The sequence below is a fragment of the Elioraea tepida genome, assembly GCF_019203965.1.
In the GTDB taxonomy this organism is placed as follows: Bacteria; Pseudomonadota; Alphaproteobacteria; order Acetobacterales; family Acetobacteraceae; genus Elioraea_A; species Elioraea_A tepida.
On the sequence record NZ_CP076448.1, the window covers coordinates 1,502,778 to 2,397,357 of the forward strand.

Consider the following 894,580-nt stretch of genomic DNA (forward strand, 5'->3'; position numbering starts at 1 on the left):
TGTCGGTCGGCTGACGGTTGATCCGCACCTTGCCGTCGGCGGCGAAGCGGGCGGCGAGAGCGCGCGACTTCAGGAATCGGGCGCACCAGAGCCAGTGGTCGAGCCGCTGCCACGCCCGGGCCCCGCCGGCGCGATCCTCCGGCTCCCGGCTCACGCCCGCCCGGTCATGCCTTGGCGCGCAGCGCCGCGAGAGCCGCGAACGGCCCCTCCGCAGCGCGTTCCGATGGTTTGGGCCGCGCCGGCCTCGACCCGCGACGCCTCGGGTGCAGAAGCGACGCCCCGTCCGCGCCCGGCCGCAACGCGAAGCCGAGTGCCCGAAGCACCGCCGGCAGCGACTCCGAGCGACAGCCGAGCCGGCTCGCGAGCGACGCGGGCAGCGGGGCCGCACCGCCTCGGGTCGCCCCGGCGAGCTCGGCCGCCACACGCTCGGCGATGTCGAGCCGCACGAGCACCGGGCCGAGAGGGACGAACCCCATCGCTTCGGCGAAGCCCTCCGGCCAGGCCGGATCGGGCGCGAGGGACACGGCTCCGGGTCGCGGCAGCGGCGGGACGGGAAGGCCCCGCGCGGTGGCCCACAGAAGGGCGCGCAGTGCCGCGGGGCCTGGGCGTAGCAGGGCCGGGACGAACACGGCCTCCCTGCCGCACCGAACCCCGAGGCGGCGGAGAAGAGCGCGATGGCGCCTTAAGTTCGGCTCGGGCGCGCCCGCAGCGATCCCGAGCCCTTCGGCGAGCCGATGCGCCAGCCCCCGAAGCGCGGGCTCGGCCTCCGCCGCCTGCCGAAGCGCAAAGAGGGGAGCGAAGCCGCGCACGATCACGCCGGAAAGCCAGGCGGCGAGCCGGGCGCGTATCCGCTCGCGCTGCGCCCCGTCGAGGAAGTCCCCCGGCGGGACGACGATCTGCGGCCGGAGCGGGTCTTTCCCCGGCGCGAGCCGCGCCACCTCCGCCCCGCGCCAGGCGACCCGTCCGGCCGAGGTCAGAGCGAAGGCCTCGTCGCCATCGGCCTCAAGCCGCGCCACGCGGCGGGGGATCTCCAAGGCGAGCGCCCGGCGCGCCGCCCGAAGCACGGCTTGCCGCCCGACACCGGTCGCCTCGCGGTCGGGATGGAAGGTGAAGCCCTGGACCTCGCCAACCGCATGACCCTCGACCACCACGGCGCCGTCGCGCGTCACCGCCGAGAGGAGCTCCTGGTCCGAGCCCGCGTCGAGGCGGCGGATGAGATGCGCGGCGCGGCGGTCGACGAAGCGGGCCATCAGGCGCTCGTGCAGCGCATCCGAGATCCTGTCCTCGAGCCGGCGCGTCGCCGCCTGAAGCGTCTCGGCATCCTCGACCCAGCCCGGGCGCGAGGCAATATAGGCCCAGACGCGCACGCCGGAGAGCCGCGCCATCAGCGTGTCGAGATCGCCCTCGGTGCTGTCGAGCGCGGTGAGCTGACCCGCGACATAGGCCGCGGCGAGACGGTGCGGCGGCGCCCGCAGGGCGTGGAAGATCCGCCCGCACAGCCGGGCATGGCTGTCATCGCCGAGGCGCCGGTAGTCGGGCACCTGGCAGGCCTCCCACAGAAGGCGAAGCAGCTCGGGGGCAGCCACCGCCGCGCGGATCTGAGGGTCGCGCGCGAGCGAGGCAAGCGCGAGATGGTCGGCCGCATCCGCGCCGCGGACGAGGCCGGGGCGAGGGCTCGGCCGGTCGAGCGAGGCGAGGAGCGCATCGAGAGAGGAGAAGTCGAGCGCGCTGTTGCGCCAGTAGAGATGGTCGAGCGGCTCGAAGCGATGGCTCTCGATCGCCTCGGCGAGCTCGGGCGAAAGCTCCGGCGCGGTGCCGGTGGTGCCGAAAGTGCCGTCTGCCATCCCGCGCCCGGCGCGCCCGGCGATCTGGGCGAGCTCGGGGGCGTGCAGGGCGCGGGAGCGGTGGCCGTCGAACTTGGCAAGACTCGCGAAGGCGACATGGGAGATGTCCATGTTCAGGCCCATGCCGATCGCATCGGTCGCGACCAGGAAATCAACCTCCTTGGCCTGGTACATCGCCACTTGCGCGTTTCGGGTGCGCGGGGAGAGCCGGCCCATCACCACCGCGCAGCCGCCGCGCCGGCGTCGCACGGCTTCGGCGATCGCATAGACCTCGGCGGCGGAGAAGGCGACAATGGCAGAGCGCGGCGGCAGGCGGGTGAGCTTCGCGGGGCCGGTATGGCTGAGGCGCGAGAGCCTCGGCCGGGTCTCGAGCTCTGCCTCCGGCACGAGGCGGCGCAGCAGCGGCCGGATCGTCTCAGCACCGAGAAGCATGGTCTCGCTCGTCCCCCGCGCGTGCAGAAGCCGGTCGGTGAAGACGTGGCCGCGGTCGGGGTCGGCGCAGAGCTGGATCTCGTCGATCGCGACGAAGTCGAAGCGGCGCTCGAGCGGCATCGCCTCGACGGTGCAGCAGAACCAGCGGGCGCCCGGCGGGACGATCTTCTCCTCCCCGGTCACGAGAGCGACACGGCCTTGGCCGACGCGGGCGGCGACACGGTCATAGGTCTCGCGGGCGAGCAGGCGCAGGGGGAAGCCGATCACCCCGGTCGCGTGGGCGAGCATGCGCTCGACGGCGAGATGGGTCTTACCGGTGTTGGTCGGGCCCAGCACCGCGCGGAGGCGTGGGCGCTCGGTCTCGGCGCCGGTCATGCCGACACTCTGGACGCAGGCGGCGGCGCTTCGCAACCGCGGCGAGGCGCCTCAGCGAAGCGCGAGCCTGCCGGTGCCGACCACCGGCCCGAGATTGCGGCCCTGGAGGATCATCGCCACGCTGTCGATGTCGGCGGCAAGCGGCGGCTCGATCCGCACGACGAGGGGGGTCGTCTCGACCGAGGCGACGACGGCGGCGTGGCGCACGACGTTCACATGCGTGAGCATATGTCCGGCATTCTCGCCGTTCGCAACGAAGCCGCCGCCGGTTCGGACGTAGAGCACGGCCCAGAGCTCGAGCGGGAGGGGAGCGTCCTTCACCTCGGGGATGGTGACGGTGAACCGGTCCGCCCGGCCCGGCTCGCGGGCGATCGCAAGCGCGACGGCCGGGGCGGCGTCACGGATCAGCCGTTCGATCCCCGCCGCGTCGCTGCCGACCGCCGCCGCCGCTCCCTGGACGACGATCTGCGGCGTGTAGATGCTTCGGCTCCGCATCGCTCGGGCATAGCCGCGCTGGCGCCGCACGCTCGCCGGGATCGCGAAGGGATCCGACCAGCCCATGTGGTCCCAGTAGGAGACATGGAAGGACAGGGCGAGCAGCTCGGGGCGCTGGCTCAGTTCGGCGAGCAGACGGTCTGCCGGCGGGCAGGCGGAGCAGCCCTGGCTCGTGAACAGCTCGAGCAGCACCGGCCCGCGCGACACTGTCGGCTCGGCGGACGCCTGGGTTTGGGCGCGCGGCCGTTCCGGCGACACGAACAGGGCGGCGCACGCGCAGAGGACACCGACGAGGAGACGGAGCATGCGCGGCATCCTGGGTCGACCCGACCGGGCCGCCAAGGCAAACGCGCGTGAAGGCGGCTGACGGAGACGCGAGCGAGCCAGCGAGGCGGACGCGCGGACCGGCGGAGCGCACGGCCGGGGTGCGGCTTGCGCTCTACTACGCCGCGGCCTTCGCGGGCCCGGGCGTCGCCCTGCCGTTCCTGCCGGCCTTCCTCGCCGCGCGCGGCCTCGCGGCGGAGGAGATTGGCGCCGTGCTCGCCGCCCAGCTTCTGGCGCGTCTCTGCTTCGGGCCGATCGCGGGACGGGCGGCCGACGCCTGGGGGTGCCGGGCGCAGGCGGCGTTCCTCTCCGCCGCCGCCGGCACGCTGGCATCGGTTCTGGTCGCCGCCGCGCCGCCGCCGCTCCAGCTTGCGGCTTGCGCGCTCGCCGGAGCCGTCACCGCTCCGCTCGTGCCGTTCGGCGACGCCCTGGCGCTGAACGCTGCCGCGCAAGGGACGTGCGATTTCGGCCGGGTGCGCAGCGCCGGGTCGGCGTCCTTCATCGCGGGGACGCTCGCGGGCGGGGTGGCGGTCGGGCGGCTCGGGGCCGAGGTGGTGCCGTGGGCGATGGCCGGAGGTTTCGCCGCGACCGCAGCTGCCGCCCTGGCGCTGCCGCGCTTCGAGGCGCCACCCGCACGCGGGCGCGGGCGAGGGCTTGCGCTTTTGCGCAACCGCGGCTTCGTCCTTCTTCTGCTCGCCTCCGGCCTGGTGCAGGGCAGCCACGCCGCCCACTACGGCTTCTCGGTTCTGTGGTGGCAGCGTAACGGCATCGCTCCCGGGCTTGCCGGGGCGATTTGGATCATCGGCGTCGTCGCTGAGATCGTGCTCCTGATGGCCGGCCGCAGGGCGGGGGCGCGTGTTGGGCCGGTGGGGCTGCTCGCGATCGGTGCCTCCGCCGGCTTGGTCCGCTGGACGGCAACGGCGCTCACCACCGAGCCTGTGATCCTCGGCGCACTTCAGGTGCTGCACGCGCTCACCTTCGGCGCGACCATGCTCGGTGCTGCCGGGCTGATCGTCCGTCTCGTGCCGGCCGAGCTCGGGGCGACGGCTCAGGCCCTGCACGCGGCCGCTGGCCCCGGCCTCTTCACGCTCGCGCTGACGGCGTCGAGCGGGCCTCTCTACGGCCGCTTCGGCGGCGGGGTGTTCCTTGCGATGGCCGCTGCCTGCGCGCTCGCGCTTCTCGCCATCACCGCGCTCGCGCGTGGGTCGGGGCCGCGGCGCGCGGAGGTCGAGCGATCGGCCGGTTCGCTCGGGGTGCGGATCAGCGCGGCAGGGCGGCCGCCGCGAACAAAGCGAAGGCACGCGCGCGGTGGCTGATCGCGTGCTTCTCCTCGGGCGGCAGCTCGCCGAAGGTCTCGCGGCCGCCCTCGGGGACGAACATCGGGTCGAAGCCGAAGCCCCTCTCGCCGCGCGGCGGCCACACCCAGGTGCCGTCGACTCGCCCCTCGAACACCGACACCTCCCCGTCGGGCCAGGCGAGCGCAAGGGCGCAGACGAACCAGGCGGAGGTGTTGGCCGGCTCGCCAATGTTCGCCCGCACCCGCGCCATGCCGACGGAATAGTCGCGCGTGCCGTCCGGAAGCGTCGCCACATCCGCCGTCCGCACGCCAGGGGCGCCGCCGAGCGCCGCCACACAGAAGCCGCTGTCGTCGGCAAGAGCCGGAAGCCCCGAGGCGGCGGCGGCCGCGACGGCCTTGATCGTCGCGTTCGCGGCGAAGCTCTCCCCCGTCTCGGCGGGCTCGGGAAGGCCGAGAGCGGCCGCCCCCACCGTCTCGATGCCGCAGGGCGCGAGCAGGGCGGCGATCTCGGCGAGCTTGCCCGCGTTGTGGGTGGCGATGACGAGACGCGCGCCGCGGTCGAGGCGTCGCTCAGCCATGCACCGCCTCCTTCTGCAGGTCGAACAGGGTGGAGCAGCCGCCGCGCGCGAGCGCCATCAGCGAATCGATCTCGCGCTGCGTCATCGGCCGGCGCTCGGCGGTGGCCTGCACCTCGACGATCCCGCCATCCTCGGTGAGGACGAAATTGCCATCCGCCTCCGCCTCGCTGTCTTCGGCATAGTCGAGGTCGAGCACCGCAAGCCCGCGCCACAGCCCGCAGGAGACGGCGGCGACCTGGCCGCGCATCGGCGAGGCGTTGAGCACGCGCGCGCGCACCAGCCGGTTGAAGGCACAGGCCGCCGCAACCCAGGCGCCGGTGATCGCCGCCGTGCGCGTGCCGCCATCGGCCTGGATCACGTCGCAGTCGAGCGTCATCGTCATCTCGCCCATCGCCTTGAGGTCGACGACGGCGCGGAGCGCGCGTCCGATCAGCCGCTGGATCTCCTGCGTGCGGCCGGACTGCCGCCCGCGCGCTGCCTCGCGGTCGGTGCGCGTATGGGTCGAGCGGGGCAGCATGCCGTATTCGGCGGTGATCCAGCCCTGGCCCTGGTTGCGCAGAAAGGGCGGCACCTTGGCCTCGATCGAGGCGGTGCAGAGGACATGGGTGTGGCCGAACTTCACGAAGCAGGAGCCCTCGGCATGGCGCGAGACGTTCGGCTCGAGGGTGACGGGGCGAAGCTCGTCTGCGGCACGGCCTGAGGGGCGCATCGGTGTCGGTTCCGGTGTCTGGCGTCGTTCTTGGTCGCGCCGGACAATAGCCACCGCCCGGAGTCTCGGCGACCCCCCGCCGGCGCGGTCACGCCCCGCGCGGCCCGAACAGGATGACCGCCGCCCCGGCGAGGCAGAGGGCGGCGCCGGCGAGGTCCCACCGATCCGGCCGCAGCCCCTCGACCGCCCAGAGCCAGGCGAGCGAGGCGGCGATGTAGACGCCGCCATAGGCGGCATAGGCGCGCCCCGCGGCGGCCGCCTCCACCCAGGTCAGCGCCCAGGCGAACAGGGCGAGAGAGGCCATGCCGGGGATGAGCCACAGCGCCGAGGCGCCGAGCCGAAGCCAGGCCCAGAACGCGAAGCAGCCGACGATCTCAGCGAGAGCGGCGACGAGATAGGCGATCGGCGCAGGCACGGTCTCTCCAGCCCGGGCGGCCGCGTTGACCCCCGCCGGGGCCGTTCATACGTAGAAAACATGGCAAGCGACCAGACGCGACGTGACGTGGCGGCGCCGCCGGGCGCAGCCGGCACGACCGGTGCGGTCGGCCTGCCGAGCCGGTCGGCCATGATCTTGCGCGAGATCGTCGAGGCCTATGTGGCGACGGGCGAGCCGGTCGGCTCGCGCACGCTCTCGCGCCGGCTGCCGATGGCGCTGTCGCCCGCGACCATACGCAACGTGATGGCCGATCTCGAGGAGAGCGGCCTGATCTTCGCCCCGCACACCTCCGCCGGACGGCTTCCGACCGACCGGGGCTTGCGCATGTTCGTCGATGGCCTGCTCGAGCGCGGCTCGCTCACGCCGGAGGAGGAGGAGGCGATCTCCGCCCGCTGCCAGGCCGAGGGGCGGTCAATCGAGGAGGTGCTGGCCGAGGCCTCCGCCCTGCTCGCCGGCCTGTCGCAGGCGGCAGGGCTCGTGATCGCGCCGAAATCCGAGGCCGCGCTCAAGCATGTCGAGTTCGTCTCGCTCGGCTCGGGCCGCGTCCTCGTCGTGCTCGTGACCGAGGACGGGCAGGTCGAGAACCGGGTGATCCAGCCCCCCGAGGGCCTTCCTCCCTCTGCCCTCGCCCAGGCCAGCAACTATGTCAACGCACGGCTTGCCGGCCGCACGCTCGAGGAGGCGCGGCGTGTGCTCGAGGAGGAGATCTCCGCCCACCGCACCGAGCTCGACGAGCTCACCGGCAAGGTGGTGGAGGCGGGCCTCGCCACCCAGGCCGGCGCGGGGCGGGCACTGATCGTGCGCGGCCAGGCGCAGCTTCTCGCCGATGTCACCGCGCTCGAGCGGCTCGAGACGATCCGCGCTCTGTTCGAGCGTCTCGAGGCGAAGGAGACGCTCTTGAAACTGCTCGAGCTCGCCCAGGCCTCTGACGGCGTGCAGATCTTCATCGGCTCGGAGAACCGGCTGTTCGAGGCGGCGGGCGTGACGATGATCGTCGCTCCCTACCGGAACGCACGCGACCGGATCGTCGGCGCGATCGGGGTGATCGGCCCCACCCGGATCAACTACGGCCGGATCATCCCGGCGGTTGACTACACGGCGAAGGTGATCGGCCGCCTGCTCGGCTGAGCGCGGTGGCCCACCCGCCCGCGCCGCGCCTCGGGCGTGCGCCGCAAGCAGCCCTGCCCCCTCGCCCTTTCCTTCGCGCCCTCTCCCCCTTAAGTGTGCCGCGCCATGCAGGACAAGACCGACACGCCCGACACCCAGCCCCCCTCCTCCGCCGCCCCGCCCGCGGGGCCAGAGGCGGAGGCCGCGCGCGAGGAGCCGCCCCAGCCGACACCGGAGGCTCTGATGGCGGAGGCGGCAGCGCGCATCACGGCGCTTGAGGCGGAGGTGGCGTCTCTCAAGGACAAGTGGCTTCGCGCCGAGGCGGAGACGCAGAACGTGCGCGCCCGCGCCCGGCGCGAGGTCGAGGACGCGCGCAACTACGCCGTGACGAAGTTCGCCCGCGACGTGGTGGACGCGGCCGAGAATCTCGAGCGCGCGCTTGCCTCCCTGCCCGCCCCGGCGGAGGGAGAGCCCGAGATCGTCGCCCGGCTGCGCGAAGGTGTGGAGGCGATCGGCCGCGCCTTGCTCGGCGCGCTCGAGCGCAACGGCGTGGTCCGGGTGGACGCAGCGGGTGCGAAGTTCGACCCCGAGCTGCACCAGGCGATGGCCGAGGCGGCATCGGCCGAGGTGCCCGCGGGCCACGTCATCCAGGCCTGGACCCCTGCCTGGACGATCAGCGGCCGGCTCCTGAAACCGGCGATGGTCGTGGTCTCGAAGGGCGCTCCCGCCCCCACCCCGGCCGCCCCGCACGCACACTCCGCCGAACCGGGCAGCACGCTCGACACAGAGGCCTGAGGCGGCTGCGGGAGCCGCGTCCGCCTGCGCCCCTTGTCGGGGCTCGTTGCGCTGAATACATGCCTGACGTCCGCTGCGGCTCCCCCGCCGCAGCTTGTGCATATCGAGAGAGAGGGGGGCCGGCCGGCGCCTCTGACGGGCCGGGCGGTCTCGCCGGAAAAGGAGAACAGCATGAGCAAGGTCATCGGCATCGACCTCGGCACCACGAACAGCTGCGTGGCTGTCATGGAGGGTAAGGATGTCCGCGTCATCGAGAACAGCGAGGGCGCGCGCACCACGCCCTCGATGGTCGCCTTCACCGACAATGGTGAGCGCCTCGTCGGCCAGGCGGCGAAGCGCCAGGCGGTCACCAACCCGCTGAATACGTTCTATGCGGTCAAGCGCCTGATCGGCCGCCGCTATGACGACCCGATGGTGACCAAGGACATCGGCATGGTGCCGTACAAGATCATCAAATCGGCGACCGGCGATGCCTGGGTCGAGGCGCGTGGCGAGAAGTACTCTCCCTCGCAGATCAGCGCCTTCGTGCTGATGAAGATGAAGGAGACGGCCGAGGCCTATCTCGGCGAGAAGGTGACGCAGGCCGTCATCACCGTCCCGGCCTATTTCAACGACAGCCAGCGCCAGGCGACGAAGGACGCCGGCCGGATCGCCGGGCTCGAGGTGTTGCGCATCATCAACGAGCCGACCGCCGCGGCGCTCGCCTACGGCCTTGAGAAGAAGAAGGCCGGAACGGTCGCCGTCTACGACCTCGGCGGCGGCACCTTCGACATCTCGATCCTCGAGATCGAGGACGGCGTGTTCGAGGTGAAGAGCACGAACGGTGACACCTTCCTCGGCGGCGAGGACTTCGACAAGCGTATCATCGACTACCTCGCCGATGAGTTCAAACGCGACCAGGGCATCGACCTGCGCAACGACAAGCTCGCGCTGCAGCGGCTGAAGGAAGCGGCGGAGAAGGCCAAGATCGAGCTCTCCTCCTCGAAGGAGACGGAGATCAACCTCCCCTTCATCACCGCCGACGCCTCCGGCCCGAAGCACCTCGTGGTGAAGCTCTCGCGCGCCAAGCTCGAGGCGCTGGTCGAGGACCTGATCCAGAAGACGCTCGGCCCCTGCGAGCAGGCGCTCAAGGATGCGGGCGTGGCGCGTGGCGACATCGACGAGGTGATCCTCGTCGGCGGCATGACGCGCATGCCGAAGATCATCGAGACGGTGAAGAACTTCTTCGGCCGCGAGCCCGCGCGCAACGTCAACCCCGACGAGGTGGTGGCGATCGGCGCGGCGATCCAGGGCGCGGTGCTGAAGGGCGAGGTGAAGGATGTCGTCCTGCTCGACGTCACCCCGCTCTCGCTCGGCATCGAGACCCTGGGCGGCGTGTTCACCCGGCTGATCGACCGCAACACGACGATCCCGACCCGCAAGAGCCAGATCTTCTCGACCGCCGACGACAATCAGACCGCCGTCACCATCAAGGTCTATCAGGGCGAGCGCGAGATCGCGGCCGACAACAAGCTGCTCGGCCAGTTCGACCTCGTGGGCATCCCGCCCGCGCCGCGCGGCGTGCCGCAGATCGAGGTGACGTTCGACATCGACGCCAACGGCATCGTCTCGGTCTCGGCCAAGGACAAGGCGACCGGCAAGGAGCAGCAGATCCGCATCCAGGCCTCGGGCGGGCTCACCGAGGCCGAGATCCAGCGCATGATCAAGGAGGCGGAGGCGAACGCAGAGGCCGACCGTCGCCGGCGCGAGACGATCGAGGCGCGCAACCATGCCGATGCGCTCGCGCACCAGACCGAGAAGACGCTGAAGGAGAACGCCGAGAAGCTCGGCTCCGCGCCCGAGAAGGAGGCGGCCGAGCGGGCGCTTGCCGAGCTCCGTGCGGTCCGCGACGGTGACGATGTCGAGGCGATCCGCCGCGCCACCGACGCCCTCGCCCAGGCCTCGATGAAGCTCGGCGAAGTCCTCTACCGCCAGGCCCAGTCCGGCCCGGACGCCGGCGGCGGCGCGCCGGGCGGCTCCGGCCCGGAGGGCGCGAAGGACGAGAAGGTCGTCGACGCCGAGTTCGAGGACGTCGACGAGAAGAGCCGGAAGAAGTCTGCCTGAGCGGCGCGACCGCTCCCGGCTGAGGACGATGCGCGCCGCCCCTTCCCCCCGATGGACCCGATCGTCCCTCGGGGCACGGGGGCGGCGCAGCCCCGGCGCCTGACCACCGATGGCGAAGCAGGACTATTACGCGACCCTTGGCGTCGCGAAGGACGCGAGCGCGGAGGAGATCAAGAAGGCCTACCGCAAGCTCGCGATGAAGTATCACCCCGACCGTAACCCCGGCGACAAGAAGGCCGAGGCGAAGTTCAAGGAGGTGAACGAAGCCTACGACGTGCTGAAGGACGCCGAGAAGCGCGCGGCCTATGACCGGTTCGGCCATGCCGCGTTCGACGGCACGGCGGCCGGCCCGCGCCCCGGGCCCGGAGGCTTTGGCGGATTCCCGGGCGGCGGCTCCTTCGCCGACATGTTCGACGACATCTTCAGCGACCTGATGGGCGGGCGTGCCGGGCGCGGCTCGGCCGCCGGCATGGGCCGCGGCGCGGATCTGCAGACGCGCGTCGAGATCTCGCTCGAGGAGGCCTTCTCGGGCAAGAAGGCCACGATCCGGGTACCGACCGCGGTCACCTGCGAGGCCTGCAAGGGCACAGGCTCGGAGGGCGGAGCGGGGCCGGTGACCTGCGGCACCTGCGGCGGTGTGGGCAAGATCCGCGCCCAGCAGGGCTTCTTCCTGATCGAGCGCACCTGCCCGAGCTGCGGCGGCCTCGGCAAAGTGGTGAAGGACCCCTGCCGGGTGTGCCAGGGCTCGGGCCGGGTGCAGCGCGACCGCACACTCTCGGTCGACATCCCCGCCGGGGTGGAGGACGGCACGCGCATGCGCGTCGCCGGTGCCGGAGAGGCGGGGTTGCGCGGCGCTCCGGCCGGCGATCTCTACGTCACCGTTCTCGTCCGGCCGCACCCGCTGTTCCAGCGCGAGGGCGCGAACCTCTACTGCCGCGTGCCGCTGCGCATGACGACGGCGGCGCTCGGCGGTGCGATCGAGGTGCCGACGATCGAGGGCGGGCGCGCCAAGGTGACGATCACCCCGGGCACGCAGACCGGCGACCAGTTCCGCCTGCGCGGCAAGGGCATGACGCAGCTCGGCTCGGCAGCGCGCGGCGATCTCTACATCCAGGTCGCTGTCGAGACGCCGATGAACCTCACCAAGCGCCAGCAGGAGCTGTTGCGAGCCTTCGAGGAGGAGGCGGAGAAGGCGGGCGACCGCTCCTCGCCGGAAAGTGCGGGGTTCTTCGCCAAGGTGCGCGAGTTCTTCGAGGGCAAAGGCTGAGCGGGCCGGGCGTCAGGGCCGCGGGGGCGGGAGCCGAACGAGCGGCGGTGATGCCCAGGGATAAGGCCCGGCGCGAAGGCAAGCGCGCGCCACGAACGGCAGACGACCCCGCGATCGTTGCGTTCCGTCCACGGCCCTGCGGCCCGCACACGGCCCGGGTCTTCCCTCCGAGCGCCGGCGGTTTGCCGCCGCCGCGGCGGCCGGGGAGACGGCCTCCCGCGGCGTAAGCCTAGAGAAACCGGCCGCGCAGGAAGCCGAGCGCCGGCAGGGGAGACCAGGCGCGGGGGATGTCGGCGCGCCGGATCGGCGCGACCGAGTAGCGCGGCGCGGGCTCCTTGGTGCGCGCGAACAGGTGGGCATAGGCGCGCACCTGTGCCGCGCGCCAGGCGCGGTCCTCGAGCGCGGCGTCACGCGAGCGGTAGATCTCGGCGATCCTGTCGGTCCTGCCGACGGTGGCGATGACGGCCCACAGCGTTTCGTCGCCGCCGCGCCCGGAATGTCCGGCTTGGGGGAAGCGCAGGGGGGTGATGCTGGTCACGCGCGCGGGCCGTCGCTCCTCGTCAGCGGAAACAAGGGTGACAAGCACGCCCGGGAAACGCAATGGCCTCGCGCCGCCCGCGCGAGGCAGCGGGCAGGGGCGGCGCGGGCACGTCGAGGGGGAGGGACAACGCGGAGGATAAAGAGGCGGGCCGGCGGCTGGGAGGTAGTCATGCCGCCGACCCGCGATGCGGATGGCGGCCTGCCGGGAAAGGCCGCCACCCGGAACACGCAGAGAGTGTGCTCAGCGAGGTTACCGCGACCCGTTCGGAAGGATTACGAGTTGGTCATTTTCGGCAGGAAAGGCCATGCCGGGGCTCAGGCCAGCCAGACCCAGGGGCGCGCGGCGCGATCCCGCTCCTGCCAGGCGGCGATTGCGCCGGCTTCGCGCAAAGTAAGACCGATGTCGTCGAGGCCCGCGAGCAGCGCCTCGCGCCGGGCAGTGTCGATCTCGAAACGGTGCACGTCGCCCTCCGGCCCAACCACGACGCAGCGCTCGAGATCGACCGTGACCAGAGCCTCGCTTGGCGCTCGTTCCACGGCTGCGGCGAGACGCCTGACCGTCGCCTCCGGCAGCACCACCGGCAGGAGCCCGTTCTGCAGGGCGTTGGCGGCGAAGATGTCGGAGAAGGAGGGGGCGATGACCGCGCGTATCCCCGCCCCGGCGAGCGCCCACACCGCCCCTTCGCGTGACGAGCCGCAGCCGAAATTGGGCCCCGCGAGCAGGATCGGCGCACGCCGGAACGGTTCGCGGTTCAGAACGAACTCGGGGTCCTCGCTGCCGTCGGCGCGGCGTCGCCACACCTCGAACGCGTGAGCGCCCATCTCCGCGCGCGTCGTGCCGACGAGACGCTCGACGCGGATGATCACGTCGGTGTCGATGTTGGGGCGCAACAGGGGCGCCGCAGGGCCGGTGACGGTGGTGAAGGGCGTCACGGCGCGAAGCTCCGCACATCGACGATGCGCCCCGCCACGGCGGCGGCGGCCGCCATCGCCGGAGAGGCGAGGTGGGTGCGCGCGCCGCGGCCCTGGCGGCCGACGAAGTTCCGGTTCGAGGTCGAGACGCAGCGCGCCCCGGGCGGCACCGCCTCGCCATTCGCCGCCACGCACAGCGAACAGCCCGGCTCGCGCCAGGCGAAGCCCGCCTCGGTGAAGACGCGGTCGAGCCCCTCGGCTTCGGCCTCCCGCTTCACCCGCACAGACCCCGGAACAACCCAGGCGGTGACGCCCGCCGCCACGCGACGCCCGCGCAGGAGGGCCGCCGCCTCGCGCAGGTCCGAAAGCCGCGCATTGGTGCAGGAGCCGATGAACACCCAGTCGATCGGCGTGCCCGCGATCGGGCGGCCCGGCTCGAGCCCCTGGTAGGCGAGCGCTTCCTCCCAGGCACGCCTGCGCGTCGCGTCCGGCGCGTCCTTCGGGTCGGGGATCGTCGCATCGACGGGAATGACATGCTCGGGGCTCGTGCCCCAGGTCACCTGCGGCGCGACCGTTCCGGCATCGATCACCTGCTCGGCGTCGAACACCGCGTCGTCGTCAGATCGGAGCGTGCGCCAATGCGCCACCGCACGCTCCCACATCTCTCCCTTCGGCGCGAGGTCGCGCCCCGCGACCCACTCGAACACCCTCTCGTCCGGCGCGACGAAGCCGATGCGCGCGCCGAGCTCGATCGTGAGGTTGCAGAGCGTCAGCCGCGCCTCCACGGGCAGCGCGCGCACGGCGGAGCCCGCCCACTCGACCGCGTATCCCGCGCCCGCACCGGCGCCGAGCCGGCCGATCGCGGCGAGCACGGCATCCTTCGCCGTCGTGCCGGCGGGGAAGGCGCCCTCGAATCGGATGCGCATCGAGCGTGGCTTCGCGATGCGAAGCGTCTGTGTCGCGAGCGCGTGCGCGAGCTCGGAGGAGCCGACGCCGAAGGCGAGCGCGCCGAGGCCGCCATTGGTGCAGGTGTGGCTGTCGCCGCAGATCACGCAGAGGCCCGGGAGCACTATGCCGAGCTCCGGCCCCATCACGTGCACGATCCCCTGCCCGTCCTCGCCGAGGTCGAAGAGGCGTATCCCGTGCCGTGCCGCGCCCTCCCGCAGCGCCTTCACCCCGCCCGCGCCCTTGGCGAAGGTCTCGGCCGTGCGGCCGGGGGCGGAGGAGACGGCGTGGTCGGGCGTGGCGAAGGCGAGGCCGGGGTTGGGGATCGCGTATCCCTTCTCCGCCACCTCGGTCAGCGCCCGCGCGCCGGAGAGGTCGTGCAGCAGGATGCGGTCGATATGGATCAGGTCCTGGCCGCCGCCGGCGGGTCCGATCCGGTGCAGCGCCCAGAGGCGGTCGAGCAGTGTGGCTGGCATGGGGGTGAGATGCCGCGCGCGGCGGGCGGCGGCAAGGGGATGGTCGGCGCAAGACCCCGCCACGCAGCGTGCGAGGTTGGCGCCGAGATCGCCCCGTCCCCTACCGCGCGAGCCCCTGATAGGCCGCGAAGGCCGCCATCAGAACGAGCTGGTTGGTCGAGGCGTCGAGCGGAACGATCTGCACAGGCCGCGAGAGCCCCTGGAGGATGGGCCCGATCACCGTCACCTGCCCAAGCCGCGGCAGAGCGCGCGTCAGGATGTGCGCCGCATGCAGCCCCGGCATCACGAGCACGTTCGCAGGGCCCGTAAGCCGGCAGAACGGGTAAAGGGCGCGCAACGAGGGGTCGAGCGCGACATCGGCCGCCATCTCGCCGTCATACTCGAAATCCGGCCGGCGGGCGTCGAGCAGCGCCACCGCCTCGCGGATCGAGGCGGGGATCGAGCCTTTCGGGTCGCCGAAGGTGGAGAAGGAGAGGAAGGCCACGCGCGGCTCGAGCCCCATCCGCCGCGCCGCCGCCGCCGTGGCCTTGGCGATCGCGGCAAGCTCCGCCGCGCCAGGGCGCTCGTGCACGGCGGTGTCGGCAACGAGCACCGTGCCCTGGCCGGTGAGCAGGATCGAGATTCCGAACACGAGATGACCCGGTGCCGGATCGATCACCGTCATCGCCCCCTCGAGGCTGACGCTGTAGCTGCGCGACAGCCCCGTCACCATCGCATCCGCATCGCCCAGCGCCACCATGCAGGCGGCGAAGACGTTCCGGTCCTGGTTGACGAGGCGCTGGCAGTCGCGCGCGAGCGCCCCCTTGCGCTGCAGCCGCGCGTAGAGGAACTCGGCGTAGCGGGCGTTGGCGCCCGAGAGCCGGGCGTTGTGGATCTCGATCCCGCCCGGGTCGTCGAGGCCGAGCGCGGCCATGGTCGCGTGCACGCGATCTTCGCGCCCGATCAGCACCGGCGTGCCGTAGCCGGCATTGCGGAACGCGACCGCGGCGCGGATCGTCTTCTCCTCCTCGCCCTCCGCGAACACCACCCGGCGCGGGTTCGCCCGCACCGCCTCCATGATCGCATCGAGGGCGGCGGAAGCCGGGTCGAGCCGTGCGGCGAGGTCGCGGGCGTATTTGCGCAGATCGCGGATCGGCCGGCGCGCCACGCCGCTGTCCATCGCCGCCTTCGCCACCGCCGGCGAGACGCGGGAAATCAGCCGCGGGTCGAAGGGAAGCGGCAGGATATAGTCGGGGCCGTAGCGGAGCCGCCGCCCGCCGGCGGCGGACGCCGCGTCGAGCTCGTCCGGCACGTCCTCGCGGGCGAGCGCGGCGAGCGCCTCGGCCGCCGCTACCTTCATCGCGTCGTTGATGGTCGAGGCGCGCACGTCGAGCGCCCCGCGGAAGATGTAGGGAAAGCCGAGGACGTTGTTGACCTGGTTCGGATAATCGCTCCGGCCGGTGGCGATGATCACATCCGGCCGCGCCGCCTTCGCCTCCTCGGGGGTGATCTCGGGGTCGGGGTTGGCCATCGCGAAGATGATCGGCCGCGGCGCCATCGACCGCACCATCGCCTGGGTCAACGCCCCGGCCTGGGAGAGGCCGAAGAAGGCATCCGCCCCCTCGAGCGCCTCGGCGAGCGTGCGCGCGCGCGTCTCCACCGCGTGGGCCGATTTCCACTGGTTCATCCCCTCGGTTCGGCCCTTCCAGATCACGCCCTTGGTGTCGCAGAGGATCACCCGGTCGCTCCGCATCCCCATCGCCTTGAGCAGCTCCACACAGGCGATCCCGGCCGCCCCCGCGCCGTTGACCACGAGCGTCATGTCGCCGAGCTCGCGCCCCGTCAGGTGCGCGGCATTGATCAGCCCAGCGGCGGCGACGATCGCGGTGCCGTGCTGGTCGTCATGGAACACGGGGATGTCCATCAGCTCGCGCAGCCGCTGCTCGATGATGAAGCACTCGGGCGCGCGGATGTCCTCGAGGTTGATGCCGCCGAAGGAGGGGCCGAGATAGCGCACGGCGTTGACGAAGGCGTCGGTGTCCTCGGTGTCGATGCAGAGGTCGATCGCGTCGACATCGGCGAAGCGCTTGAACAGCACCGCCTTGCCTTCCATCACCGGCTTCGAGGCGAGCGCGCCGAGATTGCCGAGGCCCAGCACGGCGGTGCCGTTCGAGATCACCGCCACCATGTTGCCCTTGGCGGTGTAATCGTAGGCGAGCGAGGGGTTGGCGGCGATCTGGCGGCAGGGCTCGGCCACGCCGGGGGAATAGGCGAGCGAGAGGTCGCGCGCCGTGGTCAGCGGCTTGGTGAGGCGAATCTCGAGCTTGCCCGGCCGGCCCATGGCATGGAGCTGCAGCGCCTCCTCGGCGGTGATCCGCGCGCTTCGCCCCTCCGTTCCGTCCATCGCCGTTCCCTCTCGAACGCATCCTCGCTTTCCGCCGCACCTTGGCAGGCATGCCGGATCAGGAAAAGGCGTGGTTGACGGAGGGGGGCCTGCTCGATATCGCCCGCCATATCGACCCCCCGCCCAGGCCGCCACGATGCCGCGACGCCGCGCCCTCCTCGCCCTGGCCGCCGCCGCCGCGACGTCGTCGCCGGCGTGGGCGGAGAGCCGGCCGCCGACGATCGCCGCCGCCTCAGACCTGCACTTCGCGATCGAGGAGCTCGCCGCCGCCTTCCGCTCGGCCGGGCACGGCACGGTTCGCGTCACGCTCGGCTCGAGCGGTCATCTCACGCGCCAGATCGAGCGCGGAGCGCCCTTCGAGCTCTTCCTCTCGGCCGACGAGAGCTTCGTGGCCCGGCTCGCCGAACGGGGGCTCACGCGGGACGGCGGCACGCTCTACGCCGTCGGGCGGATCGTTCTCTTCGCGCCGGACGGGGCGCCGTTCGAGGCCGACGGTGCGCTCGACGGTCTCGCCGCAGCGGTCGCGTCCGGCCGCGTCAGCCGCTTCGCGATCGCCTCTCCCGAGCACGCTCCCTACGGCCGCGCGGCAAATCAGGCGCTCACGTCACGGGGCCTGTGGGAGGCCCTGCGCCCTGCGCTCGTGTTCGGCGAGAACGTGGCCCAGGCAGCGCAGTTCGCAGCGAGCGGCAACGCCGAGGGGGGCATCATCTCCCACTCCTTCGCGCTCGCGCCGCCGATCGCGCGGCTCGGGCGTTTCGCCCTGATCCCCGAGGCGTGGCACGAGCCGCTGCGGCAGCGCATGGTCCTGCTCCGTGGGGCCGGGCCGGTGGCGGAGCGCTTCTTCGCCTTCCTGCAGGAAGAGCCGGCGCGCGCGATCCTCGCCCGCCACGGCTTCACGCGTCCGGGCGCTTAGGTCGGGAATGGACTGGGAGGCGTTCCTGCTCTCGGCCGAGCTCGGCCTCGGCACGGTCGTGGGCCTCGCCCCGCTCGCCCTCTGGCTCGGCCGCGTGCTCGCCTATCGCAGCTTCCGGGGCAAGGGCGTGGCCGAGGCGCTCGTTGCGTTGCCGCTTCTGCTTCCGCCCACCGTGGTCGGCTTCTACCTGCTGCTCGCCTTCGGCCGCGACAGCCCGCTCGGCGCCGCTTTCGAGGCGGTGACGGGGAGGCTTCTCGCCTTCTCCTTCGAGGGGCTGCTGCTCGCCTCGATCCTCGTCAACATCCCCTTCGCGGTGCAGCCGGCGCAGCGCGCCTTCGAGTCGATCGAGCCCTCGGTGCGCGAGGCGGGGGCGGTGTCGGGCTTGAGCCCCTGGCAGGTGTTCCTGCGAATCGAGCTGCCGCTCGCCTGGCCAGGCCTCGTCACCGGCATTGTGCTCGCCTTCGCACACACGATCGGCGAGTTCGGCGTGGTGCTGATGGTCGGCGGCTCGATCCCGGGCGAGACGCGGACGGTCGCGATCGCGATCTATGACCGGGTTCAGGCGTTCGACGACCGCGGCGCCGGCATCATGGCCGCGACGCTGCTCGCGCTGTCCGTGCTCGCGCTCGCCGTCACCAACACGCTCGCGCGACGGATCGGCCGACGCCATGGGTGAGGCGGCACTCGCGGTCAGGCTCAGGCAGGAGGGGCCGATCCCGCTCGACCTCGCCTTCACGCTGGCTCCGGGCGAGGTGGCGGCGCTGTTCGGGCCGTCCGGGGCGGGCAAGACCACCGTGCTGCGCGCCATCGCGGGGCTGTTCCGGGCGAAGGCGGGGCGGATAGCCGCGGGCGAAGCCGTGTGGTTCTGTTCCGAAAGCGACACGTTCCTACCCCCCCACAGGCGCGCCGTCGGCCTCGTGTTTCAGGACTATGCCCTGTTCCCGCACATGACAGCGTTGGGGAACGTGGCGGCGGCGCTCGGCCACCGGCCCACGGCACGGCGCCGGGCCGAGGCGCTCGCCCTGCTCGCCGCGGTCGGGCTCGAGGGGCTCGCCGACCGACGCCCGGCCGAGCTCTCCGGCGGGCAACGGCAGCGTGTGGCGATCGCCCGGGCGCTTGCGCGCGACCCGGCCGTGCTCCTGCTCGACGAGCCCTTCGCGGCGCTCGACCGCGCGGTCCGGCTGTCCCTCTATGCCGAGGTCGAGCGGCTGCGCGCGCGCCTCGCCTGCCCCATCCTGCTTGTGACGCACGACTTCGACGAGGTGGCGCGGCTTGCCGACCGCGTGCTCGTCCTCGAGGCCGGGCGGATCGTGGCGGAGGGCGATGTCGGCGCCGTCGCCGCGCGCACCGACATCGCGGTGATCGCCGCGGCGGCGGAGCCCGGAACGGTGCTCGACGCCACGGTTGCCGAGCACCTGCCCGAGCGCGGCCTGACGCGGCTCGACACCCCGGCCGGCCCGCTTCTCTGCCCCGTTCTCGACGCCGCGATCGGCGCGCGTCTCCGGGTGCGTATCCCCGCCCGCGACGTGATCCTCGCCGACCGTTTGCCGGAGGGCCTCTCCGTGCACAACGCTCTCCGCGGCACGGTCGCGAGCCTCGCTCCGGGTGCGCCCGGGACGGTGGCCGTGTCGGTCGCCGTCGGGCCGGTGATGCTTGCGGCGCAGGTGACGCAGGACGCCGTTGAGCGCCTCGGTCTCTCCCCCGGCTCTCCCGTGGTCGCTCTCGTGAAATCGGTCGCGGTCACGCGCCCCGCACGGTGAGGCCGAGGGGGTGTCGGCGTGAAGGCGCCCCCTGCCGCCTCACGCTTCGGTCGAGAACGTGAGCTCGATCTTCTGCCCGAGCGGATCGGTGAGGAAGATCTGGTGCAGCGGGAAGCCCGGAACCGGCGCCTCCTCGAACGGGATCCCAGCGTCGGCGAGGCGCTGCCGCGCCGCCTCGAGCCCAAAGGCGGTGAAGGACACATGGTCGAAGCCCGCACTGCCCTTCGCCGGGCCCATCGTTCCCTCGGCGATGCTCGCCCGACCGGCAAGGTGAACCACCGGCTTGCCGTCGAGGTAGAGCCAGTGCCCGGGGAAGGGGAAGTCCGGCCTCGGCCCTTCCGCGAGACCGAGGGCGGCGATGTAGACGTCGCGCACCCGGGCGAGGTCACCCACGGCGCAGTTGATCGTCATGTGGTCGAGGCCCTTAAGCCGCATCCTCGTCCTCCCGTCGCCTGCTCCAGCGTCCCTCGCGCGAGCCTAGCACGGGCTTGCGCCGCCACGCCCGCCCCGCCACCGTGCCGCGCCATGCCGGCCCCGACCCCGATGTTCGCGCAGTGGTTCGCCGCCAAGGCGGCGCACCCCGATGCGCTCCTGTTCTTTCGCATGGGGGATTTCTACGAGCTCTTCTTCGAAGACGCCGAAGCCGCCGCGCCTGTGCTCGACATCGCGCTGACGACCCGCGGCGAGCATGCCGGCAGGCCCGTGCCGATGTGCGGCGTGCCGGCCGCGAACGCCGAGCCCTATCTCGCGCGCCTGATCCGCCGCGGCTTCAGGGTCGCCATCGTCGAACAGACCGAGACGCCGGAGGAGGCGAAGGCGCGCGGCCATCGCGGCCCGCTGCCGCGCGCTGTGGTGCGCGTCGTCACCCCCGGCACCGTCACCGAGGAGTCACTTCTCGAGCCGGGCCGTTCGGCCTGGATCGCCGCCGCCTCTCCGCCCGGCGAGGACGGCCTGCTCGGGCTCGCCTGGGCAGACGTCTCCACCGGCGCCTTCGCCTGCCGGAGCCTTCCTGCGCGCGACCTCGCCGGGGCACTGGCCGCGCTCGAGCCGGCGGAGCTGCTTGTCGCCGAGGAGCAGGCGTCGGAGGCGGCGCTTGCGCCGTGGAAGGATCGCCTCGTCGCGCTTCCCGCGTCGCGCTTCCGGCCGGGCCCGGCAGAGCGACGCCTCGCCGAGGCCTATGGTGTCGCGACCCTCGAGGGGTTCGGCAGTTTCACGCCGGCCGAGCTCGCCGCCGCAGGCGCAATCATCGACTATGTGCGGTCGACCCAGGCCGGGCGGCTGCCGCTTCTGTCGCCGCTTCGACGCGAGACCGCGGGCACGACGATGGCGATCGATGTCGCCACCCGACGAAGCCTCGGCCTGACCCCAGGGGAAGGGAGCCTGCTCGAGGTGATCGACCGGACGGTGACGGCGGCAGGCGCGCGGCTTCTCGCCGCCCGGATCGCCGCCCCCTCCACGCTTTCGGCCGTGATCACCGCGCGGCACGACGCCGCCGGGTTCTTCCTCGCCGACCCGGGCACGCGGGACGACGTTCGCGCCGCGCTCCGCCGCGCCCCCGACATGGCACGGGCCTTAGGCCGGATCGGCCTCGGCCGCGGCGGGGCGCGCGATCTCGCCGCGATCCGCGACGGGCTCGACGCCGCCCGCGCGGTGCAGGCGATCCTCGCTGCCGCCACGCTGCCGCGGCCGACGCTTCTTGCCCGGGCCGAGGCGGCGCTCGACCCCGCCCCTCCGCTCGCCGAGCGTTTGCGCCGGGCGCTCGTGCCGAACCCGCCGCTGAAGGCCACGGAGGGGGAAGCGATCGCGCCCGGCTACGATGACGCACTCGATGCCGCGCGCGCCTTGCGCGACGACAGCCGGCGCGTCGTCGCCGGGCTCGAGGCCGCCTATCGGGCCGCCACCGGGATCGGCGCTCTGCGCGTGCGGCACACCGCACAGCTCGGCTACTTCGCCGAGGTGCCGGAGGCGGCGGGCTTGAGGCTGCGCGAAGCCGACCCGCCGCCGATCCCGGGCCTCGCCCACCGCCAGACCATGGCGGGCACGATGCGCTTCGTCACCACCGAGCTCGCCGAGCTCGATTCACGGATCGCCGCCGCGGGGGCCGAGGCGGAGGCGCGCGAGGCGGCGCTGCTCGCCGCTCTCGCCGAGGCGGTTCGGGGGGAAGCGGGGGGGATTGCCGACGCGGCGGAGGCGCTCGCCGCGATCGACGTCGCCGCCGCCACCGCCGCGCTTGCCGAGGCCCAAGGCTGGTCGCGGCCCGAGATCACTGCGGACAGGGCCTTCGTGGTCGAGGAAGGGCGGCACCCGGTGGTGGAGGCGGCGCTTGCGGCAGCGGGCGGCAGTTTCGTCGCCAACGGGGTCGATCTCTCCCCTGGCGGGCGGCTGTGGCTGATCACCGGCCCGAACATGGCGGGGAAGTCGACCTTCCTGAGGCAGAACGCGCTGATCGCCATCCTCGCCCAGGCCGGGCTGTTCGTGCCGGCCAGGTCGGCGCGGATTGGCATCGTCGATCGTCTGTTCAGCCGGGTCGGCGCCTCCGATGACCTCGCGCGCGGCCGTTCGACCTTCATGGTGGAGATGGTCGAGACGGCCGCGATCCTGAACCAGGCCACTCCGGCGTCGCTCGTGATCCTCGACGAGATCGGGCGGGGGACGGCGACCTGGGACGGGCTCGCCATCGCCTGGGCGGTGCTCGAGGCGCTGCATGACCGGCTGCGCTGCCGGGCGCTGTTCGCGACCCATTTCCATGAGCTGACCGCTCTCGCCCCGCGCCTGCCGGAGCTTCGCCTTGCCCAGTTCGGCGCCCGCGAGTGGCGGGGCGAGGTCGTGTTTTTGCACGCGATCCGCCCCGGTGCCGCGGACCGGTCCTGGGGAATCGCGGTCGCGCGGCTCGCCGGGCTGCCGCGGGAGGTGACGGCGCGGGCGGCGCAGGTGCTCGCCGCCCTTGAGGAGCGGGCGCGCGGGCTGACGCCGCTTGCCGAGGAGCTGCCGCTGTTCGCCGCCGCCCCCCGTGCCCCGCCGCCGCCCGCCCTGACCCCGGTGCTCGCCGCCCTCGAGGCGGCAGACCCCGATTCCCTCTCCCCGCGCGAGGCGCACGCCCTGCTCGTCCGGCTGAAGGCGATGCTGAAGGCGCCGGATGCGTCAGAGGGCGTCGGATAGGGGGCGTCGGATTCTTTTACACATGTCCAGGCACGCGTGTGTCGAGATTTGATCGTTTCGTCGAGTTTTTTACACTGCGGCTCGGCGTGCAGGGCGCCCCCCAGCAAGCGCTTGAATATGCTGGCGCCTCGCCTCTGGCGCAGCGGTTGCATCAGCTGGGCGCCGGACAGCCGGGAGCTGTCTTGACGTCACTCGATCGGGCAGGGCCCGATCACGATGGAGGGGTTAGTTCGACTGACGCGATTTCTTCTCGGGGCCACGGTGCTTGACGGGCTTGCAGCCGGCGGCGCCGCCTAGGCGTCGATCATCATCAACCAGGCCGGCTGGACGGCGGCAGGGTGCGTCGGGGCGACGGCTTGCGTCGTCAACGGCGTCACCATCAGCGCGAGCGGCAATGCGGCGCAGGCAGCATCGCAGGGGCTCGTCGTGTTCCAGAACCCAGCGACGCTCTCGACCCATACGTTCAATGGCGGCACCGGGCTTGGCGTCGACTTTGCGCGCGATCCCGGCACGAACGCCACCGCCGGCGCGAACCGGGAGATCCTGTTCTCGGAAGCGATGACCTTCACCTTCGCGATGCCGGCGCGGATCGACGAGCTCGCGATCCTCTTCCTCTACGCCGAGAACCGGTTCGCGAACGACCCACCGCAGGAGGTGGCCCACATCACCGGCGACGGCACGACCTACGCGCTGACGCTGAGCAACAGCGCCAACCCAACCGCGCCTGGGGCGTTCACCTCGGACGGGCTCGGGTCGGTGACCCCGGAGACGCCGTTCAGTCGCGGCATCTTCCGCTTCGACAGTCCGTTCGGGACCGATACATCACCGAACTGAGGCTAACGACGCCGTTCGTCGCGAACGACACCACGCGCGACAACTCCAACTACGCGTTCCTCCGGCTCGCCGCCACCGCCATCCCCGAGCCCGCCACGTTCGGCCTGCTCGGCGCCGGCCTGATCGGGCTTGGCTTCGCCGCGCGACGCCGACGCGCGCTCTGAACCGGGGCGACTGGGGTCACGCGCTCTCCGGGGGTGGCGAGGCGGCTCGCCACCCCCGTCTTCTTCGGGCGGGCGATCCGCCCGTTCTCGCGCAGGGAGAACTGAGCGCGGCTCCCCCTTCTTCCGGACGGCCGGACATGCCTAAACTAGCCCATGGATCAGCGCGTGGACGGTGGCGGCGACGGCGCCGGACGGAGTGAGCCGCCAGCCACGGCGGGCGCCGACCCGCTGCTTGCCGAGCTCGCCGCGCTGCGCGCCTCGACCGAGCCCGGTGGCCTCGACGGCGGCGTAAAGCGCGACCGCGCGCTCGCCCTGTTCCGGCGCGAGCTCGGCCGGCTTCAGGCCGACACCAAGCATCGCTTCGAGCAGGGGATGGACGGGGTGTCGGCCGCCCGACAGCTCGCCGCCGGCATGGACCGGCTGATCCGCGCCCTGCACCGCTGGACCACCACCATCGTCTTCCCCCCCGGCATCTCCTCCGCCGGCGAGGCGCTCGCGCTCGCCGCCACCGGGGGCTATGGCCGCGGCGTGCTCGCCCCCTTCTCAGACATCGACCTGCTCTTCCTCACGCCGTGGAAGGAGCCGCCGCGCACTGAGCAGGTGGTCGAGTTCATGCTCTACTTCCTGTGGGATCTCGGGCTGAAGGTCGGCCACGCCACGCGCTCGCTCGACGAGTGCATCGCTCAGGCGCGGTCGGACGCCACCGTGTTCACGAGCCTGATCGACGCCCGCTTCATCGACGGCGACCGCGCCCTGTTCGATGCGTTCCGCGACCGCTTCCGGCAGGACTGCGCGCAGAACGGCGCGGCCGCCTTCTTCGCCGCCAAGCGCGCTGAGCGCGAGGAGCGGCACCGGAAGTTCGGCGACAACGCCTTCCTCGTCGAACCGAACGTCAAGGACGGCAAAGGCGGCCTGCGCGACCTGCAGACCCTGTTCTGGATGGCCCGCTATGTCACCGGCGCAGACAGCCCCGACGCCTTCGCCGCCGCCGGGCTGATCGGCGAGGACGAGGCCCGTGCCTGGCGGCGCGCCGCTGCCTTCCTCTGGTCGGTGCGGTTCCACCTGCACTACGCCACCGGCCGCGCCGAGGAGCGGCTGACCTTCGACCTCCAACCGGTGATCGGCGCGGCGATGGGCTACACGCGGCACGGCCCGGTGCAGGGCGTCGAGCGGTTCATGAAGCACTACTTCCTGACCGCGCGCGAGGTGCGCCGGCTGACGCTCACGGTCGAGCCCGCGATCGAGCGCGCCGCGCTCGGCGAGCCCGCCGTGCAGCCTGACACCACGCCCGCTCTCGAGGCGGCTGGCTTCGCCCTGCTCGAGAACAAGGTTGTGCTCGCCCCGGGTCGGAGCTTCGCCGAGGAGCCGATCCTGATGTTCCGCGCGCTGAAGGTGGCGCGCGATTCGGGCAAGGAGCTCCACCCGCTCACGCTGCGCGGGCTCGTCCGGAACGCCCGGCTTGCGGCGCGGCTGCGCGAGGACCGGGAGGCGAACGCGATCTTCCTTGACCTTCTCTCGGGCCCGGCGGACTCGCCCGCGCGGGCCGACGGCGCGCGCTGGCTCGGCACGCTCAACCTCGCCGGCATTCTCGGCCGCTTCATCCCAGACTGGGCGAGGATCGTCGGCCAGATGCAGTTCGACACCTATCACGTCTTCACGGTCGACGAGCACACGATCGAAGCGGTCCGCGTGCTCAACGATCTCGAGCGCGGCGCGCTTGCCGACATCGCCCCCGTCGCCTCGGCCCTGATCGGCCAGGTGCAGTCGCGCCGCGCCCTTTATGTGGCGATGATGCTGCACGACATCGCCAAGGGGCGCGAGGGGGATCATTCCGAGCTCGGCGCGGCGATCACCCAGGAGCTCGGGCCGCGGCTCGGGCTCTCGGCGGAGGAGACCGAGACCGCGTCGTGGCTCGTGCTGCACCACCTCGTGCTGAGCCAGACGGCGTTCAAGCGCGACATCGACGACCCGAAGACGATCCTCGATCTCGCCGAGCTCGTGCAAAGCCCCGAGCGGCTCAGGCTCCTGCAGATCCTCACGGTTGCCGACATGCGCGCCGTCTCGGCCAAGGTGTGGAACAACTGGAAGGCCACACTCTTGCGCGAGATCTACTGGCGCGTGGCCGAGGTGCTCGCGGGCGGGCTGAACGTGCCGGAGCGCGACGCCCGCGTCGCCCGCGCCCGCGCGGCGGCCCGAGCGGCGCTCGCGGCGGAGGGCTTCAGCGAGGCCGAGATCGAGGCCTTCATGGCGCTCGGCTATCCCGGCTACTGGCTCGGCTTCGACCCAGCCACACATGTGCGCCACGCCCGCCTCGTGCGCGAGGCGGGACGCGATCCGCTCGCGATCCGCACCCTCGTGCTCGCCGATCGCGGCGTCACGGAAGTCACCGTCTACGCGGCCGACCACCCGGGCCTGTTCTCGAAGGTGGCGGGAGCGCTCGCGGTCGCGGGCGCCTCGATCGTCGATGCGCGGATCCACACGATGACGAACGGCATGGCGCTCGACACGTTCTGGATCCAGGACGCCGCCGGCGGCTCCTTCGACGCGCCGCACCGGATCGCCCGCCTCTCGGTGCTGATCGAGCAGGCGCTGTCGGGCCGGCTCAGGATCGCCGAGGAGATCCGCAAGGCACGCCCGCCCTCACCGCGCATGCGCGCGATCCACGTCCCCCCGCGCGTGGTGATCGACAACCACGCCTCGGCCACGCACACGGTGGTGGAGGTGAACGGGCGCGACCGGCCGGGCTTCCTGCACGACGTGACGGCGGCGATGAGCGAGCAGGGCGTGCAGATCGCCTCGGCGCACGTGACCACCTACGGGGTGCGCGCGGTCGACGTGTTCTACGTCAAGGACGTGTTCGGGCTCAAGATCGAGAACGAGCGCAAGCTCGCGCAATTGAAGGAGGCGCTGCTCGCCGCGCTCGAGCCTCCCTCGCAGCCCGCGGCGGCGGCCCTGCCGGGCGGCGGCGTGCCGCGCCGGCGCAGCGCCGCCGGGCCCGCCTGAGGCAATAGGTCCGCCCCCCGATCGTTCCGTGTTGCGCAATGTCCTGACCGTCGGCGCCTGGACGGCGCTCTCCCGCGTCCTCGGCTTCGGGCGCGACATCGCGATCGCCGCGCGGCTCGGCGCCGGCGCGGAGGCGGATGCCTTCTTCGTCGCGCTGAAACTGCCCAACGTGTTCCGGCGCCTGTTCGGCGAGGGGGCCTTCGCCGCCGCCTTCGTGCCGCTCTTCGCCGGCGCGCTCGCGGGCGAGGGCGCGGCGGCAGCCAGGCGGGTGGCCGAGGGCGCGCTCTCGGTGCTGATCGCCGCGCTCGCCGTGCTGACGCTTCTCGCCATTCTCTTCATGCCCGAGGCAATGACGCTGCTCGCCCCGGGCTTCGTGGACGAGGCGTATCGTTTCGGCCTTGCCGTCGAGCTCACCCGCATCACCTTCCCCTACCTCCTCCTGATCTCGGTCGTCGCGCTGCTCTCGGGCGTGCTGAACGGGCTCGACCGCTTCGTCGCCGCGGCCGCGGCGCCGGTGCTGTTCAATCTCTGCCTGATCGCCGGCCTGTTCCTCGCCCCCGTGCTTGGCCTCGGCGGGGCGCACGGCCTCGCCTGGGGCGTGGCGGCCGCAGGCGTCGCCCAGCTTCTGCTGCTCGCCGCCGCGGTCGCGCGCGCCGGCCTGCCGCTCGCCCTGCCCCCGCCGCGGCTGACGCCCGAGGTGCGCACCCTGCTCAGGCGCATGATCCCGGGCGCGATCGGGGCAGGCGTGACACAGATCAACCTGATGATCGACGTGATCATCGCGAGCCTGCTGCCGGAGGGGGCGATCGCCTTCCTCTACTATGCCGACCGCGTGGCGCAGCTCCCGCTCGGGGTGATCGGCACCGCGGTGGGCACCGCTCTGTTGCCCGCGCTGTCGCGCCAGCTGCGCACCGGCGAGGAGGCGCGTGCGAAAGAGACGCAGAACCGGGCGATCGAGCTCGCGTTTCTCTTCACCCTGCCGGCGGCGGCCGGGCTGATCGCGGCCGCCCTGCCGATCGTCTCCGTCCTGTTCGAACGCGGCGCCTTCGGGGCGGAGGCGTCGGTGGCGACCGCCCGCACGCTCGCCGCCTACGGGCTCGGCCTGCCGGCCTTCGTTCTCGTCAAGGTGCTCGCCCCGGGCTTCTTCGCCCGCGGCGACACGGCGACACCGGTGAAGGTCGCGGCCGGCTGCGTGGCGCTGAACCTCGCTCTGAACCTCGCCCTGGTGCGCCCGCTCGGCCATGTTGGCATCGCGCTCGCGACCTCGCTCGCGGCGTGGGCGAATGCCGGGGCGCTCGCCTGGCTGCTCCGCCGCCAGGGGCGGTGGCGCGAGGATGCGCGGCTACTGTCGCGCGGCGCGCGCATTCTGCTCGCCGCCGCGCTGATGGGGCTCACGCTGTGGGGCGCGCGGGCGGTGCTGTTCGATGACCTGCTCGCGCTGCGCCTCTACCGCTGGGGCGCCCTCGCGGGCCTGCTCGGGCTCGGGGCCGCGGCCTACGCGGCGCTTGCGCTCGCCTTGCGCGCCGCCCACCCCGCCGAGATCAAAGCCTATCTGCGTCGCCGGCGCGATCGCACTCCGCGGCCTTGACCGCCCCGCCGCCGCGCGGGATACGCGCCGCCCGATCCCGTCCCCTCCATCAGGACAGAGAGAGCGCATGACCACGCACACGCTTCCCCGCGTCTTCTCGGGTGTGCAGCCCACCGGGAACCTGCACTTGGGCAACTATCTCGGCGCCATACGCAACTGGGTGAAGCTGCAGCATGACCACGAGTGCCTCTTCTGCGTGGTCGACCTCCACGCCATCACCGTCTGGCAGGACCCGGCGGAGCTCCGCCGCGCGACGCGCGAGGTGGCGGCGGCGATGATCGCCTGCGGCATCGATGCGGAGAAGCACATCGTCTTCCACCAGTCCGCCGTGCCGGCGCATGCCCAGCTCGCCTGGGTGTTCAACTGTGTGGCCAGGATCGGCTGGCTGAACCGGATGACGCAGTTCAAGGACAAGGCGGGCAAGGACCGCGAGGCGGCCTCGGCCGGCCTCTACGTCTATCCGAACCTGATGGCGGCCGACATCCTCGCCTACAAGGCCACGCGCGTTCCCGTCGGCGAGGACCAGAAGCAGCATCTCGAGCTCGCCAACGACATCGCGAAGAAGTTCAACCACGACACCGGCCGGGCGGTGTTCCCCGAGATCGAGCCCGTGATCCTCGGCCCCGCCGCGCGGGTGATGAGCCTCCGCGACGGGATGAAGAAGATGTCGAAGTCCGACGCCTCCGACCAGTCGCGGATCAACCTCACCGACGATGCGGATGCGATCGCGCTCAAGATCCGCCGTGCCAAGACCGACCCCGAACCCCTGCCCTCAGAGGAGGCGGGGCTCGAGGGAAGGCCGGAGGCGCGCAACCTCGTCGGCATCTACGCGGGCCTTGCCGACCTCCACCCGTCAGCGGTGCTCGCTGAGCATGGCGGCAAGCCGTTCAGCGCCTTCAAGGCGGCGCTGACCGACCTGCTCGTCGCCTCGCTTGCGCCGATCGCGGCCGAGATGCGAAGGCTGCTCGCCGAGCCGGGAGCGGTGGAGGCGATCCTGAAGCGCGGGGCGGAGCGCGCCCGTGCTCTCGCCGCCCCGACCATCGCCGAGGTCGAGGACGCGGTCGGGTTCCTCAGGGTCTAGGCGGGGCCCCGCGGCCGCGCGCGATGGCGGTGCGCTCGGCCTATCTCGCGGCCGAGGGGTTCGAGGCGCCGCTTGCCGAGGAGCTCGCCCGGCGCGGCGCGTCGGTCGAGGCATGGCACGGGCGGCTCGCGCTCAGCCCAGACCCGCCTGTGCCGGCCGCCTGGGCGCTGAACACCTGGACGGCGCCCGAGGCGATCCCGATCGCCTCGATCGGCGAGGCGGCGAAGCGCCTGCGCGCGCTCGGGCGGAACTGGGCGGCCTACGCACCGGCCCACTACCGGAGGGCGGCGCTGATCACCGCCCGCCTTCCGCATGTCTCGGCAAAGCCCCTTGCCTTCCCGGCGGCGGCGCCCGCCTCTCCGCTCGGCTCCTTCACCCTGCTCGAGCCGTGGCTTCTGCTCGCAAGCCCCGCCTGCACCTCGCCCTTCCCGAATGGCGAGGCACGCTTCGTCGAGGACCGCGAGGGCCCGCCCTCGCGCGCCTATCTCAAGCTCTGGGAGGCGCTCGCGCTCTGGCGCCGCTGGCCGCACCCTGGCGAGACCTGCCTCGATTTCGGCGCCTCTCCGGGGGGCTGGACCTGGGCGCTCGCGCGTCTCGGCGCGCGCGTCATCGCCGTCGACAAGGCGCCGCTCGAGCCCGCGATCGCCGCGATGCCGGGTGTCACGGTGCTGCGGCAGAGCGCGTTTGCGATCGCGCCCGAGCGCTGGCGCGCCGAGAACGGTGTTGCGGACTGGCTCGTGTGCGACGTGGTCGCCTACCCGAAGCGGATACTGCGGCTTCTGCGGGCCTGGATCGCCGCCGGGGCGGCGCGGCGGATCGTCTGCACGCTGAAGTTCCAGGGCGAGGGAGACCATGCGGTGGCCGACGAGGCGGCGGCGATTCCGGGCGCTTCCGTGCGCCACCTCTGGCACAACCGGCACGAGCTCACGGTCACCTGGCAGTCCCCCGGCTGAGCCGTCTCTCCGTTCAGCCGATCGGCCCGAGCCCGAGCTGCCAGGGCCGCTGCACCCAGAGATAGCCCTCGCCGTCGGCCAGAACGCGGCCGAAGCCGGGCCAGGGCACATGCACCCCGCCGACGAGGATCCGCTCGCGGGCGAGCATCTCGAGCGTGCGCAGGCGGCTCTCCACGCCCATCGCCTGGTCGACGTCGACGCCGACGCGCCAGCGTGGCCGCGCGAGCTGGATCACCGTCTGGTGCGCGATGTCGCCCCAGATCAGCATCGTCTCGTTGCCGGACGAGAAGCGGTAGCTCACATGCCCGGGCGTGTGGCCCGGAGCGGGCACGCTGAACACGCCGGGCAGGACCTCGACCTCGCGGTCGATGGCGAAGGTACGGATCCGCCCCGCATAGGGGCGGATCGCGCGCCGTGCCGCCTCGATGAACCTCCGCCCCTGCGGCACGCGCCGCTCCATCGTCGGGTCGGTCCAGAACCGGTGGTCGGCGTCAGCGACCACCACCTCCGCGTCGGGAAGTTCCGTGTCGTGCCGTCGTAGGAGAGGCCGAGGGTATGCTCGGGGTGGATATGCGTCAGAAGCACCGCCTCGACCTGTTCGGGCACATAACCCGAGGCGCGCAGCGCGGCGAGCGCCCCGCCCGTCGTCGGGATGAACGAGGAATGCGCGCCGCAATCGACCATGAAGAGCGACCGCCCGGTGTTGACGAGGTAGCAGCGACCGGCTGGTGAAGGCCCCGCGGGTCGAAGAAGGCGCGCTCGCGCAACGGAGCGGTTGTCTCCAGCGTGCTGTCGGGGAAGAAGCGGGCGATCCCCTCGTTCGTTCCCTGCATGCCGCCGTCAAGCAGCGCCGTGACCTCGATCTCGCCCACGCGCACGCGGTGGAAGCCAAGGGCACGCGTGCCCACTTGCGCCGGCGCCGCCACGGCGTCAGCCGAGGCTCCCGCGGCCCATGCCATCGCCGCCGCTCCGAACACGCCCCTGCGGCCGTTCGTCATCCCGTCCATCCGAACCCTCCCTCCGCGCGTGCGAACGGTTCAGAGTCGCGCCGGCGAGAGGGGGCTGCAACACACGGTTCCGCAACCGCAAAGCGTCTGCCCTGCGCCGTGCGCGGCCATGCTCACGCCGTTTTCGGCTTGTTCCTTCCGCGCATCGGCGTTCGACTGCACCCGCTCGAAGGGCAGAGGCGCCGCCGGGGAGTTGAGCCAGGGCATGCAGGTCTATCTGCCGATTGCGGAGATGTCGGTCGATGCCTTCGTCGTGGTCGGCATCGGGCTCGCCGTCGGCCTTCTGTCAGGGCTGTTCGGGGTGGGCGGCGGCTTCCTGATGACGCCTCTTTTGATCTTCATCGACATCCCCTCCTCCGTCGCGGTGGCTACCTCCGCCAACCAGACCATGGGCACCTCGGTGTCGGGGCTGATCGCGCACTGGCGTCGCGGCAATGTCGATCTCCGGATGGGGGTTGTGCTGACGGCGGGAGGGCTCGCCGGCTCCGCCCTCGGTGTGCAGGCCTTCGCGCTCGTGCGGCAGTTGGGCCAGCTCGACCTCGTGGTGGCAGTGTTCTACGTGGTGGTGCTCGGCATCGTCGGCGGGCTGATGGTGGCCGAGAGCGTGCGCGCGATCCTGCGCCGGCGGAGGCAACTCCGGCGCCGGCTGCACGAGCATTTCTGGATGCACGGCCTGCCGCTGAAGGTTCGGTTCCGCCAGTCCCGCCTCTACATCTCCGTCATCCCCCCGGCTTTGCTCGGATTCGGCATCGGCCTTCTGTCGGCGATGATGGGGGTGGGCGGCGGCTTCGTGCTCGTGCCGGCGATGATCTACCTGATCGGCATGCCGACCGGTGTGGTGATCGGCACGAGCCTGTTCCAAGTGGTGTTCGTCACCGCCGCCGTGACGGTGCTTCAGGCCGTCTCGACGCAGAGCGTCGATATCGTGCTCTCGCTCCTTCTGATGGTCGGGGCCGTGGCGGGGGCGCAGTTCGGCGCGGCCCTCGGCTCGCGCCTGCGCGGGGAGGAGACGCGCGGCCTGCTCGGGCTGCTTGTGCTCGCGGTCGCGGTCGAGCTCCTGGTCGGGCTCGTGCGGCGGCCCGAGGCGCTCTACAGCCTCGGGCCGCTGCTGTGAGGGCGTGCCGGCTCTCTGCGCGAGCACGGCACCTGTGGCTCGCGCTCCTCGTTTCGCTCGCTCCGGTGCCGGCCGCGGCCCAGAGCCTGCTCGCCGAACTCTCCCAGCGCGAGGTTGCGGTGACCACGGGCTTTGCCGGCGCCGAGCTGATCGTGTTCGGCACCGCGACCGGCGACGCGGCCGGCCCGGGCGCGGACATCATCGTCACCCTGCGCGGGCCGAACGCTCCGGTGGTGGTGCGTCGCAAGGTGCGCATTGCCGGGATCTGGCTCAACGGACCCTCCGAGCAGTTCGAGGCCGCCCCCTCCTTCTATGCCCTCGCCTCGACCCGGCCGGTGGAGACGATCCTCTCGGCCGAGGAGCGGCGACGGCTTCGGCTCGGGCTTGCCTCGCTGCCGCTCAGCCCGCGCGGCAAGATCGAGGACCCGAGCTTCCGCCAGGCGCTGATCGAGCTGAAATCGGGCTTGCGCCTGTACAGCGAGGACCCGGGCGGGGTGCGCCTCGTCGGCGACCGGCTGTTCTCCGCCCGGCTGTTCCTGCCCCCCGCCGTGATCCCGGGCCCCTACCGGGTCGAGATCCTGCTCGTGCGCGACGGGCGGGTGATGGCCACACGCGACCTGCCGCTGACGGTGGTGCGCTCCGGCACCTCGGCCGAGATCTGGCGGATCGCCCATGACCAGCCGCTCGCCTACGGCATCGCCGCCGTCCTGCTCGCCGCGGCCGCCGGCTGGCTCGGCAGCGTGCTATTCCGGCGCTAGAGTCGCCTCCCATGAGCACGGAACCCACGCCGTCCGGCCACGATCCTGCAGCGGCGCGCCGCGCCCGCACCTTCCTCGTGGTGGTCGATGACAGCCCCGAACGGGCGGTCGCCCTGCGCTATGCCTCCTTGCGCGCTCTGCGCGGCGGCGGGCGCGTGGCTCTGTTGCGCGTGACCGAGCCGGTCGGCCAGGCGGAATGGGCAAACATCGCCGAGATGATGCGCGAGGAGCGTCGCGCCGAAGCCGAGCAGCTGCTTCAGGGGCTCGCGGCGGAGGTGAACCGCATCACCGGCCAGATGCCGGTGGTGTATCTGCGCGAGGGCGACCCGCGCGAGGAGCTCCTCAAGCTCCTCGCCGAGGAGCCGGGAATCTCCGTCCTCGTGCTCGCCTCCTCCGGGGCGGCCGAGGGGCCTGGGCCGCTGATCAGCGCGCTCACCGGCCGCTATAACCGCCAGCTCCGCATCCCGCTCGTGATCGTCCCAGGCACGCTGACAGAGGAGGAACTCGAGACGGTGGCGTGATCCTCTCGGGAGGGCGCGGCGCGAGGCGGGCTGCCCCCGGCGGGAGCGGCCAGAGTGAGGGTGGAGACACGCCCAAGCGCAGCGCGACGGGGCAACACACATGCTCCGCTTGACAGCGCCGAGGCGCGTGCGCATCCGCCCCGCATGTCCAGCGACCTCCAGGCCCTGTTCGACCGGGTGATCGACTCCGCCCTCTCCGGCCAGGACCTCGACGAGCACGATGCCGAACGTCTCGAGCTGATCGCGCCCGACCTGTTCCGTGCCGCACGGCGCACGGGACGGGCGCGCTTCCCCTGGGCCGTCCTGCCGCTGACAGCCTCCTCGGGCGAGACCGCCTGGGTGGCACTCACCGAGCGGGCGCGGCTGCCGCTTCCCGTCGTGGCCGTCGAGGGGGTGTTCGAGACCGAAGCCGAGGCGCTCGCCGCAGCGGAGGAGGCCTGAGCCGCCCGGGCCGCAGACCGGACCGGGTTGACCTTATCGGCCCGCGCGCGCACATCATTCGCGGACTGGAAAAGAGGACCCGCATGGTCCGGATTGGCGCGGCGCCCGCTCCCTGACAGCGATGCCGTCGCCCGCTCCGGGGCGGAGCCTGAACGGAGCACACCATGTTTATCGAGACCGAGGGCACGCCGAACCCCGCCACGCTGAAGTTCCTGCCCGGCCGCGAGGTCATGCCCTCCGGCACGGCCGATTTCCCCTCCGCCGAAGCCGCCGCACAGAGCCCGCTCGCACAGGCCCTGTTCGCCCTTCCCGGCGTGAGCCGGGTCTTCCTCGGCACCGACTTCGTCACCGTCACGAAGGACTGGGACGCCGACTGGCAAGTGCTTCGCCCGCAGATCCTCGGCGTGATCATGGACCATTTCGTCTCCGGCAAGCCGGTGATCGAAGGAGCGGCTGAGGCCGCGGAGGAGGAGGTCGAGGTCAGGCCGGAGGATCGGGAGATCGTCGCCCAGATCCGCGAGCTGATCGACACCCGCGTCCGCCCCGCCGTGGCGATGGACGGCGGCGACATCGTGTTCCGCAAGTTCGAGGATGGGGTTGTGCACCTGCGGCTTCAGGGCTCCTGCTCCGGCTGCCCCTCTTCGCGGGCGACGCTCAAGCACGGCATCGAGAACATGCTGAAGCACTACGTGCCTGAGGTGGTCGCGGTGCAGGCGGTGGAGTAGCAACGCCCCGCGCTGTAGCGTCTCCCCCTCCGCAGGGGAGAACGCCGTGCTCGATGACTGGACGCTGAACCGCCTGTTTCGGGAGGCGCGCACGCCGCTCGCCTGGACGCGTGCGCGGGTCACCGAGGAGGACCTCCGCCGGATCTGGGAGCTTGCGCGGATGGGGCCGACCTCGGCGAACTGCTCGCCCGCCCGCGTTCTGTTTCTGATGAGCGCGGAGGCGAAGGAGAAGCTCCGCCCCGCCCTCAGCCCGGGCAACGTCGAGCGCACCATGGCCGCACCGGTCACCGCGATCGTCGGCCACGACCTCGCGTTCTACGACCTCTTCCCGCGTCTCTATCCGCACGTGCCGCTGCGCGACTGGTATGCCGAGAACCCGGCCCTTGCCGAGGTCACAGCCTTCCGCAACGGCACGCTCCAGGCGGCCTATCTGATTCTCGCCTGCCGCGCGGTGGGGCTCGATGCGGGGCCGATGAGCGGCTTCGACAACGACGCGGTCGACCGGGCCTTCTTCTCCGGCACGACCATACGCTCCAACCTCCTGATCAACATCGGCGTCGGCGACATGGCCGTGACCCGACCGCGCGATCCGCGACTCTCCTTCGACGAGGCCTGCAAGGTCCTCTGAGCCGTGCTGATCCTCTGCCTCGACGCCTCGCTCGCGCGCACCGGCGCGGCTTTGGTCGGCGGCGACGCCGTGCTCGCCGAAGCCGACGCCGAGGGCGGGCAGGGGCAGGCGGAGGCGATCGCCGTGCTCGCCGAGCGGGTGCTCGCCGACGCGAGGATCAGGCCGCCCGCTCTTGATGCCGTCGCCGCGACGGTCGGCCCCGGGGGCTTCACGGGGATCCGCGCTGCCTTATCGCTCGCACACGGCATCGCCGACGGGGCGGGCGTTCCGTTCGTCGCGGTCACCACGGCCGAGGCGCTCGCCCTGCCGCATGCCGCGCAGGCGACGGTCGCGGTGCTGATCGACAGCCGACGCGGCCACCGCTTCGTACAGGTGTTCGAGGCCGCCTCGGGCCTGCCGCGGGCGCTCGGGGCCCCCGCCGCGGTCGCGGCCTCGGCGCTCGCCGGCCACATCGCGCCCGGCGCCCTCACCGTGGGGGACGCACCGGAGGCGGAGCGCCAAGCCCTGCCGCGGGCGCGCGATCTCGCCCCCTTGGCGGCCGCCCGGCTCGCCGGGAGGCTGGCGCCGCTTGAGCCGCTGCCGCTCTATCTCGACCCGCCGGCGGCCCGCCCCGCCTCGGGCCTTCGCCCCGAACCGGCCGCGTGAGCGTCGCTGTCTCGGAGGCGGGGGCCGAGGCCGCCGCCCTGTGCGCGGCGCTGCACAAGGGGGGCATCGGCGAGGCTGGTTCCCCTTGGGACGAGGCCGCCTTCGCCGCGCTCTGCGCGACCCCGGGACGCCGCACCCTGATCGCGACCGTGGCCGGCGAACCGGCGGGGCTGCTTCTGCTCGGCCTCGCCGCCGACGAGGCGGAGATCCTGACGCTTGCCGTGCTTCCGGCGCACCGGCGCAAGGGGGTGGCGCGTCGGCTTGTCACGTCGGCCGAAGAGCGTGCCGAGGCGGCGGCGGCGCGGCGTCTGTTCCTCGAGGTGGCCGAGGGCAACGCTGCGGCGCGGGCGCTCTACGCCGCGCTCGGCTTCGCCCCGGTCGGGCGCAGGCCCGCCTATTATCCGAGCGGGGAGGATGCGCTCGTGCTCGCGAAACACCTCACCCCGTCTTCCTGAGCGTGAGGATCCAGGGGTCGGTCTCGGCCGACGCCCCCGGCGCCTCGGGTTCGAGCGAAACGACCGTGTGGCCGAGCTCGCGGGCGCTTCGCGGCACGTTGGCGAGCGGCTCGCGGCCGCGCAGCCGGATCCGCAGGAGAGCTCCGGGGGGCGAGCGGTCGAGCAGAATTCGCGTGCGCACGAAGGTCATCGGGCAGATCTCGCCGGTGATGTCCAGTGCCACATCTGGCGCCGGTGCTGGTCTTGGGGCGGTTTCGTCAGAATTCGCTTGCATTTCGACACCTACGGGAAAGAGGAGTGTTGCAGGGCTTCGATCCGAGGTCTATACAACGCGGCGAACGGCAAGAGAGGGCAGAGTTGCAATGCAGGCCGACGGAGCGGAGCCGAATCTCCTGGAACTGACGGCCGAGATCGTCTCGGCCCATGTCAGCAACAACAGCGTCGCCGTGTCGGATCTGCCTGGGTTGATCCAGCAGGTCTACGCCACGCTCGCCGCCGTGGGCAAGGCGCCGGCGCAGCCCGAGCGGCCGCAACCTGCGGTGCCGATCAAGAAGTCCGTCCACCCCGACTACATCATCTGTCTCGAGGACGGGAAGAAGCTGAAGATGCTGAAGCGGCATCTGAAGACCGCCTACAACATGACGCCCGAGCAGTATCGCGAGCGTTGGCAGCTTCCGCCCGACTACCCGATGGTCGCGCCGAACTACGCCAAGCACCGCTCCACGCTTGCCAAGAAGATCGGCCTCGGCACCAAGGCGCGCGCCGCGGCCGGGCGCCGCAGCTGACCGGCCGGGGCCCAGGGCGCTCACTCCAGAACCCGCTCTAGGGGACAGGGCGGCTTCTCTCTGCTATAGGGCGTTCCGACAGCCGGGGTGTCCGTCCGGAGCGCACCTCGCCGAGGAGGGCTGATGGAAAACCGGATCGAACGGCTCTGCATCGAGAGCGGCGTGAAGATGACCGGCCAACGCCGGATCATCGCCCGTGTGCTCTCCGAGGCGACGGACCATCCGAACGTCGAGGAGCTCTACCGCCGCGCCATCGCGATCGACCCGCGGATCTCGATCGCCACGGTGTACCGAACCGTGCGGCTTCTCGAGGAGAAGGGGATCCTCGAGCGCCGCGACTTCGGCGAGGGCCGCGCCCGCTACGACCCGACGGATCGCGGTCATCACCACCATCTGATCGACGTCGACACCGGAAAGGTGATCGAGTTCGAGGACGAGGAGCATGAGGCGGTGGTCAAGCGGATCGCCGAGCGGCTCGGCTTCACGCTGGTGAGCCAAAGGCTCGAGCTGTTCGGCCGACGTGTGAAGGCCGAGGCGGCGCGAGAGGACCAGCCGCGGGCCGAGCCGCCGCGGGCGGCGGCGCGTCGCCCGGCCCGTCCGATCCCGCTCGCCCGAGCCCGACGCGCCCCGCCACCGCGCGGCGCCGGCGAGCGCTGAGCGCACACGCGACGCCTCGGCATCGCGCAGCAGGGGACCGACATGTCGAAGGAGATGACGCTGCCGACGAGGAACGAGGCGATCCGCGAGGCGCGGCCGGCCGACGACCCGGGCTTCGGCGAGATCCGGTCGCAAACCTTGGGTGTGCGGCTCGCCGCCTCGGCCTGGGAGCGCGAGGCCGCAGAGGCGCTCCGCTATCGCGTGTTCTACGAGGAGATGGGGGCGCGCGCGACCGAAGAGGTCGCCGCCACACGGCTCGACCACGACGCCTTCGACGAGGTCGCCGACCATCTGCTCGTGGTCGACCATGCCCGCGGCGAGGGGCCGGAGAGCGTGGTTGGCACCTACCGCCTGTTGCGCCGGGAGGCGGCGGCGCGGGTCGGCCGCTTCTACTCGGCGGGAGAATACGACATCTCGCGTCTTGTCGCGTTCGACGGCGAGGTGCTCGAGCTCGGCCGCTCCTGCGTCGATGCCGAGTACCGAACCCGCGGCACGCTGCAGCTTCTCTGGCGCGGCATCGCGGCGTATGTGTTCCGGCACCGGATCGACCTGATGTTCGGCTGCGCCTCGCTGCATGGAACCGATGTCGAGGCGCTCGCCGCGCCGCTCGCCTATCTCTGGCACAACCATCTCGCGCCGCCTGCGCTCCGCCCGCGCGCCCTGCCGCATCTCCATGTCGAGATGAACCGGCTGCCGATCGAGGCGATCGATCACCGCGCCGTGCTCGCGTCCCTGCCGCCGCTGATCAAGGGCTATCTGCGCCTCGGCGGCTTCGTCGGCGACGGGGCGGTCGTGGACCACCAGTTCAACACCACCGACGTCTGCGTCGTGGTCAAGACCGACCTCGTCACCGACAAGTACTACCGCCACTACGAACGCCGCCTGCGCGACGCGCTCGACGCCGAGGGCCGCGCCCCGGCCCCGCCGGGCTGAGTCCGATGCCGCGCCCTGCGGTGCCGCGCTCGAGCCTGTGGGCCGGGCCTTAACCGAAAATACCGGACCGGCATGCCATCGCTGAGGGCGGGTCACAGGATGAAGAGGCTCTGCGGCATGAGCGAGCGAGCGGGGGCGCGACCGGGCGCAGCATGCCCGCGCCCTGACGGCTGATGTGCGGCCTCGTCGGCTTTCTCTCCCCGGGCGGGTTCGGCGACGCGGCCTCGGCCATCCGCACGGTCGAGATGATGCGCGACCGGATCGTCCATCGCGGCCCCGACGACGCCGGCACCTGGCTTGACGCCGAAGCGGGTCTCGCTTTCGGCTTCCGGCGCCTCTCGATCATGGACCTCTCGCCGGCCGGGCACCAGCCTATGCTGTCGGCGTGCGGCCGCTACGTCATCGTGTTCAACGGCGAGATCTACAATTTCGGCGACCTCCGCGACGAGCTCGAGGCAGCCCGCGGCGGCCCCCATTCTTGGCGCGGCCATTCCGATACCGAAGTGCTGCTCGAGGCGGTGGCCGAGTGGGGGGTCGAGGCGACGCTGCGGCGCACCAACGGCATGTTCGCCCTCGCGGTGTGGGACCGTGCCGAGCGCACCCTCTGGCTCGGCCGCGACCGGATCGGCAAGAAGCCGCTCTACTACGGCTGGGCCGGAGACAGTTTCCTGTTCGGCTCCGAGCTCAAGGCGCTCGCGGCGCATCCGCGGTTCGAGGCCGCGATCTCGGCCGAGGCCGTGAACGACTTCCTGCAGCTCGGCTACACGCTCGGGCCGCGCACGATCTTCGCCGCGACGCGCAGGCTGCCGCAGGGGACGATGCTCCGGCTCGACGCCGCTGCCGCCGCCGCGCGCTCCCTGCCCGAGCCGCGCCCCTACTGGAGCCTGCGCGAGGTCGCGCTTGCCGGGCTCGAGGCCCAGGCGGCCGGGCGCACCGCCTCGATCGAGGAACTCGAGGCGCTCTTGAAGGACGCGGTGGCGCGACGACTCGTGGCCGACGTCCCGGTCGGCGCCTTCCTCTCAGGCGGAATCGACTCGAGCCTCGTCACCGCGGTGATGGCGGAGGTCGCGCCAAGCAAGGTGCGCAGCTTCGCCATCGGCTTCGACGTCGAGGGCTGGGACGAGGCGCGTTTCGCCCGGCCGATCGCCGCGCATCTCGGCACCCGCCACGAGGAGCTCTATCTCGGCAAGGCCGACATCCTCGAGGCGACGAAGGCGATCCCTCGCCTGTTCGACGAGCCCTTCGCCGACGACAGCGCGATCCCGACCTATCTCTTGTGCCGCATGGCGCGGTGCGAGGTCACGGTCGCGCTTTCCGGCGATGGCGGGGACGAGTTCTTCGCCGGGTACACGCCGCGCTATGCGGGGGCGATCCGCCTGATGCAGCTTGCCCGCCTGCTGCCGGAGCCGCTGCGCGCGCTCGGCGCGCGCCTGTCGGAGGCGCTCGCCCCGACGGTCGGCGGGGTCGCGGGCAATCGCCAGGCGCGGCGCATGCGCCTCCTCGCGCGGCTCCTCGGCGCGCCGGCGCCGGAGGCGTTCAACGCCGCGCTGATGTCGCCGATGCTCGGCCTCGAGGGCCTGTTCGCGCGTCACGGCGGCGGGCCACACCCGCTCGACGCTCCCGAATACCGGCTCGGACGTTCCGGCCCGCTCGACCGGATGTGCTTCGCCGACCAGATGAGCTTCCTCGTCGATGACATCCTCACCAAGGTCGATCGCGCGAGCATGGCCGTTTCCCTCGAGGTGCGCTGCCCGCTGCTTGACTGGCGTATCCTCGAGCTCTCCTGGCGCTTTCCCGCCGGCCAGAAGCTCGCGGGCGAGATCGGCAAGCGGCCGCTGCGCGAGCTTCTCTACAAGCGCGTGCCGCGCGAGCTGATCGACCGGCCGAAGCAGGGCTTCGCCGCGCCGGTGCATGCCTGGCTTCTGACAGATCTGCGCGACTGGGCGGAAGCGCTGCTGAGCCGCGAGGCGCTCGCCCGCCACGGCCTGTTCGACGCCGCCGCCTGCCGGAAGCTCTGGGAGAGCTTCGCGCATCGCGGCCGCGGCTGGGACCGCGCCATCTGGAACCTCCTGATGTTCCAGGCCTGGCACGCCGAGCTCGCGCCTCGGGCCTCGAGCGACCTCCGCCTCGCCGCCTGAGGCCCGGCGCACCGGCCGGGTGAGCGCAGCTCGCGCCGGCGCGCCTCCGCCCCCGCACCGCCCCCCGCGCGGGCGGGGCGCGCTCAGGACGCGCGGGCGAGCGTCAACGGCTCGACGAGGCGCTCGGGCTTGCGCCCGACGAAGGCGACCATGTGGCGCGCCTCGTTCGCGAACGTGACGTCCTTCACGGCCTCGAGGCCCGCCTCCTTGAACTTCGCCTCAACCTCGTGCGGGTGGTAGCGGTACTGATAGGGCGGGCTGTAGTTGTCGAACAGCGACACGGCCCTCTCGCGCCGGTTCGCCTGGGTGATCGGGGTCTTCTCGCCCCGCAGCGCCGCGACGATGCGCACCGCGAGCGTATGCAGCGGCACGAGGTGCCAGCACAGCTTCCACGTCACCTCCACCGGCAGGCGGGTGGTGATCGCGCGGATCATCCGGTTGGGGAGTCCCACCCAGGCCTCGCGGACGCGGTAGAGCTGCACATAGACATGCGCTCCCGGCTTGCCGAGGGCGAGGAAGCTCGCGAAGGCGCGCCAGGTGTCGGGCGTGTGGTGCAGCACGCCGGAGGTGTGGATGTGGTCGAAGCTCTCGGGCAGGAAGGGCGGCTCGAGAATGTTGCCCTGGACGAAGTGGATGAACGGCGCGTCCGCCCCGGCATTGCGCTCGGCGTTCTCGGCGGCGCGCTCGATGCTCCGGGAGAGGTCCATGCCGACGATCTCGGCGCCGTAGGCGGCGATGGCGGCGGTGAGCTTGCCGTTGCCGCAGCCGGCGTCGAGCACGAGGCTGCCGCGCAACTCTTCCTCTGTAAGGTCCATCGCGTAGAGGAACTCGCCCTTGCGCAGGGCGAGGTCGTCCTTGAACCAGGTCTTGTCCTCGTACTGGTATTCCTGCCACTGCCGCCCGAAACTCTCGTTGCTTCGGCGATCGAAGATGGCCGGGTCGGTCGCGCCGAGCCGCTTCAGCATCTCCGCCGTGCCGGCGAGCCCCCCGAGCGCCTCCTGGTTGCGGAAGAAGAACGACTCGTATTCCTCGTAGGCGTTCCGGATCAGGCGCGGCACGCCGGCGATGACGGGAAAGACGAGCGGGCAGCCGGTGCAGCGCAGGAACCCCTCGATCACCTCGCGCTCGTAGCGCTCGCGCCCGCCCGCGCAGCGCGCGGCCTGGGCCGGATCGGTGATCGGCCGACGCTCCTCTTTGATCGCATGCAGATCGAGCGGCGACCGGCACGCCGGGCAGCAGAGGATGTCGAGAAGGCGAGGTCTCATGCGGCTGTTCCCCATCCGGCAAGGGAGGCGGCCGGGCGCGGTTCCGCCGCAGCGGCCTCCGTCCATTCCTCGAGGACGCGGGCGGCAACACCCTCCCACCCGTGCTTCTCCGCCCAGGCGCGGATCGCCCCCCGGTCGTGCCCGCCTGCAAGCGAGGCGGCGAGCGCCGCGCGCAGGGCGGGAAGATCGTCGGCCCGGTCGATCAGCTGGCCGGCGAAGCGGGGCACCATGCGCTCGACCTCCCCCACCTTCGTGGCCACCACCGGCAGGCCGGAGGCGAGCGCCTCCCACACCACGTTCGGACAGCCTTCGTAGTCGGAGGCGAGCACGAACAGATCGGCGGCGTTCAGCCAGGTGGCGACGCGCTCGGCGGGCGTGGCACCGGCGAAGATCACCCGCCCCTGCAGCGCAGGCTGCGCCGCGAGGGCGCGCAGCTCCGCCTCGTTGTTCGTCTCCGCACCGGGCCCGCCGACGATCGCGAAGCGGAGGTCGGGCATCGCGGCCACGAGATCGGGCAGAACGCGGAGCACGCGCTGGAACCCCTTGCGCGGCGACAGGTGGCCGACCGAGACGATCAGCCTTCCCTCGGCCGGCAGTCCGAGGGCGCGCCGGGCCTCCGCCGCCGGGCGCGGTGCGAAGCGGACGGTGTCGACGCCGTTGGCGATCACGGTCACCGGTGGCGTCCGGTCTCCCGGCCGGCCGGACAGCAGCGTTCGCGCATAGTCGGCGAGAGGGTGCGAGACGGCGATGATCCGCCGGGCCTGCCCGAAGGCCCAGGCGAGCGCCCGACGACGGAGCATGCTCGCGGCGCTGACGAGCGGCTCGGTGCCGCGCAGCGTCACCACGAGCGGCAGGCGGAGCCTGCGAGCGAGCAGGGCGGCGGCGAAGCCGTCGGGGTAGCCGAAATGCGCGTCGATCACGTCGGGCCGGAACCTGGCCGCGACCCGGCGGGCGGTGCCGATCGACGACAGATAGAGAGCGAGGCCGTCGAGCGCCTTGCCCACCCGCGGGGTGTACCAGAAGGTCGGGTGCTCGACGGCAAGACCGGCGATCGTCTCCCGGCGCGGCGCAGGCAGGCGGTCATGGAACGGGCGCGGCGCGATCACCTCGATCTCCGCCGCGCGGGCGCAGGCGCGCAGGCGCTCGAGCACGAACAGCCCGTGCTGCGGACGGGTGGCGGAGGGAAACACGGTCGTGAACGCAAGCACGCGCATCTCGTTCGGCCTTCGCCCTGACGTCCACCTCATCCACCCCGCCGCGACAGGGTAGCGCGCGGCGGCCAGCACGTGTGCCTTATCGCAGCCCGCCGGTTAAGGAACAGCGGAGGTCCGGGAGGGTCGACGCTCGGCCCGCCCGTCACCGGCGGGGCGCAGCCCCAGGGCCCGCGCCTCCATCGCATGGATCAGCCGCCCGCGCGAGGGGGCGGGGAACGCCGAAGCGCCCCGATCCAGAGGGAGAGGCGATGATGCGCCCCTGCCCCGGACGCAACCGGGCCCGACTCAGCCGCGCTCGCGCGCTGCCCCCCGCGCGGTGCGGGCGAGGTCGAGCACGGCCCGGGCGGCGATCAGGGCATCCGGCGCTCCAGTGGTCTTGCAGGCACGCTCGGCGGCGAGCAGGCGGTCGCAGGCGGCGGCCGCGCGGTCCTCCGTCCAGGCGCCGAGAGCGCGCGCCCAAGACCCCTCGTGGCGGAAGAACACCGGCGGGCGCGCTCGCGCCGCCGCCTCCCGCGGCGAAAGAGCGCCCAGCCCCTCCGCCAGTGCCAGATGAAGCCGCTGCATGTGCCGAAGCGCTGCGCGAACCACCTGCACCGGCTGCGCGCCCTCCTCGAAGGCGAGGCCAAGCGCCCGGTCGGCCGCGGCGATCTCCCCCGCCGTCGCGGCGAACAGCGCATCCTCGAGGCCGAGACCGGCATGGTCGCCGACGGCCGCGCGGGCCTCCGCCACCGTCACCCGCCCCCCGGGGCCCGCCTGAAGCGCGAGCTTGGCAAGCTCGGCGCGGGTCAGCGCCCGGTCGGCGCCGAGATGGTCGGCAAGCCAGGCGACGGCCTCCGGATCAGCCGTCACCTGGGCCTCTGCCAGCGTCGAGGCGATCACCTGCCGCAGCGTCGCCCCAGCGTCGGCGTAGCAGGGGATCGCCGCGGCGACGGGCGAGCGCTCGAACAGGGTGCGGAGCTTCGAGCGCGCGGGAAGCTCCCCGGCCTCGACCACGAGAAGCGTGTCGCCCGGAACGGCAAGCGCCGCCTCGATCGCTGCGGCGAGCCCGTCGGTCGCCTCGCGCAGCCGGACCGCCCGACGCCCGCCCGTGAGAGACAGGGCCGCCATCTCGCCGGCGATCAGGCCCGGGTCGGCCGCTGCCTGGTCGCGGCGGAGGTCGGAGACGCGGAACGGGTCGTCGAGGCTGCCGGCGGCGAGACGAACCAGCGCCTCCGCCCGCTCGCGCACGAGCCCCTCGTCCGGGCCGTAGAGGAGGATGCCTCGGGTTCGGCCCGGGTCGGCAAGGAAGGCCTCGATACGGCGCGCGTCGGGTTTCACGATCCCTGGGCGGCGACCGCGCGGCGTCGCGCGAAGGCGGCCGCGAGCTGGCCGGCGATGTCGGTGGCGAGCTGCTCCGCGATCCGCTCGAGCGCCGCTTCGCCCGAGAGCTGGGCGGCGAAGAACTGGTCGCGCCCGACATTGAAGGAATCGACCGCCCTCACTTTGCCGCGGGCGATCGGCTCGGCGCTCGCGGGGGAGAGCGCCCGAAGCTCATATGCCGCCGTTCCGGTGATCCGGTTCCGGGTCTCGGTCTGGTCGGGCCGAACCGCGACCTGCTCGCGCCTGATCTCAAGCGTGACCGCGAGGCTGTAGCGCGCAGGCGCACCGCGGTCGCTGCCGAGGCGACGCTGCAGCGCTCGGCGCAACAGCTGCCCCTCGCGATCGGCGATCACGCCAACGCGTGTGGCGGCGAGGTCGCCCGCCGCCGTCTCCGCCGCCGCTCCGGGCGCGCTGTCGGCGTAGATCGGGCGGAAGCCGCAGCCGGCCAGCGCCCCAAGGTGGGGCAGGGCGGCAAGCAGCGCCCGACGCTCAGCCGACCACGAAATTGACCACCCGCCCCGGGACATGGATTCGCTTGCGGATCGTTCGCCCGGCAAGAGCGCGGGCGACGTTCGGCTCGGCTTCCGCGGCGGCGAGCACCTCCGCCTCCGACGCCGCCGCCGAAAGGGTGACGGTTCCCCTGAGCTTCCCCATCACCTGCACCGCGATCGTCACCGTGTCGGAGGCGGCGAGGGCGGGGTCGTGCTCCGGCCAGGAGAGGAGCGCGACGAGGCCGTGCCCGGGCCGAAGCATCGACCAGAGCTCCTCGGCGAGGTGCGGCATCATCGGTGCGACCAGGCGGGCCATCGTCTCAAGCGCCTCGCGCCTGGCCCAGAGCGCCGCAGGCGTGTCCTCGGCTGAGTCGGCGATCGCGTTGGCGAATTCATGGAGCCGCGCGACCGCGACGTTGAAGGCGAAGCCCTCGAGCGCCTCGGTGACAGCGACGATGGTGCGATGAGTGGTGCGGCGAAGCGCATGCGCCTCGCCCGGCGGCGCCGGCTCCCCCGGCGGCGGCAGCGAGGGGAGAGCGCCGCGCACGAGCCGCCAGAGGCGCTGCACGAACCGCGCCGCACCCGCCACCCCGGCCTCGGTCCACTCCATGTCGCGCTCGGGCGGGTTGTCGGCGAGGATGAACCAGCGCGCGGTGTCGGCCCCGTAACGGTCGATGATCGCGCCGGGGTCCACCGTGTTGCGTTTGGATTTCGACATCGCCTCGATGCCGCCAATCGTCACGGGTTCGTCGGTGCCGCGCACCACCGCCGTGCCGTCGGCCCGCTTCTCCACCTCGGACGGGTAGAGCCACCGTCCATCCGCTCCCCGGTAGGTCTCGTGCTTGACCATGCCTTGGGTGAACAGGCCAGCGAAGGGCTCGCCCGAAGCAAGGCCGAGGTGACCCGTATCCCGCATCGCGCGGGTGAAGAAGCGGGCGTAGAGAAGGTGCAGGATCGCGTGCTCGATCCCGCCGATGTACTGGTCAACGGGAAGCCAGGCATCGGCCGCGTCGCGGTTGGTCGGGGCGCCATGCCGCGGGGCGGTGAAGCGCGCGAAATACCAGGAACTGTCGACGAAGGTGTCGAAGGTATCGGTCTCTCGCCGCGCCGGCCTGCCGCAGCGGGGGCAGGGAACGTGCTTCCAGGTCGGGTGATGGTCGAGCGGGTTGCCGGGCCGGGAGAAATCGACGTCCTCGGGAAGCCGCACGGGGAGATCAGATTTTGGCACGGGAACGATACCGCAGCTGTCGCAGTGGATCACCGGGATCGGGCAGCCCCAGTAGCGCTGGCGTGAGACGCCCCAGTCCCGCAAGCGCCACTGCACCGCCGCCCGCCCCGCACCGAGGCGCTCGAGCTCGGCGACCACGCGTCGCTTGGCCTCGGGCACCGAAAGCCCGTCGAGGAAGCCCGAGTTGATCAGCGTGCCGTTCCCGGTGAAGGCGGTGTCGGCGATCGCGAAGCTCTCTGCCTCCGCGCCTTCGGGCAGGACGACGGGCGTGACGGAAAGGCCGTATTTGCGCGCGAAGTCGAGGTCGCGCTGGTCGTGCGCCGGGCAGCCGAAGATCGCCCCGGTGCCGTACTCCATCAGCACGAAGTTCGCGACCCAGACAGGATAGGCTTTGCCATTGAGCGGGTTCGTCACGGCAAGCCCGGTCGGCACCCCGCGCTTCTCGGCCGTCTCGAGCGCCGCCTCCGTCGTGCCTTCGGTGCGGCACGCGGCGACGAAGCGGGCGATCTCCTCGTTCTCCCTGGCAAGTGCCGCCGTGACCGGATGGTCGGGGCTGAGGGCGAGGAAGCTCATGCCGAACAGCGTGTCGGGGCGGGTGGTGAACACCTCGATCTCGGCGAGCCCCGCGACCGGACGGGAGAGGGGGAAGCGAACCCGCGCGCCTTCGGAGCGGCCGATCCAGTTCCTCTGCATCAGGCGCACGCGCTCGGGCCAGCGCTCGAGGCGATCGAGGGCGGCAAGCAGATCGTCGGCATAGCGGGTGATCGAGAGGAACCACTGCGCGAGCTTGCGGCGCTCGACGACGGCGCCGGAGCGCCAGCCGCGTCCGTCGATCACCTGCTCGTTGGCGAGCACGGTCTGGTCGACCGGGTCCCAGTTGACGAAAGCCTCCTTGCGCTCGACGAGGCCGGCTTCGAGAAAGTCAAGGAAGAGCGCCTGCTGCTGACCGTAATAGTCAGGGTCGCAGGTGGCGAACTCGCGCGACCAGTCAAGCGAGAGCCCCATGCGCTTGAGCTCCGCCCGCATGGTGGCGATGTTGTCGTAAGTCCACTTGGCCGGGTGTATGCCGCGTTCCCGTGCGGCGTTCTCCGCCGGAAGGCCGAAGGCATCCCAGCCCATCGGATGCAGAACCTCAAAGCCGCGCGCGCGCTTGTAGCGGGCGACCACGTCGCCGAGCGTGTAGTTGCGCACATGGCCCATGTGGATCCGCCCCGAGGGGTAGGGGAACATCTCGAGCACGTAGTATTTCGGGCGCGTACCGTCCGGGATGTCGGGGGCAGCGAAGCAGCCGGCCTCGTCCCAAGCGCGCTGCCAGCGCGGCTCTGCTTCCGCCGGGTCGTAGCGGGCGGCAGCGGGCGCGATCTCGTGTGGCGTGTCCATGGCGCGAGCGAGACTAGCCGATCCGCGGCGCAGCGCCAGCGTCCTGACGCGCGAGGCCGCTTGACGCCTGGGTTTCAGGCTCGCGCAGTCAACGCCCTGCCGTCTGCGGGGTCGACTGGATTCGGAGCTCGCGGGCGCGGGCGAGGATCTTGTCCTCGAGCTGGGGGGCGACGTCCTCGCTCACGGGGACGTCCACCCAGGCGCCGCGCGCCTGCACCTGGCGGAACACGGCCACGCGCACGCCGTCGGAGCGGAGCTGCCGGCCGAGGATGTAGACGGTGAGCTTGAACCGCTCGCCGGGGGTTTCGGGCGGGGAGTACCAGTCGGTGATGATGACGCCGCCGAACGGATCGGCCGAGACGAGCGGCATGAAGGAGAGGGTGTCGAGCGAGCCGCGCCAGAGGAAGGCGTTGACGCCGAGCCCCGCTCCGCCTTCGTCGCGCCGGGATCGATCCCGCCCGAGGAGGACGAGTCCATCCTCGTTGATCAGGCTGCCGATCGACTGACGATCCCGTCTGAGTCGGTCGTAGTAGTCATCGGGCGTCTGGTCGCGGATGGACCCTGGCGGGAGCAGCCCGCACCCACCAAGGAGGAGTGCGACCAGCAAGACTTTCGGCAGAATTCGCATGCCCTAGCTATAAGTCCTCGCCGGCGAAAACGAAAGGGGCGGCACGAGGCCGCCCCTCCGTACGAACCAGAGCCGAGTGAGGCTCAGAACGCCATGCGAACGCCCGCAAGAAGCATCCGAGCACGGATGTCCGTCGTCCCGCGCTCACGTGCCTTCTGCTCGACGAACTCTGCAACGGCTTGAAGGCCAGGGGCGATGGTGTAACGGCCGCCGAAGGCATAGCCCTGGTCAGTACGATCCGCCGGATTCGTCTGATTACCTTCGGTCTTCAGATTATAGTAGTGAGCGCCGACGACGAAGGGCCCAAAGGTGTAGGTGGCGCCGAGGAAGTACTGGCGCGCACCATCGGCGTCCGGTTGGTTTTGCCGCAACAGACCGGTCATACCACCAGTGTTGATGCGGCCCCAGAGATACTCCGCGCCAACCGTGAACCCGGCGAATGTAGCCGTTGCGCCAATATTGTACACCCGCGGAGCCTTGTAGTCAGCAGCACCAATGATGTCCACGGCAGAGCCGAGCGTCACGCCGCCGTTCGCTGCGAAGGCGACTGGCCCGAAGGTGCCGCGATACCGAAGGGCGAAGTCGAAGATGTTCCGCGCACGGTTGATGTTTTGGTCGGTGCTCTTCAACGTCTGACAGGCAGTGGAGAGCGTGCCGCAGCCCCGCCGACCGTCGCCAAGGTTCCAGGCGAACGACGCACCGAAGTCGAAGCCGAAGAACTGTGGCGAGAGGTAGATGATCTTGGTCGCGTCATCGAGCCCGAGCTGCCCGGACTCGAAGAAAACCGGCCGCGTCGTCGCGAAGGAGCCGAGATCGCCGTTCACGCCGCCTGCGCCGAAGCCCTCGATCGCGCTGATCACGCGGAGCTGGCTCACAGCGCCGTCCTGGTCACCGAACTCAAGCCGGCCGAGCGACGGAAGCGCAACGAAGGTATACATCTCGTCCCATTCAACGGCTCGGTTTGAAATCGCAGTTTGCCCACCTAGGATGTCTGCCGGCGGACGGTTGCCATCGATGTTGAGCACGAGGTCAGCGCCGTAGATCAGGCCATCTGCTGTCCGCCCGGTCGCGAGGACTTGGATTTGGCCGCGGCTGTTGAAGTCGTTCTTGTCGAGCGAAACGGTGTTGCCATTGGCATCTAGGCCAGACTGACCGTTCTTCTGGCTGACATTGGCGTAGTGGAACCGCTGGTAGCCGCGGATTGCCACGGTGATACCCGGCTGCGGCGTTGCCGCCGGAGCCGGAGCCTGCGCCTTCGCAGGCGCCACGCCATCCGCCACGAACGCGGCGAAGCCGGCCGCCGTGGCGAGAAGGATCTTGCGCATCCTTTTCCCTCTCCGTTGTTACGCGCCGGACCCTTCCAGCGCACCTGTCCGGCCTCCCCCGCGCCCCTAAGACCCCAAAATGCCTCACAGGGCCTGCACCGGTGCCGGCGGAAGACCTGACGGGGACTATGACCAGCCTCGCGCGTCCGTGTCCACGGGGCCAAACGCGCGATTGTGCGTTTCGGGAAACACCGTGGCAGCGGTGCAACACACTTCCTCAGCGGGAGCCAGAGAGAGCCCCAACCGAGGCCACCGCCGCCGCCCCCGCCGCCCTCGCCGCAGCGACACGCGAGGCCGTCACCCCGCCCAAAGCCGCGACCGGTAGCCCCGCCCGTCGCGCAAGAGAGGCGAAGCGGAGAGTCCCAAGCGGCCGAGCGCCGGGGTGCGAGACGGTCGGAAACAGCGGCGAGAGCAGCGCGAGGTCGGCGCCGAGCCGGTGCGCGCGGGCAAGCGCCGCCATCCCATGCGCGGCGATGGTGAGCAAAGGCCGCCGCGGCCGCCGACGCGCCAGCCGGAACGGCGCAGGGGGGCGCATCCCTTCGGCGAGGTGGAGCCCGGCGCGCAAGGAAAGCGCGAGCCTCGCGTCACGCGCAACGAGCAGGCGCAGCCTGCGTGAGCGGCAGAGCCGCCCGAGCGAAGCCGCGAGCGACGCGCGCCCCGAGACCCCGTCATGCCTGAGGATCACCGCCGCCCCAGGCGGAAGCCGCGAGGCCGCCGCGAGCGGGTCACCCCCCCTCCTCTCGTCGGTCATCAGGATGAGGTATGGAAGCGCACCCGCCCGACGCCGAAGAACCCGCGCCGCCTCAGCGAGAGACCGTGCCATGACCGCCCCCGCCGACAGCGTTCAGGATGACACGATCGCCGCGAACCTCGCCGCGGTGCGCGCGCGAATCGCCGCAGCAGCACGCGCGGCCGGGCGGGACCCTGCGTCGGTAACCCTCGTCGCCGTCTCGAAGACGCACGGGGCGGAGGCGGTCGCGGCCGCGCTGGCGGCGGGCCAGACCGTGTTCGGCGAGAACCGGGTGCAGGAGGCACGCGCGAAGTTCCCCGCCCTGCGCGCTGCCCACCCGGAGCTTCGCCTGCACCTGATCGGGCCCTTGCAGACCAACAAGGTGCGGGAGGCGATGGCGCTCGCCGACGTGATCGAGACGCTTGACCGGCCCAAGCTCGCCGAAGCGATCGCCGGCGAACGCGACCGCTCCGGCCGCTGCCCCGACCTCCTCGTGCAGGTGAATGTGGGGCGGGAGCCGCAGAAGGCCGGCATAGACCCCGGTCTCGCCGAAGCCTTCGTCGAGGACTGCCGCGGCCGGCTCGGCCTTCCCGTGCGGGGGCTGATGTGTATCCCCCCCGTCGACGAGGACCCGGCGCCGCACTTCGCCTGGCTTGCCGAGTGCGCGCGGAAGCTCGGGCTGGCGGAGCTCAGCATGGGGATGAGCGGGGATTTCGAAACCGCGATCACCCATGGCGCCACACTCGTGCGGCTTGGCAGCGCGATCTTCGGCCCGCGCCACGCCCCCGCCCCGTTCACGCTGGCCTGACCTCGATCGCCCGAAGCCCTGGCAGAACCGCGAGCAGGTCAGGCAGGGCGAGCGCGATGCAGCCCTCCGTGGGCCCAAGCCCGGGCGAGGCGACGTGGAGGAAGATCGCCGACCCGCGGCCCGGGACGGTCGGGGCGTCGTTCCACCCGAGCACGCCCACGAGATCGTAGAGCCCGTCCTCGCGCCACAGGCGCTCGTGTCGTGCCGGGTGGGGAAGCCTGACCATGCGGTTATAGGCGGGGTCGCCAGGGTCGTCGCACCAGCCGTCGTCGGGGGCGATTGGCTCGACCGGAACGGCGGCGGTCGGGCGGGGGAGCCGGTCGGCCCGGAACAGGAGACGCCGGAGCGGGAGCACGGCGGCGGGTGTGGCGCCGTCTCCCTCGCGCTTGGCCTCGGCGGGCACGATCCCCGCCCGGCCCAGGGCGCAGCGGAAGGGCCGCCCGTCGGGGCCGCGCAGCAGCGTTCCCACCGTCGCTCTGGGCGGGGCGAGGACGAGAGCGGCATCGGGGGAGAGGCGCATGCGCGCGCTCTACCACGCCCGCTCGGCTGCGTCAGGGCCGTGCCTCGGCAGCGGGGGCGGGCGCGGGCGCGGTGCGGGAGCGCATCACACGCTCATAGGCCTCGAGGCCCTGGAGCATGCGCTGGACGAAGGCCGGGTCCTGGCCGCCGGAGGTGATCGGGAGGATGGGCGCGCCTCGTATCCGCCCGGGCTGCCCCGGCCCCGGGGGCGCGACGGGAGCGGTCCCGGGCGATTGGGCGCCGGCCACGCCGGAGGCGGCCTCGCCGCCCGGCGCGTCACGCTCGCGCGCGGGCGCAGGCAGCGCGGCCGCGGCGGCCACGGCAGCCACGGCAGGGTCCGGCGGTGGCGCGGCCTCGCGTGGCGGCAGGGCAGGGGCGGGATAGGCGCGGGCGGCGAGCTGGGTCGCGAGCGGCAGCGGCCTGAGCGGCGTGCCGGCGGTGGTGGTGAGCTCGGCGAGGCTTCGGGACGGGGCGGGGGCAGGGGGTTGGGAGGCGACCGCCGTCGCTGGCTGAGCAGGCTTGGCCGAGGAGCCGCCACTGAAGAGCTCCTCGACGAGAGAGCCGACAGCAGCCACGATCGCCCCGATCGGCCCTCCGATGACGAGCCCGCCGAGGACACGGAACACCGGCTGGATCGTCTCGCCGGTGAGCTTGCGATAGACCCAGGAGACCCCGGGGATGTGGTGCAGCGGATTGAGGGCGGCGAGGAACTCGCCGAACGTCACCGTGCTCGGCATCGGCTCGAGCTCGTCCGGCCCGAGCGGGGGGCCGCCATCGGCCGGACTTCGCGGCCGTTGCGCAGCGACCGAGCGGTCTGCCACGCGAAGCTCCGGCGGGCGGGAGAGCGACGGGGAGGAGGCGGGGCCGACCATGCCGGCACCTCGGCAAGCCCCGTGCCAGAAGCCAACTCCTTGCGCTTGCTTGCCCTTCCCGAAGCGGGCGGCAGGTCCTGCCGGGCAGAACCGGCCCCGCCGGGCGGGAAAACGGCCGGGTCCTGCCGGAGGCGTTCGGCCTCAGAACAGGTGGCCGAACCGTTCCGCCTTGGTGCGGAGATAGCGGGCGTTGTGCTGGGTCGCCGGAAAGGCGTGCGCGACCCGGCCGGCGACCGTGATGCCGCAGGCCTCGAGCGCCGCCATCTTGTCGGGGTTGTTGGTGAGGATCCGCACCGTCCCGAGCCCGAGCTCCCGCAGCATCGCCGCGGCGATCAGAAAGTTGCGCTCATCGGCGCCGTAGCCGAGGCGTGTGTTGGCGTCGTGCGTGTCCGCCCCCCGGTCCTGCAGCTCGTAGGCGCGCAGCTTGTTGACGAGGCCGATCCCCCGCCCCTCCTGACTCAGATAGAGCAGGACGCCCGACCCCTCCTCCGCCATCCGCTTGAGCGCGCCGCGGAGCTGCGGCCCGCAGTCGCAGCGGAGCGAGCCGAGGAGATCGCCGGTGAAGCACTCGCTGTGCAGCCGCACGAGCGGCGGGGTGGCGGCCCCCCAGGGGTCACCGACCACGATCGCGAGATGCTCGGTGCCGCCATCCGCCGGCCGGAAGGCAATGATCCGTGTGGCGGCGCTGTCCTCGAGCGGCACGGAGGCTTCGGCGACGCGAGTCAGCGTGGCGGCGACCATGTCGGGATAGGAGAGCACCGCCTCGGCAGGAGCGGCGAGGAGGTCGTGGCGCTGCGCGAGCCCTGACGCGTCACCCCCCGTGTCGACCGGAGCGACCACCACGGCCGGCAAGAGACGTGCGAGCTTGGCAAGCTGGATCGATGCGGCGGCTGCCTCGACCGGGACCAGCGGCGCGGGCTCGGGCCTCGTCTGCGGCGGCTCCGCCGTCGGGTCGGCGAGGCTGCGCAGAAGGGCGGGCGTCACGCCCGGAGGGAGGCGGAAGGCGACGGCCGGCGCGCCCGCTCCGACCGGGGCGGGGCCCTGAAGCACAGCGGCGGCGCGTGTCGGGGCGAGCAGCAGGACGGGCGGTGCCGCACCGAGCGCGGCGAGGCGGGAGAGCGTGGCCGGCGAGGCGAGTTCCGCCGCCGCGACCAGCCAGGCGGAGCGGGGGTTGGACGCGACGAGGAGCGCCGCAGCGCCACGGCGAAGCTCGGCGACGGCGCGGTGCACGGGGCGAAGCGAGCGCTCACCCTCCACCTGCCGCTCCAGGGCGGCGGGCGTTTCGGCAGCGGCCGTGGCGGCGGCAAGCGATGCTGTAGGTGGCATTGGCGGCGGGTCCTCCAACACAGTGTGTTCGGACGCGATCGCGGCGCAAAGAAGGCAGGCTTCGGCACGCGGCGTTGCACCGGCATGAAATCTTCGGGGGCGTCCAGGGAGATGGTGCAGCTCCGCGCCGAGGCAATCGGTGCGAGGCCTTGGCGCAGCCAAGCGATCACGGGATCGTGCACCCACAGAGACGTGCACGGGAGAGGGTGCTGCGCCGGGCGGACGCGATCACGACATGCTGTCGCGCGCGGCGTCCTGCCGCGTCATGCCACGCCGGCCGGGTGCTTCCTTGCCCGTCCCCGGCGCCGGCTGGCACACTCCCGGACCGACGGACAAGGGGAACATTGAGGCCCATGGCTCTCGCACGACCGATCCTGATCGTCGATGACGACCGCGCCCTGCGCGAGACGCTCGCCGAGCAGCTCCGCGCGGAGGGCGAGTTCGAACCACACGCGGCCGAGAGCCTCGCTGCCGCCGAGGCAGCGCTTGGCGGCGGCAACGCCCGGTTCGACGCCATCCTGCTCGATGTCGGCCTGCCCGACGGGGACGGGCGCGACTTCACCCGCACCATCCGGCAGAAGGGGGTGAAGGTGCCGATCATCATGCTGACCGGGGCCGACACGGAGGCCGACACGATCCGCGGCCTCGATTCGGGGGCGAATGATTACATCGTCAAGCCGTTCCGGCTCGGCGAGCTGCTCGCGCGGCTGCGCCGCCATCTCGCGATCTTCGATAACTCCGACGACGCGGTGTTCTCGATCGGGCCCTACACCTTCCGCCCGGCAGCGAAGCTCCTCCTCGAGGCGAAGCGCAACCGCAAGATCAGACTGACCGAGAAGGAGGCGGCGATCCTCAAGTTCCTCTACCGCGCCGAGGGCAAGCCGGTGCCGCGCCAGGTTCTGCTCAACGAGGTCTGGGGCTACAACGCCGGGGTGACGACGCACACGCTCGAGACCCACATCTACCGCCTGCGCCAGAAGGTCGAGCCCGACCCGGGGAATGCGCGGCTTCTCGTGACCGAGAGCGGCGGGTATCGGCTCAACGCGCAGTGGACGCCAGAGCCGACAGGGGGGTGACCGGCGCCAGGCCTTCGGCGAGCGCTCCCTGCCGCCGTGCCGCCGCGCGCTGCGTCGCCTCGATGAACACCTCGAGACTCTGCCCCACCGCCACCGGCAGGCTGCGCGGCTCGAGGCTGTAGATCACCTCGGCCACGCGCGTATCGACGCGCTCGCCCGGGGCGTTCGATGGGAAGCCCTTTCCGCACGCGGCAGATCCACCACGACCGCGACGCCGACCACGAGGCCGAGCTCTTTGGCCCTGTCACCCGTCAGCATGACCCAGGCGATCGCGCCGATGGAGGCTCTCCTGAACATCGTTCATGTGAACGATGTTCATATACCGCGCTTGCGGCGGCCGGCGCAAGGGCTAAAGTGAACGCCGTTCAGGTCACGACACGGGAGGCGGCCAGGTGGGCGCTCGATCGGTCAGGGCGATGCCGAAGCGTCAGGCGGGAGAGACGCGGGCCGCGCCGCGCCGGCGCCAGAGCGCCGCCGACCGACGCACCCAAGTGGTCGCGGCGGCGCGCCGGCTGATGGCCCAGAACGGGGCGGAGGCGGTGTCGATGCGCGCCGTCGCCGCCGCCGCCGGCGTCTCGCCCGCCGCGCTCTATCTCTATTTCCCCGACAAGACCGTGCTGCTCGCGGCGGTGGTCGATGCCGTGTTCGACGAGCTGCTCGCGGCCTTCACCCGGGCGGTCGAGGGCGCCGCCGCCTCGCCCGACCCGTTCGCGCGGCTTGCCTCGCTGATGGACGCCTATGTCGCCTGGGGGCTCGCGCACCCGGACGAGTACCGGCTCGTGTTCATGACGCCGGTGGTCGGGGTGGCGGGCCAGCGCCCCGTGGCGGAGGGGTGCCGGACCGGCTCGGCGAACGGGGCGGCGACCTTCGCCGCGCTCGCCGCCGAGGTCTCGCGGCTGATCGCCTCCGGCCATGCGCGGGAGTCGGACCCCGCCCTGGTCGCCGAGCAGATCTGGGCCGGCGGCCACGGCCTCGTGTCGCTCATGATCACCTTCCCCGAATTCGCGTGGAGCCCGCGCGAGGCGCTGTGCGCGGCGCTGCGCGAGACGCTTTTGCGCGGCATCTCCGCCTGAGTGGTTCGCCCGCGGCGCTGCTCGCCGCGTTGCAGCAAAAGGCTAGGCGCGGCGGGGCGCCTCCGTTAAACCGGGCGGCCTCGGCAACGGCGAAGAGGACCGGATGGCCGCGTCCGCTGCGAAGGCGCGAGGATCGGGGTCGCCGAAGGTGGCGCTCCTGCTCGGCGTTCTCGGCGTCGTCTACGGCGACATCGGCACGAGCCCGCTCTACACGATGAAGGCCTCGCTCGGGCTGTTCGCCCGCGACGGCGCCCTCAGCGCCTCCGACGTGCTCGGGGTGACGAGCCTCGTCGTCTGGTCGCTGATCCTGATCGTGACGGTCAAGTACATCGGCATCGTGACGCGCGCCGACAACAAGGGGGAGGGCGGAATCCTCGCGCTGATGGCGCTCGCCACCCGGGCGCTTCCCCAAGGGCGGTTGCGCCACGCCGCCACCATGGTCGGCATCGCCGGGGCGAGCCTGTTCGTCGGCGACGGCGCGATCACGCCGGCGATCTCGGTTCTCTCGGCGATCGAGGGGCTCGAGGTGGTCAACCCGGCGCTGCACCCCTTCGTCGTGCCGCTCTCGGTGCTTGTGCTTGTCGGCGTATTCGCGGTGCAGTATCGCGGCTCGGGAAAGGTCGGCCTCGTCTACGGGCCGGTCACCTTCGTCTGGTTCGTCACGCTCGCGATTCTCGGGGTGCGGGGGATCCTGCTTGCGCCGCCGATCCTCGCCGCCGTCTCGCCCACCTACGCGGTGTGGTTCTTCGTCAACCACCCGCTCGAGAGCTTCGTCGCCCTCGGCGCGATCGTGCTCGCCGTCACCGGAGCCGAGGCGCTCTACGCCGACATGGGCCATTTCGGCCGGCGCCCGATCGTCCAAGCCTGGCTGTTCTGCGTGCTGCCTGCGCTCGCGCTGAACTATGTCGGGCAGGGGGCTCTTCTGCTCGCCGATGCCGCCGCGCTCGAGAACCCGTTCTACCTGCTCGCGCCCTCCTGGTTCCGCCTGCCGCTCGTGTTCCTCGCCACCGCCGCGACCATCATCGCAAGCCAGGCGATGATCACCGGCGCCTTCTCGATCGCGCGGCAGATGATGCAGCTCGGCTTCTGCCCGCGCCTGACAGTGCGCCACACCTCCGGCGAGGAGGCGGGGCAGATTTACATACCGCAAGTCAACGCCATGCTCTTCATCGGCGTGATGCTTCTGGTCGCGGGGTTCCGCGCCTCGGAGAACCTCGCCGCCGCCTACGGAATCGCTGTGACCGGAACCTTCGTCTGCACCTCGCTGCTCGGCCTCGTCGTTGCCCGCCGCGTGCTGGGCTGGAGCACTGCGAAGACGGTCGCGAGCTTCGGCCTGTTCCTCGTCATCGACCTCGCCTTCTTCGCCTCGAACCTGCTCAAGGTGCCCGAGGGCGGCTGGGTGCCGATCCTGATCGGGGTCACGCTCTTCACGCTGCTCACCTCTTGGCGGCGCGGGCGCGACCTCCTGTTCGAGAAGTGGCGCGCCGACAGCCTGCCGCTTGCCTCCTTCCTCGCGCGCCTGCCGAAGAGCCGCACCATACGCGTTCCCGGCACCGCCGTGTTCATGACCGGCAACCCTGACTACGTGCCCGGCGCGCTCCTGCACAACCTCAAGCACAACAAGGTGCTGCACGAGAAGGTGATCTTCCTCACGGTGCTGACCGAGGAGGTGCCCGTCGTCCCGCCGGAGCAGCGCGCGACGGTGGAGGAGCTCGCCCCGGGGATACACCGCGTCATTCTCCGCTACGGGTTCATGGAGAGCCCCAACATCCCGCGCGCTCTCGCCGAGCTGAAGGACGAGGGGATCGAGGCAGACCCGATGCAGGTGAGCTTCTTCCTCGGCCGCGAGAGCGTGGTTCCGGCCGCGGTGCCGAAGATGTCGCGCTGGCGGCACTGGCTGTTCATGGTGATGGCGCGCAACGCCGTCTCCGCCACCGAGTTCTTCCGCATCCCCTCCGACCGCGTGGTCGAGCTCGGCGTTCGCGTCGCGATCTGAGCTCCGTTAACGCGGGCGAAAGAGCGCCGCGGCAGGCTCACCGCATGACCGGAGAGACGGACCGCACCTGCGACGCCTGCACCTGCGGCCTCGGTTTCCCGCTTCCCTTGACGATCGCGTTCCAGCCGATCGTTCGCCCTTCCTCAGGCGCGATCGAGGCGCACGAGGCGCTGCTGCGCGGCCGGGATGGAGCACTCGCCCACACCGTTCTCGCCGCCGTCTCCGACGCGAACCGGCCCGCCTTCGACCGGACGGCCCGCGCCACCGCCATCGCGCTCGCCGCACGGCACGGGCTCGCCGAGCGGCTCCACCTCAACCTGATGCCCGAGGCGCTGCGCCACCCGGAGCACTGCCTCGCGCCTCTGCTCGCGGCGGCCTCCGCTTCCGGCATCGCGCCGTCGCGCCTCACGCTCGAGCTCGGCGAGGACGGGCGTCTGTTCGACCTCGCCTTCATGCGCCGCTTCCTCGCCGCCTGCCGCGACGCGGGCCTTCGCGTCGCGCTCGACCATCTCGGCGCGGGCTACGCCGCGATCGGCACGCTCGTCGATCTCGCCCCCGACATGGTGAAGCTCGACCTCACGCTGATCCGCGGCATCGACCGCGACCGGCTGAAGCGCGCCCGCGCGCTCGAGGTCGTCGCCGCCTGCCGGGCGCTCGGGCTCGAGATCGCCGCGGTCGGGGTCGAGACGGAAGGCGAGCTCGCGGTGCTGGCGGAGGCGGGGGTCGATCTCGTCCAGGGCTACCTGCTCGCCAAGCCCGCTTTCGAGCGGCTCGTGACCGCCGAAGAGATTGCCCTGCCGGCGGAAGCGTCCGCCTAAGCGCGGCGGCGCGGCCCGGCTCGTCCTGCGGCGCCGTGCGAGCGGCCGCATACGCCAGCGTTCCGCTCCCGCCAGGGCGCTGACGGTGGTTGACAGCCCCGAAACGATACCGCAGGGTCGTTACGGGAGAACAATGACAGCGGCGCTCCCCCGCCAGGGCGAAGTTGGACAGGGGGAGTTGGACATGACACGGACGTTTGCCGCAGCCGCGTTCGCGGCCGCCCTCGTCGCGGGAGCTGCGTCCGCCGCGACGCTCTACACCGATTCGCCTTCCTCGCCGCCGCCCCAGGCACGACCTTCGACAACTTCGAGAGCTCGACCGTCGCTGGCACGACGATCACCTTCGGTGGCGGCACCATCACATGCTCGGGGATCTTCTGCACCGTCTCCTTCGGCAACGAGTCCACTCCTACCCCGATCGCGCTCAGCGGCATCAAAGCGCCCTTCTTTGCCGCCCCTGACACGCTGACCTTCACCTTCGCCGCCCCGATCGACGCTTTTGGCATCTTCATCGGCGGTTCGGGGGACCGCGAGCAGCAGACGCTTTCCATCACGCTGTCGGACGGTTCTGTCTTCCAGCCTTTCCCGAACTACAGCAACATCAGTAACACCTCTCTCAACAACACGCTGTTCGTCGGCATCGTCTCGCCCACGCCGTTCACCACCGTCGCCTTCACCGGGACCGTCGTAAATGACTTCATCGATGTCGTGTACTTCGACGACCTCTCCTACCGTCTGGCGCGAGTGACGCCGGTGCCCGCTCCGGCGGGCCTACTCGTGTTCGGCGTGGCCCTCGCCGGGCTCACCCTCGCCGCGCGCGGCCGGCGCGACGCCCCGCCGCGCACGGCCTGAGGCAGGGCCGCGTCACGCGGCCTGGCGCAGCGCGCCCAGGATCGAGAGTCCCTGCGGCGAGAGCCCCATCGCAGTGCGCATGAAGAGGCGCTTCAAGGGCGGGATCCGGTGCACGGCGGCGAGGCCGAAGCCCCGCGCGAGCCGAACCGGGGCGAGATCGTTCGAGAACAGCCGATCGAGTGCATCCGTCATCGCGAGCATCGCGAGATTCGTCGGACGGCGCGCCGCCTGGTAGCGGGCGAGCACGGCGGGGCTGCCCGGGTCCTCGCCCGAGCGGACAGCCTCGACGATCGCCGCGCCGAGCGCGCCGACATCGCGGACACCGAGATTGAGCCCCTGCCCGGCGATCGGGTGGATGCCGTGCGCGGCATCGCCAACGAGTGCGAGGCGGATGTCGGTGTAGCGCTGCGCCAGGAGCGCCGAGAGCGGGTAGCGCCAGCGCGTCCCGACCGGGGTGACCGTGCCGAGATGGTCGCCGAAGCGTCGCGCGAGCTCCGCGGCGAAGCGCCCGGGCGAAAGCTCCCACACGCGGTCGACGAGATCGGAGCGGTCTGACCAGACGATCGCGGATGTGCGGCCGTCCGGCGCGCCGCCGGGCCCCGGCTCCCCGGGCAGCGGCAGGATCGCGAACGGGCCTCCGGGCAGGAAGTGCTCGACCGCAACGTGGCCGTGCGGCCGCTCGTGCCGCACCGCGCAGACGATCGCCTGCTGGCCATAATCCCAGCGCGTGACGGGAATGCCGGCCTCAGCCCTCAGCGCGCTCTCGCGCCCCTCAGCCGCCACCACAAGGCGGCAGGCGATCACCGTGCCGTCGGCGAGCCGCACCTCGGCGGTTTCGGGCGTTCGCGCCACCGACGACACGGAGGCGGGCGCGAACACCGCAAGCCCCGGCAGGCGGGGCAGCTGGGCGTTGAGCGCGATGCGCAGGTGCCGCGCCTCGACCATCCAGCCGAACGCGTCCTCGCCCACCTCAGAGGCGGCGAAATGGAGAAAGAGCGGCGAGGCTGGGCGGCCAACCCGGCCATCCGACACCCTGATCTGGCGGATCGGGCAGGGAGCACCGCCGAGCCTCGCCCACACCCCCGCCTGCTCGAGCACGTCGCGCGAGGTCAGCGCGATCGCATAGGCGCGGCCGTCGAAGGCGGGAAGCTCCATCGGCGGCAGGGCGGAGCGGTCGATGACGGCAGCCGGGATGCCGGCTTCGGCGAGCAGGCAGGCGAGCGTTGCCCCGACGGGCCCAGCGCCGACGATGCAGACGGTGACGGAGAGGTGCGCGGCCATGCCTCGCACGATAAAGCGCGCCCCGCCCGACGGGAAGACGCCGCCCGGTTTTGCGCCGCAGCGCACACGAATGCCCAAGGATTGGGCAGCGCCCAACGCCTGGGCAGGGCTGCGCCAGGGCTTGGAAATCCCGGCTCTCCGCACCACCGCAACCGCCCCGGAACGTCCGGCACGGTTCTTGAAAGCTCTGTGCCGTCAACCGGTGCCGCAACGGCGGAAGAGGACAGCGCATGAAACTGATCATGGCGATCATCAAGCCCTTCAAGCTCGACGACGTGCGCGAGGCGCTCACTCCGCTCGGGGTGCAGGGGCTCACGGTGTCGGAGGTGAAGGGGTTCGGGCGGCAGAAGGGCCAGACCGAGATCTATCGCGGGGCCGAATACCACGTGAACTTCCTGCCCAAGGTGAAGATCGAGGTGGTGGTGAACGACGACCTCGTCGACCAGGTGTGCGAGGCGATCGCCAAGGCCGCCCACACCGGCAAGATCGGCGACGGCAAGATCTTCGTGCTCGACATCGAGCGCGCGATCCGGATCCGCACCGGCGAGACCGATGCCGCCGCTCTCTGAGCGCGGCGGCAGGCGCTTTCATGATCGATCCGATCAACAGGGGATCAGGCAACCGATGAAGAAGACACTCCTCACCGCGGCCGGCGCGCTCGCCCTGCCGCTCGTGGCGGCGCTGCCCGCCTTCGCCGCCGACGAGCCGAAGATCGACAGCGGCGACATGGCGTGGATGCTCACCTCCACGGCTCTCGTGCTGATGATGACCATCCCGGGCGTTGCCCTGTTCTATGCCGGCATGGTCCGGAAGAAGAACGTTCTCGCGACGATGATGCAGAGCTTCGCGACCTGCGCTCTGATCACCATCGTCTGGATGGTCGCGGGCTACAGCCTCGCCTTCTCCGGCGAGGGCAAGTGGATCGGCGATCTGGGGCGGCTGTTCCTCTCCGGTCTCGCCGATGTTTGGGACAAGCCGAAGCCCGAGGGCACCATCACCGAGCCGGTGTTCATGGTGTTCCAGATGACGTTCGCGATCATCACCGCGGCGCTGATCACCGGCGCGGTGGCTGACCGGATGAAGTTCTCGGCCCTGCTCCTGTTCCTCGCGCTCTGGTCGCTCTGCGTCTACAGCCCGGTGGCGCACTGGGTGTGGGGCGGCGGCTTCATCGCCGATTGGGGCGTTCTCGACTACGCGGGCGGAACGGTCGTGCACATCAACGCCGGCGTGGCGGGCCTCGTCGCCTGCCTCGTACTCGGCAAGCGCAAAGGCTACGGAACCGAGAGCATGGCGCCGCACAATCTCGGCTTGGCGGTGATCGGCGCGTCGCTGCTCTGGGTCGGCTGGTTCGGCTTCAACGCCGGCTCGGCGGTGGCGGCCGATGGCCGCGCCGGCATGGCGATGGTGGTGACGCAGATCGCGACCGCCGCCGGCGTGCTCGCGTGGATGTTCGTCGAGTGGGCGGTGAAGGGCAAGCCGACGGTGCTCGGCGCGATCTCAGGCGCCGTGGCCGGCCTCGTCGGCATCACCCCGGCCGCGGGCTATGTCGCCCCGGTCGGCGCGCTCGTGATCGGCGCGGCGGCGGGAGCGATCTCCTGGTGGGCCTCGGTCGAGCTCAAGCGGATGCTGAAGTATGACGACAGCCTCGACGTGTGGGGCATCCACGGTGTGGCCGGAATCGTCGGCGCTATCCTCACCGGCCTGTTCGCCGTCGAGGCGATCGGCGAGACCGCGGGTGGCATCGGCCAGATGATCGTGCAGATCCAGGGCGTGGTGGTGACGATCGTCTACACGGCCATCGTCAGCTTCATCCTGCTCAAGATCGTCGATGCGATCCTGGGCCTGCGCGTCTCCGACGAGGAGGAGCAGATGGGCCTCGACGAGGCGCTGCACGGCGAGAGCCTCGGCTGACGCGCCCCTCCTCCACGCGGCCCGGGGACCGCCCCGGGCGGGCGCGCGGGGAGACGGGACGGGGGCGGGGTCCGCAAGGGCCCCGCCCTTTCCGCATCCGCCCACGTCTCAGCCCTCGCCCGCGAAGATCCGCGCGTAGCGATCGGCCATCAGCCGCTCGTCGTACTCGCGCTCGGCCTTGAGCCGGTTCGCCTCGCCGGCGGCGACGCGAAGCACGTCGTCGGCGAGACCGCGGGCAAGTGCCTCGGCAAGCGCGGTCTCGTCCTTCGCGACCACAAGGGATCGGTTCTCGTCCGACAGGATCGCGCGCACATCGCCGACATCGGTCGCGACCACCGCAAGCCCCGACGCCATCGCCTCGAGAACGGAGAGCGGCATCTGCTCGGTGTCGGAGGAAAGCGCGAACAGGTCGAACCGCTCAAGGAACGGTGCCGGATCGGCCTGGGCGCCGTGGAAGGTCACAGAGGCGCCGAGGCCGAGGCGTGACGCGAGCGCCTCGAGCGCGGCACGCTCCGCCCCGTCGCCGACGATCTCGAGCCGCGCCGGACGCTCCGCCCGAAGCCGCGCGAAGGCGCCGAGAAGCCGCGCGAGGTTCTTCTCCGGCCGGAGCCCCGCCACCGTGCCGATCACCGGCTCGGGCCCAAGTGAGGCCCGCGACCGCAGCCGGAACCGCTCGAGCGCGATTCCGTTCGGCACGTAGCGGAGACGCTCGGCCGGAAGCCGCCAGACCTCCTCGGCGATCCTTTTGAGCGTGAGCGAGGGAAGGACGACGGTCGACCGGCGCAGCGCAAGCCGACGCGTCCACACCCGGCGGGGGAGCTGCCGGTCACGCTCCTCCGGGCCGAACCCGTCCTCGATGTGCACGTGCCGGGCGAGCGGAACGAGATTGGCGAGGCACCATTCGATCGCCCCCCAATTGTAGGTGACGAGAAGCTCGGGCTTCAGCGCGCGCAAGGCGGCGCGGAAGCGCCGCACATTGCCGAGAAGGTCGCCCTTGACCACCCGCACCTCCGGGTACGACACGGCGAGCCCATCGGGCAGGCGGCGGGCGCAGTCATACACCCCGTCCATGGCCACGATCGCGTGCCGCCAGCTGTCACCGAACAGGGCGGCAAGCCGCGCGAAGCGCACCTGCTGCCCTCCGACCTCGAAGGTCGAGAAGGCGGAGAGCATCACGGGCGCGGCGTGGGTCATGCCGCGTGCACCTCGATCGCCTCTCGGATGAAGGCCGAGCGATCGCCCTCTGGCTGCCAGCCGAGATCGCGCTTGGCGTCGGTGCAGTCGAAGGTGGCGGAGAGGCCGCGCGAGAGAATCTCGCGCCGCGACGGCAGCGGCGACCGGCGCCCGCCGGCGCGCTTGATCGCCCATTTCGCGACCTCCGCCGCCCAGAGCAGGCTCGGCCACTGCGGATGGAAGCGCAAGGGGCGGCCGGTCGCGCGCGCGAGTTCCGCGACGAAGGCGCGGGCGGTCAGCCTGACGTCACCGACGAGATTGTACGTCCGACCATCGATCCCCTCGGCGCGGGTGGCGGCGACGATCGCCGCGGCGACATCGCGCACCAGAACGAAGGGAAGCGGGTTGTCGCCTCGGTTCCAGCCGATCACGTGCTGGTCGTTGTAGGAGAAGTCCAGGCCTGCATGGAAGGGCGGGGTGCCGGCGCCGACCACGAGGCCGGGGCGGAGGATCACCACGCGCAGCCCCTCGCGTGCCGCGAGCTCGTGGAGCAGCCGCTCCGCTTCCGCCTTGGCGCGGCTGTAGTCGGCGCGCTCCGCGGCGCGCGGATCGGAGGGTGTGGCACCCGTCACCACACCCGCATCCGGGCCGAGATAGAGCGAGGCGATCGAACCGACATGGACCAGCCGGCGCACGCCAGAGGCGAGGCACTGCCGCGCCACCACCTCCGCCCCGCCCACCATCGCCGCGCGCACCGCCTCGTAGCTGTCGCCGCCGCCGCCATGGGCGAGGTTGACGACGACCGATGCGCCCCCGATCGCGCGCGCCACCGCTTCGCGGTCGCGGATGTCGCCGCGGAAGAGGGCGACCTCCGGCCGGTCGAACACATCCGGAAGGTTGCGCGGCGACCGCGCGAGCACGGAGACGGCGAAGCCTGCGTCGAGAAGCGCACGCACCGTCGCCGTGCCGATGAACCCCGTGCCGCCGAGCACCGCCACGTCCCACCGTTCCGGGGCGGGCGGGCGAGGAGGGCGGCGTGGCGCTCCCCTCTCGCCCACCCCGGCGCGATCGGCGATCCGTTCGCAGACCGAGACGAGCCGCCGGCCGAAGGCGGCGTCGCAGAACGGCCGCTGCCCCCTCTCGAGCGCGTCGTGGAAGGCGGCGATGCTCTCGCGCATGCTGAGGAAGAACGGGTCTGACCGGCCCCTGAGCCGAAGCTGCGCGAGCGCATAGGCGAGGAGATTGACCGCCCCCGCGGTGGCGATCGCTCCGCCGGTCGCGGCCGAGGCGAGCAGCCCGTCGAGCGCCTCGATGTAGCGCGTGCGCGCATGCCGCCAGGTCCGATTGCCGAAGATGTCGGCAACCGCCACGCCATCATCGCCGATCACCGAGACGAGCCAGAACGGAAAGCTCTGGCCGACGGCGAAGCGCAGGCTCGCCGGCATGCGCCGACAGGCGAGAAGGGCGGTCAGGCTGCGCTGGAACGGAAGGCCGGGCGCGAGCGCGAGCGGCGGCTCGGCCAGCGCCTGCACCTCCTCGATGTCGCCCGCAAGGGCGACGATCTGCGACAGCGGGTGCACGGCCTGCTCAAGCAGGATGTTGCGCGGCTCGTCGAACATCCAGTGCGCGAACTGCCGCGCGGCGAGCTGGGCAAGCGGCGCGTTGTAGACGCAGCTCACGTGGTTCGGCCGGCCGATCCGCCCGGCTTCGACCAGCCGGCGCAGTTTCACGAAGGCCGGGTGGTGCACATAGTTCTGGTTGACGCCGACCGGCACGCCCGCTGTCTCGGCCTCGGCCGCGATCGCGGCACAGTCAGCCGAGGTCGTCGCGAGCGGCTTCTCGACCAGCACCGGCTTCCTGGCAGCGACCAGGCGGCGGGCGATCTCCGCATGCAGCGGCGGCGGCACGAGCACGTGCGCCGCATCGACACCCCCGGCCGCGAGCGCCGACTCGACGCTCTCGAAACACTCTGCCTCGGGCACCGTGGCTGCGAGCCGCCGCGCCGCCTCGAGGTTCGGGTCGATCACCGCCGCGACCCGGATGCCCGGGAGCGTGCGCAGAGCCTCGAGATGCACGCGGGCGATGTTGCCGGCACCGACAAGAGCGACACGTCGCACGGGAGCTTCTCCTCGGCGGTTTGGCTGACGCCGGCGATGGCGCGAGCCGGGCGCGTCCAGAAACAGCGCCTCCCCCTAAGGCACCGTTAGCGGAGCGGGCAACTGCCCCGGCCGTCGGCGCCGGTGCGGGTGATCACCGCCGCCCGACCCGGCAGTCGGGACAGCGGCCGAGGGTTTGGGGTATAATCTCAAGAGTCGCGTGCAAGAGTTTGATCTGCCATGCCTCGATCTCCAGGCCCGTCCGGGCCGCCCGGTGCCGCCCTGCGCCGCACCCTGCCGCCCGGCTTTGCCGCCTTTCTCCGCCGCCGGGCGGCAGAGCTCGCCGGGCTCGCCAGTTGCGTCCTCGGCCTGACGCTTCTCGTTGCGCTCGCCACGCACCACCCGAGCGACGCGAGCCTCAACACCGCCGGCTCAGGCCCGGTGCGCAATCTCGCCGGCCCGGCCGGGGCGGTGATCTCGGATGCGCTGCTCCAGGGCGTGGGGCTTGCCGCCCTGCTCGCCGGCATCACGCCGCTCGTCTGGGCCTGGCGTCTCGTGAGCCATCGCCCGCTCGGGGCGCCGCTCGCTCGCCTCGGCCTCTTTGCCCTTGCCCTTCCCGCCGCCGCGACGGCGCTTTCCCTCGTCGAGCTTCGCCATCCCGTCCTGCCCGCAGGGGCGGGCGGGGTGATCGGCAGGCTGATCATGGGCGGGGCGCAGGAGCTTGCGGCGTCCTTGTTCGGGCCCTTCGGTGCCGCTTTCGCGACCCTGTTCCTCGCCGGGCTCGGGGTTCTCCTGCCGCTTGCCGCCTTCGGGGTGACGGCCGGGGAGTGGCGCGGCGCGGGGCGTGCTCTCGCCGCCTCCGGCGGCGCGGTGGCAGCGAGCGCGAGCGAGGGTGCGGGGCGCGCCGGACGGGCGGCGGCAGGGCTGTGGCGCCGGGCGAACCTTTCGGAACGTCTCGCCGCCTGGCGGGCGCGCCGACGCGCCGAGCGGGCGGCGGCGGAGCCCGTGTTCCGACGCGAGCCGGGCCTCGAGGGGGCGCCGGAGCCGGCGGCTCGGGAGGCAGTGCCCGAGCCTGCCGCCGCTGCCGCGCCCCCCTTCGCCCCCGTGCCCGCAGCTGAGCAGCGGCCGCGCGTCGCGCCTGGGCCCGAGCCCAAGCGCTCCGCCGCCGCCGCCCAGGCCTCGCTGCCGCTCGGCGCTTGGGTGCCGCCGCCGCTCGCCCTGCTCGCCGCACCGCCCGCGAACCGCCCGGGCCGCCCGACCGAGGAGAGCCTCGAGGCGAATGCCCGGCTGCTCGAGGGCGTGCTCGCCGATTTCGGCGTCCAAGGGAGGATCACCGCGATCCGCCCGGGGCCGGTCGTCACCCTCTACGAGCTCGAGCCGGCGCCCGGGACGAAGTCGGCCCGCGTGATCGGGCTCGCCGACGACATCGCGCGCTCGATGAGCGTCCTCTCCGTTCGTGTCGCCGTCGTCCCTGGGCGGAACGCGATCGGCATCGAGCTGCCGAACTCGCGCCGCGAGACGGTGTGGCTCTCCGAGCTCCTCTCCTCGGAGGCCTGGGCCAAGGCGCGCGGGCGGCTCAACCTCGCTCTCGGCAAGGACATCGGCGGCGCGCCGGAGATCGTCGATCTTGCTGCCATGCCGCATCTTCTGATCGCCGGCACCACCGGCTCGGGCAAGTCGGTCGCGATCAACACGATGATCCTCTCGCTCGTGATGCGGCTCTCGCCCGCCGAGTGCCGGCTGATCATGATCGACCCGAAGATGCTCGAGCTCTCGGTCTACGAGGGGATCCCGCATCTGCTCGCCCCGGTGGTGACCGACCCGGCGAAGGCGGTGGGCGCGCTCAAATGGGCGGTGCGTGAGATGGAGCGCCGCTACCGGCTGATGAGCCAGCTCGGCGTGCGCAACATCGGCGGCTACAACGCGCGGGTGGCGGAGGCGCGCGCCAAGGGCGAGACCCTCAGCCGGCGTGTGCAGACCGGGTTCGACCCAGAGACCGGCAAGCCCACCTACGAGGACCAGCCGCTTTCGCTCGAGCCGCTTCCCTTCATCGTCATCGTCGTCGACGAGATGGCGGACCTGATGCTGGTCGCCGGCAAGGAGATCGAGGCAACGGTGCAGCGGCTCGCGCAGATGGCGCGCGCGGCCGGGATCCACCTTGTGATGGCAACACAGCGCCCCTCGGTGGATGTGATCACCGGCGTGATCAAGGCGAACTTCCCCACCCGGATCTCGTTCCGCGTGGTGAGCAAGGTCGACAGCCGAACCATTCTCAACGAGCAGGGGGCGGAGCAGCTCCTTGGCCAGGGCGACATGCTGCGCCTCGGCGATGGCGGGCGGATCGTGCGCGTGCACGGCCCCTTCGTGTCCGACAGCGAGGTGGAGCGCGTCGTCGCCCATCTGCGCAGCCTCGGCGAGCCCGACTATGTCGACGAGGTGACCGAGCCGGAGTCGGCGTTGGCCGACGCCGGAGCGGGAACGGGAGCGGGCGCGCCGACACCCGGCCTCGACCTCCCCTCCGCCGACGAAGGCGACGAGAACGCCCTCTACGACAAGGCCGTGGCGCTGGTTGCGCGCGAGGGCAAGGCCTCGACCTCCTTCATCCAGCGCCACCTGCAGATCGGCTACAACCGTGCCGCGCGGCTGATCGAGCGGATGGAGAAGGAAGGCGTGGTCGGGCCGCCGAACCATGTCGGCAAGCGCGAGATCCTGATCCGGCGGGCCGGCGAGGACGAGCGCTGAGGGAGAGGCAGGGTATGGAGGAGAGCGTGCCCGACGCCGCCGCGGGCGGCGTTCTCTACGTGCAGAAGGGGCCCGCCACGCTCACCGAGATGACGGGCCAGGAGGTGGAGGCGGCGGTTGCGCGCACGCGGCTCATCCTCCTGCCCGTCGGGGCCACCGAGGCGCACGGGCCGCATCTTCCGCTCGGCACCGACACGATGGAGGCGCGCGAGATCTGCCGCCGCGTCGCGCTTCGGCTTGCCGCCCAAGGCCGCGAGGTGGTGATCGGCCCCGTGATCCCCTCGGCACCTCGAGCTTCCACCTGGGCTTTCCCGGCACCGTCTCGATCTCGTCACGGACGCTGATCGCGCTCCTCGCCGAGATCGCCGCCTCGCTGCACCGGACGGGATTCCGAGACTTCGTGCTCGTGCACGGGCATGACGGCAACCTGCCCTCGATGATGGTCGCGGCACAGGAGATCGTCGACACCCTGCCCGAGACGCGCGCTGTGGTGCTCAACTGGCTCGCACCCCTCTCGCGCGTCTACCACACGATCCAGCGCTCGACGAAGGGCGAGGGCCATGGCGGCGAGGGCGAGACCTCGCGCCTGCTCGTGACGCACCCGGAACTGGTGCACCCCGAGCGGGGCCCCGTGCACCACCTCCCGCCCGAGGTGATTCGAAAGATCTAAGGCCCCGAGCACGTCAAGACGGGCGGCGGCATCTTCTACGCGACCCGGAGCTACCGCGACCACACGCCTTGGGGCCATATTGGCGACCCGGGCCTCGCTCTGGCCGAGACCGGCGAGCGCGGCTACGCGGTGATCGTCGACTGGATCGCCTCCGTGATCGCGCGCGACTTCTTCGCCGCCTGACGGGCGCGCCACCGCAGGGGAGAGCCACGCATGCCGAAGACGCCCGTCTCGTCCGACCGCGCCTGAAAGGCCTCGATGCCCTTCCCCCGGGCGGTGCGTTGCGCCGACACGCCTACATCTGTTCCGTCGGCTACCGGCCGGACGGCACGCTCGAGGGCCCCGACATCACGAGCCAGACGATGCGCACGCTCGAGAACATCAAGGCTCTGGTCGAGGCCGCCGGCGGCACGCTGAAGGACGTCGCCAAGGTGACGCTCTGCATCACCGACCGTGCCGACTTCGCGGCGATGAACGCGGTGTTCTGGCGGTACTTCCCCGAGGACCCGCCGCACCGAGCGACCGTGATCGTCGGCCTCGCGACCGAGGGGCTGAAGGTGGAGATCGACGCGGTGGCGTATCTCGGCCGCTAGCCCATAGCGCGCGGCAGGAAGAGCACGATCCCCGGGAAGGCGATCACAAGCCCGATCATCACCATCAGGGTCAGAACGAAGGGAAGAGCGCCGAGGATCACGTCGTTGAGGCTTCCCTCGCCGCGCAGCCCGTGCACCACGAACAGGTTGATCCCGACAGGCGGCGTGATCATCGCCGTCTCGACGAGCAGGATCACGAGGATGCCGAACCACACCGGGTCGTAACCGAGCGAGACCGCGACGGGGGTGAAGATCGGCACCGTCGCGACCATCATCGACAGCGTCTCCATGAAGCAGCCGAGCAGGATGTAGAAGCCGACGATCACGAGGATGGTCAGCGTCGGCCCGAGTGCGAGATCGTTCATGAAGGCGCCGACGCGTCGGGTCAGCCCCACCGTGCCCATCACGAAATTGAGAAAATAGGCGCCGACGAGGATCAGCATCGTCATCCCCGTCGTGCGCATCGTTCCCTCGACCACCTCGCGCAGAACCGAGGGCGTGAGCCTCCGGTTCAGGGCGGCGAGGAGGAGCGCTCCGAGCACGCCGAGCGCCGCGGCTTCCGTCGGCGTCGCCCAGCCGGCGTAGATCGACCCGACCACGAGCAGGAAGATCGACAACGGCGGCAGGAGATCGGGCAGGATCGCGAAACGTTCTTTCCAGGCAACGCTGAGCCGGCGCCCGGCCCAAGCGGGGCGCAGAGCGCAGGCGGCAAGAACGGTGAGGCTGAACAGCAAAGCGAGCAGGAAGCCCGGGATGAACCCCGCAAGATAGAGCTTCGGGATCGAGGTGTTGGTCAGCGCCCCGTAGATGATCAGGTTGATCGAGGGGGGAATGAGGATGCCGAGGGTTCCGGAGGAGGCGATCGTGCCGAGGAACAGCCGCTCGTTGTAGCCGAAACGCCTGATCTCGCCGATCGCGGTGGTGCCGACGGTCGCCGCCGTCGCCACCGACGAGCCGCAGGTGGCGGCGAACAGCGCGCAGGTGCCGATATTAGCGTGCATCAGCCCGCCAGGCAGCCAGGAGAGCCATTTCGCCATCGCACCATACATCCGGGCCGCCATCCCCGACCGAAGCAGGAGCTCGCCGAGCAGGATGAAGAACGGCACCGCGACCAGAACGCCGTCGTTGCCGGCGTTCCATGCCATCTGCCCGATGCCGCGCCAGACCGGCATGAAGGCATACGTGTCCGAGAGATAGAGGCCGACGAGCCCCATCGCCGCGGCGACCGGAACCGAGAGGGCGAGCAGGAGAAACAGGCCGCCGAAGGTCGCCCCGATCATCGCGTCCGCCCGCCCTCCGCCGAAGCCATCCCGGCCGCCTCAGCGCCGCGCAGCGTCGCGCTCGAGGATCGCCTTCGCCTCGGCGATCTCCTCCTCCACCTCCTGCTTGGCGGTGCGCGAGCCGATCAGCCGCGCCGAGGTGGTGAGATCGCCCGCAAGCACGGCGATGAGTGCGCGCAGCCACAGGAGCGCGGCGAGCGAGACGAACACGATGAGCCCCGCCACCCAGAGCGACTGCGGGATGGCAAGCGGCGTCTGCAGCGGCGTCATCGACCGCGCCCCGAGCGAGACGGTCCGCATCAGATAGGCCCAGGCGAACCAGGCGAGGAAGCCGAAGAAGAAGGTCGTGAGGGCGAGCGCGACCAGATCAAGGAGCGCCTGCAGCCGCTTCGGCAGGAGCGCGTAGAGCGTGTCGATGCGGATATGCGCGCGGGACAAGAGGGCGAAACCGAACGCCCAGGCCGAGGCGATCGCGAGCACGTAGCCCGCGAGCTCGTCCGCCCCGCCGATCGAGATCCCGGCAAGTTTCCGCAGCAGAACTTCGGCCCCGATCATGAAGGCGGCGGCGAACAGAAGCGCCCCGCCGAACCAGGCGCCGCCGCGCGCAAGCGCACCGAGGACACCGATCAGCCGATCGAGCAGCGCGGCCATGCGGCGCGTCGGGGCAGGCGGTTCCCTGCCCCGCAGGATCCCTCAGTTGACGGGAGCGCGGAGGCCGAGCGCCGCGCCGACGGTGGCGTTCCATTCCTCGACGCAAGCCCGCCCGCAGCGACGCGCCCAGTTCGGCAGCACGGTCGCGTTGAGGATGCGCGTACGCTCGGCTTCGTCGGCCGCACTCACCGGAACGAGCGTCATCCGCCCAGGCTGCCCAAGCGTGCAGGGGCCGGTGGTGGCGCAGGCGACCCCTTCGGCGTCGTACTTCGCCTGCGCCTCCCACGCCGATGCCTCGAGCTTGCGATACTGCTCGGCGAGGAAGGCCTGGACCGGCGCCGGCAGGCCCCGCCATGTCGTCTCGTTCGCCGCCCAGAACACCATGCTCCAGCCGACGGTGAGCGGATAGAGATGGCTCGTCACCTCGGGCCACTTCGCGGAGTAGCCGGAGGTCGTTCCGGTGACGGCGCAATCGGCGAGCCCGCGCTGCAACGCCGGAACCACCTCGACGAAGGACATGGTGATGGTCGTGCCGCCGACACCGGCCATGAAATCCGACAGCGTGGCGTTGAACACACGCACGCGCTTGCCCTTGAGGTCGGCAAGGCCAGTGATCGGGATCCGGCACCAGAATACCTGCCGCGGCAGGGGTGCTATGCCGAGCAGGCGCGTGTTGAACTTCTCGAGCGCCACGCGCTGGAGCACCGGCCGGTACGCCTCCGTCGCCTTGCGCACCGCCTCGGTGGTGATCGCAAAGCCCGCGAGGTCGATCCCCTCGAAGCGCGGGTCATCGCCGGCCATGTAGGAGAGGTTCTGCGAGGCGAGCTGCAGCGTGCCGTTCTGCAGAAGCCCGAGCACCTCGGGGCCGCGGATCCCGGCGAGGTCATGCGGCATCGCCTCGATCCTCACCCGCCCGCCCGAGGCGGCAGGAAGATCCTGCTCGAAGAACTTCTTCTCGACATCGAACCAGAGATAGAGGTTCGAGGTGTAGGCGATCGTCCGAAGGTTCGTCTGGGGCAATTGGTGCGCCTCTGCCGGGCCCTGGCCCAGCGAGATGCCCAAGGCGCAGGCGGCAGCCGCCGCCGCCCACCGGGCGAGACGCCCGAGATCCTTCGTGCTCATCATCACTCCCCCGCAGTCATTTTCGAAGCCTCTCCCGGTTCGCGCCCGACCGGACGCACGTCTTATCCTGCGCGAGGCTCTTGGCCGCCCGCAAGACCCGTGCAAGCGTAAAGAGGTCTGTTCCGGCCTGCCTCGACCCGCGCACGCCACGACCAGCCGAGCCATGACCGATCGCCACATCCCCGGGCCCAGCGACCCGATCGCCTTCGAGCTGTTCCGCAACGCCATCGTCGCGCTCGCCGACGAGATGGCGCTCACCATCTACCGCGCGAGGCTACTCCGGTGTGCTCAAGAACATCATGGACTACTCGACCGCCCTCTGCGACGCGCAGGGCCGCCCTCGTCGCGCAAGGGCTGTCGCTGCCTGGGCATCTCTGCCTCGATCCCGGTCGCGCTCCGGGCGGCGCTCGATCATTTTGGATCCGATATTGCGCCGGGGACGTGCCTGATCCTGAACGACCCGTTCTCGGGCGGGATGCACCTGCCCGACATCTTCGTCTTCCGCCCGCTGTTCCACGCGGGCCGCATCGTCGCCATCGCCGCCACCATCTGCCACCATACGGATGTGGGCGGCCGCGTCGCCGGCTCGAACGCCTCCGACAGCACCGAGATCTTCCAGGAGGGGCTGCGGATCCCTCCCCTCAAGCCTGCCACGAACGCGGCGTGCCGAACGCGACCCTGCTCGCCTTGATCGAGAAGAACGTGCGCGTGCCCGACCGGGTGATGGGGGACCTGCGCGCCCCAGCTCGCCGCCTGCGCGATCGCCGAACGCGGCCTCGCGGAGCTCGTCTCCGCCCACGGTGCCGACACCGTGATCGCTCTGATGCAGGCGGTGACCGACCACACGGAAACGTCTGACCCGCGCCTGCGCTCGCCGCTCTGCCTGACGGCGAGGCGAGCTTCGAGGACTGGATCGACGACGACCAGATCGACGCGGGCAGGCCGATCCGCCTCCTCTGCCGTGTGGCCAAGCACGGCGAGCGGATGGTGAGGACTGGACCGGCTCCGCGCCCGCAGGTGAGGGGCGCGATCAACAACACGCTGGCTCCTACACCCCCCCCCCCCCCCCCGGCGGCCTCCTTTCACCGCGGCGAAGTGCCTCCTGCCGCCCTGAGCTTCCGAACAATGACGGCGTGTTCCGCGCCATCGCCGGTGATCGCGCCCCCCGGGCACGATCGCCAACGCCCTTCCGCCTGCGGCCTTGCGCCGCGCGCGGCCTGACCGGCTTCCGAATGGTCGATTGCGCGATGGGGCGCTCGCGATGCTCTACCCGGATCGTGTCTATGCCGCGTCCGAAGCGGCAACACAGGCATCACCATCGGCGGCTGGACCGAGGATCGAAGGCCCTTCATCTACGTCGACTTCCTCTCAGGCGCCTGGGGCGGCCGCCTTGGGCCGATGGCCTCGACGGCAACACCAACATGTTCGCCAACATGGCGAGCCACTCTGCCGAGGTGATCGAGGCCGAGCACCCGCTTGAAGTTCTCTGCAACGAGTTCGTCTGCCCGACACCGGGGGCCCGGGGCGGTTCCGCGGCGGAGTCTCGATCCGGCGCGACTGGCGCTTCCTCGAACACGAGGCGGTGCTCCAGGTGCGGGCTGACCGGCACACCCACCGGCCCTACGGACTTTGGGCGGAGAGCCGGAACGCCCCTCGCGCAACCTCCTCAACCCCGGGACGGATGCGGAACAAGGTCTGCCCGCGAAACTGACGATGACGATCCGCGCGCGGCGACGTGTTCCGCCACGAGCTCGCCGGAGCAGGCGGCTGGGGCGACCCGCTGACGCGCGACCCGGAGGCCGTGCGCGCCGACGTGGCTCAGGGCTTCGTCACCGAGGAGGGGGCGGCGCGCGACTACGGCGTGGTGCTCGTCGCCGGGCGGGTCGATGCGGAGGCGACACGACGCCTGCGCGCCGCGCTTGCCGCCGAGCGCGGCTGGACGGACCCGCCCGCCGTCTCCTGGGCGCCCCTGGCGCGAGGCCTGCCTCGGGGGCGGGGCGATGACCGCCTGGCGCGCGGGATCGACATCGGCGGCACCTTCACCGACATCGTCCTGATGTCGGACGGACGGCGCGGTGCGCACCCGCAAGGTGCCCTCGACGGTCGAGGACTACTCCCGCGGCATCGTCGAAGGACTCGCCGCCCTGCTCTCCGACTCCGGCATCGCGCCCGGGAGATCGGTCTCGGTGCTGCACGCCACCACGATCGGCCTCGAACGCGGTGCTCGAGCGCACCGGTGCGCGCACCGGTCTGATCACCACCGCAGGATTCCCGCGACGTGCTCGAGATCGCGACCTGCGCATGCCGCGGCTCTACGACCTCCGCTGGACCAAGCCGCCGCCGCTCGTTCCGCGCCGGCACAGGATCGGCATCGCCGAGCGCACCCCGCGCCGACGGCACGGTGGCGCTCGCCCCCGACGCGGCGGAGGTGGAGCGCGCCGTCGCCTTCCTGCTCGGCGAGGGGGGTCGAGAGCCTCGCCGTGTGCCCTCCTCAACGCGCATGCGAACGGAGAGAACGAACGCCTCGTGGCCGAGATCGTCTCCCGCGTCGCGCCGCATCTCCCCGTGTCGCTCAGCCACGCCGTCCCTGGCCCGAGATCAAGGAATATCCCCGCACCTCGACCACGGTGATCAACGCCTATCTCTTGCCCGTGGTGCGGGCCTATCTCGACCGGCTGCGCAACGGTCTGGCGTCGCGTGGCGTCGCAGCACCGGTGATGCTGATGCAGTCGAACGGCGGGCTGCTCGCGGCCCAACAGGCGGCGCGCCTGCCGATGACGCTGGTCGAAAGCGGGCCAGCGGCGGGGGTGATCGGCGCGCGCGCGCTGGCCCGACGCCTGTGCCTTGCGCGGATCGTCACCTTCGACATGGGGGGGGACGACCGCGAAGGCCGCGATGGTCGAGGAGGGCGAGGCGGCGCGCGCGGCCGAGTTCCAGGTAGGCGGCGCGTGATCCTGCAGGGCTCGCGCCTGCTCACGGGCGGCGGCTACACGCTCAAGGTTCCGGCGATCGACCTCGCCGAGTGGGCGCGGGTGGCGGCTCGATCGTCTCGCCTCGATCCGGGCGGGGCGCCGAAGGTCGGGCCGCGCAGCGCCGGAGCGACCCCTGGGCCGGTGTGCCTACGGCCAGGAGGAACGGAGCCGACCGTCACCGACTGCGCCCTCACCCTCGGCTGGCTCGACCCCGCAGGCCTTGCGGGCGGCGCGATCCGGCTCGACCCGCGCGGCGGCGGACGCCGCGATCGCGGAGCGGATCGCCCGGCCGCTCGGCCTCTCGCTGGAGGAGGCGGCGCACGGGATGATCCGGATCGCGGTCGCGACCATGATGCGGGCGATCCGTGCGGTCTCGGTCGAGCGCTGGGCGCGATCCGCGACGCTTCGCGCTGTTCGCCTTCGGCGGCAACGGGCCGCTGTTCGGCGCGCTGATGGCGGAGGAACTCGGCATGACCGAGGTCGTCGTCCCGCCCGCTCCTGGCCTCTTCTCCGCCTTCGGTCTGCTCTACGCCGAGGTCGAGCATCATCTCTCGACGACATTCCGCACCCGTCTCGACCGCGCCGACCCTGCCGCCTTCGCCGAAGCGCGTGCGGCGCTCGAGAGGGAGGCCGCCGCCACGGCTCGGCGGCCGACGGCTTCCCGCCCGAGCGCCGATTGCTTCGCGGCGACCGCCGAGCTCCGCTATGTCGGCCAGTCCTCGGAGCTTGCGGTGCCGCTGCCGGACGGCGAGGCGGCGGAGGTGCTTGCGTCCCTGACCGCACGGTTCGCCGCGGCGCATGAGCGCGCCTATGGCTACGCTGCGGGGCCAGGGGAGCCTGTCGAGATCGTCGCGCTTCAGCTCATCGGCCGCGGCGTGCCGGAGCGGCCCCCCCCTGCCTGAGCGTGTCGAGCCAGACCATGCCGAGGTGCAGGAGGGCAGCGGCGCGCCTTTCTTCGGCGCGCATGGCTGGCACGAGGTGCCGGTCGTCTCGCGGCGGGCCGCCTCCGCCGGCACTTCGGGGCCGCTGATCGTCCACCGAATACGACGCGACCCTGCCTCGTGCCGCCCGGGTGGCGCGTGCGCGGCGACGGCTTGGGCAATCTCGTCCTGGCGCGGGGCTGAGCGGCGCACCACATCGGGGGCGTGACCGAGCCAATCGCCCCTCTACGTGCACTGGCCGTTCTGCGCCGCGCGCTGCCCCTATTGCGACTTCAACGCGCATGTGCGTGAAAGGATCGACGAGGCGCGCTGGCGCGACGCCATCCTCCGCCGAGCTCGCCTTCGAGCGCGCGCGGCCTCGGGCCGCGCCCGCTCGCGAGCCTGTTCTTCGGCGGCGGCACGCCGAGCCTGATGTCGCCTGCGAGCGCCGGCCGCGATCATTCGACGCCGCGCGCTCCGCCTCTTCCGCCCGAGGCGGAAGCCTGAGGTCACGCTCGAGGCGAACCCGACCTCGGTCGAGCTCGGCCGGCTCGAGGGGTTCCGTGCGGCAGGCGTGAACCGGATCAGCCTCGGCATTCAGGCGCTTGACGACGACGCGCTCGCCTTCCTCGGCCGCCGCCACTCGGCGGCGCAGGCGCTCGCGGCGCTTGCGATGGCGAAACGGCTGCTTCCCCCGCGCGAGCTTCGACCTGATCTACGCCCGGCCCGGGCAGAGTGTCGCCGCCTGGCGCGAGGAGCTCGCACGCGCGCTTGCGCACGGGCTCGGCCATCTCTCGCTCTACCAGCTCACCATCGAGCCTGGCACGCCCTTCGCCCGCGCCCATGCGCGCGGCGAGCTCGCGCTTCCCGATGACGCGACCCAGGCCGCGCTCTACGAGGCGACGGTGGAGGAGCGGCGCGCGCCGGCCTCCTGCCCTACGAGGTGTCGAACTACGCCCGGCCGGGGGAGGAGAGTTGCCACAACCTCGCCTACTGGACCTATGCCGACCATGCGGGGATCGGGCCCGGCGCACATGGCCGCGTTCCGGCAGCGGACGCGAACACTGCGTGGCGACCGCGAGGATCCGCGCGCCCGAGGCTTGGATGGAGGCGGTGGAGGCGCGAGGGCATGGTCTGCGCGAAGAGGAGCCGCTCGGGCCTGAGGCGCGCGCGCGCGAGATGCTGCTGAATGGGCCTCAGGCTCGCGCGCGGGGTTCATCCCGATCGTTTCCTCGGCGCGAACGGGCCTCGCACTTCTCGAGGCGCTCGAAGCCGCGCGCGCTCGAAGGCCGCGCTTCTGCGGAGGGCTGGCTCGCCTGGGCGCCGGATGGTTCGCTCGCCGCCACTGACACGGGGCGGCTGAGGCTCGACTCGCTCCTGCCCGACCTCGTGCGTTGAGGCCGCGCGGGGCCGGTGCGGCTTGCCTCGGCGAGGGCTGCCGCCGATGCTTGGAATGCTGCCGCCCGGCAGTTCCACAGGCAGGGAGTGCGATGTGATCAGCCCTCCGCGCGCAGACGGGACGCGGCGGCGGCGGCGAGAACAGGCAAGAACCGCATGCGCATCCTCCTGATCAACCCCAAAACCACGGCGGCGGTGACGGACCTCCTTGTCGCGGCGGCCCGGCCCGTCGCCGCGGCCGGAACCGAGCTCGTTGCCGCACACGGCACGGATCGGCTTCCCCTACATCTCCTCGCGCGCCGAGGCCCAGCTCGCCGGCGCGCACCTGCTCGAGATCCTCGCCGAGCGTTCAGGCGAGGCGGATGCCGCGATCGTCGCCGCCTTCGGCGACCCGGGCCTTCAGCCCGCGCGCGAGCTGTTCGACCTCCCGTGATCGGCATGTCGGAGGCGGCCGATGCTGACCGCCTGCCTGCTCGGCGGCCAGTTCGGGATCGTGACGTTCTCGACCTCCCTCGCGCCGTGGTATCCGCGACTGCGTGGCGCTCAACGGACTTCTCTGGCGCTGCTCAGGCATCCGTACGCTCGAGGGGCCGTTCCGCGACATCGCCGCCGTCCAGGAGGAGAAGGAGGAGCTTCTGGTCGCCGCTCGCCGCGCGTGCGGTCGAGGAGGACGGAGCGGAGGTGGTGATCCTCGCCGGCGCGCCGCTTGCCGGCCCCGCCCCGCGCGTGGCCGATCGCGTGGCGGTGCCGCTCGTCGACCCGATCGCGGCGGCGGTGAAGCAGGTCCGAGGCGGTGGTGTCGCTCGCGCCCCGCAAGGCGCGTGCGGGCGGCTTCGCCCGCCCCGCGCCGAAGCCCTCGACGGCCTCGCGCCGGCGCTCGCCGCCCGGATCGCCGGCGAGCGGTGAGGCGGCGCCGCCGCGGGGTGCGGCACACCCGCCCGTGATGGTTTGGCGCCGAATCGTTCCCTGCCCTGGGCGACGGAGCGTGGCTCTCTTCCGGCTGATGATCGGGAACGACCAACCGGTCTCAGCTGCCGGGAACGCGGCGCTTCGATTGCCGCTCACGGCTCCGCTGCCCGCTCTGCGGGCACGTCTCGGAGGAGACGATGCCGACAGATGCGTGCTTTTTCTTCTTCGGACTGCGCGGGCTGCCGCGCGGTGCTCCGCCCACGCCCTGGCGACTGCTGCGTGTTCTGCTCCTTTGGCGACACGCCCTGCCCGCCGGTCCAGCGCGAGCGGCGCAGCTGCGGCGTGGGCGGTCGCGAGGGGTGCAAGGGCCTGAGAGGGGCGCGATCCCCCCCGCCCGCGCGGCCCGCGACACTCCCGCTGACCGAACGGCCTCGCCCGGACGGGGAAGGCGGCGCCGTCAGGCCGCCTTCGCCATGCGCGCAGCACGTAGTGCAGGATCCCGCCGTGGCGGTAGTACTCCACCTCGTCGAGCGTATCGACGCGGCAGAGCACCGGCACCCGATCGACCGCGCCGCCCGGGCGATGGATCACCAGAGTGAGCTCCATCCGGGGCTTGAGCGACGCAAGCCCCTCGATGTCGAGCACCTCCTCGCCAGTGAGCCCGAGCGTCTTGCGGTCCATCCCCTCGCGGAAGGTGAGCGGCAGAACGCCCATGCCGACCAGGTTGGAGCGGTGGATCCGCTCGAAACTCTCGGCGATCACCGCCTTCACACCGAGCAGCATCGTTCCCTTCGCCGCCCAGTCGCGCGAGGAGCCGGTGCCGTACTCCTTGCCGCCGATCACGACCAGCGGCACGCCCTCGGCCTTGTAGCGCATCCGCCGCGTCGTAGATCGACATCACCTCGCCCGAGGGATGGTGCCTGGTGACGCCGCCCTCGATCCCAGGCACCATTTCGTTTCGTATCCGGATGTTGGCGAAGGTGCCGCGCATCATCACCTCGTGGTTGCCGCGGCGCGCGCCGTAGGAGTTGAAGTCGCGCTGCGGGAATCTGCCCGCTCGAGGAGATATTCGCCCGCGGGCGAGCCTTGCGGATCGCCCGGCCGGGGAGATGTGGTCGGTGGTGATGCTGTCGCCGAGAAGGGCGAGGATACGCGCGCCGCAAATGTCGGCAAGCTCGCCCACCGCCATCGTTATGCCCTCGAAATAGGGCGGGTTCTTCACGTAGGTCGAGCCGTCGTTCCAGCGATAGGTCTCGCCGCCATCGGACGGCAATCGCCTGCCACTCCTTCGCGGCCCTTGAACACGTCGCCGTAGCGGCGCTGGAACATCGACCGCGACAGCGTCCCCCCCACCACCTCGGCGATCTCCCGGTTCGAGGGCCAGATGTCGCGCAAGAAGACGGGCGTGCCGTCGCGGCCGGTGCCGAGCGGCTCGGTCGCGAGGTCGAGTGTCATCGTGCCCGCGATCGCGTAGGCGACGACGAGCGGCGGCGAGGCGAGGTAGTTCGCCCGCACATTCGCGTGCACACGGCCCTCGAAATTGCGGTTGCCCGAAAGCCACCGAGGCGACGACGAGCTTGCCGTTCTCGATCGCGTCCACGATCGGGTCGGCGAGCGGGCCCGAGGTTGCCGATGCAGGTGGTGCAGCCATAGCCGACGCAGGTTGAACCCGAGCGCGTCGAGATCTGCCTGCAGCCCCGAGGCCTCGAGATACTCGGTCACAACCTGGCTTCCCGGCGCGAGCGAGGTCTTCACCCAGGGCTTCCACGGAGAGCCCCCTGGCGCGCGCCTTCCGCGCCACCAGCCCTGCCGCGACCATCACGGCAGGGTTCGAGGTGTTGGTGCAGGAGGTGATGGCCGCGATCACGACATCGCCGTGGCCGAGCTCGTAGTTCGCGCCCTCCACCTTCACGCGCCGCCCCGCCTCGGCGGCGGGAACGCCAAGCGAGGCGGTGAGCTCGTGGCGGAACGACCGTGCGGCGTCCTTGAGCAGAACGCGGTCCTGCGGGCGCTCTCGGGGCCGGCTGAGCGAGGGCTCCACCGTTCCCATGTCGAGCTCGAGCACGTCGGTGAAGAGGGGCTCGGGCATGGTCGCGTCACGGAACAGTCCCTGGGCGCGGCAATAGGCCTCGACGAGGGCGATTCGCGCCTCGTCGCGGCCCGTCAGCCTGAGATAGTCGAGGGTCGCGGCATCGACGGGGAAGAAGCCGCAGGTCGGCGCCATACTCCGGCGCCATATGGCGATGGTCGCGCGGTCCGCGACCGCGAGCTGGTCGAGGCCCGGGCCGAAGAACTCGACGAACTTGCCGACCACGCCTTTGCGCCTGAGCATCTGTGTCACGGTCAGGACGAGGTCGGTCGCGGTCGCGCCCTCGGGCAGCCGCCCGGTGAGCCGGAAGCCGATCACCGTCCGGGATCAGCATCGCGATCGGCTGGCCGAGCATCGCCGCCTCCGCCTCGATCCCGCCAACGCCCCACCCCCAGCACGCCCATGCCGTTCACCATCGGTGGTGTGGCTGTCGGTGCCGAAGCAGGTGTCAGGATAGGCGAGCTCGGCGCCGTCCACCGTGTCGGTCCACACCGCCTGGGCGAGGTATTCGAGGTTCACCTGGTGGCAGATCCTCGGTGCCCGGCGGCACGACGCGGAAGCGGTTGAAGCTCGCCTGGCCCCAGCGCAGGGAAGGGCGTAGCGCTCGGCGTTGCGCTCGAACTCGAGCGCGACATTGCGGCGGAAACTCTCGGCGTGGCCGAAATCGTCCACCATCACGGAATGGTCGATGACGAGATCGACCGGCACGAGCGGGTTCACCTTCTGCGGGTCGCCGCCGAGGCGGATCATGCCGTCGCGCATCGCCGCGAGGTCGACCACCGCGGGCACGCCGGTGAAGTCTTGCATCAGGATCCGTGCCGGGCGGAACGGCACCTCCTTGTCCGACCGCGCCGCGCCGAGCCAGTCGGCGATCGCGCGGGCGTCCGCCACCGTATAGGAGCGCCCGTCCTCGAAGCGGAGCACGTTCTCGAGCAGGATCTTCAGAGTCACCGGCAGGCGGGAGAGGTCGGCGCCGAGCGCCTTGCCTGCCTCCGGAATCGAGAAGTAGTCGTAGGTCCTGCCCGCCACGGTGAGGCTCCGGCGGGTTCCGAGGCTGTCCTGCCCGATCATTTTCATGGAGGTCGCTCCGCTTCCGACGCGGCGGAGAGGGCGCACAGGGCCCGGCCGCGTTTGCGAGCCGAGCGCTTACACCATAGGGTGGGCCGCGTCCAACCGCGATGGATCAGCCCCGTGTTGCAGGCAGTGGACCTCGCCGCCGAGCGCGGCGGCAGGACGATCTTCCGGGCCGTGAGCTTCACCCTCGCGCCCGGCATGGCGCTCACCCTCACCGGGCCGAACGGGGCGGGCAAGACCACGCTCCTGCGGCTGCTCGCCGGGCTCGGGCGGGCCTCCTCCGGTCGGCTCCTGTGGGAGGGAGAGGATGCGCTCGCCGATCGCTCCCGCCATGCGCGCCGCCTCTCCCTCGTCGGCCACCAGGACGCGCTCAAGCCCGGCTTCACGGTTGCCGAGACGCTCGCGCACGAGGCGCGGCTTGCGGGGGTGGACCCGGCGCATGCCGAGGCCGCGATGGTGGCGATGGGCCTCTCCCACCTCGCCTCTGCGCCGATCCGAATCCTCTCGGCGGGGCAGAGGCGGCGGGTGGCGCTCGCCCGCCTGCCGCTTGCGCGCCGGAGGCTGTGGCTTCTCGACGAGCCGACGGTCGCGCTCGACCATGCCGGGGTGGCGGCGCTCGGGGCGGTGATGGCAGCGCATCGTGCGTCGGGCGGGATCATCGTCGCCTCCTCGCACCTGCCGCTGCCTCTGCCGAACGCCGCGCAGCTCCGCTTCAACGTGCCGCAGCGCGAGGGGGCGGAAGCGGCGTGAGCCGGGGAGCGTGAACGGGGCGCGATGAGTTTGTCGCAATGAGCGTGTTCTGGGCGATGCTCCGGCGCGACCTCGCGCTCGCGCGACGAAACGCCGGCGATACGCTCGCGGCCGTGGGCTTCTTCCTGGTCGCGGTGGGGCTGTTTCCCTTCGGCGTCGGCCCTGCGCCCGATCTGCTCGCGCGGATCGCGGCCGGCGTGGTGTGGGTCGCCGCCCTGCTCGCGGCGCTGTTGCCGCTCGAGCGCCTGATCGGCGCCGATTACGAGGACGGAACGCTCGACCAGGCTCTGCTTGCGGGGCTCGAGGCGTCGCTTGTGGCGGCGGAGAAGGCGGCGACGCACTGGCTCACCACCTTCGTGCCGCTGCTCCTCGCCTCTCCCCTCGCGGCGCTGATGTTGAACCTGCCGCTTGCAGCGACGGGCGTGCTCCTCGCCGCGCTTGCGCTCGGCTCGCTCGTGCTCTCGCTCCTCGGCACGGCTGGGGCGGCGCTGACGCTGGGGGCGCGTCGCGCCGGCGTGCTTCTGCCGCTGCTCGTCCTGCCGCTCGCGATCCCGCCCCTGATCTTCGGCGTCGCGGCGGTGGATGCCGCCCTCCATGGGCTCGCGGCACGGCCGCATCTGGCGATGCTCGGCGCTCTCGCCGCCGCCGCCGTGCCGCTCTGCCCGCTTGCGGCGGGGGCAGCGCTCCGGGCGGCGACGGAGTGACGCGCCGCCCGCCTGCCGCCCGTTCGCTCACGTCTCCTCGGGCCGTTCCGCTCGGCACTTCATGCGCCTCGCAAGGCGGCCCGCACCGGCTTCGCGGTCGCGACCCGCCGCTCAGCCCCAGCGGATCGGCAGCGTGCGCGCCTGCTGCACCCCCGTGTAGGAGAGCGGCGCGTAGCCTGCCTGGAGGTTCCGGAAGGCGACGTAGCTCTCGGCGATCCGCCGCGTAAGCTCGTCCTGGTCCTCGCGCAGCTCCTTCAGAACCTCGCCCGCGGCATTGCCGAGCGCGACGAGAAGGTCGCGCGGTGCCTCGCGCACCTGCACGCTGTGCTTCTCGACCGCCTCCTTCAGCGCGATCGGATGGCGGTGGTCGTACTCCGTCAGCGCCTCCATGTAGGTGGCCTGGGCAGCGAAGCGGATCGCCGCCTTCAGGTCATCGGGCAGCGCGTCGTACTTCGCCTTGTTGACTCCGATCTCCTCCGACGACGAGGGCTCCTGCACGCCGGGGTAGTAGAAGAACTTCGCCACCTGGTGGAAGCCCAAGGTCATGTCGTTCCACGGCCCGATGAATTCGGCCGCGTCGATCGTGCCCGACTGCAGCGCCTGGAAGATTTGCCCCGCCGGCAGCGTCACGACCGAGGCGCCGGCGCGACGGAACATCTCGCCGCCCAGGCCCGCGGTGCGGTAGCGGAGGCCGCGGAAATCCTCGATCGAGCGGATCTCGCGCCGGAACCAGCCCAAGAACTGCGGCCCAGAATCGCCGCACAGGAACGGCTTGAGCCCGAAGCGCGCATAGGCCTCGTCATAGAGAGCGCCGCCGCCGCCCCAGGTCATCCAGCCGACCAGCTCCTGCGCCGTCATCCCGAACGGGAAGGAGCCGAAGAAGCCGATGCCGCGCAGCTTGCCGAGCCAGTAGGCCGGCACGGCGTGGTAGAGCTCGGCCGTTCCCTGGCTCACCGCGTCGAACACGCCAAGCGGCGGAACGATCTGGCCCGCACCGAACACGCGCACGGTGAGCCGCCCGCCCGAGAGCAGGCCGATCCGCTCGGCGATCTTGTTCGCCGACACACCGGGGCCGGGAAGGTTCATCGGCCAGGCGGTGACCATGCGCCACTCCATCCGGCCCTGGCTGATCGCCGGGGCGGGAAAGGCCGCGGCGCCTGCCGCTGCAGCGGCAGCAACAGCGCCGCGCCGTGAGATGGTTGCCCTCTTCGTCATGTCGTCTCTCCTTCACCTCGGTCGTTTCGCCGACCGGCGTTTCCTCCGCGGGCTCGCTGGTAACACCCTCCGGATCCGGGGGCACATCGCGTCGTCCCCCGGCCTGGCCGGCTCGTGGGCAACGGGATCATCTCCCGCCGTCACCCCGTCCATCGCCCGCCTCCCCTCTGTCGCCTGCCGAGATTAGGCCGTCAGCCGCGGCACGTCACTCCGCCGTTTGCGCGCGCGCAAGCAGCGCCTCGGCGAGCGAGGGGGCTGTGGCGCGGCCGGAAAGAAGCGCGTCCACCGCCTCGGCGATCGGCAGTTCCACGCCGCGGCGTCGGGCGCGGGCGACAAGAGCCGGGGCGGTGGCAACCCCCTCGGTCACGCCCGTGCGGGCGGCGAGCACCTCGGCGAGCGCCTCGCCCCGGCCCAGCGCGATGCCGAGCGTGTGGTTTCGGCTTGCGCCCCCGGTGCAGGTGAGAACAAGGTCGCCGAGGCCCGAGAGGCCGGAGGCCGTCTCCGCCCGCCCGCCTTCGGCGACGACGAGCCGGGCGAGTTCGGCGACCCCGCGCGTGATCAGCGCGGCGCGGGCGTTCTCGCCGAGCCCGAGCCCCTCGACCACCCCGGCCGCGATCGCGATCACGTTCTTCGCCGCCCCGCCAAGCGCGACGCCGACGAGGTCGGGCGAGGGGTAGAGGCGAAAGCGCGGCAGGGCGACGAGCGCGGCGAGATGCGCGCGCACCGCCGCGTCGGGCGCAGCGAGCACGGCGGCGGCGGGAAGCGCCCGCGCGACCTCGTGCGCGAAGTTCGGCCCAGACAGGGCGGCGAGCGGCACCCGAGGCAGGAGCGCGGCGACCGTCTCGTGCGGCAGCCGCAGCGTCGCGGCGTCGATCCCCTTGGCGCAGAGCACCGAAGGCGCCTCGCCCGGCCAGTGCGGCGCGATCGCGGCGATCACCGCCGCAAGCGCCTGCGCCGGAACGGCGACCAGAACGGCCTCGGCCCCCTCGAGCGCACGCGCCGCATCCGCCGTCACGACCACCTCGTCGGGAAGCGTCACATCGGGCAGAAGCCGGGCGTTCTCGCGCGTCACGGCGATCTCCGCGGCCCGCCTCGGGTCGCGCGCCCAGAGCGACACGCTCCGCCCTGCTGCGGCGAGACGGGCGGCAAGCGCCGTGCCCCAGGCGCCGGCGCCGAGCACCGCAAGCCGCGCGCTCACGCCGCCGCCTCGAGATGGACCGAACCGTCCGCCTCGGCGAGACGTTCCTTGAGCGCCGCGACGATCGCCCGCGCCTCCTCCTCGAACCGCCACGGCACATTGATGACGAGAAGGCCCGAGCCGTTCAGGCGCGCCGGGTCAAGCGGCGGGCGGAGATGCAGCGCGACATCGACGCGGCGCGGCAGGCGGGCGTCGCGGACCGAATCGCGCAGCGCCCGGACGGGGGCGAGATGCTTGATCGGATACCAGGCGGCGAGGATCAGGGTCGGCGCCGCCCGGTGCGCCGCGACGAGAGCGCGCGCGAGCCGGTCGATCTCGTCCTCGGCCTCATAGGGCGGGTCAAACAGCACAAGGCCGCGTTTTAGCCCGCCGGGCGGGAGCACGCCCCGGAGCGCGTAGGCATCGCCCTGGCGAAGCGTGATCCGCGGGTCGCGCCCGGCCCAGGCCGAGAGGGCGGCGAACTCCTCCGGGTGTCGCTCGTTCAGGACGAGCCGGTCCCCTTCGCGCAGAAGCGCGCGGATCAGGGCGGGCGAGCCGGGATAGAGACCGAGCCGTTGCACGAGCGACACGTAGCCGCGAAGCGGCGCAGGCGTGTCCTCAAGCAGCTTCAGGATCCCGCCGCGCCACTCGCCGGTGCGCGACGCCTCCGGCCCCGAGAGATCGTAGACGCCGCGCCCGGCGTGGAGGTCGGCCACGCCGAAGGGCGTGTCCTTGCGTCGAAGCGCCTCGAGGAGCGCCACAAGCAGGGCATGCTTGAGGCAGTCGCCATGGTTGCCGGCGTGATAGGCGTGTCGGTAGTTCACGCCGCCTCCCGTGCCGGGCACCCGAGCGGCCAGCGCGGCCGCGGCGCGATCGCCATCCCGTCGGCGCCGAACCCGGCGGCGAGACGCTCGATCGCCGCCCAGGCGACCATCACGGCATTGTCGGTGCAGAGACGCGCCGGCGGGGCGGCAAGCGCGAAGCCCGCCCGCGACGCCGCCTCGGCGAGCGCAGCGCGGACTGCGCCGTTCGCCGCGACACCGCCTGAGACGACGAGCGTCGAGGCGCGGCCGTGGCGCGAGAGGAAGCCCGCCATGGCGCGCGCCGCACGGTCGGCGAGGGTTTCGGCCACGGCCGCCTGGAAGCTCGCCGCGAGGTCTGCCGCCTCGCGCTCGGGCAGCGGCCCGGGCGGATAGTCGTCGACAAGGGTCGCGACCGCCGTTTTCAGGCCGGAGAAGGAGAAGTCGCAGTCGGCCCGCCCGAGCATCGGCCGCGGCAGCGGAAAACGCCCCGGGTCGCCGCGCGCGGCAAGCACCTCGATCGCCGGCCCGCCCGGCCAGCCGAGGCCGAGCAGCTTCGCCACCTTGTCGAACGCCTCTCCCACCGCATCGTCGCGCGTGGTGCCGATCAGGACATGCTCGCCTGGGCCACGCGTCTCGGCGAGCAGGCAATGCCCCCCCGAGACGAGCAGGGTGAGATAGGGGAAGGCGGGGGGAGAGCCGAGCGACGGCAGCCGCGCCGAGAGCGCATGCGCCTCGAGATGGTTGATACCCACGAAGGGAAGGCCGCGGGCAAGAGCGAACCCCTTGGCGTAGCCCGCCCCGACCACGAGCCCGCCGATCAGCCCGGGGCCCACGGTCGCCGCCACCACGGCCGGGGCGGGCTGCCCCTCGAGCACCGCGCGCACCATCCCCGGAAGCCGCGCAAGATGCGCCCGGGCGGCGATCTCCGGCACCACCCCGGCATAGGGGAGGTGCTCTTCGTGTTGGCTCCACAGCGCCTCGGCGAGCACCGTGCCGTCGGGGGCGAGCAGGGCGGCGGCGGTTTCGTCGCAGGAGGTCTCGATGCCGAGGACGGGACCGGGCAACGCCGGACGAACCGGCTCGGCGACGCGCGCGGGGGTTGCCATGGCTGCCCTTCTCTCCATGTGGGCGGCGTTGTAGGCAGCCGCGCCATGTCACGCCACCCCCTGCCGCCGGCGATCGGCCGGACGGCGCCGCACCCAACACCGAGGCGCGACCGCTCGCCGCTGCCCTTGCGCGTCGGCACCCGCGCTTCGCCGCTCGCGCTCATCCAGACCCGCGCCTTCATGGCCAGGCTGGTGGGCTTCTGCCCGGTGCTGCATGCGGCCGAGGCGTTCGAGGAGCACGCCATCACCACCTCGGGCGACCGGGTGCAGGACCGGGCGCTCGCCGAGATCGGCGGCAAGGGGCTGTTCGCGAAAGAGATCCACGAGGCGCTCGCGGACGGGCGGATCGACTTCGCGGTGCACTCGCTCAAGGACCTCGAGACGACGCTGCCCGAGGGGATCGTGCTCGCCTGCTGCATGACGCGCGAGGACGCCCGGGATGCGCTGGTGCTTGGGCCACGCTGCGGCGCGCCTGACCCCCAAGACCCCTTCGCGGCGATCCCCCCCGGCGCGACGGTCGGCACCGCTTCGGTCCGCCGCGCCGCGCAACTCCTCCACCGCCGCCCCGATCTCCGCCCCGCCCTTCTGCGCGGCAATGTCGGCACGCGGATCGCCAAGGTTCGGGCAGGCGAGGTGGATGCGACCTTCCTCGCCTATGCGGGGCTCCGCCGCCTCGGGCTCGAGCACGAGGCGGCGGCGGTGCTCGACCCCACCGTGATGGTCCCTGCCGCCGGGCAGGGGATCGTCGGCGTCACCGTTCGCGCCGCGGATGTCGAGCTGCGCGACCTGCTCTCCGGGATCGAGGACGCGGAGGCGGCCGCCGTCAGCCGCGCCGAGCGGGCGATGCTCGCCGCCCTCGACGGCTCCTGCCGTACCCCGATCGGCGGCCATGCCGAGATCGGCGCCGACGGGGCGCTGCATCTCACCGGCCTCGTTGCCCGGGCGGACGGGTCGTTCCTTCTTAAGCGCGCGATCTCGGGCGCGCCGTCAGAGGCCGAGGCGCTCGGCCGCACCCTCGGCGAGAGCCTCCGGCGCGATAGCCCCGCCGACATCTTCCTGCCGTGAGCCCCAGCGCCGGACGCCCGGACATCGTGATCGTCACCCGGCCAGAGCCGGACGCCTCGGCCACCGTCGAACGCCTCGCCGCGCTCGGCCATCGAGCGATCGCGGCGCCGCTCCTGCGCGTCGAGAGCCTTCCGGCCCGGCTGCCGCGGCCGGGCTCCGTGCAGGCTGTCCTGGTCGCGAGCCTCAACGCCGTGCGACGCCTTCCCGCCCGGTTCCGGGCGGTGCCGGTGCTCGCGGTGGGCGATGCGACGGCGGCGGCGGCGCGCGCTGCCGGGTTCCGCTCGGTCGCAAGCGCCAAGGGAGATGCGCGCGACCTCGCCGCGCTTGCCGCCGCGCGCTGCGACCCATCCGGGCCCCCGCTCCTGCTCGTGACCGCGCGCGGCGCCGGCGGGCCGCTTGCGGCCGATCTGCGCGCGCGGGGCTTCCGCGTGTTGCGGCGTGTGGCCTACACCACCCGCCCGCTGCGGCGGCTCGCCGCTCCGGCGCGGGCGGCGCTCGCGCGCGGCGAGGTGCGGGCGGTGGCGTTCTTCTCGGGCTCGGCGGCCACTGCGTTCGCGAGGGTCGCGCGGGCGGAGCGGCTCGCGCATACTCTCGGGGGGGTCACGGCGCTTGCGATCAGCCCCGCCGTCGCGGCGCGGCTCGCGCCGTTGGGGTTCGGCGCGGTTCTGACCGCATCGCACCCGGACCAGGACAGCCTGCTCGCGCTCCTGGGCAGGGGACGGAGATGGAGAGGGGGGCAGGCATGACGGAGGACAAGCGCGGCGGCGACGGCAAGCCCGCACGGCCGGCGGTTCCGTCGACCGGCGGCCCGGCGGAGCCGGGCAGCGCGCCAGCCGCGACGCCAAAGGCGACGGAAGGCGGGGACACGGCGTTGGCGACACCCGGCGCTTCGGCAGAGAGCGCGCCGAAGCCCGAGGCCAAGCCGGACGCCCCGAAGCCCGGGCCCAAGCCGGAGGCTCCGAAGCCGGAAGCGGGTCCTGGCGGCTCCCAGCCCGCAGCGGCGTCGGAGACGAGGCAAGGGGCGAAGCCGGCAGACGCGAGGCCCGCCACGCCGCCGGCCAAGCCGTCCGAGCCCGCTGCAGCGTCGGCCGCGAAGCCCGCTGCAAGAGCCGACGCTTCGGCCGCGCCCCCGCCCGCCCAGGCGGACGCCGCCAAGCCGGCCTCCGCGCTGGGCAGCACGCTGCCGCTCTGGATCGCGGTCGCCGGTCTCGCCCTCGTTGTGCTCTGGCTCCTGATCGACCATCCCGCCCTCCCCACCGGGCCTGACCCGGCTCTTGCCGCTCTCGAGCGCCGGATCGCGGCGCTCGAGCAGCGCCCCGCCCCGGCCCCTCCCCCGCCCGCGCCCGACCCGCGCATCGGCGCTCTCGAGTCCCGGCTCGCCGCCCTCGAGGCGCGTCCTGCGCCCACCCCGCCCCCTCCGCCGCCGCCTGTCGATCAGGAGGCGCGAGCGGCGATCACCGCCCTCTCGCAGCGGCTTGCGGCGCTCGAGAACCGCCCCCTGCCGCCCGCCCCCGAAGGCTCCCCGGCCGATGCCGAAGCGCGCGCCGCCATCGCCTCGCTCCAGGCACGCCTCTCCGCCCTCGAGGCGCGGCCGGCCCCGCCGCCTCCGCCGCCATCGGTCGATCAGGAGGCGCGCGCTGCCCTCGCCGCTTTGCAGGGACGGGTCCAGGCCCTCGAGGCGCGCCCCGTGGCGCCCGACCAGAGCGCCGCCCTCGCCGCGCTCGAGGCGAGGCTTGCCGCTCTCGGCGGTGTCACCGCCCTGCTTGAGCAGGGCAGGCCGCTCGGCGGGGCGCTCGCCCAGCTGCCGGCCGGAACCGCGGTCCCGCCCGCTCTCGCCGCCTTCGCCGAGCGCCCGCCACCCACCCTCGCCGAGCTCCGCCTCGCCTTTCCCGAGGCGGCGCGCGCGGCGCGCGAGGCGGCGGATGCCGAAGCCGAGGACGCCTGGAGCCGGGCCGCCGCACGGCTCTCGAGCCTGATCACCGTGCGCAAGGGAGACGAGGTTCTGATCGGCCACCCCGTGGCGCAGACCCTCGCCCGGATCGAACGGTCGCTCGAGGCGGGCGACGTCGCCGGAGCGGTGGCTGCCGCCGACGCGCTCACGGGAGGGGCAAGGGAGGCCATCGCGCCGTGGCGCGCACGTGCCGAGGCGCTGATCGCCGCGCGCGCGGCGATCGCCGAGCTCGCCCGAAGCCGCTGAGGGCACCTTTCGGATGCGCCTCTCCCTCCGGATCCTGCTCGTCCTCGCCCTCGCCGTCCTGGTCGCGTTCCTGTTCCGGGCGTTCCCGGGCGCGATCTCGATCGCTTTCGGACCCTATCTCGTCGAGCTTCCGGTGTGGCTCGGCGCGCTCGCTCTCGCCCTCCTCCTGCTCGTGGCGATGTGGGCGGCGCGCCTCCTCGTGCGCATGCGCTGGCGGCTCTCCCGCCGCGGCGCGGCGCGGGCGGAAGCCCGACGCGCAGCAGGAGACGGGGCGATCGTCTCGGCGCTCGCGGCGCTCGCGGCCGGCGACGGCGCGGCGGCGGCGCGTGACCTCAGACGCGCGCGCCATGCGCTCGGCGAGACGCCGCTTCTGCTCCTCCTCGAGGGCCATGCCGCACGGGTGCGCGGCGACGAGGCGGCGGCGAAACGCGCCTTCGCGCGGCTTTCGGAGATCGGGCCGCCCGGGGCCTTCCTCGGCCATCGCGGCCTCGCCGCTCTCGCCCTCGAGCGGGGTGACCGTGACGAGGCCGCCGCCGCCGGCCGTGCCGCCCTGGCGCTCAGGCCGGAGGCCGCCTGGGCCAAGGCGCTCGTGTTCGACGATGCCGCCCGCCGCGGCGACTGGGCCGGGGCGCTTGCTCTCCTGCCCAAGGCGCGCAAGGGAACGGAGGAGGCGAGGCGCCGGGCCGTGCTTCTGCTCGGCGCCGCTGCCGAGGAGCAGGACCTGAAGGCAGCGCTCAGGATGGCCGAGGAGGCGGTGGAGCTCGCGCCCGGGCTTGCGCCCGCGCACGCGCTCCGGGTGAAGCTGCTCGAGGCCCTGGGCGAGCGTCGTCGCGCCCAGGCCGCTCTCGAGCGCGGCATCCTCTCGGGCGCCCATCCGATGCTTGCGGAACTCGCCCTCGCCCCGCGCCCGGGCGAGGACGCGGCCGCGCGTGCCCGGCGCGCCGAGGCGCTCGCTGCGCATGCGCGCGGCCAGGGCGAAGCGGAACTGATGGCGGCGATCGCCGCGAAGGAGGCCGGGTTGTGGGCCAAGGCGCGCCGGCATGTGGCTCTGGCCCAGGCCGCCGGGGTGGATGACAGGCGCACCTTCCTGCTGCTCGCCGAGATCGCCACGGGCGAGTCAGGGGGCACCGAAGCCGGGCGGGCGGAAGCGGCGCAGCATCTGCGCGAGGCCTCCGCCGCGAGGCCCGAACCGGCCTGGTGGTGCTCGTCCTGCGGGGCGCGGCACGAACAGTGGGCGGCGGTCTGCCCCTCCTGCGGCGCGGTGGCGACGCTCGCCTGGGGAACCGCACCGGCGCAGCCGGGCGAGCGGAAGCCGCTTCTCCTCCCCGCACCGGTGCCAGGGCTTTGAGAGGGGCGCGATGGCAAGGCTTGGGGTCGAACAACGCGCGCACGTGATCGTCTTCGGAAACGAGAAGGGTGGGTCGGGCAAATCGACGGCGGCGATGCACGTGATCGTGGCGCTCGCGCGGGAGGGATACCGCGTCGGCGCGATCGATCTCGACGTGCGCCAGGCGACGCTGTCACGCCACCTCGAGGCGCGTGCCGCCTTCGCCGCCCGAAAGGGCATTCCGCTGCCTCTGCCGGAGCTGCGCTCCGTGCCCGCCTCCTCGGCCGACCGTCGCGCCGACGCCGAAGCCGAGGAGGAGCGGGCGCTCGGCGAGGCGCTTGCCGCGCTCTCCCCCGGCAACGACTTCGTGGTGATCGACTGTCCCGGCGCCGACACCCATCTCTCGCGCCTTGCCCATGCGCGGGCGGATACGCTGATCACGCCGATCAACGACAGTTTCGTCGATTTCTCGATGCTCGCGCGGGTGGACCCGGAGAACCACGCGGTGGTGAGCCCCTCGGTCTACAGCGAGATGGTGTGGGAGGCGCGCAAGGCCCGGTTCCGGCGCGATCGCGGCCGGCTCGACTGGATCGTGATGCGCAACCGGCTCGGCGCGGCCGAGGCGCGGAACAAGAAGGATGTCGGCGCCACGCTCGAGATCCTCGCGCGCCGGATCGGCTTCCGAACGGTTCGTGGCTTCGGCGAACGGGTGATCTTTCGCGAGCTCTACCTGCAGGGGCTGACGCTGATGGATGTGAAGGAGGCGGGCATCGGCATCGCCTTCTCGATGAGCCATGTGGCGGCGCGGCAGGAGGTGCGCAGCCTCGTGGCCGCGATCCGCAAGGGGCCGCCCGGGGATGTGTGGCGCCTTGGCGCCGCGGGGGCGTCGTCCGGCCCGGGAAGCCTTGCACCGGCCGACGACGCGGCGTAGAAGGCCGCGCATCAGGCGGGCCGACATAGCTCAGCGGTAGAGCAACTGATTCGTAATCAGTAGGTCCTCGGTTCAAATCCGAGTGTCGGCACCAGCCGCTGCGGCGCGGGCCTAGAATGGCGCGGCCCGACGCCCGGCGGCGGGCTGGGCAACAGGACATGCCGTCGGCCGGGTTTGGCCGCCGTGGCCCGGCACGGTCGAGTGCCGCGAGCCCGCTCATCACGGCACGTCGTCGGCGGTTGGACTGCGCTCCTGGCGCGATAACAGCCGTTCGGATGGCGTGTACTGCACTCCGGGTTGGAGGCCGCGCAAGACGAGAGCAGATCGCATACGGCTGGAAACAGCCGTAGGCGTGAAGATGCTCGCAAGATAAGGCCAGAGCGGTTTCCACTCATCTGGAAACCGCTCTAGCGCCCGACGGTTGCAGGCAGCAGAAGCCACCAGGCGCCGCGGCCGCGCATCCGCCCCGCCGCCTCTCCGGCCGCCTCGCCCCAGCCCCAGAACACGTCGCCGCGCACCGGCCCCCGAACCGCTCCCCCGACATCCTGCGCCATCAGCGCCCGACGCCAGGGCTGCCCCGTCAGCGGGTGCGGCACGTCAATGAACACGGGAATGCCGAGCGGGATGAACGACCGGTCCACCGCGATCGAGCGCTCGGGGGTGAGCGGCACGCCAAAGGCGCCCGGCGGCCCCTCGTTCGGGGCAAGGCCGCGGATCTCGCGAAAGAAGACGTAGGACGGGTTCGCGTCCATCACCGCCGCCGCCTCGCCCGGGTTGGCGGCGAGCCAGGCGCGGATCGCCTGCATGCTCACCTCCTCCGCCCGCATCACCCCGCGCTCGACCAGAACGCGCCCGATCGGAACGTAAGGATGGCCGTTCTGGGCGGCGAAGCCGACGCGGGCGACCCCGCCTTCGGCGAGGTTCACCCGGCCCGAGCCCTGGACCTGAAGGAAGAACGCATCCACCGGGTCGTCGACCCAGAGGAGCTCGAGCCGGCGCCCATCAAGCGCGCCGCGGACGATCTCCGCCCGAGTGGCATAGGGGACGAGCCGGCCCTGCTCCACACGCCCGGCCGTGCGACGGCCGCGCAGGTCCTCGGCGAACTCGCCGAGATCGACCAGCACGAGGTCGGGCGGGCGCGTGTGCAGCGGCACCGAGCCCGGGCGTCGGCTCCGGCTGCCCGACACCTCGGGCTCGTAGTAGCCGGTGAACAGGCCAAAGGGGTCGGGCTGCGCCCCGCCGACGTTCTGCGCAAGCCAGGGCCGGAACCGGCGCTCGAGGAAGGCGCGTACCGCCGCATCATCGCCCGGGGGCAGGGTCGCGGCCTCGGCGCACAGCGGCAGCCAATCAGCCACGCGCCCGGCGAGGGCCTGGGCCGGCTCGGCGCCGCCGAGCGGACGGTCAGGCGGAAGAGCGGCGAAGCGCCGGCAGCTCTCGGCGAAGGCGGGAAGGAGCTCGGCGTGACGCTCCTCCGCCCAGCCTGGAAGCCTCTCGAAGGTCCAGGGGACGAGGCCGAGCTTGTCCGGGGGCGCGGGCGGGGTGGGAACGGGAACGGCGATGCAGCCGGCGAGCAGGAGCGCTGCCGACACGACTGCCCCGCGAAGCGCACGGCCCGCGCCTCGGAACGGCGCGGCGGATCGTCCCAGAACTGGCTCTCCCACACCGCCTCTATGGCATGGACAGGACCGCACGACCACCCCCGCCGCGACAACCAGTTTCGGGCCGCCGCTTGAGCCGAGACGCCGCCCGGCCCCCGCCGCGCCGTCACTCCGAGCGCGTGGCGACCAGAAGCCAGGTCGGGTCGGCGGCGTTGAGATCGCGCGCGAAGGTCCAGATGTCGATCGTCTCCGTCACCGCCTCGGAGCCGGCGACGAGAACGCCGCCAGGACCTGTGGTGATGTTGATCTGGTCGGTGACGAAGCGGACGCCGATCGTGGCGTAGGTGCCGCGGAGGTCGGCCTCGACGATCGCGCTCTCGCGCATCGCCACGACCTCGGTGCGCTGCGTCTCGCCCGCCTGCTCGCGCGCGGCGATCGCGGCGGTGAAATCGGCGAACACATCGGGGCTGAGCAGGCCGCGCAGCGTCTCGCGGTCGCCCGCGGCGAAGGCGGTGACGATCATCCGGAAGGCGCTCTCCGCCCCGTCGAGGAAGGCGTTCGGGTCGAAGGACGGATCGACGCTTCGGATCCGGGCGAGCGCCTGGCCGGGCGGGCTTGCCGGGGCGGGCAGCCGGCGCGCCGGGCCGCCGAGGGCGCGCGGCTCGGCCGCCTCCTCGGCCGTGGTGTCGATGGTGCGCGCCGCCTCGCCGGGGGCCTGCGGCTCGAGCGGCGCGGGCGGTCGCTCGAAGCCGGTGCGGCGGCCGAGGATGCTGCGAAGCCGCAGCACCAGGAAAGCCGCGACCATCGCGAACAGGATCAGGTCAACCGGGAAGCCGCCGCTCATGATCCGACACATAAGGGACGGTCGGGGAGGGCACAAGGAGAGACTGGCCGCGCTCTCGCACGCGCCCCTCTTGCCCGGGCCCACTCGCGGCGCTACCTCGGCGGCGCATGATCCTGCTCAGACACGGACAATCCGAGTTCAACGCGGCGTTCTCCGCCACCCGGATCGACCCCGGCATCCCCGACCCGAAACTCACCGAGCTCGGCCGCGCTCAGGCGGCGGCGGCGGCGGAGGCGCTCGCAGGCGAGCGGCTCGCGCGGATCATCGCCTCGCCGTTTACCCGCGCTCTCGAGACGGCGGCGATCATCGCCGCGCGGCTTGAGCTTCCGATCATCGTCAACCCGATCGTGCGCGAGCGCTGCGCCTTCCACTGCGACATCGGCACGCCCGCCTCCGTGCTCGCCCGCACCTGGCCCGAGCTCGACTTCTCGCATCTCGACGAGCAGTGGTGGCCCACGCTCGAGGAGAGCGAGGCGGAGACGGAGGCGCGCGCGGCCGCTTTCCGCGCTGAGATGGCCGCGCTGCCCGACTGGAACGACACGCTCGTCGTCACGCATTGGGGGTTCATCCTCTGCATGACGGGAGAGCGGCTCCAGAACGGCGAGTGGCGTCGCGTCGACCCGAGGCTGCCCGGGCCGGCGGAGGTTCCCTGGCTCAGGGCGTGAACGACGCCCGCCCGCCGGAGGGGGCGACCCCGCGCGCTCGCGCCACCGCGGCGCCCACCCCCGCCCGGGGCGCCGCGGCCGGCCCCGGAGCTACTCCGCCGCGCGTGCCGCCGCGCCGGCCGGAGCGTAGGCCAGCTTCACCTCGCCGATGCCCTCGATCCAGCCCTCGAGCACATCGCCGGGGCCGACCGCAGCGACGCCTGCGGGCGTGCCGGTCATGATCAGGTCGCCCGGCGCGAGTGTGACGAGCCGCGAGAGGTAGGCGATCGTCTCGGGAACGCTCCAGATCTGCTGGGCGAGGTCGCCCATCTGACGCACCACGCCGTTCACCTTGAGCCCGATCGTGCCCTTCGCCGGGTGACCGATCCGCTCGGCGGGGACGAGCGCGCCCATCGGGGCGGAGTGGTCGAACGCCTTGCCCATCTCCCACGGCCGCTGCAGCTTCTTCGCCTCGGCCTGGAGGTCGCGACGCGTCATGTCGAGCCCGACCGTGTAGCCCCACACGCAGGCGAGCGCCTCTGCCTCCGGGATGTCGGCCCCGCCACGGCCGAGCGCGACGACGAGCTCGACCTCGTGGTGCAGGTCCTTCGTCGCCGGCGGATAGGGGAGCGTGGCCCCCGAGGGGACGATCGCATCGGCAGGCTTGGCGAAGAAGAACGGCGGCTCGCGATTCGGGTCATGCCCCATCTCGCGCGCATGCTCGGCATAGTTCCTGCCCACGCACCAGATCCGGCGCACCGGGAAAAGGGCCGCCTCGCGCTCGCTCCGCTCGCTGCCGGCGGCGGACGGGTCGGGAGCGACGAGAAGGGCGGGCTGGGGAGGAGGGGGGATCACGTAGCTCGGCATGGTCGGTCCTTGTTCCGCTCGGTGATGGGTCAGTAGAGCGTGATGGCGGTGCGCCGCATCACTGCCCGCCAGCGCGCCGCATCCGACCGGATGGTCGCGGCGAGGGCGGCTGCCTCGACCGGCCAGATCTCGTTGCCCGACCGCGCCAGCCGCTCCGCCACACCTGGCCGGGCAAGAGCGCGCCTGAGCGCCGCCCGAAGCGCGGCGAGGATCGGCTCGGGCGTGGCGGCAGGGGCGAACAGCGCGATCCAGGAGGCGTAGTCGTAGCCCGCCACACCCTGCTCGGCCAGCGTCGGGACGTCCGGAAAGGCGGGCGAGCGGCGGGCGCCGCCGAAGCCGATCAGGCGGATCGTCCCTGAGCCGAGATGGGGCAGCAGGAGAGTCTGCGAGATGAACATCGAATCCACCGCCCCGCGGGCGAGCTCCGCCGCCGCCTCCGTGGCGCCGCGATAGCTGACGTGTCGGAGCGTGACATCGGCGAGCACCATGAAGAGCTCGGTCGCGAGGTGTTGCGGGCTGCCCAGGCCCCCCGAGGCGTAGGTAGCCACCCCGCCCCTCGTTCTTGCCCAGGCGATGAACTCGGGCACCGTGCGCGCGGGAACGGAGGCATGCACGCCGAGGAAGGTCGGGATCGTGGCGATGCCGCCTACGGGGACGAAGTCGCGCTGCGGGTCGAATGGCGTCGGGCTCGCACCCGATGGCAGGACGGTCATGATCGCGTTGTTGAGAGCGGCGAGGGTGTGGCCATCCGGTGCGGCCCGGGCGGCGAGGCTCGCGCCGACGCGGCCCGCCTCGCCGAGCACGTTCTTGACCGCGAAGGACTGCCCGAGCTCGACCTCCATCACCTCGAGGACGATCCGCACCGCGGCATCGGAGGCGGAGCCGGGCTGGAGCGGCACGATCACCGTCACCGGCCGCGCGGGCCAGGACGGCTGTGCGGCGGCCCGGAGCGGCGCCCCGAGAGAAACCACAGCGCCGAGAACCTGCCGGCGGGATGGCATGCGCGCGCGCAACCTCGTCACCTCGAATCTCGGCTCCGGGCCCGAGGCCCAGGAGCCTCCAGCCGCCCGCTTCTGGGCAGCACGACTTTCGCGGTCAACCCATGTGCGGCGCAACCCTCGCGTGCACTCGGCCGAGGCCGTCTCGGCCCGAGGCAGACGGGAACGGAGGGGCGGGGTCGCGGCCGGCTTCCCGCCAGGCGTCATCGCTTCGCCCGTGACGGCGGCGGCGCCGCGTGCTAGCGGGCGTCGAACACGGCGCCACGGCATGAGGACTTCGCGATGACAGACACTCGCGGCAACGGTTCGGGCACGCCCGGCAGCGGGCAGGGCGGCGGCCAGGTTCCCGGGATCGCGATCAACATCCAGTACGTGAAGGATCTCTCCTTCGAGATCCCCGGCGCCCCGGACATCTACCTCCAGATACGCCAGCCGCCACAGATGCAGGTGAACCTCGACGTCAACGCGCGCCGGCTTGCCGCCGAGAACGCCTACGAGGTGGTGCTCTCGATCCGCGCCGAGGCGAAGGCGGAGGAGAAGGTCGCCTTCATCATCGAGCTCGACTACGCGGCGGTGTTCACGCTGACGGCGATCCCGCAGGAGATGCTCGAGCCCGTCCTGCTCGTCGAGGCGCCGCGGCTGATCTTCCCCTTCGCGCGGTCGATCATCGCCGACGTCACGCGCGAGAGCGGCTTCCCCGCCGTTCTGTTGCAGCCGATCGACTTCCTCGCCCTGTGGCAGAGCCGGCGCGGCCAGGCCGCCGCCCCGCCGCCTGCGGCGAACGCCTGAGCCGGGCGGGCGTTACGCCTCGCCGGCAGGCGCCGCAGCGTCGAGGCGAGTCCAGATCGGGTCCTTGACGAAGCGGGCGAGGAAGGCGGCGTGCGCCTCCGCCTCCTCCGCCGTCACGGTCACGCGCCGCTGCGTTCGGGCCACCACCTCCGTCCGCGACGCCGCCCGCGACGCGGCCGGTGTCACAAGACCCAAGGCCGGCTGCCGGCCGCCGATGAGCTCGAGATACACCTCGGCCAGCAGCTTGCAGTCGAGCAGCGCGTTGTGGGTCGTGCGCTGGCTGAGGTCGATGTCAAAGCGGCGGCAGAGCGCATCGAGGCTCGCCGGCAGGCCCGGATATTTTCGGCGGGCGAGAGCGGCCGTATCGACCATCCGCGCACGGTCGAGCGGCGGCAGCGCAAGCCGTGCGAACTCGGCATCGAGGAAGGCGAAGTCGAACGGAGCGTTGTGGGCGACGATCGGGTCCTCGCCGAGGAAGTCGAGCAGCTGATCGACAATCTCGGCGAAGGCCGGCTTGCCGATCAGGCTCGCGCGGCTGATGCCGTGCACGCGCTCGGCATCTGGCTCGATGTCGCGCCCCGGGTCGACGAAGGCATGGAAATGCCGCCCCGTCGGCACATGGTTCCTCAGTTCGAGGCAGCAGACCTCGATGATCCGATGCCCGGCCTCCGGCTCGAGCCCGGTCGTCTCGGTGTCGAGCACGACCTCGCGCATCAGCCGCCGAGCAGGGAAGGAAGGGCGCGCCGAAGCCGCGCTTGGGCGAAGTGGCGCGACAGCCCCGTCGGGATCACGCAATCAGCGCGACGCCGGCGCTCGGCGTCGGGCATCTGCCGCGCGAGGATCGCCGCGAGGCGTTCTGCCGTCATTCCAGGACGTGCGAGCACCCGGGCACGCTGCACCGGGCGCGGGGCCGAGACCACCACAACCCTGTCGAGCCGGCGGTCCGCCCCGGTCTCGAACAGGAGCGGGATGTCGAGCACGGCGGCGCGGGCACGGCGCCGTCGGCAGAGGGCGAGGAACCGCGCCTGGTCCCGCCGCACGAGCGGGTGCACCAAGGCCTCGAGACGCGCAAGCAGGGACGGGTCGGCGAGCACAGCTTGGCGGAGCACGGAACGGTCCACCGCCCCGTCGCGCACCGCCTCCGGAACGAGCGCCGCGACGGCCGCAACCGCGGCCCCGCCGCGGCCGTAGAGAGCGTGCACCGCCCGGTCGGCATCGTGGACGGGGATCCGCGCCCGCGCGAAGATCTTCGCGATCGTCGTCTTGCCCATGCCGATGCCCCCCGTCAGCCCGATCACCCGCATGGCGCGCGGTGCTCCGAAGGCGCCTCGTCCGGAATGTCGCCGGCGACGAAATCGGCGAGCGCCTCGTCCACCACCGGGGTGACGCCGAACCACAGCGCGAAGCCCACACTTGCCTGATGCAGGAGCATCGGCAGCCCGCCCATGGTGCGGTGGCCGCGCGCACGCGCCGCGGCGATCAGAGCCGTGGTCCGGGGGACGTAGACGAGATCGGCCACCACGGCTTGCGGCGGAAGCGCCTCGAGCGGCAGAGCGAGTGGCGGCTGGCCGAGCATCCCGAGGCTCGTGGTGTTGACGACGAGCGCCGCACGCCCAAGCGGGCCGGGGTCGCCCCACGAGCCGGTCGTCACCCGGGGCCCGAGAGCGGCCGCGAGCGCCTCGGCCCGACCAGGCGTTCGGTTGACGACGACTACCTCCGGACAGCCCGCCTTGAGCAGGGCGGCGGCGACCGCACGCGCGCCCCCGCCCGCGCCGAAGAGCACGGCCGGCCCCTCGGCGGGGGCGAAATCCGGAACGGTCTGCGCGAGCCCGGCGATGAACCCCGCCCCGTCGCTGTTGAGGCCGACGATCGCGCCGTCCGCCTCGAACACGAGCGTGTTCACAGCCCCGGCACACCGCGCGCTCTCCTCGAGCCGGTCGCAGGCCGCGACCACTGCCTCCTTGTGCGGAATCGTCACGTTGCCGCCGCGGAAGCCGAGATCGCGCAGCGACCGCACCGCGATGACGAGGTTCTCGGGCCGGACGGGAAGCGGCACATAGGCACCGTCGATCCCGTAGCGGTCGAGCCAGAACCCGTGCAGGCGCGGGCTTCGGCTGTGCGACACCGGCCAGCCGATGATGCCGGCGAGCCTCGACGTGCCGGACAGGACGCGCGGGCCTGCCCCCGCCCCGTGCTCAGCCATGGCCACGCACGAGAGCGATCAGCTCGGCGACATGCTCGGGCGGCGTCTCGGGCACCACGCCGTGGCCGAGATTGAAGATCCAAGCGCGATCCCCGATCGCCTCGAGCAGGGCCTCCGTCTCCTCGCGCAGCGCCTCGCCGCCCGCGACCAGGGCGAGCGGGTCGAGATTGCCCTGAAGCGTGACCGTGCGCGGCAGGGCGCGCGCCGCCCAAGCCGGCGGAACGGCGGTGTCGAGGCCGACCGCATCGACTCCCGCCCCTTCGGCATAGGCGACGAGGCTTCCCCCCGCCTGGCGGGGAAAGCCGATCAGCCGCACCTGAGGAAAGCGGGCCTTCAGCGCGGCCGCGATCCGTGCGGTCGGGACGATCACGTGACGGTCGAACATCGCGGGCGAAAGGACACCCGCCCAGCTGTCGAACAGCATTAGCGCCTCGGCGCCGGCCTCCGCCTGGGCCGAAAGATAGGCGATCGTCGCCTCCACGAGCCGGTCCATCAACGCCTCGAACAGGGCAGGGTCGCCATACATCAGACGCTTGGCGTGGGCGAAGTCGCGCGAGCCGCCGCCCTCGGCCATGTAGGCGGCGACCGTGAACGGGGCGCCGGCGAAGCCGATCAGGGCCACCTCGGGAGGGAGAGCCGCGCGCACTTGGCGCACCGTCTCGCTCACCGGTGCCGCGACCTCGAGAGCGCGCGCCGCGTCGAGCCGGTCGAGCTGCGCGCGCGTCGCAAGACGCTCGAGCACCGGCCCCTCTCCCGCCTCGAACCGGACCGGATGGCCGAGAGCGTGGGGGAGAACGAGAATGTCGGCGAACAGGATCGCGGCATCGGGGCGGAAGCGCCGCACCGGCTGGAGCGTGGCCTCGGCCGCGAGCTCGGGCGAGAGGCAGAAGCCGAGGAAATCCGGCGCGCGTGCCCGAAGCGCGCGATATTCGGGAAGGTAGCGCCCTGCCTGCCGCATCAGCCAAAGCGGCGGGGGCCGTACCGGCTCGCCGGCAAGGGCGGCGAGCAGGGGCTTGAGGCGCATAGCTCCGTCCATCGTCTCTCCCGCGATCGGCTCCCGGTCACTCTCCCCCGAGAGAAAACAAAAGGAAAGGTGACGGAGTCGGTTGGTCCTGTGGAGATCGAGGATCACCGTTCTCCAGGTCAGACGGGCAGCGTTTTTCCACACGAGGAGCGCGCCGCAACCGGCGGTTGTCAAAGCGATAGATCCGCTTTCCCACATGCGCGAGGTGAGCCGCCGCGGGAGATCCGATCGGTTGCTGTCGCTTGCCTCTGGCAGCATGGCGGGTCACGGTACCGGCCGCCAGCCTGCGCCGAGGGCGGGTTGTCCCGGCGATCCACATCGATCCACAGAAGCTTGCGGCGAGGCGGCGCGTGCTATTGGGTGGCGGGCGATGCGCGATCGGATCGACCTCCATCTCGTCTCTGATGCGACCGGCGAGACGCTGAACTCGCTCGCGCGCGGCTGCCTGTCGCAGTTCGAGGGGGTGACGGCGGTGCAGCACCGCTGGCCGCTGATCCGCTCCCGTTTCCAGCTCGACCGCGTCCTGGCCGGGATCGAGCAGGAACCCGGGCCGGTTCTGTTCACGCTGACCGACCGGTCGCTCCGCGCCGAGCTCGAAGCGTTCTGTTCCCGACTCGGCCTTCCCTATGTGTCGGTGCTCGACCCGACGCTCGACATGCTCACCGAGTATGTCGGCGCGAAGGTCGCCGGTAAGCCGGGCCGGCAATACGTGATGGACGCCGACTATTTCCGTCGCATCGATGCGATGCATTACGTGCTTGCGCATGACGACGGCCAGGGCGAGGCCGGGATCGCCGAGGCCGATGTGATCCTCGTCGGCGTCTCCCGCTCTTCGAAGACGCCGACCTGCTTCTACCTCGCCAACCGGGGGATCAAGGCGGCCAACATCCCGCTCGTGCCGGGGGTGGAGCCGCCGAAGGTGCTCGACAACCCGCCCGCGCCGGTGATCGGGCTGACGATCGATGCCGCGGCGTTGATCGAGATACGCCGCCACCGGCTGCGCATGATCGGGGCCGAGGGCGTGCGCAGCGCCGAGAACGCCTACATCGACGCCGAGGCGGTGAAGGCCGAGCTCCTTGCGGCACGCAGGCTCTGCGCCGCGCGCGGCTGGCCGATGGTGGATGTCACGCGCCGGTCGATCGAGGAGACGGCGACGACGGTGATCCAGCTGATGGAGGCGTGGCACGCCCGCAGGCGCGAGGCGGACAAGCCGGGCGCGTCGACATGAGCGGGGTGCTTCAGGACCCGGGCGTCCCGCTCGTGCTCGCCTCGACCTCGGCGACGCGCGCGGCACTCCTGCGCTCGGCAGGTCTTGCGTTCACCACCGCTGCTCCAGGGGTGGACGAGGAGAGCGTGAAGGAGTCGGCGCGCGCCGACGGGCTCAGCGCGTCCGATGCCGCTCTCCTGCTCGCTGAGCTCAAAGCGCGTCGGATCAGCGAGCGCGTGCCGCAGGCGGTGGTGATCGGCGCCGACCAGATCCTCGTCTGCGGGGGGAGGTGGTTCGACAAGCCTCGGGACCGGGCGGCGGCGGCGGCCCAGCTCGCCGCCCTCTCCGGCCGGCGGCACGAGCTCGTCACCGCCGTGCTCGTGATGCGCGGCGGGGTGGTGCTGTGGCGGCATGTCGCGACACCGCGCCTCACCATGCGCCCGCTCACGGCGGCGACCATCTCAGCCTATCTCGACGCCGCCGGCGAGGCGGTTCTCCGCTCGGTCGGCGCCTACCAAGCGGAGGGGCTCGGCATACGACTGTTCGACGCGATCGAGGGCGAGCACGCGGCGATCCTCGGCCTGCCGCTTCTGCCGTTGCTCGGCTTCCTGCGCCAGCACCGTGTTCTGACTGATTGAGACTGGCGAGGTGCTGCAACCTTCGCGCGAACGTCGCTTGACAGGTTGCACGGGCTTTAGGTTATTTTTCCTAGGACTTTAGACCTATAACATGCCGAGCGGCCATGGTGGCGGCCGTCTTGCCCTCTGCGAGGAAGGAGTGTGCCGCCCGATGCACCCCCTGAAGGCGTCGCGCGACAGCAACGAGGAGAGTGGCCTACAGGCTTCCGTCCAGGCCGGCGACGAGGAGCTGTTCTTCGAGTCTGTCCGGGTGACGCGGGTTCCGATGCTGGTGACGGACCCGAACCAGGACGACAACCCGATCGTCTTCGCCAACGAGGCCTTCCTCAAGGCCACGGGCTATAGCGCGGCGGAGGTGGTCGGGCGGAACTGCCGGTTCCTGCAAGGCCCCGAGACAGACCACAGGACGGTCGCGCGGCTTGCCCGCGCGATCGCCGACCGGCGCGTCGTCTCGGCCGAGATCCTGAACTACCGCAAGGACGGCACCGCCTTCTGGAACGCGCTCTTCATCGCCCCGCTCGTCGACCGTTCGGGCAGGCTTCGCTATTTTTTCTCGAGCCAGCTCGACGTCTCGCGCCGCCACGACGCCGAGGAGGCCTTGCGCCAGGCGCGGAAGATGGAGGCGCTCGGCCATCTCTCGGGCGCGATCGCGCACGACTTCAACAATCTCCTGCAGGTGATCTCGGGCTATCTCGACACGCTGAAGGCGAAGCTCGCCGGGGAGCACGACCCCGGCATCGTGGAGGCGCTCGGCACGATCGCCGCCGCTGCCGATCGCGGCGCGACGCTGACGCGCCACCTGCTCGCCTTCGCCCGCAAGCAGAGGCTCGAGGCGCGGGTGGTCAACCTCAACGCCCTGGTCGAAAGCCTTCGGCCGATGATCGCGCAAGCCGTCGGGCCGAGGATCAAGGTGGAGACGACGCTCGCGCGGGACCTCTGGAACACGCGGCTCGATCCGGTCCAGGCGGAGATGGCCATCCTCAACCTGCTCCTCAATGCCCGCGATGCCATGCCGAAAGGCGGGCGTGTGGTGATCCGCACCGAGAACCGCCGGATCGAGCCCGGTGCCTCGCCCCCCGCCCCGATCGATCTTCCGGACGGCGCCTATGCCACGCTCAGCATCACCGACACCGGCATTGGCATGCCGCCCGAGATTCTCGCCCATGCGCTTGATCCGTTCTTCACCACCAAGGAGGCGGGCCGTGGCACGGGGCTCGGCCTGTCGATGGCCTACGCGTTCATGCGCCAGAGCCAGGGCGGGCTTGCGCTCGCGAGCGAGGAGGGGCGTGGCACCACCGTGACGCTCTACTTTCCGGCAACCGAGCAGGAGCCGGCGGCGCGCTGCGCCCCGGCGTCGTCGCCGGGCGAAGCCCGGCTGCGCGGCAGTGAGACAATCCTCGTGGTGGAGGACCAGCCAGACATCGCCGCCCTCGCCGAAGCCATCCTCTCGGGCAGCGGCTATCGGGTGGTCACGGCGGCGACGGCGGACGATGCGCTTGCCCTCATCGATCGCGGGGCGAGGGTCGATCTCCTGTTCTCGGATCTGATCATGCCGGGCGCGATGAACGGGGTGATGCTCGCGCGGGAGGCGCGGCGCCGGCTGCCCGGGCTGAGGGTTCTGCTCGCCACCGGCTTCGCCGCTGAACTCGCCGGGCAGGAGGGCATGCCGGCGGGCGAGTTCGAGGTTCTCGCCAAGCCCTATCGCCGTGCCGAGCTGCTCGGCCGCGTGCGCGAGATCCTCGATCGGCCACCCGACTCAACCGGCCCCGTGGGCCGCGGCTGAGCTCAGCGTTTCACGGCAGCGCCGCGACCGCCTCCGGCCCGCGGGCGCGCGCCGCCACCGCCACCGCCTTGGCACGCGCTGCGCTGGTCTCCGCCTGGCGGCACCCTTCCGGGCCGAGACCCCGCGCGGCGGGATGCCCGAGCGCGTCGAGGCTTGCGGCCACGCGGCAACGCTGACGCCGCGCCGCGGTACTTCCCACTCCCGCTCCGGCGTAGCGGGCCACCGCCACACCCCAATCCCCGGCCGCAGCGGCGGCGTGGCGGGCGAGCAGACGCCCCGCGACCAGGGCGGAGGCCCAGGGGTCGAACACCAGGCCCGGGTCGCGGCGCGCATGCAGGCTCAGTGTGAGCTGGAAGCAGCCTCCTGCCGCCCCGGCACCGCTGTTGCGGGCGAGGCGCAGGGCCTCGTCCCGAGTCGGCGGATAGAGCGATCGGGCCGGCGTTCCGATCGCGTAGGGATGCGCCGTGCTCTCGACGACGGCGAGCGCCGCAAGCACGCCCGGTGGCAGGCCGAGCGTCGCCTCCGCTTCGGCGGCAGCGGCGAGACAGGCCCGCGCGAGGCCACGGGCCGCATCGCGCCCCGCTGAGGCGGAGGGTGGTTCGGGAAGTGGATCGGCAGACGCGGCTGCCCCGAAGGCCAGACTGCCCACCAGGACAGTCAGTGTCCGTGCAAGACTTTCGCAAATTCTGTTCATGGCCCTGCCTAGCCCGGCAGACAAGAACTGTACAGCGCGGAACGATCCCGTGTGTGTGAGCGCCTGTCACTTTCAGCCTGACAGGCAGGATTTGTGGCGGGAATGGGGCGACTTTACCGCTTGTCTCGGGAAGAGGATGATCCCTTTCACGCTTGCCAGCCCCGTCGCGGCGCACGAGCATCCCCCTCCTGCGGGCACGGGGAGGCAGCATGGCGTAGGGAGTGACGACGCTTCGGCAGCGGCTTGCGGCCGATCTCGCCGTGCGCTTCGGCGAGCCGGTCGCGGTGCCCGAGGGGGTGTCGGAGGAGGGGCTCATCGCCCTCGCCCGGCTTGCCGGACGTGCCTCGAACCGGCGCTTCTGGCCTGAGCCGGTCGATCCCGCCCTGGTGCGGCTCGTCTGCGCCGCCGCTCTCTCCGCTCCGTCGAAATCCGACCTGCAGCAGGCCGACATCGTCCTTGTCACCGATCCGGCGAAGCGCGCCGCGATCGAGGCGTGGCTTCCCGGCAACCCCTGGGTAAAGAGGGCGCCCGTCCTGCTCGTCGTCTGCGCCAACAACGCCCGGCAGCGGGCGATCCACGCGCTGCGCGGCCATCCCTTCGCCAACGATCATCTCGACGCCTTCTTCAACGCCACCTTCGATGCCGGGATTTTGCTCGGCGCGCTGATCCTCGCTGCCGAGGCGGTGGGGCTCGCCACCTGCCCGATCAGCGCGATCCGCGACGAGGCAGGCAAGGTGTCGGACCTCCTCGCCCTGGCGCGTCATGTCTTTTCCTGCGCCGGGCTTGCCCTCGGCTGGCCCGACGGTCGGGCGCCGATCAGCCCGCGCCTGCCGCTATCGCTCACCCTGCGCGAGAACACCCATGCCGGGGCGGAGGTGGCGGAGGCGATTGCCGCCTATGACGTCTATCGCGAACGCCTCCGCCCGCATCCTCGGCAGCGCGACGTCGGGCGTTTCGGCGAGGTCCATCCCTATGGCTGGTCGGAGGACAAGGCGCGGCAGTATGCGAGCCCGCAGCGGGTGGAGTTCGGCGCCTTCATCCGCGAGCGCGGCTTTCGGCTCGACTAGGGCCTGTCACGCGATCGCGAGGTCTTTGGTCGGCCCCTGCGGTTGACCCTCCACGACGGCCCTGGCATGGCTTCCCGCCGCCCCCACCTCTGGGCCAGGATCGCGGAAGAGGATCACGGGTGAGATGGATGTGATGACGGCTGCCCAGGCGGCGGCGGAGGCGGAGCGCAAGGCCGGCGGGCGCGCCCGCAAGGCAGGGGCACGCAAGCCCCGCCTCGCCGTGGTCCTGTTCAACCTCGGCGGGCCGGACAAGCCGGAGAGCGTTCGCCCCTTCCTCTACAACCTGTTCGTCGACCCGGCGATCATCCGCGTGCCCGCCCCCTTCCGCCAGCTGCTCGCGGCGCTGATCACCTGGCGTCGGACGCCGATCGCCGCCGAGAATTATGCCGTGCTCGGCGGCAAGAGCCCGCTCCTCGAGTTGACCGAGGCTCAGGCTGCCGCTCTTGCCGCCGCGCTCTCGGACGAGCTCGACGTGAAGGTCTTCGTCTGCATGCGCTACTGGCACCCGATGTCGGACGAGGTGGCGCGCGCGGTTCGCGCCTGGGGGCCGGACGAGGTGGTTCTGCTTCCCCTCTATCCGCAGTTCTCCACCACCACCACCGGCTCCTCGCTCGATGCCTGGCGCGAGGCGGCGACCCGGGCGGGGCTCGTGGCGCCGACGCGCACCCTCTGCTGCTACCATTCCGACCCGGGCTTCGTCGCCGCCACCGCGGCGATGGTCCGCGAGAGCTACCTCAAGGCGCGCGCGGAGCTCGACCCGGCCATCTCCTTGCGCGTTCTCTTCTCCGCCCACGGTCTGCCCGAGAGCATCGTCCAGAAGGGCGACCCCTACCAGTGGCAGGTGGAGAAGACGGTCGCCGCCGTGGTGGAGGCGATGGGGATCCCTGGGCTCGACCATGTCGTCTGCTACCAGTCGCGGGTCACGCCGCAGAAGTGGATCGGCCCCTCGACGGAGGAGGAGCTCAAGCGTGCGGGGGCGGACAAGGTGGCGGTGCTCGTCGTGCCGATCGCCTTCGTGTCTGAGCATTCCGAGACGCTCGTCGAGCTCGACATCGAGTACCGCGAGGAGGCGGCGGAGTTCGGCGTTCCCGCCTATTTCCGCTCGCCCGCGCAGAACAGCGATCCGGGCTTCATCGCCGCTCTTGCCGACCTGGTGCGCCATGCGCGCGCCGGCGAGCGAAGCCTCTGCTCCTTCCGCGGCCCGCGCACCTGCCCGCGCTCGGCGAAGGACTGCCCGCACGCGCGACGCGGCTACGCCACCGCCGGCCGGGTGATGGCGGAGGCGGAGGACTGACGCGCGCCGCGGTGTTGCTCTCCCCGGCAAGGCCTCGCCGCGGAGGCGACGCACCTTCCCCTCGCTGATCGAAAACGCCGATGACGATCGACGCTCTCGCCGCCATCTACCCTTGGGTGAAATCGCTGCACGTGATCTCGGTGATCGCGTGGATGGCGGCGCTTCTCTATCTGCCGCGCCTGTTCGTCTACCACTGCGAGGTCGCGCCGGGCTCAGCCGAGAGCGAGCGCTTCAAGGTGATGGAGTATCGGCTCTCGCGCTACATCGCGACCCCGGCGTCGATCGCGTCCTGGCTGTTCGGAACGCTGCTCGTTCTTACCCCGGGCGTGGTCGCCTGGGCCTCCGGCTGGTGGCACCTCAAGATGGCCGGCATCATCGCGCTCACGGGCGTGCACCATGTGATGCTCGCCCGCCGGCGGGATTTCCTGCATGACCGCAACCGCCGGCCGCAGCGCTATTTCCGGATCCTGAACGAGGTGCCGACCGCGGCGATGGTGGTGATCGTCGTGATGGTGATCGCCCGCCCGTTCTGAGGCCGCTGAGGTGCCGTCCCTCGCGCGGCAGGGTTGTGATTGACGCCACCGCCCGCTTTCCTTAAACGAGAGGGTGTTCCGCGCAGCGGCCGCTTGCCGCCGCTTTCCCCGTGTGGGCGGGTCTCGCGAACATCGGCCGGTGCCTTGCCGGGGCGGCAGGCAGGGTCATCTTCAGTCGTGAAGCGGGTCCGTTCGGGCGAGGCGGGCATTCGCGCGCGGCAGGCGACCTCTCCCCGAACCGCGCGCGGCCGGCCTCCGCCATCCGTGCCGCACCCTCTCCCCTCGTTCCGGGCAGCTGAGACAGATGCACCTCGCCGAACTCAAGGCAAAGAGCCCCGCAGACCTCCTCGCTCTCGCCGAGAGCCTCAACATCGAGAACGCCTCGACCCTGCGCAAGCAGGACATGATGTTCGCGATCCTCAAGTCGCTCGCGGACAACGACCAGCCGATCCACGGCGACGGTGTGCTCGAGATCCTGCCTGACGGATTCGGCTTCCTCCGTTCCCCCCAGGCGAACTACCTGCCGGGGCCCGACGACATCTATGTGAGCCCCTCGCAGGTGCGTCGCTTCGGCCTGCGCACCGGCGACACGGTCGAGGGGCAGATCCGCGCGCCGAAGGACGGCGAGCGCTACTTCGCCCTCGTCAAGGTCAACCAGATCAACTTCGAAAGCCCCGAGGCGGTGCGGCACCGGATCAACTTCGACAACCTCACCCCGCTCTACCCCGACCGGCGGCTGAAGATGGAGGTCGAAGCGCAAGGCGCGGCCAAGGAGGGCGTGCAGAAGGGTGTGCAGAAGGACTACACGCCCCGCGTGCTCGACCTGATCTGCCCGATCGGCAAGGGCCAGCGCTGCCTGATCGTCGCGCCGCCGCGCACCGGCAAGACGGTGATGCTGCAGAACATCGCCTCCTCGATCGCGGCGAACCACCCCGAGGTCTACCTGATCGTTCTCCTGATCGACGAGCGCCCGGAGGAGGTGACCGACATGGCGCGGACGGTGCGCGGCGAGGTCGTCTCCTCGACCTTCGACGAACCCGCGACACGGCACGTCCAGGTGGCGGAGATGGTGATCGAGAAGGCGAAGCGCCTCGTCGAGCACAAGAAGGATGTGGTGATCCTGCTCGACTCGATCACCCGTCTCGCCCGCGCCTACAACACTGTCGTCCCCTCCTCCGGCAAGGTGCTGACGGGCGGTGTGGACGCGAACGCTCTGCAGCGGCCGAAGCGCTTCTTCGGCGCGGCGCGGAACATTGAGGAGGGCGGGTCGCTCACCATCATCGCGACCGCGCTCATCGACACCGGCAGCCGGATGGACGAGGTGATCTTCGAAGAGTTCAAGGGCACCGGCAACAGCGAGATCATTCTCGACCGGAAACTTTCCGACAAACGCACGTTCCCGGCGATCGACATCACGAAGTCGGGCACCCGCAAGGAGGAGCTGCTCGTCGATCGCGGCACGCTTGCCAAGATGTGGGTGCTGCGCCGGATCCTGATGCCGATGGGCCCGCAGGACGCGATGGACTTCCTGCTCGACAAGCTGAAGTACTCGAAGACGAACCAGGACTTCTTCGATGCCATGAACACCTGAGGCGTGCTCATGGCATCGCCGTTCCGGTTGTCTGCTCCGCAGGCGGGGGCGATCAACACCTGATGTCGCCTGTGACGTGGCGGGCCCAAGGCAGCGTGGTGAGAGTGGTCACCCCGGTGCGGTGACGTGATGGCGCCGGGCGAGGAGGCCGCGCGTTCAGGTCCTGGGGCGTTGCGCGATGGGCGGCCCGCGTCCGCCGGGTTTCAGCGTGGGCCGACGGCAGCGGCGAGTGCGGCGCGCAGGGCCTCCGGGGTGGCGACGGGAAGGCCGCAGACGCCTCGGGCGCAGAGATGTGCCGCAGCCCCCGGCCCCGCGGTGACGGCGGCGCCGGGGTGGCTCGCGGGAAGCCCGCCCGCGCGCTGCACCACCACCCCGATCTCGCCGGAGGAATTTGCTGCCTCGATGAGCGCCTCCGCCGCTTCGCCCTGGCCCGTCACCACCACCGACGCGCCACGGTCGAGCACGTCGGCCGAAACGAGAAGGCTCGCATACGTCCAGGGCGCACGCGACGCGCCGCCCGCATAGGCCGCGAGGATGCCCTCGGCGAGGTGGCGGAACCGCGCCTCGCCGGTCGCGTGCCACATCAGGGCGCAGGCCTCGGTGAGGAGCCCGTTTCCGGAGGGGGTGGCATTGTCCTGCGCGTCCTTGGCGCGCAGGAGCACGTCGGTCGCGTCTGCGGCGGTGGCGAAGAAGGCGCCGTCGCTGTCGGCGAACAGCGCCTCGCAGGCGGCGATCCAGGCGCGGGCGTGGTCGAGATACGCCGCCTCGCCGGTCGCGGAGGCGAGGGCGATTGCGGCGCGCGCCATCGAGGCGTGATCGGCCAGCATGCCGGCGGGGCCGCGCACGCCACGACGCCAGGAATGGATCAGACGCCGCCCGCCGCGAGGCGTCTCGCCCGCGTCCATGTGCATGGAGACGAACCGGAATGCGCGCCGGGCAAGCGCGAGCCAGTCCGGGCGCCGGAAGAGGGCGGCGGCCTTGGAGAGGGCGGCGATCATAAGCCCGTTCCAGTCGGCCAGAACCTTGTCGTCACGGCCCGGGGGGACGCGTCGGGAGCGGTGGGCGAACAACGCCGCCCGGCCGCGCGCGAGCAGGGCGGCGGTCGCGGGGTCGTCCTCTCCAGCGGCGGCGCTTCGGTTCGGGATCGAGCGCCCCTCCCAATTGCCGCCCGGGCGGATGTCATAGGCCGCGAGGATCGTAGCGATTTCAGAGCGTTCCAGGCCAGCATCGGCAAGCGCCGCCTCGGCCTCCGCCTCGGTCCAGACGTAGAACTTCCCCTCCTCGCCTTCGCTGTCGGCATCGAGCGTGCTCGCGAACCCCGCAGAGCCGTCAGGCGCCGGATCGGCCACCATCTCGCGGGCGAGCCAAGCGACCGTCTCCTCCGCTCGTGCGCGCCAGAGCGCCGCCCTCGGCTCCTCGGCGGCGACGAGCGCGAGGAGCTCGAGGATCTGGGCGTTGTCGTAGAGCATCTTCTCGAAGTGCGGCACGAGCCACACCGCGTCGGTCGAATAGCGGGCGAAGCCGCCGCCGACATGGTCGTAGATGCCGCCCTGGCAGATCTTCCGCAGCGTCAGCGCCACGGCCTCGCGCGTTGCCCTGTCGCCGGTGCGTCGCCACTCGTTCCAGAGAAAGCGGAACAGCGGCGATTGCGGGAACTTGGGCGCGCCCTTGAGCCCCCCTTCGGCCGCATCGAGGTTGAGCAGGAGCGTGCTTCGGGCGGCGTCCTGGTGTGTTGGCCCGATCACGGCGCCTGGCGCGGGGCGGGAGCGGCCGAGCTCGCGGAGTGCCGTCGTGAGCGCGGCCGCGTTCTGCTCGACCTTGGCGCGCTCCTCGGCCCAGGCGCGGGCGATGGCGGCGAGGACCTGGCGGAAGGAGGGGCGGCCCCAGCGCGGCTCTGGGGGGAAGTAGGTGCCGCCCCAGAAGGGGCGCGCATCGGGAGTGAGGAACATCGTCAGCGGCCAGCCGCCCTGCTCGCCGAGGAGGCCGAGCGCGTGCATGTAGATCGCGTCGATGTCGGGCCGCTCCTCGCGGTCGACCTTGATGTTGACGAACTCGGCGTTCATCAGCGCCGCTGTGGCCTCGTCCTCGAAGCTCTCATGCGCCATCACGTGGCACCAGTGGCAGGCGGCGTAGCCGACTGAGAGGAGGATCGGACGGTTGAGCGCCCGCGCCTCAGCGAGCGCCGCCGCACTCCAGGGGCGCCAGTGCACCGGATTGGCCGCGTGCTGGAGGAGGTAGGGGCTCGTTTCGCTTCCGAGAAGGTTCGCCGCCGGAAGCGGTGTTGCCTCAGGCTGAGGCGTGTCCTTGTGCATCGGCGGTTGTCCCCCTCGATCGCGCGGGGTTGGGCCGCGCGACGACCTGCCCTACATGGGTGCGGTGCAGGCGGAGGTGAAGGTGATGGCGGACGGCGGTGTGGAGGCAGCGCGGCGGCGGGAGGATGACCCTCCGCTGTTCTACGAGGCGCATGTGTTCGTGTGCTGCAACCGGCGGCCGGACGGGCACCGGCGTGGAAGCTGCGCGGCCAAGGGGTCGGAGGGCTTGCGCGACTACATGAAGGCGCGGGCGAAGGAGCTCGGGCTCCGCGGAGTGCGGGTGAACATGGCCGGCTGCCTTGACCGGTGCGAGTTCGGGCCGAGCGTTGTGATCTATCCCGAGGGTGTTTGGTATCGGATCGAAACAAAATCCGATGTCGATGCGATCCTGGCGGAGCATCTCGTGGCCGGGGGGCGCGTGCGGCGGCTGATGCTGACCGAACGCGACGTTCCGCCGCCCAAGGAGGCGGCCGCTGGCTGAGGCGGGCGGCGCGGCTGGAGGGGGCGGAGACACGATTTTCGCTCTCGCCTCCGGTTCCGGTCGAGCCGGGGTGGCGGTGATCCGACTCAGCGGCCCGGCGGTGCCGGAGGCGCTTGCGGCGCTGGTCGGAGGCGTTCCCGAGCCTCGTCGTGCTGTGCTCCGGAGGCTTCGACACCCGCGCACGGGAGAGGTGCTCGACCGGGCGGTGGTGCTGCGGTTCGCCTCTCCTGCGAGCTTTACCGGCGAGGAGGTGGCGGAGCTCCACGTCCATGGCGGCCGCGCGGTGATCGAGGCGGTGGGCGAGGCGCTGCTCGCCTGCGGCAAGGGGATACGGCCTGCGGAACCCGGCGAGTTCACGCGGCGTGCCTTTCTCAATGGCAAGATGGACCTGACCGCGGCCGAAGGGATCGCGGATCTCGTGGCGGCCGAGACGGAGGCGCAGCGTCGTCAGGCGCTTGCCCAGGCCGAGGGGGCGCTTGCCGCCACGGTCGCGGGATGGGCAGAGCGTCTGACCAGGGCCCTGGCCCTCTCCGAGGCGTCGATCGATTTCGCCGATGACGGGGTAGGGGACGAGGCGGAGACGGAGGCGTTAGCCCTGGCGCAGGCCGTGGAAGGGGAGATGGAAGCCGCGCTGGCCGGCGCCCGGCGGGCGGAGCGGGTTCGAGAAGGGTTCAGGGTTGCGATCATCGGCGCCCCGAATGCTGGAAAATCGAGCCTTCTCAACCGCTTGGCCGGGCGGGAGGCGGCGATTGTGTCGGCCCGCGCCGGCACGACCCGGGACGTGATCGAGGTTCGGCTGGATCTCGGGGGACAAGCGGTGACGCTGGCTGACATGGCCGGCTTGCGGGAGGCGGAGGACGAGATCGAGGCGGAGGGGGTGCGTCGGGCGTTCGCTTGGGCGGAGCGGGCGGACCTTGTGGTGGCAGTGTTCGACGGCACTGCGGAGGCCCCGGACGCGGCCACTCGAGTGGTGGTTTCGGCAAGGCCGGGGGGGTGCATCGGCGTTGCCAGCAAGTCCGATCTCGGGGTGCGGCTTGCGGAGGTGGACGGCGTGCCCTTGCTTCCTGTGTCGTCGGTCACCGGTGAGGGGATCGAGCGTCTCGCCGAGGCGTTGACGGCTGCGATCGCCGGTCTGGCGGAGCGGGGGGCGGGAGGTGCTGTGCTCACTCGCGCGCGCCATGTTTCGGCCGTGTCGTCGGCTCTCGCCGCGCTTCGGCGTTTGCCAGTGGCCGCGCTTCCGGAGATGCGAGGCGAAGAGCTTCGCTTGGCGTTGCGGGAGCTCGGGCGTTTGACCGGTAGGGTGGACGTGGAAGACGTGCTCGAGGTTGTGTTTCGGACCTTCTGTGTTGGCAAGTGAGACGGTCGGCCCGCATGCGGAGGAGGGGGCTCGGCGTTTCACGTGAAACGGAGGCGGTGATGGACCGGTTCGACGTGATCGTGGTCGGAGGGGGGCACGCAGGCTGCGAGGCCGCAGCGGCAGCGGCGCGTATGGGGGCGCGAACGGCGCTTGTGACCCACAAGAGGGCAACGATCGGCGAGATGTCCTGCAACCCGGCGATCGGCGGGCTTGGGAAGGGCCATCTCGTACGGGAGGTCGACGCGCTCGATGGGATCATGGGTCGCGCCGCTGACCTTGCTGGGATCCATTTTCGCCTGCTGAACCGAAGCAAAGGGCCGGCCGTGCAGGGGCCGCGCGTGCAGGCCGACCGGCGCGCCTATCGTGCCGCGGTGCAGGACCTTCTCGCTGCCCAGCGCGGGCTCGCGGTGGTCCAAGGCGCGGTGGAGGGGCTGGTCCGAGACGCCTGGGGCCGCATGGCCGGGGTGGAGCTCGGTGATGGGAGGACCCTGCGGGCCGGGGCGGTGGTGGTGACCTCAGGGACTTTCCTCCGAGGGGTGATCCATGTCGGGGAGTCGCAGGCCCCAGGCGGCCGGGTCGGGGATCCGCCGAGCACCGGCCTCGCGCGCGCGATCGCGGCTCTCGGTCTCCGGATGGGCCGGCTGAAGACCGGCACGCCGCCGCGGCTTGATGGGCGCACCATCGCCTGGAACAGGCTCGAGGAGCAGAAAGGGGACGAGGAGCCCGAGCTTCTCAGCGTACTTTCGACACACCCGGTCCTGCCGCAGGTGAGCTGCTTCATCACCGCAACCACGCCCGAGACGCACAGGCTCATCCGGGCCAATCTGCATCGGGCGCCGATGTATTCGGGCCAGATCGAGAGCCGTGGCCCTCGCTACTGTCCGTCCATTGAGGACAAGGTGGCGCGGTTCGCCGAGCGCGAACGGCACCAGGTGTTTCTGGAGCCGGAGGGGCTGAACGACGATACGGTGTACCCCAACGGAATCTCGACGAGCCTGCCAGCGGAGGTGCAGGCAGCGATGGTCGCAACCATCCCTGGCCTCGAGAGTGCCAGGATCCTGAGGCCCGGCTATGCGATTGAGTATGATCATGTCGACCCGCGCGAGCTCGCCCCGACTCTCGAGTGTCTGAGCGTGGCCCGTTTGTTCCTTGCGGGGCAGATCAATGGCACGACGGGGTATGAAGAGGCTGCGGGGCAAGGGATCGTGGCCGGCGTGAACGCGGCGCTCGCGGCGGGCGGCGGGGGCTCGTTCGTGCTCGACCGAGCCGAGGCCTATATCGGCGTGATGATCGATGACCTCGTCACCCGCGGCATCACCGAGCCCTATCGCATGTTCACAAGCCGCGCGGAGTATCGGCTCACTCTGAGGACCGACAATGCCGATCTGAGGCTCACGCCGCGGGGGCAAGCCATCGGGTGTGTCGGACCCGAACGCTCCGCGGCGTTCGCCGCGCGGTTGGAGGCCCTGGAGCGAGCGCGCGCTCGCCTGCGGGAAGCGGCCTTCTCACCCGACGAGCTCGCAACTCTCGGGATTTCCGTCAACCGCGATGGGGTGCGGAGATCCGTGTTCGACCTGCTCGGGCACGGCGGCGTGCCGCGGCCCGCGGTCGAAGCTGCCTTTCCTTGGCTTGCCGAGATTCCCCGGCCAGCCCTGCGCACGCTGGAGGCCGAGGCGCTCTACGCTGGCTATCTGACTCGCCAGCAGGCCGAGATCGCTGCGCTCCGGCGTGAGGAAGCACTCGCCCTGCCGCCTGCGCTTGACTATGGCGCGATCAGTTTCCTCTCGACAGAGGTCCGCGAGGTTCTGGCGCGCGCGCGCCCGGCGACGATCGGCGCCGCCATGCGACTTCCCGGCATCACGCCGGCTGCCATCGCTGCCCTGCTCGGCCACGTCCAGCGCCGTGACCGCGCCGCCTGAGCGGATCGGGCGTTTCACGTGAAACCGTGCGAGGCACGTGCGGCCCAGGCCCAGCCGGCGCTCGAGGCCTATGCCGCCCTACTGGCCCGATGGAATGAGCGGATCAATCTCGTTTCCCCTCGCGACCTGCCGAGGTTATGGGAACGACACATCGAGGATTCCGCTCAGCTCGTCCCTCTCATTCCTCCCGGCACACGCCGCATCGCGGATCTCGGCTCTGGCGCCGGTCTTCCCGGCCTCGTCCTCGCCCTCCTGACCGGGCTCGAGACGCACCTCGTCGAGCGTGACCAGCGCAAGGCCGCCTTCCTGCGCGAGGCCGCCCGGGTCATGGCGGCCCCCGCAACCGTCCATGCCGCCGATGCCGCGACGCTCCCCTCCCTCGCCGCTGACCTCGTCACCGCGCGCGCCCTCGCGCCCCTGCCAGTTCTGCTGCCGCTTGCCGCACGCCACCTCGCCCCGGGCGGCATCTGCCTCTTTCCGAAGGGCGCCGGCGTCGAGGCGGAATTGACCGCTGCCCGCCCTGCCTGGACAATGCGCGTTGAACGGCTCCCGAGCCGGACCGATCCCGCCGCCACGATCCTCCGCCTGACCGAGGTCGCGCGTGCCTGACCGAGCCCAGCCCAGCACCGCGAGGCCAGACCCCGCCCGCCCGCGCATCCTCGCCATCGCGAACCAGAAGGGTGGCGTGGGCAAGACCACGACCGCGATCAACCTTGCCACCGCGCTCGCCGCCACCGGGCAGCCGACGCTCCTGATCGACCTCGACCCGCAAGGCAACGCTTCGACCGGCCTCGGCCTGCCGCGAACAGAACGTGGCGCCGGCTCCTACGCGCTCATCGCCGAGGCGCGGCCGCTTGCGGACGTCACCCGGGCGACCGCCATCCCGGGGCTTTCCCTGGTGCCGGCCGATCAGGATCTTGCCGGCGCCGAGATCGAGCTCGTCTCGCTCACCCGACGCGAATTCCGCCTGCGCGATGCGCTCGCAGCAGAACGTTTTGAATCCCGCACGATCGTCTTGATCGACTGCCCGCCCTCCCTCGGCCTGCTCACCGTCAACGCGCTCGTCGCGGCCGACGCCGTGCTCGTCCCGCTCCAGTGCGAGTTCTTCGCGCTCGAGGGCATCAGCCAGATCATGCGCACGATCGAGATGGTCCGCCGCGGCCTGAACCCCTCGCTCGCGCTGCAGGGCATCGTGCTGACGATGTTCGATCGTCGCAACAACCTGTCCGATCTCGTCGCCGCCGACGTGCGCGGCTTCTTCGGCGACAAGGTCTATGAGACGGTGATTCCCCGGAACGTTCGCATCTCGGAAGCGCCGAGCCACGGCAAGCCCGTCCTGCTCTACGACGTCCGCTCGGCCGGGGCGCAGGCCTATCTCGCGCTCGCGAAGGAGCTGCTCCGCCGCGAGCGCACCGCCGCGGGAGCAGCCTCATGAACCCGGGAAGGGAAACGACACCGAAACGTCTCGGCCGCGGCCTCTCCGCGCTCTTCGGCGAGGCGGCTGCCCCGGCCACGCCGGCCGCGTCGGCCCCCCCTGCCGGCGAAGGAGGAACCGCGATGGCGGCTGCGCAGACCGTGCCGATCGCCGCGCTCGAACCCTCGCCCTTCCAGCCGCGCGCCGCGATCGACCGCGAGCGGCTCGACGAGCTCGTCGCCTCGATCGCCGCCAACGGCGTGCTGCAACCCCTGCTCGTCCGCCCTCATCCAACGCTACCGGGGCGGTACCAGATCATCGCCGGGGAGCGGCGCTGGCGCGCCGCCCAGGCCGTGCCGCTGCACGAGGTGCCCGTCCTCGTCCGCGACCTCGACGACCGCACCGCCGCGGCCGCGTCCCTCGTCGAGAACCTGCAGCGCGCGGATCTCAACCCGATGGAGGAGGCGGAAGGCTACCGGCGCCTCGCCGAGACGGAGGGGCTCGACCATGCCGAGATCGGCCGCCTGATCGGCCGCTCGCGCAGCCATGTCGCCAACACCCTCCGCCTCCTCAACCTCCCGCTCGTCGTGCAGACGCATCTCCGCGAGGGAAGGTTGACCGCGGGTCACGCACGCGCCCTGCTCGCCGCCCGCGATCCGGGCATGCTCGCCGATCGTGTGATCCGCGAGGGCCTCTCGGTTCGGCAGACCGAGGCGCTCGCGCAACAGCGCGCGCTTGCCGACCGGCCGCGACGCCGCGTGTCGGCCGACCCGGCCGACCCGAACACGGAGGCGCTCGCGCGCGACCTCTCCGAGACGCTGGGCCTGCGCGTCACCATCCGCTTCGACGGCCGACGCGGCGAGGTGCGGATCGCCTACGACGATCTCGACCAGCTCGACGGGCTGGTCGCGCTCCTGCAGCGCGCGGGCGGCTGAGGCATCGATGCTCGAGCCGTCGCTCGACCGGCAGCGAGGCATCCTCGTGGTCGAGATCTCGGGGCCACTTTCGGTCGCCGACATCGAGCGGATCTCGGCTCTGCTCGACCCGTATCTCGCCGACGCGGGCAGGCTGCGCGGGATGCTCGTCGACGCGCGCCGCCACCCGGGCTGGTCCGACATCGAGGCGATCCTGAGCCACGAACGCTTCCTGCGCGACCACGCGCCGCTGATCGATCGGATCGCGCTCGTCACGGACAGCGACCTCGTCGCGGTCCTGACACGGTTTGCGACCCTGGGCCGCTGCCCTGCGCTACGCCGCTTTCCCTGGTCGGAGTACCATGCCGCGCGTGCCTGGCTCGAGGAGGGCTAGGGAGGGCGGCGCCGCGTTCCCCTCCCGGTTCCCCACGGCCACGAGGCCTCAGCGTCTTGCTCTGACGCGCACGCGCCGCCGCGGCGCCGCCCTCTCGAGCGTCTCGAGCATCGCCCGAACGGCCTCGTCCGGCAGGCGCGCGATCTCGCGGGCGAGGCGATTGGCAAGCTCGGTCCGCGCCGGGTCGAGCCCGGCCGTGTCGACCACCACGCGCGGGTGGGAGAGCTTCGCAAGCCGCACGAGTTCCTCGGCGTCGTCCCAGATCAGGCCGAAGAGGTCGCAGACCTGGTGCACCAGCCCCATCGTCGGCCGGCCGCGGCGGCCGTGCTCAAGAGCCGAGAGATAGGCGGCGGAGACCTGCAGCGCCTCGGCCATCTCGGCTTGCGTCATTCCCCGTGACGCACGCAGCGCCCGCAGTTTCGCGCCGAACGGCGTCATGGCCCCACCTGCCCGGCGTCTGGTGCAGTTCCGAGCAAGGTCACGAGCCTCCGTCCGGGCACCGTCAGTCCGTGTCGCATCGCTGTCGCCCGACCGAGGGGAGGGCGAGCCTGCCGCCTCTCGGGGGCGCGGGCGGCCACCGGCCTCGCCGATGTCATCTCCTGCGCCGGAGCAGGATATGCACCGCTCCCGTGTTTGCCCGGTGCGGGTGCGCGAGCGCGAGGATCAGCGGCCGAAGCGCGGGGGCGTTCAGCCAGTGCGGCAGCTCGCGCCGAAGCACGCCGCCCGTCTCGCCGCTTCCCTTGCCGGTGACGATGGCGATGCAGCGTAAGCCCTCGGCATGCGCCGCTGTGACGAACAGGGTCACGGCCCTGTGCGCCTCCTCGGCGTGCCGTCCGTGCAGGTCGAGGGTGCGCTCGGGGGTCAGGCGGCCGCGCCGGAGCGCGTCCCAGCGACGGCGATCGAGCCCCGCAGGCGCGACACCGACCGCAAGCTCGGCGTTTGGCGGCACGGGTCGGGCCGCGTCAGCCCGTCGCCGCGGTGCTGCGGCCGCGGGCGTCGGCATCGCCGCCGGCGCCGGCTCGGGTGCCGGCTCGGGCGGATCGGCGGCCGGCCCGGGGCGAAGCGGCACCACGCCGGTGGCACTGACGAATCCCTGCCAGAGCGCTGCCTCCGCCTCGGTGAGGACGCGTCGGCGGCGCGCGGGGGGAACGCGGCCGCGCGGCGGGCGCGGTGCCGTCACCCCGGATCGTCCTTGAGCAGGATCACGTGCACCCGCCGGGGCCCATGCGCGCCGAGCTCGATCGTCTGCTCGATGTCCGCGGTGCGCGAGGGGCCGGTGACCAGCATCACGCTGCGCGGCATAAAGCGCAGCCCCGCCGGTCCGTCCCACGGCGCGGCGCGCTCGGCCCGGAGCAGGTCCCACGAATCCTCGAAACTGCCGACGATCCGGCTCCGCCGCAGCACCACGATCTGCGTCTCAGGCATGATGTTGAGCGTGGTCGGATGGCTCGGCCCGGAGGGAAAGACGAGCGTGCCAGTCTCCGCCACCGCGGCGAAGCAAGGGGTGACAGAGACGGCATCGCCTGGCTCCGCCCGGCCGAAGCCGAGCTTGAGCAGCGGCCGCGAGTCCCAGGGCAGGCTCTCGAGGAAGGGGTCGGGCGCGAGGCGAAGCGCTGGAGGCAGGTTCTGCGCTGCGAGATACTCGGCCACGAGGCCCGGGATGTCCTCCGGCCTCTCTGCGTCGGCGACGGTCGCGTGCTCCCGCTCGATGTTCGCCCGCCACAGAGCGACCTGCTCCGCCCGCGGCAGGCGCGACCGGGCGGGGACGAGATTGCGCGGGTGGGAGCGGAGCCGCTCGATCAAGCCCCCGGCGACGCTCGGGGGAAGCGGGCCGCGGCGAAGCCCGCGCCGGATCCGCCCGAGGATTCGCTCCTTCGCGTCCGCCTCCGACCCCGCCATCAGGCAAGCCCCCGCTTCGCGAGCCGGCGATAGCGCGCGTGAAACGTCTCTCCCTCCGGCGCGGGCATCTCGCGCCCCTCCGTCCAGCCCCGGGCAAGCGGCAGGGAAGAGACCCGGCCACGCTTGCGGCCGAGCCAGCCGAGCGTCAGCGCGCCCGCACGCGCGGCGAGGCGATAGGCCCAGGGGCGCTGCGCGACCCAGGCCCAAAGCCCGAGCCCCCAGCGCGTCGCGGCCGGGGAAAGGTGACGCTCGAACTCACGCTCGCGCCAGTGCCGCATCATCTTGGGCAGCGGGATCTTCATCGGGCAGACGCTCTCGCAGCGGCCGCAGAAGGTCGAGGCATTCGGCAGATGCCCCGCCTTGTCGACGCCGATGAGAGTCGGCGTCAGAACCGCTCCCATCGGCCCGGGGTACACCCAGCCATAGGCATGGCCGCCGACCGCGCCATAGACAGGGCAGTGGTTCATGCAGGCGGCGCAGCGAATGCAGCGGAGCATGTCCTGGAAGCCGGTGCCGAGCATCGCGGACCGGCCGTTGTCGAGCAGGATCACGTGATACTCGGCCGGTCCGTCGAGGTCGCCCTCGCGGCGCGGGCCGGTCGAGAAGGTGGTGTAGGTCGAGAACTCCTGGCCGGTTGCGGAGCGCGCAAGCAGCCGCAGGATGGTGCAGGCGTCCTCGAGCGTGGGCACCACCTTCTCGATCGAGGCGAGGACGATGTGCACCTTGGGCAGGGTCTGCGTCAGGTCGCCGTTGCCCTCGTTGGTGACGATCACGGAGGAGCCGGTCTCGGCGATCAGAAGGTTGGCGCCGGTGATGCCCACGTCGGCGGCGAGGAAGCGCGCGCGCAGCACGCTGCGCGCCTCGTCGATCAGCGCCTTGCGGTCGGCGAAGGGGCGGTCGGGCGGAAGGTGGGCGTGCGCCGTGCGGAAGGCCTCGATCCAGTCCTCCCGGTTGAGGTGGATCGCAGGCGCGATGATGTGGCTCGGCGGCTCCTTGCGGAGCTGGATGATGTACTCGCCGAGATCGGTCTCGATCGGCTCAATGCCGGAGGCGGAGAGGTGGTCGTTGAGGCCGATCTCCTCGGCGATCATCGACTTGCCCTTGGTGGCGGTGCGCGCGCCCGCCGCGCGGCAGATCTCGACCACCGTGCGGCGCGCGTCCTCCGCCGTCTCGCACCAGTGCACCCGGCCGCCTGCGGCTTCGACCGCGCGGGCGTAAGCCTCGAGGTAGAAATCGAGATGGGCGAGAACGTGGTTCTTGAGGTCGCGCCCCTCCTCGCGCAGCGCTTCGAACTCGGGCAGGGCGGCCACCGCGCGCGCCCGCTTGGCGACGAACCCGGTTCGGGCGTTGGCGAGCGCCTTCTGCAGCCCGGGATCGGCAAGCGCCGCGCGGGCGTTGTCCTTAAAGGCGGGGGAGGTGATGTGCATCCCGCTCACCCCCCCTTCGCCTGGCCGATCGGGGGCACCTCGCCGGCCATGCCCGCGAGCACCTCGGCCACATGACGCACCTTCACCTCGCGGCCGAGGCGCGTCAGCCGCCCCGCGATGTTGAGCAGGCAGCCCAGGTCTCCCGCCAGCAGCGTGTCGGCCCCGGTCGCGGCGATCCGCTCCACCTTGTCCGAGACCATGCGCAGCGAGATCTCGGGATATTTGACGCAGAACGTGCCGCCGAAGCCGCAGCACAGCTCCGCATCCTCCATCTCGGCGAGCCTCAACCCCGCGACAGTCGCAAGCAGTGCCCGCGGCTGTGCCTTGATGCCGAGCTCGCGCAAGCCCGAGCAGCTGTCATGGTAGGTGACGGTGCCGTCGTAAGCGGCCGCCACGCGCTCCACCCCCATGACGTCGACGAGGAAGCTCACGAGCTCGAAGGTGCGGGCGCCGAGACGCTCGGCCCGTTGCTTCCACTCCGGGTCGTCGTCGAACAGCGCCGCGAAATCCTCGCGGATCATGCCGGCGCAGGAGCCCGAGGGCGCGACGACGTAGTCATAGGGCTCGAGGGCGGGGATCAGAGCGCGGGCGATCGCCGCGGCATCGGCCCGGTCGCCGCTGTTGTAGGCCGGCTGGCCGCAGCAGGTCTGGGCGGGCGGCACCTCGACCGTGCAGCCGGCCGCCCGGAGCAGGCGAAGCGCGGCGAAGCCGACGGTCGGCCGGTAGAGATCGACCAGGCAGGTGACGAACAGCGCCACGCGTGGCGCGGTCTTCGGTGTCGGGAGCATGCGGGCACCATAGAGCAGGCGTGCCGGATGCGGAAATCGCCCTGCCGCAGCGCGGCCCGGCACACCGGCAGGAGGCGGCTTGCGGACAATATTCCTAGAGCGGTAGGATGCGTGACGTGTCACGGCACGAACCCTAGCCGCGGCGCCCGGTCCAGGAGACCGCTCCTATCGTCATGACCGCCGCTCCTCATGCGCCAGTGAGCCGAACCGCGACCGGGCTTCGGGACGTGGTCTTGGCCCGGAGCCGGCCGTGCGGCGGGGGTGAACCGCGTCGCGTGCAGAGGGGCTCCGCACTTCTCGTTGGGCGCGAACCTCGTGTAGGGTCGATTTTGAATTGTGCTGGCGCCCGGTCGGCAGCGCCCGGGTCCCCCGAGGGCCGCAGCCAAGGCCGGAGCAACAGGCCGGAGACACGCTTGTGTCGCGTTCCGTGCTCGTACTGGACGACAACCCCGACGCCGCGGCGGCGCTCGCACGCGTCGCTGCCGCGGCCGGGGTGCGCGCGACCGTGCTGACCGACAGCCGGAGCTTTGCCGCCACCTTCCGCGCGCTTGCCCCGGGCGCGGTGATCCTCGACGTGATGATGCCGGACCAGGACGGGATCGACGTGCTTCGGGAGATCGCCGCCGTCGCCCCTGAGACACCCGTGCTGCTCGTGACCGGCCATGGCGAGGTCTGGGCGCGGATGGCGCGCGACATCGGCGGCATCCTCGGGCTTGCGCGCGTCGAGATGGCGACAAAGCCGGTCTCGCGCGCGGCGGTGGAGGCGTTTCTCGCCTCTGCCGTACTCGGCCCCGCCGCGTGCTGAGGCCACGCGGCGCAGCGTGGCCATGGTGAGGCTTTCCGCTGCCCCGGCTCGGCTTTTCCGGGCTGTCGGCCGCCTGCATGGGGCGCCGATGGCGTTCGTCACGGTCGCGGCGGTCGCGCTCGCCCTCCTGTCCTGGGCCGGCTGGATGCTGCGCGAGCGTATCCTCGCCGAGGCCGAGCGAGAGATCGCCACCCAGGCCGATATCGTCCGGGCGGCGACAGCGCGTCGGCTGCAGTCTCTTCGCTTCGCCCTTGCGGGCTTGCCCTCCTGGATCGACGGGCCGATCCTCGCCTCCGGCATAGCCGACGAGGACGTGCACGAGGCGCTGAAATCGCTCCTGCAGGCCGGCGGCACGGGGGTGGGCCTGCTCGCGATTGCGCCCGACGGCAGGGTGGTCGCCTCGGCGCGCGCCGCGCCGGGCGAGGAGATCGCGCTCGGGCTGAGGGCGGCGCCGAATCTGGCCACCCTCTCGCCCCCGACGCGTTCCGGCCTTGCCATCTCGGCGGCGTTCATCTCCGGCCCTGAGCACATTCCCGGCCGGCCGATCGTCGCGGTCTCGCGCGCCCTGCCCTCGGGCGGCTGGGTGCAGGCGCTCGTCCCGGTCGATGCCCCCTTCGGCCTGTTGCCTTCGGCGGAACTCGGCGCCGGCAGCGACGCCTGGCTCGTGCGCGAGGACGGCAAGGCGATCGCCCGCTGGCCGCTTCCCCTGGCCCTGCCCGGGCCCAGCTTCCACGAGACGCCCCTGTTCCAGTCTCTGCTGCCGGCGGCGCCCGACGGGCTCGTCAACGGCCCCAGCCCCCTGGGCGGGGCGAAGGCGATCGCCGCTTGGCGCAGCCTTCCCGAGTTCGGCCTCGTTCTCCTGATCCGCCGCGATCGCGACGCGATCCTCGCCCCCTGGCACGCCGGGATGGCGACCATGCTCGCCGCCCTCGCCCTCGCCCTCGTCGCCGCCGCGCTGGCCGCCTGGCGCGCAGCGCGAACCGAGAGCGCGCTCTCGCTCTCCGAGGACCGGCTCGCGGTGATCACCGACACGCTCGGCCTGTTGCTCTGGACACGGCCCTCGCGGTTCGCCGTCTCCACTTACTTCGGCAACGCCGTCGAGCGTCTGACCGGCTACCCCAAATCGGTCCTGACGGCGCGCCAGGGGGTGTGGCGCGACCTCGTGATCCACCCCGACGACCGCGACCGGGTGACCCGCGAGTACGAAACCGCCGATCTCTCGAAGCTGCTGACCCTGACCTACCGGATCATCCGCGCTGACGGCGAGGTGCGCTGGGTCACCAGCCTGATCCGCGAAGCGCCCTGGGGCGGCATCGTCGGGGTGATCCGGGACATCACCGACCTGCAGGAGGCGAAGGAGCGGCTCGCCCGCTCCGAGGCGGAGCTCGCCGAGGCGATGCGGATCGCTGGCTTGAGCCGCTGGCGTCTCGACCTCGCAAGCGGAAGGCTCGAGCTATGCCCTCTCACCTTCGCCCAGCTCGGCCTCGATCCCGCGCGCTTCGAGCCAAGCCTTGCCAACTTTCTCGGCCTGATCGTGCCCGAGGACAGGCAGACGGTCGACGCGGCGCTCCGACGCGCCGCCGACAGCGAAGGTCCGGTCGAGTTCGAGTATCGCCTCCGCCGCCCCGACGGCGCCCTGCGCTATCGTTGGGCGCGCGCCGCGCGGGAGGGAGACGGCGCCTCGGCCGCGATCGTCGGCGTCTGCCAGGACATCACCGAGCGCCGGGAGGCGGCGGCGCAACTCGCCCACGCGAGCCGGATCGCCGCACTCGGCCAGCTCACGGGGGGAATCGCGCACGACGTCAACAACATGCTCACGGTCGTGTCGCTGAACCTCGACCTGCTCGCCGACGAGATCGCGCCCGGCACGCCAGCGGCGGAGGCGTTGCAGGCGGCGCGCAAGGCGGCCGCCGGCGGGGCGAGCCTCACCGCCCAGCTTCTCGCCTTCGCCCGGCGCCAGCCGCTCAGTCCCAAGGCGGTGGACGTGGAGGCGCTGTTCGACGAACTCCGCCCGATGCTCGCCCGCACCCTGGGCCGAAGCGTGAGCGTGACCCTCGAGGCCGAGCCGGGCACCGGAGCGGTGCAGGCCGATCCGGCCCAGCTCCGCTCCGCCCTCGTCAATCTCGCGATCAATGCCCGTGACGCAATGCCCGAGGGGGGAACGATCCGGATCACTGCGGGGCCGGGCGCTGAGGGCGCGGTCGCCTTCGCAGTGGCCGACACCGGCCAGGGTATGCCGCCTGAGGTGGCGGCGCGGGCGTTCGAGCCGTTCTTCACGACCAAGCCGGCGGGCAAGGGAACCGGGCTCGGGCTTGCCCAGGTCTACGGCTTCATCACCCAGTCGAACGGCACGATCGGCATCGAGAGCGCGCCGGGGCAGGGCACCACGGTGCGCTTCACCCTGCCGCGCGCCACAGCCGAGGAAGCGGGCGGCGCGAACGGCGCGGCCGGGCCAAGGCGGGGGGCGCATGTGCTTGTGGTCGAGGACGAGACCGACCTGAGGCTCGCGGTGGCGGCGATGTGCCGCTCGGCCGGGCTCGTGGTGTCGGAGGCGGAGAATGCCGCCGCGGCGATGGCCCTGATCGAGGCGGGCCTGCGGCCTGATCTTCTGTTCACCGATGTCAATCTCGGCCCAGGACTGGACGGTGTCGCCCTCGCCCGCCTCGCCCAGGCGCGCCTCCCCTCCCTGCCGGTGCTGTTCGCCTCCGGCTTCGTCGCCGAGGCGGAGGTGCCGGAAGGGGCGGCGGTGCTGCGCAAGCCCTACGCGCGCGAGGCCCTGCTCGGGGCGATCGCCGCCGCGCTCGCCCGCTCAACCGAGCCGGTCACCGCCTGAGCTGCGTCAGCGCTTGACGAGCTCGACGCGACGGTTCCGCGCCCGTCCCTCCTCGGTGTCGTTGCTCGCCACCGGCGCCGCCGGCCCCGCCCCGAACGGGGTGAGACGCGCCGGCGCGACGCCGTGCTCGCGCGTCAGCGCCGCCACCACGGCAGCGGCGCGCCGCCGTGACAGCTCGACATTGTAGTCGAACGCGCCCTGGCTGTCGGTGTGGCCCGCCACGATGAGCGAGATCCCTGGGTTGGCGCGCAGGAACTTCGCGATCTCCTCGAGGGTCGGGCGTGATTCGGGGCGGATGTCGGCCCGGTCGAAGTCGAACAGGATGCCGTAGAGCGCGACCTTGCCGGTGGCGCCGATCGCCTGGCCCATGGCTGTGGCGTCGACGAACTGGATCTGCCCGCCCTGCATCGGCCTCTCCTCCACCACCTCGATGAAGGCGAAGGGAACGAGGGGGCGGTTGCCCGCCGCCGGACGCTCATTGGCATAGAGCGCGACCCAGACCGTGCCGCTGTCGCGGGGGAGGCGGAACAGGCCGTAGCGCTGGCCCTCGATCACCTGCGGCAGGCCGGTCGCCCCGGCGATGCCCTCGATCGCGCCGATCACCGCGAAGCCCGGCCCGCAGGCGTTGCCGGCGCAGGCAAAGACTTGCTCGAAGCCGCGCGCGGCGAGCGCCTGCTCGTGGTTGCGGAACATCTCGAGGGCGGAACGCCCCGCCGGGCCCTCGTAGGTGATGCGCAGCTGCCGCCCCTCGACGGCGCGGCTGTTGCGCTCGTTCCGCCTTGGCCCGTCCTGGGCGACGAGCGGCTTGTCGATCAGACGCACCTCCTCGAAGGCGCGCTCCTGGAACCGGGCGATCCGCGCCCCCTGGTAGCGGCCGACGAGCGGGTGGTCGCGCGCTCCGGCGACATCGGGCGCCTGCGCTGCTCCTCCTTCCGGAGCAAGAACGACCAGGGCTGCGAGGGCGGCGGCGGAGAGCGTGCGGCGCATGGCAAGGCTCCGTCGGTGGCAGGCCGGAGAACACTAGCCTTCGCCCTGCGCCCGCCCCAAGAGCCTCGCGGGGGTCGGGCCTCAGGCCGCCCTGGCCGGCCGCGACGCCGCGGCGCCGTCAAGCCGCGGGAAGGCAAGCGCGACGGCGGCGGTCAACGCACCCGTGGCGGCGAGCGCCCACAGCACCGCCTGCATGTCGCCCGTCTCCGCATGCAGGAGGCCGACGAGCGGCGCGGCGGCCGCCGCGCCGACGAAGCCGACGAAGAACCGCACCGCATAGGCCCTCGCGCGCAAGGCCGGCGGCACGGTGCGGGCGAGCATCGCGTCGTTCACCGTCACCTGGCCGAAGACCGAGGCGATGATCAGCGCCGCGAACGGGACGGTCGCCCAGCCGCGCGCGCCGATCAGGGCAAGCATGAGCGGAAGCTGCAGCGCTGCGAGCCCGAGGAACAGCGCCCTGAGGCTCACCCGGTCGGAGAGCCGCCCGACCGAGACCTGCGTTACCGCGCCGGTGAGCGAGACCGCGAAGGCGACGAGGCCGATCAACCCGAGCGCCCCGTCCGCGGCCGCGAGCCGCTCCTCGAGGAGCTTCGGCAACAGGATCGTGACGGCGTTGAACGCAAGCCCGTTCGTCACCGCGATCAGGGTCAGAACCACGAAGGCGCGGATCGCGACCGCGCGCGGCAGCGCAGGGAACACCGCCTGAGGCCGTTCCCTCGCCGAGACGTCGCCCTTCGGCCCGAACAGGTAGAGCAGCCCGATCGCGACCGCGACGAGGCCGGGCACCGCGAAGGCCGCGCGCCAGCCGAGGCCCGAGGTGATGGCGGCGGTGGCGAGCGGGGCGAGCGAGACGCCGAGATTGCCGAACACGCCGTTGAGCCCGATCGCCCGGCCGACCCGCTCGCCCGCTGCCTCGACCAGCATCGCCGTGCCGACGGGGTGATAGATCGCGAAGAAGGCGCCGGCGAGGCCGAGCGCGACCGCGAAGCCCGCGGACGAGAGGGCGATGCCGCAGGCAAGCAGCGCGACCCCGCCGCCGAGCAGGCAGGCCGCGAGCATCGGCGCCTTGCCGAACCGTTCCGCGAGCCAGCCGACCGGGAGCGAGCCGAGGCCGTAGATCGCGAACATCGCCGTGCCCAGGGTGACGATCGGCCCGTAGCCGAGCCCGCCGAAGGCTCCCTCCATGCCGAGCACGGCGGTGGGCAGGATCAGGAGGGCGTAGTGGGTGAGCGTGTGGGCGGCGTTGACGAAGGCGATGGTGCGTGTGGCCGGGTGCATCCCGTGTTCCCTCGGTCGTCGCGAGAGCCTAGCCTGCCCGCGGGGCGCTGTCGCGCGACGAGGAAGGATGCAGCACGGACGGACGGCAGTCACACACCGCAACGATATGTGTACGGAACGCTTCGTGCGCGTGGGCGCCCGGCACGTCGGCCTGCCGCCTGCCGGCCGCGTGGTGATGCCGGGTGTGGCGCGCGGCTTGCCGCGCTCGGGCCACGGTCCTGTTCCGGAACGGTTCGCGTGCGCTAAGCTCGGCTGCGGCAGAACGGGAGGCACCCATGTCCGGCACCTGGCAGGCGGATGACCCCCGCGCGATGCTCACCACCGCCCGGGTGCCGATCGCGGTGGTCGCGCTCGCGGGGCTGATCCTTCTGCTCGCGCCGCAGATGCGCGACCTCCTCGCTGCCCTCGGCGATGACAGAGGCGGCGCGCTCCGCTTCCACCTCGCCGCCGCCGCCTGGGGCCTTTCCTCCTGGTACTGGACGCGCACCGCGCTCGTGGCGCTGCACGGCGAGGAGACGCGGAACGTGCCCGGGGCCGCCGGCTGGACCTTCCGATGGCTGCCGCGGCTTGTGCTCAGCTTCGCCTTCGCCGTGATCGCGGCGCTGCTGCTCACGCCTGGCGGCGGCCCTTTCGATGGGAACTTGCTGGTCTTCGCCCTGGTGTGGCTCGCGGCTCTCGTGTTCGTCGTGTTCCGAACCCGCCTCTTCCCGACCCCGCGGTCGGAGGCGGTGGAGGCGGTGCCGCCCGCGCCGTTCGGCGAATGGCGCGCGAGCCTGCTCGAGCGCGTGACGACGCTGCTTTCCGCCGGTCCGGGCGGATGGCCGGTCGCCCTGCTGCTCCTCGCCGCTTCGTTCGGGCTTGGCATCTGGGCGGCTTGGGACGTGATCGGCTTCGCATGCGCTTTTCCGGGAGCGGCGTCGGCGCTCGTTGGGCTTGCCGCGATCGTTCCGGTCGCAACCGTCCTCGTCGCACTCCTTGACCAGTGGGACCTGCCGGTGCTGCGACGCTTCCCCGTGGTCGCGTCGGTGCTTCTGTGGTCGGTCGCGGTCGACACGCCTCTGGTGCCGCGCCATCCGGTGCGGACCGTGCTCGACACGCCGCGCTTGCCGGCCGAGCGCGTGACCCTCGAGGAGGCAGCGTCCGCCTGGCTCGAGACGTGCGCGCCGAACGATCCGGAACCGAAAGTGGTGGTCGTCGCCGCCGCGGGCGGGGCGAGCCGCGCGGCGCTGTGGACCACGACCGTTCTCGCCGAGCTCGAGGAGAGGGCGGGTCTGCACCGGCACCTGTTCGCGATCTCCGCCGTCTCGGGCGGGGCGCTCGGTGCCGCGGTGCATTTCGCCGCGCGCGAGGAGGCGGGGCTTCGCTGCACCTCCGGGCCGGCGCCGCCGGGGCTCGCGCGCCGCGCCGAGCGCGCGATCGGCGCCGATTTCCTCGGGCCTGCGCTTGCCGCCTATCTGTTCCAGGACACCTGGCAGCTTCTGACCGGTTGGGGCCAGGTGCTTGCGGCGCGCGCGCTCGGCCGGCCGCAGGATGCGTTTCTCGTGCCCGATCGCGCTGCCGCGCTCGAGGACGCGTTCGCGCGGGCCTGGGACGAGAGCGCGGGCGACAAAGGGAGGAAGGGCCTCTTCGACCGCGCCTTCCTCGCGGGCTGGTACAGCGCCGAGGGGTTCGACCCCACCCTGCCGCTTCTGTTCCAGAACGGCGCCGAGGTCGGCACCGGCAGGCGGATCATCACCGGCCCTGTGTCGCTCGACCCGCGCCTGCCGCCGCTGCGCGCGGACATGCCCGCCCCGCCCTTCGCCGCGGCGACCGATCAGCTCGCGCTTGCGGGGGCGGATGTGCGCCTCTCCACCTCCGTCACCAACAGCGCGCGCTTCCCCTACGTGACGCCTGCCGGAGAGGCGAGAAGCCCTGACGGCTACCGCGTGCAGGTGGTCGATGGCGGCTACGTGGACAATCTCGGCGCCCGAACCGCGTGGGAGATCGCCGACGCCCTGGTCGCGGCGGGCGCTGAGCGTGGGCGTCGCGTACTGCCGATCATCGTCGCGATCACGCCGCATGGCGAGCAGGGGCTGCCGCCGAGCGAGGTGGCGCGCTGCGACAACCGCGGCGCGCCCGCGCCGCCGACGCCGCCCTCCGAGCGTGCCGCCGAGCTGGTCGCACCGCTGATCGGTCTTGCCGGAACGCGTGCTGGCCACAACGCGCTCGCGCTCGAGACGCTGCGACGACGCTACTGTCCCTCCGCCGAGGACGCGCGCCAGCGTTTCTTCCATTTCTACCTGCCCGCCCTGTGTGCGCGGGCGGGGCAGTCGGGGTGCGAGGACGTGCCGCTGAACTGGGTCCTGTCGAAGCGGATGCGCGACCACATCCTCGCCCAGATGCGCACCGACCCCTGGAACCGGGCCGAGGCCGAGCGGCTCGCGGCGCTGCTCGGGCGCTGACCGGGCGTCTTGCCGGCGCAAACGGCGCGGGCTGCACGCCACAGCCTGCCGGACGCGGCCCACGCCGAAGCGGCGGCGGCCCAGCTCCGCCCGCGGCACGAGCGCCGCGTCCCCGCCGATCCGCGAGGTGGCGCGCTTGACGGTTCTCCCTCTCGGCCCTTAGGGTGAGGATACGGGAAGGAAACGGGCATGACGGAAGCGGCGACGGCCGTGTCGCGCGGCGGACCGAAGGTGATCCGCGGCAACGAGGCGCCGTCCTACGCGCCTGCGAACCATTCGGGGACACGCAACCGACGCCTGATCGCTCCCGGAACGGTCGGCGCGCGCGGCCTCGAGGTTGTGCTCGGCGAGATCGTGCCGGAAGGGGTCGCGCACCGCCACCTCCACCCGGAGCTCGAGCAGGTCTGCTACCTCCTCGAAGGCCGGCTCCGGATCGAGACGCCGGACGGAACGGCCGAGCTCGAGCCGGGGGACTGCTGCTATTTCGCGCCCGGCGAGCCGCATCGCGTCGTCGCCACCGGGCCGACGGCGGCGCGGCTCCTCGTAATCTATGCCCCGCCCTACGGCGAGGACCCGGGGCGGACGGTCGTTCTCGACGGGCGGACGGAGGAGGGAGGATGAGACCGCTTGATCGACGCCGGCTGATCGCAGGGGGGCTCGCGGCGCCGTTCGTCGTCGCCGGAGGGCGGGCCGTGCGGGCAGCGTGGCGGCCGGCGCGGCCTGTGACGCTGGTCGTGCCGTTCGGTGCCGGTTCGGGCACGGACCAGGTGGCACGGACGCTGCAGCCGGCCGTCGAGGCCGCCCTCAACCAGCGCCTCGTCATCGACAACCGTCCCGGTGCCAACGGCACGCTGGCGGCGACGGCGGTCGCCCGCGCGGCACCGGACGGGCATACGCTGCTGTTGACGACGAACACGCCCCAGGCGGCGGTGCTCGGCCTCATGCGTCAGGTGCCCTACGACCCGGTGAAGGACTTCACGCCGATCCAGCGCTGCGGCAACTACGTGTTCTGGCTGACGGTCGGGCCCGAGTTTCCGGCGCGGACGCTGGCCGAGTTCCTGGCCGAGGCGCGCCGTCGGCCGGGGCAGGTGACCTATGCCTCCGGCAACTCCACCGGGATCGTCGCCGGGGCGGCGATCGCACGCCAGGCCGGGGTGCAGATGGTGCACGTGCCCTACCGGAGCACGCCCCCGGCGATGCTCGACGTGATCGCCGGGCGGGTCGATTCCATCGTCGTCGATGTCTCGGCGTCGCGCGGCCATGTCGAGGCGGGGCGGTTGCGCCCGCTCGGGGTGACCTCGCGGAACCGAAGCGCGCTTGTGCCCGACCAGCCGACGCTGCACGAACAGGGGCTCGCGGGGTTCGACATCGTCGCCTGGGCCGGGCTCGTGGGCCCGGCCGGGCTGCCGGGCGGGATCGTCTCGGCGCTGCATACTGCGTTCGACGGGGCGCTCGCGGATGCGACGGTGACGGCGAAACTCGCCGCCCTCGGGTTCGAGGTCGTCCGCGACGGGCCGGAGGGGTTCGCCGCATTCATCCCGGCCGAGATCGAGAAGTGGACACGCCTCGTTCGCGAGGCGGGGATCGATCCGGAGTGAGGCGGAAGGGCCGGGCAGCCCGCCCCCCGATCTGTCGCCCCCCGTTCCGTTGGCGGAGTGTGACGCGCGCGCGACGGCGGCACAAGCGCGAGGCGAGCTTCGGCGTGCGTTGGCCCCGAGCCGGCTCAGCGACGACGGCGCGCCGCGGCGAGGCCGGCGAGACCACCGAGCAGGAGCAATGCTGAAGCAGGCTCTGGCACAGGGGTGGGTATGGGCACAGGGTCGGGGGCTGGCTGTGGGGTCGTCGCGCTGCCCGACAGGAAGCCTGACTCAGAGAGGAAGGCATAGCCAGGAGGCAGTGTGGCGCGGATCACCGCCGTGTCCCAGAAGTCGAGATGGGTCGTCGCGGCCCCGGCTGCTGCCTCGCTGTTGACCGTGGCGGAGAGGTAGAGAGAGGCGGAGAACTCAAGCACGCGCTCCGGGCCGATGGCCGCGATCAGGTCGGTTATGGGGATGTCTGAGATGAAGCCGAACCGGCGGGCCTCCGCGAGCCCCTCGACGAAGATGTCGTCGAACGTACCGCCACTGCCGATCTCACGATTGAACAACATCTCCTCGCGGCGGTCGAACCTGAACCCCTGGGTGATCATCTTGTTGTAGGTCAGCAGATACGGGACCGGCGCATCGGGGTTGCTGGGATCGAAGAAGGTCGGGTCGCGCAGGCTGAAGCCGGCAAGGATGTAGAACTCGGCGACGTTGAACGGAGAGCCGGGAGAGACGATCCTGCCGTCGATCTCGAAGCGAAGCCTGAGCGCATCGCCGGGGGCGACGCCCGACACCGGCACCGCGAGTGTGACGCGCTCGTTGAAGGCAACTTCCGACGTGCCGAAGCTGTTGCGCGAGGGGTGCTTCGGCACGAGCACCTCGGCCTTCAAAGATGCATCGGGAAGGCTTGCGCGCCCGCGAGAGATCGCGTCCTGGGGCGCATACCAGTTCGCCGACGGATCATCCGGCGTCCTGACGGACGCCTCGGCGACCGTCCGGTCGGACACCGTTTCGCCGCAGCAGACGAGATGGTCGCGCAGCGTGGCGTTGACGATCACGCGCGTGCCAGGCTCGAAGATCGGCCCTGCGGCTGCGGTGTCGGCAAAGAACGGAGCGGCGGCAAAAGCTGCCGCGGCGAGGCAGAAGCGGAAACGCGATTCCTTGATCATGTGAACCCCTCAAGCTCAGGCGTGCTTGCGTTCCGGGCATTGACCGATTCTGGCCGCGAGCCCCAAACCCCCTGGCGTCTCGTATAGCCGCGGCGCGCAGCACCGGGCAAGTGACGTTTCGCGATCATCCTCCGCCAGAGAGAAGCGTTGCAAAACCGAACAGGGAGATCGCACAAAAATCCGCCACGAAAGGTAGTAATCACGCCTGGTTGGACGACAGTCACGTTTACGTCCGAGCGTCGTTTTCTACCGGCGTGCTCTGCCCGGGGCCGTCAGAGGATGAACCGAGAGAGGTCAGCGTTGGCGGCGAGCGGGGCGACGCGCTCGCGCACGTAAGCCGCATCCACCGTCACCGTCTCGCCCGGCCGGTCGGCCGCTGTGAAGCTGATCTCCTCCAGAAGCTTCTCGAGCACGGTGTGCAGCCTCCGGGCGCCGATGTTCTCCACCCGCTCGTTGATCTCGGCGGCGAGGTCGGCGAGCACCTCGATCGCCTCGTCGGTGAAGACGAGCTCGACCCCTTCGGTCGCGATCAGCGCGCGGTACTGCTTGATCAGCGACGCCTCCGGCTCGACCAGGATCCGCTTGAGGTCGTCGCGCGAGAGCGGCTTGAGCTCGACGCGGATCGGCAGCCGCCCCTGGAGCTCGGGCAGAAGGTCGGACGGTTTGGCGAGGTGGAAGGCGCCGGAGGCGATGAACAGCACATGGTCGGTCTTCACCGGCCCGTGCCGGGTTGCGACCGTCGTCCCCTCGATCAGCGGCAAGAGATCGCGCTGCACGCCCTCGCGCGACACATCCGCCCCCTTGAAGCCGCCTTCGCCGCGCGCGCAGACCTTGTCGATCTCGTCGATGAAGATGATCCCTTGGTTCTCGACCGCGGCGATCGCCTCCGTCCGCACCTTTTCGTTGTCGAGCAGACGGTCGCTCTCCTCCTGCGCGAGCACGCCGCGTGCTTCCGCCACCGTCATCCTGCGCGGGCGTGTGCGGCCGCCGAACAACTTCTGCATCATTTCGCCGATGTTGCCGAGCTGGTTCGGCGGCATGCCGGGGAGGTCGATCTGGCCGATCGGCAGCCCGGGCGCGGGCTCGGCCACCTGCACCTCGATCTCCTTGTCCTCGAGCCGCCCCTCGCGGAGGAGGCGGCGGAACTTCATCCGCGTCTCGGCCGAGGCGCCCTCGCCGACGAGGGCGGTGACGAGCCGTTCCTCAGCGGCGAGCTCCGCCTTGGCCGAGACCTCCTTGCGCAGACGCTCGCGCGTCATCGTCATCGCCACCTCGACGAGGTCGCGCACCATGCTCTCGACGTCGCGGCCGACATAGCCGACCTCGGTGTACTTGGTGGCCTCGACCTTGAGGAACGGCGCCTGGGCGAGCCGGGCGAGGCGGCGGGCGATCTCGGTCTTGCCGCAGCCGGTGGGGCCGATCATCAGGATGTTCTTGGGCAGGACCTCGGCGCGCAGCTCCTCGGGAAGCTGCTGCCTACGCCAGCGGTTCCGAAGCGCGATCGCGACGGCGCGCTTGGCCTCCGCCTGGCCGACGATGAAGCGGTCGAGCTCGCTGACCGTTTCGCGCGGGGAAAGGTTCGTCATCGCAAGGTCTCCGGGAGGCGGGGGATCATGGCGTGGCCCCTCGCACCCTCCGGCGTGAGTGCCGCCCTCCCGCTGGTCGGGCGGCGGCCCGCGACCAACGGGAGCGGGCCTCTCACGCCTGGGGGTGCGGTGGAGGCCGCCCTCCCCCGCTATAGGGTTTCGACGGTCAGCCGGTCGTTCGTGTACACGCAGATCTCGCCTGCGATCGCCATCGCCCGCCGCACCAGCGCCTCCGCGTCCATGTCGTCGCGGTCGATCAGGGCGCGCGCAGCGGCGAGCGCATAATTGCCGCCCGAGCCGATGCCGATGATCCCGTCCTCCGGCTCGAGCACGTCGCCATTGCCCGTCACGACAAAGCTTCGCCCCTTGTCGGCCACCGCCATCATCGCCTCGAGCCTTCGGAGGTAGCGGTCGGTCCGCCAGTCCTTGGCGAGCTCAACGCAGGCGCGCTCGAGCTGGCCCGGGAAGCGCTCGAGCTTCGCCTCGAGACGCTCGAGCAGGGTGAAGGCGTCCGCCGTCGCGCCGGCGAAGCCCGCGAGTACCGCGCCGCCGCCGATCCGCCGAACCTTGCGCGCATTCGCCTTCACCACCGTCTGGCCGAGGCTGACCTGGCCGTCACCAGCCATCGCCACCTTCCCCTCCTTGCGCACGCAGAGGATGGTGGTGCCATGCCAGCCGGGGTCGCCCGGCCTTCCCGTCCCGTCCATGCCCTGATAGATGGCCTGCCCGCGGGCGGGCGGCAAGGAAGGGGGTGGCCGGGCTGCGGGCGAGGGCGTAGAACGCGCCGCATGACAGCCCCCGCCGTGCCCGTGCCGCCGCGACGCGCAACCCTCACCCGCGCCACTGCCGAGACGCGCATCACCGCGACCGTGGATCTCGACGGAGCGGGCCGCGCCGAGGTCGCCACCGGGATCGGGTTCCTCGACCACATGCTCACCGCCCTTGCCCGCCACGGCCTGATCGACATCGCCCTCACGGCCACGGGCGATCTCGAGGTCGACGCCCACCACACGGTCGAGGATGTCGGACTCGTGCTCGGCCAGGTGGTGGCGCAGGCGCTCGGCGACAAGCGGGGGATCACCCGCTATGGCGCCGCGCTCGTGCCGATGGACGAGGCGCTCGCCGAGGCGGCGGTGGACATCTCCGGCCGCCCCTTCCTCGCCTGGAACGTCGCCTTCCCCACCGAGAAGGTTGGCGCGCTGGACACCGAGCTCTTCGCCGAGTGGTTCCGCGCCTTCGCGGTCAACGCCGGCATCACGCTGCATGTCACGCTCAAGGCGGGAGCGAACAGCCACCACATCGCCGAGGCCTGCTTCAAGGCCCTCGCCCGCGCCTTGCGCCAGGCGATCGCGCCCGACCCGCGGGCGGCCGGGGCGATCCCCTCCACCAAGGGGGTTCTCTGAGACGATGCGGGCCGGCGGATGACCATCTGGACGGTTCATGCGCGTGGCGCGGGAGAGCCGGTGCTCGTGCGCGAGGGGTTCTCGCCTTGGGCCTTCCTGTTCGCCGCGCCGTGGTTCGCGCTCAAGCGCATGTGGCTCGTTCTCGTTCTCTACCTCGCCGGGTCCGCGATCCTCGGGGTCGCGCTCGCGCCGCTGCCGGAGGCGCTCGCAGGCGCCTGCGCCGTCGCCGTCCAGCTCCTGATCGGCTGGCACGCGCGCGACCTCGAGCGCTGGACGCTCGCGCGCAAGGGGTTCCGGATGATCGGCGTGGTGGCCGCGCGCGGCGGCGAGGACGAGGCCTATGCCCGGCTCTATGCGGCGCGGCCGGAGCTCCTCGCCTGGGCCAGGGCGGCCTGAGGGCGATGGCCTCCACCGTCGCCGTGATCGACTACGGTTCGGGCAACCTCCGAAGCGCGGCGAAGGCGCTCGACGCCGTCGCGCCGGCAGGGATGGAGGTGGCCGTCACGGCGGACGCGTCGGTGGTGGCGCGGGCGGGGCGGATCGTTCTTCCCGGCCAGGGCGCCTTCGCCGACTGTCTCGCAGGGCTCGCCGCGATCCCCGGCCTGCTCGAGGTTCTGGCCGATGCGGTGCGCCGGCGCGGCGTGCCGTTCCTCGGCATCTGTGTGGGCATGCAGCTTCTGGCCGACCGCGGGCTCGAGCACGGGGTGCACCAGGGCTTCGGCTGGATCGGTGGTGACGTGGTCCGGCTCGACACGCTCTGGGGCGGCACCGCTTCCCCCTTGCCGATCCCGCAGATGGGCTGGAACAGCCTCGCCTGGGACGGGGCGTCGCACCCGCTCCTGGAAGGGGTTCGGCAAGGTGACCATGTGTACTTTGTGCATTCCTACGCGCTCCGCGCCGCCGAGGAGGGGGACGTGATCGCCGTGACGGACTATGGCACCCCGATCACCGCCGCCGTGGCGCGGGGCAATGTCGCGGGGGTGCAGTTCCACCCCGAGAAGAGCCAGGGCGTGGGGTTGCGGATCCTTGCCAATTTCCTGCGCTGGTCGCCGTGAGCGCAGAGCTTGAGAAGGGTTTGAGGGAGGAACCGTGCCGTGGACGCTGAGACGACGCGCGAGGGCGAGGCGGGTCGGCGCGAGAGGGGCGCTGACACGCCGCGGCAGAATGCGCCGAGCCTCGCTGTGGAGCGCGTCACCGAACTCGGCGACGAGGCGATCGCCGAGCTCTGCGAGGCGGCGGCGGCCGCGATCATCGACGGCGGCGGCTTCGGCTGGGTCAAGCCGCAGCCGCGCGAGGTGCTCGCCCGCTACTGGCGCGGCGTGCTGCTCGTGCCCGAGCGCGAGCTGTTCGTGGCAAAGCTCGACGGGGCGATCGTCGGCGCCGCGCAGCTCGTCCGCCCGCCGCGCAACAACGAGGCGCAGGCCTTCGCCGCCACGATGATGCACTTCTTCATCGCGCCGTATGCGCGCGGGCACGGGCTCGCCCGCATGCTTGTCCGCCGGATCGAGGAGGGCGCGCGCGCGCTCGGCTACAAGGTCCTGAACCTCGATGTGCGCGCGACCCAGGCCTCAGCGATCGCTCTGTTCGAGTCGATGGGCTTTGTCCGCTGGGGAACCCACCCGGTCTATGCCCTGGTCGAGGGCGAGGTGATCGCCGGGCATTTCTACTACAAGCTGCTCGACGGCATGCCCGGTCGGAAGCGCAAGGCGAGACCCGGGGGCTGATGGGGCTGACCCTCTATCCGGCGATCGACCTCAAGGGCGGGGCCTGTGTGCGGCTTCGCCAGGGAGAAATGGACGCGGCCACCATTTATGCGGAAGACCCTGCCGCCCAGGCGCGCGCCTGGGCTGAGGCGGGGTTCTCCTGGCTGCACGTGGTCGATCTCGACGGTGCGGTGGCGGGCGAGAGCCGGAACGGCACCGCCGTGCGGGCGATCCTCCGCTCCGTCACCATCCCGGTGCAGCTGGGCGGCGGGATCCGAACCATGGCCGCGATCGAGGCTTGGCTCGAGGCCGGCGTCGCTCGGGTGATCCTCGGCTCGGCGGCGGCGAAGGACCCCCCGCTCGTGCGCGCGGCCTGCCGCCGGTTCCCCGGGCGGATCGTGCTCGGGATCGACGCGCGGAACGGCATGGTCGCGACCGAGGGCTGGGCGGCGACCTCCACCATCCCTGCGCTCGACCTCGCGCGCGCCTATGGCGACGCCGGCGCGGCGGCGATCGTGTTCACCGACATCGGCCGCGACGGCATGCTCACGGGCCTCAACCTTGCCGCGACCGAGGCGATCGCCCGCGCCGTGCCCATCCCGGTGATCGCCTCCGGAGGTGCGGCCTCGGTCGAGGACGTGCGCGCCGTGCGTGCCTCCGACGCGCCGATCGCCGGCATCATCCTCGGCCGCGCCCTCTATGACGGCCGGATCACGCCCGCGGAGGCGCTCGCGGCCGCCGCCTGACCGCCCGGCTCGACGACCTTGCCACGTGTCGCGACGGCGTCGCCGCGGCGAGGCGGGTGCCGGGCTCCGTTACGGTTTTTTTCGTTTGCAGCGCCGAGGCTCCGGGCGCATAGGCGAAGGTTCAGCCGCGCGCCGGAGTCGCCCGCTCGAAATGCTCACCGTCCGGATCATTCCCTGCCTCGACGTGAAGGACGGGCGCGTCGTCAAGGGCGTCAACTTCGTCAGCCTCCGCGATGCCGGGGACCCGGTGGAGCAGGCCGCCCTCTACGACCGGGAAGGCGCCGACGAGCTCTGCTTCCTCGACATCACCGCAAGCCACGAGCGCCGCGGCACGATCCTCGAGGTCGTCTCCCGCACGGCGGAGCGCGTGTTCATGCCGCTCACGGTCGGCGGCGGGGTGAGCGAAGTCGAGGATTTCCGACGCCTCCTGCTCGCCGGGGCGGACAAGGTAAGCGTCAATTCCGCCGCCGTCGCCCGGCCGCGGCTGATCGCTGAGGCGGCGGCGAAGTTCGGCAGCCAGTGCGTGGTGGTCGCGATCGATGCCCGCCGCCGGGCGGACGGGTCCGGCTACGAGGTCGTCACCCATGGCGGGAGGAGGCCAACGGGGATCGATGCGGTCGCCTGGGCAGTCGAGGCCGCCGCGCTGGGTGCGGGCGAGATCCTGCTCACCTCGATGGACCGTGACGGAACCGGGGCGGGGTTCGACCTCGCCCTCACCCGCGCCGTGGCCTCCGCCGTGCCGGTTCCCGTGATCGCCTCGGGCGGGGTGGGCAGGGCGGAGCATTTCGCCGAAGGGGCAAAGGCGGGTGCGACCGGGCTGCTCGCCGCGAGCGTATTCCATTTCGGACAGATCACGATCGCCGAAGCCAAGCGCGCGGTGGCACGCGCGGGGCTTCCGGTTCGGCTTCCGCGCGAGGCCGCCTGAGCATGGCCAAGCCGCCGAAGAAGGCCGGGAAGAAGACCGAGAAGAAGGGGGCGGCCAAGCGCGCCCAAGCCGCCGCCCCGCGCCCCGCCGTACCGCCGCCGTTGCCGGGGCCGGACGGGGCGATCCTCGACCGGCTGTGGGCCACCGTCCTCTCCCGCCGCGGCGCCGACCCCGAGCTCTCCCACTCCGCACGCCTGCTCGCCCGCGGCACCGCCAAGGTGGCGCAGAAGTTCGGCGAGGAGGCGGTGGAGGCGGTGATCGAGGCGACGCGCGGCAACCGCTCCGCCCTGATCGGCGAGAGTGCGGATGTGCTGTACCACCTCATGGTGGTGTGGGTCGATGCCGGCATACGCCCCGAGGAGGTGTGGGCCGAGCTCGAGCGCCGCGAGGCGATGAGCGGCATCGACGAGAAGGCGTCGCGCGCCCGCCCGCTCACGCTCTCCGCCGTCGCCCGTCGTCTCCCTCCGCGGGGGCGCAGCACGAAGCTCTGGTAGCGGGGTTTGCCGGCACGCGGGCGGCGGTGCACTCTCGCGCCCGACCACGCCCACACGACGCACGGGAGCAAGTCGATGCCCGTCTCTGGCCTGCCGCCCTATGATCCCTCGAACGTGTTCGCGCGCATCCTCCGCGGCGAGATCCCCTGCCGCAAGGTGGCCGAGAACGACCATGCCCTCGCCTTCCATGACATCGCCCCGCAGGCGCCGGTGCATGTGCTCGTGATCCCGAAGGGAGCCTACGTGTCGCTGTCGGATTTCGCCGCCAACGCGACGGAGGCCGAGATCGCCGGGTTCTGGCGTCTGGTCGGCCAGGTGGCGAAGGAGCTCGGCCTCGAGGCGGGCGGCTATCGCGTGCTGTCGAACATGGGGGTGCACGGCCACCAGGAGGTGCCGCATTTCCACGTGCACCTGTTCGGCGGCCGCCCGCTCGGTCGCATGCTGCCGCGCGAGGGGCTTTAAGGCGAGGCCGTTGCGGCGCTTTGGCGCGGCCGCAACGGTGCTGCGCGTTGCGCCCGCGGCTTCGCGGCCGTTCTTGAACCGATCGCGGATCGTTCGCAGGATCGGGCCATGCGCCGCGCCCCTGCCGCTCTCGCCCTCGCGCTTCTGTTCGCCGCGCCCGCCTGCGCGCCGGTCGTCTCGCCCCAGGCGCTGGCGCTGAAGGCCGGTGCCGCCGTCGGCAGCATGGCGCTGCAGGACCGTGGCCTCGACGGCGCGCTCGCCGACAACGCGCTCGCGCTTGCGATCAACGAGGCCTGGCTCGGCGCTGACCCGGCGATCTTCCGCAAGGTCTCGACCTCGATCCACGACGGCGTGGTGGTGCTCACCGGATCGGTGCGGTTCCGCGCCACGGCCGAGCGTGCCGAAGAGCTCGCCCGCAGGGTCGCGGGCGTGCGCGAGGTGGTCAACCACATCAAGGTGGAGGAGGAGGGCTACGGCCTCGGCACCGCTGCCGCCGACCGCTGGATCACCCTCCGTCTCCGCTCGGCCTTGACCTTCGCGCCCGACGTCAACGCGGTGAACTATGCGATCGACACGGTGTCGGGCACCGTGGTGCTCTCGGGTGTTGCGCGCGACCAGGAGGAGGTGGACCGTGTCGTGTCGCTTGCCCGGTCGATCCCCGGGGTGAAGGCGGTGGTGACGGTGCTCAGGCTTCGCTCCGAACCGGCGTCCCGTGCCTTCGCCGATGCCTCCGCCGCGCGCCCTGCGGCGGCCTCGGTGCGCGCAGGGGCGCCCCCTTCGCCGTGACGCCGGAGGAGGTGAAGGCGCGCAGCCGTGCCGCTCTCGAGGCCCTCGGCGCCCTGCCCGACGAGCGGATCGACCTCGCCGAGGCCGCTCTTGCCTTCGCGCGGATCGACCTGCCGGAGGAGGACCCCGAGCCTGTGGTGCGGCACATCGCCCTTCTTGCGCGGGAGGCGGGCGTCTTGCCGCGCGCCGGGCCGGCGGAGAGCGCGCGTGCGCTGCGCGACCTCCTCGCCGTTCGCCACGGCTACCGCGGCGATTCCGAGACCTATGACGACCCCGCCAACGCCAACCTGATCCGCGTCGTCGCGCGCCGGCGCGGCCTTCCCGTCGCGCTCGGGATCCTCTGGCTCAAGGCCGCCGAGGCCGCCGGAGTCGAGGCCTGGGGGATCGACTTCCCGGGCCATTTCCTCCTCGGCGTCGGCGGGGCGGGGGCGGGGCAGGGCTTCGTGGTCGTCGATGTGTTCGACGCCGGCGCCCTGCGCACGGAGGAGGAGCTCGCGCGGATGCTCGGGAGCTTCCTCGGCCCCGGCACCCTGCTCGGCCCCGAGCATCTGAGGCGGATGACGCGGCGCCAGGTCCTGCTTCGGCTTCAGAACAATCTGCGGCTTCGCCGCGCCGCCGCCGGCGATCTCGAAGGCGCGCTCACTGCCGCCGAGGACATGCTGAGGGTGGCGCCCGAGGCCGGGTCGCTCTGGCGCGAGGCGGCGCTGCTTGCCGAGGCGCTCGAGCGGCCGCGCACCGCGCTCGCTGCCTGGGAGCGCGCGGCCGCTCTCACCGGCGAGGACGAGGCGGTGGCGGCGCTGGCGCGGCTTCGGGTTCGGCTGAACTGAGGGCGTTGCCTCTCGCCCGTGCCGCGACGGTCAGGGCCTGCCGCTTCCTCAGCAAGGCTCCGCTTCGCCCGGGTTCGCTCCACCCCCCGCCCGCTCCGGCTCCAGCTCCGGCTGGCCGAGCAGGCCTTCGGCGCGGGCCAGAGCGAACAGGTCGGCGGTCGCCTCAGCGGGTGCGACGCGGCAGAAGGGCGGCAGCATGTGGCCCGCCAGCCCGTCGATCAGCGCGAGCAGGCGCCGCGCCGCCCCGGCGGGATCCCGCGCCGTCATGCTCCCCTCCGCCACGCCGCGCCGGATCAGCGCCTCGACGCGCGACTGCCAGGCGAGCATCAGTTCGCGGCAGGCCTCGGCGATCTCGGGGTCGTCGCGCGCGACCGTCCAGGCGTCGAACCAGGTTCGCCACGTGTCGTCGGTCGCATCCGTCAGCACATCGGCGAGGAAGCGTCGGAGCGTCTCGGCCGCCGACAACCCCTCCTCCATGGCGAAGGCGGAGGCGAGGTCGCGCTCGGCGATCCGGGCAAAGGCGGCGGCCCTCAGCGCCCGGGCTGACGGGAAGTAGTGGAACAGGATGCCGACCGAGAGGCCGAGCCGGCTGGTGACGTCGCGCGTCGTCCAGGACTCGAGCCCGTTCTGCAGGATGGCGGCGCAGGCCGCCTCGAGGATCTCCTCGCGCCTGTCCTCGGCCGGCTTGCGTGCCGTCATCCTTGCACCCTTGACTCGACACCCCGTGTTGAGCGTATGTTCATTTGAGCGTTTGATCAACGCTTCCTGATGGAGTTTCCCCTTGTCCTCCCGCCATGACGTCGTGGTCATCGGCGCCGGCTTCGCCGGGCTGGCCGCGGCGCAGCTGCTCGAGTCGGCCGGCTGCCGCGTCTGTCTGATCGAGGCCCTGGCCCGTCCGGGTGGGCGTGCGGAGACGGTCACCGGCGTCGATGGCCGGCCGTGGGACGCCGGGGCTCAGTTCATCAACGGCGACATGCGCCGCGTGCTCACGCTCGCCCGGCGCTTCGGGCTCGGCCTCGTCGCCGCTCCCTTGGGCGGGCGGCCGGCGCTGCACGCCCCCGGCGCGGGCGAGGCGCAAAAGCGGCTCGCGCTTGCCGAGGCAGAGGCCTTCGAGGCCTCCGTTCCGTCCGACCCCGCACGCATCCCAGCCGACGCCTCGCTCGCCGACCTCGTGGTGGCCGAGCGCCTTTCGCCGCTCGGCCGCGCGACCGTTCTGTCGGCCATCGCCGAGCTCACCTCTGCCGCGCCGGGCGAAGTCTCCGCCGCCTGGGCGGCCTCGGGGGACGCGCGCTACGGCTCCGATCGCGGCGATGTCGAGTTCTTCCTCCGCGAGGGCTTCGGCAGGCTCGCCGAGGCGTTGGCCGCGTCGCTGCGCGCCCCGCCTCTCCTCGGCACGCCCGCGCTCGGCCTCGCGGTCGAGCGCGCGGGCGTGGCGGTGGCCACACCGCGCGGGGAGATCCGCGCCGCTGCCGCCCTTCTCGCCCTGCCGCTTCCGGTCGCGGCGCGGCTTCCGGCGCAGGGCCTGCCGCCGGAGGTGCGGATGGCGCTCGCCGGGTTCCGCGCCGGCGCGGTGGTGAAGCTCGCGCTGCGCTATGCCGAGCCGTTCTGGCGCTATGGCGGGTTCTCGGGCACGCTCCGCTCGGCCGTGCACCAGGGCCTCTGGTTCGGCGACACGACCGCGGGCGAGGGCGGGGTGCTGACGGCGCTCGCCGGCGGGCCCGCTCGCGCGCCGCCTCGCCGCCATGACGCCGGCGGATCGTCTCGCCTTCGTGTCGGCCGCTGTGGCCGAGGGCTTCGGCGGTGCCCCGCCCGTTCTGTCGTCGGACGAGCGTCTGTGGCTCGACCACCGCGCCTTGGGCGGCGGCTACTCGGCCCATCTCGCCGCCGGCGCCTCGCCCGACGCCGAGGCCGCGCTCGCCGGGCTCGACGCCCCGGTGGCCTTCGCCTCGACCGATCTCGCGCCCGAGTTCCCGGGCTTCGTCGAGGGCGCTCTCGCCTCGGGCGAGGCGGCTGCGTCGCGGCTGCTCGCCCGCCTCGGCGCCACCCGCGCCACCCCCCTGCTCGCGGCCTGATCGAGGCTTGCGCGGCCGGGCGGGGGCGGCCACCGTTGCCGGCGCAACGGGAGAAGCGCATGGACCGGTCACTCGCCGTCGCGATCCAGATGGATCCGATCGAGAGCATCAACATCGACGCCGACAGCACCTTCGTGCTCGGGCTCGAGGCGCAGGCGCGCGGGCACAGGCTGTGGCACTACCTGCCGCGGCATCTTTCCCTCTCTGCGGGCCGGGTGGTGGCGCGAGCGCGCCCGCTCGCGCTTCGCCGCGAGCCGGGCAATCATTTCACCCTCGGCGCGTGGGAGGAGCTCGACCTCGCGACCATGGACGTGGTGCTGATGCGCCAGGACCCACCCTTCGACATGGCCTACATCACTGCGACCCACATTCTCGAGCACATCCACCCGCGAACGCTCGTGGTGAACGATCCGGCGGCGGTGCGAAACGCTCCCGAGAAGCTCTACGTGACGCATTTCCCCGACCTGATGCCGCCCACCCTGATCACGGCCGACCCGGCGCAGATCGCCGCCTTCCGGCGCGAGCACGGCGATATCATCCTCAAACCCCTGTTCGGCAACGGCGGCGCTGGCGTGTTCCACATCCGGCCCGATGACCGCAACCTCAACGCGCTTCTCGAGCTGTTCACGGAACGGTCGCGCGAGCCCTTGGTGGTGCAGCGCTATGTTCCTGAGGTGCGTTCGGGCGACAAGCGGATCATCCTCGTCGACGGCGAGCCCTTGGGCGCGATCAACCGCGTGCCTGCGGAAGGCGAGGCGCGGTCGAACCTCCATGTTGGCGGCCGGGCAGAGCCCACGACGCTCTCCGACCGCGAGCGGGAGATCTGCCAGCGGCTGGGGCCGGCCTTGCGCGAGCGGGGGCTGATCTTCGTCGGCATCGACGTGATCGGCGGCTATCTCACCGAGATCAACGTGACCTCGCCGACGGGCCTGCAGGAGGTGGCGCGCTTCGACGGCCGCCATCTCGAGGCCGACATCTGGGACGCCATCGAGGCGCGCCTGGAGCGGGCGTAGCGGGGCGCGCGATGCACACTTCCCTGCCGTGACGGACACGGTCAGCCCCTACGAGCGCAACGCTTCGGGCTTCGTCGCGGCCTACGAGTCGCTCGCCTTCGAGGCGGTGCACGCTGGCCACCTGGCCTTCCTGCCCGAGCGCCCGGAGCTCGTCCTCGATGTCGGCGCAGGCAGCGGGCGCGACGCGGCGTGGTTCGCGGCGCGCGGCGCGGAGGTGGTGGCCGTGGAGCCGGCCGCGGCGCTGCGCACGGCCGCCGCAGCTCGCCATCCCTCGCCGCGGATCCGCTGGATCGACGATCGCCTGCCCGGCCTCGCCTCGGTGCGACGTCTCGGCCTCGCGTTCGATCTGCTCTGGCTGAGCGGTGTGTGGATGCATGTCGCGCCCGAGGCGCGGCAGCAGGCGATGCGGTCGCTTGCGATGCTGCTCAAGCCTGGCGGGAGGATGGTCCTCACTCTGCGCCACGGCCCTTTACCCGAGGACCGGCCGATGTGGCCGGCAGATCCCCGCGAGGTCGAACGCCTCGGCCTCGCCTTCGGCCTTTCGCCTCGTGCGGTGACGGCGCCGCGCGACGATCTCGCAAACCGCCCAGGCGTGCGCTGGCAGGCCGTGATCCTCGACCTGCCCGACGATGGTGGCGGTGCCCTGCCGCTCCTGCGCGGCATCATCCTGCGCCAGGAGAAGGCTGCGACCTACAAGCTCGCGCTCCTGCGCGCGATCGCGCGCATGGCGGAGGCGACGCCGAACGTGGCGCGCGAGCGCGAGGGGGGAGAGGAGATCGAGCTTCCGCTCGGACTCGTGGCTCTGCACTGGCTCAGGATGTTCAAGCCGCTGCTCGAACGCGGCCTGCCGCAGATGCCCGTGCGTGCTGGCGCGTCCCCAGCCTTCGTGGGAGAAGCCTTCCGTGCCCTGTCGGCCCTCGAGGCGGAGGAGCTGCACCTCGGCGCGACCTTCACGGACGCAACAGCAGCGGCTCTTCGCCGTGCGCTTGCCGACGCGGCGCGGACGATCGTCGCTATGCCTGCGCGGCATCTCACGCATCCCGACGACACGCCCGTGTTCCGCGCGGAGTACGATACGGTGCCGCATCGTGCCGCGGAATTTGCCCTGACCCTGCCCGTGTTGTGGCGCTACGGAACGATCGCGGTTCCGCTCTCGCTGTGGCAGGCCTTGCGCCGCTTCGGCACCTGGATCGAGCCGATGCTGGTCGCAGAGTGGGCGCGGCTCTCGCTCGGCTATGCGCGTCGGGCCGGATACGACATCCGTCTCGAGGACGTGCTCGAAGCGCTCCGCTGGAGCGAGCCAGAGCGCGATGCGAAGCCAGTGCGCGCGCTCGCGCTCGGGCGCCTCGCGGCGGGGGAGCCGGTGCGCTGCGTCTGGACGGGCGAGGCGCTGACGCGCGAGACGCTCGACATCGACCACTGCCTGCCCTGGTCGGCCTGGGCCTGCAACGATCTCTGGAACCTTCTGCCGACATCGCGGCGCGTGAACCAGAGGGGCAAGCGCGGGCGCCTCGTCGCCGCGCCGGTGCTCGCAGCGGCCCGGCCGGCGATCCTCGACTGGTGGCAAAGCGCGTATCTCGCCGAGCGGAATCTTGCCGTTCGTTTCGTGGAGGAGGCGAGAGCGAGCCTGCCGCTCGCCTGCCCCGATCCCCCCTCCGCCGACGATGTGTTCGCAGCGGTCGAATTCCGCAGGCTTCGGCTTGCGCAACAGATCCGGCTTCCCGAGTGGGACGGGCCCGGGAAGCGGGGCTGAGGCCAGTCGCGGTCCGTTCCGTCCGGCAACGCCATCGTGGCCGACGCGGCGTGTGGTCGAGCCGCCGCGCACCGAACAGGACCCTGACGGATGGTGGCGCGAGTGGATCGCGCGGACCTTCCTGCCGCCGCACCTCGCTCCCTTCTTCCTGTTCGATGGCGAGGCCGCGTCCGCCTACGCAGAACGGGACATGGGCGCGCAGGTGAAGGAGGGGATAGACGGGCTTCTCGGGTTGGTGTGGCTCCGGCGTCTCGCGCAGAGCCTTCGCGACTATGCGGCCAACCGGCGAGGCCAGGTCGCCAAGGGGCCCGACGCCGCCACGATCGTGCGTCTCGAAGCGGAGGTGAAGCAGCTTGAAGCCGAGGTCGCTGGCGCCGAGGAGCGGCTCAAGGAGATCGAAACGGAGCTTGCGGGGCTTGAGAGCGAGCGGCTGACCCTGACCCGCAAGCTTGCCGGTTCGGGAGGGCGAACCCGTGCGGAACTCGAGGATCTGATCCGCGCCAAGGCAGACGCCGAACGGGACCTCGAGAAGGTCAGGGACAAGCTGTCTTCGCTCGCCGATGGCGCTCTGCCGTTCTCCCTGGTCGGTGGCGCGCTTCGCGCAAGGCTGATCGATCGCCTTGCGAAGGAAGCGCGGCGAGAACAGTGGCTCGCCTCGGCCGAGGAGACGCGCGCCCGTGCCGAAACCGTGCTTGCCACAGCGGCGAACGCCTTCGCCTGCGTCGCCCCGCCTCTGACGGAGGGCCAGCATGCCCAGGTTCGGGAGGCGATCAGGGGTGCGCTGGAAACGCTCTGGAACCCGCCGCCCCAGGACGTCGCCGAAGACTTCAGGCACGAACATGCGACGGGAAGGCTTCGGGAAGCGGTTCGAGCGAGGCTCGAGGACGCAGCGTCGATCACGGCGGGCACGGTCGCGGACATCCTGGAACAGGAGGCTCGCCTCGCCTCGGCACTGCGCAAGTTCAACGCTGAGATTGATGCGGCGGAAGGGACGGGTGGAGGGCTCGAGGGCGATCGGGAACGCCTGGAAGAGCTGCAACGGAGGATCGCGGCGCTGAGCCGCGAGGAGGGCGAGAAGCGCGCCATCGTCTCCTCGCGCGGCGAGGATCTCAGGCAGAAGCGGGCCGAACTCGCGCGGCTGACAGAGACTCTTGACCAGACGAAACGGCCGGCGCGGCTTGCGAAGCGAGCGGAGCAGATCGCGCTCATGCTCGACAATCTCCTCCGCGACGCGCGGCCGCTGCAAAGCCAGGCAATCGCTGAGGAGATGACGCGGGCGATCGGGGCGATGGCGCACAAGAAGGACCTCTTCCGCCGCGTCGACATCACCGCTGATGGCGAGGTCCGCCTGCTCGGCCCGGGCGGACAGAACCTCCGCGACTACGATCTCGCCGCGGGCGAGAAGCAGGTCTTCACCCAGGCGCTGTTCGCGGCGGTGGCAGCGGTGTCCCAGCGCGTCTTCCCGCTCGTCATCGACACGCCGCTCGGCCGGCTCGACGAGGAGCACCGGATCGGCGTTCTGCGGTTTCTCGCCGAACGGCCAAGCCAGGTGATCCTGATCTCGACAGACACCGAGGTCGTCGGCCCCTACCTGGACGCAGTGCGTGACCGCGTGGCAGACGCTTGGCTCTTGCGGAACGTCACGGAGGGCGACAGCGGGCGGTCCTGGGTCGAACGCGGCTACTTTCCTGGTCAGGGTCTCTCGCCATGACCGCCGCCGCCAGTCACCGGCCCAGTCTCGACGAGATCGCAACGGCGGGCTTCCGCGCCACGACTGAGACCGACGAGATCGCCCGCCGGATCAAGGACGCGATCGGCGCGGGCGCGAACTACGTTCCCGCACGGCTTGCGATCGGCCGTTCCCTGGCTCTGCCGGACAGGCCCGCTCCTGCCAAGGGCGAGCCCGGCCGGACCATCAAGGGAGAGAACCTCTTCGGCACCGGTGCCGATCTCGCGACCTGGGTGTCGCTGATCATCGAACACGCTGGTGAGGCACCGCCCGATCTGCGCGCGTTCCAGGCTCTTGTCTCAGCCCATTGGGTGCGAGGGATGCGCCTCCTTGCGGAACTCTACGACGCCTCCAATGGCGATGCCTTCGAGTTCAAGCGCAGCCTCGCGGAGGCCGCCCTACCCGAGGGCCCGGCGAAGCCGGTGGACGGGACCGGCCCTGCGCCGGCCGCCGAGGGGGCACCGGTCGCGCTTGTGATCCCTGTGGGCGAGGTCGCGCAGGATGCGGCGAGCGGAGAAACGGTCACCTGGGCGCTCAACGCTCCCGGCGGCAGCCCTCATGCCGCGTTCATGGGCGCGGTCGGGTCGGGCAAGACGCGCACGGCAGCGGCCATGCTGCGGGCGATACGCGCGCGCGTGCCGGTGCCGATCCTCGCCTTCGACTTCAAGGGCGACATGTCGGATACCAACAACCGGCTCGATCAGGCTTTCGCCGCGACAGTGATCGAACCGCCGCGGACCCCGGTCCCGCTCGATGTGCTTGCGCTCTCAGATCGTTCTCGGACCGGGATAGCCCTCGCTGCGCAGCGTCTGCGCGACAGCCTCGCCACGCTCAGGGGCTCTGCCTTCGGCCCGGTGCAGAAGGGCCTCTTCGGCGACGCCGCGGAACGCGCCCTCGGCGCCCATGCGCCCTGCCGCCTTGGCGATGTGCTCGCCGCTTTGAGGGCCATCTACGCCGACTAGGGCCGCAAGGAGGACGGCGCCACTGCCTCGCTCGCGGATCTCTGCCGCTTCGCCTTATTTGACCCGCAGTTGCGGCCGGAGGCCTTCTTCGCCCGGTCCTGGATCATCAGGCTGACTTCCGACCTGCCCGATCTCGTGAAGGTCTCCATCGTCACCCTGATGACCGATGCGCTCGACCGCCACCTCAACAGCCTCGCCGACGCGGCGATGGACGCTGACGGAAACCGTGCGCTTCGCGTCCTTTGTGTGATCGACGAGGCGCATCGCATCCTGGGCGTCAAACTGCCTGGGCTGTCGGGTCTGATCCGGCTCAGCCGGTCGAAGGGCGGGGCGGTCATGCTCATCTCACAGGGGCCGGATGACTTCGACGGCGTCGAGGACGACTTCTTGAACGAGATGGGGCTTGTCGTCGCGTTCAGGACCAACGCCGATCCGAAAGCGGTGCGTCGGATCCTGGGCCCTGGTGCCAATCTCGCGCTGCTCGAGCGAGGCGAGGCCTGGGTGAAGCTCGCGGGCGAGCCGGCTGCGCGGAAGGTGCTCGCTTGGCGCTGAACCTCCACCGCCGATCCGCCCGTTGATCGACCAGCAGGGCGCGCGGGCGTGCCGGGCGGCGGGCGTGGCTTCGGCTCTGGCGCTGCGGCGCCGGCGGTGCCTATCCTTGCGGCAACACGTGCAGGGAGGACAGCATGACCCACCCGACCATCGGCCGCCGCGCAGCGCTTGCTGGCCTCGCCGCCACACCCCTTGTCCGGCCCGCGCGGGCCCAAGCCTATCCCTCGCGCCCCGTTACCCTCGTCGTCGGCTTCGGCGCCGGTGGGGCGACCGACCTCGGCGCGCGGCTCCTCGCCAACCACGGCCAGCGCCATCTCGGCCAGCCAATCGTGGTCGAGAACCGTGTCGGCGCCTCGGGCGTGGTCGGGACCGATTTCGTCCGCCGCGCCCGGCCCGACGGCTACACGATGCTGATGAGCCGCGGCGCCCCGGCGACCATCTCGCCCGCTCTCGAGCCGCGCACCACCCCTTACAAGTGGGACGACTTCACCATCATCGGGCTGTCCGACGTCAATGCTCTCTGCGTTTGCGTCAAGGCCGATGCGCCCTACCGCACCGGGGCCGACCTGATCGACGCCATCCGCTCCCGGCCCGGGCAGCTCAACTACGCCTCCTCCGGGCCCCTCTCGCTGATCGGGCTTGCTTCGAAGATGTTCCTCTGGGCGGCGGGGCTGCCGGTCGATGCCGCCGTCGAGATCCCGTTCCGGTCTGGGGCGGAGACCATGACGGCGGTGATCTCCGGCCAGGTCGACTTCGCCTCCTTCAACCTCAGCGAGGCCGCCCCCGGCCTCTCCGCCGGCACGCTGCGGGCGATCCTCGTCACGGTGCCTGACCCGTTCCCCGGTGTGGCCGGCGTGCAAACGGCACGAGAGGCGGGGCTGCCGGTGCTCGAGAACCTCGTCGGCTGGAACGCTCTCGTCGGCCCGCTGGGGCTGCCTGAGGAGGTGGTGGCGAAGTGGACCGGCGTGCTCAGCGCGCTTAAGGACGATCCGGAGTGGAACGCAGGGCATCGCCGGATCGGCAACATTCCGCGCGTGCTCGAGCGCGAGGCGACCACCGCTTTCATGCGCGAGCAGTACGAGCTCTACGTCCGGCTCGGGCGCGAGGCGAAGCTCGGCGCAGGCTGAAGGGCGGGGGCCGCGGCGGGTATGCTCCGCAAACCACGCGGCTTCGGGTGCCGCCTCAGCGTCGGGGTAGGACCGCTCGCCCGCGTGGGCGCGGACCGTCCCCGGCCTTCGGCGCTTCTGCCGGCGGAGGCGTCTTCCTTCCATATCTGCACCACTGCGCCACCACGCAGCGCCAGCACTCGGGCCGGCGCGCCTTGCACACGTAGCGCCCGTGCAGGATCAGCCAGTGATGCGCATCGCGCAGATATTCGGGCGGCACCCGCGCGATGAGGGCCTCCTCCACCGCACGCGGCGTCTTTCCGGGAGCGAGTCCGGTGCGGTTGCCGAGACGGAAGATATGCGTGTCCACCGCCATGGTCGGCTGGCCGAAGGCGACGTTCAGCACCACGTTCGCCGTCTTCCGCCCGACCCCCGGCAGGGCCTCGAGGGCGGCCCGGTCGGCCGGTACCACGCCGCCATGGCGCTCGACGAGCTGGCGGGCGAGGGCGGCGAGGTTGCGCGCCTTCGCCTGCCACAGCCCGATCGTGCGGATCAGCGGCGCGATCCCCGCCTCGCCGAGCGCGGCCATGGCTTCGGGTGTGGGGGCGGCGGCGAACAGGGCGGGGGTGACCTTGTTGACGGCGGCGTCGGTCGTCTGCGCCGAAAGCACCACCGCGACAAGAAGCTGGAACGTATCGCCGTAGTGGAGTTCGGTTCGCGGTGCCGGGTTGGCGCGGGCGAGCGCCTCGATGAACGGGCGAACGTCCGCAGCCGGCATGCGCCGCGCGGTGGGGCGAGCGGGCCGCGCGCGCGGCTTCCTCGGAGCGGTCTCCATGCCCGCTTCATGCGCGGGGCGTGCCTCGGCCGCAAGCCCGGCTGGCGCGGCCCGCGCCGGCGCCCTATCGTCCGGCCCATGTCCGAGCATGATGAGGGCGCGGCACCGTTGTTCCATGCGGTTCTGACGGCGGGGCGGAGCCTCGGTGCGCGCGGTCTTGCCTGGGCGGCGGGAGCGCTGGCGGCGGCCGCAGCGGCGAGCATGGTGGCGTTCCTGCTTGTCGGCGCCTGGCCGGTCGCGGGCTTCGTCGGCGCCGAGCTCGGGGCGGCGGTGCTTCTTCTGCTCGCCCACCATCGTGCGGGCCGGGCGCGCGAGGAGCTCACGCTCGACGGGACGGGGCTGACCGTGGCGCGGATCGACTGGGCCGGGCACCGGCTCGAGGAGCGTCTTCCGGCCGCGTGGCTTCGCGTCGCCGTTCGGCCTGCCGAGGGGTCGCGCCCCGGCCATATCGAGCTCGCCACCCATGGGCGCCGGGTTGCCGTCGGCGCCTTCCTGACGCCTGGAGAGCAGGCCGAGCTCGCCGAGGCGCTCGAGCGGGCGCTGGCGCTGTGGCGCGCGCCGGCGCTCGAGCCAGGCCTCAGCCCGGGGAGTCGATCGGCGCCAGCGACTTGATCAGATCGAAGACGCGCTTGCGCACCGCCGGGTCGGTGATTCGGTAGTAGGCGCGCACGAGTTCGAGCGTCTCGCGCCGGTGCAGCGTGTCGTCGTCGAACCCTTCCTGCGGCTCGGCGAAGCCGACGGCGCGCCGCACCGCGCCGCTGCCATACTCGCGCGCGAGCGGCTCGGGCATGTCGTCGAAGAAGAAGCTGATCGGCACATCCAGCACGCGGGCGAGGTCGAACAGGCGCGAGGCGCCGACCCGGTTCACCCCACGCTCGTATTTCTGCACCTGCTGAAAAGTGAGCCCGAGCGCCTCGCCGAGCCGTTCCTGGCTCATGCCGAGCAGGGTGCGGCGCAGCCGGATCCGGCTGCCGACATGGACATCGATCGGGCTCGGCCGGCTCTCGCGCTCGGCCTTCTCGGTTTGCTCGTCCGCCATGGAAGCAACCCCTTTGCTGCCAAGCGACCCCGCGCTTCCGTCATGCATGCGAACGGCACCCCCTTCTCGGGCAACGCTTCGGGCCTTGCCCCCGGCATCGATAAACAAAGAGTAAACGATACAACCGCTGCGCGTCAACATCCGTCCAGGTTGCGACGGATATGCATTCCATCGAGAGACAGAGCGTATTTTTTAAATGCTCCCTCCAAGAACCTGCAACCGTATGCGAAGAACGACGCTAGCCACTACCGCTCCAAGCGCCAGCCCGAACGGGATCCATCCACCGCCCCGCGCAAACGGCGTGGGCGCGCGCGCGCCCGGCAAGGGGGCGGCGAGCACCCCGGTCTGCCCGAGCCCGAGAGCGCCGACCGTTCGCCCGCGCGCGTCGAACACCGCGGAGATCCCGGTGTTCGCGGCCCGAACGAGCGGCAGCCCTTCCTCCACAGCGCGCAGACGCGCCGCCGCAAGGTGCTGATAGGGGCCGGAGGAGAGGCCGAACCAGGCGTCGTTGGTCAGATTGAGCAGCCACGAGGGGCGCTCGCCAGGAGCGGTCACCCGGCCAGGAAAGATCACCTCGTAGCAGATCAGCGGTGAGAAGGGCGGCACAGCCGCTCCCTCGAGCGTGAGCGTGCGCGGCCCGGGACCTGCGGAGAAGTCGAGATTGCCCGGAACGATGGTCTCGAGCGGCAGAAGCCGCCGCAACGGCACGTATTCCCCGAACGGCACCAGGTGATGCTTGTCGTAGAGGCCGATCACCCGCGCCTCTCCGTCGAGCGCGACCAGGCTGTTCCAAATCCTGACCGGCGGCGCCGCGCCGTCCGGCAGACGCTCAAGACGCGGCGTTCCCGCGATCAGGACCGCGCCAGGGGGGAGCGCCCGGGCGGCCGCTTCGCGTGCCCGCTCGTCGGTGGCGAGAAGGTAGGGCGAAGCGGTCTCGGGCCAGACCACGACCACCTGCCCTTCTCCCTCCTGCTCCCGCGGCAGCGGAACACCGGCGGTGAGGCCGAGGTAGTGGCGGAAATGCGCAAGCTTGAGGTCGTCGCGCCACTTGTGCCCCTGGGCGATGTTGCCCTGCACGATCCGGATCGCCACCGGCTGCACCGGCGGCTCCTCCGGCCACAGGCGCGCAAGCCCGACGGCGAGGCCGCCGAGCAGGATCGCGCCTCCCAAAGCCGCGGCGCGCCGCGACCACACGAGCGGCAGGCAGGCGATCAGAACGGTCGCGAGGCTCAAGCCCCAGGCGCCGATCCAGGCCGCCCCCTGCACCGGCAGCGCCCCGAAGGCCCAGGCCGAGCCCACGAGGTTCCAGGGAAACCCGGTCAGCACCACCCCGCGCGCCATCTCGCCGAGCGTCCAGAGCCCGGCGAAGCCGAGCACGCGCGACCAGCCGTCAGGGAAGAGGCGAAGCGCGACCACCGTGGGGAGGGCGGCGAACAGCGCGAGAAGGGCGGCGATCGCAGGTACCGCGATCGGCACGAGCATGGCGACGATCGCCCGCTCGCTCTCCATCACGAGCGCGTTCGAGATCCACCACAGCCCGGCGATGAAGTGTCCCCAGCCCCAGGCCCAGGCTGTCCAGAACGCGCCCGCAAGCGTGCGCCGGCTGCCGGCGAGGATCAGAAGCCCGGGGAAAGAGAGCAGCAGCGCGGGCAGAAGGTGCAGCGGCGCGAAGGCGGCAGCACCCAGAGCGCCGAGGCCGAAGGCGGTCGCGCCCGCGCGCCAGCCCTGGCGCGAGCGGAGATGCGCATCGATGCGTGCGGCGAGGCGATTGATCATGGCGCCCGCACCCTGGCCGGGCTTCGACGCTCGCAGCAAGGGCTGTCGGAAGGCGCCCCGCCTCACTGCCGTGATCGCGACCGGGCAGCTAACGGATTGGAAAGCTCGCCCCTCTAGTGGATCTCCATAACCCTCGAGTTTTGCGATGAACGACGCTGTGCGGCGCGATCATCAAGGCCCACTCGCCACCCCTTCAGCCGAGCTGTTCCTCGAGATCGCCGGCGTGGGCGGCTGGGAGCTCGAGCTCGAAGGCGGCCGCGCGCGATCCATCCGTTGGAGCAGACTCACCAAGGCCATCCACGAGGTCGGGGAGGACTTCGTCCCAACGCTCGAGACAGCGCTCGCCTTCTACCCGCCCGAGGCGCGGGCGGTGCTCGAGCCCGCGATCGCCGCCGCCATCGACACGGGGGCGCCGTGGGACCTCGAGCTTCCCTTCGTCACCGCGCGCGGCAGGCCGATCTGGGTGCGCGCGCGCGGCCGCGTGGTCGAGCGAAACGGCGCCTGCGTGCGTCTCGCTGGAACCTTCGAGGACATCACCGCACGCCGGCAGAAGGCGCTCGAGCACGAGCGCCTCGCCCTGGTCGTCAGCCAGATGACCAACGCCGCGATCCTGACCGACGCCGAGGGCAGGACCGTCTGGGTGAACGACGCCTTCGTCTCGCTCACCGGCTACACGCTCGAGGACCTTGCCGGGCGAAAGCCGGGAGAGGTGCTGCAGGGGCCGCGGACGGACCGAGCCGAGGTCGCGCGCATTGCCGCGGCGCTGCGCGCAGCCGAGCGAGTCGAGGCCGAGCTCCTGAACTACCGCCGCGACGGCACGCCCTACTGGATCGGCATGACCATCACCCCGGTCCGCGACGCCTCCGGAGCGCTCACCGGCTTCATCGCGATCGAGACCGACGTCACCGCGCGGCGCGCAGCCGAAGCCGAGGCGGCGGCGGAGATGAACTGCCGCCGCGAGGCCGAGGCGCTGTTGCGCGACGTGCTCGACGCCATCCCCTCCGGCGTCATCGCCTATGATCGGGAGGACCGTTTCCTGCTCGCCAACCGCGCCTATGCCGCCCTCTACCCCGAGCTCGTGCCGCATCTCGTGCGCGGCAGGGCGCTGACGGAGATCCTCTGGGCGGGGGTCGAGGCGGGGCTCTATGTGCGCGAGCTCCCCGCCGACGCGCCCGCCGAGGAGAAACGCGCCTGGGTCGAGCGGCGGGCTGCCGACATCCGAAGCGCGCGGCGAAGCCGCGTATTCCAGACCGTCGATGGTCGCTGGCTGCAGGGGCGGGAGGGGCGCTCGCCCTCCGGCAACCTCGTCTGCGTGCGCACCGACATCACCCGCCTCAAGCGCGCCGAGGAGGAGATCACGCTGCGCGCGGAGACCGACCCGCTCACCGGGCTCGCCAATCGCACGGTCCTGTTCACCCGGCTTGCACACGAGTTCGAGACACGACGGGCGCGTGACCGGGGCGGCCTGCTCGTCACCTTCGACCTCGACCACTTCAAGGATATCAACGACTCGCTCGGGCATCAGGCAGGCGATACGCTCCTGCGCAAGCTCGGGCGGCGGCTTCGGGCCGCGGTGCGGGCGGAGGACACGGCGGCGCGCTTGGGCGGCGACGAGTTCGCCCTGATCCTTCCCGGGCTTGTGTCCCTTGCGGAGGCGGAGCGGTTCCTCGCCCGGCTGGTGGCGCGGCTCTCCCGTGCGATGACCGTTTCCGGGCACAAGATCGCGCCCGCGCTCTCGCTCGGCTGCGCCTTCTATCCGGGCGATGCCGGCTCGCCCGAGGAGCTCTACCGCGCCGCCGATGCCGCCCTCTACGAGGCCAAACGCCAGGGCCGCGGGCGCTGGACCTTCTTCGATCGCGCGCTCGAGGCGGAGACGCGGCGTCGCAGGACGCTCAGCGAAGCCCTGCGCAGAGCTCTCGAGGAGGAGCGGATCGAGATCGCGCTGCAGCCGCAGGTTCGGCTCGCCGACGGGGAGCATGTCGGCTTCGAGGCGCTCGTGCGCTGGAGCCGCGACGGGGTGCCGGTGCCGCCCTCGGAGTTCGTCCCGATCGCCGAGGAGACGGGGCTGATCGTTCTGCTCGGCTCGAGGGTGCTGCGGGCGGCGCTCGCGGCGATCGGAGCCATGCTCGCCCGCGGCCTCGAGCCGGGACGGCTCGCGGTGAACGTCTCGTCGCCTCAGCTCACCGACCCGGGTTTCGTGAGAATGGTGGAGCGGCTCTGCCGCGAGGCGCGGGTGAGCCCCGCGCGGCTCGAGATCGAGGTGACGGAGACCGTCCTGCTCGACCGTTCCGCTGCCCGGATCGCCGAGGTTCTCGCCGAGCTCCGCGCGCTCGGGGCCACGATCGCGCTCGACGATTTCGGCACCGGCTACGCCTCGCTCGCGCATCTGCAACGCTTCCCGGTGCAGCGTCTGAAGATCGACAAGAGCTTCATCGCCGCGATCGACCGCGACGGGCGGGAGGCGAAGATCGCTGCGACCGTGATCGGGCTCGCGCGCGGCCTCGGCATGGAGGCGGTGGCCGAGGGTGTGGAGACGGCGCGGCAGCGGGACTGGCTCGCGGCGCAGGGCTGCGCGATCGGCCAGGGCTATTTCTTCGCGCCGCCGCTTTCGGTCGAGGCGGCGGCTGAGGCGCTCGCGCGCCGCTGGACCCACGAGCCGCGCGCCGCCGTGGTGCCGCTGCCGCGCCTTCGCCGTCGCGCCGCGGCCCACCGCGCCGCCGGAACGGTCTGAGCGCCGTTGGCCTCCTTGGCCTCGGCTGCGTCACACGCCGGGCGGTCGGGGCTCGAGCCGCGCGACCCGGCTCGGTGACCCGCCCGCGCCGATGACGGCCTTCCGCAGGGGCGACCGAGCTGCCCGCACGGTCGAACCATGCCCCGCAGCGACGGCTGATCGGCCCCAGTATGGTGACGGGGGGAGCGCGCAGCGCTTCGCCGGCGCTCCCTACGCCGCGTCCGCCTCCGGCGCCGGGGCGGGCAGGGTGACGCGGAGCGTGCGGATACGGCGACCGTCGGCCTCGAGCACGTGGAACGACAGGCCGGAGGGGTGGGTGATCACCTCGCCGCGCGCCGGCACCCGGCCCGCAAGAGCGAGCACGAGCCCGCCCACGGTCGCGATCTCGGACGTCCGCTCGTCCTCGGACAGGAGCGCCCCGACATGGCGCTCGAACTCCTCGACGGAGAGGCGGGCGTCCACCTCGAGCGTGCCGTCGGGGCGGGGCTGCACCTTGGGCGCGTCCGGTTCGTCGTGCTCGTCGGCGATGTCGCCGACGATCTCCTCGACGATGTCCTCGATCGTCACGAGCCCGTCGATGCCGCCGTACTCGTCCACCACCAGCGCCATGTGCATGCGCGAGGCGCGCATCTCGCGGAGGAGGTCGAGCACCGGTTTCGAGGACGGCACGAACAGCGGCCGGCGCAGGAGCGCTTCGATCGCGACCGGCGCGTTGCCCATGCGCGCGGCGAACAGGTCGCGGATGTGGATCATGCCGATGATGTCGTCGAGCGTCTCGCGGTAGATCGGCACGCGCGAGTGCCCCTCGCGCTGGAACAGGCGCGAGAGCTCCTCGAGCCCGAGCGAGGCGGGGGCGGCGACGATGTCGGTGCGCGGCACCATCACGTCGCCCGCCGTGGTGCCGCGCAGCCTCAGCACGTTGGCGATCAGCGTCCGCTCCTGCGGGTCGAGCGGCGGCGGCTCCTCGCCTTCGCGCGCCGCCTCCTCGCTCCGCTCCTCGATCAGCTGCTCGAGGCTCTCGCGCAACGCCTCGTCACCGCGCCGGAAGAGCAGCCGTCGCAGCCGGTCGACGAGGCGGGCGATCGTTCCGTCCTGGCTCATCGCCGCGTCCGGTAGGGGTCGGGCACGCCGAGGCGACGCAGCACCATCGCCTCCCGCCGTTCCATCACGCGCCCGGAACGCTCGGTCGCATGGTCGAACCCGGCGAGGTGAAGCGTGCCGTGCACCACGAGATGGGCGAGATGGTCGGCGAGGCTGCGGCCAAGCGCGCGCGCTTCGCGCCGCACCGTGCCGAGGGCGAGCGCGAGGTCGCCCCCTCCGGCGGGATTGGGGAAGGAGAGCACGTTGGTGGGCCGGGGCTTCCCGCGGAAGCGCGCGTTCAGCCGCGCGAGGGCGGCGTCGTCGGCGAGGAGGAGCGAGACAGGTGCGTCAAGCCGCCCGGCGCGTGCGGCGGCAGCGAAGGCGCGTCGCGCGCGCGGCTCGAGCCCGCGCACCGCGCTGAGCCAGCGCGGCTCGGCGATGGTCACGTGGAGCCCCGGTCCGCCCCGCGCGTCGGGCTTGGGCGCGGCGCGGCCGGGGCGTGGACTACTGCCCGGGTCCATCGGTCGCTGCCGGCGGCGCTCGCTCGGCCGCGCGGGTGCGGCGTCGCGTCTCCCGCTCGGCCACGGCGCGTCGGCCATAGGCCTCGATGATGCGCGCGACCAGCGGGTGCCGCACCACGTCCTGGTCGGAGAACCGCACCACGCCGATGCCCGCGACCCCCTCGAGCGTGTCGAGCGCGTCGGCAAGGCCGGAGCGCGTGCCCGGGGGAAGATCGACCTGCGTGAGGTCTCCCGTCACCACCATGCGCGCCCCTTCGCCGAGCCGGGTCAGAACCATCTTCATCTGCACCGGCGTGGTGTTCTGCGCCTCGTCGAGGATCATGTAGCAGTGGGAGAGGGTTCGGCCGCGCATGAAGGCGAGCGGGGCGATCTCGATCTCGCCGTTCGCGATACGCCGCGCCACCTGGTCGGCGGGAAGCATGTCGTGCAGGGCGTCGTAGAGCGGGCGGAGATAGGGGTCCACCTTGTCGCGCAGATCGCCCGGCAGGAAGCCGAGACGCTCGCCCGCCTCGACGGCGGGGCGCGAGAGCACGATGCGCTCGACCCTGCCGGTGGCGAGCAGAGCGACGGCCTGGGCGACCGCGATATAGGTCTTGCCCGTTCCGGCGGGGCCGAGGGCGAAGACGAGGTCGTGCCCGGCGAGCGCCTCCATGTAGCGCGCCTGCGCCGGCGTGCGCGCGCCGATCGTCGCTTTGCGCGTTCGGATCGAGGGGATGTCGGAGAGCGGCAGGCGCGGCTCGTCCTCGGCGTCCGCGAGCCCGGCAAGTGCGTGCGCGGCCATCCGTACCGCACCGTCCACCTCCGCGCCCGAGACCGGCTCGCCGCGCCGCAGCCGCGCGTAGAGCGCCTCGAGCGCGGATCGCGCCACCTGCGCCTCGCGCTCGGGCCCCGCGACGGCCACGCGGTTGCCGCGCGCGGCGAGCCGCACACCGAGCCGGTGCTCGATCCGCGCGAGGTGCCGGTCATGCTCGCCGAACAGGAGCGGCAGGAGCGCGTTGTCGTCGAAGGCGAGATGGAGCGTCACGTGCGGGTGGGCGGCGGCGGCCGCGGCGGGCAGGTGGTTCATGCGGCGTTGCGCTGCGCGGCGGGGGAGAGCGCCTCCCCGGCCAGGCTGTTCGGATGGGCTGCGGTGATACGCAAGGGGACGATCTCTCCTGCCAGGGTGGCGGGAAGGGTGGCGTGCACCGGCTGGAGCCAGGGGCTGCGCCCGACCATCTGGCCGGGGTGGCGGCCTGGCTCGAGCACCAGCACGGGGATGACGCGGCCGATGAGCGACGCGGCGAAGGCGGCCTGCTGGTCGCGCAACAGCGCCTGAAGCTCGTGCAAACGCCGGTCCTTCTCGGGCTCGGGGACGGGGTTCCGTGCCTCCGCTGCCGGCGTACCGGGGCGCGGGCTGAACTTGAAGCTGAAGGCCTGGGCGAAGCCGACGCGGCGGACGAGGGCGAGGGTGGCGGCGAAATCGGCCTCCGTCTCGCCCGGGTGGCCGACGATGAAATCGGAGGAGAGGGCGAGGTCGGGCCGCGCGGCGCGCAGGGCGTCGACGAGGCGGACATAGTCGTCCGCGCTGTGGCGCCGGTTCATCGCCCGGAGCACGGCATCGGAGCCCGACTGGACCGGAAGGTGCAGGAACGGCATCAGCTGCGGCACATCCCGATGCGCCGCGATCAGATCGACGTCGCCGCCATGCTCGGCCATAAAGTCGCGCGGGTGCGAGGTGGTGTAGCGGATCCTGAAGAGGCCCTCGAGCTCGGCGAGAGCGCGGATCAGCCGTGACAGGCGCCAGGGTCTGCCGTCCGGTCCCTCGCCGTGATAGGCGTTCACATTCTGCCCGAGCAGGGTGATCTCGCGCGCGCCCGCGGCGACGAGCTGCCGTGCCTCGGCGAGCACGGCCGCGGCGGGGCGGGAATATTCCGCGCCGCGGGTGTAGGGCACGACACAGAAGGAGCAGAACTTGTCGCAGCCCTCCTGAACGGTGAGGAACGCCGTCACGCCGCCGAAAGACGCGGGCTGCGGCCCCGCTGCCTCAGGAAGCTCGTCAAACTTGCTCTCGGGCGGGAACTCGAGGTCGAGCAGCGCCCGCTCGCCTGCCTCGGCGCGGCGCACGAGAGCGGGCAGGCGGTGCGTCGCCTGGGGCCCGATGACGATGTCGACATAGGGCGCGCGCTCGAGCAGGGCCACGCCTTCGGCCTGGGCCACGCAGCCGGCGACGGCGATGATCAGGCGCCGGCCCTCCGCCGCCCGTGCCCGCTTGAGGAGCCTGAGCCGGCCGAGCTCCGAGAACACCTTCTCGGCGGCCTTCTCGCGGATGTGGCACGTGTTGAGAACCACCATGTCGGCCGCCTCGACCTGGTCGGTCGGGGCGTAGCCGAGCGGGGCGAGAGCGTCCGTCATCCGGGCGCTGTCGTAGACGTTCATCTGGCAGCCCCAGGTGCGCACATGGACGCGCTTCGAGGGGCTCGGGCGATCGGTCATCGGCTGCGGGAGGGGGGATCGATGGCGCGCCGCCCCGCCGGAAAGTCCTCCCGGACGGTCCACATCTGGCGGGGGGGTGTGGCGTCCTCGCGGACGGGCTCTCTCAACGGCGCGGACCTCTCCTCTCCGCACCAGTGACGCCATAGCGGGGGAGGCCGTGTCAAGCGGCGCGAGGTGTGGCGACCGGGCCGCCGTGATGAAGAGTCGGCGACGCCCACTCCCCTGCGTCCACAGGCCGGCCCTGGCGCAGGGCTGCGCACCCCGAATCCACGGCGGCGAAGGCGGCGTCCGCAAGCGCCTTGCGGGAGGGGAAGGCGGCCGGGTCGAGCGGCGGATGCAGAAGCACGGTGGCGCGCGAGGAGCGTCGCGAGAGCATCACCCAGGCATGGTCGGCGATGTTCATCGCGCCGTACCAGGCGAAGTGCGGCCTGTCCTTGCGGCCGATCGGCAGACCGTCGAGCCGGTCGAACACGAGCGACACGGGCTGCACGAGCGGACCGCCCCCAGCCGCCGCCCCGGTCTCGACCATGCCGAGCAGGGCAGAGCGGAAGGGCAGGACGCGGCTTCCGTCGCTCGTTGTGCCTTCGGGGAAGAGGATGATGCTGTCCCCGGCGGCAAGGCGTGCGGCGAGCTCGTCGCGCTCCCGACCCGTCTCGGTGCGTCGTCGGGAGACGAATACGGTCCGCCCGAGCCGCGCGACGGTGCGGATCAAGGGCCAGGTGCCGACCTCTGCCTTGGAGACGAAGCAAGCCTCGAGCACGCCGCCGAGAACGAGGATGTCGGCCCAGGAACTGTGGTTCGAGACGAACACCACCGGCCGGCCCGGGCGGTTCGCGGGCGTGCCGATCACCCGGACAGCCAAGCCCGCGATGCGGCAGTTCACGGCGTGGTAGACGCGCGCGATCACCACCGCCGGCCGCCGGCCGAACACGGGCATGCCCCAGATCGCGAGCGCCTGTACCGGGGCGCAGAGGAGCATCCAGAGGAGCAAGAGCAGCACCCGGCGCGCGGCGCGCACCTGACGCCAGGGCGAGAAGGACCGCGCCTCGGCGAAGTCGCGCGCCATCGACCGCTCCGCCTCGGCCATGCGCTCGCGCCAGTCGGTGTGCGCGGGCGGGCGGACGAGAGCGGTGCGGAAGCGTTTGACGGCAAGCCTGCGTGCCATGGCCGAAGCCATGGCGCAGCCTCGGGGCGTGAGGCAAGAGGCGGCCGCGAAGAGGAAGGGATGGGGGGAGGGGACGGGGAGAGCGGGAGGGGGAGAAGGAGGCGGAGAACACCTACTCGAGGGCGGCGAGGCGAAGCTCCGCCTTGCGGCGAAGCGCGGCGAAGAAGGCGGCGCGCTCGACCGCGCTGAGCGGGCCTCCGGCGATGGCCGGCGGAGCGGTCGCTGGCCCCTCGCCGTCCGGTGTCGGCTTGACGGCAGATCCTGTGGCGGGCGCTTCGATCCTGAGCGTGAGTTCCACCGTCATCGACGCTTCTCCTTTCACGAGCAGGGTCGCAGGGAGAGGTTGACGAGGTGTGAACGCGCCGCGACGCTGGGTCGTGTTCGCGCGGCGTCGCTTCCACGGGCCGTGACTGGGCGCGCCGGGCCGTCCGCGCTAGAGAGGATCGCGATGCGACGACGCGACCTCCTCGCCGCCGCCGGCGGCCTGACCCTTTCCGCGCAGCCCCTCGGCGCGCAGCCGGCCGCGCCCGTGCTCGGGCCGGCGCAGCGCGAGGCGGTGGCCCGCGCCGAGGCGGCGCTCTCCGCCATCCGCACGCTCAAGGCCCGGTTCCTGCAGGCGGACTCGCGCGGCGGCACGGCGCAGGGAACGGTGTGGATGCAGCGGCCGAACCGTGCCCGCTTCGCCTACGACCCGCCCGCGACCATCCTCGTCGTCGCCGACGGCACCTTCGTGACCTTCTTCGACAGCGCGGTGAACCAGACCTCCTCGCTGCCGATCGGCTCCACGCCGCTCGGCACCCTGCTCGCCGAACGGGTTCGGCTCGACGAGGGCGAGGGCCGCGTCACCGCGGTGCAGCTCGGCGAGGGGATGATCCGCATCACCGTCGTCAAGCGCAGCAACCCGGCCGAGGGAAGCCTCACCCTCACCTTCTCCGACCCCCCGCTCGAGCTCAGGCAGTGGACGGTGATCGACGCGCAGGCGCGCGAGGTCCGGGTCACGCTCTACGGGGTCGAGACCGGGATCAGGATCGACCCGGCTCTGTTCCGCTTCGTGCCGCCCGAGTTCGGCACGCCCGCGCCGGGCTGATGCCGCCTTTACGGTGCCGCAATCGAACAGAAATACTGTCCTATCCAAAGCGACATCCCTCGCTGCCGAAGGAGTCGCTGCGCGACAGATGAGGCCTGAGGCATGAAGCCGCTGATCGGCATCTCGTGCTGCATCAAGCCGTTCGGACCCTACCAGCGGCCGAACCACGCCGTCTCCGACACCTATGTGCGTGTGGTCGACCTCGTCGTCGGCGGGCTTCCCTGCCTGATCCCGGCGATGGGCGAGCGGGCGGACGTCGCCGGCTTCGCGGACGCGATCGACGGGCTGATCCTCACCGGCAGCCCCTCCAACGTCCGGCCGAGCCATTACGGCGGCCCGCCGCACCCCGCGGGCGTGCCGGAGGACCCGGCCCGCGACGCCGTTACACTGCCGCTCGTGCGCGAGGCGATCGCGCGCGGCGTGCCGCTGCTTGCGATCTGCCGCGGCATGCAGGAGCTGAACGTCGCGCTCGGCGGCACGCTCGACCAGAGGATCCAGGACCTTCCCGGCCGGATCGACCACTCGACTCCGACCGAGCAGGCCTTCGGCCCGGTGCGCACCGCCAAGGCGCACGCGGTGCGGCTCGCCCCAGGTGGCGCGCTTGCGGCCATCGTCGGGCGCGAGGAGCTCGCGGTGAACAGCCTGCACAACCAGGGAGTCGCCCGCCTCGCGCCCGGGCTCGTCGTCGAGGCGACGGCGCCGGACGGCACGATCGAGGCGGTGCGTGTCGCCGGCGCGGCGGGCTTCGCGCTCGGCGTGCAGTGGCACCCCGAATACGACTTCGAGACCGACAGCGCCTCGCGGGCGATCTTCCTTGCCTTCGCCGAGGCTGCGCGTCGCCACGCGGCGGCAAGGCGTGGGGAGGCGCCGCGGCGCCTCGCGGCGGAATGATCGCGCGGTGGTAGAGCGAGGCAGGGCGAACTGACGCAGCGGTCGAGAGAGCGAGGCGCGACAGCGGGCCGCGTGCACAGTCTCGCGGTGTCACCATTTCCGGGTTGCGCCCCGTCACCATTCAAGTATCCTCGTCATCCTCGGTGCTGTTCTGCGCCGACGTGCCGCGGGGGACGGTTTCCCCTGTCGACCCTCGCGGGTTCCGTACGGAACGAGCGGCGCCCGGTTACCCCCCTAACCGGGCGCTTTCTTTCCCGTCCTGCCGGTCGGTCGCTCCGCCCTCCCCGGGATCTGGCGGCTCCTCCGCACGTGCGCAGGCGCCGCGTCGAACGAGCCTGATCCCCACACTTGCTCTCTTGCGCCAGCTCTTGCCGTTTGCGGCCCTGCCGCGGCGCGCTATGCCTCGCCCATGCCCAAGCGCCGCACCCGGCTTCGCATCGCCACCTGGAACATCAACTCGGTCCGCCTCCGCCTCGCGAGGCTCGGCGACCTCGTCGCCGCGCTCGAGCCGGACGTCCTCTGCCTGCAGGAGACGAAAACCCCCGACGAGCTGTTTCCCCGCGAGGAGATCGCCGGCTTCGGCTTCCGCCACATGCTGGTGCGAGGGATGAAGGGCTACAACGGTGTGGCGATCCTCTCCCGCCTGCCGCTTGCTCCCGTCGACGAGCTGCCCGACTGGTGCGGCCGGGACGATTGCCGGCACATCGCCGCCGACCTCGACCTGCCAGGGGGTCCATTGCGCATCCACAACTTCTACGTCCCTGCCGGCGGCGACATCCCCGACCCCGAGGCGAACCCGAAATTCCGCCACAAGCTCGATTTCGTTTCCGAGGCGACGCTTTGGTTCGCCGCCGGCGCGGCCGACCGGGGCCGGACCGTGCTCGCGGGAGACCTCAACATCGCCCCGCTTCCCGAGGACGTCTGGAGCCACCGCCAGCTGCTCGACGTCGTCTCCCACACGCCGGTCGAGACCGAGGGCCTGCTCCGCTGGCAGGCGACAGCGGGCGGCTGGGTGGATGCCGTGCGCGAGATCGTTCCGGTGCCGCAGAAGCTCTTCACCTGGTGGAGCTACCGCAACCGCGACTGGCGACGCTCCGACCGCGGCCGCAGGCTCGACCATGTGTGGCTCACCCCTGACCTGCGCGGCGCGCTCAAAGGTGCTATGGTGTTGAAGGACGCGCGCGACTGGCCCCAGGCGTCCGACCACGTGCCGGTGCTTGCGGAGCTCGTGGTCTGATCCTGGCGTGAGGGAGAGAGGCCGCGTCCCTCCTGCCAGACCCGCGCCTTCAGCATGGGACCGCACTGCAGGAGCGGTTCGTCCCTGCCCCGCGCCGTGCCGAGCCCCGGATCGGCGCGTTTCTCCGGGCGGCGACGGGCGGAGCCATCCGCTGCCAGGTCTCGGTCTTGATCCGGTTCGATTTGCTCATTACGGAGCAGGACTGATGATCGCAACGGCGTGGGCATTCGAGCCACCATGTTTGCCGAACCGAACCTGCAACACCCGCCGTTTCACCCCGGCCAATGGGTTCGCCTGAAGGGCGATGCGCAGCGCACAGGTATCCGCGAGGACGTGATGTCGCGGCCGGGCGGGCATCTGCCGGTCGTCCAGACGCCGACCAGCATCGTTCGCTGGCCGCTTGATCAGATCGAACCCGTCCCTGACGCACGAGAGGAGCCACTGGCCTTTCTGCGCGCAGGCCGCTTCAGTGAACCGGCCCGCCTGCGCCAGGTGCTGACGCATATCCGGCTGACTGGCAGGCTCGCCGACATGATCTACAGCATGGAGGCGAGCAACACCGACGTCCACGCACACCAGTTCAAGCCTGTCCTGAAGATGCTCGCCTCGCCGACCGGCAGCCTTCTGATCGCGGACGAGGTCGGCCTAGGGAAGACGATCGACGCCGGGCTCATCTGGACGGAGCTACGGGTTCGGTTCGATTTCCGGCGCCTGCTCGTCGTCTGCCCGAAAGTGCTCACAAGGAAATGGGAGGACGAGCTCTCGGGGAAGTTCGGCCTCGACGCGAGGGCCTTCAGCGCGGCCGACCTGCTCGATGCGGTACGTGACAGCGACCGTTGGCAGCGCGGCTTCGTCGCGGTCTGCAGCCTGCAGGGGCTCAAACCACCCCGCGGCTGGGACGAAGAGGGATCGCCCGGCTACGGCCCCGCCCGTGCGGAACTCGCCCGCCTGCTGCGCGAGCGGGCGGACGACGAGCCAATCTTCGACATGGTGGTCATCGACGAGGCGCACCATCTCCGCAACGCCGAGATGCAGAGCAACACCCTCGCCCGGCTTCTCCGGCCGACGACCCAGCATCAGGTCTTCCTCTCGGCGACGCCGATCCACCTCGGGAACGACGACCTGTTCTCCCTCCCCTCGCTGATCGACCCAGAGACCTATCGGCACCCGACTGTCTTGGACGCCATCATCGAGGCGAACCGCCCGATCGTCGAGGCGCGTGAGGCGGCGCTGCGCGGCGCGCCGCTCGCCGAGCTTCGCGAGCGGATCGAGGCCGCATCCCGCCACCCTCTGCTGATCGGGACGCAGAAGATCGCGGCGGTGCTCACGAGCCTCGACGCCTGCCGCGACCCTCTGCCGCGCGCCGACCGCGCCCGCCTGGCCGACGAGCTCGACACGGTCAACCTCCTCGCCAACACGGTGACGCGCACGCGCCGCCGGGATGTCCAGGAACTCCGTGTCGTCCGGCAGGTTCGTGCCCTTCGGGCGAAGATGGCGCCGATCGAGCGCGAAGCGTACGACACGATCACCCGGGCCGTGCATCGCTACGCCTCCCACACGGACATGCCGGCGGGCTTCCTGCTGGCAAGGAACCCGATGCGTGTCGAACAGCGTATCGGCCGAGTGGACAGACTCGGACAGGCGGCCGAGTCGGTGACGATCCTCAACCTCCTGCACCGCGACACGATCGACGACGAGATCTACCGGCGCCTCTACGAGAGGCTGAACGTGTGCGAGCAGGCGCTCGGCGGGTTCGAAGACGTGCTCGGGGAAGGAGATCGGCAGGCTCACGCCGGAGCTCCTCCGCGGCGGCCTCACACCCGAACAGGTGGCGCAGCGGATCGATCAGACGAGCCAGGCCATTGCGAACAGGATGCGGATCGAGCGCGCGCTCGAAGAGGAAGCGGCGGCGTTGATCGCGCATGGTGACCGCATCCTGCTGTCGATCCGGGCGGCTCATGAGCTGCAGCGTTGGATCGGCTCGAGGGATCTCGGCCGCTACCTCGCCGACACCCTGCCTGCTCTCTTTCCAGGCAGCGCCGTGCGTGATCTCGGCCGCGACGATCTCTACGAGATCAGGCTGACGCAGGAGGCACGCGTCGAGTACGGCTTTTGGCTGCAGCAGCGCCGGCTGCCCGGGGGCGGACGGCTCGAGCGGGAGACAGGACCGGTGACGTGCCGTCTGGCGCGACCAGCCGGTCCGCGTGGGGCGCAGCGAGGCATCGAGGCGGTGACACAAACTCATCCCCTCGTCCGCTTCGTCTCGGAGCGTCTCGCGGAGACCGATGCGCCAAAGCTCCGGCCAGCAATCGCCGCGCGGGTTGCGTCAGCTTCCCTCCGCCCGACGACGTTCGTGCCGCCCGGGCGCTACGCGGTTCTCGCGATGCTGTGGCGCTTCGGCGGCGGGGTTGGACAGGAGCGGATCGCCTACGCGGGCGTGGCCGTCCCTTCCGGCGAGATCATTCCGGATGACGACGCCGAGCGGCTGATGCTCGCAGCGGCTGAGGCGGGAGCGATGTGGCCGGAAGCGGCGTCGGAGCTTTCGACCGAGGACGTTGCCGAGCTCTGCGAAGGAGCGTTGCTCGACCGGCTGGCGGTCCGGTTCGCCACCGAACGGTCAGTGCTGCAGGCAGAGCGTCAGGACCGCGCGTCGATCCAACTTCGCACGCTCGAGCAGAGGCTCGAGGACGATCTTCTCAAACAGCGTGAGATCGTCGATCGGAACCGAGAGGCACTCAGGCTTCGGACCGAGAACGAAGCGAAGGCCAAGTCTCAGATCGCGATGGCCGAAGGAAAGATCCCCACGCTCGAGGAGAGGGCGTCGCAGAGGCGGGCCGCGATCGCGCGCAGCGCCGAGCTGAGGGCAGAGGAAGAACAGCTCGCTCTCGCGGTCATCGAGGTGCTGCCGTGACGCGGCGCCCACCCAGAGAGCAACGGCACAAGGATGGGGCCATGTACCAGGCCATGCTGCGCGCCGCCTTGTGCCGCCAGAGCCGACCCATCCGGACGAGCGGCCGGACGGGGGCCGCGGCCCGAAACCACGGGGTGTCGCAAAGCCTTCGGGCACCACGCCGGCCGGATCGGAACGCGCCACAGGCGCGGGCGCGTCCGGAACGTGGCAGCGGAAAGACGATCGATCCGCCCGTGGGCTCAAGACGATTCAAGAACGATCCCCCGTCGTGGCTCGCGAGGCGCAGCGGCCGCACACACCAGCACCGGGGATGCGACACCAAACCGATGCGGTAACGCGACAAAATCGATCCGCCCTTGCAGCGTCACCGGAACACCGCGAGCTCTCGAGGGCACGGGCTTCGGCGGGGCTTGAGCAGCGCCTTGTAGGACTTCCTGAACGCATCGAGCAGCGCGCGCGGCAGGAGGCAGAGCACGCAGGCCTCGCTTCGAGCCAGGGTCTCGATGATCTGAGACGGCGGCTGAAGGCCAGCGACGACATCGATCGGCAGGCGTTTTCTGGAGGCCGACAGGTCGAGGTCGTGCTCGGCATCGACTACGGAACGAGCAGCACGAAGATCGTCGCGCGGCTTCCCTGCGAGGCAGGGGCCCCGGCGTTCGCCATTCCCGTTCCCGGCTTCGCGCGCGCCGGGTCGCGGCCGCATCTCTGGGCATCCAGGCTCTAGCTGGCGCGGGACGGCTCCTTTTCCTGTGGCCGCACCCTCATGCTGTGCTTGGCTGCGCGCTGAAGACCGCCCTGATGCGGGTTGGAGCGAATGACGATGTCGTCCTCCGCCACGCCCGAGGCCCGTCGGCCAGCGTGGAAGAGGCGGTGACGGCCTTCCCCGCCCTGCAGATCCGGCAGGCAAAGGGATGGCTGGCGACGGCCAAGGCGCCGCTGCTGCGGAACGCTCCGCCGAAATGATCCTACAATCTCGGCTTCCTGGCCGCGTCCCTCGATGACAGGGAACTCCGCTCACGCTACGAGCGATGTCTGGCGGCAGCGCTTCGCCTTCTGGAAGACGCGGGCGAGATCACGGTGACGACCGTCAGGCAGAGCCTCGCCTCGGTCCGCGAGAACGGCTCCGCGATCCTGGGCGAGAGGCGCGCTGCGCTGCACCCGGAGATCGCCGCGGCGATCGCGGGCTTTGCGAACTCGACGCGGCGTGAGGACGGGCTCTATGCCATGGTCGATATCGGCGGAGGAACGGTCGATTGCTGCGCGTTCACGCTGTTCGCGGATCGAACCGGACAGGCGCGGTGTCCGATCCTGCTCGCACAGGTCGAGTTGCTCGGCGTGGAACCGTGGCGCATCTGCGAGGACGATCAAGGACGTCGCGACGACTTCAGATTCCTGCTTGATACGCTCCAGAACCTTGTGATCTGGGGAACGAAGCAACGCCTCGACCCGAAACAGTCCCCGCTGGACAACGGGGCTTCCTCTCTTCTTTATCGGCGGCGGCGTCCACTCGTCTGTGCACGAGGAGAGCGTCAGGGGCCGCGATCTCTGGCTCAGGCAGTTCACCCCAGACAAGGCGGGCGTTCGCCTCGAGACGCTGCCCGAGCCGGATATCGAACTCGCTGAACACTCGAGGCACGACATTCATCGGCTCGCCGTTGCCATCGGGCTGAGCTGGCGTTCCGATGCCATCCCTGAGGCACAACTTCCGAAAGACATCCCCCGCATCCCCGGGGTCTCCCGCGTTCCGATCGAGACGCGCTTCGTCGACACGGATCACGTCTAGCGCACGCCGGTCACAGACGCGCTGTCGCGCGGGCGCTGGCATAAACGGTCCTGTCAGGTGCAGCGACACGCCATGCGAGGGCGGATCGCTCGAAGACGGAGCGCGACGCGACCGCCGAACCCGGCAACGACCCGCTCCGATGGGACTGCCGGTCGCGCAGGCGTCTTTTCAACCATCTGGCGCTCGCCTAGGGTCCGCGCGCGATGAAGGACCGGCCACCCCAGCGCCCGCCGCGCGGCGGGCAGCGCGACGACCGCCCCGGCTCGGACCGGCAGCGTGACGACCGGCCGCGCCCGCAGGCGTCAGGCGGAGGCGGCAGGCGGGCGTGGCGCGAGAACCGGCCGGCGCCGGTCGTGCTCCGCTCCCCCCCGCGCGAGGCAGAGCACGAGCGCGACCTCCTGCGGATCGCCGGCATGCCCGCCGTCGCCGCCTTGTTCGCCCGCTCGCCGCAGCGGGTCGAGCGCCTGTTCTACGAGGAGCGGCACCGCGAGGCCGTCGGCCCTTGGGCGAAGCTGCTCGCCGCTGCCCGCAAGCCCTACCGCATGGTGCCGCGCGAGGAGCTCGACCGGGTGGCCGGCTCGAAGCACCACGGCGGCATCGTCGCCGTCGCGCGGCCGAAGGCGATCCCAGCCTTCGACCCGGCCGCAGCCGTCGCCGAGGCGCCGAGGCGGCGCCTGCTCCTTGTCCTCGACGGTATCGGCAACGCGCACAATCTCGGCGCAATCGCCCGCACGGCCGCCTTCCTCGGCATCGACCGGATCGTCCTCTCCTCCGACCGGCGCCAGGCCCTCCCGTCCGATGCCGCCTACCGGATCGCTGAAGGCGGGCTCGAGCACGTGCTCGTGCAGCGCGCGGCCGACCTTCCCGCCGCTCTCGCCGCCATCGCGCCGGCCTATCTCACTGTCGCCGCCGTCGCCTCGGGCGGCACCGACCCGTTGACGCTCGCGGCCGCCGAGGCGGGGCGCGGCCGCCCCATCGCGCTCGTGCTCGGCAACGAGGAGACGGGGCTCGCGCCCGCGACCATCGAGGCCTGTGCCGCGAAGGCGACGATCGCCGGCAGCGGCGCGCTCGACAGCCTCAACGTCTCGGTCGCCGCCGGCATCCTCATGTATGCGCTCAGGCGTTGAGCGGCCTGATCACGCCTTCGCGCGGGCGGGTTTCCCCGGCGTACCGGGCGCGCCATCCTCTCCGAAGCCGGAGGACCGATGCCATGACCCATCGCCGCGCCATCCTCGCCGCCCTGCTCGCTGGCCTTCCCGCCACCGCTTTCGCCCACCACGGCTGGGGAAGCTATGACGCCCAGGCCCCGCAGACGCTCACGGGCGTGATCGAGCGTGTCGTGTTCGAGCACCCCCACGCCACGATCTGGCTCAAGACACCCGACAAGACCTGGGAGGTCGTGCTCGCCCCGCCCTTCCGGATGACGAACCGAAACCTTCCCGGCAGTGCGTTGAAGGTGGCGAGGAGGTCACGGTGATGGGCTATCCGCACCGCACGCGCGAGATCGCGCTCCGCGCCGAGTGGATCAGAATCGGCACGCAGGTGACGCAGCTGCGCTGACGGCGCCGCCTTGGAGGGCCACGGCACGGCGCCGGCCGCCTGGGCAGTCTGGCTCGAGACCTCGGCGCTCGGGGAGGTGGCCCGCGACAGCCTCTGGCTCTACCCCCTCGTCTCGATCGCGCATGTGCTTGCGATCGCGGTGCTCGTCGGCTCGATCGTTGTGTTCGATCTCCGCGTCCTTGGCCTCGCGCCGTCGATCCCGCTCGCCGCCGCCGGGCTGGCTCGTTCTGCCGCTCGCCCGCGCGGCCTTCGCTGTGGCCGCGCTTTCCGGCATTCGTGATGCTCGCGGCCGATGCCACCCCCACCTCGCCGCCAACCCCCGCCGTCCTGGTCAAGGGCGTGCTGATCCTCCTTCGCCGGCGCAAACGTGGCGCTGTTCCACCTGATCGCGTCAGCCTGACCTCGACCGTCCGGTGGGAGGGACTCACGCGCACCGCCGCCGCCGCTTCGGCCTTGCTGTGGCTGTCCGTCGCCGCGTCGGGGCCGGGCGATCGCTTATCTCTAAGGGCGCGGGCAGCCGCCTTCCACCGCGTCGGCGCCGCCTGCCCGGACCAGGGGCTTGGGCATGGGCTCGCGCGCGCTTGATCGCGGCCGCCGATTTCGGGGATTGATGCAGCGCACGCGAACGCCGCGCGTGCCGCGCGTGGAAGCGCAGCGGGCTGCGGCATCAGGTCAGGGTCTCGTGAACAATGGCAGGACAGCCAAGGGACGACGGTTGAACCCTCGGGCATCAAGCAAGCCCTATCATCTCGTCGATCCCTCGCCCTGGCTCGCTGGTCGGCGCGCTTGCCGCAGGCCTGCTCGCCTTCGGCGCCATCGAGGCGATGCACAACAAGACGTTCATCCTGCTCTCGGCGGGCCTCGCCGGCGTGCTCGCGACCATGTTCCTGTGGTGGCGCGACGTCTGGTTGTGCGCGAGAGCCGCACCCCCGGCCTGCACACGCCGGATCGTGCGGATCGGCTTCCGCTACGGGATGATGCTCTTCATCGCCTCGGAGGTCTGATGTTCCTTCGTCGCCTTCTTCCTGGGCCTTCTTCCATTTACGCCCTGTCCCCGACCATCTTCGCCGAGGGGCGTCTACGCCAAGGAAACGGGCCGCCGCCCGGCGTCTACACCTTCGACCCGTGGCACCCTGCCGCTTCTGTGATATCTACGATGATATCTCTGCTCTCTTTGTCGGGCTGCACGGTGACCTGGGCACACCACTCCCTGTTGCACGGCGACCCGCAAGGGCCTCGTGGCGGGCCTCGCCTGCACGATCGGGCTCGGCCTCGCTTCACGGGGATCCAGGCCTACGAGTACTTCGATCGCGCCCTTTCAGTTTCATCGACGGCGGGCTCTATTCCCTCGACCTTCTTTCTTGCCACCGGGTTCCACGGCTTTCCACGTCATCGTTGGGACGATCTTCCTGATTCGTCTGCCTGGTCCGCGCCATGAAGGGTCATTTCAACGCCTGAGCGGCACTTCGGACTTCGAGGCGGCGTGCGTCGGTACTGGCACTTCGTCGACGTGGTGTGGCTTGTTTCCTGTTCGTCTGCATCTACGTCTGGGCGGCTAGGTCCGATCGCGCAGCACTGACCCCCTGCTGCAGGGTGTGCGGCTCCCCTTGACGCGCCCCATCTGCCTATGGCCATGACCGATTAGTCACCGCCAGCTTGGCTGCGTTCTTTTCTGGCCCGCCGTCGCGACCGCTCTCGCTCTCCTCGCCATCCTGCTTGCCTTGGGCACCTGGCAGGTGCAAAGGCTTCGCGTGGAAGACTCGCTGTGGATCGCCCAGCTCCGCGCCGCCGAAGCCTTGCCGCCGGAGCCGCTTCCCGAGCGGATCGAGGACCCCGCCCCGCTCGCCTTCCGGCGCTTCTCCGCCACCGGAACGCTCGCGCCATGACCGTTCGGTCGTTGGTCGGCATCGCCGAGGCGGAACCGGCAGATCGGCGCCTTCCTCGCCACCCCCCTGATCCGCCGCGGCGCCGATCCGGTTCTGGGTGGTGCGCGGCTGGGTTCCCTACCCTGCCCTTCCCCTCGCTCGCCGCACCGGAGGGGGAGGTGACGGTTGTCGGCTATCTGATGCTGCTCCGAACGACGCGGCTGGTTCTCGCCCTGAGGACAAGCCCGCCGAGCGGCGCTTCTGGGCGATTTGCAGCCGGTGCCAATGGCAGAGGCGGTCGGGCTCGGGCCCGTGCCGCCTTACGCTCTTGCTCTCCTCGGCGAGGCGCGCGAGCCGCCGATCCCGCAGCGCCGGCCGCCCACCCCCGTGTGAACAACCATCTCGGCTACGCGATCACCTGGTTCGGCCTCGCCGCCGTTCTCGTCTGGGTTCTTCGTGTTCTGGGCGCGGAGCCTGCTCGCCCGCTGCGCCGTGGCGAGGTCGCATGACAGCGCTCTCTCCCTACGACCGCGTCTGCGCGCCGCTTCGCACGGATCGCAGCTCTTCGAGGAGGCCTCCTCGATCCTGCACTGGGACACGTCCGTGGTGATGCCCCTCGGCCGCCGCGCCTGCCCGCGGCGAGCAGATGGCGGCGCTTGCCGCCGTTGCCCTACGCCCTGCTCACCGATGCCGCGACCGGCGAGGCGCTCGCCGCCGCGAGGCGGGTGGCAGAGGCGCTCGGGGCGGAGGATTCGCGCCAATCTCGCCCTGATTGCGCCGCAAGTACCGGCGCGCCATCCGCCCTGCCGGCCGATCTCGTCGAGGCGATGGCTGCGCGCCACCTCGGTCCTGTGAGGCGACCTGGCGCGAGGCACGCCGCGCCTCCGACTTCCCGTCCCTCGTCGCCCCGCTTCTTGCCGAGGTGGTCCGGCTCGTGCGCGCCCAAAGCCAGGCGCTCGCCGACGCCACCGGCCTCTCTCCCTATGACGCGCCTCTTGGACGGATACCAGCCAGGGTCTTTCGCGATGCGGCGCGTTCGCCGAGCTGTTCCGCCCGTGTCGAGGACGGTGTCGGCGAGGTTTCTCCCGTGCCGCCTCTCGAGCGCCAGGTCCGCCGAGCCGGAGCCTCTGCCCCTTGCTCGGGCCCTTCCCCGTGGCGTCCGCAGCGCGCCCTCTGCTCGGATTGCTCGCCGAGCGCGCCGGCCTCGACTTCACCCGCGCCCGTCTCGACGAGAGCACCCACCCGTTCTGCTGGCTGGCAACCCCGACCGACATTCCGGATCACCACCACGCTACGACGAGTCCGACCCGATCCCAGGCTGACTCCTCGGCGCTGCTTGCACGAGTGCGGGCATGCGCTCTACGAGGCCAACCTGCCCAAGGCTCTTCGCCCGAACCCCGCTCGGCGAGGCGGCCGGGGATGGCCGCGCACGGAAAGCCAGAGCCTGATCATCGAGATGCAGGCTGCCCGGTCGGACGCCTTCCTCTCCTGGCTCGGCCCGCGCCTGCACGAGGCTTTCGGCGGGGACCCGGCGCCCTATGCGCCCTCGAACCTCGCCCGGCTCTGGGCGCCGCGTGCGCCCGGGCTTCATCCGTGTTGAGGCGGACGAGGTCACCTACCCGGCCCACATCATCCTGTCGCTGGTGCGTCTCGAGCGCGCGCTCGTCTCAGTGCTGATCTCGCGGTCGCGACCTCACCGGTCGCCTGGAACGAGGGATGAAGGCTCTGCTCGGCCTCTTGGGACGTGCCGGAACGACCGGCGCGATGCTGCCTCCAGGACATCCACTGGTATGACGGCTGCCTTCGGCTACTTCCCCCTCCTACACGCTCGGGCGATGGCGGCGGCCGGCGCAGCTGTTCCAGGCTGGCGGTGGCGGTAGCGGCAGGGATCATCAGCTCGCTCGTCCGAAGGCAGTCAGTTTCGCCCCGCTCGTTGCCTTGGCTTGCTCTGCGCGTTGCATGCGCACGGGGCACGCACGGGTTCGACGGGCTCGATGGAGGGCGGCGACCGGACGCGGTGCTCGACCCGTCGGTCATTCGAACGTCACCTGCGCGCGCCTGGTTGTATCTCTGAGGGTCGTCGGGCGCCTCCGCCTCTCCCCCCTTCCGCCCCGGGCAGACCCCACCCCCTAATGTCCGCCGGCTCATGCGCTACTGTCTCGAACGCGGCGATAGCCCCGACCTTGGGTTTCGACGGACACGCTTCTAGCCGGCCTCGCCGCCGACGGGGGCCTCTACGTGCCCGAGACTCTGGCCCACCCTCTCGGCCGAAGAGTGGCGGCGCCTACGCCCGCTCGCTTACGCCGACCCTCGCGCGCTGCCTCCTCTCCCCCTTCGTCGGCGAGGCGTATCGACCATGCCACCCTCACCCGCCTCTGCCGCTGAGGCCTCATGCGGGTCTTCGGGCATGCGGCGCGTCGCCCCGCTCGTCCAGCTCGACCATCGGCTGTTCGCGCTCGAGCTCTTCCACGGCCTCCCCACCCTCGCCTCTCAAGGACATGGCGCTACAGCTGCTCGGGCCGCCTTCTTTGACCATGGCTCGCCCCGCGCGGCGACGGATCACCATCGTCGGCGCCACCTCAGGGACACCGGCTCGGCGGCGATCGAGCCTGCCTGCTGACCGCGAGCGGATATCGACATCGTCATCCTCCACCCAAGGGCCGCACGAAGCTCCGACCAGCTCGGCGGCAAGAATGACGACCGTGCTTGCGCGAATGTCGGCAATGTCGCGATCCTCGGCACCTTCGACGACTGCCATGGACCTCGTGGAAGGCGATGTTCGCCGACGCCCCGTTCCGCGCGGCGATGAGGCTTTGCGGCAGTGAACTCGATCAATTGGGCGCGCGTCGCGCGCGCAGATCGCCTACTACGCCTACGCAGCGCTCGCCCTCGGCGCGCCCGACCGCGCGTCGTGCTTTCGCCGTGCCGACGGGAATTTTCGGCAAACGTCTCGCGGCTTGGGCGGCGCGGCGCATGGGGCTTCCTGGTGCTACTCTCTCATCATCGGCGCCCAACCGGAACGGACATCCTCGCCCGCTCATCGGCTGGCAACGATATGTCGATCCGCAGCGGTGGAGCCCTTCGCTCTCGCCGTCGATGGACATTTCAGGTCTCGAGCAATTTCGAACGCCTGCTGTTCGAGCTCTCCGACCGCGACCGCGCGCGCTCCACCGCCCGAGGCGATGGCGCGCTTCCGGAAGGAAGGCGCATGCCTGGTGCCGGACGAGGCCTGGCTGTGCGCCGCCGCGCTCTTTCCGCGCCGCCGGCGGGTCGGTACGACGATCTGCCGCGACACTCGCGCCGAAATCTGCCCGCCTCGACGCCGCGTCCGGCTACCTCGCCGACCCGCCACACGGCGGTCGGCATCGCCGCGGCGCGGGGCGCACATGCCCCATGATGCCGACATCACCCGTCATCGTCGCCGCCACCGCGCATCCGGCCAAGTTCCCCCGACGCGGTCGAGCGCGCGACCGGGCGGCGGCCCGCGCTGCCCGCGCGGCTTTGCGATCTCGAGACGCGCCCGAGCGCTGCACCGTTCCTGCCGAACGACCTCGCGGCGGTGGAGGAGTTCGTCCGCGCGCCACGCCTTGAGGAATGCCCGCTATGAGGAACGATTCATGACCGACACGATCCGCACCACCCGCCTCCCCCTCCGGCCTGACGGTTGGTGCACGGAGTACGATGCCGCATGTCGGCACCTGTCAGCTCTCGGCGCCTATGTCGCCGCCCGGAACCCGCATCTGAGCGCGCGGAGGAGAACGGCGCGATGCCACTCTCCTCGAGCACATGGCGTTCATAGGGCACGGCGCGGCGGGAACTGGCGGCGCGGATTCGCCGAGGAGATGCGAGGATGTCGGCGGCCATCCTCAACGGCCCTAACACCGCGCGCGAGCGCACCGCCTACTACGCCCAAGGTGCTGCGTCGAGACGCGCCGCTTGCGGCCGACATCATCGCCGACATCCCTGCAGCACTCGGTGTTCGATCCGGAGGAGCTCGAGCGCTGAGCGCGGCGTGATCCTGCAGGAGATCGGCCAGGCCAACGACACGCCGATGACATCGTGTTCGACTATTCCAGGCCACCGCTTCACGGGCCAGCGATGGGGCTTCCCACCCTCGGCACATGAGGGCGGTTTGATCCGGACGATGCCGCGCGAGGCACTGATTCTCCTACATGCGTTCGCCACTACACGCCGGGCCGCGTGGTGCTCGCTGCCGCCGGGCGATCGAGCACGAGGCCTTCCTCGACCTTCGTGCGCACCCACTTCAACCGACTGCGGAGGGCCCCTGCCGCGCCGCCCGCCCGGCGCACTACGGGGCGGGGAGTTCCGCGAGCGCGGGAGCCTCGACCAGGTGCATCTCGTGCTCGGCTTCCCCGCCGTATCGTATGCCGACCCGCAGTATCACGCCGCCCTTCTGCTCTCGTATGCTTCTGGGCGGGGGATGTCGAGCCTGCTGTTCCAGGAGGTTCGGGAGAAGCGCGGCCTCGTCTACGCCATCTCCTCCTTCCTCTCGCCCCTATCACGATGGGCGGAACCTTCGGCATCTATGCCGGAAACGGAGAGGCCGAAGCCGCCGATCTGGTCCCGGTCGTGCTCGGCGAGCTCGCCGCCGTGCAGCGGGCGGTGACGGAGGAGGAGCTTGCGCGCGCCCGTGCCCAGGTGAAGGCCTCGCTCCTGATGTCGCTCGAGAGCACCTCGGCGCGCTGCGAGCAGATCGCGCACCAGATCCACACCTGGGGCCGTGTGATCCCGCTCGAGGAGAGCCTCGCCCGGCTTGCCGCCGTCACGGTGGAGGATGTCGCCGCCACGGCGCGGCGGATCTTCCGCGCCGCACCGACGCTCGCCGCGATCGGGCCCGTCGGCAGGCTGCCCGCTCTGCCTGCGATCGCCGAGAAGCTCGCGGCATGAGCGACGCGCCGGCGCTTCCCGATCGCCTCGGGCTGCTCGCCGATCTCGTGGCGGCGGCGAAACGGGCCGGCGCCGATTCGGCCGATGCGCTGCTCATCGAGGGGGCGTCTCTCTCGGTGCAGCGGCGGCTCGGCCAGACGGAGGCGGTCGAGCGTGCGGAGAGCCGCGACCTCGGCCTTCGCGTGTTCGTTGGCCGGCGCCAGGCGATCGTCGCCACGACCGACACGAGCCCCACGGGCTTCGCGCGGCTCGCCGAGCGCGCGGTGGCGATGGCGCGCGCTGTGCCGGAGGACCCGCATGCCGGGCTCGCCGAGGCGCCGGACGGGATGGCGGGGCTCGCCGCACGGCGCGACGCGCTCGCGCTCGCCGATGCCGACGAGCCCGATGTCGCCTCCCTCGCGGCGCGCGCCGCCACAGCCGAGGAGGCGGCGCGCTCGGTTCCGGGCGTGACCAACAGCGAAGGCGCCGAAGCCGGCTTCAGCCGAAGCGTGATCGCGCTCGTGGCCTCGAACGGGTTCGCGGGGACCTACACGCGCACGAGCCATTCCGTCTCCGTCACAGCCGTGGCGGGAATGGGGACGGCGATGCAGCGCGACTACGACTACGCCACCGCGACCCGGCTCGCCGACCTCGAGGACCCGGCAGCGCTCGGCCGGCGCGCCGGAGAGCAGGCGGTGGCGCGGCTGAACCCGCGCCGGCCGGCGACCGCGACGATGCCGGTCGTCTATCACCCGCGTGTCGCGGCGAGCCTCGTCAGCCATTTCCTCGCCGCGATCAACGGCGCCTCGGTGGCGCGCGGCACCTCGTTCCTGAAGGAGGCCCTCGGGCAGCGCGTGTTCGGCCCCGGGATCGCGATCCATGACGACCCGCTCCGGCCGCACGGCTTGCGCTCCCGCCCCTTCGATGCCGAAGGGATCGCCCCGCGCGCGCGCGCGCTCGTCGAGGACGGCCTTCTCCAGAGCTGGATTCTCGACTGCCGCACCGCGCGCATGCTGGGGCAACGCAGCACCGGCCATGCCGCGCGCGGCGTCTCCTCACCGCCGTCGCCTGCGCCCACCAATGTCTGGCTCGCTCCCGGAACGGTAACGCCCACCGAGCTGATCGCCGATATCGCGGAAGGCCTCTACGTCACCGAGCTGATCGGCATGGGGGTGAACCCTGTCACCGGCGACTATTCGCGCGGCGCCGCGGGGTTCATGATCCGCAATGGTGCGATCGCGGAATCGGTCGCGGAAATCACCGTCGCGGGCAATCTCCGCGACATGTTCGCCCGCCTCGCCCCGGCAGACGACCTCGTGTTCCGACGCGGCATCGATTCGCCGACGGTGCGCATCGACGGGCTTGCGGTCGCGGGAGCGTGACGGGGGGGAGCATGATCGATCTGAGGCGCTTCCGGGTGCTCACCTTCGACTGCTACGGCACCCTGATCGACTGGGAGAAGGGGATCCTCGCCGTCCTCGCGCCCCTCTGCCGGCGCGAGGGGAGGGATTGGTCGGAGGCGCCCATCCTCGAGGCCTTCGCCGACATCGAGCACCGCGAGCAGGAAAGGGACCCGGCCGCCCTCTATCCCGAGATCCTCGAGCGCACCTTCCTCGCGCTCGCCGACCGGCTCGGGCTGCGGCGCGATCTCGAGACGGCACGCGCTTTCGGCCACTCGATCCCCGACTGGCCGCCCTTCCCCGACACGCCGGCCGCCTTCGCCGAGCTCGCGCGGCGCTTCACCGTCGGCATCCTCTCGAACGTCGATCGCGCCTCAATCGCCGCCTCGATCGCGGCGATCGGCACCGCTCCCCACTTCCTCGTCACGGCGGAGGACGTGGGCCACTACAAGCCGCACCCGGCGCATTTCGAGCGCGCCGCCGCGCTGCTTGCTGAGCGCGGCATCGGCCGCGAGGCGTGGCTGCATGTGGCGCAGTCGAAGTTCCACGACATCGCGCCCGCGCGCGCTCTCGGCATCCCCTCCCTCTGGGTGAACCGGCGTGCGCGTCGCCCGGGCGGCGGGGCGACGCCGGAGGCATCGGTGGTGCCGGACTGGTCCGTCACCTCGCTCGCCGAGTTGGCGGCGATCGCGCGCACCGAGTTCCATGGACACTGAGGGGGCCGCCGGAATGAGCGACACCGCGTTCGATGTGATCGTGATCGGCGGCGGGCCGGGCGGCTATGTCTGTGCCATACGCTCGGCCCAGCTCGGCATGCGGGTTGCCTGCGTCGAGCGCCGCGCCACCTTAGGCGGCACCTGCCTCAACATCGGCTGCATCCCCTCGAAGGCGCTGTTGCAGTCCTCCGAGAAGTATGAGGAGGCGCGCCACGGGCTTGCCGCCCACGGCGTGGTGGTGAACGGCGATGTCGCGCTCGACCTCGCCCGCATGCTCGCCCGCAAGCAGGAGGTGGTGGCCGCGAACGTCTCGGGGATCGAGTTCCTGTTCCGCAAAAACAAGGTGACGTGGCTGAAGGGCACGGGGCGGATCGCCGCCCCCGGTGTCGTCGAGGTCGATGGCGTGGCGCACACCACGCGGCACATCGTGATCGCGACCGGTTCGGAGAGCGTCGACCTCCCCGGTGTCGAGGTGGACGAGAAGCGGATCGTGACGAGCACGGGCGGGCTCGAGCTTGACCGGGTTCCGGGCCATCTCGTCGTGATCGGCGGCGGCTATATCGGGCTCGAGCTCGGCTCGGTGTGGCGTCGGCTCGGGGCGAAGGTGACAGTGGTCGAGTTGCTTGACCGGATCGTTCCGAGCATGGACGGAGAGGTCGCGCGCCACTTCCAGCGCATCCTCGCGAGGCAAGGCATGTCGTTCCGCCTCGGCACCAGGGTGGCCGGGGCGCGGCGGACGAACGAGGGTGTCGTGCTCACGCTCGAGCCGGCGAAAGGCGGTGCGGCGGAGGAAATCACGGCCGATGTCGTGCTGGTCGCGGTCGGGCGCAGGCCCTATACGGCGGGGCTGAACCTCGAGGGGGTGGGGGTCGCGCTCGACGAGCGCGGCCGGGTGCGCACGGAGGGCTTCGCCACGACCGTTCCGGGGATCTGGGCGATCGGCGACGTGATCGCCGGGCCGATGCTCGCGCACAAGGCGGAGGAGGAGGGGGTCGCGCTCGCCGAGCGCCTCGCTGGCCAGCACCCGCACCTGAACTACGACGCCATCCCGGGCGTCGTGTACACCGCGCCCGAGGTCGCCGCGGTCGGTGCGACCGAGGAACAGCTCAAGGAGCGCGGCATCGCCTTCCGCGCCGGGAAGTTCCCCTTCTCCGCCAATGGCCGCGCCCGCGCGATGGGCGAGACGGAGGGGTTCGTGAAGATCCTCGCCGATGCCGCGACCGACCGGATCCTCGGCGCCCACATCATCGGCCCGGATGCCGGAACGCTGATCGCCGAGCTCGCGCTCGCGATCGAGTTCTCGGCTTCCGCCGAGGATGTCGCGCGCACATCCCACGCCCACCCCTCGCTCAACGAGGCGGTGAAGGAGGCAGCGCTCGCCGTCGCCGGCCGGCCGATCCACATCTGAGGCGCCCCGGGAACGAGGCAGGGAGGCCGCCGCCTTGAACCACGCCTTCCTGCTCGAGGCCCTGTCCGTGCTCGCGGACGAGAGCCTGCTCCATCTGTTCTTCGCGCTGCTCGCGATCTACGTGGTCGTCACCGAGCTCGGTGACCGGATCGGCCGCCGCGTGTAGAGCCGCCGCAGGGCGGATGAGACGGAGCGGTCCGGCGTTGGCTTCGTTACGGGGGGCATCCTCGGCCTGCTCGCCTTCCCGCTCGGCATCACGCTCGCGCTCGCCGAGGGCCGCCACGATGAGCGTCGCGGCGTGGTGCTGGCGGAGGCCAACGCGATCGGCACCGCCTGGCTCCGCGCCGAGGTGATCGGCGGCGAGGAGGGGGAGAGGATGCAACGCCTGCTCGCCGACTACGCCGAGGTGCGCATCCAGGTCTATCGCGACATCCGCACCCGAGCCGATGGCGACCGGCTCGATGCCGAGACGGCGAAGCTGCAGGGGGAACTCTGGGGCATCGCCGCAGGCGTGGCGCGGGCGAACCCGACGGCGGTCACGGGCCTGATGCTCTCGGCGCTGAACGAGATGTTCGACCTCGCGACGACGCAGAAGCGCTTCTTCGCCGAACGCGTGCCCGCGCACATCCTGCGGCTCCTGCTCTGGACCTCGATCCTCGCCGTCGGCGCCCTGGGCTACACGTTCGGCGTCAACGGCAGCCGCCAGGCGGTGATGAGCGTGCTCCTTCTCGTGCTGTGGAGCTCCTCGCTCGTGCTGATCGTCGACATCAACCGCCCGCGCCAGGGCGCGGTGACGGTCAGCCACGCCCCGATCGAGTGGACGCTCGAGAGCTTCGGCCCGCGGCGCTGAGGGCTCGGGCCTCGCCGCGGCGCGAGCGGGCGAGCGCGACCATCGCCGCCAACGCCACAAGCCCGAGCAAGACGGTGAGCGACGCGACACCCGCGGGGCCCGCGCGCCCGAGCACGGCGGCGAAGAGCGGCGGCGCCGCCGCGACCATGAGGTGGCCCGGGAGCGCGAGCCGGCCGGTCAGCGTGCCGTAGCCCGACGCACCCGCGAGCTCGAGCGGCAGGGCGGCGCGCACCACTGTCATCAGCCCGTTTGCGACGCCGAACGCGACCGTGAACAGCCCCGCCCACACGGCCTCGCCCCCGGCCGCAAGCGGCAGAATCGAGAGCGGCAGGAGCGACACGGCGAACAGGCCCGTCGCCGTGGCCGAGGTGCGGGGGCCGAGAGCGAGGTCGATGATCCGCGCGGTCACCTGCGCCGGGCCATGCAGGGCGGCAAGAGCGATCGCTGCCGCAGGCGCATGGCCGAGCCCGCCAAGCAGCGCGATCAGCACGAGCTGCAGCCCCGAGGTCACGGCATTGGGGAGCCCAAGCGCGAGCACGAGCAGGACGAAGCGCAGCGGCGTCACCCCGCCATCCGCCCGCGGCGTGGCGGCCGGCCGCTCGGGCGCCGGGGCGCGCGGCGGCAGAACGAGGCGGTAGAGCGGCAGGGCGAGACAGAGATGGGCGGCGGCGAAGGCGGCGAGCGTGCCGCGCCAGCCCAACCCCGCCTCGAGCGAGGCCGTCACGGGCCAGGCGATGGTCGAGGTCAGCCCCGTGAGCAGCGTCAGAAGCGTCATCGCCCGCCGTGCAGCGGGGGCGGGAACGGCTTGCGCGATCGCGGCGAAGCCGGTCGGCCCGAGCACCATCGGCAGCATCAGCCCGAGCCCCACCCAGGCCGCGGCATAGCCGGCGAGCCCCTGTGCAGCGGCAAGCAGGGAGAGGGAGGCAGCAGCGACCACCGAGCCCGCAACCATCATCTCCCGCGCCCCGCGCGTATCGACGCGCCGCCCAACCCGCGGCGCGGCGACGGCGCCGACGAGATACATCACCGTCACCCCGGCGAAGATCACGTCCTGAGCGAGCCCGAGGCTCTCGCCCATCCGTGGCCCGAGCACCGACGGCAGGTAGAAGGTCGATCCCCAGCCGAGGATCTGCGCCGCGCCGAGCCCCGCGAGCAGGACGGGGCGGGAGACGGGCGGGCTGGGCGCGGCCATGGCGCGACAATCACGCGGCCGCGCGCACGCGGCAAGCGGGGTTGCGAAGCCTCGCGGGCGGAGCCATACGGCTTGCCGCCATGGCACGACGCCGCGAATACCTCACCATTCCCCGGATGCTGCCCCCCAAGCCGCCGAGCGCCTGGGCGCGCCGGGGCAAGATCCTCTCCGGATGGGGCTTCCTGCTGCTCGGCGTGGCGGGGCTGTTCCTGCCCGTGCTGCAGGGCTTCCTGTTCCTCGCGGTCGGCCTCTACATCCTGCGCGACGAGTATGCGTGGGCGCAGCGGACGATCGACTGGATGCGCCGGAAATTCCCCCGCTACACCGCGCAGATGGACCAGGGGCGTGACCGCGCCGCCGCGTGGCTCCAGCGCTGGCGTCGGAAGGTTCGCCGCACGATCTACCAGGTGCGGCGTTAGGCCTCAGGAGCGACGCGCACGCAACGGGGAGGTCGGCCGCGCGCGCCCGGTCGGCGCTCACGCCCTCGGGTGGGTCTTCCGCCACACCGCCATCATCCGCGCCGCGTCCACCGCCGTGTAACGCTGCGTGGTCGAGAGGCTCGCATGGCCGAGCAGGTCCTGGATCGCGCGCAGGTCCGCCCCGCCGGCGAGCAGATGGGTCGCGAAACTGTGGCGAAGCGCGTGCGGGGTGGCGTGCTCGGGCAGGCCGAGCGCGCGCCTCAGCGCGATCATCGCCGCGCGGACCTGGCGCTGGTTCAGCCTGCCGCCGCGGACGCCGACGAACAGCGGGTCGCCCGGGGCAAGCCTGTGCGGGCAGAGGGCGAGATAGGCCGCCACGCTCTCGCGCACGGCGGGCAGAACCGGCACCACGCGCTCCTTGCCGCCCTTGCCACGCACGCGCAAGCCCGCCTCCGAGCCCGGCAGAGGCGCCTCCGCCCGGGTGAGCGAGAGCGCCTCGGCGATCCTGAGGCCCGCGCCGTAGAGAAGTGCGGCGATCGCCCGATCCCGCGCCGCCACCCACGGCGCGGCCTCGGCCGAGATCGCCTCCGTCACGAGGAGCGCATCGCCTTCCGCGAGCGCGCGCGGCACCGGCGGCCGCCGGCGCGGTGAGCCGAGCGCGGCGGCGGCCGGGTTCTCGGGGCCACCTGTGCGGGCGAGGAAGCGGAAGAACCCGCGCACCGCCGCAAGAGCTCGGGCGCGCGAGGTGGGTGCGAGCCCCTTTGCGGCGAGGTGGGCGAGCCAGGCGCGGAGATCGGCCTCGCCGAGCGCCCCGAGAGCGCGCCGGTCCGGCTCGGCGCCGAGATGGACGGTGAGGAACCCGAGGAAACCCGCGACATCGCGGCGATAGTTCAGAACCGTCGCCGCGGCCGCGCGACGCTGCCCGCCGAGCCAGCCGAGATAGGCGTCGAGCAGCCGCTCTCCCGCCACCGGGCTTCACCCCCGGCCGAGAGCGACCGCGGCCGCCGCGGCGAGGAAGGAGACGAGGTCGGTCGCCTGGCGGGCCTCGAAATGGCCCGGGTCGCGCGAGCCGCAGGCGAGCAGCGCCTCGCCTCCCGAGGCGAGGGTCAGCCGCGCGAGCGCATCCGAGGCGACGAGCGCCGCCGCCTCGCCATAGAGCGCCTCCTGGTCGGTGGCCCGGGAGCGGAGCGCGAAGGGCGAGCCGTTCGGCAACAGACGCGCGATCGTGCCGCGCGCGAGCGGGCGCGCGCCGAGCACCGCCCGGCCTTCGGCGCAGACCGAGACGACATCGAGCCCGAGCAGATCCGGCCAGTCCTGCACGATAATGTCGAGCGCCTCCGCCGCCGACCGCGCCGCCATCAGGGCAAGCACGGCCTTGTGCGCGCGCGCCTGATTGGCGGCGTTGTGGCGCCCGTGCGCCACAAGCTCCTCGAGCGTGGCACGGAGCTCGGCGCCGCGGGCGCGCTCCGCCTCGAGCATCGCCGCCATGTGGTCGGCGAGGCGTTCGCCATGCACGCGCCGTGGCGGCAGAAGCGTGCGGTAGAGCGACGGACGCTCGGCGAGAAACCCCGGGTGCGCCCGCAGATAGGCCTCGACCTGGGCCGCCTCGTCAGGCTCCTGCGCCTGTCCCCTCACCCTGCGGGGCTTGTCGCCGCTCATCCGTCCGCCCCGCCCCGTGGCACCTCAGAGGATCGACTGGCCGGTCTTGGCCCAGTCGGCGAGGAATGCGGCGAGGCCCTTGTCGGTCAGCGGATGGGCGAACAGGGCCCGGAGCACCGCAGGCGGAAGGGTCGCGACATGGGCGCCGAGCTTCGCCGCCTCGACCACATGCACGGGGTGCCGGACGGAGGCGACCAGGACCTCGGTTCGGAGCGCCGGATAGTTCCGGTAGATCGTGACGATGTCGCGGATCAGACCCATGCCGTCATGGCCGACATCATCGAGCCGGCCGACGAAGGGAGAGACGAAGGCCGCGCCCGCCTTGGCGGCGAGCAGGGCCTGGGCCGGCGAGAAGCAGAGGGTGACGTTGACCATCGCGCCGTCGTCGGCGAGCGCGCGGCAGGCGCGCAGGCCCTCCATCGTCAGCGGCACCTTGACCGCGACATTGGGCGCGATCGATTTGAGGAATCGCCCCTCCTTCAGCATGCCGTCAAGGTCGGTCGCCGTCACCTCGGCCGAGACGGGGCCGGGAATAGCGGCGCAGATCTCGGCGATCACCTCGGCGATCTTCCGCCCCGATTTGGCGATCAGGGAGGGGTTGGTCGTCACGCCATCGACCATGCCGAGGGAGGCGAGTGCGCGGATCTCGGCAATGTCGGCGGTATCGACGAAGAACTTCATGCCAGACTGGCTCCGATGGCGGGCAGTCCGACCATAGACCCGCAGGGGCCGGACGCAAAGCGACCAGCGGCACGGGCGCGGGTGCCAGTGCTTCTGCCGCTGCCGCTCGCCCAGGCCTACGACTATGCCGTGCCGGAGGGCTGGCCGGTGCCGCCGCCCGGGACCATCGTCGCCGCCCCGCTCGGCGGGAGGGTGCTTGCGGGCGTGGTCTGGGACGGCCCAGGCGACGGCTCGGTGCCGGAGGCGAAGCTCCGCCCGCTCGCGGCGCTCCTGCCCGTCCCGCCGATGACGGAGGCGCTCAGGCGCCTGATTGCGTTCGTCGCCCGCTGGACTCTCGCGCCGCCCGGCGCGGTTCTGCGCATGGCCCTGCCGGTTCCGGCGGCGCTCGAGGCCCCGAAGCCGCGGTTTGGCCTCGTGCTCGCCCCGGGCGTTGAGGTCGGGTCGCTCCCGAAGGCGCGGGCGCGGGTCGCCGCCGTGCTTACCGAAGCGCCCGTTCCCTGGGCAGCGGCCGAGCTCGCCCGCGCCGCCGGCGTCGGCCCCGGCGTGGTCTCGTCGATGCGGAACGCTGGGCTGCTCGTCGCCGTGCCCATCCCCGAAGCAGCAGCGCTGCCCGACCTCACGACCGGGTCACCGCCTGTGCTGTCGCCCGCCCAGGCAGAGGCTGCCCGCGTGCTTCGCGCGGCCGTCGCCGAACGACGCCCCGGTGCCACCCTGCTCGACGGTGTGACCGGCTCGGGGAAAACGGAGGTCTATCTTGAGGCGGTGGCCGAGGCGGTCGCGCACGGCCGGCAGGCGCTCGTTCTCCTGCCCGAGATCGCCCTCTCCGCTCAGGTCATCGAGCGGTTCCGGCAGCGGTTCGGATCGGCCCCAGCGGTGTGGCACTCGGAGCTCTCCACCGCGCGTCGTCGCGACACCTGGCGGGCGGTGGCCGAGGGCAGGGCGCCGATCGTGGTCGGCGCGCGCTCGGCCCTGTTCCTGCCCTTCCCCGACCTCGGCGTGATTGTGGTGGACGAGGAGCACGAGGCGGCCTTCAAGCAGGAGGAGGGGGTGACCTACCACGCGCGCGACATGGCGCTCGTGCGCGCGCATCTCTCCGGGATCCCCGCCATCCTCGTCTCTGCCACGCCGTCGCTCGAGACGCTCGCGAACGTCGAGCGCGGGCGGCACGCGCGCCTGCACCTGCCGAGCCGGCACGGCTCTGCCGGGATGCCACAGGTCGAGGCGATCGACCTCCGCGCCACGCCGCCGGCGCGCGGACAGTTCCTCTCCCCGCCGCTGGTCGCCGCGATCGAGGAGGCGCTCGGGCGTGGTGAGCAGGCTCTGCTCTTCCTCAACCGACGCGGCTTCGCCCCGCTCACCCTCTGCCGCGCCTGCGGCCACCGGTTCCAGTGCCCGAACTGCACTGCCTGGCTCGTCGAGCACCGCTATGTGAAGCGGCTCGAGTGCCACCATTGCGGCCATGCCGAGCCGGTCCCCGAGGCCTGCCCCGCCTGCGGCGCCGAGGGCGCGCTCACCCCCGTCGGCCCGGGCGTGGAGCGGATCGCCGCCGAGTGCCGAGAGCGCTTCCCCGGCGCACGGATCGCCGAGATGAGCTCGGACACGATCCATGGCGCGCACAGCGCCGCTCACTACGCGGCGATGATCGAGCGCCGCGAGGTCGATCTCGTGATCGGCACGCAACTCGTCGCCAAGGGCTGGCACTTCCCGCACCTCACCCTGGTCGGCGTGGTCGATGCCGATCTCGGCCTTGCTGGGGGCGACCTCCGCGCCGCCGAGCGAAGCTTCCAGCTTCTGCACCAGGTCGGCGGCAGGGCGGGGCGGGCCGATCGCCCGGGGCGCGTTCTGCTCCAGACCTGGGCGCCTGACCAGCGGGTGATGCGCGCGCTGGTATCTGGCGACATTGACCGTTTCGTCGCCGAGGAGATGGCCGAGCGTCAGGCCGGCGGCTGGCCTCCCTATGGCCGGCTTGCGGCGCTCATCGTCTCCGCCGCCGAAGCGTCGGTGGCGGATGCGGCGGCGTTGGCGCTGCGGCGCGCCGCTCCGGGACGGGGGGGCGAGGGGGAGGGGTTCCGGGTGCTCGGCCCCGCGCCGGCGCCGCTTGCGGTCCTGCGCGGCCAGCACCGGCGTCGGCTTCTGCTCAAGGCGTCGCGGAGCACGGATGTGCAGGCGCTCCTGCGCGACTGGCTCTCCCGCGCCGAGGTGCCGCGCGCCGCGCGCGTGGAGGTCGACGTCGATCCCGTCAGTTTCCTGTAGTCTCCGCGGCGTTTCGGGAGGAGGACACGTGATGGAGGTCCAACCGATCCTTCTGCCCTATGCCGGCGACGTCGGCCGCTGGGGCGCGGCACGGGGGCCGGAGGCGATCCTCGCGGCGGGGCTCGCGCGGGAGCTTGCGGAGTCGGGGCACAGGGTGGCCGAGCCCGTCTCCGTCTCTCTGCCGCGGGAGAAGCGCACCCGGGATGTGGTGACCAACATCGGCTATCTCGCCGCGCGCGTCTCCGACCGGGTGGCGGAGGCGCTCGGCGCCGGCCGCTTCCCGCTCGTTCTCGAGGGAAACTGCACCGGCGCCGTCGGGCCGGCCGGGGGGGTGGCGCGGGCGAAAGGTGCGGCCGGGATCGTCTGGTATGACGCGCATGGTGACCTGCACACGCTCGCCACCACCTCGACGGGGCTGTTGGGCGGCATGCCCTTCGCCGTCTGCCTCGGGTGGGAGTTCGACGATTGGCGCGAGCGCGCGGGCCTGCGCACCCCGGTGCGAGCCTCAGCCGCGGCGCTGATCGGCGCCTCCGACCTCGACCCGGAGGAGGAGGCGGCGCTCGCCGCCCACCCGATCGCGCGGCTCGACGCCGAGGCGATCGGCCCCGACGCGGCGGAACGCACCACCGCCCTGCTCGCCCCGCGCGCCGCGGCCGCGCCCGGCTGGTATCTCCACATCGACCTCGACGTCGCCGGGCCGACGGCGGTTCCGGGTGTGCTCACCCCGCCGCCGCGCTGGCCCGCGCGCGACCACCTGATCGCCTCGATCGCGGCGGCGGCAAAGGCGGTGCCGCTCGCCTGCCTCGGCATCGCCGCCTACGACCCAGGCGGCGACCCCTCGGGGCGCGGCGCGCGTCTTGCCGTCGAGATGGCGTTGGCCGCCCTCGGCGAGGGGGGATGAGCCGGGGCAGGCCCGGTCGCGCCTCGGGCGCGGCGCGCCATCGATCCGCAACGAACGCGCGGTTGCCGGACCGGAACGGCCATGCGAGCCTGCAGGGGAACCGGAGGACACGCCGATGCCCGCCCGCCCGAGTTCTGCCCGTCTGATCGCCGCGTTCCTGCTTGCCGTGGTCGCCCTGCCCGCCGCCGGGCAGCAGCCGCAACGCCCCGCGCAGCCGCAGCCGGCGCCGCAGTTCACCATCAAGAACGAGGGCGAGGTGACGCTGCAGGAACTCTATGTGGCGCGCGGCGGGCAGGGTGCCCGCAACTGGGGGGCCGACCGCTTCGGCGCGGAGGTCGTGCCGCCGGGGGAGAGCTTCCGCGTGCGCCTGCCGCCGGGCTTTGGCTGCTCGGCCGACATCCGCATCGTGTTCGAGGACGGGGAGGAGGAGGTGCGCGAGCGGGTGGACATCTGCCGCACGCGCGAGGTGGCCTTCGCCCGCGCCCTGCCCGCTCCCCCGCCCGAGCGCGAACTCGCGGTCGAGAACGCCTCGCCGCGACCCATCGAGCGGCTCTATGTCAGCGGCACCGAGGAGAGCGAGTGGGGCGAGGACAGGCTCGGCAGCGACACGCTCGCGCCGGGCGACAGTGTCACCGTGCGCGTGCCCGACCAGGGCTGCAGCTACGACATCCGCGCCGTGTTCGACACTGGCGGGGCGGAGGAGCGTCGCCGCGTCGACCTCTGCACGCTGTCGCGCCTCGTCATCGCCCCGGGCTGGACGACGGCCGACGACCTCGCCGCGCCCGTGCCACGAGAGGAGCACAGGGCGCAGCAGGAGCCACGCGGCGTCGCCCCGGCCTCGCCCGGGACGGTTGGCATCACCAACCGCTCGGACAGGGTGGTGTTCGAGCTCTACACCTTCCCCGACGGCGCCGGGGACGAGGGGCCGGACCGGCTCGGTGCGCAGGTGCTTCGCCCCGGCGGGTCGGTTCGCGTTCCCTCGGCTCGGCCGCCCGCCTGCGCCACCACCGTGCGGGTGGTCTACGACAACGGCGAGGAGGAAACGCGTTCGGGGATGGATTTCTGCCGCCTCGCCGAGGTGGTGGTCGCGCCCGGCTGGACCACCTCCCCCCCGTTCGCCGCGGCGCGGATCGTCAATGCCGGCACGCTGCCGATCATCCTCCTGCACGCTGACCCGCCCGGCGCCCCGCCCGGGCCTGACCGGCTCGGCGAAGCGGTGATCGGCGTCGGTCAGTCCTTCAGCCTCGCCCCGCCGCAGGACGGGGTGTGCAGCTACGACCTCACCGCCGTGTTCCGCGACCGGCGACGCGTGCGCGTCGCCGGGGCGGATCTCTGTGCCGACACCGAGATCAGGATCGCGCCATGACACCGATGACCAGCGCGAGGCCCTTCGCCGCCCTGGCCGCAGCGGCGGCCCTTGCCCTCGCCGCTCCGGCGCACGCCCAAGGCCCCGCCACGGCCGCGCCGATCCCGCCCGCCGCGCAGGGGCTGTGGGTGAACGGCGCCTGCTCCGACCCCGACGCCCTGCTCTTCGTCACCGGCCGCGCCTGGGCGCTCCTGCCGCGCGAAGGCGCGCAGGAGCTCTGGCGTGTCGAGCGGACGGACCAGACGGGCGGCTTCACCCTTGCCGTCGCCGACGACCCCGATCGCACGCGCCTGTTGCTTCGCGCCGACGGGACGAGGCTCGAGACCCGAACCCCGAGCGCGAAACAGGCGGACGACCAGCTTCCCGGCGACGCTCCGGCGATCGAGTGGGCGCGCTGCGCCGGCGTGCCGACGACGCTCGCCGCTCTGCATGGCGAGGGGCTCGCCTTCCTCGGGGCACTCGACGGCATCGAGGCGGCCTGCGCGGGCGGCGAGGCGGCGCCCTGCCTCGCCGCCCTGTTCGGCTGGGCGGATCTGACCCGCGATGGCGTGCTGTCGGCGGCCGAGATCGCCCGCCTCGTCCGCGGCGTGACGCATGTGGCGATGCTCGCGACCGGCACGGAGGTCGGCGATCTCGCCGCCGCGGTCGGGGCGTCGGCGGTGGGCGGCCTCGCGGCGGCCTATGCGCTCATCGCGAGCCTCGACTATGACGCCTCCGGAACGCTCTCCCTGGCCGAGCTGTTGCAGGATCGCTCCCCCATGCCGGGCCTTGCCGGACCCGCGTCGCCGCCGGCTCCGTCCGTCGCCGGCCCGCCGCTTGCCGGTGCGGCGCTCGCCGGCCAGCTCGGCGCCCTGCGCACGCTTCTCGACCAGCTCGGGCCGATGCTTGGCCTGCCGCCGCGCTAGCGGACGCTCGCTCGCCCCGCCGCGGGCTGTTGCACCGCCACAAGGCGTGTGATACCTCCCCGCGCGCCGTGGGCGGCCCCGCCCGGGCCAAGTTCTCGCGGCCTTGGCACAGCGCTTCCGCGCGCCGGCCGTCAACGCGAACCGGAACCGAGGCCTCCTTTTGCCGCCGACCGAGACCGCACGCATCGCCGAGATCACCGAGGCCATGAGGCTCGCGCGCGAGGCGCGCGCGGCCGTTGACGAGATCCCGGCCCGCTATGCCGCAGGCCTGCTCGCGCTTGCGGACGAGCATCGCCAGAGGGGAGACGAGGGCGTCTATGACCGTCTGGCCGAGGCGCTCGCGGCGATCGAGCGCCTGTATGCCGAGAGCGCTGAGTTCCGCACGCTCGTCGAGGACCCGCGGCTGCCGCGCGAACGGCAGATGCAGGCTGTGAAGCTTCTCGCCGAGAGCGCCGGCCTCGAGCCGATGGTGCGGAACTTCCTCGGCGTCATTGTCAGCAACCGCCGGCTGTCGCTCCTGCCGCGTATCCTCGCCGCCTTCCGCGCCCAGCTCTCCGCGCGGCGCGGCGAGGAGACGGCCGAGGTGGTCTCCGCCGTGCCGCTTTCGGAGCCACAGCTGCGCGCTCTCGAGGCGTCGCTGATCCGCGCGGGGCATGCGCGTGTGCGGCTCGCCGCCCGCGTCGACCCGTCGATCCTCGGCGGGCTGGTCGTCAAGATCGGCTCGCGCCTTTACGACAGTTCGATCCGAAGCCGCCTGCAGCGGCTGTCACAGGCCATGAAGGGGGCAGCCTGACATGGAGATCCGTCCGGCAGAGATCAGCGCGATCCTCAAGAGCCAGATCGCGAGCTTCGACACCGGGGCCGACGTCGCCGATGTCGGCCAGGTGCTCTCGGTGGGCGACGGGATCGCCCGTGTCTATGGCCTCGCCTCGGTGATGGCCGGCGAGATGGTGGAGTTCCCCGCCGCGGGCTTGCGCGGCATGGCGCTCAACCTCGAGAGCGACAATGTCGGCGTGGTGATCTTCGGCGACGACCGCGCGGTGCGCGAGGGCGACCTCGTCAAGCGCACCGGAGCGATCGTCGACGTGCCGGTGGGCAAGGGCCTGCTCGGCCGCGTCGTCGACCCGCTCGGCAACCCGATCGACGGCAAGGGCCCGATCGAGGCGACCGAGCGGCGCCGCGTGGACGTCAAGGCGCCGGGAATCATCCCCCGCCGGTCGGTGCACGAGCCGATGCAGACCGGCATCAAGGCGATCGACGCGCTGATCCCGATCGGCCGCGGCCAGCGCGAGCTCGTGATCGGCGACCGCCAGACCGGCAAGACGGCGGTGATCATCGACACGATCCTGAACCAGAGGACGGTCAACGCCACCGAGGACGAGAGCCGCAAGCTCTACTGCATCTACGTCGCGATCGGCCAGAAGCGCTCGACGGTCGCCCAGCTCGTCAAGACGCTCGAGGAGTATGGCGCGATGGAGTACTCCATCGTCGTCGCCTCGACCGCATCCGAGCCCGCGCCGCTGCAGTATCTCGCGCCCTACGCCGGCTGCGCGATGGGCGAGTACTTCCGCGATAACGGCATGCACGCGCTGATCGCTTATGACGACCTCTCGAAGCAGGCGGTGGCGTATCGTCAGATGTCGCTGCTTTTGCGCCGCCCGCCCGGGCGCGAGGCCTATCCGGGCGACGTGTTCTATCTGCACTCGCGGCTTCTCGAGCGCGCGGCGAAGCTCAACGCCGACCACGGCTCGGGCAGCCTGACCGCGCTTCCCGTGATCGAGACCCAGGCCGGCGACGTCTCGGCCTACATTCCGACCAATGTCATTTCGATCACGGACGGCCAGATCTTCCTCGAGACCGACCTGTTCTACAAGGGCATTAGGCCTGCGGTGAATGTCGGCATCTCGGTCAGCCGCGTGGGCTCGGCGGCGCAGATCAAGGCGATGAAGCAGGTCGCGGGGCGGATTAAGCTCGAGCTCGCGCAGTACCGCGAGATGGCCGCCTTCGCTCAGTTCGCCTCCGACCTCGATGTGGCGACCCAGCGCCTGCTCGCGCGCGGCGCGCGCCTGACGGAACTCCTGAAGCAGCCGCAGTTCCAGCCAATGCCGGTCGAGGAGCAGGTGGTGTCGATCTTCGCCGGCACGCGCGGCTATCTCGACAGCGTGAAGGTCTCGGACATCGGCCGGTTCGAGCGCCAGATGCTTGCCGAGCTCCGCGCCTCCGGAAGCGGCATCCTCGAGGCGATCCGCAACGACCGGGAGATCAAGCCCGAGACCGAGGAGAAGCTGAAGGCCTTCCTCGACGCCTTCTCGCGCAGCTTCGCCTGAACCGCAGCGCGCCCTGGGGGCACGACCATGCCGAGCCTGAAATCGCTTCGCACGCGGATCAACAGCGTCAAGTCGACGCGCAAGATCACGCAGGCGATGAAGATGGTGGCCGCCTCGAAGCTGAAGCGTGCCCAGGGTCAGGCCGAAGCCGCGCGGCCCTATGCAGAGCGGATGGAGCGCATGCTCGCGACCCTTGCCGCCTCCGTCGCCTCGAGCCCGACCGCGCCGAAACTGCTCGTCGGCACCGGCAGGCAGGACGTCCACCTTCTCGTCGTCGTCTCGGCCGATCGCGGCCTCTGCGGGGGCTTCAACGCCGCCGTCGGCCGCTTCGCGCGCGCCCGGATCCGCGCGCTCGAGGAGGCCGGGCGGACGGTGAAGCTGTTCACCATCGGCCGCAAGGGGCGCGACTATCTCCGCCGCGAGTATGCGCGCCAGATCGTGGGCGAGGTGAGCTTCATCGGCCGCAAGTCGATCGGCTTCGACGATGCGGCGCAGGTGGCCGAGCGCGTCACCGCGCTGTTCGCCGCCGGCGAGTTCGACGTCTGCACGCTGATCTACAACCGGTTCCGGTCGGTGATCTCCCAGGTTCCGTCGGAGCAGCCGCTGATCCCGGCCGCCCTGCCCGCGGCGGCGACCGAGGGGGCGGAGGGGGCACGTGCCGTCTTCGAATACGAGCCGGCGGAGGAGGAGATCCTCGCCTCGTTGCTTCCCCGCAATCTCGCGGTGCAGATCTACCGGGCGCTGCTCGAGAGCGCGGCCGGCGAGCAAGGCGCGCGCATGACGGCGATGGACAACGCCACCCGCAATGCCGGCGACATGATCGCGCGGCTGACGCTGAGCTACAACCGGCAGCGCCAGGCGAACATCACCAAGGAACTGATCGAGATCATCTCCGGCGCCGAGGCGGTCTGACCGGCAGGCGACGGAACGAGTGGAGAGCGGAACGATGGCGAGCAACAACGTCGGCAGGGTTACCCAGGTGATGGGCGCGGTGGTGGACGTGCAGTTCCCCGGCGAACTGCCCGCCATCCTGAACGCGCTGCACTGCCACTTCGACGGCCGGACGCTGGTGCTCGAGACGGCGCAGCATCTCGGCGAGAGCACCGTCCGCACGATCGCGATGGACAGCACCGACGGCCTCGTCCGCGGCTACGAGGTGGTGGACACGGGCGGGCCGATCACCGTTCCCGTCGGCCCCGAGACGCTCGGGCGGATCCTCAACGTGGTCGGCGAGCCGATCGACGAGCGCGGGCCGGTGCCCGCCTCGCGCCGCCTGCCGATCCACCGCGAGGCGCCGCGCTTTGTCGACCAGGCGACGGAGGCGCAGATCCTCGTCACCGGCATCAAGGTGATCGACCTGCTCGCCCCTTACCTCAAGGGCGGCAAGATCGGCCTGTTCGGCGGCGCCGGTGTCGGCAAGACCGTCACGATCATGGAACTGATCAACAACGTCGCCAAGAAGCACGGCGGCTATTCGGTGTTCGCGGGCGTGGGCGAGCGCACCCGCGAGGGCAACGACCTCTACCACGAGATGATCGAATCGGGCGTGATCAAGGTCGACGGCCCCGGCTCCAAGGCGGCGCTCGTCTATGGGCAGATGAACGAGCCGCCGGGGGCGCGCGCGCGCGTCGGGCTCACAGGGCTCACGATCGCGGAATATTTCCGCGACGAGGAGGGCCAGGACGTCCTGTTCTTCGTTGACAACATCTTCCGCTTCACCCAAGCCGGGTCGGAGGTGTCGGCGCTCTTGGGCCGAATCCCCTCGGCGGTCGGCTACCAGCCGACGCTTGCGACCGACATGGGAGCGCTGCAGGAGCGGATCACCTCCACCAAGAAGGGCTCGATCACCTCGGTGCAGGCGATCTACGTTCCAGCCGACGACCTGACCGACCCCGCGCCCGCAACCTCGTTCAGCCACCTCGACGCGACGACGGTGCTCTCGCGCGCGCTCACCGAGATCGGCATCTACCCGGCGGTCGATCCGCTCGATTCGACCTCGCGCGCGCTTGACCCGAGGATCGTCGGCGAGGAGCACTACACCGTGGCGCGCGAGGTGCAGCGGATCCTGCAGACCTACAAGTCGCTGCAGGACATTATCGCCATCCTCGGCATGGACGAGCTGTCGGAGGAGGACAAGCTGATCGTCGCCCGGGCGCGCAAGATCCAGCGCTTCCTCTCCCAGCCCTTCCACGTCGCCGAGGTGTTCACCGGCCAGCCCGGCGCCTTCGTCGAGCTCGCCGACACGATCCGCAGCTTCAAGGCGATCTGCGCCGGCGAGTACGACCACCTGCCGGAGGCGGCCTTCTATATGGTCGGCACGATCGAGGAGGCGGTGGCCAAGGCGGAGCGGCTCGCCGCCGAGGCGGCCTGAGCCAGGGGCCCCGGGGGGATCCGCGCCATGGCGACGCTCACGCTCGACATCGTCTCGCCCGAGCGGCTGTTGTTCTCCGATGCCGTGGAGATGGCGGAGATCCCGGCCGCCGAGGGCGACATGGGGGTGCTGCCGGGGCACGCGCCGATGATCGTGACGCTGCGCGGCGGTGTGATCCGCGTCCACCGCGGCGGATCGGTCACGCATCGGCTGTTCGTCGCCGGCGGCTTCGCCGAGGTGACGCCCGAGCGCTGCACCGTTCTTGCCGATGACGCGACCCCGGTGGCCGATCTCTCGATCGAGGACGCGAAGGCGCGGCTTGCCAAGGCGGAAGCGGCCTATGCGAAGGCGGCAAAGGGTGCCGACGAGGCCGGCCGCGAACTCGCGATGGCCAGGCTTCTTGCGGCGCGCGCGGAACTCGCCGCCGCCTCCGCGCCGTCCCCGTGAGCAGGACTGCGGCGGGTGAACGACGCTGATCCTGCCAAGGCCCTCTAAAAGGACAGGGGCCAGGAGGGGCTCCGGGGGCTTGTTCCCGCCGCGTGCGATCACCATTCCTGTTGACGTGCGGCCCCCGCAGCCGGTGCACTGCAGGCGTCTGAGGCGCGGCGGCCCAGGGCCTGCGCGTGACTCATCCCGGAGAGGCGAGGGAGGCCATGTCAGGATGGGATGTCTGCCGATCCGGCCTCCGGAGCGGAGCCGTGCCGGCGTCGCAGGGCAGGGCCCGTAACGATGCCCGCACGGAGAGGGTGGACCGGTTTCGGACCGTGCGGACATCGATCCCGCGGCTGGATCGTGCGGGGCGGAGGTGAGCGATGAAGCACTGGCACATCGACCAGGTGTCCTGGCACAAATTCGACCCCTCCAAGGTCGACCCCGAAATCGTGCCGCTCGTGAAGGCGGCGGCGATGGTCGAGCGCAACGGCGACATCTACGCCGAGTATCTCTGCAACGTGTTCCATGACGACCCCGACTTCCAGGGTGCGGCGCGCAACTGGGCGGTCGAGGAGGTGCAGCACGGCGAGGCGCTCGGCCGCTGGGCGACGCTCGCCGACCCGGCTTGGGACTTTCGCGCCGCCTTCGAGCGGTTCCGCAAAGGGTTCCGGATCGAGACGAAGGTCGATCGTTCCGTCCGCGGCAGCCGCACCGGCGAGCTGATCGCCCGCTGCATGGTCGAGACCGGCACCTCCTCCTACTACACGGCGCTCGGCGAGGGCAGCGAGGAGCCAGTGCTTGTCGAGATCTGCCGGCTGATCGCGGCCGACGAGTACCGGCACTTCAAGCTGTTCTACGACCACATGCGGCGCTATCTCGTGCGCGAGAAGCTCTCGGTGATCGAGCGGCTTCGGATCGGGCTCGGGCGGATCGGCGAGACGGAGGACGACGAGCTCGCGCTCGCCTTCCACTGCGCCAACCGTCCTGAGGGCGCCCCCTACGACCGCCGGGCGGCGATCGCGGCCTACATGGCGAAGGCGATGGGCTACTACCGCCAGCATCATCTCGACCGCGGGGTGGGCATGATCTTCAAGGCGGTGGGGCTGCCGCCGCGTGGCCGCCTGTCCGACCTCTCGGCGCGTGCCGCTTACCGGTTCCTCAAGTTCAAGCAGCGCCGCAACGCGGCGATCGCCGCGAAGGAGTGGCAGCCCGCACCGGTGACCGTCGCCGCCCAGGCGGCCTGATAGCCGCCCTGATCGCCCGCCACGCGGCGCGGTCGATCGGGACGGGAGGGCCGCACGCGTTGTCGACCGATGCCGTCGGCCGAAGCGGTCCCGGTGTCCGCTCAGGCGGCCTCAGACACTGGCGCGGCGTCCGGCGGCCGCGGCGCCGACGCCGCGGCCTCCGGCTCGGGGCCAGAGGAGACGGCTGGGGAGGGGCGGCCGAGCAGGAAACCCTGCGCCTCGTCGCACCCCTCAGCGCGCAGGATCGCGAGCTGCTCGGGGCGCTCCACCCCTTCCGCAAGCACCGACCGGATCACCGCCATGGCTTCCGCCGAGCTCTCGATCTCGGCCATGAAGAACCGGTCGAGCTTGATCTTGTCGAAGGGGAAGCTCCGCAGCGTCTTGAGAGAGGAATAGCCGGTCCCGAAATCGTCGAGCGCTACTCGAACCCCGAGCGCCTTGATGGCGCGGAGGATCGAGAGCGCCCGCTCCTGGTCCTCGACGATCGCGGTCTCGGTGAGTTCGATCTCGAGCCGTTCCGCTGCAAGACCCGTCTCCGCCAGCACCTCGGCAACGAGGCCCGGCAGCGAGGCGTCGGCGAGCTGAAGCGGCGAGACGTTCACGGCCACGCGCCACGGATGCGGCCAGGCGGCGGCCTCTGTGCAGGCGCGGCGCAGCACCCAGGCACCGAGCGCCGGGATCAGGCCCATCTCCTCGGCGAGCGGGATGAACACGGAGGGCGGGATCATCCCCCGCGTCGGGTGGCGCCAGCGGAGCAGCGCCTCGTAGCCGGTGATTTCCCCGGCCGTGACCGACGCCTGGAGCTGGTAATGCAGCATCAGCCCCCCTCCGGAGGCGAGCGCCTCGCGCAGCGCCGCGGCAAGGCTGCGCTTCTCCCGTGCCGCTGCGTCCATCGACGGGTCGTAGAAACAATGCGCGGTGAAGGGCAGGGCCTTGGCGCGATAGAGGGCGAGATCGGCATTGTTGGTGAGCTGGCCGGGGTCGGTGCCGTCCTCCGGGAAGCAGGCGATGCCGAAGGAGGCGCCGAGCGTCACCGTGAACTCTCCGCCCGACCCGTCCTCGATCGTCACGGGGGCGGATGCCGCCGCCTCGAGACGCGCGATCACGGCGTCGAGCCCGCTTCGGGTGCGGAAGGGGAGGAGCGCGGCGAACTCGTCCCCGCCCATCCTGGCGAGGCAGGCATTGGCGCCCACCGCCGCCGCGAGACGCTGACCGATCGCGCGCAGCGCCGCGTCGCCGGCCGCGTGCCCATGCGTGTCGTTCACCTCCTTGAACCGGTCGAGGTCGATCGCGATCACCGCCGCGCGTGCGCTCACGGCAGCGGCGCGCTCGAGCCCGCGGGCGAGCCGCTCCGCGAAGGCAGCCCGGTTCGGTAGGCCGGTGAGGGGGTCGGTCATCGCGAGGTGCGTGAGCCTACGCACCGTCTCGGTCTGCGACCGCCGGTCGAGCAGGAAGGCGAAACCGCCTGCCGTCATCACGATCAGGCCGGCGAGCGCGACCGCGAGCGCCATCGCATGCTGGGCCTCTACCGCAGCCTCGGTGCCGGCGGTCCCGAGCGCCGTGATGGTGACCGCCGCCATCCCCGTGAAGTGGAGCGACAGGACGGCGAGGGCGAACACGCCGCCGGCCGCGCGCGGCACCCTCTGTCCGGCGTAGGTGGAGGCGAGCAGGAAGGCCGCTGCCGAGATCGTCATCGAGAGCGCGACCGACAGGGCGATCACCGAAGGGTTCCAGACGACGATCCCCTCCACCCGGTAAGCCGCCATCCCGGTGTAGTGCATCGCGGCGATCGCGGCGCCCACCACCGCCCCGCCGGCGACCGCCCGCCAGTGGCTGAGCGGCGCCTCCTCCGCAGCGCCCCGTGACCCGGAGCTGGCGCTCGCAGCGAGGAGCAGCCCGGGAATGGCGCCGAGGATCGGCACGAGGAACGAGACGATCGTGAGCACCGCGTCGAAGCTCACCGGAACGCCGGGGCGGTGGGCAAGCATGGCGATGAAATGCGTGCACCAGACGGCGGCGCCGAGCGTGAGCGCGCAGAGCAGGGTTCAGCCGAAGGCGGCGAGGCCCCGATCGGCAGCGGCGCGCCGGAACAGCTGCATCACGGACAGCGCGCCCGCGCCGCACATCAGCCCGGCAAGAAGCACGAGCCAGGGGTCGTGGGTGGCGGCAAGACAGGTGATCGCCTCGATCATCCGCGCACGCAGGCCCTTCCACTCAGCATGGGAGAGCCCACCCGGCTTCGGTTAACGGGCCGGAAACGAACGCCTCAACGGGCGAGATGAGCGAAATCGCGTGCGAGCCGCTCGTAGATCGCCCGCTTGAAATCCACCGCGAGCGCAGGCAGCGAGTCGAGCGTGGTCCAGCGCCACGCGTCGAACTCGGGGTTCGGGTCGGCGTCGAGGCGTATGTCGGCGTCCCGCCCGAGGAAGCGGAGTGCGAACCATTTCTGCGTCTGGCCGCGGTAGCGCCCGCCCAAGGCGACGCCGATCAAGTGGGGCGGCAGGTCGTAGGTCAGCCACTCCGGATGCTCTTCGATCACCTCGGCGCGGTCGGTGCCGATCTCCTCGGCGAGCTCGCGCAGGACCGCTTCCGCCGGATCCTCGTCATCGTCGATCCCGCCCTGGGGGAGCTGCCAGCCGCCCGGCGCGCCCTCGGCATTGGGCAGATCCGCGCGCCGGCACACCAGCACGAGGCCGTCGGGGTTGAACAGCACCGCCCCGACATTGCGTCGATAGGGGAGAGACGCGCTCATCGCTGCGCCCGGCGCTCCTCGGTCGGCACAAGAGCGGTGACGGGGGCGAGCACGAGCCCCCGCTCCTCCAACCCCGCGGCCCAGGCCGCGATCCGCTCGACCGCGATCGTGCTCGCCCCGGCAAGGCCGAGCGCGCTGCCGCGCTCGCGCGCAATCCGCTCGAGCTCGGCAAGCCGCAGGTCGATCTCGGCCCGGCTCTGCCGGTCGTCAAGCACGAGGTCGATCGAGCGGGCGGGCAGCCCCTCGGGCGCCGGCTCGCCGACCCGCCCGTCGACGAACATCAGGCCGCGCGCCCGAAGCACCTCGAGCACCGGCCGGATCGCCTCCGGGCTTGCGGCGAAGCGCTCGCCGCGCAAGGTGGGCCCGAGCACGCTCGTCGCCCCAACATAGCCCTGGAAACGGGAGAGCGCCCACGTGAGGCGGGTGTTGTTTTCACCCCACGGAAGGGAGGTGAGCAGAGCCTGGGGGCCGGGGTCGTTCAGCGGGAAGCCAACCGGCTCCATCGGGATCGCGACCAGGACCTCGTGCCCGTCGGCGCGGGCAGCCGCGGCGAACTCGGCGAGTCTCAGCCCGTAGGGCGAGAAGGCGAGGCTGACCGCACCCGGTAGCCGCTGGATCGCCGCCTCGGTCACGCTCTCGCTGATCCCGAGGCCGGCGACGAGCACGCCGACCTTCGGCCGCCGGTCTGACTGGTTGAAAGGGCGGGCGTAGAGGCGCCAGGCAGCGCGGCCGTCCGACCCTAGGCGCGGCAGGGCGCCGTCGCGCAGGCGCTCGAGCAGAGCCGGGTCGGGTTCGGCGATCGGCGGCGCGCGCTCGGCCGGCTGCGGAGGCGGTCGCGCCTCCCCTGCCTCGGCGGGGCGCGATGTCCCCTCACGGTGCGCCGTCTCGGGCGCCTCGGCCACCTGATCGTGCCGGGCGGGAGGGCCGAGCCGGTCGAGCCACGCCACGACGAGCACACCGCCGACCAGGAGCGCGAGCCAGAAATAGCCGAGCGCACGCAGGCTCCGCGCGCCGGGAGGGGACGCCTCAGGCGCTCTCGGCTGCATCCGCCGCAGCTCCCGCTCTCGCCTCTCGCCTTCCGGCGCGGTGCGTCAGTTCGAGGCGCGGGCCCGGGCGGCCATGGCGCGCACGAGCTCGAGGCCCTTGCGCATCTGGTAGTCCTTGGCAAGGTCGCCGAACACGACCGCCGGACCCTGAGCATCGGCCGGGGGCGGGTCGGGCGGCGAGATGCTCTCGACGAAGCCGGGCGGCAGCGCGACCGGCGGAAGCTGCGGCGCCGGAGCACGACTTGCCGAACCGGTGCCGCCGTCGTTCCGAAGCGCGCGATTGAGCTGCGCCTCGCGGTCGCGCGCCTCGGCACGCGCCTCGCCCTTCAGCGCCTCGATCACGACATCGGGCTCGATCCCGGTCGCCTGGATCGACCGCCCCGACGGTGTATAGTAGCGGGCGGTGGTGAGCCGGATCGCGCCATTACCGGGCAGCGGCATCACCGTCTGCACCGAGCCCTTGCCGAAGCTGCGCGTGCCGATGACGACGGCGCGGCGATGGTCCTGCAACGCTCCGGCCACGATCTCGGAAGCGGAGGCAGAACCGCCGTTGATCAGCACCACCAAGGGCAGCCCCTGGGCGATGTCGCCGGGTTTGGCGTTGTAGCGCTGCGCGTCCTCAGGGCGGCGGGCGCGAGTGGAGACGATCTCGCCCTGGTCGAGGAAATCGTCCGCGACCGCCACGGCCTGGTCGAGCAGGCCGCCCGGGTTGTTGCGCAGATCCAGGAGGACGCCGCGCAGGTTGCCGCCCGCCTGCTGCCGGATCTGCTGCATCGCCCGGCGCAGGCCGGCATCGGTCTGCTCGTTGAAGCTCGTGATGCGGATATAGGCCACATCCCCCTCGAGCCGCGCCCGGACCGACTGGATCCGGATCACGTCGCGGATGATCGCCATCTCGATCGGCCGCGGCGAGCCCTCGCGCCGGATCGTCAACCTGATCTCGGTGCGCGGCGGCCCGCGCATACGCTCCACCGCCTCGTTGAGGGTGAGCCCCTGGGTGGATTGGCCGTCGATATGGGTGATCAGGTCGCCGGCGCGCACCCCGGCGCGGGCGGCCGGCGTGTCGTCGATCGGCGCGATCACCTTGATGTAGCCGCCCTCCTGGGTGACCTCGATGCCGAGGCCCCCGAACTCGCCCCGCGTCTGAACCTGCATGTCGCGGAAGTTGCGCGGGTTGAGATAGCCGGAGTGCGGGTCGAGGCTCGTCAGCATCCCGTTGATCGCCGCCTCGATCACGTCCCGGTCGTTGACCGGCTCGACATACTCGGCGCGGATCCGCTCGAACACGTCGCCGAACAGCGAGAGAAGCCGATAGGTCTCGGCCCGGCTCCCTTCTTGGGCGAAGGCCGCGAGCCCGAGCGTCGCGTCGAGATAGCGGCCGAGCGGGCCGTTCACCCCGAGGCCGACCGCGAAGGCGAGGCCTGCACCGAGGAGAGCCGAACGAAGCGTGACCTTCATGCGCCTTTCCGTTGCTGCGCTGCCTCCGGCGGGGTGCGACGATCGCCCCCGCAGCGCCGGGCCAACGCCCGGTCACCCTCCCGCAGCGAGACGCAAGAGTAGTTTCTCGGCACCGCTCCGATCAAGGCGCGGGCACCGCGGCGGCGGACACGACCGCGCCAGAGCAGGGGCCCGCAAGCAGGCTTCGGCCCGTCATCGTCTCGGGCTTCGGAAGTCCGAGCAGCTCGAGCAGCGTGGGCGCGACATCGGCGAGACGCCCGTCCCGCAGGCGGGCGCCCGCCGGGCCGCCCGCGAGCAGAACCGGAACCGGGTTGAGCGTGTGCGCCGTGTGGGGCCCGCCGGTCTCGGGGTCCCGCATCAGCTCGGCATTGCCGTGGTCGGCCGTCACGAGAAGCGCCCCGCAGGCCTTGCGCACCGCCTCGGCGATCCGGCCGAGACCGGCATCGACCGCCTCGACCGCCTTGATGGCCGCCTCGAGCGAGCCGGTATGGCCCACCATGTCGGGATTGGCGAAGTTGAGCACGATCAGGTCGAACCGGCCTGAGGCGATCGCCTCCACCGCGCGCTCGGTCACCTCCGGCGCGCTCATCTCCGGCTTGAGGTCGTAGGTCGCGACCTTCGGCGAGGGAACGAGGATCCGCTCCTCGCCCGGGAACGGCGTCTCCTCACCGCCGTTGAAGAAATAGGTCACGTGGGGATACTTCTCGGTCTCGGCGATGCGAAGCTGGCGGAGGCCCGCGCGCGCGACCACGGCGCCGAGGATGTCCTCGAGCGATTGCGGCGGAAACAGCGTCGCCATCAGCGGGGCGAGCGAGGCCGAATACTCGGTCATGCCGAGCGCGGCGGCGAAGCGGGGCGTGCGCGGGCGGGGGAAGGCGGCGAAGCCCGGGTCGAGCAGGGCGGCGAGGAGCTCGCGCACCCTGTCGGCGCGGAAGTTGAACGAGAGAACGCCGTCGCCATCCGCCATGCCGGCGTAGTCGCCGATCACCGAGGGCGGAATGAACTCGTCTGTGACGTCTTGGGCGTGGGCGTCGGCCACCGCGGCGTCGGCCGAGGAAAAGCGCGGGCCTTCGGCCAGAACCATCGCCCGCCAGGCCTTCTCGACCCGCTCCCAGCGATTGTCGCGGTCCATCGCGAAGTAGCGGCCCGAGACGGTCGCGATCCGCGCCCGACCGGGCAGGGCCTGCTCGAAGGCCTCGAGGAAGCCCGGGGCCGACCGCGGTGGGGCGTCCCGCCCGTCCGTCCAGGCATGCACGGCGACTGGGATGCCGGCCTGATCGAGAACGCGGGCGAGCGCCACTGCATGGTCCTGGTGGCTGTGCACGCCGCCAGGGGAGACGAGCCCCATCAGGTGGCAGGTGCCGCCGGAGGCTCGCAGGGCCGCGATGAAGTCGGTGAGCGCCGGCAGCGACGCGAGGCTGCCAGCGGCGATCGCCGCATCGATCCGCGGCAGGTCCTGCATCACCACGCGGCCGGCGCCGAGGTTGAGGTGGCCGACCTCGGAATTGCCCATCTGGCCGTCGGGGAGGCCGACATCGCGCCCGGACGTGCGGAGCAGGGCATGCGGCGAGGCGGCCCAGAGTGCGTCGAAAGCGGGGGTGCGGGCCTGGAGGACGGCGTTGTCGGCCGGGTCCTCGCGCCAGCCCCAGCCGTCGAGCACCACCAGCATCACGGGTTTCGGTCGCGGCATCGGGTCCTCCTCGCGGGTGCTGTAGCGCCGCGGGGGCGGCGCGGAAACCCCGCTCAGGTCCTGGCGAGCGCGGCCTTAAGCCCGGCGACCTCGGCGCGCAGGGCGCGGAGTTCGCCCAGGATCGTCTCGGCGTCGGCGTGGTGCTCGGCGCGCGCGGCAGAGGTGGCGGCGGCGAGCGCGGCGTCGCGCGCCTCTTCCGCCTCGTCATGCTGCTTGCGCAGCGTCTGGATGCTCTCGACGATGATGCCGATGAACAGGTTCAGCACCACGAAGGTGGTGATCAGGATGAACGGCACGAAGAACAGCCAGGCCTGCGGCGAAGCCTCCATCACCGGCCGGACGATTCCCATCGACCAGCTCTCGAGCGTCATGATCTGGAACAGCGAGTACATGCTCTCACCGATCGTGCCGAAGAACTGGGGGTGAGAGGGGCCGAACAGCTTGGTCGCGATCACCGCGCAGACATAGTAGACGATCACGAGAAGCAGCGCGACCGCGCCGATGCCCGGGATCGCGTGCAGCATCGCCTCCACCACGATCCGCAGACGCGGCAGCATCGAGACCAGCCGCAGAATGCGCAGCACCCGCAGCGCGCGCAGCACCGAGAGCGGGCCCGTGGCCGGCAGCCAGGCGATCGCCACCACGGCGAAGTCGAACAGACCCCACGGGTCGCGGAAAAAGCGGCCGCGGAAGGCGAAAATCCGCAAGCAGATCTCGACGGTGAAGAGGACGAGGAAGAGCGTGTCGAGCGCGACCAGAAGCCCGCCCCAGCGCGCCATGATCGAGGGCGCCGTCTCGAGCCCCAAGGTGACGGCATTGGCGAGGATCAGGCCGATGATCACCCGCTGCGTCGGCTCGGCGAGGATGAACCGCGCCACCCTCGCTCTGAGGTCGCGGCTGTGCGCGTCCCACTCCGTCAGCACGTCCTGCATGCACTCCCCCACTGGCTTTCGCGGCGCGGCAGATGGGGAGGCGTCGTGGCGAAAGGAAGGCAACGCGCCGGGCCGGCCGCCCCCGGCTCAGCGCAAAAGGTCGGCGAGCGCGTCCGGAACACGCTCCTCCGGCACCGTGATTTCGCGCGTCGTGCCGTCGGCATAGGCAAGGGTGAGGGTGAATGAGAAGCGATCCGCCCCCGGTGACGGGCCGGCGGCAGGGGAAGCGGCGAGAGCCTCGAGCGCCTGTCTCTGCGCCTCGGTGAGCGAGGCGACGTCGATCGTCCGGCGACGCATCAGCCCGGCGACCCCGCCCGAGCGCAGGATCGACAGCGCCGCGAGCGGCGCCTGAGACGCGCCGCTGCGAGGCCTGCGCTCAGCCACGGCGCGTGGGGCGGAGGCTCCGCGCGGCGAGCGCCGAGGCGCCGGCACGCGGCCGGGTGCCTTGGGTGCGCGCCGGCTTGGCCGCCGGCTTCGAGCCGCCCTTGGGCGACGCCTTCCTCTTCGCCGCGGCGGGTTTCGGCGCCGCTTTCGCAGCCGCCCGCTTCGTCGTGGTCGCCTTCGGCGCCGTCTTCTTGGGCGCGGCCGTCTTCTTCGGCGCGGCGGGTTTCGGCGCGGGCTTGCGCACGCCTGTCGGCACCACGCCGACCGAGTCCCAAGCCTCGGCGACCAGCGCTGCGGCCTGCGCGTCGTAAAGCAGCCGCGCCACCTCGATCGTCTCCTTCGCGGCCTCGCGGAAGGAGGCGCGGGCGCTCATCCGCCCCGGCTCGGTGAAGGCACGCCACCAGATCCGCCCCGCCTTCTCCCAGGCATAGCCGCCGAAGCCGATCGCCACCCGGTAGAAGACGAGGTTCGGGATTCCGGAGTTGATGTGGACCCCGCCCTGGTCGGCAAGGCCGCGGTAGAGGTCCTTCATGTGCGCGGGCTGAGGGTCCTTGCCCAAAAGCGGGTCGTCATAGGCCGTGCCGGGCGCCTTCATGCTTCGCAGCGCCACCGCGTGGCCGGGCGGGTTGCGGAGCTCGGGCCCGAGCAGCTCGGCGCCGATCAGCCAGTCTGCGTCCTCGGCCTTCTGGCCAAGCTGCCACTGCTTCACGAGCACGCCGATCACGTCGGAGAAGTGCTCGTTCAGGGCGCCCGGCTGTTCCCAGTAGACGAGCCCGCTCGTGAACTCGGTCACGCCATGCGCGAGCTCGTGGCCGATCACGTCGAGGCTTCGGGTGAAGCGTAGGAACACCTCCCCGTCCCCGTCGCCATAGACCATCTGCTTGCCGTTCCAGAAGGCGTTGTCGTAGCCGCGGCCGTAGTGGACGGTCGAGACGATGCGCAGGTTGGCGCCGTCGAGGCCGGCGCGGCCGAACACGGTCTTGAGGAAGTCGTAGGTCGCGCCCGAGCCGTCGAAGGCCTCGTCGACCGCTGGGTCGCCGGTCGGCGGGGCGCCTTCGGGGCGGATCAGGCTGCCGGGCAGGGACTGGCCCTGCCGGGCCGAATAGACGGCGCGCTGCTTGCCCTCCGGCTTGGGCCGAGCGGCCATCTCCGGCTCCGGGTCGGGCGCGGAGGCCGAAAGTCGCGCCTCGCGCAGCGACCGGGTGACGGCGAGCGTGTCCTCGGCCCAGCGTTTGAGCGAGGGGCGCTTGGCCCTCTGGGCGATGGTCTCGAGCATCAGCGGCGGGGTGATGCAGCAGAGGCCGCAACGGCAGGCCGCGCTCGACATGGGCACTCCTCGAGGGCCGTGGCTCCGGCTGACGGCCGGATTCGTCACCATTCTGCAATGGGATAGCGGCCGTTTCCAGCCCCGTCTGCGGCCGATGCAGCGAGCGTGAGGCGGGGTCTCCCGGAAACCGGTGCGCGGCGTTCAGATCCCCGGCCGGCTGACCACCGAGATCGAGAGGGCGGCGGGGTCATAGAGCCGCGCGGCGGCGCGGCGCGCATCCGCTAGCGTCACCGCCTCGATCCGCCCGATCCGCCCCGCGAGCCACTCCGGCGGGCGGCCGAGTGTTTGGAGGGAGGCGAGCGTTCCCGCAATCTGCCCGCTCGAGGTGAAGCCCAAGGGGAAACTCCCGGTGAGATAGGCGCGGGCAGCCGCCACCTCCTCGGCCGTCGGCCCCGCCTCCGCCATCCGCGCCCACTCTGCCTTGAGCAGAGCGAGTGTCTCGCCAAAGCGCGCGTTTTCAGTCGAGACCGAGCCGAGAATGAGGCTACGCCCGCGGAACGGGGCGAGCTGCGTGCCGATTCCGTAGGTGAGGCCGCGCTTCTCGCGGATCTCCTCGGTCAGGCGCGAGGAGAAGCCGCCGCCGCCGAGGATCCAGTTCACGACCTGGAACGCCTCCCAGTCGGGGTCGTCCGGGTCAGGCCCGCCATGGCCGAACACCGCGACGGCCTGAGGCACGGCCCGCTCCGTGATCGCAAGCCCGAACGCGCGCGGCGCCGGCAAGGGGGGAACCTCAGGGGCGACGCCCTCGGCCACGCCGCCGAAGGCCTCGTCCAGCATCCGCCCGAGGCCTGCGGCGTCGATCGCCCCGGCGGCGCCGACCACGAGCGCGCCGCGTCGCACCTGCACCTCCAGGGCAGCGAGGAGATCATCACGCCCGAGCTGGCCAAGAGCGGCCTCCGTCCCGCCCGGCGGCCGAGCGAAGGGATGCGGCGCGACCGCCCTCTCCCACCAGGCGCGGGAGGCGATGGTGCGCGGCTCCTCCGCCTTGCGCCTGAGCGCGATCAGCCGCTGCGCCTTCACCCGGGCGAGCGCCTCCGCATCGAAGCGCGGGCGGGTGAGGGCGAGCGCCAGCATCGAGGCGGCAAAGCCCGTCTCCTCGGCGAGGCACCGGAGCGAGCCAGTGAGCTCGTCTCGCCCCGCGCCGAAGGAGAGGCTCACCGCGCGGTCGCGCAGCGCGGTCGCGAAGCCGGCGGTGTCGAGCTCTCCCGCCCCCTGGTCGAGCAGGGCGGCGGCAAGCGACGCCCGCCCCTCGCGGCCCTCGGGGTCGAGCGCTGCCCCGCCCCGGAAAGAGAAGGAGAGGGAGACGACCGGAACCGAGTGATCCTCGATCAGCCAGGCGCGGATGCCCCCTGGGCTCGCGACCGTCTGGACCGGAACCGACCAGCCGCTTGACCGCGTGCCGCTCATGCCCGGCTTCCCGCCTGGGGCAAAAGCCAGCCGGTGGCCGAGCCCTCCTCGTCGAGAACCGCCCGGAGCGCTGCGGTGACGGCTTCGGCCGTCACTTCCCTGATCCGCTTGGGCCACGCCTCGACCGAGGCGAGCGGCAGGCCGACAGCAAGGGCGGCGCCGATCGCGCGCGCCCCGTCCATCAGGCTGTCGCGGGCGAGCGCCGCTCCGGCCGTGAGCTGCCGCGCCGACCGCTCGACCTCCGCCTGCGTCACCCCCTCCTCGAGCGTGCGCGCCACCGCCGCGTCGAGCGCCGCCTCGACCCGCTCGGGCGGCACGCCGGGGCGCGGCGAGGCGAACAGGCTGAACTCGGTCCGGTCCACCGTCTCGCCGTTGTAGTAGGCGCCGACGGAGGCGGCGAGCCCGGTCTCGACGAGTGCGCGCCAGAGGATCGAGGTCGGGCCGGAGCCGAGCAGATGGGCGGCGACATCGAGCGCGTCCGCCATCTCCTGGCCGGCCCGTGCCGAGGGAGCGCGGTAGAGCCGCGTCATCGACGGCTCGCGCACCCGCGGCGAGTCCCGGAGCGTCAGGCGCGTCTGGCCGAGCGCGGGCGGCTCCTGCGGCCGGGCGCGCACCGGAGCGGGGCCGGACGGGATTTGCCCGTAGGTATCCTCGGCCAGCCGGCGCACGGTCTCGACATCGACATCCCCCTGCACCACGACGATGGCGTTCGCGGGCAGGTAGAAGCGTTTGTAGAAGGCAAGCAGCGACTCGCGGTCGATCGCGCGGATCTCGTCCTCCCAGCCGATCACCGGCCGTCCATAGGGGGAGTTGACGTAGAAGACGGCGGCGAGGCGCTCGCGGAAGCGGGAGCGCGGGTTGTTCTCGACGACCTGACGACGCTCCTCGACCACCACGAGGCGCTCAGGCGCGATGTCCTTCTCGTCGAGCAGGAGGTTGACCATCCGGTCCGCCTCCATCGCCATCACGAGCGGCAAGCGGTCGGACGCGACCTGCTGGAAATAGGCGGTGTAGTCGTGGCCGGTGAAGGCGTTGTCGCGCCCGCCCTCGCGGGCGATGCGTCGGCTGAACTGGCCGGCGGGGACGGAGGGCGTGCCCTTGAACATCAGATGCTCGAGGAAATGGGCGAGCCCGGAGTGGCCCTGGCTCTCGTCCGCTGCTCCGACCCGGTACCAGACCATGTGCGCGACCACGGGGGCGCGCCGCATCGGGATCACCACTCCCTGCATGCCATTGGCCAGAGTGAAGGTCTCGGCGCCGAACACCCGCTCATCCGCGCGCGGGCGTGACGGCAGTGCCGTTTCGGCGTTTCCGACCCGCGGAAGCCCGGCAAGGGCGGCGCCGGCGAGGCCGCCGAGCAGGAGCGGCCGACGCGCGAGCCCCTCTCCCGCCTCCGCCGAGATCGACGTGGGCGGGAGGTGGGGCGAGGGTGGCGCGGTGTCGGGGAGGTCGCGACGGTCGCCTGGCATCGTGATGTCCTCCTCGCTGTTGATCGGTCGCCGCGTGACTTCTGTGACGTGGCGCTCACCACCGGCCTGTCGAGACAACCCCGCCCCCGCGCCGGAGGATGTGAGAGGGCAGGACCCGGTCGCGCCCGGCCGCAGCGCGCTCAGAACAGCCCCTCGAAGATGCCGCGCTGGCGACGCTGGATGATCGGCGTGTCGCCGATCGAGGGCGGGCGCCCGAGGGCGGCATTCTCGCGCAGCCGCTGCTGCTCGCGGGCGGGATCGATCACCACGCCAGGGGGCTGCGGTTGGCGCCAGAACAGGAGCCGCTCGGTGAAGGAGCGGCTCGTCGGCTCGAGCAGCGTGGTCTCCTCGTCGATCCTGCGCCTAAGGTCGGGCGGCGGAGCGGGGCCCGCGGCCGCGAGAAGCGCCTGTTCGCCCGCCGAGGCGCGCACGGTGGGAAGGGCCGCTCCGACGACAAGCCCGGGGCGGCCGGCAAGCACAGCAGCCGCCTGGTCACGCAGCCGGCCCTCCTGCGGTCGCGGCTGGCCGGGCTGGGGCGGGCGCAAGGTGAAGTCAGGCGGGACGGTCAGTGGCGCGCGCGTCGTCACCTGGAACTCGTCGGGCGGGTCGCGCGTCAGGCCGAAGGTCCGCGCGACGTCGGTGCTGCACGCCCCGACGAGAAGCGCGGCGGCGAGCGTCGCGGCCAGCCTCGGCGGGCGGGCACGGCCGTGCGGTGCGGCGCTGGTCATCCCTTCTCGTTACCCCCCGACCTTGGCCGGAGCAAGGCGTCCGAAAGCAGAAGCCCGACCCCGATCACGATCGCACTGTCGGCGACGTTGAACACATACCAGTGCCAGCCGAAGGCGTGCAGGTCGATGAAATCGACCACGGCGCCGAAGCGCAGCCGGTCGATCACATTGCCCACCGCGCCGCCGAGGACAAGCCCGAGTGCGAGCGAAACCAGCCGGTTCTCCGCCCGGGCGAGCCACAGGAGCAGAAGCCCGACGACGAGGCAGGCGATGGCGGCGAGCAGATAGGGGTGCCACCAGGCGTCGCCCTGCAGAAGCCCGAAGGTCACGCCGCGGTTCCACACCATCGTCAAGTTGAGGAAGGGCAGAACATACACCCGCCCGAGCTCGGGCAGGCGCACCACCTCGAGGATCCACCATTTCGAGGCCTGGTCGGCGGCGAGCAGGACGAGGGCAAGGCCGAGCCCGAGGCGGAGGCCCGCCCGGTCGCGCGCGCTCACGCAGCCCGGCGCCGCGTGACCAGCCCCGACCGCACCGCATCGGCGCAGCGGTCGCAGAGGCCGGGATGGTCCTCGTGCGTGCCGACTTCGGGCAGAACCTTCCAGCAGCGCTCGCATTTCCGCCCCTCGGCCCGTTCGGGCACGACGGCGACGCCGGCGAGGCCCTCAAGCGTGAACGCGCCCGGCGGGGCAGGGTCGGTCGAGACCGTGAGCCCGGAGGTGATCGCCACCTCCGCCCAGGTCGCGGCGTCGAGAAGACCGGCGTCGGGCCCGGTGAGATGGAGAACCGGGGCGGCCTGGAGGCTCGAGCCGATCCTGCCTTCGGCACGCTCCTTCTCAAGCGCGCCGGTGACGGCACGGCGAAGCTCGCGGATCCGCGCCCATTTCGCCGCGAGCGTCTCGTCGCGCCACGCGGCCGGAACCTCGGGGAACAGGCGCAGATGCACCGAGCCGTCCTCGGACGGAAAGCGCGCGAGCCACGCCTCCTCGGCGGTGAAGACGAGCACCGGCGCAAGCCAGGCGGTGAGGCAGTGGAACAGATGGTCGAGCACGGTGCGCACGGCGCGTCGGCGCGGGCTGTCGGGACGGTCGCAGTAGAGCGAGTCCTTGCGGATGTCGAAGTAGAAGGCCGAGAGGTCGGTGGCGCAGAACTGGTGCAGCTCGGCGAACACGCCGGTCCAGGTATAGCCCTCCGTCGCCTCGCGCACCCGGGAGTCGAGCTCGGCAAGACGATGCAGCACCCAGCGCTCGAGCTCGGGCATCGCCTCGGGCGAGACGCGTTCGGCCTCCGTGAAGCCGTCGAGAGCGCCGATCAGCCACCGGAGCGTGTTGCGGATACGCCGGTAGAGCTCCGCCTGCTGTTTGAGGATCTCGGGGCCGATGCGCTGGTCCTCGGTATAGTCCGAGGCCATCACCCACAGCCTCAGGATGTCGGCGCCGTATTCCGCGATCACCTCCTGCGGCGCGACCACGTTGCCGAGCGATTTCGACATCTTCCGCCCCTGCTCGTCGAGCGTGAAGCCGTGCGTCAGCACCGCCTTGTAGGGCGCGCGCCCGCGCGTGCCGCAGCTCTCGAGCAGCGAGGAGTGGAACCAGCCGCGATGCTGGTCCGACCCCTCGAGGTAGAGGTCGGCGGGCCAGGCGAGGCTCTCCGAGCCTTCGAGAACGAAAGCGTGGGTCGAGCCGCTCTCGAACCACACCTCGATGATGTCGCGCACCTGCTCGTAGTCGTCCGGGTTCCGGCCCTCGCCGAGGAAGACGGCAGGCGGGGTCGTCCACCAGGCATCCGCCCCTTCGCGCTCGAAGGCCTCGGCGATCCGGTCGATCACCGCCTGGTCGCGCAGCGGCTCGCCGGTGCGCTTCTCGACGAAGATCGCGATCGGCACGCCCCAGGCGCGCTGGCGGGAGACGCACCAGTCGGGCCTCTGGGCGATCATGGCACGGAGGCGGTTCTTGCCCTGGGGCGGGACGAAGCGCGTCGCCTCGATGGCGGCGAGAGCCCGGGCGCGCACCCCGTTCGGCCCATCCATCGCGACGAACCACTGCGGCGTGTTGCGGAAGATCAAAGGCGCCTTGGACCGCCAGGAGTGCGGGTAGGAGTGCACCAGCACGCCGCGGGCGAGCAGGGCGCCGGCTTCGGCGAGCGCGTCGCAGACCGGATCCGCCGCCTCGTAGACATGGATGCCGGCGAACAGCGGCACGTGGTCGAGGAACCGCCCGTCCGGCCCGACCGTGTCGGGGGTGGGGAGCCCGTGCTTCTGGCCGAGCAGCCAGTCCTCCTCGCCATGGCCTGGGGCGATGTGGACGAAGCCCGTCCCGGCGTCCGTGGTAACGAAGTCGCCGGGCAGGGCGGGCACATCGACCTCGTAGCCCTTGCCGCGGAGCGGATGGGCGCAGACCGTGCCCGCAAGCTCCGCCCCCTTCAGCACGCGACGCACGAGGTGCTGAGTGATGCCCGCCTCCTTGGCGACATCGGGCAGGAGGTGCAGGGCGACGAGCAGATGCTCGCCCACGCGGGCGCGCGCGCCGTCCCGAGCGCCCTCGACGGCCACGAGCGCATAGTCGATCTCCGCCCCGTAGGCGACGGCGCGGTTGCCCGGGATGGTCCAGGGCGTGGTGGTCCAGATCACGATCGAGGCGCCGCGGAGGTCGGGCGCGGGGGCCTCAAGCACCGGGAACCGAACCCAGACCGTGGTGGAACGATGGTCATGGTATTCGACCTCGGCATCGGCGAGAGCGGTCTTCTCCACGGGGCTCCACAGAACCGGCTTGGCGCCGCGATAGAGGCCGCCATTCATCAGGAACCGGCCGATCTCGCGCCAGATCATCGCCTCCGACCGGAAGTCCATCGTCGAATAGGGTTTGGCCCAGTCGCCGGCCACGCCGAGTCTCTGGAACTCGGCGCTTTGGACCGCCATCCAGTGCGCGGCATAGGCGCGGCACTCGGCGCGGAAGGCGACCGGATCGACCGCATCCTTGTCGCGGCCGGCGGCGCGGTACTGCTCCTCGATCTTCCACTCGATCGGCAGGCCGTGGCAGTCCCAGCCCGGCACGTAGTTGGCGTCATAGCCCGCCATCTGCTTGGCGCGGTTGATGACGTCCTTGAGGATCTTGTTCAGCGCGTGGCCGATATGGATGTTGCCGTTGGCGTACGGGGGGCCGTCGTGGAGGATGAATTTCGGCCGGCCCGCGGCCGCGGCGCGCAGCCTCTGCCACAGCCCGATCCTCTGCCAGCGCTCGAGCAGCGCGGGTTCGCGCTTCGCAAGCTCCCCCCGCATCGGGAAGGAGGTGACGGGGAGGAACACGGTGTCGCGGTAGTCGCGCTTCGGCGCGTCGGTCATGGTCTGTCCTGGAATGGCGCGGGGTGCCGCGCGGTCGGCCACGGGGTGGGGTGAACCCGGCGCCCCCTCAGGGCGCCGGGCAACGAATTCGGAAGGAGTGCCGCCGCGCCATGGGCTGATCGATACCGAAGCGGCCACACCGGGTCAAATGCTGAAGGCCGGCGGCCTGCCCTCGGTCACGAGAGGAGCTTGAGCGCGGCGACGCCGATCACGATCGTGGCGATCGCGCCGATCCGCGCGAGTGTCGCGGGTTCGTCGAACAGCATCATCCCGGCGATCGCGGTTCCCGCCGCACCGATTCCGACCCAGACCGCATAGGCCGTGCCGATCGGGAGATGCCGCGCGGCAAGGCCGAGCAGGATGACGGAGGCGGCCATGGCCGCGACCGTGAGCGCGGTCGTGCCTGGCCGGGCGAGCGACAGCCCCTGCGAGAGCTTGAGCCCCACCGCCCAGCCGATCTCGAGCAGGCCCGCGAGCACGAGCAGAAGCCATGACCACGCCTGCGCCATGGGCCGGGGCCTCAGACCGGGGCGAGCAGGGAACGCGCGGCGTCGCAATCGGCGCGCATCTGGGCCGCGAGCGCCTCGAGGCTCGCGAACTTCGCCTCCTCGCGCAGGAAGGCGGCGAAGGCGACGCGAAGCCTACGCCCGTAGAGGTCGCCCGCGAAGTCGAACAGGAACACCTCGAGCAGAGGCTCGGGAAGCGGGTTCACCGTGGGCCTCAGCCCCACGCTTGCCGCCCCGTCGAACCAGGTGACGCCGCCCGCCTCGTCCTCCACGCCTGCGCGCACGGCGTAGACGCCGAAGCGCGGCGCGAGATGCCTGCCCAAGGGGATGTTCGCGGTGGGGAAGCCGAGGGTCCGGCCGAGCGCTGCGCCGCGCTGCACCACGCCGCGTATTTCCCACGGGCGGCCGAGGATCGCGTTGGCGCGCGGCACGTCGCCTGCAGCGAGCGCCTCGCGCACGGCGGTCGAGGAGAGCGGCAGCCCGCCTTCGCCGACGGCCTTCTCGACCACCGTGACACCGAAGCCGAGCTCCGCCCCGAGCGCCTCAAGCAGGGCCGGCGTGCCGCCGCGGCGGTGGCCGAAATGGAAGTTCGGCCCGCAGGCCACGTGCCGAGCCCCGAGGCGCTGCACGAGGATGTCGCGCACGAACGCCTCCGCGGGGATTCGGCTGAAGGCGTGGTCGAACGGCACCGAGACGAGCACCTCGACGCCGAGGGCGGCGAGCGCATCCCGCTTCGCCTCGGCCAGGGTGAGGCGGAAGGGTGGGTCGTCCGGGCGGAACAGCTCGCGCGGGTGCGGCTCGAAGGTCAGCGCCGCGACCGGGGCGCCGAGGCGACGCGCGGCCTCGGCTGTGGCGGCGATCACCACCGCATGGCCGCGATGCACGCCGTCGAAATTGCCGAGCGCGACAGCGGCGCCGCGCCAGGGCGGCGGGATCTCGCCAAGGTCGGAGACGACATGCATCACGGGCGACGGTTAGGGCCGCCGCCGGCGGGGGTCAACGCGGTTCAGGCGGCCGCCGGCTTCGCCTCGGCGGTTCCGATCGCGCCGCGCGAAGGCACCATCACGAGCGCCTCGCCGTCGACCACCGTCCTTCCCGCGACGGTGCAGGTCGTCCGCAGCGTCGCCCGCTTCTTCTCGGCATCGAGCGAGAGGACGGTGCAGGTGGCGGTGACGGTGTCGCCGATCCGCACCGGGGCGCGGAAGGTGAGCGACTGGGCGAGATAGACCGATCCGGGCCCAGGCAGCTTGGTGCCGAGCACCGTAGAGATGAAGGCGGCCGACAGCATGCCGTGGGCGATCCGGCCCTTGAACATCGTCTTCTCGGCGTATTCGGCATCGAGATGCACCGGGTTCATGTCGCCCGACACGCCGGCGAACAGCACGATGTCGCTCTCCGTCACGGTGCGGGAGAACGAGGCGCTCATACCTTCGGCGAGATCCTCGAAATACATCAAGCCGTTGCCGACCACAGCGTTCATTGTGACTGCGCCCTTCCCCAAGCGCCCCTGCGGGCGCTGCTGCATCGCAGCATGCAGGACCCTAGCCGATGTCATGCGGCGTGGACAAGCGCCGACGCCGCACGCACCATCCGCCCTCCCGCATGCCGGAGTGTCGCAGGCACCGATGAACCGGGCGTTTCCAGGATGACCCTCGCCCTTCGCACCGACCCAGGGGCCTCGGAGCGGATCCTCGAGGGCTTGCGCGACTGGGTCGAGACCGAGAGCCCGACCGACGATGCCGGCGCGGTCAATCGCCTCATGGACAAGGCGGAGCGCGCCTTGCGCGCGGCAGGCGCCGCGGTGACGCGGATTCCCGGCCGCGACGGCTTTGGCGACCTGCTTCGCGCCCGGATCGGCCCCGCCGAAGGAGGGGGGATCCTGATCGCCGGCCATCTCGACACGGTCTGGCCGATCGGAACAATCGCGACGATGCCGTTCCGGATCGAGGGCGAGCGCGCCTTCGGCCCCGGCATCTACGACATGAAGGCCGGCTCCTTTCTCGCGCTCCATGCCGTGACCTCGCTTCTCGGGCAGAAGGTGGCGACCCCGCTGCCCGTGACGCTGCTTCTGACCCCCGACGAGGAGGTCGGCAGCCCGACCTCACGCGAGCTGATCGAGGACGAGGCGAGACGCTCGGCGTACGTTCTGATCCCCGAGCCGGCGGGGAAGGGCGGAGCGGTGGTGACGGCGCGCAAGGGGGTTGGCCGGTTCGAGCTTGAGGTGCGGGGCCGGGCGGCGCATTCCGGGGGGGCCTTCGAAGAGGGGCGGTCGGCAGTCGTGGAGCTCGCGCACCAGATTCTTGCGATCCACCGCATGGTCGACCCCGCGCGCGGGATCACGACCAATGTCGCGCCGATCCGCGGCGGCACGCGCCCGAACGTGATCGCCGATCGCGCCTTCTGCGAGATCGACCTGCGCGTGGCGAGCCTCGAGGACGGGGAGCGCATGGAGCGCGCGATCCTCGGCCTCCGCGCCGTGACGGAGGGCTGCACCGTGACGGTGCAGGGCGGCATGAACCGCCCTCCCTTCGCCGAGACTGAGGCCATCCGTGTCCTCTACGAGCGGGCCCGCGCGATCGCGGCCGAGCTCGGCTTCGAGCTGCCGCGCGAGCATCGCGGCGGCGGCTCCGACGGCAATTTCACCGCCGCGCTCGGCATCCCCACGCTCGACGGTCTCGGCTGCCCGGGCGGAGGCGCGCATGCCGACCACGAGCACATCCTCTGGCGCGACCTCGCCCCCCGCGCGGCGCTTCTGCTCGGCCTCATCGAGACGCTGAGCTAGCGGGCGGACCGGCGACCGGGCTCGCACCGGCCGACGTGCCGAGCGAAGCGATGCCATCGCCTGCGTTCGGCGCATGATGCACGCAACCATTGCAGGAGCGAGACGGCAAGCGTGTGCATCGCAGGAGGCGCGGCCGATGTCTCGCCGGCAGAACGCTTCCCTAGCGGCCCGCCCGCGCCACTGCCTCCCGAACCGCCGCGCGCTTCGAGGCAAGATGCTCGCGCAACGCCGCCCCGAGCGCCGCCCCGTCGCGCCGGGCGAGCGCCTCCATCATCGCCGCATGCTCGGCGACGCTGCGCTCCCAGCTCTGCTCCTCGACCTGCGCCACGAAGCGTATCCGCTTGAGCCGGAGCGACAGCGCGCGGTGCAGGGACGCAAGCGTGGGGTTGCCGGCAGCGCCGACGATCCGCTCGTGGATCGCCTCGTTGTGGGCGAGGAACGCGGCGCGGTTGCCGGCGCGGTGGGCGGCGAGCATCGCCCGGTGCAGCGCCTCGAGCTCTGCCCGCTCCGCCTCGCCCATGCGCTCGGCGGCGAGCTCTCCGGCGCAGCCCTCGAGAGCGGCGAGCACGGGGAACACCTCGTCCACCTCCTCCGGGGTCACGGGCGTCACCACCGCCCCCTTGTGCGGCTCGATCGCGACGAGGCCTTCGGCGGCAAGCGCGCGCAGCGCCTCGCGCAGCGGAATCCGGGAGATGCCGAGCCGTGCGGAGAGCTCGGCTTCGGTCAGCCGCGCGCCCGGAGCGAGCGTGCCGTCGCCGATCAGGCTCCGGAGCCGCTCGGCCGCCGCCTCGGCGAGGGTGCGGCGCTCGACGCGCTCCGCCCCGCTCATGCCGGTCGGCTCAGGACGGCGCGGTCGCCGCGAGGTAGCTCATCGCCGCCGCCACGCCGCCCTTCTGGTGCGGCACCTTGGCGAGCTCGAGCCCCATCTCGATCCCCCCAAGCGTGCCGACCAGCATCAGGTCGTTGAAGTCGCCGAGATGGCCGATTCGGAACACCCGATCGGCGAGACGGGAGAGGCCGTTGCCGAGGCTCATGTCGAAGGCGTCACGGATCCGCGCGCGCAATCCGTCGGCCGAGTGCCCATCGGGCATCAGCACGGCGGTGAGCGAGGAGGAGTAGTTCCTCGGCTCGCGGCAGAGCACCTCGAGGCCCCAGGCGCGCACGGCACGGCGCGTTGCCTCGGCGTGCCGGTCATGCCGGGCGAAGACGTTGGCGAGGCCCTCCTCGTGCAGCATCGCGATCGCCGCCTCGAGGCCGTAGAGAAGGTTGGTCGCAGGCGTGTAGGGGAAGTAGCCGGTCGCGTTCGGCCCGGAATGTTCCTCCCACGACCAGAAGCTGCGCGGCAGACGTGCCTTCGCGGTCGCCGCCATCGCCTTCTCCGACACGGCATTGAAGGAGAGGCCGGGCGGAAGCATCAGCCCCTTCTGCGAGCCGCCCACCGTGACGTCCACGCCCCATTCGTCGTGCCGGTAGTCGATCGAGGCGAGCGAGGAGATCGTGTCGACCATGAAGAGGGCCGGGTGGTGCGCGGCGTCGATCGCGCGCCGGATCGCGGGAATGTCGGTGGTGCAGCCCGTTGAGGTCTCGTTGTGGACGACGCACACGGCCTTGATGTCATGCGCGCGGTCCTCGGCGAGGATCGCTTCGATCTCGGCCGCTGCGGCATCGGCGCCAACGCGCCAGTCGGTGGCGATGAAGCGGGGCTTGAGCCCGAGACGCTCGGCGAGCCGCTTCCACAGAAGGGCGAAATGCCCGGTCTCGACCATCAGCACCTCGTCCTCCGGCGAGAGCGTGTTGACGAGTGCCGCCTCCCACGCGCCCGTTCCGGAAGCCGGGTAGATGAACACGTGCCCCTCGGTGCGGAAGATGGTCTTCATCCCCTCGATGCAGGCGCGGCCGAGCCGGGCGAAGGCGGGGCTGCGATGGTCCATGGTGGGCGCGTCCATGGCGCGGAGGATCCGGTCGGGAACGTTGGTCGGCCCCGGGATCTGCAGGAAATGCCGGCCTGCGATACGCCCCGGCGCATTGCTTCCCGCCTCGTGCCGAGCCCTCTGCGTTCCGTCCGGTGCCATCGCCGCCCTCCGTGCGCCGTGTTGCCTCGGGCATTCGTATACAATATGCTGAGCAGGGCGGCAACGGAGAGGCGGGCGATGGGAGTGACAGTCCGGCCGGGGCTCGAGCGGCGTCTCAGGGCGGCGCTGAAGGGGGAGGTGCGGTTCGACGCCGCCACACGCGGCCGCTACGCCACCGACGCCTCGCACTACCAGGTGATGCCGATCGGCGTCGTCACGCCCGCAGGGCCCGAGGACGTCGCCGAAGCGCTCCGGATCGCCCGCGAGGAGGGCGTCCCGGTGCTCGCCCGCGGCGGCGGCACCTCGCAGTGCGGCCAGACGGTGAACGAGGCGCTCGTTCTCGACTGCTCGCGCCACATGACACGAATCCTCTCGCTCGACCCGGACGCGCGGCGCGCCGTGGTCGAGCCGGGCCTTGTGCTCGACGAACTGAACCGCGCGCTCAAGCCCCATGGGCTCTGGTTCCCGGTCGATGTCTCGACCGCGAGCCGCGCCACGCTCGGCGGCATGGCCGGCAACAACTCCTGCGGCAGCCGCTCGTTGCGCTACGGCACCATGCGCGACAACACGGTGGGCCTCGAGGCCATCCTCGCCGACGGCACGGTGGCGCGCTTCGGCCCGGTCGATGCCGGGACCGACCGGCCGGTTCCGCCCGGCCTCGTCTCCGACCTGCTCGCCCTCGGCGCCCGCGAGGCCGAGGAGATTCTTGCCCGCTTCCCCCAAGTGCAGCGTCGCGTCGGCGGCTACAACCTCGATGCGCTTCTGCCCGCGAATCGGCCGCAGAATCTCGGCCACCTGCTTGTGGGGTCGGAAGGCACGCTCGCCTTCTTCACCGCGATCGAGCTTGCGCTGTCGCCGCTGCCGCCCGCGCGTCGCCGCCTCGGCGCCTGCCACTTCGGCAGTTTCCACGGGGCGATGGCCTCAGCGCAGCACATCGTCCGCCTTGGGCCGACCGCGGTCGAGCTCGTCGATTCCACGATGCTCGAGCTTGCCGCCTCGATCCCGCTGTTCCGCCCCACCCTCGAGGCCTTTCTCCGCGGTGCGCCGGAGGCGCTCCTGCTCGTCGAGTTCGCGGAAGAGGACGATGCCGAGAACGCCCGTCGCGTGGCCGCACTCGCCGACCTGATGCGCGACCTCGGCTTCTCCTGGGAGGGGACGGGCACACGCTTCGGCGGCGTGGTGGAGGTCACCGATGCGAAGCTCCAGGCTTCCATCACCGAGCTCCGCACCGCCGGCCTCAACATCATGATGAGCATGAAGGAGGAGCGCAAACCCGTCTCCTTCGTCGAGGACGCTGCCGTGCCGCTCGAGCACCTTGCCGACTACACCGCGCGTCTGACCGAGCTGTTCGAGAAGCACGGCACCAGGGGCACCTGGTATGCGCATGCGGGGTCGGGCTGCCTGCATGTGCGGCCTGTGCTGAACCTCAAGCTCGAGAAGGATCTCCGCGCGATGCGGGCGATCGCCGAAGAAGCCTTCGCGATGGTCCGCGCCTACAAGGGAAGCCACTCCGGCGAGCACGGTGACGGAATCGTGCGGTCCGAGTTCCACCGCATGATGTTCGGGGACCGGATCGTTTCCACCTTCGAGGCGGTGAAGGACCGCTTCGACCCCGCGGGCCTGTTCAACCCGGGCCGGATCGTCCGCCCGCCGCGGATGGATGACCGATCGCTCCTGCGCTATCACGACCGCTACGCCGCAAGCACTGTGGTGCCCCGGCTCGACTGGTCCGAGTTCGCAACAGAGGCGCGCCCCACGCCCGCGCTCCAGTTCCAGGGCGCGGTCGAGATGTGCAACAACAACGGCGCCTGCCGCGCGCTCGCGGGCGGGGTGATGTGCCCCTCCTACCGTGCGACGCGCGAGGAGCGCGACAGCACCCGCGGCCGCGCAAACACGCTGAGACTCGCGCTCTCGGGCCAGCTGGGCCCGGACGCCTTCACCTCCGAGGCGATGGCCGAGACGATGGCGCTCTGTGTCGGCTGCAAGGCCTGCAAGCGCGAGTGCCCCACCGGCGTCGACATGGCGCGGATGAAGATCGAGGTGCAGGCCGCCCGTGTGGCCGCCCGCGGGCTTTCGTTGCGGGAGCGGCTGATCGCCTTCCTCCCTCGCTACGCGCCTCTCGCCCGCCACGCCCGCGCTGCGATCGCCTGGCGCAACCGCACGCCCTGGCTTGCGCGGGCGATAGAGCGCGCCACGGGGTTCGCTGCGGAGCGTTCGCTCCCGGAATGGTCCACCGAGCCGTTCCGCGACGCGGAAGCCGCTGGCGGTGCCGGTGAGCGCGTCATCCTGTTCGCCGACACCTTCAACCGCTGGTTCGAACCCACAAACCTGCGCGGCGCGGTCGCCGTGCTGCGCGCCGCGGGTTTCGCCCCCGTCGCTGCGAGCGCCGGCGGCCGGCCGCTCTGCTGCGGCCGGACCTTCCTCGCCGCGGGCCTCGTTGACCGGGCGCGCGAGGAGGCGCGCCGCAGCCTTGAGGCCCTTCTGCCGGCGGTGCGCGCCGGCCTGCCCGTGATCGGGCTCGAGCCCTCCTGCCTTCTGACACTGAAGGACGAATGGCTCGCGCTTGGGCTTGGCGCGGCGGCGCGCGAGGTCGCCGAGGCTGCCATGTTGTTCGAGAGCTTCGTCGCGCGCCGGGGCGAGCGGTTCCGCGCGGTGTTCCGCCCGCGCGAGGCCGAGGCGCTCGTCCACGGGCACTGCCACGCGAAGGCGCATGGGGTGGCGCAGGACATCGTCGCCGCGCTTCGCCTCGTGCCGGGGCTCTCCGTCTCGATGGTCGAAAGCTCCTGCTGCGGCATGGCGGGAAGCTTCGGCCTGCAGGTCGAGACCGCCCCGGTGGCGCGCAAGATGGCGGAGCTCTCCTTGCTTCCGGCCGTGCGGCGGGCCGCGTCCGACGCGATCGTGGTGGCGAACGGAACCTCCTGCCGACACCAGATCGGCGAGCTGGCACCCCGCGAGGCGCTGAGCCCCGCCCGCGTGCTTGCCGCCGCGCTCGGGCCTCAGTAGCCGCGGGCGCGGTCCACCTCCGCCGGCCTCGGCGCGTGCCGCAGGCCGATCCGGGCGGTCCCGCCCCGAAGCGGCTCCCTGAGCGCGCGTCGCGCAGGGGATAGCGCCCCCTTCGCCACGGCGGCCGAGAGGCGGCTGCGCTCGGGTCCTGCCGCGCCGGGGCGCCTTGCGTGCGCTGTGGCCTGGGCGTGGGGGGCACCTCGACGACCCACACCAAGAACGCTATACAGTTACAAGTCTTGCGCTCCCACCACACCGCCCCGAAACACGCGATGCTCCGCCTCCTCGTCACCCTTCTCCTCGCCCTCGCCGCTCTCCCCGCCGCCATAGCGGAGGAGCGCACCCTCCGCGTCGTCTCGCCCTGGGAGATCACGAGCCTCGAGCCCTCCCGCGCGGGCTACGTCTTCACCCGCATGGAAGTGGCCGAGACGCTCACGGGAGCCGACGACGGCGGGCTCGCGACCCCTGCGCTCGCGGCCTCATGGACCGTCTCCGACGACGGTCTCGTCTGGCGCTTCCGCCTGCGCGAGGGCGCCCGCTTCCACGATGGCACGGCGGTGACGGCCGAGGCCGTGGTCGCGGCGCTCGAGCGGGCGCGTGCGGCTCCTGGCGTGCTCGGCAATGCGCCGATCGCCAGCTTCGCCGCTCTTCCCGGCACGGTTGAGATACGCCTCACCCGGCCCTTCGTCGCGCTTGCGGCCTTCCTCGCGCACTTCTCGACGCAGGTGCTCGCCCCCTCCGCCTACGACGCCGAGGGGCGGGTGCGCGCCGTGATCGGGTCCGGCCCCTACCGGGTGGTCACGGTCGAGCCGCCGCAGCGTCTCGAGGTGGCACGCGCCGAGACCTGGGAGGGGCCACCGCCCGCGATCGGCCGCGCGAGCCTGCTCGCCGCGGGCCGAGGCGAGACGCGCGCAGCGCTCGCCGAAAGCGGCCAAGCTGATCTCGTCTACACGCTCGATCCCGCAAGCCTCGAGCGGCTGAAGCGCAACCCGCGGATCACCGTGATCGCACGCCCCATCCCGCGCACCATCACGCTCAAGCTCAACGCCGCCGATCCCCGTCTCGCCGACCCGCGCGCCCGCGCCGCCCTCTCCGCCGCGATCGACCGGCAGGGGATCGCCCGCGCCATCCTGCGCGCCCCGGAGATGGCGGCGACCCAGCTCTTCCCCCCTACCCTTGCCGAGTGGCACGTGCCCGGCCTCGCCCCGCTCGCGCACGCACCCGAGCATGCCGAGGCGCTTCTTGCCGAGCTCGGCTGGCGCAAGGGCCCGGACGGGATCCTCGTGCGCGAGGGCCGCGCGTTCCGCCTCACACTCCGAACCTTCCCCGACCGGCCCGAGCTTCCGGTGATCGCCGCCGCGCTGCAAGACCAGTGGCGCCGCATTGGCGTCGCGCTCGAGGTCTCGATCGGCAATGCGAGCGAGATCCCGGCCGGACATCGCGACGGCACGCTTGAGGTGGGGCTCTTGGCGCGCAACTTCTCCCTCGTGCCCGACCCGATCGGGACGATGCTGCAGGATTTCAGCCCCGGTGGGGGGGACTGGGGAGCCATGGGCTGGTCAAGCGAGGCGATGGCGCGTGCGCTTGCCGCCCTCTCCGCCACCACCGACGCGGCCGAACGCGCCCGGCTGCGCGGCGAGATCGCCGCCATCCTGCAGGCCGAACTGCCCATCCTGCCGATCGCCTGGTACCAGCACACGCTTGCCGCCTCGAAACGACTTGCCGGCGTCACGCTTGATCCGCTCGAGCTGAGCTACCGAATCGCGGCGATGCGCTGGGCCGAGTAGCGGTGCGGCGCGTCGCCGCCGCCGCCGCCCGGCGCGGGGGGCAGGCGGTGCTCGTCGCTGTCACGGTCGGGGCTCTGTCGTTCCTGCTCGTCCACCTGCTGCCGGGGGACATCGCGCTGCGCATCGCCGCGGGCCGCTACGGCTACGATCTCGTCTCGGTCCAGGCGGCCGAGGCGGTGCGTGCCGAGCTCGGGCTCGACCGGCCGGTCCTGGTCCAGTTCGCCGAGTGGCTCTGGCGTCTCGGGCGGCTCGAGCTCGGCGTCTCTCTCGTGACCGGCGAGCGTGTCGCCGCCGAGATCGCGCGCCAGCTCGGCGCCACCCTCACCCTCTCCTTCGCCGCGCTCGCTCTCTCGATCCCGATCGGCCCGGCGCTCGGTGTGCTGATGGGCCTTCGCCCGGGCGGGGTGCTCGACCGGGCGGGACTTGCGGTCGCCTCGGCCCTCCGCGCCGTGCCCTCGTTCGTGCTTGGCGTTGCGCTGATCATCCTCGTTTCGGTCGAGCTCGGCGCGCTTCCCGCCGCCGGCCACGGCGAGGTGGAGAACATCGTTCTGCCGGCCGTGACGCTCGCGCTCAGCCTTGCCGCTGTTTCGAGCCGGGTGGCGCGCGAGGCGATGGCCGAGGTGCGCGCCGCACCGTTCTTCGCCTTCGCCGAGACGAAGGGGCTGACGCGACGGGCGGTGCTGTGGCGGCACGGGCTGCGCAACGCCGCCGTGCCCATCGTCGCCTTTCTCGGCGTGCAGCTTGTCTCGCTGGTGGAGGGCGTGGTGGTGGTCGAGAGCCTGTTCGCCTGGCCCGGGATCGGACACGCGCTTGTGCACGCGGTGATCGCGCGTGACGTGCCGATGGTTCAGGGAACCGCGCTCGTGCTCGGGCTGATTTTCGTGCTTCTCAACGCCGCCGTCGATCTCGCCTGCCTTGCTCTCGACCCGCGCGCGGGGCGGCGATGAGCCGCGCGCTCGGGCTCGTGCTCCTCGGCGCGGTGACTCTGTTCGGCCTCGCGGGCCCGGTCGTCATCGCCGCCGACCCGGCGGCGCAGGACCTCTCTGCCATCCTGCATCCTCCCTCGCCGCAGCACCCGCTCGGCACCGACCATCTCGGGCGCGACCTTGCGGCGCGGCTTGCCCATGGGACGCGCCTTTCTCTCGGCCTTGCCATCCTCTCCGTGCTGTCCGCCGCCGTGCCTGGAGTTCTGCTCGGCCTCGCAGCCGCCGCTTCCGGCGGCCTGGTCGATCGGGCGCTGGCATCGCTCGCCGATGCGACCATGGCACTGCCGGGATTGCTGCTCGTGCTGCTTGTTGCCGGCCTCGCCCCGGGGAAGGTGTGGCCGCTCTGGCTCGGCCTTTCGGCGGCGCTGTGGGTCCAGTATTTCCGGCTGACCCGCGCCACCGCGGCCGTGCTGCTCGCCTCGCCCGAGGTCGAGGCCTCTCGCCTGCTCGGCTTCGGGCCGGCCTATATCCTGAGACGCCATCTCTGGCCGCGTCTGGCTCCGCCGCTCGCCGCGCTCGCCGCCTTCGGCGTCGCGGGCGCGGTGATGGCGATCGGCGCCCTCGGCTTCATCGGCATCGGGCTGAGGCCGCCGATGGCGGAGTGGGGGCTGATGATGACCGAGCTCCTTCCCCACTACCACGACGCGCCTTGGGCGCTCGCCTGGCCTTCGGCGCTTCTGTTCCTCACCGTGCTCGGCCTGCAGCTGCTTGCCGGGGCGAGGCGATGAGCGGCCTCGTCGTGACCGATCTCGCCGTGATCGCGCGTGACGGTGCACGGCCGGTGGATGGCGTTTCCTTCTCGCTCCGGCCGGGCGTGCCGCTCACCCTGCTCGGCGAAACGGGCTCGGGCAAGACACTGGTCGCGCAGGCGGTGATGGGAACGCTCGCTCCCGACCTCCGCGCCACGGGAAGCATCCGGTTCGAGGGGCGCGAGCTGATCGGGCTGGCCGGGCGGGAGAGGCGCGCTTTCTGGGGCAGGCGTATCGCGCTTCTGCCGCAGGAGCCGTGGCTTGCGCTTGACCCGACGATGCGCGCCGCGCGGCAAGTCAAGGAGGTGTTCGCGCTCGTGCGCGGGCTCGGCCAGAGGGAAGCGGCTGAGCGCACCCGCGCGGCTCTGCGCGCGGTCGGGCTCGAGGGGGCAGAGCGCGCCTTCCCGTTCCAGCTCTCGGGCGGGATGGCGCAGCGCCTTGCCTTCGCCGCCACCGCGGCGTCGGAGGCCGCCCTGTTGATTGCCGACGAGCCGACCAAGGGGCTCGACGCTGCGCTGCGCGACGGCGTCGCGCTGCTGCTCGGCGCCGTCGCAGCCTCCCGGCGCATGCTTCTCACGATCACCCACGACGTTTCGGTCGCGCGACGCCTTGGCGGGGAGGTTGCCATCATGCTCGAGGGGCGGATCGTCGAGCATGGCCCTGCCGAGGCGGTGCTCGCCGCCCCGCGCCACGACTATGCGCGACGCCTCGTCGCCGCTGAGCCGGCCGCCTGGCCCAAGCGCCGCCACCCGCCGCCCGGTCCCGTCGTGCTCGCGGGTCGCCGCCTCGCCAAGCGCTACGGCCCGCGCACGCTGTTTGCGAATCTCAGCCTTGCTGTGCATGCGGGCGAGACGGTGGCGGTCACGGGCCCTTCCGGATCGGGCAAGACGACGCTCGGCAATGTTCTTCTTGGGCTTGTCCATGCCGATGCCGGAACGCTGAGCCGCGCCCCAGGTGTGGCGCGTGTGCGCTTCCAGAAACTCTGGCAGGACCCGCCCGCCGCCTTCGCGCGCGGGGTTCCGCTCGGGCGTCTGATCGAGGATCTCGCCCGTCGCCACGGCATCGCCCGGGCGCCGATCGAGGCGTTGCTCGCGCGGCTTCGGCTTTCGCCCGGCCTGCTCGGGCGCAGTGCCGAGGCGATCTCGGGCGGGGAGCTGCAACGTTTCGCTCTCGCCCGTGCTCTCCTGCTCGACCCGGTCTTCCTGTTCGCCGACGAGCCGACCAGCCGGCTCGACCCGATCACCCAACAGGAGACGATCGCACTGCTTGCCGACACCGCGGCCGAACGGGGCCTTGCGCTTCTGCTCGTGACGCATGATGCCGACATCGCCGCGCGGGTGGCGGCAAGGCGGCTCGATGTCGCCGCGGGCGAGGTTCGGATGGTGGCGTGAGTGGGCTCAGAGGCGGCGCCGCGCCGCCGCGGCGGGGCCGACCACCGCTGCCAGCACCGGTGTCTGCGTCGCCGGCGCGCTTCCTCGCCGTGGCCTCGACGGTGTGGCGCCGAGGCCCATCACGGCCGCTCCCATCGCGGCGCTGCCGAAGGTCACCGAGACGCCGAGGGTCAGAAGCGCGAGCGCGACCGCCCCGTCCGCCCCGCGCAGCATCAGGCCCCTCAGCCCAGCGATGTCGAGCGCGAGGATGGCGGCGACGAAGAGCCAGCCGACACAGACGCCGATCGCTGCGTGGCCTGCCAGGAACCGAATGTGGGGCGGCACGGAGCGGAACCGTTCGGCGCGCATCAGAGCATCTCCACCGAGAGCGCCTGGCGGCTCTTCGGCCCGGTCACGACGGTGGCCTTCACGCGTCGGCCAGGGGTGAGGCTCTCGGGCGTCAGCGCCCCGAGCGCGCGCATCGGCACGAACACATCGCCCGCTCCCGTCTCCGGCGTGATGAAGCCGAACCCCTTGCGCATGTCGAAGAACTTGATGGTGCCGGTGACGAGCTCGGTCGGCCCGTCCGGCGTGCGCGGCCCGCCGCCGAACTCGCGCCGCTGCGGCCGGTCCCCGGGGCTGGAGGAGAAGTCCCGCCGCGGGGGCCGGTCCCCGAAGTCGCGCCTCGGGGGCCTCTCGCCGTAGCCGCCTGCGAACTCGCGCCGCGGCGGCCGGTCGCCGAAGTCGCGCCTCGGGGGCCTCTCCCCGAAGCCGCCTGCGAACTCGCGCCGTGGCGGGCGGTCGCCGCTGTCGCGCCGCGGCGGCCGGTCGCCGCCTTCCGGCACGGGGGCGGCGCCGTGCTTCACCTCGATGATCCGAGTCACCTGGCGCCCGCGCGGAACGTCGCCGATCTCGCACACCAGCACATCGCCCTGGTCGACCGCGGTCTTCCCGATCGCGGTGAGCGAACTGACGTGAAAAAAGACGTCCTTGCCGTCCGCCAACGTCACGAACCCGAAGCCCTTCGCGCGATTGAAGAACTTCACCGGCGCCTCGATCGGGGCGCCAACCTCGCCATCATCGTTCAAGGGAATACCCGTATCTGCCCTGCCCGCACTCCCCCAAGCACGGCATGATAGCGGGCGAAAATCAAGCCTCACAGCCTCCGACGCGGACCGCGGGCGCTGGTGCCCAGCCGGGCAGCGGGATAAGCAGCGTGACGTGACCCTGCCTTCGCGCCTGATCGCTGCCCTCATCCTGCTCGCACCGCCGGTCGCGCTGATCCAGAACCGCGGCCTCGTGCCCCTCGCCGCACTCGGCACGGTGGCGGTGCTCGCTGCGCTTCGCCCAAGGCTGCGGGCCCTTGTCGCCGCCCTGGCTTCCCCGCCCGTGCTCGCCGCGCTCGCGCTCGCGCTCTGGGGTGTTCTGTCCGGGACTTGGGCCATGGCGCCGGAGGCTGCGCTCGCAGCCGGCCTGAGGCTCGCCGGCCTAGTCGTGATCCTCGCGGCGCTGGTGGCCGTGGCGTCGCGGCTCGATCGGGCCGGCGAACGCCTGGTCCTTCACGCCATCCTGGTCGCGTCGCTGCTCTGCGCGGCCCTCGTCGCGGTCGAGACGCTCGCCGCCGCGCCTCTCAACAACGCGCTCCGCCTCTTCCCAGACCCGCCCAGAGGGCCGAATGCCGCGAAGCCGGCGGCGACCCTGCTCGCGGTGTTTGCGGGCCCTGCCGTGCTTGCGGCAGCGCTGCGAGCGGGCGCTTACGGCGCCCTCGCGGCGGCCGTGGCGCTCGGCGCGAGTGTTGCCCTGAGCACGAGCGAGGCGGCGCGCCTTGCACTCGCCGCCGCTGCCGTGGCGGCGATCGTTGCGCTCGCGTTCCCCCTGCTCGCACGCCGCGCCCTGCCCGTTGCGCTCGCGGCCATCGTGCTCGCCGGCCCGCCGCTCCTCGAACACGTGGCTGGCGCAGCCACGCGCGCGGGACTGCTTCCGTTCTCCGCCGTGCACCGGACGCTGATCTGGGATTATGTCTCAGAGCGCGCCGCCGAACGTCCCCTCCTCGGCTTCGGCATGGACTCCGCCCGCTCCCTCCCCGGCGGCCGCGACCGTGTCGAGGCGGAACGGCTCGACCGCTTCCGCGTCACCGGGACGATCCGCGCCATCTTCGATCGGGCGCCTGACGGCTCGATCGAGCGCATCCCGCTGCACGCGCATTCGATGCCGCTTCAGGTTCGGCTCGAACTCGGGTGGGTCGGGCTTGGGCTGTTCGCCCTGTTCGCATGTCTTGCTGGCCGTGCCGCGGCCGCCGTGCCCGGGCGCGCGCCGTTCGCCGCCGCCGTCGCGGTGGCTGCGGCCACGTCCGTCGTGTCGCTCCTGAGCTACGGCGTGTGGCAGCACTGGTGGTGGGTGACGGTGGCGGTCGCGTCGCTGCCGCTCGCTGCGCTCCGCGCGAGGGAGGAGCGCTGAGCCGGCCGAGCGTGCCCCGAGCCCGTTCCTGCGCAGGGTGTCGGTCGGGGGACGCCTGCCGGGGCGGCTGCACCGGTCGGACCGGAGCGTCCGTCCCCACCGCCCGCGCGGGGCCTTCCGTCGGCGGCCTTGCAGGCTCACACGCTCATGGCCGAAGCCCGGAGGAGGCCGGAAGGGCGGACCGGCTCAGCGCCTGCAGGGGATCGCGGTTCGCCGACGCGAAGCCTCGCGCACCCACGCGCCGAGCGGCCGCTCAGCGGTCCTCGTCGTTCTCGTTCGGCTCGACCTCGATGTCGGCGGCGAGCTCGTCCGGGCTGTCCTCGAGCTCGTCGGCATCCTCGAGCACGGCATCGTCCTCCGCCTCGTCGGCCACCACCTCGAGTTCGACATCCTCCGGCACCGGCGCCGCCGCCGGACGCTTGGCGCGCGCATCCGCCGGCACTGCTGCCGCCCGGCGGGCGCGCGGCAGTTCCGCCGGCTGCTCGGTGCCGCACTTGGGGCAGACAGCGGGCGACCGCATCAAATCATAGAACTTGGCGTTGCATGCGACGCAGACGCGCTTGAGACCGAGCTCCGGCTTGGCCATCGCGACACTCCTCGTGGGCAGTGGACCTGCCCGCGCCCTGACCGGCCCGGCGCGATGCCACATGGGCCGGAGCGTGTCAAATGCCGATCCGCCCGGCCCGGCCTCCCGCTCCCCCTGCCCAGAGGGGGCGAGCTGTGCTTAATGCGCGCCATGCACCAGCACGCCAGCCTGCCCATGATCGCGCGCCAGCCCTCGGGCCCCCTCTCGGGATCGGTGCGCGTGCCCGGCGACAAGTCGATCAGCCACCGCGCGCTGATGCTCGGCGCGCTCGCGGTCGGCGAAACCCGGATCGAGGGCCTGCTCGAGGGCGAGGACGTGCTCCGCACGGCAGCGGCGATGCGCGCCCTTGGCGCGACCGTGACGCGGGAGGAGGGTGGCACCTACACCGTGCACGGCCGCGGCATCGGCGGCCTCGTCGAGCCCGCGGACGTGCTCGACATGGGCAACAGCGGCACGGCCGCGCGCCTGCTTGCCGGCATCCTCGCCGGCCACCCTCTGTTCGCGGTGCTGACGGGCGACGCCTCCCTGCGCCGCCGCCCGATGAAGCGGGTGATCGACCCGCTCTCGGCGCTCGGCGCCGCGTTCTGGTCGCGCGAGGGGGGGCGCCTGCCGCTCGCGATCCGCGGTGCCGCCACCCCGCTTCCGGCCGACTACACCGTGCCGGTGGCCTCGGCGCAGGTGAAGTCGGCCGTGCTGCTCGCCGGCCTCTGCGCCCCCGGCGTCTCCCGCGTTGTCGAGCCCACACCGACTCGCGACCATACCGAACGGATGCTGCGCGGCTTCGGCGCCACCGTGGTGGTGAACACCACCGGCGAGGGCGGGCGCGAGATCCTGCTCACCGGCCAGCCCGAACTCACCGGCCGGCCCGTTTCGGTTCCGGCTGATCCCTCCTCTGCCGCCTTCCCGGCCGTCGCCGCCCTGCTCGTGCCCGGCTCATCGGTCACGCTCGAGGGTGTGGGCCTAAACCCGCTGCGCGCCGGGCTCTACGACACGCTCGCCGAGATGGGGGCCGACATCGAGATCAGGAACCGGCGCGACGAGGCCGGCGAGACGGTGGCGGACCTTACCGTCTCCTCCTCCCCGCTCTCGGGCGTTGACGTCCCTCCCTCCCGCGCCGCCTCGATGATCGATGAGTTCCCGATCCTTGCTGTCGCCGCATCATGCGCCTCCGGAACGACCAGGATGCGCGGGCTTGCCGAGCTCCGCGTGAAGGAGAGCGACCGTCTCGCCGCGATCGCCTCGGGCCTTGCCGCCTGCGGCGCCCGCGTCTCGATCGAGGGTGATGATCTCGTCGTGCACGGCACCGGCGCGCCGCCCAAGGGCGGGGCGACCATCGCCACGCAGATGGACCATCGGATCGCGATGAGCTTCCTTGTGCTCGGCCAGGTGACGGAGGAGCCCGTCCGGGTGGACGACGGCCGTTTCATCGACACCTCCTTCCCGGGCTTCGCCGAGCTGATGCGCGGCCTCGGCGCCGCGATCGGCCCGGCATGACCGCGCCTCTCGTCATCGCGATCGACGGGCCGGCGGCGGCGGGGAAGGGAACGCTCGCGCGTCGGCTTGCCGCCGCCTTCGACCTGCCCCATCTCGACACCGGCCTGCTCTACCGTGCCGTCGGCCGGCGCGTGCTCGACCAGGGCGCCGATCCGCGCGATGCCATGGTGGCGGAGGCGGCAGCGCGCGCGCTGACGGAGGAGGATCTCGCCCGGCCCGACCTGCGCGGCCCGGTGGCCGACGCCGCGGCCTCGGCGGTGGCGGCGATCCCCGCCGTGCGCAACGCGCTCGTTTCGTTCCAGCGTCGTTTTGCTGCCGAAAAGGGAGCCGTGCTCGACGGCCGCGACATCGGCACCGTGATCTTCCCAGACGCGCCGGTGAAGCTGTTCGTCACCGCCTCGGCCGAGGAGCGGGCGCGCCGCCGCCTGCTCGAGCTTCGGGCGAAGGGGATCGCCGCCGACCCCGACCAGGTGCTCGCCGAGATCCGCGACCGCGACGCGCAGGACGAGAACCGGCCCGTCGCGCCGCTCCGACCCGCGCCGGACGCGGTGCTGATCGACACCACGGACCTCGACGCCGAGGCGGCCTTCGCCCGCGCCCACGCCGTCGTTGCCGAACGCCTCGCCGCCCTCGCCGGCCGGAGCTGACGGCGCGGCTGACGCGAGGAAGAGGGGCAGGCGATCGCGGATCGGAGGTCGCCGAGGCTGTCGAGCTCCTGGCGGCGTGCCGCGCGCATCGCGTGACCCTTGCTCGCGGGATCGGTGCTGAGGCCATGCGTAGGTCTGGGCGGGGAACCGTCTCCGCCCCTGCCCTGCCGCGCTGCGTCAGAAACGGTCGCGCGCGGGGCTCAGGCGCCGAAGGCCACCGTCGCCCCGGCGAAGGAGAGCGTGCGGGACGCGAGGTCGAAGGTCATCAGGTCCTCGCCAAGAACGAGCGGGCCGCCCCAGTGGGCGCGCACCTCGGCGACCAGAGCGTCCGGGTCGAACCGCGTCGGCACGAAATGGGTAAGCACGAGCAGGCCGACATCGGCCTCCGCCGCCACACGGCCGACCTCGGCCGAAAGCGTGTGGTAGGAGGCGACGCGGTCGATCGTCTCCTGCGGCCGGTGGTCAGGGTCAGGGCGCAGTTCGCGGCGAATGAACACCTCGTGCAGGAGGAGGTCGGCGCCGCGGGCGGCGGCGATCAGCGGCGGCCAGACGACCGTGTCGCCGGAGAGCACGAGCCGGAGATGATCCTGTTCGACGACGAAACCATAAGCTTCCGGGAACGGGTCGTGGTTCACCTTGACGGCGGTGACGGTGATGCCGCCGCCGCGGAAGCACTGGCCGTCGGCGAACTCCGTCACCGTCACCTCGAGCCCCGACTCGTTCGGGCGCTGCTCATGCGCGATCCGGAGGTCGAGCTCGGGCTTCCAGAGGGCCGCGGAGCGTTCGACGAAGCCGATCGTTCCGGGCGGGCCGAACAGCTTCCACGGCCTCGACCGCCCCTGGTGCCAGGACGAGACGAGGAGCTGGTGAAAATCGACCACATGGTCGCTGTGCAGGTGGGTGAGGAAGAGAGCGTCGATCGCCGCCCCATTCGTTCCGGCCTGAACGAGTCGCTGCGTCACGCCCGAGCCGCAGTCGAACAGGATCTGCCGGCCCGAGCCGCGCACAAGGGCGGCTGGACCCATGCGTGCGGGATCCACCTGCGGGCAGCCTGTGCCGAGCAGGGTGAGGCGCAGTCCCTGGCCTGGTGCCGCGGTGCTCATGCGACCCCCCGGAACGAGGCCTCGATCTCGGCAAAGATCGCCGCAAGCGCCTGGTTGAACCCGGCGACGATGGCGGCCGGAGCGAGCGAGGGAAGCGGCGCGCGGCGGTCATGCTGACGTTCGGCGAGAACGCGCGGCGGCGTTCGGTCGAGCCCGAGCGTGAGCGTCTGCATCTGTACTCGCGCGACGGGCGGGGTCTCCGCCGCATCGGCGAAGAGAGCGTTCAGCACCGGCTCGAGCGCGAGCGAGGGGGTCGCGCGCGTGCCCTGGTCGACTACGGCGGCGAACAGGCCGCTGTCGGCGAGCCACTGGCGGAGCTGGTCCTGAATGAGGGCAGGTGGGGCGGCGAAGAACTCGTTCCAGAAATCCGCCCGCTGCTGCCCGCCCGGCAGGCGCGTGACGATGCCGCGCAGCTCCGCCCCCGGGCCCGCCGCGACGGTGCGAAGCTGCAGCACGCGCCCGCGCGGATTGGGAGGGAGGCGCTGCGGCCGGCGCGCCTCGAGCACGAAGAAGGTTTTCTCCGGAAACGGCTGCGACAGCGGGTTGGCGCAGGCCGAGAGAAGCGCCGGCGCGGCGAGGAGGAGGGCGCGCCGCTCCCTCATCGTGTTCCTTGCGGCACGACTCATCGCGCTCCCCCCAGCACGCTCCCCGGCGCGGAGGCTGGGTCGCGCGGCGGCGGGGCGCCGAACAGGACCTGGCTCGGATATTGGCGCATGTTCTCGGTGATGACCCTCAGGTTCTCCGCGGCAAGGCGAAGTTCGCGCAGCATCGGGCCGATGTCACGGTCTGCGTCGGCGGTGACGGTGTCGAGCCGCCGCGCCGCCGCCTCGATGGCGGCGAGGGCCTGCGGCAGGCGCCCCGTCGCGGCTTCGAGGTTGCGCAGGGTCTGCCGCGCTTCGCGGCCGTTGAGCGAGGCCTCGACCGCGGCGAGAGCGCGCCGCGCCTCCTCCGCGGCGGCGACGAGCGGCGGCGACGCCTGCCCGGCCACGGCCCTGAGCTCGGCGACGAGATCGGAGGCTTCGACGAGCATCCGGTAGGCCTCGCCGCTCGTCAGCGTCTCCGTCAGCGTCGTGATCAGGGCATTGGCGCTCTCGATCAGCTCGGGGAGCCGCGCCTGCTCGAGCCGGGCCACTAGCCGTTCCGCTGCCGAGGTGAACTGGGTGAGCGTGCTCGGCGCCGAAGGAATCACGGGGTGGCGGGGCTGCCACGGCACCGCGATCGGGGGGAAGCGCCGCGAATCGAGGAAGTCGGCCTCGAGATAGAGCACCCCGGTCAGGCCCTGGCCCGACATCCGCACCCGCAAGCCCCCCTGCACCAGACGCGCAACCTCTTCCTCGGGGCGCTGGACGAAGCGTTCGGGGAACACCTCGAATCGGACCACCACAAGGGTGAAGGCCTCGTCGCCGAGCACACGCTCCGCCTCCGGAACGGGATACTCGGCAAGCGCCATGCTGATCTCGGTCACCCGCCCGACCGGGACGCCGCGGAAGCGCACGGACGCGCCGACCTCGAGCCCCTGCACGCTCTCGGAGAAATACGTCTCGAAAGTGCGCCCACCGGAACGGAACGCGTCCGCCCCGACCCAGAGCACGAGCCCAGCGATCATCGCAAGCCCTGCGAGGACCACCACCCCGACGCGGAAGTAGATCGCCTTCTGCTCCATGCGTCGGTTGCCCTGCCCCGTCCCGCCCGCGCCTCAGGCCGCCGCGGGGATGCGGTTGAAGAAGGCCCGCACCGTCGGCTCGGTGCTGGTCGCGCGGAGGACGCGCGGATCGCCCTGTGCGATCACGCCGCGTGCCGCCTTGTCGAGCATGATCACGCGATCCGCAACCGTCAGGATCGAGTCGAGCTCGTGGGTGACGATCACGAGCGTAATGCCGAGCTCGTTGGCGAGCGCGAGGATCAGCTGGTCGAGGCCGGCGGAGGTGATCGGATCAAGCCCGGCGGAGGGCTCGTCGAGGAACAGCAGCGGCGGGTCGAGCGCCATCGCGCGGGCGATCGCGGCACGCTTGACCATGCCGCCCGAGATCTCGGAGGGAAGCTTGTGGACGGCATCGCCGAGCCCGACCATGCCGAGCTTGGCGCGTGCGACGAGGTCGATCGCCTCCGCGGGCAGGCTGGTGAAGCTCGCAAGCGGCAGGGCGACGTTCTCGAGCAGCGTCATCGAGCCGAACAGCGCTCCCTGCTGGAACATCACGCCGAAGCGTCGCAACAGGAGCCGACGCGCCCTTCCCCCCGTGGCGATCAGGTCCTCGCCGAGCACCGTGATGCTGCCCGCGCTCGGGCGCCTCAGCCCGATCAGAAGGGCGAGCAGGGTCGACTTGCCGCAGCCGGAGCCGCCAAGGATGACGAACACCTCGCCCGCGCGCACCTCGAAGCTCACATTCTCGAACACCGTGTTGCTGCCGAAACGCATGGCGAGGCCCTTCGCCTCGATCACCTTCGGCGCATCGGGCCCGGGCGCCACCCTGCCCGCGCGCGCAGGTGGGACGTCGGGGACCATCACCAGCCCATCAGGTAGAAGAACACGGCGAAGCAGCCGTCGATCACCACGATCGCGACGATGCCCCCAACCACGGCGGCGGTGGCGGCCTCGCCGACTGCGCGCGGGCCCGCACCGGTGCGCATCCCGCGCGCGCAGCCGATGCCTGCCACCACCGCGCCGAACACAAGGCCTTTGGCAAGGCCGCCCGCGACGTCGCCGGGCGTGGTCCAGCTCACCACCTGGTTCGAGATCGCAACCAGCGGGAAGCCGAGCGAGACCATCACCGTCGCCATGCCCGCCACAGCCGCGAGGTCCATGGTCGCGATCAGCACCGGCATCATCAGCACGGCGGCCAACAGGCGCGGCACGACCAGGAAGCGGAACGGATCGAGCCCGATGGTGGCGAGCGCGTCCACCTCCTGGTTCACCTTCATCGTGCCGATCTCGGCGGCAAACGCGCTGCCCGACCGGCCGGCGAGGATCACCGCCGACAGGAGCGGCCCGAGCTCGCGGAACACCGAGACGGCGACGAGGTTGGCGACGAAGATCTCGGCGCCGTACTGGCGCATCGGGATCGCCGACTGGAAGGCGAGGATCAGCCCGAACAGGAAGCCGAGCATCATGACGAGCGGCAGCGCTTGCGTGCCCGCCGCCTCGGCGTGGCGCATCGTGTCGCCCCAGCGAAGCGTCCAGGGGCGGGCCAGCGCGCGCCCCGTCGCCGCCACGGCTTCGCCGAGGAAGGCGATGCTGTCGCGCTTCTCCGCGACAGCGGCGACGGTGCTTCGGCCAAGCGAGACCGCAAGCCCCTCCGGCTTCCACCGCGCCGGCCGCGCCCAGGCGCGCTCCGCGCCGTCGCGCGCACGCGCGATCACCGCGGCGACGTCCGGGGCGGCGCCCACGACCGCGCCGCCGCCCTCCGCCTTGGCGCGCCGTTCCGCGGCGAGAACGAGCGCCGCGCCGGCGCCGTCGCAATAGGTCACGCCCGAGAGGTCGATCACGACAGGGGCGGAGGCGGCGCGCATCGTCTGATGCCACAGCGCGGCCACGGCAGCGGCGTCGAGCCTGCCGGACAGAGGCAGCACCGGTCCGGTCACGGCCGCCCCGCCGCCGCGCCGCGCGCCGAGAGGACGCGCACGAGCAGCATCAGAACGAGCGAGAGCACGGTCAGCATCGTCGCCGCCGCGAGGATGGTGAGCTCGATCGTGTCCTTGAGCCCAGCGAACATCTGCCGCGGCAGGGTGCGTTGCGACGGGCCGGCGAGGAACAGAACGACCACGCTCTCGTCGAGCGAGGTCGCGAACGCGAACACCGCTCCTGCGACGACGCCGGGCAGGATCAGAGGCAGCATCACGCGCCGGAAGGCGGTGACCGGCCCCGCGCCGCAGGCAGCGGCGGCGCGCAGAAGCGTGCGGTCGAACTGGGTGAGCGTCGCGCCGACGGTGACGACGACGAAGGGCGAGGCAAGCGCCGCATGCGCGATGATCAGCCCGAGATGGGTGCTCGCAAGCCCCACCGGGGCGTAGGCGAAGGTCAGCGCCACGGCGGTGATGATCGAGGGCACGACCATCGGCAACAGGAGCACCCCCATGATCGCCGACGCCCCGGGGAGGGGGGCGAGCCAGAGGCCGACCGCGGCAAGCGTGCCCAAGGCGGTCGCGATCGCGGTGGCGGAGAGGCCGACGACGAGGCTGTTCCACAGAGACGCGAGCCAGAACTCCGAGGCGAAGAAGGCGTGGTACCAGCGCAGGCTCACGCCCGGCAGCGGGAAGTGCAGGAAGCTGCCTTCTGAGAACGACAGCGGAACGATCACGAGAAGCGGGGCGACGAGGAACAGCGCAACCGCGACCGAGACCGCCCACCAGAGGAGCCGAAGAGCGCTCACGCCGTGCGCACCGCGCTGAAGCCGACGAGCCTGCCGTAGAGCCCGACGATGCCGAGTGTTGCGACGAGCAGGAGCAGGGACAGGGCGGCGGCAAGGCCCCAGTTCACCGTCTGGTTGGCGTAGAAGCCGATGAAATAGGGCAGCATCTGGTCCGCTCCGCCGCCGAGGAGGGCGGGGGTGACATAGAAGCCGAGCGCCTGGATGAACACCATCAGGCACCCCGCACCGATACCCGGCAGCGTCTGCGGCAGCCAGACCCGCCAGAAGGCGGCAAGCGGAGGTGCACCGAGGCTCGCCGCCGCGCGCAGATGGATCGGCGGGATCTGCCGCATCACCGCGTAGAGCGGCAGCACCATGAAGGGCAGAAGGATGTGCACCATCGCGATGACGACAGCGAACCGGTTGAACAGGAGCTGCTTCGGCGCGCCGAACAGGCCAAGCGCGATGAGCGCGTGGTTCACCACGCCCTCGCGCGCGAGCAGAACCATCCAGGCGGCGGTGCGGACGAGCAGGCTCGTCCAGAACGGCAAGAGAACGAGGAACAGGAGCACGGCCGAGACGGAGGGGCGCGCGAGCGCGATCAGCGCGGCGAGCGGATAGCCGGCTGCGAGCGTGATCGCCGTGACCATTGCCGCGATCCAGAAGGTGCGGAGGAAGACGGTCCGGAAGATCGCCTGGTCCTCGGGCACCGGGCCGATCCTCCCCGTGGCGTCGCGCCGGAGGTCAAGCGCGGCGAGGAGGAAGAAGTCGGTCCAGGGGCCCCGGGCGCGGACGATCGCCCCCCAGGTCTCGACCTGGCCCCAGGCAGGGTCTGCCCGAAGCACCGCCTCGCGGGCCGAGCCCTCGAACGGCGCGGCAAGCCGCCGCGCCGAGGCGACGAGCGTGGTGCGCAGGCCCGCGGTGTCGTGGTTCAGCCGGCTCGCCGCCACGGGCAGAGTGCCGGCGGCGCGGGCGGCGCGCAGATCCTCGACGAGGGCGGCGAAAGTCGCCTCGTCGGGCAGGTCGGTGCCGTCCCAGCGCTCGAGCGCGGCGAGCGTGCGCGGCAGAACCGGGCCCACCTCCGGGTCCTCCACGCCGCGAAGCAGCATCGCGCCGATCGGTGCGGCGAAGCTCACGAGAACGAACACGAGAAGCGGTGCCACGAGGAGCGCGGCCGAGACACTCCTGCCCCGGGCTGCGCGCCGCCTGCGGCGCCCGAGCGCCTCCGCTCTGCTGGTCTCGATCGCCGCCGCCTGAGACATCGGGAAGCGAGGCGCGGGGGCGGCTCAGCCCCCGCGCGGATCAGCACCCTACCGGGCGAGCCAGGCGTTGAAGCGCTGCGACAGCCGGTCGAGATTGTCGAGCCAGAACTGGTCGTCGATCATCAGCGACACGGCGAGGTTCGCAGGGTTCGTCGGGCTCACCTCGAGGAGCTCGGGCGGGAGGCCGTCATTGGCTCCCTTCGCGGTGCCGCCATAGGGGATCAGCGGGATCAGCTTTGCCTGCACGGCAGGGTTCGCGGCGAAGGCGAGGAAGCGGTAGGCCTGCTCGCGGTTTGGGCTGCCCTTCATGATCACCCAGCTGTCGATGGTATAGAGACTTCCGGCCCACTGGATGCCGAAGTTGCGACGCTCGGTGCGGTTGGCGTTGGTGATCCGGCCGTTCGGAGCCGAGGTCATCAGCACCTCGCCCGAGCCGAGGATCTGCGGCGCCTGGGCCGAGGACTGCCACCAGACGATGTGCGGCTTCAGCCGATCGAGCATGCGGAAGGCGCGTTCGACGCCTGCCTCGGTGCGCAGCGTCGCGTAGACCTGGTTCGGGGGAACGCCGTCGGCGAGCAGGGCGAACTCGAGGTTGAGCTTCACGCCGCGCCTGAGGCCGCGCTTGCCCGGATAGCGCTCGACGTTCCAGAAATCGGCCCAGGTCGGCGTGCCCTGGAACTTCGCCCGGTCCCAGGCGAGGACGAAATTGTAGAGGATCGTTCCCACGCCGCAGTCGTGCACCGCCTCGGGGAGGTAGTGGTCGCGCCCGCCGATGCGCGCATAGTCGAGCTTCTCGAACAGTCCCTCCTCGCAGCCGAGCAGAAGCTCCTCGCTCTCCACCTGCACGAGGTCCCAGGTGTTGTTGCCCGACTGAATGCGCGTGCGCAGAACGCCGATCCCGCCATCCCAGCTGTCCTCGACGAAGCGTATGCCGGTGGCCTGCGAGAAGGGCCGGAAATAGACTTCGCGCTGCGCGTCCTGGTAGGCGCCGCCCCAGGAGACGATGGTGAGGTCGCGCGCCGAGGCTGGCGCGGCGGCGAACAGCAGGGTCGCTGCGGCGGTGGCGAGGAAGGACCGTCTCATCTCTCTTGCTCTCCCGATCCGGATTGGCGAGGGACGCGAGCGTAGAGCAGGCCACGCCGCGATGGAACTGCATCCGCTTGCGCATCGGCCGAAGCCCCAGGCGGCACACGCCCGCCGTCGTCGCGCCGCGGCCGACTGCGTCAGACGTCGGGAGCGAAGGCGATGGCGTGCTCGGGCTGCCACGCGACGGCGACCGTTTCGCCCGGCGCGAGAGCGAAAGCCGCCGCGGCGGGGCGCTTGGCGACGAGCTCGATCCCTCCCTCGAGCAGGAGGCGGACGCGGACGTGATCGCCGAGATAGATCACCTCCGCGACCGTGGCAGGAAGGGCATGCTCGCCGAGCTCCTCCGGCGAGGCGGCGGCGAGCGCGACGCGCTCCGGGCGCACCGACAGCACCGCCCGCGCGCCCGCCGGCCCGGCATCGCCGCGTCGGGCGCGGAGCCGCTGCCCCGAGGCGAGCTCCACCGTCACGAGGCCGTCCTCCTCGCCCACGACGCGCGCAGGCAGCCGGTTGTTCTCGCCGACGAAGCTCGCGACGAAGGCATCCGCCGGCCGCTCGTAGAGCGCCTGCGGGGCGTCGAGCTGGCGGATCGCGCCGTCGCGGAACACCGCGATCCGGTCCGACATCGTCAGCGCCTCTGCCTGGTCGTGCGTCACATAGACCATGGTGACGCCGAGCCGCTCGTGGATGTGGCGTATCTCGAGCTGCATCTCCTCGCGCAGCTGCTTGTCGAGCGCGCCGAGCGGCTCGTCGAGCAGGACGAGCGGCGGCTCGAACACGAGCGCGCGGGCGAGCGCGACCCGCTGCTGCTGCCCGCCCGAGAGCTGGGCGGGGCGGCGGTCGCCATACCCGGGCAGGCGGACCATCTCGAGGGCGCGGGCAACCCGCGCCTCGCGCTCGGCTCGCCCCACCCCGCGCACCGAGAGCGGGAAGGCGACGTTCTCGGCCACCGTCATGTGGGGAAAGAGGGCGTAGGACTGGAACACCACGCCGATGCCGCGGCGGTGCGGGGGCAGGCGCGCGATCGGCCGCCCCTCGAGCAGGATCTCTCCCGCCGTGGGGGTCTCGAAGCCCGCGAGCATCATCAGCGTCGTCGTCTTGCCCGAGCCGGAGGGGCCGAGCAGGGTGAGGAACTCCCCGCGGAGGATGTCGAGGTCGAGGTGGCGGACGGCCTGCCGAACCCCGTCATAGCTCTTCTCGACGCCGAGGAAGCGAACCAGCGTGTCGGGAACGGGACAGTGCCGGGATGAGGTGTCTGCACGGGCGGGCATCGGCGCGACACTTTGGCAGCGCTGCTGCGATGCGGCAAGGAAGCGCGCGCCCGCTTTAGCGACCTGTTCATCTTCCGATGGAATGGTCCGGCCGATGGGATGTCTCGGCACGACCTCGCCGCAGGCGGAGGAGCGGCGCATGACCGCGCAGCCGCCGCGCCATGCGCCATACGCTCGCCGCCGCGGTGCCGCCGTGCGGGCCGCGCTCGTGGTCGCAGGCACGGTCGCTCTGTCCGGCCTTGCCCCTGTCGCGATTGCTGAGGCCCTCCCCTCGGCGGCTGCCGCGCCGGGGGCGTCGACGCTGCAGAGCCTCGGCGCCGCCGCCCTGCTTGCCGCCCTCTCTCTGCTCGCCGGCCTCGGGCTCGGCCTCTCGCTCGGGCGACGCCGGTCGTGCCTGAGCCACTCCTGCGCCGAGGTGAACTCCTGCGCGGCGGTGGCGGAGCAGACGGAGGCCCTCCGCGAGGCGCACCGCCGTTTCGACGCGGCGCTGAACAACATGTCGCAGGGCCTCTGCATGTTCGACCAGGACAATGTGCTCCTGGTGGTGAACCGGCGATTCTGCGAGATCTACCGTCTCGATCCGGCCCTGATCGTCCCCGGCATCACCTTCCGCGACATCATCGCCGCCTCGATCGCGGCCGGAAACCACGCAGGCATCGATGTCGACGGGCTGGTGCGACGACGCCTCGAGTTCGTCGCCCGCCGTGCCGCCGCCACCACCTTCCAGGAACTGGCCGATGGGCGGGTGATCGCGATCTCGCACGAGCCGATGGCAGGCGGCGGCTGGGTGGTGACCTACGAGGACATCACCGACCGCCGCCGCGCCGAGGCGCAGATCGCCCACATGGCGCGCCACGACCAGCTCACCGGCCTGCCGAACCGTCTGCATTTCCGCGAGCGCGTCGAGGCCGCTCTACTCGCCGGCCTTCCCCTCGCTGTGCTGTCGATCGACCTCGACGATTTCCGGGCGGTGAACGACACGCTCGGCCACGCCGCTGGCGATGCGGTGCTGCGCGAGGCGGCGGCGCGGCTCCTTGCCGCCGTGCCCGAAGGCTCGATCGTCGCCCGGCTCGGCGGAGACGAGTTCGCCGTGGTGCACTGGCCGGTCGCCGGCGCCGACAGCGTCGCCTCTCTCGCCGAGCGGCTGATCGGCGTTCTGTCCGAGCCTTGTCCGGTCGGCCACGGCGAGGCGATGCTCGGCGCCTCGATCGGCATCGCGATCGCCCCGGCCGATGGCGAGACGGCGGACGCTCTGCTCGCGCATGCCGATCTCGCGCGCGACCTCGCCCGGCGCGAGGGACGACGGTCCTGGCGCTTCTTCGAGCCGGGAATGGACGCGCGGCAGCAGAAACGCCGCCAGCTCGAAGCCGATCTCCGCCAGGCCCTCGGCAACGGCGAGTTCCTGCTTCACTACCAGCCGGTGGTGGAGCTTGCCTCTGGCAGGGTCACCGGTTTCGAGGCGCTCCTGCGTTGGAAACATCCGCGCCGCGGCCTCGTCTCGCCGGCCGACTTCATACCGATCTCGGAACAGCTCGACCTGATCGGCCCGATCGGCGCCTGGGTGCTCGCCCGAGCGACAGCCGACGCCGCCGCCTTCCCGGGCGCCCCGCGGATCTCCGTTAACGTCTCGCCGCTGCAGTTCCGCCGCCCCGGCCTCGTGGAGGCGGTGGCCGATGCGCTTGCCAACTCCGGGCTCGCCGCTGACCGGCTCGAGCTCGAGATCACCGAAAGCGTGCTGCTCGACGAGAACGCGTCGACGCGCGAGACGCTGCACCGCCTTGGCGCCCTTGGTGTGCGGGTCGCGATCGACGATTTCGGCACCGGCTACTCGTCGCTTCGCACGTTGCGCGCCTTCCCCTTCGACCGGCTCAAGATCGACCGAAGCTTCACCCGCGACCTCGGCATCAGCCCCGACGCGCGCTCGATCGTCTCGGCGATCGCAGGGCTTGGCCGGGCGCTCGGGATGCGAATCACCGCCGAAGGGGTCGAGACGGAGGAGCAGCGCGCCTGCCTCTTGGCCGAGGGGTGCCTCGAAGGCCAGGGCTTCCTGTTCTCGCGCCCCCGCCCGGCGGAGGAGATCCCGCTCCTCTTGCGGACGCTCGAACGCCGTATGGAGGAGCGCGCCGCGCTCCGGCGGGCGGGTCAGGCCTTGGCCTGAGCCGCGGCCTGCGCCTCGTCGCGCGCCGCGGACGCCTCGTTCGTTCCGAAGTCGATCGGGCAGACCCCGGCCGCGCAATCGACGTGCTCGCGCCCGACATCCTCGGCCGCGGCCTCGGCGATCGCCGCCGCGATCAGCTCGTACTCCGCCTTCGTCACCGGCTGTTCGGGCTGGTACTCGTAAGCCGTGGTGTCGGTCTGCGGCATCACCGAGCAGGCGCGGATCGTCGGCTGAAGCTTGAGGATCGTGTCGCGGAACTCCTCGAAGGACACCGTCTTCGGGTCGTATTTCAGCGTGTAGGAGACCTGGTTGCCGGTATCGACCGCAAGCGGCTCTCCCTGCTCATCGACGCCCCTGATCCAGTACTTCTCGAGCAGCTGCAGGTAGCGGTACTGGTCAGCCGGCTTGGCTTCGCCTGCGGTGACGAGCTTGTCGGCGAGCCCGAGCTCGTCGGCGAGCTTGACGATTTCGGGCTTGGTGGGGAGGCCGACGACGGTGGTGCCGCGATAGGTGGTGAGGCTCTTCACCGGGTAGCCCTTCGCGCGGTATTCCCGCACCATCGGGTCGTCGTTCCGGAACTGCACCCAGCGCAGGTACTCCCGCATCGAGGGCAGGTGCGCGCCTTCCGTCAGCCCGAACAGTTTCGAGGTCGTTCCTGCGGGCTTCATCGTGGTGTCGGTGTGGGGGCGCACGACGCCGAGCGCGGCCGAGTAGCGCGCCGCCTCGTCGGCAACCGCGCGCTTGAACCGCGCGAGCATCATCCAGAACGGCTTCGACCGCTCCTCGTCGATGAGGTCGGCCCAGCCGAAGCCGAAGCGCTTGAGCGCGTACTCGTGCAGGCCGGTGATGCCGACGCCGATCCGGTTCGTGCGCCGCGTCTCAGGCCGATAGAGGCAGTCCATCAGGTTGACGCGGATCAGCGCACGGGCGGCGGCGCGGAAGGCGGCCTCGGCATCGTCGTCGTCCGCGGCGTGGTAGGGCACGACGTCGGCGATCACGCAGTAGCCGCCGAGCATGAACAGGCTGATCTCGCCGCAGGGATTGGTGATCTGCGTGTAGCGCGAGGCGCGGGCGCGTGCGACGAGATCGCCGAGCAGGGGCTTGGTCTCCTCGTCGGGCTGGTACTTCTCGCTGCCGACGAAGAGCGCCCCGGACGTGTAGGCATCGAGCCCCTCGTCATTGGCGACGAGCTTGTCCTGGTTGATGAAGCCCGGCTCGCCCGTGCCGTCCTCGTAGGCCGCGCGCACCGCCGCCTCGAACACCGCATGCGCGTGCGCCCACTCCTCCCGCGTCGCCTCGTCCCAGTCCGGATCGGGGTCTTGCTGCCGCACATGCTCCCAGAACGCGGCGTCGACCGTGATCGAGTTGTTCGACGACCACAGGAACCCGCCGCGCTTGACCGAGATGAAGCTGAGCACGGAGCGGTCGCGCCACGTCTTGGTGCTCATCCGCGCCGAACGCCGCGCGCCGCCGACGAGAACGCACTCGGCGAGGTAGTGGTCGACGAACAGCGTCGCCCGCCAGGGCTCCATCCCTGAGCCGCGCACCATCGCCACGCGCGCGAGCGCCTGCATGTAGGGGCCGGGGCCGGAGGCGGGACGCCCCTGCATGCCCATGATCGGCGCGCCCTTCGGCCGAACCTTGGTGAAATCGAGCAGCACCACCTCGTCGCGCCGGCGCTCGAACGCCATCCGCTCGACGAGCTCGACCGCCTTCGCCCAGCCCTCGCGCGAATCGCCGACCTCATGGACGACGATCCGCCCATGCGAGGCGTAGAGATGCTCGGCGTCGCGCCGCGTGAGGAACCCCGTCACCGTGCCGGACTGCACATCCGGATGCGACCAGTCGATGACCGGAACGATCAGCGGCATGTCGCGCGCCCAATCCACCGCCATCATCGCGTCGTCATAGGCGCGCCCGACACCGGAGCCGTTCAGCAGGAGGAGATAGCAGAGGAAGCTCGTCGCGGCCGTGGAACAGTTGGTGAACACCTCCATGTTCCGCGGCGGCTGCGAGGCGTCGCCGTGCTGCAGGTGCCGCCCGCTCATCAGAAGCGAAGCCTGGCGGAGGTGGTGGCGAAGCGTCGCCCGCTCCGCCTCGCGCCACTCGGGCCTCGGCTCGAGCAGCGCATTGCCGAGCGCGACACGCTCGGCGACATCGGCCCAAGCCTCGGTCTCGATCCGCCCGACCGCCAGGATCCAGCCGGAGACGGTCACGTCGTCGCCGTGCTCGACATGGAACCCCCCCTCATAGGCCCAGCCCTCGCGCCGCGCCCAGGCCGCGAGCTGGCTCTCGAGAGCGGTGGAGTCGTCGCGCGGCACCACGAAGGGAACGCGCTGCGGCGAGGGGAAGCGACGCACGATTCGGCGGTTGATCGTCCGGTCCGCCACCGCCTGGCCCATCCCGGGCGCGTAGGTTCGCGCCGGCGTCTCGCCCCACGGGAGCAGCGGCTGCGACAACAGGGAGGGGGGGACGGGCTTGATCAACGTCATCTGTGGCAACCTCGGCGGTGACGACTTATCGGCGAAGGTTTGCCGGAGTCGGGTTGGATTGAATCGTGAAAACGACATCAAGGGGAAAGTGGCCGTCTTTACCTCTATATGTTGCGTCCGTGCCACCGAGCCCGATGTTGCATGGCAGCATCCGCGCTGCTACCGCTCACCCTTGTCAGGGGTCGAACGGGGCGCGCGATGACCGACACCGCCGATCAGGGCATCGGGGCTGAACCGACGGTGCGCGCGGAGGTCGCCGACGGGGTCGGCCGCCTCACCCTGAACCGGCCGCGCGCGCTCAACGCTCTCGACCGCGCGATGATCGACGAGCTCGCCGACGCGCTCACGGCCTGGCGCGACGACCCTGCCGTGCGGCTCGTCACGATCGAGGGCGCAGGCGGGCGCGCCTTCTGCGCCGGCGGCGACGTGCGCGCGGTGCGCGCGCTCGTGCTCGCCGGACGCCACGCCGAGGCCGAGGCGTTCTTCGCCGCCGAGTACGCGCTCAACCGGATGATCGCCGAGTATCCGAAGCCCTATGTCGCGCTGATCGACGGGCTCTCGATGGGCGGGGGCCTTGGCGTCTCCGTCCATGGCAGCCACCGCGTGGTGACCGAACATGCCACGCTTGCGATGCCGGAGACGGCGATCGGCTTCTTCCCAGACATCGGCGCGACCTTCTTCCTGCCGCGCCTGCCGGGGCAGTCGGGGATGTATCTCGGGCTTACCGGCGCGCGCCTCTCGGCTGGCGATGCGCTGCACACCGGGCTTGCCACACACTTCGTCCCGCGCGCGGCGCTCGCGGCGTTGAAGGCCGGGCTCGCGCGCGCGGGCACGGCCGCGATCGCCGCGCATGCGCATCCCGCGCCCGAGAGCCTGCTCGCCGCCGACCGGCCGGCGATCGACCGCTGCTTCGCCCAAGCGAGCGTGCCCGCGATCCTCGACGCGCTCGAGGCCGAAGGCACGCCTTGGGCGCACGCGACCCTCGCCACGCTCAGGGCGATGTCGCCGACCGCTCTGGTCGTCACCTTCGAGGCGCTGCGCCGCGGGGCGCGGATGACGCTTCCCGAGTGCCTCGCGATGGAGCTCACGCTGACCCGGGGCGTGACGCGCCACCCCGACTTCGCCGAAGGCGTGCGCGCCCAGGTGGTCGACAAGACTCGCGACCCGCGTTGGACGCCCGCGACCGTCGCCGAGGTCGACGCAGCCGACATCGCCGCCCTGTTCGAAGGGCGCTGGCCGCGCTGACCGGGCCGCTACCGCCCGGCGAGGATCAGCACCACGCCGGCGACGACGAGCGCGAGACCGAGGACATCCGTGCGCCGCACCGCCTCCTTGAGGTAAAGGCGCGAGAAGGCGAGCGTGAACACCATCTCCACCTGGCCGAGCGCCCGCACGAGCGCCACGGGCGCAAGCGCGAAGGCGGAGAACCAACAGGACGATCCGGCGGCGGAAAGAAACCCCACCCACGCGGCGCTTCGCCACGCGCTGAAGGAGAGGCGGAACTGGGCCGGGTCAAAACGCCAGAGCCAGGGGCCGAGCATCAGCGTCTGCAGGATGTTGGTCGCGACCAGGGTCGCAAGCGCGCGGAGGATCGGGTCGTCGCCGGCGAGCGCGACATTGGCGACCTTGAAGAGCACGGCGGAGAGGGCGAAGGCAGCGCCGGCGCCGAGGCCGCACAACGCCGCGGGCTCAGCGATGCCGCGCGCGAGCTCGGTGACCGAGAAGCCGTCCTTCGGCAGCGACAGGGCGAGCACGCCCGCGGCCCCGACCGCGACACCGGCCGCGGCGAGCGGCGAGAGCGCCTCGCCGAGGATGATCCAGGCCGCGATCGCGCCCTGAACGGCTTCGGTCTAGGAGTAGGCGGTGCCGACAGCGAAGTTCCGGGAGCCGAACGAGCGGATCAAGAGAAGCGTGCCGACGATCTGCGCAAGCCCGCCCGCGGCGCAGAGGGCGAGGAACCAGGCGTGCGGAGCGGGCGGTGCCTCCCCGGTCGCAAGCGCCCACGCCGACATGAACAGGGCGGCGAAGGGGGCGCCATAGAGGAACCTGACGAAGGCGGCGGCGTTGACCGAAAGCGCGCCGCGGAGCTTCTGCTGCAGCGCGGTGCGCCAGGTCTGGAACAGAGCAGCGGCGACGGTGATCGGGATCCAGGCATCGGCCGTCATCGCGGCCGCCCTGTCGTGCGCCGCCCTGAGCGCGGGGCAGGCTCGGCACCGATGCCGCTCGTCGCGCCCGATGCCCGGACCGACCTTCGCCGCTTCGCCATGCGTCTCGGCGCGGGGCTCTGGCTCGCGCCCGTCCTCGCGGTCTCTTCGCGGGCGGCATGGGGCGACACGATCGAGGCGGCGGAGGCGGTGCTGACGGCGGTCTCGCTCGCGCTCGCTGCCCAGGCCGCCGCGGCAAGCGCGCTCGTCGCGCTCGCCGCGCGCGCGCTCGTCGCCTGCCTGCTCGCCGCCGCGCTCGGCGTGGCGCTGATGCTCGGCGCAACGCTGCCGATCGTGCTCGTGCTGCCGAGGGGCATGGAGGCGATCGGGCCGGAAGCGATGGCGCTCCTTCTGCCGGCGCTTGCGGGCTTCGCCGCCGTTCCGGCCGGGCTCGCGCTCAAGGCGCTCTTCGCCCTGGTGCGGCGCGCGTGACCCTGGCTCAGAGCCGCACGCGCCCCCAGCCCGGGTCGCAGGCGATCAGGCGCCGAAGGCCCGAACGGTCGAGCATCGCCTCCGTTTCGGCGGCGGCCTCGGCGAGAACCTCGGCCTCGTCCACTGTGGTGACGATACGGTCACGCATCAGAACGCGGCCATCGACGATCACGTCGCGCACATCCGCCGCACCGGCGAAGAACACGAGCCGATGGACGGGCATGTTCGGCGGATACGCGTGCGGGGTCGAGAGATCGACGGTGATCACGTCCGCCTTCTTGCCCGGCTCGAGGCTGCCGATCGAGGCCGACATGTTGAGCCCCTTCGCGGCGTCGATGGTGATCATCTCGAGGAGTTTGCCCGGCGGCATCAGGCGCTCGTCGCGCGCCGCGCGCTGGTGCAGCCGCGCGCACATCACCATGTGCCGGAACATGTCGGTGCCGCGGTCGGGGGCGGTGCCGTCCGAGCCGATCATCACCGTCACGCCGCGCTGGAGGAGAAGCGGCACCGGGCAGTGCCCGCGCACCTGGGCGATCGCGGTGGGGTTGTGCACGATCGAGACGCCGGTGCGCGCAGCACTCTCGATGTCGTCCTCGGTCAGGTCGGTGCAGTGGCTGTAGAACGCATCCGGCCCGTTGAGGCCGAAGAGGCGTTCCGCCATCGCGATAGACCCGTTGCGGTGGCCGTCCTGGTGGAACAGCGTCCCCGCCTTGCGGCCGAGCTCGCGGATGATTCGCCCCTGCCGCTCGATCAGCGCCACCTCCGCCGGGTCGTGCCGCGTCTCGCGATAGACCGGCATCAGGGTCGCGATCGCAAGGCGCCCGTCCTGCGCCCCGTGCAGACGCTCGATCAGCGTCCCGACCACCTCGGCCTGACGCTCAAAGCTGACGTGATGGTCGATCCGCTTTGCCCCGTCCCAGGTGGCGTAGAGGCGCGGGTGCGGCGGCCGCGTGGGGCCGACCGCGATGATCGCGCGTATCCCCACCTCGCCCACGCCGGCCGCATGCGCCTCTCCGTGCGCCGGGTCGTCGACGCGCATGATGCTGTCGCCGCCGCCGAGCAGAGACACGCCGGTTGTGACGCCGCCCCGGAGACGCTCGAGCGCCGCAAGCCGCGCCTCCGCCCGCCAGAACGAGGGCGGCGAGGCGGTGGTGTAGATGATCCGGCAGGCCTCCGACCACGCCTCGCTGTCGCCGCCGCCCATGGTCTTGACGAGGCCGTGCCCGGCATGGGCGTGGCCGTCGATCAGCCCGGGCAGGATGGCGCGGCCCTTCGCCTCGATCACCGTCGCCGCCCGTGGGTGGGCGGCCTCGACCTCGGCGCGGGGCCCGACGGCGACGATCCGGTCGCCGGCGATCGCGACGGCTCCGTCCTCGATCACCCGCCGCGCGGGGTCCATCGTGACGAGGAGGCCGCCGCGCACCAGGATGTCTGTCATCGCCTCACGGCATCCGCACGAGCCACAGACGAAGCCGGTTGTCGGGCGCCTGGGCGAGCTCGATCCCACGCCGCGCCGCCCACACGATCGGCTGCTGGTGCAGCGGCACATGCGCGATGTCGCGGCGCTCGAGGTCCAAGGCCTCGCGCATCAGCGCCCGGCGCTTCGCTTCGTCCGTCTCGCGGCTCGCTTCCTGCGTGAGCGCGTCGATGCGGGGGTTCGAGTAGCGGCCGGCGTTCAGGCCGCCCGTCCTGTCGGTCTTGGTCTGGATCACCTCCGAGAGCACATACCAGGCATCGGCGAGCGGCAGGCCGGCGTGGCCGAGCATGAACATCGACACGTCATGCTGGTTCACCCGGCGCGACCACACATTGAGCGGTTCGATCTGCGGCTGAACGCGGATGCCGACGCGGCCGAGCATGGCGATCACCGCAAGGCAGATCCGCTCGTCATAGACGTAACGGTCGTTCGGGCAGGAGAGGCCGACGGCGAACCCTTCCGGGTAGCCCGCTTCGGCGAGCAGGCGCCGCGAGGCCTCCGGGTCGAACGGGAAGAGCCGCTGGTTCAGGTCCTGCGGCGCCCCGGTCAGGAAGGGGCTTGCCATCATCCCCGCCGGCCAGGACTGCCCGCGCATGATCTGGCGCCGGATCGTCTCGACATCGATCGCCTGGTAGATCGCCTGGCGCACGCGGATGTCCTTGAACGGGTTCCTTCCCTTGACGTCGCTGTAGAGAAGCTCGTCGCGGAACTGGTCGAAACCGAAATAGATCGTCCGCAACTCTGGCCCCTGGATCACCTCCAGCCTCGGGTCGGCCTCGACGCGGGGGATGTCCTGAAGCGGCAGTTCGACGGTCGCGTCGATCGCGCCGGAGAGGAGCGCGGCGGTGCGCGTCGCGGCGCTCCGGATCGGCTGGTAGGTGACCTCGGTGAGGTTGTGCACAGGCCTGTCCCACCAGGAGGGGTTCGCCTCGAGCACGGTGCGGCTGTCGGCCTCGCGCAGCCTGAGCCGGAACGGACCCGTTCCGTTCGCCATCCGGCTCGCCGGGCTCTCCTGCCGGTCGGAGAGGTTGGAGCTGGTCGTGGCGTTGTTCCGCTCCGACCATGCTTTGCTCATCACGAAGAAATGGGTGAGCGAGGAGAGCAGAACCGGATAGGGCTGAGAGGTGACGAACTCGACCGTGTGGTCGTCGACCTTGCGCACCTCCGTCACCGGCCCGATGGTGCGGCGGACGAGCGCGCCGGGCGTGTTCATCCGCGCCCAGGTGAACACCACGTCGTCGGCGGTGAAGGGAGAGCCGTCGTGGAAGGTGACGCCGCGTCGCAGGTAGAAGCGCCACACGGTCGGCGAGACGATCTCCCACCGCTCGGCGAGCGCGGGCTCGATCTCGATCTTCGCGTTGTGCCGCGTCAGCCCCTCGTAGATGTTGTTGACGAAGGCGTTGGTGAAGGTGTTGTTCGAGGCGTGCGGGTCGAGCGTCATCACGTCGGAGCTGAAGGCCCAGGTGAAGCTCTTCGCCGCGATCGGGCCCGACGCAAGCATCGCCACCAGAGCCGCCGCCGACGCCATCGCATCGAGCCGGATCGTCCGCATCTCGCCCCTCCGCGCTGTTGTCGCGCCGAGCGTGCTGCGCCGCGGCAGCGCCGTCAACGGGCAGGGCTCAGCCGAGGCGCGGGTCGAGCCAGGGGCGATCGATCGGCACCCAGGGCCGCTCGGCGGCGACACCAGGGCGGAGCGCGCAGCCGAGGCCGGGAGCATCGGGCGCCTCCGCGCGCCCGCCCGTGGCGGCCGGGACCGAGCCGCACACGATCTCGAAGAAGAGCGGGGTTTCGCCGAACTGCACCTCGAGGAGGGTCGCGTTCGGGATTGCCAGCGCAGCGTGCACGGAGTGCGCGTGGCAGACCGGGCCGGTCGGGTTGTGCGGCGCGATCTCCACGCCGTGCAGGTGGGCGAGCGCGGCGATTCGGCGCATCTCCTCATGCCCGCCGCAGTACTTGATGTCGTGCATCACCACGTCGTGAGCCTCCGCTCCGAGCACGGGCGCGAAGCTCGCAAGGCCTGCAAGCGTCTCGGCGCCGGCGAGGCGTATGCCGCGGTCGTTCGCACGCCCGCGCAGGCGCCGGAGCGCAGCGAGGTTCGATTCGGCGACGGGACATTCCACCGAGAAGGGTGAGGCGGCGGCGAGATCGGTGATCAGCGCCGCAGCGCCGCCCGCCGAGAAGCGCCAGTGGCAATCGATCATCACCGCGATGTCGGGCCCGACGGCTGCGCGCACGGCGGCGACACGATCGAGCCCTCGGGCATAGGCGGCGCGGAAGCCCGGATCGGAGGCGTCCTCCCACACCAGCGGGTCGAAGGGCGCGAGCTTGACCGCGTCGAACCCCTCCGCCATGGCCCGGCGCGCGGCTTCAGCGAAGCCCTCGGGCGTGCGATGGGCCACACCGCGGTTGATGTTGGCGTAGAGCTTGATCCCCTCCCGGACTGCGCCGCCGAGGCGGAGATGGATCGGCTCGCCGACGCGCTGGCCCTCGAGGTCCCATAGCGCCTGGTCGAGCGCCGAGAGAACGGCATGGCGCACGAGGCCCGCCGGTGCATGCGGGATGAGCCGCGCGAGCAGGGTGCGCCGGCGCGAATCCTGGCCCACGAGCGTGCGGCCGAGCCGCGCGGCCTCCGACTCGAGCGCCATCTCGTGCTCGGCGAGCGTGCACTCGCCGATCCCTTCCCGGCCATCCTCGGTTCGCACGACGAGGAAGGACCAGTTCGTCTTCGGGGTGACGTTGACGGCGACGAAGCTGACCGCGGTGATGCGCACTCGGCCTACTCCTGGGCCAGGTTCCGCTCCGCGACGAGGCGGCGCCACTTCGCGATATCGGCGACGATCCGATCCCGGAACGCCTCCGGCGTCGAGGCGCGCGGGAACCCGCCGATCAGGCGTATCTTCTCGATGACGTCCGGCAGGGCCGAGATCTCGACACAGGCGCGATGCAGCGTCTCAATCACCGGTCGCGGCGTGCCCGCTGGTGCAAGGAGACCGAACCAGGCGATCGTCTCGAACCCGGGCAGGCCGCTCTCGGCGACCGTGGGCACGTCCGGCAGGTCGGGCGTGCGCTCGAGCGAGGTGACGGCAAGCGCGGCGAGCTCGCCGCGTCGGATGGAGGCCATCGCTGGGGGAAGGTTGACGAACATGACCGGCGGCTCCCCGGAGACGAGCGCCTGCAGCGCCGGCCCCGCGCCGCGAAACGGCACGTGCTCGAGATCAACGCCTGCGAGGGACTTGAAGAGCTCCATCGTCAGATGCGCGGAGGTGCCCGGCCCTCCGGAGGCGTAGGCGATCTCCCCAGGGCGCCTCTGGGCGTACGCGATCAGTTCGGCGACGTCCTTCACCGGCAGTTTCGCTCGGTTGACCACAAGGACGTTCGGGGCCTCCACGAGCAGGCTGATCGGGGCGACGTCGCGGGCGATGTCGTACGGGAGGCTGCGATAGAGCGCGGCGTTGATGCCGTGGCTGCCCGCGTTGCCCATCACCAGCGTGTAGCCGTCGGGGGCGGCGCGCACCGCGACCTCGGTGCCGATCCGCCCGCCGGCGCCAGTGCGGTTCTCCACGACGAAGCTCTGGCCGAGCCGCCGCTCGAGATGGTGGGCGTAGAGACGCGCGATGCTGTCGCCCCCGTCGCCGGGTGCAGAGGGAACGATCACGCGCACGGTCCGCGTCGGGTACGAGGCCTACGCACGCGACGGCGCGGCGAGCGAGGCGAGGGCCAGGGCGCAGAGGGTTCGGCGTGCGATCATGTCGTCTCTCCCCGATGGAAAGACGGTGACACGCAGGTCTCCGGTCGCATCCGGCTGCCCGTTCACGCCCCTGCTTCCGGAAGCGTGACGAGCACGACGGCGGCGATCTTCCATGATCCGTCCGGCTGCAGTTCCATGGTGTAGAGCGCGAGATGAGCCCGCCCGTCGGGACCGACCAGCAGAACGCGTTGCACCACCTCGCCGTTCTCGACCACGGTCTCGGCGAAACGAACGTCCCGCGGCCGATACACCGGCGCATAGCCGGAGCGGACCATGCGCATGAAACTCTCGACGGACGGGAACAGGGCCTTCACGCCGTCCGCGGCGAAGGCGTAGGCGGCCTCGCCGTCATCGCGCCGGAAGGCCTCGATCTGCGCGGTGATCACCGCCTCGATCGCCGCGCGGGCCTGAGCCGGCACCTCCGCACGGAGCGGCGAGGCGAGCATCAGCAAAAGGGCGAGGGTGGCACGGGACATCGTCGGTCTCCTCTCGGCACGCTACTCTGCCCGGGACGGGGCCATGACGGGAAGGAGGAACGGCATGGACGAGGAGATTGGAATCCTCAGGCAGCGCACCATCGAGGCGGCCTTCGCGAAGGAGCTGCATGCCGAGATGGCGAAGGAGATCGGCGAGGAACGCGCCACCGCCATCCTCGCCCGCGCGGTGATCCGCATGGCGAGGGCGGCCGGCGCCGAGTGGGCGAGGAGGGCGGCGGGTGGGCGCACCTCGATCAGGAGTTTCGCCGAGACGCTGCCTGCCTGGACGAAGGATGACGCGCTCACGATCGAGGTGCTGAAGGAGACCGAGACCGAGTTCCACTTCAACGTCACCCGCTGCCGCTACGCCGAGACCTACCGGGCGATGGGCATCGGCCATCTCGGGGCGGTGCTCTCGTGCAACCGCGACGGAACGTTCTGCGAAGGTTACGACCCGCGGCTGAAGCTCACCCGCACGCAGACGATCATGGAGGGCGCTTCGCACTGTGACTTCCGCTACAGCCTCGAGGAGCGGCCTCGCGCGGAATCGTTCAGCGAGGCAGAAGGATCCCATCCCCCTCCACAGTCACCGTGATCGGAACCTCGGCCGGCTGCGCCGACGGAGCGGTTCGGGCGGCATCGGCCGCCATCGCCATCGGCGCCGGCAGAGGCGGGCGGGCGAGGCGGCCGGCATCGACCCTGAGCTCGCGGAAGCCCGCGAACCGCATCCCTATCATCCCTGCGAGACGTTCCGCGCGCTCCTTCAGCGCCGCGAGTGCCTCCTCCGTTGCGGCGTCTCGCTCGCGCTTCCGCAGCGGCGAGGACACCTCGAAGACAAGACGGCTGACAGCAAGCCCCTGGCCCTGAAGCGTGCCCACGAGCTCGAGCAGCGCCGGGGCTGCCTCGATGGCGGTGAGACGGAGCTCCTGGCTCCCCTGCCACTGCTCGCGCCGCTCGCCGATGCGCCATGTCGTGTAGCTGCCGGTCGAGACCGTCACGCCGGGTGCGGCACGGGCGCGCTCGAGCGCCGCGGCGACCATGCGGTTCACCTGCTCGCCCACGGCGGCGGCGGAGCTTCCGACCGCCTCGGCGCGGAGCACGGCGTTGAGTTCGTCTGCTCGCACGCTGCGCTCCACCGTTTCCGAGAGGCGAAGCAGCGTCTCGGGTTGTGCCGCCGCAGGCGCGGCGAGGAACGCGGCGAAGGCGACAGCGGCAAGACGTGTTCGGCGCATCCGGTCTCTCCGTGCAGGCAACGGCATCGCTGGGCGCTGCGGCGGCTTTGCGGCGAGGGGGTCACGCAAGCGCGAGCGCCTCCTCGAGGGTGAGCGGCGAATCGTCCACCCACGCCTCGGCGATCGCCGCCTCCTGCGCGAGATCGCCGCGCGCGAGCGGGTCGCGTGCCGAAAGCCGATGCTCGAGCACGAGCCGCGCGAGCGCGAGCCGCCGCGCATCGCCACGGAGGGACGCAAGCCGCGTTCCCTCCCAGGCGAAGAGGACGGCGGTCGCGGCATGATACAGGGCGGAGGCAGCCTGGCGGTTGAGCACGCCCGAGCCTTCTGCCGCCGCCTCCTCGGCGAAAGCGGCGGCGCGGTGCAGCGCCTCCGAGGCGGGGCCGGCGAAGGCGAGCGGCACGTCGGCCAGAAGGGCGGTGAGCGCGACGACGAAGGGGCCGAGACAGCCCGAGCGGCCGACGGCGCGCGCGATCGCATCCTCGGCGACGATGCTGCTCGTTCCCTCCCAGATCGAGCCGAGATGGCAGTCGCGGACGAGCCGAGGCTCCACGAAGTCCTCGATGTAGCCGTTGCCGCCGCGCATCTCCATCGCATCGCCCGCCACCTTCCGGGCATCGCGGCAGGCGCGGAACTTCAGAAGCGGTGTTGCGAGGCGGAGCACCTTGGCGGCGTGCGAATCGCCCGCATCGGCGCGCGCCATCGCATCGGCGGCGAACAGCGAGAACGAGAGCGCCTGCTCGGCCGGGAGCCTGATCTTGAGGAGCTGGCGCCGCGCCGCCGGATGGTCGGCCACGCGTCGGCCGAAGGCGACGCGGCCGGCGGCGGCGACCGAGGCCTCGATGAGCGCCCGCCGCATCATGCCGGCAGCGCGCACGCCGTTTGAGAGGCGCGAGGCGTTCACCATCTCGAGCATCTGCGCGAAGCCGCGCCCGAGGTCGCCGACCGGCCAGGCGGTCGCACCCTCGAGCACGATCTCGCCCGAGGCCATAGAGCGTGTGCCGAGCTTGTCCTTGAGCCGAACGATCCGGAAGCGGTTGCGACGCCCGTCCGGCAGAAGCCGCGGCAGGAGGAACAGGCCGAGCCCCGCGGTTCCCGGAACGCCGCGCGCGCGGGCGAGCACGAGCGCCACATCGGCGCCCGCGTTCGAGCAGAACCATTTCTCTCCCGTGAGGCTCCACGTGCCGTCCGGGTTCGGCGTCGCGATGGTCGTGATCGCGCCGACATCCGACCCGGCCGCCTTCTCGGTCATGAACATCGCGCCGGTCGCCCAGGAGTCGGGGTCGTCGCTCGTGAGGGCGGGCAGCCAGCGGGCAGCCAGCACGGGGTCGAACCGGGCGAGCACGCGCGCCAGAGCATCCGTCATCGAGATCGGGCAGAGCAGGCCGAACTCTGCTTGGGCGAACAGATACTGGAACGCGTATTTGGCGAGCGGCGGCAGCGGCTCCGGCCAGCCGAGCACGCCCGGCCGATGGCTCATCGCCGCAAGGCCGAAGCGCCCGAGGCCGATCTTTTGCATCTCCCGATAGGCGGGGTGGTGTTCGACGAGATCGATCTCGTTGCCGAACCGGTCGCGCTTGCGCAGCACGGGAGGGGTGCGGTCCGCCTCGCGCGCGAGCGCATCGAGTCGCCCACCCGCGAGCGCGCCGAGCTCGACGAGATGCGGCTCGAGATGGGCGCGCAACGAAGGCTCCATCCAGAGGTCGAGCAGGGGCCTGAGCGCCCCGTCAGCCTCGTAGAGGTTGAGGCCTGATGCGTCGGGCGCGATCCCCGACGGAGGTGGCCCGGTCCTCGCGTCGTCCGGCATGGTTGTCCTCCCGCGGGCGCAAGGATCGGCCCGGCAGTGATGCAAGTCTAGCAACGATCGGCCCCTGCGCGTGCTACGATCACGCGCCGGGCCAGAGGAGAGGAAGGAGACCCATGTCCGCCCTGCGCGCCGTTCTTGTCGCCGCGGCCTTGGCGATCACGCTCGCCGCTCTGCCGGCACGCGCAGCCGTGGCCTGCACAGGCGTCTCGCCCGGGGAACCGGGGCGCGAGGAGTACATCGTGTTTTTCCCGGTCGGCTCCGCGGAGCTCGATCAGGCCGCGAGGGCCGTGGTGCAGCGCGCGGCCGCCCGCGCGACCGCGACGTTCCCGACCGAGATCTGCCTCGTCGGCCGAACCTCGCCCACCGGCTCGCCGCAGGCGAACCAGCGGCTCGCTGAGCAGCGTATCCAGGCGGTTCGGAACGCGCTCATGCAGCGCGGCGTGCGCCGCGAGACGCTCGGCAGCGTCGTCGCCGGCCCCGGCTTCGGCGCGCGGGTTGACTGGGCGGAGAACCGCGCCGACCGAAGCGTGACCATCGTCTTCGTGCGCTGACGCCTACGCTACCGTCGCGCGAGCGGCAGGGCAGCACCGGCAGGGAGGGGTGGCCGGGCGAGGGGCACCCCTCCCTTTGCGGCGGGGGCTTGCGCGCCCATCTCTCACCAAATCCGACGGAGGGACCGATGACCCAGTCCTCGACGCGCGCGCTCGCGACACTTGGTGGCGGCTGCTTCTGGTGCCTCGAGCCGATCTTCCGCGCTCTCGAGGGGGTGGAGGATGTCACCTGCGGCTATGCCGGGGGGCATGTGCCGAACCCGACCTACGAGCTCGTGTGCGGCAAGCGCACTGGCCACGCCGAGGTGGTGCAGATCGCCTTCGATCCGGCGGTGATCGACTACGCTGACCTGCTGCGCGTGTTCTTCTCCGTCCACGACCCGACGACCAAGGACGCGCAAGGGGCGGATGTCGGGCCGCAATACCGCTCGATCATCCTCACGCATGACGAGGAGCAGGCGCGGACGGCGCGGGCGGTGATGGCGGAGGTGGAGGCGTCGCGGCTCTGGCCCGCGCCGCTGACCACCGAGGTGGTGCCGCTCACCACCTTCTGGCCGGCCGAACCGGAGCACCAGCGCTATTTCGAGCGCAACCCATGGGCGGGGTATTGCCGCGTCGTGATCGCACCGAAGGTCGCGAAGTTCCGCAAGGCCTTCGCCGCGCGGCTGAAGGCGGCGTGAGGGCAGGCGGCGCGGCGGCGTCGGCCGCCGGCATCGAATCGCGCCAATCGCGCACGCGCCGTCGCCAGCGCGCGTTTCGCCTGCCTCGTCCCTCGCCTGCGCCGACTTGCCTTGCCGTCACGCTCCTCCGGTGCAGCGCGCGCGGGACACGTCGGCGGGCCGCCGCTCTCAGGGGGCCCGGTAGGCGATCGCCGCGATCTCGATCTTCACATCGCGCGGCAGGCGCGCGACCTGGACGGTCGCCCGCGCCGGGGGATTGGTCGGAAAGTACGTGGCGTAGACCGCGTTCATGCGCGGGAACTCGTTGAGATCGGCCATGAACACGGTGGTCGAGACGATGTTGGCCATGGTCATGCCCGCCGCCTCGACCACCGCCTTGAGGTTGTCGAGCACGAGCTTCGTCTCCTCCTCGATCGTGCCGCGCTTCACCTCGTTGGTTGCGGGGTCGATCGCGATCTGCCCGGCGAGGAACAGGAACGGCCCTGCCTGGATCGCTTGGCTGTAGGGGCCGATCGCGGCCGGGGCGTTCGGCGTCGAGATCACCCGCTGCGCGGCGGCAGGAGCGGCGGCGAGCAGGGCTGCGGCGACAACAGAAGCAAATCGGATCATGGTCGGCCTCCCGGAGGCTTGAGCCCCGGTCATGATAGCGGATCGATCACGCCTGTGGCACCCGCGCGCGCCTCGATCACCTCTCCGAGCGAGAGGCAGATGTCCTCGCGGAACCGGGCGGCGACGAGCTGCACACCGAGGGGGATGCCGTCGTGCACCACCGCCGTCGGCACGGAGAGGCCGGGCAGGCCGAGCAGGTTGATCACGTAGAGCGGCGCCTGGGCGGCGAGGATGCGCGCGCCCGCCGCCTCTCCCTCCTGGTCGAGACCCTGCGGGAAGGGCGGCTCGAGCGACACGGGCAGGAGCGCGGCCGCATAGGCCGAGAGGAAGACCTGCCAGTCGCGCCAGATCGCGGTCCGCCGCGCGAGGCCTGCGGCGAAGGCATCGGGCGCGAGCGGGGCGACGTTCGCGGCCCACGCCGCGTAGGCGGTCTTGATGGCGTCGTCGCCGAGCTGTTCGATCGCCGGGCGAAGCGCGCGCTCGGACTCGGTCACGATCAGGGCGCGCCAGAGCTCGGCCGCCTCGTCGAACCGCGGCAGGGCGACCTCCTCGACCACGCAGCCGGCCTCGGCAAGCCAGCCCGCCGCCTGGCGCAAAGCCTGCACCACCGGGGGCGAGGCGCCGAGCGTCGCAAGAGCGATCCGCCAGGGCCGTTTCGGCTCGGGAAGCGCGAGCGGAACCGGGCAGTGCCAGGGGTCGCGCGGATCGGCCGCCGCCATCGCCGCGAGCGCAAGCCGCAGGTCGCCCACGGTCCGAGCGAGCGGGCCCTGCACGCTCAGCATCTGCAGCGTGATCGGCCGTTCCTCGACCGCGGTGCCGTTGAAGGCGGGCACCCGGCCGAAGGAGGGGCGCAGGCCGACCACGCCCACAGCATAGGCCGGGTAACGGATCGAGCCGCCGAGATCATTGCCATGGGCGATCGCCCCGACGCCCACAGCCACCGCCGCTGAGGCGCCGCCCGACGAGCCGCCCGGCGTGAGCCGCGGGTTGCGCGGGTTGAGCGTGCGGCCATGCAAGGCGTTGTCGGTGAAGAAGCGGTAGCTGAAGGCGGGCGTGTTCGTCCGCCCCATCGGGATCGCGCCGGCGCGTCGCAGGTTGGCCACCACCGGGCTGTCGCCCGTGGCGATCAGGTCCTTGAAGGCTGCCACGCCGTTCGTGGTCGCATAGCCCGCCTGGTCGATGTTGACCTTGATCGTCACCGGCACGCCGTGCAGCGGGCCCAGCGCCTCGCCGTGCCGGACCGCTGCATCGGCCGCGTCGGCGGCGGCGGCGAGCGCCTCCTCCTCGCGCAGCTCGACCACGGCGTTGATCGCGGCATGCGTCGCCTCGTGCCTGGCGATCACGGACGAAACGACCTCGCGGGCGGAGGCCGCGCGGGTGCGGATCAGCCGTGCCTGGTCTGCGGCGGAGAGCGCCCAGAGCCCGCTCATGCCGCGCCTGCCCCGGGCAGCCCGAGCACGTTCTTGGCGATGATGCTGCGCTGGATCTCGTTCGAACCGCCGTAGATCGAGACGACGCGGCTTTGAATGAAACTCGAGCCGGGGTTGAGCGCCCGGTTACCGCCGATCGGTTCGACCAGCGCGCCCTCCTCGCCGGCGATCTCGAGCGCCGCCTCGGCGATCCGCTGGAAGAGCTCCGACTGCCACACCTTCAGCATCGAGACCTCGGGGCCGAGCTCCTCGCCGCGGCGCAGCTTCGCCACCTGCGTCTCATAGAGCGCCTTGAGGTCCTCGAGGTCCATCCTGAGGCGCGTGAAACGGTCGCGGAACACGGCGTCGTCTGCCACACCGTAGTGGTCGGCAAGCTGCGCGAGCTTGGCAAGCGCGTAGGTGGATTGTTTCGGCGAGCCGAGGAAGATGCGCTCGAAGCCGAGCAGCGCCTTGGCCATGGCCCAGCCGCGGTTGGGCTCGCCCACGAGGTTCTCGGCCGGCACGCGGACATTGTCGAAGAACACCTCGCAGAACTCGTCATGCCGGTCGAGCGTGATGATGGGGCGCACGGTTATCCCAGGGCTGTCCATCGGCGCGAGCAGGAAGGAGATGCCGTCCTGCTTCTTCGCCGTGCGGTCGGTGCGCACGAGCAGAAAGATCCAGTTCGCGTCGTTGGCGAGCGTGGTCCAGATCTTCGAGCCGTTGACGATGTAGTGGTCGCCCTCGAGCACCGCCTCGGTGCGGAGCGACGCGAGGTCCGACCCCGCGTTCGGCTCGGAATACCCTTGGCACCAGATGTCCTCGCCCGAGAGGATTCGCGGGAGGAAGCGCTGCCGCTGCGCCTCGGTTCCGTAACGGATGAGCAGCGGCCCGATCATGGTGATGCCCATGTCGTTGGTCCGCGGCGCCCCGTGCCGCTCGAGCTCCTCGATGAAGATCACCTGCTTGGCCGGGGAGAGGCCCATGCCGCCGTATTCGCGCGGCCAGCCGGGCGCAAGCCAGCCCTGACGCGCGAGCGCCATGTACCAGGGCCTCGTCTCTCGCCAGTGCAGCCGACGCGGCGGGTGGCGCAGATGGGGCGGGCAGTTCGCCTGGATCCAGGCGCGCACGCGCTGGCGGAACACCTCGTCGGGCAGCGCCTCCATGTCCTCGCCAGGGCCTGGGATCGTATCGGTCATGTCACGTTCCTTCGGAGAATCGGGGAGGGCGCTTCTCGAGGAAGGCCGCCTTTCCCTCGGCATGGTCGGGCGTGAGGTAGAGCGCGGCCTGGATGTCCTGCTCGCGCGCGAGCGCCGCCTCGAGCCCGGCGGCGAGCGCGGCCTTGGTGAGCGCGAGCGTCAGCGGCGCCTGGGCAGCGAGCAGGGCCGCGCGCTGCCGCGCCGCCGCGAGCGCGTCGGCTGCGGGAACCACCCGGTCAACAAGCCCGATCGCAAGCGCGCGCGACGCGTCGACCGTCTCGCCGAAGAGGAGGAGCTCACGCGCCCGCCCCTGGCCGACCCTGAGCGGAAGCGTGTGCAGGAGGCCGAGATCGGGCAGAAGCCCCACCTTGCCGAAACTCGCGACGAACCGCGCCCCCTCGCCCGCGATCACGTGGTCGCTCGCGCAGGCGAGGGAGATGCCGGCACCCGCGCACCAGCCCTCGACGGCGGCGATGATCGGGACGCGCGCCTGCACCATCAGGCGCACGAGCCGGTGCGTCTGCCGCATGCGCTCCCGGCCCTCGGCGAGGCTCCCCACCTCCATGCCGGCGAGGTCTCCACCCGAGCAGAAATGCTCTCCCGTCCCGGTGAGGATGACAACGCGAACGGAACGGTCTGCCTCGATCTCCTCGAGCGCATCGGCAAGCGCGCGCCGCATGGCGACCGAGAGCGCATTGCGGCGCTCCGGCGCGTTCAGCGTCAGCGTCACGAGGGCGTCGTCGCGTGCGACGAGGACGGGGTCGGAGGGGATCATGCGTCGAGGTCCAGAGGCGGGGCGCACGCGGCATAGCGTCGCCGATGCGCGGTCGCGGTGCCGAAGGAGGTGGCGAGTGCCATGGCGCGGCGGAGGAACAGGCCGATATCGGCCTCGTCCGTGTAGCCGATCGCGCCATGAAGCTGGATCGCCTGGCGTGTGATCAGCATCGCCGCGTCGGAGGCGCGCGCCTTGGCAAGCGACACCGCTGCCGCGCGCCGCTCTGCCGGCGCATCGGTGTCGCACATCGAGGCGGCGTGGCCGACCGCGGCGCGCGCGAGCTCGAGCTGGATCTTGAGGTCGGCGGCGCGGTGCTGCAGCGCCTGGAACGAGCCGATCGGGCGGCCGAACTGATGCCGCGTGCCGAGATAGTCGAGGGTGATCGCGAAGGCACGCTCCATCAGCCCGAGGAGCTCCGCGGCTGTGGCCACTGACGCCTCGTCGAGAAGGCGTGCGACGAGGGCGCTGGCATCGGACGCGACGCGTCTTGCCGGCGCGTCGTCGAGCGAGAGCGTCCCGAGATGGCCGCCATCGACGGTCGAAGCAGTGGTCAGCGCGACACCGGGCGCTGACCGCTCGACGAGCGCGACGATCGGCGTCTCGCCCTCGCGCGCGGTGACGAGGAACCCGTCCGCCCCGGCCGCCATCGGCACGGCGAGCTTCCGCCCGCTCAGCCGCACCCCCGCCTCATCCGAGGTCGCGATCGTGTCGCCGAAGGGGTCGAGAGTGTGCGGCCGCTCCGCCCAAGCCGGAAGGAGCACGCGCCTGCCCGCGAGCACGTCCGGTTCGGGCACGAGCGGTGCCGCGATCGTGGCGATCGCCACAAGCGGCTCGGGCCGCAGCCCGTGCCCCATCTCCTCGGCGAGAGCGCAGAGCTCCGCCACACCCAGCCCCGCCCCTCCCGACGCGTCCGGCACGCGCAGCCCGAGCCAGCCAAGGCCGCCCATCTCGGCAAGAACGGCGCGGTCAAAGCCTGTTTCGCTGTCGCGCAGGGCGCGCACGGCGGCAAGCGACCCGCCGCGCGGGCTGATCGCGCCCGCGCTCTCGCGGAGGAGGCGGAGTCCCTCCGCCCGGTCGGCGTCGATCACGGTCATGACGCGAGGGAGAGGGGCGCGTCGGTTCGCGCCTGCAAGGCCTCGAGCGTCAGCCCGGGGATCATCTCCCGCACCACGAAGCCGCGCGGCGTCACATCGAGCACGGCGAGATTGGTGTAGACGCGCCTGACCACGCCGAGGGCGGTGAGCGGAAAGCTGCAGCGTCGCACGAGCCGCGGCCGCCCGTCCTTCGTCGTGTGCTCCATCACGACCCAGAGCCGTTTCGCCCCCACGGCGAGGTCCATCGCCCCGCCGACCGCGGGCGCACGCTCGTTCGCGCCGGTGGACCAGTTGGCGAGATCACCCCGCTCCGAGACCTCGAAGGCGCCGAGCACGCAGAGATCGAGCCGGCCGCCGCGGATCAGGGCGAAACTGTCGGCGTGGTGGACGAACGCCCCGCCCGTCCGCAGCGTGACGTAGTGCTTGCCGGCATTGATCAGCCACGGGTCGCGCGCGTCCTCGGGCGGGGCGGGGCCGACGCCGATCACCCCGTTCTCGCTGTGGAAGATCACCTCGCGTTCGGGCGGCACATGGTCCGACACGAGGGTGGGGATGCCGATGCCGAGATTGACCACCCAGCCCTCCGGGATGTCGGCGGCGACGCGCGCGGCCATCTCCGCCCGTGTGCGCGGCTTCGGCTCGACGGCGGCGTCCATCTCTCCCTCCCTTTCAATAGAGCGGCGTGCCGAGAACAGGGTCACCGTAGGGGATGTGAACGACGCGGTCAACGAACACGCCGGGGGTGACGATCGCCTCCGGGTCGAGGCCGCCGAGGTCGGCGACATGCTGCGTCTGCGCCACGGTGAGGTCGGCCGCCATTGCCATCACCGGGTTGAAGTTCCGACCCGCGCGGCGGTAGGTGAGGTTGCCCCAGCGGTCCGCCGCCCAGGCCTCGATCAGCGCGACATCGCCCCGAAGCGCCCGCTCGAGCACGTAAGCGCGGCCGTCGAACTCGCGCACCTCCTTGCCTTCGGCGAGAGCGGTGCCCACACCGGTCGGCGTGTAGAAGGCCGCAAGCCCCGCGCCGGCCGCCCGAAGCCGTTCCGCGAGCGTTCCCTGCGGCACGATCTCGAGCTCGATCCTCCCCTCGCGGTAGAGCTCCTCGAGCACCACCGAGCCGGCGCTGCGCGGATAGGAGCAGATGATCTTGCGCACGCGCCCCTCGGCCATCACGCGGGCGAGGCCATGCGTTCCGGTGCCGGCGTTGTTGCACACCACCGTGAGGTCGCGCAGATCAAGCTCCGACAGGGCTTCGATCAGAGCATTGGGCGTGCCGACCTGGCCGAAGCCGCCGATCAGAACGGTCGCGCCGCTCTGCACGCCCTCGAGCGCCTCCGCCGCGCTGCGGACGAACTTGTCGATCACAGCGCGACCTCGCACAAGCCGTGCGTGATCACCGTCACGTCGCGCTCCGCCACGCGGGCGGTGAAGGCGAAACGCCCGCCGCCCTCGTCCCACAGCCGCGTCTCGATCGTCTCGCCCGGGAACACGGGAGCGGAGAAGCGAAGCGCAAGCTGCCGCAGCCGCTCCGGCGCGCCGCCGCAGGCAAGGCGCAGGAGCGCATGCCCGACCACGCCGAGGGTGCAAAGCCCATGCAGGATCGGGCGCGGGAAGCCGGCCCGCGCCGCGACCTCCGGGTCGGCGTGCAGCGGATTGAGGTCGCCGTTGAGCCGGTAGAGCAGCGCCTGTTCCGGCCGGGTCGCGAGAGCGAGCGCGGCGTCATGCGGCCTCTCCGGGGTCGGATGCGGCTGCTTGACGGGGCCCGTCGGGCCGCCGAAGCCGCCGTCACCGCGCAGCAGCGTGGTGCTCTCGAGGGTCGCAAGAGCGTTGCCCTCGCCGTCGGTGAGCTCGCGCGCGGTGTAGAGGATCGCCCCCTTCCCGGCGCCGCGATCGATAAGCCCGGTGATACTCGTCCGCCCAACCACCGTCCCCTCAACGGGAAGCGGGCGGTGCAGCGTGATCGACTGTTCCCCGTGCAGAACCTTGGCAGCGTCGACGCCGGTCGCGGGGTCGCCGAGCCAGAAGCCGGGATAGCCGAGCACCACCGCCATGGTGGGAAGAGCCACGAGATCCTTCTCGAACACGAAACGGCGCTGCCAGTCGTCCATCGGGTCCTGCCCGAGCCCGACCGAGAGCGCGTAGAGCATCACGTCCTTGCGCGTGAGCGTCTGCCGAACCTCGGGGATCGGGTAGGCGTAGAGCCTCTCGGGATCAAGCGGCATGGCTCTCCTCCAGCGTCACCACGGCGTCGAGCGCGACCGCGCCTCGGCCTTCGGGGAGGACGAGGATCGGGTTCACCTCGACCCCTACGAGCCGGGGCCCGGCGCCGGCAGCGAAGCGCGAGAGGCGGGACAGCGCGGCGGCGAGGGCGGCGACGTCCGCCTTCGGCCGCCCGCGCGCGCCGTCGAGCAGCGGAAAGCCGCGCAAGGAGCGAATCATCTCCATCGCGTCCGCCTCGCCGAAGGGGCAGAGCCGGAGTGCGGTGTCGCGCAAGACCTCGACGAACACGCCGCCCAGAGCGACCATCGCGACCGGGCCGAACACGCGGTCGCGCGTCACCCCGATCAGGCATTCGACGCCCCCAGAGAGCATCGGCGTGACGAGAACGCCGCGCAGGCGTGCGTGCGGCGCGTGGCGCTGTGCGGCCGCAATGATCTCATCGTAAGCGGAACGAACCGCTTGGGGACCGGCAAGCCCGAGCCGCACCCCGCCGATGTCGCTCTTGTGCACGATGTCGGGCGAGACGAGCTTGAGCACCACCGGAACGCCGAGCGCCGCCGCGACGTCGGCCGCTTCCTCGGCCGAGGTGCAGAGCCGCTCCTCGGGCACCCTGATGCCGATCGCCTCGAGCAGACGCTTCGCCTCGACCTCGTCCGGGCGCGTCGTGGGGAGCGGTGCCGCGAGCGGTTCGGGGCGCGCGGCGGGGGGCCGGGCGAAGGCCTCGCCGAAACGTCCCATCGCCGCGACCGCTGCGACCGCGCGCGTCGGGTCCTCGAACACGAGATAGCCCGCCTCGCGCCAGGCGGCGAGCGTCTCCGCAGGGCCGGTGACGGAGAGGATGAAGAGACGGTCGGGGAAACGCGACACCACGCGGTCGAGCTGTTCGCGCAACGACGGCGCGATGCTCCGCGAGGCGCCGACCTGGGTGAAGAAGGCGATCGCGCTTGCATACCCGCCGTCGGCCAGCATGCTCTCGGCGAAGGCGCCGATCACAGAGAGGTCGTTGAAGGCCTGGGCGGTGCAGTCGACCGGATTGGCGGGGTTGCAGAACGGCACGAGCGACTTGAGCCGCGCCTGCGCTTCTTCTGGCATCGGCGGCATCGCAAGGCCGGCGGCGTCGGCGGCATCGGCGATCAGAACGCCCGCGCCGCCCGAGATCGTCACCACCCCGAGGGTGTTGGGGCAGGGGTAGATCCGGCGCGTCGCTACCTCGGCGATGTCGAGGAGCTCCTCGGTGTTCCGGACGCGCACAGCTCCTGCGTCGCGCAGCACCGCCTCCGTCACCGAATCGTCCCCGGCGAGCGAGGCGGTGTGGCTCGCCGCGGCGCGCGCCCCGAGCGCCGAACGCCCCACCTTGATGATGGCGACGGGTTTGCGCCTCTGTCGTGCCGTCTCGAGAGCGGCGAGGAAGGAGGGGGCGTCGCGTACGCCTTCGGCGTAGGCGACGATCACGTCCGTTCCCTCGTCCTCGGCGAGCCAGCCGATCGCCTCGCCGAGCGTGACATCCGCTTCGTTGCCGGTGGTGATCAGAACCGGCGTGCCGAGGCCGCGGTCGCGCGCGAGCGCGAAGAGGTGGGTGCCATAGGCGCCCGACTGGCTCGCGATGCCGATCCGCCCCGGCCGCGGCCAGCCGTTTTCGAAGCTCGAGGAGAAGATCGGGAACCAGCCGATCCGCGCGTTGAAAAGCCCGAGCGTGTTCGGCCCAAGCAGCCGCATGCCGGCCGCCCGCGCCGCGGCGGCGAGGCGCGCCTGACGCTCCGCCCCGGCCTCGTCCACCTCGGCGAAGCCGGCGGTGAACATGATCGCCGCCTTCACCCCCTTGGCGATGCAGTCCGCCACGGCCTGTTCGGCGGCCTCCGCCGGCACGGCGATGATCGCGGCCTCCACCTCGCCGGGAACGTCGGCGAGCCGCGGCCAGGCACGCAGGCCCTGAACCGTCTCGCGGTTCGGGTTCACCGGCAGAATCGGCCCCGGAAAGTCCCGCTCGAGCATATAGGCGATCGGCCGGCCGCCGATCCGCCTCGGGTCCTGGCTCGCGCCGAGGACAGCGACGCTCTTCGGCGCGAGCAGAGAGTCGAGCGAGCCGAAGGCCACAGGCGAGACCTAGAGGGCGGCGTCCGATCCGAGCAGCGCGGTCACCTGGCTCGAGAGCGTGCCGCCATTGCCGTGCACGAGCGCGACATCGCAGACGGGAAGCTGGCGCTCGCCCGCGCGGCCGCGCAGCTGCAGCACCGCCTCGACAATCAGAAACAGGCCGTACATGCCGGGGTGGACGCAGGAGAGCCCGCCGCCATTCGTGTTGACGGCGAGACGGCCGCCGGGCGCGATCGCCCCGTCCTGGACGAACCGTCCGCCCTCGCCCTTCGGGCAGAAGCCGAGATCCTCGAGGAACAGGATCGTGGTGATGGTGAAGGCATCGTAGAGCATCGCGAGGTTCACGTCCGAGGGCGAGAGGCCGGCGGCGGCGAAGGCGCGCGGCCCGCTCTCGGAGGCAGCGGTGATGGTGAGATCGGGCATCATGCTGATGCTCCGGTGCCACTGTGCACCGGCGGCGCCGAGGAACCAGGCGGGCTTCTGCCGCAGGTGCCGGGCGCGATCGGCGCGCGTCAGAACGCAGGCGGCGGCGCCATCGGTGACGAGGCAGCAGTCGAGCACGGTGAGCGGATCCGACACCATGCGGCTTGCGAGCACGTCCTCGCGTGTGAGCGGCCCGCGCGCGAAGGCGGCCGGGTTGAGGTTCGCCCAGGCGCGCGCGGCGACGGCGACGTCGGCGAGCATCTCGCGCGTTGTGCCGAACTGGTACATGTGCCGGGAGGCGGCGAGCGCATAGGCCGTGAGCGGATGGCGCGGCCGATACGGCGCCTCCCAGACCTGCGGTTCCGACATCGAGACGAGCCGACCGCCCGCGCTGCGCTGGTTCGAGCCGTAGCAGATCAGGGCGACGTCGCAATAGCCGGCATCAAGAGCGAGCGCGGCGTGCAAGAGATGCGCCTCGAAGCTCGCGCCGCCCACGTTCGTGCCGTCGAAGAAGCGCGGGCGGATGCCGAGATATTCGGCAACCGAAAGGGTGGGGAAGGCGTGCACCGACGTGGCGGTGAACAGCCCGTCCACCTCCCCGAGCGCGAGCCCGGCATCGTCGAGAGCGGCGAGCGAGGCCTCGGCCAGCAGCTCGATGGCCGACCGGCCGGGTGCCTCGCCGCAGCCTGCCGTCCCGATGCCGACGATCGCAACCTTGCCGCGAAGCGCATGCGCCATTCTGCGTCCTCCGAACGTGTCAGGCCGGGTCGAACACGAGGCCCGGGGCGCCATCCACCTCGGCGATCCGCGCCTTGACCCTCATCCCGATCGTCACCGCCTCGGGCGCGATCCCCTCCACCCGGCTCATCAGCCGCGGTCCCTCGTCGAGCTCGATCAGGGCGATGTTGTAGTCGGCCCGCGACCCGTCGGGGTTCGGGCGCTGCCGCGTCACGGTGGTGGCGTAGACCGTGCCGAAGCCCGAGGCCTCGACCCAGACGAGATCACGCGCTCCGCTGCCCGGGGCGGCGACGCGCGGGTAGAACACGAACGCTCCCGTCGAGGCGCTCTTCTGGAGCATGAACCGGCCTTGGGCGAGGAAGGCGCGGAACTCCGCCTCGGGCCCGGGTGCGGGCGGGAATTTCGGTGCGTCCACAGAGCGTTTCCCTCTCGTTATAAATGATCCCGCCCGAGGGGCGGACGCCGGGCAGCATGGCGCGGCAGCGGCGGCGCGGCAACCTCGGGCGCGACCGAGGACGTGCGGGTCAGCCCTGGGCGTCGGGCGCGAGGGCGATGCAGGAGGTGTTGGCGCGCTCGAGCCTCTGGCAGGCGGCCACGGCGGCTTCGGCCGAGAGCCCGGCGAGGCGAGCGCGGGTGAGGGTGCCGCTCGCCGTCCGCACCGGGCGGAGCTCCTGCCGCGCCCCGGCGAGCAGGTCGGGGGCGGCACGGCGTGCGGCTTCGGCGGCACTTCTCGCCTGCGCCTCGCCCTGAAAGGCGCCGACCTGGATCGCCCACGCGCCGGCGAGGCTTGCCGGGCGCGGCGCGGCGAGCGCGGGTGCGGCATGGGCCGAAGAGATCAGCCTGAGCCCGCCGCCCTGCGCCGGCGCAGACGGCGGGCGCTGCAGCGCCGCTGTGACCACGGGCTCGCGCACCGGAGCGGTGACGGGCGCGGGGGCAACCGCGGTTTGGACCGGCGGGGCAGGCGGCGGCCGCGGCGGCGCGTAGGCGAGAAGCGGCGTCGGCTGGCCGCGTGCGGTGCGGCGCGGCCCTGGGGGAATGTTGGTCGGCAGAGCGGCATAGGCGTACGCCGCCGGAGAGGCGCGGGTCTGCGGGTGAACGCCCGCGATGCGCGGTGCGATCATCGCCACATAGCGACGGGTCTCATCCGGCAGGCCGCGGCGACCCGCGAGATAGGTGTCGAGCGTTCCGGGGCCTGCGTTGTAGGCGGCGAGGAAGGCCGGGTTGCCGAACCGGTCATACATCTCGCGGAGATAGGCGGCGCCGGCGAGGATGTTGTCGCGTGGGTGGTAGGGATCGGGGCCGAGATCGTACCGGGCGGCAAGCTCGGCGTAAGTTGCCGGCATGACCTGCATCAGCCCCATCGCCCCGGCGCTCGAAAGCGCGAGCGGCCGGCCGCCGCTCTCAACGCGCATCACCTCGCGGATCCAGAGCTCCGGAACGTCGAACCGTCGCGAGGCCTCGACGATGTAGGGGCCCCAGGGGTCGTGCGGCGGGCCGGGCGGGGCATAGCTCGCCTCGCGCGGCTGATAGGCGGGCGGATGGCCGCCACCGCCGCAGGCGGCGAGACCAGCGAGGGCGAGACAGGCGGCGACGAGGCGAAGGGAGCGGCCGATCCGGCCTGGTGTCCTTTCCCCTGCGACAGTTGCCACGTCCGCACTACTCCCTGAACGATGTTGTGCTGCGACTCGCGCCGCGCCCGCCTTGTCCCGCCCGGCGTTGAGGGTGGGGCTGAAAAAAGGCAGCCAAATGGCTATCGCGGAACGAGACGCCGTGCCAAGCCCGGTAGCGGGCGAAGGGTGGCATGTTCGCCATCGTGACGGCATTCTGTTGCCCAAGGGCCACAGAGGCGGCTGGCTGGAGAAGGACGGAGAGCCGTCGCGGAGGGGGTTTCCATGCATTCGTCTGTGAAGTTGGTCTTCGGCCTCTGCGTCGCCGGCCTGGTCGCCTCGGGCTGCGCCCGCGGGCCCGGACCGAACGTCTATGAGAGCCGGGAGGTGAACCAGGCGGCGGCGGTGGAGCGCGGCACCATCGTCTCGATCCGCCCCGTCTCGGTCGAGGGAACGGGCCACACCGGAACGCTGATCGGCGGGGCGGCCGGCGGGGTGGCGGGCAGTTTCATCGGCGGCGACTGGCGGTCGAACCTGCTTGCCGGGATCGCCGGAGCGGTGGCGGGCGGCGTCGCCGGCGGTGCGTTGGAACGGTCAATGACCGGACGGGTCGCAGCCGAGTTCATCGTCCAACTGGAGAGCGGCGGGACGATCGCCGTGATCCAGGACAACGAGGACGGGTTGCGGGTCGGCGACAGGGTCTCCGTGCTCAGGGGACAGAGGACCCGTCTTGTTCCGTCGCGCGGGTGAGGGTCGTGTTGGCGCAGAGATGCATCACGCTGCGGGTCGGCGTCGTGAAGACGCGCTCGCGGATCCTCCAGCCGGCGGCGGCGAGCGCCCGCTCCCAGGCGGCGAGCGAGGTTGCCGCGGTAGCCGACCTCCCAGTGGTGCTCCATCAGCCCGGATGACGGGGTGAACCGCCGCCAGCTCTTCGGCCATTTCAGCGCCAGCTTGGCGCGGAGCCAATGCGGCGTCACGTGCAGCGACAGCGTGAGATCCGCTCCCGACCAGGGCACCGAAACGATCAGGAACCGGCTGCCGGTCGCGGCGAGCGTGCGCAGCGTCGCCTGCGCCGTCTCCCAAGGGATATGCTCGAGCGTCTCGCAGCAGAGAATGGCATCGAACCCCGTGAGCGTGCCGGGCGCCAGCGTGGTGAGGTCGACGTCGTGGTGTGGCACGTCCGGCCGGGCGAAGGCGCGCGGGCCGAAATCGAGGGTTTCGACGGCGTAGCCGGCATTGTCGAGAAGCGCGGTGACGTAGCCGAGATAGGGCCCGATCTCGAGCACCCGCCGCGCCGGAATGCGGCCGAGGAGCTCGAGCTGCATGTGCTGATGCGCGCTCCGTTTCGGCGAGTAGTAGCGGTGCCATTCGGCGCGCAGGGAGGCGTCGTGCAGGTCTGGCATGGGCTGCCTCATAGACCGGGTGTCGCCCCTGCAACAGGGACGCGACGGAGGCGCGCGAGCTGCGCCTCCCGCCGGGCGATGTAGGCGACCGAGCCGAGCATCAGCGCCACCCCGGCGAAGAGCGGCCAGCCCGGCCGTTCGCCGAAGACGAGGAAGCCGATCACCGCCCCGAGCGGCACCTGCGCGAATTCGACCGGGGCGAGCAGGCTCGCCTCCGCCCGCCGCAGAGCGATCGAGGCCAGGAAGTCGCCCGCGATCGCGGCCAGCCCCGCGGCCAGGAGGAGCGCGAGCTGCGTTCCCGTCGGCGCCTGCCAGACAGCGAGGCTCGGCGGCGTCCAGGCGACCAGGCTGATCACCCCGTAGAGGAACACGACCCGGAACGGCGGCTCGCCCACCGCCGCGAGCCGGCAGACGAAGGCGCCAACACCCGCCCCGGCGATCGAGGCGGCAAGCGCCACCGCGGTGCCCGGATTGAGGCCGAGGCCTGCGCCCGCGCCGCGCTTGCCGAAGGCGACGACGAGCACGCCTGCGAACCCCACGAGAGCGGCGAGCGGCCGCCGCCAGCCGACCCTCTCGCCGAGGAACAGCACCGCGATCACGAGCAGCCAGAGCGGGCGCGCCTGGTTGAGAGCGATCGCGTCCGCAAGCGGGATCAGCGTCAGCGCAAGCGTCGAGAACCCCATCGCGGCAAGGCCGCAGAGACCGCGCCCAAGATGCAGCCAGGGCCTGCGGGTGGCGACCAAGCCCGCCCCACCGCGGCGCGCGAGCCACGGCGCGAGCACCAGCATCGTGATCAGTGCCCGCGACAGGAGCACGATCGGCAACGGCAGGCCCGAGGCGAGCACCGCCTTGGCGCAGGCGCCCATGACCGAGAACAGCGCCATCGCCACCAGCATCAGGCCGACGCCGGAGAGAGGCGAGCGGGCGCGGAACATCCTCATCGCCGCCCCGCCATCGCCACGCCGGCGAGGATGAGCACGAGGCCAAGCGCATGGAACGGCCGCACCGCCTCGCCGAGCAGCGGCACGGCAAGCGCGGCCGAGAACAGCGGCATCAGGTGCAGGAAGGGCCCGGACGCGGCCGGGCCGATCAGCGCCACCCCGCGGTGCCAGCAGAGATAGGAGGCAAGCGAGGGGAACAGGCCCATCTAGGCGACGACGCCGAGCGACGCCGCGTCCGACGGCATGGGCCCGCCACCGAAAGCGAGCTCCCCGAGCCGGCAGAGCCAGAGTGGCGGCAGCCCGAACACGATGGTCGCGGCCAACAGCCCGAGCGGCCCGAGCCGGGCGCCGAGCTCCCCCGGGACCCGGCGCAACAGAACCGTGTAGAGCGCCCAGGCGACGACCGCGACGAGCAACAGGAGGTCACCGGCGTTCACCGCAAGCCCCGCCAGCGCGGCCGGGTCGCCCCGCGCGACCACCACCGCGACCCCAGCGAGAGACAGGGCGAGGCCGGACATCTTCGCCCGCCTCGGCCGCTCCCGGTCGAGCACGCTCGCCGCGGCGAGAATGGCGAGTGGAATCAGGCTGTTGGCGAGTGCGGCGTTGATCGCCTCGGTCTTGTTGAGGGCGACATAGGTAAGGGTGGTGAAGCCGCAGACGCCGAGCAGGCCGAGCGCGAGGAGGATCCGCGCTGCCTGCGCGAGCCCGGCCCGCTCTGCCCAGAGCGTCCGGGCGGTGAATGGGGCAAGGACGAGGCCCGCGACGACCCAGCGCCAGAGGGCGAGGCCGGCGGGGGGGATCCCGCCCGCAGCGGCGCGTCCGACCACGAAGTTTCCCGCCCAGAACAGGCAGGCGGCGGCGAGCAGGAGCGATGCCGCGAGCCGTGCACGCACCTCTGGCGGCGAGGCGATCCGCGACAGCGGTGTCATTCCCGGCGGCTCATTCCGGCTGCAGGTCTACCCCGCCCGCGCCCGCGAGGCCATCGCACACGCCGGACCGATCGGCCCGGCCTTGCACCGCCGGGCGGGTTTGGCTATCCGCCGCGACGCGTGCCGTCACGCGGCCGTCACATCCGCCCGCCTTGTCCGCCACCCCGCCCGAGGAGGGGCCATGCTCCCCTGTTTCGCGCCCGATGGCGCGGCGACCCTTCCCCTGCTCGCCGCCTCTCCCGGAAGCCTCGCTGCGGTGCTCGCGACCCTGCCCGAGGCGTCGCGTCGTTTCGCCAGCGCCGCCGGGTTCTCGGCTAAGTCGGGCGAGACGCTGCTCCTGCCAGGGGCCGACGGTCTTGCCGGCGCCCTGGTCGGGCTCGGCGAGGGCGGGTCGGTGCTCGCCGCCTTCGCCTCTGCCGCTGCGTCCCTGCCGGAGGCGAGCGCGTGGCACCTCGAGGGTGTGGCCGAGGCGGAGGCGGCCACGCTCGGCTGGGCGCTCGGCGCCTATCGCTACGGCCGCTTCAAGCCGGGTCGGATGCCGCCGCGTCTCGCTCTCGGCCCAGGCCAAGGGTTCGCCCGCCTCGAGGCGGAAGCGGTCTGGGCGACGCGCGACCTGATCAACCACCCTGCGAATCTGCTCGGGCCGGCCGAGCTCGCCGAAGCGGTGGCGGAGGTGGGCCGGGTCGCCGGCGCACGGGTGACGCTGACCGAAGGCGACAGGCTCGCCGAGGCCTACCCTGCCGTGGCGATGGTCGGCCGCGGCAGCGCCCGGCCGCCGGTCGTCGCCGAGCTCGCCTGGAGCGGGGCCGGGCCGGACGCCCCGCTCGTCGCCCTCTGCGGCAAGGGGGTGTGCTTCGACACCGGCGGCTACGATCTCAAGCCGCCCGCGGCGATGCTCAGGATGAAGAAGGACATGGGCGGGGCGGCGGTCGCGCTCGGGGTGGCGCGGCTCGTGATGCAGGCGGGGCTGCCGGTGCGGCTTAGGCTGCTTGTGGGGGCGGTCGAGAACGCGATTGGCGCGCATGCGATGCGGCCGCTCGACGTGGTGCGCACACGCAAGGGCGTGACGGTCGAGATCGGCAACACCGATGCCGAGGGGCGGCTCGTCCTGTGCGACCTGCTCGCCGATGCCGATGCCGAAAACCCCGCGATCTTGCTCGATTTCGCCACACTCACGGGGGCGGCGCGCGTCGCGCTCGGGCCCGACCTCGTGGCGCTGTTCGCGAATGACGACGCGCTTGCGGCCGATCTGCTCGCGGCCGGAACGGAAGCCGAGGACCCGCTGTGGCGTCTTCCCCTGTGGCAGCCCTACCGCGCCTGGCTCGAGAAGGGGCCGGCGGAGCTCGCGAACGTCGCCGGCAACACGCATGCGGGCGCGGTCGTCGCCGCGTTGTTCCTTGAGCGTTTCATCTCCCCAGGCACGCCGTGGGCGCATCTTGACCTCTACGCCTGGAACGATCACGCGCGGCCGGGCCGGGCGGAGGGCGGCGAGGCGACCGGGCTGCGCGCCGTCTTCCGCATGCTCAGGCGGCGTTTCCCGCCGGCCTGATCGGCCGCGGCGGGGGCAAGGAGCGCGCCCGGCCGGCGCTGCGGCGGCGGCATGTCGTGGATGCAAGGCAGGTCCGATCCCGTGTCAGGCGGAGTTGATCACGTCGCTGTAACTTTTTCGTTCCGGGGTCTGGCATTTTCCGGAAAATGCAATACATCACTGCGCAGCGCGGCCGGAACGGTTCCGCGACATCTGCATGAGGACAATGATATGGCAACCAATCCCGCCAGCGAGCACCTTCTCTCCGTGCTCCGTGAGACCATCGTCGCACTCGTTCGCCGCGATGGGCCCGACCTCTCCGCCCGCCAGCTCGGTGTGTTCCTGACGGTCTATCTGACCGAGGGCCCCCATACCGTGCGTGGGCTCGCGCACACGCTGAACGTGTCGAAGCCCGCGATCACCCGTGCGCTCGACCGGCTCGGCGAGCTCGACCTCGCCCGCCGCAAGGTCGACCCGCAGGATCGCCGCAGCGTGATCGTTCAGCAGACGCTGAAAGGGGCGGCTTTCCTGCGCGAGCTGCGCAAGATCATGAACGAGGCGAACGGCACCGGCCGAAGCGCCGGGATGCGCCGGGCCGGCTGAGGCGGCACGGCGCCCCCGCAGGGGCGCGACTCGTTCGAAAACGAAACGGGCCTGGGCTCGGTCGAGCCCGGGGCCTGTCGTGCGCGCACTCTGCCCGCGTCAATAGCCGACGGACACGTCCACGACGTTGAGCAGCGGCCGCCCCTCGCGAAGCCGCGCAAGGTTCTCAACGACCTGCGGGGCCACACTGCGCGGGATCGTGATCGACGCCACATGCGGCGTGACGATCACCTTCGGGTGCGTCCAGAACGGATGGTCGGGTGGCAGAGGCTCGGTGCGGAACACGTCGAGCGCCGCACCGCTGATCTGCCCCGCGTCGAGCGCGGCAAGCAGGTCCTCCTCCACCACGTGCCCGCCACGCGCGGCGTTGATGAGATACGCGCCGCGCGGCAGGGCGGCGAGCGTGCGCGCGTTGATGATTCCTTCGGTCGCCGGCGTCAGCGGCAGCAGGCAGACGAGGATGTCGGTGCGCGCAAGAAAAGGAAACAGCGCCTCGGGGCCGGAGAAGGTTTCGATCCCATCAAGCGCTTTCGGCGTGCGCGACCAGCCGGCGACCCGGAAGCCTAAGGCGCGGAGCTTGCGCGCCGCATCCCCCCCGAGCGTGCCGAGGCCCATGATGCCGATCCGCGTCACCTCGGTGTCCGGGGCGGGAAGCTCCTCCCACACCCGTGCCGCCTGGAGCGCGCGATAGCCGGCATCCTGCCGGTGATGCCGCAGCACCGCGAGCAGCACATACTCGCTCATCGCCGTTGTCAGAAGCCGATCGACGAGCCGAACCACGGCAACACCGGGCGGCGGCCCCGGCGGTCGGAACAGGTGGTCGACGCCCGCGCCCATCGAGATCAGAAGCCTGAGGTTCGGATAGCGGTAGAGGTCCTCGGGCGGGTGGTTCCAGGTCACCGCAGCGATGATGTCCTCGACCGGGCCGGTGTCGGGGAAGAGGCGTATGTCGAGGCTGGGGTCGAGCGCGAGGAGCTCCCGGCGCCACACCTCCATCGTCGCGGGCTTGGTCGAGAGCAGAAGCGCGCTCATGCGAGGCCGTCTTCCCGGTCCTGCTCCTGTTGCGTCCGCGTCTCACGCACGAAGGCCGCCCCGTCGCCGCCCGGGGGGCGGCACTCCTCGCCGCCGCGACGCAGCGTCACGGCACCCGCCTCCCACACGCGCAGGAACGCCTCCGGATCGCTGCTGATGTAGCCCAAGGTGCGCTCGTACACCTGGTCCTTGAGGCGCGGCAGGATGACCAGGAACCAGACAGCGAGGCCAGCGGTCAGCGCCAGCAGCCCGAGCGGAAAGCCCCCGATCGCGACCGCGATGACCACGCCCATGATCCCGAGAAAGATCGGCAGCGCGGTCTCGATCCGGCGGAACACCGGGCTTCCGGGCCGGTTCATCAGCCCGATGTTGACGCCGAGCGTGAGCCGGCGCTCGCGCAGAAGCCGGTCAAGCCGCGCATGCGCCGCGCGAACGGAACGATCCGCCACCCGCTCAGCTCCGCACCACGTCGCCCTCGGTGGCCTTGAGCGCGAAGGCGGCATCCATCAGCGCCCGCGTGTAGGGCTCGCGGGGATTGTCCATCACCGCGCTTGTCTCACCCTGTTCCACCACCTTGCCGTCCTTCAGCACCACCACGTGATGCGCCATCGCGCGCACCACCTTGAGGTCATGGCTGATGAAGAGATATGCGAGCCGGTGCCGCTCCTGAAGCCCCCGCAGCAGCTCGACGATCTGCGCCTGCACCGACATGTCGAGCGCCGAGGTCGGCTCGTCGAGCACCACGAAGCGTGGCTTGAGCACGAGCGCGCGGGCGATCGCGATCCGCTGCCTCTGCCCGCCCGAGAACTCGTGCGGGTAGCGCTCCGCTGCGGCAGGGTCGAGCCCGACCTCGACGAGGGCCTCGGCCACCAGGCGCTCGCGCTCTACGGCGGAGAGGTGCCGGGCATGGATTGCTAGCCCCTCGCCGACGATCTCGGCCACCGACATGCGCGGCGAGAGCGAGCCGTAGGGGTCCTGGAACACGATCTGCATCCGCCGGCGAAGCGGGCGCATTGCCGCCCGGCCGAGCCCCTGGATCGGGCGCCCCTCGAAACGGATCTCGCCTTCTGATCGCTCGAGCCCGAGCAGCGCGAGCCCCATCGTCGTCTTGCCCGAGCCTGACTCGCCGACGAGCCCGACCGTCTCGCCCTCGCGCACGCGCACCGTCACCCCGTCGCAGGCCTTGACCACTGCGACGGTCCGGCGCAACAGCCCACGCCTGACCGGGAAGTGGACCTTCACGTCGATGCCCGCCATCACCTCGGGCGCGTCGGGAGCCACCGGAGCGGGCACCCCTTTCGGTTCGGCCGCGAGCAGCATCCGCGTATAGGGGTGCTGCGGCGCGCCGAACACGTCCGCGACCCTGCCTTGTTCGACGATTCTGCCCTTCTGCATCACGCATACGCGGTCAGCGAAGCGCCGCACGATCGCGAGGTCATGCGTGATCAGGAGAAGCGCCATCCGAAGCCGCTCCTTGAGCTCGGCGAGCAGCTTCAGGATCTGCGCCTGGATCGTGACGTCGAGCGCCGTGGTCGGCTCGTCGGCAATCAGCAGCGCCGGGTTGTTGGCGAGCGCCATCGCGATCATCACGCGCTGCCTCTGCCCACCCGAGAGCTGGTGCGGATAGGCGCCGAGCCGCCTCGCCGCGTCGGGAAACCCCGCCATGGCGAGGCACTCGATGGCGCGCTCGCGCGCCGCAGCACGCGACAGCGGCCGGTGCAGCTCGATCGCCTCGACGATCTGCTTCTCGATCGTGTGCAGCGGGTTGAGGCTCGTCATCGGCTCCTGGAACACCATCCCGGCGATGCCGCCGCGCGCCTCGCGCAAGGTCGCCGCATCGGCGCCGATCATTTCGCGCCCGGCAAGACGGATCGAGGAGCCTTCCGGGTGGCGCGCCGCAGGATAGGGCAGGAGCTGGAGCACCGAGAGTGCGGTGACCGATTTCCCCGAGCCGCTCTCGCCCACAAGCGCGAGCGTCTCGCCACGGTCGAGCGTGAAGGAGGCGCCCTCCACGCCGACCACGTCGCGCCCCGCGACATGAAAGGTGACGCCGAGATCGCGCACCGCGAGCAGGGGCTCGCTCACCGCCTCCCTCCCGGGAGCTTGCGCGGGTCGAAGGCGTCGCGCACCGCCTCGCCGATGAACGTCAGAAGCGTCAGCTGCAGCGCGAGCACCACGAAGCCGGTGATGCCGAGCCAGGGCGCTTGGAGGTTGTTCTTGCCCTGCGCCAGAAGCTCGCCGAGCGAGGGCGAGCCGGGAGGCAGGCCGAAGCCGAGGAAGTCGAGGCTCGTGAGCGCGGTGACGGAGCCCGCGAGGATAAACGGCATGAAGGTAAGGGTGGCGACCATTGCGTTGGGGAGGATGTGCCGCGCCATCACCCGGATGTCGGACATCCCCAACGCCTTGGCGGCGCGCACGTAGTCGAAGTTCCGCCCGCGCAGGAACTCGGCGCGCACCACGCCGACGAGCCCCATCCAGGAGAACAGCAGCAGGAACAGAAGCAGGATCCAGAAGCTCGGCGTGATGATCGAGGCGAGGATGATCAGGAGATAAAGCGTGGGCAGGCCGGACCAGATCTCGATGAAGCGCTGGAAGGCGAGATCGACCCAGCCGCCGTAGTAGCCCTGAACCGCTCCGGCGGCGATGCCGATGATCGAGGAGATGATCGTGAGCGTGAAGCCGAACAGGACCGAGATGCGAAAGCCGTAGATGACACGGGCGAGCACGTCGCGTGCCTGGTCGTCGGTGCCGAGGAGGTTGAGGGAGGACGGCGGGGAGGGGGCGGGCACCGGCAGGCCCTTGACCACCGTCTGGTAGCTGAACGGGATCGCCGGCCAGACCATCCAGCCCTTCTCGTTGATCAGGGCCTGGACCTCGGGGTCGTGATAGTCAGTTCGGGTGGGGAAGAAGCCGCCGAAGGTCGTTTCGGGATAGTCGACAAGCACGGGGAAGAAGAACGCGCCGTCATAGCGCACGAGCAGCGGGCGGTCGTTCGCGATCAGCTCGGCGAACAGGGTGATCGTGAAGAGTGTTGCGAAGATCCAGAGGCTCCAATAGCCGCGGCGGTTGGCGCGGAAATTGGCGAGCCTGCGGCGGTTGAGCGGCGACAGTCGCATCGGCCGAGGTCAGAGCCGCGCCTCGAAGTCGATCCGCGGATCGACCACCGTGTACATCAGGTCGCCCACGATCTGCATGACGAGCCCGAGCAGCGTGAACATGTAGAGCGTGCCGAACATCACCGGATAGTCGCGGCGAATCGCCGCCTCGAAGCCGAGCAGGCCGAGCCCGTCGAGGCTGAAGATGATCTCGATCAGGAGCGCGCCGGTGAACAGGATGCCGATGAAGGCGGACGGAAAGCCCGCGATGATGAGCAGCATCGCGTTGCGGAACACGTGGCCGTAGAGGACGCGCGCCTCCGACGCGCCCTTGGCGCGCGCTGTCATCACATATTGCTTGCCGATCTCGTCGAGGAACGAGTTCTTGGTCAGCAGCGTGAGCGACGCGAAGCCGCCGATCACCATCGCCGTCAGCGGCAGGGCGAGGTGCCAGAAATAGTCGATGATCTTCGCGCCCAGGCTCATCTCCGACCAGCCGGGGCTCGTCAGCCCCCGCAGGGGGAACCACTGGAGGAACGACCCGCCCGCGAACAGGACGACGAGCAGGATCGCGAACAGAAAGCCCGGGATGGCGTAGCCCACCAGCACCACGGCGGAGGTCCACACATCGAAGCGGCTGCCGTCGCGCACCGCCTTGCGCACGCCCAAGGGGATCGAGATCAGGTAGACGAGCAGGGTGGTCCACAGCCCGAGCGAGATCGAGACCGGCATCTTCTCGAGGATCAGCTCGACGACGGAACGGTCACGGAAGAAGGAGCGGCCGAAGTCGAAGGTGAGGTAGTTCACCATCATGTCGACGAAGCGTTCGAGCGGCGGCTTGTCGAAGCCGAACATGCGCTCGATCTCCTTCACGATCGCCGGGTCAAGGCCGCGCGCGCCGCGATAGAGGCTCTCCGTCCCGCCGCCCCCGGCCGCGACGTCACCCTGCGGGCGGACCATCTCTCCCTGGCCGCCGGCAATCCGTTCCGTCGCCGCCACTGCCGTGCCCCGCAGTTCGGCGATCATCTGCTCCACCGGGCCGCCGGGGGCGAACTGGATGACGACGAAGTTGATCACCATGATCCCGAACAGCGTCGGGATGACGAGCAGCAGACGCCGGAGGATGTAGGCTCCCATCGCGGGGCGGAGTGCCTTGCGTCAGCCTGACCGCCGCGCCTCGGCGAGCCGGCGCTCGCGCTCGGGGTCGATCCACCAGGTGTCGAAGCCGAGGCCGTAGCGCGGCGGGGTGGCGGGGCGGTCGAACTTGTCCCAGAACGCCACCCGGAAGGTGCGGCTGTGCCAGTGCGGCACGACGTAGTGGCCCCAGAGCAGGACGCGATCGAGCGCACGGGTGCGGATGATGAGCTGCTCCCGGTCTGGGGCGGAGATGACGAGCTCGACGAGCTCGTCGATCACCGGGTCGCAGATGCCGATCGAGTTGCGCGAGCCTTCCTCGCGCGCCTTCGCGCAGGTCCAGTAGTCGCGCTGCTCGTTGCCGGGCGAGAGCGACTGACCGAACACATCGACGGTCATGTCGAAGTCGAACGAATCCATCCGCGCCTGGTACTGCGCGGTGTCGACCGTGCGCACCCGCATCTCGATGCCTAGGCGCTGCAGCTGCTGCGCGTAGGGAAGGGCAACGCGCTCGAAGGAAGGCGAGGAGAGGAGGAGCTCGAAGCTGAAGGGACGGCCCTGGGCGTCGACCAGCCGCTGGTTGCGCACCGTCCAGCCGGCCTGCTGCAGGAGCGTGAGCGCGCGGCGGAGATTCTCGCGGTTGTTGCCCGAGCCGTCCGTCACCGGAAGCTTAAACTCGCGGCTGAACACTTCCTCCGGCACGCGGCCGCGGAAGCGTTCGAGCAGCTTGAGCTCCTCGCCCTCAGGCAAGCCGGAGGAGGCGAGCTCGCTGTTCGAGAAGTAGGAGGTGGTGCGCGCATAGGCGTCGAAGAACAGGTTGCGGTTCGACCACTCGAAGTCGAAGGCGAGCATCAGCGCCTCGCGCACGCGCCTGTCCTGGAACAGTGGGCGGCGGATGTTCATCACGAAGGCCTGCATGCCGGTGGGCAGCTCGTGGGGGATCTCCTCGAGCTTCACGAGGCCGCGGCGCCGGGCGGGGAAGTCGTAGCCGGTGGCCCACTCCTTGGCGATGTTCTCGGTGCGGAAGTCGATCTGCCCGGCCTTGAAGGCCTCGAACGCAACCGTTGCGTCACGGAAATATTCGTAGCGCATCACATCAAAGTTGTCGGTGCCTTTTTTTGTCGGCAGGTCGCGCCCCCAGAAGTCCGGCACGCGGCGATAGGTGACGGTGCGGCCCGCCTCGAAGCTCTCGATCCGGTAGGCGCCGGAGCCGAGCGGCGGCTCGAGCAGGGGCCGGGTGAAATCGCGCCCCTCCCACCAGTGCTTCGGCAGGACAGAGAGCTGGCCAAGGATCAGCGGCAGCTCGCGGTTCGAGCCGTCCTTGAACCGGAACACGACGCGGCGGGGGCCCTCGACCAGAACGTTGGTCACATCCGCCCAGTAGGCGCGGAAGAACGGCCGCCCGTGCTGGCGCAGCGTGGCGAAGGTCCAGGCGACGTCCTCGGCGGTGATCGGACGCCCGTCATGCCAGACCGCGTCGGGGTGGAGCTCGAACGCCACCCAGGTGCGGTCATTGGCGAGCTCGATCGCCTCGGCGAGGTGGGCATACTCGGTCGAGGCCTCGTCCTGGCTGCCGCGCAACAGCGTCATCCAGAGCATGGACACGCCGGCTGCGGGCACGCCGCGGACGATGAACGGGTTGAAACTGTCGAAGCTGCCGATCGCGGCGAGCGTGACCTCGCCGCCCTTCGGCGCGTCGGGGTTGACGTAGGAGAAGTGCGTGAAGCCCGGCTTGTAGCGCGGCTCACCCAGAAGCGACAGCGCGTGCGTGCGGGTCGAGCCCGATGCCGCCACGACGCGCCGCGGAAGCGCCGCGACAAGGGGTGCGGCCAGTGTTGCCGAAACGATCGCGCGGCGCTTCATCGCAGGCTCTCCTCGGGCCGACGGGCACGTCCCGCCCGATTAGATCATGCAGCGTGATGCGCGCCGCAAGGGAGAACGGGCCACGCGCCGGTCACGCCGCCGCCAGCAGCCTTACCACGCCGACACAGCGCTCACGCCACGGCCAGCACGGCGAGCGCCTCGGCGTGCAGAGCCGCCGACCCGGCCGCGAGCACCGAGCCGTCGGCGCCGAGGCGGAGCGGCGCGCCGGACCAGTCGGTAATCACCCCGCCTGCGCCCTCGATCACGGGAACGAGCGCTGCCCAGTCCCACGGCTTGTAGGTGGTCTCGGCGATGAGATCGAGGCAGCCGAGGGCGAGCAGGCCATGCGCGTAGGCATCGCCGCCCCAGGTCACCTGCCCGACGCGGGCGGCGAGCCGCTCCCAGCGCGGCCGACTGTCCGGCGTGAAGAGGTCGAGTGTGGTGCAGGAGAGCTGCGCCTCGGCGAGCGCGACACCCTGGCGCGTGCCGACGGCGGCGGCGAAGCCCGGCGGGGCGGAGAAGCGCGTCGGCCGGCCGGCCAGCCCGATCCAGCGCTCTCCCGTGATCGGCTGGTTGATCACCCCGAGCACCGGCACGCCCTCGTGCAGGAGGCCGATCAGCGTGGTGAAGCTCGGCCGGCCGGTGATGAAGCTCTTGGTGCCGTCGATCGGGTCGAGCACCCATTGCCAGGGGCTCGCCTCGCGTTCCGCCCCGAACTCCTCGCCGATCACGCCGTGATCGGGGAAGCGCTCGGCGAGCAGGGCGCGGATCGCCCGCTCGGCCGCCCGGTCGGCCGCTGTCACCGGGCTCGCATCCCCCTTGCGGAGGATGGAGAGGCGCTCGCGGAAGAAGGGGCGCGCAACGGCGGCCGCAACGTCGGCCGCCGCCTCGGCAACCCGTGCGGCCGCCTCGAGGTCAAGCCCCACGTCGGGCGTCAGGGAAGCGGCTTCGGTTCGGCGGCGAGGCTGCGGAGGAAGGCGATCACGTCAGCGCGCTGCGCCGCGGAGGCGATGCCGTTGAACGCCATCCGGGTTCCGGGGGCGTAGGCCCGGGGCGCGGCGAGGAACTGGTTGAGCTCCTCGTAATCCCACGGCCGGTCGCGCATGCCGACAAGCGCCGCCGAGTACTGGAAGCCCTCGGCATGGGCATGCGGCGCGCCGACGATGCCCCAGAGATTGGGGCCGACGCCGTTCCGGCCACCCTGGTTGAAGCTGTGGCAGGAGGCGCACTGGCGCTGCGCGATCGCCTGGCCGTTCTGCGGGTTGGCGGAGGCGAGCAGCGGCCCGATCGGCTCGATCGCAGGGGCGGCGGGGGCGGCCGGCGCTGCCGCGTCACCACCGGCCGGGGCGCCGGCGATCTCGAGCACCGATCGCTCGAGCCGCTTGGGGTGCACGAGCGCATCGCCGATGATGCCCGTGACCATGAAAACGATGCCAGCCGTCAGGATCGCGGCAAGCATCTTGTTCAGTTCCATGCTCATGGCGTGATCCCGGCTCCTCGCAACCCACGCTACGCCCTGCCCCGCGGAGCTGGGGCTTTTCAGGCGCGCGGCAGTCCATTAGGGCATCGCCCGCCGCCCCTCAACCCTCTTGCCGCAGAGCAGCATGCTGAGACGCCCGCTCCGATGCGCCCGATCGTCCTGATCCCGGCCCGCATGGCGTCGTCGCGCCTGCCCGGCAAGCCGCTCGCGCCGATCGCCGGCCGGCCGATGATCCTGCATGTGCTCGATCGCGCCCGCGCGGCCGGGGTCGGGCCCGTCGCGGTCGCCTGCGCCGAGGAGGAGATCGCCGCCGCCGTCCGCTCGGCCGGCGGCACCGCGGTGCTCACCGACCCTGACCTTCCCTCCGGCTCGGACCGCTGCTTCGCCGCCCTCTGCGCGCTCGACGCGGAAGGACGCCACGACGTGGTGGTGAACCTCCAGGGCGACCTTCCGACGCTCGAGCCGGAGGCGATCCGCGCCGTGCTCCGCCCGCTGGCCGACCCGGCCGTCGACATCGCCACCCTGGTCACCGCCATCCACGACGCCTCGGAGGCGATGGCGCCGAATTTCGTCAAGGCGGCGGTGGTGTTCGGCGAGGGCCAGGACTCGGCCCGGGCGCTCTACTTCTCGCGCCTGCCGGTGCCCTACGGCCCCGGGCCGCTGTGGCACCACATCGGCATCTATGCTTGGCGCCGGCCGGCGCTCGCTCGGTTTGTCGCTCTGCCGCCCTCGGGGCTCGAACAGCGCGAGAAGCTCGAGCAGCTGCGCGCCCTCGAGGCCAACATGACGATCGCATGCACGCGGATCACAACCGCCCCCTTCGGCGTCGACACGCCGGAGGATCTTGCGCGGGCGCGCGTTCTCCTCGAAGGACACGACCCGTGACCAAACCTGCTGCGACGGAGGGCGTGATCGCCTTCCAGGGCCTGCCCGGGGCCTATTCCGACCTCGCCTGCCGCACCGCCTATCCGAAGATGCGCACCCTTCCCTGCCCGAGCTTCGAGGATGCGATCGCGGCCGTGCGCGAGGGGCGCGCGCAGCTCGCCATGCTGCCCTGCGAGAACAGCCTCGCCGGCCGGGTGCCCGACATCCACCGGCTCCTGCCCGACAGCGGCCTGTATGTGGTGGCGGAGCAGTTCCAGCGCGTCGAGCACTGCCTGCTTGCGCCGAAGGGCGCCACGCTTGCGGGGCTCAAGCGCGCGCGCAGCCACGCGGTCGCGCTCGGCCAGGTGCGGAACGTGCTGCGCGAGCTCGGCCTCGAGCCGGTGATCGAGGCCGACACGGCGGGAGCTGCCGCGCACGTCGCCGAGCTCGGCGGCACCGAGGATGCGGCGATCGCCTCCGCGCTTGCCGCCGAGATCTACGGGCTCGAGATCCTGCGGCGGAACGTCGAGGACGCGCCGCACAACACCACCCGCTTCTACGTGATGGCGCGCGAGGCCGCTCCGCCGCCGCCCGACACGCCCGGGTTGATGACGACGTTTGTCTTCCGCGTTCGGAACGTTCCGGCCGCTCTCTACAAGGCGCTTGGCGGCTTCGCCACCAACGGCGTGAACCTGACCAAGCTCGAAAGCTACATGGTAGGCGGCGCCTTCACCGCCACCCAATTCCTGTGCGACGTCGAGGGCCACCCGGAACAGGGGCCGCTGCGGCGCGCGCTCGAGGAGCTGCAGTTCTTCTCGCGCGAGACCCGCGTGCTCGGCGTCTACCGCGCCCACCCCTACCGTCTGCAGATGGCGTCGGGGGACTGAGCGGGGCGACGACCCGGCCGGCCCAGCCTCTCGCGGTCAGTATCCCGACGGTGCCCGCGGCGTCGGCTGCGGCCCGGCCGCGGGAGCTGCCGGCGGCGGGCGGCCCTCCTCGCCGAACCGGACGGGCCGGGCCGGCTCGACGCTGAAGCCCGCCTGGCCGAGCGCGCCTTCGCGCACAAGACAGGCCGTGTAGATGTTCCGCTCCGCCCAGGCGAGCTCGTCGCGCCAGCGGTCATGCGCCTCGCCCTGGGTCAGGGAGGGCTGGCGTCGGGCGATTTCGCGCACGGCCGGTGCGTCGGCCGCCTCGCTCCGGCAGGCGATGACGCGCGGGTCGTCCGCGGCGAGGCCGGCCGGAACCGGCAGTTCGGAGCGCCCGATGCCGCAGCCGGCGAGCGCGAGCAGGGCCATGAGCCTCGCCGCCCTCATCTCTCCACCCAGTCCTCGATCAGGCGTCGCGCGATGCTGTCGACCCGCGGCAGGCGCAGCCCGAGCTTTTCGATGTCGCGGATCTCCTCGCGGGTGAACCAGCGCGCGTCCTTGAGTTCCTCCGTGTCGATCCTGAGGGTGGGGTCGTCGGCGACCGCGTAGAAGCCGAGCATGATGGAGGAGGGGAAGGGCCAGGGCTGGCTCGAGTGGTAACGCACGTCGCGCACCACGAGGCCCGCCTCCTCGAACACCTCACGCGCCACCGCTTCCTCGAGGCTCTCGCCCGGTTCGACGAAGCCGGCGAGCGTCGAATACATGCGTGCGAGCGGGAAACGGTGGCTGTGCGCGAGCAGGCAGCGTTCGACGCCCGCCGCGTCGCGGTGCGAGACGAGCATGATCACGGCCGGGTCAGTGCGCGGGAAGTGCGTCGCCCCGCACGCGAGGCAGGCCATCACATGCCCGGCGCTGCGCGGCTCGCAGCGCCCGCCGCAGACGCAACAGAACCCGTGCCGGCCCTGCCAGTGCATCAGCCCGCGCGCCTGCGCAAGCACCGCCGCTTCGGCGGGGTCAAGCTGCCCCGCCACCGTGCGGATGTCAGCGAAGGCGACGCCGCCGAGCTCGGCGACGAGCGGCTCGGGGTCGTCGACGTCGGAGAGGTCGAGCGCGAACACCGCGCGCTCTCCCCAGAGGCCGAGGAAGGCGTGCCGGCGCCGCTCGAGCCCGATGGCCGCGGCGGCGAGGGTGGTGAGGAACACGGCCTCGGGCGAGCCGCTCTCGAGGCCGCGCAGGAGCGACTTCGTCCGCCAGACCGGAGCGAACAGCGTGTCGGGGTCAGCGAGCGCGCGGGCGATGAAAGCAGCGTCGTCGCGCCGGTGCGCGGCGCGGTCGAGCGGGCTTCCCGTATACGGATTCGGTCGGCGTGCGAGGCTCATCGGCGGGCGGGCGTGACCCTGCCACGCGTCGCCGTCCGCGTCCATGCGGGTTCGGACGGGCCGCCCGCTGCGGGGGTGGCCGTGACGTGCCGCGGCGTGCTAGACCATGGCTTGGGAGGTTGGCGGCGGACGGGCTCCTCGCCAACCCGGTCAGGTCCGGAAGGAAGCAGCCGTAACGGGTTCTTGCCCGGGTCGCCCGCCAGCCTCCCACCCTCTCCCCCGCCGCCGGGACGCGATGGCCAACCTGTTCGGAGACGAGCCGCCGCTTCAGGGCGCTCCCCCGCCGCAGGAGGGCCTTGGCCTGTTTGGCGACGCCCTGGCGCAGTCCCCCGCACCCGCCGCCGCGGCCGCGCCGCCTCCCTACCGCGTGCTCGCCCGGAAATACCGGCCGCAGGAGTTCGCGGAGCTGATCGGCCAGGAGGCGATGGTGCGCACGCTGACCAACGCCTTCGCCTCCGGGCGGATCGCCCATGCCTTCATGCTCACCGGCGTGCGCGGCGTGGGCAAAACGACGACCGCCCGCATCATCGCCCGCGCCCTCAACTGTCTCGGCCCCGATGGGGCGAACGACCGCCCCACCATCACGCCCTGCGGTGTGTGCGCCAATTGCCGCGCCATCGCCGAGGACCGGCACCCCGACGTGATCGAGATGGACGCCGCCTCCCGCACCGGCGTCGATGACATCCGCGAGATCATCGAGGGCGTGCGCTTCCGCCCGCTTTCGGCGCGGCAGAAGGTCTACATCATCGACGAAGTGCACATGCTCTCGCGCAACGCGTTCAACGCTCTGCTCAAGACGCTCGAGGAGCCGCCCGCGCATGTGACCTTCATTTTCGCCACCACCGAGATCCGCAAGGTTCCGGTCACCGTCCTCTCCCGCTGCCAGCGCTTCGATCTGAGGCGCATCGACTCGGCGCGGCTCGCCGAGCATTTCCGCAGCATCGCCGCGAAGGAGGGGGCTTCCGTCGAGGAGGGCGCTCTGCGCCTGATCGCCCGCGCCGCCGACGGCTCGGTGCGCGACGGGCTGTCGCTGCTTGACCAGGCGATCGCGCTCGCGGGCGACGGCCCGGTCACCGAGGCGTCGGTGCGCGACATGCTCGGGCTCGCCGACCGCGAGGCGGTGTTCGACCTGTTCGAGGCGGTGATGTCGGGACGGGTGGCCGAGGCGTTGGCCTTGCTCGCGGAAGCGAATTCTGTCGGCGCCGACCCGGGCGTGGTGATCGCCGATCTGCTCGCCGTCACCCACACGGTCACACGGCTCAAGCTCGCGCCCGCGCTCGCCGAGAGCGCGGCCCTCTCCGAGGCCGAGCGGACGCGCGGTGCGTCGCTCGCCGCCGCGCTTCCGCTGCCGCAGCTCGGCCGTGCCTGGCAGATGCTCCTCAAGGGGCTTGCGGAGGTGAACGAGGCGCCTGACCGGCTCGCCGCCGCCGAGATGGTTCTGATCCGGCTCGCCCATGTCGCCGACCTGCCCACACCGGGCGAGATCATCCGACGCCTCGCCAGCGATCAGGCTACGTCGCCGTCGCCCCCCCGGGCCCCGGGCGGCGGCGGCGGCGCGCTCCGCGCCATCGCCGGCGGGGCAGGGCGGCCTCTGCCGGAGCCAGCGCCTGAGCCCGCTCCGCCCCCCGGCTCCGTGCCCGCGATCGCGAGCCTCGCCGACATCGCTGCTCTCGCCGCGGCGCGCCGGGAACCGACGCTCGCGGCACTGATCGCAAGCCGCGTCCATCTCGTCCGGATCGAGCCCGGGCTTCTCGAGATACGCCCCGACGAGGACGCGCCGCGCGACCTCGCCTCCCGAATCGCCGCCCTGCTCTCGGAGGCGACCGGCCGGCGCTGGACGGTCGCGATCTCGACCGAAGCGGGATCGCCGACTCTCGCCGAGCTCGAACAGGCGGAGGCCGCCCGCCTGCGCGCCGCAATCGAGCAGGAGCCGCTCGTGCGGGCGATCCTCAACACCTTCCCCGGTGCGACGATCGAGGCGATCCGCCCGCGTGCCATGCTGCCGGATGCGGCTGTCGACGACGATACGAACGAGGACGAGGACGGATGAAGAATCTCGCCAACATGATGAAGCAGGCGCAGGAGATGCAGGCGCGCATGCACGAGATGCAGGAGCGCCTCGCCCAGGCCGAGGTCGAGGGCGTGGCCGGCGCGGGCATGGTGCGCGTCACGATGACGGGCAAGGGCGAGGTCAGGCGGCTCAAGATCGACCGCTCGCTCGTCGATCCGGAAGAGGTCGAGGTGCTCGAGGACCTCGTGGTCGCCGCCCTTGCCGACGCCCGGGCGAAGTCGGAGGCGATGGTGGCGGAGGAGATGGGCAAGCTGACAGGCGGCCTCGCCCTGCCGGCGGGTCTCAAGCTCCCGTTCTGAGCCGATGCCAGGCCCCGGGCCGATGGGGCCCGAGCTCGAGCGGCTGATCCTGCTGCTCGCCAAGGTGCCGGGGCTCGGGCCGCGCAGCGCGCGCCGCGCCGCGCTTGCGCTCCTGCAGAAGCGGGAGACGCTGATGCGCCCGCTCGCCGAGGCGCTCGCGGCGGCGGCCGAGGCGATCCGCCCCTGTTCCGTGTGCGGCAACCTCGACACGTCCGACCCCTGCGGGCTCTGCGCCGATCAGCGTCGTGACCGCGGCACGATCTGCGTGGTCGAGACGGTGGGCGACCTCTGGGCGCTCGAGCGCGCGGCCGCGCATCGCGGTCTCTACCACGTGCTCGGCGGCACGCTCTCGGCGCTCGCGGGACAGCGGCCGGAAGACCTCGCGATCGAGACGCTGATTCGCCGGGTGGCCTCGGGCGGGGTGCGGGAGGTGATCCTCGCCACCTCGGCGACGGTCGATGGCCAGACGACGGCGCACTACCTTGCCGAGCGGCTGCGCGCGACGGGGGTTGCGATCACACAGCTCGCCCACGGCGTGCCCGTGGGCGGAGAGCTCGTCTATCTCGACGACGGAACGATCGCCGCGGCGCTTGCCGCGCGACGGCCCGCCTAGCGACGCATGCGCTGCGTTGCGCAGCGGCAGGGCGAGCGAACGCACGCCCGCGTCCGGCAAGCCTCTCGCCCACCGAGCATCGCCGCACCGGCTGCGACCGTCAGGACCACGAGGACAACCGACAGCATCGTCGCACCCCTCACACACCCCTCTCGTGTTGCTGCCCCTCAGACGTGGCGCGGGCGGGGGAAGAGTGAAGGTCCGGCCATCCATCTCACGCAACCGTGAGCGAAACGGTCATCCGGGCAGGAGCGCTCCCACCGCCGCCCCCGTCATGCAGCAGGCGAGCGTGCCGGCGAGCGTCGCGGCAGGGCCGAGCGTGGCGATCTCGCCCCGACGCTCGGGCACGAGCGCGCCCAAGCCCCCGACGATGATCCCCATCGAGCCCGGGTTGGCGAAGCCGCAGAGCGCCCAGGCGAGGATGATCCGCGTCCGTTCCGATAGCACTGCGCCCGAGCGTGCGAAGTCGAGATAGGCGACGAACTCGTTGATCACGAGCTTGAGCCCCAGGAGCCGCGACGCCTCCGCCGCCTCCGCTCCGCCGATCCCCATCGCGAGCGCGACGGGCCGCATCAGCCAGGCCGCGATCTTCTCGAGCGTGACGCCCGCGATCGGAACGAGTGCGGCGTTGATCAGGGCGACGAGCGCGACGAACACGACGAGCGCCGCGATCACCCCGAGCAGGATGGCGAGCCCGTCCGCCGTGCCGCGGGCGACCGCCTCCATCGCGCCAGCGTAGAGCCGAGGCGGCGGCAGCGCTTCCGCCTCGCTGCTGCCCGGGTCAGGCGGCAGCATCAGACGCGCGACCAGCACCGCCGCCGGCGCGCTGACGAGGCTTGCGGCGACGAGCTGTCCGGCCGCGTCGGGCAGGACGTCGCGCAGGAAAACGGAATAGACCGCGAGCGTGTTGCCCGAGATGGTGGCAAGCCCCGCCGTCATCACCACGAAGAGATCGGCGCGGGAGAGCCCCGCGAGCCAGGGGCGGACGAGCAACGGCGCCTCGATCATGCCGACGAAGACGTTGGCCGCGGTGGCGAAACCGGCCGCGCCGCCAAGGTTGAAGCCGCGCGCAAGCAGAACCGCCATGCCGCGCACCGCGAGCGGCAGGACGCCGAGATGGTACAGCAGCGCCGAGAGGGCCCCGACCACGAGGATCAGGGGCAGCGCCCGGAAGGCGAGGATGAAGGAGGAGCCCGGCCCGGTCTCGGCGAAGGGGAGCGGCGCGCCCCCGAGATAGCCGAACACGAGCGCCGTGCCGGCCTCGGTCGCGCGCGCGAGCGCGTCAACGGCCGAGCCGATCGCGCCGAGCGCTGCGCGCACGGGGGGAAGCCACAGAAGCAAAGCCGCGAGCGCAAGCTGCACGGCAAGCCCCACCAGGATCAGACGCCAGGGCACGGCAGCGGGGCCCCGCACGCGCCCGAAACCCCAGGCGAGGGCGGCGAAGGCGAAGAGCCCGAGCGCGGAGACGAGCTGCGTCGTCACGGCGTCGGCAGCGGCGACGGCGGGTCGTCGAGCCTCACCTCGGCGATCCGTTCCGCTTGGCGCTCGATCTTCTCGGTCGAGATCGCGATCTGCCGGACGTCCTCCTGCGCCTGGCCGAAGTGGCGCTTGAGCTGCTCGACACGCTCGGCGAGGCGGCGGACATCCTCCGCCAGACGCTCCACATGGTACTGGATGGTCCGCGCTTCCCGGCGCATCCGCGCATCCCGTGCGACGGCCCGCATGGTGTTGAGGATCGCCATCATCGTCGTCGGCGAGACGATCCAGACGCGCCTGCGGAACGCCTCCTCGATCACAGCAGGGAATTCGGCATGCAGCGTGGCGTAGACGGCCTCGGAGGGAACGAACAGGAGAGCGCTGTCCGCCGTCTCGCCGGGCAGGATGTACTTCGCCGCGATGTCGCGCACATGCTTCAGCACATCGGCGGCGAACTGGCGCTCGGCCGCCTTGCGGTCCGCCTCCGCCTCGGCGGACCGAAGCCGCCGGAAGGCCTCGAGCGGGAACTTGCTGTCGACGCCGACCGGCCCTGGCGGATCGGGCAGCTTGAGGAGGCAATCGACGCGCGTGCCGTTCGAGAGCGTGTGCTGCTCCGCATACTCGCTTGGCGCCAGCACGTCGCGCACCAGAGCCATCAGCTGCGCTTCCGCGAACGCCCCGCGCGCCTGCTTGTTGCCGAGCAGGGTCTGAAGCCCCGTCACCTGCTCGGAGAGCGCGGCGATCGTCCGCTGCGCCTGGTCGATCACGGCGAGCCGCTCGCCGACCTTGCCGAGGCTCTCAAGGGTCGCCTGCGCGGCCGACGCAAGGCGCGCATCAAGTCGTTCCTTCAGCGTATCGACCGCGGCCGAGAGGGCGCGCTCCTGCGCGGCGAGCCGGTCGGCGAGCGCCGCTTCCTGCGCGCTGAGCGCCATCGCCTGGGCCTGCTGGTCGCGCCCGATCTGGTCGAGGCGGCCCGCAAGCATCGCCTGCTGGTCGCGCAGCGCGTTTACGGCTGCGGCAAGTTCGGCCGGCACCGCCGACCGGCGCGCCAGCACAAGAAGGAGGATCGCGAGGAGGAGCACGAGCGCGACCGGCGCCCATGCCGGCCACTGGGAGAGCAGGGCCTCCATCGCGCTCAGTGCCGGAAATGGCGCATGCCGGTGAACACCATCGCAAGCCCCCGCTCGTCGGCGGCCTTGATCACCTCCTCGTCGCGCACCGATCCGCCGGGCTGGATCACCGCCGTCGCCCCTGCCTCGGCGGCGCTGATCAGACCGTCGGCGAACGGGAAGAAGGCATCGGAGGCGACCACCGAGCCGCGGGTGAGCGCCTCGCCAAGCCCCTGTGCCTTGGCGGCTTCGGCCGACTTCCAGGCGGCGATCCGGGCGCTGTCCACCCGGCTCATCTGCCCCGCCCCGATGCCGACCGTGGCGCCCCCCTTCGCATAGACGATCGCGTTCGACTTCACGTGCTTGACGACCCGGAAGGCAAAGACGAGATCGGCAAGCTCGGCGTCGGTCGGCGCGCGTTTCGTGACAACGCGCAACAATCCTGGCTCGCAGCGGCCAATGTCGCGCGTCTGGGCCAGGAACCCGCCCGAGACCGAGCGGAAGGCGAGCCCAGGAGCGGCCGGGTCGGGCAGGCCGCCGGCGAGCAGGAGCCGAAGGTTACGCTTGCGTGCGAACACCGCCTTCGCCCCTTCGGTCGCATCGGGGGCGATCACGACCTCGGTGAAGATCGAAGCGATCCGCTCCGCTGCCGCCTCGTCGAGCGGCCGGTTGGCGGCGACGATGCCGCCGAAGGCCGAGACGGGGTCGCAGGCGAGAGCGCGGTCCCAGGCCTCGGCCAGCGTCGAGCCGATCGCCGCGCCGCAGGGGTTGGCGTGCTTGACGATCACGATCGCGGGCTGTTCGAACTCGGCGACGCACTCGTAAGCCGCATCGGTGTCAGCGATGTTGTTGTAGGAGAGCTCCTTGCCCTGGACCTGGCGCGCGGTGGCCACGCCGGGGCGGTCGTCGGTGCGGTAGAAGGCGGCCTCCTGGTGCGGGTTCTCGCCGTAGCGCAGCGTCTGGGCGAGCGTTGCGGCGAAGGCGGCGCGCGGCGGGAAGAGCACGCCGTTGGCGGCGGCGAACCAGCGGGCGATCGCGGCGTCGTAGGCGGCGGTGCGGGCGAAGGCCTCGGCCGCGAGGCGTCGTCGCGTGGCAAGCGTCGTCCCGCCCTTCTCTGCGAGCTCGGCACGCACCTCCGAGAGGTGGTCGGGTGCGGTGAGCACGGCGACGAAGGCGTGGTTCTTCGCCGCCGCGCGGATCAGCGCCGGGCCGCCGATGTCGATGTTCTCCACACACTCGTCGAAGCCCTTTCCCTCGGCCACGGCCGTTTCGAAGGGGTAGAGGTTGACCGCGAGCAGGTCGATCGGGCCGATCCCGTGCGCGGCGAGCGACGCCATGTGGGCCGGGTCGTCGCGCCGGGCGAGCAGCCCCCCATGGACCTGTGGGGCGAGCGTCTTGACCCGCCCGTCTAGGATCTCGGGAAAGCCCGAGAGCTCGGCCACGTCACGCACCACAAGCCCGGCCTCGCGCAGGGCGCGTGCCGTCCCTCCCGTCGAGACGAGCTCGACGCCGAGGCCCGAGAGGAAGCTCGCGAAGGGAACGATCCCGGTCTTGTCGGAGACGGAGAGCAGGGCGCGTCGGACCGGCAGCGTGTCTGTCATGGGGCGGGTTCCGGAGAGTGGCGGCGGGGATTATAGGCCGAGGAGCTCGATCTGGCGGGCGATCACGCGAGACTCGTCATAGAGCGCGCGGGCGCGGGCAAGCCCGGCGGCGCCGAGGCGCGCGCGTAAGCCCGGGTCGGCCACGAGGCGGCCGAGCGCGTCGGCGAGCGCCGCGGCGTCGCCGACCGGCACGAGCAGCCCCGTCTCGCCATGCACCACCTGTTCGCGTGTGCCGCGGATGTCGGTTGCGACGACGGGCAGCCCGGTCATCATCGCCTCCGCAACGGTGCGCGGCATGCCCTCGAACTCGGAGGGAAGCACGAAGATGTCCGCCGCGCGGAGGACCCGCTCGACATCACTCCGCGCCCCGAACAGGGCGAGGCGCGGGCCGAGGCGGGCGCGCGCGGCGGCGAGGATGTCGTCGATCCGGTCGCCATGGTCCGTCGGCAGGCGTTCGCCGACCACCCAGACATGCGCTTCGGGAAGCCGTTCCGCGGCGGCAAGAAGTGGCCCGTGGCCCTTGTGCGCGACGAGGCGCGAGACGATCACGAGCACCACCGTGCCGTCCTCCGCCCCGAACTCGGCCCGCAAGGCCGCGCGGTCGGCACGCTCTCGGTCATTCGCGGGGGGATGGAACCGGGCGGCATCCACTCCGTTGCCGATCGCAACAGCGCCCGAGCGGGGCGCGAGGCGAAGACGCTCGGCGAGCCGCGCCTCCTCGGCGCTCTGGGTGAACAGCGTGGTCTGGCAGCGCGCGGCGACCGCCTCGGCGGCGAACATCGCGGCGCGCACGAAGGGGTTGCCCGGCTTGAGGAACGAGTATCCGTGCGAGGTGTAGACGATCTCGGGCACGCCGGCCCGCCGCGCCGCAAGCCGGGCGAGGTGCCCCGCGACCGGATAGTGCCCGTGCACGATGTCGAACCGCTCGCGCTTAAGCAGATCGGACAGGGCGCGATAGGCGATCCGGTGCGCGCGGAGATCGAGGCTGCGCGAGAACGGGATTGGATGGACGGTGAACCCTTCGGCACGGACGGCATCGAAATAGGGGCCGTCCCGCGCCGCCACTTCCACCCCGTGGCCGCGCGCGCGCAGCGCACGCATCAGCGGCATCAGGAAATGCCATACCTGGAAGTCGATCGCCGCGACCTCGAGGATCCGCCGCGCTGTCATCGGCCGCGCGCCTCGAGCCAGCCTGCGAGCATCAGCACCGTCCACAGCGCCGCCGAGCGATCGCGCTGCCCCGACTGGTGCTGGTCCCAGGCAGAAGCGACGACGGCGCGATCGACGAGGCCCGAGTCGGCGAGCGCGCGCGAGCCGATCAGGTCGCCCGCCCAACCACGGAGCGGGCCGCGGAGCCAGGCGTCGAGCGGAGCGCTGAAGCCCGTCTTTTCCCGTTCGAACAGGCGCCTTGGCAGGTGCCGCGCGAGCGCATCCCGCAGCGGTGCCTTGCCGCCGTCGCGCCGGACGAGCAGCGACGGCGGCAGCGAGAAGGCGAGAGCGATCATCGCCGGCGAGAGCAGCGGCACGCGCACCTCGAGCGCGACCGACATCGAGGCGCGGTCGACCTTCGCGAGCACGTCGTCCTGCATGTAGGTGAGGGCGTCGAGAGCGCGCATCCGTGCGAGCGGTTCGTCGGGCAGCGTCCGCGGCGGAGCGTCCGGAGCCGGGCTCGTTTCGATCGTCTCGTGTTCGTCCCAAGAAGAGACGAGCCGCGCATAGGCATGGTCGAGGTCGCGCGCGGCGAGCACCGCGGCGGTCTTGTGCAGGGTCTCGCCGGGCCGGCGCGGCGTGCCCGGGAGCCGCCCGAGCAGCGAGTCCCAAGCGCGCGGCGGCACCGCCGCGACGAGGCGGGCGAGCGGCCGGCGCAGCGGCAGGGCCGAAAGCCGCCGCCAGAGGCCGGCCGCGAGACGGTGCCGGCGGTAGCCGCCGAACAGCTCGTCCCCGCCATCGCCCGAGAGCGCCACCGTGACATGCCCGCGCGTGAGACGTGAGAGCAGGAGGGTTGGCAGGGCGGAGCTGTCGGCGAAGGGCTCGTCGAACAGCCGCGGAAGTTCGGGAGCGAGCGCCTGCGCCTCCGCCTCCGTCGCGCGAAGGACCGTGTGCCTCACCCCGAGCGCCTCGGCGATCGCCGCAGCGTCGCCGCTCTCGTCATAGCGCGGATCGTCGAAACCGATGGTGAAGGCATGCGCCGTTCCAGGCGCGGCACGGGCCATCGCCGCGACCACCGAGGAACTGTCGACCCCCCCCGAAAGGAAGGCGCCGACCGGGACATCGGCGACGAGCTGGCGCCTGACGCTTTCGCCCACCGCCCGGTCGACCGCTTCTGCGGCTTCGGCCGCGTCGCGCACCCGAGGGGCGGCGTCGCGGGCGATCGCGCCGAGATCGAACCAGCGACCTTCGCGCACCGTCCCGTCGAGGCCGATCTCGACCATCCCCCCCGGCGGCAGCTTCCTCACGCCCGCGAAAACGGTCAGCGGAGCAGGCACCACCCCGAGGCGGAGATAGGCGGCCACGGCCGCGCCGTCGAGCGAGAGAGAAAGCCCAGCGGCGGCGAAGGCGCGAAGCTCGGAGGCGAAGAACGCACCCTCCTCCGTCACCGTCCAGGCGAGCGGCTTGATGCCCGCATGATCGCGCACGAGCGTCAGACGGCTCTCGAGCCTGTCCCACAGCGCGAAGGCGAACATTGCATCGAGCCGCGGCAGCGTCGCCTCAAGCCCCCAGTGCGCGATCGCCGCGAGCAGCACAGCCGTATCCGAGGCGGAGGAGACGATCACTCCTTCCGCAGCAAGATCGTTCCGAAGCGCGATATAGTTGTAGCACTCGCCGTTGTAGCTGATGGCATAGCGGCCGCAGGCCGAGAGCATCGGCTGGGCGCCGCCGGGCGAGAGGTCGATGATCGCGAGCCGCCGGTGCGCGAGTGCGAGCCCCGCGGCCTCGTCGGCCCACTGGCCCTCGCCGTCGGGGCCGCGATGGGCGAGCGCATCTCCCATCGCCCGGGCGCGCGCGAGCAGCGCGGCGCGCTTGGCCGGCCGGCGCAGGAACAGGCCGGCGATGCCGCACATCAGCCCCTGCCGCGGCGCGCCGGCGCCGAGGCGCCGAAGCGCGGCCGCCCGGCGGGCTCCTGACGCATGCCGCCGCTCATCCGAGCTTCGAGATCGCCCATTTCACAAGGCAGGGGCCGTCCTCGGGCGTGCCGCTGAGCACGATCTGCTCGCTCCGCCTCGGCTCCCCGCCGCCGGCATAGATGCTCTCCTCGAGCGTAAGCCGCGCGCCTTCGGCGCGGAACACCCAGCCCGTGCCCGAGGGCGTGCGCAGGAGCACGCCCGCGCCGTCCTGCTGCAGCGAGGCGCCGATCGAAGGGTGGAGGTGGAAGCGGATCGCGAAGGGCTGCGGCGTCGCGGAATCGATACTGTCCTCGCCGCGGACATCCTCGCCGCTTTCGCCGAGATAGAGCCGACGGCGGTGGATCGCGCCGAACGGCTTGCGCCAGCCGTCATGGCTCGCATCCAGCCAGTGTGCTCCGTTCGCCTCGTGCCGCTGCACCGCCACCTCTTCCGGCCGCCGGCCGAGCCCCCCCTCGCGGAGTTCCGACGAGTTGACGTCGGCGATCACGAGGGTCGAGTGCGCGGCGGTGGCGCGCAGCGCGTCACGCCAGGCGGCCGAGGCTGCCGGGGCGGCGCCGCAATTGACCACGAGCCGGTCCCGCCCGACCGACATCTCGAAGGCGAGGGTTCCCGCATGCGCGAGCCGGTCCTGACCGCGCGGTGCGGGCACGCCCGTGTCGATCACGATCACCGTCCGGCCGGCGGCGAGCCGCTGGAAGCCCATCTCGGGAAGCCGTTGCACGGCACGGGCGCGCGCCGGCGCCTGCGCGAAGGCCTGGGCGAGCCGGCCGGCGCTCTCCTCCCGCGTGCCATTGAACAGGGCCGGAGCGCCATCGCCATGGCGCAGCGCCGCGAGCGCCGGCGCGATCCGCTCGATCGCCCCAGCGAGCCACCCCGGCACCGTCTGGCGCACCGCGCCGAGGAGGTGCCGCACTTCGATCAGGTCGGCGAACACGGAGAGGAGCGCCGCGGGGCTGCGTTCGACATGCCCGCCATCGGCGAGCACCTGGCGCGCCACCTCCTGCTCGAGGAAGCGGATCGCGCGCGCGAGATAGGCCTCCGCGCCCGGCAGGGCCACGCCCGCGACCGCAAGGCCGCGCAGGGCGGAGATGGCGCGCGCATCGATGGTCTCGGGCGGGAGCATGTCGGAGAGCGCCCGCGCGTCCTCCACCACCTGGGCCATCACCGAGGCGCGGAAGCCTGCTTCGGCGCTCTCGGCAAGGAAATCCCAGTGCGCGAGCAGAGCCGAGAGCCGGTTGCCGCGCACCTCCGCCCGGGCGGCGACCGGCGTGGCCCGCCCCGCCCCGGCGATCCAGGCCTGGGCGAGAGCGCGCGCTTTCAGCCGCGCGGCATCGGAGCCGACGGCGCGAAGCTCGCGCAGCCACAGGAACCCATGCGCCGCTTCCGCCCAGACCGGCGAGGCCTCCGCCCCGCCCCAGAGGCCCGGCTCGAGCGGACGCGCCGTGCCAGCGACGAAGAACTCACCCTTGAGCACCCGCGCGCCGGCTTGGGGCTCGCCGGCCCAGGGGTCGCGGACAGGGACCGCCGGCGCGTCGGGCAAACGACCGAGGCGAACCGGCGGCGTCGGAAGCCGGCCGAAAATCCTCCCGACCGCTCTCACCCAGGCGCGCGGATCGAGCGGGTCGAGCCCCGCCATCACCCGGCCCGGCCCGTCAGGCGCGGCCAGAGCATGCGCCGGCCCTCATGCCGCCACGGTCAGCGGCGCCTTCAGCGCCGCGATCGCAGCGGCGTAGTCGGACGCGCCGAACACCGCCGTTCCGGCCACGAGGACGTCGGCTCCCGCCTCGCGCGCGCGCCTGCCCGTCTCGGCCGTCACCCCGCCATCGACCTCGAGCGCGATCGCCCTGCCCGAGGACTCGATCAGGCGCCGCAGCGCGGCGATCTTCGGAAGTTGCGCCTCGAGGAAGGCCTGCCCGCCGAAGCCCGGGTTCACCGTCATCGCGAGGATCAGGTCGATGCTGTCGAGCACCCACTTGACCGCCGAGATCGGTGTCGCCGGATTGAGCGCCACCCCGGCCCGGCAGCCGAGCGCGCGGATCGCCTGCAGCGTGCGGTGCAGATGCGGCGAGGCCTCGGGGTGGACGGTGATCAGGTCGGCGCCGGCTTCGGCGAAGGCGGCGAGATAGGGGTCGGCCGGGGCGATCATGAGGTGCACGTCGAGCGGCCGCGTGGCGACGCGCTTGACGGCGCCTACGAGCTGCGGCCCGAAGGTGATGTTGGGGACGAAATGACCGTCCATCACATCGAGGTGCAGCCAATCCGCGCCGGCGGCCTCGACCGCACGCACCTCCTCGGCGAGGCGAGCGAAATCGGCGGCGAGCAGGCTCGGGGCGACTCGGACGTCGGGCACTGCCATCGGCGCGTTCTAGCGGCGGCGCGCGGCCGCTTCAAGGAACCGGCCCGGCCTCCCTCACGCGCAGGCGATCGCCTCGATCTCGACCTTGTCGTCAGGGCTCGCGAGGCCCGCGACAATGAGCAGGGTCGAGGCCGGCGCGAAGCCCTCGCCGAACGCCGCCGCCCGCGCCGCACGATAGGCCGGGATCAGGGCGGGGTCGGTCAGGAACACCGTCAGCTTGACGATGTTGGCGGGCGTCATTCCGGCATCGGCGAAAAGGGCGCGCAGATTCGCGAACGCGACCGCGCACTGTTCCTCGCCCGTCTCCGCCACCGTCCCGTCCGGCCGCGTGCCGACCTGGCCTGAGAAATGCGCCCAGCGCTCCGCCCCCTCGACGATCGCGCTGTGGCTGTAGCGGCCTCCGGTCGAATGCACGCCGGGCGGGTTGCGGAAGGTCAGGCGTGGCATGGGCGTCTCCTCTCTGCGCGGGGCGTGGCCCGGGCGTGGCGGTGCGCTCAGCGCCGGACGGGCAGGGTGCCGAGCGTTCCCATGCCCGGTGTTCCCCCTGGGCCGGGCACGAGGCCGGGCGGCGGGGTGGCCGGATCGGGGGAGCGCGGCGGCGCGGGCGCAAGCTCGCGCGGGGCAGAGGAGGCCGCGGGCGGCGACGACCCGGGTGGGCCGAGGTCCTGGACCTCGACGGCGGCGGGGTTCGGCCGCGGCATCCCCTCCGGCACGAGCAGGCTTCTGAGCGCCTGACGCACCTGGAACTCGAACTCGACATTCATGCCGCGCGCATCGTCCATCGCCTCGCGCAGCATCTCGTCCCAGATCCGGTCACGCCCGGCCTGGGGAACGTCGTCGTTGACGGTTCGGACGCGTTGGACGCGTGCCTCGGCCCGGCCGTTGATGCCGCCGCCGCGCAGCGCCCCGCCGCCGCGGATGTCGAGCGTGACCGCAAGCGTCAGCGTGTACCGCTCCGAGGGCTGGGAGCCGAACAGGCCGGCGAGGCCGCCCTGACGCGGCAGGCGCTCCTCGACCATCGAGGCGTCGGTGATGGTCACCGTGGCGGTCCCCTCGGTTCCCCAAGGGAGGACGCGGTCGCGCGCCATGCGCTCGAGCGCGGCGCGCGGCTCCACCGCCATCCGGTGGTCGACATGGGGTGGCAGGCGCGGCGGAACGTAGCCCTCGACGATCTCAACCCGGGCGACGTCGAGCCTGAGCGGGGTGAGCCAGGTGTAGTCGAGCGCCCGCGGCGCGAGCGGGGGCGGGGGCGGTTCGCCGGCGCAGCCGGCGAGAGCGAGCGCGGCGAGAGAGGCGGCTGCGGCAGCCAAGGCAGGCCGGCGTGCGATGCGCATGCGCGTGAGGCGTCCCCCGTCCCGGTCGGCGCGTCTCAGGGCGCGCCCGCGCCCAAATCGCTGCGCCGGAAGCGGAAGTCAACGTTGCAGAACTCGCAGGTGACGGTGATCGTTCCCGCCTCGGCCATGTCGTCGAGCTCCTTCTCGGCGAACCCGGCGAGGATCCGGCCGATCCGCTCGCGGGTGCAGCGGCAGCCGAACGAGACCGGCCGCGGCGCCTGCGCCTTCGGGCCGAGCTCGTGGAACAGGCGCCACAGGAGCCGCTCTGGGCTCAGCCCGTCATCGAGCAGCTCGGCCGAGGTGACGGAGCCGGCAAGCATCACGGCCGTGCGCCAGGCCTCATCCTCCTCCTCCGGCGTTTTCTTGACGCGCGCCCCGCCGCCCTCGAAGGCGAGCCGCTCGAGCAGGAGCGCGGCGGCGCGCCAGCCGGCCGGAGTGGGAGCGGCGACCAGCTTCACCGCCGCCTCGACCTGCTGGCTCGTGCGGAACCAGGTGTGGGTGAGGTCGGACAGCGTCGCGCCCTCGAGCGGGACGATTCCCTGATACCGCTCCATCTCCGGCCCCTGGTCGACGGTGAAGGCGAGATGGCCGGCGCCGAGAAGCCGCGCAGCCGAGGGGTTGGCGGCGAGTGCGGCGACGGCCTCGGCATCGACCTTGGCGTAGCCGCGCAACGCCCCCGTCGCCGTGCAGTCGGCGAGCAGCATCGCCACCGGCCCGTCCCCGCGCGCCTGAAGCGAGAACGAGCCTTCGAACTTCAGAGCCGCGGCGAGCCCGGCGGTGAGCGCGAGCGCCTCGCCGAGCAGGGCGGCGACCGGGGCGGGGATGGCGTGGCGCGAGAGAACCGCCTCGGCGAGCGGCCCAAGACGGACGAGCTGGCCGCGGGCGGGCGCGCCCTCGAGATAGAACGGACGGATCGCGTTCGGAACAGTGAGGTCGGGGACGGGGTGGGCGGCGTGATCGGGCCCGGCGCGCGCGCTCATCGCCCCGCGGTCACCGCGCCGCCCGTGCCGCCTCGCCGACGCCGAGGCACCAGGCGAGCACCCCGGCCTGGGCGTGCAGGCGGTTCTCCGCCTCGTCGAACACAACGCTCTGCGGCCCGTCGAGCACGCCGTCGGTGACCTCCTCGCCGCGATGGGCGGGCAGGCAATGCATGAAGATCGCCCCCGGGGCGGCTTTCGCCATCAGCGCCTCGTTCACCTGGAAGGGGCGGAGGAGGTTGTGGCGGTTCGTGCCCGGAGCGTCGTTCATCGACACCCAGGTGTCGGTCACCACCGCGTCGGCACCGGCCACTGCCTCCTCCGGGCTCTCGGTGAGCTCGATCACCGCTCCTTCCGCGCTTGCCCAGGCGAGCAGCTCCGGCGGGGGGCGGAGCGCCTCGGGGGCGGCGATCCTGAGCGTGAAGCCGAACCGCGCCGCGGCATGGATCCAGCTGCGGGCGACGTTGTTGCTGTCGCCGCACCAGGCGACGGTGCGGCCGCGGATCGGCCCACGATGCTCCTCGAAGGTCATGATGTCGGCCATGAGCTGGCAGGGGTGCGACTTGTCGGTCAGCCCGTTGATCACCGGAACGGTCGCGGCCGAGGCGAGCTCGGCGAGCTTCGCGGCACTGTCGGTGCGCAGCATGATGGCATCGACATAGCGGGAGAGGACGCGCGCCGTATCCGCCACCGTCTCGCCGCGGCCGAGCTGCATCTCCTTGGCCGAGAGCACCACCACCTCGCCGCCGAGGCGGCGCATCGCCACCTCGAAGGAGACGCGAGTGCGCGTGGAGGGCTTCTCGAAGATCAGAGCGAGCGCCCGCCCTTCGAGCGGGCGTGTGGCGAGGACGCCGCGGCCGGCCTTGAAGGCGCGGCCGAGCTCGAGCATGTGGCGGAGCTCCGCTTCCGAGAGGTCGCAGAGATCGAGGAAGTGGCGCGGCGGAGCGGGGGGCGGGCGGGAGGCGTCCGGCGTCCCCGCTGCATCGGCCGCGTCGCGGCGGACGGCACGCTGCAGGTTCATTGCGCCGCCGCCTTCGGCACCGCTGCCTCGCGCATTCTCGCGAGCGCGCGTTCGAGCAGCATCACCGCCTCATCGGCCTCCGCCTCGGTGATGATCAGGGGCGGCGCGAGGCGAAGCACGTTCTGCCCAGCTGCCACCGTGAGCAGCCCCTCCGCCACCGCAGCGGCCTGGAGATCGGTGTTGAGGACGCCCTCGCGCAGCCGGATGCCGAGCAGGAGCCCCGCCCCGCGCACGTCCTCGATCAGGTCGGCGTTGCGCTCCTTGAGCGCGAGCAGGCCGCGCCAGAGATGGCGCGCCACCCGGTCCACGCGGTCGAGGAAGCCGTCGGCGAGGATCACGTCGAGCACCGCGTTTCCGGCGGCGCAGGCGAGCGGGTTGCCGCCGTAAGTGGTGCCGTGCGTGCCGGGCTTGAGGTGCTTCGCCACGTGCTCCTTGGCGAGGATGGCGCCGAGCGGGAAGCCGCCGCCGATCCCCTTCGCGGCCGACATCACGTCGGGCTCGATCCCCGCCCACTGATGCGCCCAGAGCTTGCCCGAGCGGCCCATCCCGATCTGCACCTCGTCGAGGCCGAGCAGGAGCCCGTACTCGTCGCACATCGCGCGCAGCTCGCGCAGGAAACGGAGCTCGGCCGGCCGCACCCCGCCCTCGCCCTGAACCGGCTCGATGATGACCCCGGCCGTCGCGGGGGTGATCGCATCGCGTACCGCGTTCATGTTGCCGAATGCAACCTGGTCGAACCCGTCCACCTTCGGGCCGAAGCCGTCGAGATATTTCGGGTTGCCGGTGGCAGCGAGGGTGGCAAGCGTCCGGCCGTGGAAGGCGCCTTCGAAGGTGATGATGCGGTAGCGCTCGGGGCGGCCGGTCTCGGCCATCGTCCGGCGCATCGCCTTGATCATGCCCTCGTTCGCCTCCGCCCCGGAGTTGCAGAAGAACACGCTGTCGGCGAAGGAGGCGGCGACGTGCCGCGCCGCGAGACGTTCGGCCTGCGGGATCCGGTAGAGGTTCGAGACATGCATCACCTTCGCCGCCTGGTCGGCGATCGCGCGGACGAGGTGCGGATGCGCATGGCCGAGGCTGGAGGTGGCGATTCCGGAGCCGAAATCGAGGAATCGTCGCCCGTCCTCCGCCCACAGACGCGCGCCCTCGCCCCGGACGAAGGCGAGGTCGGCGCGGGCATAGGTCGGCATCAGGGCGGGAATCACGGTGCTGTCCTCTGTCCTCTCCATCCGGCTCCGGGGTCGATCCCGGAAAAGCCGGAGAGTGGGCACCGGCTCGGGCAAAGTCAAATGACGCGGCCGCTTGCATGGCCGCCCCGCGCGCGGCGTGGTGCAGCGGACGCCACGGCTTGGCATGCTGCGCCGATGCCGCGCCGCTCCCCCCCTCCGGAACGACCGACCGAGGCCTCGCTGCACGAGGCAGCGCTCGCCCATCTCGCCCGCTATGCCACGACGCAAGCCGGGCTCGAGCGTGTGCTCGTCAACCGGGTGCGGCGCTGGGCGAGCCGGGCTGGCCTCGGGGAGGACGAGGCGGCCGAGGCGATCGCGCAGGGGCGAGCGGCGGCGGCCCGCGTGGTGGCCCGCCTCGCCGCGGCCGGGGCGGTCTCCGACCTTGCCTTTGCTGCAACACGGGCGAGACGCCTCGCGCGCGGCGGCCACTCCCGGGCGGTGATCGCCGCGAAGCTCGCCGCCAAGGGCGCGGGTGAGGAGGTTGAGGCGGCGCTTGCCGAGGCCCTGCCCGACCGGGAGGCGGAGCTCGCCGCGGCCTGCATCGCCGCGAGGCGTCGCAGGATCGGCCCCTTCGCCGCGGAGGCGCCGCACGATCCTGCCTCAGCCGCGGAGGCGCGTCGCCGTGCCCTTGCCGCGCTCGCCCGTGCAGGGTTTCCCCGCTCGGTCGCCGAGGCGGTGCTCGCGATGGACGCGGCCGAGGCGGAGGCCCGAATCGCCGCGTTCCGGCGCTGACGCGCCCGGATGGCCGTCATCGCCACAGGCGAGGGGTTCCGGCGCGGGGTCCGCTCCGCCCTGCCGCTGACGCTCGGGCTTCTCCCTTTCGGCCTCGTGGTCGGCGTGCTCGCGCAAGGCAAAGGCCTGACGCTCCTCGAGGCGGTTCTGATGAGCGGGCTCGTGTTCGCCGGCACGGCGCAGATCCTCGCTCTCGAGAGCTGGCAGGACGCCGCGCCCGTGCTTTCGGCCGTGGTTGCGGCGCTTGCCGTCAATCTCCGCTTCGCCCTGATGGGGCCGTCGCTCGCGCCGTGGCTCGATGCGCTCTCGGGCTGGCGGCGCTGGCTCTCCGTCGGCACGATCGTCGATCACGCCTGGGCTCTGTCGCTCGCCGAGATGCGGGCGGGGCGGCAGGACGCGCTGTTCTATCTGGGCGCCGCGCTCGCGTTGTGGGCGGCGTGGCTCGTCACCACGGCGGCGGGGCACGTGATGGGGACGGTGGTGGCGCTGCCGCCGGGGCATCCCCTGTTCTTCGCCGCGCCTGCGTGCCTGATCGCTCTGCTCGTGCCGCTGTGGCGTGGTGTGGGGCCGGACATTCTTCCCTGGTCGGTCGCCGCTGCGGTGGCGCTCGGCGTCACCCCGATCCTGCCGACCCCTGCGCTTGCGGTGGTGATCGGTGCGGTGGCGGGGGCGGCCGCCGGCGCCTGGCGTGACACGCGGGCGAGGGGGGCGAGGCGATGAGCGGGGTCGACATGCTGACACTCGGGGCGATCCTGGGCATGGCAGCGGTGAGCTTCGCGGTTCGTGCCTCGGGCTATCTTGTGCTCCGGCGGGTTCAGCCAGGGCCGTTCCTGCGCGCCTTTCTCTCGCACTTGCCCGGGGCGATCTTTGTCGCCTTCGCCGCGCCGGCGGTGGCGCAGGAGGGGCTTGCCGGCCTCGTCGGCGCGGCGGTGACGCTTCTTGTGATGGCGCGCACGCGCTCAGCGACGTGGGCGCTGCTTGCGGGTGTCGCGTCGTTCTGGGCGGTGCGGGCGTCGGGGGGCTGAGGCGGGCGAGAGCCCCGCGTCCGCGAGCCTCTGCCCCTCGGCGTTCCCCCCGCTGCGGCCGGGCACGCCGGCTCAGATCGGCCGTGCGGCGCTCTCCCCGCCCCGGATCAGCGCCCGCCGAAGACGCGCGCTGATCAGGTCGATCGCGTAGACAGCGATCAGGATGAGCAGGATGATCGTGCTCGCTTCGCCCCAGTCGTACACGCGCAGCCGATCCGACAGCTGGTAGCCGATGCCGCCGGCGCCGACGATGCCAAGGATCGTCGCCGAGCGTGTGTTGCTTTCCCACATGTAGAGGGTGCTTGCGAGCATGTTCGGCAGCACCTGAGGCAACAGGCCCCAGCGGATCGTCTCCGGCTCCGAGGCTCCGGTCGAGCGCGCCCCCTCGAGGGGACGGCGGTCCACATTCTCGATCGCCTCGGAATAGAGCTTGGCGAGGGTTCCCGCATCGACCACGGCGATCGCCATGATGCCGGCGAGAGGACCGAGGCCCACCGCGCGCACGAACACGATCGCCCAGATCAGGTGGTCGAGGCTGCGCAGCGAGTCGGCGAAGCGGCGGAAGCCAAACTGCAGCGCGCGCAAAGGGAGCGTGTTGCGCGCGCAGGCGAAGCCGAGCGGGACGGCGGCGATCGCGCCGAGCAGAGTGCCCATGAACGCCATGGCGATCGTCTCGGCTAGCGCGTTCAGCCATTCCGGAAGGTGCTGCCAGCCGCGCGGCGGAACCATCATCGACGCGGCATCAGCAAGCTTCGGCAGACCGGCTGCGAACTTCGCGCCGATCAGATCGAAGCGCATCGCGGCGAAGACGAGAAGCGCGACCGCGGCGAGAAGTGCGAGCCGCAGCAGCCACGGATCGGGCCGGCCGGAGACGAGCGCTCGTGCGAGCCGCTGCCGCCGCTCTGCCTCAGCCGTTGCCGCCTCCACCGTCACTGCCTCGCCCCCTGCATGATCCGACCGCGTAACGCCTCCGACGCGCCGTCAATCGCGAACACGGTGAGCGCGACGAGTACGAGGATCGCGCCCGCGTCGTCGTAGTAGGAGAGGCGCAGCGCCTCGTAGAGTTCGAGGCCGATGCCGCCGGCGCCGACGAAGCCGATGATCGTCGCCGAGCGCACGTTCACCTCGAACCGCCAGAAGGTGAAGGAAATCCAGTTCGGCAGGACCTGCGGCAGGACCGCGTAGACGATCTCCTCGCGCGGGCTTGCCCCGGCAGCGCGCAGCCCTTCGAGGGGCTTCATGTCGATGTTCTCGTTGGCTTCGGCGAACAGTTTCCCTTGCGCGCCGAGCGTGTGCAGGGCGATCGCGAGAACGCCTGCGAGAGGGCCGAGGCCGAAGGCGAACACGAACACGATCGCGAACACGAGGTCAGGGACGGCACGCGCGAACTCGAGCAGCCGGCGCGAGATCCAGTAGGTGACGGGCCCCGGCGTGAGGTTCGCCGCGGCCGGAAAGGAGGCGACCGCGCCGCCGAGCGAGCCAAGCGCGGTGGCGAGGAACGCCATTAGAAGCGTGTCGGCAAGCAGCGCGAGCCACTTGCCGAGGCCCCAGTACCACTCGCCCAGATCCTCGAGGAGGTGGTCCGGCCGCAGCGGCGGCACGAGCAGGTCGAGGAACTCTCCGACCCGGGGAAGGCCCGCGATCAGCCGTGCCGGATCGAACCCGCCAACTACGGCGGCGAGCAGCACTGCCGTGGCGAAGCTCGCAGCCGCGCCCACAGAGCGTAGGGACCGGCGGCGGCGGTGGCGCGCAAGCGCGCCCGCGAACGCCTGCCCGCGGGCGCTGCCCTCGAGCGGTACCGCGTCAGCCACCGCGGCGCCGCGCGTCCCTCAGCATGCGGCGGCTTTCGATCGTGCTCTCGTACTGGGCGAGGCCCACCCGCACGAAGCCCTGGGTCTCGCCATGCGCGACCGCGCGGGCCAGGTCGGGCCGCTCCTTGTGCAAGTCGAGGAAGAAGGCGGTGAGCGTCTCCTTAAGGTCTGCCGGCATGTCCTTGTGTACGATGATTGGCGGTGCCGGGACGAGATCGCTCTCCCAGATCACCCGGATCTGATCGCGCCGGAGCATGCCCTTGTCGATCATCGTCCGGATCTGGCCGTAGCCGTCGCCGCGTGTAGTCCAGGTGAAGGCGGCGTCGTAGGTGCCGTTCAGCACGCCGAGCACGGACTGGGTGTGGCCGCCGGAGACGGGGCTCGTGAAGAACCGATCGACCGGCTTGCCCATCTTGGCGAACTCGATGGTCGGCACCAGGAAACCGGACTGCGAGTTCGGCTCCGTGCGGGCGACGGTGCGGCCCTTGAGATCGTCGATTGTCCGGAAGGAACTGTCGGCGCGCACGATCAACACAGAGTTGTAGCCGAGGTTGCCGTCCTTATCGAGCGCGGCGACGATCGGCTCGACGCACTGGCATTCGAGCCATGAACCCGCCATCGCCGAGGGGCTTGTCCAGGCGAAATGGATCTGCTTGGCGATCAGGGCGTTGTTCACGCCGATGAAGTCGGAGGCGGTGAAGAGTCGTACCGGCACACCGAGCTTGGCGGTCGCATAGGGGATGAAGGCCTCGAAGGAGGCCATCGCCTGGGTCTGGGTCTCGACCGGGATCACCCCGAAGCCGAGCTCGCGGAACTGGCCGCGCCAGTCCGCCCGGGCAGGGCCTGCGATGCCTGCGGCGGCAAGCCCGATCAGCAGGAAGCGGCGGATCGTCATCAGAGTGTCTCCTTCAGGTCTTTGAGGGTGGCTGATGGCTGAGCGAGATCAGGCGGTTTCGAGAAGCCGCGGGGCCGCCTCCTCAGCCTCCGCCTCGTCGCCGGCGTAGAGCGAGGCGATCAGGGTCTTGCTGAGATCGGCGGGGGTGCCGTCGAAGACGATCCGGCCGGCACGGAGCGCGATGATCCGGTCGGCGAAGGCCCGGGCGAGGCCGACATCGTGCAGGTTGACCAGCGTCGTCATGCCGCGGGTGCGGTTGATCGCGCGCAGCGTCTGCATCACCACCGTGGCGTTGCGCGGGTCGAGCGAGGCGGTCGGTTCGTCGGCGAGGATCATCGCCGGCCGCTGCATCAGGGCGCGTGCGATGGCGACGCGCTGCTGCTGCCCTCCCGAGAGCCGCTCGACCCTGACGAAGGCCTTCTCGGAAAGCCCGAGCTCGTCGAGCAGCAGCATCGCGTCGAGCTGGTCGCGATGGGGGAAGAAGCCGGTCCAGGAGCGCCAGAACGGGAGGTCGATAAGCCTGCCCGTGAGGACATTGGTCAGCGCATCGAGCCGCGGCGAGAGGTTGAACTGCTGGAAGATCATCGCCGCACGCGCCCGCCAGCGGTGCAGCGCCCGGCCCTTGAGCCTGGTCACGTCCGACCCCTCGCCGAACAGCCGCCCGCCGCTGATCGGCACGAGCCGATTGATGGCGCGCAGAAGCGTCGACTTGCCTGCGCCTGAGGGGCCGATGATGGCGACCATCTCCCCGCGCGCGACAGCGAAGGAGACGGAATCGACAGCGACAACACTTCCGAAACGGACGCTGAGCCCTTGGGCAGCGATCGCAGGCGAGGCGGAGTTCGTCACGACCCCACAATAGGCGTGGTACGTTTCGGCCCAAACTCAAAACGGTTAAGGATTGGTGACAAAACCGCGCGCCCCGCGTTCTTGCGGCCGGGCGCGATGGGCGCGGAGAGGCATGTTGCGCCGGCGGGCGAGCCCTGGGCGCTTTCGGCCGGCTGGCCGACAGGCCTTGCACCGGAGGCTCCGATCGGATGCCGGAGGGGTGCTGCCCGGCTGCGCGCGCTTACGCCGCCCCGGCGATCGCGGCGGCCTGTTTCGCCTCGGCGCTGACGGGCCTCCCACCTTCGGCCTGAACCACCACCTTCCGGTAGGGGAACGGGATCTCGATCCCGAGCTCGTCGAAGCGCTTCTTGTAGCGCCGGTTGAACTCGCGCGAGACGGCCCACTGGCTGCCCGGGTTGGTGCGGAAGCGGCAGCGGATCACCACCGCGCTGTCGAGGAAGCGATCCACCCCCATCACCTCGAGCGGCTCGCGGATCACGTTCGCCCAGCGCGGCTCGGCGCGCATCTCGGCGCCGACCGCACGCAGAACCTCGACCACCCGGTCGGTGTCCTCGCCATAGGCGACGCCGACGTCGAACACGGCGAAGGCGAAGTCCTTGGTCATGTTGGAGACGGTGGTCACGGCCGAGAACGGGACGATATGCACCGTGCCGTCGATGCTGCGCAGCCGGATCGAGCGGATCGAGAGCGCCTCGACCACCCCGCCTTGGCCCGCGACGTTCACCACATCGCCCACCGCGATCGCATCCTCGGCGAGCAGGAAGATGCCGGTGATCACGTCCTGGACAAGTTTCTGCGAACCGAAGCCGATAGCGATGCCGATCACGCCCGCACCGGCGAGAAGGGGCGCGATGTTCACCCCGAGCTCGTTCAGCACGATCAGAGACACGACGATGATCATGAGGAACAAAAGCGCGGTGCGCAGCATCGGCAGAAGCGTGCGCACGCGCGCCGTACGCGCCGCCTCGGCATCGCGCGAGAGCTTCTCGAGGTGGCGGTTGATCGCCGAGTTGATCGATTCCCAAACGAACAGCGCGATCACGAGGGTCAATAGCACCGAGGCGAGCGCGCTCACCACCCGCGCTCCGAGCCGCCCCTGCTCGAACCAGGCGAAGGCGCCGAGGCCCCAGAGCTCGAGCAGCACCACCGCCGCGGTCGCCCAGATCGCGGCATGGATCAGCGTGCGCAGGATCGGCGTGTAGCGGTTCACCCGCCCCTCGAGCCCGGGGTAGCGGCCCTTGAGGTCCGGCTCGACGCGCAACACGCGCCCAAGCAGACGGTCGGAGACGAGTTCCGCGAGCTTGGCCGCGCCGAGCACGGCGAGCGTCGTTGCGGTGAAGCGCAACAGATACGCATAGCCGTCGGAGATCTGCAGCGCGCTGACGGCCCAGCCGGCGACGAGATAGGCGACCGCGAGCAGGTGCCAGACATCGGCCAGCCGGTTGCGCGCGACCGTCCAAGGACCCCGGGCCTCCTCCGGCGCCCGGATCACGGCAGCGACCGCGGCGCGGTTCTGCAGCACGATCAGCACCAGGAACAGCATCAGGACGAACTCGACGAAGCGGACGAGCCCGTCATGCGCCGCCTGGCCGAGGCCGAAGATCAGCACCGCCTCGGCCACCGCATAGCCGGTCACCACCCAGACGCTGATGCGCCGCAGCCACACCTGGCAGTAGGCGGCGGTCTCGTCCGCCATCGGGATCAGCCGAAGCTGCGGCACCTCCGGGGCGAACACGAGCCGGCCGACCGCCCGGGCGAGCCGCGCCGCGAGATAGGCATTGTTGGCGACGATGAGCAGCAGGCGCTGCGAAGGCCAACGCTCGATCGCGGTGATCACGGCATAGCTCACCGCGGCGAAGGCGATCACCGGTATGAGGTCGACGAGGAAGCGGGCGAAGGAGAGGCCGGCGCGCTGGCCGTAGCGCTCGACCCCTTCGGCGGCGACAGCGATCCGCCGGCGTGCGGGGCGCAGCAGCGCGACCAGGCTGCGCTCGACCGCGATCCCGGCCGCGAGCACGACCATCGCCTTCCAGAACAGGTCGAAGGCACGGCCGCGCACGGCCTCGTCGAACAGGAAGCGCCGGCCGGCCTCGACCACGGCGGGCAGGTCGTTGGCGCTGCGCACCGCTGCGATCACCCAGGACGAGATGTCGCCGAGCGTGTTCGACAGGGCGAGCAGAACCTGGGCGAGCAGGCTCTGCGGCGCGAGCGGTAGCGGCAGGGGCGGCTCGGCCTGGGGAGGGGGCGCAGGCTCCGCCCGGCTCGCCGCCACCTGCGCGAGGCTGTCGAGCAGCGCGATCAGCTCGTTCCGACGCCGCTCATCGCGCAACAGCTCGGCGAGCCGTGCGGCTTCGGCTGCCGGCAGGGCGAGCGCCGGCGCAGGGGCGCGGCCGATTGCCGGCTCCGTCACCGCCTGGCCGGGAGCGGCCGGTGCAGCGCTCTCCGGCAACGGGCCCAATTGCGCCACGGCTGTTGACGGGCCCGCGAACGCCGCCGCCAGGGCCCATGCCAGCACGAGAAGCCTCGCCAGAAGCGCCGCGCCGCGGCGCGGAACTGGAGCATGCATCGCGTTCTGCCCTCTCCCTGGGAAGCGACGGCACCCAAGCCGCGCAGGGCGGGGGTGTCAAGCGCGCCGGCCTCGCCTAGAGTGTGGGGCATCATGGCCTCACACGCGACGCGCGGCTCCGCACCCTCGATTTCACTCGTCCTGATCGCATTGCTCGGCACGCATCTTGCGGCGATGGGCGCCTTCCTCGGCGTTCCCGTTCTCGCCCCCCTGATCGCCGAGGACACGGGACTCCCGCCCGGGCTTGCCGGAATCAATGTGGCGCTCGTCTATGCCGGCTCGCTTCTCTCCGGCCCGCTGACCGGCCCGCTGATCGCCCGGCTCGGGCCGGTGCGGCTGTGCCAGGCGGCGCTCGCCGTGATCGCCCTCGGGCTGATGGTCGCGACCCTCGGCCACCCCGCCGCTCTGGTCGCCTCGGCGCTGATCGGCGGCGTTGGGCACGGGCCGCTGACGCCGGCGGGAAGCCACCTCCTGCATGACATGGCGCCGCAGCGGAGCCGAAGCCTCGTCTTCTCCGTCAAGCAGACCGGCGTTCCCGGCGGGGCGATGCTGATCGGCATGATCGCGCCGCCGCTCGGGCTCGCGCTCGGCTGGCGCGGCGGAGTCGCGGGTCTCGCCCTGCTCGCGGTGATGACGGCTCTGGCGCTGCAGCCCTTGCGCCGTTCCCTCGACGCGGATCGCGACCCGACCACCAAGGTCGGCCTCGCCGGGGCGAAGGCGAGCCTCGGCCTGTTCCGAAGCCAGCCCAAGCTGCGCGCGATCGCGCTCGTCGGCGCCGCCTTCGGCGTGTCGCAGTTCTGCTTCTCGTCCTTCTTCGTCGTGTTCCAGACCGAGATCCTGCACTACGACCTCCTGCTCGCCGGGCTGAACCTCTCTCTCGCGCAGGCCGCCGGTGTGGCGGGGCGCGTCCTGTGGGGGCTCGTCGCCGACATCGTCGGGCCGCTCTTCGTGCTCTCGGGGCTCGGCCTCGCCACGGCTGCTGCCGCGGTGACGCTTGCGCTCGCCGAGCCGGGCTGGCCGCCGGTGCTGGTGGCAGGGGCGGGCGTGGCGATGGGCGCGACCGCGATCGGGTGGAACGGCGTGCTCCTGTCGGAGACGGCGCGGCTCGCCCCGGTGGGCCAGGTGGGGGCGGCGACCGGCATGCTCTCCTTCGTCTTCGCGCTTGCCATGGTGGTCGCGCCGACCGGATTCTCCGGCCTTGTCCAGGCGACGAGCACCTACGTGGCCGGGTTCCTGGCCTGCGCGGCGTCGGCGCTGATCGGCGTCTTCCTGCTCGCCCCGCTTAGACGCTCGGCTGCCGCGACGGTGCGCTCGCCGCAGCGTCCGTGACGGCACGGGGCGTGACCCGGGCTGCGTGGCATGGCAGGGTCGGGGCATGACGACCTTTCTGATCCTCCTTGTCGCGGCGGCGATGCTCGCCACGCTTGGCGTTCTCCTTGCCGGCGTGGTCGGCCTCGCGCGAGGGGTCGACCCGGCCCGGAGCAACGTGCTGATGCGCTGGCGTGTCGTGCTGCAGGCGGCGGCGCTCGGCCTGTTCCTGCTCCTGCTCGCTCTGGTCGGGCGCTGAGCCTGGCCTCGCTTGCGCAACCCGGCATACGCCGCTACCGTCGGAGTTGCCTGTTGCACGTGCGAAGAAGACGACGCGGGCGCGTCCGCGCGACCCCCCGGCTCCGGCCCGTCACGGTGGTGCCGCCCCGTCCCATCCTCTCGATGCGCGTGCACGCTCCATCCAGCGTGGCAGGACAGAGATGAAGATCCTCGTGCCCGTGAAGCGGGTCGTCGACTACAACGTCAAGATCCGCGTCAAGGCGGACCAAACCGGTGTCGAGACCGCCAACGTCAAGATGTCGATGAACCCCTTCGACGAGATCGCCGTCGAAGAGGCGGTTCGTCTCAAGGAGAAGGGGCTCGCCGGCGAGATCGTTGCCGTCTCGGCCGGTGTTGCCGCAGCCGCCGAAACGATCCGCACGGCTCTCGCGATGGGAGCGGACCGCGGCATCCTGATCGAGACCGAGGTCGAGCTGCAGCCGCTTGCGGTCGCGAAGCTTCTCAAGGCGGTGGTTGCGAGGGAGTCGCCCGGCCTTGTGATCATGGGCAAGCAGGCGATCGACGATGACATGAACGCCACCGGGCAGATGCTCGCCGCCTTGCTCGGCTGGCCGCAGGGAACCTTCGCCTCGAAGGTCGCGCTCGCCGACGGCCGGGTCACGGTCACGCGCGAGGTCGATGGCGGGCTCGAGACGGTCGAGCTCGCTCTGCCGGCCGTGGTCACGGCCGATCTGAGGCTCAACGAGCCGCGCTACGCCTCGCTGCCGAACATCATGAAGGCGCGCAAGAAGCCGATCGAGACCCTCACGCCTGCCGCGCTCGGCGTCGACGTCACGCCGCGGCTCGCCGTGCTCAAGGTCGAGGAGCCGCCGAAGCGCAAGGCCGGGGCGAAGGTCGCCTCGGTCGCGGAGCTGGTCGCGAAGCTTCGCACCGAGGCCAAGGTGATCTGAGAGCGAGACCCTGCGAAGGAGTGGGTGATGGCGATTCTGGTTCTGGCCGATCATGACGGAGGCGTGATCAAGCAGCCGACGCGCTCGGCGCTCGCTGCCGCCGCCCGGATCGGCGCTCTCGCCGGCGGTGAGGTGCACCTTCTCGTCGCCGGGCATGGAAGCGGGGAGGCGGCCCGCGCCGCCGCGCGCCTGCCTGGGGTGGCGAAGGTGCTGCACGCCGATGGTGCCTCGCTCGCGCACGCTCTGGCCGAGCCGATGGCCGCACTGCTCGCCCGGCTCGCGCCTGGCTACACGCACCTCCTCTCCGCCGCCACCGCCCAGGGCAAGAACGTCATGCCGCGTCTTGCCGCTCTGATCGACGTGCAGCCGATCTCCGACATCGCCGCCGTGGTGGCGCCCGACACCTTCGTCCGGCCGATCTATGCTGGCAACGCGCTCGCGACCGTGCGCTCGTCCGACCCGGTGAAGGTGCTCACCGTCCGCGCCGCAAGCTTCGACCCGGTGCCGGCCGAGGGCGGCGCAGCAGCCATCGAGGCGTTGCCGGTGCCCGAGGATCCGGGCCTTTCCCGCTTCATCGGCCAGGAGCTTACCGCCTCCGCCCGGCCCGAGCTCACCTCGGCTCGCGTGGTCGTCTCGGGCGGCCGCGGCATGGGCTCGGCCGAGAACTTCAAGCTGATCGAGGCGGTGGCGGACAAGCTCGGCGCGGCCGTCGGCGCCTCGCGCGCCGCGGTCGACGCGGGCTTCGTGCCGAACGACTACCAGGTCGGGCAGACCGGCAAGATCGTCGCCCCGGAACTTTACATCGCCGTCGGCATCTCGGGCGCGATCCAGCACCTTGCCGGCATGAAGGACAGCAAGGTGATCGTCGCCATCAACAAGGACGAGGAGGCGCCGATCTTCCAGGTCGCCGACTACGGCCTGGTGGGGGACCTGTTCCAGGTCCTGCCCGAGCTCGCCGCCGAACTGGAGAAGACGGCGTGAGCGCAACGATCTCCCGCCTCGGCGTGATCGGCGCCGGCCAGATGGGGTCCGGCATCGCGCATGTCGCCGCTCTTGCCGGGCTCGAGGTTGCGATGGTCGATGTCAACCCGGCCGCGCTTGACAAGGCGGTCGCCTCGATCGCGCGCAACATCGACCGCCAGGTGGCGAAGGGCGCGGTGACCGCGGAGGCGAAGGAGAGGGCGCTTGCACGGATCACAACGGGGACGGACCATTCCGTCTTTGCCGACGCCGACATGGTGATCGAGGCCGCGACCGAGAACGCGGAGGTGAAGAAGGGGATCTTCCGGGCGCTCTGCCCCGTTCTGAAGCCCACGGCGATCATCGCCACCAACACCTCCTCGATCTCGATCACCGGCTTGGCGGCGGCGACCGACCGTCCCGCCCGCTTCATCGGCATGCACTTCATGAACCCGGTGCCGGTGATGCGGCTCGTCGAGGTGATCCGCGGCATCGCCACCGATGACGCGACGTTCGAGGCAACCGTCGCGCTCGCGCAACGGCTTGGCAAGACCACAGCGACCGCGGCCGACTATCCGGGCTTCATCGTCAACCGCATCCTCGTGCCGATGATCAACGAGGCGGTGCAGGCGCTTCAGGAGGGGGTGGGCGACGTCGTCTCGATCGACACGGCGATGAAGCTCGGCACCAACCAGCCGATGGGTCCGCTCGAGCTTGCCGACTTCATCGGGCTCGACACCTGCCTTGCGATCATGCGCGTGCTCCACGAAGGGTTCGCGGACAGCAAGTACCGCCCGGCCGCGCTGCTCGTGAAATACGTCGAGGCCGGCTGGCTCGGCCGCAAGACGGGGCGCGGCTTCTACGACTATTCGACGACCTCGCCTTCGCCGACGCGCTGACCGGCACGTGCGTGGGGCTGTGGTCTCCCGCACAGCCGGTCCTGGCGTGTGGGTGCGGCCTCGGGCGCGAACCGTGAGGGGAACGAGCCGCCTGCGTTCCGACGTCGATCCGCGCCGGGCTCCGTGGCGCGCTCCCGCAGCGTCCGCACGGCCGGTTCGCCTCCCACGGCCGACCCGCGTTTTCCCTGCGGTTCCGCCTGAACGCCGCGATCTGACCGCCGGAGTGACGCGATGAGCCGACGCGAGCCGCCCCCCTCGCCGTGGCAGCGCCGCTGGCAGGAGCGCTACGAGGCGGGAGCCTGGCTGTTCGGAGAGGCTCCGAACGAGTGGCTCGTCTCGAACGCCTGGCGCCTGAAGCCCGGCATGCGTGCCCTCTGCCCCGGCGAGGGCGAGGGGCGGAACGCGGTGTTCCTCGCTTCGCTCGGGCTTGCCGTCACCGCGGTGGATTTCGCCCCCGCCGCGCTCGCCCGCGCCCGCTCCCTTGCGGCGCGGCGAGGTGTGGCGATCACCACCCTCTGCGCCGACCTCGCGTCGTGGGACTGGCCGGAGGCGGCGTTTGATCTCGTGGCGCTGATCTTCGTGCAACTCTCGCCGGAGGAACGCCGCGCGGTGCATGCCGGGGCGGGCCGCGCGCTCGCGCCCGGAGGCTGGCTCGTGCTCGAGGCCTTCGCGCGTGGCGGGCCGCCCGGCTGCGGCCCGCGCACGGAGGAGAGCCGCTACGATGCCGCGATGCTGCGCGACGATTTTCCGGGCCTCGTGATGCACGCTCTGACCACCGGCACCGTGCTGCTCGACGAAGGCGAGGCGCATCGCGGCGAGGCGACGGTGGTGCGCCTGCTCGCGCGACGCGGGGCGTAAGCGACAACGCGCAGGACCGGATGGAGACGCGATGACACCGCTCGCTCCCGGAGACAGGGTCGCGTTCATCGGGCTCGGCACGATGGGCGCGGCGATGGCCGCCAACATCTCCCGCGCGGGCTTCCGCCTCGCAGTGCACACGCGCACGCGCGCACGCGCCGAGGCGCTGGTCGCCTCCGGCGCGCTCTGGGCGGAGACGCCGGGAGAGGCGGCGCGCGAAGCCCGGGCCCTCTGCCTCTCCCTGCCCGACGCGGCGGACGTCAAGGCGGTTCTGTTCGGCGCGGGCGGCGCGGCCGAGGCGCTCGCGCCGGGGTCGATCGTGATCGACTTCTCCACGATCGCCCCGGAGGAGGCGTCGCGCGTCGCCGCCATGCTTGCCGAGCGTGGCGTGGCGATGCTCGACAGCCCCGTCTCAGGCGGGCCGATGGGTGCGGTGCAGGCCACCCTCACCTGCATGGTGGGAGGTGATCGATCCGCCTTCGCGGCTGCCTCGGCCCTGTTCTCGGCCGTTGCCCGAACCGTCACCCATCTCGGCCCCGCGGGATCGGGCCAGGTGTGCAAGGCGGCCAATCAGCTCATCATCTGCGCGACCATGCAGGCCGTCGCCGAGGGGCTCGCTCTCGGCGCCCGCGCCGGGCTGGACGTCGCGGCGATGCGCGAGGCCCTGCTCGGCGGCAGCGCGCGCTCTGCCGTGCTCGAGACCCACGCTTTGCGCATGCTCAAGCAGCGCTTCTCACCTCCCGCCTTCCGCGCCGGGCTGATGCGCAAGGACATCCGAATCGCGCTCGCCGCGGCCCAAGTGCATGGCGTGTTCGCGCCCGCCACGGCGCACGCGGCGCAGATGTTCGAGGCGCTCGCGAACCAGGGCCGCGACGGGGAGGACTGCACCGTCCTCGGCCAGCTCGTCGCCGAACTCTCCGGCCTCGCCGGCGTCCAAGGGTGAGCACGGCTCCCTCCCCGGCCCGGTACGGGCGAATCCTCGCGCTCGCCCTGCCGACGATGACGGTCGCCTCCACCCAGGCCGCGTGCCAAACCCTTGAAGTGGCGTTCATCGGCCGGCTCGGCACCGAGGTGCTCGCGGGCTACGCGCTGGTTCTGCCGCTGCTTCTCCTGATGCAGATGATGTCCACCGGGGCGATGGGGGGCGGGGTTGCCGCCGCGATCGCCCGCGCTCTCGGTGCGGGGCGTCGCGACGAGGCTTCGGCGCTCGTGGTTCATGCTGCGCTGATCGGCCTCTTCATGGGGCTCCTCTTCACGCTTCTGATCGAGGGGTTCGGGCCGGCGCTGTTCCGCGCGCTGGGCGGCACGGAGGAGGCCGTGCGTCACGCCACCCTGTTCGCGCGTATCCTGTTCGCCGGCTCAGTTCTCGTGTGGCTTGCGAACACGCTGGCTTCGGTTCTGCGCGGCGCGGGCAACATGCGCCTGCCGGCGCTGATCATGCTCGGGGCGTGGGGGGTCGACGCCGCGCTCTCGATCACCCTCCTGACCCGGACGTCGCTCGGTATCGCCGGGGCGGCGATCGCCTATGTCGCGACCTTCCTGCTCGCCTGCATCGCCATGACGTTGGCGATCCTCAAGGGCGGGGCGGGGGTGGTGCCGTCGCTTCGGGTCCGGCTCGATCCGGCCCTGTTCCGGCGAATCCTCTCCGTCGGCCTCGTCGCCTCGGCGATGGCGGCGATCGCCAACCTCACCACGGTTCTCGTCACGGCTCTCGTCTCCCGCCACGGCTCGGCCGCGATCGCCGCCTACGGCGTCGGCGTCCGGCTCGAGTTCCTGATGATTCCGCTTGCCTACGGCATCGGCGCGGCGCTGACCGCTCTCGTCGGCCTGCGCGTCGGCGCGGGGGATTGGGCGGGGGCGCGGATCACCGCCTGGCGCGGCGGGGCGCTTGCCGCCGCGATCGCGGGCATGATCGGCGCCTCCGTCGCGCTCGCGCCCGAGCCCTTTGCGCGCGCCTTCGCGGCCGACCCAGCGGTGCGCGAGGCGATCGTTCTCTACCTCGTGGTGATCGGCCCCGCCTTCCCGGCGCTCGGCCTCGGCATGGCGCTCTACTTCGCCGCGCAAGGCGCGGGGCGGATGCGCCTTCCCTTCCTTGCCTCGCTCGCACGCATCGGGCTTGCCGTCGGCGGCGGTGCCTGTGCCGGGGAGCGTTTCGGGCTCGCTGGTCTGTTCGTCGCGCTCTCGGCCGCGCTCGTCGGCTACGGGGCGATCGTCGCGCTCTCGGTCAGGCCGCGCCTATGGTCGGCGGGGCGCGGCGGGCGTTGAGCGGGAGAGCGCGTCGGTGCGGGCGGTCGGGGTCGAACCGACACGCCGGTTGCCCGGCTGCGGATTTTAAGTCCGCTGCGTCTACCAGTTCCGCCACGCCCGCTTGCTACGAGGCATAGCATCCGCGCACACGGCCCGCGAGGCGGGCGATTGACCGGCGTGGCCGTGCGCCGCACCGTCGGCCCCGGAACCGAGGGGGTGACGATGGCGACACGGATCGGTGTGGCGGGGGTGGGAGGGCGCATGGGGCGGCTTCTGGTCGCGGAGATCCTCCGCACGCCTGGGGCCACGCTCGCAGGCGGAACCGTCCGCCCCGGCGGGGCGCTGATCGGGCAGGATGTCGGGCGGATCGCCGGGCTCGAGCCGATGGGCCTGCCGGCGACCGATGACATCACCGCGCTCGCCGCGCGCGCCGATGTGCTGATCGACTTCACCCACGCGGACGCGCTCGAAGCAAACCTCGCCGCCGCCACGGCCGCGCGCACGGCGCTCGTGCTTGGCACGACGGGGCTCACGGCGGACCAGGAGCAGGCGGTTGCCGCCGCAGCGCGCGCCATTCCCGTGGTCCATGCCGCCAATTTCGCCCCGGCGGTGAACGTGATGCTCGGCCTCGTTCGGCAGGCGGCCGCGGCGCTCGGGCCCGAGTACGACATCGAGATCCTCGAGATGCACCACCGCCAGAAGGTCGATGCCCCCTCGGGCACCGCGATCGCGCTTGGCCGCGCCGCGGCGTCGGGGCGAGGTGTCGTGCTCGAGTCGGTGATGGAGAGCGGCCGGCACGGGCATACGGGGCGCCGGGCCGACGGCGCGATCGGCTTCGCCGCCTTGCGTGGCGGCCAAGTGGTTGGAGAGCACAGCGTGATCTTCGCGGGAGCCGTGGAGCACATCACGATCGGCCACCGCAGCTTCGACCGGCGAATCTATGCCGAGGGCGCGCTGCGCGCCGCGCTCTGGGTGGCCGGGCGCGCGCCCGGCCTCTACGGCATGCTCGACGTGCTCGGGATGGAGCGGCCTTGAGCGCGGAGTTTGCGCGGCGCTTTCCCACCCTGTTCCACGTCACGGACGCCGACGCCCTGCCCTCGATCGCCCGGCACGGGCTTCTCTCGGCCGAGGCGCTCTGCACCCTCTTCGACATGGCGGACGCCGGCACGCTCTTGTCGCGCAACCGCGACCGCTATGTTCCGCTCACCCACCCTGTGCATGGAACAGCGGCGCTGCGCCGGCAGAAGCTGCATGACCGTGCGCTCGGGCCCCATCTCGCCGACGGCGTCACGGCCGAGGCGTGGCGCCGCTTCATCAACGCGCATGTCTTCTTCTGGGTTTCGGCGGGGATGGCGGAGACGCTGCGCCGGGCCGAGCCAGGGCGGCGGCAAGTGGTGCTCGCCCTGCGCTCCGCCGCGCTCCTCGGGTCGGGCCTTCCCCTCCTTGCCGCGCCGGTGAACGGCGGTGCCGTGCCGCGCGCGGCGCCGCGCGACGGCAGGCTGCGCGGCCTGGGCCTCTATCGCCCGGTGCACGCTCTCCCGGCGTGCGCGACCGTGAAGGAGGTAGCGGTGCCCGCACGGATCCCGCCCGAGGTTCTCCACACCGCGCGACACGGCTGATGCGGCGCCGCCACATGCAACCATGCTGCCTTGACCCGGCCATGGTTCCCTGCGATCACCCCGCGCGGCGAGACCGGGGGCTAGGGTTCGGGGACCCCGGCGGCACCAGAACCACCCCCGCGACAAGAGGACGAAGCACGCCATGCGCGCGACGGGCGACTACCTGTTCACGAGCGAATCCGTCTCGGAAGGCCACCCCGACAAGGTGGCCGACCGGATCAGCGACACCGTGCTCGACGCCTATCTCGCCGCCGACCCCTACAGCCGCGTGGCGTGCGAGACGCTGGTCACGACCAATCGCGTCGTGCTCGCCGGCGAGGTCCGCGGCCCCGAGACCGTCACACCCGACTATCTGATCCACCTCGCGCGGATGGCGATCCACGACATCGGCTACGACCAGGCCGGCTTCTCCTGGAAGCATGCCGAGATCCACTGCCACCTCCATGCCCAATCCGCCGATATCGCGCTTGGGGTGGATGCCGCCGGCAACAAGGACGAGGGGGCGGGCGACCAGGGGATCATGTTCGGCTATGCCTGCCGTGAGACGCCCGAGCTGATGCCAGCGCCGCTCTACTACGCGCACCTGATCCTGCGGCGGATCAGCGAGCTGCGGCGGAACAAGGACAAACTCGTCGAGGGACTTCTGCCCGACGCCAAGAGCCAGGTCACCCTCCGCTATGTGGATGGCCAGCCCGTCGGCGCCACCTCGATCGTCGTCTCCACCCAGCATGTCGAGGGGCTCGAGCAGGCGGAAATCAAGCGCATGCTCTGGCCGATCGTGGAGAGCAGTCTGCCGCCGGGCTGGATGTGCCCCGAGAGCGAGTTCTACGTGAACCCGACCGGCAAGTTCGTGATCGGCGGGCCGGACGGCGATGCCGGGCTGACGGGGCGCAAGATCATCGTCGACACCTATGGCGGCGCGGCACCGCACGGCGGCGGCGCCTTCTCCGGCAAGGACCCGACCAAGGTCGACCGTTCGGCGGCCTATGCCTGCCGCTACCTCGCCAAGAACGTGGTCGCCGCCGGGCTGGCCGACCGCTGCACCATCCAGGTGAGCTATGCGATCGGTGTGTCGAAGCCGCTCTCGATCTATTTCGACCTGCACGGCACCGGCAAGGATGTCGACGAGGTGAAGCTCGCGCGCGTGGTGGGCGAACTCATGAACCTCTCACCGCGCGGCATCCGCGAGCATCTGCACCTCAACCGGCCGATCTACGTGCCCACCTCGGCCTATGGCCATTTCGGCCGCACTCCGGACGAGGAGAAGGGCACGTTCACCTGGGAGCGAACTGACCTCGTTCCGGCTCTGAAATCCGCCTTCGGTCGGTGAGCGGGCCCGCGCCGCCGGCACGGTCGAAGAAGCTCGACCGCCCGCCGGCGGAGCGGCTCTATGGCCGGCGCCGCGGCCATGCGCTCAGGCCGCGCCAGCTCAGATTGCTTGCCGAGACCCTGCCGCGTCTCGCCTTCCGCCTCGACCAGGCGGCCGAGCCGGCCTCCGCCTTCGCCGTTCCAGTGCGGGAGGTGTGGCTCGAGGTCGGCGCCGGGGCGGGTGAGCACGCTCAGGCGATCGCGGCGGCGAACCCGGAGATCGGGCTGATCGCGGCCGAGGTGTTCGAGAACGGGATCTGCAGCCTGCTCGCGCGCCTCGTGCCCGAGGGGGCCGAGGCGCAGGCGCCGCTTCCGCCCAACCTGCGGCTCTGGCCTGCGGACGCGCGCACGCTGATCGCGGCCCTGCCCGAGGCCTCGCTCACGCGCCTGTTCGTCCTGTTCCCCGACCCATGGCCGAAGGCGCGGCACGCGCGCAGGCGCTTCGTCCACCCGGCCACGCTCGGTGCGCTCGCCCGCGTGCTCGCCCCCGGCGCCGAGTGGCGGCTTGCCTCCGACGACCCGACCTACCAGGCCTGGGTCGAGGAGACGCTCAGGAGCCAGCCGTGGTTCGCCCTCGACAGCGTGGTTGAGACGCGGCCCGAAGGCTGGCCGCCGACGCGCTATGAGGCGAAGGCGCTGCGCGAGGGGCGGCGGCCGCTCTACTGGACGCTCAGGCGCCGGGCCGTTCCGGTGTGAGCGGTGCGACGCGGGCGCACGCGGCGTTGCCGGTGCGATTGCGGTCGCGGCACGGTCCGCCCGCGGGCGAGGATGATGAAGCACAGTCCTCCCGGAACGCCGCCGTGACGCCATCGACGCCGACGCTCGCGATCCTCTCCCTCGCCGCGACGCTCGCGCTTGCCGGAACGGCGGCGCTGGCGCAGGTGCAGCCTCAGGCGCCGGCGACGCCGGTCGGCGTGATCGTCACCGCCGAGGAGGAGGTCACCCCCGCGCAGAGCTTCATCGGCCGAATCGAGGCGGTGAGTCGTGTGTCGCTGGTTGCGCGCGTGACGGCTTCCTCGAGCAGCAGACCTTCCGCGACGGCCAGGAGGTCGAGAAGGACGCGCTCCTGTTCGTGATCGAGCGCGCGCCCTTCATCGCCGCCGTCAACGCGGCGAAGCCGGCGCTCGCCTCCGCCGAAGCCGAGTAGCTCAACGCCGATCTGCAGCTCGAGCGCGCCGAGGAGCTCGCGCGGACCAACAACATCCCGGACGCGACGCGCGACCTTCGCCGCGCTGAGGCGGCGGTGGCGGCGGCGAAGGTGCTCGAGGAGAAGGCCGCGCTCGAACAGGCCGAGATCAATCTCGGCTACACGCTGATCCGCGCGCCGGTTGCGGGGCGGATCGGACGGTCGGCCGTCTCCGTCGGCAACGTGGTCGGGCCGACGACCGGGCCGCTCGCCCTGATCGTCAGCCAGGACCCGATGTACGTCACCTTCCCCGTGAGCCAGCGCGTCCTGCTCGAGCTCAAGCGCGAGCGGCTCGCCACGGGGGCGGCGGCCGGCGCGGTCGACGTGCGCGTCACCTTTCCCGACGGCTCGGTCTACCCCGAGATCGGGCGGATCGATTTCGTCGACGTCACGGTCAGGCAGGCGACGGACACGGTCACCGTGCGCGCCGGGATCGCCAACCCCGACCGGCTGCTCACCGACGGCCAGCTCGTGACGGTTCGGGTCGAGGGACGTGAGCCGGAGAGGAGAGTCGTGATCGCGCAATCGGCCATCCTGCTCGACCAGCAGGGGGCCTATGTGTTCATCGCCGAAGCGAACCGGGCGGCGATGCGCCGGATCAGGACGGGCCAGGCGATCGGTGCGCGGATTGTCGTCGAGGAGGGGCTGAAGCCGGGCGAGAGCCTGATCGTCGACGGGATCCAGCGCATCCGCCCCGGCGCGGCGGTCGTGCCTTCGCCGTTGCCGGCCTCGCCTGGGCGATCCGGCGCGGCGCTCTCGCCGCGGGCGGGCTGAGGCGTCGTGGTCGCCGCCCTGTTCGTCGCCCGCCCGCGGCTTGCCGTCGTCATTGCGGTCGTGACCGTCATCGCCGGGCTGGTGGCGCTCTCCCGCATTCCGGTCGCGCAATATCCGGACATCGTGCCGCCGCAGGTGCGGGTGACGGCGGCCTATCCCGGCGCCTCGGCCGCCGTCGTGGAGGAGACGGTGGCGCAGGTGATCGAGAGCCAGGTGGTCGGGGTCGACAACGCGATTTACATGCGCAGCCTGTCCTCGTCGGACGGGACGTATGCGCTCACCGTGAGCTTCGAGCTCGGCACCGACCCTGACCTCAACACGGTGAACGTGAACAACCGTGTGCAGCTCGCGCTCGCCTCCCTTCCCGACGAGGTGAAGCGGATCGGCGTGACGGTGAAGAAGGTCTCCTCCGCCTTCCTCAAAGTGATCGCCGTCTATGACCCGGACGGGCGCTACGACAACCTCTTCATCTCGAACTACCTCACCATCAACGTGCTCGACCGGCTCAAGCGCACGCCCGGGGTGGGCGATGTGACGCTGTTCGGGCCGCTCGACTACGCGATCCGCGTCTGGCTCGACCCGGCGAGGCTCGCCCAGCTCCGGCTCTCTCCGGCGGACATCCAGGCGGCGATCCGCGGGCAGAACATCCAGGCGCCGGCGGGAAGGATCGGCGCGCGTCCGATCAGCGAGGACCAGCAGTTCCAGCTCACCATCACGACGCAGGGAAGGCTCGCCACGGCGGAGGAGTTCGAGCGGATCGTGCTGCGCGCCAATCCTGACGGTTCGGTGCTTCGCCTCGGCGACGTCGCCCGCGTGGAGTTCGGCGTCCGCGTCGCCGATGTCGAGACGCGCTTCCGTGGCCGGCCGGCGCAGCTCTTCGCCGTGTACCAGGCGCCGGGCGCGAACGCGGTGGCGGCGGCGCGGGCGGTGCGCGCGGCGATGGCCGAGATGGCTAAGCGCTTCCCCGAAGGCCTGCGCTGGGAGGTGACGTTCGACGCCACGACCTTCGTCACCGCGACGATCGACGAGGTGCGGAAGACTCTGCTCGAGGCCTTCGTCCTCGTCGTTCTCGTGGTCTATCTGTTCCTCGGCAACCTCCGCGCCACGCCGATCCCGACCATCGCCGTGCCGGTGAGCCTGATCGGCACCTTCGTCGTTCTCCTCGCGCTCGGGTATTCGGCGAACACGGTCTCGCTGCTCGCGATGGTGCTCGCGATCGGCATCGTGGTCGATGATGCGATCGTCGTGGTCGAGAACGTCGAGCGGGTGATGCACGAGGAGCCTTCCCTCTCGCCCGCTGAGGCGACGGTGAAGGCGATGGCCGAGATCACCGCGCCGATCATCGCCATCACGCTCGTACTGCTCTCGGTGTTCGTCCCGATCGCCTTCATCCCCGGCATCACGGGCGAGCTCTTCCGCCAGTTCGCGGTGACGATCTCGGTGGCGATGGTGCTCTCGGCGATCAACGCGCTGACGCTTTCGCCCGCCCTTTCCTCGCTGCTGCTGAAGCCCTCCGCCGGGCCGAGGCGCGGGCCGATCGAGGCGGTGATGCGGGGCATCGACCGTGTCGCCGAGGGCTATGCCGCGGTGGTGCGGCGGCTTCTGCGCGTTTCTTTCCTGTCGCTCCTGCTGATCGGCGCCTCGATGGCGGGCGTGGTGGGGCTGTCGCGATTGACGCCCGGTGGATTCGTTCCCGAAGAGGACCAGGGGGCGCTGTTCGTGGCGATGCAGCTTCCCGATGGCGCCTCGGTCAACCGCTCGGCCGCGTTCGTGGCCGAGGTCGAGCGGATCGTCGCGGCCCATCCGGCGGTCGAGAGTGTGGCCTCGGTGGTGGGCTTCAGCTTCGTCGACGGGGCAGCGCAGCCGAACGCGGCGTTCCAGATCGTCCTGCTCAAGCCGTTCGCGGAACGTCGCGCGGAGGAGCTCCGTGCCCAGGCGGTGATCCGCGATCTCGCGGCGGCGTTCCAGGGCTTGCGCGAGGGCATCGCGCGGCCCGCGAACGTTCCGCCAATCGTCGGCCTCGGCACAGGGGGCGGCTTCACCTTCATGCTGCAGGATCTCGAGGGACGGCCTCCGGCCGCGCTCGCCCAAGTCATGCGGGGCCTTGTCGTCGCGGCGAACTAGGACGCCAGACTCGCGCTTGTCTTCTCCCCGTTCTCCGCCTCGACCCCAGCGATTTTCCTCGACATCGATCGCGACCGGGCGCAGGCGCTCGGGCTTCAGGTCGCTGACGTGCTCGGCACGCTGCAGGCGCTGTTCGGCCAGGCCTATGTGAACGGCGTCACCCTGTTCGGTCGCACCTGGCAGGTGACTCTGCAGGCCGAGCCGGAGAGCCGGCGCAGCGTGGAGGACATCCTCGGCGTGTTCGTCCGCGGCCCCGCAGGCGAGATGGTGCCGATCCGGTCGATCGCCGAGGTCTCGGTGGTCGAGGCGCCGCAGGCGATCACGCGCTACAACAACGTCCGATCGGCGCCGGTGCTCGGCGCGGGCGCGCCGGGCGTGTCGTCGGGCGAGGCGCTGAGCGCGATAGAGGAGATCGCGGCGCGCACGCTTCCCTCGGGCTACGGCTTCGAGTGGTCGGACATCTCGTTCCAGGAGAAGCGCGCCGAGGGGCAGGTTCCGGCGCTGCTCGCGATGGCGATCCTGTTCGCCTATCTGTTCCTCGTCGGCCTCTACGAGAGCTGGACCATTCCGGTTCCGGTGCTGCTGTCGGTCGCGGTCGGCGTGCTCGGGGCCTTCGCGGGCCTTCTGGTCGCACGCGCGCCGCTCGACCTCTATGCGCAGATCGGCATCGTCGTCCTGATCGCGCTTGCGGCGAAGAACGGCATCCTGATCGTCGAGTTCGCGAAGGAACAGCGCGAGCGTGGGGTGGCGCTGATCGAGGCGGCGACGGCGGCGGCGCGGCTTCGGTTCCGGCCGGTGATGATGACATCGTTCGCCTTCATCCTCGGTCTCGTGCCGCTGGTGACGGCGGACGGCGCGGCGGAGCTCGCGCGGCGGAACGTCTCGGTCGGCGTCTTCGCCGGCATGATCGCCGCCTCTTCTTTGGGGATCTTCGTGATCCCGATGCTCTACGTCGTCTTCCAGCGCTGGCGGGAGCGGATCAAGGGCCGGCTTGCCGGGACGCGCGCGGCGCCTGAGCCGGGCCGCGCCGCCGGAGGCTGAACGCGCGCCACGACGGCCGGTGTCAGGCGAAGCACATCATGCTCAGCCGACGGCTCAGTGCAGGTGCTGCGGGCGCGCAGCGTGTCGCCTGCCTCAGGCGAAGCGGCCAATCTCCGTGCGGCCGGAAATCTCGCGGATCAGCTTGCGCAGCACCGCTCCCTGGAAGGAGTGGAAGTCCTCCGCCGGGATGACGAAGGCGCCAGGGCCGCCGATCACGAATTCCTCGAAATACTGGTCGAGCGTCATGTTCTGCGGCTGCCCGAACGGGGAACGGTCATTCAGGATCGGCAGGCCGTTGATGGTGATTCCGGCATCGACCGCGAGGTCGCGCAACAGCGTCACCGGCGCGCCGGAGTTGTTCACCCCGTCTCCCGAGATGTCGATCACCTTGCGCGTGCCCTCGAAGGGCGCCGCGGCGATCGCCCGCATCGACGCCTCGATCGCGCCCGAAATCGAGGTCCAGCTCATTGAGACGCGCGGCGCGGCGGCAAGCCGTTCCGCCCAGGCATTCGCGGCCTCCTGGCCGTCGATCCGCGTCCAGGGGATGACGATGCGCTGATAGTCGGCCGACGCCCATTCGAGATAGCAGACGGCGATGGCACCCAGCGTGCCCGACCGGATGGCGGAGACCACCCGAGGATCGGTCATCGCGGCGCGGTAGCCCTCGCGCTGGAGCTTGGCTTCGTCCTCGTCGATCGAGCGGCTGACATCGACCGCGAGCACGAGCAGCATATCGACCGGCTCCTCGCTCGCCCGGGCGGCACGCGCCGCGGCGAGGGCGGGAAGAGCGGCGAGCAGGGTGCGACGCGACGCGTTCATGCATGCGACCGTAACAGAGCTGGCATGCGCGTTTCCAGCGCCGCAAAACACTCACGCGAGTTGTGATGCGCCTCTGCTACTGTGCCGCGTCGAGCCCGACGGCGGCTTCCGAAGCGGGCGCGATCTCGGTCACGGGCTCGGCGCGGAGGAGAGCCGCGAGGCGTTCGAGGCGTCGCGACACGCTCTCGCCGGCGAACACGCCGCCACCTTGGGAGAGCCTCAGGATCAGCCGTTCGTTCTCGCGACGAAGGCCGGTCAGCGCCAGAAGCGCGGCCGAGCCGCCCGAAAGCGTGTAGGCGAGACGCAGCGCCGCGCCGATCGCTTCCGCACGCTGCGCCGCGGCGCTGTCGAGGAGGATGCGCGCAGGCGCGAGCCAGGGCTCATCCCGCTCGGCCTCGTGCCGCATCGCGACCGCGAGCGCGAGGAAGGCGCGGGCGTGGTGGTCGAGCCCGATCCCCGGCTGGCGAAGCATGCGCAGGAAGGCCTGCTCCGCCTTGTAGTCGGGATGCTCGTGCGCGCCGATGTCGGAGACCCAGCAGGCCGCCTCGCGCAGCCGACGCTGCTCGCGCGTCTCGCCTGGGAACAGCGGCGCGGTCCAGTCGATCAGGGCAGGCGGCAGGGTCTCGCCGCGGCCGAAGCGGGCGTTGAGCTCGCGCCCGGCGGCAAGCAGCGGGTCCTCGGCGCGCACCGAGGCGGGAAGCCTGCCGGCGAACCAGCCCTCGCGCATGCCGTTGGCCGAGAACACCACACGCCGCGCCCCGGTGACCCGCAACAGCCGACGCAGCACCACCGCGGCGAAGGGCAGCCCATCGACCCGCCTGCGGCTGAGGCCCGGGATCCGGTCGAGCGTGCGCTTGGAGAGGTTGCTGACCACGCCCGTAAGGTCACGCGCCTCCTCGCGCGGCAGGGTGTAGTGGTGGACGATCGCGAGCGGATAGCCGGTCTGGCCGATATGAATTCGCGCCAACGCACGCCAAGCGCCGCCGACGAGGTAGAGATCGCGCCCCGCCCCTTCGCGAAGCCACGGCACAGAGGCGAGCGCCTCCTCGGCGATCGCCCGGGCGCGCACCACGTCTCCCCCGGCGGTCTCCGCAAGCCGAATCACGCCGAGCGGGAGCGTGGCGGTGGCCGCGATCGTTCCCGCCTCGAGATGCACGAGCTCGAGGCTGCCGCCGCCGAGATCGCCGAGCACGCCGCAGGCGTCGGGGATGCCGCAGAGCACGCCCTCGGCGGACAGCCGCGCCTCCTCCTCGCCGGAGAGGACGCGGATCGAAAGCCCCGGGAAGCGACGCCGAAGCATCGCGACATAGGCCTCGCCATTGGCTGCCTCGCGCACCGCGGCGGTGGCCAGCACCTCGAGCGGATCGGCGTCCATTGATCTCGCGAGCGCGACATAGCGCTCGAGAACAAGGACGGATCGGGCCATCGCCTCCTCGTTCAGACGGCCGGTGGCTTGCAGGCCACGGCCGAGGCCGAGGATCGCCTTCTCGTTGAAGATCGCCGAGGGGTTCCGGCCGAGGCCCTCGAAGACGACGAGCCTCACCGAGTTCGACCCGAGATCGACCACGCCCGCGCGCGGCGGCGTGCCCGGCTCCGGCATGCGTGCGGCCGCCCTCCTCAATCCTGGGCCATGCGGTCAGGCCGCTCGCGCCCCTGCCCCGCGGTGGGGATCGAGGCGGGGCCATGGAGGGCGCTGCCGCGGCCGGAGAGAGAGGGGTTGGTCATGAAGTACTCGTGCGCAGAGAACGCGCCCTCCCCGGCGCGGACGCGGGTATAGACCCCGTCCGCGCCGAGCGTCCAGGACTGCGCCTCGTCCTTGAGGTTCACCACCATGATCTGGTCGAGGATCTGCGCGTGCACGGTGGGGTTGAAGATCGGCGCCATCGCCTCGACGCGCCAATCCATGTTGCGCGCCATCCAGTCGGCCGAGGAGATGAACACCGCCGCCTCGCGCGAGGGCATCGGGTGGCCGTTGCCGAAGGCGAAGATGCGCGCGTGCTCGAGGAACCGCCCGACGATGCTCTTGACCCGGATGGTCTCGGACAGCCCCGGAACGCCCGGGCGCAGGCAGCAGATGCCGCGGCAGACGATCTCGATCACCACCCCCGCCTGCGAGGCGCGGTAGAGGTGATCGATCAGCGTCTCGTCGACGAGGCTGTTCATCTTGAGCCAGATGGTCGCGGGGCGGCCTGAGCGCGCGAAGGCGATCTCGCGGTCGATCAGCTCGGCGAGCTTCGCGCGCATGGTCAGCGGCGCGAACGCCATCGCCTCCATCCGCGCTGGCCGCGCATAGCCCGTCATGAAGTTGAACAGACGCGCGGCATCGCGCGTCAGCGCCGGGTCGCAGGTGAAGAAGGAGAGGTCGGTGTACACCCGCGCGGTGTAGGGGTGGTAGTTGCCGGTGCCGACATGGGCGTAGGAGCGCAGCACCTGGCCCTCGCGGCGCACCACAAGCGAGAGCTTGGCGTGCGTCTTGAGCTCGATGAAGCCGTAGACGACCTGCACGCCGGCCGCCTCCATCTCGCGCGCCCAGCGTATGTTCAGCTCCTCGTCGAACCGCGCCTTGAGCTCCACCATGGCGGTGACGATCTTGCCGTTCTCGGCCGCCTCGATCAGCGCCCGCACGATCGGGCTGTCGCGGCTCGTGCGGTAGAGCGTCTGCTTGATCGCCACCACGTTCGGGTCCTGCGCGGCCTGGCGCAGGAACTGCACCACCACGTCGAAGCTCTCGTAGGGATGGTGGACGACGATGTCCTTGTGCCGGATCGCGGCGAAGCAGTCGCCGCCGAAATCGCGGATCCGTTCGGGAAAGCGCGGCGTGTAGGGGGTGAACAGGAGGTCGGGCCGATCATCGACGATGATCTGTTTCAGGTCTGCAACACCGAGGATGCCGTCGACCAGGAACACCTCCGTGCGCGGCGCGTCGAGCTCCGAGGTGACGAACTCGAGCAGGTCTGGCGGCATCGCGGCATTGACGGTGAGGCGAATGACGCGGCCGCGCCGGCGGCGCTTCAGCGCCGTCTCGTAGGAGCGGACGAGGTCCTCTGCCTCCTCCTCGAACTCGACATCGCTGTCACGGATCAGCCGGAAATAACCCTTTCCGGCGACCCGGTAGCCCGGAAAGAGCCGGTCGAGGAAGAGGCCGATCGCATCCTCGAGAGGCAGGAACCGGATCGAGGGCCCGGGAGCACCCGCCTCGGGCAGCCGGATGAAGCGCTCGACCTGGCCCGGGATAGGCAACAGGGCCCGCATCGCCGTGCCGTCATCCGCATGGGTGAGCTTCAGAACCATCACCAGGCCGAGCGAGGGGATGAACGGGAAGGGGTGAGCCGGGTCGATCGCAAGCGGGGTCAGGACCGGAAAGATCCGCTCCATGAACCACTGTTCGAGCCAGGCACGGTCCTCCGCCCCGAGCTCGTCGGGCTCGACCACCGCAAGCCCCGCCCCGCGCAACAGGCGCGCGAGGTCGCGCCACACGCGCTGCTGCTCGACGATCAGCTTCTCCGCCTCGCGGTGGATGGCGGCGAGCTGCTGCGTCGGCGTCATCCCGTCGGGGCTCGGCTTCACCACGCCCGCGGCCGCCTGCCCGACGAGGCCGGCGACACGGACGGCGTAGAACTCGTCGAGGTTGGAGGCGGAAATCGAGACGAACCGCACCCGCTCGAGAAGCGGGTGGCGGGGATTGTTTGCCTCCTCGAGGACGCGGGTGTTGAAGGCGAGCCAGGAGAGCTCGCGGTTGATGAAGCGCTCGGGGCTCTGCATGAGGTCGGCCGGCCGGGGGTCGGTCCCGCCTCCCTCCGTGCCATCGACCGGCCTCGTGACCTCTCGCACGCGTGCCATGCGGCCTCTCCGACGCTCGCGCCCCACCCGATGCGGCCGGATGACCCTAGCGCAGGTGCGGCTTTCCGGGCGAGGGATCAGGGCCGGGCGGCAGGGGCGTGTCATCCGCCGCGGCCGGGTCGGCTCCGGGCGCGTGCCCCGTGACGGCAAGGGCGTGGGCGAGTGCGGCCGCCGCGAGCTCGCGCGTCACCCGGCGACCGGCGGCGAGTGAGGCAGCGTCGAGGGCCTCGGCGAGGGCCTGGACGGCGGCGAAATCACGCGGCAGGCGAACCGCGAGCGCGGCCAGAAGGCGCGGCGGCACCACGAGCTGCCGATCCGCCATCAACTTAGCGAGCACCGCCTCGATCAGCGCCTCGTCAGGGGAGGCGATCGTTGCCGTCGCCGTGGCGGCGAGCCGCGAGCGGAGGTCGGCAAGCCCCGTCCGCCAGCGCGACGGCGGGGTACGGGCGGTCATCAGCACCGTGCCGCCCGCCTCCGACGCGGCATTGAGGAGATGCACCAGCGCCCGGCCCTGCGGCACGGCGTCGGCGTCCTCGACCAGGATCGCGCCGGAGGGGTCGGCGAGGTCGAACAGGCTCCGCGCCGAGGCGGCGGCGACGGCGGCTCCGGTGAGGGCGAGCGCCCCCGTCCGCTCCCGCCACACGGCGGCGAGATGGCTCTTGCCCGAGCCGGGCGGGCCGATCAGCGCGAGCCGACGCCCGGGCCAGTTGGGCCAGCGGTCGAGCCAGGCGCGGGCCTCGGCGTTCGCCGCCCCCGGAACGAAGTCCGCCGCGGCGTAGGAGAGTGCGGAGCAGAACGGCAGGGCGAGCTGCGCGCCGCGATCGGCCGGCGGCATCGTCTCAGCCGTCGCGGTCGTTGAACAGAGGGCTCGCGAGATAGCGTCGGAGCCAGAACCGCGCGATCACCCCGATCGCCGCCGCCGCAGGAACCGCGAGCAGAACGCCGAGGAAGCCGAAGGCGGCACCGCCGGCGAACAGGGCGAAGATCACCCACACCGCGTGAAGCTGCACCCTGTCCCCGAGCAGGCGCGGATAGATGATGTAGCCCTCGACCGTATGTCCGATGACGAAGATCGCGGCGACGACCGCGACATCCTGCCAGGTCGGGAACTGCATCGCCGCCATGCCGATGCCGATCACGAAGCCGGTCAGCGTCCCGACATAGGGGATGAAGCTGATGATCCCCGCCGTCAGCCCGACGATCAGCCCGAGCTCGAGCCCGGCAAGCGTGAGCGCGACCGCATAGAAGGCGCCGAGCAGGAGGCAGATGATCGCCTGGCCGCGCACCCAAGCCGCGAGCACGCGGTCGATCTCGGCCGCGATCTGGCGCGTGGTGGCGAGGTAGCGGCGCGGGATCCAGCCGTCGATCGCAGCGAGCATCTTCGGCCAGTCGCGCAGAAGGTAGAAGGCGACGACAGGGGTAACGATGGCGAGCGCAAGAACGGTGAACAGCCGCGCGCCGCCGCCGATCAGCGTCCCCAAGGCGCCGGCGATCCAGCCGAGCATGCCCGCCGCCTGGCCGACGGCGAGCTCACGCAGGCGGCGGTCCACCACCTCCGGTCCGAGCGTATCGGCAAGCCACAACAGGCTCTCGGTGATCAGCACGCGGAGCGCGCCGACATAATCGGGGATCCGCGAGATCAGGATGGTCAGCTGCGCGAGCAGGAGCGGGTAGAACAGAAGCAGGAACAGGACGAACAGGGCGAACACGCCGGTCACGAGCAGGAAGGCGGCGAGACCGCGCGGCATGCCGATCGCCTCGAGCCGATCCGCCAGCGGGTCGAGCAGGTAGGCGATCAGAGCCGCCACCACGAAGGGAAGCAGGATCCCCGCGAAGAGGTGCAGCGCAAGCAGAAGCGCCGCCACCCCGACGGCGAACGCGATCAGGCGCTGCCGGCGCAGCCGCTCGGCAGGCCCTGGCCTCGCGGTTGTGCCCACGTCAGCGGTCGGCACGCTCGACCGCCCCAGGGTCGGCTCCCGCGCGTGGTCCTCCACCGGTTCGGGAGCGGTTCGCAGGCTCATGCCGCGGCACCTCCGCCACGCACCCAGCGCGCCGCATAGGCGACGCCGGAGGCGAGCGTTGAGGCTGCCACCCCCCACACCAGCGCGTCCACCACGATCAGCGCCGGCACGCCATAGGCGTTGTCGAACAGCACGAGCGCAGCGAGCGCGATCTGCAGCGCCGTGTTCACCTTCGAGACCGGCAGCGGCCTGATCTCGGGCGGCGAGCCGAGCACGTAGAGCATGAGCACCCCGCCGACGATGAACACGTCGCGGAACACGACGAGGATCACGAGCCAATCGGCGAGCCGCCCCGTCAGCCCGAGCGTCACATAGACGGTGACGAGCAGCGCCTTATCCGCCACCGGGTCGAGCACGGCGCCGACCGCGGTCTGCGCGCCGAAGCGCTTGGCGATGTAGCCGTCCAACGCGTCCGAGACGCTGGCGGCGACGAACAGCCAGAAGGCGAGCACCATTTCGCCCTTGAGGATCAGCCACACCGCGAGCGGCACGGCGCAGAGACGCGCGAGCGTGATCGCGTTCGGGATCGTGATCATGCCGCCGCGGCCGAGGCCTCGCCCCTCGCCCATCCCGCCGAGAACGGAGGTCACGGCATCAGGGTGAGCACAGGGCCGGTCGGGCCGTCGGCGAGGCGCAGCCCGGCCTGCTCGAGCGCCGCCGCGCCGGCCGCCCCGCCCGGCAGGGAGAGAGCGAGCCTCGCCTCCCGCCGCGACAGGGAGAGGAGCTCGTAGCCGCCGACCGCGGGGGCGTTGGCGAGGCGGCGGCGGAGCTCAACCCAGTCGTTCACCCCCTGGAGCGGAGCCGCGACCTCGAGCCGCGCAGCCGGGGCGCGCCCCGGCGTGGCGGCAAGGAGCGACCGGACCCGATCGGGGCGGAAGTTCACCGTCAGCGTCGCGGCATAGCGCGTGGCGCCGAGGCGTTCGTTCTCCACCTCGTAGCTCTCGACGAGCCGCTCGAGCTCGTCCGCGCTCACGGCGCCAAGGCGGGCCTCTTCCGCCGGCGCCTCGCGCGCGAGCAGAGCGAGCCAGGCGCTGCGGAGCCCAGCGGCGATCGCGCGCTCGCGGGCGGCGATCGCGGTCTCGGCCGTCGCCTCTGCTGCGATGCCGCTGACCGTGAAGCCCGCGCCTTGGGCCGAGGCGGTGGCAAGGGTGCCCGGGCGGGCGAGAGCGACCGCCGCCGCGGCCGCGGCCAGGACCGTGCGCCGCCACACCGGCCTGCGCGATGGGCGGCTGATTTCTCGTCCCCACGCCTCTATTGTCACGCGCGATCCCCCTGGGCTCGCGGCAGGCCGCCGCGCGGCCCGGCCGGAGCGCACCCCTTAGCCGATCGGAGGCAGACATCGCCAGCCTGACCTACCGTGACGCCGGCGTCGACATCGATGCGGGCGATGCTCTCGTGCGGCGGATCGCGCCGCTCGCCCGCGCCACCGCCCGTGCCGGAACGATCGGGGGCATCGGCGGCTTCGGGGCGCTGTTCGACCCGAAGGCCGCCGGCTTCAAGGACCCGGTGCTTGTGGCCACCACCGATGGGGTGGGCACCAAGCTCAAGCTCGCGATCGAGATGGGACGGCACGCGACCGTCGGCATTGACCTCGTCGCGATGTGCGTCAACGACCTCGTGGTGCAGGGGGCGGAGCCGTTGTTCTTCCTCGACTACTTCGCGACCGGACGGCTCTCGGTCGAGGAGGCGGCGACCGTGATCGGCGGCATCGCCGAAGCCTGCCGCGAGGCGGGCTGCGCCCTCGTCGGCGGCGAGACGGCCGAGCTCCCCGGCCTCTATGCCACTGGCGACTACGACCTCGCCGGCTTCGCCGTGGGCGCCGCTGAGCGCGGCGCGCTTCTGCCCGCGCCCGATGTCGGTGCGGGCGACGTGGTGCTCGGCCTCGCCTCCTCGGGCGTGCATTCGAACGGCTTCTCTCTCGTGCGCCGGATCGTCGCCGCCGGAGGGCTCGGCTGGCACGCCTCCGCCCCCTTCGCGCCCGGCCAGACGCTCGGCGAGGCACTGCTCACGCCGACGCGGATCTACGTCCGGTCCCTGCTCGCGGCGCATCGCGCGGGGCTGATCAAGGCCGCCGCCCACATCACCGGCGGCGGACTTGTCGGCAACCTGCCGCGCGTGTTGCCGGCCGGAACCGTCGCCGTGCTCGACGCCGCCGCCTGGACGCCGCCCCCCGTGTTCGGCTGGCTCGCACGGACGGGCGGGGTGGCGCCCGAGGAGATGCTGCGGGTATTCAACTGCGGCATCGGCATGGCAGTGGTGGTGGCGGCGGAGAAGGCAGAAGCGGCGCGGCAGCGTCTCGAGGCTGAGGGCGAGCGCGTGGTGGCGATCGGCAGGATCGAGCCCGGAACGGGCGAGGCCTCGGTCGCGATCGCGCCGCCGCCCGGCTGGTTCGGCTGACCGGCGAGGCCATGGAGCGCGTTCCCGTCGCGGTTCTGATCAGCGGCCGCGGCAGCAACATGCGGGCGCTTGTCGCGGCCGCCGCGCGGCCTGACTATCCCGCGCGGATCGTGCTCGTGCTGTCGAATGTCGAGGGCGCCCCCGGACTTGCCCATGCCGAAGCGTCGGGCATCCCGACCCTGACCATCCCCCACCGCGCCTTCGGGCGTGACCGCGAGGCGCATGAGCGGGCGGTCGATGCGGCGCTGCGGAAGGAGGGCGTCGGACTCGTCTGCCTTGCCGGCTACATGCGGCTCCTGACGCCGTTCCTCGTGCGCGCCTGGGCGGGGCGCATGCTCAACATCCACCCCTCGCTCCTGCCGGCCTTCCCGGGGCTCGATACCCATGCGCGCGCTCTCGCCGCCGGGGTGAAGCTTCATGGCTGCACCGTCCACCACGTGACCGAGGCGATGGACGAGGGGCCGATCGTCGCCCAGGCCGCTGTGCCGGTGCTGCCGGGCGACACCGAGGCCTCGCTCGCCGCACGCGTGCTCGCCGCCGAACACCGCCTCTACCCCGCAGCCCTCGCCCTCGTCGCCCGGGGCGAGGCGGGCGTGCCGGCGCCAGGAGAGTCGCTGCTCGCCAACCCCTTGCCGCTCTCCACCGACGACGTTTAGAACCGCGGCAAACTGCAATGGAACGACAGGTTGAGACGATGGCGGAGCACGGAGCAGGCGCAGTGACGGCGGGCGAGAGCGCTGCCGAGACGGAGCTGATCGCCGAGCGCCAGGCGATGTTCGGCGGGTTCACCACCTTCACAACCTACGCGGTCGCCGCTGTGGCCGCGGTGCTGATCCTGCTCGCGATCTTCCTTCTCTGACCCGGGGCGCGACCGCGCCGAGGGCGTCGGCCCGCTCAGCCCGGCCTCAGCCGACGATCTCTGAGCCCGCGAAGAAGTAGGCGATCTCTGCCGCCGCTGTTTCGGGGCTGTCGGAGCCGTGCACGCTGTTGGCCTGGATGCTCTCGCCGTAGAGCTTGCGGATCGTGCCTTCGGCCGCTTTGGCCGGATCGGTCGCCCCCATCAGCTCGCGGTTCCGCGCCACCGCGTTCTCTCCCTCGAGCACCTGCACCACGACGGGGCCGGAGCACATGTAGTCGACGAGCTCGTGGAAGAATGGGCGAGAGGCGTGCACGGCGTAGAAGGTCTTCGCCTGCTGGCGGCTCATCCAGATTCGCTTCTGCGCGACGATCCTGAGCCCCGCCTCCTCGAAGATCGCGTTGATCTTCCCGGTGAGGTTGCGGCGCGTCGCATCCGGCTTGATGATGCTGAAGGTGCGCTCGATGGCCATCCCCCGTCCCTTTGGCGTGTTTCCGATGCGCGCGCCTCTACGCCAAGGCCCGGGAAAAGGAAAGCCGCCACGCTCTTCCGCCGCCGCGCGGGTCGAGGCTAGACCCGTGCCCATGGGCTGCGGGCCATGACCATCCTCACCTTGCGCGAGGCGACGATCCGCGTCGCTGGCCGGACGCTTCTCGCGGGGGCCGATTTCACCCTCGAGGCGGGGCGGCGTGTCGGCCTCGTCGGCCGCAACGGCGCGGGCAAATCGACGCTTCTGAAGGCGATCGCGGGCGAACTCTCGCTCGATGGCGGCACGCTCGCTCTCTCCCCGCGCGTCCGGCTCGGACGCGTGGCGCAGGAGCCGCCTTCGGGAGAGGCGTCGGTTCTCGACACCGTGCTTGCGGCCGATGTCGAGCGCGCACGCCTGCTTGCGGAGGCCGAGACGGCGCCGCCCGAGCGGCTCGGCGAAATCCATGACCGTCTGCGCGCGATCGGCGCGGACGCCGCACCCGCGCGTGCGGCCGCGACCCTCGCGGGCCTCGGCTTCGATACGCACGCGCAGGCGCGGCCCATCGGCTCGTTTTCGGGGGGGTGGCGGATGCGCGCCGCACTCGCCACCGCTCTGTTCCTCGAGCCCGATCTGTTGCTCCTCGACGAGCCGACCAACCATCTCGACCTCGAAGCGACGCTCTGGCTCGAGGGCTGGCTCGCCCGTTTCTCCGGTGCGGCGATCATCGTCAGCCACGACCGTTCCCTGCTTGATTCGGCCGTGCATGCGATCGCCCATCTCGAGCGGGGGAAGATCACCGTCACCCCGGGCGGCTTCACCGAGTTCGTCAGGCTGCGCACCGAACGGGCCGAGCGCCAGGCGGCCGAGGCGGCGCGAATCTCCGCCCGTCGCGCCGAGCTGCAGGCCTTCGTCGATCGCTTCCGCGCCAAGGCCTCGAAGGCCCGCCAGGCGCAGAGCCGTCTCAAGGCGATCGCGCGCCTGCCGGTGATCGAGGCGGTGGTCGAGGAGGCGCCCGCGCACTTTTCCTTCCCGGAGCCCGAGCCGCTTCCGCCCCCGATCCTCGCCGCCGATCGCGCCGCCGTCGGCTACGGCGCGAGGCCGGTGCTCGAGAACCTCTCCTTCCGGATCGACCAGGACGACCGGATCGCTCTCCTCGGCCGCAACGGCAATGGCAAGTCGACGCTCGCCAAGCTGCTTGCCGGCCGGCTCGCACCGCTGAAGGGTTCGCTCTTCCGCGCGCCGAAACTCAAGGTCGGCTACTTCGCCCAAAGTCAGGAGGAGGAGCTCGCCCTCTCCGAGACGCCGATCGACCACATGGCGCGCGCCCTGCCGCGCGCCACGACGCAGGAGGTGAGAGCTCAGCTCGCCCGTTTCGGCCTCGACGCGGACCGAGCCGGGACGAAGGTCGGCGCGCTCTCCGGCGGCGAGAAGGCGCGGCTCCTGCTCGCGCTCGCCACGCGCGACTCACCGGGGCTTCTGATCCTCGACGAGCCGACCAACCATCTCGACATCGATGCCCGCGAGGCGCTGGTGCGCGCACTCGCCGCGTATTCCGGAGCGGTGGTGCTGATCAGCCACGACCCGCACCTGATCGAGCTTGTGGCCGATCGCCTCTGGCTTGTCGCCAACGGCACCGTCTCGCCCTTCGAGGGCGACCTCGACGACTACCGCGCTCTGCTCGCCGAGCGGTCGCGCCCGCAAGCGGGGGCGCAGCGCGGCGGGGCGCGGGCTGAGGATCGCCGCGCCCGTGCCGAGGCGCGCGCCGCCCTCGCGCCGCTGCGCCGCCAGGTCGCGGAGGCGGAACGGGTGATCACTGAGCTCGCCGCTGAACGCGCCGCTCTTGAGGCACGGCTTGCCGATCCGAGGCTCTACGAGGGCGGCGGCCAGGCGGCGGAGATCGCCCGCGCCAACGCCCGACTCGCCGCGATCGCGCGCGAGACCGCCGCCGCTGAGGAGGCTTGGCTCGAGGCGCAGGCCGCGCTCGAAGCGGCCGAGCGACGCCCCCGTCAACCGATCGGCAACCCTTGGTCGCAACACTCGCGTCCGTTTCAGGACGGAGAACGCGACCATGCGCCATTTCAGGATCGGCCTTGTCGCTTCGGCGCTTCTTGCGCTCGTCGCGCCGCGCGAGGCCAACGCGCAGTGGCGCGAGCCCGACCGCACCCTGCCCGCCCACCCCTCCTCCTGCACGGTCGCGCGGGTGATCGACGGCGACACCCTCCAGTGCACCGACGGCCGCCGGATACGCCTCCGCGGCATCGATGCTCCGGAGCGTGGCGAGCGCGGGCACCGCGCCGCGACCGAGGCGCTCAGGCGCCGCGTCGAGGGCAGGAGCGTGACCGTCACGCCGCACCACATAAACCGCGGCCGCATCGTCGCGGACGTGACGGTTGAGGGCCGGAACGTCGGGCAGGAGCTCGACCGGCTCGGCCACTCCAAGCGCCGCGGCGCGCGGCGCTGACCGCTCTTGCTTGACGCCGCCGGCGCGACCCCGTAGCGCAGGGGCGGGGAGGACCTCGCCGATGCTCGACCGACGCTCGCTCTTCGCCGCAACCGCCGCCGCGCTGGCGCTGCCCGCCGTCGCGCAGGAGCCCTATCCCTCCCGCCCGATCCGGATCGTCATCGCCTATCCCCCCGGCGGCTCGACCGACCTGCTCGGCCGCGCCCTTGCCCAGCGCCTCTCCGAGCTCTGGGGCGGTGCAGCGGTGGTGGTCGAGAACCGGCCCGGAGGCGGGGCGATCGTCGGCACCCAGGCGGTGGCCCAGGCGGCGCCCGATGGCTACACGCTCGCCCTCGGCAACAACCAGACCCACGCCTCGAACCAGGCGATGGCGCGGAACCTGCCCTACCACGCGGTGGAGAGCTTCGCCCCGATCGCCCGCCTCGCCTCGGTTCACCACGCTCTCGTGGTGCCGGCGAACCACCCGGCGAAGACGCTCGCCGAGCTCGTGGCGAAGGGGCGCTCGGGCCGCGTGACCTATGCCTCCTCCTCCGTTGGCTCGGCGAGCCACGTGATCGCCGAGAGCCTCGCCCGGCGCTTCCGAATGGACGCGACCCACGTTCCCTATCGCGGCGGGGCGCAGGCCACACAGGATACGGTGGCCGGGGTTGTGGACTACTTCATCTCCACCTGGCCGCAGGTCGTCGGGCTCGTGCGCGAGGGCAAGCTCCGGGCGCTTGCGATCGGCGCCCCGGCGCGGCTTGCGGAGGCGCCCGAGGTGCCGACCTTCGACGAGGCCGGAGCGCCGGGACTCTCCGTCGATGCCTGGTTCGGCATGTGGGCGCCGGCAGGCACGCCCGCGCCGATCATTAACAAGCTCGCCGACGCGCTGCTTGCGATCATCGCCGAACCCGCGATGCGCGAGCGGCTCGCCGGCATGGGCTTCGCGCCGGCGCCGCTGCCGCCCGCCGAGTTCGCCGACTTCCAGAAGGCGGAGGTCGCACGCTGGCAGGAGCTCGTCGCTCTCACCGGGATCCGGATGGAGTGAGAAGGTGCTGTTCCGTCGTCTCGCGGGTCGCCCCGCCGTTGCGGTGCCGCAGCCCGCGCATGCCTGGATCAGCGGCCAGCTTGCCCGCGCCTGGGGCAATCAGCGCTTCGGCGCGGTGACACCGCGCGAGGCGGTGTGCCTCGCCGCCGAACAGCACGACATCGGCTGGCTGCCCTGGGAGGCGGAGCCGACGCGCGATCCGGCCACGGGCCTGCCCTACAGCTTCACGAGCCTGCCGCGCAGCGTGCACGCCCCGCTCTGGGCAAGGGGCGTCGACATCGCCGAGGCCTCGCTCGGACGCTATGTCGCGCTGCTGATCTCGCTGCACGGCATGGGCATCTATGTGCGCTTCGGGAAGTCCCCGCCCGGCAGCGCCGACGCCGCCGCTGTCGAGGCCTACAACGCCTCCGAGTCGCGCCGCCAGGAGCGGCTGCTCGCCTCCCTCGCGGCCGACCCTGCCTGGGCCGAGGCGTCGCGGCCGGAGGCGGTCGAGCGCAACCGCGCGCTCGTGCTGGCGTGGGACCTGATGTCTCTGATCATCTGCCACGGGCTTACGGACGCGCGCGAGGTCGCCGAGGTGCCGGACGCACACGGGCTTACGACGGTGACGCTCACCGCCATCGATGGTGATCCGGAACGGATCGCGGTCGATCCCTGGCCCTTCTCGATGCCGCAGCTTGCCGTCGTCTGCGAGGGCAAGGTGCTGCCCGAAGGCCCCTTCGCCGACGATGCCCTGATGCGCTCCGCACTTTTGGCCGCGCCGCGGGTCGAGGTGCGAGCGGTGCTGACGCCCCGCTGATCAGCCGCCCTTGCGCTCCCAGCCGCGCTCCGTCTGCTGCCAGTAGGTCAGTGTCTCCCCGCGCGCCCGCGCCGCCGCCCAGCGACGCCGTGCTGCCGCAACGGCCGCCTCGTCCTCCCCGTCGAACAGGTCGAAGACGCGGGCGAAGGCGGAGGCGTCCTCGGCGTCCGCTCCGGCGACCAGGAAGAGGTGTCGCGCTCCGTTGGGGTTCTCGGCGACGGTCGTGAGCCAGATCGGCTGCAGGTCGGCATGGCCGGTGCCGGCATGCCCGTGCGGCAGCCAGTCGGGGTCGGCCGAGAGCCAGAGAGCCGTCGAGATCGGCTCGAGCCGCTCGGGCTCGCCGATCAGCACCACCGCGCGTTCGCCTAGCGCGAGCACGCGGCCGAGCAGCTTCGGCAGGGCCGTCTCGAGCGGGGTTCGGGTGAGGTGGTAGAAGCCGCGCTCGGGCATCGCCCGGTTCATACCTCCTCGGTCTCGAAGCGGAGCGAGACGAGGCGATCAAGCAGCCGGGCGCCGAACCCTGTCGCGCCGCGAGGCCCGAGCGGTTCGTCCTCCTCCCGCGCCTCGACGCCGGCGATGTCGAGATGCGCCCATTTCGCGTCGCCGACGAAATGCTTGAGGAACGTCGCGGCGTGGCAGGCATCGGGCTGCCGGCGCTCGGGCGAGCAGTTGCGCAGATCGGCGATCGGGCTCTCGAGTGCCTGCGTGTAGCCGCCGCCCATCGGCATCGGCCAAACGGGCTCGTCCACTGCCTCGCCGGCGGCGGCGATCTGCGCGGCAAGCGCGGCATCGGTTGCGAACAGGCCGGCGCGATGGTGCCCGAGCGCGACCACAATCGAGCCCGTGAGTGTCGCGAGGTCGATCACCGCGCGGGGGGCGAAGCGGCGGAGCGTCCAGGCGAGACAGTCGGCGAGCACGAGCCTGCCCTCGGCGTCTGTGTCCACGACCTCGACGGTCGTTCCGTCGACGGTCCGGACGACGTCGGAGGGCCGTTGCGCCTCCGCCCCGATCATGTTCTCGGCAAGCCCGAGCACGGCCACCGCCGGCGCGGGGCTTTGGCGCAGCGCGAGCGCGAGCATCGCCCCCGCACAGGCGGCTGCACCTGCCATGTCGGCACGCATCTCCCACATCCTCTCGGCGGGCTTGAGGCAGACCCCGCCTGTGTCGAAGGTGATCCCCTTGCCGACGAAGGCGACAGGCGGAACCTCGAGCCTGCCCTTCCAGCGCAGCACGACGACGCAGGGCGGCTCGGCTGAGCCGCGCGCGACCGCAAGCAGCGCACCGAACCCTGCCTCGCGCAACGCCTTTCGCCCGAGCACCTCGATCGTGACCCCGTGCCGTTCGAGCGCGCGCAGGCGCCGGGCGAAGCGGCGAGGGGTGAGGCGGTTCGCGGGCTCCGTGACAAGCTCGCGCGCGAACAGGGTTCCCTCCACCCCGGGGCGGAGCGCGTCCCACACCGCTCTCGCCTCGCGCTTGCCTGTCACCACGATGTCGATCCGCCGGAGCAAGGGTGGCGGCGGCTCGGGGTCGTCCTCGCGCGGCGGCGGCGCCCCCGAGAAGCGCCAGGCGCGCAACACCGCGCCGACCGCGGCTTCGGCGGCGAGCGCCGGCGGCAGCGCCCGGGCGTCGATTGCAAGCCGACTCTCGCCATGCGCGAGCGACACCGCGCGGCCCGCCGCCTCGCGCACCATGCGTGCCGAGGGAACGCGCCCGAGTCCGGCGCAGATCAGCCGCCTGCCGGAGGCGTCATGCCACGACGACGTCTCCTCGGCCGCCCCTGTGAACCCTGGCGGCGTGGCATCGGGCACCGCACCGGGGCCCGCGAGCAGGGCGCGGGCGCCCTTGTCGGGCATGCGCCTGCGGAAGCGGACCGCGATCATCCCCGCACGCCGAGGTGGGCCTCCTCAGGCCTTGGCCGCCTCGTGGTGTTCGGCGACGAAGGCGTCGAGCAGGCGCACGCCGAAGGCGGTCGCCCCCTTCGGCACGGTCGGCTTGTCCTTGGTGCTCCAGGCCGTGCCCGCGATGTCGAGATGCGCCCAAGGACAGCCGTCGACGAAGCGCTGCAGGAACTGAGCGGCCGTGATCGACCCGCCCGGCCGGCCGCCGATGTTCTTCATGTCGGCGATGTCGGATTTCAGCATCCGGTCATAGGCCTCGCCGAGCGGCATGCGCCACACGGTCTCGCCGGTCGCCTTGCCCGCCGCCGTGATCGCCTGGGCGAGCGCGTCGTCGTTCGCGAACAGGCCGGCATGCTCGTGCCCGAGCGCGATGATGATCGCCCCCGTGAGCGTTGCGAGGTCGATCATCAGTGCGGGATCAAAACGCTTCCTGCAGTACCACATCACGTCGGCGAGCACGAGCCGGCCCTCGGCGTCGGTGTTGAGAACCTCGACCGTCTGGCCGGAGGCGGTGGTGACGACATCGCCCGGCCGCTGGGCGGTGCCGGAGGGCATGTTCTCGACGAGCCCGACGAGGCCGACGGCGTCGACCTTCGCCTTCCGCCCGGCAAGCGCGGCCATCAGCCCGATCACCGCGGCCGCTCCGGCCATGTCCCACTTCATGTCCTCCATGCCGGCGGCGGGCTTGATCGAGATCCCGCCCGTGTCGAAGGTCACGCCCTTGCCGAGGAAGGCGAGCGGCTTCGCGGCCTGGGCGGCCTTCGCACCCTTGCGGCCGCCCTTTCCCCCGGCCTTGCCCGCCGCTGTGGCTCCGTGCCACTGCAGCACCACCATGCGGGGCTCGTTCGCCGAGCCCTGGGCGACGCCGAGCAGGGCGCCGAAGCCGAGCTTGCGCATCTCCTTCGGCCCGAACACCTCGACCGCGAGGCCGAGCCCCTCGAGCGCGCGGCAGCGCTCCGCCATCTCGGCGGGCGTGAGCACGTTCGCCGGCTCGCTGACGAGATCACGGGCGAGGAAGACGCCCTCCGCCACCGCCTTCGCCGAGGGCCAGGAAGCCCGCGCGGCGGCCGGGTCATCGGCCAGCACGGTGATGCGTTTGAGCTTCGGCTTGTCCTCCGGCTTCTCCTTGGTGCGGTACTTGTCGAAGCGGTAGCAGCGCAGCACCGCGCCAAACGCTGCGCGCGCCGGCCCGGCCTTGCCCACCGCTCCGGCGGAGGCGGCGCGGGCGTCGATCGCCGCCTCCTCGTCCTGAAGCAGCGCGGCAGCGGCCGTTCCGCCCGCCTCCTCGACGGCGAGCGGCGTGAGCTCCTCCGCCTTGCCGAGCCCGACGAGAACGATCCGCGAGAGACCGAGGCCCGACGGCGCGAGGATGGTGCAGCTCTGCCCCTTGCGGCCCTTGAACGAGGCGGCCGCGGCGGCGCGCGAGACCATTCCGCCTGTCGCCGCGTCGAGGTCGGCGAACGCGGCCTCGAGCGCGTCCTCGGCCACGAGGACGGCAAGTGCGCCGGAGCTCGGCAGCGACGGCTTGGCGAACAGGATCTCGGGCATCGACGACATCGGCGGGAAACCTCGCGTGGTGTGTGACAGACGTGGCGCGTGGAGGAAGGGGAGCAGGCGCGCGACTGTAGCGACCGACCTGCCGCTTTGCCATCCGCGACGGCCGGGCTAGAGAACGCCGTGGCCTTCGCACCGTGCCCGTCCGACACATCCGCCCTGCTCGCGCTTGCCGAACGGCTCGCGCGCGACGCGGCCCGTGTGGTCATGGCCGTCCGGTCGTGCGGCGCCGCCGTCGAGACGAAGGCGGATGCCACGCCGGTGACGGAGGCCGATCGCGCCGCGGAGCGGCTGATCCTCGCCGGCCTGCGTGCCGCCACGCCCGAGATCCCGGTGGTCGCCGAGGAGGCGGTGGCGGAGGGGCGTGACCCTGGCCCTGCCTCTCGGTTCTGGCTGGTCGACCCGCTCGACGGCACGCGCGAGTTCGCCGCCGGACGGCCCGAGTTCGCTGTCAACATCGGCCTCGTCGAAGCGGGGCGGCCAGTGGTCGGAGCGGTCGCCCTGCCGGCGTTCGGGGAGGTGTTCGGCGGCATCGTCGGGGTCGGCGCGTGGAAGGAGGACGCGTCAGGCCGGCGCCCGATCGCGGCACGCAGGGTGCCGGCCGCTGGGCCTGTGGTGTTCGCCTCGCGCCACCATGGCGATGACCAGCGGATCGTCGCCTTCGCCGAGGCTCATCGCGCCGCGCGCGTCGTCCATGCCGGCTCCGCCCTCAAGTTCTGCCGCGTCGCCGAAGGCGTGGCCGACCTCTACCCGCGCTTCGGCGCGACGATGGAATGGGATACGGCAGCGCCGCAGGCGATCGTCGAGGCGGCCGGCGGAAGCGTCACCACCGCGGGCGGCGCTCCGCTCCGCTACGGCAAGCCCGGCTGGCGCAACCCCGACTTCCTCTGCCGGGGCCGCGAATGACGCGGCGTCTTGGCGCCGACACCTCTGGTATCGCCGAGGCTGCGTCGCTGCTCCGCTCGGGGCGTCTCGTCGCCTTCCCGACCGAGACGGTCTACGGCCTCGGCGCGGACGCGACCGATGACCGCGCGGTCGCCGCCGTGTTCGAGGCCAAGGGCAGGCCGCATTTCAATCCGCTGATCGTGCACGCGGCCGACGCGGCGGGGGCCTTCGCTCTCGGCCGCGCGGATGAGCGCGCCGAGCGTCTCGCACAGGCGTTCTGGCCGGGGCCGCTGACGCTCGTCCTGCCCTGCCGCCGTGACTGCCCGGTCGCGTTGCTCGCCCGCTCCGGGCTCGAGACGGTGGCGTTGCGCGTGCCTGCGCACCCGGTGGCGCTCGCGCTGCTCCGCGCCGCTGCCGTGCCGGTGGCGGCCCCTTCGGCGAACCGCTCCGGAGCGGTGAGCCCGACCGCACCTCAGCACGTGCTCGAGGACTTGGCCGGGCGGATCGAGGCGGTGGTCGACGGCGGGGCGTGCCCGATCGGTGTCGAATCGACCGTGCTCGACCTGAGCGGACCCGTTCCCGTGCTGCTCCGACCTGGCGGCGCGACGATCGAGGCGATCGAGGAGGTGATCGGCCCGGTCGCCCGGCCGCTCGCCCCTGAGGCGGCGGAGGCGTCGCGCACGCTCCGCTCGCCCGGGCTTCTCGTCTCCCATTACGCGCCCGTCCTGCCGGTGCGGCTTCTCGCAGAGCGTGCGGGCGAGGACGAGGCGCTGCTCGCCTTCGGGCCGGAGGTGCCGCTGGCACCGCTCGCCTTTAACCTCTCGGAGCGGGGCGATCTCGCCGAGGCCGCCGCACGGCTGTTCTCGGGGCTGCGTTTCCTCGACGCCGAGGGACGGGCCCGCGGGCTTCGGCGGATCGCGGCGATGCCCGTGCCATCGTCGGGCCTAGGTTTGGCCATCAACGACCGCTTGAAACGCGCTGCGGCACCGCGCTGATCTCCAAGCCCGAGCGCTGCCCAGGGCGTGGTTGACCCAAGGGAGGCGAGGCGGCAAGCCTCGCTGGCCGGATCGAGGACAGCGAGCGAGACCATGCCTGACACAACCCCGCCCCAGGTCGCGCGCCACGGCTTCACGCCGGCGCTCGCCGAGCGACTTCGCGCCTTGCTCGGCGACCGGGGCATGATCACCGATCCGGCCGAGATGCGGGGCTACGTCACCGAGTGGCGGGGCCTCTGGACGGGCCGCTCCCCCGCCATCCTCCGGCCTGCGTCCACCGCCGAATGCGCCGAGGCCGTCCGGCTCTGCGCCGAGGCGGGGGTGCGGATGGTGCCTCAGGCGGGCAACACCTCGCTGGTCGGTGCCTCGGTGCCGCACGAGGCCGGCGACGAGGTGGTGATCTCGGTGGGCAGGATGAACCGGATCCTCGACCTCGACCCCGCCGACATGACGATGACGGTCGAGGCCGGCGCCGTGCTTGCCTCCGTGCAGAAGGCGGCCGAAGAGGCGGGCTGCCTCTTCCCGCTCTCGCTTGGGTCGGAGGGAACGGCGCAGATCGGCGGCCTGCTCGGCACCAATGCGGGAGGAAACGCCACGCTGCGCTACGGCAACGCGCGCGATCTCGTGCTCGGCCTCGAGGTGGTCCTGCCCGACGGCCGCGTGCTGGATATGCTGCGCCGCTTGAGGAAGGACAATACCGGCTACTGCCTGCGCCACCTCTTCATCGGCGCCGAAGGCACGCTCGGCATCATCACCCGGGCGGTGCTGAAACTGTTCCCCCGCCCCAGCGACATCCAGCTTGCGTTCGCCGCCGTGCCGTCGGTGGAGGCGGCGCTCGCCCTGCTCAACCGCTTCCAGAGGCATGACGGCGCCTCGCTCTCCGCCTTCGAGTACATGGGGCGCTTCGGGCTTGAGCTCGTGTTCCGCCACATCCCCGGCGCGGCCGACCCCTTCGGCGCGCGCCACGAGCACTACTGCCTGGTCGAGCTCTCCTCGCCGCGGCCGGATGCCGGGCTGCGCCACGGGCTCGAGGCCGTGCTCGAGGGGGCCTATGCCGACGGCCTGGTGCTCGACGCCACGATCGCCGAGAGCGAGGCGCAGAGGGCGTCGCTGTGGCGTCTGCGCGAGGAGCACTCCGAGGCGCAGAAGCGCGAGGGCGCCTCGATCAAGAACGATGTCTCGGTCCCCGTCAGCCGCGTGCCAGATCTGATCGCCCAAGCCTCGGCCGCCTGCAGGGCGCTGATCCCGGGGGTCCGCGTCTGCGCCTTCGGCCATGTCGGGGACGGCAACATCCACTTCAATCTTTCGGCACCGGAAGGCGCGGACGGTGCGGCTTTCCTCGCGCGCTGGGACGAGGTGGCGGAGGCGGTCAACGGCGTGGTGCGAGCCTTGGGCGGCAGCTTCTCGGCCGAGCACGGCGTCGGCCGGCTCAAGACGCGCACCCTCGCCGCCTGGCGGGCGGGGCCGGAGCTCGATCTGATGCGCGCGATCAAGCGGACGATCGATCCGGGGAACCTGATGAATCCCGGCAAGGTCGTCATCTCGGCCTGACGGCGGCGAGAGGCAGGAGGCAGGGGCAGCGCGGATGGGAAGCCACCTCTTCCGCTACGTGTTTCGCCAGCTCGCTTTGGGGCTCGTCGCGGTGACGGCGGGGCTTGCCCTGCTCGTGTGGCTGACCCAGGCGCTCCGCTTCATCGAGCTCGTGCTGAACCGCGGGCTGTCGCTGCTCGTGTTCCTCGAACTGACGGTGTTCATGCTGCCGAACTTCGTCGCGATCATCCTCCCCGTCGCGACCTTCATCGTCATCCTCGCCGTCTACACTCGGCTCGAGGGTGACCGCGAGACGGTCGTGATGCGTGCCGCGGGCGTAAGTCAGGTCGCGCTGGCAGGCCCCGGCCTCACGCTCGCGGCAGCGGCGGCGCTGATCGGCTGGACGATGAATCTCTGGGTCGTGCCCGAGAGCTACCGGATGTTCCGCGAATACCAGTTTGAGATCCGCAACCGCATGGCGGCGGTTCTGATCCAGGAGGGTGTGTTCAACACGCTCGGCGAGGGGCTCACCGTCTATGTCCGCAAGCGCGATGCCGACGGCACCTTCCACGGTATCCTGGTGCATGACGAGCGCGACCGCGGCGCGCCGGCGACCATCCTCGCCGAGCGTGGCCGGCTTTTGATCGCGGGCGAGCTGCCGCAGGTGAGGCTCGAGAACGGCACCCGCCAGGAGCTCGACCCACGCACCGGCCGGCTTCGCCTTCTCACCTTCGCCGAGAACACGCTCACCCTCGCCGCGCCGGCCGAGCGCGAGGAGGTGCGCTATCGTGACGCGCGCGAACGCGGGGTGCTTGAACTGCTCGACCCGCCGGCCTCGGAGAATGTCAGCAAGCGCGACCGCGGCCGTTTCGCGGTCGAGGCGCATCAGCGGCTCGCGGGCCCGCTGCTCACCCTGTCGCTCGCCTCCGTCGCGCTCGCCATCATGCTCGGCGGCGGCTTCAGCCGCCATGGCCGGACGGGCCGGGTGCTCGCTGCCGTCGGCATCGGAGCCACCCTCGTCGCCTCTGGCCTCGCGCTCGGCAACGCCGCCGCGAGCCGGCTCGGGCTGATCCCTCTGATCTGGGTGCATGCGGTCCTGCCGGGGGCGGTCGCGCTCGCGCTCCTGATCCGCCCGCCCCCGCACCGACTGCCCTTCGCCGGCGGCATGGCGGCGGAGGGGTAGGGGGCGATGTGGATCACCCCGGTGCTGTCGCTCTATGTCGGGCGGGTCTTCCTCGCGACCGCGCTCGCCGCGCTCTCCGCCCTGCTCGCCGTCGTCGCGCTGTTCGACCTCATCGAGCTCATGCGCCGCGCCTCGGGGCGCGAGGAAGTCGGGTTCGGCGACCTCGCCACCATCACCGCGCTGAAGCTTCCCTTCCTCGCGATCGAGATCCTGCCGTTCGGGATCCTGCTCGGCGGGCTGATCGCCTTCTGGCGGCTGACGCGAAGCTCGGAGCTGATCGTCGCCCGTGCAGCGGGCGTCTCGGCTTGGCAGTTCCTTGCCGTGCCTATGCTTGCGGCGGTGGCGCTCGGCGCGCTGGCGACCGTGGCGCTGAGCCCCGTCTCGGCGATCATGCTTGCCCGGGCCGAGCGGCTCGATCAGGCACTCTTGCGCGGCGGGGCGGGCGCCTTCGGGCTCGCGGGCGGCGGGCTGTGGGTGCGCCAGTCCGACCCCGCGATCCCGGGCGGTTCGGCGATCATCCGCGGCCGGCGCGTCGAACTCGCGGGCGAGTCGCTCCTCCTTCGCGGGGTGAGCGTGTTCCGGCTCGAGCGCGACGACCGGTTCCACAGCCGGATCGAGGCGTCCGAGGCGGTTCTCGAGCCCGGCCGGTGGGTGCTGCGAGAGGCTGCCGCCGTGGCGGTCGACCGCCCGCGCGAGCCGATCGCCGAGCTCGCGCTGCCGACCGAGCTCACGCTCGAGCGGCTCGAGGAGAGCCTCGCTCCGCCCGACACGCTGAGTTTCTGGGCGCTGCCGCGCTTCATCGCCCTGCTCGAGGAGGCGGGGTTCTCCTCGCGCAAGCACAGGCTCCGCTTCCAGTCGCTGCTCGCGCTGCCGCTGCTCGCGGGGGTGATGGTGCTGATCGCGGCGGGCTTCTCCATGCGCCCCGCGCGGCGCGGCGGCGTGGGGCTCGCGATCGGTGCGGGCGTGGGCGCGGGGGTCGCGTTGTTCGTGCTCGCCAAGGTGGTCGGCGAGTTCGGTGGTTCGGGCACCATCCCGGTCACCCTCGCCGCTTGGACGCCGGCGGGCGTCGGCCTTGCGCTTGCGGTGACGATGCTCCTGCACCTGGAGGACGGGTGAGGCGCCGGCGCTCCTGGCTCGCGGGCGGCGCGCTCCTGCTCGCCGCCGCCGGCGCCGCGGCGCAGCAGGCGGGCCGGGAGGGAGCACCCGGCGCCCGGCCGGCCGAGCGCGAGCCGGTCACCTTCACTGCCGGGGAGCTCGTGTTCGACGAGCGCACCAACACCGTGATCGCCTCGGGCGGCGTGGAGGCCTGGCAGGGGGACCGGGTGCTGCGCGCCCGCGAGATCCGGTTCGATCGCAACACGAACCGGATCACTGCCTCGGGCGATGTCGCCCTCGTCGAGGCCGATGGTCGGGTGCTGTTCGCCGAGACGGCCGAGCTCACCGACGACCTGCGCGAGGGCGTGGCGCGGAACATTCGCGCGCTGCTGGCCGAGGGCGGGCGGTTCGCGGCCACCGGCGCCCGCCGGTCGGAGGGACGGTTCACCGAGCTCCGCCGCGGCGTCTACTCGACCTGCGAGCCCTGCGCGACCGACCCTGAGCGCCCGCCCTTGTGGCAGATCCGCGCCGACCGGGTGCTGCATGACGAGCAGCGCAAGACGGTCGAGTACTTCGACGCGACGATGCAGATCGCGGGCGTTCCGGTGGCCTGGGTGCCCTATTTCTGGCACGCCGACCCCTCGGTGCGGCGGCAGTCGGGCTTCCTGTTCCCGGATTTCGGCTCGAGCCGGCATCTCGGCGTCTTCTTCCGCCAGCCCTACTACTGGGTGATCTCGCCCCAGGCGGATGCGACCATCGCGCCGATGGTCACGACCAGGCAGAATGTTCCGCTCTTCGCCGAGTATCGCCACCGCTTCAACTCGGGCTTCCTCGCGGTGCGCGGCAGCGGCAACATCGAACGCGATGGCGAGGCCCGCGGGGCGGTGTTCTCCACCGGCCGCTTCTCGGTGAACGACACCTGGCGCGCCGGCTGGACGTTGGAGCGGACATCAGACAACGCCTATCTGCGGCAATACCGCGTCGGCAGCACCGACAGTACAGCCGTGCTCGTGACCACGCAATTCTTCGAGGGGTTCGGGCGGAACTTCTACGCGCGGGCCGACAGTTTCCTGTTCCAGGGGCTGCAGAATCCCGCGTCGAGCCGGTTCGTCCCGGTGGTGCTGCCGCGCCTCCATGTCGAGTATTTCGGCGAGCACGACCACTTCGGTGGCCAGTTCCGGATCGACGGCGGCGTGTTCGCGGCCTCGCGCCGCGACGGCACCGACACCCAGCGGCTGGTCTCGCGCGCCAACTATCGGCTGCCGCTGGCGGGGCCGATCGGCGATCTCTGGACCTTCGAGGGCAATCTCGACCTGATCGGCTACAATGTCGGCGGCGACCCGCTCGCCACACCGTTGATCGGCGGCAGGGAGGGGGCAAGGGGACGCGCCCATCCGCAGCTCGCCGCCACCTGGCGGTGGCCGCTGATGCGCGTGGGCTGGGGCGGGGCGCAGCTGATCGAGCCGATCCTGCAGGGCATCGTCGCGCCGAATGTCGGGCGTTCCCAGCTCCAGTATCCGAACGAGGACAGCGTCGACCTCGAGTTCAGCGCCTCGAACCTGTTCCGCTTGAACAGGTTCCCCGGGATCGACCGGCTCGAGGGCGGGGTGCGGCTGAATGCCGGGCTGCGGGCGGCCTACTACATCGGGGGTGCGAGCATCGACGCGCTGATCGGCCAGTCGTTTCGGGTTCGGGACGCCCGCGAGTTCCCGAGGGGCTCCGGGCTCGACGGAAGGCGGTCAGACTACGTGGCGCGGCTCACCGTCTCGCCCAACGACTACCTCAGCCTCACCTACAGCGGCCGGTTCGATTCCGACGACCTCTCGAGCGCGCTCACCGACATCACCACCACGCTTCAGTATGCTGGCCGCTATCTGAGCCTGTCCTATTTCGACGCGCCGGCGCAGCCGCTCGCGAACCAGCCGCTGGCGCGGCGCGAGATCGCTGGCGCACTCGGCGGCAGGCTGTTCGGCTTCTGGTCTGGGGCGATCGGGGCTCGGCGCGACCTCGAGGACGACAAGATGGTCGCCTCCTACGGCCTGCTCGCCTACGAGGACGAGTGCTTCGCCTTCCAGGCGGTTTTCACGCGCCGGTTCTCGAGCACGTTCGCGAGCGGCAGGGGCAGCGCGCTCGTGTTCCGCCTTGTCTTCAGGACGGTGGGCGATTTCGGCTTCTCCGCCTTCTGATTCGGCCCGAGGCGATCGGGCCATTGCCGCCGGAGCCATCCGCCGCTAGGGAGAGGCGCATGAAGGCCGCGCTCGCCGCCCTCCTTCTCGCCGCGGTCGCGCCTTTGGGCGCCGACGCCCAGCCTGCGGCCCGACCTGACCCGCCCACGACCCAGGCGCAGGCGATGGGCGCCGGGATCGTCGCGGTGGTGAACGGCGACGTGATCACCCGCTTCGACCTCGAGAGCCGAAGGCGGCTGTTCGCCATCACCGCCGGCCTGCCGCTCACCCCTGCCGTGCTCGATCGGCTCACCGCCCAGGTCACCCGGCTCCTGATCGACGAGAAGCTTCGCCAGCAGGAGGCGATCCGGCGCCGCATCGGCGCGACCGACCAGGAGGTGGCGGAAGCGGTGGCGCGGGTCGAGCAGCAGACCAACCAGCCCCCCGGCTCGCTGCGCGCCACGCTCGCGCGCCAGGGCATCGACATCCGCGCCCTCTATGCCCAGCTCCGCGCCCAGATCGCCTGGGGCAAGGTGGTGCGGCAGCAGCTCGGCGCGCAGGCGCAGCTGAGCGAGGAGGAGGTGCGCGAGCGTCTGCGCGAGCTCGAGGCCGCGACCGGCCAGCCGGAGTTCCTCGTCTCCGAGATCTTCATCGCGATCGACGACCCGGCGCAGGAGGCGGAGGCGCGGCGGACCGCGACGAGCCTGATCGAGCAGCTTCGCGCCGGAGCGCCGTTTGCCGCCGTCGCGGCCCAGTTCAGCCAGGCGCAGTCGGCCGAGAATGGGGGCGATCTCGGCTGGGTCCGGCTCGGCCAGCTCGAGCCGGAGGTGGATGCGCTTCTGACGCAAATGCCGCCGGGCGCGATCTCGACCCCGATCCGCACCGCGGGGGGGCTGACCATCGTCACGCTCCGGCAAAGGCGCGAGGTCGGGCGGGATCTCGCGACACTCGTCACTGTCCGCCAGCTCTTTCTGCCCTTCGATGCGCCGCTCAATCCGCAGGCGCCGACGGCGCAGCAGATCGCCACGCTTCAGGCGGCGCAGCGTGTGAGCGAGACGGTGCGCTCCTGCGCGCAGATGGATGAGGCCGCGCGCCAGCTCCGCTCGCCGCGGCCGGCCGATCCAGGCCAGGAGATCAGGCTTGACGCGCAACCGGGCCCGATCCGGCAGGTCCTTGAGGGGCTGCGCCCCGGCGAGCCGACCCGCCCGCTCATCTCGCCCGACGGGATCACCGTGCTGATGCTGTGCAGCCGCCGGGTCGAAAACCTCGCCGCGCCGAACCCGGAAGCCGTCGCCCTTTCGATCCTGCGCGAGCGTGCCGACCTCGTCTCGCGCCAGATGATGCGCGACCTGCGCCGCCGCGCCGACATCGACCTCCGCTCGTGAGCGTCCCGCCGCTCGCTCTCACCATGGGCGACCCGGCCGGGATCGGCCCGGAGCTCACGCTCGCCGCCTGGGAGAGGCTGCGCGGCGGCCACCCCTTCGCCGTGATTGCCGACCCGGACCATCTCGCCGCTCTTGCCGCGTCGCTCGGCTGGGAGGTGCCGGTGCGAGCTGTCGAGACGCTCGCCGAGGCGGCGTCCATCTTCCCGACTGCCCTGCCGGTCCTGCCCGAGCCTCTGCCAACGCCCGCCGTGCCCGGCCGGCCCGACCCCGCGCACGCGGAAGCGATCGTCTCCTCGGTGCGGCGCGCGGTCGCGCTCGCCCGCGCGGGCGCGGCTGCGGCCGTGGTGACCAACCCGCTCGCCAAGACCACGCTCCTCGAGGCCGGGATCGGCCATGCCGGCCACACGCTCTGGCTCAAGGAGCTCGCGGGCGGCGGCACGCCGGTGATGATGCTCGCTGGCCCGATGCTGCGCGCCGTCCCCGTCACCGTCCACATCCCGCTTGCCGAGGTGCCGCGCGCGCTGTCCCGCGCGGCGATCGTCACAGCCGGCCGCGTGGCGGCGGCGTCGCTTGCCTCCGATTTCGGCCTCACCGCGCCGCGGCTCGCCGTCGCCGCCCTCAATCCGCATGCGGGGGAGAGCGGCACGGTCGGGCGCGAGGAGATCGAGGTGATCGTGCCGGCGATCGAGGAGCTCCGCGCAGAGGGGATCGACGCCACCGGCCCGCACCCGGCGGACAGCCTGTTCCACGCCGCCGCCCGCGCGACCTATGACGCCGTCCTCTGCATGTATCACGACCAGGCGCTGATCCCCGTCAAGGCGCTCGACTTCGCCCATGCGGTGAACGTCACCTTGGGCCTTCCGATCGTGCGCACCTCGCCAGACCACGGCACGGCGTATGGCCTCGCCGGGCGAGGGGTGGCGGACGCGACGAGCCTGATCGCCGCGCTCACCCTCGCCGCTCTGATCGCCGCGCGCCGGAGCGAGCGGCAGGCAGTGTGAGCGAGGCGTCCCCGACGCTGCCGCCCCTGCGCGCGGTGATCGCCGCCGCCGGGCTCGCGGCGCGCAAGGCGCTCGGACAGCACTTCCTGCTCGACCTGAACCTGACGGGGCGGATCGCCCGCGCGGCGGGCGACCTCACCGGCCGGCACGTGATCGAGATCGGCCCGGGGCCCGGCGGGCTCACCCGCTCCCTGCTCGCGACCGAAGCCGCCGACGTCACCGCGATCGAGCTCGATCCGCGCTGTGTGGCCGCGCTCGCCCCGCTCGCCGAAGCCTATCCGGGCCGGCTCCGGATCGTTCCGGGAGATGCGCTCAAGGCAGACCTGCCCGCGCTCGTGCCGGCTCCTCGCGCGATCGTCGCCAATCTCCCCTACAATGTCGGCACCGCGCTGCTCGTGCGCTGGCTCGGCGAGGCCTCGGCCTACGAGAGCCTGACGCTGATGTTCCAGGAGGAGGTGGCGGAGCGGATCGTCGCCGCCCCGGGCCGGGAGGCGTATGGACGTCTCGCGGTGCTCGCGGCCGTCGTCGCCGAGGCGCGGATCGTGCTGCGAATCCCGCCCGCCGCCTTCACCCCGCCGCCGAAGGTCTGGTCGGCGGTGGTGCGGATCGTGCCGCACCGGGAACAGCCCGCGCCCGCACTCTTCCGCGCGGTGGAGCGCGTCACGGCGGCGGCCTTCGGCCAGCGGCGCAAGATGCTCAAGCGCGCGCTCGCGCCCCTCGGCGACGCCGCGTCTCTGCTCGACCGCGCCGGCATCGACCCGACCCGTCGCGCCGAGACGCTCGCACCGGCCGAGTTCTTGCGTCTTGCAGCTCTGCTCGTCGAGCCGGAGTCAGCCTCCGAGCAGCCCTGAGACGAAGGCGGCGAGACCGGTGCGCCGGCTTCGGCGGAGCCGCTCCGCGGCGAGGATCGCCCGCGCGGCGGCGACCGTCTCGTCGAAGTCGCGGTTGACGAGAACGTAGTCGTACTCCTCCCAGTGGCCGATCTCCTCCGCGGCGCGCGCCATCCTGCGGGCGACCGTCGCGGCATCGTCCTGCCCGCGCGCCGCAAGCCGGCGCTCGAGCTCGGCCATCGAGGGCGGAAGCAGGTAGAGCGAGACCACATCCCCAGGCAGCGCGGCGCGGAGCTGCCGCATGCCCTGCCAGTCGATGTCGAACAGCATGTCCTGGCCGAGGGCGAGGGCCCGCTCAACCGGCGCGCGCGGCGTGCCGTAGCGGTGCGCATAGACCTCTGCATGCTCGATCATCGCCTTCGCCGCGACGGCGCGCAGGAAGGTCGTCTCGTCAACGAAATGATAATCGACCCCGTCGCGCTCTCCCGGCCGGGCGGGACGCGTGGTCAGAGAGACGGAGAGGTGGAGGTTCGGGTCGCCCTCGCGCAGCGCGCGGCCGACCGAGGTCTTGCCGCCGCCCGAGGGAGAGGACAGGACGAACAGGAGCCCGCGCCGGGCGATGCCGTCCGCATTCGCCTCACTCAAGGTTCTGCACCTGTTCGCGGAACTGCTCGATCGCGGCCTTCAGCGCAAGCCCCGTGGCGGTGAGGCTTCGGCTCGCCGCCTTGGCGCAGAGCGTGTTGGCCTCGCGCGTCAGCTCCTGGGTCAGGAAGTCGAGCCGCCGGCCGACCAGCCTGCCTTCCGCGAGCAGCGCTCGGGCGGCGGCGATATGGGCGGAGAGCCGGTCGAGCTCCTCGCGCACATCGGCGCGCGAGGCGAGGAGGGCGGCTTCAGCGGCGATCCGCTCCTCGCTGAGAGCGGGCGTCTCGCTGGCAAGAGCGCGCAGCGAGGCGACGAGCCGGTCCCGCACCGCTCTGGGCTGCGTCGCCGCATCCGCCTCCGCCTCGGCCACGAGCGCCTCGAGCTCAGCAAGGCGCGCGGCGAGCACAGCGCCGAGCCGCGCCCCCTCGGCGCGCCGAGCCTGGTCGAGAGCGGCGAGCGCCCGGGCGAAGCTCTCGGCCACCGCCCCAAGGCGTGCCTCCATCAGCGCCTCGTCCGGCTCCTCGAGGGCGGTGCTGCGCAGCACGCCGGGGAGCGCGAGCAGGTCGGTCGCCCTCGGCGGGGGGCTGTCGGGCAGCAGCGCACGCACCTCGGCGGCAAGCGCGATCGCCGTCTCGAGAGCGGCCCGGTCGAGAACGGGGCGGCCGGTCTCGTCCTGCCTGCGGATCGAGAGCGTGGCGCTGAGGCTGCCGCGCTTGAGCCGTCCCTCAGCCGCTTTCCTCAGCCCCGGCTCGATCGCGTCCCATCCGGGGGGGAGGCGGAAGCGGAGGTCGAGGCCACGGCCATTGACGCTCTTGAGCTCCCACACCCAGGCGATGCCGTGGGCTTCACCGCGGTCGCGCGCGAAGCCCGTCATCGAGGCGAGGTCGGGCGAGAGGGGGGTGTGCATCGACGCGCGGGTTATAGACGCGGCCGTGTATCCTCGAAAGCCATGGCCGAGTCGCTCGCTCCCCCGTTCCCCGACCGTGTGCTGATCACCGGCGCTTCCTCCGGCCTCGGCGCCGCCTTCGCGGTTGCCTGCGCTCGCCCGGGCGTGACGCTGTTCCTCGGCGGGCGCGACGCGCCCCGGCTTGGGCTCGTGGCCGATGCCGTGCGCGAGAAGGGGGCAGAGGCGGCGATCGCGGTGGTGGACGTGCGCGACGCCGCCGCGATGGCGTCGTGGATCGCTGGCGCAGCACCGCTCCGGCTCGTGCTCGCCAATGCGGGGATCTCCGCCGGCACCGGGAGCGGGGTGGCGGAGAGCGCCGACCAGACGCGGGCGATCTTCGCGACCAATCTCGAGGGGGCGTTCAACACCGCGCTTCCGGCCGCCGAGGTGATGCGCGCCCAGCCGGCCGGCCCTGACGGGATACGCGGGCGGATCGGGGTCGTCGCCTCGATCGCCGCCTTCGTGCCCGCACCCGGAGCGCCCTCCTACTGCGCCGCGAAGGCGGCGCTGGACACCTGGGCGGTGGCGACGGCCCCCGTGTGGCGTCGCGAGGGCGTGGTTCTCTCGTCGATCTGCCCAGGCTATGTGCGGACGCCGATGACGACGGGGAACCGCTTCCCGATGCCCGGGCTGATGGAGCCGGACCGCGCGGCCGCGATCATGCTCAAGGGCCTCATCGGCAACCGGGAGCGCATTGCCTTTCCCTGGTGGCTCGCGGCCGCGGCGCGGCTCGTCGGCCTTCTGCCAGCCCCGGTCGCGACCACGCTCCTCGGCACCCAGCCGGGCAAGGCGCCCGCGCCCTAATCCCCCGCGGTTCAGTTCCGACGCAAGCCCCGCTCGCGCTCGATCTCACGCCAGCGCGACACCGCTCGGTTGTGCTCCTCGAGCGTGCGGGAGAAGGTGTGGCCGCCCGTGCCGTCGGCGACGAAGTAGAGCGCATCCGTCTCTGCCGGGCGCACCGCCGCCATCAGGCTCGCCCGGCCCGGGGCGGCGATCGGCTGCGGCGGCAGGCCGCGATTGCGATAGGTGTTGACCGGATGGTCGGTCTCGAGATCGGCGCGGGTGAGCGGGCGGTCGAGCACGCCCGTGCCGCCCGAGACGGCGTAGACCACCGTCGGGTCCGACTGGAGCGGCATGCCGCGGCGCAGCCGGTTGACGAACACCCCCGCGACCTTCGGCCGCTCCTCGGCAGACGCCGTCTCGCGTTCGATGATCGAGGCGAGGATCAGCGCCTCCCGCGGCGAGGAGAGCGGCAGGTCGGGCGCGCGCGCGGCCCAGGCCTCGGCGAGCGCGCGGTCCATCGCCTCTGCCATGCGGCGGATCAGGGAGGCGCGCGTGTCGCCCCAGGAATAAACCCAGGTCTCGGGAAGGAGCGTGCCCTCGGCAGGGGGCGTCTCGATCGCCCCCGTGAGCCCCTCCGCCGCGTCCACGAGCGCGAGGATCTGCGCGACCGTGAGCCCCTCGGGGATGGTGAGGCGACGCTGCACCGTCCGTCCCGTGCGCAGGATCGCGATCGCCTGGCGGATCGAGGCGCCGGCGGGGAAGGCGTACTCTCCCGCGCGCAGGGCTGGGCCACGGTCGAGCGCGAGCGCGAGCAGGAACAGCCGCTCGCTCGCGATCACGCCGGCAGCGGCGAGGCGCTCGGCGATCACTGCCGCCGAGGCCCCACGCGGGATCACCACCGCTGTCTCGGCGTCGAGGGGCCCGCGCGCGTCGAGCTGCGCGCGCACCCACGCCGAGGCGCCAAGCCCGGCGGCGCCGACGAGGAGAACGAGGCCGATCAGCGCCGCGACGAGAGGGAGCCGCTTCCGGCGCCTCGCCTCTGTCCCGCCGGCATCCGCCATTGTTAATGCAGCTTGCGGAACAGGATCGAGGCGTTGGTGCCGCCGAACCCGAAGCTGTTCGACAGCGCGACCTCGATCCTTCGCTCCTGCGCCGTGTGCGCGACCCGGTCGATCACGCTCGGGGTCGAGGGTTCGTCGAGGTTGAGCGTCGGCGGGGCGACATCGTCGCGCACGGCGAGGATCGAGAACACCGCCTCGACCGCTCCGGCCGCGCCGAGCAGATGGCCGATCGCCGACTTTGTCGAGGACATGGCAAGCCCGCGCGCGGCGTCGCCGAACAGGCGTTCGACGGCCTGGAGCTCGAGGTCGTCACCGAGCGGGGTGGAGGTGCCGTGGGCGTTGATGTAGCCGACCTCCTCCGGCCTGACGCCGCCGTTGCGAAGCGCCGCCCGCATCGCCCGGAACGCGCCCTCGTGCCCCTCGGCAGGCGCGGTGATGTGGTAGGCATCACCCGAAAGCCCGTAGCCCGCCACCTCGGCGTAGATCTTCGCGCCGCGGCGCCTCGCGTGCTCATACTCTTCGAGCACCAGAACGCCCGCTCCCTCGCCCATCACGAACCCGTCGCGATCCTTGTCCCAGGGGCGCGAGGCCCGGGTGGGCGTGTCGTTGAACCCGGTGGAGAGGGCGCGCGCCGCGCAGAACCCGGCGATTCCGAGCTCGCACACGGCTGCCTCCGAACCGCCCGCGACCATCACGTCGGCGTCGCCGAAGGCAATCAGACGGGCGGCGTCGCCGATCGCGTGCACGCCGGTGGCGCAGGCGGTCACGACCGAGTGGTTCGGCCCCTTGAAGCCGTAGCGGATCGAGACATGGCCGGAGGCGAGGTTGATCAGCGCCGAGGGGATGAAGAACGGCGAGAGCCGCCGCGCCTTGCCCTCTGCCACCATCTGCGAGGCCTCGAAGATCGTCTGCAGCCCGCCGATTCCGGAGCCGATCATCACGCCGGTGGCGCAGGCGTCCTCCTCGGTCTCGGCCTTCCAGCCGGAATCCGTCACCGCCTCCTCGGCGGCGACGAGCGCAAGCTGGATAAACCGGTCCATCTTCCGCTGGTCCTTGGGCGGGATCCACTCGTCGAGGGTGAGCCCGCCCTCGGCCCTGGTACCGGCGGGAACCTGGCCCGCGATTTTCGCCGGCAGGTCCTTCACGTCGAAGGACTGGATGGCGCCGATGCCGCTTTCGCCGGCCAGAAGCCGCCTCCAGACATGCTCGACCCCGATGCCGAGAGGGGTGACCACTCCCATCCCGGTGACGACGACGCGGCGCATCGGTTTCTCGGCCCTGCCCTGGTCGGTGTCGAGCCGGCCTGCTCAGGCCGACTTCTGCTTCACGATGTAGTCGATCGCGTCCTTGACGGTGGTGATCTTCTCGGCGGCGTCGTCGGGGATCTCGATGCCGAACTTCTCCTCGAAGGCCATCACGAGCTCGACGGTGTCGAGACTGTCCGCGCCGAGATCGTCGATGAAGGAGGCGGTCTCGGTCACCTTCGCCTCATCGACGCCGAGATGCTCGACGACGATCTCCTTCACCTGCCTCGTGATCTCTGCGGTGTCGGCCATGGCGCGGGTCTCCTGCGATGGGTTGCGTGGCGGTGGCGTCGCTTGGCGGTGACGTCAGGCGGCGATGCGGGCGGCCTGCCTCAGGGATCGTGGCGCGCGCAGCAGCGCAGCCGGCCTCCTCTCCGGGGCAGGATCGCGCGGCGCCATATCATGCGTCCGCGCGCTTGCAAAGCCGGGCGAGCGCCCGTCGGCCGCTTCCCCGCTCACAGCATCGCCATCCCGCCGTTGACGTGCAGGACCGTGCCGGTGATCCACGCCGCCTCGTCCGAGGCGAGGTAGTGGCAGGCGGCGGCGACGTCCTCCGGAGCACCGAGCCGCCCGAGCGGGATCCGACCCGCAAGCGCCGCCTTCTGCTCGGCGGAGAGCGCCTCCGTCATTGGTGTCGCGATGAAGCCCGGCGCGATGCAGTTGACCGTCACACCGCGGGAGGCGACCTCCTGGGCGAGCGCCTTGCTCATGCCGATCAGCCCCGCCTTGGCGGCGGCGTAGTTGGCCTGGCCCGGGTTGCCGGTGACGCCGACGATCGAGCTGATCGAGATGATCCGCCCCGACCGGCGGCGCAGCATGCCCTTGAGTGCGGCGCGCGCGAGCCGGAAGGCGGCGGAGAGATCGACCTCGATCACCACCTGCCAGTCCTCGTCCTTCATGCGCAGGGCGAGCCCGTCCCGGGTGAGGCCGGCGTTGTTGACGAGGATCGAGACCTGGCCCATCGCGGCTTCGGCGGCGTTGACGAGGGCGTCGGGCGCGGCCGGGTCGGCGAGGTCAGCCGCGAGCACATGCGCGCGGGCGCCGAGCTCTGCCGCGAGCGCCTCGAGCGCCTCCCGCCGCGTTCCGGAGAGGCCGACCGTCGCCCCGGCGGCATGCAGGCGTCGGGCGATCGCCGCACCGATGCCGCCAGACGCCCCCGTGACCAGCGCCATCCTGCCGTCGAGCCTGAACATCTCGCCCTCCTCAGGCGGCCGCGAGGAAGGCCTCGACCTCCTCGGGCGTGCCGATCGAGATCGCGGCGAGGTCCTTGTCGATCCGCTTGACGAGTCCGGCGAGCACCTTGCCCGTGCCGAGCTCGACCACCGTGTCCACCCCGATCGCGCGCATCGCGAGCACGCTCTCGCGCCAGCGGACGGTCGCCGTCACCTGGCGCACGAGAAGCTTGCGGATCTCGTCCGGGTCGGTCGCCTTCGCCGCGGTGACATTGGCGATGAGAGGCACGACGGGAGCGCGCAGCTCGGCTTCGGCGAGCGCCCGTTCCATCGCTGCCGCGGCAGGCGCCATCAGGGCGCAATGGAACGGCGCCGAGACGGGGAGCCTGATCGCGCGCTTGATGCCCTTCTGGGGTGCGAGAGCGATCGCGCGGTCGACGGCCGCGGCCGCGCCGCTGATCACCACCTGGCCGCCACCGTTGTCGTTCGCGAGCTCGAGAACCTCGCGCCCCTCCGGACCTTCGGCGGCTTCGGCGCACAGTGCCTCGGCGTCGACGAGCTCGGCGCCAAGCAGCGCCGCCATCGCCCCCTCTCCTGGCCGCACCGCCTGTTGCATCGCCTGGCCGCGCAGGCGCAGAAGCCGCGCGCAGGTGGCGAGGTCGAGGGCGCCGGCGGCGGCGAGCGCGCTGTATTCGCCGAGCGAGTGGCCGGCGACGAGGATCGCCGCCTCGGGAAGGGCGAGGCGGCCCTCGCGCGCGAGCACCCGGAGCGCGGCGATGGAATGCGCCATCAGCGCCGGCTGGGCGTTCTCGGTCAAGGTGAGGGTCTCGAAAGGCCCCTCGAACATCAGCCGGGAAAGGTGCTGCTTCAGCGCCTCGTCCACCTCCTCGAACACCTCGCGGGCGACCGGGAAGGCCTCGGCCAGAGCCCGGCCCATGCCGACGGCCTGGCTTCCCTGGCCGGGGAACACGAAGGCGCGCACCGGCATCTCTGGCTCTCCCCCGGGCTCGATCTCTCGATGTGGTGACGGCCGCGTCGCGGCGCGCGGGCCGCGGTGGTAGGCGCGGGGAGGGGGACTGTCAAGAAACCGCAAAGACCGGTCACGGGCCTGGGCGGTTGCGTCACTCGGGCGCTTGTGTATAACGCCGCCAATCCCTGCCGGCCGCAAGGCGTGCGGCCGGCTATGCCCGTTTGTGCCGGGATGGTTCCGGGGTCGCGGGCTGAGACAATCCGGAGGGAAGAGAGATGCCATTCTACGAGTGCGTGATCATCGCGCGAAGCGATGTCACGACCCAGCAGGTCGATGCCTTGGGCGAGCAGCTGACGGCGCTGCTCACTGAACTCGGCGGGGCGGTTCGGAAGACCGAGTACTGGGGCCTCCGCTCGCTCGCCTATCGGATCAAGAAGAACCGCAAGGGGCACTACCTGTTGCTTGCCATCGACGCGCCGGCCGCAGCGGTGAAGGAAATGGAGCGGCAGCTTCGCCTGAACGAGGACGTGCTGCGCTTCCTGACCGTGGCGGTCGATGAGATCGAGGAAGGCCCCTCCGCAATCCTCACCAACCGGAGCCGCGAGGACCGCGACGGCCGCGGCGCCGGCGGCCCGGGCCGGTCGGCGGACCGCGGGCCGCGCCCGCCACGCGGCGAGCGTGGTGACCGTGCGCCGCGCGCAGAGATGGGGGCCTGAGCCATGGACGACACCCAGGGGATCATTCCCGCGACGCGACGGGTCGCCGTCGGCGCCCGCCGGCCGTTCTATCGCCGCCGCAAGTCGTGCCCCTTCAGCGGGCCGAACGCACCGAAGATCGACTACAAGGACGTGCGTCTGCTCTCCCGCTACATCAGCGAGCGGGGCAAGATCGTCCCGTCGCGGATCACCGCCGTCTCGGCCAAGAAGCAGCGCGAGCTTGCGGTCGCGATCAAGCGTGCGCGCTTCCTCGCCCTGCTTCCTTACGTGATCAAGACCTGAGAGGGGACCGCCCGCCCCGGCGGGAGCGTGGCGGCGAGCGATGGGGAGTCTCGGGCGGCATGAACGCGCAAACGACGGCGGCGCTGGCGGCGGGGATGCTCTCCGCTCTCGCCACCCTCGCTGCCGTACGGGGCATCCCGCTCGGCGGCGTGCTCCTGTGGCTGACGCCGTTCCCGCTGTTCGCTCTTGCCTTCGCCTTCGGCACCGCCGCACTGCCGATGGCGATCGGTGCGGGGCTTTTGGTCACGATCGTCTCGGGCGGGGCACCGGCGGCGGCGGTCTGGCTTCTCGTGTTCGCCCTGCCGGCGTTCGCGCTGACCGCGCTCGCGGCTCGCGGCCGGGGCGCACCGTCGCTCGGGGTTCCCTTCGCTCTTCTCGCGCTGTGGCCTGCGGCGCTGCTCGCCGCCGGAGAGGTGGCTCTGGCGGGGGAGCCGGGAGGGCTCTCCGGCACGCTTCGCCGGGCGGTCGAGCAGGCGCTCGCGCAGATGGGGGCGCCGCGCGACGCGACCACGGCCGAGCTGGTCGAGGCAGTGGTCAGGCTCAAACCGCTTGCCTTCGCTCTGTGGTTCGCGGTGGTGACGCTGCTCAATGCCTCGGCCGCGCAGGGCTTCGTCGCGCGGCGTGGGCTTGCCACCCTGCCGCCGGTGCGCTGGGCCGAGGTGGCCCTGCCGCGCTGGTATGCGCCTGTGGCGGTGATCCCGGCGCTTGCAGCCGGGTTCGCGCCGGGGGAGCCCGGGTTCTTCGCGCAAGGGCTCGCGATGATGCTTTCCGTGCCGCTCGTGTTGCAGGGGCTTGCTGTGGTGCATGTGTTGAGCCGCGGCAGGCCGGCACGGCCGGTGCTTCTCGCCGCAACCTATCTTGGCCTCGTGCTCTTCATGTTGCCCGTGGGGCTGGCTCTGGCCGGGCTCGGACTCGCCGAGCTCGCCCTGAACCTGCGGGGGCGCGCTGCGGCGCGCGGACCGAAATCGGGGCAGCTTCCCCCTGAGGAGTGAGATCGGAGACCGACGATGGACGTGATCCTGCTGCAGCGAATCGAGAAGCTCGGCCAGATGGGCGAGGTGGTGAAAGTCAAGCCGGGCTATGCCCGGAACTACCTTCTGCCGCAGATGAAGGCGATCCGCGCCACCAAGGAGAACATCGCCCGCTTCGAGGCGAGCCGGGCCCAGCTCGAGGCGCAGAACCTCAAGCGGCGCGAGGAGGCGGAACGGGTCGCCGAGCGTGTGGCCGGGCTTGCGTTGGTGATGATCCGCCAGGCGGGCGAGAGCGGCCAGCTCTACGGCTCGGTCACCGCGCGCGACATCGCCGCAGCCGCGACCGCGGCGGGCCTCACCATCACCCGCCAGCAGGTCGTGCTTGAGCACCCGATCAAGACTCTCGGCCTGTTCACGGTGAAGGTCGTGCTGCACCCTGAGGTCTCGATCCCGGTGACGGTGAACGTCGCGCGCTCTCCCGAGGAGGCGGAGAAGCAGGCGCGCGGCGAGCGCGTCGGCGGCCCGGCCGAGGCCGAGGAGCAGGTCTCGGCAGCCGAGCTGTTCGAGGCCGGCGCCGCCCCGCCGGGCACGGGCGAGCAGCCGGACGTCTGAGGGCGCTCGGCCACGCCACGCTTGGCGCGCCCGCCGCAGCCTCTCTAGTCTCTCCCTCGGGATCGAGGCGGCCGGAGGGGGAGGTGTGCGATGCTTCTGCTCGATCGGGTGCTGCGGACGGTTGTGGCAGCAGGAACGCTCGACGTCACCTGGCCAGACGGCCGAACCGTGCGCTATGGCACGCCGGGCACAGGCCCCGCCGCAGCGATCCGCGTGCGTGACGCGGCCACCGCAAGGCGCGTCGCGCTGAACCCCTCGCTTGCCTTCGGCGAGGCCTGGATGGACGGGGCGATCGACACGGTGGGGGACTCCACCCTCTACGACGTGCTCGACCTCCTGATGCGCAACCTCGCCAAGGGGCGGATGCCGTGGCACGCGCGCGCCGCTGAACGCGTCGCGCGCTGGTTCCGACGCCTGCAGCAGCGGAACCCGGCACGCAGGGCGCGGCGGAACGTCGCCCACCACTATGACCTCTCCGGCCGGCTCTACAGCCTCTTCCTCGACCGCGACCGGCAGTATTCCTGCGCCTACTTCCCGACCGGCAACGAGACGCTCGAACAGGCGCAGGTCGCGAAGAAGCGCCACATCGCTGCCAAGCTCTGCCTCGACCGCCCGGGCTTGCGCGTGCTCGACATCGGCTCTGGCTGGGGCGGGCTCGCGCTTACCCTCGCCGCGGAGTACGGCGCCGACGTCACCGGCATCACGCTGTCGGAGGAACAGTTCCGCGAAAGCAACGCCCGCGCCGAGGCCGCAGGGCTTTCGCATCGCGTGCGCTTCCTTTTGCGCGACTACCGCTCTGTCACCGACCGGTTCGACCGGATCGTCTCGGTTGGCATGTTCGAGCATGTCGGAATCGTCCACTACGACACGTTCTTCCGCACGGTGTCACGCTGCCTCGCCCCTGACGGTGTCGCGCTGATCCACGCGATCGGCCGCCCCGACGGACCAGGCGTCACCAATGCGTGGCTGAGGAAGTACATCTTCCCGGGCGGCTACACGCCGGCGCTGTCGGAGGTGCTGCCGCCGATCGAGCGGTCCGGCCTGCTCGTGACCGACATCGAAATCCTGCGTCTTCACTATGCCGAGACGCTGCGGCACTGGCGCGAGCGCTTCGCGCGCAACCGCGACGCGGTGGCCGCTCTCTACGACGAGCGCTTCTGCCGGATGTGGGAGTTCTACCTCACCGCCTGCGAGCTCACCTTCCGGCACCAGGGGCACATGGTGTGGCAGGCGCAGCTTGCGCACCGCGCCGCTGCGGTGCCGCTGACGCGCGACTACATCAGCCGCGCCGAGGCCGAGGCGGCGGCGCGCACCGCCGCGCAATCCCCGGTTTCCACAGGCACGTGAACAACGTGCGCCTGCCGCGCGCGCCATCCTCTGCTAGCCTCGCGCAAGAGCTCGCACATCCGGTGCCCCGATGCCTCTGACCACCGAAAGCGCGACACACGGCCGCGCCGACAGCCTGCTCGGGCTGAGGCTGCGCACGCCGCCCGCCAATCTCGAGGCGGAGCAGGCGCTGCTCGGCGCGCTGCTCGCCAACAACAAGGCCTATGAGCGCGTCTCGGAGTTCCTCGCGCCCGAGCACTTCGCCGACCCGGTGCACGGGCGGATCTTCGCCGCGATCGCGCGCCGGATCGAGCGCGGCCAGCTCGCCAACGCGGTGACGCTGAAGGCCGACCTCGAGGCCGATGGCGCGCTCGAGGAAGTGGGCGGCACCGCATATCTCGCCCAGCTCGTCTCGGCCATGGTCGGCGTGGTGAACGCCGCCGAGTACGGGCGGGTGGTGCACGATTGCTGGCTTCGCCGCCAGCTCGTCGAGATCGGCGAGGAGGTGGTGAACCGCGCCTTCGGCGACGCCGAGGGGCTCGATGCGTCCGAGCAGATCGAGGCGGCGGAGCAGGCTCTGTTCGAGCTTGCCGCGCGCGGGCCGAACGAGGGCGGGTTCATCGCCTTCGAGCGGGCGCTGACAGCGGCGATCGAGGGGGCGGAGCGCGCCTTCAAGTCGGCCGGCGGTGTTGCTGGCCTGCCGACCGGGCTCAAGGCGATCGATTCGATGATGGGCGGGCTGCACGCCTCCGATCTCGTGATCCTCGCCGGCCGGCCGGGCATGGGCAAGACGGCGCTCGCAACACGGATCGCTTTGGGCGCGGCGAAGGCGCTTGCCGAGGACGCGCGGCGCGTGGGCGCCCGCAAGCCGTCCGGCGCGGTCGCGGTGTTCTCGCTTGAGATGTCGGCCGAGCAGCTCGCGACCCGTCTGCTCGCCGAAGAGGCGCGCGTCTCCTCCGACCGGATCCGACGCGGTGTGCTCGACCAGCGCGACTTCCGGCGCTTCGTCGAGGTCAGCCGCACGCTCGCCGCCTACCCGATCTACATCGACGACACGCCCGCGCTCACGATCAGCGCGCTGCGCACGCGCTGCCGGCGCCTCAAGCGCACGCAGGGGCTCTCGCTCGTGGTGGTCGACTATCTGCAGCTTCTGCGCCCCGCTCCGGGCACGCGACCCGAGAGCCGGGTGCTCGAGATCAGCCAGATCACCCAGGGGCTGAAGGCGATTGCGAAGGAGCTTGCGGTGCCAGTGCTCGCGCTCTCGCAGCTCTCCCGCGCGGTCGAGAGCAGGGAGGACAAGCGGCCGCAGCTCTCCGACCTGCGGGAATCCGGCACGATCGAGCAGGACGCGGACGTGGTGATGTTCCTCTACCGTGATGAATACTATCTCCAGCAGCGCCAGCCGAAAGAGATGAACTACGACAACGAGGACAAGTACCAGGCCGCGCTCGACAAGTGGCAGAAGGACATGGAGCGCGTGCACAACCTCGCCGAGCTGATCGTCGCCAAGCAGCGCCACGGCCCGACCGGCAAGCGCGACCTGTTCTTCGAGGCGGAGTTCACCCGCTTCGCCGACCTCGACCGCGACCACCAGGGCGACGACGCTGACTGAGGCTGTGCCCGACGCCGCGCCGTCGCGTCACGGGGCGGCGACGCTCTCGATCGACCTCGAGGCGATCGCCGCCAACTGGCGCGACCTCTGCGCGCGCCACCCCTCCGGCCCGGTCGCCGCCGTGGCCAAGGCGGACGCCTACGGCCTCGGTGCGGCCGAGGTCGTGCCGCGTCTCGTCGCCGAAGGCTGCCGGCACGTCTTCGTCGCGCAGCTCGCCGAGGCCGTGGCGCTGCGGCCGCGCCTCGGCGAGGGCGTTCTTGTCGCGGTGCTGAACGGCGTCACACCCGGCAGCGAGGAGGTTTTCATCCGCGAGCGGATCGTTCCCGTGCTGAACGATCCTGGCCAGGTCGCGCTCTGGCGCTCAGCTGCGCGCGCCGCGGGTCGGGCGCTCCCCGCACTCCTGCATGTCGATACGGGGATGAACCGGCTCGGCCTGTCTGCCAGGGACGTCGAGCGTCTCGCCGAGGACGCGCAGTCCTTCGCGGGCATCGACCTCCTCTATGTGATGACGCATTTCGTCTCCTCCGAACTGCCCGAGGACCCTCTGAATGCCGCGCAGGTCGCGCGGTTCGCGACCACGCGGGCGCGCCTGCCGGCCGCACGGACGAGTCTCGCGAACAGTTCCGGGATCTTCCTCGGTCCGCTCGGCGCCTCCGACCTCGCGCGCCCAGGCGCTGCGCTCTATGGCATCAATCCGACGCCAGGGCGAGCAAACCCGATGCGCTGCGTCGTCTCGCTCGATGCGCCGGTGCTTCAGGTGCGCGAGGTCGCTGCCGGCGAGACGGTGGGCTACAACGCCACCTGGCGTGCCGAGCGGCCGAGCCGGATCGCTACGGTTGCGGCGGGCTACGCTGATGGCTACCTTCGTTCACTGTCCGGCCGTGGTGTCGCCTTCTTCCGTGGCCGCCTCGTCCCGCTCGTGGGCCGCGTGTCGATGGATCTCCTCACCTTCGATGTTACCGACGCACCGGACCTCGCCTCGGGCCACACACTCCGCCTGCTTGGGCCGGAGCTGCCGCCTGATGCGCTGGCCGAGCGCGCGGGAACCAATGCCTACGAGATCCTGACCGCGCTCGGGGAACGCTATGCTCGCGTCTACGGGCCGGTGCGGCCGGAAGCGTGATGCAGACCGTGCTTGCCTTCCTCGGCGGCATCGGCTCGGGCGCGTTCGCGATCCTCGCCGCTGCCGGGCGGGTGGTTCTATTTGCGCTTGCCGCCCTCTGGCACACGGTCCGGCCGCCCTTCTATCCTCGCCAGCTGGCGCGGCAGGTGGTCGAGATCGGCTACTTCTCGCTGCCGGTGGTCGCGCTCACCGCGATCTTCTCCGGCATGGTGCTCGCGCTTCAGTCCTACACCGGCTTCTCGCGCTTCTCGGCAGAAGGCGCGGTCGCGACCGTGGTCGTGCTCTCGATCACCCGCGAGCTCGGCCCCGTTCTCGCGGGGCTGATGGTTGCGGGCCGGATCGGTGCCGCGATCGCTGCCGAGATCGGCACGATGCGGGTGACCGACCAGATCGACGCGCTCACCACCCTCTCCACCAATCCGATCAAGTATCTCGTCGTGCCGCGCGTCGTCGCCGCCACGCTCGTTCTGCCGCTGCTCGTGATCGTCGCCGACATCCTCGGCGTGATGGGCGGCTTCATCGTCGGTGTGGCCAAGCTCGAGTTCAACGCAAGCACCTACATGACGCGCACCTGGGAGTATCTCAAGGCCGAGGACGTGATCTCGGGCCTCGTGAAGGCTGCCGTGTTCGGCTTCATCATCGCGCTGATGGGCTGTTTCCAGGGCTACCACTCGAAGGGCGGCGCGCAGGGGGTGGGGGCGGCGACCACGAACGCGGTCGTCTCGGCCTCGATCCTGATCCTCGTCTTCAACTACGTCATCACCGAGCTCTTCTTCGCGCGATGAGCGAGGCTGACTCCCGCCCGCCCAAGATTCGCATCCGCGGCCTCTGCAAGGCCTTCGGGCCAAAGGTGGTGCTCGACCGTCTCGACCTCGACGTGCCGGCGGGGCGCTCGCTCGTCGTGATCGGCGGTTCTGGCTCGGGCAAGAGCGTTCTCATCAAGTGCATCCTCGGTCTGATCGAGCCGGAAGCCGGAACGATCGAGATCGACGGCCGCAACGTTCTCGCGATGCGCCGGGCCGAGCGAGAGGCGATCAACGAGCATATCGGCATGCTGTTCCAGGGCGGGGCCCTGTTCGACAGCCTGCCTGTGTGGGAGAATGTTTGCTTCGGGCTGATCGCGAAACGGAGGCTCAAGCGCCGCGAGGCGAGGCCGCGCGCGATCGAGATCCTCGCCCAGGTCGGGCTTGGGCCCGAGGTGGCCGACCTCTCGCCCGCGGAGCTCTCAGGGGGCATGCAGAAGCGTGTGGCGCTCGCGCGCGCGATCGCCGCCCAGCCCGACATCATCTTCTTCGATGAACCGACGACGGGGCTTGATCCGATCATGGGCGCGATCATCGACGCGCTGATCGTCGAGCAGGTGCAGCGCCTCGGCGCCACCGCCTTCTCGATCACCCATGACATGGCCTCGGCCCAGCGGATCGCCGACACGGTGGCGATGATCCATAAAGGGGCGATCATCTGGACGGGGCCCGCGAGCGAGATGCGCCACAGCGGCAACCCCTATGTCGACCAGTTCGTCCGCGGCTCGACCGAGGGGCCGATCCGCATGGAGGTGCGGCGCTAGAGCCGCCGGCCATGCCCCGCCCCACGTCACGCTATGTCTGCTCGGCCTGCGGTGCGGTCGCGCCGAAATGGGCGGGGCGGTGCGAGGCCTGCGGCGCGTGGAACACCATCGTCGAGGAAGCGGCCGAGGCACTGCCCGGGCCGGCGGCGAGGGGCATCACGGGCGGGCGGAAGATCGCGTTTGTTCCGCTCGCGGGCGAAAGCGCCCCGCCGCCGCGCACGCCCTTCGACATCGCCGAGCTCGACCGGGTTCTGGGGGGCGGGCTCGTTCCGGCCTCGGTCGTTCTCGTCGGCGGCGACCCGGGGATCGGCAAGAGCACGCTGCTTCTCCAGGCCGCTGCACGGCTCGCCGCGGGCGGGGCGCGCGCCCTCTACATCTCGGGCGAGGAATCGGTCGAGCAGGTTCGGCTGCGTGCGTCGCGGCTCGGGCTCGCTGCCGCGCCGCTCGCGCTTGCCGCCGCCACAAGCCTGCGCGACATCGCAGCCTCGCTCGAGGCTGAGCGAGGCGTCGCCCTCGTCGTGATCGACAGCATCCAGACGATGTGGCTTGATGCGCTCGAGTCGGCCCCCGGAACGGTCGCGCAGGTGCGGGCCTGTGCGGCCGAGCTGATTCGGCTTGCCAAGTCGCGCGGCTTCGCGCTCGTCGTCGTCGGTCACGTGACGAAGGAAGGCGCGATCGCGGGCCCGCGCGTGCTCGAGCACATGGTCGATGCGGTGCTCTATTTCGAGGGCGAGCGCGGCCACGCCTTCCGGATCCTCCGCGCGGTGAAGAACCGCTTCGGCGCGACCGACGAGATCGGCGTGTTCGAGATGACTGACCGCGGCCTCGTCGAGGTCGCCAACCCCTCCGCCCTGTTCCTCGCCGAGCGCCGCGGCAATGTCGCGGGCTCGGCCGTGTTCGCGGGCGTGGAGGGAACCCGCCCCGTGCTCGTCGAGGTTCAGGCGTTGCTCTCGCCCTCACCGGGCGGCAGCCCGCGCCGCGCCGTGGTGGGATGGGACCAGGGGCGGCTTGCGATGCTGCTTGCGGTGCTCGAGACGCGCGCCGGCCTCGCGCTCTCGGGAGCGGATGTCTATCTCAACATTGCCGGCGGCTTGCGCATCACCGAACCGGCGGCCGATCTTGCGGTCGCCGCCGCCCTCGCCTCCGCCGCGACCGGCCGGCCCACCGATGCGTCGATGGTGTTCTTCGGCGAGGTCGGGCTTTCGGGCGAGGTGCGGCTCGTGTCGCAGGCGGAGGCGAGGCTCAAGGAGGCCGCCAAGCTCGGCTTCACCGCCGCCGCCCTGCCGCGCCGGCCCTCCGCCAAGGGGCGCGCGCTCGCGGTGCCTCAGGGCCTCGCCGCCTGGGAGGTCGGGCACGTCTCCGATCTCGTCGCCCGGATCGCCGGCAGAGCGGCCGGGCGCGCGCGGGGCGCCGCCGGGCCTCGAGGCGAGAGGTAGGGCGGGCAGGGCGGCCGTGACGCTGGCCATGACAGGCTCGCTGAAACGTGCCGATACGCAGCGATGCGGTGAGCGCTGGAACGTAACGTCACCGATCCGACCCTTCATCCGAGGAGACCGAGGCCGATGACATCGATCCCCGCCAACTCCTGGCTCGCCTTCCTCTTGCCGCCGCTTCTGCTCGTCGGCTCGAACGTGCTGATGACCGTCGCCTGGTACGGCCACCTGAAGCAGCCCTCCTGGCCGCTCTGGCTCGCCGTGCTCGTCTCTTGGGGCATCGCCTTCTTCGAATACTGCCTCGCCGTGCCGGCGAATCGAATCGGCTATGGCACCTACACCGCGCAGCAGCTCAAGGTGATGCAGGAGGTCATCACCATGGCGGTGTTCGCGGGCTTTGCCGTGCTGGTGCTCGGCGAGCGTCTCAGCTGGAATTACGGGGCGGCTGCGCTCTGCCTCGTCGCCGCCGTGGTCTTCATCTTCCTGCCAACGGGGAAGTGAGGAACTGGAGAGGGAGAGGAGGGCAGGGATGCGGATCGGTGTCCCGAAGGAGACAAAGGTGCACGAATACCGCGTCGGGCTCGTTTCCGGCGTCGGTTCGAGAGCTCGTGCACGCCGGCCACACGGTGCTCGTGCAGTCGGGAGCGGGCGAGGGAATCGGCTTCGGCGACGAAGCCTATCAGCGCGCCGGCGCGAGCATCCTGCCCGACGCGGCCTCCGTGTTCGCCGTGGCCGAGCTGATCGTGAAGGTGAAGGAGCCGCTTCCGCCCGAGATCGCCCTTCTGAGGCCGGGTAGGTTCTGTTCACCTATCTCCATCTCGCGGCCGACCCTCAGCTGGCGAGGGGGTTGATGGCCTCGGGCGTGACGGCGATCGCCTACGAGACGGTGACGGACCGCTCGGGCGGACTTTCGCTGCTCGCGCCGATGAGCGAAGTGGCCGGGCGTGTGGCGGTCCAGGTCGGGGCGCGTTGCCTCGAGAAGGAGAATGGCGGGGCAGGACTCCTTGTCTCCGGTGTGCCCGGGGTGCGCGGCGCGCGCGTCACCATCCTCGGTGGCGGCGTGGTCGGCTCGAACGCGGCGCGGATCGCGGCCGGGATGCGGGCGGAGGTGACGGTGATCGACCGCGACCTCGCGCGCCTCGACGCGCTCGACCGCGAGTTCGGCGGCAGGGTCACGACCCTGCACGCCACCGCCGATGCGATCGAAGCTTCGGTTCTCGCGAGCGACCTCGTGATCGGCGCGGTGTTCGTGCCTGGTGCCGCGGCGCCGAAGCTGATCTCCCGCGCCATGGTTTCGCGCATGCAGAAGGGAAGCGTGATCGTCGATGTCGCGATCGACCAGGGCGGCTCTATCGAAACCTCACGCCCCACCACCCATGCCGACCCGACCTATATCGTCGACGGCGTGGTGCACTACTGCGTCACCAACATGCCGGGCGCGGTCGCCCGCACCTCGGCGGTGGCGCTCAATAACGCGACGCTGCCTTTCGTGATGGCGGTGGCAGGCAAGGGCTGGCGGCGGGCGATGGCGGAGGATCCGCATCTGCGCAACGGGCTCACCGTTCATGATCGGCGCATCACCCATCCGGCTGTCGCTGCGGCGCTCGGCGAGAAGCTCTACCGCGCCGAGGAGGCGATCGTTCCGTGAGCGCCGTGGCTCTCGCCGCCGCGGCGCGCGAGGTCGCCCGGCTCGGCCTCGTCAGCGGCACCGCGGGCAACCTCTCGCTGCGGGCGGGGGAGACGCTGCTCGTCACGCCGACGGGGCGCGAGCTCGCCTCGCTCGCGGCCGAGGACATCGTCACGCTTGACCGCGAGGGACGAGCGGTCGGGGAGGGGCGGCCGACCAGCGAGTGGCGACTGCACCGCGCGGTGCTCGACACAAGGCCCGATCTCAACGCCGTGGTGCACACGCATAGCTCATGCGCCACCGCCGCCTCGGCCCTCCGGCGATCCATTCCGGCCGTGCACTATACCGTTGTCGCGGCCGGCGGCGAGGACATCCCCTGCGCGCCCTACGCCACCCCCGGAAGCGCGGCGCTCGCCGAAGCCGCGGCGCGGGCGATGGCCGAGCGCGATGCCTGCCTCCTTGCGCATCACGGCGTGGTGGCGGCCGGCGCGACGCTCGAGGCGGCGGTGTCGCTCGCGCTCATGGTCGAGGAGCTCGCCCGGATCTGGCTTCGGCTTCTTGCCGCCACACCCGACCCGCCGGTGCTCCACGCCGCCGAGATGGCGTCGCTGAAGGCCGCCTGGGCCACCTACCGGAGCGGCGGCATGACTGAAGGGCTGCCTTCCGGATAGCCAGTGTCGCCTATCTTTTAGTCGCAATCGCCGGTTCGATCCCGCGTCAGCCCATAAAAAGGGCGGATTTTGGATCCCGCAGAAGTTGGCATCGTTTTTGCCTACTCGGTGACAGCGCAGCGTCGCTTCGGCGACAGCTTCGGTTGGCGTGCCACCTGTGTGTTCCACAGACGGGCCGGTCCATCCGCGCGGGGCCCGTCCCGGGAGAAGGAGAACGGGCCATGTGCGACCGTCACGGTGATGCCTTCGTCGATTACGGTGCGATCGCGGAGCGTTTGCGCGGGGCGCGGCTCGGCCGTCGCGCCGCGCTGAAGGCGACCGCCGCCGGTGCGCTGACCCTGGCGATGGGCCCGGGGCTCGCGCACGCGCAAGCGCGCGGCGCGCTGCGGGGCACGCACGGCACCGGCTTCTGCAACCTCAACTTCTTCCTCGCCCACTCGCTTCAGCTCGCACGCGAGGACGGGGTGGAGATCCAGTTCGTCAACACACCGACCTTCGCCGAGCAGGTGACGTTCCTCGGCACCGGCCAGGTCGATCTCGGGCTGATGCCCTATACGAGCTTCATCGCGCTGTTCAACGCCGGCGCGCCGGTGAAGATCATCGCCGGCGGCGGCATCGAGGGGTGCGCCATCGTCTCGCGCCCCGGCCTCACCACGCCGCAGAGCCTCCGCGGCAAGACGCTCGGCACCTTCCAGCTCGATACGCTCGAGGTGATGCCCTACGACTACCTCAAGAAGCACGGGATCAGCTTCCGCGAGGTGCGGGTGCGCTACATGGGCAACACGCCCGAGGCGGTCGAGGCGTTCAAGGCCGGGGCGCTCGACTGGATCTGCACCATCGAGCCCTATGCGACGGCGCTCGTGAACGACGTCCCCGGCGCGACGATGCTGACCGACGGGCGCGACCTCTACGGCCCCGGCTACACCGACTGCGTGCTCGCCTGCCGCGCGAGCCTCATCAGGGAGAACCCGGCAGCGCTGAAGGCGGTGATCAAGGCGATGATGCGCGCCCAGGCCTTCGCCGAGAGCCGTCCCGAGGAGACGCTGCAGCGCCTCGTCGGCACCTACTACAAGACCTCGATGGACAACGCCCGGGTTGCAATGGCGAAACAGCCGGCGGTGGTCGACGCCCGCAGCCAGACCGATTTCATCCTCGGCCGCACCGACAGTCTGGTCGAGATGGGCTATATCCGCAACAAGCCCGGCCGTGACGCGATCGACTGGACGCTCTTGGAGCAGGTGATCGCCGAGAACCAGGAGCTCTGGCGCTCGCTCAAGCACAAGTCGGCCTGAGCGGGGAAGACGATGCCCGGAGACGGCACGGCGGCGGCGCCCGGCCGCGTCGCCGCCGAACCGAGCGCCGGCGCTGCGCCTCGGGCGGAGTGGCCGCCCCGCCTGCGCTCGGCCCTCGAGCGGCTCGGCTGGTCGATCGCCTCGGTCGGGCTGTTCGTCCTGATCTGGGAGTTCTGCTGGCTGGTCGGCTGGGCCGACCCGAAGCTCCTGCCGCCGCCGCACATCTTCCTCGGCGACATCCCCGACCAGGCGCGCTTCTTCAACACCGCCACGCGCTGGCAGATCGGCGTCAACCCGGCGGACGGACCGAGCCCCTATGGCGCAGTCGCGATCACCGTCGCCTCGACGACACTGCGCGTCTTCGCCGGGCTTGCGATCGCCGCCGTCCTCTCGGTCGCGGTCGGCGTCGCGATCCGTTACTGGGAGCTGTTCGGCAAGCTCACCCTGCCGACCATCACGCTTCTGTCGCCGGTCTCGCCGATCGCCTGGCTGCCGGTCGCGATCTTCCTGTTCGGCATCGGCAACGCGCCGGCGATCTTCATGGTCGTGGTCGCCCTGTTCTTCCACATGCTGCTGTCGACCATCAGCCAGATCGACAACGTCAACCGGAACCTCATCAACGTCGCTCGGACCATGGGGGCGACGCGGCGACAGGTCTATGCGCGGGTGATCATCCCCGCGATCCTGCCGCAGCTCCTGATCGTTCTCAGGCTCAACCTGTTCGCCTCCTGGATGGTGGTTCTGGTGGCGGAGACGACAGGCGTCGGCTTCGGGCTCGGCCAGGTGATCATGCTCGCGCGCAACACCTTCAACCCCTCGCTCGTGTTCTTCACCATCGCGCTGATCGGCCTGCTCGGCTTCACCTCCGACTGGCTCCTGCGCCAGGTTCAGCAGCGCGTGCTCTGGTGGGTGCCCGAGAATGGAGGCGTGCTCCGTGGTCTTTGATCCCCACCGGCCCGTCTCATCGGCCGATGCCGTCGCCTGCCGTGGCGTGGGCAAGATCTGGGCGGCCGGGACGGAGCGCGCGCATGAGGCGCTCGCGGGAATCGACCTCGACGTCGCCGCGGGCGAGTTCGTGGTGCTGCTCGGCCCCTCGGGCTGCGGCAAGTCGACGCTGCTCTACCTGATCGCCGGGCTCGAGGCGCCGACCTCGGGCGAGATCTGTTTCTTCGGCGATCCGGTCGAGCGCCCTTCCCCCGACCGCAGCCTGATCTTCCAGGAGACGTCGCTCTTCCCCTGGCTCTCGGTCGGCCAGAATGTCGCCTTCGGCCTCTCGATCCGCGGCGACCCGCCGGAGGCGCGACGCGCCGCCGCACGCGAGGCGCTCGCGCGCGTCGGCCTCGCTGCGGCGATCGACAAGCGTCCCGACGAGCTCTCGGGCGGGATGCGGCAGCGTGTGGCGGTGGCCCGAGCGCTCGCGATGCGGCCGAAGCTCCTCCTGATGGACGAGCCTTTCGCCGCGCTCGACGTCCAGACACGGGCGAAGATGCAGGACTTCCTGCTCGATGTCTCGCAGGCCTCCGGCGCCTCGGTGCTGTTCGTGACCCACTCGATCGACGAGGCGGTCGCGCTCGCCGACCGCGTTGTCGTCTTCACCGCCCGGCCGGGACGGATCAAAGAGATCGTTCCTGTGCCGATGCCACGCCCGCGCGATCCGTTCGCGCCCGACTGCGTCAAGCTCCGCCGGCTTCTGACCGAGGCATTGAGGAGCGAGGTGGATCGCGCCTTCGCCGAGCAGGAGGCGCTTGCCGCGACCGGCTGAGGCGCCTTCGCGCCGCCCCACGAGAGACCGCAGACGAACCGAAACCGACCCGACATCGGAGCAGACGCCATGGCCGTCAGCCTTGTCCGAAGCCGCGCCCTGATCACCCGCGCCACCGGCCGCCACACTTGGGAGCAGATCGACGACGGCGCCGTACTTCAGAAGGACGGCGTGATCGAGGAGATTGGCACCTTCGAGGAGCTCTCCAGACGCTACCCGACCGTGCCGGTGGTCGGTTCGGGCAACGAGATCCTGTTGCCGGGCTTCGTCAACGGGCACCACCACATCGGGCTGACCCCGGTGCAGCTCGGCTCGCCCGACATGCCGCTCGAGCTCTGGTTCGTCACCCGCATGGTGACGCGCAACCTCAACCTCTATCTCGACACGCTCTATTCCGCATTTGAGATGATTGCGTCTGGGATTACCACCGTCCAGCACATCCACGGCTGGATCCCGGGAACACTTTCCGAGGTCGAGGCGAAGTCGGACCAGGTGATCCGCGCCTACGAGGACATCGGCATGCGCGTCTCCTACTGCTTCGCGGTGCGCGACCAGAACCGGCTCGTCTACCAGGACGACGCCGCCTTCGTCGCCTCGCTGCCCGAGGAGCTGCGCGGGCCGATGCGCGCCTGGTTCGACCGGTTCCGCATGACGCTCGATGACCAGCTCGAGCTGTTCCGCTCGCTGCACCGGCGGCACGGCAACAAGGAGCGCGTGCGCATCCAGCTTGCGCCCGCGAACCTGCACTGGTGCTCGGATGCGGCGCTTGCGGGCCTCGCGCGGCTGTCGGAGGAGTTCGACGCGCCGATGCACATGCACCTCGTCGAGACCGCCTTCCAGAAGGAGTATGCCCGGCGTCGCGGCGGCGGCAGCGCCGTCGAGTATCTCGATCGTTTCGGCATGCTCTCGCCGCGGCTCACCCTCGGGCACGGCGTGTGGCTGAGCGAGCGCGACATCGGCCGGCTCGCCGAGACGGGCGTGTGCATCTGCCACAACTGCTCCTCGAACTTCCGGCTTCGCTCCGGCATCGCGCCGCTCAACCGCTTCGAGGCGGCCGGAATCAACACCGCGATCGGCCTCGACGAGGCGGGGATCAACGACGACCGCGACATGCTCCAGGAGATGCGCCTTGTGCTGCGCGCGCATCGCGTGCCCGGGATGGACGAGGACGATGTCCCGGGCATGGGCCAGGTTCTGCGCATGGCCACGGTGGGAGGGGCGCGGACGACACCGTATCGTGACAGCCTCGGCACGCTCGAGCCTGGGAAAGGCGCCGACATGGTGCTGATCGACTGGAACGAGATCTCCTACCCCTATCTCGACCCGGAGACGAAGCTGCTCGATGCCGTGATCCAGCGCGCCAAGGCCTCGGCCGTGCGCGCCACGATCTGCGCCGGCGAGGTGATCTACGAGAACGGCCGCTTCACGCGGGTCGACCGTGACGCGGCGCTCAAGGCTCTGCATGACGACCTCGCCCGCGCCCTCTCCGACGAGGAGGTCGAGCGCCGGCGGCTCGCCAAGGCGCTGCTGCCGCATGTGCGGCGGTTCTACGCGGGCTACATCGACCCGTCGCGGCACGAGCCGTTCTACCGGCAGTCCTCGCGGGTCTGAGCGGCAGGGCTCAGGCGCCGGCCGGCTGCGCTGGCTCCAGCGTGGCCGCTCCTTGGGCGGCCGGCAGCCACACCGTGAAGGTGCTGCCTTTTCCCTCCTCGCTCTCGATCTCGAGGAGGCCGCGGTGGCGGTTGACGATGTGCTTGACGATCGCAAGCCCGAGCCCCGTTCCGCCCACGGCGCGCGACCGCGCCGCATCGACCCGATAGAATCGTTCGGTGAGGCGCGGCAGATGCAGGCGCGGGATCCCCGGGCCGTCGTCGGTGACGGAGACGGCAACGCCTGCGCGGCGCCGGCCCTTCTGCCCGTCGGGGCCGTCGCGACGCAGCGTGAGCTCGATCCGCCCCCCCTCGCGGCCATACTTCACCGCGTTGTCGAGCAGGTTTGCGAGCACCTGGGCGAGCTGGTCTGCGTCGCCGGTCACCGTCGGCAGGCCCGGCTCGATCGAGAGCTCGAGCCGCATCCGCCGCGCCGCGAGCCGTGGTGCGAGCGCCTCGGCGCTGCGCCGGGCGAGCACGGCGAGATCGACCTCCGCCGTGGGCGGCGTGTGCTCCATCAACTCGATCCGCGACAGGCTGAGCAGGTCCTCGATCAGACGCCCCATGCGCGCCGCCTGGTCCGCCATGATGGGCAGGAAGCGCGCCTGCGCCTCGCGGTCCTCCGCGGCCGGGCCGCGCAGCGTCTCGATAAAGCCGATCAGGCTCGCAAGCGGCGTGCGCAGCTCGTGGCTTGCGTTGGCGACGAAATCCGCACGCATCTGTTCGAGCCGGCGCTCGCGCGTGCGGTCGGACAGAACGAGCACGAGCCGCCCGCCATCGGGAAGCGGCGGGTCGAGCAGGATGAGGGTGGCGAGCAGCTCGCGCTCGACCGGCACGGGCAGCGTTACCTCCGCCGTCTGCGTGCCTTGGCCGGCGAGCGCGCGCTCGAGCGCGCCGCGCAGGCCCGGGTTGCGCAACAGCGCGGCCAGATCGGCGCCGTCCTCGCCAAGCAGGGCGCGTGCGGCCGGGTTCAGGACCAGCGGCCGTGCGTCGGCGCCGAGCACGCAGAGCGCCTCCGGCAGGCGATCGACGATCCGCACCGCGGCGGCGGCGTTCGCCGCCGCCTCCGCCCCGCGCGCCCGCAGGCCCGCCGCGAGCCGCCCCGCCGCCTCGGCGATCCGCCGCAAGGGCGGGAAGAGGGGGAGCGTCGGCGTCGGGCCGCCCGCCTCGGCTGCCTTCAGCGCCGCCGTCAGCCGCGCGATGTCGCGACGCCAGAGCCAGCCGAACACCCCGCCACAGAGGAACAGGGCGAGGCTGACCAGGGCGGCGGCATCGACCGAGATCGCGTCCGCAGCGGCGAGGGCGGCGAGCAGGACCACAGGTGCCGCGCCGATGGCGGCGGCGACCGCAACCGCGATCAGCGGCCCCGGCTCCGGGAGGCGGTGCGGCATCACCGCCGGTCAGAACACGCGGTCGTCGAACCGTTCCGGCGCCGGCTCGACCGTGCGCGCCCCGCCGCGCGTGACCTCCATCAGGGCAAGCCCGCGCTGGTTCGTTCCGTCCGGCAGGAGCCGAACGATCCCGAAGACGCCCGCGAACCCCGCCGGATCGGTCAGCGCGGCGCGCGAGACGTCCCCTTGCGCGGCGAGGACGGCCGCGATCGCGGCGGCATCGAAAGCGACGCCGGCGACGAGCGGCGGTGCCGCGCCGAACGCTTCGGCGAAGCGCGCCTCGAAGGCGGCGCGTCGCGCCTCGTCGGGGGCGGCGTAGAGCGTGCCGACGAGCGCCGGCTCGCGCCCCGCATCCGGCATCGCCGCGAGCAGAGGCGTGCCGAGGAAGCGGACGGGCGGGTTGTCTATGTCGTAGAAGGGCAGGAGCGAGGCGACGGCGCGAAGTTGCTCGCCGCCATCGGCGAGGATCAGCGCATCGAAATCGGGCGGCGGAATGCGCGCCTCGCGGGCGAGCGCGGCGGCGCGTCGGCGGCCTTCCGCCGTGCCGAGAGCGCGCGCGGCGCGGATCTGCGCATCGACCGGGCCGCGGCGCCGGGCGTAGTCGGCCAGGCGCTGCACCGCTGGCGCCGGGTTGCCGGCGTAGATCTCCTCGCGCACGACACTGCCCCCGGATGACGCGACGGCTGCGCGGAAGGTGGCGAGCACCGCCCGTCCATAGGGCGTGTCGGGCACCAGGGCGGCGAACCGCTCCGCTCCGGCCGACCGTGCTGCGGCGACGACGCGCCGCACCGCTGGGCCGGGAAGCTGGCCGAGCACGAACACGTTGTCGCGCGCGGCCGAAGCATCGGTCGTGAAGGCGAGCACGTTCACTCCGGCGGCGCGGGCGAGCGGGCCCACCGCCTCGGTCTCGGCGGCGAACAGGGGCCCGAGAAGGATCGAGGCGCCTTCGGCGAGCGCCGCTCGGGCCGCTGCCGCGGCGCCTGCCGGCGTGCCGCCCGTGTCCTTCGGCAACAGGACGAGCGGGGCCTCGTGCTGGAAGAGGGCGAGGGTCGCGGCATCGAGCATCGCCCGTCCGACCGCGGCCTGCGGCCCGCTCAGCGGCAGGAGAAGCCCCGCACGCACCTGGCCATCCGGGCCGAGGGCAGGGCGCTGCAGAACCGGCGCCGCCGGCTGGGGCGCCAGAGCCTGGGCGCGGGGCGTAGGCGCGTGCGGCTGTGGCCCGGCGCAGGCGGCAAGCGCTAGGCTCACGAGAACGAAGGGGAGAAGGAATGGACGGGCAGGACGACTCACCGGCTGATCCCCTTGCTTCCACCGCGGGCAGCGCCGACGCCGCAGGCCCGCCCGGAACCCTCACCCTCGTCGCCACGCCGATCGGCAATCTCAGCGACATGGCCCCGCGCGGGCTTGCGGTGCTCGCCGCCGCCGACGTGGTTCTGTGCGAGGATACCAGGGTCACCGCGAAGCTGCTCGCGGCCGCCGGCCTTACCCGCACGCTTACCGCCTACCACGAACACACCGAGCGGGCGATGACCCCGCGCGTGCTCGAGGCGCTCGCGGAGGGGCGGCGCGTCGCGCTCGTCTCGGATGCGGGCATGCCGCTCGTCTCCGACCCCGGCTACCGCCTCGTCTCGGCCGCGATCGCTGCGGGGCACAGGGTCACTGCCGTGCCCGGGCCCTCGGCGGCGCTCACCGCGCTCGCGCTCTCGGGGCTGCCGCCCCAGCCGTTCCTGTTCCTCGGCTTCCTGCCCCCCAAACCGGGGCCGAGGCGGGCGAGGCTCGAGACGGTGCGCGCGGCGGAAGCCGCGGGGCTCGCAGCGACCCTCGTTCTGTTCGAGGCGCCGCAGCGTGTGGCGTCAACGCTTGCCGATCTCGCGGCTGCGCTTGGCCGGCGCCAAGCTTCGGTGGCGCGCGAGCTCACCAAGCTGTTCGAGGAGGTGGCGCGCGGCCCTCTGCCCGATCTCGCTGCCCGCTTCGCCGCCGCGCCGCCGCGCGGGGAGGTGACGATCGTCGTCGCCCCCGCCGCCGGGGCGGAGCCTGCGAGCGAGGCGGAGGTCGCCGCACGGCTGCGTTCCGCCCTTGCGTCCGGGGCGTCGGTGAAGGACGCGGCGGCGATGGTCGCCGCGGCGACCGGCCGGCCGAGGCGTGCGGTCTATGCCCTCGCGCTTTCGATTGCCGCCGGCGGGTAGCGGGTGCCGCGGGAGGCGCGTCAGCGGCGGAACAGCGCCAGCAGAGCCGACGGCATGGCGTTTGCGATCCCGAGGCTCTGGATCGAGAGCTCGGCGCGGACCTGGAGCGAGGCGAGCCGGGCTGCCTCCGCACCGAGATCGGCATCGACCAGCGCGCCGAGACCCTCGCGCAGCCCGTCGGCGAAGGCGCGCTCCGCCGCCTTCGCCGCCTCGACCTTGCGCACGCCCTCGCCGAAATGCCCGGCATCGTCGGCGGCGCGGCGCACCGCCACATCGATCTGCGCGAGACCGGCGGCGGGATCGTCGAAACCGAGGGCGTCGAGGCCAAGGCCGGCCGCCGTCATGTCGCGATAGGCGACGCCGATCGACGCGCCGGAGGGGTGGCGCATGATCTCGAACCGCGGCGGCTCGGGCGGGGGGCCCGGCGGCGCTCCGGGAAGGTCGAGCCGCAGGTCGAGGATGACCCAGCCGGAGCCGCCGCCGTCGGGGTTGAAGCGGAGCTCGAGCGTCGTGCCGTTGCCGGGGTCGTAGTCGAAGACGAGCGTCTGCAGGCCGTTCACCGGCAGGCCCGGGTCAACCGGCGCGCCGCCCGAGGCGGGCGGCCGCCCCGTCGCTGCGACCCGCACCGGCCCCTGCCAGATCTCCACGACGTCGTTCGGGGGTAGAAGGTCGAGGTCCAGCACGACGGGGGCGGCGACCGGCCCGGCGTCGACCGTGAAGGTCTGCGAGCCCGATCCGGCGCTCGAGCCGATCAGCGAGGCGAAGTCAGGCGGCTGAGCGGGCGGCGGCGCCGGCACGTCCGGGATGACGAGCAAGTTGACGCCGTTGAAGCTCGCGCTTCGGGCCATCGCGTCGATTCGCGCGACCAGCCCCTCGATCTCACGGCGGACGCTCGCGCGGTCGCCCTCTCCGGGAAGGCCGAGCCACTGCAGGTATTTCGCCTTGACGGTCGCGAGCGTGTCGGAGATGGCGCGCGCCGCGTCCGCCGCCGTCGTCACCACCGCGCCGCCGAGGCCGAGGCTCGCGCGCACCGCCGCCCAGCCTGCGAGATCCGCCCGCATGCCTTGGGCGAGACGAAGATCGCCGGGTTCGCCTCCGCCGTCGGCACGGCAAGCCCGCTTTCGATCCGAGCCTTGGTGGCGGCAAGGGAGCTCATGGTGGCGGCCAGGCTTCGGGCCGCCTGCATGGCCGCCGGGTTGGTGGTGATCGAGGTCATGGTGCGGAATGCCTGGGGGCGCCTTGGATGCCGGATCGGATGAACGCCGTGTTGCATGCATCATACCTGCATGCATCGTGCCAGCCGCGAGGCGTCACGACAGGCGAGGCCGGCTTCGGTTGCGCCCGGACCGACATCGGCGACGATAGAGGATGGCGATGCCGGGCGGCAGAAGGTGCCGGCCAGACCCTGCCGGCAACCGCGCGCCTCCGCCGGCTCAGCCCCGGCGTTCGACCAAAAGCCGCTTGATCTCGCCGATCGCTTTCGCCGGGTTGAGGCCCTTCGGGCAGGTCTTCGTGCAGTTCATGATCGTGTGGCAGCGGTAGAGCTTGAACGGGTCTTCGAGCGCATCGAGACGTTCGCCGGTCGCCTCGTCGCGGCTGTCGGCGATCCAGCGATAGGCCTGAAGCAGAACCGCGGGCCCGAGATAGCGGTCACCGTTCCACCAATAGGAGGGGCAGGAGGTCGAGCAGCAGAAGCAGAGGATGCACTCCCACAACCCGTCGAGACGCGCCCGCTCTTCGGGGCTCTGCAGCCGCTCGCGGTCGGGCGGGGCGGGGCTGTCTGCCTTCAGCCACGGCTCAATCGAGCGGAGCTGGGCGTATCCCTGCGAGAGATCGGGAACGAGGTCCTTGATTACCGGCATGTGCGGCAGCGGCGTGATCCGCACCGGCCCCTTCACCTCCTCGATCGGCTTGAGGCAGGCGAGCGTGTTGGTGCCGTCGATGTTCATCGCGCAGGAGCCGCAGATGCCTTCGCGGCAAGAGCGGCGGAAGGTGAGAGTCGTATCGATCTCGTTCTTGATCTTGATCAGCGCGTCGAGGACCATCGGCCCGCACGCGTCGAGGTCGATGCGGTAGGTGTCGAGGCGCGGGTTCTCGCCGTCGTCCGGGTTCCAGCGGTAGATGCGGAACTCCTTCACACGCGTCGCGCCGGCCGGCGCCTCGAAGGTCCTGCCCGGCCTGATCCGGCTGTTGGCGGGCAGAGTGAATGTCGCCATGGTTCGTTTCCCTGTCGGTCCGTCCCGCCTGCTTCGTCGAGGGCGCCTGTCAGTACACCCGCGCCTTCGGGGGGAAGGACTGAACTTCGTTGGTCAGCGTGGTCAGCGTCACGGGGCGGTAGTCGAGCCGTACCTCGCCGGCGGCGTTGCACCAGGCGAGGGTGTGCTTGAGCCAGTTCACATCGTCGCGCTCGGGATAGTCCTCGTGGGCATGCGCGCCGCGGCTCTCGTGCCGCGCCTCGGCCGACACCACCGTCACCATCGCGTTGCCCATCAGGTTGTCGAGCTCCATCGCCTCGACGAGGTCGGTGTTCCAGATCAGGCTCCGGTCGGTCACGCGCAGGTCGTCCATCTGCCGCCAGTGGCCGCGCATCTTCTCCACACCTTCGGCGAGGCTCGCCGAGTTGCGGAACACCGCCGCATGGGCCTGCATCGTCTTCTGCATGGCCAGCCGTATCTCGCCTGTGGTCGACCCGCCCTTGGCGTGGCGGATACGGTCCATCCGATCGAGCGCCGCCTCGCCCGCCTTGGGCGGGAGCGGCGGCTGGCTCTGCCCGGGCTTGACGAGCTCGGCCGCCCGCTGCGCCGCGGCGCGGCCGAACACCACGAGGTCGAGAAGCGAGTTGGTGCCGAGGCGGTTGGCGCCGTGCACCGAGACGCAGGCCGCCTCGCCGACCGCCATAAGCCCCGGCACGACGCGGTCTCCCTCCGGGCCGCGGGTGATCACCTCGGTGCGCCAGTTCGTCGGGATCCCGCCCATGTTGTAGTGCACGGTGGGCAGGATCGGGATCGGCTCGCGGGTGACATCGACTCCGGCGAAGATCTTCGCCGTCTCGCTGATCCCTGGAAGCCGTTCGGCCAGGAGCTCGGGGCCGAGATGCTCGAGGTGGAGCAGGATGTGGTCCTTGTTCGGGCCGCAGCCCCGCCCTTCACGGATCTCGATCGTCATCGCGCGGGAGACGACGTCACGGCTCGCGAGGTCCTTCGCCGTTGGCGCGTAGCGCTCCATGAAGCGCTCGCCCTCGCTGTTGGTCAGATACCCCCCCTCGCCGCGCGCGCCTTCGGTGATCAGGCAGCCGGCGCCGTAGATGCCGGTGGGGTGGAACTGAACGAACTCCATATCCTGCAGCGGCAGGCCGGCGCGAAGCACCATCGCGTTGCCGTCGCCCGTGCAGGTATGGGCGGAGGTGCAGGAGAAATAGGCGCGGCCGTAGCCGCCGGTCGCGAGCACCGTGAGGGCGGCGCGGAAGCGGTGGATCGTTCCGTCCTCGAGACACCAGGCGACCACGCCGCGGCAGGCGCCGTCATCGTCCATGATGAGGTCGAGGGCGAAGAACTCGACGAAGAACTCGACCTGGTGCTTGAGGCTCTGCTGGTAGAGCGTGTGCAGGATGGCGTGGCCGGTGCGGTCGGCCGCCGCACAGGCGCGCATCGCCGGTGCCTTGCCGTAGTCCTTCATGTGGCCGCCGAAGGGGCGCTGGTAGATGCGCCCGTCCTCGGTGCGGCTGAACGGCACGCCGAAATGCTCAAGCTCGTAGACGGCCGGGATCGCCTCGCGGCACATGTACTCGATCGCGTCCTGGTCGCCGAGCCAGTCCGACCCCTTGACGGTGTCGTACATATGCCAGCGCCAGTCGTCCTCGCCCATGTTGCCGAGCGCCGCTCCGATCCCGCCCTGGGCCGCGACGGTGTGGCTCCGGGTCGGGAACACCTTGGTGATGCAGGCGGTCTTGAGCCCGGCGGCGCCGAGACCAAGGGTGGTGCGAAGCCCAGCCCCGCCGGCGCCGACCACCACAACATCGTAGGTGTGGTCGACGATCCTGTAGGCGCCGCGCGACGGCATGGTGATCGCGTTCATGACCTCTCGTCCCGTTCCCTTTCGACCACGCCGCTCAGAGCGCGACGCGCAGCACCGCGAGGATGCCCATCAAGGCGCCGATGAGCAGCACGGCCTTCACCGCGAGCAGGACGGCAAGACGCCGCCCCTCACTGCGGATGTAGTCCTCGATCACGACCTGCAAGCCCAAGGACGCGTGCCAAAACGAGGCGCCGACGAGCAGGATCAGCAGAACCGTGTTCAGCGGCCGGGCGATCCAGGCCGAGACGGTGGCGTGATCCGCTCCTGCGAGCAGGATCAGAGAGGCGATGAACCACAGCGTCAGAGGCACGAGGGCTGCGGCGGTCAGACGCTGCACCCACCAGTGCCGCACGCCCTCCTTCGCCGCGCCTAAGCCCCGCGCGCGGCCCAAGCCGCTGCGCAGCATCGTCCGGGTGGCCTTCGCCTGGTTCGCCATCGCGCCTCCCCTCAGCCCATCACCGCGTAGCCGAGCACCCAGGCGAGCAGGGTAAGCCCGATCGCCGCCCCAACCGTGAACCAGCCCGAGCGTGTCACGCTCTCGAGGTCGTAGCCGTGGCCGAGGTCCCAGGCGAGGTGCCGGATCCCGTTGCAGAAGTGGTAGAAGAGGGCGAGCGTCCAGCCGAACAGCATCAGCCGGCCGAGGAACGAGCCCAGGAAGGCCTGGGCGTCGGCGAAGGCGTCAGGACCATCGGCGGCGGCAAGCAGCCAGGACACGAGCAGGAAGGTGCCGACGGCGAGCGCAATGCCGCTAAAGCGATGGCTGATCGAGAGGACGGAGGTGATCTGCGGCCGGTAGACCTGCAGATGCGGGCTGAGCGGGCGGCGGACCAATCTGCCGTCGCTTGTCGTGCCCGTCATCAGGGCGTCGCGGGAGTCCATCTGGCGTTCCCTTCTTTGCGTCCGCCGCGCCCGCCCGCACGGCGCCCGGTCAGGGCGGGAGGGCGAACGGTCTCGACCTCACGGCCCGAGATGAAAAAGGACGCGGCGCACGCGGCCCCGCGCCCCCTCTGGGCATGGTGAGTGTTACGCCTGCTGCGGTGCAGCGTCAACGCGCGGGGCGATCGCGGGGCGGCTTGGCGGACGCCATCGCCCACCGGTCACCGGCAGTCCCGCCGCGCGTCGTCGACCCTAACGCTTCCCGAAGCGCGCCTTGAGCGGGATCGCGGCGAGCGCAAGCGCCGCAAGCCCCACGAGAGCGCCGAGCACCTGCGGCGTCAGAACCGAGCGCACGTCGAACGCCCCGCCCGCTGCGAGCACGTCGCCAAGCCCCGCCCCGGCGAGGCTGAACACCGCCGTGCCGGGCAGGATGCCGAAGAAGGTCGTCACGACATAGACCGGAAGCCCGACGCCCACGAAGGCCGGAACGAGGTTGACGAGGAAGAAGGGGAAGAGCGGCACGAGCCGGAGCACGAGCAGGTAGGACGCGGCGTTGCGCCGGATCGCGGCGGCGAGCGCCTCGGCGCGGGGCCCAAGCCGCGCGAGCCCATTCTCGCCAAACAGGGTGCGCGCGAGCAGGAACACGCCCGTGGCGCCGACCGTCGCCGCCGTCACCGCAAGCGCCGTTCCCAACACGGCACCGAAGAGAAGGCCGCCCGCGAGGGTGAGGACCACCGCCCCCGGAACCGACAGGGCCACCGCCGCGGCATAGAGCGCGACATAGGCGGCAGCGGCGACCGCCCGGTTCGCGTCCACGAAGCGGGCGAGCGCCGCATGGTGCCGGGCGAGGGTCTCGAGCGAGAGGTGGTCGGCAAGGCCCAGCAGCCGCGCGGCGACGACCGCGCCCGCCACCAAGAGCGCGATCCACAGACGCCGGTCGCGGAGAAGGCGCGCCGCCCTCATGGCAGGAGACGCTGGGTCAGCCCGACCAGGCGTCGCATCCACGGGCCGAACACGAGGGGAGCGAAGTGATTGCCGGCAGCCCGCTTGCTGAGCTCGCCGAGCGTGGGGTAGGGGGCGAGCAGCGCGGCGATCGCGCCGATGCGCAAGTTCCGCTGGATCGCAAGCCCCCACAGCCCGATCAGCTCGCCGGCATGTGGGGCGACGATCGTGGCCCCGAGAACCCTGCCGCGCCGGCCGAGCACGATCTTCGCCAGACCCTCGGCCTCACCCTCCGTTCGGGCGCGATCATTGCCCGAGAGCGGCTCGAGCAGAACCGAGACGGGGTATCCCGCCCGCCGAGCCTCTGCCTCCGTCAGCCCAACATGGGCGAGCTCCGGGTCGGTGTAGGTGACCCAGGGGAGGGCGCGGTAGTCGGCCCGAACCGGCAGGCCGAGCAGGGCGGAGCGGAGGACAAGTCCGGCATGATAGGCCGCGATGTGGGTGAACTGCGGCCCCCCCGCCGAATCGCCGATCGCGTAGACGCGCCGGTTGGTGGTGCGCAGGGCCCGATCGACGGTGATCCCGCGCGCGGTCGCGGCGATTCCCGCCGCCTCGAGGCCGAGCCCTTCGAGCCGCGGCCGTCGCCCGGTGGCGACGAGAAGGTGCGTGCCCTCGATCACCCGGCCGTCGCCGAGGCTGACTGCGACACCGGCGGCGGCACGCGACACGCCGGCAACCGTCGCGCGTTCATGCAGCGAGACCCCCTCCGCCACGAGCCGGGAGCGGATGATGGCCACCGCCTCCGGCTCGTCACGCGGCAAGATCGTTCCGATGTCGATCAGGCTCACCGACGCGCCGAGCCGGCGGAAGGCCTGCGCCATCTCGACGCCGATCGGCCCCGCCCCGAGCACGACGAGATGAGCGGGCAGGGCGGTGAGGTCGAACACCGCTTCGTTCGTGAGGAACGGCACGTCGGCAAGCCCCGGCACGGGCGGCAGGGCGGGGGAGGAGCCGGTGGCGATCACGAAGCGTCTCGCGCGGATACGCTCGCCCCCGGCCTCCACCTCTGCGGGGCCGGTGAAGCGCCCGGGCGCGAGGATGACGGTGACGCCGAGGCCCTCAAATCGTTCCACGCTGTCGTGTGGCGCGATCGCCGCGATCACCCCGTGCACATGCGCCTGCACACGGCCGAACTCCACCTCCGGTGGCGGGGCTGTGATGCCGAAACGCGCGCTCCGGCGCACGGCTTCGGCGGCATGCGCCGCGGCGAGCAAAGCCTTCGACGGCACGCAGCCCGTGTTCAGACAGTCCCCGCCCATGCGGTGCTTCTCGATGAGCACCACCGCCGCGCCCATCTGCGCGGCGCCTGCTGCGACCGAGAGCCCGCCGGAGCCTGCGCCGATGACGCAGAGATCCGCGTGCAGCACCCCGCCCTTACGCCAGGGGCGTCTCGCCGGCAGGGGGCGGCGGTGCGGATCGGTCACGGACTCTCCTGGTCGGGGTGGTCAACCCGGCTTCGGATGAACCGCGGCCAGTCTAGGCCGGCCGCGACGGCGCGCGGGAGGGCCTGCATTCGCTCGGGGCGATCGCGCGCGGCGGCTCAGGTTGGCCTCGGCACGTCCGGCTTCGGCCGTGCCCGCCGCTGCCGAGACGACGCGGCGGCCAGGACGCGCGTGCCGGCCCAAGGCGTCGCCTCAGGCCCCGAGCACGCGGTCGATCTCTCCTTGGGCGAGATCGCGCCCCGTTGCGACACCTTCAGGCAGCGTGTGCATCAGCGCCGAGACGGTGACGCGCTCCGTCGGCTCTGCCTCGGGCACAAACTGGCGCAGAGCGTCATCGACCTGTTCGAGATGCTGAATGGCGCGGCGTATCCGCTGCCCCGTCAGGTCCTGGAAGGCGCAGGCCTCGAAGATCGCGTTGACCTCGGCGGAGAGCGCGGCGGCGGTCTCGGCGTCGAGCGCGGCGGCGGTCTCGGCGTCGAGCGCGGCGGCATCGAGCCGCGCCTGGATGGCCTCGGCCGCCTCGAGGATCCGGTTGGTCGCGGCTTCGGTCTCGAGCACCACGGCCTCGAGCTCGATGCCGCTGTTTCGGCTCTCCCGCGCCGGCACCGAGACGAGATTGGCCACTGTCGCATGGATGCGCTTGAGTTCGCCGGCGAGCTTCTCCTCCGAGAGGTCGGAGAGCTGCACATGCGCGTCGAACTCGGCCGAGAGCTCGGCGATACGCCGATCGACGAAGCGCCGGAGCTCGCCGAGGAGCGGGGCGATCTCCTCGCGGATGGCGGCCCGCACGGCCGCGTCGAGAGCCTCATTCATCCGAGCCTCACCCCTCCTGGTCGCGACGCCGCCCCGTGCTGAGCGCGGGGTCGGGCCCGCACTGTGCCGCGGTGCGGTGAAGACGGGATTACCGAAACGGGACGTTCCCTCCCTCTGGCGATCCGGCTGACGCCGCCGTCCGACGCACGGGCGGCTCCAGCTGACGCGACGCGTCAATAGGGCGTGCGGTCCTCCTTCGCCGTCCAGGCCCTCAAGGCGGCGAGCGCCTCGTCGCGGAGCATCTGCGCAAGCGGAATGGCGCGCAACGCCGCCGGCTTGCGGCCGAGCTCGGCCTCGATAAAGGCGTCATCGAAGCCCACGGCTGCGGCGTCGGCGGCGGTCGCGGCGTAGAACACGCGCCTCGGCCGCGCCCAGTAGAGCGCGCCGAGGCACATCGGGCAGGGCTCGCAAGGAGGCATAGACATCGCAGCCCGCGAGCTGGAACGAGCCGAGGCGCCGGCAGGCGTCACGGATCGCCACCACCTCGGCATGGGCGGTCGGGTCGTTGTCGAGGGTCACGCGGTTCGCGCCCTGGCCGACGATCCGTCCATCCCGAACGATCACGCAGCCGAACGGCCCTCCCCCCTCGGTCACCGAGGCGACCGAGAGCCGGATCGCCTCGCGCATCATCGCCGCGTCACCCTCCATCGCACCCTCCCCCTCCCTGCTCTCCGCGGCCCGGATCCCGCCCGGCGCGACCGCCGTCATGGCGGGTCGATCGCTGGCGGGGTCGAACAGCGCCATCCTGCCCGCCGCAGCGCGGCTGTCGAGAGCACCGCTCGCCGCCGCGGCGGGCGGCGACCTCCCTCGCCGCAAGGGCTTGATCCACGTCATGTCGAGGGGCATGCCGGGAGGCGAGACTGAGCAACGAGGAGGGTTCCGATGTCACGGCTCTACACCGTTCGCATGCTGCTCGCGCGCAACCCGGGCTTTCCGGAAGGCTCGAACGAGCGCGGCTACGAGCTTCGCGTGCCGCTGACGGCGGATGGCCATCTCGATGTCGAGGCGTGGCGGGAGCGCCGCGCCGAGTGCACGGTCCGTCGCTTCTGGCACGACGAGCCTGACCGGCACGGCGAGCTGATCCACGGCCGGCATGGCTGGGCCTTCAGTTACGAGCCGGGAGAGGCGGATGACGAGCCGCTGTTCAAGCTCGAAGGACACGTCTTCCGCCCCGGCGAGTACGTCACCGTCCGCGAGACCGACGGCGAGGCCCTCACCTTCAGGATCGTCAGCGTCCGCTGAGCGGCACGGCAGAAGAGGAGAGGCGCGCAGGATGTCGCACTACCACGCCGTCGTCTGGCTTGACTCGCGCGAGGCCCACATTTTCCACATCACCGAGACGGAGGCGGAGAAGATCACCGTCCGCGACCGCAAGCCCGACAAGCATCTGCACGGCGGCGGCTCCAAGGGGCGCGAGCACGCCCACGCCGACCAGGACTATCTGCACCGCGTGGTCGAGGCGCTCTCGGGCGCGCAGGAGTGGCTGATCGTCGGCCCGGGCGAGGCGAAGCACGAGCTTGTCCGGCACATCGAGAGGCACGACCCAGGGCTGCGGTCCCGCATCAAGGGAGTCGAGACGGCGGACCACCCGAGCGACGGCCAAGTCTGCGCTCTGGCGCGGAAATACTTCGCCCGGATCGACCGGATGTTGCCGCAGAGGCCCTGAACGGCCCCCACCCGGTCTCGCGCAGGCGAACAATCAACAGCTGTGACGCGTTGATTGACGACACGTAAAAATCCTTCTTGAAGCCTGGCATACACGCGCGTTATCCCGCTTGCTCGCGTGGGAGTGGAGCCGCCTCGGCGTTTCGGTGTCGTCCGCGGTTTCGGCGTGGCGCGGTCGCGGCAGACCTGTTCGCTCCCCGCAAAGGCCCGGGTCGCTGACCGGTGCGCTGCGAAGGGGTAACGGTCGTGGTGCGTGTCTGTCGCCTGACGCTGCTCGCCGGAACGGCCCTGTGCGCGCCCGGTGCCCTCTCTGCCCAGGCGCCGGCGCCGAACACCCTGCCTCAGGGGGGGGCGGTGATCGCCGGCCAAGCCTCGATTGCCACCACCGCTCCGAACCGGATGCAGGTGACGCAATCGTCCGATCGGGCGGTGATCGGCTGGCAGAGCTTCTCGGTCGGCGCGAACGCCGGCGTCGACATACGCCAGCCGGGGGCGGGCTCGATCTCCGTCCAACAGGTCCAGGGCAACGATCCGAGCCGGATCTTCGGCCAGCTCTCCTCGAACGGGCGCGTTGTCGTCGCCAACCCAAACGGCGTCTGGTTCGGCCCCGACGCGCGGGTTGACGCTGCCGGGATCGCCGCCGTGGCGGGGCGGATGAGCCAAACCGCGATCGAGCGGTTCATGGCCGACGGCACGGTGCGGCTGGACGAGGGCGCGGCCGCGGGCGCCGAGGTGGTGAACGAGGGGCGGATCACCGCCGGGCGCGGCGGTCTCGCCGCCCTGGTCGGGCCCTCCGCGCGAAACGCCGGCACGATCGAAGCGAGCGGCGGGCGCGTGCAGATCGCCGGAGCGGCGGGGGCGACGGTCGATTTCGATGGCGACGGGCTGATCGCTCTCCGCGCCGCCCCTGGGGCGCTCGCGGAGAACACCGGCCGGATCCTCGCCGAAGGCGGGCGGGTTCGGCTCACCGTGGCCGAGGCGAGGGGCGTGCTCGCGGGCGCGGTCAATCTCGGCGGGGTGGTAGAGGCGCGTTCCGTCAGCACCGATGGCGGGGGCATCACCCTCGGCTCGGTCCATGCCGAGGCGCCGTCGGTGACCGTGACCGGCCGGGTCGACGTCTCGGGGCCCCGCGGCGGGACGGTTTCGCTGCTCGGCGACGAGGTGAGCGTTCGGCAGGGCGCGCGGATCGACGCCTCAGGCGCCCAGGGCGGCGGAACGGTCCGTGCGGGCGGAGACGTGCGTGGCGCTCCCGGCACCCGGACGGCGCGGACGACGACCGTCGAGCGCGGTGCGACGGTGGCGGCGGATGCGACCGCGAACGGCCACGGCGGAACGGTCGTGGTCTGGGCCGATGGTGTGGCGACCATGGACGGGGCGATCACCGCGCGCGGGGCAGGGGCGGGGGCGGGCGGCTTCGCCGAGGTCTCGGGGCTCGGCGGCATCGCCTATGGCGGAACGGTCGATCTCCGCGCGCCGTCGGGCCTCTGGGGCACGCTCCTGTTCGACCCAACGGTGATCAACATCGTCGCCTCGGGCGGGACCAACGTGATCCCGAGTCCCTCGACGCCGGGCGTCGTCACTCTCAACGCCTCCGCCGTGGTCGCGCAGCTCTCTCTTTCGAACGTCGATCTCGTCGCCTCGAGCGCGATCAACGTCAACGCACCGCTCGCATGGGGCACGCCCGGGCGGCTGACGCTCACGGCCAATACGGTGACCGTCACCAGCGCCATCACGCTCAACGGCACCGGAAACCTCGTCATCGGTGCGCGCGGCTCGGCCACCGTCTCCGGCACGCTGACCATGAACAGCACCGGCAGTGTGGTGATCAACGCCGTCAATGACGTGACACTTCAGGGCACGGTTGCGAGCGCGCCGGCCGCCGCGGGCTCGCTTACCGTCACGGCCGACAGCGACCTCAATGGCGTGGGCGAAGCGTTCCTGCGCGGCAACATCCAGCTCCGCAGCGGGGCGCTCACGGTCTCCGGCGCGAGCGTCACCGTCGGCCGCACGACGGCGAGCGATCTCAGCGTCAGTACGACGACCGGAGCGATCACGCTCGAGGCGACGAACGGACGCCTCGCGATTGGCACCACCGCCGCTTCGAACAGCAACACGCTGGTCGAGAGCAGCGAGGGGGGGGCTATCACTCTGCGTGCCTCTGGCAATGTGCTGGTCGGGCGGGCGACGGAGACGCCGGTCACCGGAGCGGGGACCTGGAGCCAGGTGCGGAGCCCGGCCGGCGCAGTCTCGATCGAGGCGGGCGGCAGCGTCCTTGTGCGCGCAGGTGCCGGCTTGATCACGCCGGACAGTTTCGGCCGCGTGCTCGCGGGCACGAGCCTCTCGGTCACCGCCGGAAGCGATGTGGTGATCGGCGGGGGAACCGGCTTCGGCACAGCGGCGGCGAGCGCCGACAGCGCGATAGAGACGCGCGCCGGCCCCCTTGTGGTCAACGCCACCGGGAACGTGATCGTGCGCTCAGGCGGCGCATTCGCCCAAGCAAGCCTCCGCAGTGGCGGCGACCAGACGATCACCGCCGGTGGCGCGATTGAGGTGACAGGCGGCGGGAGCGCGGCGTCGATCGCCGCCGCCGGAACCCAGACCCTCACCGCGACCGGGGCCATCACGCTCTCGGGCGGCAGCGCCGCGGGGTCCGTGGCCTCGATCGACAACAGCGGCGGGGCGCAGACCATTTCGGGCCGGAGCGTCAGCCTCACAGGGAATGGCGGCGAGGCGCGGCTCCGCAATGCCGGCGGCGCCCAGGCGGTGACCGGGACGGCGGGTGCCGTCACCGTGGCGGCCCTGGGCAGCGGCCCGGCGGGCATCGAGAACAGCGGCGGCGACCAGGACGTGTCGGGAACGGAGATCACGCTCTCCGCAGCGGGCAGCGGGGCCGTCTCAATCAGCAATCGGGGCGGGGCGCAGAACGTCGTCACGACCGCCGGAGCGATCGGCCTCACGGGGGGGAACAACGCGGCGGTGCGGATCGCCAACGACGGCGGGGTGCAGAGCGTGTTTGCCGCGACGACGCTCACCCTCACCGGCGGGGCGGGCATCGGCACAGCGGAGATCGCGAACGGAGCGGGCGGGCAGACGGTCGACGCGAGGGTCGGCATCACCCTCAACGGCCGGGAAGCGGCCGCGCGGATCACGGCCGGCGACGGCGACCAGACGGTGCGCAGCGACGGCAGCATCCGCCTACTCGGCTCCTCGTCCGGAACCGTGTCAGGCCCGCTCAATGTCGAAATCCTCAACGGCCTTGGGCTGCAGACCGTCACCGCGGGGCGCAACCTCCTCGTCCGCGGCGGCGGAGCGAATGCCGGCGCGGCGATCCGGTCCGGCCGCGAGCAGATAATCACCGCCGGCGGGCGGATCGAGATCAGCGCGCGCGATGCGACCGCACGCCTCGCCGCCCGCGGCGCGCAGACCGTCACCGCGACGGACATCGTCACGCTCTCGGGCAGCACCAGCCCGGGCCTCCTGGCGGAGATCACGAACAGCGGCGGCGACCAGGCGGTGTCCGGGCGGGTGGTCGAGCTCCTCGCCAACGCCGGCGGCGCTGCGATCACGAACCGGTTCGGCAATCAGGCGGTCACGGCCGCCGAGCTCCTCGAGATCAGGGGCGGCGCGGGCATCGGTCTGATCGCCAACGAGGGCGGCGGTCAGGCCGTCCGCGGCGAGGCGGGTGTCCTGCTTCGCGCCGCAGCGAATGGCGGACCGGTCGCGATCGACAACATCCTCGGCAACCAGACGGTCAGCGCGTCACGGGGCCTGATCGCGCTTGTCGCCGCCGCCGAGGCGCCGGTCTTCATCGGCAATCTCCGCGGTGACCAGACCGTCACCGCTGCGACCTCGATCGAGCTCTCCGCCGCCGGCGGCACGCGCGGGCAGGCGGCGATCTTCAATGACACGGGTGCGCAGAGGATCGAAGCGGGCAGCGACCTCTCGATCACTGGCGGCGCGAGGAGCCCGGGCGGCCTCGGCGGTGCGGCCTATGTGATCGCTCTCTCCGGGCCGCAGACCATCACCGCCGGGGGGCGGCTGACGCTCACCGGCGCCCCGGACGCAACGCCGCTCGGCCTCTCGGCGACCTCCCCGACGGCGACGCCAACCCCCGGCAGCGCCTCGATCCAGTCCGACCCGCGGACGCTCCCCGGCGAGGCCAATGGCACGGCAGACCAGAGGGTCAGCGCCCTCGGCGTCATCTTCGCCGGGCCGGCCGGGACGAGCGCGATCGGCCTTCAGGACCTCCGCGCCGAGAACGACAGCCCCGCCGCGCGGCGCTACCAGTCGGTGCTCTCGGGTGGCACGGAGCTCTCCGTTGCGGGGAGCACCACCGTCTTCGCCCTCACCCCACCGCCAGGACCCCCGGCCCCACCACCGCCGCCGCCAACGAGCCGCGGCCCGAGCGTGCTCGACCCCGCCGTGGATGCGCTTCGCCAGCTCCTCTCTCAAGGGTTCCCAAGACCCGTGGCCGACCAGCTCGGCGGCGGAACCGGTGGGTTCGTCCCCGCCGGCCTTACCGAGGAAGGGGAGGAGGAGACGGTGGCGATCGCGGGCGAGGACCCGGCCGCGGTGTTCGCCAACGCCCTGCTCGCGGCGCGAATCGAGGGGCTCCTCCCCCCGCCCGTGCCGTATTTCCCGGGCTTCGTATCGCCGCCGCTCGCGGCCGCGACGCTGCGCTGACCATAGGCTTGGGGTTCCGGGCCGCGGCGACGGGCGATGACAGCGACCGCATGAGCCGCCCGGGATGACACGCCGTGCGATCCGCGGCGGGCCTCTGCGCCTTCTCGCCTGTGCCGCTCTCCTGCTCCCCGCCGCCGAGGCCGCCGCGCAGGCGCCGCCCGCGCTCCTCCCCGGCGGCGTCGATCCTGCCCGGGCACCGCGGGAGGCGCCGGTCCCGCTGCCGCCTGCCGGCGTGCCGGCCGCGCCTGCGCCCGCGCCCGAGCCGGCGGTGAGCCGCGCACCACCGGGAGCGGAACAGGTCCGCTTCCGGCTGGCGGACCTCGTTCTCGAGGGTGTGACGGCGTACCGGCCGAACGAGCTCCGCCCCCTCTACGCGCGCTTCCTCGGGCAGGAGATCTCGGTCGCCGAGCTCTTCGCGATCGCCGAGGCGATCACCGACCGCTACCGCGCCGACGGCTACCTGATCAGCCGCGCGCTCGTTCCGGCGCAGCGGATCGAGGCGGGTGTTGCGCGAATCCAGGTGATCGAGGGCCACATCGCCGCGGTCACGGTGGAGCCCGGCAACGCGGTGCTGCAGCGCCGTGCCGAGCGTGCGGTCGGCTCCTCCCGGCCGCTCACACTCGCGCGGCTCGAGCGCGCTCTCCTCTTGCTCAACGACCTGCCGGGTGTGGCCGCGCACGGCGTGATCGAGCCGCTTCCGGACGGTCCGGTCGGGGCGGCGCGGCTTGCCGTCACCGTGGAACGCCGGCGAGGGTGGGAGGGATATGTCGCCCTCGACAACCGCGGCAGCCGCTATGTGGGGCCGTGGCAGGCGTCACTCGGCGGCAGCGTGTCCTCGCTCAATACCGCCTATGACCGGTTCACGTTCCGCGCCATCGGCGCCGTGCCGCTCCGCGAGCTCCGCTTCCTCGAGGTCGCCTACGAAGCGCCCATCGGCGCGGACGGCTTGAGCCTGTTCGGCAGCACCTACGTCTCGCAGTCAGAGCCCGGGTTCACGCTTGCTCCGCTGCAGACGATCGGAACGTCCTATGGCCTCTCGATCGGCGCCGCCTATCCGCTGATCCGAACGCGCGCGGAGAACCTGCGCCTCTCGCTCGCCTTCACCCCGTACGTCAGCGAGAACGTCCTGTTGGGCCGGCTCGACCTCAGCCCCGGCTACCAGGACGCCATACGCCCGATACGGCTCGGCCTCACCTACGACCTCGCCGACCGCTGGCGGGGGCTCACCTATCTCTCCGTCGAGCTCAGCCGCGGGCTCGACGTGCTCGGCGCCTCGCCGGAGAACCGCCCCAACCCTTCGCGCCCCGGAGCGCGCACGAGCTTCACCAAGGTCCGCCTCGAGGCGAACCGGCTGCAGCCGCTCGACTGGATCACGCAAGGCCTTGCCCTGTTCGTCGCCGCCCAGGCGCAGTGGTCCTTCGACTCCCCGCTCGTGGCCTTCGAGCAGCTCGGGCTGGGCGGGGCGCGGTTCGGCCGCGGCTATGATCCGGCTGAGATCTCGGGCGACAACGGCATCGCCGGGCTGATCGAGCTTCGCTATGCGCTCGACGTCGGCCGCGGGAGAGTGACCTTCGACCGTACGCTCACACTCCAGCCCTACGTGTTCTACGACGCGGGCATTGTGACGAACGTTCGGTCGGAGTTTCCCGCCCGGAGCCTCGCGAGCACGGGCGTTGGCCTCAGGCTGTGGCTCGGCGAGGCCTTCGCCGCTTCGATCGAGCTCGCCAAGCCGCTGACCCGCCCTGTTGCGGCGGAGGTGCTGGCCGGCGGGCGCGGCAACGAGCCGCGGCTCTACGTCTCGACCGTGCTCCGGTTCTGACCGCCTCTTGCCCGCCGTGGCGGCACGCCCCACGTCGCATGGCATGGACGCCCTTCGCGACGCCATTCTCGACGAAGCGCTCGCCCAAGCCGAGCGCGAGGGCTGGGAGAACGTGAGGCTCCGCAGCGTCGCCGGGGCCTTGGGGATCCCGCTTGCGGAGGTGTTCGCCCGCTTCCGCGACGCCGATTCGGTGGCGGACGCGCTGTTCGCGCGCCTGCTGCGTGCCATGCTCGCCCCTCCCGACGATCCGGCCGCCTTCGCGGTCGCGCCCCCGCATGAGCGCGTCATCGAGGTTCTGTGGCGCTGGTTCCGCGCCGCCCTTCCGCACCGGCGCACCGTCGCGGCCATGCTCGCGGTGAAGGCCTGGCCGAGCCATCCGCACACCTGGGTGCCGATGGTGTTCAACCTGTCGCGTCTGATCCACTGGGCGCGGGATGCGGCGCGTCTCGATCGCGGCGGCATCGCCCGGATGGTCGAGGAGGTCGGGCTCACGGCGGCGTTCCTCGCCACGCTCGCGCGCTTCGTTACGGACACGAGCGAGGGGGCGGCGCGCACGCGCCGGGTGCTCGAGGCGGCGGTGCGCCGCGTTCCGCTCGGCTGAGCCGGGGCACTGCTGGCGCGTCAGGATTTGATCCAGGGCAAGTCGCGAGCCGCGCCGCCGCGGCAACGGTCGCGCCATGCCGCGACCAGGATCTGTGCGTCTCGCCGCCGCCTATGCCCTGGTCGCCGTCGGCCCCGCCCTGTTGTGGCCCGAGGGGAGGAGCACGTGAGACCATGCCGTCTCGCCGGCGACGCGGGCGGCCTTCGCGCTCCTGTTCGTCGAGTTCGTGCTGTCGGGGCGTTTCCGGTTCATCTCGCACCCCATCGGCATGGACGCGACGATGCGCCTGCACCAGGTCGCCGCCCGCCCCGTCGCCGCGATCCTTCTCCTGCATCCATTCCTGTATGCGGGCGTGGAGGTGCCGGAGGGGAGGGCGGCGCTCACTCGTCCTCGCCTGGCCGCTCCTTGGCCTCGTCGTCCTCACCGCGATCGGCCGCGACCGCTTGCCCTGGCGCTACGAGACCTGGCGGCTGTCGCATGGGCTCGGGGCGCTCGCGCTCGCCGCCCTCGGCGCGGTGCACGCGATCGAGTCGCCGCGCGGGCCGCATCCGGCGCTCGCCTTCGTGTGGATCGCGCTCGCGGCGATCGCTCCTGCGACCCTCGTCTTTGTCTACTTCTTGCGCCCGCTCGCCCGGGCGCGCCGGCCCTGGCGCGTGGTGTCGGTCGCGCCGGAGGCGGAGTCTGTCTGGAGGGTAACGATCGCGGCGGACGGGCATCAGGGGCTCGCCTTCCGCGCCGGCCAGTTCGTTTGGCTCGTGCTCGACCGCGGACCCTTCAGCCTCCGCGAGCATCCGTTCTCGATCGCCTCGCCGCCGTCGGAACCAGCGCGGCTCGAGTTCGTGATCGCCGAAGCTGGCGACTTCACCCGCACCGTTGGGTCGATCACGCCGGGCGCGCGCGCCGATCTCGACGGGCCCCATGGCGCGCTGACACCGCTTGAGCGCGACGCCGAAGGCTTCGTGCTGATCGCGGGCGGGACGGGCATCGCGCCGATTCTCTCGATCCTCGGCGAGGCGGCAGCGTAGGGCGAGAAGCGGCCGTTCCTCCTGATCGTGGGCGCGTGGCGCGAGGAGCGTCTGATCGGGCGCGAGGCGCTCGCGGCGCTGCGCGGGCGGCTCGATCTCACCGTGGTCGAGGTCCTGTCCGATCCGCCCGAGGGCTGGGACGGCGAGCGGGGCGTGCTCGACCAGGGCGTGCTCGCCCGCCACTGCGGCGGTGCGCGGCGCGGCTGGCTGCATGTGCTCTGCGGCCCGCCCGGGATGCTCAAGGCGGCGACGGACGCGCTCGCGGCCCTCGGCGTCGCCCGCCGCCACATCATGGCCGAGAGCTTCCGCTACGACTGAAGGTCCGGGCTCACGCGTGGCCGGACGCGCCAGATCTCCTCCGCATATTCGCGCACCGTGCGGTCGGAGGAGAACCAGCCGACATGGGCTGTGTTCAGGATCGCCTTCCGGCGCCACGTCACCTGGTCCTGCCACAGCCGATCCACCTGCCGCTGCGCCTCCGCATAGGCCGCGAAATCGGCCGCGACCATGAAATGGTCGCCGCCATAGAGCGACCCGACGAGCTCGCCGTAGCGGCCCGGCTCGTCGGGCGAGAACAGCCCCTGCGCGATCGCCTCAAGCGCATCCTTGAGCGCCGCTGTCGCCTCGATCGTCGCCCGCGGGTCGTAGCCCCGCGCGCGCAGGGCCGTCACTTCCTCGGCGCACAGCCCGAAGATGATGATGTTCTCCGCGCCCACGAGATCGCGGATCTCGACATTGGCGCCATCGAGCGTGCCGATGGTGATCGCCCCGTTCAGCGCGAGCTTCATGTTGCCGGTGCCGGAGGCCTCCATGCCCGCGGTCGAAATCTGCTCGGAGAGGTCGGCTGCCGGGATGATCCGCTCCGCGAGCGACACGTTGTAGTTCGGCAGGAAGACGATCTTGAGCTTGCCCTGGACCGCCGGGTCGGCGTTGACGACGCGGGCGACGTCGTTGATCAGCCGGATGATCAGCTTCGCCCGCCAGTAGGAGGCCGCCGCCTTACCCGCGAACACCTTGACGCGCGGGACGGGGAAGCGGTCGGGGTCGGCGCGGATCGCGTCGTAGAGCGCCACCGCCTCGAGGATGTTGAGGAGCTGGCGCTTGTACTCGTGGATCCGCTTGACCTGGACGTCGAACAGGGCGGAGGGGTCGACGCGCACCCCGGTGCGCTCGCCGATGAGCGCTGCAAGCCGCTGCTTGTTGGCCTGCTTAACCGCCGCGAACGCTTCCTGGAGGGACGCGTCGTCGGCGTGCCGGGCGAGGTCGGAGAGCGCGGTCGCATCCTCCATGAAGCGGTCGCCGATCGTCTCGCGGATGAGCGCGGTCAGCCCCGGGTTGGCCTGGAACAGCCACCGCCGCGGGGTGATGCCGTTCGTCTTGTTGACGATCCGGTCCGGGTGAAGCCGCGCGAGCGGGGCGAACACCGTCTCCTTCATCAGCGCGGTGTGCAGCGCCGAGACGCCATTGACCTTGTGCGAGCCGATGAAGGCGAGGTTGCCCATGCGCACGCGGCGCCCGTTGCTCTCGTCGATCAGGCTGACCGCGGCGATGAAGGCGTCGTCCGCCCCGGGCAGCCGGCGCGCGTCGGCGAGCAGCCTTGCGTTGATCGCGTAGATAATCTGCATGTGGCGCGGCAGGAGCCGCTCCATCAGATGCACGGGCCAGGTCTCGAGCGCCTCGGGCAGGAGCGTGTGGTTGGTGTAGCTGATGGTCTCGCGCGTCAGCGTCGCCGCCTCCTCCCAGGAGAGGCCATGGACGTCGACGAGCAGGCGGATCAGCTCCGCGACCGCGATCGCCGGGTGGGTGTCGTTGAGCTGCACCGCCGCGTGCTCGGGCAGCGAGCGCACGTCGCCGAACTGCTGGACGTGCCGGCGCAAGAGATCCTGCAGCGAGGCGGAAGTGAAGAAGAACTCCTGCCTCAGCCGGAGCTCCTGGCCTGCGGGCGTACTGTCGGCCGGGTACAGAACGCGCGAGATCGACTCCGCGCGCATCCGCTCTGTCACCGCGCCGAGATGGTCGCCCTGGTTGAAGGCCTCGAGACGCATCGGGTCAATCGCCCGCGCGGCCCACAGCCGCAGCGTCGTCACCGACTTGCCCTTCCAGCCGACGATCGGCGTGTCGTAGGCGACCGCGATCACCCGCTCGGCCGGCTTCCAAGTCGGCTTGGTGGCGCCGTCCCAGTCCTCCCTGCCCTCGACCGCGCCGCCGAAGCCGATCTCGTAGGCCGCCTCGCGGCGCTCGAACTCCCAGGGGTTGCCGTGCGACAGCCAGTCCTCCGGAACCTCGACCTGGCGGCCGTCGACGATCTCCTGGCGGAACAGACCGTGTTCGTAGCGTATCCCGTAGCCCATCGCTGGAATCCCGACGGTCGCCATGCTCTCGATGAAACAGGCGGCGAGACGCCCGAGCCCCCCGTTGCCGAGCGCCGCGTCGGGCTCGATCTCGGCGATGTCGTCGAGCGCCACACCGAAGGAGGCGAGCGCCTCGCGCAGCGGTTCGAGCAGGTCGAGGTTCGAGGCCGCGTCGCGGAACAGCCGGCCGATCAGGAACTCGAGCGAGAGGTAGTAGACGCGCTTGCGCCCCGAACGGTAGGTCTCGCGCGTCGAGGCGATCCAGCGGTCGATGATCGCGTCCCGCACCACGTGGCTCGCCGCGAGCAGCCAGTCATAGCGTCGGGCGACGAAGGGGTCCTTGCCGACGGCGTAGGTGAGCTTGCGCAACAGCTGTTCGCGCACAACGCTCGCCCGCGCGCCGAGGGGCGGCGCCTCGACGGCCGGTGCGGCGGGCATGGTCGGGCTCGTGAGGTCGATCTCGTTCATGGTCAAGCGGATCCGTTCCTCGCCATGCTGGCGAAAGTCTCATGGTGCAGTGCACACTACGTTAACACCGGTTCGGCCGACGTCGCGCCAAATCTCGCCGTCGAGCGGGAGACGGCACGCACTCGGCGAAGGTTGACAGACGCCGCGCGGGGGCCTACCCGCCCCGCCATGGACGCCCCCAACCCCGACAACGCCGCGTCGCTCGCCGCCCGGATTGCCGCCCGCACCGCGACCGTCTCGGTCATCGGGCCCGGGTATGTGGGGCTGCCGCTCGCGCGGGTGTTTGTCGAGCGCGGCTTCCGCGTGCTCGGCTTCGACACCGGCCACGCCAAGGTCGCAGCGCTGGCGGAACGGCGGCGGTCGCCCGCGCTTGACCACGCGGTCGTGCAGCGCACTGTGCCGGTCTCGAGCGCGGCCACGGCGGAAGCGGTGACGCTCGCCAGGAACGTCATCCGTCCCGTGGACATCCCGCTCGAGAACACGCGAAAGAGCGTGTTCGACGCGATAGGGATCGACGTCTGCGAGGTGACCCGGCCGCCTCCACCACGCCTTTCGGCTCCATGCCTTTCCGGCCAGGCTGCGTCGATGACCACGATCCGTACGTTCCGGAGCCGGGCCGCTCCCGCGAGCATCCCCGCCTCGCCGGGCGCCGCTCCGTGCCGTGGGACCCCGCGCGATTCGGCTCCTACGACGCGGCGATGATCGTGACCGACCATGACGGCGTCGACGATCGCGGCCTGTTGCAGGCCTGCCGGCTCGTGGTCGACACCCGCAACGCCTGCCGCCGCGCCGGAGCGGCCGGCGAGAACCTCGTGCTCGCCTGAGTGCGCGTGCGATCTGGAGACCCCTGATGTCCGACAGCGTCGCCACCGCCCCGATCGCCTTCATCGATCTCGACGCGCAGCGCCGCGCGATCGGGCCGCGGATGGAGGAGGCGATCCTCCGCGTGGTCCGGTCGTCGCGCTACATCCTCGGGCCGGAGGTGGCCGAGCTCGAGGCGGCGCTGTCGGCCTTCGCCGGCGTGCCGCACACGCTCAGCTGCGCCAACGGCACGGATGCGCTCGCGCTCGCGCTGATGGCGTGGCAGGTGCGCCCGGGCGATGCAGTGCTCTGCCCGGCCTTCACCTTCGCCGCGACCGCCGAGGTGGTGGCGTGGCTCGGCGCGACACCCATCTTCGTCGACGTGTGCGAGGCCGATTTCAACATGGACCCCGCGAGCCTCGAGGCCGGGATCGACACAGCGAGGCGGATGGGGCTCACGCCGCGCGTGGTGATCACCGTCGACCTGTTCGGCCAGCCTGCCGACTACGATTCGCTGCTCCCGATCGCGCGCGCGCACGGCCTCAAGCTTCTCGTCGATGCGGCGCAGAGCTTCGGCGCAACGCATCGCGGCATCCATGTCGCTGCGATCGGCGACATGGCGGCAACGAGCTTCTTCCCCGCCAAGCCGCTCGGCTGCTACGGCGACGGCGGCGCGGTGTTCTGCCACGATCCCGAAACGCTCGCTGTTCTGCAGTCGCTGCGCGTGCACGGGCAGGACAACCAGGACAAGTACGAGAACGTACGCATCGGCATGAACGGCAGGCTCGACACGATCCAGGCGGCGGTCCTGCTCGAGAAGCTTCGCGTCTTTCCGGCCGAGATCGCGGCGAGGCAGGAGGTCGCCCGCCGCTACAATGCGGCGCTTGCCGATGTCGCGATCGTGCCCGAGGTGCCGCCGCATCGTCTCTCGGTCTGGGCGCAGTACACGCTGCGTATCCCCGGGCGCGATCGCGCCGCCGTGCTCGCCTCCCTCAAGGCGCGAGGCGTGCCGACCGCGATCTACTACCCGAAGCCGCTGCACCGCCAGCGTGCCTATGCACGCTATCCGGTGGCAGGCAACGGGGCGCCGGTGAGCGAGCGGCTCGCGCGAGAAGTGTTCAGCCTGCCGTTCCACCCCTATCTCGACCCGGCGACGCAGGACCGCATCATCGCGGCGGTGAAGAGCGCTCTTGCCTGAGGCAAAGGTGCCGGAGCGGGCCACCGCGGTCGTCATCCTCGCCGGCGGTCCAGGGGCATGCCTCGGTGGGAAGACGGGTGCGCGGTCGAAACTGGCGGGCGGGATCGGCGGGCGTGCGGCATGGCAGGCAGCGTCGGCTCCCGCGAATGACGATGGCCGGCACGGGCGAGGCGGTGACTGCGGGAAGCGGGGTGACGGAGCTGGCCGCGCAGCGCGCCGATCGGGCGCGTCGTGACCGGCGCGACCGCGGTTGTCGGAAGACGGCGCCTTGGCAGGCGCCACGCGCGCGCCGAGCGGAAAACGGCGATTTCCCGACGCGGACCTGCCCGAGCCGGCGGCCGGAAGGCTCCGCACTACACCGTGAGCTTCGCCGATCGCCGGAAGCGCCGGCGTTCGGCCCGACCCCGCAGACCGGGAAACCCTCCGTCGCCGTCCCGGCACCGCCCCGGGCGAGCCGGTGCGGCGCCCGAGGCTAAACCGCCCGGTTCGCCACCAGGTCCTCGACCACCGTCGGGTCGGCGAGGGTGGAGGTGTCGCCGAGATTCTCCGTCTCGTTCGCCGCGATCTTGCGCAGGATCCGCCGCATGATCTTGCCCGAGCGGGTCTTCGGCAGCCCGGGCGCCCACTGGATCACATCCGGTGTCGCGATCGGCCCGATCTCCTTCCGCACCCAGGCGACCAGCTCCTTCCGCAGCTCCTCCGTCGGCTCGACCCCGGTCTTGAGCGTGACGTAGCAGTAAATGCCCTGGCCCTTGAGGTCATGCGGCATGCCCACCACCGCCGCCTCCGCTACCTTCGGGTGGGCCACGAGCGCGCTCTCGATCTCGGCGGTGCCCATCCGATGGCCCGAGACGTTGAGCACGTCGTCGACCCGCCCGGTGATCCAGTAGTAGCCGTCGGCGTCGCGGCGTGCGCCGTCGCCCGTGAAATACATCCCCGGATAGGTCGAGAAGTAGGTCTGCTTGAACCGCTCGTGATCGCCGAACACGGTGCGCATCTGCCCGGGCCAGGAGTCGACCAGGCAGAGATTGCCCTCCGTCGCCCCCTCGAGCACTACACCATTGGCATCGACGAGAACGGGCTTCACCCCGGGCAGAGGCAGGGTCGCCGAGCCGGGCTTGAGCGCCGTCGCCCCAGGAAGCGGGCTGATCAGGATCCCGCCCGTCTCCGTCTGCCACCAGGTGTCGACCACCGGGCAGCGCTCCTCGCCCACCACGCGCCAGTACCAGAGCCAGGCCTCGGGGTTGATCGGCTCGCCGACGCTGCCGAGGATGCGCAACGACGCACGCGAGGTCTTCTTCACCGGTGCCTCGCCTTCGCGCATCAGAGCGCGGATCGCCGTCGGCGCGGTGTAGAAGATGTTCACCTTGTGCTTGTCCACCACCTCCCAGAACCGCGAGACGGTGGGATAGTTCGGCACGCCCTCGAACATCAGCGTGGTCGCACCGTTCGCGAGCGGGCCATAGACGATGTAGGTGTGGCCGGTCACCCAGCCGACATCGGCCGTGCACCAGTAGATCTCGCCGTCGTGGTAGTCGAACACGAGCTGATGGGTGAGGCTCGCCCAGACCATGTAGCCGCCGGTGGTGTGCAGTACGCCCTTCGGCTTTCCGGTCGAGCCCGAGGTGTAGAGGATGAAGAGCGGGTCCTCCGCCCCCATCGCCGCCGGGGTGTGGGTGGGCGAGGCGGCGGCGCAGAGCTCGTGATACCAGTGGTCACGCCCCGGCTGCATCGGGACCTCGCGCCCGGTGCGCCGGACCACGATCACGTTGCGGATCGTCGGGCAGCGGGCGAGGGCGGCATCGGCATTTGCCTTCAGCGGCACGTGCCGGCCGCCGCGCAGCCCTTCGTCGGCCGTGATCAGCAGAGTCGAGCTGCAATCCTCGATCCGCCCGTGCAGGCTCTCGGGGCTAAACCCGCCGAACACGACCGAGTGGATCGCGCCGATCCGCGCGCAGGCGAGCATCGCCACCGCTGCTTCGGGGATCATCGGCAGGTAGATCGTCACCCGGTCGCCCCGCTTCACGCCAAGGCTCTCCATCGCGTTGGCGAGGCGGCAGACGCGCTCGTGCAGCTCGGCGTAGGTGATGTGCGCGCTTTCGGCCGGGTTGTCCCCTTCCCAGATGATCGCGGTCTGGTTCGCGCGCGCGGGCAGGTGACGGTCGAGGCACTGCACGGAGGCGTTGAGCAGCCCGTCCTCGTACCAGCGGATCGAGACGTCGCCCCGGAAGGAGACGTTCTTGATCCTGGTGGGCGGCGTGATCCAGGTGAGTCGCTCCGCCTGTTTCGCCCAGAAGGCCTCCGGGTCGGCGGCCTCGGCCTCGACCATCGCGCGGTATTTGGCGGCATCGACATGTGCCCGCGCGGCGATCTCAGGCTTCACCGGGATGAGCGTCTCGCCCTGCTTCTGGCTGACGGTGTCGGGCATCGCCTGTCTCCTCCCCCATTCTCGCAGCGGGGCACGTCGCGCCCGGGCGAGCGCGCTGTGGCGCCTCTGCGGCGGCTCTGCGTTTCCGGACAGGTATGGCCTTGCGCGGTGCGCGAGGGCAAGGGGCGGGCGTGCGGCAGGGCCGGGCGCCCCGTGCGCCTCTACCCCTCCTGCGCGACGAGAACGACGCCGTTCTCGACCCGGTGCGGCACGGGCGTGAGCGCGGCGCCGACGCACGGGCCCCTGACGCACACCCCGTCCTCGACCCGGAACAGCGCGCCATGCGTGCCGCAGAGGATGTGCCGCCGGCGCGCATCCAGGAACCGGTCGGGCGCCCAGTTCAGCGGCACGCCGAGATGCGGGCAGCACTTCTCGTAGACCACCACCGTGTCGCCCCGGCGGACGGCGAACATGCTCAGGAACCGCCCGGGCTCGGGGCCGAACTCGCGCGCGCCGCCCTCCTCGATCTCCTCGAGCCGGCAGAGCGCGGCCCGGGCGGTGACGCTCATGCGCGTGCCGCTCAGCCCGGACGCCCGTTCTCGCCCTCGAGCCCGCCCATCGCGCAGATCCGCCCCCACTGCGCGGGCGTGACGGGCTGGACCGAGAGCCGGCTCAGGCGCAACAGCGCCATGTCGGCCAGCGACGGCTCCGCCCGGATGGAAGCGAGCGTCACCGGCCTCGGCATGGGCGCCACCGCCTTCATGTCGACGCACACCCAAGGGGAGCCGGGTTCGGCCGTCGGGTCGGGATAGGCCTCGCGTACCACCTCGACGATGCCCATCACCGCCTTGCCGACATTCGAATGGTAGAAGAACGCCCGGTCGCCAAGCCGCATCGCTTGGAGATTGAGCTTGGCCGAGTGGTTCCTGACCCCCGTCCAGGGTGTAACCCCGTCCGCGACCTGCTGGTTCCAGGAATAGGCGTCGGGTTCCGACTTGACGAGCCAATAGGCCACGGCTCGGCCCTCAGCCGGCGATCTGGGCGCCGTCCTTGAACACGATCCGCATCGGACGCACGACCACGCTCTCGAACAGCCCGGCCTTGGCGTAGGGGGCGGCGGCGATGAAGGCCTCGGCCGCGGCGCGGTCGGGCAGGTCGAGCACATAGAGGCTGCCGCGCGGCTTGCCCTCGTCGTCGAGCACCGGGCCGACCACGACGAACTTCTCCTGGTTCGCCCTGAGATACTCGAGATGTGCCGGCCGTGTGGCGAGGCGGAGCTCGAGGCTGTCGGGCTTGTCCACGCACTGGATGGTGAAGTGCATCGGCCGCCTCCTCTCCACGCTGTGTTCGGCGAGCGCTTCTGCCACGCCCCCGGTTTCTCTTCAAACCCCCGCGAAGTGCCCATATGCTCGTGGCATGGACGGAACGCCGGCAGCACCGCCGCGGGGCAGCGCGCTGCACCGCTTCGCCAACCCGGGCCGCTTCATGCGGCTGTCGGGCGCCCTCCTGCCCTGGGTGGCCGCTGCCGGCCTCGCCCTCTCCGCCACCGGCCTCTGGTGGGGGCTCGTCGAGGCCCCGCGTGACTGGCAGCAGGGCGACACGGTGCGGATCATGTTCGTGCACGTGCCGGCGGCATGGATGGCGATGGGCGGCTATCTCGGGCTTGCCGTCGCCTCCTTCATTGGCCTCGTCTGGCGCCATCCGCTCGCCGACATCGCCGCCCGCGCGATCGCGCCGGTGGGTGCGATGTTCACCGCGATCTGCCTGATCACCGGCAGCCTCTGGGGCAAGCCAATGTGGGGCACCTGGTGGGTGTGGGATGCCCGCCTGACGTCGGTGCTCGTTCTGTTCTTCCTCTATCTCGGCCACATCGCGTTGACCAACGCCTTCGACGAGCCCGATCGCGCTTCGCGCCCGGCCGCGATCCTCGCTTTGGTCGGGGCGGTGAACCTGCCGATCATCAAGTTCAGCGTCGACTGGTGGAACACCCTGCACCAGCCGGCTTCGGTGACGCGCCTCGACGCCCCGGGAATCCACATCGACATCCTGGTGCCGCTGCTCGTCTCGGCGGCGGGATTCCTGTTCGTGTTCGCCGCGCTGGTTCTGTTGCGCACGCGCACCGGCGTGCTCGAGCGCCGTGCCCGCGCGCTGATGGCGGCGCGCGCCGCCGAACCGGCGCCTTCGGGTGCGGCCGTGACGGTGTGAAGGGCGGGAGACGGCCTTGGCCGGGGGCGCGCAGTGACAGAGGGGTCCTTCTGGGCGATGGGCGGATACGCCGAATTCGTGTGGCCATCCTACGCCATCGCGATCGGGCTCATCGTCGCTCTCGCCATCGCCTCCTGGCGCAGCTACCTCGGCGCGCGTCGCGCGCTCGCGCGCCTCGAGGCGGAGAGCCCGCGCCGGCGTCGCGGCAGCTGAGCGGAGGCGCGGGGCGATGACACGTAAGCGGCGCCGGCTCTGGATCGTTCTGCTCTGCGGGCTCGGTCTCGGCTCGGCGGCGGCGCTCACGCTCACCGCCTTCGAGGAGAGCCTCGTCTTCTTTCACTCGCCGTCCGATCTCGCCGCGAAGAATATTCCGCCGGGTCGAACGATCCGGATCGGCGGTCTGGTCGAGGCCGGCTCGGTCGACCGAACGACGACGACGGACGGCAAGCTACAGATCGCCTTCCGGGTGAGCGACGGCGCGGCGAGCCTGCGCGTCACGTATACCGGCATCCTGCCTGATCTGTTCCGCGAGGGGCAGGGCGTGGTGGCCGAGGGCATGCTCACGCCCGACGGCTCGTTCCGCGCCACTCAGGTGCTCGCCCGCCATGACGAGACCTACATGCCGCCCGAGGTCGCGGACGCGCTCAAGCGCGCGGGGCACTGGCAGCCGGGGGAACCGCCGCCGCCGGCACGCGACTGGAACACGCTGAGGCCCGCCGCTTCCGGCGGCACCTCGCGACTGACGAATTGAGGGCGCGATGATCCCCGAACTCGGCCATTTCGCTCTCGTTCTGGCGCTCCTGCTCGCCGGCGTGCAGTCGATCCTGCCGCTCGTCGGCGCGGCGCAGGGCGAGCGCCGCGGCGCGCTTCTGATGGCGACCGGCCCGTCCGCGGCGATCGGGCAGATGCTGTTTGTCGCGCTGAGCTTCTTCTGCCTGATGTGGTCCTACGCCGTGTCGGACTTCTCGGTGGCGAATGTCTACCAGAACAGCCACTCGCTGAAGCCGATGCTCTACAAGCTCACCGGCACCTGGGGGAACCACGAGGGCTCGATGGTTCTGTGGGTGCTGATCCTCGCCCTCTGTTCGGGCGCGGTGGCGGGGTTCGGGCAGAATCTGCCCGCCACACTCCGGGCGCGCGTGCTCGCCGTGCTCGGCATGATCGCCTTCGGATTTCTGCTCTTCACCCTGCTCACCTCGAACCCTTTCAAGCGTATCTGGCCGGTTCCGGAGGACGGGCGCGACCTCAACCCGCTTCTGCAGGACCCGGGCCTCGCTTTCCACCCGCCCTTCCTCTATCTCGGCTATGTCGGCACGGCGGTCGCGTTCGCTTTCGCCTGTGCTGCGCTGATCGAGGGGCGTGTCGATGCAGCCTGGGGCCGCTGGGTGAGGCCCTGGACTCTCGCCGCCTGGTGCGCCCTCACCCTCGGTATCGGCCTCGGCTCCTGGTGGGCCTATTACGAGCTCGGCTGGGGCGGGTTCTGGTTCTGGGACCCGGTCGAGAACGCCTCGCTGATGCCCTGGCTGCTTGCGACGGCGCTTTTGCACAGCGCGATCGTGGTCGAGAAGCGCGAGGCGCTGAAGGTGTGGACCATCCTGCTCGCCATCCTCACCTTCTCCCTGTCGCTGCTCGGAACGTTCCTGGTTCGAAGCGGCGTGCTGAACTCGGTGCACGCCTTCGCCAACGATCCTGAGCGCGGCGTGTTCATCCTGATGCTCCTTGCCGTCGCCGTCGGCGGCTCGCTCATCCTGTTCGCTTGGCGCGCTCCGGCGCTCGAACCGAAGGGCCTCTTTGCGCCGATCTCGCGCGAGGGCTCGCTCGTGCTCAACAACCTCCTGCTCGCCACCTCCTGCGCGGTGGTGTTCGTCGGCACGCTCTACCCTCTGTTCGCCGACCTCCTGTTCGGGGCGAAGATCACGGTCGGGCCGCCCTTCTTCAACGCCACCGTCTTCCCGGTGTTCGTGCCGCTGCTCGTGGCGATGGGGGTGGGCCCGCTTCTCCCGTGGAAGCGCGCCGATCTCTGGGCCGCGCTCGCGCGCCTGAAGCTCGCCGCCCTCGTCGTCCTCGCCTTCGCGGTGGTGTGGATCGCGGCGGTCGACCGCAGGCTCCTGCCGGCGCTCGGCTTCGCTCTCGCGCTCTGGCTCGTTCTTGCCGCCGCGACCGACTTCGCCGACCGCGTCAGGCTCGGCCGCGTGCCGCTCGCCGAAAGCTTCGCGCGCGCCCGTGGCCTGCCGCGTGCAATCGTCGGGGGCATCGTCGCGCACGCTGCCGTCGGCATCTGCCTTGCTGGGATCGCCGGCAAGGGGATCGCGCCGGAGCGGATCACGCTGATGCGCCCGGGCGACGTCACCACGGTCGGGCCGCACACGCTTCGTTTCGATGGCAAGGCCGACATCGTGGGGCCGAACTGGCGCGGCACGGAGGGGCGTCTCACCCTCCTGCGTGACGGGCGTGAGGTCGCGGTTCTGACGCCCGAGCGCCGGTTCTATCCGGTGCAGCGCATGTCTACGACCGAGGCCTCGATCCGCACCTCAGGCCTCGCCGACCTCTACGCCGTGATCGGCGAGACCTCCGAGGACGGCGCGACCGTGGTGCGGCTTCACTGGAACCCGCTCGCGCCGTGGATCTGGGTCGGCACGGTTCTGATGGCCTTGGGCGGGTTGATCTCGCTGTCTGACCGTCGCCTGCGCGTCGGCGCGCCTGCGCGCCGGCGCCGCGAGGCGCTCGCGCCTTTGGCGGCGGCGGAATGAGGGCGGAATGACCCGGCGGCAGCTCATGTTCGCGCTTCCCGCGGCTGCGACCCTCGCCGCTGCGGGCGGGTTCTACGCCATGCTCTCTGGCATGCGCCGCGGCAGTTTCGACCCACGCGGGGTTCCCTCCGCCCTGATCGGCCGGCCGGTGCCGAGCTTCGAGCTCGGGCCTCTGCCGAACTGGAACAAGCCGGGCCTCTCAAGCCGCGACATCCTCGAGGCGGCGTCGCTTCGACCGGTCCTCGTCAACTTTTGGGCGTCCTGGTGCGTGCCCTGCCTCGTCGAGCACCCGCAGCTGATGAAGCTTGCCGCCGAGGGCGTGCCCGTCTTCGGCATCAACTATCACACCGGCACGCAGACCGACCCCGGCGCGACCGCCTGGCTCCGACGCCACGGCGACCCCTTCGCGCGGATCGGCATCGACCTCACCGGGCGCGTAGCGGTCGACTGGGGCGTCTATGGCGTGCCGGAGACCTACGTGATCGACCGGCGTGGCATCATTCGCTGGCGCATGGCCGGCCCGATCACGCCCGAGATCGACGCCGAACAGCTTCGGCCCCTGCTCCGGTCGCTCGCCTGATGCGCGCGCGCGCGGCCTCGCTCTTGCTGCTCGGGGCCGTTCTCGCCGGCGGGCCTGCCTCGGCGATCGTCGATCCGCGCGAGATGCTGCCCGACCCGGCCCAAGAAGCGCGCGCGCGAGAGATCGGGCGGGAGCTGCGCTGCCTCGTCTGCCAGAACCAGTCGATCGACGACAGCAACGCGGGGCTTGCGCGCGACCTGCGCCGGATCGTGCGCGAGCGTGTCGCCGCCGGCGATACGAACGAACAGGTGATCGCCTTCATCACCGAACGCTATGGCGACTATGTGCGCCTCACCCCGCCTCTCAAGGCGTCGACCATCGCGCTCTGGGCGTCTCCGGTGGTGGCGCTCGCGGCGGGCCTGTTTGCGGTCGCCGCCTTCTACCGGCGCCGACGCGCGCTCGTCCCGCCGCCTGAGCTGACGGAGGAGGAGCGCGCGCGGCTTGCGCGGCTTCAGGCGGAATGATCTCGACCTGGATCGCCCTCGGGGTCGCGACCTTCGCTGCCGTGCTCGCCGTGCTCTGGCCGAGCCTCAAGGGGGTTCGCGGCTATGCGCCGCGCGCCGCGCATGATGCGGCGCTCTACCGCGCCCAGCTCGCCGAGCTCGACCGCGAGAAGGCAGAGGGAAGGCTCTCGGAGACCGAGCATCGCGACGCCATGCTCGAGGTGCAGCGCCGGCTTCTCGCCGTGGGCGAGGTTCCCGCCGAAACGACGCCTGCGTCGCCCTCGGGGCGCTGGCTCATCGCGGCCGCGGCGGTGGCTCTGCCGAGTCTTGCGCTTCTGCTCTACCTGCCGCGCGGCACGCCTGAGATGCCCGGCTTCCCCTTCGCCGAGGTTCAGGCCCAGCGGGCGGCCGAGAACGCGGAAGCCGAGGCCCTGATCGCCCAGGTGCGGGAGCGTATCAACAGCCTGCCGCATGACAGCGAGGAGGCGCGTCGCGGCTGGGTGCTTCTCGCGGGTGTGGAGCGCCGGCGCGGCAATCTCGCTGCCGCGATCGGCGCCTATCGACGCGCCCTTGCGATTCGATTCGAGCCGGCGCTTGCGACCGACCTTGCCGAGACGCTGGCGATGGCCGCCGACGGCAGCGTCACCGACGAGGCGATGGCGCTGCTGCGCCGCGCCGCCACGGCCGAGCCCGCCGATCTCCGCACGCGCTTCTACCTCGCTGTCGGCACACTCGAGCGCGGAGACGCGCGCGCCGCGCTCGAGAGCTTCCGGGCGATCGAGGCGGCCGCTCCGGAGGGGTCGGCGGTGCGGGCGATTGTCGCCGAACGGATCGCCGATGCGGAACGGCGGCTGCGCGCCGGCGCCGCACCCGGGCCGACGGCGGAGCAGATGGCGGCGGCCGCCGAGCTGCCTCCCGAACAGCGCGAGGCGATGATCGCCGCGATGGTCGAGCGTCTTGCGGAACGGCTGCGCGCCGAGCCGAACGATGCGGAGGGGTGGCTGAGGCTCGCGCGCGCCTATCGCATCCTCGGCCGAGGGATGGAGGCGCGCCAGGCGCTCGACCGTGCCGCCGCGCTGCTGCCCGACGACCCCCGCGTCGTGGCCGAGAAGATGGCGCAGGGGAGAGGCGGCTAGCGGCGGCAGCCTCTTTTCCCTTACAAGAGCAACGATGTCGCGATGTTCCGGGCGATGGATGCGCGCGCGTTCCACGGTTTGGTTGCGTTTGCATCGCTGAGGGAGGCCGAGAATGAAGCGACTGGCGAACGAGCTGCTGGCGCGGTTCGGCTATCGTCTTCGATGGTATCCGCCGAAGCTTCTGGCCGATTGGCATCGGCATCTGGAACTGCATTTTCAGCATGTCGCGGCGCACTTTATGCTCAAGCAGAAGGATATCTTTTTCATCAGCATAGGTGCTAATGACGGCATGACTCGTGAACCTGTGTATCCATTCATTCGAGACCACGGCTGGAAGGGCATCATGGTTGAGCCGATTTCATTTGTCTTTCAAAAGCTCCAAGAAAACCTGGGCCATTTTTCTGGCGTTAGTTTGGTGAACGCGGCGATCGGCGAGAGGGATGGCTCTCAGGTGATCTACACTGTCGATCAGTCGGCACCAAAATCTTTCAAAATGTCTTTTTTGAGCTCGTTTGAGAGATCTGTTTTACTTGCTCACAAGCCAATTTTTAGGGATATTGAGCAGCATATCCGCGAGGAAACAGTCAAAGTCATCACCATTCCGACATTGTTGGAAAGCCATCAGGTCGACCGAGTCGATGTATTGAAAATCGACACAGAGGGATATGATCTAAAGATTTTGAAGACTTTAGACTTTTCACAAATCAAACCGGTCATTGTTTTGGCAGAACACGCTCATCTCTCCAGATCAGAAAAAGAGGAAATGTGCGAGATATTATTAGACAATGGATATAAAGTTACCATCTCTGATCTGGATATGCTGGCTTATCGGGCAGGCCTGGACTAACCGCGCCCCGCGAGCGTGCGGATGAGCCGCTTCGCGCCCTCGACCTGCGTGCCCAACCACGAGCCGGTGGCAAGACGTTCGGACCCCGAACGATCACCGGTCGCCGGATAGGCGCCGCCGAAGCGGGCGGTTCCGAACAGGATATCCCACACTGGCAACAGGACGCCGAAATTCACCCCGTGCGCCCGCGCGCCGATGCCCTCGTCATGGTCAAGCGCATGGTGCAGGCGATGGAAATGCGGGCTCACCACCACCCGGCCGAGCGGCCCGAAATCGAGCCGCACATTCGCATGCGAAAGGCTCTCCATCACCCGCACGAGCAACACCAGAAGCGGGAACTGGCCGGGCGGCACGCCGATCAGAACCGCCACGCCCGCGAACCAGAACCCGGCGATGAGATCGTCGAGCAGGTGGTTTCGGTCATCGGTCCAGAACGTCATCTGCCGCTGCGCATGATGCAGCGAGTGCAGCGCCCACCACCATTCGAAGCGATGCTGGAACCGGTGCCGCCAGTATTCCGAGAAGTCGAGGATGACAACGTAGAGCAGGAAGGTGACGACCGGCCAATCGCGCAAGGGCGGGACGAGGGTCTCGAGCGTCGGCGGGATCAGGCCGAGGTTCGCAAGCAGAGCGTCCCAGGCCACCTCGAGCGGCTGCAGCGCGACGAAGGCGAAGAGCGGAACGATGCCGAGGCGATTGAGGAGCGTGTAGGTGACGTCGGTGCGCACGCTCGAGCGGTCTCCCTCCCAGCGCTCGACCGGAAGCGCGGCCTCGAGCGGGCGGCAGACGAGAAAGGAGACGAGCACGGTCGCGGCACCGAGGAGAGCGAAGTCGAGCCACTTGAAGGCGGCCTCCTCCCACTGCATCAGCCCGGCGGCATAGAGGCCCGGCAGGATCAGGCGCTCGAACAGCCAGACCTTGAGGTCGACCCAAGCGTTGCCGATCGCGTCACCCATGGCGCCGATCATCGCCGCGCCTCGGCGAGCAGACGCGGCGGCGGGGCGGTCAGCGTCGCGAAGCAGAAGCCGCGCTCCTTGAGGCCGAGGATCAGCGCCTCGAACACCTCGGCGAATTTCTGCTGCCGCGAACGTATCCCCCAATGCATCATCAGAACCTCGCCGTCGCGGATCGTGGCGAGCGCGCGCTCAAGCAGACGATCGTTCGGATAACGATCCGACGGCAGCTCGTCGCCGAGGAAGCCGTTCGCCGTCCAGCCGACATGGCTGAAGCCGCAGGCTTCGGCGAAGCGGAGCGCGTTCGGCGTGGTCCGCCCGCCCGGGGCGCGCCAGATCGGGTCGAGGCCGCGGCCGGTCATGGCGCGAAGCCTCTCCTCCGGCGCGCGGAGTTCGGCGCAGAAGGCCGGGCGGTCGAGCAGCGTCCCCGCGCGCTCTCCCCATGCGACGTAGCGCACCCGCTCCCCCTCGTCGCCGCGGAAATACCAGTGGCGAAGCGTGTGGCTGCCGAAGGCATGGCCCTCGGCCACGCGGGCGCGCCAGAACGGCGCCCAGGAGTCGGAAAGAGAGGTGTCGCCGCGAAAGGTGCGCTCGTCGGCGATGAACAGCGTGGCCCTCACCCCGTGCCGCGCCATCACCTCCGCGATCAGCTCAGCCGTGTCCATCCAGCCCGTGTCGATCGTGAGATACACGGTCCGCCGGCACGCGGAGGCGGCGGCGGAGGTGGGCGCGAGCGCGGCAAGGGCGGCGGCGCCGAGCGCCCTACGCGAGAGCATGGAACAGGATGCCGTGCGGGCTCCGCCCGACGGGCAGGTTGGCGATCAGCGCGCCCGTTTCGAGATCGAGCACGCCGACACGGTTGGCGACGCGCTGGGTGAACCAGGCCTGCCGCCCGTCGGGGGAGAAGTCGAGGCAGTCGGGGGCGCCCGGAGCGCGGAAGCTGCGCACGGCGGCGAGCGTCTCGGCCTCCAGCGCGGTGATTGTGCCGGCGACCCGGTTGGTCACGTAGAGGAACAGCCCATCCGGCGAGGGGAAGATGTTGTGCGCGCCGGCGGCCGTCCGCACCGCGCGCAGGATTCGCCCGTCCTCGGGCGACTGGATCGTGACATTGTCCTCGCCCATGTTGGCGACGATCAGCCCGTGGCGGGCGGAGAAAACGATTCCGGCGGGAGTCTTCCCCGTCGGCTGCGTCCAGAGGAGACGTCCCGTCGCCGCCTCCACTGCCGCGACACGGTTGTTGCCCTGGAGCGTGACATAGGTGACGCGGCTGTCGGGGCTCCAGGCGATGTGGCTCGGCATGTCGGGAACCGACAGGCGATGGCGGAGCTCGAAATTCCCGGCCGAATAGATGTCGATCTGGTCGCGCCGCAGCGAAGCGACCGTGAGCATGGTCCGGTCGGGGCTGAACAGGAGGTGGTAGGGGTTGGAGATCCGTAGCCTGCGGGTGACGGCGGCGGTGTCGGGGTCGAGGAACTGGAACTCGTTTCCCGCACTGTCGCCGACGATGATCTCGCGCCGGTCCGGCGTGTAGACGAGGTGGTGCGGCTCGCGCAGCGTCGGCACCCTGGCTCGTTCCGCTCCCGTCACGGAGTCGAGCACGGAGATGGTGGCGTCGCGGCTGTTGAGCACGAACACGCGGCCTGGGCGTTCGGAGAGGGGGCCGGTCGGCAGGCCCTGCCTCGCGCCCGCAGCGGCCGGAAGCGCAGCAGAGGCCGCAAGCGCCCCGAGAAAGGCTCTTCTCTCCATCCTGGTCTCCATTGCCGGCTCGAAGCCTCTAGCAGATCGGCGCCGCGTCGGGCAACGCCCCTCCGCTCAGGCCGCCGTCGCCACCGCTTCGATCCGGCCGTCACGCAACGCCACCAACCGGTCGAACAGGCCGAAGATCTTCTCGTCGTGGGTGACGACGAGGACGGCCGCTCGACGCTCGCGCGCCACCCGACGCAACAGGTCCATCACCGACCTGGCCCGCTCGCTGTCGAGCGCTGCGGTCGGCTCGTCGGCGAGAATGATCGGCGGGTCGTTGGCGAGCGCACGGGCGATCGCCACGCGCTGCGCCTCGCCTCCCGAGAGTCGCGCCGGCATGGCCGCGGCCCGGCGCCCGACGCCGAGGACGTCGAGAAGCCCCCGGGCCCGCGCCCGCGCCGACGCGAGATCGGCCCCGCCAAGCGTCATCGCGAGCGCGACAGTGTCGGTCGCATCGAGGAACGGCAGGAGGTTGTGGAACTGGAAAATGAAGCCGATCCTCTTCCGACGCAGCGCTCAGAGGTCGGCCACGAGATAGCGCCCGTCCGCCCACACCGGGCCGTCATCGAGCGAGAGCGTTCCCTCGTCGGGCGGGGTGATGCAGGCCACCACGTTGAGCAGGGTGGACTTGCCGCTGCCCGAGGGGCCGCGCAGGCCGACCACTTCGCCCGGGAACACCGAGAGCGTCACGCCATCGAGCGCGCGCACCGCCGTCTCGCCGCTGCCGAACCGCTTGCACATGCCCTCGAGGCGGATGAGCGGAGCCTCAGCCACCGAGGGCCGCCTGGGCGTCGATCTTCAGCGCCGCGCGGATCGAGACGAGGCTTTCCAGGGCGCAGATCGTCACGACGACAGCGAGCATAACGCCGATCTCTTCGGGGCCGAGGGCGACGGTGCGCGGGAAACGGTCCCGCACCGCGAAGATCAGGGCGAGACCGGCGGCGAAGCCGGCAAGGCCGAGCAGCAGCGCCTGCTGCAGCACGAGCCCGGCGATCGTGCGGTCGGGTGCGCCGATCAGCTTGAGCGTGGCGATCTCGCGCAGCTTGTCCATCGTCATCGTGTAGATGATCAGCGCGATGATGACGCCGGTGACGAACAGAAGCACCACCGTGAACATGCCGAGCTGCACCCGCGCGCGATTGGCCACCGAGCGCGTCAAGAGCTCCGACTGCTCGGCGTCCGTCAGCGCGGAGAGATGCTTCCAGCGGCGGATCGTTTCGGCAACTTCCCTCGCGTCCGCTCCCGGATGCAGGCGGGCGATCACGGCGTTCACCGTGTCGGTGCTTCCCTGGCCTGCGCCCGACGCAGCGGCGCGGCGTGCCGCCGGCGGCGAGAGCTTGAACTGCAGCTCCTGGCTGTCGCGGAGGTGGATGAACACGAGCGGATCCCCGCCCGAGGCGACGAGGCCGCGCGTCAGCCCCACAGTCCGGTAGCGGTCCTGGCCCATCAGGACGGTGGCGCCGAGCCCGAGCCCGGCGCGCTCGTCGGCGACGAGCTCGTGGCGCGCGCCGCCAAGCCCTCGCCCGGCCGAGATGTTCGAGGGCCAGCCCGGCCGCCCCGGCTCATAGCCCATCACCTGGGCGCGAATGATCCGCCCCGGCGCTGCCATCTCCGCCGTGCGCAGCGTGATCGACCCGGCCGCCGACACCCCCGGCACGCGCGCGACCATCTCGCGCACATCACCGGGGATTCGCCTCGCCTCGGCGAAGGGACCGCGCGTTCCCGCCTCCACCACCCAGAGCTCGGCGCGCAGGCTGCGCGTGAGGGCGAGCGCCTCGGCCACCACGCCCTGGGAGATGCCGACCATCGCGAGCGCCACCCCGAGCAGGAGCCCGACCCCGAGGCAGGTGATCAGGAAGCGGCCGAGCCGGTGGCGTATGTCGCGCAGAGCGAGGTTCATCGCGCGGGCCCGGCCGGAACGACCCGCCGGCCGGGTGCGAGTCCGGGGCCGGTGGCGGTGACGATCGGAAACCCGCCTGCGGCATCCGGCGCGAGCGCAAGCCGCGCATCGAGCGTGCGCGCGACCACCCGAACCTCGCGGCGGGCGAGCCGCCCCTCTTCGATCACCCAGACACGCGCGGTGGCGCCGTCGAACCCTTCCGCCGCCGCCTCCGGAACGAGCTTGGCTGCCGGAAGCCTGCCGATCTCGATCTCCGCTTCGATCTGCTCGCCGAGGAACACCTGGTCCGGGCAGGCGCGGCAGCGGAGCAAGACGCGCCGCTCCTCCGTCACCCTGTCGCTCTCGAGGCCGATCCGCACGACCTCTGCCGGGATCGGCTCGCCCGGCCGGCTGCGCATCCGAACCACTGCCGGCTGGCCGAGCTGAATGCCTCCGGCCCGCCCCTCATCGACATGGGCAAGCGCCCAGATCGTCTCCGGCGCGACGAGGGTGAACACCGCCTCGCCGGGGTTGAGGGGGGCGCCCGGCTCGCGATGCCGCGCCACCACCACGCCGGCGAAGGGGGCGACAAGCCGGTGCTTGGCGAGCGTGGTCCGCTCGGCGAGCAGGTTCGCCCGCGCATCCGCCATGACCGCGAGCGCCACCGCGGCATCGGCCCGGTTCACCGCGAGGTTGGCGAACGCCATCGCCACCTCCGTCTCCGCCTGCTCGGCCGCCTCGATGCTTCCCGAGCCGCGCGCGGCGAGCTCGCGCCGGCGCTGCGCCGCCGCCTGCTTCTGGGCGAGCAACGCCTCCGCCCGTTCGCGCGCTGCCTCGGCGCGCTGTGCGGCAGCTTCCGCGCTCATCACCGCCGCTTCGGCGCGCGCCACCCGCGCTCTCTGGGTCGACTCCGAGAGCTCGGCGAGGAGGTCGCCTTCGGCGACTCGGTCGCCATGGTCCACGTGCACGCTCCGAAGCGTGCCGCCGACATCGAAGCCGATCCGCGAAAGGACCTGCGCCTCGATCGTGCCGAGGCCGAACACCCGCACGGGGACATCGCGCTCGATGGGAGCGACAGGCACGGGCACGGGACGGAGGGAGCGCCAGGAGACGAACCCCGCCGCATTGAGGAGGGCGGCGAGGGCCAGGACGAGGCGGAGGGAGAGTCGCATGGCGGCGTTTCCTGCCGCGGTGCCGGCGCGGCCGCCTTGCGCTGCCGCAACCGCGCCTCGGGCTTGCGGGGGCGCGGCCGCGCGGCCACGCTTGGCTGATGCCTGACTGCGACGCGACCCGGCTCACGCGCAAACGCCCCGTCCGCCCGAGCGATGCGGCAAGCCTTGTGCTCGTGCGGCACGAGGGAGGGGCTGTCTCCGTTCTGATGGGGCAACGCTCAGCCCAACACCGGTTCATGCCGCGCGCGCTCGTCTTTCCCGGCGGGCGCGTCGATGCGCGCGACCGCAGCGCCCCCGCCCCTGTGGTGCCCGGCCTGCCTGCGGGCTTCGCCGCCACCGCCCTGCGCGAAACGAGGGAGGAGACGGGGCTCGTGGCCGGCGCGGACGTGCCGCTCGCCTATCTCTGCCGGCTCGTCACCCCGCCCTGGATGCCGATACGCTTCGACGCGCGCTTCCTGGTCGCTCCGGCCGAGGCCTTCTCGGGCACGCTCGGCGGCTCGGGCGAGCTCGAGCTCCTGCGCTGGGTCCCGCTCGAGGAGGCGTTCGCGCTCGATCTTGCGCAGCCGACGCGGGTGGTGCTCGACGAGCTCGTGGCTTGGCTTGCGCTCGATCCGGCTCAGCGGGCCGTCCATGTGCCGGGATGCTGGCGGCACCGCGCTGGCCTTCTGCGGCGCGAACCGCCCGGTCAGTTCGCAAGCCGGAAAGTATCGGAACCGCCCTGATCGCGTGCGAGCAAGCCTTCCGCCTCGAGCTTGAGGAGGTGGGCGAGCACCGAGCCCTCGGCGGGGCGAACAAGCGGCGCAGCGAGGCCGGGATAGAGGCGCAGCACGATCGACGCTGGGGTGGCGAGGCCCTCGCGCACGGCCTCGAGCACGGCCGCCTCGCGGGCGAGCCGATGCGCAAGCAGCGCCGCGATATGTCGTCTCGGTTCCGTCACGGCTGGGCCGTGGCCGGGAAGCAGAAGCGCGTCGTCGCGCGCGAGCAGGCGTCGCAGCGAGGCCATGTAGGCCGCCATGTCGCCATCGGGCGGTGACACGACGGAGGTCGACCAGCCCATCACATGGTCGCCCGAGAACAGGATGCGCTCGCCGGCGAGCGCGAAGCAGAGATGATCGGAGGCGTGGCCGGGCGTGTGGAGCGCCTCGAGCCGCCAGCCTGGCCCCTCGATCACCGCGCCGTCCTCGAGCGGCACATCCGGCGGGAACGACCCGCGCGCACCGCCGGACCCGGCGCGCTCTCCTGCCCGCGGCCGGGCGAAGCCGTACGTGGCGGCGCCGACCGCTTGCGCGAAGGCGGCCGCACCGCCGGCGTGGTCGGTGTGGCCGTGGGTGAGGAGCACATGCGTCACCGTCTCGCCGGCGAGCGCCTCGAGCAGGGCGCGTCGGTGCGCGTCATCGTCCGGGCCTGGGTCGATCACGGCCACACGGCCGTGGCCGACGATCCAGCTCGAGGTGCCGTGGCAGGTCATCGGCCCGGGGTTGCGCGCGACCACGCGGCGCACGAGCGGATGCGCCGGGATCACCACACCGTGGGGCGGAACCGGTTCGGTCAGAACCGGGGGGGACGACATAAGCTCATCCCTCCGCGCCGGTCAGCCGCGTCGCTGGCCCGGCTTCGGCCGCGCGCGCAGCCCCACGCCCTGCCAGGCGAGCATTGCCGCGCCGAGCGCGAGCCCGGCCCAGTGCGGCGCCGGAATGGCGACCCCGCTCGCCCACTCGACCAGCCCGTCGATCGCCGAGGGGAAAACGAGCAGCGTTCCGGCAAGGGCGGTGGCCCAGCGTTCCCATCCCGCCATGCGGCGAAGCCCCATCCCTTGCGCGGCGGCGGCGAGCAGGCCGAGGCCGAGGGTCGCGAGCAGCGTGATCCACGCCACATCGCCCCAGCTCATGCCCGGCGCGCGCTGCAACAGAAGCCCGACCCCGAGCGGGTCGGTCACGAACACGAAGGGCAGGACGAAGGCGGGAAGCGTGTACTTCCAGGCCATCAGCGTGGTTCGATAGGGGCCGGCGCCGGTGATGGCGGCCGCGGCGAAGGGCGAGAGCGCGGTCGGCGGCGAGACCTCCGACAGAACAGCGTAATAGAAGATGAACATGTGCGCGGCGAAATCGGGCACGCCGAGTTTGATCAGGGCCGGAGCGGCGATCACCGCCGAGATGATGTAGGAGGCGGTGACTGGCACCGCGAGGCCGATCACCCACACGATCAGCCCGGTGTAGATCGCAGTCAGCGTCAAAGACCCGCCGGCGTAACGGATCGCGATCTCGGAGAACTTGAGCCCGAGACCGGTGAGCGTGACGACGCCGACGATGATCCCGGCCGAGGCGCAGGTGGCGGCGACGTTCAGCACCTGCACCGCTCCGCCCTCGAGCGCGGCGACGAGCTTGCGGGGCGTCATTGCGCACTCGCGCCTGAGCCACGACAGCACCGCCGCGACGGCCGAGGCATAGACGACCGAGAGCGTCGCCGAATAGCCCCACAGGAGGAAGGCGACGATCGAGACGAGCGAGGTGAGGTGGAACCAGTACTTGCGCAACAAGGCCCCGGCCGTCTCCACCATCGCCGTCTCGCCGCTGTCGCGCACGCCGATCGCGCGCTCGTCAAGCTCCACCATGAACAGAAGCGAGGCGTAGTAGAGGACGGTGGGGATCACCGCCATCTCGATCACTTGCAGGTAGGAGATCTTGAGGAACTCGGCGATCAGGAAGGCGGCTGCGCCGAGCACGGGCGGGGAGATGATCGCGCCGAGCCCGCCAGCGGCGAGCAGCCCGCCCGCATCGGCCGGGGCATAGCCGACGCGACGCATCATCGGCCAGGCGACCGAGCCAAGCGTGACGGTGGTGGCGACACCCGAGCCCGAGGGGCCGCCGAGGAGGAAGGAGGCGAGCACCACCGTTCGCCCCGCGCTCGAGGCGCGCCCGCCCATCAGAGCGAAGGAGAAGTCGACGAAGAACCGCCCCGCGCCCGTCACCTGCAGCACCGCGCCGAAGATGGTGAAGAGGATGATCAGGGTCGAGGAGACATCGACCGCGGTGCCGAAGATTCCGTCGAGCGTGATCGTCAGGTGCGGGATCAGGCGGACGTCGTCATAGCCGCGGTGCGTCCAGGGCGGCGGCAGGTGGTTGCCGAAGAAGGCGTAGAGCATGAAGGCGATCGCGATCGCGGGCATGATCCAGCCCGTCGTCCGGCGCGTCGCCTCGAGCACGAGAAGGATCAGCGCCCAGCCGACCCAGAGGTCCATTGGCTCGGGGAAGATGTAGCGGTCTGTCAGCTCGTCGCCGCCTGCGACGAGATAGTAGAGCACGTAGAGCGAGGCGGCGATCAGCGCCACGTCCCACGGCATCAGCCGGTGCCGGAACCGGCGCGCAGCCGGAAACATCAAGAAGGTGAGGACGAGCACGCACCCGACATGAAGGTAGCGCAGATACATCGTCGGGACGATGTCGATCGCGGCGTAGAGGTGGAAGAGGCTCGTCGCCACGGCGGCGATCGTCGCGACAAGGGCGAGTGGACCGCGGAAGCGGTTCTGCGCTCCCTCTTCCTGCTCGATCAGCTCCTCGACCTTGGCGGCCGTCCGGTCGTCGAGCGGCGCCGCCTCGGGCGGCAGGTGATGGTCCTCTCTGGTCATGCGGAGAAGGGGGGTGCGAAGCGGGCGGGGCGGTGGGTGGCCACCCCGCCCTCGCCCGTCAGCCGAGGGTCGCGCCGCGCGCCTTCCAGAACGCCTCCGCCGCCCTGTGCCAGGGAATACCGGCCGCGGCCGTCTTCTGGTTCTCGAGCTTGAAGTTGCGCGCCTCGGCATGCACCCGATGGAGCTCGGGGAGATTGTCCCAGATCGCCGCAAGAAGCTGGGTCACCAACGCGTCAGGCATGTCCTCGCGCACGGCGATGATGTTGGCGACCGACATCTGCTTGTTCGGTGTTGTCTGGCCAGGGTAGGTGCCGGCCGGGATCTCCTCAGCGAAGTAGACGGGGCCGTATTTCGCGACGATCGCCGGGACGTACTCCGCGTGGTCGATCAGCCTGATCTGCTGGCCCGGCGTGGCGGCGAGGTCGGTGATCGCCGAGGCGGGCACGCCGGAGACGAAGAAATAAGCGTCGAGCTTGCCGTCCTTGATCGCGTTCGTGCTTTCGGCCGGCGAGAGCCGCTCGCGCGAGCGGAAGTCGCGGTCGCGATCAAGCCCCACCGCCTCGATCAGCCGGAACGCCATCACCTCGGTGGCGCTGCCCGGCGCGCCGGTGGAGACCCGCCTGCCCCTGAGATCGGTCATCTTCGTGATCCCGGTCGAGGCGACCGTCACCACCTGCATCCGGTTGGTGTACATCACGAGGATGGCGCGTGCCGGCACCGGGCGGTTGGCGAAGCGGTCACGGCCATTGACGGCATCCACCGCCGCGTCGACCTGGGTGAGGATCATGCCCACCCGCCCGGCGCCGAGCAGCTGGAGATTGGCCACCGACCCACCGGTGACCTCGACGGTCGCACTCATGCCCGGAATGACCCGGCTGAAGATCGCGGCCATGCCGCCGCCGAGCGGATAGTAGACGCCGCCCGTCGTTCCGGTGGCGATAGCAAGCTGCTGCGCCCCTTGCGCGATCGCCGGCGCGCCGAGCTGGGTCAGTCCGAGACCTGCCGTCGCAAACCCGGCCCCGCCTGCGAGCAGGGCGCGCCGCCTGATCCGAGTGCTCATCCCTTCCGTCCTCCCTTGTCCGCCGGCGCGCCATGGGCGAGGGCGCCGGCCGCTATCGCCATGACCATACGCAGCGCCCGGCGGCGAGGCAAACACCCTGAGGTTGACGCACATCAAGGAGCGTAGGATGGGGGGGCGTTCTCATGGCCCGGTGACAGTCGTGATGGCGGCTGTATGCTTCGGCAGCCAGCATACGCGACGGATCAAGGAGGGGATGCTCATGAAGGCACGCGACGTGATGACGCCGGACGTGGTGACGGTGGCGCCCAACACGCCGGTGATGGGGGTCGCGCGCCTGCTCGCCGAACGGCACATCAGCGCCGTTCCGGTGACGGATGCCGACCGCAAGGTGCTCGGCATCGTCTCGGAGGGTGACCTGATGCGCCAGGTCGCCGGCCGCGAGGAGGAGACCCCCGGCTTCTTCCGCAGCCTGTTCGCCGACCCGACGCGGATGGCCGAGCAGTATGCGAAGAGCCACGGCCGCACGGCAGCCGACATCATGACCACCAACCTCGTGACGGTGACGGAGGACACCCCGGTCGGCGAGATCGCCGAGCTTCTCGAGAAGTCGAACATACGGCGTGTCATCGTCGTCCGTGACGGCAGGCTGGTTGGGATCGTCAGCCGCGCCGACCTGCTCCGCGCCCTCGTCTCGCCGCCGACCACAACGCCGGCCGACACCTCGGATGAGGGGATCTACCGGGCCGTGATGAACGAGATGAAGAAGCAGCCCTGGGCGAGCACCTTCTACACCACCGTGGTGGTGAAGGACGGCATCGTCGAGTTCTACGGCTATTGCGGGTCGGACGAGTATCGTCGGGCCCTGCGCGTGCTCGCGGAGAACATCGCCGGCGTGAAGGGTGTCAAGGACCATCTCGTGGTCGGGCCGCTCTACGTCTATTCCTGATCGAGGCTCGGCAGCATCGAGGCCTGAAAACAGGCGTCTGAGCCGGCGGGCGGGATCGGCCTCCTGCCCCCGATGACGCGCGCGCGGGCCGCGCGCTTCCCCGAACCGGGCGCTGTGCGCTAGCGGGGGGCGCATGGCGAGGGCAAAAGCGAAAGCGCGGGTACGCAGCCCGATCGCGGTCACGTCCGGCGGCGAGCGCGGGCGCAGGCGCGCGGCCGCCGCGCCGCGGCCGAGGCGATACCGGGCGCTTCGCCTCGCCGTTCTCGCCCTGCTCTGGAGCGGCATTCTCGGCGCGGCGCTGGTCGTCTGGCTTGTCTGGGACCTGCCGCGGCCGGAGACCGCTCTCGCCGCCACGCGCCGCCCCTCGATCACCCTGCTCGACGCTGCCGGAGGCGTGGTCGCCCACAGCGGCGACCTCTATGGCGAGACGGTGATGCCGCGCGATCTCCCGCGCCACGTGGTCGCGGCGGTGCTCGCCACCGAGGACAGACGATTCTACCATCATTTCGGCCTCGACCCGATCGCGCTCGCCCGCGCGGCGGTGGCGAACCTCGCCGCCGGGCGCGTGGTCCAGGGCGGCTCGACCATCACCCAGCAGGTGGCGAAGAACCTGTTCCTCACGCCCGAGCGGAGCCTTCGCCGCAAGGGGCAGGAGGCTCTGCTTGCGCTCTGGCTCGAACGCCGGTTCACCAAGGACGAGATTCTTGCGATCTGGCTCAACCGAACTTATCTCGGAGCCGGAACATACGGGATCGACGCCGCGGCACGGGCCTATTTCGGCGTGCCGGCGCGCGCGCTCACGGTCTGGCAGGCGGCGGTGCTCGCCGGGCTGCCGAAGGCGCCCTCGCGTCTCAACCCGCGCGTCAATCCCGAGGCCGCGATCGCACGCGGGAGAGAGGCGATCGACAACATGGTCGCCGCCGGCTGGCTCACCGAGGCCGAAGCGGCGCGCGCCAAGGCGGAGGCCGCGCGCGGCTTCGCCGCCGCCCCGCCGCGCGGGCGTAACGCCTTTGCGTCCTGGGCCGAATCGCGTCTCGGCCCGATCGAGAGCGCCGGCGGGGCGGTCACGCTGCGCACCACGCTCGACCCTCGCCTGCAGGCGGCGGCAGAGCGCGCCCTCGGCGCGGTGCTCGCGGGCGAGGGGGCGAGGCTCGGCGCGGGCCAGGGGGCGGTGGTGGCCGTGCGCGCCGCGACCGGGGCGGTGCTTGCGATGGTCGGCGAGCGGGATGGTTCTGCAGGCGGGTTCAACCGGGCCGTGGCTGCCGAACGCCAGCCGGGCTCGGCGTTCAAGCCCTTCATCTGGCTCGCCGCTCTCGAGGCGGGGCTCACCCCCGAGACGGTGGTGGAGGATGCCCCTCTCACCATCGGCTCCTGGCGGCCGGAGAACATTGACGGGCGATACCGAGGCCCTGTGACGCTCGCGGAGGCGCTCGCCCAGTCGCTCAACACGGTCGCGGTTCGGCTGGCGTTGCAGGTGGGGCTGCCGCGCGTGACCGCGGCGGCACGGCGTGCAGGCTTGACCGGCGAGATCCCGCGCGATGCCACCGCCGCGCTCGGCTCTGGGTCGGCCGGGCTGCTCGAGCTCGCCGTCGCCTACGCGACCTTCGCTAACGGGGGGCGGCTCGTGGTGCCGCATGGTGTGGTCTCGGCCGAGGCGGACGGCGTGACGGTGTGGCGTCGCCAAGGCGGGGCGGTGCCTGTGATCGCTCCCGAGCACGCCGCGGCGATGGCTGCGATGCTGCGCGAGGTGGTTTCCCGTGGCACCGGCCGCGCCGCCGCCCTGCCCGGGCGCGTGGTGGCGGGCAAGACCGGCACGACCTCGGATTTCCGCGACGCCTGGTTCCTCGGCTGGGTCGATGACTCGGAGGGGCCGGTGGTGATCGGCGTCTGGGTGGGCAATGACGACAACGCGCCGATGCGCGGCGTCACCGGCGGGTCGTTGCCGGGTCGTATCTTCCGCGAGGTCGCCGCATCGGTTCGGTGACGCTGTCGGCGTTGCCGGAACAGGTCTGGCGTGCCGACAGCCGCGGCCCGGACCGCGAGGTGGCCGCCCGCGGCCAAGCCCGCGCCGCCGCATCGCGCGACAACATTGTCAGGGCTGTGCGGATCGTGCAGGCTTTGCATCATTGTTCGTGCCATGGCTTCGCATCCGCTTGCCTCGATCCTCCAAAGCTTTGATTTCCGCTTCGCGCCCGAGCGCGACATCCGCCTTCAGCCCTATTCCGGCTCGGCCTGGCGCGGCGCGTTTGGGTTCGCGCTGAAGCGGCTTCTCTGTGTGATGCGGCTTCGGCCCTGCGCGGGCTGCCCGCTTTCGGGCGTTTGCCTCTTCCCGGGCTTCTTCGGCGACGATCCCGAGCACGAGACGCCAAGGCCCTACATCCTTGCTCCGCAGCCGACGCCGCCGGGGGGGTGGATACGCGCAGGCGAGCCCTTCGCTGTGCGGCTCACGCTGATCGGCGGGGCGGCGCGCGCCGCGCCCTACGTCGCCCAGGCGCTTGTCGATGCGGCGGCGCGCGGGCTGGCACGCCAGCGTGTCCCCTTCGCCTGCCTCTCTGCCAGCGCCGCCGAGCCGATCACTCTGGGCGGTCCCTCTGGCAGCATCGAGGTCAACCAAGACCCGAGCGAACCACCATCGGCGCCGCGCACCGTCCGGCTGCGGCTTGCGACTCCGCTGCGCCTACGGCTTCGGGGGGATCTCGTCACCGGCCGAAGCCTCACCCCGGCACATATCCTCGAGGCGACGCTGCGCCGGGCGCGGCTGCTCGGCCTCGTCGAGCCAGAGCGCGACCTCTCCCAGCTGCGCGAGCTGGCGCGTCTGCTCGCCTGGCGCGACGCACGCTTCGGCTGGCTCGAGACGACGCGGTTTAGCTCGCGTCAGGACACGAAGATGCAGCTCGGTGGCATCGTCGGCGAGGCGTGGCTCGACCTCGCGCCCTCTCCAGAGCTCTGGCCCTGGTTCCGGCTCGCCTCCCTCCTCCATGTCGGGAAGGGGGCCTCGATGGGCTTCGGACGGATCGAGCTCCATGCCGAGTGAAACGACGCTCACGCCGCCCCTGCGGCTGCTCGTGATCACCGGCCTGTCGCCGCAGGTGGTGACGGAGACGATCTGGGCGCTGGCGCAGCGGACGCCGCCTGCCCTGCCGAGCGAGATCATGCTCTTGACCACGCGGGCCGGCGCGGCGAAGGCGACCCGCTTGTTGCCGAGCGCATTGACGGCGCTGTCGCGACAGCTTGGCGTCGCCCTGCCCGCACCGGAGATCCGCGTGATGCGCGACCGGACGGGCCGGCCCCTCGATGACATCGCACGCGCAGAGGACAACCGCGCGGCGGCAGACTCGATCACGGCCGCGATCCGCGCCGCCACCGCCGATCCCGCGATCCCCCTCCACGTCTCGATCGCCGGCGGGCGCAAGACGATGGGGTGCCTCGCTGCCATCGCGCTGTCCCTGTTCGGGCGCGAGCGCGACGAGCTGTCGCATGTGCTTGTGGAGGAGCGGTTCCAGGGGCGGGACGATTTCTTCTTCCCGCCCGAGCCTCCACGTCGCTTGCCGCTTGAGGACGGCGGCGTGCTCGACACGGCGGAGGCGCACGTCGTGCTCGCCGAGGTTCCGTTCGTCCGGCTGCGCGGCCAGTGGCGTCCCGAGTCTGTCGGGTCGGGCTATGCGGAGGCGATCGCGGCCGCGCAGACCGCACTCGCTCCACCTCGTCTCGAGCTCGACACGACGACCATGACGGCGCGCTTTGGCATGACGTCGTGCCGGCTCAAGCCCTCGCTGTTCGGTATCCTCGTGTGGTTTGCGGAACGGGCGCGACGCGGCGAGGGAGCGGTGATCTGCCCGCACAAACTCGCTGGCGCGAAGGCGCTTGCCGCCGAGTGCCTCGCCGCGGTCACACGCCTCTGCGGCTCGGCCGATCACGAAGCCTGCCGTGCCGTCAGACGTGGCGTCGCAGATGGGCTGCGGCGGGAGGTCCTGGCCGAGAAGGTCTCACGCCTCAATCGGCTGATCCGCGACCTGCTCGGGCCCGAGGGCGAACCGTACCGGATTCGGGCGGAGGGGCGACGCCCGTTCACGGGCTATCGGCTCGCTCTGCCGGCGGAGGCGATCCGCATCATTCCGGAGGCACCGTGACCGCTCGACCCCTTACCCCGCGCGAGGCAGCGCTTGCAGGGCTTCTGCACGACCTCGGCAAGCTCGCCCAGCGCGCGCACCCGGACGAGACCGCCTTGCGCGATGCCTATCGTGGCCAGGACTTCCAGGGTCTTGAGGCCGCGCTACTCCCGAGCGGCGAACACGGTCGCTACACCCACCGCCATGCGCTCTGGACCGATTTCTTCTTCGAGACGGTGCCGGCGCATTGGCCTGACGGGCTCGATCTCGAGCGGCTGCGCGGCGCGGCGATACGCCACCACAAGCCGGCCTGCGCGGAGGACTGGATCGTGGCGGAGGCCGACCGTCTTGCCTCGGGGCTCGAGCGCAAGAAGCGCGACGAGGAGGCGGAAGCAGCGGCGACGGGGCGTGCCGGCTTCCGCGAGGCCGAACTCGTGGCGCTCGTGCCGCGGCTCGACCTCGGGCTCGGCGCTCCGCCGGCGCAGGCGTTTCGACACGCTGCCGAGCCGCTCACAGCCGCGTCGCTCCTGCCGACATCGCCGCAACCGGGCGGGCAGGCGGAACGACTGCGCCGTCTCTGGGATGCCTGGTGCGAGGGCTGGCAGGGCTTCGCGCTCCGCGAGGGGCTCCCGGCGTACCGTTTCGAGCAGTCGCTGATCGCGCTCTCGGAACGGCTCCTCTGGGCCGTCCCGTCCTCGACGGTGGATCAGCCGGACGTGTCGCTGCACGACCATGCGCTCGCGGTCGCGGCGATCGGGTCGGCGCTCGCTGCCTTCCATGCCGCCGCCGGAGACTGGGCGGAGGCGAGCATCAGGAACCGCAGACAGCCGAAGTTCCGGCTGGTCGCGCTCGATCTTTCGGGGATCCAGTCCGCCCTGTTCCGGCTTGCCGGATCCTCGGGTGCTGCGCGGGTGTTGCGCGCGCGCTCCTTCCTGATCGCGGAACTCGTCGCCTCGGCCGTGCAGGCGGTGCGCGAACGCCTCGGCGCGCCTGCGGCGAGCGTTCTGATCTCCGCGGGCGGCAAGGCGGAACTCCTGGTCGCCGCGACCGCCGACCTCGAGGCCCGACTCGAGGACGCCCGAGCGGAGCTCGACCGCTGGATGATCGCGCACTGGCAGGGAGACCTCGCGCTCAATCTGGCCGCGAGCGAGCCGTTCCCGGCGACCGTTTTCGAGGAGCGTGGCCGCGGTTTCCCCGCGGTGCGTGCCGGGCTCGCGGCACGGCTCGAGGAGGCGAAGCACCGCCCGTTCCAGGGCTGGCGCAGCGGCGGGCCGGACTTCGTCGGCACCGGCGTGATCGCCGCCCCCTTCGGCGCAGACGGAGCCTGCGTGACCTGTGGGGTGAGGCCTGCGGTGGTGCAAACCGCGCTCGATGGCGCGAGCCGCTGCGTTGTCTGCGACGCCGCCTATCGCTTCGGCCAACGCTTGCCGAAGGTGCAGGGCTTCGCTTTGGTCGACCATGCGGCGATGGACGGCGAGGATGCCGCGGCCGAAACCGTCCCGATGCCGTTCGGGTTTGCCCTTGTGCCGTGGCTGGCGCGCGGGGCGGAGGCGAAACGGACGGTCACCTTCGACGTCAAGGGCGACGCCGGAAGCGCCTTGCCGCGGCCGAAGGCATATGTGCCGCTCATCGACGACCCCGAGGCGCCGCGCTACCGCGCGCTCGGGCTCGACGCGCGCGGGACGCTCGAGGCGCCCCCCGAGGCCGGAGACTTGATGACCTTCGCGCACATCGCCGCGGAAGCCCTCGAGGAGGATGAGCACGGAGGGTTCCGCGGGCGGGCGCTGCTCGGCATCCTCAAGGCGGATGTCGATCGCCTGGGGCAGATCTTCACCCGAGGCCTTGGCGAGGATCGGTCGCCTGCGCGAACCGCTCAGCTCTCCCGTCTGATCGACGGCTATTTCGCCCGGCGCCTGCCCGCCCTGCTCGAGCGTGCCTTCCCCGCGACCTACACCGTCTACGCCGGGGGCGACGACCTGCTGCTCGTCACACCCTGGCGGCACGCGCTTCCGCTCGCGCTCGAGCTGCGGGAGGATTTCTCAGCCTTCGCCGGCGGCAACCCGAATCTCTCCCTCTCCGCAGGGATCGCCTTCGTGCATCCGCAGCACCCGATCGCTCTCGCCGCGGCCGAGGCAGAGGAGATGCTCGAGGGGGCGAAGGACGCAGGGCGGAACCGGCTTGGCCTGTTCGGACGCGCCCTGTCCTGGGCGGAGGCGAAGGCGACGCTCGTGCTTGCGGAGGCGCTCGATTCCGCGCTGCGGGATGAAAGCCTGCCGCCGACCTTCCTGCACCGCATGCGCGGGTTTGCCGCGATGCGCGACCGCGTCGGAACTGATTCGGAACGGAGCGGTGATCGGGCCTGGGCGGCCCGCTGGGGCTACCAGCGCGCGCGTTTCCTCGACCGGGCGAAGAGGGAGGCGCGCGAGGAGCTCGCGCAGCTGCTCGACCGGGCCGTTCCGCCCCCAGGCGTCGCGGTCGAGGCAGACACCGAGATCGCAATGACCATCGCGCTGTGGCGCAACCGGTGAGAGGAGCGAGCGGAATGACGAAGACGCATGGATATGGCGGGCCAAGGGGCAACGGCCCACCCGCCCAGCGTCATGGGGGAGGAGGCCCCGGCGCTGGCGCGGGCCAGGGCGCGCAGAGCGACCGGAAGCGCGAAATCGAACAGGCGCTGCGGCCACCGCAGCAGCCGCCCGCCTATTTCGCGCCCAACAGCCGGGCGGTCCGGCCAGAGCTTCTCGATGCGGAGGCAGAAAAAACTGCCAGGGACCTGGCGCAGATCCCGGCAAACCAACTGCGGCGCTTCTACGCCGAAGCCATGGCGCTGAAGCGCCGGATCGACCTCGCCCCCGACACCATCTCGGACGACGACGTGCGGGCGCAGATGGCGCTGCTGAAGGCCAAGGCCGCGTACACCTGCCGCCGCCAGGAGAAGTATCCAATCGAACTCGTGCGCTTCTTCGCGCGCCACGCCGCCGCCGTGCGGGGCAAGGACGATTTCCGCCGCGGCTTCCAGCCGCATTTCGAGGCCGTGATGGCCTATCACCGTGTCTATGAGGTCGAGAAGGGGGGAGGTGAGGGATGATCGAGCTCAGAGAGAAGGGGCGTGTGCGGATTGAGGGGAAGCTCCTCCTCCTCTCCGGCCTGCATATCGGCGCCGGAAAGGACAGTGTCGAGATCGGCGGCATCGACAACCCGGTGATCAAGCACCCCTTCACGGGAGAGCCCTACATCCCCGGCTCGTCGATCAAGGGGCGGTTGCGCTTCCTCATGGAATGGGCCTTCGATGCGATCCGCAACGATGGTCACGCCTGGGGCTATGATGACGGCCAGCCGGTCGACCCGAACGACCCGGTGCTCCGGATCTTCGGCAATGCGCTCAAGGATTGGAAGGGCGGGCCGACGCGGCTGATCGTGCGCGACTGCCCGCTCACCGCGGACGATCGCAAGCGCTACAGCGAGGCGCCCGATCGCTTCTTCGAGGAGAAGACCGAGGTTCTGATCGACCGGATCGCCGGCAAGGCGCGTGACGGGGTCGGCCCGCGGCGGACGGAACGCGTCCCCGCAGGCGTCAGGTTCGAGGTCGAGCTCGTCTTCCGCCTCTACGACACGGGCGATGGCGGAGTGCGCGACCTCGCCTGTCTGAACTGGACCCTGCTTGGGCTCTGGCTGCTCGAGCAGGACGCGCTGGGGGGCTCGGGCTCGCGCGGCTACGGGCGGATACGCTTCGAGGACCTGCACCTCGTCGCGCCGGGCGATGTCCGCCACGCCCTCGACAACCGCTTCCGCGGGCACCGTTTTGACCGCCACACACCGCCCGCGATCGTCTCGGCGGAGGCGCTCTTCCCCAAGGCTGCGTGATGCCGCTCCGTCGCTTCCGCCTCGCCCTCGACACGGCTTCCGCCTTCGGCACGCCGCCGACCTCGGGCACGCTGTTTGGGCATCTCGCTTGGGCGAAGCGCGCGCGCGAGGGGCGCGACGCCCTGCGCGCCTGGCTTGCGCGCCTTCCTCACGAGCCGTTCCTGATCTCCGACCTCCTGCCGGCCGATCACCTGCCGCGCCCGCTTCTCCCCGCCTCGGGCGGCGTGCGGGCGCAGCCGGAGGAGCGGAGGCCCACGCCGGCCTCGATCCGCGCCGCCGATGCCGCGAAGACGCTGAAGAAGCGACGCTACATCACGCTCGAGGACTGGCGGCGCCTGCGCATCGGTGCGACCGCCGCGGCGCTCGACCTGCTGCTTGCGCCGCGCGACGAGCCGCTCCCCGACCCGCCCTTCCTCCGCCCCAAGCGCGTGCCGCACAACCGGATCGACCGGCAGTCGGGCAAGACGCCTGAGGCGGGCGGCGGCGGCCTGTGGTTCGCAGACGAGTGGTGGCCATCGCCCAGGCGCGAGGGGGAGCGTTCCGTCAGCGCCGACCTCTACATCGACAGTGGTCTCGAGCCCTCGGAGGTGGAGGCGCTGCTTGCGCATGTCGGGGAGATCGGCTTTGGGCGCGACGCTGCGTTCGGCCGCGGGCGGTTCCGCGTCGAGGGGTCGGAACCGGCGGGGTGGCTCTCGGAACCGCCTGCAGGGGCGGGGACGCGGCGGATGCTCTCCCTCTCCCAGGGCGTGATCACCCGCAACATGGCGCACGCCCGATGGCGACGCTTCGTTCTGTTCGGCAAGCTCGGGCGAGAGATGATGGCGGAAGGCAAGCGCCCCTGGAAACTGCCGCTCGTTCTCGCCGAAGCCGGCGCGACCTTCGCCCCGGCCGACCCGGGTCCGTTCGGCGCCTGGGTCACCGGCCTGCATCAGGATGACGACCCCACAGACCCGATCGGCCACAACGCCTTCCACCTCGCCATTCCCTACACGGAGGCGCCCTGATGGCAGCGGTGGTGACGAAACAGAGGACGGTGACGCGGATCCTCCTCCACTGTGTGCCGCTCACCCCGCTTCATGTCGGTGACGGGACGGAACTCAGCCTCGACGAGTATCTTCTCGAGACGGCGGAGGAAGAGGGACAGTCCCCCAGGCTCTGCCGGTTCGACCCGGTCGAGGCCATGCGCCGGATGACGGCGGAGGAACGGACGCGTTTTCGCACTGCCCTCGACTCGGGAAGGCTCGCCGACGCATCGAAGGCGCTGAGAAGCGCCGGCAAACGGTGCATCGTCGAACGCGTGCCGGTCTCGCCGCGCTCACGCGCCGAGCTCGAGAAGGCTCTCAACGATCCATCCAGCCTGCGCAGCGGCGGCGTGCGTGCCTTCGTCCGCTCGGGGGGGCGGCCCTACATTCCCGGCTCCTCGATCAAGGGGGCGTTCCGGACCGCTCTTGCGAGCGCCCGCTTGCCGCGCGACCAGAGGCCCCACGCATGGACGCACGAGCTGGCCCTACAGGCCGCGCTCGGCCTCGACCCGGGCGATACCTCGACCGATCCGCTTCGTTTCCTCGGCGTGGCGGACGCGGAGCTGCCCGCAGGAGCGCTCATGATCGACCGCGCCGAGATCATCAAGCGCGGCGGCTCGCCCGGCCCCTCGAAAATCCAGATGCACTATGAGCGCACGTGCGCGCGCAGTCACGACCCCGCGGATCGGACCAGGTTCGAGGTCGGACTCACCCTCGACTCGCGCCTCGGCCTTGATCGGAAGCGGCTCTTCCAGCTGACGTCGCGCTTCCACTGGTCGATCTGGCAAGGCGAGCGCGAGCGGTTCTTCCGCGACCATCCCCGCACCTGCGACGCGATGGATCGGCTTCTCAGGGCGGTCAAACTCCCGGGGGAACGAACGGCTGCCGTGGCCGGCCTCGAGGAGGCGACGAATTTCGTTCTCCTCCGCCTCGGCCGGTTCGGCCATTTCGAGAGCAAATCGCTCGAGCACGTGCGCCGCGGCCACGTTCCCCAGGCCCGCGAGCGCGATCGCAAGATCCGACAGCCCGGCGAATGGGGATCGACCCGAACCGTCACGCGCCTACACGACGGCACCCCGATCCCCTTCGGCTGGGTGCTCGGCTATGAGAAGGACTACGAAATCCTGTGACGACTTTGCTCGTCGCTTCCGTCGGCGGCTCAACTGACCCCATCGTCAGCGCGCTTGTCGCCTCGCGTCCCGACGTCGCGCTCTTCGTTGTCACCGCCCAGAAGGGAACACAGCCCGGGTCGGCGGAAAAGGTTCCGGGGATCCTCGAAAAAGCCGGGCTTTCTGCGCTGCGGCACGAGCTCCTCGTGGTTCCGGCCGACGACCCCGAGTCCATCTTCCTCGCCCTGCGCGAGACGCTGCGCGACCTCCGCCGCCAGCACCCCAAGGCGCGCCTTGTCCTCGACTACACGGGCGGAACGAAATCGATGTCGACGGCGATGTTCCAATGCGCTCTGGCCACACCGGGCGTCGAGGTGCAGTTCATGGCCGGGCAACGCGACACGCTCGACAAGGTCACGCCCGGAACCGAACGGCCGACCCAGATCCCGATCGATTGGCTTCTTGCCGAGCGCACGGAGGCGCAGCTCCGCGCCTATTGGCGAGGCTTCGCCTATGCCGCCTGCGCTGCCGGCGCCAAGGGGCTTCTTGAGAACCTCGAGCATAACGAGAAGGCCCCCGAGGCAGTGCGCCAGCGCCTGCGCGACCTCGCCGCGGCGGCCCGTGCCTTCGACGCCTGGGACCGGTTCCGCCACGATGAGGCGGCCAAGGTGCTCGCCACCCTCCTGCCACGCCACCCCGAACTCGAGCAATTCCAGAAGCTCGCGGAGAGGTGCCGCGACAGCGAACCGCAGCGGATCGCCGATCTCTGGCGCAACGCCGAACGCTGCGCCGCTTCGGAGCGCTATGACGACGCGATCGCCCGCGCCTATCGCCTGATCGAGTGGGTGGGGCAGTGGCAGCTCACATCGCGGCACGGGATCGACGTCGGTCGGATCGACTGGTCGCGGATCACCGAGAGCGAGGTGCAGCGTGCCGGGCTCCAGGATCGCCACGCGAGCCGCGCGAAGACGCTCTCGGGCCTCGTCCAGACCCTGAAGCTCGCGGCTGCGAAGGACGAAGAGGGCGAGATCGCCCGGTTCCTGCGCGACGACTTCCCAGGCAAGAAGGGGAAGGACGGCGAAGGGCGCCTGCGCGACATGCTCGATCTTCGCAACCGGTCAATCCTCGCCCACGGGCAGATGCCATTGGGCAAGGCGGACTGGGACCGGTTCCTCGCGTTCATGGAGGTTTTCCGCCGCCAGGTCGTGACCCCGCTCCTGCGCTCCGCCGGGGCGGAGCCTGATCCGCCGCAGCTGCCACAGCGCCCACCCGACACGCTCTGAATCCCCCGCGCGCACGACAACATTGTCGCGGTTTTCTCGGGCGGGTGGCTTGCGCATCCTCCCTTCCATGACGCAACGCGCCCTCCATCTCGTCGCCTATGACGTGACGAGCCCGAAACGCCTCCGCCGCGCGCTGCACATCGTGCGCGCCTATGCGGTGGGGGGCCAGAAATCGGCGCACGAGTGTTTCCTGAGCGAGGGGGAGCGGCACGCTCTCATGGCGCGCCTGCGCCGCGTGCTTCACCCGGCGCAGGATCGGCTGCTCGCGCTTCGGCTCGATCCGCGCCAGCGGCAGCGCTGCCTCGGCATTGCTCGCGCCCCCTCCGCCAAGCCCTTCTTGATCGTTGGGTGAGGGCGATGACCACGCTGTTCATCGACCGACGCGACGCGGCAATCGAGGCGGAGGGAGGGACGCTGGTCATCCGCTCCGGCGAGGAGGGCCCCTGGCGCACGCCGCTTGCTCTGCTCGAGCGCGTGGTTCTGCGCGGCCCGGCACAGATCACCACGGGCGCGATCGGCGCGATCGCTGCCGCGGGCTGCGGCCTCTTTGTGCTGAGCGGCCGGCGCAGCGAGCCGGCTGGGATGCTCGTTGGCCGGCCGCACAACGATGCCGCGATCCGGCTCGGCCAGTATCGTCTCGCGACCGAGCCGGAGAGCCGGCGGCGAATCGCAGCGCTGATCGTCCGCCACAAGCTCGTGGGCCAGGCGCGCGTCTTGCGGGGGGCGCTCGCGCAGCGGCCCGACAGGCGGCTTGCGCTTCGCCGCGGCATCGAGGCCATCGCCGAGCTGCTGGAGCGTCTGCGCTCCGACGAGGGCCGTTCGGAGAACCGGCTCTCCGGCCTCGAGGGGGCGGCCGCTGCGGCCTATTTCGAGGCCTATACGAGCCTGTTTCCGCCCTCGCTCGGCTTCGTCGGGCGCAACCGCCGACCGCCGCGCGACCCGGTGAACGCGGTGCTCTCGCTTGCCTACACGCTCGGTCATTTCGAGGCCGTGCGCGAGGCGCATCTCGCCGGGCTCGACCCGGGCGTTGGGTTCCTCCACGCGCTCGCGCCTGGGCGCGACAGCCTCGCCTGCGATCTTGTCGAGCCGCTTCGGCCGCTCATCGATCGCTGGGTGTGGCGGCTGTTCGCCGACGAGGTGTTGCGCGGCGCGCATTTCAGCCGCGACGGCGAGGCCTGCCTGCTCGGCAAGGCGGGGCGGCTTGCCTTCTACGCCGCCTGGGAGGAAGCGTTCCTTGTGCCGCGTCGGCTGCTCCGGCGCGGGCTTCGGCCGCTCGTCCGCGCCGCTCGAGCGGCGGCGCAGGCGCTTCCTGACGGTGTTTTCGATGCTGCAGGCCCTGCATCTTGACGGGGCCGAGCATCCGGTCGCCGTGCTCCTCGAAGGGCCTGCGCTCAAGCTCCGGCGCCACGGCATCGCCGATGTCTTCGCGCCCCTGCCGCGGCTTGCGCGCGTGGTGGTGCACGGGCCGCGCGTGCAGTGGCGCACCGAGGCCCTGCTTGGGTGCCTCGAGGCGGGCGTGCCGGTTCTGTTCCTTGGCCGCCGCTCGGGCCTCGTCGGCGCCCTGGTGCCGCTTCGGCCGCCGTCGACGCGGGCTGACCTCGCCGCTCTCCTGGACGGCGCCGCCGCCGTGCCGGGCTTCCGACGCCGGCTCGAGGATTTCTGCGCGGCGGAGGAACGCGCCGCGATCCTCGCCCTGGCGGGTGCGGGGCGCGAGCGGTGCCGCGAGCCGGGGCCCGATCTGCGCGCGTCCGTGGTGCGGCGGCAGTTCCTCGAGTCTTGCGCCGCTCCGGCGGCGGCCGCGATCGTGGAGCTGATGCAAGGGCTGGCGTCAGCGATGGTGGCCGAGTCGCTCGCGCGCCGCGGCGTTGGCCCGCAGTTCCTTGCGCGCCGAAGCGGCGGCTTCCCGCTCGCCGAGTCGCTCGGGCGTGTGCTCGCGTGGCGTCTTCTTCCCGCGATCCGGTCGCTCGCCGGAACGGCCGAGCTCGACCCGGGGGGCGCTTTGACCGCCGCCTCGCGGCGCGACGCGATCGCCGCCTTCGAGACGGCCGGCCTTGCGCCCGCGCGTGACCAGCTGCTTGCGCGGCTCGCGGCGGTGCTTGCCGAGACACTCTATTCGGAGTGAGGGGGCGCGATGCCGGTGAATGCGCGCCGGGCCTGGATCATCGGCTATGACATCACCTCGCCGAAGCGTCTTCGGCGTGTGGCGCGGTTTCTTGAGCGTCGTGCGCTGCGGGTTCAGTTTTCCTTGTTTCTTGGGTTATGGACGGAGGCGGAGTTTGAGGAGGTGTGGTTGGGCCTGTCCTGTTTGATCAATCCGCGGCGTGATGACGTTCGCGCCTGGCCTGTGCCTGAGGCGGCCGAGGTGGTGTCGATCGGGTGTGGGTTGCCGGAGGGGATTGTGGTTGGGGAGGCGCGGTCGCGCGGGTTTGCGCGTGTGGGCGGTGCCCTTCGTTCGGGCGGTGGTGGGGTTGGTGTGTGAGCGGTTTGGAGGACAGGTTTGCGCGCCCGCCTCGGATGTGCGAAGCTTGTGTGGAGCTCATTGACATCGTTGGGTTTTTCGAGGGGGAGCCTTCCAAAGCAGACCCGATCTTCAGGGGGTCAAAACGCGCTAGCCCAACAAGCCGCCTGACCGCGGCGACTTCCAAAGCAGACCCGATCTTCAGGGGGTCAAAACAGTATCTGGGGCAAACACGTTTCGCCTCCAAGGTCTTCCAAAGCAGACCCGATCTTCAGGGGGTCAAAACCTTTGTCAAAGAAGCTATCCTTAGAAACTGGCTTCCAAAGCAGACCCGATCTTCAGGGGGTCAAAACGAAGATCTGGATCAAGAGCCCGAACATCTGTCACTTCCAAAGCAGACCCGATCTTCAGGGGGTCAAAACGCGTAGGCGGCGTCGACATATTTCTTTTTGTATCTTCCAAAGCAGACCCGATCTTCAGGGGGTCAAAACCCAGATAACCACCACGCCATGCCCGTGCCGTGCAGCTTCCAAAGCAGACCCGATCTTCAGGGGGTCAAAACGATGAAACGGCGCATTGCTGTAGCTCCCTTGCTCTTCCAAAGCAGACCCGATCTTCAGGGGGTCAAAACGTCGGGAGCGTAGACCCGACGCCTCCAAGGCTGCCCTTCCAAAGCAGACCCGATCTTCAGGGGGTCAAAACTCCGGCCCGAGATCGGAGAGCGCCTCGAACACATCCTTCCAAAGCAGACCCGATCTTCAGGGGGTCAAAACCTTCCGCCTCAGCAGCACGTTGCATTGCGTAGGCTTCCAAAGCAGACCCGATCTTCAGGGGGTCAAAACTTAGTCAGCATCGGTGTGTTCCCTTTTGCTTCCTTCCAAAGCAGACCCGATCTTCAGGGGGTCAAAACCACGCAGGAGCACACGCTAAACACAGCCGCGCTCTTCCAAAGCAGACCCGATCTTCAGGGGGTCAAAACCGGAGTTCGGCGGGGGTCATGATTGACTCGACCTGGCCTTCCAAAGCAGACCCGATCTTCAGGGGGTCAAAACCAGCCTCGACACCATAGCTGACAGGGTCAAGGGCTTCCAAAGCAGACCCGATCTTCAGGGGGTCAAAACGTGTTCGATATTGACGAAACTTCGCCTTTGGGCGCTTCCAAAGCAGACCCGATCTTCAGGGGGTCAAAACCTGGTGCGGTAGGGCCCGTGCCAGTCGGGGGCTCTTCCAAAGCAGACCCGATCTTCAGGGGGTCAAAACGCATCGCACCGGGGGTGGGCTGTCACCACCACTTCCAAAGCAGACCCGATCTTCAGGGGGTCAAAACCTTGATGCTTAGGACCTAAACCCCCACCGCTCGTCTTCCAAAGCAGACCCGATCTTCAGGGGGTCAAAACAAGACGAAACTCGTCAATAATCTTCACCCAATCACTTCCAAAGCAGACCCGATCTTCAGGGGGTCAAAACCAACGGCCGCAATGTCGCGAGCGGCCGCAAGAAACTTCCAAAGCAGACCCGATCTTCAGGGGGTCAAAACACTACGGGTCATCTTTTGTCTCCCTTGCTACTGCCTTCCAAAGCAGACCCGATCTTCAGGGGGTCAAAACCCGCGAGACCACGGAATGCCACCACGCTTGCGGCGCTTCCAAAGCAGACCCGATCTTCAGGGGGTCAAAACCGCGACGATGCGTCCGGCCTCGTCTCGGATTGCCTTCCAAAGCAGACCCGATCTTCAGGGGGTCAAAACACACGCATCGCGTAGGCGGCATCAACGTACCTTTTTTCTTCCAAAGCAGACCCGATCTTCAGGGGGTCAAAACAGATGCTTCCATTATGGTCAACAGTATCGAACCCTTCCAAAGCAGACCCGATCTTCAGGGGGTCAAAACACTACGGGTCATCTTTTGTCTCCCTTGCTACTGCCTTCCAAAGCAGACCCGATCTTCAGGGGGTCAAAACCGCCGGACGTCTGGGGGTCAGTCGAAGGTGGGGGTCTTCCAAAGCAGACCCGATCTTCAGGGGGTCAAAACGAAAGCCTTGGCGTCGATCTCGCCGCCGATGCCTTCCAAAGCAGACCCGATCTTCAGGGGGTCAAAACTCACTGTCACGGACTTATACCCAGGCAAAGACTTCCAAAGCAGACCCGATCTTCAGGGGGTCAAAACGTGGTGGCGGGGTGAGGGGGTGCGGCGCGCTCGCCACTTCCAAAGCAGACCCGATCTTCAGGGGGTCAAAACCCTGTCAGCATCCGGTATCCCGCATCGCGGGCCTTCCAAAGCAGACCCGATCTTCAGGGGGTCAAAACCGGAAGCCTTTGCCTGGATAGACAACGAAGCGAAGCTTCCAAAGCAGACCCGATCTTCAGGGGGTCAAAACCCGCCCACGTCACGCATGTCCACATCTCCGTCTTCCAAAGCAGACCCGATCTTCAGGGGGTCAAAACATCCACGAACCATCCGCGTTGTCGGCAACGAAGCCTTCCAAAGCAGACCCGATCTTCAGGGGGTCAAAACCCAAGGTCAAGATAGGCGAATCCTTCGCTCGCCCTTCCAAAGCAGACCCGATCTTCAGGGGGTCAAAACTACTGCCGCGCGATCCCTGTAGGCTTGAGCTTCCGCTTCCAAAGCAGACCCGATCTTCAGGGGGTCAAAACGCGAATCTCGTCCAGCACAAGCGGCAAAGGCACGGACTTCCAAAGCAGACCCGATCTTCAGGGGGTCAAAACGGCCGCGCGTCACGGCCCTCCCCCGCCACAGCGGCCTTCCAAAGCAGACCCGATCTTCAGGGGGTCAAAACCCACTGAAGCTCGATAACGTGGACAGCGTTCTCAACTTCCAAAGCAGACCCGATCTTCAGGGGGTCAAAACCTCACGCTCGGCGCGCAGCTCCCAAGCCGCTGCCTTCCAAAGCAGACCCGATCTTCAGGGGGTCAAAACACCGGAGTCCATATTTATCCTCCACCGTTTCCGCCTTCCAAAGCAGACCCGATCTTCAGGGGGTCAAAACAACAGTCGGCCGACCTGACGACCCGGACGGCCTCTTCCAAAGCAGACCCGATCTTCAGGGGGTCAAAACAGCTTGGCCTTCTGCATTTCCTCGGTAGTCAGCCTTCCAAAGCAGACCCGATCTTCAGGGGGTCAAAACTCTTGCGCCAACTTCGCTACCTTGACTTCCTCGCTTCCAAAGCAGACCCGATCTTCAGGGGGTCAAAACAAAGAGCCGGTCGCTTTTGTCAGCGACCTTCTCTTCCAAAGCAGACCCGATCTTCAGGGGGTCAAAACGCCGAACGCATCCGGATTAAGCGCCGCGGCTACCTTCCAAAGCAGACCCGATCTTCAGGGGGTCATAACGGCGGAAGCGGGTCAATCGACCCGCTTCCAACTTCCAAAGCAGACCCGATCTTCAGGGGGTCAAAACCATCACGAGTAAACATCTCGATTCTCCCTTTGCCTTCCAAAGCAGACCCGATCTTCAGGGGGTCAAAACGGGGGGAGGGACCATCGAGTCCCTCCCCCGAAGCTTCTAAACCAGACCCGATCCTCAGCGGGCAAAACACGCACGCGATCAGCAGCACCAGCCGCGCAAAGCCCAACCGAGACCAAAGCCCCACACGTCACACCCCGTCCCCGATCACGCAGCAACGCACGGCGCCAGGCCCCACCGCGAGCCCAAGCGTCTCGGCGTCAAAACCCAAGACGGCCGAAAAGTGACAGCCAACCAGGGCCGCGCCTCCACGCGCGCGAGCCCCGCCCGAGCGCCCGTCACATGCCCCAGCGCACGGCAACAACTCGCCGCGACGACGATCGCTCTTCCGACCGGAGAAGGTGACGAGCCGAAACGACCGGCACCGCGCACGGCGCCGCCGCAACCGCCCGGCCTGCCCATTAGCCCAAGGCGGTGCGTGGTGGAGCTGAGGGGAATCGAACCCCTGACCTCGTCATTGCGAACGACGCGCTCTCCCAACTGAGCTACAGCCCCACGTCAACCCTGCGTTCGCAACCCCGCTCTTATCAGCGCCGCCTGAGCCGAAGTCAACACGCCCCCGCCCCCATGACCACGAAGCGTCCACCCCCCGCGCGTTGATCACACCTCCTCCCGCCTGTAGGGTCCGCCCCAGCCCCGCCACCCGCAGGACGGACGTATGGTTGCCCTCCTCTGGCTCATCGACACCGTGCTCAGCCTCTACACCTGGGCGGTGATCATCGCCGTGATCCTCTCTCTGCTCGCCACCTTCGGCATCCTCGACACCCGAAACCGAATCGTCTGGGCGCTTGGCGACTTTTTCGAAAGACTCACCGAACCGGCGCTTCGGCCGATCCGTCGCGTCCTGCCCAACCTCGGCGGCATCGACCTCTCGCCGCTCGTCCTGATCCTGCTGCTCCAGGCCGCCCAGATCTTCCTCAAAACCACGATTGCCCCAGCGCTGCTGTGAGCACGCAAGCCGCTTCCGGCCTCACGGTCACCCTCAGGGTCACGCCGCGGGCACGCCGCGCCGGCCTGCGCGGACGCGCCCCCGATGGCACGCTGCGCTTCGCCGTCACCGAGCCGCCCGAAGACGGCAGGGCAAACGAGGCGCTGCTTCGCCTTCTCGCCGACACGCTCGGCGTTCCGCCCTCGGCCTGCCGCCTCGTCTCGGGCGGCGCGAGCCGGCAGAAGCGGGTCCATGTCGCCGGTGACCCCGCCGCGCTCGCGGCACGGCTCACAGCGTTGACGCCATGACCGCGCGCGTGATCGACGGCAGGGCGGTGGCCGCACGGCTGAGGGAACGGCTCGCTGCAGAAATCGCCTCCCTTCCCTTCGCGCCGAAGCTCGTCGTGCTTCTGGTCGGCGACGACCCAGTCTCCGCTGTCTACGTCCGGAACAAGGACAAGGCGGCGCGAGCCGCGGGGTTCACAAGCGAGACCGAGCGCCTGTCCGCGGCCACCACCGAGGCGGCCCTGCTCGCCCGGATCGCCGCGCTGAACGACGACCCGGAGGTCGACGGAATCCTCGTCCAGCTCCCCCTTCCTCGCCACATCCGCACGGAAGCGGTGCTTGATGCGATCGACCCGGCGAAGGATGTCGACGGCTTCCATCCGCTCAACGCAGGCCTGCTCGCGATCGGCCGCCCCGCGCTTGTTCCCTGCACCCCGAAGGGCGTCATGACCCTGCTCGCCGAAGCGGGCGTGCCGGTCGCGGGCGCGCGCGCGGTGGTGATCGGCCGGTCGAACATCGTCGGCAGGCCGATGGCCGCCCTGCTCACCCTCGCCGACGCCACCGTGACGCTCGCCCACAGCCGCACCCGCGACCTCGCCGCCGAGTGCCGACGCGCCGAGATCCTCGTCGTCGCCGCCGGGCGCCCAGGCCTTGTGCGGGGAGACTGGGTGGCGCCCGGAGCGTGCGTGATCGATGTCGGCATCAATCGCCTCGCCGACGGCCGCCTCGCCGGCGATGTCGCCTATGCCGAGGCGCTGCCGCACGCGGGCTGGATCACGCCCGTTCCGGGCGGGGTGGGGCCGATGACCATCGCCACCCTGCTTGCGAACACGCTGGCCGCGGCCCGGGCGAGGCGGGGCGTGGGAGCGATCGCGGCATGATCCTCTGGCGCCTTCTGCAGGCGATCGCCGTTCTCGCGCTCATTGCCTGCCTCGACCTTGCGACCAAGGCGACGCCGCTCCGTGGCGAAGGCTGGAATGCCGGGCGCCTGCTCTACGCCGGGTCGGGCATCGTCACGGCGCTGACCTTGTTCGCTCTCGCCGCCATCGGCATCGGGCAAGCGCGTCTGAGGGCGCAGCTCGAGCGGATCGAGGCAGCGCTGAGCAAACGCGACTGAAGGGCCGTTCGGAGCCCGAGGCTTGCGCGTCGCTCGCGCAGCCGGAGAACCGCGCCCCGGCGCCTTCGCCGCCCGGTCAGGCTGCGCGGCGCCGCCCACGCCGAGGCCGCCGCTCCCGTGCGCTGGGTGGCCCCTCCGCGGCCCCGGCGTCGCAGCCTCCGTCAGCCCGGCCGTGCCGGCACGCCGAGCTTGTGGTGGATCGCCGCGACGAGCTCGGGCTCGAGGCCGAGCTTCGCCGCAAGCGCCTCGAGCCACGCGAACTCCGCCTCCTGGTCGAGATCGACCGCCTCGACCGAGGCGATGTAGAGCTCCACGGCGCGGCGGCGGCTTCCGGCGGCACCGGCCGCGACCGCCTCGAGGTCGAGCGGGGCGCGGAACTCGCGGCTGATCCAGTCCATCACGTCAGGGTCGAACTCGGCGCAGCCGATCCGATCGAGCAGGCGCTCGCGCTCAGCGTCGGTGATCCGACCATCCGACTTGGCGGCGGCGATCATCGCCCGGATCAGCCCAAGCGCATGGTCCGACGCGGCCGGGCCGTGCGGCATGATCGCCCCGTCATGCCCAGGCCGGTTCTCCACGGCGAGCACATGCTGGGCTGCGGCCGAGATCCGGGCGAGCAGCGGGTCGTAGCAGCGCGGATGGGGCTTCATAGGCTGGCCTCCCGGGTCGATGACAGGAAGGCTACGGAACCGTGACGGAGCCCGCCTTGACCTCGCTCAAGCGCGGCCAGGGCGGAGCCGTGCCGGCCGGCGCGTCAGAGCGCCCCGCCCTTCCGCCCCGCCATCGCGCCGAGGCGGAGCCTGAGCGCGTTGAGGCGTATGAAGCCCTTGGCATCGGCCTGGTCGTAGGCGCCCTGGTCGTCCTCGAACGTCACGTACTTCATCGCGTAAAGGCTGTGCGGGCTCTCGCGGCCCGCCACCATCACATTGCCCTTGTAGAGCTTGAGCCGCACACGCCCGGTAACATGCGCCTGCGAGGCGTCGATCGCGGCCTGCAGCATCCGCCGCTCCGGCGCGAACCAGAAGCCGTTGTAGATCAGCTCGGCATAGCGGGGCATCAGCTCGTCCTTGAGGTGGGCCACGCCGCGGTCGAGCGTGATGCTCTCGATCGCTCGGTGCGCCACGGCAAGGATCGTGCCGCCCGGTGTCTCGTAGACGCCGCGGCTCTTCATGCCGACGAAGCGGTTCTCGACAAGGTCGAGCCGGCCGATCCCGTTCTCCCGCCCGAGCGCGTTGAGACGCGCAAGCAGCGACGCGGGCGAGAGCGCCTCGCCATTGATCGCCACCGGGTCCCCTTCCTTGAAGTCGATCGCGATCTCGGTCACCCGGTCGGGGGCGGCCATCGGCGAGACAGTGCGCTGGTAGACGATCTCGTCCGCTTCCTGGGCCGGGTCCTCGAGGATCTTTCCCTCCGAGGAGGAGTGCAGAAGGTTGGCGTCGACCGAGAACGGCGCCTCGCCGCGCTTGTCCTTGGCGATCGGGATCTGGTGCTTCTCGGCGAACTCGAGCAGCGCTGTGCGCGAGGTCAGCGTCCACTCGCGCCACGGCGCGATCACCGTCACGTCGGGCTTCAGCGCGTAGTAGCTGAGCTCGAACCGGACCTGGTCGTTGCCCTTGCCGGTCGCGCCATGGGCCACCGCGTCGGCGCCGACCGCTTCTGCGATCTCGATCTGGCGCTTGGCGATCAAGGGCCGAGCAATCGAGGTGCCGAGGAGATAGAGGCCCTCGTAGACGGCGTTGGCGCGGAACATCGGGAAGACGAAGTCGCGCACGAACTCCTCGCGCAGGTCCTCGACGAAGATGTTCTCCTCGCGGATGCCGAGCAGCCGCGCCTTCTCCCGCGCCGGCCCGAGCTCCTCCCCCTGGCCGAGATCGGCCGTGAAGGTCACCACCTCGCAGCCGTAGGTCTCCTGGAGCCACTTGAGGATCACGGAGGTGTCGAGCCCGCCCGAATAGGCGAGCACGACCTTCTTGACGGACGTCTTCGACATGGCCGGTGTTCCGCTCTGTCGCGAGGGAGAGGCGCCTTCAAGCACGCGCCCCGCCACACCGCAAGACCGCCCTCCGGGGCGAGCGCGGCGTGGTTCCCTCTGTGCCACCGCTGCTCTAGAAGCGAGGGCTATGCTGAACGACACCCGCGGAGCCTGCCCGCCGTGACCGCAAGCCTCTGGCTCGACCTCGGCGTCCTTGCGGTTCTCCTCGTCTCGGGCCTGCTTGCGATGCTCCGCGGCTTCGTCCGCGAGCTGCTCGGCATCGGCGCCTGGCTGGGCGCCGCTCTGGCGGGCCTGTTCCTTCATCCCCTCCTCGCGCCGCATCTCCACCCCTGGCTCGCACCGGGGCTGATCGCGAACCTCGCCGCGGGCGGGGCGATCTTCCTCGTCGTCTTGATCCTTCTGTCGCTGCTCGCGCGCTTTCTCTCCGACAGGGTGCGGGACAGCGCCGCCGGCAGCATCGACCGCACGCTCGGCCTCGTCTTCGGCCTCGTGCGGGGTGTCGCTCTCGTCTGCTTCGCCTATATTGCGGTGGCGTTCCTCGCCGGGGAGAGGGCGCGCTGGCCGGGCTGGCTCAAGGAGTCGCAGAGCGTGCGTTTCGCCGAGCCGGGTGCGGCCTGGATCGTGGCGCAGCTCCCGCCGGGGCTGTTGCCGCCGCCGCCTTCGGGCAGCGCGCGGCCGCCTGCGGTGGAGCAGCTCCTCCGTCCCGCCCCGGCGCGGCCGCCCGAGCGCGGCGAGGGCTACCGGCCGGAGGAACGTCGTGACCTCGACCGTCTGCTCAACACGACACGCTGAGGAAGGGGTGCGAGAGGGATGCCGACGGACCGCCGATCACCCGAGCCGCGCGAGCCGGTCGAGCCGGCGGCCTTCGCCCCGGCGGATGACGACCACCCTCGCGAGGAGTGCGGCGTCTTCGGCGTCTGGGCCGCGGCCGACGCCGCGGCTCTGACCGCGCTGGGCCTGCATGCGCTTCAGCATCGCGGCCAGGAGGCGGCCGGGATCGTCAGCTTCGACGGCGAACGCTTCCACAGCCACCGCGCCCTCGGCCTTGTCGGCGACACCTTCTCCGACGCCCGCGTCATCGCCTCCCTGCCCGGGCGGGCGGCGATCGGCCACAACCGCTACGCCACGACCGGCGACACGGTTCTGCGCAACGTCCAGCCGCTCTATGCCGATTTCGAGTTCGGCGGCTTTGCCGTCGGCCACAACGGCAACCTCACCAACGCCACCCAGCTCCGCCGCGCGCTTGTGCGGCGCGGCTGCCTGTTCCAGTCGACGACCGACAGCGAGGTGTTCGTCCACCTGATCGCGATCAGCCTCTACTCGACGGTGGTCGACCGGCTGATCGACGCGCTGAAGCAGGTCCAGGGCGCTTATTCGCTTGTTGCCCTGACGGCGGAGGCGATGATCGGCGTGCGCGACCCGTTCGGCGTGCGCCCGCTGATCCTCGGCCGGTTGCCCTCGCCAGCGAAGGAAGGCGGCTGGGTGCTCGCCTCCGAGACCTGCGCGCTCGACATCGTGGGCGCGAGCTTCGTGCGCGATGTCGAGCCGGGCGAGATCGTGGTGATCGACGACAACGGCGTGCGCAGCATCAAGCCCTGGGCGAAGCAGGCCTCGCGCTTCTGCATTTTCGAGTTCATCTACTTCTCGCGCCCCGACAGCGTGGTCGAGGGAACGCCCGTCTACGAGGTGCGCAAGCGCATCGGCGCGGAGCTCGCGCGCGAGAGCCACGTGCCGGCCGACCTGGTCGTTCCGGTTCCCGATAGCGGCGTTCCGGCCGCGATCGGCTATGCGGCGGAGGCGGGTCTTCCCTTCGAGCTCGGCATCATCCGCAACCACTATGTCGGCCGCACCTTCATCGAGCCGACGGACAGCATCCGCCATCTCGGCGTCAAGCTGAAGCACAGCGCCAACCGCTCGCTGATCGCGGGCAAGCGCGTGGTGCTCGTCGATGATTCGATCGTTCGCGGAACGACCTCGCGCAAGATCGTCGAGATGGTGCGTGCCGCCGGGGCGGCGGAGGTGCACATGCGGATCTCCTCGCCGCCGACGACGCATTCCTGCTTCTACGGCATCGACACGCCGGAGCGCGACAAATTGCTTGCCGCGCGGAACGATGTCGCGGCGATGGCGCGGATCATCGGCGTCGACAGCCTCGCCTTCATCTCGATCGACGGTCTCTATTGCGCCGTCGCAGGGGTGGCGCGTGACCCCGCACGGCCGCAGTTCTGCGACGCCTGCTTCACCGGCGACTACCCGATTCCGCTCGTCGACCTCGCCTCGCCCGCGAACGACCGACAGCTTTCGCTGCTCGCGGAAGGATGAGCGACAAGCCGCTTGCCGGGCGCGTCGCCCTCGTCACCGGCGCCTCGCGCGGCCTCGGTGCCGCGATCGCGGTGGTGCTCGGCGCCGCCGGCGCGCAGGTGGTCGCGCTCGCGCGGAACGCCGCTGCGCTCGAGGAGACGGACGATGCGATCCGCGCGGCGGGCGGCGCCCCGGCCTCTCTGCTCGCGCTCGACCTCGCGCGCGGCGAGGATGTGGACATGATCGGGCCGACGATCGCCCAGCGCTTCGGCCGGCTCGACATCGTCGTCGGCAACGCCGCCGTGCTCGGGCGTCTTGGGCCCGTGACGCACCTGCCGGCGAAGGACTGGGCCGAGGTGATGGCGGTGAACCTCACCGCGAACTGGCATCTGATGCGCACCACCGAGCCGCTGCTCCGCGCCTCGGATGCCGGGCGCGCGGTGTTCGTTACCTCCCGCCGCGCCGCGCAACCCAAGGCCTATTGGGGCGCCTATGGCGCGTCGAAGGCGGCGCTCGAACACCTCGCCATCACCTGGGCGCAGGAACTCGCGATCACGCCCGTGAAGGTGAACCTGTTCGACCCTGGCATCGTCCGCACGCGGATGCGCGCCGCCGCCATGCCCGGCGAGAACCCGATGACCGTCCCCGCGCCGGAGGAGGTCGCGCCGAAGGTGCTGCCGCTCTGCCTGCCGAGCGAGACGCGCTCGGGCGAGATCATCCGTGCCTGAGGCGACTCTCGTCACCGGCACGTCGGGCTTCGTCGGGCTCGCCGTTGCGGAGGCGCTCGTGGCGCGCGGCGACACGGTGGTGGCGTTCGACCGCGCGCCTCTGCCTGAAGAGGCGCGGTCGCGGCTCGCCTCGCTTCCGGGGCGGATCATTCCGGTCGAGGGAGATGTCCGCTCCCGCTCCGACCTTGCCAATGCCTTCGCCGCCGCGCCCGTGGGGCGCGTTCTGCACGCGGCCGTCATCACCGCAGGGCAGGAGCGCGAGCGTCGCGATGCCGAGACGATCGCCTCGGTGAACCTGCTCGGCGCGATCGCCGTGCTCGAGGCGGCGGTCGCGCACCGCGTCCGACGCCTCGTCTATCCCTCCTCGGTCGCGGTCTACGGCCGTCCGGCGGAGGGCGATGCCGCCTTTAGGGAGGACGGCACCTGGCCGCGTCCGGTGCTTCTCTATGGCATCACCAAGCTCGCCGCCGAGCAGGCGCTCGCGCGGCTTGCGCGCGCACACGGCCTCTCCTTCGCCGCCGCGCGCCTTGCCTCGCTGTTCGGGCCGTGGGAGCGGGATACCGGCGTGCGCGACACGCTCTCGCCCCATCTCTCCGCCATCGGCTGCGCGCTTGCGGGGCGCGAGGCGGTGCTGAATCCGCCCACGCGGGGGGACCATCTCTACGTCCGCGACGCCGCCCGAGGGCTGATCGGCCTGCTCGATTCCCCCGCACTTGCGCATGACCTCTTCAACCTCGGCAGCGGTCGGGCGACCTCCGTTGCCGAGTTCTGCGACGCCCTTGCCGCCCGGGTTCGGGGCTTCCGCTGGCGTCTTGCGCGCGACGGCGAGGAGGCGAACGTGGTCACGCACGTGCCGTTCGACCGCCCGCCGATGGACATCTCCCGCCTTGCCGCCGCGACCGGCTTTGCCCCGCGGTTTGACCTTGACGCGGCGGCGGCGGACGCGCTCGCCTTCTTCTCGGCTCAGCCCTCGGCGTAGGGGTTCTTCGTGCCACGCAGGCTGAGCCTGATCGGCACGCCCTGGAGACCGAAGTCGTCGCGGATCGCGTTCACGAGGTAGCGGGCATAGGCGTCCGGCAGAAGCTCGCTCCGCGTGCCGAAGATCACGAAGGTGGGGGGGCGCGCCTTCGCCTGGGTGATGTAGCGAAGCTTGAGCCGGCGCCCGTCGACGAGCGGCGGCGGGTGGCGCGCGATCGCCGCCTCGAACCAGCGGTTCAACTCCCCCGTCGGCACGCGCGTGTTCCAGGCGTCGTAGGCCTTCCACACGGCCGGCACCAGCTTCTCGACGCCGGCGCCCGTGAGCGCCGAGAGCGGAACAACGGGCATGCCCCTCAGCTGCGCGAGCGAGGCCTCGAGCCTGTCGGCGAGCAGCCGGCGTGCGGCATCGCGCTCCGCGATAGGCACGAGGTCCCACTTGTTGAGAGCGATCACCAGCGCGCGCCCTTCGCGCTCGGCAAGAGTCGCGATCGCGATGTCCTGGCCCTCGAGGGGCGCGAGCGCGTCGAGCACGAGCACGACGACCTCCGCCTCCTTGAGCGACCGGATCGTTTCGGCAGTGGAGAGACGTTCGAGCTCCCCCGTCACACGGGCGCGCTTGCGAAGACCTGCCGTGTCGACGAGGCGAACGAGCCGTCCCTCGGGGTCGCGCCAGGGGGTGGCGACCGAATCGCGGGTGATGCCCGGCTCGGGGCCCGTCAGCATCCGCTCCTCCCCGAGCAGGCGGTTGACGAGGGTGGACTTGCCGGCGTTCGGCCGGCCGACCACGGCGAGCCTGAGCGGCCGCTCCCGCCCGGCCTGCGCTTCTGCCTCCTCCGCGTCGTCCTCCGGCGGCGGGCCGAGCAGCTCCGCCACCCGCGCGTGCAGCTCGCCTAAGCCCTCGCCATGCTCGGCCGAGATCGCCACCGGCTCGCCGAGACCGAGCGCATAGGCCTCCGCCACCCCGCCCGCGGCGGCGCGCCCCTCCGCCTTGTTGACCACGACCACGAGGGGGCGGCCCTTGCGGCGCAGCCAGGCGGCGAAGTGTTCGTCGGCCGGGGTGAGCCCGGCGCGGCCGTCGATCACGAACAGGACGAGATCGGCCTGGTCCACCGCCCGCTCGCTGCCTGCGGTCATCCGCCCCGCGATCGTCTCGGGGGGCGCCTCCTCGAGGCCGGCCGTGTCGACCAGGGTGACGTCGCGGCCGCCGACGATCGCCTCCGCCTCCTTCCGGTCGCGCGTCACGCCCGGCTGGTCGTGGACGATCGCGAGACGACGGCGCGCGAGCCGGTTGAACAGGGTGGACTTGCCGACATTCGGCCGCCCGACGATGGCGACGACGGGGCGGGGGCGCTCGGCCACGGGCGTCAGCGCAGCGCGACGATGGTCGCGTCGTCGGCGAGGAGAAGAAGCGTGCCGTCTGCCACCGCGGGCGGCACGGAAACGCCGTCGGGCAGGCGCTGCCGGCCGAGAATCTCGCCCGTGTAGGGCGAGACGGCGATCGCCAGGGCGGAGGAGGAGGCGAGCACCAGCCGATCCCCAACCAGGGCGGGGCCGGTCCAGAGGATCCGGTTGCGGCGTCGGCGCTCGTCCTCGAACCGCGGCAGGGGCGTCACCCAGCGGGCGCGGCCGTCGGTTCGGCTGAGGCAGACGAGCTCCTCTGCGGCGCTGACGAGGAAGATCCAGTCGCCGGCGATCCAGGGGCTCTCGCGTCCGGGCAGGTCGCGTTCCCAGATCCGCCGCCCCGTGCGCATGTCGAGCGCGACCATCGCTCCGGCAGCGCCGATGACGAAGCCGCGCCCGCGATCGATCGCCGGCCGCGCCATCACGGCGGAAAGGTCGGCGATCGAGGGCCGTCCCCTCCCTCCGCCGGTGGTCTCCGACCACACGACGCGCCCGCTGTCGAGCCGCAGAGCGGTGATGTCCCCGTTGCCGAAGCCGGCGAGGACGAAGCCCTGGTCGACCGCGGGGGTCGGCGAGGCAAGAAGCGTCGTCGTCTCCGCCGGGCCGCGGTGGGTCCACACTGTCTCGCCGCTCGCCGCCGCGACGCACACAACCTGCCCCTCGACGCAGAGCACGACGACGCGCTCCCCCGTGGTGGTGACGGCGCCGCGCGAGGGGCTCGGCAGCCTCTCGCGCCAGAGGATCTCACCGGTCGCCGGCGCGAGTGCGAGGAGCTCGCCGTAGCCGGTCGCGGCATAGACGCGGGCGCCGTCGGTCGCGACACCGCCGCCGAGGATCTCGCGCGACGCTCCCTCTGGCCGTGTCGCGACCTGCCAGAGCGAGCGACCCGTTGCGAGGTCGAGGCCAGTGATCCGCGCCTCGGCATCGGCGGCGAAGACCCGGCCATCCATCACCACGGGGGGAGACATCAGCCTGCGCCTGAGCGACGCGCCGCTGCCGATCGAGGAGCGCCAGGCGACGGCGAGCCGGTCGCCCGCCTCGAGATGGCCCATCACGTTGGCCGGGGACCCGCCCGGAACCGGCCAGTCGCTGTTGCGCACAGGCGGCGGCAGGGCGATCTCGACCGACGCCATCGCCTCGTCGGGCTCAAGCGCCAACTCGCCCGGGAGCACGGCGCGACGCTCGCCGGGAAGCGGGGTCTTGGTCGGGCCGAACCAGTCGTCCCAGAGGCTGCAGCCGCCGAGGGCGAGGGGAGAGAGGGAGAGGCCGGTGAGCAGGGCGCGGCGTCGCGGCATGCGCGTCCCCTCAGCTCCCCGAAGCGGCGCCGGTGAGAGCGCCGAGCGTTTCGGCGGCGCGGGCGCGCAACGCCGCCGGGGCGTCCTCGGCCTCGGCGAGCCCGCGCAGGATCGCCACTGCCCGCTCGCGCTGGCCCCGGCGCTCGGCCAGCACGGCCTCGAGCTCGCGCGCCGAGAAGCGGAACGCCCCGTCGGGACGGTCGAGCGGCGCGAGCCGCGCTGACAGAGCGGCAGGGTCGCCGGAATCCGCCTGGTGCAGGACCGACATCAGAGCGGCGAGGTCGCGATAGGGCTGCGGGGTTGCGGCGTCGACGGCGAGCTGGTCCCACATCGCGATCGCGATGTCGCGCTCGCCGGCGCGCGCCCGGGCGGCGGCCTCCTGAAGGCGGGCCAGAAGCCGGTATCCGGTGGGAGCCTGAGCGTGAAGCGCGGCGAACTGAGCGATCGCCGCGGCTGTATCCTGGCTCTCGGCGGCGCGCATCGCGGCGAGATAGCGCGTCGCGGCGGCCGCGGCCTCGCGCGCCTCGTACCATCGCCACCCCTGCCAGCCGGCAGCGCCGAGCACGGCGGCGAGCACCACGGCGGTCGCGGCCCAGCCGTAGCGGTCCCACAGCCGCTTGAGGCGCTCGCGCCTGAGGTCCTCCTCGACCTCGGTGAAGATGTCGGTCACGCTGTTCCTCCGGGCCGCCTGTCCGGCGCGCAGGCCCCCTCGCGCGAGGCTGCGCCCTCTGCGCCCCGCACAGGGCGGCGGACAATAGCCACCGGGCGCTTCGGGCGCAAACCGTGCGCTCGGCCGGGCCTTGACCCTTCCTTAAGCGCCGGCCGCCAGGATCGCCACGCCATGGCTCCGACGCGCGCACGCACGCTCGCCCTGCTCGCTCTCGCGGGCGGGCTTGCCGCGGCTTGCGCCGACTCGCCCGTCCCGCGCGAGTCGCTCGCCGGCGCGCCTTTCTCCCTCTGGCTCGCCGGCACGAACGTGGGAAGCCACGTCGTGTTTCAGCGCAGTGTGTTTGACGCGGTCTATTCCTTCGTCACCGGCAAGGACTGCTCGCTGGTCAACCTCGAGCGTCGCGGCGAGTACTGCCGCAGTGTCGCCGTGGCGTCGCCCGAGCCCTTCTGCGTGCGCACGATCGGCGAGGTCGACTGCTGGACGGTCGCCAACCCCTATGGCCCGCAGCGGCCGGTGACCGACACGCCGGCGAGGCCAGCGTCACGTGAGGCGCTGCGCTGGAGCCTCTCGCCGTTCCGCCCTTCGCCGCCCACCCAGGGCGAGGCGGGCGGCAGCGCGAGTTCCTCGGGCGGCCAGGAGTGAAGCGCGCCGAAGCGTGCCGTCTTCTTGCGCTGGTGCCGGTCCATGCGTCGCAGCACGTCGGCGAGGAAGCGCACGCCGGCGGCGAGATGCGGGCCCTTGTTCAGCATCACGCATTCTGCCCGCTGCGCCATCGCGGCGTCGGTCGCCTCGGCCCGGCTCGGCAGGCCCTCGCGCACCAGGCTGTCGAGCACCTGGGTCGCCCAGACCACCGGAACGCGCGCGGCTTCGGCGATCCAGAGGATCTCCTCCTGGATCTCCGACATGCGCGCGAAGCCGAGCTCGACCGCGAGGTCGCCACGCGCGATCATCACCGCAACCGGCCCGCGGGCCAGCGCCGTGACGATCAGCCGCGGCAGGTTGCGCACGGCGAGCGGGGTCTCGATCTTCAGCACCATCGGCAGAGGCGGGCGGCCCGGGCGCCTGAGCGCGAGCTCGCCCGAGAGCAGCGCGACGTCCTCGGGGCGCTGCACGAAGGAGTAGCCGACGCTGTCGGCGATCTCCGCGACCACGTCGAGGTCGGCGCGGTCCTTCTCCGTCAGTGGTGCCAGGGCGAGGCCGAGCTCGGGCACGTTCACCCCCTTGCCAGGGCGAAGCCGCTCTCCCTTGGCGCGCGCATGGACCACGATGAGGACCGCGCGTCCTGGCGCCGCTGCGGTCACGGCGAGGCCAATCCTGCCGTCGTTGATCCACACCTCAGCACCGGGGGAGAGGGAATCGACCACGGCGGGGTGGGAGAGGGTCGCGATCACCGGGTCGGCTGAATCCGCGCGGGAGAGGTCGCGCACGAGAACGACCCTGTCGCCGCGCCTGAGCCGCACCGGCTCCGCCGCGTGCACGCTGGCGAGGCGGAGTTTCGGGCCGGCTATGTCCATCAGCACCGTGCAGCCGCCAGGCGCCGACTCCTCACGCACCAGCGCCGCCATCGCCCGCCAGGCTTGGGCGTCGTCATGGGCGCAGTTGATTCGGGCGCAGGTCATGCCGGCCTCAATGAGGGAACGGACCAGCGCCCTGTCCTCGGCCGCCTCGGAGGGGAGAGTGACCATGATCCTCGCCCGCGCGCCGATCCGGTCGGGGCCGAAGAAGCGGCGCTGGGCCTGGCGCAGGGCGGCGCCGGAAACCGCGATCTTGCCCGGGCGCCAGCGCCCGGGGCGGGGGGCGCCGACAAGCCGCCCGAGCGTGGCGCAGACCGACTCAAGGCTCGCCATCACATGCCCTTCGAGGCGGCCGAGCGAGGAGAGGCCGAAGGCGGCGAGCGACTCCTGCAGGTCGCTGATGTCGTGGCGTCGAAGCGCGAGATAGCAGGCGAGGTTGTGGGCTGCCGGCAGGGCCCGGGCCGGCAGTCGGGCGCCGCTCCAGCCGGCGAGGATCGCGGCTGCCTCGTCACGCACGGCGGCGCGCAGGGCCTCGATCTCTCGGAACAGCTCGGCTGGGGTGAGGGTCGTCATCGTTGCGGCTATCGGGCTTGCCTGGCCGAATGGGAGGCTGCCTCGATCGCGCGCGCAAGCGCAGGCGCATGACGGCTCGGTCTGGGCGGCGAGCGAGCCGGATACCGGCCGCGGCCGTTCTGCTCTAGGCTCGGCCGGTCTGACGTTGTTCGGAGGATGCGCCATACCATTCCGTTCGATGCCGCGCTGTGCGGAAAAGGAGATCGCCCCCGAGGACAAGCCCTGCCGGCACCTCCCTGCGCGCCTGCCGCTCTGGGGGGATGGCCGCCGGGGGGCGATCGGCATTCTCGGCGGGTCGTTCAACCCTGCCCACGAGGGGCACCGCCATATCGCTCTCGCGGCGCTCAAGCGTCTTGGGCTGCGTGCGGTGTGGCTGATGGTCAGCCCCGGCAATCCGCTGAAACCCACCGATGGCATGGGCGTCTTCGAGGACAGGCTCGCCTCGGCAACGGTGATCGCCGGCGGCCACCCGAGGATCGTGCCGACCGACATCGAAGCGCGCATCGGCACACGCTACACGCGGCAGACGCTTGCGGTGCTTCGGCGTCGCTTCCGGCGCGCCCGGCTTGTCTGGTTGATGGGGGCGGACAACCAGGTGCAGATCCCGCGCTGGCAGGGCTGGAGGCGGATCTTCGGCATGGTTCCGGTGGTGGTATTCCCACGCCCGGGCTGGACACGGGCGGCGCTTTCGGGCCTTGCGACGCGGCGCATGGCGAGGGCGCGCAGGCGAGCGGCCGCGGCGCGCGCCCTGCCGTGGCTCGAGGCGCCGGCCTGGGTGTTCCTGCCGGGACGCGAGCACCCGGCCTCGGCGACGATGATCCGTGCCGCCCGCGCCGCCGCGCGTGGGGAGGGGGCCGACGTGCGTCGGCCGAGGCGTGCGCCGACGCCGAAGCGCGTCACGGACGGTGCCATCACTCGTCCAGGACTCGAGCCCCTGACGCGCCTCGTGGTCGAGAGCCTGGAGTCCGACAAGGCGGAGGACGTCGTGGTGCTCGATCTCACGGGTAAGGCCGCCTTCGCCGACCGGATGGTGGTCGCCTCCGGCCTCGCCAACCGGCAGATCCAGGCGATGGCGGAACACCTCGTCGAGAAGCTCGAGAGGGCCGGGGTTGCCCGGGTGCACACCGAGGGGCTCGGCAGTTCCGACTGGGTGCTGATCGATGCGGGCGACATCGTCGTGCACCTGTTCCGGCCGGAGACGCGAGCGCTCTATGCGCTCGAGAAGATGTGGGGCGTGACGCTGCCCGGGGAGGAGGCGGCGCGCGGCTGACGCGCCCCGCTCAGGCGTGGGCGCGCTCGACGACTCGCCCGTCCTCCATCGCCACCACGCGATCGGCGATGTCGAGGATCCGCGGGTCATGCGTCACGAGCAGGATCGTGCGTCCCTGTTGCTTGGCGAGGTCGCGGAGGAGGTGCATCGTTTCGCCCCCGGTTCGGCCGTCGAGCGCGGCGGTGGGTTCGTCGGCAAGCACGAGGCCGGGGGCGTGCACGAGCGCGCGGGCGATCGCGACCCGTTGGCGCTGCCCGCCCGAGAGGGTGGCGGGATAGGCCTCCGTCTTGTCGGCGAGGCCGACGGAGGCGAGCGCCGCATCCGCCCGAGCGAGCCGTTCCGCTTCGTCGAGGGAGGGATCAAGTTCGAGCGCCATCGCCACGTTCTGCCGCGCGGTGAGAAAGCCGAGCAGGTTGTGGTGCTGGAAGATGAAGCCGATCCGCCTGCGCAACGCCACGCGTTCGGCCTCTGTTGCGCCGGCAAGCTCGGTGCCGAGCACGCGGCAGGAGCCCTCCTGGACGGCCCGAAGCGCGCCGACGAGGGTGAGCAGCGTGGTCTTTCCAGACCCGGACGGGCCGGTGAGAAGCACGATCTCGCCAGGCGCGACGGCGAGGGTGAGGTCCTCGAGCACCGGCTTCGCGAGGCCGCCATCGCCGAAGCGATGCGTCAGGCCGCGGACGTCGATCGCCCAGTCCATCACGCCCTCAGAACATGTCCGCTGGGTTGGCGTCGCGCAGCTTGCGGATCGCGAGCAGGCCGGAGACGACGCACATGCCGAAGACGAGCACGAACACGAGCACGCTCTTCTCGAGATCGAGCGTGAGTGGGATGAAGATCTTCGCGGTCGCGAGCGCGTAGAGCCCCTTCGAGGCAAGCCAGCCCGGAACGTAGCCGGCAATGGCGAGGATCGCGGCCGCCCCCATCACCACGCGGGCGAGATAGAGGTTCGAGTAGCCCATCGCCTTCAGCGTGGCGTACTCGCCGAGGTGGCGCGAGATGTCGCTGAACAGGATCTGGTAGACGATCACGCAGCCGACGACGAGGCCGATCACCACGCCAAGCCCGAAGATGAAGCCGATCGGTGCGACGTCGGCCCAGTAACGTTTCTCGAAAGCGACGAGCTCGGCATGGGTGAGAACCATCACGTCGGGCCCGAGCAGGGTCGCGATCCGCGTCTTAACCTCCGCCGCCTCCGCGCCGGAGGAGAGGAAGATCGCGCCGAGATCGACATGGTCGCGCGTCCGGTTGGGGAACAGCGAGAGGAAGGTGGTGTCGGAGACGATCGCGTGCCCTTCCGCGCCGAAGGTGGGCCCAAGCCGGAACAGCCCGCCGACCTCGACGCGCCGGTTGTTGAGCTCGCCCCAGAGGCGGCCCTCGCGGAGCAGCTCGGGGATCGGCCCGAAGACAGGCTTGCCGCGCTCGTCGAACAGGATCACGTCGCGCTTTCGGATCGCCTCGAGCCCCGCCTCGTCGAGCCCGTCGAAGGCGAGCAGGCCGGAGACGGGGTCGATCCCGAACACGAGCAGGGTGCGCTTGAGCGCCGTCTCGGGGTTCTTCCAGGCGGCATTGCCAACATAGAGGGGCGTGACCCGGGCGACCCCCTCGACGCCGAGCGCCTGCATCAGCCGCGCGCGCGGGAACGCTTGGGTGCGCCAGAGCGCCTCGGTCTGGGTGTTCAGGATGTAGAGATCGGCCGTCATGCCTTCTTGGGGCTTCACCGCGCTGTCGAACAGCGCGTCCATGAAGCCGAGCTGCATGAAGATGAGGAGGCAGGCGAACAGCACGCCGGAGAGGGCGGCGGCGAGACGCGCCGGCTCGTGGCGGAGCTGGCGCCACGCGAGCCGCGCGGGCAGAAGCCAGCGTGCCGCACCGGTCATTGCGCCGCCCCCCTCATCGCGCTCCCCTCACGGCGCGATCCTCACCTGCACCTGCATGTTCGACCGGCGCGCGAGGGCGGCCACACCCTCCGGGTCGAGGGCGAGGCGGACCTCGACCACGCGCGCATCGACCGCCGCCACCGGGTCGGGCGAGACGATCGTGCTTCGCCCCACGGTCCAGCCGATCTCGCGCACCGAAGCCCCATAGGTCCGCGGGTCGCCCGGCACGACGACGGCGGCACGCGCTCCCTGGCGCACGCGCGGCAGGTCGGTCTCGAACACCTCGGCCACGACATCGAGGGCGGAGAGGTCGGCGAGTTCGAGCACACCGTCCTCACCCACCTTCTCGCCGGGGCGGGCGAAGATCTTGAGAATTCGCCCAGAGATCGGCGCGATGAGCTTCGCGGTGTCGCGCTCGGCCCGCGCCTGGGCGACGGCGGCGCGCGCTGCGGCCACCTCTGCCTCGGCGATGGTGACGTCCTCCGGCCGCGGGGCGAGAAGTGTGGCAAGATCGGCCTCGGCGCGGGCGCGCTCGGCCGCGGCCTGGGCGGCGGCGAAACGGGCACGATCCCAGGCGGCTTCGGCTCCGGCGGCGCTGGCAAGCAGGCGACGGGCGCGGTCGGCGTCGCGCCGCGCGCTCTCCTCGGCGGCGGCGGCGGCGGCGACGCGCGCACGCGCGGCGGCGATCTCGGTGTCGCGGCCGGCGGCCAGAAGCTTGGCGCGCCGCGCCTCGGCGAGCGCGAGATTCGCCTCGGCCTGGGCAAGCGCCGCCTCCTTCCTCGGCAGGTCGTCGAAGATGGCAAGGATCGCTCCCTTCTCGACCTCCTCTCCCTCGCTGACGAGCACGTCGAGCACGCGCACCCCTTCCGCCCCGCCCGGGCGCGTGACGCGTCGGATTCGGCTCGCGGGCTCCACCCGGCCCAAGGCCCCCACGCCGGCCGGCGCGTCGGCGCGGGCCGCGGCCGCAGGAGCGGGACGGTCGAGCGCAAGCGGTTCGCCGAACAGGGCAAGGCCGGCGAGCGGCACCGCCACGAGCGCGGCTGCGGCAAGCATGAGCCAGCGCGTCATCGGCCCGCCCCGCCTGTCGACGCCCCCTCGAGTGTCGCGAGCCGCGTAAGCGTCGCCTCGATCGCCTCGGCCTCCGCCTTGGTCGGCCGCCAGAGCGAGAACACTTTGGCGAGGAACAGCCCATCCGCCGCCACCTGGATCGCGAGCGCGTGGCCGGGCGGCAGCCCGTCGGCGGCGAGGATGGCGCGAATGCGCGCATGCTCTTCGCGGATCGGGTCGATCAGCGCCGGGTGATGCGCATGGGCGGCGAGCAGGGCGGCGGCGATGCGGAGGTCGCGCGCTTCGCGCTCGGGCGGCGAATGCAGCGCCCAGGCGATGGTGGCGCGGGCGGCCCTTCCTGGCCCTTCTGGCATGGCCGAGACGATGCCGTCGAAGATCGCGCGCATCTCGGCTGCAAGCCGGTCGACGAGCGCGGTGAGCAGCGCTTCCTTGGAGCGGTAGTGGTGCAGAAGCCCGCCTTTGGAGATGTCGGCGGCGGCGGCGACGGCGTCGAGGGTGAGCGCGCCGACGCCGCGGTCAGCGACGATCTGCTCGGCGGCATCGAGGAGGCGGGTGCGCGTGTCGTCGCGTTCGTTGCGGTGCAGCATGGCGCTCCCATACCATCTGGTCGGTCGGTAGGCAACCGTCCGGACGGTCGGGCAGGTCGGCGCGGTCATGGCTTGCGGAGCGTCGTCGATGCGGCGATGGTCCGCCCGATCCTTCGCAGACGAGCCCCATGACGATCCTGGTCACCGGCGCGGCCGGGTTCATCGGCTTCCACCTCGCCCGCGCCCTGCTCGCCCGCGGCGAGCGCGTGATCGGCGTCGACAACGTGAACGACTACTACGACCCGGCGCTGAAGGAGGCCCGGCTCGCGGTGCTCGAAGCCGAGCTGGGCTTCACCTTCGTCCGCGGCGACCTCGCCGACCATGCCGCGGTGCTCGCGCTTGCCGAGCGCTTTCCCGGCATCGACCGGATCGTCCATCTCGCCGCCCAGGCAGGGGTGCGCTACGCCGAGGTGAACCCGTGGGCCTATGTCGATGCCAACGCGATGGGCCAAGTGGCGATTCTCGAGCTCGCGCGGCGGCTCGGGCGCCTTTCCCACGTGCTCTACGCCTCCTCCTCCTCGGTCTATGGCGGCAACACCAAGCTCCCCTTCTCCGAGACCGACCCGGTGGAGCGCCCCTTTTCTCTCTATGCCGCGACCAAGCGCGGGGCGGAGCTCATAGCCGCGGCCTATGCCCACCTCCACGGCATCCCCTCGACGGGGCTTCGCTTCTTCACCGTCTACGGCCCCTGGGGCCGGCCTGACATGGCCGCCTACCTGTTCGCGAAAGCGATCACCGAGGGACGGCCGATCACCGTCTTCGGCGAGGGCAAGCTCACGCGCGACTTCACCTATATCGACGACATCGTCGCCGGGATCCTCGGCTGCCTGGATGCCGGTCCGGCCGTGGCCGCGCGCCCGGACGAGCCGGGCGGGCCGCCGCACCGCGTCTACAACCTGGGCAATCACCGCTCCGAGCCGCTCTCGCGCTACATCGGCCTGATCGAGGAGGCGCTTGGGCGGCGCGCGATCGTCGAGCACAAGCCGCGGCCGCGCGCCGACGTGCCCGAGACCTATGCCGACATCACCCGGGCGCGCGAGGACTTCGGCTTCGACCCGGCCACACCGATCGACCTCGGCATCCCCAGCTTCATCGCCTGGTTCCGCGCCTGGCACGGGGTGTAGCGGCCAGTCCGGCCGGGTCTCTGGGTTGCGACGCCCCGCCCCCGCCCCATCTCCGCTGCGGCTGGCTTCGCGCCCGCGGCCGTGCTAGGGCGCGGCCCGAGACCGTTGACCCCGCGAGGACCCCGATGCCCGAGAGCCCGATGCCGACCCAAGGCCCTGACTATGTCGTGAAGGACATCTCGCTCGCCGAGTGGGGTCGCAAGGAGATCGCCATCGCCGAGACGGAGATGCCGGGGCTGATGGCGATCCGCGAGGAGTACGGGCCGAAGAAACCGCTCGCCGGGGCGCGAATCGCCGGCTGCCTGCACATGACGATCCAGACCGCGGTGCTGATCGAGACGCTGAAGGCGCTCGGCGCCGATGTGCGCTGGTCCTCCTGCAACATCTTCTCGACCCAGGACCATGCGGCGGCGGCGATCGCCGCGGGCGGCACGCCCGTCTTCGCCGTCAAGGGCGAGACGCTCACCGAGTACTGGGACTATGTGCGGCGAACGCTCGAGTGGCACGACGGCGGCACGCCGAACATGCTGCTCGATGACGGCGGCGACCTCACGCTGTTCGTGCACCAGGGCCTGCGGGCCGAACGCGGCGACCGCGCCTTCCTCGACAGCCCGACCAACGAGGAGGAGGAGGTGTTCTTCGGGCTCATCCGGCGCACGCTCGCCGAGAAGCCCGGCTGGTTCGCGACCCTTGCTGCGAACATCCGCGGCGTTTCGGAGGAGACGACGACGGGCGTGCACCGGCTCTACCAGATGGAGAAGGAGGGGCGTCTCCTCTTCCCCGCCATCAACGTCAATGACAGCGTCACCAAGTCGAAGTTCGACAATCTCTACGGCTGCCGCGAGAGCCTCGTCGATGGCATACGCCGTGGCACCGATGTGATGATGGCAGGCAAGGTGGCGGTGGTCGCCGGCTTCGGCGATGTCGGCAAGGGATCGGCGGCGAGCCTGCGCAACGCTGGCTGCCGCGTGCTCGTGACCGAGATCGACCCGATCTGCGCGCTGCAGGCGGCGATGGAAGGATACGAGGTCGTGACGATGGAGGAGGCCGCGCCGCGCGCCGACATCTTCGTCACCGCCACCGGAAACGTCGATGTCATCACGCTCGACCACATGCGGGCGATGAAACACCGGGCGATCGTCTGCAATATCGGCCACTTCGACAGCGAGATTCAGGTCGCGGCGCTCAGGAACTTCAAGTGGCACAACATCAAGCCGCAGGTTGACGAGATCGAGTTCCCCGACGGCAAGCGGATCATTCTGCTCTCCGAGGGCAGGCTTGTGAATCTCGGCAACGCCACCGGCCACCCGTCCTTCGTGATGTCCTCCTCCTTCTCCAACCAGACGCTCGCGCAGATCGAGCTCTGGACCAACCCGGGAAAGTACGAGCGCAAGGTCTACGTTCTGCCCAAGGCGCTCGACGAGAAGGTGGCGATGCTTCATCTCGCCAAGCTCGGGGCGAAGCTGACGGTTCTGACGCCGAAACAGGCGGCCTATATCGGCGTGCCGCAGTCTGGGCCGTTCAAGCCCGACACCTACCGCTACTGAGCCTCGCGCTGCCGAGGCCGGCTCGCGTGCGGCCATGACCCTGTTCACCGCCTCCGTCGCCCTGTTCGCGACCGCCCTCCTCCTGGGAGGAATGGTGATGTTCGCCGCGGTGGTGGCGCCGGTGGTGTTCCGCGCGCTTGAGCCGGCTCCTGCCGGGCGGTTCCTGAGGCAGTTCTTCCCCCTCTACTACGTCTACGGCGCGGCGCTCGCCGGTGCCGCGGCCTTCGCCTTCGTGCCGCTCGCCTGGGAGGCGGCGGTGGTGATGGCGGTGGTTGCGGCTGGTTTCGTGTTCGCCCGCCAGGGGCTGATGCCGCGGATCAACGCCTATCGCGACGCAGAGCTCGCGGGCGACGAAGGCGCCAAGAAGCCCTTCGCGCGCCTGCATGGTCTCTCGGTCGCCATCAACCTCGCGCAGATGCTGCTTGTCGCGGCGGTTTTGATCACGTTTGCCCTCTGATGCGGCTCGCCCCCGGTGTCACCTTCGCCGTCCCGCTCTACAACAAGGCTCCCTGGATACGCGCGACCCTCGACTCGATCGCCGCCCAGCGCGGCGACTTCGCGCGCGAGATCGTGGTGGTCGACGACGGCTCGACCGATGGCGGGGCGGGGCTTGTGGCGGAATGGGCGAGCGGCCGCGACGATGTCCGTCTCCTGAGGCAGGAGAACGCCGGCTCCGCGGCGGCATCGAATGCCTGCCTTGCCGCCGCGCGATTCTCTGCCGTCAAGTTCGTCGATGCCGACGACCTGCTGCATCCGGACGCAACCGCCGTCCTGCTCGAGGCGCTGCGGCGCGAGCCGACCGCCGTGCTCGCCTTCGCCGATCGGATGACCTTTCCCGACGGCACTCTGCCTCCGATGCCGCCGCGCGCTCCACTCCCGCCGCGTCGAGTCGACGATGCGCTCGCGCGGGTGATCCGCAATTCCCTTTTCAACCCGACCCAGATCCTCGTGCGCACGGAGGTCGCGCGCGCCGTCGGCGGCTGCGATGAACGCGTGCTCTACTCGCAGGAATACGGTCTCTCACTGCGCCTCGCCGCGGCCGGCCCCTTCGTGCATGTTCCCGAGACGCTCGCGTTCCAGCGCGTCGGCATCGACGGCAATCTCTCGGCCGATCAGGGCGGACAGCTCGCGCGTGCGACCCGCGCGCTCGGGCTTTTCCTTGCAGACAAGCCCGACCTGCCGGTCTCCCTGCGACGACTCGCCGCGCGCCGGGCGGCCGGGCGCGCCTGGCTGTGGCGACGGCGGCACCAAGGCGAGACTTTTCTGTCTCCCTGGTCGCTGCGAAGGCTCGCGGCGTGGCTGCCGCCGCGCGACACGGCTGCCTTCGTTCTGGCCTCTGCCGAGGCGATCCAGCCGCCGCAGCGATGACGCCCTCCCCCTACGACCGGCGCTTCTACGACCTCCTTACGGCGACCGCAGACCCCTCCGCAGCGGTCGTGGTGCCGAAGCTTCTCGCTCTCGCTCCTGTCGCCTCAGTCGTCGATGTCGGCTGCGGCACGGGGGGCTGGATCGCCGCCTTCCTCGCAGCGGGAGTCGCTGACACGCTCGGGGTGGACGGGCCTTGGGTGGCTGAGGATCAGCTGCGCATCCCGCCCGCGCATTTCCGCCGCGCCGATCTCAGCCAACCGCTTCACTTCGATCGCCGCTTCGATCTCGCCCTCGCCCTTGAGGTGGCGGAGCATCTGCCGCCCGACCGGGCCGAAGGGTTCGTCGCCGATCTGCTCGCCGCTGCCCCGCTTGTCCTCTTTTCCGCCGCCGTTCCAGGCCAGGGTGGGGAGGGGCATGTGAACGAGCAGTGGCCGGACTGGTGGGCGGACCGCTTCGCCCGCCTCGGTGCCCGCTGCCTGGACCCGTTCCGCCACGCTCTGTGGCGGGACGACCGGGTGGCGTGGTGGTACCGCCAGAACATGCTTCTGTTCGCGACGGATGAGGCGCTGGCGCGCTGGCCCGCTCTTGCCGCCCAGCCTGTGGCACGAGAGCCGCTTGCCCTGATCCATCCAGAGCTCTGGGCCCTCCTCCGGCGCCGCGCCGAACCCGGCTTCGGGCGCTGGCTCAAGGGCTTCGGCCCGGCGCTTCGCCGCAGCCTCGGCCTGCCGCGGGGGCGCTGAGCATGTGCGGTTTCGCAGGCCTCCTCGACCCTCAGCGACGGCAGGGCGAAGCGCTCGCGCTTGCTGTTGCGATGGCTGAGCGGATCTGCCACCGCGGCCCGGACGATGACGGCGCCTGGGCGGATCCGGAAGCCGGGCTCGCCTTCGCCTTCCGGCGGCTTGCCATACTCGACCTCACGCCCGCGGGGCATCAGCCCATGTCCTCTGCGGACGGCCGCTTCGTCATCGTCTTCAACGGCGAGATTTACAACCACCGGGAGCTGCGCCGCGGTCTCGCCATCCCGTGGCGCGGCCGGTCCGACACGGAGGCGCTCGTCGAATCGATCGCTGCCCGCGGCCTTGACGAGACGCTCGCCCGCGCCGACGGCATGTTCGCCTTCGCGCTGTGGGACAGGCGCGACCGCGTGCTGCATCTCGCGCGCGACCGCTTCGGCGAGAAGCCGCTTTACATCGCGCGGCTTGCGGCCGCTCTCGCCTTCGCCTCCGAGGCGAAATGCTTCTCCGCCCTGCCCGCGCTTGACCGCACGCCGGACGAGGAGGCGCTCGCCGGTTTCCTGCGCTTTGGCTATATCCCCGCCCCCCGATCGGCCTGGCGCAGCGTGCGCAAGCTCAGGGCAGGGGAGGTCCTCTCCGTCCCGCTCGACCGCGCCGGTGACCCGCCGGAGCCCAGGCTCTACTGGGACGCCGTTGCGGAGGCGGAACGCGCGGCGGCAGCACCCTTCCGCGGCTCTGCCGACGAGGCGGTGGCGGAGGTCCGCGCACGCCTCCGCGCAGCGGTCGCAAGCCGGCTCGAATCGGACGTACCCTTGGGCGCTTTCCTCTCCGGCGGCATCGACTCCTCGATCGTGGTCGCGGCGATGGCGGCAATCGGCGCGCGGCCGAAAAGCTTCACCATCGCCTTCCCGGGAACCCCCTACGACGAGGCCCCGCATGCCGCAGCGATCGCCCGCGAGCTCGGCACCGACCATCACGTCCTGCCCGTCGCGGAGGCCGAGGCGATCGCCGTCGCGCCAACCCTCGTCGAGACCTATGACGAGCCCTTCGCCGATGCCTCAGCCCTGCCGACGCTTCTGCTTGCGCGTCTGACCCGCTCCCACGTCACGGTCGCGCTTTCGGGCGATGCCGGGGACGAACTCTTCGCAGGCTATCCGCGCCTGCATGCGGCGGCAGCCGTCTGGCGCCGGGCGTCCATCCTTCCCGCTCAACTGCGTCGCCTCGCGCGTGGCCTCGCCCGCGCCGCGCCGCCCGGAAGCTTCACCTGGGGCCGGCTGCTCGCCCAGCTCTCTGCGCGGATGCCGCTCTCGCCTGCCGAAGCGGCACAAGGCACGGTGCAGCGCTGGCCGCCGGAACACCGTCTCGCGACCGCCGCTGCGCCCGGCCTCGGCCTGTCGCCGCAGCCGAAGCTCTCCCCGCTGCGCACGGCGATGCTGCAGGACCTGCGGACCTACCTGCCGGACGATCTGATGGTGAAGGTCGACCGCGCGGCGATGAGCGTCTCGCTCGAGCCGCGCGCGCCGCTGCTTGCGATCGAGTTCGTGCGTTTCTGCTGGTCCCTGCCTGAGGCGCTTCTGACCGACGCAGGCGACGGCTTCACCGGCGCCAAGGCCCTGCTTCGGCGTGCGCTCTCCTTCGACCTTCCACGCACCCTGTTCGAACGACCAAAGCAAGGATTCGAGCCTCCCGTTGGGCTGTGGCTCCGCAGCCCGCTGCGCGGCTGGGCAGAGGCGCTTCTGGCACAGCCTCGGCTCGCTCGTTCCGGCCTGATCGCCCGCCCTGGGCTTATCCGCCGCATCTGGGCCGAACATCTTTCCGGGCGCAGGTCCCACACGCACAGGCTGTGGACGCTTCTGATGCTCCTCGCTTGGGCCGAGCGTGAGGGGATCCACTGAGCGGGTTCCACACGAGTGGAAACCGGCCAACACATACTCTTCGACCGTCTTCACGGACTGAGCTGATTCCAGCCGTGTGCGATCTGCTCTGAGCGGCACCTGCGGCGCGGGCGCTCCTCTCTTCCACGCCCTCCGGCAATGCCCGCGCCGGGGCAGGCGCCAGCCCCGCCCGGGGGGAGAAGCTGCGGATCACGGCCGATCGCTGCGCGTAAGAAACGTAACCGATCTGTCGTGCGCGGGGCGGACGAGCCGGCTATCGTCCTCAACTACCGACTTCGAGCCTCCAGAACAGAGGGACACCATGCCGGGACGCTCAACCTCCGTCGCACTCCTCTTCATCGCCGCCCTGGTCGGCGGCGAGGCCGCGGCAGGGCCGCTCGTCGACCGCCCGATCATCATCGCCCATCGCGGCGCCTCCGGTTACCTGCCCGAGCATACGCTCGAGGCCTACCGGCTCGGCATACGCCAGGGGGCGGATTTCATCGAGCCTGACCTGTTCCTCACGCGCGACGGCAAACTGGTCGCCCTGCACGACGACACGCTGAACGCGACGACGAACATCGAGGCCCTTGCCGCCACGCGGCCTGACTGGTTCGCGCGTGGCCGGGACGTCGGCGGGCGTCGACTCTACTATGTGTTTGACTTCGACTTCGACGAGATCCGTGAGCTCACCGCCCGCTCGCGCGGCACGGCCGGTTACTCGCGGCCCGGCAACGGGTTCTATGACGGAACCGAACCATTCCGGGTGCCGAGCTTCGCCGAGGTGCTCGAGGTCTCCTACGATCATTTCCGCGAGACCGGACAGGTCGTCGGCGTCTATCCCGAGCTGAAGTTCACCTCCGCCCTGCCCCCGGCGGACGGGCTCGCCTATCTGCGCGCCATGGCGGATGCGACGCTTGCCGAACTCGCCGATCCGCGCTGGGGCGGCTTCTTCGACGGCAGCCGCGGGAACGTGTTCATCCAGTCCTTCATCCCCGCCGTGCTTCAGTACGCCAGGGATCTGACGACGCTGCCGCTGATCGCCCTCACCTTCACCCTGCCAAACGGGGCCGGTTTCCCACCCGTTCCCACCTGCCCCACGACCCCGGAAGCGGCGGCCGCGCTTGCCTCCTTCGCGCAAGGGATCGGCGTGAACGCCGCCGCGGCGACCGAGGCCTGCATTGCCGCCGCGCACGAGGCGGGCCTCTTGGTGCACGTCTACACGCTCACCGACCGGGCTGAGGATTATCGCCTGTTCCTCGAGCGCGGCGTCGACGGGATCTTCAGCAACCACCCCGATATCGGTGTCGGCGTGCGCAACGCTCTGTTCCCTGTGCCCGAACCAGCCTCGCTCGCCATCCTCGGCGCCGGGCTGTTCGGACTGCTCGGCGTGTCCTTCGCGCGGCGCGGTTCGGGGGCGGTCACGCGCTGAACTTCACGAGGGGCACCGGCCCTCGGGCATCCGGTCGCGCCACATCGCGCGCGCCATCGCTCACGGGTTCTGCGAGGACCGCTCTCGCCGCCCTACTGCGGGGGAAGAGCGGTTCGAGCCCTTGGCGCGGGCACGCCGCCGCTTCGCCTGATCCTGAGTCGCACAGAACGGTTCAGTGCACGCGAAGGATTTCATTCTTTCGAGTCAAGACCGCGTGTCAGCAATACGTCACCGATATTTCGTCGAGCTGAAAAGCGGCAAGCGGCCGACGTGCCCTATACGAACGCATGACCGCGCGCGAGATGGGCCTCAGACTTGGGGGCCCGCCCTCCCCGGTCATCTTGGGAAAGGGACCTTGGATATGCTGACGAGACGTCATCTGGTCGCCGCGGTCGCTGCCGGTGCGATCGCGGTCTCGATCGGGGCGGCAGACGCTGCGCCGGTCAAGAACGTGATGCTGTTCATCTCCGACGGCGCCTCCTGGGGCACCTGGGACATGGCGTCCTACTGGGCGACGGGGGAGCAGCGCGGCCAAGCCTATCAGAACTTCCCGGTACGGCTCGGCATGACGACCTATCCGCTGAACACCTCGAGCACGCCGACGAACACGGGAACGCCGCAGATCTCCTACGATCCCACGCGGGCATGGGACACGACCCCGAACGCGGGCAGCTTCGGCGGGCGGCCCTCCTTCTTCAACGGCTACGACTACATCAAGCGCAACTATCCCGACTCGGCAGCGGCCGGCACCGCGCTCGCGACCGGCGCCAAGACCTACAACAACGCAATCAACTTCGACGATTACGGGAATCCTCTTCCCTACATCACCCAGGAGGCGAAGGCGCTCGGCCGCGCCACGGGCGTGGTGACGTCGGTGCCGTTCAGCCACGCCACACCGGCCGTGTTCGGGTCGCAGAACATCAGCCGCAACAACTACCATCAGATCGCCGAGCAGATGCTCGCCAACCCTGATCTCGACCTGATCATGGGCGCGGGGCACCCGCTCTACAACTCGAACGGTCAGGCGCGGTCGACACCGAGCGAGACCTACATGACGGTCGACCAGCTCACCCGGCTGCAGTCCGGTGACCCGATCTACAACCGCACCCTCATCACCTCGCTCGACGAGTTCCGGGCGATGGCGGATGGAAGCGTCGTCCCGACCGGGCGGGTTATCGGCCTCGCCGAGGTGGGCGACACGCTTCAGGCGAACCGGAACCGGCCGGTCGATCCGTCCGTCATCTCGGTCGCGAGCGGCAATGCCTCCGGCGTGCCGTTCAACACCAACGTGCCGACCCTGGTGGAGATGACGGCGGGGGCCATCAACTATCTCTCGCGCAACCCTGACGGTTTCTTCCTCATGGTCGAGGGCGGGGCGGTCGACTGGATGGCGCATGCGAACAACACGGCCCGGATCATCGAGGAGCAGGTGGATTTCGACCGATCGGTCGCGTGGGCGATCAACTGGGTCGAGGAATATTCGAACTGGAATGAGACGCTCCTGATCGTTCTCACCGACCATGGCAACGGCATGCCGATGGGCCCTCAGTCCGATCGCATCCCGTTCCAGCCGATCGAGAACCGCGGTCAGGGGAACCTCCCCGGTGTTCTCTGGCACTATGGCACGCACACCAACGAGGTGACTCTGCTTTGGGCCAAAGGTGCGGGTGCGGAGCGGCTGTATGACTTCGTCGTCGGTGTCGACCAAGGCCTCGTTGAGTTCCTTCAGTTCAACGACGGGCGCTACATCGACAACACCGCCATCTACCCGATCATGCGCATGGCGATGATGGGTCAGCCCGTGCCCGAGCCTGCCTCGGTCGCGCTCATGCTGATGGGCCTTGCCGGGCTCGGCGCCGTCGCCCGCCGCGCGCGCCGCGCAACGGCCTGAGAAGGGCCGCAGGTTCAGTGTCCCGTTCGGTCCTCCCTGCGGCACAGCGAGGGCCTGATGTCAGGGGCGGAGTGTGCGTCGGACGCACCATCCGCCCCCTTCCCCTCGGTTCCACCGTCCGCCGAGCCGGATCGGAACGACCCGACGCCGTCCGCCCGGCCTCTCGCTTTCCTTGCGTCGCCGCCCGGTCAGTCGAGCCGCGCGCCCGATCGTCGCACCACCTCGGCCCAGCGCGTCGTCTCGGCAGCGATGAAGGCGCGGAAGGCCTCGGGTGTTGCGCTCATCGGCTCCGCCCCGACCTCCTCGAGCCGGGAGACGAGGCTGCCCCCCGGGCCCGTCATTGCCGCGAGCTCCCGGGCGAGACGCGCCACCACAGGTTCGGGCGTTCCGGCCGGGGCGAACACGCCGAACCAGGCGCCGGTGACGAACTCCGGATAGCCGACCTCGCCGAAGGTCGGCACGCCGGGCACCGCCGGCATCCGCGCCCGCGAGGCGACCGCGAGCGCCCGCACCCCGCCCGAGGCGATCTGCCCTCGTACGCCGGGCACGAGTTCGAACATCGCCTCGATCCGACCGGCCACGAGATCGGTCAGTGCCGGGGCGGAGCCGCGATAAGGAACATGCTCCATCTCGATCCCGGCGATCACCTTGAACAATTCGCCGGCGAGATGAATCGAGGTGCCGTTGCCGGAGCTGCCGAAGCGTATGCGGTTCGGGTTCGCCTTGGCGTAGGCGACGAAGCCGGCGACGTCGGCCACGGGGAGGCCGGTCGTGACCACGAGAATGTTCGGCACCGAAGCCACCGGGGCGATGGGAACGAAATCGGCGACCGGATCATAGGGCAGGCGCGCGAACAGCGCCGCATTGGCCGCATGCGTCCCTTGCGTGCCGAGGAGAAGCGTGTAGCCGTCGGGCGCGGAGCGGGCGACGTGTTCGGCGGCGATGTTGCCCGACGCGCCGGCGCGGTTCTCCACCACCACGCTCTGGCCAAGGGCGGCGGCGAGACGTTCGCCCACGAGCCGCCCGATCACATCAGCCGTTCCGCCTGCGGGGAAGCCGAGCACGAGCCGGATCGGACGTGACGGCCAGCCTTGGCCGAGCGCTCGGGGCGAGGCGAGGCCCGCAACCGCCGCGAGCGCGAGCGCCTGGCGTCGCGGGATCGTCGCATCCATCGAGCGGCCCTCCCTCATGTCGAGGCATGCCGTGGCACGCGATCGTCTCCAGGCCCGCGCCCCGCTGTCAACCGCTGCTGTTCAGCCGCCAGGGCTTCCGCTAAGAGAGCGTTCAAGGGCCGGGAGGCCCAAGGCCGCTGGGAGAGAGGAACGTCACCGATGAAGCGTCGTATCCTGGTCACGCGCGGCGCCGCCGCTGCCGCCGCCACCACAGCGCTCGCCGCCCCGGCGATCGCCCAGAGCGCCCCCGAGATCCGCTGGCGGCTCTCGAGCGCCTTCCCGCGCACCTTCGACACGCTCTTCGGCCCCGCCGAGCTGATCGCGCGCCAGGTCGCCGCGATCACCGACAACCGGTTCCAGATCCGCGTCTTCCCCGCGGGCGAGATCGTTCCCCCCTTCTCGACCCTCGAGGCGGCGCAGAACGGCACCGTCGAGATGACGCACGTGCCGAACTACTACTTCATCGGCAAGGAGCCGGCGCTCGCCTTCGAGACGGCGCTGCCCTGGGGCATGACCTTCCGCCAGCACAATGCCTGGTATTACCACGGCGGCGGGCAGGCGCTCCTGCGCGAGCTGATGCGCGAGTACAACGTCATCTCGTTCCTTGCCGGCAACACCGGCGCGCAGATGGGCGGCTTCTTCCGCAAGGAGCTGCGCACAGTGGCCGATCTGCAGGGGCTGAAGTTCCGGATCGCCGGCCTTGGCGGGCAGATCATGGCCCGGCTCGGGGCGACCCCGCAGCAGCTTGCTCTCGGCGAAGTCTACTCGGCGCTCGAGCGCGGCACGATCGATGCGGCCGAGTTCGTCGGCCCCTACGACGACGAGCGGATCGGTCTGGTACGTGTGGCGCCCTTCTACTACTACCCGGGCTTCTGGGAGGGTGGGGCGGCGCTCTCGCTCAACATCCACCTGCCTGCGTGGGAGTCGCTTCCCGCCTCCTACAAGGCGGCGATCGAGACCGCCTGCGCGATGGCCAACGCCGACATGATGGCGAAGTACGATGCGGTGAACGCCGCCGCGCTGCGACGGCTCGTCGCCCAAGGGGCGCAGCTCCGCGCCTTCCCGCGCGAGATCCTCGCCGAGGCCTGGAAGGCGGCGCACGCGATCTACGACGAGCTCGCGCGAACCAACGCCAAGTTCGCCCGCATCTATGAGAGCTGGAAGGTGTTCCGCGACGAGCAGTTCCTGTGGTTCCGCGTGGCCGAGCTGACCTACCAGAACTTCGCCTTCACCGCGGCCCAGACGGTGCGCTGACGGGCGCGACCCGAGCGGCACTGGCCGGAGCGACGAGGGAAGGGTGGCCTGTTGGCCGCCCTTCTTTCGTTCCAGGTGCTCAGTCGAACCGCAGCGGGATGTCCTCGGCCGCAGGCGGCAGGGGGATGTCGATCGTCACCGTGGCCGGATCGATTCCTGTGCCGCCGGGGATGAAGGCGGTCACGCTCTCGGGCCAGGCGACCACGATCGCAACGAGAACGAGCTGCAACAGAAGGAACGGAATCGCACCGAGATAGATGTCGCGCGTGAGCACCGACGCCGGCGTGACCGAGCGGACGTAGAACAGCGCGAAGCCGAAGGGCGGGTGCATGAAGGCTGTCTGCATGTTCACGCAGACCATCACGCCGAACCAGACGAGATCGATCCCGAGCGCCTTCGCCGTCGGGATCAACAGCGGCAGGATGATAAAGGCGATCTCGAAGAAGTCGAGGAAGAACGCCAACAGGAAGATGAACACGTTGACGAAGATGAGGAAGCCTGTCCGCCCGCCCGGCAGGTCGCTCAACAGGTCCTCGATCCAGTTCCCGCCCTCGACGCCTGCGAACACGAGGCTGAACACGGTGGCGCCGATCAGGATGAACACCACCATGGCGGTGATCTGCATCGTCGTCGCCATGCCCTGCCAGAGCAGGGCGGGGGTCAGACGCCGGTTGGCGGCGGCGAGCAGCATCGCCCCCACCGTGCCCATCGCGCCTGCCTCCGTCGGCGTCGCAAGACCGAGGATGATCGTCCCGAGCACGAGGAACATCAGCCCGAGCGACGGCAGGATCGCGCGCAGGATGGTCCAGGCGAGGCTGCTGCCGCGCAGCGTCCGCGCCTCCTCGGGCAATGGCGGAACCTTGCGCGGCGCCACCACAGCAAGGGCGAGCGTGTAGGCGAGGAACAGGAGCGTCTGCAGGATCGAGGGGCCGATCGCGCCGAGATACATGTCGCCGACCGACCGGCCGAGCACCTGCGCAAGCACGATCAGCACAAGCGAGGGCGGGATCACCTGCGTGATCGTGCCCGAGGCCGCCACCACGCCGGTGGCGTAGCGGGAGTCATAGCCGGTGCGCAGCATCGCCGGCATCGCGATCATCCCCATCGCGAGCACCGAGGCGGCGACGGTGCCGGTGATCGCGCCGAGCAGGGCGCCAACGAGGATCACCGCATAGCCGAGCCCGCCGGGCAGGGCACCGAAGAGCTGGCCCATGCCCTCGAGCAGGTCCTCGGCGAGGCCTGACCGTTCCAGGATCGCACCCATCAGGGTGAAGAAGGGGATGGCGAGCAACAGTTCGTTCGAGAGGATCTCGAACACCCGCGGCGGCAGGCCCTGCAGGAAGGCGGGCTGGAAGAAGCCAAGCTCGATGCCGAGGATCGCGAAGGAAAGGCCGCAGGCGACGAGGCTGAACGCCACCGGAAAGCCGATGATCAGGAACAGAACAAGCCCCGCGAACATCAGCGGCGCCATCAGGTCGTAGGTGAGGAACCCGGCCACCAGTGGGCTCCTTACTGCAGCAGCCGGTTGTAGGTGGTGTCGAGCCGGTAGGCCCCGGCGAGCGCGGCGATACGCTTGGCAAGCTCGGCCAGCCCCTGCAGCGCCACGAGCGCGAAACCGAGCGGCAGCAGGGCTTTCACCGGCCAGCGGTAGAGCCCGCCCGGATTGTTCGAGAACTCGTTGCGGATCCAGCTCTCCCAGAAGAACGGCCAGGAGAGCCAGCCGAGCAGGATCATCCCCGGCAGCAGGAACACCACGAGCCCGAAGAGGTCGATCGCCAGACGCCCGCGTTCGCCGGCGAGCACGTAGAGCAGGTCGACGCGCACATGCGCGCCGCGCTTGAGCGTCTCCGCCGCGCCAAGCAGCGCGATCGCGGCGAAGAGATACCATTGCACCTCGAGCCAGGCATTCGAGGTGAGGCCGAGAGCGTAGCGGCTCGTCGCATTGCCGGCCGAGATCAGAACCGCGAGCAGAACCGCGGCGGTGGCGAGCCTAGCGGAGGCGGCGCTCAGCCGGTCAGCGATCGACGCGAAACGGATGAGCGCGCGCACGCGACTCGCCTCCCCGCGGCAGCCGCCTCAGCCCGTCTCGCGCTCGTAGCGCGCCCTGGTCTCGGCGTCTGGCGGGTAAAGGCCGGGAAGCGGCACGCCCTTCTCCACCTCGCGCATGATCCAGGCCTCGAGCTTCTCCTGCGCCTCGGCCTCGCGTGCCACCGCCTCGAGCAGGGCTTGGGGGATCAGCACCGCGCCGTCGTCGTCTGCGACCACGATGTCGCCTGGGAACACCGCCACCCCGCCGCAGCCGACCGGCTCCTCCCAAGTCACGAAGGTCAGCGAAGCGACCGACGGCGGCGCCACCTCGCCGGCGCACCAGACGGGAAGGGCGGTGGCCCGCACCCCGGCGCCGTCACGCACCGCGCCCTCGGTCACGAGCGCCGCCACCCCTTTCTTCGACATGCGCGCGCAGAGGATGTCGCCGAAGATCCCGGCATCGGTGATGCCCTCAGTGCCGGCCACCACCACGCAGCCCTCCGGCATCGCCTCGATCGCGCCGCGGGTCGAGCGCGGGGAGGACCAGCTCTCGGGCGTGGCGAGGTCCTCGCGCGCGGGGATGAAGCGCAGGGTGAAGGCTGGCCCCACAATGCGGGCCAGGCCGGGGCGAAGCGGCTTCGGCCCGCGCATCCACGTCCGACGCAGACCCTTCTTCAGCAGCACGGTGGTGAGCGTGGCTGTCGTGACATGCGCGAGCGTGTCGCGGATGGCCGGCGTGAGCGTCATGGGCGCTTCCCCCTCAGCGGAACCTCGGGGAGAGGCATCAGCACGTCGCGGCCTGGCTGGCAAGCCACCCCTTGCGCCATCCGGCTCTGGCCCAACGTTCCGGGCATGCCATGGTCGAGACGCACCCTGCCGCTTCTGCTGGTCGCACCGCTGGTCGCGCGCGCCGAGGCAGTGCCCTGGCCGCTGTTGCGCGAAGGCCGCGCGGCCGCGCTGCCCCGTCACGCCCTCGCTCCAGGCGTAGGTGACCCGCCAGGCTTCCGGCTCAGCAACTGCTCGACCCAGAGGACCCTCTCCGACGAGGGCCGGGCGCAGGCGCGGTCTCTCGGCGACCTGTTCCGGGCGAACGGCATCGCTGCTGCGACCGTGTTCTCGAGCGGCTGGTGCCGCTGCCTCGAGACGGCGGAGCTGCTCGCTCTCGGACCCGTGCGACGGGAGCCCGCGCTCGACAGTTTCTTCGCCGATCGCGGCGAGGGCGCGGCACGGACGGCGGCGCTGCGCGCCCTGCTCGCGGCCTCGCACGGCGGCCCGCTCGTGCTTGTCACGCACCAGGTGAACATCACTGCGCTCACCGGCCTCGTACCCGCCTCCGGCGAGGCGGTGGTGGTGCGCACGGGCGGCGACCCTGAGGTGCTCGGCCGGTTCCGCGCCTGACGCGCCCCCGTGACGGGAGGGCAGGCGGCTGCTACCTCGGCTCACGCCGGCTCACGCGCCCGAGGACCAAGCCCGATGGACCTTCCGCCGCTCGTCTCGGCCCTCCTGCTCGGCATCGTCGAGGGGTTGACCGAGTTCATCCCCGTCTCCTCCACCGGGCATCTGATCCTGCTCGTCGACCTGCTCGGCTTCGCCGCCCCGCCGGGGAAGAGCTTCGAGATCGTGATCCAGCTCGGCGCCATCCTCGCCGTGATCCTGATCTACGCCCGCAAGCTCTGGGGCATCGCCGCCCGCCTGCCGCTCGGGGGGGCGGAGGGGCGGATGGCGCGCGCCTATGCCGCGAACGTGCTTCTCGCCTTCGTTCCGGCAATGGTGATCGGGGCGACGCTGTACGACACGATCACGAAACGACTGTTCGACCCGTGGGTGGTCTCGGTCGCGCTGATCGCCGGGGGCGTGGCGATCATCCTGATCGAGCGCTTCCGGCGCATCCCGCGCATCGAGACGGTGGAGCGGATCGGCTGGGGTGCGGCGGTGCTGATCGGCTTCGGCCAGGTGCTCGCGATGGTGCCCGGCACCTCGCGCTCGGGAGCGACCATCATCACCGCCCTCCTCGTCGGCGTCTCCCGCCCCGCGGCGGCGGAGTTCAGCTTCGTGCTCGCGATTCCGACCATGCTCGCCGCGGCGGTGTTCAGCCTCTACAAGAACTGGTCGGTGCTCTCCTTCGAGGGTGCTACGCTGATCGCAACAGGCTTCGCCTCCGCGTTCGTGGTGGCGTTCCTCGTCGTGCGAACGGTGATCGCCGTGATCGGGCGGATCGGCTTCGCGCCCTTCGGCTGGTATCGGATCGCCGTGGGGTCGCTGATGCTCGGGGTACTGTCGTTGCGCTAGCGTGTCACTCGGCGAGCTCCGGGATCGCGCGGAACAGCTCGAGCGCCTCGGGGTTGGCCAGCGCCTCGACATTCTTCACCGGCCGCCCGTGCACCACGTCGCGCACCGCAAGCTCGGTGATCTTGCCCGAGCGCGTGCGGGGGATGTCGGGCACGGCGATGATCTTCGCCGGCACGTGCCGGGGCGAAGCGTTGTCGCGAATCACCCGCCGGATGCGCTCGCGCAAGGCATCGTCGAGCACCTGGCCCTCCTTCAGGCGGACGAACAGGACCACGCGCACGTCGTTCTCCCACTCCTGCCCGATCACCAGAGCCTCCTGGATCTCCGGCAGCGTCTCAACCTGGCGGTAGATCTCGGCGGTGCCGATGCGCACGCCCCCCGGGTTCAGCACGGCATCGGAACGGCCGGTGATGACGAGCCCCGCGACCCCGTCCTCATGCTCGATGATCTCGCACCAGTCGCCATGGTGCCACACGCCTGGGTAACGCTCGAAATAGGCGGCGCGGTAGCGCGCTCCGTCCGGGTCACCCCAGAAACAGACGGGCATCGAGGGGAAGGGCTTGAGGCAGACGAGCTCGCCCTTCCGCCCGCGCACCGGCCGCCCCGCCTCGTCGAACACCTCGACGGCGCAGCCCAAGGCGCGCATTGCGAGCTCGCCGCGGCGCACCGGCCCCTCGGGGTTGCCCAGAGCGAAGCAGCCGACGATGTCGGTGCCGCCCGAGATCGAGGCGAGGAGGAGGTCCTCCTTGATCTCGCGGTAAACGAAATCGAAGCTCTCCGGGATCAGGGGGCTTCCGGTGGAGAGCATGGTGCGGAGGCTCTCGAGCCGGTGGCTCGCACGGGGCTTGAGGCCCGCTTTTGCCACGCTGTCGATATATTTCGCGCTTGTGCCGAAGATCGTCATCCCCTCGCGGTCGGCGAGGTCGAACAGGGCGGAGGCAGAAGGGTAGAACGGGTTGCCGTCGAAGAGCAGAAGCGTCGCCCCGGCCATCAGGGCCGAGACCTGCCAGTTCCACATCATCCACCCGAGCGTGGTGAAGTAGAACAACCGGTCATCGGGCTTGAGGTCGGTGTGCAGGAGGTGTTCGGAGGCGTGCTTGAGCAGCACCCCCCCCGCGCCGTGGACGATGCATTTCGGCTTCCCGGTCGTTCCGGAGGAATAGAGGATGTAGAGCGGGTGGTCGAACGGCAGGCGCTCGAAGGCGAGCGGCGCGCCCCGGTGCGGCTCCGTCCATGCCTCCCAGGTGACGGCCTTGGGCAGCGCGAGGGCTGCGTCGTCGCCGATGAACGGCACGATCACGAGGCGTTCGACCGAGCGGAGGCCCGCCATGATCTCGGCGATCTTCGCCGCGTTCCGGAACAGCTTGCCGCCGTAGCGGTAGCCGTCGGCGGCGATCAGCACGCGCGGCGCGATCTGGCCGAAGCGGTCGAGCACCCCCGAGGGGCCGAAATCGGGGCTTGCCGAGGAGAAGGTGCCACCCGCGGCGTTGGTACCGATGAGGGCGGCGATCCCGTGCGGGATGTTGGGGAGGTAGGCGGCGACGCGATCGCCGAGCCTGAGGCCGTGCGCGCGCAGGGCGGCGGCGACGGCGGCGGTTTCCGCGCGGAGGCGGTCGCGGCTCCAGGCGAGTCGCTGCCCGTCCTCGCCGGTAAAGACGATCGCCTCCTTTTCGCCCGCGTGGCGGAGGATGTTTTCGGCGTAGCTGAGGCGGGCTTCGGGGAAGAAGCGCGCGCCCGGCATGGCCTCGGGGTTCTCGAGCGCCGCGTCGCCCTTGTGGCCGATGATTCGGGCGAAGTCCCACAGCGCGGTCCAGAAGCCGCCGATGTCCTCGACCGACCAGCGCCAGAGGGAGGCGACGTCGGGCACGGCGATGCCGCGCGCGCCGAGCCAGAGCCGGAAGGCGCGGAGATTGGTCGCCGCCGCGCGGACCGGATCGGGCCGCCAGAGGATCTCGCTCATGCCGTTCCTCCCTCGCCTCTTGAGCGGGCTGGAATGTCCTCTTCCGCCCCGGGCGAGGCAAGCGGCAAGGGCCCTTGCCCGGGGGGCAGGGCTTCGCTAGAAGGCCGCGTTCCCGACAGCGGGCGCGCCTGGCGCCCGTGCGCGACGGTTGGGGCCGTAGCTCAGTTGGGAGAGCGCGTGAATGGCATTCACGAGGTCAGGGGTTCGATTCCCCTCGGCTCCACCAGTCGGGATCGGGTGTGAGCCGGGCCTGAGGGTGGCCCCACAGCGGCCCCTCTTCGCGTTTGGCGAGTGCGTCCGCCCGTGAGGTTCAAGGCGGCATTGGGCTGGTTCTCCCGTCAGAGAGACGGTTTCGTTGCGAGTGTGGGCGGGTTCCCGGGCGCCTGAGGCGCGTGGAGCGCGGCCCGAGGTGTGGTCGCGCCTTGCGTGGTGTGCTCGTCACTCGTTGACGATCGGCTTTGCGTCGATAGGGCCGCCACTCGTGGCCCTTGGGCCTTCGCGATTCGAGCCCCTGAAGATCGGGTCTGCTTTGGAAGCCAAGCGGCTGCTCGATCAGCGCGCCGTGCCGGTTTTGACCCCCTGAAGATCGGGTCTGCTTTGGAAGGCGGGCCTACAACGCCGCGCTTGCTGCCGGCACTGAGTTTTGACCCCCTGAAGATCGGGTCTGCTTTGGAAGGGTTGCGATCGAGGCGTGGGTCGCCCGGCATCGCGTTTTGACCCCCTGAAGATCGGGTCTGCTTTGGAAGGATGGTGGCACGTGTGGCCACCACGGAGACGGTTGTGTTTTGACCCCCTGAAGATCGGGTCTGCTTTGGAAGGATGCAGAATATTGCGAAGAAGACGCGGCGGAGTTGTTTTGACCCCCTGAAGATCGGGTCTGCTTTGGAAGCGATACGCTTGATCAGTTTGGCTTCCCAGATAGTTTTGACCCCCTGCAGATCGGGTCTGCTTTGGAAGTTACTGCGCTCATCGCAACCGCCAACAAGGAGGCGTTTTGACCCCCTGAAGATCGGGTCTGCTTTGGAAGCGATGCGGCGGTCGCGGAGCTTACGCCCTACGCGAGTTTTGACCCCCTGAAGATCGGGTCTGCTTTGGAAGCTATGAGACTGACGCGCCTCCTGGCGAGACTGTTTTGACCCCCTGAAGATCGGGTCTGCTTTGGAAGCTGGGGCGCGAGGGGAACCCGATTCACCCGATCTGTTTTGACCCCCTGAAGATCGGGTCTGCTTTGGAAGAGATGAAGGAGGGGTCATGAACGATAATCTCGAGTTTTGACCCCCTGAAGATCGGGTCTGCTTTGGAAGCGCTAAGTATTGCCGTCGTGGGTATAGGTTTCTCAGTTTTGACCCCCTGAAGAACGGGTCTGCTTTGGAAGTCCTGGCCGAAAGGCGAAGGGTAGTGGCGAGCATGTGTTTTGACCCCCTGAAGATCGGGTCTGCTTTGGAAGGCGAAGGAGGCAGCCCACAACAAACAATACGTCGGTTTTGACCCCCTGAAGATCGGGTCTGCTTTGGAAGCCACATCGGCCGGGCTGATGAATGTGATGCCCAGGGTTTTGACCCCCTGAAGATCGGGTCTGCTTTGGAAGCAGGAGCGGCTCTAGGCTGATTGCGTCACGCCGGTTTTGACCCCCTGAAGATCGGGTCTGCTTTGGAAGGGCCGCATCATGGCTTTTCAAACCGTTGATCAGGTTTTGACCCCCTGAAGATCGGGTCTGCTTTGGAAGGCGATGCGTGTGGCGTCGAAAGTCGGCCGCATCATGTTTTGACCCCCTGAAGATCGGGTCTGCTTTGGAAGGGGCGAAGCCGACGTTCTTTTGAATCGGTTCGCCTGTTTTGACCCCCTGAAGATCGGGTCTGCTTTGGAAGGGAACGAAAGGGAACAAGACGATGCGTAAGATGATGTTTTGACCCCCTGAAGATCGGGTCTGCTTTGGAAGCGGATGTGCTGGCGATGACTCTCGATCGTGTGAGTTTTGACCCCCTGAAGATCGGGTCTGCTTTGGAAGACGGAGGCCTGAATGCGCATCCGCCACCTTGTAGAGTTTTGACCCCCTGAAGATCGGGTCTGCTTTGGAAGGGCAGCCGTCGGCCGAGCTGCGCGCCTGCGGCTGGTTTTGACCCCCTGAAGATCGGGTCTGCTTTGGAAGGGCAAGCCGAAGCAGCACATGCTGCATCAGCATCGTTTTGACCCCCTGAAGATCGGGTCTGCTTTGGAAGGGCTTGCCTCGTGTCAAGCCTTGTCTTTGAGGCGTTTTGACCCCCTGAAGATCGGGTCTGCTTTGGAAGATTGAAGGGGTTCGGATGCTGAATCTCACTCCGCACGTTTTGACCCCCTGAAGATCGGGTCTGCTTTGGAAGATGCAGATATTCGGGCTCTTGACCCAGACCTTCCGCGTTTTGACCCCCTGAAGATCGGGTCTGCTTTGGAAGGAAGCGCCGAATGGCGCATGATGCACCCATGCAACGTTTTGACCCCCTGAAGATCGGGTCTGCTTTGGAAGTCCGTGGTGGGAGTCGGCAACACCACGGTTCGTTTTGACCCCCTGAAGATCGGGTCTGCTTTGGAAGGCTGGAAGAGATGGTGCGTGCGCCGGGGGCAGCGTTTTGACCCCCTGAAGATCGGGTCTGCTTTGGAAGGTTCCCGTGGTGGCGCGCCAGTTTGGGGAGGTTACGTTTTGACCCCCTGAAGATCGGGTCTGCTTTGGAAGGAAGCGCAGGAAATGCTTGTGCGGCGACTGGGTTTTGACCCCCTGAAGATCGGGTCTGCTTTGGAAGTCACGAAGCCCGGCGCATGGGGCGCGGGGCAGTAGGTTTTGACCCCCTGAAGATCGGGTCTGCTTTGGAAGCCCTACGCGCTTCAAGATTGTGAAGGGAATCCGATGTTTTGACCCCCTGAAGATCGGGTCTGCTTTGGAAGACTACCGTTTCAAGCGCGCCGCACTCTTGGCGGGTTTTGACCCCCTGAAGATCGGGTCTGCTTTGGAAGAGAGCCTTGAGATGATGCATCGATGCCCCGTTGGGTTTTGACCCCCTGAAGATCGGGTCTGCTTTGGAAGCTCGCACGGTCTGAGGCATGTGATGCCGAGGCCGAGGTTTTGACCCCCTGAAGATCGGGTCTGCTTTGGAAGCACGCGATCGGCGCGAAAGCGAAACAAAAGCAGTTTTGACCCCCTGAAGATCGGGTCTGCTTTGGAAGGGCGCGCGCATTTGGGCAGGTCACGGGCCTGCCCGAGTTTTGACCCCCTGAAGATCGGGTCTGCTTTGGAAGAGAGCCGCGGGTTTCACATCTCGGCTCTCGAGCGCGTTTTGACCCCCTGAAGATCGGGTCTGCTTTGGAAGGCTCCCCCTCGAAAAACCCAACGATGTCAATGAGCTCCACACAATCTTCGCACATCCGAGGCGGGCGCGCAAACCTGTCCTCCAAACCTCTCACACACCAACCCCACCACCGCCCGAACGAAGGGCACCGCCCACACGCGCAAACCCGCGCGACCGCGCCTCCCCAACCACAATCCCCTCCGGCAACCCACACCCGATCGACACCACCTCGGCCGCCTCAGGCACAGGCCAGGCGCGAACGTCATCACGCCGCGGATTGATCAAACAGGACAGGCCAAACCACACCTCCTCAAACTCCGCCTCCGTCCATAACCCAAGAAACAAGGAAAACTGAACCCGCAGCGCACGACGCTCAAGAAACCGCGCCACACGCCGAAGACGCATCCGCGAGCACCGAGCACCGGCGGCCGACAGGCAATGCTGCGGCGGTGTCGCGCGCCGCTACGGCATATCTCGCACGCCCTCGCGTCAGGACCTGACGGGTGCGCGCGGAGTGCCGGCGGCAGTTGCGCCGCGGCCCTCCGAGAGCGTCCATTGGCGAGCCGAACCATCCGAGCTGGGGGGCAGAGCATCCGATCGGCCTCGCGATCATGCGCGTGGGAACGCGGATGTCGCCTTTCACAGCATCTGCGCGGCCGCCCCCGCGGCGGCCGTCGTCGCCACCGCCGCCCAGGCGGGAACCCTCCAGAGAACGAGCGCTGCGAAGCACGCGACCGCGATCGCGAAATCCTCAGGCGTCTTCACGCTCGAGAGGAAGATCGGGTCGTAGAGCGCCGCGAGCAGGATCCCCACCACAGCGGCGTTCACGCCGCGCAGCATGGCTTGGGCGGTGGGCTCTCCCCGAACCCGGTCCCAGAATGGCAGCATCCCGTAGATCAGGAGCAGACCGGGCAGGAAGATCGCCACGAGCGCGATCGCCCCGCCGAGCACCCCGTTCGGGCTCGGGGTCGCGGCGGCGCCGAGGAAAGCGCCGAAGCTGAAGAGCGGGCCCGGCACGGCCTGGGCGACGCCATAGCCGGCGAGGAAGGTATCGGCGCTCATCCAGCGCGGCACGAAACTCGTCTCGAGCAGCGGCAGCACGACATGCCCGCCGCCGAACACGAGCGCCCCGGCGCGGTAGGCCGCCTCGAACAGGGCGAGCGCATGTGGCCCCTCCGAGGCGAAGAGCGGAAGCGAGACGAGCAGCACCCCCGCAAGCACGAGCGACGCCACGCCGGTTCGCCCCGGTACCGCGGGCCGCAGCGTTCCCTCCCTGTGCGTCGCGCCGTCGCGCAGCACGAGAAGCCCAACACAGCCGCCAGCGACGATCACGCCGATCTGCGTCCAGGCGCTCGGCACGACGAGCAGAGCGAGCGTCGCCGCGACCGCGATCGTGCCGCGCGTCCGGTCGGGGCAGAGGCTCCCCGCCATGCTCCAGACGGCCTGCGCCACCACCGCGACCGCCACGAGCTTGAGGCCGTGCACCACGCCCGCGCCCACGCCGCCGGAGGCGAGGTCGACGCCGTGCGCGGCAAGGAGCATCACGATCGCGGACGGCAGGGTGAACCCGAGCCAGGCGGCGAGACCGCCCGCGAGCCCGCGGCGGAGGACGCCGATCGCGAAGCCGGTCTGGCTGCTCGCGGGCCCGGGCAGGAACTGGGCGAGCGCGACGAGGTCGGCATAGGCACGGTCCGTGATCCAGCCGCGGCGGGAGACGAACTCCTCGCGCAGATAGCCGATATGCGCCACAGGGCCCCCGAAGGAGGTCAGGCCGAGGCGGAGGAAGACGCCGAGGATCGCGGCGAAGCCGTCGCGCCGGCCTGGGGATGTGGCATCGGGCACAGCGCTCACGCCGCCCGAGCGTCTTCGAGGATCATGTCGGAGGCTTTCTCGCCGATCATGATCGCCGCGGCGTTGGTGTTGCCCGAGACAAGGCTCGGCATGATCGAGCAATCGACCACGCGCAGGCCGGGCATCGCCTTCACTCGAAGCCGCTCGTCCACCACCGCGCGGGGATCAGGCCCCATCCGGCAGGTGCTTGTGGGGTGATAGACGGTGGAGGCGCGGGCGCGGATATGCGCCATCAGCGCTGCGTCATCGGTCGCCTCCGGACCGGGCTCGACTTCGGCCGCGACATAGGGGCGGAGCGGCGGGGCGTGCAGGATCGCCCGGAGCTTCTTGAGGCCGGCGAGCAGCGTGGCGCGGTCGGTCTCCGTGGAGAGGTAGTTCATGCGGATCTCGGGCGGAGCGGCGGGGTCGCGCGAGGTGATGCGCACGCTGCCGCGGCTTTCGGGGCGGAGCTGGCAGACATGCGCCATGAAGCCCGGGAAGGGGTGAAGCCTGTCGCCCATCCGGTCGGTCGAGAAGGGGATGAAGTGAACCTGCACGTCGGGGGTCGCGAGCCGCGGGTCGGTGCGGAAGAAGGCGCCGGCGTGGCCGGCGGCGATCGCAAGCCACCCGGAGCGGGTCAGCAGCCACTCCAGGCCGAGCCTCACCCGGCCGATCAGGCTCGTCGTCATGTCGTTGAGCGTGATCGGGCGGGTGCAGCGCATCACGCAGCGCGCCTGGAGATGGTCCTGCAGGTCGGTGCCGACGCCGGGGAGGTCCTTCACCACGGGGATACCGAGCGAGGCGAGGAGCTCCCCCGGCCCAAGGCCGGAGCGCTGCAGGATCGCTGGGCTGCCGAAGGCGCCGGCGGAGAGGATCACCTCGCGCCTCGCCCGAACCAGCTGTTCGACGCCGCCGCGGCGGAACACCACGCCCGCGGCGCGGCCGTCCTCGATCAGAACCCGGTCGGTCAGCGCCTCGGTGATGACGGTGAGGTTGCCGCGCCGCCGCGCCGGGTGGAGATAGGCCACCGCCGCAGAGCAGCGTCGGCCGCGGCGTGAGGTCGTCTGGAAATAGCCCACTCCCTCCTGCACCACGCCGTTGAAGTCGCGCGTGCGCGGCAGGCCCTCGTGAACGGCGGAGGCGATGAAGGCCTCCGTCAGTTCGTGCGTGTGCGGGTCTGACACGCTCAGGGGCCCGTCGCCGCCGTGCTGGTCGTCGGCGCCGCGGACATTAGCCTCGGCGCGTCGGAAGTAGGGGAGCACGTCGTCGGCCGACCAGCCGGGGTTGCCGAGCTGGCGCCAGTGGTCGAAGTCCTCCCTCTGGCCGCGGATGTAGACGAGGCCGTTGATCGAGGAGGAGCCGCCCAGGACCTTGCCGCGCGGCTGGTAGACCCGCCTTCCGTTCAGTTCCGCCTCCGGAGCGGTCTCGTACATCCAGTTGACGGTGCCCTTGCGGAACAGTTTCGCGTAGCCGAGGGGGATGTGGATCCAGAGGTCTCGGTCCTCCGGCCCTGCTTCAAGCACGGCGACGCTGTGGCGCCCGTCGGCCGAGAGGCGGTTCGCCAGCACGCAGCCGGCGCTGCCCGCGCCGACGATGACGAAGTCGAAGGTGCCGATGGTCGGTTCCTGGGGGTGCTGCATCCTGCCGCCGTTTCCTCGCCCGTCCCGGGGTTGCCCTTGTTGCCCCACATCACGCCACACGGTCTCGCCGAGGGCCAGGGGGCGTGCTTCGGGGCGATCGCCGGCGGCGTGATCCGACCCGGGCCTTCACCCTCAGGTGGAGGACGCGGGCGTGTCGGAACATCTTACAGTTCGGGTTCACACCCGTGGCGCGCGTCCGCAACGCTCTGGAGCTGCACGGTTTTCTCGTGCAACACGGATATTGCTGCGAAACTTCGCGGCTGGCGGAGAGAGGCCTTCCCGGCGGCGTGGCGACCGGAAAACAACACGCAGCGACACGGAGTAAGGCTCATGAAAAGGACAGTTCTGGCGGGGGTGGCGGCAGCGGGCCTAGAGCAGATCGCATACGGCTGGAAACAGCCGTAGGCGTGAAGATGCTCGCAAGATAAGGCCAGAGCGGTTTCCACTCATCTGGAAACCGCTCTAGCGCTCGCGTCACCGACCGCACAGGCGGCGCCAACGATCGGCACCACCGCCGCCAACAACGACGTCATCGGCCAAGTCAGGGGCTGGTTCGGTGCGCAGTGGTATCTGATCGCAGGCGCGACCACCACGGTCGAGGTGTTTTACATCGGCCGGGAGGCCCGCTGGGACAACACCTTCACGATCGGCGGGTCGACCTACGGGCCTTTCGCGAATACCAGTGGCATCTCGATGCTGTTCGGCGGAACGGAGGCGCCGCAGCAGCTGGCCAACGCGTCGATCAACCCCCGGCTGATCGAATTCTCCTTCACGACGCCGAACGATACCGTCACCAACGGCAGCAACCCGGGCCAGGCGTTCGCTCCGGAGTTCTGGTCGGCGGTCTACACCTGCGACCTCTCGGAGGCGAACCTCGCTACCTCCTGCGCCTGGGGCACGGGCAGCACGGCGAGCAGCGGCAACACACTGATCCTCGCTCTCGATGACGGTGGTGGCGGGCGGGACGACAACCACGATGACCTCGTGATGGTCATCCGAATCTCGAACGGCAGGTTCGAGACTCCCGTTCCCGAGCCCGCCACGCTCGGGCCGCTCGGGGCAGGCCTGATCGGGCTCGGCTTCGTCGCCCGCCGACGCCGCAGGGCCTGACTGTTACAGAGCCGTGTCGGAAAACTTTACACTCTGACGGGGTGACGTTCGGGGCGGTGCCGCAGGGCACCGCCCTTTTCGTTTGCGCTCGCGTCCGATCCCGGCTTGCCGTCGTCGCCCGGGGGGGTAGGAATGGGGCCTCGGCCCCGCCCCCAAAGCCCCTCTGGAGACCACACGCCCCATGAACGGCGCCGAAAGCCTCGTCCACACCCTGCTCGCCTCTGGCGTCGACACCTGCTTCGCCAATCCCGGCACCTCGGAGATGCACTTCGTCGCCGCGCTCGACCGGGTTCCGGGCATGCGCTGCGTGCTCGGCCTGTTCGAGGGGGTGGTGACGGGCGCGGCCGACGGCTACGCCCGGATGGCCGGCAAGCCCGCCGCCACCCTGCTTCACTGCGGGCCCGGCCTCGCCAATGCGGCCGCGAACCTGCACAACGCCCGGCGCGCCCGCTCGCCCATGGTCAACGTGGTGGGTGACCATGCCACCTACCACCGCGCCTGGGATGCACCGCTCACGGCCGATGTCGAGGGGATCGCGCGGCCGTTCAGCGACTGGGTCAGAAGCGGGAGGAGCGCCGCCACCATCGCCGCGGACGGCGCCGCCGCGGTGCAGGCCGCCCGCACCGCCCCGGGCCAGATCGCGACCCTGATCCTTCCCGCCGACACGGCCTGGGGCGAGGCGGACGGCCCTGCCGCGCCGCTGCCGGTGCCGGCGCCCGCTCCCGCCTCGCCGCAGCAGATCGAGGGGGCGGCGCGGCTTCTGCATCGCGACGGCGCGAAGGTTCTGCTCCTGCTCGCCGGAGCGGCGCTCGCGGAGGCGGGCCAGCGCGCCGCGTCCCGGATCGCCGCCGCCACCGGCGCCGGCCTGCGCGCCCAGATGTCGAACGCCCGGGTTGCCCGCGGCCAGGGGCGATACCCGATCGAGCGCGTGCCCTACCCGGTGGACCATGCCCTCGCCGCTCTCGCCCCCTACACCGCCTGCATCCTGGTCGGCGCCAAGCACCCGGTGGCCTTCTTCGCCTATCCGGGCAAGCCGAGCTCGCTGCTTCCCGAGGGCTGCACGGTGCACGTGCTCGCCCGGCCCGACCAGGACGTGGCCGGGGCGCTCGAGGCGCTCGCCGAGGAGGTGGCGCGCGGTGTGGCCCCGCCGCCCGCCAACGCAGGGCCGCGCCCCACGCCGCCCGGAGGGCCGGTGACCTGCGAGGGGATCGCCCGAACCGTCGCAGCCCTGATGCCCGAGGGCGCCATCGTGGTCGACGAAGGCGTGACCACGGGGCGCGGCTTCTTTGCCGAGACCCATGCCGCCCCGCCGCATGACTGGCTCCAGCTCACCGGCGGCTCGATCGGCGAGGGGCTGCCGCTCGCGCTCGGTGCCGCGATCGCCTGCCCCGACCGCAAGGTGATCGGGCTGCAGGCGGACGGCTCTGCCATGTACACGGTGCAGGCGCTGTGGAGTCTTGCGCGCGAGCGCTGCGACGCCACGATCGTCGTGTTCTCGAACCGCAAATACGCGATCTTGCGCCACGAGCTGATGGCCGTCGGCGCCAACCCTGGCCGGACGGCGCTCGACATGCTCGACCTCGGCAACCCCGACATCGGCTGGGTGAAGCTTGCCGAAGGGATGGGGGTGGAGGCGGCGATCGCGCCCGACCTCGACGCGCTCGCTGACCTGATGCGCGCGGCGATGGCGCGCCGAGGCCCGTTCCTGATCGAGCTTCTGGTGCCCTGACGGCCAGGGCGCTGGGGCGCTCTCGGGCCGGACGTCCCGGCCGCAGGCGCAGCAAACCGAGGGCGCTGCGCGGGCGGACGCTCCGCCGCCGCGTCGGCCGGGCGTCAGGCCGTGAAGCCGCGCCCCAAGCCCATACGCGCAAGCAGCTGCTGGTAGGCGACCGACATACGGTCAGCCAGGATGTGCGCCTCGAACGTCAGATCGAGCGGCAGGTCCTCCGGCTTCTGGCGTTCGACGATCGCCTGGTCCTCGGCGAAGATCCGCGCGTTGAAGGCATGCACCGGCTCGACCGGATCGTTCACCCCGAAATTCTTCGCGATCGGCACGAAGAGCCGTGTCTTCCGTGCCGAGACGGGCGAAGCGGCGTTGAGGATGCACAGGCGGTCCTCGCCCGGGAAATGGATGGTCAGAAGAGCGCAGAAGGGCGGGAACACCTGGAAATGGCGAAGCCACAGGAACCCTTCCGGCGTCGGCTTCTCCTGGCCCTTGGGCCAGTTCGGAACGGTCGACCAGTAGTGGCTCTCCACCCCGCGTTCGGTGGGGGTGACCTTGTAGGGAGGAACCACCGGGTTGTCGGGGTCGGCGAAGGTCTCGGCATGCACCCAGGCGAAATGGGCGACGTCGAGGAAGCCCTCGACCTGCCGCCCCGCCGAGCCCGCGATGTCGACGAAGGGCGGGGTGACCCTCTGCCAGGCGGGGTCGTCCCAGGCGGGGAACACGGGAAGCCCCTCCTCGGCCGGGAGGTCGCCGGCAAGCCTCGTCCAGACGAGGCCGAAGCGCTCGACCGCCGGGAAGGTGGCAACACGCATCCGCGGCGGGATCGGCCGGTCGGGATGGGCGGGGATGAGGCGGCAGGCCCCGTCGGGGGCGAAGCGGAAGCCGTGATAGGGGCAGATCACCGTCTCTCCCTCGGTCCAGCCCAGAGAGAGCGGCGTGCCGCGGTGCGGGCAGAGGTCGCGCGCCACTGCAACCTTGCCCTCCGCCGTGCGCCACACGACAAGCGGCACGTCGAGCAGGCGAACCGAAAGCGGCTTTCCCCTGCCTCCGGGAGCCGGGGGCTCCACTGCCTCCGACCAGGCGACGGGGTGCCAGCAGCGGGAAAGAACGTCCCAGTCGGTCTCGGCGAAGGTGAGGTCACGCGGAGGAGGGAGGCTCGTCTCACGTGCGGAGGGCTCGGTCAGCATGGTCTCGGTCGAAGAGCTTCGGGTGGCGTGCCGTTGCCCCAGAACATCGGCGCATGGGAGGGTTGCGCGCAAGGTATCCCACGCCTGAGCCCTGATGCGACGCCGCTCCCCCTCCCTCCTCTCGCTCCTCGCCGCCCTGTGCCTCTCCGACGCGGCGCGGGCGGAGGCGCCGATCCCGCTTCTGGAGCCCCCCCGTCTTCCCGGGCTGACCGACGCGCAGCGGCAGGCCCATGCGCGTTGGCTCGGGCAGAACCTTGCGCGCGCGATCGCCTTCGGGCCGAACGGGACCTACGGCGCGGCGTGGGGCAGGAAGACTCTCGAGGAGGCGAGGGCGGCGGCGCTCGAGGCGTGCCGCCGGCGCACAGGCGGCGCTGCGTGCGCGCTCTACGCGGTCGATCTCGCGATCGTCGCGCCCGGGCGTGAGTGGTCGCCGCCGGTTCGGCCGCCCGAAACGGTCGGGATCGGCCGGGCGATGGCGTGGGAGATCGTCCCCGACCAACGCTATCTCTGGCGTGGCCCGACGGCGGCCCACGGCGCGATCGTGTTCGGCCACGGCCGCGGCCTGCCGGACCAGGACAATCGCGGCCAGCAGCCGCAGCCCTGGGTCCGGCACGTAAACAACGCGGGCTACGACGTGTTCCGGTTCGATCGTCACCCAGGAACCGACGATGAGCGCCGCGCCGCCGCCTGGCTGCGCGAGGGGCTCGGGCAGCTGCGGGCGCTCGGCTATCGAACGATCGTCGTCTCGGGCCAGTCGCGCGGGGGGTGGAACGCGTTGCAGATGCTCTCGGTGCCGGGGCTTGCGGAGGCAGTGATCGCCATCGCCCCTGCCGCCCATGGCTCCTACGTCTCGATGAACCTGCTCGGCCAGCTCGACCAGCTCCGTCGGCTCTCGGCCGAGGCCGCGAACAGGCAGGCCCGCGTCGCCGTCGTGCAGTTCGCCGAAGATCCATTCATGGCCGACAACGCGGCGCGCGCGGCGATCCTTAGGGAGGTGCTCGCGCCGCGCGTCTCCTCCTTGCTCCTGATCGACCGGCCAGAGGGCTTCTCCGGCCACCACGCCGGGGGCACGGGGCAGTTCAGCGAGCGGTTCGGTCCCTGCCTCGTCGCCTTCGTCGCCGCGCCGGTTCCGCCCCGCTCCTGCTGAACGCTAGCGAGCCGGGCTTGCGCGTGCGGCCGCCGCAAGCCCCGCCATGACGCAGGCGGCCGACGCGAAGAGGCCGCGGAAACCGGCAAGAGGGAGGAGAAGCCCGGCCACGGCCGCGCCAATCGCCTGGCCCACGAACAGCGAGAAGGCGAAGGCGGCCATCCCGGTCGCTCGGCTCTCAGGGGCGATCTCCGACCCGCGCGCCTGCAGCACGCCGTGGAAGGAGGCGAGGGAAAGCCCGCCGAAGAAACTCACCGCGCCGAGCCACGGCGTAGGCGGGGCGGCGGCGATCGCGCCGAGCCACAGGACAAGCCCGGCGCCGCCGCCGGTGAGCAGCCCGCGCTCGCCGAAGCGCGCAACGAGCCGCCCCGCGATCCGCGTGTAGAGAAGGGCGCCGAGGCCCGAGGCGCCGAGCACGAGCCCCGCCACCGAATAGGACAGGCCATAGCCCTCGACCAGGAAGGCGCCCAGGAAGGGCGGTGCGGCGAAGGCGACCGCCCCCTCGACCCCGACGAGAAGCAGGAGCCGACGCGCCGCGGGCCGCCTCAAAAGCGCGAGATAGCGCGCGACCGCCGAGCCATGGGCGTGCGGCGGTGGCGGTCCCATGGCCCGGGCGGCGTGCCACAGCGGCACGGCGGCCGCAAGCGCTGCCGCACCCAGAGCCGCGAAGACGGGGCGCCAGCCCACGACGTCGCCGGCGACCCCCGAGAGCGGTGCCGCGGCGAGGTTCGCGAGCACCATACCGGTCATGAACCGCCCGAGCGTCGCCTGCCGCTCGGCATAAGGGGTGGTGTCGCCGATGAGGGCGATCGCGACCGGGATCAGCCCCCCGGCGAAGGCGCCGGCGAGGCAGCGCAGAGCGACCAGGGAGCCGAGCCCAGGTGCTGCGGCGGCAGCGGCGGTCGCGGCACCGTAGAGAGCCATGCAAGCGGCGATCAGCCTGAGCTTGCCGAATCGGTCACCGAGCGGGCCGAGCACGGGCTGGGCGAGGCCGTAGGCGAAGGTGAAGGCGGCGACGGTGGCGGCCGCAGCGGCGACGGTGGCCCCGAAACCGGAGGCGATCGCGGCGAGCAGCGGGTCGGCCACGCGCATGCCGGCGCCGGAGAGGAAGGCGGCGAGGATGAGCACGGACAGCGGCGGCGCGGCGGGGGGCACGGCGCGATCCTCGCCGACCGCGCCCGATCGCGCCAGATGCTTGCCCGGAAGAGCCGGCCGCCCACACCGCTCTCCACCGGCCGGGCGCGCAGCCCACTCGCCCTTCCGCCGTTTCCGTTGCGACTATGCATCGTCACGGTTCTGTCGTTGTCCAAGGAATGGTCGCGGGTAGCGTCACATTGTCCTGCACGGAGGTCCCCGATGCGCCGCACCCTCTTCGCCCTTGCCCTCCTCACCGGCCAGGCCGCCCAGGCCAACGCCCTCGAGATCGTCCCCCTCGACGCTTCAGTGCCGCTCAGCCTCGGGCGCTTCGCCTTCGAGGGCGGCAAGATTCTCGACCTCACGATCGGCATCGGCAGCGCTGCCTTCCGCGGCCCCGCCGACCCCCCCGACGTGATCTGGACCGTCTCCGATCGCGGCCCGAACATCGCCTGTTCCCAGGCAGAGGCGATCACCGGCCTCGCGCGCGACAGGATCTGCGCCGCTGCGCGCAATGGCAGGATCTACCCGCTGCCGCACTACGCCCCCTCGATCTACCGGCTCAGGCTCGACACGGCGACCGGCCTGTTCCACGTGACCGACGTCATCGCGCTGCGGACGCTCGACGGCACGCCGATCGACGGGATGCCGAACCCGCTCACGGTTGCGAGCACCGAAACACCGCTCGACGGCAGGGGACGGACGCTCGCGCAGAACCCCTCGGCGATCGACGCCGAAGGCATCGTCCGGCTCAGCGACGGCAGTTTCTGGATCGGCGAGGAGAACGCGCCCTCGATCCTGCACGTCGCCCCGGATGGGCGGATCCAGCTTAGGATCGTGCCCGAGGGCACGGCCAAGGACTTCGCCGGCGCCGGCTACCCCGTCATCGAGGGCCTGCCGGCGATCATCACCCGCCGGCAGATCAATCGCGGCATCGAGAGCATGGCGGTCAGCCCTGACGAGCGCTTCCTCTACTTCATGCTGCAGAATCCGCTCGCCAACCCCGACGCCGCCGCCTTCCGCGCTGCCAAGAACACGCGGCTTTTCAAGTTCGACCGCGTCGAACTCCGCCCCGTCGGCGAGTTCGTCTACCAGCTCGACGACCCGAGGAGCTTCCGCAACGACCCCTCCGACAACCAGTCCGACCCGCGGATCAGCGAGCTCACCGCGATCGGCGCCGACCGGCTGATCGTGCTCGAGCGGACGGAGGCGACGACCAAGCTCTACGTCGTCGCGCTCGACGGGGCGACCGATATCCTGCGCAGCCGCTGGTCAGACCCGGCGACGCGGCCGAGCCTCGAGCAGACGAACGATCTCGCCTCGATCGGCATCGTTCCGGTGCGGAAGCGGCTCATCTTCGACAGCGCCGACCATCGCGACATCCCGCCCAAGCTCGAGGGCGTCGCTGTCCTGCCCGGCGGCGCGCTTGCGGTGATCAACGACGACGATTTCGGCATCACCGGCGAACGGACACGCGTTCTCGTGCTGCGCGGGCTGGCGCTCGAGTGAGCGGGCGCGCCCCGGCCGGCGGGCTCAGCCGGCGGCGGCGGGGCGCTGCGGCGGATCGCGCGGTCGTTGACGCCGGCTCTCCGTCCTGAGCTGGCCGCAGGCAGCGAGGATGTCGCGACCGCGCGGGCTGCGCACCGGAGCGGCATAGCCCGCGTCGTTGACGATCGCGGCGAAGGCGCGGATTGCCGACGCCGTCGAGGTCTCGTAGGGCGACCCGGGCCAGGGGTTGAAGGGGATCAGGTTCACCTTGGCAGGGATGCCGCGGATCAGGCGCACGAGAGCGCGCGCCTCCGCCGGGCTGTCGTTCACCCCCTTGAGCATCACGTACTCGAAGGTGATTCGACGCGCGTTCGAGGCGCCCGGGTAACGCCGGCAGGCGGCCATCAACTCGGCGATCGGATACTTCCGGTTGAGCGGCACGAGGATGTCGCGAAGCTCGTCGGTCACCGCATGCAGGGAGACAGCGAGGTTGACGCCGAGCTCGGCACCGCAACGGTCCATCATCGGAACGACGCCGGAGGTCGAGAGCGTGATGCGGCGTCGCGAGAGCGCAATCCCCTCCGCGTCCATCGCGATCCGCATCGCCTTCGCGACATTGTCGTAGTTGTAGAGCGGCTCTCCCATGCCCATCAGAACGATGTTGGACAAGAGCCGCGGCGCCTCCCCCTTCGGGCTCGGCCATTCGCCATAGGCGTCGCGCGCGGCCATGAACTGGCCGATGATCTCGGCAGCACCGAGGTTGCGGACGAGGCGTTGCGTGCCGGTGTGGCAGAAGCGGCAAGAGAGGGTGCAGCCGACCTGGCTCGAGAGGCACACCGCACCCCGCGGCTCGTCCGGGTCGGGGATGTAGACGGTCTCGGCCTCCTGGCCGTCGCGGAACCGGAACAGCCACTTGCGCGTTCCGTCTTCCGAGAGGCGATCCGCCACCGCCTCGGGCCGGCCGACCACGAAGGCTTCGGCGAGTCGCGCCTGCATCGGCCGGGAGATCGTGGTCATGCGCGCGAAATCGGTCACGCCCTGGTGGTAGATCCAGTGCCAGAGCTGCCGCGCGCGCAGCCTGGCCGACCGCTCATCCTCGCCGAGCCCGATCAGCAACGCCGCGATCTCCTCGCGCGTGAGGCCGAGAAGGTCGCACCGGCCGTCGGCGAGGACGGGCTCGGGCGGGGCGAACAGAGCCGCCTTGGCGCCGATCCGCTCGGCCTCCGCCGCGGCGAGGGGCGTGTTCACCGACAGGCCTCGGAGATTGCGCGGCGGGCGGCGGTGAAGCCGCGCAGGCTGAAGAGGTCGGTCACCGTGCCGCCGCGCGGGCCGGGCCCCGACAGCCTCAGCGCCCGGCCGCGCTCGAAGGCGGTGACGGCGGCCGAGCGGTCGCGCGCGTAGGCGGCCTCGCCGACGGCGAAGAAAGCGAGCGCCGTGTTGCCGCCCGCGGCCTCGACCGTGCCGGCCGGTTCGGCGTCGGCGGGGTAGGTGTAGCCCGCGCGGACCGCCACCTCGTCACGCGACCGGCCGCGATGGGTGAGCATCAGAACCACCTCGCCGCGGCCCTGCAGGGAGGGGCTCGAGGCGGCGGCGCGGGTGAAAGCGTAGCACACCTTCTGGCCGCGTTCGGTGAGCGTGGCCGCCTCCCAGTCTTCGAACCGGCCGATCAAGGACGGGCCGCCCGAGGCTTGGGCCTGCGGCTGCTGAGCCGGGCGCTGCGGCTGCTGCGCGGACACCGGAAGGGCCGCGACGACCGCCGCGGCGAGGAGCGTGCCGAGAACTCTCATGCAGGCTGACATAGACCCCGCTCGCCCCTGCCTCAAGCCGATCCCTCCTCGCTTTCGCGTAAGAGCGCAGGGACACCGCGCCGGAAGCGCGGCCTGCCGTGGCTGTGGCGTTCGGCTGGCCCCGCAGGGCCGCCGGCCGCGACCGGGCGCTCGGGGAAGCGGCCGTGCACGAGCAGCCGGTCGTACATCACGATCGCTGCGGCGACGGCGAGGTTGATCGCGAACCGCGTCGGGATCCGCACCACGAAGTCGCAGCGTGCGAGCATTTGCCGCGACAGGGAGGCGCGCTCCGGCCCGAACACATAGGCCGCCTGGAGCGGGTGGCGGAACGAGGGCAGCGGGATCGCGCCCTCGACGAGCTCGACGCCCACGAGGCGCGCCCGTTCCGGCAGTGCCATGGCGTCGGCGGAGGCCCAGCGATAGAAGGGAAGGTGCCGCGTTGAGTCGGAGGTGTCGGCGATGCGCGTGGCCGCAAGCCCCGGGCTCTCGCCCACCGTGAACAGGAAGGCGGCGCCGAAGGCATGCGCGGTGCGGAACACCGCCCCGGCATTGCCCGGCTTGCTTACCCCCTCTAGGCCGATGCCGAACCACCCGCGCGACCCTTCCATGCTGCGATGCCGCTCCCTGGACCCAGACCGATCACCGACCCTGTGGACGACGCGGTCGCCGCCCAGTACGAGGCCTATCCCTACCCGGCGCGCGACGCGAGAGACGAGGCGCGTCGGCTCGTCGTCGGCAGCCCTCCTTCCTCGCCGAGATCGACCACTGGGTGTTCGGCGCACGCCGCGACCCCGCTCTGCCGCTCCCCGCGCGCGTCGAGGCGGCGCGTCGGCTCGTGCGCACCCTGCCCGCCACGCATTGGCTCGCCCGGAACCGCCTGATCACCGACCACCTCGACGGCGGGGATGCAGGGCTTGTCGACCTCCTGCTACGCGGGCGCGACCGGCCCGATACCGTGCCCGCCTTCCGGTCGCTGCTTGCCGCCGTCGGGCTTGTGCCGACGGTTCTGGTCGAGCCGGTGCGCTACGACCCGCTGACCTGGCTCACCGACCCGCGGCTGCGCGAACGCGCCGCCGCCCTGCCATAGGCAGAGCGCGAAGCGCTGGCCGAGGCACTCTCGGGGACGATGGCGACGCACATCGCCTATCTCCGCCGTGCGGCCGAGCCCTGGACGCCGCCCGACCCGGAGGACGCCACGCTGATCCCGGTGCTGCGCGACCTCGACGGGCCCGCCTTCGCCGCGTCTCTCAGCCCTGGGCAGAGGATCGCGCTCGATCTCGACGGGGTCCGCGCCCAGATCGCGAGTCCGCCGCTCGGGCCGGCGATCCTTGCGCGGATCGACGGCAGGGCGTCGTTGGGCGCGGTCCTCGAGCCGGTTGCAGCGAAGGCCGGGGCGGAGGGCGCCTGGCGCGACTGGCGCGCTCTCTCTGCCGGGCTCAACGCGGCCAACAAGCTCCTGCTCGCCGTACCGCCGGGCGGCTGAGGCCGGCACCCGCGACGCACGCGCTGGCTCTCAGGCGCAGAGGCGCAGCGGCCGGCTCTGCGCCACGCCCGCCGTCTCGTGCACCATCTCGACCACGATGGCGATGCCCTCCGGCGAAGCCTCCAGCCCTTTGCGGCCGCGGCGCGGCAGGGGGATACGCAGCGCCCGGCAGCGGCGTATCAGCAATGCGGCGATCTGTGTGGCGGTCATCTCCGCCTCCGTTCGCTCAGAGCTGCCAGGGACAGCGAGGAGGAGGCGAAGCGAGAGGGACTGGGGCAGGACGACGAGGTCCCCGATCGCCGCGCCGCGCGGCACGAGGCCGGGGGCGATCTCGACGAGATGCGCCCCCACCGCCTCGCGCAGAGCGGCGAGCCCAAACAGGATCCGCCGGCTTTCCTCGACTGCCATCGCCACCTCCCCGCCTTGCGTCGCCGCCCCAAGGTCGGCGCGAATGCTTGCGCAAGGGTAAAGGCGCGGGCGCCCCCGGGAGAGGATCAGGCAAGCAGCGAGTCGATCGCGCGCGCGAGCGCAACATCGCGCGCCGAGAGCCCGCCGGCGTCATGCGTGGTGAGCGTGATCTCCACCCGGTTCCACACGTTCGACCATTCGGGGTGGTGATTCTGCGCCTCGGCCAGGAGCGCCACGCGCGCCATGAACCCCCAGGCCTCGCTGAAATCCTTGAACCGGAACGAGCGCGTGATCGCGTCCCGCCCTTCGACCATCCGCCAGGTCGGTAGGTCGGTCGCAAGCCGCGCCCGCTCCGCGTCCGTCAGCCGTTCGATCGCCATGTGCTTGCCCTCCTGCTCGCGTCCGCCCATGTGAGGGTGGTGCGCCGCTTCACCACGCCCCCGAGCCTCGAGGAGATCGTCGCTCTCGCCGACGAGGCGCTCGCCTGGGCGGCGGAGCGCCTTCCCGAGCGGCTCGCCGGAATCCTCGATGGCGTGCACATCCTCGTCGAGGAGATGCCCGATGACGAGACGGTGGCGGAGCTCGGGCTCGAGAACCCCTGGGACCTCACCGGCCTCTGGCGCGGCGAGCCGATGACGCAGCGCTCCGTGGCGCACCCGCCGACGACCCCGCCCGCCATCCTGCTCTACCGCCTGCCGATCCTTGCCGAGTGGATCGAGACGGAGGTGTCTCTGCCCGCGCTCGTGCGCAATGTCCTGATCCACGAGATCGCGCATCAGGTCGGCTTCTCCGATGCCGAGATCGAACGCCTGGAGAGGGAGGAGTGAGATGCTCGCCCGAGCGCTCAACGGGCTTGCCCTTGCCGCCGCCGCTGCCGTCGCCTCCGCCTGCACCGTCGTCGGCGTGAGGGAGGGGACGGAGGAGCCGGGCTTCACCGTGCTCGGCCTCGTGAACGGCACGGAGATACGACGCTACGGCCCGCGGCTTGCGGCCGAAGTGACGGTCGTCACACCCGACGAGGTGGCGGCGCGCAACGCCGGGTTCCGGCCGCTCGCGCGCTACATCTTCGGTGCCAACGAGGGGTCGGCGCGGATCGCGATGACGATCCCCGTGGCCCAGGCGCCCGCGCAGGGCGAGAGGATCGCGATGACGGCGCCGGTAGCGCAGAAAGTCGCGCCCGGCGGGGGCTGGACCATCCGCTTCTTCATGCCGTCGGCCTACACGCGCGAGACGCTGCCGAAGCCGAAGGACCCGGAGGTGCGGATCGTCGCCCTCCCTGAGGAAACGGTTGCAGTGCGGCGCTTCCGCGGTGCTCCTGGCGCGGCGGAGGTGGCTGCCGAGAAGGCGCGTCTGATCGAGGCGCTGGCGACCGGCCCCTGGGCGCCCGCGGGCGAGCCGGAGGCGTGGTTCTACGACCCGCCCTGGACCATCCCGGCACTGCGCCGAAACGAGGTGGTGGTTCGGGTCACCCCGCGAGAGCCGTCGCAACCGCCCGCCTGAGCGCGGGCAGGACTTCGGAGCGGAACCAGGGGTTGCGCCGCTCCCACACGAGCGTCCGCCAGGAGGGGTGTGGCAGAGGGAAGTGCCGCGGCAGGTGCTCGGCATATCCCCGCACCGCGTCCTCGAGCCGCGTCTTCGGCCCGAGCACCAGCCGCACCGCATAGCCGCCGACGAGAAGCCTCAGCCGGACGGCGGGAAGAAGCGGGACGATCCTCGGATGCCACAGCGGCGCGCAGCCGGGCCGGGGCGGCGCATCCCCTCCCTTCGGCAGCCGTCCCGGGTAGCAGAGGCCGGTGGGCAGAATCGCCACCCGGGAGGCATCGTAGAACGCCTCCCGGTCGAGCCCGAGCCAGTCCCGGAGCCTCTCTCCCGAGGGGTCATCGAACGGAAGGCCGGAGGCGTGTGCCTTCGTCCCCGGAGCCTGAGAGGTGATGAGAAGCCGTGCGGTCGGGGAGAGCTGGAAGATCGGCTTCGGCCCGAGCGGCAGGTCGGCGCAGGCGGTGCAGGCGCGAAGCCGCGCGATCTCGGACGCGAGCGCCTCAGACATCGGCGAGCAGTCGGTCGACGAAGGCAGGAACGACCACCGTGGCAGGGCCGTGGATCGCCTCGTCGAACAGCCGCACCCCCTCCGACGGCTCGAGATTGAGCTCGACGGTGCGCGCGCGGCCACGCACCTCAGCGACGAAGCCTGCCGCCGGCCAGACCGCCCCCGAGGTGCCGATCGAGAGAAAGAGGCCGCAGGCCGCGAGCTCGGCGGCGATCTCGTCCATCGCGAGCGGCATCTCGCCGAACCACACCACTGCAGGCCGCATCCCCCCCGCGCGCCCGCAGGAGGGGCAGGCGGTCGCGGTCGAAAGGTCATCCAACCACGGGTGCACAGCGCCGCAGGCGGTGCAGCGCGCCTTGGCGAGCTCACCATGCATGTGGATCAGGCGAGGCTGGCCGGCACGCTCGTGCAGGTCATCCACATTCTGGGTCACGACCGTGACGGGTGCGGGCCAGGCGTGGGCGAGCCGCACAAGGGCGTGGTGGGCGGCGTTGGGCGCCACGGAGGGGTCGCGCAGGGCGCGGCGACGGGCGTTGTAGAAGGCGTGCACGCGGTCGGGGTCGCGCGCGAAGGCCTCCGCTGTCGCGACATCCTCGAGCCGCACCTTGGCCCAGATGCCGTCGGCATCGCGGAAGGTGGCAAGCCCGCTCTCGCGGCTGATGCCGGCACCGGTGAGCACGACGATGGGAGGCAGGCGCATGGGCGCAGCATAGCCGATCGCGCTGCGACTGCGGATCAAGTGCAAGTGGCTGATTTGATTGGACTTTTTCGCTCGCCTGTGGTTTGAGGGAGCGGCATGGATCTCGGTCTCGTCTTCCTTGCCGCGCTCGCCACCGCGCTTGCCACCGGGCTCGGCGCGCTGCCCTTCGCCCTCGCCGGCACAGGGAGGATCGGCGCGGGGCGTCTCGCGCTCGGCAATGCCGCGGCGGCGGGGCTGATGCTCGCCGCGACCGGGATGCTCGCCTGGGAAGGAGCGGTGATCGGCCCGGTTGCCGCCGCCCTCGGCGGGCTTGCCGGCCTCGCCTTCATCAAGCTCTCCGACACCATCCTCGCACGCTTCGAGAATCTCGACATCGGGGCTCTGACCGGTTCGGATGCGCGCCGCGCACTCCTGATCGTCGGCGTGATGACGCTGCATTCGGCGGCGGAGGGGATCGGTGTGGGGGTGGCCTTCGGCGACGGCGCGCCGCTCGGGTGGTTCGTCGCCATGGCGATGGCGATCCACAACATCCCCGAGGGGCTTGCGATCAGCCTTGTGCTCGTGCCGCGCGGCGTCTCGTGGCGGGCGGCGGCGTGGTGGAGCGTGTTCTCCTCGCTGCCGCAGCCGCTGCTTGCCGTCCCTGCCTATCTCTCAGTGGTGTGGTTCCGGCCGCTTCTTCCCGCGGGCCTGGGCTTCGCTGCCGGCGCGATGGCCTGGATGGCGTGTGCCGACATGCTGCCCGAAGCGCGGGCCGGGGCGCCGGCGTGGCAGGTGCTCGGCGTGTTGGCGCTCTCGGTCGCTGGCATGCTCGGGCTGTTCGCCCTTCTGCCGGAGGGCTGAGCGCGGCCGCGCCTGCGGCTCAGCCCGGGCTGCGGCGGAAGCGCGCGCCGATCGGCCTGGCATGGCCCGAGGCGAGAAGTGCGCTGCCGAGATCGGCACCATCGACCGCCACGCGCGCGACCACCCGGCCGCCATACTTGTCCTTGCCGATCTCAGTCAGCGTCAGCGACGCACCTTCGGCGAGCCCGGCGACGAAGGCGCGTGCCGCGGCGGCGCGGGCACGCTCCTCCCCGTCCTGCGCACGGAGCTCGGGCGCGTTGACGCCCCTGAGCCGAACCCGCGCCACCACTTCGAGGTCGAGCCAGACGCGGGCGCGGACCAGGAGCGTGTCCCCGTCGATCACGCGCAGGAGCGTGGCGGGAACGGGCCCAGGCAACACCTCCTCGGCGCGCGTCGCGTCGGGGGCGAGGGCGGCGGCGAGGGCGAGGACGGCGCCGAGCGCGGCGTTTCGAAGTCGGAAGGAACGAAACGTGAACGACATGCTCAGACCATAGCGCGCAAATGCTTAACGAAGAGTGACATGCCCCGAGTCGCATGAACGAATCGGGACCGTTCTCGTCATGCCTTGGGCCCACAAGATGCTGTGGGTGACATGGAGTGCCACCCACAAGCATGTTCCCATCGCTGTGCGCCGGACTCGGACGTGCCCGGAAAACGCTGCTGGCCCGGCTGGGTCAGAAGTCCGAGCAGCGGCCGTTCCGCTCCCAGTCGCCGTAGCGCGTCGGCTCGGGCCCGGTCGGGCCGCCGATCTCGCGTGGCAGCTGATCGCGACCCTGGGGTGGTGTCCGCCCCTCCGCCGCGGGGCCGCCGGCGGCTTCGGTCGGGGCAGGGGGCTTGGGGGTGTCGTTCGTCTTCTCCATGCCCAGGAATGTGATGCGCCCCCGGCTCGCGCCAAGCCCGCGCTGCCCTGATATAGAGGTGCCACGCGTCAGTTCCTAAGGGACGGGCCGAATGTCCGGCTATCTCAAGACCGCCATCCTGCTCGCCGCGCTCACCGCCCTGTTTGGCGCCATCGGGCTCGCGCTCGGGGGCGAGCAGGGGATGATCATCGCTCTCCTGTTCGCGGGGGGCATGAACCTCTTCGCCTGGTGGAACAGCGACAAGGTCGTGCTCCGGATGCACAACGCCCGGCCGATCGGTCCTGCCGACGCGCCGCGTCTCTATGCGCTGACGGAGGCGCTCGCGCGTCGTGCCGGCCTGCCCATGCCCGCGCTCTACGTGATCGAGGAGGACCAGCCGAACGCCTTTGCCACCGGCCGAAGCCCCGACAGGGCGGCCGTTGCCGTCAACACCGGGCTGCTCGCGCGCCTCTCCGAGCAGGAGGTGGCGGGGGTCATCGCCCATGAGCTCGCCCATATCCGCAACCGCGACACGCTGATCATGACCGTGACGGCGACGATCGCGGGCGCTATCTCGATGCTCGCCCAGTTCGGCTTCTTCTTCCGCGGCGGCTCCGGCGAGCACCGCCCGAACCCGATCGTGATGCTCGCCCTCCTCGTGCTCGCCCCCCTCGCCGCGGCGATCGTGCAGATGGCGATCAGCCGCTCGCGCGAATACGAGGCGGACCGCGTGGGGGCGATGATCACGGGCGACCCGCGCGGCCTCGCCTCGGCTCTGATGCGCCTGCAGGACTATGCGCGCCGGATCGAGAACCACCATGCCGAGGCCAACCCGGCCACCGCCCATCTCTGGATCGTCAACCCGCTCTCGGGCGCGCGGATGGACAATCTCTTCTCCACCCACCCGGCGACCGAGAACCGCGTGGCCGCGCTCGAGCAGCTCGCCCGCGAATGGGGCGCCGCTCCGCCTCCACCGCCGCCCTTTGCCGGGGCCCGGGCGCGGCGGTCGGGCGGGTCGGTGCCGCGGTCGGGGCGGTGACGCTCACTCCCGAGCGTAAAGCACCAGCGTCAGGCGCTGGCCGCGGCTGTAGTTGAAGCCGCCAATGGTCGCGACCGCGCGCGGCGTGACGCCGAGCCGCTCCGCCTCGGCGAGGAACGCCGCCTGGTAGCGGTCGCGCACGAGCGCAAGCCCGCGCGGGCGGTCGGCGAGATGACGCGCGGCTTCCGCCCCGCCCGAGACGAGGCGGGTGTCGGTTCCGGCAAGGAAGACGAGCGAGGGCTCGTGGAACCCGGCCGTCGCGAAGGGCCGCTCCGAGGGCGGCGGCCGCCCGCCTGTCTCGGCCCAGTGGCGGTCGATCGCGGCGACGACACGCGGAGCGATCCAGAACGCCTCGGCCCGCGGCAGCACGCCCTCGAGCAGAGCCCCCGTCATGACCGTCGAGAGCACGAGCCCCGCGGCGGCGAGGGCGGCGAGGTCGTTGCGCTTCAGTGACGCCCAGCCTGCCCAGGCGAGCAGGGCGGCGGCAGCAAGAGCGATCGGGCTCCCCCAGCTGAAGCCTTCCGCCACCGCCGGCACGGCTATGGCGAGAGCGGCGAGAGCCGCGAGAGCCGCGAACCACAGCACGGCGGTGGCGCGCGCGAGCCACGGCGGCGGCTCGCGCCGGGCCGGGTCGAGGGCCCAGGCGGCGGCGAGCAGAAGCACCGCCGGGAAGGTGACGGAGACGTAGTGGGGAAGCTTGGTCGGCAGAAGCTCGAACACGATCCAGGAGGGCAGGATCCAGGCGGCGAGCACCCGGACCGCCGCGTCGCCCCGCCGCTCCCACACGCCGGGGATGGCTCGAAGCGCGACGAGGCCGAAGGGGAACAGAGTCAGCGAGGCGAGCAGGAGATGATAGCCGGGAGGGCCGCCATGCGCCTCGTCGGCGCCCGTGACCTTCTGGCCGAGATCGCCACGGAGCGCGTCGGCGAAGAAGGCGCCGTCGGTCGCGATCCAGATGAGAACGCCCCAGGGCAGGACGATCGCAAGCCCGAGCGGCAGGCCCCAGGCCGGGCGAAGCGCGGCGAGCCAGTCGCGCGGGCGGCCGGCGCGCCGGTCCGCCACCCAGAGGGAGAGCGCGGCCAATCCCGCGACCATCGGCGCCACGGGGCCCTTGAGCAGCGCCCCCACCCCGAGCGCCGCCCAGAAGCCTGCGGCGCTCGCGGGCGTGACCTCGCGCGGTGCGAGATAGGCGCGCGCGAACAGCCCCATCATCACCGCCACCGTGCCGAGCAGGGCGGCATCGGTCTTGGCGATGTGCGCCTCGACGACCACCACCACCGAGACCGGAAGGGCAAGCGCGGCCAGGAGGGCCGCGCGGTCGCCGATGATCCTCGCCCCGAGCCAGAGAGTCGCGAGCGCCGCCGCGATCACGCCGAGGAGCGAGGGGACGCGGTAGGGCCAGATGGTCGTGGGCGTGGCGAGCCCGAGAGCGGTCGCGGCCGAGACCGAGGCGGCCTGCGCCCAGTGGATCCCCACGGGCTTCTTGTTGCGCGCCACGTCGCCGAAACGGATCGCGACGAAATCCCCTGTCTCGAGCATCTGCTTGGTCGCCTGGGCGAAGCGGCTCTCGTCACGGTCGGACGGCGGTAGGGAAAAGAAGCCGGGAAGGCAGGTGGCTAGACACACCGCGAGCACGACCAGCGCGCGGGGGCGCAGGGCGAGGATCCGGTCGAGCAGGGAGGGGGCGAACGGTGAGGGGAGGGACATGCGGGGCGCCTTCTAGCCCCGATCGCCCGGCCGCGCCATGAATGGGGCATGCTCCCGCCCGCGATGTCGCCGCGCCGCGCTGCGATCATGCTTCTCGAAGCCGTGCTCGGGCGTCGTCGGACGCTCGATGAGGCGCTCGACACCCTCCCGGCGATGGCCGGGCGCGACCGCGCCTTCGCCCACCTGATCGCCGCGACCGTGCTGCGACGCCTCGGCACGCTCGATGCCGTGCTCGAGCCGCATCTGCGGCGCGCCCCGCCCGAGGCCGTGCGCCACGCGCTCAGGGCGGGAGCGGCGCAGCTTCTGTTGCTCGGCACCGGCGCCCATGCCGCCGTGGGCGAGACCGTCGCCGCCGTGCGCGCTCTGCCCAAGGGCGCCCGCTTCGCGGGGCTCGTCAACGCGGTGCTGCGGCGCGTGGCGGAGGCGGGGCCGGCGGCGCTCGAGGGGCTCGATACCCCGCGTCTCGACACGCCGGAGTGGCTTTGGCGGTCGTGGCACGCTGCCTACGGGCCCGAGGGCGCACGCGCGATCGCCTCCGCCCATGCCGCCACACCGCCGCTCGACCTCACCCTGAAGCCGGGCGAGGACCCGGACAGTTGGGCCGCGCGGCTTGGCGCGACGGTGCTGCCGACCGGCTCGCTTCGCCTGGCGCCCGACCATCCCCCGGTGCGTGAGCTTCCAGGCTATGCCGAGGGCGCGTTCTGGGTTCAGGACGCCGCCGCCGCCCTGCCGGCGCGCCTGCTCGCGCCGCGGGCGGGGGAGAGGGTGGCCGATCTCTGCGCCGCTCCGGGCGGCAAGACGGCGCAGCTCGCCGCCGCCGGCGCGCGCGTCACCGCCGTCGAACGCTCGCCCGAGCGTGCCGAGGTGATCGGGGCGAACCTGCGCCGGCTCGGCCTCGCCGCCGAGGTCGTGGTGGCGGACGCCGCCGCCTGGACGCCGTCTGAGCCGTTCGACGCGGTTCTCCTCGACGCTCCCTGCACCGCGACGGGGACGATCCGGCGCCACCCGGACATCCCACGCCTCAAGCGGAGGGACGACGTCGCCGCGCTCGCGCCCGTGCAGGACGGGCTGCTCGCCGCCGCCGTGCGGATGCTCCGACCGGGCGGACGGCTCGTCTATACCGTCTGCAGCCTCGAGCCTGCCGAGGGGGAGGGGGCGGTCGCCCGGGCGCTCGCGGCCGGTCTGCCGCTTGCCCTCTCTCCTTTCGCGCAGGATGAGCTCCCGGGCCTTCCGGAGGCGATCACGGCCCAAGGGTTCCTGCGCACCACGCCGGCGTTCTGGCCCGATCGCGGCGGCATGGACGGGTTCTTCGCCGCACGCGTCACACGAACCGGAGAGTGACGCCTGCCTCCGGTTGACCGGGCCCCTGCCCGGGATAACTCTCGCCTCATGCTGCGGGTGCTCACCGCCTTGGCCCTCCTGTTCGCGCCCGCTCTCGGGCGCGCGGTGGAGAGCGAGCCCGTCTCCTCCCCGCGGGCGACCGTCACGCTCGTCTCCGCCGTCGCCGCCGTCGCCCCCGGTGAGCCCTTCCGGATCGCGCTCCGCCAGCGTCTCGCCGCGGGCTGGCACACCTACTGGTCGAACCCTGGCGATGCCGGAGCGCCGACCGAACTCACCCTCGCCCTTCCGTTGGGCTCGGAAGCGACACCGCTCGCCTTCCCCGCCCCGAAGCGGATCGCCTACGGCCCGCTCGTGAGCTTCGGCTACGAGGGGGAGGTGCTTTTCCCCCTCACCGTCACGCCGCCCGCTTCGCTCCGCCCGGGCGAGCGGTTCGCGGTCGAGGCGAAGGGGGCGTGGCTCGTCTGCGAGACGGTGTGCATTCCAGAGGAGGGGGAGTTCCGGCTCGACCTTCCGGTCGAGGCGCGACCGCGCCCTGCGGCCACGGCGGCGCTCCTGCTCGAAGCCGAGGCCGCCCTGCCGCGGCCCTCGCCCTTCGCCGTGTCGATCGGCTTCGAGGGGCGGAGCGGGGCGCTCAGGCTCGCGGGCGAGGGGATCGCCCCCGGTGCGGTACGGGAGGCGTTCTTCTTCCCCTCTGACTGGGGCGTGCTCGACCATGCCGCGCCGCAGCCGCTTCGCGTCGAGGCGGGCGCGCTCGTGCTCGGGCTTGCGCGCGGCACCGCGCCGCTGCCCGACAGGCTCTCGGGCCTCGTTGCGATCACCGACGCCGCCGGTGTGCGCAGCGCCTATGCCGTCTCGGCTGCGCCGGGGCCGCTGCCCGCGTCGATTCCGGGGTCATCCCCTGGCGCGGGGATGCCTGCGGTCGGGCTCGGGTCGGCGGTTCTGCTCGCCCTTCTGGGCGGTCTGCTGCTGAACCTGATGCCCTGCGTCTTCCCGATCCTCGCGATGAAGGCGATCGGGATCGCGCGCCTCTCCGGCGCGGCGCGGGCCGAGGTTCGGGCCGAGGCGCTGGCCTACACCGCCGGCGTCGTCCTCTCCTTCCTCGCCCTTGGCGGGGCGCTTGTGCTGCTCCGGGCCGCCGGGGTGGCGGCCGGCTGGGGCTTCCAATTCACCTCGCCCGCCGTGGTCGCCGCCTTGGCCTGGCTGATGCTCGCGGTGGGGCTCAATCTCTCGGGCGTCTATGCCGTCTCGCTGCCGGTCGGCCTCGACCAGGGGGCGGTGGCGCGCGGCGGCAGGGCGGGGGCGTTCTTCACCGGGGCGCTCGCCGTGCTCGTTGCCACGCCCTGCACGGCCCCGTTCATGGCGACCGCGATCGGTGCGGCGGCGGTCATGCCGCCTGCCGCGACGCTTGCGGTGTTCGGCGCGCTCAGCCTCGGCATGGCCGCTCCCTCCGCCCTGTTCGCGCTGGCGCCCGGGCTTGCGCGGCGTCTGCCTCGGCCGGGGGCGTGGATGGAGCGTCTGCGCCAGGGGCTTGCGTTCCCGATGTACGCGGCCGCTGCCTGGCTCGTCTGGGTCCTTGCCCAAGGCGCGGGGGCGGATGCCGTGCTGTGGGCTCTCCTCGGCGGCGTGCTCCTCGGGTTCGGCCTCTGGGCGGTGGGCGTGGCGCAGCGGGCAGGGCGCGGCCGGGCTCTCGGTCGTGCCGTCGCGCTCGCTGCCGCTCTCCTGCTCGCCGCCCTCCTGCCCCGGGTCGAATCTTCGCGGCCTGAGACGACGACCGCCGCCCTCACCACCCTCTCCGGCGCCGAGCCCTGGTCGCCCGCCCGGGTGGAGGCGCTGCGCGGCGAAGGGCGACCGGTGTTCGTGAACGTCACCGCTGCCTGGTGCATCTCCTGCAAGGTGAACGAGCGGATCGCTCTCGACACCGAGGCGGTGCGCCGCGCCTTCGCCGCACGCCGCGTCGCCGTGCTGGTGGGCGACTGGACGCGCGGTGACGCGGAGCTGACTGCACTTCTGCGCGCGCACGGGCGCGATGGCGTGCCGCTCTACCTGTTCTATCCGGAGGATGGCGGGCCTGCCGTCGTGCTGCCGCAGCTCTTGACCGAGGGGATCGTGCTCGAGGCGATCGGCGCCCTACCGGGGCCGGTTGCGCGTGCGGCGAGGGTCTCGAGTCTCTGAGCGTCAGTGGGCGCGACAGCAGCGGCCAGCGCCCCGCTCCCGTCGCGCGCGCTGCCTCGGCCGGCGGTCGCGGGCGCCCTCAGATCATCGCGAGCGGCCGCTTGCGCGATGGAGGGGGGAAAGCCTGGTCGATGGTTGTGAGATCCTCCGCCGTGAGAGCGAGCGCGGCGGCGGCGGCGTTCTCGCGCACATGCGCCGCGGTCGCGGCCTTCGGGATCGCGATCACGCCCGGTTGGCGCAGCACCCAGGCGAGCGCGACCTGGGCCGGTGTCGCGCCGTGCCGCTCGGCAACGGTCCGCAGCGCGGCGTTGCGCAGCATCCTCCCGGCCTGGCCGAGCGGCGAATAGGCCATCACCGGAATGCCCCGTGCCGCGCACCAGGGCAGCAGGTCGAACTCGATCCCCCGCGCCTCGGGGTTGTAGAGCACCTGGTCGGTCGCACAGGCGCGCCCTGTCGGGAAGCCGAACAGCTCCTCCAGGTCGTCGGTGTCGAAGTTGGAGACGCCCCAGCGCAGGATCTTGCCCGACTCCCTGAGGTCCTCGAAGCCGGCGACCGTCTCCTCGAGCGGCACCCCGCCGCGCCAGTGCAGGAGGTAGAGGTCGATCCGGTCGGTGCGGAGACGCTTGAGCGAGCGCTCGGCGGCGGCCACCACGCCGCGCCGCGAGGCGTTGTGCGGATAGACCTTGGAGACGATGAAGGCCTCGTCGCGCCGCCCGTCCACCGCCTCGGCCACCACCTCCTCGGCGCCGCCGTCGGCGTACATCTCGGCGGTGTCGATCAGCTTGAGGCCGAGATCGAGCCCGAGCCGGAGCGCATCCGCCTCCGCCCTGCGATCGGCGCCGCGCTCGCCCATGGCCCAGGTGCCCTGCCCAAGCGCGGAAACGCGGGTGCCGTCGGGGAAGCTCACCGTGCGCATGTGTTCCTCCGTCGGATCGCCTATATGCTCGAGCGACCCCTTATCCAGCGGGAAGGACCTCTCGAGCATGCTCGCACGGCTCGTTTTGGCAATGGTCGCCGCACTCTCGGCGGGCGGAGAGGCGCGGGCCCAGGCGCGCGTGGTGACGCCGGCCGTGACCGACGAGCAGGTCGGCTCCTGGCTGCTCACCTGCCGCACCGACCCGATGACCGACCGGAGCGATTGCCTCCTCCGGCACCGGCTCTGGCTCGAGCTTCCGGACCTGCAGCGTGCCTCTGCCTCTGGCGTGGCGTTCGAGATCGTGCTGCGTGACGGGGCGGCGCTGCCGGCGGTCACGGCGCGCGGCCTGTCGCTGTCCGATCCGCAGCGTGGGGCGCTCGCGGTCGGCGGCGCGGCGGAGCTCAGGTTCGACGGCGAGCCGGTGCTCACCCTCTCCTGCAGCCTCGAGGGCAGGGATGCGGTGTGCCTGCCTCTGCCTGAGGTGGCGGAGCGGGCGGCGGCCGAGCTGCCGGAGGCGCGTCGCGTGCTCGTTCGGTTGAAGGCGCCGGCGCGGGCAGTAACCGGTGGCGCCTCGGACGAGGTTCTGGCGCTCGACCTTGCCGACACCCAGCGCGCGATCGCGCTTCTGCGCGAGCGTGCCGCCGGCCAGCCGCCGCGGCCTGCGCCGGGCAGCACCACGGGCAGCTTCCTCGAGCAGCTCGAGCGGATGCTGCGGCGCTGAGGGCGATCGAGGCTGATCGCCCTGAGCCGGCCCGCTCACTCGGCTGGAACCCGGCCGCCCGCACACGGCACAGCAGGGTCAACAACTGCGCAAACCGCGCCAACGCCGTGATCTTCGCGTCGCGTCGACCACGACTGCGCCGGTGCGTCAGCAGCGCCGCGCCTGCCGCTGGATCCTGCCGTGCCCGTTTTTCCGCCTGCCGCCGCCGCGCGCCTCAGCCGCCGCGACGTCGGAGCCGCCTCAGAGCCGGACGCTGGACGTCGCGAAGGCGCTCTCTGCCGTCTTCTGGAAGTTCTCCTCGAGCACCCAGCCCGCCGCAACGGCGAGCGCGACCGCGATCACGGCTGCAACGAGAAAGGCCTTCATTGTCTCACCCTGTAGATGGCGTTCCTCGCCAAGGATTGCGCCAGCGCGGTCGCGGATTCAAGCCGTCAGAGATCGGGGAAACGGGCGAGCAGAGCCTCCGCCTCGGCGAGCTCCTCGGGGGTGTTGGCATTGAAGAAGGGGTCGGCCGGCACGACGGGCCAGTCGGCGAAGGCGATGCCGTGGCGTGCGGTCCAGCGGTCGATCTTGCGCTCACCCTCGATGGTGAGAGCGCGGCGAAGGTCCTCCCGCAGCCCGACCGGCCACAGCCCCACCACCGGGTGCGGCTGCCCCCCCGAGCGCGCACAGGCGAGCGGAACAGCGGCCTCCAGGCGGGCGCGGTGCAGCCCCGCGACCAGGCTGCGCGGCAGGAAGGGGCTGTCGGTCGGCACCGAGACGACCCAGACGATCTCCGGCCGGTTCGCCGCCGCCCAGTCGAGCCCGGCGAGGATGCCGGCGAGCGGGCCGGCGAAGCCCGGCACGCTGTCGGCCACGACCGGGAGGCCGGTTGCGGCGAAGCGGGCCGCATCGCCATTGGCGTTCAGGACGAGGCCGTCGCACTGGGGGGTGAGGCGGGCGATGACGCGGGCGAGAATCGTCGCCCCACCGAGCGGGCGCATCCCCTTGTCGCCGCCGCCCATGCGACGCGCGAGCCCCCCCGCGAGCAGAACTCCCAAGGTTGGGGGAGAGGGGGCAGGGGGCGTGGCGTCAGTCGTCACGCTCCGCCGCCTTGCGACGATGCGCCGCCCGCTCCTCCTCGACCATCGCGGGGTCGAGGTCGAACACGATCCGCTCCTCGCCCGAAAGCGCGATGAAACGCCGCCCGCGCGCCCGGCCAACGAGCGTCAGCCCCGCCTGGCGCGCGAGCTCCACCCCCCAGGCGGTGAAGCCAGAGCGCGAAACGAGGATGGGAATCCCCATCTGTACGGTCTTGATCACCATCTCCGAGGTGAGGCGCCCGGTGGTGTAGAAGATCTTGTTCCCCGGCTCGATGCCGTGGCGGAACATGTAGCCGGCGATCTTGTCCACCGCGTTGTGGCGGCCGACATCCTCCATGTAGACGAGCGGCCGGTCAGCCTCGCAGAGCACGCAGCCGTGGATCGCGCCCGCCTCGAGATAGAGCGAGGGCGTGGTGTTGATCGCATGCGTGAGGCGATAGAGCCACGAGGTGCGCAGCTCGGCCGGGGGAAGTGTGACGCTCTCGAACCGTTCCATTAGGTCACCGAACGCGGTGCCCTGAGCGCAGCCCGAGGTGAGCGTCTTCTTCCTGAGCTTCTCCTCGTAGTCGGTGCGTCGCTCCGTCCGGACGACGACGGTCTCGATCTCTGGGTCGTACTCGACCGCCACCACCCGGTCGTCGCGGCGGAGCATGTTCTGGTTCAGGAGGTAGCCGAGGGCGAGATATTCCGGGTAGTCGCCGATCGTCATCATCGTGACGATCTCCTGCCCGTTCAGGTAGAGCGTCAGCGGCCGTTCGACCGTCACCGACGTCTCGACCCGCGCCCCGGTGTGGTCTATGCCGGCCACGCGTCGGGTCAGCCGCGGGTCGGCCGGGTCGGGCGCGACGAGAAGGTCGCGCGTGTCCGTCTGTGCTGCCATGGCCTGACCATGGGGAGGCGGGGGCTGCCACGCAAGCGGGGTCGGTGCCAAGGGGGAGAGATGGCTGGGCGTCTTGCCGGAAAGGTGGTTCTGGTTACCGGCGGCTCCTCCGGGATCGGCCGGGCGATCGCGCGCCGCTTCGCCGCCGAAGGGGCGGCGATCGCGATCGCCGACGTGACGGAGGCGGTGCGCGAGGGCGGCGAACCCACGCACGCGATCCTCGCCCGGGAAGGGCACGCGGTGCTCTTCCTCCGCACCGACGTCTCCGATGAAGCCTCTGCCGAGGCGGCGGTGGCTGAGACGGTCACCCGCTTCGGCAGGCTCGATGTGCTCGTCAACAACGCCGTTCACAATGTCGGCGGGACGCTGACCGAGACGACGCTCGAGACCTGGAACCGAACCCTCGCGGTCAGCCTCACGGGCGTGTTCCTGATGAGCCGCGCGGCGGTGAGGGTGATGCTCGGCCAGGCGCCGAACGCAGAGGGAGTGCGGGGCAGGATCGTCAACATCTCCTCCCAGCACGGCATGGTGGCGAGCCCCGAGAACATCGCCTATGGCGTGGCCAAGGCGGGCTGCGTCTATATCACCCGCCAGATCGCGGTCGATTACGCCCGCCACGGCATCGTCTGCAACGCGGTCGCTCCGGGCAAGATCCTCACCGGCAAGACCGGCCGGGCGATCGAGCCGCGCTGGATCGACTACAGCCACGCCCGCACGCCCTGGCCCCGCCTCGGCCGGCCGGAGGACGTCGCCTCCGCGGCCCTCTTCCTCGCCTCGGACGAGGCGACCTTCATCACCGGCGAGAACCTGATGGTCGATGGCGGCTGGATGGCCTATTGAGCTGCCCGCCCCTCGCCCCATCTCGGCGTTGATGACAGACCCCTTCGTCCAGCCACGCGAGGCGACCGCCGCGGCCGCGATGGCCGCGATCGCCGAGGAATTCGCCTTCTTCGACGACTGGATGGACCGCTATGGCCTCGTGATCGACTGGGGCCGTGACCTTCCCCCTTTCCCGCCCGAGTGGCGTGACGACGCGCACCGGGTGGAGGGCTGCCAGAGCCAGGTCTGGCTTGCGGCCGACCGGCGCGATGGACGGCTCTATCTCGCCGCTGCCTCGGACGCGGCGATCGTCTCTGGGCTGGTGGCGATGCTGCTCCGGATCTACTCGGGCCGGACGCCGGAGGAGGTTCTTGCTGCCGATGCCGGGGCGTTCCTCAAGGAGCTCGACCTGATCGGCAACCTCTCGGCCAATCGCGGCAATGGCATCGCCGCGATGGTGGGGCGGATTCGCGCACTCGCGGCCGGCGCGGTGGCCGCTGCCTGAAGGCTGAGCGCGGGCCTCCGCGCCGCGGCGCCGGTCGGTTCGGCGGCGCGCCGACGGCCCGGCCGGGCCGGCGCAGGTCAGCCCGGGGGCAGAGCCTCCCGGGTGACGGGGGAGCGCCGCGGCGGCTGCGGCTGAGCCCGGGCGGGGGGAGTGGCGGGGCCGCGCTGGGCGGAGGGCGGGGTGGCGCCGGGAGGGCGGCCCGCGTCGAAGCCGAGGAAGCCGATCTCCGGGTTGGGCGCACCGCCATCACCGCGCCACAGCGGCGCGACCGCCACAATCCCCTGGCCCGAGACGGCCGGCGCGCGGCTCCTCAGCGCCGCCTCGATCGCCTCCTGCTCGGCCCGAAGCTGCCGAAGCCGAAGCTGCTCCTCCGCCGCGCGCGAGGGCCGACGCGCGGCCCGCTCCTCCGGAAGCGGGGTGAGCGGCCGCACACGGCCGAGCGCGAGCAGGTAAAGGGCGATGTCGTTCCGCCCGAGATCGATGGCGAGATCGACCGGGGTGAGGCCGAGCACGTTGCGCGCGCCCACGTCCGCCCCGGCGGCGACGGCGGCGCGCACGTCCTCGAGATCGCCCGCGTTGATCGCCTCGAAGAGCTGCTCGGTCGGCGTGCCGCTGCGCGGCTGGCGCGGCCGTTGCGCCGCCGGTGCTCCCGGCGCCGGCTGGGCCTGGGGCTGCGCCGCGGGGCTGCGCTGCGGCGGCATCTGCGCCGACACGGAAGCAGGGGCCAGCGCGCCGAGCGCGAGCGCGAGGGCGACGGGAAGGGCACAGAACCGGCTCATGCGCCGCTCATACAGCCTCGCGCCTCAGGATGCACGCGCTCAGCGCCCCTCGCGCCGCCAGGCCCAGACGAGCCCGCCGACGATCAGGACGAGCGCCGCCCAGGGGGGCATCAGCGGCAGGTCGGCGATTCCGGTGACGATGTGGTCGCGGTTCCGCCTGAGCCCGATCCAGCCCGACCCGGCGCTGTCCCGCCCCGGCGCGACGGGGCGGAGCTGCGGCACGCCCCCCTCCGCGAGCCAGGTGACCGACCCTCCCGAACGCCTGGCCGCTGCCGCCGCCGGCTCGGCAGTGGCGCGCAGATCGGCGATCTCGATCGGGTTCGCCGCTCCGGCGGCGGCGAAGGCGAAGCGTGTGCCGTCGCTCACTCGCCACACGCCCGGCTCGAGCGCCGGCAGCTCGAGCACCGCGCGGCCCGGGCCGGCTTCGCCCGGTGTGTGGCGGCTCACCGCCCCGGAGGGGCTCGTCACCTCGAGCTGCGGCGGCGCCCCTTCGGCAAGCGAGCGGCGCTCGACGATTAGGCGCTCGCCGTCGATTCGCGCGCGCAGGTCCTCCTCCTCGAGGTCGGGCTCCTTCATCAGCCAGTGCGCGGCACGGCGGAGGATCTCCGCCTGCGGCCCGCCGCCGTCATGGCTCCGCGACCAGAGCCAGATCTGGTCCGACAGCAGAAGCGCGACCCGTCCCTCGCCCACACGGTCGGCGATCAGGAGCGGTTCCCCGGCCGGCCCGCTCATCAGCACCGAGCCGCGCGGCGCGGCGGCATCGATCCGTCGATACCAGCGGCCCCAGGCGGGTTCCGCATCCCCGGCGTTCGCACCCGGCAGGGCGGCGGTGACGGGGTGGCGTGCGCCGAGCTCGGTCACCCGCGCGCGGAATGCGGCCTCAGTGACCCGGCCTGTTGGCGAAGCTGGAAGCACCTGGCCGAGCGGGGTGTTGTAGAGGCTTGCAGGCCCGACGAACTCGGGGCCAACAGAGAGCAGGAGCCCTCCGCCACCGCGCACGTACTCGGCGATGTTGCGCAGATAAACGGGCGGCAGGATGCCGCGATTGGCGAAGCGGTCGAAGATGATCAGGTCGAACTCGCGCAGCTTCACCTGGAACAGCTCGCGCACCGGGAAGGCGATCAGCGCAAGCTCGTTGAGCGGCGTGAGGTCGTCCTTCTCCGGCGGGCGGAGGATGGTGAAGTGCACGAGGTCGACATTCGGGTCGGCCTTGAGCAGGCGGCGCCAGGTGCGCTGGCCGGCATGCGGCTCGCCCGAGACGAGAAGCACGCGCAGCCGGTCGCGCACGCCGTTAATCTGAACCACGGCGCGGTTGTTGAGCAGGCTCACCTCGCCCGGCAGAGGCTCCGCCTCGAGCTCGATCACTGTCTGGCCGGCGCGCTCGATCGGCACGACGATCCGGTGCTCGCGCCCGGTGGCGAGCTGGGCGCGGCGCGGGGCGGCGGCGTCGCGACGCTCGGTGAGCGTGACGGGGGCGCCGCCGCGAGGTACGCCCAGGTCCTCGACCACGACCCGTATCTCGACGCTTCGGCCGACGATCCCGAAGGAGGGGGCTTCGACGACCCGCACCCGCCGGTCGGTCTCGCCGGGGCGGCCGACGAGCAGAAGGTGAAGCGGCGCTCCGCCCGTGGCCGCCGCCACCGCCTCGGCCCCGTCCTCGGGCGGGTCGTGGATTTGCCCGTCCGTGATCGCGATGGTGGCGGCGAGGCGGGCGCGCGGAAGCTCGGCCAGCGCGCGGGAGAGCGCCTCGAACAGGCGTGTGCCCGACCGGCCCGCCTCCGGAACGGTGACAGTGCGGAGCTCGAGCCCGGGGATGCGCCGCGCCTGTTCCTCGATGGCCGCCTTCGCCGCCGCCGCCTCCACCCGGCGCTCGCCGACCCGCATCGAGGCGCTCTCGTCGACGAGCAAGACGGCGATGTCGGCGAGGTTCTCGCGGCTTTCCTGCACGAGCCGCGGGTTGGCGAGGGCGAGCAGCAGCACGGCGAGCACGAAGGCGCGCAGCGGCGCCCCGCGCGCCCGACGCCACAGAGCGAGCCCCACGAGCAGCGCCGCAAGAGCGGCGAGCGCGCCGAACAGCGGCAGCGGCAGAAGCGGCTCGAAGACGACCGCCGTCAGCGCCCGCGCCGTTCCCTCCATCTTCTACTGTCCCAGCCGTTCGAGCAGAACCGGCACGTGCACCTGGTCGCCCTTGTAGTTGCCGGTCAGAGCGTACATCACGAGGTTGAGCCCGAAGCGGTAGGCGAGCAGGCGCTGGCGCGCCCCTCCCGGGACGGTCGCGTAGGGGTGCCGCCCCTGCGAATCGACGGCCCAGGCCGCCGCCCAGTCGTGACCGCCGATGATCACCGGGCTGACGCTGTCGTTCGCCCGGTCCTGGTCACGCTGCACCCAGACCTGCCCGCCCGTGTAGCGTCCCGGGAAATCCGTCAGGAGGTAGAAGGCGCGGGCGAGCACATGGTCGGCCGGCACGGGGATCAGCGCCGGGATGGAGAGGCCGCGAGTCAGGCGCCGGAGCTGCTGTTCCCCGCCCGGGTTCATGCCCTGGCCGGAGCCGCCGTCGCGCGTGTCGAGCAGGATAATGCCGCCCAAGCGCATGAAGTCGTTCAGCGCCGCCACCGCCGCCGCGTCCGGCGTCGGCTGATCGGGCGTCATCGGCCAGTAAAGAAGCGGGAAGAAGGAGAGCTCGTCCTCTCCCGGCCGGACGCCGACCGGTTCGGCGAGATTGGCGGCGGAGCGTCGGTTGACGAAGTCGGTGAGCCCGATGAGCCCGGCGCGCGAAATCTCGTCGACCGACCGCGTGCCGGTGATGACGTAGGCGAGCCGCGTCTCATTCGCCATCGCCATCGGCTGCAGCTGGGCCAGAGCGAGGGAGGGGAAGAGGACGATCAGGGCCGACGCCGCACCCGCCCGCGCGGCGGCGGGAGCTGGGCGGATCAGGCCGCGCAGCCAGAGCGAGATCAGGAGATCGGCGAGAACGAGCAGGGCCGCGAGCCCGAGCAGGAGGGGGCGGAGGTCGCGCTCCGCTGCCTCGCCGTCGAGGCGGCGAACCTCCGCGCCCGACGGCATGGCGCCGAGGGGCCGGAGGGGGCCGACCGATGGTCCGAGATTGAGCGCCACGCGCGCCGCCTCCGGCCCGTAGAACCCCGGCGGATGCCGCGGCGAGGGCACCTCGCGCGCGATCTGGCTCGCCGCAAGCCCGGCGGCGAAGGGGGGAGGGGGCCCGAGCCTGCCGAAGCCGTCGAGCGTCTCGTAGGGGGCGAGAACCGACTCGCCGGGCGCAGCACCGACCCCGGCCGAGAGCTGAACGATCCGCTGCAGCATCTCGACGAACAACCCCGAGAGCGGCAGCGTCGACCACTCCGTGTTGGCGGTGATGTGGAACAGGACGAGCGCGCCGCGGCCGCGGCTTTCACCGGTCACGAGCGGCGTGCCGTCGGCGAGCCGCGCCCAGGTGCGCTCGCCGAGCGCGACCGAGGGCTCGGCGAGCACCTGGCGCGTCACCCGAATCTCGGCCGGAACGGCAAGCCCGAAGAAGGGGGAGGTCTCGGGGAACGGGGCGAGGGTGGCCGGCTGCTGCCAGGAGAGGGCGCCGCCGAGCTGGCGGTCTCCCATCCTGAGGGTGACGGGCAGGAGCGTGTCGGGCCGGGCGGCAAGCCGTGGCCCGGCGAAGCGCACCAGCACGCCGCCCTCCTCGACCCAGCGTGCGAGCAGGCCCCGCTCCGCCTCCGTCAGCGTATCGACGTCGGAGAGAACGATCACGGCGATCTCGCGCCCGAGCAGCTCGCGCACCGTGCCGCGGCGGAGCTCGGTGAAGGGGGAGAGGGCGCGGTCGAGGAAGTAGAGCTCGCCGAGGAGCGGCTGGTCGGCCGTCTCGGCATTGCCGGCGATCAGCCCGACGGGGCGTCGGCGCCAGCGCTCGTCGAGCAGGGCGATGGAGGCGGCGTTGGCGCTCGCTTCGACGACAAGGACGGCGAGGCGGTTGCGCAGTTCCGGGGGAAGCGCGATCGGGATCTCGAGCGCGGCCGCGCCGGCGGGGAGCGTGGCGGTCGCTCGGGCGAGGCTGCGCCCGTCCGCGGTTCGGGCGAGAACGGCGACCTCTCGGTCGGCCGGAAGCGGCACGGCGGAGACCCGGGCGACGATCCGCGCCGGCTCCGAGGCCGGGGCGCCGAGCACCACAGGAAGTGCCCCGGGCGGGGGGAGGAGAACGGTGAGAGGGCCGAGCGCGGCGAGCGCCGCGGCGAACCTCTCCCCCTCCTCGTCGCCGGCATGGGCGAGCCCGTCCGTCACCCACAGGACGGAAAGCCCGCTCACCTGCCGCCCGAGCTGCTCGACGGCGCGCCGCGCCGCGGCACGATCGGGCGCCCAGGGGCGGGGGCGAAGGGCCGCGACACGCTCACGCATCGCCTGGGCGGGCATCGCCGCGGAGGGCCGCGGCGGCTCGCCGCGCTCACCCGGAGCGGTCGTGAGCAGGATCACCTGTCTGCCGGCGCGGTCGGCCCGGTCGAGCGCCGTCTCGACGGCGGCGACGCGCTGCGCCCAGGCCTCGCCCGCGGCCCAGCCGTCATCGACCACGATCAGGATCGGCCCCGCTCCCCCGACCGTGCTGCCGGCGTTGAGAACTGGCCGGGCGAGCCCGACAATGACGCACGCCGCTGCGAGGATCCTGAGCGCGAGCAGCCACCAGGGCGTGCGCGCCGCTGTCTCGTCCCGCCGCGGCAGGTCGAGCAGGAGCCGTACCGCGGGGAAGGCGAGAAGCTTCGGCGCCGGCGGGGTGACGCGCAACAGCCACACGAGCACCGGCAGGGCGAGCAGAGCGGCAAGAAGCCAGGGGTGGGCGAAGCCGATCGCGCCGAGGCTGCCGAGAAGCCCCTCCATCGCGCCTCAGTCCGCCCTGCCCGCCCGGGCGGGCGCGAGCGCGAGATAGAGCGCGAGCAGGGCGCTCTCGGGCGGGGCGTCCGTCAGGTGGGTTCCGAAGCTCCAGCCGGCGGCGGCGGCGATCGCCTTGAGCCCCTCGCGCTGGGCGGCGAGCCGCGCCTGGTAGTCGCCGCGCAGTCCCTCGACGCGGCCGATCAGCGCCGCCCCTTCGCGCTCGAGCCCCTCGAAGCGGATCCGGCCGCGGAAGGGAAGCGCCTCCTCGGCCGGATCGAGCACCTGGAGCATATGCCCGGTGACCGGGATCGCGGCGAGCCGCGCGATCGCCGCCTGGACGTCGGCGAGCGGCGAGAGGAAATCGCCGATCAGGACCACGCGGGCATGGCGCGGCAAAGGTTCCGCCGCGGGAAGGCCGGCGACCGCGCCGGCATCGCCGCGCCGGCCGATCGCTTCGGCAAGCATCTCGATCATCGACCGGCCGGACACCGGGCGCATACCGAGGCCGAACAGGGCCACGCGCTCGGCGCCGCGCAACAAGAGCGAGGCGAGAGCGAGCGCGAGCAGCTCCGCCCGGTCCACCTTCTCCGGCAGGCGGTCGCTCGAGCGCCAGCGCATCGAGGCCGAGGCGTCGCGCCAGATCCAGACGCTCTGCGCCGCTTCCCACTCCGTCTCGCGCACGAAGGTGCGGTCGCTCTTGGCGGATTGGCGCCAGTCGATCCGCTGCACCGGATCACCCGGAAGGAAGGGGCGGAACTGCCAGAAACTGTCGCCTTGGCCGACGCGGCGCCGCCCGTGCACGCCCTGAGCGACCGTCGCGGCAACGCGCTCGGCGGCGACGAGAAGCGGCGGCAGCCGGGCGGAGACCTGTTCGGCATGCTGCGCCCGGGCGACGGCGCGGGCGCCCTCGTGTCGCCTGGCGCGGCCGGCGTCGGGGATCACGCCCCATCTCCCTCCACGCCACGCTGCCCGAGCACCGTCACCCGAGCAATCCCGTCAGCCGGTCGATCACCTCCGAAAGGCGCACGCCGTCCGCCCGGGCGGCAAAGTTGAGCGCCATGCGATGGCGCAGGACGGGATGGGCGAGCGCGACCACGTCGTCGACCGACGGCGCGAGTCGCCCGTCCAGCACGGCGCGGGCGCGGCAGGCGAGCATCAGCGCCTGCGCCGCGCGCGGCCCAGGCCCCCAGGCGAGATGGCGCTTAACCGCCTCGATCGGTGTGGTCTCCGGCCGGCCGGCGCGGACGAGCGTCAGGATCGCCTCGAGCACGCTTTCGCCCACCGGCATGCGGCGTATCACCGCCTGCGCCGCCTGGAGCTCGGCGGCGGACATCGCCTGCTGCGGCCGCTCGACCACCGCCCCGGTGGTGGCGAGAAGCATCGTCCGCTCCGCCTCGAGGGCGGGGTAGCTCACCTCGACCTCGAGCAGGAACCGGTCGAGCTGCGCCTCGGGAAGCGGATAGGTGCCCTCCTGCTCGATCGGGTTCTGGGTGGCGAGCACGTGGAAGGGCTGCGGCAGCTTGTGCACGACGCCGCCGACCGCGACCCGGTTCTCCTGCATCGCCTGCAACAGTGCCGACTGGGTGCGCGGCGAGGCGCGGTTGATCTCGTCCGCCATCAGGAGCTGGCAGAAGATCGGGCCGGGTACGAAGCGGAAGCTGCGGCGCCCGTCGGCGCTCTCGTCGAGCACCTCCGAGCCGATGATATCGGCCGGCATCAGGTCGGGCGTGAACTGCACCCGCTTCTCGGCGAGCCCGAGCACGGTGCCGAGCGTCTCGACGAGCTTGGTCTTGCCGAGGCCTGGCACGCCCACGAGCAGAACATGGCCGCCCGCAAGCAGGGTGATCAGCGTCTGGTCGACGACGTCCTGCTGGCCGAAGATGACGCGGCCGATGCTCTCGCGCACCCGCGCCATCGCCGCGCTCAGCGCCTCCACCTCGGCGATCAGCGCCGCGGGATCGACCGCAACCGTGGCGCCCGCCGCCGCCTCTCCCGCAACCGTCGCTGTCGCCACCGCCACCGCCTCCGACCCTTCATCCCGCCTGGGGATGCTACCTATATATACGCGTCAGAGGAAAGCGGCGGTTGGGGGTCACACGCTCGTGACGGTTGTGGTCGACACGCTCCGGAGACTGGCCCGCGCCGCTGCCGACGGCGAAGGCGGGGCGGCGCGCCCGGGCGGCGGCGCAGCGTTCGCCGAAGCGCTGCCGGCGCGCCGGAGTCTGTCGCTGCGCGATCCGATCCCGGGGCTTGCGCTCACGCCGTCCGCGCCGCGCCGCAGGCCCGTGCAGGTCCTGTGCGGCGATCTCGCGATCCGCATCGCCCGCGACGGCACCTGGTACTACCAGGGCAGCCCGATACGCCGAAAAGAGCTCGTCTGCCTCTTCGCCTCCTGCCTCAAACGCGACGCCGAGGGCTATTGGCTCGAAACCCCGGCCGAGCGCGGCCGGATCGAAGTCGAGGATGTCCCCTTCCTCGCGGTCGAGCTGTTCTGGTCGAAGGGGCCATGCCCCGCCTGCGCCTGCGACAGCGGCGGCCAGGTTTTGACCTTCCGCACCAATGTCGACGAGATGGTCACGGCGGGGAAGGATCACCCGATCCGGGTCGCCCGCGACATCATCACCTGCCAGCCCACCCCCTACCTGATGGTTCGTGACGGGCTCGAGGCGCGGATCGGACGCGCCGTCTACTACGAACTCGTCGCGCTCGCGGTTCCCGAGGTCGTGCATGGCGAGCGCGTGCTCGGGGTGTGGAGCGCGGGCGAGTTCTTCCCGCTCGGCAGCGCCGAGGAATGAGGTGGCGCCGCGAGGGCTCGGCGCGTCGCCCCGGCTGATGCTCGGCGCCGAGGAGCTTGCCGCGCGCCTTGCCGCAGCGGTGGCCCGTCCGCCCGTGCGGGTGGACGACCGGCCGGGCCCTGTCGCCGCCGCGCCGTCCGAGCTGCTGACCCCTGCCGCCGTGCTCGTTCCGGTGGTGGCCCATCCCGAGCCGACGATTCTGCTGACGCTGCGGGGGCGCCAGCTCAAGGCGCATGCCGGCCAGGTGAGCTTCCCGGGCGGCAGGATCGAGGCCGGGGACGCGAGCCCGACGGCGGCGGCGCTGCGCGAGGCGGAGGAGGAGATCGGCCTCGCGCGGGATGCGGTTCGGGTGATCGGCACGCTCGGCGAGCACGTCACCGGCACGGGCTACCACGTCACCCCGGTCGTCGGGCTGGTCCCGCCACCGCTCGCGCTCCGGCCCGACCCGGCGGAGGTGGACGAGGTGTTCGAACTGCCGCTCGCCGTTCTGCTCGAGCCGGAGGCCTTCTCCTGGCGCGAGGAGGTGCTGCTCGGCAGGCGTCGTCGCTTCTGCGTGGTGCGGCACGACCGTCACCTGATCTGGGGCGCGACGGCCTCGATGCTTGGCTCGCTCGCCCATGCGCTCGGCGCGCCTCGGCCCGTTTGAGGAGCGTCGATGCGCGGAGTCCTCCAGGCGGTGATCCCGTTCCTCGCGCCGTTCGTGCTCTACTTCTTCTGGGCTTGGCTTGCGCGGCGCCCCGCTCTGGCCGACCCGCGCTCGGTGCCGTGGATCGTCCTCTGCGCCGCCGGGCTCGCGCTCTCGGCCGGCGCGCTTCTGTGGTTCGCCGAGACCGCGTCGCTTCCCAAGGAGGGCCGCTACGAGCCGGCGCGGATCGAGGGAGGGCGGATTATCGACGGCGGCATGCGCCCTGCGACGCAGTGAGGGGGAGGGGGCCGCGGTGAGCGTCGCGGCGGAGGAGACGACGTTCCGCGTCGCGCCGCCTTCCCTGTTCGCCGAGCCCGGGGTCGCCCGCGTCTTTGCCGCCCTGCCGCGCGCGCGCGCGGTGGGCGGGGTGGTTCGCGATACGCTCGCCGCCCTGCCGCTTGCCGATCTCGACCTCGCGACACCCGACCGGCCCGAGGCGGTGACCGCGACCCTCTCGGCCGCGGGGATCCGAGTGATCCCGACCGGGCTCGACCACGGCACGGTGACGGCGCTCGCCGGCGACCGGCCGATCGAGATCACCACGCTCAGGCGCGATGTCGCGACCGACGGGCGGCACGCGACCGTCGCCTTCACCGAGGATTGGCGCGAGGACGCGGCGCGACGCGATTTCACCATCAACGCGATGTCGATGGAGCCGGACGGGACGGTGCATGACTGGTTCGGCGGCCGCGAGGACCTTGCCGCCGGCCGGGTGCGGTTCGTGGGCGACCCGGCCCGCCGGCTGGCCGAGGACCATCTCCGCGCGCTTCGCTTCTTCCGTTTCCAGGCGCGCTATGGCCGCAGCACTCCGGACGCAGCGACGCTTGCCGCGATCGCCGAGGCCGTGCCCCTGCTCGGGCGCCTCTCCGCCGAACGCGTGTGGAGCGAGCTCAAGCGCATCCTCGCCGCAGCCGACCCCGTCGCCGCCGTCGAGCTCATGGCGCGGACGGGCGTTCTCGCCGCCGTGCTGCCCGAGGCGACCGACCGGAGCGCTCTCGCGGGACTCGTGCGCGCCGGGGCACCGGCCGATCCGCTCCTGCGCCTTGCCGCTCTCGTGCCGGGCGAGACCGGCGCGCTCGCCGCCCGGCTCAAGCTCTCCGGCGCCGAAGCAGCGCGTCTTGCCGCGGCGCACGGGCCCGTTCCCGCCCCGGAGGAGGACGAAGCCGCGCTCCGACGGGCGCTGGCCGACACACCGGCCGCAGCGCTTCTCGACCGGGCCTGGCTTGCCGAGGCCCGTGGTGCGCCGGGGGACTGGGCGTCGCTGCGGGCGCGGCTTGCGGCGTGTCCTGTGCCGTCCTTCCTGCTTTCGGGGGGAGATGTGGTGGCGCTCGGCGTGCCGCCGGGGCCTGCCGTCGGCGAGGCGCTCGCGCGCGTGCGCGCCTGGTGGCTGGCGGGGGGCTGCGTGGCCGATCGGTCCGCCTGCCTTGCGCGGCTTGCCGAGGTGCTGGGGCGGGGCTGATCGGGCGCTGCCGCCGGGCGCGTTTTGCGAATGAGAACGCGTTGCAATTGCAGCGCAGGCAGGGCATCATCGTCCTCGCGCACGGCACAACCACGGACCACGCGATGTATCTCTGCCTCTGCAACGGCCTGACCGAGACGCGCGTAACCCGGGCGCTCGCCGATCTGCGCGATCCGCCGCGCGTCTCCGACGCCTACCGCGCCTGCGGCTGCACCGCCCTCTGCGGCACCTGCGCCGAGGCGATGAAGGAGGTGGTGCGCGCCGAGCGTGCGCGCCGCGCATCGGCCGGCAACGACCCCCTCGGGGCAGACTGAGCACCTCAAGCCGCCGCGCTTCCCCCGAAGAATAGGCTCGGCTCGCCAGGCAAAACCGGCGAGGAGCTCTCGTGTCGGAACCGATCTGTCGCCACTCGGCATCGCGCCCGGAGCGAGAGACCGCTGCCAACGCTGCGGCTTTTCTTCTCCCGCCGCGGGTGCGATGAATGCGGACCAACAGATTTCGCCCTTGAGCAGGAGAACGGAGCCATGAAGGGTGACCCGAAGGTCCTCGAGTATCTCAACACCTCCCTCACCAACGAGCTCACCGCGATCAACCAGTACTTCCTGCACTCGCGGATGCTGAACCACTGGGGGGTGACCAAGCTCGGCGCCTACGAGTATAAGGAAAGCCTCGAGGAGATGCGGCACGCCGACCGGCTGATCGAGCGCATCCTGTTCCTCGAGGGCGTGCCGAACCTGCAACGCCTCAATCAGCTTCTCATCGGCGAGACGGTCGAGGAGATCCTCCGCTGCGACCTCAAGCTCGAGGAAAAGGCGATCGCCGATCTCCGCGACGCGATCGCCCACTGCGAACAGGTGCGTGACTTCCCCTCGCGCGATCTCTTCGCCGAGATCCTGCGCGACGAGGAGCACCACGTCGACTTCGTCGAAACCCAGTTTGACCTGATCGAGCGGATCGGGATCCAGAACTACATCCAGCTCAACAGCGGCGCCGCCAGCGAGAAGGACGACGACTGACGCCGCTGAACCCTGACGCCGACCGGGGGCAGGCGCCACCGCAGGCCCCCGCCCGCCCCTCGCCGGGCGTTGAGGGGGCGAACCCGGCGCCGCTTGCTGCGCTCGCGGCACGGCTGTGGCGCGAGCATGCGCACGTCGAGGCGCCGCGGCTCGTCCGCGTCTTCGCCCTGATGCTCGTCGTCTCGGCAGCGACCGGCCTCTACCCGATCGTGATCGACTGGGCCTACCGGCTGTTCGCGGCGCAGGACGCCCGCGTCGTCACCCTCGTGCCCGCCGCCGCCTTCGCGATCGTCGCCGTGAAGTCAGCCGCCCAGTACGCGCAGACCGTCCTGATGCAGCGGGTCGTGCTAAGCGTCGTGCTGTCGCTGCAGCGGGCGATGTTCGCGGCGCTGCTGCGCGCTGACCTGGCGCGTCTTGCCGCCGAGCCGACGGGCCGGCAGGTGTCGCGCTTCCTCACCGACGCGCAGCTGATCCGCGAGAGCCTCGCCCGTGCGGTCACGGGCGTGGTCGATGCGCTCACGGTCGTCGCGCTTGTCGCCTCGATACTCTGGCTCGACTGGGTGCTGTCGCTGTTCGCCCTGGTCGCCGTTCCAGTTGCGGCCTGGCCGATCGGCGTGATCGGCCGGCGGATGCGCCGCGCTTCGACGGCGCAGCAGGAGCAGGCGGGCGCGTTGACGGCGGTTCTCGCCGAAAGCCTCGGCGGCGCGCGGATGGTGAAGGCCTACGGGCTCGAGGCCTACGAGGCCGGCCGTGCCGACCGGGCGTTCCGCGCCTGGTTCGACTCGCTGATGCGCGTGGTGCGTGCCCGCGCCCGGATCGAGCCGATCCTCGAGACGATGGGCGGGGCGGCGGTCGCGTGCGTGATCGCCTTCGCCGGCTGGCGGATTGCCTCCGGTGCCAGCACGGCGGGCGAGTTCACCGGCTTCGTCGCGGCACTGTTGATCGCGGCGCGGCCGATGCGGGCGCTCGGTACGCTCGCGGTCGTGCTCCAGGAGGGAGCGGCGGCGGCGGCGCGCTGCTTCGCCCTGATCGACGAGGTGCCGGCGGTGCGCGACCCGCCTGGCGCCCGTCCGCTCCCGCCGGGACGTGGGCGGATCGTGTTCGAGAACGTTTCGTTCCGCTATCCAGACGGAACGGTCGCGCTCGACCGCGTCTCCTTCGCCGTCGAGCCGGGCACGACGGTCGCTCTCGTCGGCGCCTCCGGGGCCGGAAAAACCACGGCGCTGAACCTGATCCCCCGCTTCGCCGACCCGACGGAAGGGCGCGTTCTGGTGGACGGGGAGGATGTGCGCGGCCTCGCTCTCGCGAGCCTGCGCGGCGCGATCGCTCTCGTGAGCCAGGAGGTGACGCTGTTCGACGACAGCGTGCGCGCCAACATCGCCTTCGGCCGGCTCGAGGCGAGCGATGCCGAGATCGAGGCGGCGGCGAAGGCGGCCGAGGCGCACGCCTTCATCGCCGCCCTGCCCGAGGGCTACGCCACACGGGTGGGGGATCGCGGCCACACCCTCTCAGGCGGGCAGAGGCAGAGGATCGCGCTCGCCCGGGCGCTGTTGCGCGCGCCGCGGATCCTGCTGCTCGACGAGGCGACGAGCGCGCTCGATTCCGAGACCGAGGCGCGGGTGCAGGCCGCGCTCGCGCGGCTGCGCGAGCGGCGAACCACGGTCGTGATCGCGCATCGTCTCTCCACCGTCCGCTCGGCCGACCGGATCATCGTGCTCGACCAGGGCCGGGTGGTGGAGGAGGGAACGCACGCGGCGCTGCTCGCTGCCGGCGGCGCCTATGCGCGGCTCGTGCAGGCCCAGGCCTTCGCCGAGGATCAGGCCGCGGAGACTATTCCCGCCGCAGGACCAGTTCCGTGAGCAGGGTGCCGAGCCTGCCGGGGCGGAAGGCACGCCGCAGTTCCGCCTCGTCATAGCCCTCCCGCACCCAGTCGAGGAAGCCGATGCCGGTCGCGTCGTGCGCCTCGGCATAGCGAGCGAGAAAGAGGTCGAGGATGCCGGTCTTGCCGGCGGCGACATGGCCGAAGCGCCAGGAGAGCTGGGCGGCCGCCTCCGCCGGCGTCGCACCGCGCAGGAGCAGGAACACCGCCGCCACGAGGCCCGCCCTGTCAGCCCCCGATTTGCAGTGGATCAGCGCCGGATAGGCGATGCTGTCGAAGATCGCGGCAAGGCGAAGGAGACGGTCGCGGTGCGGCGCCCCGCGGCTCTCGAACGGTGCATCGATCAGCGCGAGCCCGAGGCGGGCGCAGGCCTCGCGCGCGAGCACGTCCGACCCGCACCCGGCCCTGCGCCCGCGCAGGTTGATCACGGTCCTGATCCCAGCCCGCGCCTCGGCCGCGAGCTGCCACGGCAGAGGCTGGTTCGAGCGCGCGAGCATGCCGGGCACCACCCAGGCACGGTTTCGCCATGGGATTCGCAGCACCCCGTGATCGACCAGAAGGGCGTTCGCCCAGGCGCGCAGCCGGCCCGAGCGGGTGGAGAGATCGAAGCCGGAAGGCGCCGCTGCCGTCGTGTCGGTCACGCGCCTGAGATGGCAGGAGGCTCGCGCCCGCGCAACGCGCTGCCGCTCCTGCGGCCTCGGGCTGGCGTCGTGGCGGGCCATCAGAAGGCCAAGCCTGCAACCCTCACGCGCATGCCCCTTGCAAAGCACGCGAACGCAGGACCATGCTCGGGGCTCCGAAGCAGGTCGGGGCGGCGGGCGCGGTCCACGCCCCGGCCGGCACGCTCTGGCACGAGGCTGGCATGACCGAGCAGCGTCCCCGGCTTGCCGTCGCCGGCGGCTATCCGGCGAATCTCTCCCCCGCGCGGCTCGTCGAGCTGCTCGGGCTCGGTCAGGCGACGACGCTGCGCGCTCTGCACCAGGCGCTGCGGGACGAGGACCCGGCTGCCTGGGCGGCGGAGCCGCCGGCCGACCCGGTGGCCTTCGCCGAGGCGCTTCTCAAGCTGCTCGCCCGGCCGGGCGGCGCGGCGGCTTATGCCCGCGCCGCGGCACGGGCCGAGGACGAGGCCCTGCCCGGCGCCTTGAGGCTCGACCTGTTCGACGCCGCCCGCGCCGGCCTCCTGCGCGCGTTGAAGAAGGCCGCTCCCGAACGGGCCGCGGCTCTGCTCCGCCGTGCCCAGGCGCCGCTCCCGCCCGCCCTGCCGCTCGTGGAAGCGGGGGTCGGCGCGGCGCTCTGGCCGGAGACGGCGGTGCTCGTCTGGGCCATGGCGACAGGTCCGCGCGGCCTCGCTCCGGAAGCGATCGCGCTGATGGAGGAGAACGAGGGGCTCGCCGAGGCGCTCGCGGGGGTGCGCTGGCGCCCGGCCGGGGCGCTGCCGCTTCCTGAGCCCGAGCCGGCTCTGCAGGAGGTGATGTTCGGCTTTGCCGAAGCCACCGAGCCCCTCCTGCCGCCTTCCCTCGCCAAGCCCCCGCTTCCGGCCGACCCGGTGGCGGTGCGCGTGGCGTCTCTGCCGGAGCGTCTGCGCGCGCCCCTGCCCGAGGAGTGGTCCTCGCGTCTTGCCCGTGCCGAGCCGGCGGCGCGCGCAGCCGTCGAAGCCGCCGCTGCGGAGGCCGAAGCCGCGGCGCTCGCGCAGGACGAGGCCGAGACGGCGCTGCGCGAGGCGGCGCTGCGCGAGGAGCTCGATCACGACGCGCTCGGGCGTCTGCTCGAGGCGGCGAAGGCGTCCGCCGGAGCCTCCTCGCGCGCCGCCGCGGCGCTCGCGCAGGCGGTCGCCGCCGCGATCGCGACGGTGCCGGGCGGCCCCGCTACGGGAACGTCACCTCGGTGATGGTGCAGGTGTTGACGCGCCGACGCTCCGTCGCCGTGCCGTTGTCATAGACGACGCGAACGTCGAACACGCAGGTGCCATCGCGCGGCAGCGTGATGATCATGCTCTGCCCGATGCCGAGCACGTTGCGCCCGAGCCGGTCCGGCCCCCAGTTTTGGTCGGTCGACGGCGAGACATAGACCTCGGTGATGATCCTGCCGGAGCGGTTGACCAGGCGGAAGTCAGGGTTCGGCCCGGGCTGGAGCGGGGCGGCGCCGCTTGGCGCGCGTGCCACGGGCCCTGCGGTGCCGAACACCACCTGGGAGATGTTGCACGTGTTGACTCGCCGCCGTTCCTCGGCAGTGCCGTTCGCATAGACCACGCGGATGTCGAACACGCAGGTGCCGTCGCGCGGCGGGCGGATCGGATACTGCATGCCGCTGTTGAGCACGTTCTGGCCGAGCCGATCCGGGCCCCAGTTCTGCGAGGCCGAGGACGAGACATAGATCTCGGTGATCGTCCGACCCGAGTTGTTGACCACCCAGAAATCGGGGTTCTGCTGCGCCGACACCGCCTGCGTCGCGGCCAGCACGAGCGCCAGGGCAAGGCCTGGGAGGAAGCGCCGAAGCATCGTTCTCTCCGTCTCCGCTGCCGGGGCCTGAGCCCTCCGGACTCCTGGTCAAGGCTACGCCTCCGGCACGGTTCCGCCAAGCATGGGCGATCGTCGAGATACCGGCATGGTAGAGTGATTTGCCCACTGCGAGGGGAGGAACCCGACGTGGCGACCGACGTCCCACCACGCGCGGCCCCGCCGCGGACCGAGCGCGACGTGCTGCTCGCCGCGGCGGAGGCGATTCTCCGCCGTCGCCTCCCGGGCGAGGCGGGTGAGCAGGCGGCTCTGTTCCTCGCACTCTGGGCGAGAGGTGTTCCCGACGATGACCTCGCCGCGCACGCGCCGGAGGACATCGCCGGCGCCGCCCTGTCGCTCCTTGAGCACGCGCGCGTGCGTGCTCCCGGCACCGCCTCGGTTCGGGTTCTGAACCCCCGCCCCGAGGCGGAGGGCTGGCGGTCGCCGCACTCGATCGCCGAGATCGTCACCGACGACATGCCCTTCCTCGTCGACAGCGTGCTCGCCGCCTGCGCCCGCCTCGAGCGTGCGGTGCATCTCGTCATCCACCCGATCGTTCCGGTGCGTCGCGACGCATCAGGCCGGCTCGTCGCCTTCGGCCCAGGCGCGGGGCCGGAGGCGCCGCGCGAGAGCATGATGCAGGTCGAGATCGCGCAGATCGCCGACTCGGCGGGGCTTGCCGCGATGGCCGCGGCGCTCAAACGCGCGATGGCGGATGTCCGCGTCGCGGTGACGGACTGGCCCGAGATGCGCACGCGGCTCGCCGAGACCGAGGCGCTGCTCGAACGCACCGCGGGGGAAGAGGCCGAGGTGGCGCGCGCCTTCCTGCGCTGGATGGCGGAGGACAATTTCGTCCTGCTCGGCTACCGACGCCTCGACATCGGCGAGGACGGTATTCCGCGGCAGCGGCCGGACGCGAATCTGGGCCTGTTGCGCGACCCCTCGCTTGCCGTGTTCGACGTTCTGCGCGACCCGGCCGCCCTCCCCGATGCGGTGCGCGTCTACTTCCGCGAGGCCGGGCCGCTCGCAGTCGCCAAGGCCAACATGCGCTCGACCGTGCACCGGCCGCAGCACTGCGACGTCGCGATCGTGAAACAGTCGCGTCCTGACGGAACGGTCGAGGCGGTGCATCTCTTCCTCGGCCTGTTCGCCTCCTCCGCCTACAACCGCAACCCGCGCTCGATCCCCTATCTGCGCGAGAAGGTCGCCGCCGTGCTCGCCCGCGCCGGCCTCGACCCCGCCACGCATGACGGGCGGCGGCTGACCAACATCCTCGAAACCTATCCCCGCGACGAGCTGTTCCAGGCCTCGGTCGAGGAGCTGCTCGCCGCCGCAAAGGGCATGCTCGCGTTGCAGGAGCGCCAGCGCGTGGCGCTGTTCGTGCGCGCTGATCGGTTCGGGCGCTTCGTCTCGGCGATCGTGTTCGTGCCGCGCGACCGGATGGACACGCGCCTGCGCCAGACGATCGGCGAGCTGATCGCCTCCGCCTATGCCGGGCGGCTCTCGACCAGCTACGTGCAGATCGGCGACAGCCCGCTCGCGCGCGTACACTACATCGTCGCGACCACGCCAGGCGCGGTGCCCGCCGTCGAGGTGCGCGCGCTCGAGCGCGCGCTCGCCGAGGCCGCCCGGTCGTTCCGTGACCGTCTCGTCGAGGCGCTGATCGCCGAGCACGGCGAGGCCGCGGGGCTTACGATGGTCGCGACCTGGGCCGACGCCTTCCCGCCGGGCTACACCCAGTCGCGGACCGCCGCCGAGGCGATGGCAGACATCGCGCTCGCGGAACGGGCGCTTGCGACCGGGCAGCTCGCGCTCTCGCTCGCACACCGAACCGGAGAGCCGCCCGAATCGCTCACCCTGCGAATCGCCCACCCCGGCGGGCCGGTGCCGCTGTCCGACATCCTGCCTCTGATCGAGTGCCTCTCCTTCCGCGCGATCGAAGAGGTGCCGCATCACCTCCGCCCGCGCGGCCTGGGCGCGCGCGACGTGGTTCTGCATGAGTTCCGCCTCGAGACGACCGACCGCGCTGCGCCTACGGCCGAGGCCGTGCCGCTTGCGGCGGAGGCGCTCTCCGCTCTGTGGTCGGGCCGCGCCGAGGCGGACGGGTTCAACCGCCTCGTGCTGCGCGCCGGCATCTCGTGGCGCGAGGCCTGGAGCTTGCGCGCCCTCTATCGCTGGCTGAAGCAGACGGGCTTTCCGTTCAGCCAAAGCGCGGTCGAGGACGCGCTCGCCGCTGAACCGGAGGCGACGCGAACCCTGGTCGAGATGTTCCGCCTCCGCTTCGACCCGGATCTCGAGCGCGACCCTGCCGCCGAAGCGATGCTCGCCCAAGCCTGGGCGCGTCAGCTCGACGCGATCTCCGACCCCGACCGCGACCGCATCCTCTCGCGGCTGATGCAGGTCTTGGGCGCGATCACCCGCACCACGGCCTATGCCGACCCGGACGCCGAGGTGATTGCCTTCAAGCTCGACCCGCGCCGCGCGGGCGAGCTGCCCAAGCCCGTGCCCTACGCCGAGATCTGGGTGCACGGGCCGCGCACCGAGGCGGTGCATCTGCGCGCCGGGCCGGTCGCGCGCGGCGGGATACGCTGGTCCGACCGGCGGGAGGATTTCCGCACCGAAGTGCTTGGGCTGATGAAGGCGCAGACGCTCAAGAACGCCGTGATCGTTCCAACCGGAGCGAAGGGCGGGTTCATCGTCAAACGCCCGCCCGCGCCGACGGGGGATGCGGCGCAGGACCGCGAGGCGCTGCTTGCGGAAGGAATCGCCTGCTACCGCCTGCTCATCGGCGCGATGCTCAGCCTCACCGACAACCGCACCGCGGCAGGACTCGTTCCGCCGCCACGCGTCGTCCGCCACGACGGCGACGATCCCTACATTGTCGCCGCCGCGGACAAGGGCACCGCGACCTTCTCCGACATCGCCAACGCGATCGCTCTCGAGCGCGGCTTCTGGCTCGGCGATGCCTTCGCCTCGGGCGGCTCGAAGGGCTATGACCACAAGGGCCTTGGCGTGACCGCACGCGGTGCCTTCGAGGCGATCGCGCTTCATCTCGCCGAAGTCGGCATCGACTGGCAGCGCGACCCAGTCAGCATCGTCGGCGTCGGCGACATGTCGGGCGACGTGTTCGGCAACGGCATGCTTCTGTCGCGCTCGTTCCGCCTGCGTGCCGCCTTCGACCACCGCCACATCTTCCTCGACCCCGACCCCGACCCGGAGCTCTCCTTCGCCGAGCGCGAGCGCCTGTTCGCGCTGCCGCGCTCATCCTGGGCCGACTACGACCCGGCGAAACTCTCGAGGGGCGGCGGCGTGTTCCCGCGCACGGCGAAGGCGATCACGCTCTCGCCCGAGGCGCGGGCGATGCTCGGGCTCGAAGGCGAGCGCGCCGCGCCGGAGGCAGTGATCCGCGCCATCCTCAGGATGGAGGTGGACCTCCTTTATTTCGGCGGCATCGGCACCTTCATCAAGGCGAGCACGGAGAGCCACGCCGAGGTCGGCGACCGGGCGAACGACGCGATCCGGATCGACGGGCACGAGGTGCGGGCGCGCGTCGTTGGCGAGGGAGCCAATCTCGCCGTTACCCAGGCCGGGCGGGTCGAGGCAGCGCTCTCCGGCGTGCGGCTCGACACCGACAGCCTGCACAACTCTGCGGGCGTGGACACGTCAGACCACGAGGTGAACCTCAAGATCCTGCTCGACGGCCTCGTCCGCGACGGCGAGCTCACCGCCAAGCAGCGCGACCGGCTGTTGCGCGGGGTGACGGAGGACGTGGTTCGTCACGTGCTCGCGACGAATGCGCGCCAGGCGCTCGCGGTCTCGCTCGAGCTCGCGGACGGCGCGTCGGCCGCGCCGGCGCATGCGGCGCTGATCAGGCGGCTCGAGGCGGAGGGGTTCCTTGACCGCGCCGTCTCCGGCCTGCCGGACCGCGCCGCTCTCGCGCAGCGCGCCGGAGGAGGTCTCGTTCGCCCGGAGATCGTCGTGCTGCTCAGCCACGCCAAGCTGTGGCTCACCGACGCCCTGCTCGGCTCCGACCTGCCCGACGACCCCGCCTTCGCCGACGATCTCCTTGGCTATTTCCCGCCCGCGGTGGCGGGCCGCTTCCGGGCGGCTGCGCTCGCGCATCCGCTGCGTCGGGAACTGCTTGCGATGCTGCTTGCGAACGACCTGCTCGACCGGATGGGGCTTGCCGCCTTCTCCCGGCTCGCCGAGGGCGTGCCGGCAGCCGCCGCGGCACGCGCGGCGCTCGTTGCCCGGAACGCGCTCGGCCTGCGCGAGGCCTGGGCCGGCCGCGTCGCGCCGCCGCCGGGCGCGACAGACCGTTACGTCACCGAACTCGCCTGGCGTCGGATGCACGAGGCTGCGGCGGCATGGTTTCTCCGCCGGGTCGGCGGCGCTCCGGCCAGCGGGGTTGCGGAGAGTGTCGCCCGTTTCGCCTCCCCCGTCGCGGCGCTGCGCGCCGTGTGGCCCGACGCACCGGGGGATTCGCTTCTCGAAGCCGCGCTTGCGATGCAGGAGTCTGGCTCGGCGGCGGCGACGGTCGTCGCCGCATGGCGGTGCGCCGGCCGAGCCTTCGGGCTCGACGCTCTCCGCGAGTCGGCCGACGCCGTCGCCGTGGCAGACCCCGGCTCGGGCCGCGCCGTGTCGCTTCTCCTCGCCGAGCTCGGCGAGATGCAGCGGCGGCTTGCGGTTCGGCTGCTCGCGCGCGGCGGCGACGACGCCGCCGACGCGGTGCGCCGAGAGGCAGGCGCCGCCTGGGCGGAGGCCGAGCGCTGCCTCGCCGCCGTCGCTGCCGAGCCGCCGAGCCTCGCGGGGATTCTCGTCGCCGTACACGCCCTGCGCGCCGTGGCGCAGGCGGCATGACGGGGCCGGGCGTCCGCGCCAGGCCCGGGCGGATCGTCGCCTGGTGCGTCTACGACTGGGCCAACAGCGCCTATCCAACCGTGATCGGAACGTTCGTGTTCGCAACCTATTTCACCCAAGGGGTGGCGCCCGACCCGGTGACGGGCGCCTCGCGCTGGGGGGTGGCGATGGCGGTGTCGGGGCTTCTCGTCGGCCTCCTCTCTCCGGTGTTCGGCGCGATCGCCGACCGAACGGGCGGGCAGCGCGCCTGGCTCGCCGGCTTCACCCTGCTCGCGGCCGCCGCCGCGGCGGCGCTGTGGACGGTCGGGCCCGACCCGGCCTTCATGACGCGCGGGCTCGTGCTCGTGGTGCTCGGCACGCTCGCCTTCGAGCTCGGCACAGTGTTCTACAACGCCATGCTGCCGGCGGTGGCGCCGGCGCGTCTGATCGGGCGTGTCTCGGGCTGGGGCTGGGGGCTCGGCTATTTCGGCGGCCTCTCCTGCCTCGTCGCGTGCCTCGTGCTGATCGAGGCCCGCCCGCCCCCCTTCGGCCTCGACACCGTGGAGGCGGGGGCGGTGCGCGCGACCTCGGTTCTGGTGGCACTGTGGTACGCCGGCTTCGCCCTGCCGACCCTGCTTGCCGTTCCCGGAACCCCGCGCACCGGGGTGGGACTGGCCGAGGCCGTGCACCAGGGCCTCGGCGCCATCCTCGCGGTCCTGCCCGAGCTGCGCGGCCAGCCCGCGATCGCGCGGTTCCTGCTCGCGCGCCTGCTCTACGCCGAGGGGCTGAACACGCTGTTCGCCTTCGGCGCGATCTACGCCGCTGGAACCTTCGGCATGGAGACCGAGGAGGTGATCCGGCTCGGCATCGCCATCAACGTCACCGCAGGCCTCGGCGCGGCGCTGTTCGCCTTCGCCGATGATCGGTTCGGCTCGCGCGCCGTGGTTCTGGTCTCGATCCTGTCGCTGATGGCGATCGGCGCGGCGCTGCTCGTGATCACCTCGAAGGCCGCGTTCTGGGCGCTCGCCCTGCCGCTCGGGATCTTCTTCGGCCCTGCCCAGGCGGCGAGCCGGACGCTGATGGGCCGGCTCGCGCCGCGCGACAAGCTCGGCGAATACTACGGGCTGTTCGCGCTGACGGGCAGGGTCGTGTCCTTCGCGGGACCTCTCGTGCTCGCGGCCGCGACCGCCCTGTTCCAGAGCCAGCGCGCCGGGATGGCGACGATCCTCCTCTTCCTCGGCGGCGGGGCGGCGCTGCTTCTTGCGGTACGGGAGCCGCCGCATCGGCGCGATTGAGCGCAGCGAGGCGCAGGGCCGCCGCGCCGAGGACGTCAGCGCCACCGGCCGAGGCGAAGGCGACCGCGAGCGGCTGACCCTGCCCGCCCGCCGGCTCTCAGCCGCCTGCCGCGATGGGAGGGCCTCGGTCGCCCGCGCTCGCCATCCCTCCGGCAGGGCGTATGAAGACGAGCCCGCCGAAGCGCACCGCCTCTCCCCCTTCGGCCTCGGGCGGCGGCGGCGTTCCGGCACGGTGCCAAAACAGCGCGCCACCGGTCGGATCGGGCAGACTGCCGGCGGCGGCCCGGGCGGCGATCCGCCGGCAGGCGGCGATCAGTTCGTCGGGTGCAGGCTCCGCACCGGTCTCCGGCAACAGCCCAGCTGCGGCGAGGGCGGAGGCGAGGTCCGTCCCCCACGCGGCGGGAGCGCGGCGTAAGCGCGCCGCCCGGACGCGGTTCATCACCACCGAGGCGAGCCCCTCGAGGGCACGCACCGGCTCACCCCGTCCGTGCGTCGCGAGCGCCTCGGCGAGCGCGCGCACCGCCGCCTCTGCCCGGGCGTGCGCGACGGCGGGGGCATGCGCCCGGCCCGTTGCCGCACGCCTCATCCGTGGAAGTCCTCTCCCGCCGGATAGCGCGGCCGGCTGCGGGGCGTCACCGCGTCGAGCTTCTCCTCGATCCGCAGGAGCTGGATCGAGAGGCGACGGTCGGTCTCGCGCATCATCTGCATCGGCACGTAGCTGCGCGCCACCTCGAGCTTGAAGGCGGCGAGGTCGTCGCGCAGCCGGCTCGTGCTTTCCGCGTGGCGCTGGTCCATGTGCTCGATCTTCTGCGACAGCTCGCGCTTGATGTCCCACATCAGCTTGAACAGGGCGGCGAGCAGCGGGATCTCGATGACCGAGACCCACCAGTTGAGGTCGAGGCCGGTGACTGGCATGGTCGGGGTGCCTTTCATGCTGGCGTCAGGGTGGCGGGGCGGGGTTGCGCGCTCGGCGCGGAACGCCGATATCGAGGCGCGATGTGGAACGAGCCCTATCTCGAGACGTGCTGCCGGTCGGCTCTGAACCGGCTGAAGGCGGCCGGCCCGATCGGCCGGCCGCCCGGGCTGATGGACGGGCCGTGCCTCGTCCGCCTCGAGCGGATGGGGTTCTGCGCCCGCCGCGGCGACGGGCGGTTCGAGATCACCGAAGCGGGGCTTGCCCGGCACCGCAGCGAGATCCTGAAGATCGCCGAGCCGGTCACGGCGTGAACCCGGTGTCGGCGCCGAAGCTGCCGCCGCGCCAGGCCTGACGCCCGGCCGGGGCCGCGCGCGGCAGCCGCACCGGCTCGGCGAGCAGGCAGCCGGCGACCGCATCGAGCGCATCGTCGTGGCCTCCCTTGGCGCCCGGGCGCCACTCACGCATCTCGGCGGCGAACCGCCCCTCGAGCACGGAGCGGTGCGCCCAGAGGCGGCGGGCGGCAAGCACCGGCTCGAGCGCGCCGAGGATGCGCTCGGACTTCGACCGCGTGCTCGTCCGCTCGGCGACCGCGCAGGGCACGCGCGCCCGCGCCATCTCGGCGCGCAAGAGCCCGGGCAGGAAGCGGCCGATGCCGTTGTTCTCGACCGTCACCGAGGGGAGGTGCAGCTCGCGCGCGATCAGCGCCACCTGGCGGCAGAGCTGGGTCGCGGCGTCCTCTCCGCCCTTTGGGTCGTGGGTGAGGTAGACGACCCGGTGCAGGTAGTGGTTGCCGTCGGCGTCGGTGAAGACGGCGGCGAGAACCGAATGGTCGCCCCGCTCGGGGGCGCCGAAGGCGGGGTCCCAGAAGCAGCTCGCGGAGACGAGCCGGGTCTCGCCGAGCCTCAGCAGCATCCCGCCATTTCCCATCGTCAGCGAGAGCTCGGCGTCGTAGCGGACCATCTGCGCGGGGTCGAGCCGTGCATCCTCGGGCGGCTGCGGCTCAAGTTGCATCTGGGCGGCGAAGGCGCGCGGGCCGACGCGGCGGCGCATCAGCGCGATCCGCTCGGGCGTGAACCGTTCCGGCCAGGCCGAGGCGCCCGCCTCGTCGAGCAGCGGAATCCTGAGGCGATGGAAGCCGGCGAGATAGGGCTCGGCGCCGTCGCGGCCGCGGTCGGCGTAGATGCTGTCCTCGGCATGCGGCGTGCCGATGAACAGCGTGGTGCCGCCCGGGACGAGCACGAACTCGATCTCAGCGAGCCGCGCGCGCAGCTCCTCCCGTTTCGCTGCCGTGTCGGCGGTGTTCGGCACCTCGACGTCGTCGACGATCACGACATCGGCCCGGCTGCCGGTGATGTTGGCGCCGATGCCGCGCGCGAGCATCGAGGGGTCGCGTCCCGCCCCCGGGCGGTGGACGGTGAAGCGATCGGCCGCCCATTCGGTCGGCGCGCGCGGGCGGATGTGGCGGCAGAGCGGATGGCGACGGATGATCTGCCGAACGCTGCGGACCATCTTCGTCGCGAGTGCCGTCTCGGCCGAAAGAACGAGGAGGCGCAGCGTCGGGTCGCAGGCGAGCAGCCACGCGCAGTAGAGGCCGACGACGGTCGACTTCCCCGCGCCGCGGAAGCACGTCAGCAGAAGCCGCGTGTCTCCCTTCTCGCGGCGCAGGTTGAGCCAGCGCGCGATCCGCCGGTGATGCGCCGGCGTGCCCTGATTGTTCAACCGGTTCCAGATCCAGAGGAAATGCGGGAACGGCGTGCGTTCGATCGCGTCAGCCGCGTCCGACCCGGTCGTCATCGTCGCTGTCCTCCTCGCCCGCGAGCGCCTCGCGCGCCTCGGCGATGAGCCGCGCCTCCTCCTCGCTCGCCTCGACAGCCTCCGGCTCCACGCCGACGAGACGCGCGAGCCGCATCAGGAGGTCGAGATGCGCAAGTGCGGCCTTGCAGGCGGCGTGGTGCGCGGCGAAGGCACGCGCGTCGCCCGCCTCCGGCTCGTCGTTCATGAAGGTGCGGTAGCTCTCGATCACGCGCGTCGCCGCCGCCTCGAGCTGGGCGCTGATCAGGGCCCGCAGCGCCTTCACGTCTTGATCACGCGGAGCCGGAGCGTGCCCGAGGGTAGGTCGATGGTGAAGGCGGAGCGGTTCCACGCCATGACCGCGACCGTGTCCGCTGCGAAGACGGTGCCGAAGAAGAGCACGTCGGCGGAGGCGACGCCGAAGCCGACCGTGACATGGTCACCGATCGCGGCGCCGGGCACCGTGACCGTCTGCACGGCGGAGGCATTGGGCACGAGCGCGGGCGGGTCCCAGCTCGTTTCGGCAACGAGCTCCCGCTTGCCGTGCGGCAGGCCGGGCAGGCCGAACAGAAGCGACGGCGCGTGGCGCGGATCGGCAGTCAGCCTCAGCCCGCGCAGCTCCGCGTTCGCCGCGCCGCGAACGACCCCGATCAGCGCCGTCGCGACCAGCGGGGAGAGCCAGATCGCCGGCAGCGCGGTTCCCGTCGCCTCGTTGAGCTCCGCCGCCGACACCCACCAGCCGCGCGCTGCGTCGTAGGTGATCGCCCCGGTCGAGAGCCGGACGAGCACGCCGGCGGCGTCGGTCAGAAGCGCGCCGGACGCATCGAAACAGAACACGACGAGGCGGACCGGATCGCCGTCCAGCGCGAGCGCGAAATTCCGGCAGGCGCCGGTTCGAACCACGAAGCCGAGGCCGCGGCCCGGGCCGAGGGTCACGCCGCGGGGCCCGAGCGTGTAGCCATCAAGGCCCGGGCGTGCGGCGGCGGCGAGTGTGGCCGGTGCGGCGGCGGTGCCGTCGATGCAGGCGAGCTGGTCGAACCCCGTCTGGGTGGCCGACCAGCGGAAGGCCGACGCGCGGAGATTGGCGATCGTCGCGACCGGCCGGCTCAGGGCGAGCGACGGGATGGCTGCCTGGCGTGAGACGACCGCCGCGCCAGCGCGCCCGGCGCCGACGCCGTACTCGACCGCGAGGGGGCCGGGCACGGTCGCCGCGGCGACGTCGTAGAGATGGTCTTCGGCCGAGCCGGTATGGCGGGCGACGATGCTGCCCGGGCCGGAGAGGCGGATGTCGCGCGCCACAAGCGACCGGCCGTCGGTCTCGACGAGGAACGGAATGCCGGCGGCGCTGCCGGCGCCGAGCGCGAAGAAGGGCGAGTCGAACACGAGCCCGCTCGGCGCGCGGTTCGCGCCGGGAGGTGCCGAGACGCGCACGCCGAAGCGCTCGAGCGAGGGGTTGACGCTCGCGGCGACGACGAAACGGCCGCCGACGACCCGCAGGGTGGAGAGCGCGCCCGCACTGTCGCCGCTGCGGAGATCAAGCCCGATCCGGTTGTTGGCGATCCGCCCCAGCGTGAGCGTCGTGCCGGTCGCCGCTGCACTCTCCGCAAGCACCTGCACGCCGATCGTAAAGCCCGAGGCCTCCGCGATCTCGATCGAGCAGTCGCTCGGCGTGCGCAGCAGAACGCCGATGTCGTCCTCGCTCGACCAGTCGGATGGCACGGTGCGGACGACGCGTATGCCCTGCCACAGCCTGCCCTGGACCGCCCCCGGGCCGCCGCTGCCGAGCGTCAGCACGGCCGCCGGCGACGAACCCGCGTAGAGGATCCTGCCCCGCATGACGAGGCCGGCCGCCGCCGCAGGCAGCGCCACGGGGCCGGAGACGAGGAAATCACCCTCCGGGATCAGCACGATCCTGCCGCCGGTCGCGGCGGCAGCGAAGGCAGCCTCGAGCGCCGCGCGATCGTCGGTCAGGCCGTCCCCTGCCGCGCCGAAATCGCGCACCGACAGAGTCTCGGCGAGCTTTTCCGTCACGGGGCGCGGCACCGCGCCGGCGCCGGCCTGCAGGAAGGTGCCGGAGACCTCGCCGCCCCCCGTCGCCGGGTAGAGCGAGAGCACGCCCGCGCTGTCGAAGCCGATCAGCCGGTTCGCCCGCGCCGCGCGCGACGGCAGCACCGGCTCGGGCGCGGTGTCGAAAGGCGCGAAGCGGAGCGCGCGCGCGGCCTCCTCCGCCACCTGCTGCAGCGCCGCCGCCTGGACGTCGAGCTCGTCGTTCAGCACCGCGGCGCGCAGCTCGCCATTTTCCTGGAAGTCGGTCACGCGCCCAAGCGTGAGCAGGCGCCGGAGCGTGACCACGGTGCCCGCCGGAGGGGGCATGTCGAACACGACCGTTCCGCCCCCGGACCGTCCCGCGCCTGTGACGGAGAAGCCCTCGTAGAGCCGCTCCTCGCCCAGATAGACCGCGATGTCCGAGGGCCGGAAGATCGGGAAGGGATAAGTGAAGACCGTGTCCGTTCCGCTCGCGAGATACTGGATCCGCGGGGACGCGGCGCCGATCGTGATGTGGTCGCCCATCGTGGCGCTCTCCTTCCGGGTCGGGTCGCGTCAGTAGCTGAGCAGGCTTCGGATCGACTGGCCGAGGCTCGAGGCCAGCGTCGCGCCCGCGCGCACGAAGGGCAGGAAGCTGCCGCTGTCGTCGAGCAGCGAGCTTCTCCTGGCGGAGAGGCGGAGGCGGAGCTGCGTGGCATCGGCGTCGTCCCGTGCGCGTGCCTCCTGCTCGAGGCCCGAGACGAGCGCCGCCGCCGAGCCTTCGCCGGAGGCGAGCCCGCCGGCGGCGAGGCGTGCGCGGGCGGAGGCGACGGTTCGGGCGAGCGCCTCGCGGCGCTGCCGCTGCGCCTCCTCGGCCTGGGCCTGGAGCTGGGCATTGCGCAGCGCCTGGGCCTGGGCCTGCGCCTGGGCCTGGGCGGCGGCCTGGCGGCTCTGCGCCTGCGCCGCGGCGAGGCCGGCGATGCCGGAGACGAGCGAGGCGAGCGGTGCGATCTGTGCCATCAGTCGTTCACCCTGATCTCTGTGGTGACGGAAAGCAGCGTCAGCGGCAGAGGCGCGTCGCCCTCGATACGCCACAGCGGCCGGCTGGCGTCGCGTCGCCAGCCGATCGCGCGCAGCGTCCTGTCGCCGGTGAAAGGCTGCGGGCCGCGGTCAAGCAGGGCCGTGCCCAGGCGACGGAAGGGCACGGGCCTGAGCCCGGCGCCGAGGTCGACCGAAAGCGCCGCGGTCTCGAGAAGCCGGAACGTCACCGAGACGAGCCGCACGGGGCCCGAGCGCGCGCCGAACTGGGAGGCGAGCTCCGGCGGAAGCGGCTCGATCAGATGCGCAAACCCAAGCCCCGCTTGGGCGTCGCGCGCCGGCGGGTCGAGCGGCACCGCCCCGCCCACGACCACCGCCTCGCCGCGCGGCGCGCCGTCGGCCACCACCTCGACCCTGCGGCCTTCGAGATGGTCGAGCCCCGTGAGGGCGGTGGCCGCGGCGGCGGTGACGCGGCGCACGCCGGCATCGACCGAGAGGGTGGGGTCGAGCCGCTCGAGACGCTGCGTGCCGTCGCGTTCGACGATGAAGTAGACCGCACCCTCGACCTCGGCGACGGAGCGGAACGCGCCATCCGTCTCCTGGCGGGTCCAGGCGGTGACCTGCTCGGCGCGGTAGAGGGTCAGCGTCGCGAGCCAGCCCTCGGCCATGACGATGTGCAAGAGGCGCCCCACCTGGTCGTAGGCCATCGAGACCGGCCGGTCGACGAGATGGCGCGCCACCACCGCGAGGTCGGAGGACTGGTAGGCCTGCTCGACATCGGCGAAGGCGAACTCGTGCACGCTGCGGCCGCTGCGCGAGACGAAGATCGTCGCCCCGTCGACGTCCACCGGCGGCACGAGCCGGTCAACAGGGGACCCGATCCGGGTCTGGCGGTTGAGCTGGATGTTGCCTGGGGTCAGCGGGTCGCCGCTGACCATCCATTCCGCTCCCGAGGTGAACACCTGGAGGTGGCGGCCTGAGAACACGGCGCGGATCGCGTTCACCTGGTCGGAGACGAGAGCGAACTCGATCGCCTCGTCGTCGAGGCCGGTGCCGAGGTCGAAGTTGAAGAGGTCCCCCGTACGGCTGAGCCAGAGCCGGTTCGGCAGGTCGCGCGAGCCGCCGATCACCAGCCGGTCCTGGTGGAAGCAGAGTGTGGCGGGCCAGCCGCGCGCCGGCGAGAACGCCGCCTCGTCCCAGTCCTTGGTCGCCGCCGTGCCCGCGAGCGTCTCGAGCACGGTCGCGGTGGCGACCGTAGGCGAGCTGACGCCGGCGATCCGGACGCGCTTCTTGCCGATCCGGAACTCGGCGCCGGCGTGTTCGGGCACGAAGGTCGGGGCGGAGGCGGTGAGCGTGACCGTGCCCGCGGTGCCGCTTGCGGCGAGCGTCACCTCTTCGTCGCCGAACCGGAAGAAGGGCAGGGCGACGAAGCGCCACGGCGCGAGCGAGAAGGTCTCGCCCGGGCCGCGCGTCAGGCGCTGCGGCGGCTCGTCCGGGTGGGCGATCAGCATCGTGTCGGCGCTCTGGGTCCAGGCGAGCTGCGGCAGCTGCGCCTGCGCCCAGGGGGTTGCGAGCCGGGCGAGTTCCGTCTCGCCGCGGAAGACGATCAGCAACCGGTCGAGGAAGGCGAGGAGATAGGTCTGCTCGGTGTTGAACTCGAAGGCGGCGAGCCTTCCGGGCCCGGGCAGGACGGTGATGTGGCGCAGGCCTGGGCGGCGGCGCACGCCGCCTGTGGGCAGGATGAACACGTTGCGCAGCCGGCGGGCGCCGTTCTCGTAGGCACGCAGGTCGGGGCGTCCGAGCAGCTCGTCGGCAAGCTCGCCGGCGGCGAAGCTCGTCTTGAGGCGGCGGATCGAGGCCATGGTCCGGTCAGCCGCGGGCGGCGATCAGCGAGAAGTCCTGGAAGGCGGGCGGCGTGTCCTGCTGGCTGTCGGTCAGCCGTGCCGCGCGCAGCTCCTCTGCGGCGAGGCGGAACAGGAGCTCGGCGCGCGAGGTGTTCTCGGTCAGCGGGATGCAGAACTCGGCGGCGAGGCGGGCGATCAGCGCGCTGTCGAAGAAGGGTGGGAACGTCGCCTCGGCCGGGCGGAAGATGTAGGTGAGCACGATCTCGGGGGCGTCGGCGTGCAGCCGGTTCTCGGCGATCCGGTAGGCGACGCCGCGCCCCTGGCCGCCGGTTCCGGCCGAGAGGGCGCGCAGGAAATCTGCCGGAAGCTGGAAGGCGTGGGCGAAGTCGGCCGCGGGCGGGGCGGCGAGGCGCGCGAGCTTCAGCTGCGCGGTGGCGAAGCTCCAGGGGAAGGCCGAGAGCAGCGCGTCGCGCACCGAGGGGTAGAGGTTCGCCGCCACCTCGGCTTCGGCGGTGCCGTCGTCGAAGCTCGAGATGGTCGAGGCGCCGATCTTGAGCAGAGCGCGCGAGCAGAGGGCGATCGCCGAGAGCGCCATGGCCGAGTGTCCTTCGGAGAGGGAACCGGAACCGGAGAGTTCCCCCTCCGCCTCGCGGCGGAGGGGGAGGGAGGCTCACGCCTCGCGGCAGCGCAGCCGGACGATGCCGTCCGGGTCGATCAGGGTCGCGCCCTGGCTCATCATGTTGTTGACGAACCAGGCGGCGCGCTCGCCGTGCCAGGTGATGTCGGTCTGCACCTCCGCGCCCACCGCATGGCCGATGGCGGTGCGGTGGTACCAGTAGCAGAAGCGGAGATTGCCCTGGCGGGTGAGCCCGCTGTGCGGGATCCAGAGCGTGCCGAGCCAGCGCTTGGCCTGGGTGCCCTTCCAGGGCAGCTCGTCAGGCCCGACGTAGTCGGCATTGGCGAACTCCTGGATGTTGAGCAGCTCCGACCACTGCTTCCAGCCGACGACGGCGAAGCGCTGCCCGTCATCGGGAACGTCGGCGGCGCCGAGCATCTCGAAGGCGAGCAGGATCTTGGCCTTGGTGAGCCCGTCGTCGTCGGTGGTGCCGGGGGCGGTGCCGGTCGCCTCCCGGGTGGCGCCGTTCATCGCCGCGATGATCAGGTCGTCGGTCTTGCGGCCGAGCGCATAGGCGCCGGCGTTCGCCGTCACCTGCCGCTCGTCGTGGTTGATCTTGAGCTCATCGAGCTTGTCGACCCAGTCGCCGGCGTAATAGTCGGCGAGGAAGCACTCGACCGGCGTGTGGTCGACATTCATCACCGGCACCGCGCCGTGCCGCGCCTTCGTGCCGGCGATTCCCTTGCCGACCTTCTGGAACACGGTGGACGCGCCCTTCACGCCGGTCTTCGACCGCACGGTGGGGCGGAGCTTCGAGCCGAGGCGCTGATAGGCCTCGTGCACCTCCGTCTGGAACTGCTTGACGAAGGACTGTTCGATCGAGGTGGCCACGATCGGGGATCCTCATCCTTGGGGTTGCGTTCTGGGGTCGTGGCGGCGGGCGGGTTGTCCGTTCCCTCGCGCGGGAGGGGGGCCTCGCTCGCGGCCGTGCCCGCGGGCCGCGACGGTTCTGCCGGCGCGGTTGGCCGAAGGCGGAAGGGGTGCGGGGCGAGCCGTGCCGTGGGGCAGAGGACGGCGCGGCTCAAGCCCCGCTCAGGCCCGCGCCGCGTGCGGCCACGGGCCGTGTCGACCTCGCGGCGGCTCAGGCCTCGCCGGGGAAGAGCCGTCGGAACCCCTCCGTCACGCGGGCGACGAAGTCGGGGTCGCGTTTGCGCCAGTAGCGCGGGTCGCGCATCATCTGGCGCAGCTCCTCCTCGGTGACCGTGTCCTCGGCCTCGCTCTTTGCGATCAGTGTCGGCTCGCCCTTCTCCATCATCGCCTTGAGCGCGAGCACGCCCGAGGCGGTGGAGGAGAGGGCCTCGAACACGGCAGGCGGCAGGTTGGCGCGCCCCCAGGCCGAGAGCTGCTTCGCGGCGCGCTGCCAGCGCTCCTCGCCGCCGAAATGCGCCCGCAGCTTGTCGAGCTCGCGCTCGGCCTCGAACATCTGCGCCGCCTCGGCGATCAGGGGCAGGAGCCGCTCGGCGGCGAGGTCGTAGACGAGCTGCACCTGAGCGGGCGTGAACCCCGCCTTGTGCAGCCGCGCGTTGACCTCGGGATCGGAGGTGACGAGCGGGTGGCGCGGCTCGATCCGGTAGGCGTCGGGCGTGTCCGGAACGCCGATGGCGCGGAAGAAGCGGAACCGTTCTTCCTCGTCGGCATCGTCCCCCGGAACGGTGACCATGCGCGAGAGCTTGCGCTCGAGCTCGCGGTAGGACTTGAGCAGCGCTTCGAGGCGGATCTCGCCGGCAGCCTCGTCCCAGAACTTCTCCGGAACGTCCGCCGGCCGGCTGCCCTTCGGCTTCGGTGCGGCGTCGTCCTCGAGCGTGATCTCAAGCAGGTTGTCGGGCATGTCGTGCTCTCCGGTGCAGGGTCGCTTCGGTGTCAGGGGGCGAGGGGGTCGGCGGCGAGCGCCGCCGCTTCGTCGGCGCTGATCACGAGGTCCGCCGGCACGCCGAGCAGCCGGGCGAGCCAGCGTGAGGCGGCGGCGGCGTCGGCGGTGTGCGCGGCGTCGGGCCCGAGAGCCCGCACCACCTCGAGCCACATCAGCACGCCTTGGGCGTCGGCGCGGGCCTGCGCCTGGGCGATCGGGGATCGCATCACGAGCACCGCCGCCTGGCCGTCGAGCGCCACGGGCGGAACGATCCCCCGCCGGCGCAGAACCGCAAGGCAGCGCGCGAGCAGCGGCTGCAGGAGCTCCGCCTGCAGGCGCCCGAAGGTTGCGCCGAGGATGCGCACCATCTCGGCCGAGCGCTCGAGCACCTCGGTCGCCGTCATCCGCGCTCCCTGGACGGGGCCGAGCCGGTCGGCGAGCAGGGCGTGGCGTATGCGCGCGCGCAAATCGTCGAGCACGAGCTGGCTGACGTCGAACCGGCCCGGGGCGGCGAGCGGCGTCAGCCCCGAGGAGCCGACGGCCTTCGGGATGATCGCCCCCGGAACGAGGCGGATATTGGCCGGGTTCAGCACGCCGTCGTCGTCGGCCTGCCAGATCCCGGTCACCGCGATCGAGGCGTTCTTGAGCACGAGCTCCACCACCTTGTTGGCGGTTCGGATGTCGGGCAGCGCCTTCATCACCGGGCTTCGGCCGTAGGTCTCGCCCGGCGCCTTCATCCAGCGGAAAGCGATGAAGGGGGAGGTGGCGAAGCGTCCCTCGGCGAGGACCACCGGCGCCTCGCCGTCGGCGGCGAGGATGGCGGCGTAGTCGTAGCCGCGCGTCGAGGGGATGACGGCCTCGACGACCCGGTGCCGCCGCGGCTCGTCGCCCGGCGCCTCGGCAAGCCCGCGCGGCAGTGCTACGCCGCCGAAACGGCCGAGGATCTCGGCAAGGGTCAGCGACGAGGTTCGGAACACCGTGTCAAGACGGTGCTCGGGGCCTTCCTCGAGCGCCACCTCGGCGAGCGGCACGGCGGCAAAGCGAAGCGCCGAGGGCTCGCCCGGGGCGGCCTCCTCGACGGCGAGGCAGGCGGTGCCGGCGACCACGAGGTCGAGGAAGCACTGGTGCATTTCGACCGTGAAGTTCGAGCGCGCGAGTTCCCCGTGCAGCGCCTCGGCGGCGTGCTCGAGCATCGCCGCCTCCTTCCCAGCCGGGTCGGCCTTGCCGTTCGCCGTGCCGCGTCCGGGGGTGAAGCCGAACCAGCGCGTCCAGGGCGGCGTCAGCTCGGCGAGAAGCGAGGCGGCGAGCTGCTCGGCGGCATCGGCGGCCGTGCCGTCATAGAGGGTGGGCGTGGCGTCGGTGGCGCGGCCGGGAAGGGCGAGGTCGTAGCACTCCTTCCAGGTGGCCTCCCAAGGCCTGCGTCGCGCGAGGGCGCGGCGGTGCCGGGCGAGCAGAGCCTCCGGGTCGAGCCCGGGCGCAGCGCCCGGGGGTCGGCCCTGTCGTGCGGTGGTGCTCATTCGCCGAGCAGCGACTTGCGTTCGACCGCGGGGAGTTTCTCGACCAGAACGCCGCGATAGGAGGTCACGACCGTCCCGGCGAGGCCGCGGCGGCGGCGCTCGAGCGCCTTGAGCCGCGCGGCGCGCGCCGCCTCTTCCGGGTCTTCCTTCGGCGGCGGGGCGACGGGCGGGGGCTCGGGCGGTGGCGGCGGCTTCGGTGCGGAAAACAGGCCACCCATGGGCACTCTCCTCGCGATCGCGGACGGCGGAACGGGCACGCGCGGTGCCGGACCTCCCCGGCCCGGAAAAGGCGACGGCCCGGTGCGAGCGCACCGGGCCGTCAAGTCAGGGAGGGGAGGATGGAGCCTCGAGGCGCACTGCGCCCCTTGGCGGAAGCGGTTCTAGCCCGGGTTCGCCGGACCCGTCAAGGTATTTTTTCCTACAAGCGGCTTTCCGTTCATCTCCCTGCTCAACGTACGGTAGAGGGCGTAGGGGGAGAACAGGAATCGGTGCCGCTTCCCGAGCAGCGCGAGGCAGGCGGTCACGCAGGTCGCGGGCAGGAGCGGCGGGAGCCAGGAGCGCCGCGGCGGGGCGGGCGTGAACGGCCCGAGCACACGGAACCCGGCGCGGCGCCAGAACCCGGGCAGGTCGAAGCTTCGCGGCGCGGCGAGGCGTTGCACGACGAGCCGTCCCGAGAGGGGGTCGACCAGCGTCCAGCCCTCGGCGTCGGCAAGTGCTGCGAAGCAGTGGCGGAAGCCCGGCCGGAACAGCCTCAGCCACGCCATCTCCGCCCGGCCGGCGAAGGCGATCCAGACCTCCTCTGTCGCGCGTCCGCGCGAGCGCGCGCGGCGATCCTCGCCTCTCACGCCACGATCCCCTTGAGGCGGAGCGGCCAGTCCAGCCGGTCAAGCGCCTCGCGCCAGAGGCGCCAGGCGCTCCGGTCGGCCGGGTGGCGCGGGTCGGGCGGCACCTGGCGCTCGCCATACATCTTGAGGATCCGCACGTGAACGAGGTCGATCCGGCGCTGGCGATACAGCCGGTCGAGGCAGCGGACCACGTCATCGGGTTCGCACGGTCGCGGCTTGACTCCGAGGCCGGCGACGATCCGGGCGCCGGCGGCGCGGGCGGACAGCCCGGCCATGGTCCAGAACCAGGCCTCCTCGGCGCTAGCGAAGGGAACGACATCGCTGATGTCGGTCAGCACCGGGGCATGGCGACGATGCGACGCAAGCGACATGGGGCGGTCTCCAGGAGGGCGCGCGCCGGGAGGAGGCGGACACGCCGGGGTTGAGAACAGAACGGGAACATATTCCCTCATGCGCGCCGCAACCGCAAGCGGAAAACGGACGATGTTCCTAATGAAATCGCCGAGAAGTCCTAGGATAGTGTCCCTACCATGCGGCACGAGGATATCTGGCGCGCGATCGACGCGCTCGCCGCCGAGCATGGCCTGACCCCCTCAGGCCTCGCCCGGAAGGCAGGGCTCGACCCCACCACCTTCAACCGCTCGAAGCGGGTCACGGGGGCGGGCAAGCCGCGCTGGCCCTCGACCGAGAGCGTGGCCAAGGTGCTCGATGCCGTCGGCGCTCCGCTCGAGCGCCTGACCGAGCTGATCACCGGCAACCCGGCCGCCCCGCGCCGCGCCGCCGCCGCCGCGCCACGGCGCATCCCGCTGATCGGCCTCGCCCAGGCCGGAGCGGAAGGCTATTTCGACGACGCTGGCTACCCGGTCGGCGGGGCCTGGGACGAGATCGAGCTTCCCGCGATCGCCGACCCGCACGCCTATGCGCTCGAGATCTCGGGCGACTCGATGGAGCCGGTCTACCGTGATGGGGACATCGTCATCGTCTCGCCCGCGGCGCCGACCCGGCGGGGCGATCGCGTCTGCGTCCGCACGACCGACGGCGAGGTCATGGCCAAGGAACTCGTCCGTCGCTCCGCCCGGCGGATCGAGCTCGCCTCGCTGAACCCGGCCTTCCCGGGCCGAAGCTTCGACATCGACGAGATCTCCTGGATCGCCCGGATCATCTGGGCGAGCCAGTAGACCCGTCCGGACCGGCTCACCCGACCGGCGCAGGCTCCGCCCGCCCGCCGCGTGCCAGAGCCGGTACGAGCGGAAGGAGGCGGAGCAGGTCCCGCTCCGCCTTGCACACCATGTAGTGCTCGGCCGGCGGCGTGTCCCCCTCCGTCTCCTCGGCGAGACGATCCGACTCCGTCAGCGGAAAGGCGGTGAGCCCGATGTCACCATAGACGTGGAGGAGGTCCGGCCCGACCCGCCAGAAGGCGGGGTCGACCCCCTCCTGGTCGCACAGATCGCGGAAGCGCCAGATCGCGGAGATCCGATCGTGCTCGTCGCCCGCCGGGTCGCCGAGGCCGAGCCAGATCCCGGGAAGCCTGCGGAAGGCGATCGCCGCCTTGCCGGCCTCGCCGAACACCACCCCGTCCGCCTCGCGCGCCACAGGCGCGGCATGGCCGAGCGCGGCAAGCCGCGCCCGCGTGGCAGGATCAAGCGGGTGGACCTCGATTCGCGCCGGCCGCAACAGACGCCACAGGGCGAACACGAGCAGCGCCACGCCGAGCCCGATCGTGGCGCGCAGCGACCAGGGCGTGTCGGCGGCGAGCACCACCGACAACCAGGTCTCGTCGCTCCGGTCGCGGCGGAGATGGGCGAACAGCGCGAGCGTGATCGCGCACGCCGCGAGCGAGGCCACGGCGGCGAGCCAGCTCGCCGTGAAGGGCTCGCGGACGAGACGTGTGTCGCGATAGAAGCTGCGCCGGAACGGCGCCACGGCTGCGGCGATGCCGACGAGCAGGAGCGGTGCGACAAGCCCGTGCCCCTTTGCCGCCGCCGTCGTCGCCCCGAGCAGAAGCAGCGCGAGCACCATCGCCCAGGCGATCGTGACGCGTCGCCACAGCCCCCAAGCGACCACGAGCAGCCCCGCACCGATCACGCTCGCGGCGAAGTGCGACAGCTGCACGAGCGGCGCGGCCGGCTCGGCGAGCCCGCGCGCGGCGAGCGCCACCGTCGCCTCAACAGGTGGCAGCGAGCCGAGGAAGAGCATCATCAGCCCCGCAAGCGTCACGGCGGCCGCGAGCACGGGCACGACGAAGGGCTCGCCCCAGCGCGAGGCCTGCACAAGCGCCCGCGACACCGCAACGCGTCGGATCAGGACCTCGTTCGCCGCGAACAGCCCGCCCGCGAGGAACAGCGGCAGGATGTGGTAGAGCAGCCGGAAGACGAGCAGGGCGCCGACGATGGTCGCGGCATCGAGATGGGGCGCAAGCCCGACGAGCATCGTGCCGTCGAACACGCCGATCCCGCCCGGCACATGGCTCGCCATCGCCGCGGTGTAGGCGGTGACATAGACCGCGAGGAAGACGAGGAGGGTGAGGCCGGGCGCGTCCGGCAGGAGCACGTAGAAGATCCCCGCCGTCAGCGCGACATCGACGGTCGCGAGCAGAACCTGTGCGGCCGCCATGCGCGGCCCGGGCAGGGGAATGGCGGTTCGGAAGAGAACGATCGGCTCACGGCGGACGAGCCCCACGAGCGCATAGCCGAGCACGAGGCCGAGCATGACGAGGCCGACCGCCGCCATCACCGGTGTCGGCACCCACCCTCCGAAGCCCGGGATGGCGTGCGGCACGGCAAGCAGCACGAGTCCGCCCAAGGTGAGCCCGCCGAGCACGAAGGTGAGGCTCGTGAACGCGACCACACCCGCGATCTGCAACGGTGACATGCCCCAGAGCACATAGAGACGGTAGCGGATCGCTGCGCCCGAGAGCGTGGCGAAGCCGATGTTGTGCGCGAGCGCGTAGGCCGTGAACGAGGCGAAGGCGATCCGGCCATAGGGGAGCGGATGGCCGACGAAGCGCGTCCCCAGCGTGTCGTAGGCGGTCAGAACGAGATAGGCGACCACCGTGAGCGCGAAGGCGAGGAGGATCGACGGCTCAGGTATCGCGTCCATCGCCGCGAGCACGTCGGCGAGCCTGAGCGCGGCGAGCTCGCGCTGCACCACCCAGAGCGCGCCGACGACGAGCGCGACCCCGAGCGCCGCGGGAAGATGGCGCGCAAGCGACCGGACGCGGCTCATCCTCCCTCCGCCACGCGCCGGGGAGCCGCGGCGCTTAGGCAGCGCCCGGGCGGGCGCGGGCCAGCGCGCCGCGGATCAGCGCCACCGTCTCGGCCACGCCGTAGAGCGCCACGAACCCGCCGAAGCGCGGCCCCTCCTCCTGGCCAAGAAGGACCTGGTAGAGAGCGCCGAACCAGTCGCGCAGGCGTTCCTTGGGATAGTGGCGTTTGCCGGCCTCGAACACCGCGTCCTGAAGCGCCGACGCATCCGCGCCGGGCGGCATGGCCGCGAGCAGCTCGGCGAGATCGGCAAGCGCCGCCGCCTCCGTCGCGTCGGGGTCGCGAAACCGTTTCGCCGGCCGGACGAAATCGCGATAGTAAGCGACCGCCCGCTCGACGAGCACGGCGAGCATCGGCATCGCCTCCGGAGAGGCGTCCGGGCGGTAGCGCCGGATGAAGCCCCACATGATCTCCGGCGTTTCGGCGTTCACCACCGAGGCGAGGTTGAGCAGCATCGTGTAGGAGAGCGGGCTTCCACCGTTGTCGGGGATGCGCCCGCCATGGATGTGCCAGGCGGGGTTCGCTGCCACCGCCGGCTCGGTCTCGGTGCGTGCGCGCTCGAGATTGGCGAGATACTCGTCCACCGAACGCGGGATCGCGTCGAAATAGAGGCGCTTCGCGGCGTGCGGCTTGTTGTACATGAACTGGGCGAGGCTCTCGGGCGGGGCATAGGCGAGCCACTCTTCGACCGACAGCCCATTGCCCTTCGATTTCGAGATCTTCTCCCCCTTCTCGTCGAGGAAGAGCTCGTAGGTGAAGCTCTCCGGCGGCTCGGCCCCGAGGATCCGGCAGATCCGCGAGGACAGACGCACGCTGTCGATCAGGTCCTTGCCCGACATCTCGTAGTCCACGCCGAGCGCGAACCAGCGCATCGCCCAGTCGCACTTCCATTGCAGCTTGCAGTGCCCGCCCGTCACCGGTGTCTCGACGAGCCGCCCCGTCTCCTCGTCGCGCCAGACGATCGTTGCGGCATCGAGCTTCCGCTCGAGCACCGGCACCTGCATCACCCGCCCGGTGCGCGGGCAGATCGGCAGAAACGGCGAATAGGTGGCGCGACGCTCTGGGCCGAGTGTGGGCAGGATCACCGCCATCACCTCGTCGTAGCGCTCGAGCACGCGCTTGAGCGCCGCGTCGAACCGGCCGGATCGGTAGTAGGCGGTGGAGGAGGCGAACTCGTACTCGAAGCCGAACTGGTCGAGAAAGGCGCGCAGCCGGGCGTTGTTGTGCTCGCCGAAGCTCGGATGGGTGCCGAAGGGGTCGGGCACGGCGGTAAGCGGGCGGCCGAGATGCTGCGCGAGCATCTCGCGGTTCGGCACGTTGTCGGGCACCTTCCGGAGCCCGTCCATGTCGTCGCTGAAAGCGAGCAGGCGTGTCGGAATGGAGGAGAGCCGGTGGAAGGCGTTGCGCACCATGGTGGTGCGGACAACCTCGCCAAAGGTGCCAATGTGCGGCAGGCCGGAGGGGCCGTAGCCGGTCTCGAACAGCGCCTCCGCCTTCGGGCGCGCGGCGAGACGGTCAGCCACGCGGGCGGCCTCCTCGAAGGGCCAGGCGCGGATGGCGCGCCAGTCATGGGCATGCGGGGCGAAGTGCGTCATCGTCGCAACCTAGGAACGGCCCCGATGGGGGTCAACATGAGCGGTGCGGGCCGGGGCGCCCGGGACGCAGCGTGAGCGGCGCCGCGCCACGGATCGTGCTGCCCGAGGGGCCGGCCGTCGTGGCCTCGTTCGGCCGTGCCGCCGTGCTCTGGCCCGAGGGCGAGATCGAGACGCTGCCTCTCGAGGCGGCGCAGGCGCGGCTTCGGGCCTCCTCCCCGCCGCTTGTGTGCCACGCCCCGGCGACGGCGCGGCGCCTCGGCCTTGCCGCTCTCGCCGCCGCCGACGTGCTCGAGCTCTGGGCCTTTGTCCGCCCTGCCGAGCCAGTGGTGCCGACGCCGCGCGGGCTCGCGGAGACGCTCGGCCTCGCGCCGCCGCGCACGCTCGAGGACGCCGCCGCGTCTCTGCCCGCGATCGCAACCATGCTTCTGCGCCTTGCGGCTGCCGCCCGCGCCGCGCCGGCGAACCGCGATGCACCCGCGCTCGCGGCGCTGATGGGGGCGGCGGGCTGGCCCTGGGCGGCGCCGCTGCTCGCCGCTCTCGGCGCGCCGGACGCGACGGGTGGGACCTCGGCGCTCAGGGTGTGGGAGGCGCTCCCGGAATGGGAGGAGACGGCACGCCCGCCACCGCCCTCGAGCTTTCCCGTCCTGCCGGCCGAGGCGCGGGCGCGCCTCGCCGCCCTGCTCGGCGAAGCGGCCGAGGACCGGCCCGGCCAGAGCGACTTCGCCTCCGCCGCGACAGAGGCCTTCGCCCCACGCGACACCCCAGGCGTGCCGCGCGTCGTGCTGGCCGAAGCCGGAACGGGAACGGGCAAGACAGCTGCCTACATCGCGCCCGCGAGCCTCTGGGCCGAGCGCAACGGCGCCCCCGTGTGGCTCTCCACCTACACCCGAAACCTGCAGCGCCAGATCGACGCCGAATGCGCCCGCCTCTGGCCCGACGAGGCCGAGCGTCGACGCCATGTCGCGATCCGAAAGGGGCGGGAAAACTACCTCTGCCTGCTCAATTTCGAGGAGGCGGTGGCCTCTGCGGGTCGCGGCGCGGCGGCGATGATCGCGCTCGGGCTGATGGCGCGCTGGGTGCGCGCGACCCGGCACGGCGACCTGCAGGGGGGTGACCTGCCGGGCTGGATCCCTGAGCTTCTCGGTCCGAGCCAGACCCTCGCCCTTTCTGACCGGCGCGGCGAGTGCATCCACTCGGCCTGCGCGCACTGGCGCCGCTGTTTCATCGAGCGCGGCATCCGTGCCGCGCGGCACGCGACCCTCGTGGTCGCGAACCACGCGCTCGTGATGGTGCAGGCCGCCTGGGGCGCGCCCGACGCGGGCGGGCTGCCGCTACGCTACGTGTTCGACGAGGGCCATCACCTGTTCGACGCGGCCGACAGCGTGTTCGCCGCTGCTCTCTCCGGCTCCGAGACCGCGGAGCTGCGACGCTGGCTTCGCGGCAACGAGGGCGGGCGCGGGCGCGCCCGGGGCTTGCGCCGCCGCGCCGAAGACCTCGTCGCCGACCATCCCGAGCTTGCGCGCGCGCTCGAGGCCGCGCTCGAGGCCGCACGCGCCTTGCCCGCGCCCGGGTGGCTCGCGCGCCTTGCCGAGCCCCCGCGCCCGGAACTCGCCGGGCTTGCTCCGGGCGAGGACAACCCGGCGGAGGCCTTCCTGCGGCTCGTGCGTCGGCAGGTGCTCGCGCGCCGCACGCGCGACGATCAGGGCGGTGTGATCGAGGCCGAGGTCCTGCCGATGGTCGAGGGGCTCCCCGACGCCGCCCGACGGCTCGAGCGGGCTCTTGGGCGGATCGCGGCGCCGCTCGAGAGGTTGCGCGAAGGCCTCGCCGCACGGCTCGACGACGAGGCGGAGAGCCTTGACAGCGGCGAGCGTCAGAGGATCGAGAGCCTCTGCCGGTCGCTTGCCCGGCGCGCGCTCGACCCGCTCGCCGCCTGGCGCGGCATGCTCAACGCCGTCTCTGCCGGCACCGCCGAGGCCGGCCGTCCCGGGGAACGCTTCGTCGACTGGTTCGAGATCGTCCAGCGCGGCGGGCACGAGGCCGATGTCGGGATGCGCCGGCACTGGGTCGACCCCACCGTTCCCTTCGTCCGCGTCGTCGCCGAACCGGCGCACGGGGTGCTCATCACCTCGGCCACGCTTCGGGACACGGGGGCGGAGACGGAGGAGGGGCGCTGGCAGGCGGCGGAGGAGGCGACGGGTGCGCTGCACCTGCTCGCGCCGCCGCTTCGCGTCGCGGTTCCCTCTCCCTTCGACTATGCCCGGGCGACGCGCGCCTTCGTCGTCACCGATGTGCGGCGCGACGACCCCGACCAGGTGGCCGCCGCCTACCGCTCCCTCTTCCTCGCCTCCGGTGGCGGCGCCCTGGGCCTCTTCACCGCCATCGCCCGGTTGCGCGAGGTGCATCGCCGGATCGCGCCGGCGCTCGAGGCGGCGGGGATCGATCTCCTCGCCCAGCACGTCGATGCCATGGACACGGCCACTCTCGTCGAGGTGTTCCGCGCCGAGGAGGATGCCTGCCTCTTGGGGACGGACGCGCTGCGCGACGGGGTTGATGTTCCGGGCCGGGCGCTGAGGCTGATCGTGTTCGACCGCCTGCCCTGGCCGCGCCCGACCATCCTGCACCGCGCCCGACGCGCCCGGTTCGGCGGCGCGACCCCGTCGGCGATCGACGACAGGATCGCGCGCGCCCGGCTGCGCCAGGCCTTCGGCCGGCTGATCCGGTCGGAGACCGACCGCGGCTGTTTCGTGCTGCTCGACAGCCGCGCCCCGTCGCGGATCCTCTCCGTTCTTCCCGAGGGTGTGACGGTCCGCCGCGTCGGCCTTGCCGAGGCGGTGGCGGAGGTACGGGCCTTTCTCAGCGCGGGTTGACGGCGCCGTACGCCCGGCGCCATGTGCACGCGGCCAAGTGGAGGAGGATCGCCGATGCCGGAGACGGAGACCCTGGAGCCGCTGACGCCGCACGAGGCGCTCGTCTTCGCCATGGTGCTCGTCTCCGCCGCCGACCGGACGATGACCGACCGCGAGCTCAAGACGATCGGCCGGATCGTCACCGCGATGCCGGCCTTCGTCGGCTTCGACCACGGCTCGCTCTCGCAGGTGGCGGAGCGCTGCGTGGCGGTTCTGCAGCGGGCGGACGGGCTCGAGCGTGCCTTCGCCCTGATCAGCGCCGCCCTGACACCGTCGCTGTGCGAAACCGCCTATGCCTTCGCCTGCGACGTCGTGGCGGCGGACGGGCGCGCCTCGCAGGAGGAGCTGCGGGTGCTCGAGCTGATGCGCCACCGGCTCGACATCGAGCGGCTCGTCGCCGCCGCGATCGAACGCGGCGCGCGCGCGCGGCACGCACGCCTCGGCTGACGCGGGCGCTTGCGGCGAGCCCGGAAGCCGGGCGAAGCTCGCGGGCGGAGAGCGGAGGGGAGCGGCGTGGAGAAGAAGGCGCAGATCAACTTCTGGTACGTCCTCGCCGCCCTGATCGCCATGGTGGCGATCCAGGACCTCCTGGTCGCCGTGCGGCAGACCGAGACGATCCCCTATTCTGAATTCAAGAAGCTGGTCGCCGAGGGCAAGGTCGCCGAGGCGACGGTCGGCCCAACCACCATTACCGGGCGATTCCGCGAGCCGGTGGACGGCAAGCCCTTCTTCGTGACGCAGCGCGTGGAGGAGAGCCTTGCGGAGGATCTCGCGCGCGGCAACGTGACCTTCACCGGAGCGATGCCGTCCACCTTCCTCACGACGGTGCTCTCCTGGGTCGTGCCTGCTCTCGTCTTCTTCGGCCTGTGGTGGTTCCTGATCCGGCGCGTCGCCGACCGCGCTGGCCTGGGCGGCATGATGTCGGTCGGCCGCTCGCGGGCGAAGGTCTATGTCGAGCGCAACACCGGCACCACCTTCGCCGACGTCGCCGGCGCCGACGAAGCCAAGACGGAGCTCGAGGAGATCGTCGCCTTCCTCAAGGACCCCGAGACCTACGGCCGGCTCGGGGCGCGCGCGCCCAAAGGCGTTCTGCTGGTCGGGCCGCCCGGCACGGGCAAGACCCTGCTCGCACGCGCCGTGGCCGGAGAGGCAGGGGTGCCCTTCTTCTCGATTTCGGGAAGCGAGTTCGTCGAGATGTTCGTGGGCGTGGGCGCGGCGCGCGTGCGCGATCTCTTCGAACAGGCGCGCAAGGCGGCGCCTTGCATCATCTTCATCGACGAGCTCGACGCCTTGGGCCGCGCCCGCACCGCGGGGATCGTCAGCGGCGGGCATGACGAGAAGGAGCAGACCCTGAACCAGCTCCTCGTCGAGCTCGACGGCTTCGACCCCTCCTCCGGAATCGTCCTCCTCGCCGCCACCAACCGCCCGGAGATCCTCGACCCGGCACTCACCCGCGCTGGCCGCTTCGACCGCCAGGTCACGCTCGACCGGCCCGACCGCAAGGGTCGCGCCGCGATTCTCGCCGTGCATGTGCGCAAGGTGAAGCTTGCGCCGGGGATAGACCTCGATCAGCTCGCAGGCCTCACGCCTGGCTTCACGGGGGCTGATCTCGCAAACCTCGTCAACGAGGCGGCGCTTGCCGCGACTCGCGCCAAGCGCGAGGCGGTGACGATGGAGGATTTCACCACGGCGATCGAGCGGATCGTCGCCGGCATCGAGCGCCGGTCGCGCCTGCTCAACGCTGAGGAGCGCCGTCGCGTCGCCTATCACGAGCTCGGCCACGCTCTCGTTGCGCTCTCGATCCCCGGCGCGGATCCGGTGCACAAGGTCAGCATCATCCCCCGCGGCGTCGGCGCGCTCGGCTACACGCTGCAGCGGCCGACGGAGGATCGCTTCCTGCTCACCGCCTCCGAGCTCAAGGGGCGGATGGCGGTGCTGCTCGGCGGCCGGGCGGCGGAGGAGCTCGTCTTCGGCGAGATCTCGACCGGCGCGCAGGATGATCTGATGCGCGCGACCGAGATCGCCCGCGGCATGGTCACCCGCTACGGCATGGTGGAGGCCCTGGGCGAGGTCGCCTACGAGACCGAGACGAGCCGCTTCCTTGGGCTTCCGGTCGAGGGCGGGGGGCGTCGCTTCTCGGAGGAGACGGCGCGGGAGATCGACCTCGCGGTGAAGGGGCTTGTGGCCGAGGCGCATGCCCGCGCCCGGTCGATCCTCGAGGCGCGGCGTGCGGAGCTTGATTCGCTTGCGGTGACGCTGCTCGAGCGCGAGACGCTCGGGCCGGAGGACCTCCCGAAGCCAGCGCTTGCGGCCGCGGCCTGACCGCTTCGCCGCCCGCTGCGTTCAGCCGCAGCCGAGACAGCCGGAGAAGTGTCGGGCCACCGCCTCCGACCATTCGGGCAGGGCGGCGGCGAAGGCGTCGTCATGCCGCAGTCCGGCGCGGAACCGTGCCAGAAGCTCCGCCTGGAGCGCCGCGTGGTCGATGCCCGTGAGCCTGCCGTCGCGCACCACCGTCCGGCCGGCGACGATGAGCTCGCGGATGTGCCGCGCCGAGGCGCGCGCGAGCACCGGGTCGAGCGGGTCAAGCGCCGGCCAGAGCGACTCCTCATCCAGTGCCGACCAGTCGAGCAGGAGGAGGTCAGCCGGCGCGCCTGCCGTGATCGTTCCGCCCTCGTCACTTCCGGTGACCGATCGACGCCCGTGGCGCAGCGCCGCCGCGAGCGCGGCGCGGCGATCGACCGCCTCGTCGAACCCCCAGCCGCGATGCAACGCCCAGAAGAGGCGAAGCTCCCTGAGCGCGTCATCGTCCTCGTCGAAGGCGAGGCCGTCGATCCCCATCGCCACCCGGCAGCCGCGGCGCAGCATCTCGGCAACCGGCGCGATGCCGGAACGGAGTCCGAGATTGGACGAGGTGTTGACGGCGATGGTCGCGCCCGACGCCGCGATCCGCTCGAGCTCGTCCGGCCGCGCCCAGGTGCAGTGCGCGAGCGTCAGCCGCGGCGAGAGCAGCCCGAGCCGGTCGAGATGCGCAACGATCCCTCCCTCGCCCGGATAGGCGTGGTCGGCCCAGGCGCGCTGGTAGCGCGTCTCGAGCAGATGCATGTGCACCCGGCGCCCGGTCCGCTCGGAGGCCTCGGCGACGGCGGCGAGCAGGGCGTCGGAGCACCATTGCGGGCCAGATGGGCCGTACTGCGGATCGACCAGCGGCCCGGCGATCCGGTCCGCGACCGCATCGGCAAGCGCCACCTGCTCGGCGGCAGGGAGCGGCGGTTTCGCAAGCCGCCGGGCGATCGCCTCTGCCGAGGCGGGAGAGAGAGAGGCGAGGAGCGGCGCATGGTCGCCATAGACGAGCGGGTTTCGGTCGCGCATCGCCACCGCAAAGCCGATCCGGATGCCGATGTCGCGCGCGGCGCTGGCGACCAACGCCGCTTCCTCGGGCAGGGGCATCGGCCCGTTCACCCGCGTGTAGTGCACCATCACCGCCCCCGCACCGCCGAGAGCGCTCCGGCCGAGCGAGGCGGCAGCGGCGAGATATGGGTCGACCGGGGGCAGAAGCGCGAGGTGGTGCAGCCACGTCTCGAGCGGGCGGAAGGCGGCGCCGAACGCGCTCGACCGGATCGGGCGCGCATGGTCATGCGCGTTCACGAGAGCGGGCAGGACGAGGAGCGGCTCCGCGTCCTCGGCCGGCCCGACCTCTTTGATCCGCCCCTCCGCGAGCGTCAGCGCGACATCGCGGCGCGTCGTCCATGGATCGGCGACATGCGCCGCCGCGATCCGCCGCGGCGCGGCGGCGAGGCTCACGCGCGCGGCGGCGTCAGCGTGCGCTCGGAGGCCGGCGGGAGGAAGGCGCGGCTGAACACCTCCGACGGTGCCGGCGTGCGCGAGAGACCGAACACCTCGACGGTCTGCGCGATCGCGCGGCCAAGGCGGGCATCGTCGAGATCGCCCGCGCCGAGCCGCACCGCCTCTGGTGTCGCGATCACCGTCCGCCAGGCGTATTCGATCCGCTGCCGCTCGACCGCCTCGTTGATGGTGGGCTCGATCCGCGCCATGAGGCGAACACCCTCGGTTGGGTCGCGGCCGACCTCGAGCATCGCGCGGTTGATCGCGCGCACAAGCCCGCGCACGGCCTCGGGGTTCTCGCGGGCGAGCTTCTGGCTCACCATCACGCCGTTCGAGTAGGCCTCGATGCCGTGGTCGGCGAACACGAACCAGCGGAAGTCGCGGTCGGGGTTCTGGCGCATCCCGACGAGGTTCATGTAGCTCGTCAGCGTGAACACGAGCGAGCCCTCGACCTGGCCCTGGATCAGCATCTGCTCCTGCAGGTTCGGCGCCATGTTGAGGATCTCGTTCTTCGTCGGGTCGATGCCGTTGAGCCTCGCGAACAGCGGATAGGTGCGGGTGGCGGCCGAGCCCGCCGGCCCGCCGAGCTTGCGGCCCGCGAGGTCGGCGACGGTGCGGATCGGCCCGTCCGCCTTGACGACGATCGCGAACGGTGCGGTGTTGTAGATCTGGTAGACCATCAGCGGCTGCTCGCCCGGCCGCGCGGCCGCCTGCTGGATGATCGCGCCCATGTCGCCGAAGCTCGCGTCATAGGCGCCGCCCATGATGCGGGTGATGGTGTTGGCCGAGCCGTCGCCCTGGTCGATCGTCACGTTCAGCCCGGCCTCGCGGAACCAGCCCTTCTCGCGCGCGAGGAAGTACCACGCGTGGACGCCCTGGAAGCGCCAGTCGAGCGTGAAGCGAATGTTGGTGAGCGTCTGGGCGATCGCGGGCGCCGCGAGCGGGGCGGAGGCGGCGGCGAGCGAGGCGCCGAGCAGGGCACGACGGGACAGCGTCATCCTGGTCTCCCTTCAATGGAGGTTCGTGTCAGCCGAGCGAGGCGGGAAGGCGCCTCGTCTCGAGGGGTGGACGGAAGCGTCGGTCGAACACCTCGGCGATGGCGGGGCTTCGCGGCAGGCCGAAGCCCTCGCGCAGCGTCTCGATCGAGCGGGCGAGGCGGGCGAGCACGGCACGGCGTGTGAGATGCGTCATCGGTCGGCCCCCCGGCTTCAGGTCGTGACGGTAAGCTCGGCCTTGCGGTGCGCCCAGCCGGTCAGGCGCCGCTCGATCGCCGAGAAGATCAGGTAGAGTGACACCCCGAGCCCCGCGAGAATGAACAGCCCCGCGAAGACGAGCGGCACGTTGAAGCTCGAGGAGGCGATCATCATCATGTTGCCGATGCCGCGGTTGGAGGCGACCGTCTCCGCGACCACCGAGCCGACGAAGGCGAGCGTGATCGCGACCTTGAGCGAGGCGAAGAAATAGGGGGCAGCCCGCGGCAGGCCGACGTTCCAGAGGATGTCCAGCTTCGAGGCCTTGAGCGTCCGCATCACGTCCTCGAGCTCGGGCTCGACGGTCGCAATCCCGGTCGCGACGTTCACCACGATCGGGAAGATGCAGATGATCATCGCCGTCAGCACGGCCGGAACCGTTCCGGCACCGAACCACAGCACGAAGATCGGCACCACCGCGACCTTGGGGATCGAGGAGATGCCGACGAGCAGCGGATAGGCCGTCTCGAAGGCAAGCCTCGAGGAGCCGATCAGCACGCCGAGCACGACGCCCACGAGGACGCCCCAGCCGAAGCCGACGAGGGTGGTGTAGAGGGTCTGGTAGGTGTGCGGCCAGAGCGCGGGCCAGCGGTCGATCAGCGTGGCGAGGATTTGCGTCGGCCGCGGCAGGACGATGTCACTGACGCCAAAGCCGAGGCAGGCGACCTCCCAGGCGGCGAACACGCCGAGGATCAGCGCCGTCGAGGGCGCCCGGGCGCGCAGCGTGGCAAGGAAACGGCCCATCCCGCCCTCCCTCACAGCGTCGCCGCCGTGCGGAGGCCGATGATGAGTTCGCGCAGCCGTTGCGTCAGCGCCACGAACTCCGGCTGATAGACGAGCTCCATCGTGCGCGGCCGGTCGAAGGTGACCGCGCAGTCCTCGAGGATCCGGCCGGGGCGGGCGCTCATGACGCAGATCCGGTTGGCGAGATAGCCCGCCTCGCGCAGGTCATGGGTGACGAGCAGGACGGTGGTGCGCTTCGTCATCCAGAGGTCCTGCATCGTCGCCCACAGCTCTTCGCGCTTGAACTGGTCGAGCGCGCCGAAGGGCTCGTCGAGCAGGAGAAGGTCGGGCTCGTGGATCAGGGCGCGGCAGAGATTGGTCCTCTGCATCATTCCGCCCGAGAGCTGCCAGGGATATTTGTCGCCGAAGCCGGCAAGCCCGACCTGGGCGAGCAGGGCCTCCGCCCGGTCGCGATACTCGCCGCGCTTCTTGCGGTGCCACGACGCCCGGAAGGGCTGCACGATCTTCAGCGGCAGCATCACGTTCTGCCGAACCGTGAGCCAGGGCAGAAGCGTGGGGTTCTGGTAGGCCATGCCGATCCTGACCTCGTTCGCCCCGATCTCGCGCCCGGCGACGAGCACGTTTCCCGAGGAGGGCGAGAGGAGGCCCGAGACGAGGCGGAGGATCGTGCTCTTGCCGCAGCCCGAGGGGCCGACGAGGGCGAGGAAATCGCCCGGCATGATGCTGAGGCGGGTCTCGGCGAGGGCGGCGACCGCCGCCGCGCCGCGCCCGTAGGTGACGGAGACACGGTCGAGCGTGATAAGCGGCTCGCGGCGGGCCGTCGCCGAGGCGGGCGGCGGAGCGGCGAGCACGGGTGTCGCGGCCGTCATGCGGCGCCGCGGAGAGAGGCGGTGAGGGCGCGGATCGCGAGCGCCTCGTTGCGCGGCGCCGGCGTCGGCATGCGCTGGATCTCGGTCACCTGGCGGCCCCAGCCGGCGGTCTCAGCGACGAGGCGCCGGTCACGCTGCACGAAACGGCCGCGCACCAGGGTGTGGATGGGAACGCCCGTCACCTCCCGCCCCTCGAACGGCGTGACCTTGCCGCGGCTGTGCAGGGAGGCGGCGCGGATCGTCTCCCGACGCCGCGGGTCGACGACGGCGATGTCGGCATGCGCGCCCGGGGCGATCCTCCCCTTCACCGGCCACAGACCGAAGGCGCACGCCGGCGCCTCGGCCGAGAGCCGCACATAGTCCTCGATCGTGAGCCTCCCCTCGGCCACCGCCGTGAGCATCAGCGGCATCTGCGTCTCGAGGCCCGGGAAGCCGCAATCGGCACGCCAGATGACGGCCTGGGCCTTCTCCTCCGGGGTGTGCGGCGCATGGTCGGTCGCGATCATGTCGATCGCGCCGTTGCGAAGAGCGTGCCAGAGAGCGGCGCTGTCGGAGGCCTCCCGCACCGGCGGGTTCACCCGGATCACGCTGCCGAGCCGGGCGTAGTCGGTGCTGTTGAGGAACAGGTAGCAGGGGCAGGTCTCACCCGTGATGTCGACTCCGCGCGCCTTCGCCTCGGCGAGCGGTCGAAGCTCCGCTGCCGAGGAAATGTGCAGGATGTGGATCCGGGCGCCCGTCCATTCGGCAAGGGCGGCGGCGCGCCCGACCGCCTCGACCGCGACGATGGCAGGCCGCGACAACAGATGGTCGAGCGGGGCGTTTCGCCCGGCGGCGGCGAGACGCTCCTGCCGCCGCGCCATGATCGTCGCCTCCTCGGCGTGCAGGCTGATCCGGAGCCCGTGCCGGGAAATGATCTCGAAGCCCTCGAGCATCGCCCCGGTGGAGGGCGAGGGCAGGTTGCCGAAGGTGTTGCCCATGAAGCACTTGAAGGCGTTTGCCCCGGCGGCGATCAGCCCCTCGAGCTCGTCGAGATTGTCCTCGGCAAAGAGGCCGTAGAGGCCGAAATCGACATGGCTCTTGCGTGCCGCCTCCTGCTTGGCGCGCAGCTCCGCGGCGCTGCGCGTCGGCGGGTTGGTATTCGGCATCTCGAACACCGTCGTCGTGCCGCCCATCGCCGCCGCCGCCGAGCCGGTCTGCCAGTCCTCTTTGTGGGTGTAGCCGGGCTCGCGGAAATGCACGTGCACGTCGATCGCCCCCGGCAGGACGAGCTTGCCGCTGACGTCGAGCCGCTCCCGCGCGGGCGGCATCGCCTGCGGGTGGCCGACCGCGACGATCACCCCGTCCTTGATCGCGACATCCGCTGACGTGCTCGCCGCGCCGGAGACGACCGTTCCGCCTGCGAGAACGAGATCGGCCGCGAACGCCTCCCCCATGGTCATTCCTCCCCTTCAGAGCATCGCCCAGCCGCCATCGACCGGGAGGTCGACGCCGGTGATCTGCCGCGCCGCCTTCTCGGAGGCGAGGAATAGGCAGGCATGGGCGACATCGGTGTCGGTCGAGATACGCCTCAACGCATAGTCGGCGGCGTGGCGTTCCGCCGCCTCCGCCTCGGAGATGCCGAGGCGGGCGGCCATCTCGCGGCAGACCTTCTCGCGGAAGCGCGGCCCGTCCACCATCCCCGGAGCGACGGTGTTGACGGCGATGCCATACTGGCCGACCTCGAGCGCGAAGCTCTTGGAGATCCCCCTGAGCCCCCACTTGCTCGCGGAATAGGCCATCCGCCCCGCCCGGCCGCGCATGCCGAACGTGCCGCCGACATTGACGATCCGCCCCGACCGGGCGGCGATCATCGCCGGAAGAACCGCGCGCATCGTGTTGAACACGCCGCGCATGTTGAGGTGGATGATCTCGTCGAACTCGGCCTCGGTCGTCTCCACCCCGGTCTTGCCGATCGGCCCCGACCCGCCGGCGACGTTGACCAGGATGTCGATCGCCCCGTAAGCCGCGAGCGCTGCGCGCGCCGCCGCCTGAGCCGCTGCGCCGTCGGTGACGTCGCACGGTGTCACGATCGCCTCCCCGCCCGCCGACCGCACCTCCTCGGCGAGCGGCATGATCGCGGCCGTGTCGCGGCCCCAGAGAGCGAGGCGACAGCCTTCGGCGGCGAAGGCGCGGGTGATCGCGGCCCCCATCCCCTTCGCCGGGCCGGTGATGACGGCAACCTTGCCGGCGAGCCCGAGGTCCATCGCCCTCAGCCCACGACGCGCGTGGGGCGCGCCGAGAGCGGCGGCAGGAAGTCACGCCGGAACACCTCCGCGAAGCCGGGCTTGCGCGGCAGGCCCTGCGCCTCGGCGAGGATCTCGATGCCCCGAACGAACCGCTGCTCGACCACGTCGCCGAGCCCGATCGTGCCGATCTCGGGGTGGTTCATCTCGTCGCGCACGGTGGCGTCGAGCCGCGCCCGCTCTACCGCCACGTTCAGGAGCGGCTCGCGCCGGGCGACGGCGGCGACGGCGGCGTCGGGCTCGCGCAGCATATCGGCAAGCCCGCGGGTGAGAGCGCCAAGGAAGCCGCGCACGGCCTCGGGCATGTCGCGGGCGAGCGCGCGCGAGACCACGATGCAGTTGGAGTAGAGGTCCATCCCGTAGTCGCCATAGGCGATGAAGCGATAGGCGGTGTCGGCGTCGGTGCCGATCAACCGCGCGCTGAAGCGGATCGTGTTGATGAAGCCGAACACGCCGTCCACCTGGCCGCGGTTGAGCATCTGCTCGCGAAGCTGCGGCTGCATGTTCACGACCGTCACCTTCGCGGCGTCGATCCCGGCGAGCCGGGCGAAGGCAGGGAAGAGGCGGAGCGCGCCGTCATTGGCGGGTCCGCCGAGCGTCCTGCCCTCGAGGTCCTTCGGCGTGCGGATCGGCCCATCCGCGCGCACGGCGATGCAGAAGGGCGGGCGGTTGTAGAGCATCATCACGCCGACCGGCGCCTCGGCCGGACGGGTGGCGGCGAGAGCGATCGCGGCGTTGATGTCGCCGAAGCCGATGTCGTAGGCGCCGGTTGCGACCTTCGTCACCGCCGCGGCCGAGCCCTCGCCCTGGTCGATCGCGACCTCGAGCCCCGCCTCGCGGAAATAGCCGCGATCCTCGGCGAGGAAGAACATGCCCTGCGGCCCCTGGTAGCGCCAGTTGAGGATGAGCTTGAGGCGGGTGCGCGCGCCCGCGCGCGACGGCGCGAAGATGGCCGGTGCTGCGAGCGTGGCGGCCGCTGCGGCAACGAGGTGGCGACGCTTCATCGGGCATCCCCTCCGGATCGGTGGACGATGCCGTGGCGTCTGGCGTTCTCTCCGCGGCGGGTTCTAGCCCCGAGCGGCGATGTCGAGAAGTGGCTTTCCGAGGCGCTCCGCCGGGGGCCAGCCGCACCCGTCGCCGAACGCCCGCGCTTTGGCGTTAAGGCGTGCGCCGCGCGGGAGAGCCGAGCGCACCGCCTCAGCGCTGCGGCCGGCGCTGGCCCTGGCCCTGGGGCATCTGCGTCACCTGCCAGCCCTCCGGCACTTGGAACAGCGAGGCGGGCTGGGAGTCGAGGGAGAGGGCGGTCGCCTGCATCGTGCCGCGGCGTTCTCCCTGCTGGAAATCGGCCCTGAGGAGAATGCCGTCATCGGTGACGCATACCGTGCCGCGCTCCACGCCGGCCTGCATGGCGCGATAGGTGGTGCAGCGGTGCCCCGCCACGGTCGCTGTGCCGGTCCGCGTCAGCGTCATGTCATCGGGGACGTTCAGCATGTTCTGCTGTCCGGGTCCGACGTTGCCAGGCAGTTCCATCGCCATCCGGTTCTGCGCGTTCAGCATCAGCATGCGGTTGCCCGGAATGTCATGGATCATCGCCATCCCGCCTTCGGCTGTCTCGACGCGCTGGCGCCGGCTCGCGGCCGAGTAGAACACCCGAATCTCGGCCGCCTTGCCCTCGCTCTCCATGCGATAGGTGGCGGCATAGTCGCGGCTCGGCTGCCGCGGCTGTGCCTCCGCCGCGGGCGGCAGAAGCACGGCGGCAAGGGCAACGCTGCGGATGAGGCGGCGCATCGACAGGCTCCCTCGGCAGCTCCACGGCGCGAGCTTGGCGCCCGCGCCACAACCTCGTCAACGCGCCGCTTTCAGGCGCGCAATCTCTGCGCGAAGCTCCTCCGCGCTGATCTCGGCGCGGAACACGGCCGGCAGGTCGATCGCCTCGGCGAGCAGGCGGCGGTACTCGAGCCGCGACACCTCGATCGCGCCGAAGCGGGCGAGATGGTCGGTCACGAACTGCGTATCGAGCAGGGCGAAGCCGCCGAGGCGAAGCCGGACGACGAGATGGACGAGCGCCACCTTCGAGGCGTCGCGCACCCGGCTGAACATGCTTTCGCCGAAAAAGGCGCCGCCGAGCGCCACGCCGTAGAGACCCCCGACGAGCTTCCCCCCCTGCCAGCACTCGACCGAGTGCGCGTAGCCCATCGCGTGCAGCGCGCCGAACAGGCGCTCGATGTCGGCGTTGATCCAGGTCTCCGGACGGTCTTCGGAGGGCTCGGCGCAGCCCTTCAGGACGGCGTCGAAGGCGGTGTCGCAGCGCACCTCAAAGGCGCCCGAGAGCACGGTTCGGGCGAGCCGCCGCGGCAGGTGGAAGGCGTCGAGCGGCTGGATGCCGCGCCGGTCGGGGTCGAGCCAGTAGAGCCTGTTGGCGTCGCGGCGCTCGGCCATCGGGAACAGCCCTGCGCGATAGGCGCGCAGAACGAGCTCGGGCGTGACGACGGTCTCGCCCGAGCCGCGCCGGACCATGTCAGCGCCCGCGCCGCAATCCGCCGCCCGACCGCGTCATGCTGCGGTGCGCGCGACGAAGCGCTCGAGCCAGTGGATCGTGTAGTCGCCGGCGATGAAGTCGGGGTCGTTCACGATCCGGCGGTGCAGAGGCAGCGTCGTGGAGATGCCGTCGATCACGAACTCGTCGAGGGCGCGGCGAAGACGCGCGAGCGCCTGGGCGCGCGTCGCGCCATGCACCACGAGTTTGGCGACCAGGCTGTCGTAGTAGGGCGGCACGGTGTAGCCGGAGTAGAGCGCCGAATCGACGCGCACGCCCAGGCCCCCCGGAGCGTGGTAGGTGACCACCCGCCCAGGCGTGGGCAGGAAGGTGTCGGGGTCCTCGGCGGTGATTCGGCACTCGATCGCGTGACCGTGGAAGCGCACCTCCTCCTGGGTGTAGCCGAGGCGCTGGCCGGCGGCGATCCGCACCTGCTCGCGCACGAGGTCGATGCCGCAGACCATCTCGGTGACGGGATGTTCCACCTGCAGCCGCGTGTTCATCTCGATGAAGGCGAATTGCCCATCCTGCCACAGGAACTCGAGCGTGCCGGCGTTGCGGTAGCCGATCTCCTTAAGCGCCCGCGTCACCCGCTCGCCGAGCGCGTCGCGCGAGGCGGCATCGAGCACCGGGCTTCCCGCCTCCTCGACGAGCTTCTGGTGCCGGCGTTGCAGCGAGCAGTCGCGCTCGCCGAAATGCACCACGTTGCCGTGGTTGTCGGCGAGCACCTGGAGCTCGATGTGGCGCGGCCGGTCAAGATACTTCTCCATGTAGACCGCGTCGTTGCCGAAGGCGGCCTTCGCTTCCGCCCGCGCCACCCTGTAGGCCTCGGCGACCTCCTCCGGCCGGCGGGCGACCTTCATGCCGCGACCGCCGCCGCCGGCTGCGGCCTTGATCAGGACGGGGAAGCCGATCCGCCGCGCCACCGCTTCCGCCTCCTCGAGCGAAGCAAGCTCGCCCTCCGAGCCCGGCACGAGCGGCACGCCGAGCCGCGCCATCGTCCGCTTCGCCTCGATCTTGTCGCCCATCATGCGGATATGCGCCGGCGACGGCCCGATGAAGACGAAGCCGTGCGCCTCGACGATCTCGGCGAACTCGGCGTTCTCCGCGAGGAACCCGTAGCCCGGGTGGATCGCATCCGCGCCCGTGATGGCCGCGGCCGAGAGGATCGCCGGGATGTTGAGGTAGCTCTCGCTCGCCGGCGGCGGCCCGATGCAGACGCTTTCGTCGGCAAGCCGCACATGCATGGCGTTGGCATCGGCGGTGGAATGAACCGCGACCGTGCGCACGCCCATCTCCTGGCAGGCGCGGTGGATCCTGAGCGCGATCTCGCCGCGGTTGGCGATCAGCACCTTCTCGAACATCCGCGCCCCGCCGCCCGGCTCACTCGATCAGCATCAGAACCTCGCCGTACTCGACCGGCGCCCCCGACTCGACGAGGATCCGCGTCACGGTGCCCGACCGTGGCGATTTGATCTGGTTGAAGGTCTTCATCGCTTCGATCAGGAGCAGGGTCTGGCCGGCGGCGACACGGTCACCAGGTTTGACGAATGGGGGCGCGTTCGGTTCGGGCGAGAGATAGACCACGCCGACCATGGGCGAGGTGACGGCGCCGGGGTGGGAGGCGTCGATCTCCTGGGCGGGGGATGCCTGGGCGGGGGCGGCGGGCGGGGCCGCCTGGGGCTGCGGCGTCGGCGCGGCGATCACCGCCGCCGCAGCGGGGCGGCTCACGCGAATACGGCTCTCGGCTTCGGCGATCTCGATCTCGGCAAGCCCCGTCTCTTCGAGCAAGGCGGCGAGGCGCCGGATCGCCTCCTCATCGATGGTGAGTCGCGTCATCGTCTCGTCCACCCCTTCAGGCGCCGCCGCGGATCAGCTGAGCCATCGCCTCGAGCGCGAGGAGATAGCCAGCGGGCCCGAGCCCGGCGATGATCCCCGTCGCCGCCTTGCCCGTGATCGAGGTCTGACGGAACGGCTCGCGGCGGTGGATGTTGGTCAGGTGCACCTCGATCACTGGCAGCTCGGCGGCGAGCAGGGCATCGAGCAGGGCAACCGAGGTATGGGTGTAGCCGGCCGGGTTGATCACGATCCCCCGGGCGCGGCCGCGGCAGGCCTGCACCCAGCCGATCAGCTCGCCCTCGTGGTTCGATTGCCGAAACTCGACCGCAAGCCCGAGCGCCGACGCCTTCGCCCCGACCATCGCCTCGAGCTCGGCGAGCGTGGTGCGGCCGTAGAGCTCCGGCTGCCGCTGGCCGAGTAGGTTCAGGTTGGGGCCGTTCAGCACGGCGACGATGGGGTGGGGGCTGGTCACCGCGGGTCCCGTGGCGCGTCGTCGGGCGGGCACCTAGCACGCGCCCGGCGCGACCCGCAATGCGCGCCGGCTTGCCGAGAGGGCGTGGGCGATCCCACATGAAGCGCATGGACGCCCCCGCCACGCCTTCGCTCTCGATCACCGTCAACGGCGAGGCGCGACGCTTCCCCGCTCCGCTCACGGTCGCGGGGCTGATCGACGCGCTCGGCCTGCCCGCCGGCAAGGTGGCGGTCGAGCGCAACCTCGAGATCGTGCCGCGCTCGGCGCACGCCTCCACCGCGCTCGCGGACGGAGACCGGGTCGAGATCGTCCACTTCATCGGCGGCGGCGAGGCATCGCCTGCCGAGGAGGACGCTTGGGAGGTCGCCGGCCGGCGCTTCCGCTCGCGCCTGCTCGTCGGCACGGGGCGCTACCGGAGCCTCGAGGAGACGGCCGCTGCGATCGCCGCCTCTGGGGCGGAGATCGTGACTGTCGCGGTACGGCGGGTGAACCTTTCCGATCCCTCGGCGCCGATGCTGCAGGACTACGTCCCGCCCGACCGCTACACCTATCTTCCCAACACGGCCGGCTGCCACACCGCCGAGGAGGCGGTGCGCACGCTTCGGCTCGCCCGCGAGGCCGGCGGGTGGGACCTTGTGAAGCTCGAGGTGCTCGGCCCGCCGCCGCACCTTTACCCCGACATGGCGGAGACCCTGCGCGCGGCCGAGGTGCTGATCCGCGACGGGTTCAAGGTGATGGTCTACTGCGCCGATGATCCGGTCGCGGCCAAGCGTCTCGAGGAGATGGGGTGTGTCGCGATCATGCCGCTCGGCGCGCCGATCGGCTCTGGCCTCGGGATCCAGAACCGGGTGACCATCCGCCTGATCGTCGAGCAGGCGAAGGTGCCGGTGCTGGTCGATGCCGGGGTGGGCACCGCCTCGGACGCGGCGATCGCGATGGAGCTCGGCTGTGATGCGGTTCTGCTCAACAGCGCGATCGCGCATGCGAAGGACCCGATTCGCATGGCGCGGGCGATGAAGGCCGCGGTCGAGGCCGGGCGTCTCGCCTATCTCGCCGGGCGGATGCCGCGCAAACTCTACGCCGACCCCTCGAGCCCGCTCTCCGGACTGATCTGAGCCGGCCTCGCCCCGTTCAGGCGGAGCCTTCGCCGCCTCCGTCAACCCCCTGGCAGGCCGGAGAAATTCGCGCATCCGGCATGCATCTCCGGCGGAGCATTTTTCACTTGGTCCAGGGGGGGCGTGGGTATATATCGCGCCTCAGACGCAGCAACGCACGTGCCTCTGGCCCCTCGGGGTTTACGCAACGACGTCAAGCGTTCTGGCAGCCGACCGGGGTTCGTCCTCGGGGACGCTGGTTCGTTCGACCGTTCGTCAACCTGGAGGCGTCGCTTCTCGCAGGCGCCTCCGCTGGAGTGGAAGGGGAGGGCCCGTGCGATGACCCCCAAGATCGCGCGCTTTCTCGAGGACGTTCGTCCCGCCACGCCGTGCCTCGTGCTCGACGTTGACCGGGTGGAGGAGAACTACCGCGCTCTCGCCGCGGCGCTTCCGCTCGCGCGGATCTACTACGCGGTGAAGGCCAATCCGGCTGCGCCGATCCTCACCCGCCTGGTCGGCCTCGGCTCCGCCTTCGATGCCGCCTCGTGGGAGGAGATCGCGATGTGCCTCGAGGCCGGCGCAGACCCGGCCGACATCTCCTTCGGCAACACCGTCAAGAAGGAGAGCGCGATCGTCCGCGCCTATGACGCCGGCGTGCGCCTGTTCGCCTTCGACTCCGAGGGCGAGCTTGAGAAGCTCGCTCGCTCGGCGCCCGGGGCGAAGGTCTATTGCCGCCTGCTCGTCGAGAACGCAGGCGCGGACTGGCCGCTGTCGCGAAAGTTCGGCTGCTCCGTCGAGACGGCGCGCGAGCTGATGCTGCGCGCGAAGGAGGTCGGGCTCGACCCCTACGGTCTCTCCTTCCATGTCGGCTCGCAGCAGCGCGACTCGGTCGCCTACGAGGCGGCGATCGCCAAGGTCGGCATGCTGTTCACCGACCTCTCCGAGCGCGGCGTGACCCTGCGCATGGTCAATCTCGGCGGCGGCTTCCCGGTTCGCTACACCTCGGAGGTTCCGGGGATCGACCATTTCGCCCAGGCGATCATGGGCGCGATGACGAAGGCCTTCGGCAACGCCATCCCCGAGATGATCGTCGAGCCGGGGCGGTTCATCGTTGGCGATGCGGGTGTGGTGTCGTCCGAAGTGGTGCTCGTCTCGCGCAAGGCGAAGGACGATCCGGTGCGCTGGGTCTATCTCGACATCGGCCGGTTCGGCGGCCTTGCCGAGACCGAGGGCGAGAGCATCAAGTATCGGCTCCGCACCCCGCATGATGGCGGCCGTACGGGACCGGTGGCGATCGCTGGGCCGACCTGCGACGGCGCCGACATCCTCTACGAGCGGGCCAACTATCGCCTGCCGCTTGCGCTGAAGTCGGGTGACCGGGTCGATCTGCTTTCAGCCGGGGCCTATGTGACGACATACGCCGCGCAGGGCTTCAACGGCTTCCAGCCGCTCGCCGAGCACTATATTTAACCATCGGCGCGGCCGCGCCGCTCCGCCCGACCAACGAGCGGCACCGGCCGACGTTTTCTTGCCGTTTCCGCTGAGGCTGCGCGCTCTGAGCTCGTGCAGGCCGGCTCAGGATAAAGAAAGGGGGGCGTAGGCCCCCCTCTCCGTTCGGCGCGCGTCGGCGCCTCAGCTCAGTTGATCACCTGGCCGAAGAGCTGGCGATACATCAGGCGGTAGATGTCGGTATTGTCCATCGTTCCGGTGATGTGCTCGGCGTTGGCGCCGATGCCGCGCACGAGGATGCCGCCCGCGACATCGTCCCAGGACGCCCAGGAGATGGCGAAGGGGTGGCGCACGCCGTTTCGGTCCGGCGCGGACAGGAACGGCACGCCGCCGGTGCCGGTCTGGCCGTCGATGGGGGCGCCGTTGCGGTCACGCTCCGGCAGGGGCCTGCCCTCGACCACCACGTTGTTGCCGCGGCGCGGGCCGATCACCTGAAGCCCGCCCGCGTCGCTGTCGGCGGTCGTCAGCAGCAGCGTGTTCGGGTTGCGCGCGACGAAGTTCATGAACACGCCGATCGCGTCATCGGCGCGCGCGCCGGCCTCGAGAGAGCCGCGGGCGTTGTTGCGGTTGCCGAAATTGTCCGTCCCCTCCTCCTCGGCGATCAGCAGGAACCCGTTCGGGTTGCGCGAGAGGATCCGCAGCGCCGCCTCGCCCATCTCGGCGATGGTCGGCGCCGTCTCGACATAGAGCGGCAGGTTGCGCTGCGCGAGCGTCTCCTTCGTCTCGTCATTGAAGGTGTGGTCGTGGGCGAAGATGCCCCAGAGTTTCGTCGTCGTCTCCGGAACCGCCTTGAGCTCCTCGCGCGTGAAGACGACCGTATAGCCCTTGCGGCGCAGTTCCTCGATCAGGTTACGCCCGTCCTTGCGCGCGCCCGGGCCGAAGCGGCCCTGCGTGCCCTCGGGCAGATACCAGCGCTCGCCGCCCGCCATGTGAACGTCGACACCGCTCTCGACCACGAGGCGGGTGATCTCCTCGAGGCTGTTGCGGCGCTCGGTGGAGGCGACGAAGGCCGCCGTTCCCGGCTCGTAGGCAGCGCCCGACTGGACGAGGCCGACCGCCTTGCCGCGCCGCATCGCCTCATGCGCGATCGAGCCCTCGAAGCCGGATGCCGAGCGGATACGCTGCGCCCCGTCCTGCCCGAAGCTGTCAGCCTGTACCTTCACGCCATAGGCGTGCACTGTCGCCCCGCCGTGGCTCGTGCCGGTGAGCCCGTCCTTCATGTGGCCGAGATAGACGGCGATGTGGGGCAGGCGGTCCCAGTTGAGCCGCCCATCAGGCCCGACCTTGTGGAACCGCACCGCGCCCCAGTGGTTCACGCCGAACCCGTCCGGATGGAAGAAGATGACGCTGCCACCCTGGCCAGCGGCCGGCGCTGTCTGGGCCCCGGCGACGCCTGGCGCGGCGAGCGCGAGCGAGCCGGCAATGCCGGCGAGCAATAGGGCACGTCGGATCATGAGGTCCTCTCCTCTCCGTGTCTCGGCGGTGGGGAGGCGCCTCCACCCCTCCCGAAATGATCTGGGAGGGTTTCGGTTGCGGCGCAATGAAGTTGCGAAACCGATACGTGAGTGGACGCCTCAGCGTTCCGCGCGTGCGCGCGCGATCGCGGCCCGCAGAGCCTCGGCGCTGACCGCTCCGGGGATGATCTCCTCCCCCACCACATAGGCAGGTGTGCCCTGTACGCCGAGCGCCTGGGCAAGGCGCAGATTGGCCTCGATCCGGCGGGCCACGCCCGGGTCGGCCATGTCGCGGCGCAGCCGCTCGGCATCGAGCCTAAGCTCGGCGGCAATGCGCAGGATTTCCGCCTCGGTCGGCTCGCCGCGAAACCGCATCAGCGCATCATGCATCTCGGCGTAGCGTCCCTGCCGCTGGGCCGCGAGCGCGGCGCGCGCGGCGGTGACCGAGGCCGGGCCGAGGATCGGGATGTCGACGAAAACCACCCGAAGCTCCCGATCGGCGCGCAGGAGCTCGGTGATCACGGGGTGCATGCGCTTGCAGTGGGGGCAGCGATAGTCGAGGAACTCGACCACCGTTGCGGTCGGCCGTGTCGCGCCTTTGGCCGGAAGGCTCGGGTCATTGACGAGAGCGTCTCGGTTGGCGGCGATCCTCGCCTCGAGGGCCTCGCGCTCTCGGGCGGCATCCCGTGCCTGCAGCGCCGCGATCGCGTCCTCGAGGATCGAAGGGTCGGAGCGCAGCGCCTCGCGCAGGATCTCGACGATCGCAGCACGCTGTTCGGGGGTGAAGCCCTCGGCGGCGGCCATCCCGGGAACGAGGCAACCCGCGATCAGCGCAGCGAGCACACGCAGTCTCAGCCGTCTCAGCCTCTTCGTCATCGCCTCTCCTGCCGTCGCCTCTCTTCGCGTTCGATCTGCGCGGCGTTGGCGAGGTCCTGCGCGCGGAGCTTCGCCGGCCCCGGGGGAAGCAGGCGCTCGGCCCGCGCCGCCATCTGCCGCTGTGTCAGAAGGTCACCCGAAAGTGCCGCTTCTTCGGCGAGCGCGAGCGCCGCAAGCCCCTCCTCGCCGAGGCGCCCGCGCGCCATGCCGAGCGTGTTCCACGCCATCCCCAGCGAGCGGTCAAGCCGAAGCGCGGCCTCGGCCTCGGCGGCCGCGGCGCGCAGGCTGCCCGGATCGTCGACGGCGAGCAGAGCGCGTGCGAGGCCCGCCCGCACCAGCGCCTCAGAGGGGGCGAGCCGCACTGCCTCGCGATAGGCGACAGTCGCCTCGCGCGCCCGCCCCGCTCCCTCGAGCAGGAATTGCCCCTTGAGCTCGTGCAGCCAGGGCGAAGAGGGGGTGGCGGCGATCAGCCGGTCGAGCTCGGCCACCGCCTCGTCGATCCGGCCGGAGCGGAAGGTCTGGATTGCCCGGGCGTAGCGCGCCGAGGGGGAGGTGTCGGTCTGCGGATAGACGCGCTGGATCGCCACCCCGCCCTCGAGGAAGCCGAAGAGCTTGGCGCGCACCATCGCGAAACGCTCCTCGATCTCGCGTGGCAGCGCCCCGTCACCGCCGCGTCGCTCGATCTGGCCGCGCAGGAACTCGATCCTGTCGCGCGTCAGAGGGTGGGTGCGCAGATAGGGGTCCTGCCGGTCGGAGAGCATCAGCTCCTGGCCCTGCAGCCGCTCCATCAGCTGCAACAGGCCCTCGACCGGCCAGTTGAGCCGGTTCAGCAGGGTCACCGCCGTGAGGTCGGCGGCATTCTCCTGGGTGCGCGTGAAACTGAAGAGCTCCCGCAGCGCCATCGACTGGCCGGCGATCGCCCCGCCCGCCACCGCCTCGCCCTGGCGTGTGGCGACCCCTGCGGCGGCGCCGATCAGGGCCGCCACCAGGGCGCGGATCTGGGCGTTGCGGATCTCCTCCGGCAGGCGCGCGATGTGCCCGCCCACGACATGCCCGGTCTCGTGCGCGAGCACGCCCGCGATCTCGGCGGCCGAGGTCGCCTGCATGATCAAGCCGGTGTTGATGAACATCCGGTTGCCGGTGGTGACGAAGGCGTTTATCGAGCGGTCCCTGATGATGGTGACCTGCACGAAGCCGCGGCTCAGCCCTGCCGCGCCGAACAGGGGGCCGTAGATGGAACGCAGCAGGTTCTCCGTCTCGGCGTCCCGGATCAGGATAACGCTGCCGCGCTGCGCCCAGGCGCCGGCGGGGAGCAGGGCGGCAAGAAGGACGGCTGCGGCGGCCGCCCGCGTCACGGCGCGCCCGATCCCGGCGAGGCATCTCATGAGGCCAGTATAGTGCGGGTGCGGCGCAACGCCCTCATCGCGGTCCTGTGTGCTCTCGCCGCCTCAGGCTGCGGCGGCTCGGTCGAGCAGGCGCTGTTCGGCACCGGGCGGCCGGCCGAGGGCCAAGTGGGGTTCGTGCGGGGCTTCCTCGGCGGTGTCGCGGCGGACGAACCCCGGGCCGTGCTCGCCGGCCGCGACATCCTCTCCGCCGGCGGCAATGCGGTCGATGCCGCCGTCGCCGTGGGCTTCATGCTCGGGGTGACGCTCCCCTCGCGCGCCTCGCTCGCGGGCGGCGGGGTGTGCCTTGCCTTCGACCCGCGGCGGAACGAGACCCTGAGCATCGAGTTCCTGCCCGGTGCCCCTGGCACCATCCTGCCCGGAACCGACCGCCCCGCCGCCCTGCCCGGAACGCCGCGCGGCCTGTTCGCCCTGCATGCGCGTCTCGGCCGCCTTCCCTTCGAGCGCGTGGTCGCGCCGGCCGAGCAGGCGGCGCGGTTCGGCACGCCCGCCTCGCGCGCGCTCGCCTCCGACCTCGCCGCCGTGTGGGCCCCGCTTTCGGCCGACCCGCAGCTCCGCTCGGTCTTCGGCGGCCCGGGCGGGGCGGCACCCCTGCGCGAGGGAGAAGAGATCGTGCAGCCGGAGCTCGCCAACCTGATCGGCGTGATCCGGCGTCAGGGGATCGGCGAGTTCTACCAGGGGGCGCTCGCCCGGCGCTTCGTGGAGGCGACCGCGGCGGCAGGCGGCGCCGTCACGCTCGAGGCGCTGCGCGGCACGCTGCCGCGCGCCGGCCGTGCGGCGTCCGTCCCGCTCGGGTCCGACCGGGTCGAGGTCGCGGCGGTGGGCGGTTCGGCCGGCGCGGCGGTGATGCTGCGCGAGCTTCGCGCGCGTAAGTCCCCGGCGGAGGCGGAGCAGGCGGCGCTCGACGCCGCCGCCGCCGTTCGGGCTGGCACCCCCCCCGAGGTTCTGCTCGCGGGGGCGGCCCCGGCGGGCGGCGCGCTTCCCGCCGTGCTCGGCGCGACCACCGGCTTCGCCGTGCTCGATCGCGACGGTCAGGCCGTCGTCTGTGCCATGACGATGAACAACCTCTTCGGCACCGGGCGGATGGCGCCGACCTTCGGCCTGATCCTCGCTGCCGCTCCGGGCGTCGGGGCGGTGCCCCCGGCCCTGCCCTCGCTCCTGATGGTGACGAACGAGAATCTCCGCGCCTTCCGGCTCGCCGCCGTGGCCTCGGGCGGGGCGTCGGCTCCGGTCGCGCTTGGCGCTGTCGCCGCCCGCGCTCTGGCGGGGGAGGCGGCGCCCGCAGCCCTCGCCGCGCGACGGAGCTTCCGCGGTGCGGAGGACAGGACGAGCCGGGTGAACCTGATCCACTGCACGCGCTATCTGCCGGGCAGCAACGCCTCCTGCTCCTGGGCGGCCGACCCGCGTGGCCACGGCCTCGCCCTCGGGGCGGACTGAGCGCGTCGCGATGCCGCTCAAGGTCGGGCGCGCGGCGGAGACGCCGCCCTTCCTCGTGATGGACGTGATCGCCGCGGCCAATGCACGGGCAGCGGCGCTCGCTCCGGGCGACCCGCGGGTGATCCGCATGGAGGTGGGGCAGCCCTCCACCGGCGCGCCAAAGGGCGCGGTCGAGGCGGCGATCGCGGCGATGCGGGAGGGAGGAACGCTCGGCTACACCGAGGCCTTCGGCCTCTCCCCGTTGCGCGAGCGGATCGCCCGTCTGTATACCGAGCGCTACGGTGTGACGGTCGAGCCGCGTCGGATCGCCGTCACGGTCGGCGCCTCCGGAGCCTTCCCGCTCGCCTTCCTCGCCGCCTTCGACCGGGGCGACCGGGTGGCGCTCGCAAGCCCCTTCTACCCCCCGTATGTGAACATCCTCACCGCTCTCGGCCTCGAGCCGGTGATCCTCGAGGCGGGCCCCGAGAGCCGGTTCCAGCCGACGGTTGCGATGCTCGAGCGTCTCGACCCACCACCCGAGGGTCTGATCGTCGCAAGCCCCTGCAACCCGGCAGGGACGATGCTGCATCACGACGAGCTCGCCGCTCTTGCCGCCTGGTGCGAGGCCGCGGGCGTGCGGCTTATTTCGGACGAGATCTACCACGGCCTCACCTATGGGGTGGCGGCGACCACGGCGGCCGGGCTCTCCAGCTCGGCCATCGTCATCAACAGCTTCTCGAAATACTGGTCGATGACCGGCTGGCGCGTCGGCTGGATGGTTCTGCCCGAGGACCTGATCCGCCCCGTCGAGCGGCTCGCGCAGAACCTGTTCATCTCGCCTCCCGGGATTGGCCAGGTCGCAGCCCTCGCGGCGATGGACTGCACGGAGGAGCTCGAGGCCCATGTCGCGCGCTATGCGGCGAACCGCGCGCTCCTGCTTGAGGCGCTGCCGAAGGCGGGGCTCGACCGGCTCGCCCCGGCCGAGGGCGCGTTCTACCTCTATGCCGAGATCGGCCACCTCGCGAACGACAGCGCGGCCTTCTGCGCGCGCATGCTCGACGAGATCGGGGTGGCCGCAACACCTGGGCTGGATTTCGACCGCGCCCGCGGCGCGCGCACCGTGCGCTTCAGCTTCTGCGGTGCGACCGAGGACATGGCAAAGGCAGCGGAGCGTCTTGGGCGCTGGCTCACGCCGTAGCGCCGCGCGGTTGCCGACGCGTCAGGCGAGCGCGAACAGAAGCGCCTTCAGGTAGGCGCTCTCCGGCAGCATCGGGTGCACCGGGTGGTCGGGTCCCGCCCCGCCGCTCCAGAGAAGCCGCGCCTCGCGACGCGCGCGCCACAGCCCCTGGGCGACTGCCTCGGCGAAGGCCCCCGGCTCGATGTGGTGCGAGCACGAGGCGAGGAAGAGGATCCCCCCGCGCGAGACGAGCGAGGCGGCGAGTCGGGCGAGCTTCTGGTAGGCGCGCAAGGCGGCGGGGACGTCCTTGCGCGCCTTGGCGAAGGCGGGGGGGTCGGCCACCACGATGTCGAACCGACGTCCCTCGGCGGCGCGCCGGGCCATACCCTCCATCGCGTCCTCGCGGACGCAGCTGACCCGGTCGGCGAGGCCGTGCGCGCGCGCCGTCGCGGCCGCAAGCGCGAGCGCAGGCTCGGAGCGGTCGAGCAGTGTCACCGCGCTCGCGCCGGCGCGCGCGGCGGCAAGCCCGAAGCCGCCCGTGTGGCAGAAGGCATCGAGCACGGTCGCGCCGGGGGCGAGGGCGGCGACCCGGGCGCGATTCTCCCTCTGGTCGTGGAACCAGCCGGTCTTCTGCCCGGCGAGCAGATCGACCGCAAAGGCGAGCCCTCCCTCCTCAACCCGGGCCGTCGCGTCCGTCCCGTGCAACAGCCGCGTGTGCTGGTCGAGTCCCTCGAGGGCGCGGACGGGGGAGTCGTTGCGCGCCACGATTACCCGAGGAGCGAATAGGTCGGCGAGGGCGGAGACGATCATCGGCGTCGCGCTCTCCATGCCGGCGGTGTTGGCCTGCAGAGCGAAGGCATCGCCATAGCGGTCGATGACGAGGCCGGGAAGCCCGTCGGCTTCGGCATGCACGAGCCGGTGGTGCAGCCCAAGGCCGAGGCGCGCGCGCAAGGCCGCGGCGTCCTCGAGCCGGCGTCGGATCAGGGCCTCGTCGAAGCGCGCGCCCGGGTCGCGGTCGAGCAGCCGTGCCGCGATCAGGCTGCGGGGATTGAAATGCCACACGCCATGCTTGACGCCGTCATCGCCCTCGAGCCGCACCACCGACCCCGCCGGCAGCGCTTTCGCCGCCGGGGTCATGGCGATCTCGTTCGAGAAGGCCCACGGGTGGCCGGCCTTCACCCGCCTGTCCCGGCCAGGCAGGAGACGGATCAGCGGCAGGGTCATGGGGCGCTCCGGACACGTGACGGCGGGGCGGCACCGACTCGCTGGTGCGGCCGCCGCCCGCGAGCCTGCCCCGAGGCCAGCCCTCGCGGAAGGGGCTCAGCGCGCTTGGCGGAGCAGCCCCACGAGCCGCTCGGCTTCGGCCAGCACGGGCCCGATCGGCAGGATGAGCACGACCGGGGTCTCGCGCGGCGGCGCAGCGGTCGCGCCCGCGCGAAGCGAGAGGAGTTCGCTCGCCGAGGGGTTCACCGCCGCCGTCACCAGCCCGACGAGAGCGCCGGAGGCGTCGGTTACCGGGCCACCCGAGAAGCCGAACGCCACCGGCAGGCGCGCGAATAGGGCGGGCCCCCAGGCCTCGTTCCAGGGCCGGGAGACGATGCTGCCATGCACCCGGTCGCCCGAGGGCCCGCGTGCCGAGACGGCCGCGCCGGCGCCCGGCGTGGCCGCGATCGCAGGGTTGGGGCCAAGCGGCTCCGCGGCCACGAGGACGGCGATGTCGAGCCGGCCGCTCACGCCGGCGATCGTTGCCGGCATGATCCGCCCGCCGAGCGAGAGCGCCACCTCTGCTCCACGACGCTCAGCGAGGTCGATCACATGCCGGTTGGTCAGGACGTAGCGGCCGCCGATCGGCGTCGCCGAGCCGAGAAGCCGCGCCGTTGCCGCCTCGACGACCGCGAGAGGGTCGGGAGAGGTTGCCCGTGCCGGGGCCCCGGGCAGGCATGCAATGGCGAGCCATGTCAAGAGAGCAAGCGAGCGGCATGCGACGTGTGTCATGCCGCGATACTGATCGTGGACGATTAACTACCGGTGTCGTGCGTCACCGCCATGGCGTGCAAAATCTGCCCGAGCCGCATTCTGCCGACCCGGCGGTTTCTGCCTACATCCAAAGCAGGCGTCGCAGGCTCATCCCGGCGTCGCCGACCGCCCAGGCGAGCCACGTCGTCTCGCCGACCTCGACCCGCGCCACCCCCTCGGCGCCCGGCCGGAGCGGGGTGTCGCCGTGGCCTTCGGGAAGCAGCGCGATGGCGCGGAACACGTTCCGCCCCTGCACGACCTCGGCCATCGGGCGGACACGCTCGATGGTGATGGGGACGCGCGCTGCCGGATCGGCGGCCGGGGAGAGCCAGCCTCTCTGCCCCGGCCGGACGAGATGCGCCCGCGCCTCGGGCAGCAGGAGCTCGGCCCTGAGATCGTCCGGGGCGGCGATCTCGAACAGGGTCTGGCCCCGTGCGAGCGCTTGGCCGAGGCTGCGGCGCAGGTCGCCCGCGAGCACGGCCCCCGAGGCCGGGGCGCGGATCTGGGCGAGAGCGAGGCGATGCTCGAGGAGCGCGCGCTGCGCCTCGCTCCGGCGTGCCGAGAGCTCGGCGATCATCTCCTGTGCCGGCTGCCCGGCCGCGCGCGCGATCGCCGCCTCGCGCCGGTCGTTCGCCGCCCGCGCCCGCACCGCGGCGAGCTCGAGCTCGAGCTCCCGGGTCGAGAGCCGCGCCAGCACCTCTCCTTCGGAGACGAGGTCTCCCGGCCGGACCGAGGAGGCCTCGAGCACGCCGTCGAACGGCGCCGTCACCACGTGCACGACCGAGGGCTGGGCGACGAAGCTCGCGACCACCTCGTCGGGGCGCGGCGTGACGGCGGCAAGCCCGACCAGAAGCGTGAGCGCGGCCACCGGCCAAAGTCTCGCCAGATGCCGCGCGCGGCGCCGTCGCGCCGCTGAGTTGCGTGTGCCGTCGCCGAGCAGCGCGAGCGCGGGCCGCAACAGCGCCGCCGTTGCTTCGGCCGATGCCGTAGGAGAGTCGCGCCAAAGCACGAGAGCGCAGGCACCAGCGGCACGGTCTGGCACGACGAGGCAGCCGGGTGAGGCAAGGACCTTGGGGAAGGCGCGGGCGGCGGCGGAGGTTCCTGACGCGTCGGGCAGGGCGAGCGTCTCGCCCCGGTCGAGCGCCTCCTCCATCGCGAGAGCGAGCGCCCGGACAAGCTCGGTGCGCGGGTTGACGGCGGGCTGGTCGGAGAGGGCGAGGGCGGCGACGCGACCGCCGCGCACCAGCCCGAGCGCGAGCCGCGTGCCGGAGGGAAGGAGCGCGGCGAGACGCGCCGCCGCGGCGGCGAGGCCAGCCTCCTCGTCCCCCGCCGAGCGCTTGGCGCGCGCGGCTTCGGCTGCCGCCGCTGCCGGCACGAGAGCCGACGAGGCAGCGGCCAATCCCGAAGCTTCGGCGAAGGCGGAGAGCAGCGCGAGACGCTCGCGCGTGAGCGCGCGATCGACCGGCGAGGCGCAGGGGGCGAGAACCACGAGCGCGCTCGCCCCGTCGAGCGGCGCCGCCATCAGCCACGCCCTCGCTCCTGCCTCGCGCGCGACCACGGCACGTGTTTCCAACGCCGCGCGCGCTGCCTGCGCCCAGCCCTCGGGCAACGTCCCTGCCTCGGCCGGGGCGAGCACGGAGAGGCCGGAAGCGGTTGCGCCGATCACCGCTCCCGCCTCCGCCAGGGTAAGGTCGCGCGCGAAGGCGAGCACGAGGCCCGGCCAGTCCGGAGCGAGGCGACGGTCGCGCAGCTCGGCGAGGCGTCGCGCGAGCGCGTCCCCCCCTGGTGTCGCAGTGCCCGGCGCGTTCATCGGCCGAGCGCTCCGAGATCGAGCGCCGCCTCCATCCCGGCGGGCAGGGCGAGATCGGGGTTCGCGATCGTGAACACCGCCCGGAACCGGCCCGAGGCGGCATCCAGAACAGGGTCGACCGAGCGGAGCACCGCCTCGACCGGGCGGTCGACCGGAGCGGCGAGGTCGAGCGTGTAGGTGCCCCCCAACCTGAGCCTCGGCCAGACGCTGGCGGGAAGGAACAGGACCGCCTCGAGCACGGAGAGGTCTGCCACTGTCACCAGCCGGTCGGCGCGGCTGACCGTCGCGCCGGCGACCACGTCAAGGCGCGTGACGATGCCGTCGAAAGGTGCGCGAACGAGGAGCTGTTCCGCGGCGGCGCGCTCGACATCGAGGCGCCGCGCCTCAAGCCTGCGCTTCTCCTCCGCACTCTCCACACCGGCGCGGGCAAGCTCGACGCGCGCGCGCGCCTGGCGCACCTCCCATTCGCCGGCGGCACCCCGTCCGGCTGCCGCGGCGGTGCGCTCGAGCACGGCAGAGGCCTCCGCGAGCGTCACCCGCGCCTGGCGGAGCTCCGCCTCGTTCGCTGCAGCCGCTTCGGCGAGCGCGATCCGCGCCTGCTGGAGCGCGTCGTCGAGGGCGAGCAGGAGATCGCCCTTCCTGACCCTCTCGCCTTCCGCGACGGCGACGTGACGGACCACGCCGTCTACCTGCGGGGCGAGGGCGGCGAGTGCCTGCGGCCGCGTCGGCCCGCGGACGATCTCCTGCGCCTGGGCGGGCAGGGAGAGCAGAACGAGGAGGAGAGCAAGCGCCCTCATGCGCCAAGACGCTGCTGGAACAGGCGCCGCGCCGCGTGCCACGCCTGCTGCGCAAGCGGGGAGGGAGGCAGCGGGATGCGCGCCTCGACGCGCACGCCATGCATCAGGGCGAGGGACGCCTCGGGCGGGTCGGGGCGTAGGCGCAGCTCGAACACCCGCTCGGCCGTGCGCAGCCCCTCCTCCCCCGGCCGGAGAGCGAAGGGACCGCCATTCGGCGCCGCAAGGGCCGGGGAGGGAAGCTCGTCGCGCGCGGCAGGACGCGCGCTCTCGGCCCGGGCGGTGAAGAGCGGCCGGGCCTCGCCCCGGCGCCGCACCGGGATCGCGCGATCGGGCGCCTGCGCGAGCGAGTCGAACACCTCCGGTCCCTGCGCCTGGTCGAGAACGAGGCGGATCACCATCGGCCCCTCACCGACGAGGGCGCCGAGCGGCCGCTGCTCGTCGCGCCTGACCCAGGCTCCACGGAGGCGTTCCGCCCGAAGCGGCTGCCACGCAGCACCCGGCGGTGCCGCGACGATCCACGACGCCATCTCGGCCGCGAGCGTCGCGTCCTGCACCGCGACCGAGGCCAAGCGTTCCTCGGCCGCATCGATCCGCTCAGGGGTCGCGGCACGGGCGCGCCGCGCCTCGATCGCGAGCGCCTCCGCCTCGAGCGCGAGCTGCTCGCGAAGCCTGCGCGTCTCGGCATTGTCGAGCGCAAGCACGATGCCCCCGCCCGCCCCGGCCGGGGCGACGAAGACGAGCTGGCCATCGGCGCGGGGAAAGACGAGCGAGACGGACTCGTTCCAGGCGATGCCGTGGGCGACCGTCCAGTTCGGGACGGGAACGAGCGCGGCGGCCGCGGCGGTCGCGGCGAGGGAGGCGGCGGCGAGGGTGGCGCGCACCGGCCGCTGCGGACCGATTCGGAGCAAGGCGCGCGCACCTGCGACCATCGGCAGCACGAGATAGAGGATCGCGACAACCGCCGCCACCAGGGCGGCGAGCGTCCAGTGCACCCGCGCCGCAAGCCAGAACACGCCCGCGAAGATCACGAAGCGCCAGGCGAGCGAGGCGAGACCGTAGGCCGCAAGCGGCCAATCCCTGGGCTGCGGCCGTGCCGCACCCGTCACGAGCCCGAGGAAGCGGAGCTGCGCCGCCACCGCCCGCGCCTGGAGGTTCGGGATGCCCGCGAGATCGGCGAGCACGTAGTAGCCGTCGAGCCGCACGAGCGGGTTGGCATTGAAGAGCAGGGAGGAGACGGAGGCGATCACCACGAGCTCGGCAAGCCGGTCGCGCAGCGCGCCTTCGGCAAGGAAGGCGGCGAGGCTCGCGGCCGCGGCGGCGACGGTCAGGTCCATCCAGATTCCGGCGAGCCCGACGGCGGCGCGGCGCCAGCGGTCGGCCACGAACCAGATGCCGCTGACATCCACGTAAGGGGCGGGCAGAAGGAACATGAAGGCGAGGCCGAAGGGGAAGCTCTCGATCCCGTGCCCCTCGGCCGCGGCCATCCGCCGTGCGGCGGCGGCATGACCGCACTCGTGCAAAAGCTTGCTGCCGACGAACAGGAGGTACCAGGTGGTGAGGTCGCCGAGCGAGGGGTCGGCCATGCGAGCGATCTGGGAGGCGACCACCTCGCCGCGCCCTGCCCAGAGCAGCGCCGCAACAAGCATCAGGGCCGACGCGGCGATTGCCCCGGCGCGCGTGTAGGGCCAAGCGAGAAGCCCGCCCGCGCGGACGATCACTGGGCCGAGATCGCCCAGCTGCACGCGCGTGATCAGGGCGCTTCGCAGCATCGCAAGGCCCGCGGGGGCTTCAGGCGGCGGTGGCAGCCGAGCGCCCGGGACCACAATCACTCCGGCGGCGGCAAGCCCCGTAAGCCCTTCGCGAAGCGCGGCGTCGTCAGGCTCTCCCGGCCCGGGCGGCGGCAGGGACGCGATCGCCTCCGCGACAGTGGTCCGCCCGTCGAGACGGCACAGCAACGCCCAGCCGCGCGGCGTGGTCCGCAGGTAGCGCCCGGTGGCCGGGTTGAACAGCACCCAAGACGGCGCGCCGCCGAGCACGACCCGTCGCGCGACGATGCCGGGCGACAGCACCGGCCGCGCCGCCTCGATCGGCGTCCTGCCGGGCCTTCCCCTCACGCTGTCCGGTTCCCCCGGCTAGAAGCGGAAATCCACCGTCCGTCCGTCCTGGCCCGTGCACCGGCCCGAGCCGCCGCCGTCGAAGCCGCGTGCCGGGTTCAAGAGGCGAAAGGCGCAGGCGAGGGTGGTCGTGCCGTCGGTGATCTCGCCTGCGAGCTCGGTGTCGGTCACGAACGGCGTCGGCGCGGTGCCGCCGGCGGCGAGCGGCACGAGCACCGGACGCTCGGCGCGCGCGAGGCGACCGGTGAGAAGCTGCCCGTCGGCGCCGACGAGCTCCATCCGGTGGCCGGCGCCATCGGCTGTCATGCGGGCGGTGGCCACACGGGGGGCCTGGCCGGCGCGCAGACTGTCGGCTCCGTCGAGAAGCACTGGCCGGTTCGCCGGGCCGGCGCAGGCGGCAAGCAGGGCGAGGGTGAGGGCTGCAAGGATCGGTCGTGTCATGGTGTCCGTCCGTTCCGTGGAGCAGGTTGCGGCGAGCGGCCTTCTGCCGCGGAGCTGCGCTGCAGGACGTAGCTCGGCCCGCGGGCAGCGTCGTCGATCTTGCGCACGTCGAGGTTCTCGAGGCTCGTGAAGGTGCCCTGGACGCGGGCGAGCACGAGGAAGGCGAGGGTGAACCCGACCTGGGCGGCGGCCACGCGCTCCTCGGCTTCGGCGAGCCGCTCCTGCGCCTGCAAGAGAAGGTCGAGCGCGGTCGCGCCGGCAAGTCCGCTGCCGACCCCCTGTCGGAAGCGCTCGGTCTGGATGTTCACCTCCGTCTGTGCCGCGCGCATCGCGAGGGCCCGCGCCGCCACCTCCCGGAAGGCGACATTGTACTCGTTCAGCGTCACCTCGCTTTCGGCGACGATGGTGGCGAGCGTCGCCCGGCCCTGGCTCTCCACCTGCCGCGTCTCGAGCCGGCGCCGTTCGAGCCGCGCGGCGAGGTCGTCAGACTGAAGCGGCACCTCAAGGCGCAGTCCGATGGTGCCGCCCGGACGCTGGAGATTGTTGTAGCGGTCGAACGCCTCGCCGAACTGGTAGCGGCCGAGCCCGCGGCCGCCCTGCGTTCCCTCGAGCACTATATCAAGCCGCGGCAGCGCCTCCACCTGCGCCTGGCCCTCGCGCAGCACAGCGGCGCGATGCTGCAGGTAGAGCTGGTGAACCTCAGGGCGGAGCGCGATCGCCCGCTCGAGCACGGTGGCAAGCCCGATCGGCTCGTAGCGGTCGAGCGGCGTATCGGAGGGCATGAGTTCGGTGATGCCCTGCTGACCGAAGCGCGGATCGTTGACGAGGCCGCGTAGCCTCACCTCGGCGTTACGCACGCCCGCGCGTGCCCGTAGCACCTCCGCCTCCCGCGTGGCCAGCGCGGTACGGGCGCGGTTGAGCAGCAGCCCATCGGCATCGATCCCCCGACGTGCCTCAAGCTGGGCGACAATCGGACGTACCTGCGCGACCAGGCGCTCCTTCACGAGCAGGGTCACGCGCGCGAGATGGAGCGTCCAGTAGGCGCGGGCGACCTCGAGCAGGTGGTTCTCCGCCTGGCGGCGGAACTCGCTCTGCGCCACCCGCGCATCGACCCGCGCCACCTCGTGGATCGAGCGCACATAAGCTGTGCCTGAGTCGCGCAACAGCGGCTGGACGATGGTGATGAAGCTTTGCGCGACCGTCTGCCGCTGCGGGACGAAGTCGACCGAGTTCGTCGAGAAGTTCAGGAAGCGCTGGCCCATCGTGACTTCGCCGCCGGTGATCAGGCGCTGGCGCAGGCCGAACTCGGTCGCCACTTCGTTGCGCAGAAGGCGCTCGGAGCCGAGCGTGTTGGCGAGGCTCCGGGTCGGGTCGTTCACCTGGCCGATGCGGCCTTCTGCGAAGCCGCGCGGCACGTAGCGGCCGGCCACCTCCGCCTCCTGCAGATCGCGGATGGCGGGGAGGTCGCCGAACACGCGCAGCTGCGCCGAATAGAGGATGGCGCTGTCGTACATATAGGCGAGGCTGACCGGGATCGCCCGCCCGCCCGGCTCGATCGGGCGCACAACCGCCTGCTGCCACCAGGGGCGGAGGCTTCGCACCGCAGCCTGCTCGGCCGCGGTCGGCGTCGGAAGCGGCGGCGGGCGCACCCCGGCACGCTCGAGCTCCTCCCTGAGATCGTTTCGATATCGAGCGGTGATCTGGTCGACATTGGCGATCGCGTTGTCGAACCGGTCCGAGAACCAGCCCTGGGCGTGGGCCTGTGCGGGCAACGCGGCGGCGAGCAGGATCGGCAACAGGCGAAGCATGGTCATTGTGCGCGCGGGGCTCCGACTCAAGTGCATGCGCGAGTATGCATCAGTTGAGGCGGCCGCTGGGCACCGTGGAGTTGGCGAGGAACTCCATCGCGAACTTGTTCAGAGCGAGGCCGAAGGGGCGGCTCACGCCCGGCATCGCGGTCGCAAGCGCCGCGATGCCACCCGGGCTCGCCTCGCCGAGCGCATCGACTGGGCCGGTCGCGAATGTGGAGGAGCCGCCGGTGCCCGCGAAGTAGAGGCGGGTGTTGTCGGCCCCGTCTGCTTCGGCGTCGAGCCGGGTCGCAAGCCCCTGCTGGGGGGTGAGCGACAGGGCGGCGGCGGCGGCGGTGGTGGACGGGGGCGGCGGCTCCCGCGTAACCGAGGGCAGATCGGCATTGACGTTCCGGATCGGCCCGCCCGCCACCGGCATCGAGGCGCGCAGCGTCTCAGTGTTCTCCTTCGGCGCCGGTGCGGTCTCGAGGCCCGGCATCGCGACGAGCCAGTTGCCGCCGAGATCGGCATGACGCGTCTCCTGCGCGACGATCGCTCCGGTGGCGTCACGCACCACGAAGCTGATCGCCGCTCCAGGCGTTGCCGTTCCGGAATAGACAGGCGGCGGAGCGGAGCGGGGAGGCGGCGTCGCCTCCGACAGGAACCGCTCAAGCGCATCGAGCCCGCCGAACAGGGGACCGCCGAGAAAAAAGCTGTTGAGGACCACCGCGGCCGTGTCGCTGCCGGCGAAGGGGCGGACGAAACCTGCCGGGCCGCCCGGAGCCGAGGCGGCGTCGAACCCGCCCGTGTTCTGCACCACGCCTTGCGGCGGTGACGCCACCGGGATCGCCTGGAACGTCACGACCATGCTCTGGCCGAGCGGCAGAACGGGCGCGGTGACGCGCACCGCCGTGTCGCCCGCTCCGTTGCCGCTCTCGATCGTGCCGAAGCTCGTCGTGACGCTGCCCGAAACCAGCGCGAGGGAGGTGCCGGCGAGCGTGTCGCCGAGCGCAACACCGTAAGCCGGCGCTGTCGAGCCGGGGCCATGCGCAAGCACGAGCGTGTAGGTGACCGGCTCGCCGAGGAGAGCGAAGGGGCGGTCGGCCGACTTTTCGATCGTGAGCAGGGGGGCGACCACCTCAGCACCGGCAGAGGCGCCCGCGACAAGGGTCCCGCCGGGGTTGCCCGGGGCGGTCGGCGCCGTCACGGTCAGCGCGGCGTCGTTCGCAAGCAGCGTGCCTGACTGGTTCGATGGCACATCCGCCACCCGCGCCGTGATCTCGATCGTGATCGTGTCGTCGCTCGGATCGTTGTTGCCGGCAGCGACGATCGTGCCGAGATCGAAACTCACGCTCTGGCCCGCGATCACCCCAGGTGTTCCGACGAGCCCCGGTGGCAGCCCGGCGCCGACGGCGGTGATCACGGCCGTCTCGGGAACGAGGCCGAGGGGAAGCGTATCCGTGATGACGACGCGCTGCGTTCCCTCGCCGAGGGTCGCGACGATCCGATAGGTCGCGACCTCGCCGATCGCGAGGTCGGGCCGGTCCGGGTCGAAGAGATCGGAGCCCGTCTCGGGAAGCGAGGTGGCGACGATCGTCTTCTCGAGCGCGATCGGGAAGGCGCCGACCAAGGTCGCGCTCGCACTGTCGCCGCCGGGGCGGCCGATCGGCCCGGGAGACGATGCGTAGCTGACGGTCGCGTTGTTGGTGACGATCTGTCCGGGCTCGATCGACTCGCCGAACCGCGCCTGGAATGTCACGATCACGGCAGGATCGGTCGGCAGGAGCACGGGGATGTCGATTCGGATCGTGTCGCCGATCACCGTCGCCGTGCCGAGGGTGGTCGCGAGGCTTCCGGGCTCGACCACGAGCGGGAAGGGGAGCGTGTCGGTCACGACGATGTCGAAGGCAGGGCCACTTCCCGAAGGCGTGATCGTGACCGTGAAGGTGAAGAGATCGCCCGCATCGCCCGCAGGCCGGTCGACCGTCTTGCCGATCGCGAGCGCGGGCTCGACGACCAGCACGGCGACGCGATCCTCCTCCCGCCCCGTCTCGCCGCGGATCGCGTAATCGAGGCGCGCGTCGTTGGCGAGGATCGCGCCATCCCTCACCGCGGGGATGTCCGCCACCTCGGCGACGATCCGCACCGTCACCTGGTCCTCGGCGCCGATGGCGGGGCCGGAGGCGTTCACCACGGTGCCGAACTCGAAGCGCACCGCCTGACCGGCGATCGTGCCCGAGTCGCCCGGCGCGAGCGCACCCCCCGTGATCCCGGAGCCGACCGAGACGACCGTCGCCGCGAGCGGCACGAGCCCGGGCGGAAGGAGATCGGAGATCACGAGATCGCCGACCGTCCCCTGCGGCAAGGTGGCGACGAGCTCGTAGGTGATCCGTTCCCCGACCGTGACGGAATCAGCTGCCGTCTCGGCGATCGAGGTCGAGACGATCGTCTTGGCGAAGCCGGGCGCGAGCGGCACGGCGGCGGTGTCGGTGACCGACCCCGGCTGGCCGCCGGGCCCTGGGCTCGTGTCGAACGCGGCCGTCGCGGTGTTCAGCACGGTGGCGCCCGTGGGCGCTGTGGCCGCCACCCGGGCCGCGAAGGTGACCGTCACGACCTCCCCGACCGCGAGCTCATCGACCGAGACCGCGACGCTTGTGTCACCCGGATCATTTCCCGTAACCACCGTTCCGGCCGATGTGGTGACCGTCCCGGGCACGAGCGAGAGCGCCTCATCCGCAAGCGTGTCGGCGATCACGAGGTCGTAGGCCGGAGCGGTCGAGCCGGGGGCGTGCCGAAGCGTCAGCGTGTAGGTGATCGTCTCGCCGGGCCGCGCAAAGCCGCCCGGATCGCTCTTCTCGAGCACGAGCGCGGGCGCGACCACATCGGCCACGACCCGCGCGGTGTCGATCTCCGTTCCGCCAGGGCGGCCGGGATCGGTCGGCGAGGAAACGGTCGCCGTGCCCGCATTGGCGAGCACGGTTCCCGGCAGGGTCGAGGGGGTGTCGGCGACGCGCGCGACGATCTCAACCGCCACCGTTCCGTCGCCCGGGTCGTTGTTGCCGCTGTTGACCACAACGCCGAAATCGAAGCGCACCTCCTGGCCAGAGACCGTCGGCACGACGCCCGCAAGAGCGGGCGGCAGGCCGGAGCCGACCGAGACAACGCGCCCCTCCTCGAACACGAGGCCCTCGGGGAGCGTGTCGGTGATCACGAGGCGCTGCGTGCCTTCCGAAAGGGTCGCGGTCAGACGGTAGGTCACCGTGCCGCCGATCGCGAGGTCAGGATTTTCGGGGTCGAACGCGCCGCTGCCGAGCTCGGGGCTCGTCGCAACGATCGCCTTCGTCAGCGTCACCGGCATCAGCACCGTGACGGTCGCGGTCGTTGCGCCCGCGACGCTGCGAACGTCCTCGCCCGCGAGCGCCGGCGGCGCGCTAAGCGCAGCGAATCGCGCATCGTTGACGAGCGCCTCACCCGGCTCGACCGTGTCGTCGAGCCGCGCGCGATAGGTGACGACGACCCGGGTGTCGTCGGTGGGCGTCAGCGACGTGTCGGTGGGAAGCAACGGGTCGTCGCCGAGCGCGATCCGGATCGTCGTGTCGCCAGGTGTGTTGCCGGTCATGACCGTGCCGCGATCGGCCGTCACGCTTCCGGCAGCGAGCGTCATCCCGGCCGGCAGAAGGTCTGAGAGCACGAGGTCGTAGGCCGGGGCCGTCGATCCCAAAACGTTCACCACCGTGAGCCGGTACTCGATCTCGTCCCCGGCATCGCCCGTCGGCACCGAGGGCTCCTTGAAAATCCGGAGGGTCGGCTCGACCACGTCGACGACGGCCCGGTCGGTCCGCACGATCCGAACCGACGGATCGGATGGCGCGCCGACCTGCACCTCGCCGTCGTTGCGCAGCGCGCGCCCGGCGACATTGTCGGGGATGTCGGTGACGCGCGCGCGGATGACCACCGCCACCTGGTCACGCGAATCGGTGACGTTGTCGCCCGGGTTCACCACGGTGCCGAAGTCGAAGGTGACGGTGTTGTCAGCGACCGTGCCGGCATCGCCGACCGAGAGAGCGCTTCCCGAGATGTTGGCCCCGATCGCGTCGACTCGCGCCTCGAGCACGCGGAGATTGGCAAGCGCGGGCGAGCCTGCGCCGGGGAGAAGGTCGCGCAGGACGAGCGTCTGCGTGCCTTCGGCGAGGGTGGCGACGATCCGGTAGGTGATGGTCTCACCGATCGCGACATCCGGCGCGAGCGGATCGAAGAACGCGAAGCCCGTCTCGGCGAGGGAGGTAACGACGACCGCCTTCGAAATCGAGGGCTCCATCGCCACGACGATCCGCGCCGTGTCGGAGGCGGCGTAGTCGCGCTGGAATGAGGGGGCGGACCGGTAGGCGACGTCGACTCGGTTGTCGATCGCCTGCTGCGGCGCGACACTGTCGCGCAGAACGGCATCGAAGCGTATGGTGACGGGGCTCGCGCCGGGCAGAAGCGTCGGCAGGTCGACCACGACGGTCGCGTCGCCGGCTCCATTGCCGGTCACAATCGTTCCGGCCGTGGTCGTCACCGTGCCCGGCACGAGCGCCATGTCGGGCGGAAGGAGATCGGTCAGTCGCACGCCGTAGGCCGGGCCGGTCATCCCCGGCGCTGGCGCGACGACGACGGTGTAGGTGGTGCGGTCGCCCGCATCGCCGCTCGTTCGGCTCGAGGACTTGTCGATCACGAGCTCAGGCTCGACCACGTCGAGCGCAGCCGTAGCCGGTGCCTGCGGCACCATGTCAAGGAAGCTCTGCGCGGTGTTGACGAGCACGCGGCCCGAGACGTTGGCGGGGTCGTTCACCACGCGCCCCGTGACGAGCACGACGATCTGGTCGTTCTCGTCGACCACGTTGTCGGACGCGTTGGTCACCGTTCCGAAGGCGATCGAAAGCCGGTCCGGCCTGCCGTCCCCGTTGCTGTCGACCACCGTCGCGGTCTCGGTGCCAGGGACGAAGCTGAGATTGGTCGTCGCCCGCAGCGGCAGGATCTCGTAGCTTAGATACTCCATCACGCCGGGGCCGGCGGGCATCTGGTCGACGAGGCTAAGCAGGATGTTGGTCGCCTCCGGCAGGGTGAGGACGAGCCGGAACACCACCGTCTCGCCGATCGCGACGTCCGGCCTGCCCGGCGCGAACTGGCTCGTTCCCGTCTCGGGAAGCGAGGTCGCGAACACCTCCTTCTCAAGCGCGGGCACGCCGATTCGCACCCTCTCGGCATCCGCCCCTCTGACCACCACCTCGCCTGCGCGGAGGCCGGGATACGTGTCGCCCTGGAAACTTGCGACGTTGTCCACTCGCGACCCGGCGATGACCGACTCGTCGATCCGCGCCTGGTAGGTCACGGTCAGCGTCTCGCCAGCGACCAGCCGATCGATGCCAATCCGGATCGTCGCGTCACCCGAGCCATTGCCCTCAAGAATCGTCGCCGGCACGCCTGAGACCGCCACCGTTCCCGGCACAAGGATCAGATCCGGGTCCTCTAACAGGTCGGACAGGACGAGGTCATAGGCCGGACCGGCGAAGGCGACGTTCAGGTTCCGCAAGCGAACCGTGTAGGTGACGATGTCGCCACCGTCTGCCTCGAGACGGTCCGCCACCTTCTCGATCGAAAGACGCGGAACCACCGTCTCGACCCTCGCCTGCGCGCTGATGGTCCGATCGGTGCCCTCGGAGCGATAGACGAGCTCGCCGCGATTGGTCAGCACCGCACCCGCCGGCGCGCCAAGGTCGCCGCGAAGCCGCGCCGTGACCTCAAACACGATCGTGTCGTTTGCGTTCGACACGCCGTCGGGGCGGTTGAACACGTCCCCGAGCGTGAAGGTGACGGTGTCGTTGAACGGATCGGCGTTTCGGTTGCTCAACGCACCGGCGGCTCCAACCACCGCCCCGGGAGCGGTGAGGTTGGCGCCGACCGAGACGATCGAGGCCGAGCGCACCTCGAGGGGGGGGAGCGTATTCGGCAGAAGGTCAACCAGCCGCGCGTTCAGGGTCGTGCCCTCTGCGAACCGAGCGGTGAGCCGGAAGGTCACCTCCTCGCCATAGGCGAGATCCTGAAGCGACGGGTTGCCCTGGCTCGTTCCGGTGTCGGCGAGGCTCGTGGAGAACACGGTCTTGGAGAGCGTCGGTCCCGCGATCCGAACAGTCGCGGTGCTCTGGTCCTCGTGGACGCGCTGGCCCGGAACGTTCCCCGGGGCGCTGTCACCTTGCGCGATCGCGGTGTTGAGCACCGTGCTGCCGCTTTCGACCGTGTCGCTGATCCTTCCCCGGTAGGTCACGGAGAGCGTCTCGCCCGGCTTCAGGTCGGGGAGGAAGACGCGAATGCTCTGATCGGTCTGGCCGTTGCCGAGCAGGATCGAGGCGCGCGCGGCAGCCGTGCCGCCGAGCGTGACCGAGCCTCCGACGAGGCTGAGATCGGGGTCGTCGAAGAGGTCGCGGATGGTGAGGTCGAACACCGGCGCCGCTGCGGGACCGACCGGATTGGTGACGAGGAGCGTGTAGGTGATGAGGTCGCCGCCGTCGGCAGTGGTCCGGTTCGCCGTCTTGGTGAGCTCGAGGCTTGGCTCGGCGATCGTCACGCTCTCCGTGTCGGCGATGCTGCGCGTCACCCCTGCCGCGTCAGTGAAGGTGGCTGAGGCGGTGTTGACCAGAACGTCACCGCGGCTGTTCTGCGGCACATCAAGCACGGCGGCGCGCACCTCGAACACGATCCGGTCGCGCGCATCGACCACGTTGTCGGCGAGGTTGATCGTATCGCCGAGCGGGAGGGTGATCGGCCCGGTCTGCGGCACGCCGACCGGCGGGGCGGAGCCGGTGAAGGAGATGGTCGAGCCGAGGGAGACCAGCGTCCAGTCGCGCAAGGTGAGCACGCCGGGTGTGGTCGGCAGGATGTCGGCGAGCACGAGGTCGCGGGTGAGCCCCTCGCGCAGCGACAGCGTGACGCGGAAGAGAGCCTCCTCGCCGATCAGAACGAAGGGGTCGGCGCTTTCGGGAAGCGAGGTCGAGACCAGAACCTTCTCGATGATCGGGTCGCCGGTGACAACAGTCGCGTGGTCGAAACGGTCAGCAGGCAACAGGTTCACCGCGAAGTCATCGCCGCCTTCGACAGCGGCGTAGCGTGCGATCTCGGCGGTGTTGGTGAGCACGAGCCCGGTCGCCTGAGCGGCATCGGCCACGCGCAGGTCGTAGGTGATGAGCGCGAGGTTGCGGCCGGTCGGTGCCGTCGGCGGGGAACCGGGTTCGCCCTCGGTAGTGAAGCGTGCGAGTGCGCCGCCCGGGTCGGTCGGGTCGAGATCGGTGGGGTCGAGGAGTTCGATGCCGCCACCCGGATCGAACAGCCCGCCGCCGCGCAGAACGAACGGGATCGCGACACCGTCGCCGCGCGTGACGGTGAGGTTCAGCCCGCCCGGAGGGATCTCGAAGCCCGCAGACAGCGTGTCGCGGATCAGGATGTCGTGCGCGCCGCGGATGCCGCGGCCGGTGTTCTCGACCACAATCGCGAAGCGCACGAGATCGCCCGCATCGACACCTGCGAGGTCGCTGTCGATCGGGACCTCCGCGAGCATCGCCGAGGTGATCGTTCCGGAGAAGGGTGCACCCGCGCTGCCCGGCGGGGCGAAGGGCACGGGACCTGTGGCCGCCGGGTCGAAGGAGAGAGGGAAGACGCTCTGCCCCGTCGCGACGCCGATCACCCCCTTTGTGACGTTCAGCGCCGGCTGCGTGAGCACGAGCTGGGCGATGGCGTTGCCCGTCGCCACTGCACCGGCCGTGTTGGCCTCGCGCGAGGTGACGAGATTGGTCAGGAACAAGTTGTCACCGAAGGGGCGGCCCTCGACCGGCAGGCGGAACAGGATGTCGACCTTCAGCGTCTGCGGCACCTCCATGTGGAAACTGCCGAAGTCGAAGGTGACGCTGTTCGACGCGGGATCGAGCACGAGCGTCGGCGCGCCGGCGTAGCCGACGGGGTTTGCGAGGTCGAAGGTCTCATCCGGGTGCCACCAGGCGGTTCCCGGGGGCGGCAGGGTGGCGGGATTGGTTCCGTCGTCGCGGAGGTCGAGGAAGGTGAGGGGGCCGAAATCGCCCACGACGCGAAAGATCGGCAGCGGCAGGAAGTCGGTGAGGGTGAAGTCGTTCGCCGAGCCGGTCGGCAGGGTGTATTGGAGCCGGAACGTGATCGTGTCGGTGTTCGTGACAGGTGGGGTGGGTGATGCCGGGCGCTCGCCGTTGACGAGGTAGATGCTCTTCGCAAGGCCGAAGCCGCGCGCAAGCGCGGTCCCGGCTGCGCCGGCGTCGGTCACCGTGCCGCCGCTTCCCGGGATCGTCCCGGCGATCTCGGCGGTGTTGCCGAGCCTGTCTCCCTGGAGCAGCGGGCGGCCATCGGCGTAGTAGCGCGCGACCGTGCTGTCGAAGGTCACCGCAAGCGTGGTCGGCCCTGCGGGCGCGCCGACGCGGCCGCCCGAGAGCTCGGGGTCGAGGCCGCGGAAAGCGAGCTCGTCTGCGATTCGAAACGACACCGAGGTCGTTCCATCCGCATTCCCGATGATCGTGACGTTCGAGGGGTCGAAGGCGCCGGAATGGATCACCACGCCGCCTTCGCGCACGACCAGCGACGGGCTTGTCGGGTCGACGCTCTGGCCGTCCGACAGCGTGTCGGAGAGCACGAGGTCGGCGAAGGAGAAGTAGTCGCTGACCTGGGCCGAAAGCGTCCAGCGCAGCGTGTCGAACGGCTCGGGCGCCCCGCCGCCCACCACCGACACGCTTTTCTGCACCGCAAGCGCGCGGGCGATGAACACGTTTTCCGGGCCGGGCGGATCGACCGTGACGGTGGCGATGGGGTCGCGCGGATCGAGCGGCGTCCAGGTCGCGGTTGCGGAAAGCTCGTTCGCGAGCGGCCGCGGCGCGCCTGTGGCCGGGTCGAGCACGGGTGTGCCCGGAGCGCCTGGTTCGAGGAACTCGCCGACATGGAACGTGACGCGGACCGTCACGTCCGGCCCGGGCGCGCCGAGCACAGGGTCAGCGAAGCGAACGATCAGGTCGTTCGTATCCGGATCGAAATCGATGCTTCCCGCCGGGCCGGAGGTGATGGTCGCACCCGTGACGACGATGCCGTCCGGGAGCCGGTCGGTCAGCACGAGATCGGTGAGCGTCTGGCCGGCGGCGATGTCGAGTGAGAGCGTGTAGGCGCGCGGGAAGTTCGGGCCGGTGGCCGTCTCCCCGTCCGGTCCATCAAAGGACTTCGAGAGGCTGAGCAGGGTCGGGGTAAGTGTTGTGCTTGCCACAGGACCGAGCAGAGGCGGGTCGGCGGCCGGGTTGTTCAGCGCATCGCGCCCCAAAGCGAACCCGGCAACGGCGGTGATCGGCAGGGCGACGCCCGCATCCGCCAAGCTCGACACCTCGAGCCGAACGCTGATCTGCTGCGCCGTCTGGTCGGGCGTGAAGGAACCGAAGGGAAGCTGGAGCACGACGAGCTCGTCGCCCGGGCCGAGCCCGTAATCGGCCGCGCGCACGACGCGGAGCTCTCCGGTCGCGTCACGCGCGAAGGGGTGCACCGCCTCGCCATTGACGTCGAACTCGAGAACGGTCGCGGCAACCGGGCTGCCGAGATAGGTCGCGGAGAGGAAACGGATCCCGTCGTTCTCGAACGGCGCGTCGCTTCCCGGGCCCGCGCCGTCGGCGCCGTTCTTCGGCAGAACGAGGTCGATATAGGGCGCGTAGCCGACGTCGCTTCCGGGCGAGGCATCGGGCTGGTTGTCGAAGGTCAACGTGAGCGTGGCGGTGCCGCCGAGCGTCACCTCCGCCGGGCCGCTGATCGCGACCACCGGCTGGGCGGCGAGCATGATGCGCTCCTCAAGCACCTCGAAGGCCGGAACGGTGCAGGGAGGTCTGCTGAACGGCCACCAGCGCATGCCGAGAAACAAGCCGCGGGCCCTGCGTGACGCAACAGATTTTTTTACGACTTCTTAAGGATTGCGTGAGGTCGCGACCGGGGAAGCAGGCGGAGACCCGTGCGGGCGGCGCGCGTCACCTCCCTCGACGTTTCGGCTGCCGCGGAGGCGCTTTTCCCGGCGCATGCCATCGGCGTCATCGCCCGAGGCACCGCGATGGGGAGTGCAGGGGACGCGCCCCGGTGGCGTGCGGCACGCCGGCTCGGCCAGGCTGGCACTGCGCGGCGGGAGGAAGGAAGCGGGGGCCAAGACAGGCTCACCGCGAGCATCCCCACGCGAGGCCGATCGGCTCTGGTAGCGGCGGACGGATTTGAACCGCCGACCAAGGGATTATGATTCCCCTGCTCTACCGCTGAGCTACGCCGCCACCAGGGCGCGGGGGATAGACCCGAGGCCGCTTCGGTGTCAATCGGAAGCGGCGGCTTGGCTCCTCGATGGCGGCCCTGCCGCGCTCGGGGGTGTCGTTCCGCCATCCAGGCCGGCCGGGCGTCCGTTCGCGAACGCGGCCGCGCCCGCCCCCCGTCGGCGGTTGCCCATCGCCCGCGACTGCGTCGCGCGCCGGCGCCCGCGGTCCGCACACGCTCAGCTTCAGCCTGCCCGGCTCTTGAGGAAGGCGATCACGTCCTCCACCTGCGCCGGGTTCCGCAGGCCCGGGAAGGCCATGCTTCCGCGCGGCACCACCGCCTTCGGATTGGCGAGATAGGCGCGGAGGTTGTCCTCGGTCCAGACCAAGCCCTGCTCGCCGAGCTCCCGCATGTTGGCAGAATAGCGGAAGGTCCCGATCGAGGCGGCGCGCCGCCCGACCACACCGTGCAGATTGGGGCCGACGCCGTTTCGGCCGTCGTTCTCGATCACGTGGCAGGCGCGGCACTGGTTGAACACGCGCTGGCCGGACTCCGGGTCTCCTTCGGCGTGCAGCGGCGTGGTTGCGACGAGGGCGAGCAGGGCCGCAAGCAGGGGCAAGGAGCGCGTCATCCTGGCTTCTCCGGACGTGGACGGAAGCGCGATTCTGCTCCCGTCCACCTCTCCGCGAGCAGGCCGGCGCGTGACGTCTCCGCCACGCTCCTCGCGCCGTCGCGATCAGCGCCTTGCCGCTCAGGCGGCGCGCACCAGCACCTGGCGCTTGCGGCCGAGCGAGAGCCGCGCCGCTCCGTCCTCGGTCAGTGCGGCCGGGCCGATCACCGCCGCCTCGTCCGTCACCGGCGCGTCGTTGAGCCGCACGCCGCCGCCGCGGATCTGACGCCGCGCCTCGGCGTTGGAGGCGAGGCCGAAGGCGCGCGCGACCAGGGCGAAGGCTGCGATTCCGTCGGCGAGCTCGGGCACCACGACCACGGGAAGGCCTGCGGTGCTCTCGCCCGCGGCTGCCTTCGCCGCTGCCTCGGCCGCCGCGCGGCCGTGCAGGAGCGCGGTCGCCTCCGTCGCGAGCGTGATCTTCGCCGCGTTCAGCTCCGCTCCCTCGAGACGCTCGAGCCGGGCGATCTCCGCGATCGGCACCTCGGTGAACAGGCGGAGGAAGCGGCCCACGTCGGGGTCCTCGGTGTTACGCCAGAACTGCCAGTAGCCGAACGGGGAGAGGCGGTCGGCGTTCAGCCACACCGCGCCTTGGGCGGTCTTTCCCATCTTCTGCCCCGAGGCGGTGGTCAGAAGCGGCACGGTCAACCCGAACGCTTCGGCGCCGTCGGTGCGGCGAATCAGGTCCGCCCCCATGACGATGTTGCCCCACTGGTCCGACCCGCCCATCTGAACGACAACACCGTGCCGCCGGAAAAGCTCGCGGAAATCGTAGGCCTGAAGGATCATGTAGTTGAACTCGAGGAACGTCAGCGAGTGCTCGCGCTCGAGACGCTGCCGCACGCTGTCGAGCGTCAGCATGCGGTTGACCGAGACATGCACGCCGACGTCGCGCAGGAGCGGGATGTAGCGGAGCTCGTCGAGCCAGGTGGCGTTGTCGACCTCGATCGCCCCGGCAGGGCCGCCGCCGAAGTCAAGGAACTTCTCGAACGCGCCGCGTATGCCGCGCTTGTTCGCCTCGATCTGCTCATCCGTCAGAAGCGGGCGGCTCTCGTCGCGGAAGGACGGGTCGCCGATCCGGGTGGTGCCGCCGCCGATCAGAACCACCGGGCGGTTGCCGGTCTTCTGCCAGAGCCTGAGCAGCATGATCGAGATCAGGTGCCCGACATGCAGGCTGTCGGCGGTGCAGTCATAGCCGACATAGGCCGCGAGCGGGCCGGCGGCGAGGCGCGCGTCGAGCCCGGCAAGGTCGGTGCACTGGTGCACGTAGCCGCGCTCCGAGGCGATGCGCAGGAAGTCCGATCGCAGCGCGTCTGTGCTCATGGCGTGTCGGGGCGTGTCTTGCGGAACGGGGCGATCGCCTAGCACAGTCCCGCCATGGCGGCAAAACCGCATGCGGCCGGACGCGACCCATTCGGCTGGCATCTCGGCATGATGAGCGGCACCTCGCTCGACGGGGTGGATGCCGCCTTGGTCGAGACGGACGGGGAGCGCCTCGGCCGGCTCGGCGCCTCTCTCACTGTTCCGCTTCCGTCAGGCCTGCGGCGGCGCTTGCGCGCCTTGATGGAGAGGGCCGAGACGCTCGCGGCCGACGCCCCCGAGCTCGTTTCGGCGGAAGCCGAGCTCACCGTGCTTCATGCCGAGGCGGCGAAGGCGGTGATCGCGCGTGCGGGGGTCGCGGCCGGAGAGGTGCGCGCCATCGGCTTCCACGGCCAGACGCTGCTGCACCGGCCGAAGGCGCGGCGAACCTGGCAGATCGGCGATGCGCGGGCGCTCGCCGCCGCGACCGGCCTCCCGGTGGTGCACGACTTCCGCTCTGCCGATGTCGCGGCGGGAGGGGAGGGCGCGCCGCTCGTGCCGCTGTTCCACGCCGCTCTCCTCTGCCAAGCGGAGCGGCCGATCGCCGTTCTCAACCTCGGCGGGGTTGGGAACGTCACCTTCCTCGGCCTGGGCGGCGAGCTCCTCGCTTTCGACACCGGCCCAGGGAATGCCCTGCTCGATGACTGGACGCTCCGGCACACGGGCCACGCCTATGATTCGGGCGGACGTCTTGCCGCCTCCGGCCGCGCCGACGAGGCCGTGCTCGAACGCCTTCTCGCCCACCCGTATTTCGCCCGGACGCCGCCGAAGTCGCTTGACCGGCTCGATTTCCGCGAGGCCGCCGGGCAGGCGGGGCTCGATCGCCTCGCGCCAGCCGATGGTGCGGCGACGCTCGCCGCCTTCACCGCGCGCGCCGTGGCGGCCGCCCTGCCGCACCTGCCTTCTCCGCCGCGGCGCTGGGTCGTCTGCGGTGGCGGGCGCCACAACCGGGCGATCCTGCGCTGCCTCGTCGAGGCCCTCGGGGCGCCAGTCAGCACCGCCGAGGACGAGGGCTGGGACGGGGATGCGATCGAGGCGCAGGCCTTCGCCTTCCTCGCTGCGCGAAGCCTGCGCGGCCTGCCGCTCAGCCTGCCCGGGACGACGGGCGTGCCGCGGCCAATGCCTGGGGGGCGGGTCGTCCTGCCCCACACCGCCTGACGCCTCCGCGCCGGTTCGCGGCGGGGGCGTCCCTCGCGAGGCCTGCCGGCGCCCCATCGAGCGCGCGAAGGAGGCCGACGCCCCGCGCTGCCGCCGCCGCGTGCCGGCTCAGTCCGCGGCGAGCTTGAGACGCTCGTCGCGGCCGAGAGCGAGGGTCAAGTGCTCCTCCGCCGCCTCCGCGAGACGGTCACAGTGGTCGACGAAGAAATGGTCGCAGTCCTCGAAGACCCGGTAGTCGATCCGGATCCCCTTCTGCGAGTTCAGCTTCGCCACGAGCTTGGCGACCGCGGGCTCGGGCACGATCTCGTCGCGCCCGCCCTGCACGATCAGGCCCGACTGCGGGCAGGGGGCGAGGAAGCCGAAGTCGAGGTGGTTCGCCGGCGGCGTGACCGAGATGAAGCCGCGCACCTCGGGCCGGCGCATCAGGAGCTGCATGCCGAGCCAGGCGCCCCACTGGTAGCCCGCCACCCAGACCGGACCGGAGTTCGGGTTGATCGCCTGCATCCAGTCGAGCGCGCCCGCGGCATCGGCAAGCTCCCCCACGCCGCCGTCATACCGCCCCTGGCTCTTGCCCACGCCACGCAGGTTCACGCGCATGACGGAGAAGCCAAGGCGCTGGAACACACCGTAGAGCGTGTAGACGACGCGGTTGTTCATCGTGCCGCCATGCAGCGGATGCGGATGCAGGACGAGCGCGATCGGCGCCCCGGGCTGCTTGGCATGATGATACCGCGCCTCCAGCCGGCCATCCGGCCCCTGGAACATTACCTCAGGCATGCTTCTCTTCGGCCCCCTATCCAGTGCGGCGCCCAGGCGGGCGCCGGGTGCGGCCCAGCGCGCTCCGCACGCTCGGGGAGGGACGGTGCCGGGCAGCCATGGTTGACTGCCCCAGTCGGACTCCCTAGCCTCCCCCTCGCATGCGGGGCGCGCACCTCCGCAAGATAAGATATGGATCCCCCCGCGACGGCTGACGGCTCGCGAGGAAGCCGGGACTATAGTGAGCGACGCGCGCGAATGACACAGAAAACGTGACGACGATGTTGCGGACCTGGGTTGAGGGAATCGATGCGATCATGGCCCGCGACCCGGCGGCCAGGTCCCGGCTCGAGGTCCTGCTCTGCTACCCCGGTCTGCACGCGGTGGCGATGCACCGTCTCGCGCACCGGTTGTGGAGGTGGCGGCTCCGCCTTCCTGCCCGGTTGCTCTCCCACATCGCGCGGATGCTTACGGGGATCGAGATCCACCCTGGCGCGCGGATCGGTCGGCGGCTCGTGATCGACCATGGCGACGGTGTGGTGATCGGCGAGACAGCGGAGCTCGGCGATGACATCCTGATCTACCACCAGGTCACCCTCGGCGGCACCTCGCTCGTTGCCGGCAAGCGCCACCCCACCATCGGCAACGGGGTCATCCTCGGCGCCGGAGCGAAAGTGCTCGGGCCGATCCTGGTCGGCGATGGCGCGCGCGTCGGCGCCAATGCGGTGGTGGTGTCCGACGTCCCTGCCGGGGCGACCGTCGTCGGCATCCCTGCCCGTCCGGTCGAGCGGCGGCCCGCCGGGGCTGACCTTTTGCCCTACGGCACGCCCTGCGACGAGACGCTCGACCCTGCCCTGCGCAGCATTGAGCAGCTGCGGGCCGAGATCGCCGGCCTTTCGGCGAGGCTCGCCGCCCTCGAGGCCGGGCAGCGCGGGGCGCGCGCGCCCGCTCCGTCTGGCGAGAGCGGTTAGCGGGCGAGGGCGGCATGCGGCTTTCGACTCGCGGTCGCTATGCCGTGATGGCGATGGTCGATCTCGCGGCGCAGACGGCGGCGCATGGCACGGCGAAGCCCGTGGCGCTCTCCGAGATCGCTGAACGCCAGGGCATCTCGCTTTCCTATCTCGAACAGCTGTTCGGCAAGCTCCGGCGCGCCGGTCTCGTTCTCTCCGCTCGCGGCCCGGGCGGGGGCTATCGTCTCGCCTTCCCCGCCACGGAGACGCGGATCGCCGATGTCATCCTCGCCGTCGACGAGCCGATCAAGGCCACACGCTGCGAGATGGGCAGCCCCAAGGGCTGCCTCGGTGACCGCTCGCGCTGCCTCACCCACGACTTGTGGGAGGAGCTCGGCAACCAGATCCACATGTTCCTCGCCTCCGTGACGCTCGACGACGTGGTGCGCCGCCGCGTGCTCGGCCGCGCCGGAGCGCTGCACGCGCGCCTCAACGGCGTGATCGACGTCCCAATCGCCGAGCTCGAGCCGACGGCGCCACAGCCGCGCCGACCCGCCCGCTGAGCCGCAGCATGCGCCGCGTCTATCTCGACGCCAATGCCACCGAGCCGCTCCGCCCCGAGGCGCGGGCGGCCGTGCTTGCCGCCCTCGAACTCTCCGGCAACCCCTCCTCGGTGCACGCGGAAGGGCGCGCCGCGCGACGCTGCCTCGAGGAGTCGCGCGAGCGGCTCGCCGCGACGCTCGGCGTTCGGCCCGAGGCGATCGTCTTCACCTCGGGCGGAACGGAGGCGAATGCGCTCGCCGTCGCCGGGCTCGCCGCGTCGGGCCGGCGCGTTCTCGTCTCGGCCACGGAGCATGACTGCGTCCGCCGCGCCGTCGCCGGAGCCGAGACGGTGCCGGTTGACGGCAACGGAGTGGTGAGCCTCGAGGCGCTCGGGGAACGCCTTGCCGACGATCCGCGCCCGGCTCTCGTCTGCCTGATGCTCGCCAACAACGAGACCGGGACCGTGCAGCCGATAACGGAGGTGGCGGCCCTGTGCCGGCGTTTCGGCGCTCTCCTGCACATCGATGCCGTGCAGGCGCCCGGGCGTCTGCCGCTCGCCGAGGCGGTGGCCGCTGCCGACACGCTCGCTCTGTCCGGCCACAAGGCGGGCGGGCCGAAGGGGGCGGGGGCTCTCGTGGTGCAGAGAACGGCAACGCCCGCGGCTCTTCTCCGAGGCGGCGGGCAGGAGCGCGGGCTTCGCGCCGGGACCGAGCCGCTGCCGGCGATCGCGGGCCTCGCCGCAGCGGTCGAGGCGGCGGAGGCTTGGTGCCGCGCGGGTGGCGCGGAGCGTCTTGCCGCGCTCAAGGCGCGACTTGCCGATGGGCTTGCGGCCAGGGTTCCGGCGGCGCGCCTCCTCTGCGCCACTGTTCCCACCCTGCCCAACACGCTCGCCCTCGCCCTGCCCGGTGTCGCCGCAACGACCCAGGTGATGGCGCTTGATCTCGCCGGGGTGGCGGTCTCCGCTGGTGCCGCCTGCTCCTCCGGCAAGGTCGCGGAAAGCCACGTTCTCGCCGCGATGGGGCTCGGGCCGCTCGCCGGCCAGACGATTCGCGTCTCGCTTCCCTGGACCGCGACCGAGGCGGATGTCGACGCCTTCCTCGACGCCTATGCCGCGATGGCGGGGCGGCTTGCGCGGCATGCCGCCTGACCCGATCTCACCGCCATGAACGCTCTGCCGCCGCGAAACCGGCCGGTCTATCTCGACAACCAGGCGACCACGCCGTGCGACCCGCGCGTGCTCGAGGCGATGCTGCCGTGGTTCACCGAGCGCTTCGGCAACCCGCACAGCGCTGAGCACCTCATGGGCCGGGAGGCGGAGGAGGCGGTGGAGGCGGCCCGCGCCCACGTCGCGGCGCTGATCGGCGCCGAGCCGCGCGAGATCATCCTCACCTCCGGGGCGACCGAGAGCAACAACCTCGCGATCAAGGGCGCGGCCCGGTTCGCGGCGTCGCAGGGCAGCCCACGCCGGCGGATCGTGACGGTGGCGACCGAGCACAAATGCGTGCTCGCGACGGTGGCCGACCTCGCGTCGGAAGGGTTCGAGCCGGTGGTGCTGCCGGTCGGGCCTGATGGGCTTCTCGACCCCGACATGCTTGCCGAGGCCGTCGACGAGAGCACCCTGCTTGTTTCGGTGATGGCGGTGAACAACGAGATCGGCGTGATCCAGGACCTCGCCGCTCTCGCGAAGATGGCCAAGGCTCGCGGCGCTCTCTTCCACACCGATGCCGCGCAAGGGGCGGGCAAGATCCCGCTCGATGTCGGCGCTCTGGGGGTCGACCTTCTCTCGATCAGCGGCCACAAGCTCTACGGGCCGAAAGGGGTTGGCGCGCTCTATGTGCGGCGACGCCCGCGTGTCCGGCTCGCCCCGCTCTTTTCGGGCGGCGGGCAGGAGAGAGGCTTGCGCTCGGGCACCCTGCCTGCCCCGCTCGTCATCGGCCTCGGCGAGGCCTGCCGGATCGCCGCCGCCGAGATGGCAGAGGAGTCGCTCCGCCTCGCCCGGCTCAGGGACAGGCTGTGGGATGGCCTCGCCCGCGCGATCCCGGGAATCGCGCTCAACGGCAGCGCCGCGGCGCGTATCCCAGGCAACCTGAACCTCACCTTCCCGGCCGCCTCCGCCGCCGCTCTGATAGAGGCTTGCCCCGAGCTCTGCGTCTCCACAGGCTCCGCCTGCTCTTCCGCCGAGGTCGAGCCCTCCTATGTTCTCACCGCGCTCGGGCTCTCGGCTGAGGCCGCCTCCCGCACGCTTCGGATCGGGCTCGGGCGCTTTACCTCCGAGGCGGAAGTGGACTATGCGGTTGCCGCGCTCGCCGCCGCGCACCGGAGCGCCGCTGCCGCGGCCGGGTGAACTCGAGGGTTTCCTGACCATGCCGAAGATGACGTTCATCGAGCGCGACGGGACGCGCCGCGAGGTCGATGCCCCGCTCGGGCTCTCGGTTCTCGAGATCGCCCATCGCCACGGGGTGGACATCGAGGGCGCCTGCGAGGGCTCGCTCGCCTGCTCGACCTGCCACGTGATCGTCGATCCGAAGTGGTATGACCTGTTGCAGCCGCCGACGGAGGACGAGGAGGACATGCTCGACCTCGCCTTCGGCCTCGAGGAGACCTCGCGCCTCGGCTGCCAGATCGTGATGACCGAGGAGCTCGACGGCCTCGTCGTCAGGCTGCCGAAGGCAACGCGCAACGCCCAGAAGGGCTGAGGCGGTGGCTGCGGACGCGATCGCGGCGCCGGGAACGCTGTTCGCGCGGCTTCGCGACGCGGCGCGCCCCTCCTGGGAAGCGTATGTCTCCCACCCCTTCGTCCGCGGGCTGACCGATGGCTCGCTGCCCGAAGCTGCGTTCCGGCGGTATCTGACGCAGGACTATCTGTTCTTGATCCATTTCGCGCGCGCCTATGCGCTCGCGGTGGTCAAGCACGCCAAGCTCGACGACATGCGCAGCGCCGCCGCCACGCTTGATGCGCTGCTCAACCACGAGATGCGCCTGCACGTGGAGTTCTGCGCCGCCTGGGGCCTCACGGAGGCGGAGATGGAGCGCGAGCCCGAGGCCGAGGAGACGATGGCCTACACGCGCTACGTCCTCGAGCGCGGGCTTGCCGGCGATGTGCTTGACCTCGAGGTGGCGCTCGCGCCGTGCGTGATCGGCTATGCCGAGATCGGGGCGCGGATGACGGCCGACCCGGCGCTTAAGCGCGAGGGCAACCGCTACGACGCCTGGCGGGCGATGTACGCGGGCGAGGAGTTCCAGGCGGTGGCCGCGGAGGCCATCGCGCGTCTTGACCGGCTCGGTGCGGCGCGCGGGGCGGAGGCGCGGTTTGCGGGGCTTGCGCGCACCTTCGAGGAGGCCTGCCGCCTCGAGGCGCGGTTCTGGCAGATGGGTCTCGACGCGGCGAGGTAGGTCAGGGCTCGCCGCTCGGGTCACTGGCGGGCGTCGAGCAGGTTGCGGGCGCGGGCGAGAGTGCGCTCGGCGATCGCCAGGTCGGCGGGCGCGTCGAGGCTTCGGAACACCGCGAGCGCGCCCTCGTGGGCGCTGACGGCGTCGCGCAGGGCAGCGTCAGCCTGCCGACACCACTGATCCGGGCGTGAGCGAGCGCCCCCATCGCCTTGACGCCGCCCGACCGACGCGTCACCTCACCGCCATGCGTGTCGTCGTCGCCATGTCGGGCGGGGTCGACTCCTCTGTGGTCGCGGCGCTGATGGCCGAGGCCGGGCACGAGGTGATCGGCATCACGCTCCAGCTCTACGACCACGGCGCCGCCGTGGGGCGGAGGGGAGCCTGCTGCGCCGGGCAGGACATCCATGACGCCCGCCGCGTGGCCGACCGGCTCGGCATCCCGCACTACGTTCTCGACCGGGAGGCCCTGTTCCGCGCGGCGGTGATCGAGGATTTCGCCGACAGCTACGCCCGCGGCGAGACGCCGATCCCCTGCGTGCGCTGCAACCAGCGCCTCAAGTTCGACGACCTTCTCGGGGTTGCGCGCGATCTCGGGGCGGAGGCCCTCGCGACCGGACACTACGCCCGCATCGTCGCGTCGGCGGACGGGCCTGCGCTCGCGGTCGCGTCCGACGCCGCGCGTGACCAGTCCTACTTCCTCTTCGCCACGCGTCGCGAGGACCTCCCCTTCCTCCGCTTCCCGCTCGGGGAGATGACGAAGGCCGAGGTTCGCGCCCACGCCGCGCGGCTCTCCCTTCCGGTGGCCGAGAAGCCGGACAGCCAGGACATCTGCTTTGTCCCGTCCGGCTCCTACGCCGATCTCGTCGCGCGGCTTCGCCCCGAGGCCGCCGCGCCGGGGGAGATCGTGACCGAGGACGGGCGCGTGCTCGGCACCCATCGCGGCATCGCGCGCTACACGGTCGGCCAAGCGAAGGGGCTCGGCCAGGCGAGCCGTGACGGGGGCGAGCGCATGCATGTGCTGAGGGTCGAGGCCGGCACGCGCCGCGTCGTCGTCGGGCCGCGCGCGTCGCTCGGGCGGCGCACCCTCAGCGCTGGGGAGGTGAACTGGCTGATCCCGCCGCCCGCGGCGCCGATACGCTGCCTTGCCAAGCTGCGCGGCCGCGAGGCGCCGTCGCCGGCGACCGTGGCGTGGGACGGCACGGTCGCCGAGGTGACGATGGACGCCCCGGCGACCGTCGCCCCAGGCCAGGCGGCCGTGTTCTACGCCGGCGGGCGGGTGCTCGGCGGCGGCTTCATTCGCGCCGCCTGAACCGCCTCACGCCGCACGGACTTCCCGCAGGAACCCGTCCACCGCTTGGCTGAGCGCGCGGGTCTGGGCATTCAGGCCCTCGGCGGCCTCGCGCACCGTTGCGCTGCCTTCGGCGGCGGCGGCGGCGTTGCCGTTCACCTCGGCGATCTGCGCCGAAACCCGGCCCGTGCCGTTCGCCGCCTGCTGCACCGAGCGGGCGATCTCCGCCGTCGCCGCGCCCTGCGCCTCCACCGCAGCGGCGATCGAGGAGGCGAGCGAGGAGATCTCGTCGATCCTCCCGGCGATGCCGCGGATCGCCTCGACCGCGCCGGTCGTCGCCGCCTGCATCGCGGTGATCTGCGCGGCGATCTCCTCGGTCGCCTTCGCCGTCTGGCCGGCGAGGTTCTTCACCTCCGAGGCGACCACGGCGAAGCCCTTGCCTGCCTCGCCCGCGCGCGCCGCCTCGATGGTGGCGTTGAGAGCGAGCAGGTTGGTCTGCCCGGCGATGTCGCCGATCAGCCGCACCACATCGCCGATCCGCGCGGCCGCGGCCGAGAGCTCGTCGACCGAGGCATTGGTGCGCTCCGCCTCGCGCACGGCGGCGGCGGCGACCGAGGCGGCTTGCGCAACCTGGCGCGAGATCTCGCCGATCGAGGCGGAGAGCTCCTCCGCTGCCGCAGCGGCGCCATTGACGCTGCCTGCCGCGTCGCCTGCCGCCGCGGCGACCTCGCTCGAGAGCGCGACGTTCTGCCGCGCCTTTTCGGCGATGGCGGTTGCCGTCCGCTCGAGCGTGGCGACCGCCTCCGCCATCTGCCGCGCCATTGCGAGCACCTGCGTCTCGAACGTCTCGGCAAGGCGTAGCCGTGCCTCGCGGCGCTCGGCGGCGGCGCGGGCGCGCTCGGCCTCGGCTTCGGCGCGCGCCGCTGCGGCGGAGGCCGCCTCGGCCTGGAGCGTGGCGACGGCGCGGGCGAGCTCGCCCACCTGGTCGCGCCGCGCCTGCCCCGGCACGGCGGCGCCGAAATCGCCCTCCGCCACCTTGCGTGTGGCGACCGCAAGGTGGCGCACCGGCCCGAGCGATCCGCGCACCGCGGCAGCGACGAGCAGTCCAGAGACCAGGAGAGCGATGGCGGCGACGAGGAGCCCCTCCTTGATCTTCGCTTCGACCGCGCGGGCGATCTGGTCCACCGGCACGCCGACGAACCAGAGGCCGATCTGCCGGCCGGAGGCGTCGCGGATCGGCTCGTAGATTGTCAGATGGTCGCGCCCGAGGATCTCGTTCCGGCCGTGATAGGTTTCGCCGCGCCTGATCGAGGCGTCATAGGCCGGCCCAGGCGCGAGCCGCGTGCCCGTGCCCCGCGACCCGTCAGGTCGGGTGACGTTGGTGGCGATCCCAAGATCGCCGAGGAAGAGGGTTGCGACCCCGCCGGTGACCTCTTTCACGGCATCGACGATGTCGTTGCGGCCATTGAGCGGCTGGCCGCCGACGAGCAGACGATCCCCCTCCACCGTGAAGCCCTCGCCCAGGCGGCTGACCTCGCGCTTCAGCGCGCGCAGGTTCGCCTGTAGGCTTGCCTGGGCCTGCTCGAAGGCCCAGGTCTCGAAGCTGCGCACCGACCACGTCGTGATCGCCGCGGCCATGAGCGCCGTCGCGATGAGGCCGGTTGTGACGACGCGTGCCGTGAGCCCGAACCGGGACCCACAGGCGGCGAGAGTGGACCGTATGGTCTCGAGAATTGCCATGGGCGAGAGGCCCTGCTGGTGGGACGCGTTTTCGCCCGAGCATGCTCCTGACCGGCTAATCGCCGGTTAAGCGCCGATCACCCTCCGCCTTGCCTGCTGTCGTTTGTCCCGGGGGGTGACTGCGGGGGACCCTGCTGCCCGCCTTCGAAGATGCCGAACAGGCCGCGCAGGAAGCCCGGCGTGAGCGCCGCGAGCGGGTTGACCGTCGCCTCCGGGTCATCGAGCGGCCCGCGCACCCGGTAGCTCGCGGCGAACACGCCCCCGCCCTGTTCCGGCGAGAACAACCGGCCGATCACCGGGATCCGGCCGAGCAGCGAATTGAACACATAGGCCGGAACGATCGTTCCCTCGAGGTCGATCCGCCCATTCGCGCGGTCGATCGTCCCCTGCGCGGTGACGCCGAGCGAGGCGCTGATCGCGCGCGCATCGCGGAGTTCCAGGCGACGATCGTCCCAGGTGAAGGAGGCGACGGCTCGGGTGAACGACACGCCGGGGCCGCGGGCGAGATCGAGAACGCCGTAGAGCGTCATCGCCTGCAGAACGCGCGCCGCGGCCGGCGCCTCGCGCAAGCGGAAGTCCAAAAGCTCCGCCTCGCCGGTCAGCGGATGTCCGGGCTGCGTGTCGTCGAATATGCCGCGGATCGTGAGCGTCCCGCCCGCCATTGTGGTGAGCACGTCGAGCGCGTTGAGAACGGCCCCGGCATCGTCTGCCGTGAGGGTGAACGATCGTCTGCCCGGGCCTTCGGGAGCGATCGCAAGCCGCATCGTGCCGCGTTGCCCGGCGAGAGCCGAGGCCTCGGCGCGCGCGATCACGCCGCGGGCCAGAGCGCCCCTGCCGCGCACCTCGCGCAGCTCATGGCCTGGGCGGAAGACGAGGCGATCGATCGCGGCATCGACCACGAGGGTCGGCTGCGCCCGTCCCGGATCGCGCGTCTGGTCCGCCTCCCGGCTGCGGCGGGAGAGGTCGATCACGGGGGCACGCAGCGTCACCGCATAGTCGCCCCCCGGGCGCTCCGGCAGCAGCACGCTGCCCGAGAGGCGGGACTCGCTGAGCCTTGCCTCCGTGACCTCGATCCGTTCGAGCCGACCGTCACGGCCGAGACGGAAACGAGCCCGGCCGAAGATGTCGCCCGCCTCGAGGCGCACGAGGTCGGCGCCTGTCAGCCTGCCACCCGGCCCCAGCGCAAGACGCGCCTCCGCCGTGCCGGGATGACCGGGCGGCTTCTCGACTCCAAGCTCCGGAACGGCGAGGCGCGCGCGCGCAAGGTCGGCCCTCACCGTCGCCGCGCCCTGCCCGTTCCGTCTGAGCTCGAGCGTCGCCTCGGCGCCGATGGGGCCGGTGAGATAGGGCGCGAGGTCGAGATCGAACAGGGCGGCAAGCCCCTCCTGCGGCGACGCCTTGGCGGTGTAACGCTCGACCACCTGGGTGGGCGGGCCAGAGCGGAAATCCATCTCCCCCGTCACCTCGGCCTGGATCGGGCCGAAGACCCCCGTTCCCGCAAGCCGCAACCCGGTGCGGCTCGCGGTGAGCTCGGCGCGCCCCCGCTCGAGATCCCGCCCCGCGAGCAAGGCGGGAACGCGGAGGTCGCGCGCCCGGGCGCTGACGGCGACGTCGATCTCGTCGAGCGTGAGCGCATCGAGCAGCGGGAAGGCGAGAGAGAGAGAGAGCTCGCCCCGGCCCGTGATGCCTGGCGGCGGCGCGCCGCGGCGGCTGAACAGGTCGAGCTTCGGATGCGCGATCAGAGCGAGCGCCTCCTCGACGGCGCTCTCGATCCGAAGCGTCACCTCCGCCCGGTTCGGCCTCCGGTCGAGGTCGAACAGCCGCACGCGCCCCTCCGGCACGGTGATGCCGCCGAGCCTGCCCCCTTTCGTCGCGATGTCGATCTCGGCGAGGCTTGCGAAGGTCACCACCGCCGCCACGCCCTCGACGGGCGGCATCGGCCGGAGATAGTGCACCGTGAGGTTCTCGCCCCGAACCGTTCCGGAGATACGCTCCGGAATCAACTCGTCGCGGGATGGTGGGATGATCGCCCGCAGCCTGATGTCGAGCTCTCTCGCAAGCCCGGTGGTGATGTTCGCGGCGATCCAGCGCCGCTCGTTCATCGCCACCCCTTCCGGCCAGAGCTTCGGCAGGTCGGCGAAGGACAGGGCGTCGAGGCGGATGCGCGCCTCGGCGATCCAGTCTCCGTCCGCGTCGGGAATGGCGGCACCCGAGAGGGTGAGAGTCGGCGAGGGGCCAGCCGTTCCGGGCAGGACGAGGGTGAAGGAATCGAGCGTGATTCCAGAAGGGTCGTAGCGGGCGCTCAGGCGCGCCGAGGTGAGGGGAAGCGGCGAGCCGCCGGGCAGAACCACGCCCCCCGCCCCGAGCTCGGCGCGGAGCTCGGCAGAGGCGAGCGTGCCGTCCGAAGCGCGGCGCGCCCGTAGGGTCGCAACCGCCGGCGCCTCGACCGCGGCGAGAGCGGAAAGAGCCGGCAGGGCGGCGGCGAGCTCGGCCGGCCGGGCCGCCTCGAGGGCAATCTCGCCCTCGATCGCCCCATCCGGCCCGATCTCCGCCGCGAGGCGCACGGGCAGGCGCGCCGCGTCTGCCGAGGCGACACCGCTCGCCTCGAGGACGATCGCCGTGCCGCGGGCGACCGGGCGCCTCTGCAGCGACAGGGTCGCGTCCGGAATGGTCCAGCGCGCTCCGAGCTGGCGGTCATCGACCGTCACCTCTGCCGCTGTCACGACGAGGCGACGCAGTTCGGCGAAGCGTGGCGTGGTTCCGGCAGGGGCGGGAGCCAGCCCGAACTCGGCGAGCAGGCGGTGATCGTTCGCTGCCCCCGGCCCGCGTTCCGGCGCGGGCGCCTCGCCACCGCCGAGGTCGAGGGACAGCGCGCCGTCCTCGCCGCGCAGTACCGCGATCCTGAGCCCGCGCAGCCGGACGGCGCGCGGCTCGAACCGGCCGAGCAGAAGCGAGCGCAGGCCGAGCGACACCTCGCCCTCGGGTAGCACCACCGCCTCGGCCCCGGCCGAATCGAGCACGCGGACGTCGGCGAGCCGGATGTCGAGCGGGCGATCGATTCCTCCGCCGAACCCCTCCCAGGCGAGCGCCGCGCTGCCGATCGAGACGCGCACACCGCCGTCGCCGCGATTGACGTAGTCCTCCATCGCGCGCGCGAGCTGGTCGAGCGGCAACGGCCCCTGGGCGAGCCGCCAGGCGAGCGCGCCGATCCCGGCTGCCGCCGCGACCGCGAGCATCAGGACGAGGCCGAGAAGGCGCCGGAGCGCCCGGCCGCTCGCACGGATCATCCGGGCCGCCCGCCCGTCTTGACCGCGCGCGCGCGCGGCGGCGAGGCTCTTTGGTGATGACGCTCGAGACGCCGCCAAGGCCGCACGACGCCGACGCCGCGCGTCACTGGCACGAGCGCTGGGCGGCGGCCTGGGCGGAGCGGCGGGCCGAGGACCCCGGCATCGGCCCCGACCCGGCGGGCGGGGCGGCCGAGCGCGCCCTGCTCGACGCGCTGTTCGGCAACAGCCCGCATCTCGCGGAGCTTGCGGTGCGCGAGCAGGCAACCATGGCGTCGATCCTCGCCGAGGGGCCGGATCGCCCCTTCGCTCGCGTCCTCGCCGAGCTTGCTGCCGAGGCGAGGCCGGAGGCACCGCGGGCCGAGCTCGCCGCCGCGCTCCGGCGCGCCAAGCGCCGCGGGGCGCTCGTGATCGCCGCCGCCGACATCGCCGGCACCTGGGACGTCGACCGGGTGACCGCCGCCCTCTCCGATCTCGCCGACGCCACGCTTTCGGCCGCGGTGCGTCACCTGCTCGCGGGCGCCGGGCCCTCCCTCCGCCTCCGCCACCGCGACGACCCCGCGCGCGGCAGCGGGCTGATCGTGCTCGGCATGGGCAAGCTCGGGGCACGGGAGCTGAACTACTCGAGCGATGTCGACCTCGTGATCCTGTTCGACCCGGAGCAAGCCTATCACGGCGATGATCCGACGGCATTCTTCGTCAGGCTCGCGCGCGACCTCGTTCGGCTGATGGAGGAGCGCAACGCCGACGGCTACGTGTTCCGCACCGACCTCAGGCTTCGCCCCGACCCGGGCGCGACACCGCTCGCCGTCTCGGTCGAAGCGGCGCACAGCTACTATTCGAGCCTCGGCCAGAACTGGGAACGCGCGGCGATGATCAAGGCGCGGCCAGTGGCGGGCGACCTCGCCGCCGGCAACGCCTTCCTCGCCGAGCTCCGCCCCTTCGTCTGGCGCAAGCATCTCGACTTCGCGGCGATCCAGGACATCCACGCGATCAAGCGGCAGATCCAGGCGCATCGCGGCGGGGCGGAGATCGCGGTGGCCGGCCACAACCTTAAGCTCGGCCGCGGCGGAATCCGCGAGATCGAGTTCTTCGCCCAAGTGCAGCAGCTCATCTGGGGCGGGCGGGACCCGAGGCTGCGGGCGCCGCGCACCAAGGACGCGCTGGCCGCGCTTGCGCGCGCAGGTCTCGTCGCCCCCGAGACCGAGGCGGCGCTCGCCCGCGCCTACGACTTCCTCCGCCGAATCGAGCACCGGCTGCAGATGCAGAACGACCGGCAGACCCACACCTTGCCCGAGGACGCCGATGCTCTCGCCGCTCTTGCCACCTTCGCAGGCTTTCCGGATTCCGGCTCCTTCGCAGCGGCTCTGACCGCCGAGCTCTCGCGCGTCGAGACGGCCTATGCCGCCCTGTTCGAGGAGGCGCCGGATCTCGCCGGGCCCGGCACCCTCGTTTTCACCGGTGTGGCCGACGACCCGGGCACGCTCGCGACCCTCTCGGGCATGGGCTTCGCCAACCCGGCCTCGGTCGCCGCCGCTGTGCGGGCCTGGCACCACGGCCGGCCGCGGGCGACCCGAAGCGAGCGGGCGCGCGAGCTTCTGACGGAGCTGATGCCGGCGCTGCTTGCCGCGCTCGCCCGCCAGCAGGACCCGGATGCCGCCTTCGCGCGGTTCGATTCCTTCCTCAACCGGCTTCCCGCCGGCGTGCAGATCCTCTCGTTACTGCAGCGCAACCCTGCCCTGCTCGACAAGGTGGCGGCGGTGTTCGGCGCCGCCCCGCTGCTCGCCGACCACCTCGCCACCCATCCGGCGGCGATCGAGGGGTTGCTCACCGGCGAAGCCCCGGCGCTCGACACCGGGCTCGACGCCGCACTCGCCGATTGCCGCTATCTCGAGGAGGCGATGGATGCGGTCCGTCGCGTCGTGCATGAACGCGCCTTCCTGATCGGCGCAGCGACGCTCGACGGCTCGCTCGATGCCGACGCCGCCGGCCGCGCCCGCGCCGACCTCGCCGATGCCGCTCTCGCCGCGCTCCTGCCGCGCGTGGCCGAGGATTTCGCGAAGCGCCACGGGCGGGTCGCGCGCGGGGCGATGGCCGTGGTCGCGCTCGGCAAGCTGGGGGGGCGCGAGATGATGGCTTCCTCCGATCTCGACATCATCCTGATCTACGACCACGCACCTGGCGCCGAGGCCGCCAAGGGCGGGCAGGGGCGGGCGCTGACGCCGCCCGAATACTTCACGCGTCTCGCCTCCGCCTTCGTCGCCGCGATCACCGCTCCCTCGGGCGCGGGCAAGCTGTTCGACATCGACATGCGGCTCAGGCCCTCTGGCAACAAGGGGCCGATCGCTGTCCGGCTCGACGCCTTTGCCCGCTACCACGCGGAGGAGGCCTGGACCTGGGAGGCGATGGCGCTCGCGCGCGCGCGCGTCGTCGCGGGCCCCGCGCCGCTCGCGCGGCGGATCAGCGCCGCGATCCGCACCGCGCTGACGCGCCCGCGCGACCCGGCGAAGCTGCGGGCGGATGCGGCCGCCCTGCGCGGGCGGATCGCCCGCGAACTTCCCCCCTTCGGACCGCTCGACGTCAAGTATCGCGACGGGGGCTTGCTTGAGCTCGAGTTCGTCGCGCAGGTGCTCCAGCTCGCGCATGCCCACGCCACCCCTTCGGTGCTTGCGACCGGAACAGCAGAGGCGCTCGACCGCCTCGCCGCGGCGGGGATCCTTGCGGAAGAGGAACACGCTGCGCTCAGGCGCGCCTCGTTCCTCTACCGAACGGTCCAGGGCCTGTTGCGGCTCACCGTCGGCAAGCCGCGCAGCGCCGCCGACCTGCCCGAGCCCGTTGCGGCGGCGATCGCGCATGCGGCCAGGGCCGTTGATCTAGCCGATGTCTGCGCCCAGATCAGCGATTGCGCCGCGAAGGTGCGCGAGGCGTTCCTCCGCCATGTCGGGACGCCGGGCAGCTCGTAGCGGCAGGCGAACGAAGACGGAGGGGGACGATCATGGCGAAGAGCGCCAAGACAGCCGCGCCGGCGAAGCCCGCGGCCAAGGCCAAGCCCGCGGCAAAGGCCGCCAAGACCGCCGCCAAGGCGAAGCCCGCGGCGAAGGCCGCGAAGGCGGTGGCGGCGACGAAGCCAACGACGAAGGCCAAGGCCGCAACGAAGCCGGCTAAGACGACGGCGGCCGGCACAGCGGCGAAGAAGGCCACTGTCCCGAAGCCGGCCGCGACAGCGCCCGTGCCGGACCTTGCCGTCGGGGACCCCGCCCCGGCCTTCTCTCTGCCCGCCACCGGCGGCCGCACGGCCTCGACCGAGGCGCTGAAGGGCAAGCCCTTTGTGGTCTATTTCTACCCCAAGGCCGACACGCCCGGCTGCACGACGGAGGCCTGCGGCTTCAACGAGGCGCTGGCGCAATTCAAGGGCCTCGGCATCGACGTGATCGGCATCTCGAAGGACTCGCTGCCGGCGCTCGAGAAGTTCGCAGCGAAGTACAATCTCGCCTTCCCGCTGGCCTCCGACCCCGACAACGCGGTCGCCCAGGCCTACGGCGCCTGGGGCGAGAAGGTGTTCATGGGCCGACGGTCGGTCGGGCTGATCCGCTCGACCTTCCTGATCGACAAGGACGGCAAGGTGGCCAAGGCCTGGAAGAAGGTGAAGGTCGAGGGGCACGCGGCGGAGGTGCTCGCGGCGGCGAAGGCGCTCGGCTGACGGCAGCGTCGGCGCCGGTCCGCCCCTCCCGCGCTTGGCCGCGCGGTCGCGGTTGGCGAACAGCCCGGCGCCGCCCCATCCAAGGCTCGACCTCTGGCGGGTCACCGGTCCGTCACGCCGCATCGGCTTCACGGGCCTCTCGCGGCGATCAGTGCTCCACGAGGACGGGCGCCGTAATCCCAAAGCGGCGTGTGCTCGTTCCCGAGCCTCTCCCTGCGGTCAGCGCTCGGCCAGGGCCGAGGCCTCGGAACGCGTGGACTTCACCCGTTGCGCGAGCGCAGCGGCGAGGAACTCGTCGAGGTCGCCATCGAGCACGGCCTCGGGCGTGCCCTTCTCCACGCCGGTGCGCAGGTCTTTCACCATCTGGTAGGGCTGGAGCACGTAGGAGCGTATCTGGTGCCCCCAGCCGATCTCGGTCTTGACCGGGGCGGCCGCCTGCGCCGCCTGCTCGCGCTTCTGCAGTTCGAGCTCGTAGAGCCGGGCCCGGAGCATGTCGAGGGCGATCGCCCGGTTCTGGTGCTGGCTCCGCTCCTGGCTGCTCTCGACCACGATCCCGGTGGGCAGGTGCTTGATCCGCACCTTGCTCTCCACCTTGTTCACGTTCTGCCCGCCCGCGCCCGAGGAGCGCATCGTGTCGATCTCGAGATCGGCTGGGTTGATCTCGATCGCGATCGTGTCGTCCACGACGGGCGAGACGCCGACCGAGGCGAAGGAGGTCTGCCGGCGGGCATTCGCGTCGAAGGGGCTGATGCGCACGAGCCGGTGCACCCCGCTCTCGGTCTTGAGCCAGCCATAGGCGTTCGGGCCGCTGATCCTGAGCGTGGTCGACTTGATCCCGGCCTGCTCGCCGTCGGACCGCTCGATCACGTCCACCTTGTAGCCGTGCGCCTGGGCCCAGCGGCTGTACATGCGGGCGAGCATCTCCGCCCAGTCCTGCGCATCGACGCCGCCCGCGCCGGCGTTGATCTCGACGAAGCAGTCATTGCCGTCGGCCTCGCCCGAAAGCAGGCTCTCGATCTCGCGGCGCTTCGCCTCCTCGGCGAGGCGGCGCAGATCGGCTTCTGCCGCGGCGGCCGTCTCCTCGTCGGCTTCGGCCTCGGCGAGCTCGATGAGCTCGAGCGCATCGGCAACCTCCCGCTCGAGCCTCTGCACGCCCTCGACGGCGGCGGCGAGGCGGGTGCGCTCGCGCATCAACTTCCGCGCCGCCTCGGGATCGTTCCAGAGCGCGGGATCCTCGGCGCGGGCGTTCAGCTCCTCGAGGCGGCGGACGGCTTGATCCCAGTCAAAGATGCCTCCTCAGCAGACCCACCGAGGCGGCGATCTGCTCGGAGAGCGCGGCGATCTCGGCGCGCATGGCGTGACGGTCTCCGGACGGTTCGGGTGGGGGCGCTCAGTACAGCCCGCCGAGGCCGGCGTCCAGCGCCGCCGCCGGGCGACGCGACGGTAGGGCGGGCCCCTCGGCCTCCGCCGGTCCGGCGCCAACGCCCGCGAGTACGCCGGAGGCAGCCCCTGCGGCTCCGGGTTCGGTGCCGGGCTTGAACGCCTCGATGAGCGTGTTGCGGTCGCCGGGGCCGGCCGGCTCGCCGGTCTCCGCGTTGATACGCACCAGCCTAAGCCCGGGCGGGATGCGGAAGGGCAGGGCCGGGCGTCCCGCAAGCGCCTCGCGCATGAAGGCGGCGAAGATCGGCGCCGCGACGAGCCCCCCTGTCTCGTTGTTGCCGAGCGGGCGCGGCTCGTCGAACCCGACCCAGACGGCGGTGACGAGGTCGGGCGTGAAGCCGACGAACCAGGCGTCGAGGAAGTCATTGGTGGTTCCGGTCTTGCCGGCAGCGGGACGGTCGATCGCTGCCCGGCCGCCGGTGCCGCGCTGGATCACGCCCTGCAGCATCGACACCATCTGGTAGGCCGAAGCAGGGTCGGTCGCCTGCGGGCGGTTGTCCGGTGCCTCCGGCGGGGTGGCCGAGGGGGACTCCTCACTGCAGCGGTCGCAGACGCGCGCGTCGGCCCGGAACAGCACCCGGCCGTTCCGGTCCTGCACCGTGTCGATCAGGGTCGGCGTCACCGCCCGGCCGCCATTGGCGAAGGTGGCGTAGGCCGCCGCCATCCGCAGAACCGTCGTCTCCCCGGCCCCGAGTGCCATCGCATAGGTGCGCGGCATGTTCGGCATCACGCCGGTGCGGGCGGCGACCGAAGCGACATTCTCGAGCCCGACGAGCTCGGCGAGCCGGATGGTCATCAGGTTCTTCGACTTCTCCATGCCGACGCGCATCGGCGTCGGCCCGCCGAACTCGCCGGCGTTGTAGTTTGTCGGCCGCCAGCGCCCCAGGCCCGGCCCCATGTCCACCACGAACGGGGCGTCGAGGATGCGCTGCACCGGCGAGAGGTTCTGCTCGAGCGCGGCGAGATAGACGAAAGGCTTGAAGCTCGAGCCCGGCTGACGGTTCGCCTGCGTGACGCGGTTGAACCAGGAGCGTTCGAAGCTCCAGCCGCCCGAAAGCGCGAGCACCCGGCCGGTGTTAGGGTCGAGAGCGACGAGAGCGCCTTCGATCTCGGGGATCTGCCTGAGCGCGAGCCGCTCGGGCAGGGGCGGGCGGGCGGGGCGGCCGCGCTGCGCCGGAAGCGGCGGCTCGGCAGGCAGGACCTCGACCAGCACGACGTCGCCGACCGCGAGCACATCGGCCGGGCGGCGCGGGGCGGGGCCGAGCCGCTGCTCGGGCAGCGCACGGCGCGCCCAGGCGAGTTCGGAGAATGGCAGCGGCAGGACGCGCGGCTGCGCCGGCACACCCGGGCGAGGGCCGCGCTCGAGCAGGCCGAGCCGCGCTTCCTCGGCGCCGAGCTCGAGCACCACGGCGGTGTGCCAGGCCGCGAGCGCCCCGGCCGGCCGGGGCAGAGCGGCGAGAGCCTCCATCCAGCCCGTGCGCAGCTCCGCGGGCGACAGCTCGATCCGTGCGATGGGGCCGCGCCAGCCGCCGCGGCGCCGGTCCCACGCCATCAGCCCCTCGCGCAACGCCCGGTCGGCCGCGGCCTGCATGGCCGGATCAAGGCTCGTGCGCACGGTGAGCCCGCCTTGGGTGGTCGCTTCCGCACCGAACCGGTCGATCAGCTGCCGGCGCACTTCTTCGGCGAAATACTCGGCCTGGACTCGTTCGGCGAAGCGTCCCGGGCGGACGACGATCGGCTCCGCCTTGGCTGCAGCCGCCGCTTCGGCCGTCAGCGCGCCGTCCTCGGCCATCCTGTCAAGCACCCAGTCGCGCCTGCCCTTGGCTGCTTCCGGAAAGCGGAAGGGGTTGTAGTTGTTCGGCGCCTTCGGCAGGGCGGCGAGGAAGGCGACCTCGGCGGGGGTGAGCTCATCGAGCGCCTTGCCGAAATAGGTCATGGCCGCCGCGGCGACGCCGTAGGCACCCTGGCCGAGGAAGATCTCGTTCAAGTAGAGCTCGAGGATGCGCTCCTTCGAGAGCGCCTGCTCGATCCGGATCGCGAGGATCGCCTCGCGCAGCTTGCGCTCGAGCGTCACCTCGTTGCCGAGCAGCATGTTCTTCGCCACCTGCTGGGTGATCGTCGAGGCGCCGACGGGGCGCCGGCCCTGGCCCATCTGCTGCAGGTTGGTGACGGCGGCGCGCAGGATGGCGAGCGGATCGATCCCGGGGTGGCTCCAGAAATTCTGGTCCTCGGCGGAGATGAAGGCGTCCTGCACGAGCTTCGGGATGGCGACGATCGGCACGAACACACGCCGCTCGGTGGCGAGCTCGGCGAGCAGGCGCGAATCGCCCGCATAGACCCGGCTCATCACCGGCGGCTCGTAGTCGGCGAGGCGCTCATGGTCCGGAAGGTCACGGGCGAAATGCTGCCACGCCGCGACGGCACCGAGGCCCCCGAGCACGACAAGCACCATCGCGAGCCCAACGAGCCCGTAGACGAGCCGGACGATCACGCCGCGCCGGCGCCGTCTCGGCCGCGCGGGCTTCGCCCCGGTCGGCCCGGACTGGTCGCCCAGCACCTCTTCGGGCGGCCCCGACGCGCGACGGGCGGCAGGGCGGCGGTTGGCAAGCGGTTCGTCAGCGCGCATCGATTCCGAATACCATGTCGGGGGCGGCACCGGCACGGGCAAGAGACGCAGGACGTGCCACAAGACCGTGCGGGGAAGAGCCGCGCGGAACCGGGCTCTACCACTGGGTGAATTCTCCTAGCCGGCAGCCTGCAACGCCCCGGTCTCCGCGCACCAGGCCTCGATCGCCCGGGCCATCGCGGCGGCGACGACGCGCCGGTGGTCGGGCCGGCGCAAGAGCGCCTCGTCCTCGCGGTTCGACAGGAACCCCATCTCGACGAGCACGGAGGGGATGTCGGGCGCCTTGAGCACGATAAAGCCGGCGAAGCGATGGCTGTTGGGCAGCATCGTCACGTCCTTGGCAAGGCTTGACACCGTGATCCGCGCCATGCGCGCGGCACCGTTCAGCGTGTCGCGGCGGACGAGCGCGATCAGGATCCGCGCCGCCTCCGGCGTGACGCCCTCGAAGGTGGGGCCTGCGAACCGGTCGGCGCGGTTCTCGTTCCGAGCGATCCGCTCCGCGAGCGGGTCCGAGGCTTGCTCGGCGAGGGTGTAGACGGAGGCGCCGCGCACGTTCCGGTCATCGAGCGCATCGGCATGGAGGGAGAGGAAGAGATCGGCCCCGGCGGCTCGGGCGGCGCGCACCCGTTCGGTCAGAGGCACGAACACGTCGCGGGTGCGCGTCATCGCCACCCGAACGCGCCCGCCCTGCTCGAGCAGGCGCCGCGTTTCGAGGGCGGCGGCGAGCGTGATGTGCTTCTCCTGGGTTCGGGCGACCCGGCCAATCGCGCCCGGGTCGCGCCCGCCATGGCCCGGGTCGAGCATCACGAGCGGCTTGCGAGCGACCCGCGCCGGCTGGGCGGGCGCTTCAGCGTCCGCCGCCGGGCGCGCCGCGGCGCTGCTCGCCGTCTGGCGCAGGAACACGCTCTCCGGCGCGGGCGAGAGCGTGATCTCGAGGGCACGCCCCGACGACGCCTCGACCACCTCGGCCCGATCGACCGAGACCGGGCGCGCGAGATCGAGCACCACCCGGGTCACCCCGGGACGGTTCAGCCTCACGCGCACCCCGCGCACGAGGCCCGCGCCGGATGGCGGTTCGCCGCCCGACCAGGCGAGACCGGGCAGATCGATCACGACCCTCGGCGGATTGCCGAGGGTGAACAGGCTGAATGCCGGCGAGGCAGTGGTGGCGAGCGAGAAGCGCGTCACCGCTCCCTCATGCGCGACCGAGGCGCCGGTGGCGGCGGCGGCATGGACTGCGCGCGACGCGAGCACGCTCACGGGCAGCGCCAGGGGTGCGCGAAGCCCCGCCATGACCACGAGGCGGCGCCCGAGACCGAGCGTCATGCCTTCTCCCAGCGGAGGTGAACCGGTTCGGGGGAACAGGATATCAAGTTCTTCCGTGGGTTGCCACGTCTCGCTGAGGTGTCGCGGGAAGTCACGCGGGCCTTGTGATCAGGGCTCGCATGCGCCATTGTGCCTCACCCGCGCGGAGACCTGCCGCGCCGCCCCGCTCGGGCGTTCGGCCGGCGCTGTGGCCAGCGGGTGCCGCGCCTGGCGTGTCCTGCGGCTCGCGCAGGGGCGCCGCGTTCCGCCGGCACCGTCGAAGGTCGCCCCATCCGCTGGGCAGTCGCCACCGGGTGCACGCCGCGCCCGACGGAACGGAACGATGACCGGACGCTTCCTGCGCCCTGACCCGCTTCCGCCCACCGCCGCCCGTGCCGGTGGCCCCCGTCCATCCCCTTGCCGCCACGGCTCGGCACCGGCCACGCGCCCGAGTGCCGCCCTGGCGCGGAGACCGAGTGTCCATGACCAAGCGCATGCTGATCGACGCCACCCACCCCGAGGAGACGCGCGTTGTCGTTCTTGACGGCAATCGCCTCGAGGAGTTCGACGTCGAGACCTCAACCAAGCGAACCCTCAAGGGCAACATCTACCTCGCCCGCGTGGTGAGGGTCGAGCCGAGCCTCCAGGCCGCGTTCGTCGAGTTCGGCGGAAACCGCCACGGTTTCCTCGCCTTCGGCGAGATCCACCCCGACTATTACCAGATCCCGGTCGCCGACCGGCAACGCCTGCTCGCTCTCGCCGAACAGGAGGCGGCCGAAGAGGAGGAGGACGGGGGGGAGCTGGCGCCCGCGGAGGCAGCCTCGCAAGCAGGCGCTGCGGCGGCGGAGGGGTCGCCGCAGGAAGAGCCGCCCGGTGGTTCGTCGCCTGCACCGGAGTCGCCGGTGGCAGCATCGGAGGCCTCGGCCTCTGCCGCCAAGGACACCGCGCCCACGCCCCCTCCCTTCGAGGCGCCCGAACCGCCTCGGCCGGCCGAGGCGGCCGTCGTGCCCGATCTTCCCCCCGCGCCCGCGTCCACGCCGGAGGACGGGACCGAATCCACCCCCACACCGCGGCCGCCGAGCGCGCAGCCGGTGCGGATCGAGGGCGAGACCATCTCCGCCGAGCCCGACCGGATCGCGATCCCGCCAGCGCCGCAGGCCGACCCGCTCGCGACCGCCGAGCAAGCCCGCGACGACGGGCCGGGGGAGGACTCCCCTGCCGCGCCCGACGAGTCGGAAGAGGTGCGCGGCCGCGGCGAGGTGGCCGAGGTGGCAGCGGAGCCGGCCGTGCCGGAGACCATCGGCGGCGGCGACGGCGCCGAAGAGGAGCGGCCGCGGCGGATCAACCCACGCTTCCTCCGCAACTACAAGATCCAGGAGGTGATCAAGCGCCGGCAGATCCTGCTCGTGCAGGTGGTGAAGGAGGAGCGTGGAAACAAAGGGGCAGCGCTGACCACCTATCTCTCGCTCGCCGGCCGCTACTGCGTCCTGATGCCGAACACGCCGCACGGCGGCGGGATCAGCCGCAAGATCTCCTCCGCGGCCGACCGCAAGCGCCTGCGCGAGATCATGGCCGAGCTCGACCTACCGAAGGGCATGGGCCTGATCGTCCGCACCGCCGGGGCGAACCGCCCCAAGGCTGAGATCAAGCGCGACTGCGAATATCTCCTCCGGCTGTGGGACAGCATCCGCGAAAAGACGCTCGCCTCCGTCGCCCCGGCCCTGATCTACGAGGAGGCGAACCTCATCAAGCGCGCGATCCGCGACCTCTACTCGCGCGACATCGACGAGATCCTGGTGGACGGCGAGGAGGCCTACCGCGCCGCCAAGGACTTCATGCGCATGCTGATCCCGTCGCATGCGAAGAAGGTGCAGCTCTACCGCGACGGCGGCGTGCCCCTGTTCGCGCGCGCCGGCGTCGAGGCGCAGCTCGATGCGATGCACTCGCCGCGCGTCGAGCTCCGATCGGGCGGCTCGATCGTGATCAACCAGACCGAGGCGCTGGTCGCGATCGACGTCAATTCGGGCCGATCGACGCGCGAGCGCAACATCGAGGAGACCGCGCTCAAGACCAATCTCGAGGCGGCGGACGAGATCGCCCGCCAGCTCCGCCTGCGCGACCTCGCGGGGCTGATCGTGATCGACTTCATCGACATGGAGACGAGCCGCAACAACGCCGCCGTCGAGCGGCGCCTGAAGGAGGCGCTGAAGCACGATCGCGCGCGGATCCAGGTCGGCCGGATCAGCCATTTCGGCCTGCTCGAGATGAGCCGCCAGCGCCTCCGCCCGAGCCTGACCGAGACCGCTTTCGTCACCTGCCCGCACTGCGGCGGCACCGGCCTCGTCCGCTCGACCGAGAGCGCGGCGGTTCAGGTCCTGCGCGCGATCGAAGACGAGGCGGCGCGGCGCCGGGCGGGCGAGATCGTCGTCCGCTGCGCCGGTTCGGTCGCGCTCTACCTGCTCAACATGAAGCGCCAGCGCCTCGCCGAGCTCGAGGCGGCGTTCTCGATGCGGATCCTGTTCGCCGCTGACGACACGCTCATTCCCCCCGCGCACAGGATCGAGCGAACCAAGCCCCCCGTGATCGTCGCTCCACCCGCGGCCCCCGCCCCCCTGCCGCCACCGCCGCCGGCCGAGGACGACGAGGAGGAGGCGGCGGCCGAGGCGGAGGTCGAGGAGAGCGTCGAGGAGACCGCTCAGGAAGGGGAGCGCGAGGCGCAGCCTGACCGTCCACAGCCCTCCACAGGCGACGGCGAACGGCGCCGCCGCCGCCGCCGCCGCAGGCGCGGCAGGCGCGAGGAGGGCTCGGCCGCCGCTCCTGCAACGGTGCCGCCCGGGATCGGCGACCAGCCCGGGCTCGCGGTGAGCGAGCCTGCCGAGGCCATGAGCGCCGAGGCCGAGGCGGAGGACGAGGGGGCCGCCGCAGGGCCGCCACGAGGGGCTTCTGAGAGTGAGGAGGCGGCGCGGACGCGCCGCCGCCGCGGGCGACGCGGCGGCCGACGCCGTCGCCGCGAGGACGAGGCGGGCGCGGGGCGCGCCGAGCCGGCCGCCCCGCCTGTGATGTTCCAGGGCGCGACACCGGCCAACCCCTTCGGCGACACGGCGCTCGACCTCTTCGAGGCGATCGAACGCGAGCTGACCGCGACCGACACGCCGCCTGCCGCGACCCTCGAGGTCGCGGCTGAGCCTGTCGTCGCCGCATCGGGTGATGGCCCGCCTGCCGCCGCTGCTCCGTCACCGCCCGCCGCCGCCCTGCCGGAGCGGCCCGTGGTCGAGCCGGTGCACGACGCCCCGCAGCCCGCCGCGCCGGCGTCGGCGCCTGAGCCGAAAGCGCCGATCGCCTCGATGGAGATCAAGCCGATCGTCGTCGACGAGGCGCCGCCCGACGTCCCGCGCAAGCGCGGCTGGTGGCGTCGCTAGAGCAGATCGCATACGGCTGGAAACAGCCGTAGGCGTGAAGATGCTCGCAAGATGAGGCCAGAGCGGTTTCCACTCATCTGGAAACCGCTCTAGCCCGGCCGGCACGGAGCGTGGGCGAGGTCTGCCGTCGGCAGCACCTCGCCCGGGAGTGTTTCCCCGAGAGGGTGAGGGATCGCGCCCGTCGTCGGTCGTGTTCGGGAATGCCGCGGCTGGCGGGGCCGGGCACGACAGCGCGCAGCCGCATTTGGAGCGGCGCCCCCCCGGGGGCGGGGCGGAAGCTCGGCCCGCCGGCAGCGCCGCCGGCGCGCGCGTCCCGCACGGCCGCAGCACGCCCTCGCATCCGCCCGGCCGGGAGGTCGTCGGCATCGGCTGACCGCTCCGCGCCGACAGACGCGGCTCAGCCGAGCGCCTTGACCATCGTCGAGCCGAGCGCGGCGGGGCTGTCCGCGACCAGGATGCCCGCCTCGCGCATTGCCGCCATCTTGTAGGCGGCGGTGTCCTTGCCGCCCGAGATCACCGCGCCCGCATGCCCCATGCGCCGCCCGGGCGGAGCGGTGGCCCCGGCGATGAAGCCGACCACGGGCTTCTTCCGCTTCTCGCGGGCGAGGAACTCCGCCGCCTCGACCTCGGACTGGCCGCCGATCTCGCCGATCATGATGATCGCCTGGGTCTCGTCATCGGCGAGGAACAGCTCAAGCACCTCGATGAAGTCGAGACCCTTCACCGGGTCCCCGCCGATGCCCACACAGGTGCTCTGGCCCAGGCCCGCGGCGGTGGTCTGCGCCACCGCTTCATAGGTCAGGGTGCCGGACTTCGAGACGATGCCGATCCTGCCGCGCCGGTGGATGTGGCCCGGCATGATACCGATCTTGCAGGCATCGGGGGTGATGATCCCGGGGCAGTTCGGCCCGATCAGTTTCGACTTCGAGCCGGTGAGAGCGCGCTTGACCTTCACCATCTCGAGCACCGGAATCCCTTCCGTGATGCAGACGATCAGCGGCATCTCGGCGTCGATCGCCTCGAGGATGGCATCCGCCGCGAAGGCGGGGGGAACGTAGATCGCGGTCGCCGTCGCCCCGGTCTTCGCCTTTGCCTCGGCGACGGTGTCGAACACCGGAAGGTCGAGATGCGTCGTGCCGCCCTTTCCTGGCGTGACGCCGCCGACCACTTTCGTCCCGTAGGCGATCGCCTGCTCGCTGTGGAACGTGCCTTGGGCGCCGGTGAAGCCCTGGGTAATCACCCGGGTGGTGGCGTCGACAAGAATGGCCATCTCAGGCGGCCTCCTTCACGGCCTGGACCACCTTGGCGGCGGCGTCGGCGAGGTTGTCGGCGGAGACGATCGGAAGCCCCGAGGCGGCGAGGATCTTCTTGCCGAGCTCGACATTCGTCCCCTCGAGCCTGACGACGAGCGGAACCGACAGCGACACCTCGCGCGCGGCGGCCACCACGCCTTCGGCGATCACGTCGCAGCGCATGATGCCGCCGAAGATGTTGACGAGGATTCCCTCGACCTTGGGGTCGGAGAGGATGATCTTGAACGCGGCCGTGACGCGCTCCTTCGTCGCGCCGCCGCCAACGTCGAGGAAATTGGCCGGTTCGCCGCCGTAGAGCTTGATGATGTCCATCGTCGCCATCGCAAGCCCGGCACCGTTGACCATGCAGCCGATGTTGCCGTCGAGAGCGACGTAGTTGAGGTCGTACTTCGCCGCCTCGATCTCCTTCGGGTCCATCTCGCTCTCGTCACGGAGAGCGGCGATCTCGAGGTGGCGGAACAGGGCGTTGTCGTCGAAGCTCACCTTGGCGTCGAGCGCCACCACATCGCCCGACGACGTGACGACGAGCGGATTGATCTCGACGATCGCGCAGTCGAGCTCGACGAAGGCGCGGTAGAGCGAGAGCACGAAGCCGGTGAAGGCGCGCACCTCGCTCCCCGACAGCCCAAGGCCGAAGGCGAGGGTGCGGCCGTGGAAGGGCTGCACGCCCGTCGCCGGGTCGACATGAACGCGGAGGATACGCTCGGGGTGGCGTGCGGCGACCTCCTCGATCTCCACCCCGCCCTCGGTCGAGGCCATGATCGCCACGCGGCCGACCGAGCGATCGACAAGCAGGCCGAGATAGAGCTCGCGGGCGATGTCGCAGCCGCTCTCGACATAGACGCGCTGCACCTTCCGCCCTGCGGGCCCGGTTTGGGCCGTCACCAGCACCTTGCCGATCATCGCCTCGGCGGCCGCCCGAGCCTCCGCCGGCGAGCGCGCGATCCGAACCCCGCCCTTTCCGGAGGCGTCGTCGAGGAAGCGGCCCTTGCCGCGGCCGCCGGCATGGATCTGCGCCTTGACCACGGTGACGGGTGAGGCGAGCGAGGCGGCGATCCGCTCCGCCTCCTCCGGGCTCCAGGCCACACCGCCCTTGAGCACGGCCACGCCGTATTTCGCGAGCAGCTCCTTGGCCTGGTACTCGTGGATGTTCATCGCAGGGTCTCCATTGCGGAGAGGGAGTGTTCGGGACGCGGCACGGGGGTACGCGGACGTGGGGCCGGGCCCGGCGCGGCGTTCAGCCGACGAGAGCGCGCGCGGCCTCGATCAGCTCTCGCACCGCCGCGCAGCTCCGCGCGAAGGCGGCGCGCTCGGCATCGTCGAGGGCGATCTCGACGATCCGCTCGACCCCGCCCGAGCCGATCACCACCGGCACGCCGACATAGAGGTCGCTCACACCGTACTGGCCCGTGAGCCAAGCGGCGCAGGGAAGCACGCGCTTTTTGTCGCGCAGGTAGCTCTCGGCCATCGCGATCGCCGCTGCCGCCGGTGCGTAATAGGCCGAGCCCTTCTCGAGCAGTTTCACGATCTCGCCGCCGCCGCTCCTGGTGCGCTCGACGATCGCGTCGATCCTCGCTTGGGTGGTCCAGCCCATCTTCACGAGATCGGGCAGGGGGATTCCTGCGACGGTGGAGTAGCGCACGAGCGGCACCATCGTGTCGCCATGTCCGCCGAGCACGAAGGCCGTGACATCCTCGACCGAGACGCCGAACTCGTGCGCGAGGAAGAGGCGGAAGCGGGCGCTGTCGAGCACGCCGGCCATGCCGACGACCTTCTCGGGCGGCAGGCCGGACTTCTCGCGGAACACCCACACCATCGCATCGAGCGGGTTGGTGATGACGATCACGAACGCCTCCGGGCAGTGTGCCTTGACGGCCTCGGCCACGGTGGCGATCACGCCCGCGTTTTTTGACACGAGGTCGTCTCGGCTCATGCCCGGCTGGCGCGGGAAGCCGGCGGTGATGATCACCACCTCCGCGCCCTTGATCGCGGCGTAGTCGGCCCCGCCGGTCATCATCGCGTCGAACCCGTCCACGGGGCCCGACTGCATGATGTCGAGCGCCTTGCCGGCGGCGACGCCGCCGAACACGTCGACGAGAACGACGTCGCCGAGCTCCTTGAGGCCGATCAGGTGGGCGAGCGTGCCGCCAATATTGCCGGCGCCGATCAGCGCGATCTTCGGTCGGGCCATGGGTGTGCCTTGCGTCCTTGCTTGCCGACGTGATGTCGCGGCGCGGGCCTGGAGGGGCGCGCCGGCCGCCCTGCCTCGGGCGGGGCGTGGTTGACCTAGCCGGTTTGATGCGTTGCGGCAAGGCGGCGGGCCGCGCTGCTCAGCCTCCCCTCAGCGCCGTCGGCCGCCCTCGCTTCGGAACTGGCGCACGCTCGCGGCCGCGTCGTCGAGCCGTGCCTGGGCGCGACGCTCCGCCGCTCTCGCCGCGTCCGCGGCACGACGCGCCGCGATGATCTCGACCGCCCGCTCGGCGGCGCGCGCCTCGGCAAGCGCCTCGCGCTGCCGCTCCGCCGCGCGCGCCGCCGCCGCCGCCTTCGCCGCTGCGGCGCGTGCCTCGGCGACCCCACGCGGCAGCCAGGCCGCGTAGGCCGCCGGGTCGCCCGCCTCTGCCTCCGCCATCAGCGCCCGCTCCGCCGCGACGGCCTCGGCGGCGACGCGCTCCTCGACGCGAAGTGCCTCGGCGAGTGCGCGACGCGCCTCCGTGACCGCGAGGCGGCGCAGCCGCGCAAGCGTTGCGAGCGCGTCACGTGCCATGGCTGTCCAGGATGGCGGCGAGAGCGGCAAAGGCCGCCTCGGGCGTGTCGGTCTCGTCCTTTCCTTGCGCGAGCAGGGCCTCGATTCGAGGAGCGAGCCGCACCGCCTCGTCCACCTCTGGGTCCGAGCCCGGCCGGTAGGCGCCGAGACGGACCATGTCGGCCATCTCGCTGTGCAGGGCGAGCAGGCGGCGTGCGCGCGCAAGCAGCGCCTTCTGTTCGGGAGCGAGGAGTCCGTCTGCCGCACGCGAGAGGCTGCGCAGCACGTTCACCGCCGGGAAGCGCCCGGCTTCGGCGATCCTGCGTTCGAGCACGACATGGCCGTCGAGAATGCCGCGCGCAGCATCGGCTACCGGCTCGTCATGGTCCTCGCCCTCGACGAGGACGGTGAAGAGGGCGGTGATCGCGCCGCCGCGGCCCTCGAGCCCGGGACCGGCGCGCTCGAGCAGGCGCGGAAGCTCGGCGAACACCGAGGGCGGGTAGCCGCGCGTGGCCGGCGGTTCGCCAGCGGAGAGGCCGATCTCGCGCAACGCCAGGCAGAACCGCGTGACGCTGTCCATCATCAGGAGCACGTTCAGCCCCTCGTCGCGGAAATGCTCGGCGACCGCGAGCGCCGCGTGCGCCGCCTCGCGGCGCAACAGCGGCGCGGCATCGGAGGTGGCGACGACGACCACCGATCGCGCGAGCCCCGCCTCGCCGAGATCGTCCTCGATGAACTCGCGCACCTCTCGGCCGCGTTCGCCGACAAGTGCGATCACCGCGACGTCGCAGGCGGCCTGGCGCGCGAGCATCGCCATCAGCGTGGACTTGCCCACCCCAGAGCCTGCGAAGAGGCCGAGCCGCTGCCCCTGCCGGCAGCCGGTGAAGAGGTCGAGCGCGCGCACACCAAGCGGCAGGCGCGGCCCGAGCCGCGCCCGCGCGGTGGCGGGAGGCGGGGCGGCACGCACCAGGCGCGGCGCCGGCCCGGGAGGGAGGGGCCCACGCCCGTCGAGCGGGTTGCCGAGCGGATCGATCACGCGCCCGAGCCAGGCGTGCGAGACGGCGAAGCGCGCCTCGCCGCCGATGCGCGCGGGCATCCCTGGGCCGAGCCCGGCGAGATCGCCAAGCGCCATGGCCTGGGCGCGGCCCGAGCGGAAGCCGATCACCTCGAGCATCACCTCGCGGCCGTCGCGCGCCGTGGCGACCAGACGATCGCCGACCGAGAGGAACCCCGTCACCCCTTCGACCTCGACGGCAAGACCGGTGACGGAGGCGAGCCGACCTGTCAGCTGGAGTTGGGGGAGAGAACGGAAGGCGGTTGCGGCGGCGGCGAGACGCTCGGCGAGCGGCAGCGGAGGATCCTTCGTCGCGGCGAGGGCGGGCTGCATGCGGGCGCTCCCGTCTGTCCTGCCCATGTGTGTGGGGCGTGGGCGGTTAACGCGCGGTGAAGGCATGCGCGTGTCTGCACGCCCGAGAGCGCCTCACGGATGTGCATGAGCTCTGACGGATGCGTGAGTCGGAAAACCTTACATGCGGCGGGAGCGTCGTCGTCTTCGCCCAGGCGGCCCGCGGGCCGCCCCCTGCCGAAGGGCGAGAGAGAGGTGGCGCAGAGCTGGTTCTGCCTCTACCGGCGGACATGTCTTGAAACTCCCGTGCAATCTCATGAAATGAGACGGTGCGTTGTCGGGAATCTTTACATCCTCTGCGCATGATCCAAGATTTCCAAGCGACCACAAGGGCTTGGCTTTTGGTATGGGCCGTGCATGACCCGTCAACACAGGGCGCGCGTGTGCGGGCCGATGTTCAGGAGAGATGGTATGAAGGGCATGAGGACGTTCCTGCTGGCGACAGCCTCGGTCGCGATCGTCGGGGTCGGCGCGGCTGACGCGTCGCCATTGACCATCAACAGCAGTGTCGGCGGCGCCCCGAACGTCGCCGGGGTGACCCGCGACAACTTCGACTGGATGACGCCGGGCTCCGGAACGCCCCAAGGCCCCTCGCCGCAGAGCGGCATTACCGTCAACCTCTTGCCCAACGCGCTCGTCGTCACGGGGTCCATGAGTGGGCAATACGCCGCCCCGTTCCTCTCTGGCGGCAATGGCATCGGCTTCGGCAACCCGATCGGCACCGCCAACCAGCCGAATGGCCCCGACACGACCCCTTACATAACGTCGGGCTCGTTCGGGGCGGTGGTCGGCGCGGCAGCCGAGATTGTGCTTCCGGGGAGCGGGGGATACACATATTTCGGCCTGCTCTGGGGCTCGGTCGATACCTACAACACGCTGAGCTTCTACAATGGCACGACGCTGATCGGCTCGATCACCGGTTCGGACGTGATCGCGAGCCCGATCGGTGATCAGGGCGTGAATGGGACTGTCTACGTCAACATCACCTCGACGGTTCCCTTCACCCGCGTGGTGGCGACCTCGAGCCAGTTCGCCTTCGAGTTCGACAACATCGCATTCGCCAGGGACAATCCGTTCAACGTCCCCGCTCCGGCGGCACTCGGGGTGTTCGGCGTGGCCCTGCTCGGCCTCGCCTGGGCGACGCGCCGCCGCCGCACGGCCTGACGCTTCGCCTCACAGCATTCGACAGGGGGCGGCCCACCGCGGCCGCCCCTTCTTGTTCATCCCCGCACCGGCCTCGGGCGCCCGGCCGCGTCGAGCGCGACGAAGGTGAAGGTCGCGACCGTCACGCGCTCATGCGCCTCTGCCTCGCGCGGCCGCCGCCAGAGACTGACCCGGTAGCGAAGCGAGGTCCGGCCGATGCCAAGAAGCTCGGCCCAGACCGACACCTCGTCCCCCACCTTCACCGGGCGATGGAACGACAGCGCATCGACCGCCACGGTCGCGACCCTGCCACGCGCCTCGCGCGCGGCCGCGATTCCGCCACCGAGATCCATCTGCGCGAGCACCCAACCGCCGAAGATGTCTCCGGCGGGGTTCGTGTCACCCGGCATCGCGAGCGTGCGCAGAGCCGGTTCGCCTGCGGGCGGTGTTTCGGGAATCTCCGGTCCGGCCATCGTCGTTCCCTTCAGGTGAGGTGCGGCAGGGCGAGATAGTCCTCGCTCTGCATCTCCATCAGCCGGCTCGCGGTGCGCTGGAACATGGCCGCGTTCTCGCCGCGTTCGTAGAGCCGGTCGGGGATGTCGTCGGCGGAGGCGACAAGCTTCACCCGGTGCTCGTAGAGCGCATCGATCAGCGTGATGAACCGGCGCGCGCGGTCGAAGTTCTCCGGCGAGAGGCGGGGGATCCGGTCGAGCACGAGAGCGTTGAGGTGGGTCGCGAGAGCGAGATAGTCCGCCGGGCCGAGGGCGGCGCCGCAGAGCGTCTCGAAATCCGCCCGGGCGACGTGGTTGAGCGCGAGCGGCAGGGTGACGCGTCGGCCCAGCACCTCGAGCGTCATCGGCCGAGCGACCCCTTCGCCCGCGAGCGCGGCGAAGGCGGTGGAAAGCGCAGCCTCCGCCCGCTCGTCGGCCGGCGACCACCAGGTGCGCATGCCGATCAGTCGGTCGCGCCGGTAGTCGCGGCCGCCGTCGAGAACGATCACCTCGAGCCGTTCCTTCAGCAGCGCGATGAAGGGGAGGAACCGGTCACGCTGCAGCCCGTCCTTGTAGAGCTCGTCCGGCACCGTGTTGGAGGTCGCGACCACCACAACGCCGCGGGCGAACAGGGCCTCGAACAGTCGCCCGAGGATCATCGCATCGGCGATGTCGTGCACCTGGAACTCGTCGAAGCAGAGGAGCAGCGCCCGGGCCGCAACCTGGTCGGCGAGGACCGGGATCGGGTCGGCCCCGCTCGCCTTCTGGCGGAACAGGTGCAGGAAGGCGTGCACCTCCTGCATGAAGGCGTGGAAATGAACCCGGCGCTTGCGCGCCACCGGAGCGGAGGCGAAGAAGAGATCCATCAGCATCGACTTGCCGCGGCCGACGGACCCGACGAGGTAGAGCCCCTGCGGGGCGTCCATCCCGTCCTCGCGCACGCGTCGCTGCCGCGCCGCACGGCCGCGGCCGAAGCCGAAGCGGCTTCGGAACGCCTCGAGCACCCCGCCCTGCCGCGGCGAAGGCGAATATCCCGCGAGTGCACGCCACAGGCCCTGAAGCCGCTCGGCGGCGAATTCCTGAGCCGGATCGGGCAGAAGTTCGCCGCGGGCGATGCGCGCGCGCCAGGCAGGCAGCGGCCCCTCGGCGATGGTGGTCTCTGCGGTCGCGTCCATCCGCTCCGCGCCTTAGCCGAACCGCGGAGGCGCGGCAACGCAGCGCGCGCGCCCAAGGCACATGGCGCGCGCTCGGCGGCGTTCCGTGGACGACGGCGCGGCGGCTGCGAGCCGACGGTCAGACCGCCGCGGTCGGCGTCAGGCGCCGGCGGCGCATGCGGCGCGGAACACGGCGGCATAGGCGCCGGCGCGGCGCGACCAGGAGAGGTCGGCGCGCATACCGGCGCGCTGCATCCCGGCCCAGGCCTCGCCGTCGGCGAACAGCTCCGCCGCGCGGAGAATGGCGGCGCCGAGAGCCGAAGCCGTAACGGGGAAGAACTGGATCCCTGTAGCCACGCCCGCCTCGAGCGCGGCGGCGTTGGCGTCGATCACCGTGTCGGCGAGCCCCCCGACGCGCGACACGACCGGAACGCAGCCGTAGCGCAGCCCGTAGAGCTGGGTGAGGCCGCAGGGCTCGAAGCGCGAGGGAACGAGCACCGCATCGGCGCCGCCAAACATCAGATGCGACAGTGCCTCATCGAAGCCGATGCGCACGCCGACACGGCCGGGATGCGACGCCGCGGCGGCGAGGAACGCGCCCTCGAGCGCGGCATCGCCGGTGCCGAGCAGGGCAAGCCTCCCGCCCGCGCCGAGCAGGAGAGGCAGCGCCTCGGCGATCAGGTCGATCCCCTTCTGCCAGGTGAGGCGGCTGACCACGGCGAACAGCGGCCCCGGGCCGGGGCCGAGGCCGAAGGCCGCCTCGACGGCGGCGCGGTTGTGCGCGCGCAAGCTTAGCGTTCCGATGTCGTAGCGTCGTGGCAGCGCGGCATCCGTCTCGGGGGACCACACCTCTATGTCGATGCCGTTGACGATCCCCGTGATCCGATCCTTCCGCGCCCGGATCAGACCATCAAGCCCCATACCCCCCTCCGGTGTCGCGATCTCGCGCGCGTAGGTCGGGCTCACGGTGATGATCCGGTCGGCGTAGTGGAGCCCCGCCTTCAGGAACCCCACACCGCCGTAATACTCGACGCCGTCGACCGCGAAGGCCTCCGCCGGAAGGCCGAGGGCGGGGAAGAGCTCCGCCCCGAACTGGCCCTGGAAGGCGAGATTGTGCACCGAGAGAACGGAGGGAACGCGCGGGCCCGGGGCGAAGGCGAGATAGGCCGGGGCGAGCCCCGCCTGCCAGTCATGCGCGTGCAGAAGGTCGAACCGCGGCAGAGCCGTCCGGCCCGTCGCGATGGCGGCTGCGACGCGTGCGAGCGCGGCGAAGCGGAGCGCGTTGTCCGGCCAATCCGCCCCGTCAGGGCGCCGGTAGGGGTCGCCCGGCCGGTCGAACAGCGCCGGCGCGTCGAAGGTGACGAGATCGAGCGCCCCGGCGCGCCCTGCGACGAGCCGTCCTTCCGGAACCGACCCGATCTCGCAGGCCTCGGCGAGCGCTGCCCGCACGGCAGGATAGCCGGGCAGGAGCGTCGTCACCGCCACGCCATGCGCGGCGAGCGCCGCGGGAAGAGCACCGACCACGTCGGCGAGCCCTCCCGTCTTGACGAGCGGGAAGCACTCGGAGGCGACGGCGAGCACCCGCACCGCTGCTCACCCGGCGAGCCGGTCGATCATCGCCTGCGTGATCAGGCACACGCCCTTCTCGGTGCGGCGGAAGCGCGTCGCGTCGAGCTCTGGGTCCTCGCCGACGACAAGGCCCTCTGGGATGGTGACGCCGCGGTCGACCACCACCTTCTTCAGCCGCGCGTGCCGGCCGATCGTCACGTCGGGGAGGATCACGCTCTCCTCGATCCGCGAATACGAGCGTGCGTGCACGCCGGTGAACAGGAGCGACCGGCGCACCGAGGCGCCGGAGACGATGCAGTTGCCCGAGACGAGCGAGGAGATCGCCTCGCCGCGTCGCCCCGCCTCGTCATGCACGAACTTCGCCGGCGGCGTGATCTCGGCATGCGTCCAGATCGGCCAGGAACGGTCATAGAGGTCGAGCTGCGGCACCACCGCGGTGAGGTCGATGTTCGCCTCCCAGTAGGCGTCGACCGTTCCGACGTCGCGCCAGTAGGCGACGCGCTCCTCCGCCGAGCGGACGCAGGAGCGCTCGAACCGGTGCGCGATCGCCTTCCCGTTGCGCACGATGTAGGGAATGATGTCGCCGCCAAAATCGTGTCCCGACTGCGGGTCGGCCGCGTCGCGGCGGAGCTGGTCGAACAGGAACGACACCTCGAACACGTAGATTCCCATCGAGGCGAGCGCGACCTCGGGCCGGCCCGGCAGCCCGGGCGGGTCTTTCGGCTTCTCGAGGAACTCGACGATCCGGTCGTCGGCATCGACCTGCATCACCCCGAAGCTGCGCGCCGCCTGCCTCGGCACCTCGATCACGCCGACCGTCACGTCGGCCCGGCGTTCGACGTGGTCGCGCAGCATCGGCTCGTAGTCCATCTTGTAGATGTGGTCGCCCGCGAGGATCACGAGATAGCGCGGGCCGTAGCTCTCGATGATGTCGATGTTCTGGTAGACGGCATCGGCCGTGCCCGCGTACCAGCGCTCGTCGCCGCCGCGCTGCGAGGCGGGCAGGATGTCGAAGCTCTCGTTCCGCTCGGGGCGGAAGAAGCTCCAGCCGCGCTGCAGGTGGCGGATCAGGCTGTGTGCCTTGTACTGCGTGGCGACCCCGATGCGCCTGATCCCCGAATTCAGCGCGTTGGAGAGGGCGAAGTCGATGATGCGCGTCTTGCCGCCGAAGAAGACGGCGGGCTTGGCGCGACGGTCGGTCAGCTCCATCAGCCGGCTGCCGCGGCCGCCCGCGAGCACATAGGCCATGGCCTCGCGCGCCAGCGGGCCCGACCAGTCGCGCGTTCCTGTCATCGAGGCCCCTCCCGCAGCTTCCCGGTCTTGCCGCGATCATTAGCCGAAGCGGCCTGCCGGTGTCCAAGCACGCGGCCGGGCGTGTGCCGCCGCGGTCTCAGCCTACGGCGCGGGCCTTGAACTCGGCGATGAGGGAGGCGATCCGTGCGGGGTCTGACTGCTCCATCACCGCGCGCGCGAAGCGGGCGCAATCGTCGATCGCGACCGACCGCACCGCCTGCTTCACCCGCGGCACCGCGCCCGAGGTCATCGACAGCGAGCGTATGCCGAGGCCGAGGAGGAGCGGCGTCAGCCGCGGGTCGCCCGCGATCTCGCCGCAGACGGAGACCGGCATGCGCATCCTGAGCGCGGCTTCGGTCGCGAACTGCATCAGCCTCAAGACGGCCGGGTGGAGCGGGTCGTAGAGGTGGCTCGCCCCGGTCTCGGCGCGATCGACCGCGAGGGTGTACATCGCGAGGTCGTTCGTTCCGATCGCGAAGAAGTCCGCTTCGAGCGCGAGGCTGTCGGCGGCGAGCGCCGCCCCCGGCGTCTCGATCATGATGCCGAGCGGCGGCAGCGGATCGGGCAGATCAAGGCCGCGGCGGCGGAGCCGCCGTGCGACGCGGTCGTAGAGGTCGCGCGCCTCGCGCACTTCAGCGGGCGTGGTCACCATCGGCAACAGCACCCGCACCGGACCGCGCAAAGCAGCGCGCAGGATGGCGGCGAGCTGCGTCTCGAACAGGTCGGTCTCCTTGAGCAGGAGCCTGATCCCGCGCACGCCGAGGGCGGGATTGTCACCGCCCGCGCCGGGAACGAGGCCGCGCGACACAAGGCTCTCGATCTGCTTCTCGCCGCCCCAGTCGAGCACACGGATCGTCACCGGGTCGCCCTGCATCGCGTCGACCACCTGGGCGTAGGCCTCGGCCTGGACGTCCTCGTCGGGCACGTCGTCGCGGTTCATGAACAGGAACTCGGTGCGCAACAGACCGATCCCGACGGCGCCCGACTGGGCGATCATCGGCAGCTCCATGGGCAGCTCGAGATTGGCCTGGAGCTCCACGGTCTCGCCGTCCTTCGTCACCGCCGGCAGGCGCCGGAGCTTGGCGAGGCGCTGCTTCTCGCGCGCGTAGGCCGCGAGCGCGCGACGGGCCGCGGCGAGGGTGGCCGGGGTGGGGTTCAGCGTCACGGTTCCGGCTGTGCCGTCCACCACAACGGTGGTTCCGGGGGTGGCGTGTTCCATCAGCCCGGCGACGCCGAGCACAGCCGGCAGACCGAGGGCGCGCAGCATGATCGCGGTGTGGCCCTCGAGCCCGCCTTCTTCGGCGGCGACACCGGCGAGCCGCGCCGGCTCGAGCAGCGCCGCATCCGATGGCGTCAGGAGCTCGGCGGCGAGCACCGATCCGTCCGGTAGGGTGGCGTAGTTCCGCCACGGCGTGGCGGTGAGGTTGCGCAGGAGCCTGCGGCCGATCTCGCGCACCTCGTCGGCGCGGCGCTGGCGTGCGGCGCGGTCGTCGCTGCCGGAGGAGGCCATCGCCTCGGCCAGAGCCTCGGCCTCGTCCGCCACCGCCGCCTCGGCATTGATCCGCTTCTCCGCGATCGCGCGCCGGATGCCGCGGATCAGGCGGCTGTTGCCGAGCATCTGCGCATAGGCGTCGAGCAGCGGCTCGAGCTCGCGGTTGGCGTCCTCGGGCAGGATCGAGAGCCGGGCGCGAAGCTTCGCGAGCTGCTTGCGCGAGGCCGCGACGGCGGCGTCGAAGCGCTCGATCTCCCAGGCCACCTGGTGGTCGAAGAGCTCGCGCCGCTCGATCCGTGGCGTGCTCTCGGTCGCGGTGGCGAGCCGGCCGATGCCGATGCCCGGAGAGACGGCGAGCCCGTGCAGGACGCGCTCCGCGGCGGACGGCCCGCGCCGGGGCTCGCGCGCGGGGGGCTGGCCGTCGCCGCCGCTTTTGCGGGAGGGCCGCGTATCAGTCCTCATGGAAGCCGGCCTCGATGAGGCCGGCGAGCGCGTCGAGCGCCTCGCGCGCGTCCCAGCCCTCGGCCTCGAGGATGACGGGGCAGCCCTGCCCCGCGCCGAGCATCATCAGGCCCATGATCGAGCGGCCGGAGACGGCCATGCCGTTCTTGCGCACCGTGATGCAGGCCGAGAAGGTCTCGGCGAGCTTGACAAACTTCGCCGCGGCGCGGGCGTGCAGGCCGCGCTGATTGCGGATCACGAGCTCGCGCACCAGAGGCGGCGGCGCGTTCGGGTCCCTCTCAGCCGGGAACGGGTCGGCCGGATCGCTCGGGCCCTCCTTGGGCCAGTCCTCGCCGATCGATTCCTCTGGGTTCATCGCGGGTGCTCGTCGGAGAGAAGGCGCGAGGCGGCGCCGATGTATTTCCGCCCCGCATCCTGGGCGCAGGCGACCGCCGTGCGCAGCGGCTCGGTGGCGCGGACGGCGGCAAGCTTGACGAGCATCGGCAGGTTCACGCCCGCAAGCACTTCGACGTTTCTGCCGTTCATCGCCGAGATCGCGAGGTTCGACGGCGTGCCGCCGAACATGTCGGTGAGCAGGACCACGCCGTCGCCGGTATCCACCTGGGCGATGCCGCGGAGGATATCGGCGCGCCGGCTCTCCATGTCGTCGTCGGGGCCGATGCAGACCGTCGCCACGCCGGGCTGCGGGCCGACCACATGCTCCATCGCGAGCCTGAGCTCCTCGGCGAGCCGGCCGTGTGTGACGAGCACGAGCCCGATCATGACGCCGCGCCCGAGCCTTGCCTCGGCGCCGACGCAGCGAGACTGAGGTGGGTGGTCATGGACCGTTGGTCACCTGTGCCGCCGTGCCGCCATCGGCTCTCGCGGTGTCCGGCGCCGTCCGGATGTCCCGGTGGGCGACGGAGACACGCCAGCCCCGCTCCCTGAGATCGGAGCCGAGCCTGTCGGCAACCATCACGGAACGGTGTCGGCCGCCCGTGCAGCCGATCGCGATGGTCAGATACTTCTTCCCCTCCCGGACATAGCGGGGCAAGAGCGGAAAAAGGAGGCCGGTCATGCGCCCGTAGAATGCGGCAAAATCCGGGTCGCCGGCAACGTAGTCGGCGACCGAGGGATGGAGGCCGGTCAGCGGCTTCAGCTGCGCCTGGTAGTAGGGGTTCCTCAGGAATCGCACGTCAAACACGAGGTCAGCCTCCCGCGGCAACCCCCGCGCGAAGGAAAAGCTCACGACGCCGATCCAGAGCGTGGAGTCGTCCGGCCGCGCGAAGCGCGCCTCCACCTGGGCACGCAGGTCAGGCAGCGGCATCTCGGAGGTGTCGAGCACCACGTCGGCGATCGCCTCGAGCGGGGCGAACAGCGCCCGTTCGCGCTGCACGCCCTCGAGCACGCCGCCCTGCTCCGCCATCGGGTGGCGCCTGCGGGTTTCGGTGTAGCGCCGCAGAAGCGTCTCCTCATCCGCTGTCAGGAACACGACGGTCAGGTCGAGCCCCTCGTCCGCGCGCGCTCGCTCGACCAGCGCCGCGGCGGCGGCGGCGTCGAGCCGGCCGCGCCGGGAGTCGAGGCCGATCGCAAGCGGCGTGGTGCGGTCCGCCGCGGCGAGCAGGGTCTCGATCACCGCAAGCGGCGGGGTGTCGATCGTCTCCCAGCCGAGATCCTCGAGCACCCGAAGCACCGAGGACCGGCCCGCTCCGGAGAGGCCGGTGATGAGCGCTACGGTCCGCCGCCGGAGCTCTTCCGTCACGGCGAGACCGCGGGCGTGACGCCGAGCGCGCCGCAGCGGCTCGCGGCGCGGCCCTCGAGCACGTCGAGCGCGAGCCGGATCCGGGCCACCGCCGACGGCGCCTCCGGGTCGATCATGATGGTCGGAACCGAGTGCCCGGCGAGCACGCTCTCTGCCGGCTCCGGCAGGCGCTCCTGCGACGCGCGCGGGGTGAGCGTGACGGCAAGGCGGAGGCGTGCGCGCGACACCGTGTCGCCAAGCCTCAGGATGCCGATGCCGCGCACCTCGATCAGTCCGGCGAGCGCGGCCGGGGCGGAGGCGAAGGCGCCCTCGGGCGTGGTCTCGATGTCCACGCGGTCGTCGGCGACGAGACGGAACCCGGACTCGATCAACCTCAGCGCGAGGTCGGACTTGCCGCTGCCCGGGGGGCCGAGCAGCAGCACGCCGGCCGGCCCGTCCGCCCTGTCGCGCGCGCAGCATGTCGCGTGGATCTGCATCGTCGCCAGCCACTACCGCCCGAGCCGAGGGGCGGCTGTCAAGCGCGGCCTCCGCCGCGTTCCGCGCTCCTGCCTTGGGCGAGCGCTCACGCCGCCGGCAGCCTGACCACGAAGCGCGCGCCCAAGACCCGACCGTCCGCGCCGCGCCTGTTCTCGGCGGTGATCGTGCCGCGCAGCGCCTCGATGATCTGGCGCGAGATCGACAGCCCGAGCCCAGAGTGGCTGCCGAATTTCTCGCCGCGCGGCCGCTCCGAGTAGAAGCGCTCGAACACGTGCTCGAGACGCGCCTCCGGAATGCCGGGGCCCTCATCCTCGACCGCGATCTCAACGATGCCCCCCCCCTGCCGGCCGATCAGCCGGATGATGCCGTTCGGCGGGCTGAAGCTCACGGCGTTGGCGATCAGGTTCCGCAGAACCTGCACGAGCCTGCCCTCGACCGCGCGCACGGTCAGCCCCTCTGAAGGCGCGTCGACCACGATCCGTGGTTCGCCCTCGCCGCGCGTCGCCTCGTGCAGCTCGGCGAGCGTGGCGAGGATCGGGCCGAGATCGACCGGCTCGGTCGGGGTGCGCGACAGCTCTGCATCCACCCGGCTCGCGTCGGAGATGTCGCTGATCAGCCGATCGAGGCGCTGCACATCCTCGGAGATGATGGACAGCAGTCGCTGCTGCCGTTCCGGGTCGTCGAGCCGGCGCAGAGTCTCGATCGCGCTGCGGATCGAGGTCAGCGGATTCTTGATCTCGTGCGCGACGTCCGCGGCGAAGCGCTCGATCGCGTCCATCCTCGCCCAGAGCGCGGTGGCGCTCTCGTCGAGCGCGTCGGCGAGCTCGCCGATCTCGTCGCGTCGGGCGACGAGGTCGCGCGGCACGCTGCGAGATCGGCCGCGGCCCTCGCGCATGCGCTCGGCGGCCCGGGCGAGGCGGCGCACCGGGCGGGCGATCGTCGCAGCGAGATAGACCGACATGCCGACCGTGACGACAAGGGCCAGAGCGACGGTTGCGAGGATCGTCATCCGCACCTGGAACAGGGCCGCGTCCACCTCGTGCGCCTCGCGCGTCAGCACGATCGCGCCGACCGTGCGCCGGTTCCGGCTGACTGGCACGGCGACGGAGATGACGAGGCGCCCGTCGGCGGTGCGGCGGAGCACCGGCGGCGCGTCGCCCTCGGCGATCCTCGGGAAGGCGGTGGCGAGGTCGGGCATCCAGTCGGCGCCGTCGGGGATGGTCGGGTAGGCCGAGCCGCGCACGAGCAGGGCCACCGCAGCGTCATGCGCTTGTTTGGCGAGCCTGCCGAGCAGGCCGCGCGGCGGCTGCGGCGCCGGCAAGGGCTCGGTGACGACGGTGCCACCCGGGCCGGGAAGGACGCGGCTGTCGGCGATCAACACGCCGCCGGGGCCGAAGAGCCGCGCCTGCGCCTCCGGGGTTGGCTCGACGATACGACGCAACAGCGGCCGGGCGAGATCGGCGTTGATCGAGGGCGCCTCGGGGTTCTCGACCGTGGTGGCGCTCTCGCCGATCGCCCCGGCGTAGATCTGCGCCTGGATCCGAAGCCCCGATACGGCCGCATCGACGAGACCCCGCTCGTAGTCGCCGAGATAGAGAAGCGCCGCCGCAAGCAGCGCCACCGGCAGGGCGTTGACGAGCAGGATGCGGCGCAAAAGCGGCGAGGCGAGACTGCGCGCGCCGTGCGTGCGCGACGGCCGCGACCGGCGCGTCGGCGGCGGCCTCGTCGCCTCGGCCGCCTGCAGCGCGGTATCCGGCATGCCGCGCCGCGCCCGCGCCCGCCGTCACTCCTCCTTGAACCGGTAGCCGATCCCGTAGAGCGTCTCGATCTGCGCAAATCCGGGGTCCACGGCGCGGAACTTCTTGCGGATCCGCTTCACGTGGCTGTCGATCGTCCGGTCGTCGACGTAGATGTTCTCGCCATAGGCGGCATCGATCAGCTGGTCGCGGCTCTTGACGATCCCGGGCCGGGCGGCGAGCGCCTTCACGAGCAGGAACTCGGTGACGGTGAGCTGCACGTTGGCCCCCTTCCAGAGGCAGAGATGGCGGTTCTCGTCGAGCGTCAGGCTGCCGCGGGTGAGCACGCCCGAGGCAGGCGTGCCCGATCCCTCACCGCGCGCCACCTCGTTGCGCCGCAAGAGGGCGCGGATCCGCTCGATCACGAGACGCTGGCTGAAGGGCTTGGTGATGTAGTCGTCGGCGCCGAGCCGCAAGCCCATCAGCTCGTCGACCTCCTCGTCCTTCGAGGTGAGGAAGATCACCGGCAGGGCCGACTGCTTGCGCAGCCGTTGCAACAGTTCGAGCCCGTCCATGCGCGGCATCTTGATGTCGAGCACCGCGAGATCGACCGGTCTGGCGGTGATGCCGTGCAGCGCGCTCTCCCCGTCGGTGTAGGTTCGCACCTGGAACCCCTCCGCCTCGAGCGTCATCTGCAACGAGGTGAGGATGTTGCGGTCGTCGTCGACGAGGGCGATGGTGTGCGGCATGGAGACTCCTCCGCGGGGGCTGCCCGCCCCCTGCTCGGGGGAGAGTATGGCGGAACTCGCGGAGGGCGGGAACGCATGGCTCTGGATGAGGAGGCAAGGGCGGCGCTCGCACGGTCGCGCGAGGCGGCGCCGTGGGAGGCGCGGCGTCTGATCCGCGCCGCGTCGGAGGCGGCGCTTGCGACGCGCGCGGGCGACCAGCCCTACGCGAGCCTCGTCACTCCGGCCACGGCCCCCGATCTCTCGCCGCTCTTGTGGCTCTCGGCGCTCTCGCCGCACACACGCCACCTCGCCGAGGAGCCGCGCTGCGCTCTCCTGATCACAGGTCCGGCGCCAAGCCCGAACCCGCAGACCCGGCCGCGGGTGACGCTCACCGGCATCGCCGCGAGGGTGCCGGAGGCAGAGCGCGCCGCGCTCAAGGCGCGCTGGCTCGCGCGGCACCCCTATGCGGCGCTCTATGCCGACCTGCCCGATTTCTCGCTCTGGCGCATGGAGATCACGGAGGCGCAGTTCGTCGGCGGCTTCGCCATGGCGCATCGGCTGGCTGCCTCGGCGCTTCGGCCGGACCCGGACGCCGTGCAACGAATCGCCGAGGCGGAGGCCGAGATCGTCGCGCATGTGAACCAGGACCACCCGGACGCCTGCGCGGCGATTGCCTGCGGCCTGTTGGGCGGAGCGGGGGAGGGCTGGCGTCTCGTCGCGGTCGACGTGGACGGGTGCGATTTCGCGCGCGGCGAGGAGGTGCGGCGCCTCGCCTTCGAGGCCCCTGTCGGCGACGCCGACGGCGTGCGGCGCGCCCTGATCCTCGCCGCCCGCGCCGGGCGCGAGGCGCTCGGGCGGTAGCGCGCGGGCGTCGCCGCTCCGGGGGTTGCGGGGGCGGCGGACCGGCGTCTAGGTTGATGCATCAGAAGCGGCGCGCAAGCGCGCGTCGGCGGAGCGGCGGCAACGCCGTCCGGGAGGGGGAGGAAGCGCGTGAAGCTGGGCGAAGCGATCGCCGAGATCATGAAGCGCGAGGGCATCGAGGTGCTCCTCGGCTACCCGGTGAATCACCTGATCGAATTCGCCGCCGCGATCGACATCCGCCCGATCATGGTGCGGCAGGAGCGGATCGGCCTGCACATGGCGGATGCGATCTCGCGCGTCACCTCGGGGCGGAAGATCGGCGCCTTCTGCATGCAGCACGGGCCGGGCGCGGAGAACGCCTATGGCGGCGTGGCGCAGTGCTTCGGCGAGAGCGTGCCGGTGCTCGTCCTGCCGATGGGCTATCCGCGCCGGCTCGCCCACGTTGCGCCGAACTTCAACGCCGCGATCCAGATGCGCGGCGTGACCAAATCCGCCGAGCCGATCGTTCTCGCCTCCGAAGTCTCGGCCGTGATGCGGCGCGCGTTTTCGCGCCTGCGCAACGGCCGCGGCGGCCCCTGCCTCGTCGAGATCCCCTCCGACATGTGGCACGAGGAGGTCGGGCCGCTCGACTACACACCCGTGGCGTCGACGCGCTGGGGGCCCGATCCCGGCGACGTGGAGCGCGCCGCCGCCCTTCTTGCGGCAGCGAAACGCCCGGTGATCTACGCCGGCACGGGCGTGCACTGGGCGCAGGCCTGGCCGCAGCTTCGGGCTCTCGCCGAGCTTCTCGCCGCGCCGGTCACCACGAGCCTCGGCGGCAAGAGCGCCTTCCCCGAGACGCACCCGCTCGCGCTCGGTGCGGCCGGCCTCGCTGTTCCGGCGACGGTGCCGCATTTCCTCTCCCGCGCCGACGTCATCCTCGGCATCGGTTGCTCGTTCACCGAGAGCAACTTCGCGGTGAAGATGCCGCGCGGCCCGAGGATCATTCACGCGACCCTCGACCCCGACCATTTGAGCAAGGACGTTCCGATCGAGCTCGGTCTCGTTGGCGATGCGGCGCTCACACTCGATGCGCTGCTTGCCGCGCTCGCGGACCGGCTAGAGGGCCCGCGTGACGCCGCTCCCGTGGCAGCAGAGATCGCCGCGGTGCGCGAGGCCTGGCTCGCCGAGTGGGCGGAGAAGCGCGACAGCGACGCAAGCCCGCTCTCGCCCTACCGTGTGCTGCGCGATCTCTGGCGCACCGTCGACCCCGCCAACACCATCATCACCCATGACGCGGGCAGCCCGCGCGACCAGCTCTCGCCCTTCTGGGTGTCGCCCACCCCGCTCTCCTATCTCGGCTGGGGCAAGACGACGCAGCTCGGCTACGGGCTCGGGCTCGCGATGGGCGCCAAACTCGCCGCTCCCGAGAAACTCTGCATCAATGTGTGGGGCGACGCGGCGATCGGCTTCACGGGGATGGACTTCGAGACGGCGGTGCGCGAACGGATCCCGATCCTGTCGGTGCTGCTCAACAACTTCTCCATGGCGATCGAGCTCAAGGTGATGCCGATCTCCACCGAGAAGTATCGGTCGACCGACATCAGCGGCGACTATGCCGCGATGGCGCGCGCCTTCGGCGGCCATGGCGAGCGTGTCGAGCGGGCGGCCGACATCGTGCCGGCGCTCAAGCGCGCGATCGCCGCCACACGCGAGGGAACGCCAGCTCTCGTCGAGTTCATCACCGCCAAGGAGACGGCGGTGTCGCGCATCCCGATGCCGGCCTGACCGTGACCAGGGACGCGGCCGGGACGCCAGGAGGGGGAGAGGGATGGCCACGGTCGAGGTGAGCCGTGTGACCAAGTTCTTCGGCAGCACCCAGGTGCTGAAGGACGTCACCGTGTCGATCGACGATGGCGAGTTCGTCGTGCTCGTCGGCCCCTCGGGCTGCGGCAAGTCGACGCTGTTGCGCCTGATCGCCGGGCTCGAGAACATCACCGCCGGAACGATCTCGATCGGCGGGCGGGTGGTGAACACCGTGCCGCCGAAGGACCGCGACATCGCGATGGTGTTCCAGAACTACGCCCTCTATCCGCACATGACGGTGTTCGAGAACATGGCGTTCTCGCTCAAGCTCGCGGGCGCACCGAAGCAGGTGATGGAGGAGGAGGTCGCGCGGGCGGCGAAGATCCTCGGCCTCGGCCAGCTTCTGCACCGTTACCCGCGCCAGCTCTCGGGCGGGCAGAGGCAGCGCGTGGCGATGGGCCGGGCGATCGTGCGCAACCCGCAGGTGTTCCTGTTCGACGAGCCGCTCTCCAACCTCGATGCCAAGCTGCGCGTGGCGATGCGCGCCGAGATCAAGGAGCTGCACCAGCGGCTGAAGGTGACCACGATCTACGTCACGCACGACCAGATCGAGGCGATGACGATGGCCGACAAGATCGTGGTGATGAACCACGGCGTCGTCGAACAGATCGGCCCGCCGCTCGAGCTCTACGACCGGCCGGCGAACCTGTTCGTCGCGGGCTTCATCGGCAGCCCGGCGATGAACATGTTTGAGGGGCGGATCGAGGACGGCGTGTTCCGCATGGAGGACGGCACCGCCTGGCCGCTGCCGCCGAACGGTTCGGGCGCCCGGTCGGCGGAGGTGATCTACGGCATCCGGCCGGAGCATCTGCGGATCGATCCGGCCGGGATCCCGGCGGAGGTGCAGGTGGTGGAGCCCACCGGGTCGGAGACGCAGGTCGTCCTGCGCTGCGGCGGCACCTCGATGCTCGGCGCGTTCCGCGAGCGGATCTCGGCACGGCACGGGGAGATCCTTCCCGTGCTGCCCGAGGTTTCGTTCGTGCACCTGTTCGACCGGCAGTCGGGCCGGCGGATCTAGCTCGGCGATAACACATAAAGGAGGAGGAGACAGTCATGGCCAATATCATCACCACGCGGCGCGGAACGCTGATGCTCGGCGCCTCGGCTGCGGCCGCGGTCGCTCTCGGCGCCGCGCCGACTTCGGCGCAGATCCAGCGCGCCAATGTCACCCCGCCGTCATGGCCGATCGAGCGCGGCGCGAGCCTGCGCATGATCCGCCCCGTCCGCTTCGTCCAACCCGACGAGGAGGTGTTCCGCGCCAACTGCGCCCGCTTCACGCAGCAGACGGGTGTGGAGGTTCGGGTCGATTTCGTCGGCTGGGAGGACATCACCCAGCAGACGGCGGTGACGGCGAACACCGGCGCCGGCCCAGACATCATCATCGGCTTCAACGAGGCGCCGCACATCTACGTCGACAAGCTGGTCGAGCTCACCGATGTCGCGGAATATCTCGGCGCGCGCTACGGCGGGTGGCTGCCGATGGCGCGTCGCTACGGCACCCGCCACAACACCAACACCTGGATCGGCGTGCCCTTCGGCGCCTCGGGCGGCCCGCTCGTGTGGCGCAAATCAGCCGTCAACGAGGCGGGCTACACGACACCACCCGATGATCACGCAGGCTTCCTCGACCTCTGCCGCAAGCTCCGCGCGCTGAACAAGCCGCCCGGCTTCGCGCTCGGCAACGCCGTCGGCGACGGCAATGGCTTCGCGAACTGGCTCGTGTGGTCGCACAACGGATACCTGGTCGACCCCGACGGGCGGGTGGCGATCAACAGCCCCGAGACGATCGCCGCGCTCGAATACCTCAAGGAGCTCTATCCGACCTTCATTCCCGGAACGCTCGCCTGGACCGACATCTCCAACAACCGCGCCTATGCGGCGCAGGAGCTGTGGCTCACCTCGAACGGCGTCTCGCTCTATTTCGCGCTGAAGAACGACCCGGCGACGGCGGCGATCGCCGAGGACACGCAGCATACGCTCATGCCGAAGGGCAAGGCTGCCACCTCGCCGATGGCGGGGCTCACGCTCAACGCCATGCTGTTCCGCCACAGCCGGTTCCCCAACGCCGCCAAGGCGCTGATCGCCTTCCTGATGGAGGCGGAGCAGTACGACCCGTGGCTTCAGGCGAACCTCGGCTACTGGTCGCAGCCGCTCGCCAATTACGCCGAGAGCGCGGTATGGAAGGGCGACCCGAAGGTGGCGATCTTCCGCGACGTCATGAAGTCGGACTACTGGATCGGCTACAAGGGGCCGATCAGCCAGGCCTCGGCGGCGGCGAACGCCGAATACATTATGGTTCAGATGTGCGCCTCGGTCGCCTCCGGGCAGGCGACGCCGCAGCAGGCGGTACGCGAGGCGGAGCGGCGGGCGCAGCGCCACTTCCGCAGGACCTGACCTCGAACGGCACGGCGGCGCCCGCGGAACGGGGGCGCCGCCGACGCTTTGCGAATGCGGCGTGACGGCAGGACCCTGAGGCATGGAGACATCGACAACGGCCCCGCTCGCCACCGCTCCTCAGCGCTGGACGCCGGTGCGACGGGAGCAGACCTGGCTCGGCTGGCTGCTCGACTTCAAGCCGTTCCTGATCGTGATGTGCCTCCTGCCGGCGGTCGGGCTGCTTTCGGTGTTCCTGACCTATCCGCTTGGCTTGGGCGTCTGGCTCGCCTTCACGGATGCGACGATCGGCCGCCGCGGCGTCTGGATCGGGCTCGAGAATTTCGAATACCTGTTCGAGGACCCGATCTTCTGGAACGCCGTATTCTACTCGGTGTTCTACACGGGGGTGGCGACGGTGGGGAAGTTCGCGCTCGGGCTCTGGCTCGCGCTGCTCCTCAACCAGCACATGCCGTTCAAGAGCTTCATCCGGGCGATCATCCTCGTGCCCTGGATCGTGCCGACGGTGCTGTCCGCGATCGCCTTCTGGTGGATCTATGACCCGCAGTTCTCGATCATCTCCTACGTGTTCGTGGACGTGCTGGGGTGGCGCGACACCAACATCGACTTCATCTCCACCGCGTGGCCGGCACGGTGGTCACTGATCGCGGCGAACATCTGGCGCGGCATCCCGTTCGTTGCGATCTCGCTGCTTGCGGGCCTGCAGACCATCCCGCCCTCGCTCTACGAGGCGGCGATGCTGGATGGAGCGACCGCCTGGCAGCGGTTCCGGTACATCACCGTGCCGATGATCATGCCGATCCTTGCGATCGTGATGACCTTCTCGATCATCTTCACGTTCACCGACTTCCAGCTCGTCTACGCCATCACCCGCGGCGGGCCGGTGAACTCGACGCATCTGCTCGCGACTCTCGCCTTCCAGCGCGGCATCCCCGCGGGCCAGCTTGGCGAAGGCGCGGCGATCGCGGTCAGCATGATTCCGTTCCTCGTGTTCGCCACGCTGTTCAGCTACTTCGCGCTCGCGCGGCGCAAGTGGCAGCAGGGAGAGGCCAATGACTGAGCGGGCCCTCGCCGCCGAAGGCGCGCCGCCGCGGCCCGAGCAGGGCGCGCCGGAGCGGATGTCGTGGGAGAGCCGCCAGAGGCGGTTCATCACCCTCTACCTACCGCTCTCGTGCTTCATCTTCATCCTGCTCTTCCCCTTCTACTGGATGACCGTCACTGCGTTCAAACCGAACGCCGAGCTGATGGACTTCAAGAACCACAACCCGTTCTGGATCTCCTCGCCGACGCTCGACCACGTCTATCACCTCCTGTTCAACACGGCCTACCCGTCCTGGTTCGTCACCACCATGGGGGTCGCGGTCGGTTCGACGTTCCTGTCGCTGTTCGCCTCCACGCTCGCGGCCTATGCGATCCAGCGCTTGCGGTTCAAGGGCAGCCACTATGTCGGGCTTGCCATCTACCTCGCCTATCTCGTTCCGCCCTCGATCCTCTTCATTCCGCTCGCGACGATGGTGGTGCAGCTCGGCCTATTCGACACGCCCTTCGCGCTGATCCTCGTCTATCCCACCTTCCTCGTGCCGTTCTGCACCTGGCTTCTGATCGGCTACTTCAAGTCGATCCCGTTCGAGCTCGAGGAATGCGCGCTGATCGACGGCGCCACACGGCTGCAGATCTTCAGGCGGATCACCCTGCCGCTCGCCGTTCCGGGCTTGATCAGCGCCGGCATCTTCTCGTTCACCTTGTCGTGGAACGAGTTCATCTACGCGCTTGCCTTCATCCAGTCCTCGGAGAAGAAGACCGTTCCGGTCGCGATCCTGACCGAGCTCGTCACGGGCGACGTCTACCAATGGGGTGCGCTGATGGCCGGCGCCCTGCTCGGCTCGCTTCCCGTCGCGCTCGTCTACTCCTTCTTCGTCGACTACTACGTCGCCTCGCTGACGGGAGCGGTGAAGGAGTAGGCGCGGCTGGGGCGGCAGGGCCGCCCCGCAGCTTTCCACACCTCATGGAGATCGACCACGTGGCACGGTTCACCATCCTCACCCCTGCCGGCGCCTCCTTCACCACCTCGGGCGGCGGCTATGCCTACGAGATGGAGGCGCTCGAGGGACTCGATGCCGAGATCGTCGAGTGCCCGCCAACCGAGGAGGGCTTCATCGCCGCGGCCCCTTCGGCCGACGCCGTCTACGCGAAGGGGATGAAGTTCACCAAGCGCATGATCGATGCGTTGACGAAATGCAAGATCATCGCCCTCGGTACCGTCGGCGTCGACTATGTCGATGTCGCGGCCGCCACGGCGAAGGGAATCCCCGTTACCAACTGCCCCGACACCTTCATCGAGGAGGTGGCCGACCATGCGATGATGCTCCTGCTCGCGACGCATCGGCGCGCGATCGAGCAGGACCGGATGGTGCGTGAGGGGCGGTGGAGCGAGGGGCGGCCGCAGCTGCTCTCCGTGCCGCGGCTGATGGGGCTGACGCTCGGCTTCATCGGCTTCGGCCGCGTGGCACGCGCGGTGGCGAAGCGTGCCGCGCCCTTCGGGTTGCAGATGATCGCCTACGACCCGTTCGTCGAGGAGCTCACCCTCTCCGATCTCGGGGTCAGGCCAGGCGCGCTCAGCGAGGTGCTCGCGCAGTCGGATTTCGTCTCGATGCATCTGCCCGACACGCCGCTGACGCGCGGCTTCCTCAAGGAGAAGCACTTCCGGCAGATGAAGCCCACGGCGATCTTCATCAATACCGGCCGCGGGCCGACGGTGGACGAGGCGGCGCTGATCCGCGCTCTCGAGGAGAAGTGGATCGCTGGTGCGGGCCTTGACGTGTTCGAGGTCGAACCGCCGAAGCCCGATAACCCGCTCCTTGCGATGCCGCATGTCATCCTCTCGCCGCACAACGCCTCCGCCTCGTCGCGCTTCGACCCGGCCCGCAAGCGCCGCGTGGGGCAGGAGCTCGCGCTCGTGCTCTCCGGGCGCTGGCCGATGAGCTGCGTCAACCCCACCGTGCTGCCGGGTTCGGGGCTCCAGCGCTGGCAGCCCTATGCGATGACGCGCGGCCCGAACAGCTGAGCCGCCGCCCTTCCGCATCGCGGAACAGGCTTCCGTTCCCGCGTCCCGGCCGCTAGGGTCCGCGCTCTCTTGGCGAGGGGAGCGTGGGCATGGCAGGGATGGTGCGGCGTTCGGTGCGTCGGGCGAAGACGCCGCGCGACCCTTCGCAGGTTCAGTCCCTCGCCCGTGCGCTCGCCCTCCTCGAGGCGCTTGCCGACAGCGCGGAGGGGTTGAGCCTCGGTGACCTCGCGCAGACGGTCGGCCTCGCGCCATCCACCGCGCACCGGCTTCTGACCACGCTTCAGAACCGCCGGTTCGTGCGGTTCGTCGCGGCCGAGGGCGTGTGGCAGGTCGGCGTGCAGGCCTTCACCGTCGGCCAGGCCTTCCGGCGTGCGCGTGACCTGCTCGCTCTCGCCCGCCCCGCGATGCGTCGGCTGATGGAGGAGACCGGCGAGACGGCGAACCTCTACATCGAGGAGGGCGGCGAGGCGGTGTGCATGGGCCAGGTCGAGTCGCGGCAGATGATGCGCGCGATCGCCCGCCCCGGCGGGCGGGTGAAGATGCACTGCTCCGGTGTCGGCAAGGCCATGCTCGCGCGGCTTCCGGAGGCGGAGGTGACCCGGATCCTTCAGATGCACGGCCTGCCGCGGATGACACCCCGGACCCTCGACACGCCACGGAAGCTGCGCGACGACCTCGAGGCGACCCGTCGGCGTGGCTTTGCGATCGACGACGAGGAGCACGCGGTTGGCCTGCGCTGTGTGGCCGCCGCGATCCTTGACGAGGACGGGCGGCCGCTCGCGGCGCTGTCCCTCTCCGGCCCGGTCGCCCGGATCGACGATGCCGCCCTCGCCCGTGCGGGGAGCCTCGTCGCCGCCGCGGCGGCGGCGCTGACAGCGCAGGTCGGGGGGCGCTTAAAGGACTGAAATTAAAGTCGATTCCTGTCCCATTTCCACATCGCGGAAAGCCGTCCTGGGCGGCTTGCAGGGCACATCGTTCTCTCCCATCTGCCGGCGACGGGCGTGCCGCGAGGGCCTGTCAGGACGTGATCACGGAATGGAGAGCGGGCGATGCCGAGGATGCCGGCGGTCGAGGCAGCGGTTCGGGTGCTTGAGAAGGAGGGGGTCACGGTCGCGTTCGGCGTGCCGGGAGCGGCGATCAACCCGCTCTATGCCGCGCTGCGGCGTCGCGGAACGATCCGCCACATCCTCGCGCGCCATGTCGAGGGCGCCTCGCACATGGCCGACGGCTATACCCGTGCCGCCCCGGGCAATATCGGCGTCTGCATCGGCACGTCCGGTCCTGCCGGAACCGACATGATCACCGGCCTCTACACCGCGCAGGCCGACAGCGTGCCGATCCTCTGCATCACGGGGCAGGCGCCGCGCGCGAAGCTGCACAAGGAGGACTTCCAGGCCGTCGACATCGAATCGATCGCCAAGCCCGTCACCAAGTGGGCGGTGACGGTGCGCGAACCGGGCCTCGTGCCGCGCGTGTTCCAGCAGGCCTTCCACGTGATGCGCTCCGGGCGCCCCGGCCCGGTCCTGATCGACCTTCCGCTCGACGTGCAGAACGCCGAGATCGAGTTCGACGACACGACCTATGCGCCGCTGCCCGTCTACAAGCCCGCGGCGACGCGCGCGCAGATAGAGCACGCGATGGGCATGCTCGTGACCGCCGAGCGGCCGCTGATCGTCGCGGGCGGAGGCATTATCAACGCCGATGCATCAGACCTGCTCGTGCGCTTCGCCGAGGTCACCGGCATCCCGGTGATCCCGACGCTGATGGGCTGGGGCTCGATCCCGGACGACCATCCGCTGATGGCCGGCATGGTGGGCTTGCAGACCTCGCACCGCTACGGCAACGCCACGTTCCTCAAGAGCGATTTCGTGCTCGGGATCGGCAACCGCTGGGCCAACCGCCACACCGGCTCGATCGAGGTGTACACCGAGGGGCGGCGGTTCATTCATGTCGATATCGAGCCGACGCAGATCGGCCGCGTGTTCAACCCTGATTTCGGCATCGTCTCGGATGCGGGGGCGGCGCTCGCGCTGTTCGTCGAGGTGGCGGAAGCGTGGAAGGCGGAGGGCAGGCTGCCCGACTGGAGCGACTGGGCGGCCGAGTGCCTGCACCGCAAGCGCACCATGCTGCGTCGGACGCATTTCGACCAGGTGCCGCTGAAGCCGCAGCGCGTCTACCAGGAGATGAACGAGGCGTTCTCGCGCGACACCTGCTACGTCACCACGATCGGGCTGTCGCAGATCGCAGGCGCGCAGTTCCTGCACGTCTACAAGCCGCGCAACTGGATCAACTGCGGCCAGGCCGGCCCGCTTGGGTGGACGCTTCCCGCCGCACTCGGCGTGCGCGCGGCCGACCCGCACCGCGAGATCGTCGCCCTGTCCGGCGACTACGATTTCCAGTTCCTGATCGAGGAGCTCGCCGTCGGGGCCCAGTACAAGCTGCCCTATCTCCACATTGTCGTGAACAACTCCTATCTCGGCCTGATCCGCCAGGCGCAGCGCGGCTTCCAGATGGATTTCGAGGTCAGCCTCGCCTTCGACAACATCAACATGCGCGACGAGGACGGCGTGGCCGGCTACGGTGTTGACCATGTGGCGGTGGCGGAGGGGCTCGGCTGCAAGGCGTTGCGCGTGAAGAGCCCGAACGAGTTCAAGGAGGCCTTCAAGAAGGCCCGCGCGCTGATGGACGAGCATCAGGTTCCCGTGGTGCTCGAGTTCATCCTCGAGCGTGTGACCAACATCGCGATGGGAACGGAACTCAACAACATCACCGAGTTCGAGGAGATCCTGACGCTCGAGCCTTCGGCCTCGCTCGACGACATGTCCGGCCCGAGGATGAACGACGCCACGGTGACGGCTGAGCCGGCGCCCGAGAAACAGCCCGCCTGACCGCCCGAATCAGTGTCGAGGAGTCCGCTGCCGAGCCCGTTCGAAACGAAGCCGCTCCGCCTCGAGATCGGCGGTGAGCGTCCGTCGAGCCGAGGGTCAACGTCGTCGGGTCGCGCCCGGTCGGAGCGGCGCTCAGGGGCGTGTCGCGAAACGCCGGCCGGGCACCCGCTCGGCTGACCCTCAGCGCCGGCCGAACAGGCGCTCGAGATCCGCCTTCGCGAGCCTGATCCAGGTGGGCCTGCCGTGGCTGCAGGTGCCGCTGCCGGGTGTCGTCTCGATCGCGCGGAGAAGGGCGTCCATCTCGGCGAGCGACAGCCTCCGCCCGGCGCGGATCGAGCCATGGCAGGCCATACGGGCGAGCACGGCGTCGAGCCGCGACGCGAGCGCCGTCGTCTCCCCCGCGTCGGCGAGCTCGTCGGCGATGTCGCGCACAAGCGGCGCTGGGTCCGCTCCCGCGAGCGGCACGGGAAGGCTTCGCACCAGCACCGCACCCTCCCCGAACGGCTCGACCGCGAGGCCGAGCGCGGCGAGGCCGTCGGCATGGGCGAGCACTCGCCGCACGGAGGCCGGATCGAGCTCGACCACGCCCGGAACAAGCAGCGCCTGCGCGGGCACGGGGCCCGAGGCGCGTGCCGCCTTAAGCGCCTCATGGGCGAGGCGCTCGGCGGCAGCGTGCTGGTCGACGAGGATCACCCCCCCGTCCGCCGTCTCGGCGACGATGTAGGTGGCAAGAAGCTGGGCCCGGGCGGCACCGAGCGGATGGGGTGGCGGCGGTGCGGGCTCGACCCTCGGCGCGGCGGGCGGTGCAACGAGTGGGAGCACCGGCGCCTCGGCGAGCCCTGGCCGCGCCGGCGCCGGCGCGGCGAAGCGAAGGGGAGCGGCCGGTGCGGGGGGTGCGTGCGTCGTCGCGATCGCGGATCGGATCGCTCCGATCACGAAGCCGCGCACCGCCTCGGCATCGCGGAACCGCACCTCCGTCTTGGCCGGATGGACGTTGACATCGACGAGTGGCGGGGGAAGGTCGAGCACCAGAGCTGCCATCGGGTGCCGGCCGCGTTCGATCAGCTCCGCGTAGGCGACGCGCAGGGCCGTGCGCAGGAGGCGGTCGGTCACCGGCCGCGCGTTCACCACGACGTGCTGCTCGGCAGCCGTCGCCCGTGTCAGGCTCGGCGGCCCGACGAGACCGGAGAGCCGAATCGGACCGCGCTCTGCTGAAAGCGGGATCGCATGTGCGGCGAAGTCCTGGCCGAGCAGCCGCGACGCGCGCGTGGCGAAATCGGCCGGTGCGAGGGAGAGCGCCTCTCGGCCGTCGACGCTCGCGTGGAACGCCACCCCGGGATGGGCAAGCGCGAGGCGTCGCAGAGCGGCGAGGCACGCCTCTGCCTCGGCGCGTGGCCCCTTCAGGAACTTCAGCCGTGCGGGAGCATTGAAGAACAGCTCGCGCACCGTCACGCGCGTGCCGGGGCTCGACGCGGCAGGGCGCACCTCTCCCTTCGCCCCGGCGATGACGGTGATCGCATGGCCCTCGGCCGCGCCGCGCGGACGCGACACGATCTCGAGCTTCGCGACGGCGCCGATCGAGGGGAGCGCCTCGCCGCGGAAGCCGAGCGTGACAATCTCAATCAGCCGCTCGTCGGCGAGCTTCGAGGTCGCGTGCCGCTCGACCGCAAGAGCGAGGTCCTCCGCCTCCATCCCTGCGCCGTCATCCTCGACCGTGATGCGAGAAAGTCCGCCTTCCTCGAGCGCCACCGCGATCCGGCTCGCCCCGGCATCGAGCGCGTTCTCGACGAGCTCCTTCACCACCGCGGCGGGGCGTTCGACCACCTCGCCGGCGGCGATCCGGTCGGCCACCGCCGGCGGCAGGAGCCGGACACGTTGCGGCCGACGCGGCGGGAGACCGACCATCACGCGCCCATCCGGCAGAGCGCCCGCACGAGCCCGCCTGTCGCCGGGTCGAGGGCGCCCGTCTCGCCCGTCTTGAGCGCAGGGAGTGTGCCGGCGGCAAGCGTCTTGCCGAGCTCCACCCCCCACTGGTCGAAGGCGTTGATTCCCCACAGAGCGGCCTGCGCCGCCACCTTGTGCTCGTACAGAGCGAGCAGGGCGCCGAGCGAGACGGGCTCGAGCCGCGGCAGGACGATGCCGATCGACGGCCGATCGCCGGGGAAGTGCCGGTGCGGCGAAAGACGCCGCGCCTCTGCCGCGTCCATGCCGGAGGCGAGCATCGCGCCTTCCTGCTCGGCGGCGGACCGGCCGAGAGCGAGCGCCGCCGCTTGGGCGAGGGCGTGGGCGAGCAAGATGCGGTGGTTCTCGGCGAGCGCATGGTCCGGCCGCGCAACGATGATGATGTCGGCCGGGATCACCTGGGTGCCCTGGTGCAGGAGCTGCATGAAGCTGTGCTGGGCGTTCGTTCCCGGCTCGCCGAACACCACCGGCGCAGTGGGGAAGGGGACAGGCTGCCCCGTGACGTCGACGCGCTTGCCGTTGCTCTCCATCTCGAGCTGCTGCAGCCAGGCGGGCAGGCGCGCGAGCCGCTGGTCATAGGGAAGGCAGGCATAGGCCGCGTGGCCGCGGAAGGTGGCGTGCCAGGTATGGGCGAGGGCCAGTAGGAGCGGCAGGTTCTCCGCAGCCGGCGCCGTGAGCATGTGCCGGTCCATCGCATGCGCCCCGGCGAGCAGCGAGGCGAAGGCCTCCCAGCCGCGGGCGAGCGCGATCGCAAGCCCGATCGGGCCCCAGAGGGAGAAGCGCCCGCCCACCCAGTCGCGGAAGCCGAAAGTCCGTTCCGGAAGCACACCGAACTCGGCGACCGCGCGCGCGTTCGAGGACAGCGCCACCACCTGCGCAGCGACCGCCCCCTCGCCGAGCGCCGAGACGAGCCAGGAGCGCACGACCTTGGCGTTCGCCATCGTCTCCTGGGTTGTGAAGGTCTTCGAGGCGACGAGCACGAGCGTGCGTGCCGGATCGAGGCTCGCGAGTACGGGGGCGAGCGCGTGGCCATCGACATTCGAGACGAAGCGCGCATCAAGCCGCGCCGGCAGGGCGGCGAGCGCCTCCGTCACCATCGCGGGGCCCAGGTCAGACCCGCCGATGCCGAGGTTGAGGACGGAGGCGAAGGGAGCCCCTGTGGCGCCGCGCGCGCGCCCCTCGTGCACCTCGGCGACGAACTGCCGCATCCGCCCGAGCTCGGCGTGGACGATCGCCGAGGCGTCTTCCCACCCGTTGCCGGTGTCGGCGCGGAACCCGGCGTCGCGCGGCGCCCGCAGCGCCATGTGCAGCGCGGCGCGTCGTTCCGTCGTGTTCACGATCTCGCCGCGCGCCATCGCCGCGAGCTTCTCGGTAACCCGCGCCGCCTCGGCCAGCGCAAGCAGGGCCTCGAGGGTTGTATCGTCGAGCGCGGTTCGGGAGAGATCGAGCAGGAGGCCTGCCCCGGTGCGCGAAAGCCTCGCGAACCGGTTCGGATCCTCGAGCAGGCGGCGCCGGATCGCGCCGGCGTCCGGCCGTGCGGCGAGGGCGGCGAGCCGTGCCCAGGGTTCGGTCGCAGTGAGCGGGTGCTGCATCAAGAGGATCCGGCGCAATGAGCGGGGATGGTTCCTGCCCGGGCCGCCCGGGTCAACGCCCGGGCGCGGTCAGTAGCTCAGCACGCGCGGTAGGGCCTTCGCGGCCGCGATGAACCGCGCGCACTGCGCCTCGCCGGGAACGCGCCGGACGAGGCGCTTTCGCTCGTTGACCGCGCGCAGCGCCGCGGCCAGATGGTCGGGCCGGCGGCGCTTGAGCTCGGCGACCGTGTCGACTCCCGCCGCCTCGAGGAGGTCGCTGATCTCCTCGGAGATGCCCTTGACGCGCATCAGGTCGGCCCGGTTGGCCCATTTCAGGATCAGCGTCTCGCTGATCCCGGTCCTCTCCGCCAGCGCGGCACGGCCCTTCGGCCGTGCCGCCGCCTCAAGCAGGTCGTCGGTCGTCGCGAGGCCGGCGTCGGCGAGCTTCGCGACGTAGACGGGCCCGATGCCCTCGATCCGTGACAGGCGGTAGGCCATCCGGCGTCGTTCCCAAATCGTTCGCCTGGGGATCTGACCATGAAACGGCGATCCGCTGGAACCGAAAACGCACCTCCCACCCGCTCCCGACCCGGGGGGGTGACAAGGGGGGACAGGGCGATGGCACGATCGCGCGAGCGGCGCGAGACGCAGCAGGTCTGGGAGGAAGGGATGATCCGAACCACCATCGCGCTGGCCACACTCGTCCTTGCCGCCGCACCGGCGGCAGTGCAGTGGCAGCCGACCAGCCCGGAATGCATCGCAGGCGCCGCCCCGGGCGGCGGGTTCGATCTCACCTGCAGGCTGACGGGGCGGATGCTGAACGAGCTCGGCATCGTCGCCGCGCCGATGCGCACCACCAACATGCCGGGGGGGATCGGTGCGGTCGCGATGAACCACATCCAGGCGCAGCGTCGGGCCGACCCGAACGTCGTCGTCGCGGTCTCGACCGGGTCCTGGCTCAACTTCGCCCAGGGCAAGTTTGGGCGCTGGACCGAGAACGACGTATGCTGGGTGGGGGCGATCGGCGCCGATTTCGGCGTCATCGTGGTGCGGAAGGACAGCCCGTTCCGCACGCTCGGCGATCTCGTCGCGGCGCTGAAGGCGAACCCCGCCTCGGTGCCGATGGGGGCGGGCGGGACCGTCGGCAGCCAGGACTGGATGAAGGCGGCGCTGATCGCGCGTGCCGCCGGGGTGAACCCGCGCGCGATGCGTTACGTCGCCTACGAGGGCGGCGGCCAGGCGATGGCCGCTCTGCTCGGCGGCCACATCCAGGTGTTCCCGGGCGATGCCTCCGAAGTGAAGGGGCAGCTCGCCGCCGGGGAGGTGCGCGTGCTCGCGACCCTCTCGCCGAACCGCCTGCCGGGTCCCTTCGCCGAGGTGCCGACCGCGAAGGAGCAGGGGGTCGATGTCGAATGGGCGATCGTGCGCGGGCTTTACATGCCGCCCGGTGCCCCGGAGGAGGCGTATCGGTTCTGGGTCGAGGCGCTCAGGAAGCTCACCGCCCACCCGGCCTGGGCGGCGGCGCGCGACGGCCAGGGCCTGTTCGCCTACGACAGCCTCGGTGCCGACTTCACGGCCCTGGCCAAGGAGCGCGTCGAGATGATGCGCGCTCTCTCGCGGGAGATGGGGCTGATCCAGTAGCGGCACGCCCGCCCGGGCCGGCGGGGGCGTGACGGTGCGTGGGCGCACCGACCGGGTGCTCGGCCTGGCGCTCGCTGCGCTCGGGCTTGCCGCGATCTGGGCCGCGCAGGGTCTCGAGGTCCGGTTCCTGGGCGACCCGGTCGGGCCGAAGCCCTTCCCGACGGTGGCGGGCTCGGTCCTGCTCGCCTGCGGGGTCCTCGTCGCCGTGCGGCCCGGCCCTCCGGTCGCCTGGCCATCGGCGCGGCGGCTCGGGGCGATCGCCGCCGCCGCAGCGGCGCTCGTCCTCTACGCGCTGCTGATGCGGCCCTTGGGCTTCGTTCTTGCGACTGCTCTCGCCGTCGCGCTCTCGGCGATGGTGTTCGGCGGTCGCCCGCTTGTCTCCGTCCTGTTCGGCCTCGGCGTCGGGGCGGCGCTGCACGCGCTGTTTGATCGTCTGCTCGAGATCCCGCTCCCCGGAGGCGTGCTCGGGGCCGTGGTCGGGCCGGTCGGGCTCTGATGGACGCGTTCGGGCTTCTCGCCGCCGGCTTCGCGACCGCTCTGACGCCGCTCAACCTCGGTCTCGCGGTTGCCGGCGCCTTCGTCGGCACGGTGGTGGGCGCCCTGCCGGGGATCGGCCCGGTGAACGCGATCGCCCTCCTGCTGCCGCTCGTCTACGCGCTCAAGCTTCCCGCGACCTCGGCGCTGATCCTGATGGCCGCCACGTATTCCGGCGGCGGCTATGGCGGTCGGATCGCGGCGATCCTCCTCAACGTGCCGGGCGACCCCTCGAGCGTGATGACCACACTCGACGGCCACCCGATGGCGCGTCGCGGCGAGGGGGCGCGCGCACTTGCCATCACCGCGATCGGCTCCTTCGTCGGCGGCACAGGCGCGGTGGTGCTGCTGACGCTCGCCGCGCCGACGATCGCGCGCGCGGGCCTCGCCTTCGGGCCGGCCGAGTATGTCGCCCTCGTCGCGCTCGCGCTTGCGGCCGCCGCCGGGATCGGCGGCGGGTCGGCGGCGAAGGCCCTGGCTGCCGGGGCGATCGGCCTCCTGCTTGCGACCGTCGGCACCGACAGCGGCACAGGGATCGAGCGCTTCACCTTCGGCGAGCTCGAGTTCCTCGACGGGATCGACTTCACCGTGGTGGTGATCGGCCTGTTCGCGGTCGCCGAAGTGCTCGAACTGATCGAACGCCGCGGCGACGCGGTCGAGGCGGTGCCGGAGGTCGGGCGGGGCGGCCTTGCTATCGCCGACATCGTGACGACCCTGCCGACGATGCTCCGAAGCGCGCTTGCGGGCTTCGTCGTCGGCGTGCTGCCGGGAGCGGGAGCCACGCTCGCGACCCCGCTCGCCTATGCAATCGAGCGTCGCCTCGCCGGGCCGAACGCCGGCTTCGGCAAGGGCGACATCCGCGGGGTCGCCGCGCCGGAGACGGCCGACAACGCCTCGCATGCAGGCTCGATGATCCCGATGCTGGCCCTCGGCATCCCCGGGTCGGCGACGACCGCGGTGATGATGGGGGCGCTGATGCTCTACGACATCACGCCCGGGCCGTTGCTGTTCCGTGACAATGCGCCGCTGGTCTGGGGGCTGATCGCCTCGATGTATCTCGCCAACGTCGTTCTGCTTGTGCTGAACCTGCCGCTGATCCGCCTGTTCGTGCGGATGCTCCTGGTCCCCCCTTGGGTGCTCTACCCGCTCGTGATCGCGCTCGCCTTCACCGGCGTGTGGGCGGTGAACAATTCGGTGCTCGACCTGCTGCTCGCCACCGGCTTCGGCGTCGCCGGCTGGGCGGCGCGCAAGGCGGGCGTTCCGCTCGTGCCGCTCCTGCTCGGGATGGTGCTCGGGCGGATGCTCGAGGACAATCTTCGCCGCGCCATGGCGCTCTCGGGCGGCGACCTCGCGATCCTGGTGGGGAGCCCGCTCGCGTCGGGGCTCTGGATCGCGTGCGTCGTCGTGCTGCTGTGGCCGGTGCTTGCCGGTGCGGTGCTCGGGCGCCGCGATCGGGCGGAGGTGTGAGCGGGCGCGATCACGGCGGCGCGGGCCGCGCAGCCGGGGAGAGATGCGCCCGACATCGGAACGATCCTAGCACGTCCCGAAAGGGCGATGTGTCACCGCAATCGCCTGGGGACTGGCGCTCAAGGGATGGTCGCGCGCGCGATTCCTCTCCGCCGTTCCTTCCGTGGACGGACAGACGGCGAGCCTCGTCGAAATGCCGAGCGGGCGGCCGCGCGGCCCGCCCTCAATGCCCGCGCAGGATCTGGCTCAGGAACAGCTTCAGGCGCTCCGACCGCGGGTTGCCGAAGAACTCGGTCGGCGGCGCAACCTCGATCACCTCGCCGCGGTCCATGAACACCACGCGGTCGGCCACCTGGCGGGCGAAGCCCATCTCGTGCGTGACCACGACCATCGTCATGCCGCTCTCGGCGAGCTCGACCATCACGTCGAGCACCTCCTTGATCATCTCCGGGTCGAGCGCCGAGGTCGGCTCGTCGAACAGCATGATCTTCGGTCGCATGCAGAGGGCGCGGGCGATCGCCACGCGCTGCTGCTGCCCGCCCGAGAGCTGGCCCGGATACTTGTGCGCCTGTTCGGGAATCTTCACCCGGGCGAGATAGGTCATCGCGAGCTCCTCGGCCTCCTTCTTCGGCATCTTGCGCACCCAGATCGGCGCAAGCGTGAGGTTCTCGAGGATGGTCAGATGCGGAAACAGGTTGAAGGACTGGAACACCATGCCGACCTCGCGGCGTATGGCGTCGATGTTGCGCAGGTCGTCGGTCAGTTCGATCCCGTCGACGACGATCCTTCCCTCCTGGTGCTGCTCGAGCCGGTTGATGCAGCGGATCATGGTGGACTTGCCGGAGCCCGAAGGGCCGCAGACGACGACGCGCTCGCGCTCCTTCACAGCGAGGCTTACGTCGCGCAGCACGTGCAGCGGGCCGAACCATTTGTTCACCCGATCGAGCTCGATCATCACCTTGGCGTTGACGAGCTCTGCGGCGTGATCGTTCGCCGGTGTCAGGGGCGCCGTCTGCTGCATGCCTCTCCTTCCTTTCGCGTCAGCGCCGGCGGTGGCGGTTGAACTCCTCCTCGAGACCGGCCGAGTAGCTCGACATCGCGAAGCAGAACACGAAGTAGATCGCCGCGACGGTGAGATAGGCCTCCGTCCCGAAGCCCTGCCAGGCAGGCTCGATGATCGAGGCCTTGGCGGTGTTGAGCAGGTCGAAGATGCCGATGATCAGCACGAGAGAGGTATCCTTGAACATGCCGATGAAGGTGTTGACCAGGGGGGGGATCACCATCCGAAGCGCCTGGGGGAGGATGATCAGCCCGGTCTTCTGCCAATAGGTGAGGCCGAGCGCCTCCGCCGCCTCGTACTGCCCGCGCGGCAGGGCCTGCAGCCCGCCGCGCACCACTTCGGCGAGATAGGCCGCCGCGAACAGGATGATCGCAATCTGGGCGCGCAGGAGCTTGTCGATGTTCATCCCCTCCGGCAGGAAGAGCGGGAACATCACGGACGCCATGAACAGGAGGCTGATCAGCGGCACGCCGCGAATGAGCTCGATGTAGACGACGCAGAGCGCCTTGACCGCCGGCAGGTTGTTCGCCCGACGCCCGAGTGCGACGAGGATGGAGAGCGGGAAGGCGAAGGCGATGCCGAAGGTCGAAAGGATCAGGGTGATGATCAGCCCGCCCCAGCGCTCCTGCGGCACATAGGGCAGGCCGAACACCCCGCCCCACATCAGGGTGCCGATCACGGCAAGCGCAGCGAGCCAGATCAGGAGGAGCTCGCGCCGCCAGAACCGGCGCATCGCCGACACGACGTAGAGGCCGATGAAGATCGCGACACAGATCGCCGGCCGCCACTGCTGGTCGAACGGGTAGAGGCCGAACAGGATGAACCGATACTTCTCGGCGATCAGCGCCCAGCACGCGCCCGCCCCCTGCAACGCCCGGCAGGCGGAGGTGTCGACGTTCTGCCCCGTTCCCGGAACCGACCACACGGCGTTCAGGACGGCCCACTCGAAGAAGGCGAAGGTCCAGCGGATCACGAGATAGGCGAGCACGAGCGTGACCGCCGTCGACGCCCAGGAACGGAACAGGTTCGCGCGAAGCCAGCCGATCGGCCCCGTGCTCAGGCGTGGTGCTGCGCGCTCTCGGGAGGGGGGAAGGCTCGCACCGGCTGGGATCGCCGCTGCCTCTGCCGGAGGCGGGGTCATCGCCTAGCGCTCCTTCAACGCGATCTTCGCGTTGTACCAGTTCATGAAGGCCGAGATGGACAGGCTGATCGTGAGGTAGACGATCATGATGATGGCGATCCCCTCGATCGCCTGGCCGGTCTGGTTGATCGTCGTGTTCGCGACCGAGACGATGTCCTGGTAGCCGATCGCGACCGCAAGCGAACTGTTCTTCGTGATGTTGAGATACTGGCTCGTCAGCGGCGGCACGATCACGCGCAGCGCCTGCGGCAGGATCACGAGTCGGAGCTGGTCGCTGCGCTTGAGGCCGAGCGCCCCGGCCGCCTCCCACTGCCCGTGGTGGATCGCCTGGATGCCGGCGCGGACGATCTCGGCGACGAAGGCCGCCGTGTAGAGCACAAGGCCCAAGAGGAGAGCCGCGAACTCCGGGCTGATGGTCGCCCCACCCTGAAAGTTGAAGCCCCGAAGCACCGGCATGTCGAGCGTGAAGGGCGCCCCCATCGCCGCCCAGACGGCGAGCGGAAGGCCGACGATCAGCGCAAGCGCGAACGGCCAGAGCGGCGTGCGCTGGCCGGTCGCGTTCTGGCGCGCCCGGAGGGCACGCGACACCGCCCAGGTCCCGACGAGCCCGCCTGCAAGGGCGAGCAGGGCGGCGGAGTGGGCAGGCTCCCACACGAGCCAGGGGAACTTGATTCCGCGGTTTGACAGGAAAACGCCCTCGAGGGGCTTCAGCGCCTGGCGCGGCCCAGGCAGGCCTTGCATCAGCCCGTACCAGAACAGGAGCTGCAGGAGAAGCGGCAGGTCGCGCAGCACCTCGACATAGACGGCGGCGAGCTTCGCGACCAGCCAGTTCCGCGACAGCCGCGCAATGCCGATGATCGTGCCGAGGAGGGTCGCGAGCACCGCGCCGATGACGGCCACACGCAGCGTGTTGAGCACGCCCACGAGCAGGGCGCGGGCATAGGTGTCCGCCGGGGAATAGGGGATCAGGTGCTCGCCGATCGGCAGCCCCGCCTCGCGCTCGAGGAAGCCGAAGCCGGTGGCGATCCGCCGCACCTCGAGGTTGCGCATCGTGTTGACGGCGAGCCACCAGACGGCGAGGCCGACGACGCCGAGGATCACCACCTGCCAGAAGATGTTGCGTACCCTCGGGTCGCGCCACGAAAGGGAGAAGCGGCGCGCAGGCGGCCTGCGGGTGTAGCGCGGATCTGCGGTCGCTGCCTGGTTCGGCATCGCGTCTCGCGTGTCTCCGGAAACGCGGTCCGGGGGAGGCACAGAGGCCTCCCCTCTCGTGTCTTCTGCCGGTCAGCGGATCGGCGGCGCGTACATCAGCCCGCCCTTGGTCCACAGCGCGTTGATGCCGCGGGGAACGCCAATCGGGGTGATGTTGCGCTCCCAGATCTCCTCGAAATTCCCGACCTGCTTGATGATGTTGTAGGCCCAGCGGTTGTCGACGCCGAGCATCTGCCCGAGCCCGCCGGTCACGCCGAGCAGGCGCTGGATCTCGGGGTTCTGGCTCTGGAGCATCTGGTCGACATTGGCCGAGGTGACGCCGAGCTCCTCGGCGGCGATCTGCGCGAAGAAGGTCCAGCGCACGAGGTCGAACCACTTCTGGTCGCCCTTGCGCACGACGGGCCCGAGCGGCTCCTTGGAGATGATCTCGGGCAGCATCACGTACTGCTCCGCGTTCGGCCCCTGGGTGGCGCGGAACGAGGCGAGCGAGGAGCTGTCGCTGGTGTAGACGTCGCAGCGGCCGGAGATGAAGGCGTTGCGGATCTCCTCGACATTCTCGATCACCACCGCCCGAAACGACATCCGGTTGGTGCGGAAATAGTCGGCGAGGTTGAGCTCCGTCGTGGTGCCGGGCTGCACGCACACGGTCGCGCCGTCGAGCTGCTTGGCCGAGGTGACGCCGAGCGAGCGCTTCACCATGAAGGCCTGGCCGTCATAGAAGTTGATGCCGGCGAACTGGAAGCCGAGGCTCGCCTCGCGGGCGAGCGTCCAGGTCGTGGTGCGAACGAGCAGGTCCACCTCGCCCGACTGGAGCGCGGGGAAACGGCTCTGGCTCGTCGTGCCGATGTAACGGACCTTCGAGGCGTCGCCGAACATGGCGGCGGCGACGGCACGGCAGCCATCGACGTCGAGCCCGCGCCACACGCCCTGGCTGTCGGGGTTCGAGAACCCGGCCACGCCCGTGGAGACGCCGCAATTCAGAACCCCGCGCGCCTTCACGGCGTCGAACGTTGGTGCCTGCTGCGCGGCCGCGAACCCGGCCGTGCCAAGTGTGAACGCTGCCGCAATGATGCCGGCGTGCATGCTGTGTCGCATCGACCCCTCCGTCCCAGACCTCAGAACTCCCTTGAGCCGAGCGGGGCGTGCCGCTTCGCACAGGTCCCCGTTCGCGACCCGCGCTGCCGTGGCGGTGCCTCCTTGACCGCACTCCGGCAGATCGCCCAGGCACTGTGGGGCAGCGGCAGGCCCCGTTCAACAGGATTGATGGACGGAAGAGACGGCAAAACGGGCCGCTGCGGCCAAGGACGCGGCCCGTCTGCACAGTTGCGCGGCAGACTGCACACGAGCGCGGCGCGCGGATGCCGCGCTCGGGCGGGTGGCGTCCGCGCATACGCCGCTCAGCGCATCGGCGGCGCGTACATCTGCCCGCCTTTGGTCCAGAGCTCGTTCTGGCCGCGCGGGATGCCGATCGGGGTGACGTTCCGGGCGTAGCTCTCGCCGTAGTTCCCGACCTGCTTGACGATGTTGTAAGCCCAGCGGTTGTCGACGCCGAGCATCTGGCCCAACCCTCCAGCGGCGCCCACGAAGCGCTGGATCGCCGGGTTCTGGCTGTTGAGGTGCTGGTCGATGTTGGCCGAGGTCAGGCCGAGCTCCTCGGCCTCGACCATCGCGAAATGGACCCAGCGCACGAGGTCGGCCCAGCGGCTGTCACCGTGCCGGACCACCGGCCCGAGCGGCTCCTTCGAGATCACCTCCGGCAGGATCACGTACTCCTCCGCACGCGGCCCTTGGGTCGAGCGCACCGCGGCGAGGCCGGAGACGTCGGTGGTGAACGCATCGCAGCGGCCGGAGAAGAAGGCCTGGTTCACCTCCTCGAGCCGCTCGATCACCACCGGCGTGAAACGGAGATTGTTGGCGCGGAACCAGTCGGCGAGGTTGAGCTCGGTGGTGGTGCCCGGCTGGACGCAGATCGTTGCGCCGTCGAGTTCCTTCGCGCTCTTGAGGCCGAGGCTGCGCTTCACCATGAAGCCCTGGCCATCATAGAAGTTGATGCCGACGAAGTTGAAACCGAGCGAGGTGTCGCGCGAGAGCGTCCAGGTGGTGTTGCGTGCGAGCAAGTCCACCTCGCCCGACTGCAGGGCGGTGAAGCGCTGCTGCGCCGTGGTCGGCACGAAGCGGACCTTCGAGGCGTCGCCGAACATGGCGGCGGCGACGGCGCGGCAGAGATCGACGTCGAGGCCGCGCCACACGCCCTGGCTGTCGGGCGCGGCGAAGCCGGCAAGGCCCGTGTTGACGCCGCAGACGATCTGGCCGCGAGCCTTGATCACGTCGAAGGTGTTTGCCTGAGGAGCCTGGGCCGAGGCGGTTCCGGCGAGGCCGAGGCAGAGCGCCGCGGCGAGGGCCGTCGCCCCGAGCCGTTTGGATAGGTCACGGTGCATGGCGATTCTCCCGTGCGGTTCGAGTTCTTGCCGTGGTGGCGCGCGGTGCGGGCCTGTCCCGCGCCTCCGCACCGGTTGTGCCAAGCCAACGGCCCGGCTGCAACCCAAGGTTCGTCTGGGCCTCAGCGTGGCCGTGCCGCGAGCGCGGCGGCGGCGGCGCGGGCGCAGGCCGTGAACGTGCCGAGGTCGCGCCAGGGGTCGGCCGAAGGGGCGGAGACGCGCAGGAAGGTGCCGCCCGCCCCGGCGATGCCGCCCTCGATCATCAGATTGTCGGAGAGGCCGAAATCCTCGATGTCGAGCCCGTCCGGATCGGCGAGCACGCGGGCGGCGTAGTCGCGCGGGTCGCAGGTATAGGCGAACAGGGCGAGGCCGAGCCCGCGCGCGAGCCCGACCTCGTAGACCGTTCCGACATCGGCTGACACACCGCGGAACGGGGAGAGGTTGGCGATCACCGCCACGCAGGACCGGATCAGCGCCTCGTTGCCGGCGGCGATGGCGAAGGCCCGGGCGCGGGCTGTCGCGGCCGGGGGCGGCGGGGTATCGATCAAGGGCGCCACCGGCTCGAGCCCGAGCGGCAGGCAGATTCGTTTCTTGGCGGCGAGCACTTCGAGCGCGTCGGGCAGGAACACTTCAGGCCCCGCGAGATAGACACGCGGGCGGAGACGGGGTCCTGAGCCGGCGTCGAGCAGGGTCCCTCCCGATTGGCTCAGTGCAGCGCGCCGCTGCGCGCAAGGCCCTTGTGGCGGATCACCAGCGTCACGCCGTCGGCCGCCGGCTCGAGCGCCTTCTCGCCGCTTCGGGGAAGCGGGATCCCGGCAAGCCGGCACCAGCCGATCAGAACCGCCGTCAGCTCCTCGGCGTCCATCGTGCAGTCGCGCCACTGCCCGCCCGAACGGCGCCAGCGCGCCACCACCACGGCCTCCTCCGGCAGGTCCTCTTCGCCCTCCGCCATGCGCACGTGCTCGAGTTCGGCATCCGGCATCTCAAGGCGGATCAGGTCGGCGATGCAGAGCCGGACTGCTTCGGCGATCATGTCGGTGCCGAAGTCGATGCGTCGGTATTCGCGGATCTTGGCCATGGGGGAAACTCCTTGCCCTCCACCCTGCGTCAAGGATCCGTTAACCATCAACCCACCAGCGGTTGCGCTCGCCGCATTCAGAACCGAACCGAACGCGCCCAGCACCCGCCCCGCCGCGACCCCTGCCGCCGGCCGCTAGCGTCGGCGCAGAAGGAACAAGCCCTGTTCGGCGAACAGGTTGGCGAGCCGGCGGTTGCGACGCCAGGGCGTGCGCTTGCCCTGGTCGTCCACCCCGAGCCAGCGCTCGACCACGTAGCCGTCCATCGCGCAGAGGTCGAAGAAGTCGCTGATCGTACAGAGGTGGATGTTGGGCGTGTCGTACCAGGGGCGGTCGAGCGCGGGCGTGCGCGGCATCCGCCCCGTGGTGACGAGCGCAAGCCGCACCCGCCAGTGCCCGAAATTCGGGAAGGAGACGATCGCGCGGCGGCCGATCCTGAGCATCTGCGCCAGAACCTCGCGTGGCCGTTCCGTGGCCTGCAGCGTGCGGGAGAGGATGACGTAGTCGAAGGCGGCGTCAGGATAGAAGGCGAGGTCGGTGTCGGCGTCAGCGTGGATGACGGCGAGCCCCTGGGCCACGGCGGCGGCGACCTCGCGCATGTCGATCTCGATCCCACGCCCGTCGACCCCGCGCTCGTGCACGAGGATGTCGAGCAGCGCGCCATCGCCGCAGCCGATGTCGAGCACGCGCGAGCGCGGCTCGACCATCTCGGCGATCAGCCTGAGGTCGAGCCGGTCGGACAGCGGCCGTCCGCTGCGGAGGTTCGGCTCGCCGTCAGCCACGGGACCAGCGCTCCGCAGCGCCCTTGAGGAACCCCGAGACGGTGCGGAACAGGTCGGGCTCGTCGAGCAGGAAGGCGTCGTGGCCCTTGTCGGAGGTGATCTCGACGAAGCTCACATTCGCCGCCGCGGCGTTCAGCGCGCGCACGATCTCGCGGCTCATCGCGGTCGGGAACAGCCAGTCGGAGGAGAAGGAGATCACGCAGAACCGCACCGGGGTGGCACGGAAGGCCTCGCCGAGAGACCCGCCATGCTCGGCCGCGAGGTCGAAGAAGTCCATCGCCCGGGTGATGGTCAGATACGAGTTCGCATCGAAGCGCTGGACGAAGGTGCTGCCCTGGTGCTGGAGATAGCTCTCGACCTCGAACAGGTCGTTGTCGAAAGTGAGCATCGGGCCGGTGCGAAGCCGCCGCCCGAACTTCCGCGCGAGCGCCTGTTCGGAGAGATAGGTGATGTGCGCGGTCATCCGCGCGACCGCGAGCCCGCGCGCGGGGATGGTCCCGTGGCGCCAGTACTCGCCGCCGTGGAAGTTCGGGTCGGCGTGGATCGCCTGACGGCCGATCTCGTGGAAGGCGATGTTCTGCGCGCTGTGCCAGGCGGCGGTCGCGATCGGGATCGCCGAGAACACCCGGCCCGGGAAGAGGGCGGCCCACTCGAGCACCTGCATCCCGCCCATTGAGCCGCCGATCACCGAGAAGAGCTTCGGGATGCCGAGCCGCTCGATCAGCATCGCCTGGGCGCGGACCATGTCGCGTATGGTGACGGGTGGGAAGGCCGTGCCCCAGGGGCGCCCCTGCGGACGGCCCTCGGCATCGGTCATCTCAGAGGGCGGGCCGGAGGAGCCCATGCAGCCGCCGAGCACATTGGCGCAGATGACGAAGAAGCGGTTGGTGTCGATCGGCCTGCCGGGGCCGACCATGATCTCCCACCAGCCGGGCTTGCCGGTGACCGGGTGCCGCTCGGCGACATACTGGTCGCCGGTGAGCGCATGGCAGATCAGGATGGCGTTGGAGCGGCTCTCGTTCAGCCTGCCGTAGGTGCGGTAGGCGACTTTGAGCGGGCGCAGGAGCGTGCCGCAGTCGAGCCTGAGGCCTTCGGCGAAGGTCTCGGTCTGGTGGGCGACGGCGTCCCCGAGCGCCGGCGCAGGCGCGGCCCTCTGCATGCGGCATCAGTAGAAGCAAGCCCCGGTCGAGGCAACAGCGGGGGGCGACGGGTGCCCTTGCAACCTGCGGAGCTTGCTTTATGCCTTCGCCGCCATGCCGCCCGAGGCCCCGACCGACACGCCAGAGAGGAACGCCTCAGGCGACGCCGCCGCGCCCGCCGACCCGGCGGCACGGCTTGCCGCGCTCCGCGCCGAGATCGACCGGCTCGACGATCTTCTGCACGACACGCTGATGCTGCGTGCGGCGATCGTCGGTGAACTCGCTGCCTCCGGCCTCAAGCGCGGGCCGCCCTACCGGCCGGCGCGCGAGGCGCAGATCCTGCGGCGCCTGCTCGCCCGGCATCGCGGCCGGCTCCCGAAGCCGGCGGTGGTCGGGATGTGGCGGGAGATGCTCGCCGCGACCGTTGCGATGCAGGGGCCCTTTGCGGTCGCGGTCTGGAACCCCGAGCCCGGTGCGGGAGCGGTCGCTCTGGCGCGGGAGCAGTTCGGCACCGTCACCCCGATCCGCTGGATGCGCAGCACCGCGCAGGTGCTGCACGCGGTGGCCGAAGGCGAGGCGCAGGCGGGGGTGCTCCCGCTTCCCGCCGACGACCCGTACGCCGAGGGCGCCCATGACCCGTGGTGGCTCGCGCTGATGCGCGGGGAGCGGCCGGCGCTGTCGGTGGTCGCGCGGCTCCCCTTCGTCACCCTGCGCGCCGAGGGGGCGTCGCGCGCCGCCGCCCTCGTGGTGGCGCCGATCGTGCCGGAGCCCTCGGGCGACGACCGGAGCCTCGTCGCCTTCCACGCCGACGAGGGAGCGAGCCGGGCGCGGATCGCCGACCGGCTCTCCGCCGCCGGCCTCGGCCTGCGCGGGCTCGTGCTGCATCGGCCCGAACGCGGGCCGGTCGCGTGCCTTGCCGAGGTGGACGGGCTCGTCGAGGCCGATGACCGGCGTCTTGCCGCTCTCGTCGAGGGGGGCGCGGCGATCGCGGCGCCGGTGGTGATCGGCGCTTGGCCGGTGCCGCCGCCGGAGAGCGCCTTCCTTCCCAGCCCGGAGTGACCCGCATGCCTCCTGTTCCCCGCCCCGGCATCCTCGAGATCGCGGCCTATGTCGGCGGTGAGGCCAAGCTCGGCGGGCACAACCGCGTCATCAAGCTCTCCTCGAACGAGGGGGCGCTGGGGCCGAGCCCGCTGGCTGTCGCCGCCTACGAGGCGGAGAAGGGGGAGATCCACCGCTACCCCGACGGCGGCGCGGCCGAGCTCCGCGCCGCGATCGGAGCCGCGTGGGGGCTCGACCCGGAGCGGATCGTCTGCGGCGCCGGGTCGGATGATCTCCTCTGCCTGCTCGCCCAGGCCTATGGCGGCCCCGGCACGGAGACGATCGTCACCGAGCATGCCTTCGCCATGCATCCGATCTACGCCCGCTACGCCGGCTCGACGGTGGTGACGGCGGCGGAGCGGGGGTTGACCGCGGATGTCGACGCGATGCTCGCCTGCGTCAGCCCGCGCACGACGCTCGTCCTGCTCGCCAACCCGAACAACCCGACCGGCACGATGCTTCCGTGGGAGGAAGTGAGGCGTCTACGCCGTGGCCTGCCCGAGCATGTGCTGCTCGTGCTCGATGCGGCCTATGCCGAGTATCTCGACGACCCGCGCTGCAGCGCCGCGATCGAGCTCGTCGACGAGGCGGGCGCGAACACGGTGATGACGCGCACCTTCTCCAAGATCTACGGCCTCGGGGGCTTGCGCCTCGGCTGGGCCTATGCTCCGGCGGCGATCGTCGATGTGCTCAACCGCATCCGGTCGCCCTTCAACGCCTCGCGCCCGGCCCAGGCGGCGGCGATCGCCGCCCTTGCCGACGTGCGGCACGTCGAGGCCTCGCGCGCGCACAACGCCCGCTGGCGCCGCTGGCTTGTCGAGGCGCTCGCCGCGCACGGCATCCCGGTGCATGGCACGGAGGGCAATTTCGTGCTCGCCGATTTCGCCGCCGCCGGGCGTGACGCTGCGGCCGCGGATGCCGCGCTCCGCGCGCGTGGGATCATCGTCCGGCCGATGGGCGGCTATGGCCTGCCAGGCTGCCTGCGGATCACCATCGGCACCGGGGAGGAGATGGCGGCGGTGGCCGAGGCCGTCGCCGCCTTCATGTCCGGAACGGCCGGGGAGCGGGCACGTGCCTGACGCGCCGTTCCGGCGGCTCGCCCTGATCGGGATCGGGCTGATCGGCTCCTCGCTCGCGCGTGCGGCGAAGGAGAAGGGCGGCATCGCCGACGAGGTGGTGGCAACCGCGCGGTCCGCCGCCACGCGCGACACCGTCCGCCGCCTCGGCATCGTCGACCGGGTGGAGGACACCGCGGCGGCGGCGGTCGCGGGTGCCGATTGCGTGATGCTCTGCGCCCCGGTCGGCGCCTTCGCCGACATTGCCGCCGCGATCGCCCCGCATCTTGCGCGCGACGCGGTGCTGACCGATGTCGGCTCGACCAAAGGCAGCGTGATCCGCGATGTCGGCCCCTACGTGCCGGACCATGCGCACTTCGTTCCCGGGCACCCAATTGCAGGAACGGAACATTCCGGGCCGGAAGCGGGGTTCGCGACCCTGTTCGAGGGGCGCTACGCCATCCTCACCCCGCCGCCCGGGACGGACGAGGCGGCGGTCGCGAAGGTCGCGACGCTGTGGCGCAACGCAGGCTCGATGGTCGAGATCATGGAGCCTCAGCACCACGACAAGGTGTTCGCGATCGTCTCGCACCTGCCGCACCTGATCGCCTTCACCATCTGCGGCACGGCAGACGACCTCGAGGAGGAGAGCCGCCAGGCGGTGCTGCGCTTCGCCGCCTCGGGCTTCCGCGACTTCACGCGGATCGCGGCCTCCGACCCGGAGATGTGGCGCGACGTGTTTCTCAACAACCGCGAGGCGCTGCTCGAGATGGCGCAGCGCTTCACCGAGGACATGACGGCGATGGCGCGCGCGGTGCGCTGGGGCGACGCCTCCTATATCGAGGACAAGATCGCCCGCGGCCGGCGCATCCGGCGTCGCCTGATCGAGCTCAGGCAGGCCTGAGGTCGCCCCAGATAACCGAGCGACGGTAAGGCCGCTTCTGCGCGAGCAAGCCGGGTTGCCGAGCGCCGCCGGGCGCAGGACGCGAGGAAGACGATCGAGGCGACCTCGTCAGCTTGGCTGCGCGGGCTCCGGGTAGGGCGCCTCGGCAATCGCGCGGATCAGCCGCACCATCCCGGGCGCGTCCCATTCCGCCTCGCCCACGAGACGCATCGCCTCGCGCCCGTCGCGCGTGACGACGAGCGTGGTCGGCAGCCCGCGCGCGCCAAGCGTGCGTGCGGCCGCGCCGCGGGGATCAAGCCAGATGCCGAGCTGCTTCACCCCCGTCTGCTCGTAGAAGCGGGCGACCACCGGCGCACCGCCACGGTCCTGCGAGAGCGCGAGCACGCGCACGCCGATGCCGGCCAGCATCGCCTGCAGCCGATCGAGCCTCGGCATCTCGGCGACGCAGGGCGGGCACCAGGTGGCCCAGAGATTGATCACGAGCACCTGGCCGCGGAAATCGGCCACGCCATGGGCGCGCCCCGCGGCATCGGTGAACACGAACTCGGGAAGCGGCCGCGGCGGCTCGAACAGCTCCGGCACGCCAGGGCGCGCCGCCCTTCCTTGCCCCGACAAGGTGGACATGGCAGAGGTCACCGCACCGGCGAGCAGCGCCCTGCGCCCCGCCACCATCGCCGTTCCGGACCGCGCCATGCCAGACACCTCCACCGCCACCCCGCAGGATCCCGCACCCTCCGGCCGCGACGCGAATGCCCTGTGGGGCGGACGCTTCGCCGGCGGCCCGGCCGCGATCATGCAGGAGATCAACGCCTCGATCGGGTTCGATCAAAGGATGTGGCGCCAGGACATCGCCGGGTCCAGGGCGCACGCGGCCATGCTCGCCGCCTGCGGCATCATCTCCGAGGCCGATTTCGCCGCCATCTCGCGCGGACTTGATCAGGTCGCGGCCGAGCTCGAAGAGGGGCGCTTCGTCTTCGACCCCGCCCAGGAGGACATCCACATGGCGGTGGAGGCGCGGCTGACCGAGCTCGTCGGCGATGCCGGGCGGCGCCTGCATACGGCGAGAAGCCGAAACGACCAGGTGGCGCTCGACCTCCGGCTCTGGGTGCGGGATGCGATCGATGCGCTCGACCGGCAGATCGCCGATCTGATGCGCGCCCTGCTCGAGCAGGCCGAGCGTCACCATGCCCTGCCGATGCCGGGCTTCACCCACCTCCAGATCGGCCAGCCGGTCACCTTCGGCCACCACATGCTCGCCTATCTCGAGATGCTCGCGCGCGACCGCGGCCGCTTCGCCGATTGCCGCGCGCGGCTCAACGAGTGCCCGCTCGGTGCGGCCGCTCTCGCCGGCACATCCTTCCCCGTGGACCGGCACATGACGGCGCGTGCGTTGGGCTTCGACCGGCCGATGGCGAACAGCCTCGACGCCGTCTCGGCGCGGGATTTCGCGCTCGAGTTCCTCGCCGCCTGCTCGACCTGCGCGATGCACCTCTCGAGGCTTGCCGAGGAGATCGTGATCTGGATGTCCGCGCCCTGGCGGTTCATCCGCCTCTCGGACGCCTTCACCACCGGCTCTTCGATCATGCCGCAGAAGCGCAACCCCGATGCGGCTGAGCTCGTGCGCGCCAAGACCGGGCGGATCACTGGCGCCTTCGTCGCGCTGACGATGGTGATGAAGGGCCTGCCGCTCGCCTACGGCAAGGACATGCAGGAGGACAAGGAGAAGGTGTTCGATGCGGCCGACAGCCTCGCGCTCTCGCTTGCCGCGACTGCCGGAATGGTCCGCGACATGGTGCCGGAGCCCGAGAACCTCCGCCGCTGGGCCGGGGCGGGCTTCGCCACCGCGACCGACCTCGCCGACTGGCTCGTCCGCACGCTGAACCTACCGTTCCGCACCGCCCACCACGTGACCGGGCGGCTGGTCGCGATGGCCGAGGCGAAGGGGTGTGATCTCTTGGAGCTGACGCTTGCGGAGATGCAGTCGGTCGAGCCGCGCATCACCGAGGCCGTGTTCGGCGTGCTGACGGTCGAGCAGTCGATCGCCTCGCGCACTTGTTACGGCGGCACCGCTCCGGCCAACGTGGCTGCGCAGGCGGCGGAATGGCGCCGGAGGCTCGGGGCATGAGCGGGCGGCGCTCCGTTGTTGCGGTTGCCCTCGCCGCCCTTTCCCTGGCAGCCTGCGGCAAGCGGGGTGACCCCGTCCCGCCAGGGCCGGACGCGGCCGTCACCTACCCGCGCACCTATCCGCGCGAGGAGGGCGAGCCTCCGCTCGCACCACCGCCCGGGTCGGTGTTCCCGCAATCGAGCAGGGGGGTGAGGGGAGGGCCATGAGGACGCGATTTGAGGAGAGGACCCGCAGCGGGTCGGAGGACCGTGGCGCACCCGGGTTCCGTTCGCTGCTCGCCGCCCGCCCGCATCTCGCTCTGACAGCGGTCGGGCTCGCGGTCGAGGCGGTGCCGCTCGCACGCGTCGCCGTCAGCCACGGCACGCCGACCTGGGTCTATTCGGCTGCCGCCATCCACACGCGCTATCGCGCGATGTCCGTCGCTCTCGCCGAAACGGGGCTCGACGCGCGGATCCACTACGCGCTCAAAGCCAACGACTCGCTTGCGGTGGTCACACAGCTCGCGCGCCAGGGCGCAGGCGCGGACGTGGTGAGTGACGGCGAGCGGCGGATCGCCCGCCAGGCCGGGATCGCGCCGCGCGACATCGTCTTCAGCGGGGTGGGCAAAACGGAGGCGGAGCTCCGCGCCGCGCTGGCCGACGGTGTCGGGCAGATCAATGTCGAGAGCGCGGAGGAGCTCGCGATGCTCTCGGCGATCGCGCGCGGGATGGGGGTGACGGCGAAGGTCGCGCTGCGCATCAACCCCGACGTCGATGCCGGCACCCACGCCAAGATCACCACCGGACTTGCCGAGAACAAGTTCGGCATCCCGTCCACCGATGCGCTCGCCCTCTACAGCCATGCCGCGGCGCTTCCGGGGATCGTTCCGGTCGGGCTTGCGATGCATATCGGCAGCCAGATCACCTCGCTCGCCCCATTCCGCTCGGCCTACAGCTTGCTTGCCGCGCTCGCGCGCGAGGTCCGGTCCGCCGGGCTGCCGATCGCGCTTCTCGACATCGGCGGCGGCCTCGGGATCCCCTATGCCGGCGAGGAGGTGCCGTCGGCGTCGGCCTATGCGGCCATGGTGAAGGAGACGCTCGGCGCGCTCGGGCTGAGGCTCGTGGTCGAACCGGGCCGTTGGATCGTCGGGCCGGCCGGTGTGCTGCTCGCGCGCGTGGTGCTGCAGAAGCAAGGGGAGCATCGGCGCTTCGTGATCCTCGATGCGGCGATGAACGACCTGATCCGTCCTTCCCTTTACGATGCGTGGCATGGCATCCTTCCGGTGACGCCGGCGCGGTGGCGCGCGCCGCTCTCCCCGGCCGATGTGGTCGGGCCGGTGTGCGAGACGGGCGACACCTTCGCCTCGGCCCGCCCGCTGCCTGATCTTGGCCCCGGCGAGCTCGTCGCCATTCTCGATGCCGGCGCGTATGGAGCGGTGATGAGCAGCACCTACAATGCGCGGCCGCTCGCTGCGGCCGTGATGGTGAGCGGCACGGCGGATGCGGTGATCCGCCCGAGGCAGAGCTTCGAGGCGATGCGCGCGGGCGAAGTCCTGCCCCCCTGGCTCGGCCCGCTCCTGCCGCCGCCCGAGCGGTAAGCAGGCCGCGCCGATGACCGCTCGTCGGGCTGGTGGGACGCAGGGGGAAGGCGCAACCGGCAACGGCGTGAGCGGCGAGCTCACGCACCGCGTCGCGGCGCGGCTCGCCCGGCGCCGGCTGCTCGCCCGCGCTGCTCTCCTGTGGGAGCGTCTGTGGCCCGCCCTGTGGCCACCGCTCGGCGTCGCCGGCCTGTTCGTCACGCTCGCTCTCTCCGGTCTGTTCACCCTTCTTCCGGGCTGGCTGCACCTCGTCGTCCTCGCCCTGTTCGCCTGCGGCTTCTGCGTCGCCCTCGTGGCGGGGTTCCGAGGCTGGCGCCTGCCCGACCGCGGCGAGGGGGATCGGCGCCTCGAGAAGGCCTCTGGTCTGACCCACCGCCCGCTGACGGTGCTTGCCGATCGCCCAGCCGGCCGGATCGACCCGGCGACGGAGGCGCTCTGGCGCGCCCATCAGGCGCGTGCCGCCGCCGCGGCCGCCGCGCTGAAGGTTGGCGTGCCCCATCCCGGGCTCGCCGCGCGCGACCGGCTGGCGCTTCGCTCGGCCATCGGGCTTGCCGCTGTTGCCGCCCTCGTCTCGGCCGGGCCGGAGTGGCGGTCGCGCCTTGCCGCCGCGGTCAACCCTGTGCTCGCCGCGCCTCCGGCCGCGCCCCTGCCCCTTCGGCTCGAGGTCTGGGTGACCCCGCCCTCCTATACCGGCCTTCCCCCCCTGTTCCTTCGTTCCGAGGCGGGCGCGACGGCCGAGGTTCCCGTTCCGGCCGGATCGAAACTCGCAGCGCACCTCTCGGGTGGGGCGGGTGGCGTGCCGATGCTCGTGATCGACGGGGACCGTACCGCCTTCGCGGCGATCGACCAGACCGCCTACACCGTCGAGACGACGGTTGCCGCGGGGGCACGGCTCGCGGTCACCCGTGACGGAGCGATCCTCGCCTCCTGGCCGATCCGGGTGATCGCCGATCAGCCGCCAACGGTCGCCTTCCTCTCCCCGCCGGCCCCGGCGCCGCGCAGCCCGCAGCTGAGGCTCGCCTACGAGGCGCGGGACGACTACGGCGTGGCCTCCGTCGCGGCGCTCCTCGCTCTGCCGGCTCGGCCCGAGCTTCCCCCGGCCAGGGTGCCGCTCGCCGCGCCGGGCGAGAACACGCGCAGCCTACGCGGCACGGCGCAGCCTGATCTGACCGCCCACCCCTGGGCGGGGCTCACCGTGCAGGTCACGCTCGAGGCGCGCGACGGGGCGGACCAGGTCGGCTGGTCGGAGACGATGACCGTCGAGCTTCCCGAGCGGGCGTTCACCCATCCGGTCGCCCAGGCGCTGGTGGCGTTGCGCAAGCGCATGACGCTTGCCCCCGCGGAGCGCAACGCCCATGCCCGCGAGCTCGACCGGCTTTCGGCCGCTCCGGAGGCATTCGACGACGACCTCACCGTGTTCCTCGGCCTGCGTGCTGCGCGGTCACGCCTCCTCCGCGACCGACGCCCCGAGGCCGTCGAGGAGGTTCAGGACCTCCTGTGGGAGCTCGCGATCCGGCTCGAGGAGGGCGGGCGTGACCGGACGCTGCGGGCCCTGAATGCCGCGCGCGAGGAGCTGCGCGAGGCGCTCGAGCGCGCCGAGCGCGGCGAGCCGATCGACCGGCAGGAACTCGAGCGTCTGTCGCGGCAGCTCGAGGAGGCGATGCAGCGCTACCTTGAGGCGCTTGCCGAGGCGATGCGTCGCGACGGCGTCGAGACCCTGCCCTTCGACCGCAACGCCCGGGTGCTCGACCAGCGTGACCTACAGCGCATGGCACGCGAGATGCAACAGGCCGCCCGCCAGGGCGACCTCGAGCGGATGCGCCAGCAGCTCGCCGAGCTCGAGCGGGCGCTCGAGGCGCTCAGGCAGGGGCGGACGGCCCGGATGGAGAGTCCCGAGCGGGCCCAGCAGCGCGAGCAGGGCCAGCAGATGATGGGCGCGGTGAACGACATGCTGCAGCGGCAGGGCAGCCTGATGGACCGAAGCCACCAGCGCGCCCAGGAACGGGAACGGCAGCGCCCCCAGCAGCGCGGGCAGCAGCGCGGCCAGCCGCAGGCGCAGGAACAGACCCGTCAGCCGGGGCAGCAGGCCGAGCAGGACGCGCGCCAGCAGCAGGCGCTGCGCCGGGCGCTCGGCGAGCTGATGCAACAGTTCGGCGACTTCGCGGGCGAGGTTCCCGAGCCGCTCGGCCGTGCCGACAGGGCGATGCGCGATGCCGTCGAGGCGCTTCGCCAGGGCAACGACGCGGGCGCCCAGGCGGCCCAGCAAAGGGCGATCGAAGCCCTGCAGCAGGGCGCGCGCGAGATGCAGAACCAGATGGCCAATCGCATGGGCCTGATGGAGAGCGGCGACGGCGAGGGCGAGCCGGGCGGCGACAACACCGACCAGGGCGGAGAGACCTCGGGCGAGGGGCGGCAGATGGGCGAGGGGCGAGACCCGCTCGGGCGGCCGAGGCGCGACAGTGTGGGCGGCCGCGACGAGGGCTCCGATGTCGTGGTTCCCACCGAGATGGAGCTGCAGCGCGCCCGCGAGATCCAGGAGGAGTTGCGCCGGCGCGCCGGCGAGCGCGAACGGCCGCAGCAGGAACTCGACTACATCGACCGGCTTCTCAGGCGGTTCTGACCGGTCACGCCGGTGCGCCCCGGGTGCCTCAGGCCGCCTGCGCGCCGACCATCCTGCGTCGGCAACTCCGGTCGCGGCTCTGCCGCTTCGGCTGACGTTTCCTCAGGCTCACACCTTGGGCTTGGTCAGACGAGCGAGCTCTTCCCGCAGCGCCTCGAGCTCGGCCTTCAGCTTGGCGAGCTGGGCTGCCTCGTCCTGGGCCTGGGCGGGCGGCTCCGCCCCTTGCGCCGACGGCGGGCGATAGAACGGGGCGAACAGGCTGAACGCGCGCTCCAGCATCGCCATGTTCTGCTTGCCCACCTCCTCCATCGAAAAGGGGAAAAAGCCCTCCATCGTCTGCTGCATGGCCCGCCGGAACTGCTCCTGCTGGCGGGCGAAGGCGGCCATCGCGTGCTCGAGATAGCGCGGCACGAGGCCCTGGAGACTGTCGCCGTAGAAGCTGATCAGTTGGCGCAGGAAGCTGATCGGCAACAGGTTCGACCCCTTGGCTTCCTCCTCGACGATGATCTGCGTCAGCACCTGGCGGGTGATGTCCTCGCCCGTCTTGGCGTCATAGACCACGAACTCGCGCCCGTCCTTCACCATCTGGGCGAGATGATCGAGCGTGACGTAGGACGAGGCCTCGGTGTTGTAGAGACGTCGGTTCGCATACTTCTTCACCACCACGGGTGAAGGTGTGTCCGCCGCCTGCGCTCCCGGTTCCTTGGTCACCGCCTCGGCGGCGGGGGCGGGCTCTGCCATGGAAGTTCCCCGTTTCCTCAACCGTGTTGCACTGCATGCTAGCACGGCCGCCTTGCCGCGGCGCATTATTCTCGGCCGTTGGAGGAAACGGGGCGGCTCAGGCCAGGGTTCCTGGGGCTTCCGGGCTTCTCTAATGTCTCTCCCCGCAATGGGCGAGGGTGATGGACGGCGGCAACGGCCAGAAGACGAGCGGTGCGGAAGGTGGCGGCGGGGGCGGCGGCGAACGCGAGGCGCCGTTCGGCCCAGACCTTTCGTCGCTCGCGCGGGACTGGATCGAGCTCTGGCAGAGCGAACTCGCCGCTCTGGCGGCCGAGCCGGAGACGGCCGAGACCTGGGCGCGGCTCGCCGCCCTCTGGGCAGGCCTTGCCGCGGCGGGCCTTGGTGCCCTGCCGCGTGGTGTGGCCGATGAGCGCTTCCGTCCGGGAGGCGACGCCGGGGCCGGGCGAGAGTTCTGGTTCGGCGCTACGACCAGGGGCGCCGGCGCCGCTCCGTCGCCGCGGCCCGCGGCCGGTGATCCTGCATCTGATCCTGGCGTGGCTCCGTCACAGCGCCTGCTCGAGCGCATTCTCGATCGTCTCGATGCCATCGAGCGCCGGCTCGCGGAGCTGGAGGAGCGCCACGGCGGCGGCGCGGGCGGCGCGCGTCGTCGAGGCGATCGGCGCCGAGGGGCTTGAGCCGGCCGCGCTGCCGGCGGCGGTGTTCGCCGAACTCCTGCGGCAGGACGCCGCCCTGATCGCCGGCATCGCCGCCTATCGACGCCACCCCTACGCCCGCGCGCTCGCCGATCCTCCCGTCGTCTGGGCCGAGGGCGGCTCGCGTCTTCTCGACTACGGCGCGACCGCACCCGACCGTGCCGCCGGGCCGGTGCTGCTCGTCGTCCCCTCGCTGATCAACCGCGCCTATGTGCTCGACCTGATGGAGGAGGCGAGCTTCCTCCGCTGGCTCGCCGCGCGCGGGATGCGGCCGCTCCTGCTCGACTGGGGCTGGCCCGGCGAGGCGGAACGGCGTTTCGGCCTCACCGACGTGATCGCCGGCCGGCTCGAGCGCGCCCTCGTCGCGGCGGCCGCGATCGCGGGTGAGCGCGTGGTAATGGTCGGCTACTGCATGGGAGGGCTCTTGGCGCTCGCCTCGGCGCTGCGCCGGCCGGAGCTCGTGCGTGCCTTCGCCGCGCTTGCAACCCCGTGGGACTTCCACGCCGGCGACCCTGCGCGGGCGCGGGTCGCCGCCTCGCTCCTGCCGCTCTTCGAGCCGCTGATGGCGTTCCACGACGCGCTTCCGGTCGATGCGCTTCAGGTTCTGTTCACCGCTCTCGACCCCTATGGCGTGGCGGCGAAGTATCGCGCCTTCGGCAGGCTCGCCCAGGACAGCGCGCGCGCCCGGCTGTTCGTCGCGCTCGAGGATTGGCTCGCGGACGGCGTGCCGCTTGCCGCGCCGATCGCTCGCGAGTGCCTGGGCGGCTGGTACGGGCGGAACGAGCCCGCCCGCCTTGCCTGGAACGTGGCGGGGCTGCCGGTCGATCCTCGTGCGCTCGCCGTCCCGGCGTTCGTCGCGGTCCCCGGGCGTGATCGGATCGTGTTGCCGGAGGGGGCGCGGCCGCTCGCGCGGCTGATTCCCAAAGCGGTGCTGCACGAGCCGTGTTCGGGGCATATCGGGATGGTGGCCGGCTCCGGGGCAGAGGCGGCGCTGTGGCGTCCCTTCGCGTCCTGGATGTCCGGGCTGTAGCCACCGCCCTTGTGCACTGCGTCATGGCGGGTGCACTCTGTCGGTGAGGAACACGCCTCCCCTGAGCGAGCACATCTCCCAACGAAAAAGGGACCGCACGATGACCGATGTCGTGATCGCCTCCGCCGCCCGCACGCCCGTCGGCGCCTTCAACGGCGCGTTTGCAAGCCTTCCCGCCCATGCGCTCGGCGCAGTCGCGATCAAGGGCGCGCTCGAGCGGGCGAAGGTGGCCGCCGAGGAGGTCGACGAGGTGGTGATGGGGCAGATCCTCGCCGCCGGGGCGGGCCAGAACCCCGCCCGCCAAGCCGCCATGCTGGCCGGCGTGCCGCAGGAGCGCACGGCCTACGGCATCAACCAGCTCTGCGGCTCGGGCCTGCGCAGCGTCGCCCTCGGCTACCAGGCGATCCGCACCGGCGATGCCGCGATTGTCGTCGCCGGCGGGATGGAGAGCATGACGCAGGCGCCGCACTGCGCCCAGCTCCGCGCGGGCGTGAAGATGGGCGACTTCCAGATGGTCGACACCATGATCAAGGACGGGTTGTGGGACGCCTTCAACGGCTACCATATGGGCAACACCGCCGAGAACGTGGCCCGGCAGTGGCAGATCACCCGCGAGCAGCAGGACGAGTTCGCCTACCAGAGCCAGCGCAAGGCGGCGGAAGCGATGGCGGCCGGGCGGTTCCGCGACGAGATCGTTCCGGTGACGGTGAAAACCCGCAAGGGCGAGGTGGTGGTCGACACCGACGAGCACCCCAAGCCCGACACGACGCTCGAGGTGCTCGCCAAGCTCCGGCCCGCCTTCGCCAAGGACGGAACCGTCACCGCCGGAAACGCCTCCGGTATCAATGACGGTGCGGCCGCGGTGGTGCTGATGAGCGCGGCGGAGGCGGAGCGCCGCGGCATCACGCCGCTCGCGCGCATCGTCTCGTGGGCGACCGTGGGGGTCGACCCCGCGATCATGGGCACCGGCCCCATTCCCGCCTCGCGGGCGGCCTTGAAGAAGGCCGGGTGGAAGATCGACGATCTCGACCTCGTCGAGGCGAACGAGGCCTTCGCGGCCCAGGCCTGCGCGGTGAACAAGGACCTCGGCTGGGATCCAGCGAAGGTGAACGTCAATGGCGGGGCGATCGCGCTCGGCCACCCGATCGGCGCCTCCGGCGCGCGGGTGCTGACGACGCTGCTCTACGAGATGGCGCGCCGCGGCGCGAAGAAGGGGCTCGCCACACTCTGCATCGGCGGCGGCATGGGAATCGCCATGTGCGTCGAGCGCGGCTGAGGCGGCGCACGGCACAAGCCGCCGCGGGGCCACCCGGGCGCGTCGGCGCGCGCGCCCATCGCCGCTCGAGCCCGGGGGGCGGGCCGGACCTCACGGCGGCAGCTCTCCAAGCGCGTCACCGGCTGTTCGCTGAGCTGGTCGTCTCGGCTCCACGCCTCGGCGTGATGCCCTCTTGTGGCCCGCTCTCTCCCGCGCGACTGTTGCGCGCGGATGAGGCAGGGCGCCGCCAAGGTGCCGGGAATCGAACCTGAGGGGAGGACATCGTCACATGGCACGCGTCGCACTCGTCACCGGCGGCACCCGCGGCATCGGTGCCGGGATCTCGAAGGCGCTGATCGCCCAGGGGCGACGGGTCGTCGCTTCTTATGCCGGAAACGACGCGGCGGCGGCCGCCTTCGCTGCCGAGACGGGCTGCAAGGTGTACAAGTTCGACGTCGCCGATTTCGAGGCGTGCAAGGCGGCGGTGGCGCAGATCGAGGCCGAGGTCGGCCCGATCGAGATCCTCGTCAACAACGCCGGCATCACTCGGGATGCGACGATGCGGCGGATGACGCGCGAGATGTGGGACGCCGTGATCGACACCAATCTCGGCTCCTGCTTCAACATGTGCAAGCTCGTCTGGGACGGGATGGTGGCGCGCAAGTTCGGCCGCATCGTCAACATCGGCTCGATCAACGGCCAGGCCGGGCAGTACGGCCAGGTGAACTACGCCGCCGCGAAGTCGGGCATCCACGGCTTCACCAAGGCGCTCGCGCTCGAGGGGGCGCGCGCGGGCATCACCGTGAACGCCGTCGCCCCCGGCTATATCGACACCGACATGGTCCGTGCCGTGCCCGCGGACGTGCTCGAGAAGATCATCGCCAAGATCCCGGTCGGCCGGCTCGGCACTGTCGAGGACATTGCCCGCTGCGTGGCGTTCCTCACCGCCGACGAGGCCTCCTTCATCACCGGCTCGACGCTTTCGGCGAACGGCGGCCAGCACATGTACTGACGCGCTTCGGAGGGAGGAGGGCAGCACGCGCGGCAGGACACGCGCCGGCGCGGCCGCTCGCCGCCGCTCCGCCACGTTCAGGACGAGATTGCCGCCCCTGCTACGGCGCCGTATCGTTCCCGGGACGAATGCAGTGACGGGAGGGGCTGATGGCGGTGCGCGTCCACTTCGCGACCAACCGCGAGGAGATCGTCGAGAACGGCGTTGTCACCGGGTTCGGCCCGCGGCTGAATCCAAAATCGCCGCTCTGGCTCCGCTACGGCGCCGCCGACATGGAACCCGACAGGAGGGGGGAGACCCCGTTCCGGATCGCGAGGCTCGACGTCGCGCCGGAGAACATTCCGGGCACCCCGGGCGCGGACGGCGAGACGGTCCTGCTCGGGTCGGATGCGGTGTTCGAGGGCCTCAGGCAGCGCCTGATCGACAACGAGGCCGACCTCGTGCTGATGCTGCATGGCTTTGCCTGCGACTTCCGGAACGCCCTCTCGAACGCCGCCGCGATCAAGACGGCCTGGGGAACGAGATCCTTCCCCATCGAGACGGCGATGTTCTCCTGGCCGGCGGACGGCAAGGTCGTTCCGTTCCTGAGCTACGCCTCCGACCGGGACGACGCGCGCTCTTCCGCCAAGGCGATCGCCCGCGCGCTGCAGAGGCTCCTTGGCTACCTGAAGGACCTCCAGGACGAGGCGGTCAAGGAGAGGCTCAAGGCACAGCGCGAGAACCGCGAGCCGAAGATCGATCTCTGTCACGCGAAGATCCATCTCGTCGCGCACTCGATGGGGACTTACGCGCTGCGCAACGCGCTTCAGGCCTTGATCTCGGATTACGGCGGCAAGCGGCTGCCGCGGGTGCTGCACACGATCTTCCTGATGGCGGCGGACGAGGACAACAACGCCTTCGAGCACGAGACGAAGCTCGCCCGACTGCCCGAGCTCGCCGAGCAGGTCTATGTGTATTTCGCGCGCAACGACAACGCGCTCGTGATCAGCGACGTCTCGAAGGGTAACCCTGACCGGCTCGGCGCCACCGGCCCGCGCACCCTCACCTCGCTTCCGCAGAAGGTGACGCTCGTCGATTGCACCGAGGTCTCCTCCACCGGCTCGGTGAAGGACGCGAACCACCAGTACTACCGCAAGCGCGCCGAGGTGATCGCCGATGTGCGCCAGGTGCTCGCGGGCAAGGCGCCGGAGGCGGTGACGGGGCGGGAATGGATCCCCGCGCGGAGCTGCTTCCGCATCAAGGCAGCGAAGAAAGAGGAGCATAAGCATGGCAAGGCTCGTCCAGTACGAGGAGGCGCCGCCGGAGGTCCGCGCGGTCTATGACGAGATCAAGGCCGCGCGGAACATTCCGGATGTCAACAATTTCTGGAAGGCCCTCGCTGTCCACCCGCCGACGCTCTGTCGCACCCGGGACTCGCTGCGCGAGGTGATGGGCCCCGGCGTGCTCGACCCGCTGACGAAGGAGATGCTCTCTCTCGCTGTCTCGACCGCGAATGGCTGCGCCTACTGCATGGCGAGCCACACAGCGGCGGCGCGGGCGAAAGGCATGACGGAGGAGATGCGCGGCGAGCTCCTCGCCATTGTCGCGATGGCGGCGGAGACCAACCGGCTCGCGGACGCCTACGACGTTTCGATCGATCCGGCCTATCGCGACCCCGGCTAGCCCACCCGTCGCGGCGCGAGCGCGGCCCAGGCGGCGAGCGCCTCCGCCGCGGTGCGGTGGCCGATGTCGGGGTGGCCGGTCGCGCGCTGCATCCGCACCGGCTCGTTCGGCACGAAGCCCGCGAGCCAGCGCTGGCCTAGGCGCTCGATAACCGCGACGTCCTCCGCGGCAATCGCGTCCATGTCGAGCGCCGCGAGGCGGGCATGCGGCGGGTCGGTCGTCGCGGGCCCCGGCATCGGGTTCAGCCGTACCACCGGGCCATCCGTGATCGCATCGCGCGGATTCGTAGGCAGCGCTCCGCCGAGCATGACATGCGCGTGGAAAGGAGCGCTGCTTGCGGGTTCCTTCAGGATCGCGCGGAGCATCATGCCAACCTCGCGCGAAAGCCGCTGCAGCTTGAGCCCGAGGTCGTCGGAGGGGGGCGGCAGGCGCTTGTCGGGCACGAGCACGTTCCCGCTGCCGAGCGAGAGCAGGACGATTTCCCGAGGCTGCCAGCCATAGGCGAGCGCCTCGATCACCGCCACGGCGGCGGGGCAGTTCCAGCCGGCGATCGCGCCATCCCAGAAATTGCCGGCGGCGAGGCGGGCCGCGTCGTCGAAATAGAGGATCGGCGCGTTGGAGGAGGCATGGATCGCCTCGGCGAGCGTCACCGAGGGCGGGCGCCCCGCCTCGACGGGCTCGACCGACGCCGCCGGCGCGGTGAGGTCGGAGCGGAACAGGACGCCCTTCTCCTGTTCCACCGCATAAGCCGCGATCAGGACGTGCGGCAGAGGGCGCCCGCGATTGCCCGTGCGCGAGGCCACCTCGGGCAACGGCCGGTCAGTCGGCCCGAGGATCGCGCGCAGGCCGGCCAGCTTGCCGTCGGTGCTGTAGCGCGCCGGAGGCGAGGCTCCGGCGACGAAGATCTGCCGCCGCCGCGCCTCGCTTCGGAACAGCTCCATCAGTTCGCCGAGGGTGAGGTCCATCAGCAGGCCGCCGAGAACGAGGCTCCCGCCGGAATTGGCGGCGACGAAGTCGAACTCGGCAAGCACATCGTGCCCGGGCGTCTCTGCGCCATAGGCCTGGATCAGCGACCAGACCTCGAGCAGCGCCCAAGAGCCGCCGCCGTCGAGGGAGAGGATGCGCCGACGTGCCATGGCCCTGTTCTCCTGCCGGATCGGTGCGCGACCGAAGCGCGAGCCTGCACATGCCCCGGGCGCGGCGCAACGGCCGCAGCCGCGCGCCTGTGCCCGGTCACCGCCTCGGCGTCGGCCGCCAGTCGGGCGGGGCGAGCTCGAACCCCTCGAACCGAAACGCCGGGCTGACGGTGCAGGAGACGAGCGTCCACCGCCCGAGACTCGCCGCGGTCTGCCACCACCCGGCGGGGACCAGGCGCTGCGGGTGCTGCCCCGCTCCGAGATCGGGCCCCAGCAGATGCGCCTCGGCATCGTGCCCGTCCGGGGAGAGGGTGAGCACAAGCGGCGCCCCCGCGTGCCACAGCCACAGTTCCGCGGCATCCACCCGGTGCCAGTGCGAATGCCGCTCAGCCGCGAGCAGGAACAGGATCGCCGTGCCGGCGCCGCGCGACCCGTCCTCGGGGGCGTCGCGCCACGTCTCGCGATACCACCCGCCCTCCGGGTGGGGGGAGAGGCCGAGGGCCTTCACCACCTCCTCGGCGCGCAGGCTCGGGTTGCGGAGGTCCATCCCCGTCAGCCGACCGGGGCGGTCTCGAGAAAGGCGCGGTGCTTCGCGACGCTGTCGTACCAGGTCGCGAGCGTCGGATGGCCGTCCCGCCAGCGATCGGCCGGGAAACGGAAATCGAGATAGCCGAGCGCGACCGCAACGGCGATCGACCCGAGCGTGAGCGGGCCCGAGAGGCTGTCGGCCTCGCGCTCGAGAAGGTCGAGGGCGCGGGCGACCGCTGCCGCCTGCCGCGCCATCACTGCCTCGCGCGCCTCCTCCTTCGGCCGAAGGCTCTCGCCCCGTCGGCCGACGGCCGCGTCCATGATGCCATCACCGATCGCCTGCTGCCGGAGCACCGCGAGCCGCGCGGGGCCGGCGGCCGGAAGCAGGGGCGGCGCCTCGCCGATCGTGTCGAGATACTCGCAGATGACCGGGCTGTCGAAATAGGCGACGCCGTCCTCGCCGACGAGCGTGGGCACCTTCGAGAGAGGGTTCAGCGCGACGAGCTCCGGCGGGGAGAGATGCGGGTTGGTCGGCACCCGTTCGATCCGCCCCTCGATGCCGCGCGCGATGGCGCACGCCATCACCTTCCGCACATAGGGGCTGGCCGGCGAGTGGAAGAGCCGCATCACGATCAGGGCGTCCCTCGGCTCGCAGCGGGGGGCTCGCGGAAGGCGTCCTTCTGCGCGCGCAGCCGCGCGAAGGTTGCGACGTCGGGGGCGCGCAAGAAGGGATTGGCGGCGCGTTCGGTGCCGAGCAGGGAGGGAAGCGTCGGCTCTCCCCGCGCGCGCTGCGCCTCGGCCTCCGCGGCGCGCGCCTTGAGGGCGGCGTTGTCGGGGTCGACCGTGAGGGCGAAGCGCGCGTTCGCGAGCGTGTATTCGTGGCCGCAGAGCACCCGCGTCTCCGCCGGCAGGGCGGCGAGGCGACGGAGCGAGCGGAACATCTCCTCTGCCGTGCCCTCGATCAGCCTGCCGCAGCCGAGGCTGAACAGCGTGTCGCCGCAGACAAGAACGCCTTCCCGGGGGAAGTGGAACGAGATGTGGCCGCGCGTGTGCCCGGGCGTGTCGAGCACTGTCGCGATCGCCTCGCCGAGCGCGACCGTGTCGCCCTCCTTGAGCCCACGGTCGAGAGCGGGAAGGCGGGCCGCATCGGCTGCCGCGCCGAGCACGGCAGAGCCATGCGCCGCCTTCAGCGCCGCGACACCGCCGACATGGTCGCCGTGGTGGTGGGTGAGCAGGATGAGGTCGAGCTTCAGGCCGCGCTCGGCAAGAGCGCGCGCCACCGGCTCCGCCTCGCCGGGATCGACCACGGCGGTGGCTCCCCGAACGGTCTCGTGCAGCAGCCAGGCGTAGTTGTCGGCAAGACAGGGAATTGGGGCGATCTCGATCATGCCGCCGATGAGTAGCACCCGGCGGCGCGGCGACCAACGCCGTGCTAGGTGTGGGCCATGCACATGCTGGGACACGAGGTCGAGGAGCTTCGGCGCTTCTATGGTGGGCCACTCGGCCATGTCGCCGCGCGCACGCTCCGGGCGCGTCTTGCCTCGCTCTGGCCGATCGTTCCGGGAACGGCGCTGCTCGGCCTCGGCTACCCGATGCCGTATCTCAGCCTCTGGCGCGAAGCGGGCGACCGAACGGTCGGCTGCGCCTACGCCTCGATGGGCGCGATCCGCTGGCCGCGGCGCCGGGCGGGGCTCGTCACCGTCGCCGAGGAGGATCGGCTCCCCTTCCCCGACCTTGCCTTCGACCGGGTGCTGATGGTCCATGCGCTCGAACACGCCGAGAACGCGCGCCGGGCGCTGCGCGAGGCCTGGCGTGTCCTTAAGGACGACGGCCGGCTGATGGTGGTCGCACCGTCACGCACCGGCTGGTGGGCCTACAGCGAGGCCACACCCTTCGGGCACGGCCGCCCCTACTCGCAGGGGCAGCTCGAGCGACTGCTCGTCGCGTCGATGTTCCGAGTGGTCAGGCGCGAGGCCGCTCTCTACTGCCCGCCGCTCGGCTGGGGCTGGCTTCTGCGCGGAGCGGGAGCGTGGGAGCGTGCGGGGCGGCGGGTCGCGCCGCGGCTTGGCGGCGTGGTGCTGATCGAGGCAGCGAAGGACCTCTACGCGGCTGTCCCGGCTGGCGAGGCGGTGCCGGCGCGTCGGGTGGTAGTCGCCGCCGAGGGCTGACAGCGCCGGCGTCGCGGCCTGCCTGCTACGGAAACGCCCGGTCGCCCACGAAGGGATTGGTGCGACGCTCCGCACCGAAGCTCGAGCCGGGCCCGTGGCCGCACAGGAAGGCGATGTCGTCTCCGAGCGGAAACAGCTTCGAGCGGATCGAGCCGACGAGCGCCGCGTGGTCGCCATAGGGGAAGTCGGTGCGGCCGATCGAGCCGCGGAACAGCACATCCCCCACGACCGCGACCTTGCCCGGCTGATCGACGAACACGACGTGGCCGGGCGTGTGGCCAGGGCAGTGAAGCACCGCAAACTCACGCCTGCCGATCGAAATCGTGTCGCCCTCGGCGAGCCAGCGGTCCGGCGTCACCGCCTCGGCGTCGAGGATGCCGAAGCGCGCCCCGGCGAGCGGCAGCTCCTCGAGCAGGAACCGGTCCTCGATGCCAGGGCCGAGGATCGGCACGCCGCCGAGCAGGCGCCTCAGTCGGGCTGCGCCGCCCGCATGGTCGATATGCCCGTGGGTGAGGAGGATGTGCTCGACCGTGACGCCGTGGGCAGCCACGCGTTCGGCAACCCACTCGGAATCGCCGCCCGGGTCCACCACCGCGCCCTGCCCCGTCTCCGGGTCCCACAGGATGGCGCAGTTCTGCTGCAAGGGCGTGACGGGAACGATGGCGGCCTTCAGTGTCATGGCGTGATCCCGGGTGTTGGGAGCGGCGAGACCTACGCCCCTCTGGCGTGGCCCGTCCACCCCCACTCCACCCCTGCTGCGCGCCCAGGGCCGGGCCTTGCAATCGTCGAACCGGAGGCGTATCTGAAGAAGCGCACCAAACATCTTCCACGCTGATGGAGGGTGGCCTTCACGGGCCGCCTTTTTTGCTTTGGCCGAAACCTCGCCGCCAGACCAAGCCGATACGCTGCCACGCCATGACGGGCTGGAAGGGCGCCTCCTGGCGCTCCTCGCACCGCCCATCGCCGCGATGGGTTACGAGATCGTCCGCATCCGGCTCTCCGGCAAGGAGCGGCCGACCCTGCAGATCATGGCCGACCGGGCCGACGGGGCACCGATCGGCCTCGACGACTGCGAGGCGATCAGCCGCACGGTCTCGGCGATCCTTGACGTCGAGGACCCGATCCAGGGCGCCTACACGCTCGAGGTGAGTTCCCCCGGGATCGACCGGCCGCTGACACGGCCCAAGGACTGGGTGCGCTGGGCAGGCCACGCCGCCCGTGTCGAGACCACCGCTCCGATCGAGGGTCGGCGGCGTTTCTCGGGCACGGTGCTCGGGCTTGCGGAGGTGCCGGCGGCGGCACGGCTGAGGCTCGAGGACGGGAGGGAGGTGACCGTGCCGCTCGAGGCGATCCGCTCGGCGCGGCTTGTGCTGACCGACGCGCTGATCGAGGCGACGCGGCCCGATCGGCCGCGCAACTGAACACGGAACGGAATACGGAACGAGGACGGAATGGACATCGCGATCGCCAGGCCCGAGCTTCTCCAGGTCGCCGACGCCGTCGCACGCGAGAAGGCGATCGACCGCGAGGAGGTTCTCGAGGCGATGGAGCAGGCCATCCAGAAGGCCGGGCGCGCCAAGTACGGCCACGAGAAGGACATCCGCGCGACGATCGACCGCAAGACCGGCGAGGTGAAGCTCTCGCGCTGGACCGAGGTGGTAGAGACCGTCGAGAACGAGGCCACACAGATCCCGGTCGCGATCGCGCAGAAGATCCGCCCCGGGATCAAGGTCGGCGAGTTCATCGTCGACCCGCTGCCGCCGATCGATTTCGGGCGGATCGCGGCGCAGACGGCGAAGCAAGTGATCGTGCAGCGCGTGCGCGAGTACGAGCGCAAGCGTCAGTACAACGAGTACAAGGACCGGGTGGGCGAGATCGTCAACGGCATCGTCAAGCGCACCGAGTACGGCAACCTGATGGTCGATCTCGGCCGGGCGGAGGGGCTGTTGCGCCGCGACGAGCTCATTCCGCGCGAGAGCTTCCGCAACGGCGACAGGGTGCGCGCCTACATCTACGACGTGCGCGAGGAGCCGCGCGGGCCGCAGATCTTCCTCTCCCGCACGCATCCGAACTTCGTCGCCCGCCTGTTCGCCCAGGAAGTGCCAGAGATCTACGACGGCATCATCGAGATCAAGGCGGTGGCGCGCGATCCCGGCTCGCGGGCCAAGATGGCGGTGGTCAGCCACGACAGCTCGATCGACCCGGTCGGCGCCTGTGTGGGCATGCGCGGGTCGCGCGTGCAGGCGGTCGTGCAGGAGATCCAGGGCGAGAAGATCGACATCATCCCCTGGTCGCCCGACCCGGCCACCTTCGTCGTCAACGCGCTCGCCCCGGCCGAGGTGACCAAGGTGGTGCTCGACGAGGAGAACCGGCGCATCGAGGTGGTGGTGCCGGACGACCAGCTCTCGCTCGCGATCGGCCGCCGCGGCCAGAACGTCCGGCTCGCTTCGCAGCTGACACGCTGGGACATCGACATCCTGACCGAGGCCGAGGAAAGCGAGCGCCGCCAGGAGGAGTTCCGCCGTCGCTCGGCTCTGTTCGTCGAGGCGCTCGATGTCGACGATGTGATCGCCGGGCTGCTCGTGACGGAGGGGTTCACCACCGTCGAGGAGCTCGTGATGGTGCCGCTCGAGGAACTGGCCGAGATCGAGGGCTTCGACGAGGCGATCGCGGCCGAGCTGAAGCGGCGCGCCGAGGCCTTCATCGCCGACCGTGATGCCAAGCTCACCGCACGCTACCGGGAGCTCGGCGTGTCCGAGGAGATCGCGGCCCTGGGAAGCTTCACGCCGGCGATGCTGGTCAAGCTCGGCGAGAAGGGGGTCAAAAGCCTCGATGACCTCGCCGACCTCGCCTCCGACGAGCTGATCGAGATCCTCGGGGCGGAGGCGATGGACGAGGAGACCGCCAAGGCGGTGATCATGGCCGCACGCGCCCACTGGTTCGAGGGCGAGGACCGTGCGGCGGAGCCGGCGTCGGATGCGGGCGGGGCCGGGCCGAAGCACTGAGGCGGGGCAGCGCCGGGACGGTGCGATGGGCGGAGCGGCGCCTCTGGCCGAAAAGGATCCGGGCGAGGAGGAGGTTCACGGCCCCTTCCGCCGCTGCATCGTCACGCGTGCCGTTCTGCCCAAGGAGGCCATGATCCGCTTCGTGGTCGGGCCTGACGGGATGGTGGTGCCCGACCTTGCGGCACGGCTTCCCGGCCGGGGAATGTGGTTGAGCGCAAGGGCCGCTGTGCTAGAACAGGCTTGTTCGAGGCGTTTGTTCGCGCGGGCGGCGAAGGCCGAGGTTCGGGTGCCCGAGGGCCTGGGCGCCCAGATTGTCGCGGGGCTGGAACGGCGGATCGCCGACACGCTCGGCCTCGCGCGTCGTGCCGGGCGGGCGGTGTGCGGCTTCGTCAAGGCACGCGACTGGGTCATGACCGGGCGTGCCGGGCTGGTCGTGACGGCGCGGGATGGCGCGGCGGAGGGGCGGCGTAAGCTGCTCGCCGGGGCGTCCGTTCCTGTCGTCGCGCCGCTCGATGCGGTGGCGCTCGGCGCCGTGTTCGGCCGCGAGCAGGTGGTGCATGTCGCCCTGGCGCCGGGGCGGCTCGCGCAGGCCGTGGCCGTCGAGTCGGCCCGGCTTGCCGGCATGCGCGGGGAGACCGCGAGCGAAGGCGCGGTGAGTGATGCAACGGATGACCGAGACGGGGCCGGCTGACAGGATGAGCGACACGAACGAGCAGGATACGGCCAAGGGCAGGCTCAGCTTGAGCCGAGGCCGGCTTGAGCTCGGCAAGACGGTGGATGCCGGGTCGATCCGGCAGAGCTTCAGCCACGGCCGGAGCAAGGTCGTGCAGGTCGAGGTGGTGAAGAAGCGCGTCCTGCCGTCCGCCACCGCTTCGGCCGCCCGTGCCCCGGCGGCTGCTCCGGCCGGCCAGGCTGCGCCGCCTGCGGCGCCGTCCGTTCCCGGGTCGGCCGGTGGCGCGGCGCGCACCCCGCTCGCACGTCCGGCCGGCGCACCGCGCCCGGCCGCCGGCGCGCCGCGGCAGCTCACGGCCGAGGAGCGCGCCGCCCGGACCCGGGCGCTCGAGGAGCAGCTGCGCGAGCAGCGCCGGCGCGAGGCCGAAGCGCAGTCGATCAGTGTGCTCTCCGCCGCCGAGGAGGCGCGGCGCCGTGCCGAGGAGGAGGCGCGCCGCCGGGCGGAGGAGGAGGCGAAGGCGCGTGCCGAGGAGGAGGCCCGCCGTCGTGCCGAGGAAGAGGCACGCCGACGCGCCGAGGAGGAGGCGAAGGCGCGCGCCGAGGACCTCGAGGTGCAGCGCCGCGCCAACGCGGCGGCCGAGCGTGCCGAGGCACGGGCGCGCGGCGTCGCGCCAGCGGCTGCGCCGAGCCCGGTTGCCGAGGCGCCCGCCGCCGAGAGCACGCTGCGCTTCCGCCGCGCCCTCGACGAGGACGACGAGGGTCGGCCCGGGCGTCGCTCGGGCGGCGCGGGCGGGGCGGCGAAGCGGCCGACCCTCGGAGCAGCCAAGAAGGCGCTGGTCGACCGCCTCAGCCGGTCGGGCAAGGTCAATGTGGCCGCGGTTCTGACCGACGAGGACGAGCGCGTCCGGTCGATCGCCTCGCTGCGTCGGCAGCGCGAGCGCGAGCGCCGCCAGGCGGAGAACGAGCGCCGGATGTCGGGCGAGCTCAAGGTGATCCGCGAGGTGGTGATCCCTGAGGCGATCACTGTCCAGGAGCTCGCGAGCCGCATGGCCGTGCGCGGGGCGGACGTGATCAAGACGCTGATGCGCTTCGGCGTCATGGCCACCGTGACGCAGACGATCGACGCCGATACCGCCGAACTCGTCGTCACCGAGCTCGGGCACAGGCCGAAGCGTGTGGCGGAGAGCGATGTTGAGCTCGGCCTCGAGCGGCCGGCGGATGACCCTGCGTCGCTCGTGCCGCGCCCGCCTGTGGTCACCGTCATGGGCCATGTCGACCACGGCAAGACGAGCCTTCTCGATGCGCTTCGGCAGACCGACGTGGCGGCGGGCGAAGCGGGCGGCATCACCCAGCACATCGGCGCCTACCAGGTGACGCTGTCCTCGGGCGCGAAGATCACCTTCATCGACACGCCAGGCCACGAGGCCTTCACCGCGATGCGCGCGCGCGGCGCCTCGGTGACCGACATCGTCGTGCTCGTCGTCGCCGCGGATGACGGCGTGATGCCGCAGACTGTCGAGGCGATCCGCCATGCCAAGGCGGCGAACGCGCCGATCATCGTCGCCATCAACAAGATCGACAAACCGGGCGTCCGGCCGGAACGCGTGCGCACCGAACTGTTGCAGCACGAGGTGGTGGTCGAGGCGATGGGCGGCGACACCCAGGACGTCGAGGTCTCGGCGCTGAAGAAGATCAACCTCGACAAGCTCGAGGAAGCGATCCTCCTGCAGGCCGAGGTGCTCGACCTCAAGGCCAACCCGAACCGTCCGGCGGAGGGCACCGTGATCGAGAGCCGGCTCGACCGTGGCCGCGGCCCTGTCGCGACCGTTCTCGTGCAGAAGGGAACGCTCAGGCAGGGCGACATCGTCGTCGCCGGCGCCGAGTGGGGGCGCGTGCGCGCCATGCTCGACGACAGGGGGCGGCAGGTGAAGGAGGCGGGCCCCTCGATGCCGGTCGAGATTCTCGGGCTGTCGGCTGTGCCGAGTGCGGGCGAGCCCTTCATCGTTCTCGACGACGAAGGGCGGGCGCGCGAGATCAGCGAGTTCCGCCAGCGCAAGCTGCGCGAGAAGGCGGCCGCCGGCCAGACGGCGGCGCGCGGCACGCTCGACCAGATGCTCGCGCGCATCCAGGCCGGCGAGCAGAAGGAGGTCGCCGTGCTCGTCAAGGCCGACGTCCAGGGCTCGGCCGAGGCGATCGCCGCCACCGTGCTCAAGCTCGGCAACGACGAGGTGAAGGTGCGGGTCCTGCACAGCGCGGTGGGCCAGATCACCGAGAGCGACGTGCAGCTCGCCAAGGCCTCGGCGGCCGTGATCGTCGCCTTCAACGTCCGCGCCACGGCCCAGGCGCGCGACCTCGCCGCCCGCGACGGCGTCGACATACGCTACTACTCGATCATCTACGACGTCGCGACCGACATCGAGAACCTCGTCAAGGGCAAGATCGCGCCGAAGGAGCGCGAGAAGTTCCTGGGCTATGCCGAGATCCGCCGGGTGTTCGACATCACCAAGGTCGGCAAGGTGGCGGGCTGCATGGTGACGGAGGGCGTGGTCAAGCGCGGCGCCGGCGTGCGGCTGTTGCGCGACGGGGTGGTGATCCACACCGGCGAGCTCAGCCAGCTCAAGCGCTTCAAGGACGACGTGCGGGAGGTGACGCGCGGTTTCGAGTGCGGCATGGCCTTCGCGAACTACCAGGACATCCGCGAGGGCGACGTGATCGAGTGCTTCGAGACCGAGACCGTTCCGGCGTGAGGCTCTCCGCCGGGAGGAAGGCATGTCAGGTGGCAAGGCCAGAGGGGCGTCCGGCGGTGGCCCCTCGCAGCGGCAGCTTCGCGTGGCGGAGGAGGTTCGGCATGCGCTCGCCGCCCTGCTCGAGCGCGGCGACTTCCGCGACCCTGAGCTCGCCGTGTCGCGGATCACCGTGACCGAGGTTCGCGCCTCGCCCGACCTCAGGCACATGACCGTGTTCGTCACTCCCCTAGGGGGCGGCGACCCCTCCGTGATCCTCGCCGCGCTGAGGCGCGCCGCGCCTTTCCTGCGCGGGCAGGTGGCACAGGCGGTGCGGACCAAGTTCGCGCCCGACCTCGTCTTCCGTGCCGACACCGCGATCGACGCCGCCGCCAGGATCGAGGCGCTGATCCGCTCGCCGTCGGTCGCGCGCGACCTCTCCCCCCGCCCGGCCGATCCCCGTCGCGACGAGGACTGAGCCGTGCCGCGCACGCGGAAGGGCCGGCCGATCGACGGCTGGATCGTGATCGACAAACCGGCGGGCCTGACCTCGACCGATGTGGTGAACGCGGTGAAGCGGTCGCTCGCGGCGCAGAAGGTCGGCCACGCGGGCACGCTCGACCCGATCGCGACCGGAGTGCTGCCGCTCGCGCTCGGCGCGGGCACGAAGACCGTCCCTTACGTGATGGACGGCACGAAGGAGTACGTGTTCACGCTGCGCTTCGGCGAGGCGCGCGACAGCGACGACGCGGATGGCGTGGTGACCGAAACCTCCGACGTCCGCCCGACCGATGCGGCGATCCGCGCTGCCCTGCCCGCCTTCACCGGCACGATCATGCAGGTGCCGCCCCGGTTCTCCGCCGTGAAGGTTCAGGGAGAACGCGCCTACGACCTCGCCCGCGCCGGAGCCGAGGTCGAGCTCGCCCCGCGGCCGGCCCAGGTCGACCGGTTCGAACTGGTGGCGCGCCCCGATGCCGACACGGCCGTGTTCGTGGTCGAAAGCGGCAAGGGCGTATACATGCGGAGCCTCGCGCGCGACCTCGCCCGCGCGCTCGGCACGGTCGGCCATGTCGCGGCGTTGCGCCGGCGTCGGGTCGGCCCGTTCACGGAGGCGCAGGCGGTTTCGCTGGACAAACTGCTCGCGCTCGGGCAAGACGCCTCGGCCCTGAGCCTCGTACTCCCGGTCGAGACCGCGCTGGCCGACATCCCGGCGCTGGCCCTGACGGGGGAGGAGGCCGCCCGGCTGGCGAACGGCCAAGCCCTGTCGCTCGTGCCGTTCCTCTCCCGGATGCCGCAGGATGTCGACCCGGACGGTGGTCTGGTGCGCGTGATGGCGGGGGGCAAGGCGCTCGCGCTCGGCCGGCTTGGCGACGGGATGCTGCACCCTGTGCGGCTCCTCTCCCATGCGGAGTGAGGCGGCGCTCGAATCGCCCCTGCGGGCATGGCAGGCCGGTGGGGGTGTGGCGAAGCGGGTCTGATGGAGAACCCTGATGTCGATCACGGCCGAGCGCCGCAGCGCGCTCATCAAGGAATACGCCACCAAGCCCGGCGACACGGGCTCTCCCGAGGTGCAGGTCGCCCTGCTCTCGGAGCGCATCAAGAACCTCACCGAGCATCTGAAGGAGCACGCGAAGGACTACCACTCGCGCCGCGGCCTTCTGATGATGGTGGGGCAGCGCCGTCGCCTGCTCGACTATGTCAAGCGCAAGGACGCGGCGCGCTACGACGCGCTCATCAAGCGCCTCGGCCTCCGTCGCTGAGGGCGGGCGGACGCTCCGTTCCGACCATGGCTGCGGGCTTCCCCCGCCGCCTGACCATTCCCGCGCGCCGCGGTGGCGCGCGGGCAACCGCCCTCTGCGCCGAGGCGCGCAAGGGCAAGCCGTTGCGCATGGCGGTGATCGACCCCGCCGCGCTCCGCCCGTCGGGGCCTGCATGACGGCGTTTCCGGCCACATGGATGGCTGGCGCGGGCCTTTTCGCGCCGCCCTGCCATGCCGCCCGAAGCGCCGCCCGCTCCCGAACGGCGCAGGCGTGCGGACCAGCCCCGCCATCCGCTTCGGCATCCAGACGAAAGGATGACCGGTGATGTTCAATGTCTTCCGCAAGGAGCTCTCCTGGGGCGGGCGGACGCTCTCGCTCGAGACGGGTAAGATGGCCCGGCAGGCGGACGGGGCGGTGCTCGCCCGCTATGGCGAGACGGTGGTGCTCTGCACCGTCGTCGGCGCGAAGTCGCCGAAACCAGGGCAGGACTTCTTCCCGCTCTCGGTTCACTACCAGGAGAAGACCTTCGCCGCGGGCAAGATCCCGGGGGGGTTCTTCAAGCGCGAGGGGCGGCCGACCGAGAAGGAGGTTCTGACTTCGCGCCTGATCGACCGGCCGATCCGCCCGCTCTTCCCCGACGGGTTCCGCAACGAGGTGCAGGTGATCGCGACCGTTCTGTCGCATGATCTCGTGAACGACCCCGACATTGTGGCGATGATCGGCTGCTCCGCCGCGCTGACGCTTTCGGGGATCCCGTTTCTCGGGCCGATCGGCGGTGCGCGGATCGGCTATATCGGCGGGGAGTATGTTCTGAACCCCACCGCCGAGCAGATGAGGGAGAGCGCGCTCGACCTCGTCGTCGCCGGCACGACCGAGGGCGTTCTGATGGTCGAGAGCGAGGCGCATGAGCTCTCCGAGGAGGTGATGCTCGGCGCCGTGACGTTCGGCCACGCCGCGTTCCAGCCGGTGATCGAGGCGATCATCCAGCTCGCCGAGCTCGCGGCGAAGGAGCCCTGGCCGCTGCCGGAGGAGGACCCGGCGCTCGCCCTTCTCAAGTCACAGCTCGAGGCGGTGGCACGCGGGCCGCTCACCGAGGCCTATGCCGAGAAGGCGAAGCAGGCGCGGGTCGAGAAGGTCGCGGCGGCGAAGCAGGCCGCGCTCGCGGCGATCGCCGCCGAAGGGCTCGATGCGGAGAAGGCCAAGGGCCTGCTCAAGGAGCTCGAGGCCGACATCGTCCGAAACGCGATCCTCGACACGGGGCTCAGGATCGACGGGCGCGATACCAAGACGGTGCGCCCGATCTATGTCGAGGTCGGCACCCTGCCGCGCACTCATGGCTCGGCCCTGTTCACCCGCGGCGAGACCCAGGCGCTGTGCGTCGCCACCCTCGGCACCGGCGATGACGAGCAGATCATCGATGCGCTCGAGGGCGAGTACCGCGAGCGCTTCCTGCTGCACTATAACTTCCCGCCCTTCTCGGTCGGCGAGGCCGGGCGGCTGGGCAGCCCTGGCCGGCGCGAGATCGGCCACGGCAAGCTCGCCTGGCGGGCGATCCACCCGCTCCTGCCCTCGAAGGAGCAATTCCCCTACACGATCCGCGTCGTCTCCGAGATCACCGAGAGCAACGGCTCCTCTTCGATGGCGACCGTCTGCGGCTCCTCGCTCGCCTTGATGGACGCGGGCGTGCCGCTGCCGCGGCCGGTGGCCGGGATCGCGATGGGCCTGATCAAGGAGGAGCGGGGCTTCGCCGTTCTCTCCGACATCCTCGGCGACGAGGACCATCTCGGCGACATGGACTTCAAGGTGGCCGGCACAGAGCGCGGCATCACCTCGTTGCAGATGGACATCAAGATCACCTCGATCACGCCCGAGATCATGCGCATCGCTCTCGACCAGGCGAAGGAGGGGCGGCTGCACATCCTCGGCGAGATGGCGAAGGCGATGAGCCGGCCGCGCGACAGCGTCTCCGCCCACGCCCCGCGGATCACCGTGATCCACATCCCGCGCGACAAGATCCGCGACGTGATCGGCTCCGGCGGCAAGGTGATCCGCGAGATCACCGAGGTGACGGGCACCAAGATCGACATCGAGGATGACGGCACGGTCAGGGTGGCGGCGACCGACGACAAGGCGGCGCAGGCCGCGATCAGCTGGATCCGCGGCATCGTCGCCGAACCCGAGCTCGGCGTGATCTACGACGGCAAGGTGGTCAAGACGGCGGAGTTCGGGGCGTTCGTGAACTTCCTCGGCTCGCGCGACGGGCTCGTGCATATCTCCGAGCTCGCCCAAGGCCGCGTCGGCAAGACGACGGACGTGGTCAATGTCGGCGACAGCGTGAAGGTGAAGGTGATCGGCTTCGACGAGCGCGGCAAGGTGAAGCTCTCGATGCGCGTGGTCGATCAGGTCACCGGCGAGGACATCACTGACAAGGTCGGCCCCAAGGCGGGAGGGGGCCGTCGCGACGGCGGGCGCGAGCGCGGTGAGCGTGAGGCGCAGCTGGCCGGCCAGGGCGGCCAGCCCGAGGCGGCCCAGTAGCCAGAGAGGCGCCCGAGCGGGAGCGCGGGCCCCGCCCTGTGCATGACCCGGTGTCTCCTGTATGTCACTCTGCTGCTTGGGCTCCGGGTCTGACCGGCCGGGGCGCGGGAGGATGTCGTGAAGCCGCTGAATGCCATCCGCATGGGGGGCGTCGAGGTCCTGCCGCTCGTTGAGGGCGGCAAGGGTGTGTCTGTCTCCAACGGCGTCTCCTCTGGCGCCTGGGCCGCAACGGGAGGGGTCGGCACCTTCTCGGCGGTGAACGCTGACAGCTACACGCCGGACGGGCGCCTCGTGCGCCAGATCTACGAGGGCAAGACGCGGCGCGAGCGGCACGAGGAGCTGATCGCCTTCGGCATCCAGGGCGGGATCCAGCAGGCGCGGACGGCCTACGAAATGTCGGGCGGCAAGGGGCGGATCCACGCCAACATCCTCTGGGAGATGGGGGGTGCGGAGCGGGTGATCACCGGCGTGCTCGAGGGCGCGAAGGGGCTGATCAACGGCATCACCTGCGGCGCGGGCATGCCCTACCGCCTGTCCGAGATCGCGGCACGTTTCTCGGTCTACTACTACCCGATCGTCTCCTCCGCGCGGGCCTTCAACGCGCTCTGGAAGCGCGCCTATTCGAAGACGCGCGAGTGGCTCGGCGGCGTGGTCTACGAGGACCCGTGGCTCGCCGGCGGGCACAACGGCCTCTCCAACAGCGAGCACCCCGAGAAGCCCGAGCCGCCCTATCCGCGCGTCGTCGCACTTCGCCGCACGATGAAGGAGTTCGGGCTCGACGACGTGCCGGTGATCATGGCGGGCGGCGTGTGGTGGCTCTCGGAGTGGGAGGACTGGATCGACAACCCCGAGCTCGGCCCCATCGCCTTCCAGTTCGGCACGCGCCCGCTGCTGACCAAGGAGAGCCCGATCTCGGACGCCTGGAAGCAGCGCCTGCTGACGCTGAAGAAAGGCGACGTGTTCCTCAACCGCTTCTCGCCGACCGGCTTCTACTCCTCGGCCGTCAACAACGGCTTCATCCAAGAGCTCAGGGAGCGGAACGAGCGCCAGGTAGCCTTCACGACGGAGGCGATGGGCGAACACACGGAGGCCTTCGCCACCGGACCGCGCGGTCGCGTCGTCTATCTCACGCCGGCCGACGCGGCCTCCGCCCGGGCCTGGGTGGCGCAGGGCTTCTCGGAGGCGATGCGCACCCCCGACAGCACGCTGATCTTCGTCACGCCCGAGAAGGCGGCCGAGATCAGGCGCGACCAGATCGAGTGCATGGGCTGCCTCTCCGCCTGCCGCTTCTCGAACTGGTCGCAGCATGGGCCCGACTACAGCACCGGCAAGAAGGCCGATCCGCGCAGCTTCTGCATCCAGAAGACCCTGCAGGACATTGCCCACGGCGAGGACGTCGACCGCAACCTGATGTTCGCCGGCCACAACGCGTACCGTTTCGCGACCGACCCGTTCTACTCGAACGGCTTCATACCGACGGTGAAACAGCTCGTCGAGCGGATCCTCACCGGCCGCTGACGGGGAAGGGGCTCGTGCTCACCGCCCCGCGCGGTTGACGAACAGGGCGAACCAGGCGGGCGGCGGGGGCGCTCCCTCGACCGGCCGGTCGGCAAGCCGCCCGTCCGGCAGAGCGGGCAACAGAGCCATGCGCACTGCATCCCCCACATTCCCGCCCACTACCTCGACCACGCCGGGACGGATGCCCACCACCACGTCGCAGTGCATCGGCACCGGCGTGCCCGTCTCGGCCGCCCGGTGCTCGGGGAGGGCATAGCGGCCGCGCGCCTCGCCGCGCGTCGCGCAGAGGAGGTCGCCCGGAAGCGGCGCGCGCTCGAACGGACCCGCGACGCCGAAGGCCGCACGGCCGGGCCAGGCCGCCTCACGCGCGATCAGCGCATCGACGATCCGCCAGTGCGCGTCCGACGACGGCACGTCCTCGCGGCTGTAGCCCGCCGTGCGCAGCACGAAACTGAGGAAGGCGGCGCTCCAGGGGACGTCGGTCCAGGCCGGCTCGGCCGAGCGGACGCGGGCGAGATTGGCCGTGATCGTCTCCTCCCGCCCCGGCACGGCGCTCCAGTAGGCGACCAGGGCGGGGAAGGCCTCCCAGTCCTGCTCCTGCCGCTCCTCGCGCGGCGCGGCCGCCGCAGGGCCGGTGTGGTCGATGAAGGGCCTGCCCCAGTCCTCCCACTCGGCGAGCGCGATCCGAACCAGCCTGTCGCGCGCGCTTGCAGGATAGGCGATCGGCGGCTCCGGCGGCGGTGCGGCGACGCAGCCGGCGCAGAGCACCGCGAGCGCGACGCGCGCAAGCGGTCGGAAAACGGGGCGGGGTCGGGCCATGCGGGCCATACTCTAGCGCAGCTTTCTCCGTCACGGTCGCGGGGGAGCTGCTTCGGCGTGCGCAACGGCGGGGTGCGAGCGGTGACAACAGGTCCGCCTGAATCGCACAATCTCGCGCGATCGCGTCGGCGTCGGCCCTTGCCGGGCATGCCCTGTCCCACGTGGCATGGTAGTGTTTGAGAGGGAGAGACACTCATGCACCGCCGCATCCTCCTCGCTGTCGGTCTCGCAGCCCTCGCTGGCTGCACGCAGACGCCCGGAACCCCGCCCGAGGCCGGAATCCCGCTCTCGACCCTCGCGCCCTTCTCGGTGCCGATCGGGTCTGACCCGGTCCTGACCTCCGTCCAGGTCTCCGCCTACTACCTCGCCGATCCGCCGCATCGCCTCGCCGACCGCCCGGCGCTCGCGGCGCAGACGCTGGCGCAGTTCGAGTACGCCGCCGTCGCGCTCCAGGGCCCGCGTTTCGTCGGCCTCAACCCGTTGACGCAGATTCAGATGGCGAACGGGCGCTCTGCTCTGCGGCGGACGATCGGCATACGCGACGATGCCCCGCCCGGGCTCGTCATCCAGGCCCTGACCGAGGCCGCCGCCGCGCTCGACCGCGGCGACACGGCAGCGGCGGAGGCGGCGCTCGCGCGCCTGCCGCTTGCGGCGAGCCCGGCCGAGACGCTGTCGGTGCTTCGGCGCCTGCCCTATGTTCGGGAGGCGAACTGGGCGAGCGCATTTGCGCTGCATGAGCTGAACCGGCCGCGCGACAGGTTCGTGCGGTCGCTCTGAGGCCTCCGGAAGGGGGACAGGGAGCCTCGGCCCTGCGCCGCAGGGCGCGCGACGCCGCGCCGCTACCGCACCTCCTCGCCCTGATAGGTGCCCCAGAACCAGGCGCGCTTCAGATAGCCCCGGTTGCCTCGGACCTCGACCTCGCACCAGGCGGAGCCTGCCTCGCAGCGGCGGATACGCCCGAGCACGCCCGGAGCGAGACGGGCGACCACCGGAGCGCGCTCCTCCGGCCGGCGCAGGAGGGGGCGTGTCTCTCCGCGAACGACGAAGTGGCGCCGGCCAGTGAGGAAGCTCTGCTGCACCCAGCCTTGGGCGCCGTCATGGTCACGCACCTGGCGCCAGATGTCGAACTCGCGCACGATCTCCACCGGCCAGCCGGCGCGCTGGTAGGTCCAGTCGATCGGGAACTGCGTTCCCGGCCCGCGGCGGAGGTTGATCCGGTTCGAGCCGAGCGAAGCGAAGCGCGGCAGCGGCAGGCCAGTGACGGGCCCCCTCGGCGCGTCCGCAGGCCGAACCGGCACGGGCGGCTCGGGTGGCGGCGGAGGAGGCGGCGTGGGCACCGCTGGGGCCGCCTCGCGTCCGCGCGGCTGCGGCACCACCTCGGGCCAGGGCGGCGGCACCGGCAGCGGCCTCTGCCCGGCCGCCGGAAGGCTTGCGAAGGCGGCGAGGCAGAGAAGGGCGAGTCGCAGCATGCCACGCCTCTGCCAAGCGGCGCCGCGCCGGGTCAACAGGGGGGCGGCCACGGGCGAGGCCGGCACGCGCCGCTAGGCTCCGGTCTCATGGATTGAGCCAGAAGGTGACGGTTGCGGCGAGGGTGATGGCTGCGAGGAAGGTGTGAGCGCATCGGTCGTAGCGCATGGGGATGCGCCGCCAGTCCTTGAGGCGGCCGAACATGTTCTCGATGCGGTGGCGTTGTCGGTAGAGCGTTGGGTCGTGCGGGATGGGCTGCTTGCGCGAGCGCGTCGAGGGGATGCAGGCGGCGATGCCACGCGCTGCGCGTTCGGCCCTGAAGCGGGCGCTGTCGTACCCCCGGTCTGCGATCAGCTCGCGCGCGGGCGGGAGCCTCGGGAGCATCAGCGCAGCGCCGCGGTGGTCACTCGCCTGGCCCTCGGTGAGCAGCAGGACCACGGGGCGCCCCTGACCGTCGCAGACGGCGTGGAGCTTGGCGTTCAGCCCGCCCTTGGTGCGGCCGATGCACCGATCAGGCGCCCCGTTTTGAGGAGGCTGGCCGCGGTGCGGTGGGCCTTCAGGTGCGTGCTGTCGATGATTAGCCGGTCGGGCTCGCCGGCCTCGCCGGCGAGGGCGGCGAAGATGCGGCTGAACACTCCAGCGGACGAAGCGGTTGTAGAGGGTCTTGTGCGGGCCGTAGCCCGGCGGGGCGTCGCGCCAGCGCAGGCCGCCCCGGATGACGAAGATGATGCCGCTGAGGACGCGCCGGTCGTCCACGCGCGGGATGCCGTGCGAGAGCGGGACGTGCGGCCGGATGCGCCGCATCTGCGCCGGGGTGAGCAGGAACGGGACGGACATCAGGGCACCTCCGCCCCGTTCAGAATCACGCCCGCCCGCGTCGCCACAAGCAGATGAATGGGTCCTGAGCCTAGAGCGTGACGATCTGCCCGCCCTCTGTCTCGGTGAGGAAAGTGACGATCCCCGCGACCTCGCCTTCAAGCGTGTCGTCGAGCATGGCGGGTGTGAGCCCTTCTGACTTCAGGCCTGTTTCGCAGACGATCAGGCGCACGCCGAGCTCCTTGGCGGAGGCGAGAAGCTCGGCGAAGCCGGCAACACCGCGGCTGCGAAGCTCCTCGTCGCGTTTCGACGCCCCGCCATAGTGGGCGAGCGTGGTCCAGCCCGGGGCGCCGTCGGGCCTCGCCGCGAGAAAGGCGCGCACGCCGGCGTTGGTCGCGAACAGGACCACGGGCCGCGCTGTCGCGGCGGCGGCGGTGGCGAGCATGAGCGCGTAGTGCGCGCGCTCGTACGTGCCGCTGATCAGGAGAACGCCGAGCGGCGTTGGCTCGCGTCCGGCGAGCTCGGGCGGCAGGGGAAGCGGGTCGAACAGGCTCATGCGGGAACCCTGCAGGCCGGGGAGGTGCTCGCCTCGTGCGCGGAGAGGTCGCGGATGGTCGCGGAGGGGCCGCAGAGGGGGCAGGCCGGGTCGGGGCGGAGCCGAACGGTGCGGAACTGCGCGGCGAGCGCGTCCCACAGCAAAAGCCGCCCGCTCATGCTCTCGCCGATCGCGAGGATCTCCTTCAAAGCCTCCGTCGCCTGGAGCGTGCCGAGCACGCCGGTGACGGCACCGAACACACCTGCCTCGGCGCAGGTCGGAACGAGGCCCTCGGGCGGCGGAGCGGGATGGAGGCAGCGATAGCAGGGCTCGCCTGGGCGATGGCTTCGGAAGGTCGAGAGCTGGCCCTCGAAGCGAAGCACCGCGGCGGAGATGAGCGTTCGGCGCGCGAGATGGCAGGCGTCAGCGACGAGGAAACGGGTGGCGAAGTTGTCCGAGCCGTCGCAGACGAGATCATAGCGCCCGATTAAGTCGAGCGCGTTCGCAGCCGTAAGTCGCGCGGCATGCTGCTCGACCCGCACGTCGGGGTTCAGGGAGCGGATCGCCTCCGCGGCGGAGGCGACCTTGGGGCTCCCGAGGCGCGCGGTCGTGTGGGCGATCTGCCGCTGCAGGTTGGAGAGATCGACCATGTCGTCATCGACGAGCCCGATCGTGCCCACGCCGGCCGCGGCGAGATAGAGCGCCACAGGCGAGCCGAGCCCGCCCGCGCCGATGATGAGCACGCGCGCCGCCGCCAGCCGCGCCTGGCCCGACGCCCCGACCTCGGGCAGGAGGATGTGGCGCGCGTAGCGCCGGATCTGGTCCTCGGTGAAGTCCACGGCGGAGATATGGCACGTGCCCGCGGCGTCACCAACCACGGGAGGGCAGCGTGCCGGTCGAGCCGAAGCCGCCCTCCCCGCGCGCGCTCGCGGGCAGGCGCTCGACCTCCTCCCACGCGGCCGTCTCGTGCCGGGCGATCACGAGCTGGGCGATCCTCGAGCCGCGCTCGACCGTGAACGGCGCCTCGCCGTGGTTGACGAGGATCACCCCAATCTCGCCGCGATAGTCCGAATCGATCGTTCCGGGGGCGTTGAGAACGCCGATCCCGTGGCGAAGCGCAAGCCCTGAGCGCGCCCGCACCTGCGCCTCGAACCCTGGCGGGAGGGCGATCGCGATCCCGGTGGGGATCAGCGCGCGCGCACCCGGTGCGATCGTCACCGGCTCGGCCACGGCGGCAAGCAGGTCCATTCCGGCGGCATGCTCGGAGGCGTAGGCCGGAAGCGGCAGATCGGCACCATGGGGCAGGCGAAGGACAGGGACCTTGATCATGCGAAGACGGCGGCGATCCGGTCGGCAAGGCGCGCGGCGACCGCCTCCTTCGGCAGCCTCGGCCAGTGCTCAACGCCCTCTTCGGTGATCAGATGCACCTCGTTCTCCGCCCCGCCCATCACGTCTCCCGACACGTCGTTGGCGACGATCCAGTCGCAGCCCTTGCTGCGCCGCTTCGCCTCTCCGTGCGCGACCACGTCGTTCGTCTCGGCGGCGAAACCGACCACGAGCGCAGGCCTGAGCGGCCCCGGAGCCGAGAGGGTGGCGAGGATGTCGGGGTTCTCCGCGAGCGCGAGCGCGGGCGGCGGAGTGCCGGCGCCTTTCTTCAGTTTAAGGGTGGCGGTCTCGGCCGGGCGCCAGTCCGCCACCGCAGCGGCGCAGATGGCGATGTCGGCAGGCAGCGCCGCCGTGCAGGCGGCGAGCATCTCCCGCGCCGTCTCCACCCGCGTCACCGTCACGCCGGACGGAGGGGGAACGCTGACGGGGCCGGAGACGAGGGTGACGCGCGCGCCACGATCGGCAAGGGCTGCGGCGATCGCGTGGCCCTGCCGGCCGGAGGAGCGGTTGGCGAGGAAGCGCACCGGGTCGATCGGCTCCCAGGTTGGCCCCGAGGTGACGAGCGCGTGCCGCCCGGAAAGAGGGCCTCCCGCGAGAAGCGAGCGGATGGCCTCGAGGATCGCCGCCGGCTCGGCGAGCCGCCCCGGACCCGTCTCTTCTTCCGCCATCGCGCCGCTCTCGGGCCCCGCGAAGCGCACGCCGCGCGCGGCAAGAGTGGCGACATGGCCCTGTGTGGCCGGATGCGCCCACATCGTCGGGTTCATCGCCGGCGCAACGAGGACCGGCCGCGTGGTCGCAAGCAGGACGGTGGTGGCGAGGTCGTCGGCGAGCCCGAGCGCCATCTTCGCGATCAGGTCGGCCGAGGCGGGCGCGACGACGATCGCGTCATGGTCGCGCGCAAGCCGGATGTGCCCCGCATGCGTCTCCTCCTCGAGCGACCAGAGGTCGCCATGGACGCGGCTGCCGGTGATCGCGGCCATGGCGTGCGGCGTGACGAAACGCGACCCCGCCGCCGTGAGCAGGCCCGTCACCGCCGCACCCTCCTTGCGCACAAGACGCGCGAGCTCGAGCGCCTTGTAGGCGGCGACCGAGCCCGAAACGATCAGGAGCAGGCGTCGTCCCGCGAGCCTCATGGCGCGACCCGCACGCTCAGAGGCGCCAGCCGGAGTGGATCGCCGCGATCCCGCCCGAGAGGTCGCGCCAGGCGACGCGGGCGAAGCCCGCCCGGCGCATGAGCGCTGCAAGCTCCTCCTGTGGCGGGAACCTCCGGATGCTCTCGGCGAGGTAGCGATAGGCCTCCTCGTCGCGCGCAACCAGACGCCCGAGAGCGGGCAGCACACGGAACGAATAGGCGTCGTAGAGCGGCGCGAGCGGCGCGACCGTCACACGGCTGAACTCGAGGCAGAGGAAGCGACCGCCCGGTTCGAGCACGCGGCGCGCCTCGGCGAGCACGGCGGCGATGTCGGTGCAGTTCCTGAGCCCAAAGGCGATGGTGACGGCGGTGACGGCGCGGTCGGGGATGGGCAACTGTTCGGCATCGGCGCAGAGGAGGGCGATCCGCCCCGCAAGCCCGCGCTCCATCGCCCGGTCCTGCGCCACCGCGAGCATGGCGGCGTTGATGTCGGAGAGAACGACGAAGCCCGCCCCGCGCTCGAGCGCGCCGAAGGCGATGTCGCCGGTGCCGCCGGCAAGGTCGAGCAGACGCATCGACGGGCGCGGCGCGAGCTGGGCCAGGAAGGCGCGCTTCCAGAGGCGGTGCACGCCCAGGCTCATGAGGTCGTTCATCAGGTCGTAGCGCCGGGCCACACCGTCGAACACGCCGCGGACGAGTGCCTTCTTCGCCTCGCGCGGCACGGTGCGGAAGCCGAAATGCGTCGTCTCTTCGCCTGGGGCGGCGTTGTCGGTCATGCGACGCGAGACTAGCCTTGCCGCCGCAAGTGCGCGAGAGGGAGGCGATGCCGGAGCTGCCTGAGGTCGAGACGGTGCTGCGCGGCCTCGCGGTCCGGCTCGAGGGGCGCGTGCTCGTCCGCCTCGCTGCCTCGCGTCCTGATCTCCGCTGGCCGCTGCCCGATCTCTCCCCCGCCGAGGGACGCCGCGTCGTCGGCCTCGCGCGGCGGGCCAAGTACATCCTCGTTCGCCTCGAGGGCGGGCTGACCCTTCTGATTCATCTCGGGATGAGCGGGCGCATCGTTCTCGCGCCGCCGGGGGCGAACGCCACGCCACCCGCGCACGAACATGTGGTGTTCGAGACCGACGAGGGGTGGCGAGCGGGGTTCGTCGACCCGCGACGCTTCGGCAGCCTCGATCTGATCCGAACCGAGGCGGAGGCGACGCACCCGCGGCTTGCCAGGCTCGGGCCGGAGCCGCTCGAGGACGGGTTCACGCCCGAGGCGCTCTCCGCCGCTCTCGCGGGGCGCCGGACGACGATCAAGGCCGCACTTCTCGACCAGGGCACCGTCGCCGGGCTCGGCAACATCTATGTCTGCGAGGCTCTCTTCCGCGCAGGCCTCTCGCCGCGGCGGTCGGCGCACACGGTCGCCGGCGCGCGGGCACGGCGCCTCGTCCAGGCGATCAGGGAGACGCTCGCTGACGCGATCGCCGCCGGCGGATCGTCGCTGCGCGACTGGCGCCAGGCGAACGGTGAGCTCGGCTATTTCCAGCATGCCTGGAAGGTGTATGGCCGAGCGGGAGAGCCGTGCGAACGCTGCCCCGGCCCGCCCGGCTGCGGCGGCATCGCGACCTACCGGCAGAGCGGGCGCAGCACCTTCGCCTGCCCGCTCACCCAGCGTTGACGCGCCGCCCTGCGATGCAACACAAGGGCGCCCGAATGGGCCGCCACGAGAAAAGGACGAATGCCGATGCCTGAGCACATCCTGGTCGAGACACGCGGCGCTGTCGGCCTCGTCAGGCTCAATCGCCCGCAGGCGCTGAACGCTCTCTGCGACGCGCTCATGCTCGAGCTCGGTGCCGCGCTGCGCGCGTTCGACGCCGACGAGGCGATCGGCGCGATCGTGCTCACTGGCAGCGAGAAGGCCTTCGCCGCCGGAGCCGACATCAAGGAGATGAAGGACCGAGGCTTCGCGGACGTCGTGGCCGACGACTTCATCGGCAACCGCTGGGAGACGGTGCTCGAGATCCGCAAGCCGGTGATCGCGGCGGTGGCCGGTTTCGCGCTCGGCGGCGGCTGCGAGCTTGCGATGATGTGCGACCTCATCATCGCCGCCGATACGGCGAAGTTCGGCCAGCCGGAGATCACCCTCGGCGTCATTCCCGGCGCGGGCGGAACGCAGCGGCTCACGCGCGCGGTGGGCAAGTCGAAGGCGATGGAGATGATCCTCACGGGGCGGATGATGGATGCGGCGGAGGCCGAGCGTGCCGGCCTCGTCGCGCGGGTCGTGCCCGCCGCCGAGCTGATCGACGAGGCCGTGAAGCTCGGCGAGCGGATCGCCTCCTTCAGCCGCCCCGTGGTGGCGATGGCGAAGGAGGCGGTGAACGCGGCGTTCGAGAGCTCGCTCGCCGAAGGCGTGCGGCTCGAGCGCCGCCTGTTCCAGTCCTGTTTCGCACTCGCCGACCGTGCGGAGGGCATGGCGGCCTTCGCGGAGAAACGCAAGCCCGTGTTCGTGCACCGCTGATCGTTCGGCCGCCAGCGAGGCGCCGCCGCAGCGGCTTGACGCGGTCGGGGGCGGCGTGTACCTAGCCGCCTCTTGCCGCGAAGGACCTCTTCGCGCTTTGATCCATTGCTGTGGGGCGTGACCGGACATGGCCAACACCGCATCGGCGCAGAAGCGCATCCGCCAGACCGCGCGTCGCACCGCCCGAAACCGCTCGGCGATGTCGCGGCTTCGAACCTTCGTCAAGAAGGTCGAGAATGCGATCCGTTCGGGTGCGACCGAGGAGGCACGCGCGGCGCTGAATGCGCTGAAGCCCGAGCTGATGCGCGCGGCGTCAAAGGGTCTCGTCCATCGCAATCTCGTGGCGCGCAAGCTATCGCGCCTCTCGCGCCGCGTTCGGGCGACGGAAGCGGGCTGAACGGGCTGCTCCCGCGGCCGCGCCGAGGCAAGCGGTGCCACGGCCGGCACAGGCCGGCGAAATCCGTGCAAGTCAAAGCCAAGTATAAGCCAACAACTACTTAGGATTTGTCTTTGATCCGTAACATGATCGCAAATAATCATTTGCATTCCCCCCGCCCTCCCTCGTAGAAATGGTTAGGCGAGCGAGAGGGGCGGCTCATGACAGCCGTATCGCACTCCGCTCAAGCCGATCGGGGGCGCTCGGGAGAGGCGGGGCTGAGGCTGGTGCGCCGATTGGACGGAGAGCTTGCTGCCCAATGGGCGCGCGTGCGCGGCCGTCTCCGCGAGGAGGTCGGCGAGGTCGAGTACCGCACGTGGCTTAAGCAGATGACGCTCGCTGACGTCGATCAGGACGAGGTGGTCATTGCCCTGCCCACGCGGTTCCTGCGCGACTGGGTGCGAAGCCACTATGGCGACCGTCTTCGCAGCCTCTGGTGCGCCGAGAACCCGGAGATACGCCGCGTCGCGCTGCGGATCGCCGCAGGCGCGAGCGCGGGGCTGGCGGGAGAGGTGAGCCCCGGCGGGACGACGGCTGCCGAGGCTGACACCGCCGCCCTCAACGGCGAGCGGGTGACGCTGCGCGAGGACGCGCAGCGGGGTGATGGCGCGCGCGCGGAGCTCGCGGGCCAGCTCGACCCGCGTTTCACTTTCGCGACCTTCGTGGTCGGCAAGCCGAACGAGTTCGCCTATGCCTGCGCCCGGCGTGTCGCCGACAGCGACCGGCCGCAGCCTGGCTTCAATCCTCTGTTCCTCTACGGCGGCGTGGGCCTCGGCAAGACCCATCTGATGCACGCGATCGCCTGGTCGATCCGCGAGCGCGCTCCGGGCCGGGTCGTCGCCTACATGTCGGCCGAGAAGTTCATGTACCGGTTCATCGCGGCGATCCGCTCCCAGAACACCGTCGAGTTCAAGGAGCAGCTCCGGTCGGTCGACGTGCTGATGGTCGACGACCTGCAGTTCCTGATCGGCAAGGAGAACACCCAAGAAGAATTCTTCCACACCTTCAACGCTCTCGTCGATGCCGGCAAGCAGATCGTGGTCTCGGCCGACAAGTCTCCCTCCGACCTCTCCGAGCTCGATGCGCGGCTGCGCACGCGGCTCGGCTGCGGCATGGTGGCCGACATCCACGCCACCACCTACGAGCTCAGGATCGGCATCCTGCAGGCCAAGGCCGCACTCGCCGGCATGATCGTGCCGCAGAAGGTGATGGAGTTCCTCGCCCACAAGATCACGACGAACGTACGCGAGCTCGAGGGCGCTCTGAACCGCGTCGTCGCGCATGCCCAGCTCGTCGGCCGGCCGATCACGCTCGAGAGCACGCAGGAGGTGCTGCACGACGTTCTGCGCGCGCAGGACCGGCGCGTCACGATCGAGGAGATCCAGAAGCGTGTCGCCGAGCACTACAACATCCGGCTGACAGACATGTCCTCGGCCCGCCGCGCACGCGCGGTGGCGCGGCCGCGCCAGGTGGCGATGTATCTCGCCAAGCAGCTCACCTCGCGCTCGCTTCCCGAGATCGGCCGCAAGTTCGGCAACCGCGACCACACGACGGTGATGCACGCCTGCGCCCGCGTCGCCGAGCTGATGCAGCGCGACGCCGCCTTCGCCGAGGATGTCGAGCTCCTGCGGCGCATGCTCGAGAGCTGACACTGCCGCGCACCACCGGAGCGGACGTATCGTCCTGCCCGATCGCGAGCCGCCTCCGCGGCAACGCCGCCCGAGGCTCGGCCGGCCCCTGGCGCGGCCGGTGGGCGTGTCGCACGCCCCTGCGCACGCAGCCTGACTCTGCGACGCCCCCCCCTGGATCGTCCCGCCGACGGAGTGGCGACGCAACGCGAGGAACACAGCCCATGACCGACGACACCGCGACAGCGAGCCGCTGGTCGCCCCGCACCCTCGCCGCTCAGGCGCTCGGGCGGATCGACGAACAGACACGTGCGGTCGTGCCGCCGATCCACCTCTCCACCACCTTCCTGCGCGACCCGGACAACCAGTACCGCTCGGGCTACGCCTATGGCCGGCCCGACAACCCGACGGTGCGCGAGGCGGAAGCGCTGATCGCCGCACTCGAGGGGGCCGACGAGGCGCTCGTGCTCGGCTCGGGCATGTCGGCGGCGACCGCTCTCTTTCTTGCCCTCGCACCTGGCGACCATGTGATCGCGCCTGCGGTGATGTACTGGTCGCTACGCAACTGGCTGCGGACGGAGGCGACACGCTGGGGGCTCGCCGTCGATCTCGTTGACATGGCCGATCTCGATGCCGTGCGCGCCGCGCTCCTGCCGGGACGGACAAAGCTCGTCTGGATCGAGACGCCGGCGAACCCGCTCTGGTCGGTGACGGACATCGCAGCGGTGGCAGAGCTCGCGCACGCCGCCGGCGCCGCCGTCGCGGTGGACAGCACCGCCGCGACCCCGCTTCTCACCCGCCCGCTCGAACACGGCGCCGACATCGTGATGCACGCCGCGACCAAATATCTCGCCGGACACTCCGACGTCGTGGCGGGCGCGCTCGCGACACGCTCGGCGGGACCCTTGTGGGAGCGCGTGAAGAGGAACCGCTCCACGCTCGGGCAGATCCTCGGGCCGTTCGAGGCCTTCCTCCTGATTCGAGGCATACGCACCCTCGCGCTTCGGGTGGCTGCCGCCTCGGCCTCGGCGCTCGCGCTCGCCGAGCGTCTCGCCGCGCATCCGGCCGTGGCCGAGGTTCTCTACCCGGGCCTTCCCGCGCACCCCGGCCACGCGGTGGCGCGGCGGCAGATGTCGGGCGGGTTCGGCGGCATGCTGAGCCTCAGGGTGCGCGGCGGCGAACGCGCCGCGATCGGCACTGCGGCGCGGGTCGAGCTCTGGAAGCGGGCGACCTCGCTCGGCGGGGTGGAGAGCCTGATCGAGCACCGGGCCTCGATCGAGGGCGAAGGAACTCCCTGCCCGCCCGACCTCATCAGGCTCTCGACCGGGATCGAGGACCCCGAGGACCTCTTCGCCGATCTCGATCGGGCGCTCAGGGCGGCGCACGCCTGAACCGCGCGGAACGTCCCGCTCGGGCGCTCGCTTAACCCTTGCGGGAGCGGTTGCTATAGTCCGCGCCCCCACGTCGGGCGATCAGCGGAGTCCTGCCGCCTCGGGGCGCGCGGTCCGCACCGCCTGACGCGAGGTGAACGAGGCTTCGGGGTCATCCATGAAGATCAAGGTCGAACGCTCCGCCCTGATGAAGGCGCTGTCGCACGTCCAGAACGTGGTGGAGCGTCGCAACACCATCCCGATCCTCGCCAACGTGCTCCTGCGCGCCAAGGACGGGGTTCTGACGCTCGCCGCGACCGACATGGAGATCGCCGCCGTCGAGCAGGTTCCGGCCGACATCCTGAAGCAGGGCGCGACCACCGCCCCGGCCGCGACCCTCTACGAGATCGTGCGCAAACTGCCCGAAGGCGCGACGATCGAACTCGACCATCCGGGCGGCGACGCGCAGCTTGCGCTCCGCTCCGGCCGGTTCGCGACCTCGCTCGTCTGCCTGCCGGTGGAGGACTTCCCGGCCCTGCAGGACGGCGTCCTGCCGCACCGGTTCGGCCTCAAGGCGGGCACGCTGCGCGAGCTGATCGACCGCACGCGGTTTGCGATCTCGACGGAGGAGACGCGCTACTACCTCAACGGCATCTATCTTCATGTGACCGAGAGCGACGGCGTGCCGGTTCTGCGCGCGGTCGCGACCGACGGCCACCGCCTCGCCCGCGTCGAGGAGGACCTGCCCGAGGGAGCGGCCGGCATGCCGGGCGTGATCGTGCCGCGCAAGGCGGTGCTCGAGCTGCGCAAGCTGCTCGACGACGTGCCAGGGCAGGACCTCGTCGAGATCGCCCTCTCTGACACCAAGATCCGGTTCGCCTTCGGGCCGGTGACGCTCACCTCGAAGCTGATCGACGGCACCTTCCCCGACTACGAGCGGGTGATTCCGCGCGACAACGACAAGCTCCTGCGCATCCCGAAGCGCGATTTCGCCGAAGCCGTCGACCGCGTGGCCGCGATCAGCTCCGAACGGTCGCGGCCGGTGAAGCTCGCGATCGCGAAGCAAGGGCTGACCCTCTCGGCGGCGAGCCCGGAACAGGGCACGGCGAGCGAGGAGATCGACGCCGACCGCGTGGAGTACGACGCGCCACCGATCGAGATCGGCTTCCAGGCGCGCTATCTGCGCGACATCACCGACCAGATGGCGGACGGCACGCGCGTGGAGTTCAAGTTCCACGACGGCGCGGCGCCGACGCTGATCCGTGCCGAAGGCGACCCGCGCGCGGTCTATGTGCTGATGCCGATGCGCGTCTAGAGCGGTTTCCAGATGAGTGGAAACCGCTCTGGCCTTGTCTTGCGAGCATTTTCACGCATACGGCTGTTTCCAGCCGTATGCGATCTGCTCTAGCGCCTCCGCCACGCCACGCCTCGGCGCCTTGGGGCGCCATGACGGCATGACCTCTCTCCCGCCGCTTTCGCTCACGCGGCTGACGCTGACGCGCTTCCGCTCCTACCCCGCGCTCGACCTCGACACCGCCGCACCCATCCTCGTGCTTGCCGGCGAGAACGGCGCGGGCAAGACCAATCTTCTCGAGGCGATCAGCCTGCTCGTTCCCGGCCGGGGCTTGCGCGGCGCGCGGATGGCCGAGCTCGGCCATCGCGGCTCCGGCGATGCCGCCGGCGGGCCTTGGGCGGTCGCCGGCCGGTTCGCGACACCGCTCGGGCCGCTCTCCCTCGGCACCGGTGTGGAGGACCCCTCTGCCACGCGTCGGAGTTTCCGCCTCGACGGTGCCGCCCCGCGCTCCCAGGCCGAGATCGCGTCACGGGTCGCGGCCGTCTGGCTCACGCCGCAGATGGACCGGCTGTTCCTGGACGGCGCCTCGGCCCGGCGACGCTTCCTCGACCGGCTCGTCTGGGCCCTCGAGCCGGGCCACGCCCGCGAGGTCGCCGCCTATGACACGGCGATGGCCGAGCGAAACCGCCTGCTCGCGGAGGCGCGCGATGGAGGTCGTATCGACCCCCTCTGGCTTGCGTCTCTCGAGGACGCGATGGCGCGGCATGGTGTTGCGGTCGCGGCGGCGCGTCGCGTTCTGGTCGCGCGTCTCAACGCGGCGGTCGCAGGCGGCGTCGCCGGCGCGTTTCCCGCCGCGGAAGCGAGCATCGCCTGCACGCTCGATTCTGCGCTCGCGGAAGGACCCGCTCTCGATGCCGAGGAGCGGTTCCGCGCCGCCCTCGCCGAAGGCAGGGCGGGTGATGCGGCCTCGGGCGGCGCGCGGCAGGGCCCGCATCGCGCGGACCTCGTTCTTACCCACGTGGCCAAGCGGCTTCCCGCCCCGCTCTGCTCTACCGGCGAGCAGAAGGCTCTGCTCGTGGGCCTCGTGCTCGCGCACGCCGCCCTGATCGGCGCCCAGCGCGGGGCAGCCCCGATCCTCCTGCTCGACGAGGTGGCCGCACATCTCGACAGGCCGCGGCGCGAGGCGCTGTTCGACGTCCTGCCGCGGCTTGGCGCCCAGGTGTTCCTGACCGGCACGGACGCAGGGGTGTTCGCCCCGCTCGGAACCGAGGCGCGTCTGCTCCGGGTACGGCCCGGAGAGGTGCGCCCAGAGGCGGGCTGGCCAGGGTTTGCGGCTGCCCAAGACGGCCTTCGGGGTGTATGATCCAGGCTTCCTCCGACCTTCCGGAAAACCAGGGATTGCAAGGCCGATGACCGATCCCGCACGGGCGCATCCTGCCGCTTCCGCGGACAGCTACGACGCCGCGTCGATCGGCGTCCTCCGCGGACTCGATGCGGTGCGCAAGCGCCCCGGCATGTATATCGGCGACACCGATGACGGCTCCGGCCTGCACCATATGGTGTTCGAGGTGGTGGACAATGCCGTGGACGAGGCGCTCGCCGGACATGCGAAGCGGATCACGGTCACGCTCAATGGGGACGGTTCCGTCACCGTCACGGATGACGGGCGCGGCATCCCGACCGACATCCACCCGGAGGAGGGGGTGAGCGCGGTCGAGGTGGTGATGACCAAGCTGCACGCGGGGGGCAAGTTCGACCAGAACAGCTACAAGGTGTCGGGCGGGCTGCACGGCGTCGGCGTCTCGGTCGTCAACGCGCTTTCCGACTGGCTCGAGGTTCGCGTCTGGCGCGGCGGCTACGAGCATGCGATGCGCTTCCGAAACGGCGGCGTTCCGGAGGCGCCGCTTGCGATCGTCGGCCCGGCCGTTCCGCCGGGGCGCACCGGCACGCAGGTGACGTTCCTGCCGAGCCCGTCCGTGTTCACCCGTACCGAGTTCGACGCGGCGCTGCTCGAGCGCCGCCTGCGGGAGCTCGCCTTCCTCAACTCCGGCATCACGATCGTGCTGACGGATGCGCGGCACGTTCCGCCGGTGACGCACGAGCTCCACTACGAAGGCGGGCTCGTCGCGTTCCAGCGTTGGCTCGACCGGGGCAAGACGCCGCTCTTCGACCCACCGATCTCGATGCGGGCCGAGCGGGACGGGATCACGGTCGAGCTCGCACTCTCGTGGAACGACAGCTACCACGAGACGATGCTCTGCTTCACGAACAACATCCCCCAGCGTGACGGCGGGACGCATCTCGCCGGGTTCCGCGCGGCGCTCACGCGCACCGTCAACCGCGTGGCCACGGAGGTACTGCCGAAGAAGGACAAGGTCGAGATCACCGCCGAGGACATGCGCGAGGGGATGACGGCGGTGCTCTCGGTGAAGGTTCCCGACCCGAAATTCTCGTCCCAGACCAAGGACAAGCTCGTCTCCTCCGAGGTGCAGCCGGTCGTCCAGGCGCTCGTTTCGGAGGCGCTGTCGCACTGGTTTGAGACGCACCCGAACGAGACGCGGCGCATCCTCGGCAAGATGGCGGAGGCGGCCGCCGCGCGCGAGGCGGCACGACGCGCGCGCGAGCTCACCCGGCGCAAGGGCGTGCTCGACGTCTCCTCGCTTCCCGGCAAGCTCGCCGACTGCCAGGAGCGTGACCCGGCGAAGGCGGAGCTCTTCATCGTCGAGGGAGACAGCGCCGGCGGCTCGGCGAAGCAGGGGCGGAACCGCGCCTTCCAGGCGATCCTGCCCTTGCGCGGCAAGATCCTGAACGTCGAGCGGGCGCGCTTCGACAAGATGCTGAGCTCGGCCGAGATCGGCACGCTCGTCACCGCACTCGGCACCGGCATCGGCCGCGGCGATCCGTCCGAGGGCGGGTTCGACATCTCGAAGCTCCGCTACCACCGCGTCATCATCATGACCGACGCCGACGTGGACGGCTCGCACATCCGCACGCTGCTTCTCACCTTCTTCTTCCGCCAGATGCCGGAGCTCGTCGAACGCGGCCATCTCTACATCGCCCAGCCGCCGCTGTTCCGCGCCAAGCGCGGCGCCGAGGAGCGCTATCTCAAGGACGAGCGCGCGCTCGAGCTCTTCCTCCTCGAGCGTGCGCTCGAGAACGCCTCGCTCACGCCCCAGGGCGGTGCGAAGCTGACGGGGGAGGCGTTGCGAATCGCGGTCGAGCGCGCGCGGAGCCAGCGCGCTCTCCTGCAGCGCATGACGGCAGCAGCCCCCGTCTTCGTCCTCGAGCAGGCCGCGATCGCAGGCGCGCTCTCGCGCGACCTGCTTGCCGACACGGCCCGGGCGGGAGAGCTCGCAAGCCTCGTCGCCCGCAGGCTCGACGCCGAGTCCCGCCCCGCCGATCGCGGCTGGACCGGCATGGCCGAAGGCGGGAGGGTGATCTTCGCGCGCACGCTGCGCGGGGTAACGGAGCGTTACGTTCTCGACGAGGCGCTCCTCAACTCGACGGAGGCGCGGCGGCTCGACGAGCAGTCGGCCGAGCTCGCGGCCACCTGGGCGGGGCCAGCGGTATGGAGCGTAGGCGAGACGAGCCGGATGGTGAACGGCCCCGTTTCGCTGACCGAGGCGGTGATGGAGCAGGGCCGCAAGGGGCTGACGATCCAGCGCTTCAAGGGGCTCGGCGAGATGAACCCGGAGCAGCTCTGGGCGACGACGCTCGACCCGGCGAACCGCTCCCTGTTGCAGGTTCGAATCGGCGCGGCCGAGGAGGCGGCCGAGATCTTCGCCACCTTGATGGGCGATGTGGTCGAGCCGCGGCGGGAGTTCATCGTCGAGAACGCGCTCAAGGTGGCGAATCTCGACGTGTGAGCGGTCAGCGCGCTCGCTGGCTGCGCGCGGCGGCCGGATGGGGGCAACAGGGCGCCGAAGCTCGGGGCGGGAGCGATCGGGCCGCACGACGACGATGTGCGGCGACGGTTCGGGACGGCCGCTGCAAAGCATCGGGGCGCGCTAGGGCGCGGCCCGTCATCGCGAGCGGGCCGGCCCGCTGGCGCCGCTGAGGCTTACACGCCCGCGGCGATGTCGCGGCGGCAGAATCCGTCCGGCCAGCGGATCACGTCCACCGCCGCGTAGGCCCGCGCCCGCGCTTCGGCCACCGTCGCCCCGGTCGCACCGATGCCGAGCACGCGGCCGCCATCGGCGAGCACGCGCCCGGCTGCCAAGCGCGTGCCGGCGTGGAACAGGCGCACCTTCGGCATCGCCGCCGCTTGCTCGAGCCCCTCGATCACGCTTCCCGTCGCGTAGGCGCCCGGATAGCCGCGCGACGCCAGCACCACCACCACGGAGGCCTCGTCGCGCATCCGGACCGTGACGTCGCCGAGCCGCCCGCGCGCGCAGGCCGCAAGCGCCGCAAGCACGTCCCCCTCCGCCCTGAGCATGAGTGCCTGGCATTCCGGGTCGCCGAAGCGGACGTTGAACTCGATCAGCTTCGGGCCAGCCGCCGTGAGCATCAGCCCGCAGAAGAGGACGCCGCGGAACGGCGTGCCGCGCCGCGCCATCGCCGCGAGTGTGGGCTGCACGATCCGCGCCATCACCTCCGCCTCGAGCGCCGGCGTGAAGCCCGCGGGCGGCGAATAGGCGCCCATGCCGCCGGTGTTCGGGCCTCGGTCGCCGTCGCCCACGCGCTTGTGGTCGGCGGCGACGCCGAAAGGAACGGCGTTCTCCCCGTCGCACAGGGCGAAGAAACTGATCTCCCGCCCCTCGAGGCGCTCCTCGATCACGACGCGCTCCCCGGCCGGCCCGAAGGCGCGATCGCGCATCATCGCGACGATCGCCTGCTCGGCCTCTGTGATCGTTTCGGCGACGACGACGCCCTTGCCAGCGGCGAGGCCATCGGCCTTGACGACGAGGGGCGCGCCGTGCGCGCGCACATGCGCAAGTGCGGCCTCGACGTCATCGAAGGTCGCCGCGGCGGCCGTCGGCACCTGGGCTTCCGAGCAGAGCTCCTTGGCGAAGGCCTTGCTGCCCTCGAGCCGGGCGGCGGCGGCGGTGGGGCCGAAACAGGCGATCCCTTCTGCCGCGCAGGCATCGGCAAGCCCCGCCACGAGCGGCGCCTCAGGGCCCGCGACCACGAGATCGACCGCATGGTCCCGCGCAAAGGCGACGAGGCGCGCGACGTCGCCGGCCCCGATCGGCACGCAGGTGGCGATCTCGGCGATCCCGGCATTGCCCGGAGCGCACCAGAGCTGGCTCAGTTTCGGCGAGGCGGCGATCGCGGCGGCAAGCGCATGCTCCCGCCCGCCTCCGCCGACCAGAAGGACGCGCATCGGTGATCGCTCCGCGGCTTCAAACGACCATGCGCGATGGCATAAGCTTCCCGAGCATGCAAGAGACCGCCCCTGACGCCGCGGCGGCGCGGCCGAATATCCCCGAGTTCACGGTGTCCGAGATCGCGGGCGCCGTGCGCCGGACCCTCGAGGACCGGTTCGGCCGCGTGCGTGTGCGCGGCGAGATCACCGAGTGCAAGCGCTACCCGTCTGGGCACATCTATCTCGCGCTGAAGGACGAGAGCGCCAAGCTCGCCGCCGTGATCTGGAAGAGCGCCGTGCCGCGGCTCGGGCTCGTTCCGGAGAACGGGATCGAGGTGGTCGCAACCGGCAGGCTCACGGCCTATGCGGATCGCTCGACCTACCAGCTTCAGATCGAGCGCCTCGACTATGCCGGAACCGGAGCGTTGCTTGCGCGCATCGAACAGCTCAAGCAGCGGCTCGCCGCCGAGGGCCTGTTCGCGCCCGAGCGCAAGCGGCCGCTGCCGCGTCTGCCTTCCGTGATCGGCGTCATCACCTCGCCGCGCGGGGCGGTGATCCGGGACATCCTGCACCGGCTTGCGGAGCGGTTTCCGCGCCATGTGCTCGTCTGGCCCGTCGCTGTCCAGGGCCAGGGGGCGGCAGAGCAGGTGGCGGAGGCGATCAGGGGCTTCAACGCACTCTCTCCGGGCGGCCCGGTGCCGCGCCCCGATGTGCTGATCGTCGCCCGAGGCGGCGGCTCGCTCGAGGACCTGATGGCCTTCAACGAGGAGGTGGTGGTGCGTGCGGCCGCCGCCTCGACGATCCCGCTGATCAGCGCGGTGGGCCACGAGACCGACACGACCCTGATCGACTTCGCCTCCGACCGGCGGGCGCCGACGCCCACCGCGGCGGCGGAGATGGCCGTGCCGGTGCGGCTTGAGCTCGTGCGCGAGGTGAAGGGGCTCGAGGCGCGTCTCGCGGGAGGGCTTGCGCGGCTTCTGAATGAACGACGCCTCAGGCTCGAACGTGCGGCGCGTGCGGTGCCCGACCTTCCAGCGCTGCTGGCCAACGCGCGTCAGCGGCTCGACGACCGCGGCGCGCGTCTTGACGCCGCCCTGCCCGCCTTCGTGCAGCGGCGACGGGTGACGCTCGCCGCCCTCGCGGCGCGTCTGCCGCATCCGCGCGAGGCTGTGGCCGCACGGCGAAGCGCGCTTGCCTTGGTCGCGCAGCGTCTGCCCGCGGCGTTCGCCGCGCTCGCGCAGCGCCGCCACCTACAGCTTGCGCGCGTTCGCCTCTCCGACCAGCCGCTCCGGGCCGCTCTCGCGCAAGCCCGCACGCGTCTTGAGGCTGCCTCGGCGCGGCTCGAGGGCGCCTCCTACCAGGCCGTGCTCGGCCGCGGTTTCGCTCTCGTCACCGACAGCGCAGGTGCCGCCATCACCGCCGCCGCTTCCGTCTCGCCGGGCCAGAGGCTCGCGCTCCGCTTCGCCGACGGAACAGTTCGCGCGACCGCCGACGGCGCCGCACGCAAGCACGCGGCGGAGCCGGCGCAGGGAACGCTCCTGTGATCGGCCGCCGCGGCATCCTCGGCTGTGCCCTCTGCCTGCTCGCCGCAGGGGAGGCGCAGGCGCTCGAGTGGACCGGCCCGATCGCCCAAGGGGGGTTCGTGCGCGGCCGAACCGCTCCCGGAACGCGGCTCAGCCTCGACGGCGTGCCCGTGCGCGTCGGCCGCGCGGGCGAGTTCGCCTTCGGCTTCGGCCGCGATGCGAAGCCCGAGAGTACGCTTGCGATCACATGGCCTGACGGCAGACGGGAGACGCGCACCCTCGCGGTCGCGCGGCGCGCCTGGATCGAGCAGGCGATCAGCGGCCTGCCTCCCGCCATGGTCGCGCCGCCTCCCGAGACGCTCGAGCGGATCGCGCGCGAGCGCGAGCTCATCCGTGCTGCGCGTCGGCATGAGACGCTGGAGCCATTGTTCGCCGCGGGCTTCATCTGGCCCGCCACAGGGCGAATCTCCGGCGTGTTCGGCTCGCGCCGGATCTTGAACGGGGAGCCGCGCGCGCCGCATCTCGGGCTGGACATCGCCCGTCCCGTCGGCACGCCCGTCGTCGCCGCCGCGCCCGGCATCGTCCGTCTCGCCGAAGCCGATCTCTACTTCCAGGGCGGAACGATCATCCTCGACCATGGCCACGGCGTTTCCTCGTCCTATCTGCATCTTTCGCGGCTCGACGTGGCCGTCGGCGCCCGCGTGGCGCAAGGAGAGACGATCGGCGCGATCGGCGCCACAGGGCGGGTGACGGGGCCGCATCTTCATTTCGAGATCGGCTGGCGAGGCATCCCGGTCGATCCCGAGATGGCGCTGCCGCCCATGCCGCAGAGCTGACGAGCGAACAGGGAGAGCGAGGTGAGCCAGAGAGAGGAGTTCCACAACCTCGACCATCCGGAGGACGGGCTGTTGCGCGAGCTCGCGCCCGGGATCTCGACGCGGATCTTCGCGGGCGAGCACGCCATGCTGTCGATCGTGACGATCGCTCCCAGCACGGAAGGACAGCTTCACCAGCACCCAGAGGAGCAGTGGGGCGTGCTGCTCGAGGGCTCGGCGGTGCGGATCCAGGGCGGCGAGGAGATCCCGGTGCGCAAGGGCGATTTCTGGCGCACCCCGGGCGGGGTGCCGCACACGATGCGGGCGGGACCGGAAGGGGCCAAGGTGCTCGACATCTTCAGCCCGCCGCGACCGGAATATCGCATTCCCGGAAAGGGCTTCGGCGCTGGCTGAGGCGCCTCGTCGTCCGGCTGCGGCAGCGTGTGCGCGGGTTCTGTCGCGCCGATCGCGGGGCGAAGCCCCATTTTTAACCTTGGCGCTCCAGGACGGGGGACATGACGACGCGGTCCCTTACGCCTGTGGCCTTGGGGCTGCTTGCCGCGCTGAGCCTTGGCGGACCTGTGGCGATCGCCCTTCGCCCGGTTCCCGACGCAGCACTCCTTGTCTGGTTCGGGCCGGACGGGTTTGCGCGCGCGATCGCAGCAGATGCACGCCCGATCGCCCCCGGTCCGCTCGGGTCGCTGCTCGTCAGGGGCGAAGGCGACCTCGCCGCGCGCCTGTTCGACGCCGGGGCGTTGCTGATGCTGCGGGCCGATGCTCTGACGGGGTGTCCTGGCGCGACGGCTGCGGAAGGACGACGATGATGCCCGCGACGACCCTCGACTCGCTCACTCTGCTTCGCGCCACTGCGAGCCGATGGCTTCTCGGCCTGTTGTGGCTCGCGGTTGCGGTGTCGGTGGCTGTCGCCATCGCGGTGGGCGTTCGACCATGGCTGCCGCTCGGGCTCGCGGCGGCGGCTGCGACGATTGCAACGGTGCTCGTTTGGCACGATCCCGCCGGGCTCTCCGCCCGTGTTGCGGTGACGCTCGCAGCCGTCGCCGTGCCGGCACAGCTCGTGGCCCTGCTCGCGGGACACCCGTGGCAGATCGACCTGCACATGCCCTTCTTCGCGGTGCTCGCGATGCTCGCCGCCTATGCCGACTGGCGCCTGATCCTGCTCGGTGCCGCCGTCATCGCCGTGCATCACCTGGCGCTCAATGTCGTGCTGCCGGAGCCCGTCTTCCCAGTCGGTGCGGATCTCTCCCGCGTTGTCCTGCACGCGCTGATCGTCGTTCTGCAGACGGGAGTGCTCGTGTGGCTGACCGCTCGCGTCGCCCGTCTCATTCCTGCTGCCGAACGGGCGGCGCGGGACGCCGAGGAGAAGGTGGCGATCGTCGCGAGGCTGACCGCCGAGCGCGAGGCCGAGGCAGAGCGTGCGGCGGCGGCTCGGCGTGAACAGGCGCTTGGCGTTGCCGACAGGTTCCAGAGCGAGATGGGCGGTGTCGTCGGCGAGCTCGAAGCGGCGGCGGCACGGATGGATGCGTCTGCCGAGGCGCTCGCCGCGGCATCGACACGGGCCGGGGCGGAGGCAGACCGCGCCGCATCGGCGGCGACGCGCTCTGCCGACGCGGTGCGATCTGCCGCTGCCGCCGTCGAGCAGGTCAGCGGGTCGATCGGTGAGACCACCCGCCAAATCGGCGAGGCAGCACGCATTTCCTCCGAGGCAGCACGCAGCGCGGGCATGGTCGAATGGACGGTTGCGAATCTCTCCGAGGCGGCGAAACGGATCGGTTCCGTTGCCGACATGATCGACGGTGTTGCGGGGCAGACCAACCTGCTCGCTCTGAATGCGACGATCGAAGCGGCCCGCGCCGGCGAGGCGGGCAAGGGGTTCGCGGTGGTGGCGAACGAGGTGAAGGGCCTCGCCGCCGAGACCGCACGGGCGACAGAGCAGATCACCCGTGAGATCGCCGCCATGCAGGCCGCGACCGAGGACACCGGCAGGGCCGTGGCCGAGATCATCGGCGTCGTCAGGCGGATCGACGGCATCGCCTCGGCGATCGCCGCAGCGATGGAACAGCAGGCCGCCGCGATCGGCGAGATCGGACGGGCGATCGAGGCGGCCGCGGACGGAACGGCGGAGAGCAGCGCAGCGATCGCACCTTTCTCCGGGGTAGCTGCGGAGAACGATCGACTTGCCGACCGTACGCGCGAGAGTGCGCGGGTTCTGTCGGAAACGACGGCGATGCTGTCGAATCGGCTCGGCTCCTTCCTTGCGACGTTGCGCGCAGCCTGAGGGAATGAGCGCCCGTCCGAGCTACGGGGCCGCTCAGCGATAGAGCGCCTTGTCGAAGCGCCGGTGCAGCCAGAGCCATTCGCCCGGGCGGTCGCGGATCCAGCGCTCCAGCGTGTCGTTCACGGCTTGGGTGAGGGCGGCGATGTCGGCCTCCCGGTCGCCGCTCTCCGGCAGCGTCAGGGGTGGTTCGGCCTCGAACCGGTAGCGCGCGGGCCCGATGCGCAGGCTTCGCCCGGGCACAACCGGGCAGCGGAAGCGGAGCGCGAGCTGGGCGAGAGCCGGTGCGGTCATCGCCCGGACGCCGAACAGGCGCGCGGCGATGCCGTCATTCATCTTCTGGTCGACGAGCATGCCGAGGAAACCGCCGCGGCGGAGATGCGCGAGCATCGCCCGCGCGCCGTGCGCGCCCTTCGGGAAGAGCGGCGCGGCGAGCGGGGCGAGCGCCGCCTCGCGGCAGCGCAGGATCATCGCGTCGACGAAGGGGTTGCTCGGCGCGCGGTAGACCGAGGACATTGCGATTCCAAAATGGCCGACCACGGGCGGGAGGAGTTCCCAGTTGCCGAGATGGCCGGAGATGAAGATCGCGGGCCCGCCCCGGGCGGCGACCTCGCGCAGCACCGCCTCCCCCGCGATCTCCCACCCTGGCCCCGAGGCGGACCGTTTCAGGTTCCCAAGATGCGGATACTCCGCCGTCACGCGCCCGAGATTCTCCCAGGCGTCGCGGATCGTGGCGCGGCGCCAGCCGGCGTCACGGTCGGGGAAGGCGATCGCGAGATTGCGCTCCGCCACTCGGCTGACGGGAAGGAGCGGGCCGACCAGTCGCGCCACCCGGCCGCCGAGATTGGAGGCCCGCACCGGGCCCAGAGCCCGGGACAGGGCGAATACCGCGCGCACCGCCCACGCCTCCGCCCGCCAGCGGAGGCGTGTGCCGAGCCCTGGAGAACTCATGCCGTGCAGGCGGCAGGGTCGGGCGGCGCGATCTCCCTTGGCGCGGGCTTCGGGGGGAAGAGCGGCGCGAGCAGCGCCTCCAGGGCCTCGAGGTCGTCCCAGGCGAGGCCGACCCGGGAGACCGCGATCCGGTCATGGAAACGTGCGGGAATGCGCACGATGTCCTTGCGCGTGGTCACGGGCAGGGCGGCAAGCGCCTCCGCCTCGGCGAGAACCGCCTCGATGTCGGCATCATCATAGGGGTAGTGGTCGGCGAAGGTGCGGCGCCCGACCATGATGGCACCGGCCTCCGACAGCGTGTCGAAGAACTTGCTCGGGTTGGCGATTCCGGCGAAGGCGAACACCGGCCGGCGCGCGAGCGCTGCGGTGTCCGGACCCGGAACCAGCCGCGCGCGCAGCACCGGCAGATGCGCGGGAAGCAGGGAGCGCGCGCCCGTCTCGTCCTCACCGATCAGCACCGCCGCATGGGCGCGCGCCGCCGCCGCCGCGACCGGCTCGCGCAGCGGCCCGGCCGGGATCACCCGCCCGTTGCCGAAGCCGAAGCTGCCGTCGATGACGAGCAGCGACAGCGACTTCTCGAGCGTGGGGTTCTGCAGCCCGTCATCCATCACAATCGCGTCCGCCCCGGCCGCGACGGCACAGCGCGCACTTGCCGCGCGATCGGCGCCCACCCAAGTCGGCGCGTGTTTCGCGAGCAGAAGCGCCTCGTCGCCGACCGCGCGGCTGTCGTGACGGTCTGGCTCGACCCGGAGCGGGCCTTTCGCGGTGCCGCCATAGCCGCGGATCAGGGCATGGGGGGTGAGGCCGCGTGCCGAGAGGCGGCAGATGAGGTCGAGCGCGACGGTCGTCTTTCCCGCTCCGCCGGCGGTAACGTTGCCGCAGCAGATCACGGGAACGGGTGCCCTCCAGCCTGGGCGCGCCACGCGCCGCGCCGTGGCGCGGGCGTAGATCGCGGAGACGGGCGAGAGGAGAAGCGGCGCGAGACCCCTCCGGCCCGGAAGCCAGAATGCAGGTGCGCGAAGCATCGGTTCTGCTACTCCGCCGTGCAGCCTTGCTCGGGCAGAAGGGGTAGCAGCGCAGCGAGGGTCAGGTCCAGCGCCTCGGTGCCGCGGGCGGCGGCGGCGCGGGCGGCGGCTCCCGCTTGTGCCGCCCAGGAAGGCTCCGCAACCAGCCGTTGTAGCCAGGCGGCGAGGCCGGAGACATCCGCAACCCGTGTCGCCGCGCCGGCGTCGATGAGATCCTTCGCCACCTCGGCGAAATTGGCGGTGTGCGGCCCGAACGCCACCGGCAGGCCGAGGCGAGCGGGCTCAAGCGGGTTCTGGCCTCCGTGCGGCACGAGCGAGCCGCCCACAAAGGCGCCGCGCGCGAGCCTGTACCAGAGGCCGAGCTCGCCCAAGCTGTCGGCGATCCAGACAGGACCGGCAGGGTCCTCGCGTCGGCTGCGCCTCCCCGCCGCGAAGCCGAACGCTGCGGCAAGGGCGGCCACCGCCTCGCCCCGCTCGGGGTGGCGCGGAACGAGAATAAGCAGAAGGTTCGGCGCAGCGGCGAGGGCGGCGGCGTGGGCGGCCAGCACCTGCTCCTCCTCGCCTGCGTGGGTGCTTGCTGCGACCCAGACCGGACGGTCGCCGATGATGGCGGAAAGCCGCTCGAGCTCCGCCGGGTCGGCCGGCAGAGGAGGTGAGGCGAGCTTCAGGTTGCCGGGCGAGGAGACCGTCCTGCCCGACAGCGCGGAGAGCCTGGCGGCATCGGCGCGGCTCTGGGCGAGGATCACGGCGAAGCTCGAGAGCGCCTCGGCTGCCAGCCCTCGCACCCAGGCCCAGCGTGCGGTGGAGCGTGACGACAGTCGGGCGTTGACCAGCGCCGCAGGCACACGACGCGCCCGTAGCGCGGCGAGCATCACGGGCCAGATCTCGCTCTCGACGAATACCGCCGCATCGGGGCGCCAGTGGTCGAGGAAGCGGTCGCACCAGGCGCGGACGTCGAGCGGCACGAACTGGTGGATCAGCCAGGGCGAGACCGGCAGCTCACCGGAGTCCTCGGGCCGTGCCCCCTCGCCGCCGAGGCGGCGGGCGAGCAGACGGGCGGAGGTGACGGTGCCGGTGGTGACCAGAACGGATAGCCTCGGCCGCTTCTCCTTCAGCGCCTCGAGGAGAGGAAGCGCGGAGAGGCTCTCTCCGACCGATGCCGCGTGCAGCCACAGGAGCGTCCCCGCCGGGCGCGGAAGCGCGGCGATGCCGCGACGCTCGGCAAGTCGCGCGGGGAACTCCTTGCCGCGGCGTGCCCTGCGCCTGAGCCAGAGCGGCAGAAGAGGGGCGGCCACGGTTGTGCCCGCCTGCCAGAGGCTGAGCGCCACCGTCACGGCGCCACCGCAAGCCCGGCGCGCCGCGCCGCCTCGTCGGCCGCCTCGGACATGCCGCTCGCGATCCGCCCGAGCATCGCCTCCTCTGTCTCCGCCTGCTCGGGCAGGACCGGCTCACCATAGACGATCGCGCCGCGGCCAAGGGGGAGGGGCAGGATCATCCTGTCCCACGAGCCGAGCCGGCGGGCGCGCGACACCGCCACGCCGAGCGGGATGACCGCCGCGCCGGTCAGCCGTGCCAGCCGCGCGACCCCAGGCTGGGCGACGCGCCGCGGCCCGCGCGGGCCATCGGGCGTGATCGCCACCGCTCGCCGTTCCGCCAGCACGCGCTGCGCCTCGCGGAACACCGCCGCCCCGCCGCGGCGTGACGAGCCGTACGCGACGTCGAGCCCAAGCCGCGCCACCACATCCCCGATCAGCCGCCCGTCGCGATGCCGCGAGACGAGAACGGTGATGCCCGTGTCGCTTTGCGACCCCGACCAGTCCCACGCGATCGCCGGGGCCAGGGCGAGCTGCTCGTGCCAGAAGGCGCCGATCAGCGGCCTGCCCCGCAGCGCCTCGACCCGCTCGCGGCCCGTGACCGACCAACGTGTCGTCGCGGCGACGATGTGCAGGTGGCGCGCGAGCAGGGCGGCGGCGAGGGCGAGGGTGCGCGGGTGGCGGAGCAGGTGCTTCAGCATGCGGCGAGGGCGCATCGCGCCGTGGCGGCGCGGCAGCGACGAGGGCGCGTCGGCGGCGCGGGTAGCACGGGAGGGTTCGGCCGCCAACCCGACGAGGCTTCTCGCTCCCAAACGCCGCGACCGGGCGGATGCCCGGCACTCCGTGCCGAGCCTCGACCACGAGGCGGTGACACGGCCGAGCGCGACCGGCACGGCCCTGGGGAGGCGCCGTCCCGCGGCATCCGCGGCGACGCAACACACTGTCGCGAGCGCAGCGTCCATGCCGGTTGCGCCAGCCCGCCCGCAGGCCAGTGTTCGCGCAATCCTCTCTTCTGCCGGGCAGGAGAGACGTCATGGTGTTGCACCGTCCCGCCGCCGGTGCGGCCGGGCTTGTCCTTGTCGCGTCCCTCGCCTCGGCCCCCGCGGCCGCGCAGGGGCTCCTCCAGCGCGGCGAGACGATCGGCATTCCGACACCGCCCTCCTGGACGCTGACCCTCGGGGCTTTGGGGGGCATACGCCCGGACGACGAGGGCTCGGATGACCTCGCCGGGTTCGGCGCGCCGCTCATCGACCTCCGCTTCCGCGACCTCTTCTTCCTGTCCTCGCGTGACGGCCTCGGCGTCTCGGTGCTGCGCGGCGGCGGCTTCGCCGCAGGCCCTCTCCTACGCTAACGCTTCGGCCGCGACCAGGATGACAATGATGCGCTGAAGGGACGCGGCGATGTCGGCGGCACGCTTGAGGGCGGCGCCTTTCTCCGCTGGCAGGGCGGCGGCTTCGTGGTGAACGTCACCGCCGTGCAGGGGCTCAACGGAGGCGGCCATCGCGGGTTCGCCGCTCATGCCTCGGTCGGCTATGGCGGGCGCCTCGGGGAGCGCTGGAGCTACTCGATCGGGCCGAACATCACCTGGGGCGACAGCCAGTTCCTGCAGGCCTATTTCGGTGTCACACCGGAGCAGGCGGCACGCTCGGGCTATCGCCTCTCCAGCCCGGGATCGGGGGTGAAGGATGTCGGGCTTGCCGGCATGCTGACCTGGCGCTTCGCCGACCGTGCCGCGGCGATCGCTCGCGTCGAGGTGAGCCAGCTTCTCGACCGCGCCGCCGACAGCCCGATCGTCGATCAGCGCGGGTCGGCGACGCAGGCCTTCTTCGGGCTCGGGCTGAGCTACCGGTTCAGCTGGTAGGGCGCGGCTCGGCAGAGCGATCGATCGGCGCGAGGCGCTCGAGCAGGATCTCGGCCGTGCGCCGCCAGGAGAAGCCTTCGGCGAAATGGCGGCACGCCGCGCGGTCGAGGCCAAGGGCGGCGAGTGCCGCGGCGCGCAGGTCGTTATCCAGCACACCCACCGGCGCGCCGTCGATCACGTCCTTTGGGCCTGTGACCGGGAAGGCCGCGACCGGCGTGCCGCAGGCGAGCGCCTCGACGATGACGAGGCCGAAGGTGTCAGTCAGCGAGGGGAAGACGAACACATCCGCCTCCGCATAGGCAGCGGCGAGCTCTTCGCCGAACTTCGCGCCGAGGAAATGCGCTTTCGGAAAACGCTGCTCGAGCGCCTGGCGCAGCGGCCCGTCCCCCACCACGACCTTCGAGCCGGGCAGGTCGAGGCCGAGGAAGGCCTCGATGTTCTTCTCCACCGCCACGCGCCCGACATAAAGGAATACCGGGCGGGGCAGGTTGAGCTGTCCCCGCTCGCGCGGTCGGAACAGCCCGAGATCGACCCCACGCGTCCAGGCGGCGACATTGGCGAAGCCGCGCGAGACGAGCTCCTCGCGCAGCGAGGCGGTGGCGGTGAGCACGGCGGAGGAGGGGCGGTGGAAGCGGCGCATCAGCGCCCAGGTCATGCGCTCGGGCACGCCGAGCCGCGCCTTGAGGTATTCTGGGAAGCGGGTGTGGAAGGCGGTGGTGAAGGGCCAGCCGCGGCGGAGGCAGATCCGCCGCGCCGCAAGCCCGAGCGGTCCTTCGGTCGCGATGTGGATCGCATCGGGAGCGAAGGCGTCGATGATCCGCCGAAGCCGTCGGCCGGGAAGCACCGCGAGCCGAACGTCCGGTTCCGACGGAGCGGGGATGGTCAGGAACCGGTCCGGGCCAACGACCTCGACCGCGTGTCCCATCGCGGCGAGCTCGTCGCGCACGGTGGCGAGGGTGCGCACCACGCCATTGACCTGCGGCGTCCATGCATCCGAGACGATCAGGATCCGCACCGGGCCTGGCGGGGAGAAGAAGGGAAGGCCGTCCTCGTCGGCCGCGGCGGCGGTCACGCCGGCACCGGGACGGCGGCGCGCTGAGGCGCCACGCGCCAGTGCGAGAGCCGGTTCTGCGCCGCCCAGTCGATCAGCTCGAGCCTGCCGTCGTGGTGTTCGACCAGAGCGGTGCAGCTCTCCACCCAGTCCCCGTCATTGAGGTAGAGGATGCCGTCGACCTCGCGCATCTCTGCGTGGTGAATGTGGCCGCAGACGACGCCGTCGAAGCCGCGCCGGCGCGCCTCCTGGGCGAGCGCGCGCTCGAACCGGTCGATCGCCTTCACCGCCCCCTTCACTTGGCGCTTCGCCCAGGCCGAAAGCGACCAGTAGGGGTAGCCGAGACGGCGGCGGACAGCGTTGAACCAGCGGTTCAGCACGAGGGCCACGGTATAGGCCCAGTCGCCGAGCACGGCGAGGAAGCGGGCGTAGCGGACGACGCTGTCGAACTCATCGCCGTGCATGATCAGAAGCCTCCGCCCGTCCGCCGTCACGTGCTCTGCCTCTTCGCGCAGCTTCACGCCGGCGAAGTCGAGCGGCATCCAGGCGCGGAACAGCTCGTCGTGGTTCCCTGGGATGTAGATCACCTCGGTTCCGTTCTTCGCCTTGGCGAGGATCAGCCGCACCACCTCGTCATGAATCCCGTCCCAGTACCAGGAGCGCTTCAGACGCCAGCCATCGACGATGTCGCCCACGAGGAACAGGGTGCGGCACTCGGTGCGGCGAAGGAAATCGGCGAGGAAATCCGACCGGCAGCCGCGCGTGCCGAGATGAAGGTCGGAGATGAAGACGGTGCGGTAGCGGGTCGTGGGCGACTGGACGGTCATGCGGCGAGACGCCTCGGACTGTCTTCGGTGCCTCCCTCTACCCACCGAAAACCGAGGTTTGCCATGAACATTTCATGAAACGGTTCAACAAAACGACGTAATCAAGCCGTCCCGCTCGTGTCATCGCTCCGCAACGATCTGTGGATATTTTGACCTCTTCGCGCGGCGGCCCGGCGTTGGCCCCGCTGTCTGCGTGTTTCTGATCGTCAACCCGGCCGCCGGCTCGCGCCGCCGCCGGCGCCTCGAGCGCGTGGTCGCAGCGCTCTCGGACGCGGGGATCCGCGTCACGCTCGCCGAGACCGTCGCTCCGGGCGATGCCGAGCGTCTCGCGCGCGAGGCGGCCACGCGCGGCGCGCGCGTCGTGGTCACAGCCGGCGGCGACGGCACGATCGCCGAGGTGGCGAACGGCATCGCGGGCTCCAACACCCTTCTCGGGGTGATCCCGACCGGCACCGCGAACGTGTTCGCGCACGAGCTCGGGCTTCCGTTCGCTCCGGCGGCGATCGCAGCGTCGCTTGCGGCGGCGCGGACACGCACGGTTCTGCCCGGCCTCGCGCGCTTCGCCGACGGGCGGGAGCGGCTGTTCCTCCAGATGCTCGGGGTGGGGTTCGACGCAGCCGTGGTGGCCGCTCTCGACACCGCCCTCAAACGCCGGATCGGCAAGGGTGCCTACGTGGTTGAGACGCTGCGCCAGCTCGCCGCCTGGAGGTTTCCGCGGCTGGCGCTCGCGCTCGACGGCGCGCCGGCCGAGGCGGCCCAGGTGATCGCGACCAAGGGGCGCTTGTACGGCGGGCGCTTCGTGATCGCCCCCGGTGCCTCGCCCGACCGCCCGGGCCTCGTCGCCTGCCTGTTCGAACAGGGCGGCCTCTGGGCCGCGCTCCTCGCCGGGCTCGCCCTTCCGCTCGGGCTCGTGCCGCGTCTTCCAGGCTTCGCCGCGCGCCCCGTCGGGCGCCTCGACGTGCTTGGGCCGCCCGGGCTCCCGGTCCAGGCGGATGGCGATCTGATCGGCCGTACGCCGGTGACGGTCGGCGCGATGGCTGCGTCACTGGAGGTGATCGTCCCCGCGTGACGTTCCCTGGCCGACCCCTTGCGGCACGGCAATGATCAGCTGAGGATGATCGCTTCCGGGACGTGGCGCTGGGAGGTGGAGATGCGAAGGGTGTGGCGTGTGGCGGGTCTCTCTGTCGCGATCCTGCTCGCGGGAACGGCCGCACCGGAGGCAAAACAGTTCCGCTTCGCCACCACCTCCGACGCCGTCACGCTCGACCCGCACGCCAACAACGCCTTCACCACCTATCTGATCACCGGCCAGATCTACGAGAGCCTGATCCACCGCAACGACGCGCTCAAGCTCGAGCCCGCGCTCGCACTCCGCTGGGAGCAGATCGAGCCGAGGCGCTGGCGCTTCTGGCTCCGCGAGGGTGTTACGTTCCACAACGGCAATGCCTTCGACGCCGACGACGTCGTCTTCACCATCGCCCGCACCCTCGCCCCCACCTCGAACTTCACGATCTATGTCGACACGGTGAGCCATGCCGAGAGGGTCTCGTCCCACGTGGTCGACATCGTCACCCGCGTGCCAGACGCGGTGATCCCAGACAAGCTCACCCGCATCCTCCTCATGGACAGGGAGTGGACGGAGGCGAACCGTTCCGCCCAGCCGCAGAACCTGCGCGACCGCGAGGAGAGCTTCGCGGCGCGCAACGCCAACGGCACCGGCCCCTTCGTGTTGCGCTCGCGCGAGCCCGACCAGCGCACCGTTCTCGTGCGCAACCCGCGCTGGTGGGGCGGCCCTCCGGGGCCGAACGACGTGACGGAGTGGCAGCATGTGGTGATCGCCTCCGATGCGACCCGGATCGCCGCTCTCCTCTCGGGCGAGGTCGATTTCGTGCACACCGTCCCGGCCCAGGACGTCGCTCGGCTGCAGCGCGACCCCCGTCTGAAGGTCCTGATCGGACAGGAGAACCGGACGATGTGGCTGGCGATGGACCAGGCGCGCGACGAGCTCCTCTATTCCAATGTCAAAGGCCGAAACCCGTTCAAGGACGTGCGCGTGCGCGAGGCGATCGCGATCGCGATCGATGTCGAGGCGATCCGGTCGCGCGTGCTTCGCGGCCACGCCGTGCCGACGGCGAGCATGTGGACACAGTTCGTCACCGGCTATGACGAAGCCTTCGCACGACGCCCGCCGGTGGACCGCGACCGGGCGCGGAGGCTGCTCGCCGAGGCCGGCTATCCACAGGGCTTCGAGGTGACGCTCGACTGCCCCGTCGGCGCCTATGACGAGGTCTGCCAGGCGATCGCGGGGATGCTCGCCCAGGTCGGCATCCAAATCCGGCTCAACACCGTGCCGAGCGCGGTGTTCTTCCGCAAGCTGCAGCAGGAGGACATGAGCTTCTACGGCCTCACCTGGGGCGTTCCGACCTTCGATGCGCTCTACACGTTTCGCGGCATCATGATGACGCGCGCTCTCGCCGGCGGCGGCTCATGGAACTGGGGCGGGTACTCGAACCCGCGCGTCGATGCCCTGATCCGGGAGGTCGAGGCGGAGACCGCGCCGGCGCGCCGCATCGCGCTCATCCACGAGGCGCAGCGGATCCACAACGCCGAGTACGGGCACATCCCGCTCTACCACCTGATGATCCCGTTCGCGATGAAGGCGAACGTGATGGTGACGCACCGCGCCGACAATCTCGTCTTTGGCAGGACAGTGAAGGTCGAGTAGGGACCGGGCGGTGGGAGCGGGCGCTCAGGGGCGTATCTGGCCCGTTCCGTACACGTGATAGCGGAAGGTGGTGAGCTGCTGCGGCCCGACCGGCCCGCGCGTATGGATCCGGCCCGTTGCGATGCCGATCTCCGCGCCGAAGCCGAACTCGCCGCCATCGGCGAACTGGGTCGAGGCGTTCACGATTCCGATCGCGCTGTCGATTCCGGCGAGGAACGCCTCCGCCGCCGCTGCGTCCTCGGTAATGATCGCATCCGTGTGCTCTGAGCCGTGGCGCAGGATGTGCGCGATCGCCCCCTCGACGCCATCGACGACCGCGACCGAGAGCACGGCGTCGAGCCACTCGGTGTCGAAATCCTCGGCGTTCGCCGCCGGAAGCTCCGGGCAGATCGCGCGCGCCGCCGCATCGGCGCGGAAGCTGCAGCCGCGCGCGGCGAGGTCGGCGATGATCGGCGGCAGATGCGTCTCCGCCACTGCCCGGTCGACAAGAAGCGTCTCGGTCGCGCCGCACACGCCGGTGCGCCGGAGCTTGGCGTTGACCACGATCGCCCGCGCCTTCGCCAGGTCCGCCGCGCGGTGCACGAAGGTGTGGCAGCGCCCCTCGGCGTGCGCGAGCACGGGAACGCGCGCCTCGGCTTGGACGCGCTCGACAAGCCCCTTGCCGCCACGGGGGATGATCACGTCGACGAGGCCGCCGCCCGCGAGCATCGCCGCGACATAGGCGCGGTCGGCCGTGGGCGCGACCTGAACCGACGCCTCGGGTAGCCCGGCTTCCGCAAATCCCTCCGTGATCGCCGCGTGGATCGCGGTCACACTCGCCAGGCTCTCCGACCCGCCGCGCAGGATCAGCGCGTTGCCGCTCTTGACGGCGATCGCTGCCGCATCGGCCGCGACGTTCGGGCGGCTTTCGAAGATCATGCCGATGACGCCGAGCGGTGTGGCGACACGGCGGATCCGGAGCCCGTTCGGGCGTGTCCACTCGGCGAGCACCGCGCCCACAGGGTCGGGCAGGGCGGCGACCTCCTCTACCCCGCGCGCCATCGCCTCAAGGCGCGCGGGCGTCAGCGTCAGACGGTCGACGAAACTCGCCGGCCGGTCGGTCACGGCGGCGAGGTCGCGCGCATTGGCCTCGAGGATTGCGCCCTCCTGGCGGCGGATCGCCGCGGCGGCGGCGCGCAAGCCCGCCTCCTTCACCGCCGGGGAGAGGCGTGCGAGCGTGTGCGCAGCCGAGCGCGCCGCCTTCGCCTGGGCGGCGAAGGCGGCGGCAGCGTCGGCGTGGGGTGTGATCACGTTCATCGGCGGGGGATGAAGACGCGCGGCCGCCTCGCTGTCAAACGCCGCGCCTCAGCCGCGATGCTTCACCGTGATCTCGGCGATGCGTCGGCCGAAGGCCTTCGCCGTCTCGTGGTCGGAGGCGGGAGGGGTGACATCCGCCCCCTCGTCCGCGTTCGCCTGGGTGCCGAGGCCGAGGAAATGGCCGGTCCGGTTGAGATCCGCAGGGCTGCCCTTGCTCGAGTTGAAGCCGGGCATCATGCCGAGCGGGATCCACAGCATCCCGTGCTGGGCCGCGAGCGTGACCATCTGGATCAGCGTCACCTGCTTGTCGCCGGCCCAGGAGCCGCTGTTGGTGAAGCCTGCGGCGAACTTGTCCTTCCACCCGCCGCGCATCCACACCTTCGAGGTGGCGTCGGCGAAGGTTTTGAAGGGGCCGGAGGCACTGCCCATGTAGGTTGGCGCGCCGAACACGATCGCATCCGCCGTATCGAGCGTCGCCCACTCGGCGTCCGTGATTGTGCCGTCATTCTGGATGCGGATGAGCGACACGGTGGCTCCGGGCACGGCGGCGGCGCCGGCGCGCACGCTCTCGGCGACGGCGGCGGTATGGCCATAGCCGCTGTGGAAGACGATGGCGATCGAAGCCATGGAAGCACTCCTCAGCGATGAAAGGGGACTGCGCTCGGGCCGCGCTCTGTGCCACGATCACGAGGTCAGGCAAAGGGGCGGAGGGCGATCATCGCCATTCGCCAGGCCGATCACGCGAGGGGTTGATCATGCCCAAGGACGCCCTAGGGCTTGCCGTGACCATGGCCTCGGACGAGGCGGCGGCGGCCTTCGACCATGCCGTGTCAGGCCTTCTCCGCTACCGGGCCGATGCGCCGGCGCGGGTCAAGGCGCTCGCGGCGGCCGATCCCGAGGCGCCGCTCGCGCAGGTGCTGAAGGGCGCCCTCGGCTTGCTCGCCTTCAACGCCGCTCAGCTTCCGGCCGCCCGGGCGGCGGCCGAGGCGGCCTCGCGCCTCGCTGCCCAAGCCACCCTGCGCGAGCGTGCCCACGCCGCGGCGCTCTCCGCCTGGGCCGAGGGGGAGCTCGACCGGGCGCTTGCCACATGGCGGGAGATCCTCGCCGCGCACCCGCAGGACGTTCTCGCCTTCCGGCTGCACCACTTCGTCGCCTTCTGGCTCGGTCGGCCCGCCGAGATGCGGGCCGCGGCCGAGGCCGTCCGGCCTGCCTGGGGACCCGATATGCCTGCCTTCCCGGCGATGCTTGGCTGCTTCGCCTTCGCTGCCGAGGAGTGCGGCGACCACGACGCCGCCGAGCGCGACGGCCGCGCCGCCGTCGCGGCGGACCCCGCCGATCCCTGGGCGGCGCATGCGGTCGCCCATGTGCTCGAGATGACAGGGCGCGAGGAGGAGGGGATTGCCTGGACGGAGGCGCTCGAGCCGAACTGGGAGGGGGCGAACCAGATCCAGCATCACCTCTGGTGGCACCGCGCGCTGTTCCACCTGCAGCTGGGCGCGACGGAGACGGTGCTCTGCCTTTATGACAGGCGCTTCCGCAACCTCGCCTCGCCGCTCACAGCGTCTCACCCCGATCTTTACATCGACGTCCAGAACGCCGCCTCGATCCTGTGGCGTTTGCGGCGCCTTGGCATTCCCGCTGGCGATCGCTGGGAGGAACTCGCCGACAAGGCGGAGGCGCGGGCGGGAGACATCCTCTCCGCCTTCACCCTGCCGCACTGGATGATGGCTCTCGTCGGGGCGGAACGCTGGGACGCTGCGGCGCGATGGCTCGCCGCAGCGCGCGCCGCGGCGGCCGGCGAGGACCAGAACGCGATCACTGTCCGCGAGGTCGCCCTTCCGGTCGCGGAGGCGATCCTCGCCGCCGGGCGGGGAGATCCCGCCCGGGCTCTGGCGCTTCTCCGCCCCGTCGCCGGGCGCATGGCGGAGCTCGGCGGCAGCCATGCGCAGCAGGATGTGCTCTGGCAGGTGTATCTCGATGCTGCGGTCGCGGCCGGTGACCGGGCGGCGGCGCAGGAGGCGCTCGCCTGGTCAGAGGCCCGGTTCAGCACGCCGCCCGCGAAGCGTGCCGCCTGGGCCAGGGAAGCCGCGTGGGCCGGCTCTGCCTGAGGCGGCTCGGCCCGCCGCCGAATGCGAACGCTCAGCCAGGCGGCAGGCGGCCAAGCGCGAGCTCGGCGGCGACGAGGTCAAGTGCTGCGAAGCCGACCGACTTGAACACGGTGATCGCATCGGGCTGACGCTCCGGGACCGGGCCGCGGGCGAGGGCGGCGAGGTCGCCGCGCACCGCCTCCGCCGCGATAATCCCGGCGGCGATCGCCTGCACCACCTCTCCTCCCTTGGCGAGGACCGCCTCGCAGTCATCGGCCCAGAGCTCGGCGCGTGCGAGCAGGGCAGGCTCGGCCTCCGCCATCGCCGGGGTGAAGGCGCCGATGAGGCCGAGATGGGCGCCGGGCCGCACCCACGCGCTCTCGATCAGGGGCTCTGTCGCGGTCGTCGCGGTGACGATGATGTCGGCGGCGCCCACCTCCTCGGCGAGCGCTCCCGCCGGCGCAGCAGGAATGCCTTCCGAGGCGAGCTGCTCGGCCGCGCGCGACGCTTTCGCCGCGACCCGTCCCCACACCCTCACCTCGGCGAGGCCCGGAATGACGGCGAAATGGGCGCGCGCGAGCGGCAGGCTGAGCGCGCCTGTGCCGATGACGAGAAGGCGGCGCGAGCCGGGGCGCGCGAGCCAACGCGCCGCGAGCGCCGCTGCCGCCGCGGTGCGACGCGCCGTCAGCTCCGTGCCGTCGAGCACCGCGATCATCTCCCCCGTCCGCTGCTCGAAGGCGGTGTAGCTCGCCGCCACCGCCGGCAGCCCGCGCGCGGCATTGCCCGGATAGGCGGTGACGAGCTTCACCCCCATCAGCCCGTCCACCCTCCAGGCGGGCATGAGCAGGAGCGCGTCCCCGTCTCCCGTCGGGTCGAGATGCATCCGTGGCGGGCTCACGACCGGGCGCGCGAGGCCGCGGGCGAGCGCCTCGACGAGCGCGCGATAGGGGGTGAGGGCGGCAAGCGAGGCGGAATCGATCACACGCATCCACCGATGATGGACGGGGGTTCCTCTCCCCTCAAGCCGCGCTACCCTCGCCGGCATGACCGAACGCTTCGATGTGGTGATCGTCGGCGGTGCCGCGGTCGGCGCCTCCGTCGCCTGGTACCTCGCGCGCGACCCGCTGTTCCGCGGCTCGGTGCTCGTGCTCGAGAAGGACCCGTCCTACGCACGCGCCGCGACCGCCCTCTCCGCGAGCTCGATCCGGAGGCAGTTCTCCTGCCCGATCAATGTCCGCCTCTCGGGCTACGGAATCGCGCTCCTGCGCGAGGCGCCCGCCGTGCTCGGCGTGGACGCAGGGCTGCACGAGGGCGGCTACCTGTTCCTCGCGACCGAGGCGGGGCGGGAAGCGCTTCGCCGGAACCATGCGGTGCAGATCGCCGAAGGGGCCGACATCGCCTGGCTCGAGCCTGCGGCGCTCGCCGAAACATTCCCATGGCTCAACATCGACGGCCTCTCCGCCGGCACATGGGGCCGGACGGGCGAAGGCTGGTTCGACGGCTTCGGCGTGATGCAGGCGATGCGACGGGCGAGCCGCGCGGCCGGCGTGGCGTGGCGCACGGCGGAGGTGACGCGGATCCTGGTCTCGGACGCACGCGCGCGCGGGGTGGCGCTCGCCGACGGCTCGGAGATCGACGCCGGAACGGTGGTCGTCACGGCCGGCACCGGGGCAGCCCCTCTGCTCGAGACGGCGGGGCTCGCTCTTCCCGTGCGGCCGCGCAAGCGGACGGTGTTCCACGTTCTCTGCCCCGACGCGCTGCCGCGCTTCCCGCTTCTGATCGACCCCATAGGCGTCTGGGTTCGGCCGGAGGGAAAGGGCTTCATCTGCGGCGTCTCGCCGCCCGAGGAGCGCGACCCGGATGCGGCGCCGGACGATTTCGAGCCGAACATGGGCGAGTTCGAGGAGACGGTCTGGCCCACACTCGCCGCGCGCGTGCCCGCCTTCGAGCGGCTGAGGCTCGAGCGCGCCTGGGCCGGCCACTACGACATGAACCTCTTCGACCAGAACGCCTTCGCCGGCGCCGCGCCCGACGTGCCGAACCTTCTCTTTGCCTGCGGCTTCTCCGGCCACGGTCTGCAGCAGGCGCCGGCGATCGGGCGGGGGCTCGCCGAGCTTGCCGCGCACGGGCGCTATCTCACGCTCGACCTCTCTCCGCTCTCGCCCGCGCGTCTGGCCGAGAACCGCCCGTTGATCGAGCGGAACGTCGTCTAGCGCGCGTCAGCCGCGCAACGGAATCACCCGCTCCAGCCGGCAGATCACCGCCTCGCCCGGGGCGAAGGCCTCCGCTGAAGCGGGCGTGACGACGAAGATCGTTCCGGCATCGGTCTCCACCTCGTATTCGCGCGTCTGGCCGAGAAACGCCGCACGGCTAACGCGACCCTTGAGCCCCTCCCCCTCGCGCCGAAGCGAGACCGCCTCGGGCCGCACCGCGATCTGTGCGGGGCCGGGCGGGTGGTCGCGCATCGCCGCCTCGAGCGTGGTGCCGCCGAGGACGATCCGGCCGGGCCCCAGCACCTCGCCCGCGATCACGTTCGCCTCTCCCATGAAATCGGCAACGAAGGCGTCGGCCGGGTCGTCGTAGAGCTCGGTCGGCGTGCCCATCTGCGCGATCCGCCCCGACCGCATCACGCAGACGAGATCGGACACGGCGAGGGCCTCCTGCTGGTCGTGCGTGACGTAGATCACGGAGAGGCCGAGCCGCTTCTGCAGGTCGCGGATGTCCTCGCGCACGCGCCGCCGCAGACGCGCATCGAGGTTCGACAGCGGCTCGTCGAACAAGAGCACCTCCGGCCTGAGCACGAGCGCGCGTGCCACCGCCACGCGCTGCTGCTGGCCGCCCGAGAGCTCCGCCGGAAGGCGCTGCCCGAGCCCTTCGAGGCCGAGCGAGGCAAGCATCGCGCCCGCCTCCGCCTCCGCCTCCGTCCTGCGCGCGCCCCCCACCACGAGGCCGTAGGCGACGTTCTCGACCACGGTCATGTGCGGGAACAGGGCGTAGGACTGGAACACCATCGCGATCCGGCGCTCGGCCGCGGCAAGCCGTGTGACGTCCCGCCCGGCGATCTCGATCCTGCCACGCGTGGGAAGCTCGAGCCCGGCGATCAGGCGCAGCGTGGTCGTCTTGCCGCAGCCAGAGGGGCCGAGCAGGGTCACGAGCGCGCCGCGCGGCAGGGCGAAGGACACGTCATCAACCGCGCGCACCGCGCCGAAGCTCTTGCTCACGCGCTCGAAGACCACGGCGTCTGCGGTCATCGCCCTCTCTCCGCGCGAGCGGTCACGCCCCGGCGCGGGCCGGCGTGGCGGCGACGGGGGCGAAGGCTTGCCCCGGCTCCGCCGCGGCGCGACGCCCGAGCTGCGCCCGGCCGACGACGCGGTCGATGCCGAGCACCACCGCGAGCATGATGAAGATCAGAACCGTCGAATAGGCGATCGCGAGCGCCATCTCCCCGGCCTCTACCCGGCCGACGATGTAGACGGTGGCGAGGTTGTGCCGCGCCGAGACGAGGAAGATCACTGCCGAGACGGCCGTCATCGCCTGCACGAAGCTGAAGGCGAGAGCGGTGATGATGGCAGGTCGCAGGAGCGGCAGAACCACGCGCCTCAGCGTATCGAGGGCGGAAGCCCCCATCGTCGCCGACGCCTCGTCGAGCGAGCGGTCGATCTGCGCAAGCGCCGCGATCCCGCCGCGGACGCCGACGGGAAGGTTCCGGAAAACGAAGCAGAGCACGAGGATGGTTGCGGTGCCGGTGAGCTCGATCGGCGGCACGTTGAAGGCGAGGATGTACGACACGCCCACGACCGTGCCGGGAATGGCGAAGGACAGCATCGTCATGAACTCGAGGGTGCGTCGGCCGCGGAAGTCCTGCCGCGCGATCAGCCACGCGAGCAGGATGCCGAGGAAGGCGGTGATCGGAGCGGCGATCGCCGCGACCTCGATCGTCGTCAGAAGGCTGTCCCACGCCGCGCCGCGCAGAGCGAGCCCGTCGCGCCACTCCATCTCGAAGGCCGTGATCATGTGCCGCCAGGTGAAGGTCATGTCGCCGCGCCCGATGTCGTGCACGAAGCCGCCGACGAGAATGATGCCGTAGACGACGGCGGTGAACGCCATCCAGGGCCATGCGATCACGCCGCAGGCGAGCTTCAGGCCCTCGGGAAGCGGGGCGGGGAGGCCCGACTCGCCCTTGCCGGTGACGGTGGTGTAGCGCCGTCGGCCGAGCCACAGAGCCTGCAGGGCGAAGGCACCGAAGGTCAGGGCGAGCAGCAGAAGAGCGAGCGCCGCCGCCCGGCCTGGCTCGTGACGGGCGCCGGCGATGGCGAAGAAGATCCGTGTCGAGAGCACATCGAAGTCGCCGCCGAGCACGAGCGGGTTGCCGAAATCGGCGAGGCTCTCGACGAAGCCGAGCAGGAACGCCGCGGCAAGAGCGGGCCTGAGCAGCGGCCAGGTGACGGTTCGGAACACCGCGAACCGCCTCGCCCCCATCGTCGCCGCCGCCTCCTCGAGGCTTGGCGCGATGGCGCGCAAGGCCCCGTCGAGCAGCAGGAAGGCGATCGGAGCCTGCGCCAGCACTTGCGCGAGCAGCACGCCCGGCAGCCCGTAAATCCAGCGGCTGCGCGGGATGTCGAACCAGTCCCAGAGAGCGGTGGTGACGATCCCGGTGCGGCCGAACAGCACGATCAGCGCCATCGCCACCACGAAGGGCGGCGTGATGAGCGGCAGGATCGTCAGCGCCCGGAACAGCGGCAGCGCGCGCACGCCGCCGCGAACCGCAAGCAGGGCGAAGGCGAGCCCGATCAGGGTGGAGATCAGCGCGGTGAGTGTGGCGAGCGCGAGCGTGTTCCAGACGACACCGCAGCCCTGGTGGGAGGCGAGGCAGGCGAGGCTCCAGGCCTCCGGCGCGGCGAGGCGTGCGACGAGCACGGCGGGGGCGAGGCGGCCATCCTCGAGGATCGCGGCGGAGAGGACGGTGAGCAGAGGCGCGAACACGAACACGAGCAGCAGGAGTGCACTGCCGACCACGAGGAAACCGACGAACCCGTCCGCCCCGAAGCCGCCGCGCGCCGCAAGGCCTGCGCCGATCAGGCCGGTTGCGCCCGCAAGCAGCGCGAGCGCTCCCCACCCGAGCGCCGGCTGCGGCGGCGGCGTTCCAAGGAGCGGCGCAAGCCACCCCCACTCGAGCCCCGAGAGGGTGATCGCCTCGCCCATCGCGAAGGTCCAGACGATCACCCCGGCACCCGAGGCGGCGAGCAGGCCGCCGCGGGGCCGGTCGCGCCGAAGCGCGAGCGCGGCGAGCACGAGCAGCGGAACGATCGGCCAGAGCCACCAGCGCGTGCCGTCGGCCAGCAGGAGCGCGAGCGGGGCGGCGGGCGGGTGCGGCCACGCGGCGAGGTCGGCAAGGCCGCGCTCAAGCCCGTGCCAGGGCAGGAGCATGAGCCCGAGAACGGCGCCGAGGAGAGCGACCCGCCCGATGCTTGCCAAGTCCCCCATCGTTCCGGGAGCGGCTCAGCGCCCGCTCAGCGCGCGGCGGCGCGCACCTCGCGCTGCCAGCGGTCGAGCAGGCGCGTACGCTCCTGCGCGCTGCCCCAACGGGCGAAGTCGTAGTCGATCAGCCGGACGTTCTCGAAGCGCGGCGCCTCGGGCGGGATCGGTGTGGCCCGGTTCGACGGCAGCTGGTAGGACTTCGCCTCGGCGCCGATCGCCTGCGCCTCGGCGCTCAGCGCCCAGTCGTAGAACCGCTTCGCCTGCTCGAGGTTGCGCGCTCCGCGAATGATCGACATCGAGCCGATCTCGTAGCCCGTTCCCTCGCACGGGGCGACGAGCTCGACCGGCGCGCCGCCGACCTTCTGCGTCACCGCATCGTGCAGGAAGGTGATGCCAACGAGCGTCTCGCCCGTGGCGGCGGCGCGCGCCGGTGCCGCGCCCGAGCGCGTGTACTGGTTCACGTTCCGGTGCAGGGCGCGCAGGAACGCGAAGGCCGGCTCCTCGCCCTTCAGCTGCACGAGGGTCGCGAGCATCGTGTAGGCCGTGCCGGAGGTGTTCGGGTCGGCCACCTGCACCTCGCCGCGGAACTCGGGCTTGATCAGATCAGCCCAGCAGCGCGGCGCAGCGATCCCCCGGCGCGCGAGCTCGCGCGTGTTGTAGGAGTAGCCGAGCGCGCCGGCATAGATCCCGACGGTTCGGAAGCCGGTCTGCTCGGCCTGGCGCACCGCCCAGGGGTGAAGCTCGGCGAGCCGTGGCGAGCGGTACTCGATGGTGAGGTTCTCCTCCGCCGCCTGTATGTGCGGGTCTCCCGTCCCGCCCCACCAGATGTCGCCGCGCGGGTTGCTCGCTTCGGCGCGGATCTGCGTCAGCGTCTCGCCGGAGCTCTTGCGCGTCATCGCGACTCGGATCCCCGTCGCGCGCTCGAACGCCGCCATCATCGGCCGGCACCACTCCTCCTGCACCGAGCAGTACACGACGAGGCTGCCTTGCGCGTTCGCCGGCAGCGGCGCGAGGGCGGTGACCCCGCCGGCAGTGAGCAGGGCCAAGAGAAGCGGTCTCCGAGACATGCGGTCCTCCATCATGGGCGTCTTCTCACCTGCCCGGTTTCTGTTGTTCCGCAAAGTTAAGTCCCGATGACGGCGCCGCCGTAAGCCTGCATCAGCGCGGCAAGCCGGGGGCCGAGGGAAGGTGCTGCGACACAGATCGGGTTTCCCGCCTCGAGCCAGGCGCCGCTGTCGAAGTCGCTGGTCCAGCACCCTGCCTCGCGGGCGATCGCAAGAGCCGCAGCGGCATCCCAAGGATTGATGTGCAGCTCGAGATAGGCGTCGAGGCGGCCGAGCGCGGTCTCGACCATGCCGAGCGCGCCGGAGCCGCCGCAGCGCAGGCCAGCGCCGAGCGCCATCACGCGGCCGACGAGCGCGACATAGGCCTCGACCGGACGGCGCAGCGACCAGCCGAGCTCGACCGTCGCCTTGGCCGGATCGGCGGTCGCCGCGGCGCGAACCGGGCGGCCGTCAAGGGTCGCGCCGAGGCCGCGTGCGCCGGTCACAAGCCCGGGCGGCGCATGCCGCGCCACGGCGCCGAGCACCGCCATTCCCTCGAGCGCCATGCCGATCGAGACGCACCAGCGGTCACCGCCGCGGGCGAAGTTCGACGTGCCGTCGATCGGGTCGAGGATCCAGAGCGGCCCCGACGCGGTCGCCTCCCCGCCTTCCTCCTCGGCGAGCACGGGCTCGCCCGGGAAGGCCTCGGCCAGGCGGCCCCGGATGAAACGTTCCGTCTCCGTATCGGCCTGGGTCAGGACGTCCTGCGGTCCCTTAAGCGTCGCGGCGCCGAGGCCCTCGCCGCGAAGCCGGGCGGCGAGCGCCGCGGCTTCCCGCGCGATCCTGCCCGCGACCGCGCGGCGCCTCTCGAGCTCCTCGTTCGTCACGTGTAGGCGCCCATCACGTTCTGGTCGAAGTCGATCAGCGCCCCCGTCATCATCTCCGACGCATCCGAGAGCAGGTAGATCGCAAGCCCCGCCACATCCCGCGGGCGCAGGAGCCGGCCGAAGGGTTGTGCCGCCTCTGCCTTCGCGAGCCAGTCGGGCGGGCGGCCGTCGCGTGCCTGGATCGCGTGTTCGCCCGGGGTGTCGGCCCAGCCCATGTTGATCCCGTTGACGCGGATACGCCAGGGCCGGAGTCCAAAGGCTGTGTTCTTCGTCAGGGTCGCGAGAGCGCCCTTGGAGGCGGCGTAGGCCATGAGGAAGGGCTGCCCGCCATGGCTCGACATGGTGATGATGTTGACCACGGCGCCGCGACGCCCGAGCTCGCGAAGTCGTCTCGCCATCGCCTGGGTGAGCAGGAAAGGGGCGCGGGCGTTGACGGCGAACATCCTGTCCCACAGCGCGGCCGTGGTGTCGAAGATCGTTCCGCGGTCGGTGATCCCGGCGGCGTTCACGAGCCCGTCCACCACGCCGAGCGCAGCTTCCGCCCGCGGCACGATGGCGGCAGCGGCCTCGGCATCCGCGAGATCGGCGGCGATGAACTGCGCCCGGGCGCCGAGAGCGCGCAGCCGCTCGACCACCGCGTCGCCGCGCGTGGCATCCCGCCCTGTGATGCAGACCGCGGCCGCTCCCGCTTCGGCTGCGGCGAGCGCGCAGCCCTCGCCGATTCCGGAGGTGCCGCCCGTGACCAGAACCACTCTGCCGTCGAGGCGGAGCGGGGGAAGCATGGTCATTCCGGTCACGGCGCGACCTCGACCGGGCAACGCAGGCGCAACGACTGCACCGCCGCCTCGGCGAGAAGGAGCGCACGCCGCCCGTCCTCGGGGCCGACCGGCGGGGGCGACCCCGTCGCGACGGCGGAGAGGAAGGAATCGAGCTCGATCCGGTAGGCCTCGGCGTAGCGTTCGAGGAAGAAGGGCAGCGGCGCATCGGTGCTGACGCCGCGCCCGTCGGCGAGCTCGACGGTGGTCGGTGTTCGGTTGCCCGCGATCAGACGCCCTTCGCTGCCGAACACCTCCACGCGCTGGTCGTAGCCGTAGCGTGCGCGCCGGCTGTTGTTGATGTGTGCTAGCCGGCCCGAGACCGTGCGCATCAGCACCATCGCGCTGTCGATGTCTCCCGCCGCGCCGATCGCCGGGTCGACCAGCGTCGCGCCAACCGCGAACACTTCGACCGGTTCCCCGCCGAGGAGCCAGCGTGCCATGTCGAAGTCATGGATCATCATGTCGCGGAACAGCCCGCCCGAGACGCGGATGTAGTCGATGGGCGGCGGTGCCGGGTCGCGGCTCGTGATGATCACCTGCTCGACCGCGCCGATCGCGCCCTCGGTAACGCGCCGCCTCAGCGCGGCGAAGGAGGGGTCGAAGCGGCGGTTGAAGCCCACCATCATCGGCACGCCCGCGCGCGCGACCTCTTCAAGGCAAGCATCGACGCGCGCCAGCGAAAGGTCGATCGGCTTCTCGCAGAAGATCGCCTTGCCGGCGCGTGCCGCGGCGATCGCAAGCTCCGCGTGTGCGTCGGTCGAGGAGGCGATGATCACCGCGCCCACCTTGGGGTCGCCCAGCGCCGCCTCGGTGGTGGCGACGTGCGCGCCATGCTTCGCCGCGAGCGCCTCCGCCACGGGGCGGTTGATGTCCACCACGTAGCGCAGCCGCGCGGTTCCGCTCGCGGCGATGTTCGCGGCGTGGATGGCACCGATCCGTCCGGCGCCGAACTGGGCGATTTCGAGCATGCTGAGGTCCGAAGGGGTGGTGCTTGCGGGCGCGTGGATCACACCGTAACACAGGCGCAGCCCGGCGGGAGTCGCCGGTCGGAGGATCAATGCCCAGTCTACGCCTCACTGCGGCCGAAGCGATGGTGCGTTTCCTCGCCGCACAGCGCACCGAGATCGGCGGGCGAAGGCTGCCCCTGTTCGGCGGCGTGTGGGCGATCTTCGGCCACGGCAACGTCACCGGCCTCGGAGCGGCGCTTTCGGCATATCGGCGCGCGCTGCCCACGTTCCGTGCCCATAACGAGCAGGCCATGGCGCATGCCGCGATCGCCTATGCGAAGACGTGGGCGCGGCGGCGGATGATGGCGTGCACAAGCTCGATCGGGCCCGGTGCGACCAACATGGTGACGGCGGCGGCGGTGGCGCATGTGAACCGCCTGCCGGTTCTGTTCCTTCCCGGGGACGTGTTCGCCTCCCGCCGGCCCGACCCGGTGCTGCAGCAGGTCGAATCGTTCTCCGATGCGACCGTCTCGGCCAACGACTGTTTCCGGCCCGTCTCGCGACTGTTCGACCGGATCCTCCGGCCGGAGCAGCTCCTTGCAGCACTTCCGGCAGCGCTTCGCGTGCTGACCGACCCGGCCGAGTGCGGCCCCGTCACGCTCGCCTTCCCGCAGGACGTGCAGGCGGAGGCGTTCGACTGGCCGGCCGCGTTCTTTCGCCCCCGGCTCTGGCGCCCGCGCGTCCCCGAACCCGACGCGTCTGAGCTGCGCGCGGCGGCCGAGCGTCTTCGGCGGGCGAAGCGGCCGCTGATCATCGCCGGCGGCGGCGTCAAATATTCCGGAGCCGAGACGGCGCTCTCCGACTTCGCCTCCCGCCACGCCGTTCCGGTTTCGGAAACCCAGGCCGGGAAGGGAAGCCTCGCCTGGGATCATCCGGCCAATCTCGGCGGCATCGGCGTCACCGGGAGCGCGGCGGCGAACGCGCTCGCGGCGCGCTCGGACCTCGTGCTCGCGATCGGCACGCGGCTTCAGGACTTCACCACCGGGTCGCGCGCCCTGTTCGCACGGGCCGCGGTCGTGGCTCTGAACGTCACGCCCTTCGATGCCGCGAAGCATGGTGCGAGCCCGCTCGTGGCCGATGCCGCGCGCGGCCTCGCTGCACTCTCATCGGCGCTCGGAAGCTGGAGGGCGCCTGAGGCCTGGTCGAAGCGGGCCGAGGCGTTGCGGGCGCGCTGGCAGCGGACGGTCGAGCGGATCACGGCCGCTCCGAAGCCCGGCGTGGGGCGCGTCCCCACCGACGCGCAGGTGCTCGGCGCGGTCAACCGGGCGATGCCGAAGGACGGGATTGTCGTCTGCGCCGCGGGCGGGCTTCCCGGAGAGCTGCACAAGCTCTGGCGCGCGACCGACAGCGCGAGCTACCACCTCGAATACGGCTTCTCCTGCATGGGTTACGAAATCGCGGGCGGGCTCGGGGCGAAGCTCGCCGCACCCGGTCGCGAGGTGGTCGTGCTGGTCGGCGATGGAAGCTACCTGATGCTCAACAGCGAGATCGCGACCTCGGTCGCGCTCGGTGCGAAGCTCACTGTCATCGTGCTCGACAATCGCGGCTTCGGCTGTATCCATCGACTACAGCGCGCGACCGGCGGCGTGCCGTTCAACAACCTTCTTCCCGCTTCGGCGCCGCGGATTGACTTCGCCGCTCATGCCGCCGCACTCGGGGCCGAGGCCCGGCATGTGGCGGGCATCGCCGAGCTCGAATCGGCCCTGCCGGAGGCCTTCGCTGCGCGCCGCACCCAGGTTCTCGTGATCGAGACCGATCCTGAGGCAGGAACGGAGGAGGGCGGAGCCTGGTGGGACGTGCCGGTGACCGCGCTGCCCGCGACGGCGGCGGAGCGGCGCGTGCGCCGTGCCTACGAAGCGGCGCAGCAGCGCCAGCGCGCGGGCGGCTGAGCGATGACGCTGCGGCTCGGCATCAACCCTCTGACCTGGACGAACGACGACATGCCCGAGCTCGGCGCCGAGACGCCGCTCGAGACCTGGCTCGCGGAGGCGAGGGAGGCCGGCTTCGAGGGAATCGAGCTCGGCAACAAGTTCCCCCGCACGGCCGCGGAGCTCAGCCCGATCCTCGCGCGGCACGGGCTTGCTCTCGTCTCCGGCTGGTATGGCGCCCGGCTCCTCGAGCGCGACGTCGAGGCCGAGCTCAACGCTGCCGAGCCGCACATCGCCCTGCTTTCGGCGATGGGCTGCGGCGTGATGGTCCATGCTGAGGTCTCGCGCGCGATCCACGGGCAACGCGGCACGCCGCTCTCGCGCCGCCCCGTCCTCTGGGAGGCCGACTGGGCGGTGCTGATCCCCCGCCTTGCGGCGTTCGCGCGGCGGCTGAAGGCGAGGGGGCTCCACCTCGCCTATCATCACCACATGGGCACGGTGATCGAGACGGAGGCAGAGATCGACCGGCTGATGGCGGAGACACCGCCTGAGGTCGGGCTTCTGCTCGACACCGGGCATCTGTCCTTCGCGGGCGGCGACCCGGCCCGGGTTGCGCAGCGCCATGCGGGGCGGATCGTCCATGTCCACTGCAAGGACATCCGCGCCGCGGTGCTCGAGCGGTCGCGGCAGCGCGACCTTCCCTTCCTCGCCGCCGTGCTCGAGGGCGTGTTCACCGTCCCAGGCGACGGCTGCGTCGATTTCTCCGCCGTTCTCCGGCCGCTCGCAGCGCGTGGCTATGTGGGATGGCTCGTCGTCGAGGCGGAACAGGACCCGGCCAACGCCCATCCGCTCACCTACGCGCGCATGGGCCACGACGCGCTGTCCCGCTTCGCCCGCGCGGCCTTCGGGTGAGCGCCGGGCGTTCCGGCAGGGGTGTCGTCGCCTCGGGGCTTTATCGTCGTCGCGGGCGGGGCTAAGACCACGCTCAAGGAAACCGAGGGGAGAAGCTTCCGATGTCCACCCGTTCGCCCGGCCTCGGCCGGAGGTCCATCCTCGCTGCCGGCGCTGCCGCCGCAACGCTGCCGCTCGCCGCGCCGAGGCTGCGCGCGCAACCCGCGCCAATCCGCATCGGCGTGCTGCATCCCGTCACCGGCGCCCTGTCCTATTCCGGCCAGCAGGGGCGTCTCGGCGCGGAGATGGCGATCGCCGACGTCAACGCCGCGGGCGGCATCAAGTCGATGGGCGGGGCGCGGCTCGAGGCCGTGCTCGGCGATGCGCGCTCGAGCCCAGAGGGCGGTGTTGCCGAGGTCGAGCGCATGGCCTCGGCCAACGTGGCGGCAATCGTCGGCGGCTTCGCCTCCGGCATCGTGCTCGCGGCAACCCAGGCTGCGGCGCGCTATGACATTCCCTACCTCGTCGACGTCGGCGTGGCCGACAACATCGTGACGCGCGGCCTCAAGAACACCTTCCGTTTCGGCCCAGGATTCGGCGTCATCAGCCGTGTGGCGATGGAGAACCTCGTCGCGATGAACGACGCTGCCGGCAAGCCGGCGCGCACCGTGATGATCATCCACGAGGACAGCCTGTTCGGCTCGGGGCTCGCGGGCCTGCTCAACCGCGAACTTCCCGCGCGCGGCTTCGAGGTGCTCGAGACCATCCCGCACCCCACACCGACGCGCGACTTCGCCAACGTCGCGCTCCGGATCCGAGGCCGCAACCCCGATCTCGTGATCCCCGCGAACTACTACAACGAATACGTCCTACTCGCGCGCACCATGCAGCAGCAGCGCATCCGGCCGAAGGCGATCTTCTCGGTCCTCGGCGGCGCGGCCTCGAACTACCGTTTCGTGCGCGAGTTCCCCGATGCGGCCCGCTACATCATGGACTGCAACCATTGGGTCGATGGCCGCAACCCCAAGGCGCAGGCGCTTCGCCGCCGCGTCGATGCGCAGAACCAGTTCTTCACCTACGAGCTGTTCCTCAACTACACCAACATCATGCTGTTGGCGGATGCGCTCGAGCGCGCCGCTTCGGCCGACAAGGCGCGGCTGACGGAGGCGCTCGCGAGCTCGACCTTCGCCGACCACTTCATGCCCTACGGGCCGACGAAGTTCGAGAACGGCCAGAACACGGGGGCGGTTCCGGTGGTCACCCAGGTGCTCGACAACGACATCAAGGTGATCTTCCCTGCCGCCTTCGCCGAGGCGCGACCGGTGTTTCCGGTTCCCGCCTGATCCTCGCTGAGGGGCCGGGCGGCTCTCCCGGCCCCGACCGCAGGCGATGCAGCTCGGCTCAGACATCCTGCTCCAGGCCGTGGCGAACGGCCTGCTCACCGGCGCGATCTATGCCCAGGTCGCGCTCGGGCTGACGCTCATCTACGGCGTTCTCCACATCATCAACTTCGCCCATGGCGCGCTGCTCACGGCGGCCCTGTTCGCGGCCCTCTTCGCCGATCGCGCGCTCGGGATCGACCCCTGGATCTCGGTGTTCGCCCTCGCGCCTGGCTTCTTCGCGCTTGGCTATCTCCTCCAACGCTTGGTGATCTGGCCGGCCAGCCGCGGCGAGGACCGGGCGATCCTGCTCGTCACGCTCGGCCTCGCCGTGATCATCGAGAACGGGCTTCTGTTCCAGTTCCGAAGCGACACGCGCACGATCGACCATCCCTTCGGCTTCGACGTGGTCGAGCTCGGCACGATGCTGCTTGCGACCACACGCGTGGTTGCCTTCGTCGCAGCGCTTGCCGTGGCGGCGGCGCTCGGCCTGTTCCTCGCGTTCACCGATACCGGCCGCGCCATCCGCGCGGTGGCAAAGGAGCGTCTCGGCGCCGAGCTCTCCGGCGTCGACGTGCCGCACATCTACGCCGTCACCTTCGGCCTCGGCACGGCCTGCGTCGCCGTCGCCGCCTGCCTGCTCCTGCCCTCGTTCTACGTCAACCCGCAGGTTGGCAACGCGTTCGTGCTCGTCGCCTTCACCATCGTCGTGCTCGGGGGCATGGGCAGCGTTCCCGGCGTGCTCACAGGCGGTCTCTTCATCGGCGTGGTCGAGAGCCTCTCCGGGCTGATGTACGGCGAGACGCTCGGCCAGCTCGGCATCTTCCTGATCTTCATTCTCGTCCTGCTGGTCCGCCCGCAGGGCCTGTTCGGGGCCAAGGCATGAGGGCGCGCCTCGCCCCGGTGCTCATCGTGCTTGCCGCTCTCGCGCTCGTGCCGCTGTTCGTCGCGAGCAACGTCGCGCTGAACTTCCTCAAGGTGGCGCTGATGCTCGCGCTTGCGGGAACGGGGTGGAACCTACTCGGAGGCTATGGCGGGCAGTTCAGCTTCGGCCACGCGGTGTTCTTCGGCACAGGGGCCTATGCGGCGGCGGTGCTTCAGGTGCGCTTCGGCTTCAACGCCTGGGCCGCGTTCGGCTCGGGCATCGCGCTCGGCGGGGTGCTCGGTCTCGCGATCGGCTGGCTCACCTTCCGCGCCGGGTTGCGCGGTTCCTATTTCGCGCTCGTGACCCTCGCCTTCGCCGAGGTGGCGCGGATCATCGCCTCCGTCTGGCCGCTCACGGGGGCCGGGGCAGGAATCCTCATCCCGCTCAAGATCGGGATCGCGACTTTGCAGTTCGGCACGCGCGCCGAAGGATACTGGTTCGTGCTCGCGCTGCTCGGGGCAGCGATGCTGCTCGTGCGCGCGATCGAGGGGCGACGCTTCGGCGCCCAGCTCGTCGCGGTGCGCGAGAACGAGGATGCGGCGAAGGCGCTTGGTGTGGACACCTTCGCCGTCAAGCTTCGGGCGATCACGCTCTCGGGCGCGATCACGGCCGCTGCGGGCGCGTTCTACGCGCAGACCTTCCTCTACCTCGACGCGGGCATCGCCTATGGCCCGTGGATCAGCGTCGAGGCCTTGCTCACCGCCATCGTCGGCGGCATTGGCACGGTCTGGGGCCCGCTGATCGGCGCGCTCGTGCTGCAGTCGCTCTCCGAGCTCGGCAAGCATCTCGGCGGCGACGCGCCTGGCCTCGGGCTCGTGCTGTTCGGCGCGGTGCTGATCCTCGTCGTGCGCTTCGCGCCGCAGGGGATCGTGGGGCTTCTCCGCCCTCTTGGCCGGCGGAGGCGCGCGCGTGCCTGACCTCATCGCCTCGGCCGAGTACGTCACCGTCCGTTTCGGCGGTCTTGTCGCCGTCAACGACGCGTCCGTGCCGGTGCCGGAAGGAAAGATCGTCGGGCTGATCGGGCCGAACGGTGCGGGCAAGACGACGCTGTTCGCCACCATCGCCGGGTTCCAGAGACCGAACGCCGGGCGCATCGTGTTCGCAGGGCGCGACATCACGCGTCTTCCCCCGCATCGCCGCGCGCGCTTGGGGATCGCGCGCACGTTCCAGATCGTACAGCCCTTCGCCGGGCTCACGGTGCGCGAGAACATCGCCGTCGGCGCGCATCTGCGCCATGTCGCCCGCGCGGAGGCGCTCGCCGCCGCAGAGGCGGTGGCGCAACGGGTGGGGCTTGAGCCGCTGCTCGATCTTCCCGCTGCCGCGCTCACGGTCGCCGGCCGCAAGCGGCTCGAGCTCGCCCGCGCTCTTGCGACCGAACCGCGCCTCCTCCTCCTCGACGAGGTGCTCGCTGGCCTCAACCCGTCCGAGGTCCGCGACATGATCCCGGTGATCCGCGCGATCCGCGACGACGGCGTCACCGTGCTGATGATCGAGCATGTGATGCAGGCGGTGATGGCGCTCGCCGAGGAGGTGCACGTTCTTGCCGAGGGGCGGATCATCGCCCGCGGCGCGCCGGAGGCGGTCGCGCGCGATCCTGCCGTGATCGAGGCCTATCTCGGCCACGGGGCAGCCGCGCGTCTTGCGGGGGCGGCGGATGCTTGAGGTCTCGCGCCTGCGTGCCGGCTATGGCCCCGTCGACGTGCTGCGCGGCGTGGACCTCGTCGTCCGTCCAGGCGAGATCGTCGCCGTGCTCGGCGCGAACGGCGCGGGAAAGACGACGCTCAACCGCACGATCAGCGGCGTCATCCCTGTCCGTGGCGGAACGGTCCGGTTCGGGGACGAGCACATCGCCGGCCGCCGCCCGGCCGAGATCGTCGCGCTCGGCCTGATCCATGTTCCCGAGGGAAGGCGGATCTTCCCCAACCTGAGCGTGCGGGAGAACCTGATGATGGGCAGCTACCGGCGCGCCCGTGCGAACCGCGCACGCAACCTCGAGCGCGTGTTCGCGACCTTCCCCCGCCTTGCCGAACGAACCCGGCAATTGGCAGGAACGCTTTCCGGCGGGGAGCAGCAGATGCTCGCGATCGGCCGCGGGCTGATGGCCGAGCCGCGGCTGCTCATCCTCGACGAGCCCTCGCTCGGGCTCTCGCCGCTTCTTGTGGAGGAGATGTTCTCTCTGATCGCGCGCCTCAACGCCGAAGGGCTCGCGGTGATGCTCGTTGAGCAGAACGTGGTGCGGTCGCTTGCGCTCGCGCACCGCGCCTACATCCTCGAACAGGGCGAGATCGTGCTCTCGGGCGCCGCCGTCGCGCTCGCGGCTGACCCGGCCCTGCAGAAGGCCTATCTCGGTCTCTGAGGAGGACCCCGTTCCGTGACCGACCTTCGTGCCCGGCTCTCGCGTCGCCCGATCCTGATCGCACCCGGCGTCTGCGATGCGCTGACCGCACTGGTCGCAGCGGAGGCGGGCTTCGAGGCGCTCTACGTCTCCGGCGCGGCCGTCGCCTACACGAAGCTCGGACGGCCCGACATCGGCCTCGTCTCGCTTTCGGAACTGGCCGATCATGTCGCTCTGCTCGCCGACCGGGTCGCGCTCCCCCTGATCGTCGATGCCGACACCGGCTTCGGCAACGCGCTCAACGTGCAGCGCAGCGTGCGCCTGCTCGAGCGGGCGGGCGCGGCGGCGATCCAGCTTGAGGACCAGACCTTTCCCAAACGCTGTGGCCATCTCGACGGCAAGTCGGTGATCCCGGCGGAGGAGATGGCGGGCAAGATTCGCGCCGCCGTCGATTCCCGTAACCGCTGCCTGATCATCGCCCGGACCGATGCCGCTTCCGTCGAGGGCCTCCCGGCCGCGCTCGAGCGCGCACGCCTCTATGCCGAGGCGGGAGCGGATGTGCTGTTCGTCGAGGCGCCGCGCACCGAGGCCGACCTCGCGTTCGTCGCGGCCGGGCTTGGAGGCCGGCTGCCGGTCGTCGCCAACATGGTCGAGGGGGGAAAGACGCCGGTCCTGCCGGCGTCGACGCTCGAGGCGATGGGCTTCGCGCTCGTGATCTTCCCGGGCAGCATCGTGCGGGCGCTCGCCGCCACCGCGCGCGACTTCTACGCCTCGCTCGCGGCGGTTGGCACTACCGAGCCGTTCCGTGGCCGGATGCTCGATTTCAGCGGGCTCAACGAGCTGATCGGCACGCCCGCCCTTCTCGCTGCCGCGAAGCGCTACGAATGAGCGCGCTCGATCCCGTAACGCTCGCCGTGCTCAAGGGGCGGCTCGAGCAGATCGCCGACGAGATGGATGCCACCCTCGCCCGTTCCGCCTTCAACCCGATCATCGCCGAGGCGCGCGATCTCTCGCACGGCCTCTACCATGCGGAGACGGGCGAGACGCTCGTTCAGGGAACCTCGGGGCTTCCGATCTTCGTCGGCGCCACCGCCTTCGCCGTCAGGGCCGTGATCGCCGCCGCCGGGCGCGAGGGCGGGCCGCGGCCTGGCGAGACCTGGATCTTCAATGATCCTTACGAGGGGGGGACGCATCTCAATGATTTCCGCCTCGTCCGCCCGATCTTCCGGGGGGGGCGGCTGTTCTGCTGGATCGCCTCGGTCGGGCATTGGCTCGATATCGGCGGCAACGTCCCGGGCGGCTACAACCCGCGCGCGACCGACAGCCACCAGGAAGGCGTGCGCATCCCCCCCGTTCTCCTGATGCGCGACGGCGTGCTTGACCCCGCGGTCGTCGCCATCCTCGCCGCTAACAGCCGGGTCGCGCAGTCGAACTGGGGCGACCTCAACGGCCAGATCAACGCGCTCGATCTCGGCGAGAGGCGGCTCGCCGCCCTGCTCGACGAGTATGGCGACGCCACCGTCGCCGCTGCGCTCGAGGCGCTGACCGAGCGCGCGGTGCGGCTCATGCGCGCGGAGATCGCGGCGCTGCCGGACGGCGTGTACGAGGCGGAGGACTTCCTCGACAATGACGGCATCGACGACGTTCCGCTGCCGATCCGGCTTCGCATGACGATCGAGGGCGAGCGGATGACGCTCGACTTCTCCGGCTCGGCCCCCGCCTGTGCGGGGCCGCTCAACATCTCGCGGGCCACCACCATCGCCGCCTGCTACGTGGCGCTCAAGCACCTCTTCCCCGACGTCCCCCCCAATGGCGGCTGCCTCGCCCCGATCGCGTTCGTCGTGCCCGAGGGTTCGATCCTTGGCGCGCGCGCGCCCAAACCGGTCGGCGGCTACACGGAGACGATCCTGCGCGTGATCGACACGGTGTTTCGCTGCTTCGCCTCGGCCGCGCCTGATCGCGCGACCGCCGCTCCGTTCGGCACCATCAACGCGCTCTCGATCTCCGGCTGGAGGGATGCCGGGCAGCGCTGGGTGATGTTCTGCTTCTTCGGCGGGGGCTTGGGCGGCAACCCGGAGACCGATGGGCTCAACCACGGCAACAACCCGATCAGCACCGCCACCATCCCGCCGCTCGAGATCCTCGAGGCGAGCTATCCGGTCGCGTTCACGCAATGGGCGCTTCGCCCGGACAGTGGGGGCCCGGGCCTGCATCGCGGTGGCCTGGGCGCGATCTACGAGATCGCGCTGCGCGAAGGCGCGAGGGCGGAGGCCTTCCTGCTCGGCGAGCGCGGCCGTGTTCCGCCCTTCGGAATCAACGGGGGGCGTCCGGGCGCGCCGAACCGATTCAGCTACGGAACCGACGCCGAGCGTATCACCCCGGCGATGACCTCCAAGGCGTTCGGCATCGCGCTCGGGCGGGGAACGACGGTCCGGCTCGAGACGCCCGGCGGCGGCGGCTGGGGGAACCCGTTGGCGCGCGACCCCGAGGCAGTCGCACGCGATGTGCGTGCGGGCTATGTCAGCGCCGAGTCGGCCCTGCGCGACTACCGCGTGGCACTTCGCTCCGACGGCACGGTCGATCACGCCGAGACGGCGCGGCTTCGCGGAGGCGCGGCGTGAGCGGGCTCGTCGTCGGTGTCGATGTTGGCGGCACCTTCACCGATCTGTTCGCCCTCGATCCCGCCCGCGGCAGTTTCAGGGTCGCGAAGGTGCCAAGCCGGCGTGGTGACGAGGCGGCGGGCTTCCTCGCCGGCCTCGAGGCGGTCGGCGGTGCTGCCGGCATCTCGGCGATCGTGCACGGAACCACCGTCGGCACGAATGCCCTGCTCGAGCGCAAGGGGGCGCGGACGGGGCTGATCACCACGCGCGGCTTCCGCGACGTGCTCGAGATGCGACGACGCGACCGGCGGCGCACCTGGGGGCTCTGGGGGGACTTCGTTCCGGTCGTCGAGCGTGCGCTGAGGCTCGAGGTGGCCGAACGCACTTTTGCCGACGGAACGATTGGCGCGGCGATCGACCCGGGCGAGGTGGAGGCGGCCGGGCGAGCGCTGCTCGCCGCCGGCGCGGAGGCGGTCGCGGTTGCCTTCATCAACGCCTATGCGAACCCGGCAAACGAGCGCGCGGCGATGTGCGTGCTCCGGCGCTTCTGGCCGAACCCGCACCTCTGCTGCTCCTCCGAAATCCTGCCCGAGATCCGCGAGTTCGAGCGCACCTCGACCACAGCGTTGAACGCCTATCTCCAGCCCGTTGTCGGCGCCTATCTCGGCCGGCTCGAGGAGGCGCTCGCGGACGCGTCGTTCGGCGGCGCGTTCCACATCGTGCAGTCGAACGGCGGGGTGATGAGCACCACAACCGCGCGCCGGCTTCCGGTGCGCACTGCCCTCTCCGGGCCCGCTGCCGGAGTGATCGCCGCCGCCGCGATCGCCCAAGCCGCCGGTTTCCCGGACGTGATCACCGGCGACCTCGGCGGCACGAGCTTCGACGTCTCGCTGATCTTGGGCGGCCGCCCCACCTTCGCTGCGCAGGCCGCGATCGACTTCGGCCTCGTCATCCGCACGCCGATGGTGGAGATCACGACGATCGGCGCAGGCGGCGGCTCGATCTGCCGAGTCGATGCCACAGGGCTGCTCCAGGTCGGGCCGGAGAGTGCCGGCAGCAGGCCAGGGCCCGCCTGCTACGGGGCGGGCAATGACCGACCGACCCTGACCGATGCCAATCTGGTGCTCGGCCGGATCAACGCTGACCGCCCGATCGGCTCGGGCCTCGTGCGTCTCGATGTCGAGGCGGCGACGCGCGCGATCGAGGATCATGTCGCCCGGAGGCTCGGCCTCGACGCGATCGCCGCGGCGGAGGCGATCGTGCGCGTCGCGAATGCGCGCATGGCGGGCGCGATCCGGCTGCTTTCGATCGAGCGCGGGCATGACCCTGCCCGTTTCGCGCTGATGCCGTTCGGCGGCGGCGGGGCGCTGCATGCCGGGGCCCTGCTCAAGGATCTCGGGCTCGCCGCGGCGGTTGTTCCCCGTTTCCCTGGCGTCACGAGTGCGCTCGGCTGCGTGATCGCGGACATACGCCACGACCAGGTGCAGACGGTGAACCTTGCCCTCGACGGGATCGACGCAGCGGCGCTTGCCCGCCGTCTCGAGGCGATGGCGGCCGAGGCGAGGGCGGTCGTCGCCTCGGCGGGACTCTCGCTTCTCGGCATCGATGTCCGCTTTGAGGCAGACATGCACTATCTTGGCCAGACCCACAGCGTGGCCGTGCCGCTTCCCTTCGCACCCGGGGAGGCGAGCGAGGCATCTATTCGTGCCGCTTTCGAGACAGCCTACGCGGCGGCCTTCTCGCGGCTTCTGCAGGGGATCCCGGTCAGGCTCGCGACCCTGCGCGCGATCGCGGTCGGGCGCCGGCCGCCGATCGACCTCGCCGCACTCGCCCCTGCCCCCGGCGGAACGGTCGAGGCTGCGCGCAGCGGCACACGATGCGTCTGGTTCGACGGCGCCTGGCACGAGGCGGCTGTGTACGAGCGGCTCGAGCTTCCGGTCGGCGCCCGGATCGAGGGGCCGGCGATTCTCGAACAGGCCGATGCGACGATCGTGGTCGACCCGGGCCTCGCGGCGACCGTCGATCCCCTCGGCAACCTGGTGCTGCGCCGCGCATGACGCCCCTTGTGTTGCCGGCCGAGGGTGTCGGCTTCGAGGCGGAGGCGGATGTCGTGGTGATCGGCGCCGGCGCGGCAGGCCTCGTCGCGGCGCTCTCGGCGGCGGGATGCGGGGTGAGCGTCGTCGTGCTCGAGCGTGACCGGCTGCCGCGCGGCTCGACCGCGCTCTCCGCCGGGCTCATCCCCGCGGCCGGAACCCGGTTCCAGAAGGCGAGGGGGATAGAGGACAGCCCGGAACGGTTCGCCGCCGACATCGCCGCGAAGTCGCGTGGTGCTGCCGACCCTTCCGTGCTCGCCGCCGTCACGACCGCAATCGGGCCGACCCTCGAATGGCTCGCCGACCGTCACGGCCTGCCCTTCGAGGTGATCACCGACTTCCTCTATCCAGGCCATTCGGCGCATCGGATGCACGGCCTGCCGAGCCGGTCGGGCGCGGAGCTGATGGACCGGCTGCTCGCCGCCGCCGAGCGGGAGGGAGTTCCGGTGCTGACCGAGGCGCGGGTGACCACGCTGTTCGCCCGGGCCGATGGGCTCGTTCGCGGCGTGGCGGCGGCCCGGCCCGGCGGCGAGGAGCGGATCGGCGCCGGCGCGGTGGTGCTCGCCTGCAGCGGCTTCGGCGGCAACCGCGCGCTCGTGCGCCGCCACATCCCCGCACTCGCCGATGCGCTCTGGTTCGGCCATCCGGGCAATACCGGCGACGCCTTGGCCTGGGGCGAGGCCTTCGGCGCGGCGACGGCGCATCTCTCCGGCCACCAGGGGCACGGCTCCGTCGCCCACCCGCACGGCATCCTGATCACCTGGGCGGTCATCATGGAGGGCGGCTTTCAGGTCAATGCCCGCGGCGAACGGTTCAGCGACGAGACGGAAGGCTACTCGGAACAGGCCGAGCGGGTGCTGGCTCAGCCGGGCGGAATCGCCTGGGACGTGTTCGACGGCAGGATCGCTGCGATCGCCCGTCAGTTCGAGGACTTCCGCGCCGCCGAGGCGGCGGGCGCGGTTCTCTCTGCGCCGTCGCTCGCCGCCCTGGCGGAGGCGATGCGCGTCCCGGCAGCAGTTCTCGAGGGGGAAGTGGCGGCCGCGCGCGGCAGGGACCGGTTCGGTCGCGACTGGTCCCGCACGCCCTCGCTCGCGCCGCCCTTTCACGCCGTCCGCGTGACGGGGGCGCTGTTCCACACGCAAGGCGGGCTCATGGTCGGCCCGGATGCCCGGGTGCTGCGGCGGGACGGCTCGGCCCTGCCGAACCTGTTCGCCGCGGGCGGCGCCGCGGCAGGGCTGTCAGGCCCGATTGCCTCCGGATATCTTTCCGGTAACGGATTGCTCACCGCGGTCGCGCTCGGGCGAATCGCGGGGCTTGAAGCGGGGGGAAGGGGGTGATGGGCATCGCATGGGGCGTTGCCTCGGACACGGGCGTTCTGTCGGAGGTGCTGCTCTGCAGGCCGACCCATTATCGCTTCCTGCCGACGAATGCCGTGGCGCGGGCGGCGCTTGCCCGAGGCGCCGCGGCCGACCTGGGGGCGGCGACGGCGCAGCATCGCGAGCTCGAGGCGGCGCTTGCCGAGTCGGGCGCTGCGATCCGCGAGGTCGTGCCGGAGCCGCATCTTGCCTACCAGGTGTATGTGCGCGATGCGGTGCAGATGACGCATCGCGGTGCGGTGCTCACCCAGCTCGCTCGGCCAGAGCGCCGGGGCGAGTATGCGGCGATGCTGCGGGCGCTCGAAGCGCTCGGCGTTCCCATCTGGCAGATGTCGTCTGCCGGGACCCTCGAGGGCGGCGACATCCACCTGATCCGCCCAGGGCTTGCGATGATCGGCGTCTCGGGGGGACGGACGGACGAGGCCGGGGCGACGCAGTTCGCCCGCTGGCTCCGCCATGAGGGGTGGGAGGTTCGGCTCGTTCCTTTGCCGGAGCATTTCCTGCACCTCGACCTCCTGTTCAGCATGGCGGCGGAGGGTGTCGCCGTGGCCTGCACCGAGGTGCTGGACGAGGGGGTGATCGCCTGGCTCGGCAGGATCGGCGTGCGGGTGATCCCGACCACCTATCGCGAGGCAATGGCGCTTGCGGGGAATGTGCTCGCGCTCGGGGCAGGGCGGGTCCTGTCCTCGCGCGGTGCGGCGCGTGTCAACGCCGCGCTCCGGGCCGAGGGGCTCGTCGTGCTCGACCCGGATCTCTCGGTGTTCACGGCCGGCGGCGGCGGCCCGCGCTGCCTCACCGCCCCGCTGCGACGCGAGGGCTAGCGAGCGCCTCACGCCGGCGCCACTGTCAGGTCGCAAGCGCAGACGAGCGCTCGTCAAGGATCGGCGATGAGATAATGGGACGGAGGCGGTCCCCTGAACGGGGCCGTCGACAGCATGGGCGACCGACCCCTGCTCGAGTCGCGTTCCCCCTGGCGCCGCGCGCCCGCCGCGGCGCGGCCTCGCCCGCGCGCCTCACGGCACCAGGCTGCCGATTTCCTTGAGCGCGCGCTTGAGCGCGAGCAACCTGCGGTCGCGCTCGGCGAACAGCTCCGCCGGGCTGCGGCCGCTCCAGTCGTAGAAGCCGCGGCCCGAGGTGACGCCGGTCGCGCCCGATTCGACCAGCCGGTCAAGCGTCTCCGATCGGGTCCGCGCGGGTGGCGGCGGAACCATCGCGTTGGCGAGCGCCTTCTGCGCGAGCAGAAGCCCGGTGAAGTCGGCCTTCATCAGGTGGCCGAGCAGCGGCATGCGCAGCGCAAGCCCGTGCACGATCGCGGTGTCGATCTCGGCTGCATCCGCAACGCCGGAATCGAGCAGGGCATAGACCTCCATCGAGATGACGGCCTGGATCCGGTTGGCGATGAAGCCCGGAACGAACCGCTTGAGCACCAGCGGCCGCTTGCCCATGCCTGCGTAGAGGTCGCGCAGCCGAAGCGGAATCTCGGGTGCACAGCCTGGCCCCGCGACGATGTCGACAAGGTCGATGATGTAGGGCGGCGTGTACCAGTGCGCGATCGCGGCGCAGTCCTGCCGTGCATCGGGGATCAGAGGGAACGGGTCGAGATAGGAGGTGTTCGAGGCGATGATCGCGCCCCGAGGTGCGAGCCGATCGATGGCGGCGAACAGCGCGCGCTTGGCTTCGGCGTCCTCGGTGATTGCTTCGACGACGAGGCCTGCGCCCTCGAGTGTGGCGGCGAGATCGGCATGGGTGGTGACAGCGGCGGCGAGCCAAGCGTCGCCGTGCGTCGTTTCGCCCGCCTCGCGCAGCGTCGCGAGCGCGGCCGACATCAGCGCCGGCGCGCGCGCAAGCGCAGCGGCATCGGTGTCGGTCAGCCGCACGCGGCAGCCGCCAAGCGCATGCACGAGCGCGAGCGCATGGCCCATCACTCCGGCACCGATGACCGCGACCTTGAGGCTCATCGCAGGCCCCCCCTCAGCATTTCGACGTCGGAATCATGTTCCGCGCCTCTCCATCGACCACATGCGGGCCTGACGGCGCGCCTGACCGCCGCAGCGCTTCCGGCCCGCGCCGTCCGCGCCCGAGATGATCGCGCCGGATGGCTCGTCGGGAAAGCCCGAGTCACCGCACCGGGGCGTGGGCGCGAAGCGCCTCGAGGCTTGCCGCCGCGAGCGGCGGCACGGCAAGGAAGGCACGCCGCGCCGCCTCGGCTCCGTCGCCGCAGGCCTGCTCGAGCGCGCGTGCCGCCTCGGCGAGAGCGGTCGCGCCGAACGTGCCGGCAGCACTTCTCAGCCCGTGCGCGAGATGGGCGACAGCGCTGAGGTCCCCGTCGGCGACAGCGCGCTCGAGCTGGGCGAGCCGCGCCTCCGTCTCCTCGCTGAACACGGAGAGCAGATGCGCCATCCGCCCTGGCCCGACCGCTTCAGCCATCTCGGCGAGCACGGAGGGATCGACCGCGGGCCTCGGTCCCGAAGGCGGCCGCGGCGCGGTCGCACGCCCCGCGAGCGCGCGGGCGACGGCCTCGAGCAGCGTCTTGGGATCGACCGGCTTGGCGACATAGCCGTCCATCCCCGCGGCGAGGCAGGCCTCGCGATCCTCTGGCCGTGCCGCCGCCGTCATCGCGACGATCGGCACGCGGCCCGCCTCTCCGCCGAGGCTGCGGATCGCCGCCGTCGCCTCGAGTCCGGTTCGTTTCGGCATCTGCACGTCCATCAGCACGAGGTCGAACCCGCCGGAGGCGGCGCGCGCCACGGCCGCCTCGCCATCCTCGACGATCTCGACAGCGTAACCGGCGCGGCGGAGCACAGTGGCGGCGACGATCTGGTTGGCCCGGCTGTCCTCGGCGAGCAGGATCCTCCCGAGCGCCCCTGGCCGCGGCGTCGGTTCGAGGGGGCGTGGCACAAGCGGTGCCGCAGCCGGGGTCGGCACGGCTGCGCCCTCGGCCGCGACCGCAAGCGGCAGGGTCACGGTGAAGGTGGAGCCGCGGCCCGGTGCGGAGGTGAGCGTGATCGTTCCCCCCATCAGCGTCACGAGACGGCGGCAGATGGTCAGCCCGAGCCCCGAGCCGCCGAACCGGGCGCCGATCGAGGCGTCGGCCTGGGTCCAGTGCCGAAACAGTTTCGCCTGCACCTCGGGCGGGATGCCGATGCCCGTGTCGGCGACCGCGAGGCGAACCAGCACCCTGTCCTTCCCCTCCGCGCCGAGGCGCTCGGCGGTGACCGTCACGCCGCCGACGGCGGTGAACTTCACCGCATTGTCGACGAGGTTCCGCAGCACCTGGCGAAGACGCTGGGCATCGCCTCGGAGCACCGGCGGCAGGGCAGGATCGAGGCGCGCACCGAGCGTGATGCCCTTGGCGGCGGCGACCGGGGCGGCGAGGTCGAGCACGGCGCGGATCGTGTCAGCAAGCGCGAAGGGGCTGTCGTCGAGCCGAAGCATGCCCGCCTCGATGCGGCTGATGTCGAGGATGTCGTTGATGATCGCGAGCAGGTCCTGGCCGCAGCGGCGTGCGGTCTCGACGTAGCTCCTCTGCTCCTCGGTCAGCTCGGTGTCGCCGAGGAGCGCGAGCGTGCCCAGCATGCCGTTCATCGGCGTGCGGATCTCGTGGCTCATCGTCGCGAGGAAGTCGGACTTGGTCCGGCTTGCCCGTTCGGCGGCGCGCCGCGCGCGTGCGGCACGCTCTTCGGCGCGGCGACGTAGGGTGACGTCGTGCTGGATGCCGATGAAATAGGCGAGCCTGCCGCCCTCGCCGAACACCGGGGCGATGCGGAGTTCGTTCCAGAACCGGCTGCCGTCGCGCCGGTAGTTCACCATCTCGACCGTCACGGGCCTCGCGGCGGCGATCGCGCGCCGAACCTTCGCCACTGCCCGGGGATCGGTCTCCCGCCCCTGGAGGAAGCGGCAGTTGCGCCCGAGCACCTCCTCAGGCGCATAGCCCGTGATGCGCGTGAAGGCCGGGTTGAGGAAGACGATCGGGCAGTCCTCGCGCGACGGATCGGAGATCACGACACCGGTCGGCGCCGCTGCGATCGCCGCCGCAAGGATCGACCCCGCCATGTTCGCCCCTTCGGCTGCGCCGAACTCCGGCAGGGCGGCGTTCGCCGCAGGCCGGGTGTCGCCCGCAGCCTCCGAGGTCATCGGTCGTAGGTCACGAGGCTGTCGAACGGCACATCGAGCCGCGCGCGGCCGCCGAGGAAGGTGAGCTCGATCAGCGCCGCTGCCGCCGGCACGACCGCCCCGACGCGACGAAGGAGCGTGATCCCGGCCGCCATCGTCCCGCCGGTGGCGAGCAGGTCGTCCACCACTACAACGCGCGCCCCGGGAGGCACGAGCCCGTCCTGAACCTCGATCCGGTCGGTGCCGTATTCGAGCGCGTAGTCATGGCCGACCACCCGCCCCGGCAGCTTGCCCCTCTTGCGGAGCATCACGAAGCCAGAGCCGAGCTTCAGCGCGAGCGGGGCGGCAACGAGGAAGCCGCGGCTTTCGACACCGGCGATCAGATCGGGCTGGTGTCGTCGCACGCGCGCGGCCATCCGCGCCATCGCCACCGCCCAGGCCTCGCCATGCGCGAGCAGCGTCGAGATTGTCGTAGAAGAGGATGCCCGGCTTCGGAAAGTCCGGAATGGTGCGGATGTGCTCGCGCAGGTCCATGCGACTCTCCCGGAGGTCGACCCCAGGGGATGCTAGAGCACAGGGCTCGGGCCTGGGAACCACCTGTGCGGCGCCATGCGCTGATCGATCCGAGGCCGTGCCGATTGATCCGGATCAAGGCAGCGCCGGCACGGCCGAGGCGAGGGTGTGGTATGGTGGTGTCAGGTGCGTGCTTGCCCTTCCTTGGCGGTTGCCGGCCGGTCGTGCCATGAGCGGTGCGAGCGAGACCGATGTGTTCATTCCGCCTCTGCGTCCCGAGCCGGTTCGCTTCGAGGACCTCTCCGTCGCGCGGCTCGAGCGGATGGCGGAGGCCGGCCAGAGATTGATCGCAACAGCGCGGATCCTCGCCAAGACCGGTGACTCGGTGGTCAGCGAGGTGACGGGAGCGTGCTGGCCGATCAAACCTTACGCCCACTATCCGGACGGGGACGTGGTGGATGAGGAGAGCGGCGCGCAATTCTTCTACCACGTCCACCCTCTGCCGACGCTCGCGCCCGGAGCAAAGGGCGAGGCCTCGCTCGCCGGCCACTTCCACTGCTTCGCGTCAGTGACCGGGCGCGACCACACCGCTGCTCCGTCGGAGCCGAGGCGTGGGTCGGGGAAGGCGCACCTCATCGCGGTCGAGGTCGACCGGTTCGGCCTGCCGGTCCGGCTGTTCACGACCAATCGCTGGGTGACGGACGAGACCTGGGTCGAGGCCGAGGCAGCGGCGCGGCTCGCTGACCGATTCCTGGTCGAGATCGCGCGGCCGTCGCTTTCGGCGTCGATCTGGATCTCGTCCCTCGTCCGGCTGTTCCAGCCGCAGATCGCCGCTCTGCTCGAGGCGCGCGATGCCGCCGTCGCCGCGCTCGCGCGCCTCAAGCCAGGGCGGGACCCGTTGGAGGACCGCAGCCTCGAAGTGCCCTCGGCGCTTCTGGTCTCCGTCGAGGCGCAGATGGCAGCGGTCCGGGCCGCCCTCGCCCTGCGAAAGGGCTAGCCGCCCTTGGGCCGTGGCGCTGTCGCGCTCCTCGTCGGCCTCGCCGGTTTCGTCGCCTACCTGCTTGTGGTGCTCGAGCTTGCCGCGTTGGTCGCGGGAGCGCATTGGGCGGTCGAGTTGCTGTTCTTCGCGGCGGCCGGGGTGGTCTGGGCGCTGCCTGCGGCGCGCCTGATCCGTTGGGCCGTGGGGAGACGGGCGCGGCGCTGAGTGCTGGGCGAAAGGGGCACCGGCCCCTCCGACACGGAAGCTTCATCGATCCGCCACCGTGGCGTAACCTGCGCGGCCTAAACGCCGCGAGGCCACGAACCCAAGGGAGAGGCGAGAGATGCATCGCAGGTCACTTCTGGCTGGCGCGACCGTCGCGCTGGCGCTTGCCGCTGCGCCCGCGGGCGCGCAGCAGCGGACGGAGATCCAGTTCTGGTACGGCCTCGGCGGCGCGCTCGGCGAGCGCGTCCAGGAACAGGTCAGGCGCTTCAACGAGAGCCAGAACCAGTACACGGTCAACGCGCAATTCCGCGGCGGCTATGTCGAGGTGATGACGGGCGCGATCGCCGCCTGGCGTGCAGGCAACCCGCCGCACATCGCCCAGGTGTTCGAGGTGGGCACGGCGACGATGATGGCCGCAGGGCCGGCCATCAAGCCGGTCTGGCAGCTCTCGCAGGAGACCGGCATAGCCATCGACCCGTCGCGGTATCTGGCCGGCGTGCGCGGCTACTACAGCGACACCCAGGGCAGGCTCGTCTCGATGCCGCACAATTCCTCCTCGGCGCTGATGTGGGTGAACCTCGACGCCTTCGAGAAGGCCGGGATCACCGAGATGCCGCGGACCTGGCGGGAGGTGCGCGCCGCTGCCGAGAAGCTCAAGGCGGCGAACGCGACGCCGTGCGTGATGACCACCACCTGGCCGACCTGGGTGATGTTCGAGCAGCAATCGGCGATCCACGACGTGGCGCTGGCGAAGCCCGCCAACGGGTTCGAGGGCATGAACGTCGAGATGAATCTCGGCGATCCGTTCTTCCTCAAGCACGTGCAGTTCCTGCTCGACCTGCAGAAGGACGGCCTGTTCCGCTATGCCGGGCGGGACAATGCCGCGGGCAATCTCTTCCCCTCGGGCGAGTGCGCGATCGGCTTCGGCTCCTCCGCGGGCCGCGCGCAGATCGAGCGTGACGCGAAGTTCAGGTGGGCCTCGCTGCCGCTGCCCTACCATGACGACTGGCCGGGGCTGAACGGACCCTCGGCGCGTGACACGCTCATCGCTGCGCTCGATCCAGCAGCGCTGACCCCGGAACAGGCGCTCGATGCGCTGAAGGCGATCAAGTCGGCCTCCACGGCGCCCGGGCCCCGCAACGGCATTATCGGCGGCGCCTCGCTCTGGACGCTGACGGCCCGCAACCGCACGCCGCAGGAATACGCCGCCGTCGCCGCCTTCTACGCCTTCATCAGCCGCCCCGAGGAGGATGCGTGGTGGCACCAGGTGACGGGCTATGTGCCGCTGACCACCGCCGCCTACGAGATGTCCCGCGCGCAGGGCTACTACCAGCGCAACCCGGGCGCTGATGCGGCGATCATCCAGCTCAACCGCGCCGCACCGACGCCGAACAGCCGGGGCTTCCGCCTCGGCGGCATGGTCGAGATCCGCAACATCATCCAGGAGGAGCTCGAGAAGGCGTTGCAGGGCCAGCAGACCGCCCAGGCCGCGCTCGAGGCCGCCAACCGCCGCGCCAACGTGGTGCTGCGCAACTTCGAGCGGGCGAACCGCTCCTGAGGCGCGCGGCAGTGCCGCAGCTTCCTGACTGACGGGCAGGGCCGCCCCGCCGCACGGGGCGGCCTCACCCGAGCGGAGGGGCCCCGGATGCAGAGGCGGGTGATCTTCCCAGACAAGGGCCTTCCCTACCTGCTGCTCGCACCGCAGCTTGCGATCACCCTCGTCTTCTTCTTCCTGCCTGCGGGGCAGGCGATCTGGTTCAGCTTCCTGCGCCAGGACGCCTTCGGCATACGCACCGAGTTCGTCTGGTTCGAGAACTTCGCGGAACTCTTCGCCGACCCGCTCTATCTCGACTCGATCCGTGTGACGGTGGTGTTCGCGGCCGGCGTCACCCTGCTCGCGATGTCCGTGGCGCTCGGCCTTGCCGTGCTCGCCGACCGCCAGATCCGCGGCGCGACCGCCTACAAGACGCTGCTGATCTGGCCCTATGCGATCGCGCCGGCGATCGCGGCGATCCTCTGGATCTTCATCTTCCACCCGCAGATCGGCCTCGCTGGGCGTTTCCTCAACGGCATCGGCGTCGCCTGGGACTACAAGCTCAACGGCGCCCAGGCACTGCTTGTGGTCGTGCTCGCCTCGGCGTGGAAGCAGGTCTCCTACAACTTCCTGTTCTTCCTCGCAGGGCTGCAGTCCATCCCGCGCAGCGTGCTCGAGGCGGCAGCGATCGATGGCGCCTCGGAGTCGCGCAGGTTCTGGACAATCGTGTTCCCGCTTCTCTCGCCCACCACCTTCTTCCTGCTCGTGATCAACATCACCTACGCGTTCTTCGACACGTTCGGGGTGATCGACGCCCTGACCAAGGGAGGCCCCGCGAAGGCGACGACGACGCTGATCTACCGGGCCTATATCGACGGCCGGGTGAATCTCGACCTCGGGTCGTCCTCGGCGCAGTCGGTGGTGCTGATGGTCGCGGTGATCGCTCTCACAGCCCTGCAGTTCCGCTACATCGAGCGCAAGGTGCACTACTGATGCACGCCCCTGTCTCCGCCGCCGCGCTTGCCGAGGCAGATCGGGCCACCCGCGCGGCGGACCGGGCGCGGCGCAACGGCGCGCTTGTCACGCATGCAATCCTGATCCTCGGCGTGGCGCTGTTCGCGCTGCCGATCTGGATCGTGCTGATGGGCTCGACCCACGACGCGGCCACGATCAGCCGCGGCGAGGTGCCCCTGCTGCCAGGCGCGGAAGGCCTCGCCAACTACCTCACCGCCTGGGGCGAGGGCTCGGCCAAGACGACGCGCGCTCCGGTCAGCGCGATGATGCTGAACAGTTTCGTGATGGCGCTCTTGATCACCTTCGGCAAGATCGCGATCTCGCTCACCTCCGCCTATGCCGTGGTGTTCTTCCGCTTCCCCGGCAGGATGCTCGCCTTCTGGTCGATCTTCATCACGCTGATGCTGCCTGTTGAGGTGCGAATCTTTCCGACCTTCAAGGTCGTCTCCGACCTCGGCCTCGTGAACACCTATGCCGGGCTGATCGTGCCGCTGATCGCCTCGGCCACGGCGACGCTCCTGTTCCGCCAGTTCTTCCTCACCATCCCCGACGAGCTCGTCGAGGCGGCGAAGATGGACGGAGCCGGTCCGTTGCGCTTCTTCAAGGACGTCGTGCTGCCGCTCTCGACCACGAACATGGCGGCGCTGTTCGTCATCATGTTCGTCTATGGCTGGAACCAGTATCTCTGGCCGCTCCTGATCACCACGACCGGCGACGTCGAGACGATCGTGATCGGCATCGTGCGGATGCTCGGGTCGGAGGCCGACACCGACTGGCACATCGTGATGGCGACAACGGTGATGGCGCTCCTACCCCCCGTCGCGGTCGTGATCCTGATGCAGCGGTGGTTCGTCAAGGGCCTCGTTGAGAGCGAGAAGTGAGAGGGCGCGCATGGCCACACTGACCATCGAGGGCGTGCGCAAGGATTTCGGCGGAACGCAGGTCCTGCACGGCATCGACCTCGCGGTGGGCGAGGGGGAGCTGATCGTGATCGTCGGCGCCTCGGGCTGCGGCAAATCGACGCTTCTGCGCATCGTCGCCGGGCTCGAGACCGCGACCTCGGGGCGGATCCTGATCGACGGGGTGGATGTGACGCGCCTCGAACCGAAGGACCGCGACATCGCCATGGTGTTCCAGAACTACGCCCTTTATCCGCACATGAGCGTGTTCGACAACATGGCCTACGGGCTCAGGATCAGGGGGCTGCCGAAGGCCGAGATCGCCGCGCGCGTGCGCCAGGCGGCCGACCTCCTCGGCATCGGCGGTCTGCTCGAGCGGCGGCCGCGCCAGCTCTCGGGCGGGCAGCGCCAGCGCGTGGCGATGGGCCGGGCGATCGTGCGCGAGCCGAAACTGTTCCTGTTCGACGAGCCGCTCTCCAACCTCGACGCCAAGCTCCGGGTCGCGATGCGCGCCGAGATCAAGCGGCTGCAGCGTCGGCTCGGTGTCACCTCGCTCTACGTCACGCACGACCAGGTGGAGGCGATGACGCTCGGCGACCGGCTGGTCGTGATGCATGCGGGGCGCGCCGAGCAGGTCGCCACCCCGATGGAGGTGTGGTCGCGGCCCGCCAACACCTTCGTCGCCGGGTTCATCGGTGCGCCGGCGATGAACTTCCTCGCCGCGACCCTCGCCCCGGGTGGCGAGGCGGCGGTGCTCAAGGCCGGGCCTACCCTCCCCTTCATCGACGGCCGCCGCCCGCTCCCGGACGGGGCGCCGCTGACCATCGGCATACGCCCCGAGCATCTCGTCGTCGCGTCCGACGGGCCGTTCGCGCTCAGGGTCGACCTCGTCGAGCCGCTGGGCGCCGAGAGCCTCGTGCACGGGCTGCTTCCTTCAGGCGAGGCGCTGACGGTGCGCCTCAGCGGCTCCTCGCCTCTGCCCGGGGCGATCCTGCCGCTCTCGGCACCGCCGCTGAACATTCACGTCTTCGAAGCAGAGAGTGGGCGGCGCGTCGATGGGCTTCACCTGCCGCGCAACCCGCAGGCACAAGGCGCGGTCGCCGGCGCCTCCGTTGCCAATGGCGCCGCCGATCGGTAACACTCCGCGCCACCCTGCTCCGGGCCGGGGGCAGGCGGGCAGATGGAGGCGATGATCGAGGACGCGCGCCCATCCGCGCTCGGAAGATGGGGAGAGCCCCCGCCGGTGGGGCGATGACCCGCGACCAGGCCGAGACGCGCTGCGAGCCGCCGGGCGGCGAGACCGTCGCCCATGAACTTGTGCGTGTGCCGCCGCCCACCGTCACCCGCGATGAGATCGACCTCCTGATCCGCCGCGCCGGTCTGACCTTGAACGCCGGGCAGAAGGCGGATCTGGCGGTGGCGTACCAGCACATCGTCACGCTCGCCGCGAAACTGCCGAGAGCCCGCCCCTTCGCGGACGAACCGGCCTTCGTGTTCCACCCGCCCCTCCCGAGCCCCCCGATCCCTCCAGCCTGGCAGCCGGCGGCGACCGCAACCACGAAACCGGCAGGGAAGAAGCCGGTCGCCACCCGCACGAAGGGCGCGCGCAAGGCTGCCGCGGCGGCGAAGGCGGCCGCCCAGCCGACGGCGGCGCGGAAGGTCAGGCCCGCCAAGCCGACCGGGGCAAGGGGAGGGAGAGCGAAGCGGCGCGCCGCGAAGGGCCGGACGAAGCCCGCCCGGCGCACATGAGAGGCTCCGACGTCCTCCACCATCTGTCGATCGCCGATGCGGCAGGGATGATCCGCGCCCGACGGCTCTCGCCCGTCGAGCTCGCCCGTGCGCTTCTCGACCGGATCGAGCGTCTGAACCCGCGTCTTGACGCCTATCTCACGGTGACCGCACAGGGCGCGATTGCCCAGGCGCGCGCGGCCGAGAAGGCGCAGATGCAAAGCGCGCTGAAGGGGCCGCTGCACGGCATCCCGCTTGCCTACAAGGACATCTATGACACGGCCGGTGTGCGGACGACGGCGCAGTCGCGCCTTCTCGAGGCGAATGTCCCGGCCCGCGACGCAGAGGCGATACGCCGCCTCCACGAGGCGGGGGCGGTGATGCTCGGCAAGCTCGCCACCCACGAGTTCGCCATCGGCGGCCCTGCCTTCGACCTGCCGTGGCCGCCAGCCCGCAACCCCTGGGATACCGAGCGCTTCACCGGCGGCTCCTCCTCCGGCTCGGGCGCTGCCGTCGCGGCCGGGCTCGCTCTCGGCTCGCTCGGCTCTGACACGGGCGGCTCGATCCGCTTCCCGGCCGCCTATTGCGGCATCGCTGGCCTCAAGCCCACCGCCGGGCTGGTCAGCCGGCGCGGCGTCATTCCCCTCTCGCCGAGCCTCGACACCGCCGGGCCGATGGCCTGGACGGCGGAGGACTGTGCGATCCTGCTCGACTCGATCGCCGGCTACGACCCGCTCGACCCGGCCTCCGTTCCCTCCACCCCGCCGCCCGGCGGCTATGCCGCGGCGGCGCGCCGCGGCGCGAAGGGCCTGAAGGTCGGCATCATCCGCCGCTTCTACGAAACCGATCTTCCCGCCTCGGCCGAGGTGATCGAGCAGATGGGGGAAGCCGAGCGCCTGCTTGCGGATCTCGGCTGTTCCGTCGGCACGGCCGACTGCCCGCCGCTCGCTGCCTTCAACGCCGCCAACCGCCTGATCATCACGGCGGAGGCCTTCGCCCTCCACGAGGCCAAGCTGATCAGCCGCCCGGAAGCCTACAGCCGCGCGTTCCGCGTTCGGGTGATGGCGGGGGGGGTCATGCGCGCGGTGGACTACATCCAGGCGCAGCGCCACCGCCGCAGCCTCGCGGCCGAGCTCAACGCCCTGTTCGACCAGTTCGACGTTCTCGTGACGGCAGCAACACCAGGGCCGGCGCCGAAGCTCGCCGATGTGTCGCTCGACGAGGGCTTGGCACGCCCGACCTACGCCGCACCGGCGAACATCTCGGGGGGGCCGGCGATGTCGGTCTGCTCGGGCTTCGCTCCGAACGGGTTGCCGCTCGGGCTGCAGATCATCGGCCCGCCCTTCGGTGAGGCGTCGGTGCTGGCCCTCGGGCATGCGGTCGAGGAGGCCTCCGGCAGCCGCTCCCGCCGCCCGTCCCTCTGAGCCGCCGGCCGCGAAACCCATGTGCGGCCGCTATTTCCTGTCGCGCCCCCCGGCGGCGCTCGCGCGCCTGTTCCGCACCGTCGATCCGGTTCCTAACGCCCCGCCCCGGTTCAACGTCGCCCCGACCCAGGACAGTCTCGTGGTGCGCCGCAACCCCGAGACCGGCGCGCGCCATCTCGACCTGCTCCGCTGGGGGCTCCTGCCCATCTGGGCAAAGGATGCGGCGATCGGCTCGCGGATGATCAACGCCCGTGCCGAGAGCCTTGCGGAGAAGCCCGCCTTTCGCGACGCCTATGCGAAGCGCCGCTGCCTCGTGCCGATCGACGGGTTCTACGAATGGGCCGAGGTCCCGGGGCAAAGGCGCAAGCAGCCCTACGCGGTCGCGCTTCGGAGCGGCGAGCCGATGGCGCTCGCGGGGCTGTGGGAGCGCTGGCGCGCGCCGGACGGGTCGATCCTCAGGACCTTCGCGGTCGTCACCTGCCCCGCGGCCCCTCTTCTCGCCCGGCTGCACGAGCGCATGCCCGTGGTGCTCCCGCCCGAGACCTGGCCGCTCTGGCTCGGCGAGGCAGAGGGAGACCCGGCGTCGGTGCTTCGGCCGATGGACGGCTCGGCCTTTCGGATCTGGCCCGTCTCCACCCGCGTCAACGCGGTGCGCGAGGACGACGCGGGGCTCCTCGAGCCGGATCCGGATGCTCCCGCAGTGCCCGGCCTGGAGCAGGCGGAAGGGCTTGGGCTTGTGCCGGAGGGCTGACGCCGGCGGCGCCGCCGCCACGGCCCCGAGGCCGGAGCCCCGTCCGCTCAGTGCGGCGCCACCAGAATGGCGCGGATGTCGTTGACGTTGGTGAGCGTCGGCCCGGTGACGACGAGGTCGCCGCAGCCCGCGAACAGGCTGTAGCTGTTGAACCCGGCCGCGAGCGCCGCCGGGTCGAGCCCTGCGGCGCGGGCGCGCGCCAGCGTATCGGGCGCCACGATCGCGCCTGCCGCGTCCTCGGTGCCGTCGATCCCGTCGCTGTCGCCGGCGATCGCCCAGATCCCCCGGGCGCCCTTGAGCGCGAGCGCAAGGCCAGCGAGGAAGGCCGTGTTGCGTCCGCCGCGCCCGGGCCGCACTGACCCGATCGTCACCGTCGTCTCGCCGCCCGAGAGCAGGACGCAGGGCGGAGCGGCGGGGGTGCCGTGGGCCGCACAGGAGAGCGCGATTCCGGCCATCACCGTGCCCATCACCGTGCTCTCGCCTTCGAGCGCATCGCCGAGGATGAGCGGGGTGAGGCCGCGTGCGCGAGCGGCCGCGGCGGCGGCTTCGAGCGCCATGCGCGCGGTCGCGATCAGCCGGAACTCGGCGCGGGCGAGCCGCGGGTCGCCCGGCTTTGGGGTCTCGTCCCGCGCGGCCGCGAGATGGGCGGCGACCGGCTCGGGAAGGCTGATCTGGTATTTCGCGACGATGGCTCGGGCGTCCGCGAAGGTCGTCGGGTCGGGCACGGTCGGCCCCGAGGCGATCACCGCCGGGTCGTCGCCGGGCACGTCTGAGATCGCGAGCGTGACCACCCGCGCCGGCGCGGCGGCGGCGGCAAGCCGCCCGCCCTTGATAGCGGAGAGGTGTTTGCGGACCGCATTCATCTCCCCGATCGTGGCGCCGGAGGCGAGCAGCGCGCGGTTCACCGCCTGCTTGTGCTCTGCCGTCAGCCCCGGCGCAGGCAAAGACAGAAGCGCCGACCCGCCGCCCGAGATCAGGGCGAGCACGAGGTCGTCTTCCGTGAGGCCCGAGACCGCGTCGAGCACCGCGCGTGCCGCTGCCTCGCTGCGCGAGTCCGGAACCGGGTGGCTCGCCTCGAGCACGCGCACGCGCCGCGTCGGAACCGCATGCCGGTCGGGCGTCACCACAACGCCTTCGACCGGCGCACTCCAGGCTTCCTCCGTCACCTGCGCCATCAGGGCGGCGGACTTGCCGGCGCCCACCACGACGGTTCGGCCGCGCGGCCGGTCGATGGTGGCAAGGGCGGGAGGCAGCACGACGCGCGGGTCGGCCGCCGCGATGGCCGAATCGAAGATCGCTCTGAGCGCCGCCCGCGCCGCCCCGTCGGTCCACTCCACCCTGGCATCCTCCCGCTTGCCTTGTCCGGGCGGCGGAGTATGGCGAAGGGTATCCGCGCGCGCCATCTAGGCGCAGGTCGCCCCAAGCGGGGGCAAGGAGCGTTAGAGGAGCTAGGCCATGGCCGCACCCGAGTTCGACGAGGCAACACGCACCGCCCTCGAGGCCGCCGCCTTCAGGCGGCTCGTTCAGCACCTGCGCGACCGCACCGACGTGCAGAACATCGACTTGATGAATCTCGCGGGCTTCTGCCGCAACTGCCTCTCCAAATGGTATCGCGCCGCCGCCGAGGAACGCGGGCTTGCGCTCACCTATGACGAGGCGCGCGAGATCATCTACGGCATGCCCTACAAGGAGTGGCAGGCCCGCTATCAGAAGGAGGCCTCGGCCGAGCAGCTCGCCGCCTTCGCCGCCAACGCGCCGAAGGATCATTGACCTCCGTCATGGTCCGGCGCTGCGCGCTGGCGCCAGATGCGAAAGGAGGGCGGGACGCTTCGTAGCGCGGCTTGAAGCGACCGGCGGTCGCCGCTATCCCTCCCGCCCCCGGACGGAGACGCGCCCATGGCCAAGGCAGCCGAGAAGCGAGCGGAGAACGAGACCTACGGCATCGCTGCCGACAGGCTCCGAAGCCTCGTCGAACGCATCGAGCGGCTCGAGGAGGAGCGCAAGGCGCTCGCCGGCGACATCCGTGACATCTATGCCGAGGCGAAGTCGGCCGGGTTCGACGTCAAGGTGCTGAGGCAGGTCATACGCCTCCGCCGCCAGGACCAGGCGGAGCTCGAGGAGCAGGAGACGCTGCTCGATCTCTACAAGCGTGCGCTCGGCATGGCCTGAACCGCCCGGCCGGCGCAGGAGGGACGGGGAGGCGTGCTTGAACCGTCCTCTCCGCTGTGGCAATCAGCCGCCGAGCCTGTGCGGGCTGCTGTAGCTCAGTGGTAGAGCACTCCCTTGGTAAGGGAGAGGTCGAGAGTTCAATCCTCTCCAGCAGCACCATCGGCGTCCGTGCTGCTGCGCACGCGCTGACGCAACGGTTCGCATCGACGCTTCGCCGACGTCGGCGCGCGGCGGCGAGGGAAGCCTGAGGGGCTTGGCGGGAGGGGGTGCACGGTGCGGGAGTGGTCGAACCGCTTCGGCGATCCCGCCCTTCCGCTCCGGCTTGAACCGCGACGCCAGCGCGCGGCACGCTGACGTCGCCGTCCCTGGTTGTGATTCCCCGCCATGCACGTCGTCTGCCCGAGCTGCGATGCCCTCAACCGGCTCCCTCCCGAACGCCTCGCGTCGCGGCCGAAATGCGGCGCCTGCGGCGCGCCGCTGTTCCAGGGCAAGCCCGTCGCTCTCGATGCAGCGCGGTTCCGCCGGCATCGCGACCGTGGCGACCTGCCGCTGCTTGTCGATTTCTGGGCCTCCTGGTGCGGCCCCTGCCGTGCCATGGCACCGCAGTTCGAGGCGGCGGCAGCGGCGCTCGAGCCAGAGGTGCGTCTCGCCAAGGTCTCGACCGAGGAGGCGCCGGAGCTCGCCGCCGCGCTCCAAATCACCGGCATCCCGCTGCTCGTGCTGTTCAGGGGCGGCCGCGAGGTCGCCCGCCAGGCTGGGTTGATGCCCGCCGCACGGATCGAGGCCTGGACGCGGGCGCATCTGTAGGCGGCGCGACCGCGGAAGATCGCGCCGGCGGAACGACCGGTGTGCGCAACAGCTCGGCGAGCAGCGGGTTCGGGAACCGCCGGCGCGCGGTGATGGCGTAGAAGCTCTCGGCAAGCCCCGGCACCGCCGCGCGCTCCTCGAGCAGCCCGGCGCGCAGCTCCTCGAGCACCACGATCGGCGGCACGAGCGTCACCCCCTCGCTTTCGCGCGCGAGCAGCCGCAGCATCGCCATGTCATCGACCTCCGCTACGACGACGGGGCGGATCCCCGCACGATCGAGCATCAGGTCGAAGCCCTGGCGTATGCTGCTCTCCCGCCCCGGCAGCAGAACCGGCGTCGCCCGCAGATCATCAGGGAAACGGAACGGCCCGGCGCCGGGGCGGCCGACCAGACTCACGGGCTGCTCGGCAAGCAGCACGGCCGTGCGCTCCGCCGCCGCCTCGTGCGCGACCGGCACGTTCGACAGAACCACATCGAGCGACAGCGAATCGAGCCGTGCGAGCAGCTCCCGGAGCGAGCCGCTCTCGACAACGATCTCGACATCGTTCCGGCCAAGGAAGGGGCGCAACAGCTCGAGCTGGAAGTTTCGCGACAGCGTCGCTACGGCGCCGATCCGCAACAGGCGCCGGCTCTGGCCGAAACTGCCCCGAAGCGCGTCGAGGAGCTCCTCGCCGGTGCGGAAGATCCGCTCCGCATGGTCGAAGGCGATCCGCCCCGCCTCGGTCAGCTCGAGACGCCTGCCCTTGCGCTCGAACAGAGGCTCGCCGAGCTCCGCCTCGAGCGCGCGCAGCTGGGTCGAGAGCGCCGACTGGGCGATCCGGAGCCGCTCGGCGGCGCGGGTGAGGCTGCCCTCGCGCGCGATCGCCCAGAAATGCCGCAGGTGGTGGTAGTTCAGGGGCGCCATTGGACGCTTCTGTCAGAACGAACATACGATTTCAATCTTTGTATTTTACTGAATGATGTCGCCCGGGCTACCCATCCGCGCCGCTCGAACGCCGCTCGCGAGGTTTCGCCCCGATGCGCACCCTCCTTCCCGTCCTGGCCGCCCTCGGCCCGCTGCTTCTGGTGCTGCTCGGCCTCGTTCCCGCCGCCGCGGCCGATCGCGCGTCGAGGCGCATGCGGCTTGCCGTCACGGCCGCCGCGGGCATCGCCGCGCTCTCCGCCGCCGTCGTGGCGCTGGCGCTCGCCCTTGGCGGGCGCGCCCTCCCCGGTGCGATCATCCAGCTCGACTCTGTCTCGGCGACGATGCTGCTTCTCGTCTCGTCGATCGGCGCGGTGGTGGCCGACTACAGCCGGCGCTACCTCGACGGCGATCCGGGCCAGGGCCGCTTCATGAAGTGGCTCGCGCTCACCCTCGCCTCTGTGCTCGCGCTCGTGATCGCGGGCAACCTCCTCCTGCTCGCCGCCGCCTGGGTCGCGACCAGCCTCTGCCTCAACCGGCTGCTGCTGTTCTACGGCACGCGGCCGGGGGCGGTGCTCGCAGCCCGCAAGAAGGCGATCGTCTCGCGAGTGGGGGATGCCGCACTCGTCCTGGCCTTCCTTCTCTTGTGGCAGGGGTTCGGAACACTTGGCGTCGCCGAGCTCCGCGAGGCGGCCTCTGCCCTTGCCGCACGCGGCGAGGGGGGGCTCCTCGTCGGGGTGATCGCGCTCCTGCTCGCGGTCGCCGCCGTGCTCACGTCGGCGCAGTTCCCGGCGCATGGCTGGCTGATCGAGGTGATGGAGACGCCCACCCCCGTCTCGGCGCTGCTGCACGCTGGCATCATCAACGCCGGTGGGTTCCTGATCATCCGCTTCGCCGACGTGGTGGCTCTCTCGCCGGCCGCGCTCGACCTCTTGCTGATCGTCGGGGCCGCCACCTCCGTGATCGGGGCGGCGGTGATGCTGACGCAGACGAGCGTCAAGGTGGCGCTTGCGTGGTCCACCGTCGCGCAGATGGGCTTCATGGTGATGCAGCTCGGCCTCGGCGCGTTCGCCGCGGCGCTTCTGCACATCGTCGCGCACGCCCTCTACAAGGCCCATGCCTTCCTCTCCTCGGGAAGCGTGGTGGCGGCGCGCCGCCCCGCGCCTCTTCCGCCCTTGCCGAAGCGCGTGCTTCTGCCGGCGCTCTGCGTCGCGGTGGCGATCGTTCTCGCCGTCGGTGCGGCGCTTGGGATGCCTGCGGCCGAGGCTCCGGCGGCGGCGGTGCTCGGCTCGGTTCTCGTGATGGCTCTCGTGCCGACGCTCGCGACCGCCGCCGCCGCGCCCGGCTCTGCGGCCTTCGTGCTCAGGGCCTGGGCGATGGCAGGCGGCGTGGCCGTTCTGTGGTTCGGGCTTCAGGCCGGGGCGGCGGCCCTGTTCGCGTCTGCCCTGCCGGAGGCAACGGCGCCGCGGTCGCTGTTCGCCGCACTCTTGTGCGTGCTCACTGTGCTCGCCTTCGCCGCCCTGCTCGTGCTCAACGTCGCGCGGCGCTCTCCCGTGCCGGGGCGGCTCTTGGGCGCGCTCTACGTCCATCTCCTCAACGGGGCCTATGTGAACGCGGCGATAAACGCCCGGCTCGCTCGGCCCGCTTCTGCCAAGGGAGGCCAGTGATGCCCGACGGCTCTTTCGCCCTGCCGCGGCTTGCGCTCGAGGAGCGGGCGCGCCGCGCCTGCGCCCGCGTCGCACCACTCTGGCCGCTGCGCGATTTCGTCGCGGTCAACCCGTTTCTTGGCCTCGCCGACCGGAGCTTCCTCGAGGCGGCTGTGACGCTCCGAAGGGTGGCCGGGCGCGACCTTCTGCCGAAGCCGGAGGGGGCGAGCATCGAGCCTCCTTCCGTTTCCCCGCGTGCTTTGACGGTGGCCGACGTGCTGGACGCCACCCTCGGCACCGACTGGTCGCGCCGCGTCACCGACGAGATCGGCAAGTGGGCGGCGGCATGGTCGGACGAGGGCCAGGCCGCGTGGCCGATGCCCTGGCGCGACCTGCCCTTCTACGCCGCCTGGCGCGCTGCCATGGCGCATGACCGCGCTCCGGAGGCGATGGGGCTTGCCGGGTTCCGCAAGACCATCGCGGCCATGCCCGAGGATCCGGTCGAGACCATTGCGGCGACGCTCGAGATGATCGACCTCGGGCCGGAGGCGTCCGACGACTACCTCCACCGCGCCCTGCTCTCCGTCGCCGGCTGGGCCGGGCTGTTTCGGCAGAAGGGGTGGGCGCGCGAGCTTGCGGGCGAACCCGACGACACGGTGCTCAACCTGCTCGCGGTTCGGCTCGCCTGGGACGCGGCTCTGTTCACCCTTCACGATGTCCCGCGGTTCCGCTCGGCCTGGGCGGACCGTCTCGCCGCTCCCGACCCCGAGGCGCCCGATCTCTCTGCTGCGCTCGCCGCCGTCGAGGCGCGAGAGGCCTCGTTCCGCCGCCGGATCATCGACCGCCTCGGGCCCGATCCCGCGCGTCCCGCGGCACCGCTCGCCCAGGCCGTGTTCTGCATCGACGTCCGCTCCGAGGTCTATCGCCGCGCGCTCGAGCGTGTCGCGCCCGAGGTCGAGACTTTCGGCTTCGCCGGCTTCTTCGGCTTCGCGGTCGACTATGTGCGGTTCGGCGATGGCGCAGGGTCGGCCCAGTGCCCGGTTCTGTTGCGCCCAGGCGTGACGATCTGCGAACGGGTGGCAGGCGCCGCCCCGGCGGAGGCCGAGCGGATCGCGGCGAAGATGGTGCTGTCGCGACGGCTTGCCGATCTATGGTCGGCCTTCCGCTCCTCGGCCGTTTCCTGCTTCGCCTATGTCGAGACGATCGGCCTTGCCGCCGCCGCGGGGCTGCTGCGCGGCGTGCTGCGCCGGCCCGCGTCGGAGGGCGGGCTAGCCGCGCTCGCGCCCGACCTCTCGCCGCGGAGCTGGAACGGCCGCTCCACCGGTATGGCGACGGCGCAGCGGATCGATGCGGCCGAGACGGTCTTACGCGCGATGTCGCTCACGGATGGCTTCGGCGGAATCGTCCTGCTCGTGGGCCACGGGGCCCGCACAGTGAACAACCCGCATGCTGCGGGGCTCGATTGCGGCGCCTGCGGCGGGCATTCGGGCGAGAGCAATGCGCGGATCGCGGCCGCGGTTCTGAACGACCCGCTGGTGCGCCAGGGTCTTGCCGAACGCGGCATCGTGATCCCCGCCGATACCTGGTTCGTCGCCGGGCTGCACGAGACGGTGACGGACGAGATCACCCTGTTCGACACCGATCGCGTGCCGCCCTCGCAGGTCGGGACCCTCGAGACGCTGCAGCGGGCGCTCGCCGAGGCCTCCGCCCGCACGCGTGCCGAACGCGCGCCGCTGCTCGGCCTCGCGTCGGAAGCGGACGCCTCCGCCGACACCGCCCGGCGCTCGGCAGACTGGTCGGAGGTTCGGCCCGAGTGGGCGCTCGCCAACAACGCCGCCTTCATCGCCGCGCCGCGCGCGCGCACGCGCGGTCTCGACCTCGGCGGGCGTGCCTTCCTGCATACCTATGACTGGCGACAGGATCGCGGCTTCAGCGTGCTCGAGCTGATCATGACGGCGCCGATGGTGGTCGCGAACTGGATCAACCTCCAGTACTGGGGCTCGACGGTGGACAACGAGGCCTGGGGCAGCGGCAACAAGACGCTGCACAACGTCGTCGGCCTCTTCGGCGTGCTCGAGGGTCAGGGGGGAGACCTGCGCACGGGCCTTCCCTGGCAGTCGGTGCATGACGGCACGCGCTTCGTACACGAGCCGCTTCGTCTCTCCGTGTTCATCGAGGCGCCGGAGGAGGCGATGGATGAGGTGCTCGCGCGTCATGACGCGGTTCGCCGCCTCGTCGACAACGGCTGGCTGCACCTCTTGTCAATCCGCCCGGACGGAACGGTGGCACGACGGCTTGCCGAGGGCCGCTGGGAGCCGGAGACCACGCGCGCTCTCGAGGAGGTTGCCTGAGGCGAAGGTTTCGGCGCCTCGCCCTGCGCGGGGCGCTCCGGCGCGCGCAGCGAAGAGGGCGTTGACGCCGGCGTGTCGAGGGCCGAGGCGAGGGCGTGCACGCCTCGGCCACGGCTCGACGACTGGCTGCGACCGCGGCCAGGCGTGTGGGCCGGTCTCCCGGCCCGGGCGGGCTGCCGATGATGCCGCTGTCTTGCCTGCGGCCAGGAAGCGACGCGCTGAAGACGCGCGATCTGCAGCCGACCTGCCCCGAGATCTGGCTTCGCATTTCGGCACGCGCGGCGGCCGGCGCGCCGCCGGACTTGCTCAGCGGCTGCGATCCTCAGGTGGGCGGCAGATGCGCGCGGCGAGGTCGTAGCGCCCCTCGAGGTCGTCACGCGTCTGCGAAGGGTGCCGCGGAACCCCAAGCAGATAGGTCGCCCGCCCGATCAGATGGCTTGCGACCGGAGCGGTGAGCAGAAGGAAGGCGATGCCGGCGATGGCGCGGACGCCCGCGGAGAGATCGCCAAGCCCGAGCGCGACTGCGATGAAGAGCAGCGAGCCGCCGAGCGTTCCGGCCTTGGAGCTCGCATGCATGCGCATCATCGCATCCGGCAGGCGCCAGACGCCGATCGCGGCGACGAGCGCGAACCCGGCACCTGCGAGCACGAGCAGGGCAACGGCGAGCTCAGTCATCGGCGTGATCCAGCGGCGGAGGATCCGCCTGCGCGCGGCGGCGGAACGCTACCCGCTCGACATAGCGCGCGAAGGCGACCGTCGAGAGAAAGGAGACGAGCGCCATCACGAGAGCGAGATCGAGGAAAGCGGTGGAGCCGGTCTCAAGCGTGTGCAACAGCGCCGCGCAGATGCTGACGAGAGCGAGCATGTCGAGAGCGACGATCCTGTCCGGCAGGTGCGGCCCGCGCACAAGACGCGCGAGCCCAATCGCGAAGGCAAGGCCGAGCATCGCCCAACCGATCAGCATCGCAGCGGCGAGCAGCGCGCTCATCGCAGCACCTCGAGCAGCCGCGCCTCGAAGTTCTGGCGAATGTCCGCCTCCACCGCCGCCGGGTCGTCGAGCATCATGACATGGACGTAGAGCGTCGAGCGGTCGTTCGAGACGTCGATGCTCATCGTTCCCGGCGTGAGGGTGACGAGGTTGGCGAGCGTCGCGATCTCGACGTCGCGCGACGCGACGAGCGGCACGGCGATCACTCCGGGCCGTGCCGTGATCCTCGGCGCGAGCACTTGGCGCGCAACCGTCCAGGCGCTCCGGATCAGCGCGCCGGCGTAGAAAAGGGCGAAGGAGAGGCCGGCGAGGGTGCGCCGGAAATAGCTGCTTCGCGCGCCGCCCCAGAGGTGGCGCGTCAGCCAAAGGGCCGCAAAGCCCGCGACGAAGCCGGTCGAGAGCGCCCAGGCGCTGAAGCTGCCGAAGGCGCCGCACCAGCCGAGCATGAGCAGGAGATTCAGCACAAGAAGCGACGGCGCCCCTGGCGCAGGGGGAAGGGGCGGTGGCGCCGCAGCAGGCCCGGTCATGACCGCGCTCCCAGAACTGCGGTGATGTAGCGCGCGGGCTCGGTCAGCTCGGCAGCGGCACGTTCCGCGACCGCGAGGAACGGCTGCGCGAACAGGCCGATCACGACCGTGCAGGCGGCGAGAGCGGCGATCGGGGCGACCATCGCGCGCGGCGCCTCGGTCGCGGCCACGGCGCCGTCCGGGTGCGGCTTCCAGAACGCCTCGCCCCAGATCTTCGTCATCGAGTAGATGGTGAGCAGGCCGGTCACCAGAGCGGCTGCGGCGATCCAGAAGCCGCGCTCGTCGAGCGCGGCCTTGATCACGATGTACTTCGCCCAGAAGCCGGAGAGCGGGGGGAAGCCCGCGAGCGAGAAGGCTGGGATGAAGAACAGGATCGCAAGCCACGGTGCTGCGACATAAAGCCCGCCCGAGCGCTTCAGCTCCATGCTTCCGACGAGGTGGCGCGCCACCCCGGCGATGAGGAAGAGGTTCGCCTTCACCACGATGTGGTGGACGAGATAGAACACCGCACCCACGAGCCCTAGCCGCGTGCCGAGCGCGAGCCCCATCACCATGTAGCCGATCTGGCTCACAATGTGGAACGAGAGGATGCGACGCCACTCGTTCTGTGCTGCCGCCCCGAGCACGCCCGTGAGCATCGTCAGCCCGGAGGTCCAGAGAAGAAGCGTGTTGGTCCAGGCCGGGTCGTGGGTGAAGATGAGCGTGACGACGCGGATCAGGGCGTAGACTCCGACCTTGGTCAGAAGCCCGGCGAACACCGCAGAGACCGAAACGAGCGGCGTGTGGTAGGAGGCCGGAAGCCAGAAGAACAGCGGGAACACCGCCGCCTTCATCCCGAAGGCGGCAAGCAGCATCATCGCCGCCGCGTTCAGCACGCCGACATTCTCGATTCGCGGCACCGCGAGCGCGAGGTCGGCCATGTTGAGCGTGCCAGTCAGCCCGTAGATCAGGCCGGTGGCGAGCAGGAACAGGCTCGTGGCAACGAGGTTGAGCGCGAGATATTTCACCGCCCCGTCGGTCTGCGCCTTCGAGCCACCGATCACGAGCAGGCCGAAGCTCGCGATGAGCAGCACCTCGAACCAGACATAGAGGTTGAACAGGTCGCCGGTGACGAAGGCGCCGCAGACGCCGGCGAGCAGAACGTGGCTCAGCGGGTGGAAGAAGGCGCGCCGGTCCTCCTCGCTGATCTCGGCGGTCGCGTAGGCGAGGCAGGCGAGCCCGGTGATGGCGGCGATCAGCGTCATCACCGCCCCCAGCGTGTCGACCGCGAGCGTAATGCCGAAGGGCGCCGCCCATCCGGAGGCCTGGACCACGACGATGCCGTCGCGCCACACCGCCGCGAACAGCAGAGCGGAATCGACGAGCAGCGCGGCCGCAAAGCCGAGCGAGAGCGCGGTCTGAAGCCGCGGCCGGTTGTGCGCGATGAGCGTCGTCGCCGCGGCGGCGAGCGGCAGAAGCGCGGCGAGCGCGGCGTACCAGCCGTTCATTTCGCTTCCCGAGCGGGCGGCGGCTCGGCCACGCGCATCTCGTCGGTGCGCACGGTTCCGAGCCGCGCCTGGGCCTGCCACGTGAGCACGAGGGCGAAGGCAAGCAGCCCGAAGCCGATCACGATCGCCGTCAGGACGAGCGCCTGCGGCAGCGGGTTGGCGAAGGCGCTGGCGAAGCCCTCCGCGCCCTCCTGCACGAGCGGCGGAGCGGAAGGGGTGAGCCGGCCGGCGACGAACATGGCGAGGTTCACGGCGTTCGAGAGCATCGCGAAGCCGAGCAGGAAGCGCACCAGGTTGCGCGACAGCATCAGCCAGACCGCGACCGCGACCAGAACGCCGATGAGGATCGCGAGCGTCGCCTCCATGCGTCACTCCGGCGCGTGTTCGAGGGCGGAGATCAGCGCCACCACGCTGCCGACGACCACGAGGAACACGCCGATGTCGAACAGGAGCGGCGTGCCGAGCGGCACGACGGCGCCGTCGCCGAGGTCGAGCTTCGCCCACAGAGCCTTCATGGGCGGCAGGCCTGCAAGGGCGGAGGGCAGGATCGACAGAACCGCCAGCGCAAGCCCGGTCGCGGCGACCCCCACCGGCGGCAGCCACAGCATGCGCCGCGCCGCCGCCGGGCCGAAGGCGATGCCCTGCAGCGCGGCGGCCGACGCCGCCACGAGCCCGCCGATGAACCCGCCGCCTGGCTCGTTATGGCCGCGCCAGAGCAAAAATAGCGAGAGCATGAGGAGAAGCGGCGCGAGCGCCCGCGTCGCCGCGCGCAGGATGAGGCTGCTCACCTGTCCTCCCTCCCACCCGCGTCCGCGCGCCTGCGGCCGAACCGCATCATCGCCGCGATCCCCCCGAGTGCCGCCGCGACCACCACGGTGATCTCCCCGAGCGTGTCGAGCGCGCGGAAATCGACCAGGATCACGTTGACCACGTTGCGCCCGAGCCCGCCGGGAACCGCGTTGGCGCCGAACCATTCCGCAAGACGCGGATCGAACGGCTCGGCGAGCACGCCGAGCATCAGCACGGCGACGAGCACGCCCGCCCCGGCGGCGATCATGATCGTTCCGGGGCCGGGCCGGTCTGCCTCGGAGGTGATGCGGAAGCCGGGCAGGCGGATCAGGATCAGCGCCAGGATCACGACGATCAGCGTCTCGACCATGAACTGGGTGATCGCGAGGTCGGGCGCGCTCCAGAGCATGAAGATCATCGCGACCCCGAGCCCCACCATCCCCAGCGCGGTGACGGCGAGAAGACGCGTCGTCGCAAGCGCTGTCGCCAACGCCGCTGCGGCGGTGAGCACGATCACCACCCATTCGATGAGCTTCCCCCCGTCGCCGAGGGGGGCGAGGGCGAAGGGGCCGCGGAACGCACCGGCGATGACGACGAGGCCAACCACGGCGAAGGTCGCCGCGACATAGCGGTGCAGGAGCCCGGGCTGCATCAGCCGCGTGAGCCAGGAGGCGAAGGCGGCGAGGCCCGCGAGCAGATGGTCGTAGCCGCGATCGGGGCCGCGCTCGAGCACCGGAGCGGAGCGGGCGCGCGCCTCCGCTCCGAACCGCACCCAGGCGAGGTAGATCGCCGCACCGGCCGCGAAGGTCGCGAGCGTCAGCAGGAACTTCCAGTCGAACCCTTTGAAGAGGGTAATCTCGAGCGCCGGCTTGGTGCCGAGCACGGCGGCGGCGGCCGGAGCGATCAGGAGGTCGGCCGCGAGCTGGGGCGCCATGCCGAAGACGAGGCCGAGCGCGCCGAGGAGAAGAGGGCCCGCGAGCATGGTCCAGGGCGCCTCGTGCGCCTCCGCCGCAGCCTCGGAGGCCTGCCCGAGATAGGGCCTGAGCCCGGCGATGCAGGCGACCGCGAAACCGGCAGCATTGGCTGCGGTCGCGGCCGTGAGCGTGAGCCCGATCTCGTCCGAGGCCTTGGCGAGACCGATCAGCTCCTTCGCCACCCAGCCAAGGCTCGCGGGAAGGCCCGCCATCGAGAACGCGGCCATCGCGGCGGCGGCGAAGGTGAGCGGCATGGCGCGCGCGAGGCCGCGAAGCCGTGTGAGGTCGCGCGTGCCGGCTTCGTGGTCGAGGTTGCCCGCGGTCATGAACAGGGCGCCCTTGTAGAGCGCGTGGACGAGCAGGAACGCCATCGCCGCCTTCACCGACGGCTCGAAGCTCGGCGCGAGCAGGAACACGAGCGTGCCGAGGGCGGCGACGGTGGTCCAGGCAAGGACGAGCTTGAGGTCGGTCTCGAGCAAGGCGAACACCGCGCCCATCAGCATGGTGATGCCGCCGACGAGGCCAAGCGAGACGAGCCACACGTCGGTGCCGCCGAGCGCCGGCTCGAGCCGCGCGAGCAGATAGACACCCGCCTTCACCATCGTCGCCGAGTGCAGATAGGCGGAGACGGGGGTCGGGGCTGCCATTGCCCCGGGCAGCCAGGAGTGGAACGGCCACTGCGCGCTCTTGGTGAAGCAGCCCACCAGGACGAGGACGAGCGCCGGGCCGTAGAGAGGGCTCGCCTGCAGCCAGGACTTCGCAAGCGCGAGATCGGACAGTTCCCAAGAGCCCCCGGCTTCGGCGAGCAGGATCATGCCTGCAAGCAGCGCAAGCCCACCTGTGCCGGTGATCAGCAGAGCCTGCAGGGCGGAGCGGCGCGCGTGCGGCTTCGCCGCTTCGAAGCCGACAAGCAGGTAGCTCGCGAGGCTCGTGAGCTCCCAGAACACGAACAGCGCGATCATGTTGTCGGAGAGCACGACGCCGAGCATCGCCCCCATGAAGGCGAACAGGATCGCGAAGAAGCGCCCGAGCATCACGTGGCCAGCGAGGTAGCCGCCGGCGTAGAGGACGACGAGCGTGCCGATGCCGGTGATGAGAAGGGTGAAGAGGGCTGACAGCCCGTCGAGGTTGAAGGAGAGCGAGACCGAAAGCCCGGGCACCCACGGCGTCGCCTCGATCCGGCCCGGGAACGCCTCGCCCAGATTGGCCATCGCCCAGGCGAACAGCGACGCGGGAACCAGCGCAAGCACGAGAGCAGCGCGATCGCGCAGGCGTGAGACGATCAAGGGGGCCAGAAGGGCAGCGGCGAACGGGGCGAGGACGACCGTCAGCATGTCGCACCCGCTACGCTGCAGGCCGCGCTGCGGCACGTGGCCTGACCTCTGACGAACCCCCGGCGCATCGCCTTCCCCGTTGGCGCGCCGCGTCGAGGACCTCCCAGGCGGCGCGGAAACGCAGGCGGCGGCCCCGGCCGCACGACCCACACGATCGAGCGGCATATATGCGCCGGCTGCATGGCGTTCAACCCGGGGCTGCCCGAGGGCGCCGCAGCGCGATGTTCGCCGCCCCGGCATCCGACCGTCCTTCATCAAGGCTTAAGCGATGCGCGCCATCGTGCCCGAGGGTCGGGGAGCCTCCCCCGCAACCGGCGGGGCGTATCCCCGAGGCGTGGGCGCTGGATGAGCAGGAAGACGGGCAGGGAGAAGGACGGCGCGACCCTCGTGATCAGGCGCGAGGAGGCTGCGGAGCACGGCCATCATGGCGGCGCGTGGAAGGTCGCCTATGCCGACTTCGTCACCGCGATGATGGCCTTCTTTCTCTTGATGTGGCTTCTCAACGCCACCTCGCAGGAACAGCGCCTCGGCATCGCCAACTACTTCTCGCCGACCAACCTGTTCGGGGCCGGCGAGAGCGGCACCGGCCGGCCCTTCGGCGGCTCCTCCCCGGTCGATGACGGCTCGCTGGTCGGCCGATCGGGCACGCCGACGATCGAAGAGCGGCCGGAACGGGGCCCGCCGCCCGAGGAAGAGGAGGACGCTCCCGGCTCGGCGGGCGAGCGCGACGGCCGCGCCGGCGACCTCGGCGACAGGCCGAAGCCGCACGCAACGGGCGGCTATTTCCCGCACCCCCGCGCCGCCGGTTCCGGCGGCGAGCATGCGACCGACCGCGGCGCGGCCGACCGGGAGGGTCCTGAGGCGACGGCGGCGCCCGGCTCGGCCGCCGCGATCGCCGCGCGCGCGGAGGCGGAAGCCGCGGCGGAAGCCGAAACGCGCGCCCTCGAGGCGGCGGCGGAGGCGCTCAGGCGGTCGATCGCCGACGACCCGGCTCTTGCCGAGCTCGCCCGCCAGGTCGCGATCGACGTCACGCCGGAGGGCCTGCGCGTTCAGCTGATCGACGCCGAGCGGACGCCGATGTTCGCCTCCGGCTCGGCGGTCCCGTCGGAGCGGGTGCGGCTTCTGCTTGCCAAGGTGGCGCCCACGCTCGCCGCGATCGGCAACCCGCTCACCATCATCGGCCATACCGATGCCGCACCGTTCCGGTCAGGCAGCGGCATGACCAACTGGGAACTCTCGGCCGACCGTGCCAACGCCACGCGCCGGCTGCTGATCGAGGCCGGGTTCCCCGAATCCGGTATCCGCTCGGTGACCGGCGTGGCCGACCGCGAGCCGCTCCTGCCCGCCGAGCCGCGCGCCGCGGCGAACCGACGGATCGCGCTCCTGATCCAGCGGGTGCATCCCGCCCCGGGCTCCTGACGGGCGGCGCGCATGCTCACCCTCGCCGGTTTCGCCTTCCTGCTGATCATGGTGTTCGGCGGCTACATGCTCGCCGGGGGCAAGATCAGCATCATCCTCGCCGCCCTTCCCTTCGAGCTGATGATGATCGGCGGTGCGGGTATCGGCATCGTGCTGATGGCCAATAGCATGCACGGCGTGAAGCACCTGCTCTCGGGCTTGGGCAAGATCATCAAGGGAGCGCGGTTCCACAAGTCGGACTACATCGACCTTCTGTCGCTGCTCTACTTCTTCGTCCGGCTTGCGAGCACCAAGGGGGCGATGGCGCTCGAGCCGCACATCGAGCGCCCCACTGAGAGTGCGGCGTTCCAGAAGTTCCCCAAGATCGCGGCCGACCATCACGCGGTGGTACTGATCTGCGATTATCTGCGGATGGTCGGCATGCATGCCGATGACCCGCACCAGATCGAGGACGTGTTCGCGCGCGAGCTGCGCAAGCTCGTCAACGAGGAACTCCATCCCGCGCACGCGATGCAGTCGCTGGCCGACGCCTTCCCCGCGCTCGGCATCGTCGCGGCCGTGCTCGGCGTCATCAAGACCATGGGGTCGCTGAACGAGCCGCCGCAGGTGCTCGGCAAGATGATCGCCGGGGCGCTGGTCGGCACCTTCCTCGGCGTGCTGCTCGCGTATGGCCTGATGGGGCCGATCGCGTCGCGGCTGAAGGGCATCGTCGAGGAGGAGATGAAATACTACGAAGTGATCCGGGCCGTGCTCGTTGCCCACCTGCACGGCAACGCGCCGCAGGTCGCGGTCGAGACGGGGCGGAAGATGGCGCCCTCCGAGCACATGCCCTCGTTCCAGGAACTCGAACAGGCGCTGCAGGAGCTGCAGATCCCGACCTGACGCCCGGCTCCGCCCCGCGGGAGCTTCCGCCCGCTTCGCTTGACCGGGCGGCCGCCGGTGCGGGGCTGTTCCGCCCCGTGGCCGACCGCGCGGCGGGCCCTATTCCCATGCCGTGATAGGAACTAGTTCCTAAAAGCGGGAAACTCCGCTAGGATGCGCGCGATTGTCGCACGCGCATTCAGCCAAACGTCTTCGAGCCCCGCCTTGACTCGTCACGATCCTCTCCCAAGGGCTCGCCATGCCACGACGCCTCCCCCGGCCGATCGGGGTGCATGCGCTTCTGTTTCTCGCCTCCGTCACCGTCCCGAGCCTGCTGTTCGGCCTCGCCGCCTGGGACGGCCATATGCGAGCGCTCGCGACCGGGCGCGAGCGCGTCGAGCGCACCGCCACCATCCTGCGCGAGCACACGCAGAAGGTGCTCGAGACTCAGGAGCTCGCGATCGCCCGCGTGGCCGACCGGATCGAGGACCTTGACGACGCCGATATCGCCCGGGCCGAGACCAATCTGTTCCTGCGTAGCCTCGCCGAGTCCCTCGAGCCGACGGTGTCGATGTGGATCTCGTCGGCCGACGGGACGCTGCTCGCGGGGTCTGCCCCGTGGCAGCCGGGCCTCTCCATCGCGATCTACGGGTTCTGGCAGGAGCAGAGGGACGGCACGCCCGGCCCGAGCATCAGCCCTCCCTTCATCGGCCGGGCGACCCGGGCCTGGTCGATCGCGCTGGCGCGGCGCCGTCCCTCGCCGGACGGTCGGTTTCTGGGAACGATCCATGCCTCGATGAGCCCCGGCTACTTCGCCCGGTATTTCGCGGAGGTGGCTGGGCAGCCCGGGCATCGGGCGAGGCTGATCCGCGCCGACGGGCAGGTTCTGGCCCACAGCCCCGATCTTGATGGTTTCCCGAAGCTTGCGCCGAGCGATGCGGTGATGCGCGCGATCGCCGCTGGCCCGCCCGCGGGTGCGATCGACGTCGAGAGCGAGATCGGGCCGCGCGTGCTCGCCGTCCGACGCGTCGGCTCCTACCCTGTGTACGTCGCCTACAGCATCGACCGCGCCACGCTGCTCGCCGGGTGGCGGCGGGATCTCGCTCCCTTCCTCGCCGCGGCGGTGGCGTGCGCGCTCGGGCTCCTTGCGATCTCCGTCCTTGCGCTTCGCGAGAGCCGCGGGCGGCAGAGAGCGCTCGTCGCGCTCGCACGCGAGAGCGAGCAGCGCCTGGCGTCTGAGCGGGGGCTGCGCGAGGCCTCCCGGCTCGAGGCGATCGGCCGGATCACCGGCGGTATTGCGCATGACTTCAACAACCTGCTCACCACCGTGCTTGTCAGCCTCGATTTCCTTGCGGAACGGCAAGGCCTCGATCGCGACGGGGTGCGGCTCGTCGAGGGAGCGCGCAAGGCGGCGGAGAGCGGGGCTCGCCTGATCGCGTCTCTGCTCGCCTATGCACGCGGGCAGAAGCTCGAGCCGATGGCGGTCGATGCGCCGGCGCTCGTCGCGGACATGCTGCCGCTCATTCGGCATTCGGTCGGTGCGGGCATCGCCGTCTCCCTCTGCGCCCGGCCCGGCCTTCCCCCCTGCCTCGCCGACCCTGACCAGCTTCGCGCCGCTCTGCTCAACCTCGCCCTCAATGCTCGCGACGCGATGCCAGAGGGCGGCGAGCTTGCCATCGCCATCACCGAGGAGGTGCTGGATGCCGAGGCGCTCGCCGCGAACCTGGAGGCGCGCCCGGGCCGTTTCATCGCGATCACGGTCAAGGACACGGGCGCCGGGATCGCGGCGGCTGATCTGCCGCGCGTCTTCGAACCGTTCTTCACCACCAAGCCGCACGGCCAGGGAACGGGGCTTGGCTTGTCTCAGGTGTTCGGCTTCGCGCGCCAGTCCTCCGGCCACGTAAAGCTCGAGAGCGCGCCCGGGTGCGGCACGAGCGTGCGGATCTTCCTGCCCCTCGCTTCCGCGGGACGGCCCGCGGCTGGAGCGGTGCGCGACGCGGCGGCAAGTGCCGCGCCTCCCGATCCGCCTCCGGGACCGCTTCGTATCCTCGTGGTGGACGACACCGCCGAGATCCTCGCGCTCGCACGCACCATCCTTGTCGGTGCGGGCCATCGCGTCACGACGGCGCCGAGCGGCGATGACGCCGCCCGCCTGATCGCGTCGGGAGATCGATTCGATCTTGTGCTTTCGGACGTGGTGATGCCGGGCGCGATGGACGGGTTCGCGCTCGCGGCGCACATCGCCGCGGTCCGCCCCGACGTGCCGGTCCTGCTGATGTCCGGCTACGCGCCGGATCTCGCCCGCGGCAGACCGCACATGGCGGGGTCTATCGCCAAGCCGTTCCATCGCGACGCGCTGCTCGCCGCGGTCGCTGCTGCCCTGCGCCAGCGCGTGACCGTCTGAGCGCGGCGCGTCGCACTCCGGGGCGTTGCGGCTCCTGGCGGGCCGGACCCGTTTTCCTTAGCGGGGCGGGCCGAGCACGCGCTCGGCTGCGTCGGGCCCGGCAAGGATCTCGACAAGCCGTGCGAGATCGGTCCTGCCGGGACGGTCAGCCGGCGCGCCCTGGGGAGCCGAGACGGCGAGCGCGGCCACCGTCTCGGCGGCGCGGCGCAGGGCAAGGGCGAGATCGTCGGCAGGGCCGAGGCGACGCACCGACGCCGCCATCGACGCCGCCGCGCGCGCCGCCGCCTCGAGCGCCTCGATCGCGCCGGCGCCGCTCCCAGGGGCCAGACCCTCGGCGTGCAGCCGCGCGAGCGGCGCGAGAAGCTCAGCCGAGAGGCAGTCGGCGACGCGCCGGCGCACCACCGCGAAAAGTCGCGTCTCCGCCGCGCGCAGATTGTCGCGGCGCTCGGCCTGCCAGGTGCCGATGTCCTGGCCCGCGCGCTCGACCAGCGCGACCGCCTCCGAGACCATCGCCTGCTGCACCGGATGCGGCAGGAGCGCGAGCGTTTCGGCGTCGGGCATCTGGCTCGGCAGTTCGGCGAGGAAGCAGTCGAGCGCCTCGGCGAGCCGACGCTCCGCACCGTCTCCGGCTGACCGCCCCGCCGCCTCGCGCAGGAGCGACACGACCGGCCCTGAGGCCATGAAGCGTCGAACCAGGATCAGCCCGGTTCGCGCGAAGCACTCGGGCGAGATGGCGGCGGCCTCGGCCGCGGCCGCGCGCAGCCCCCGCTCAACCTGTTCCCAGGGGTGAACGGTGCCGCGCGGTGTGCCCGAGAGAAGAGCTGCGAGCGGGGAGGCGAGCTTCAGCACCTCGCCGAGCCCACCGAGCAGGGCGCGAAGCTCGGCCGAACGCATCGGCAGGGCAAGACTGGGCGGCAGGCCGGAGCGCTCGATCTCGGCGAAACGCTGAGCGGCGGCCGGCCAGAGTATCGCCCCGACCGCCTGGATGGCGGCCGCGTCATCCATGCTCGCGCCGGCGAGCCGCGCGGCGATCTCCCGCCGTGCCGGCTCCGGGAGGGCCTCGGTCGCGATCGCGATCGCCGCCGGCATCACGCTCCGGGGAACCGAGAGGCTGCCGCGACGCCAGGCGTCGGGCGGCACGAGCAGCTCCTCGAACGGATGGGCGAGCACGCGGCCAAACGAGGCGGGGCGCCGTATCAGGTCGCGCATCAAGGCGAGCCTCGGGCGAAGCGGCGCGATCAGCGCATCCGCCTCGCCGCGCACCGCGAGCCGGTCGATCAGGGCGACGACGTCGCGGATCGTCTCCGGGCGCGCGCGCTTCAGCCGCTCGGCGAGGTCGGCGAGCGTGCGTCGATCGAGCCGCGCGGTCGCGCTCACGGTGCGGCGGCCCGGAGCCGCTCGAGCAGGGCCTGGTCGGTCGCCGCGCCGTCGGCCTCGAGCCGCCAGGTTGCGCGAACCGCGTCCTGCTCCTCGTCGGTGGTGGCGAGTTCGAGCGGCAGGGGTGGCAGAGCGGCGGCGATCGCGCGGAGCGCGCGCGCCTCCGACCCGTGTCCCCGGCCTTCCGACTCCTCCCAGCGGGCGAGCAGGAGCGGCCACCCGTCGAGGATCCAGGCGGCGCGGGCGACCGCTTCGGCCGGCCAGGAGGAGGTTTCCGCCGCAGCGAGAGCGGCAGGTGGGTCCTCGAGCAGCGCGAGCACGGGCGCAAGTGACGCTTCGGCGAAGCGCGCGGTGGCGCGGGCGGCGGCGGCGATGAACCCTGCCTCCTCGGTGCGCACCGCCGCGCCGAGTGACGCCCGGTCCTCCACCGTCGCCGCGAGCACGCCGAGCTGCGGCGGAAGGAGCGCGAGCCGTCGTGCCGCCGCCGCCAGGGACGCAAGGCGCAGGGCCGCGCCGGCGGAGGGGTCGACTGGGCCTCCGGTCCTGCCGACGGCGGACAACGACGCGAGCGCCTCGCGCGCGGCGCCCGCCTCCGCTGCCGCAGCGGCGGCGGCGGCGGCACGCGCCGCGCGGCCGCAGAGCCCGGCCCGTGCGGCGGCACGCGCGATCGCCGCGACCTGGGTCGGACCAAGCCGCGGCAGCCGCGACAGGTCGGCGAACAGGGCGCGGTCATGCAGCGTCGGCCGGGCATGGTCGGCCGCCGCGGCGAGCGGGATCAGAACCGCGCCGCGCGAGCCGGTGACATTGCGCAGCACGAGCTCGCGCCCCTGCTCGCCGTCGCGAACCCGGGCGAAGGCGAAGGCCGGCGTGGTGGCGGGGAGCACGACCCCACGCTCGGCGAAGCGATCCGGGGTGAACGGCGAGCGTCGTTGAGGCGCGACCAGGGAGCGCAGGGGGGTGCTCTGCGGCGTCAGATCGGTCGGGCGAGGTCGTGCGGCGGGCAGCATCGACCCCGAGGGTGCGCAGACGGTCGTAACCATGCCCTTAACCGCCGGGCGGGGGCCATGCGCTTCGCGTCTCAGCGCCCCCGGAAGACCGGCTTGCGCTTGGCGAGGAAGGCGCGGAACGCGTTCTGGAAATCCTCCGTCAGCACGAAGTCGTTCACGGCCGCTTCCTGTTCGGGCGTGATCGGCAGCGGGCCGCGCAGGGCGATGATCGCCCGCTTGTGGAAGCGGGCCGAGAGAGGCGCGCCTTCGGCGATCCGACGCGCGAGCGCCATCGCCTCCTCCTCGACCCGCTCGTCCGGCACGACGCGGGACAGGAGGCCCTTCTCGTAGGCCTCGCGGCCGTTGAAGATCCGCCCCTCGATGAACACCTCCGCCGCCACCGCCGTGCCGGCGAGCTGCACCACTGGGTCGAGCTCGGCGTAGGGGTACCAGATGCCGAGATTGCGCGCGGTGATGCCGAAGCGCATCCCCTCGCCGCCGACGCGGAAGTCGCACATGGTCGCGATCCCGGCGCCGCCGCCCAAGCAGATGCCGCGGATCATCGCCACCGTCGGGTGGATGCAGTCGCGGATCGACTGCATGCTCTCGTGGAGGATCCGGGCGTAGCGGTCCTCCTTCTCGCGGGTGCCGCGCTCGGCCTCGAAGGCGGAGATGTCCGCCCCCGCCGAGAAGGCCTCGGAGCCAGCGCCGCGCAGCACCACGCAGCGCAGGCTCTCGTCCGCCGAAAGCCGCCGCATGGTCGCGGTCAGAGCCTGCCACATGGCGAGGTTGAAGGCGTTGCGCTTCTCGGGCCGGTCGAAGATCACGACGGCGATCTCGCCCTCGCGTTCGGTGCGGATGTGGGGGCTCTCTGTCACGTCGGCGTGTCCTTCCGGAAGCGTGATCAACTGTCGACGGCGGGGCGGCTCGTGAGGTGCCGCCAGTGGTGCCACAACAGGCGCGCGGCAAGGCCGCGATACGGCGCCCAGGCCTCGGCAAGCGCGCGCAGTCGCTTCTCCCCGGGCCGTTCCGCAAGCCCCAACAGGGCCTGGGCGGAGGCGGCAAGGGCGAGGTCTGCGGCTGGGAAAGCGTCGCGGCGGCCGAGCGCGAACAACAGATAGATCTCGGCCGACCAGCGCCCGAAGCCCCTGAGCGAGGAGATCGCCGCGATCACCGCCTCGTCGGGCATCAGGGGGAAGGCCTCCGGCACGATCCGGCGTGTGGCGACCGCCTCGGCGAGGCCGCGCGCATAGGCGATCTTCGGCCCCGACAGTCCGGCCGAGCGCAGCGCCGTCTCGGGCAGCGCGAGCAGCGCCTCTGCCGTCGGTGTGCCTCCCATCAGCGCCTCGAGGCGTCGCCAGATGGCGGCGGCCGCGTGGTTCGAGATCTGCTGCCCGACGATCGCGGCGAGCAGGCCCGGAAACCCAGGCGGGCGGGTGCGCCAGGGCAAGCGTCCCGCCTGCCGCTCGACGGCGGCGAAGACAGGGGCGCGCGCGAACAGCCGCCGCAGAGCGGCGCGCTCGGCGGGGGGAAGGGGCGGTTCGGCCTCTGACACGGCGGGGAGAATGCCTCCCCGCCGCGACGGAGGCAAAGCCGTGTGCGGGCGGTCAGCCGACGCGGCGAACGCGGCCTGTATTGCGGTCCATCGTGAAGCGGGCGATCACGCCGCCGTTGTCCGTGGTCAGCGTGAACTCGGCCATGCCGGGGCCCGCGTCCTTGACCTCGCTAATCCGCCAGGAGCGCTCGCCGAACCACAGGAGGCCGGCCTCCGCGATCTTCCTCACCTCGTCATTAGTGAGGTTCTTGTTGTCGCGGTTGATGAAGAAGCGGCCAAAGGGTCCGCCCATGCCGCCGTGCCGCTCGTACTCCCGGCCATGGCCCCCCCGCTCGCCGCGATGCCAGCCGGGACCGGCCCCGCGCTGCCAGCGCGGCCCATCCCCGCGAGCCCAGCCGGGACCATCACCGCGGTACCAGCCGGGGCCGTCGCCGCGCGGGCCGCCCTCGCCCATCATCATGCCGGGGCCCATGCCGGGCCCAGGCCCGCCTTGGGCGTGGGCGCCCACCCTGCCGGCGCCGTAGCCGACGAGGCCGGCGGTGGCGAGCCCGCCTGCCAGCAGGGCAACCTTGATCCAGCGGTTCATCGTTGCATCCTCTCTCCAGTTTCCCCCTTGGTTCGGGGTGGAACGGGCGCGAGCATGGCCGGCCCTGGTTGCGGGCGTTTGTGGCCGCGGTGTCGGCGAGTGAGGAAGTGTAACAAAGCGTTTCCGGCCCGAGGGCCGGCAACAGGACGTAGCCCGGGCGGCGTTGCCCGCGGGCGGGCGCGCGCGCAAGAGTCGGCGCATGGCGGAGGCCGCATCCCACATCCTCGTCGTCGACGATGATCGCGAGATCCGCGAGCTGCTCGCGCGGTTCCTCGAGATGCACGGGTTCCGCGTCACCACGGCCCGCGACGGGCGCGAGCTGCGACGCCTCTGGCCTGGCGCGCGCTTCGCCCTCGTGGTGCTCGACCTGATGCTTCCCGGAGAGGACGGGCTTGCGCTTTTGCGTTTCATCCGCGGCGAGGGGCGGACGCCGGTGGTGATGCTCACTGCGATGGGAGAGGAGACCGACCGGATCGTCGGCCTCGAGCTCGGCGCCGATGACTACCTCGCCAAGCCCTTCAATCCCCGCGAGCTGCTCGCGCGGATCCGTGCAGTGCTGCGGCGCGCCGACACGGCGTCGGAGCGTAACGAGGCGCCGGCGGCCACTTTCCGCTTCGCCGGCTGGACGCTCGAGACGGCGCGGCGCCGGCTCATCTCGCCCGCCGGAGTCGAGGTTCCGCTGACGGGAGGCGAGTACGAGCTTCTCGCCACGCTCGCCGACCGTGCGGGGCGAGTGCTCACGCGCGAGATGCTGATGGAGCTTCTGCACGGGCGCGCCGCGGGGCCGTTCGACCGGGCGATCGACGTCGCGGTGAGCCGGCTCAGGCGCAAGCTCGACGACGATGCGCGGAACCCCGCGCTGATCAAGACCGTTCGTGGCGGCGGCTACGTTCTCGCCGCCGAGGTGGAACGGTCGTGAGGCTTCGCCTCTGGCCGCGCTCGATCGCAGGACGCACCTTCCTCGTCCTGCTGACTGGCCTGTTCGTCGCGCAGGTGATCGCGCTCACCATCCACGCTCTCGACCGGGTGGAGGTGCAGCGGGCGCAGCAGGCGCGCGAGGCGATCGGCCGAACCGCCGCTCTCTGGCGCACGCTGCTGATGGCCGACCCGTCCCGACGCGATGCGATCGCGCGCAGCTTCGACCTGCCCGAGGGGATGACCGCCTCGGTCGATCCGCGCCCACTCGCGCGCGACCAGGGGATCCTCTCCGAGCCGAGGGCGGATCGGCTCGCGCTGGGCCTCGCCCGGATCGGCGGTCCGCCGCATCTTCGCCCGCGCGAGGTCCTGGTTGGCGGCAGCCCCGGCCGGATGCTGACGGCGAGCTTCCAGTTCCCCGACGGATCGTGGCTCAACGTCACCGCCCGGCCGCCGATGCCGCGGCCCTGGTCCTCGCCAGGCTTCCTCGCCGCGCTCGCGGTGATGACGGCGGCGGTCGCCGCCCTCTCCTTCTGGGCGGTGCGTCGCACCACCCGGCCGATCCGCGACCTCGCTCATGCGGCGGAACGTCTCGGCCGCGATGTGAACGCGCCGCGCCTTCCCGAGACCGGCCCCGCCGAGGTGGCGCAGGCGGCGGCCGCGTTCAACACCATGGCGGAGCGGATCTCCCGTTTCGTCGCCGACCGCACGACCATGCTCGCCGCGATCGGCCATGACCTTCGGACGCCGATCACGCGCCTGCGGCTGCGCGCCGAGTTCGTCGAGGACGAGGCGACGCGGGCGAAGATCCTCGCCGATCTCGACGAGATGGAGCGGATGATCTCCGGCACGCTTGCCTTCGCGCGCGACGAGGCGGCGGCCGAGCCGATGCGCAGGCTCGATCTCGCCGCTCTCGTGCGGACGATCGCCGACGAGGCGAACGACGTCGCCGGCGAGGAGGTGGTGACGGTCGCCGCACCCGATCATCTCGCGGTGGAGGCGCGGCCGCTCGCGCTCAAGCGCGCTCTCGCAAACCTCGTCGGCAACGCGGTGGCCTATGCCGGGCGCTGCATGGTTCGCCTCTCCGGCCCGGAGAAAGGGGTGGTGAGCGTGACGGTCGAGGACGAGGGGCCGGGCATTCCGGAGGCCGAGCGCGAGCGCGTGTTCCAGCCCTTCCACCGTCTCGAGCCGAGCCGCTCGCGCGAGACCGGCGGCATCGGGCTCGGCCTTCCGATCGCGCGGTCGATCCTGCGCGGCCATGGCGGCGATGTCACGCTCGCAGCACGTTCCCCGCGCGGACTGGTCGTGACCGCGACGCTCCCCGCCTGAGCTCAGGCGAGCAGGGAGCGGAGGCGAAGCACGGCGCTGTCGGGCGTGGTCAACACCGGGCGGCCGGTGGCGGCGGCGATGGCGGCGGCGGCGCGGGCGAGGCTCACTTGGGCGAGCGCGACCACCTCGCAGCCGGCGAGCGCCGCCGCCGCGGCGGCGGCGTGCCGGTCATGCGCCTCGGCATCGCCGGCATCGAGGGCGGCGAGCGCCTCTGGAGCGCAGACCTCGACGAGGGAGAGCGGAGCGCCGCGGCGGGCGGCGGCCTCCTCGAACTCAGGCCGGATCGAGGCGAGCGTGGCGGGGAAGGTGGCGAGCACCCCGATCCGGCCCGAGGGCGCCGCCTCGAGCGCCTCGTCGATCATCGCCTCATTCGGTTTCAGGACCGGAATGTCGGGATGCTGGGCCTTCACCGCATCGATGCAGGGGCCGAAGGCGGAGCAGGTGAACAGGATCGCCACCGCCCCGGTGCGCCGCGCGTAGGCCGCAAGCTCGAGGAAGCGGGCGGTCATCGAAGGCGTCAGCCTGCCGTCGCGCGCGAGATCGGCCGAGAGGCTGTCATCGAACAGGTTCATCAGGAACGGCTCGGGCCACAGCCGCGCGAAGGCCTCCGCGATCGGCGCGGGCGAGTGGCGCAGGGCGTGGATGAGGGCGAGTCGCGGCCGGGCCATGACGCCCGCTCCTCAGGGGACGGGGCAGCGGATCAGCGGGGCGGGAAACTCGGTGCAGCCTGGGAACTCGATCTCGTTCGGCCCGCGCCGGACCACGACGAGCACGTCCGGGCTCGCGCAGCCGAAAGTCCCGGTCGGCTGCTGGCTTGCCATCACGCCCGGAATCCGCGGCATCGGGCGGAAGCGGAACTCGGCTCCGTCGGGGGTGCCGCGAACGCTCTCGATCAGGCGCTGGGTATAGACCTGCTCGAGCAGGGTCTTCCGAAGGACGATGTCGCGGGTGAAGATGACGGTCGGGTCGGCGTAGCAAGCTTCGACCGTCTGGTTCGGGCTTGCCGGCAGCGTGCCACCGACCCACGAGCCGTAGAGCCAGGCATGCGGCTCTCCCTGCGCACCGGCCGGGGTCGTGGCGAGAGCGAGCAGGGCGGCGAGGATCAGGCGAGGCATGGCGTTCTCCCGCTGCGATGCGCTGCCCGACCCTAGCCAAGCGCCGCGGCGGCGCAAGCGGTCAGGCGCGTGCGGGGGCGGGCGTGCGGGGGTCGCGCACGGGGAGGTTCACGAGCGCGGCGAGGCCGCCGGCGAGGATCGCGATCACCCACATTGCGTCATAGCGTCTTGTGCGATCCCAGATCACGCCGGCGAGCGACGCGCCGGTGAAACCCCCGATCTGGTGGCCGAGGAAGACGAGGCCGAAGATCGTGGCGAGCCACTGCGTGCCGAACCGCCGCGCGACGAGCCGGACGGTCGGCGGCACCGTCGAGAGCCATAACAGCCCCATCAGCGCAGAGAAGAGCGCGAGCGTAGCCTCGGTCTTCGGCCCCAGATGGAAGGCGAGCATCACCACGGCCCGCCCGCCATAGATGACGACAAGCAACTCGCGCCGCCGCCAGCGGCTCGAGAGCTCGCCCGAGATCATCGCGCCGAGAATGTTGAACAGGCCGATGATCGCGATCGCGTTCGCCCCCCAGGACGGATGGAGCCCGCAGGCGGCGACGAAGCCCGGCAGGTGCACGGTCAGGAACGAGACGTGCAGCCCGCAGACGAAGAAGCCGAAGAAGAGGCACCAGAAATGCGCGGTCAAAAGTGCCTCGCGCAGCGCCTGTGCCGCGCCCTGCGGCCGCCCCTCGTGCTGCGGGTTCGGGCGGTCGGCGAGCGGGAGAGCGAGCGGCATCGCAAGGATCGCCGCCGCCGCCATCGCGTAGAGGGCGCCCTGCCAGCCGAAGAGGTCAATCCCCGCCTGCACGATCGGCACCACCGAGAACTGGCCGAAAGAGGAACCGGCCGTGGCGAGCCCGGTGGCGCGGCCGCGCAGCTCGGGCGGCAGAAGGCGCGATAGCCCCGCCATCACGATCGGGAAGCCGGCGGCCGAGACGGCGATGCCGAGCACGAGCGCCGCGCCGAGGTAGAAGAGGGCGAGCGAGGTCGCCGCCGCCATGATCGCAAGGCCGAGCGCGTAGAGGCCCCAGCCGCTCCACAGAACGGTTCGGCCGCCGAACCGGTCAGCCAGGTTGCCGCAGATCGGCTGGCTCACGCCGTTGAGCAGCACCTGCGCGGCGATCGCGACCGCGAAGGCCGATGCCGTCCAGCCGTGGAAGGCGGTCATCGGCCCGAGAAACAGGCCGAAGCTCTGCCTCAGCCCCATCGAGAGAGCGCAGAGCACGACGGCGCAGACGATGCGAAGTCGGGGCGAGGCGGCCATCGGGTGCGACCATACAGGCCGGCCGCGCGACCGCCCAGGGCGTGCGGCTCGAGACGGGATGCGCCGGGAAGATGGCCGGCTTGCGCGGACGGGTGCCGGCGTGGCAGGTGACGCGCCTCACCACACTGGACGCTTGCCTTGGAACTCCCCGGCCTCCGGCACCTCTACGACTGGACGCTCAGGCTCGCCGCGCACCCGCAGGCGCAGCTTTGGCTTGCGATCATCTCCTTCGCCGAGTCGAGCGTCTTTCCCGTCCCGCCCGATGTGATCCTCGCGCCGATGGCGGTCGCCCGGCCGGACCGTTGGTGGCGCTCGGCGGTGATCTGCACCGCGGCGTCGGCGGCGGGCGGCGTGTTCGGCTACCTGATCGGCTGGGGCCTCTACGAGACGGTCGCTGTGCCGATCATCGACGCCTACCGGCTGCACGAGGCGAACGAGCGGTTCCGCGCGCTCTATCTGCGCTACGACTGGCTTGTGGTCGCCATCGCTGGGTTCACGCCGATCCCCTACAAGCTCGCGACCATCGCCTCGGGCGCCGTCGGGATGGGAATCGTTCCGTTCCTGGTCGCCTCGATCGCGAGCCGTGGCGCGCGCTTCTTCATGGTGGCGTTCGTCGCGGCGAAGCTCGGTCCGCCGGTGCTCGCCATGATCGAGAGGCGGCTGACCTTCTTCACGATCCTGTTCCTGGTGCTGCTCGTCGGCGGCTTCGTGGTGGTGCGGCTCTTTTGAGGCTCACCGCGGCGCGATCAGCGCGCTGATCTCCTCGAGGCTCGCGGGGTCGTCGATCGTCGGCGGCACGGCGTAGGGCTGACCGTCGGCGATCTTCCTGATCGTCGCCTGGAGCACCTTGCCCGAGCGCGTCTTCGGCAGGCGCGGCACGATCCGCGCCGACTTAAACGACGCCACGGGGCCGATCCGGTCACGCACCATCGCCACGAGCTCGCGCTCGAGCGTCGCCTCGTCCTTCGCGACTCCGGCCTTGACCACGACGAGGCCGAGCGGCACCTGGCCCTTGAGCGCGTCATGCACGCCGACGACGGCGCACTCGGCGACATCGGGATGCGCGGCGAGCACCTCCTCCATCGCGCCGGTCGAGAGCCGGTGGCCGGCGACATTGATGATGTCGTCGGTCCGGCTCATCACCGAGACGTAGCCCTCCTCGTCGATCATCCCGGCGTCGGCGGTCGTGTACCAGCCAAGGTGGCGGTCGAGATAGGCCTCGCGGAAGCCCGTGTCGTTGTTCCACAGCGTCGGCAGGCAGGACGGCGGCAGAGGCAGCTTCAGCGCGAGGTCGCCGATCGTGCCGGGCGGAAGCGGCCGGCTCGCCTCGTCGAGCACCGCGACCTCGAAGCCCGGGGAGGGCTTGCCGCCCGAGCCGGGCTTGACCGGGAACAGGCCCAAGCCCCGGAAATTGCCGGTGATGGCCCAGCCGGTCTCGGTCTGCCACCAGTGGTCGATCACCGGCCTGCCGAGCAGGCGCGAGGCCCAGAGGATCGTGTCGGGGTCGCATCGTTCTCCGGCAAGGAACAGAGCCTCGAGGCGCGAGAGGTCGTAGCGGCGCATCAGCGCCCCGTCCGGATCCTCGCGCTTGATCGCGCGCAGCGCCGTCGGCGCCGTGAACAGCGCCTTCACCCGGTGCTCGTCGCACACCCGCCAGAACGCCCCGGCGTCGGGCGTGCCGACCGGCTTGCCCTCGTAGACAATGGTGGTGCAGCCGGCGAGCAGAGGGCCATAGACGATGTAGCTGTGGCCGACCACCCAGCCGACATCGGAGGCCGCCCAGAACACATCCCCCGCGCCGACGCCGTAGAGCATCGACATCGAGTTCAACAGCGCCACGGCATGCCCGCCAGTGTCGCGGACGATGCCCTTCGGCCGCCCGGTCGTTCCGGAGGTGTAGAGGATGTAGAGCGGGTCGGTCGCCGCCACCGGCACGCAGGCGTGCGGCGATGCGTTCGCTTCCGCATCGGCCCAGTCGTGGTCGCGCCCGGGCGTCATCGGCGCCTCGAGGTCGGCCCGCTGCAGGATCAGGCAGGCCTCGGGCTTGTGCGGCGACAGCGCGATCGCGGCATCGAGCAGCGGCTTGTAGGCGACCGTGCGCCCGGGCTCGAGCCCGCAGGAGGCGGAGAGGATCGCCTTCGGCGCGGCGTCGGCGATCCGCGCGGCGAGCTCGGCCGCGGCGAAGCCGCCGAACACCACCGAGTGGATGGCGCCGAGCCGCGCGCAGGCGAGCATCGCGATCACCGCCTCGGGCACCATCGGCATGTAGATGATCACGCGGTCGCCGCGGCGGACACCGAGCGCGGCGAGAACGCCGGCGACGCGGGCAACACGGCCGGTGAGCTCGGCGTAGGTCAGAGTCTGCTTCCGCCCGGTCATCGGGCTGTCCCAGATCAGCGCCGCCTGCCCGCCGCGGCCCGCCTCGACGTGGCGGTCGAGCGCGTTGTGGCAGGTGTTCAGCATGCCGTCGGGGAACCAGCGGCCATAGGGGCCGAGCGAGGGGTCGAAGACGGTTCGCGGCGGCCGATCCCAGGCGAGAGCGCGCGCACGCTCCGCCCACCAGCCGAAGGGGTCGGCCCGCCAGGCGGCGTAGGCCTCGTCATACCCGGTCTTCTGGATCGACCCCGTCATGGCTCTGGTCCGTTTCCACCCTCGAGGCGTCGCGCCTCGCAGGGCGGATCGTGCGCGAGTGGCAAGGCGCCGGCAATGACCGACATCACGACGCGGTGCGACGACTCGGCGGGACGCCCGCAAGGGGGGACACGGGACAACCCTGCCGGTCAGACTCCTGAGAGCTCTACACTCGGGAGTTGTCACTGCGTCAAAAACCGGCCAGGGTGGAGGCATACCCGCGTATGCCGAGTTCGGGAGATCCATGACCGCACGCCTGCGCCCGCCACCCCCAGGCGCATCCGCCGAAGGGCTGTTCCTCTGTCTTCGTGCGCTCGCCGGGGAGGCGAGAAGCCTCGGTCTCGTCGAGGCGGCGCGCACGATCGAGCTTGCGGCCGAGCTCGTCTCGGTGGAGGCCGAGGAGCTCGGTCTCTCCCTGGCTCGCCGGGCCGGACGGCAGCGCCGGGTCCGCCCGGCCTGACGCGGCCCGTCCCGCCGCGCGCTCCTCTCGCCGCCCGTCCCCCTGGCGCAGGAGCCTGCCCGCGCCCTAGGCTCGGCGAGGGATGGAGACGCCACGGCGCAGTGTGCGTGGAGCGATTGGCAGGGCCCTGAGAGCGGCCCTCGAGGCCGTGCTCGCGCCGAACGCGGAGGAGCGCCACCGTCGCCACGGCGAGACGCTGCTTCTTCCGGCCGGTCCGCTCGCCCAATGCCGCTTTGTCGTGTTCGATCTCGAAACGACGGGCCTCTCGCCGAGCTACGGCGACCGCATCGTCTCGATCGGCGCGGTGCGGGTGGAGGGGGGAGCGATCCTGGACGGCGACCGGTTCGCGACCTTCGCGCAGCCGGGACGGCCGATCCCGCCCGCGAGCACGGCGATTCATGGGCTCACGGAGGCGATGGTGGCGCACGCTCCGCGCTGGCCCGAGGCGGTGCGGGCCTTCCAGGCCTATGTCGGGGACGCCGTGCTCGTCGCCCACAACGCCGCGTTCGACCTCGCCTATCTGCACGCGGCCGAGGCGCAGACTGGGGTGCGCTTCACCAACCCGGTGCTCTGCAGCCTGCTTCTCTCGCAGTGGCTCGACCCGGACGAGAAAGCGCACGATCTCGACTCTCTCGCGGCACGGCATGGTGTTGTCATCCACGGGCGACACGACGCGCTCGGCGATGCGGAGGCGACGGCGCTCCTGTTCTGCTCGCTGTTGCGTCGCGCCGAGGCACGGCGCGTCACCTCGCTCGAGGAACTGTTCCGGAAGACGCGTATGCGCGAGCGGATCGCCGAGGCCGCGGCGCGGTTCTGAACGCCGACATGCCCTCACCTGCGAAAAGGGGCGGTGGCTCGCGCCACCGCCCCGTCGACCGCCCAAGGCACGGTTGGTCGGAGTGAGAGGATTCGAACCTCCGGCCCCTGCGTCCCGAACACAGTGCTCTACCAGGCTGAGCTACACTCCGGCAGCGAGCCCTGGGACAGGGCCGGTGTATAGGCCCGGGGGACGGGCCGGGCAAGACGCGAGCCCCGCATGCAAAAGCGCCATGGCGGTCAGGTGAGGCCGGCCGCGGTCCGGCTGCCGGGGGCGAGGGTGGCGAGCAGCGGCAGGACCGCCTCGGCACCGCGCGCCAGCGCGTAGAGGCTGCGCGTCTCCAGCCCGGCGAAGCCCATGCCGATCGCCGCCTCAAGGGCGGCGACGAGCGGCGCGGCCGAGCCCGCGACATCGCAGAGCACGATCGGCTTGTCGTGCAGGCCGAGCTGCCGCCAGGTGATGATCTCGATCGTCTCGTCGTAGGTGCCCAGGCCCCCGGGTAGCGTCACGAAGGCATCCGCCCGCTCGGCCATGATCGCCTTGCGCGCGTGCATCGAACTGGTCTCGATGAGCTCGGTCAGCCCCTCGTGCTCGACCTCGCGCCGGGCAAGGAAGGTCGGGATCACGCCGGTGACCGTGCCGCCGGCCGCGAGGCAGGCATCGGCGAGCACGCCCATCAGCCCGACCCTGCCGCCGCCGTAGATCAGCCGGATGCCCGCACCGGCCAGCGCCCGGCCAAGGGTCGCCGCGGCTTCTCGGTGGCGCGGGTCGTTGCCGAGGCGCGAGCCGCAGAACACGGCGACGGCGTTGAGGGAGGGGGGCATCGACGGCGGCTCCGAGGGCGCAGGCGGCATCACGGTGTGGCGAGGCAGATGATCAGGCGGCCAGCATGATTGCATCGAACCGGCCGATCGGCATCATCGCCGGTGTCGATGCGGCGTGACGCATTTCCTCCTCGCACGCGCCGACCGAGCCGCTACCCTCGTTCCCCACTCGAAGGGAGACGAACCGGATGATGCCGACCACGCTTGCCCGCCTCGCCGTCGTTGCCAGCCTCGCCGCCGTCCTCGCCGCTCCGGCAGGCCTCGCGCAAGGTGACGTGATCGCCACCCGAAAGGACGGGTTCAAGGGAATGGCCGCGAACATGGAGGCGATCCAGAAGATCGTCGAGGGCAGGCAGCCGGCGGCAGGTGCCATCGCGCCGGCGCGTGCGATCGCGGCGCACGCACCGTCGATCGTCACCCTCTTCCCGCCCGGGAGCGACCGTGGCGACACCCGGGCCCTGCCCTCGATCTGGTCCGACCGTGCCGGCTTCGAGCGCGTCGCCGCCGCCTTCGTCACGCAGGCGAACGCGCTTGTCGCTGCGGCCGAGAGCGGCGATTCGGCACAGCTCGCTCGCGCCCTGCAGGCGACCGGTCAAGCCTGCGGCGCCTGCCACCGCCCCTACCGCATGCCGCGCTGAGCGGCGCGCACACCGCGCCTCAGCCCAAGGTCACGATCCCCCGCACCGCTGCCGCCGACAGGGCGAGCAGAAGCAGCCCCCGGAGCACGCCGGCATGCGCCGGCGCGGCCACGTCTTCGGGCAGGATCTTGCGGCCGGTGACCATCGCCTCGACAAGGCGATGCCGCGGCCAGAGCCGATAGAACAGTGCCGCGAACAAATGCAGCGCGATCATCGCGATCAGGACGTTCTTGATCGTGTAGTGCCAGGAGGTTATCCGGTCGGACATCGCCTTGCCGACGGTCGCGGCGAGCGGCCCCCGGAACAGGATGTCGTCATTGGCGAACAGCCCGGTCGTCGCCTGCGCGCCGAGGAGCGCGAGTAGAACCACCACTGCCCAGCCGCCCAAGGGGTTGTGGCTCGTCTCGCGGTCCGGCGAGCGGCGGATCAGGTGCGAAAGATGCGCAGCCACCGCACTCGGCCCCTTGAGGAACGCGGCGAACTGGGCGTTCTCGCTGCCTAAGAAACCCCACAGTACGCGCCAGATCACGAGCGTGAGGATGGCGTAGCCGAACAGGGCGTGCTCCTCCATCCAGTGCAGCTGCACTGTCGTGACGCTGCCGATGATCGCCACCACGAGCGCCCAGTGGAACACGCGCACCGGCAGGTCCCAGACCGGCACCGGCCGAAGCCTGATCTCGCCATCGCGCATGCTTCGCCCCCGACAATGGATGATGGCTGCGAGTATGCCGGCAGCGCCTGCCGCTTGACAGGCTGGACAGGGCGGGCGAGGTCGCAACCGTGCTCCCGTTCGTCTCCGAGGCCTGGATTCCCGGCGCGTGGCAACCGCCGGTCGCCGCCTTCGCGATCGCGGTCGTCGCGTCGCTCGCTCTCGTGCTCGCGGGGGCGAGGCGGCTTGCGGGACTTGGCGCCGCCGCCTCGCTCGTGGCGGTGCTGTTCCTCGAGCTTGGCGTGCGCATGGTGACGCCGCGCATGCTCCCGGAACGGATCCCCTGGCTTGTGCTTGGCGCCGGGGCGGCGGGGCTCGTTAGCGATCTCCTCGCCGCGCGCGGGGCTGTCGCGGCTCTCCTCGGTGTGCTGACAGCGCTCGGCGGCGGCTGGTTCATGCTCGGCGCGCCGCGGGCGATGCCTGATCTGGCGCGAATCCTCGCCGAGGCCGTGCCGGTGCTCGCTGCCTTCGCGGTGCCGCTCTGGCGGCTCCTCGGTGCGCGCGCCCATGCCAGCGCGGCTGGTGCTGCTGCTGCCGCCGCCGCCGCCCTTCTCACGCTCGGCCTCTTCGCAGCAGGCAGCGCGGGCGCCTTCCTCGGCTTCGCCGGCGTCGTCGCCGGGGCGGCGTTGGGGCTGCTGCTGGCTGGCCTCCTGCCCGGCGCGTCGGCCGGGTGTTCGGGCGCTCTCGCCCTTGCCGCCTCTCTCGCCGGGGTCATTGTCTCGGCCGGGCTCGCGCAACGGCAGCCTGCGGTCTGGGCCGGCTGCGCCGCCGCGCTCCTCGGCCTCGCCGCCGGCCGCGCTGTCGCCGCGTTGCTTGGGGTCGCGGCGAACGGCGTCGTGGGAGGGCTCGCCGGCGTCGGTCTCGCCGGCCTGCCCGGCATCGCCGCGGCCTTCCTCCTTCGCTCCTTCGCCTGAGCCCAGGCGGCAAGCGACTTGCGCTCCTGTTACCGCGGTTTCATCTAAAGCCTCGTCGCTGCGCGGAAGGTCGGCATGCGCCTCGTCCTGGTCGGGCTCCTGGGGCTTCTCGTGGTGGGCGCCATCCTCTGGGCGGCGCGTGACGCCCCGTCGCCGACCTCGCCCGCCCCGCCGCAGGCTTCGGCTCCAACTCCCGCGCCCCAGGCCACCGTCCAGCCCCCAGCTCCGCCGCAGTCGGCAGCCCCGCCCGCGGCCGAGCCGGAGCCCCGGTCACGCCCCGCGCCGCAGGCCGCGACCGCGCCGTCACCGCCCCCACCACCGGCCGAGCCACCGCGGCGCACCGAGGCCCCCTCAGCGCCTGCCCCGAGCCTCGCCCTCCCCGCAGGGCCTCCCGTTTCGCCGACGCGGGATCCCCCGGCACCGCCTTCCGAACCGCCGCTGCGCAGGCCGAGCTTCGACGTGGTGCGCATCGGCTCCCGCGGCGATGCTGTGATCGCCGGGCGCGCCGAGCCGGGAGCAGAGGTCATCGTTCTTGACGGCACGCGCGAGCTCGGCCGGGCCAGGGCGGACCGTCGTGGGGAGTGGGTGCTCGTCTTCGCCGCACCTTTGGCACCGGGCGGGCGCGAACTCTCTCTGCGGGCCGTCCATCCCGATGGGCGGATCAGCGAGAGCGAGAGCGCCGTCGTCCTTGTCGTTCCGGAGCCCGAGCGCGACATCGCCGGCCGGCCGGCACAGGGCCAGGCGGCAGCCCCGCTCGCCGTGCTCACGCCGCGCGAGGGGCAGGGTGAGCTCAGGGTGCTGCAGGCGCCACCAGCGCCGGCCGCGCCGCCGCCGCCGCCCTCTGGGGGGATATCCGCCTCGCCCCCGCAGGCGTCGTCGGCCGAGGCGAACGCTTCCCCGCCTCCCGCACCGGGGCCAGCCGCTCCCGCGCCCGCAGCGGCCGCTTCCCTCCCGGCCCTCCCGCAGGGCCGCCCTCCCGGGGGCGTCTCGATCGACATCGTCGACTACGCCGACACCGGGGCGGTTCAGTTCGCCGGCCGCGCTGCACCGGGCGAGGCGGTGCGTCTGTATCTCGACAACCGCCACATCGGCGACGCCGCAGCCGATGCGCAGGGGCGCTGGAGCCTCCGCCCCGACGAGCCGATCGCGCCCGGAACCTTCGATCTCCGCGCCGACCAGGTGGATCGCTCCGGCCGCGTGACGGCGCGGGTACAGATGCCGTTCCAGCGTGCCGAGGCGACGCCGCAGGCGCTCGAGGGGCGGACCGTGGTCGTCCAGCCCGGCAACAATCTCTGGCAGATCGCGCGCCAGACCTACGGGCGCGGCATCCACTACACCCACATCCATGCCGCGAACGCCGCCCAAATCCGCGACCCGAACCTGATCTTCCCCGGCCAGGTGTTCACCCTGCCTGCTGTGGTGCCGCCGACGCCCTGACCCGCCGCGTCGCGGCTCAGGCAGTGCGCGCCCCTTCCTCCTCGAGCAGGTCGAGCACCGGGTCGAGGGCAAGCACGAACAAGGTCGCCGCTGTCACGAGTCGCGTCGCGGTCGGCGCGCCGCCGAGCTCCGCCTCCGCCTCGAGGTGGATCCCATGGTCGGGCGAGAGGCTGAGCCTCCAGCCTTCGGCGAGCGCCGAACGCAAGGCCGGAAGGCTCTCGAGCAGGCGTCGTCGCGCCGCGGCATCCTCCGCCGTGAACGGCACCCGCGCCAGGCCGACGGAGAAACCGATCCGTGCGCCGGGAAGAAGACGTGCCGCGATCCGTCGCCCGCGCCAGCGATAGCCGAACCTCGGCGCGAGCTCCGGCTCTGCCGGTGAGATCGTGCCGTCGGCCAGCACCGTGAACGGGCCGAGCCGGCCGATCGGCGGCGGCGTCGCGGCGGCGTGTTCTGCTTGGGCGAGCATCATCCTGTCGTTTTTGCGCCGCTGGGGTGAACGCATCTATAACGTCGCGGCATGTTCGAAACCCTCGCCTCCGTGCTCAGCCCGCCGCATCGCGCGGGCCTTCCCTTCATCGCCGCTTCGGCCGTGGCGGCGCTCGTGCTCGGCCTCTTTTCCTCGACGCTGATGTGGATCGGCGTCGCCGCCGCGCTCTTCTGCGCCTTCTTCTTCCGCGACCCCACGCGGGTCACCCCCGCCCGCGAGGGCCTCGTCGTGGCCCCGGCCGATGGGCGCGTGGTCTCCGTGGCGGAAGCGGTCCCGCCCGCCGAGCTCGAGCTCGGGCCGGAGCCGCGCTGGCGCGTGGCGATCTTCCTCTCCGTGCTCGACGTGCACGTCAACCGCGCGCCGGTCGATGGAACCGTCACGCGGATCGCCTATCGCCCGGGGAGGTTCCTCAACGCCGCCGATGCCATGGCGGCGGAGGAGAACGAGCGGAACGGGCTTGCGATCGCGCTCGCGGATGGGCGCAAGGTCGGTGTGGTGCAGATTGCCGGGCTGATCGCGCGACGGATCGTCTGCGAGGTGCGCGAGGGCGACCGGCTGCTCGCGGGGCAGCGCTTCGGCCTGATCCGCTTCGGCAGCCGCACCGATCTCTACCTCCCGCCCGGGGTCGCGCCGCTTGTCGCCGAGGGCCAGCGCATGGTCGGCGGCGAGACGGTGGTCGCCGACCTCGCCTCGACCGAGCTGCGCCGGCTCGGCGTGGTGCGGTGAAACCCCGCTCGCCCGCCGTCGAGCGCTGGCGGCAGCGGCTTCGCCGACGCTCGCGGCCGCGCTTCAAGGGGCTCTCCTTCAATCGGCTGATCCCGAACCTGATGACGCTTGTCGGCCTCTGCGCCGGCTTGACCGCGATCCGCTTCGCCCTGATGGGGCGGTGGGACGCGGCCGCCGCGGCGATCGTGATCGCAGGCGTGATCGACGGGCTCGACGGGCGGATCGCCCGGCTTCTCAAGGGGACGAGCCGGTTCGGCGCGGAGTTCGACAGCCTCGCCGATTTCCTCTGCTTCGGCGTCGCGCCCGCGCTCGTGCTCTATCTCTGGACGCTGCAGACCTGGGGCGGCCTCGGCTGGGTGCCATGCCTGATGTATGCGGTGTGCGCAGCGCTTCGGCTCGCACGGTTCAACGCCGCGATCGACGGCGCGCCCAAGCCCGCTTACGCCTACAACTTCTTCACCGGCGTCCCCGCCCCGGCTGCGGCGGGGCTTGCCCTGTTCCCGCTGTTCGTGGCACTTCAGGCCGAGGCGATGCGGCTTGCGACGATTGCCGACATCGCGCGCTTCCCGGGCCTCGCGGCGGCGGTGCTGTTCGGCGTCGGCTTGCTGATGGTCTCGACGTTGCCGACCTGGAGCTTCAAGAACTTCAAAGTGCCGCAGCAATACATCCTGCCGCTTCTGCTCGGCGCGGGGTTCTTCGTCGCCATCCTCGTCAGCGAGCCCTGGGCCGCCTTCGCCCTGCTCGGGGTCGTCTATGCCGCCCTGATCCCGATGGGGGTGAGGAGCTACGAGCGGCTGCGTGCCGAGGCCGAAGCGCTTGGCCTCGCCGCTCCGGAGGAGGCGGCGGAGACGAAGGACGCCGCCTGAGCGCGCCTATTCCGCCGCCTTCTGCCGCCGCTCCCTGCCTTCGCCCGTGCGCCGTTCCGTTACCAGAACGCCCTCCGCCTTCAGAGCCGCGATCTCCGCCTCGGAGAACCCGTGCGCGGCGAGCACCGCATCGCCGTCCTGGCCGAAGCGCGGCGGCGGCCGCCGCGCCCCGCCCGGCGTGCGGCTGAACTTGATCGGCGTGTTGATCCCCCTGTACCAGCCGAGCTCGGCGACCATCCCCCGCGCCTTGGTGTGCGGCGCCTGAGCGACCTCGTCGATGTAGAGCACCGGGCCCGCAGGCAGCCCGTTCGCGAGCAGACGCTGCGACAGCGCGTGCCCGTCCTCCTGGCCCACGATCTCCTGCACGATCGCCGAAAGGGCGGCGCGGTTCGCCATCCGGTCGGCATTGGTTCGGAACCGTGGATCCTCTGCGAGCTCCGGCCGCCCGAGCAGGTCGCACATCTTGCGGAAGGTCGCGTCATTGCCGGTGCCGATGAAGATCTCGCAGGTGGCGGTGCGAAACTTGTCGTAGGGCGCGAGGTTGGGGTGCGGGTTGCCCGTCGCCACCGGCCGCTTGCCCGAGAGGAAGTAGTTGGCGGCGTGCGGGTGCAACAGCGCCATGCCGCAATCGTGCAGCGTCATGTCGATGAACTGTCCCTCGCCGGACCGCTGCCGCTCGAACAGCGCCATCAGGATCGCGATCGCCGAGAAGAGGCCGGTGCCGATATCGACCACCGGTGTCGCGAGCCGCGTCGGGCCGGAGGTCTCGGTGCCGTTGATGCTCATCAGCCCGACCATCGCCTGCACGATCGCGTCGTAGCCGGGGAAGCCGCCCAAGGGGCCTTCGGCGCCGAAGCCCGAGATTCGGCAGTGGATCAGGCGCGGGAAGCGCTCGCGCAGCGTCCCGTAGCCCAAGCCCCACTTCTCCATCGTTCCGGGCTTGAAATTCTCGACCAGTACGTCGGCGCCCTCGAGCAGGCGCAACAGCACCGCACGCGCCTCCTCGCGCGCGAGATCGAGCGCGAGCGATGCCTTGTTGCGGTTCACGCCGATGAAGTAGGAGGCGTCGCGCCCGCCTTCCGGGTGCTCGTGGAAGGGCGGGCCCCAGTCGCGCACCTCGTCGCCCTGCGGCGGCTCGATCTTGATCACCTCGGCGCCGTGGTCCGACAGCACCATGGTGCAGTAGGGACCGCCCAGCACGCGCGTCAGATCGATCACCTTGAGGCCCGCGAGCGCGCCCGGCGATACCATCGGCATGGCTTTCTCCCTCTCTCAGGCCGCCTTCGCGCCGAAGACGCGGGCGCAGAAGGCCGGGTAGGTGTCCTCGAGCGCGGCGCGGATCGGCCCGCGCAGGGCGGCGAGATCGTCCTCCGAAGGGGCACGCGTCAGAGGCACCTCGGCGGGTTCGTCATAGTCGAAACCGGTGGCCGAGCGGACACTCGCGCGCGTCTCTCCCGGGTGAAGCGCGGCGAGGGTGAAACGCGCCCGCACAGGGTCGAAGGCGAAGACGCAGCGGCCGGTGACGAGGGCCTGGGCGTGACCGCGTCGGAACACGCCGGGAGGCGAAACGCCGGGGGCGGAGACATAGTCCACCTTCGGCACGAGCACGCGCGGGCTGTGCTCCTCGCGGAACAGGATCGTTCTCGGAACGGTGAGATACATGAACGGGGCGCCGAAATTGCCCGGCAGCCGCGCCGCCGAACCGGGGGGCGAGCCGGTGCCGAGCAGGTTGATGTTGGCCGAGCCGTCGATCTGCACCCCGCCGAGGAAGAACAGGTCGATCCTCCCCTGGCCCGCGAGGTCAAAGAGCTCCCGCGTTCCCTCGGTGAAGGGGTTGCCGACGCGCTTCTGCAGAAGCGAGAGGCGTATGTCGGCGCCGCGGTGGCGGGCGAGCAGCACAGCATGGGCCGGGATCGGGCTTGCCGCGCCGACGGCGGCGTGTCGGACCGGGTGGGGATGGGGGGCCGTGATCAGGTCGGCGATCGCCGCGATCAGCCGTTCCTCTGGCGTCACGGCGCTCATGCCGCGGCGCTCGCGACATCGGCGGAACGGGCGGTGAGGGGAAGGTTGGTCGCAAGCCAGGCGCGGAACCCTTCTTCCGTACGCGCCGCGCGCGCGTACGACTCGATCGCCGCCTGGTCGGGCCCGTAGAGGTCGAGCAGGCCGAGCGGCCACGCCCCGTGCTCGGCGACCGCCACGGCCGAGACGTAGAGCGACGAGATCACCCCGGGCGCCATCCTCTCGTCCTCTATCAGGTTCCCCTCGACGACGCGCTCGACCGTGACAAGCGTGGCCTTCGACGCATGCGCGATGGTGGCGAGCTCGCGCCGGCGGCCGACCCAGACATTGCCCGCACGATCGGCCAGAGCGGCGTGGATCAGCGCCACATCGGGCGACAGCGCCGGGACGAGCACGATCGAGTCAGGCGCGGCCGAGAACGGGTTGTCGATCACCCGCCAGTCGGTGCGCGCGGCGATGAGGTCGGAGCCGATCAGCCCGCGCAGCGGCAGGAAGGGCACCCCCTTCTCGGCGGCCTGAAGTGCCGTGTGCACGGCCGGGCAGGTCCAGTCCTCGATCACGACCGTGCCGGCCCGGAACGCCGCGGTGAAGCGCGGCGCGAGGCCGGCCTCGCCGAGGGTGACGGCGCTCGTGGTCAGCCGCGCCACGCAGCCGGCGCCGATCAGGAGGTCGGTCGCAAAGCCGGAGACCGGAACGCCGATCAGGTGAAGGTTTCGCGCCCCGCGCCGGATCAGCGCCGCGGCGAGAGCGACCGGGCAGAGCGAGGTGTCGGGGGGCAGCGCCACCGTCGCGCCGTCGGGCACGCGGGCGGCGAGGGCGTCGAGATCGAGCAGCGGAACGGTCATGCGCCGGTCCTTCGCGCCGGAGGGCCGCTTTGCCGCACGCGCATCAGCCGAGCCAGCGGGCGAGGAAGGCGGCGGTGCGCCCGTTGGCGATCGCCGCCGCCCGGCCGTCCCAGTGCTGCCCGCTGACGCGGGCGAAGGCATGGTCCACGCCCGGATACACATGCACCTCAACCACCGGGTTCGGCGCGAGCGCGGCGAGCACCACCCCTTGCGCCGACTTCGGAACGAACTTGTCGAGCTCGGCGATGTGGGCGAGGAAGGGCCGCGTGATGCCGGTCGAGCCCTCGGCGAACAGCCCCTCGAGCCCGACGCCGTAATAGGAGACGTTACAGTCCGCATCCGACTGCAGCGCCATCATCGCCGCAAGCCGCCCGCCGAGGCAGAACCCCATCGTTCCGGCGCGGCCGTTGCAGCCGGGAAGCGCCCGCGCCGCCGCGAGCGTCGCCTTGAGGTCCTCCACACCCTTCTCCTGGTCGAAGGCGTTGAACAGGGCGAAGGCCTTGTCCCACTCGGCCTGGGTGCGGTCGGAGAGGTTCACGCGCGGCTCGAGGCGCCAGAACAGGTCGGGGGCCACCGCGATGAAGCCCTGGTCGGCCACCTGGTCGGCGATCGCCTTGAGGCTGTCGGAGACTCCGAAGATCTCCTGGATCACCACCACCGCGCCCGCGGGCGTGCGCTTCGGCCGGGCGACATAGGCGAAGAAGCTTCCCGAACCGTCGGTCGCGGAAATCGTGATCTCTGCCATGGCGTCTCCCCTGTACCGGTTGCCGGGCGGACAATACCGGTACGGGCGGTTTCGGGCTAGGATGCGGAGCGCATGCTCCGCCTCGCCGCCCTCGCCGCCGTCGCGCTGGTCGCGCTGCCAGCACGGGCGGCGCTCGACCCGGCGCTCGCCGCGGAGGGCTGGCGCAGCATCCCCTTCGCCGCGCCAGGACTCGCGATCGTCCAGGACGGCGAGACAGGGCTCAGGATCGAGGGAAGCGGGGGGATCGCTGTCGTCTTCCAGCCGATGCGCGTGCCGGTCGGGCCGAACACCTGCCTCTCCTGGCGCTGGCGCGTCGATCGCGGCCCGCCGCCGACCGATCTCACCCGCTCCTCAGGGGCCGATCGCGGCCTTGCCCTCTGGGTTGGCTTCGAGCCGGATGCGGAGCGCATGGGGCTGTTGCAGCGCTACCTGATGGGTGTGGCCACCATGTCCTCGGGCCGGCGCATGGTTCCTGGGTTCATCCTCGTCTATGTGCATGGCGGCACGGGCGAGGAGCCGCTCTGGCACCGCTCGCCGCTCACCGGCGGGATCGGCCGGACGATGGTGCTTTCGCCCGCCGGCACGGCGATCGGCGAATGGGTCGAGCAGGAGGTTCCGCTCGCCCAGCATTTCCGTGCCGCGTTCGGCATCGCGCCGACGGGCTTCGTCACAGAGCTCGCGATCGCTGCGGATGGCGACGACACAGGAGCGGCGATCGCCGCGCGAATCGGCGAGCTGCGCTTCAAGCCCTGCGCGGGGCCGGCCCAGGCGACCCGTTAGGCGACGCTCTGCAAGCGCTGCGGGTCGTGATGGTCGGCTGCGGCGCACCGGCTTCTCGGGAGGCCCGGGCGGAAGCGCGCGCGTGCCACTGTCAGCACCGGAGCGCGCGGGGCAGAGCGGTAGGCCGGGCGCTCGGGCTCAGGCGGCGAGCCGCCCCTCCTCCACGGCGTGGCAGGCGACCTCGGTCTCGCCGCGGCGGATCAGGCGCGGCGCCTCCGCCCGGCAGCGGTCATTGGCGAAGGGGCAGCGCGGGTGGAAGCTGCAGCCCGACGGGGGGTCGATCGGCGAGGGCACCTCTCCGCCCACCGGCGTGCGCTGCCGCCCCGTCATCTCGAGGTCGGGGATCGCCTCGAGCAGAAGCCGCGTGTAGGGGTGCTGCGGTGAAGCAAACAGCGTCTCGCCGGGAGCGAGCTCGACGATGCGGCCGAGATACATCACGCCGATGCGGTCCGACATGTGCCGCACCACGGCGAGGTTGTGGCTGATGAAGAGATAGGTCAGGCCGAGCCGCTCCTGCAGGTCCTTCATCAGGTTCAGGATCTGCGCCTGCACCGAGACGTCGAGGGCCGAGGTCGGCTCGTCGCAGACGAGGAACTCCGGGTTGGAGGAGAGGGCGCGCGCGATCGAGATTCGCTGCCTCTGGCCGCCCGAGAACTCGTGCGGATACTTCTCGGCATCCTTCGGGGAGAGGCCGACCTGGCGCAGGAGCTCGCCCACCCGCGCCTCGATGTCGGACCGTTCCTTGAGCAGACCGAAGGCGCGGATCGGCTCGGCGATGATGTCGCCCACGCGCCAGCGCGGGTTGAGGCTCGCGTAGGGGTCCTGGAAGATCATCTGGAGCCGCCGCCGCACCGGCGCCTGCTGTGCCCGCGAGGTGAGCGAGGCGAGGTCGATGCCATCGATCCGGATCGTGCCGCGCGTCGGCGCATAGAGGCCGACGACGAGGCGCGCGACGGTCGTCTTGCCGCAGCCTGATTCGCCCACGAGCGACAGCGTGGTTCCCCGCGGGATGGCGAAGGAGACGCCGGCGACGGCACGCAGGATCCGCCGCCGCTCGCCCTGCAAGAGCCGGATCAGCCAGGGCTTCGAGACGTCGAAGTCGCGGGCGAGGTCCTCCACCTCGACGAGCGGGCGGGTCGTTGCGGGGGCGGCGTCAAGCGGCATCGCGCGCATGCCCCCCTTCGGCATAGAGCCAGCACGCGGCGCGCGAGGGCCCGCCTGTCGCCATCAGCTCGGGCCGCTCGCTGCGGCAGCGGTCGAAGGCCCGCCCGCAGCGCGGGTTGAAGGCGCAGCCTTTCGGGATGTCGGTCAGCCGCGGCATCGCGCCGTCGATCTGCCGAAGCCGCGCGACCCGGTGGGTGAGCGGGGGAATCGACCCCATCAGCCCCTCGGTGTAGGGGTGGCGGGCGTTCTTCACCACTTCGCGCACCGGCCCGATCTCGGCGATCCGCCCCGCATACATCACGGCAACCCGGTCGGCCGTCTCGGCGATCACCCCCATGTCGTGGGTGATCAGCATCACCGCCGTGCCGTGCTCGCGGCAGAGGCGCTTCAGAAGTGCGATCACCTGCGCCTGGATCGAGACATCAAGCGCCGTCGTCGGCTCGTCCGCGATCACGAGCCGCGGCTCGGCGCAGAGCGCGAGCGCGATCACCACGCGCTGGCGCATCCCTCCCGAGAACTGGTGCGGGTAAGAATCGATCCGCTGCGCCCCTCCGGGGATGCCGACGTCCTCGAGCCAGCGGATCGCGCGGGCGCGCGCCTCCCGGTCGGAGAGGCCGAGATGCGTCTGCATCGTCTCGACGAGCTGGCGGCCGATCGAGTAGAGCGGGTTCAGCGTGGTCAGCGGGTCCTGGAAGATCGCACCTATCTGCCGGCCGCGGACGCGGCGCATCTCCTCGGGCGGAAGCGTGTCGATCCGCCGGCCATTGAGCCGGATCTCGCCGCCCGCGATCCGCCCGGGCGGCTCGATCAGCCTGATGATCGCCGCTCCCGTGATCGACTTTCCCGCCCCGCTCTCGCCGACCACGCCGAGCACCTCTCCCTCGTCGATCGTGAAGGAGACGTCATCGACCGCCGTCAGCACGCCGCGACGGGTCAGGAACTCGACGCGCAAGTTGTTCACCTCGAGCAGCGGCATCGCCTTGTCCTCAACGCAGCTTCGGGTTCAGCGCATCGCGCAGCCAGTCGCCGAGCAGGTTCACCGACAGCACCATCAGTGCGAGCGTGATGCCTGGAAAGACGGTGATCCACCATTCGCCCGAGAACAGGAAATCGTTGCCTATCCGGATCAGCGTGCCGAGCGAGGGCTGCGTCGGCGGCACGCCGACGCCGAGAAAGGACAGCGTCGCTTCGGCGAGGATGGCGAAGCCGAGATTGAGGGTGGCGATCACGAGCACCGGGCCCATCACGTTCGGCAGAACGTGCCGCGTCATGATCCTCGCCGGCGAGAGGCCGATCACCCGCGCGGCCATCACATACTCCTTGTTCTTCTCGACGAGGGTGGAGCCGCGCACCGTGCGCGCGTACTGAACCCAGTTCGAGATGCCGATCGCGAAGATCACCACCCAGAGCGCGATCCGGTCATGCAGCTCGCGCGGCAGGGCGGCGCGGACGAGACCATCAACCAGCAGGGCGACCAGGATCGCGGGGAAGGTGAGCTTGATGTCGGCGATTCGCATCAGCACCGCATCGGTGGTTCCGCCGACGAAGCCGGCCACCAGCCCGATCGTGACGCCAAGAGTCATCGCGAACAGGACGGAGCAGAAGCCCACGAACAGCGAGATCCGCGCGCCATACATGATCGTCGAGAGCACATCCCGCCCCTGATCGTCGGTGCCGAACAGGAAGCGCGCAGTCCCGCCCTCCATCCAGGCCGGAGGGTTGAATGCGTCCATTAGGTCGAGAGTGGCGAGGTCGAACGGGTTGTGCGGCGCGAGCACCGGCGCGAACACCGCCCCGCCGATCAGCGCGAGCGCCACCACCGCGGAGACGACGGTGAGCGGCGAGCGGGAGAAGCTGTACCACAGGTCGCTGTCGAAGAAGCGTGCGACCGGGCCCATGCGTCCCGGCGCCGCCGGCGCCGGCTGCACGACCGCCGCCTCCGTCGCCGGCGCCTCGCCCGCCATCAGCGCGCGCTCCCGATCAGCGAGCCGCGCAGCCGCGGATCGACGAGATAGTAGAGCAGGTCGACCACGAGATTGATGAGCACGAAGAGCAGCGCGATCATCATCAGGTAGGCGGCCATGATCGGGATGTCGGCGTTCGCGACCGCCTGGATGAACAGAAGCCCCATGCCCGGCCACTGGAACACCGTCTCCGTCACGATCGCGAACGCGATGATCGCGCCGAGCTGCAGACCGGTGATGGTGATGACCGGCACGAGCGTGTTCTTCAGCGCGTGCCCGAAATGGATCGCGCGATTGGTAAGGCCGCGGGCGCGCGCGAACTTGATGTAGTCGGTGCGCAGCACCTCGAGCATCTCCGACCGCACGAGCCGCATGATCAGCGTCATCTGGAACAGGCCGAGCGTGACCGAAGGCAGGATTAGCGCCTTCAGCCCCGAGGCGGTGAGGAAGCCGGTCGTCCACCAGCCCCCCACAAGCACCGTCTCGCCGCGGCCGAACGAGGGCAGAATGCCGAGCGTGACGGAGAAGATGAGGATCAACAGGATGCCGATCAGGAAGGTGGGCAGCGACACGCCGATCAGCGAGATCGTGAGGAAGAGGCGGGAGAGCCAGCTCTCCCTGTAGAGCCCGGTGTAGACGCCCATCGGCACGCCGATCGCAAGCGCGAGGAAGGCGGCGCTGAAGGAGAGCTCGAGGGTCGCCGGCATGCGTTCGAGGATGAGGTCGGAGACCGGGCGCGCGAGCCGGTACGATAGGCCGAAATTGCCCTGCGCGGCGTTCTTCAGGAACTCCCAGAACTGGACGAAGAAGGGCTGGTCGAGGCCGAGGTCGCGGATCAGTGCCTGGCGCTGCGCCTCCGTATAATCCTGCCCGAGCATGATCGCCACCGGGTCGCCGACATAGGCGAACATAGCGAAGCTGATCAGGCTCACCGTGAGCATCACGGGCAGGGCCTGCAACAGGCGTGAGACGATGAAGGCGAACATCGGCGGTTCCGTTGCCCCGCGCCGATGGAGCGCGCCGCCGGCGCGGGGCGTGGTTCAAACGTGCGTCAGTTCACGCGAACGAAGCGGAACTGGGGCTGGTTGTTCGCCTGGTGCGGGATCGAGATGTTCGACCGCACCGCCCACGGGATCATCTGGTGGTGCAGCGGGATGTGCGGAACGTCCTCGCGGTAGAGCCGCAGCGCCTCGTGGATCGCGGCGGTGCGCTTCTCCCGATCAAGCTCGTTCTTCATCGTGTTGATCAGCGCGTCCATGCGGGGGTTGGAGTAGCGCCCGTAGTTCCAGATTCCGTTGCCCGGGGCGCCGTCGCGCGTCGCGAGCAGGGACTGGAAGGAGTAGAGCGCATCGAGCGTCGGCACGCCCCAGCCGAGCAGGTAGATCGAGGTGTCCTCGCGCTGGATCTTCGGGAAGAAGTTCGCAAGCGGCATGGCGTTGAGGCTGGTGCGCACGCCGATCCGCGTCCACATCGCCGCCACCGCCTGGCAGATCTGCTCGTCGTTGATGTAGCGGTTGTTCGGGCAGTCGAGCGTCACCTCGAAGCCCTGGGGGTAGCCGGCCTCGGCGAGCAGCTGGCGCGCGCGGTCGGGGTTGAAGGGAAGCCGCACGTCCTCCGCCTTGGAATAGCCGTTCACCTGCGGCGGGAAGAAGGTTCCGGTCACGACCGCCTGGCCGCGCATCACCCGGGTGCGGATCGCCTCGATGTCGATCGCGTGATAGAGCGCCTGCCGCACGCGGAGGTCCTTGAACGGATTGCGGCCCTTGACGTTCGAGTAGAGCAGCTCGTCGCGATGCACATCCATCGCGAAGAAGATGGTGCGGATCTCGGGGCCTTCGAGCACCGTCACACCTTGCGCGCGCTTCAGCCGCTCGAGGTCCTGCAGCGGTGGGTCGAGAACGAAATCGATCTCGCCCGAGAGCAGCGCGGCGATGCGTGTGGCGTCCGACGCGATCGGGCGATAGACGATCTCTGTGACGTTGCTCACGTTCTTCGGGTCGGACCAGCCCCACCAGCGGTCATTGCGGACCATCACCGTGCGCACGTCGGGCTCGCGCACCGTCAGCCGGAACGGGCCCGTGCCATTGGTGTTGCGCACCGTGTGCGTCTCCTCCCGGGCGCGTGTGTTCTGCGGCTGGGTGACGTTGTTCCGCTCCGACCACTCGCGGTCCATGATGTAGACGGAGGCGATCTTCGAGGGCAGGATCGGGTCGGGGATCTTGGTGATGATGTCGACGGTGAAGTCGTCGACCTTCTCGGCCTTCTCCACCGTGTCGACGAAGATGCCGTAGTTCGAGGTCGGCGCGAGCGCGCGGGTGATCGAGAACACCACGTCGTCGGCGGCGAAGGCCGAGCCGTCATGGAACGTCACGCCGCGGCGGAGCTCGAAGCGCCAGCGGTTCGGCTCGAGCTGTCGCCAGGCTGTGGCGAGCCCGGGCTCGAGCGCGAGGTTCTGGTCGCGCTTGATCAGCGGCTCGTAGATCTGGCTGAGCACCATCGTGACGGTGCCAAGGTTCTGTGAATGCGGGTCCATCGTGTTCGGGTCGCCGGCGGCGGACCAGCGCACCGTCCTCGCCTCGGGCGAGGCGGCGGCCAGGAACACGCCCACGGCCGCCGTCGCGGCCAGAAGCACTCTTTTCATCTGCGAAGTCTCCCCAGAGGTTGCTGGCCGGTCGCTGCGGCCGTTCCTCCGCCTTCTAGCGGATGACAGGCCGGTGACCAAGCGCGGGATCGCACAGGAAAAAGGGCGGCAGGCCGTGGCCCGCCGCCCGATCTGTTGCCCCCGTAGGGACGTGTTCACGGAAGGCCCACAGTCCCCCATCGGCTGACACGGACAAGGACCTTCTGCTGCTGAATTGAGCGGAGTGGGACCTCCTGTCAATCTGACGCCATGGAACAGACGCATTAAACGCGATGGAACGGACACATTATCGCCTCGGGCTCGACATCGGCGCGAACTCGATCGGCTGGTGCTGCCTGTCTCTCGATGAGGACCGACGCCCTTGCGCGGTTCTTGCTGCCGGGGTGCGGGTCTTCCCTGACAGCCGCGACCCGCAGACCCTTGCCTCCCTCGCCGCCGAACGGCGTGCTGCGCGGGCGGCGCGTCGGCGTCGTGACCGCTATCTGAGGCGGCGTCGGGCGCTCGCGAACGCTCTCGTCCGGCATGGCCTGATGCCCGAGAGCGGGAGCGTCTCGGGCAGCGACCCCTGGCCGCTTCGCCAAGCAGCGCTGGTGCGGCCGCTTTCGCCGCACGAGCTCGGCCTCGTGATCTTCCACCTCAACCAGCGGCGCGGCTTCGCCTCGAACCGCCGAACCGACGGCAGCAACGAGGAGGAGCGCGGCAAGATCAGGGACGCGGCGGACCGGCTTCGGGGCGAACTCTCGCGCGCCGGCGCGCCAACGCTCGGAGCCTGGCTCGCCGAACGCCACGCCGCGCGCAAGCCCGTGCGTGCGCGCCTTCGCGGCGAAGGGGCGCAGGCGCACTACGATTTCTATCCGACGCGGGAGCTCGTGCTTGCCGAGTTCGACGCGATCTGGGCGGCACAGGCGGCCTGGAACGAGCGCCTGACGGATGCGATGCGCGACGAGATCAGGCGCATCCTGTTCCACCAGCGGCCGCTGAAGCCCCCTGTCGTCGGAAAATGCTGGCTCGAGCCGGAAGAGGACCGTGCCCCGCGCGCCCTACCGACGGTGCAGCGCTTCCGGATCGCGCAGGAGCTCGCGCATCTGCGGATCACCATCCCCGGCTTCCCCGATCGCCCCTTGTCGGATACGGAGCGTGCCCTGCTGCTCGCACGCCTCAACGCCGGCTGCGACATCAGCTTCGAGCAGGTGCGCAGGGCGCTCGGCCTCCCCGGCGAGGCGCGGTTCAATCTCGAAAGCCTGAATCGGGAGAAGCTCGAGGGCGCGGCCACCGCACGTCGCCTCGCCATTGGCACGAAGAAGCGCCCGGCCCCGCTCGCCGAGGTGTGGGACAGCCTCGACGACGCGACGCGCGACCAGATCGCCACCGTGCTGGTCGAGGTGGAGACGGAGGACGAGGCGTTCGCGCGGCTTCTCGCCCTCGGCCTGCCTGAGGAGGCGGCGCGGCGTACGGCCGGGATCGTGCTCGAGGACGGGCGCGCGAGCCTGTCGCTTACCGCGATCCGCCGCCTCCTGCCGTTCCTCGAGCAGGGCTTGCGCTACGACGAGGCGGTGCGCGCGGCAGGCTACGCCCACCACAGCGACGATCGCACGGGCGAGCTCCTTCCTGAGCTTCCGTATTACGGCGAGGTGCTGAAGGAGCGGCTCGGAACCGGGACGAATGACCCAAAAGACCCGGAGGAGAAGCGGCTCGGTCGCGCCCCGAACCCGACGGTGCATGTCGCGCTCAACGAGCTTCGCCGCGTGGTGAACGCGCTCATTGCCCGGTTCGGGCGCCCTGAAGAGATCGTTGTCGAGGTGTTGCGCGAGCTCGGGCACTCGGCCGTGCAGCGTCGGGAGATCGAGAAGGCGCAGAAAGAGAACCGCGAGCGGAACGAGCGAGCCAAACGGGCGATCGAGAGCCTCGGGCTCAAGGTGACGGGAGGGGCGATCAGGCGCTACCGGCTCTGGGAAGACCAGGCGCAAGACCCGAAGGACCGCTGCTGCCCGATCACGGGAACGCTGATCGGCATCGAGGCTCTGTTCAGCGCCGAGATCGAGGAGGACCACATCCTCCCCTTCGCCATCACTCTCGACGACAGCAACGCCAATCGCGTCCTCGTCACGCGCGAGGCGAACCGACGCAAGGCGCGCCGGGCCCCGTTCGAGGCGTTCGGGCACACCCCGGAGTGGCCGGAGATCCTCAGGCGGGTGGCGCTGTTGCCGCCGGCGAAGCGCTGGCGGTTCCAGGAGGGAGCGCTCGAGCGCTGGCAGGGCGAAGAAAAGGACTTCCTCGCCCGGCACCTGACCGACAGCGCCTATCTCGCGCGGCTTGCGCGGCTCTATCTCCGTGTCATCTGCGACCCAGACAGGGTCTGGGCGGTGCCTGGGCGGCTGACCGCGCTCGTGCGCGGGGCGCTCGGGTTGAACGGGCTGCTCGGCGGGCCGGGGGCGAGGAAGGACCGCACGGACCATCGCCACCACGCGATCGACGCGCTTGCCGTGGCGCTGATCGACCGTTCGCTTCTGCAACGGGTCTCGGCCGCGGCGCGGCGGGCGCAGGAGGTGGACCGGCGCCTGCTCGCCGATCTCGAGGAGCCGTGGCCCGGGTTCCACGCCGAGGCGAAAGCTGCGATCGAACGCGTCGTCGTCAGCCACAAGCCCGACCACGGAACGGGGGGGAAGCTGCACAACGACACGGCCTATGGCGAGGTGCGCGGCGCGGACGAGACGGGCCCGAACGTGGTGGTGCGCAAGCCGCTGTCGGCGTTCCTCAGGGCCACGCCCGAGGAGGCGCGGGCGGCGATCCGCGACCCTGTGCTTGCTGAGAAGGTGGCGGCGGCGCTCGCGGCGAATGCCGATGCGAAGTCGCGCGCTGCAGCGCTCGCGGCGCTCGAGCATGGTGCCGGGACGGTACGGCGCGTGCGCACCTGGGAGAGGCTCGAGACCCGGCCGATCCCCTCGGCGCCGTGGAAACGGGTGAAGCTCGACGCCAACCACAGGATCGAGTTCTGGCGCCTGCCCGGCAAGGGCGGCAAGCCGGGCAAGGTGGTGACGCAGCTCGTGCCGCTGCTCGACGCCGCGGCGGAGGCGGAGGCGAAGCGGCTCGGCCGCAAAGTGGCGGAACGCAAGCCGCACCCGGCGGCGACGCTTCTGATGCGTCTGCACAAGAACGACATGGTGGCATTCGGCGAGGGCGAGGCGCGGCGTATCCTGCGCGTGGTGAAGATGAGCAAGGGGCAAGTTGTGCTCGCGCCGCACCATGAGGGCGGCAACCTGAAGGCGCGGGATGCCGACACGGCCGACTCGTTCAAATACATCAACGGCTCGGTCGCGGCGTTCAGGCGCGAACGGGCGCGGCTTGTGCGCGTCGATCCCGACGGGCGGGTGCATGACCCGGGGCCGAGGGCGTGGTGAGCCATGCCGCCCGGCTCTCCGCTCGGCCGTGTGGTGGAGATCGCCGAGGAAGGGCGGCACCTTTTGAAGGAGAGAGGCTTCCTCGTGGTCGAGGCGGGCGGGGAGGAACTCGGCCGCGTTCCGCTTGATGACATCGCCGCGTTGGTCGCGACGGCGCGCGGCACGAGCCTCACCACCTCTTTGATCGCGGCGCTCGCCGAACGCGGCACGCCGGTCGTGCTGTGCGGGGCGAATTTCGCCCCCGTCGCGCTCGTGTTTCCGCTTGCCGGCCATCATGCGCAGCAGCGGCGCATGGAGGCGCAGCTTGCGGCGACGCGGCCGCTTGCGAAGCGGCTCTGGGCGCAGGTGGTGGCGGCGAAGCTGCGCGCCCAGGCGGCGGCGCTCGCGTCGGCGGGGCTTCCGAGCGCGGCGCTTGCCCGGCTTGCGCGGAGCGTGCGTTCGGGCGACCCGGAGAATGCCGAGGCGCAGGGGGCGCGGCGGTATTGGCCGCTGATGATGGGAGAGGGGTTCCGTCGCGACCCGTCGTTGCCCGGGGCGAACGCGCTGCTCAACTACGGCTATGCGGTGCTTCGGGCGGGGGTGGCGCGTGCGATCTGTGCCGCGGGGCTTCACCCCTCGCTCGGCATCTTTCACCGCCACCCGCACAACCCGCTGCCGCTTGCCGACGACCTGATGGAGCCGTTCCGGCCGCTGGTCGATCTCGAGGTGCGTGCGCTGGTTGCCGAGGGTGCGAGCGAGGTGGACAGGGTGGCGAAGCGGCGGCTTGCGGCGCTGTTGCTTGCGGATGTTCCGACCGCTTTCGGAACGAGCCCGTTTGCGACCGCGCTGATGCGGTGCGCGGCGAGCCTTGCCGAGAGCTACCTCTCGGGCGTTCCGGCGCTCGAGTTTCCGATGCTTTCCGCGGAGGGCGGCAATGTCATTGCGGAACCGGACTTTCCTGTCGGGCTATCGGGTCATGTGGATGTTCGTGATGTTCGATCTTCCGGTGACGACGAAGTCTGAGCGCCGGGCGGCGGCGAAGTTCCGGCTTTGGCTTTTGGATCAGGGGTGGGAGATGAGCCAGTTCAGCGTGTATTTGCGCTGGTGTGCGAGCAAGGAGCAGGCCGAGCGGTGGCTGAGGGAGATTTCGCGCAACCTTCCTGGCACGGGGAAGGTGCATGTGCTGATGGTGACGGACCGGCAGTTCGAGCAGATGACGGTGTTTCGGGGCCGGTCGCGTGCCGGGAAGCGGCCGAAGCCTGAGCAGCTGACGTTGTTCTGAGCGGTGTTTTGGGGCGGCTCCATCCTCCGCTTGTCCGTTTTGGATCAACGGGTTGGCGGAGGATGGAGTTTAGCCGATGGGGGAATGCGGGCCAACCGCAACAGACTGGCGAGCTACATCTCAAACTGCGAAGTTTAGCCGATGGGGGAATGCGGGCCAACCGCAACCACTCAGGCGCCCCGGCCTCCGCGCCGTGTAGTTTAGCCGATGGGGGAATGCGGGCCAACCGCAACGGCGACATCATTGCTGTAGCGAACCAGTGAGTTCAGCCGATGGGGGAATGCGGGCCAACCGCAACACCATGCCGGCTGTCGTCGCCGCAATTGCAGTTTAGCCGATGGGGGAATGCGGGCCAACCGCAACTGAATGCAGGCATTTGCGGATATCCGCCGCAGTTTAGCCGATGGGGGAATGCGGGCCAACCGCAACGCCTCGCCTCACCGTGCCTTGCCTGTCCGAGTTTAGCCGATGGGGGAATGCGGGCCAACCGCACCCGACGACCGATGCGGCCGTTGCTCAAAACGCCTTACGCATCCCGATGCCGCCGCCCGGCTCAGGCGTACATCTCCTCCACGAGAGACCGATACGCCGCTAGAACCTTCTGCCGGCGCACCTTCTGCGTCGTCGTCAACAACCCGTTCTCGATCGTGAACCCGGGCACGGCACGCCAGCGCCGGATCCGCTCCGCAACCGTCAGCGACCGGTTGGCGTCCTCGACCGCCCGCGCAAGCTCCGCCTCGTCCGCCCCCTCGGCGGGGACCAAGAGGGCCACGAGATGCGCCCGACCGTCGCCTGCCACCACCGCCTGCTGGATCGCCGGCTGGCGCGCGAGGATCCCCTCCACGCGCGCGGGGCTGATCATCTCGCCACCGGTCGTCTTGATGATCTCGCGCTTGCGATCGGTGATGCGCAGGTAGCCATCGTCGTCGAGCGCGCCGACATCGCCCGTGTGCAGCCAGCCGTCGCGGATCGCCTCCGCCGTCGCCTCCGGATTGTTCCAGTAGCCCTGCATCACGAGATCGCCGCGCACAAGGATCTCGCCATCCTCGGCGATGCGAAGTTCGACATTCGGCAGGGGCAGCCCGACCGTGTCGATCGGGATCCGATCCGGAGGGTTGGCAGAGATCACCGGCCCCGCCTCAGTCTGCCCGTAGCCCTGCATGATCGGGATCCCCAAGGCGAGGAAGAACCCGCCCACGTCTGGGTCGAGCCGCGCGCCGCCGCTCATGATCCCCTTGAGCCGCCCGCCGAAGCGCGCCCGCACCTTGCGGCGCACGAGACCCTCGAGCACCCGGTCGGCGAACCAGCCGCCCGCGCCGAGGCTCTGGCCGCGTACGCGGCGGGCGCCGAGCGCGAGCGCCGCGACGAACAGGTCCTGCTTCCACTTCGGCTCGCGCTTGAGCCCTGCGAGGATGCGCGAGCGGATCACCTCGAACAGGCGCGGCACGGCCGTCATCACGGTCGGGCGCACCTCGAGCATCTCCTGCGCCACACGGTCAGCCCCCGTGGCGTAGTAGATCTGCGTGCCGATCGAGAGCAGGAAGAACTGCCCGCAGGTGTGCTCGTAGCTGTGCGAGAGCGGCAGGAAGGAGAGGTAGATCTCGTCCTCGAGCGCGAGCGGCTTGAGGAGTTCCCACGCGCCGGCGCAGTTCGAAAGCATCGCCCGGTGCGGCAGCATCACGCCCTTCGGCGCCCCGCCCGTGCCGGAGGTGTAGATCAGGCAGGCGGTCTGGTCGGGCGGGATCGTGTGCACCTCTTCGCGCAATCCGGCCGGCGGCTCGGGCGAGACCGCCTCCGCCCAGGGTACGATCCGCGCGGCGCCGACAGCCCCGACCGGCTCCATCGCGACAACGAGCTCAAGCCCTCCCCCTCCCGCCGTGGCAGACCGCGCTGCGGCCTCGGCGAGCTTCTCCGCAAGCGCCCGCGTCGAGACGATGGCCGCCCGCGCCCCGCTGTCGGCAAGGACATGGGCGAGGTCCTCAGGCGTGTAGGTGGTGTAGGCGGGCACCGAGATGGCGCGGATCGACATGATCGCGAGATCGGCGATCGGCCATTCGGGGCGGTTCTCGGCGAGCAGCAGAACCCTGTCGCCTGGCGCCACGCCGCGTGAGCGCAGCGTGGCGGCAAGCCCCGCCGCCTCGCGCGCGAGCCGCATCCAGCTCGTCGGCACCCAGCGCCCGCCCTGTTTCGCCCAGAGCGCCGGCCGCTCGCCCCACTGCGCGGCACGGTCGAACAGCATCACCGCAAGGTTCGGCCAGGCCGGATAGCCGCCCGGGGCGGGTCGCTCGCGCGTGCCTGCCGCCTCGGTCACGGTGCCGTGTCCTCCCCTCCTCGTCGCAGCCCCCGGTTGCCCGGGGCCCCGGCGGTGCCATATGCCGTGGGTCCCCGACAAGAGGTAGGGACAACTCGTGCCGCACGCCATGCTCGCTGTAACCGATCCGGACTTCCCCCGCGCACCCGAGGCCCCGGCCGGTGCCGGCGCGGAGACGCTTCCGGCCTGGGACCTTTCCGACCTCTACCCGGCCCCCGACAGCCCGGCCGTGGCGGCCGATCTCGCGCAGGCGGAGGAGGCGGCGAAGGCGTTCGCGTCCCGCTTCAAGGGGCGCCTTGCCGGGCTCTCGGGGGCGGAACTCGCCGCCGCGATCGAGGAGTACCAGAGGATCGAGGAGATCCTCGGCAAGGTGATGGCTTACGCCCAGCTCCTCTTCGCCGAGGATGCGACGTCGTCCGAGATCGGCCGCTTCTACCAGGGCTGCAACGAGCGCGTCACCGCGATCTCCTCGCACCTGATCTTCTTCACCCTCGAACTGAACCGGATCGAAGACGCTGCGCTCGAGGCGAAGCTCGCCGCACCGGCGCTCGCGCGCTTCCGCCCATGGCTGCGCGACCTGCGCGTGTTCCGCCCGCACCAGCTCTCCGACGACCTCGAGCGGCTTCTCCACGAGAAGGAGGTCACCGGCCGGTCGGCCTGGTGCCGGCTGTTCGACGAGACGATGGCGGGCTTGCGGATCCCGGTCGAGGGCGAGGAACTGACTCTGAGCGAGGCGCTCAACCGCCTCTCCGACCGCGACCGGACGCGGCGCGAGCAGGCGGGGCGCGCCATCGGCGCCACGCTCGCGGAGAACGCGCGCCTGTTCGCGCTGATCACCAACACGCTCGCGAAGGACAAAGAGATCATCGACACCTGGCGCGGCTACGAGCGGCCGGAGAGCTACCGCAACCGCGCCAACATGGTGGAGGACGAGGTCGTCGAGGCGCTTGTCTCGGCCGTGACATCGGCCTTTCCGCGGCTGTCGCACCGCTACTACATGCTCAAGGCGCGCTGGCTCGGCCTTGAGCGGCTTGCGTTCTGGGACCGGAACGCTCCGCTTCCCGAGGACGATGACCGGCTGATCAGCTGGGACGAGGCGGTGACGCGGGTCCGGGCCGCCTATCGCGCCTTCAGCCCCGCGCTCGCTGACATCGGCGACCGGTTTTTTGCCGCGGCCTGGATCGATGCGCGGGTCAAGCCCGGCAAGGCTTCGGGCGCCTTCGCCCACCCCACCGTTCCGTCCGCGCATCCCTATTTGCTTCTCAACTACCATGGCCGCGCTCGCGACGTGATGACGCTCGCCCACGAGCTCGGCCACGGCGTGCACCAGATCCTCGCGGCGCCGAACGGCTACCTGATGGCAGGAACGCCGCTTACGCTCGCCGAGACGGCCTCGGTGTTCGGCGAGATGCTCACCTTCCGCGCCATGCTCGACGGTGAGACCGACCCGAAGCGGCGGCGCGTCCTTCTCGCCGGTAAAGTCGAGGACATGCTGAACACGGTGGTGCGGCAGATTGCCTTCTACCGTTTCGAGCAGCGCGTGCACGCCGAGCGCCGGCGCGGCGAGCTCACGCCTGACGCGCTTGCCGCGATCTGGCTCGGCGTTCAGTCGGAAAGCCTCGGCCCGGCCTTCACCTTCGACGACGACTATCGAATGTACTGGGCCTACATCCCCCACTTCATCCACACGCCGTTCTACGTCTACGCCTATGCCTTCGGGGACTGTCTCGTAAACGCGCTCTACGGCGTGTTCCGGGAGGGGCACCCGCGGTTCCAGGAGAAGTATCTCGATCTCTTGCGCGCGGGCGGCACCAAGCGGCACCGCGAGCTGCTCGCTCCCTTCGGCCTTGATGCCTCCGATCCTGCGTTCTGGAACAAGGGCCTCGATGTGATCTCGGGCTTCATCGACGAGCTCGAGGCGGCGATGCCGGCGGCCGGGGCCTGAGGGCGCGCGCCATGGCGGTGGAACAGGCCTCGATCTTCGGCCAGCTGCGCCGGGTGGTGCGCACCTCCGGCGCGGTCGGCGGAATCGCGGCGCGCGTCGCTGGCGAGCGCCTGTTCGGGGTGAAGACCGATCGCGCCGGCCATGCCGAAGACCTCAAAGCCGTGCTGGGTGGGCTGAAGGGCCCGCTGATGAAGGTGGCGCAGTTCCTCTCCACGATCCCGGACGCGCTGCCGCCCGAATACGCGGCCGAGCTCGCCCAGCTTCAGGCGAACGCGCCGGCGATGGGCTGGCCCTTCGTCAACCGCCGTATGCGGGCGGAGCTCGGGCCGGACTGGCAGGCGAAATTCGCCTCCTTCTCACGCGAGGCGGCGGCGGCGGCCTCGCTCGGGCAGGTGCACCGCGCCACCTTGCCCGACGGCCGCGCCGTCGCCTGCAAGCTCCAGTATCCCGACATGGCCTCGGTGGTGGAGGCCGATCTCCGCCAGCTCAAGCTCGCGATGGCCGTCTACCGCCGGATGGACAACGCGATCCAGCAGGAGGAGATCTACAAGGAGCTGTCGGAACGCCTGCGCGAGGAGCTCGACTATGCGCGCGAGGCGGCGAACATGCGCCTCTACCGCACGATGCTCGCCTCCGAACCGGGCGTGCATGTGCCCGAGCCGATCGCGGGCTACTGCACCTCCCGCCTTCTGACCATGACCTGGCTCGAGGGCAGGGCGCTGATGCGCCGGCTCGAGGAGAACCCGCCGCAGGAGGAGCGGAACGCGATCGCGCTCAATCTCTTCAAGGCGTGGTACGTGCCGCTCTACCGCTACGGCGTCATCCACGGTGACCCGCACTTGGGCAACTACCAGGTGCGCGGCGACGGCGGGGTGAACCTGCTCGACTATGGCTGCATCCGCGTGTTCCAGCCGCATTTCATCCGCGGCGTGATCGACCTCTACGAAGCGGTGCGCGACAAGGACGAGGAGAAGGCGCACCACGCCTACGAGACCTGGGGCTTCCGGGGGCTCGACCGGGAAAAGATGGCGGTGCTCAACCTCTGGGCCGAGTTCCTCTACGAGCCGCTGCTCGAGGACCGCACCCGTCGGATCCAGGAGAATGACGACCCGCAATACGGCCGGCGCGTGGCCGAGGAGGTGCATGCGGGGCTGAAGCGGATCGGTGGGGTGCGGCCTCCGCGCGAGTTCGTGCTGATGGATCGTGCCGCGATCGGGCTCGGCAGCGTGTTCCTCCGTCTCGGTGCCGAACTGAACTGGCACCGCCTGTTCCACGAGCTGATCGAGGAGTTCGACCCCGTGGCGATGGGGGAGCGCCAGCGGGCGGCGCTCGCCGAAGCCGGGGTTCCCGCCGCAGCCTGACGGCTCAGCCCCGCTTCCACTTGATCGAGCAGCCGATCGCGGGGTGCTGCTCGGCCGGCGGCGGCCTGCCTTCGGCGACCGCCTTCATCGCCTCGTAGAGCTCCCGGCGCGCACCGGGCACGACCGAGGTGCGCGAGGCGTCGAGCCGGCCCCGATAGACGAGGCGGCGCGACTGATCAAAGCCGAAGAAGTCGGGCGTGCAGACGGCGCCATAGGCGCGCGCCACCTCCTGGGTCTCGTCGTGCAGATAGGGGAAGGGAAGCCCCTTCTCGCGGGCGAGGCGCTGCATCTCGGGAAACGAGTCCTCCGGGTAGGTTTCGGCATCGTTCGAGCAGATCCCGGCGAAACCGATGCCGAGGGCGGCGAGGTCGCGCGCATCGCGGATCATCAGGTCGAGCACCGCCTTCACATAGGGGCAGTGGTTGCACATGAAGACGATCACGGTTCCCTTCGGACCGGCGACGTCGGCGTAGGCGAGGGTTCGTCCGTCCGTCGCGGGGAGCCGGAACTCCGGCGCGGTGGTCATCGATGTCGCGGGCGTGGTCATGCCTTGCCTCCCTCCGTCTTCGGGAGGCAGTGTAGCCGAGACTGGGGTCCGGCGCTCTCCGGTGGTGCAACCGCCGCAGCAGCGCCCGAGGACGAGGAGACGACGCGGGATGCCTGGCGCGCCGTCGTCGCAGGCCACGACCGAGCCCAGGGCCGACACGCTCGCGGAACGGGTGGCGCTGCTGGGGCGCGCGCCGCTTCTGCGCCGCCTGCCGGAGGAAGCGCTCGCGCGGCTTGCCGGCTCCGCCCGCTTGAGGGCGATGCGCCGGGGCGAGACGCTGTTCCGGCGCGGCGATCCGGGCACGGGGCTCCTGCTCGTCGTCAGGGGAAGGATCCGGATCTCGGTCCCCTCCTCGGAGGGGCGTGACGGCGTGCTGAACCTCGTGCGTGCTGGGGAGGTGGTGGGCGAGATCGCCCTCCTGGACGGGCACCCGCGCACGGCGGATGCGATCGCCGACACCGACGGCGAGGTGATGCTGCTCGAGCGCCGCGACCTGTTGCACCTGATCGAGGAGAACGGTGCCCTCGCGCTTGGCCTGATGGAGGTGCTGTGCGAGCGGCTTCGGCAGACCTCGGCCCAGGTCGAAGCGCTGATGTTCCAGGAGGCGGGCCCGCGAATCGCTCGCGCCCTGCTTCAGCTCGCCTCGGTGCAGCGCCTCGCCTCTGTGGCGGTGACGCAGAAGCAGCTCGGCGAGATGGCGGGAACGAGCCGCGAGAGCGCCAACCGAACGCTCAACGCCTGGGAGGCGCGCGGCCTCGTCTCGCTCGTGCCGGGTCGTGTCACGCTGCGCGACGAGGCGGCGATCCGCGCCATCGCCGAGGGTGGCAAGCAGCACGGCTGACGCGGCGTCGGGAACCGGGCCGGGCGCGTCAGGGTCGAACACCCATCGCTGCCCGTGGTCTCGCGGGTCGTCTCGCACTTCCGTCCTGGTTCGGGGGCGACCCTTGCCGGCCCCTCTTCCTCCCCGCGTCACGACGTTCAGCGGCCGCACCGGGCCGAGGGCGACGGCTGTCGATCGTTGTTGCCGAGGCGGACCGCTTGCGGGGGCAGGCCCCGCTCAGGCTGCCTTCGCCTCGCGCCTGCGGGCGTGCAGCACGAATTCGGTGTAGCCGTTCGGCTGGGCGCGGCCCTGGAACACGAGCTCGCAGGCTGCCCGGAAGGCAGGACCGTCGAAGCCGGGCGCCATCGGCCGGTAGGCCGGGTCGGAGGCGTTCTGGCGATCGACCACCACCGCCATGCGCTTGAGCGTCTCGAGAACCTGCGCCTCGCTCACCACGCCGTGGTGCAGCCAGTTGGCGATGTGCTGGGAGGAGATGCGCAGCGTCGCGCGGTCCTCCATCAGCCCGACGTCATTGATGTCCGGTACCTTCGAGCAGCCGATGCCCTGGTCCACCCAGCGGACGACGTAGCCGAGGATTCCCTGGCAGTTGTTGTCGAGCTCCGCCTGCACCTCCTCTGGGTTCCAGTTCGCGCGGTCGGCCAGCGGAAGGGTGAGCATCTCCTCGCGCTTCGCGGGCGGCCTGAGAGCGATTTCCTTCTGCTGGGCAGTGACGTCCACCTGGTGGTAGTGCAGCGCATGCAGGGTCGCCGCGGTGGGGGAGGGCACCCAGGCGGTGGAGGCGCCGGCCTTCGGGTGGGCGATCTTCTCCTTGAGCATCGCCTCCATCCGGTCCGGCATGGCCCACATGCCCTTGCCGATCTGCGCCCGGCCGGCGAGCCCCATGGCGAGGCCCACGTCGACATTGTTGTCCTCGTAGGCGCGAAGCCAGGCGGCCGTCTTCATCTCCGCCTTGCGCAGCATCGGGCCGGCTTCCATCGAGGTGTGGATCTCGTCGCCCGTGCGGTCGAGGAAGCCCGTGTTGATGAAGCAGACGCGATGCCGGGCGGCCGCGATGCAGGCGCGCAGATTGAGCGAGGTGCGGCGCTCCTCGTCCATGATGCCCATCTTGAGCGTGTGCCGGGGAAGGCCGAACAGATCCTCGAGCCGGGCGAACAGGGTGTCGGCGAGAGCCACCTCAGCCGGCCCGTGCAGCTTCGGCTTGACGATGTAGATCGCGCCTGTGCGGCTGTTCCGGAACGGACCCGTTCCCTTGAGGTCGTGCAGGGCGCAGAGCGTGGTGACGGCAGCGTCGAGGAACGTCTCCGGCGTCTCCCGGCCGTCGGCGTCGAGCACCGCGTCCGTCATCATATGATGGCCGACATTCCGGACCAGCATCAGAGCCCGGCCGGGAAGTGTGAGCGTTCCGCCGTCGGGCCGCGTCCAGTGCCGGTCAGGGTTCAGGCGGCGCTCCACCATCCGGTCGCCGCGCGGGAAGGTCACGGCGAGCGTCCCGGTCATCAACCCGAGCCAGTTTCGATAGAGCGCAACCTTGTCGGCGGCATCGACCGCGGCGACGCTGTCCTCGAGATCCTGGATGGCGGTGAGCGCCGCCTCGAGAACGATGTCGGCGATCCCTGCCGGGTCAGACCGCCCGATCGGGTGGGCACGATCGATCCTAAGCTCGACATGCAGGCCGTTGTGGCGGAAGAGCAGGCTCCGCGGATGCTCGGCAGGGCCGTCGAACCCGACGAACGCGGCCGGCTCCGCGAGCGTGACCCGCCCGCGCGGCGTCGAGACCGAAAGCCTGCCATCGATCACCGCGTAGAAGGTGGCCTCGGCATGCGAGGCGCCGGCGAGTGGCGCGACCTCGTCGAGCACCCGTCTGCCGCGCGCGATCACCGCCGCGCCGCGCCCGGGGTCGTAGCCCGGCCCCTGCGGCAGGCCGAGGCCCATCGCGTCGGTGCCGTAAAGGGCATCGTAGAGGCTGCCCCAGCGCGCGTTTGCTGCGTTGAGCGCGTAGCGGGCGTTCGAGACGGGAACGACGAGCTGTGGTCCGGGCGTGCGGGCGATCTCCTCATCGACGCCTTCGGTATCGACCCGAACGGACTGGGGCTCCGGCAGGAGATAGCCGATCGAGCGGAGGAAGGCCTCATAGGCCTCGGGGTCATGCGGCCTGCCGCGGCGGCTGCGATGCCAGGTGTCGATCTCCGCCTGAAGCCGGTCACGCTCGGCGAGCAGGGCGGCGTTGCGTGGCGCGAGCTCGGCGATGATCGCGGCGAAGCCGCGCCAGAACGCCTCCGGCGTGATGCCGGTGCCGGGGGCGGCCTCCTCGGCCACGAAGGCGAAGAGCTCGGGGGCGATGCGAAGCCCTGCAGCGTCGACGCGTGAGGTCATTGCCGCGTACCCGTCCATCTGCCGTTCCTCCATGCCGTCTTGCCGCGGCGCGTGCAGTGCAGCATGCACGAGTTGCCGAACGTTTACACCCTCTCCGTTGACAGAACGGTGAGGGTGACACCCGCTCGCGCGCAACCCTGCCATTCCCGTCGCTCTTGCAGACCCGGGCGCTTTGACGCATATGCCGCGCGCTGCTGCTCCCGCGCTCCTCGGCCGGGCCCCGCCATCCCCGGGGTCACGTCCGGTTCCGGGTCACGAGAAGGATATCTGCCGATGCGCCTTGCGGTGCTGAAGGAACGCCGGCCCGGCGAAGCGCGGGTCGCGGCCACGCCGGAGACGGTGAAGAAGCTGAAAGCGCTCGGCCTCGACGTGGCGGTCGAGGCGGGGGCGGGCGCGGCAAGCGCGATCCCGGATGCCGAGTTCGCCGCAGCCGGAGCGCAGATCGCGCCCGACGCCGCGGCCGCGCTCGCGGGGGCGGAGATCGTGTTCAAGGTCCAGGCGCCGCTCGGCCCCGGCGAGGGGGAGGTGGACGAGCTCGGGCTGATCCCGCGCGGGGCGCTGCTCGTCGGCATTCTCGGTGTCTGGGGCAACGAGGGGCGCGTTTCCGACTATGCCGCGCGGGGGATCGATGCCTGCGCGATGGAACTTCTGCCGCGCATCACCCGCGCCCAGAGCATGGACGTCCTGTCGAGCCAGGCGAACCTCGCCGGCTACCGCGCCGTGCTCGAGGCGGCCACCGCCTATGGCCGCGGCTTCCCGATGATGATGACGGCCGCCGGGACCGTTCCGCCGGCGGCGGTGTTTGTGCTCGGCGCAGGTGTTGCCGGGCTGCAGGCGATCGCGACCGCGCGACGCCTCGGCGCCAAGGTGTCGGCCACCGATGTGCGCCCCGCCGCGAAGGAGGAGATCAAGTCGCTCGGCGCCACCTTCATCGGCGTCGAGAGCGAGGAGACGGCGACCGCTCAGACGACAGGCGGCTATGCCAAGGAGATGAGCGAGGACTTCAAGCGGCGCCAGTCGGAGCTGATGGCCGAGACGGTCAAGAAGCAGGACGTGATCATCTGCACCGCTCTCACCATGGGCCGCGCCGCGCCGAAGATCCTCTCGGCCGAGCACGTCGCCTCGATGAAGCCCGGAAGCGTGATCGTCGACATCGCGGCGGATGCGGGCGGCAACTGCGCGCTCACCGTTCCCGGCGAGAAGGTGGTGACGGACAACGGCGTCACCATCCTCGGCTACCGGAACTGGCCATCGCGGATCGCGGTCGCTGCCTCCGCGCTCTACGCGCGCAACCTTCTCACCTTCCTCACTGCGTTCTGGGACAAGACCGCCGGGCGCCCGAACCTGAAGCCCGAGGACGAGATCATCCAGGGTGTTGCGCTGACGCGCGGCGGTGCGGTGGTGCACCCGCAGTTCGCGCCGAAGCCCGCCGCCGCGGCCTGAAGCCGCCGCTACGCATCCTTACTCGAGGGGGGACACGATCATGAACCCGAGCCAGGTCGCCGAGACCGCCGGCAGCATCGCGCGCGAGGCAGCGCGGCTCGCCGAGCGGGCACAGGCGCTCGCCACCGAGGCAGCCGTCGCCGCCCAAGGTGCCGGCGAGGTGGTCGAGCCGTTCCTCTTCCTGCTCTCGATCTTCCTGCTCGCCTGTTTCGTCGGCTACTACGTGGTGTGGAATGTCACGCCTGCGCTGCACTCGCCGCTGATGGGTGTGACCAACGCCATCTCGTCGGTCATCGTCGTCGGGGCGCTGCTCGCGCTCGGGCTTGCCGAGAGCGGTCTTGCGCGCGTCTTCGGGTTCCTCGCGGTGCTGCTTGCGTCCGTCAACATCTTCGGCGGGTTCATCGTCACGCAACGCATGCTCTCGATGTTCCGCAAGAAGGGGACGTGAGGCGATGAGCGCGTCCATCACGGCCATTGCCTATCTGATCGCGTCTGTCTGCTTCATCCTCGCGTTGCGGGGGCTCTCTAGCCCGGAGACGGCGCGCCAGGGCAACCTGCTCGGCATGGCGGGGATGGCGATCGCCGTCTTCGCCACGCTGCTTCGCCCCGGCATGGGCGGGTTCCACTGGATGGCGGTCGCGGTCGCGATCGGCGGCGGCATCGGCGCCTACATCGCGACCCGCATCCAGATGACGGCCCTGCCGCAGCTGGTCGCCGCGTTCCACAGCCTCGTCGGCATGGCGGCGGTGTTCGTCGCCGCCGCCGCGCTGTACTCGCCGCAGAGCTTCGGCATCGGCACGCCCGGGGCGATCAAGACCGCCTCGCTGATCGAGATGAGCCTCGGTCTCGCGATCGGTGCGATCACCTTCTCGGGCTCGGTGATCGCCTTCGCCAAGCTGCAGGGGATCATGTCGGGCAAGCCGATCACCTTCCCGAACCAGCACCTTCTGAATGCGGTGCTGGGCGGGCTGATCGTGCTTCTCGTGATCCTGTTCGTCGCGACCGAGAGCCACACCCTGTTCTGGCTGATCGCCATCCTCGCCTTCGCGATCGGCTTCCTCATCATCATCCCGATCGGCGGCGCCGACATGCCGGTCGTCGTCTCGATGCTGAACTCCTATTCGGGCTGGGCGGCGTGCGGCATCGGCTTCACCGTCGGCAACCTGATGCTCATCATCGCCGGCGCCCTGGTCGGGGCTTCGGGCGCCATCCTCTCCTACATCATGTGCAAGGGGATGAACCGCTCGATCATCAATGTGCTCTTGGGCGGCTTCGGAACCGACAGCTCGGCCGCCGGCGCAGGTGGTGCGGGCGGGGATCGCAGCGTGCGCGCCGGTGCTGCCGAGGATGCGGCGTTCATCATGAAGAACGCGTCCAAGGTGATCATCGTTCCCGGCTACGGCATGGCTGTGGCGCAGGCGCAGCACGCGGTGCGCGAGATGGCGGATGCGCTGAAAAAGGAGGGGGTGGAGGTGAAGTACGCCATCCACCCCGTGGCGGGCCGCATGCCCGGCCACATGAACGTTCTGCTCGCCGAGGCGAACGTTCCCTACGACGAGGTGTTCGAGCTCGAGGAGATCAACAACGACTTCTCGACCGCCGACGTCGTCTACGTGATCGGCGCCAACGACGTGACCAACCCGGCCGCCAAGACCGACCCGAAGAGCCCGATCTATGGCATGCCCATCCTCGAGGTGGACAAGGCCAAGACCGTGCTGTTCGTGAAGCGCTCGATGGCCTCGGGCTATGCCGGCGTCGAGAACGAGCTGTTCTACCGCCCGAACACGATGATGCTGTTCGGCGATGCGAAGAAGATGACGGAGGAGATCGTCCAGAGCCTCGCGCACTGAGCCGCGCGGCGGCGGGGCAAGGCAGGGGCACTGTGGCCCAGCGCCTGCGGGTTCACCGCGCTCGGCTGCCGAGGCGGTGCATCGCCTCGAGCCAGGCCGCCCGCCTCGCCTCCGTCGCCGCCTTGGCCATGCCGAGATAGGTGGTCCGCACCGGGCCGATGCCGGCGAAGCCGAGAAGTCCGGAGGTGAGCGCCCGCACCCCGTGCGCGCCGAACCACCAGCGGTAGGCGATCGCCGGCATGCCCATGGTGACGACCACGCGCGCCGAGACGCCCTTCAGCCGGCGTGCTCCTCGCCATCCCGTCGTCGGGTCCAGCAGCAGGAAGCGCGGGCGAAACACCTGCTCAAGAAAGGCCTTCAGCACCGCCGGCATGCCGCTAAGCGAGAGCGGGAAGACGAGCGCGAGGTGTTGGGCTCCGGCGAGCGTCTCCTGAACGGCCGAGACCTCGGGCGGCGGAGGAGCCTCGAACGCCGCTTTCGTCGTGAGTGGCGGGAGGTGCAGGGTTGCGGGCGTCAGCGTCTCGACCGTGTGACTCGCCGCGCGCGCGCCGGCGGCATAGGCCTCGGCGAGGGCGTGGCAGAGACGTCCGCCGGCCGGGTCGGGATGCCCCTGGATGATCACGATTCGCCGCGCCATCGCCGCTCTCGCCTCGCTGACGGGCTCGAGGGTAGCATGAAAAGATGCATGACGGCCCGCGACGGACGATGCGCGTTCCGCTCCCCGCCCACCTGATCCTGACCCGTCGCGCGAGCGAACCGATCCCGAGGGACGCCGTGGCGTGACGGTGGAGCGACGTTTCGATTTCGCCTTGGGCGGCCTCGGAACGGGGCGGAATGTGCTGATCCGCACCCCGTTCGCCTGCGTCGCTGTCTCGGTTGCGGCCTGAGGCGGCGCTCCCCTTTCGAGAACGGGGGCGCCGTCCTGTCTCTTTGCTCAGCGCGAGGCCTGGACCGTCGTCCAGCCCGGCTCGACGCGAACGAGCGGACGCCCCGAGCTGCGCCAGCCGTCCGTCCCATCGCGGAACCAGCGCACATCCGTGTAGCCTGCTTGCGCGAGCCGGATGGCCCCATTGTAGGAGAGCCAGCAATTCCGGTTCGGACAGAACACAACGACCGGCCGGCTCTTGTCGTTCTCCGTGAGCGCAGCGACGCGCTCCTCGAACCTCGCCTGCATTCTCGGCGAGTCGCGGTCGCAAATTCCGGCGCCGGGAAGCCAGGTCGCGCCTGGAACCGTTGTCCGTCGATCGCCCGAAGCGACGTCGATGAAGACTGGCCGGCGCGGATCGCTCTGCAGTTTTGCCACCTCGTCCGCGCCAATGACAGTCGCGAAGGGAACACTGGGCGGCGTCTCTCCCACCATCGGGCTGCACCGCATGGCGAAACTTTCCGCGGGCGGCCCTCCAGTGACGGCCGTGTTGCGAGGATCCGCTTGGCATGCGGCAAGGGCGAGAAGAGCTGCTCCAGCGGCCAGAAGCGCGCGTGTATGCATATCTGTGTCCTCAACGCGAATGAACGATGGTGCCGTGAGGGTCGCCGATGGGTGTTGACGCATGCTTAACCGGCCGGATCGAACGTCGGTGTCCGATCCTGCGGCGTTGTGACGCGTCCGCACGGTGCCGGCAGGAGGTGCCGGGCTGAGCCGGCTTCGCCCCGCCCTCATCGCCGCCTATCGCGCGGCGCGCTACGAGGTCTGTCTCGGCCCAACAACGGTTCGGCTTCGGGTCGGGGAACGCGCGCCGCCTGTGTTCGCGCTCTGGCTCGGCGCTTGCCTGGGCGGCGTGTTCCTCACCGCCTGCGCGCCGGAGGGCCGCCCCCGGCGTCCGGGTGCGGAGCATCGCGCGCACGCGCGCTTGGTGCGCCGGCTCCGCCGCTCGGGGATTCGCCATCTCGCGGGCGAGGGAGGGGACGACCGGGGCGCCTGGCGCGCGGAGCCGAGCGTGCTCGTGCCGCTCTCGCGTCCGCGCGCGGCCGCCGGGTGGGGCCGCGCGTTCCGCCAGAACGCAGTGCTTTGGGTTCCGAGGCGAGGCGCCGTCCGCCTGTTTCTCTTGCGCTGACCGCGCTCAGACCACGCTGACGCGCTGCGCGGTGCGCGCGGTTCGGCCCGCCTCGTCGGTAATCGTCACGGCGATCTCGGCGGAGCGGTCGAGGCGCAGGAAGAACACGTGGAACGGATTGGCGGCGCTTCCGTTCCGGAACACGACCTCGAACGCGGGCGCGCCATCGACCCTGGCCCAACTTGGAGACTGTCTGAGAAGAACGCTCGTTGTTCCAATGCGATAGGGCGTGTGTGTCGGTTGTTTGCACGACATTTGCGGTTGGCGTGAGCAGGCGGCTGCTCAGCCTGGGTGTTCACGGAAGTGCGGCGGCAGGGCGACGCCGGCTGCCTGGAAGACGCGCCCGACTTGGCCCTCGGCGTGAGTGCGGGTGACGATCCGTTTGCCGTCCTTTTCGATCGTCGCCTGCTGAAGACGATCGAGGTCGCGCAACAGATTGGCCCATTCGATCTTCACGCCCTTGGCGGCGCAGAGCGTGGCCAACTCCTTCTGCAGCAGGAGGGCGAGGAAGGAGCAGAAGACGTGGCCGCGGATGGCGGCGTCGGAGGAGTGGTAGATCGGGCGGGTGCGCAGCAGCGCCTTGGTCCGGCGGAACAGCTCTTCGACCGCAAGGAGGTCGCGGTAGCGCAGCACCGCCTGCAGAGGGGTGATGCGGGCGTTGGTGCGCAGCACGAACAGCCCGTCGTATTTGGCCTCCTCGGCGGCCTTGCCGGGGTCGATCTCGAAGGCCGGGCCGGGCTTGCCGTCGCCGTCGCGGAGGCGGCGCAGGTAGCGCCGATAGGCCGAGTTGCCGATCAGCGCCTTGTCGCCGCGCTTCAGCTGGCGCTCGAGACCGGCGAGGATGGCCTGACGGTCGGCGCGATCCCGCTCGGCCTCGGCCTCGTTGCGGCAGACCACGTAGCGCCGGCCGGCGACGCTGACCTCCTTGATCCGAAGCTCGGTCTCGGCGCCGTTGGCGCGCTCGATGAGGAGGGGCGTGAAGGGACGCTCATCGGCCAGCACCACCTCGCGGATGAGCGGATCCGAGCGCTCGCGCGCGCCGAGGATGTATTCGAGACCACGCGCCTCGAGGCCTTCGATGGTGGCCTGCGAGATCATGCCCCGGTCGGCGACCACGCACACCCGCCCGATGGCGAAGCGGCTGCGCAGGCGGTCGATCACAGGCAGCAGCACCGCGACATCGGCGGTGTTGCCCGGCCAGATCTCGGTGCAGAGGGGCCTGCCGTCTGCGTCGATGACGACGGCGAGGAGCATCTGGTTGAGATCGGGTCGATGGTCCTTGGAATGGCCGCGCCGGCCGAGCGTCTCCCCGCCGCGGCCATGGAAGCAGAGCGAGGTGGTGTCCATGAACACCACCGACAGCTCGCTGAACAGGTCGCGCCGGCGGGCGAACAGCTCCTCCTCGATCTGGTCCTTGACGCAGCGGGGCGCGAAGGGGGTGGCGCCGGCCTGCTCGGCGTCGGGCAGTTCCTCGCCAAGCCAGGCCATCGCCCGATAGAGGTGGTGCAGCGCAAGGCCCTCCGCACCTCGGATCTCGTAGTCCTCCATCCAGCGCTCGCAGGCGCGATCCGAGCCCGAGACCATGATCCGGTGCAGCACGGTGACGAAGATCGCGCGCTCGACGTCGAACTCGAAGCCGCGGCCGGCGAGACGGTTGTGGAGCACATCGGCGATACCGACGCGTTGCCACAGGCGCCCGAACAGCAGCGGCGCGCCGATGCGGCGACAGGCGATGGTGCCGGCGGCGATGTCGGAAAGGATGATGCTGCGTTCGCAATGTCGTCCGAGGGATTGGAGGAGGCGATCGAGGGCGCCGGACTGTTTGAGAATGTCCTTGCGCCCAAGTGGCTGGAGGATGCGCTGGCGGACGCGTCCGCCTGGTTCTCGGACGGTTTCGACGAGGTACAGGTAGCGGCGGCCGCGGGCTGCCTTTTCGACGACGAACATGCCCTGTTGTGCGCGCGGGAAGAGCTGATTCGCACGCTATTCCTGATCGTCTACGCAAAATGTTTTCACTCAAACTTTCGGCCGACCAGAGACGCCCTCTGCCCGATCACTAAGTCAGGCCAAAGAGTTCCTCATATGTTCCGCACGACTGTCCAAGCTGGGCGTGACGACAATGCTCGCGAGCATGTCGCGCGGAACGAGCCGTGCGCCGTCGCGGCGCAACCCGGTCTCCATCGGGTGCTGGACGAGGGTGCGCACCTCGAAGGCCTCGCCGGCGCGAACCGAGCGGGATAGGCGAAGGCGCGGGGGTGCCAGGGTGCTCATCCGAGGCAGCCGCCCGTCGCGACACGGATTGCCGCGGTCGCCGCACGGAGCGTGCCGTCCGAAAGCTCCGCGATCGCGATGATCGTCTGGTCCTCGGCGAGCCTGATCCGCGTCGTCACCTCGCCCCTCGCCACCGCCGGCGAGAGCCGGAACGTGGTTATCCCCGGCGTGGGGTTGCGGGCGGCTACGAGGTGGATGGCGCAGACGTGCAGAGACGTCGTTTGCGGGCTCTCGACGGTGACCGTCACCGGCACCTGCCCGCCGTTCTCGGCAAGGGGGGGGAGCGGCGAGCGCCATGCCCCCTTCGTCGGCTCGCGCCCGTGGGTGACCTCGGCGATCGCAGCGGCGACCGGGTCGCCCGAGGCGAGCGCGGGGAAGGGCAGGGCGACGAGCGCGACGGCGATCAGGCCTCTGCGGGTGGTCATGGGCCAGCCTTCAGGGCAGCAGGCAGCCGAGGAGCGGGCGTGCGCTGGCCGGCCGGCAACCCGCCGGGGAGGCCGAAGAGCGGCCTGAGAGCGAGGCCGGCCGCGTTTCCTGCAAGTGCCGGGAGAATCCATACCCACCCGTGCAGCGAGCCAGACGCGATGCCGCCCAGGAAGGCGCTGATGTTGCAGCCCCCCCCGACGGTCGCGCCGATTCCGAGCAGGAGGCCGCCGACCACCGAGGCGGCCGCCTCGCCGGGCCGCGGCAGGGTGAGGCGCCGCGGTCGTCTCGAGAGGGATGCGGCGAGCGCCGCACCGGCGATGAGCCCGAGATTCATCACGGTCGTCCGGTCGGCGAGCAAGGGGCGGAACATCGCCTCGGCGCGCGTCGGCTCGCCCCAGTAGGCCCAGAACGCCGGATCGCCGAGGCCGAGCGCCTCGATCAGGGACGAGCCCCAGAGCGGGAAGGCGGCGGTGATTCCCCAGGGGCGGCCGGCGACCACGAGCGTCGCGAGGCAGAGGAGTGCGAGGGCAAGCGCCCCCCAGGCGAGCGGCCAGGGCCCGAGGAGGAGGCTCCCTCGGCCGCCGAGCGGGGCGACAGCGCCGTGGCTCTGCCGCTCGAGCCGGGCGGCGAGGTGCCAGAGCCCCCCCAGAAGGCCGAGCGCGAGGGCGGTCGCGGCAGGCCAGCCGAGGAGGGAGGGGAGAGACACCGCAGGCAGGGCGGGAAGCGCGGACCAGAGCTCCGACTGCCAAGCTGCGAGCGTGGCGCCGGTGATGAAGGCGGCGAGCGTGATCCAGAGCCGGGGCACGCCGCTGCCCGCTGCCGCGAGCGTGCCGGAGCCGCAGCCGCCGCCGAGCTGCATCCCGAGGCCGAACAGGAAGGCGCCGATCACGAGCGCGACGCCGACCGGGAAGACGAAACCGCGCACGGGCGAACCGACGGCCTCGCCCGAGCCCAGGAACGGGACGAACAGAAGCAGGGTCGCCCCGACGAGGAGAAGCTGCGCACGGACCCCGGCGCTGCGGCGCTCAATGATCAGGGCGCGCACGCCGCCGGTGAAGCTGACGCTGGCCTGCACGAGGGCGAGGCCGAGGCCGCACGCGATCAGCCAGCACGCGCCCTGGCGCCACCCATGCGCGCTCCAGAGCCATGCGGTCGCGAGGGCGAGTCCCGCTAACCACGAAATCGGACGCAATTCTCGAAAAACACACGTCATTAGATCGTGAATAATATATTTGGCATGCGGACGCAAGTGTTATGGCAAAACGGGCAAAACGAAACGGGCGGGGTTTCCCCCGCCCGTCCACCAGCCCAGTGATGTGAAAAGAGGTGCCGCGGTCGATCAGGCCGCCCGGCGGCGTCGCGCGGCGAAGCCGAGGCCAACGAGCCCCATGCCCAGGAGGGCGAGCGAGGCCGGCTCGGGAACGCGGATGATGAGGTCCTGATCGCCGACGCGCAGGATCGCGCCGACGGGCCCACCGCCTGTGGCCCAGCCTGTCGGATCGAGATACGCGGCCGCCTCCGTCGCCACCAGGCCGCCGGTGACGAGGACGAAGTTCCCGCTCGTGACGTCAACGGTGGTGTCGTAGGCGAGCTCCCAGATCGCGACCTGAAGCGCGGCCGACTTCGTGGCGGAAGTGAGCGAGTCGGCGAACCACGTGTTGATCATCTGGGTCAGAGCGGCGGCATCGGCACCGTACTCGGTCGTCGAGCCGAGCGAACCCACGAAGGTGCCGGTGACCGGTGTGCCGGTGTTCGGAATGTTGAGGAATTCGTCCGGCTCGAAACAGTAGGTGAGGAAGTTCACCCAGTTCGCCCCCCCTGGGCCCGCCGGGTCGGTGAAGGAGTACTGAAGCGCGAACGCGCCGGCCGAAAAAGTCTGGTTTGGTCCGCCGTCGACGCTGACCGTGACGTTCACAAACCCCGGCCCGCCATTGAACGGGGTGCCGCCATTTCCGTCACGCACCCAGATCGGCGACGCCTCGGCCGAGACGCCGACGCAAAGCGCGGCACCGAAGACCGCGCCGGCCAGCGCAAGGCTGCGTATGCATCGGATGGATCCGTTCATCTCCCTCGCTCCTCAAAATCTCCGGCTAAGATCTGCGGGCATGTTGGCCCGACGCCAGCCGCCGGGCAGATTAAAACATATTTTATGCCAGAAAAACAAACGACGAAAAATCAAGGGCGTGGTGGAGCTCCGACGCGGTCCCGGCTCACAAGTGTAAAATTCTCCGACACGTGCCATAGGTTCGACTGAACGCAGTGTAAACTTTTCCGACAGGCTCGTGATGGCCGGTCGCGGTGAGCCATGAGGGCCAGCGGCCGGCGAAGGCGGCGAGCCCGCATCATCCAGCGCGGAAGGGGGCTCCAGATCCGCTCCCGCCGCACCGCCGAAACGTCGTGTCAGACCGTTTCCCGGCACGTCGTGGCCTCGAGGAACGAAAGGAACAGGGCATGGCCCCGACCCAACGTGTGCGACGCAAATCCCGCGAACGGACCAGTGCGTCGGCGCCGCGCCCCCCGCTCAAGGTCGCTCTCGCGCTTCAGGGCGGCGGCGCCCACGGCGCCTTCACCTGGGGCGTGCTTGACCGACTGCTCGAGGAGCCGTGGCTCTCCATCGCCGGCATCTCCGGAACCTCTGCCGGGGCGATGAACGCCGCCGTTCTGGCGGACGGCTTCACCGCCGGCGGCCGCGACGGAGCGCGCGCCGCGCTCGACGCGTTCTGGCGCCGTGTCGCCGACGCCGCCGCCTGGAGCCCGCTCAAGCGCAGCCCGATCGACATGCTCCTCGGCCGCTGGTCGCTCGACACCTCGCCTGCCTTCATCGCTCTCGACCTGATGAGCCGGCTGTTCTCGCCCTACGACCTCAACCCGATCGGGCTCAATCCGCTGCGCGAGGTTCTCGCAGCGAGCATCGACGTCGATCGGCTGAGGCGCGCGCCGATCAAGCTGTTCGTGACCGCGACCAACGTGCGCACCGGACGCGGCCGGGTGTTCCGCAACGCCGAGCTCACGCCCGAGGTTCTGCTCGCCTCCGCCTGCCTGCCGACCCTGTTCCAGGCGGTCGAGATCGACGGCGAGGCCTACTGGGACGGTGGCTTCGCCGGCAACCCCACGATCACGCCGCTCGTGCGCGAGAGCGAGGCGGACGACATCATCCTCGTGCAGATCAACCCGCGCGAGCGGCCCGGCACGCCGCGCAGCGCGGCAGAGATCCTCAACCGCCTGAACGAGGTGTCGTTCAACGCCACGCTCCTGAAGGAACTGCGGATGATGGCGCTTCTGCGCCAGGTGGCTGACCCTGGCTCGGGCGAGGGCCGGCGCTGGGCCGAGACGCGCATGCACCGGATCATGTCCGACCTGATGGTCACGCTCGGCCACTCCTCGAAACTGAACGCGGAGTGGCCGTTCCTCGCGATGCTGCGCGACGAGGGGCGGCGCGCGGCCGCCGAGTTCCTCGACCGTTTCGGCAACGATCTCGGCGCGTGCTCGACGACGGACGTCGACATCCTGCTTACCGAGTGCTGAGCGATGGGTTGCTTCGGCATCCTCGCGGGGCTCGCGCTCCTCATCGGTCTCGCCTTCCGCGGCTGGACGGTGCTTCTGCTCGCCCCCGCCGAGGCAAGACCTACCTGCGGCTCGCCGCCGAAACCGGCACTGACCCCGCGCTGATGCACCGGATCGCGGTGATGAGCTCGGGCACGCTCGACTGCCTGCCGCACAACGGCGCGGTGGTGACGCTGCTCAAGGTCTGCGGCACGACGAACGCCGAGAGCTACGGCGACCTCGTGATGTCGGTCATTGTCGGGCCGGTGATCACGCTCGTTGCGGTGATCGTGCTCGGGTCGCTATTCGGCTCGTTCTGAGCCAGCCGCGCGCCGTTGGCGATCACCCAGGACGCGACGCCGCGCCTCGCAACGCGACCAAGGCGCTGCAGAGGCCGACGACGACAAGGGTCGCGCCCACCGTGGGAGCGCTGCGAGCGCTGCCGGCAGGCGGGCCTCGAGCGCCCGCTGCACGGCCAGAGGAGGGCGCCGAGGAAGAGCGCGCACGCGACGGGGCTATCATCAGCCCCGTCAGCGCCTTCGCCGCGACGACAGCCCCACCATTGCCCCGGCGGCACGGCTTTGCCTGTCTCCACGTGCTTCCTTTCCGTGCCCGAGAGTGAGGCGAGACCGCGCCCGTCCACCGAACGACATCGCCTCAGGTGAGGCTGAGCAGCACCATCACCGGAACGATCATGAGGCGGGCGAAGCGCGCGAAGGTCGGGTCGGCATCCGCCCGGCGCGCCGACCGAAGCACCCCAACCGTTGCGAGGACGTTGTAGGGAACAGACGGGAGATAGCCGACGACGAGCGCCGAGAGCGGCTCGTCGGCGACCACAAGCGCGTAGCAGGCGATCGAGGTCGATCCGTTGATGACGAGGCCGACGGTCACAGCCCAGGTCCAGAACGCCTCCGGCAGCGGGAGTTCGCCGCGCCAGAGGCGGCCGAGCGTCCCGAGGCCCGGCACCTCTCCCGCCGTCTTAGCCGTAGCAGCCGGCGGCGCGGGCGCGGCCGCGCACCAGCGCGAGAACGGTCTCGCAGGTCGGCGCCGGGCGGCCGACGAGAGCGGCAAGTTCCACCACCACGCCGAGCAGGGCGTCGATCTCCATTGGCCGGCCGCGCTCGAGGTCCTGAAGCATCGAGGTCCGATGCGCGCCAACCTCGGCCGCGCCGGCGATCCGCTTGTCGACGTCGATCGCGAAGCGGATGCCGAGCGCCTCGGCCACCCCTTGCGCCTCCACCATCATCGCCCGCGCCACCGCGCGCTGGCCAGGGTCGGCGATCAGCACGTCGAGCGTGGCGGTGGTCAGCGCGCTGATCGGGTTGAAGGCGAGATTGCCCCAGAGCTTGACCCAGATCTCGTCGCGTATCCTCGGCCGAACCGGAGCCTTGAAGCCGGCAGCGATCAGCGCCTCGGAGATCGCGGTGACGCGGGCGCTGCGCGACCCGTCCGGCTCGCCCAAGGTGAAGCGGTCGCCATAGGTGTGCTCGATCACCCCCGGCTCGACCACCTCAGCGGCCGGATAGACGATGCAGCCGATCGCCCGCTCGGGCGGCAGGAGCCGCCAGACCGACCCGTCGGGATCGACCGAGGCGAGCCGATGCCCCTCGTACAGCCCTCCGGGGTGCTTGTGGAAATACCACCATGGGATGCCGTTCACGGCGGAGACGATCGCCGTCTCGGGCCCGAGCAGCGGCTGCATCTGCTGAGCCGCCGAGGGGAGCGAATGCGCTTTCAACGTGACGATCACGTAGTCCTGCGGGCCTGCCTCCTCGGCCGAGGCGACACAGCGGGGGTGCACGACCGTCTCGGTGCCCTCGCTGCGCAGAACAAGGCCATTCTGTCGCATCGCCGCAAGATGCGGCCCCCGCGCGATGAGCGTGACCTCGGCATCCCCCTTGGCCGCGAGCTTCGCCGCCATCAGCCCGCCGATCGCGCCCGCACCGAAGACGCAGATTCGCATCGCCGCGCTCCTCTCAGGCGGAAAGGCCGAGCTTCTCGGCAAGGCCGATCCGCTGCAGCTTGCCGGTGGCACCCTTCGGGATCTCGGGCACGAACACCACCTTGCGCGGCACCTTGAAGTCGGCGAGGTGCTTGGCGGCGAAGTCGCGCAGCTCGCGCTCGGAGAGCTGCATGCCCTCGCGCAGCACCACCGCCGCCCCCACTTCCTCGCCGAGTTTCGGGTGCGGAATGGCAAAGGTGAGCGCTTGCGCGACCGCCGGATGTGCCGAGAGAACGCCATCGACTTCGAGCGGCGAGACCTTCTCGCCGCCACGGTTGATGAGTTCCTTGAGCCGCCCGGTCAGACGCAGATAGCCGTCCTCGTCGAACACGCCCTGATCGCCGGTGCGGAACCAGCCGTTGATGAAGGCCTTCGCGTTCGCTTCCGGGTTCGCCTCGTAGCCCTTCGTCACGTTCGGCCCGCGGATCACCACCTCGCCGATCGCCCCGCGCGGCAGGATCGCTCCGTCATCGTCCATGATCGCGATCTCCGGCCCCGCGGGAAGTCCAACGAGCCCTGGCTTGCGGGGGCCGGCGAGCGGGTTCGAGGCCATCTGGTGCGAGGCCTCGGTCATGCCGTAGCTCTCGACGAGCGGGGCGCGGAACGTCGCCTCGAGCGCCTGCATCACCGGCCCGGGCAGGGAGGCGGAGGAGGAGCGGAGAAGCCGCAACGGTGCGCGGGCGATGATCTCGGCGTTGCGCTCGGCCCGGGCGAGGATCGCCTGGTGCATCGTCGGCACCGCCGTGTACCAGCTTGGCCGCTCCTCATCGAGCCAGCGGAAGAACTTCAGCGCATCGAAGCCCGGGGTGCAGCAGACCGCCCCGCCGGCGCCGAGCGAAGCGAGCACGGCGGCGATCAGGCCGTGGATGTGAAAGAGCGGCATGATGTTGAGGCAGCAATCCTCGGGCGAGAGCGCGAGCGTCGCGCCGATGTGCCGCGCCGATGCGGTGATGTTTCCATGCGTCAGGGGAACGATCTTCGGCCGCGCCGTCGTGCCCGAGGTGTGCAGCACAAGCGCGACGTCGTCTGTCTCGGCAAGGCCGGGCAGCGCCGCCGTTCCGGCGGTTCCGCCCTCGAGCGTGAAGTCCCCCGCCTTCTCCCCCGGTACGAGCTCTAGGACGGGGATGCCGAGCTTCGCCGCCGCCGCCCGCGCCGGCGTGGCAGCCCCTTGCGCCACGATCAGGGCGCGGCTTTTCACATCCTCCATGTAGAAGGCGAACTCGTCCTCGCGATAGGCCGGGTTGAGCGGCGCGGTGGTGGCGCCGCAGGCGACGGCGAGGAAGCAGGACGCCATCTCCGGCCCGTTCGGCAGCACGATCGCGACGCGATCGCCGCGGCCGATGCCGCGCGCGTTCAGGGCCGTGACGGTGCGCTCGGCGAGCGATCGGAGCCCGGCATGGGAGAGGGACGGGCGGCCCTCCGTTGCGCGGATCGCCGGCGCCTCGGCAGGGCCGGCTGCGAGAAGCTCAGCGACGGTGCTGTACGGCAGCATGGCTCGGGTCCTCATCCTGGGCGGGCTTTCCCCTATCGGATCCGGCATGTGGCACGGCGCGCGGCCTTGGGGAAGCCCCGGTTCGGGCCGATCCCGGCGCCGACGCATGGCTTGCCGCCCCGAGCCCCCTTGCTCTCAAGAGCCTGCCGCGGCAGGGTTCGCGCCGTCGAAAGGGGAGGGCACGTCATGGCAGGTCGGCTCGCGGGCAAACGCGCCTTCATCACCGCTGCAGCGCAGGGAATCGGCCGGGCCACCGCTCTCGCCTTCTCGGCCGAAGGCGCCTCCGTGATCGCGACCGACATCAACGACGCGAAGCTCGCTGAGCTCGCGCCCGTGGCCGGGATCACCACCGCACGGCTCGACGTGCGCGACCCGGCCGCGATCGCTGCCGCTGCGGAGGCCGCAGGCGCGGTCGATACCGTGTTCAACTGCGCCGGCTTCGTGCACCAGAACACGCTCGAGACCTGCACCGAGGAGGAGTGGGACTTCGCCTTCGACCTCAACGTCAAGAGCGCTTTCCGCGTGACGAAGGCGCTCCTGCCCGCGATGCTGAAGGCCGGGCGCGGCGGGTCGATCATCATGATGTCCTCTGCCGCCTCCTCGATCAAAGGCGCGCCGAACCGGTTCGTCTATGGCGCCACCAAGGCGGCGCTGATCGGCATGGTGCGGTCGATCGCCGCCGACTACGTCAAGCACGGCATCCGCGCCAACGCGATCTGCCCCGGAACGGTCGCCACCCCCTCGCTCGAGGACCGGATCGCCGCCAACGCCCGCGAAGCCGGAAGCGTCGAGGCGGCCCGCGCCGCCTTCATCGCCCGCCAGGCGATGGGTCGGCTCGGCACACCCGAGGAGATCGCCGCGCTCGCCGTCTATCTCGCCTCAGACGAGAGCGCCTTCGTCACCGGCCAGGCGATCGTGATCGACGGCGGCTGGACGCTCTGACCACACGAACCGGGAAAGGAACGACCGCGATGAAGCTTGTGCGCTGGGGGCCGAAGGGAGCGGAGAAGCCGGGCATGCTCGATGCCTCCGGCGCGGTGCGCGACCTCTCAGGGGTGGTCGCGGACATCACGCCCGAGCTTCTCTCGCCTGCGGGGCTCGCGCGGCTTGCGGCGGTCGATGTCGAGGCCCTGCCGAAGGTCGAGGGCGGACAGCGCCTCGGCGTTCCCTTTACCGGCACGCGCAACTTCGTCTGCATCGGGCTGAACTACGCCGACCATGCGGCCGAGACGAACATGCCGATCCCGTCCGAGCCCGTGGTGTTCCTCAAGGCGCTCTCGGCGCTCTCGGGGCCGTTCGACGACGTCGAGATCCCGAAGTTTTCGAGGAAGACCGACTGGGAGGTCGAGCTCGGCGTCGTCATCGGCACGCGCGCGAAATATGTGAGCGAGGCGGAGGCGATGGACCACGTCGCGGGCTATTGCATCGTCAACGACGTCTCGGAGCGCGAGTTCCAGCTCGAGCGCGGGCTGACCTGGGACAAGGGCAAGGGCCATGACACGTTCGGGCCGGTCGGGCCGTGGCTCGTGACGAAGGACGAGGTGCCCGACCCGCAGAACCTCCGCCTCGGCCTCGACGTTGACGGGACGGTGATGCAGAACGGCTCGACGCGCACGATGATCTTCCCCGTGGCGAAGCTCGTCTCCTACGTCTCGCACTTCATCAGCCTCAACCAGGGCGACATCATCGCCACCGGCACGCCGCCCGGTGTGGGCGCCGGCAAGAAGCCGGAGCCGATCTTCCTCCGACCGGGCCAGACGATGCGAGTGTGGATCGAGGGCCTGGGCGAACAGGTGCAGAGGACGGTTCAGGCGGGGTGAGCGCGCGCGGCGGGCTCGCCCCCGCCGGCGCGTGCCATGTCGCGTTGCAGGGTGGCGGGGCCGATTGAGCGCGCGAGATCGGCCCCGCCCTCTACATCGTCGCGCCCTGCCTACATCGTCGCGCCCTGCACCCACGGCGCGAATTCCTCCGCGCCGAAGCCCCACTGCTCGCTCTTCGTCCGCTCACCCGAGGCGACGCGCAGGATGTGGTCGAAGATCCTCTGGCCGCACTCGGCCACGCTCTCGTCGCCGTCGATCACCGTGCCGCAATTGATGTCCATGTCGTCCTCCATGCGGCGGAACATCGGTGTGTTGGTGGCGAGCTTGATCGAGGGGGCCGGCTTGCAGCCATAGACGCTGCCGCGGCCGGTGGTGAAGCAGACGATGTTGGCCCCGCCCGCCACCTGGCCGGTCGCCGCCACTGGGTCGTAGCCGGGCGTGTCCATGAACACGAAGCCCTTGGCGGTGACGGGCTCGGCGTAGCGATAGACCTCGACGAGATTGGTCGTTCCGGCCTTCGCCATCGCGCCGAGCGACTTTTCGAGGATGGTGGTCAGTCCCCCCGCCTTGTTGCCGGGCGAGGGGTTGTCGTCGAGCTCGCCACCGTTGCGCCGCGTGTACTCCTCCCACCAGTCCATCAGGTCAACGAGCTTGCGGCCCACCGCCTCGCTCACCGCGCGTCGTGTGAGCAGATGCTCCGCGCCGTAGGTCTCGGGCGTCTCGGAGAGGATCACCGTGCCGCCGTGGCGAACCACGAGGTCGGAGGCGGCGCCGAGGGCGGGGTTGGCGCTGATCCCCGAATACCCGTCCGATCCGCCGCACTGCAGTGCTACGCAGAGATGGCTCGCGGGCACCGAGGTGCGCACCCCTTGCGCGTTCGCCTCAGCGAGCACCTCGCGGACGAACTCCACACCTTTGGCGACAGTCTTCGGCGTGCCGCCGGTCGCCTGGATGGTCAGAGCGCGCACGCGCGGCCTGCCTTCGAGCTTCCCCTCCTCCATAAGCCCCGGGATCTGGTTCACCTCGCAGCCGAGGCCGAGCACGATGATGGCGGCGAAGTTCGGGTGCCGCGCATAGCCCGCGAGCGTGCGTCGCAACAGCCGCAGCGGCTCGCCGTCGTTCATCCCGCAGCCGGTCTTGTGCGTCAGCGCCACCACGCCGTCGACATTGGGGAAGTCGGCGAGCGGATCATGGCCGGTGAATGGGTTGCGCCGGAACGCATCGGCCACGTACTGGGCGACGGTTGCGGAGCAGTTCACCGTGGTCAGCACGCCGATGTAGTTGCGCGTGGCCACCCGTCCGTCGGGCCGGACGATTCCTTGGAAGGTCGCCGGCGTCGCCACATAGTCCGTCGGCTTCGCCTCGCTGCAGAAGGCGTAGTCCTTCGCATGGTCGCCCATGCCGAGATTGTGGCTGTGCACGTGCTCCCCTGGCGCGATCGGCCTCGTGGCTACGCCGATGATCTGGCCGTAGCGTCGCACCGGCTCGCCCTCCGCATGCGCCCGCGTGGCGATCTTGTGGCCCGGCGGGATGCGCGCAAGAGCGGTGACATTCTCGCCAGGGATCGGCGTTCCCGCGAGGATGTCGGTTCGGGCGATCACCACTCCGTCCGCGGGGTGGAGGCGGATGGCGAGCGGCGGTGTCGGCATGGCATCATCTCCGGTGGTTTCACGCAGTGTGCGCCCGAGTGTGACGGCGGCAAGCCGCCGCGTGCCCCTCTGTCGGGGCTTGCGCCGGCGCGCCATTGCCGTGAAACTGATGTATCACAGCGTTCCGGGCAACTGACCCAAAGGGAGGAGGACGTGAAGATGAACCGTTTCATCGTCGCTGCCGCGGTCGCGGCGTTCGGGCTTTCGGCCGCGCTTCCGGCCGAGGCGCAGACCCGGCTTCGCTTCGCCCATGTCTACGAGGTGAACGAGCCCTACCACACCGAGGCGCTGTGGGCGGCTGAAGAGATCGCCAAGCGCACCGACAACCGCTACCGGATCGAAATCTTCCCGGCCTCTGCGCTCGGCAACGAACCCGCGATCAACGAGGCGCTGACGCTCGGGACGATCGACATGATCTACACGGGCACCGCCTTCGCCGGCAATCGCTTCCGCCCGCTCGCGATCTCGAACGCACCTTATGTGTTCCGCGACTACGACCACTGGCTCGCCTATCGCCAGTCTGACCTCTTCAAGGAGCTCGCCGCCGGCTATGACCGTGCCACGGGCCACCGAATCCTCGCCATGACCTACTATGGCGCCCGCCATGTGACCTCGAACAAGCCGATCATGCGTCCGGAGGACATGCGCGGGATGAAGCTGCGCGTGCCGCAGGCGCCGCTCTACCTGATGTTCGCCCGCGCTGTCGGCGCCAACGCCACGCCGATCGCCTTCCACGAGGTCTATCTCGCGCTGCAGAACGGCACGGTCGATGGCCAGGAAAATCCGCTCCCCACCATCCAGGCGAAGAAGTTCTACGAGGTGCAGAGCCACATCGCGCTCACCGGCCACATCTACGAGAGCCTCGTGACGATTGCCGCAGGGCAGCTCTGGCGTCGTCTGAACGCGGCCGACCGGGCCGTATTCGAGGAGGTGTGGCGCGAGGCGGCGAACCGCGCCACCTTCGCCATCCGCACCGCCGAGGTGACGCTGCCTGACTGGTTCCGCGCCCAGGGCAAGACCGTGACGGAGCCGGATCGTGCCGCCTTCCGCGCTGCCGCCCTGCCGCTGCACAACGACCAGGCCGCAGGTGCCGGCTGGACGCGCGAGCAGTATGATCGCCTCCAGGCGCTCGGAACGCACACGAACTGAGCCGCGGCGCGATGCTGCGGCGGGCGGTGCATCCGCCCGCCGCAGCACTCCGCGTCGGCTCCTCTCGCCGCTCGCCGTCCGCCAGCGTCCAACGCTCGAATGTCGGAATCCTCTGGTTTGGTTCCGCTCTGCGCCAGCGATCGGGCCGAGAGAAAGCGGGATGTTCGGTCGCGGCCGGATGTCGCGCCTCAGGTCAGCGCGCGGAAGCCGGTGGCGGGGCAACCGCGATCAGTTGCCGACACGAAGCCTGCCCCTCCCGCTATGGACAACGTTCGCCGGCGCAGTCCCACCGCTTACCCTTGCCGGCGTCTCCGCCTTCAGGTGACGACGATGGGGGTGAAGCGCTGCAGCCGGGCGATCGCCGCCTCATCCCAGGCGATTCCGTTGCCCGGCGCTTCAGGGGCGAGCGCATGACCGTCGAGGATCGTGATCCCCCCCTCGGTGATGTCCTCGAGCTGGGGGATGTGCTCGAGCCAGGCGCTGTTCGGCACGGCGCAGACGAGCGGCAGGTGCAGCTCCATCAGGTAGTGCGGGCAGACGGCGACATTGAACGCCTCCGCCATGTGCGCGACCTTGAGCCAGGGCGTGATGCCGCCCACTCGAGCGACATCGACCTGGACGATCGCGCAGGCGCCGCGCGCGAGATAGTCGCGGAACTTGGCCGGGTGGTAGAGGCTCTCTCCGACTGCGACCGGAATGGTCGTCGCACGGCTGAGGCGGACATGGCCCTCGACGTCCTCGGCAGGAAGCGGCTCCTCGAACCAGGCGAGCTCAAGCCCCGCCGCCTCGAACAGCCCGGCGCGGCGGATCGCCTCCGCCACGGTGAAGCCCTGGTTGGCATCCGTCATCAACGTGACGTCGGGGCCGATCGCCGCCCGCACCGCCTCAAGTCGCGCGATGTCCTCGCGCGCCGACGGCTTGCCGACCTTCACCTTCACGCCGCGGAAGCCGCGCGCCACCGCCGCTCTGACATCATCGACGAGCCTCGCCGCCTCGACGTGCAGCCAGCCGCTTTCGGTGTCATAGACCGGGATCCGGCTCTTCGCTCCGCCCGCGAGACGGTAGAGCGGCTCGCCGAGCCGTTTGCCGCGCAGGTCCCACAGCGCTGTGTCGATGGCCGCGAGCGCGAGCGAGGTCACCGGCCCGATCGCGAGCGCGTGGGTTGCCCAGAACAGGTCCTGCCAGATCGCCTCGACCATGTCGGCCTCGGCCCCGATCAGCCTTGGCGCGAGATGGTCGCGAAGCAGCGCGACGACCGAGGAGCCGCCCGTGCCGATCGTGTAGGTGTAGCCCGTGCCGGCGGCGCCATCCTGCGTGACGACGCGGACGATCGGCGTCTCCTGGCAGGTGAAAGCCTGGATGGCGTCGGAGCGTGGCGTCTTCGGCGCGAGATCGACCTGTGTGATCTCGACGCGCGCGATCCGTGGCATGGCGTTCCTCCGCGGTTCGGCGCACCGATCGATGCGCCTCTGGCGCGAGTATAGGGAGGCTTGGTGTTGGCGAAAGACGATCCCGTCGGGCGGCGGGCGGTTGCGGCCGAGGAGCCGGAGCCCGGCTTCGAGGCCCTGATCCACGCCCAGGAAGAGGCAGAGCGTCACGAACCGCCGGGTGACTGGCGCGTCGAGGACTGGGTCGCCTTCGCCCTGTTCTGGGTTCTCGCCGCCACCGTCTTCACACAGTTCTTCAGTCGCTACGTGCTGAACGACAGCATCGCCTGGACGGAGGAGATCGCCCGCTACCTCCTGATGGCAACCGCCTTCATCGGCGCCGCCCTCGCCGCGCGCAAAGGCACGCACATCGCCCTCGAGATCGTGCCCAGCATGCTGCCGCGCGCGGCGCGGCGCTGGGCGCGGCTCGGGCTCGCGCTCGTGACCATCTTGTTCTTCGCCATCTGCGCCTGGCTCTGCGCCAACATCGCCGAGGCGATGATGTACCAGCCGATGGTGGTGATCGACGTCCCGCTCGGCCTGGTCTACTGGACGGTGATGGGCGGCATGGTGATGACCACCTTCCGCCTCGCCCAGGCCGCCTGGATCAGGTTCCGTGCCGGCGAGCCCGAGACCGCTCCCGACCCGTCGGAGGGAGCGCGGCTGTGACGGCCTTCCTCTTCACCTCCTTCCTCGGCGCGCTCTTCATCGGGCTTCCGGTCGTCGTCGCCTTGGGCGGCGCCTCACTGCTCTACGTCTGGCTGCAGGGGGATCTGCCGCTGCTCGTCGTCGTGCACCGGATGGTGAACGGCATCGACAGTTTTCCGCTGCTTGCCGTGCCGTTCTTCATCATGACCGGCAACCTGATGAACTCGGCCGGCATCACCGACCGGATCTTCAACTTCGCCATCGCCTCGATCGGCTGGGCGAAGGGGGGGCTCGGGCATGTGAACGTGTTCGCCTCCGTGATCTTCGCCGGCATGTCGGGAACGGCGGTGGCGGATGCGGGGGGCTTGGGCACGATCGAGATCAAGGCGATGCGGGACAACAAGTATCCCGACCATTTCGCGATCGGCATCACCGCCGCCTCCTCGGTGATCGGGCCGATCATCCCGCCTTCGCTTCCGCTCGTGATCTACGGCGTGATGGCCAATGCCTCGATCGGCCAGCTCTTCGCCGCCGGCATTCTCCCCGGGCTCCTGATCGCGCTCGTGCTGTTCCTCTGGGTGGCGATCGAGGCGCGCGTCAGGGGCTATCCGCGCGATGCGCATTTCACCTGGGTGAGGCTCGCGCGCTCCACTTGGCGCGCGCTCCTGCCGCTGATGACGCCGGTGATCCTGATCGGCGGCATGAAGTCGGGCGTCTTCACGCCGACGGAAGCCGCGATCGCGGCCACGGCCTATGCGCTCCTCCTTGGCCTCGCCGTCTATCGCAGCCTCGGCTGGAACCGGCTCGTGCGCGTCTCGATGGACACGATCGAGACCACCTCAATCGTGCTCGTGATCGTCGCCGGCGCCTCGATCTTCGGCTGGCTCGTCACCACGACCCGGATCAGCGAGCAGATGGCCGAGGCGGTCCTGTCGGTGACTGAGAACCGCGCGCTCGTGCTCCTGCTCGTCAACCTGGTGCTGCTCGTCGTCGGCTGCTTCATGGAGACGATCGCGGCGATCACCATCCTCGTGCCGGTGCTGCTGCCGCTGGTGACGAAGGTGGGCGTCGATCCGGTGCATTTCGGCATCATCATGACGCTCAACCTTGTCATCGGGCTGCTCACGCCGCCGGTCGGGATGGTGCTCTACATCCTGGCCCGGATCGCTGAGCGGAGTTTCGAGTACGTGACGAAGTCGGTGCTCCCGTTCCTCGTGCCGCTCTTCGTCGCGCTCGCGATCGTCACCTACTGGCCAAGCTTCGTTCTCTACCTGCCGACGGTGCTCTACCGCTGAGGCGGACGGCACGGGAGCGCGCGACCGCCGTGATCCACCGCAAGGCCCGGCCTGAGCGGAGGGAGGCACAGCGGCTGGCGCCGCAGCTTCTCGGCCTCAGCCCCTCGTTCCGGGGAAACAGACTCGCGGGCGCAGCAGGGATGCGCCCGCGGCGCGCTTCTGGCACGATGCGTGCTTGCCTCGGTCCTGGTGCCCGTGGTGCTCTGTGCCTCGTGGCGTGATCGGGAAGGGACGGCATGACCTGGTCGATCCTCGCGCGCGATCCTTGCGACGGAACGCTCGGCGTGGCCGTGGCGACGCGGTTCTTCGCCGTCGGCGCTCTCTGTCCCCATGTCGAGGGCCGCGTCGCCGCGCTCTCCACCCAGGCGCTGATGAACCCGATGTATGCGATCGAGGGGCTCGCCGCTCTGCGGCAGGGTGCCCCCGCTCCCGAGGTGGTGGCTGCTCTCACCGCAACCGATCCGGGCCGGGCGTTCCGCCAGCTGCACATTCTCGATGCAGAGGGGCGGATCGGTCAGCACACGGGCGAGAGCTGCGTCCCATGGGCAGGGCATACGACAGGGAAGGACTGCTCGGTGGCCGGCAACATGCTCGCGGGCGAGGAGGTCATCCTCGCGACGGCGCGCGCCTACGAGGCAGCGGCGGCCGAGCGCCTGCCGATGGCGGAGCGGCTTCTGCGCGCGCTCGAGGCGGGCGAGGTGGCGGGCGGTGACGCGCGTGGGCGGCAGAGCGCGGCGCTGAAGGTCGCAAGTCGAGACCCCTATGCCGACCTCGACCTCCGGGTGGACGACCACGCCGACCCGATCCCGGAACTGCGCCGGCTCTGGCGACGGTCGCGCGCGCGCTACGCCGTCTATCGCCGCTTCCTCGCCGGCCCCGGCCATCCGGGCGTGTTCGACCGGGCGGTGATCAACGCTGCCATCGCCGTCGAGGGAACGCCCGACGACGACATCCCCGGCTCTGCGGGCACTGCCGCATGACCGCCCCGCTCCTTGCCGTCTCCGACCTCGGCGTCGGCTTCGCGACCGACCGGGGCGTCGTCGAGGTGATCGAGGGCCTGTCCTTCTCCGTCGCTGCGGGGCGGACGCTTGCGATCGTGGGCGAGTCGGGCTGCGGCAAGAGCGTCACCTCGCTCGCCCTGATGCGCCTGTTGCCGCCGAACGCGCGGGTGCGCGGCCGCGCGGTCTTCGACGGCATCGACCTCTTCGCGGCCTCCGAGGCGGAGATGCGCGCTTTGCGCGGCGGCGCGATCGCGATGATCTTCCAGGAGCCGATGACGAGCCTCAACCCCGCCTTCACGGTGGGTGACCAGATCGCCGAGGCGATCCGCCTGCATCGTGCGGTCGGCGAGCGCGAGGCGCGGGAGGAGGCGGTGGCGATGCTCGCGCGCGTGCGCATCCCCGATGCGCGGGCGCGGGCGCGCGACTGGCCGCATCGCCTCTCGGGCGGCATGCGGCAGCGGGTGATGATCGCGATGGCGATGGCCTGCCGGCCGAAGCTCCTGATCGCCGACGAGCCGACGACCGCGCTCGATGTGACGATCCAGGCGCAGATCCTCGAGCTGATGCGCGAGATGGCGGCCGAAAGCGGCACCGCCATCATCCTGATCACGCACGATCTCGGCGTGGTCGCCGAGATGGCCGACGAGGTGCTCGTGATGTACGCGGGCCGTGCTGCCGAGTGGGCGCCGGCGCGCACCCTGTTCGCCGCGCCGCAGCATCCCTACACGGTCGGGCTGATGGGCGCGATCCCGCGCCTCGACGAGGAGCGGTCGCGGCTTGCGACGATCGAGGGATCGGTGCCGAGCCCCACCGCCTGGCCGCCCGGCTGCCGCTTCGAACCGCGCTGCCCCTTCGCGGTCGCGCGCTGCCGGGAGGAGGCGCCGGCGCTCGCCCAGCTCGGCGAGAACCATGCGGCAGCCTGCTGGCAGGCGCCGCTCGACCGCTTCGCCGAGGCGGCATGAGCGCGCTTCTCGAGGCGCGCGGACTCGTCAAGCACTTCCCCGTCGCCGGCGGCTTGCTCGGCCGGAAGGGCGGGGCGGTGCGCGCGGTCGACGGAATCGACATCAGCCTGCGCGCGGGCGAGACGCTCGCGCTTGTCGGCGAATCCGGCTGCGGCAAATCGACCGCCGCGCGGCTCGTGCTTCGGCTGATCGAGCCGGATCGGGGAACGATCCGCTTCGCGGGCGAGGATCTCACCGCGATGGACGAAGCGCGGCTTCGCGCCGCGCGCCGGCACATGCAGCTGATCTTCCAGGACCCGTTCGGCTCGCTCAACCCGCGCATGACCGCGGGCGAGATCATCGCGGAGCCGATCCGGCTGCACCGGCTGCGCGAGCGCGGGGCGGTGGCCGAGCGCGTGGCGGAGCTCCTCTCTCTCGTCGGCCTCCGCCCGGAACATGCGGGGCGCTACCCGCACGAGTTCTCGGGCGGGCAGCGCCAGCGCATCGGGATTGCGCGCGCTCTCGCCTGCGAGCCGAAGCTGCTCGTCGGCGACGAGCCGGTCTCGGCGCTCGACGTCTCGATCCAGGCGCAGGTGATCAACCTGCTCGGTGAGCTGCTCGCCCGGTTCGGCCTCGCCTTCCTCCTCATCGCGCACGACCTTGCCGTGGTCCGCCACATCGCCGACCGGGTGGCGGTGATGTATCTCGGCAGGATCGTCGAGACGGGGCCGAAACGGGCCGTGTTCGCTACCCCGCGCCACCCCTATACTCGTGGCCTGCTTGCCGCCGTGCCGCGACCCGACCCGGCAGCGCGGCGCGCCTCCGCCCTCGTCCCCGGCGACCCGCCCTCGCCGCGCACCCCGCCGCCAGGCTGCCGCTTCCACCCGCGCTGCGCCTTCGCCGACGCGCGCTGCCGAACCGAAGACCCCGCTCTCGCCGACCCAGGTGACGGGCACGACGTCGCCTGCCACCATTGGCGATCGTTGCCGCCCTTCGCGGCGGCGGCCTCCGAGCCGGCGGGCAGGGCGCGCCTGCGGCGCCTCTCCGCCTGGTTCGGCGGTGCAGGACGAACCGGCACCGAAACGGATTCTCCACGCCTGGGAGGGTGACTATGATGTTCCGCAAGACGCTTCTCGCCGCCGCGGCCCTCGTCGCCGCTCTCGCCGCGTCGCCCGCGCCAGCGCAGACCCTGCGCATCGGGCTTGCCGAGGACCCCGACATCCTCGACCCCACGCTCGCGCGCACCTTCGTCGGGCGGATCGTGTTCGCCTCGCTCTGCGACAAGCTGTTCGACATCGACAAGGACCTCAGGATCGTCCCGCAGCTCGCCACCGGCTTCACCTGGGACGACCCGAAGACGCTCACGCTCACGATCCGCCAGGGCGTGAAGTTCCACGACGGCGAGACGATGGACGCCGAAGCGGTGCGCTATTCGCTCACCCGGCACCTGACCATGCAGGGAAGCTTCCGCCGCGGCGAGATCAACTCGATGGAGAGCGTCGAGGTGGTCAACCCGACCACGGTGCGGATCAGGCTCAAGGAGCCCTTCGCGCCCTTCCTCGCGCAGCTGACCGACCGCGCCGGCATGATCGTGAGCCCGAAGGCGGCGGAGGCGGCGGGGCCGCAGTTCGGCACGCGGCCGGTCTGCGCCGGCCCGTTCCGCTTCGTCGAGCGTGTGGCGCAGGACCGGATTGTGGTCGAGCGCTTCCCCGACTACTGGGACGCCGGCCGGATCCACCTCCAGCGCATCGTCTACCAGCCGATCCCCGACAGCACGGTGCGGCTCGCCAACCTCCAGGCCGGCTCGCTCGAACTGATCGAGCGCGTCAGCCCCAATGACGTTCCGGCCGTGCAGCGGAATGCCCGCCTCCGCCTTTCGATGTCCGACGAGCTCGGCTACCAGGGCATCACGATCAATGTCGGCAACGGGCCGCGGGCGCAGACGCCGCTCGGCCAGAACGCCAAGGTCCGCCAGGCCTTCGATCTTGCGATCGACCGCGCGACGATCATCCAGGTCGTCTACAACGGCATGTTCACGCCGACAGCCCAAGCCGTGCCGCCCTCCTCGCCCTTCCACGTGCGGTCGCTCACGCCGCCGACCCGTGACGTCGCGCGCGCCCGCGCTCTGCTCCGCGAGGCCGGGGTGCAGACGCCGGTTCGGATCGTGCTGACGGTTCCGAACGCTCCCGATGCGCGGCAGGTGGGGGAGGTGATCCAGGCGATGGCGGCGGAAGCCGGCTTCGAGATCTCGATCAACGCGATGGAGTTCGCCTCCTCGCTCCAGGCGGCCGCCCGCGGCGACTTCGAGGCCTACTACATCGGCTGGTCCGGCCGCACCGACCCCGACGGCAATCTCTGGAGCTTCATCCACTCGCGCGGGCCGCAGAACGACGGCAGGTACAGCAACGCCGAGGTCGACCGCCTGCTCGACGCCGCCCGGGTCGAGAGCGACCCCGAGAAGCGCATCGCCCTCTACGAGCAGATGTACCGGATCGCCGTGGTTGAGGACCGCTCACGCCTCTATCTCTGGCACCGCAAGAACATCGTCGCGCACACGGCGCGGCTTTCGGGCTTCGTCGCCGTGCCCGACGGGCTGATCCGGGTGCGGGACCTGAGGCTCGCCAACTAGCGCCGGCGAGGGGGGAGGCGGGGAGGGAAGGGCGTTCTGGTGCTCGGCTTCCTCGCGCGCAGGGTGGGGCAGACCATCCCCACCCTTCTCTTCGTCTCCGTCCTGATCTTCGGGCTGCAGCAGCTGATGCCCGGAGATCCTGCCCTCGTCCTCGCCGGGGAGGAGCGCGGCGACCCTGCGGTCCTCGCCCAGATCCGCGCCGAGCTCAATCTCGACAAGCCGCTTCCCGTACAATACGCGCTCTGGCTCCAGGGCGTGCTCACGGGCGATCTCGGCTACTCGTGGCGTATCCGCGAGCCGATCGCCGCCGTGATCGCGCAGAAACTGCCCGTGACGCTTCAGCTCGGGCTGATGGCATTCGTGATCGCCCTTCTGATCGGCATTCCAATGGGCATCCTCTCGGCGGTGCGGAAGGACACGCCGCTTGACTGGAGCGCGAACGCGGTCGGGCTCGCGGGCCTTTCCCTGCCGAACTTCTGGCTCGGCATCATGCTGATCCTCCTGTTCTCGGTGGAGCTCGGCTGGCTGCCGCCCTCAGGCTATGTGCCGCTCTCGGAGGACTGGCGGCAGAGCCTCGCCACCACGATCATGCCCGCCTTCGTTCTCGGCTCCGGGATCGCAGCGGTGTTCATGCGCCACATGCGCTCGGCGATGCTGCAGGCCTTGGCGGAGGACTATGTGCGCACCGCCCGCGCCAAGGGGTTGGCGGAGCGTGTCGTCGTGCTCAAGCACGCGCTTCGTAACGCGCTCGTGCCTGTGGTGACGCTCGGCGCGCTCGAGCTCGGCACGCTGCTGTCCGGCGCGGTTCTCACCGAGCAGGTGTTCAGCATCCCGGGCTTCGGCAAGCTGATCGTCGATGCCGTATTCAATCGCGACTATCCGGTCGTGCAGGGCGTGGTGCTCGTCACCGCGGTCCTCTACGTGCTGCTCAACCTCGTCGCCGATGTGCTCTACGTTCTGATCAACCCTCGGCTGAGGCATGCCTGACGCAGCGGTGATGCCCCCTCGCCTCGCCACGCTGCGCGGCGAGAGCCCGGCGCGGCGCGCGTTGCGGCGCCTCGTCCGCCACCGCGCCGCGATGGTCGGGCTTGTGGTGGTGGTCGTCTTCGTCGCTGTCGCGGTGTTCGCCCCGCTCGTTTCGCCCTATGACCCCGCGCGCACCAACTGGGCGTCGATCCGCCGGCCGCCGTCGTCCTCGTTCTGGTTCGGCACCGACGAGAACGGCCGTGACATCCTCTCGCGGATCATCTGGGGAGCGCGGGCGAGCCTGCTCGCTGGCGTGATCTCGGTCGGGATCGCGCTCGCCGTCGGGGTGCCGATCGGGCTTGCCGCCGGCTTCCTCGGCGGCTGGGTCGATGCCCTGATCTCGCGGCTTGCGGATGCGATGCTCGCCTGCCCGTTTCTGATTCTTGCGATCGCGCTTGCGGCCTTCCTCGGCCCCTCGCTCGAGAACGCGATGATCGCGATCGGCGTCTCGGCGGCGCCGATCTTCATCCGGCTCGCTCGCGGCGCGACATTGGCCGCGAAGGTGGAGGATTATGTCGAGGCGGCGCGCGGCTTGGGCAATCCGCGCTGGCGGATCGCGCTTCGTCACATCCTGCCCAACATCGTCCCGCCCTTGCTCGTGCAGGCCACGCTCACGATCGCCTCAGCGATCATCGCCGAGGCTTCGCTTTCCTTCCTGGGCCTGGGCCAGCAGCCGCCGGCGCCCTCCTGGGGAAGCATGCTCAACACGGCGCAGCGCTTCATCGAGCAGGCGCCGTGGATGGCGATCTTCCCCGGGCTTTCGATCTTCGTCGTCGTGCTCGGGTTCAACCTGCTCGGGGACGGGCTGCGCGACGCGCTCGACCCGCGCCAGCGGTAAGGACGGGGGCGAGCCGGGGCAGCCTCAGCCAGTCCTGGCGGGCTCGGGGTCGCGACGCTTCAGCCGGCCGCTCTCAACGAGCTGCTGCACGAGCCTGGGCAGGCTCTCGGAGAGCTGGGCGAGGCTTTCGATCGGCATCGCCACGGTGAAGGCAGGCGCGGGTTTGGGCGGGTTTTTCGGGTTGGCGACATCCGCCTCGAGCACGTGGAAGCGTATCCGTGCCGTCGTCCCGACGATGCTGATGTCGGTCACGCCATCTGCGTAAAGCGGAGAGGACATCACCCGTGTTCCGTCCCGATCGTTCGGCCATGAGCGGAGCCGCGTGGACGGTAGCGGCTGACAGGACGGGCGGAAAGAGGCGGGAGGGCCACAGCAGAGGGCAGCGGGGACCGCGGCTCTCTCCGGTCCCCGCCCCGTTCCGGCACCGTCGCGCGGACGATGGCGAACTACTTCAGCGTCTCGAGATAGGCGATGAGATTGGCGCGCTGTTCAGGATTGCGGATGCCGGCAAACGCCATCGACCCGCGCGGGACCAGCGATTTCGGGTTCTCGAGATACTTATCGAGGTTCTCCCGTGTCCACACCAGCCCGCCCTGGGCAAGTTCCTGCATGTTCGCGGAGTAGCGGAAGCCCTCGCGCTTGCCCGCGGGGCTGCCGACGATGCCCCAGAGATTTGGCCCCACGCCGTTCCGGCCGCCCTTGTCAACCGTGTGGCAGGCGCGGCACTGCGCGAAGACGCGCTGTCCGGCCGCCGCATCCTCCGCCGACGCGGGCAGAGCCTGCCAAAGGAGCGCGGCTGCGGCCAGCATCGGAACACCGAGTCGCGACATGTCGTCTCCCCTTGCTGGTGTGGATTTCAATCACCCTCCGGCAATATTGCGACGCTTTTCGGCTTGGCAATGGCGGAGTGACCGGCTGACACCGCTCATCGGGGCAGCGGCGACCAAGCCGGGGTCTCCCACGCCGGCGGGACCTGTCCTATCCTCCAAAACGCTGGCGCCGGGATCGTCGGGCACGGCGGCGCGGGTCGGCGGCGCAACGGGCGCTGCCGCGGAACGAGGCGAGGAAAGCGCGATCCAGGCGTTGCGCGCCGGAGGTCTCCGTCGAGGTGTCTTGGCGGTCGCGATCGTCGCCCTGCTCGGCGGGTGCGTCACCACCCAGGAGCAGAGGATCGGCGCGGCCGACCCTGCCGACCAGTGCCGCCCCTTCGTGGTCGCGCTCGACAGCAGCGGCAATTTCTTCGCCGAGGACATCATCAAGGGAGCGGTCATCGGCGCGTCCGGCGGGGCGATCCTCGGCGGGATCCTCGGAGGGAACGTCCGCGGTGCGGCGATCGGGGCGGCGACCGGGGCGATCGCCGGCGCCGCCGCGGGCTAATGGTACGCGCTCAACCAGCAGAGCCGCGACCAGGCCGTGCTGGCCACACGGGTGCAGAACGACCTCTCCCGCGAGAACGCAGAGATCGATCGCTCCCTCCAGGCCTTCGACGCGCTGATAGACTGCCGCTTCGCCCAGGCCAAGCAGCTTCGCCTCGACGTGGCGGAGAAGCGTCTGACGCTCGAGCAAGGCCGCGCCCGGATGGCGCAGATCCGCGCCTGGACCGAGCGCGACATCGCTCTCGCCCGCCAGATCAACGCCCGGATCGAGACGCGCGGCGCCGAGTTCGAGGCGGCGGCGGAGAATCTTCAGCCCGGCACCAAGAGCCAGATCGCCGCGCAGAAAGCGGCCGCCCCTGCCGCCCGCCAGGCGGTCACGACACGGGCCACGCCGGTGCGCCTCCGCCCCGACCCGGCCGCGCCCGAGATCGCCCAGCTCGCGCCGCGCGAGACCGTCACCGTCACCGGCGGGCGTGACGGGTTCGCGCTGGTCGAGACGCCCTCTGGCATGCGCGGCTACGCACCCGCCGACACGCTGCGGATCGGCACGGCGAGCGTCGTCACCCCGCGTTCGGTCGTCTCGGGCGGGACGGACGTGCAGACCCTCGCCGCCACCAACGTCGCCAAGCGCGACAATTTCAGCCAGAGCGTGCAGGTGGCCGAACGGGCGGCCGCGTTGGGTTTCGAGCTGACCTCCTGAGCGGGCTTCGCCGACTCGCAACGGCACTCGGGCTGGTCGCGGCCCTCTGCTCGGCCGCCGCCTTCGCCCAGGGGCCTCCAGACACTGCCTTCATCCGCGTCGAGGCGGGTGCCCACTCCGCCCCGGTGAACCGCCTCGCGGTCGATTCGGCCGGCACCGTGCTCGCCTCCGCATCCGACGACAAGACCGTCCGGCTGTGGTCCCTGCCGTCCGGCGAGCTGCGCGGTGTGCTGCGTGTCCCGATCGGCGAGGCGCAGGAGGGGGAGCTCGACGCGGTTGCGCTCTCGCCGGACGGGCGCGTCGCCTTCGCCGGCGGCATCAGCGGCTTCGCCTGGGACAAGACCTACGCGATCTACTGGTTCGATACGGCCACGCAACGCATGACGGGGCGGCTGCCGAACCTGCCGGCGCAGGTGAACCATCTCGCCGTCTCGGCTGACGGGACGTCGCGTGCCGCGGCGCTCGGCGGTCAGACGGGGGTGCGGCTGTGGGATGCCGCGACTGGCCGGGCGATCGCCGAGGACAGGGCCTATCGCGGACCGGCGCGGATGGTCGTCTTCGCCGCCGATGGCCGCTTCTTCACCACCGCCGCCGACGGCCTGGTACGCGCCTACGCCGCCGATGGACGCAAGCTCGCCGAAGCGGCGCCGCGCGAGCGGGCGCGCCCCTACGGCATCGCCGTCTCCCCCGACGGCACGCTCGTCGCGGTTGGCTACGAGAATGTCGCGGCGGTCGATGTGCTCGCGGCGAACGGGCTGAGGCGCGTGTTCTCGCCCGACGTCACGGGCGTACCGGCGGCCTGGCTTCCGGCCGTCGCCTGGGCCTCCGAGCGGCGCGGGGGGGTGCAGCTGCTTGCCGCCGGGTTCGGGCCGCAGCGCGGCATCGTCCTCCGCTGGGCCGATTTCGGCCTCGGCCCGGCGCGCGACCTCGCCGCCTCGCCCGACTCGATCCTCCATCTCCTGCCGCTGCCCCAGGGCGGGGCAGCCTTTGCCGCTGCCGACCCAGGCTGGGGCGTGGTGGGCCCGGATGGCACGCTGGCCCGCGCGCCGCGCCCGCCGTTGTCGGACGCGCGCGAGGCACGCGGCGGTCTCGCCGTCTCGGCAGACGGGCGCACGATCGAGTGGCCCGGGGCGCAGGGGCGGCTTCGCTTCGAGCTCGACGGGCGTGGGCTAGAGCAGATCGCATACGGCTGGAAACAGCCGTATGCGTGAAGATGCTCGCAAGACAAGGCCAGAGCGGTTTCCACTCATCTGGAAACCGCTCTAGTGCCGGCAAGCGGAGCGGGAGTCGCCTCTTCGGCCGTCTCCGCGCCTGGGCTTTCGCTCGCGGATTGGCGCGACTCGCCCGCGCCGAAGCTCAACGGCCAGGCGCTCGCGCTCGGGCGGGGCGAGATCTCGCGCAGTGCGGCGATCGCGGGCGACCGCCTTCTTCTCGGCACCGACACCCATCTGCGGCTGTTCGACCGGCGTGGCCGGCAGCTCCCCGAGGCTGCGGTGACGGGCGCTGCCTGGGCGCTCGCCGTCGCCCCGGCCGCCTCTGTCGCCGTCGCAGCACTCGGCGACGGCACGCTCCGCTGGTTCGACCTTGACGGCGAGAGGCCGCTCGCCGAGCGCGGCGCCCTGTTCGTGCACGCCGACGGGGCGCGCTGGGCGCTGTTCACGCCCGAGGGGTTCTTCGACCACGCCGAGGGCGGCGGGCAGCATCTCGTGGGCGTTCACCTCAACCGGCGCGCCGCCGAGCAGCCGGACTGGGCCTCCTTCACCCAGGCCTATCGCGCGCTCTATGCGCCGGCGGTGGTGCGCGCGCGGCTTGCCGGCGACGTGACGGCGGCCCGGCGCCGCCTCGCCGAGCTCGGCGACCGTCGCGCCGTGATCGCGCGCCAGCCGCGCGTGACGGTCACCGGCCTCTGCGTCCCCGATGTCTCGGGCGAGTGTCGCGCGCTCGAGGCGGAGTCCTCGCAGCCGCACGGTCTCAGCCGGGTGCGGATCAGGCTCAGGCTCGAGGATCGGGGCTTGGGCCTCGGACCGGTCGACGTGTTCCGCAACGGGCGGAATGTCGGCCGGGTCGATCCGGCGGGCCTTGCCGAGATCGGCATCGACGTCGCTCTCGACCCGGGCGTGAACACGCTTCAGGCGCGCGCGTGGGACCAGGCCGTGCGCCTGTTCGCCGAGACGCCGGTGCTGCGCCTCGACGCCCGCGGGGTGGAGGACCGCGCGGCGCGGCTGTTCATCATGGCGGTGGGGGTGGACCGCTACCGCAACCCGCAGCTCGCCCTGCGCTTCGCCGCCGCCGACGCGACCACCGTGGCGCAGGCGCTGCGCGATGGCGCGGTCGGGCTGTTCGCCTCCGCCGAGGTGACGGTGCTCACCGACGAGGCGGCGACCCGGGAGGGGATCCTCGCCGCGCTCGAGCGGCTGTCGCGCGAGATCGGGCCGCAGGACACGTCCCTGCTCTATCTCGCCGGCCACGGCGTCAAGACCGAGCCGGACGAGCGTTTCCTGTTCCTGCCGCAGGATGTGGAGGACGCCTCCTCCTCGGAGGCGCTGCGCCGCCAGGGGCTGTCGGACGAGGTGCTCGTCGGCGCGCTCTCGCGCATCCGCGCCCGAAACGGCTTCCTGTTCATGGACACCTGCTACGCCGGCCAGGTGGCGGTCGATGCGCTCGCCTCTGTCGGCAACGAGACCGGGCGTTATCTTCTCACCGCCTCGACCTCGGTTCAGGAGGCGCTCGACAGCTATGACGACCGCAACGGGGTGTTCGCGGTCGCGGTGCGCAAGGCGCTGACGGGCAGGGCGGGGCGTGACGAGCGCGGTATCGTCTCGGCGCTTGCCCTCGGCGAGTACGTCTCCCGGCGTGTCGGCGTGCTCGCGCGCGAGAAGGGCCACGCCCGGGATGCCGTGTTCCGCACCGCTCAGCGTGACCTCAGGAGCTTTCCGATCGCCCGCGTCTCGCCCTGACCGCTCCACGCGTCAGTCTTGGACGCAGGTGCGTGGGCATGCGTCCGGAACAGACGCACGCATGATGTTCACGGAAGCTTCACATCTGGCATGGAGGATGCATCACCGGCCGCGAGCCGGACATTCGGGAGGGGCGCACCTGGAAGAAGGAGACTCCCCGTGCCCGAACGGTTCCCGATCCGCCTCTTTTTGGTGCTTGCGCTGGTCGCCTCACATGCGGTTGTGGCTCCGGCCCGTGCCGACCGCGATCCCTGCCCCTCTCCCGGAACGATTGCCGTCCGCGAGGACGGGCAGCGCCTCGTCTTCGCCGGCGAGGACCCGGAGGAGGAGGCGCTCTGCCTCGTCCGCATCGGCGAGCAGACGCGCCGGCTCCTGTTCGGCTTCTGGGCCCCGATCGGGCCCGAGCTCGACGAGGCGCGCGCCGCCCTCGCGCAGCTCCTCTCTGGCGGTCCCGGCACGCGCGTCACGATCCGCGAGCACGTGTTCACCGACAGCTGGCTCGAGACCTGGGAGCGTGGCGACGAGGAGACGGTGGCGCTTCGCTCCGGCCCGCGCCGTGCCGTCCGGCTTGACAGGACGATGCGTCTCTCCGGCCCCACCGGCTTCCACGCGATCGCGAGCTACTGGATCGATGTCGAGACGGGCGTGGTGCTGAAGGCGACGCATCGTCACCTCGAGGGGCTTCGCCTGCCCTACCGGGACATGGTGATCACCCATCTCGACACGCGGGGCTGAGCGTCACTCCTCCTCGGCGTCGGGACGCTCGAGCGCGGGCGCCGGCGGCAGGCGTGAGGGGCGCGCCGGTCGCCGCTCCGGCACCGGCGCGACCCAGGGCCGGTCGCCACGGAGCGAACGATCGGAGACGACGCGCACGCCGTCGGCCGTGAACCAGGCGGCGTGCGCGCCGTCGCGCCAGACGGAGAAGCGGTCGATCACCGGGCTCGGTCGGCAGCGGCCGCGCAGCGGCTCGGGCGAGACGACGAGGGCGGCCGTGTCGCACCGGGTCTTCTCCGGGCCGGGGCGGAGCAGGAGCACCATCTGGCCTGCGGGGCCGGAGAGCGTGCAGGTGAAGCGCGTGCAGCCGAGCGACCCCGCCTCGCCCTCCGGCAGGGGGGGAAGCGCGGCGAGGCCAAGCCGCTCGGCAATCGCCTCGCGTTCGAAACGGCTCGCGCCGCTCACCAAGGCAGCGTAGCCCTCGGTTCCCTTGAGCACGATCACGCGCGCGGTCGGGTTCACGATCACATCCGGCTGCGCCCCCGCCCAGGGGCTCGCGAGGCCAACCAGAAGCGGAACGAGCCCCGCGAGCGCGGCACGGCCACGCAGCAGGCAGAGACAGAGGAGGCCTGCCGTCACTGCGAGCACGCCCCAGGCCGGAGCGGCGGGGAGCCGCGGTGACGCCCCTGGCCAGGCGGCGACCTCGCGCGCGGCCCAAAGGACCACCTCGACCGCCCAGCCCATCGGCACGAGCGCCATCGCCTCGAGACCGACGGGCATGAGCAGGAGCCCGACGAGGCCGAGCGGCATCACCACCACCGTGGTCAGCGGCACGGCGATCGCGTTCGCGGCGACGCCGTAGAGCTGCACGCGCTGGAAATGCCAGGCGGCGAAAGGCGCGGTGGCGGCGGAGGCGACGAGCGAGGTGAAGCAGAGAAGCGCGAACCCTGCCGCGAGCCGGAGCGGCCAGCCGCGCGCCGCCCGCACGCGCGAAAGCCACGGCCTGCCCGCCTGGTAGGCGGCGATCAGCGCAAGCACGGCCGCGAAGCTCATCTGGAAGGAGGGGCCGAGCACGGCTTCTGGCTGGAACGCAAGCACCACGATCGCGGCGAGCGCGAGCGCGCGCATCCCGACCCCCTGCCGGTCGAGCAGTACCGCGAGAGCGAACAGGGCCGCCATCGCCACCGCCCGCTGCATCGGCACCTGGCTTCCGGTAAGAAGCATGTAGAGGAAGGCGGCGAGGATGCCGCCCAGAGCCGCGAGCTTCTTCGCGTTGACGTAAAGCGCGAGCGCCGTCGCGGCGAACAGGAGCCGCAGCGCCGCGAACACCACGCCGCCGACGATCCCGACATGCAGCCCCGATACGGCGAGCAGGTGCGCGAGCCCCGCCTCGCGCAGCGCCGCGAGGTCTGCTTCCGGGATCGCCGCGCGCGCCCCGGTCAGAAGCGCGCCCGCGACCGCCCCTTCCGGCCCCGGAACGGACGCGGTGATGCGGTCGAGCACGATCTGGCGCAGACGCGCGAGGATGCGCGCGACACCGCCTTCCTCCCCGCGCGACAGGACCTCGACCGGCCCGAGAGCGACCCCCGTCGCGCCGAGGCCAGCGAAGAAGGCGGTGCGCTGGAAGTCGAACCCGCCCGGCACCGCCGGCGGGGCAGGGGGACGCAACAGGGCGCGAAGGCGAACCCGATCCCCCGGCGCAAGAGCGGTTTCGTCGCTCTCGCGCAGCCGGATGCGGAGCTCGCGCGGGAACGGCTCCTCCCCAAGCGTGACCGAGCCGAGCCGAACCCGTCGCCCTTCGGGCAGGGTCTCGGCCGCCTCGACCGTCGCCGTGACCACCACCGCACGCGTTGGCACCTCAGCGAGCGGGGGGAGAGAGGCGGTGCGCGCTTGCGCACAGGCGAAGCCCGCGCCGGCGGCGGCGAGCAGGAGGAGCAGAAGCCGCGGCAGCGCGAGCGCGCGCACCAGGACCGCAACGACGAGCGCCGACGCCGCGACGGTGGCGCCGATCCACCACGCCGGTTCGGAAGGAAGAGCAAAATAGGCGACGATCCCCGCCCCCATCGCCACCGGCACCCAGAGAAGGGTGCGCACCTCCCCTCCCAGCATGAGCCAGGCGGGCAGGGGACGGGCGAAGGCGGCAGCCGCCGCGAGCCCGGAGAGAGGCGGGGCGAAAGCCATTGGAGTGGTGCAACCTCCGCGCGCAGACTAGCGCATGCCGAGCGCGGCCGCGACGGTCGTGCGGCTCAGAACGCGACCTTGTCGCCGCCCTTTAGAGCGAGCAGCTCGCGCGCCTCGGCCGGCGTGGCGGGGCGCATGCCGAGCTCGCCCAAGATGCGCACGATCTTCGCCACCTGCTCGGCGTAGCCGTTCGCAAGCTCCCCGGGCCCGATCCAGAGACTGTCCTCGAGCCCGACGCGGACATGCGCGCCCTGGATCGCCGCGGCGGTGACGAGCGGGATCTGGCGCGCCCCTGCGGCGAGCACCGACCAGAGATAGGCGTCCCCGAACAGCCGGTCGGTCCTGCGCTTCATGTGCTGCAGGTCCTCGGCGTGGCTGCCGATCCCGCCGCGGACGCCGAAGATCGTCTGGACGAAGAGCGGCGGCGTTACGAGCCCGCGGTCGAGGAAGTGGGCGAGCGTGTAAGAGGTGCCCCACATCGTAGCACTCGAACTCGAAGCGCGTGCCGCTTTCCTCGCCGAGCCGGCGAAGGATCTCCTCGATGTCCGCAAACGTGTTGCGGAAGATGGCGGCGCGGCTGGCCTCGAGATGGTTCCGCTCCCAGTCATGCCGGAACTCTCTGTAGCGGTTCAGCATTGGCAACAGGCCCAAATTCATCGAGCCCATGTTGCGGCTGCACATTTCGGGCCGCGCGGCGAGTGCTCCGGCGAGCCGGTCCTCGAGGCTCATCCCCTGGCCGCCGCCGGTGGTGATGTTCACCACCGCGTCGGTTGCCTGCTTGATCCGCGGCAGGAACTGCATGAACAGGGCCGGGTCGGGGGTCGGGCGGCCGTCGGCCGGGTCGCGGGCGTGCAGGTGGAGGATGGCGGCGCCGGCCTCGGCGGCGGCGATCGCTTGCCGGGCGATCTCGTCCGGCGTCACAGGAAGATGAGGCGACATCGAGGGCGTGTGGATCGAGCCGGTCACCGCGCAGGTGATGATCGCGCTCCGTTGCCTGCCGCCCGCCATGACGCGTCCTCCCTCGCTGCTGCGTCGTCTCGGCGAGCCGGCGGGTCGGAGGCTGCGAAGCGGCCTTCGCCCCGCTATATCTGCCGCCACCATGACGACCCAGGACCTCCCTCCGCGGCCGACGCCAAAGCCCTCTCCGTGGTGGCCGCGGCACGCGCCGGTGCGGCCCACTGCGCCCGCCTCCGCGCCGGGTGGGCCCGGTGCGCGCGAGGCGCAGCTCGCTCCCCTTCCTCCGCCTTCGCCGCCGCTCCTCAACCGTCTCGCCGGCGCCTCACTGCTCGCCGCGACCCTCGGCGTCGCCTCCTGCCAGGCCTTCCTCGAGGTGGTCTCGTGACCGGCCTCTCCCCGCGCGAGGACGTCTGGGAGCGGCTTCGGCGGTTCCGCCACGGCCAGCGTGGCTGGGCCCTGTTCCTTCTGTCGGCGCCGCTGCTCCTTGTTGCCGTGTCCGGCCTTGCCGCGGGCGATCTCGAACTGCTCGGCGGGGCGGGGGGTGCCTGGGCGCTGATCATCGGCGGCACCATCCTCGCTCGGCGCGGCTTCGCCGCCGAGGCCGAGGGGCAGGCGGCGCCGGGCGCGTTCCGCCTGCGCCTTGCCGCACTTGTGGGCGCCGGCACCGGGCTGGCCGCCTGGCTCGCCGCCGACCACGCTCCGATCGTTGCGCTCCTGTTCGGCATCGGGGCCGCCGCCGGGATACGCCTGCTCTACGGCCCCGATCCGCGGCCGGCACCGGCGCCCGAGCCAGCAAAGCCGCTCGAGGGCGACGCCGCCGTCATCGCCGAAGCCAGGGGGCGGATCGCCGCGCTCGAGGCGGCCGCCCGGGCGGTGCCGCAGCGCGAGTTCGCGGAAGCCATCAGGCGGATCGCCGCCTTGGCCAGCCGAATCGTCGCGGAAGCGGAACAGGACCCGGAGGATCTGCGCCGCTCGCGCCGCTTCCTCGCCGTCTATCTCAAGGGCGCGGAGACGGTCGCGCAACGCTATGTCGAGACCCATCGCGGACTCGATGCGCCGGCGCTTGAGGAGAATTTCCGCAGCCTGCTCGCCGATCTCGAGCGCGGCTTCGGCCGGCACCTCGCCACGCTCAAGGAGAGTGACATCCGCGCTCTCGATGTCGACATCGCGGTCTTGCAGCAGCGGCTGCGCGAGGAAGGCATGACCGAGGAGAGGGTGCCACGATGACCGACACGACACGGACCACCGAGGCCACCACGCCTCAGGCGATTGCCGCCGCCGCGGCGGGCGAGATGACGCCCGAGCGCGAGCAGCGGATCGCTGCCCTTGCCGCCGCCGTTGCCGAAGGTGACAGCCGCGCCATCCTCGAGTTCGGCGCCGCTGCCCAGGCGCGAGTCACCTCTGTTGCCGACGAGATGCTCCGCGGCGTGCGCAACAAGGACCTCGGCGCGGCCGCCGCGCCGCTGAACGAGATGGTGGCCACCTTGCGCGGCTTCGAGGTCGGCGCGGTGGGCGGGGAGAGGAGCCTCATCGACCGGCTGCTCGGCCGCGCCAAGCCGGTGGCGAAGGTGCTGCAGCGCTATCAAGAGGTTCAAAGCCAGATCGAGACCAGCATCGTCAAGCTCGAGGACCACAAGACCGCCTTGATGCGTGACGTCGAGCTCCTCGACCGCCTCTACGCGACGACGCTCGAATGGTTCCACGACCTCGCCGACCACATCGCCGCCGGCGAGCGTGCGCTCGCGCTTCTCGACTCAGAGACGATCCCTGCCAAGGAGCGCGAGGCGGCGACGGGGGATATGCTCGCCGCCCAGGCCCTGCGCGACCTCAGAGCGCGCCGCGACGAGCTCGAGCGTCGCGTGCACGACCTCAAGCTCACCCGCCAGGTGGCGATGCAGGCCCTGCCCGCGATCCGGGTGGTGCAGGAGAACGACAAGGCGCTCGTCTCCAAGATCACCTCGACCATCGTCAACACCGTTCCGCTGTGGAAACAGCAGCTCACGCTTGCCGTCACGATCGCGCGGGCGCGCGAGGCGGGGGGCGACCTGAAGGCGGCGACCGACCTCACCAACCAGCTTCTCACCGCCAACGCGGATGCGTTGCGCCAGTCGAACGCTGAGATACGCGCCCAGGTCGAGCGCGGAGTGTTCGACATCGAGGCGGTCAAGCGCGCCAACGAGCAGCTCGTCGGCACGATCGAGGACACGCTCCGGATCGCCGACGAGGGGCGGAAGCGCCGGGCCGAGGCCGAAGCGACTCTGCTCAGCCTCGAAGCGGAGCTGAAGCAGAGCCTCGCCGCGGCGAAGGCCCGCACCGCGCCGCCCGCGCAGCCGTGATTAGGCTCCGCCCGAGAGGCTGCGGCGGAGCCGGCGGAGAGTGATCCAGATCGCGGCGGCGACGGCGGGGACGGCGATCAGCGACACCCAGCGCGGCCCCTCGGGCAGGCCGAGCGCCGGCAGCCCGTCGACCGCGATCTTGACGAGGCTCACGAGGTAGTAGGCGATCGCGAAGGTCGAGAAGCCCTCGACCGCCTGGGAGAGGCGGAGCTGCGTCGCGGCGCGCTTGTCCATCGCCGCGAGAAGCGCGCTATTCTGGGCTTCAAGCCCGACCTCGACGCGGGTGCGCAGCATCCCGCCCGCGCGGGCGATGCCGTCGTTCAGCGCCCGCTTGCGCCGCGCCACCGCCGCACAGGTGCGCAGGGCCGGGGTGAAGCGCCGGTCGAGGAACACGCTCATCCGCTGCACGCTTTCGAGCCGCTGCTCGTTCAACTCGGCGATCCGCGCCAAGACCAGAGCGCCGTACGCCTCAGTCGCGGCGAAGCGGAACCGGCTGGTCGCGGCGAGTGCCTCGGCCTCGGCCGCGAGCCTCGTGAGCTCATCGAGAAGCGCCCGGTCCTCCGCCCCTTGGGTCGCGGTCTTCGCGACGATCGAATCGAGACGCTTCTCGAGTTCGGCGAGCTTCGGCGTCGCCTCGCGCGCGAGCGGCAGGCCGAGCAGAGCGGCCATCCGGTAGTGCTCGATCTCGAGCAGGCGCTGCGCCATCCGCCCAAGCCGCCCCGGCGTGAGCGCGTTGGCATAGAGCACCATGCGCACGAACCCGTCCTCGGCCATGCGGAAATCGGTGAACCCTTGGGCCTCGCCGCCGCCGAGCCCGCCACCCACCACCTCGCCCCGGAAGGCGCCGGCCGGCGGCACGAGAGCGGAGCCGGGCAGGATCCTGAGGTGCATCGCGGCGAGCCTGAGCCCCGTCAGCCCGTCGAGGAAGGCCTGCGCCTCAGGGTGGATGGCCGACCAGGCGTCGTCGGGCGGGAGCTCGGCGTCGGCATCGGCGAGAACGGAGAAGGCCTGGAACTCGCCATGCCGCTCCCACCGTACGATCCGCCCGGCGACGGGGGCGATATGGTTGCGCGCGCCGGGCTTGGGCTCGGCGGCGCCATGGGCGCGGCAGAAGGCGGCGAAGGCCTGCCGGTCGGCCTCGGCCCCGCCTTCCTCGGCGAGCAGCACGACATGGCTGATCGCCGCCGGCGGCACGATGCGCAGATGCGGGCGTGCGTGCAGCTCGTCGTTCAGGATGGCGCGGAGCGGATGGTCCTGCATGCGCGCAGACTGCCACGCAGGCCGCGTGCGACGGAAGCGCGCTTGACCAATCACCCGCAGCCGGCCTTCCATCGCGGGCGGAAACGGTCCGACGCTGCAACGTAGGGGGAACAATGCGCGCCTACGCGCTCGTTGAGAACAACCAGCCGCTTCAGGAGATCGAGCTGCCCACCCCTGAGCCCAAGGGCAAGGAGGTCCTGCTCGAGGTGACGCATTGCGGCGTCTGCCACAGCGACCTCCACCTCTGGGAGGGCAAGTACGATCTCGGCGGTGGCAAGGTCCTGTCGCTCAAAGACCGGGGCGTGTCGCTGCCGCTCGCGATGGGCCACGAGATCGTCGGCCGGCTGGTGAAGCTCGGGCCGGAGGCGGAGGGCAAGGGGGTCGTGGTCGGCGGCCAGTACGTCGTTTTCCCTTGGGTCGGCTGCGGCACCTGCCCTGCCTGCCTCGCCGAGGAGGACAACTACTGTCCGAAGCAGCGCTCGATCGGCGTGCACCGGCACGGCGGCTATGCCACGCACGTCATCGCGCCCGAACCGCGGCATCTCGTTCCGGTCGATGGTGTGGATCCGGCGCTTGCCGCCACCTATGCCTGCTCGGGACTCACCGTCTATTCGGCGATCATGAAGGTGATGCCGCTGCCGCCCGAGGAGACGGTGGTTCTGTTCGGTGCCGGCGGGCTCGGGCTTGCCGCGATCGCCGTGCTGCGGGCGCTCGGCCACCGCCGGATCGTCTCGGTCGATCTTGCGGAGGCCAAGCGCGCCGCCGCCCTCGCCGAGGGCGCGACGGAGGCGGTGGACGGCTCGGGCGAGCCCGAGGAGGTGGCAGCGAGGATCCTCGCCGTGACGGGCAGCCCCGTCCAGGCGGCGATCGACCTCGTCGGCAGCAACGCCACCGCGCGGGCGGGAACGGCGGCTCTCCGCAAGGGGGGAACCTACGTCATCGTCGGCCTTTATGGCGGCGACATCACGCTCTCGCTGCCGCTCGTCGTGTTGCGGGCGATGACGGTGCGCGGCTCGCATGTCGGCAACCCGAAGGAGCTGCGCGCTCTGATGGACCTCGCCCGGTCAGGGCGGCTCAAGCCCATCCCGGTCACGACCGAACCGCTCGCGCAAGCTCAGGAGGTGCTGATGCGCCTGCGTGCTGGGCAGATCGTCGGCCGTGTGGTGCTCGAGAACAGCGGCCGGTTCTGAGCGCGACCCGTCGCATGGCGCGTCGCCCGCCCCCTCTGCCGGCGCTCGTCGAGGATGCCGTGCTCGCGGCCAACCAGGCCTTCTACGACGCGTTCGCCGCCCGTGACGTCGAGGCGATGGAGGCGCTGTGGTCGCGCGAGGGGCCGGTGGCCTGCATCCATCCCGGCTGGAACCCGCTGCTTGATCGCGACGACATCATGGCCGCGTGGTCGGCCATCCTCCGCAACCCCGACGCGCCCGATATCCGGGTGGAGAATGCGATCGCCCTGATCCTGGGCGACACGGCGATGGTCGTCTGCCACGAGCGCGTGGGCGGGGCGCTGCTTGCGTGCACCAACCTGTTCCGGCTCGAGCAGGGAACATGGCGGATGGTGCTGCACCATGCCGGGCCGGTGGGGGAGGAGCCTCTGTCGCGCGACGACGGGGCGCCGCTGCCGCACCGGATCCACTGAGGGCCTGCGCGCGGTCAGCGCAGCGAGCGGTCGGGCGCGGCGAACATCGCGAGCTCCTCATCGACGAGCGGCTCGCGCGGCGCGAACTGTGCCACCCGGAAGGCGGCCGCGGCCGAGGCGGGCGCGGGCGAGGCAGCAGGGGCGGTCCACTCCGTCGCTGACGCCCGCACGACCTCGGCAGAGCCCCCGACGCGCGGCTGCAGGGTTGCGATGGCGCGCACTGTGAGCGGGGAAGGCTGCGCCTGCTGGGCGGGCAGATCACCGAACTCGGCGGCGACGATGTCGGCGAGCGCCGCGGCACGGCCTTCGTAGCGTGCCGGGGCGGCGGCGGCGCGCGCGGCGCGCTCGTCGAGCCGGGCGCGGGCAGCGCTGATCGGCGCGAGCGGCGGCAGGGGCGAGCCGTCGACGGTGCGCGGCAGGACGAAGCCAAAGGTCGGGTAGTGGCGGCCGAACCCGTCACGGTCCCCGTGGATCTCGACGCGCACGAGCGTCCAGGTGTTGTTGGGCGAGACGTCGATCACCGAGACGTTCCGGGCGACCTGCCCCTTCGTCAGGCCGGGGCCCTGCCAGTTGGCGTGATCGACCAGGATGTGGCGCGGCGAGACGATCCCGGAGACGACCGACACATGGCCGAGCCGCATGCCGCCGGTGGCGCGGAAGACGAGCACGGCTCCGACCTCCGGTGTCTGACCGCGCTGGTAGCGGCCCTCCGCCTGGTGCCACCAGGTGTGCGCGTTGCCCGTGATGTCGATGCCCGAGAGCTGCCGCGCGAAGGGGACGCATTGCAGGCCACCCGAGGGCTGGACCGTCCGCTGGACCTGCCGCGCGGTCTGGCGCTGGCCGCTTGCGGCTGTGTTGGCCACCGCCTCCAGGGCGGGCAGGCCGGCAAGAAGGGAGGCGAGGCCGAAAGCGGCGAGGAGACGGCCGCAACGATCGACGCGCATGGCTTTGGTGCTCCTTGCTGACCACGGACAGGCAGGGTTGCGCGGGACGCAACCCGAACGCGTTGACCATGCACGTCGCGGGGTGACAACCCGCCGCTCGCAATGCCACCGTATTGCCCGAAAGTTTGCCCCATCCTCCCTGTGCAGAAACGCCCGAGATCGGACGATATTCCCATAACGTCGTGTTTCGGGATGTTACGGCAGGGTCGCCGGACTCGGCTGATCGGCATGCGATCGTAACGAAAGCGGCCCCGCAGGCTGCCTGCCGCGGGGCCGCCGGATGCCCGAGCCGGAACGCCCAGGCCCGGCTACTTGCAGGCGACGACCATGATCTCGACCAGCATCCCGGGCGCGGCGAGCTTCGACTCGACGCAGGCCCGCGCCGGCGCGAGCCCTGGCGGCACCCAGGCCGACCAGACCTCGTTCATCGCATCGCGCAGGGTGATGTCGGAGAGCCAGATCTGGGCCGAGAGAAGCCGCGTCTTGTCGGTTCCCCGCTCCTCGAGGGCGGCGTCGATCTGCGCGAGGATGTCCGCCGTCTGGCCCTTGATGTCCTTGGTCGTGTCCTTCGCGGTCATGCCGCGCAGGAACACGAAGCCGTGGAACTCAACCGCGTCGGAATAGATTTTCCCCGGGTTGACGCGCTCGATCCGGCTCATGCTGCTCTTCCCTCTCCCGTCGACCTCTGGCTCTGTCGCCCCTGCGGGGCGCGGCTTCGCATACGCGCCGGCGCGCCTCGGGGCAAGGCGCGGTCAGAACGAGGCGGCGGGGTGATCGCGCTCTGGCAGCGCGGCGAGGCGGCAGCCGCACCAGGGGCAGGTGCCGAGAGCTGCGCGCACGGCGGCGATCGCCGTCTCCTCGTCGCCTGCGCGGGCGAGGGCGTCGAGAAGCGCTGTGCGAAGACGCTCATGTTCGCCCCCTGCCGTGCAGGCCGCGGCGCGCGAGTTCACGAGGGCCTCGGTCTCGGAATCGGCAGGCACGAGGGTAAAGCCCTCCGCCCGCCCGGCGAGTGGCAGAAGAGCGGCGGCGAACAGGGCACGACGTCCAGGCATGCGATCGTCCTAGCGCGCTCCGCCGCAAGCCGCCAGGGCGGGCGGATCACGGCCCCGCGATCGGGCCCAGGCGTGCGGGCATTAAACCAGCGCATGCTCCGTGGCGCCTTTTCTCTTGGCGGCCCCGATCCCTCTGTCTGTCCGATGGCCCGGGCTGGCGGTGCGCAGGGCGGTGACGGAGGCACTCCGCCCGCGCCACCGGGGCCGCCCCGACCCATCGGACGCCGGTCGATGGTCCGGTGTCGCATCAACTGCGGCGAGGCCGAAGAAGGGGCCACCTCGTCTCAGCAGCCTATGCGACGCCGACTCCTCATCCTGTCAGCCACGTCAGGATCGGGCGTGGTTGTGCCGCACGGCGGTGACCTCGCCCGTCGCGTGCTTGCCCATCGCGGCACCCCGAGGACATGTCAAGGCCGCCCGAGCGACGGGCCTTTTTGAGCCAACCCTGCCGGCAGGATTTCAGCCAAGGCCGTGACGGCCGCGCGGTTTCAAGACTCGAGGGCGGCGCGCACGCGCTCGAGAAGCCGTGCCCGCGCCGCATCGTCCCCGGCCTCCTCGAGGCGACGGCGAAGCTCGAGCACGAGAGCGGCGCGCTCGTTGTGCCAGTCCACCCGCGCATGCGCCGCCTCCGGCGCAAGACGCGGTGCCGCCCCTCTCGGCCGGGCAGGGCCCTGTGCCGGCAGGGCGTAGGCCGAGTCGAGTTCGGGAAGAACGACGGGGGTGCCGAAACCGGCCAGGGCGGATGCGAGCGAGTCGCGCGCCTCGTCCTCGCCATGGACGAGGAAGATCCCCTGGCGCACCGGCCGGCGCGCCTCCACCCAGGCGATCAGGTCGCGCCGGTCGGCATGGCCGGAATAGCAGTCGAGCATGCGTATGCGCGCCCGCACGGCAACCTCCTGGCCGAGGATCGTCACCGCCTTCGCGCCATCCACGAGCAGCCGCCCGAGCGTTCCAGGCGCCTGGTAGCCGGTGAACAGGATCGTCGCCTGCGGCCGCCACAGCGTGTTGAGGAGGTGGTGTCGGATCCGCCCCGCCTCGGCCATGCCGGAGGCCGAGACGATGATGATCCCGCCCGTGACCTTGTTCAGCCGCTTGCTCTCCTCCACCGAGCGGGTGAAGCGGATGTTGGGCCCGGCGAGGAAACTCTCGGGGGGCACGGTGTGCTCGGGCAGGTCTTTCAGATGTGCGCGGAAGGTCGCCGTCGCCTCGGTCGCGAGCGGACTGTCGATCACCACAGGAACGGCGGGGAGGGCGCCCGTCTCCATCAGCACGTCGAGGTCGTGCAGAAGCTCCTGGGTGCGTTCGACCGCGAAGGCTGGCATCACGAGATTGCCGCCGGCGTCGAGAGCGGCGCGCACCTCCGCCGCGAGCAGCGCCCGCCGGCCCTCGGCGTCGGGGTCGTCACGCTCGCGGTCGCCATAGGTCGACTCCACCACCAGCCAATCGAGCCCCTTCGGGCTTTCCGGGTCGTCGTGGAAGGCCTTGGCACCTGGCCCGATGTCGCCGGAGACGAGCAGGCTTGCCGCCCCGCCATCTCCACGCGGCAGGCGGAGCTCCACCGACGCCGAGCCGAGCAGGTGGCCGGCGTTCCAGAAGCGCGCCCGCACGCCTCCCGGAAGGTCGACCCAGCGCCGATACGGCTCACGCCGGAATAGGGCGAGGCAGGCCTCGGCATCGGCGCGGGTGTAGATCGGCTCGACGGTCGGGCGGCCTCTGGCGGCGTTGCGCCGGTTGAGGCGCTCGACCTCAGTCTCCTGGATATAGCCGCTGTCGGGCAGCATGACGGCGGCGAGATCGGCGGTCGCCTCCGTCGCCACGACGGGGCCCGCGAAACCCTCGCGCGCGAGTCGGGGGATCAGGCCCGAATGATCGATGTGCGCGTGGGTGAGAACGACGGCGGCGATCCGCCTCGGCTCGAAGGGGAACGGGCGCCAGTTCAGCGCCTTGATCGTCTTCGGCCCCTGGAACAGGCCGCAGTCGATCAGGAGCTCGGCCCCGCCGGTCGTGATCCTGAGGCAGCTTCCCGTGACCGTTCCGGCCGCACCGTGGAAGATCAGTGTGGGGTCCATCCGCTGCAGGCTAGGCCGTCGGGAAGGAGAAGGCGATGGAGGCGTGGCAGGTCTTCGGCCTCGTGGCTTCGGCAGCGATGCTCGCCATCCTCTGGCCGAGGCTCAGGCGCATGCTTGCCGAAGGCGACCCTCTGCTGCGCTGGGCAGCGCTGTGGGCGGCTGCTCTGCTCGCGGTCGTGCTCGCCCATGAGTGGCTGCTCGCGCCGCTGGGCCTCGGGCTGCGGTGACACACCCCCGCGCGGGGTGGCGGGGCTCGCGCCGCGTCGTTGTGGCCTTTGGCCGCGCGTGAGGGATTGGGCTGCAGCGGCGCGGCCCGTCCTCCTCGAGCCGGCGCGGCGGGCGCGTCCGAAGAGGCGAACCGACGCCCGGTGCCGACCTCACCAGCGCAGGAACGCCGGCGGCAGCGACCAACCCTGAGTCGTCGGCTGACCCTGTGTCTGGCCCGCGCTCCGCGCCTGTTCGTCGGCACGGCGGAGGCATTCGCGCGTCAGCCGGTCGCGCTCGGCGATTCCGGCCTCGCGATCGACACGGGGAATCGACGCGGTCTCCTCCATGATCGTCTGCGCTCCGGAGACCGACACGTCGGTCCAGAGCGCGCGGCCACGGTTTCGTTCGGCCATCACCCGCTCCGCCTCGCGGGCGCAGGCGATCTCGGCCGGGCT

The 894,580-nt window shown here is 71.4% G+C and carries 831 protein-coding genes, 7 tRNA genes, 1 other RNA gene, 20 pseudogenes and 2 CRISPR repeat arrays (2 of these 861 only partly in view); of the genes and pseudogenes, 441 read left to right on the forward strand and 418 right to left on the reverse strand.

Annotated elements, in window-relative coordinates; translation table 11 throughout:
• The 3 genes in view from KO353_RS07245 to KO353_RS07255 are tightly spaced (at most 51 nt apart) and all read right to left on the reverse strand, a layout consistent with a single transcriptional unit that may run on beyond the window.
• Positions 1-154, reverse strand: the 5' portion of a protein-coding gene (locus KO353_RS07245; RefSeq protein WP_218287028.1) for an RNA-binding S4 domain-containing protein. Its footprint begins 155 nt before the window's first position; the window shows 154 of its 309 coding nt (coding positions 1-154); its start codon is at positions 152-154; the stop codon falls past the left edge of the window.
• A gap of 10 nt (positions 155-164) precedes the next feature.
• Positions 165-2,651, reverse strand: a complete 2,487-nt coding sequence (locus tag KO353_RS07250) for a helicase-related protein (RefSeq protein WP_218287029.1) — start codon at positions 2,649-2,651, stop codon at positions 165-167.
• Between the two features lie 51 nt (positions 2,652-2,702).
• The gene (locus tag KO353_RS07255) at positions 2,703-3,452 is read right to left on the reverse strand and encodes a DUF1223 domain-containing protein (RefSeq protein WP_218287030.1); all 750 of its coding nucleotides are present in this window, start codon (positions 3,450-3,452) and stop codon (positions 2,703-2,705) included.
• Positions 3,453-3,499: 47 nt separating this feature from the next.
• On the opposite strand from KO353_RS07255, the gene KO353_RS07260 reads away from it, so the two are divergent.
• Positions 3,500-4,786, forward strand: a complete 1,287-nt coding sequence (locus KO353_RS07260; RefSeq protein WP_218287031.1) for an MFS transporter — start codon at positions 3,500-3,502, stop codon at positions 4,784-4,786.
• On the opposite strand, the gene KO353_RS07265 is transcribed toward KO353_RS07260, so the two are convergent.
• The 3 genes from KO353_RS07265 to KO353_RS07275 all read right to left on the reverse strand — a co-directional run bounded on the left by KO353_RS07265 (position 4,731) and on the right by KO353_RS07275 (position 6,469).
• Positions 4,731-5,345, reverse strand: coding sequence for a non-canonical purine NTP pyrophosphatase (locus KO353_RS07265; protein ID WP_218287032.1), 615 nt, complete (start codon positions 5,343-5,345; stop codon positions 4,731-4,733). The genes KO353_RS07260 and KO353_RS07265 overlap by 56 nt on opposite strands.
• Positions 5,338-6,054, reverse strand: coding sequence for a ribonuclease PH (gene rph, locus KO353_RS07270; protein WP_218287033.1), 717 nt, complete (start codon positions 6,052-6,054; stop codon positions 5,338-5,340). Before rph ends, KO353_RS07265 begins: the two co-directional genes overlap by 8 nt.
• A gap of 88 nt (positions 6,055-6,142) precedes the next feature.
• On the reverse strand, positions 6,143-6,469 hold the full coding sequence (locus tag KO353_RS07275; protein WP_218287034.1) for a YnfA family protein: 327 nt from the start codon (positions 6,467-6,469) through the stop codon (positions 6,143-6,145).
• A gap of 150 nt (positions 6,470-6,619) precedes the next feature.
• Here KO353_RS07275 and hrcA point away from each other — a divergent pair, with 150 nt between their 5' ends.
• The 4 genes from hrcA (at position 6,620) to dnaJ (ending at position 11,762) form a co-directional block, all read left to right on the forward strand.
• A complete protein-coding gene (gene hrcA / locus KO353_RS07280; RefSeq protein WP_235692098.1) occupies positions 6,620-7,618 on the forward strand; it encodes a heat-inducible transcriptional repressor HrcA in 999 nt (332 codons plus the stop codon).
• Positions 7,619-7,723: 105 nt separating this feature from the next.
• On the forward strand, positions 7,724-8,392 hold the full coding sequence (locus KO353_RS07285; protein WP_218287036.1) for a nucleotide exchange factor GrpE: 669 nt from the start codon (positions 7,724-7,726) through the stop codon (positions 8,390-8,392).
• Positions 8,393-8,563: 171 nt separating this feature from the next.
• Positions 8,564-10,495 carry a molecular chaperone DnaK gene (gene dnaK, locus KO353_RS07290; RefSeq protein ID WP_218287037.1) on the forward strand — a complete coding sequence of 644 codons (1,932 nt, stop codon included), beginning with the start codon at positions 8,564-8,566 and terminating at the stop codon, positions 10,493-10,495.
• A gap of 109 nt (positions 10,496-10,604) precedes the next feature.
• Positions 10,605-11,762 carry a molecular chaperone DnaJ gene (gene dnaJ, locus KO353_RS07295; protein ID WP_218287038.1) on the forward strand — a complete coding sequence of 386 codons (1,158 nt, stop codon included), beginning with the start codon at positions 10,605-10,607 and terminating at the stop codon, positions 11,760-11,762.
• A gap of 229 nt (positions 11,763-11,991) precedes the next feature.
• Here the strand turns inward: dnaJ and KO353_RS07300 are convergent, their stop codons facing one another.
• The 4 genes from KO353_RS07300 to KO353_RS07315 form a co-directional block, all read right to left on the reverse strand.
• Positions 11,992-12,300 carry a hypothetical protein gene (locus KO353_RS07300; protein WP_218287039.1) on the reverse strand — a complete coding sequence of 103 codons (309 nt, stop codon included), beginning with the start codon at positions 12,298-12,300 and terminating at the stop codon, positions 11,992-11,994.
• A gap of 317 nt (positions 12,301-12,617) precedes the next feature.
• On the reverse strand, positions 12,618-13,235 hold the full coding sequence (gene leuD / locus KO353_RS07305) for a 3-isopropylmalate dehydratase small subunit (protein ID WP_218287040.1): 618 nt from the start codon (positions 13,233-13,235) through the stop codon (positions 12,618-12,620).
• A complete protein-coding gene (gene leuC, locus KO353_RS07310) occupies positions 13,232-14,635 on the reverse strand; it encodes a 3-isopropylmalate dehydratase large subunit (protein WP_218287041.1) in 1,404 nt (467 codons plus the stop codon). The genes leuD and leuC overlap by 4 nt, the downstream gene beginning before the upstream one ends.
• Before the next feature lie 100 nt (positions 14,636-14,735).
• Positions 14,736-17,018 (reverse strand): NADP-dependent malic enzyme, encoded by a 2,283-nt coding sequence (locus KO353_RS07315; protein ID WP_218287042.1) that lies wholly within the window; start codon positions 17,016-17,018, stop codon positions 14,736-14,738.
• A gap of 136 nt (positions 17,019-17,154) precedes the next feature.
• On the opposite strand from KO353_RS07315, the gene modA reads away from it, so the two are divergent.
• Genes modA through modC form a run of 3 tightly spaced genes read left to right on the forward strand, consistent with a single transcriptional unit; the run spans position 17,155 to position 19,691 of the window.
• Positions 17,155-17,931 carry a molybdate ABC transporter substrate-binding protein gene (modA, locus tag KO353_RS07320; protein ID WP_218287043.1) on the forward strand — a complete coding sequence of 259 codons (777 nt, stop codon included), beginning with the start codon at positions 17,155-17,157 and terminating at the stop codon, positions 17,929-17,931.
• Between the two features lie 7 nt (positions 17,932-17,938).
• Positions 17,939-18,607: a molybdate ABC transporter permease subunit gene (gene modB, locus KO353_RS07325; protein WP_218287044.1), complete on the forward strand. Its 669-nt coding sequence runs from the start codon at positions 17,939-17,941 to the stop codon at positions 18,605-18,607.
• Entirely contained in the window at positions 18,600-19,691 is a 1,092-nt protein-coding gene (modC, locus tag KO353_RS07330; RefSeq protein ID WP_218287045.1) for a molybdenum ABC transporter ATP-binding protein, read from the forward strand. Before modB ends, modC begins: the two co-directional genes overlap by 8 nt.
• Before the next feature lie 39 nt (positions 19,692-19,730).
• Here modC and KO353_RS07335 read toward each other — a convergent pair whose 3' ends face one another.
• Positions 19,731-20,126, reverse strand: coding sequence for a VOC family protein (locus KO353_RS07335; RefSeq protein ID WP_218287046.1), 396 nt, complete (start codon positions 20,124-20,126; stop codon positions 19,731-19,733).
• Between the two features lie 90 nt (positions 20,127-20,216).
• On the opposite strand from KO353_RS07335, the gene mutS reads away from it, so the two are divergent.
• The 7 genes from mutS (at position 20,217) to KO353_RS07365 (ending at position 30,473) form a co-directional block, all read left to right on the forward strand.
• A complete protein-coding gene (gene mutS / locus KO353_RS07340) occupies positions 20,217-22,850 on the forward strand; it encodes a DNA mismatch repair protein MutS (protein WP_235692060.1) in 2,634 nt (877 codons plus the stop codon).
• A 426-nt stretch (positions 22,851-23,276) separates the two neighbouring features.
• Entirely contained in the window at positions 23,277-23,684 is a 408-nt protein-coding gene (locus KO353_RS16385) for a hypothetical protein (protein ID WP_235692061.1), read from the forward strand.
• An 80-nt stretch (positions 23,685-23,764) separates the two neighbouring features.
• Positions 23,765-23,848 (forward strand): PEP-CTERM sorting domain-containing protein, encoded by an 84-nt coding sequence (locus tag KO353_RS17020; RefSeq protein ID WP_407928222.1) that lies wholly within the window; start codon positions 23,765-23,767, stop codon positions 23,846-23,848.
• A 153-nt stretch (positions 23,849-24,001) separates the two neighbouring features.
• Positions 24,002-26,851, forward strand: a complete 2,850-nt coding sequence (locus tag KO353_RS07350) for a [protein-PII] uridylyltransferase (RefSeq protein ID WP_218287048.1) — start codon at positions 24,002-24,004, stop codon at positions 26,849-26,851.
• A gap of 28 nt (positions 26,852-26,879) precedes the next feature.
• Positions 26,880-28,439: a murein biosynthesis integral membrane protein MurJ gene (gene murJ, locus KO353_RS07355; protein WP_218287049.1), complete on the forward strand. Its 1,560-nt coding sequence runs from the start codon at positions 26,880-26,882 to the stop codon at positions 28,437-28,439.
• Between the two features lie 67 nt (positions 28,440-28,506).
• Positions 28,507-29,520, forward strand: coding sequence for a tryptophan--tRNA ligase (gene trpS / locus KO353_RS07360; protein WP_218287050.1), 1,014 nt, complete (start codon positions 28,507-28,509; stop codon positions 29,518-29,520).
• Between the two features lie 23 nt (positions 29,521-29,543).
• A complete protein-coding gene (locus tag KO353_RS07365; RefSeq protein WP_218287051.1) occupies positions 29,544-30,473 on the forward strand; it encodes an SAM-dependent methyltransferase in 930 nt (309 codons plus the stop codon).
• A 13-nt stretch (positions 30,474-30,486) separates the two neighbouring features.
• Here KO353_RS07365 and KO353_RS16390 read toward each other — a convergent pair whose 3' ends face one another.
• Together KO353_RS16390 and KO353_RS17025 are read right to left on the reverse strand one after the other, a co-directional pair.
• Positions 30,487-30,975: an MBL fold metallo-hydrolase gene (locus KO353_RS16390; protein WP_268906219.1), complete on the reverse strand. Its 489-nt coding sequence runs from the start codon at positions 30,973-30,975 to the stop codon at positions 30,487-30,489.
• 50 nt (positions 30,976-31,025) lie between these two features.
• Positions 31,026-31,181, reverse strand: a pseudogene (locus tag KO353_RS17025) (MBL fold metallo-hydrolase); the annotation flags it as partial.
• Between the two features lie 504 nt (positions 31,182-31,685).
• On the opposite strand from KO353_RS17025, the gene KO353_RS07375 reads away from it, so the two are divergent.
• The 8 genes from KO353_RS07375 (at position 31,686) to KO353_RS07410 (ending at position 36,767) form a co-directional block, all read left to right on the forward strand.
• A complete protein-coding gene (locus tag KO353_RS07375) occupies positions 31,686-32,594 on the forward strand; it encodes a sulfite exporter TauE/SafE family protein (RefSeq protein WP_218287053.1) in 909 nt (302 codons plus the stop codon).
• A 65-nt stretch (positions 32,595-32,659) separates the two neighbouring features.
• The gene (locus KO353_RS07380) at positions 32,660-33,352 is read left to right on the forward strand and encodes a TIGR02186 family protein (protein WP_218287054.1); all 693 of its coding nucleotides are present in this window, start codon (positions 32,660-32,662) and stop codon (positions 33,350-33,352) included.
• Positions 33,353-33,363: 11 nt separating this feature from the next.
• On the forward strand, positions 33,364-33,873 hold the full coding sequence (locus tag KO353_RS07385; protein WP_218287055.1) for a universal stress protein: 510 nt from the start codon (positions 33,364-33,366) through the stop codon (positions 33,871-33,873).
• A gap of 144 nt (positions 33,874-34,017) precedes the next feature.
• Entirely contained in the window at positions 34,018-34,314 is a 297-nt protein-coding gene (locus KO353_RS07390; RefSeq protein WP_218287056.1) for a hypothetical protein, read from the forward strand.
• Positions 34,315-34,478: 164 nt separating this feature from the next.
• Complete coding sequence (locus KO353_RS07395) at positions 34,479-35,039, forward strand: NifU family protein (RefSeq protein WP_218287057.1); 561 nt, start codon at positions 34,479-34,481, stop codon at positions 35,037-35,039.
• 46 nt (positions 35,040-35,085) lie between these two features.
• The gene (locus tag KO353_RS07400; protein WP_218287058.1) at positions 35,086-35,667 is read left to right on the forward strand and encodes a malonic semialdehyde reductase; all 582 of its coding nucleotides are present in this window, start codon (positions 35,086-35,088) and stop codon (positions 35,665-35,667) included.
• A gap of 3 nt (positions 35,668-35,670) precedes the next feature.
• Positions 35,671-36,312 (forward strand): tRNA (adenosine(37)-N6)-threonylcarbamoyltransferase complex dimerization subunit type 1 TsaB, encoded by a 642-nt coding sequence (gene tsaB, locus KO353_RS07405; protein WP_218287059.1) that lies wholly within the window; start codon positions 35,671-35,673, stop codon positions 36,310-36,312.
• Positions 36,309-36,767, forward strand: coding sequence for a GNAT family N-acetyltransferase (locus KO353_RS07410; protein ID WP_218287060.1), 459 nt, complete (start codon positions 36,309-36,311; stop codon positions 36,765-36,767). The genes tsaB and KO353_RS07410 overlap by 4 nt, the downstream gene beginning before the upstream one ends.
• Here KO353_RS07410 and KO353_RS07415 read toward each other — a convergent pair.
• Positions 36,751-37,041 carry a sulfurtransferase TusA family protein gene (locus KO353_RS07415; RefSeq protein ID WP_218287061.1) on the reverse strand — a complete coding sequence of 97 codons (291 nt, stop codon included), beginning with the start codon at positions 37,039-37,041 and terminating at the stop codon, positions 36,751-36,753. The genes KO353_RS07410 and KO353_RS07415 overlap by 17 nt on opposite strands.
• Before the next feature lie 88 nt (positions 37,042-37,129).
• Between KO353_RS07415 and KO353_RS07420 the strand changes: the two genes are divergently transcribed.
• From KO353_RS07420 to asnB (KO353_RS07435), 4 genes are all read left to right on the forward strand, one after another.
• Positions 37,130-37,552 carry a MucR family transcriptional regulator gene (locus KO353_RS07420; RefSeq protein ID WP_218287062.1) on the forward strand — a complete coding sequence of 141 codons (423 nt, stop codon included), beginning with the start codon at positions 37,130-37,132 and terminating at the stop codon, positions 37,550-37,552.
• Between the two features lie 123 nt (positions 37,553-37,675).
• Entirely contained in the window at positions 37,676-38,209 is a 534-nt protein-coding gene (locus tag KO353_RS07425) for a Fur family transcriptional regulator (RefSeq protein WP_218287063.1), read from the forward strand.
• A 54-nt stretch (positions 38,210-38,263) separates the two neighbouring features.
• Positions 38,264-39,142: a GNAT family N-acetyltransferase gene (locus KO353_RS07430; protein WP_235692100.1), complete on the forward strand. Its 879-nt coding sequence runs from the start codon at positions 38,264-38,266 to the stop codon at positions 39,140-39,142.
• A 173-nt stretch (positions 39,143-39,315) separates the two neighbouring features.
• Positions 39,316-41,280, forward strand: a complete 1,965-nt coding sequence (asnB, locus tag KO353_RS07435) for an asparagine synthase (glutamine-hydrolyzing) (protein ID WP_218287065.1) — start codon at positions 39,316-39,318, stop codon at positions 41,278-41,280.
• 83 nt (positions 41,281-41,363) lie between these two features.
• On the opposite strand, the gene KO353_RS07440 is transcribed toward asnB (KO353_RS07435), so the two are convergent.
• The 8 genes from KO353_RS07440 to KO353_RS07475 form a co-directional block, all read right to left on the reverse strand.
• Positions 41,364-42,545, reverse strand: coding sequence for a methyltransferase domain-containing protein (locus tag KO353_RS07440; protein WP_218287066.1), 1,182 nt, complete (start codon positions 42,543-42,545; stop codon positions 41,364-41,366).
• Complete coding sequence (locus KO353_RS07445; protein ID WP_218287067.1) at positions 42,542-43,753, reverse strand: glycosyltransferase; 1,212 nt, start codon at positions 43,751-43,753, stop codon at positions 42,542-42,544. The genes KO353_RS07440 and KO353_RS07445 overlap by 4 nt, the downstream gene beginning before the upstream one ends.
• 291 nt (positions 43,754-44,044) lie before the next feature.
• The gene (gene holA, locus KO353_RS07450) at positions 44,045-45,076 is read right to left on the reverse strand and encodes a DNA polymerase III subunit delta (RefSeq protein WP_235692062.1); all 1,032 of its coding nucleotides are present in this window, start codon (positions 45,074-45,076) and stop codon (positions 44,045-44,047) included.
• On the reverse strand, positions 45,073-45,645 hold the full coding sequence (gene lptE, locus KO353_RS07455; protein WP_218287068.1) for an LPS assembly lipoprotein LptE: 573 nt from the start codon (positions 45,643-45,645) through the stop codon (positions 45,073-45,075). Before lptE ends, holA begins: the two co-directional genes overlap by 4 nt.
• Positions 45,608-48,217 carry a leucine--tRNA ligase gene (gene leuS / locus KO353_RS07460; protein WP_218287069.1) on the reverse strand — a complete coding sequence of 870 codons (2,610 nt, stop codon included), beginning with the start codon at positions 48,215-48,217 and terminating at the stop codon, positions 45,608-45,610. Before leuS ends, lptE begins: the two co-directional genes overlap by 38 nt.
• An 88-nt stretch (positions 48,218-48,305) precedes the next feature.
• The gene (locus KO353_RS07465; RefSeq protein ID WP_218287070.1) at positions 48,306-48,845 is read right to left on the reverse strand and encodes a DUF3576 domain-containing protein; all 540 of its coding nucleotides are present in this window, start codon (positions 48,843-48,845) and stop codon (positions 48,306-48,308) included.
• 83 nt (positions 48,846-48,928) lie between these two features.
• On the reverse strand, positions 48,929-50,170 hold the full coding sequence (locus tag KO353_RS07470) for a porin (protein ID WP_218287071.1): 1,242 nt from the start codon (positions 50,168-50,170) through the stop codon (positions 48,929-48,931).
• Positions 50,171-50,387: 217 nt separating this feature from the next.
• Positions 50,388-50,993, reverse strand: a complete 606-nt coding sequence (locus KO353_RS07475) for a thiamine phosphate synthase (protein ID WP_218287072.1) — start codon at positions 50,991-50,993, stop codon at positions 50,388-50,390.
• Here KO353_RS07475 and KO353_RS07480 point away from each other — a divergent pair.
• Entirely contained in the window at positions 50,992-51,708 is a 717-nt protein-coding gene (locus tag KO353_RS07480) for a YggS family pyridoxal phosphate-dependent enzyme (protein ID WP_218287073.1), read from the forward strand. The two genes, KO353_RS07475 and KO353_RS07480, sit on opposite strands and share 2 nt — an antisense overlap.
• Here the strand turns inward: KO353_RS07480 and KO353_RS07485 are convergent.
• The 3 genes from KO353_RS07485 to ribA all read right to left on the reverse strand — a co-directional run bounded on the left by KO353_RS07485 (position 51,695) and on the right by ribA (position 54,425).
• On the reverse strand, positions 51,695-52,228 hold the full coding sequence (locus tag KO353_RS07485; protein WP_235692063.1) for a L,D-transpeptidase family protein: 534 nt from the start codon (positions 52,226-52,228) through the stop codon (positions 51,695-51,697). The genes KO353_RS07480 and KO353_RS07485 overlap by 14 nt on opposite strands.
• Positions 52,229-52,259: 31 nt before the next feature.
• Positions 52,260-53,048, reverse strand: a complete 789-nt coding sequence (locus tag KO353_RS07490; RefSeq protein ID WP_218287074.1) for a hypothetical protein — start codon at positions 53,046-53,048, stop codon at positions 52,260-52,262.
• 192 nt (positions 53,049-53,240) lie between these two features.
• Complete coding sequence (ribA, locus tag KO353_RS07495) at positions 53,241-54,425, reverse strand: GTP cyclohydrolase II (RefSeq protein WP_218287075.1); 1,185 nt, start codon at positions 54,423-54,425, stop codon at positions 53,241-53,243.
• A 353-nt stretch (positions 54,426-54,778) separates the two neighbouring features.
• On the opposite strand from ribA, the gene KO353_RS07500 reads away from it, so the two are divergent.
• The gene (locus KO353_RS07500) at positions 54,779-55,501 is read left to right on the forward strand and encodes a response regulator transcription factor (protein ID WP_218287076.1); all 723 of its coding nucleotides are present in this window, start codon (positions 54,779-54,781) and stop codon (positions 55,499-55,501) included.
• Here the strand turns inward: KO353_RS07500 and KO353_RS07505 are convergent.
• Positions 55,464-55,637, reverse strand: coding sequence for a hypothetical protein (locus KO353_RS07505; protein ID WP_218287077.1), 174 nt, complete (start codon positions 55,635-55,637; stop codon positions 55,464-55,466). The two genes, KO353_RS07500 and KO353_RS07505, sit on opposite strands and share 38 nt — an antisense overlap.
• 256 nt (positions 55,638-55,893) lie before the next feature.
• Here KO353_RS07505 and KO353_RS07510 point away from each other — a divergent pair, with 256 nt between their 5' ends.
• The 4 genes from KO353_RS07510 to KO353_RS07525 all read left to right on the forward strand — a co-directional run bounded on the left by KO353_RS07510 (position 55,894) and on the right by KO353_RS07525 (position 60,240).
• Positions 55,894-56,574: a TetR/AcrR family transcriptional regulator gene (locus KO353_RS07510; protein WP_218287078.1), complete on the forward strand. Its 681-nt coding sequence runs from the start codon at positions 55,894-55,896 to the stop codon at positions 56,572-56,574.
• A gap of 103 nt (positions 56,575-56,677) precedes the next feature.
• A complete protein-coding gene (locus tag KO353_RS07515) occupies positions 56,678-58,570 on the forward strand; it encodes a potassium transporter Kup (RefSeq protein ID WP_218287079.1) in 1,893 nt (630 codons plus the stop codon).
• A 44-nt stretch (positions 58,571-58,614) separates the two neighbouring features.
• Positions 58,615-59,388, forward strand: a complete 774-nt coding sequence (locus KO353_RS07520) for an EAL domain-containing protein (protein WP_218287080.1) — start codon at positions 58,615-58,617, stop codon at positions 59,386-59,388.
• Positions 59,389-60,096: 708 nt separating this feature from the next.
• Positions 60,097-60,240: a hypothetical protein gene (locus KO353_RS07525; RefSeq protein ID WP_218287081.1), complete on the forward strand. Its 144-nt coding sequence runs from the start codon at positions 60,097-60,099 to the stop codon at positions 60,238-60,240.
• A gap of 12 nt (positions 60,241-60,252) precedes the next feature.
• Here the strand turns inward: KO353_RS07525 and KO353_RS07530 are convergent, their stop codons facing one another.
• A complete protein-coding gene (locus KO353_RS07530) occupies positions 60,253-61,521 on the reverse strand; it encodes a UbiH/UbiF/VisC/COQ6 family ubiquinone biosynthesis hydroxylase (protein WP_218287082.1) in 1,269 nt (422 codons plus the stop codon).
• Positions 61,522-61,751: 230 nt separating this feature from the next.
• Here KO353_RS07530 and glnK point away from each other — a divergent pair, with 230 nt between their 5' ends.
• Entirely contained in the window at positions 61,752-62,090 is a 339-nt protein-coding gene (gene glnK, locus KO353_RS07535) for a P-II family nitrogen regulator (protein WP_218287083.1), read from the forward strand.
• A gap of 55 nt (positions 62,091-62,145) precedes the next feature.
• Positions 62,146-63,432 carry an ammonium transporter gene (locus tag KO353_RS07540; protein ID WP_218287084.1) on the forward strand — a complete coding sequence of 429 codons (1,287 nt, stop codon included), beginning with the start codon at positions 62,146-62,148 and terminating at the stop codon, positions 63,430-63,432.
• Positions 63,433-63,540: 108 nt separating this feature from the next.
• Here KO353_RS07540 and KO353_RS07545 read toward each other — a convergent pair whose 3' ends face one another.
• Together KO353_RS07545 and KO353_RS07550 are read right to left on the reverse strand one after the other, a co-directional pair.
• Positions 63,541-64,626 (reverse strand): glycosyltransferase family 4 protein, encoded by a 1,086-nt coding sequence (locus KO353_RS07545; protein WP_218287085.1) that lies wholly within the window; start codon positions 64,624-64,626, stop codon positions 63,541-63,543.
• A complete protein-coding gene (locus tag KO353_RS07550; protein ID WP_218287086.1) occupies positions 64,623-66,722 on the reverse strand; it encodes an NAD-dependent epimerase/dehydratase family protein in 2,100 nt (699 codons plus the stop codon). Before KO353_RS07550 ends, KO353_RS07545 begins: the two co-directional genes overlap by 4 nt.
• Positions 66,723-66,941: 219 nt before the next feature.
• On the opposite strand from KO353_RS07550, the gene KO353_RS07555 reads away from it, so the two are divergent.
• The gene (locus KO353_RS07555; protein WP_218287087.1) at positions 66,942-69,443 is read left to right on the forward strand and encodes a DNA translocase FtsK; all 2,502 of its coding nucleotides are present in this window, start codon (positions 66,942-66,944) and stop codon (positions 69,441-69,443) included.
• Between the two features lie 89 nt (positions 69,444-69,532).
• Positions 69,533-70,113 (forward strand): annotated as a pseudogene (locus KO353_RS16395) (creatininase family protein).
• Positions 70,114-70,235: 122 nt separating this feature from the next.
• On the opposite strand, the gene KO353_RS07570 reads toward KO353_RS16395, so the two are convergent.
• Positions 70,236-70,406: a hypothetical protein gene (locus tag KO353_RS07570; RefSeq protein WP_218287089.1), complete on the reverse strand. Its 171-nt coding sequence runs from the start codon at positions 70,404-70,406 to the stop codon at positions 70,236-70,238.
• Between KO353_RS07570 and KO353_RS07575 the strand changes: the two genes are divergently transcribed.
• Positions 70,395-70,706 (forward strand): RidA family protein, encoded by a 312-nt coding sequence (locus tag KO353_RS07575; protein ID WP_218287090.1) that lies wholly within the window; start codon positions 70,395-70,397, stop codon positions 70,704-70,706. The two genes, KO353_RS07570 and KO353_RS07575, sit on opposite strands and share 12 nt — an antisense overlap.
• On the opposite strand, the gene KO353_RS07580 is transcribed toward KO353_RS07575, so the two are convergent.
• Genes KO353_RS07580 through KO353_RS07590 form a run of 3 tightly spaced genes read right to left on the reverse strand, consistent with a single transcriptional unit; the run spans position 70,703 to position 73,759 of the window.
• Positions 70,703-71,986 (reverse strand): TRAP transporter large permease, encoded by a 1,284-nt coding sequence (locus KO353_RS07580; RefSeq protein ID WP_218287091.1) that lies wholly within the window; start codon positions 71,984-71,986, stop codon positions 70,703-70,705. The two genes, KO353_RS07575 and KO353_RS07580, sit on opposite strands and share 4 nt — an antisense overlap.
• A 39-nt stretch (positions 71,987-72,025) precedes the next feature.
• Complete coding sequence (locus KO353_RS07585; RefSeq protein ID WP_218287092.1) at positions 72,026-72,637, reverse strand: TRAP transporter small permease subunit; 612 nt, start codon at positions 72,635-72,637, stop codon at positions 72,026-72,028.
• A 42-nt stretch (positions 72,638-72,679) separates the two neighbouring features.
• Positions 72,680-73,759, reverse strand: a complete 1,080-nt coding sequence (locus KO353_RS07590; RefSeq protein ID WP_218287093.1) for a TRAP transporter substrate-binding protein — start codon at positions 73,757-73,759, stop codon at positions 72,680-72,682.
• Here KO353_RS07590 and KO353_RS07595 point away from each other — a divergent pair.
• From KO353_RS07595 to KO353_RS17140, 12 genes and pseudogenes are all read left to right on the forward strand, one after another.
• Positions 73,752-74,450: a hydantoinase B/oxoprolinase family protein gene (locus KO353_RS07595; protein ID WP_218287094.1), complete on the forward strand. Its 699-nt coding sequence runs from the start codon at positions 73,752-73,754 to the stop codon at positions 74,448-74,450. The genes KO353_RS07590 and KO353_RS07595 overlap by 8 nt on opposite strands.
• Positions 74,451-75,260: 810 nt before the next feature.
• Positions 75,261-75,470 (forward strand): hydantoinase B/oxoprolinase family protein, encoded by a 210-nt coding sequence (locus tag KO353_RS07600; RefSeq protein ID WP_268906231.1) that lies wholly within the window; start codon positions 75,261-75,263, stop codon positions 75,468-75,470.
• A gap of 24 nt (positions 75,471-75,494) precedes the next feature.
• Complete coding sequence (locus tag KO353_RS07605; protein ID WP_218287095.1) at positions 75,495-76,013, forward strand: hypothetical protein; 519 nt, start codon at positions 75,495-75,497, stop codon at positions 76,011-76,013.
• Complete coding sequence (locus tag KO353_RS17030; RefSeq protein ID WP_218287096.1) at positions 75,980-76,390, forward strand: hydantoinase/oxoprolinase N-terminal domain-containing protein; 411 nt, start codon at positions 75,980-75,982, stop codon at positions 76,388-76,390. The genes KO353_RS07605 and KO353_RS17030 overlap by 34 nt, the downstream gene beginning before the upstream one ends.
• Positions 76,357-76,962, forward strand: a pseudogene (locus tag KO353_RS17035) (hydantoinase/oxoprolinase family protein); the annotation flags it as partial. The gene KO353_RS17030 and the pseudogene KO353_RS17035, both read left to right, overlap by 34 nt.
• Positions 76,952-77,047 (forward strand): annotated as a pseudogene (locus tag KO353_RS17040) (hypothetical protein); the annotation flags it as partial. The pseudogenes KO353_RS17035 and KO353_RS17040, both read left to right, overlap by 11 nt.
• Before the next feature lie 49 nt (positions 77,048-77,096).
• Complete coding sequence (locus KO353_RS16730) at positions 77,097-77,633, forward strand: hydantoinase/oxoprolinase family protein (protein WP_218287098.1); 537 nt, start codon at positions 77,097-77,099, stop codon at positions 77,631-77,633.
• A 478-nt stretch (positions 77,634-78,111) separates the two neighbouring features.
• Positions 78,112-78,285: pseudogene (locus tag KO353_RS17045) on the forward strand (radical SAM family heme chaperone HemW); the annotation flags it as partial.
• A 34-nt stretch (positions 78,286-78,319) separates the two neighbouring features.
• Complete coding sequence (locus KO353_RS17050) at positions 78,320-78,814, forward strand: hypothetical protein (RefSeq protein ID WP_407928216.1); 495 nt, start codon at positions 78,320-78,322, stop codon at positions 78,812-78,814.
• 488 nt (positions 78,815-79,302) lie between these two features.
• Positions 79,303-79,482: an aspartate/glutamate racemase family protein gene (locus KO353_RS07630; RefSeq protein WP_218287099.1), complete on the forward strand. Its 180-nt coding sequence runs from the start codon at positions 79,303-79,305 to the stop codon at positions 79,480-79,482.
• 5 nt (positions 79,483-79,487) lie between these two features.
• Positions 79,488-79,955 (forward strand): aspartate/glutamate racemase family protein, encoded by a 468-nt coding sequence (locus tag KO353_RS17055; protein ID WP_407928223.1) that lies wholly within the window; start codon positions 79,488-79,490, stop codon positions 79,953-79,955.
• Between the two features lie 210 nt (positions 79,956-80,165).
• A pseudogene (locus KO353_RS17140) lies at positions 80,166-80,237 on the forward strand (hypothetical protein); the annotation flags it as partial.
• 465 nt (positions 80,238-80,702) lie between these two features.
• On the opposite strand, the pseudogene KO353_RS16870 reads toward KO353_RS17140, so the two are convergent.
• From KO353_RS16870 to KO353_RS16420, 4 genes and pseudogenes are all read right to left on the reverse strand, one after another.
• Positions 80,703-80,834, reverse strand: a pseudogene (locus KO353_RS16870) (hypothetical protein); the annotation flags it as partial.
• Between the two features lie 49 nt (positions 80,835-80,883).
• Positions 80,884-81,147 (reverse strand): annotated as a pseudogene (locus KO353_RS16875) (hypothetical protein); the annotation flags it as partial.
• A 29-nt stretch (positions 81,148-81,176) separates the two neighbouring features.
• Positions 81,177-81,713, reverse strand: coding sequence for an aconitase family protein (locus tag KO353_RS16415; protein ID WP_235692065.1), 537 nt, complete (start codon positions 81,711-81,713; stop codon positions 81,177-81,179).
• 64 nt (positions 81,714-81,777) lie between these two features.
• Positions 81,778-83,124 (reverse strand): annotated as a pseudogene (locus KO353_RS16420) (aconitase family protein); the annotation flags it as partial.
• A 114-nt stretch (positions 83,125-83,238) separates the two neighbouring features.
• On the opposite strand from KO353_RS16420, the gene ccmA reads away from it, so the two are divergent.
• Together ccmA and ccmB are read left to right on the forward strand one after the other, a co-directional pair.
• Entirely contained in the window at positions 83,239-83,871 is a 633-nt protein-coding gene (ccmA, locus tag KO353_RS07640) for a heme ABC exporter ATP-binding protein CcmA (protein ID WP_218287100.1), read from the forward strand.
• 38 nt (positions 83,872-83,909) lie between these two features.
• Positions 83,910-84,575 (forward strand): heme exporter protein CcmB, encoded by a 666-nt coding sequence (gene ccmB / locus KO353_RS07645; RefSeq protein ID WP_218287101.1) that lies wholly within the window; start codon positions 83,910-83,912, stop codon positions 84,573-84,575.
• A gap of 111 nt (positions 84,576-84,686) precedes the next feature.
• Here the strand turns inward: ccmB and KO353_RS07650 are convergent, their stop codons facing one another.
• The 4 genes from KO353_RS07650 to tsaD form a co-directional block, all read right to left on the reverse strand.
• On the reverse strand, positions 84,687-85,790 hold the full coding sequence (locus KO353_RS07650; protein ID WP_218287102.1) for a TRAP transporter substrate-binding protein: 1,104 nt from the start codon (positions 85,788-85,790) through the stop codon (positions 84,687-84,689).
• Between the two features lie 205 nt (positions 85,791-85,995).
• Complete coding sequence (locus KO353_RS07655) at positions 85,996-86,988, reverse strand: NAD(P)H-dependent glycerol-3-phosphate dehydrogenase (RefSeq protein WP_218287103.1); 993 nt, start codon at positions 86,986-86,988, stop codon at positions 85,996-85,998.
• Entirely contained in the window at positions 86,985-87,791 is an 807-nt protein-coding gene (locus tag KO353_RS07660; RefSeq protein WP_218287104.1) for a 23S rRNA (adenine(2030)-N(6))-methyltransferase RlmJ, read from the reverse strand. The genes KO353_RS07655 and KO353_RS07660 overlap by 4 nt, the downstream gene beginning before the upstream one ends.
• Positions 87,788-88,876 carry a tRNA (adenosine(37)-N6)-threonylcarbamoyltransferase complex transferase subunit TsaD gene (tsaD, locus tag KO353_RS07665; RefSeq protein ID WP_218287105.1) on the reverse strand — a complete coding sequence of 363 codons (1,089 nt, stop codon included), beginning with the start codon at positions 88,874-88,876 and terminating at the stop codon, positions 87,788-87,790. The genes KO353_RS07660 and tsaD overlap by 4 nt, the downstream gene beginning before the upstream one ends.
• Positions 88,877-88,921: 45 nt before the next feature.
• Here tsaD and hemC point away from each other — a divergent pair, with 45 nt between their 5' ends.
• The 6 genes from hemC to KO353_RS07695 all read left to right on the forward strand — a co-directional run bounded on the left by hemC (position 88,922) and on the right by KO353_RS07695 (position 94,490).
• Positions 88,922-89,941, forward strand: coding sequence for a hydroxymethylbilane synthase (hemC, locus tag KO353_RS07670; protein WP_218287106.1), 1,020 nt, complete (start codon positions 88,922-88,924; stop codon positions 89,939-89,941).
• Positions 89,938-90,687, forward strand: a complete 750-nt coding sequence (locus tag KO353_RS07675; protein WP_218287107.1) for a uroporphyrinogen-III synthase — start codon at positions 89,938-89,940, stop codon at positions 90,685-90,687. The genes hemC and KO353_RS07675 overlap by 4 nt, the downstream gene beginning before the upstream one ends.
• Positions 90,684-92,138, forward strand: coding sequence for a hypothetical protein (locus tag KO353_RS07680; RefSeq protein WP_218287108.1), 1,455 nt, complete (start codon positions 90,684-90,686; stop codon positions 92,136-92,138). The genes KO353_RS07675 and KO353_RS07680 overlap by 4 nt, the downstream gene beginning before the upstream one ends.
• Positions 92,139-92,151: 13 nt before the next feature.
• Positions 92,152-93,486, forward strand: coding sequence for a heme biosynthesis HemY N-terminal domain-containing protein (locus tag KO353_RS07685; RefSeq protein ID WP_218287109.1), 1,335 nt, complete (start codon positions 92,152-92,154; stop codon positions 93,484-93,486).
• A 10-nt stretch (positions 93,487-93,496) separates the two neighbouring features.
• On the forward strand, positions 93,497-94,396 hold the full coding sequence (locus KO353_RS07690) for a division plane positioning ATPase MipZ (protein WP_218287110.1): 900 nt from the start codon (positions 93,497-93,499) through the stop codon (positions 94,394-94,396).
• A 19-nt stretch (positions 94,397-94,415) separates the two neighbouring features.
• Positions 94,416-94,490: transfer RNA gene (locus KO353_RS07695), tRNA-Thr, on the forward strand.
• Positions 94,491-94,803: 313 nt separating this feature from the next.
• On the opposite strand, the gene mltA is transcribed toward KO353_RS07695, so the two are convergent.
• A complete protein-coding gene (gene mltA / locus KO353_RS07700) occupies positions 94,804-95,985 on the reverse strand; it encodes a murein transglycosylase A (RefSeq protein ID WP_235692066.1) in 1,182 nt (393 codons plus the stop codon).
• Positions 95,986-96,160: 175 nt separating this feature from the next.
• The gene (locus KO353_RS07705; RefSeq protein WP_218287111.1) at positions 96,161-96,838 is read right to left on the reverse strand and encodes a Tim44/TimA family putative adaptor protein; all 678 of its coding nucleotides are present in this window, start codon (positions 96,836-96,838) and stop codon (positions 96,161-96,163) included.
• 107 nt (positions 96,839-96,945) lie between these two features.
• On the opposite strand from KO353_RS07705, the gene KO353_RS07710 reads away from it, so the two are divergent.
• Positions 96,946-97,503, forward strand: a complete 558-nt coding sequence (locus KO353_RS07710) for a histidine phosphatase family protein (protein ID WP_218287112.1) — start codon at positions 96,946-96,948, stop codon at positions 97,501-97,503.
• A gap of 90 nt (positions 97,504-97,593) precedes the next feature.
• Here KO353_RS07710 and KO353_RS07715 read toward each other — a convergent pair whose 3' ends face one another.
• Positions 97,594-98,349 (reverse strand): fumarylacetoacetate hydrolase family protein, encoded by a 756-nt coding sequence (locus tag KO353_RS07715; RefSeq protein WP_218287113.1) that lies wholly within the window; start codon positions 98,347-98,349, stop codon positions 97,594-97,596.
• A gap of 29 nt (positions 98,350-98,378) precedes the next feature.
• Positions 98,379-99,371 carry a Bug family tripartite tricarboxylate transporter substrate binding protein gene (locus KO353_RS07720; protein ID WP_218287114.1) on the reverse strand — a complete coding sequence of 331 codons (993 nt, stop codon included), beginning with the start codon at positions 99,369-99,371 and terminating at the stop codon, positions 98,379-98,381.
• 258 nt (positions 99,372-99,629) lie between these two features.
• Here KO353_RS07720 and secB point away from each other — a divergent pair, with 258 nt between their 5' ends.
• Positions 99,630-100,136, forward strand: coding sequence for a protein-export chaperone SecB (gene secB / locus KO353_RS07725; protein ID WP_218287115.1), 507 nt, complete (start codon positions 99,630-99,632; stop codon positions 100,134-100,136).
• A 12-nt stretch (positions 100,137-100,148) separates the two neighbouring features.
• Here the strand turns inward: secB and dnaQ are convergent, their stop codons facing one another.
• The 4 genes from dnaQ to hemE are packed head-to-tail and all read right to left on the reverse strand — an operon-like array spanning position 100,149 to position 103,363.
• On the reverse strand, positions 100,149-100,850 hold the full coding sequence (gene dnaQ, locus KO353_RS07730) for a DNA polymerase III subunit epsilon (protein ID WP_407928217.1): 702 nt from the start codon (positions 100,848-100,850) through the stop codon (positions 100,149-100,151).
• Positions 100,850-101,440 (reverse strand): dephospho-CoA kinase, encoded by a 591-nt coding sequence (gene coaE / locus KO353_RS07735; protein ID WP_218287116.1) that lies wholly within the window; start codon positions 101,438-101,440, stop codon positions 100,850-100,852. Before coaE ends, dnaQ begins: the two co-directional genes overlap by 1 nt.
• Positions 101,431-102,339 carry a shikimate dehydrogenase gene (locus KO353_RS07740; RefSeq protein WP_218287117.1) on the reverse strand — a complete coding sequence of 303 codons (909 nt, stop codon included), beginning with the start codon at positions 102,337-102,339 and terminating at the stop codon, positions 101,431-101,433. The genes coaE and KO353_RS07740 overlap by 10 nt, the downstream gene beginning before the upstream one ends.
• The gene (gene hemE, locus KO353_RS07745; protein WP_235692067.1) at positions 102,332-103,363 is read right to left on the reverse strand and encodes a uroporphyrinogen decarboxylase; all 1,032 of its coding nucleotides are present in this window, start codon (positions 103,361-103,363) and stop codon (positions 102,332-102,334) included. Before hemE ends, KO353_RS07740 begins: the two co-directional genes overlap by 8 nt.
• 370 nt (positions 103,364-103,733) lie before the next feature.
• Here hemE and KO353_RS07750 point away from each other — a divergent pair, with 370 nt between their 5' ends.
• The 3 genes from KO353_RS07750 to KO353_RS07760 all read left to right on the forward strand — a co-directional run bounded on the left by KO353_RS07750 (position 103,734) and on the right by KO353_RS07760 (position 106,991).
• Entirely contained in the window at positions 103,734-104,591 is an 858-nt protein-coding gene (locus tag KO353_RS07750) for a pyruvate, water dikinase regulatory protein (RefSeq protein ID WP_218287119.1), read from the forward strand.
• Positions 104,588-105,208: a Maf family protein gene (locus tag KO353_RS07755; RefSeq protein ID WP_218287120.1), complete on the forward strand. Its 621-nt coding sequence runs from the start codon at positions 104,588-104,590 to the stop codon at positions 105,206-105,208. Before KO353_RS07750 ends, KO353_RS07755 begins: the two co-directional genes overlap by 4 nt.
• A gap of 151 nt (positions 105,209-105,359) precedes the next feature.
• Positions 105,360-106,991 (forward strand): histidine kinase famiy protein, encoded by a 1,632-nt coding sequence (locus KO353_RS07760; RefSeq protein ID WP_218287121.1) that lies wholly within the window; start codon positions 105,360-105,362, stop codon positions 106,989-106,991.
• A 10-nt stretch (positions 106,992-107,001) separates the two neighbouring features.
• On the opposite strand, the gene KO353_RS07765 is transcribed toward KO353_RS07760, so the two are convergent.
• Positions 107,002-107,640, reverse strand: a complete 639-nt coding sequence (locus KO353_RS07765; RefSeq protein ID WP_218287122.1) for a transglycosylase SLT domain-containing protein — start codon at positions 107,638-107,640, stop codon at positions 107,002-107,004.
• A gap of 266 nt (positions 107,641-107,906) precedes the next feature.
• On the opposite strand from KO353_RS07765, the gene KO353_RS07770 reads away from it, so the two are divergent.
• The 4 genes from KO353_RS07770 to rho all read left to right on the forward strand — a co-directional run bounded on the left by KO353_RS07770 (position 107,907) and on the right by rho (position 112,170).
• Positions 107,907-108,752: a nitroreductase family protein gene (locus tag KO353_RS07770; RefSeq protein WP_218287123.1), complete on the forward strand. Its 846-nt coding sequence runs from the start codon at positions 107,907-107,909 to the stop codon at positions 108,750-108,752.
• A 124-nt stretch (positions 108,753-108,876) separates the two neighbouring features.
• The gene (hemH, locus tag KO353_RS07775; protein WP_456236929.1) at positions 108,877-110,046 is read left to right on the forward strand and encodes a ferrochelatase; all 1,170 of its coding nucleotides are present in this window, start codon (positions 108,877-108,879) and stop codon (positions 110,044-110,046) included.
• Between the two features lie 80 nt (positions 110,047-110,126).
• Entirely contained in the window at positions 110,127-110,579 is a 453-nt protein-coding gene (gene hemJ, locus KO353_RS07780) for a protoporphyrinogen oxidase HemJ (protein WP_218287124.1), read from the forward strand.
• A 304-nt stretch (positions 110,580-110,883) separates the two neighbouring features.
• Complete coding sequence (gene rho, locus KO353_RS07785; protein WP_218287125.1) at positions 110,884-112,170, forward strand: transcription termination factor Rho; 1,287 nt, start codon at positions 110,884-110,886, stop codon at positions 112,168-112,170.
• Between the two features lie 203 nt (positions 112,171-112,373).
• On the opposite strand, the gene KO353_RS07790 is transcribed toward rho, so the two are convergent.
• The gene (locus KO353_RS07790) at positions 112,374-114,482 is read right to left on the reverse strand and encodes a thioredoxin domain-containing protein (protein WP_218287126.1); all 2,109 of its coding nucleotides are present in this window, start codon (positions 114,480-114,482) and stop codon (positions 112,374-112,376) included.
• 55 nt (positions 114,483-114,537) lie between these two features.
• Between KO353_RS07790 and KO353_RS07795 the strand changes: the two genes are divergently transcribed.
• The 7 genes from KO353_RS07795 to KO353_RS07825 are packed head-to-tail and all read left to right on the forward strand — an operon-like array spanning position 114,538 to position 120,961.
• Positions 114,538-114,963 (forward strand): (2Fe-2S) ferredoxin domain-containing protein, encoded by a 426-nt coding sequence (locus tag KO353_RS07795; protein WP_456236930.1) that lies wholly within the window; start codon positions 114,538-114,540, stop codon positions 114,961-114,963.
• A gap of 34 nt (positions 114,964-114,997) precedes the next feature.
• On the forward strand, positions 114,998-116,320 hold the full coding sequence (mnmE, locus tag KO353_RS07800; protein ID WP_328774528.1) for a tRNA uridine-5-carboxymethylaminomethyl(34) synthesis GTPase MnmE: 1,323 nt from the start codon (positions 114,998-115,000) through the stop codon (positions 116,318-116,320).
• 59 nt (positions 116,321-116,379) lie between these two features.
• Positions 116,380-118,239: a tRNA uridine-5-carboxymethylaminomethyl(34) synthesis enzyme MnmG gene (gene mnmG / locus KO353_RS07805; protein WP_218287127.1), complete on the forward strand. Its 1,860-nt coding sequence runs from the start codon at positions 116,380-116,382 to the stop codon at positions 118,237-118,239.
• Positions 118,240-118,257: 18 nt separating this feature from the next.
• Entirely contained in the window at positions 118,258-118,848 is a 591-nt protein-coding gene (gene rsmG, locus KO353_RS07810; protein ID WP_218287128.1) for a 16S rRNA (guanine(527)-N(7))-methyltransferase RsmG, read from the forward strand.
• Entirely contained in the window at positions 118,841-119,674 is an 834-nt protein-coding gene (locus KO353_RS07815) for a ParA family protein (RefSeq protein ID WP_218287129.1), read from the forward strand. Before rsmG ends, KO353_RS07815 begins: the two co-directional genes overlap by 8 nt.
• On the forward strand, positions 119,671-120,588 hold the full coding sequence (locus KO353_RS07820) for a ParB/RepB/Spo0J family partition protein (RefSeq protein WP_218287130.1): 918 nt from the start codon (positions 119,671-119,673) through the stop codon (positions 120,586-120,588). Before KO353_RS07815 ends, KO353_RS07820 begins: the two co-directional genes overlap by 4 nt.
• Positions 120,589-120,595: 7 nt before the next feature.
• The gene (locus KO353_RS07825) at positions 120,596-120,961 is read left to right on the forward strand and encodes a SpoIIAA family protein (protein ID WP_218287131.1); all 366 of its coding nucleotides are present in this window, start codon (positions 120,596-120,598) and stop codon (positions 120,959-120,961) included.
• 48 nt (positions 120,962-121,009) lie between these two features.
• Here KO353_RS07825 and KO353_RS07830 read toward each other — a convergent pair whose 3' ends face one another.
• The 5 genes from KO353_RS07830 to KO353_RS07850 form a co-directional block, all read right to left on the reverse strand.
• Complete coding sequence (locus KO353_RS07830; protein ID WP_218287132.1) at positions 121,010-121,399, reverse strand: helix-turn-helix domain-containing protein; 390 nt, start codon at positions 121,397-121,399, stop codon at positions 121,010-121,012.
• 154 nt (positions 121,400-121,553) lie between these two features.
• A complete protein-coding gene (locus tag KO353_RS07835; protein ID WP_218287133.1) occupies positions 121,554-122,141 on the reverse strand; it encodes a Smr/MutS family protein in 588 nt (195 codons plus the stop codon).
• On the reverse strand, positions 122,138-122,860 hold the full coding sequence (locus tag KO353_RS07840; protein WP_218287134.1) for a LutC/YkgG family protein: 723 nt from the start codon (positions 122,858-122,860) through the stop codon (positions 122,138-122,140). The genes KO353_RS07835 and KO353_RS07840 overlap by 4 nt, the downstream gene beginning before the upstream one ends.
• Positions 122,860-124,287: a LutB/LldF family L-lactate oxidation iron-sulfur protein gene (locus tag KO353_RS07845; protein WP_218287308.1), complete on the reverse strand. Its 1,428-nt coding sequence runs from the start codon at positions 124,285-124,287 to the stop codon at positions 122,860-122,862. Before KO353_RS07845 ends, KO353_RS07840 begins: the two co-directional genes overlap by 1 nt.
• A gap of 5 nt (positions 124,288-124,292) precedes the next feature.
• On the reverse strand, positions 124,293-125,075 hold the full coding sequence (locus KO353_RS07850; RefSeq protein WP_218287135.1) for a (Fe-S)-binding protein: 783 nt from the start codon (positions 125,073-125,075) through the stop codon (positions 124,293-124,295).
• A gap of 415 nt (positions 125,076-125,490) precedes the next feature.
• Between KO353_RS07850 and KO353_RS07855 the strand changes: the two genes are divergently transcribed.
• Entirely contained in the window at positions 125,491-125,880 is a 390-nt protein-coding gene (locus KO353_RS07855) for a response regulator (protein ID WP_218287136.1), read from the forward strand.
• Between the two features lie 88 nt (positions 125,881-125,968).
• Positions 125,969-128,713: an ATP-binding protein gene (locus tag KO353_RS07860; RefSeq protein WP_218287137.1), complete on the forward strand. Its 2,745-nt coding sequence runs from the start codon at positions 125,969-125,971 to the stop codon at positions 128,711-128,713.
• A gap of 6 nt (positions 128,714-128,719) precedes the next feature.
• Here KO353_RS07860 and KO353_RS07865 read toward each other — a convergent pair whose 3' ends face one another.
• Together KO353_RS07865 and KO353_RS07870 are read right to left on the reverse strand one after the other, a co-directional pair.
• The gene (locus tag KO353_RS07865; RefSeq protein ID WP_218287138.1) at positions 128,720-129,700 is read right to left on the reverse strand and encodes an OmpA family protein; all 981 of its coding nucleotides are present in this window, start codon (positions 129,698-129,700) and stop codon (positions 128,720-128,722) included.
• 81 nt (positions 129,701-129,781) lie between these two features.
• Positions 129,782-130,978 carry an MFS transporter gene (locus KO353_RS07870; RefSeq protein WP_218287139.1) on the reverse strand — a complete coding sequence of 399 codons (1,197 nt, stop codon included), beginning with the start codon at positions 130,976-130,978 and terminating at the stop codon, positions 129,782-129,784.
• 275 nt (positions 130,979-131,253) lie between these two features.
• On the opposite strand from KO353_RS07870, the gene KO353_RS07875 reads away from it, so the two are divergent.
• The 3 genes from KO353_RS07875 to KO353_RS07885 all read left to right on the forward strand — a co-directional run bounded on the left by KO353_RS07875 (position 131,254) and on the right by KO353_RS07885 (position 135,017).
• On the forward strand, positions 131,254-133,419 hold the full coding sequence (locus KO353_RS07875) for a hypothetical protein (RefSeq protein WP_218287140.1): 2,166 nt from the start codon (positions 131,254-131,256) through the stop codon (positions 133,417-133,419).
• Positions 133,420-133,608: 189 nt separating this feature from the next.
• Positions 133,609-134,040 (forward strand): cupin domain-containing protein, encoded by a 432-nt coding sequence (locus KO353_RS07880; RefSeq protein ID WP_218287141.1) that lies wholly within the window; start codon positions 133,609-133,611, stop codon positions 134,038-134,040.
• A complete protein-coding gene (locus KO353_RS07885; protein WP_218287142.1) occupies positions 134,037-135,017 on the forward strand; it encodes a Bug family tripartite tricarboxylate transporter substrate binding protein in 981 nt (326 codons plus the stop codon). Before KO353_RS07880 ends, KO353_RS07885 begins: the two co-directional genes overlap by 4 nt.
• A gap of 125 nt (positions 135,018-135,142) precedes the next feature.
• Here KO353_RS07885 and KO353_RS07890 read toward each other — a convergent pair whose 3' ends face one another.
• From KO353_RS07890 to hslV, 3 genes are all read right to left on the reverse strand, one after another.
• On the reverse strand, positions 135,143-136,171 hold the full coding sequence (locus KO353_RS07890; RefSeq protein WP_218287143.1) for a VPLPA-CTERM sorting domain-containing protein: 1,029 nt from the start codon (positions 136,169-136,171) through the stop codon (positions 135,143-135,145).
• Positions 136,172-136,443: 272 nt separating this feature from the next.
• Positions 136,444-137,757 (reverse strand): ATP-dependent protease ATPase subunit HslU, encoded by a 1,314-nt coding sequence (gene hslU, locus KO353_RS07895; protein WP_218287144.1) that lies wholly within the window; start codon positions 137,755-137,757, stop codon positions 136,444-136,446.
• A gap of 149 nt (positions 137,758-137,906) precedes the next feature.
• Complete coding sequence (gene hslV, locus KO353_RS07900) at positions 137,907-138,464, reverse strand: ATP-dependent protease subunit HslV (protein ID WP_218287145.1); 558 nt, start codon at positions 138,462-138,464, stop codon at positions 137,907-137,909.
• Positions 138,465-138,545: 81 nt separating this feature from the next.
• On the opposite strand from hslV, the gene hisB reads away from it, so the two are divergent.
• From hisB to KO353_RS07950, 10 genes are all read left to right on the forward strand, one after another.
• Entirely contained in the window at positions 138,546-139,160 is a 615-nt protein-coding gene (gene hisB, locus KO353_RS07905; protein WP_218287146.1) for an imidazoleglycerol-phosphate dehydratase HisB, read from the forward strand.
• An 18-nt stretch (positions 139,161-139,178) separates the two neighbouring features.
• Positions 139,179-139,556 carry a DUF2628 domain-containing protein gene (locus KO353_RS07910; protein WP_218287147.1) on the forward strand — a complete coding sequence of 126 codons (378 nt, stop codon included), beginning with the start codon at positions 139,179-139,181 and terminating at the stop codon, positions 139,554-139,556.
• Between the two features lie 5 nt (positions 139,557-139,561).
• Positions 139,562-140,215: an imidazole glycerol phosphate synthase subunit HisH gene (hisH, locus tag KO353_RS07915; protein ID WP_218287148.1), complete on the forward strand. Its 654-nt coding sequence runs from the start codon at positions 139,562-139,564 to the stop codon at positions 140,213-140,215.
• Positions 140,216-140,341: 126 nt separating this feature from the next.
• Positions 140,342-140,884 carry a GNAT family N-acetyltransferase gene (locus KO353_RS07920; RefSeq protein WP_235692103.1) on the forward strand — a complete coding sequence of 181 codons (543 nt, stop codon included), beginning with the start codon at positions 140,342-140,344 and terminating at the stop codon, positions 140,882-140,884.
• A complete protein-coding gene (gene hisA, locus KO353_RS07925; protein WP_218287150.1) occupies positions 140,884-141,609 on the forward strand; it encodes a 1-(5-phosphoribosyl)-5-[(5-phosphoribosylamino)methylideneamino]imidazole-4-carboxamide isomerase in 726 nt (241 codons plus the stop codon). The genes KO353_RS07920 and hisA overlap by 1 nt, the downstream gene beginning before the upstream one ends.
• Positions 141,610-141,760: 151 nt before the next feature.
• On the forward strand, positions 141,761-142,534 hold the full coding sequence (gene hisF, locus KO353_RS07930; protein WP_218287151.1) for an imidazole glycerol phosphate synthase subunit HisF: 774 nt from the start codon (positions 141,761-141,763) through the stop codon (positions 142,532-142,534).
• Positions 142,535-142,536: 2 nt separating this feature from the next.
• The gene (locus KO353_RS07935; RefSeq protein ID WP_218287152.1) at positions 142,537-143,028 is read left to right on the forward strand and encodes a phosphoribosyl-ATP diphosphatase; all 492 of its coding nucleotides are present in this window, start codon (positions 142,537-142,539) and stop codon (positions 143,026-143,028) included.
• A gap of 75 nt (positions 143,029-143,103) precedes the next feature.
• The gene (locus tag KO353_RS07940) at positions 143,104-143,490 is read left to right on the forward strand and encodes a histidine triad nucleotide-binding protein (protein ID WP_218287153.1); all 387 of its coding nucleotides are present in this window, start codon (positions 143,104-143,106) and stop codon (positions 143,488-143,490) included.
• Positions 143,491-143,598: 108 nt separating this feature from the next.
• On the forward strand, positions 143,599-144,276 hold the full coding sequence (locus KO353_RS07945) for a BON domain-containing protein (protein ID WP_218287154.1): 678 nt from the start codon (positions 143,599-143,601) through the stop codon (positions 144,274-144,276).
• On the forward strand, positions 144,273-145,103 hold the full coding sequence (locus tag KO353_RS07950) for a transglutaminase-like domain-containing protein (RefSeq protein ID WP_235692069.1): 831 nt from the start codon (positions 144,273-144,275) through the stop codon (positions 145,101-145,103). Before KO353_RS07945 ends, KO353_RS07950 begins: the two co-directional genes overlap by 4 nt.
• Positions 145,104-145,151: 48 nt before the next feature.
• Here the strand turns inward: KO353_RS07950 and KO353_RS07955 are convergent, their stop codons facing one another.
• On the reverse strand, positions 145,152-145,802 hold the full coding sequence (locus KO353_RS07955) for a TetR/AcrR family transcriptional regulator (protein WP_218287155.1): 651 nt from the start codon (positions 145,800-145,802) through the stop codon (positions 145,152-145,154).
• Positions 145,803-145,905: 103 nt separating this feature from the next.
• On the opposite strand from KO353_RS07955, the pseudogene KO353_RS16735 reads away from it, so the two are divergent.
• The 7 genes and pseudogenes from KO353_RS16735 to KO353_RS07985 all read left to right on the forward strand — a co-directional run.
• A pseudogene (locus tag KO353_RS16735) lies at positions 145,906-146,808 on the forward strand (flavin monoamine oxidase family protein); the annotation flags it as partial.
• 426 nt (positions 146,809-147,234) lie between these two features.
• Positions 147,235-148,188: a glutathione synthase gene (gene gshB, locus KO353_RS16430; protein ID WP_235692104.1), complete on the forward strand. Its 954-nt coding sequence runs from the start codon at positions 147,235-147,237 to the stop codon at positions 148,186-148,188.
• 28 nt (positions 148,189-148,216) lie between these two features.
• A complete protein-coding gene (locus KO353_RS07965; RefSeq protein WP_218287157.1) occupies positions 148,217-149,941 on the forward strand; it encodes a class I SAM-dependent methyltransferase in 1,725 nt (574 codons plus the stop codon).
• Positions 149,942-149,993: 52 nt separating this feature from the next.
• On the forward strand, positions 149,994-151,652 hold the full coding sequence (locus KO353_RS07970; RefSeq protein ID WP_218287158.1) for a hypothetical protein: 1,659 nt from the start codon (positions 149,994-149,996) through the stop codon (positions 151,650-151,652).
• The gene (locus KO353_RS07975; protein ID WP_218287159.1) at positions 151,649-152,632 is read left to right on the forward strand and encodes a DndE family protein; all 984 of its coding nucleotides are present in this window, start codon (positions 151,649-151,651) and stop codon (positions 152,630-152,632) included. The genes KO353_RS07970 and KO353_RS07975 overlap by 4 nt, the downstream gene beginning before the upstream one ends.
• Positions 152,633-152,701: 69 nt before the next feature.
• Positions 152,702-153,184 (forward strand): type IV secretory system conjugative DNA transfer family protein, encoded by a 483-nt coding sequence (locus KO353_RS07980; protein ID WP_218287160.1) that lies wholly within the window; start codon positions 152,702-152,704, stop codon positions 153,182-153,184.
• 134 nt (positions 153,185-153,318) lie between these two features.
• Entirely contained in the window at positions 153,319-154,311 is a 993-nt protein-coding gene (locus KO353_RS07985; protein ID WP_218287161.1) for a Bug family tripartite tricarboxylate transporter substrate binding protein, read from the forward strand.
• 55 nt (positions 154,312-154,366) lie between these two features.
• On the opposite strand, the gene nth is transcribed toward KO353_RS07985, so the two are convergent.
• The gene (gene nth, locus KO353_RS07990) at positions 154,367-155,125 is read right to left on the reverse strand and encodes an endonuclease III (RefSeq protein WP_218287162.1); all 759 of its coding nucleotides are present in this window, start codon (positions 155,123-155,125) and stop codon (positions 154,367-154,369) included.
• Positions 155,126-155,203: 78 nt separating this feature from the next.
• Here nth and KO353_RS07995 point away from each other — a divergent pair, with 78 nt between their 5' ends.
• Positions 155,204-155,737 (forward strand): DUF2244 domain-containing protein, encoded by a 534-nt coding sequence (locus KO353_RS07995; RefSeq protein ID WP_218287163.1) that lies wholly within the window; start codon positions 155,204-155,206, stop codon positions 155,735-155,737.
• On the opposite strand, the gene KO353_RS08000 is transcribed toward KO353_RS07995, so the two are convergent.
• Complete coding sequence (locus tag KO353_RS08000; protein ID WP_218287164.1) at positions 155,703-156,164, reverse strand: helix-turn-helix domain-containing protein; 462 nt, start codon at positions 156,162-156,164, stop codon at positions 155,703-155,705. The genes KO353_RS07995 and KO353_RS08000 overlap by 35 nt on opposite strands.
• Positions 156,165-156,356: 192 nt before the next feature.
• Positions 156,357-157,940 (reverse strand): apolipoprotein N-acyltransferase, encoded by a 1,584-nt coding sequence (gene lnt / locus KO353_RS08005; RefSeq protein ID WP_218287165.1) that lies wholly within the window; start codon positions 157,938-157,940, stop codon positions 156,357-156,359.
• Positions 157,941-158,085: 145 nt separating this feature from the next.
• Here lnt and KO353_RS08010 point away from each other — a divergent pair, with 145 nt between their 5' ends.
• Entirely contained in the window at positions 158,086-160,671 is a 2,586-nt protein-coding gene (locus KO353_RS08010) for a bifunctional diguanylate cyclase/phosphodiesterase (protein WP_218287166.1), read from the forward strand.
• Positions 160,672-160,881: 210 nt separating this feature from the next.
• Here KO353_RS08010 and KO353_RS08015 read toward each other — a convergent pair whose 3' ends face one another.
• From KO353_RS08015 to KO353_RS08040, 6 genes are all read right to left on the reverse strand, one after another.
• Positions 160,882-161,772, reverse strand: a complete 891-nt coding sequence (locus KO353_RS08015; protein WP_218287167.1) for a hemolysin family protein — start codon at positions 161,770-161,772, stop codon at positions 160,882-160,884.
• A complete protein-coding gene (gene ybeY, locus KO353_RS08020; protein WP_235692070.1) occupies positions 161,769-162,197 on the reverse strand; it encodes an rRNA maturation RNase YbeY in 429 nt (142 codons plus the stop codon). Before ybeY ends, KO353_RS08015 begins: the two co-directional genes overlap by 4 nt.
• Before the next feature lie 58 nt (positions 162,198-162,255).
• Positions 162,256-163,338: a PhoH family protein gene (locus KO353_RS08025; RefSeq protein WP_218287169.1), complete on the reverse strand. Its 1,083-nt coding sequence runs from the start codon at positions 163,336-163,338 to the stop codon at positions 162,256-162,258.
• Positions 163,335-164,744 (reverse strand): tRNA (N6-isopentenyl adenosine(37)-C2)-methylthiotransferase MiaB, encoded by a 1,410-nt coding sequence (gene miaB, locus KO353_RS08030; RefSeq protein WP_218287170.1) that lies wholly within the window; start codon positions 164,742-164,744, stop codon positions 163,335-163,337. Before miaB ends, KO353_RS08025 begins: the two co-directional genes overlap by 4 nt.
• Before the next feature lie 160 nt (positions 164,745-164,904).
• Entirely contained in the window at positions 164,905-165,909 is a 1,005-nt protein-coding gene (locus KO353_RS08035) for a lysophospholipid acyltransferase family protein (protein ID WP_218287171.1), read from the reverse strand.
• A gap of 112 nt (positions 165,910-166,021) precedes the next feature.
• On the reverse strand, positions 166,022-166,213 hold the full coding sequence (locus tag KO353_RS08040; RefSeq protein WP_218287172.1) for a hypothetical protein: 192 nt from the start codon (positions 166,211-166,213) through the stop codon (positions 166,022-166,024).
• A gap of 144 nt (positions 166,214-166,357) precedes the next feature.
• On the opposite strand from KO353_RS08040, the gene KO353_RS08045 reads away from it, so the two are divergent.
• The 5 genes from KO353_RS08045 to KO353_RS08065 all read left to right on the forward strand — a co-directional run bounded on the left by KO353_RS08045 (position 166,358) and on the right by KO353_RS08065 (position 172,035).
• Positions 166,358-166,996 (forward strand): LolA family protein, encoded by a 639-nt coding sequence (locus KO353_RS08045; protein ID WP_218287173.1) that lies wholly within the window; start codon positions 166,358-166,360, stop codon positions 166,994-166,996.
• A 102-nt stretch (positions 166,997-167,098) separates the two neighbouring features.
• The gene (locus KO353_RS08050; RefSeq protein ID WP_218287174.1) at positions 167,099-167,887 is read left to right on the forward strand and encodes a gamma-glutamyl-gamma-aminobutyrate hydrolase family protein; all 789 of its coding nucleotides are present in this window, start codon (positions 167,099-167,101) and stop codon (positions 167,885-167,887) included.
• Positions 167,888-168,296: 409 nt separating this feature from the next.
• On the forward strand, positions 168,297-169,124 hold the full coding sequence (locus KO353_RS08055; RefSeq protein ID WP_218287175.1) for an exodeoxyribonuclease III: 828 nt from the start codon (positions 168,297-168,299) through the stop codon (positions 169,122-169,124).
• Between the two features lie 219 nt (positions 169,125-169,343).
• Positions 169,344-171,053, forward strand: a complete 1,710-nt coding sequence (locus KO353_RS08060) for an SNF2-related protein (protein ID WP_218287176.1) — start codon at positions 169,344-169,346, stop codon at positions 171,051-171,053.
• Entirely contained in the window at positions 170,998-172,035 is a 1,038-nt protein-coding gene (locus tag KO353_RS08065; RefSeq protein WP_218287177.1) for a hypothetical protein, read from the forward strand. Before KO353_RS08060 ends, KO353_RS08065 begins: the two co-directional genes overlap by 56 nt.
• 364 nt (positions 172,036-172,399) lie before the next feature.
• Here KO353_RS08065 and KO353_RS08070 read toward each other — a convergent pair whose 3' ends face one another.
• Positions 172,400-172,738 (reverse strand): hypothetical protein, encoded by a 339-nt coding sequence (locus KO353_RS08070; RefSeq protein ID WP_218287178.1) that lies wholly within the window; start codon positions 172,736-172,738, stop codon positions 172,400-172,402.
• A gap of 374 nt (positions 172,739-173,112) precedes the next feature.
• Between KO353_RS08070 and KO353_RS08075 the strand changes: the two genes are divergently transcribed.
• The 11 genes and pseudogenes from KO353_RS08075 to KO353_RS16445 all read left to right on the forward strand — a co-directional run.
• A complete protein-coding gene (locus KO353_RS08075) occupies positions 173,113-173,658 on the forward strand; it encodes a hypothetical protein (protein ID WP_218287179.1) in 546 nt (181 codons plus the stop codon).
• A 363-nt stretch (positions 173,659-174,021) separates the two neighbouring features.
• Positions 174,022-174,945, forward strand: a complete 924-nt coding sequence (locus KO353_RS08080) for a TrmH family RNA methyltransferase (protein ID WP_218287180.1) — start codon at positions 174,022-174,024, stop codon at positions 174,943-174,945.
• 83 nt (positions 174,946-175,028) lie between these two features.
• Positions 175,029-175,295 carry a DUF6152 family protein gene (locus tag KO353_RS08085; protein WP_235692071.1) on the forward strand — a complete coding sequence of 89 codons (267 nt, stop codon included), beginning with the start codon at positions 175,029-175,031 and terminating at the stop codon, positions 175,293-175,295.
• 93 nt (positions 175,296-175,388) lie between these two features.
• Positions 175,389-175,658: a hypothetical protein gene (locus KO353_RS08090; RefSeq protein ID WP_218287181.1), complete on the forward strand. Its 270-nt coding sequence runs from the start codon at positions 175,389-175,391 to the stop codon at positions 175,656-175,658.
• A complete protein-coding gene (locus KO353_RS08095; protein ID WP_218287182.1) occupies positions 175,658-175,963 on the forward strand; it encodes a hypothetical protein in 306 nt (101 codons plus the stop codon). The genes KO353_RS08090 and KO353_RS08095 overlap by 1 nt, the downstream gene beginning before the upstream one ends.
• Before the next feature lie 239 nt (positions 175,964-176,202).
• Positions 176,203-176,382, forward strand: coding sequence for a cytochrome c oxidase subunit 3 (locus tag KO353_RS16740; RefSeq protein ID WP_268906221.1), 180 nt, complete (start codon positions 176,203-176,205; stop codon positions 176,380-176,382).
• Positions 176,382-176,816 (forward strand): cytochrome c oxidase subunit 3, encoded by a 435-nt coding sequence (locus tag KO353_RS16435; RefSeq protein WP_268906222.1) that lies wholly within the window; start codon positions 176,382-176,384, stop codon positions 176,814-176,816. The genes KO353_RS16740 and KO353_RS16435 overlap by 1 nt, the downstream gene beginning before the upstream one ends.
• Before the next feature lie 271 nt (positions 176,817-177,087).
• Entirely contained in the window at positions 177,088-177,264 is a 177-nt protein-coding gene (locus KO353_RS08105) for an SURF1 family cytochrome oxidase biogenesis protein (RefSeq protein WP_268906232.1), read from the forward strand.
• 1,066 nt (positions 177,265-178,330) lie between these two features.
• Entirely contained in the window at positions 178,331-178,843 is a 513-nt protein-coding gene (locus tag KO353_RS16745; RefSeq protein ID WP_268906233.1) for a hypothetical protein, read from the forward strand.
• Positions 178,782-179,123: a hypothetical protein gene (locus KO353_RS16750; protein ID WP_268906223.1), complete on the forward strand. Its 342-nt coding sequence runs from the start codon at positions 178,782-178,784 to the stop codon at positions 179,121-179,123. The genes KO353_RS16745 and KO353_RS16750 overlap by 62 nt, the downstream gene beginning before the upstream one ends.
• Before the next feature lie 340 nt (positions 179,124-179,463).
• A pseudogene (locus KO353_RS16445) lies at positions 179,464-179,628 on the forward strand (hypothetical protein); the annotation flags it as partial.
• A 4-nt stretch (positions 179,629-179,632) separates the two neighbouring features.
• Here the strand turns inward: KO353_RS16445 and KO353_RS16450 are convergent.
• Complete coding sequence (locus KO353_RS16450; protein ID WP_235692073.1) at positions 179,633-180,001, reverse strand: hypothetical protein; 369 nt, start codon at positions 179,999-180,001, stop codon at positions 179,633-179,635.
• 1,386 nt (positions 180,002-181,387) lie between these two features.
• On the opposite strand from KO353_RS16450, the gene KO353_RS16880 reads away from it, so the two are divergent.
• The 7 genes from KO353_RS16880 (at position 181,388) to KO353_RS08145 (ending at position 186,504) form a co-directional block, all read left to right on the forward strand.
• Complete coding sequence (locus tag KO353_RS16880; protein WP_328774529.1) at positions 181,388-181,870, forward strand: insulinase family protein; 483 nt, start codon at positions 181,388-181,390, stop codon at positions 181,868-181,870.
• A complete protein-coding gene (locus KO353_RS16885; protein ID WP_328774534.1) occupies positions 181,768-182,151 on the forward strand; it encodes a peptidase M16 family protein in 384 nt (127 codons plus the stop codon). The genes KO353_RS16880 and KO353_RS16885 overlap by 103 nt, the downstream gene beginning before the upstream one ends.
• Complete coding sequence (locus KO353_RS08130; RefSeq protein WP_218284180.1) at positions 182,148-183,512, forward strand: TldD/PmbA family protein; 1,365 nt, start codon at positions 182,148-182,150, stop codon at positions 183,510-183,512. The genes KO353_RS16885 and KO353_RS08130 overlap by 4 nt, the downstream gene beginning before the upstream one ends.
• Positions 183,513-183,523: 11 nt before the next feature.
• The gene (locus KO353_RS08135; protein ID WP_218284181.1) at positions 183,524-184,246 is read left to right on the forward strand and encodes an HAD-IA family hydrolase; all 723 of its coding nucleotides are present in this window, start codon (positions 183,524-183,526) and stop codon (positions 184,244-184,246) included.
• A complete protein-coding gene (lpdA, locus tag KO353_RS08140) occupies positions 184,236-185,654 on the forward strand; it encodes a dihydrolipoyl dehydrogenase (RefSeq protein WP_407928181.1) in 1,419 nt (472 codons plus the stop codon). Before KO353_RS08135 ends, lpdA begins: the two co-directional genes overlap by 11 nt.
• A 34-nt stretch (positions 185,655-185,688) precedes the next feature.
• Entirely contained in the window at positions 185,689-185,820 is a 132-nt protein-coding gene (locus KO353_RS16755) for a hypothetical protein (protein WP_268906151.1), read from the forward strand.
• A 66-nt stretch (positions 185,821-185,886) separates the two neighbouring features.
• Entirely contained in the window at positions 185,887-186,504 is a 618-nt protein-coding gene (locus tag KO353_RS08145) for a bestrophin-like domain (RefSeq protein WP_456236933.1), read from the forward strand.
• Here the strand turns inward: KO353_RS08145 and KO353_RS08150 are convergent.
• Positions 186,452-187,696: an MFS transporter gene (locus tag KO353_RS08150; RefSeq protein ID WP_218284184.1), complete on the reverse strand. Its 1,245-nt coding sequence runs from the start codon at positions 187,694-187,696 to the stop codon at positions 186,452-186,454. The genes KO353_RS08145 and KO353_RS08150 overlap by 53 nt on opposite strands.
• 80 nt (positions 187,697-187,776) lie before the next feature.
• On the opposite strand from KO353_RS08150, the gene KO353_RS08155 reads away from it, so the two are divergent.
• Entirely contained in the window at positions 187,777-188,115 is a 339-nt protein-coding gene (locus KO353_RS08155) for a PGPGW domain-containing protein (protein ID WP_218284185.1), read from the forward strand.
• A gap of 57 nt (positions 188,116-188,172) precedes the next feature.
• On the opposite strand, the gene KO353_RS08160 is transcribed toward KO353_RS08155, so the two are convergent.
• Genes KO353_RS08160 through fsa form a run of 3 tightly spaced genes read right to left on the reverse strand, consistent with a single transcriptional unit; the run spans position 188,173 to position 190,455 of the window.
• On the reverse strand, positions 188,173-189,084 hold the full coding sequence (locus KO353_RS08160; RefSeq protein WP_218284186.1) for a tyrosine recombinase XerC: 912 nt from the start codon (positions 189,082-189,084) through the stop codon (positions 188,173-188,175).
• Positions 189,085-189,090: 6 nt separating this feature from the next.
• Positions 189,091-189,774: a DUF484 family protein gene (locus KO353_RS08165; RefSeq protein WP_218284187.1), complete on the reverse strand. Its 684-nt coding sequence runs from the start codon at positions 189,772-189,774 to the stop codon at positions 189,091-189,093.
• A gap of 24 nt (positions 189,775-189,798) precedes the next feature.
• Positions 189,799-190,455, reverse strand: coding sequence for a fructose-6-phosphate aldolase (gene fsa / locus KO353_RS08170; RefSeq protein ID WP_218284188.1), 657 nt, complete (start codon positions 190,453-190,455; stop codon positions 189,799-189,801).
• Between the two features lie 15 nt (positions 190,456-190,470).
• Between fsa and KO353_RS08175 the strand changes: the two genes are divergently transcribed.
• The 10 genes from KO353_RS08175 (at position 190,471) to KO353_RS08220 (ending at position 202,254) form a co-directional block, all read left to right on the forward strand.
• Complete coding sequence (locus KO353_RS08175) at positions 190,471-192,708, forward strand: primosomal protein N' (RefSeq protein ID WP_218284189.1); 2,238 nt, start codon at positions 190,471-190,473, stop codon at positions 192,706-192,708.
• 31 nt (positions 192,709-192,739) lie between these two features.
• Entirely contained in the window at positions 192,740-193,609 is an 870-nt protein-coding gene (locus tag KO353_RS08180) for an arginase family protein (RefSeq protein WP_218284190.1), read from the forward strand.
• A 115-nt stretch (positions 193,610-193,724) separates the two neighbouring features.
• The gene (locus tag KO353_RS08185) at positions 193,725-194,975 is read left to right on the forward strand and encodes a hypothetical protein (RefSeq protein ID WP_218284191.1); all 1,251 of its coding nucleotides are present in this window, start codon (positions 193,725-193,727) and stop codon (positions 194,973-194,975) included.
• Positions 194,972-195,880 carry a hypothetical protein gene (locus tag KO353_RS08190; protein WP_218284192.1) on the forward strand — a complete coding sequence of 303 codons (909 nt, stop codon included), beginning with the start codon at positions 194,972-194,974 and terminating at the stop codon, positions 195,878-195,880. The genes KO353_RS08185 and KO353_RS08190 overlap by 4 nt, the downstream gene beginning before the upstream one ends.
• A gap of 103 nt (positions 195,881-195,983) precedes the next feature.
• The gene (locus tag KO353_RS08195) at positions 195,984-196,673 is read left to right on the forward strand and encodes a F0F1 ATP synthase subunit delta (protein ID WP_218284193.1); all 690 of its coding nucleotides are present in this window, start codon (positions 195,984-195,986) and stop codon (positions 196,671-196,673) included.
• A gap of 1 nt (position 196,674) precedes the next feature.
• Entirely contained in the window at positions 196,675-198,207 is a 1,533-nt protein-coding gene (atpA, locus tag KO353_RS08200; protein ID WP_218284194.1) for a F0F1 ATP synthase subunit alpha, read from the forward strand.
• Between the two features lie 27 nt (positions 198,208-198,234).
• On the forward strand, positions 198,235-199,119 hold the full coding sequence (locus KO353_RS08205; RefSeq protein ID WP_218284195.1) for a F0F1 ATP synthase subunit gamma: 885 nt from the start codon (positions 198,235-198,237) through the stop codon (positions 199,117-199,119).
• 34 nt (positions 199,120-199,153) lie between these two features.
• Positions 199,154-200,578 (forward strand): F0F1 ATP synthase subunit beta, encoded by a 1,425-nt coding sequence (gene atpD, locus KO353_RS08210; protein WP_218284196.1) that lies wholly within the window; start codon positions 199,154-199,156, stop codon positions 200,576-200,578.
• Positions 200,579-200,605: 27 nt separating this feature from the next.
• Positions 200,606-201,025 carry an ATP synthase F1 subunit epsilon gene (gene atpC / locus KO353_RS08215; RefSeq protein ID WP_218284197.1) on the forward strand — a complete coding sequence of 140 codons (420 nt, stop codon included), beginning with the start codon at positions 200,606-200,608 and terminating at the stop codon, positions 201,023-201,025.
• Positions 201,026-201,390: 365 nt separating this feature from the next.
• Positions 201,391-202,254 carry a ferritin-like domain-containing protein gene (locus KO353_RS08220; protein WP_218284198.1) on the forward strand — a complete coding sequence of 288 codons (864 nt, stop codon included), beginning with the start codon at positions 201,391-201,393 and terminating at the stop codon, positions 202,252-202,254.
• 101 nt (positions 202,255-202,355) lie between these two features.
• On the opposite strand, the gene KO353_RS08225 is transcribed toward KO353_RS08220, so the two are convergent.
• The 17 genes from KO353_RS08225 to KO353_RS08305 all read right to left on the reverse strand — a co-directional run bounded on the left by KO353_RS08225 (position 202,356) and on the right by KO353_RS08305 (position 220,773).
• On the reverse strand, positions 202,356-204,296 hold the full coding sequence (locus KO353_RS08225) for a putative bifunctional diguanylate cyclase/phosphodiesterase (protein ID WP_268906234.1): 1,941 nt from the start codon (positions 204,294-204,296) through the stop codon (positions 202,356-202,358).
• 3 nt (positions 204,297-204,299) lie between these two features.
• Positions 204,300-204,446, reverse strand: coding sequence for a hypothetical protein (locus KO353_RS08230; RefSeq protein ID WP_218284200.1), 147 nt, complete (start codon positions 204,444-204,446; stop codon positions 204,300-204,302).
• Positions 204,447-204,520: 74 nt separating this feature from the next.
• Complete coding sequence (locus KO353_RS08235) at positions 204,521-205,006, reverse strand: RNA pyrophosphohydrolase (protein WP_218284201.1); 486 nt, start codon at positions 205,004-205,006, stop codon at positions 204,521-204,523.
• Entirely contained in the window at positions 205,003-206,052 is a 1,050-nt protein-coding gene (locus KO353_RS08240; protein WP_218284202.1) for a divergent polysaccharide deacetylase family protein, read from the reverse strand. The genes KO353_RS08235 and KO353_RS08240 overlap by 4 nt, the downstream gene beginning before the upstream one ends.
• Before the next feature lie 45 nt (positions 206,053-206,097).
• Entirely contained in the window at positions 206,098-207,510 is a 1,413-nt protein-coding gene (locus KO353_RS08245) for a S41 family peptidase (protein WP_218284203.1), read from the reverse strand.
• A gap of 121 nt (positions 207,511-207,631) precedes the next feature.
• Entirely contained in the window at positions 207,632-209,200 is a 1,569-nt protein-coding gene (gene gpmI, locus KO353_RS08250; protein WP_235691748.1) for a 2,3-bisphosphoglycerate-independent phosphoglycerate mutase, read from the reverse strand.
• A 53-nt stretch (positions 209,201-209,253) separates the two neighbouring features.
• The gene (locus KO353_RS08255) at positions 209,254-210,132 is read right to left on the reverse strand and encodes an ion transporter (protein WP_218284204.1); all 879 of its coding nucleotides are present in this window, start codon (positions 210,130-210,132) and stop codon (positions 209,254-209,256) included.
• 87 nt (positions 210,133-210,219) lie between these two features.
• Positions 210,220-210,516, reverse strand: a complete 297-nt coding sequence (locus KO353_RS08260; RefSeq protein ID WP_218284205.1) for a protealysin inhibitor emfourin — start codon at positions 210,514-210,516, stop codon at positions 210,220-210,222.
• On the reverse strand, positions 210,509-211,843 hold the full coding sequence (locus tag KO353_RS08265; RefSeq protein WP_218284206.1) for a M4 family metallopeptidase: 1,335 nt from the start codon (positions 211,841-211,843) through the stop codon (positions 210,509-210,511). The genes KO353_RS08260 and KO353_RS08265 overlap by 8 nt, the downstream gene beginning before the upstream one ends.
• 141 nt (positions 211,844-211,984) lie before the next feature.
• Positions 211,985-213,250, reverse strand: a complete 1,266-nt coding sequence (locus KO353_RS08270) for a M16 family metallopeptidase (protein WP_218284207.1) — start codon at positions 213,248-213,250, stop codon at positions 211,985-211,987.
• Positions 213,247-214,719, reverse strand: a complete 1,473-nt coding sequence (locus tag KO353_RS08275; RefSeq protein WP_218284208.1) for a M16 family metallopeptidase — start codon at positions 214,717-214,719, stop codon at positions 213,247-213,249. Before KO353_RS08275 ends, KO353_RS08270 begins: the two co-directional genes overlap by 4 nt.
• 140 nt (positions 214,720-214,859) lie before the next feature.
• Positions 214,860-215,447 carry a DUF3035 domain-containing protein gene (locus KO353_RS08280; protein WP_218284209.1) on the reverse strand — a complete coding sequence of 196 codons (588 nt, stop codon included), beginning with the start codon at positions 215,445-215,447 and terminating at the stop codon, positions 214,860-214,862.
• Positions 215,444-215,947 carry a signal peptidase II gene (lspA, locus tag KO353_RS08285; RefSeq protein WP_218287450.1) on the reverse strand — a complete coding sequence of 168 codons (504 nt, stop codon included), beginning with the start codon at positions 215,945-215,947 and terminating at the stop codon, positions 215,444-215,446. Before lspA ends, KO353_RS08280 begins: the two co-directional genes overlap by 4 nt.
• Positions 215,944-218,787, reverse strand: coding sequence for an isoleucine--tRNA ligase (gene ileS, locus KO353_RS08290; protein ID WP_218284210.1), 2,844 nt, complete (start codon positions 218,785-218,787; stop codon positions 215,944-215,946). Before ileS ends, lspA begins: the two co-directional genes overlap by 4 nt.
• Before the next feature lie 176 nt (positions 218,788-218,963).
• Positions 218,964-219,296 carry a DMT family transporter gene (locus KO353_RS08295; protein WP_218284211.1) on the reverse strand — a complete coding sequence of 111 codons (333 nt, stop codon included), beginning with the start codon at positions 219,294-219,296 and terminating at the stop codon, positions 218,964-218,966.
• 11 nt (positions 219,297-219,307) lie between these two features.
• Entirely contained in the window at positions 219,308-220,255 is a 948-nt protein-coding gene (locus KO353_RS08300) for a bifunctional riboflavin kinase/FAD synthetase (protein ID WP_218284212.1), read from the reverse strand.
• A 44-nt stretch (positions 220,256-220,299) separates the two neighbouring features.
• Complete coding sequence (locus KO353_RS08305; protein WP_218284213.1) at positions 220,300-220,773, reverse strand: MaoC family dehydratase; 474 nt, start codon at positions 220,771-220,773, stop codon at positions 220,300-220,302.
• A 165-nt stretch (positions 220,774-220,938) separates the two neighbouring features.
• Here KO353_RS08305 and KO353_RS08310 point away from each other — a divergent pair, with 165 nt between their 5' ends.
• Complete coding sequence (locus KO353_RS08310; RefSeq protein WP_218284214.1) at positions 220,939-222,075, forward strand: M20 family metallopeptidase; 1,137 nt, start codon at positions 220,939-220,941, stop codon at positions 222,073-222,075.
• Positions 222,076-222,235: 160 nt separating this feature from the next.
• On the opposite strand, the gene KO353_RS08315 is transcribed toward KO353_RS08310, so the two are convergent.
• Together KO353_RS08315 and KO353_RS08320 are read right to left on the reverse strand one after the other, a co-directional pair.
• On the reverse strand, positions 222,236-222,904 hold the full coding sequence (locus KO353_RS08315; protein WP_218284215.1) for a GntR family transcriptional regulator: 669 nt from the start codon (positions 222,902-222,904) through the stop codon (positions 222,236-222,238).
• Between the two features lie 10 nt (positions 222,905-222,914).
• Entirely contained in the window at positions 222,915-224,147 is a 1,233-nt protein-coding gene (locus tag KO353_RS08320) for a pyridoxal-phosphate-dependent aminotransferase family protein (protein WP_218284216.1), read from the reverse strand.
• A 78-nt stretch (positions 224,148-224,225) separates the two neighbouring features.
• On the opposite strand from KO353_RS08320, the gene KO353_RS08325 reads away from it, so the two are divergent.
• The 5 genes from KO353_RS08325 (at position 224,226) to KO353_RS08345 (ending at position 232,063) form a co-directional block, all read left to right on the forward strand.
• Positions 224,226-227,150, forward strand: a complete 2,925-nt coding sequence (locus KO353_RS08325) for an FAD-binding and (Fe-S)-binding domain-containing protein (RefSeq protein WP_218284217.1) — start codon at positions 224,226-224,228, stop codon at positions 227,148-227,150.
• A 272-nt stretch (positions 227,151-227,422) separates the two neighbouring features.
• Positions 227,423-228,937 carry an ABC transporter substrate-binding protein gene (locus tag KO353_RS08330; RefSeq protein WP_218284218.1) on the forward strand — a complete coding sequence of 505 codons (1,515 nt, stop codon included), beginning with the start codon at positions 227,423-227,425 and terminating at the stop codon, positions 228,935-228,937.
• A 2-nt stretch (positions 228,938-228,939) separates the two neighbouring features.
• Entirely contained in the window at positions 228,940-229,884 is a 945-nt protein-coding gene (locus KO353_RS08335) for an ABC transporter permease (RefSeq protein WP_218284219.1), read from the forward strand.
• On the forward strand, positions 229,881-230,651 hold the full coding sequence (locus KO353_RS08340; RefSeq protein ID WP_218284220.1) for an ABC transporter permease: 771 nt from the start codon (positions 229,881-229,883) through the stop codon (positions 230,649-230,651). The genes KO353_RS08335 and KO353_RS08340 overlap by 4 nt, the downstream gene beginning before the upstream one ends.
• The gene (locus tag KO353_RS08345) at positions 230,648-232,063 is read left to right on the forward strand and encodes an ATP-binding cassette domain-containing protein (RefSeq protein WP_218284221.1); all 1,416 of its coding nucleotides are present in this window, start codon (positions 230,648-230,650) and stop codon (positions 232,061-232,063) included. The genes KO353_RS08340 and KO353_RS08345 overlap by 4 nt, the downstream gene beginning before the upstream one ends.
• A gap of 6 nt (positions 232,064-232,069) precedes the next feature.
• On the opposite strand, the gene KO353_RS08350 is transcribed toward KO353_RS08345, so the two are convergent.
• Positions 232,070-232,411, reverse strand: a complete 342-nt coding sequence (locus tag KO353_RS08350; RefSeq protein WP_218284222.1) for a hypothetical protein — start codon at positions 232,409-232,411, stop codon at positions 232,070-232,072.
• The gene (locus KO353_RS08355) at positions 232,411-233,130 is read right to left on the reverse strand and encodes a cold shock domain-containing protein (protein ID WP_218284223.1); all 720 of its coding nucleotides are present in this window, start codon (positions 233,128-233,130) and stop codon (positions 232,411-232,413) included. Before KO353_RS08355 ends, KO353_RS08350 begins: the two co-directional genes overlap by 1 nt.
• A gap of 133 nt (positions 233,131-233,263) precedes the next feature.
• Between KO353_RS08355 and KO353_RS08360 the strand changes: the two genes are divergently transcribed.
• A complete protein-coding gene (locus KO353_RS08360; RefSeq protein ID WP_218284224.1) occupies positions 233,264-234,499 on the forward strand; it encodes an O-antigen ligase family protein in 1,236 nt (411 codons plus the stop codon).
• 253 nt (positions 234,500-234,752) lie between these two features.
• Here the strand turns inward: KO353_RS08360 and KO353_RS08365 are convergent, their stop codons facing one another.
• The gene (locus KO353_RS08365) at positions 234,753-235,085 is read right to left on the reverse strand and encodes a TIGR02300 family protein (RefSeq protein WP_218284225.1); all 333 of its coding nucleotides are present in this window, start codon (positions 235,083-235,085) and stop codon (positions 234,753-234,755) included.
• Between the two features lie 150 nt (positions 235,086-235,235).
• Here KO353_RS08365 and aroA point away from each other — a divergent pair, with 150 nt between their 5' ends.
• Both aroA and cmk read left to right on the forward strand, forming a co-directional pair.
• Positions 235,236-236,579, forward strand: coding sequence for a 3-phosphoshikimate 1-carboxyvinyltransferase (gene aroA, locus KO353_RS08370; protein WP_218284226.1), 1,344 nt, complete (start codon positions 235,236-235,238; stop codon positions 236,577-236,579).
• Entirely contained in the window at positions 236,576-237,226 is a 651-nt protein-coding gene (gene cmk, locus KO353_RS08375; RefSeq protein WP_218284227.1) for a (d)CMP kinase, read from the forward strand. The genes aroA and cmk overlap by 4 nt, the downstream gene beginning before the upstream one ends.
• Before the next feature lie 200 nt (positions 237,227-237,426).
• On the opposite strand, the gene KO353_RS08380 is transcribed toward cmk, so the two are convergent.
• From KO353_RS08380 to KO353_RS08420, 9 genes are all read right to left on the reverse strand, one after another.
• Positions 237,427-238,329, reverse strand: a complete 903-nt coding sequence (locus tag KO353_RS08380; RefSeq protein WP_235691750.1) for an MBL fold metallo-hydrolase — start codon at positions 238,327-238,329, stop codon at positions 237,427-237,429.
• The gene (locus KO353_RS08385) at positions 238,326-238,931 is read right to left on the reverse strand and encodes an ABC-type transport auxiliary lipoprotein family protein (protein ID WP_218284228.1); all 606 of its coding nucleotides are present in this window, start codon (positions 238,929-238,931) and stop codon (positions 238,326-238,328) included. The genes KO353_RS08380 and KO353_RS08385 overlap by 4 nt, the downstream gene beginning before the upstream one ends.
• Positions 238,932-238,951: 20 nt before the next feature.
• Complete coding sequence (locus tag KO353_RS08390) at positions 238,952-239,992, reverse strand: MlaD family protein (RefSeq protein WP_218284229.1); 1,041 nt, start codon at positions 239,990-239,992, stop codon at positions 238,952-238,954.
• A 33-nt stretch (positions 239,993-240,025) separates the two neighbouring features.
• On the reverse strand, positions 240,026-240,832 hold the full coding sequence (locus tag KO353_RS08395; RefSeq protein ID WP_218284230.1) for an ABC transporter ATP-binding protein: 807 nt from the start codon (positions 240,830-240,832) through the stop codon (positions 240,026-240,028).
• Entirely contained in the window at positions 240,832-241,908 is a 1,077-nt protein-coding gene (locus KO353_RS08400) for an ABC transporter permease (protein WP_235691751.1), read from the reverse strand. Before KO353_RS08400 ends, KO353_RS08395 begins: the two co-directional genes overlap by 1 nt.
• Complete coding sequence (locus KO353_RS08405; RefSeq protein WP_218284231.1) at positions 241,905-242,696, reverse strand: ABC transporter permease; 792 nt, start codon at positions 242,694-242,696, stop codon at positions 241,905-241,907. Before KO353_RS08405 ends, KO353_RS08400 begins: the two co-directional genes overlap by 4 nt.
• Complete coding sequence (locus KO353_RS08410; protein ID WP_218284232.1) at positions 242,693-243,937, reverse strand: ABC transporter permease; 1,245 nt, start codon at positions 243,935-243,937, stop codon at positions 242,693-242,695. Before KO353_RS08410 ends, KO353_RS08405 begins: the two co-directional genes overlap by 4 nt.
• Positions 243,938-243,985: 48 nt before the next feature.
• A complete protein-coding gene (locus KO353_RS08415; RefSeq protein ID WP_218284233.1) occupies positions 243,986-245,020 on the reverse strand; it encodes a polyamine ABC transporter substrate-binding protein in 1,035 nt (344 codons plus the stop codon).
• A gap of 140 nt (positions 245,021-245,160) precedes the next feature.
• Positions 245,161-246,291 (reverse strand): ABC transporter ATP-binding protein, encoded by a 1,131-nt coding sequence (locus KO353_RS08420; protein WP_218284234.1) that lies wholly within the window; start codon positions 246,289-246,291, stop codon positions 245,161-245,163.
• A gap of 139 nt (positions 246,292-246,430) precedes the next feature.
• On the opposite strand from KO353_RS08420, the gene KO353_RS08425 reads away from it, so the two are divergent.
• Positions 246,431-248,449 (forward strand): putative bifunctional diguanylate cyclase/phosphodiesterase, encoded by a 2,019-nt coding sequence (locus tag KO353_RS08425; RefSeq protein WP_218284235.1) that lies wholly within the window; start codon positions 246,431-246,433, stop codon positions 248,447-248,449.
• On the opposite strand, the gene KO353_RS08430 is transcribed toward KO353_RS08425, so the two are convergent.
• A complete protein-coding gene (locus KO353_RS08430; protein ID WP_218284236.1) occupies positions 248,434-250,941 on the reverse strand; it encodes a ribonucleoside-diphosphate reductase in 2,508 nt (835 codons plus the stop codon). The genes KO353_RS08425 and KO353_RS08430 overlap by 16 nt on opposite strands.
• 198 nt (positions 250,942-251,139) lie before the next feature.
• On the opposite strand from KO353_RS08430, the gene KO353_RS08435 reads away from it, so the two are divergent.
• Positions 251,140-252,186 (forward strand): enoyl-CoA hydratase/isomerase family protein, encoded by a 1,047-nt coding sequence (locus KO353_RS08435; RefSeq protein WP_218284237.1) that lies wholly within the window; start codon positions 251,140-251,142, stop codon positions 252,184-252,186.
• A gap of 8 nt (positions 252,187-252,194) precedes the next feature.
• On the opposite strand, the gene KO353_RS16455 is transcribed toward KO353_RS08435, so the two are convergent.
• Both KO353_RS16455 and KO353_RS16460 read right to left on the reverse strand, forming a co-directional pair.
• Positions 252,195-252,695, reverse strand: a complete 501-nt coding sequence (locus tag KO353_RS16455; protein WP_235691752.1) for an EamA family transporter — start codon at positions 252,693-252,695, stop codon at positions 252,195-252,197.
• Between the two features lie 96 nt (positions 252,696-252,791).
• On the reverse strand, positions 252,792-253,106 hold the full coding sequence (locus KO353_RS16460; protein ID WP_235691753.1) for a hypothetical protein: 315 nt from the start codon (positions 253,104-253,106) through the stop codon (positions 252,792-252,794).
• 51 nt (positions 253,107-253,157) lie between these two features.
• On the opposite strand from KO353_RS16460, the gene KO353_RS08445 reads away from it, so the two are divergent.
• A complete protein-coding gene (locus KO353_RS08445) occupies positions 253,158-253,577 on the forward strand; it encodes a hypothetical protein (RefSeq protein ID WP_218284238.1) in 420 nt (139 codons plus the stop codon).
• 7 nt (positions 253,578-253,584) lie between these two features.
• Here KO353_RS08445 and KO353_RS08450 read toward each other — a convergent pair whose 3' ends face one another.
• From KO353_RS08450 to KO353_RS08470, 5 genes are all read right to left on the reverse strand, one after another.
• A complete protein-coding gene (locus KO353_RS08450; RefSeq protein WP_218284239.1) occupies positions 253,585-255,015 on the reverse strand; it encodes an amidohydrolase family protein in 1,431 nt (476 codons plus the stop codon).
• 4 nt (positions 255,016-255,019) lie between these two features.
• Complete coding sequence (locus KO353_RS08455; protein ID WP_235691754.1) at positions 255,020-256,606, reverse strand: ABC transporter substrate-binding protein; 1,587 nt, start codon at positions 256,604-256,606, stop codon at positions 255,020-255,022.
• Between the two features lie 67 nt (positions 256,607-256,673).
• The gene (locus KO353_RS08460) at positions 256,674-257,825 is read right to left on the reverse strand and encodes a mandelate racemase/muconate lactonizing enzyme family protein (protein ID WP_218284240.1); all 1,152 of its coding nucleotides are present in this window, start codon (positions 257,823-257,825) and stop codon (positions 256,674-256,676) included.
• 5 nt (positions 257,826-257,830) lie between these two features.
• The gene (locus KO353_RS08465; protein WP_218284241.1) at positions 257,831-258,709 is read right to left on the reverse strand and encodes a Bug family tripartite tricarboxylate transporter substrate binding protein; all 879 of its coding nucleotides are present in this window, start codon (positions 258,707-258,709) and stop codon (positions 257,831-257,833) included.
• Positions 258,710-258,864: 155 nt separating this feature from the next.
• Positions 258,865-259,278, reverse strand: coding sequence for a DUF4864 domain-containing protein (locus KO353_RS08470; protein WP_218284242.1), 414 nt, complete (start codon positions 259,276-259,278; stop codon positions 258,865-258,867).
• A gap of 64 nt (positions 259,279-259,342) precedes the next feature.
• On the opposite strand from KO353_RS08470, the gene KO353_RS08475 reads away from it, so the two are divergent.
• Positions 259,343-259,873, forward strand: a complete 531-nt coding sequence (locus KO353_RS08475; RefSeq protein WP_218284243.1) for an L-2-amino-thiazoline-4-carboxylic acid hydrolase — start codon at positions 259,343-259,345, stop codon at positions 259,871-259,873.
• Here the strand turns inward: KO353_RS08475 and KO353_RS08480 are convergent.
• Positions 259,830-260,510 (reverse strand): SIMPL domain-containing protein, encoded by a 681-nt coding sequence (locus tag KO353_RS08480; RefSeq protein WP_218284244.1) that lies wholly within the window; start codon positions 260,508-260,510, stop codon positions 259,830-259,832. The genes KO353_RS08475 and KO353_RS08480 overlap by 44 nt on opposite strands.
• 61 nt (positions 260,511-260,571) lie before the next feature.
• A complete protein-coding gene (locus KO353_RS08485; protein WP_218284245.1) occupies positions 260,572-262,314 on the reverse strand; it encodes an acyl-CoA dehydrogenase family protein in 1,743 nt (580 codons plus the stop codon).
• 113 nt (positions 262,315-262,427) lie between these two features.
• On the opposite strand from KO353_RS08485, the gene KO353_RS08490 reads away from it, so the two are divergent.
• Both KO353_RS08490 and msrA read left to right on the forward strand, forming a co-directional pair.
• Positions 262,428-262,865: an OmpA family protein gene (locus tag KO353_RS08490; RefSeq protein ID WP_218284246.1), complete on the forward strand. Its 438-nt coding sequence runs from the start codon at positions 262,428-262,430 to the stop codon at positions 262,863-262,865.
• Positions 262,866-262,993: 128 nt separating this feature from the next.
• Positions 262,994-263,545, forward strand: a complete 552-nt coding sequence (msrA, locus tag KO353_RS08495; protein WP_218284247.1) for a peptide-methionine (S)-S-oxide reductase MsrA — start codon at positions 262,994-262,996, stop codon at positions 263,543-263,545.
• A gap of 168 nt (positions 263,546-263,713) precedes the next feature.
• On the opposite strand, the gene KO353_RS08500 is transcribed toward msrA, so the two are convergent.
• The 12 genes from KO353_RS08500 to KO353_RS08555 form a co-directional block, all read right to left on the reverse strand.
• The gene (locus KO353_RS08500; protein ID WP_218284248.1) at positions 263,714-264,154 is read right to left on the reverse strand and encodes a RidA family protein; all 441 of its coding nucleotides are present in this window, start codon (positions 264,152-264,154) and stop codon (positions 263,714-263,716) included.
• Between the two features lie 29 nt (positions 264,155-264,183).
• Positions 264,184-265,584, reverse strand: coding sequence for an amidase (locus tag KO353_RS08505; RefSeq protein WP_218284249.1), 1,401 nt, complete (start codon positions 265,582-265,584; stop codon positions 264,184-264,186).
• Positions 265,581-266,762: an acyl-CoA dehydrogenase family protein gene (locus KO353_RS08510; protein ID WP_218284250.1), complete on the reverse strand. Its 1,182-nt coding sequence runs from the start codon at positions 266,760-266,762 to the stop codon at positions 265,581-265,583. The genes KO353_RS08505 and KO353_RS08510 overlap by 4 nt, the downstream gene beginning before the upstream one ends.
• Position 266,763: 1 nt before the next feature.
• Complete coding sequence (locus tag KO353_RS08515) at positions 266,764-267,537, reverse strand: enoyl-CoA hydratase/isomerase family protein (protein WP_218284251.1); 774 nt, start codon at positions 267,535-267,537, stop codon at positions 266,764-266,766.
• Positions 267,534-268,631, reverse strand: a complete 1,098-nt coding sequence (locus KO353_RS08520) for an acyl-CoA dehydrogenase family protein (RefSeq protein WP_218284252.1) — start codon at positions 268,629-268,631, stop codon at positions 267,534-267,536. Before KO353_RS08520 ends, KO353_RS08515 begins: the two co-directional genes overlap by 4 nt.
• Positions 268,628-269,287, reverse strand: a complete 660-nt coding sequence (locus tag KO353_RS08525) for a 3-oxoacid CoA-transferase subunit B (protein WP_218284253.1) — start codon at positions 269,285-269,287, stop codon at positions 268,628-268,630. The genes KO353_RS08520 and KO353_RS08525 overlap by 4 nt, the downstream gene beginning before the upstream one ends.
• A gap of 13 nt (positions 269,288-269,300) precedes the next feature.
• The gene (locus KO353_RS08530) at positions 269,301-269,996 is read right to left on the reverse strand and encodes a 3-oxoacid CoA-transferase subunit A (protein ID WP_218284254.1); all 696 of its coding nucleotides are present in this window, start codon (positions 269,994-269,996) and stop codon (positions 269,301-269,303) included.
• Positions 269,993-270,853: a MaoC/PaaZ C-terminal domain-containing protein gene (locus KO353_RS08535; RefSeq protein ID WP_218284255.1), complete on the reverse strand. Its 861-nt coding sequence runs from the start codon at positions 270,851-270,853 to the stop codon at positions 269,993-269,995. Before KO353_RS08535 ends, KO353_RS08530 begins: the two co-directional genes overlap by 4 nt.
• Entirely contained in the window at positions 270,843-272,945 is a 2,103-nt protein-coding gene (locus KO353_RS08540) for an acetate--CoA ligase family protein (protein ID WP_218284256.1), read from the reverse strand. The genes KO353_RS08535 and KO353_RS08540 overlap by 11 nt, the downstream gene beginning before the upstream one ends.
• 9 nt (positions 272,946-272,954) lie before the next feature.
• On the reverse strand, positions 272,955-274,106 hold the full coding sequence (locus tag KO353_RS08545) for a thiolase (RefSeq protein ID WP_218284257.1): 1,152 nt from the start codon (positions 274,104-274,106) through the stop codon (positions 272,955-272,957).
• A 19-nt stretch (positions 274,107-274,125) separates the two neighbouring features.
• Positions 274,126-274,521, reverse strand: coding sequence for a Zn-ribbon domain-containing OB-fold protein (locus tag KO353_RS08550; RefSeq protein WP_235691755.1), 396 nt, complete (start codon positions 274,519-274,521; stop codon positions 274,126-274,128).
• A 109-nt stretch (positions 274,522-274,630) separates the two neighbouring features.
• Entirely contained in the window at positions 274,631-275,755 is a 1,125-nt protein-coding gene (locus KO353_RS08555; protein WP_235691756.1) for a lytic transglycosylase domain-containing protein, read from the reverse strand.
• A 243-nt stretch (positions 275,756-275,998) separates the two neighbouring features.
• Here KO353_RS08555 and KO353_RS08560 point away from each other — a divergent pair, with 243 nt between their 5' ends.
• Positions 275,999-276,463, forward strand: coding sequence for an outer membrane lipoprotein (locus KO353_RS08560; RefSeq protein WP_218284259.1), 465 nt, complete (start codon positions 275,999-276,001; stop codon positions 276,461-276,463).
• A 661-nt stretch (positions 276,464-277,124) separates the two neighbouring features.
• Here the strand turns inward: KO353_RS08560 and KO353_RS08565 are convergent.
• Genes KO353_RS08565 through KO353_RS08575 form a run of 3 tightly spaced genes read right to left on the reverse strand, consistent with a single transcriptional unit; the run spans position 277,125 to position 278,986 of the window.
• The gene (locus KO353_RS08565) at positions 277,125-278,057 is read right to left on the reverse strand and encodes a DMT family transporter (RefSeq protein ID WP_218284260.1); all 933 of its coding nucleotides are present in this window, start codon (positions 278,055-278,057) and stop codon (positions 277,125-277,127) included.
• A complete protein-coding gene (locus tag KO353_RS08570) occupies positions 278,054-278,263 on the reverse strand; it encodes an EamA family transporter (RefSeq protein WP_218284261.1) in 210 nt (69 codons plus the stop codon). The genes KO353_RS08565 and KO353_RS08570 overlap by 4 nt, the downstream gene beginning before the upstream one ends.
• A complete protein-coding gene (locus tag KO353_RS08575; protein WP_218284262.1) occupies positions 278,264-278,986 on the reverse strand; it encodes a DMT family transporter in 723 nt (240 codons plus the stop codon).
• 181 nt (positions 278,987-279,167) lie between these two features.
• Here KO353_RS08575 and KO353_RS08580 point away from each other — a divergent pair, with 181 nt between their 5' ends.
• Positions 279,168-280,535, forward strand: coding sequence for a leucyl aminopeptidase family protein (locus KO353_RS08580; RefSeq protein ID WP_218284263.1), 1,368 nt, complete (start codon positions 279,168-279,170; stop codon positions 280,533-280,535).
• Between the two features lie 210 nt (positions 280,536-280,745).
• Positions 280,746-281,117 carry a MarR family transcriptional regulator gene (locus tag KO353_RS08585; protein WP_218284264.1) on the forward strand — a complete coding sequence of 124 codons (372 nt, stop codon included), beginning with the start codon at positions 280,746-280,748 and terminating at the stop codon, positions 281,115-281,117.
• 99 nt (positions 281,118-281,216) lie between these two features.
• On the opposite strand, the gene KO353_RS08590 is transcribed toward KO353_RS08585, so the two are convergent.
• The 8 genes from KO353_RS08590 to KO353_RS08625 form a co-directional block, all read right to left on the reverse strand.
• On the reverse strand, positions 281,217-282,149 hold the full coding sequence (locus KO353_RS08590) for a 2-hydroxyacid dehydrogenase (RefSeq protein ID WP_218284265.1): 933 nt from the start codon (positions 282,147-282,149) through the stop codon (positions 281,217-281,219).
• Positions 282,146-282,598, reverse strand: a complete 453-nt coding sequence (locus KO353_RS08595; RefSeq protein WP_218284266.1) for a hypothetical protein — start codon at positions 282,596-282,598, stop codon at positions 282,146-282,148. The genes KO353_RS08590 and KO353_RS08595 overlap by 4 nt, the downstream gene beginning before the upstream one ends.
• Before the next feature lie 4 nt (positions 282,599-282,602).
• Positions 282,603-284,234 carry an ABC transporter ATP-binding protein gene (locus KO353_RS08600; protein ID WP_218284267.1) on the reverse strand — a complete coding sequence of 544 codons (1,632 nt, stop codon included), beginning with the start codon at positions 284,232-284,234 and terminating at the stop codon, positions 282,603-282,605.
• Complete coding sequence (locus KO353_RS08605; protein WP_235692106.1) at positions 284,231-285,259, reverse strand: ABC transporter permease; 1,029 nt, start codon at positions 285,257-285,259, stop codon at positions 284,231-284,233. Before KO353_RS08605 ends, KO353_RS08600 begins: the two co-directional genes overlap by 4 nt.
• Positions 285,260-285,274: 15 nt before the next feature.
• The gene (locus KO353_RS08610; protein WP_218284269.1) at positions 285,275-286,381 is read right to left on the reverse strand and encodes a microcin C ABC transporter permease YejB; all 1,107 of its coding nucleotides are present in this window, start codon (positions 286,379-286,381) and stop codon (positions 285,275-285,277) included.
• A gap of 21 nt (positions 286,382-286,402) precedes the next feature.
• Positions 286,403-288,241, reverse strand: coding sequence for an extracellular solute-binding protein (locus KO353_RS08615; protein WP_218284270.1), 1,839 nt, complete (start codon positions 288,239-288,241; stop codon positions 286,403-286,405).
• A 131-nt stretch (positions 288,242-288,372) separates the two neighbouring features.
• Positions 288,373-289,167 (reverse strand): inositol monophosphatase family protein, encoded by a 795-nt coding sequence (locus KO353_RS08620; RefSeq protein ID WP_218284271.1) that lies wholly within the window; start codon positions 289,165-289,167, stop codon positions 288,373-288,375.
• Between the two features lie 8 nt (positions 289,168-289,175).
• A complete protein-coding gene (locus tag KO353_RS08625) occupies positions 289,176-289,721 on the reverse strand; it encodes a c-type cytochrome (RefSeq protein ID WP_218284272.1) in 546 nt (181 codons plus the stop codon).
• Between the two features lie 144 nt (positions 289,722-289,865).
• Here KO353_RS08625 and KO353_RS08630 point away from each other — a divergent pair, with 144 nt between their 5' ends.
• Both KO353_RS08630 and KO353_RS08635 read left to right on the forward strand, forming a co-directional pair.
• Entirely contained in the window at positions 289,866-290,606 is a 741-nt protein-coding gene (locus KO353_RS08630) for a 3-deoxy-manno-octulosonate cytidylyltransferase (protein ID WP_218284273.1), read from the forward strand.
• Positions 290,603-291,472 (forward strand): prephenate dehydratase, encoded by an 870-nt coding sequence (locus KO353_RS08635; RefSeq protein WP_235691757.1) that lies wholly within the window; start codon positions 290,603-290,605, stop codon positions 291,470-291,472. Before KO353_RS08630 ends, KO353_RS08635 begins: the two co-directional genes overlap by 4 nt.
• Before the next feature lie 36 nt (positions 291,473-291,508).
• Here KO353_RS08635 and KO353_RS08640 read toward each other — a convergent pair whose 3' ends face one another.
• Both KO353_RS08640 and nudC read right to left on the reverse strand, forming a co-directional pair.
• The gene (locus tag KO353_RS08640; RefSeq protein WP_218284275.1) at positions 291,509-291,898 is read right to left on the reverse strand and encodes a hypothetical protein; all 390 of its coding nucleotides are present in this window, start codon (positions 291,896-291,898) and stop codon (positions 291,509-291,511) included.
• Entirely contained in the window at positions 291,895-292,830 is a 936-nt protein-coding gene (gene nudC / locus KO353_RS08645) for an NAD(+) diphosphatase (protein ID WP_218284276.1), read from the reverse strand. Before nudC ends, KO353_RS08640 begins: the two co-directional genes overlap by 4 nt.
• Positions 292,831-292,947: 117 nt before the next feature.
• Between nudC and ffs the strand changes: the two genes are divergently transcribed.
• From ffs to recR, 4 genes are all read left to right on the forward strand, one after another.
• Positions 292,948-293,038: signal recognition particle sRNA small type (gene ffs, locus KO353_RS08650), an RNA gene on the forward strand.
• Positions 293,039-293,065: 27 nt separating this feature from the next.
• Positions 293,066-294,880, forward strand: a complete 1,815-nt coding sequence (locus KO353_RS08655) for a DNA polymerase III subunit gamma/tau (protein WP_218284277.1) — start codon at positions 293,066-293,068, stop codon at positions 294,878-294,880.
• Complete coding sequence (locus tag KO353_RS08660) at positions 294,877-295,200, forward strand: YbaB/EbfC family nucleoid-associated protein (protein ID WP_218284278.1); 324 nt, start codon at positions 294,877-294,879, stop codon at positions 295,198-295,200. The genes KO353_RS08655 and KO353_RS08660 overlap by 4 nt, the downstream gene beginning before the upstream one ends.
• A gap of 4 nt (positions 295,201-295,204) precedes the next feature.
• The gene (gene recR, locus KO353_RS08665; protein ID WP_235691758.1) at positions 295,205-295,813 is read left to right on the forward strand and encodes a recombination mediator RecR; all 609 of its coding nucleotides are present in this window, start codon (positions 295,205-295,207) and stop codon (positions 295,811-295,813) included.
• Between the two features lie 237 nt (positions 295,814-296,050).
• Here the strand turns inward: recR and KO353_RS08670 are convergent, their stop codons facing one another.
• The 12 genes from KO353_RS08670 to KO353_RS08725 form a co-directional block, all read right to left on the reverse strand.
• The gene (locus KO353_RS08670) at positions 296,051-297,295 is read right to left on the reverse strand and encodes a NupC/NupG family nucleoside CNT transporter (protein WP_218284279.1); all 1,245 of its coding nucleotides are present in this window, start codon (positions 297,293-297,295) and stop codon (positions 296,051-296,053) included.
• Complete coding sequence (locus tag KO353_RS08675; RefSeq protein ID WP_218284280.1) at positions 297,292-298,419, reverse strand: DNA recombination protein RmuC; 1,128 nt, start codon at positions 298,417-298,419, stop codon at positions 297,292-297,294. The genes KO353_RS08670 and KO353_RS08675 overlap by 4 nt, the downstream gene beginning before the upstream one ends.
• Before the next feature lie 5 nt (positions 298,420-298,424).
• Positions 298,425-299,999: a bifunctional phosphoribosylaminoimidazolecarboxamide formyltransferase/IMP cyclohydrolase gene (gene purH / locus KO353_RS08680; RefSeq protein WP_218284281.1), complete on the reverse strand. Its 1,575-nt coding sequence runs from the start codon at positions 299,997-299,999 to the stop codon at positions 298,425-298,427.
• Between the two features lie 30 nt (positions 300,000-300,029).
• Complete coding sequence (locus KO353_RS08685; RefSeq protein WP_218284282.1) at positions 300,030-301,169, reverse strand: glycosyltransferase; 1,140 nt, start codon at positions 301,167-301,169, stop codon at positions 300,030-300,032.
• The gene (gene asnB / locus KO353_RS08690; RefSeq protein WP_218284283.1) at positions 301,166-303,061 is read right to left on the reverse strand and encodes an asparagine synthase (glutamine-hydrolyzing); all 1,896 of its coding nucleotides are present in this window, start codon (positions 303,059-303,061) and stop codon (positions 301,166-301,168) included. The genes KO353_RS08685 and asnB (KO353_RS08690) overlap by 4 nt, the downstream gene beginning before the upstream one ends.
• Before the next feature lie 76 nt (positions 303,062-303,137).
• A complete protein-coding gene (locus KO353_RS08695; protein ID WP_218284284.1) occupies positions 303,138-304,760 on the reverse strand; it encodes a heparinase II/III family protein in 1,623 nt (540 codons plus the stop codon).
• Between the two features lie 45 nt (positions 304,761-304,805).
• Entirely contained in the window at positions 304,806-305,480 is a 675-nt protein-coding gene (gene rpe, locus KO353_RS08700; protein ID WP_218284285.1) for a ribulose-phosphate 3-epimerase, read from the reverse strand.
• 54 nt (positions 305,481-305,534) lie between these two features.
• Entirely contained in the window at positions 305,535-305,927 is a 393-nt protein-coding gene (locus KO353_RS08705; RefSeq protein ID WP_218284286.1) for a RidA family protein, read from the reverse strand.
• Positions 305,928-305,974: 47 nt separating this feature from the next.
• Positions 305,975-306,814: a hypothetical protein gene (locus KO353_RS08710; RefSeq protein WP_218284287.1), complete on the reverse strand. Its 840-nt coding sequence runs from the start codon at positions 306,812-306,814 to the stop codon at positions 305,975-305,977.
• A 35-nt stretch (positions 306,815-306,849) separates the two neighbouring features.
• Positions 306,850-307,794, reverse strand: a complete 945-nt coding sequence (gene hslO, locus KO353_RS08715) for an Hsp33 family molecular chaperone HslO (RefSeq protein ID WP_218284288.1) — start codon at positions 307,792-307,794, stop codon at positions 306,850-306,852.
• A gap of 10 nt (positions 307,795-307,804) precedes the next feature.
• The gene (gene argF / locus KO353_RS08720) at positions 307,805-308,812 is read right to left on the reverse strand and encodes an ornithine carbamoyltransferase (protein ID WP_218284289.1); all 1,008 of its coding nucleotides are present in this window, start codon (positions 308,810-308,812) and stop codon (positions 307,805-307,807) included.
• The gene (locus KO353_RS08725) at positions 308,809-310,014 is read right to left on the reverse strand and encodes an aspartate aminotransferase family protein (RefSeq protein WP_218287315.1); all 1,206 of its coding nucleotides are present in this window, start codon (positions 310,012-310,014) and stop codon (positions 308,809-308,811) included. Before KO353_RS08725 ends, argF begins: the two co-directional genes overlap by 4 nt.
• Positions 310,015-310,173: 159 nt before the next feature.
• Between KO353_RS08725 and KO353_RS08730 the strand changes: the two genes are divergently transcribed.
• The 3 genes from KO353_RS08730 to KO353_RS08740 are packed head-to-tail and all read left to right on the forward strand — an operon-like array spanning position 310,174 to position 311,795.
• Positions 310,174-310,770, forward strand: a complete 597-nt coding sequence (locus KO353_RS08730; RefSeq protein WP_218284290.1) for a RecX family transcriptional regulator — start codon at positions 310,174-310,176, stop codon at positions 310,768-310,770.
• 9 nt (positions 310,771-310,779) lie between these two features.
• Complete coding sequence (locus KO353_RS08735) at positions 310,780-311,490, forward strand: AzlC family ABC transporter permease (protein WP_218284291.1); 711 nt, start codon at positions 310,780-310,782, stop codon at positions 311,488-311,490.
• The gene (locus tag KO353_RS08740; RefSeq protein ID WP_218284292.1) at positions 311,487-311,795 is read left to right on the forward strand and encodes an AzlD family protein; all 309 of its coding nucleotides are present in this window, start codon (positions 311,487-311,489) and stop codon (positions 311,793-311,795) included. Before KO353_RS08735 ends, KO353_RS08740 begins: the two co-directional genes overlap by 4 nt.
• 72 nt (positions 311,796-311,867) lie before the next feature.
• Here KO353_RS08740 and phnE (KO353_RS08745) read toward each other — a convergent pair whose 3' ends face one another.
• The 5 genes from phnE (KO353_RS08745) to KO353_RS08765 form a co-directional block, all read right to left on the reverse strand.
• A complete protein-coding gene (gene phnE, locus KO353_RS08745; protein ID WP_235691760.1) occupies positions 311,868-312,728 on the reverse strand; it encodes a phosphonate ABC transporter, permease protein PhnE in 861 nt (286 codons plus the stop codon).
• Complete coding sequence (gene phnE / locus KO353_RS08750) at positions 312,725-313,606, reverse strand: phosphonate ABC transporter, permease protein PhnE (protein WP_218284293.1); 882 nt, start codon at positions 313,604-313,606, stop codon at positions 312,725-312,727. Before phnE (KO353_RS08750) ends, phnE (KO353_RS08745) begins: the two co-directional genes overlap by 4 nt.
• Complete coding sequence (gene phnD / locus KO353_RS08755; protein WP_218284294.1) at positions 313,599-314,501, reverse strand: phosphate/phosphite/phosphonate ABC transporter substrate-binding protein; 903 nt, start codon at positions 314,499-314,501, stop codon at positions 313,599-313,601. Before phnD ends, phnE (KO353_RS08750) begins: the two co-directional genes overlap by 8 nt.
• Before the next feature lie 48 nt (positions 314,502-314,549).
• Positions 314,550-315,350 (reverse strand): phosphonate ABC transporter ATP-binding protein, encoded by an 801-nt coding sequence (gene phnC, locus KO353_RS08760; protein WP_235691762.1) that lies wholly within the window; start codon positions 315,348-315,350, stop codon positions 314,550-314,552.
• Between the two features lie 220 nt (positions 315,351-315,570).
• Entirely contained in the window at positions 315,571-317,760 is a 2,190-nt protein-coding gene (locus KO353_RS08765; protein ID WP_218284295.1) for a mechanosensitive ion channel domain-containing protein, read from the reverse strand.
• 249 nt (positions 317,761-318,009) lie between these two features.
• Between KO353_RS08765 and KO353_RS08770 the strand changes: the two genes are divergently transcribed.
• From KO353_RS08770 to KO353_RS08805, 8 genes are all read left to right on the forward strand, one after another.
• Positions 318,010-319,245, forward strand: a complete 1,236-nt coding sequence (locus KO353_RS08770; protein ID WP_218284296.1) for an MFS transporter — start codon at positions 318,010-318,012, stop codon at positions 319,243-319,245.
• 46 nt (positions 319,246-319,291) lie between these two features.
• Positions 319,292-319,483, forward strand: coding sequence for a twin transmembrane helix small protein (locus KO353_RS08775; protein ID WP_218284297.1), 192 nt, complete (start codon positions 319,292-319,294; stop codon positions 319,481-319,483).
• Positions 319,484-319,664: 181 nt separating this feature from the next.
• Complete coding sequence (locus tag KO353_RS08780) at positions 319,665-320,414, forward strand: electron transfer flavoprotein subunit beta/FixA family protein (protein WP_218284298.1); 750 nt, start codon at positions 319,665-319,667, stop codon at positions 320,412-320,414.
• A gap of 27 nt (positions 320,415-320,441) precedes the next feature.
• Complete coding sequence (locus KO353_RS08785) at positions 320,442-321,395, forward strand: electron transfer flavoprotein subunit alpha/FixB family protein (protein WP_218284299.1); 954 nt, start codon at positions 320,442-320,444, stop codon at positions 321,393-321,395.
• Positions 321,392-322,273: a 3-hydroxybutyryl-CoA dehydrogenase gene (locus KO353_RS08790; RefSeq protein WP_268906157.1), complete on the forward strand. Its 882-nt coding sequence runs from the start codon at positions 321,392-321,394 to the stop codon at positions 322,271-322,273. The genes KO353_RS08785 and KO353_RS08790 overlap by 4 nt, the downstream gene beginning before the upstream one ends.
• Positions 322,274-322,504: 231 nt before the next feature.
• Positions 322,505-323,131, forward strand: coding sequence for an SAM-dependent methyltransferase (locus tag KO353_RS08795; protein ID WP_218284300.1), 627 nt, complete (start codon positions 322,505-322,507; stop codon positions 323,129-323,131).
• A 31-nt stretch (positions 323,132-323,162) separates the two neighbouring features.
• Positions 323,163-324,074, forward strand: a complete 912-nt coding sequence (locus KO353_RS08800; RefSeq protein WP_218284301.1) for an NAD(P)-dependent oxidoreductase — start codon at positions 323,163-323,165, stop codon at positions 324,072-324,074.
• The gene (locus tag KO353_RS08805; protein ID WP_235691764.1) at positions 324,071-325,396 is read left to right on the forward strand and encodes an MATE family efflux transporter; all 1,326 of its coding nucleotides are present in this window, start codon (positions 324,071-324,073) and stop codon (positions 325,394-325,396) included. The genes KO353_RS08800 and KO353_RS08805 overlap by 4 nt, the downstream gene beginning before the upstream one ends.
• A 17-nt stretch (positions 325,397-325,413) precedes the next feature.
• Here the strand turns inward: KO353_RS08805 and KO353_RS08810 are convergent.
• A tRNA-Leu gene (locus KO353_RS08810) sits at positions 325,414-325,499 on the reverse strand.
• Between the two features lie 101 nt (positions 325,500-325,600).
• On the opposite strand from KO353_RS08810, the gene dapB reads away from it, so the two are divergent.
• The 7 genes and pseudogenes from dapB to KO353_RS08840 all read left to right on the forward strand — a co-directional run bounded on the left by dapB (position 325,601) and on the right by KO353_RS08840 (position 333,490).
• Positions 325,601-326,413, forward strand: coding sequence for a 4-hydroxy-tetrahydrodipicolinate reductase (dapB, locus tag KO353_RS08815; RefSeq protein ID WP_218287320.1), 813 nt, complete (start codon positions 325,601-325,603; stop codon positions 326,411-326,413).
• A complete protein-coding gene (locus KO353_RS08820) occupies positions 326,410-326,997 on the forward strand; it encodes a DUF7002 family protein (RefSeq protein ID WP_218284302.1) in 588 nt (195 codons plus the stop codon). Before dapB ends, KO353_RS08820 begins: the two co-directional genes overlap by 4 nt.
• A 142-nt stretch (positions 326,998-327,139) precedes the next feature.
• Positions 327,140-328,327 carry a methionine adenosyltransferase gene (gene metK, locus KO353_RS08825; RefSeq protein ID WP_218284303.1) on the forward strand — a complete coding sequence of 396 codons (1,188 nt, stop codon included), beginning with the start codon at positions 327,140-327,142 and terminating at the stop codon, positions 328,325-328,327.
• On the forward strand, positions 328,324-329,061 hold the full coding sequence (gene trmB / locus KO353_RS08830; protein WP_218284304.1) for a tRNA (guanine(46)-N(7))-methyltransferase TrmB: 738 nt from the start codon (positions 328,324-328,326) through the stop codon (positions 329,059-329,061). The genes metK and trmB overlap by 4 nt, the downstream gene beginning before the upstream one ends.
• Before the next feature lie 104 nt (positions 329,062-329,165).
• Positions 329,166-329,441, forward strand: a complete 276-nt coding sequence (locus KO353_RS16465) for a hypothetical protein (RefSeq protein ID WP_235691765.1) — start codon at positions 329,166-329,168, stop codon at positions 329,439-329,441.
• A 125-nt stretch (positions 329,442-329,566) separates the two neighbouring features.
• A complete protein-coding gene (locus tag KO353_RS08835) occupies positions 329,567-330,325 on the forward strand; it encodes an efflux RND transporter periplasmic adaptor subunit (protein WP_235692108.1) in 759 nt (252 codons plus the stop codon).
• Between the two features lie 6 nt (positions 330,326-330,331).
• A pseudogene (locus KO353_RS08840) lies at positions 330,332-333,490 on the forward strand (efflux RND transporter permease subunit).
• A 93-nt stretch (positions 333,491-333,583) separates the two neighbouring features.
• On the opposite strand, the gene KO353_RS08845 reads toward KO353_RS08840, so the two are convergent.
• From KO353_RS08845 to KO353_RS08875, 7 genes are all read right to left on the reverse strand, one after another.
• Positions 333,584-334,309 carry a DUF1194 domain-containing protein gene (locus KO353_RS08845; protein ID WP_218284305.1) on the reverse strand — a complete coding sequence of 242 codons (726 nt, stop codon included), beginning with the start codon at positions 334,307-334,309 and terminating at the stop codon, positions 333,584-333,586.
• Between the two features lie 76 nt (positions 334,310-334,385).
• Positions 334,386-335,909, reverse strand: a complete 1,524-nt coding sequence (locus KO353_RS08850) for a Ppx/GppA family phosphatase (RefSeq protein WP_218284306.1) — start codon at positions 335,907-335,909, stop codon at positions 334,386-334,388.
• A 17-nt stretch (positions 335,910-335,926) separates the two neighbouring features.
• Positions 335,927-338,071: an RNA degradosome polyphosphate kinase gene (locus tag KO353_RS08855; protein ID WP_235692109.1), complete on the reverse strand. Its 2,145-nt coding sequence runs from the start codon at positions 338,069-338,071 to the stop codon at positions 335,927-335,929.
• 124 nt (positions 338,072-338,195) lie between these two features.
• Positions 338,196-338,984, reverse strand: a complete 789-nt coding sequence (locus tag KO353_RS08860) for a P-loop NTPase family protein (protein WP_218284308.1) — start codon at positions 338,982-338,984, stop codon at positions 338,196-338,198.
• A gap of 4 nt (positions 338,985-338,988) precedes the next feature.
• Positions 338,989-340,170: an AI-2E family transporter gene (locus tag KO353_RS08865; RefSeq protein ID WP_218284309.1), complete on the reverse strand. Its 1,182-nt coding sequence runs from the start codon at positions 340,168-340,170 to the stop codon at positions 338,989-338,991.
• Entirely contained in the window at positions 340,167-340,760 is a 594-nt protein-coding gene (locus KO353_RS08870) for a CDP-alcohol phosphatidyltransferase family protein (RefSeq protein WP_235691766.1), read from the reverse strand. Before KO353_RS08870 ends, KO353_RS08865 begins: the two co-directional genes overlap by 4 nt.
• Positions 340,757-341,380 (reverse strand): hypothetical protein, encoded by a 624-nt coding sequence (locus KO353_RS08875; protein ID WP_218284310.1) that lies wholly within the window; start codon positions 341,378-341,380, stop codon positions 340,757-340,759. Before KO353_RS08875 ends, KO353_RS08870 begins: the two co-directional genes overlap by 4 nt.
• 128 nt (positions 341,381-341,508) lie before the next feature.
• Here KO353_RS08875 and purM point away from each other — a divergent pair, with 128 nt between their 5' ends.
• Genes purM through KO353_RS08890 form a run of 3 tightly spaced genes read left to right on the forward strand, consistent with a single transcriptional unit; the run spans position 341,509 to position 343,426 of the window.
• Positions 341,509-342,567 carry a phosphoribosylformylglycinamidine cyclo-ligase gene (purM, locus tag KO353_RS08880; RefSeq protein ID WP_218287322.1) on the forward strand — a complete coding sequence of 353 codons (1,059 nt, stop codon included), beginning with the start codon at positions 341,509-341,511 and terminating at the stop codon, positions 342,565-342,567.
• A gap of 11 nt (positions 342,568-342,578) precedes the next feature.
• Complete coding sequence (gene purN / locus KO353_RS08885) at positions 342,579-343,223, forward strand: phosphoribosylglycinamide formyltransferase (protein WP_218284311.1); 645 nt, start codon at positions 342,579-342,581, stop codon at positions 343,221-343,223.
• Positions 343,224-343,240: 17 nt separating this feature from the next.
• The gene (locus KO353_RS08890) at positions 343,241-343,426 is read left to right on the forward strand and encodes an aa3-type cytochrome c oxidase subunit IV (protein WP_218284312.1); all 186 of its coding nucleotides are present in this window, start codon (positions 343,241-343,243) and stop codon (positions 343,424-343,426) included.
• 46 nt (positions 343,427-343,472) lie between these two features.
• Here the strand turns inward: KO353_RS08890 and ndk are convergent, their stop codons facing one another.
• Positions 343,473-343,895 (reverse strand): nucleoside-diphosphate kinase, encoded by a 423-nt coding sequence (gene ndk, locus KO353_RS08895; RefSeq protein WP_218284313.1) that lies wholly within the window; start codon positions 343,893-343,895, stop codon positions 343,473-343,475.
• A gap of 126 nt (positions 343,896-344,021) precedes the next feature.
• Here ndk and KO353_RS08900 point away from each other — a divergent pair.
• The 4 genes and pseudogenes from KO353_RS08900 to KO353_RS08915 form a co-directional block, all read left to right on the forward strand.
• A pseudogene (locus KO353_RS08900) lies at positions 344,022-345,884 on the forward strand (ABC-F family ATP-binding cassette domain-containing protein); the annotation flags it as partial.
• A 76-nt stretch (positions 345,885-345,960) separates the two neighbouring features.
• The gene (locus KO353_RS17065) at positions 345,961-346,353 is read left to right on the forward strand and encodes a thermonuclease family protein (RefSeq protein ID WP_407928182.1); all 393 of its coding nucleotides are present in this window, start codon (positions 345,961-345,963) and stop codon (positions 346,351-346,353) included.
• A gap of 61 nt (positions 346,354-346,414) precedes the next feature.
• Positions 346,415-347,380, forward strand: a complete 966-nt coding sequence (locus tag KO353_RS08910) for a Bug family tripartite tricarboxylate transporter substrate binding protein (protein WP_218284315.1) — start codon at positions 346,415-346,417, stop codon at positions 347,378-347,380.
• A 4-nt stretch (positions 347,381-347,384) separates the two neighbouring features.
• Positions 347,385-348,179, forward strand: coding sequence for a DUF3891 family protein (locus tag KO353_RS08915; protein ID WP_218284316.1), 795 nt, complete (start codon positions 347,385-347,387; stop codon positions 348,177-348,179).
• On the opposite strand, the gene KO353_RS08920 is transcribed toward KO353_RS08915, so the two are convergent.
• The 3 genes from KO353_RS08920 to KO353_RS08930 are packed head-to-tail and all read right to left on the reverse strand — an operon-like array spanning position 348,180 to position 351,625.
• Entirely contained in the window at positions 348,180-348,629 is a 450-nt protein-coding gene (locus KO353_RS08920; RefSeq protein ID WP_218284317.1) for a DNA polymerase III subunit chi, read from the reverse strand.
• 8 nt (positions 348,630-348,637) lie between these two features.
• The gene (locus KO353_RS08925; protein ID WP_218284318.1) at positions 348,638-350,059 is read right to left on the reverse strand and encodes a leucyl aminopeptidase; all 1,422 of its coding nucleotides are present in this window, start codon (positions 350,057-350,059) and stop codon (positions 348,638-348,640) included.
• A gap of 24 nt (positions 350,060-350,083) precedes the next feature.
• Positions 350,084-351,625 (reverse strand): leucyl aminopeptidase, encoded by a 1,542-nt coding sequence (locus KO353_RS08930; protein ID WP_218284319.1) that lies wholly within the window; start codon positions 351,623-351,625, stop codon positions 350,084-350,086.
• Between the two features lie 129 nt (positions 351,626-351,754).
• On the opposite strand from KO353_RS08930, the gene cysQ reads away from it, so the two are divergent.
• The 9 genes from cysQ to rsmA all read left to right on the forward strand — a co-directional run bounded on the left by cysQ (position 351,755) and on the right by rsmA (position 362,721).
• A complete protein-coding gene (cysQ, locus tag KO353_RS08935; protein ID WP_218284320.1) occupies positions 351,755-352,537 on the forward strand; it encodes a 3'(2'),5'-bisphosphate nucleotidase CysQ in 783 nt (260 codons plus the stop codon).
• Positions 352,534-353,511: an L-threonylcarbamoyladenylate synthase gene (locus tag KO353_RS08940; RefSeq protein ID WP_218284321.1), complete on the forward strand. Its 978-nt coding sequence runs from the start codon at positions 352,534-352,536 to the stop codon at positions 353,509-353,511. Before cysQ ends, KO353_RS08940 begins: the two co-directional genes overlap by 4 nt.
• Positions 353,512-353,604: 93 nt before the next feature.
• Positions 353,605-355,062, forward strand: a complete 1,458-nt coding sequence (locus KO353_RS08945; protein ID WP_218284322.1) for an FAD-binding oxidoreductase — start codon at positions 353,605-353,607, stop codon at positions 355,060-355,062.
• Positions 355,063-355,096: 34 nt separating this feature from the next.
• A complete protein-coding gene (gene lptF / locus KO353_RS08950) occupies positions 355,097-356,224 on the forward strand; it encodes an LPS export ABC transporter permease LptF (protein WP_218284323.1) in 1,128 nt (375 codons plus the stop codon).
• A gap of 6 nt (positions 356,225-356,230) precedes the next feature.
• The gene (lptG, locus tag KO353_RS08955) at positions 356,231-357,340 is read left to right on the forward strand and encodes an LPS export ABC transporter permease LptG (RefSeq protein WP_218284324.1); all 1,110 of its coding nucleotides are present in this window, start codon (positions 356,231-356,233) and stop codon (positions 357,338-357,340) included.
• Positions 357,337-359,505, forward strand: a complete 2,169-nt coding sequence (locus KO353_RS08960) for an LPS-assembly protein LptD (RefSeq protein WP_218284325.1) — start codon at positions 357,337-357,339, stop codon at positions 359,503-359,505. The genes lptG and KO353_RS08960 overlap by 4 nt, the downstream gene beginning before the upstream one ends.
• A gap of 59 nt (positions 359,506-359,564) precedes the next feature.
• Positions 359,565-360,869 (forward strand): peptidylprolyl isomerase, encoded by a 1,305-nt coding sequence (locus tag KO353_RS08965; RefSeq protein WP_218284326.1) that lies wholly within the window; start codon positions 359,565-359,567, stop codon positions 360,867-360,869.
• Entirely contained in the window at positions 360,866-361,870 is a 1,005-nt protein-coding gene (pdxA, locus tag KO353_RS08970) for a 4-hydroxythreonine-4-phosphate dehydrogenase PdxA (RefSeq protein WP_218284327.1), read from the forward strand. The genes KO353_RS08965 and pdxA overlap by 4 nt, the downstream gene beginning before the upstream one ends.
• Positions 361,867-362,721: a 16S rRNA (adenine(1518)-N(6)/adenine(1519)-N(6))-dimethyltransferase RsmA gene (gene rsmA / locus KO353_RS08975; protein WP_235691767.1), complete on the forward strand. Its 855-nt coding sequence runs from the start codon at positions 361,867-361,869 to the stop codon at positions 362,719-362,721. The genes pdxA and rsmA overlap by 4 nt, the downstream gene beginning before the upstream one ends.
• On the opposite strand, the gene gmk is transcribed toward rsmA, so the two are convergent.
• Both gmk and KO353_RS08985 read right to left on the reverse strand, forming a co-directional pair.
• Entirely contained in the window at positions 362,701-363,345 is a 645-nt protein-coding gene (gene gmk, locus KO353_RS08980; RefSeq protein WP_218284328.1) for a guanylate kinase, read from the reverse strand. The two genes, rsmA and gmk, sit on opposite strands and share 21 nt — an antisense overlap.
• The gene (locus KO353_RS08985; protein WP_235691768.1) at positions 363,338-364,249 is read right to left on the reverse strand and encodes a YicC/YloC family endoribonuclease; all 912 of its coding nucleotides are present in this window, start codon (positions 364,247-364,249) and stop codon (positions 363,338-363,340) included. The genes gmk and KO353_RS08985 overlap by 8 nt, the downstream gene beginning before the upstream one ends.
• 42 nt (positions 364,250-364,291) lie before the next feature.
• Between KO353_RS08985 and KO353_RS08990 the strand changes: the two genes are divergently transcribed.
• Positions 364,292-365,092 (forward strand): SDR family NAD(P)-dependent oxidoreductase, encoded by an 801-nt coding sequence (locus tag KO353_RS08990; protein ID WP_218284329.1) that lies wholly within the window; start codon positions 364,292-364,294, stop codon positions 365,090-365,092.
• A gap of 11 nt (positions 365,093-365,103) precedes the next feature.
• Here KO353_RS08990 and mltG read toward each other — a convergent pair whose 3' ends face one another.
• The 5 genes from mltG to fabD all read right to left on the reverse strand — a co-directional run bounded on the left by mltG (position 365,104) and on the right by fabD (position 369,596).
• The gene (mltG, locus tag KO353_RS08995) at positions 365,104-366,132 is read right to left on the reverse strand and encodes an endolytic transglycosylase MltG (RefSeq protein WP_218284330.1); all 1,029 of its coding nucleotides are present in this window, start codon (positions 366,130-366,132) and stop codon (positions 365,104-365,106) included.
• 2 nt (positions 366,133-366,134) lie between these two features.
• The gene (gene fabF / locus KO353_RS09000; RefSeq protein ID WP_218284331.1) at positions 366,135-367,397 is read right to left on the reverse strand and encodes a beta-ketoacyl-ACP synthase II; all 1,263 of its coding nucleotides are present in this window, start codon (positions 367,395-367,397) and stop codon (positions 366,135-366,137) included.
• Between the two features lie 42 nt (positions 367,398-367,439).
• A complete protein-coding gene (locus KO353_RS09005; protein WP_218284332.1) occupies positions 367,440-367,688 on the reverse strand; it encodes an acyl carrier protein in 249 nt (82 codons plus the stop codon).
• 203 nt (positions 367,689-367,891) lie between these two features.
• Positions 367,892-368,629 carry a 3-oxoacyl-[acyl-carrier-protein] reductase gene (gene fabG, locus KO353_RS09010; RefSeq protein ID WP_218284333.1) on the reverse strand — a complete coding sequence of 246 codons (738 nt, stop codon included), beginning with the start codon at positions 368,627-368,629 and terminating at the stop codon, positions 367,892-367,894.
• Positions 368,630-368,639: 10 nt separating this feature from the next.
• The gene (gene fabD / locus KO353_RS09015; RefSeq protein WP_218284334.1) at positions 368,640-369,596 is read right to left on the reverse strand and encodes an ACP S-malonyltransferase; all 957 of its coding nucleotides are present in this window, start codon (positions 369,594-369,596) and stop codon (positions 368,640-368,642) included.
• A gap of 257 nt (positions 369,597-369,853) precedes the next feature.
• On the opposite strand from fabD, the gene rpsF reads away from it, so the two are divergent.
• The 18 genes and pseudogenes from rpsF (at position 369,854) to KO353_RS09100 (ending at position 386,183) form a co-directional block, all read left to right on the forward strand.
• Positions 369,854-370,294, forward strand: coding sequence for a 30S ribosomal protein S6 (gene rpsF / locus KO353_RS09020; RefSeq protein WP_218284335.1), 441 nt, complete (start codon positions 369,854-369,856; stop codon positions 370,292-370,294).
• Positions 370,295-370,297: 3 nt separating this feature from the next.
• Positions 370,298-370,576: a 30S ribosomal protein S18 gene (gene rpsR / locus KO353_RS09025; RefSeq protein WP_218284336.1), complete on the forward strand. Its 279-nt coding sequence runs from the start codon at positions 370,298-370,300 to the stop codon at positions 370,574-370,576.
• Positions 370,577-370,635: 59 nt separating this feature from the next.
• A complete protein-coding gene (locus KO353_RS09030; RefSeq protein WP_218284337.1) occupies positions 370,636-371,568 on the forward strand; it encodes a DUF2232 domain-containing protein in 933 nt (310 codons plus the stop codon).
• A 15-nt stretch (positions 371,569-371,583) separates the two neighbouring features.
• Positions 371,584-372,159, forward strand: a complete 576-nt coding sequence (gene rplI / locus KO353_RS09035; protein ID WP_218284338.1) for a 50S ribosomal protein L9 — start codon at positions 371,584-371,586, stop codon at positions 372,157-372,159.
• A gap of 90 nt (positions 372,160-372,249) precedes the next feature.
• On the forward strand, positions 372,250-373,506 hold the full coding sequence (locus KO353_RS09040) for an SAM-dependent methyltransferase (RefSeq protein WP_218284339.1): 1,257 nt from the start codon (positions 372,250-372,252) through the stop codon (positions 373,504-373,506).
• A 70-nt stretch (positions 373,507-373,576) separates the two neighbouring features.
• The gene (locus tag KO353_RS09045) at positions 373,577-375,097 is read left to right on the forward strand and encodes a replicative DNA helicase (protein ID WP_218284340.1); all 1,521 of its coding nucleotides are present in this window, start codon (positions 373,577-373,579) and stop codon (positions 375,095-375,097) included.
• A gap of 4 nt (positions 375,098-375,101) precedes the next feature.
• Positions 375,102-376,220, forward strand: coding sequence for an alanine racemase (alr, locus tag KO353_RS09050; protein ID WP_218284341.1), 1,119 nt, complete (start codon positions 375,102-375,104; stop codon positions 376,218-376,220).
• Positions 376,220-377,005: an MlaE family ABC transporter permease gene (locus KO353_RS09055; protein ID WP_218284342.1), complete on the forward strand. Its 786-nt coding sequence runs from the start codon at positions 376,220-376,222 to the stop codon at positions 377,003-377,005. Before alr ends, KO353_RS09055 begins: the two co-directional genes overlap by 1 nt.
• Positions 377,002-377,787 (forward strand): ABC transporter ATP-binding protein, encoded by a 786-nt coding sequence (locus KO353_RS09060; protein ID WP_218284343.1) that lies wholly within the window; start codon positions 377,002-377,004, stop codon positions 377,785-377,787. The genes KO353_RS09055 and KO353_RS09060 overlap by 4 nt, the downstream gene beginning before the upstream one ends.
• Positions 377,788-377,798: 11 nt before the next feature.
• Positions 377,799-379,223, forward strand: coding sequence for a DNA repair protein RadA (gene radA, locus KO353_RS09065; protein WP_218284344.1), 1,425 nt, complete (start codon positions 377,799-377,801; stop codon positions 379,221-379,223).
• Positions 379,224-379,349: 126 nt separating this feature from the next.
• Complete coding sequence (locus tag KO353_RS09070; RefSeq protein WP_218284345.1) at positions 379,350-379,721, forward strand: DMT family protein; 372 nt, start codon at positions 379,350-379,352, stop codon at positions 379,719-379,721.
• A gap of 131 nt (positions 379,722-379,852) precedes the next feature.
• Positions 379,853-380,100 (forward strand): annotated as a pseudogene (locus tag KO353_RS17145) (alanine dehydrogenase); the annotation flags it as partial.
• A 45-nt stretch (positions 380,101-380,145) separates the two neighbouring features.
• A complete protein-coding gene (locus KO353_RS17150; RefSeq protein ID WP_456236934.1) occupies positions 380,146-380,868 on the forward strand; it encodes an alanine dehydrogenase in 723 nt (240 codons plus the stop codon).
• A complete protein-coding gene (locus KO353_RS09080; RefSeq protein WP_218284346.1) occupies positions 380,865-381,518 on the forward strand; it encodes a class II aldolase/adducin family protein in 654 nt (217 codons plus the stop codon). Before KO353_RS17150 ends, KO353_RS09080 begins: the two co-directional genes overlap by 4 nt.
• 221 nt (positions 381,519-381,739) lie before the next feature.
• A complete protein-coding gene (locus tag KO353_RS09085; protein ID WP_218284347.1) occupies positions 381,740-382,810 on the forward strand; it encodes an ABC transporter substrate-binding protein in 1,071 nt (356 codons plus the stop codon).
• A gap of 12 nt (positions 382,811-382,822) precedes the next feature.
• A complete protein-coding gene (locus KO353_RS09090; protein WP_218284348.1) occupies positions 382,823-383,755 on the forward strand; it encodes an ABC transporter permease in 933 nt (310 codons plus the stop codon).
• Positions 383,745-384,572, forward strand: coding sequence for an ABC transporter ATP-binding protein (locus tag KO353_RS09095; RefSeq protein ID WP_235691770.1), 828 nt, complete (start codon positions 383,745-383,747; stop codon positions 384,570-384,572). Before KO353_RS09090 ends, KO353_RS09095 begins: the two co-directional genes overlap by 11 nt.
• Positions 384,573-384,641: 69 nt before the next feature.
• Complete coding sequence (locus tag KO353_RS09100) at positions 384,642-386,183, forward strand: amidohydrolase family protein (RefSeq protein ID WP_218284350.1); 1,542 nt, start codon at positions 384,642-384,644, stop codon at positions 386,181-386,183.
• A gap of 10 nt (positions 386,184-386,193) precedes the next feature.
• Here the strand turns inward: KO353_RS09100 and KO353_RS09105 are convergent, their stop codons facing one another.
• Together KO353_RS09105 and KO353_RS09110 are read right to left on the reverse strand one after the other, a co-directional pair.
• Positions 386,194-387,612: an ATP-binding protein gene (locus KO353_RS09105; RefSeq protein ID WP_218284351.1), complete on the reverse strand. Its 1,419-nt coding sequence runs from the start codon at positions 387,610-387,612 to the stop codon at positions 386,194-386,196.
• Positions 387,613-387,621: 9 nt separating this feature from the next.
• A complete protein-coding gene (locus KO353_RS09110) occupies positions 387,622-388,734 on the reverse strand; it encodes a penicillin-binding protein activator (RefSeq protein WP_218284352.1) in 1,113 nt (370 codons plus the stop codon).
• Between the two features lie 146 nt (positions 388,735-388,880).
• Here KO353_RS09110 and rsmI point away from each other — a divergent pair, with 146 nt between their 5' ends.
• Positions 388,881-389,798 (forward strand): 16S rRNA (cytidine(1402)-2'-O)-methyltransferase, encoded by a 918-nt coding sequence (rsmI, locus tag KO353_RS09115; protein ID WP_218284353.1) that lies wholly within the window; start codon positions 388,881-388,883, stop codon positions 389,796-389,798.
• Positions 389,799-389,818: 20 nt separating this feature from the next.
• On the opposite strand, the gene KO353_RS09120 is transcribed toward rsmI, so the two are convergent.
• The 11 genes from KO353_RS09120 to KO353_RS09165 form a co-directional block, all read right to left on the reverse strand.
• Positions 389,819-390,829 (reverse strand): flagellin, encoded by a 1,011-nt coding sequence (locus KO353_RS09120; protein ID WP_235691772.1) that lies wholly within the window; start codon positions 390,827-390,829, stop codon positions 389,819-389,821.
• Positions 390,793-391,014, reverse strand: a complete 222-nt coding sequence (locus tag KO353_RS09125; protein WP_218284355.1) for a hypothetical protein — start codon at positions 391,012-391,014, stop codon at positions 390,793-390,795. Before KO353_RS09125 ends, KO353_RS09120 begins: the two co-directional genes overlap by 37 nt.
• Positions 391,015-391,231: 217 nt before the next feature.
• Complete coding sequence (locus KO353_RS09130; RefSeq protein WP_218284356.1) at positions 391,232-392,014, reverse strand: succinate dehydrogenase iron-sulfur subunit; 783 nt, start codon at positions 392,012-392,014, stop codon at positions 391,232-391,234.
• Positions 392,015-392,063: 49 nt separating this feature from the next.
• Positions 392,064-393,872, reverse strand: a complete 1,809-nt coding sequence (gene sdhA / locus KO353_RS09135) for a succinate dehydrogenase flavoprotein subunit (protein WP_218284357.1) — start codon at positions 393,870-393,872, stop codon at positions 392,064-392,066.
• A 34-nt stretch (positions 393,873-393,906) separates the two neighbouring features.
• The gene (gene sdhD / locus KO353_RS09140) at positions 393,907-394,308 is read right to left on the reverse strand and encodes a succinate dehydrogenase, hydrophobic membrane anchor protein (RefSeq protein ID WP_218284358.1); all 402 of its coding nucleotides are present in this window, start codon (positions 394,306-394,308) and stop codon (positions 393,907-393,909) included.
• Between the two features lie 11 nt (positions 394,309-394,319).
• A complete protein-coding gene (sdhC, locus tag KO353_RS09145; protein ID WP_218284359.1) occupies positions 394,320-394,751 on the reverse strand; it encodes a succinate dehydrogenase, cytochrome b556 subunit in 432 nt (143 codons plus the stop codon).
• 249 nt (positions 394,752-395,000) lie between these two features.
• A complete protein-coding gene (locus KO353_RS09150; protein ID WP_218284360.1) occupies positions 395,001-395,711 on the reverse strand; it encodes a TVP38/TMEM64 family protein in 711 nt (236 codons plus the stop codon).
• Positions 395,708-397,174: a dihydrolipoyl dehydrogenase family protein gene (locus KO353_RS09155; RefSeq protein WP_235691774.1), complete on the reverse strand. Its 1,467-nt coding sequence runs from the start codon at positions 397,172-397,174 to the stop codon at positions 395,708-395,710. The genes KO353_RS09150 and KO353_RS09155 overlap by 4 nt, the downstream gene beginning before the upstream one ends.
• Before the next feature lie 210 nt (positions 397,175-397,384).
• A complete protein-coding gene (locus tag KO353_RS09160; RefSeq protein ID WP_218284361.1) occupies positions 397,385-398,005 on the reverse strand; it encodes a hypothetical protein in 621 nt (206 codons plus the stop codon).
• A 173-nt stretch (positions 398,006-398,178) separates the two neighbouring features.
• The gene (locus tag KO353_RS16890; protein ID WP_328774188.1) at positions 398,179-398,325 is read right to left on the reverse strand and encodes a hypothetical protein; all 147 of its coding nucleotides are present in this window, start codon (positions 398,323-398,325) and stop codon (positions 398,179-398,181) included.
• Complete coding sequence (locus KO353_RS09165; RefSeq protein WP_328774190.1) at positions 398,312-398,653, reverse strand: nucleoside deaminase; 342 nt, start codon at positions 398,651-398,653, stop codon at positions 398,312-398,314. Before KO353_RS09165 ends, KO353_RS16890 begins: the two co-directional genes overlap by 14 nt.
• A 234-nt stretch (positions 398,654-398,887) precedes the next feature.
• Here KO353_RS09165 and KO353_RS09170 point away from each other — a divergent pair, with 234 nt between their 5' ends.
• The 7 genes and pseudogenes from KO353_RS09170 to KO353_RS09200 all read left to right on the forward strand — a co-directional run.
• Positions 398,888-399,247 (forward strand): hypothetical protein, encoded by a 360-nt coding sequence (locus tag KO353_RS09170; RefSeq protein WP_235691775.1) that lies wholly within the window; start codon positions 398,888-398,890, stop codon positions 399,245-399,247.
• A gap of 31 nt (positions 399,248-399,278) precedes the next feature.
• Positions 399,279-399,671 carry a hypothetical protein gene (locus KO353_RS09175; RefSeq protein ID WP_218284362.1) on the forward strand — a complete coding sequence of 131 codons (393 nt, stop codon included), beginning with the start codon at positions 399,279-399,281 and terminating at the stop codon, positions 399,669-399,671.
• Positions 399,672-399,919: 248 nt separating this feature from the next.
• Positions 399,920-404,353 (forward strand): beta strand repeat-containing protein, encoded by a 4,434-nt coding sequence (locus KO353_RS09180; RefSeq protein WP_218284363.1) that lies wholly within the window; start codon positions 399,920-399,922, stop codon positions 404,351-404,353.
• A 64-nt stretch (positions 404,354-404,417) separates the two neighbouring features.
• Positions 404,418-406,172: a ShlB/FhaC/HecB family hemolysin secretion/activation protein gene (locus tag KO353_RS09185; RefSeq protein WP_218284364.1), complete on the forward strand. Its 1,755-nt coding sequence runs from the start codon at positions 404,418-404,420 to the stop codon at positions 406,170-406,172.
• A gap of 43 nt (positions 406,173-406,215) precedes the next feature.
• Entirely contained in the window at positions 406,216-406,773 is a 558-nt protein-coding gene (locus tag KO353_RS09190) for a ubiquinone biosynthesis protein COQ9 (protein WP_218284365.1), read from the forward strand.
• A gap of 344 nt (positions 406,774-407,117) precedes the next feature.
• Entirely contained in the window at positions 407,118-407,798 is a 681-nt protein-coding gene (locus KO353_RS09195) for a ferredoxin reductase domain-containing protein (protein WP_218284366.1), read from the forward strand.
• Between the two features lie 18 nt (positions 407,799-407,816).
• Positions 407,817-408,116 (forward strand): annotated as a pseudogene (locus KO353_RS09200) (hypothetical protein); the annotation flags it as partial.
• Here KO353_RS09200 and KO353_RS09205 read toward each other — a convergent pair.
• Positions 408,107-410,617, reverse strand: a complete 2,511-nt coding sequence (locus KO353_RS09205; protein WP_407928183.1) for a glycogen/starch/alpha-glucan phosphorylase — start codon at positions 410,615-410,617, stop codon at positions 408,107-408,109. The pseudogene KO353_RS09200 and the gene KO353_RS09205 sit on opposite strands and share 10 nt — an antisense overlap.
• 168 nt (positions 410,618-410,785) lie before the next feature.
• On the opposite strand from KO353_RS09205, the gene KO353_RS09210 reads away from it, so the two are divergent.
• From KO353_RS09210 to KO353_RS09215, 3 genes are read left to right on the forward strand one after another with little or no spacing between them, the layout of a single operon-like run.
• Complete coding sequence (locus KO353_RS09210) at positions 410,786-411,319, forward strand: hypothetical protein (protein ID WP_218284368.1); 534 nt, start codon at positions 410,786-410,788, stop codon at positions 411,317-411,319.
• Positions 411,316-411,441, forward strand: coding sequence for a hypothetical protein (locus KO353_RS16760; RefSeq protein WP_268906160.1), 126 nt, complete (start codon positions 411,316-411,318; stop codon positions 411,439-411,441). Before KO353_RS09210 ends, KO353_RS16760 begins: the two co-directional genes overlap by 4 nt.
• A 26-nt stretch (positions 411,442-411,467) precedes the next feature.
• Complete coding sequence (locus tag KO353_RS09215) at positions 411,468-412,616, forward strand: DegT/DnrJ/EryC1/StrS family aminotransferase (RefSeq protein WP_218284369.1); 1,149 nt, start codon at positions 411,468-411,470, stop codon at positions 412,614-412,616.
• A gap of 472 nt (positions 412,617-413,088) precedes the next feature.
• On the opposite strand, the gene acs is transcribed toward KO353_RS09215, so the two are convergent.
• The 4 genes from acs to KO353_RS09235 form a co-directional block, all read right to left on the reverse strand.
• The gene (gene acs, locus KO353_RS09220; protein WP_218284370.1) at positions 413,089-415,044 is read right to left on the reverse strand and encodes an acetate--CoA ligase; all 1,956 of its coding nucleotides are present in this window, start codon (positions 415,042-415,044) and stop codon (positions 413,089-413,091) included.
• A 161-nt stretch (positions 415,045-415,205) separates the two neighbouring features.
• Entirely contained in the window at positions 415,206-415,553 is a 348-nt protein-coding gene (locus KO353_RS09225; protein WP_218284371.1) for a Rieske (2Fe-2S) protein, read from the reverse strand.
• Between the two features lie 11 nt (positions 415,554-415,564).
• A complete protein-coding gene (locus KO353_RS09230) occupies positions 415,565-415,999 on the reverse strand; it encodes an EVE domain-containing protein (RefSeq protein ID WP_218284372.1) in 435 nt (144 codons plus the stop codon).
• Between the two features lie 10 nt (positions 416,000-416,009).
• Entirely contained in the window at positions 416,010-416,306 is a 297-nt protein-coding gene (locus KO353_RS09235; RefSeq protein WP_218284373.1) for a YciI family protein, read from the reverse strand.
• A 94-nt stretch (positions 416,307-416,400) separates the two neighbouring features.
• Here KO353_RS09235 and KO353_RS09240 point away from each other — a divergent pair, with 94 nt between their 5' ends.
• The 8 genes from KO353_RS09240 to KO353_RS09275 all read left to right on the forward strand — a co-directional run bounded on the left by KO353_RS09240 (position 416,401) and on the right by KO353_RS09275 (position 422,945).
• Positions 416,401-417,189, forward strand: a complete 789-nt coding sequence (locus KO353_RS09240; RefSeq protein WP_218284374.1) for a heme ABC transporter permease — start codon at positions 416,401-416,403, stop codon at positions 417,187-417,189.
• A 33-nt stretch (positions 417,190-417,222) separates the two neighbouring features.
• Positions 417,223-417,402 (forward strand): heme exporter protein CcmD, encoded by a 180-nt coding sequence (ccmD, locus tag KO353_RS09245; protein ID WP_235691776.1) that lies wholly within the window; start codon positions 417,223-417,225, stop codon positions 417,400-417,402.
• 16 nt (positions 417,403-417,418) lie between these two features.
• The gene (ccmE, locus tag KO353_RS09250; protein ID WP_218284375.1) at positions 417,419-417,940 is read left to right on the forward strand and encodes a cytochrome c maturation protein CcmE; all 522 of its coding nucleotides are present in this window, start codon (positions 417,419-417,421) and stop codon (positions 417,938-417,940) included.
• 7 nt (positions 417,941-417,947) lie between these two features.
• Positions 417,948-419,939, forward strand: coding sequence for a heme lyase CcmF/NrfE family subunit (locus tag KO353_RS09255; protein WP_218284376.1), 1,992 nt, complete (start codon positions 417,948-417,950; stop codon positions 419,937-419,939).
• 7 nt (positions 419,940-419,946) lie between these two features.
• Positions 419,947-420,519, forward strand: a complete 573-nt coding sequence (locus KO353_RS09260) for a DsbE family thiol:disulfide interchange protein (protein WP_218284377.1) — start codon at positions 419,947-419,949, stop codon at positions 420,517-420,519.
• The gene (locus KO353_RS09265) at positions 420,519-420,983 is read left to right on the forward strand and encodes a cytochrome c-type biogenesis protein (RefSeq protein ID WP_218284378.1); all 465 of its coding nucleotides are present in this window, start codon (positions 420,519-420,521) and stop codon (positions 420,981-420,983) included. The genes KO353_RS09260 and KO353_RS09265 overlap by 1 nt, the downstream gene beginning before the upstream one ends.
• Entirely contained in the window at positions 420,980-422,098 is a 1,119-nt protein-coding gene (gene ccmI / locus KO353_RS09270; protein WP_218284379.1) for a c-type cytochrome biogenesis protein CcmI, read from the forward strand. The genes KO353_RS09265 and ccmI overlap by 4 nt, the downstream gene beginning before the upstream one ends.
• A 112-nt stretch (positions 422,099-422,210) precedes the next feature.
• Positions 422,211-422,945, forward strand: coding sequence for an FkbM family methyltransferase (locus tag KO353_RS09275; protein ID WP_218284380.1), 735 nt, complete (start codon positions 422,211-422,213; stop codon positions 422,943-422,945).
• Here the strand turns inward: KO353_RS09275 and KO353_RS09280 are convergent.
• From KO353_RS09280 to KO353_RS09305, 6 genes and pseudogenes are all read right to left on the reverse strand, one after another.
• A complete protein-coding gene (locus tag KO353_RS09280; protein WP_218284381.1) occupies positions 422,942-423,901 on the reverse strand; it encodes a sterol desaturase family protein in 960 nt (319 codons plus the stop codon). The two genes, KO353_RS09275 and KO353_RS09280, sit on opposite strands and share 4 nt — an antisense overlap.
• Positions 423,902-423,909: 8 nt before the next feature.
• The gene (locus KO353_RS09285; RefSeq protein WP_218284382.1) at positions 423,910-424,674 is read right to left on the reverse strand and encodes a polysaccharide deacetylase family protein; all 765 of its coding nucleotides are present in this window, start codon (positions 424,672-424,674) and stop codon (positions 423,910-423,912) included.
• On the reverse strand, positions 424,661-425,644 hold the full coding sequence (locus KO353_RS09290) for a YncE family protein (protein ID WP_218284383.1): 984 nt from the start codon (positions 425,642-425,644) through the stop codon (positions 424,661-424,663). Before KO353_RS09290 ends, KO353_RS09285 begins: the two co-directional genes overlap by 14 nt.
• Positions 425,645-425,710: 66 nt before the next feature.
• A pseudogene (locus KO353_RS09295) lies at positions 425,711-426,382 on the reverse strand (ABC transporter ATP-binding protein).
• Positions 426,383-426,407: 25 nt separating this feature from the next.
• A complete protein-coding gene (locus KO353_RS09300; protein ID WP_218284384.1) occupies positions 426,408-427,541 on the reverse strand; it encodes an ABC transporter permease in 1,134 nt (377 codons plus the stop codon).
• Complete coding sequence (locus KO353_RS09305) at positions 427,538-428,692, reverse strand: efflux RND transporter periplasmic adaptor subunit (protein WP_218284385.1); 1,155 nt, start codon at positions 428,690-428,692, stop codon at positions 427,538-427,540. Before KO353_RS09305 ends, KO353_RS09300 begins: the two co-directional genes overlap by 4 nt.
• A gap of 98 nt (positions 428,693-428,790) precedes the next feature.
• Here KO353_RS09305 and KO353_RS09310 point away from each other — a divergent pair, with 98 nt between their 5' ends.
• Complete coding sequence (locus KO353_RS09310; RefSeq protein WP_218284386.1) at positions 428,791-429,414, forward strand: NUDIX hydrolase; 624 nt, start codon at positions 428,791-428,793, stop codon at positions 429,412-429,414.
• Here KO353_RS09310 and KO353_RS09315 read toward each other — a convergent pair.
• Genes KO353_RS09315 through KO353_RS09325 form a run of 3 tightly spaced genes read right to left on the reverse strand, consistent with a single transcriptional unit; the run spans position 429,378 to position 433,377 of the window.
• The gene (locus KO353_RS09315; protein WP_218284387.1) at positions 429,378-430,262 is read right to left on the reverse strand and encodes an MBL fold metallo-hydrolase; all 885 of its coding nucleotides are present in this window, start codon (positions 430,260-430,262) and stop codon (positions 429,378-429,380) included. The two genes, KO353_RS09310 and KO353_RS09315, sit on opposite strands and share 37 nt — an antisense overlap.
• Before the next feature lie 21 nt (positions 430,263-430,283).
• Positions 430,284-432,317 carry a TRAP transporter permease gene (locus tag KO353_RS09320; protein ID WP_218284388.1) on the reverse strand — a complete coding sequence of 678 codons (2,034 nt, stop codon included), beginning with the start codon at positions 432,315-432,317 and terminating at the stop codon, positions 430,284-430,286.
• Positions 432,318-432,375: 58 nt separating this feature from the next.
• Positions 432,376-433,377 (reverse strand): TAXI family TRAP transporter solute-binding subunit, encoded by a 1,002-nt coding sequence (locus KO353_RS09325; RefSeq protein WP_218284389.1) that lies wholly within the window; start codon positions 433,375-433,377, stop codon positions 432,376-432,378.
• Positions 433,378-433,540: 163 nt separating this feature from the next.
• On the opposite strand from KO353_RS09325, the gene KO353_RS09330 reads away from it, so the two are divergent.
• From KO353_RS09330 to cas2 (KO353_RS09395), 14 genes are all read left to right on the forward strand, one after another.
• Positions 433,541-434,284, forward strand: a complete 744-nt coding sequence (locus tag KO353_RS09330; RefSeq protein WP_235691777.1) for a CBS domain-containing protein — start codon at positions 433,541-433,543, stop codon at positions 434,282-434,284.
• 133 nt (positions 434,285-434,417) lie between these two features.
• Positions 434,418-436,268, forward strand: coding sequence for a transglycosylase domain-containing protein (locus KO353_RS09335; RefSeq protein WP_218284390.1), 1,851 nt, complete (start codon positions 434,418-434,420; stop codon positions 436,266-436,268).
• A gap of 153 nt (positions 436,269-436,421) precedes the next feature.
• The gene (cas6, locus tag KO353_RS09340) at positions 436,422-437,318 is read left to right on the forward strand and encodes a CRISPR system precrRNA processing endoribonuclease RAMP protein Cas6 (protein WP_218284392.1); all 897 of its coding nucleotides are present in this window, start codon (positions 436,422-436,424) and stop codon (positions 437,316-437,318) included.
• Positions 437,308-438,414, forward strand: coding sequence for a CRISPR-associated ring nuclease Csm6 (gene csm6, locus KO353_RS09345; protein ID WP_218284393.1), 1,107 nt, complete (start codon positions 437,308-437,310; stop codon positions 438,412-438,414). Before cas6 ends, csm6 begins: the two co-directional genes overlap by 11 nt.
• Positions 438,411-440,921, forward strand: a complete 2,511-nt coding sequence (gene cas10, locus KO353_RS09350) for a type III-A CRISPR-associated protein Cas10/Csm1 (RefSeq protein ID WP_218284395.1) — start codon at positions 438,411-438,413, stop codon at positions 440,919-440,921. Before csm6 ends, cas10 begins: the two co-directional genes overlap by 4 nt.
• A 14-nt stretch (positions 440,922-440,935) precedes the next feature.
• Positions 440,936-441,481, forward strand: coding sequence for a type III-A CRISPR-associated protein Csm2 (gene csm2, locus KO353_RS09355; protein WP_218284397.1), 546 nt, complete (start codon positions 440,936-440,938; stop codon positions 441,479-441,481).
• A complete protein-coding gene (csm3, locus tag KO353_RS09360; protein WP_218284398.1) occupies positions 441,478-442,257 on the forward strand; it encodes a type III-A CRISPR-associated RAMP protein Csm3 in 780 nt (259 codons plus the stop codon). Before csm2 ends, csm3 begins: the two co-directional genes overlap by 4 nt.
• The gene (locus KO353_RS09365) at positions 442,257-443,261 is read left to right on the forward strand and encodes a hypothetical protein (protein ID WP_218284399.1); all 1,005 of its coding nucleotides are present in this window, start codon (positions 442,257-442,259) and stop codon (positions 443,259-443,261) included. Before csm3 ends, KO353_RS09365 begins: the two co-directional genes overlap by 1 nt.
• Entirely contained in the window at positions 443,261-444,409 is a 1,149-nt protein-coding gene (locus tag KO353_RS09370; RefSeq protein WP_218284400.1) for an RAMP superfamily CRISPR-associated protein, read from the forward strand. The genes KO353_RS09365 and KO353_RS09370 overlap by 1 nt, the downstream gene beginning before the upstream one ends.
• Positions 444,406-445,671 (forward strand): TIGR02710 family CRISPR-associated CARF protein, encoded by a 1,266-nt coding sequence (locus tag KO353_RS09375; protein ID WP_218284401.1) that lies wholly within the window; start codon positions 444,406-444,408, stop codon positions 445,669-445,671. The genes KO353_RS09370 and KO353_RS09375 overlap by 4 nt, the downstream gene beginning before the upstream one ends.
• Before the next feature lie 67 nt (positions 445,672-445,738).
• Positions 445,739-446,023: a CRISPR-associated endonuclease Cas2 gene (gene cas2, locus KO353_RS09380; RefSeq protein WP_218284402.1), complete on the forward strand. Its 285-nt coding sequence runs from the start codon at positions 445,739-445,741 to the stop codon at positions 446,021-446,023.
• A 5-nt stretch (positions 446,024-446,028) separates the two neighbouring features.
• Positions 446,029-447,018 (forward strand): CRISPR-associated endonuclease Cas1, encoded by a 990-nt coding sequence (gene cas1 / locus KO353_RS09385; RefSeq protein WP_218284404.1) that lies wholly within the window; start codon positions 446,029-446,031, stop codon positions 447,016-447,018.
• Positions 446,996-447,793, forward strand: coding sequence for a hypothetical protein (locus KO353_RS09390; RefSeq protein ID WP_218284405.1), 798 nt, complete (start codon positions 446,996-446,998; stop codon positions 447,791-447,793). Before cas1 (KO353_RS09385) ends, KO353_RS09390 begins: the two co-directional genes overlap by 23 nt.
• Before the next feature lie 9 nt (positions 447,794-447,802).
• A complete protein-coding gene (gene cas2, locus KO353_RS09395; protein ID WP_218284407.1) occupies positions 447,803-448,150 on the forward strand; it encodes a CRISPR-associated endonuclease Cas2 in 348 nt (115 codons plus the stop codon).
• A gap of 90 nt (positions 448,151-448,240) precedes the next feature.
• Positions 448,241-451,615: a CRISPR direct-repeat array (repeat unit 36 nt; unit sequence CTTCCAAAGCAGACCCGATCTTCAGGGGGTCAAAAC).
• Positions 451,616-452,031: 416 nt separating this feature from the next.
• On the opposite strand, the gene KO353_RS09400 is transcribed toward cas2 (KO353_RS09395), so the two are convergent.
• Positions 452,032-452,107: transfer RNA gene (locus KO353_RS09400), tRNA-Ala, on the reverse strand.
• Positions 452,108-452,270: 163 nt separating this feature from the next.
• On the opposite strand from KO353_RS09400, the gene KO353_RS09405 reads away from it, so the two are divergent.
• Genes KO353_RS09405 through KO353_RS09420 form a run of 4 tightly spaced genes read left to right on the forward strand, consistent with a single transcriptional unit; the run spans position 452,271 to position 453,941 of the window.
• Positions 452,271-452,561 carry a YggT family protein gene (locus tag KO353_RS09405; protein WP_218284408.1) on the forward strand — a complete coding sequence of 97 codons (291 nt, stop codon included), beginning with the start codon at positions 452,271-452,273 and terminating at the stop codon, positions 452,559-452,561.
• Entirely contained in the window at positions 452,558-452,848 is a 291-nt protein-coding gene (locus KO353_RS09410; protein WP_218284409.1) for a DUF167 domain-containing protein, read from the forward strand. The genes KO353_RS09405 and KO353_RS09410 overlap by 4 nt, the downstream gene beginning before the upstream one ends.
• A complete protein-coding gene (gene folD, locus KO353_RS09415) occupies positions 452,845-453,705 on the forward strand; it encodes a bifunctional methylenetetrahydrofolate dehydrogenase/methenyltetrahydrofolate cyclohydrolase FolD (protein ID WP_218284410.1) in 861 nt (286 codons plus the stop codon). Before KO353_RS09410 ends, folD begins: the two co-directional genes overlap by 4 nt.
• Complete coding sequence (locus tag KO353_RS09420; protein WP_218284411.1) at positions 453,702-453,941, forward strand: hypothetical protein; 240 nt, start codon at positions 453,702-453,704, stop codon at positions 453,939-453,941. Before folD ends, KO353_RS09420 begins: the two co-directional genes overlap by 4 nt.
• A gap of 161 nt (positions 453,942-454,102) precedes the next feature.
• Here the strand turns inward: KO353_RS09420 and KO353_RS09425 are convergent, their stop codons facing one another.
• Together KO353_RS09425 and KO353_RS09430 are read right to left on the reverse strand one after the other, a co-directional pair.
• On the reverse strand, positions 454,103-454,591 hold the full coding sequence (locus KO353_RS09425; protein ID WP_218284412.1) for a tellurite resistance TerB family protein: 489 nt from the start codon (positions 454,589-454,591) through the stop codon (positions 454,103-454,105).
• 104 nt (positions 454,592-454,695) lie between these two features.
• Positions 454,696-455,931: an argininosuccinate synthase gene (locus tag KO353_RS09430; protein ID WP_218284413.1), complete on the reverse strand. Its 1,236-nt coding sequence runs from the start codon at positions 455,929-455,931 to the stop codon at positions 454,696-454,698.
• A 162-nt stretch (positions 455,932-456,093) separates the two neighbouring features.
• Between KO353_RS09430 and KO353_RS09435 the strand changes: the two genes are divergently transcribed.
• The 4 genes from KO353_RS09435 to KO353_RS09450 are packed head-to-tail and all read left to right on the forward strand — an operon-like array spanning position 456,094 to position 459,942.
• Positions 456,094-456,726 carry a CvpA family protein gene (locus KO353_RS09435; RefSeq protein WP_218284414.1) on the forward strand — a complete coding sequence of 211 codons (633 nt, stop codon included), beginning with the start codon at positions 456,094-456,096 and terminating at the stop codon, positions 456,724-456,726.
• Between the two features lie 18 nt (positions 456,727-456,744).
• Positions 456,745-458,256 carry an amidophosphoribosyltransferase gene (gene purF, locus KO353_RS09440; RefSeq protein WP_218284415.1) on the forward strand — a complete coding sequence of 504 codons (1,512 nt, stop codon included), beginning with the start codon at positions 456,745-456,747 and terminating at the stop codon, positions 458,254-458,256.
• Positions 458,253-458,963, forward strand: coding sequence for an SDR family NAD(P)-dependent oxidoreductase (locus tag KO353_RS09445; RefSeq protein WP_218284416.1), 711 nt, complete (start codon positions 458,253-458,255; stop codon positions 458,961-458,963). Before purF ends, KO353_RS09445 begins: the two co-directional genes overlap by 4 nt.
• Entirely contained in the window at positions 458,956-459,942 is a 987-nt protein-coding gene (locus tag KO353_RS09450; RefSeq protein ID WP_218284417.1) for an NAD-dependent epimerase/dehydratase family protein, read from the forward strand. Before KO353_RS09445 ends, KO353_RS09450 begins: the two co-directional genes overlap by 8 nt.
• On the opposite strand, the gene der is transcribed toward KO353_RS09450, so the two are convergent.
• The 4 genes from der to KO353_RS09470 form a co-directional block, all read right to left on the reverse strand.
• Positions 459,927-461,300: a ribosome biogenesis GTPase Der gene (der, locus tag KO353_RS09455; protein ID WP_218284418.1), complete on the reverse strand. Its 1,374-nt coding sequence runs from the start codon at positions 461,298-461,300 to the stop codon at positions 459,927-459,929. The genes KO353_RS09450 and der overlap by 16 nt on opposite strands.
• 5 nt (positions 461,301-461,305) lie before the next feature.
• The gene (locus tag KO353_RS09460) at positions 461,306-462,637 is read right to left on the reverse strand and encodes an outer membrane protein assembly factor BamB family protein (protein ID WP_218284420.1); all 1,332 of its coding nucleotides are present in this window, start codon (positions 462,635-462,637) and stop codon (positions 461,306-461,308) included.
• 10 nt (positions 462,638-462,647) lie between these two features.
• Positions 462,648-463,307, reverse strand: coding sequence for a tetratricopeptide repeat protein (locus KO353_RS09465; protein WP_218284421.1), 660 nt, complete (start codon positions 463,305-463,307; stop codon positions 462,648-462,650).
• A gap of 494 nt (positions 463,308-463,801) precedes the next feature.
• Positions 463,802-465,394 carry a pyruvate kinase gene (locus KO353_RS09470; RefSeq protein WP_218284422.1) on the reverse strand — a complete coding sequence of 531 codons (1,593 nt, stop codon included), beginning with the start codon at positions 465,392-465,394 and terminating at the stop codon, positions 463,802-463,804.
• A gap of 178 nt (positions 465,395-465,572) precedes the next feature.
• On the opposite strand from KO353_RS09470, the gene KO353_RS09475 reads away from it, so the two are divergent.
• On the forward strand, positions 465,573-466,664 hold the full coding sequence (locus KO353_RS09475) for a nicotinate-nucleotide adenylyltransferase (protein WP_218284423.1): 1,092 nt from the start codon (positions 465,573-465,575) through the stop codon (positions 466,662-466,664).
• A 10-nt stretch (positions 466,665-466,674) separates the two neighbouring features.
• Here the strand turns inward: KO353_RS09475 and KO353_RS09480 are convergent, their stop codons facing one another.
• From KO353_RS09480 to KO353_RS09495, 4 genes are read right to left on the reverse strand one after another with little or no spacing between them, the layout of a single operon-like run.
• A complete protein-coding gene (locus tag KO353_RS09480) occupies positions 466,675-467,361 on the reverse strand; it encodes an ATP-binding cassette domain-containing protein (RefSeq protein WP_218284424.1) in 687 nt (228 codons plus the stop codon).
• Between the two features lie 7 nt (positions 467,362-467,368).
• Complete coding sequence (gene devC, locus KO353_RS09485) at positions 467,369-468,541, reverse strand: ABC transporter permease DevC (protein ID WP_218284425.1); 1,173 nt, start codon at positions 468,539-468,541, stop codon at positions 467,369-467,371.
• Between the two features lie 27 nt (positions 468,542-468,568).
• On the reverse strand, positions 468,569-469,609 hold the full coding sequence (locus KO353_RS09490; RefSeq protein WP_218284426.1) for an efflux RND transporter periplasmic adaptor subunit: 1,041 nt from the start codon (positions 469,607-469,609) through the stop codon (positions 468,569-468,571).
• Positions 469,606-470,196 (reverse strand): TetR/AcrR family transcriptional regulator, encoded by a 591-nt coding sequence (locus KO353_RS09495; RefSeq protein WP_218284428.1) that lies wholly within the window; start codon positions 470,194-470,196, stop codon positions 469,606-469,608. Before KO353_RS09495 ends, KO353_RS09490 begins: the two co-directional genes overlap by 4 nt.
• A 128-nt stretch (positions 470,197-470,324) precedes the next feature.
• On the opposite strand from KO353_RS09495, the gene KO353_RS09500 reads away from it, so the two are divergent.
• The 8 genes from KO353_RS09500 (at position 470,325) to KO353_RS09535 (ending at position 480,166) form a co-directional block, all read left to right on the forward strand.
• On the forward strand, positions 470,325-471,320 hold the full coding sequence (locus tag KO353_RS09500) for an SDR family NAD(P)-dependent oxidoreductase (RefSeq protein WP_218284429.1): 996 nt from the start codon (positions 470,325-470,327) through the stop codon (positions 471,318-471,320).
• 125 nt (positions 471,321-471,445) lie between these two features.
• Positions 471,446-472,867 carry an adenosylhomocysteinase gene (gene ahcY / locus KO353_RS09505; RefSeq protein WP_218284431.1) on the forward strand — a complete coding sequence of 474 codons (1,422 nt, stop codon included), beginning with the start codon at positions 471,446-471,448 and terminating at the stop codon, positions 472,865-472,867.
• A 34-nt stretch (positions 472,868-472,901) separates the two neighbouring features.
• Positions 472,902-473,324 (forward strand): DUF4149 domain-containing protein, encoded by a 423-nt coding sequence (locus KO353_RS09510; protein WP_218284432.1) that lies wholly within the window; start codon positions 472,902-472,904, stop codon positions 473,322-473,324.
• On the forward strand, positions 473,324-474,235 hold the full coding sequence (locus KO353_RS09515; RefSeq protein WP_218284433.1) for a glycosyltransferase family 2 protein: 912 nt from the start codon (positions 473,324-473,326) through the stop codon (positions 474,233-474,235). The genes KO353_RS09510 and KO353_RS09515 overlap by 1 nt, the downstream gene beginning before the upstream one ends.
• Entirely contained in the window at positions 474,232-474,975 is a 744-nt protein-coding gene (locus KO353_RS09520) for a class I SAM-dependent methyltransferase (RefSeq protein ID WP_218284434.1), read from the forward strand. The genes KO353_RS09515 and KO353_RS09520 overlap by 4 nt, the downstream gene beginning before the upstream one ends.
• A 2-nt stretch (positions 474,976-474,977) precedes the next feature.
• Positions 474,978-476,864, forward strand: a complete 1,887-nt coding sequence (gene asnB, locus KO353_RS09525) for an asparagine synthase (glutamine-hydrolyzing) (protein ID WP_218284435.1) — start codon at positions 474,978-474,980, stop codon at positions 476,862-476,864.
• 301 nt (positions 476,865-477,165) lie between these two features.
• Positions 477,166-478,275, forward strand: coding sequence for a glycerophosphodiester phosphodiesterase family protein (locus KO353_RS09530; RefSeq protein WP_218287329.1), 1,110 nt, complete (start codon positions 477,166-477,168; stop codon positions 478,273-478,275).
• A gap of 361 nt (positions 478,276-478,636) precedes the next feature.
• Positions 478,637-480,166, forward strand: a complete 1,530-nt coding sequence (locus KO353_RS09535) for an alkaline phosphatase (protein WP_218287330.1) — start codon at positions 478,637-478,639, stop codon at positions 480,164-480,166.
• 188 nt (positions 480,167-480,354) lie between these two features.
• Here the strand turns inward: KO353_RS09535 and KO353_RS09540 are convergent, their stop codons facing one another.
• Entirely contained in the window at positions 480,355-481,338 is a 984-nt protein-coding gene (locus KO353_RS09540; RefSeq protein ID WP_218284436.1) for a Bug family tripartite tricarboxylate transporter substrate binding protein, read from the reverse strand.
• Positions 481,339-481,497: 159 nt separating this feature from the next.
• Here KO353_RS09540 and KO353_RS09545 point away from each other — a divergent pair, with 159 nt between their 5' ends.
• Positions 481,498-482,592: a TRAP transporter substrate-binding protein gene (locus tag KO353_RS09545; protein ID WP_218284437.1), complete on the forward strand. Its 1,095-nt coding sequence runs from the start codon at positions 481,498-481,500 to the stop codon at positions 482,590-482,592.
• A 79-nt stretch (positions 482,593-482,671) separates the two neighbouring features.
• Here the strand turns inward: KO353_RS09545 and KO353_RS09550 are convergent, their stop codons facing one another.
• Genes KO353_RS09550 through KO353_RS09560 form a run of 3 tightly spaced genes read right to left on the reverse strand, consistent with a single transcriptional unit; the run spans position 482,672 to position 485,367 of the window.
• Positions 482,672-484,090, reverse strand: a complete 1,419-nt coding sequence (locus KO353_RS09550; RefSeq protein ID WP_235691778.1) for a TRAP transporter large permease — start codon at positions 484,088-484,090, stop codon at positions 482,672-482,674.
• A gap of 11 nt (positions 484,091-484,101) precedes the next feature.
• Complete coding sequence (locus KO353_RS09555) at positions 484,102-484,641, reverse strand: TRAP transporter small permease subunit (RefSeq protein WP_218284438.1); 540 nt, start codon at positions 484,639-484,641, stop codon at positions 484,102-484,104.
• 27 nt (positions 484,642-484,668) lie between these two features.
• Positions 484,669-485,367, reverse strand: coding sequence for a ribonuclease activity regulator RraA (locus tag KO353_RS09560; protein ID WP_218284439.1), 699 nt, complete (start codon positions 485,365-485,367; stop codon positions 484,669-484,671).
• 105 nt (positions 485,368-485,472) lie between these two features.
• Here KO353_RS09560 and KO353_RS09565 point away from each other — a divergent pair, with 105 nt between their 5' ends.
• On the forward strand, positions 485,473-486,018 hold the full coding sequence (locus KO353_RS09565; protein ID WP_218284440.1) for a histidine phosphatase family protein: 546 nt from the start codon (positions 485,473-485,475) through the stop codon (positions 486,016-486,018).
• 75 nt (positions 486,019-486,093) lie between these two features.
• Positions 486,094-486,909 (forward strand): undecaprenyl-diphosphate phosphatase, encoded by an 816-nt coding sequence (locus KO353_RS09570; protein ID WP_218284441.1) that lies wholly within the window; start codon positions 486,094-486,096, stop codon positions 486,907-486,909.
• Between the two features lie 4 nt (positions 486,910-486,913).
• On the opposite strand, the gene KO353_RS09575 is transcribed toward KO353_RS09570, so the two are convergent.
• Positions 486,914-488,869: an acetoacetate--CoA ligase gene (locus KO353_RS09575; protein WP_218284442.1), complete on the reverse strand. Its 1,956-nt coding sequence runs from the start codon at positions 488,867-488,869 to the stop codon at positions 486,914-486,916.
• Between the two features lie 150 nt (positions 488,870-489,019).
• On the opposite strand from KO353_RS09575, the gene KO353_RS09580 reads away from it, so the two are divergent.
• A tRNA-Ala gene (locus tag KO353_RS09580) sits at positions 489,020-489,095 on the forward strand.
• Between the two features lie 274 nt (positions 489,096-489,369).
• Positions 489,370-492,210: direct repeats of the CRISPR family, unit length 36 nt; unit sequence GTTTTGACCCCCTGAAGATCGGGTCTGCTTTGGAAG.
• Positions 492,211-492,300: 90 nt separating this feature from the next.
• Here the strand turns inward: KO353_RS09580 and KO353_RS17070 are convergent.
• From KO353_RS17070 to KO353_RS09595, 3 genes are all read right to left on the reverse strand, one after another.
• Positions 492,301-492,594 (reverse strand): CRISPR-associated endonuclease Cas2, encoded by a 294-nt coding sequence (locus tag KO353_RS17070; protein ID WP_407928186.1) that lies wholly within the window; start codon positions 492,592-492,594, stop codon positions 492,301-492,303.
• Positions 492,595-492,828: 234 nt separating this feature from the next.
• Positions 492,829-494,040, reverse strand: coding sequence for a chromate efflux transporter (chrA, locus tag KO353_RS09590; RefSeq protein ID WP_456236909.1), 1,212 nt, complete (start codon positions 494,038-494,040; stop codon positions 492,829-492,831).
• Entirely contained in the window at positions 494,037-495,659 is a 1,623-nt protein-coding gene (locus KO353_RS09595; RefSeq protein ID WP_218284444.1) for a GMC family oxidoreductase, read from the reverse strand. The genes chrA and KO353_RS09595 overlap by 4 nt, the downstream gene beginning before the upstream one ends.
• A gap of 600 nt (positions 495,660-496,259) precedes the next feature.
• Here KO353_RS09595 and KO353_RS09600 point away from each other — a divergent pair.
• Positions 496,260-496,769 carry a PEP-CTERM sorting domain-containing protein gene (locus KO353_RS09600; protein ID WP_218284445.1) on the forward strand — a complete coding sequence of 170 codons (510 nt, stop codon included), beginning with the start codon at positions 496,260-496,262 and terminating at the stop codon, positions 496,767-496,769.
• 181 nt (positions 496,770-496,950) lie between these two features.
• Positions 496,951-498,498, forward strand: a complete 1,548-nt coding sequence (locus KO353_RS09605) for an acetolactate synthase large subunit (protein ID WP_218284446.1) — start codon at positions 496,951-496,953, stop codon at positions 498,496-498,498.
• A gap of 104 nt (positions 498,499-498,602) precedes the next feature.
• Here the strand turns inward: KO353_RS09605 and KO353_RS09610 are convergent, their stop codons facing one another.
• Entirely contained in the window at positions 498,603-499,682 is a 1,080-nt protein-coding gene (locus tag KO353_RS09610) for an aromatic ring-hydroxylating oxygenase subunit alpha (RefSeq protein ID WP_218284447.1), read from the reverse strand.
• Between the two features lie 94 nt (positions 499,683-499,776).
• Between KO353_RS09610 and KO353_RS09615 the strand changes: the two genes are divergently transcribed.
• Positions 499,777-500,829, forward strand: a complete 1,053-nt coding sequence (locus tag KO353_RS09615) for an alpha/beta hydrolase (protein WP_218284448.1) — start codon at positions 499,777-499,779, stop codon at positions 500,827-500,829.
• Positions 500,830-500,832: 3 nt separating this feature from the next.
• On the opposite strand, the gene KO353_RS09620 is transcribed toward KO353_RS09615, so the two are convergent.
• Positions 500,833-501,984, reverse strand: a complete 1,152-nt coding sequence (locus KO353_RS09620) for an MFS transporter (RefSeq protein ID WP_218284449.1) — start codon at positions 501,982-501,984, stop codon at positions 500,833-500,835.
• A gap of 201 nt (positions 501,985-502,185) precedes the next feature.
• Between KO353_RS09620 and KO353_RS09625 the strand changes: the two genes are divergently transcribed.
• The gene (locus tag KO353_RS09625) at positions 502,186-503,472 is read left to right on the forward strand and encodes an esterase-like activity of phytase family protein (protein ID WP_218284450.1); all 1,287 of its coding nucleotides are present in this window, start codon (positions 502,186-502,188) and stop codon (positions 503,470-503,472) included.
• Positions 503,473-503,496: 24 nt separating this feature from the next.
• Here the strand turns inward: KO353_RS09625 and rlmN are convergent, their stop codons facing one another.
• From rlmN to KO353_RS09640, 3 genes are read right to left on the reverse strand one after another with little or no spacing between them, the layout of a single operon-like run.
• On the reverse strand, positions 503,497-504,699 hold the full coding sequence (rlmN, locus tag KO353_RS09630; RefSeq protein ID WP_218284451.1) for a 23S rRNA (adenine(2503)-C(2))-methyltransferase RlmN: 1,203 nt from the start codon (positions 504,697-504,699) through the stop codon (positions 503,497-503,499).
• Positions 504,696-505,238 (reverse strand): hypothetical protein, encoded by a 543-nt coding sequence (locus KO353_RS09635; protein WP_218284452.1) that lies wholly within the window; start codon positions 505,236-505,238, stop codon positions 504,696-504,698. The genes rlmN and KO353_RS09635 overlap by 4 nt, the downstream gene beginning before the upstream one ends.
• A gap of 32 nt (positions 505,239-505,270) precedes the next feature.
• Positions 505,271-505,846, reverse strand: a complete 576-nt coding sequence (locus tag KO353_RS09640; protein ID WP_218284454.1) for an RNA methyltransferase — start codon at positions 505,844-505,846, stop codon at positions 505,271-505,273.
• Positions 505,847-506,007: 161 nt separating this feature from the next.
• Here KO353_RS09640 and KO353_RS16470 point away from each other — a divergent pair, with 161 nt between their 5' ends.
• Positions 506,008-506,325, forward strand: a complete 318-nt coding sequence (locus KO353_RS16470; protein ID WP_235691779.1) for a hypothetical protein — start codon at positions 506,008-506,010, stop codon at positions 506,323-506,325.
• A gap of 39 nt (positions 506,326-506,364) precedes the next feature.
• Complete coding sequence (locus KO353_RS16475; protein WP_235691780.1) at positions 506,365-506,721, forward strand: hypothetical protein; 357 nt, start codon at positions 506,365-506,367, stop codon at positions 506,719-506,721.
• A 30-nt stretch (positions 506,722-506,751) separates the two neighbouring features.
• Here KO353_RS16475 and KO353_RS09650 read toward each other — a convergent pair whose 3' ends face one another.
• Both KO353_RS09650 and KO353_RS09655 read right to left on the reverse strand, forming a co-directional pair.
• Complete coding sequence (locus KO353_RS09650) at positions 506,752-507,129, reverse strand: hypothetical protein (RefSeq protein WP_218284456.1); 378 nt, start codon at positions 507,127-507,129, stop codon at positions 506,752-506,754.
• 86 nt (positions 507,130-507,215) lie between these two features.
• Positions 507,216-507,509, reverse strand: coding sequence for a 4a-hydroxytetrahydrobiopterin dehydratase (locus KO353_RS09655; RefSeq protein ID WP_218284457.1), 294 nt, complete (start codon positions 507,507-507,509; stop codon positions 507,216-507,218).
• On the opposite strand from KO353_RS09655, the gene KO353_RS09660 reads away from it, so the two are divergent.
• Positions 507,510-507,956, forward strand: a complete 447-nt coding sequence (locus KO353_RS09660; protein WP_235691781.1) for a metallopeptidase family protein — start codon at positions 507,510-507,512, stop codon at positions 507,954-507,956.
• Position 507,957: 1 nt separating this feature from the next.
• Positions 507,958-508,629: an SOUL family heme-binding protein gene (locus tag KO353_RS09665; protein ID WP_218284458.1), complete on the forward strand. Its 672-nt coding sequence runs from the start codon at positions 507,958-507,960 to the stop codon at positions 508,627-508,629.
• Here the strand turns inward: KO353_RS09665 and KO353_RS09670 are convergent.
• A complete protein-coding gene (locus tag KO353_RS09670; protein WP_218284459.1) occupies positions 508,595-509,176 on the reverse strand; it encodes a uracil-DNA glycosylase family protein in 582 nt (193 codons plus the stop codon). The two genes, KO353_RS09665 and KO353_RS09670, sit on opposite strands and share 35 nt — an antisense overlap.
• On the reverse strand, positions 509,169-509,876 hold the full coding sequence (locus KO353_RS09675) for an NAD-dependent deacylase (protein ID WP_218284460.1): 708 nt from the start codon (positions 509,874-509,876) through the stop codon (positions 509,169-509,171). The genes KO353_RS09670 and KO353_RS09675 overlap by 8 nt, the downstream gene beginning before the upstream one ends.
• Before the next feature lie 96 nt (positions 509,877-509,972).
• Here KO353_RS09675 and KO353_RS09680 point away from each other — a divergent pair, with 96 nt between their 5' ends.
• Positions 509,973-510,716 carry a ZIP family metal transporter gene (locus KO353_RS09680; protein WP_218284461.1) on the forward strand — a complete coding sequence of 248 codons (744 nt, stop codon included), beginning with the start codon at positions 509,973-509,975 and terminating at the stop codon, positions 510,714-510,716.
• 19 nt (positions 510,717-510,735) lie between these two features.
• Here KO353_RS09680 and KO353_RS09685 read toward each other — a convergent pair whose 3' ends face one another.
• Positions 510,736-511,197: a thermonuclease family protein gene (locus KO353_RS09685; RefSeq protein ID WP_218284462.1), complete on the reverse strand. Its 462-nt coding sequence runs from the start codon at positions 511,195-511,197 to the stop codon at positions 510,736-510,738.
• 193 nt (positions 511,198-511,390) lie between these two features.
• Complete coding sequence (locus tag KO353_RS09690; protein WP_218284463.1) at positions 511,391-511,576, reverse strand: DUF1674 domain-containing protein; 186 nt, start codon at positions 511,574-511,576, stop codon at positions 511,391-511,393.
• Positions 511,577-511,667: 91 nt separating this feature from the next.
• Between KO353_RS09690 and htpX the strand changes: the two genes are divergently transcribed.
• Positions 511,668-512,594 carry a zinc metalloprotease HtpX gene (gene htpX / locus KO353_RS09695; RefSeq protein WP_218284464.1) on the forward strand — a complete coding sequence of 309 codons (927 nt, stop codon included), beginning with the start codon at positions 511,668-511,670 and terminating at the stop codon, positions 512,592-512,594.
• A gap of 3 nt (positions 512,595-512,597) precedes the next feature.
• Here htpX and KO353_RS09700 read toward each other — a convergent pair whose 3' ends face one another.
• Positions 512,598-514,301, reverse strand: coding sequence for a glycosyltransferase family 39 protein (locus KO353_RS09700; RefSeq protein WP_218284465.1), 1,704 nt, complete (start codon positions 514,299-514,301; stop codon positions 512,598-512,600).
• Between the two features lie 48 nt (positions 514,302-514,349).
• Here KO353_RS09700 and KO353_RS09705 point away from each other — a divergent pair, with 48 nt between their 5' ends.
• Both KO353_RS09705 and KO353_RS09710 read left to right on the forward strand, forming a co-directional pair.
• Positions 514,350-515,642: an RsmB/NOP family class I SAM-dependent RNA methyltransferase gene (locus tag KO353_RS09705; protein WP_235691783.1), complete on the forward strand. Its 1,293-nt coding sequence runs from the start codon at positions 514,350-514,352 to the stop codon at positions 515,640-515,642.
• Between the two features lie 48 nt (positions 515,643-515,690).
• On the forward strand, positions 515,691-517,814 hold the full coding sequence (locus tag KO353_RS09710; protein WP_218284466.1) for a protein-disulfide reductase DsbD family protein: 2,124 nt from the start codon (positions 515,691-515,693) through the stop codon (positions 517,812-517,814).
• 79 nt (positions 517,815-517,893) lie between these two features.
• On the opposite strand, the gene KO353_RS09715 is transcribed toward KO353_RS09710, so the two are convergent.
• Positions 517,894-518,730 carry an aldo/keto reductase gene (locus KO353_RS09715; RefSeq protein WP_218287335.1) on the reverse strand — a complete coding sequence of 279 codons (837 nt, stop codon included), beginning with the start codon at positions 518,728-518,730 and terminating at the stop codon, positions 517,894-517,896.
• Between the two features lie 67 nt (positions 518,731-518,797).
• On the opposite strand from KO353_RS09715, the gene KO353_RS09720 reads away from it, so the two are divergent.
• Positions 518,798-519,451, forward strand: coding sequence for a hypothetical protein (locus KO353_RS09720; RefSeq protein ID WP_218284467.1), 654 nt, complete (start codon positions 518,798-518,800; stop codon positions 519,449-519,451).
• Between the two features lie 240 nt (positions 519,452-519,691).
• On the opposite strand, the gene KO353_RS16765 is transcribed toward KO353_RS09720, so the two are convergent.
• From KO353_RS16765 to KO353_RS09730, 3 genes are all read right to left on the reverse strand, one after another.
• On the reverse strand, positions 519,692-519,817 hold the full coding sequence (locus tag KO353_RS16765) for a hypothetical protein (RefSeq protein WP_268906164.1): 126 nt from the start codon (positions 519,815-519,817) through the stop codon (positions 519,692-519,694).
• Positions 519,818-519,882: 65 nt separating this feature from the next.
• Positions 519,883-520,533 (reverse strand): molybdenum cofactor guanylyltransferase MobA, encoded by a 651-nt coding sequence (gene mobA / locus KO353_RS09725; RefSeq protein WP_218284468.1) that lies wholly within the window; start codon positions 520,531-520,533, stop codon positions 519,883-519,885.
• Complete coding sequence (locus tag KO353_RS09730) at positions 520,523-521,413, reverse strand: formate dehydrogenase accessory sulfurtransferase FdhD (protein ID WP_218284469.1); 891 nt, start codon at positions 521,411-521,413, stop codon at positions 520,523-520,525. Before KO353_RS09730 ends, mobA begins: the two co-directional genes overlap by 11 nt.
• Before the next feature lie 60 nt (positions 521,414-521,473).
• Here KO353_RS09730 and KO353_RS09735 point away from each other — a divergent pair, with 60 nt between their 5' ends.
• The gene (locus KO353_RS09735) at positions 521,474-522,253 is read left to right on the forward strand and encodes an SDR family NAD(P)-dependent oxidoreductase (RefSeq protein WP_218284470.1); all 780 of its coding nucleotides are present in this window, start codon (positions 521,474-521,476) and stop codon (positions 522,251-522,253) included.
• Positions 522,254-522,284: 31 nt separating this feature from the next.
• Complete coding sequence (locus KO353_RS09740; protein ID WP_218284471.1) at positions 522,285-522,737, forward strand: SufE family protein; 453 nt, start codon at positions 522,285-522,287, stop codon at positions 522,735-522,737.
• A 77-nt stretch (positions 522,738-522,814) separates the two neighbouring features.
• Here KO353_RS09740 and KO353_RS09745 read toward each other — a convergent pair whose 3' ends face one another.
• Genes KO353_RS09745 through KO353_RS09765 form a run of 5 tightly spaced genes read right to left on the reverse strand, consistent with a single transcriptional unit; the run spans position 522,815 to position 530,297 of the window.
• A complete protein-coding gene (locus KO353_RS09745; protein ID WP_218284473.1) occupies positions 522,815-523,516 on the reverse strand; it encodes a hypothetical protein in 702 nt (233 codons plus the stop codon).
• Positions 523,517-523,555: 39 nt separating this feature from the next.
• A complete protein-coding gene (locus KO353_RS09750) occupies positions 523,556-525,652 on the reverse strand; it encodes a hypothetical protein (RefSeq protein WP_218284474.1) in 2,097 nt (698 codons plus the stop codon).
• Between the two features lie 3 nt (positions 525,653-525,655).
• Entirely contained in the window at positions 525,656-528,388 is a 2,733-nt protein-coding gene (locus KO353_RS09755) for a DUF4159 domain-containing protein (protein ID WP_218284475.1), read from the reverse strand.
• A gap of 6 nt (positions 528,389-528,394) precedes the next feature.
• On the reverse strand, positions 528,395-529,324 hold the full coding sequence (locus tag KO353_RS09760) for a DUF58 domain-containing protein (RefSeq protein WP_235691785.1): 930 nt from the start codon (positions 529,322-529,324) through the stop codon (positions 528,395-528,397).
• Positions 529,325-529,361: 37 nt separating this feature from the next.
• Entirely contained in the window at positions 529,362-530,297 is a 936-nt protein-coding gene (locus KO353_RS09765; protein ID WP_218287337.1) for an AAA family ATPase, read from the reverse strand.
• A 325-nt stretch (positions 530,298-530,622) separates the two neighbouring features.
• Between KO353_RS09765 and KO353_RS09770 the strand changes: the two genes are divergently transcribed.
• The 7 genes from KO353_RS09770 to KO353_RS09800 all read left to right on the forward strand — a co-directional run bounded on the left by KO353_RS09770 (position 530,623) and on the right by KO353_RS09800 (position 536,196).
• A complete protein-coding gene (locus KO353_RS09770) occupies positions 530,623-531,177 on the forward strand; it encodes a DUF1285 domain-containing protein (protein WP_235692112.1) in 555 nt (184 codons plus the stop codon).
• Between the two features lies 1 nt (position 531,178).
• The gene (locus KO353_RS09775; protein WP_235691786.1) at positions 531,179-531,823 is read left to right on the forward strand and encodes a CoA pyrophosphatase; all 645 of its coding nucleotides are present in this window, start codon (positions 531,179-531,181) and stop codon (positions 531,821-531,823) included.
• 9 nt (positions 531,824-531,832) lie between these two features.
• Positions 531,833-532,099: a DUF6111 family protein gene (locus KO353_RS09780; RefSeq protein ID WP_218284476.1), complete on the forward strand. Its 267-nt coding sequence runs from the start codon at positions 531,833-531,835 to the stop codon at positions 532,097-532,099.
• 16 nt (positions 532,100-532,115) lie between these two features.
• Positions 532,116-533,321 (forward strand): CCA tRNA nucleotidyltransferase, encoded by a 1,206-nt coding sequence (locus tag KO353_RS09785; protein ID WP_235691788.1) that lies wholly within the window; start codon positions 532,116-532,118, stop codon positions 533,319-533,321.
• A 47-nt stretch (positions 533,322-533,368) separates the two neighbouring features.
• Positions 533,369-533,635 (forward strand): (2Fe-2S)-binding protein, encoded by a 267-nt coding sequence (locus tag KO353_RS09790; RefSeq protein WP_218284477.1) that lies wholly within the window; start codon positions 533,369-533,371, stop codon positions 533,633-533,635.
• A gap of 210 nt (positions 533,636-533,845) precedes the next feature.
• Positions 533,846-534,337, forward strand: coding sequence for a bacterioferritin (bfr, locus tag KO353_RS09795; RefSeq protein WP_218284479.1), 492 nt, complete (start codon positions 533,846-533,848; stop codon positions 534,335-534,337).
• A 170-nt stretch (positions 534,338-534,507) separates the two neighbouring features.
• Complete coding sequence (locus tag KO353_RS09800) at positions 534,508-536,196, forward strand: ABC transporter ATP-binding protein (protein ID WP_235691790.1); 1,689 nt, start codon at positions 534,508-534,510, stop codon at positions 536,194-536,196.
• Here the strand turns inward: KO353_RS09800 and KO353_RS09805 are convergent.
• Positions 536,168-536,857 (reverse strand): phosphatase domain-containing protein, encoded by a 690-nt coding sequence (locus tag KO353_RS09805; RefSeq protein WP_235691792.1) that lies wholly within the window; start codon positions 536,855-536,857, stop codon positions 536,168-536,170. The genes KO353_RS09800 and KO353_RS09805 overlap by 29 nt on opposite strands.
• A gap of 143 nt (positions 536,858-537,000) precedes the next feature.
• On the opposite strand from KO353_RS09805, the gene KO353_RS09810 reads away from it, so the two are divergent.
• Positions 537,001-538,104 carry a hypothetical protein gene (locus KO353_RS09810; RefSeq protein ID WP_218284482.1) on the forward strand — a complete coding sequence of 368 codons (1,104 nt, stop codon included), beginning with the start codon at positions 537,001-537,003 and terminating at the stop codon, positions 538,102-538,104.
• Here the strand turns inward: KO353_RS09810 and KO353_RS09815 are convergent.
• A complete protein-coding gene (locus KO353_RS09815) occupies positions 538,082-538,714 on the reverse strand; it encodes a hypothetical protein (protein WP_218284483.1) in 633 nt (210 codons plus the stop codon). The genes KO353_RS09810 and KO353_RS09815 overlap by 23 nt on opposite strands.
• A 147-nt stretch (positions 538,715-538,861) precedes the next feature.
• Here KO353_RS09815 and KO353_RS09820 point away from each other — a divergent pair, with 147 nt between their 5' ends.
• Both KO353_RS09820 and KO353_RS09825 read left to right on the forward strand, forming a co-directional pair.
• Complete coding sequence (locus tag KO353_RS09820) at positions 538,862-543,571, forward strand: NAD-glutamate dehydrogenase (RefSeq protein ID WP_235691794.1); 4,710 nt, start codon at positions 538,862-538,864, stop codon at positions 543,569-543,571.
• Positions 543,568-544,845, forward strand: coding sequence for an MFS transporter (locus tag KO353_RS09825; RefSeq protein ID WP_218284484.1), 1,278 nt, complete (start codon positions 543,568-543,570; stop codon positions 544,843-544,845). The genes KO353_RS09820 and KO353_RS09825 overlap by 4 nt, the downstream gene beginning before the upstream one ends.
• A 97-nt stretch (positions 544,846-544,942) precedes the next feature.
• Here the strand turns inward: KO353_RS09825 and KO353_RS09830 are convergent, their stop codons facing one another.
• Both KO353_RS09830 and KO353_RS09835 read right to left on the reverse strand, forming a co-directional pair.
• Positions 544,943-545,431, reverse strand: coding sequence for a cell wall hydrolase (locus KO353_RS09830; RefSeq protein ID WP_218284485.1), 489 nt, complete (start codon positions 545,429-545,431; stop codon positions 544,943-544,945).
• Complete coding sequence (locus tag KO353_RS09835; RefSeq protein ID WP_218284487.1) at positions 545,428-545,760, reverse strand: hypothetical protein; 333 nt, start codon at positions 545,758-545,760, stop codon at positions 545,428-545,430. The genes KO353_RS09830 and KO353_RS09835 overlap by 4 nt, the downstream gene beginning before the upstream one ends.
• 81 nt (positions 545,761-545,841) lie before the next feature.
• On the opposite strand from KO353_RS09835, the gene KO353_RS09840 reads away from it, so the two are divergent.
• A complete protein-coding gene (locus tag KO353_RS09840; protein ID WP_218284489.1) occupies positions 545,842-546,072 on the forward strand; it encodes a hypothetical protein in 231 nt (76 codons plus the stop codon).
• Here the strand turns inward: KO353_RS09840 and terL are convergent.
• From terL to KO353_RS09900, 12 genes are all read right to left on the reverse strand, one after another.
• Positions 546,062-547,555 (reverse strand): phage terminase large subunit, encoded by a 1,494-nt coding sequence (gene terL, locus KO353_RS09845; protein WP_218284490.1) that lies wholly within the window; start codon positions 547,553-547,555, stop codon positions 546,062-546,064. The genes KO353_RS09840 and terL overlap by 11 nt on opposite strands.
• Positions 547,530-547,838 carry a hypothetical protein gene (locus tag KO353_RS09850; RefSeq protein WP_218284491.1) on the reverse strand — a complete coding sequence of 103 codons (309 nt, stop codon included), beginning with the start codon at positions 547,836-547,838 and terminating at the stop codon, positions 547,530-547,532. Before KO353_RS09850 ends, terL begins: the two co-directional genes overlap by 26 nt.
• The gene (locus KO353_RS09855; protein ID WP_218284492.1) at positions 547,835-550,123 is read right to left on the reverse strand and encodes a glycosyl hydrolase family 28-related protein; all 2,289 of its coding nucleotides are present in this window, start codon (positions 550,121-550,123) and stop codon (positions 547,835-547,837) included. The genes KO353_RS09850 and KO353_RS09855 overlap by 4 nt, the downstream gene beginning before the upstream one ends.
• Positions 550,124-550,153: 30 nt before the next feature.
• On the reverse strand, positions 550,154-550,597 hold the full coding sequence (locus KO353_RS09860) for a hypothetical protein (protein ID WP_218284493.1): 444 nt from the start codon (positions 550,595-550,597) through the stop codon (positions 550,154-550,156).
• Positions 550,597-552,477, reverse strand: a complete 1,881-nt coding sequence (locus KO353_RS09865) for a hypothetical protein (protein WP_218284494.1) — start codon at positions 552,475-552,477, stop codon at positions 550,597-550,599. Before KO353_RS09865 ends, KO353_RS09860 begins: the two co-directional genes overlap by 1 nt.
• Positions 552,478-552,484: 7 nt before the next feature.
• Entirely contained in the window at positions 552,485-553,054 is a 570-nt protein-coding gene (locus KO353_RS09870) for a hypothetical protein (RefSeq protein WP_218284495.1), read from the reverse strand.
• A gap of 75 nt (positions 553,055-553,129) precedes the next feature.
• On the reverse strand, positions 553,130-553,966 hold the full coding sequence (locus tag KO353_RS09875) for a phage capsid protein (RefSeq protein WP_218284496.1): 837 nt from the start codon (positions 553,964-553,966) through the stop codon (positions 553,130-553,132).
• 250 nt (positions 553,967-554,216) lie between these two features.
• On the reverse strand, positions 554,217-554,963 hold the full coding sequence (locus KO353_RS09880; RefSeq protein WP_218284497.1) for a capsid assembly protein: 747 nt from the start codon (positions 554,961-554,963) through the stop codon (positions 554,217-554,219).
• A gap of 32 nt (positions 554,964-554,995) precedes the next feature.
• Entirely contained in the window at positions 554,996-556,501 is a 1,506-nt protein-coding gene (locus tag KO353_RS09885; protein ID WP_218284498.1) for a portal protein, read from the reverse strand.
• Positions 556,498-556,719: a hypothetical protein gene (locus tag KO353_RS09890; RefSeq protein WP_218284499.1), complete on the reverse strand. Its 222-nt coding sequence runs from the start codon at positions 556,717-556,719 to the stop codon at positions 556,498-556,500. The genes KO353_RS09885 and KO353_RS09890 overlap by 4 nt, the downstream gene beginning before the upstream one ends.
• A gap of 162 nt (positions 556,720-556,881) precedes the next feature.
• The gene (locus KO353_RS09895; RefSeq protein WP_218284500.1) at positions 556,882-557,346 is read right to left on the reverse strand and encodes a hypothetical protein; all 465 of its coding nucleotides are present in this window, start codon (positions 557,344-557,346) and stop codon (positions 556,882-556,884) included.
• Positions 557,343-557,717, reverse strand: a complete 375-nt coding sequence (locus KO353_RS09900) for a hypothetical protein (protein ID WP_218284502.1) — start codon at positions 557,715-557,717, stop codon at positions 557,343-557,345. The genes KO353_RS09895 and KO353_RS09900 overlap by 4 nt, the downstream gene beginning before the upstream one ends.
• Positions 557,718-557,876: 159 nt before the next feature.
• Between KO353_RS09900 and KO353_RS09905 the strand changes: the two genes are divergently transcribed.
• Positions 557,877-558,524, forward strand: coding sequence for a S24 family peptidase (locus KO353_RS09905; RefSeq protein ID WP_218284503.1), 648 nt, complete (start codon positions 557,877-557,879; stop codon positions 558,522-558,524).
• A gap of 16 nt (positions 558,525-558,540) precedes the next feature.
• Here the strand turns inward: KO353_RS09905 and KO353_RS09910 are convergent, their stop codons facing one another.
• Together KO353_RS09910 and KO353_RS09915 are read right to left on the reverse strand one after the other, a co-directional pair.
• On the reverse strand, positions 558,541-560,571 hold the full coding sequence (locus tag KO353_RS09910; RefSeq protein ID WP_218284505.1) for a phosphatidylglycerol lysyltransferase domain-containing protein: 2,031 nt from the start codon (positions 560,569-560,571) through the stop codon (positions 558,541-558,543).
• Positions 560,572-560,605: 34 nt separating this feature from the next.
• Complete coding sequence (locus KO353_RS09915; RefSeq protein ID WP_218284507.1) at positions 560,606-562,204, reverse strand: lysine--tRNA ligase; 1,599 nt, start codon at positions 562,202-562,204, stop codon at positions 560,606-560,608.
• 71 nt (positions 562,205-562,275) lie between these two features.
• On the opposite strand from KO353_RS09915, the gene KO353_RS09920 reads away from it, so the two are divergent.
• The 3 genes from KO353_RS09920 to ftsH all read left to right on the forward strand — a co-directional run bounded on the left by KO353_RS09920 (position 562,276) and on the right by ftsH (position 567,432).
• Positions 562,276-565,071, forward strand: a complete 2,796-nt coding sequence (locus KO353_RS09920; protein WP_218284508.1) for an ATP-dependent DNA helicase — start codon at positions 562,276-562,278, stop codon at positions 565,069-565,071.
• Between the two features lie 54 nt (positions 565,072-565,125).
• On the forward strand, positions 565,126-565,557 hold the full coding sequence (locus KO353_RS09925; RefSeq protein WP_218284509.1) for a tellurite resistance TerB family protein: 432 nt from the start codon (positions 565,126-565,128) through the stop codon (positions 565,555-565,557).
• A gap of 66 nt (positions 565,558-565,623) precedes the next feature.
• A complete protein-coding gene (gene ftsH, locus KO353_RS09930; RefSeq protein WP_218284510.1) occupies positions 565,624-567,432 on the forward strand; it encodes an ATP-dependent zinc metalloprotease FtsH in 1,809 nt (602 codons plus the stop codon).
• Positions 567,433-567,453: 21 nt separating this feature from the next.
• Here ftsH and KO353_RS09935 read toward each other — a convergent pair whose 3' ends face one another.
• The 13 genes from KO353_RS09935 to aroQ all read right to left on the reverse strand — a co-directional run bounded on the left by KO353_RS09935 (position 567,454) and on the right by aroQ (position 578,945).
• Complete coding sequence (locus KO353_RS09935) at positions 567,454-568,911, reverse strand: amidohydrolase family protein (protein WP_218284512.1); 1,458 nt, start codon at positions 568,909-568,911, stop codon at positions 567,454-567,456.
• Positions 568,908-569,951: an ABC transporter substrate-binding protein gene (locus KO353_RS09940; protein WP_218284513.1), complete on the reverse strand. Its 1,044-nt coding sequence runs from the start codon at positions 569,949-569,951 to the stop codon at positions 568,908-568,910. The genes KO353_RS09935 and KO353_RS09940 overlap by 4 nt, the downstream gene beginning before the upstream one ends.
• Before the next feature lie 28 nt (positions 569,952-569,979).
• Positions 569,980-570,144 carry a hypothetical protein gene (locus tag KO353_RS09945; protein ID WP_218284514.1) on the reverse strand — a complete coding sequence of 55 codons (165 nt, stop codon included), beginning with the start codon at positions 570,142-570,144 and terminating at the stop codon, positions 569,980-569,982.
• 17 nt (positions 570,145-570,161) lie between these two features.
• Positions 570,162-570,947 (reverse strand): ABC transporter permease, encoded by a 786-nt coding sequence (locus tag KO353_RS09950; RefSeq protein WP_218284515.1) that lies wholly within the window; start codon positions 570,945-570,947, stop codon positions 570,162-570,164.
• An 11-nt stretch (positions 570,948-570,958) separates the two neighbouring features.
• Complete coding sequence (locus KO353_RS09955; RefSeq protein WP_218284517.1) at positions 570,959-571,816, reverse strand: ABC transporter ATP-binding protein; 858 nt, start codon at positions 571,814-571,816, stop codon at positions 570,959-570,961.
• On the reverse strand, positions 571,813-573,249 hold the full coding sequence (gene allB, locus KO353_RS09960; protein WP_218284518.1) for an allantoinase AllB: 1,437 nt from the start codon (positions 573,247-573,249) through the stop codon (positions 571,813-571,815). The genes KO353_RS09955 and allB overlap by 4 nt, the downstream gene beginning before the upstream one ends.
• 15 nt (positions 573,250-573,264) lie before the next feature.
• Entirely contained in the window at positions 573,265-574,059 is a 795-nt protein-coding gene (locus KO353_RS09965; protein ID WP_218284519.1) for an SDR family NAD(P)-dependent oxidoreductase, read from the reverse strand.
• A gap of 5 nt (positions 574,060-574,064) precedes the next feature.
• A complete protein-coding gene (locus KO353_RS09970; protein ID WP_218284520.1) occupies positions 574,065-575,102 on the reverse strand; it encodes an ABC transporter substrate-binding protein in 1,038 nt (345 codons plus the stop codon).
• Positions 575,103-575,295: 193 nt separating this feature from the next.
• Positions 575,296-575,886 (reverse strand): DUF4412 domain-containing protein, encoded by a 591-nt coding sequence (locus KO353_RS09975; RefSeq protein WP_218284521.1) that lies wholly within the window; start codon positions 575,884-575,886, stop codon positions 575,296-575,298.
• A gap of 57 nt (positions 575,887-575,943) precedes the next feature.
• Complete coding sequence (gene aat / locus KO353_RS09980; protein WP_218284522.1) at positions 575,944-576,615, reverse strand: leucyl/phenylalanyl-tRNA--protein transferase; 672 nt, start codon at positions 576,613-576,615, stop codon at positions 575,944-575,946.
• 36 nt (positions 576,616-576,651) lie between these two features.
• A complete protein-coding gene (gene accC, locus KO353_RS09985; RefSeq protein WP_218284523.1) occupies positions 576,652-577,998 on the reverse strand; it encodes an acetyl-CoA carboxylase biotin carboxylase subunit in 1,347 nt (448 codons plus the stop codon).
• A 19-nt stretch (positions 577,999-578,017) separates the two neighbouring features.
• Entirely contained in the window at positions 578,018-578,473 is a 456-nt protein-coding gene (gene accB, locus KO353_RS09990; protein WP_218284525.1) for an acetyl-CoA carboxylase biotin carboxyl carrier protein, read from the reverse strand.
• 16 nt (positions 578,474-578,489) lie between these two features.
• Positions 578,490-578,945, reverse strand: coding sequence for a type II 3-dehydroquinate dehydratase (gene aroQ, locus KO353_RS09995; RefSeq protein WP_218284526.1), 456 nt, complete (start codon positions 578,943-578,945; stop codon positions 578,490-578,492).
• Positions 578,946-579,043: 98 nt separating this feature from the next.
• Here aroQ and thiS point away from each other — a divergent pair, with 98 nt between their 5' ends.
• Positions 579,044-580,060, forward strand: a complete 1,017-nt coding sequence (gene thiS / locus KO353_RS10000) for a sulfur carrier protein ThiS (RefSeq protein ID WP_407928190.1) — start codon at positions 579,044-579,046, stop codon at positions 580,058-580,060.
• 318 nt (positions 580,061-580,378) lie between these two features.
• Positions 580,379-581,509, forward strand: a complete 1,131-nt coding sequence (locus tag KO353_RS10005; RefSeq protein ID WP_218284528.1) for a type III PLP-dependent enzyme — start codon at positions 580,379-580,381, stop codon at positions 581,507-581,509.
• A gap of 167 nt (positions 581,510-581,676) precedes the next feature.
• On the opposite strand, the gene KO353_RS10010 is transcribed toward KO353_RS10005, so the two are convergent.
• From KO353_RS10010 to KO353_RS10020, 3 genes are all read right to left on the reverse strand, one after another.
• Complete coding sequence (locus tag KO353_RS10010; protein ID WP_218284529.1) at positions 581,677-583,002, reverse strand: alkaline phosphatase; 1,326 nt, start codon at positions 583,000-583,002, stop codon at positions 581,677-581,679.
• Between the two features lie 120 nt (positions 583,003-583,122).
• Positions 583,123-583,878 carry a DsbA family protein gene (locus KO353_RS10015; RefSeq protein ID WP_218284530.1) on the reverse strand — a complete coding sequence of 252 codons (756 nt, stop codon included), beginning with the start codon at positions 583,876-583,878 and terminating at the stop codon, positions 583,123-583,125.
• Positions 583,875-585,233 carry a M48 family metalloprotease gene (locus KO353_RS10020; protein WP_218284531.1) on the reverse strand — a complete coding sequence of 453 codons (1,359 nt, stop codon included), beginning with the start codon at positions 585,231-585,233 and terminating at the stop codon, positions 583,875-583,877. The genes KO353_RS10015 and KO353_RS10020 overlap by 4 nt, the downstream gene beginning before the upstream one ends.
• Before the next feature lie 48 nt (positions 585,234-585,281).
• On the opposite strand from KO353_RS10020, the gene KO353_RS10025 reads away from it, so the two are divergent.
• Together KO353_RS10025 and KO353_RS10030 are read left to right on the forward strand one after the other, a co-directional pair.
• Entirely contained in the window at positions 585,282-586,718 is a 1,437-nt protein-coding gene (locus KO353_RS10025) for a gamma-glutamyltransferase (protein ID WP_218284532.1), read from the forward strand.
• 10 nt (positions 586,719-586,728) lie between these two features.
• A complete protein-coding gene (locus KO353_RS10030; protein ID WP_218284533.1) occupies positions 586,729-587,895 on the forward strand; it encodes a pyridoxal phosphate-dependent aminotransferase in 1,167 nt (388 codons plus the stop codon).
• A 21-nt stretch (positions 587,896-587,916) separates the two neighbouring features.
• Here the strand turns inward: KO353_RS10030 and KO353_RS10035 are convergent, their stop codons facing one another.
• The 11 genes from KO353_RS10035 to tyrS all read right to left on the reverse strand — a co-directional run bounded on the left by KO353_RS10035 (position 587,917) and on the right by tyrS (position 609,143).
• Positions 587,917-589,098: a class I SAM-dependent rRNA methyltransferase gene (locus tag KO353_RS10035; RefSeq protein WP_218284534.1), complete on the reverse strand. Its 1,182-nt coding sequence runs from the start codon at positions 589,096-589,098 to the stop codon at positions 587,917-587,919.
• 96 nt (positions 589,099-589,194) lie between these two features.
• Positions 589,195-589,869: a S1 family peptidase gene (locus KO353_RS10040; protein WP_218284535.1), complete on the reverse strand. Its 675-nt coding sequence runs from the start codon at positions 589,867-589,869 to the stop codon at positions 589,195-589,197.
• Positions 589,870-589,972: 103 nt separating this feature from the next.
• Positions 589,973-591,700, reverse strand: coding sequence for an HlyD family efflux transporter periplasmic adaptor subunit (locus KO353_RS10045; protein ID WP_218284536.1), 1,728 nt, complete (start codon positions 591,698-591,700; stop codon positions 589,973-589,975).
• Complete coding sequence (locus KO353_RS10050; RefSeq protein ID WP_218284537.1) at positions 591,697-592,497, reverse strand: efflux RND transporter periplasmic adaptor subunit; 801 nt, start codon at positions 592,495-592,497, stop codon at positions 591,697-591,699. The genes KO353_RS10045 and KO353_RS10050 overlap by 4 nt, the downstream gene beginning before the upstream one ends.
• Positions 592,494-594,611 (reverse strand): hypothetical protein, encoded by a 2,118-nt coding sequence (locus tag KO353_RS10055; RefSeq protein WP_218284538.1) that lies wholly within the window; start codon positions 594,609-594,611, stop codon positions 592,494-592,496. Before KO353_RS10055 ends, KO353_RS10050 begins: the two co-directional genes overlap by 4 nt.
• 18 nt (positions 594,612-594,629) lie before the next feature.
• Positions 594,630-595,052: a hypothetical protein gene (locus KO353_RS10060; protein ID WP_218284539.1), complete on the reverse strand. Its 423-nt coding sequence runs from the start codon at positions 595,050-595,052 to the stop codon at positions 594,630-594,632.
• Positions 595,049-596,866 carry a TolC family protein gene (locus tag KO353_RS10065; RefSeq protein ID WP_218284540.1) on the reverse strand — a complete coding sequence of 606 codons (1,818 nt, stop codon included), beginning with the start codon at positions 596,864-596,866 and terminating at the stop codon, positions 595,049-595,051. The genes KO353_RS10060 and KO353_RS10065 overlap by 4 nt, the downstream gene beginning before the upstream one ends.
• A 43-nt stretch (positions 596,867-596,909) precedes the next feature.
• On the reverse strand, positions 596,910-606,770 hold the full coding sequence (locus tag KO353_RS10070) for a DUF11 domain-containing protein (protein WP_218284541.1): 9,861 nt from the start codon (positions 606,768-606,770) through the stop codon (positions 596,910-596,912).
• Positions 606,771-607,101: 331 nt separating this feature from the next.
• Positions 607,102-607,176: transfer RNA gene (locus KO353_RS10075), tRNA-Met, on the reverse strand.
• Positions 607,177-607,397: 221 nt separating this feature from the next.
• A complete protein-coding gene (locus KO353_RS10080; RefSeq protein WP_218284543.1) occupies positions 607,398-607,784 on the reverse strand; it encodes a c-type cytochrome in 387 nt (128 codons plus the stop codon).
• 120 nt (positions 607,785-607,904) lie between these two features.
• Positions 607,905-609,143 (reverse strand): tyrosine--tRNA ligase, encoded by a 1,239-nt coding sequence (gene tyrS, locus KO353_RS10085; protein ID WP_218284545.1) that lies wholly within the window; start codon positions 609,141-609,143, stop codon positions 607,905-607,907.
• Between the two features lie 54 nt (positions 609,144-609,197).
• Here tyrS and KO353_RS10090 point away from each other — a divergent pair, with 54 nt between their 5' ends.
• Positions 609,198-610,337: an anhydro-N-acetylmuramic acid kinase gene (locus KO353_RS10090; protein WP_218284547.1), complete on the forward strand. Its 1,140-nt coding sequence runs from the start codon at positions 609,198-609,200 to the stop codon at positions 610,335-610,337.
• 108 nt (positions 610,338-610,445) lie between these two features.
• On the opposite strand, the gene KO353_RS10095 is transcribed toward KO353_RS10090, so the two are convergent.
• Positions 610,446-611,114, reverse strand: a complete 669-nt coding sequence (locus KO353_RS10095; RefSeq protein ID WP_218284549.1) for an alpha/beta hydrolase — start codon at positions 611,112-611,114, stop codon at positions 610,446-610,448.
• Between the two features lie 260 nt (positions 611,115-611,374).
• Between KO353_RS10095 and cysE the strand changes: the two genes are divergently transcribed.
• From cysE to mnmA, 7 genes are all read left to right on the forward strand, one after another.
• Positions 611,375-612,064: a serine O-acetyltransferase gene (cysE, locus tag KO353_RS10100; RefSeq protein ID WP_218287344.1), complete on the forward strand. Its 690-nt coding sequence runs from the start codon at positions 611,375-611,377 to the stop codon at positions 612,062-612,064.
• A 14-nt stretch (positions 612,065-612,078) separates the two neighbouring features.
• On the forward strand, positions 612,079-612,606 hold the full coding sequence (locus tag KO353_RS10105) for an Rrf2 family transcriptional regulator (RefSeq protein ID WP_218284550.1): 528 nt from the start codon (positions 612,079-612,081) through the stop codon (positions 612,604-612,606).
• A gap of 8 nt (positions 612,607-612,614) precedes the next feature.
• Positions 612,615-613,733, forward strand: a complete 1,119-nt coding sequence (locus KO353_RS10110; protein WP_218284551.1) for a cysteine desulfurase family protein — start codon at positions 612,615-612,617, stop codon at positions 613,731-613,733.
• A gap of 15 nt (positions 613,734-613,748) precedes the next feature.
• A complete protein-coding gene (locus tag KO353_RS10115) occupies positions 613,749-614,930 on the forward strand; it encodes an aminotransferase class V-fold PLP-dependent enzyme (protein ID WP_218284553.1) in 1,182 nt (393 codons plus the stop codon).
• Between the two features lie 19 nt (positions 614,931-614,949).
• Positions 614,950-615,282 carry a ferredoxin family 2Fe-2S iron-sulfur cluster binding protein gene (locus KO353_RS10120; RefSeq protein ID WP_218284554.1) on the forward strand — a complete coding sequence of 111 codons (333 nt, stop codon included), beginning with the start codon at positions 614,950-614,952 and terminating at the stop codon, positions 615,280-615,282.
• 4 nt (positions 615,283-615,286) lie between these two features.
• Entirely contained in the window at positions 615,287-615,979 is a 693-nt protein-coding gene (tenA, locus tag KO353_RS10125; protein ID WP_218284556.1) for a thiaminase II, read from the forward strand.
• 184 nt (positions 615,980-616,163) lie between these two features.
• Complete coding sequence (gene mnmA, locus KO353_RS10130) at positions 616,164-617,285, forward strand: tRNA 2-thiouridine(34) synthase MnmA (RefSeq protein ID WP_268906168.1); 1,122 nt, start codon at positions 616,164-616,166, stop codon at positions 617,283-617,285.
• A gap of 6 nt (positions 617,286-617,291) precedes the next feature.
• Here the strand turns inward: mnmA and KO353_RS10135 are convergent, their stop codons facing one another.
• Together KO353_RS10135 and KO353_RS10140 are read right to left on the reverse strand one after the other, a co-directional pair.
• The gene (locus tag KO353_RS10135) at positions 617,292-619,004 is read right to left on the reverse strand and encodes a methyl-accepting chemotaxis protein (RefSeq protein WP_218284557.1); all 1,713 of its coding nucleotides are present in this window, start codon (positions 619,002-619,004) and stop codon (positions 617,292-617,294) included.
• Between the two features lie 77 nt (positions 619,005-619,081).
• A complete protein-coding gene (locus KO353_RS10140; protein ID WP_218284558.1) occupies positions 619,082-622,291 on the reverse strand; it encodes a DUF3971 domain-containing protein in 3,210 nt (1,069 codons plus the stop codon).
• Between the two features lie 56 nt (positions 622,292-622,347).
• Here KO353_RS10140 and KO353_RS10145 point away from each other — a divergent pair, with 56 nt between their 5' ends.
• Positions 622,348-625,251 carry a bifunctional [glutamine synthetase] adenylyltransferase/[glutamine synthetase]-adenylyl-L-tyrosine phosphorylase gene (locus KO353_RS10145; RefSeq protein WP_218284559.1) on the forward strand — a complete coding sequence of 968 codons (2,904 nt, stop codon included), beginning with the start codon at positions 622,348-622,350 and terminating at the stop codon, positions 625,249-625,251.
• A 266-nt stretch (positions 625,252-625,517) separates the two neighbouring features.
• Positions 625,518-625,988, forward strand: a complete 471-nt coding sequence (bcp, locus tag KO353_RS10150) for a thioredoxin-dependent thiol peroxidase (protein WP_218287346.1) — start codon at positions 625,518-625,520, stop codon at positions 625,986-625,988.
• Between the two features lie 219 nt (positions 625,989-626,207).
• Here bcp and prfB read toward each other — a convergent pair.
• From prfB to KO353_RS10165, 3 genes are all read right to left on the reverse strand, one after another.
• Positions 626,208-627,342 (reverse strand): peptide chain release factor 2 gene (prfB, locus tag KO353_RS10155; protein ID WP_218284561.1). Its coding sequence is split into 2 segments (ribosomal slippage): positions 626,208-627,272 and positions 627,274-627,342, totalling 1,134 coding nucleotides; the frame shifts between segments, so codons are not numbered across the junction.
• Positions 627,343-627,378: 36 nt separating this feature from the next.
• Positions 627,379-630,054, reverse strand: coding sequence for a penicillin-binding protein 1A (locus KO353_RS10160; protein WP_218284563.1), 2,676 nt, complete (start codon positions 630,052-630,054; stop codon positions 627,379-627,381).
• Between the two features lie 117 nt (positions 630,055-630,171).
• A complete protein-coding gene (locus KO353_RS10165) occupies positions 630,172-631,380 on the reverse strand; it encodes an N-acetylmuramoyl-L-alanine amidase (protein ID WP_218284564.1) in 1,209 nt (402 codons plus the stop codon).
• Positions 631,381-631,841: 461 nt separating this feature from the next.
• On the opposite strand from KO353_RS10165, the gene KO353_RS10170 reads away from it, so the two are divergent.
• Positions 631,842-634,778, forward strand: a complete 2,937-nt coding sequence (locus tag KO353_RS10170) for an Rne/Rng family ribonuclease (protein WP_218284565.1) — start codon at positions 631,842-631,844, stop codon at positions 634,776-634,778.
• 397 nt (positions 634,779-635,175) lie between these two features.
• Here KO353_RS10170 and sucD read toward each other — a convergent pair whose 3' ends face one another.
• The 5 genes from sucD to KO353_RS10195 form a co-directional block, all read right to left on the reverse strand.
• A complete protein-coding gene (gene sucD / locus KO353_RS10175; protein WP_218284567.1) occupies positions 635,176-636,048 on the reverse strand; it encodes a succinate--CoA ligase subunit alpha in 873 nt (290 codons plus the stop codon).
• 1 nt (position 636,049) lies between these two features.
• Positions 636,050-637,246: an ADP-forming succinate--CoA ligase subunit beta gene (gene sucC, locus KO353_RS10180; protein WP_218284568.1), complete on the reverse strand. Its 1,197-nt coding sequence runs from the start codon at positions 637,244-637,246 to the stop codon at positions 636,050-636,052.
• A gap of 82 nt (positions 637,247-637,328) precedes the next feature.
• Entirely contained in the window at positions 637,329-638,282 is a 954-nt protein-coding gene (mdh, locus tag KO353_RS10185; protein ID WP_218284569.1) for a malate dehydrogenase, read from the reverse strand.
• A gap of 150 nt (positions 638,283-638,432) precedes the next feature.
• A complete protein-coding gene (locus KO353_RS10190; protein ID WP_218284570.1) occupies positions 638,433-638,855 on the reverse strand; it encodes a hypothetical protein in 423 nt (140 codons plus the stop codon).
• A complete protein-coding gene (locus KO353_RS10195; protein ID WP_218284571.1) occupies positions 638,845-640,221 on the reverse strand; it encodes a FliI/YscN family ATPase in 1,377 nt (458 codons plus the stop codon). The genes KO353_RS10190 and KO353_RS10195 overlap by 11 nt, the downstream gene beginning before the upstream one ends.
• Before the next feature lie 429 nt (positions 640,222-640,650).
• On the opposite strand from KO353_RS10195, the gene KO353_RS10200 reads away from it, so the two are divergent.
• Positions 640,651-641,403: an Npun_F0296 family exosortase-dependent surface protein gene (locus KO353_RS10200; protein WP_218284573.1), complete on the forward strand. Its 753-nt coding sequence runs from the start codon at positions 640,651-640,653 to the stop codon at positions 641,401-641,403.
• 56 nt (positions 641,404-641,459) lie between these two features.
• On the opposite strand, the gene KO353_RS10205 is transcribed toward KO353_RS10200, so the two are convergent.
• The 11 genes from KO353_RS10205 to KO353_RS10255 all read right to left on the reverse strand — a co-directional run bounded on the left by KO353_RS10205 (position 641,460) and on the right by KO353_RS10255 (position 652,546).
• The gene (locus KO353_RS10205) at positions 641,460-641,855 is read right to left on the reverse strand and encodes an acyl-CoA thioesterase (RefSeq protein ID WP_218284574.1); all 396 of its coding nucleotides are present in this window, start codon (positions 641,853-641,855) and stop codon (positions 641,460-641,462) included.
• An 11-nt stretch (positions 641,856-641,866) separates the two neighbouring features.
• Positions 641,867-643,048: a cell division protein ZapE gene (gene zapE, locus KO353_RS10210; RefSeq protein ID WP_218284576.1), complete on the reverse strand. Its 1,182-nt coding sequence runs from the start codon at positions 643,046-643,048 to the stop codon at positions 641,867-641,869.
• A 138-nt stretch (positions 643,049-643,186) separates the two neighbouring features.
• The gene (gene glgA / locus KO353_RS10215) at positions 643,187-644,614 is read right to left on the reverse strand and encodes a glycogen synthase GlgA (RefSeq protein ID WP_218284577.1); all 1,428 of its coding nucleotides are present in this window, start codon (positions 644,612-644,614) and stop codon (positions 643,187-643,189) included.
• 6 nt (positions 644,615-644,620) lie between these two features.
• On the reverse strand, positions 644,621-645,889 hold the full coding sequence (glgC, locus tag KO353_RS10220; RefSeq protein WP_218284578.1) for a glucose-1-phosphate adenylyltransferase: 1,269 nt from the start codon (positions 645,887-645,889) through the stop codon (positions 644,621-644,623).
• Between the two features lie 97 nt (positions 645,890-645,986).
• Entirely contained in the window at positions 645,987-647,843 is a 1,857-nt protein-coding gene (gene ptsP, locus KO353_RS10225; protein ID WP_218284580.1) for a phosphoenolpyruvate--protein phosphotransferase, read from the reverse strand.
• On the reverse strand, positions 647,833-648,198 hold the full coding sequence (locus tag KO353_RS10230; RefSeq protein WP_218284581.1) for an HPr family phosphocarrier protein: 366 nt from the start codon (positions 648,196-648,198) through the stop codon (positions 647,833-647,835). Before KO353_RS10230 ends, ptsP begins: the two co-directional genes overlap by 11 nt.
• Positions 648,195-648,605 (reverse strand): PTS sugar transporter subunit IIA, encoded by a 411-nt coding sequence (locus KO353_RS10235; protein ID WP_218284582.1) that lies wholly within the window; start codon positions 648,603-648,605, stop codon positions 648,195-648,197. The genes KO353_RS10230 and KO353_RS10235 overlap by 4 nt, the downstream gene beginning before the upstream one ends.
• Positions 648,606-648,660: 55 nt before the next feature.
• A complete protein-coding gene (rapZ, locus tag KO353_RS10240) occupies positions 648,661-649,584 on the reverse strand; it encodes an RNase adapter RapZ (protein ID WP_218284584.1) in 924 nt (307 codons plus the stop codon).
• Entirely contained in the window at positions 649,581-650,060 is a 480-nt protein-coding gene (locus KO353_RS10245; protein WP_218284586.1) for an HPr kinase/phosphorylase, read from the reverse strand. The genes rapZ and KO353_RS10245 overlap by 4 nt, the downstream gene beginning before the upstream one ends.
• Positions 650,061-650,146: 86 nt before the next feature.
• Complete coding sequence (locus tag KO353_RS10250) at positions 650,147-651,820, reverse strand: stimulus-sensing domain-containing protein (protein ID WP_218284588.1); 1,674 nt, start codon at positions 651,818-651,820, stop codon at positions 650,147-650,149.
• Between the two features lie 24 nt (positions 651,821-651,844).
• On the reverse strand, positions 651,845-652,546 hold the full coding sequence (locus tag KO353_RS10255) for a response regulator transcription factor (protein WP_218284589.1): 702 nt from the start codon (positions 652,544-652,546) through the stop codon (positions 651,845-651,847).
• 75 nt (positions 652,547-652,621) lie between these two features.
• On the opposite strand from KO353_RS10255, the gene KO353_RS10260 reads away from it, so the two are divergent.
• The 9 genes from KO353_RS10260 (at position 652,622) to gcl (ending at position 663,577) form a co-directional block, all read left to right on the forward strand.
• Complete coding sequence (locus KO353_RS10260) at positions 652,622-653,386, forward strand: HugZ family pyridoxamine 5'-phosphate oxidase (protein ID WP_218284590.1); 765 nt, start codon at positions 652,622-652,624, stop codon at positions 653,384-653,386.
• A 129-nt stretch (positions 653,387-653,515) separates the two neighbouring features.
• On the forward strand, positions 653,516-655,153 hold the full coding sequence (locus tag KO353_RS10265; RefSeq protein ID WP_218284591.1) for a thiamine pyrophosphate-requiring protein: 1,638 nt from the start codon (positions 653,516-653,518) through the stop codon (positions 655,151-655,153).
• Positions 655,154-655,196: 43 nt separating this feature from the next.
• Complete coding sequence (locus KO353_RS10270) at positions 655,197-656,249, forward strand: ABC transporter ATP-binding protein (protein WP_218284592.1); 1,053 nt, start codon at positions 655,197-655,199, stop codon at positions 656,247-656,249.
• A 35-nt stretch (positions 656,250-656,284) separates the two neighbouring features.
• Entirely contained in the window at positions 656,285-657,625 is a 1,341-nt protein-coding gene (locus KO353_RS10275; protein WP_218284593.1) for an ABC transporter substrate-binding protein, read from the forward strand.
• A gap of 82 nt (positions 657,626-657,707) precedes the next feature.
• Complete coding sequence (locus KO353_RS10280) at positions 657,708-658,685, forward strand: carbohydrate ABC transporter permease (protein WP_218284594.1); 978 nt, start codon at positions 657,708-657,710, stop codon at positions 658,683-658,685.
• Entirely contained in the window at positions 658,678-659,586 is a 909-nt protein-coding gene (locus tag KO353_RS10285; protein ID WP_218284595.1) for a carbohydrate ABC transporter permease, read from the forward strand. The genes KO353_RS10280 and KO353_RS10285 overlap by 8 nt, the downstream gene beginning before the upstream one ends.
• 59 nt (positions 659,587-659,645) lie before the next feature.
• The gene (locus KO353_RS10290) at positions 659,646-660,689 is read left to right on the forward strand and encodes a C-terminal binding protein (RefSeq protein WP_218284596.1); all 1,044 of its coding nucleotides are present in this window, start codon (positions 659,646-659,648) and stop codon (positions 660,687-660,689) included.
• Positions 660,690-660,778: 89 nt separating this feature from the next.
• Positions 660,779-661,594, forward strand: a complete 816-nt coding sequence (locus tag KO353_RS10295; RefSeq protein ID WP_218284597.1) for an IclR family transcriptional regulator domain-containing protein — start codon at positions 660,779-660,781, stop codon at positions 661,592-661,594.
• A 144-nt stretch (positions 661,595-661,738) separates the two neighbouring features.
• Positions 661,739-663,577, forward strand: a complete 1,839-nt coding sequence (gene gcl / locus KO353_RS10300) for a glyoxylate carboligase (protein ID WP_218284598.1) — start codon at positions 661,739-661,741, stop codon at positions 663,575-663,577.
• A gap of 180 nt (positions 663,578-663,757) precedes the next feature.
• Here gcl and mutL read toward each other — a convergent pair whose 3' ends face one another.
• From mutL to KO353_RS10315, 3 genes are all read right to left on the reverse strand, one after another.
• Positions 663,758-665,482 carry a DNA mismatch repair endonuclease MutL gene (gene mutL, locus KO353_RS10305; RefSeq protein WP_218284599.1) on the reverse strand — a complete coding sequence of 575 codons (1,725 nt, stop codon included), beginning with the start codon at positions 665,480-665,482 and terminating at the stop codon, positions 663,758-663,760.
• Entirely contained in the window at positions 665,482-667,131 is a 1,650-nt protein-coding gene (gene pgi / locus KO353_RS10310) for a glucose-6-phosphate isomerase (protein ID WP_218284600.1), read from the reverse strand. The genes mutL and pgi overlap by 1 nt, the downstream gene beginning before the upstream one ends.
• 69 nt (positions 667,132-667,200) lie before the next feature.
• Positions 667,201-667,608: a DUF4332 domain-containing protein gene (locus KO353_RS10315; RefSeq protein WP_218284602.1), complete on the reverse strand. Its 408-nt coding sequence runs from the start codon at positions 667,606-667,608 to the stop codon at positions 667,201-667,203.
• Between the two features lie 120 nt (positions 667,609-667,728).
• On the opposite strand from KO353_RS10315, the gene KO353_RS10320 reads away from it, so the two are divergent.
• From KO353_RS10320 to KO353_RS10330, 3 genes are read left to right on the forward strand one after another with little or no spacing between them, the layout of a single operon-like run.
• Complete coding sequence (locus KO353_RS10320; protein ID WP_218284603.1) at positions 667,729-668,751, forward strand: Bug family tripartite tricarboxylate transporter substrate binding protein; 1,023 nt, start codon at positions 667,729-667,731, stop codon at positions 668,749-668,751.
• Positions 668,752-668,785: 34 nt separating this feature from the next.
• Positions 668,786-669,247: a tripartite tricarboxylate transporter TctB family protein gene (locus KO353_RS10325; protein WP_218284604.1), complete on the forward strand. Its 462-nt coding sequence runs from the start codon at positions 668,786-668,788 to the stop codon at positions 669,245-669,247.
• Complete coding sequence (locus tag KO353_RS10330) at positions 669,247-670,752, forward strand: tripartite tricarboxylate transporter permease (RefSeq protein WP_218284605.1); 1,506 nt, start codon at positions 669,247-669,249, stop codon at positions 670,750-670,752. Before KO353_RS10325 ends, KO353_RS10330 begins: the two co-directional genes overlap by 1 nt.
• A gap of 223 nt (positions 670,753-670,975) precedes the next feature.
• Here KO353_RS10330 and KO353_RS10335 read toward each other — a convergent pair whose 3' ends face one another.
• The 9 genes from KO353_RS10335 to metX all read right to left on the reverse strand — a co-directional run bounded on the left by KO353_RS10335 (position 670,976) and on the right by metX (position 679,620).
• Entirely contained in the window at positions 670,976-671,773 is a 798-nt protein-coding gene (locus tag KO353_RS10335) for an amino acid ABC transporter ATP-binding protein (protein ID WP_456236910.1), read from the reverse strand.
• 19 nt (positions 671,774-671,792) lie between these two features.
• The gene (locus KO353_RS10340; RefSeq protein ID WP_218284606.1) at positions 671,793-672,953 is read right to left on the reverse strand and encodes an amino acid ABC transporter permease; all 1,161 of its coding nucleotides are present in this window, start codon (positions 672,951-672,953) and stop codon (positions 671,793-671,795) included.
• A 3-nt stretch (positions 672,954-672,956) separates the two neighbouring features.
• Complete coding sequence (locus tag KO353_RS10345) at positions 672,957-674,165, reverse strand: amino acid ABC transporter permease (protein WP_218284607.1); 1,209 nt, start codon at positions 674,163-674,165, stop codon at positions 672,957-672,959.
• A 72-nt stretch (positions 674,166-674,237) separates the two neighbouring features.
• Complete coding sequence (locus KO353_RS10350) at positions 674,238-675,260, reverse strand: amino acid ABC transporter substrate-binding protein (protein WP_218284608.1); 1,023 nt, start codon at positions 675,258-675,260, stop codon at positions 674,238-674,240.
• 302 nt (positions 675,261-675,562) lie between these two features.
• Positions 675,563-676,603, reverse strand: a complete 1,041-nt coding sequence (locus KO353_RS10355; RefSeq protein WP_218284609.1) for an amino acid ABC transporter substrate-binding protein — start codon at positions 676,601-676,603, stop codon at positions 675,563-675,565.
• 122 nt (positions 676,604-676,725) lie between these two features.
• Positions 676,726-677,313 (reverse strand): nucleoside 2-deoxyribosyltransferase, encoded by a 588-nt coding sequence (locus tag KO353_RS10360; protein ID WP_268906236.1) that lies wholly within the window; start codon positions 677,311-677,313, stop codon positions 676,726-676,728.
• The gene (locus tag KO353_RS10365; RefSeq protein ID WP_218284611.1) at positions 677,310-677,681 is read right to left on the reverse strand and encodes a hypothetical protein; all 372 of its coding nucleotides are present in this window, start codon (positions 677,679-677,681) and stop codon (positions 677,310-677,312) included. The genes KO353_RS10360 and KO353_RS10365 overlap by 4 nt, the downstream gene beginning before the upstream one ends.
• 135 nt (positions 677,682-677,816) lie before the next feature.
• A complete protein-coding gene (gene metW, locus KO353_RS10370) occupies positions 677,817-678,461 on the reverse strand; it encodes a methionine biosynthesis protein MetW (RefSeq protein ID WP_268906174.1) in 645 nt (214 codons plus the stop codon).
• Positions 678,454-679,620, reverse strand: a complete 1,167-nt coding sequence (metX, locus tag KO353_RS10375) for a homoserine O-acetyltransferase MetX (protein WP_218284612.1) — start codon at positions 679,618-679,620, stop codon at positions 678,454-678,456. Before metX ends, metW begins: the two co-directional genes overlap by 8 nt.
• A gap of 94 nt (positions 679,621-679,714) precedes the next feature.
• Between metX and KO353_RS10380 the strand changes: the two genes are divergently transcribed.
• Genes KO353_RS10380 through KO353_RS10390 form a run of 3 tightly spaced genes read left to right on the forward strand, consistent with a single transcriptional unit; the run spans position 679,715 to position 682,657 of the window.
• Positions 679,715-680,659: a chorismate mutase gene (locus tag KO353_RS10380; protein ID WP_218284614.1), complete on the forward strand. Its 945-nt coding sequence runs from the start codon at positions 679,715-679,717 to the stop codon at positions 680,657-680,659.
• A 5-nt stretch (positions 680,660-680,664) separates the two neighbouring features.
• The gene (gene hisC / locus KO353_RS10385; protein WP_407928191.1) at positions 680,665-681,777 is read left to right on the forward strand and encodes a histidinol-phosphate transaminase; all 1,113 of its coding nucleotides are present in this window, start codon (positions 680,665-680,667) and stop codon (positions 681,775-681,777) included.
• Complete coding sequence (locus KO353_RS10390) at positions 681,770-682,657, forward strand: prephenate/arogenate dehydrogenase family protein (protein ID WP_218284617.1); 888 nt, start codon at positions 681,770-681,772, stop codon at positions 682,655-682,657. Before hisC ends, KO353_RS10390 begins: the two co-directional genes overlap by 8 nt.
• A gap of 108 nt (positions 682,658-682,765) precedes the next feature.
• Here KO353_RS10390 and KO353_RS10395 read toward each other — a convergent pair whose 3' ends face one another.
• The gene (locus KO353_RS10395) at positions 682,766-683,350 is read right to left on the reverse strand and encodes a TlpA family protein disulfide reductase (protein ID WP_235691797.1); all 585 of its coding nucleotides are present in this window, start codon (positions 683,348-683,350) and stop codon (positions 682,766-682,768) included.
• Between KO353_RS10395 and argH the strand changes: the two genes are divergently transcribed.
• The 4 genes from argH to KO353_RS10415 are packed head-to-tail and all read left to right on the forward strand — an operon-like array spanning position 683,349 to position 688,978.
• Positions 683,349-684,782, forward strand: coding sequence for an argininosuccinate lyase (argH, locus tag KO353_RS10400; protein ID WP_218284618.1), 1,434 nt, complete (start codon positions 683,349-683,351; stop codon positions 684,780-684,782). The genes KO353_RS10395 and argH overlap by 2 nt on opposite strands.
• Entirely contained in the window at positions 684,779-684,988 is a 210-nt protein-coding gene (gene lptM, locus KO353_RS17075) for an LPS translocon maturation chaperone LptM (protein ID WP_218287451.1), read from the forward strand. The genes argH and lptM overlap by 4 nt, the downstream gene beginning before the upstream one ends.
• Complete coding sequence (gene lysA / locus KO353_RS10410) at positions 684,985-686,358, forward strand: diaminopimelate decarboxylase (RefSeq protein ID WP_218284619.1); 1,374 nt, start codon at positions 684,985-684,987, stop codon at positions 686,356-686,358. Before lptM ends, lysA begins: the two co-directional genes overlap by 4 nt.
• A gap of 13 nt (positions 686,359-686,371) precedes the next feature.
• Positions 686,372-688,978 (forward strand): TIGR02302 family protein, encoded by a 2,607-nt coding sequence (locus KO353_RS10415; protein WP_218284620.1) that lies wholly within the window; start codon positions 686,372-686,374, stop codon positions 688,976-688,978.
• 108 nt (positions 688,979-689,086) lie between these two features.
• Here the strand turns inward: KO353_RS10415 and phaR are convergent, their stop codons facing one another.
• The gene (gene phaR / locus KO353_RS10420; RefSeq protein ID WP_218284621.1) at positions 689,087-689,719 is read right to left on the reverse strand and encodes a polyhydroxyalkanoate synthesis repressor PhaR; all 633 of its coding nucleotides are present in this window, start codon (positions 689,717-689,719) and stop codon (positions 689,087-689,089) included.
• Between the two features lie 161 nt (positions 689,720-689,880).
• Between phaR and KO353_RS16490 the strand changes: the two genes are divergently transcribed.
• The 6 genes from KO353_RS16490 to KO353_RS10445 all read left to right on the forward strand — a co-directional run bounded on the left by KO353_RS16490 (position 689,881) and on the right by KO353_RS10445 (position 695,370).
• Positions 689,881-690,393, forward strand: coding sequence for a hypothetical protein (locus KO353_RS16490; protein ID WP_235691799.1), 513 nt, complete (start codon positions 689,881-689,883; stop codon positions 690,391-690,393).
• Positions 690,299-691,441 carry an alpha/beta fold hydrolase gene (locus tag KO353_RS10425; RefSeq protein WP_235691800.1) on the forward strand — a complete coding sequence of 381 codons (1,143 nt, stop codon included), beginning with the start codon at positions 690,299-690,301 and terminating at the stop codon, positions 691,439-691,441. The genes KO353_RS16490 and KO353_RS10425 overlap by 95 nt, the downstream gene beginning before the upstream one ends.
• Before the next feature lie 100 nt (positions 691,442-691,541).
• A complete protein-coding gene (locus KO353_RS10430) occupies positions 691,542-692,717 on the forward strand; it encodes an acetyl-CoA C-acetyltransferase (protein ID WP_218284623.1) in 1,176 nt (391 codons plus the stop codon).
• Between the two features lie 268 nt (positions 692,718-692,985).
• The gene (phbB, locus tag KO353_RS10435; RefSeq protein WP_218284624.1) at positions 692,986-693,708 is read left to right on the forward strand and encodes an acetoacetyl-CoA reductase; all 723 of its coding nucleotides are present in this window, start codon (positions 692,986-692,988) and stop codon (positions 693,706-693,708) included.
• Positions 693,709-693,857: 149 nt separating this feature from the next.
• The gene (locus KO353_RS10440; RefSeq protein ID WP_218284625.1) at positions 693,858-695,030 is read left to right on the forward strand and encodes an alpha/beta hydrolase; all 1,173 of its coding nucleotides are present in this window, start codon (positions 693,858-693,860) and stop codon (positions 695,028-695,030) included.
• Entirely contained in the window at positions 694,975-695,370 is a 396-nt protein-coding gene (locus tag KO353_RS10445) for a carboxymuconolactone decarboxylase family protein (protein WP_218284626.1), read from the forward strand. The genes KO353_RS10440 and KO353_RS10445 overlap by 56 nt, the downstream gene beginning before the upstream one ends.
• Here KO353_RS10445 and KO353_RS10450 read toward each other — a convergent pair.
• From KO353_RS10450 to gloB, 4 genes are all read right to left on the reverse strand, one after another.
• Positions 695,367-696,506: a patatin-like phospholipase family protein gene (locus KO353_RS10450; RefSeq protein ID WP_218284627.1), complete on the reverse strand. Its 1,140-nt coding sequence runs from the start codon at positions 696,504-696,506 to the stop codon at positions 695,367-695,369. The genes KO353_RS10445 and KO353_RS10450 overlap by 4 nt on opposite strands.
• A 97-nt stretch (positions 696,507-696,603) precedes the next feature.
• Positions 696,604-697,053, reverse strand: a complete 450-nt coding sequence (locus KO353_RS10455) for a cupin domain-containing protein (protein ID WP_218284628.1) — start codon at positions 697,051-697,053, stop codon at positions 696,604-696,606.
• A 5-nt stretch (positions 697,054-697,058) separates the two neighbouring features.
• Positions 697,059-697,661, reverse strand: coding sequence for a glutathione S-transferase N-terminal domain-containing protein (locus KO353_RS10460; protein ID WP_218287350.1), 603 nt, complete (start codon positions 697,659-697,661; stop codon positions 697,059-697,061).
• Positions 697,662-697,666: 5 nt separating this feature from the next.
• Complete coding sequence (gloB, locus tag KO353_RS10465; protein ID WP_218284630.1) at positions 697,667-698,422, reverse strand: hydroxyacylglutathione hydrolase; 756 nt, start codon at positions 698,420-698,422, stop codon at positions 697,667-697,669.
• Between the two features lie 63 nt (positions 698,423-698,485).
• Between gloB and KO353_RS10470 the strand changes: the two genes are divergently transcribed.
• Positions 698,486-699,202 carry a class I SAM-dependent methyltransferase gene (locus KO353_RS10470; protein WP_218284631.1) on the forward strand — a complete coding sequence of 239 codons (717 nt, stop codon included), beginning with the start codon at positions 698,486-698,488 and terminating at the stop codon, positions 699,200-699,202.
• A gap of 25 nt (positions 699,203-699,227) precedes the next feature.
• Here KO353_RS10470 and KO353_RS10475 read toward each other — a convergent pair whose 3' ends face one another.
• Entirely contained in the window at positions 699,228-699,881 is a 654-nt protein-coding gene (locus KO353_RS10475; RefSeq protein WP_328774317.1) for an MBL fold metallo-hydrolase, read from the reverse strand.
• A gap of 190 nt (positions 699,882-700,071) precedes the next feature.
• On the opposite strand from KO353_RS10475, the gene rimP reads away from it, so the two are divergent.
• The 9 genes from rimP to KO353_RS10520 all read left to right on the forward strand — a co-directional run bounded on the left by rimP (position 700,072) and on the right by KO353_RS10520 (position 711,415).
• Complete coding sequence (gene rimP / locus KO353_RS10480; protein WP_218284632.1) at positions 700,072-700,623, forward strand: ribosome maturation factor RimP; 552 nt, start codon at positions 700,072-700,074, stop codon at positions 700,621-700,623.
• 30 nt (positions 700,624-700,653) lie between these two features.
• Entirely contained in the window at positions 700,654-702,207 is a 1,554-nt protein-coding gene (nusA, locus tag KO353_RS10485; protein WP_218284633.1) for a transcription termination factor NusA, read from the forward strand.
• 25 nt (positions 702,208-702,232) lie between these two features.
• On the forward strand, positions 702,233-702,898 hold the full coding sequence (locus KO353_RS10490) for an RNA-binding protein (protein WP_218284634.1): 666 nt from the start codon (positions 702,233-702,235) through the stop codon (positions 702,896-702,898).
• A gap of 4 nt (positions 702,899-702,902) precedes the next feature.
• Positions 702,903-705,626: a translation initiation factor IF-2 gene (gene infB, locus KO353_RS10495; protein ID WP_218284635.1), complete on the forward strand. Its 2,724-nt coding sequence runs from the start codon at positions 702,903-702,905 to the stop codon at positions 705,624-705,626.
• A gap of 22 nt (positions 705,627-705,648) precedes the next feature.
• The gene (rbfA, locus tag KO353_RS10500) at positions 705,649-706,080 is read left to right on the forward strand and encodes a 30S ribosome-binding factor RbfA (protein WP_218284636.1); all 432 of its coding nucleotides are present in this window, start codon (positions 705,649-705,651) and stop codon (positions 706,078-706,080) included.
• Positions 706,081-706,083: 3 nt separating this feature from the next.
• A complete protein-coding gene (gene truB / locus KO353_RS10505) occupies positions 706,084-707,016 on the forward strand; it encodes a tRNA pseudouridine(55) synthase TruB (protein WP_218284637.1) in 933 nt (310 codons plus the stop codon).
• 76 nt (positions 707,017-707,092) lie between these two features.
• A complete protein-coding gene (gene rpsO, locus KO353_RS10510) occupies positions 707,093-707,362 on the forward strand; it encodes a 30S ribosomal protein S15 (RefSeq protein WP_218284638.1) in 270 nt (89 codons plus the stop codon).
• Positions 707,363-707,686: 324 nt separating this feature from the next.
• On the forward strand, positions 707,687-709,897 hold the full coding sequence (pnp, locus tag KO353_RS10515) for a polyribonucleotide nucleotidyltransferase (RefSeq protein WP_218284639.1): 2,211 nt from the start codon (positions 707,687-707,689) through the stop codon (positions 709,895-709,897).
• Between the two features lie 117 nt (positions 709,898-710,014).
• Positions 710,015-711,415 (forward strand): NAD(P)H-dependent flavin oxidoreductase, encoded by a 1,401-nt coding sequence (locus KO353_RS10520; RefSeq protein WP_218284640.1) that lies wholly within the window; start codon positions 710,015-710,017, stop codon positions 711,413-711,415.
• Between the two features lie 18 nt (positions 711,416-711,433).
• Here the strand turns inward: KO353_RS10520 and KO353_RS10525 are convergent, their stop codons facing one another.
• Entirely contained in the window at positions 711,434-712,234 is an 801-nt protein-coding gene (locus KO353_RS10525; RefSeq protein WP_218284642.1) for a DUF2272 domain-containing protein, read from the reverse strand.
• A gap of 195 nt (positions 712,235-712,429) precedes the next feature.
• On the opposite strand from KO353_RS10525, the gene KO353_RS10530 reads away from it, so the two are divergent.
• The gene (locus KO353_RS10530; RefSeq protein WP_218284643.1) at positions 712,430-713,011 is read left to right on the forward strand and encodes a hypothetical protein; all 582 of its coding nucleotides are present in this window, start codon (positions 712,430-712,432) and stop codon (positions 713,009-713,011) included.
• A 62-nt stretch (positions 713,012-713,073) separates the two neighbouring features.
• Here the strand turns inward: KO353_RS10530 and KO353_RS10535 are convergent, their stop codons facing one another.
• From KO353_RS10535 to KO353_RS10565, 7 genes are all read right to left on the reverse strand, one after another.
• Complete coding sequence (locus KO353_RS10535; RefSeq protein WP_218284644.1) at positions 713,074-713,703, reverse strand: SH3 domain-containing protein; 630 nt, start codon at positions 713,701-713,703, stop codon at positions 713,074-713,076.
• 85 nt (positions 713,704-713,788) lie between these two features.
• On the reverse strand, positions 713,789-714,538 hold the full coding sequence (locus KO353_RS10540) for an IS5 family transposase (protein WP_235691801.1): 750 nt from the start codon (positions 714,536-714,538) through the stop codon (positions 713,789-713,791).
• 70 nt (positions 714,539-714,608) lie between these two features.
• The gene (locus KO353_RS10545; protein WP_218284645.1) at positions 714,609-715,073 is read right to left on the reverse strand and encodes a DsrE family protein; all 465 of its coding nucleotides are present in this window, start codon (positions 715,071-715,073) and stop codon (positions 714,609-714,611) included.
• Complete coding sequence (locus KO353_RS10550) at positions 715,070-715,891, reverse strand: HesA/MoeB/ThiF family protein (protein ID WP_218284647.1); 822 nt, start codon at positions 715,889-715,891, stop codon at positions 715,070-715,072. The genes KO353_RS10545 and KO353_RS10550 overlap by 4 nt, the downstream gene beginning before the upstream one ends.
• A gap of 28 nt (positions 715,892-715,919) precedes the next feature.
• On the reverse strand, positions 715,920-716,381 hold the full coding sequence (dut, locus tag KO353_RS10555) for a dUTP diphosphatase (protein ID WP_218284648.1): 462 nt from the start codon (positions 716,379-716,381) through the stop codon (positions 715,920-715,922).
• On the reverse strand, positions 716,378-717,571 hold the full coding sequence (coaBC, locus tag KO353_RS10560) for a bifunctional phosphopantothenoylcysteine decarboxylase/phosphopantothenate--cysteine ligase CoaBC (RefSeq protein WP_218284649.1): 1,194 nt from the start codon (positions 717,569-717,571) through the stop codon (positions 716,378-716,380). Before coaBC ends, dut begins: the two co-directional genes overlap by 4 nt.
• A gap of 16 nt (positions 717,572-717,587) precedes the next feature.
• Entirely contained in the window at positions 717,588-718,346 is a 759-nt protein-coding gene (locus KO353_RS10565; protein ID WP_218284650.1) for a class I SAM-dependent methyltransferase, read from the reverse strand.
• A 47-nt stretch (positions 718,347-718,393) separates the two neighbouring features.
• On the opposite strand from KO353_RS10565, the gene mutM reads away from it, so the two are divergent.
• The 8 genes from mutM to gyrB all read left to right on the forward strand — a co-directional run bounded on the left by mutM (position 718,394) and on the right by gyrB (position 728,664).
• On the forward strand, positions 718,394-719,230 hold the full coding sequence (gene mutM / locus KO353_RS10570) for a bifunctional DNA-formamidopyrimidine glycosylase/DNA-(apurinic or apyrimidinic site) lyase (protein ID WP_218284651.1): 837 nt from the start codon (positions 718,394-718,396) through the stop codon (positions 719,228-719,230).
• Between the two features lie 66 nt (positions 719,231-719,296).
• Complete coding sequence (locus tag KO353_RS10575; protein ID WP_235691802.1) at positions 719,297-720,070, forward strand: enoyl-CoA hydratase; 774 nt, start codon at positions 719,297-719,299, stop codon at positions 720,068-720,070.
• A gap of 127 nt (positions 720,071-720,197) precedes the next feature.
• The gene (rpsT, locus tag KO353_RS10580; RefSeq protein WP_218284653.1) at positions 720,198-720,467 is read left to right on the forward strand and encodes a 30S ribosomal protein S20; all 270 of its coding nucleotides are present in this window, start codon (positions 720,198-720,200) and stop codon (positions 720,465-720,467) included.
• Positions 720,468-720,667: 200 nt separating this feature from the next.
• On the forward strand, positions 720,668-722,155 hold the full coding sequence (gene dnaA, locus KO353_RS10585) for a chromosomal replication initiator protein DnaA (RefSeq protein ID WP_218284655.1): 1,488 nt from the start codon (positions 720,668-720,670) through the stop codon (positions 722,153-722,155).
• Between the two features lie 203 nt (positions 722,156-722,358).
• Entirely contained in the window at positions 722,359-723,525 is a 1,167-nt protein-coding gene (locus tag KO353_RS10590) for a trans-sulfuration enzyme family protein (protein ID WP_218284656.1), read from the forward strand.
• Positions 723,526-723,682: 157 nt separating this feature from the next.
• Positions 723,683-724,819, forward strand: coding sequence for a DNA polymerase III subunit beta (dnaN, locus tag KO353_RS10595; protein WP_218284658.1), 1,137 nt, complete (start codon positions 723,683-723,685; stop codon positions 724,817-724,819).
• A 139-nt stretch (positions 724,820-724,958) separates the two neighbouring features.
• Positions 724,959-726,161, forward strand: coding sequence for a DNA replication/repair protein RecF (gene recF, locus KO353_RS10600; protein ID WP_218284659.1), 1,203 nt, complete (start codon positions 724,959-724,961; stop codon positions 726,159-726,161).
• 46 nt (positions 726,162-726,207) lie between these two features.
• Complete coding sequence (gyrB, locus tag KO353_RS10605; RefSeq protein WP_218284661.1) at positions 726,208-728,664, forward strand: DNA topoisomerase (ATP-hydrolyzing) subunit B; 2,457 nt, start codon at positions 726,208-726,210, stop codon at positions 728,662-728,664.
• Positions 728,665-728,858: 194 nt separating this feature from the next.
• Here gyrB and purD read toward each other — a convergent pair whose 3' ends face one another.
• Positions 728,859-730,121, reverse strand: a complete 1,263-nt coding sequence (gene purD, locus KO353_RS10610; protein ID WP_218284662.1) for a phosphoribosylamine--glycine ligase — start codon at positions 730,119-730,121, stop codon at positions 728,859-728,861.
• A 56-nt stretch (positions 730,122-730,177) separates the two neighbouring features.
• Here purD and xseA point away from each other — a divergent pair, with 56 nt between their 5' ends.
• The 5 genes from xseA (at position 730,178) to KO353_RS10635 (ending at position 734,737) form a co-directional block, all read left to right on the forward strand.
• Positions 730,178-731,647 carry an exodeoxyribonuclease VII large subunit gene (xseA, locus tag KO353_RS10615; RefSeq protein WP_218284663.1) on the forward strand — a complete coding sequence of 490 codons (1,470 nt, stop codon included), beginning with the start codon at positions 730,178-730,180 and terminating at the stop codon, positions 731,645-731,647.
• Entirely contained in the window at positions 731,644-732,462 is an 819-nt protein-coding gene (locus KO353_RS10620; RefSeq protein WP_218284665.1) for a M23 family metallopeptidase, read from the forward strand. The genes xseA and KO353_RS10620 overlap by 4 nt, the downstream gene beginning before the upstream one ends.
• A gap of 21 nt (positions 732,463-732,483) precedes the next feature.
• Complete coding sequence (locus KO353_RS10625; protein ID WP_218284666.1) at positions 732,484-732,855, forward strand: cupin domain-containing protein; 372 nt, start codon at positions 732,484-732,486, stop codon at positions 732,853-732,855.
• Positions 732,856-732,956: 101 nt separating this feature from the next.
• The gene (locus KO353_RS10630) at positions 732,957-733,265 is read left to right on the forward strand and encodes a hypothetical protein (protein ID WP_218284667.1); all 309 of its coding nucleotides are present in this window, start codon (positions 732,957-732,959) and stop codon (positions 733,263-733,265) included.
• Positions 733,265-734,737 carry a methyl-accepting chemotaxis protein gene (locus KO353_RS10635; RefSeq protein ID WP_218284668.1) on the forward strand — a complete coding sequence of 491 codons (1,473 nt, stop codon included), beginning with the start codon at positions 733,265-733,267 and terminating at the stop codon, positions 734,735-734,737. The genes KO353_RS10630 and KO353_RS10635 overlap by 1 nt, the downstream gene beginning before the upstream one ends.
• A gap of 33 nt (positions 734,738-734,770) precedes the next feature.
• Here KO353_RS10635 and KO353_RS10640 read toward each other — a convergent pair whose 3' ends face one another.
• From KO353_RS10640 to KO353_RS10655, 4 genes are read right to left on the reverse strand one after another with little or no spacing between them, the layout of a single operon-like run.
• Positions 734,771-735,685, reverse strand: a complete 915-nt coding sequence (locus KO353_RS10640) for a lysophospholipid acyltransferase family protein (RefSeq protein ID WP_218284669.1) — start codon at positions 735,683-735,685, stop codon at positions 734,771-734,773.
• A complete protein-coding gene (lpxK, locus tag KO353_RS10645; RefSeq protein WP_218284670.1) occupies positions 735,682-736,710 on the reverse strand; it encodes a tetraacyldisaccharide 4'-kinase in 1,029 nt (342 codons plus the stop codon). The genes KO353_RS10640 and lpxK overlap by 4 nt, the downstream gene beginning before the upstream one ends.
• An 8-nt stretch (positions 736,711-736,718) precedes the next feature.
• Positions 736,719-738,005 (reverse strand): 3-deoxy-D-manno-octulosonic acid transferase, encoded by a 1,287-nt coding sequence (locus tag KO353_RS10650; RefSeq protein WP_235691803.1) that lies wholly within the window; start codon positions 738,003-738,005, stop codon positions 736,719-736,721.
• Positions 738,006-738,040: 35 nt separating this feature from the next.
• Positions 738,041-738,724, reverse strand: coding sequence for a lysophospholipid acyltransferase family protein (locus KO353_RS10655; protein WP_218284672.1), 684 nt, complete (start codon positions 738,722-738,724; stop codon positions 738,041-738,043).
• A 332-nt stretch (positions 738,725-739,056) separates the two neighbouring features.
• Here KO353_RS10655 and KO353_RS10660 point away from each other — a divergent pair, with 332 nt between their 5' ends.
• Positions 739,057-739,374 (forward strand): hypothetical protein, encoded by a 318-nt coding sequence (locus KO353_RS10660; RefSeq protein ID WP_218284673.1) that lies wholly within the window; start codon positions 739,057-739,059, stop codon positions 739,372-739,374.
• Positions 739,375-739,398: 24 nt separating this feature from the next.
• Positions 739,399-739,884 (forward strand): annotated as a pseudogene (locus KO353_RS10665) (MipA/OmpV family protein); the annotation flags it as partial.
• Here KO353_RS10665 and KO353_RS10670 read toward each other — a convergent pair.
• A complete protein-coding gene (locus KO353_RS10670) occupies positions 739,874-740,899 on the reverse strand; it encodes a glycosyltransferase family 4 protein (protein ID WP_218287354.1) in 1,026 nt (341 codons plus the stop codon). The pseudogene KO353_RS10665 and the gene KO353_RS10670 sit on opposite strands and share 11 nt — an antisense overlap.
• Positions 740,900-740,952: 53 nt before the next feature.
• Positions 740,953-741,762 (reverse strand): UDP-2,3-diacylglucosamine diphosphatase, encoded by an 810-nt coding sequence (locus KO353_RS10675; RefSeq protein WP_218284674.1) that lies wholly within the window; start codon positions 741,760-741,762, stop codon positions 740,953-740,955.
• Positions 741,763-741,955: 193 nt separating this feature from the next.
• Here KO353_RS10675 and KO353_RS10680 point away from each other — a divergent pair, with 193 nt between their 5' ends.
• Both KO353_RS10680 and KO353_RS10685 read left to right on the forward strand, forming a co-directional pair.
• The gene (locus KO353_RS10680; RefSeq protein ID WP_218284675.1) at positions 741,956-742,831 is read left to right on the forward strand and encodes a diacylglycerol/lipid kinase family protein; all 876 of its coding nucleotides are present in this window, start codon (positions 741,956-741,958) and stop codon (positions 742,829-742,831) included.
• Between the two features lie 45 nt (positions 742,832-742,876).
• Positions 742,877-744,487, forward strand: a complete 1,611-nt coding sequence (locus KO353_RS10685; RefSeq protein ID WP_235691804.1) for an ABC transporter substrate-binding protein — start codon at positions 742,877-742,879, stop codon at positions 744,485-744,487.
• A 24-nt stretch (positions 744,488-744,511) separates the two neighbouring features.
• Here KO353_RS10685 and KO353_RS10690 read toward each other — a convergent pair whose 3' ends face one another.
• Both KO353_RS10690 and KO353_RS10695 read right to left on the reverse strand, forming a co-directional pair.
• Positions 744,512-745,783 (reverse strand): glutamate-5-semialdehyde dehydrogenase, encoded by a 1,272-nt coding sequence (locus KO353_RS10690; protein WP_218284676.1) that lies wholly within the window; start codon positions 745,781-745,783, stop codon positions 744,512-744,514.
• A 48-nt stretch (positions 745,784-745,831) separates the two neighbouring features.
• Positions 745,832-746,410 (reverse strand): flavodoxin family protein, encoded by a 579-nt coding sequence (locus tag KO353_RS10695; protein ID WP_218284677.1) that lies wholly within the window; start codon positions 746,408-746,410, stop codon positions 745,832-745,834.
• A 128-nt stretch (positions 746,411-746,538) separates the two neighbouring features.
• Here KO353_RS10695 and KO353_RS10700 point away from each other — a divergent pair, with 128 nt between their 5' ends.
• On the forward strand, positions 746,539-747,891 hold the full coding sequence (locus KO353_RS10700) for a hypothetical protein (protein ID WP_218284678.1): 1,353 nt from the start codon (positions 746,539-746,541) through the stop codon (positions 747,889-747,891).
• A gap of 31 nt (positions 747,892-747,922) precedes the next feature.
• Here KO353_RS10700 and KO353_RS10705 read toward each other — a convergent pair whose 3' ends face one another.
• Positions 747,923-748,858 (reverse strand): ornithine cyclodeaminase family protein, encoded by a 936-nt coding sequence (locus KO353_RS10705; RefSeq protein ID WP_218284679.1) that lies wholly within the window; start codon positions 748,856-748,858, stop codon positions 747,923-747,925.
• A gap of 55 nt (positions 748,859-748,913) precedes the next feature.
• On the opposite strand from KO353_RS10705, the gene KO353_RS10710 reads away from it, so the two are divergent.
• Positions 748,914-750,083: an NAD(P)/FAD-dependent oxidoreductase gene (locus KO353_RS10710; protein ID WP_218284680.1), complete on the forward strand. Its 1,170-nt coding sequence runs from the start codon at positions 748,914-748,916 to the stop codon at positions 750,081-750,083.
• 6 nt (positions 750,084-750,089) lie between these two features.
• Here KO353_RS10710 and KO353_RS10715 read toward each other — a convergent pair whose 3' ends face one another.
• From KO353_RS10715 to iolG, 6 genes are read right to left on the reverse strand one after another with little or no spacing between them, the layout of a single operon-like run.
• Positions 750,090-751,121, reverse strand: a complete 1,032-nt coding sequence (locus KO353_RS10715; RefSeq protein ID WP_218284681.1) for an ABC transporter ATP-binding protein — start codon at positions 751,119-751,121, stop codon at positions 750,090-750,092.
• A gap of 22 nt (positions 751,122-751,143) precedes the next feature.
• Positions 751,144-753,354, reverse strand: coding sequence for an ABC transporter permease (locus tag KO353_RS10720; protein WP_218284682.1), 2,211 nt, complete (start codon positions 753,352-753,354; stop codon positions 751,144-751,146).
• A 26-nt stretch (positions 753,355-753,380) separates the two neighbouring features.
• Positions 753,381-754,415, reverse strand: a complete 1,035-nt coding sequence (locus KO353_RS10725) for an ABC transporter substrate-binding protein (protein ID WP_218284683.1) — start codon at positions 754,413-754,415, stop codon at positions 753,381-753,383.
• Between the two features lie 56 nt (positions 754,416-754,471).
• Positions 754,472-755,278 (reverse strand): inositol monophosphatase family protein, encoded by an 807-nt coding sequence (locus KO353_RS10730; protein WP_218284685.1) that lies wholly within the window; start codon positions 755,276-755,278, stop codon positions 754,472-754,474.
• Positions 755,275-756,066, reverse strand: coding sequence for an SDR family oxidoreductase (locus tag KO353_RS10735; protein ID WP_218287356.1), 792 nt, complete (start codon positions 756,064-756,066; stop codon positions 755,275-755,277). The genes KO353_RS10730 and KO353_RS10735 overlap by 4 nt, the downstream gene beginning before the upstream one ends.
• A gap of 5 nt (positions 756,067-756,071) precedes the next feature.
• Positions 756,072-757,064 (reverse strand): inositol 2-dehydrogenase, encoded by a 993-nt coding sequence (gene iolG, locus KO353_RS10740; RefSeq protein WP_218284686.1) that lies wholly within the window; start codon positions 757,062-757,064, stop codon positions 756,072-756,074.
• A gap of 89 nt (positions 757,065-757,153) precedes the next feature.
• Between iolG and iolD the strand changes: the two genes are divergently transcribed.
• The 12 genes from iolD (at position 757,154) to KO353_RS10800 (ending at position 771,391) form a co-directional block, all read left to right on the forward strand.
• Complete coding sequence (gene iolD, locus KO353_RS10745; protein ID WP_218284687.1) at positions 757,154-758,992, forward strand: 3D-(3,5/4)-trihydroxycyclohexane-1,2-dione acylhydrolase (decyclizing); 1,839 nt, start codon at positions 757,154-757,156, stop codon at positions 758,990-758,992.
• 3 nt (positions 758,993-758,995) lie between these two features.
• On the forward strand, positions 758,996-759,883 hold the full coding sequence (gene iolE / locus KO353_RS10750; RefSeq protein ID WP_218284688.1) for a myo-inosose-2 dehydratase: 888 nt from the start codon (positions 758,996-758,998) through the stop codon (positions 759,881-759,883).
• A gap of 101 nt (positions 759,884-759,984) precedes the next feature.
• Positions 759,985-761,205 carry an ABC transporter substrate-binding protein gene (locus KO353_RS10755; RefSeq protein ID WP_218284689.1) on the forward strand — a complete coding sequence of 407 codons (1,221 nt, stop codon included), beginning with the start codon at positions 759,985-759,987 and terminating at the stop codon, positions 761,203-761,205.
• A gap of 46 nt (positions 761,206-761,251) precedes the next feature.
• Positions 761,252-762,127 carry a branched-chain amino acid ABC transporter permease gene (locus KO353_RS10760; protein ID WP_218284690.1) on the forward strand — a complete coding sequence of 292 codons (876 nt, stop codon included), beginning with the start codon at positions 761,252-761,254 and terminating at the stop codon, positions 762,125-762,127.
• The gene (locus tag KO353_RS10765; protein ID WP_218284691.1) at positions 762,124-763,083 is read left to right on the forward strand and encodes a branched-chain amino acid ABC transporter permease; all 960 of its coding nucleotides are present in this window, start codon (positions 762,124-762,126) and stop codon (positions 763,081-763,083) included. The genes KO353_RS10760 and KO353_RS10765 overlap by 4 nt, the downstream gene beginning before the upstream one ends.
• Positions 763,076-763,828 (forward strand): ABC transporter ATP-binding protein, encoded by a 753-nt coding sequence (locus KO353_RS10770; RefSeq protein WP_235691805.1) that lies wholly within the window; start codon positions 763,076-763,078, stop codon positions 763,826-763,828. The genes KO353_RS10765 and KO353_RS10770 overlap by 8 nt, the downstream gene beginning before the upstream one ends.
• The gene (locus tag KO353_RS10775; RefSeq protein WP_218284692.1) at positions 763,821-764,522 is read left to right on the forward strand and encodes an ABC transporter ATP-binding protein; all 702 of its coding nucleotides are present in this window, start codon (positions 763,821-763,823) and stop codon (positions 764,520-764,522) included. Before KO353_RS10770 ends, KO353_RS10775 begins: the two co-directional genes overlap by 8 nt.
• 15 nt (positions 764,523-764,537) lie before the next feature.
• A complete protein-coding gene (locus tag KO353_RS10780) occupies positions 764,538-765,389 on the forward strand; it encodes an isocitrate lyase/PEP mutase family protein (protein WP_218284693.1) in 852 nt (283 codons plus the stop codon).
• Complete coding sequence (locus KO353_RS10785) at positions 765,386-767,122, forward strand: hydantoinase B/oxoprolinase family protein (RefSeq protein ID WP_218284694.1); 1,737 nt, start codon at positions 765,386-765,388, stop codon at positions 767,120-767,122. The genes KO353_RS10780 and KO353_RS10785 overlap by 4 nt, the downstream gene beginning before the upstream one ends.
• Positions 767,119-769,158 (forward strand): hydantoinase/oxoprolinase family protein, encoded by a 2,040-nt coding sequence (locus KO353_RS10790; protein ID WP_218284695.1) that lies wholly within the window; start codon positions 767,119-767,121, stop codon positions 769,156-769,158. The genes KO353_RS10785 and KO353_RS10790 overlap by 4 nt, the downstream gene beginning before the upstream one ends.
• Complete coding sequence (locus tag KO353_RS10795; RefSeq protein WP_218284696.1) at positions 769,155-770,531, forward strand: FAD-dependent oxidoreductase; 1,377 nt, start codon at positions 769,155-769,157, stop codon at positions 770,529-770,531. The genes KO353_RS10790 and KO353_RS10795 overlap by 4 nt, the downstream gene beginning before the upstream one ends.
• Positions 770,531-771,391 carry a dimethylarginine dimethylaminohydrolase family protein gene (locus KO353_RS10800; RefSeq protein WP_218284698.1) on the forward strand — a complete coding sequence of 287 codons (861 nt, stop codon included), beginning with the start codon at positions 770,531-770,533 and terminating at the stop codon, positions 771,389-771,391. Before KO353_RS10795 ends, KO353_RS10800 begins: the two co-directional genes overlap by 1 nt.
• Before the next feature lie 192 nt (positions 771,392-771,583).
• On the opposite strand, the gene KO353_RS10805 is transcribed toward KO353_RS10800, so the two are convergent.
• From KO353_RS10805 to KO353_RS10815, 3 genes and pseudogenes are all read right to left on the reverse strand, one after another.
• Complete coding sequence (locus tag KO353_RS10805; protein ID WP_218284699.1) at positions 771,584-772,528, reverse strand: 3-hydroxyacyl-CoA dehydrogenase family protein; 945 nt, start codon at positions 772,526-772,528, stop codon at positions 771,584-771,586.
• A gap of 160 nt (positions 772,529-772,688) precedes the next feature.
• Positions 772,689-774,704, reverse strand: coding sequence for an ATP-binding protein (locus KO353_RS10810; RefSeq protein WP_218284700.1), 2,016 nt, complete (start codon positions 774,702-774,704; stop codon positions 772,689-772,691).
• Positions 774,701-775,217 (reverse strand): annotated as a pseudogene (locus tag KO353_RS10815) (adenine phosphoribosyltransferase). Before KO353_RS10815 ends, KO353_RS10810 begins: the two are co-directional and overlap by 4 nt.
• 208 nt (positions 775,218-775,425) lie before the next feature.
• Here KO353_RS10815 and KO353_RS10820 point away from each other — a divergent pair.
• The 9 genes from KO353_RS10820 (at position 775,426) to KO353_RS10860 (ending at position 783,750) form a co-directional block, all read left to right on the forward strand.
• Positions 775,426-776,193 (forward strand): DUF6969 family protein, encoded by a 768-nt coding sequence (locus KO353_RS10820; RefSeq protein ID WP_218284701.1) that lies wholly within the window; start codon positions 775,426-775,428, stop codon positions 776,191-776,193.
• A 6-nt stretch (positions 776,194-776,199) separates the two neighbouring features.
• Positions 776,200-776,400, forward strand: coding sequence for a DUF2842 domain-containing protein (locus KO353_RS10825; RefSeq protein WP_218284702.1), 201 nt, complete (start codon positions 776,200-776,202; stop codon positions 776,398-776,400).
• A gap of 118 nt (positions 776,401-776,518) precedes the next feature.
• A complete protein-coding gene (locus KO353_RS10830) occupies positions 776,519-777,958 on the forward strand; it encodes an extracellular solute-binding protein (RefSeq protein WP_218284703.1) in 1,440 nt (479 codons plus the stop codon).
• An 87-nt stretch (positions 777,959-778,045) separates the two neighbouring features.
• Positions 778,046-778,927 (forward strand): sn-glycerol-3-phosphate ABC transporter permease UgpA, encoded by an 882-nt coding sequence (gene ugpA, locus KO353_RS10835; protein WP_218284704.1) that lies wholly within the window; start codon positions 778,046-778,048, stop codon positions 778,925-778,927.
• Positions 778,927-779,829: a sn-glycerol-3-phosphate ABC transporter permease UgpE gene (ugpE, locus tag KO353_RS10840; protein WP_218284705.1), complete on the forward strand. Its 903-nt coding sequence runs from the start codon at positions 778,927-778,929 to the stop codon at positions 779,827-779,829. The genes ugpA and ugpE overlap by 1 nt, the downstream gene beginning before the upstream one ends.
• 10 nt (positions 779,830-779,839) lie before the next feature.
• Positions 779,840-780,985: a sn-glycerol-3-phosphate ABC transporter ATP-binding protein UgpC gene (gene ugpC / locus KO353_RS10845; protein ID WP_218284706.1), complete on the forward strand. Its 1,146-nt coding sequence runs from the start codon at positions 779,840-779,842 to the stop codon at positions 780,983-780,985.
• 113 nt (positions 780,986-781,098) lie between these two features.
• Positions 781,099-781,596 carry a hypothetical protein gene (locus tag KO353_RS10850; RefSeq protein WP_218284707.1) on the forward strand — a complete coding sequence of 166 codons (498 nt, stop codon included), beginning with the start codon at positions 781,099-781,101 and terminating at the stop codon, positions 781,594-781,596.
• Complete coding sequence (locus KO353_RS10855) at positions 781,593-782,999, forward strand: amidase (RefSeq protein WP_218284708.1); 1,407 nt, start codon at positions 781,593-781,595, stop codon at positions 782,997-782,999. The genes KO353_RS10850 and KO353_RS10855 overlap by 4 nt, the downstream gene beginning before the upstream one ends.
• A gap of 19 nt (positions 783,000-783,018) precedes the next feature.
• Complete coding sequence (locus KO353_RS10860; protein ID WP_218284710.1) at positions 783,019-783,750, forward strand: SOS response-associated peptidase; 732 nt, start codon at positions 783,019-783,021, stop codon at positions 783,748-783,750.
• Positions 783,751-783,797: 47 nt separating this feature from the next.
• On the opposite strand, the gene KO353_RS10865 is transcribed toward KO353_RS10860, so the two are convergent.
• The gene (locus tag KO353_RS10865) at positions 783,798-785,087 is read right to left on the reverse strand and encodes a glycerate kinase type-2 family protein (protein ID WP_235691807.1); all 1,290 of its coding nucleotides are present in this window, start codon (positions 785,085-785,087) and stop codon (positions 783,798-783,800) included.
• Between the two features lie 118 nt (positions 785,088-785,205).
• Between KO353_RS10865 and KO353_RS10870 the strand changes: the two genes are divergently transcribed.
• From KO353_RS10870 to trxC, 4 genes are all read left to right on the forward strand, one after another.
• On the forward strand, positions 785,206-785,520 hold the full coding sequence (locus KO353_RS10870) for a DUF1244 domain-containing protein (protein WP_218284712.1): 315 nt from the start codon (positions 785,206-785,208) through the stop codon (positions 785,518-785,520).
• Positions 785,521-785,646: 126 nt separating this feature from the next.
• The gene (locus tag KO353_RS10875) at positions 785,647-785,919 is read left to right on the forward strand and encodes a DUF2312 domain-containing protein (protein ID WP_218284713.1); all 273 of its coding nucleotides are present in this window, start codon (positions 785,647-785,649) and stop codon (positions 785,917-785,919) included.
• A gap of 84 nt (positions 785,920-786,003) precedes the next feature.
• Positions 786,004-786,078: transfer RNA gene (locus KO353_RS10880), tRNA-Thr, on the forward strand.
• A 225-nt stretch (positions 786,079-786,303) separates the two neighbouring features.
• Positions 786,304-786,726: a thioredoxin TrxC gene (trxC, locus tag KO353_RS10885; protein ID WP_218284714.1), complete on the forward strand. Its 423-nt coding sequence runs from the start codon at positions 786,304-786,306 to the stop codon at positions 786,724-786,726.
• Here trxC and KO353_RS10890 read toward each other — a convergent pair.
• Positions 786,644-787,630, reverse strand: a complete 987-nt coding sequence (locus tag KO353_RS10890) for a LysR family transcriptional regulator (RefSeq protein ID WP_218284715.1) — start codon at positions 787,628-787,630, stop codon at positions 786,644-786,646. The genes trxC and KO353_RS10890 overlap by 83 nt on opposite strands.
• Positions 787,631-787,743: 113 nt before the next feature.
• Here KO353_RS10890 and KO353_RS10895 point away from each other — a divergent pair, with 113 nt between their 5' ends.
• Complete coding sequence (locus tag KO353_RS10895) at positions 787,744-789,294, forward strand: proton-conducting transporter transmembrane domain-containing protein (RefSeq protein WP_218284716.1); 1,551 nt, start codon at positions 787,744-787,746, stop codon at positions 789,292-789,294.
• A 62-nt stretch (positions 789,295-789,356) separates the two neighbouring features.
• Positions 789,357-791,624: pseudogene (locus tag KO353_RS10900) on the forward strand (YbcC family protein); the annotation flags it as partial.
• Between the two features lie 306 nt (positions 791,625-791,930).
• On the opposite strand, the gene mnhG reads toward KO353_RS10900, so the two are convergent.
• From mnhG to mbhE, 7 genes are read right to left on the reverse strand one after another with little or no spacing between them, the layout of a single operon-like run.
• A complete protein-coding gene (gene mnhG, locus KO353_RS10905) occupies positions 791,931-792,299 on the reverse strand; it encodes a monovalent cation/H(+) antiporter subunit G (RefSeq protein ID WP_218284718.1) in 369 nt (122 codons plus the stop codon).
• Positions 792,292-792,612: a monovalent cation/H+ antiporter complex subunit F gene (locus tag KO353_RS10910; protein ID WP_218284719.1), complete on the reverse strand. Its 321-nt coding sequence runs from the start codon at positions 792,610-792,612 to the stop codon at positions 792,292-792,294. Before KO353_RS10910 ends, mnhG begins: the two co-directional genes overlap by 8 nt.
• Positions 792,609-793,139 carry a Na+/H+ antiporter subunit E gene (locus KO353_RS10915; protein WP_218284720.1) on the reverse strand — a complete coding sequence of 177 codons (531 nt, stop codon included), beginning with the start codon at positions 793,137-793,139 and terminating at the stop codon, positions 792,609-792,611. Before KO353_RS10915 ends, KO353_RS10910 begins: the two co-directional genes overlap by 4 nt.
• Positions 793,136-794,626, reverse strand: coding sequence for a Na+/H+ antiporter subunit D (locus tag KO353_RS10920; RefSeq protein ID WP_218284721.1), 1,491 nt, complete (start codon positions 794,624-794,626; stop codon positions 793,136-793,138). The genes KO353_RS10915 and KO353_RS10920 overlap by 4 nt, the downstream gene beginning before the upstream one ends.
• The gene (locus tag KO353_RS10925) at positions 794,623-794,991 is read right to left on the reverse strand and encodes a Na+/H+ antiporter subunit C (RefSeq protein ID WP_218284722.1); all 369 of its coding nucleotides are present in this window, start codon (positions 794,989-794,991) and stop codon (positions 794,623-794,625) included. Before KO353_RS10925 ends, KO353_RS10920 begins: the two co-directional genes overlap by 4 nt.
• A gap of 3 nt (positions 794,992-794,994) precedes the next feature.
• Entirely contained in the window at positions 794,995-795,414 is a 420-nt protein-coding gene (locus tag KO353_RS10930; protein WP_218284724.1) for an MnhB domain-containing protein, read from the reverse strand.
• Complete coding sequence (gene mbhE / locus KO353_RS10935) at positions 795,411-797,723, reverse strand: hydrogen gas-evolving membrane-bound hydrogenase subunit E (RefSeq protein ID WP_218284725.1); 2,313 nt, start codon at positions 797,721-797,723, stop codon at positions 795,411-795,413. The genes KO353_RS10930 and mbhE overlap by 4 nt, the downstream gene beginning before the upstream one ends.
• Before the next feature lie 345 nt (positions 797,724-798,068).
• Here mbhE and KO353_RS10940 point away from each other — a divergent pair, with 345 nt between their 5' ends.
• The 3 genes from KO353_RS10940 to KO353_RS10950 all read left to right on the forward strand — a co-directional run bounded on the left by KO353_RS10940 (position 798,069) and on the right by KO353_RS10950 (position 802,407).
• Positions 798,069-799,142 carry a flagellar motor protein MotB gene (locus KO353_RS10940; protein WP_218284726.1) on the forward strand — a complete coding sequence of 358 codons (1,074 nt, stop codon included), beginning with the start codon at positions 798,069-798,071 and terminating at the stop codon, positions 799,140-799,142.
• A gap of 12 nt (positions 799,143-799,154) precedes the next feature.
• On the forward strand, positions 799,155-800,024 hold the full coding sequence (gene motA, locus KO353_RS10945; RefSeq protein ID WP_218284727.1) for a flagellar motor stator protein MotA: 870 nt from the start codon (positions 799,155-799,157) through the stop codon (positions 800,022-800,024).
• 238 nt (positions 800,025-800,262) lie between these two features.
• Positions 800,263-802,407: a hybrid sensor histidine kinase/response regulator gene (locus KO353_RS10950; protein WP_218284728.1), complete on the forward strand. Its 2,145-nt coding sequence runs from the start codon at positions 800,263-800,265 to the stop codon at positions 802,405-802,407.
• Between the two features lie 57 nt (positions 802,408-802,464).
• Here the strand turns inward: KO353_RS10950 and KO353_RS10955 are convergent, their stop codons facing one another.
• Genes KO353_RS10955 through KO353_RS10975 form a run of 5 tightly spaced genes read right to left on the reverse strand, consistent with a single transcriptional unit; the run spans position 802,465 to position 806,911 of the window.
• Positions 802,465-803,784, reverse strand: coding sequence for a hypothetical protein (locus KO353_RS10955; protein ID WP_218284729.1), 1,320 nt, complete (start codon positions 803,782-803,784; stop codon positions 802,465-802,467).
• Positions 803,781-804,824: a hypothetical protein gene (locus tag KO353_RS10960; protein WP_218284730.1), complete on the reverse strand. Its 1,044-nt coding sequence runs from the start codon at positions 804,822-804,824 to the stop codon at positions 803,781-803,783. The genes KO353_RS10955 and KO353_RS10960 overlap by 4 nt, the downstream gene beginning before the upstream one ends.
• Positions 804,825-804,862: 38 nt before the next feature.
• Positions 804,863-805,648, reverse strand: a complete 786-nt coding sequence (locus KO353_RS10965; RefSeq protein ID WP_218284731.1) for an enoyl-CoA hydratase/isomerase family protein — start codon at positions 805,646-805,648, stop codon at positions 804,863-804,865.
• A gap of 26 nt (positions 805,649-805,674) precedes the next feature.
• On the reverse strand, positions 805,675-806,325 hold the full coding sequence (locus tag KO353_RS10970; protein ID WP_218284732.1) for a DNA-3-methyladenine glycosylase family protein: 651 nt from the start codon (positions 806,323-806,325) through the stop codon (positions 805,675-805,677).
• 52 nt (positions 806,326-806,377) lie between these two features.
• Positions 806,378-806,911, reverse strand: coding sequence for a hypothetical protein (locus KO353_RS10975; protein ID WP_218284733.1), 534 nt, complete (start codon positions 806,909-806,911; stop codon positions 806,378-806,380).
• A 199-nt stretch (positions 806,912-807,110) separates the two neighbouring features.
• On the opposite strand from KO353_RS10975, the gene KO353_RS10980 reads away from it, so the two are divergent.
• On the forward strand, positions 807,111-807,830 hold the full coding sequence (locus KO353_RS10980) for a response regulator (protein WP_218284734.1): 720 nt from the start codon (positions 807,111-807,113) through the stop codon (positions 807,828-807,830).
• Positions 807,827-809,155, forward strand: a complete 1,329-nt coding sequence (locus tag KO353_RS10985; protein ID WP_218284735.1) for an ATP-binding protein — start codon at positions 807,827-807,829, stop codon at positions 809,153-809,155. The genes KO353_RS10980 and KO353_RS10985 overlap by 4 nt, the downstream gene beginning before the upstream one ends.
• Before the next feature lie 2 nt (positions 809,156-809,157).
• Here KO353_RS10985 and KO353_RS10990 read toward each other — a convergent pair whose 3' ends face one another.
• The 3 genes from KO353_RS10990 to KO353_RS11000 all read right to left on the reverse strand — a co-directional run bounded on the left by KO353_RS10990 (position 809,158) and on the right by KO353_RS11000 (position 811,522).
• Entirely contained in the window at positions 809,158-809,823 is a 666-nt protein-coding gene (locus tag KO353_RS10990) for an aspartate/glutamate racemase family protein (protein ID WP_218284737.1), read from the reverse strand.
• A gap of 12 nt (positions 809,824-809,835) precedes the next feature.
• The gene (locus KO353_RS10995) at positions 809,836-810,270 is read right to left on the reverse strand and encodes a hypothetical protein (RefSeq protein ID WP_218284738.1); all 435 of its coding nucleotides are present in this window, start codon (positions 810,268-810,270) and stop codon (positions 809,836-809,838) included.
• 61 nt (positions 810,271-810,331) lie between these two features.
• Entirely contained in the window at positions 810,332-811,522 is a 1,191-nt protein-coding gene (locus KO353_RS11000; RefSeq protein WP_218284739.1) for an MFS transporter, read from the reverse strand.
• A 138-nt stretch (positions 811,523-811,660) separates the two neighbouring features.
• Between KO353_RS11000 and KO353_RS11005 the strand changes: the two genes are divergently transcribed.
• Entirely contained in the window at positions 811,661-812,251 is a 591-nt protein-coding gene (locus tag KO353_RS11005; protein WP_218284740.1) for a YqaA family protein, read from the forward strand.
• 3 nt (positions 812,252-812,254) lie between these two features.
• Here KO353_RS11005 and KO353_RS11010 read toward each other — a convergent pair whose 3' ends face one another.
• Complete coding sequence (locus KO353_RS11010; protein WP_218284741.1) at positions 812,255-814,153, reverse strand: propionyl-CoA synthetase; 1,899 nt, start codon at positions 814,151-814,153, stop codon at positions 812,255-812,257.
• A 244-nt stretch (positions 814,154-814,397) separates the two neighbouring features.
• Here KO353_RS11010 and KO353_RS11015 point away from each other — a divergent pair, with 244 nt between their 5' ends.
• Together KO353_RS11015 and KO353_RS11020 are read left to right on the forward strand one after the other, a co-directional pair.
• Positions 814,398-814,613 carry a hypothetical protein gene (locus KO353_RS11015; protein WP_218284743.1) on the forward strand — a complete coding sequence of 72 codons (216 nt, stop codon included), beginning with the start codon at positions 814,398-814,400 and terminating at the stop codon, positions 814,611-814,613.
• A gap of 148 nt (positions 814,614-814,761) precedes the next feature.
• A complete protein-coding gene (locus KO353_RS11020) occupies positions 814,762-815,430 on the forward strand; it encodes a 3'-5' exonuclease (RefSeq protein WP_218284744.1) in 669 nt (222 codons plus the stop codon).
• 74 nt (positions 815,431-815,504) lie between these two features.
• Here KO353_RS11020 and KO353_RS11025 read toward each other — a convergent pair.
• From KO353_RS11025 to KO353_RS11035, 3 genes are all read right to left on the reverse strand, one after another.
• A tRNA-Pro gene (locus KO353_RS11025) sits at positions 815,505-815,581 on the reverse strand.
• Between the two features lie 88 nt (positions 815,582-815,669).
• On the reverse strand, positions 815,670-816,254 hold the full coding sequence (locus tag KO353_RS11030) for an LOG family protein (protein WP_218284746.1): 585 nt from the start codon (positions 816,252-816,254) through the stop codon (positions 815,670-815,672).
• Between the two features lie 52 nt (positions 816,255-816,306).
• Positions 816,307-816,456, reverse strand: a complete 150-nt coding sequence (locus KO353_RS11035) for a hypothetical protein (protein ID WP_218284747.1) — start codon at positions 816,454-816,456, stop codon at positions 816,307-816,309.
• On the opposite strand from KO353_RS11035, the gene KO353_RS11040 reads away from it, so the two are divergent.
• The gene (locus KO353_RS11040; RefSeq protein WP_218284748.1) at positions 816,443-816,892 is read left to right on the forward strand and encodes a c-type cytochrome; all 450 of its coding nucleotides are present in this window, start codon (positions 816,443-816,445) and stop codon (positions 816,890-816,892) included. The two genes, KO353_RS11035 and KO353_RS11040, sit on opposite strands and share 14 nt — an antisense overlap.
• 19 nt (positions 816,893-816,911) lie before the next feature.
• On the opposite strand, the gene KO353_RS11045 is transcribed toward KO353_RS11040, so the two are convergent.
• The gene (locus KO353_RS11045) at positions 816,912-817,583 is read right to left on the reverse strand and encodes a cytochrome b/b6 domain-containing protein (RefSeq protein WP_218284750.1); all 672 of its coding nucleotides are present in this window, start codon (positions 817,581-817,583) and stop codon (positions 816,912-816,914) included.
• Positions 817,584-817,672: 89 nt separating this feature from the next.
• Between KO353_RS11045 and KO353_RS11050 the strand changes: the two genes are divergently transcribed.
• Together KO353_RS11050 and KO353_RS11055 are read left to right on the forward strand one after the other, a co-directional pair.
• Complete coding sequence (locus KO353_RS11050; RefSeq protein ID WP_218284751.1) at positions 817,673-818,515, forward strand: hypothetical protein; 843 nt, start codon at positions 817,673-817,675, stop codon at positions 818,513-818,515.
• A gap of 462 nt (positions 818,516-818,977) precedes the next feature.
• Positions 818,978-819,952 (forward strand): LysM peptidoglycan-binding domain-containing protein, encoded by a 975-nt coding sequence (locus tag KO353_RS11055; protein ID WP_218284752.1) that lies wholly within the window; start codon positions 818,978-818,980, stop codon positions 819,950-819,952.
• A gap of 16 nt (positions 819,953-819,968) precedes the next feature.
• Here the strand turns inward: KO353_RS11055 and KO353_RS11060 are convergent, their stop codons facing one another.
• Positions 819,969-820,418 carry a hypothetical protein gene (locus KO353_RS11060; protein WP_218284753.1) on the reverse strand — a complete coding sequence of 150 codons (450 nt, stop codon included), beginning with the start codon at positions 820,416-820,418 and terminating at the stop codon, positions 819,969-819,971.
• A gap of 51 nt (positions 820,419-820,469) precedes the next feature.
• Here KO353_RS11060 and KO353_RS11065 point away from each other — a divergent pair, with 51 nt between their 5' ends.
• Positions 820,470-821,165 (forward strand): phosphatidylserine decarboxylase, encoded by a 696-nt coding sequence (locus tag KO353_RS11065; RefSeq protein WP_218284754.1) that lies wholly within the window; start codon positions 820,470-820,472, stop codon positions 821,163-821,165.
• Entirely contained in the window at positions 821,162-822,031 is an 870-nt protein-coding gene (locus KO353_RS11070) for a CDP-alcohol phosphatidyltransferase family protein (protein WP_218284755.1), read from the forward strand. Before KO353_RS11065 ends, KO353_RS11070 begins: the two co-directional genes overlap by 4 nt.
• 6 nt (positions 822,032-822,037) lie before the next feature.
• On the opposite strand, the gene KO353_RS11075 is transcribed toward KO353_RS11070, so the two are convergent.
• The 4 genes from KO353_RS11075 to KO353_RS11090 are packed head-to-tail and all read right to left on the reverse strand — an operon-like array spanning position 822,038 to position 825,640.
• Complete coding sequence (locus tag KO353_RS11075) at positions 822,038-823,288, reverse strand: CaiB/BaiF CoA transferase family protein (RefSeq protein WP_235691808.1); 1,251 nt, start codon at positions 823,286-823,288, stop codon at positions 822,038-822,040.
• Between the two features lie 15 nt (positions 823,289-823,303).
• Positions 823,304-824,053: a CoA-transferase gene (locus KO353_RS11080; protein ID WP_218284756.1), complete on the reverse strand. Its 750-nt coding sequence runs from the start codon at positions 824,051-824,053 to the stop codon at positions 823,304-823,306.
• Positions 824,050-824,895 carry a CoA transferase subunit A gene (locus tag KO353_RS11085; protein ID WP_218284757.1) on the reverse strand — a complete coding sequence of 282 codons (846 nt, stop codon included), beginning with the start codon at positions 824,893-824,895 and terminating at the stop codon, positions 824,050-824,052. Before KO353_RS11085 ends, KO353_RS11080 begins: the two co-directional genes overlap by 4 nt.
• Before the next feature lie 43 nt (positions 824,896-824,938).
• The gene (locus KO353_RS11090) at positions 824,939-825,640 is read right to left on the reverse strand and encodes a dienelactone hydrolase family protein (protein ID WP_218284758.1); all 702 of its coding nucleotides are present in this window, start codon (positions 825,638-825,640) and stop codon (positions 824,939-824,941) included.
• A gap of 72 nt (positions 825,641-825,712) precedes the next feature.
• On the opposite strand from KO353_RS11090, the gene KO353_RS11095 reads away from it, so the two are divergent.
• Positions 825,713-826,420: a DUF3047 domain-containing protein gene (locus KO353_RS11095; protein WP_218284759.1), complete on the forward strand. Its 708-nt coding sequence runs from the start codon at positions 825,713-825,715 to the stop codon at positions 826,418-826,420.
• 138 nt (positions 826,421-826,558) lie between these two features.
• Here the strand turns inward: KO353_RS11095 and KO353_RS11100 are convergent, their stop codons facing one another.
• The 5 genes from KO353_RS11100 to KO353_RS11120 all read right to left on the reverse strand — a co-directional run bounded on the left by KO353_RS11100 (position 826,559) and on the right by KO353_RS11120 (position 832,189).
• Positions 826,559-827,584, reverse strand: a complete 1,026-nt coding sequence (locus tag KO353_RS11100; RefSeq protein ID WP_218284760.1) for an ABC transporter ATP-binding protein — start codon at positions 827,582-827,584, stop codon at positions 826,559-826,561.
• Positions 827,574-828,560 carry an ABC transporter ATP-binding protein gene (locus KO353_RS11105; protein ID WP_218284761.1) on the reverse strand — a complete coding sequence of 329 codons (987 nt, stop codon included), beginning with the start codon at positions 828,558-828,560 and terminating at the stop codon, positions 827,574-827,576. The genes KO353_RS11100 and KO353_RS11105 overlap by 11 nt, the downstream gene beginning before the upstream one ends.
• Positions 828,561-828,570: 10 nt before the next feature.
• A complete protein-coding gene (locus KO353_RS11110) occupies positions 828,571-829,548 on the reverse strand; it encodes an ABC transporter permease (RefSeq protein ID WP_235691809.1) in 978 nt (325 codons plus the stop codon).
• Positions 829,548-830,534, reverse strand: coding sequence for an ABC transporter permease (locus KO353_RS11115; protein WP_218284763.1), 987 nt, complete (start codon positions 830,532-830,534; stop codon positions 829,548-829,550). The genes KO353_RS11110 and KO353_RS11115 overlap by 1 nt, the downstream gene beginning before the upstream one ends.
• 65 nt (positions 830,535-830,599) lie before the next feature.
• Positions 830,600-832,189, reverse strand: coding sequence for an ABC transporter substrate-binding protein (locus KO353_RS11120; RefSeq protein WP_218284764.1), 1,590 nt, complete (start codon positions 832,187-832,189; stop codon positions 830,600-830,602).
• 272 nt (positions 832,190-832,461) lie between these two features.
• Between KO353_RS11120 and cas9 the strand changes: the two genes are divergently transcribed.
• From cas9 to cas2 (KO353_RS11135), 3 genes are read left to right on the forward strand one after another with little or no spacing between them, the layout of a single operon-like run.
• A complete protein-coding gene (gene cas9 / locus KO353_RS11125; RefSeq protein ID WP_218284766.1) occupies positions 832,462-835,587 on the forward strand; it encodes a type II CRISPR RNA-guided endonuclease Cas9 in 3,126 nt (1,041 codons plus the stop codon).
• Positions 835,588-835,590: 3 nt separating this feature from the next.
• The gene (cas1, locus tag KO353_RS11130) at positions 835,591-836,589 is read left to right on the forward strand and encodes a type II CRISPR-associated endonuclease Cas1 (RefSeq protein WP_235691810.1); all 999 of its coding nucleotides are present in this window, start codon (positions 835,591-835,593) and stop codon (positions 836,587-836,589) included.
• Positions 836,558-836,848 carry a CRISPR-associated endonuclease Cas2 gene (gene cas2, locus KO353_RS11135; protein WP_235691811.1) on the forward strand — a complete coding sequence of 97 codons (291 nt, stop codon included), beginning with the start codon at positions 836,558-836,560 and terminating at the stop codon, positions 836,846-836,848. The genes cas1 (KO353_RS11130) and cas2 (KO353_RS11135) overlap by 32 nt, the downstream gene beginning before the upstream one ends.
• 553 nt (positions 836,849-837,401) lie before the next feature.
• Here cas2 (KO353_RS11135) and KO353_RS11140 read toward each other — a convergent pair.
• On the reverse strand, positions 837,402-839,159 hold the full coding sequence (locus KO353_RS11140; protein WP_235691812.1) for an AMP-dependent synthetase/ligase: 1,758 nt from the start codon (positions 839,157-839,159) through the stop codon (positions 837,402-837,404).
• A 109-nt stretch (positions 839,160-839,268) separates the two neighbouring features.
• Here KO353_RS11140 and KO353_RS11145 point away from each other — a divergent pair, with 109 nt between their 5' ends.
• Together KO353_RS11145 and KO353_RS11150 are read left to right on the forward strand one after the other, a co-directional pair.
• Positions 839,269-841,104 (forward strand): M3 family oligoendopeptidase, encoded by a 1,836-nt coding sequence (locus KO353_RS11145; protein ID WP_218284769.1) that lies wholly within the window; start codon positions 839,269-839,271, stop codon positions 841,102-841,104.
• An 11-nt stretch (positions 841,105-841,115) separates the two neighbouring features.
• Positions 841,116-842,465 (forward strand): ABC1 kinase family protein, encoded by a 1,350-nt coding sequence (locus KO353_RS11150; RefSeq protein ID WP_218284771.1) that lies wholly within the window; start codon positions 841,116-841,118, stop codon positions 842,463-842,465.
• Between the two features lie 4 nt (positions 842,466-842,469).
• Here KO353_RS11150 and KO353_RS11155 read toward each other — a convergent pair whose 3' ends face one another.
• Positions 842,470-843,012, reverse strand: coding sequence for a thioredoxin family protein (locus tag KO353_RS11155; protein WP_218284772.1), 543 nt, complete (start codon positions 843,010-843,012; stop codon positions 842,470-842,472).
• Positions 843,013-843,121: 109 nt separating this feature from the next.
• On the opposite strand from KO353_RS11155, the gene KO353_RS11160 reads away from it, so the two are divergent.
• On the forward strand, positions 843,122-843,853 hold the full coding sequence (locus tag KO353_RS11160; RefSeq protein WP_218284774.1) for a Crp/Fnr family transcriptional regulator: 732 nt from the start codon (positions 843,122-843,124) through the stop codon (positions 843,851-843,853).
• 216 nt (positions 843,854-844,069) lie between these two features.
• On the opposite strand, the gene KO353_RS11165 is transcribed toward KO353_RS11160, so the two are convergent.
• Positions 844,070-846,244, reverse strand: a complete 2,175-nt coding sequence (locus KO353_RS11165; protein ID WP_407928193.1) for a malate synthase G — start codon at positions 846,242-846,244, stop codon at positions 844,070-844,072.
• A gap of 255 nt (positions 846,245-846,499) precedes the next feature.
• Between KO353_RS11165 and KO353_RS11170 the strand changes: the two genes are divergently transcribed.
• From KO353_RS11170 to KO353_RS11180, 3 genes are read left to right on the forward strand one after another with little or no spacing between them, the layout of a single operon-like run.
• On the forward strand, positions 846,500-847,669 hold the full coding sequence (locus KO353_RS11170; RefSeq protein WP_218284775.1) for a Re/Si-specific NAD(P)(+) transhydrogenase subunit alpha: 1,170 nt from the start codon (positions 846,500-846,502) through the stop codon (positions 847,667-847,669).
• 40 nt (positions 847,670-847,709) lie between these two features.
• Positions 847,710-848,117, forward strand: a complete 408-nt coding sequence (locus tag KO353_RS11175) for an NAD(P) transhydrogenase subunit alpha (RefSeq protein ID WP_218284777.1) — start codon at positions 847,710-847,712, stop codon at positions 848,115-848,117.
• A 4-nt stretch (positions 848,118-848,121) separates the two neighbouring features.
• Positions 848,122-849,519 (forward strand): NAD(P)(+) transhydrogenase (Re/Si-specific) subunit beta, encoded by a 1,398-nt coding sequence (locus KO353_RS11180; protein ID WP_218284779.1) that lies wholly within the window; start codon positions 848,122-848,124, stop codon positions 849,517-849,519.
• A 52-nt stretch (positions 849,520-849,571) separates the two neighbouring features.
• Here the strand turns inward: KO353_RS11180 and KO353_RS11185 are convergent, their stop codons facing one another.
• Together KO353_RS11185 and KO353_RS16895 are read right to left on the reverse strand one after the other, a co-directional pair.
• A complete protein-coding gene (locus KO353_RS11185) occupies positions 849,572-850,156 on the reverse strand; it encodes an NAD(P)H-dependent oxidoreductase (RefSeq protein WP_218284781.1) in 585 nt (194 codons plus the stop codon).
• 297 nt (positions 850,157-850,453) lie between these two features.
• Complete coding sequence (locus tag KO353_RS16895; RefSeq protein ID WP_328774385.1) at positions 850,454-851,179, reverse strand: rhodanese-like domain-containing protein; 726 nt, start codon at positions 851,177-851,179, stop codon at positions 850,454-850,456.
• Here KO353_RS16895 and KO353_RS11195 point away from each other — a divergent pair.
• Entirely contained in the window at positions 851,133-851,573 is a 441-nt protein-coding gene (locus tag KO353_RS11195; RefSeq protein ID WP_218284784.1) for a DUF3293 domain-containing protein, read from the forward strand. The two genes, KO353_RS16895 and KO353_RS11195, sit on opposite strands and share 47 nt — an antisense overlap.
• Positions 851,574-851,579: 6 nt before the next feature.
• On the opposite strand, the gene KO353_RS16900 is transcribed toward KO353_RS11195, so the two are convergent.
• The 6 genes from KO353_RS16900 to KO353_RS11225 form a co-directional block, all read right to left on the reverse strand.
• A complete protein-coding gene (locus tag KO353_RS16900) occupies positions 851,580-851,717 on the reverse strand; it encodes a hypothetical protein (protein ID WP_218284786.1) in 138 nt (45 codons plus the stop codon).
• A gap of 138 nt (positions 851,718-851,855) precedes the next feature.
• The gene (locus KO353_RS11205; protein WP_218284787.1) at positions 851,856-853,520 is read right to left on the reverse strand and encodes an IS1634 family transposase; all 1,665 of its coding nucleotides are present in this window, start codon (positions 853,518-853,520) and stop codon (positions 851,856-851,858) included.
• 114 nt (positions 853,521-853,634) lie between these two features.
• Entirely contained in the window at positions 853,635-853,844 is a 210-nt protein-coding gene (locus KO353_RS17080) for a thiosulfate oxidation carrier complex protein SoxZ (RefSeq protein ID WP_218284789.1), read from the reverse strand.
• Positions 853,841-854,269: a thiosulfate oxidation carrier protein SoxY gene (locus tag KO353_RS11215; protein ID WP_218284791.1), complete on the reverse strand. Its 429-nt coding sequence runs from the start codon at positions 854,267-854,269 to the stop codon at positions 853,841-853,843. Before KO353_RS11215 ends, KO353_RS17080 begins: the two co-directional genes overlap by 4 nt.
• Positions 854,266-855,345 (reverse strand): YeeE/YedE thiosulfate transporter family protein, encoded by a 1,080-nt coding sequence (locus tag KO353_RS11220; protein WP_218284792.1) that lies wholly within the window; start codon positions 855,343-855,345, stop codon positions 854,266-854,268. The genes KO353_RS11215 and KO353_RS11220 overlap by 4 nt, the downstream gene beginning before the upstream one ends.
• A gap of 264 nt (positions 855,346-855,609) precedes the next feature.
• Positions 855,610-856,335, reverse strand: a complete 726-nt coding sequence (locus tag KO353_RS11225) for a PEP-CTERM sorting domain-containing protein (protein WP_218284794.1) — start codon at positions 856,333-856,335, stop codon at positions 855,610-855,612.
• 386 nt (positions 856,336-856,721) lie between these two features.
• Here KO353_RS11225 and KO353_RS11230 point away from each other — a divergent pair, with 386 nt between their 5' ends.
• The 3 genes from KO353_RS11230 to KO353_RS11240 are packed head-to-tail and all read left to right on the forward strand — an operon-like array spanning position 856,722 to position 858,133.
• A complete protein-coding gene (locus tag KO353_RS11230; protein WP_218284796.1) occupies positions 856,722-857,795 on the forward strand; it encodes a patatin-like phospholipase family protein in 1,074 nt (357 codons plus the stop codon).
• A 3-nt stretch (positions 857,796-857,798) separates the two neighbouring features.
• Positions 857,799-857,939, forward strand: coding sequence for a hypothetical protein (locus KO353_RS11235; protein ID WP_218284797.1), 141 nt, complete (start codon positions 857,799-857,801; stop codon positions 857,937-857,939).
• Entirely contained in the window at positions 857,939-858,133 is a 195-nt protein-coding gene (locus KO353_RS11240; protein WP_218284799.1) for a hypothetical protein, read from the forward strand. The genes KO353_RS11235 and KO353_RS11240 overlap by 1 nt, the downstream gene beginning before the upstream one ends.
• 337 nt (positions 858,134-858,470) lie before the next feature.
• Here the strand turns inward: KO353_RS11240 and KO353_RS11245 are convergent, their stop codons facing one another.
• From KO353_RS11245 to KO353_RS11255, 3 genes are read right to left on the reverse strand one after another with little or no spacing between them, the layout of a single operon-like run.
• Positions 858,471-858,779: a hypothetical protein gene (locus KO353_RS11245; protein WP_218284801.1), complete on the reverse strand. Its 309-nt coding sequence runs from the start codon at positions 858,777-858,779 to the stop codon at positions 858,471-858,473.
• A gap of 13 nt (positions 858,780-858,792) precedes the next feature.
• Positions 858,793-859,776 carry a 2-dehydropantoate 2-reductase gene (locus KO353_RS11250; protein WP_218284802.1) on the reverse strand — a complete coding sequence of 328 codons (984 nt, stop codon included), beginning with the start codon at positions 859,774-859,776 and terminating at the stop codon, positions 858,793-858,795.
• A 13-nt stretch (positions 859,777-859,789) separates the two neighbouring features.
• Positions 859,790-861,307: an acyl--CoA ligase gene (locus KO353_RS11255; protein ID WP_218284804.1), complete on the reverse strand. Its 1,518-nt coding sequence runs from the start codon at positions 861,305-861,307 to the stop codon at positions 859,790-859,792.
• Between the two features lie 186 nt (positions 861,308-861,493).
• Between KO353_RS11255 and KO353_RS11260 the strand changes: the two genes are divergently transcribed.
• Both KO353_RS11260 and KO353_RS11265 read left to right on the forward strand, forming a co-directional pair.
• Positions 861,494-862,249, forward strand: coding sequence for an SDR family oxidoreductase (locus tag KO353_RS11260; RefSeq protein ID WP_218284806.1), 756 nt, complete (start codon positions 861,494-861,496; stop codon positions 862,247-862,249).
• Positions 862,250-862,278: 29 nt separating this feature from the next.
• Entirely contained in the window at positions 862,279-863,127 is an 849-nt protein-coding gene (locus tag KO353_RS11265) for a fumarylacetoacetate hydrolase family protein (protein ID WP_218284807.1), read from the forward strand.
• Between the two features lie 110 nt (positions 863,128-863,237).
• Here KO353_RS11265 and KO353_RS11270 read toward each other — a convergent pair whose 3' ends face one another.
• Complete coding sequence (locus KO353_RS11270; RefSeq protein WP_218284808.1) at positions 863,238-864,776, reverse strand: UxaA family hydrolase; 1,539 nt, start codon at positions 864,774-864,776, stop codon at positions 863,238-863,240.
• Between the two features lie 159 nt (positions 864,777-864,935).
• Between KO353_RS11270 and KO353_RS11275 the strand changes: the two genes are divergently transcribed.
• Positions 864,936-865,925, forward strand: a complete 990-nt coding sequence (locus KO353_RS11275; RefSeq protein WP_218284809.1) for a sialic acid TRAP transporter substrate-binding protein SiaP — start codon at positions 864,936-864,938, stop codon at positions 865,923-865,925.
• Between the two features lie 317 nt (positions 865,926-866,242).
• Here the strand turns inward: KO353_RS11275 and KO353_RS11280 are convergent, their stop codons facing one another.
• Positions 866,243-867,355: a mandelate racemase/muconate lactonizing enzyme family protein gene (locus tag KO353_RS11280; protein ID WP_218284810.1), complete on the reverse strand. Its 1,113-nt coding sequence runs from the start codon at positions 867,353-867,355 to the stop codon at positions 866,243-866,245.
• Between the two features lie 66 nt (positions 867,356-867,421).
• On the opposite strand from KO353_RS11280, the gene KO353_RS11285 reads away from it, so the two are divergent.
• From KO353_RS11285 to KO353_RS11320, 8 genes are all read left to right on the forward strand, one after another.
• Positions 867,422-868,021: a TRAP transporter small permease gene (locus KO353_RS11285; RefSeq protein ID WP_218284811.1), complete on the forward strand. Its 600-nt coding sequence runs from the start codon at positions 867,422-867,424 to the stop codon at positions 868,019-868,021.
• Entirely contained in the window at positions 868,018-869,295 is a 1,278-nt protein-coding gene (locus KO353_RS11290; RefSeq protein WP_218284812.1) for a TRAP transporter large permease, read from the forward strand. Before KO353_RS11285 ends, KO353_RS11290 begins: the two co-directional genes overlap by 4 nt.
• Before the next feature lie 236 nt (positions 869,296-869,531).
• A complete protein-coding gene (locus KO353_RS11295) occupies positions 869,532-870,275 on the forward strand; it encodes a DUF1028 domain-containing protein (protein WP_218284813.1) in 744 nt (247 codons plus the stop codon).
• Complete coding sequence (locus tag KO353_RS11300; protein ID WP_218284814.1) at positions 870,272-871,258, forward strand: ABC transporter ATP-binding protein; 987 nt, start codon at positions 870,272-870,274, stop codon at positions 871,256-871,258. The genes KO353_RS11295 and KO353_RS11300 overlap by 4 nt, the downstream gene beginning before the upstream one ends.
• Positions 871,255-872,346 carry an ABC transporter ATP-binding protein gene (locus tag KO353_RS11305; protein ID WP_218284815.1) on the forward strand — a complete coding sequence of 364 codons (1,092 nt, stop codon included), beginning with the start codon at positions 871,255-871,257 and terminating at the stop codon, positions 872,344-872,346. The genes KO353_RS11300 and KO353_RS11305 overlap by 4 nt, the downstream gene beginning before the upstream one ends.
• Before the next feature lie 2 nt (positions 872,347-872,348).
• Positions 872,349-873,866, forward strand: coding sequence for an ABC transporter substrate-binding protein (locus tag KO353_RS11310; RefSeq protein ID WP_235691814.1), 1,518 nt, complete (start codon positions 872,349-872,351; stop codon positions 873,864-873,866).
• Between the two features lie 39 nt (positions 873,867-873,905).
• Positions 873,906-874,853 carry an ABC transporter permease gene (locus KO353_RS11315; RefSeq protein WP_218284816.1) on the forward strand — a complete coding sequence of 316 codons (948 nt, stop codon included), beginning with the start codon at positions 873,906-873,908 and terminating at the stop codon, positions 874,851-874,853.
• A complete protein-coding gene (locus KO353_RS11320) occupies positions 874,846-875,730 on the forward strand; it encodes an ABC transporter permease (RefSeq protein WP_235691815.1) in 885 nt (294 codons plus the stop codon). The genes KO353_RS11315 and KO353_RS11320 overlap by 8 nt, the downstream gene beginning before the upstream one ends.
• A gap of 24 nt (positions 875,731-875,754) precedes the next feature.
• Here the strand turns inward: KO353_RS11320 and KO353_RS11325 are convergent, their stop codons facing one another.
• Positions 875,755-876,009: a hypothetical protein gene (locus tag KO353_RS11325; protein WP_218284817.1), complete on the reverse strand. Its 255-nt coding sequence runs from the start codon at positions 876,007-876,009 to the stop codon at positions 875,755-875,757.
• A 167-nt stretch (positions 876,010-876,176) separates the two neighbouring features.
• Positions 876,177-876,560: a c-type cytochrome gene (locus KO353_RS11330; RefSeq protein WP_218284818.1), complete on the reverse strand. Its 384-nt coding sequence runs from the start codon at positions 876,558-876,560 to the stop codon at positions 876,177-876,179.
• Between the two features lie 283 nt (positions 876,561-876,843).
• On the opposite strand from KO353_RS11330, the gene KO353_RS11335 reads away from it, so the two are divergent.
• The 5 genes from KO353_RS11335 (at position 876,844) to KO353_RS11355 (ending at position 881,498) form a co-directional block, all read left to right on the forward strand.
• On the forward strand, positions 876,844-877,107 hold the full coding sequence (locus tag KO353_RS11335) for a glycine zipper family protein (RefSeq protein WP_218284819.1): 264 nt from the start codon (positions 876,844-876,846) through the stop codon (positions 877,105-877,107).
• 36 nt (positions 877,108-877,143) lie between these two features.
• Positions 877,144-877,806 carry an SH3 domain-containing protein gene (locus tag KO353_RS11340; RefSeq protein ID WP_218284820.1) on the forward strand — a complete coding sequence of 221 codons (663 nt, stop codon included), beginning with the start codon at positions 877,144-877,146 and terminating at the stop codon, positions 877,804-877,806.
• Positions 877,807-877,898: 92 nt separating this feature from the next.
• Entirely contained in the window at positions 877,899-879,017 is a 1,119-nt protein-coding gene (locus KO353_RS11345; RefSeq protein WP_268906237.1) for a WD40 repeat domain-containing protein, read from the forward strand.
• A 54-nt stretch (positions 879,018-879,071) separates the two neighbouring features.
• The gene (locus KO353_RS11350) at positions 879,072-880,763 is read left to right on the forward strand and encodes a caspase family protein (RefSeq protein WP_218284822.1); all 1,692 of its coding nucleotides are present in this window, start codon (positions 879,072-879,074) and stop codon (positions 880,761-880,763) included.
• A 159-nt stretch (positions 880,764-880,922) separates the two neighbouring features.
• Positions 880,923-881,498 (forward strand): hypothetical protein, encoded by a 576-nt coding sequence (locus tag KO353_RS11355; protein WP_218284823.1) that lies wholly within the window; start codon positions 880,923-880,925, stop codon positions 881,496-881,498.
• Between the two features lie 3 nt (positions 881,499-881,501).
• Here KO353_RS11355 and KO353_RS11360 read toward each other — a convergent pair whose 3' ends face one another.
• The 3 genes and pseudogenes from KO353_RS11360 to KO353_RS17160 all read right to left on the reverse strand — a co-directional run.
• Positions 881,502-883,658, reverse strand: coding sequence for a ComEC/Rec2 family competence protein (locus KO353_RS11360; protein ID WP_218284824.1), 2,157 nt, complete (start codon positions 883,656-883,658; stop codon positions 881,502-881,504).
• A 65-nt stretch (positions 883,659-883,723) separates the two neighbouring features.
• Positions 883,724-884,137, reverse strand: a complete 414-nt coding sequence (locus KO353_RS17155; RefSeq protein WP_456236911.1) for a 3-keto-5-aminohexanoate cleavage protein — start codon at positions 884,135-884,137, stop codon at positions 883,724-883,726.
• Between the two features lie 34 nt (positions 884,138-884,171).
• A pseudogene (locus KO353_RS17160) lies at positions 884,172-884,759 on the reverse strand (3-keto-5-aminohexanoate cleavage protein); the annotation flags it as partial.
• A gap of 67 nt (positions 884,760-884,826) precedes the next feature.
• Between KO353_RS17160 and KO353_RS11370 the strand changes: the two are divergent.
• From KO353_RS11370 to KO353_RS11380, 3 genes are read left to right on the forward strand one after another with little or no spacing between them, the layout of a single operon-like run.
• Positions 884,827-885,000, forward strand: coding sequence for a hypothetical protein (locus KO353_RS11370; RefSeq protein WP_218284825.1), 174 nt, complete (start codon positions 884,827-884,829; stop codon positions 884,998-885,000).
• Positions 884,997-885,842, forward strand: coding sequence for a 5-bromo-4-chloroindolyl phosphate hydrolysis family protein (locus KO353_RS11375; protein WP_218284826.1), 846 nt, complete (start codon positions 884,997-884,999; stop codon positions 885,840-885,842). The genes KO353_RS11370 and KO353_RS11375 overlap by 4 nt, the downstream gene beginning before the upstream one ends.
• Positions 885,839-886,951: a toxic anion resistance protein gene (locus tag KO353_RS11380; protein WP_235691816.1), complete on the forward strand. Its 1,113-nt coding sequence runs from the start codon at positions 885,839-885,841 to the stop codon at positions 886,949-886,951. Before KO353_RS11375 ends, KO353_RS11380 begins: the two co-directional genes overlap by 4 nt.
• On the opposite strand, the gene KO353_RS11385 is transcribed toward KO353_RS11380, so the two are convergent.
• Positions 886,952-888,211, reverse strand: a complete 1,260-nt coding sequence (locus KO353_RS11385; RefSeq protein WP_218284827.1) for a DUF3422 family protein — start codon at positions 888,209-888,211, stop codon at positions 886,952-886,954.
• A 113-nt stretch (positions 888,212-888,324) separates the two neighbouring features.
• Between KO353_RS11385 and KO353_RS11390 the strand changes: the two genes are divergently transcribed.
• On the forward strand, positions 888,325-889,401 hold the full coding sequence (locus tag KO353_RS11390) for an alcohol dehydrogenase (protein WP_218284828.1): 1,077 nt from the start codon (positions 888,325-888,327) through the stop codon (positions 889,399-889,401).
• A 14-nt stretch (positions 889,402-889,415) separates the two neighbouring features.
• Positions 889,416-889,853 carry a nuclear transport factor 2 family protein gene (locus KO353_RS11395; RefSeq protein WP_218284829.1) on the forward strand — a complete coding sequence of 146 codons (438 nt, stop codon included), beginning with the start codon at positions 889,416-889,418 and terminating at the stop codon, positions 889,851-889,853.
• Between the two features lie 14 nt (positions 889,854-889,867).
• Here KO353_RS11395 and KO353_RS11400 read toward each other — a convergent pair whose 3' ends face one another.
• The 4 genes from KO353_RS11400 to KO353_RS11415 all read right to left on the reverse strand — a co-directional run bounded on the left by KO353_RS11400 (position 889,868) and on the right by KO353_RS11415 (position 893,918).
• Positions 889,868-890,797 carry a CHAP domain-containing protein gene (locus KO353_RS11400; RefSeq protein WP_218284830.1) on the reverse strand — a complete coding sequence of 310 codons (930 nt, stop codon included), beginning with the start codon at positions 890,795-890,797 and terminating at the stop codon, positions 889,868-889,870.
• Positions 890,798-891,105: 308 nt separating this feature from the next.
• Positions 891,106-891,456, reverse strand: coding sequence for a RidA family protein (locus KO353_RS11405; protein WP_218284831.1), 351 nt, complete (start codon positions 891,454-891,456; stop codon positions 891,106-891,108).
• Between the two features lie 93 nt (positions 891,457-891,549).
• Positions 891,550-891,849 (reverse strand): hypothetical protein, encoded by a 300-nt coding sequence (locus KO353_RS11410; RefSeq protein ID WP_218284832.1) that lies wholly within the window; start codon positions 891,847-891,849, stop codon positions 891,550-891,552.
• Between the two features lie 488 nt (positions 891,850-892,337).
• On the reverse strand, positions 892,338-893,918 hold the full coding sequence (locus KO353_RS11415) for an MBL fold metallo-hydrolase RNA specificity domain-containing protein (protein ID WP_218284833.1): 1,581 nt from the start codon (positions 893,916-893,918) through the stop codon (positions 892,338-892,340).
• A gap of 35 nt (positions 893,919-893,953) precedes the next feature.
• Here KO353_RS11415 and KO353_RS11420 point away from each other — a divergent pair, with 35 nt between their 5' ends.
• Positions 893,954-894,145, forward strand: coding sequence for a hypothetical protein (locus KO353_RS11420; protein ID WP_218284834.1), 192 nt, complete (start codon positions 893,954-893,956; stop codon positions 894,143-894,145).
• 150 nt (positions 894,146-894,295) lie between these two features.
• On the opposite strand, the gene KO353_RS11425 is transcribed toward KO353_RS11420, so the two are convergent.
• A protein-coding gene (locus tag KO353_RS11425) for a hypothetical protein (RefSeq protein ID WP_218284835.1) crosses the window boundary here: on the reverse strand, positions 894,296-894,580 show its 3' portion. Its footprint extends 75 nt past the window's final position; only the last 285 of its 360 coding nucleotides appear in the window; its start codon lies beyond the right edge, outside the window; it ends in the stop codon at positions 894,296-894,298.

Bases quoted from the DNA above. Each gene is read 5' to 3' on its own strand.
- KO353_RS09950 (WP_218284515.1), bottom strand. From the start codon at position 570,947: ATGGGCCGTTTCCTTGCCACGCTGCGCGCCCGGGCGCCCTCGACGGCG.
- KO353_RS10105 (WP_218284550.1), top strand. From the start codon at position 612,079: ATGCGGCTTTCGACTCGCGGTCGCTATGCCGTGATGGCGATGGTCGAT.
- KO353_RS09965 (WP_218284519.1), bottom strand. From the start codon at position 574,059: ATGGACCTCGGGCTCGCCGGCAAGGTTGCCGTCATCACCGGCCCGGCG.
- hslO (WP_218284288.1), bottom strand. From the start codon at position 307,794: ATGAGCGCGCGCGCCGGGCCCGATCACGCCGCCCACCCCGTCCCCGAC.
- phaR (WP_218284621.1), bottom strand. From the start codon at position 689,719: ATGGCAGAGCCCGCCCCCGCCGCCGAGGCGGTGACCAAGGAACCGGGA.
- purF (WP_218284415.1), top strand. From the start codon at position 456,745: ATGCCGACGGACCGCCGATCACCCGAGCCGCGCGAGCCGGTCGAGCCG.
- KO353_RS07795 (WP_456236930.1), top strand. From the start codon at position 114,538: ATGGGTGCGGTGCAGGCGGAGGTGAAGGTGATGGCGGACGGCGGTGTG.
- KO353_RS08345 (WP_218284221.1), top strand. From the start codon at position 230,648: ATGAGCGGCCTCGTCGTGACCGATCTCGCCGTGATCGCGCGTGACGGT.
- phnD (WP_218284294.1), bottom strand. From the start codon at position 314,501: ATGACGATCCGCCGCTTCCTGCTGATCGGGCTTGCCGCCGCAGGCATC.
- KO353_RS09225 (WP_218284371.1), bottom strand. From the start codon at position 415,553: ATGAGCGTCACCGCCCGGGCCGCGCTCTGCCGGCTCGAGGAGATCGAG.
- KO353_RS10870 (WP_218284712.1), top strand. From the start codon at position 785,206: ATGGCCGCACCCGAGTTCGACGAGGCAACACGCACCGCCCTCGAGGCC.
- KO353_RS16460 (WP_235691753.1), bottom strand. From the start codon at position 253,106: ATGACGGCCGATGCCTGGATCCCGATCACCGTCGCCGCTGCTCTGTTC.
- KO353_RS11265 (WP_218284807.1), top strand. From the start codon at position 862,279: ATGAAGCTTGTGCGCTGGGGGCCGAAGGGAGCGGAGAAGCCGGGCATG.
- KO353_RS08800 (WP_218284301.1), top strand. From the start codon at position 323,163: ATGACACCGCTCGCTCCCGGAGACAGGGTCGCGTTCATCGGGCTCGGC.
- KO353_RS11405 (WP_218284831.1), bottom strand. From the start codon at position 891,456: ATGAGCCGGATCGAGCGCGTCAACCCGGGGAAAATCTATTCCGACGCG.
- pnp (WP_218284639.1), top strand. From the start codon at position 707,687: ATGTTCAATGTCTTCCGCAAGGAGCTCTCCTGGGGCGGGCGGACGCTC.
- KO353_RS10190 (WP_218284570.1), bottom strand. From the start codon at position 638,855: ATGGCACGTGACGCGCTCGCAACGCTTGCGCGGCTGCGCCGCCTCGCG.
- KO353_RS08780 (WP_218284298.1), top strand. From the start codon at position 319,665: ATGAAGATCCTCGTGCCCGTGAAGCGGGTCGTCGACTACAACGTCAAG.
- KO353_RS09490 (WP_218284426.1), bottom strand. From the start codon at position 469,609: ATGACGCGCTGGCTCATGCTTGCCGCAGCCGCGCTCGTGGCGGTGCCG.
- KO353_RS08065 (WP_218287177.1), top strand. From the start codon at position 170,998: ATGCGGATCGAGCGCGCGCTCGAAGAGGAAGCGGCGGCGTTGATCGCG.
- modC (WP_218287045.1), top strand. From the start codon at position 18,600: ATGGGTGAGGCGGCACTCGCGGTCAGGCTCAGGCAGGAGGGGCCGATC.
- KO353_RS10260 (WP_218284590.1), top strand. From the start codon at position 652,622: ATGGCTCTGGATGAGGAGGCAAGGGCGGCGCTCGCACGGTCGCGCGAG.
- KO353_RS09285 (WP_218284382.1), bottom strand. From the start codon at position 424,674: ATGCTCTCGCGTAGGGCGCTCGGCGCCGCCGCCCTTGCCGCGCTCGCG.
- KO353_RS10040 (WP_218284535.1), bottom strand. From the start codon at position 589,869: ATGACACACGTCGCATGCCGCTCGCTTGCTCTCTTGACATGGCTCGCC.
- KO353_RS10800 (WP_218284698.1), top strand. From the start codon at position 770,531: ATGGGCATCGCATGGGGCGTTGCCTCGGACACGGGCGTTCTGTCGGAG.
- KO353_RS08050 (WP_218287174.1), top strand. From the start codon at position 167,099: ATGAAGCCGCTGATCGGCATCTCGTGCTGCATCAAGCCGTTCGGACCC.
- KO353_RS08035 (WP_218287171.1), bottom strand. From the start codon at position 165,909: ATGGCACGCAGGCTTGCCGTCAAACGCTTCCGCACCGCTCTCGTCCGC.
- KO353_RS09880 (WP_218284497.1), bottom strand. From the start codon at position 554,963: ATGCCCGACAACCTGCTTGAGATCACGCTCGAGGACGACGCCGCACCG.
- dnaN (WP_218284658.1), top strand. From the start codon at position 723,683: ATGAAGATCAAGGTCGAACGCTCCGCCCTGATGAAGGCGCTGTCGCAC.
- KO353_RS08010 (WP_218287166.1), top strand. From the start codon at position 158,086: ATGAACGACGCTGTGCGGCGCGATCATCAAGGCCCACTCGCCACCCCT.
- KO353_RS09330 (WP_235691777.1), top strand. From the start codon at position 433,541: ATGGCGGCTGTATGCTTCGGCAGCCAGCATACGCGACGGATCAAGGAG.
- KO353_RS08410 (WP_218284232.1), bottom strand. From the start codon at position 243,937: ATGTCTCAGGCGGCGGCGATCGAGACCAGCAGAGCGGAGGCGCTCGGG.
- KO353_RS09640 (WP_218284454.1), bottom strand. From the start codon at position 505,846: ATGGAAGGGTCGCGCGGGTGGTTCGGCATCGGCCTAGAGGGGGTAAGC.
- KO353_RS09925 (WP_218284509.1), top strand. From the start codon at position 565,126: ATGCCGGAGACGGAGACCCTGGAGCCGCTGACGCCGCACGAGGCGCTC.
- sdhC (WP_218284359.1), bottom strand. From the start codon at position 394,751: ATGGACTCCCGCGACGCCCTGATGACGGGCACGACAAGCGACGGCAGA.
- rpsF (WP_218284335.1), top strand. From the start codon at position 369,854: ATGCCATTCTACGAGTGCGTGATCATCGCGCGAAGCGATGTCACGACC.
- KO353_RS16765 (WP_268906164.1), bottom strand. From the start codon at position 519,817: ATGAAGGCCTTTCTCGTTGCAGCCGTGATCGCGGTCGCGCTCGCCGTT.
- KO353_RS10690 (WP_218284676.1), bottom strand. From the start codon at position 745,783: ATGAACGTGATCACACCCCACGCCGACGCTGCCGCCGCCTTCGCCGCC.
- KO353_RS08155 (WP_218284185.1), top strand. From the start codon at position 187,777: ATGGCACGACGCCGCGAATACCTCACCATTCCCCGGATGCTGCCCCCC.
- KO353_RS16475 (WP_235691780.1), top strand. From the start codon at position 506,365: ATGGCGACGCACATCGCCTATCTCCGCCGTGCGGCCGAGCCCTGGACG.
- asnB (WP_218284435.1), top strand. From the start codon at position 474,978: ATGTGCGGTTTCGCAGGCCTCCTCGACCCTCAGCGACGGCAGGGCGAA.
- rplI (WP_218284338.1), top strand. From the start codon at position 371,584: ATGGACGTGATCCTGCTGCAGCGAATCGAGAAGCTCGGCCAGATGGGC.
- KO353_RS10315 (WP_218284602.1), bottom strand. From the start codon at position 667,608: ATGGCCTACCGCCTGTCACGGATCGAGGGCATCGGGCCCGTCTACGTC.
- KO353_RS07850 (WP_218287135.1), bottom strand. From the start codon at position 125,075: ATGCTCCCGACACCGAAGACCGCGCCACGCGTGGCGCTGTTCGTCACC.
- KO353_RS08265 (WP_218284206.1), bottom strand. From the start codon at position 211,843: ATGTCGAGCGCGGCCTGCCGTTGCGGCCTCTGCTGCATCACCCCGCCG.
- KO353_RS08300 (WP_218284212.1), bottom strand. From the start codon at position 220,255: ATGCATGTCGTCTCCGACCTTGGCGAGATCCCGCCGCCCTGGCGCGGC.
- KO353_RS08785 (WP_218284299.1), top strand. From the start codon at position 320,442: ATGGCGATTCTGGTTCTGGCCGATCATGACGGAGGCGTGATCAAGCAG.
- KO353_RS11410 (WP_218284832.1), bottom strand. From the start codon at position 891,849: ATGCCTGGACGTCGTGCCCTGTTCGCCGCCGCTCTTCTGCCACTCGCC.
- KO353_RS17150 (WP_456236934.1), top strand. From the start codon at position 380,146: ATGAGCGAAGTGGCCGGGCGTGTGGCGGTCCAGGTCGGGGCGCGTTGC.
- KO353_RS07395 (WP_218287057.1), top strand. From the start codon at position 34,479: ATGTTTATCGAGACCGAGGGCACGCCGAACCCCGCCACGCTGAAGTTC.
- KO353_RS10875 (WP_218284713.1), top strand. From the start codon at position 785,647: ATGGCCAAGGCAGCCGAGAAGCGAGCGGAGAACGAGACCTACGGCATC.
- KO353_RS07475 (WP_218287072.1), bottom strand. From the start codon at position 50,993: ATGGCACGGTCTCTCGCTGAGGCGGCGCGGGTTCTTCGGCGTCGGGCG.
- KO353_RS07975 (WP_218287159.1), top strand. From the start codon at position 151,649: ATGACCGCCGCCGCCAGTCACCGGCCCAGTCTCGACGAGATCGCAACG.
- KO353_RS09165 (WP_328774190.1), bottom strand. From the start codon at position 398,653: ATGGAGGGTGACGCGGCGATGATGCGCGAGGCGATCCGGCTCTCGGTC.
- KO353_RS08175 (WP_218284189.1), top strand. From the start codon at position 190,471: ATGGCGGGCAGTCCGACCATAGACCCGCAGGGGCCGGACGCAAAGCGA.
- KO353_RS10575 (WP_235691802.1), top strand. From the start codon at position 719,297: ATGCCTGAGCACATCCTGGTCGAGACACGCGGCGCTGTCGGCCTCGTC.
- trpS (WP_218287050.1), top strand. From the start codon at position 28,507: ATGACCACGCACACGCTTCCCCGCGTCTTCTCGGGTGTGCAGCCCACC.
- KO353_RS16490 (WP_235691799.1), top strand. From the start codon at position 689,881: ATGGACGGCGGCAACGGCCAGAAGACGAGCGGTGCGGAAGGTGGCGGC.
- KO353_RS07465 (WP_218287070.1), bottom strand. From the start codon at position 48,845: ATGCGAATTCTGCCGAAAGTCTTGCTGGTCGCACTCCTCCTTGGTGGG.
- KO353_RS07710 (WP_218287112.1), top strand. From the start codon at position 96,946: ATGATCCTGCTCAGACACGGACAATCCGAGTTCAACGCGGCGTTCTCC.
- KO353_RS11145 (WP_218284769.1), top strand. From the start codon at position 839,269: ATGCTCGCTGTAACCGATCCGGACTTCCCCCGCGCACCCGAGGCCCCG.
- lnt (WP_218287165.1), bottom strand. From the start codon at position 157,940: ATGATCAATCGCCTCGCCGCACGCATCGATGCGCATCTCCGCTCGCGC.
- KO353_RS09900 (WP_218284502.1), bottom strand. From the start codon at position 557,717: ATGTCGCTTGCGTCGCATCGTCGCCATGCCCCGGTGCTGACCGACATC.
- KO353_RS11165 (WP_407928193.1), bottom strand. From the start codon at position 846,244: ATGGACGGGTACGCGGCAATGACCTCACGCGTCGACGCTGCAGGGCTT.
- KO353_RS08275 (WP_218284208.1), bottom strand. From the start codon at position 214,719: ATGCCAGGCGACCGTCGCGACCTCCCCGACACCGCGCCACCCTCGCCC.
- KO353_RS11085 (WP_218284757.1), bottom strand. From the start codon at position 824,895: ATGACCGTTCCGCTGCTCGATCTCGACGCCCTCGCCGCCCGCGTGCCC.
- KO353_RS10715 (WP_218284681.1), bottom strand. From the start codon at position 751,121: ATGACCGCAGACGCCGTGGTCTTCGAGCGCGTGAGCAAGAGCTTCGGC.
- KO353_RS09160 (WP_218284361.1), bottom strand. From the start codon at position 398,005: ATGAATGAGGCTCTCGACGCGGCCGTGCGGGCCGCCATCCGCGAGGAG.
- KO353_RS09750 (WP_218284474.1), bottom strand. From the start codon at position 525,652: ATGGAGGGAACGGCGCGGGCGCTGACGGCGGTCGTCTTCGAGCCGCTT.
- KO353_RS10910 (WP_218284719.1), bottom strand. From the start codon at position 792,612: ATGAGCGCGCTGCTCGCCGCTGCGATGCTGATCGGTTGGGCGATGCTC.
- KO353_RS09130 (WP_218284356.1), bottom strand. From the start codon at position 392,014: ATGGCGACATTCACTCTGCCCGCCAACAGCCGGATCAGGCCGGGCAGG.
- dnaJ (WP_218287038.1), top strand. From the start codon at position 10,605: ATGGCGAAGCAGGACTATTACGCGACCCTTGGCGTCGCGAAGGACGCG.
- KO353_RS08855 (WP_235692109.1), bottom strand. From the start codon at position 338,071: ATGCAGAGCCCCGAGCGCTTCATCAACCGCGAGCTCTCCTGGCTCGCC.
- KO353_RS09515 (WP_218284433.1), top strand. From the start codon at position 473,324: ATGCGGCTCGCCCCCGGTGTCACCTTCGCCGTCCCGCTCTACAACAAG.
- ccmE (WP_218284375.1), top strand. From the start codon at position 417,419: ATGACACGTAAGCGGCGCCGGCTCTGGATCGTTCTGCTCTGCGGGCTC.
- hisF (WP_218287151.1), top strand. From the start codon at position 141,761: ATGCTCACCGTCCGGATCATTCCCTGCCTCGACGTGAAGGACGGGCGC.
- KO353_RS10855 (WP_218284708.1), top strand. From the start codon at position 781,593: ATGAGAGGCTCCGACGTCCTCCACCATCTGTCGATCGCCGATGCGGCA.
- KO353_RS16895 (WP_328774385.1), bottom strand. From the start codon at position 851,179: ATGAGGGCGGGGCGAAGCCGGCTCAGCCCGGCACCTCCTGCCGGCACC.
- KO353_RS11385 (WP_218284827.1), bottom strand. From the start codon at position 888,211: ATGCAGGACCATCCGCTCCGCGCCATCCTGAACGACGAGCTGCACGCA.
- KO353_RS17065 (WP_407928182.1), top strand. From the start codon at position 345,961: ATGCGCCATTTCAGGATCGGCCTTGTCGCTTCGGCGCTTCTTGCGCTC.
- KO353_RS11360 (WP_218284824.1), bottom strand. From the start codon at position 883,658: ATGGCTTTCGCCCCGCCTCTCTCCGGGCTCGCGGCGGCTGCCGCCTTC.
- ugpA (WP_218284704.1), top strand. From the start codon at position 778,046: ATGCAGAGGCGGGTGATCTTCCCAGACAAGGGCCTTCCCTACCTGCTG.
- mutL (WP_218284599.1), bottom strand. From the start codon at position 665,482: ATGGTCGGTCTCCCGCCGCGTCGGCCGCAACGTGTCCGGCTCCTGCCG.
- KO353_RS09260 (WP_218284377.1), top strand. From the start codon at position 419,947: ATGACCCGGCGGCAGCTCATGTTCGCGCTTCCCGCGGCTGCGACCCTC.
- dnaA (WP_218284655.1), top strand. From the start codon at position 720,668: ATGACAGCCGTATCGCACTCCGCTCAAGCCGATCGGGGGCGCTCGGGA.
- rsmI (WP_218284353.1), top strand. From the start codon at position 388,881: ATGGACGGGCAGGACGACTCACCGGCTGATCCCCTTGCTTCCACCGCG.
- KO353_RS10335 (WP_456236910.1), bottom strand. From the start codon at position 671,773: ATGCAGCAGACGGCGCCCCTGACACCGGCGAACGATCACGCCGCAGAG.
- hslV (WP_218287145.1), bottom strand. From the start codon at position 138,464: ATGGACGGGACGGGAAGGCCGGGCGACCCCGGCTGGCATGGCACCACC.
- KO353_RS07545 (WP_218287085.1), bottom strand. From the start codon at position 64,626: ATGACCCACGCCGCGCCCGTGATGCTCTCCGCCTTCTCGACCTTCGAG.
- purH (WP_218284281.1), bottom strand. From the start codon at position 299,999: ATGACAGACACGCTGCCGGTCCGACGCGCCCTGCTCTCCGTCTCCGAC.
- KO353_RS08190 (WP_218284192.1), top strand. From the start codon at position 194,972: ATGACACCGATGACCAGCGCGAGGCCCTTCGCCGCCCTGGCCGCAGCG.
- KO353_RS07415 (WP_218287061.1), bottom strand. From the start codon at position 37,041: ATGCAAGCGAATTCTGACGAAACCGCCCCAAGACCAGCACCGGCGCCA.
- mutM (WP_218284651.1), top strand. From the start codon at position 718,394: ATGCCGGAGCTGCCTGAGGTCGAGACGGTGCTGCGCGGCCTCGCGGTC.
- pgi (WP_218284600.1), bottom strand. From the start codon at position 667,131: ATGCAGCACCCGCTCACTGCGACCGAACCCTGGGCACGGCTCGCCGCC.
- KO353_RS07335 (WP_218287046.1), bottom strand. From the start codon at position 20,126: ATGCGGCTTAAGGGCCTCGACCACATGACGATCAACTGCGCCGTGGGT.
- KO353_RS10280 (WP_218284594.1), top strand. From the start codon at position 657,708: ATGGAGACATCGACAACGGCCCCGCTCGCCACCGCTCCTCAGCGCTGG.
- KO353_RS16450 (WP_235692073.1), bottom strand. From the start codon at position 180,001: ATGGCAGTCGTCGAAGGTGCCGAGGATCGCGACATTGCCGACATTCGC.
- KO353_RS10045 (WP_218284536.1), bottom strand. From the start codon at position 591,700: ATGAACGCGCCGGGCACTGCGACACCAGGGGGGGACGCGCTCGCGCGA.
- fsa (WP_218284188.1), bottom strand. From the start codon at position 190,455: ATGAAGTTCTTCGTCGATACCGCCGACATTGCCGAGATCCGCGCACTC.
- KO353_RS10915 (WP_218284720.1), bottom strand. From the start codon at position 793,139: ATGACCGGGCCTGCTGCGGCGCCACCGCCCCTTCCCCCTGCGCCAGGG.
- KO353_RS10995 (WP_218284738.1), bottom strand. From the start codon at position 810,270: ATGCCTCGCCTGATCCTCGCCGCCCTGCTCGCTCTCGCCACGACCCCG.
- KO353_RS08040 (WP_218287172.1), bottom strand. From the start codon at position 166,213: ATGACGGTGGAACTCACGCTCAGGATCGAAGCGCCCGCCACAGGATCT.
- KO353_RS09235 (WP_218284373.1), bottom strand. From the start codon at position 416,306: ATGCACTTCACCATCCAGTGCGTGGACAAGCCCGACAGCCTCGAGCTC.
- KO353_RS09675 (WP_218284460.1), bottom strand. From the start codon at position 509,876: ATGCGCCTGCCTCCCATCGTCGTGCTCACCGGTGCCGGCATCAGCCGC.
- KO353_RS11180 (WP_218284779.1), top strand. From the start codon at position 848,122: ATGAGCGCGTCCATCACGGCCATTGCCTATCTGATCGCGTCTGTCTGC.
- KO353_RS08235 (WP_218284201.1), bottom strand. From the start codon at position 205,006: ATGAGCGCGTCTCTCCCCTATCGACGCAATGTCGGGGCGGTGCTGTTC.
- KO353_RS08220 (WP_218284198.1), top strand. From the start codon at position 201,391: ATGAAGCACTGGCACATCGACCAGGTGTCCTGGCACAAATTCGACCCC.
- KO353_RS10920 (WP_218284721.1), bottom strand. From the start codon at position 794,626: ATGAACGGCTGGTACGCCGCGCTCGCCGCGCTTCTGCCGCTCGCCGCC.
- KO353_RS09605 (WP_218284446.1), top strand. From the start codon at position 496,951: ATGAACGGCGCCGAAAGCCTCGTCCACACCCTGCTCGCCTCTGGCGTC.
- KO353_RS09835 (WP_218284487.1), bottom strand. From the start codon at position 545,760: ATGCCAGTCACCGGCCTCGACCTCAACTGGTGGGTCTCGGTCATCGAG.
- KO353_RS08660 (WP_218284278.1), top strand. From the start codon at position 294,877: ATGAAGAATCTCGCCAACATGATGAAGCAGGCGCAGGAGATGCAGGCG.
- KO353_RS08740 (WP_218284292.1), top strand. From the start codon at position 311,487: ATGAGCGGGGTCGACATGCTGACACTCGGGGCGATCCTGGGCATGGCA.
- atpA (WP_218284194.1), top strand. From the start codon at position 196,675: ATGGAGATCCGTCCGGCAGAGATCAGCGCGATCCTCAAGAGCCAGATC.
- KO353_RS09405 (WP_218284408.1), top strand. From the start codon at position 452,271: ATGGTTGCCCTCCTCTGGCTCATCGACACCGTGCTCAGCCTCTACACC.
- KO353_RS07590 (WP_218287093.1), bottom strand. From the start codon at position 73,759: ATGAGCACGAAGGATCTCGGGCGTCTCGCCCGGTGGGCGGCGGCGGCT.
- KO353_RS08610 (WP_218284269.1), bottom strand. From the start codon at position 286,381: ATGGGAGCCTACATCCTCCGGCGTCTGCTGCTCGTCATCCCGACGCTG.
- KO353_RS10035 (WP_218284534.1), bottom strand. From the start codon at position 589,098: ATGACCCTGCCGCTGATCCGTCTCCTGCCTGGCCGGGACAGGCGGGTG.
- KO353_RS09610 (WP_218284447.1), bottom strand. From the start codon at position 499,682: ATGCTGACCGAGCCCTCCGCACGTGAGACGAGCCTCCCTCCTCCGCGT.
- modA (WP_218287043.1), top strand. From the start codon at position 17,155: ATGCCGCGACGCCGCGCCCTCCTCGCCCTGGCCGCCGCCGCCGCGACG.
- KO353_RS09560 (WP_218284439.1), bottom strand. From the start codon at position 485,367: ATGACGCTCACGCCGGCCATCCGCGACACGCTCGCGCATGTCACGACA.
- sucD (WP_218284567.1), bottom strand. From the start codon at position 636,048: ATGGCCATTCTTGTCGACGCCACCACCCGGGTGATTACCCAGGGCTTC.
- trxC (WP_218284714.1), top strand. From the start codon at position 786,304: ATGCACGTCGTCTGCCCGAGCTGCGATGCCCTCAACCGGCTCCCTCCC.
- KO353_RS08655 (WP_218284277.1), top strand. From the start codon at position 293,066: ATGGCCAACCTGTTCGGAGACGAGCCGCCGCTTCAGGGCGCTCCCCCG.
- KO353_RS09780 (WP_218284476.1), top strand. From the start codon at position 531,833: ATGCGCGGAGTCCTCCAGGCGGTGATCCCGTTCCTCGCGCCGTTCGTG.
- KO353_RS08350 (WP_218284222.1), bottom strand. From the start codon at position 232,411: ATGCGCGCCGAACGGTTCCGCTCCGTGCCGCCCCACATTCGGTTCCTG.
- KO353_RS11250 (WP_218284802.1), bottom strand. From the start codon at position 859,776: ATGCGAATCTGCGTCTTCGGTGCGGGCGCGATCGGCGGGCTGATGGCG.
- KO353_RS07315 (WP_218287042.1), bottom strand. From the start codon at position 17,018: ATGGACGGAACGGAGGGGCGAAGCGCGCGGATCACCGCCGAGGAGGCG.
- rpsT (WP_218284653.1), top strand. From the start codon at position 720,198: ATGGCCAACACCGCATCGGCGCAGAAGCGCATCCGCCAGACCGCGCGT.
- KO353_RS10030 (WP_218284533.1), top strand. From the start codon at position 586,729: ATGCCGCTCAAGGTCGGGCGCGCGGCGGAGACGCCGCCCTTCCTCGTG.
- KO353_RS07865 (WP_218287138.1), bottom strand. From the start codon at position 129,700: ATGCGCCGCACGCTCTCCGCCGCCGCCCTCGCAGCCCTGGTCGTTCTT.
- cas6 (WP_218284392.1), top strand. From the start codon at position 436,422: ATGGCTTCGCATCCGCTTGCCTCGATCCTCCAAAGCTTTGATTTCCGC.
- KO353_RS09655 (WP_218284457.1), bottom strand. From the start codon at position 507,509: ATGGCGATCGAACGGCTGACGGACGCGGAGCGGGCGCGGCTTGCGACC.
- KO353_RS09240 (WP_218284374.1), top strand. From the start codon at position 416,401: ATGGACGGAACGCCGGCAGCACCGCCGCGGGGCAGCGCGCTGCACCGC.
- KO353_RS10120 (WP_218284554.1), top strand. From the start codon at position 614,950: ATGCCGAAGATGACGTTCATCGAGCGCGACGGGACGCGCCGCGAGGTC.
- KO353_RS10070 (WP_218284541.1), bottom strand. From the start codon at position 606,770: ATGCGCTGGTGGCCGTTCAGCAGACCTCCCTGCACCGTTCCGGCCTTC.
- KO353_RS09255 (WP_218284376.1), top strand. From the start codon at position 417,948: ATGATCCCCGAACTCGGCCATTTCGCTCTCGTTCTGGCGCTCCTGCTC.
- KO353_RS08845 (WP_218284305.1), bottom strand. From the start codon at position 334,309: ATGAACGCGTCGCGTCGCACCCTGCTCGCCGCTCTTCCCGCCCTCGCC.
- KO353_RS10850 (WP_218284707.1), top strand. From the start codon at position 781,099: ATGACCCGCGACCAGGCCGAGACGCGCTGCGAGCCGCCGGGCGGCGAG.
- infB (WP_218284635.1), top strand. From the start codon at position 702,903: ATGAGCGACACGAACGAGCAGGATACGGCCAAGGGCAGGCTCAGCTTG.
- KO353_RS09765 (WP_218287337.1), bottom strand. From the start codon at position 530,297: ATGGCGCGGGTGCGCGAGAGCATCGGCCGCGTCATCTTCGGCCAGCAG.
- KO353_RS09325 (WP_218284389.1), bottom strand. From the start codon at position 433,377: ATGAGCACTCGGATCAGGCGGCGCGCCCTGCTCGCAGGCGGGGCCGGG.
- aroA (WP_218284226.1), top strand. From the start codon at position 235,236: ATGCACCAGCACGCCAGCCTGCCCATGATCGCGCGCCAGCCCTCGGGC.
- ndk (WP_218284313.1), bottom strand. From the start codon at position 343,895: ATGGCCATCGAGCGCACCTTCAGCATCATCAAGCCGGATGCGACGCGC.
- iolD (WP_218284687.1), top strand. From the start codon at position 757,154: ATGCCCAGTCTACGCCTCACTGCGGCCGAAGCGATGGTGCGTTTCCTC.
- KO353_RS10980 (WP_218284734.1), top strand. From the start codon at position 807,111: ATGGCGGAGGCCGCATCCCACATCCTCGTCGTCGACGATGATCGCGAG.
- KO353_RS11075 (WP_235691808.1), bottom strand. From the start codon at position 823,288: ATGCCGATGGTATCGCCGGGCGCGCTCGCGGGCCTCAAGGTGATCGAT.
- allB (WP_218284518.1), bottom strand. From the start codon at position 573,249: ATGGGGGAGGCGTTCGCGGCCGATCTCGTTCTCGCAGGCGGAACGGTC.
- cas1 (WP_218284404.1), top strand. From the start codon at position 446,029: ATGACCACGCTGTTCATCGACCGACGCGACGCGGCAATCGAGGCGGAG.
- KO353_RS07945 (WP_218287154.1), top strand. From the start codon at position 143,599: ATGCGCCGCGCCCCTGCCGCTCTCGCCCTCGCGCTTCTGTTCGCCGCG.
- KO353_RS09445 (WP_218284416.1), top strand. From the start codon at position 458,253: ATGAGCGACAAGCCGCTTGCCGGGCGCGTCGCCCTCGTCACCGGCGCC.
- KO353_RS08325 (WP_218284217.1), top strand. From the start codon at position 224,226: ATGGGAGTGACAGTCCGGCCGGGGCTCGAGCGGCGTCTCAGGGCGGCG.
- KO353_RS08920 (WP_218284317.1), bottom strand. From the start codon at position 348,629: ATGCCCGAGCGCGGCTTCTACCACCTCACCCGAACCCCGCTCGAGACG.
- iolE (WP_218284688.1), top strand. From the start codon at position 758,996: ATGACGCTGCGGCTCGGCATCAACCCTCTGACCTGGACGAACGACGAC.
- KO353_RS10205 (WP_218284574.1), bottom strand. From the start codon at position 641,855: ATGGCCGGACCGGAGATTCCCGAAACACCGCCCGCAGGCGAACCGGCT.
- KO353_RS07480 (WP_218287073.1), top strand. From the start codon at position 50,992: ATGACCGCCCCCGCCGACAGCGTTCAGGATGACACGATCGCCGCGAAC.
- bfr (WP_218284479.1), top strand. From the start codon at position 533,846: ATGAAGGGTGACCCGAAGGTCCTCGAGTATCTCAACACCTCCCTCACC.
- iolG (WP_218284686.1), bottom strand. From the start codon at position 757,064: ATGCTCGAAATCGCCCAGTTCGGCGCCGGACGGATCGGTGCCATCCAC.
- KO353_RS08380 (WP_235691750.1), bottom strand. From the start codon at position 238,329: ATGAGCACCGCGGCACCAGGCCAGGGACTGCGCCTCACCCTGCTCGGC.
- KO353_RS08445 (WP_218284238.1), top strand. From the start codon at position 253,158: ATGCCGCTCGTCGCGCCCGATGCCCGGACCGACCTTCGCCGCTTCGCC.
- KO353_RS08475 (WP_218284243.1), top strand. From the start codon at position 259,343: ATGGACGAGGAGATTGGAATCCTCAGGCAGCGCACCATCGAGGCGGCC.
- KO353_RS10090 (WP_218284547.1), top strand. From the start codon at position 609,198: ATGGCGGCAAAACCGCATGCGGCCGGACGCGACCCATTCGGCTGGCAT.
- rpe (WP_218284285.1), bottom strand. From the start codon at position 305,480: ATGGCAGTGCCCGACGTCCGAGTCGCCCCGAGCCTGCTCGCCGCCGAT.
- KO353_RS10355 (WP_218284609.1), bottom strand. From the start codon at position 676,603: ATGCACCGTGACCTATCCAAACGGCTCGGGGCGACGGCCCTCGCCGCG.
- ccmB (WP_218287101.1), top strand. From the start codon at position 83,910: ATGAGCGTGTTCTGGGCGATGCTCCGGCGCGACCTCGCGCTCGCGCGA.
- KO353_RS09635 (WP_218284452.1), bottom strand. From the start codon at position 505,238: ATGAGAGTTCTCGGCACGCTCCTCGCCGCGGCGGTCGTCGCGGCCCTT.
- KO353_RS08015 (WP_218287167.1), bottom strand. From the start codon at position 161,772: ATGAGCCAGGACGGAACGATCGCCCGCCTCGTCGACCGGCTGCGACGG.
- KO353_RS09540 (WP_218284436.1), bottom strand. From the start codon at position 481,338: ATGGATGCGACGATCCCGCGACGCCAGGCGCTCGCGCTCGCGGCGGTT.
- hslU (WP_218287144.1), bottom strand. From the start codon at position 137,757: ATGACGAACCTTTCCCCGCGCGAAACGGTCAGCGAGCTCGACCGCTTC.
- KO353_RS07870 (WP_218287139.1), bottom strand. From the start codon at position 130,978: ATGCACCCGGCCACACGCACCATCGCCTTCGTCAACGCCGCCCACACG.
- KO353_RS10720 (WP_218284682.1), bottom strand. From the start codon at position 753,354: ATGGGGGACTTGGCAAGCATCGGGCGGGTCGCTCTCCTCGGCGCCGTT.
- purD (WP_218284662.1), bottom strand. From the start codon at position 730,121: ATGCGCGTCCTTCTGGTCGGCGGAGGCGGGCGGGAGCATGCGCTTGCC.
- atpD (WP_218284196.1), top strand. From the start codon at position 199,154: ATGGCGAGCAACAACGTCGGCAGGGTTACCCAGGTGATGGGCGCGGTG.
- mdh (WP_218284569.1), bottom strand. From the start codon at position 638,282: ATGGCCCGACCGAAGATCGCGCTGATCGGCGCCGGCAATATTGGCGGC.
- KO353_RS09280 (WP_218284381.1), bottom strand. From the start codon at position 423,901: ATGGGTGACGCGATCGGCAACGCTTGGGTCGACCTCAAGGTCTGGCTG.
- KO353_RS08505 (WP_218284249.1), bottom strand. From the start codon at position 265,584: ATGAGCGGGCTCTGGGCGCTCTCCGCCGCAGACCAGGCACGGCTGATC.
- modB (WP_218287044.1), top strand. From the start codon at position 17,939: ATGGACTGGGAGGCGTTCCTGCTCTCGGCCGAGCTCGGCCTCGGCACG.
- KO353_RS11415 (WP_218284833.1), bottom strand. From the start codon at position 893,918: ATGGACCCCACACTGATCTTCCACGGTGCGGCCGGAACGGTCACGGGA.
- KO353_RS07820 (WP_218287130.1), top strand. From the start codon at position 119,671: ATGAACCCGGGAAGGGAAACGACACCGAAACGTCTCGGCCGCGGCCTC.
- KO353_RS09195 (WP_218284366.1), top strand. From the start codon at position 407,118: ATGCGGGCGTGGAGGTGCCGGAGGGGAGGGCGGCGCTCACTCGTCCTC.
- fabD (WP_218284334.1), bottom strand. From the start codon at position 369,596: ATGCCGGTGCGCGCCTTCGTGTTCCCCGGCCAGGGAAGCCAGGCCGTC.
- ugpC (WP_218284706.1), top strand. From the start codon at position 779,840: ATGGCCACACTGACCATCGAGGGCGTGCGCAAGGATTTCGGCGGAACG.
- zapE (WP_218284576.1), bottom strand. From the start codon at position 643,048: ATGGACGCGACCGCAGAGACCACCATCGCCGAGGGGCCGCTGCCTGCC.
- gpmI (WP_235691748.1), bottom strand. From the start codon at position 209,200: ATGCCGCGACCGAAACCCGTGATGCTGGTGGTGCTCGACGGCTGGGGC.
- KO353_RS11150 (WP_218284771.1), top strand. From the start codon at position 841,116: ATGGCGGTGGAACAGGCCTCGATCTTCGGCCAGCTGCGCCGGGTGGTG.
- KO353_RS09475 (WP_218284423.1), top strand. From the start codon at position 465,573: ATGCCGCGCTGTGCGGAAAAGGAGATCGCCCCCGAGGACAAGCCCTGC.
- KO353_RS09715 (WP_218287335.1), bottom strand. From the start codon at position 518,730: ATGCGCACGGTGAGCTTCCCCGACGGCACCCGCGTTTCCGCGCTTGGG.
- KO353_RS11185 (WP_218284781.1), bottom strand. From the start codon at position 850,156: ATGGCGCGGCGAATCGTGATCATCCAGGGGCATCCCGACCCGGCCGGC.
- KO353_RS10960 (WP_218284730.1), bottom strand. From the start codon at position 804,824: ATGGTTACGACCGTCTGCGCACCCTCGGGGTCGATGCTGCCCGCCGCA.
- KO353_RS09425 (WP_218284412.1), bottom strand. From the start codon at position 454,591: ATGAAGCCCCATCCGCGCTGCTACGACCCGCTGCTCGCCCGGATCTCG.
- KO353_RS10590 (WP_218284656.1), top strand. From the start codon at position 722,359: ATGACCGACGACACCGCGACAGCGAGCCGCTGGTCGCCCCGCACCCTC.
- KO353_RS07375 (WP_218287053.1), top strand. From the start codon at position 31,686: ATGCAGGTCTATCTGCCGATTGCGGAGATGTCGGTCGATGCCTTCGTC.
- KO353_RS08545 (WP_218284257.1), bottom strand. From the start codon at position 274,106: ATGGCGCATGCGCTTCGCGGCAAGGTTGCGATCGTCGGCATCGGGACG.
- KO353_RS10940 (WP_218284726.1), top strand. From the start codon at position 798,069: ATGAGCAGGAAGACGGGCAGGGAGAAGGACGGCGCGACCCTCGTGATC.
- mutS (WP_235692060.1), top strand. From the start codon at position 20,217: ATGCCGGCCCCGACCCCGATGTTCGCGCAGTGGTTCGCCGCCAAGGCG.
- KO353_RS10080 (WP_218284543.1), bottom strand. From the start codon at position 607,784: ATGACGCGCTCCTTGCCCCTGCTTGCGGCCCTGCTCGCCCTCGTCGCA.
- KO353_RS09650 (WP_218284456.1), bottom strand. From the start codon at position 507,129: ATGGCAGTCGAGGAAAGCCGGCGGATCCTGTTTGGGCTCGCCGCTCTG.
- rpsR (WP_218284336.1), top strand. From the start codon at position 370,298: ATGGACGACACCCAGGGGATCATTCCCGCGACGCGACGGGTCGCCGTC.
- lptG (WP_218284324.1), top strand. From the start codon at position 356,231: ATGTGGATCACCCCGGTGCTGTCGCTCTATGTCGGGCGGGTCTTCCTC.
- KO353_RS10395 (WP_235691797.1), bottom strand. From the start codon at position 683,350: ATGGCGCGGTCCGGAACGGCGATGGTGGCGGGGCGCAGGGCGCTGCTC.
- KO353_RS11295 (WP_218284813.1), top strand. From the start codon at position 869,532: ATGACCTGGTCGATCCTCGCGCGCGATCCTTGCGACGGAACGCTCGGC.
- KO353_RS11230 (WP_218284796.1), top strand. From the start codon at position 856,722: ATGGCCCCGACCCAACGTGTGCGACGCAAATCCCGCGAACGGACCAGT.
- gyrB (WP_218284661.1), top strand. From the start codon at position 726,208: ATGACCGATCCCGCACGGGCGCATCCTGCCGCTTCCGCGGACAGCTAC.
- KO353_RS08000 (WP_218287164.1), bottom strand. From the start codon at position 156,164: ATGGCGGACGAGCAAACCGAGAAGGCCGAGCGCGAGAGCCGGCCGAGC.
- KO353_RS08305 (WP_218284213.1), bottom strand. From the start codon at position 220,773: ATGAACGCTGTGGTCGGCAACGGCTTGATGTATTTCGAGGATCTCGCC.
- KO353_RS10110 (WP_218284551.1), top strand. From the start codon at position 612,615: ATGCGCCGCGTCTATCTCGACGCCAATGCCACCGAGCCGCTCCGCCCC.
- argF (WP_218284289.1), bottom strand. From the start codon at position 308,812: ATGAACCTGCAGCGTGCCGTCCGCCGCGACGCGGCCGATGCAGCGGGG.
- ribA (WP_218287075.1), bottom strand. From the start codon at position 54,425: ATGCCACCTACAGCATCGCTTGCCGCCGCCACGGCCGCTGCCGAAACG.
- KO353_RS09625 (WP_218284450.1), top strand. From the start codon at position 502,186: ATGCGCCGCACCCTCTTCGCCCTTGCCCTCCTCACCGGCCAGGCCGCC.
- KO353_RS09480 (WP_218284424.1), bottom strand. From the start codon at position 467,361: ATGGACTGGGCGATCGACGTCCGCGGCCTGACGCATCGCTTCGGCGAT.
- KO353_RS10565 (WP_218284650.1), bottom strand. From the start codon at position 718,346: ATGACCGACAACGCCGCCCCAGGCGAAGAGACGACGCATTTCGGCTTC.
- KO353_RS08510 (WP_218284250.1), bottom strand. From the start codon at position 266,762: ATGACCGATACGATCCCAGGCCCTGGCGAGGACATGGAGGCGCTGCCC.
- KO353_RS10530 (WP_218284643.1), top strand. From the start codon at position 712,430: ATGCACCGCCGCATCCTCCTCGCTGTCGGTCTCGCAGCCCTCGCTGGC.
- KO353_RS08775 (WP_218284297.1), top strand. From the start codon at position 319,292: ATGACGACCTTTCTGATCCTCCTTGTCGCGGCGGCGATGCTCGCCACG.
- KO353_RS09955 (WP_218284517.1), bottom strand. From the start codon at position 571,816: ATGACGGCCGCGACACCCGTGCTCGCCGCTCCGCCGCCCGCCTCGGCG.
- KO353_RS11170 (WP_218284775.1), top strand. From the start codon at position 846,500: ATGCGCCTTGCGGTGCTGAAGGAACGCCGGCCCGGCGAAGCGCGGGTC.
- KO353_RS10350 (WP_218284608.1), bottom strand. From the start codon at position 675,260: ATGCGACACAGCATGCACGCCGGCATCATTGCGGCAGCGTTCACACTT.
- KO353_RS09915 (WP_218284507.1), bottom strand. From the start codon at position 562,204: ATGACGCACTTCGCCCCGCATGCCCATGACTGGCGCGCCATCCGCGCC.
- atpC (WP_218284197.1), top strand. From the start codon at position 200,606: ATGGCGACGCTCACGCTCGACATCGTCTCGCCCGAGCGGCTGTTGTTC.
- KO353_RS10320 (WP_218284603.1), top strand. From the start codon at position 667,729: ATGGCACGATCGCGCGAGCGGCGCGAGACGCAGCAGGTCTGGGAGGAA.
- KO353_RS08245 (WP_218284203.1), bottom strand. From the start codon at position 207,510: ATGAAGGTCACGCTTCGTTCGGCTCTCCTCGGTGCAGGCCTCGCCTTC.
- KO353_RS09830 (WP_218284485.1), bottom strand. From the start codon at position 545,431: ATGAGGCGTGCGGCAACGGGCCGGGCGCATGCCCCCGCCGTCGCGCAC.
- KO353_RS09810 (WP_218284482.1), top strand. From the start codon at position 537,001: ATGCTCGGGGCTCCGAAGCAGGTCGGGGCGGCGGGCGCGGTCCACGCC.
- KO353_RS07585 (WP_218287092.1), bottom strand. From the start codon at position 72,637: ATGGCCGCGCTGCTCGATCGGCTGATCGGTGTCCTCGGTGCGCTTGCG.
- KO353_RS07680 (WP_218287108.1), top strand. From the start codon at position 90,684: ATGACGGAGGACAAGCGCGGCGGCGACGGCAAGCCCGCACGGCCGGCG.
- KO353_RS11030 (WP_218284746.1), bottom strand. From the start codon at position 816,254: ATGCCCCCCTCCCTCAACGCCGTCGCCGTGTTCTGCGGCTCGCGCCTC.
- KO353_RS08525 (WP_218284253.1), bottom strand. From the start codon at position 269,287: ATGGACGCCGCCGTCGAGCCGAAGCCGCGCACACGGGCGGAGATGGCC.
- KO353_RS08095 (WP_218287182.1), top strand. From the start codon at position 175,658: ATGCTCGCGGCCGATGCCACCCCCACCTCGCCGCCAACCCCCGCCGTC.
- KO353_RS08390 (WP_218284229.1), bottom strand. From the start codon at position 239,992: ATGGAGCAGAAGGCGATCTACTTCCGCGTCGGGGTGGTGGTCCTCGCA.
- KO353_RS07845 (WP_218287308.1), bottom strand. From the start codon at position 124,287: ATGCACATCACCTCCCCCGCCTTTAAGGACAACGCCCGCGCGGCGCTT.
- KO353_RS10170 (WP_218284565.1), top strand. From the start codon at position 631,842: ATGACCAAGCGCATGCTGATCGACGCCACCCACCCCGAGGAGACGCGC.
- tyrS (WP_218284545.1), bottom strand. From the start codon at position 609,143: ATGAGCACAGACGCGCTGCGATCGGACTTCCTGCGCATCGCCTCGGAG.
- KO353_RS10005 (WP_218284528.1), top strand. From the start codon at position 580,379: ATGACCCCCAAGATCGCGCGCTTTCTCGAGGACGTTCGTCCCGCCACG.
- KO353_RS11280 (WP_218284810.1), bottom strand. From the start codon at position 867,355: ATGCCACGGATCGCGCGCGTCGAGATCACACAGGTCGATCTCGCGCCG.
- KO353_RS11115 (WP_218284763.1), bottom strand. From the start codon at position 830,534: ATGTTCGCCTTCATCGTCTCACGCCTGTTGCAGGCCCTGCCCGTGATG.
- KO353_RS08490 (WP_218284246.1), top strand. From the start codon at position 262,428: ATGTCCGCCCTGCGCGCCGTTCTTGTCGCCGCGGCCTTGGCGATCACG.
- KO353_RS09740 (WP_218284471.1), top strand. From the start codon at position 522,285: ATGACAGACCCCTTCGTCCAGCCACGCGAGGCGACCGCCGCGGCCGCG.
- KO353_RS16740 (WP_268906221.1), top strand. From the start codon at position 176,203: ATGCACAACAAGACGTTCATCCTGCTCTCGGCGGGCCTCGCCGGCGTG.
- KO353_RS11000 (WP_218284739.1), bottom strand. From the start codon at position 811,522: ATGGCCGCCTCGCCCCGACTTCGCATCGTCTGCGCCGTCGTGCTCTGC.
- KO353_RS09390 (WP_218284405.1), top strand. From the start codon at position 446,996: ATGCTGCAGGCCCTGCATCTTGACGGGGCCGAGCATCCGGTCGCCGTG.
- KO353_RS11260 (WP_218284806.1), top strand. From the start codon at position 861,494: ATGGCAGGTCGGCTCGCGGGCAAACGCGCCTTCATCACCGCTGCAGCG.
- KO353_RS10065 (WP_218284540.1), bottom strand. From the start codon at position 596,866: ATGACCATGCTTCGCCTGTTGCCGATCCTGCTCGCCGCCGCGTTGCCC.
- hemC (WP_218287106.1), top strand. From the start codon at position 88,922: ATGTCACGCCACCCCCTGCCGCCGGCGATCGGCCGGACGGCGCCGCAC.
- KO353_RS07910 (WP_218287147.1), top strand. From the start codon at position 139,179: ATGACCATCTGGACGGTTCATGCGCGTGGCGCGGGAGAGCCGGTGCTC.
- KO353_RS11420 (WP_218284834.1), top strand. From the start codon at position 893,954: ATGGAGGCGTGGCAGGTCTTCGGCCTCGTGGCTTCGGCAGCGATGCTC.
- KO353_RS08315 (WP_218284215.1), bottom strand. From the start codon at position 222,904: ATGAGCGGGGCGGAGCGCGTCGAGCGCCGCACCCTCGCCGAGGCGGCG.
- KO353_RS07515 (WP_218287079.1), top strand. From the start codon at position 56,678: ATGGCCGCGTCCGCTGCGAAGGCGCGAGGATCGGGGTCGCCGAAGGTG.
- KO353_RS08625 (WP_218284272.1), bottom strand. From the start codon at position 289,721: ATGAGCATGGAACTGAACAAGATGCTTGCCGCGATCCTGACGGCTGGC.
- KO353_RS10535 (WP_218284644.1), bottom strand. From the start codon at position 713,703: ATGCTGCGACTCGCCCTTCTCTGCCTCGCCGCCTTCGCAAGCCTTCCG.
- ccmI (WP_218284379.1), top strand. From the start codon at position 420,980: ATGATCTCGACCTGGATCGCCCTCGGGGTCGCGACCTTCGCTGCCGTG.
- KO353_RS10890 (WP_218284715.1), bottom strand. From the start codon at position 787,630: ATGGCGCCCCTGAACTACCACCACCTGCGGCATTTCTGGGCGATCGCG.
- KO353_RS07250 (WP_218287029.1), bottom strand. From the start codon at position 2,651: ATGACCGGCGCCGAGACCGAGCGCCCACGCCTCCGCGCGGTGCTGGGC.
- KO353_RS10245 (WP_218284586.1), bottom strand. From the start codon at position 650,060: ATGCAGATCCACGCGACATGCTGCGCGCGCGACAGGGCGGACGGGCCG.
- KO353_RS10415 (WP_218284620.1), top strand. From the start codon at position 686,372: ATGACCGCTCGTCGGGCTGGTGGGACGCAGGGGGAAGGCGCAACCGGC.
- KO353_RS09060 (WP_218284343.1), top strand. From the start codon at position 377,002: ATGAGCGAGGCTGACTCCCGCCCGCCCAAGATTCGCATCCGCGGCCTC.
- KO353_RS10895 (WP_218284716.1), top strand. From the start codon at position 787,744: ATGCGCACCCTCCTTCCCGTCCTGGCCGCCCTCGGCCCGCTGCTTCTG.
- folD (WP_218284410.1), top strand. From the start codon at position 452,845: ATGACCGCGCGCGTGATCGACGGCAGGGCGGTGGCCGCACGGCTGAGG.
- KO353_RS11045 (WP_218284750.1), bottom strand. From the start codon at position 817,583: ATGCGCGATGGCGAGATCAGGCTTCGGCCGGTGCCGGTCTGGGACCTG.
- asnB (WP_218287065.1), top strand. From the start codon at position 39,316: ATGTGCGGCCTCGTCGGCTTTCTCTCCCCGGGCGGGTTCGGCGACGCG.
- KO353_RS09040 (WP_218284339.1), top strand. From the start codon at position 372,250: ATGCTTCTGCTCGATCGGGTGCTGCGGACGGTTGTGGCAGCAGGAACG.
- KO353_RS10445 (WP_218284626.1), top strand. From the start codon at position 694,975: ATGGCAAGGCTCGTCCAGTACGAGGAGGCGCCGCCGGAGGTCCGCGCG.
- KO353_RS07650 (WP_218287102.1), bottom strand. From the start codon at position 85,790: ATGACGAAGAGGGCAACCATCTCACGGCGCGGCGCTGTTGCTGCCGCT.
- KO353_RS07470 (WP_218287071.1), bottom strand. From the start codon at position 50,170: ATGCGCAAGATCCTTCTCGCCACGGCGGCCGGCTTCGCCGCGTTCGTG.
- KO353_RS08910 (WP_218284315.1), top strand. From the start codon at position 346,415: ATGCTCGACCGACGCTCGCTCTTCGCCGCAACCGCCGCCGCGCTGGCG.
- KO353_RS08985 (WP_235691768.1), bottom strand. From the start codon at position 364,249: ATGCACACCCCCCTCTCGCCCGACCTCGCCTCGATGACGGGCTTCGCG.
- phbB (WP_218284624.1), top strand. From the start codon at position 692,986: ATGGCACGCGTCGCACTCGTCACCGGCGGCACCCGCGGCATCGGTGCC.
- metX (WP_218284612.1), bottom strand. From the start codon at position 679,620: ATGCAGAGGGCCGCGCCTGCGCCGGCGCTCGGGGACGCCGTCGCCCAC.
- KO353_RS07750 (WP_218287119.1), top strand. From the start codon at position 103,734: ATGCGCGATCGGATCGACCTCCATCTCGTCTCTGATGCGACCGGCGAG.
- KO353_RS09595 (WP_218284444.1), bottom strand. From the start codon at position 495,659: ATGCAGCACCCCCAGGAACCGACCATCGGCACCTTCGACTTCGTCATC.
- KO353_RS10060 (WP_218284539.1), bottom strand. From the start codon at position 595,052: ATGACACGACCGATCCTTGCAGCCCTCACCCTCGCCCTGCTTGCCGCC.
- KO353_RS10470 (WP_218284631.1), top strand. From the start codon at position 698,486: ATGCTGGGACACGAGGTCGAGGAGCTTCGGCGCTTCTATGGTGGGCCA.
- KO353_RS07825 (WP_218287131.1), top strand. From the start codon at position 120,596: ATGCTCGAGCCGTCGCTCGACCGGCAGCGAGGCATCCTCGTGGTCGAG.
- cas1 (WP_235691810.1), top strand. From the start codon at position 835,591: ATGCCGCCCGGCTCTCCGCTCGGCCGTGTGGTGGAGATCGCCGAGGAA.
- KO353_RS07740 (WP_218287117.1), bottom strand. From the start codon at position 102,339: ATGGCTGAGCACGGGGCGGGGGCAGGCCCGCGCGTCCTGTCCGGCACG.
- KO353_RS07385 (WP_218287055.1), top strand. From the start codon at position 33,364: ATGAGCACGGAACCCACGCCGTCCGGCCACGATCCTGCAGCGGCGCGC.
- KO353_RS09495 (WP_218284428.1), bottom strand. From the start codon at position 470,196: ATGCTGCACCGCAACGAACGCGACGACACGCGCACCCGCCTCCTCGAT.
- KO353_RS08570 (WP_218284261.1), bottom strand. From the start codon at position 278,263: ATGGGCCTGTTCCCCTCGCTTGCCTCCTATCTCTGCTGGCACCGCGGG.
- lptF (WP_218284323.1), top strand. From the start codon at position 355,097: ATGGGAAGCCACCTCTTCCGCTACGTGTTTCGCCAGCTCGCTTTGGGG.
- KO353_RS08430 (WP_218284236.1), bottom strand. From the start codon at position 250,941: ATGACGTTGATCAAGCCCGTCCCCCCCTCCCTGTTGTCGCAGCCGCTG.
- KO353_RS09665 (WP_218284458.1), top strand. From the start codon at position 507,958: ATGCTCGCCCGAGCGCTCAACGGGCTTGCCCTTGCCGCCGCCGCTGCC.
- KO353_RS08860 (WP_218284308.1), bottom strand. From the start codon at position 338,984: ATGCCGCCGGCCGATCGCGGCGCGCAGCTCGCCCTGCCGTTCTGCTCC.
- nudC (WP_218284276.1), bottom strand. From the start codon at position 292,830: ATGAGCCTCGCACGCCGACCGAATCCGTATACGGGAAGCCCGCTCGAC.
- KO353_RS07425 (WP_218287063.1), top strand. From the start codon at position 37,676: ATGGAAAACCGGATCGAACGGCTCTGCATCGAGAGCGGCGTGAAGATG.
- dnaQ (WP_407928217.1), bottom strand. From the start codon at position 100,850: ATGCGCGAGGTCGTGCTCGACACCGAGACGACCGGGCTCGAGCCGGAG.
- KO353_RS07555 (WP_218287087.1), top strand. From the start codon at position 66,942: ATGCCTCGATCTCCAGGCCCGTCCGGGCCGCCCGGTGCCGCCCTGCGC.
- KO353_RS10140 (WP_218284558.1), bottom strand. From the start codon at position 622,291: ATGATCCGTGCGAGCGGCCGGGCGCTCCGGCGCCTTCTCGGCCTCGTC.
- KO353_RS08795 (WP_218284300.1), top strand. From the start codon at position 322,505: ATGAGCCGACGCGAGCCGCCCCCCTCGCCGTGGCAGCGCCGCTGGCAG.
- KO353_RS08730 (WP_218284290.1), top strand. From the start codon at position 310,174: ATGCCGCGCCGCTCCCCCCCTCCGGAACGACCGACCGAGGCCTCGCTG.
- miaB (WP_218287170.1), bottom strand. From the start codon at position 164,744: ATGACCGATCGCCCGAGCCCCTCGAAGCGCGTCCATGTGCGCACCTGG.
- xseA (WP_218284663.1), top strand. From the start codon at position 730,178: ATGCAAGAGACCGCCCCTGACGCCGCGGCGGCGCGGCCGAATATCCCC.
- ptsP (WP_218284580.1), bottom strand. From the start codon at position 647,843: ATGAGGACTGATACGCGGCCCTCCCGCAAAAGCGGCGGCGACGGCCAG.
- KO353_RS08045 (WP_218287173.1), top strand. From the start codon at position 166,358: ATGCGACGACGCGACCTCCTCGCCGCCGCCGGCGGCCTGACCCTTTCC.
- KO353_RS10630 (WP_218284667.1), top strand. From the start codon at position 732,957: ATGACGACGCGGTCCCTTACGCCTGTGGCCTTGGGGCTGCTTGCCGCG.
- KO353_RS07880 (WP_218287141.1), top strand. From the start codon at position 133,609: ATGACGGAAGCGGCGACGGCCGTGTCGCGCGGCGGACCGAAGGTGATC.
- accC (WP_218284523.1), bottom strand. From the start codon at position 577,998: ATGTTCGAGAAGGTGCTGATCGCCAACCGCGGCGAGATCGCGCTCAGG.
- KO353_RS11225 (WP_218284794.1), bottom strand. From the start codon at position 856,335: ATGAACGGATCCATCCGATGCATACGCAGCCTTGCGCTGGCCGGCGCG.
- KO353_RS09265 (WP_218284378.1), top strand. From the start codon at position 420,519: ATGCGCGCGCGCGCGGCCTCGCTCTTGCTGCTCGGGGCCGTTCTCGCC.
- leuC (WP_218287041.1), bottom strand. From the start codon at position 14,635: ATGCCAGCCACACTGCTCGACCGCCTCTGGGCGCTGCACCGGATCGGA.
- asnB (WP_218284283.1), bottom strand. From the start codon at position 303,061: ATGTGCGGCATCGCCGGCCTGTTCCTGCGCCGGCCGGCCAAGCGCGCC.
- KO353_RS08850 (WP_218284306.1), bottom strand. From the start codon at position 335,909: ATGCCGGAGCCGGGCACGCCGCCGCGCGCGGGCGTGGTCGATCTCGGG.
- KO353_RS10015 (WP_218284530.1), bottom strand. From the start codon at position 583,878: ATGACGAAGAGGCTGAGACGGCTGAGACTGCGTGTGCTCGCTGCGCTG.
- msrA (WP_218284247.1), top strand. From the start codon at position 262,994: ATGACCCAGTCCTCGACGCGCGCGCTCGCGACACTTGGTGGCGGCTGC.
- KO353_RS09720 (WP_218284467.1), top strand. From the start codon at position 518,798: ATGCTCGCACGGCTCGTTTTGGCAATGGTCGCCGCACTCTCGGCGGGC.
- KO353_RS07840 (WP_218287134.1), bottom strand. From the start codon at position 122,860: ATGGCGGGGTCGGAGGCGGACGCGAAGGAGCGAATCCTCGGGCGGATC.
- cas2 (WP_218284407.1), top strand. From the start codon at position 447,803: ATGCCGGTGAATGCGCGCCGGGCCTGGATCATCGGCTATGACATCACC.
- KO353_RS10705 (WP_218284679.1), bottom strand. From the start codon at position 748,858: ATGCGTGTGATCGATTCCGCCTCGCTTGCCGCCCTCACCCCCTATCGC.
- KO353_RS11205 (WP_218284787.1), bottom strand. From the start codon at position 853,520: ATGTTCGTCGTCGAAAAGGCAGCCCGCGGCCGCCGCTACCTGTACCTC.
- KO353_RS10345 (WP_218284607.1), bottom strand. From the start codon at position 674,165: ATGCCGAACCAGGCAGCGACCGCAGATCCGCGCTACACCCGCAGGCCG.
- KO353_RS09335 (WP_218284390.1), top strand. From the start codon at position 434,418: ATGGCGAGGGCAAAAGCGAAAGCGCGGGTACGCAGCCCGATCGCGGTC.
- KO353_RS08520 (WP_218284252.1), bottom strand. From the start codon at position 268,631: ATGACCGTGATCGACGCCGACCGGGCGGAGGGACTCCGCCTCCTCCGC.
- ugpE (WP_218284705.1), top strand. From the start codon at position 778,927: ATGCACGCCCCTGTCTCCGCCGCCGCGCTTGCCGAGGCAGATCGGGCC.
- KO353_RS08735 (WP_218284291.1), top strand. From the start codon at position 310,780: ATGGCCGTCATCGCCACAGGCGAGGGGTTCCGGCGCGGGGTCCGCTCC.
- KO353_RS11305 (WP_218284815.1), top strand. From the start codon at position 871,255: ATGAGCGCGCTTCTCGAGGCGCGCGGACTCGTCAAGCACTTCCCCGTC.
- KO353_RS09310 (WP_218284386.1), top strand. From the start codon at position 428,791: ATGCCTGACTGCGACGCGACCCGGCTCACGCGCAAACGCCCCGTCCGC.
- KO353_RS08500 (WP_218284248.1), bottom strand. From the start codon at position 264,154: ATGATCCGATTTGCTTCTGTTGTCGCCGCAGCCCTGCTCGCCGCCGCT.
- KO353_RS11175 (WP_218284777.1), top strand. From the start codon at position 847,710: ATGAACCCGAGCCAGGTCGCCGAGACCGCCGGCAGCATCGCGCGCGAG.
- KO353_RS09755 (WP_218284475.1), bottom strand. From the start codon at position 528,388: ATGGAGGGGCTTCTCGGCAGCCTCGGCGCGATCGGCTTCGCCCACCCC.
- KO353_RS08230 (WP_218284200.1), bottom strand. From the start codon at position 204,446: ATGATCGAGGCGATCACCTGTCTTGCCGCCACCCACGACCCCTGGCTC.
- KO353_RS09210 (WP_218284368.1), top strand. From the start codon at position 410,786: ATGGACGCCCCCAACCCCGACAACGCCGCGTCGCTCGCCGCCCGGATT.
- KO353_RS07690 (WP_218287110.1), top strand. From the start codon at position 93,497: ATGGCAAGGCTTGGGGTCGAACAACGCGCGCACGTGATCGTCTTCGGA.
- KO353_RS11310 (WP_235691814.1), top strand. From the start codon at position 872,349: ATGATGTTCCGCAAGACGCTTCTCGCCGCCGCGGCCCTCGTCGCCGCT.
- KO353_RS11240 (WP_218284799.1), top strand. From the start codon at position 857,939: ATGCACCGGATCGCGGTGATGAGCTCGGGCACGCTCGACTGCCTGCCG.
- lpdA (WP_407928181.1), top strand. From the start codon at position 184,236: ATGGACACTGAGGGGGCCGCCGGAATGAGCGACACCGCGTTCGATGTG.
- KO353_RS09535 (WP_218287330.1), top strand. From the start codon at position 478,637: ATGCTGACGAGACGTCATCTGGTCGCCGCGGTCGCTGCCGGTGCGATC.
- KO353_RS10820 (WP_218284701.1), top strand. From the start codon at position 775,426: ATGAGCGGTGCGAGCGAGACCGATGTGTTCATTCCGCCTCTGCGTCCC.
- KO353_RS11060 (WP_218284753.1), bottom strand. From the start codon at position 820,418: ATGCTCGCCCAAGCAGAACACGCCGCCGCGACGCCGCCGCCGATCGGC.
- KO353_RS10675 (WP_218284674.1), bottom strand. From the start codon at position 741,762: ATGACCGTCCAGTCGCCCACGACCCGCTACCGCACCGTCTTCATCTCC.
- KO353_RS09500 (WP_218284429.1), top strand. From the start codon at position 470,325: ATGACGATCCTGGTCACCGGCGCGGCCGGGTTCATCGGCTTCCACCTC.
- KO353_RS09320 (WP_218284388.1), bottom strand. From the start codon at position 432,317: ATGACCAGAGAGGACCATCACCTGCCGCCCGAGGCGGCGCCGCTCGAC.
- hemJ (WP_218287124.1), top strand. From the start codon at position 110,127: ATGACGATCGACGCTCTCGCCGCCATCTACCCTTGGGTGAAATCGCTG.
- KO353_RS09685 (WP_218284462.1), bottom strand. From the start codon at position 511,197: ATGTCGTTCACGTTTCGTTCCTTCCGACTTCGAAACGCCGCGCTCGGC.
- KO353_RS07520 (WP_218287080.1), top strand. From the start codon at position 58,615: ATGACCGGAGAGACGGACCGCACCTGCGACGCCTGCACCTGCGGCCTC.
- KO353_RS07485 (WP_235692063.1), bottom strand. From the start codon at position 52,228: ATGCGCCTCTCCCCCGATGCCGCTCTCGTCCTCGCCCCGCCCAGAGCG.
- KO353_RS10660 (WP_218284673.1), top strand. From the start codon at position 739,057: ATGGTGTTGCACCGTCCCGCCGCCGGTGCGGCCGGGCTTGTCCTTGTC.
- leuS (WP_218287069.1), bottom strand. From the start codon at position 48,217: ATGGACACGCCACACGAGATCGCGCCCGCTGCCGCCCGCTACGACCCG.
- KO353_RS11040 (WP_218284748.1), top strand. From the start codon at position 816,443: ATGATGCCGACCACGCTTGCCCGCCTCGCCGTCGTTGCCAGCCTCGCC.
- terL (WP_218284490.1), bottom strand. From the start codon at position 547,555: ATGACGACCGGGTCGGACGCGGCTGACGCGATCGAACGCACGCCGTTC.
- KO353_RS10795 (WP_218284696.1), top strand. From the start codon at position 769,155: ATGACGCCCCTTGTGTTGCCGGCCGAGGGTGTCGGCTTCGAGGCGGAG.
- KO353_RS08425 (WP_218284235.1), top strand. From the start codon at position 246,431: ATGACCGCGCAGCCGCCGCGCCATGCGCCATACGCTCGCCGCCGCGGT.
- KO353_RS08130 (WP_218284180.1), top strand. From the start codon at position 182,148: ATGAGCGACGCGCCGGCGCTTCCCGATCGCCTCGGGCTGCTCGCCGAT.
- KO353_RS08240 (WP_218284202.1), bottom strand. From the start codon at position 206,052: ATGCAGCCGAGAGCGCCTGAGGCGTCCCCTCCCGGCGCGCGGAGCCTG.
- KO353_RS09275 (WP_218284380.1), top strand. From the start codon at position 422,211: ATGAAGCGACTGGCGAACGAGCTGCTGGCGCGGTTCGGCTATCGTCTT.
- argH (WP_218284618.1), top strand. From the start codon at position 683,349: ATGCCAGACACCTCCACCGCCACCCCGCAGGATCCCGCACCCTCCGGC.
- KO353_RS07540 (WP_218287084.1), top strand. From the start codon at position 62,146: ATGAAGAAGACACTCCTCACCGCGGCCGGCGCGCTCGCCCTGCCGCTC.
- KO353_RS09970 (WP_218284520.1), bottom strand. From the start codon at position 575,102: ATGAAGCGTCGCCACCTCGTTGCCGCAGCGGCCGCCACGCTCGCAGCA.
- cas2 (WP_218284402.1), top strand. From the start codon at position 445,739: ATGACGCAACGCGCCCTCCATCTCGTCGCCTATGACGTGACGAGCCCG.
- KO353_RS10115 (WP_218284553.1), top strand. From the start codon at position 613,749: ATGAACGCTCTGCCGCCGCGAAACCGGCCGGTCTATCTCGACAACCAG.
- KO353_RS08180 (WP_218284190.1), top strand. From the start codon at position 192,740: ATGGAGGTCCAACCGATCCTTCTGCCCTATGCCGGCGACGTCGGCCGC.
- ahcY (WP_218284431.1), top strand. From the start codon at position 471,446: ATGCCCGAGAGCCCGATGCCGACCCAAGGCCCTGACTATGTCGTGAAG.
- devC (WP_218284425.1), bottom strand. From the start codon at position 468,541: ATGACCGGTGCGGCACGCTGGCTTCTGCCCGCGCGGCTCGCGTGGCGC.
- KO353_RS09545 (WP_218284437.1), top strand. From the start codon at position 481,498: ATGAAGCGTCGTATCCTGGTCACGCGCGGCGCCGCCGCTGCCGCCGCC.
- KO353_RS10295 (WP_218284597.1), top strand. From the start codon at position 660,779: ATGGCAGGGATGGTGCGGCGTTCGGTGCGTCGGGCGAAGACGCCGCGC.
- KO353_RS10685 (WP_235691804.1), top strand. From the start codon at position 742,877: ATGATCGCTTCCGGGACGTGGCGCTGGGAGGTGGAGATGCGAAGGGTG.
- KO353_RS08420 (WP_218284234.1), bottom strand. From the start codon at position 246,291: ATGCCCGCCCGTGCAGACACCTCATCCCGGCACTGTCCCGTTCCCGAC.
- KO353_RS09030 (WP_218284337.1), top strand. From the start codon at position 370,636: ATGAACGCGCAAACGACGGCGGCGCTGGCGGCGGGGATGCTCTCCGCT.
- KO353_RS09420 (WP_218284411.1), top strand. From the start codon at position 453,702: ATGATCCTCTGGCGCCTTCTGCAGGCGATCGCCGTTCTCGCGCTCATT.
- tsaD (WP_218287105.1), bottom strand. From the start codon at position 88,876: ATGGCAACCCCCGCGCGCGTCGCCGAGCCGGTTCGTCCGGCGTTGCCC.
- KO353_RS09575 (WP_218284442.1), bottom strand. From the start codon at position 488,869: ATGAGCGAGATCCTCTGGCGGCCCGATCCGGTCCGCGCGGCGGCGACC.
- KO353_RS10545 (WP_218284645.1), bottom strand. From the start codon at position 715,073: ATGAGCCTGTTCGACCCGCTTCCCCTGCCGCCCGAGCTCGCCGGACGC.
- fabF (WP_218284331.1), bottom strand. From the start codon at position 367,397: ATGCGCCGCGTCGTCGTCACCGGGATGGGAGTGGTCACCCCTCTCGGC.
- KO353_RS09710 (WP_218284466.1), top strand. From the start codon at position 515,691: ATGCTGCGGGTGCTCACCGCCTTGGCCCTCCTGTTCGCGCCCGCTCTC.
- KO353_RS08940 (WP_218284321.1), top strand. From the start codon at position 352,534: ATGACGCGGCGTCTTGGCGCCGACACCTCTGGTATCGCCGAGGCTGCG.
- KO353_RS08710 (WP_218284287.1), bottom strand. From the start codon at position 306,814: ATGCGCATCGCACGCCGGCCTGCCTTGGCTGCCGCAGCCGCCTCTCTC.
- KO353_RS09365 (WP_218284399.1), top strand. From the start codon at position 442,257: ATGCCGCTCCGTCGCTTCCGCCTCGCCCTCGACACGGCTTCCGCCTTC.
- aat (WP_218284522.1), bottom strand. From the start codon at position 576,615: ATGGTCCGGCGCGGCTCGGGCGAGACCGTCGTCACGCCCGAGCTCGTT.
- KO353_RS17080 (WP_218284789.1), bottom strand. From the start codon at position 853,844: ATGAGCACCCTGGCACCCCCGCGCCTTCGCCTATCCCGCTCGGTTCGC.
- KO353_RS10380 (WP_218284614.1), top strand. From the start codon at position 679,715: ATGCCGCCCGAGGCCCCGACCGACACGCCAGAGAGGAACGCCTCAGGC.
- KO353_RS09005 (WP_218284332.1), bottom strand. From the start codon at position 367,688: ATGGCCGACACCGCAGAGATCACGAGGCAGGTGAAGGAGATCGTCGTC.
- KO353_RS09860 (WP_218284493.1), bottom strand. From the start codon at position 550,597: ATGGCACAGATCGCACCGCTCGCCTCGCTCGTCTCCGGCATCGCCGGC.
- KO353_RS07265 (WP_218287032.1), bottom strand. From the start codon at position 5,345: ATGGCTGAGCGACGCCTCGACCGCGGCGCGCGTCTCGTCATCGCCACC.
- KO353_RS10525 (WP_218284642.1), bottom strand. From the start codon at position 712,234: ATGGCCCGACCCCGCCCCGTTTTCCGACCGCTTGCGCGCGTCGCGCTC.
- KO353_RS07995 (WP_218287163.1), top strand. From the start codon at position 155,204: ATGTCCGAGCATGATGAGGGCGCGGCACCGTTGTTCCATGCGGTTCTG.
- KO353_RS10830 (WP_218284703.1), top strand. From the start codon at position 776,519: ATGCATCGCAGGTCACTTCTGGCTGGCGCGACCGTCGCGCTGGCGCTT.
- KO353_RS08890 (WP_218284312.1), top strand. From the start codon at position 343,241: ATGGAACGACAGGTTGAGACGATGGCGGAGCACGGAGCAGGCGCAGTG.
- KO353_RS08330 (WP_218284218.1), top strand. From the start codon at position 227,423: ATGCTCCGCCTCCTCGTCACCCTTCTCCTCGCCCTCGCCGCTCTCCCC.
- KO353_RS11105 (WP_218284761.1), bottom strand. From the start codon at position 828,560: ATGCCGCTGCTCGAGGTGAACAACTTGCGCGTCGAGTTCCTGACCCGT.
- KO353_RS08415 (WP_218284233.1), bottom strand. From the start codon at position 245,020: ATGAGACGGTCCTTCCTCGCCACCGCCGCAGCGACCCTGCTGTTCGCC.
- KO353_RS10805 (WP_218284699.1), bottom strand. From the start codon at position 772,528: ATGAGCCTCAAGGTCGCGGTCATCGGTGCCGGAGTGATGGGCCATGCG.
- KO353_RS08945 (WP_218284322.1), top strand. From the start codon at position 353,605: ATGCCTGACACAACCCCGCCCCAGGTCGCGCGCCACGGCTTCACGCCG.
- KO353_RS11380 (WP_235691816.1), top strand. From the start codon at position 885,839: ATGACCGACACGACACGGACCACCGAGGCCACCACGCCTCAGGCGATT.
- KO353_RS08770 (WP_218284296.1), top strand. From the start codon at position 318,010: ATGGCCTCACACGCGACGCGCGGCTCCGCACCCTCGATTTCACTCGTC.
- KO353_RS08575 (WP_218284262.1), bottom strand. From the start codon at position 278,986: ATGACACCGCTGTCGCGGATCGCCTCGCCGCCAGAGGTGCGTGCACGG.
- KO353_RS11100 (WP_218284760.1), bottom strand. From the start codon at position 827,584: ATGCCGCTTGACGCCGCCCCCGCAACGACCCGCCCGCTCGTCGAGGTG.
- KO353_RS09815 (WP_218284483.1), bottom strand. From the start codon at position 538,714: ATGCTTCGGCGCTTCCTCCCAGGCCTTGCCCTGGCGCTCGTGCTGGCC.
- KO353_RS09615 (WP_218284448.1), top strand. From the start codon at position 499,777: ATGCGACGCCGCTCCCCCTCCCTCCTCTCGCTCCTCGCCGCCCTGTGC.
- KO353_RS07935 (WP_218287152.1), top strand. From the start codon at position 142,537: ATGGCCAAGCCGCCGAAGAAGGCCGGGAAGAAGACCGAGAAGAAGGGG.
- KO353_RS07430 (WP_235692100.1), top strand. From the start codon at position 38,264: ATGACGCTGCCGACGAGGAACGAGGCGATCCGCGAGGCGCGGCCGGCC.
- KO353_RS09680 (WP_218284461.1), top strand. From the start codon at position 509,973: ATGGATCTCGGTCTCGTCTTCCTTGCCGCGCTCGCCACCGCGCTTGCC.
- hemE (WP_235692067.1), bottom strand. From the start codon at position 103,363: ATGCGCCTCAAGCCCCTGCTCGCCGCCCTTGCCGGCGAGCCGGTACGG.
- KO353_RS09855 (WP_218284492.1), bottom strand. From the start codon at position 550,123: ATGGGCGACCACATCACGATCGGCGCCGCGTCCCCGCGGATCCAGTAT.
- KO353_RS10230 (WP_218284581.1), bottom strand. From the start codon at position 648,198: ATGAACCCAGAGGAATCGATCGGCGAGGACTGGCCCAAGGAGGGCCCG.
- KO353_RS08675 (WP_218284280.1), bottom strand. From the start codon at position 298,419: ATGGAGGCCCTGCTCTCCCAGTGGCCGGCATGGGCGCCGGTCGCGCTC.
- dnaK (WP_218287037.1), top strand. From the start codon at position 8,564: ATGAGCAAGGTCATCGGCATCGACCTCGGCACCACGAACAGCTGCGTG.
- KO353_RS10755 (WP_218284689.1), top strand. From the start codon at position 759,985: ATGTCCACCCGTTCGCCCGGCCTCGGCCGGAGGTCCATCCTCGCTGCC.
- KO353_RS11110 (WP_235691809.1), bottom strand. From the start codon at position 829,548: ATGGCGGGCGAGGCGCCGGCGACGGAGGCGGCGGTCGTGCAGCCGGCG.
- ileS (WP_218284210.1), bottom strand. From the start codon at position 218,787: ATGACCGACGCGCCGAAGCGCGACTACCGCGACACCGTGTTCCTCCCC.
- KO353_RS10270 (WP_218284592.1), top strand. From the start codon at position 655,197: ATGGCCACGGTCGAGGTGAGCCGTGTGACCAAGTTCTTCGGCAGCACC.
- KO353_RS09520 (WP_218284434.1), top strand. From the start codon at position 474,232: ATGACGCCCTCCCCCTACGACCGGCGCTTCTACGACCTCCTTACGGCG.
- KO353_RS08365 (WP_218284225.1), bottom strand. From the start codon at position 235,085: ATGGCCAAGCCGGAGCTCGGTCTCAAGCGCGTCTGCGTCGCATGCAAC.
- KO353_RS07440 (WP_218287066.1), bottom strand. From the start codon at position 42,545: ATGAGACCTCGCCTTCTCGACATCCTCTGCTGCCCGGCGTGCCGGTCG.
- KO353_RS17055 (WP_407928223.1), top strand. From the start codon at position 79,488: ATGTCGGAGGCGGCCGATGCTGACCGCCTGCCTGCTCGGCGGCCAGTT.
- KO353_RS11065 (WP_218284754.1), top strand. From the start codon at position 820,470: ATGTTCGAAACCCTCGCCTCCGTGCTCAGCCCGCCGCATCGCGCGGGC.
- KO353_RS07885 (WP_218287142.1), top strand. From the start codon at position 134,037: ATGAGACCGCTTGATCGACGCCGGCTGATCGCAGGGGGGCTCGCGGCG.
- KO353_RS07875 (WP_218287140.1), top strand. From the start codon at position 131,254: ATGTCCGGCACCTGGCAGGCGGATGACCCCCGCGCGATGCTCACCACC.
- acs (WP_218284370.1), bottom strand. From the start codon at position 415,044: ATGCCCGACACCGTCAGCCAGAAGCAGGGCGAGACGCTCATCCCGGTG.
- KO353_RS10195 (WP_218284571.1), bottom strand. From the start codon at position 640,221: ATGCAGCCCGCCCTCGCCGCGACGAAGGATCCTCCGCTGCCGCTCGCC.
- mltG (WP_218284330.1), bottom strand. From the start codon at position 366,132: ATGGCGGATGCCGGCGGGACAGAGGCGAGGCGCCGGAAGCGGCTCCCT.
- KO353_RS10640 (WP_218284669.1), bottom strand. From the start codon at position 735,685: ATGAGTTCTCCAGGGCTCGGCACACGCCTCCGCTGGCGGGCGGAGGCG.
- KO353_RS07790 (WP_218287126.1), bottom strand. From the start codon at position 114,482: ATGCACAAGGACACGCCTCAGCCTGAGGCAACACCGCTTCCGGCGGCG.
- KO353_RS08150 (WP_218284184.1), bottom strand. From the start codon at position 187,696: ATGGCCGCGCCCAGCCCGCCCGTCTCCCGCCCCGTCCTGCTCGCGGGG.
- KO353_RS09690 (WP_218284463.1), bottom strand. From the start codon at position 511,576: ATGGAGAAGACGAACGACACCCCCAAGCCCCCTGCCCCGACCGAAGCC.
- csm6 (WP_218284393.1), top strand. From the start codon at position 437,308: ATGCCGAGTGAAACGACGCTCACGCCGCCCCTGCGGCTGCTCGTGATC.
- KO353_RS10365 (WP_218284611.1), bottom strand. From the start codon at position 677,681: ATGGCCAAGATCCGCGAATACCGACGCATCGACTTCGGCACCGACATG.
- KO353_RS08705 (WP_218284286.1), bottom strand. From the start codon at position 305,927: ATGCCACGCCTGACCTTCCGCAACCCGCCCGGCGTGCATTCGACCGGA.
- KO353_RS09185 (WP_218284364.1), top strand. From the start codon at position 404,418: ATGACACGCCGTGCGATCCGCGGCGGGCCTCTGCGCCTTCTCGCCTGT.
- KO353_RS10760 (WP_218284690.1), top strand. From the start codon at position 761,252: ATGCAGCTCGGCTCAGACATCCTGCTCCAGGCCGTGGCGAACGGCCTG.
- metK (WP_218284303.1), top strand. From the start codon at position 327,140: ATGCGCGCGACGGGCGACTACCTGTTCACGAGCGAATCCGTCTCGGAA.
- gcl (WP_218284598.1), top strand. From the start codon at position 661,739: ATGCCGAGGATGCCGGCGGTCGAGGCAGCGGTTCGGGTGCTTGAGAAG.
- KO353_RS09055 (WP_218284342.1), top strand. From the start codon at position 376,220: ATGCAGACCGTGCTTGCCTTCCTCGGCGGCATCGGCTCGGGCGCGTTC.
- KO353_RS10255 (WP_218284589.1), bottom strand. From the start codon at position 652,546: ATGCCGCACACCATCGCCCTCGTCGACGACGACCGCAACATCCTCACC.
- KO353_RS08080 (WP_218287180.1), top strand. From the start codon at position 174,022: ATGAAGGACCGGCCACCCCAGCGCCCGCCGCGCGGCGGGCAGCGCGAC.
- KO353_RS08640 (WP_218284275.1), bottom strand. From the start codon at position 291,898: ATGAGGGCGGCGAGGCTCATGGCCCTGCTCGCGCTCGCCGGCTGCGGC.
- KO353_RS08925 (WP_218284318.1), bottom strand. From the start codon at position 350,059: ATGATCGCGGTCCGCTTCCGCAGGCGCATGCCCGACAAGGGCGCCCGC.
- KO353_RS09670 (WP_218284459.1), bottom strand. From the start codon at position 509,176: ATGTCTGAGGCGCTCGCGTCCGAGATCGCGCGGCTTCGCGCCTGCACC.
- KO353_RS10810 (WP_218284700.1), bottom strand. From the start codon at position 774,704: ATGACCTCGGAGGCTGCGGGCGACACCCGGCCTGCGGCGAACGCCGCC.
- recF (WP_218284659.1), top strand. From the start codon at position 724,959: ATGACCTCTCTCCCGCCGCTTTCGCTCACGCGGCTGACGCTGACGCGC.
- KO353_RS10340 (WP_218284606.1), bottom strand. From the start codon at position 672,953: ATGACCCCGCCTCCGGCAGAGGCAGCGGCGATCCCAGCCGGTGCGAGC.
- KO353_RS09070 (WP_218284345.1), top strand. From the start codon at position 379,350: ATGACATCGATCCCCGCCAACTCCTGGCTCGCCTTCCTCTTGCCGCCG.
- rbfA (WP_218284636.1), top strand. From the start codon at position 705,649: ATGTCAGGTGGCAAGGCCAGAGGGGCGTCCGGCGGTGGCCCCTCGCAG.
- nusA (WP_218284633.1), top strand. From the start codon at position 700,654: ATGGACATCGCGATCGCCAGGCCCGAGCTTCTCCAGGTCGCCGACGCC.
- KO353_RS08165 (WP_218284187.1), bottom strand. From the start codon at position 189,774: ATGAGCGGCGACAAGCCCCGCAGGGTGAGGGGACAGGCGCAGGAGCCT.
- KO353_RS11325 (WP_218284817.1), bottom strand. From the start codon at position 876,009: ATGTCCTCTCCGCTTTACGCAGATGGCGTGACCGACATCAGCATCGTC.
- KO353_RS10725 (WP_218284683.1), bottom strand. From the start codon at position 754,415: ATGTCTCGGAGACCGCTTCTCTTGGCCCTGCTCACTGCCGGCGGGGTC.
- KO353_RS10735 (WP_218287356.1), bottom strand. From the start codon at position 756,066: ATGACCATGCTTCCCCCGCTCCGCCTCGACGGCAGAGTGGTTCTGGTC.
- hisC (WP_407928191.1), top strand. From the start codon at position 680,665: ATGCCTCCTGTTCCCCGCCCCGGCATCCTCGAGATCGCGGCCTATGTC.
- KO353_RS07985 (WP_218287161.1), top strand. From the start codon at position 153,319: ATGACCCACCCGACCATCGGCCGCCGCGCAGCGCTTGCTGGCCTCGCC.
- KO353_RS17070 (WP_407928186.1), bottom strand. From the start codon at position 492,594: ATGCGTCTTCGGCGTGTGGCGCGGTTTCTTGAGCGTCGTGCGCTGCGG.
- KO353_RS08470 (WP_218284242.1), bottom strand. From the start codon at position 259,278: ATGTCCCGTGCCACCCTCGCCCTTTTGCTGATGCTCGCCTCGCCGCTC.
- KO353_RS08055 (WP_218287175.1), top strand. From the start codon at position 168,297: ATGCCCAAGCGCCGCACCCGGCTTCGCATCGCCACCTGGAACATCAAC.
- gshB (WP_235692104.1), top strand. From the start codon at position 147,235: ATGGACCGGTCACTCGCCGTCGCGATCCAGATGGATCCGATCGAGAGC.
- KO353_RS09865 (WP_218284494.1), bottom strand. From the start codon at position 552,477: ATGGCCTCGATCCGCCGCCTCAAGACGAGCTTCGCCGCCGGCGAGCTT.
- mbhE (WP_218284725.1), bottom strand. From the start codon at position 797,723: ATGCTGACGGTCGTCCTCGCCCCGTTCGCCGCTGCCCTTCTGGCCCCC.
- KO353_RS09940 (WP_218284513.1), bottom strand. From the start codon at position 569,951: ATGACGCTGTCCCGTCGTGCCCTGCTCGGCGCCTCGCTCGCCGCCGCC.
- KO353_RS11010 (WP_218284741.1), bottom strand. From the start codon at position 814,153: ATGACGGGGTCGATCCAGAAGACCGGGTATGACGAGGCCTACGCCGCC.
- KO353_RS08965 (WP_218284326.1), top strand. From the start codon at position 359,565: ATGAAGGCCGCGCTCGCCGCCCTCCTTCTCGCCGCGGTCGCGCCTTTG.
- KO353_RS10490 (WP_218284634.1), top strand. From the start codon at position 702,233: ATGGGCGGAGCGGCGCCTCTGGCCGAAAAGGATCCGGGCGAGGAGGAG.
- KO353_RS08630 (WP_218284273.1), top strand. From the start codon at position 289,866: ATGCGCCCGATCGTCCTGATCCCGGCCCGCATGGCGTCGTCGCGCCTG.
- KO353_RS09215 (WP_218284369.1), top strand. From the start codon at position 411,468: ATGTCCGACAGCGTCGCCACCGCCCCGATCGCCTTCATCGATCTCGAC.
- KO353_RS08385 (WP_218284228.1), bottom strand. From the start codon at position 238,931: ATGAGGGAGCGGCGCGCCCTCCTCCTCGCCGCGCCGGCGCTTCTCTCG.
- lpxK (WP_218284670.1), bottom strand. From the start codon at position 736,710: ATGCTTCGCGCACCTGCATTCTGGCTTCCGGGCCGGAGGGGTCTCGCG.
- KO353_RS10285 (WP_218284595.1), top strand. From the start codon at position 658,678: ATGACTGAGCGGGCCCTCGCCGCCGAAGGCGCGCCGCCGCGGCCCGAG.
- KO353_RS07755 (WP_218287120.1), top strand. From the start codon at position 104,588: ATGAGCGGGGTGCTTCAGGACCCGGGCGTCCCGCTCGTGCTCGCCTCG.
- KO353_RS16435 (WP_268906222.1), top strand. From the start codon at position 176,382: ATGTTCCTTCGTCGCCTTCTTCCTGGGCCTTCTTCCATTTACGCCCTG.
- KO353_RS08455 (WP_235691754.1), bottom strand. From the start codon at position 256,606: ATGCGGACGATCCGGCTCGATGCGATGGCGTCGGCGGCGGCTCTGGTG.
- KO353_RS10635 (WP_218284668.1), top strand. From the start codon at position 733,265: ATGCCCGCGACGACCCTCGACTCGCTCACTCTGCTTCGCGCCACTGCG.
- KO353_RS11120 (WP_218284764.1), bottom strand. From the start codon at position 832,189: ATGAAAAGAGTGCTTCTGGCCGCGACGGCGGCCGTGGGCGTGTTCCTG.
- htpX (WP_218284464.1), top strand. From the start codon at position 511,668: ATGTCCGGCTATCTCAAGACCGCCATCCTGCTCGCCGCGCTCACCGCC.
- sdhA (WP_218284357.1), bottom strand. From the start codon at position 393,872: ATGAACGCGATCACCATGCCGTCGCGCGGCGCCTACAGGATCGTCGAC.
- lptE (WP_218287068.1), bottom strand. From the start codon at position 45,645: ATGTCCCGGGGCGGGTGGTCAATTTCGTGGTCGGCTGAGCGTCGGGCG.
- KO353_RS09530 (WP_218287329.1), top strand. From the start codon at position 477,166: ATGCCGGGACGCTCAACCTCCGTCGCACTCCTCTTCATCGCCGCCCTG.
- hisB (WP_218287146.1), top strand. From the start codon at position 138,546: ATGACAGCCCCCGCCGTGCCCGTGCCGCCGCGACGCGCAACCCTCACC.
- KO353_RS10135 (WP_218284557.1), bottom strand. From the start codon at position 619,004: ATGGCAATTCTCGAGACCATACGGTCCACTCTCGCCGCCTGTGGGTCC.
- cas9 (WP_218284766.1), top strand. From the start codon at position 832,462: ATGGAACGGACACATTATCGCCTCGGGCTCGACATCGGCGCGAACTCG.
- KO353_RS10330 (WP_218284605.1), top strand. From the start codon at position 669,247: ATGGACGCGTTCGGGCTTCTCGCCGCCGGCTTCGCGACCGCTCTGACG.
- KO353_RS09905 (WP_218284503.1), top strand. From the start codon at position 557,877: ATGCGGCACGAGGATATCTGGCGCGCGATCGACGCGCTCGCCGCCGAG.
- KO353_RS10145 (WP_218284559.1), top strand. From the start codon at position 622,348: ATGACGCTCGAGACGCCGCCAAGGCCGCACGACGCCGACGCCGCGCGT.
- KO353_RS08560 (WP_218284259.1), top strand. From the start codon at position 275,999: ATGCATTCGTCTGTGAAGTTGGTCTTCGGCCTCTGCGTCGCCGGCCTG.
- accB (WP_218284525.1), bottom strand. From the start codon at position 578,473: ATGACGCGACTCACCATCGATGAGGAGGCGATCCGGCGCCTCGCCGCC.
- KO353_RS09305 (WP_218284385.1), bottom strand. From the start codon at position 428,692: ATGCGACTCTCCCTCCGCCTCGTCCTGGCCCTCGCCGCCCTCCTCAAT.
- KO353_RS10095 (WP_218284549.1), bottom strand. From the start codon at position 611,114: ATGCCTGAGGTAATGTTCCAGGGGCCGGATGGCCGGCTGGAGGCGCGG.
- lptM (WP_218287451.1), top strand. From the start codon at position 684,779: ATGAGCGGGCGGCGCTCCGTTGTTGCGGTTGCCCTCGCCGCCCTTTCC.
- KO353_RS07955 (WP_218287155.1), bottom strand. From the start codon at position 145,802: ATGACGGCACGCAAGCCGGCCGAGGACAGGCGCGAGGAGATCCTCGAG.
- KO353_RS08695 (WP_218284284.1), bottom strand. From the start codon at position 304,760: ATGGCGGGGCTCGACCCGCTCGATCCGCGCGCCTGGGTGAGAGCGGTC.
- KO353_RS07715 (WP_218287113.1), bottom strand. From the start codon at position 98,349: ATGCCGAGCTACGTGATCCCCCCTCCTCCCCAGCCCGCCCTTCTCGTC.
- KO353_RS07365 (WP_218287051.1), top strand. From the start codon at position 29,544: ATGGCGGTGCGCTCGGCCTATCTCGCGGCCGAGGGGTTCGAGGCGCCG.
- KO353_RS07350 (WP_218287048.1), top strand. From the start codon at position 24,002: ATGGATCAGCGCGTGGACGGTGGCGGCGACGGCGCCGGACGGAGTGAG.
- fabG (WP_218284333.1), bottom strand. From the start codon at position 368,629: ATGTTCAGGCTCGACGGCAGGATGGCGCTGGTCACGGGGGCGTCTGGC.
- KO353_RS09840 (WP_218284489.1), top strand. From the start codon at position 545,842: ATGTGGAACGAGCCCTATCTCGAGACGTGCTGCCGGTCGGCTCTGAAC.
- thiS (WP_407928190.1), top strand. From the start codon at position 579,044: ATGAAGCGCATGGACGCCCCCGCCACGCCTTCGCTCTCGATCACCGTC.
- KO353_RS10275 (WP_218284593.1), top strand. From the start codon at position 656,285: ATGGCCAATATCATCACCACGCGGCGCGGAACGCTGATGCTCGGCGCC.
- KO353_RS08535 (WP_218284255.1), bottom strand. From the start codon at position 270,853: ATGCCGCTTGATCCCGAGAGGCTCTACGCCTACCCGATCCCCGAGGTT.
- coaE (WP_218287116.1), bottom strand. From the start codon at position 101,440: ATGCGGGTGATCGGGCTGACGGGGGGCATCGGCATGGGCAAGACGACG.
- KO353_RS10460 (WP_218287350.1), bottom strand. From the start codon at position 697,661: ATGCGGCTCTTCCACTCGCCGGCCAGCCCCTATGTGCGGAAGGTGATG.
- KO353_RS09085 (WP_218284347.1), top strand. From the start codon at position 381,740: ATGTGCGACCGTCACGGTGATGCCTTCGTCGATTACGGTGCGATCGCG.
- KO353_RS08565 (WP_218284260.1), bottom strand. From the start codon at position 278,057: ATGAGGATGTTCCGCGCCCGCTCGCCTCTCTCCGGCGTCGGCCTGATG.
- KO353_RS09705 (WP_235691783.1), top strand. From the start codon at position 514,350: ATGCTCCCGCCCGCGATGTCGCCGCGCCGCGCTGCGATCATGCTTCTC.
- KO353_RS09885 (WP_218284498.1), bottom strand. From the start codon at position 556,501: ATGAGCACCACCGCACGACAGGGCCGACCCCCGGGCGCTGCGCCCGGG.
- nth (WP_218287162.1), bottom strand. From the start codon at position 155,125: ATGGAGACCGCTCCGAGGAAGCCGCGCGCGCGGCCCGCTCGCCCCACC.
- KO353_RS08585 (WP_218284264.1), top strand. From the start codon at position 280,746: ATGGCAACCAATCCCGCCAGCGAGCACCTTCTCTCCGTGCTCCGTGAG.
- KO353_RS09570 (WP_218284441.1), top strand. From the start codon at position 486,094: ATGGACCTTCCGCCGCTCGTCTCGGCCCTCCTGCTCGGCATCGTCGAG.
- KO353_RS10160 (WP_218284563.1), bottom strand. From the start codon at position 630,054: ATGCGCGCTGACGAACCGCTTGCCAACCGCCGCCCTGCCGCCCGTCGC.
- KO353_RS08590 (WP_218284265.1), bottom strand. From the start codon at position 282,149: ATGAGCGCGCTTCTGCTCTCGACCAAGCCCGCGACGATGGAGGTGTGG.
- KO353_RS11090 (WP_218284758.1), bottom strand. From the start codon at position 825,640: ATGGCAGAGATCACGATTTCCGCGACCGACGGTTCGGGAAGCTTCTTC.
- KO353_RS09315 (WP_218284387.1), bottom strand. From the start codon at position 430,262: ATGTCGTCCCCCCCGGTTCTGACCGAACCGGTTCCGCCCCACGGTGTG.
- KO353_RS10765 (WP_218284691.1), top strand. From the start codon at position 762,124: ATGAGGGCGCGCCTCGCCCCGGTGCTCATCGTGCTTGCCGCTCTCGCG.
- dut (WP_218284648.1), bottom strand. From the start codon at position 716,381: ATGATCAAGGTCCCTGTCCTTCGCCTGCCCCATGGTGCCGATCTGCCG.
- KO353_RS10235 (WP_218284582.1), bottom strand. From the start codon at position 648,605: ATGATCGGGCTCGTGCTCGTCACACACGGCCGGCTCGCCGAGGAGCTC.
- KO353_RS09975 (WP_218284521.1), bottom strand. From the start codon at position 575,886: ATGCGCCGCCTCATCCGCAGCGTTGCCCTTGCCGCCGTGCTTCTGCCG.
- KO353_RS10710 (WP_218284680.1), top strand. From the start codon at position 748,914: ATGACCGAACGCTTCGATGTGGTGATCGTCGGCGGTGCCGCGGTCGGC.
- KO353_RS08085 (WP_235692071.1), top strand. From the start codon at position 175,029: ATGACCCATCGCCGCGCCATCCTCGCCGCCCTGCTCGCTGGCCTTCCC.
- KO353_RS08480 (WP_218284244.1), bottom strand. From the start codon at position 260,510: ATGCGCCGAACACGTCTTGCCGCTGTCGCCTTCGCCGCGTTCCTCGCC.
- KO353_RS07530 (WP_218287082.1), bottom strand. From the start codon at position 61,521: ATGGCCGCGCACCTCTCCGTCACCGTCTGCATCGTCGGCGCTGGGCCC.
- KO353_RS09910 (WP_218284505.1), bottom strand. From the start codon at position 560,571: ATGAGCCGCGTCCGGTCGCTTGCGCGCCATCTTCCCGCGGCGCTCGGG.
- KO353_RS10455 (WP_218284628.1), bottom strand. From the start codon at position 697,053: ATGGACCTCCGCAACCCGAGCCTGCGCGCCGAGGAGGTGGTGAAGGCC.
- hrcA (WP_235692098.1), top strand. From the start codon at position 6,620: ATGATCTTGCGCGAGATCGTCGAGGCCTATGTGGCGACGGGCGAGCCG.
- hisH (WP_218287148.1), top strand. From the start codon at position 139,562: ATGGCCTCCACCGTCGCCGTGATCGACTACGGTTCGGGCAACCTCCGA.
- KO353_RS08185 (WP_218284191.1), top strand. From the start codon at position 193,725: ATGCCCGCCCGCCCGAGTTCTGCCCGTCTGATCGCCGCGTTCCTGCTT.
- KO353_RS09870 (WP_218284495.1), bottom strand. From the start codon at position 553,054: ATGGCGCTCTCGGCGATCGCCCTCTGCTCGCGCGCTCTGCTCAAGATC.
- gloB (WP_218284630.1), bottom strand. From the start codon at position 698,422: ATGATCGAGATCGCCCCAATTCCCTGTCTTGCCGACAACTACGCCTGG.
- KO353_RS08615 (WP_218284270.1), bottom strand. From the start codon at position 288,241: ATGAAGCGCCGCGCGATCGTTTCGGCAACACTGGCCGCACCCCTTGTC.
- KO353_RS07255 (WP_218287030.1), bottom strand. From the start codon at position 3,452: ATGCTCCGTCTCCTCGTCGGTGTCCTCTGCGCGTGCGCCGCCCTGTTC.
- KO353_RS16750 (WP_268906223.1), top strand. From the start codon at position 178,782: ATGCGCCCTCGAACCTCGCCCGGCTCTGGGCGCCGCGTGCGCCCGGGC.
- KO353_RS08135 (WP_218284181.1), top strand. From the start codon at position 183,524: ATGATCGATCTGAGGCGCTTCCGGGTGCTCACCTTCGACTGCTACGGC.
- KO353_RS08025 (WP_218287169.1), bottom strand. From the start codon at position 163,338: ATGAACCACCTGCCCGCCGCGGCCGCCGCCGCCCACCCGCACGTGACG.
- KO353_RS08320 (WP_218284216.1), bottom strand. From the start codon at position 224,147: ATGGCACCGGACGGAACGCAGAGGGCTCGGCACGAGGCGGGAAGCAAT.
- KO353_RS10050 (WP_218284537.1), bottom strand. From the start codon at position 592,497: ATGAGGGCGCTTGCTCTCCTCCTCGTTCTGCTCTCCCTGCCCGCCCAG.
- KO353_RS10165 (WP_218284564.1), bottom strand. From the start codon at position 631,380: ATGACGCTCGGTCTCGGGCGCCGCCTCGTGGTCATGGCGGGGCTTCGC.
- KO353_RS09735 (WP_218284470.1), top strand. From the start codon at position 521,474: ATGGCTGGGCGTCTTGCCGGAAAGGTGGTTCTGGTTACCGGCGGCTCC.
- KO353_RS09370 (WP_218284400.1), top strand. From the start codon at position 443,261: ATGGCAGCGGTGGTGACGAAACAGAGGACGGTGACGCGGATCCTCCTC.
- KO353_RS08485 (WP_218284245.1), bottom strand. From the start codon at position 262,314: ATGCCGGACGACGCGAGGACCGGGCCACCTCCGTCGGGGATCGCGCCC.
- KO353_RS07390 (WP_218287056.1), top strand. From the start codon at position 34,018: ATGTCCAGCGACCTCCAGGCCCTGTTCGACCGGGTGATCGACTCCGCC.
- KO353_RS07420 (WP_218287062.1), top strand. From the start codon at position 37,130: ATGCAGGCCGACGGAGCGGAGCCGAATCTCCTGGAACTGACGGCCGAG.
- KO353_RS09090 (WP_218284348.1), top strand. From the start codon at position 382,823: ATGCCCGGAGACGGCACGGCGGCGGCGCCCGGCCGCGTCGCCGCCGAA.
- KO353_RS10430 (WP_218284623.1), top strand. From the start codon at position 691,542: ATGACCGATGTCGTGATCGCCTCCGCCGCCCGCACGCCCGTCGGCGCC.
- KO353_RS07890 (WP_218287143.1), bottom strand. From the start codon at position 136,171: ATGATCAAGGAATCGCGTTTCCGCTTCTGCCTCGCCGCGGCAGCTTTT.
- KO353_RS09510 (WP_218284432.1), top strand. From the start codon at position 472,902: ATGACCCTGTTCACCGCCTCCGTCGCCCTGTTCGCGACCGCCCTCCTC.
- KO353_RS08280 (WP_218284209.1), bottom strand. From the start codon at position 215,447: ATGACCAGCGCCGCACCGCACGGCCGTGCCCGCCCGCCGAGGCTGGCC.
- cmk (WP_218284227.1), top strand. From the start codon at position 236,576: ATGACCGCGCCTCTCGTCATCGCGATCGACGGGCCGGCGGCGGCGGGG.
- purN (WP_218284311.1), top strand. From the start codon at position 342,579: ATGGAGCGCGTTCCCGTCGCGGTTCTGATCAGCGGCCGCGGCAGCAAC.
- KO353_RS08580 (WP_218284263.1), top strand. From the start codon at position 279,168: ATGCTCCCCTGTTTCGCGCCCGATGGCGCGGCGACCCTTCCCCTGCTC.
- KO353_RS07860 (WP_218287137.1), top strand. From the start codon at position 125,969: ATGGCGTTCGTCACGGTCGCGGCGGTCGCGCTCGCCCTCCTGTCCTGG.
- KO353_RS09745 (WP_218284473.1), bottom strand. From the start codon at position 523,516: ATGAGCCGGTTCTGTGCCCTTCCCGTCGCCCTCGCGCTCGCGCTCGGC.
- KO353_RS09700 (WP_218284465.1), bottom strand. From the start codon at position 514,301: ATGTCCCTCCCCTCACCGTTCGCCCCCTCCCTGCTCGACCGGATCCTC.
- radA (WP_218284344.1), top strand. From the start codon at position 377,799: ATGCCCCGCCCCACGTCACGCTATGTCTGCTCGGCCTGCGGTGCGGTC.
- KO353_RS09470 (WP_218284422.1), bottom strand. From the start codon at position 465,394: ATGACGACCCTCACCCCAGCCGAGCTGTTCCGAGAGATCGAGGCCCTG.
- KO353_RS10700 (WP_218284678.1), top strand. From the start codon at position 746,539: ATGCCCAAGGACGCCCTAGGGCTTGCCGTGACCATGGCCTCGGACGAG.
- cysE (WP_218287344.1), top strand. From the start codon at position 611,375: ATGTTGCGGACCTGGGTTGAGGGAATCGATGCGATCATGGCCCGCGAC.
- KO353_RS09460 (WP_218284420.1), bottom strand. From the start codon at position 462,637: ATGCCGCGACGCCGCGCCCTGCTCACCGGCCTCTCCCTCTCTCCCCTC.
- KO353_RS09730 (WP_218284469.1), bottom strand. From the start codon at position 521,413: ATGGCAGCACAGACGGACACGCGCGACCTTCTCGTCGCGCCCGACCCG.
- KO353_RS09565 (WP_218284440.1), top strand. From the start codon at position 485,473: ATGCCATGGTCGAGACGCACCCTGCCGCTTCTGCTGGTCGCACCGCTG.
- KO353_RS09150 (WP_218284360.1), bottom strand. From the start codon at position 395,711: ATGAGGGCGGCGCGCCTTCTCCGCGACCGGCGTCTGTGGATCGCGCTC.
- hemH (WP_456236929.1), top strand. From the start codon at position 108,877: ATGGATGTGATGACGGCTGCCCAGGCGGCGGCGGAGGCGGAGCGCAAG.
- KO353_RS08310 (WP_218284214.1), top strand. From the start codon at position 220,939: ATGACCCTCGCCCTTCGCACCGACCCAGGGGCCTCGGAGCGGATCCTC.
- KO353_RS08865 (WP_218284309.1), bottom strand. From the start codon at position 340,170: ATGAGCCTGCGAACCGCTCCCGAACCGGTGGAGGACCACGCGCGGGAG.
- KO353_RS08395 (WP_218284230.1), bottom strand. From the start codon at position 240,832: ATGGTCCCCGACGTCCCACCTGCGCGCGCGGGCAGGGTGGCGCCCGGG.
- KO353_RS09170 (WP_235691775.1), top strand. From the start codon at position 398,888: ATGTCACGGCTCTACACCGTTCGCATGCTGCTCGCGCGCAACCCGGGC.
- KO353_RS09890 (WP_218284499.1), bottom strand. From the start codon at position 556,719: ATGGGTGGCCTGTTTTCCGCACCGAAGCCGCCGCCACCGCCCGAGCCC.
- KO353_RS11080 (WP_218284756.1), bottom strand. From the start codon at position 824,053: ATGAGCGCCGTGACGCCAGAGGAACGGCTGATCGCGGCGATCGCCGAC.
- KO353_RS11215 (WP_218284791.1), bottom strand. From the start codon at position 854,269: ATGACCACCCGCAGAGGCCTGATCGCCGTCGCGCTCGTCGCCCTGCCC.
- KO353_RS09300 (WP_218284384.1), bottom strand. From the start codon at position 427,541: ATGAACCTCGCTCTGCGCGACATACGCCACCGGCTCGGCCGCTTCCTG.
- KO353_RS10540 (WP_235691801.1), bottom strand. From the start codon at position 714,538: ATGTCCGTCCCGTTCCTGCTCACCCCGGCGCAGATGCGGCGCATCCGG.
- KO353_RS11330 (WP_218284818.1), bottom strand. From the start codon at position 876,560: ATGTCGCGACTCGGTGTTCCGATGCTGGCCGCAGCCGCGCTCCTTTGG.
- motA (WP_218284727.1), top strand. From the start codon at position 799,155: ATGCTCACCCTCGCCGGTTTCGCCTTCCTGCTGATCATGGTGTTCGGC.
- rph (WP_218287033.1), bottom strand. From the start codon at position 6,054: ATGCGCCCCTCAGGCCGTGCCGCAGACGAGCTTCGCCCCGTCACCCTC.
- KO353_RS08435 (WP_218284237.1), top strand. From the start codon at position 251,140: ATGACCGACACCGCCGATCAGGGCATCGGGGCTGAACCGACGGTGCGC.
- KO353_RS10990 (WP_218284737.1), bottom strand. From the start codon at position 809,823: ATGGCCCGGCCGCGACTCGCCCTCATCCACGCCCTGCGCCACTCGCCC.
- KO353_RS07500 (WP_218287076.1), top strand. From the start codon at position 54,779: ATGGCTCTCGCACGACCGATCCTGATCGTCGATGACGACCGCGCCCTG.
- KO353_RS08255 (WP_218284204.1), bottom strand. From the start codon at position 210,132: ATGCAGGACGTGCTGACGGAGTGGGACGCGCACAGCCGCGACCTCAGA.
- rho (WP_218287125.1), top strand. From the start codon at position 110,884: ATGCACCTCGCCGAACTCAAGGCAAAGAGCCCCGCAGACCTCCTCGCT.
- KO353_RS08930 (WP_218284319.1), bottom strand. From the start codon at position 351,625: ATGCCCGAGATCCTGTTCGCCAAGCCGTCGCTGCCGAGCTCCGGCGCA.
- KO353_RS09100 (WP_218284350.1), top strand. From the start codon at position 384,642: ATGGCCGTCAGCCTTGTCCGAAGCCGCGCCCTGATCACCCGCGCCACC.
- KO353_RS11235 (WP_218284797.1), top strand. From the start codon at position 857,799: ATGGGTTGCTTCGGCATCCTCGCGGGGCTCGCGCTCCTCATCGGTCTC.
- KO353_RS07285 (WP_218287036.1), top strand. From the start codon at position 7,724: ATGCAGGACAAGACCGACACGCCCGACACCCAGCCCCCCTCCTCCGCC.
- KO353_RS08990 (WP_218284329.1), top strand. From the start codon at position 364,292: ATGGCCGAGTCGCTCGCTCCCCCGTTCCCCGACCGTGTGCTGATCACC.
- csm2 (WP_218284397.1), top strand. From the start codon at position 440,936: ATGACGAAGACGCATGGATATGGCGGGCCAAGGGGCAACGGCCCACCC.
- secB (WP_218287115.1), top strand. From the start codon at position 99,630: ATGACAGACACTCGCGGCAACGGTTCGGGCACGCCCGGCAGCGGGCAG.
- KO353_RS10695 (WP_218284677.1), bottom strand. From the start codon at position 746,410: ATGGCTTCGATCGCCATCGTCTTCCACAGCGGCTATGGCCATACCGCC.
- KO353_RS08205 (WP_218284195.1), top strand. From the start codon at position 198,235: ATGCCGAGCCTGAAATCGCTTCGCACGCGGATCAACAGCGTCAAGTCG.
- KO353_RS10860 (WP_218284710.1), top strand. From the start codon at position 783,019: ATGTGCGGCCGCTATTTCCTGTCGCGCCCCCCGGCGGCGCTCGCGCGC.
- KO353_RS16880 (WP_328774529.1), top strand. From the start codon at position 181,388: ATGCCGCGCGAGGCACTGATTCTCCTACATGCGTTCGCCACTACACGC.
- KO353_RS11300 (WP_218284814.1), top strand. From the start codon at position 870,272: ATGACCGCCCCGCTCCTTGCCGTCTCCGACCTCGGCGTCGGCTTCGCG.
- KO353_RS08270 (WP_218284207.1), bottom strand. From the start codon at position 213,250: ATGAGCGGCACGCGGTCAAGCGGCTGGTCGGTTCCGGTCCAGACGGTC.
- coaBC (WP_218284649.1), bottom strand. From the start codon at position 717,571: ATGAGGCTCGCGGGACGACGCCTGCTCCTGATCGTTTCGGGCTCGGTC.
- KO353_RS09825 (WP_218284484.1), top strand. From the start codon at position 543,568: ATGACGGGGCCGGGCGTCCGCGCCAGGCCCGGGCGGATCGTCGCCTGG.
- KO353_RS11400 (WP_218284830.1), bottom strand. From the start codon at position 890,797: ATGCGCGTCGATCGTTGCGGCCGTCTCCTCGCCGCTTTCGGCCTCGCC.
- KO353_RS17155 (WP_456236911.1), bottom strand. From the start codon at position 884,137: ATGTGGGGCACCTCTTACACGCTCGCCCACTTCCTCGACCGCGGGCTC.
- csm3 (WP_218284398.1), top strand. From the start codon at position 441,478: ATGATCGAGCTCAGAGAGAAGGGGCGTGTGCGGATTGAGGGGAAGCTC.
- KO353_RS08450 (WP_218284239.1), bottom strand. From the start codon at position 255,015: ATGACAGACATCCTGGTGCGCGGCGGCCTCCTCGTCACGATGGACCCC.
- KO353_RS09190 (WP_218284365.1), top strand. From the start codon at position 406,216: ATGGACGCCCTTCGCGACGCCATTCTCGACGAAGCGCTCGCCCAAGCC.
- KO353_RS07705 (WP_218287111.1), bottom strand. From the start codon at position 96,838: ATGAGCGGCGGCTTCCCGGTTGACCTGATCCTGTTCGCGATGGTCGCG.
- KO353_RS09205 (WP_407928183.1), bottom strand. From the start codon at position 410,617: ATGAACGAGATCGACCTCACGAGCCCGACCATGCCCGCCGCACCGGCC.
- KO353_RS16760 (WP_268906160.1), top strand. From the start codon at position 411,316: ATGATCGTGACCGACCATGACGGCGTCGACGATCGCGGCCTGTTGCAG.
- KO353_RS11095 (WP_218284759.1), top strand. From the start codon at position 825,713: ATGCTCCGCCTCGCCGCCCTCGCCGCCGTCGCGCTGGTCGCGCTGCCA.
- KO353_RS10200 (WP_218284573.1), top strand. From the start codon at position 640,651: ATGAAGGGCATGAGGACGTTCCTGCTGGCGACAGCCTCGGTCGCGATC.
- sdhD (WP_218284358.1), bottom strand. From the start codon at position 394,308: ATGGCGAACCAGGCGAAGGCCACCCGGACGATGCTGCGCAGCGGCTTG.
- KO353_RS10950 (WP_218284728.1), top strand. From the start codon at position 800,263: ATGCCACGACGCCTCCCCCGGCCGATCGGGGTGCATGCGCTTCTGTTT.
- KO353_RS09045 (WP_218284340.1), top strand. From the start codon at position 373,577: ATGCCTCTGACCACCGAAAGCGCGACACACGGCCGCGCCGACAGCCTG.
- KO353_RS08515 (WP_218284251.1), bottom strand. From the start codon at position 267,537: ATGATCCCCTCCGACCCCGTCCTCGTCGCACGCGACGACGCCCTCGTG.
- KO353_RS08070 (WP_218287178.1), bottom strand. From the start codon at position 172,738: ATGCGGCCGCGACCCGGCGCGCGCGAAGCCGGGAACGGGAATGGCGAA.
- KO353_RS10785 (WP_218284694.1), top strand. From the start codon at position 765,386: ATGAGCGCGCTCGATCCCGTAACGCTCGCCGTGCTCAAGGGGCGGCTC.
- KO353_RS07580 (WP_218287091.1), bottom strand. From the start codon at position 71,986: ATGATCGGGGCGACCTTCGGCGGCCTGTTTCTCCTGCTCGCCCTCTCG.
- KO353_RS09175 (WP_218284362.1), top strand. From the start codon at position 399,279: ATGTCGCACTACCACGCCGTCGTCTGGCTTGACTCGCGCGAGGCCCAC.
- KO353_RS11320 (WP_235691815.1), top strand. From the start codon at position 874,846: ATGCCTGACGCAGCGGTGATGCCCCCTCGCCTCGCCACGCTGCGCGGC.
- KO353_RS11160 (WP_218284774.1), top strand. From the start codon at position 843,122: ATGCCTGGCGCGCCGTCGTCGCAGGCCACGACCGAGCCCAGGGCCGAC.
- mnhG (WP_218284718.1), bottom strand. From the start codon at position 792,299: ATGACTGAGCTCGCCGTTGCCCTGCTCGTGCTCGCAGGTGCCGGGTTC.
- lysA (WP_218284619.1), top strand. From the start codon at position 684,985: ATGAGGACGCGATTTGAGGAGAGGACCCGCAGCGGGTCGGAGGACCGT.
- KO353_RS10975 (WP_218284733.1), bottom strand. From the start codon at position 806,911: ATGAACCGCTGGATCAAGGTTGCCCTGCTGGCAGGCGGGCTCGCCACC.
- KO353_RS11270 (WP_218284808.1), bottom strand. From the start codon at position 864,776: ATGCCGACACCGCCGCTCGCCATCCGCCTCCACCCCGCGGACGGAGTG.
- KO353_RS11390 (WP_218284828.1), top strand. From the start codon at position 888,325: ATGCGCGCCTACGCGCTCGTTGAGAACAACCAGCCGCTTCAGGAGATC.
- KO353_RS10475 (WP_328774317.1), bottom strand. From the start codon at position 699,881: ATGACACTGAAGGCCGCCATCGTTCCCGTCACGCCCTTGCAGCAGAAC.
- recR (WP_235691758.1), top strand. From the start codon at position 295,205: ATGCCAGGCCCCGGGCCGATGGGGCCCGAGCTCGAGCGGCTGATCCTG.
- sucC (WP_218284568.1), bottom strand. From the start codon at position 637,246: ATGAACATCCACGAGTACCAGGCCAAGGAGCTGCTCGCGAAATACGGC.
- dapB (WP_218287320.1), top strand. From the start codon at position 325,601: ATGGCGACACGGATCGGTGTGGCGGGGGTGGGAGGGCGCATGGGGCGG.
- glgC (WP_218284578.1), bottom strand. From the start codon at position 645,889: ATGACAGGAACGCGCGACTGGTCGGGCCCGCTGGCGCGCGAGGCCATG.
- KO353_RS09945 (WP_218284514.1), bottom strand. From the start codon at position 570,144: ATGACGCATCTCACACGCCGTGCCGTGCTCGCCCGCCTCGCCCGCTCG.
- KO353_RS07685 (WP_218287109.1), top strand. From the start codon at position 92,152: ATGCGCCTCTCCCTCCGGATCCTGCTCGTCCTCGCCCTCGCCGTCCTG.
- KO353_RS07940 (WP_218287153.1), top strand. From the start codon at position 143,104: ATGCCCGTCTCTGGCCTGCCGCCCTATGATCCCTCGAACGTGTTCGCG.
- KO353_RS09800 (WP_235691790.1), top strand. From the start codon at position 534,508: ATGCTCGTCGTCTCGGCAGCGACCGGCCTCTACCCGATCGTGATCGAC.
- KO353_RS07830 (WP_218287132.1), bottom strand. From the start codon at position 121,399: ATGACGCCGTTCGGCGCGAAACTGCGGGCGCTGCGTGCGTCACGGGGA.
- rpsO (WP_218284638.1), top strand. From the start codon at position 707,093: ATGTCGATCACGGCCGAGCGCCGCAGCGCGCTCATCAAGGAATACGCC.
- KO353_RS10655 (WP_218284672.1), bottom strand. From the start codon at position 738,724: ATGCTGAAGCACCTGCTCCGCCACCCGCGCACCCTCGCCCTCGCCGCC.
- cas2 (WP_235691811.1), top strand. From the start codon at position 836,558: ATGTTCGATCTTCCGGTGACGACGAAGTCTGAGCGCCGGGCGGCGGCG.
- KO353_RS09105 (WP_218284351.1), bottom strand. From the start codon at position 387,612: ATGCCGCACCGCCTCCCGGAGCCGGGGCCGCTGATCGCGGTTGCGGTC.
- KO353_RS11275 (WP_218284809.1), top strand. From the start codon at position 864,936: ATGAACCGTTTCATCGTCGCTGCCGCGGTCGCGGCGTTCGGGCTTTCG.
- KO353_RS10775 (WP_218284692.1), top strand. From the start codon at position 763,821: ATGCTTGAGGTCTCGCGCCTGCGTGCCGGCTATGGCCCCGTCGACGTG.
- KO353_RS08340 (WP_218284220.1), top strand. From the start codon at position 229,881: ATGAGCCGCGCGCTCGGGCTCGTGCTCCTCGGCGCGGTGACTCTGTTC.
- KO353_RS11255 (WP_218284804.1), bottom strand. From the start codon at position 861,307: ATGCTGCCGTACAGCACCGTCGCTGAGCTTCTCGCAGCCGGCCCTGCC.
- hisA (WP_218287150.1), top strand. From the start codon at position 140,884: ATGGGGCTGACCCTCTATCCGGCGATCGACCTCAAGGGCGGGGCCTGT.
- KO353_RS10425 (WP_235691800.1), top strand. From the start codon at position 690,299: ATGCCATCGAGCGCCGGCTCGCGGAGCTGGAGGAGCGCCACGGCGGCG.
- KO353_RS11155 (WP_218284772.1), bottom strand. From the start codon at position 843,012: ATGACCACGCCCGCGACATCGATGACCACCGCGCCGGAGTTCCGGCTC.
- KO353_RS11015 (WP_218284743.1), top strand. From the start codon at position 814,398: ATGACCGCACGCCTGCGCCCGCCACCCCCAGGCGCATCCGCCGAAGGG.
- KO353_RS16885 (WP_328774534.1), top strand. From the start codon at position 181,768: ATGGGCGGAACCTTCGGCATCTATGCCGGAAACGGAGAGGCCGAAGCC.
- KO353_RS10925 (WP_218284722.1), bottom strand. From the start codon at position 794,991: ATGGAGGCGACGCTCGCGATCCTCATCGGCGTTCTGGTCGCGGTCGCG.
- KO353_RS10250 (WP_218284588.1), bottom strand. From the start codon at position 651,820: ATGCCGGATACCGCGCTGCAGGCGGCCGAGGCGACGAGGCCGCCGCCG.
- glnK (WP_218287083.1), top strand. From the start codon at position 61,752: ATGAAACTGATCATGGCGATCATCAAGCCCTTCAAGCTCGACGACGTG.
- KO353_RS07760 (WP_218287121.1), top strand. From the start codon at position 105,360: ATGCACCCCCTGAAGGCGTCGCGCGACAGCAACGAGGAGAGTGGCCTA.
- KO353_RS08685 (WP_218284282.1), bottom strand. From the start codon at position 301,169: ATGACAGCGCGGCGGATCCTCGAGGTCGCGGCGATCGACTTCCAGGTA.
- KO353_RS09430 (WP_218284413.1), bottom strand. From the start codon at position 455,931: ATGTCGAAGACGTCCGTCAAGAAGGTCGTGCTCGCCTATTCGGGCGGG.
- KO353_RS10440 (WP_218284625.1), top strand. From the start codon at position 693,858: ATGGCGGTGCGCGTCCACTTCGCGACCAACCGCGAGGAGATCGTCGAG.
- KO353_RS09125 (WP_218284355.1), bottom strand. From the start codon at position 391,014: ATGACCTCGATCACCACCAACCCGGCGGCCATGCAGGCGGCCCGAAGC.
- KO353_RS09290 (WP_218284383.1), bottom strand. From the start codon at position 425,644: ATGGAGAGAAGAGCCTTTCTCGGGGCGCTTGCGGCCTCTGCTGCGCTT.
- KO353_RS10450 (WP_218284627.1), bottom strand. From the start codon at position 696,506: ATGGCACGTCGGCGCATCCTCTCCCTCGACGGCGGCGGCTCTTGGGCG.
- KO353_RS08295 (WP_218284211.1), bottom strand. From the start codon at position 219,296: ATGGCGCAGGCGTGGTCATGGCTTCTGCTCGTGCTCGCGGGCCTGCTC.
- KO353_RS11395 (WP_218284829.1), top strand. From the start codon at position 889,416: ATGGCGCGTCGCCCGCCCCCTCTGCCGGCGCTCGTCGAGGATGCCGTG.
- KO353_RS10010 (WP_218284529.1), bottom strand. From the start codon at position 583,002: ATGATCCGACGTGCCCTATTGCTCGCCGGCATTGCCGGCTCGCTCGCG.
- mnmG (WP_218287127.1), top strand. From the start codon at position 116,380: ATGGACCGGTTCGACGTGATCGTGGTCGGAGGGGGGCACGCAGGCTGC.